The sequence below is a fragment of the Pseudobacter ginsenosidimutans genome (assembly GCF_007970185.1).
In the GTDB taxonomy this organism is placed as follows: domain Bacteria; phylum Bacteroidota; class Bacteroidia; order Chitinophagales; family Chitinophagaceae; genus Pseudobacter; species Pseudobacter ginsenosidimutans.
Genome location: NZ_CP042431.1, coordinates 749,727 through 1,672,472 on the forward strand (window position 1 = coordinate 749,727; position 922,746 = coordinate 1,672,472).

803 protein-coding genes, 6 tRNA genes, 5 pseudogenes, 1 CRISPR repeat array and 1 riboswitch (2 of these 816 running past the window's edge) are annotated in these 922,746 nt (G+C 46.6%); of the genes and pseudogenes, 352 read left to right on the top strand and 462 right to left on the bottom strand.

Translation table 11 applies throughout. From position 1 onward, the window contains the following. From FSB84_RS02890 to FSB84_RS02900, 3 genes are all read right to left on the bottom strand, one after another. Positions 1 to 1,165, bottom strand: the 5' portion of a protein-coding gene (locus FSB84_RS02890) for a MutS-related protein (RefSeq protein WP_130542986.1). 197 nt of this gene lie to the left of the window's left edge; the window shows 1,165 of its 1,362 coding nt (coding positions 1–1,165); the start codon lies at positions 1,163 to 1,165; its stop codon lies beyond the left edge, outside the window. Between the two features lie 221 nt (positions 1,166 to 1,386). Next, positions 1,387 to 1,794 (bottom strand): hypothetical protein, encoded by a 408-nt coding sequence (locus FSB84_RS02895; RefSeq protein WP_130542985.1) that lies wholly within the window; start codon positions 1,792 to 1,794, stop codon positions 1,387 to 1,389. Positions 1,795 to 2,030: 236 nt separating this feature from the next. Continuing rightward, positions 2,031 to 8,348, bottom strand: coding sequence for a T9SS type A sorting domain-containing protein (locus FSB84_RS02900; protein WP_130542984.1), 6,318 nt, complete (start codon positions 8,346 to 8,348; stop codon positions 2,031 to 2,033). A 432-nt stretch (positions 8,349 to 8,780) separates the two neighbouring features. On the opposite strand from FSB84_RS02900, the gene FSB84_RS02905 reads away from it, so the two are divergent. Genes FSB84_RS02905 through FSB84_RS02915 form a run of 3 tightly spaced genes read left to right on the top strand, consistent with a single transcriptional unit; the run spans position 8,781 to position 12,470 of the window. Further along, positions 8,781 to 9,242, top strand: a complete 462-nt coding sequence (locus FSB84_RS02905) for a hypothetical protein (protein WP_130542983.1) — start codon at positions 8,781 to 8,783, stop codon at positions 9,240 to 9,242. Then, the gene (locus tag FSB84_RS02910) at positions 9,206 to 9,883 is read left to right on the top strand and encodes a response regulator (RefSeq protein ID WP_130542982.1); all 678 of its coding nucleotides are present in this window, start codon (positions 9,206 to 9,208) and stop codon (positions 9,881 to 9,883) included. The genes FSB84_RS02905 and FSB84_RS02910 overlap by 37 nt, the downstream gene beginning before the upstream one ends. Then, positions 9,855 to 12,470, top strand: coding sequence for a T9SS type A sorting domain-containing protein (locus tag FSB84_RS02915; protein WP_130542981.1), 2,616 nt, complete (start codon positions 9,855 to 9,857; stop codon positions 12,468 to 12,470). The genes FSB84_RS02910 and FSB84_RS02915 overlap by 29 nt, the downstream gene beginning before the upstream one ends. An 82-nt stretch (positions 12,471 to 12,552) precedes the next feature. Here the strand turns inward: FSB84_RS02915 and FSB84_RS02920 are convergent, their stop codons facing one another. From FSB84_RS02920 to FSB84_RS02960, 9 genes are all read right to left on the bottom strand, one after another. Further along, positions 12,553 to 13,656 (bottom strand): TlpA disulfide reductase family protein, encoded by a 1,104-nt coding sequence (locus tag FSB84_RS02920; protein ID WP_158643761.1) that lies wholly within the window; start codon positions 13,654 to 13,656, stop codon positions 12,553 to 12,555. Between the two features lie 28 nt (positions 13,657 to 13,684). Then, positions 13,685 to 15,103: a PKD-like family lipoprotein gene (locus tag FSB84_RS02925; RefSeq protein ID WP_130542979.1), complete on the bottom strand. Its 1,419-nt coding sequence runs from the start codon at positions 15,101 to 15,103 to the stop codon at positions 13,685 to 13,687. A gap of 27 nt (positions 15,104 to 15,130) precedes the next feature. Then, complete coding sequence (locus FSB84_RS02930; RefSeq protein WP_130542978.1) at positions 15,131 to 15,934, bottom strand: DUF4843 domain-containing protein; 804 nt, start codon at positions 15,932 to 15,934, stop codon at positions 15,131 to 15,133. 12 nt (positions 15,935 to 15,946) lie between these two features. Next, on the bottom strand, positions 15,947 to 17,224 hold the full coding sequence (locus FSB84_RS02935) for a RagB/SusD family nutrient uptake outer membrane protein (RefSeq protein WP_317132511.1): 1,278 nt from the start codon (positions 17,222 to 17,224) through the stop codon (positions 15,947 to 15,949). Beyond that, entirely contained in the window at positions 17,107 to 17,406 is a 300-nt protein-coding gene (locus FSB84_RS02940) for a hypothetical protein (RefSeq protein ID WP_147122037.1), read from the bottom strand. Before FSB84_RS02940 ends, FSB84_RS02935 begins: the two co-directional genes overlap by 118 nt. A gap of 10 nt (positions 17,407 to 17,416) precedes the next feature. Next, the gene (locus FSB84_RS02945; protein WP_130542976.1) at positions 17,417 to 20,770 is read right to left on the bottom strand and encodes a SusC/RagA family TonB-linked outer membrane protein; all 3,354 of its coding nucleotides are present in this window, start codon (positions 20,768 to 20,770) and stop codon (positions 17,417 to 17,419) included. A gap of 261 nt (positions 20,771 to 21,031) precedes the next feature. Then, positions 21,032 to 21,652, bottom strand: coding sequence for a FecR family protein (locus tag FSB84_RS02950; protein ID WP_147122039.1), 621 nt, complete (start codon positions 21,650 to 21,652; stop codon positions 21,032 to 21,034). Continuing rightward, positions 21,625 to 22,227: a hypothetical protein gene (locus FSB84_RS31360; protein WP_147122041.1), complete on the bottom strand. Its 603-nt coding sequence runs from the start codon at positions 22,225 to 22,227 to the stop codon at positions 21,625 to 21,627. Before FSB84_RS31360 ends, FSB84_RS02950 begins: the two co-directional genes overlap by 28 nt. A gap of 82 nt (positions 22,228 to 22,309) precedes the next feature. Next, complete coding sequence (locus tag FSB84_RS02960) at positions 22,310 to 22,906, bottom strand: RNA polymerase sigma-70 factor (RefSeq protein ID WP_130542974.1); 597 nt, start codon at positions 22,904 to 22,906, stop codon at positions 22,310 to 22,312. Between the two features lie 99 nt (positions 22,907 to 23,005). On the opposite strand from FSB84_RS02960, the gene FSB84_RS02965 reads away from it, so the two are divergent. Both FSB84_RS02965 and FSB84_RS02970 read left to right on the top strand, forming a co-directional pair. Then, complete coding sequence (locus tag FSB84_RS02965; protein ID WP_130542973.1) at positions 23,006 to 24,202, top strand: TlpA family protein disulfide reductase; 1,197 nt, start codon at positions 23,006 to 23,008, stop codon at positions 24,200 to 24,202. Between the two features lie 116 nt (positions 24,203 to 24,318). Beyond that, positions 24,319 to 26,709 carry an MBG domain-containing protein gene (locus FSB84_RS02970; RefSeq protein WP_130542972.1) on the top strand — a complete coding sequence of 797 codons (2,391 nt, stop codon included), beginning with the start codon at positions 24,319 to 24,321 and terminating at the stop codon, positions 26,707 to 26,709. A 5-nt stretch (positions 26,710 to 26,714) separates the two neighbouring features. Here FSB84_RS02970 and FSB84_RS02975 read toward each other — a convergent pair whose 3' ends face one another. The 15 genes from FSB84_RS02975 to FSB84_RS03045 all read right to left on the bottom strand — a co-directional run bounded on the left by FSB84_RS02975 (position 26,715) and on the right by FSB84_RS03045 (position 45,835). Next, entirely contained in the window at positions 26,715 to 27,077 is a 363-nt protein-coding gene (locus tag FSB84_RS02975; RefSeq protein WP_130542971.1) for a nuclear transport factor 2 family protein, read from the bottom strand. 762 nt (positions 27,078 to 27,839) lie between these two features. After that, positions 27,840 to 30,896: direct repeats of the CRISPR family, unit length 30 nt; unit sequence ATTTCAATTCAACCTTTGTACGATTAACAG. Between the two features lie 212 nt (positions 30,897 to 31,108). Beyond that, on the bottom strand, positions 31,109 to 31,372 hold the full coding sequence (gene cas2, locus FSB84_RS02980) for a CRISPR-associated endonuclease Cas2 (RefSeq protein WP_130542970.1): 264 nt from the start codon (positions 31,370 to 31,372) through the stop codon (positions 31,109 to 31,111). 1 nt (position 31,373) lies between these two features. Continuing rightward, positions 31,374 to 32,378 carry a type I-B CRISPR-associated endonuclease Cas1b gene (gene cas1b, locus FSB84_RS02985; protein ID WP_130542969.1) on the bottom strand — a complete coding sequence of 335 codons (1,005 nt, stop codon included), beginning with the start codon at positions 32,376 to 32,378 and terminating at the stop codon, positions 31,374 to 31,376. Positions 32,379 to 32,415: 37 nt separating this feature from the next. Further along, positions 32,416 to 32,919 carry a CRISPR-associated protein Cas4 gene (locus FSB84_RS02990; RefSeq protein WP_130542968.1) on the bottom strand — a complete coding sequence of 168 codons (504 nt, stop codon included), beginning with the start codon at positions 32,917 to 32,919 and terminating at the stop codon, positions 32,416 to 32,418. 3 nt (positions 32,920 to 32,922) lie between these two features. Next, positions 32,923 to 35,223: a CRISPR-associated helicase Cas3' gene (cas3, locus tag FSB84_RS02995; RefSeq protein ID WP_130542967.1), complete on the bottom strand. Its 2,301-nt coding sequence runs from the start codon at positions 35,221 to 35,223 to the stop codon at positions 32,923 to 32,925. Beyond that, the gene (locus FSB84_RS03000; protein WP_130542966.1) at positions 35,220 to 35,897 is read right to left on the bottom strand and encodes a hypothetical protein; all 678 of its coding nucleotides are present in this window, start codon (positions 35,895 to 35,897) and stop codon (positions 35,220 to 35,222) included. Before FSB84_RS03000 ends, cas3 begins: the two co-directional genes overlap by 4 nt. Continuing rightward, positions 35,890 to 36,918 carry a type I-B CRISPR-associated protein Cas7/Cst2/DevR gene (gene cas7i / locus FSB84_RS03005; RefSeq protein WP_130542965.1) on the bottom strand — a complete coding sequence of 343 codons (1,029 nt, stop codon included), beginning with the start codon at positions 36,916 to 36,918 and terminating at the stop codon, positions 35,890 to 35,892. Before cas7i ends, FSB84_RS03000 begins: the two co-directional genes overlap by 8 nt. A 17-nt stretch (positions 36,919 to 36,935) precedes the next feature. After that, the gene (locus FSB84_RS03010) at positions 36,936 to 38,933 is read right to left on the bottom strand and encodes a hypothetical protein (protein ID WP_130542964.1); all 1,998 of its coding nucleotides are present in this window, start codon (positions 38,931 to 38,933) and stop codon (positions 36,936 to 36,938) included. A gap of 38 nt (positions 38,934 to 38,971) precedes the next feature. Continuing rightward, positions 38,972 to 39,769 (bottom strand): CRISPR-associated endoribonuclease Cas6, encoded by a 798-nt coding sequence (cas6, locus tag FSB84_RS03015; RefSeq protein WP_207234299.1) that lies wholly within the window; start codon positions 39,767 to 39,769, stop codon positions 38,972 to 38,974. Positions 39,770 to 40,248: 479 nt separating this feature from the next. Beyond that, complete coding sequence (gene mnmE, locus FSB84_RS03020; protein WP_130542963.1) at positions 40,249 to 41,634, bottom strand: tRNA uridine-5-carboxymethylaminomethyl(34) synthesis GTPase MnmE; 1,386 nt, start codon at positions 41,632 to 41,634, stop codon at positions 40,249 to 40,251. Positions 41,635 to 41,745: 111 nt separating this feature from the next. Next, on the bottom strand, positions 41,746 to 42,576 hold the full coding sequence (locus FSB84_RS03025) for an energy transducer TonB (RefSeq protein ID WP_130542962.1): 831 nt from the start codon (positions 42,574 to 42,576) through the stop codon (positions 41,746 to 41,748). Between the two features lie 140 nt (positions 42,577 to 42,716). Continuing rightward, on the bottom strand, positions 42,717 to 43,553 hold the full coding sequence (locus FSB84_RS03030; protein WP_130542961.1) for an energy transducer TonB: 837 nt from the start codon (positions 43,551 to 43,553) through the stop codon (positions 42,717 to 42,719). 56 nt (positions 43,554 to 43,609) lie between these two features. Next, positions 43,610 to 44,143: an ExbD/TolR family protein gene (locus FSB84_RS03035; RefSeq protein WP_225979965.1), complete on the bottom strand. Its 534-nt coding sequence runs from the start codon at positions 44,141 to 44,143 to the stop codon at positions 43,610 to 43,612. Positions 44,144 to 44,165: 22 nt separating this feature from the next. Beyond that, entirely contained in the window at positions 44,166 to 44,840 is a 675-nt protein-coding gene (locus tag FSB84_RS03040) for an ExbD/TolR family protein (protein WP_130542959.1), read from the bottom strand. 134 nt (positions 44,841 to 44,974) lie between these two features. Beyond that, positions 44,975 to 45,835: a MotA/TolQ/ExbB proton channel family protein gene (locus tag FSB84_RS03045; RefSeq protein WP_130542958.1), complete on the bottom strand. Its 861-nt coding sequence runs from the start codon at positions 45,833 to 45,835 to the stop codon at positions 44,975 to 44,977. Between the two features lie 310 nt (positions 45,836 to 46,145). Between FSB84_RS03045 and FSB84_RS03050 the strand changes: the two are divergent. Next, a pseudogene (locus FSB84_RS03050) lies at positions 46,146 to 48,679 on the top strand (zinc-dependent metalloprotease). Between the two features lie 740 nt (positions 48,680 to 49,419). On the opposite strand, the gene FSB84_RS03055 reads toward FSB84_RS03050, so the two are convergent. The 21 genes from FSB84_RS03055 to FSB84_RS30615 all read right to left on the bottom strand — a co-directional run bounded on the left by FSB84_RS03055 (position 49,420) and on the right by FSB84_RS30615 (position 68,712). Beyond that, positions 49,420 to 50,694, bottom strand: a complete 1,275-nt coding sequence (locus FSB84_RS03055) for an ABC transporter permease (RefSeq protein WP_130542956.1) — start codon at positions 50,692 to 50,694, stop codon at positions 49,420 to 49,422. Between the two features lie 103 nt (positions 50,695 to 50,797). Continuing rightward, positions 50,798 to 52,180 carry an NADH-quinone oxidoreductase subunit N gene (locus FSB84_RS03060; protein ID WP_130542955.1) on the bottom strand — a complete coding sequence of 461 codons (1,383 nt, stop codon included), beginning with the start codon at positions 52,178 to 52,180 and terminating at the stop codon, positions 50,798 to 50,800. A 21-nt stretch (positions 52,181 to 52,201) separates the two neighbouring features. After that, positions 52,202 to 53,671, bottom strand: a complete 1,470-nt coding sequence (locus FSB84_RS03065; RefSeq protein ID WP_130542954.1) for a complex I subunit 4 family protein — start codon at positions 53,669 to 53,671, stop codon at positions 52,202 to 52,204. A 10-nt stretch (positions 53,672 to 53,681) separates the two neighbouring features. Further along, the gene (gene nuoL / locus FSB84_RS03070) at positions 53,682 to 55,616 is read right to left on the bottom strand and encodes an NADH-quinone oxidoreductase subunit L (protein ID WP_192909895.1); all 1,935 of its coding nucleotides are present in this window, start codon (positions 55,614 to 55,616) and stop codon (positions 53,682 to 53,684) included. Between the two features lie 10 nt (positions 55,617 to 55,626). Then, positions 55,627 to 55,956 carry an NADH-quinone oxidoreductase subunit NuoK gene (gene nuoK / locus FSB84_RS03075; protein WP_127131804.1) on the bottom strand — a complete coding sequence of 110 codons (330 nt, stop codon included), beginning with the start codon at positions 55,954 to 55,956 and terminating at the stop codon, positions 55,627 to 55,629. A 19-nt stretch (positions 55,957 to 55,975) separates the two neighbouring features. Beyond that, positions 55,976 to 56,479, bottom strand: coding sequence for an NADH-quinone oxidoreductase subunit J family protein (locus FSB84_RS03080; protein ID WP_127131806.1), 504 nt, complete (start codon positions 56,477 to 56,479; stop codon positions 55,976 to 55,978). 16 nt (positions 56,480 to 56,495) lie between these two features. Next, entirely contained in the window at positions 56,496 to 57,053 is a 558-nt protein-coding gene (gene nuoI, locus FSB84_RS03085) for an NADH-quinone oxidoreductase subunit NuoI (RefSeq protein ID WP_130542953.1), read from the bottom strand. Between the two features lie 13 nt (positions 57,054 to 57,066). Continuing rightward, on the bottom strand, positions 57,067 to 58,128 hold the full coding sequence (gene nuoH, locus FSB84_RS03090; RefSeq protein WP_130542952.1) for an NADH-quinone oxidoreductase subunit NuoH: 1,062 nt from the start codon (positions 58,126 to 58,128) through the stop codon (positions 57,067 to 57,069). A gap of 9 nt (positions 58,129 to 58,137) precedes the next feature. Continuing rightward, a complete protein-coding gene (locus tag FSB84_RS03095) occupies positions 58,138 to 59,226 on the bottom strand; it encodes a 2Fe-2S iron-sulfur cluster-binding protein (protein WP_130542951.1) in 1,089 nt (362 codons plus the stop codon). Between the two features lie 47 nt (positions 59,227 to 59,273). Then, positions 59,274 to 60,632: an NADH-quinone oxidoreductase subunit NuoF gene (gene nuoF, locus FSB84_RS03100; RefSeq protein ID WP_130542950.1), complete on the bottom strand. Its 1,359-nt coding sequence runs from the start codon at positions 60,630 to 60,632 to the stop codon at positions 59,274 to 59,276. 61 nt (positions 60,633 to 60,693) lie between these two features. Then, positions 60,694 to 61,161, bottom strand: coding sequence for a copper resistance protein NlpE (locus FSB84_RS03105; protein ID WP_130542949.1), 468 nt, complete (start codon positions 61,159 to 61,161; stop codon positions 60,694 to 60,696). A 22-nt stretch (positions 61,162 to 61,183) separates the two neighbouring features. Beyond that, positions 61,184 to 61,678, bottom strand: coding sequence for an NADH-quinone oxidoreductase subunit NuoE family protein (locus tag FSB84_RS03110; RefSeq protein ID WP_130542948.1), 495 nt, complete (start codon positions 61,676 to 61,678; stop codon positions 61,184 to 61,186). Between the two features lie 14 nt (positions 61,679 to 61,692). After that, complete coding sequence (locus FSB84_RS03115) at positions 61,693 to 62,928, bottom strand: NADH-quinone oxidoreductase subunit D (RefSeq protein WP_130542947.1); 1,236 nt, start codon at positions 62,926 to 62,928, stop codon at positions 61,693 to 61,695. 70 nt (positions 62,929 to 62,998) lie between these two features. Then, the gene (locus FSB84_RS03120; protein ID WP_130542946.1) at positions 62,999 to 63,511 is read right to left on the bottom strand and encodes an NADH-quinone oxidoreductase subunit C; all 513 of its coding nucleotides are present in this window, start codon (positions 63,509 to 63,511) and stop codon (positions 62,999 to 63,001) included. 2 nt (positions 63,512 to 63,513) lie between these two features. Next, positions 63,514 to 64,089 (bottom strand): NADH-quinone oxidoreductase subunit B, encoded by a 576-nt coding sequence (locus FSB84_RS03125; protein WP_130542945.1) that lies wholly within the window; start codon positions 64,087 to 64,089, stop codon positions 63,514 to 63,516. A gap of 48 nt (positions 64,090 to 64,137) precedes the next feature. After that, positions 64,138 to 64,539 (bottom strand): NADH-quinone oxidoreductase subunit A, encoded by a 402-nt coding sequence (locus FSB84_RS03130; RefSeq protein ID WP_130543237.1) that lies wholly within the window; start codon positions 64,537 to 64,539, stop codon positions 64,138 to 64,140. A gap of 140 nt (positions 64,540 to 64,679) precedes the next feature. Next, positions 64,680 to 66,341 carry a tetratricopeptide repeat protein gene (locus FSB84_RS03135; protein ID WP_225979966.1) on the bottom strand — a complete coding sequence of 554 codons (1,662 nt, stop codon included), beginning with the start codon at positions 66,339 to 66,341 and terminating at the stop codon, positions 64,680 to 64,682. Between the two features lie 95 nt (positions 66,342 to 66,436). Then, positions 66,437 to 67,372, bottom strand: coding sequence for a PstS family phosphate ABC transporter substrate-binding protein (locus FSB84_RS03140; RefSeq protein WP_225979967.1), 936 nt, complete (start codon positions 67,370 to 67,372; stop codon positions 66,437 to 66,439). A gap of 13 nt (positions 67,373 to 67,385) precedes the next feature. Beyond that, positions 67,386 to 67,622 (bottom strand): hypothetical protein, encoded by a 237-nt coding sequence (locus FSB84_RS03145; protein WP_127131830.1) that lies wholly within the window; start codon positions 67,620 to 67,622, stop codon positions 67,386 to 67,388. A 117-nt stretch (positions 67,623 to 67,739) separates the two neighbouring features. Continuing rightward, entirely contained in the window at positions 67,740 to 68,531 is a 792-nt protein-coding gene (locus FSB84_RS03150) for a hypothetical protein (protein WP_130542943.1), read from the bottom strand. 25 nt (positions 68,532 to 68,556) lie between these two features. Continuing rightward, a complete protein-coding gene (locus FSB84_RS30615) occupies positions 68,557 to 68,712 on the bottom strand; it encodes a hypothetical protein (protein WP_158643764.1) in 156 nt (51 codons plus the stop codon). 10 nt (positions 68,713 to 68,722) lie between these two features. Here FSB84_RS30615 and FSB84_RS03155 point away from each other — a divergent pair. Together FSB84_RS03155 and hisS are read left to right on the top strand one after the other, a co-directional pair. Beyond that, positions 68,723 to 69,183: pseudogene (locus tag FSB84_RS03155) on the top strand (low molecular weight protein-tyrosine-phosphatase). A 10-nt stretch (positions 69,184 to 69,193) separates the two neighbouring features. Next, positions 69,194 to 70,558, top strand: coding sequence for a histidine--tRNA ligase (gene hisS / locus FSB84_RS03160; RefSeq protein ID WP_130542942.1), 1,365 nt, complete (start codon positions 69,194 to 69,196; stop codon positions 70,556 to 70,558). Here hisS and FSB84_RS03165 read toward each other — a convergent pair. After that, positions 70,543 to 71,022, bottom strand: coding sequence for a DinB family protein (locus FSB84_RS03165; protein ID WP_130542941.1), 480 nt, complete (start codon positions 71,020 to 71,022; stop codon positions 70,543 to 70,545). The two genes, hisS and FSB84_RS03165, sit on opposite strands and share 16 nt — an antisense overlap. Before the next feature lie 180 nt (positions 71,023 to 71,202). Then, positions 71,203 to 72,399 carry a thiolase family protein gene (locus FSB84_RS03170; protein ID WP_130542940.1) on the bottom strand — a complete coding sequence of 399 codons (1,197 nt, stop codon included), beginning with the start codon at positions 72,397 to 72,399 and terminating at the stop codon, positions 71,203 to 71,205. An 87-nt stretch (positions 72,400 to 72,486) separates the two neighbouring features. Between FSB84_RS03170 and rlmN the strand changes: the two genes are divergently transcribed. Genes rlmN through FSB84_RS03185 form a run of 3 tightly spaced genes read left to right on the top strand, consistent with a single transcriptional unit; the run spans position 72,487 to position 75,916 of the window. Then, complete coding sequence (rlmN, locus tag FSB84_RS03175; RefSeq protein WP_130542939.1) at positions 72,487 to 73,548, top strand: 23S rRNA (adenine(2503)-C(2))-methyltransferase RlmN; 1,062 nt, start codon at positions 72,487 to 72,489, stop codon at positions 73,546 to 73,548. Between the two features lie 51 nt (positions 73,549 to 73,599). Beyond that, positions 73,600 to 75,201, top strand: a complete 1,602-nt coding sequence (locus FSB84_RS03180) for a pseudouridine synthase (RefSeq protein WP_225979968.1) — start codon at positions 73,600 to 73,602, stop codon at positions 75,199 to 75,201. Then, positions 75,194 to 75,916: an RluA family pseudouridine synthase gene (locus tag FSB84_RS03185; RefSeq protein ID WP_130542938.1), complete on the top strand. Its 723-nt coding sequence runs from the start codon at positions 75,194 to 75,196 to the stop codon at positions 75,914 to 75,916. The genes FSB84_RS03180 and FSB84_RS03185 overlap by 8 nt, the downstream gene beginning before the upstream one ends. Positions 75,917 to 76,145: 229 nt before the next feature. On the opposite strand, the gene FSB84_RS03190 is transcribed toward FSB84_RS03185, so the two are convergent. The 3 genes from FSB84_RS03190 to dinB form a co-directional block, all read right to left on the bottom strand. Further along, the gene (locus FSB84_RS03190; protein ID WP_130542937.1) at positions 76,146 to 77,420 is read right to left on the bottom strand and encodes a metal-dependent hydrolase family protein; all 1,275 of its coding nucleotides are present in this window, start codon (positions 77,418 to 77,420) and stop codon (positions 76,146 to 76,148) included. 149 nt (positions 77,421 to 77,569) lie between these two features. Continuing rightward, the gene (locus tag FSB84_RS03195) at positions 77,570 to 78,205 is read right to left on the bottom strand and encodes a peroxiredoxin (RefSeq protein WP_130542936.1); all 636 of its coding nucleotides are present in this window, start codon (positions 78,203 to 78,205) and stop codon (positions 77,570 to 77,572) included. A 126-nt stretch (positions 78,206 to 78,331) separates the two neighbouring features. Beyond that, positions 78,332 to 79,531 (bottom strand): DNA polymerase IV, encoded by a 1,200-nt coding sequence (gene dinB, locus FSB84_RS03200; protein ID WP_130542935.1) that lies wholly within the window; start codon positions 79,529 to 79,531, stop codon positions 78,332 to 78,334. Positions 79,532 to 79,576: 45 nt separating this feature from the next. Between dinB and FSB84_RS03205 the strand changes: the two genes are divergently transcribed. Together FSB84_RS03205 and FSB84_RS03210 are read left to right on the top strand one after the other, a co-directional pair. Continuing rightward, positions 79,577 to 80,164: a Crp/Fnr family transcriptional regulator gene (locus tag FSB84_RS03205; RefSeq protein WP_130542934.1), complete on the top strand. Its 588-nt coding sequence runs from the start codon at positions 79,577 to 79,579 to the stop codon at positions 80,162 to 80,164. A 141-nt stretch (positions 80,165 to 80,305) separates the two neighbouring features. Continuing rightward, positions 80,306 to 80,872 (top strand): DinB family protein, encoded by a 567-nt coding sequence (locus tag FSB84_RS03210; protein WP_130542933.1) that lies wholly within the window; start codon positions 80,306 to 80,308, stop codon positions 80,870 to 80,872. A 63-nt stretch (positions 80,873 to 80,935) separates the two neighbouring features. Here the strand turns inward: FSB84_RS03210 and FSB84_RS03215 are convergent, their stop codons facing one another. Then, positions 80,936 to 83,074, bottom strand: coding sequence for an outer membrane beta-barrel protein (locus tag FSB84_RS03215; protein WP_158643765.1), 2,139 nt, complete (start codon positions 83,072 to 83,074; stop codon positions 80,936 to 80,938). Positions 83,075 to 83,281: 207 nt separating this feature from the next. Here FSB84_RS03215 and FSB84_RS03220 point away from each other — a divergent pair, with 207 nt between their 5' ends. Both FSB84_RS03220 and FSB84_RS03225 read left to right on the top strand, forming a co-directional pair. Further along, complete coding sequence (locus FSB84_RS03220) at positions 83,282 to 84,409, top strand: sensor histidine kinase (protein WP_130542931.1); 1,128 nt, start codon at positions 83,282 to 83,284, stop codon at positions 84,407 to 84,409. A 24-nt stretch (positions 84,410 to 84,433) separates the two neighbouring features. Continuing rightward, complete coding sequence (locus FSB84_RS03225; protein WP_130542930.1) at positions 84,434 to 85,132, top strand: LytR/AlgR family response regulator transcription factor; 699 nt, start codon at positions 84,434 to 84,436, stop codon at positions 85,130 to 85,132. On the opposite strand, the gene rimM is transcribed toward FSB84_RS03225, so the two are convergent. The 4 genes from rimM to FSB84_RS03245 all read right to left on the bottom strand — a co-directional run bounded on the left by rimM (position 85,133) and on the right by FSB84_RS03245 (position 88,653). Then, positions 85,133 to 85,648, bottom strand: a complete 516-nt coding sequence (gene rimM / locus FSB84_RS03230; RefSeq protein ID WP_130542929.1) for a ribosome maturation factor RimM — start codon at positions 85,646 to 85,648, stop codon at positions 85,133 to 85,135. A gap of 86 nt (positions 85,649 to 85,734) precedes the next feature. Further along, on the bottom strand, positions 85,735 to 86,160 hold the full coding sequence (gene rpsP / locus FSB84_RS31580; protein WP_127131865.1) for a 30S ribosomal protein S16: 426 nt from the start codon (positions 86,158 to 86,160) through the stop codon (positions 85,735 to 85,737). Positions 86,161 to 86,313: 153 nt separating this feature from the next. After that, complete coding sequence (gene ffh / locus FSB84_RS03240; RefSeq protein ID WP_130542928.1) at positions 86,314 to 87,633, bottom strand: signal recognition particle protein; 1,320 nt, start codon at positions 87,631 to 87,633, stop codon at positions 86,314 to 86,316. Between the two features lie 150 nt (positions 87,634 to 87,783). Continuing rightward, entirely contained in the window at positions 87,784 to 88,653 is an 870-nt protein-coding gene (locus FSB84_RS03245; protein WP_130542927.1) for a sigma-70 family RNA polymerase sigma factor, read from the bottom strand. A 319-nt stretch (positions 88,654 to 88,972) separates the two neighbouring features. On the opposite strand from FSB84_RS03245, the gene FSB84_RS03250 reads away from it, so the two are divergent. Beyond that, on the top strand, positions 88,973 to 89,353 hold the full coding sequence (locus tag FSB84_RS03250) for an START-like domain-containing protein (RefSeq protein ID WP_130542926.1): 381 nt from the start codon (positions 88,973 to 88,975) through the stop codon (positions 89,351 to 89,353). Here the strand turns inward: FSB84_RS03250 and FSB84_RS03255 are convergent. Beyond that, on the bottom strand, positions 89,350 to 89,961 hold the full coding sequence (locus FSB84_RS03255) for a hypothetical protein (protein ID WP_130542925.1): 612 nt from the start codon (positions 89,959 to 89,961) through the stop codon (positions 89,350 to 89,352). The genes FSB84_RS03250 and FSB84_RS03255 overlap by 4 nt on opposite strands. Positions 89,962 to 89,985: 24 nt before the next feature. On the opposite strand from FSB84_RS03255, the gene FSB84_RS03260 reads away from it, so the two are divergent. After that, entirely contained in the window at positions 89,986 to 91,482 is a 1,497-nt protein-coding gene (locus FSB84_RS03260) for an LptF/LptG family permease (protein ID WP_130542924.1), read from the top strand. Between the two features lie 542 nt (positions 91,483 to 92,024). Here the strand turns inward: FSB84_RS03260 and FSB84_RS03265 are convergent. Then, positions 92,025 to 92,723 carry an LOG family protein gene (locus FSB84_RS03265; protein ID WP_130542923.1) on the bottom strand — a complete coding sequence of 233 codons (699 nt, stop codon included), beginning with the start codon at positions 92,721 to 92,723 and terminating at the stop codon, positions 92,025 to 92,027. 102 nt (positions 92,724 to 92,825) lie between these two features. Next, the gene (locus tag FSB84_RS03270; RefSeq protein ID WP_130542922.1) at positions 92,826 to 94,283 is read right to left on the bottom strand and encodes a sodium:solute symporter; all 1,458 of its coding nucleotides are present in this window, start codon (positions 94,281 to 94,283) and stop codon (positions 92,826 to 92,828) included. 131 nt (positions 94,284 to 94,414) lie between these two features. Between FSB84_RS03270 and FSB84_RS03275 the strand changes: the two genes are divergently transcribed. Further along, the gene (locus tag FSB84_RS03275) at positions 94,415 to 94,954 is read left to right on the top strand and encodes an LOG family protein (protein ID WP_130542921.1); all 540 of its coding nucleotides are present in this window, start codon (positions 94,415 to 94,417) and stop codon (positions 94,952 to 94,954) included. Between the two features lie 73 nt (positions 94,955 to 95,027). Here FSB84_RS03275 and FSB84_RS03280 read toward each other — a convergent pair whose 3' ends face one another. The 9 genes from FSB84_RS03280 to FSB84_RS03320 all read right to left on the bottom strand — a co-directional run bounded on the left by FSB84_RS03280 (position 95,028) and on the right by FSB84_RS03320 (position 113,459). Continuing rightward, positions 95,028 to 95,609, bottom strand: a complete 582-nt coding sequence (locus FSB84_RS03280; protein WP_130542920.1) for a hypothetical protein — start codon at positions 95,607 to 95,609, stop codon at positions 95,028 to 95,030. 33 nt (positions 95,610 to 95,642) lie between these two features. Beyond that, positions 95,643 to 97,052 carry an FAD-binding oxidoreductase gene (locus FSB84_RS03285; RefSeq protein WP_225979969.1) on the bottom strand — a complete coding sequence of 470 codons (1,410 nt, stop codon included), beginning with the start codon at positions 97,050 to 97,052 and terminating at the stop codon, positions 95,643 to 95,645. Between the two features lie 297 nt (positions 97,053 to 97,349). Continuing rightward, positions 97,350 to 98,987 (bottom strand): glycosyltransferase family 39 protein, encoded by a 1,638-nt coding sequence (locus FSB84_RS03290; RefSeq protein WP_130542918.1) that lies wholly within the window; start codon positions 98,985 to 98,987, stop codon positions 97,350 to 97,352. Positions 98,988 to 99,116: 129 nt separating this feature from the next. Next, the gene (locus tag FSB84_RS03295; protein ID WP_130542917.1) at positions 99,117 to 100,316 is read right to left on the bottom strand and encodes an acyltransferase family protein; all 1,200 of its coding nucleotides are present in this window, start codon (positions 100,314 to 100,316) and stop codon (positions 99,117 to 99,119) included. A 12-nt stretch (positions 100,317 to 100,328) separates the two neighbouring features. Further along, positions 100,329 to 101,069 (bottom strand): TolC family protein, encoded by a 741-nt coding sequence (locus tag FSB84_RS03300; protein ID WP_130542916.1) that lies wholly within the window; start codon positions 101,067 to 101,069, stop codon positions 100,329 to 100,331. 3 nt (positions 101,070 to 101,072) lie between these two features. Beyond that, positions 101,073 to 102,590 (bottom strand): O-antigen ligase family protein, encoded by a 1,518-nt coding sequence (locus tag FSB84_RS03305; RefSeq protein ID WP_130542915.1) that lies wholly within the window; start codon positions 102,588 to 102,590, stop codon positions 101,073 to 101,075. A 112-nt stretch (positions 102,591 to 102,702) separates the two neighbouring features. Next, positions 102,703 to 103,869, bottom strand: a complete 1,167-nt coding sequence (locus tag FSB84_RS03310) for an acyltransferase family protein (RefSeq protein ID WP_130542914.1) — start codon at positions 103,867 to 103,869, stop codon at positions 102,703 to 102,705. 26 nt (positions 103,870 to 103,895) lie between these two features. After that, positions 103,896 to 106,103 carry a GumC family protein gene (locus FSB84_RS03315; RefSeq protein ID WP_130542913.1) on the bottom strand — a complete coding sequence of 736 codons (2,208 nt, stop codon included), beginning with the start codon at positions 106,101 to 106,103 and terminating at the stop codon, positions 103,896 to 103,898. Between the two features lie 114 nt (positions 106,104 to 106,217). After that, positions 106,218 to 113,459 carry a fibronectin type III domain-containing protein gene (locus tag FSB84_RS03320; protein ID WP_130542912.1) on the bottom strand — a complete coding sequence of 2,414 codons (7,242 nt, stop codon included), beginning with the start codon at positions 113,457 to 113,459 and terminating at the stop codon, positions 106,218 to 106,220. 388 nt (positions 113,460 to 113,847) lie between these two features. Between FSB84_RS03320 and FSB84_RS03325 the strand changes: the two genes are divergently transcribed. The 7 genes from FSB84_RS03325 (at position 113,848) to FSB84_RS03355 (ending at position 128,326) form a co-directional block, all read left to right on the top strand. After that, entirely contained in the window at positions 113,848 to 115,044 is a 1,197-nt protein-coding gene (locus tag FSB84_RS03325) for a glycosyltransferase family 2 protein (RefSeq protein WP_192909896.1), read from the top strand. Between the two features lie 423 nt (positions 115,045 to 115,467). Beyond that, entirely contained in the window at positions 115,468 to 115,869 is a 402-nt protein-coding gene (locus FSB84_RS03330; RefSeq protein WP_130542911.1) for a response regulator, read from the top strand. Positions 115,870 to 115,916: 47 nt separating this feature from the next. Next, the gene (locus FSB84_RS03335; RefSeq protein WP_225979970.1) at positions 115,917 to 117,089 is read left to right on the top strand and encodes a sugar transferase; all 1,173 of its coding nucleotides are present in this window, start codon (positions 115,917 to 115,919) and stop codon (positions 117,087 to 117,089) included. 94 nt (positions 117,090 to 117,183) lie between these two features. Beyond that, entirely contained in the window at positions 117,184 to 118,092 is a 909-nt protein-coding gene (locus FSB84_RS03340; protein WP_130542910.1) for a glycosyltransferase family 2 protein, read from the top strand. 1 nt (position 118,093) lies between these two features. Beyond that, positions 118,094 to 119,302 (top strand): glycosyltransferase, encoded by a 1,209-nt coding sequence (locus FSB84_RS03345; RefSeq protein ID WP_130542909.1) that lies wholly within the window; start codon positions 118,094 to 118,096, stop codon positions 119,300 to 119,302. A gap of 307 nt (positions 119,303 to 119,609) precedes the next feature. Then, positions 119,610 to 124,697 carry a PKD domain-containing protein gene (locus FSB84_RS03350; RefSeq protein ID WP_130542908.1) on the top strand — a complete coding sequence of 1,696 codons (5,088 nt, stop codon included), beginning with the start codon at positions 119,610 to 119,612 and terminating at the stop codon, positions 124,695 to 124,697. Between the two features lie 731 nt (positions 124,698 to 125,428). Next, positions 125,429 to 128,326, top strand: a complete 2,898-nt coding sequence (locus tag FSB84_RS03355) for a PKD domain-containing protein (RefSeq protein ID WP_130542907.1) — start codon at positions 125,429 to 125,431, stop codon at positions 128,324 to 128,326. A gap of 133 nt (positions 128,327 to 128,459) precedes the next feature. Here FSB84_RS03355 and FSB84_RS03360 read toward each other — a convergent pair whose 3' ends face one another. Next, positions 128,460 to 129,623: a hypothetical protein gene (locus tag FSB84_RS03360; RefSeq protein WP_130542906.1), complete on the bottom strand. Its 1,164-nt coding sequence runs from the start codon at positions 129,621 to 129,623 to the stop codon at positions 128,460 to 128,462. Between the two features lie 294 nt (positions 129,624 to 129,917). On the opposite strand from FSB84_RS03360, the gene atpD reads away from it, so the two are divergent. The 4 genes from atpD (at position 129,918) to dnaJ (ending at position 133,680) form a co-directional block, all read left to right on the top strand. Continuing rightward, positions 129,918 to 131,417, top strand: coding sequence for a F0F1 ATP synthase subunit beta (gene atpD / locus FSB84_RS03365; RefSeq protein ID WP_130542905.1), 1,500 nt, complete (start codon positions 129,918 to 129,920; stop codon positions 131,415 to 131,417). A 24-nt stretch (positions 131,418 to 131,441) separates the two neighbouring features. Next, entirely contained in the window at positions 131,442 to 131,702 is a 261-nt protein-coding gene (gene atpC, locus FSB84_RS03370) for an ATP synthase F1 subunit epsilon (RefSeq protein WP_127131918.1), read from the top strand. Positions 131,703 to 131,971: 269 nt separating this feature from the next. After that, positions 131,972 to 132,508: a nucleotide exchange factor GrpE gene (locus FSB84_RS03375; RefSeq protein WP_130542904.1), complete on the top strand. Its 537-nt coding sequence runs from the start codon at positions 131,972 to 131,974 to the stop codon at positions 132,506 to 132,508. A 17-nt stretch (positions 132,509 to 132,525) separates the two neighbouring features. After that, the gene (gene dnaJ / locus FSB84_RS03380; RefSeq protein ID WP_130542903.1) at positions 132,526 to 133,680 is read left to right on the top strand and encodes a molecular chaperone DnaJ; all 1,155 of its coding nucleotides are present in this window, start codon (positions 132,526 to 132,528) and stop codon (positions 133,678 to 133,680) included. A gap of 58 nt (positions 133,681 to 133,738) precedes the next feature. Here dnaJ and FSB84_RS03385 read toward each other — a convergent pair whose 3' ends face one another. The 4 genes from FSB84_RS03385 to FSB84_RS03400 form a co-directional block, all read right to left on the bottom strand. Beyond that, complete coding sequence (locus FSB84_RS03385) at positions 133,739 to 135,499, bottom strand: vWA domain-containing protein (protein ID WP_130542902.1); 1,761 nt, start codon at positions 135,497 to 135,499, stop codon at positions 133,739 to 133,741. Positions 135,500 to 135,565: 66 nt separating this feature from the next. After that, positions 135,566 to 136,102 carry a hypoxanthine phosphoribosyltransferase gene (gene hpt / locus FSB84_RS03390; protein WP_130542901.1) on the bottom strand — a complete coding sequence of 179 codons (537 nt, stop codon included), beginning with the start codon at positions 136,100 to 136,102 and terminating at the stop codon, positions 135,566 to 135,568. A gap of 8 nt (positions 136,103 to 136,110) precedes the next feature. Continuing rightward, positions 136,111 to 137,325, bottom strand: a complete 1,215-nt coding sequence (locus tag FSB84_RS03395) for a glucosaminidase domain-containing protein (protein WP_130542900.1) — start codon at positions 137,323 to 137,325, stop codon at positions 136,111 to 136,113. Positions 137,326 to 137,331: 6 nt separating this feature from the next. Next, the gene (locus FSB84_RS03400) at positions 137,332 to 137,970 is read right to left on the bottom strand and encodes an O-methyltransferase (RefSeq protein WP_130542899.1); all 639 of its coding nucleotides are present in this window, start codon (positions 137,968 to 137,970) and stop codon (positions 137,332 to 137,334) included. Between the two features lie 52 nt (positions 137,971 to 138,022). Between FSB84_RS03400 and FSB84_RS03405 the strand changes: the two genes are divergently transcribed. The 4 genes from FSB84_RS03405 to FSB84_RS03420 all read left to right on the top strand — a co-directional run bounded on the left by FSB84_RS03405 (position 138,023) and on the right by FSB84_RS03420 (position 140,762). Further along, entirely contained in the window at positions 138,023 to 139,015 is a 993-nt protein-coding gene (locus FSB84_RS03405) for a cation diffusion facilitator family transporter (protein ID WP_130542898.1), read from the top strand. 138 nt (positions 139,016 to 139,153) lie between these two features. After that, the gene (locus FSB84_RS03410; RefSeq protein WP_130542897.1) at positions 139,154 to 140,167 is read left to right on the top strand and encodes a type IV toxin-antitoxin system AbiEi family antitoxin; all 1,014 of its coding nucleotides are present in this window, start codon (positions 139,154 to 139,156) and stop codon (positions 140,165 to 140,167) included. Between the two features lie 23 nt (positions 140,168 to 140,190). Then, positions 140,191 to 140,442, top strand: coding sequence for a hypothetical protein (locus tag FSB84_RS03415; protein ID WP_130542896.1), 252 nt, complete (start codon positions 140,191 to 140,193; stop codon positions 140,440 to 140,442). A gap of 47 nt (positions 140,443 to 140,489) precedes the next feature. Beyond that, positions 140,490 to 140,762 (top strand): hypothetical protein, encoded by a 273-nt coding sequence (locus FSB84_RS03420; RefSeq protein WP_130542895.1) that lies wholly within the window; start codon positions 140,490 to 140,492, stop codon positions 140,760 to 140,762. Between the two features lie 265 nt (positions 140,763 to 141,027). Here the strand turns inward: FSB84_RS03420 and trmD are convergent, their stop codons facing one another. Genes trmD through FSB84_RS03440 form a run of 4 tightly spaced genes read right to left on the bottom strand, consistent with a single transcriptional unit; the run spans position 141,028 to position 146,036 of the window. After that, the gene (trmD, locus tag FSB84_RS03425; RefSeq protein WP_127131932.1) at positions 141,028 to 141,708 is read right to left on the bottom strand and encodes a tRNA (guanosine(37)-N1)-methyltransferase TrmD; all 681 of its coding nucleotides are present in this window, start codon (positions 141,706 to 141,708) and stop codon (positions 141,028 to 141,030) included. A gap of 26 nt (positions 141,709 to 141,734) precedes the next feature. Then, the gene (locus FSB84_RS03430) at positions 141,735 to 142,139 is read right to left on the bottom strand and encodes an RNA-binding S4 domain-containing protein (protein WP_130542894.1); all 405 of its coding nucleotides are present in this window, start codon (positions 142,137 to 142,139) and stop codon (positions 141,735 to 141,737) included. Positions 142,140 to 142,155: 16 nt separating this feature from the next. Next, positions 142,156 to 143,520: a dipeptidase gene (locus FSB84_RS03435; protein ID WP_130542893.1), complete on the bottom strand. Its 1,365-nt coding sequence runs from the start codon at positions 143,518 to 143,520 to the stop codon at positions 142,156 to 142,158. Positions 143,521 to 143,579: 59 nt separating this feature from the next. Next, positions 143,580 to 146,036 carry a TIM-barrel domain-containing protein gene (locus FSB84_RS03440; RefSeq protein ID WP_130542892.1) on the bottom strand — a complete coding sequence of 819 codons (2,457 nt, stop codon included), beginning with the start codon at positions 146,034 to 146,036 and terminating at the stop codon, positions 143,580 to 143,582. A gap of 127 nt (positions 146,037 to 146,163) precedes the next feature. Between FSB84_RS03440 and ade the strand changes: the two genes are divergently transcribed. From ade to FSB84_RS03480, 8 genes are all read left to right on the top strand, one after another. Beyond that, positions 146,164 to 147,846: an adenine deaminase gene (ade, locus tag FSB84_RS03445; RefSeq protein WP_130542891.1), complete on the top strand. Its 1,683-nt coding sequence runs from the start codon at positions 146,164 to 146,166 to the stop codon at positions 147,844 to 147,846. 182 nt (positions 147,847 to 148,028) lie between these two features. Beyond that, positions 148,029 to 148,661: a Crp/Fnr family transcriptional regulator gene (locus FSB84_RS03450; protein ID WP_130542890.1), complete on the top strand. Its 633-nt coding sequence runs from the start codon at positions 148,029 to 148,031 to the stop codon at positions 148,659 to 148,661. Positions 148,662 to 148,770: 109 nt separating this feature from the next. After that, positions 148,771 to 149,541, top strand: coding sequence for a LiaF transmembrane domain-containing protein (locus FSB84_RS03455; RefSeq protein ID WP_130542889.1), 771 nt, complete (start codon positions 148,771 to 148,773; stop codon positions 149,539 to 149,541). A gap of 29 nt (positions 149,542 to 149,570) precedes the next feature. Continuing rightward, positions 149,571 to 149,933 carry a DUF4288 domain-containing protein gene (locus FSB84_RS03460; RefSeq protein WP_130542888.1) on the top strand — a complete coding sequence of 121 codons (363 nt, stop codon included), beginning with the start codon at positions 149,571 to 149,573 and terminating at the stop codon, positions 149,931 to 149,933. A 9-nt stretch (positions 149,934 to 149,942) separates the two neighbouring features. Further along, entirely contained in the window at positions 149,943 to 150,980 is a 1,038-nt protein-coding gene (locus tag FSB84_RS03465; RefSeq protein ID WP_130542887.1) for a sensor histidine kinase, read from the top strand. After that, positions 150,977 to 151,741, top strand: coding sequence for a LytR/AlgR family response regulator transcription factor (locus FSB84_RS03470; RefSeq protein WP_130542886.1), 765 nt, complete (start codon positions 150,977 to 150,979; stop codon positions 151,739 to 151,741). The genes FSB84_RS03465 and FSB84_RS03470 overlap by 4 nt, the downstream gene beginning before the upstream one ends. 311 nt (positions 151,742 to 152,052) lie before the next feature. After that, positions 152,053 to 152,640: an RNA polymerase sigma factor gene (locus tag FSB84_RS03475; protein WP_158643766.1), complete on the top strand. Its 588-nt coding sequence runs from the start codon at positions 152,053 to 152,055 to the stop codon at positions 152,638 to 152,640. Between the two features lie 135 nt (positions 152,641 to 152,775). Further along, positions 152,776 to 154,008, top strand: a complete 1,233-nt coding sequence (locus FSB84_RS03480) for a FecR family protein (RefSeq protein WP_130542884.1) — start codon at positions 152,776 to 152,778, stop codon at positions 154,006 to 154,008. Between the two features lie 7 nt (positions 154,009 to 154,015). On the opposite strand, the gene FSB84_RS03485 is transcribed toward FSB84_RS03480, so the two are convergent. After that, the gene (locus FSB84_RS03485) at positions 154,016 to 154,960 is read right to left on the bottom strand and encodes a helix-turn-helix transcriptional regulator (RefSeq protein WP_165434929.1); all 945 of its coding nucleotides are present in this window, start codon (positions 154,958 to 154,960) and stop codon (positions 154,016 to 154,018) included. Between the two features lie 390 nt (positions 154,961 to 155,350). Between FSB84_RS03485 and FSB84_RS03490 the strand changes: the two genes are divergently transcribed. Next, positions 155,351 to 156,028 carry a GNAT family N-acetyltransferase gene (locus tag FSB84_RS03490; protein WP_130542882.1) on the top strand — a complete coding sequence of 226 codons (678 nt, stop codon included), beginning with the start codon at positions 155,351 to 155,353 and terminating at the stop codon, positions 156,026 to 156,028. A gap of 33 nt (positions 156,029 to 156,061) precedes the next feature. Here FSB84_RS03490 and FSB84_RS03495 read toward each other — a convergent pair whose 3' ends face one another. Next, on the bottom strand, positions 156,062 to 157,753 hold the full coding sequence (locus FSB84_RS03495; RefSeq protein ID WP_130542881.1) for a M28 family peptidase: 1,692 nt from the start codon (positions 157,751 to 157,753) through the stop codon (positions 156,062 to 156,064). A 90-nt stretch (positions 157,754 to 157,843) separates the two neighbouring features. Beyond that, positions 157,844 to 158,941, bottom strand: a complete 1,098-nt coding sequence (locus FSB84_RS03500; RefSeq protein ID WP_130542880.1) for an anhydro-N-acetylmuramic acid kinase — start codon at positions 158,939 to 158,941, stop codon at positions 157,844 to 157,846. Between the two features lie 66 nt (positions 158,942 to 159,007). Here FSB84_RS03500 and upp point away from each other — a divergent pair, with 66 nt between their 5' ends. Further along, positions 159,008 to 159,658, top strand: coding sequence for a uracil phosphoribosyltransferase (gene upp, locus FSB84_RS03505; protein WP_130542879.1), 651 nt, complete (start codon positions 159,008 to 159,010; stop codon positions 159,656 to 159,658). 94 nt (positions 159,659 to 159,752) lie between these two features. After that, positions 159,753 to 160,778 carry a PorP/SprF family type IX secretion system membrane protein gene (locus tag FSB84_RS03510; protein ID WP_165434928.1) on the top strand — a complete coding sequence of 342 codons (1,026 nt, stop codon included), beginning with the start codon at positions 159,753 to 159,755 and terminating at the stop codon, positions 160,776 to 160,778. A 34-nt stretch (positions 160,779 to 160,812) separates the two neighbouring features. On the opposite strand, the gene FSB84_RS03515 is transcribed toward FSB84_RS03510, so the two are convergent. Continuing rightward, complete coding sequence (locus FSB84_RS03515) at positions 160,813 to 161,433, bottom strand: DNA-3-methyladenine glycosylase (protein ID WP_130542877.1); 621 nt, start codon at positions 161,431 to 161,433, stop codon at positions 160,813 to 160,815. Positions 161,434 to 161,510: 77 nt separating this feature from the next. On the opposite strand from FSB84_RS03515, the gene FSB84_RS03520 reads away from it, so the two are divergent. Together FSB84_RS03520 and FSB84_RS03525 are read left to right on the top strand one after the other, a co-directional pair. Beyond that, positions 161,511 to 162,278: an EI24 domain-containing protein gene (locus FSB84_RS03520; RefSeq protein ID WP_130542876.1), complete on the top strand. Its 768-nt coding sequence runs from the start codon at positions 161,511 to 161,513 to the stop codon at positions 162,276 to 162,278. 28 nt (positions 162,279 to 162,306) lie between these two features. Then, positions 162,307 to 163,008: an SAM-dependent methyltransferase gene (locus tag FSB84_RS03525; RefSeq protein WP_130542875.1), complete on the top strand. Its 702-nt coding sequence runs from the start codon at positions 162,307 to 162,309 to the stop codon at positions 163,006 to 163,008. Positions 163,009 to 163,638: 630 nt separating this feature from the next. Here FSB84_RS03525 and FSB84_RS03530 read toward each other — a convergent pair. Beyond that, positions 163,639 to 164,037, bottom strand: a complete 399-nt coding sequence (locus tag FSB84_RS03530) for a hypothetical protein (RefSeq protein WP_130542874.1) — start codon at positions 164,035 to 164,037, stop codon at positions 163,639 to 163,641. Positions 164,038 to 164,115: 78 nt separating this feature from the next. On the opposite strand from FSB84_RS03530, the gene bshA reads away from it, so the two are divergent. Continuing rightward, complete coding sequence (gene bshA, locus FSB84_RS03535; protein WP_130542873.1) at positions 164,116 to 165,237, top strand: N-acetyl-alpha-D-glucosaminyl L-malate synthase BshA; 1,122 nt, start codon at positions 164,116 to 164,118, stop codon at positions 165,235 to 165,237. A 78-nt stretch (positions 165,238 to 165,315) separates the two neighbouring features. Here bshA and FSB84_RS03540 read toward each other — a convergent pair whose 3' ends face one another. The 6 genes from FSB84_RS03540 to porU all read right to left on the bottom strand — a co-directional run bounded on the left by FSB84_RS03540 (position 165,316) and on the right by porU (position 173,423). Next, positions 165,316 to 166,704, bottom strand: coding sequence for a murein hydrolase activator EnvC family protein (locus FSB84_RS03540; RefSeq protein WP_130542872.1), 1,389 nt, complete (start codon positions 166,702 to 166,704; stop codon positions 165,316 to 165,318). A gap of 42 nt (positions 166,705 to 166,746) precedes the next feature. Continuing rightward, positions 166,747 to 167,565 (bottom strand): DUF4292 domain-containing protein, encoded by an 819-nt coding sequence (locus FSB84_RS03545; protein ID WP_130542871.1) that lies wholly within the window; start codon positions 167,563 to 167,565, stop codon positions 166,747 to 166,749. Positions 167,566 to 167,580: 15 nt separating this feature from the next. Beyond that, positions 167,581 to 168,024 carry a dUTP diphosphatase gene (dut, locus tag FSB84_RS03550; RefSeq protein ID WP_192909897.1) on the bottom strand — a complete coding sequence of 148 codons (444 nt, stop codon included), beginning with the start codon at positions 168,022 to 168,024 and terminating at the stop codon, positions 167,581 to 167,583. Positions 168,025 to 168,035: 11 nt separating this feature from the next. After that, positions 168,036 to 168,512: a 2-C-methyl-D-erythritol 2,4-cyclodiphosphate synthase gene (gene ispF / locus FSB84_RS03555; RefSeq protein ID WP_130542870.1), complete on the bottom strand. Its 477-nt coding sequence runs from the start codon at positions 168,510 to 168,512 to the stop codon at positions 168,036 to 168,038. A gap of 75 nt (positions 168,513 to 168,587) precedes the next feature. Further along, positions 168,588 to 169,760, bottom strand: coding sequence for a type IX secretion system outer membrane channel protein PorV (porV, locus tag FSB84_RS03560; RefSeq protein WP_130542869.1), 1,173 nt, complete (start codon positions 169,758 to 169,760; stop codon positions 168,588 to 168,590). A 237-nt stretch (positions 169,761 to 169,997) separates the two neighbouring features. Beyond that, entirely contained in the window at positions 169,998 to 173,423 is a 3,426-nt protein-coding gene (porU, locus tag FSB84_RS03565; protein ID WP_158643767.1) for a type IX secretion system sortase PorU, read from the bottom strand. Positions 173,424 to 173,615: 192 nt separating this feature from the next. On the opposite strand from porU, the gene FSB84_RS03570 reads away from it, so the two are divergent. Both FSB84_RS03570 and FSB84_RS03575 read left to right on the top strand, forming a co-directional pair. Beyond that, entirely contained in the window at positions 173,616 to 175,166 is a 1,551-nt protein-coding gene (locus FSB84_RS03570; RefSeq protein WP_130542867.1) for an SUMF1/EgtB/PvdO family nonheme iron enzyme, read from the top strand. Positions 175,167 to 175,244: 78 nt separating this feature from the next. Next, a complete protein-coding gene (locus FSB84_RS03575; RefSeq protein ID WP_165434927.1) occupies positions 175,245 to 176,519 on the top strand; it encodes a UDP-N-acetylmuramoyl-tripeptide--D-alanyl-D-alanine ligase in 1,275 nt (424 codons plus the stop codon). 3 nt (positions 176,520 to 176,522) lie between these two features. On the opposite strand, the gene FSB84_RS03580 is transcribed toward FSB84_RS03575, so the two are convergent. The 3 genes from FSB84_RS03580 to FSB84_RS03590 form a co-directional block, all read right to left on the bottom strand. Further along, positions 176,523 to 177,326, bottom strand: coding sequence for a CHAD domain-containing protein (locus FSB84_RS03580; protein WP_130542866.1), 804 nt, complete (start codon positions 177,324 to 177,326; stop codon positions 176,523 to 176,525). A gap of 188 nt (positions 177,327 to 177,514) precedes the next feature. Further along, complete coding sequence (locus FSB84_RS03585) at positions 177,515 to 178,681, bottom strand: trans-sulfuration enzyme family protein (RefSeq protein WP_130542865.1); 1,167 nt, start codon at positions 178,679 to 178,681, stop codon at positions 177,515 to 177,517. A 9-nt stretch (positions 178,682 to 178,690) separates the two neighbouring features. After that, positions 178,691 to 179,125, bottom strand: a complete 435-nt coding sequence (locus FSB84_RS03590; RefSeq protein ID WP_130542864.1) for an OsmC family protein — start codon at positions 179,123 to 179,125, stop codon at positions 178,691 to 178,693. Between the two features lie 67 nt (positions 179,126 to 179,192). Between FSB84_RS03590 and FSB84_RS03595 the strand changes: the two genes are divergently transcribed. Next, on the top strand, positions 179,193 to 180,203 hold the full coding sequence (locus FSB84_RS03595; RefSeq protein WP_130542863.1) for a homoserine O-acetyltransferase family protein: 1,011 nt from the start codon (positions 179,193 to 179,195) through the stop codon (positions 180,201 to 180,203). A gap of 8 nt (positions 180,204 to 180,211) precedes the next feature. Here the strand turns inward: FSB84_RS03595 and FSB84_RS03600 are convergent, their stop codons facing one another. The 10 genes from FSB84_RS03600 to FSB84_RS03645 all read right to left on the bottom strand — a co-directional run bounded on the left by FSB84_RS03600 (position 180,212) and on the right by FSB84_RS03645 (position 193,796). Further along, positions 180,212 to 180,961 carry a DUF2490 domain-containing protein gene (locus FSB84_RS03600; RefSeq protein WP_130542862.1) on the bottom strand — a complete coding sequence of 250 codons (750 nt, stop codon included), beginning with the start codon at positions 180,959 to 180,961 and terminating at the stop codon, positions 180,212 to 180,214. A 28-nt stretch (positions 180,962 to 180,989) separates the two neighbouring features. After that, positions 180,990 to 183,962 carry a TonB-dependent receptor gene (locus FSB84_RS03605; protein WP_130542861.1) on the bottom strand — a complete coding sequence of 991 codons (2,973 nt, stop codon included), beginning with the start codon at positions 183,960 to 183,962 and terminating at the stop codon, positions 180,990 to 180,992. A gap of 125 nt (positions 183,963 to 184,087) precedes the next feature. Beyond that, positions 184,088 to 185,602 (bottom strand): TSUP family transporter, encoded by a 1,515-nt coding sequence (locus FSB84_RS03610; protein ID WP_130542860.1) that lies wholly within the window; start codon positions 185,600 to 185,602, stop codon positions 184,088 to 184,090. 9 nt (positions 185,603 to 185,611) lie between these two features. Continuing rightward, the gene (gene cysI / locus FSB84_RS03615; RefSeq protein WP_130542859.1) at positions 185,612 to 187,285 is read right to left on the bottom strand and encodes an assimilatory sulfite reductase (NADPH) hemoprotein subunit; all 1,674 of its coding nucleotides are present in this window, start codon (positions 187,283 to 187,285) and stop codon (positions 185,612 to 185,614) included. Between the two features lie 6 nt (positions 187,286 to 187,291). Next, positions 187,292 to 189,055, bottom strand: a complete 1,764-nt coding sequence (locus FSB84_RS03620) for a diflavin oxidoreductase (protein WP_130542858.1) — start codon at positions 189,053 to 189,055, stop codon at positions 187,292 to 187,294. Further along, complete coding sequence (gene cobA / locus FSB84_RS03625; protein WP_130542857.1) at positions 189,039 to 189,902, bottom strand: uroporphyrinogen-III C-methyltransferase; 864 nt, start codon at positions 189,900 to 189,902, stop codon at positions 189,039 to 189,041. Before cobA ends, FSB84_RS03620 begins: the two co-directional genes overlap by 17 nt. A 64-nt stretch (positions 189,903 to 189,966) precedes the next feature. Continuing rightward, a complete protein-coding gene (gene epsC, locus FSB84_RS03630; RefSeq protein WP_130542856.1) occupies positions 189,967 to 190,824 on the bottom strand; it encodes a serine O-acetyltransferase EpsC in 858 nt (285 codons plus the stop codon). Positions 190,825 to 190,847: 23 nt separating this feature from the next. Beyond that, on the bottom strand, positions 190,848 to 192,089 hold the full coding sequence (locus tag FSB84_RS03635; RefSeq protein WP_130542855.1) for a sulfate adenylyltransferase subunit 1: 1,242 nt from the start codon (positions 192,087 to 192,089) through the stop codon (positions 190,848 to 190,850). A gap of 31 nt (positions 192,090 to 192,120) precedes the next feature. Further along, positions 192,121 to 193,023, bottom strand: a complete 903-nt coding sequence (gene cysD, locus FSB84_RS03640) for a sulfate adenylyltransferase subunit CysD (protein WP_130542854.1) — start codon at positions 193,021 to 193,023, stop codon at positions 192,121 to 192,123. Positions 193,024 to 193,076: 53 nt separating this feature from the next. Then, the gene (locus tag FSB84_RS03645) at positions 193,077 to 193,796 is read right to left on the bottom strand and encodes a phosphoadenylyl-sulfate reductase (protein ID WP_130542853.1); all 720 of its coding nucleotides are present in this window, start codon (positions 193,794 to 193,796) and stop codon (positions 193,077 to 193,079) included. Between the two features lie 337 nt (positions 193,797 to 194,133). Between FSB84_RS03645 and FSB84_RS03650 the strand changes: the two genes are divergently transcribed. The 13 genes from FSB84_RS03650 to FSB84_RS03710 all read left to right on the top strand — a co-directional run bounded on the left by FSB84_RS03650 (position 194,134) and on the right by FSB84_RS03710 (position 209,554). Next, positions 194,134 to 199,422 carry a S8 family serine peptidase gene (locus FSB84_RS03650; protein ID WP_130542852.1) on the top strand — a complete coding sequence of 1,763 codons (5,289 nt, stop codon included), beginning with the start codon at positions 194,134 to 194,136 and terminating at the stop codon, positions 199,420 to 199,422. Positions 199,423 to 199,450: 28 nt separating this feature from the next. Beyond that, entirely contained in the window at positions 199,451 to 200,248 is a 798-nt protein-coding gene (locus tag FSB84_RS03655) for a HipA family kinase (protein WP_130542851.1), read from the top strand. Further along, on the top strand, positions 200,226 to 200,609 hold the full coding sequence (locus FSB84_RS03660; RefSeq protein WP_130542850.1) for a DUF3037 domain-containing protein: 384 nt from the start codon (positions 200,226 to 200,228) through the stop codon (positions 200,607 to 200,609). Before FSB84_RS03655 ends, FSB84_RS03660 begins: the two co-directional genes overlap by 23 nt. 97 nt (positions 200,610 to 200,706) lie before the next feature. Beyond that, entirely contained in the window at positions 200,707 to 201,405 is a 699-nt protein-coding gene (locus FSB84_RS03665) for a M949_RS01915 family surface polysaccharide biosynthesis protein (protein ID WP_130542849.1), read from the top strand. 53 nt (positions 201,406 to 201,458) lie between these two features. Then, positions 201,459 to 202,223 (top strand): hypothetical protein, encoded by a 765-nt coding sequence (locus FSB84_RS03670; RefSeq protein ID WP_130542848.1) that lies wholly within the window; start codon positions 201,459 to 201,461, stop codon positions 202,221 to 202,223. 33 nt (positions 202,224 to 202,256) lie between these two features. Then, positions 202,257 to 202,838 carry a hypothetical protein gene (locus FSB84_RS03675; protein WP_130542847.1) on the top strand — a complete coding sequence of 194 codons (582 nt, stop codon included), beginning with the start codon at positions 202,257 to 202,259 and terminating at the stop codon, positions 202,836 to 202,838. Positions 202,839 to 203,115: 277 nt separating this feature from the next. Further along, on the top strand, positions 203,116 to 204,297 hold the full coding sequence (locus FSB84_RS03680; RefSeq protein ID WP_147122043.1) for a M23 family metallopeptidase: 1,182 nt from the start codon (positions 203,116 to 203,118) through the stop codon (positions 204,295 to 204,297). 15 nt (positions 204,298 to 204,312) lie between these two features. Beyond that, a complete protein-coding gene (locus FSB84_RS03685) occupies positions 204,313 to 204,762 on the top strand; it encodes a YbhB/YbcL family Raf kinase inhibitor-like protein (protein WP_130542845.1) in 450 nt (149 codons plus the stop codon). An 80-nt stretch (positions 204,763 to 204,842) separates the two neighbouring features. Next, the gene (locus tag FSB84_RS03690; protein ID WP_130542844.1) at positions 204,843 to 205,556 is read left to right on the top strand and encodes a 2OG-Fe(II) oxygenase; all 714 of its coding nucleotides are present in this window, start codon (positions 204,843 to 204,845) and stop codon (positions 205,554 to 205,556) included. Between the two features lie 101 nt (positions 205,557 to 205,657). Next, a complete protein-coding gene (locus FSB84_RS03695; RefSeq protein ID WP_130542843.1) occupies positions 205,658 to 206,668 on the top strand; it encodes a zinc-binding alcohol dehydrogenase family protein in 1,011 nt (336 codons plus the stop codon). A 202-nt stretch (positions 206,669 to 206,870) separates the two neighbouring features. Continuing rightward, positions 206,871 to 208,052 (top strand): tetratricopeptide repeat protein, encoded by a 1,182-nt coding sequence (locus FSB84_RS03700; RefSeq protein WP_130542842.1) that lies wholly within the window; start codon positions 206,871 to 206,873, stop codon positions 208,050 to 208,052. A 66-nt stretch (positions 208,053 to 208,118) separates the two neighbouring features. Further along, positions 208,119 to 209,126, top strand: a complete 1,008-nt coding sequence (locus tag FSB84_RS03705; RefSeq protein WP_130542841.1) for a bestrophin family protein — start codon at positions 208,119 to 208,121, stop codon at positions 209,124 to 209,126. Positions 209,127 to 209,170: 44 nt separating this feature from the next. After that, complete coding sequence (locus FSB84_RS03710) at positions 209,171 to 209,554, top strand: acyl-CoA thioesterase (RefSeq protein WP_130542840.1); 384 nt, start codon at positions 209,171 to 209,173, stop codon at positions 209,552 to 209,554. A gap of 15 nt (positions 209,555 to 209,569) precedes the next feature. Here the strand turns inward: FSB84_RS03710 and FSB84_RS03715 are convergent, their stop codons facing one another. Next, complete coding sequence (locus FSB84_RS03715; protein WP_130542839.1) at positions 209,570 to 211,015, bottom strand: hypothetical protein; 1,446 nt, start codon at positions 211,013 to 211,015, stop codon at positions 209,570 to 209,572. 295 nt (positions 211,016 to 211,310) lie between these two features. Here FSB84_RS03715 and FSB84_RS03720 point away from each other — a divergent pair, with 295 nt between their 5' ends. Beyond that, positions 211,311 to 213,230 carry a tetratricopeptide repeat-containing sensor histidine kinase gene (locus FSB84_RS03720; protein WP_158643768.1) on the top strand — a complete coding sequence of 640 codons (1,920 nt, stop codon included), beginning with the start codon at positions 211,311 to 211,313 and terminating at the stop codon, positions 213,228 to 213,230. Positions 213,231 to 213,259: 29 nt separating this feature from the next. Here the strand turns inward: FSB84_RS03720 and FSB84_RS03725 are convergent, their stop codons facing one another. Together FSB84_RS03725 and FSB84_RS03730 are read right to left on the bottom strand one after the other, a co-directional pair. Continuing rightward, the gene (locus tag FSB84_RS03725) at positions 213,260 to 213,637 is read right to left on the bottom strand and encodes a hypothetical protein (protein ID WP_130542837.1); all 378 of its coding nucleotides are present in this window, start codon (positions 213,635 to 213,637) and stop codon (positions 213,260 to 213,262) included. A gap of 57 nt (positions 213,638 to 213,694) precedes the next feature. Then, a complete protein-coding gene (locus FSB84_RS03730) occupies positions 213,695 to 213,886 on the bottom strand; it encodes a CsbD family protein (RefSeq protein ID WP_130542836.1) in 192 nt (63 codons plus the stop codon). Between the two features lie 290 nt (positions 213,887 to 214,176). On the opposite strand from FSB84_RS03730, the gene FSB84_RS03735 reads away from it, so the two are divergent. Together FSB84_RS03735 and FSB84_RS03740 are read left to right on the top strand one after the other, a co-directional pair. Continuing rightward, positions 214,177 to 214,785, top strand: coding sequence for a hypothetical protein (locus FSB84_RS03735; RefSeq protein WP_130542835.1), 609 nt, complete (start codon positions 214,177 to 214,179; stop codon positions 214,783 to 214,785). Positions 214,786 to 214,789: 4 nt separating this feature from the next. Further along, positions 214,790 to 215,215: an ester cyclase gene (locus FSB84_RS03740; RefSeq protein WP_130542834.1), complete on the top strand. Its 426-nt coding sequence runs from the start codon at positions 214,790 to 214,792 to the stop codon at positions 215,213 to 215,215. Positions 215,216 to 215,240: 25 nt separating this feature from the next. Here the strand turns inward: FSB84_RS03740 and FSB84_RS03745 are convergent, their stop codons facing one another. Further along, positions 215,241 to 215,642 (bottom strand): DoxX family protein, encoded by a 402-nt coding sequence (locus tag FSB84_RS03745; protein ID WP_130542833.1) that lies wholly within the window; start codon positions 215,640 to 215,642, stop codon positions 215,241 to 215,243. A 97-nt stretch (positions 215,643 to 215,739) separates the two neighbouring features. On the opposite strand from FSB84_RS03745, the gene FSB84_RS30915 reads away from it, so the two are divergent. The 3 genes from FSB84_RS30915 (at position 215,740) to FSB84_RS03760 (ending at position 216,766) form a co-directional block, all read left to right on the top strand. Next, positions 215,740 to 215,904 (top strand): winged helix-turn-helix transcriptional regulator, encoded by a 165-nt coding sequence (locus FSB84_RS30915; RefSeq protein WP_225979971.1) that lies wholly within the window; start codon positions 215,740 to 215,742, stop codon positions 215,902 to 215,904. A gap of 109 nt (positions 215,905 to 216,013) precedes the next feature. Next, positions 216,014 to 216,556, top strand: coding sequence for a DUF2975 domain-containing protein (locus tag FSB84_RS03755; RefSeq protein ID WP_130542832.1), 543 nt, complete (start codon positions 216,014 to 216,016; stop codon positions 216,554 to 216,556). 3 nt (positions 216,557 to 216,559) lie between these two features. Next, complete coding sequence (locus FSB84_RS03760) at positions 216,560 to 216,766, top strand: helix-turn-helix domain-containing protein (RefSeq protein WP_130542831.1); 207 nt, start codon at positions 216,560 to 216,562, stop codon at positions 216,764 to 216,766. Positions 216,767 to 216,975: 209 nt separating this feature from the next. Here FSB84_RS03760 and FSB84_RS03765 read toward each other — a convergent pair whose 3' ends face one another. Then, positions 216,976 to 217,299, bottom strand: a complete 324-nt coding sequence (locus FSB84_RS03765) for a nuclear transport factor 2 family protein (RefSeq protein ID WP_130542830.1) — start codon at positions 217,297 to 217,299, stop codon at positions 216,976 to 216,978. An 18-nt stretch (positions 217,300 to 217,317) separates the two neighbouring features. After that, entirely contained in the window at positions 217,318 to 218,112 is a 795-nt protein-coding gene (locus tag FSB84_RS03770; RefSeq protein WP_130542829.1) for an SDR family oxidoreductase, read from the bottom strand. Positions 218,113 to 218,236: 124 nt separating this feature from the next. Here FSB84_RS03770 and FSB84_RS03775 point away from each other — a divergent pair, with 124 nt between their 5' ends. Beyond that, entirely contained in the window at positions 218,237 to 218,659 is a 423-nt protein-coding gene (locus FSB84_RS03775; protein ID WP_130542828.1) for a winged helix-turn-helix transcriptional regulator, read from the top strand. A gap of 813 nt (positions 218,660 to 219,472) precedes the next feature. Continuing rightward, positions 219,473 to 220,345 (top strand): DUF7003 family protein, encoded by an 873-nt coding sequence (locus tag FSB84_RS03780; RefSeq protein WP_130542827.1) that lies wholly within the window; start codon positions 219,473 to 219,475, stop codon positions 220,343 to 220,345. 350 nt (positions 220,346 to 220,695) lie between these two features. On the opposite strand, the gene FSB84_RS03785 is transcribed toward FSB84_RS03780, so the two are convergent. The 4 genes from FSB84_RS03785 to FSB84_RS03800 all read right to left on the bottom strand — a co-directional run bounded on the left by FSB84_RS03785 (position 220,696) and on the right by FSB84_RS03800 (position 223,614). Continuing rightward, positions 220,696 to 220,782: transfer RNA gene (locus tag FSB84_RS03785), tRNA-Ser, on the bottom strand. Between the two features lie 31 nt (positions 220,783 to 220,813). Then, positions 220,814 to 221,587 (bottom strand): TatD family hydrolase, encoded by a 774-nt coding sequence (locus FSB84_RS03790; RefSeq protein WP_130542826.1) that lies wholly within the window; start codon positions 221,585 to 221,587, stop codon positions 220,814 to 220,816. A gap of 362 nt (positions 221,588 to 221,949) precedes the next feature. Continuing rightward, the gene (locus FSB84_RS03795; protein ID WP_130542825.1) at positions 221,950 to 222,627 is read right to left on the bottom strand and encodes a polysaccharide deacetylase family protein; all 678 of its coding nucleotides are present in this window, start codon (positions 222,625 to 222,627) and stop codon (positions 221,950 to 221,952) included. A 54-nt stretch (positions 222,628 to 222,681) separates the two neighbouring features. Further along, the gene (locus FSB84_RS03800; RefSeq protein ID WP_130542824.1) at positions 222,682 to 223,614 is read right to left on the bottom strand and encodes an ARPP-1 family domain-containing protein; all 933 of its coding nucleotides are present in this window, start codon (positions 223,612 to 223,614) and stop codon (positions 222,682 to 222,684) included. A 58-nt stretch (positions 223,615 to 223,672) separates the two neighbouring features. On the opposite strand from FSB84_RS03800, the gene gltX reads away from it, so the two are divergent. Genes gltX through FSB84_RS03815 form a run of 3 tightly spaced genes read left to right on the top strand, consistent with a single transcriptional unit; the run spans position 223,673 to position 226,429 of the window. Beyond that, positions 223,673 to 225,205, top strand: coding sequence for a glutamate--tRNA ligase (gltX, locus tag FSB84_RS03805; RefSeq protein ID WP_130542823.1), 1,533 nt, complete (start codon positions 223,673 to 223,675; stop codon positions 225,203 to 225,205). 18 nt (positions 225,206 to 225,223) lie between these two features. Continuing rightward, on the top strand, positions 225,224 to 225,631 hold the full coding sequence (locus FSB84_RS03810) for a cobalamin B12-binding domain-containing protein (RefSeq protein WP_130542822.1): 408 nt from the start codon (positions 225,224 to 225,226) through the stop codon (positions 225,629 to 225,631). A gap of 21 nt (positions 225,632 to 225,652) precedes the next feature. Further along, complete coding sequence (locus tag FSB84_RS03815; protein ID WP_130542821.1) at positions 225,653 to 226,429, top strand: enoyl-CoA hydratase/isomerase family protein; 777 nt, start codon at positions 225,653 to 225,655, stop codon at positions 226,427 to 226,429. A gap of 127 nt (positions 226,430 to 226,556) precedes the next feature. On the opposite strand, the gene FSB84_RS03820 is transcribed toward FSB84_RS03815, so the two are convergent. The 3 genes from FSB84_RS03820 to FSB84_RS03835 form a co-directional block, all read right to left on the bottom strand. Then, positions 226,557 to 227,987 carry an alpha-L-fucosidase gene (locus FSB84_RS03820; protein ID WP_130542820.1) on the bottom strand — a complete coding sequence of 477 codons (1,431 nt, stop codon included), beginning with the start codon at positions 227,985 to 227,987 and terminating at the stop codon, positions 226,557 to 226,559. Positions 227,988 to 227,992: 5 nt separating this feature from the next. Next, positions 227,993 to 230,239 (bottom strand): glycosyl hydrolase family 95 catalytic domain-containing protein, encoded by a 2,247-nt coding sequence (locus FSB84_RS03825; protein WP_130542819.1) that lies wholly within the window; start codon positions 230,237 to 230,239, stop codon positions 227,993 to 227,995. A 97-nt stretch (positions 230,240 to 230,336) separates the two neighbouring features. Beyond that, positions 230,337 to 232,331 carry an alpha-L-fucosidase gene (locus FSB84_RS03835; protein WP_147122047.1) on the bottom strand — a complete coding sequence of 665 codons (1,995 nt, stop codon included), beginning with the start codon at positions 232,329 to 232,331 and terminating at the stop codon, positions 230,337 to 230,339. A gap of 167 nt (positions 232,332 to 232,498) precedes the next feature. Here FSB84_RS03835 and FSB84_RS03840 point away from each other — a divergent pair, with 167 nt between their 5' ends. Next, the gene (locus FSB84_RS03840; protein ID WP_130542817.1) at positions 232,499 to 233,512 is read left to right on the top strand and encodes a LacI family DNA-binding transcriptional regulator; all 1,014 of its coding nucleotides are present in this window, start codon (positions 232,499 to 232,501) and stop codon (positions 233,510 to 233,512) included. Positions 233,513 to 233,576: 64 nt separating this feature from the next. Further along, positions 233,577 to 234,977: a class II fumarate hydratase gene (gene fumC, locus FSB84_RS03845; RefSeq protein ID WP_130542816.1), complete on the top strand. Its 1,401-nt coding sequence runs from the start codon at positions 233,577 to 233,579 to the stop codon at positions 234,975 to 234,977. A gap of 497 nt (positions 234,978 to 235,474) precedes the next feature. Here the strand turns inward: fumC and FSB84_RS03850 are convergent, their stop codons facing one another. Then, a complete protein-coding gene (locus tag FSB84_RS03850; RefSeq protein WP_130542815.1) occupies positions 235,475 to 237,238 on the bottom strand; it encodes a PQQ-dependent sugar dehydrogenase in 1,764 nt (587 codons plus the stop codon). Between the two features lie 182 nt (positions 237,239 to 237,420). On the opposite strand from FSB84_RS03850, the gene FSB84_RS03855 reads away from it, so the two are divergent. Beyond that, a complete protein-coding gene (locus FSB84_RS03855) occupies positions 237,421 to 239,718 on the top strand; it encodes a T9SS type A sorting domain-containing protein (protein ID WP_130542814.1) in 2,298 nt (765 codons plus the stop codon). Positions 239,719 to 239,819: 101 nt separating this feature from the next. On the opposite strand, the gene FSB84_RS03860 is transcribed toward FSB84_RS03855, so the two are convergent. The 6 genes from FSB84_RS03860 to FSB84_RS03885 form a co-directional block, all read right to left on the bottom strand. Then, the gene (locus FSB84_RS03860; protein WP_127128738.1) at positions 239,820 to 240,500 is read right to left on the bottom strand and encodes a lipoprotein signal peptidase; all 681 of its coding nucleotides are present in this window, start codon (positions 240,498 to 240,500) and stop codon (positions 239,820 to 239,822) included. A gap of 124 nt (positions 240,501 to 240,624) precedes the next feature. Further along, entirely contained in the window at positions 240,625 to 243,105 is a 2,481-nt protein-coding gene (locus tag FSB84_RS03865) for a bifunctional UDP-N-acetylmuramoyl-tripeptide:D-alanyl-D-alanine ligase/alanine racemase (protein WP_130542813.1), read from the bottom strand. Further along, positions 243,105 to 244,085: a TerC/Alx family metal homeostasis membrane protein gene (locus FSB84_RS03870; protein ID WP_130542812.1), complete on the bottom strand. Its 981-nt coding sequence runs from the start codon at positions 244,083 to 244,085 to the stop codon at positions 243,105 to 243,107. Before FSB84_RS03870 ends, FSB84_RS03865 begins: the two co-directional genes overlap by 1 nt. A 66-nt stretch (positions 244,086 to 244,151) precedes the next feature. Beyond that, positions 244,152 to 245,849, bottom strand: a complete 1,698-nt coding sequence (gene gldG, locus FSB84_RS03875) for a gliding motility-associated ABC transporter substrate-binding protein GldG (protein ID WP_130542811.1) — start codon at positions 245,847 to 245,849, stop codon at positions 244,152 to 244,154. A 20-nt stretch (positions 245,850 to 245,869) separates the two neighbouring features. Then, entirely contained in the window at positions 245,870 to 246,592 is a 723-nt protein-coding gene (gene gldF, locus FSB84_RS03880; protein WP_130542810.1) for a gliding motility-associated ABC transporter permease subunit GldF, read from the bottom strand. Between the two features lie 562 nt (positions 246,593 to 247,154). After that, positions 247,155 to 248,288, bottom strand: coding sequence for a cysteine desulfurase family protein (locus FSB84_RS03885; protein ID WP_130542809.1), 1,134 nt, complete (start codon positions 248,286 to 248,288; stop codon positions 247,155 to 247,157). Positions 248,289 to 248,374: 86 nt separating this feature from the next. Here FSB84_RS03885 and mce point away from each other — a divergent pair, with 86 nt between their 5' ends. Continuing rightward, entirely contained in the window at positions 248,375 to 248,773 is a 399-nt protein-coding gene (mce, locus tag FSB84_RS03890) for a methylmalonyl-CoA epimerase (RefSeq protein WP_130542808.1), read from the top strand. A gap of 197 nt (positions 248,774 to 248,970) precedes the next feature. Here mce and FSB84_RS03895 read toward each other — a convergent pair whose 3' ends face one another. The 3 genes from FSB84_RS03895 to FSB84_RS03905 form a co-directional block, all read right to left on the bottom strand. Further along, positions 248,971 to 249,699: a ribonuclease III family protein gene (locus FSB84_RS03895; protein WP_130542807.1), complete on the bottom strand. Its 729-nt coding sequence runs from the start codon at positions 249,697 to 249,699 to the stop codon at positions 248,971 to 248,973. Between the two features lie 104 nt (positions 249,700 to 249,803). After that, on the bottom strand, positions 249,804 to 251,057 hold the full coding sequence (fabF, locus tag FSB84_RS03900; protein ID WP_130542806.1) for a beta-ketoacyl-ACP synthase II: 1,254 nt from the start codon (positions 251,055 to 251,057) through the stop codon (positions 249,804 to 249,806). Positions 251,058 to 251,164: 107 nt separating this feature from the next. Further along, positions 251,165 to 251,401 carry an acyl carrier protein gene (locus tag FSB84_RS03905; RefSeq protein WP_038103191.1) on the bottom strand — a complete coding sequence of 79 codons (237 nt, stop codon included), beginning with the start codon at positions 251,399 to 251,401 and terminating at the stop codon, positions 251,165 to 251,167. 277 nt (positions 251,402 to 251,678) lie between these two features. On the opposite strand from FSB84_RS03905, the gene FSB84_RS03910 reads away from it, so the two are divergent. Continuing rightward, on the top strand, positions 251,679 to 252,110 hold the full coding sequence (locus FSB84_RS03910) for a GNAT family N-acetyltransferase (RefSeq protein WP_130542805.1): 432 nt from the start codon (positions 251,679 to 251,681) through the stop codon (positions 252,108 to 252,110). Between the two features lie 3 nt (positions 252,111 to 252,113). Here FSB84_RS03910 and FSB84_RS03915 read toward each other — a convergent pair whose 3' ends face one another. Then, entirely contained in the window at positions 252,114 to 252,494 is a 381-nt protein-coding gene (locus FSB84_RS03915) for a DUF4870 domain-containing protein (protein ID WP_165434925.1), read from the bottom strand. 51 nt (positions 252,495 to 252,545) lie between these two features. On the opposite strand from FSB84_RS03915, the gene FSB84_RS03920 reads away from it, so the two are divergent. Next, positions 252,546 to 253,472: a tetratricopeptide repeat protein gene (locus tag FSB84_RS03920; protein WP_130542804.1), complete on the top strand. Its 927-nt coding sequence runs from the start codon at positions 252,546 to 252,548 to the stop codon at positions 253,470 to 253,472. A 52-nt stretch (positions 253,473 to 253,524) separates the two neighbouring features. Here FSB84_RS03920 and mfd read toward each other — a convergent pair whose 3' ends face one another. Continuing rightward, a complete protein-coding gene (gene mfd / locus FSB84_RS03925) occupies positions 253,525 to 256,968 on the bottom strand; it encodes a transcription-repair coupling factor (protein WP_130542803.1) in 3,444 nt (1,147 codons plus the stop codon). A gap of 110 nt (positions 256,969 to 257,078) precedes the next feature. Here mfd and FSB84_RS03930 point away from each other — a divergent pair, with 110 nt between their 5' ends. Next, positions 257,079 to 257,840 carry a ferredoxin--NADP reductase gene (locus tag FSB84_RS03930; protein WP_130542802.1) on the top strand — a complete coding sequence of 254 codons (762 nt, stop codon included), beginning with the start codon at positions 257,079 to 257,081 and terminating at the stop codon, positions 257,838 to 257,840. 96 nt (positions 257,841 to 257,936) lie between these two features. Here the strand turns inward: FSB84_RS03930 and FSB84_RS03935 are convergent, their stop codons facing one another. Continuing rightward, complete coding sequence (locus tag FSB84_RS03935; RefSeq protein ID WP_130542801.1) at positions 257,937 to 258,230, bottom strand: hypothetical protein; 294 nt, start codon at positions 258,228 to 258,230, stop codon at positions 257,937 to 257,939. A 183-nt stretch (positions 258,231 to 258,413) separates the two neighbouring features. Beyond that, entirely contained in the window at positions 258,414 to 259,853 is a 1,440-nt protein-coding gene (locus FSB84_RS03940) for a glycine--tRNA ligase (RefSeq protein ID WP_130542800.1), read from the bottom strand. Between the two features lie 84 nt (positions 259,854 to 259,937). Here FSB84_RS03940 and FSB84_RS03945 point away from each other — a divergent pair, with 84 nt between their 5' ends. Together FSB84_RS03945 and FSB84_RS03950 are read left to right on the top strand one after the other, a co-directional pair. Continuing rightward, on the top strand, positions 259,938 to 260,120 hold the full coding sequence (locus tag FSB84_RS03945; RefSeq protein ID WP_127128710.1) for a hypothetical protein: 183 nt from the start codon (positions 259,938 to 259,940) through the stop codon (positions 260,118 to 260,120). A 3-nt stretch (positions 260,121 to 260,123) separates the two neighbouring features. Further along, entirely contained in the window at positions 260,124 to 260,444 is a 321-nt protein-coding gene (locus FSB84_RS03950) for a hypothetical protein (protein ID WP_130542799.1), read from the top strand. Here FSB84_RS03950 and FSB84_RS03955 read toward each other — a convergent pair whose 3' ends face one another. Further along, positions 260,445 to 260,777, bottom strand: a complete 333-nt coding sequence (locus FSB84_RS03955; protein ID WP_225979972.1) for a nucleotide pyrophosphohydrolase — start codon at positions 260,775 to 260,777, stop codon at positions 260,445 to 260,447. A 9-nt stretch (positions 260,778 to 260,786) separates the two neighbouring features. Beyond that, on the bottom strand, positions 260,787 to 261,239 hold the full coding sequence (dtd, locus tag FSB84_RS03960) for a D-aminoacyl-tRNA deacylase (RefSeq protein WP_130542798.1): 453 nt from the start codon (positions 261,237 to 261,239) through the stop codon (positions 260,787 to 260,789). A gap of 28 nt (positions 261,240 to 261,267) precedes the next feature. Between dtd and arfB the strand changes: the two genes are divergently transcribed. From arfB to FSB84_RS03975, 3 genes are read left to right on the top strand one after another with little or no spacing between them, the layout of a single operon-like run. Beyond that, positions 261,268 to 261,675 (top strand): alternative ribosome rescue aminoacyl-tRNA hydrolase ArfB, encoded by a 408-nt coding sequence (gene arfB / locus FSB84_RS03965; RefSeq protein ID WP_130542797.1) that lies wholly within the window; start codon positions 261,268 to 261,270, stop codon positions 261,673 to 261,675. A 17-nt stretch (positions 261,676 to 261,692) separates the two neighbouring features. Next, entirely contained in the window at positions 261,693 to 262,496 is an 804-nt protein-coding gene (locus tag FSB84_RS03970; protein ID WP_130542796.1) for an MbnP family protein, read from the top strand. A 2-nt stretch (positions 262,497 to 262,498) separates the two neighbouring features. Next, positions 262,499 to 263,545 carry a cytochrome-c peroxidase gene (locus tag FSB84_RS03975; protein ID WP_130542795.1) on the top strand — a complete coding sequence of 349 codons (1,047 nt, stop codon included), beginning with the start codon at positions 262,499 to 262,501 and terminating at the stop codon, positions 263,543 to 263,545. A 2-nt stretch (positions 263,546 to 263,547) separates the two neighbouring features. Here FSB84_RS03975 and FSB84_RS03980 read toward each other — a convergent pair whose 3' ends face one another. Further along, positions 263,548 to 264,120: a hypothetical protein gene (locus FSB84_RS03980; RefSeq protein ID WP_130542794.1), complete on the bottom strand. Its 573-nt coding sequence runs from the start codon at positions 264,118 to 264,120 to the stop codon at positions 263,548 to 263,550. A gap of 247 nt (positions 264,121 to 264,367) precedes the next feature. On the opposite strand from FSB84_RS03980, the gene FSB84_RS03985 reads away from it, so the two are divergent. After that, positions 264,368 to 265,006: an NADPH-dependent F420 reductase gene (locus tag FSB84_RS03985; protein ID WP_130542793.1), complete on the top strand. Its 639-nt coding sequence runs from the start codon at positions 264,368 to 264,370 to the stop codon at positions 265,004 to 265,006. Positions 265,007 to 265,008: 2 nt separating this feature from the next. On the opposite strand, the gene FSB84_RS03990 is transcribed toward FSB84_RS03985, so the two are convergent. Then, a complete protein-coding gene (locus FSB84_RS03990) occupies positions 265,009 to 266,289 on the bottom strand; it encodes a DUF5690 family protein (protein ID WP_225979973.1) in 1,281 nt (426 codons plus the stop codon). A gap of 379 nt (positions 266,290 to 266,668) precedes the next feature. Here FSB84_RS03990 and FSB84_RS03995 point away from each other — a divergent pair, with 379 nt between their 5' ends. Beyond that, positions 266,669 to 267,505, top strand: coding sequence for a UDP-2,3-diacylglucosamine diphosphatase (locus FSB84_RS03995; RefSeq protein ID WP_130542792.1), 837 nt, complete (start codon positions 266,669 to 266,671; stop codon positions 267,503 to 267,505). Positions 267,506 to 267,526: 21 nt separating this feature from the next. After that, a complete protein-coding gene (locus tag FSB84_RS04000; RefSeq protein WP_130542791.1) occupies positions 267,527 to 268,561 on the top strand; it encodes a glycosyltransferase family protein in 1,035 nt (344 codons plus the stop codon). Positions 268,562 to 269,140: 579 nt separating this feature from the next. On the opposite strand, the gene FSB84_RS04005 is transcribed toward FSB84_RS04000, so the two are convergent. The 3 genes from FSB84_RS04005 to FSB84_RS04015 all read right to left on the bottom strand — a co-directional run bounded on the left by FSB84_RS04005 (position 269,141) and on the right by FSB84_RS04015 (position 274,787). Beyond that, on the bottom strand, positions 269,141 to 270,562 hold the full coding sequence (locus tag FSB84_RS04005) for a hypothetical protein (RefSeq protein WP_130542790.1): 1,422 nt from the start codon (positions 270,560 to 270,562) through the stop codon (positions 269,141 to 269,143). 47 nt (positions 270,563 to 270,609) lie between these two features. Beyond that, complete coding sequence (locus FSB84_RS04010; protein ID WP_130542789.1) at positions 270,610 to 273,408, bottom strand: TonB-dependent receptor; 2,799 nt, start codon at positions 273,406 to 273,408, stop codon at positions 270,610 to 270,612. A 158-nt stretch (positions 273,409 to 273,566) separates the two neighbouring features. Next, on the bottom strand, positions 273,567 to 274,787 hold the full coding sequence (locus FSB84_RS04015; RefSeq protein ID WP_225979974.1) for a porin: 1,221 nt from the start codon (positions 274,785 to 274,787) through the stop codon (positions 273,567 to 273,569). 214 nt (positions 274,788 to 275,001) lie between these two features. Here FSB84_RS04015 and FSB84_RS04020 point away from each other — a divergent pair, with 214 nt between their 5' ends. The 9 genes from FSB84_RS04020 to FSB84_RS04060 all read left to right on the top strand — a co-directional run bounded on the left by FSB84_RS04020 (position 275,002) and on the right by FSB84_RS04060 (position 283,498). Next, positions 275,002 to 275,649: a DUF47 domain-containing protein gene (locus FSB84_RS04020; protein ID WP_164735392.1), complete on the top strand. Its 648-nt coding sequence runs from the start codon at positions 275,002 to 275,004 to the stop codon at positions 275,647 to 275,649. Between the two features lie 11 nt (positions 275,650 to 275,660). Then, positions 275,661 to 276,683: an inorganic phosphate transporter gene (locus FSB84_RS04025; RefSeq protein WP_130542787.1), complete on the top strand. Its 1,023-nt coding sequence runs from the start codon at positions 275,661 to 275,663 to the stop codon at positions 276,681 to 276,683. A gap of 162 nt (positions 276,684 to 276,845) precedes the next feature. Continuing rightward, positions 276,846 to 277,712, top strand: a complete 867-nt coding sequence (gene rfbA, locus FSB84_RS04030; RefSeq protein ID WP_130542786.1) for a glucose-1-phosphate thymidylyltransferase RfbA — start codon at positions 276,846 to 276,848, stop codon at positions 277,710 to 277,712. 22 nt (positions 277,713 to 277,734) lie between these two features. Continuing rightward, positions 277,735 to 278,790, top strand: coding sequence for a UDP-glucose 4-epimerase GalE (galE, locus tag FSB84_RS04035; protein ID WP_130542785.1), 1,056 nt, complete (start codon positions 277,735 to 277,737; stop codon positions 278,788 to 278,790). A gap of 38 nt (positions 278,791 to 278,828) precedes the next feature. Beyond that, positions 278,829 to 279,785 carry a transketolase family protein gene (locus FSB84_RS04040; RefSeq protein ID WP_192909898.1) on the top strand — a complete coding sequence of 319 codons (957 nt, stop codon included), beginning with the start codon at positions 278,829 to 278,831 and terminating at the stop codon, positions 279,783 to 279,785. A 204-nt stretch (positions 279,786 to 279,989) separates the two neighbouring features. Continuing rightward, positions 279,990 to 281,543 (top strand): ATP-binding protein, encoded by a 1,554-nt coding sequence (locus FSB84_RS04045; RefSeq protein WP_207234296.1) that lies wholly within the window; start codon positions 279,990 to 279,992, stop codon positions 281,541 to 281,543. 174 nt (positions 281,544 to 281,717) lie between these two features. Further along, on the top strand, positions 281,718 to 282,269 hold the full coding sequence (locus FSB84_RS04050; protein WP_130542784.1) for an RNA polymerase sigma factor: 552 nt from the start codon (positions 281,718 to 281,720) through the stop codon (positions 282,267 to 282,269). 34 nt (positions 282,270 to 282,303) lie between these two features. Next, entirely contained in the window at positions 282,304 to 283,059 is a 756-nt protein-coding gene (locus FSB84_RS04055; protein ID WP_130542783.1) for a hypothetical protein, read from the top strand. A gap of 10 nt (positions 283,060 to 283,069) precedes the next feature. Then, the gene (locus FSB84_RS04060) at positions 283,070 to 283,498 is read left to right on the top strand and encodes a hypothetical protein (RefSeq protein ID WP_130542782.1); all 429 of its coding nucleotides are present in this window, start codon (positions 283,070 to 283,072) and stop codon (positions 283,496 to 283,498) included. Between the two features lie 78 nt (positions 283,499 to 283,576). On the opposite strand, the gene FSB84_RS04065 is transcribed toward FSB84_RS04060, so the two are convergent. From FSB84_RS04065 to FSB84_RS04090, 6 genes are all read right to left on the bottom strand, one after another. Continuing rightward, positions 283,577 to 284,323, bottom strand: coding sequence for an MBL fold metallo-hydrolase (locus FSB84_RS04065; protein ID WP_130542781.1), 747 nt, complete (start codon positions 284,321 to 284,323; stop codon positions 283,577 to 283,579). A gap of 18 nt (positions 284,324 to 284,341) precedes the next feature. Beyond that, the gene (gene rodA, locus FSB84_RS04070; protein WP_130542780.1) at positions 284,342 to 285,682 is read right to left on the bottom strand and encodes a rod shape-determining protein RodA; all 1,341 of its coding nucleotides are present in this window, start codon (positions 285,680 to 285,682) and stop codon (positions 284,342 to 284,344) included. A 5-nt stretch (positions 285,683 to 285,687) separates the two neighbouring features. After that, positions 285,688 to 287,751, bottom strand: coding sequence for a penicillin-binding protein 2 (gene mrdA / locus FSB84_RS04075; RefSeq protein WP_130542779.1), 2,064 nt, complete (start codon positions 287,749 to 287,751; stop codon positions 285,688 to 285,690). Between the two features lie 71 nt (positions 287,752 to 287,822). Beyond that, complete coding sequence (locus tag FSB84_RS04080; protein ID WP_130542778.1) at positions 287,823 to 288,356, bottom strand: rod shape-determining protein MreD; 534 nt, start codon at positions 288,354 to 288,356, stop codon at positions 287,823 to 287,825. Next, entirely contained in the window at positions 288,353 to 289,204 is an 852-nt protein-coding gene (mreC, locus tag FSB84_RS04085) for a rod shape-determining protein MreC (RefSeq protein WP_130542777.1), read from the bottom strand. The genes FSB84_RS04080 and mreC overlap by 4 nt, the downstream gene beginning before the upstream one ends. A 21-nt stretch (positions 289,205 to 289,225) precedes the next feature. Continuing rightward, positions 289,226 to 290,251, bottom strand: coding sequence for a rod shape-determining protein (locus FSB84_RS04090; RefSeq protein ID WP_127128664.1), 1,026 nt, complete (start codon positions 290,249 to 290,251; stop codon positions 289,226 to 289,228). Positions 290,252 to 290,495: 244 nt separating this feature from the next. On the opposite strand from FSB84_RS04090, the gene FSB84_RS04095 reads away from it, so the two are divergent. After that, a complete protein-coding gene (locus tag FSB84_RS04095) occupies positions 290,496 to 291,335 on the top strand; it encodes an alpha/beta fold hydrolase (protein ID WP_130542776.1) in 840 nt (279 codons plus the stop codon). A gap of 68 nt (positions 291,336 to 291,403) precedes the next feature. On the opposite strand, the gene FSB84_RS04100 is transcribed toward FSB84_RS04095, so the two are convergent. Beyond that, complete coding sequence (locus FSB84_RS04100; RefSeq protein ID WP_130542775.1) at positions 291,404 to 292,450, bottom strand: tryptophan 2,3-dioxygenase; 1,047 nt, start codon at positions 292,448 to 292,450, stop codon at positions 291,404 to 291,406. Positions 292,451 to 292,467: 17 nt separating this feature from the next. Then, positions 292,468 to 293,745 (bottom strand): phosphoribosylamine--glycine ligase, encoded by a 1,278-nt coding sequence (purD, locus tag FSB84_RS04105; RefSeq protein WP_130542774.1) that lies wholly within the window; start codon positions 293,743 to 293,745, stop codon positions 292,468 to 292,470. A gap of 254 nt (positions 293,746 to 293,999) precedes the next feature. Between purD and FSB84_RS04110 the strand changes: the two genes are divergently transcribed. The 3 genes from FSB84_RS04110 (at position 294,000) to FSB84_RS04120 (ending at position 298,837) form a co-directional block, all read left to right on the top strand. Continuing rightward, complete coding sequence (locus FSB84_RS04110; protein ID WP_130542773.1) at positions 294,000 to 295,733, top strand: peptide MFS transporter; 1,734 nt, start codon at positions 294,000 to 294,002, stop codon at positions 295,731 to 295,733. Between the two features lie 23 nt (positions 295,734 to 295,756). After that, positions 295,757 to 297,802, top strand: a complete 2,046-nt coding sequence (locus FSB84_RS04115) for an OPT family oligopeptide transporter (protein WP_130542772.1) — start codon at positions 295,757 to 295,759, stop codon at positions 297,800 to 297,802. A gap of 153 nt (positions 297,803 to 297,955) precedes the next feature. Next, positions 297,956 to 298,837, top strand: a complete 882-nt coding sequence (locus FSB84_RS04120) for a hypothetical protein (RefSeq protein WP_130542771.1) — start codon at positions 297,956 to 297,958, stop codon at positions 298,835 to 298,837. A gap of 53 nt (positions 298,838 to 298,890) precedes the next feature. Here the strand turns inward: FSB84_RS04120 and apaG are convergent, their stop codons facing one another. After that, positions 298,891 to 299,277 carry a Co2+/Mg2+ efflux protein ApaG gene (apaG, locus tag FSB84_RS04125; RefSeq protein WP_127128650.1) on the bottom strand — a complete coding sequence of 129 codons (387 nt, stop codon included), beginning with the start codon at positions 299,275 to 299,277 and terminating at the stop codon, positions 298,891 to 298,893. A 144-nt stretch (positions 299,278 to 299,421) separates the two neighbouring features. Here apaG and FSB84_RS04130 point away from each other — a divergent pair, with 144 nt between their 5' ends. Continuing rightward, complete coding sequence (locus FSB84_RS04130; protein WP_130542770.1) at positions 299,422 to 300,873, top strand: isocitrate/isopropylmalate family dehydrogenase; 1,452 nt, start codon at positions 299,422 to 299,424, stop codon at positions 300,871 to 300,873. Positions 300,874 to 300,981: 108 nt separating this feature from the next. Here FSB84_RS04130 and FSB84_RS04135 read toward each other — a convergent pair whose 3' ends face one another. From FSB84_RS04135 to FSB84_RS04145, 3 genes are all read right to left on the bottom strand, one after another. Next, positions 300,982 to 301,332 carry a translation initiation factor gene (locus tag FSB84_RS04135; RefSeq protein ID WP_130542769.1) on the bottom strand — a complete coding sequence of 117 codons (351 nt, stop codon included), beginning with the start codon at positions 301,330 to 301,332 and terminating at the stop codon, positions 300,982 to 300,984. A 47-nt stretch (positions 301,333 to 301,379) separates the two neighbouring features. Beyond that, positions 301,380 to 302,234, bottom strand: coding sequence for a carboxylating nicotinate-nucleotide diphosphorylase (nadC, locus tag FSB84_RS04140; RefSeq protein ID WP_130542768.1), 855 nt, complete (start codon positions 302,232 to 302,234; stop codon positions 301,380 to 301,382). Between the two features lie 92 nt (positions 302,235 to 302,326). Continuing rightward, positions 302,327 to 302,722 (bottom strand): DUF4783 domain-containing protein, encoded by a 396-nt coding sequence (locus tag FSB84_RS04145; protein WP_158643769.1) that lies wholly within the window; start codon positions 302,720 to 302,722, stop codon positions 302,327 to 302,329. Positions 302,723 to 302,860: 138 nt separating this feature from the next. Here FSB84_RS04145 and gpmI point away from each other — a divergent pair, with 138 nt between their 5' ends. From gpmI to uvrC, 5 genes are all read left to right on the top strand, one after another. Further along, positions 302,861 to 304,393 carry a 2,3-bisphosphoglycerate-independent phosphoglycerate mutase gene (gene gpmI / locus FSB84_RS04150; protein WP_130542766.1) on the top strand — a complete coding sequence of 511 codons (1,533 nt, stop codon included), beginning with the start codon at positions 302,861 to 302,863 and terminating at the stop codon, positions 304,391 to 304,393. Between the two features lie 251 nt (positions 304,394 to 304,644). Continuing rightward, positions 304,645 to 305,226 (top strand): RNA polymerase sigma factor, encoded by a 582-nt coding sequence (locus FSB84_RS04155; RefSeq protein ID WP_130542765.1) that lies wholly within the window; start codon positions 304,645 to 304,647, stop codon positions 305,224 to 305,226. Between the two features lie 73 nt (positions 305,227 to 305,299). Beyond that, entirely contained in the window at positions 305,300 to 306,775 is a 1,476-nt protein-coding gene (locus tag FSB84_RS04160; protein ID WP_130542764.1) for a hypothetical protein, read from the top strand. A gap of 39 nt (positions 306,776 to 306,814) precedes the next feature. Then, positions 306,815 to 307,432 (top strand): hypothetical protein, encoded by a 618-nt coding sequence (locus FSB84_RS04165; RefSeq protein ID WP_130542763.1) that lies wholly within the window; start codon positions 306,815 to 306,817, stop codon positions 307,430 to 307,432. 37 nt (positions 307,433 to 307,469) lie between these two features. Continuing rightward, positions 307,470 to 309,389, top strand: coding sequence for an excinuclease ABC subunit UvrC (uvrC, locus tag FSB84_RS04170; protein WP_130542762.1), 1,920 nt, complete (start codon positions 307,470 to 307,472; stop codon positions 309,387 to 309,389). A 329-nt stretch (positions 309,390 to 309,718) separates the two neighbouring features. Here uvrC and porN read toward each other — a convergent pair whose 3' ends face one another. The 8 genes from porN to FSB84_RS04210 form a co-directional block, all read right to left on the bottom strand. After that, positions 309,719 to 310,768, bottom strand: a complete 1,050-nt coding sequence (porN, locus tag FSB84_RS04175) for a type IX secretion system ring subunit PorN/GldN (RefSeq protein WP_130542761.1) — start codon at positions 310,766 to 310,768, stop codon at positions 309,719 to 309,721. A gap of 28 nt (positions 310,769 to 310,796) precedes the next feature. Further along, positions 310,797 to 312,383, bottom strand: coding sequence for a type IX secretion system motor protein PorM/GldM (gene porM / locus FSB84_RS04180; RefSeq protein WP_130542760.1), 1,587 nt, complete (start codon positions 312,381 to 312,383; stop codon positions 310,797 to 310,799). Positions 312,384 to 312,462: 79 nt separating this feature from the next. Further along, positions 312,463 to 313,230 (bottom strand): type IX secretion system motor protein PorL/GldL, encoded by a 768-nt coding sequence (gene porL / locus FSB84_RS04185; RefSeq protein WP_130542759.1) that lies wholly within the window; start codon positions 313,228 to 313,230, stop codon positions 312,463 to 312,465. 151 nt (positions 313,231 to 313,381) lie between these two features. Further along, positions 313,382 to 314,656, bottom strand: coding sequence for a T9SS ring complex lipoprotein PorK/GldK (gene porK, locus FSB84_RS04190; protein WP_225979975.1), 1,275 nt, complete (start codon positions 314,654 to 314,656; stop codon positions 313,382 to 313,384). Between the two features lie 152 nt (positions 314,657 to 314,808). After that, positions 314,809 to 316,866: a thioredoxin domain-containing protein gene (locus FSB84_RS04195; RefSeq protein ID WP_130542757.1), complete on the bottom strand. Its 2,058-nt coding sequence runs from the start codon at positions 316,864 to 316,866 to the stop codon at positions 314,809 to 314,811. A gap of 96 nt (positions 316,867 to 316,962) precedes the next feature. Next, entirely contained in the window at positions 316,963 to 317,757 is a 795-nt protein-coding gene (locus tag FSB84_RS04200; protein WP_130542756.1) for a uroporphyrinogen-III synthase, read from the bottom strand. 25 nt (positions 317,758 to 317,782) lie between these two features. Beyond that, positions 317,783 to 318,868, bottom strand: coding sequence for a DUF4271 domain-containing protein (locus FSB84_RS04205; protein ID WP_130542755.1), 1,086 nt, complete (start codon positions 318,866 to 318,868; stop codon positions 317,783 to 317,785). 40 nt (positions 318,869 to 318,908) lie between these two features. Continuing rightward, the gene (locus FSB84_RS04210) at positions 318,909 to 320,708 is read right to left on the bottom strand and encodes a BamA/TamA family outer membrane protein (RefSeq protein WP_130542754.1); all 1,800 of its coding nucleotides are present in this window, start codon (positions 320,706 to 320,708) and stop codon (positions 318,909 to 318,911) included. 57 nt (positions 320,709 to 320,765) lie between these two features. On the opposite strand from FSB84_RS04210, the gene hemW reads away from it, so the two are divergent. Then, a complete protein-coding gene (gene hemW / locus FSB84_RS04215) occupies positions 320,766 to 321,899 on the top strand; it encodes a radical SAM family heme chaperone HemW (RefSeq protein WP_130542753.1) in 1,134 nt (377 codons plus the stop codon). 235 nt (positions 321,900 to 322,134) lie between these two features. On the opposite strand, the gene FSB84_RS04220 is transcribed toward hemW, so the two are convergent. The 5 genes from FSB84_RS04220 to FSB84_RS04240 all read right to left on the bottom strand — a co-directional run bounded on the left by FSB84_RS04220 (position 322,135) and on the right by FSB84_RS04240 (position 328,709). Beyond that, positions 322,135 to 323,172 carry an NAD(P)H-dependent glycerol-3-phosphate dehydrogenase gene (locus FSB84_RS04220; RefSeq protein WP_130542752.1) on the bottom strand — a complete coding sequence of 346 codons (1,038 nt, stop codon included), beginning with the start codon at positions 323,170 to 323,172 and terminating at the stop codon, positions 322,135 to 322,137. Positions 323,173 to 323,210: 38 nt separating this feature from the next. Further along, the gene (locus FSB84_RS04225) at positions 323,211 to 324,575 is read right to left on the bottom strand and encodes an efflux RND transporter periplasmic adaptor subunit (RefSeq protein WP_130542751.1); all 1,365 of its coding nucleotides are present in this window, start codon (positions 324,573 to 324,575) and stop codon (positions 323,211 to 323,213) included. Positions 324,576 to 324,633: 58 nt separating this feature from the next. Then, entirely contained in the window at positions 324,634 to 326,076 is a 1,443-nt protein-coding gene (locus FSB84_RS04230; RefSeq protein ID WP_130542750.1) for a TolC family protein, read from the bottom strand. A gap of 111 nt (positions 326,077 to 326,187) precedes the next feature. Then, positions 326,188 to 327,360, bottom strand: a complete 1,173-nt coding sequence (locus tag FSB84_RS04235; RefSeq protein WP_130542749.1) for a trans-sulfuration enzyme family protein — start codon at positions 327,358 to 327,360, stop codon at positions 326,188 to 326,190. 14 nt (positions 327,361 to 327,374) lie between these two features. Beyond that, entirely contained in the window at positions 327,375 to 328,709 is a 1,335-nt protein-coding gene (locus FSB84_RS04240) for an APC family permease (protein WP_130542748.1), read from the bottom strand. A gap of 62 nt (positions 328,710 to 328,771) precedes the next feature. Between FSB84_RS04240 and FSB84_RS04245 the strand changes: the two genes are divergently transcribed. From FSB84_RS04245 to FSB84_RS04300, 12 genes are all read left to right on the top strand, one after another. Further along, positions 328,772 to 330,841 carry a TonB-dependent receptor gene (locus FSB84_RS04245; protein WP_130542747.1) on the top strand — a complete coding sequence of 690 codons (2,070 nt, stop codon included), beginning with the start codon at positions 328,772 to 328,774 and terminating at the stop codon, positions 330,839 to 330,841. A gap of 104 nt (positions 330,842 to 330,945) precedes the next feature. After that, a riboswitch (cobalamin riboswitch) is annotated at positions 330,946 to 331,161 on the top strand. 112 nt (positions 331,162 to 331,273) lie between these two features. Next, positions 331,274 to 333,148 carry a TonB-dependent receptor plug domain-containing protein gene (locus tag FSB84_RS04250; protein WP_158643770.1) on the top strand — a complete coding sequence of 625 codons (1,875 nt, stop codon included), beginning with the start codon at positions 331,274 to 331,276 and terminating at the stop codon, positions 333,146 to 333,148. Positions 333,149 to 333,167: 19 nt separating this feature from the next. Then, positions 333,168 to 333,749, top strand: coding sequence for a DUF6580 family putative transport protein (locus FSB84_RS04255; protein ID WP_130542745.1), 582 nt, complete (start codon positions 333,168 to 333,170; stop codon positions 333,747 to 333,749). Positions 333,750 to 333,771: 22 nt separating this feature from the next. Then, positions 333,772 to 334,716, top strand: a complete 945-nt coding sequence (locus FSB84_RS04260; protein WP_130542744.1) for an ABC transporter substrate-binding protein — start codon at positions 333,772 to 333,774, stop codon at positions 334,714 to 334,716. Continuing rightward, positions 334,703 to 334,927, top strand: a complete 225-nt coding sequence (locus tag FSB84_RS04265; RefSeq protein ID WP_130542743.1) for a cysteine-rich CWC family protein — start codon at positions 334,703 to 334,705, stop codon at positions 334,925 to 334,927. The genes FSB84_RS04260 and FSB84_RS04265 overlap by 14 nt, the downstream gene beginning before the upstream one ends. Beyond that, on the top strand, positions 334,914 to 335,429 hold the full coding sequence (locus tag FSB84_RS04270) for a bifunctional adenosylcobinamide kinase/adenosylcobinamide-phosphate guanylyltransferase (RefSeq protein ID WP_130542742.1): 516 nt from the start codon (positions 334,914 to 334,916) through the stop codon (positions 335,427 to 335,429). Before FSB84_RS04265 ends, FSB84_RS04270 begins: the two co-directional genes overlap by 14 nt. 49 nt (positions 335,430 to 335,478) lie before the next feature. Beyond that, positions 335,479 to 336,240 carry an adenine nucleotide alpha hydrolase gene (locus FSB84_RS04275; protein WP_225979976.1) on the top strand — a complete coding sequence of 254 codons (762 nt, stop codon included), beginning with the start codon at positions 335,479 to 335,481 and terminating at the stop codon, positions 336,238 to 336,240. A gap of 18 nt (positions 336,241 to 336,258) precedes the next feature. Continuing rightward, positions 336,259 to 337,332: a nicotinate-nucleotide--dimethylbenzimidazole phosphoribosyltransferase gene (gene cobT / locus FSB84_RS04280; protein ID WP_130542741.1), complete on the top strand. Its 1,074-nt coding sequence runs from the start codon at positions 336,259 to 336,261 to the stop codon at positions 337,330 to 337,332. A 2-nt stretch (positions 337,333 to 337,334) separates the two neighbouring features. After that, the gene (locus FSB84_RS04285; protein ID WP_130542740.1) at positions 337,335 to 338,147 is read left to right on the top strand and encodes an adenosylcobinamide-GDP ribazoletransferase; all 813 of its coding nucleotides are present in this window, start codon (positions 337,335 to 337,337) and stop codon (positions 338,145 to 338,147) included. Further along, on the top strand, positions 338,144 to 338,746 hold the full coding sequence (gene cobC / locus FSB84_RS04290; RefSeq protein WP_130542739.1) for an alpha-ribazole phosphatase family protein: 603 nt from the start codon (positions 338,144 to 338,146) through the stop codon (positions 338,744 to 338,746). Before FSB84_RS04285 ends, cobC begins: the two co-directional genes overlap by 4 nt. A 51-nt stretch (positions 338,747 to 338,797) precedes the next feature. Next, positions 338,798 to 339,376 carry a MarC family protein gene (locus tag FSB84_RS04295; protein WP_130542738.1) on the top strand — a complete coding sequence of 193 codons (579 nt, stop codon included), beginning with the start codon at positions 338,798 to 338,800 and terminating at the stop codon, positions 339,374 to 339,376. 6 nt (positions 339,377 to 339,382) lie between these two features. Next, positions 339,383 to 339,454: transfer RNA gene (locus FSB84_RS04300), tRNA-Arg, on the top strand. A 351-nt stretch (positions 339,455 to 339,805) separates the two neighbouring features. Here the strand turns inward: FSB84_RS04300 and FSB84_RS04305 are convergent. Then, a complete protein-coding gene (locus FSB84_RS04305; RefSeq protein WP_130542737.1) occupies positions 339,806 to 340,426 on the bottom strand; it encodes a response regulator in 621 nt (206 codons plus the stop codon). Next, complete coding sequence (locus FSB84_RS04310) at positions 340,426 to 342,372, bottom strand: tetratricopeptide repeat-containing sensor histidine kinase (RefSeq protein ID WP_130542736.1); 1,947 nt, start codon at positions 342,370 to 342,372, stop codon at positions 340,426 to 340,428. Before FSB84_RS04310 ends, FSB84_RS04305 begins: the two co-directional genes overlap by 1 nt. 191 nt (positions 342,373 to 342,563) lie before the next feature. Here FSB84_RS04310 and FSB84_RS04315 point away from each other — a divergent pair, with 191 nt between their 5' ends. The 13 genes from FSB84_RS04315 to FSB84_RS04370 all read left to right on the top strand — a co-directional run bounded on the left by FSB84_RS04315 (position 342,564) and on the right by FSB84_RS04370 (position 355,072). Beyond that, on the top strand, positions 342,564 to 343,880 hold the full coding sequence (locus FSB84_RS04315) for an IPT/TIG domain-containing protein (protein ID WP_130542735.1): 1,317 nt from the start codon (positions 342,564 to 342,566) through the stop codon (positions 343,878 to 343,880). Between the two features lie 11 nt (positions 343,881 to 343,891). Then, positions 343,892 to 345,136 (top strand): hypothetical protein, encoded by a 1,245-nt coding sequence (locus FSB84_RS04320; protein WP_130542734.1) that lies wholly within the window; start codon positions 343,892 to 343,894, stop codon positions 345,134 to 345,136. A gap of 712 nt (positions 345,137 to 345,848) precedes the next feature. Beyond that, complete coding sequence (locus FSB84_RS04325) at positions 345,849 to 347,438, top strand: tetratricopeptide repeat protein (protein WP_130542733.1); 1,590 nt, start codon at positions 345,849 to 345,851, stop codon at positions 347,436 to 347,438. A gap of 75 nt (positions 347,439 to 347,513) precedes the next feature. Beyond that, positions 347,514 to 348,419 (top strand): phosphotransferase, encoded by a 906-nt coding sequence (locus FSB84_RS04330; protein ID WP_158643771.1) that lies wholly within the window; start codon positions 347,514 to 347,516, stop codon positions 348,417 to 348,419. Between the two features lie 9 nt (positions 348,420 to 348,428). Beyond that, positions 348,429 to 349,181, top strand: a complete 753-nt coding sequence (locus FSB84_RS04335) for a carboxylesterase family protein (RefSeq protein ID WP_130542731.1) — start codon at positions 348,429 to 348,431, stop codon at positions 349,179 to 349,181. A gap of 118 nt (positions 349,182 to 349,299) precedes the next feature. After that, entirely contained in the window at positions 349,300 to 350,625 is a 1,326-nt protein-coding gene (locus FSB84_RS04340; RefSeq protein ID WP_130542730.1) for a hypothetical protein, read from the top strand. Positions 350,626 to 351,226: 601 nt separating this feature from the next. Next, positions 351,227 to 351,299, top strand: a tRNA-Pro gene (locus FSB84_RS30580). 22 nt (positions 351,300 to 351,321) lie between these two features. Continuing rightward, a tRNA-Asp gene (locus FSB84_RS04345) sits at positions 351,322 to 351,394 on the top strand. Positions 351,395 to 351,411: 17 nt separating this feature from the next. Then, positions 351,412 to 351,484: transfer RNA gene (locus FSB84_RS04350), tRNA-Lys, on the top strand. Positions 351,485 to 351,503: 19 nt separating this feature from the next. Then, on the top strand, positions 351,504 to 352,583 hold the full coding sequence (locus FSB84_RS04355; RefSeq protein WP_130542729.1) for an AAA family ATPase: 1,080 nt from the start codon (positions 351,504 to 351,506) through the stop codon (positions 352,581 to 352,583). A gap of 24 nt (positions 352,584 to 352,607) precedes the next feature. Continuing rightward, positions 352,608 to 353,090: a ribonuclease H-like YkuK family protein gene (locus tag FSB84_RS04360; protein ID WP_130542728.1), complete on the top strand. Its 483-nt coding sequence runs from the start codon at positions 352,608 to 352,610 to the stop codon at positions 353,088 to 353,090. 93 nt (positions 353,091 to 353,183) lie between these two features. Next, positions 353,184 to 354,107 carry a helix-turn-helix domain-containing protein gene (locus FSB84_RS04365; protein WP_130542727.1) on the top strand — a complete coding sequence of 308 codons (924 nt, stop codon included), beginning with the start codon at positions 353,184 to 353,186 and terminating at the stop codon, positions 354,105 to 354,107. A 128-nt stretch (positions 354,108 to 354,235) separates the two neighbouring features. Further along, positions 354,236 to 355,072, top strand: coding sequence for an SDR family oxidoreductase (locus FSB84_RS04370; RefSeq protein ID WP_130542726.1), 837 nt, complete (start codon positions 354,236 to 354,238; stop codon positions 355,070 to 355,072). 60 nt (positions 355,073 to 355,132) lie between these two features. Here the strand turns inward: FSB84_RS04370 and FSB84_RS04375 are convergent, their stop codons facing one another. Further along, positions 355,133 to 355,630 carry a DUF2911 domain-containing protein gene (locus FSB84_RS04375; protein WP_130542725.1) on the bottom strand — a complete coding sequence of 166 codons (498 nt, stop codon included), beginning with the start codon at positions 355,628 to 355,630 and terminating at the stop codon, positions 355,133 to 355,135. Positions 355,631 to 355,702: 72 nt separating this feature from the next. On the opposite strand from FSB84_RS04375, the gene FSB84_RS04380 reads away from it, so the two are divergent. After that, entirely contained in the window at positions 355,703 to 356,725 is a 1,023-nt protein-coding gene (locus FSB84_RS04380; protein WP_158643772.1) for a peptidyl-alpha-hydroxyglycine alpha-amidating lyase family protein, read from the top strand. Here the strand turns inward: FSB84_RS04380 and FSB84_RS04385 are convergent. Both FSB84_RS04385 and FSB84_RS04390 read right to left on the bottom strand, forming a co-directional pair. Then, on the bottom strand, positions 356,722 to 357,942 hold the full coding sequence (locus FSB84_RS04385; RefSeq protein ID WP_130542723.1) for a DUF1624 domain-containing protein: 1,221 nt from the start codon (positions 357,940 to 357,942) through the stop codon (positions 356,722 to 356,724). The two genes, FSB84_RS04380 and FSB84_RS04385, sit on opposite strands and share 4 nt — an antisense overlap. 105 nt (positions 357,943 to 358,047) lie before the next feature. Then, positions 358,048 to 358,707: a response regulator transcription factor gene (locus FSB84_RS04390; RefSeq protein WP_165434924.1), complete on the bottom strand. Its 660-nt coding sequence runs from the start codon at positions 358,705 to 358,707 to the stop codon at positions 358,048 to 358,050. 316 nt (positions 358,708 to 359,023) lie between these two features. On the opposite strand from FSB84_RS04390, the gene FSB84_RS04395 reads away from it, so the two are divergent. Genes FSB84_RS04395 through FSB84_RS04405 form a run of 3 tightly spaced genes read left to right on the top strand, consistent with a single transcriptional unit; the run spans position 359,024 to position 367,647 of the window. Continuing rightward, a complete protein-coding gene (locus FSB84_RS04395) occupies positions 359,024 to 361,399 on the top strand; it encodes a hypothetical protein (protein ID WP_158643773.1) in 2,376 nt (791 codons plus the stop codon). After that, positions 361,393 to 363,036 carry a DUF5977 domain-containing protein gene (locus FSB84_RS04400; RefSeq protein WP_147122051.1) on the top strand — a complete coding sequence of 548 codons (1,644 nt, stop codon included), beginning with the start codon at positions 361,393 to 361,395 and terminating at the stop codon, positions 363,034 to 363,036. The genes FSB84_RS04395 and FSB84_RS04400 overlap by 7 nt, the downstream gene beginning before the upstream one ends. A gap of 18 nt (positions 363,037 to 363,054) precedes the next feature. Beyond that, positions 363,055 to 367,647, top strand: a complete 4,593-nt coding sequence (locus tag FSB84_RS04405) for a DUF6443 domain-containing protein (protein ID WP_130542720.1) — start codon at positions 363,055 to 363,057, stop codon at positions 367,645 to 367,647. 75 nt (positions 367,648 to 367,722) lie between these two features. On the opposite strand, the gene FSB84_RS04410 is transcribed toward FSB84_RS04405, so the two are convergent. From FSB84_RS04410 to FSB84_RS30620, 7 genes are all read right to left on the bottom strand, one after another. Beyond that, positions 367,723 to 369,156, bottom strand: a complete 1,434-nt coding sequence (locus FSB84_RS04410) for a TolC family protein (protein WP_130542719.1) — start codon at positions 369,154 to 369,156, stop codon at positions 367,723 to 367,725. Continuing rightward, complete coding sequence (locus tag FSB84_RS04415; protein WP_130542718.1) at positions 369,149 to 372,316, bottom strand: efflux RND transporter permease subunit; 3,168 nt, start codon at positions 372,314 to 372,316, stop codon at positions 369,149 to 369,151. Before FSB84_RS04415 ends, FSB84_RS04410 begins: the two co-directional genes overlap by 8 nt. 24 nt (positions 372,317 to 372,340) lie before the next feature. Continuing rightward, entirely contained in the window at positions 372,341 to 373,423 is a 1,083-nt protein-coding gene (locus FSB84_RS04420; protein WP_130542717.1) for an efflux RND transporter periplasmic adaptor subunit, read from the bottom strand. A gap of 681 nt (positions 373,424 to 374,104) precedes the next feature. Further along, positions 374,105 to 374,797, bottom strand: a complete 693-nt coding sequence (locus tag FSB84_RS04425; protein ID WP_130542716.1) for a leucine-rich repeat domain-containing protein — start codon at positions 374,795 to 374,797, stop codon at positions 374,105 to 374,107. An 18-nt stretch (positions 374,798 to 374,815) separates the two neighbouring features. After that, positions 374,816 to 375,337, bottom strand: coding sequence for a prealbumin-like fold domain-containing protein (locus tag FSB84_RS04430; RefSeq protein WP_130542715.1), 522 nt, complete (start codon positions 375,335 to 375,337; stop codon positions 374,816 to 374,818). A gap of 9 nt (positions 375,338 to 375,346) precedes the next feature. Further along, positions 375,347 to 375,757 (bottom strand): DoxX family protein, encoded by a 411-nt coding sequence (locus FSB84_RS04435; RefSeq protein WP_158643774.1) that lies wholly within the window; start codon positions 375,755 to 375,757, stop codon positions 375,347 to 375,349. Positions 375,758 to 375,784: 27 nt separating this feature from the next. Further along, positions 375,785 to 375,940 (bottom strand): hypothetical protein, encoded by a 156-nt coding sequence (locus FSB84_RS30620; protein ID WP_158643775.1) that lies wholly within the window; start codon positions 375,938 to 375,940, stop codon positions 375,785 to 375,787. A 228-nt stretch (positions 375,941 to 376,168) separates the two neighbouring features. On the opposite strand from FSB84_RS30620, the gene FSB84_RS04440 reads away from it, so the two are divergent. The 6 genes from FSB84_RS04440 to FSB84_RS04465 all read left to right on the top strand — a co-directional run bounded on the left by FSB84_RS04440 (position 376,169) and on the right by FSB84_RS04465 (position 380,358). After that, positions 376,169 to 377,233, top strand: coding sequence for a sensor histidine kinase (locus tag FSB84_RS04440; protein ID WP_130542713.1), 1,065 nt, complete (start codon positions 376,169 to 376,171; stop codon positions 377,231 to 377,233). Beyond that, positions 377,220 to 377,930, top strand: coding sequence for a LytR/AlgR family response regulator transcription factor (locus tag FSB84_RS04445; protein ID WP_130542712.1), 711 nt, complete (start codon positions 377,220 to 377,222; stop codon positions 377,928 to 377,930). Before FSB84_RS04440 ends, FSB84_RS04445 begins: the two co-directional genes overlap by 14 nt. A gap of 25 nt (positions 377,931 to 377,955) precedes the next feature. Further along, positions 377,956 to 378,393: a DUF1801 domain-containing protein gene (locus FSB84_RS04450; RefSeq protein WP_130542711.1), complete on the top strand. Its 438-nt coding sequence runs from the start codon at positions 377,956 to 377,958 to the stop codon at positions 378,391 to 378,393. 20 nt (positions 378,394 to 378,413) lie between these two features. Next, on the top strand, positions 378,414 to 378,983 hold the full coding sequence (locus tag FSB84_RS04455; RefSeq protein ID WP_130542710.1) for a Crp/Fnr family transcriptional regulator: 570 nt from the start codon (positions 378,414 to 378,416) through the stop codon (positions 378,981 to 378,983). A gap of 90 nt (positions 378,984 to 379,073) precedes the next feature. After that, positions 379,074 to 379,844, top strand: coding sequence for a type 1 glutamine amidotransferase domain-containing protein (locus FSB84_RS04460; RefSeq protein ID WP_130542709.1), 771 nt, complete (start codon positions 379,074 to 379,076; stop codon positions 379,842 to 379,844). Between the two features lie 220 nt (positions 379,845 to 380,064). After that, a complete protein-coding gene (locus tag FSB84_RS04465) occupies positions 380,065 to 380,358 on the top strand; it encodes a hypothetical protein (RefSeq protein ID WP_130542708.1) in 294 nt (97 codons plus the stop codon). Positions 380,359 to 380,360: 2 nt separating this feature from the next. Here the strand turns inward: FSB84_RS04465 and FSB84_RS04470 are convergent, their stop codons facing one another. Continuing rightward, complete coding sequence (locus tag FSB84_RS04470) at positions 380,361 to 381,806, bottom strand: serine hydrolase domain-containing protein (protein WP_130542707.1); 1,446 nt, start codon at positions 381,804 to 381,806, stop codon at positions 380,361 to 380,363. A 330-nt stretch (positions 381,807 to 382,136) separates the two neighbouring features. Between FSB84_RS04470 and FSB84_RS04475 the strand changes: the two genes are divergently transcribed. Further along, entirely contained in the window at positions 382,137 to 382,697 is a 561-nt protein-coding gene (locus FSB84_RS04475; RefSeq protein WP_130542706.1) for an AAA family ATPase, read from the top strand. Between the two features lie 91 nt (positions 382,698 to 382,788). Next, complete coding sequence (locus tag FSB84_RS04480; protein ID WP_130542705.1) at positions 382,789 to 383,184, top strand: iron chaperone; 396 nt, start codon at positions 382,789 to 382,791, stop codon at positions 383,182 to 383,184. 2 nt (positions 383,185 to 383,186) lie between these two features. Here FSB84_RS04480 and FSB84_RS04485 read toward each other — a convergent pair whose 3' ends face one another. Further along, positions 383,187 to 384,017, bottom strand: coding sequence for a helix-turn-helix domain-containing protein (locus tag FSB84_RS04485; protein WP_130542704.1), 831 nt, complete (start codon positions 384,015 to 384,017; stop codon positions 383,187 to 383,189). Positions 384,018 to 384,102: 85 nt separating this feature from the next. Between FSB84_RS04485 and FSB84_RS04490 the strand changes: the two genes are divergently transcribed. The 7 genes from FSB84_RS04490 (at position 384,103) to FSB84_RS04520 (ending at position 392,918) form a co-directional block, all read left to right on the top strand. Further along, on the top strand, positions 384,103 to 385,044 hold the full coding sequence (locus tag FSB84_RS04490; RefSeq protein WP_130542703.1) for an NAD-dependent epimerase/dehydratase family protein: 942 nt from the start codon (positions 384,103 to 384,105) through the stop codon (positions 385,042 to 385,044). Positions 385,045 to 385,195: 151 nt separating this feature from the next. Next, complete coding sequence (locus FSB84_RS04495) at positions 385,196 to 387,589, top strand: ABC transporter permease (protein ID WP_130542702.1); 2,394 nt, start codon at positions 385,196 to 385,198, stop codon at positions 387,587 to 387,589. Positions 387,590 to 387,640: 51 nt separating this feature from the next. Beyond that, positions 387,641 to 388,426, top strand: coding sequence for a helix-turn-helix domain-containing protein (locus tag FSB84_RS04500; RefSeq protein WP_130542701.1), 786 nt, complete (start codon positions 387,641 to 387,643; stop codon positions 388,424 to 388,426). A gap of 61 nt (positions 388,427 to 388,487) precedes the next feature. After that, on the top strand, positions 388,488 to 389,333 hold the full coding sequence (locus tag FSB84_RS04505) for an ester cyclase (protein ID WP_130542700.1): 846 nt from the start codon (positions 388,488 to 388,490) through the stop codon (positions 389,331 to 389,333). Positions 389,334 to 389,555: 222 nt separating this feature from the next. Beyond that, on the top strand, positions 389,556 to 391,421 hold the full coding sequence (locus tag FSB84_RS04510; RefSeq protein ID WP_158643776.1) for a S9 family peptidase: 1,866 nt from the start codon (positions 389,556 to 389,558) through the stop codon (positions 391,419 to 391,421). A gap of 48 nt (positions 391,422 to 391,469) precedes the next feature. Further along, on the top strand, positions 391,470 to 392,264 hold the full coding sequence (locus tag FSB84_RS30625; RefSeq protein ID WP_130542698.1) for a GNAT family N-acetyltransferase: 795 nt from the start codon (positions 391,470 to 391,472) through the stop codon (positions 392,262 to 392,264). Positions 392,265 to 392,285: 21 nt separating this feature from the next. Beyond that, a complete protein-coding gene (locus FSB84_RS04520) occupies positions 392,286 to 392,918 on the top strand; it encodes a hypothetical protein (RefSeq protein WP_130542697.1) in 633 nt (210 codons plus the stop codon). Between the two features lie 55 nt (positions 392,919 to 392,973). On the opposite strand, the gene FSB84_RS04525 is transcribed toward FSB84_RS04520, so the two are convergent. Further along, the gene (locus tag FSB84_RS04525) at positions 392,974 to 393,465 is read right to left on the bottom strand and encodes a VOC family protein (protein WP_130542696.1); all 492 of its coding nucleotides are present in this window, start codon (positions 393,463 to 393,465) and stop codon (positions 392,974 to 392,976) included. A gap of 104 nt (positions 393,466 to 393,569) precedes the next feature. Between FSB84_RS04525 and FSB84_RS04530 the strand changes: the two genes are divergently transcribed. Together FSB84_RS04530 and FSB84_RS04535 are read left to right on the top strand one after the other, a co-directional pair. Then, on the top strand, positions 393,570 to 394,178 hold the full coding sequence (locus FSB84_RS04530; RefSeq protein ID WP_130542695.1) for a Crp/Fnr family transcriptional regulator: 609 nt from the start codon (positions 393,570 to 393,572) through the stop codon (positions 394,176 to 394,178). A gap of 67 nt (positions 394,179 to 394,245) precedes the next feature. Further along, entirely contained in the window at positions 394,246 to 395,061 is an 816-nt protein-coding gene (locus tag FSB84_RS04535) for a sterol desaturase family protein (RefSeq protein WP_130542694.1), read from the top strand. Here the strand turns inward: FSB84_RS04535 and FSB84_RS04540 are convergent, their stop codons facing one another. Continuing rightward, entirely contained in the window at positions 395,062 to 395,646 is a 585-nt protein-coding gene (locus FSB84_RS04540) for a dihydrofolate reductase family protein (RefSeq protein WP_130542693.1), read from the bottom strand. It abuts the gene before it with no gap. 179 nt (positions 395,647 to 395,825) lie between these two features. Here FSB84_RS04540 and FSB84_RS04545 point away from each other — a divergent pair, with 179 nt between their 5' ends. Together FSB84_RS04545 and FSB84_RS04550 are read left to right on the top strand one after the other, a co-directional pair. Then, a complete protein-coding gene (locus FSB84_RS04545; protein WP_130542692.1) occupies positions 395,826 to 397,859 on the top strand; it encodes a TonB-dependent receptor plug domain-containing protein in 2,034 nt (677 codons plus the stop codon). Then, a complete protein-coding gene (locus FSB84_RS04550; RefSeq protein WP_130542691.1) occupies positions 397,856 to 398,686 on the top strand; it encodes a DUF4249 family protein in 831 nt (276 codons plus the stop codon). Before FSB84_RS04545 ends, FSB84_RS04550 begins: the two co-directional genes overlap by 4 nt. 58 nt (positions 398,687 to 398,744) lie before the next feature. On the opposite strand, the gene FSB84_RS04555 is transcribed toward FSB84_RS04550, so the two are convergent. Continuing rightward, positions 398,745 to 400,202, bottom strand: coding sequence for a hypothetical protein (locus tag FSB84_RS04555; protein ID WP_130542690.1), 1,458 nt, complete (start codon positions 400,200 to 400,202; stop codon positions 398,745 to 398,747). A gap of 298 nt (positions 400,203 to 400,500) precedes the next feature. Continuing rightward, a complete protein-coding gene (gene rmuC, locus FSB84_RS04560) occupies positions 400,501 to 401,898 on the bottom strand; it encodes a DNA recombination protein RmuC (protein WP_130542689.1) in 1,398 nt (465 codons plus the stop codon). Positions 401,899 to 402,012: 114 nt separating this feature from the next. Here rmuC and FSB84_RS04565 point away from each other — a divergent pair, with 114 nt between their 5' ends. From FSB84_RS04565 to FSB84_RS04605, 9 genes are all read left to right on the top strand, one after another. Beyond that, complete coding sequence (locus FSB84_RS04565; RefSeq protein ID WP_130542688.1) at positions 402,013 to 402,645, top strand: Crp/Fnr family transcriptional regulator; 633 nt, start codon at positions 402,013 to 402,015, stop codon at positions 402,643 to 402,645. 55 nt (positions 402,646 to 402,700) lie between these two features. Beyond that, positions 402,701 to 403,327, top strand: a complete 627-nt coding sequence (locus tag FSB84_RS04570; RefSeq protein WP_130542687.1) for a Crp/Fnr family transcriptional regulator — start codon at positions 402,701 to 402,703, stop codon at positions 403,325 to 403,327. Between the two features lie 11 nt (positions 403,328 to 403,338). Continuing rightward, positions 403,339 to 404,745 carry an MBL fold metallo-hydrolase gene (locus tag FSB84_RS04575; protein WP_130542686.1) on the top strand — a complete coding sequence of 469 codons (1,407 nt, stop codon included), beginning with the start codon at positions 403,339 to 403,341 and terminating at the stop codon, positions 404,743 to 404,745. A 137-nt stretch (positions 404,746 to 404,882) separates the two neighbouring features. After that, positions 404,883 to 405,704, top strand: a complete 822-nt coding sequence (locus FSB84_RS04580; RefSeq protein ID WP_165434921.1) for a helix-turn-helix transcriptional regulator — start codon at positions 404,883 to 404,885, stop codon at positions 405,702 to 405,704. A gap of 89 nt (positions 405,705 to 405,793) precedes the next feature. Next, positions 405,794 to 406,300, top strand: coding sequence for an anthrone oxygenase family protein (locus tag FSB84_RS04585; protein ID WP_207234294.1), 507 nt, complete (start codon positions 405,794 to 405,796; stop codon positions 406,298 to 406,300). A 4-nt stretch (positions 406,301 to 406,304) separates the two neighbouring features. Continuing rightward, a complete protein-coding gene (locus tag FSB84_RS04590; protein WP_130542684.1) occupies positions 406,305 to 406,634 on the top strand; it encodes a cupredoxin domain-containing protein in 330 nt (109 codons plus the stop codon). Between the two features lie 75 nt (positions 406,635 to 406,709). Next, the gene (locus FSB84_RS04595) at positions 406,710 to 407,081 is read left to right on the top strand and encodes a hypothetical protein (protein ID WP_130542683.1); all 372 of its coding nucleotides are present in this window, start codon (positions 406,710 to 406,712) and stop codon (positions 407,079 to 407,081) included. Between the two features lie 111 nt (positions 407,082 to 407,192). After that, positions 407,193 to 409,511 carry a TonB-dependent receptor gene (locus FSB84_RS04600; RefSeq protein WP_130542682.1) on the top strand — a complete coding sequence of 773 codons (2,319 nt, stop codon included), beginning with the start codon at positions 407,193 to 407,195 and terminating at the stop codon, positions 409,509 to 409,511. A gap of 1 nt (position 409,512) precedes the next feature. Next, positions 409,513 to 411,039, top strand: coding sequence for a PepSY domain-containing protein (locus FSB84_RS04605; RefSeq protein WP_130542681.1), 1,527 nt, complete (start codon positions 409,513 to 409,515; stop codon positions 411,037 to 411,039). On the opposite strand, the gene FSB84_RS04610 is transcribed toward FSB84_RS04605, so the two are convergent. The 10 genes from FSB84_RS04610 to kdpF all read right to left on the bottom strand — a co-directional run bounded on the left by FSB84_RS04610 (position 411,036) and on the right by kdpF (position 422,435). Continuing rightward, a complete protein-coding gene (locus FSB84_RS04610) occupies positions 411,036 to 412,232 on the bottom strand; it encodes a heparan-alpha-glucosaminide N-acetyltransferase domain-containing protein (RefSeq protein WP_130542680.1) in 1,197 nt (398 codons plus the stop codon). The genes FSB84_RS04605 and FSB84_RS04610 overlap by 4 nt on opposite strands. A gap of 23 nt (positions 412,233 to 412,255) precedes the next feature. Beyond that, positions 412,256 to 413,362 (bottom strand): family 20 glycosylhydrolase, encoded by a 1,107-nt coding sequence (locus FSB84_RS04615; RefSeq protein ID WP_130542679.1) that lies wholly within the window; start codon positions 413,360 to 413,362, stop codon positions 412,256 to 412,258. A gap of 113 nt (positions 413,363 to 413,475) precedes the next feature. Then, a complete protein-coding gene (locus FSB84_RS04620; protein WP_130542678.1) occupies positions 413,476 to 413,946 on the bottom strand; it encodes a DUF6265 family protein in 471 nt (156 codons plus the stop codon). Positions 413,947 to 414,004: 58 nt separating this feature from the next. Then, positions 414,005 to 415,696, bottom strand: coding sequence for a sensor histidine kinase (locus tag FSB84_RS04625; RefSeq protein ID WP_130542677.1), 1,692 nt, complete (start codon positions 415,694 to 415,696; stop codon positions 414,005 to 414,007). Between the two features lies 1 nt (position 415,697). Beyond that, entirely contained in the window at positions 415,698 to 416,849 is a 1,152-nt protein-coding gene (locus FSB84_RS04630; protein ID WP_317132479.1) for a sensor protein KdpD, read from the bottom strand. 10 nt (positions 416,850 to 416,859) lie between these two features. Continuing rightward, complete coding sequence (locus FSB84_RS04635) at positions 416,860 to 417,945, bottom strand: porin (protein ID WP_130542676.1); 1,086 nt, start codon at positions 417,943 to 417,945, stop codon at positions 416,860 to 416,862. 13 nt (positions 417,946 to 417,958) lie between these two features. Beyond that, positions 417,959 to 418,522 (bottom strand): K(+)-transporting ATPase subunit C, encoded by a 564-nt coding sequence (locus FSB84_RS04640; RefSeq protein ID WP_130542675.1) that lies wholly within the window; start codon positions 418,520 to 418,522, stop codon positions 417,959 to 417,961. Positions 418,523 to 418,540: 18 nt separating this feature from the next. Then, positions 418,541 to 420,592, bottom strand: a complete 2,052-nt coding sequence (gene kdpB / locus FSB84_RS04645) for a potassium-transporting ATPase subunit KdpB (RefSeq protein ID WP_130542674.1) — start codon at positions 420,590 to 420,592, stop codon at positions 418,541 to 418,543. A gap of 28 nt (positions 420,593 to 420,620) precedes the next feature. After that, the gene (kdpA, locus tag FSB84_RS04650) at positions 420,621 to 422,336 is read right to left on the bottom strand and encodes a potassium-transporting ATPase subunit KdpA (protein WP_130542673.1); all 1,716 of its coding nucleotides are present in this window, start codon (positions 422,334 to 422,336) and stop codon (positions 420,621 to 420,623) included. An 18-nt stretch (positions 422,337 to 422,354) separates the two neighbouring features. Beyond that, complete coding sequence (gene kdpF, locus FSB84_RS31625; RefSeq protein ID WP_127128851.1) at positions 422,355 to 422,435, bottom strand: K(+)-transporting ATPase subunit F; 81 nt, start codon at positions 422,433 to 422,435, stop codon at positions 422,355 to 422,357. 530 nt (positions 422,436 to 422,965) lie between these two features. Here kdpF and FSB84_RS04660 point away from each other — a divergent pair. Then, entirely contained in the window at positions 422,966 to 425,335 is a 2,370-nt protein-coding gene (locus FSB84_RS04660) for an ABC transporter permease (protein WP_130542672.1), read from the top strand. A 1-nt stretch (position 425,336) separates the two neighbouring features. Here FSB84_RS04660 and FSB84_RS04665 read toward each other — a convergent pair whose 3' ends face one another. From FSB84_RS04665 to FSB84_RS04860, 40 genes and pseudogenes are all read right to left on the bottom strand, one after another. After that, entirely contained in the window at positions 425,337 to 426,686 is a 1,350-nt protein-coding gene (locus FSB84_RS04665; RefSeq protein WP_130542671.1) for a sigma-54-dependent transcriptional regulator, read from the bottom strand. A gap of 24 nt (positions 426,687 to 426,710) precedes the next feature. Then, on the bottom strand, positions 426,711 to 428,648 hold the full coding sequence (locus tag FSB84_RS04670) for a T9SS type A sorting domain-containing protein (RefSeq protein ID WP_130542670.1): 1,938 nt from the start codon (positions 428,646 to 428,648) through the stop codon (positions 426,711 to 426,713). A 98-nt stretch (positions 428,649 to 428,746) separates the two neighbouring features. After that, the gene (locus FSB84_RS04675) at positions 428,747 to 429,910 is read right to left on the bottom strand and encodes a lycopene cyclase family protein (RefSeq protein ID WP_130542669.1); all 1,164 of its coding nucleotides are present in this window, start codon (positions 429,908 to 429,910) and stop codon (positions 428,747 to 428,749) included. After that, positions 429,888 to 430,361 carry a sterol desaturase family protein gene (locus tag FSB84_RS04680; protein WP_130542668.1) on the bottom strand — a complete coding sequence of 158 codons (474 nt, stop codon included), beginning with the start codon at positions 430,359 to 430,361 and terminating at the stop codon, positions 429,888 to 429,890. Before FSB84_RS04680 ends, FSB84_RS04675 begins: the two co-directional genes overlap by 23 nt. Before the next feature lie 4 nt (positions 430,362 to 430,365). Further along, entirely contained in the window at positions 430,366 to 430,911 is a 546-nt protein-coding gene (gene idi / locus FSB84_RS04685; protein WP_130542667.1) for an isopentenyl-diphosphate Delta-isomerase, read from the bottom strand. Positions 430,912 to 430,919: 8 nt separating this feature from the next. Continuing rightward, positions 430,920 to 431,750, bottom strand: a complete 831-nt coding sequence (locus tag FSB84_RS04690; RefSeq protein ID WP_130542666.1) for a phytoene/squalene synthase family protein — start codon at positions 431,748 to 431,750, stop codon at positions 430,920 to 430,922. 103 nt (positions 431,751 to 431,853) lie between these two features. Continuing rightward, positions 431,854 to 433,350, bottom strand: coding sequence for a phytoene desaturase family protein (locus FSB84_RS04695; RefSeq protein ID WP_130542665.1), 1,497 nt, complete (start codon positions 433,348 to 433,350; stop codon positions 431,854 to 431,856). A gap of 100 nt (positions 433,351 to 433,450) precedes the next feature. Continuing rightward, positions 433,451 to 433,951: an RNA polymerase sigma factor gene (locus FSB84_RS04700; RefSeq protein ID WP_130542664.1), complete on the bottom strand. Its 501-nt coding sequence runs from the start codon at positions 433,949 to 433,951 to the stop codon at positions 433,451 to 433,453. A gap of 112 nt (positions 433,952 to 434,063) precedes the next feature. Next, positions 434,064 to 434,942: a MerR family transcriptional regulator gene (locus tag FSB84_RS04705; protein ID WP_130542663.1), complete on the bottom strand. Its 879-nt coding sequence runs from the start codon at positions 434,940 to 434,942 to the stop codon at positions 434,064 to 434,066. 174 nt (positions 434,943 to 435,116) lie between these two features. Beyond that, positions 435,117 to 435,860 carry a tyrosine-protein phosphatase gene (locus FSB84_RS04710; RefSeq protein ID WP_130542662.1) on the bottom strand — a complete coding sequence of 248 codons (744 nt, stop codon included), beginning with the start codon at positions 435,858 to 435,860 and terminating at the stop codon, positions 435,117 to 435,119. Positions 435,861 to 435,883: 23 nt separating this feature from the next. Then, positions 435,884 to 436,822: a GDP-L-fucose synthase gene (fcl, locus tag FSB84_RS04715; protein ID WP_130542661.1), complete on the bottom strand. Its 939-nt coding sequence runs from the start codon at positions 436,820 to 436,822 to the stop codon at positions 435,884 to 435,886. Positions 436,823 to 436,854: 32 nt separating this feature from the next. Further along, positions 436,855 to 437,969: pseudogene (gene gmd, locus FSB84_RS04720) on the bottom strand (GDP-mannose 4,6-dehydratase). Between the two features lie 24 nt (positions 437,970 to 437,993). Further along, entirely contained in the window at positions 437,994 to 438,743 is a 750-nt protein-coding gene (locus FSB84_RS04725; RefSeq protein WP_130542659.1) for an FkbM family methyltransferase, read from the bottom strand. A 40-nt stretch (positions 438,744 to 438,783) separates the two neighbouring features. Continuing rightward, positions 438,784 to 439,530, bottom strand: coding sequence for a glycosyltransferase family 2 protein (locus FSB84_RS04730; protein WP_130542658.1), 747 nt, complete (start codon positions 439,528 to 439,530; stop codon positions 438,784 to 438,786). A gap of 3 nt (positions 439,531 to 439,533) precedes the next feature. Then, a complete protein-coding gene (locus FSB84_RS04735; RefSeq protein ID WP_130542657.1) occupies positions 439,534 to 440,097 on the bottom strand; it encodes a WcaF family extracellular polysaccharide biosynthesis acetyltransferase in 564 nt (187 codons plus the stop codon). Further along, the gene (locus FSB84_RS30630; protein ID WP_158643777.1) at positions 440,090 to 440,818 is read right to left on the bottom strand and encodes a glycosyltransferase; all 729 of its coding nucleotides are present in this window, start codon (positions 440,816 to 440,818) and stop codon (positions 440,090 to 440,092) included. The genes FSB84_RS04735 and FSB84_RS30630 overlap by 8 nt, the downstream gene beginning before the upstream one ends. Positions 440,819 to 441,233: 415 nt before the next feature. Further along, on the bottom strand, positions 441,234 to 441,998 hold the full coding sequence (locus FSB84_RS04745) for a glycosyltransferase family 4 protein (RefSeq protein ID WP_158643778.1): 765 nt from the start codon (positions 441,996 to 441,998) through the stop codon (positions 441,234 to 441,236). Between the two features lie 337 nt (positions 441,999 to 442,335). After that, positions 442,336 to 443,337, bottom strand: coding sequence for a hypothetical protein (locus FSB84_RS04750; RefSeq protein WP_130542654.1), 1,002 nt, complete (start codon positions 443,335 to 443,337; stop codon positions 442,336 to 442,338). A 229-nt stretch (positions 443,338 to 443,566) separates the two neighbouring features. Further along, positions 443,567 to 446,302, bottom strand: a complete 2,736-nt coding sequence (locus tag FSB84_RS04755; RefSeq protein ID WP_130542653.1) for a hypothetical protein — start codon at positions 446,300 to 446,302, stop codon at positions 443,567 to 443,569. Next, the gene (locus tag FSB84_RS04760; RefSeq protein ID WP_158643779.1) at positions 446,289 to 447,398 is read right to left on the bottom strand and encodes a glycosyltransferase family 4 protein; all 1,110 of its coding nucleotides are present in this window, start codon (positions 447,396 to 447,398) and stop codon (positions 446,289 to 446,291) included. The genes FSB84_RS04755 and FSB84_RS04760 overlap by 14 nt, the downstream gene beginning before the upstream one ends. Before the next feature lie 62 nt (positions 447,399 to 447,460). Further along, the gene (locus FSB84_RS04765) at positions 447,461 to 448,423 is read right to left on the bottom strand and encodes a glycosyltransferase family 2 protein (protein WP_130542651.1); all 963 of its coding nucleotides are present in this window, start codon (positions 448,421 to 448,423) and stop codon (positions 447,461 to 447,463) included. Between the two features lie 10 nt (positions 448,424 to 448,433). Next, the gene (locus tag FSB84_RS04770) at positions 448,434 to 449,627 is read right to left on the bottom strand and encodes a glycosyltransferase family 61 protein (protein ID WP_147122055.1); all 1,194 of its coding nucleotides are present in this window, start codon (positions 449,625 to 449,627) and stop codon (positions 448,434 to 448,436) included. 25 nt (positions 449,628 to 449,652) lie between these two features. Beyond that, a complete protein-coding gene (locus FSB84_RS04775; RefSeq protein ID WP_130542649.1) occupies positions 449,653 to 450,795 on the bottom strand; it encodes a glycosyltransferase in 1,143 nt (380 codons plus the stop codon). A 1-nt stretch (position 450,796) separates the two neighbouring features. Continuing rightward, positions 450,797 to 451,849 (bottom strand): glycosyltransferase, encoded by a 1,053-nt coding sequence (locus tag FSB84_RS04780; protein ID WP_158643780.1) that lies wholly within the window; start codon positions 451,847 to 451,849, stop codon positions 450,797 to 450,799. Next, positions 451,833 to 452,807, bottom strand: a complete 975-nt coding sequence (locus tag FSB84_RS04785) for a glycosyltransferase family 2 protein (RefSeq protein WP_158643781.1) — start codon at positions 452,805 to 452,807, stop codon at positions 451,833 to 451,835. The genes FSB84_RS04780 and FSB84_RS04785 overlap by 17 nt, the downstream gene beginning before the upstream one ends. A gap of 12 nt (positions 452,808 to 452,819) precedes the next feature. Then, positions 452,820 to 453,959 carry a glycosyltransferase family 4 protein gene (locus tag FSB84_RS04790; protein WP_130542646.1) on the bottom strand — a complete coding sequence of 380 codons (1,140 nt, stop codon included), beginning with the start codon at positions 453,957 to 453,959 and terminating at the stop codon, positions 452,820 to 452,822. A 4-nt stretch (positions 453,960 to 453,963) separates the two neighbouring features. Next, positions 453,964 to 454,692 (bottom strand): CatB-related O-acetyltransferase, encoded by a 729-nt coding sequence (locus FSB84_RS04795; protein ID WP_225979977.1) that lies wholly within the window; start codon positions 454,690 to 454,692, stop codon positions 453,964 to 453,966. After that, positions 454,689 to 455,627 carry a hypothetical protein gene (locus FSB84_RS04800; protein ID WP_130542645.1) on the bottom strand — a complete coding sequence of 313 codons (939 nt, stop codon included), beginning with the start codon at positions 455,625 to 455,627 and terminating at the stop codon, positions 454,689 to 454,691. Before FSB84_RS04800 ends, FSB84_RS04795 begins: the two co-directional genes overlap by 4 nt. A 509-nt stretch (positions 455,628 to 456,136) precedes the next feature. Then, positions 456,137 to 456,832 (bottom strand): acylneuraminate cytidylyltransferase family protein, encoded by a 696-nt coding sequence (locus FSB84_RS04805; protein WP_130542644.1) that lies wholly within the window; start codon positions 456,830 to 456,832, stop codon positions 456,137 to 456,139. A 2-nt stretch (positions 456,833 to 456,834) separates the two neighbouring features. Then, positions 456,835 to 458,313, bottom strand: coding sequence for an aminotransferase class I/II-fold pyridoxal phosphate-dependent enzyme (locus tag FSB84_RS04810; RefSeq protein WP_130542643.1), 1,479 nt, complete (start codon positions 458,311 to 458,313; stop codon positions 456,835 to 456,837). Further along, positions 458,297 to 459,163: a sugar phosphate isomerase/epimerase family protein gene (locus tag FSB84_RS04815; protein WP_130542642.1), complete on the bottom strand. Its 867-nt coding sequence runs from the start codon at positions 459,161 to 459,163 to the stop codon at positions 458,297 to 458,299. Before FSB84_RS04815 ends, FSB84_RS04810 begins: the two co-directional genes overlap by 17 nt. Beyond that, complete coding sequence (locus tag FSB84_RS04820) at positions 459,156 to 459,596, bottom strand: GNAT family N-acetyltransferase (protein WP_130542641.1); 441 nt, start codon at positions 459,594 to 459,596, stop codon at positions 459,156 to 459,158. Before FSB84_RS04820 ends, FSB84_RS04815 begins: the two co-directional genes overlap by 8 nt. Positions 459,597 to 459,600: 4 nt before the next feature. After that, on the bottom strand, positions 459,601 to 460,614 hold the full coding sequence (neuB, locus tag FSB84_RS04825) for an N-acetylneuraminate synthase (protein ID WP_207234293.1): 1,014 nt from the start codon (positions 460,612 to 460,614) through the stop codon (positions 459,601 to 459,603). Positions 460,615 to 460,625: 11 nt separating this feature from the next. Then, positions 460,626 to 461,564, bottom strand: coding sequence for a class I SAM-dependent methyltransferase (locus FSB84_RS04830; protein WP_130542639.1), 939 nt, complete (start codon positions 461,562 to 461,564; stop codon positions 460,626 to 460,628). Further along, positions 461,540 to 462,814: an ABC transporter ATP-binding protein gene (locus FSB84_RS04835; RefSeq protein ID WP_130542638.1), complete on the bottom strand. Its 1,275-nt coding sequence runs from the start codon at positions 462,812 to 462,814 to the stop codon at positions 461,540 to 461,542. The genes FSB84_RS04830 and FSB84_RS04835 overlap by 25 nt, the downstream gene beginning before the upstream one ends. 73 nt (positions 462,815 to 462,887) lie before the next feature. Continuing rightward, positions 462,888 to 463,757: an ABC transporter permease gene (locus FSB84_RS04840; RefSeq protein ID WP_130542637.1), complete on the bottom strand. Its 870-nt coding sequence runs from the start codon at positions 463,755 to 463,757 to the stop codon at positions 462,888 to 462,890. Positions 463,758 to 463,815: 58 nt separating this feature from the next. Continuing rightward, positions 463,816 to 466,122, bottom strand: coding sequence for a GumC family protein (locus tag FSB84_RS04845; protein ID WP_158643783.1), 2,307 nt, complete (start codon positions 466,120 to 466,122; stop codon positions 463,816 to 463,818). 133 nt (positions 466,123 to 466,255) lie between these two features. Continuing rightward, positions 466,256 to 467,047: a polysaccharide biosynthesis/export family protein gene (locus FSB84_RS04850; protein ID WP_130542635.1), complete on the bottom strand. Its 792-nt coding sequence runs from the start codon at positions 467,045 to 467,047 to the stop codon at positions 466,256 to 466,258. Positions 467,048 to 467,090: 43 nt separating this feature from the next. Further along, the gene (locus tag FSB84_RS04855) at positions 467,091 to 467,603 is read right to left on the bottom strand and encodes a UpxY family transcription antiterminator (RefSeq protein ID WP_130542634.1); all 513 of its coding nucleotides are present in this window, start codon (positions 467,601 to 467,603) and stop codon (positions 467,091 to 467,093) included. 19 nt (positions 467,604 to 467,622) lie between these two features. Then, positions 467,623 to 468,195, bottom strand: a complete 573-nt coding sequence (locus tag FSB84_RS04860; protein ID WP_130542633.1) for an acyltransferase — start codon at positions 468,193 to 468,195, stop codon at positions 467,623 to 467,625. A gap of 533 nt (positions 468,196 to 468,728) precedes the next feature. Between FSB84_RS04860 and FSB84_RS04865 the strand changes: the two genes are divergently transcribed. Then, positions 468,729 to 469,910: an acyltransferase family protein gene (locus FSB84_RS04865; RefSeq protein ID WP_130542632.1), complete on the top strand. Its 1,182-nt coding sequence runs from the start codon at positions 468,729 to 468,731 to the stop codon at positions 469,908 to 469,910. A gap of 41 nt (positions 469,911 to 469,951) precedes the next feature. Next, positions 469,952 to 471,046: a metallophosphoesterase gene (locus tag FSB84_RS04870; RefSeq protein WP_130542631.1), complete on the top strand. Its 1,095-nt coding sequence runs from the start codon at positions 469,952 to 469,954 to the stop codon at positions 471,044 to 471,046. On the opposite strand, the gene FSB84_RS04875 is transcribed toward FSB84_RS04870, so the two are convergent. The 6 genes from FSB84_RS04875 to FSB84_RS04895 form a co-directional block, all read right to left on the bottom strand. After that, on the bottom strand, positions 471,047 to 472,498 hold the full coding sequence (locus FSB84_RS04875; protein WP_130542630.1) for an RtcB family protein: 1,452 nt from the start codon (positions 472,496 to 472,498) through the stop codon (positions 471,047 to 471,049). It abuts the gene before it with no gap. Between the two features lie 27 nt (positions 472,499 to 472,525). Continuing rightward, positions 472,526 to 472,660 (bottom strand): hypothetical protein, encoded by a 135-nt coding sequence (locus FSB84_RS31370; protein ID WP_262713791.1) that lies wholly within the window; start codon positions 472,658 to 472,660, stop codon positions 472,526 to 472,528. A 1,016-nt stretch (positions 472,661 to 473,676) separates the two neighbouring features. Next, complete coding sequence (locus tag FSB84_RS04880; RefSeq protein WP_130542629.1) at positions 473,677 to 474,351, bottom strand: response regulator transcription factor; 675 nt, start codon at positions 474,349 to 474,351, stop codon at positions 473,677 to 473,679. A 22-nt stretch (positions 474,352 to 474,373) separates the two neighbouring features. After that, complete coding sequence (locus tag FSB84_RS04885) at positions 474,374 to 475,090, bottom strand: sensor histidine kinase (protein ID WP_225979978.1); 717 nt, start codon at positions 475,088 to 475,090, stop codon at positions 474,374 to 474,376. Next, complete coding sequence (locus tag FSB84_RS04890; RefSeq protein WP_130542627.1) at positions 475,090 to 475,752, bottom strand: hypothetical protein; 663 nt, start codon at positions 475,750 to 475,752, stop codon at positions 475,090 to 475,092. Before FSB84_RS04890 ends, FSB84_RS04885 begins: the two co-directional genes overlap by 1 nt. A 56-nt stretch (positions 475,753 to 475,808) precedes the next feature. Continuing rightward, entirely contained in the window at positions 475,809 to 476,318 is a 510-nt protein-coding gene (locus FSB84_RS04895) for a hypothetical protein (RefSeq protein WP_130542626.1), read from the bottom strand. A 190-nt stretch (positions 476,319 to 476,508) separates the two neighbouring features. On the opposite strand from FSB84_RS04895, the gene FSB84_RS04900 reads away from it, so the two are divergent. Further along, on the top strand, positions 476,509 to 476,775 hold the full coding sequence (locus FSB84_RS04900; RefSeq protein WP_130542625.1) for a hypothetical protein: 267 nt from the start codon (positions 476,509 to 476,511) through the stop codon (positions 476,773 to 476,775). 17 nt (positions 476,776 to 476,792) lie between these two features. Here FSB84_RS04900 and FSB84_RS04905 read toward each other — a convergent pair whose 3' ends face one another. The 3 genes from FSB84_RS04905 to FSB84_RS04915 are packed head-to-tail and all read right to left on the bottom strand — an operon-like array spanning position 476,793 to position 479,186. Continuing rightward, entirely contained in the window at positions 476,793 to 477,869 is a 1,077-nt protein-coding gene (locus FSB84_RS04905) for a PA0069 family radical SAM protein (RefSeq protein ID WP_130542624.1), read from the bottom strand. Between the two features lie 20 nt (positions 477,870 to 477,889). Next, positions 477,890 to 478,525, bottom strand: a complete 636-nt coding sequence (locus tag FSB84_RS04910) for a 2'-5' RNA ligase family protein (protein WP_130542623.1) — start codon at positions 478,523 to 478,525, stop codon at positions 477,890 to 477,892. Between the two features lie 37 nt (positions 478,526 to 478,562). Continuing rightward, positions 478,563 to 479,186 carry a 2'-5' RNA ligase family protein gene (locus FSB84_RS04915; protein ID WP_130542622.1) on the bottom strand — a complete coding sequence of 208 codons (624 nt, stop codon included), beginning with the start codon at positions 479,184 to 479,186 and terminating at the stop codon, positions 478,563 to 478,565. Positions 479,187 to 479,258: 72 nt separating this feature from the next. Between FSB84_RS04915 and FSB84_RS04920 the strand changes: the two genes are divergently transcribed. Both FSB84_RS04920 and FSB84_RS04925 read left to right on the top strand, forming a co-directional pair. Next, positions 479,259 to 479,693 (top strand): LexA family protein, encoded by a 435-nt coding sequence (locus FSB84_RS04920; RefSeq protein ID WP_130542621.1) that lies wholly within the window; start codon positions 479,259 to 479,261, stop codon positions 479,691 to 479,693. A 134-nt stretch (positions 479,694 to 479,827) separates the two neighbouring features. Next, positions 479,828 to 481,156 (top strand): Y-family DNA polymerase, encoded by a 1,329-nt coding sequence (locus tag FSB84_RS04925; RefSeq protein ID WP_130542620.1) that lies wholly within the window; start codon positions 479,828 to 479,830, stop codon positions 481,154 to 481,156. Between the two features lie 8 nt (positions 481,157 to 481,164). On the opposite strand, the gene FSB84_RS04930 is transcribed toward FSB84_RS04925, so the two are convergent. Further along, positions 481,165 to 482,085 (bottom strand): DUF72 domain-containing protein, encoded by a 921-nt coding sequence (locus FSB84_RS04930; protein ID WP_130542619.1) that lies wholly within the window; start codon positions 482,083 to 482,085, stop codon positions 481,165 to 481,167. A gap of 136 nt (positions 482,086 to 482,221) precedes the next feature. Between FSB84_RS04930 and FSB84_RS04935 the strand changes: the two genes are divergently transcribed. From FSB84_RS04935 to FSB84_RS04945, 3 genes are read left to right on the top strand one after another with little or no spacing between them, the layout of a single operon-like run. Then, a complete protein-coding gene (locus FSB84_RS04935; RefSeq protein ID WP_225979979.1) occupies positions 482,222 to 482,770 on the top strand; it encodes an RNA polymerase sigma factor in 549 nt (182 codons plus the stop codon). A gap of 6 nt (positions 482,771 to 482,776) precedes the next feature. Next, positions 482,777 to 483,175 (top strand): hypothetical protein, encoded by a 399-nt coding sequence (locus FSB84_RS04940; protein WP_192909899.1) that lies wholly within the window; start codon positions 482,777 to 482,779, stop codon positions 483,173 to 483,175. Between the two features lie 26 nt (positions 483,176 to 483,201). After that, positions 483,202 to 483,417 carry a hypothetical protein gene (locus tag FSB84_RS04945; RefSeq protein WP_130542617.1) on the top strand — a complete coding sequence of 72 codons (216 nt, stop codon included), beginning with the start codon at positions 483,202 to 483,204 and terminating at the stop codon, positions 483,415 to 483,417. A gap of 61 nt (positions 483,418 to 483,478) precedes the next feature. Here FSB84_RS04945 and FSB84_RS04950 read toward each other — a convergent pair whose 3' ends face one another. The 4 genes from FSB84_RS04950 to FSB84_RS04965 all read right to left on the bottom strand — a co-directional run bounded on the left by FSB84_RS04950 (position 483,479) and on the right by FSB84_RS04965 (position 492,675). Beyond that, complete coding sequence (locus tag FSB84_RS04950; protein WP_130542616.1) at positions 483,479 to 484,864, bottom strand: deoxyguanosinetriphosphate triphosphohydrolase; 1,386 nt, start codon at positions 484,862 to 484,864, stop codon at positions 483,479 to 483,481. A 29-nt stretch (positions 484,865 to 484,893) separates the two neighbouring features. Continuing rightward, positions 484,894 to 486,222: a DEAD/DEAH box helicase gene (locus FSB84_RS04955; protein ID WP_130542615.1), complete on the bottom strand. Its 1,329-nt coding sequence runs from the start codon at positions 486,220 to 486,222 to the stop codon at positions 484,894 to 484,896. 256 nt (positions 486,223 to 486,478) lie between these two features. Further along, positions 486,479 to 488,950 carry a TonB-dependent receptor gene (locus FSB84_RS04960; RefSeq protein WP_130542614.1) on the bottom strand — a complete coding sequence of 824 codons (2,472 nt, stop codon included), beginning with the start codon at positions 488,948 to 488,950 and terminating at the stop codon, positions 486,479 to 486,481. Between the two features lie 314 nt (positions 488,951 to 489,264). After that, complete coding sequence (locus FSB84_RS04965) at positions 489,265 to 492,675, bottom strand: methylmalonyl-CoA mutase family protein (protein WP_130542613.1); 3,411 nt, start codon at positions 492,673 to 492,675, stop codon at positions 489,265 to 489,267. A 649-nt stretch (positions 492,676 to 493,324) separates the two neighbouring features. Between FSB84_RS04965 and FSB84_RS04970 the strand changes: the two genes are divergently transcribed. The 6 genes from FSB84_RS04970 to ispG all read left to right on the top strand — a co-directional run bounded on the left by FSB84_RS04970 (position 493,325) and on the right by ispG (position 500,491). Further along, complete coding sequence (locus FSB84_RS04970; RefSeq protein ID WP_130542612.1) at positions 493,325 to 494,149, top strand: amidohydrolase family protein; 825 nt, start codon at positions 493,325 to 493,327, stop codon at positions 494,147 to 494,149. A 77-nt stretch (positions 494,150 to 494,226) separates the two neighbouring features. Further along, positions 494,227 to 495,792: an alpha,alpha-trehalase TreF gene (gene treF / locus FSB84_RS04975; RefSeq protein ID WP_130542611.1), complete on the top strand. Its 1,566-nt coding sequence runs from the start codon at positions 494,227 to 494,229 to the stop codon at positions 495,790 to 495,792. Positions 495,793 to 495,819: 27 nt separating this feature from the next. Beyond that, a complete protein-coding gene (locus FSB84_RS04980; RefSeq protein ID WP_130542610.1) occupies positions 495,820 to 496,644 on the top strand; it encodes a penicillin-binding transpeptidase domain-containing protein in 825 nt (274 codons plus the stop codon). A gap of 138 nt (positions 496,645 to 496,782) precedes the next feature. After that, positions 496,783 to 497,697, top strand: a complete 915-nt coding sequence (locus FSB84_RS04985; RefSeq protein WP_130542609.1) for a VWA domain-containing protein — start codon at positions 496,783 to 496,785, stop codon at positions 497,695 to 497,697. Then, positions 497,694 to 498,320, top strand: a complete 627-nt coding sequence (locus FSB84_RS04990; RefSeq protein ID WP_130542608.1) for a tetratricopeptide repeat protein — start codon at positions 497,694 to 497,696, stop codon at positions 498,318 to 498,320. The genes FSB84_RS04985 and FSB84_RS04990 overlap by 4 nt, the downstream gene beginning before the upstream one ends. A gap of 173 nt (positions 498,321 to 498,493) precedes the next feature. Then, positions 498,494 to 500,491 (top strand): (E)-4-hydroxy-3-methylbut-2-enyl-diphosphate synthase, encoded by a 1,998-nt coding sequence (gene ispG / locus FSB84_RS04995; RefSeq protein WP_130542607.1) that lies wholly within the window; start codon positions 498,494 to 498,496, stop codon positions 500,489 to 500,491. A 76-nt stretch (positions 500,492 to 500,567) separates the two neighbouring features. On the opposite strand, the gene pheS is transcribed toward ispG, so the two are convergent. Next, positions 500,568 to 501,596 carry a phenylalanine--tRNA ligase subunit alpha gene (gene pheS, locus FSB84_RS05000; protein WP_130542606.1) on the bottom strand — a complete coding sequence of 343 codons (1,029 nt, stop codon included), beginning with the start codon at positions 501,594 to 501,596 and terminating at the stop codon, positions 500,568 to 500,570. A gap of 68 nt (positions 501,597 to 501,664) precedes the next feature. Between pheS and FSB84_RS05005 the strand changes: the two genes are divergently transcribed. Continuing rightward, entirely contained in the window at positions 501,665 to 502,801 is a 1,137-nt protein-coding gene (locus FSB84_RS05005) for an arginase family protein (RefSeq protein WP_130542605.1), read from the top strand. Positions 502,802 to 502,825: 24 nt separating this feature from the next. Then, positions 502,826 to 504,214, top strand: coding sequence for a D-alanyl-D-alanine carboxypeptidase/D-alanyl-D-alanine endopeptidase (dacB, locus tag FSB84_RS05010; RefSeq protein WP_130542604.1), 1,389 nt, complete (start codon positions 502,826 to 502,828; stop codon positions 504,212 to 504,214). A gap of 85 nt (positions 504,215 to 504,299) precedes the next feature. Here dacB and FSB84_RS05015 read toward each other — a convergent pair whose 3' ends face one another. After that, a complete protein-coding gene (locus tag FSB84_RS05015; protein WP_207234292.1) occupies positions 504,300 to 504,770 on the bottom strand; it encodes a nucleotidyltransferase in 471 nt (156 codons plus the stop codon). 3 nt (positions 504,771 to 504,773) lie between these two features. Then, the gene (locus FSB84_RS30920) at positions 504,774 to 505,238 is read right to left on the bottom strand and encodes a hypothetical protein (protein ID WP_207234291.1); all 465 of its coding nucleotides are present in this window, start codon (positions 505,236 to 505,238) and stop codon (positions 504,774 to 504,776) included. A 206-nt stretch (positions 505,239 to 505,444) separates the two neighbouring features. On the opposite strand from FSB84_RS30920, the gene FSB84_RS05025 reads away from it, so the two are divergent. Together FSB84_RS05025 and FSB84_RS05030 are read left to right on the top strand one after the other, a co-directional pair. Further along, positions 505,445 to 505,987 carry an RNA polymerase sigma factor gene (locus FSB84_RS05025; RefSeq protein WP_127128352.1) on the top strand — a complete coding sequence of 181 codons (543 nt, stop codon included), beginning with the start codon at positions 505,445 to 505,447 and terminating at the stop codon, positions 505,985 to 505,987. A 5-nt stretch (positions 505,988 to 505,992) separates the two neighbouring features. Further along, positions 505,993 to 507,504 carry a porin family protein gene (locus FSB84_RS05030; RefSeq protein WP_130542603.1) on the top strand — a complete coding sequence of 504 codons (1,512 nt, stop codon included), beginning with the start codon at positions 505,993 to 505,995 and terminating at the stop codon, positions 507,502 to 507,504. Here FSB84_RS05030 and mutL read toward each other — a convergent pair. Next, the gene (gene mutL, locus FSB84_RS05035) at positions 507,490 to 509,448 is read right to left on the bottom strand and encodes a DNA mismatch repair endonuclease MutL (protein ID WP_130542602.1); all 1,959 of its coding nucleotides are present in this window, start codon (positions 509,446 to 509,448) and stop codon (positions 507,490 to 507,492) included. The genes FSB84_RS05030 and mutL overlap by 15 nt on opposite strands. Positions 509,449 to 509,585: 137 nt before the next feature. Between mutL and FSB84_RS05040 the strand changes: the two genes are divergently transcribed. Continuing rightward, entirely contained in the window at positions 509,586 to 512,498 is a 2,913-nt protein-coding gene (locus FSB84_RS05040; RefSeq protein WP_130542601.1) for a glycoside hydrolase family 3 N-terminal domain-containing protein, read from the top strand. A 457-nt stretch (positions 512,499 to 512,955) separates the two neighbouring features. Then, positions 512,956 to 514,812: a 2-oxoacid:acceptor oxidoreductase subunit alpha gene (locus FSB84_RS05045; protein WP_130542600.1), complete on the top strand. Its 1,857-nt coding sequence runs from the start codon at positions 512,956 to 512,958 to the stop codon at positions 514,810 to 514,812. A gap of 15 nt (positions 514,813 to 514,827) precedes the next feature. On the opposite strand, the gene FSB84_RS05050 is transcribed toward FSB84_RS05045, so the two are convergent. Further along, positions 514,828 to 516,147, bottom strand: coding sequence for a Pycsar system effector family protein (locus FSB84_RS05050; RefSeq protein WP_130542599.1), 1,320 nt, complete (start codon positions 516,145 to 516,147; stop codon positions 514,828 to 514,830). A gap of 102 nt (positions 516,148 to 516,249) precedes the next feature. Here FSB84_RS05050 and FSB84_RS05055 point away from each other — a divergent pair, with 102 nt between their 5' ends. Genes FSB84_RS05055 through FSB84_RS05065 form a run of 3 tightly spaced genes read left to right on the top strand, consistent with a single transcriptional unit; the run spans position 516,250 to position 521,317 of the window. Further along, positions 516,250 to 517,083 (top strand): hypothetical protein, encoded by an 834-nt coding sequence (locus FSB84_RS05055; RefSeq protein ID WP_130542598.1) that lies wholly within the window; start codon positions 516,250 to 516,252, stop codon positions 517,081 to 517,083. Positions 517,084 to 517,098: 15 nt separating this feature from the next. Continuing rightward, the gene (locus FSB84_RS05060) at positions 517,099 to 520,740 is read left to right on the top strand and encodes a BamA/TamA family outer membrane protein (RefSeq protein WP_130542597.1); all 3,642 of its coding nucleotides are present in this window, start codon (positions 517,099 to 517,101) and stop codon (positions 520,738 to 520,740) included. 58 nt (positions 520,741 to 520,798) lie between these two features. Then, positions 520,799 to 521,317 (top strand): DUF4251 domain-containing protein, encoded by a 519-nt coding sequence (locus FSB84_RS05065; protein WP_158643784.1) that lies wholly within the window; start codon positions 520,799 to 520,801, stop codon positions 521,315 to 521,317. Positions 521,318 to 521,392: 75 nt separating this feature from the next. Here the strand turns inward: FSB84_RS05065 and FSB84_RS05070 are convergent, their stop codons facing one another. From FSB84_RS05070 to FSB84_RS05125, 12 genes are all read right to left on the bottom strand, one after another. Further along, the gene (locus FSB84_RS05070) at positions 521,393 to 523,798 is read right to left on the bottom strand and encodes a hypothetical protein (protein ID WP_130542595.1); all 2,406 of its coding nucleotides are present in this window, start codon (positions 523,796 to 523,798) and stop codon (positions 521,393 to 521,395) included. Positions 523,799 to 524,098: 300 nt separating this feature from the next. Continuing rightward, on the bottom strand, positions 524,099 to 524,854 hold the full coding sequence (nth, locus tag FSB84_RS05075) for an endonuclease III (RefSeq protein ID WP_130542594.1): 756 nt from the start codon (positions 524,852 to 524,854) through the stop codon (positions 524,099 to 524,101). 91 nt (positions 524,855 to 524,945) lie between these two features. Continuing rightward, entirely contained in the window at positions 524,946 to 525,185 is a 240-nt protein-coding gene (locus FSB84_RS05080; protein WP_130542593.1) for an anti-sigma factor, read from the bottom strand. A gap of 257 nt (positions 525,186 to 525,442) precedes the next feature. Further along, the gene (locus FSB84_RS05085) at positions 525,443 to 525,739 is read right to left on the bottom strand and encodes an FtsB family cell division protein (protein ID WP_130542592.1); all 297 of its coding nucleotides are present in this window, start codon (positions 525,737 to 525,739) and stop codon (positions 525,443 to 525,445) included. Positions 525,740 to 525,841: 102 nt separating this feature from the next. Next, complete coding sequence (gene eno / locus FSB84_RS05090; protein WP_130542591.1) at positions 525,842 to 527,131, bottom strand: phosphopyruvate hydratase; 1,290 nt, start codon at positions 527,129 to 527,131, stop codon at positions 525,842 to 525,844. 9 nt (positions 527,132 to 527,140) lie between these two features. After that, positions 527,141 to 528,061, bottom strand: coding sequence for a gliding motility-associated ABC transporter ATP-binding subunit GldA (gldA, locus tag FSB84_RS05095; protein ID WP_130542590.1), 921 nt, complete (start codon positions 528,059 to 528,061; stop codon positions 527,141 to 527,143). Between the two features lie 24 nt (positions 528,062 to 528,085). Then, positions 528,086 to 528,724, bottom strand: coding sequence for a carbonic anhydrase (locus tag FSB84_RS05100; RefSeq protein ID WP_130542589.1), 639 nt, complete (start codon positions 528,722 to 528,724; stop codon positions 528,086 to 528,088). A 118-nt stretch (positions 528,725 to 528,842) separates the two neighbouring features. After that, the gene (locus FSB84_RS05105; RefSeq protein WP_130542588.1) at positions 528,843 to 529,466 is read right to left on the bottom strand and encodes a carbonic anhydrase; all 624 of its coding nucleotides are present in this window, start codon (positions 529,464 to 529,466) and stop codon (positions 528,843 to 528,845) included. Between the two features lie 4 nt (positions 529,467 to 529,470). Further along, positions 529,471 to 531,066, bottom strand: a complete 1,596-nt coding sequence (locus FSB84_RS05110) for a SulP family inorganic anion transporter (protein WP_130542587.1) — start codon at positions 531,064 to 531,066, stop codon at positions 529,471 to 529,473. A 227-nt stretch (positions 531,067 to 531,293) separates the two neighbouring features. Continuing rightward, on the bottom strand, positions 531,294 to 531,662 hold the full coding sequence (locus tag FSB84_RS05115) for a hypothetical protein (protein ID WP_130542586.1): 369 nt from the start codon (positions 531,660 to 531,662) through the stop codon (positions 531,294 to 531,296). Between the two features lie 159 nt (positions 531,663 to 531,821). Beyond that, on the bottom strand, positions 531,822 to 532,061 hold the full coding sequence (locus FSB84_RS05120; RefSeq protein ID WP_130542585.1) for a DUF6814 family protein: 240 nt from the start codon (positions 532,059 to 532,061) through the stop codon (positions 531,822 to 531,824). Between the two features lie 10 nt (positions 532,062 to 532,071). Further along, on the bottom strand, positions 532,072 to 533,586 hold the full coding sequence (locus FSB84_RS05125) for an MFS transporter (protein WP_130542584.1): 1,515 nt from the start codon (positions 533,584 to 533,586) through the stop codon (positions 532,072 to 532,074). 134 nt (positions 533,587 to 533,720) lie between these two features. Between FSB84_RS05125 and acs the strand changes: the two genes are divergently transcribed. Beyond that, positions 533,721 to 535,634, top strand: coding sequence for an acetate--CoA ligase (gene acs, locus FSB84_RS05130; RefSeq protein WP_130542583.1), 1,914 nt, complete (start codon positions 533,721 to 533,723; stop codon positions 535,632 to 535,634). A gap of 95 nt (positions 535,635 to 535,729) precedes the next feature. Here the strand turns inward: acs and FSB84_RS05135 are convergent, their stop codons facing one another. Beyond that, on the bottom strand, positions 535,730 to 536,614 hold the full coding sequence (locus FSB84_RS05135; RefSeq protein ID WP_130542582.1) for a hypothetical protein: 885 nt from the start codon (positions 536,612 to 536,614) through the stop codon (positions 535,730 to 535,732). A gap of 221 nt (positions 536,615 to 536,835) precedes the next feature. On the opposite strand from FSB84_RS05135, the gene FSB84_RS05140 reads away from it, so the two are divergent. Then, a complete protein-coding gene (locus FSB84_RS05140; protein WP_130542581.1) occupies positions 536,836 to 537,960 on the top strand; it encodes a hypothetical protein in 1,125 nt (374 codons plus the stop codon). A gap of 363 nt (positions 537,961 to 538,323) precedes the next feature. On the opposite strand, the gene FSB84_RS05145 is transcribed toward FSB84_RS05140, so the two are convergent. From FSB84_RS05145 to FSB84_RS05165, 5 genes are all read right to left on the bottom strand, one after another. Next, the gene (locus FSB84_RS05145; protein WP_130542580.1) at positions 538,324 to 538,878 is read right to left on the bottom strand and encodes a L,D-transpeptidase family protein; all 555 of its coding nucleotides are present in this window, start codon (positions 538,876 to 538,878) and stop codon (positions 538,324 to 538,326) included. Between the two features lie 145 nt (positions 538,879 to 539,023). Then, complete coding sequence (locus tag FSB84_RS05150; RefSeq protein ID WP_130542579.1) at positions 539,024 to 539,854, bottom strand: outer membrane beta-barrel protein; 831 nt, start codon at positions 539,852 to 539,854, stop codon at positions 539,024 to 539,026. 30 nt (positions 539,855 to 539,884) lie between these two features. After that, complete coding sequence (locus tag FSB84_RS05155) at positions 539,885 to 541,060, bottom strand: hypothetical protein (RefSeq protein WP_130542578.1); 1,176 nt, start codon at positions 541,058 to 541,060, stop codon at positions 539,885 to 539,887. Position 541,061: 1 nt separating this feature from the next. After that, positions 541,062 to 541,547: an RNA polymerase sigma factor gene (locus FSB84_RS05160; protein ID WP_130542577.1), complete on the bottom strand. Its 486-nt coding sequence runs from the start codon at positions 541,545 to 541,547 to the stop codon at positions 541,062 to 541,064. Positions 541,548 to 541,744: 197 nt separating this feature from the next. Next, on the bottom strand, positions 541,745 to 541,966 hold the full coding sequence (locus tag FSB84_RS05165) for a hypothetical protein (protein ID WP_130542576.1): 222 nt from the start codon (positions 541,964 to 541,966) through the stop codon (positions 541,745 to 541,747). An 82-nt stretch (positions 541,967 to 542,048) separates the two neighbouring features. On the opposite strand from FSB84_RS05165, the gene kbl reads away from it, so the two are divergent. The 3 genes from kbl (at position 542,049) to FSB84_RS05180 (ending at position 544,968) form a co-directional block, all read left to right on the top strand. Further along, positions 542,049 to 543,236, top strand: coding sequence for a glycine C-acetyltransferase (kbl, locus tag FSB84_RS05170; protein WP_130542575.1), 1,188 nt, complete (start codon positions 542,049 to 542,051; stop codon positions 543,234 to 543,236). A 146-nt stretch (positions 543,237 to 543,382) separates the two neighbouring features. After that, positions 543,383 to 544,429 (top strand): tetratricopeptide repeat protein, encoded by a 1,047-nt coding sequence (locus FSB84_RS05175; protein WP_130542574.1) that lies wholly within the window; start codon positions 543,383 to 543,385, stop codon positions 544,427 to 544,429. An 8-nt stretch (positions 544,430 to 544,437) separates the two neighbouring features. Further along, on the top strand, positions 544,438 to 544,968 hold the full coding sequence (locus FSB84_RS05180) for a DUF3267 domain-containing protein (RefSeq protein WP_130542573.1): 531 nt from the start codon (positions 544,438 to 544,440) through the stop codon (positions 544,966 to 544,968). Here FSB84_RS05180 and FSB84_RS05185 read toward each other — a convergent pair whose 3' ends face one another. Beyond that, positions 544,969 to 545,349: a RidA family protein gene (locus tag FSB84_RS05185; protein ID WP_130542572.1), complete on the bottom strand. Its 381-nt coding sequence runs from the start codon at positions 545,347 to 545,349 to the stop codon at positions 544,969 to 544,971. A gap of 84 nt (positions 545,350 to 545,433) precedes the next feature. Between FSB84_RS05185 and FSB84_RS05190 the strand changes: the two genes are divergently transcribed. From FSB84_RS05190 to FSB84_RS05210, 5 genes are all read left to right on the top strand, one after another. Next, complete coding sequence (locus FSB84_RS05190) at positions 545,434 to 546,078, top strand: 3-hydroxyacyl-CoA dehydrogenase family protein (RefSeq protein WP_130542571.1); 645 nt, start codon at positions 545,434 to 545,436, stop codon at positions 546,076 to 546,078. Then, on the top strand, positions 546,078 to 546,788 hold the full coding sequence (gene tsaB / locus FSB84_RS05195; RefSeq protein ID WP_130542570.1) for a tRNA (adenosine(37)-N6)-threonylcarbamoyltransferase complex dimerization subunit type 1 TsaB: 711 nt from the start codon (positions 546,078 to 546,080) through the stop codon (positions 546,786 to 546,788). Before FSB84_RS05190 ends, tsaB begins: the two co-directional genes overlap by 1 nt. Before the next feature lie 100 nt (positions 546,789 to 546,888). Beyond that, complete coding sequence (locus tag FSB84_RS05200) at positions 546,889 to 547,236, top strand: ArsR/SmtB family transcription factor (RefSeq protein WP_127128286.1); 348 nt, start codon at positions 546,889 to 546,891, stop codon at positions 547,234 to 547,236. A gap of 111 nt (positions 547,237 to 547,347) precedes the next feature. After that, positions 547,348 to 548,754 (top strand): MBL fold metallo-hydrolase, encoded by a 1,407-nt coding sequence (locus FSB84_RS05205; RefSeq protein WP_130542569.1) that lies wholly within the window; start codon positions 547,348 to 547,350, stop codon positions 548,752 to 548,754. Positions 548,755 to 548,913: 159 nt separating this feature from the next. Further along, positions 548,914 to 549,372 carry a hypothetical protein gene (locus FSB84_RS05210; protein WP_130542568.1) on the top strand — a complete coding sequence of 153 codons (459 nt, stop codon included), beginning with the start codon at positions 548,914 to 548,916 and terminating at the stop codon, positions 549,370 to 549,372. Positions 549,373 to 549,375: 3 nt separating this feature from the next. Here the strand turns inward: FSB84_RS05210 and FSB84_RS05215 are convergent, their stop codons facing one another. Continuing rightward, entirely contained in the window at positions 549,376 to 550,596 is a 1,221-nt protein-coding gene (locus FSB84_RS05215; RefSeq protein ID WP_130542567.1) for a hypothetical protein, read from the bottom strand. A 49-nt stretch (positions 550,597 to 550,645) separates the two neighbouring features. Between FSB84_RS05215 and FSB84_RS05220 the strand changes: the two genes are divergently transcribed. Continuing rightward, positions 550,646 to 553,621 (top strand): sensor histidine kinase, encoded by a 2,976-nt coding sequence (locus FSB84_RS05220; RefSeq protein ID WP_130542566.1) that lies wholly within the window; start codon positions 550,646 to 550,648, stop codon positions 553,619 to 553,621. A gap of 3 nt (positions 553,622 to 553,624) precedes the next feature. On the opposite strand, the gene FSB84_RS05225 is transcribed toward FSB84_RS05220, so the two are convergent. From FSB84_RS05225 to FSB84_RS05265, 9 genes are all read right to left on the bottom strand, one after another. Further along, positions 553,625 to 554,278 carry a response regulator transcription factor gene (locus FSB84_RS05225; protein WP_130542565.1) on the bottom strand — a complete coding sequence of 218 codons (654 nt, stop codon included), beginning with the start codon at positions 554,276 to 554,278 and terminating at the stop codon, positions 553,625 to 553,627. A 9-nt stretch (positions 554,279 to 554,287) separates the two neighbouring features. Next, entirely contained in the window at positions 554,288 to 554,965 is a 678-nt protein-coding gene (locus FSB84_RS05230) for a sensor histidine kinase (RefSeq protein ID WP_130542564.1), read from the bottom strand. A gap of 100 nt (positions 554,966 to 555,065) precedes the next feature. Next, positions 555,066 to 555,962, bottom strand: a complete 897-nt coding sequence (locus tag FSB84_RS05235; RefSeq protein ID WP_130542563.1) for a lysophospholipid acyltransferase family protein — start codon at positions 555,960 to 555,962, stop codon at positions 555,066 to 555,068. A 6-nt stretch (positions 555,963 to 555,968) separates the two neighbouring features. Next, positions 555,969 to 557,423, bottom strand: coding sequence for a RapZ C-terminal domain-containing protein (locus tag FSB84_RS05240; RefSeq protein WP_130542562.1), 1,455 nt, complete (start codon positions 557,421 to 557,423; stop codon positions 555,969 to 555,971). A gap of 64 nt (positions 557,424 to 557,487) precedes the next feature. Beyond that, entirely contained in the window at positions 557,488 to 558,216 is a 729-nt protein-coding gene (locus tag FSB84_RS05245; protein ID WP_130542561.1) for a nucleotidyltransferase family protein, read from the bottom strand. Between the two features lie 39 nt (positions 558,217 to 558,255). Next, positions 558,256 to 559,854 carry an L-aspartate oxidase gene (gene nadB / locus FSB84_RS05250; RefSeq protein ID WP_130542560.1) on the bottom strand — a complete coding sequence of 533 codons (1,599 nt, stop codon included), beginning with the start codon at positions 559,852 to 559,854 and terminating at the stop codon, positions 558,256 to 558,258. A 24-nt stretch (positions 559,855 to 559,878) separates the two neighbouring features. Then, positions 559,879 to 560,568 carry a lysoplasmalogenase gene (locus tag FSB84_RS05255; protein WP_130542559.1) on the bottom strand — a complete coding sequence of 230 codons (690 nt, stop codon included), beginning with the start codon at positions 560,566 to 560,568 and terminating at the stop codon, positions 559,879 to 559,881. A 10-nt stretch (positions 560,569 to 560,578) separates the two neighbouring features. After that, a complete protein-coding gene (locus FSB84_RS05260) occupies positions 560,579 to 561,349 on the bottom strand; it encodes a hypothetical protein (protein ID WP_130542558.1) in 771 nt (256 codons plus the stop codon). A gap of 31 nt (positions 561,350 to 561,380) precedes the next feature. Beyond that, positions 561,381 to 562,334 (bottom strand): aldose 1-epimerase, encoded by a 954-nt coding sequence (locus tag FSB84_RS05265; protein ID WP_130542557.1) that lies wholly within the window; start codon positions 562,332 to 562,334, stop codon positions 561,381 to 561,383. Between the two features lie 45 nt (positions 562,335 to 562,379). Here FSB84_RS05265 and galK point away from each other — a divergent pair, with 45 nt between their 5' ends. Then, positions 562,380 to 563,549 (top strand): galactokinase, encoded by a 1,170-nt coding sequence (gene galK, locus FSB84_RS05270; RefSeq protein ID WP_225979980.1) that lies wholly within the window; start codon positions 562,380 to 562,382, stop codon positions 563,547 to 563,549. A gap of 74 nt (positions 563,550 to 563,623) precedes the next feature. Here the strand turns inward: galK and FSB84_RS05275 are convergent, their stop codons facing one another. The 4 genes from FSB84_RS05275 to FSB84_RS05290 form a co-directional block, all read right to left on the bottom strand. Beyond that, entirely contained in the window at positions 563,624 to 564,229 is a 606-nt protein-coding gene (locus FSB84_RS05275; RefSeq protein ID WP_158643785.1) for a type 1 glutamine amidotransferase family protein, read from the bottom strand. 41 nt (positions 564,230 to 564,270) lie between these two features. Then, on the bottom strand, positions 564,271 to 564,720 hold the full coding sequence (locus FSB84_RS05280) for a GyrI-like domain-containing protein (protein ID WP_130542555.1): 450 nt from the start codon (positions 564,718 to 564,720) through the stop codon (positions 564,271 to 564,273). A 91-nt stretch (positions 564,721 to 564,811) separates the two neighbouring features. Then, on the bottom strand, positions 564,812 to 565,360 hold the full coding sequence (locus FSB84_RS05285) for a DNA-3-methyladenine glycosylase I (RefSeq protein WP_130542554.1): 549 nt from the start codon (positions 565,358 to 565,360) through the stop codon (positions 564,812 to 564,814). A gap of 18 nt (positions 565,361 to 565,378) precedes the next feature. Continuing rightward, positions 565,379 to 566,335 carry a helix-turn-helix transcriptional regulator gene (locus FSB84_RS05290; protein WP_130542553.1) on the bottom strand — a complete coding sequence of 319 codons (957 nt, stop codon included), beginning with the start codon at positions 566,333 to 566,335 and terminating at the stop codon, positions 565,379 to 565,381. Between the two features lie 113 nt (positions 566,336 to 566,448). On the opposite strand from FSB84_RS05290, the gene FSB84_RS05295 reads away from it, so the two are divergent. Genes FSB84_RS05295 through FSB84_RS05315 form a run of 5 tightly spaced genes read left to right on the top strand, consistent with a single transcriptional unit; the run spans position 566,449 to position 573,132 of the window. After that, positions 566,449 to 567,294: a 3-hydroxyacyl-CoA dehydrogenase family protein gene (locus FSB84_RS05295; protein WP_225979981.1), complete on the top strand. Its 846-nt coding sequence runs from the start codon at positions 566,449 to 566,451 to the stop codon at positions 567,292 to 567,294. A gap of 31 nt (positions 567,295 to 567,325) precedes the next feature. Continuing rightward, positions 567,326 to 568,315, top strand: coding sequence for an NAD-dependent epimerase/dehydratase family protein (locus FSB84_RS05300; RefSeq protein ID WP_130542551.1), 990 nt, complete (start codon positions 567,326 to 567,328; stop codon positions 568,313 to 568,315). A gap of 17 nt (positions 568,316 to 568,332) precedes the next feature. Further along, positions 568,333 to 569,415 carry a carboxypeptidase-like regulatory domain-containing protein gene (locus tag FSB84_RS05305; RefSeq protein ID WP_130542550.1) on the top strand — a complete coding sequence of 361 codons (1,083 nt, stop codon included), beginning with the start codon at positions 568,333 to 568,335 and terminating at the stop codon, positions 569,413 to 569,415. Positions 569,416 to 569,430: 15 nt separating this feature from the next. Continuing rightward, on the top strand, positions 569,431 to 570,174 hold the full coding sequence (locus FSB84_RS05310) for a LytR/AlgR family response regulator transcription factor (protein ID WP_130542549.1): 744 nt from the start codon (positions 569,431 to 569,433) through the stop codon (positions 570,172 to 570,174). Positions 570,175 to 570,186: 12 nt separating this feature from the next. Continuing rightward, positions 570,187 to 573,132, top strand: coding sequence for a sensor histidine kinase (locus FSB84_RS05315; RefSeq protein WP_130542548.1), 2,946 nt, complete (start codon positions 570,187 to 570,189; stop codon positions 573,130 to 573,132). 25 nt (positions 573,133 to 573,157) lie between these two features. Here FSB84_RS05315 and FSB84_RS05320 read toward each other — a convergent pair whose 3' ends face one another. Beyond that, on the bottom strand, positions 573,158 to 574,102 hold the full coding sequence (locus tag FSB84_RS05320) for a UDP-3-O-(3-hydroxymyristoyl)glucosamine N-acyltransferase (protein ID WP_130542547.1): 945 nt from the start codon (positions 574,100 to 574,102) through the stop codon (positions 573,158 to 573,160). Positions 574,103 to 574,445: 343 nt separating this feature from the next. On the opposite strand from FSB84_RS05320, the gene FSB84_RS05325 reads away from it, so the two are divergent. Genes FSB84_RS05325 through FSB84_RS05345 form a run of 5 tightly spaced genes read left to right on the top strand, consistent with a single transcriptional unit; the run spans position 574,446 to position 578,165 of the window. Then, entirely contained in the window at positions 574,446 to 575,036 is a 591-nt protein-coding gene (locus FSB84_RS05325; RefSeq protein ID WP_130542546.1) for a pseudouridine synthase, read from the top strand. 51 nt (positions 575,037 to 575,087) lie between these two features. Further along, positions 575,088 to 575,963 carry a YicC/YloC family endoribonuclease gene (locus tag FSB84_RS05330; RefSeq protein ID WP_130542545.1) on the top strand — a complete coding sequence of 292 codons (876 nt, stop codon included), beginning with the start codon at positions 575,088 to 575,090 and terminating at the stop codon, positions 575,961 to 575,963. 24 nt (positions 575,964 to 575,987) lie between these two features. After that, a complete protein-coding gene (locus FSB84_RS05335) occupies positions 575,988 to 576,473 on the top strand; it encodes a gliding motility lipoprotein GldH (protein ID WP_158643786.1) in 486 nt (161 codons plus the stop codon). A gap of 3 nt (positions 576,474 to 576,476) precedes the next feature. Then, a complete protein-coding gene (locus FSB84_RS05340; RefSeq protein ID WP_130542543.1) occupies positions 576,477 to 577,451 on the top strand; it encodes a sensor histidine kinase in 975 nt (324 codons plus the stop codon). Between the two features lie 9 nt (positions 577,452 to 577,460). Next, positions 577,461 to 578,165, top strand: a complete 705-nt coding sequence (locus FSB84_RS05345) for a response regulator transcription factor (protein ID WP_130542542.1) — start codon at positions 577,461 to 577,463, stop codon at positions 578,163 to 578,165. A 1-nt stretch (position 578,166) separates the two neighbouring features. Here the strand turns inward: FSB84_RS05345 and FSB84_RS05350 are convergent, their stop codons facing one another. Beyond that, complete coding sequence (locus FSB84_RS05350) at positions 578,167 to 579,621, bottom strand: BatD family protein (RefSeq protein ID WP_130542541.1); 1,455 nt, start codon at positions 579,619 to 579,621, stop codon at positions 578,167 to 578,169. 204 nt (positions 579,622 to 579,825) lie between these two features. On the opposite strand from FSB84_RS05350, the gene FSB84_RS05355 reads away from it, so the two are divergent. The 3 genes from FSB84_RS05355 (at position 579,826) to FSB84_RS05365 (ending at position 582,674) form a co-directional block, all read left to right on the top strand. Continuing rightward, positions 579,826 to 580,458, top strand: a complete 633-nt coding sequence (locus tag FSB84_RS05355; protein ID WP_130542540.1) for a hypothetical protein — start codon at positions 579,826 to 579,828, stop codon at positions 580,456 to 580,458. 102 nt (positions 580,459 to 580,560) lie between these two features. Further along, on the top strand, positions 580,561 to 581,892 hold the full coding sequence (locus FSB84_RS05360; protein WP_130542539.1) for a histidine kinase: 1,332 nt from the start codon (positions 580,561 to 580,563) through the stop codon (positions 581,890 to 581,892). Positions 581,893 to 581,927: 35 nt separating this feature from the next. After that, positions 581,928 to 582,674, top strand: coding sequence for a LytR/AlgR family response regulator transcription factor (locus FSB84_RS05365; RefSeq protein WP_130542538.1), 747 nt, complete (start codon positions 581,928 to 581,930; stop codon positions 582,672 to 582,674). Here FSB84_RS05365 and FSB84_RS05370 read toward each other — a convergent pair whose 3' ends face one another. Next, on the bottom strand, positions 582,675 to 583,376 hold the full coding sequence (locus FSB84_RS05370) for an SDR family oxidoreductase (protein ID WP_130542537.1): 702 nt from the start codon (positions 583,374 to 583,376) through the stop codon (positions 582,675 to 582,677). A 91-nt stretch (positions 583,377 to 583,467) separates the two neighbouring features. Between FSB84_RS05370 and FSB84_RS05375 the strand changes: the two genes are divergently transcribed. Next, positions 583,468 to 584,163 carry a YjjG family noncanonical pyrimidine nucleotidase gene (locus FSB84_RS05375; protein WP_130542536.1) on the top strand — a complete coding sequence of 232 codons (696 nt, stop codon included), beginning with the start codon at positions 583,468 to 583,470 and terminating at the stop codon, positions 584,161 to 584,163. Between the two features lie 69 nt (positions 584,164 to 584,232). On the opposite strand, the gene FSB84_RS05380 is transcribed toward FSB84_RS05375, so the two are convergent. From FSB84_RS05380 to FSB84_RS05390, 3 genes are read right to left on the bottom strand one after another with little or no spacing between them, the layout of a single operon-like run. Next, entirely contained in the window at positions 584,233 to 584,889 is a 657-nt protein-coding gene (locus FSB84_RS05380; protein WP_127128221.1) for a phosphatidylserine decarboxylase family protein, read from the bottom strand. A 34-nt stretch (positions 584,890 to 584,923) separates the two neighbouring features. Beyond that, positions 584,924 to 585,805, bottom strand: coding sequence for a phosphatidate cytidylyltransferase (locus FSB84_RS05385; protein WP_130542535.1), 882 nt, complete (start codon positions 585,803 to 585,805; stop codon positions 584,924 to 584,926). A 13-nt stretch (positions 585,806 to 585,818) separates the two neighbouring features. Then, positions 585,819 to 586,634, bottom strand: coding sequence for a CPBP family intramembrane glutamic endopeptidase (locus tag FSB84_RS05390; protein WP_158643787.1), 816 nt, complete (start codon positions 586,632 to 586,634; stop codon positions 585,819 to 585,821). Positions 586,635 to 586,779: 145 nt separating this feature from the next. Here FSB84_RS05390 and dusB point away from each other — a divergent pair, with 145 nt between their 5' ends. Both dusB and FSB84_RS05400 read left to right on the top strand, forming a co-directional pair. Further along, complete coding sequence (dusB, locus tag FSB84_RS05395; protein ID WP_130542533.1) at positions 586,780 to 587,820, top strand: tRNA dihydrouridine synthase DusB; 1,041 nt, start codon at positions 586,780 to 586,782, stop codon at positions 587,818 to 587,820. Positions 587,821 to 587,849: 29 nt separating this feature from the next. Continuing rightward, positions 587,850 to 588,791, top strand: coding sequence for a M20/M25/M40 family metallo-hydrolase (locus FSB84_RS05400; protein WP_207234290.1), 942 nt, complete (start codon positions 587,850 to 587,852; stop codon positions 588,789 to 588,791). A gap of 3 nt (positions 588,792 to 588,794) precedes the next feature. On the opposite strand, the gene FSB84_RS05405 is transcribed toward FSB84_RS05400, so the two are convergent. The 6 genes from FSB84_RS05405 to FSB84_RS05425 are packed head-to-tail and all read right to left on the bottom strand — an operon-like array spanning position 588,795 to position 593,903. After that, a complete protein-coding gene (locus FSB84_RS05405) occupies positions 588,795 to 589,322 on the bottom strand; it encodes a hypothetical protein (protein ID WP_130542532.1) in 528 nt (175 codons plus the stop codon). A 45-nt stretch (positions 589,323 to 589,367) separates the two neighbouring features. Next, positions 589,368 to 589,967: a glutathione peroxidase gene (locus FSB84_RS05410; protein WP_130542531.1), complete on the bottom strand. Its 600-nt coding sequence runs from the start codon at positions 589,965 to 589,967 to the stop codon at positions 589,368 to 589,370. 32 nt (positions 589,968 to 589,999) lie between these two features. Continuing rightward, on the bottom strand, positions 590,000 to 591,382 hold the full coding sequence (locus FSB84_RS05415) for an aldehyde dehydrogenase (RefSeq protein ID WP_130542530.1): 1,383 nt from the start codon (positions 591,380 to 591,382) through the stop codon (positions 590,000 to 590,002). Beyond that, a complete protein-coding gene (locus FSB84_RS05420) occupies positions 591,306 to 592,553 on the bottom strand; it encodes a glycerate kinase (RefSeq protein ID WP_147122059.1) in 1,248 nt (415 codons plus the stop codon). The genes FSB84_RS05415 and FSB84_RS05420 overlap by 77 nt, the downstream gene beginning before the upstream one ends. Before the next feature lie 4 nt (positions 592,554 to 592,557). Further along, on the bottom strand, positions 592,558 to 592,788 hold the full coding sequence (locus tag FSB84_RS31375; RefSeq protein WP_262713792.1) for a GntT/GntP/DsdX family permease: 231 nt from the start codon (positions 592,786 to 592,788) through the stop codon (positions 592,558 to 592,560). Next, on the bottom strand, positions 592,749 to 593,903 hold the full coding sequence (locus tag FSB84_RS05425; RefSeq protein ID WP_262713793.1) for a GntP family permease: 1,155 nt from the start codon (positions 593,901 to 593,903) through the stop codon (positions 592,749 to 592,751). The genes FSB84_RS31375 and FSB84_RS05425 overlap by 40 nt, the downstream gene beginning before the upstream one ends. A gap of 185 nt (positions 593,904 to 594,088) precedes the next feature. On the opposite strand from FSB84_RS05425, the gene FSB84_RS05430 reads away from it, so the two are divergent. Further along, positions 594,089 to 594,421 (top strand): hypothetical protein, encoded by a 333-nt coding sequence (locus FSB84_RS05430; RefSeq protein WP_130542527.1) that lies wholly within the window; start codon positions 594,089 to 594,091, stop codon positions 594,419 to 594,421. Here FSB84_RS05430 and FSB84_RS05435 read toward each other — a convergent pair. Next, entirely contained in the window at positions 594,317 to 595,351 is a 1,035-nt protein-coding gene (locus FSB84_RS05435; RefSeq protein ID WP_130542526.1) for a HEPN domain-containing protein, read from the bottom strand. The two genes, FSB84_RS05430 and FSB84_RS05435, sit on opposite strands and share 105 nt — an antisense overlap. A gap of 9 nt (positions 595,352 to 595,360) precedes the next feature. Beyond that, positions 595,361 to 595,681, bottom strand: coding sequence for a hypothetical protein (locus FSB84_RS05440; protein ID WP_130542525.1), 321 nt, complete (start codon positions 595,679 to 595,681; stop codon positions 595,361 to 595,363). A 243-nt stretch (positions 595,682 to 595,924) separates the two neighbouring features. Between FSB84_RS05440 and FSB84_RS05445 the strand changes: the two genes are divergently transcribed. After that, on the top strand, positions 595,925 to 596,368 hold the full coding sequence (locus FSB84_RS05445) for a nucleoside deaminase (protein ID WP_130542524.1): 444 nt from the start codon (positions 595,925 to 595,927) through the stop codon (positions 596,366 to 596,368). A 56-nt stretch (positions 596,369 to 596,424) separates the two neighbouring features. On the opposite strand, the gene FSB84_RS05450 is transcribed toward FSB84_RS05445, so the two are convergent. From FSB84_RS05450 to FSB84_RS05475, 6 genes are all read right to left on the bottom strand, one after another. Further along, positions 596,425 to 597,936, bottom strand: coding sequence for a SusD/RagB family nutrient-binding outer membrane lipoprotein (locus FSB84_RS05450; RefSeq protein WP_130542523.1), 1,512 nt, complete (start codon positions 597,934 to 597,936; stop codon positions 596,425 to 596,427). Between the two features lie 11 nt (positions 597,937 to 597,947). Beyond that, positions 597,948 to 601,457: a SusC/RagA family TonB-linked outer membrane protein gene (locus FSB84_RS05455; protein WP_225979982.1), complete on the bottom strand. Its 3,510-nt coding sequence runs from the start codon at positions 601,455 to 601,457 to the stop codon at positions 597,948 to 597,950. A 260-nt stretch (positions 601,458 to 601,717) separates the two neighbouring features. Continuing rightward, positions 601,718 to 602,710 (bottom strand): FecR family protein, encoded by a 993-nt coding sequence (locus tag FSB84_RS05460; protein WP_130542522.1) that lies wholly within the window; start codon positions 602,708 to 602,710, stop codon positions 601,718 to 601,720. Positions 602,711 to 602,804: 94 nt separating this feature from the next. Then, positions 602,805 to 603,365: an RNA polymerase sigma-70 factor gene (locus FSB84_RS05465; RefSeq protein WP_130542521.1), complete on the bottom strand. Its 561-nt coding sequence runs from the start codon at positions 603,363 to 603,365 to the stop codon at positions 602,805 to 602,807. 250 nt (positions 603,366 to 603,615) lie between these two features. Next, complete coding sequence (locus FSB84_RS05470) at positions 603,616 to 604,320, bottom strand: 3-keto-disaccharide hydrolase (protein WP_225979983.1); 705 nt, start codon at positions 604,318 to 604,320, stop codon at positions 603,616 to 603,618. 11 nt (positions 604,321 to 604,331) lie between these two features. Continuing rightward, a complete protein-coding gene (locus FSB84_RS05475) occupies positions 604,332 to 605,690 on the bottom strand; it encodes a Gfo/Idh/MocA family protein (RefSeq protein WP_130542520.1) in 1,359 nt (452 codons plus the stop codon). Between the two features lie 176 nt (positions 605,691 to 605,866). Between FSB84_RS05475 and FSB84_RS05480 the strand changes: the two genes are divergently transcribed. Continuing rightward, positions 605,867 to 606,475 carry a superoxide dismutase gene (locus tag FSB84_RS05480; protein ID WP_130542519.1) on the top strand — a complete coding sequence of 203 codons (609 nt, stop codon included), beginning with the start codon at positions 605,867 to 605,869 and terminating at the stop codon, positions 606,473 to 606,475. Between the two features lie 38 nt (positions 606,476 to 606,513). Further along, positions 606,514 to 607,125, top strand: a complete 612-nt coding sequence (locus FSB84_RS05485; RefSeq protein WP_130542518.1) for a hypothetical protein — start codon at positions 606,514 to 606,516, stop codon at positions 607,123 to 607,125. 56 nt (positions 607,126 to 607,181) lie between these two features. Here the strand turns inward: FSB84_RS05485 and yidD are convergent, their stop codons facing one another. The 17 genes from yidD to gldC all read right to left on the bottom strand — a co-directional run bounded on the left by yidD (position 607,182) and on the right by gldC (position 621,586). Further along, positions 607,182 to 607,412, bottom strand: a complete 231-nt coding sequence (yidD, locus tag FSB84_RS05490) for a membrane protein insertion efficiency factor YidD (RefSeq protein ID WP_192909900.1) — start codon at positions 607,410 to 607,412, stop codon at positions 607,182 to 607,184. After that, positions 607,387 to 607,794 (bottom strand): ribonuclease P protein component, encoded by a 408-nt coding sequence (gene rnpA / locus FSB84_RS05495; RefSeq protein ID WP_130542517.1) that lies wholly within the window; start codon positions 607,792 to 607,794, stop codon positions 607,387 to 607,389. The genes yidD and rnpA overlap by 26 nt, the downstream gene beginning before the upstream one ends. 98 nt (positions 607,795 to 607,892) lie before the next feature. After that, complete coding sequence (rpmH, locus tag FSB84_RS05500) at positions 607,893 to 608,048, bottom strand: 50S ribosomal protein L34 (RefSeq protein ID WP_026309617.1); 156 nt, start codon at positions 608,046 to 608,048, stop codon at positions 607,893 to 607,895. A gap of 196 nt (positions 608,049 to 608,244) precedes the next feature. After that, a complete protein-coding gene (locus FSB84_RS05505; protein WP_130542516.1) occupies positions 608,245 to 609,129 on the bottom strand; it encodes a DUF6252 family protein in 885 nt (294 codons plus the stop codon). Between the two features lie 74 nt (positions 609,130 to 609,203). Next, positions 609,204 to 610,022, bottom strand: a complete 819-nt coding sequence (gene murI / locus FSB84_RS05510) for a glutamate racemase (RefSeq protein WP_130542515.1) — start codon at positions 610,020 to 610,022, stop codon at positions 609,204 to 609,206. Positions 610,023 to 610,087: 65 nt separating this feature from the next. Beyond that, positions 610,088 to 610,648, bottom strand: a complete 561-nt coding sequence (locus FSB84_RS05515; RefSeq protein WP_158643788.1) for an OmpH family outer membrane protein — start codon at positions 610,646 to 610,648, stop codon at positions 610,088 to 610,090. Positions 610,649 to 610,763: 115 nt separating this feature from the next. Then, complete coding sequence (locus FSB84_RS05520; RefSeq protein ID WP_130542513.1) at positions 610,764 to 611,276, bottom strand: OmpH family outer membrane protein; 513 nt, start codon at positions 611,274 to 611,276, stop codon at positions 610,764 to 610,766. Positions 611,277 to 611,363: 87 nt separating this feature from the next. Next, the gene (locus FSB84_RS05525; RefSeq protein ID WP_130542512.1) at positions 611,364 to 614,087 is read right to left on the bottom strand and encodes a BamA/OMP85 family outer membrane protein; all 2,724 of its coding nucleotides are present in this window, start codon (positions 614,085 to 614,087) and stop codon (positions 611,364 to 611,366) included. A 121-nt stretch (positions 614,088 to 614,208) separates the two neighbouring features. Next, on the bottom strand, positions 614,209 to 614,973 hold the full coding sequence (locus tag FSB84_RS05530) for an isoprenyl transferase (protein ID WP_130542511.1): 765 nt from the start codon (positions 614,971 to 614,973) through the stop codon (positions 614,209 to 614,211). Between the two features lie 144 nt (positions 614,974 to 615,117). Beyond that, the gene (gene porG / locus FSB84_RS05535; RefSeq protein WP_130542510.1) at positions 615,118 to 615,975 is read right to left on the bottom strand and encodes a type IX secretion system protein PorG; all 858 of its coding nucleotides are present in this window, start codon (positions 615,973 to 615,975) and stop codon (positions 615,118 to 615,120) included. A 106-nt stretch (positions 615,976 to 616,081) separates the two neighbouring features. Further along, positions 616,082 to 616,960 carry an NAD kinase gene (locus tag FSB84_RS05540; RefSeq protein ID WP_127131318.1) on the bottom strand — a complete coding sequence of 293 codons (879 nt, stop codon included), beginning with the start codon at positions 616,958 to 616,960 and terminating at the stop codon, positions 616,082 to 616,084. A 16-nt stretch (positions 616,961 to 616,976) separates the two neighbouring features. Then, positions 616,977 to 618,410 carry a POTRA domain-containing protein gene (locus FSB84_RS05545; RefSeq protein ID WP_158643789.1) on the bottom strand — a complete coding sequence of 478 codons (1,434 nt, stop codon included), beginning with the start codon at positions 618,408 to 618,410 and terminating at the stop codon, positions 616,977 to 616,979. Between the two features lie 21 nt (positions 618,411 to 618,431). Beyond that, a complete protein-coding gene (locus FSB84_RS05550) occupies positions 618,432 to 619,091 on the bottom strand; it encodes a CBS domain-containing protein (RefSeq protein WP_225979984.1) in 660 nt (219 codons plus the stop codon). Positions 619,092 to 619,263: 172 nt separating this feature from the next. Further along, the gene (locus FSB84_RS05555; RefSeq protein ID WP_130542508.1) at positions 619,264 to 620,040 is read right to left on the bottom strand and encodes an alpha/beta fold hydrolase; all 777 of its coding nucleotides are present in this window, start codon (positions 620,038 to 620,040) and stop codon (positions 619,264 to 619,266) included. A 142-nt stretch (positions 620,041 to 620,182) separates the two neighbouring features. Continuing rightward, complete coding sequence (locus tag FSB84_RS05560; protein ID WP_130542507.1) at positions 620,183 to 620,734, bottom strand: CvpA family protein; 552 nt, start codon at positions 620,732 to 620,734, stop codon at positions 620,183 to 620,185. Positions 620,735 to 620,767: 33 nt separating this feature from the next. After that, entirely contained in the window at positions 620,768 to 621,223 is a 456-nt protein-coding gene (locus tag FSB84_RS05565; protein WP_130542506.1) for a GatB/YqeY domain-containing protein, read from the bottom strand. 15 nt (positions 621,224 to 621,238) lie between these two features. After that, positions 621,239 to 621,586, bottom strand: coding sequence for a gliding motility protein GldC (gldC, locus tag FSB84_RS05570; protein ID WP_127131329.1), 348 nt, complete (start codon positions 621,584 to 621,586; stop codon positions 621,239 to 621,241). Positions 621,587 to 621,904: 318 nt separating this feature from the next. On the opposite strand from gldC, the gene FSB84_RS05575 reads away from it, so the two are divergent. The 7 genes from FSB84_RS05575 to rpiB all read left to right on the top strand — a co-directional run bounded on the left by FSB84_RS05575 (position 621,905) and on the right by rpiB (position 628,743). Further along, a complete protein-coding gene (locus tag FSB84_RS05575; protein ID WP_130542505.1) occupies positions 621,905 to 623,101 on the top strand; it encodes a choice-of-anchor E domain-containing protein in 1,197 nt (398 codons plus the stop codon). A gap of 26 nt (positions 623,102 to 623,127) precedes the next feature. Then, positions 623,128 to 623,865 carry a DUF4290 domain-containing protein gene (locus tag FSB84_RS05580; RefSeq protein ID WP_262713794.1) on the top strand — a complete coding sequence of 246 codons (738 nt, stop codon included), beginning with the start codon at positions 623,128 to 623,130 and terminating at the stop codon, positions 623,863 to 623,865. Between the two features lie 90 nt (positions 623,866 to 623,955). Continuing rightward, positions 623,956 to 625,260: a UDP-N-acetylglucosamine 1-carboxyvinyltransferase gene (gene murA / locus FSB84_RS05585; RefSeq protein ID WP_130542504.1), complete on the top strand. Its 1,305-nt coding sequence runs from the start codon at positions 623,956 to 623,958 to the stop codon at positions 625,258 to 625,260. 31 nt (positions 625,261 to 625,291) lie between these two features. After that, a complete protein-coding gene (gene gmk / locus FSB84_RS05590) occupies positions 625,292 to 625,918 on the top strand; it encodes a guanylate kinase (RefSeq protein WP_225979985.1) in 627 nt (208 codons plus the stop codon). 92 nt (positions 625,919 to 626,010) lie between these two features. Continuing rightward, positions 626,011 to 627,291, top strand: coding sequence for a hemolysin family protein (locus FSB84_RS05595; RefSeq protein ID WP_130542503.1), 1,281 nt, complete (start codon positions 626,011 to 626,013; stop codon positions 627,289 to 627,291). A gap of 110 nt (positions 627,292 to 627,401) precedes the next feature. Beyond that, positions 627,402 to 628,259 carry a twin-arginine translocase subunit TatC gene (gene tatC / locus FSB84_RS05600; RefSeq protein ID WP_130542502.1) on the top strand — a complete coding sequence of 286 codons (858 nt, stop codon included), beginning with the start codon at positions 627,402 to 627,404 and terminating at the stop codon, positions 628,257 to 628,259. A 31-nt stretch (positions 628,260 to 628,290) separates the two neighbouring features. Beyond that, positions 628,291 to 628,743: a ribose 5-phosphate isomerase B gene (rpiB, locus tag FSB84_RS05605; protein WP_130542501.1), complete on the top strand. Its 453-nt coding sequence runs from the start codon at positions 628,291 to 628,293 to the stop codon at positions 628,741 to 628,743. Between the two features lie 73 nt (positions 628,744 to 628,816). Here rpiB and FSB84_RS05610 read toward each other — a convergent pair whose 3' ends face one another. The 3 genes from FSB84_RS05610 to FSB84_RS05620 all read right to left on the bottom strand — a co-directional run bounded on the left by FSB84_RS05610 (position 628,817) and on the right by FSB84_RS05620 (position 632,879). Then, a complete protein-coding gene (locus FSB84_RS05610; RefSeq protein ID WP_130542500.1) occupies positions 628,817 to 630,925 on the bottom strand; it encodes an LTA synthase family protein in 2,109 nt (702 codons plus the stop codon). A 400-nt stretch (positions 630,926 to 631,325) separates the two neighbouring features. Next, positions 631,326 to 632,300: a deoxyhypusine synthase family protein gene (locus FSB84_RS05615; protein WP_130542499.1), complete on the bottom strand. Its 975-nt coding sequence runs from the start codon at positions 632,298 to 632,300 to the stop codon at positions 631,326 to 631,328. Between the two features lie 135 nt (positions 632,301 to 632,435). Next, positions 632,436 to 632,879, bottom strand: a complete 444-nt coding sequence (locus FSB84_RS05620; RefSeq protein ID WP_130542498.1) for a hypothetical protein — start codon at positions 632,877 to 632,879, stop codon at positions 632,436 to 632,438. Positions 632,880 to 633,294: 415 nt separating this feature from the next. Here FSB84_RS05620 and FSB84_RS05625 point away from each other — a divergent pair, with 415 nt between their 5' ends. The 4 genes from FSB84_RS05625 to asnB all read left to right on the top strand — a co-directional run bounded on the left by FSB84_RS05625 (position 633,295) and on the right by asnB (position 637,038). Continuing rightward, positions 633,295 to 633,888, top strand: a complete 594-nt coding sequence (locus tag FSB84_RS05625; protein ID WP_130542497.1) for an acyl carrier protein phosphodiesterase — start codon at positions 633,295 to 633,297, stop codon at positions 633,886 to 633,888. Between the two features lie 71 nt (positions 633,889 to 633,959). Next, complete coding sequence (locus FSB84_RS05630; RefSeq protein ID WP_225979986.1) at positions 633,960 to 634,547, top strand: DUF2911 domain-containing protein; 588 nt, start codon at positions 633,960 to 633,962, stop codon at positions 634,545 to 634,547. A gap of 1 nt (position 634,548) precedes the next feature. Beyond that, a complete protein-coding gene (locus tag FSB84_RS05635) occupies positions 634,549 to 635,184 on the top strand; it encodes a DUF2911 domain-containing protein (protein WP_130542495.1) in 636 nt (211 codons plus the stop codon). 12 nt (positions 635,185 to 635,196) lie between these two features. Further along, the gene (gene asnB, locus FSB84_RS05640; protein ID WP_130542494.1) at positions 635,197 to 637,038 is read left to right on the top strand and encodes an asparagine synthase (glutamine-hydrolyzing); all 1,842 of its coding nucleotides are present in this window, start codon (positions 635,197 to 635,199) and stop codon (positions 637,036 to 637,038) included. A 42-nt stretch (positions 637,039 to 637,080) separates the two neighbouring features. Here asnB and FSB84_RS05645 read toward each other — a convergent pair whose 3' ends face one another. Continuing rightward, on the bottom strand, positions 637,081 to 637,521 hold the full coding sequence (locus FSB84_RS05645) for a hypothetical protein (protein ID WP_130542493.1): 441 nt from the start codon (positions 637,519 to 637,521) through the stop codon (positions 637,081 to 637,083). Between the two features lie 288 nt (positions 637,522 to 637,809). On the opposite strand from FSB84_RS05645, the gene FSB84_RS05650 reads away from it, so the two are divergent. Together FSB84_RS05650 and FSB84_RS05655 are read left to right on the top strand one after the other, a co-directional pair. After that, a complete protein-coding gene (locus FSB84_RS05650; RefSeq protein ID WP_130542492.1) occupies positions 637,810 to 638,952 on the top strand; it encodes a cystathionine gamma-synthase in 1,143 nt (380 codons plus the stop codon). A gap of 2 nt (positions 638,953 to 638,954) precedes the next feature. After that, positions 638,955 to 639,731: a TIGR02757 family protein gene (locus FSB84_RS05655; protein ID WP_130542491.1), complete on the top strand. Its 777-nt coding sequence runs from the start codon at positions 638,955 to 638,957 to the stop codon at positions 639,729 to 639,731. On the opposite strand, the gene FSB84_RS05660 is transcribed toward FSB84_RS05655, so the two are convergent. Further along, positions 639,732 to 642,458 carry an outer membrane beta-barrel protein gene (locus tag FSB84_RS05660; RefSeq protein WP_130542490.1) on the bottom strand — a complete coding sequence of 909 codons (2,727 nt, stop codon included), beginning with the start codon at positions 642,456 to 642,458 and terminating at the stop codon, positions 639,732 to 639,734. A gap of 101 nt (positions 642,459 to 642,559) precedes the next feature. On the opposite strand from FSB84_RS05660, the gene FSB84_RS05665 reads away from it, so the two are divergent. Together FSB84_RS05665 and FSB84_RS05670 are read left to right on the top strand one after the other, a co-directional pair. After that, positions 642,560 to 642,883 carry a hypothetical protein gene (locus FSB84_RS05665; RefSeq protein WP_130542489.1) on the top strand — a complete coding sequence of 108 codons (324 nt, stop codon included), beginning with the start codon at positions 642,560 to 642,562 and terminating at the stop codon, positions 642,881 to 642,883. Positions 642,884 to 642,903: 20 nt separating this feature from the next. Next, a complete protein-coding gene (locus FSB84_RS05670) occupies positions 642,904 to 644,025 on the top strand; it encodes a GNAT family N-acetyltransferase (protein ID WP_130542488.1) in 1,122 nt (373 codons plus the stop codon). Between the two features lie 2 nt (positions 644,026 to 644,027). Here the strand turns inward: FSB84_RS05670 and FSB84_RS05675 are convergent, their stop codons facing one another. From FSB84_RS05675 to FSB84_RS05690, 4 genes are all read right to left on the bottom strand, one after another. Next, complete coding sequence (locus tag FSB84_RS05675; protein WP_130542487.1) at positions 644,028 to 644,690, bottom strand: sterol desaturase family protein; 663 nt, start codon at positions 644,688 to 644,690, stop codon at positions 644,028 to 644,030. Positions 644,691 to 644,729: 39 nt separating this feature from the next. After that, entirely contained in the window at positions 644,730 to 645,833 is a 1,104-nt protein-coding gene (locus FSB84_RS05680) for a fatty acid desaturase family protein (RefSeq protein ID WP_130542486.1), read from the bottom strand. Positions 645,834 to 645,972: 139 nt separating this feature from the next. Continuing rightward, positions 645,973 to 646,755, bottom strand: coding sequence for a polysaccharide deacetylase family protein (locus FSB84_RS05685; RefSeq protein ID WP_130542485.1), 783 nt, complete (start codon positions 646,753 to 646,755; stop codon positions 645,973 to 645,975). Between the two features lie 6 nt (positions 646,756 to 646,761). Continuing rightward, positions 646,762 to 648,006, bottom strand: coding sequence for a serine hydrolase (locus FSB84_RS05690; protein ID WP_130542484.1), 1,245 nt, complete (start codon positions 648,004 to 648,006; stop codon positions 646,762 to 646,764). Positions 648,007 to 648,458: 452 nt separating this feature from the next. On the opposite strand from FSB84_RS05690, the gene FSB84_RS05695 reads away from it, so the two are divergent. The 4 genes from FSB84_RS05695 to rhuM all read left to right on the top strand — a co-directional run bounded on the left by FSB84_RS05695 (position 648,459) and on the right by rhuM (position 652,622). Next, complete coding sequence (locus tag FSB84_RS05695; RefSeq protein ID WP_130542483.1) at positions 648,459 to 649,481, top strand: fumarylacetoacetate hydrolase family protein; 1,023 nt, start codon at positions 648,459 to 648,461, stop codon at positions 649,479 to 649,481. Positions 649,482 to 649,487: 6 nt separating this feature from the next. Further along, positions 649,488 to 650,369: a flavin reductase family protein gene (locus FSB84_RS05700; RefSeq protein WP_130542482.1), complete on the top strand. Its 882-nt coding sequence runs from the start codon at positions 649,488 to 649,490 to the stop codon at positions 650,367 to 650,369. Positions 650,370 to 650,881: 512 nt separating this feature from the next. After that, entirely contained in the window at positions 650,882 to 651,703 is an 822-nt protein-coding gene (locus FSB84_RS05705) for an SDR family oxidoreductase (RefSeq protein ID WP_130542481.1), read from the top strand. A 298-nt stretch (positions 651,704 to 652,001) separates the two neighbouring features. Continuing rightward, entirely contained in the window at positions 652,002 to 652,622 is a 621-nt protein-coding gene (gene rhuM / locus FSB84_RS05710) for a Fic family protein (RefSeq protein WP_225979987.1), read from the top strand. Between the two features lie 162 nt (positions 652,623 to 652,784). On the opposite strand, the gene FSB84_RS05715 is transcribed toward rhuM, so the two are convergent. The 12 genes and pseudogenes from FSB84_RS05715 to FSB84_RS05760 form a co-directional block, all read right to left on the bottom strand. Then, positions 652,785 to 654,290, bottom strand: coding sequence for an alkaline phosphatase family protein (locus tag FSB84_RS05715; protein ID WP_130542480.1), 1,506 nt, complete (start codon positions 654,288 to 654,290; stop codon positions 652,785 to 652,787). Between the two features lie 26 nt (positions 654,291 to 654,316). Then, complete coding sequence (locus FSB84_RS31380; protein WP_394367097.1) at positions 654,317 to 655,189, bottom strand: SusD/RagB family nutrient-binding outer membrane lipoprotein; 873 nt, start codon at positions 655,187 to 655,189, stop codon at positions 654,317 to 654,319. After that, a complete protein-coding gene (locus FSB84_RS31385; protein WP_262713796.1) occupies positions 655,183 to 655,797 on the bottom strand; it encodes a SusD/RagB family nutrient-binding outer membrane lipoprotein in 615 nt (204 codons plus the stop codon). Before FSB84_RS31385 ends, FSB84_RS31380 begins: the two co-directional genes overlap by 7 nt. A gap of 9 nt (positions 655,798 to 655,806) precedes the next feature. Then, positions 655,807 to 659,025 (bottom strand): SusC/RagA family TonB-linked outer membrane protein, encoded by a 3,219-nt coding sequence (locus FSB84_RS05725; protein ID WP_130542479.1) that lies wholly within the window; start codon positions 659,023 to 659,025, stop codon positions 655,807 to 655,809. 80 nt (positions 659,026 to 659,105) lie between these two features. Beyond that, positions 659,106 to 660,164 (bottom strand): FecR family protein, encoded by a 1,059-nt coding sequence (locus FSB84_RS05730; protein ID WP_130542478.1) that lies wholly within the window; start codon positions 660,162 to 660,164, stop codon positions 659,106 to 659,108. Between the two features lie 67 nt (positions 660,165 to 660,231). Further along, complete coding sequence (locus FSB84_RS31630) at positions 660,232 to 660,336, bottom strand: LuxR C-terminal-related transcriptional regulator (RefSeq protein WP_394367098.1); 105 nt, start codon at positions 660,334 to 660,336, stop codon at positions 660,232 to 660,234. Positions 660,337 to 660,521: 185 nt separating this feature from the next. After that, positions 660,522 to 660,761, bottom strand: a pseudogene (locus FSB84_RS31635) (RNA polymerase sigma factor); the annotation flags it as partial. A gap of 127 nt (positions 660,762 to 660,888) precedes the next feature. After that, positions 660,889 to 662,445 (bottom strand): lysine--tRNA ligase, encoded by a 1,557-nt coding sequence (gene lysS, locus FSB84_RS05740; protein WP_130542476.1) that lies wholly within the window; start codon positions 662,443 to 662,445, stop codon positions 660,889 to 660,891. Between the two features lie 268 nt (positions 662,446 to 662,713). After that, the gene (locus FSB84_RS05745) at positions 662,714 to 664,012 is read right to left on the bottom strand and encodes a TolC family protein (RefSeq protein ID WP_158643790.1); all 1,299 of its coding nucleotides are present in this window, start codon (positions 664,010 to 664,012) and stop codon (positions 662,714 to 662,716) included. A gap of 39 nt (positions 664,013 to 664,051) precedes the next feature. Beyond that, a complete protein-coding gene (locus FSB84_RS05750) occupies positions 664,052 to 665,647 on the bottom strand; it encodes a DHA2 family efflux MFS transporter permease subunit (protein WP_130542474.1) in 1,596 nt (531 codons plus the stop codon). Between the two features lie 86 nt (positions 665,648 to 665,733). After that, on the bottom strand, positions 665,734 to 666,780 hold the full coding sequence (locus FSB84_RS05755) for an HlyD family secretion protein (protein WP_130542473.1): 1,047 nt from the start codon (positions 666,778 to 666,780) through the stop codon (positions 665,734 to 665,736). A 32-nt stretch (positions 666,781 to 666,812) separates the two neighbouring features. Continuing rightward, a complete protein-coding gene (locus FSB84_RS05760) occupies positions 666,813 to 667,445 on the bottom strand; it encodes a TetR/AcrR family transcriptional regulator (RefSeq protein ID WP_130542472.1) in 633 nt (210 codons plus the stop codon). A 661-nt stretch (positions 667,446 to 668,106) separates the two neighbouring features. On the opposite strand from FSB84_RS05760, the gene FSB84_RS05765 reads away from it, so the two are divergent. Further along, complete coding sequence (locus FSB84_RS05765; protein ID WP_130542471.1) at positions 668,107 to 669,135, top strand: 2-oxoacid:ferredoxin oxidoreductase subunit beta; 1,029 nt, start codon at positions 668,107 to 668,109, stop codon at positions 669,133 to 669,135. A gap of 684 nt (positions 669,136 to 669,819) precedes the next feature. Here the strand turns inward: FSB84_RS05765 and FSB84_RS05770 are convergent. Continuing rightward, positions 669,820 to 670,710 (bottom strand): cupin-like domain-containing protein, encoded by an 891-nt coding sequence (locus tag FSB84_RS05770; protein WP_130542470.1) that lies wholly within the window; start codon positions 670,708 to 670,710, stop codon positions 669,820 to 669,822. Between the two features lie 111 nt (positions 670,711 to 670,821). Here FSB84_RS05770 and FSB84_RS05775 point away from each other — a divergent pair, with 111 nt between their 5' ends. Both FSB84_RS05775 and FSB84_RS05780 read left to right on the top strand, forming a co-directional pair. Next, positions 670,822 to 671,439, top strand: coding sequence for an L-threonylcarbamoyladenylate synthase (locus tag FSB84_RS05775; RefSeq protein ID WP_130542469.1), 618 nt, complete (start codon positions 670,822 to 670,824; stop codon positions 671,437 to 671,439). Positions 671,440 to 671,463: 24 nt separating this feature from the next. Further along, positions 671,464 to 672,072 (top strand): GNAT family N-acetyltransferase, encoded by a 609-nt coding sequence (locus tag FSB84_RS05780; protein ID WP_130542468.1) that lies wholly within the window; start codon positions 671,464 to 671,466, stop codon positions 672,070 to 672,072. Positions 672,073 to 672,136: 64 nt separating this feature from the next. Here the strand turns inward: FSB84_RS05780 and FSB84_RS05785 are convergent, their stop codons facing one another. Together FSB84_RS05785 and FSB84_RS05790 are read right to left on the bottom strand one after the other, a co-directional pair. Beyond that, positions 672,137 to 672,448, bottom strand: coding sequence for a hypothetical protein (locus FSB84_RS05785; protein ID WP_130542467.1), 312 nt, complete (start codon positions 672,446 to 672,448; stop codon positions 672,137 to 672,139). 94 nt (positions 672,449 to 672,542) lie between these two features. Further along, positions 672,543 to 673,148 (bottom strand): ribonuclease HII, encoded by a 606-nt coding sequence (locus tag FSB84_RS05790; RefSeq protein ID WP_207234288.1) that lies wholly within the window; start codon positions 673,146 to 673,148, stop codon positions 672,543 to 672,545. 149 nt (positions 673,149 to 673,297) lie between these two features. Between FSB84_RS05790 and FSB84_RS05795 the strand changes: the two genes are divergently transcribed. The 3 genes from FSB84_RS05795 (at position 673,298) to FSB84_RS05805 (ending at position 677,599) form a co-directional block, all read left to right on the top strand. Next, on the top strand, positions 673,298 to 674,098 hold the full coding sequence (locus FSB84_RS05795) for a sulfite exporter TauE/SafE family protein (protein WP_130542465.1): 801 nt from the start codon (positions 673,298 to 673,300) through the stop codon (positions 674,096 to 674,098). Between the two features lie 136 nt (positions 674,099 to 674,234). After that, positions 674,235 to 675,266, top strand: coding sequence for a COX15/CtaA family protein (locus FSB84_RS05800; RefSeq protein WP_147122061.1), 1,032 nt, complete (start codon positions 674,235 to 674,237; stop codon positions 675,264 to 675,266). Positions 675,267 to 675,340: 74 nt separating this feature from the next. Beyond that, positions 675,341 to 677,599, top strand: a complete 2,259-nt coding sequence (locus tag FSB84_RS05805) for a patatin-like phospholipase family protein (RefSeq protein WP_130542463.1) — start codon at positions 675,341 to 675,343, stop codon at positions 677,597 to 677,599. Here the strand turns inward: FSB84_RS05805 and FSB84_RS05810 are convergent. Then, the gene (locus FSB84_RS05810; RefSeq protein ID WP_130542462.1) at positions 677,583 to 678,479 is read right to left on the bottom strand and encodes a diacylglycerol/lipid kinase family protein; all 897 of its coding nucleotides are present in this window, start codon (positions 678,477 to 678,479) and stop codon (positions 677,583 to 677,585) included. The genes FSB84_RS05805 and FSB84_RS05810 overlap by 17 nt on opposite strands. Positions 678,480 to 678,506: 27 nt before the next feature. Here FSB84_RS05810 and ppk1 point away from each other — a divergent pair, with 27 nt between their 5' ends. Then, positions 678,507 to 680,561, top strand: a complete 2,055-nt coding sequence (gene ppk1 / locus FSB84_RS05815; RefSeq protein ID WP_130542461.1) for a polyphosphate kinase 1 — start codon at positions 678,507 to 678,509, stop codon at positions 680,559 to 680,561. A gap of 334 nt (positions 680,562 to 680,895) precedes the next feature. Here the strand turns inward: ppk1 and FSB84_RS05820 are convergent, their stop codons facing one another. Continuing rightward, a complete protein-coding gene (locus FSB84_RS05820) occupies positions 680,896 to 681,945 on the bottom strand; it encodes a 3-oxoacyl-ACP synthase III family protein (protein WP_130542460.1) in 1,050 nt (349 codons plus the stop codon). A 74-nt stretch (positions 681,946 to 682,019) separates the two neighbouring features. Then, positions 682,020 to 683,018 carry an alpha/beta hydrolase gene (locus FSB84_RS05825; RefSeq protein ID WP_130542459.1) on the bottom strand — a complete coding sequence of 333 codons (999 nt, stop codon included), beginning with the start codon at positions 683,016 to 683,018 and terminating at the stop codon, positions 682,020 to 682,022. Positions 683,019 to 683,059: 41 nt separating this feature from the next. Between FSB84_RS05825 and FSB84_RS05830 the strand changes: the two genes are divergently transcribed. The 5 genes from FSB84_RS05830 (at position 683,060) to FSB84_RS05850 (ending at position 687,739) form a co-directional block, all read left to right on the top strand. Further along, positions 683,060 to 683,281, top strand: coding sequence for a DUF2905 domain-containing protein (locus FSB84_RS05830; protein WP_130542458.1), 222 nt, complete (start codon positions 683,060 to 683,062; stop codon positions 683,279 to 683,281). A gap of 194 nt (positions 683,282 to 683,475) precedes the next feature. Further along, on the top strand, positions 683,476 to 685,281 hold the full coding sequence (typA, locus tag FSB84_RS05835; RefSeq protein WP_207234287.1) for a translational GTPase TypA: 1,806 nt from the start codon (positions 683,476 to 683,478) through the stop codon (positions 685,279 to 685,281). A gap of 128 nt (positions 685,282 to 685,409) precedes the next feature. Further along, positions 685,410 to 686,276: an RDD family protein gene (locus tag FSB84_RS05840; RefSeq protein WP_130542456.1), complete on the top strand. Its 867-nt coding sequence runs from the start codon at positions 685,410 to 685,412 to the stop codon at positions 686,274 to 686,276. After that, entirely contained in the window at positions 686,273 to 687,136 is an 864-nt protein-coding gene (locus tag FSB84_RS05845; protein ID WP_130542455.1) for an RDD family protein, read from the top strand. Before FSB84_RS05840 ends, FSB84_RS05845 begins: the two co-directional genes overlap by 4 nt. Positions 687,137 to 687,292: 156 nt before the next feature. Beyond that, a complete protein-coding gene (locus FSB84_RS05850; protein ID WP_130542454.1) occupies positions 687,293 to 687,739 on the top strand; it encodes a hypothetical protein in 447 nt (148 codons plus the stop codon). Between the two features lie 89 nt (positions 687,740 to 687,828). Here FSB84_RS05850 and FSB84_RS05855 read toward each other — a convergent pair whose 3' ends face one another. Further along, entirely contained in the window at positions 687,829 to 689,676 is a 1,848-nt protein-coding gene (locus tag FSB84_RS05855; RefSeq protein WP_130542453.1) for a BACON domain-containing protein, read from the bottom strand. 240 nt (positions 689,677 to 689,916) lie between these two features. On the opposite strand from FSB84_RS05855, the gene FSB84_RS05860 reads away from it, so the two are divergent. Beyond that, positions 689,917 to 690,135 (top strand): DUF6814 family protein, encoded by a 219-nt coding sequence (locus tag FSB84_RS05860; RefSeq protein ID WP_130542452.1) that lies wholly within the window; start codon positions 689,917 to 689,919, stop codon positions 690,133 to 690,135. A gap of 92 nt (positions 690,136 to 690,227) precedes the next feature. Here FSB84_RS05860 and meaB read toward each other — a convergent pair whose 3' ends face one another. The 3 genes from meaB to FSB84_RS05875 all read right to left on the bottom strand — a co-directional run bounded on the left by meaB (position 690,228) and on the right by FSB84_RS05875 (position 692,907). After that, positions 690,228 to 691,136: a methylmalonyl Co-A mutase-associated GTPase MeaB gene (gene meaB, locus FSB84_RS05865; RefSeq protein WP_225979988.1), complete on the bottom strand. Its 909-nt coding sequence runs from the start codon at positions 691,134 to 691,136 to the stop codon at positions 690,228 to 690,230. Positions 691,137 to 691,201: 65 nt separating this feature from the next. Beyond that, a complete protein-coding gene (locus FSB84_RS05870) occupies positions 691,202 to 692,071 on the bottom strand; it encodes a glycosyltransferase family protein (RefSeq protein WP_130542451.1) in 870 nt (289 codons plus the stop codon). 59 nt (positions 692,072 to 692,130) lie between these two features. Next, positions 692,131 to 692,907, bottom strand: a complete 777-nt coding sequence (locus tag FSB84_RS05875) for a glycosyltransferase family 2 protein (RefSeq protein ID WP_130542450.1) — start codon at positions 692,905 to 692,907, stop codon at positions 692,131 to 692,133. Between the two features lie 72 nt (positions 692,908 to 692,979). On the opposite strand from FSB84_RS05875, the gene FSB84_RS05880 reads away from it, so the two are divergent. The 5 genes from FSB84_RS05880 to FSB84_RS05900 all read left to right on the top strand — a co-directional run bounded on the left by FSB84_RS05880 (position 692,980) and on the right by FSB84_RS05900 (position 697,450). Then, on the top strand, positions 692,980 to 693,627 hold the full coding sequence (locus tag FSB84_RS05880) for an LON peptidase substrate-binding domain-containing protein (RefSeq protein ID WP_130542449.1): 648 nt from the start codon (positions 692,980 to 692,982) through the stop codon (positions 693,625 to 693,627). Between the two features lie 27 nt (positions 693,628 to 693,654). Beyond that, positions 693,655 to 694,395 carry a type III pantothenate kinase gene (locus FSB84_RS05885; RefSeq protein ID WP_130543211.1) on the top strand — a complete coding sequence of 247 codons (741 nt, stop codon included), beginning with the start codon at positions 693,655 to 693,657 and terminating at the stop codon, positions 694,393 to 694,395. A gap of 130 nt (positions 694,396 to 694,525) precedes the next feature. Then, positions 694,526 to 695,701 carry a hypothetical protein gene (locus FSB84_RS05890; RefSeq protein ID WP_130542448.1) on the top strand — a complete coding sequence of 392 codons (1,176 nt, stop codon included), beginning with the start codon at positions 694,526 to 694,528 and terminating at the stop codon, positions 695,699 to 695,701. A gap of 15 nt (positions 695,702 to 695,716) precedes the next feature. Beyond that, positions 695,717 to 696,391 (top strand): LPS export ABC transporter periplasmic protein LptC, encoded by a 675-nt coding sequence (lptC, locus tag FSB84_RS05895; protein ID WP_130542447.1) that lies wholly within the window; start codon positions 695,717 to 695,719, stop codon positions 696,389 to 696,391. Positions 696,392 to 696,460: 69 nt separating this feature from the next. Continuing rightward, positions 696,461 to 697,450 carry a potassium channel beta subunit family protein gene (locus tag FSB84_RS05900; RefSeq protein ID WP_130542446.1) on the top strand — a complete coding sequence of 330 codons (990 nt, stop codon included), beginning with the start codon at positions 696,461 to 696,463 and terminating at the stop codon, positions 697,448 to 697,450. Between the two features lie 38 nt (positions 697,451 to 697,488). Here the strand turns inward: FSB84_RS05900 and FSB84_RS05905 are convergent, their stop codons facing one another. Beyond that, positions 697,489 to 697,833, bottom strand: coding sequence for a carboxymuconolactone decarboxylase family protein (locus FSB84_RS05905; protein WP_130542445.1), 345 nt, complete (start codon positions 697,831 to 697,833; stop codon positions 697,489 to 697,491). A 102-nt stretch (positions 697,834 to 697,935) separates the two neighbouring features. On the opposite strand from FSB84_RS05905, the gene FSB84_RS05910 reads away from it, so the two are divergent. Beyond that, positions 697,936 to 700,077 carry a S9 family peptidase gene (locus tag FSB84_RS05910; protein WP_130542444.1) on the top strand — a complete coding sequence of 714 codons (2,142 nt, stop codon included), beginning with the start codon at positions 697,936 to 697,938 and terminating at the stop codon, positions 700,075 to 700,077. Here the strand turns inward: FSB84_RS05910 and FSB84_RS05915 are convergent. Continuing rightward, a complete protein-coding gene (locus tag FSB84_RS05915; RefSeq protein WP_130542443.1) occupies positions 700,070 to 701,308 on the bottom strand; it encodes a TCR/Tet family MFS transporter in 1,239 nt (412 codons plus the stop codon). The two genes, FSB84_RS05910 and FSB84_RS05915, sit on opposite strands and share 8 nt — an antisense overlap. 287 nt (positions 701,309 to 701,595) lie before the next feature. Beyond that, positions 701,596 to 701,919 (bottom strand): RNA recognition motif domain-containing protein, encoded by a 324-nt coding sequence (locus tag FSB84_RS05920; RefSeq protein WP_130542442.1) that lies wholly within the window; start codon positions 701,917 to 701,919, stop codon positions 701,596 to 701,598. Positions 701,920 to 702,117: 198 nt separating this feature from the next. Here FSB84_RS05920 and gndA point away from each other — a divergent pair, with 198 nt between their 5' ends. The 4 genes from gndA (at position 702,118) to FSB84_RS05940 (ending at position 706,373) form a co-directional block, all read left to right on the top strand. Further along, positions 702,118 to 703,533, top strand: coding sequence for an NADP-dependent phosphogluconate dehydrogenase (gndA, locus tag FSB84_RS05925; protein WP_130542441.1), 1,416 nt, complete (start codon positions 702,118 to 702,120; stop codon positions 703,531 to 703,533). Between the two features lie 27 nt (positions 703,534 to 703,560). Continuing rightward, positions 703,561 to 705,075, top strand: a complete 1,515-nt coding sequence (gene zwf / locus FSB84_RS05930) for a glucose-6-phosphate dehydrogenase (RefSeq protein WP_130542440.1) — start codon at positions 703,561 to 703,563, stop codon at positions 705,073 to 705,075. A 2-nt stretch (positions 705,076 to 705,077) separates the two neighbouring features. Next, complete coding sequence (gene pgl / locus FSB84_RS05935; RefSeq protein WP_130542439.1) at positions 705,078 to 705,821, top strand: 6-phosphogluconolactonase; 744 nt, start codon at positions 705,078 to 705,080, stop codon at positions 705,819 to 705,821. A 279-nt stretch (positions 705,822 to 706,100) separates the two neighbouring features. Further along, entirely contained in the window at positions 706,101 to 706,373 is a 273-nt protein-coding gene (locus FSB84_RS05940) for a hypothetical protein (protein WP_130542438.1), read from the top strand. Here the strand turns inward: FSB84_RS05940 and FSB84_RS05945 are convergent. Continuing rightward, entirely contained in the window at positions 706,370 to 707,545 is a 1,176-nt protein-coding gene (locus FSB84_RS05945) for an N-acetylmuramoyl-L-alanine amidase (RefSeq protein WP_130542437.1), read from the bottom strand. The two genes, FSB84_RS05940 and FSB84_RS05945, sit on opposite strands and share 4 nt — an antisense overlap. Before the next feature lie 70 nt (positions 707,546 to 707,615). Here FSB84_RS05945 and FSB84_RS05950 point away from each other — a divergent pair, with 70 nt between their 5' ends. Genes FSB84_RS05950 through FSB84_RS05960 form a run of 3 tightly spaced genes read left to right on the top strand, consistent with a single transcriptional unit; the run spans position 707,616 to position 712,128 of the window. Next, positions 707,616 to 709,052 carry a M48 family metallopeptidase gene (locus tag FSB84_RS05950; protein WP_130542436.1) on the top strand — a complete coding sequence of 479 codons (1,437 nt, stop codon included), beginning with the start codon at positions 707,616 to 707,618 and terminating at the stop codon, positions 709,050 to 709,052. A 20-nt stretch (positions 709,053 to 709,072) separates the two neighbouring features. Then, positions 709,073 to 710,623, top strand: coding sequence for a DUF6770 family protein (locus tag FSB84_RS05955; protein WP_130542435.1), 1,551 nt, complete (start codon positions 709,073 to 709,075; stop codon positions 710,621 to 710,623). 14 nt (positions 710,624 to 710,637) lie between these two features. Then, the gene (locus tag FSB84_RS05960) at positions 710,638 to 712,128 is read left to right on the top strand and encodes a DUF6770 family protein (protein ID WP_130542434.1); all 1,491 of its coding nucleotides are present in this window, start codon (positions 710,638 to 710,640) and stop codon (positions 712,126 to 712,128) included. A 75-nt stretch (positions 712,129 to 712,203) separates the two neighbouring features. Here FSB84_RS05960 and FSB84_RS05965 read toward each other — a convergent pair whose 3' ends face one another. Further along, the gene (locus FSB84_RS05965) at positions 712,204 to 714,003 is read right to left on the bottom strand and encodes an acyl-CoA dehydrogenase family protein (RefSeq protein WP_130542433.1); all 1,800 of its coding nucleotides are present in this window, start codon (positions 714,001 to 714,003) and stop codon (positions 712,204 to 712,206) included. A gap of 38 nt (positions 714,004 to 714,041) precedes the next feature. After that, complete coding sequence (locus FSB84_RS05970; protein ID WP_130542432.1) at positions 714,042 to 714,482, bottom strand: MarR family winged helix-turn-helix transcriptional regulator; 441 nt, start codon at positions 714,480 to 714,482, stop codon at positions 714,042 to 714,044. A 206-nt stretch (positions 714,483 to 714,688) separates the two neighbouring features. Here FSB84_RS05970 and FSB84_RS05975 point away from each other — a divergent pair, with 206 nt between their 5' ends. The 4 genes from FSB84_RS05975 to FSB84_RS05990 are packed head-to-tail and all read left to right on the top strand — an operon-like array spanning position 714,689 to position 719,089. Beyond that, positions 714,689 to 715,933, top strand: coding sequence for an SGNH/GDSL hydrolase family protein (locus FSB84_RS05975; protein WP_130542431.1), 1,245 nt, complete (start codon positions 714,689 to 714,691; stop codon positions 715,931 to 715,933). A gap of 31 nt (positions 715,934 to 715,964) precedes the next feature. After that, positions 715,965 to 716,783, top strand: a complete 819-nt coding sequence (locus FSB84_RS05980; RefSeq protein ID WP_130542430.1) for an alpha/beta fold hydrolase — start codon at positions 715,965 to 715,967, stop codon at positions 716,781 to 716,783. Between the two features lie 54 nt (positions 716,784 to 716,837). Then, positions 716,838 to 717,989 (top strand): glycosyltransferase, encoded by a 1,152-nt coding sequence (locus tag FSB84_RS05985; RefSeq protein WP_130542429.1) that lies wholly within the window; start codon positions 716,838 to 716,840, stop codon positions 717,987 to 717,989. 29 nt (positions 717,990 to 718,018) lie between these two features. After that, positions 718,019 to 719,089, top strand: coding sequence for an ABC transporter permease (locus FSB84_RS05990; RefSeq protein ID WP_130542428.1), 1,071 nt, complete (start codon positions 718,019 to 718,021; stop codon positions 719,087 to 719,089). A gap of 54 nt (positions 719,090 to 719,143) precedes the next feature. On the opposite strand, the gene FSB84_RS05995 is transcribed toward FSB84_RS05990, so the two are convergent. The 12 genes from FSB84_RS05995 to FSB84_RS06050 form a co-directional block, all read right to left on the bottom strand. Then, positions 719,144 to 719,569 (bottom strand): hypothetical protein, encoded by a 426-nt coding sequence (locus FSB84_RS05995; protein ID WP_130542427.1) that lies wholly within the window; start codon positions 719,567 to 719,569, stop codon positions 719,144 to 719,146. A gap of 83 nt (positions 719,570 to 719,652) precedes the next feature. Beyond that, on the bottom strand, positions 719,653 to 720,123 hold the full coding sequence (locus tag FSB84_RS06000) for an Lrp/AsnC ligand binding domain-containing protein (protein WP_130542426.1): 471 nt from the start codon (positions 720,121 to 720,123) through the stop codon (positions 719,653 to 719,655). A 374-nt stretch (positions 720,124 to 720,497) separates the two neighbouring features. Next, entirely contained in the window at positions 720,498 to 721,811 is a 1,314-nt protein-coding gene (locus FSB84_RS06005; RefSeq protein WP_130542425.1) for a MutS-related protein, read from the bottom strand. Positions 721,812 to 721,829: 18 nt separating this feature from the next. Then, positions 721,830 to 723,119: a MutS-related protein gene (locus FSB84_RS06010; protein ID WP_130542424.1), complete on the bottom strand. Its 1,290-nt coding sequence runs from the start codon at positions 723,117 to 723,119 to the stop codon at positions 721,830 to 721,832. Between the two features lie 11 nt (positions 723,120 to 723,130). After that, positions 723,131 to 725,449 carry an ABC transporter permease subunit gene (locus FSB84_RS06015; RefSeq protein WP_130542423.1) on the bottom strand — a complete coding sequence of 773 codons (2,319 nt, stop codon included), beginning with the start codon at positions 725,447 to 725,449 and terminating at the stop codon, positions 723,131 to 723,133. Between the two features lie 11 nt (positions 725,450 to 725,460). Beyond that, entirely contained in the window at positions 725,461 to 726,387 is a 927-nt protein-coding gene (locus FSB84_RS06020) for an ABC transporter ATP-binding protein (protein ID WP_130542422.1), read from the bottom strand. 55 nt (positions 726,388 to 726,442) lie between these two features. Beyond that, on the bottom strand, positions 726,443 to 727,210 hold the full coding sequence (locus tag FSB84_RS06025; RefSeq protein ID WP_130542421.1) for a DUF4397 domain-containing protein: 768 nt from the start codon (positions 727,208 to 727,210) through the stop codon (positions 726,443 to 726,445). 28 nt (positions 727,211 to 727,238) lie between these two features. Next, a complete protein-coding gene (locus FSB84_RS06030) occupies positions 727,239 to 728,732 on the bottom strand; it encodes a RagB/SusD family nutrient uptake outer membrane protein (protein WP_158643792.1) in 1,494 nt (497 codons plus the stop codon). A 10-nt stretch (positions 728,733 to 728,742) separates the two neighbouring features. Continuing rightward, on the bottom strand, positions 728,743 to 732,150 hold the full coding sequence (locus FSB84_RS06035; protein WP_130542419.1) for a SusC/RagA family TonB-linked outer membrane protein: 3,408 nt from the start codon (positions 732,148 to 732,150) through the stop codon (positions 728,743 to 728,745). Positions 732,151 to 732,264: 114 nt separating this feature from the next. Beyond that, on the bottom strand, positions 732,265 to 732,948 hold the full coding sequence (locus FSB84_RS06040; RefSeq protein ID WP_147122063.1) for a FecR family protein: 684 nt from the start codon (positions 732,946 to 732,948) through the stop codon (positions 732,265 to 732,267). 2 nt (positions 732,949 to 732,950) lie between these two features. Then, complete coding sequence (locus FSB84_RS06045) at positions 732,951 to 733,457, bottom strand: hypothetical protein (protein WP_147122065.1); 507 nt, start codon at positions 733,455 to 733,457, stop codon at positions 732,951 to 732,953. Positions 733,458 to 733,505: 48 nt separating this feature from the next. Beyond that, on the bottom strand, positions 733,506 to 734,132 hold the full coding sequence (locus tag FSB84_RS06050) for an RNA polymerase sigma factor (RefSeq protein WP_130542417.1): 627 nt from the start codon (positions 734,130 to 734,132) through the stop codon (positions 733,506 to 733,508). 182 nt (positions 734,133 to 734,314) lie between these two features. Between FSB84_RS06050 and trmB the strand changes: the two genes are divergently transcribed. Genes trmB through FSB84_RS06065 form a run of 3 tightly spaced genes read left to right on the top strand, consistent with a single transcriptional unit; the run spans position 734,315 to position 735,741 of the window. Further along, positions 734,315 to 735,034, top strand: coding sequence for a tRNA (guanosine(46)-N7)-methyltransferase TrmB (trmB, locus tag FSB84_RS06055; protein WP_130542416.1), 720 nt, complete (start codon positions 734,315 to 734,317; stop codon positions 735,032 to 735,034). Between the two features lie 28 nt (positions 735,035 to 735,062). After that, positions 735,063 to 735,212: a DUF5522 domain-containing protein gene (locus FSB84_RS06060; RefSeq protein ID WP_225980087.1), complete on the top strand. Its 150-nt coding sequence runs from the start codon at positions 735,063 to 735,065 to the stop codon at positions 735,210 to 735,212. After that, the gene (locus tag FSB84_RS06065) at positions 735,190 to 735,741 is read left to right on the top strand and encodes an MGMT family protein (RefSeq protein ID WP_130542414.1); all 552 of its coding nucleotides are present in this window, start codon (positions 735,190 to 735,192) and stop codon (positions 735,739 to 735,741) included. Before FSB84_RS06060 ends, FSB84_RS06065 begins: the two co-directional genes overlap by 23 nt. Positions 735,742 to 735,749: 8 nt before the next feature. On the opposite strand, the gene FSB84_RS06070 is transcribed toward FSB84_RS06065, so the two are convergent. From FSB84_RS06070 to FSB84_RS06165, 20 genes are all read right to left on the bottom strand, one after another. Next, positions 735,750 to 736,601: a hypothetical protein gene (locus FSB84_RS06070; protein WP_130542413.1), complete on the bottom strand. Its 852-nt coding sequence runs from the start codon at positions 736,599 to 736,601 to the stop codon at positions 735,750 to 735,752. Between the two features lie 168 nt (positions 736,602 to 736,769). Continuing rightward, positions 736,770 to 737,201, bottom strand: a complete 432-nt coding sequence (locus FSB84_RS06075; protein ID WP_158643793.1) for a DUF4265 domain-containing protein — start codon at positions 737,199 to 737,201, stop codon at positions 736,770 to 736,772. A gap of 106 nt (positions 737,202 to 737,307) precedes the next feature. Then, positions 737,308 to 738,753, bottom strand: a complete 1,446-nt coding sequence (locus FSB84_RS06080) for a hypothetical protein (protein WP_130542411.1) — start codon at positions 738,751 to 738,753, stop codon at positions 737,308 to 737,310. Positions 738,754 to 738,899: 146 nt separating this feature from the next. Beyond that, complete coding sequence (locus tag FSB84_RS06085; RefSeq protein WP_130542410.1) at positions 738,900 to 739,346, bottom strand: 6TM ABC transporter family protein; 447 nt, start codon at positions 739,344 to 739,346, stop codon at positions 738,900 to 738,902. Positions 739,347 to 739,357: 11 nt separating this feature from the next. Beyond that, a complete protein-coding gene (locus FSB84_RS06090) occupies positions 739,358 to 739,939 on the bottom strand; it encodes a DUF420 domain-containing protein (RefSeq protein ID WP_130542409.1) in 582 nt (193 codons plus the stop codon). A gap of 3 nt (positions 739,940 to 739,942) precedes the next feature. Then, the gene (locus FSB84_RS06095; RefSeq protein WP_130542408.1) at positions 739,943 to 740,755 is read right to left on the bottom strand and encodes an SCO family protein; all 813 of its coding nucleotides are present in this window, start codon (positions 740,753 to 740,755) and stop codon (positions 739,943 to 739,945) included. Between the two features lie 160 nt (positions 740,756 to 740,915). Then, positions 740,916 to 741,359: a cytochrome C oxidase subunit IV family protein gene (locus FSB84_RS06100; protein ID WP_130542407.1), complete on the bottom strand. Its 444-nt coding sequence runs from the start codon at positions 741,357 to 741,359 to the stop codon at positions 740,916 to 740,918. 36 nt (positions 741,360 to 741,395) lie between these two features. After that, positions 741,396 to 742,073, bottom strand: a complete 678-nt coding sequence (locus FSB84_RS06105; protein ID WP_130542406.1) for a cytochrome c oxidase subunit 3 — start codon at positions 742,071 to 742,073, stop codon at positions 741,396 to 741,398. 40 nt (positions 742,074 to 742,113) lie between these two features. Further along, positions 742,114 to 742,674: a cytochrome c oxidase subunit 3 gene (locus FSB84_RS06110; RefSeq protein ID WP_225979989.1), complete on the bottom strand. Its 561-nt coding sequence runs from the start codon at positions 742,672 to 742,674 to the stop codon at positions 742,114 to 742,116. Positions 742,675 to 742,692: 18 nt separating this feature from the next. Next, a complete protein-coding gene (gene cyoE, locus FSB84_RS06115) occupies positions 742,693 to 743,595 on the bottom strand; it encodes a heme o synthase (RefSeq protein WP_130542404.1) in 903 nt (300 codons plus the stop codon). A gap of 63 nt (positions 743,596 to 743,658) precedes the next feature. Continuing rightward, positions 743,659 to 745,482, bottom strand: a complete 1,824-nt coding sequence (locus tag FSB84_RS06120; protein WP_130542403.1) for a cytochrome c oxidase subunit I — start codon at positions 745,480 to 745,482, stop codon at positions 743,659 to 743,661. A gap of 40 nt (positions 745,483 to 745,522) precedes the next feature. Beyond that, positions 745,523 to 746,674, bottom strand: coding sequence for a cytochrome c oxidase subunit II (locus FSB84_RS06125; protein WP_130542402.1), 1,152 nt, complete (start codon positions 746,672 to 746,674; stop codon positions 745,523 to 745,525). A gap of 67 nt (positions 746,675 to 746,741) precedes the next feature. Further along, positions 746,742 to 747,965 (bottom strand): quinol:cytochrome C oxidoreductase, encoded by a 1,224-nt coding sequence (locus FSB84_RS06130; RefSeq protein ID WP_130542401.1) that lies wholly within the window; start codon positions 747,963 to 747,965, stop codon positions 746,742 to 746,744. Positions 747,966 to 748,000: 35 nt separating this feature from the next. Continuing rightward, positions 748,001 to 748,654, bottom strand: coding sequence for a c-type cytochrome (locus tag FSB84_RS06135; protein WP_130542400.1), 654 nt, complete (start codon positions 748,652 to 748,654; stop codon positions 748,001 to 748,003). Between the two features lie 17 nt (positions 748,655 to 748,671). Further along, entirely contained in the window at positions 748,672 to 749,259 is a 588-nt protein-coding gene (locus FSB84_RS06140; RefSeq protein WP_130542399.1) for a DUF3341 domain-containing protein, read from the bottom strand. Between the two features lie 28 nt (positions 749,260 to 749,287). After that, complete coding sequence (gene nrfD / locus FSB84_RS06145; protein ID WP_130542398.1) at positions 749,288 to 750,739, bottom strand: NrfD/PsrC family molybdoenzyme membrane anchor subunit; 1,452 nt, start codon at positions 750,737 to 750,739, stop codon at positions 749,288 to 749,290. Between the two features lie 63 nt (positions 750,740 to 750,802). Next, positions 750,803 to 752,245, bottom strand: a complete 1,443-nt coding sequence (locus tag FSB84_RS06150; protein ID WP_147122069.1) for a 4Fe-4S dicluster domain-containing protein — start codon at positions 752,243 to 752,245, stop codon at positions 750,803 to 750,805. After that, positions 752,164 to 753,183 (bottom strand): molybdopterin-binding domain-containing protein, encoded by a 1,020-nt coding sequence (locus tag FSB84_RS06155; protein WP_147122071.1) that lies wholly within the window; start codon positions 753,181 to 753,183, stop codon positions 752,164 to 752,166. The genes FSB84_RS06150 and FSB84_RS06155 overlap by 82 nt, the downstream gene beginning before the upstream one ends. Beyond that, complete coding sequence (locus tag FSB84_RS06160; protein ID WP_147122073.1) at positions 753,180 to 753,989, bottom strand: TAT-variant-translocated molybdopterin oxidoreductase; 810 nt, start codon at positions 753,987 to 753,989, stop codon at positions 753,180 to 753,182. The genes FSB84_RS06155 and FSB84_RS06160 overlap by 4 nt, the downstream gene beginning before the upstream one ends. Positions 753,990 to 754,039: 50 nt before the next feature. Then, positions 754,040 to 755,293, bottom strand: coding sequence for a c-type cytochrome (locus tag FSB84_RS06165; RefSeq protein WP_130542396.1), 1,254 nt, complete (start codon positions 755,291 to 755,293; stop codon positions 754,040 to 754,042). Between the two features lie 294 nt (positions 755,294 to 755,587). Here FSB84_RS06165 and FSB84_RS06170 point away from each other — a divergent pair, with 294 nt between their 5' ends. The 6 genes from FSB84_RS06170 to FSB84_RS06195 all read left to right on the top strand — a co-directional run bounded on the left by FSB84_RS06170 (position 755,588) and on the right by FSB84_RS06195 (position 762,048). Continuing rightward, positions 755,588 to 756,496 (top strand): phosphoribosylglycinamide formyltransferase, encoded by a 909-nt coding sequence (locus tag FSB84_RS06170; protein ID WP_225979990.1) that lies wholly within the window; start codon positions 755,588 to 755,590, stop codon positions 756,494 to 756,496. 105 nt (positions 756,497 to 756,601) lie between these two features. Continuing rightward, positions 756,602 to 757,318 (top strand): peptidase associated/transthyretin-like domain-containing protein, encoded by a 717-nt coding sequence (locus FSB84_RS06175; protein WP_130542395.1) that lies wholly within the window; start codon positions 756,602 to 756,604, stop codon positions 757,316 to 757,318. A 50-nt stretch (positions 757,319 to 757,368) separates the two neighbouring features. Further along, on the top strand, positions 757,369 to 757,911 hold the full coding sequence (locus FSB84_RS06180; RefSeq protein WP_130542394.1) for a hypothetical protein: 543 nt from the start codon (positions 757,369 to 757,371) through the stop codon (positions 757,909 to 757,911). A 208-nt stretch (positions 757,912 to 758,119) separates the two neighbouring features. Continuing rightward, the gene (locus FSB84_RS06185) at positions 758,120 to 759,301 is read left to right on the top strand and encodes a dipeptidase (protein WP_130542393.1); all 1,182 of its coding nucleotides are present in this window, start codon (positions 758,120 to 758,122) and stop codon (positions 759,299 to 759,301) included. Between the two features lie 9 nt (positions 759,302 to 759,310). After that, positions 759,311 to 760,474 (top strand): DUF1624 domain-containing protein, encoded by a 1,164-nt coding sequence (locus FSB84_RS06190; RefSeq protein ID WP_130542392.1) that lies wholly within the window; start codon positions 759,311 to 759,313, stop codon positions 760,472 to 760,474. Further along, positions 760,471 to 762,048: an N-acyl-D-amino-acid deacylase family protein gene (locus FSB84_RS06195; RefSeq protein ID WP_130542391.1), complete on the top strand. Its 1,578-nt coding sequence runs from the start codon at positions 760,471 to 760,473 to the stop codon at positions 762,046 to 762,048. Before FSB84_RS06190 ends, FSB84_RS06195 begins: the two co-directional genes overlap by 4 nt. Here the strand turns inward: FSB84_RS06195 and FSB84_RS31640 are convergent. From FSB84_RS31640 to FSB84_RS06220, 5 genes and pseudogenes are all read right to left on the bottom strand, one after another. After that, positions 762,042 to 764,032, bottom strand: a pseudogene (locus tag FSB84_RS31640) (alpha-ketoacid dehydrogenase subunit alpha/beta). The gene FSB84_RS06195 and the pseudogene FSB84_RS31640 sit on opposite strands and share 7 nt — an antisense overlap. Positions 764,033 to 764,068: 36 nt before the next feature. Further along, positions 764,069 to 764,425, bottom strand: coding sequence for a phage holin family protein (locus tag FSB84_RS06205; protein WP_130542389.1), 357 nt, complete (start codon positions 764,423 to 764,425; stop codon positions 764,069 to 764,071). Between the two features lie 60 nt (positions 764,426 to 764,485). Further along, positions 764,486 to 765,772, bottom strand: coding sequence for a M16 family metallopeptidase (locus FSB84_RS06210; RefSeq protein ID WP_130542388.1), 1,287 nt, complete (start codon positions 765,770 to 765,772; stop codon positions 764,486 to 764,488). Positions 765,773 to 765,774: 2 nt separating this feature from the next. After that, the gene (locus FSB84_RS06215; protein ID WP_130542387.1) at positions 765,775 to 767,013 is read right to left on the bottom strand and encodes a M16 family metallopeptidase; all 1,239 of its coding nucleotides are present in this window, start codon (positions 767,011 to 767,013) and stop codon (positions 765,775 to 765,777) included. 82 nt (positions 767,014 to 767,095) lie between these two features. Next, entirely contained in the window at positions 767,096 to 768,295 is a 1,200-nt protein-coding gene (locus FSB84_RS06220) for an aspartyl protease family protein (RefSeq protein WP_130542386.1), read from the bottom strand. 199 nt (positions 768,296 to 768,494) lie between these two features. Here FSB84_RS06220 and mqnC point away from each other — a divergent pair, with 199 nt between their 5' ends. The 3 genes from mqnC (at position 768,495) to FSB84_RS06235 (ending at position 773,609) form a co-directional block, all read left to right on the top strand. Next, on the top strand, positions 768,495 to 769,619 hold the full coding sequence (mqnC, locus tag FSB84_RS06225) for a cyclic dehypoxanthinyl futalosine synthase (protein WP_130542385.1): 1,125 nt from the start codon (positions 768,495 to 768,497) through the stop codon (positions 769,617 to 769,619). A gap of 109 nt (positions 769,620 to 769,728) precedes the next feature. Then, positions 769,729 to 773,253 (top strand): response regulator, encoded by a 3,525-nt coding sequence (locus tag FSB84_RS06230; protein ID WP_130542384.1) that lies wholly within the window; start codon positions 769,729 to 769,731, stop codon positions 773,251 to 773,253. Positions 773,254 to 773,363: 110 nt separating this feature from the next. Continuing rightward, complete coding sequence (locus tag FSB84_RS06235) at positions 773,364 to 773,609, top strand: hypothetical protein (RefSeq protein ID WP_225979993.1); 246 nt, start codon at positions 773,364 to 773,366, stop codon at positions 773,607 to 773,609. Here FSB84_RS06235 and FSB84_RS06240 read toward each other — a convergent pair. Both FSB84_RS06240 and FSB84_RS06245 read right to left on the bottom strand, forming a co-directional pair. Further along, positions 773,572 to 774,264: a response regulator transcription factor gene (locus FSB84_RS06240; RefSeq protein ID WP_130542382.1), complete on the bottom strand. Its 693-nt coding sequence runs from the start codon at positions 774,262 to 774,264 to the stop codon at positions 773,572 to 773,574. The genes FSB84_RS06235 and FSB84_RS06240 overlap by 38 nt on opposite strands. Next, positions 774,261 to 776,000: a sensor histidine kinase gene (locus FSB84_RS06245; protein ID WP_158643794.1), complete on the bottom strand. Its 1,740-nt coding sequence runs from the start codon at positions 775,998 to 776,000 to the stop codon at positions 774,261 to 774,263. The genes FSB84_RS06240 and FSB84_RS06245 overlap by 4 nt, the downstream gene beginning before the upstream one ends. Positions 776,001 to 776,129: 129 nt before the next feature. Between FSB84_RS06245 and FSB84_RS06250 the strand changes: the two genes are divergently transcribed. From FSB84_RS06250 to FSB84_RS06270, 5 genes are all read left to right on the top strand, one after another. Continuing rightward, positions 776,130 to 776,963 (top strand): GLPGLI family protein, encoded by an 834-nt coding sequence (locus tag FSB84_RS06250; protein ID WP_130542380.1) that lies wholly within the window; start codon positions 776,130 to 776,132, stop codon positions 776,961 to 776,963. 78 nt (positions 776,964 to 777,041) lie between these two features. Beyond that, on the top strand, positions 777,042 to 777,788 hold the full coding sequence (locus FSB84_RS06255) for a DUF3108 domain-containing protein (RefSeq protein ID WP_130542379.1): 747 nt from the start codon (positions 777,042 to 777,044) through the stop codon (positions 777,786 to 777,788). A gap of 36 nt (positions 777,789 to 777,824) precedes the next feature. Beyond that, positions 777,825 to 778,349, top strand: coding sequence for a GNAT family N-acetyltransferase (locus FSB84_RS06260; RefSeq protein WP_130542378.1), 525 nt, complete (start codon positions 777,825 to 777,827; stop codon positions 778,347 to 778,349). 68 nt (positions 778,350 to 778,417) lie between these two features. Next, positions 778,418 to 779,614, top strand: a complete 1,197-nt coding sequence (locus FSB84_RS06265; RefSeq protein WP_130542377.1) for a multidrug effflux MFS transporter — start codon at positions 778,418 to 778,420, stop codon at positions 779,612 to 779,614. A gap of 31 nt (positions 779,615 to 779,645) precedes the next feature. Continuing rightward, positions 779,646 to 780,683, top strand: a complete 1,038-nt coding sequence (locus FSB84_RS06270) for an LLM class flavin-dependent oxidoreductase (protein ID WP_130542376.1) — start codon at positions 779,646 to 779,648, stop codon at positions 780,681 to 780,683. Between the two features lie 100 nt (positions 780,684 to 780,783). Here the strand turns inward: FSB84_RS06270 and FSB84_RS06275 are convergent, their stop codons facing one another. From FSB84_RS06275 to FSB84_RS06300, 6 genes are read right to left on the bottom strand one after another with little or no spacing between them, the layout of a single operon-like run. After that, positions 780,784 to 780,999 (bottom strand): CsbD family protein, encoded by a 216-nt coding sequence (locus tag FSB84_RS06275; protein WP_130542375.1) that lies wholly within the window; start codon positions 780,997 to 780,999, stop codon positions 780,784 to 780,786. A 55-nt stretch (positions 781,000 to 781,054) separates the two neighbouring features. Continuing rightward, complete coding sequence (locus tag FSB84_RS06280) at positions 781,055 to 781,888, bottom strand: endonuclease/exonuclease/phosphatase family protein (protein WP_130542374.1); 834 nt, start codon at positions 781,886 to 781,888, stop codon at positions 781,055 to 781,057. Between the two features lie 35 nt (positions 781,889 to 781,923). Next, a complete protein-coding gene (locus tag FSB84_RS06285; protein ID WP_130542373.1) occupies positions 781,924 to 782,487 on the bottom strand; it encodes a hypothetical protein in 564 nt (187 codons plus the stop codon). A 58-nt stretch (positions 782,488 to 782,545) separates the two neighbouring features. Next, on the bottom strand, positions 782,546 to 783,271 hold the full coding sequence (locus FSB84_RS06290) for a head GIN domain-containing protein (RefSeq protein WP_130542372.1): 726 nt from the start codon (positions 783,269 to 783,271) through the stop codon (positions 782,546 to 782,548). A gap of 39 nt (positions 783,272 to 783,310) precedes the next feature. Next, positions 783,311 to 784,177 (bottom strand): DUF4249 family protein, encoded by an 867-nt coding sequence (locus FSB84_RS06295; protein WP_130542371.1) that lies wholly within the window; start codon positions 784,175 to 784,177, stop codon positions 783,311 to 783,313. 12 nt (positions 784,178 to 784,189) lie between these two features. Then, positions 784,190 to 786,577, bottom strand: a complete 2,388-nt coding sequence (locus tag FSB84_RS06300; RefSeq protein ID WP_130542370.1) for a TonB-dependent receptor — start codon at positions 786,575 to 786,577, stop codon at positions 784,190 to 784,192. A gap of 185 nt (positions 786,578 to 786,762) precedes the next feature. Between FSB84_RS06300 and FSB84_RS06305 the strand changes: the two genes are divergently transcribed. Further along, positions 786,763 to 787,668: a DMT family transporter gene (locus FSB84_RS06305; RefSeq protein WP_225979994.1), complete on the top strand. Its 906-nt coding sequence runs from the start codon at positions 786,763 to 786,765 to the stop codon at positions 787,666 to 787,668. Between the two features lie 255 nt (positions 787,669 to 787,923). Then, positions 787,924 to 790,200: a PAS domain S-box protein gene (locus FSB84_RS06310; RefSeq protein WP_130542369.1), complete on the top strand. Its 2,277-nt coding sequence runs from the start codon at positions 787,924 to 787,926 to the stop codon at positions 790,198 to 790,200. Here FSB84_RS06310 and FSB84_RS06315 read toward each other — a convergent pair. After that, on the bottom strand, positions 790,163 to 790,633 hold the full coding sequence (locus FSB84_RS06315) for an acyl-CoA thioesterase (RefSeq protein ID WP_130542368.1): 471 nt from the start codon (positions 790,631 to 790,633) through the stop codon (positions 790,163 to 790,165). The two genes, FSB84_RS06310 and FSB84_RS06315, sit on opposite strands and share 38 nt — an antisense overlap. Positions 790,634 to 790,974: 341 nt before the next feature. Here FSB84_RS06315 and FSB84_RS06320 point away from each other — a divergent pair, with 341 nt between their 5' ends. The 3 genes from FSB84_RS06320 to FSB84_RS06330 all read left to right on the top strand — a co-directional run bounded on the left by FSB84_RS06320 (position 790,975) and on the right by FSB84_RS06330 (position 794,420). Continuing rightward, positions 790,975 to 792,393, top strand: a complete 1,419-nt coding sequence (locus tag FSB84_RS06320) for an MATE family efflux transporter (RefSeq protein ID WP_130542367.1) — start codon at positions 790,975 to 790,977, stop codon at positions 792,391 to 792,393. 147 nt (positions 792,394 to 792,540) lie between these two features. After that, positions 792,541 to 793,482 (top strand): AI-2E family transporter, encoded by a 942-nt coding sequence (locus FSB84_RS06325; RefSeq protein WP_158643795.1) that lies wholly within the window; start codon positions 792,541 to 792,543, stop codon positions 793,480 to 793,482. A 176-nt stretch (positions 793,483 to 793,658) separates the two neighbouring features. Continuing rightward, complete coding sequence (locus FSB84_RS06330; protein WP_130542365.1) at positions 793,659 to 794,420, top strand: murein L,D-transpeptidase catalytic domain family protein; 762 nt, start codon at positions 793,659 to 793,661, stop codon at positions 794,418 to 794,420. A gap of 336 nt (positions 794,421 to 794,756) precedes the next feature. Here the strand turns inward: FSB84_RS06330 and FSB84_RS06335 are convergent, their stop codons facing one another. Together FSB84_RS06335 and rpoN are read right to left on the bottom strand one after the other, a co-directional pair. Next, entirely contained in the window at positions 794,757 to 795,434 is a 678-nt protein-coding gene (locus tag FSB84_RS06335) for a hypothetical protein (RefSeq protein ID WP_130542364.1), read from the bottom strand. Then, complete coding sequence (gene rpoN / locus FSB84_RS06340) at positions 795,434 to 796,924, bottom strand: RNA polymerase factor sigma-54 (RefSeq protein WP_130542363.1); 1,491 nt, start codon at positions 796,922 to 796,924, stop codon at positions 795,434 to 795,436. The genes FSB84_RS06335 and rpoN overlap by 1 nt, the downstream gene beginning before the upstream one ends. A gap of 93 nt (positions 796,925 to 797,017) precedes the next feature. Between rpoN and FSB84_RS06345 the strand changes: the two genes are divergently transcribed. After that, the gene (locus FSB84_RS06345; protein ID WP_130542362.1) at positions 797,018 to 797,503 is read left to right on the top strand and encodes a hypothetical protein; all 486 of its coding nucleotides are present in this window, start codon (positions 797,018 to 797,020) and stop codon (positions 797,501 to 797,503) included. 26 nt (positions 797,504 to 797,529) lie between these two features. On the opposite strand, the gene FSB84_RS06350 is transcribed toward FSB84_RS06345, so the two are convergent. The 5 genes from FSB84_RS06350 to FSB84_RS06370 all read right to left on the bottom strand — a co-directional run bounded on the left by FSB84_RS06350 (position 797,530) and on the right by FSB84_RS06370 (position 802,455). Continuing rightward, positions 797,530 to 798,753, bottom strand: a complete 1,224-nt coding sequence (locus tag FSB84_RS06350; protein WP_130542361.1) for a DegT/DnrJ/EryC1/StrS family aminotransferase — start codon at positions 798,751 to 798,753, stop codon at positions 797,530 to 797,532. A gap of 81 nt (positions 798,754 to 798,834) precedes the next feature. Next, positions 798,835 to 800,379 carry a glycoside hydrolase family 10 protein gene (locus FSB84_RS06355; protein WP_130542360.1) on the bottom strand — a complete coding sequence of 515 codons (1,545 nt, stop codon included), beginning with the start codon at positions 800,377 to 800,379 and terminating at the stop codon, positions 798,835 to 798,837. Positions 800,380 to 800,428: 49 nt separating this feature from the next. Further along, positions 800,429 to 800,881: a MarR family winged helix-turn-helix transcriptional regulator gene (locus FSB84_RS06360; protein WP_130542359.1), complete on the bottom strand. Its 453-nt coding sequence runs from the start codon at positions 800,879 to 800,881 to the stop codon at positions 800,429 to 800,431. Between the two features lie 39 nt (positions 800,882 to 800,920). After that, complete coding sequence (locus FSB84_RS06365) at positions 800,921 to 801,406, bottom strand: DinB family protein (RefSeq protein WP_130542358.1); 486 nt, start codon at positions 801,404 to 801,406, stop codon at positions 800,921 to 800,923. Positions 801,407 to 801,474: 68 nt separating this feature from the next. Next, on the bottom strand, positions 801,475 to 802,455 hold the full coding sequence (locus FSB84_RS06370) for a radical SAM/SPASM domain-containing protein (RefSeq protein WP_225979995.1): 981 nt from the start codon (positions 802,453 to 802,455) through the stop codon (positions 801,475 to 801,477). Positions 802,456 to 802,654: 199 nt separating this feature from the next. Between FSB84_RS06370 and FSB84_RS06375 the strand changes: the two genes are divergently transcribed. After that, positions 802,655 to 803,428, top strand: a complete 774-nt coding sequence (locus FSB84_RS06375; RefSeq protein WP_130542356.1) for a glycoside hydrolase family 25 protein — start codon at positions 802,655 to 802,657, stop codon at positions 803,426 to 803,428. On the opposite strand, the gene FSB84_RS06380 is transcribed toward FSB84_RS06375, so the two are convergent. Genes FSB84_RS06380 through FSB84_RS06400 form a run of 5 tightly spaced genes read right to left on the bottom strand, consistent with a single transcriptional unit; the run spans position 803,396 to position 808,500 of the window. Further along, complete coding sequence (locus tag FSB84_RS06380) at positions 803,396 to 804,715, bottom strand: hypothetical protein (protein ID WP_147122077.1); 1,320 nt, start codon at positions 804,713 to 804,715, stop codon at positions 803,396 to 803,398. The genes FSB84_RS06375 and FSB84_RS06380 overlap by 33 nt on opposite strands. Before the next feature lie 14 nt (positions 804,716 to 804,729). Next, positions 804,730 to 805,158 (bottom strand): YybH family protein, encoded by a 429-nt coding sequence (locus tag FSB84_RS06385; RefSeq protein WP_130542354.1) that lies wholly within the window; start codon positions 805,156 to 805,158, stop codon positions 804,730 to 804,732. Positions 805,159 to 805,178: 20 nt separating this feature from the next. Then, entirely contained in the window at positions 805,179 to 805,862 is a 684-nt protein-coding gene (locus tag FSB84_RS06390) for a gluconate 2-dehydrogenase subunit 3 family protein (RefSeq protein ID WP_130542353.1), read from the bottom strand. Between the two features lie 19 nt (positions 805,863 to 805,881). Then, the gene (locus tag FSB84_RS06395; RefSeq protein ID WP_130542352.1) at positions 805,882 to 807,561 is read right to left on the bottom strand and encodes a GMC oxidoreductase; all 1,680 of its coding nucleotides are present in this window, start codon (positions 807,559 to 807,561) and stop codon (positions 805,882 to 805,884) included. Between the two features lie 51 nt (positions 807,562 to 807,612). Beyond that, positions 807,613 to 808,500 carry a hydroxypyruvate isomerase family protein gene (locus FSB84_RS06400; protein ID WP_130542351.1) on the bottom strand — a complete coding sequence of 296 codons (888 nt, stop codon included), beginning with the start codon at positions 808,498 to 808,500 and terminating at the stop codon, positions 807,613 to 807,615. A gap of 62 nt (positions 808,501 to 808,562) precedes the next feature. Here FSB84_RS06400 and FSB84_RS06405 point away from each other — a divergent pair, with 62 nt between their 5' ends. From FSB84_RS06405 to FSB84_RS06425, 5 genes are all read left to right on the top strand, one after another. Next, the gene (locus FSB84_RS06405) at positions 808,563 to 809,720 is read left to right on the top strand and encodes a Gfo/Idh/MocA family protein (RefSeq protein ID WP_130542350.1); all 1,158 of its coding nucleotides are present in this window, start codon (positions 808,563 to 808,565) and stop codon (positions 809,718 to 809,720) included. Then, positions 809,717 to 810,769: a sugar phosphate isomerase/epimerase family protein gene (locus FSB84_RS06410; RefSeq protein ID WP_130542349.1), complete on the top strand. Its 1,053-nt coding sequence runs from the start codon at positions 809,717 to 809,719 to the stop codon at positions 810,767 to 810,769. Before FSB84_RS06405 ends, FSB84_RS06410 begins: the two co-directional genes overlap by 4 nt. 44 nt (positions 810,770 to 810,813) lie before the next feature. Next, positions 810,814 to 811,206, top strand: coding sequence for a c-type cytochrome (locus FSB84_RS06415; RefSeq protein WP_130542348.1), 393 nt, complete (start codon positions 810,814 to 810,816; stop codon positions 811,204 to 811,206). A gap of 150 nt (positions 811,207 to 811,356) precedes the next feature. Further along, positions 811,357 to 812,094 (top strand): 3-keto-disaccharide hydrolase, encoded by a 738-nt coding sequence (locus FSB84_RS06420; RefSeq protein ID WP_130542347.1) that lies wholly within the window; start codon positions 811,357 to 811,359, stop codon positions 812,092 to 812,094. A gap of 33 nt (positions 812,095 to 812,127) precedes the next feature. Then, a complete protein-coding gene (locus FSB84_RS06425) occupies positions 812,128 to 812,916 on the top strand; it encodes a 3-keto-disaccharide hydrolase (RefSeq protein WP_130542346.1) in 789 nt (262 codons plus the stop codon). Positions 812,917 to 813,065: 149 nt separating this feature from the next. Here the strand turns inward: FSB84_RS06425 and FSB84_RS06430 are convergent, their stop codons facing one another. From FSB84_RS06430 to FSB84_RS06440, 3 genes are read right to left on the bottom strand one after another with little or no spacing between them, the layout of a single operon-like run. Beyond that, on the bottom strand, positions 813,066 to 813,938 hold the full coding sequence (locus FSB84_RS06430) for a sugar phosphate isomerase/epimerase family protein (protein WP_158643796.1): 873 nt from the start codon (positions 813,936 to 813,938) through the stop codon (positions 813,066 to 813,068). Positions 813,939 to 813,979: 41 nt separating this feature from the next. Next, a complete protein-coding gene (locus FSB84_RS06435; RefSeq protein WP_130542344.1) occupies positions 813,980 to 814,636 on the bottom strand; it encodes a hypothetical protein in 657 nt (218 codons plus the stop codon). Next, the gene (locus FSB84_RS06440) at positions 814,623 to 815,138 is read right to left on the bottom strand and encodes an RNA polymerase sigma factor (RefSeq protein WP_225979996.1); all 516 of its coding nucleotides are present in this window, start codon (positions 815,136 to 815,138) and stop codon (positions 814,623 to 814,625) included. Before FSB84_RS06440 ends, FSB84_RS06435 begins: the two co-directional genes overlap by 14 nt. A 98-nt stretch (positions 815,139 to 815,236) precedes the next feature. Here FSB84_RS06440 and FSB84_RS06445 point away from each other — a divergent pair, with 98 nt between their 5' ends. After that, positions 815,237 to 815,596 (top strand): arsenate reductase family protein, encoded by a 360-nt coding sequence (locus tag FSB84_RS06445; protein WP_130542343.1) that lies wholly within the window; start codon positions 815,237 to 815,239, stop codon positions 815,594 to 815,596. On the opposite strand, the gene FSB84_RS06450 is transcribed toward FSB84_RS06445, so the two are convergent. Both FSB84_RS06450 and FSB84_RS06455 read right to left on the bottom strand, forming a co-directional pair. After that, positions 815,597 to 816,187 (bottom strand): transposase, encoded by a 591-nt coding sequence (locus FSB84_RS06450; RefSeq protein WP_158643797.1) that lies wholly within the window; start codon positions 816,185 to 816,187, stop codon positions 815,597 to 815,599. It lies immediately after the preceding gene. A gap of 247 nt (positions 816,188 to 816,434) precedes the next feature. Beyond that, positions 816,435 to 818,804: an ATP-dependent helicase gene (locus FSB84_RS06455; protein WP_130542341.1), complete on the bottom strand. Its 2,370-nt coding sequence runs from the start codon at positions 818,802 to 818,804 to the stop codon at positions 816,435 to 816,437. A 339-nt stretch (positions 818,805 to 819,143) separates the two neighbouring features. Between FSB84_RS06455 and FSB84_RS06460 the strand changes: the two genes are divergently transcribed. Next, the gene (locus FSB84_RS06460; protein WP_130542340.1) at positions 819,144 to 821,405 is read left to right on the top strand and encodes a helix-turn-helix domain-containing protein; all 2,262 of its coding nucleotides are present in this window, start codon (positions 819,144 to 819,146) and stop codon (positions 821,403 to 821,405) included. Positions 821,406 to 821,412: 7 nt separating this feature from the next. Here FSB84_RS06460 and FSB84_RS06465 read toward each other — a convergent pair whose 3' ends face one another. Together FSB84_RS06465 and FSB84_RS06470 are read right to left on the bottom strand one after the other, a co-directional pair. Further along, complete coding sequence (locus FSB84_RS06465; protein ID WP_158643798.1) at positions 821,413 to 822,027, bottom strand: META domain-containing protein; 615 nt, start codon at positions 822,025 to 822,027, stop codon at positions 821,413 to 821,415. A 122-nt stretch (positions 822,028 to 822,149) separates the two neighbouring features. Next, a complete protein-coding gene (locus FSB84_RS06470; protein ID WP_130542338.1) occupies positions 822,150 to 822,371 on the bottom strand; it encodes a hypothetical protein in 222 nt (73 codons plus the stop codon). A 195-nt stretch (positions 822,372 to 822,566) separates the two neighbouring features. Here FSB84_RS06470 and FSB84_RS06475 point away from each other — a divergent pair, with 195 nt between their 5' ends. Together FSB84_RS06475 and FSB84_RS06480 are read left to right on the top strand one after the other, a co-directional pair. After that, complete coding sequence (locus tag FSB84_RS06475) at positions 822,567 to 824,159, top strand: Na+/H+ antiporter (RefSeq protein ID WP_130542337.1); 1,593 nt, start codon at positions 822,567 to 822,569, stop codon at positions 824,157 to 824,159. Between the two features lie 23 nt (positions 824,160 to 824,182). Then, positions 824,183 to 824,860, top strand: coding sequence for an alpha/beta fold hydrolase (locus FSB84_RS06480; RefSeq protein WP_130542336.1), 678 nt, complete (start codon positions 824,183 to 824,185; stop codon positions 824,858 to 824,860). Positions 824,861 to 824,918: 58 nt separating this feature from the next. Here the strand turns inward: FSB84_RS06480 and FSB84_RS06485 are convergent, their stop codons facing one another. Together FSB84_RS06485 and FSB84_RS06490 are read right to left on the bottom strand one after the other, a co-directional pair. Then, positions 824,919 to 825,797, bottom strand: a complete 879-nt coding sequence (locus FSB84_RS06485; protein WP_158643799.1) for a LamG domain-containing protein — start codon at positions 825,795 to 825,797, stop codon at positions 824,919 to 824,921. A gap of 197 nt (positions 825,798 to 825,994) precedes the next feature. After that, positions 825,995 to 826,861: an OmpA/MotB family protein gene (locus tag FSB84_RS06490; RefSeq protein ID WP_130542334.1), complete on the bottom strand. Its 867-nt coding sequence runs from the start codon at positions 826,859 to 826,861 to the stop codon at positions 825,995 to 825,997. Positions 826,862 to 827,314: 453 nt separating this feature from the next. Between FSB84_RS06490 and recA the strand changes: the two genes are divergently transcribed. Further along, entirely contained in the window at positions 827,315 to 828,355 is a 1,041-nt protein-coding gene (gene recA, locus FSB84_RS06495; protein WP_130542333.1) for a recombinase RecA, read from the top strand. Positions 828,356 to 828,469: 114 nt separating this feature from the next. Here the strand turns inward: recA and FSB84_RS06500 are convergent, their stop codons facing one another. Together FSB84_RS06500 and FSB84_RS06505 are read right to left on the bottom strand one after the other, a co-directional pair. Further along, positions 828,470 to 828,952 (bottom strand): hypothetical protein, encoded by a 483-nt coding sequence (locus FSB84_RS06500; RefSeq protein ID WP_130542332.1) that lies wholly within the window; start codon positions 828,950 to 828,952, stop codon positions 828,470 to 828,472. 372 nt (positions 828,953 to 829,324) lie between these two features. Then, the gene (locus tag FSB84_RS06505; RefSeq protein WP_130542331.1) at positions 829,325 to 829,960 is read right to left on the bottom strand and encodes a T9SS type A sorting domain-containing protein; all 636 of its coding nucleotides are present in this window, start codon (positions 829,958 to 829,960) and stop codon (positions 829,325 to 829,327) included. Between the two features lie 140 nt (positions 829,961 to 830,100). On the opposite strand from FSB84_RS06505, the gene FSB84_RS06510 reads away from it, so the two are divergent. From FSB84_RS06510 to FSB84_RS06530, 5 genes are all read left to right on the top strand, one after another. Continuing rightward, complete coding sequence (locus FSB84_RS06510; RefSeq protein ID WP_130542330.1) at positions 830,101 to 830,556, top strand: methylglyoxal synthase; 456 nt, start codon at positions 830,101 to 830,103, stop codon at positions 830,554 to 830,556. 73 nt (positions 830,557 to 830,629) lie between these two features. Then, entirely contained in the window at positions 830,630 to 832,675 is a 2,046-nt protein-coding gene (uvrB, locus tag FSB84_RS06515; RefSeq protein ID WP_130542329.1) for an excinuclease ABC subunit UvrB, read from the top strand. An 87-nt stretch (positions 832,676 to 832,762) separates the two neighbouring features. Next, entirely contained in the window at positions 832,763 to 835,606 is a 2,844-nt protein-coding gene (gene polA, locus FSB84_RS06520; RefSeq protein ID WP_130542328.1) for a DNA polymerase I, read from the top strand. Between the two features lie 211 nt (positions 835,607 to 835,817). Further along, on the top strand, positions 835,818 to 838,352 hold the full coding sequence (locus tag FSB84_RS06525; protein WP_130542327.1) for an RHS repeat domain-containing protein: 2,535 nt from the start codon (positions 835,818 to 835,820) through the stop codon (positions 838,350 to 838,352). A gap of 253 nt (positions 838,353 to 838,605) precedes the next feature. After that, on the top strand, positions 838,606 to 838,797 hold the full coding sequence (locus tag FSB84_RS06530; RefSeq protein WP_130542326.1) for a YtxH domain-containing protein: 192 nt from the start codon (positions 838,606 to 838,608) through the stop codon (positions 838,795 to 838,797). Positions 838,798 to 838,886: 89 nt separating this feature from the next. Here the strand turns inward: FSB84_RS06530 and FSB84_RS06535 are convergent, their stop codons facing one another. From FSB84_RS06535 to FSB84_RS06545, 3 genes are read right to left on the bottom strand one after another with little or no spacing between them, the layout of a single operon-like run. Beyond that, complete coding sequence (locus tag FSB84_RS06535; protein WP_225980088.1) at positions 838,887 to 840,482, bottom strand: T9SS type A sorting domain-containing protein; 1,596 nt, start codon at positions 840,480 to 840,482, stop codon at positions 838,887 to 838,889. Beyond that, on the bottom strand, positions 840,482 to 841,714 hold the full coding sequence (locus FSB84_RS06540) for a hypothetical protein (RefSeq protein WP_130542324.1): 1,233 nt from the start codon (positions 841,712 to 841,714) through the stop codon (positions 840,482 to 840,484). Before FSB84_RS06540 ends, FSB84_RS06535 begins: the two co-directional genes overlap by 1 nt. A 21-nt stretch (positions 841,715 to 841,735) precedes the next feature. Beyond that, complete coding sequence (locus FSB84_RS06545; RefSeq protein ID WP_130542323.1) at positions 841,736 to 843,388, bottom strand: hypothetical protein; 1,653 nt, start codon at positions 843,386 to 843,388, stop codon at positions 841,736 to 841,738. Between the two features lie 542 nt (positions 843,389 to 843,930). On the opposite strand from FSB84_RS06545, the gene FSB84_RS06550 reads away from it, so the two are divergent. Further along, positions 843,931 to 844,593 carry a DsbA family protein gene (locus FSB84_RS06550; protein WP_130542322.1) on the top strand — a complete coding sequence of 221 codons (663 nt, stop codon included), beginning with the start codon at positions 843,931 to 843,933 and terminating at the stop codon, positions 844,591 to 844,593. 100 nt (positions 844,594 to 844,693) lie between these two features. Next, positions 844,694 to 845,356: a DUF1579 domain-containing protein gene (locus FSB84_RS06555; RefSeq protein WP_130542321.1), complete on the top strand. Its 663-nt coding sequence runs from the start codon at positions 844,694 to 844,696 to the stop codon at positions 845,354 to 845,356. A gap of 70 nt (positions 845,357 to 845,426) precedes the next feature. Here the strand turns inward: FSB84_RS06555 and FSB84_RS06560 are convergent, their stop codons facing one another. Beyond that, the gene (locus FSB84_RS06560; protein ID WP_130542320.1) at positions 845,427 to 845,858 is read right to left on the bottom strand and encodes a DUF1761 domain-containing protein; all 432 of its coding nucleotides are present in this window, start codon (positions 845,856 to 845,858) and stop codon (positions 845,427 to 845,429) included. A 128-nt stretch (positions 845,859 to 845,986) separates the two neighbouring features. Between FSB84_RS06560 and FSB84_RS06565 the strand changes: the two genes are divergently transcribed. Both FSB84_RS06565 and FSB84_RS06570 read left to right on the top strand, forming a co-directional pair. Beyond that, positions 845,987 to 847,030, top strand: a complete 1,044-nt coding sequence (locus FSB84_RS06565; protein ID WP_225979997.1) for a sensor histidine kinase — start codon at positions 845,987 to 845,989, stop codon at positions 847,028 to 847,030. Position 847,031: 1 nt separating this feature from the next. After that, positions 847,032 to 847,787, top strand: a complete 756-nt coding sequence (locus tag FSB84_RS06570) for a LytR/AlgR family response regulator transcription factor (protein ID WP_130542319.1) — start codon at positions 847,032 to 847,034, stop codon at positions 847,785 to 847,787. A 133-nt stretch (positions 847,788 to 847,920) separates the two neighbouring features. Here FSB84_RS06570 and FSB84_RS06575 read toward each other — a convergent pair whose 3' ends face one another. Then, a complete protein-coding gene (locus FSB84_RS06575; RefSeq protein WP_130542318.1) occupies positions 847,921 to 848,331 on the bottom strand; it encodes a hypothetical protein in 411 nt (136 codons plus the stop codon). Positions 848,332 to 848,471: 140 nt separating this feature from the next. On the opposite strand from FSB84_RS06575, the gene FSB84_RS06580 reads away from it, so the two are divergent. Together FSB84_RS06580 and FSB84_RS06585 are read left to right on the top strand one after the other, a co-directional pair. Next, the gene (locus FSB84_RS06580; protein ID WP_130542317.1) at positions 848,472 to 849,155 is read left to right on the top strand and encodes a DUF5606 family protein; all 684 of its coding nucleotides are present in this window, start codon (positions 848,472 to 848,474) and stop codon (positions 849,153 to 849,155) included. A gap of 80 nt (positions 849,156 to 849,235) precedes the next feature. Next, on the top strand, positions 849,236 to 850,957 hold the full coding sequence (locus FSB84_RS06585; protein ID WP_130542316.1) for a M3 family oligoendopeptidase: 1,722 nt from the start codon (positions 849,236 to 849,238) through the stop codon (positions 850,955 to 850,957). A gap of 258 nt (positions 850,958 to 851,215) precedes the next feature. Here FSB84_RS06585 and FSB84_RS06590 read toward each other — a convergent pair whose 3' ends face one another. Next, positions 851,216 to 851,650 carry a Fur family transcriptional regulator gene (locus tag FSB84_RS06590; RefSeq protein ID WP_165434917.1) on the bottom strand — a complete coding sequence of 145 codons (435 nt, stop codon included), beginning with the start codon at positions 851,648 to 851,650 and terminating at the stop codon, positions 851,216 to 851,218. A 31-nt stretch (positions 851,651 to 851,681) separates the two neighbouring features. After that, positions 851,682 to 852,338, bottom strand: a complete 657-nt coding sequence (locus FSB84_RS06595) for an SCO family protein (protein ID WP_130542315.1) — start codon at positions 852,336 to 852,338, stop codon at positions 851,682 to 851,684. A gap of 137 nt (positions 852,339 to 852,475) precedes the next feature. Here FSB84_RS06595 and FSB84_RS06600 point away from each other — a divergent pair, with 137 nt between their 5' ends. The 3 genes from FSB84_RS06600 to FSB84_RS06610 all read left to right on the top strand — a co-directional run bounded on the left by FSB84_RS06600 (position 852,476) and on the right by FSB84_RS06610 (position 854,218). Further along, complete coding sequence (locus FSB84_RS06600; protein ID WP_130542314.1) at positions 852,476 to 852,877, top strand: MerC domain-containing protein; 402 nt, start codon at positions 852,476 to 852,478, stop codon at positions 852,875 to 852,877. 90 nt (positions 852,878 to 852,967) lie between these two features. Continuing rightward, a complete protein-coding gene (locus FSB84_RS06605; protein ID WP_130542313.1) occupies positions 852,968 to 853,567 on the top strand; it encodes a NifU family protein in 600 nt (199 codons plus the stop codon). A gap of 123 nt (positions 853,568 to 853,690) precedes the next feature. Beyond that, a complete protein-coding gene (locus tag FSB84_RS06610; RefSeq protein ID WP_130542312.1) occupies positions 853,691 to 854,218 on the top strand; it encodes an SRPBCC family protein in 528 nt (175 codons plus the stop codon). Between the two features lie 15 nt (positions 854,219 to 854,233). On the opposite strand, the gene FSB84_RS06615 is transcribed toward FSB84_RS06610, so the two are convergent. After that, positions 854,234 to 855,037 (bottom strand): SDR family NAD(P)-dependent oxidoreductase, encoded by an 804-nt coding sequence (locus tag FSB84_RS06615; RefSeq protein ID WP_130542311.1) that lies wholly within the window; start codon positions 855,035 to 855,037, stop codon positions 854,234 to 854,236. Between the two features lie 106 nt (positions 855,038 to 855,143). On the opposite strand from FSB84_RS06615, the gene pnuC reads away from it, so the two are divergent. The 3 genes from pnuC to FSB84_RS06630 are packed head-to-tail and all read left to right on the top strand — an operon-like array spanning position 855,144 to position 858,024. Continuing rightward, positions 855,144 to 855,764 (top strand): nicotinamide riboside transporter PnuC, encoded by a 621-nt coding sequence (pnuC, locus tag FSB84_RS06620; protein ID WP_130542310.1) that lies wholly within the window; start codon positions 855,144 to 855,146, stop codon positions 855,762 to 855,764. A gap of 1 nt (position 855,765) precedes the next feature. Beyond that, positions 855,766 to 856,305 carry an AAA family ATPase gene (locus FSB84_RS06625; RefSeq protein WP_130542309.1) on the top strand — a complete coding sequence of 180 codons (540 nt, stop codon included), beginning with the start codon at positions 855,766 to 855,768 and terminating at the stop codon, positions 856,303 to 856,305. Between the two features lie 33 nt (positions 856,306 to 856,338). Continuing rightward, positions 856,339 to 858,024, top strand: a complete 1,686-nt coding sequence (locus tag FSB84_RS06630) for an ArnT family glycosyltransferase (RefSeq protein WP_130542308.1) — start codon at positions 856,339 to 856,341, stop codon at positions 858,022 to 858,024. 15 nt (positions 858,025 to 858,039) lie between these two features. Here FSB84_RS06630 and mtgA read toward each other — a convergent pair whose 3' ends face one another. From mtgA to FSB84_RS06655, 5 genes are read right to left on the bottom strand one after another with little or no spacing between them, the layout of a single operon-like run. Next, positions 858,040 to 858,744 (bottom strand): monofunctional biosynthetic peptidoglycan transglycosylase, encoded by a 705-nt coding sequence (gene mtgA / locus FSB84_RS06635; protein WP_130542307.1) that lies wholly within the window; start codon positions 858,742 to 858,744, stop codon positions 858,040 to 858,042. Positions 858,745 to 858,787: 43 nt separating this feature from the next. Further along, positions 858,788 to 859,372 (bottom strand): hypothetical protein, encoded by a 585-nt coding sequence (locus FSB84_RS06640; RefSeq protein ID WP_130542306.1) that lies wholly within the window; start codon positions 859,370 to 859,372, stop codon positions 858,788 to 858,790. Between the two features lie 38 nt (positions 859,373 to 859,410). Beyond that, positions 859,411 to 860,064 carry a LysE family translocator gene (locus tag FSB84_RS06645; protein WP_130542305.1) on the bottom strand — a complete coding sequence of 218 codons (654 nt, stop codon included), beginning with the start codon at positions 860,062 to 860,064 and terminating at the stop codon, positions 859,411 to 859,413. Between the two features lie 47 nt (positions 860,065 to 860,111). Next, the gene (locus tag FSB84_RS06650) at positions 860,112 to 861,626 is read right to left on the bottom strand and encodes a GH3 family domain-containing protein (protein WP_130542304.1); all 1,515 of its coding nucleotides are present in this window, start codon (positions 861,624 to 861,626) and stop codon (positions 860,112 to 860,114) included. Positions 861,627 to 861,668: 42 nt separating this feature from the next. Then, positions 861,669 to 862,823, bottom strand: a complete 1,155-nt coding sequence (locus FSB84_RS06655) for a glycosyltransferase family 2 protein (RefSeq protein ID WP_130542303.1) — start codon at positions 862,821 to 862,823, stop codon at positions 861,669 to 861,671. Between the two features lie 49 nt (positions 862,824 to 862,872). Between FSB84_RS06655 and FSB84_RS06660 the strand changes: the two genes are divergently transcribed. Genes FSB84_RS06660 through FSB84_RS06670 form a run of 3 tightly spaced genes read left to right on the top strand, consistent with a single transcriptional unit; the run spans position 862,873 to position 866,280 of the window. Beyond that, positions 862,873 to 863,649 carry an inositol monophosphatase family protein gene (locus tag FSB84_RS06660; protein WP_130542302.1) on the top strand — a complete coding sequence of 259 codons (777 nt, stop codon included), beginning with the start codon at positions 862,873 to 862,875 and terminating at the stop codon, positions 863,647 to 863,649. Positions 863,650 to 863,659: 10 nt separating this feature from the next. Then, positions 863,660 to 864,700, top strand: coding sequence for a thiamine-phosphate kinase (gene thiL / locus FSB84_RS06665; RefSeq protein ID WP_130542301.1), 1,041 nt, complete (start codon positions 863,660 to 863,662; stop codon positions 864,698 to 864,700). Between the two features lie 11 nt (positions 864,701 to 864,711). Beyond that, positions 864,712 to 866,280, top strand: a complete 1,569-nt coding sequence (locus FSB84_RS06670; RefSeq protein WP_130542300.1) for a S41 family peptidase — start codon at positions 864,712 to 864,714, stop codon at positions 866,278 to 866,280. Between the two features lie 63 nt (positions 866,281 to 866,343). Here FSB84_RS06670 and FSB84_RS06675 read toward each other — a convergent pair whose 3' ends face one another. Then, the gene (locus tag FSB84_RS06675) at positions 866,344 to 867,141 is read right to left on the bottom strand and encodes an amidohydrolase (protein WP_130542299.1); all 798 of its coding nucleotides are present in this window, start codon (positions 867,139 to 867,141) and stop codon (positions 866,344 to 866,346) included. A 57-nt stretch (positions 867,142 to 867,198) separates the two neighbouring features. Beyond that, the gene (locus FSB84_RS06680; RefSeq protein ID WP_130542298.1) at positions 867,199 to 869,808 is read right to left on the bottom strand and encodes an MGH1-like glycoside hydrolase domain-containing protein; all 2,610 of its coding nucleotides are present in this window, start codon (positions 869,806 to 869,808) and stop codon (positions 867,199 to 867,201) included. Positions 869,809 to 870,432: 624 nt separating this feature from the next. Here FSB84_RS06680 and FSB84_RS06685 point away from each other — a divergent pair. Both FSB84_RS06685 and FSB84_RS06690 read left to right on the top strand, forming a co-directional pair. Continuing rightward, on the top strand, positions 870,433 to 873,504 hold the full coding sequence (locus FSB84_RS06685) for a sensor histidine kinase (RefSeq protein ID WP_158643800.1): 3,072 nt from the start codon (positions 870,433 to 870,435) through the stop codon (positions 873,502 to 873,504). 56 nt (positions 873,505 to 873,560) lie between these two features. Beyond that, the gene (locus tag FSB84_RS06690) at positions 873,561 to 874,193 is read left to right on the top strand and encodes a response regulator (protein ID WP_130542296.1); all 633 of its coding nucleotides are present in this window, start codon (positions 873,561 to 873,563) and stop codon (positions 874,191 to 874,193) included. 7 nt (positions 874,194 to 874,200) lie between these two features. Here the strand turns inward: FSB84_RS06690 and FSB84_RS06695 are convergent, their stop codons facing one another. The 3 genes from FSB84_RS06695 to FSB84_RS06705 all read right to left on the bottom strand — a co-directional run bounded on the left by FSB84_RS06695 (position 874,201) and on the right by FSB84_RS06705 (position 876,445). Beyond that, on the bottom strand, positions 874,201 to 875,475 hold the full coding sequence (locus tag FSB84_RS06695) for a chromate transporter (protein ID WP_130542295.1): 1,275 nt from the start codon (positions 875,473 to 875,475) through the stop codon (positions 874,201 to 874,203). 151 nt (positions 875,476 to 875,626) lie between these two features. Further along, on the bottom strand, positions 875,627 to 876,202 hold the full coding sequence (gene nadD, locus FSB84_RS06700) for a nicotinate (nicotinamide) nucleotide adenylyltransferase (protein ID WP_130542294.1): 576 nt from the start codon (positions 876,200 to 876,202) through the stop codon (positions 875,627 to 875,629). A 15-nt stretch (positions 876,203 to 876,217) separates the two neighbouring features. Beyond that, positions 876,218 to 876,445: a FeoA family protein gene (locus FSB84_RS06705; RefSeq protein WP_127132643.1), complete on the bottom strand. Its 228-nt coding sequence runs from the start codon at positions 876,443 to 876,445 to the stop codon at positions 876,218 to 876,220. Between the two features lie 227 nt (positions 876,446 to 876,672). Between FSB84_RS06705 and ybeY the strand changes: the two genes are divergently transcribed. Continuing rightward, on the top strand, positions 876,673 to 877,041 hold the full coding sequence (gene ybeY, locus FSB84_RS06710; protein WP_242626720.1) for an rRNA maturation RNase YbeY: 369 nt from the start codon (positions 876,673 to 876,675) through the stop codon (positions 877,039 to 877,041). A gap of 1,090 nt (positions 877,042 to 878,131) precedes the next feature. Continuing rightward, positions 878,132 to 879,994 carry a tRNA uridine-5-carboxymethylaminomethyl(34) synthesis enzyme MnmG gene (gene mnmG / locus FSB84_RS06715; protein ID WP_207234285.1) on the top strand — a complete coding sequence of 621 codons (1,863 nt, stop codon included), beginning with the start codon at positions 878,132 to 878,134 and terminating at the stop codon, positions 879,992 to 879,994. 1 nt (position 879,995) lies between these two features. Here the strand turns inward: mnmG and FSB84_RS06720 are convergent, their stop codons facing one another. Further along, positions 879,996 to 880,472 carry a GAF domain-containing protein gene (locus FSB84_RS06720; RefSeq protein ID WP_130542293.1) on the bottom strand — a complete coding sequence of 159 codons (477 nt, stop codon included), beginning with the start codon at positions 880,470 to 880,472 and terminating at the stop codon, positions 879,996 to 879,998. A 255-nt stretch (positions 880,473 to 880,727) separates the two neighbouring features. Then, the gene (gene nadA, locus FSB84_RS06725; protein ID WP_130542292.1) at positions 880,728 to 881,738 is read right to left on the bottom strand and encodes a quinolinate synthase NadA; all 1,011 of its coding nucleotides are present in this window, start codon (positions 881,736 to 881,738) and stop codon (positions 880,728 to 880,730) included. Between the two features lie 575 nt (positions 881,739 to 882,313). On the opposite strand from nadA, the gene FSB84_RS06730 reads away from it, so the two are divergent. The 4 genes from FSB84_RS06730 (at position 882,314) to cydB (ending at position 887,593) form a co-directional block, all read left to right on the top strand. Then, positions 882,314 to 884,455 (top strand): peptidylprolyl isomerase, encoded by a 2,142-nt coding sequence (locus tag FSB84_RS06730; RefSeq protein WP_158643801.1) that lies wholly within the window; start codon positions 882,314 to 882,316, stop codon positions 884,453 to 884,455. 106 nt (positions 884,456 to 884,561) lie between these two features. Further along, positions 884,562 to 885,068, top strand: coding sequence for a DUF2480 family protein (locus FSB84_RS06735; protein ID WP_130542290.1), 507 nt, complete (start codon positions 884,562 to 884,564; stop codon positions 885,066 to 885,068). 86 nt (positions 885,069 to 885,154) lie between these two features. Continuing rightward, complete coding sequence (locus FSB84_RS06740) at positions 885,155 to 886,540, top strand: cytochrome ubiquinol oxidase subunit I (RefSeq protein ID WP_130542289.1); 1,386 nt, start codon at positions 885,155 to 885,157, stop codon at positions 886,538 to 886,540. A gap of 18 nt (positions 886,541 to 886,558) precedes the next feature. Beyond that, complete coding sequence (gene cydB / locus FSB84_RS06745; protein WP_130542288.1) at positions 886,559 to 887,593, top strand: cytochrome d ubiquinol oxidase subunit II; 1,035 nt, start codon at positions 886,559 to 886,561, stop codon at positions 887,591 to 887,593. A gap of 9 nt (positions 887,594 to 887,602) precedes the next feature. On the opposite strand, the gene corA is transcribed toward cydB, so the two are convergent. The 4 genes from corA to FSB84_RS06760 all read right to left on the bottom strand — a co-directional run bounded on the left by corA (position 887,603) and on the right by FSB84_RS06760 (position 891,433). Continuing rightward, a complete protein-coding gene (gene corA, locus FSB84_RS06750; protein WP_225979998.1) occupies positions 887,603 to 888,406 on the bottom strand; it encodes a magnesium/cobalt transporter CorA in 804 nt (267 codons plus the stop codon). Then, the gene (locus tag FSB84_RS30940) at positions 888,403 to 888,699 is read right to left on the bottom strand and encodes a hypothetical protein (RefSeq protein WP_225979999.1); all 297 of its coding nucleotides are present in this window, start codon (positions 888,697 to 888,699) and stop codon (positions 888,403 to 888,405) included. The genes corA and FSB84_RS30940 overlap by 4 nt, the downstream gene beginning before the upstream one ends. A gap of 3 nt (positions 888,700 to 888,702) precedes the next feature. Then, a complete protein-coding gene (locus FSB84_RS06755) occupies positions 888,703 to 889,797 on the bottom strand; it encodes an iron-containing alcohol dehydrogenase family protein (RefSeq protein WP_130542286.1) in 1,095 nt (364 codons plus the stop codon). Between the two features lie 724 nt (positions 889,798 to 890,521). Then, a complete protein-coding gene (locus tag FSB84_RS06760) occupies positions 890,522 to 891,433 on the bottom strand; it encodes an ROK family protein (RefSeq protein WP_130542285.1) in 912 nt (303 codons plus the stop codon). Between the two features lie 97 nt (positions 891,434 to 891,530). Between FSB84_RS06760 and FSB84_RS06765 the strand changes: the two genes are divergently transcribed. Further along, positions 891,531 to 892,985 (top strand): rhomboid family intramembrane serine protease, encoded by a 1,455-nt coding sequence (locus FSB84_RS06765; RefSeq protein WP_130542284.1) that lies wholly within the window; start codon positions 891,531 to 891,533, stop codon positions 892,983 to 892,985. Between the two features lie 44 nt (positions 892,986 to 893,029). Here FSB84_RS06765 and kdsB read toward each other — a convergent pair whose 3' ends face one another. The 3 genes from kdsB to dnaN all read right to left on the bottom strand — a co-directional run bounded on the left by kdsB (position 893,030) and on the right by dnaN (position 895,905). Next, positions 893,030 to 893,749 (bottom strand): 3-deoxy-manno-octulosonate cytidylyltransferase, encoded by a 720-nt coding sequence (kdsB, locus tag FSB84_RS06770; protein WP_225980000.1) that lies wholly within the window; start codon positions 893,747 to 893,749, stop codon positions 893,030 to 893,032. A gap of 94 nt (positions 893,750 to 893,843) precedes the next feature. Then, the gene (locus tag FSB84_RS06775) at positions 893,844 to 894,662 is read right to left on the bottom strand and encodes a sterol desaturase family protein (RefSeq protein WP_130542283.1); all 819 of its coding nucleotides are present in this window, start codon (positions 894,660 to 894,662) and stop codon (positions 893,844 to 893,846) included. 127 nt (positions 894,663 to 894,789) lie between these two features. Next, the gene (gene dnaN, locus FSB84_RS06780) at positions 894,790 to 895,905 is read right to left on the bottom strand and encodes a DNA polymerase III subunit beta (RefSeq protein ID WP_130542282.1); all 1,116 of its coding nucleotides are present in this window, start codon (positions 895,903 to 895,905) and stop codon (positions 894,790 to 894,792) included. Between the two features lie 245 nt (positions 895,906 to 896,150). Between dnaN and FSB84_RS06785 the strand changes: the two genes are divergently transcribed. The 4 genes from FSB84_RS06785 (at position 896,151) to FSB84_RS06800 (ending at position 899,993) form a co-directional block, all read left to right on the top strand. After that, on the top strand, positions 896,151 to 897,464 hold the full coding sequence (locus FSB84_RS06785) for a type III secretion system chaperone family protein (protein WP_130542281.1): 1,314 nt from the start codon (positions 896,151 to 896,153) through the stop codon (positions 897,462 to 897,464). Positions 897,465 to 897,484: 20 nt separating this feature from the next. Then, positions 897,485 to 898,588 carry a trypsin-like peptidase domain-containing protein gene (locus FSB84_RS06790; protein ID WP_130542280.1) on the top strand — a complete coding sequence of 368 codons (1,104 nt, stop codon included), beginning with the start codon at positions 897,485 to 897,487 and terminating at the stop codon, positions 898,586 to 898,588. Positions 898,589 to 898,591: 3 nt separating this feature from the next. Then, positions 898,592 to 899,089 carry a regulatory protein RecX gene (locus FSB84_RS06795; RefSeq protein ID WP_130542279.1) on the top strand — a complete coding sequence of 166 codons (498 nt, stop codon included), beginning with the start codon at positions 898,592 to 898,594 and terminating at the stop codon, positions 899,087 to 899,089. A 283-nt stretch (positions 899,090 to 899,372) separates the two neighbouring features. Continuing rightward, entirely contained in the window at positions 899,373 to 899,993 is a 621-nt protein-coding gene (locus FSB84_RS06800; RefSeq protein ID WP_130542278.1) for a hypothetical protein, read from the top strand. Between the two features lie 52 nt (positions 899,994 to 900,045). Here the strand turns inward: FSB84_RS06800 and FSB84_RS06805 are convergent, their stop codons facing one another. Then, on the bottom strand, positions 900,046 to 901,716 hold the full coding sequence (locus tag FSB84_RS06805; protein WP_130542277.1) for a M28 family metallopeptidase: 1,671 nt from the start codon (positions 901,714 to 901,716) through the stop codon (positions 900,046 to 900,048). 122 nt (positions 901,717 to 901,838) lie between these two features. On the opposite strand from FSB84_RS06805, the gene FSB84_RS06810 reads away from it, so the two are divergent. From FSB84_RS06810 to FSB84_RS06825, 4 genes are all read left to right on the top strand, one after another. Continuing rightward, positions 901,839 to 902,369, top strand: coding sequence for a GNAT family N-acetyltransferase (locus FSB84_RS06810; protein WP_130542276.1), 531 nt, complete (start codon positions 901,839 to 901,841; stop codon positions 902,367 to 902,369). A gap of 155 nt (positions 902,370 to 902,524) precedes the next feature. Then, the gene (locus tag FSB84_RS06815) at positions 902,525 to 902,794 is read left to right on the top strand and encodes a hypothetical protein (RefSeq protein WP_130542275.1); all 270 of its coding nucleotides are present in this window, start codon (positions 902,525 to 902,527) and stop codon (positions 902,792 to 902,794) included. Positions 902,795 to 902,880: 86 nt separating this feature from the next. Beyond that, positions 902,881 to 903,567, top strand: a complete 687-nt coding sequence (locus FSB84_RS06820; protein ID WP_130542274.1) for a hypothetical protein — start codon at positions 902,881 to 902,883, stop codon at positions 903,565 to 903,567. A 21-nt stretch (positions 903,568 to 903,588) separates the two neighbouring features. Continuing rightward, entirely contained in the window at positions 903,589 to 904,125 is a 537-nt protein-coding gene (locus tag FSB84_RS06825) for an NUDIX hydrolase (protein ID WP_130542273.1), read from the top strand. A 1-nt stretch (position 904,126) separates the two neighbouring features. Here the strand turns inward: FSB84_RS06825 and FSB84_RS06830 are convergent, their stop codons facing one another. The 4 genes from FSB84_RS06830 to FSB84_RS06845 are packed head-to-tail and all read right to left on the bottom strand — an operon-like array spanning position 904,127 to position 907,329. Then, on the bottom strand, positions 904,127 to 905,026 hold the full coding sequence (locus FSB84_RS06830) for a toprim domain-containing protein (RefSeq protein ID WP_130542272.1): 900 nt from the start codon (positions 905,024 to 905,026) through the stop codon (positions 904,127 to 904,129). Between the two features lie 35 nt (positions 905,027 to 905,061). Next, positions 905,062 to 906,279, bottom strand: coding sequence for an NAD(P)/FAD-dependent oxidoreductase (locus FSB84_RS06835; protein ID WP_130542271.1), 1,218 nt, complete (start codon positions 906,277 to 906,279; stop codon positions 905,062 to 905,064). 43 nt (positions 906,280 to 906,322) lie between these two features. Continuing rightward, the gene (locus FSB84_RS06840) at positions 906,323 to 906,850 is read right to left on the bottom strand and encodes a class I SAM-dependent methyltransferase (RefSeq protein WP_130542270.1); all 528 of its coding nucleotides are present in this window, start codon (positions 906,848 to 906,850) and stop codon (positions 906,323 to 906,325) included. Continuing rightward, positions 906,835 to 907,329 (bottom strand): GNAT family N-acetyltransferase, encoded by a 495-nt coding sequence (locus FSB84_RS06845; RefSeq protein WP_130542269.1) that lies wholly within the window; start codon positions 907,327 to 907,329, stop codon positions 906,835 to 906,837. Before FSB84_RS06845 ends, FSB84_RS06840 begins: the two co-directional genes overlap by 16 nt. Before the next feature lie 431 nt (positions 907,330 to 907,760). Here FSB84_RS06845 and FSB84_RS06850 point away from each other — a divergent pair, with 431 nt between their 5' ends. Beyond that, positions 907,761 to 908,168, top strand: coding sequence for a TylF/MycF/NovP-related O-methyltransferase (locus tag FSB84_RS06850; protein WP_130542268.1), 408 nt, complete (start codon positions 907,761 to 907,763; stop codon positions 908,166 to 908,168). A gap of 323 nt (positions 908,169 to 908,491) precedes the next feature. Here FSB84_RS06850 and FSB84_RS06855 read toward each other — a convergent pair. The 3 genes from FSB84_RS06855 to recQ form a co-directional block, all read right to left on the bottom strand. Next, positions 908,492 to 908,564: transfer RNA gene (locus FSB84_RS06855), tRNA-Phe, on the bottom strand. Positions 908,565 to 908,679: 115 nt separating this feature from the next. Beyond that, a complete protein-coding gene (locus FSB84_RS30635; protein ID WP_158643802.1) occupies positions 908,680 to 908,832 on the bottom strand; it encodes a hypothetical protein in 153 nt (50 codons plus the stop codon). Between the two features lie 50 nt (positions 908,833 to 908,882). After that, entirely contained in the window at positions 908,883 to 911,180 is a 2,298-nt protein-coding gene (recQ, locus tag FSB84_RS06860) for a DNA helicase RecQ (protein ID WP_130542267.1), read from the bottom strand. Between the two features lie 371 nt (positions 911,181 to 911,551). On the opposite strand from recQ, the gene FSB84_RS06865 reads away from it, so the two are divergent. The 6 genes from FSB84_RS06865 to FSB84_RS06890 are packed head-to-tail and all read left to right on the top strand — an operon-like array spanning position 911,552 to position 916,277. Continuing rightward, the gene (locus tag FSB84_RS06865; protein WP_130542266.1) at positions 911,552 to 912,526 is read left to right on the top strand and encodes a KpsF/GutQ family sugar-phosphate isomerase; all 975 of its coding nucleotides are present in this window, start codon (positions 911,552 to 911,554) and stop codon (positions 912,524 to 912,526) included. An 18-nt stretch (positions 912,527 to 912,544) separates the two neighbouring features. Beyond that, the gene (locus FSB84_RS06870; RefSeq protein ID WP_130542265.1) at positions 912,545 to 913,627 is read left to right on the top strand and encodes a mannose-1-phosphate guanylyltransferase; all 1,083 of its coding nucleotides are present in this window, start codon (positions 912,545 to 912,547) and stop codon (positions 913,625 to 913,627) included. A gap of 1 nt (position 913,628) precedes the next feature. Next, on the top strand, positions 913,629 to 914,345 hold the full coding sequence (locus FSB84_RS06875) for a 3'-5' exonuclease (protein WP_130542264.1): 717 nt from the start codon (positions 913,629 to 913,631) through the stop codon (positions 914,343 to 914,345). 2 nt (positions 914,346 to 914,347) lie between these two features. Next, on the top strand, positions 914,348 to 914,734 hold the full coding sequence (locus tag FSB84_RS06880) for a RidA family protein (RefSeq protein WP_192909901.1): 387 nt from the start codon (positions 914,348 to 914,350) through the stop codon (positions 914,732 to 914,734). 9 nt (positions 914,735 to 914,743) lie between these two features. Continuing rightward, positions 914,744 to 915,097 carry an MmcQ/YjbR family DNA-binding protein gene (locus FSB84_RS06885; protein ID WP_130542262.1) on the top strand — a complete coding sequence of 118 codons (354 nt, stop codon included), beginning with the start codon at positions 914,744 to 914,746 and terminating at the stop codon, positions 915,095 to 915,097. Between the two features lie 16 nt (positions 915,098 to 915,113). Continuing rightward, positions 915,114 to 916,277 (top strand): methionine aminotransferase, encoded by a 1,164-nt coding sequence (locus FSB84_RS06890; RefSeq protein WP_130542261.1) that lies wholly within the window; start codon positions 915,114 to 915,116, stop codon positions 916,275 to 916,277. Here FSB84_RS06890 and FSB84_RS06895 read toward each other — a convergent pair. After that, positions 916,274 to 916,813: a hypothetical protein gene (locus FSB84_RS06895; protein ID WP_130542260.1), complete on the bottom strand. Its 540-nt coding sequence runs from the start codon at positions 916,811 to 916,813 to the stop codon at positions 916,274 to 916,276. The genes FSB84_RS06890 and FSB84_RS06895 overlap by 4 nt on opposite strands. 157 nt (positions 916,814 to 916,970) lie before the next feature. On the opposite strand from FSB84_RS06895, the gene FSB84_RS06900 reads away from it, so the two are divergent. After that, the gene (locus FSB84_RS06900; RefSeq protein WP_130542259.1) at positions 916,971 to 918,113 is read left to right on the top strand and encodes a hypothetical protein; all 1,143 of its coding nucleotides are present in this window, start codon (positions 916,971 to 916,973) and stop codon (positions 918,111 to 918,113) included. 58 nt (positions 918,114 to 918,171) lie between these two features. On the opposite strand, the gene feoB is transcribed toward FSB84_RS06900, so the two are convergent. Then, a complete protein-coding gene (feoB, locus tag FSB84_RS06905) occupies positions 918,172 to 920,304 on the bottom strand; it encodes a ferrous iron transport protein B (RefSeq protein ID WP_130542258.1) in 2,133 nt (710 codons plus the stop codon). Positions 920,305 to 920,512: 208 nt separating this feature from the next. Here feoB and asnS point away from each other — a divergent pair, with 208 nt between their 5' ends. Then, entirely contained in the window at positions 920,513 to 921,949 is a 1,437-nt protein-coding gene (gene asnS / locus FSB84_RS06910) for an asparagine--tRNA ligase (RefSeq protein WP_130542257.1), read from the top strand. 297 nt (positions 921,950 to 922,246) lie between these two features. Continuing rightward, on the top strand, positions 922,247 to 922,746 hold the start of the coding sequence (locus FSB84_RS06915; protein WP_130542256.1) for a DUF7619 domain-containing protein. 2,788 nt of this gene lie beyond the right edge of the window; only the first 500 of its 3,288 coding nucleotides appear in the window; it begins with the start codon at positions 922,247 to 922,249; the stop codon falls past the right edge of the window.

Genomic DNA, 922,746 nt, shown 5'->3' on the forward strand with positions numbered 1-922,746 from the left:
ATTTCTCGCGCAGCACATCTCCCGCTTCGATGATATGAGTTGAGATAACGAAAATACTTTTTCTCTTTTTCGCAAAAGCAGATACAATGGCGATGGTAGCTTCATAGGCGTCTTTCACATTCGTGCCGCGAAAGAGCTCATCAAATACGATAAAAAGATCCTTCTTCGCCCTCAGCTCCTGCGCCATATGTTTTACACGCAATACTTCCGCATAGAAATGGCTGGCGCCCATGCCGAGATTATCAGGTAGATTGATGGTTGTATACACACCATCCAGCACAGTGAATTCCATTTTTTTTGCAGCCACAGGAAATCCTGCATGCGCCAGGTACATGGCAATGCTCAGGGATTTCATGAAGGTGGACTTACCCGCCATATTTGCTCCTGTGAGAAAAATGATATTATTCTCTGTTGTTACATGGATATTATTCGGCACCGCTTTTTTCAACAATGGATGATACAGACCCTCCAGTTTCACGAGGTCCTGCTGATTGCCGGGCAGGGCTTTGGGGAACACGAACTTTCGTTCGTTTGCTACTTTGGCAATGGACAGGTAAGCATCGAGATTGTAAATAAGCCTCAGCAATTTTTCGATCTGCTCCCTTTGTTTAAAGCGCAGCAACACATCGAATGCAGCAATTTGTTCGTGCGATAGTTTCCCTTTGCTATTCAGGATATCTGTAAATGCAGGATGGTGGAGAATTGTCAACAACTCTTCTTTTTCCTCTATATAAAATTCATTCGCAGTCAACTCGTTCATCAGTTCCGCTGCCTTCTTCATCAGCTCCACCAGCGCTTCAGCACCTTTGTAGATCAGCTGGGTATTCACATCCATGGCAATCATGTTGGTGAGTTTGCGGGCGACTGAATTTTCCTGTGTTGTTAGTTTGGAGCGTTCATCGGTATTTTCCAGGTAAGGCTCTGCTGCATCGAAGTCAGAACTTTTAAAAGGGAAAACTGTTCCCAGTGCGGCAAAGGATTGAATAATGCTGCTGCGTTTGTTGATGGCTTCATGGCCGGAAAGCGGATAGCGGAACATTTCTTCCAGTACAGCTGCTCCGCCTCTGGTAGAGCAGCGATTGAAAATATTGCTGATGGATTCGCCGCCATGTTTTCCGAAGATATGCAGATCTTCCAGGGTTTGTTTATCAGTTGTAAATGACATGTGAGAGGGTTGTGTATCCTGGCGAATATCAGATATATTTTCGGAAATGGTGGAGCAGGAATTTTTTTCAGGCTTCGGGACAATTTTAAAACTCGCCGTGAAAGCCAGTATCAGAGCCAGTTGCAGCAAATGAGCGTGAATAAAAATTGTATGATCTTCAAAAAAAATGCAGCATACGCTACAGGTAGCGATGCTGCAAATCTATTTTTGATGAGTTGTTGTTATTGTTCTGAAGGGATCAGCACGATCTTGAATTTAATACCGGTTGTTGGTTTGAAACCATCTGATCCATTCGCGCCCTGAATACTGATGGTCAATCCTCCGGGCTTGTAAAAGTAGGTGTAACTATAACCGCCATAAACCTGCGGCAACACTTCATAGTTAGTGCCGTCGAACATAGCAGCCACCACTACTCCATCGTTCTCAAAAACCACATCATCAATTTCAGGCATATCGATAGCAGTTATATAGGTGCCGTCTGACTGGTTAAAGCTCCAACCGGACGGAGGTACGGTATATACAATCGTTCGGTTAGGTATTTCCGTTACTTCCGTTGTATAGTATTCCTTTTTACAGGAGACACCAAGGACCAGAACAAACAAAAGGGCAATTATGGATAATTTATTCATACGGTGAGTTTATTGGTTAGACTACAAAGGCTGTGCAGAAATTTCTGCACAGCCCTTGATTAACAAAATTTTGCAAAATACAAGACCAGCAGCGGTACTGACTGCAACGACAAATTCTTATCTGTTAGAATACCTACCAAAATTTCCTAAGAGACTTGAACCTGTCAAACTTCCTTCATGAAAGTTGCAGCTTTCGCGCCACTGGTCCTGATACACCACTTGAATAGCCCTGACATTTAACGTTTCAGAACCTTGTGCCTGCTGAATGAACCGTTTTCATTTTGTATGCTCAGGAAATAAACGCCCGGCACAAATCGCGACATATCGATTAATAGTATCTGGTCTTTTTCAACTGAAATCGATCTTATTACCTGTCCTGAAATATTGGTAATACTGATCTTATTCTTTCCCTTCAGACCTTCGATCCTGAGCTCGCCCACCACCGGATTAGGAGCTACAGTGATATTCAAGGCAGGAGAGAATGTTGCCATACTTACCGGACTATATTTATACCGGCCATCAAGATCTATTTGTTTCAGGCGATAGTAATTCTTATCAGCGAGCGGCGCATTGTCTGCATAAGCATAATCTTCCCTGTTACTGCTGTTGCCGTTCACTGCTTTCGAGCCAACAAAGTCTATACGGCTCCAGTTGTTTCCATCTGCGCTTCGTTCAATCTCGAACCCTTTATTGTTCTGTTCACTTGAAGTAGCCCACTTAAGAATTACGTTACTCTTTCCTGCCTGAGCGGTAAACGACAGCAATGTAACAGGTAGCACTGCACTCAGGTTTTGCGTGGAAGACAGGTAAACAAAGCTGGAACCCAGGGGAACATTATGGAACTCCACATAATAAATTCCGTCTTCGATTCCGGAGGCATCGGGCGCTATTGCCTCGGCCTTTCCGCCAGTGAAGAGGCCATCTTCGTAAACATCTGCAATTACATCATCCGCACTACCGTCGTACCTGAACCATCCACTGGTCAATGCAGCCGGAACATTCGTTGCATTCATCTCGTCTGCACTATAATAAACCCTCAATTTACCGGAGGAAACCGGTGAAGCATTATTATCAACAATTGATGCAATGCGTGGCATCAGGTTGGTAGTGTGAACAGCTCCGCTATAGCCAACTCCTTCAGGAGTAATTGTTACTTCCAGGTTACTCAGTTCTGGTGCTGCAATTCCAGACAATCCCAAAAGCTTTTGAGTTGGATCTCCTGTTTTGTTGAAGTGAGCCCATTCCCCTGTTCCGCAGTTATCATTGTATTCTCCGGTGGTTTCAACAATTTCCGGAAGATAGACTGTGCCTGTACTTAATGGAGTTACTCTTCCGAAAGTGAAATAGCTTGCTCCGTTGGGGAAGCTGTGCAATGCCTCATAGTTTGTTCCGTTCAATGTAAGCGCAATTGCTGTAACATTGGTGGTGAAGGCTGCATCGTCAGCAAAGATGATAGCATAGTCTGCGCAGGCATCATTTGCCAGCGTGGTGGTGCCTACTGAAGCCTGCGGGAATCGTATGAACAACTGATCGGCAATGCCGGTGTTCTGTACTTTCCAAACGCGGTTCATACGGCGTCCGTTATTGATACTTCCTGCATAGCTGAATGCAGTAAAGGTACCGGCAGTATTGGTCATCGCCTGTGTATTACCGTTATCTCCCCAGATGAGGAACTTTCCATCGGCGATGGCGCTGGTATTTTCTTCATTGGTTGGAGCGATAGTTCCCAACGCCATGATCACCTGCCCATTGGTATTTGCATGCTGGCTGCGGCTTTGCTTTTGAAGCAGTGCAGAGTTGAAGTCGTGCCCAATGCCCGCTACGTTATTGTAGAATCCGGTATTGGCTGCAGCATCCCATACAATTACATCCTGGGATGTAGTATAGTTGTTGGAGTTTTGCAGGGTAATGCCATATTTGATGGCCAGGTAGGCATCAACTTTATTCCTTTCTGCGGCAGTAATGGTTCCATTGCCGTAGATGATCAGTTCCCCGATATTGCCGGTAAATCCTGCATCATCACCACCAGCAACATCTACCGCATTAGATCCGAACATAAATCCTCCTGTTACAGGTCCTCTGGCCGTGTGGTTGTAAATTGCCCCCATCACATTGCCGTTAAGACCTTTACTCATCGAGGTATTGGTAAATTTATGATACATGATACTGGAAACATTGGTCAGGAAGTTGATGTTCCCGGGATTGGGAGCTCCGAGGCTTCCTCCGGTATTATCTCTTCTTGCTATTGTTCCATTGGTATACAAACCCGGATGATCCCAGTTGGTTCCATTAAGCGTAGTATTATTCATACCGATATTGAAGAACCGGGTGCCAGCCATACCCTCTTTCGTTAAGGTGAATATGTCAAAGTCCAAAGATGACAGTGTGGGTTCTGAAATATTTCCGAGCGACTGATTGGCATTGGTGAAGTTGATTCCGGGATTGAAATTGAAATAAGCAGAGTCTCCGGTTTTGAATTGAGGTAATGCTCCTGTTCCTAGTTGAGAAGTAACAACGCCGGAAGTAAAGTCTGTCCATTTAACCAGGTTGGTTCCGTTACCTGCAGATTCAGTCAGCTTATCTGCCCTGTACCAATGGCTCAGTCCGTTTGTTACACCACCGGGTGCCTGTACATAGGCTGCGAATGTAAAATACTGTCCATCGCTCAATGTAACATCGGCATAGGAATATGTGATTCCATTTACAAGCTGTGTTCCAGTCATGTCAGTGAATACATCAGTAGCATCGATCACATCATCCGAACTTTGCACCAGTTTCATATTGGTGAGGCCACTGGGCCATGCAACCCTGACAGTACCAATGCTACCAGTGTTTTGCACTTTCCAAATCGCTGCAAAGCGTTTATTGATGGCTGTTACACCGGTAATGATTACAGTTGGTCCCTTGGCCAGGTTATTATCGCCCCATACCAGGTACTGACCGTTCGACAATACACCGGTGTTGGCAGCATTGGTATTAGCCAGGCCGGTAGTACTGATCAGCACCTGCCTGCCTGTGTTGGTGCTCCATGATTGCTTTTGTGATAAAGAGCCAAGATCATCACGACCAATACCGGCAATGTTATGATGATATCCGGTATTCAACGCGGCATTCCACACAGTACCATTCATTGCATTCTTATAATCGCGTGTTCCGTTGGCAAAAGTAGTACCATACTTAATGGACATGTATGTTTCTACGCGGTCCATTTCCGCTACATCCAATCTGTGTTCAAAAACCACCATTTCATTCAGCTGACCGTTCAAGGCACCTGTATTACCATCAAGCCCCATCATCATGTCACGGCCATTATTATCCGTATTCAGTACATTCAGTATGGCATCTGCGGTTGTGTAGTCTGTGCGGATACCGTTCAGTGATACGGTGGCATTATCGAGGTTAGTGATTCCGTTCTGCCATCCTGCTCCTGCGGTAAAATATGATTTGTTCGAGAAAGCATTGCTGCTATACCCCGTGTATGCAGAGCCTGTTCTTGTATAGAACAACAACTTGTTTTGTGGGCCGAATATGTGTAAACCTGCATCGTCATTGGTTTCATTAAATCCAAAGAAACCTGTCTGATTGACGGTATTTACATACCCTGCAGCATACAGCGATCCATTAGCTCTGTCGATTATTTGGTTCGCAATATCCGGATTGTAATATAAGCGTGCATTATTATAAAAGGTAACGGTTGGATTAAAATTCGCCAGGGTTGTTTCGTTGGAGAAACGGGGACGTTGCTGTCCTCCATATTGACTGAAATTATGTCCCGTACCGCGGTATTCATTCCATTGCTGAACATCCTGTCCGTCGGTAACCGCTGTAGTACCGGCATCAGAAAATAACTGACCGGCTGCGTCTGCACGGTACCATGCAGCAGAAGCTACATTACCCGGACCTACCACATAACCGGCAAAAGTGAAGTACTCCCCGTTGGGAAGTGTAACATCTGCATAATTATACACCACACCATTGATGGACATTGTATTTCCAGTCATGTCTGTTCGCGGATCGGTATCATCAAAGATGGCGTCTGCACTCTGAATCAAATGTATCCCTGCCACTCCGCTTGGCCAGCATACCCGTACAGCACCGATATTACCGGTATTCTGTACTTTCCATATGGCAGCAAAACGCAGGTTCAGCTCAGGAATACCTGGGTAAATAAATGAAGTTGCCATTGATTTGGCTAAGCCGTTATCTCCCCAGAGCAACCATTGTCCTTCTGCCAGCCCGACTGTATTCAATGCATTCGTATTTGCCAGACCGGTAGTTCCGATCAGCACCTGCTGGCCGGCAATATTGCTCTGTGATTGTTTCTGGTGGAGGGCACTGCTTTCATCTCTGGCAAGGCCGGCAATATTTTTATTGTAGCCGGTATTGGCTGTTGCATCCCAAACAACAGTGGAAGAACTGTTCAGGTAATTGGGCACAGATAAGCCATCCTCTGTTTTTAATGTGATGCCATATTTAACGGCGAGGTAAGAATTGATCCTTTGCTTTTCATCACCACCTGAGTTCTGGTGGTCTACACTGTATGCAAACACTTCGGATATACCTCCCTGGTGGTGTTCATTACCGCCTGCCTGCACGTTATGCCCTTCGGATCCAATGGCGAAGTTTACAGGAGTCCTGTTATTATTCAATGTTCCGATATGGGTGGTAGTAGAGCTGTAGGTTTTACCATCGAGGTTCATGTAAACCCCGTTGATATTATTTCCGCGCCAGGACATACCGCCGATATTGGCAGGCAGTGTTCGTGCATCCATATCCGTTGTCATTATAGCACGTCCATTATCTCTCCACAATTCATACCGTTCATCCCATCGGAAGAAATTGGGATCATCATCAGCCCATCCATATGGTGTGTTCCAGCCACCTCTGCCGGAGTTGAACATTACACCGTAAGTGGAGCCAGGACTGTTGACAGTGGGGAAATAAAGATCTCCTTCCCTATAGAAGAAATCATTGGTTCCGTCGAAATAGTAGAAGGGATTGAAATTGAAATTATAGGTTTTGTTGTCGGCCTTATAAGCATTGTCAGTTACCAGTAAAGGTTGGTAGGTTGCATTATTGTTCTGCGCAACATCCCTGCCGTTGCCGGAAACGTCCTGCCATTTATTTTTTGCACCTGGAGTAACAACGCCATCATCGGCTTTATGCCACATGAGGAGTCCATCTACTACTCCACCGGGTGAAGGAACTTTTGCACCAAAAGTAAAATATTGACCATCGGAAAGTATTACATCTACATAATTATAAATAATGCCATTGATCGTTGTTTCATTGGCAGACATGTCCGAAACATTATCGGTTGCATCAAAAACTGCATCAGCACTCTGGATCAGTTTCAGGTTGATAAGGTTTTTGGGCCATGCAACGCGTACTGTTCCAACGGCACCTGAGTTTTGAACTTTCCAGGTAGCTGCGAACCGGTGGCTGATGCCGGTGATCCCTGGGATGGCAATGTTGGCCGTTTTGGCAAGACCATTGTCGCCCCAGATAAGATACTGCCCGTCTGTAAGGCTTCCAATATTGGCTGCATTTGTGTTGGCGAGCGATCCAACGCCGATGAGTACCTGTTGGCCTTGATTGGTGCTCCAGGATTGCTTTTGATAGAGCGCTCCGTTATTATCCCGGGCTATACCGGCAATATTGTTATGCCAGCCTGTATTGGCAGCAGCATTCCAGACAGTAGTATTAGTTGAGTTCTTATAGTCCCGTCCTCCGCTGGCATAAGTAGTACCATACTTTATTGCCAGGTAGGTTTCCACCTGGTCCATCTGCGGGATGGTGAGTTTGTCTTCAAAAACAAGGATCTCATTCAACTGGCCGCTGAATGCGCCATAGTTATTATCTCCGCCAATCCGCAGGTCGCGGGCGCCTGTGGAGAGATTCGCATTTTGCAGCTGACTGGCGGCATAGTCGATCCTGTTTCCATTCAGTGATACAGTAGCGCCTGCATAGGAGGCGGATGCACCTGCGCCATTCCTCCATCCTGCTCCTGCTGTGAAAAAGGATCTGGCTGCCATGGGAGCGGTACTTTGTCCCTGGTATCCGGGCCCGCCGGTAAAGAACAGCAGATGGAAATTGGAAGCATAGGTATGCAGGCCTGGATAATCCATCGATGGATGAAAACCAAGGAAGCCATTGCGTTTTTGTACATTCATAAAGCCGGCTGCATACAATGATCCTTCAGCTCTGTCTATAATGTTGATACCAGTGCCGGCAGTGAACTGCATCCAATCGTTACTGCCATCAAAGGTGAGGGTTGGGTTGAAGTTTGCGAGGTTGGTGACATTGGAGAAAACCGGCCTTGCACCGGATGTTGCCTGTAAGAAATTAAATCCTTTGCCGGTAGATTCGTCCCATCTGTAAACCGGGCTGTTGTCAGTCACCTGGGTGGTGCCATTATCTGTAAATAATCCTGAAATCAAATCAGCCCTGTACCAGGCTGCTGCCGGAACTCCTCCGGGTGATTGTCCTTTGAGTGTCAGGGTCGACAGCAATATGCCAGCCAGCCCAAAAGAGCAGATCAAATTTTTGTACATAAGATGATGGAATTAGAAAAAGGAAAAATGGATAATTAACCGTCCGTTATAGTTTTCGTATTAAAACTAGACATATTATGATCATCTGCCTTGAGATACAGTAATACCTGAAGCTGGCAATTGAACAATCCCGGTAATAGAAAACCCCTATATCTGTATAAGGCTTATTACCTAACGGTAATTGAACCGGGGATGCGGAATAAATTTTTTGAGTAAGCATTTTCGTGAATGCCGCAATGAATCAGGGTTTCCATCTATATCTAACTGGTTTCTTGCAATAAACAATGACTGATATGAAAGAATTCATCCTATTATCCTTCCATAAAAAGTATAGTACTTCTTCAATTTACCAACTCAATAAATTATATACTACAGATATCCATATAGTTATTTCATTAGCTTTGTCTGGCACAGCTCATAACCTACCTCTTCATGATTCTTATTGTTTTGTTGATTTCCCTTTTGCCCATTGTTGTTCAATCGCAAGCTCAAGCAAGCGAATCTTCTTCTTTAATGGATAGAGTTTGGCTGTTATCTGATAAGAATGCAATAAAGGGTTCTGCAAAACTGAAAGCTGTTCATGAGATTGGGCAAAATGGTTTTGGTAAGCCTATCTACAATAAAAGCCTTCTCCCATTCCGGCGTTTGGCATTTACCCGGAAACGGCCCAATCTGGATATCATTAAATACTATAGTCCCAACCAGGCGGTACAATTCACAATGGCCCACAGTGCTGCCCAGTTTGATTATATTAATATTTGCTATTTCGATCAGGAAACAAATGAACTATCATGTATCGTGATTATGGTAAATGAAACAACCCCGTCACGCCAATTAAACAAATATCCTCTTAACCAATGGAAAACAAACATGCCAAATACAATTCAGTATTAGTCATAGATGATCATAAGATGGTGGCCAATGGAATAAAGTTGTTGATAGGAGATCTTTTTGAAAATTTCTACATGGCTCATGACGGTGCAAGTGGCATGAGTAAAGCCTTACAGCACTTCCCTAAACTGATCATTGTTGATTATTCCCTTCCCGATACTACAGGAGAAATACTGGTAAGGGAACTGAAATATAAGATCCCTTCAGCCAGGGTATTGGCTTATACTTATACCTATTCCGCCGAAACGATCGTAAAGATGTTTCAATCCGGAATCAATGGCTATGTGATCAAAAAAGAGAATGATGATGATTTCATCCGGGCCATACATGTATTGATGGAGGGCCGGGATTATTTCTGCAGCGAGGCCCGGACGCATATTCTGAATCGTTTTTCCAATACAGATGAAGATCATACCATCAGACATCTGATAGCAAATACAAAGTTCTCAGGAAAAGAACTTGAATTGATAAGGTTGTTATGCAGGCAGATGACCACTAAAGAAATAAGCAGTCACTTATATCTTTCTGAACGCACTGTTGAACAATACAGGAGCAGCATAACCAGACGTATAGGAGCAAGGAATCTTGCAGGGGTTATCAAATTTGCATTACAGAATGGGATCATTCAACTGGATGAATTATGATACCTACCATCACCATATCAATCCTATGCATATGCTTACCACGAAAGCGCATTCAAAAACAACATTTTTAAACAAAACCATTTCAGTTCTTCTTCTTATCTACTTCAGTTTACTTGTTTCTTCCTCCCTCGCTCAAAATTGCTCAATAAATGCAGGCGGAAATGCGACTGTCTGCAGCTCTTCCACCACCTTAACAGGAACAGAAAGCGGGACCACTGGCCCGGGTACTCCCACCTGGACTTTCGTATCCGGCCCCATAGTTCCCACTATTGTTTCCCCCAATACCCTGGTCACAAATATTACCGGGATGACTGCTGATGGTAATTATGTTTTCCAGTTGTCCCGGAATTGCGGTACCGGTATCGCCATTTCAACGGTGACGATCACTGCGCATCCGAGACCTGCAAGTTTTACAGCAGGACCGGATATTACCAATGTTTGCGCAACAGTAGGCACAACCCCATTGGCTGGTGTGATACCTGCCGGGTTTACAGGTGTATGGAGATCAGTGAATATTTACTCCTGGAGTAGATATAGCACTGTGGTCAGTACCAATTCCAGTTTTGACAATACCATTACTGCCACGCCTGTTTTTTCTCTTACCAATAAGGCCAATCATACGATTGACCCGGCTTATTACGCCATATTGAGAATTACCTCAGCCGATAACAGCTGTACTTTTGAAGACACTTCCATTGTCAGGTTTTTACCGAACCCTGCCATGGTATACCCAACCACCACAACACTCTGCCGGGATGCAGGAGATAATCAGACAGTCCTTATTCCGTCTGCAGGCTCCCCTATATTGGCAACCAACTATCCCAATACTTCAGGATCAGCAGGTTCCGGCACTACTTTTTCCATCAATGTAATCAGCCAGCCTGCCGGCGCCACCCTTACGTTTAACCGTATCAGTGATGAAGGACGGCTTTTCCTGACAGGCGGCACTATTCCGGGCACTTATCAATTCCAGTTAACGATCACCAATAGTTGCGGAACCCATACAACACCAACATTAACTTACAATTTTACCGGCGCCAAGCCGCGTATAGTTAATTTTCAACCTGCCGGCCACACTGCTCCTGAACAACTGACGATCTATTCCAATGTTGGCTCCGGGGCAGAGATCCATTGCAACAATATGGCCGGCACTACAACACCTGAAAACTTTTATTTCAGTATCGATCCTGCAGATCCCGCAACGGTGATTACTACATTAACCAACAGAGGCATTACGCCACCAGGAGGCGCCCCCTCCCTTGCACTGACCGGCGCCGGGTCCTACGACAGAATGGTTACTGTAACACCACCTATTGGAGGATGGCGGGTTGGAACGTATGCAATCGGTGTAAACACATCCAATGGAGCCTGTGAAGTAACCCAGAATTATTTTATCCATATCTCCGATAACGGCCGAACCGCACCAACAGTTTCGGATATTAGTGCCTGTTATACTGCAACAGGAGCGGTCGTATCAGCAACTGTTCCTCTTCCTGCCGTATACAAGGGAACCGTGAATACAAGCTATTTGCAGGAATTTGGCGGCTACTACAATTTTGCCGTTGTTTCCAAACCGGCCGGATCTGCCACCCCTACTTATACTTCTACAAGTCTGCGCAGTCTAACCAGCACCAGCACTACTATATCCAATCTCAACAGACCAGGTGATTATGTGTTCAGCATCACTGCAACGAATGGCCCCGGAGCAGGTCCTATCCTTGCAGCGGAGTATGGTTGCAGCGGCGTCCCATTGACTAGCACCTTTACGATCCATGTGGAAGAAAAGATAAATGCAAATGCAGGTTCCGGACTGACCGGCTGTGTGCAGTCAGTACCGCTTCTGGGAAATGCAACAGGCGCCGGTACCGGTCTATGGACGATTGTTGACGGACCTGCAGGAGCCAGTCCAACTTTTGCTTCCCCTACCAGTCCTTCCACAACCGCCAATAACCTGGATGTTCTTGGCCAGTATAGATTTGCCTGGAATATCACAACACCGCTCGGAGGATGTGTAGGCAAGGATACCGTTGAATTCAATATCACGTGTAATTTGCCGGTGAACCTGACAAACTTTACTGTAAGCAAACAAGCTGCTTCAGTAGTTCTTGACTGGGCAACAGGATCGGAATCAAATAACCGGGGCTTTGAAATTGAACATAGTGCCGATGGCAGCAGCTGGAAAACGATCGCTTTCCAGCCATCCAAAGCAGCAGAAGGCAATAGCGTCAATCCGCTCTCATACAGCTATAAACATAATAACCCGGTACACAGTACCAATTTCTACAGATTGAAGCAGATTGACTTCGACGGGAAATGGGAATACAGTCCTGTCCGTCAGATCAAATTCAACGGACAAAATATTCTCGTTTATCCCAATCCTGCAAAGGATATTATTACTGTTCAGGGTTTGACGGGCAATGAAACGATCCAGCTCTTTGATGTAACCGGCAGAAAAGTAAAACAGTTTAGCGGCATACTGCAACAGCAAAAAATCTCCATTGCTGATCTGCGGGAAGGAACCTATCATATTATTGTAACAGCTCCGAACGGAGAGACCTCAACGCATAAGATCACGAAACTGAAGTAATACTCAAAAAGAAGAATTAGAATTAAAGCAAACAGCCCGTTGTAGCGGGCTGTTTGCTTTTTGAGATAACCGATTTGCAAATCTATTTGAATATCTCTTTCAGCTTTTGGTTGAGCGCTTCACCACGCAAGTCCTGCGCAATGATGGTGCCTGACGGATCGATGAGGAAATTGGCCGGCACAGCTTTTACACCGTAAGCAACAGCAATTTCATTATTCCATCCTTTGAGATCGCTTACCTGCGTCCAGGTAAGGCCATCCTTCTCAATGGCTTTGATCCAGGGGTCGCGGGTTTTATCGAGGGATACGCCCAGTACATTGAATCCTTTGGACCCGAAAATATCCATCTGTTTGCGAAGATTGGGATTCTCTGCACGGCAAGGGCCACACCAGGACGCCCAGAATTCGAGCAGTACATATTTTCCCTTGTAGGTGTTCAGTGTTATCGTTTGTCCATCAACGGCAGTTTGTGCAAATGACAGCGCTTTGTTGCCAGTTTTTATCTTACTGAGCAATTCCATGCGGCGTGTAAGCTCCTGTCCCTGCAAAGATGCTTTCACTTTTGCATCCAGGGCTTCATACATCGGCCTGCATTCATCCAGCGTTTTATTGTTTACGTACATCAGCAATTCCCTGGCGCTGATCGGGCTGGACGGATGCTGTCTGATATAGTTCTTACGGATCTCGTACTCATAGGCATACCATTTATTACCATCTGCTTCCAGCAATCTTGCCCTGGCTGTATCGCCGGACTGCTTTGCATTCCAGGCTTCGGTAAAAATATTGTTCACCCATTTACGGTTGGCCATTATCTCCTGATTGAACAGGGCATAATCATTCACTATTGCAGAGCCTGCTACTTTCAGATTGTCAGTTGCACCTCTTACTTCAACGGCACCTTTGTCTACAAACAGATCGAGGCGAAGTTTGTAATCACGGGAGAAGAGCATGCCCTGAACAGGCTCTTCCACACGGCCTTTGAAAGTGAATTTTCCATCGGTCACTTTTGCGCTGTCGATTTTAGTATCATCGAAAGTTCCGTAGGTAAGATAAACGATGCTGTCATTGAACCCGGAGAGATTGCCATTCACTGCAAATGATTCCGGCTTACCGGATTGTTGCCAGGCCAGTGCTGTCACGGATGCCGAGATGAAGAGGCCCAATGTTATATTTTTTTTGAGTTTCATTATTCTGCTTTTAGAAATTGTAAAAAGATTATGGGTCATTACGGATCACAGCATCGATGGTGATACCGGGGATGCCTGTTTGTTTCTTGATGATATCGCCAAACTTACCTGTGCTCACATCCAGGTGATAGAGTGTTCCTTCTGTTCCGGCCAGCATGGTATTGCCGCCTTCGATCAGTTTGATCATGGTCACGGCTTTCCCTTCGAAGTTGGTGGTAAGCTGGCGGAAGTCCTCATTGGTGGGATTATAGCGGTAGATCTTATCACCGGAAGTGAAATAGAATATTTCGCCGGGAGAGTTGGTCCATTTGGTAGTTGGAGTGACCAGGTTGGGTTGTGAGAAGTTGCGGATATATTCGGGCTTGATCAGGATGATGCCCATAAATTCCACGCCGAATTTGATCTCCTTCAAAGTACCGGAAGCATCTTTGCCAACAGCAAAACAGTTACCATCGTTCACCTGTACAAAGAAGAGCAGATCGAGGCCGAGGCTGCGCGGATCGAAGGCGCTGCCCACTACCTGGTAACCGGTTCCGATGTATGCAGGGTTTCCGAAATTGGTGAAAGCTACTACCTGTTTTCTCACTTTATCGTAGCCAAGAAAATAAGGCATGATGGAATTGAATGCAGCCTGCTCAAACAGGTTGTAATCGCCTTCGGCAGGATTGCCGAACATATTGTAGAGCGGGTTCTTGTTCCAGGTCTGCGTCATGCCCACATACAGTTTTCCATTGATCACACCATTCATGGATTCCATCTGTGTGGGAGAAAAAGTACCAGGCACTAAAGTGGCAGGTGGAATAAAAAAATTACCTGAAAGGTTCTTGATCTTCTTCATCGTATAGGAATCGATCTGCACACCTTTTTCGCCTTCATCGGTAAACACCCAGTAGCTGGTGGTATGATAGGGATCGATACTGGCATGGCGAAGGCCGATCAGTTGCCTGGGCTTACCGCCGAGTTTTTCGCCGAGGTTGGCTGCTTCGTAAATATCGGGCTGTACGGTGCCGTCTGGTTTGATGAAGGAGAGTTTGGTTTCCCCATTGTCCAGACTGAGTACTGTAGTGCCCTGCGAGAAATTTGTTTTACCGCTGACAATGAAATCATGGAAATATTTCATCCCATTACTATTATCCGTGATGGTTAGTTTACCCCTGTACCTGTTGGCGCCCAGGCCATACACAGTCCTGATCTCAGGTCCCTTGAAACTAATATCGGAAGTCAGTTCCGGTATGGCGATCTTCCAATCGAAATTGAGCTTTGTGAGATCACTGTATTGAATGGTGGGTTTGATGATCAGGCTGTCTCCCACAAACACTGAATAAACGGTATCCAGGTTGGTGATGATGGGCTTTTCGGGAACGTTGTAATCGTAGTTCCCTTTGTCTTTATAACAAGCCGCCAGCAGGACGAGCAGGGAAGTTATTATGAAAAATCGGTTACGCATTGAAGTATGTTTTTGACAGTTGCAGTATTAGTTGATATCCAGTCCGTTTTCATCCACGAAATAGAACCTTCCGGATCCTGTATCCTTCCTGACCAGGATCAGTTTGGCCGGATTGGAAGTTGCAAAGAAATCGTAATTGCCATCATCGCGCAGCGTGAGCACATACCCTTTATCCGGATTGTTGTTGACCCAGGCAAAAGGATCGGCTGTCATCACATTCAACCTGCCTACGAGGAAGAGGTTACGGGGCGCATCCATTCCGTCCTTTGTCATCGATGTAACACCGGTGGCGATCATGAACAATTCATGTTTGATGCGTGAGTAAGTGCCAAGCGGCCAGGTATTCCACCAGTCGGGTTGTTCCAGTTTGCTGCTGAGGATCACCCTGGCTTTGATCAGTTTATTGATATTGGTATCCAAACCTGCGCCAGGCTTCAATTTCAGCGTCAGCTTAACGGATTGGGTTTGCAGGGAAGGGTCGGTATTGTACAGGATCACCGGCAGCCTGAATACGCCGGAGTCGGCAGGTAAAGAATAATTCTCTTTGAATGGTTCGTAATGCACACCTGCCTGCGCTGTGGTATTGCTGTCAACCACTATCACTCCGAACTGACGGATACTATCCGCTCTCAGGCCACCCAGTTTTACCGGGAGGAAAACGGTATCACTACCCAGTTCGGGCCTGTACGCAAAAGTGTATACAACACTATCCTCGGGATTGATATCGAAATACACATTTTGCAACGGGGCCTTGTACAGGAAATCAGGTGTTTTCTTACAGGCAACTCCCGCAAATATGATCAATATGGTATAAAAGATTACTTGTTTCATGTTCACATCAGTTTAGCGTTGTCCGTATTCTAATTCATCGTTGGGGAGAGGGAGTACGAATACCTTGTCTGAAGGTGGCGTGGTGGCGCCTGTCTCCAGCAGTATGCCCCTGTTGAGGCGTTTGTACAGGTAGAACAACTGTCCTTCTGCATAGGTTTCTTTCCTCACTTCTTTTACCAGTTCATCCATGAAAACTATTTTTGATGCGGTATTTACCGGTACATTGATTCCTCTTGCAGCACGTACGAGGTTGAGATAATCCTGTGCTTTGGCAGGATCGGTATCCCAGCTTGCTTCTGCCGCGATATAATACAGTTCACTCAGCCTGATGGCAGGGTGAACCAGCGGATGCCTGTTGGTTTCCTTATCACGTTTGTATTTCAGGAGCTCATAGCGAACCATGGAGTTGTCGTTGATGAGATTGAACCATTGTTTGAACCGACGATCTTCACCACCTACTCCACCTTTCTCATACAGTTTGTCTCCTGCATCGGCTTTGATATAAAAGCCTGCAAAACCTGTTTCGAAGCGTTTCGCATATTTCTCTCTATGCCAGTTGTCGTACCAGCAGAAAACCAGTTCAGGGTACATGATCCTGTCTTTCAGTTTTACGTCTGCATTGATGAAATCCTGCTCCTTGGTGAAGGGGAATTTCTTAGCATCTATCACTTCTTTTGCATTGGACAATGCTTCCTGTTTTTTATCGAGATAGAGATATACCCGGGCCAGTGTGCCGCATACGGCATAGTAGTTCAGTCTGTGTCGTCTGTTCTGCTGGAACAATACAGGAGATACCAGTTCTTTGGAAGCGGTATCACTGGGATACCCTACAACGTAAGCACCCTTAAGAATGGGATCTGTGGGCTTCAGTAATTCTTTAGCCGCTGTGAGATCGGCCACCATACTATTCAATGCTTCCGTTACGGTGGACATTGGTGTAACCTGGTTGGAAAAAGTAGTTACATAAGGAATGGCTTTCCCGGTTGGGGCCGATGCAAAAGATGGAGCAAACAACCTGAGCATATCGAAGTGAAGATAAGCTCTCAGCGCCAGTGCCTCGCCATGCACCAGTTGACGGTTCACGTCTGTGAAGGGTGTGCCATTGTTGATATTCTCCAGGATCAGGTTACAGTTGGCAATGGCCGTGTATGTTCTGCGCCAAATTTTGTCTCTCAGAGAAACGAAACGTAGATCGGTATAATTGTAGAGGGAGGTTTGTTTATACCCATCCCTGTCGTTGGGTTCAAAATGAAAATTCTGGGCCAGTACTTCCGGCAGTCCGGCAGACAGTTCAAGCCCATACAGTTCTTCATGGCACAGGCAGTGTAAACACCGTTCAGCGCTTCCATGAAACCGGATTCTGTTTTGAACAGTTCATCCTTGGTGACCTGGTCTTCCGGTTTCACATCGAACCACTTGTTGCAGGATGCAAGCAGGAAGAGTGTTGCTATGATGATCAAATATTTTTGCATACCGTATGAATTAGAAGCTTGTTTGAATGGAAAATGTGAATGAACGGGCGAATGGATATTCCAGTCCTCTTTCGATGGTCATCGAAGACCACCTGTAAACATCGTTCATGGTAAAGGATGCGCGGAGGTTGCGCATGGTGAGTTTTTTGCAGAAGTCTTTGCTGAAATCGTACGAGAGATAAACGGAGCTTAACTCCAGTACATTATCACGCTGCACAAAACGATCAGACACCATGGTGGATCCGGTGCTGGCGATGTCTTTGTATTTGGCGATATCGCCTGGCTTTTTCCATCTTTCACCTAAAACACGGCTGTCTACATTATACCGGGGATCTGCATTTTCCACGCGGTCTACCAATGTCTGGTTATAATCCTTACCACCGAACCTGGTATAGAACTGCACCTGCAGCATGAAATTCTTCCAGGCAGCGGAGCCGCCGAAGAATCCATCAGCAGTAGGCGTATTGTCGGCTACAGCCACGATATCTTTTACATCCCATTCATAAGTATAGGTACCATCTTTTTTGAGGAAGATCTCACGGCCATTTTGGGGATCGATGCCCATGGAGCGAACAGCATAGATGGTGTTGAGCGATTGGCCTTCCATATAACGCACCAGTGGTGTACTGCCGTAGCTGGAGGATTGTGCTTCGTCTACCTTGTCGTTATAGGCTTTCAGCGCATTGGAGATGAGTATGATCTTATTGGTATTGCGCGCCATATTGAGGTTCAGGTTCACCATCCATTCTTTTGTTTTTATCACGGCCGCTTTCAGGTTGAGCTCAAATCCTTCGTTGAGCATATCACCCAGGTTCGCTTTGTAAAAGCTGAAACCGGTAGAGGGTGCCAGTGTGATATCTGACAGCATCCCTTTTGTGAGCTTGTGATAGTAGCGGGGCGAGATCATGATACGGTCCTGGAACAGGCCGAGATCAACACCTGCATCTGTATTGATGGTTTGCTGCCATTTCAAAGCCGGGTTGCCGTAATTGGCAACGATGGATCCCATACCGGTGGAATACCAGTCTGACCAATAGTTGAAAGTGGTTTTGGCCATATTGGGCGCGAAGTTGACGGTGCCTGTTTTTCCTGTGCTGGCGCGCAGTTTCAGCATGCTGATGATGCGGCTGTTGAAATTGGCTTCCTTGTGAACATTCCATCCGGCACCTAATGACCAGAAAGTAGCGATCTTTTTTTCAGTTCCGAATTTGGAAGAACCATCGCTTCGCAAAGTGGCATCGAAGAGATACTTGTTCTTATAAGTATAGTTACCACTGATGAAAGTTCCTCCAAGCCGTTCCGTTGTTGAAAATCCGCCGGGTGCGGCTCCTTCGGCATACCCCATCGCAAAGCCGATATTGGTGAACCTGTCGTTCGGAAATCCGATGGCAGTAAAGGAAGTGAAGTCCTGCGTTGCTGTTCTGATATTGGCTCCCAGGGTGGCATTGAAGAAATGATCGCCTACCTGTTTATTGTAGCCGAGGGTAATATTTCCATCAACATAAGTCTCATCTGAATTAGCATAAGTATAGCTACCTCTTTCATTCAGTTTATCAGGTGCGGTGAAGTAATAGTAATTGTCGCCGGGGGAAGTGAACTGATCATAAGTGTGTTTGCGTTTGGTAAGACTGAACAATCCGCGCAGCCTGATACCATCTGCAATATTCCATTCAGCAGAAAAGGCATCGATGAATTCTGTGTACTTGTTCTTGTCGAACGAATGCTGGGTGCTTCTGTACATCGGGTTGAGCACAACATCTGTTACATACTGATCAGCGCCATTGCGGCGGGTATCTATCAGCCAGCTGTCCACTTCCTGGAGGATATTGCCCAGTGAATCCGTTTTGGGATAATAGGGATTCATTCGAACATAATCACTGAAATTTCCCCAGGGTGATTGTGTGGCGTTCATTTGGGTAACGCTGAGTGTGTTCTTGAAAAGGAAATTGGTGTTGGGGTTATAAGCGAGATCTACCCCCACACTGTAGCGGTCGCGCGTTGATTCTTTCATCACACCCGGCTGCGCCTGGTAACGGAGGTCCAACCCATAGCGGATGCCATTGCCGCCGCCTTCGAGGTAGATAGTATGTTTTTGTCCGAGTGCAACCCGCAATGGTTGCGACAACCAGTAGGTGTTGACACCGCTCACCACATTTTGTTTCTTGCGATAATAAAGCGCTTCCTGCATATCGGTACTGCGCTCTCCTACCGAATTGTACAAGCCTGCCAGGCGTTCGTATTCGAGTTTTTGTTCTGCATTCAGCAAATGGTAATCTGTGAGGTCAGGCGCATTGACTGTAAAGTCGCCATTGTAATACACCTGCAGTTTACCAGCCCTGGGTTGTTTGGTGGTGATCACCACTACTCCATTGGCTGCACGGGAACCGTAAACTGCTGTTGCGGCAGCGTCTTTCAGCAGTGTGATACTTTGGATGCGGGAGTTGTCGAGATCATATATTTTCTCAACAGACACTTCGTATCCATCGAGAATAAAAGTGGGCATGTTCACATTGCTTTGCAGGTTGGCGCGGCTGAGAATATCGCCGGTACTGGTGGGCAATGCAGTGCTGCCGCGAAGGTTGATATTGGGTAGCCGATTGGGATTGGAACCCGACAGGTTATTCTCCAATACGCGGAAAGAAGGATCGAATGCCTGGATACTCTGCAATACATTGACCGGGTTCACCTTTCTCAATTCTTCACCACTTACTGTTACTGCATTTCCGGTGAAGCTTTCCTTATTGATGAGCTGATAACCTGTTACAACCACATTGGCGAGCGGATCTTTTGCTGCGCCCTGTTTCAATCTCACCTGGATGATGCTGGCATTCCGGACAGTATAGGTCTGTGGTTCATATCCCACATAACTGATCATCAGTACCGCTCCCAATTTTACGGCAATGTTGAAATTGCCTTTGTTATTGGTAGCAACGCCTTTGTTGGTGCCACGGATGATCACGCTGGCGCCTTCGATGGGCCGTGAAGTACTGTCGTCTACGATCACTCCCGTAACAATGAATCCTGACGGGATAGTGTCTGTAACCAGCGGTGTTGTTTCCGGTTCATCCTTACGCTTTGCACTGATCACGATGGTCCGGTTAACGATTTTGAAACTGAGCGGCTGGTCCTTAAGAACCAGAGCCAGCACATCTTTCATCTCCACATCCTTCACTGATAAAGTAACCGGTTCGGCATCATTGAGCAGACGGGCATTGTAGAAAAAGAGATAGCCTGTTTGCTTCTTGATGTCTGTGAATACTTTTTTCAGCGACGCATTTTCCCGGTGTATGCTTACCTTTTGTGCATTGCCGGAAGCTGATACCTGCAAACAGCCTGCAAGCAGCAGCATAGCTGTCAATCTCATAACCAGGTTAATTTTGGGCTTTGCAAGCTGCTTTTGGCGCACAGCTTTGCAAAGAATGATAAAAATCATACTTTTAAACAGTTGGGTTAAACAATATGGTTCATACAGACAGAGAACTGGTTTTGCCCATCATATTGCCGTCAACGTTGGCGCGTTGGCGGTTTTTTATTGGGAAAACTTTTTTCGTACCAATTTTTCAGTACGGCTATTGCATCGGTGCTTGAACTTTCATGGAGGATAAAGAAAAGCGATCGTTCTTCATCATGGCATCACTGTAACCTTACGGCCTTCCACCTTGAAATGAATGGCGCTTAATTCCAATATATTGAACACTTCGGCGAGTGTACTGTTCCTCGAAATTTCTCCATCGAACTTTTCATTCGGCAACACTCCTTCATACACCACTTCCACATCATACCAGCGGGCCAGCTGTCGCATCACGGTTTTGATATCTGCATTATTGAAATTGAAGAGTCCGTTTTTCCAGGCCACCACATCATCGGTATCTACCTGTCTTAAACGGAAATTACCAGCAGCCCCCCGATCATGTGAATAAATGGATTGCATACTGTGCGTGAGTATTACCGATTGCTGGCTGCCGCCGCCATTGGAGACTTTCACTTTGCCTTCTACCAGTGTGGTTTTAACAGTGGGCTCATTATCATATGCGTTCACATTGAAACCCGTTCCCAATACCTCCACCGTGTTCAACTCACGGCCATGGGCATCCGTAGCTTCAACAATGAATGGCATTGCCGGATTTTTTGCCACATCGAAATATGCTTCTCCGGAGAGCTGCACCTTTCGTTCCGATCCTGTAAAAGCGATCGGGAATCGCAGTACAGACGCGGCATTCAGCCAGGCATGGGTACCATCTGGCAAAACAACCTGGTATTGTCCCCATTGGGTGTACGGATAGTATTGTAAGATGTAGTGGAACCTGTATTTTCTTTGGATGCATCTTTATAGGCGAGCTGGCCATTATCGAGTTTGATGATCCTTGTAGCGCCTTCCTGCGCCAGTAATGTATTGCCGGCAGTATCGAGGAGGATGGTGGATCCATCGCCGAGCGTAAGCGTTGCTTTGTTGCCACCGGGGAGGATTGGATCCGGATTGGTTGCGGTGATCACAGCTGTCTCCTTTGGATCTGTGGCGGGTTTGCTGAGCGTAAACCAGGCGGCCGCTCCCAACAGCAGTAATACAGATGCAGCGATCTGCCAGCTTCGTTTGCGGTAAAAAGGAATTGATTGGGGGTAAGATGAAGAATGGACCTCTGCCTGCAATTTGCGCAACATACGTGCTTTGATCTCCTCAGGTTCGCCCTGATGGTCAACAGGCCATTCTACCGGATGTTCATTAGTAGAGTTGTACCATTGGGTGAGCTCTGCTTCTTCAATTGCGGACGCAGTATTGCTCAGGTATTTTTCCAATAATTGCTGGATCCTTTCAGGGGTCATGCGTTAGTTTTTGGTTGGCCGCAGGCACGGCACTGCAATGATGTACCCACGAAAAAGGCTTTACCCTGAGTGGCTGCTATAATTATTTTAGAAAAATCTGAATGATGACGGTAACCAACGTAAAAAAGCGGTAATTCCCCAACAGGTTCCGGAGTGTTTTGAGAGCTCTTGTCAGATGAGACTCAACGGTTTTGGGTGACAGGTTAAGGGTTGTTGCGATCTCTTTGGTGGAGAGTTGATGATCGCGGCTGTACACAAAAACCAGGCGGCATTGTTCAGGGAGTCCTGCAACGAGACCGTCTACATACTCTTTCAGGAATTTTGCCTGGATGATCTCTTCGTCGAATGCTGCAGAGGGAGTTTCCGGTGAATGCTGTTGCAGCAGGTCTTTCCGCCGGTTTTCGCGTGTAAGTGATTTGAACACGGAGAATTTTACAGCAGTGGCAAGCCAGGCGGCAAGCCGATCGATCTCCATTTGGTGGCGGCGGTTCCAGAGACTGAGCAATACATCATGCACGATCTCCTCAGCCAGCTCTTTGTTGCGGGCATGGTTATAGCCGATGGCGAGCAGTTTGTCCCAGTAACGATGATAGATTTCTTCAAAAGCCTCTTCATCATTATTGCGTAACAAAACTACCAGGTGTTCGTCAGAATAGCTACTATACAGAGATGTTCTCATGGATGTTACCACGCGCTCAAGTTAAGGAAAAATTAGATTTGTGAGGGTTTCCGTAAATTACTGTGGCTTCTTTTGCATGATTCCCCTAATTGCCTGAATATGAAAAGAATTATATTCCTGATCTGTTGCTTTGTTCCGGTTTGCTCATTAGTTGCACAATCCCACAAATATGCGCTTCAGTTTGAATTGAAGGATTTCAGTCTATCTACTCTTCCATCATTGATTGTAGTGGTTGGAGGTAAGGATAAGTCTATCCTTAAGGAGGTCTCAGGTAAAAAAATGGAATTGTGGATTGATTCGATCGTTGATTATCCTATGAACGTGAGGGTGCTGTACTATCCGGATTGCACAAGCGAAATGAGAAAAGATATTGAAGCTGACAGGATTCCCAGACCCAGCGCATCTGCAAATCTTTTTATTACAGACGCAGTAAATCCGGTAATTGTGAAGAGAGATACTATTTTTCTGTTGCAACAAAATATCCTGCAGAAAAAATACCAGCAATTGCAGGATGATATAATGGTTAGGGTGAATCAATTCAATGAAAGAACCGGTAATCAACTGCATCAGGCATACATGGCCACAGAGAGTCAGCAGGAAAAAGATTCCATCGAAAGGTTGCATGATAATATGTTCAAAATAAATGCCGGCCGTCCCAATCTTGACTCTGTAATCATGCCATGCATACAAAACAATCTGAACAATGTGATCTCGCTGCATGCGATGAGTTCCTATATCACACAATGCAGGTTTTTCAAGTTCGATATTCCTGGTCAGACATTTCAATCCTTCCTTCACTCAATGCCTGCTCAGCTCCGGCAGTTAAGGTTTTGGAAAGAACTGGATGAAATAACGAAAGTGATAAAGTCCGGCCGGTCATTGATTGGGCAGAAAGCGCCTGCATTCATCAATCTGAAAGACAGCTCAGGAAAAGTTGTTCAGCTGGAACAACTTAAAGGCAAAATAGTGTTCGTTGATTTTTGGGCAAGCTGGTGCGCTCCCTGTATGGCGCAGGTACCACAGCTTAAAGCTGCATATCAGAAAGTAAAAAACAATACTGTGGAGTTTGTAGGAATTTCACTGGATGAAAGTGTTAATAGCTGGAAACAGGCAATCAGGAATTCTCAACTGAACTGGATCAACCTGACAGACCTGAAGGGCACCAATGGTTTGACCGCCATTCAATACAAAGCTTTGCTGATTCCTTACAATCTTCTCATCGATAAGAACGGTGTTGTTGTAAAAGAAAATATTCCCATAGAAGCGCTTGAAAAAACGATTGAAGAGCTGCTCTGATCATTATCGGCCTACAGTTTTTTAGGCTCCCTTTGCATAATACATTATTTTTATTCCTTATTACTTCTGATGGAACTGGAAGTTTAATCCTGATCTTATAAAAGCAAATACACCTTATGCGAATTTTCTACCTGACTACCATCCTGGTCATGTTTGCTCATACATGGCTGAATTTCGAGAACCGGAATACAAACTCTTCAGCGATCTACAACTCTACGAATGAAACAACTGTTGCACGGACTGGTGGAGAATGGGATGATTTTACCAGCTGTGGCTTTGCAAATGCTCAGTCGAATTCCACTACGGCAGTATGCGTGTTATGCTCCATTCAGGATGCGGCGAATACAACGGATTCGGATACACTGAATTATTCTGTATTATCTATTCCACTGGCAGCAGGCAGTGGCAGTGTACAACAGCAAATGATCTTCCCCTCAGTTTATGCTCCTGGTACGAATGTAAAGATCATGCTTGAATTCCCTGCACAGGTTGTGGATGCCACTTTATTGAGTGCACTTGAGATCAGTTCTTTTAATGGGGCTACGTCTAACAATGACGCCTACCTAGGCAATTCATCTCAACTACAGATCACTCCGGTTGCCGGCAGCACCAGGCTATCTGTTCTTTTTACTGCTGGCGCAGCATTCGACCGCGTGCAGGTAAAGCTTCGTGCCGGGATTGTATCAGCTCTCGTAAAATTGAATTTATATTATGCGCGCATCTATCATGAACCACCTGTCATCAGCAACACAGCGCTGGAAGTATGTGCGCTTACACCTGTGACGCTTTCAGCAACAGATGCGCCGGGTCATTTTATCGAGTGGACGCAGGAGCAGGCCGGCGGCGGCAGCACGATCATTGGAACAGGTGCGAGCATCAATGCTACCGGTTTTACCGGAAGCCGTACCTATTATGCACAGTATGTACGTTCATATGATAATTGCCACACATCGCCCAAAACGCCTGTAACCATTACTACTATTGCAGCGCCGCAAATCAGCCTGGGACCGCAATCCATCCAACGCCAGGTCAATGCAGCTGCCAGCTTTACAATTGATGTATTTAACGACGATCAACTTACCTATCGCTGGCAGTCAGATGCCGGATCAGGTTTTACAGATCTCACTGAAGGAGGCAGCTATGAAAATACAGCTACTGCTACATTGAATATTCCGGCTGTTGCTTTCAGCATGAACGGATACGAATATCGTTGCATCATTTCCAGATGTGGTCAAAGCGATACCAGCCAGGCAGCAACGCTGACTATCACAAAGCTTTCGCAAACTATCAGCTTTGTGGATCAGACAAATGGCAGTACAGTAAATGTGGTATATGGTGATGCAGCGATCTCAGGCGTTGCCAATACCACCTCTTCTTTGGCTGTTGCTTACCAGAGCAGCAATACAAATGTGTTGTCTGTGAATACAACAGGTTCAGTTTCCATTAAAGGAGCTGGCACGGCTGTGATCACGGCATCTCAGGCTGGTGATGCTTCTTATGCACCGGCTCAGGATATTTCATTTACTGTACAGGTAGGTAGAAAGTTACTTGGCATAACTGCTAACACAGCAAGCAAGGTTTATGGAACGAATGATCCTCCGCTAACATATAGTGTATCCGGATTGGTGAACGGGGATCTGGAAAGCATCATCACCGGTGGGTTGAAAAGAGATGTAGGGGAAGATGTAAGTACTTATGCCATCGTTCAAAACACGATCAATGCCGGCAATAATTATACAATCGATTATACCGGAGCAAATTTTACCATTACGAAGGCTTCACAAGTGATCACATGGGTGCAGGAACTGGAAGCAGGTTGTAATGGAATTAATCAAATAACACTTACAGCTAACTCCAGCAGTAACCTTTCTGTGAGTTATTCAGTGGCGGATAACAGTATCGCAACTGTAACAGGTAGTACGCTTACAGCAGCGGGTCCGGGCAGTACAAGTGTTACAGCCGGTCAGGCAGGAGACAATAATTATCTGCCTGCAACACCTGTTTCCATTGTGTTCAATAATCTGAGATCATCTATGATCAGGCAGCACTGGAACGATGTTCTATTGTTTGATAATTCCGGCGGAGAGTTTGTTTCATGGAAATGGTTTAAGAACAACACAGAAGTGAGTGGTCAGACGCAGCCTTACTATAGTGAGAAGCAGTCGCTGCACGGAACATATTATGCCATTGCCACTGACAGGGCAGGAAATACGTTGCGTACCTGTCCAATTACTATCAGTGCGGGTACTGCTCCGGTCCGTAACATGCGCGTATATCCGAATCCAGCGAAAGCAGGTAATCCGGTGACGGTTGAGATCAATTATCCGGCAGGTGAATTGCAGGGAGCAAGATTAGTAATATCCCATACAAACGGAACAGTGGTGCAGGAGTACAACAATGTGCAGCCTGTTATGACTATTGCATTGCCGTCTTCCGGTCAGCTCTTTATTGTTTCTATTGTGTTGGCAAATGGACAAAGGGCAACCGTAAATGTGCTGGCAAAATAAAGGTTCTATCTTAATTTTTTAACAGCTTGTCTGGCGATTAGTTTCCAGCCATCTTCATATTTTGTCCAGACCAGGAGGACATAGAGATGGGCTTCGCCTGCTTTTTGTTCATCGAAGGTTTGAGCATCGAGTTCATGACGGACAATGGCGAAGCTTTCAGTTTCTGTGATGGTTTGGGCTGTGAGGTCCATAGTGAGGAACTTGTAGGTTCCGTCGCTGATCTTTTGGATGAAATCATTTTTTCCTTCTACGTGGCCATCGGAATGACCGTAGCTAAGTGTATCGGATAATAGTTGGTGGAGGGTGGTTGTATTGGAGTCCAGAACTGCTGCTCTGAATTGATCTATGGTGGTGGCGATGTTTTGCATGATTGTTATCTTATTCTTCGGCCTATTTTGCCTCAATGATACTAATTATTTTCTCTCCTTTAAGTTCGAATTCAAACTGACCGAATTTCTTTGAAGTATTATGAGGGCAGTTTTTGTTTGGTGATGAGGCTGCGATACATATAAGATCACTCCATGCATGAAGTTTAAGAGTCTATTAGGGATTCTGGATTGGCAAGCCACCCTAAAATGAACCAATTAAAACTACTCTGGTGGCATCAAGTGCTACTTTAAGTTAGTTTCTAAAACCTTCTTTAATTCGACTGGCGCATTTATGAGAACAATCAGGAGTCTCATTATTTCAACTTAATTTTTATACGATTAACAAAGATTAGATAAAGGCGCCTCGAGCGCTGTAAAGAGGGTTGCAATTCTTGTATGATTAGTAGGCTCGAAGCTATCTCCGGGCAATTAGTGCCTGATATTATTTCAATTCAACCTTTGCACGATTATTAAGCGCGAAGCTATCGCCACCCATTTTGTGCCTGATACTAATTCAATTACCCCCCCCTGTAAGATTAACAGCATAATCTGAAGATTGTCGAAATATACATCAACATTGTTTCAATTCAACCCTTGTACGATTAACAGTTCAATAATTGTTTATGAACAGCAAATATATTTAAATTCAACCTTTGTGCGATTAACAGAGATTAGATAACGGCGCCCCAGACGCTGTAAAGAGGATTTAAATTTTTGTACAATGAAGACCAGTCTTAGCGTTTGATAGTTTGCCTTTCATGTATTTCAATTCAACCTTTGTACGATTAACAGTGGAGCAGCTTGAAGGACAGATCGCTTCGGCCAAAATATTTCAATTCAACCTTTGTACGATTAATAGTTTGGAGATTTCCTTCGCATAAAACCGATCCCGTTATTTCACTTCAATCTATGTACGATTAACAGACAGTCGGCATTGTTAATAATCGCTTCCTTGATGATATTTCAATTCAACCTTTATAAGATTAAAAGTTTGGTGGCTATACCGGCACAATTATTTGCTCAAGTATTTCAATTCAACTTTTGTACGATTGACAGGGTACTTCTGCGCTCACTGCTTCCGCGACTATCCCATTTCAATTCAATCTTTGTACGATTAACAGCAGGACGGTCAGCCGAAAGGATTCAAAAATACTGAAATTTCAATTCAACCTTTGTACGATTAACAGGAAGAAACACAACGGAAAGAATGGCACAACTTACTCATTTCAATTCAACCTTTGTACGATTAACAGCAAAGATGCTGTCCGGATCCTGGCAAACGTTCCTTCATTTCAATTCAACCTTTGTACTATTAACAGCTGTATCATCGAGAGCGGCCTGCTGTGCAGTGGACACATTTCAATTCAACCTTTGTACGATTAACAGATCATACAGGTTGTCCGGGATCTCGTTGCCAGTCCAATTTCAATTCAACCTTTGTACGATTAACAGAGTGTCGGGTGCCATCGATGTATATACGGCTTCCATATTTCAATTCAACCTTTGTACGATTAACAGCAATATCGATGCGAATGTATAGTATCCTGCTGCTGGATTTCAATTCAACCTTTGTACGATTAACAGAGAACATACTCAGCAGTGTTCATCTGGTTACTATCATTTCAATTCAACCTTTGTACGATTAACAGTTTATCACCCTACGCATCTCCACTTCTGAAACTTTATTTCAATTCAACCTTTGTACGATTAACAGCTGACGGTGTCCAAAGTCTTGATCACGCTTTCAAAATTTCAATTCAACCTTTGTACGATTAACAGTTTACAAAGCCGGACGGCAATTCCGTATTAAAGCCCATTTCAATTCAACCTTTGTACGATTAACAGTTCCGTTAATTAATAAGTAGCATCCATTTACCACCATTTCAATTCAACCTTTGTACGATTAACAGGCTCTGGAATAAAGACGGAAAACTTACGCTCCGCACATTTCAATTCAACCTTTGTACGATTAACAGAGAACATACTCAGCAGTGTTCATCTGGTTACTATCATTTCAATTCAACCTTTGTACGATTAACAGTTTATCACCCTACGCATCTCCACTTCTGAAACTTTATTTCAATTCAACCTTTGTACGATTAACAGCTGACGGTGTCCAAAGTCTTGATCACGCTTTCAAAATTTCAATTCAACCTTTGTACGATTAACAGTTTACAAAGCCGGACGGCAATTCCGTATTAAAGCCCATTTCAATTCAACCTTTGTACGATTTACAGATTGATGAGCCGCCAAGCAGGAAAGATAATCAAACGATTTCAATTCAACCTTTGTACGATTAACAGCACATTGTTCGTAGAGAATTTGGTAAGCGATATCTCATTTCAATTCAACCTTTGTACGATTAACAGGAGGAAGTGCTAACAGCCTGCAAGTCTTTGATGATCTCATTTCAATTCAACCTTTGTACGATTAACAGAGGAAGTCCATTGGAAAGTGCCACCATTCAAACCAAATTTCAATTCAACCTTTGTACGATTAACAGATTGCTCTGCAGGCGCCCTGGTAATTGAGCTTTGCCAATTTCAATTCAACCTTTGTACGATTAACAGCTGACCAAAGCGGATTTGGCTCAGTTTTTATTAATACATTTCAATTCAACCTTTGTACGATTAACAGCACCATTCAAGGACAGGCATTCAGCACAAGACCTGATTTCAATTCAACCTTTGTACGATTAACAGTTTAAAGAAAAGAAAATGAGTCGTGTCGTTACTCAATTTCAATTCAACCTTTGTACGATTAACAGGGAATCAATCGCCAGAAAAGGCAAGACAGGTCAATAATTTCAATTCAACCTTTGTACGATTAACAGTCGCGCCGCCGAGCTGGATCACCAGGCCAATCTCTTTATTTCAATTCAACCTTTGTACGATTAACAGGAAAGAAACCAGAAGAAGATAATTATTCTTTTTTTAATTTCAATTCAACCTTTGTACGATTAACAGACCCGCTTTTCCCTCCTGCAAGGAAAACCCTATTCTATTTCAATTCAACCTTTGTACGATTAACAGCAGTTGGGGAAGTGGGATCAGAGATTGTTTCACAGAATTTCAATTCAACCTTTGTACGATTAACAGCTTATTGCTGCATAGAAATAAAGTAGTTCTTTCAATTTCAATTCAACCTTTGTACGATTAACAGCACTTAAACGACCTAAGTAATGAAAATTCAAAAAATTTCAATTCAACCTTTGTACGATTAACAGTTCGCCCATACACGCTTGCCGCTGCCATCATCTATAATTTCAATTCAACCTTTGTACGATTAACAGATTATCAGCACACACGGGGCTAGCACAGTTAATTACATTTCAATTCAACCTTTGTACGATTAACAGTTATTGATGGCCGGATTGGGGTTAGTAATTCAATGGAATTTCAATTCAACCTTTGTACGATTAACAGCGCCGGATCAAAGTTCTGCGGCTTGTAGATCAGCATATTTCAATTCAACCTTTGTACGATTAACAGCAATACATTATGAAGATTGATTTGCCTACAGACTTATTTCAATTCAACCTTTGTACGATTAACAGGAAATTAGGCATAAAGCCATTGAGGCTGCTTGCAATAATTTCAATTCAACCTTTGTACGATTAACAGTCCTCATAGATGTAGTTGGCTGCCTGATTGAACTGATTTCAATTCAACCTTTGTACGATTAACAGCCAGCATCTGGTTTTCTAACGTGGACCGCAAACCAATTTCAATTCAACCTTTGTACGATTAACAGCGTCAACCATCATGACAACAAAGCCGCAAGAATTTTATTTCAATTCAACCTTTGTACGATTAACAGCCGCCGAATCGACGACTATAAAGCCTTGTTTTTAAAGCTTTTTGATAATAAAAATTTCGCCTTACTTAGTAAGAAAGTTGTCGATGTCCAATAATAAGATTTTCCGAGTACATCGACAACCTTTAAAAATACTTTTTTTATTCAATTTATATCAGACTCCATTATTTCCCGACCTTTTTGACTAGTGATTTTTCCTTCACCGACAACATGAATTACAAAAAATTGGTTAGTTCGTTCTTTTCCTTTCCAACGATTTCCTTCTCCAGCCATTTCAAATCCCTACTTTTAAATACGATAATGCTGTCTTCTTCAACTTTCATAATCGATTTTGCCCTTTGCTGCAATTCCTTAAGCTTAACCTCAGTTATATCTCCTTCAAACACGCTGTTCTGTATCCAGTTCAAATACTGCCTACATAGCTTTAACATTTTTCCTACTCGTTTTTCTCCTATGTCATATACCAGGATTACGTACATACTACCACCAGGCTTTAAAAGGTTTATATGTTTCCATTTCGAGTAAATGCTTGGTTAGCTTGTAACATTCCAGCTTTACCAAGTGTTTGTAACTTACATTTCTGTTAAGAGAACGATGTTTGATGGTTTCACTCAGTCGTTCCTCAAAGGTCCGCACAAATACTTTCCGGGCGGTATCCTTCAATACAACACTATTTACTTGCACATCAAAATCTTTCGCCTGTATTTCCTTTTTATTCAATACCTTAAAAATCACCCGGTCCACCAGGATAGGCTTGAATATCTCAGCAAGATCCAGTGCCAGCGAATACCTACGGTAGCCAGGCTCATGTAGAAAGCTGATCGTGGGATTGAGCTGAGTATGATGGATCTGGCCCAGGCAAAGACTATAGCACATCATATTCCCGAAAGACACTAAGGCATTTACTTCATTTTTGGGCGGTTGCTTACTACGACCATTCATAGCAAAATCATTAAGGATAGTGTCAAAAGCAGTATAATATACCTGCCTGATATTGCCCTCTATACCCATCAGCATTTCAATTTCAGTTGCATATTGAATCTGAATGCAATACCCTTCAATGATCTCGATGAGACCGGCGAGATCTTTCCCACGAGACTGGTAATATCGCAGGTTTTTGATAATATTAAAAGTAGCACCCTCTACAAATGTTCGAGCAATGGTCAGCCGCTTCGTCTTATTGCTGTAATGCTTCATCTGTGCAATCTGCATCTTTCCCGCCAAAAGGTAATCTTTAGGCATAAAACTCCCAGTGTAATGCTCGTAGTAGTCAAAAAAATGAACGGCTATCTGTTCCTTACCCAGAAAATTATATAATGCACTATTAGCATCCAGGGCGCCAAAACAATAAAAGTCTGATACACCTTCTACAGGAATATATTTGGGCTGACCTTCTATACCATTTTCATCTACCGGGGTAAACTTCAAGGTATTGTCTTTACGGCTCATGCGGCCGGCATTAAATAGGTAGTAAGTTTTCTTCATACCTTGAAACGGGATTTCAAGTATTGTTACATGTTAGCTATTCGTCTACATAACACAATTCATAATAAGAGCAGCTTTTACAAATCCTGGCATTGATAACAGGAGGACAGCTCTCTGAATTGACAATAATTTGAACGTCTTTCTCCCATTTACTTGCAATAAGTAGTAATTCATCATTCCAGTCAACCCACTCCCTTTGCTTCAGTTTTGGGTATTCAACGATTGCCCTGAGATGATCGATGCCATTCTTTGCCAGGATGTATAAATAATATTTGACCTGGGCAGTATGAGCCTCTTCTACTCTGTCAGATTTTTTCACCTCATGCACCACTTTATTTTTTGCATCATAGAAATCAATCTTAATGCCCTCTATGGCCAGCTCTGTATACTTTCGCGCCCTATCGAGGTATGTAGTCTCTGCAATCAATTTTCCTTCCGCTACTGTTTCAGATGTATGCTCCATTCCTATCCCATTGGCAAACAGCCATAACTTTCTTTTGCAGGTATGAAGGTAGGCGATATGGGTTCCGGTAGTTTGCATAAGCTATATATCGAATTGTTCATCCAGATCCTTATCTATTGAATAGTAACCGATATTCCTGTCATATTTTATATTTATGGCGACTAATGTCTCTCCCGGCTTCCTGTTTTTTGAAATTTCGGCTTCATATCGATAAACCTGAACCAATAATTGATTGGCCTCTAAAAATCTTCTTTCTGCAATTTTTGATTGAAATTCTTCAATAAGATTAAAACACAGCACCTCAATTTTTTGGTTATTGTTCGTTAAAACATCCCCCACCCAATCCCTCCAGTGTCCAGCAATCCAATCTTCTTCAAATTCATTGATGATTGAATTTTTTATTCCATTTACAAAGTCCTTTTGTTGAACTTCGTTGTAACCCTCCTTATAAACTTCATTACAAACATTGATTAAATCATCTTCTCCTAACTCACAATTGTTTAGTTTCAACAAATTAATCCATGTATCTTCTAAAACCTTTTTATCATAAAAAGGCGTCTTGCCAATAGAGTTTTCAAAAACGTATACAGGAACCGTGTCGTTGCAAATGTCCCAATCTCTGTCAATCGGAGTTATCCTTTTTTCACCACCCCGGTTAATTCTACCAAAACGCTGTATCAGTGCATCAATCGGCGCATTCTCAATAAAAGCAATATCATAGTTAATATCCAAACTCACTTCTACAGCTTGCGTAGCAATCAATAATTGGGGACGTAATGAAACATCTTTGTTAGTTATAGCTTTCTCAATTTCCGTTCGGTCTCGCTTGTTAAATCCGCTATGCAAAAGTTGAACCGTTCCACTGAACTTGATTTCCTTAAATAGCCTTTGGGCTGTCTTTACATTATTTACAATGATCAAGACCGACCTGGCATCTTCCAAATACGATTTTATCAAACTTATTTCATTTTCAATTGTAGCACCGTTCATGCAATACAGTTGGTGTCTTTTCCTGTCCAATACTAACCTGTCTTGCTCCTTGGTCCTATCTGGTCTTATTAGCTTTGATTGATCACCCCCATAAATTTCATTAATGATAAGTTGCAACATAAATTCAGGAATAGTTGCAGATAAGAAAAAGAATTTAGCATTAAATAGCTTTCTGAACAGTTTTATAGTTGCCAGTAGCATTCCAGTAAGCAACGCATCATAAGTATGAAATTCATCTATAATGAACAAGGCATTTTTGTAATCAAACAAACTGAATTCCCAGCCTTTCCCCTTCAGTGAGGTCTTCAAAATCTGGTGAAGAGTTGCTACTTTAACCGGATAGAACAACTCTTTTGATAAGGATTTCCTGTTCTTCGCTTCCCGTTCTAACTTTTGATAATCCCTTTTATCATTGCTATACTCTTGTGAAATTTGTTCGTAGAAAAAATCCAGTGTTTTGGAATGCAATGCTGTCACCACTTCTTCATTATAGTGCTTTTGCAGCCGTGATACCATCGCATTGATACTTGCAGTATAAGGCAACAGATAGAATACCCGAGAATTTTCTGTTTGATTGGCAAATACCCAGTTCAATGCGGCTTCTGTTTTTCCGGATCCTGTAGGGGCGTGCAGAATGATGTCTGTGGTGACACGCCGTAATTGTTCCTGGAAGGGACGGAAAGGTAACAAGATTCCTGCTTTATTCGGCTGGAAATCTTTTATCGTAAGTTGCTTGTATTTGGGAATATCATTTTCCTTTCGCGCAGAACCCAAATGATCCGCTGCCATCAGTAAAGCTCTGGAGAGGGAGAATAGCTTTCTTTGTTCCCAATTTTGTATGACCTTCTTTTGATACCGGGCATTCAAAAACATTTTGACGTTTTTCGGCAATTCCTTCATCAGATCTTGCTGAATGGTTGCCATACCCAATCCAAAAAGATTTAGCCAGTTTTGTACATTTTCCTTTTCGAAAATCGACTTATCCAACTCGTACCATTGCTCAATATAACCACTTACCTGAGGAATCGACAAAGTTCCTTTCATTTCTGAAAGAGTATCAACAATACCTTTATGGTGTGTTGCGATTGCAAATAGCTCGTTATCGTCCAACTGGAGATAATTAATGCAAAACAAAAGAGATACTAGTTCGTGGCGTATTTCCCCACTGTTTTGCCCATTCAATCTACCTACAAAACTTTTGTGGATTTTTCCCAAATCATGTAAAACAGCCATTCTGACCAGCTTCTCCTCCCACTGAATCTTTTCTTCGGTGTTTAAAGGAAGAGATTGCAAAAGGTTTTTACCTGCTGTAATCACATGCCGGGTATGCATCTCAAGTGTTGTAACACCATCGCTTTTAGCGAAAAACCGATCAAAGTAATGGTTACTCATTTGACAAACTCATGCAAATAAAACGATACGGGAATTTCCTCTTTTGTTTCGTAAAGATTATTAAATATTATTTCTGCACCATTATCATGCGGTATAGAAATAAAGACCTTCGAAGCAAGCGGCGTTCTTCCAGAGCCCACTTCATTATTTTCAAGATAAGCCTCCGCTAACTGTACTAACTGTCCTCCGGCCTGCACCCCAGTAGTAAAGGGCAAAAGAGAGCCACCCAGATTACCCTTTTCAATTTTTGAGACCCGAACTATTGTTACCTTGTCGATCTTAAGAATATCCTGAGAGCGACCTAATGATGGTGTGCCTATGGGATTGTCAAAGTATGCTTTCCAATCCAACCTATCAATCCATACAGTCAGCTTTGGTGAAGTGTGAAACTCTCTCATATAGGCATCTGTTCCCTTAGAGTGCTTTTTTATTCTTTTACCATCGAACTCCAATCGATGTCTTGTTTCCATATCCTGAGCAGCAGTATCGTATTTATACTTGAATCCAAGTTTAACTTCACCAGCATGAACAACTCTCCCCAGACAACAGCCGATAATTCCTAAAACCAACGAGTAACTTGGTGTATGCATACATATTGCATTACCGGAAAGAATGAACGGAAGGCGTGGCGTGGCCGTCCATCCTGATAACTGTATTTCCAGTAACTTATCCATTAGTCAAATGGTTTTTATTGAACTGATTAACTATTTCAACTGGTGACGCCAACACAAATCCATCTTTCAACCTTTCATTAATTTCGTCTTCGTTCTGCAAATAACCTTTTCTAAATCCAACATAAATAGGAGTAGCCAGCTTGTCCTTGTAATCGATAGATAATTCAATTAACAAGTCAATATTTAAGACTGGTTTTTCTCCTGTTCCAATAAATAAATTATTGAAGATCGGATTAGCGGATAATAACCCGGCAAGTATTAATACTTTGGGAGCAACATCAGCTCCAAACGCAGCTTGCTTTGCTCCTCCTCTCAGGAATGCCAATCCCCTCAACAATCCAGCTGCATGAGTATTTCTCCTTTCCTCTGCATTTTTTAATTCATAACGAGAAAATTTGCCGCCCAGACTTATTTGATTAAATTTCTCACCATGTTTTTTTGTAATTTCCGAGGACAATTCTTGTTTACTACCTAAATTGTCGTACACACCTAAACGATAATATTCCAGATTAAAAAATCCTTCCAAATGCGCAGAATAGAATTTTGTAGAATATGGTAAAGGAGTACCTTCTTTCAAGTGAACAAAAGCCTCATCAATATTTATTGTACGCATGTTTTTGATGCCTTTCAATATGGAGGATTTAAAAGGTGAGGTCCTTTGTATACTTTCTTCAGTTTTATCTCCGGCTTTCATATAACCGAATAAATCGTCTTCCGGAAATTCGATCGGATTCAATTCTGTTGAAATCTTATTTGTTGTTCCTTTCTCGGAACCTTTTCCTACTGCTCTTAACTCACTTGGATTCCAGTTATTTTCTTCGTTTGTTGTGTCGCGCAACCACCTTCTCCAGGCTTGTGCGGAAACATATGGGACATCTTCTAATCTGTTATTTATTTTTTCCTTGTAGGTTTTGGGTATTACGCGATTTTTGTCTTCCTGTACACCTAAGCCTGCTCCATTAAGAAAAGTCGCTGTTGCATCTATCAATAATGCGCCGGTAATGTTGTTTAATTTCGACATAAGAAATCTTATTAGCTTTAGTTAATTATTGAGAGCTCCAACGGTTTGATTGAAGTTTCTTTCAGTAGGAATTTTACCGCCAAAACACAGATATTCCGATTATTGTTACCGAGCGGATTGGTCATTAGATCCTCCATTTTCCATTTATCGTCTTTGGTGTGCTCTCGCTCTTTGATGAATTGATTTGTATTAAAAATGGCTTCAATCAGTAGCGTGTAAAAATTATCGTTCTCTTTTATGAAAGGGTCGATCGTTTTTTGAAACTTATTATGAGGAAGGCCTCCATTTCCTGAACCTTGATACCTGCCAAAGTAATAGGCTCGATAGTCATTTGCAAATGACTTTATTTTCGCTATCCAGTTTTGCAAAAGTGCATCACGGTTTAAATTACTTTTCAGATTTTCAAATTCAAATTCTTGTTGATCTGTTTGAGAAAAGAAAATCCTCAATACTTCGTTCAAGCCATATTTTCTGTAATTATACTCTTCATCATACAATATTTCTATAACTTCTTCAAGGGCTATTTCAGTATTTGCCAGAGCATCAAATACAATCCGGTTAAACCCTACTTTTGCGTTTTCGTTTGGATTCGTAAGATTCGATTTTATGGCATTGACTTTATCATCCTTTTGAATAAGGCTTATGATCCATTTACATGCTTTAAGCACTTTAGTGTTCAATACATAAATCGGGGGTAAGGTATTGCTTTGAACTTTCTTCCATGTGAAATAATGAATGAGTTTTTGGAATTGATAATAAGTGTTTTTGATGGGCAACTCATCCTTATTGTCCAAAATGGCAATATGTTGCTCAAGCCCCCACTTGTTATCTTCTGTTGCTTTTACCAGAACTCTAAATAATTCAACTTTGTATTCCGGATCATTCCAGCCATCCGTCTTAACTAATAGCTTTTCGAATGCTTTTGATTTGTATTGTTGAATTAGTCCTGCAATGTATTTTGCAGTGGGCAGCAATTCAGTTTTACCTACCTCTGCATAATATGCTTCCATGAATTCAGGAGATACGCCCTCGTATCTGATAGCCTTTTTCCCACTCCCAAAAACATTCGGGTAAAGCAAAGACCAATCAGTGTTCTTTTCCAATGATTTGATAAAGCTGTATGCAGTTTCATTTTTTGCCAGTATCCCTTTTAATTCAATATCAATTTTAGCATTTGTATATAGCCTTTGCAGTTTTCTGATCAAAAAATTTGGTATTCTGTCAATCTCACAATTTGCACCGGTGCCTGAATTTGAAAAGCTCCACATGTTGAGATCGGAATAGGTTTCTTCGAAATCTTCCTTTTCAGCTAAAATATCCAGAGCTTTTAACAAGTAATCTCCTTTAGAAAAATCTCTTACATTTTCCACCGATTCCTTTAAAGAAATATTCTGTATTTTTTCTGATAAAGTCTGAGTATTTTGGGCTACCATTTCTCTTGACAATTCAAAATTGGAAGAGTCTACCAATAAGATCCCACGCTTATATAGTAAGGCAGACAATGGCAAGAATTGAAGAACAGCGATACAAATAGGATGTATCTGTACTGTAAATTTTGCTTGCGGCAATGCTTGTGCATCTGAACCTAAGCTTCCAATTAGTGGAAACCAGGTTCTACTAATATTAGTATCCTTTGAGCCTATTTCTTTATTTGAAAACCCTGCTTCCTTTAATGCCAGTTCATAAAATTCATTAAAGGTGGTTTGAAATGCCAGGCCCGATATTTCACATATGTTCGCCCCCTCGCTTTCAAAGTTTGAAACGATTGTACTGAATAGAGAACCATATACCCTATCATCATTTCCTTTGTTATTATGCAACGGCCCATTATTGGTAAATAGCATTGTGTAGTTTTTCAGGCGCTTGTTGGTTTCCTTTAAATCAACCTGATGATAAAGCTCTTTAAGCAAAGAGGGCGTAATTGCTGAAACGCTTTTCAACCTGGCTAATGCTTCAATCGTCATTAATGCATTATTAAGCATTGCGTTTCCGGTATATGTCTTAAATATGGTCATTGAATCCTACTTTATTTGTAAGAACCGATATAATATTGTTAATCCAACTTCACTATACACCCACACCCCATACTATTGTATATCCCCATTCCAGTATTCAGTAGTAATTTCACAAACCGTTTCTCTGCAATAACTCTTAAATTAAAGTTAATCCAACCGCGAATTTTTGTTTCTTCCCTTGTATCTGCTTTGATCGCCATTAGCCTGGACTTGGGTGGCTGCTTCATGAGAATAATGTCAATCATCAATAGTGCTTGTGAGGCCGTTTGCGTATCAAAACAAGTAGCAATCTTATTTCGCCAGTTATACAGCAGGCTCTCCTTGAATCGAGCATCATCTGGCGACAAAAAATCATAATTTCCTTTTTCATTTTGTAAGCCGGCAACTATAGGTGAAATAGGTTTGACCTGGATGTTGGCTATTTCCAGCTCCTTAACAGATTGTAAGGGATCTGGCAAACTTTCTATCGACTTCACGGTAAAACTTGTCCTGGATTTTTTGTCTGCAATATCAATCCGTTCACATTGAAATAAACCTTTAACAAACGGCTCCATTGCCTGTGGCAAATGAAATGCTACCTGGAAATTAAGATCCTGGCTCAGCAGTTTCAGGCGGTCGCCTTCTATTTTAAAAGGGCAGCTTATTTGTGAAAAAGTAAACAGTTTGAAGCCCTTACCATAGCCTTTTTGATGTAAAAAAGAAGCATAATCTTTATCACCTCTTGCTATAATATGGTACAGCACTGCTGATAAAGGATACTGATAGTTTATAGGAATTACTAAATCAGTCTGTTGGCATGTTAATGTGATTAAAAAACGCATTTGTTTAAATAGCATGCACCGCCTTGCATTGATATAGGCAAGTGGATTTAAAAATTAATTAGTGGTAAATAAAAGTGGCTATTTATCAGAGGGAACAACAAGTTAATAATAATATCTGTTGTTATAATGTTTTAATCCACAATATTGTTCTAAGCAATTAACGGCAGTACCACCCAAAAGTACCGCTCATGGGTGAGCAGACAGGTAAATTTTTATTTCAATTCAGTTCCATCAAATACTATTTTTCGCATCAAAGCTGTTGCAGAAATAATACAAAGTGTTCATAAGTAATCATCCCAATGTTGGAGAAGATTTCCACATTAATCATTAAGACAACTATTAAGTCAATTGAAAATTTGAGGGGGATGAAACAGTATAAGGAAAATTTAATATTTTACCTGTAATTTATTCTGAACAGTTATGAATGACTTCTGAATTGTTTAGAGTTTTGCTTATGATCAATACAATGATATTAGTTTGTGAGATCAATGCGATCATTTCCCGATACAAAACTTACTAAATATATAATCTAACCTATCCTCATTCGAGATCTCTCCCGTGATCTCTCCGAGATAATGCAAGCACCTCCTAATATCTAACGCTAACAGATCACCCGGAATCTTATCATCCAATCCTCTGTGAATATCAGACAATGAACTCGCAACCTGCTGCAGCGCATGCTGATGTCTTGCATTGGTAACCACCGTTCCTTCTGTTTGCACTGAACCATGCAAAACCATCTCTACCAGTTTATCTTTCAACTCATCCACATTCCAGCCAGATTTTGCAGAAATGAAAATCTTTGGATCGATGGATGCGTAAGTTGATAACAACGATTCTTCTGAAGATTTATCCGCTTTATTCCCCACCAGTAAAAACTCGATTGACTGCTCTTTGAAATCCTTAACCAGAGTCCCCAGCTCATCTGCACTCATTTCATTGGCATCGAACAGGTACACCACTACATCGGCCTGGCGCATTTTCTCCAGGCTCTTTTCCACGCCGATACTTTCTATCACATCACTCGTATGTTCTCTTATCCCCGCAGTATCTATCAAGCGGAAGAGGATACCGTTGATGTTGAGTGTTTCTTCAATTGTATCCCGCGTGGTTCCTGCGATATCGCTGACGATAGCGCGGTTCTCATTGAGCAATGTATTCAGCAAAGTGGATTTACCGGCATTGGGTTTCCCGATGATCGCTACCTGCACACCGTTCTTGATCACGTTGCCAAGTTGGAAGGACTGCAACAAATGTTGTACAGTTCTCTCCGCTTCATTGATCAGGTTAAAGAATTGTGTCCTGTCTGCGAACTCCACATCTTCCTGGGAAAAATCGAGCTCCAGTTCTATCAATGCCGAGAAAGTGAGCATTCGTTCACGCAAGCCCTGCAATACAACAGAGAAGCCTCCACGAATATTGTGCAGGGCCGCTTTGCGGGATGCTTCTGTATTGGAAGCGATGAGATCCGCAACAGCTTCAGCCTGCACCAGGTCCAGTTTTCCATGCAGGAAAGCACGTTGAGTGAATTCACCGGGCTTTGCCAGTCGGGCACCGCGACTAACACAGGCATTGATCACCTGCTCCTGGATAAACGGCGAACCATGACAGGATATTTCTACCACATCCTCACCTGTATATGATTTCGGTCCTTTGAATAATGCCACCACTACTTCATCCAGTGCGATCTCTCCGTCTTTGATGAAGCCCACGTGCAACGTATGACTGGACTGTTGTAGAAGGTTTTTGGAAGGGAAAAGCTCATTCACGATTGAAAAGGCTGTGGGTCCGCTCAGGCGGATCACCCCGATAGCCCCTACTCCGGATGGTGTGGCCAATGCAACAATCGTATCGTCCCAACCTGACAGCTTTCCCAGCATATGAATCAATTTCGTCAAAAGTAAGACGGAACGAACAAAAAAAATCCTCCCGGCCTTATGGCGGGGAGGAAGGGTTAAAGGTTTGGAGTCTACTATGATACCCGGGACGGATTATTCATTTGCCAGTAAAAAGCCGATAGGCTGTTTTTTGTAAGATTTCACATGGCGCTTATTTTGAACCGCTGGAATCCATTTGCCGCTTTTCTGGATCACCCTGATGGCAGCATCACGCAGTTCTTCGGGCCCGCTGAGCGCTTCTACATTGCTCACATTGCCTTCAGCATCTACTATGAACTGGATGATCACTGTTCCCTGGATCCCATTATCAATGGCATCCTGTGGATAATTGCGCTGGAGCTGTTTGATAAGGAACCTTCTCCAGGCTTCGGAGCCGCCTGGATAGGATGATTCGATCTCCACTTTCATGAAGGGCTCATCTGATTCTTTCTTCACTACTTCTTCTATCACACCTGTTGATACACCTTCACCTTTCATTGAAGGGGGAGCAAGCGTTCCATCGTCAGGATTGCCATCAATGTTTTGTGTGCCGATTTTGACTTCTTCCAGCTCTGCATTTTCCGGTGGTCTTTCTTCCGGTCTCACTTCATTGCTGATCACCGGAGCTGTGTAAATCCTCGTGGCAATCTGTTTGGGTGGCTCCGGCGGTTTGGGTGGAGGAGGCGGCTTCACTTCCTCTTTTTCCGTATTCACTTTTTCAAGCTCAATATCCTGCACATTCATTAATGTGGCCTGCCGTTCTTTTTTGCTGTTTGCCAGCAACATAGTACCAATAAAGAACAGGATGATAGTTAGCATTCCGGCAAGGCTTAATAACATACGGCGCTTATAGGATTTGCGTAGCTCATATGCACCGTATGATTTATTCTTGCCATCGAAGATGATGTCTAAGACATCTGCAGTCAGAATGTTTGAAATTTCCATGGCTATACGTTTTGATATAAGACGCGCCAGCACTGCATTTCCATACAATTTCAAACAATTTTCGTGTACACATTCACGTAATAAAAAAACCCTTTCGTATTCACGAAAGGGTTTCGAATATGCTTTACTGTTAGAACTTCTTAACCATCTGTTTCGAGACGGAAGACGATAGGTTGCTTCTTGTAGGATTTCACCTTACGGCCGTTCTGTACAGCAGGTTCCCACTTACCGCTCTTTTTGATTACGCGGATAGCTTCTGACCTGAGTTCTTCCGGACCGCTGATGGCTTCCACTTCGGACACCATACCTTCTTTGTCTACGATGAACTGGATTACCACAGTACCCTGTACCTCATTGTCGATTGCTTCCTGAGGATAGCGAAGGGTTTTGTTCAGGTAACGCATCCAGGCAGGGGCGCCACCGGGATATTCTGATTCGATCTCCACTTTGGTGAAGGTCTTATCCCAGTCTTCTTCCACTTTCTTAGGCGCTTCTACCACACCCTTACCGGCATCTTCCACCGGAGGGGCTACGATACCTTCATCTTTCACACCTTCCTGGTTCACAGTACCGATCTTGGTTTCTTCCAGTTTTTCAACTTCTGGTGGCTTCTCATCTTCCTTTACTTCCTCGTCTTTCACGATTTTAGGAGGAGTGAATTTAGCCATTTCCACTTTGGGAGGATCTGGTGGTTTTGGGGGAGGCGGAGGTGGCGGTTCTTCCCGCTTTTCCTCTTGCTTGATCTCCTCCAACTGCACGTCCTGCACCACCATTTCCTTCGTTTCATCTCCCTTGTTCAGGGAGTTGGCGAGGATGTAACCCGCGAACAACAGGATACAAACTGACGCCGTGGTAATAAGCGCGATGCTGAGACGCTTATTATAGGTTTTGCGCAGTTGATAAGCTCCATACTCCTTGTTCCGTCCGTCGAAGACGATATCAAGGATATCAGAGCTTAATATTTTGTTACTTTCCATACTTGTTCTTTGTTATAAGATGCAATGTCTGAACGATTCCACAGGAATAATCCTGATTATTTCTGAGAGGCCGCCATCAAAGCGAGCTCCTGATCAAAGATATCAACCAGTGCATAACGCTTTACTTCGTTGATTGCCATTTCATCGAGCATATCTACAGTATTCTTGTAAGTAGACTCGGGCCCTGGCTTGATCACTACTACGAAATCCTCAGGATTGGTGGTCTTCTTTTTATCGATGATCACCTGGCGGATCTCTTTGAAGGTAGCGCTCTTAAAATTGGAACCATCCGGAAGGAGCTCACCTGCATAGTAAAAGATCTGGTTGTCCTTTCCAAGCATGATGGAAAGAGCGCCGGAAGCTTTTACCTTGTTCTGATCTTCAGGTTTTTCCGTGTCTTTCGGCAGGAAAAGCCTCATAGCAGTAGGTTCGCTCATGGTAGTCGTGAAAATGAAGAACGTAATCAGGAGGAAACCCAGGTCCACCATGGGAGTAAGGTCTACTCTCGTAGAGAGCTTCTTCCCTTTCTTGACGCCTGGCCCCTTCTTATGTCCCCACCCGACGAGGTATCCATTTCTGCCATATCGCAATTTTTTTAAATTAATAATAGATTTACTCATTGTCAGTAGACCTCCCACCGGTTCTTTGCTGTGTCTTCCACAGATCAGTTCCTTCGGGAACACCTTGAGGGTCAGTGATCATAGAGAACTTGAAGATCTCGTTCTTCTTCAATGCCGTCATAATTCCCTTGAATGAGGGATACTTGGCATCGTTATCACCTTTCACAAAAAGGTTCATTTTCTCGCCCTGGAAAGCACTGTTTACAGCGCGCATCCACACTTCCATCTCGTTATTTGCAGTGTCTGTAACGGGGATACCGTCAGCCTTAAAGTTTTTCAACTGGTCAGGGGTCAACTGCAGGAAAGACTTCAGTTGGGAGAAAGGAACGCCGATGTAGGCTCCGGCTGCTCTGAAAGATTTCTTCTCAACATCAGTGAGATTCAGTGATTTCCACTGGCTCACCAGATCCAGGATAGCATCTTTCTGTTCAGTATTCTCATCACCGATAGAGAGATAAGCCTTTCCTTCTTTGTCCATCGTTATAATAACCATGTTCTTGGAATCCACAGGCTTGGTAGAAACAGACTTAGGCGTAGTAACTGCCAGAGCTTCCGTGGGTTTGAACTTGGTAGTAAGGATGAAAAACGACAGCAAAAGAAAAGCCACATCGCACATCGCGGTCATGTCTACTGAAGTACTCTTCCGTGGGACTTTAACTTTTGGCATGATGTAATAGTTTCTGTTTGTTTTTAGATGCTTGTTCAGCCAATTTCCATATCACCTTTCCAAAATAACCTGAAAAATTTCCATATGATGGGTTCATGCAGGTACGGGATCGGGGAAGGTTTGGCTCACTCTCCTTATTTATAAAGAGAAGCGAAGCTTTGTGTCAAAGTGAAACCTGATTCATCGATACCGTATGTGATAGCGTCGATCCTTGTTGTAAAGATGTTGTAGAAGATGATCGCGAATGCAGAAGTACCGATACCGAGGGCTGTGTTATACAGGGCCTCAGAGATACCGCGTGACAGTTCTGCAGCAGCAGCACCACCACCTTCAGCACCGAGAGCAGCGAATGAAGTGATCATACCCAATACAGTTCCAAGCAGACCTAACAGGGTAGCTACTGATGCGATCGTGGACAGGAACACCAGGTTCTTTTCCAGCATAGGCAGTTCAAGAGCTGTAGCTTCTTCAACTTCTTTCTGGATAGCCATAACTTTCTGCTCAGTATCCAGCTCAGTATTGCTGATCATTTCTTTGTACTTGCGGAGGCCAGCTTTCATTACATTACCTACGCTGCCTTTTTGTTTGTCGCACTCAGAGATTGCCTGATCAACATTCTTGTTAGCCAGGTGATATTGAACCTTGCGGATGAACTCAGCAATGTTACCGGTACCGGTAGCTCTGCTGATGGTCAGGAAGCGCTCAATGATGAAAGTTATTACAATTAAGAAAGTTGCGATAAGGATAGGCACAATGATACCACCCTCGTACATTCTCACCAAGCCACCCTTTGGTCCTTTGTGATGCGGCCAGAAACCTCCTTCGAGATCGGGTTGGGTAAAATTGCTTGCGTTACCCAGCACGAACCTCCAGATTACGTATCCGCCAATGATACAAAGAACAGGAGCTAACCAGGAAATGGAATTGCTCTTCTTTTTGGGTTGAACCGATGTACTACTCTTCACGGGAGTGGCAGTTGGTTTTGTCTCAGCCATGATTGTTTGTTTTTTTTAGTGTTTGAAAAAAATTAAGTCTATCTGTAGTTAAAATTCGGCCCACAATTCTAACGAAAACTAAAATTTTTCCAACAAATAAATTGGAAAAATTTTTTCAGCAAAGGCTCACAAGATAAGGAATTTGTTGTATGTGGTGCTAAAAATAAGGCAATTGGTTGAATAAAACCATGTGCTTCCTGATCTTAATTTAAAAACAATTTAATCGAACAGGATTTCGACCATTTGTGTAATGTACGGCCAAAATGTGAATTTGTTTTTTATAACTTCAGCAACTTAAACACATTTTAACATGAGAAGAAACCGCTGCTTACAAAAAGCGCTGTTCCTGTTGGCGGCCGGCTGTATCACACTCACAGCTTCTGCCCAGGATAAAAAGTCCGCACCTCCGGCTGGAACCGTGCCCCCGGCTACGCCGCAGGCCCCTCCCAAACCTGGTCCCAAACCGTACAAAGATGTTATCACAGACAAAGCCATTACCCGTAAGGGTCTTTTCAACGTTCATAAAGTGGACGACAAATGGCTGATCGAAATCGGAGACTCCACCCTCAACCGGGATATCCTGGTTGTGAACAGGATCTCCAAAGCTCCGATCGATACGCGCGCCGGCTTCACCGGTTTCGCAGGCGATGAGATCAACGAGAATGTGATCCGTTTCGAAAAAGGTCCAAACAACAAGATCTTCATTCGTAACATCTCCTACTCTGTCTATGCCAAAGACAGCACCAAACCGATGTACAAATCGGTGGAGGTGAACAATATTCAACCCATCGCAGCCGCCTTCGATGTAAAAGCTTACACACCCGGAAATGATGGATCCGTGATCGATATCACTGACTTCATCGCCGGAGATAACGACCTCTTCTTCTTCGCACCTTCCATCAAATCCGCCCTCCGTCTCGGCGGTGTTCAGCCAGACAAATCGTATACGCTGGACATCAGAACTTACCCCATCAATACGGAAATCAAAACCGTAAAAACGTATTCAAAATCTCCGGCTCCTTCCCCCATTCCGGGTATGATGCCCGCAGGCCCCGGAGGCAATGCCACCTTCGAACTGAACACCTCTCTGGTGATCCTTCCCAAAGTGCCTATGAAGCCCCGTTACTATGACGACAGGGTTGCGTATTTCACTACTGAATATACTGACTTTGATGCTGATCCGCAAGGCGTGAAAGACATTAGCGTGGTTACACGCTGGAGACTGGAACCCAAACCGGAAGACGTTGAAAAGATGAAACGCGGCGAACTGGTTGAACCCATCAAACCCATCATCTTTTACATCGATCCCACTACTCCATCCAAATGGGTCCCCTACCTCATCCAGGGTGTGAACGACTGGCAGAAAGCTTTCGAGAAAGCAGGTTTCAAAAACGCCATCATGGCCAAAACTGCTCCTTCCAAAGATCAGGACAGCTCCTGGAGCCTCGAAGATGCCCGCTACTCAGCCATCGTTTACAAACCGTCCACCATCCCCAATGCGATGGGACCTCATGTACATGATCCACGCAGCGGCGAGATCATCGAATCGCATATCAACTGGTACCACAATGTAATGCGCCTCCTCCGCAACTGGTACCTCATCCAGGCATCACCCAGCGATCCCAAGGCACGTAAAGCCAATTTTGACGACGAAACAATGGGACAACTCATCCGCTTCGTGTCTTCTCACGAGGTAGGACATACGCTCGGACTTCCCCACAACATGGGCTCTTCCGCCGCCACACCGGTAGAGAAACTGCGCGACAAAGCCTGGGTTGAAGCCAACGGCCACACCCCTCCATCATGGACTATGCACGCTTCAACTACGTAGCACAACCGGAAGACAATATCGGGCCCGCAGGCATCTACCCACGCATCGGCGACTACGACAACTGGTCAATCGAATGGGGCTACAAACCCATCTTCGATAAAACAGAAGAGGAAGAAAAAGCCATCCTCAACGAATGGGTAAAAGCCCGCTACAACAATCCGGCTCTTCGCTTCATCCACCAGGATGGTACCGACCCCCGCGCTCAAACAGAATGCCTTGGCGACAATAACATGAAAGCCAACGAATACGGTATCAAGAATCTGAAATGGATGATGCCCAAATTACAGGGATGGTTAAACGAAAAAGGCGAAGACTATACCACACTCAAAGAAGTGTATGATGAGATCGTAGGTACATTCCAGCGTTATATCGGCCATTCCGTGACGTATATCGGTGGCGTATACACGGACTCCAAAACCACTGATCAGCCTGGCAATGTTTACACTGTAGTTCCCAAAACACTGCAGAAAGAAGCGATGGCCTTCATCAGCAAACAGGTTCTTGAAACTCCCACCTGGCTGCTGGAAAAAAACATCCTCGACAAAACTACATCACCCACTTCCGATCGCATCAGCTCACTGCAGGACAATGTCCTCGGAGGACTGATCCAAAACGGCCGTCTCCAGCGACTGATCTCTGCGGCTAACCGCGAAAGCAATACGTACAAGCCGGAAGAATATATGGACGATGTGAAGAAAGCAGTCTTTACTGAACTGGCCACCAGGAAAGCTATCGACAACTATCGCCGTAACCTCCAGAAAGCATATGTAGAAAGAGTGGGCGCACTGCTCGCTCCCGCCCCCGCTCCATCAGGCGGCAGCGGATTCATGATCATGATGGGTGGAGGAGGTAATTCCAAAAACTCAGATATCCCTTCACTCCTGAAAGGAACACTCAGATCACTGAAAGCAGAGATCGTTGCAGCCATCCCCGCCTACTCAGACAGGATGACGAAATATCACCTGCAGGATCTTAATGAGAGAATCGATAGAATTCTCAATCCCAAAAACTAAATAAAAGTGAGTTGTGGGCCGCCTCTTGTTGAGGCGGCTTTTTTATTTTCATTTCCGGGGTCGCAAAGGGGTATGGAAATCCGGTTGTGAAACGTACCGGCGCAGTGGAATTTTTTTCAGCTTTAGGTTGGAGAGGTTGGGCTGTGGTGCTGAGCCGGGCTTCTTCGCTTACGTTTCGAAGACCGGATTTCCATACCCGCTTTGCTCCTCTGGTCCCCGAAAATTCATTAAATAAAAAAGCCACTTACACAAGAGGCAGCGTGAGTGGATGGATGGGGGTAAAACTTCGGTTATTCAATACTGATAGCAGTATTCTAACGGCGATGCTAATATGTTTTTTTGATTTTCTTTAAGAGCGAAAAAGAATGGAAGTGAAATAATATAACTGCAGCACATTCAAACATCCCAATTTTATTGCACGCATCATCACTCAAGCAACGCAGTTCCCATTACTCCCGCTGACGCACTCTTTCCCCATCCCACCCCACCCATCCTGCGAAAAAGCAATGAGGCGGACACCAAATGAAATTATGCGGTACGAACAGAAATGATGTACACGAGTAGGCTGGCCGTTTTGGAGCTATATGTTGCGCGGGCCTTCGAAACGTAAGCGAAGAAGCCCAGCTCAGCACCACAGCTCAACCCAACCAACTCACAGCCCATCAAACAACAAAAAGCGCCGGTACGTTTCACAGCCCGCGCAACATATAGCCCCAAAACGGCCCCACAAAAAACATGATTTATTCGTACCGCAAAGCCTCTATCGGATTCAGCCTCGAAGCTTTTTGCGCAGGATACAACCCCGCCAGCAACCCGACAAGTGTGCAGATGATGATACCGGTGATGGTCCAGAACCAGGGGATCACGAAGCCGGTATTGAGGTACATGGAGAAGAGATTGCCTACCACCACGCCAAGGATGATACCGAAGAAGGCGCCGAATAAACTGATGATGGTGGATTCAAAAAGGAATTGCCATTTGATATTGGCCTGCTTGCCGCCGATGGCTTTTGCCAGTCCGATCTCTTTGGTGCGCTCGGTTACTGCAACGAGCATGATGTTGGTGAGACCAATAGCAGCTCCCAGCAATGTGATGAAACCGATGATGAGCGCTGCACCGGTGAGACTGCTGAGCAGTCCGATCAGCATTTCAGCGAAGCTGTCGCTTTTATCGATGGCGAAATTATCGTCTTCTGTTGTGGTGAGCTTACGGATGGGACGAAAAGTAGCGGTGGCCTGACCGGTAGCTGCATCCATCAGTTTGATGTCGGACACTTTTACCTGGATGTTGAAACTCGCATTGGGATTGGAGTTGAAGAAACGGCGGACATTGTTGTAAGAAGTGATAATGGCATTATCCCAGGTCATGCCAAGAGTACTGCCCTTGGGATTGAGCGTGCCTACCACACGGAATGGGATATTGTTCACTTTGATGATCTGGTCGATAGGACGCTCGAGATCATCGCCGAAGAATTTTTTGGCAACGTCGGTACCGATCAGGCAGACATTGCGGGCGGTTTGGATATCGAGGGTATTGAGGTTGCGGCCATATGCGATGCTGAAACCATTTTGGTCCACCCAGTTCTCATCGCCGCCGTACACGCGGGTAGTAGGATTCGATTTCTTGCCGCCAACTGATACTACTGCATCGTTGGAGCCGAACATGGTCAGACTGACCTGTGCAGGGAAATTGAAATTCGCTTTGAATGCTTCGGCCTGCTGACGGGTGATGGGCTTGCCGATATTCGATTTCTTTTCCTTCTTTTCGCCCTTCTTCTCTTTTTTCAACTCCTGTCCTCCAAAACGGAAACGGGGCTCTTTATAGCGTACCGTGAAGCCTGTGGCGCCCATGCTGGAGAAGCTCTCCACAAATTTCTGTTCCATGGCGGCAATGGCAGTTCTGATGCCTACCAGGGCCATGATGCCAAAAGCAATGATAGCCACGGTAAGACCTGTGCGCAATTTGTTGCCGCGAACCGTACGGTATGCCAGTGAAAAAGTATCCCGGAACTTCATATGAGAATATGTCTTACTAATGTAAGAAATATTACGGGATCCCTGCAGAAACTACCGGAGATTGGTATCAGCGGTAAGCCGGCTACAGCAAAAGGCCCATGAATTAGAAAATGAAATCATACAACATTTGGATCACCCATTGGGGGAAGATACCGATGAACACCACGAAAGCGGCCATCAGCACCAGCAATCCCTTGTGGAAACCGGAAGTCTCCAGTTCCCGGGGCTCTCCATCCTTGAAGTACATGGCCTGGATCACGCGGAAATAGTAGTACACGCTAATGGCAGCGCAAAGGATACCAACTATTACCAGCCACATAACATGACCATTCTGAATGGCTGCAGAAAGCATATAGAACTTACCCATGAAACCTGCAGTGGCGGGAATACCAGCCAGGGAGAGCAGGAAGATGGTTGTTACAGCGGCCAGTACCGGCTGGTGTTTGGCCAGTCCGTTGAAGCCTTCGAATGTGTAATCCTTCATGCGTACCAGGATGGCGAAGATGCCGATGGTAGGTACGCTGTATGCTAAAGTGTAGTAAAGCAATCCTTCTCTTCCGATGCCGTTCATGGCAACGAGTGCAAAGAGCATAAAGCCCGCCTGCGCGATACTGGAGTATGCCAGCATCCTTTTCACGCTCTGCTGGAATACAGCAGTAAGGTTACCGATGATGAGCGTGGCTGCAGTGATGATGGCAATCAGCGTTTGCCATTGAGGATGCATGGTTTCGAATGCACTTTCGAACAACCTGATGAAAGCGATGAACAGACCTGCTTTCACGATAGTTGCCATGAAAGAAGTGAACACGGTAGGCGCTCCGTCGTACACGTCCGGCGTCCAGAAATGGAAGGGAGCAGCAGATACCTTGAATGCCATGGAGAACATCAGCAGCAGCAATCCCGCACCGATCATGGGTGTGAGTGCAGTGGTGCCCAGGGCGATCTGTTCGATATTGAAAGTTCCTTTTGCACCGTAGATGAGACAGATACCCATCAGCATGATACCGGTGGAGAAAGAACCCATGAGGAAATATTTCAAACTGGCTTCGTTACTCTTCAGGTTTCGTTTGTCCGTTCCTGTTAGAATGTACAGAGGAATGGAGATGATCTCGATACCGAGGAAGAGCAGCAGCAGTGAGCTGAAGCTGGAAGAGATGAAGATACCTGCGAGAACGAAGAAGATCAGTGCATAGTATTCGGCAACATGCAGTCCCACTTTTTCCATGTCGCGGCCATTGAGCAGGAAGTACACGGCTGTACATCCAATGGCAAAAGTGTTGAACAACAATCCGAAATTGTCGAAGGCCAGCATGCCGGTGGTATTCACATCAAACAGCCTGGTGCCGTAGAGCTCCAGCAGGTTCACAGCAAACAGCAACAAGATGCCGATTACAGACAAATTGCGGGCCGTTGCGTTGCTCTTGCTGAACGCACCACTAAACATCATTACCACTCCCCAGATAGCCGATATTACAATTGCATTCATAACTAAAAACTATGCTTTCGCTTAAATTGGATGTTTAATTATCATTTTGGACATGATGGCATCAACAGTGCCCTGCGTCAGCTCCAGGAACGGTTTGGGATATACGCCAATTACCAGGATTGCAACTACCAGGATTCCCAGCACCAGTTTTTCGTTTGGACGGATATCCCTTGCATTGGCAGTAAGCTGATTGGTGTTGCCATAAAACACCCTTTGTATCATATTCAGTGTATACACAGCAGAAAGGATGATGCTCAACGCAGCAACCGCTGTGAATACCGGACCCATTTTGGAAACGGAAGATGTGAATACACCGGTGAACAACAGGAACTCACCGATGAACGCATTGGTCAGTGGCAGCGCCACATTGGCCAGTGCCACCACTACCAGCAGGATCGCCAGTGCAGGCGCTTTCTGCGCCAGTCCACCCAACTCAGAGATCTTGCGTGTTTTGAACTGACGCTCGATCAGCTCCACTACAATCCATAATCCGATCACGTTGATACCGTGATTGAACATCTGGATCATCACACCCTGCATTCCTTTTTCTGATGTAACGAAAATGGCCAGGCACATCAGTCCAACGTGTGCGATGGATGAATAAGCGATCAATCGTTTCAGATCATCCTGTTGCATGGCGAGAATACTGGCGTAGATCATACCGATCACGCAGAGCAGTCCAACTGTATCACCCTGTTGCCAGGTAGCCATCGGCAGTACAGGAGCGAGCCAGCGGATCACACCGAGAAGGCCCATCTTCACCATCACACCACTCAGCACCATTGTTGTGGCAGTGGGTGATTGTTCGTAGGTATCGGGCTGCCAGGTATGGAGCGGGAAGATCGGCATCTTCACAGCAAATGCGATGAAGAAGAGCCAGAAGAGCCAGTCCTGTTCTTTGGGTGACAGGGCCGCTTTATAGAAATCTTCCAGTGCAAAGCTTTGTCCGGGCGTATGGAAGTATACATAGATAATTCCGATCAGCATGAACAGGGAGCCCACGAAAGTATAGATGAAGAACTTCATGGTTACCGCGATCCTTTTTTCGCCACCCCACTGTGAACAGAGGAAGTATGCAGGGATCAGCGCCAGTTCCCAGAAGAAGTAGAACAGTAATGCATCGTATGCGAGGAACACACCCATCAGACCGGCTTGAGACAGCAGCATGAGGGCATAGAAATTTTTCGCATTCTTATAGGTAGCGTTCCAGGTAGCGCCAAAGATCATCGGGAAGGCCACTGCCGTAAGCAGGCAGAGGATCTGACCCATTCCATCGAGTGTTACTGCAAAGCTGCTACCGAGCATGGGCAGCCATTCCAGGTTGGCAGACAAAGCCGACTGATCTTTCACCACAGTGATCCCCAGTACGGAGATGACCAGGGTGATCAGTGAAGAGAACAGAGACCATGTCTTCGCTCCCTTTTCCTGTTTGATAAGAAAAGTAGCCAATCCACTCAGTAACGGAATTACGATCAGTAAAACAGGTATCATTTAATTACAATTATTTCTTCAGGAAAAACTGGATCACAAAGAATACCAGTATGCTTAACACCATTAATAAAACGTAGCTGCCCACCTGTCCACTCTGCACCAGACGCACCTGGCGGCTGAGGTATTGTACGGAACGACCTACTCCATTCACAATGGCATCGATCAATCCCTTCTCCACCCACTTGTTCATGAACTTGCCGAGCCAGTTGAGCGGACGAACGAATACACCATTGTACGCTTCGTCAACATACCATTTGTTGGCAAGCACCTGACCGAAACCGGTAGCTTCTTTCAAATCCGGTTTTCTGCTGAACCTGTAGATCGCATAGATGATCAACACTGCAGCCAGCAACACGGAAGCACCCATCAATATGTATTCAGTGCTATGATCCAGATGATGCGCATGTGCATGTTTGGTGCTTTCGGCAAAAATGGGGCTGAGGAAATGCTCCAATGAATGAGCGTTCTCCATCAGTACTGCGGGGATGCCGATCCAACCGCCCACGATGCTGAGGATGGCCAGTATGATCAGAGGCAGCGTCATGGACCAGGGGCTCTCATGCAGGTGATGCTTCTGGTCTTCCGTTCCGCGGAATGAACCGAGGAAGGTAGTGGCATACAAACGGAACATATAGAATGCCGTCATACCAGCACAGATGAACCCGAGTACCCAGTAAATTTTATTGGTAGCGAAAGCTGCTGCCAGGATCTCGTCTTTGGAGAAGAAGCCTGCAAAGGGAGGGATACCTGCGATAGCGATACAGCCTATCAGGAAAGTAAAATGTGTGATGGGTAATTTCTTTTTCAATCCACCCATAATACGGATGTCCTGCTCATGGTGCATGGCATGGATCACGGAGCCGGCGCCAAGGAACAACAACGCTTTGAAGAAAGCGTGTGTCATTACGTGGAATACCGCGCCTGTATAAGCGCCAACGCCCAGGGCGAGGAACATATAACCCAGCTGGCTAACCGTAGAATAAGCCAGTACCTTTTTGATATCGTTTTGTTTGAGGGCGATAGAAGCAGCGAGTAAGGCCGTAGCCAGTCCGATCACCGCCACTACTGTTTGTGTTACAGGAGCGAGCGTGTACAGGATATTGCTGCGCGCGATCATGTAGATACCGGCAGTTACCATCGTTGCGGCGTGGATCAGTGCAGACACGGGTGTGGGACCAGCCATCGCATCGGGCAACCAGGTGTAGAGAGGGATCTGTGCACTCTTACCGGTAGCACCCAGGAAGAGCAGCAATGTAATACCTGTGATATCGAAATTGGTGATGGCGCCTTTCGCATACAGATCAGCGATAACATCCAGCACACCTTTATGATCAGTAGTAGTATAATTGATGGTGCCGAGTTTCAGGATCATCCACATGATGGCGAGCAGGAAACCGAAGTCACCGATACGGTTCATGATAAAGGCTTTCTTTGCTGCATTGCCGTACTCGATATTCTTGAACCAGTAACCGATGAGAAGATAAGAGCAGAGGCCCACACCTTCCCAGCCGATGAACATGATCACATAGTTGGCGCCGAGGATCAGCAGCAGCATGGAGAACACGAAGAGATTGAGATATGCGAAGTAACGCGCATAGTGCTGTCCTTCCTCTTCATGCATGTAAGCCGTGGAATATAAATGGATGAGGAAGCCCACGCCGGTTACTACCAGGAGCCAGAGTGCAGAGAGCTGATCTGCCTGGAAAGCGAATGGGATGGAGAAATCCTTCACCCTGATAAAATCGAAGTAATGGATAACACCCGTATTACCGTTCTTCACATCTATGAAGATCAGGATGCTGATCACAAAGGACGCCAGCACTGTACCACAGCCAACGAGGTTCACCAGTGATTTGGAAAGCTGCTTGCGGAATAGACCGTTGATCAGAAAACCGATCAGCGGAAGTACAGGCACCAACCAGACTAATTGTAAAATGTTCTTCATAAATCGGGCATCAATGTTTCAACCTGTTCAAAAAATTAACATCAACTGAATGCACATTCCGGTACATCATCACAATGATCGCCAGGCCCACGCTCACTTCTGCAGCAGCTACTACCATGATGAAGAACACGAAGAGTTGTCCATCTATCCCTGCCATGGGATTGGCGGCTGCGCCTGCGAGGTGGTGCATTTTTGAGAATGCCACCAGCAAAAGGTTCACTGCGTTCAGCATCAGCTCAATGCACATAAAGATGATAATGGCATTGCGGCGTGTAAGCACACCGGCAATACCGATGCAGAATAGCGCGAGTGACAATACGATGTAATATTCGATCTTCATAACTCAATTTGAAAATTCATTAGTCGCCCTTCTTTCCTATCACTACTGCACCAACCATTGCACTGAGGAAGAGTATGGAGCTGATCTCAAAAGGCACAACAAAATCTGTGAACAATGCTTTTCCGAGGTTTTCGATGAGGCCGATATTCCCTTCATTGATCTGTACCATCTCGCCTTTCACCTCTGCTGATTTCAGCGCTGCCACCATTACCAGTAACAGGCATCCGCCGGAAACAACGCCGGCCAGTTTCAGCCATTTGTTCTTCTTGGGTTCCGATTCCGCATTCAGGTTCATCAACATGATCACAAAGAGGAAGAGCACCATGATGGCGCCTGCATACACGATCAGGTTAACGATACCGATGAACTGCGCATTCATCAGGATATAGTGCCCGGAAATAGCAAAGAATGTTGAGATCAACCACAATACACTGTAAACAGGATTGCGACTGATAACCACCATAATTGCACTACCGAGTGCCAGTACACTGAGAAAATAAAATAAAAAAACTGTTACGCTCATTGTAGTGTATGGTTAATTAGTTCTCCTTTTCTTTTTGATTGGCACGGTTACCCAGCGCTTTCTTGTATTCCTCCGGTTTGGTAACGGGATCGGGTATCAGCAGATCCGGTTTGCCATAGATCAGGCCCTTGCGCTGGTAATTGCTGGGAGCAAAGGTTTCGCTGAGATAGATGGCATCTTTCGGGCATGCTTCCTCGCAGAGGCCGCAGAAAATGCAACGCAGCATGTTGATCTCGTACTTGGCTGCGTATTTCTCTTCACGATACAGGTTCTCTTCACCTGGCAGGCGCTCGGCGGCTTCCATGGTGATGGCTTCTGCCGGGCAGGCAACAGCGCAGAGACCGCAGGCAGTGCAGCGTTCACGGCCTTCTTCATCGCGGTTCAATACATGCAGACCACGAAACACCGGGCTGAACTCACGCTTCTGTTCAGGATAGCTGATGGTTGCTTTCTTCTTGAAGAAGTGCTTCAGCGTGATCATCATGCCCTTGAAGATCTCCCATACGTAGATCCTTTCCAGAAAGGTCATGGGCCTTCTGTCCACCTGTTTCGCTCTGCTCGTTAATGATTGCATATAACTAATGTTACTATTTTTTGAAATACAATACCACGGCGGCGGTAATGATCATGTTCGCAAGCGCCAAAGGTATCAATCTTTTCCAGCACAGGTGCATGAGCTGGTCATAACGGAACCTCGGGATGGTCCAGCGCACCCACATGAACAGGAAGATGAAGCCGGCTGTTTTCGCAAACAGGCACAATCCCTGTAGTAGTACGGTCCAGTTTTGCCCGATACTCTCTGCAAGTTTTGCATCGCTCACAAACGGAATGTCATAACCACCGAAGAAGAGTGTGGCCATGATCACACTGCTGATGAACATATTGATGTATTCTGCAAAGAGATAGAATCCGAGTTTCATGGAAGAATACTCCTGATGGTAACCGAAGTTCAATTCATTCTCTGCTTCGGGAAGATCGAATGGTGTACGGTTACATTCGGCAAATGCACAAACCAGGAAGATAAAGAATCCCAGCGGTTGCCAGAAGACGTTATATACACTGTCTATCTGCTGACCAACGATCGCACTCATTTTGAGAGAACCAGTTACCAACAGCAGTGCGATCAGGGAGAGCCCCATAGGCAGCTCATAGCTGATCACCTGTGATGCTCCGCGCAGGGCAGCGAGGAGAGAGAATTTATTGTTGGATGCCCAACCTCCGATCATGATACCATACACGCCCATACTCACCACACCGAACACGTAGAGGATGCCGATATTGATATCTGTGATCTGAAGGGGAACAGCTCTTCCAAAGAAATCGAGGGTACCGCCCCAGGGGATCACTGCGGAGGTCATCATAGCAGTGAGCATGGCGAGACAGGGACCGAGAATGAAGAGCATCCTGTTGGAAGTATTGGGGATGATCTCTTCTTTCATGAACAGCTTCATACCATCAGCGAGAGGCTGGAACAGACCGAGTGGACCCGCTCTGTTAGGACCGATACGGTCCTGGATGAACGCCGCCACTTTACGTTCAGCCCATGTTTCGTACATGGCGATAACAAGTGATACGGATATAATGCCGATGATCAACACCAACTTTTCAATGAGGAAAAACCAATCGAATGCTAACAATGTAATCTGCATTATATTCAATTATGATTGCTTGGGAAAATCTGTGCTATGTGCAGGCCCGGGCAATGCACTCAGGTCTACATCGGGTCTGTTCACTTCGCTCACAGAGTGAATGTCCATCAGCAATCTTGGCTGACGGCCACCCATTACTTCCGGCATGGTTTCTTTTGGCATCTCCAGGTGTTGATAATGTCCCTGTGAGATCACGCTCTGACGGCTCACAGCTGTTGGTCCTTCAATGATCCAGTCGGAGGTTTTCTTTTTCTCGAAACGGCATTCGTTACAGATCCAGTCTTCCACTTCACCCCACTGGTCTTTACGTGCAGTAACGCGGAATACTTCTTCGCCGCGGTACCAGAGGGTTACTTTTCCTTTACACTTTGTGCATTCGCAATGCGCATCAACCGGTTTCAGGAACCATACGCGGTTCTTGAAGCGGAATGTTTTATCGGTGAGGGCGCCAACGGGGCAAACATCGATCACGTTACCGATGAAGTCGTTGTCCAGTGATTTCTCGATATAGGTAGCGATCTCTGCATGGTCTCCCCTGTCGAGAATACCGTGCACGCGCTTGTTGGTGAGTTGATCTGCCGTGAACACGCAGCGGTAGCAGAGGATGCAGCGCGTCATGTGCAGCTGGATATAAGGGCCGAGATCATGTTTCTTGAAAGTACGGCGGTTGAATTCGTAACGTGTACCTTCTTTACCATGATCATAGCTGAGATCCTGCAGGTGACATTCACCGGCCTGATCGCAGATAGGGCAATCCAGCGGGTGATTGATCAGCAGGAATTCCACTACGCCGTTGCGGGCGTCGATCACGCGTTCGCTGGTGATATTCTTTACCACCATTCCATCCATTACATTGGTACGGCAACTGGCCACCAGTTTGGGCATGGGGCGTGGATCTGCAGTAGAACCTGCTGCTACTTCCACCAGGCAGGTACGGCATTTACCACCACTGCCCTTGAGTTTGGAATAATAGCACATGGCAGGTGGAGCAACATCACCTCCGATCATGCGCGCAGCATTCAGGATGCTGGTGCCCGGCTCCACTTCAATGGTGATATTATCTATCGTAACCTTAAATAATTTCTTTTCCTCGGCCATATATATTGGTTTCGGTTAGGGCAGATAGTTAGTCTGCCTTAACCAGTTTACGCTGTTACTGGTACGGGCAGTGGATCTGCATAATGAGCCAGACCGAAATTCCTGTGCTGGCTTTCTACAGGGTTCTTCACATGCCATTCAAATTCATCGCGGAAGTGGCGGATGGCTGCGGCAACAGGCCATGCAGCGGCATCACCGAGCGGGCAGATGGTATTGCCTTCGATCTTGCGCTGGATATCCCAGAGCAGATCGATATCGCTCATCTTTCCTTTTCCGGTTTCGATATTCTTCAGGATCTTTTCCATCCAGCCTGTTCCTTCACGGCAGGGGGAACATTGTCCGCAGCTTTCGTGACGGTAGAAGCGCGCGAGTGTGAGGGTGTTGCGCACCACGCATTGGTCTTCGTCCAGTACAATGAAACCACCGGAGCCCATCATGGAGCCGGTTGCAAAGCCGCCATCAGCAAGGCTTTCATAGTTCATCATACGTTGCTCGCCTTTTGCTGTTTTCAGCAGGAGGTTGGCAGGAAGGATGGGAACGGAAGAACCTCCGGGGATACAGGCTTTGAGCCTTTTTCCGTTGGGGATGCCTCCGCAGTATTCGTCGCTGTAAATGAATTCTTCAACAGAGATGGTCATATCGATCTCATATACGCCGGGCTTGTTGATATTGCCGCAGGCTGAGATCAGTTTGGTACCGGTGCTCTTTCCTACTCCGATCTTTGCATACTCTTCGCCACCGATCCGGATGATGGGAACAACTGCTGCCAATGTTTCCACGTTGTTCACCACGGTTGGACAATCCCAAACACCTTTAACCGCCGGGAAGGGAGGTTTGATACGGGGGTTGCCACGTTTTCCTTCGAGAGATTCGATGAGGGCGGTTTCTTCGCCGCAGATATAAGCGCCGGCGCCGCGTTGTACATAGATCTGGCAGTTGAAGCCCGATCCTAAGATATTCTTACCGAGGAATCCGGCCTTATTGGCTTCGGCGATGGCCTCTTCGAGGATATCGACGATCCAGGCGTATTCACCACGGATATAGATATACGTTCTTTCAGAACCTAACGCATAAGAAGCAACGATGAGACCTTCGATGAGCAGGTGAGGAATGAACTCCATCAGGTATCGGTCCTTGAAAGTACCGGGCTCTGATTCGTCGGCATTGCATACGAGGTAGCGGGGTACACCTTCGGGTTTGGCGAGGAAGCTCCATTTCATTCCGGCAGGGAAACCTGCACCACCACGGCCGCGGAGGCCGCTTTTCTTCACTTCTTCCGTTACCTGGTCCGGAGACATTGTCTTCAGTGCTTTTTCAACACTGGCGTAGCCACCTTCGCGACGGTATACTTCGTAGGTACGAATGCCTTCGACCTGCGCTTTTTCTAATAATAACTTGCGTCCCATCAGATTCTAAGATATTAGTCAGCCGGATCAATGTGGATACTGATCCAGCTGACTGTGATAACTATTTTTTCGTCATGATGTACTTGTCGGCCAGTGTACCTGTGATCTCCTTTCCTTCCTGGTCAAGGAGCCAGAGTTTGTTCTCGCCGGCTTTGTACTGCACTCTGCGGTCCTGTAATTCCTTATCGAACTGCAGCGTGATGGTATTCTTGTGCACCACCCATTTTCCTTTTGAGTTGAATGCCGCCGGCGATTTTTTGCCGAGGTATTCCTCTTTGAGGGTAAAGAGTGAGTCTTTGTTCAGATTCAACGTGGTTTTGATCCCTTCGCAATCGGCGCAAGGCAGTGTTCCCTCATATTCACCTGCCAGATCGAGCGAGTTGGCTGCGTTGTGCATATCAACCGGCTGACTAACGGCGGAAGTATCTGCTGCATTGTCCGCGGTAGCTGTTTCCTGTTTACCCGGATCATTACAGGCTGCGATACTGAGAGAGGCTGCAATGGCCATCATAACAAGCGTTCTGTTCATATAACCAGGTTTTGGTGACAGATCAGTTCGCTGCCTTCGCCCGCAGTTCCGCGATGATATCATCCACTTTTTGTTTGGTGAGATGTTCGCGGTAATGCTTTCCTAACTGCATCATGGGCGCATAGCCACATGCACCAAGACATTCAACTGTCTTGAGTGTAAAGAGACCGTCGGTAGTGGTTTCACCCACACCGATCCCCAGAGTCGATTTGATATAATCGATGATGTCGTCACTTCCCTTCACCATGCATGGCCCTGTCTGGCAGACTTCGAAAACGTAACGGCCTACGGGTTTAAGGTTGTACATGGAGTAGAAAGTGGCTACTTCGTATACTTCGATGGGTTCGAGTTTCAGGAGAGATGCTACATAGTCCATGGCCTCTGCACTGAGCCATCCTCCGAAAGTTTCCTGTGCCAGGTGTAACACCGGGATCAGGGCGCTTTTTTGTTTACCGTCCGGATAGCGTGCAACGATCTCCTGCACCTTGTTTAACTGTTCATCTGAAAACTGTACCATAAGAATTCTAAAGTTTATGCGTCCATCTCACCTGCGATCAGGTTGAGAGAACTCAATACAATGATGGCGTCGCTGAGCATAGCACCTTTGGTGATCTCTTCAAAAGCCTGGTAATAGATAAAGCAGGGTCTGCGGAAATGCAGTCTGTACGGCGTTCTGCCGCCATCGCTGATCAGGTAGTAACCCAATTCACCGTTGCCACCTTCTACAGGAAGGTACAGTTCACCCTTAGGGATATCTACTTCACCCATCACGATCTTGAAGTGCCAGATCAGGGCTTCCATCTTCGTATATACATCGCCTTTAGGAGGCAGATAATATTCGGGAGCATCAGCATGGTACACATCATGTTCAGTGCCTTTGAAAGATTGTACTTTCTTATAGGCCTGTTCGATGATGCGCAGTGATTGCCACATTTCCTGGTTGCGGACGAGGAAGCGGTCGTAGCAGTCTCCGGTAGTACCAACGGGGATGTCGAACTCAAAATCTTCGTAACTGCTGTATGGGGTATGAACGCGCACATCGTAGTCTACACCGGCGGCACGGAGATTGGGGCCGGTGAAGCCGTAGTTCAGGGCTCTTTCAGCACTGATGGGGCCTGCGCCGATGAGGCGTTCCATGAAGATGCGGTTGCGTGTGAAAAGGTTCTCGAATTCCTTCAGCACTTTCGGATATTCTGCCAGGAATTTTTCGAGCTTTTCAAAAGCGGCCGGCGTGAAGTCTCTTTCGAAACCGCCGATACGGCCCATATTGGTGGTGAGGCGTGATCCGCAGATCTCTTCATAGATCTCATAGATCAGCTCACGGTATTGCATAACGTAGAGAAAGCCTGTGAATGCTCCGGTATCCACCCCTACGATGGAATTACAGATCAGGTGATCTGAGATCCTCGCCAGCTCCATCACGATCACGCGCAGGTAGTCTACACGTTTAGGCGTTTTCACTCCCAGCAATTTCTCGCAGGTAAGGTGCCAGCCCATATTGTTGATGGGTGATGAGCAATAATTGAGGCGATCTGTGAGGGTGGTGATCTGGTAGAGCGGTCTTCTTTCTGCAAGCTTTTCAAATGCGCGGTGGATATAGCCTACAGTAGATTCGGAAGAGAGAATGCGCTCTCCGTCGAGTTCCAGGATATTTTGGAATACGCCGTGTGTTGCGGGGTGTGTGGGACCGAGATTGAGCGTGGTGGTCGTTTTCTCGATGGACCCTTCCGGCAACCGGATATTCTTATGATGTATTACGTCAGACATATATTAATGTCAGCCCAGGGGGCTAGTTTTTTCTATTTTCAATTTCTGTGAACGCGGTTAATCGCAAGCGTTAGTAGCTCTTGCCACGGCCGAACATATCGTCGTCCTTGTCGATCCTGGTCTGATCTTCCAGCGGGAATTCTTTCCGCATGGGGAAGTAGTCCATTTCATCCACGTTCAGAATTCGTTTCAGGTTAGGGTGGCCTACGAAGTTCACACCAAAGAAATCGTAGGTTTCTCTCTCCATCCAGTTGGCGGCGGCATACAGTGCGGTAGCGCTGAATACATCCGGGGAGGAGATGTTCGTATACACTTTAAAGCGGATACGCACATTGGCCTGCAGGTTGTGAAGGTGGTAAACCACAGCCAGTTCCCTGCCCGTATTATCGGGGTAATGCACGGCTTGCAGATCAGTCAGAAAACGGAACTGCAATCCCTCATCATCATAAAGGAATTGCAATACTTTCAGGTTGATCTCTTTCGGCGCTTCGAAGGTGAGCATCCCGAACGGTTCTTCGAAGTTGGTAACCTGTTCGCCGAATTTCTCTGTGAGCCGTTGCTTGATATAGTCGTTGTTCAACATGCTTATTGGATTCCGTAGCTTGCCATTAATTCTTGATAACGTGCTCCATTTCTTCTTCTCAGGCTTTCATTACCTACCAGGTCCTGGATGCGCATGAAGCCATCGATCACCGCTTCTGGTCTGGGAGGGCAACCAGGAACGTAAACGTCTACGGGGATGATCTGATCGATACCCTGAAGTACGCTGTAAGTATCGAAGATACCGCCGCTGGAAGCGCATGCGCCCATGGCGAGTACCCAACGGGGCTCAGCCAGCTGGAGATACACCTGTTTAACAACAGGCGCCATCTTTTTGGCGATAGTGCCCATCACCATCATCAGGTCGCACTGGCGGGGAGAGAAACCTACTCTTTCAGCGCCGAAACGGGCGAGATCATAGTGGGCTCCCATGGTAGCCATGAATTCGATTCCACAACAGGAAGTAGCGAAAGGCATGGGCCAGAGGGAATTTTTGCGGCCGAGACCAACCACTTTGTCGAGATTGGTGGTGAAGAAGCCATCACCCTGGTAACCTTCGGGTGCGTCAACCAGCTTTATATCAGTCTGGCCGTAGATATTATATTGAACGGGACGTGCCATAAAATCGGATTTAATACTTTTTTACTGTTTATTTCTTTTCACAGGCAGTTACTCTTCCCATTTGATCGCTCCTTTCTTGAGGATATAGGTGAATCCGCAAAGGAAGAAGCCAACAAACATCAATACAGCAAAGAAGCCGTTCCATCCCAGCTCTCTGAAGTTAACAGCATAGGGATAGAAAAAGATCACTTCCACATCAAACAATACAAAAAGGATGGCTACCAGGAAGTATTTGATGGCCATCGGATGCCTTGCATCACCGTGACTGGCGATACCACTGGCAAAGTTCTCTAATTTATCTGATGTCTTGCGTTTAGGGCCTAACAAATGTGAACCCGCCATCATGACTATGATAATTCCTATAGCTACGAGGAGTTGAAGACCTACGGGAAAAAACCAGAAGGCATTGTCAGGATTTTGGGCAACGGCGGAGGCTTGCAACAGGTACATGTTCATAACCCGTTTAGTTTATCGGCAAAAATAAGGTAGCATGTAACAAAAACCAATTTCAAGTCAAAAAACTGTAAAATAAAATCCCTGCAGAAGACTGCAGGGATTTGGTTGAAAATGAATTCTATGTTAAGCTGTGGTTATTTACCACTACTCGATTTAGCGCCTGATCCTCCGGCAGCACTGCTGCTTCCGGTACGTGGTTTGGGCTGTGATGCAGGTTTGCCGGCTTTTTCAAGAATGTCCTTGAATTTAAGGGCAGTTGCATTACCCGGATCAACAGACAGGATCTTGTCGAGGTAATCGATGGCAGTTTCCCTGTCTTTTTTAATATCATTATAATACTGCACCAGGTAGAAATAAGAAGAAACGATCTGTGATTTGAATTTCACAGAATCGATCTGTGTTGCTTTTTCTGCCAGTAATTTGTAAGCGTCAACAGCCAGACCACCTGTATTCACGGAGTCATCCTGGGCCTGTTTGGAACGGGCGCACCAGAGATAACCATAGATCTGGTCAGGATATTTCGACTGATAGATGCCGCAGTAGATACTGTCTGCAGTTTGGTAATCGCCTGCCTGATAGTGAGCCTGACCCCAGTTATAGAGGTCTGTTTGTGAAGGATCGGGCTTCAGGTTGTAGGCAATGCCCAACCATCTTGCTTCTTCCTTGCGATTGCCCAGTTTTTTGGCGAGCGCTGCAGCAGTATTGATGTATTTTACTTTGTTATCGATCACAGTATCCAACGCAACGGCTTTCTGCAGGTTGGTGAAGGCGTTCAGCTCGCTACCGGGAGTTTTGGTATCGATATTGGCCAGCTCCACATAGTCGGCAGGAACGATATCGTCCTGATCAGCTTTTGCAAAGTAAGTATCCATTGCTTTTCTTGCTCCGGCAATATCGCCGAGGGTATCGTTCACATAAGCAACCATCTTGTACATACGGGGCTTAACCTTTTCTCCGTATTGCTGGATGAGTTGCTCAGCTTTCGTTTTTGCACCAGCGAAATCACCTTTTGCATAAGTGAAGTCTGTTTTCAGGTATTCCACTTCCGGACCTGCATCTGTGTTGGCTGCAAATTTGTCCAGGTAGGGAGCTGCTTTGTTCACGTCCCTGTTATACCAGTAGTAGAACAGTTCGAAATAAGTAGGAGCGTAGGCCGGATCAGCTGCGATGGCTTCTTCGAAGGCAGGCAGGAAGAAATCCGGGTTGTTCTGCGTGAGGTAAACTTTCGCGATCTTATGTTTGGCAGCAGCAAGCTTATTGTCTAACTGGAAGGCTTTGTTATAGGCCTGCACAGCTTCGCCACCATTGATCAGCTTTCTGTAAGCATCTCCCATCAGCAGGTAGGTTTCAGGATCTTTGAATCCTTTCACCTGGGTTGCCTGGTTGAGCTTTTCAATAGCGTAGTTGGGATCACCGAGTTTGGTATTGATATTGGCTCTTGCGATGGCATTGAGTACATCAATATCTTTTCCCTTGGTGAGGTTCACCGCCATTTCAAAACGCTGACGCGCATCGTTCACCTTGCCTTCCATCAGTTCGATCTGACCGATACCGGCGAGGACAAGCGGAGCGCTGCCATTTTGTTGTAATAATTTCTGGTACAGATTTTTTGCTCCCACAGAGTCCTTCGGAGTCTGTGAAAGAAGGGTTTGCCCCAACCAATAAACAGCATCGATGTTATTGGGATTGGCGGACAGCACACTTTCCAGCGCATCTTTAGCACTTTTATATTTTTCGTAGTACAAGAACTTTTTGCCGTCTTCAACTTTTTGGGCAAAAAGCAGAGTGCTTCCCATGACAAACGCTACTAATAAGCTAAGGGATCGTTTCATCATTGTCACTTGCTGTTTTGAATGAATGTTTGTTTGTGTTAGTATCTCTAAAGAAAGAATTATTCCAAATTCGTTTTCCTGATCTCGAAATTCATACGTGCCGGCCATAAATACGCCCTGCTGAAAATCTTTTGTCCTTTTTCATAGATGAGGAAATTGGTGAACCCGTTTCCTAATCCATCATAATTTTCTTTTAAAATGTACCACAGTGTCCTGATCATCGGATACCTGTTGGTTGCGATATTATACTGAACAGGATCAACATACGTGCCATTACATCCTCTGCATTCAATCTGAGCGATTTTGACCTTTTTCAGGAAGCTGAGTTGGGTAGAATCTTCCCTGTTTCCGACCCAGCTTACGCCCACCAGTCCGATGGCATCTGTATTATTGGATACGTAATCTATCACTGCTTCGCTGCTGCTGGCGGCCACAACATTTTTGCCCATGGGTTGTCCTTTGAGCAGAGAGTCCGTCAGGAAGCGAACCGTAGAGGTGCTGGTAGTTCCGTCCAGCAACACTTTATACTTATAGCCACTGATGCCTTTTGCCATACCGCGTATGTCCTGCATGGTGAAAAGCGTGTCTTTGCTTTTGCTGTTTACCAGTACTGCGATAGCGTCGAAAGCCAGGGGACCCCAGCCAGGTTTGAAGCTGTAACGGTCGGTCATTGTTTTGGCTTCTTCTTCCGTAAGACCACGCGTTACGATCACCATCCGGATGCTGTCTACATTGAGATCACGCAAACATTCTGCTTCCGGTTTGTAGTGAACAATGATTTTCGCTTCAGGGTTTTGAGATTCGAATACCTGGATCTGTGAATCGATCACCGGCTTGAAGCTCTCGTCTGCACTGATATGTATGGTTCCTGATGTTGTGGTATCGCCTGATCCTTTCTTTTTCTCTCCTGTACCGCATGCGCTCATCATCAACATCACCGGGGCAAATACCATCCACAACATCCTGTTCAAATATTGAAAGAATTGCTTGTTCATTTGTTTTCTCAGGCTATTGATAATAATTTTTTTTGATACCTCTGTAAATGCGGAAGCCGCCATACAGTAAGCACAATCCACCGAATATGTAGGAAAAAGGTGCAGGTGGAAATTCCAGCGCGAAACCAAGTTGCTGGCTGAAAGCCAGTATCAGGCCGATCACAGCATAAATGAAACCCATTCCAATGTCCATTATCGATCTGCGCGTGATGTACGCTTTCATTTTTTTATCGTCGAAATCTTGTGCCATCCTAAAGTATATGGGTTCGGGCAAGATAAGAAATTACCAGCAAACCAAGTCTTCAATTGTTAATTTACTCAAAATTTAATCGACAGCTGTACTATGTTTTTCGTTGCACCTTAATGCCTATTCCTCAACCAATAAGAAATGAATGGGTAGTTTCACAACCATCGGAAACGGTTTTCCATTTCTCTTTCCGGGTATCCATTTCGGCATCGCTTCCAATACCCGCCGGACATTGGTTTGATATGGCTCAATTACCGGAACGGGGAAACGAATATCAGAAAGCTGACCATCAACTTCGATCCGGAATTGCGATAACACAATTACCTTCTCCATTTCTTCCATCACTGAATCCATTTCGGCAACAAGCCCCGGAAAGCCAAGTGCGCTGTCTATAAAACGGAGCATCGCTTCGCGGCCGCCGGGATATTGTGGCAATGTTTCAATGCAGGGTCCGAAATAAAGATCATGCTCAACCGAATCTGTTAATGATGCAGCATCCGTGCCAAATTCTTCGGGTGGGGGTTCAAGTGGAAGAGGACAAATGATAATTCCCGGAATTTCATCTTTGAAAATGGGAACAGGCGGATCTTCAGCACCTGCCTGGTCTTTATCCATTATGGAATCCGGAGCGATCACCGGAACTGCATACCCGGAGTTGCCCCAAGCCGGGCCTGGTTTTATTGTCTCCCCTTCAGTTGCTGTATCTAATTTAATAAGAGTAAGACTGCAGGTAATCAGGTCATCAACATTTTCCTTATTTCTCCCCAACACGTCTCTCCCACCCCACCAATAATATCCTCCCATACAAAGAACTACCACCAAACACATCCCCACACTCCCTTTTATTAACTGACGATTGTACGCTTTCCTCAATGCATATGCGCCATATTCTTTATTGCGATGCTCAAACAACCGGTCCAGGTGACCGGATTGCGAATCATTTTCTGCTCCCATCACTCAGCAGTTTAACATCATCAAATCGGGTTTTGAACAACGCGCGCGTACCCATATGATGCATCACCACCCTCATTTCCATATGCCCATCTTTCTCAATTGCGAACAACTGCGATCCGCGCAGTATCTTTGCATCCATGAAAATCCTGATGGTTTGTTTGGGAAATATTTGCCGGAGCCCGCTGGCAGAAGGTATCCTGCAATTCAAAGTGCAGGAAGCCGGGCTCGGCTGGACGGTTGACAGCGCCGGAACCAATGGCTACCATATCGGTGATGCCCCCATCACCTCAGTCAGAAAGTGGCCCTGCTCCACGGCATCGATATCAGCTGCCAGCGAGCCAGGCGATTCAGGGCAGACGATTTCAACCATTATGATATGATCTACGCCCTCGCAGGCGATGTGCTTCATGAGATCAAACGCACGGCAGGCAATCAATACGACACTTCCAAAGTGCAACTGCTCATGGATACAATCCACCCCGGCAAACAGATTGACGTGCCCGATCCTTATTACGGAGAAGAACCGGGCTACCACGAAGTATTCGAACTTATCAGCAATGCCTGCGACCAGATCATCCAACAGTTCGCACCCATTCAACGCAACCAGTAACAAAGCAACAATGACAAAACCTTCAATTCCCCGGGGAACAAGAGATTTCGGACCGGAAGTAGTACGCAAAAGGCAATACATATTCAATACTATCCGCAACGTATTTGAACTCTACGGCTTTCAACCACTTGAAACGCCGGCCATGGAAAATATCGAAACCCTTATGGGCAAATACGGAGAAGAAGGAGATAAACTCATCTTCAAGATCCTCAACAATGGACTGGACAATAAAGACAAGGAAGAAAAAACTCGCGCAGCCCTCGAGAAAGTATTGCAGGGCAAAACCACTTCAGACCTCACTGAACGCGCACTGAAATATGATCTCACCATTCCTTTCGCTCGTTATGTGGCAATGAACCATAACCAGCTCACCTTCCCGTTCAAACGCTACCAGATCCAACCCGTTTGGAGAGCAGACAATCCGCAACGTGGCCGTTACCGTGAGTTTACGCAATGCGATGCTGATGTAGTGGGCAGCCGCTCTCTCCTTAATGAAGTGGAACTGGTGAATATCTATCACACGGTATTCATGGACCTCGGACTGAAAGGATACGAGCTCCGCATCAATAGTCGAAAGATCCTAACGGCGCTGGCTGAACGCTGTGGTGGTGCAGACCAGATGATCAATATCACCATCGCTATCGATAAGCTGGACAAGATCGGGCTGGAAAAAGTAAAAGAGGAATTGGTAGTACGAGGTCTGAAGAATGATCAAATCGATATCATCGAACAATATCTTAAAATCGATGGCAGCAATGAAGAAAAGCTGAAAGCAATAGCAGACCTGCTCACCAGCACCGATGCTGCAGCCGAAGGCATTGCTGAACTGCGCACAGTAACGGAAACGGTCAACCTAAAAGAGCTGATCATCGATTTCACTTTGGCGCGTGGACTGAACTATTACACCGGCATCATTTTTGAAGCCAAAGCACCACCCCAGGTGAAGATGGGCAGCATCGGCGGCGGTGGCCGTTATGATGATCTCACAGGCCTGTTCGGTGTTCCCAATATTCCCGGAGTAGGTATCAGCTTTGGCGTAGACCGGATCTATGATGTGCTGGAAGAAATGAACCATTTCCCTCCCGATGTTCAGGTAGGCACACAGGTATTACTCTTCAACCTCGGAGAAGCAGAAAGCAAGGCAGCTTACAAACTCATGCAGGAACTGAGGCTGGCAGGTATCCGCAGCGAACTCTTCCATGAGAACACCAAATTCGATAAGCAGTTCAAGTATGCAGAAAAGAAAGGCATTCCCTATGCTATCATTATCGGCTCTCAGGAACTGGCTGCCGGTGAAGCAGTCATCAAAGACCTGCGCAAAGGCACACAGCTCAAGGTGACGATGGCCGATGCGGCTTGTTATGTTTTCGGATAAAAGATCTGCCGGAGATGGTGCTCCATATGATCAGCATAATCATCTATCCACCAGCCAAGCGTTTTCACTTCGCCGTTAGGAATGATCACCTGGTGACTGAGTTTATCCGCAGGTAGATTGGCAATCACGTAGAGTATCTGCTGATTCAATCCGATCCACATCTGGAGGATATGATCGAAGGGCAGTTGCTGGTACGCGTTGATAGTAACGAGATCGTCCTGCTGATAAGGTGTGATCCTGTAGGGTTGTGGAAGATACTGTACGTCGGTAAAGCGTTTGAGGTTGTTGATGGCAGAGTCAACGAGGTGACCGAGAATTTCCAGCTTCGACCATTTTGCGGGATTGGGCTTTGCCAGCCATTCATCCAGGTCGAGATCGCGCGCCCGTAACGGCATGTCCAGCACATGACTGGTCAATCGTGTTACGGTTGTGGCAATTGCGGGTGTGAGTAATCCTTCCTGCATAACAACAAATTTTAGGACATTCAAGTTACTGAAAATAATTGAGGAATCCACGGTAATCCCGCATCCGGACAGGATTTGCCAGGGGTCCAACAATCAATGTTTACACTCATTGAAAAGATTATGCCAGAAAAAAGGCGAAGCCATCGCTCCGCCTTTCGATTATCTTACAAAATTATCTTTTTACACTTTTTCATACACGATAGCAGCTCCCTGCCCTACGCCCACACACATAGTGGCCAGTCCATAACGCATATCCCTGCGTTGCATTTCATGCACAAGCGTGGTAGTGATGCGCACACCACTGCAACCCAGCGGATGACCGATGGCAATTGCGCCACCATTCACATTCACTTTGCTCTGATCAAGCCCCAGATCACGGATGCAGGCGAGGGATTGTGAAGCAAAGGCCTCATTCAGTTCGATCAGGTCCAGGTCTTTCACTGTAAGACCTGCACGTTGCAGCGCCTTCTGCGATGCAGGTACAGGGCCGATTCCCATGATGCTGGGATCCACGCCGGCTACGCCCATCGATACAATCCGCGCCATCGGCGTGAGATCATATTTCTTTAACGCCTCTTCACTGGCAAGCAATACAGCAGCAGCGCCGTCATTGATGCCGGAAGAGTTGCCCGCTGTTACCGAACCGTCCTTCGCAAAAGCAGGACGAAGGGTCTGTAGTTTCTCCAAAGTTGATTTGCGCGGATGCTCATCCACTTCGAACAAGATCTTTTCATTCTTTCCTCCCAATACTTCCACACCTGCGATCTCGATGGGCCAGATACCTCTCTCGAGTGCAGCGAAATATTTGTCCTGGCTCGCCAGTGCAAATGCATCCTGCTCTTCGCGACTGATCTTCCATTGTCTGGCAACGTTCTCCGCAGTTTCTCCCATCGAATAGGGATGATGCATATCGGAGAGTTTCTTATTGGTGAATCGCCATCCGATAGTGGTATCGTACATTTCGGTATTACGACTCCAGGCTCCTGATGATTTGGCCATCACGAAAGGCGCGCGGGTCATGCTTTCAACGCCACCTGCCAGGTAGAGTTCGCCCTCGCCGCACATCACGCCGCGGGCAGCATCCATAATAGCCTGCAACCCGGAAGCGCAGAGACGGTTCACGGTATTGCCACCAACAGAAACGGGCAGACCAGCCAGGAGAGCGGCCATCCGGGCCACATCGCGGTTATCTTCCCCCGCCTGGTTGGCATCGCCGGCAATCACATCTTCGATCGCATTCACATCAACCCCAGGATTGCGCTGGATGAGGGTTCTGAGCACATGGGCAAGCAGGTCGTCAGGCCTGATGCTGCTGAGTGCGCCACCATATTTTCCGATCGGCGTTCTCACTGCATCAACGATATAAACTTTCTTCATATAGCTTATTAAGGCAGCAAATATAGCGGATTGCCCCATCTTGCAATACAGGCCCGCCGTTACCAAAAACAATAGTACCTTTGCAGGATGGCAAACACAGGGAAGAAGAACATAAGGCACCTGAGCCTCAGTGAGTTGGAGACTTATTTTGAGGAACTTGGCGAGAAAAAGTTCCGCACCAGACAGGTGTACGAATGGATTTGGCAGAAACATGCCCATAGCTTCGAAGCCATGACCAACCTCAGCAAAGAGCTCCGTCAGAAACTCGCTGACAATTTCTCCCTTCCCGCCCTCGGCGTGGGTGCCACTCAATATTCCGCAGATGGAACGGTGAAATCAAGATTCAAGACTGTTGACGGACATGCCGTGGAAGGCGTTCTGATCCCGACAGACGAACGCAAAACTGCCTGCGTGAGCTCACAGATCGGATGTTCACTCAGCTGTAAATTCTGCGCTACAGGGTACATGGAGCGCAAACGCAATCTTGACTACGATGAGATCTATGACGAAGTGGTACTGATCAATCAGCAATCCGAACGCGTATACAATAAGAAACTCACCAATATCGTATTCATGGGAATGGGTGAGCCGCTGCTGAATTATAAGAACGTACTCAAAGCCATCGAGAAGATCACTGATCCGAATGGTGGACTGGCCATGAGCCCGCGCCGCATCACCGTGTCTACCGCCGGTGTTGCGAAAATGATCCGTCAGCTGGGTGAAGACCAGGTTCGATTCAAACTCGCTTTGTCTTTGCACGCAGCCAATGACCAGAAAAGAAATGAGATCATGCCGATCAATGAGACCAACAATCTCAAAGCCCTGATCGATGCCATGAATTTCTTCTACAAGGCAACCGGTAATGAGATCACTTTCGAATACATCCTCTTCAAAGACTTCAACGATTCTCTGAAAGATGCGGATGAACTGATCAGGATCTACAGACAGGTTCCTGCAGATCTTGTGAATATTATCGAGTACAATCCGATCGACAAAGCCGCTTTCATGAAGCCCGACGAGAATGCTGTGCAGGCATTCATGCAGTACCTGGAAAAACACCGCGTCAATGCAAGGCTACGCCGGAGTCGTGGAAAAGATATCGATGCAGCCTGCGGTCAGCTGGCCAATAAGGAAGTACAGGTAGGTTAATATTTCTCTATATATTTTTTATTTACTGTTGAAAAACAGCAATGCATTTTTATGAAAAAACAACCTCAGGGATTCAAGAAATTCATCCAGACGGAAGAAAAAGGATCCATCAAAAAAGAGCGCATCCGCCAGGAAAAGAAAGCCATGCGCAAAGAGACCCAGGAATATTTTGCTAAAAAGAAAGAAGAGGCAAAACAGTCAAGAGCTACTGGAAATACAACCAGTAAAGCCAAATGGGGATCACGCGGCAATGAAGGCGCTGACAGGATCGAGAAAAAGAAATTCTCCAAATCAGAAGATAGCAAAGAACGCGGTGGCCGCACATTCAAAAAGAATGATACCGGCAATAGTTCCTATAAAGGAGCTTCCAAAGGAAAGCGTTCTTTCAAAAGCAATGATCGTGAAGACCGTAATCAACAAGGTGATTCACGTGGCGGTTTCAAAAAGAAAGGCGGCTTTAAAAAGAGCAGCGGCTTAGGTCCACGCGCTTTCAAGAAAGCTGGTGGTTACAAAGCGATGAGCCGCGACGCTGCGGGCTTTGAAGAAAAAACAAAGGGCTTCAAAAAAGAAATTCCCGCTGCACCGAAAGATCAGGAGCAGCAGTCGCCCAGATTCAAGAATACACGCTTCACCGACAGGAACCCTTACCAAAAGAACGAAGAAGGCTCCACAGAAGATACCAAACCTTCCCGTTTCGATAAAACAGAAAAGCCTGCATTCAAAAAACGTGAAGGCGGATCCGAAAAAACATCGAAACCCAAATCGAACTTCGCCAGCCGGATCGAAGGCGCAGGCCCGCAAACAGAGAAGTCTGCAAAAAACACTCCCGGTACCGCCCGCAAGAAGATTGCGGTAGAGAAAACTGAGGAAACTCCTGAAAAACCTGCTATCGTGAATACAGGCACTATGCCGCTCAATAAATTCATTGCACATGCAGGCGTTTGCTCCAGAAGGGATGCAGCCGATATCGTGAGATCAGGTAAGGTAGTAGTGAATGGAGAAACCGTTACCGAACCAGGTTTCAAAGTATCCGGCAAAGACGAGATCAAAGTGAATGGAAAGAAAATAGCCGTGAGAAGGAATCTCGTGTACATCCTGCTCAACAAACCCAAGGATTATATCACTACTACAGAAGATCCGCAGGGCCGCAAAACAGTGCTGGATATCATCCGCAATGCCACTACCGAGCGCGTATACCCGATCGGAAGGCTGGACCGCAATACAACCGGCGTTCTTCTCCTTACCAATGATGGAGAACTGGCGCAGAAATTATCACATCCCAGTTACGAGATCAAAAAGATCTATGAAGTAACACTCGATAAACCACTCACCAAAAAAGACTTCGACAGTATCATAGGTGGCGTGAACCTCGAAGATGGCTTCATTCAGCCCGACGCACTCGCGTATGCTGACAGCAAAGACAAAGCAGTGATCGGTATCGAGATCCACAGCGGCCGCAACCGCATCGTCCGCCGCATCTTTGAACATATGGGCTACGATGTGCGTAACCTGGACCGCGTAATGTACGCCAATCTCACCAAGAAGAATGTTGACCGCGGCAAATGGAGACTCCTCACCGAGAAGGAAGTCCGACTGCTCAAATACCTCAACGCTTCCTACACCAACAAAAACAAACCTGCGCGCCGTGGCTAAGATCTCACTGGACATTATCGAAGAGAACGATCATTTTGTAGCTGTCAATAAACCATCAGGAATGCTCAGCATCCCTGACCGGGAAGGAAAAGAGACGAGTCTCAAACAATTACTCCGCGAGAAATACGGAAATATCTTTGTTGTGCATCGTCTGGACAGGGATACCAGCGGCGTGATCATTTTCGCCAAGAACGAAGAAGCCCATCAATTCCTCTCCATCGCATTCGAAGACAGAACGGTGGAGAAATTCTATGAGGGCATCGTAACCGGTACATTGCCTTCAACCGAAGGCACCATCGATCAGCCGATCGCGGAAAACACCACCAAAAGAGGTGAAATGCTTATCCACAGAAGAGGCAAGCCATCTATCACCGATTATAAAGTAGAAGAGAATTTCGGAAAATTCTCGCTGGTGAGATTTCAGATCCATACCGGTCGTACACACCAGATCCGTGTGCATATGCAGTTCCTGGGTCATCCGCTGATTTGTGATGAAACTTATGGCGATGGAAAACCCGTGCTGATTTCCAGCATCAAAAAAGATTACAAGCTCTCCAAAAGCGAAGAAGAGGAACGTCCGATCCTAAACAGGGTAGCGTTACATGCAGCAGAACTACGGTTTACATCTCCTAACGGTACGAAGTATGTGCTGAAGGCAGAGATGCCGAAGGATATGCGGGCGCTGTTGCAGCAGTTAAGGAAGCGGGTGAAGTAAAGAATCCAAATCGATTTATGTAATAAAATGTATGCAGCAGCATCCTGCAATACATTTTGTTTTTTACGGCATCAAGCATGGAAGAAACGGAGGTGATGATTGCACCAATTCTGCATGGCATTGTCCACTTTTGCATTTTCCCGTCAGCAACCAATTCCTGTATATGACATCATTCAATACCAGGAAGTCAGCTCACCTCGTAATACAGGTAGCTGTTTTCAAACATTGATCATTTCTTATACACCACGCCATCCTTCATCACAAAATTCACTTTCCCCATCACTTTCGCATCGCGTTCCGGATCGCCATCCACCGCAATGATATCGGCCAGTTTCCCTTTCTCTATACTGCCTAGCTGATCACTTACACCCAGCAGATCAGCGGCACTCACAGTGGCCGACTGAATGGCTTTGATCACCGGCATGCCGGCTTCATTCATATACACAAACTCCATCCAGTTCTTGCCATGCGCGTACACACCGGCATCGGTACCGAATGCGATCTTCACTCCTTCCCTGTATGCTTTGGCAAACATGTTCTGCATTTTTGGTCCGATGGCCAGCGCCTTGGGTGTTACCAGCTCAGGATAATAGCCTGTCTTCTTTGCAGAGTCAGCAACAGATTTTCCTGCAATGATGGTTGCTACCAGGTAAGTTCCATGCTGCTTCATCAGCGCAATCACTTCATCATCCATATAAGTTCCGTGTTCGATACTGTTCACACCACCACGCACTGCACGCTTCATGGCTTCAGCGCCATGACAATGAGCTGCCACTTTAAAACCGTAATCTTTCGCCGTTTCAACAATCGCTTTTATTTCATCTTCTGTAAACTGTGGGTTCTCGCCGCTCTTCGCAACGCTGAGCACACCGCCCGATGCAGTGATCTTGATCAGGTCTGAGCCATCCTTGTATCGTTGACGAACCGCTTTGCGGCATTCATCCGGCCCATTGGCAACGCCTGCTGAAGGCCCCGGATCACCTTGCAGGTCTTTGCGATAGCCATTCGTGGGATCAGCATGGCCGCCTGTAGTTGCAATAGATTTCCCTGCCGTAAACACACGCGGTCCTACGATCAAGTTCTTATTGATGGCATTGCGCAAAGCGATGTTCACACCGCTGCCGCCGAGATCGCGCACAGATGTAAAGCCAGCCATCAAAGTACGATTGCTGAATACTACAGATTGAAATGCATAATCGGCGGGATTCAATGTAAAAGCTTCCAGGTAACGGTTCGGATTGGTTTCATGCTCCATATGCACATGACAATCGATCAATCCCGGCATCACCGTGGATCGTTTCAGATCGATCACAATATCAGAGCTGGTTCCGGCAACATAACCCTTTTGTATATCCGATATCTTATTTCCTTCGACGAGGATGGTTTGCTCAGTAAGCACTGAACCATTCTTTACATCTATCAGCCTGCCACAATGCAGGAGCGTTCGTTGCGCAGACAATAATGCAGGAATGGAAAACAGGAAAACGAAAAACAGCTTTCTCATGTAGCAGTAGATTGGTTTGTTCCCTTAAGATACTAATTGCCGGGAAGAATCCTATCCCTTCAAACAAAAATCCCCTGCAGTAAATGCAAGGGATCCTGAATATTAAAAGCTACGGAACTACAGCCTGATTGCTGTTACAGGTATAACAATTACAGATTAGGCTGCGGTGTGTAGCGCAGATATGGTTTTACCACATCAACTCCTTTGGGGAATTTCTTGATAGCATCTTCAGTGGATACTGCAGGTACTACAATCACATTCTCTCCATGTTTCCAGTCGGCAGGCGTTGCTACGCTGTAATTGGCAGTCAGTTGAAGCGAGTCAACCACGCGCAGTACTTCGTAGAAGTTCCTTCCGGTAGAAGCAGGGTAAGTGATCATCAGTTTAACTTTCTTGTCCGGTCCGATCACAAACAGGGAACGAACAGTGAAGGTCTCTGATGCATTGGGGTGGATCATATCGTACAGTCCTGCTACTTCGCGGCTTTCATCAGCGATGATGGGAAAGCCCACGTTACAGTTCTGAGTTTCGTTGATATCGTTAACCCAGCCAAAGTGCTTTTCCAGTGGATCAACACTCACGGCCAGTACTTTTACATTGCGTTTTGCAAATTCCTCCTGCAGCAGAGCAGTCTTTCCCAGTTCGGTTGTACACACGGGCGTATAGTCGGCGGGGTGAGAAAAGAGGATGCCCCAGCCATTGCCGAGGTATTCATAGAAATCCAGGTCACCGGCAGTAGTCTTTGCCCTGAAGTTGGGAGCTATGTCTCCTAATCTTAAACTCATAATTCAAACATTTATGGTTATTAAAATGTGTTAGCAGAAGGGTAACGAAGATACTAATATCCTACCGAAAAAGTAGACTAATTTGTTAATTCTCAAATTTGCTGTCAAAAGGTAAGGAATATTACATTATTCCGAGCGGCCTGGGAGATGTGGATCGGGGCGCTGGGGCTTATTTCCATTGGTTCCTGTGGCTTTGGAAATAGCGTTCTTCCCAAAGCGGTTCTTTACGTCATCGATGGCTTTGTACAGCTCGGTCTTTCTCTCCACATTACTGAAAAGATTGGTCTGGACTGCTTCTCCGGTGAGTTCGCTGAGGCGAACACCCAGGAGTCGCACAGGAGTGCCTTTACGCCAGAGTTTGTGGAAGAGGTCGCGGGCCTGCGGGAGCAGCTCATCGTCGTAAAAAGTGTAATCGATACTGGTCTGGCGTGAAGTGGTCTCAAAGTCGGGGTAACGGATCTTCACGGTAATGCAGCCAGCCATCTTATTGTCCTGCCGCAGTTCGTAAGCCACTTTTTCTGTCATGTGCACCAGCTCAGCTTCCAGCCTGCTGACGTCCGTGATATTCTCCTCAAAAGTATTTTCCGTGGAAATGCTCTTGGCTTCGTGATAAGGCGTTACCTCGCCATTATGAACGCCCTGGCTCTTCCACCAGAGATCTCCTCCATATTTGCCGAAACGCTTTTCCAGGAGTTCTATGGGCGTTTCACTGAGGTCTTTGATAGTGGTAATGCCGATAGCCTGCAGGGACTGCCAGGTCTGCTTTCCCACGCCATGGATCTTATTCACGGCAAGTGGCGCCAGGAAATCTTTTTCCCGGCCGAATGGGATAAAAAGATAACCATTCGGTTTAGCGGCATCTGTGGCGATTTTAGCGATCATTTTATTGGCGCCCAGTCCGAAAGAGATGGGAAGACCTGTGGTATCGATGATCTCCTGGCGCAGATCGATGGTCCACTGGTAAGGCTGGAAGTATTTATCCATTCCGGTGAGATCGAGATAGAACTCATCGATACTGGCTTTCTCGAAAAGCGGCGCTTTTTCAGCAATGATATTGGTAACGATGCGGGAGTATTTGCTGTATTCGCCCCGGTGGCCTTTTACAACAATGGCCTGTGGACAAAGCCGCATGGCCGTTTTCATGGGCATGGCCGAATGGATGCCGAATTTACGTGCCTCGTAGGAACAGGCAGCCACCACTCCCCGCTCGCGGCCCCCCACAAGGATAGGCTTGCCTTTAAGCGTGGGATCCAGTAAGCACTCCACCGATACGAAGAACGCATCCAGGTCAAAGTGCGCAATGATCCTTTGTGGTGATTTTCCCATTTCAACTGCAAGTTACGCAATAGTGAAATGTTTATTTTTGTTGAATTGGAAAACAGTATCGATATACTCAAACAGCATGTTTTTGCCATGCAGGCCCTGCCGGATCATGTATGGGAACCATTCTCCCGGATATGGCAAACCGTTGAATTCAAACGCAAAACAGTACTCACTGTTGCCGGCGAAACGGAACGTCACCTCTACTTTGTACTGGACGGCGTGCAGCGAGCTTTCCATATGGACGATCATCATCCGGATGCCACCATCGTTTTCACCTATCCCTATTCCTTTGCAGGAGTGGCCGATAGCTTCCTAACGCAAATGTCCAGTCGATTTTTCTTTGAAACGCTTACCAGCAGTAAAATGCTGCGGACCTCGCATCAGCAGGTAAGACAGTTAGCCGATAAACATCCCGAGCTGATGGCATGGGTGCTGAAAGCCACCGCCTTTGCGCTCTCCGGCGTACTCGAACGCCAGGTTGAATTACTGAAGTTCAGCGCCGAAGAAAAATTCAGGATATTATTGAAACGCAGCCCTCATGTATTGCAAATTATCCCGCACAAATACCTCGCCTCCTATCTCGGTATTGACGCCAGTACTTTCAGCAAACTGCTTAGCACTGTTCGCATCGAATAATTACTCAGAGTGCCGACAGTCGCTCGCCTCCGGCGAGTGACTTATATTTCTTCGCCTCCGGCGAAGCTTCTTCCAAAATCTTGGTCTGCGCCAAGATTTTCCAATCCGCCCCTATCTAGCTTTGCTGTAAATAAGAGAAAAATGAAAAAACTGAACAGCTCCAACACCCTCGAACTCCTGGAAAACGATACACGTCAGATCATTCTCAGCCTTCGTCAATTGCAACAGCAGGACCCGGAGGTCCTGCTGCAAGTTCCGGCGCCCGGCAGATGGAGCGTGGTTCAGAATATCGAGCACCTGAATACTTATGGCAGGTACTATCTTCCGCGGATCAAAAAGGCGATGGCTGAATCATCCGCGGGTTATGAACCTTCCTATAAACCCGGCTTCCTCGGTAATTACTTCGCCAACTCCATGTTGCCGGACAAGAACGGAATGATCAAAAACAAAATGAAGGCATTCAAAAACCATATACCTTCTGTTGACCTGGATAGTCATACCGTTCTGAATGAGTTCCTGAAACAGGAAGAAGAATTATTGGAGTTATTAGAAAAAGCGAAAAAAGTTCCACTCGGCAGGATACGTATCCCCATCTCCATTGCATCTTTCATCAAACTTAAGCTGGGTGATACTTTCAGGTTCTTCATAGCACATCATCAAAGGCATTTTGTGCAGATCAGCAATATTCTTGCATCGTTGAAAAAATAAACGGAGCTTGAATTCCCGGATAGAAGTCCCCCGCGTCCCCGGCGAGCGACTGCTGCCTGAGAGCTACTCTCCCATCCTTCTCGATTCCGTTTCCACTCCGCTCCTGCGGCTGCTGTTCACTTTTACATTTTTATTGCCAAACTTCCAGGTGAAGGCCAGCTTAACAAATCGGCTTTCCATCTTGTTACGGTTGTAAGAGCTCACGCCAAATCCTTTCACATCAAACACAGATACATTGGAGTTGAAAAGATCGGAAACATTCAGCGCTACAGTTGCCCGGTTGTTGAACAGTGATTTGCTCACACCTGCATCCACCGTGAATACGGAATTGATACGATAAGCACCAATGATCATCGGGCTGGTATAAGACCCGAACAGTTCGGCTTTGAATCCTTTTGGCAACAGGATCATATGCTGGCTGGTGATATTGGCAGTGAGCATACCTTCATTCTGATCCGGATCTGCTGTATTGTATTTGCAATACATCGCGTTCACGGTATTGGTGATATTCCATTTGTTGCTCAACCAGGAAATAGTATGCGATACAGTGGCATTTAACATATCGCCAGTACCAAGATTCTCAGAGCGGCTGATCACAGAACCGGGCATTGCGCCGGGGCGATACACTTCAGACAATGCATCCACATAATGCGTGTAACCGATCGAGCTGAACAATTCATTCCTGAAACTGTGCGACACTTCAAAAGCATGCGCAATGCTGGGCCTGATTTCGGGATTGCCCTCATAATAGCTGTATTGAGAACGGAAAACGATAAAAGGATTCACCACATCAAATTTGAATCGCTGGATGCTTTTGCGATAGCTCAGGCTCAGTTCATTTTTCTCATCAGCCGTGTAAGCAATGTTCACAGTCGGGAACACATTGAAATAATCCCTGCTGCTTTTTTTGTTCCAGGTAAGGAGGTCGCCTTTCGTTTCTGTTCCTTCTACGCGCAAACCAGCCTGCACACTGTATTTCCCCATTTGTTTCCGTGCGTTCACATAAGCAGCGTAAATGTTTTCCCGGTAAATGAAATGATTGGTGCGGCTGCTGTCCGTAATCCATTTGTTGCCCATCATTTCTTCCCACAACACATCATTATCTGTTTTGGTGAAAATGGATTTCAATCCAGTTTCAAAGCTGGCAAATTTGGTGGGCAATGTATAATCAATGGAAATGGATTGCACCCTGTTGGTGGCCGGCGACTGATCGCGAAGGTTATATGGATGTTGATATTCTTCTCCGGTTGCATCATAGTAGCGCGTGATGAAATCATCATTCCATTTTTTATCGTACTCAAAATGATCGGCATTCACAGACAGGGAAGCACCTTTCGCATTAATGGCCCATTTGTAGAAGAGGTTCACGGAAGGTGTACTGACACGGGAATACGCGCTGCGGTTGGTAGTTACAACGGAATCGGCTATCGAGGAATGATTGAAAGATCCTGCATCATTGATGGTAATACCCCCTTTCAACATCAGGCCGATCGTATGCTTGGGATCGATGCTGTATTCCAGTCCGGCTTTCAGGAAATGACCATAATTCTCTCCCACACGATGGGTATTGTCCAGCAGACGATCTTTTGAAGCAAGCGCCCGGCTGGTGAAAGCATCGCTGTATGTTTTCGTATAACGATAATCGTAGCTACCCCAGGCGTTGATGTGTTGATTGCGATAATTGACTGAGCCGCCAACATTGTAACGACCATAACGTCCGGCGCCTGTTCCGGCAGTAAGCGTTCCGTTGGTGCCGAATTTCAGACTTTTAGTGGTAACGATATTGATCACGGCGCCGCCTGTTGCGTCGTAACGTGCAGGAGGATTGGAAATTAGCTCAACAGTACTGATGGTATTGGCCGGCATGCTGTTGAGGAAATTGCGAAGCTCTTCCCCTTCGAGATGACTCAAACGGCCATCCAGCAACACCACTATTTTCTTACCACGGAAAGAAAGCGCGCCATTCTGATCGATGATACCGGGACCGCGTTTGATCACTTCCCAGGCATTACCACTGGCAGCGATGGGGCTACCCGCAACATTCAGCACCACTCTATCTCCTTTTTGAGAAACGAAAGCTTTGGCGGCAGTAACGGTCACCGCAGACAAATTCTTTACGACGGGTTTGGTGGTATCCTGGCTTTGTGCATTTGTTGCCAGTGAAATAATGGACAGGGCTAAAAAGGTAGTAAAAGTTCTCATATGCGTTTGCTTTATTTTGTTTGTGTTGATCATGAAGCAAACCTACAATGCAGGCCCTGCCGGGAAAAGGCAGCTTCGGCAAGATGGCACTACCGCTCTGCAAAATAAAACAGGACAGATTTCGTCGAAGGAATTTCCGATCTTGTCGAAACGGATCTGGCGCAAGCGGCTTATATTGTAGTCTTGCCGGTCAACATCAAACCCAATATGAACGCAGTCACCACTACAACACAACGCAGCAGGTTCCCGCTGGTCTTTGAGCTCATGGTTTGGCTGATCTATGTTTGCCTGTATAAGTATTCCTTTTTCCTGGACCAGGGCCATCTTCCCAATCCGCATTTCGATAGTTTTCCCTGGCCGCAACTGATCATCTATTCCATTGCCATGACCTTGTACACTATTCCATTTTACAGGATCATCGCTCCGAAATTGTTGCTGGCAAAACGCTACGGATTCCTGGTGCTCACAATCATCCTTTATTTCTGGATCCTGCTCAAGCTCAACAACTGGCTGGTGACATGGATCTTCCAGGCATTGCATCCCGCCGGTGACCTGGGCACGTACTATCAGCAGCAACACGCCATTGCATCTGATAAGCTCAGGTATTTATTCGGCTGGGCCCCAAATACTTTGCTCACAGACCTGCTGGCCTTCATGTCTGTAGCCTTCATGCGCTATGCTTTCGAAAATGAAAAAAAGAAATTCCTCTTGGAACGCGACAACCTGGTACTGCAACTGGAATCACTGAAAGCCCAGCTCCACCCGCATTTCCTGTTCAATACACTCAACAGTATTTACGGCATGAGCCTTACCGGCAACAAGGATACTCCTTCCTATATCCTCCGGCTCTCCGACATGATGCGGTATATTTTGTATGATTGCCAGCAACATTTCGTGCCATTGGAAAAAGACATCGCCTTCATTGAAAACTATGTGGCCATGGAAAAAGCGAGATACCCCGAAGCGGATATTGCATTCACGATAAAAGGCATTGCCGCCGGGCAACAGATCGTACCACTGCTGTTCATCCAGTTCATCGAGAACAGCTTCAAGCACGGCGCACACCGTGTTACAGAGAATGGATACATCCATGGCTCACTGGAACTGAAAGACGGGCGTCTGCATTTTCATATCGTGAATGATCTGCTGACCCAGCAAACGCTGAATGCCGCCATCCCTCTGGCGCAGGAAGGGACCAACTATGGCGGCATCGGTATTCAAAATGTGCAGAAGCGGCTGGAACTCATTTATCCCAACCGGCATAAGATGAATATCAAAAAAGAAAAGGGCCAATACGAAGTCAATATCGATATCTTATTATCAACAGTTTCATAAACCTTTAGTATACCCGAAAACCTTATGATCAAATGCCTCATCTGTGACGATGAACTGATAGCCCACCAGATCCTGGAAGCGTATATCCTGCAAACGCCAGGATTGGTATTGGTGGCCAAATGCCGCAATGCCCTGGAAGCTTTTGCCAAACTGGAACAGCAAAGCGTTGACCTTATTTTCCTGGACATTGAGATGCCACTGGTGAATGGTATCAATTTTCTAAAGACACTCAGCAATCCGCCCAAAGTGATCTTCACTACAGCTTATGCGGAGCATGCCCTGGAGAGTTATGAATTGAATGCCGTGGATTACCTGCTGAAACCATTTTCGCCGGAACGCTTTGCCAAAGCCGTGGAAAAAGCGAAAGCCCTGATCGGGGCTGGTGGAAGTTCTGCGGAGAAACCGGAGGAAGCCGGCGCATTGGTGGTCAAAGAAAAAGATGGAATGATCCGCGTACAGTATAACCAGATCCTTTATATTGAAGCATCGAAGGATTATATGAAGATAGTGACCAATGAGAAGAACTACCTGGTGCATATCACGATGAAGAAGCTGGAGGAATCTCTGCCCCCCGAGCAATTTGTGAGAACACATAAGTCCTTTATGGTAGCGCTGAAAGCGATCCGGTTGCTGAAGCCTGATGAGCTGGTGCTCACCAATAATGCAGTGGTGCCGGTAAGTATCAATTACCGGGATATGGTTACAGAGAAGTTCAAATCCTGATCACCTGAAAATATCCAGCAGGCCATCCGGCAGTTGAACGTGCACTTCTTTTTTCTTCTTGTCCACTTTCAGTAAAGTTTCCTGGTGCATCGGAATGAGAGCTTCCTTGCCATCGAGATCGATGCGGCAGAGAAGCTGATGAGGTTGTTCTATCACTTCCAGGATCTCGCCGATATCGGTGCCGTTATCGATGATATGGAAGCCGAGATAAGAAATAGGTGCGGTCTTATTGGTGAACTGCTGAACAGTTTCTTCGGGTAGCCATACCTGTTTCTGGAGGAAATTTCGGGCTTCTTCTTTGGAGTTGATGCCTTCGAGTTTGATGAAGAGCTCGGTCTCGTTCTTCACACGTGCTTCTTCTACAAAGTAAGGGAGCAGTTCATCTCGTTTGATCTCGATGAAGATAGCGGGAACGCCTTTGAGCGCTGTTTTCTGGCCCAGGTGGTGGACCAGCACCAGTTCCCCTTTTACGCCGAAGGTGGCTGCTAATTTTCCTATACTGTTGTAATTGGTCATAGTGTACGCGTGCAAGTTAGTGAGTAGTGACAAAAAATCCCGATGAAAGATTCACCGGGATTTAATAGCTTAATTCCATGCGCTAATTAAGACTCGCTTCTCTTCGGACCGGTGGGAGCCATCGGACGACGAGGACGACGATCTCTGGCATTAGCTTCCTGGCGCTTTTTCAGTTGCGCCTCATGCTCTGAATGCCAAACCTGGAATTTCTCCATAGCAGCAGCATCATCGAACAGACCGAGCTTAACACCACGCAGCAGGTGTTTCAGATAAAGCACTCCTTTGAAAGAAAGGATCCTGCGAACAGTATCTGTAGGCTGAGCACCTTTGTGCAGCCAATCCAGTGCCTTCTGGCGATCCAGTTGAACACTTGCAGGAACTGTAAGAGGATTGTAAGTACCGAGCTTCTGAATGAATTTACCATCTCTGGGTGAGCGCGCGTCGGCTACTACGATGAAATAGAATGGTCTTTTTTTAGACCCATGTCGTTGCAGTCTGATTTTTACTGGCATTTTAAATAGAAATTTAAATGCGTGAACAAATAGGGTTACAATTTAAAATATGTCAAGGATTGCAAAGGTAACAATCGCACTGACTTTGCCAAATTTAATACAATTTGTATAGAAAAGTCAGCGCAACACAAAAATTTTACATTCGGCGGAAAATCAACGGCGGCCAAGCCCCATGCGGCCCATGGGCATTTTATTCATCATTTTCATCATGTTTTTCATCTGCTCAAATTGCTTCAGAAAACCATTGAGCTCATCCATGCTTTTTCCCGCTCCTTTGGCAATGCGCGTCTTACGACGTGCATCCAGAATATCGGGGTTGGCTCTTTCTTCCGGAGTCATACTATTGATCAATGCTTCAATACCTTTGAAAGCGTCATCGGAGATATCAATGTCTTTTACAGCCTTTCCGACACCAGGGATCATGCCTAACAGATCCTTGATATTTCCCATTTTCTTGATCTGCTCCAGTTGTTGCTTGAAGTCAGACAGGTCGAACTGGTTCTTGCGGATCTTCTTTTCCAGCTTCTTCGCCTGCTCTTCATCAAACTGAGCCTGAGCCTTTTCCACGAGGGTTGTGATATCACCCATACCCAGGATACGCTGTGCCATACGCTCGGGGTAGAACACATCCAGGGTATCCATCTTTTCACCACTGCTCACGAACTTGATGGGCTTTTCCACCGTGTATTTGATGGAAAGGGCCGCACCACCGCGTGTATCACCATCCAGTTTGGTGAGTACCACGCCGGTAAAGTCCAGGCGGTCGTTGAAGGCTTTGGCCGTATTCACAGCATCCTGACCGGTCATGGAGTCCACCACAAAGAGGATCTCATTCGGTTTCACGGCGCTTTTCACATTGGCCACTTCGGTCATCATCTGCTCGTCTACAGCCAAACGGCCGGCCGTATCGATGATGATCACGTTCTTATTTTTACTTCTTGCCTCTTTCACCGCATTCTCTGCGATCTGAACGGCATTCTTGTTTTCAGGTTCACTGTATACGTCCACGCCGATCTGCTCACCCAGCACTTTCAACTGGTCGATGGCCGCAGGGCGGTAGATATCTGCTGCCACCAGCAATGGGCTCAATCCTTTTTTAGTCTTGAGGTAATTGGCCAGCTTGGCGCTGAAAGTGGTTTTACCGGAACCCTGCAGACCTGCGATGAGGATAACGGCGGGATTGCCTTTGGACTGCAACTCACTCTCGCTGCCGCCCATGAGCGCCACCAGCTCGTCTTTCACGATCTTCACCATCAACTGTCCGGGGCTTACTGCCGTGATCACTTTCTGGCCCATGGCCTCATCCTTGATCTTATCGGTAAACTCCTTCGCAATTTTATAGTTGACGTCGGCATCCACCAGTGCACGGCGTATATCCTTCACCGTTGCAGCGATATTCAACTCGGTGATCCTGCCTTCACCCTTGATTTGTTTAAAGGCCGATTCTAACCGCTCTGTAAGATTCTGGAACATGTTTTTTCAATTTTCTAAAAAGGAATCGCGGGGCCGGCCGTCCAACCAGGGACAGTACAGACCCCGCAATGACTTTATTTTCAGCGGGCAAATTTACAGTAAGATTATGAAGTGTAAAGTTTCTTTCGGGTATAATTACAATTTTACGGATTATACGCCCAGGTAGCCGCGGAGGGCTTTGGACCGTGAATTGGTACGCAACTTGGTGATAGCCTTGTCTTTGATCTGCCTCACGCGCTCGCGGGTGAGGTTGAATTTGTCGCCAATATCTTCCAGGCTCATGGGATGGTCCACCCCGATGCCGAAGAAATAGCAGATCACCTCTTTCTGTCGCTCGGTCAGCATTTTCATGGACCGCTCGATCTCCTGTTTGAGGCTTTCCCTGTGCTCGATATTGGTATTCGCATACTCGGCATTGGGATTTTCCAGCACATCCACCAGGGTATTGTCTTCCCCTTCAGACAGCGGTGTATCCATGCTTACATGCCTGGCAGCAATGCCCAGGGTTGCGGAAACTTCTTCGGTTTCCAGCTCCAGCAGTTCAGCCAGTTCTTCAGGACTGGGCTCGCGCTCAAATTCCTGTTCGAGTTGTGAGAATGCTTTCTGGATCTTGTTGGTCAAACCAACCTTGTTGAGTGGGAGTCGAACGATACGGCTTTGTTCAGCCAGTGCCTGTAAGATACTTTGGCGGATCCACCACACGGCATAGGAGATGAATTTGAAGCCGCGGGTTTCATCAAAACGCTGTGCTGCCTTGATGAGGCCGAGATTGCCCTCGTTGATAAGATCTGGTAGAGAGAGGCCCTGGTTCTGATACTGCTTTGCCACGGAGACTACGAAGCGGAGATTGGCTTTGGTCAGTTTGTCAAGTGCAGACTGATCGCCCTGTTTGATTCTACGGGCGAGACGCACTTCCTCTTCAGGGCTGATCAATTCAACTTTTCCGATTTCCTGCAGGTATTTCTCAAGGCTCTGAGATTCACGATTCGTAATTGATTTCGTGATCTTGAGTTGACGCATACTCATAGGTTGAGGTCGTTTAAAGGGTTTTTAAGGTTTAAAGGTTGCCTGGTATCCAGGAGAAAAACGTAACAAAGCCGGTTTTCTTATATTTTGATCGTCAACTTGTAAAATGCCTGCTGAAGCAATTTAACCAATTCAGGATCATTTTCCAAAAAAAAGAATTCTAAATAACTGGTTTCCAGCAGCTTTAAACTTTTTTTCGCCAATGTTATCTTTCCCTATCTTTAACGGCGCCTCCAACAAAAAATTTTTAGGGTTATATTATTTTTCTATTATTGCAACACAGGTATTATAAATAGTTCAATAAAAGGAGTAGATGAGTAAGAAACAACAATTTACGTTAGAGTATCCGGTAAGATGTTCTCCTTCCATTTTATTCGAATTCCTCAGTACACCAGCCGGTTTGCAGGAGTGGTTTGCAGATAAAGTGGACGAGCGCGATAATGTATTCAGCTTTTCCTGGAATGGTTCAATAGATAAAGCAGAAGTTACAGAGAGTGAAGAAGACAAATTCATTCGCTTCCACTGGCTGCATGCACCAACCGAAGAATATTTTGAATTCCGCATCGAGAAATCAGAAGTGACCAACCAAACGATTCTTGTGATAAAAGATTTTGCTGAAAAAAGTGAAGTAAAAGATCAAAGTCAGTTATGGGGTTACCAGGTGAAAGATCTGTTCCATCGCCTCGGCAACTAAGTCATGAGTGCATTGAATATGGCGCGGTACAGGGTATCCGCCGTATTCACAGACAGATTCCACATCTGTAACGGTATTCTCACAGACAACTTACAGAAATCAGTAACCGAAAGTATGTCTTCCACTGCTTGTTCGCTCAGGCGGTCAAGCGATACATAATTGGTAGGGGCAAAGTCGTGCCGCCACTCATCTTCTCCTACACATAAATAAAAATTACATTCCTGCAGCAGTTTCCTGTTCTGCAGCAACACATCCCTGAACTGTTGTTTATACACTCCGCTCAGATGTAATGTGATGCTGAAAAAATTCCCCCACCAAAACATCGTTCTCACAGCAAACACGGCGTCCTTTCCAAAATACTTCGGATAATCAAGCATCACCCAGGGAAGCCCTTCATATTTTTCTCCTTTTGATATCTTCGCTGAAGAAGCCAGCACCTCTGCCGGTAATGGTGGTTCCAGCTCCTTCATTAGTTGCTGAATCAATCCATGCATCTCCCCCATCGCCTCCACAGCCTTATTCATAATGGCATTCTTTGTTAAAAGCAATTGAGCATTTTGAACGAATGCCAATTCATCTTCCGAAAGCTGTATTTTTGTTGGATTCATGTATTAAAGGTAACTAGCAGTATTGTGATCAAAAAACTGGATATACTTGTACTCAGGGCATTTATAGGCCCTTTTATCGCCACCTTTTTCCTCACACTCTTTGTGCTGATCCTTCAATTCTTCTGGTTGTGGATAGACGATTTCGTTGGTAAAGGGATCGATGGCTTCGTAATGCTGCGCCTCATCACCTATCTCAGCGCCACCCTGGTACCACTCGCCCTTCCCCTTGCCGTATTGCTCAGTAGTATCATGACCTTCGGTAACCTCGGGGAAACATTCGAACTGGTAGCCATCAAATCAGCGGGCATCGGCCTCATGCGCTTCATGCGCCCCCTGCTGATAGTAGCTGCCTTTCTCTCCGTTCTGGCCTTCCTCTTCAATAACTACGTGATCCCCGTAGCCAATCTGAAGATGAGAACACTGCATTCAGATCTTATCAATAAAAAACCTGCCTTCGATCTCAAAGAAGGCGTATTCTATACCACCATTCCCGGTTTTGCATTGAAGGTGGGAAAGAAAGAACAGGACTCGATCCTTCACAATGTGATCATCTATGAAGAAGCCAGAACACAGCTTCAGGATAATATGATCGCAGCACGCCGCGGCGTAATGAAAGTAACGCCGGACAAAATGTTTCTCGAATTCAAACTTCAGGATGGATGGCGCTACCAGGAAGAAGGCAACCGCAATACCACCAATACACAGTTCACACGCCTCGGCTTCAAGGAATACAAAAAGATCCTGGACCTCAGCGCACTCGCTTTCAATCAAACATCAGACAGCGTATATCGCAACCGTTACGAGATGCTCAACGTTCGACAACTGAGCATTGTGATCGATTCACTGGATCGCGATACCAAAAAAGTGGAAGACCGCACGCGAAGCGACCTTCAGGTATACCTCACCTTCAATAAATATCTGGATACAGGCTGGACCAAAGTGAAGGCCCCAGCTGTTCCGGACTCCATCAAATCATTCGCCCAGCTCATTCCGGACAGTCTCCGCAGCTCAGTGGTTGACATGGCCGCATCATATGCCAGCTCCATGAAATCCGCTGTGGAAGGCAGTTCTATCGAATACGAGAACAAGCGCAAAGACCTTCGTCTCCACCTCATGACCTGGCATGAGAAGATCACCATGTCGCTTGCAGTGCTGGTACTCTTCCTGATCGGTGCGCCGCTTGGCTCCATCGTACGCAAGGGTGGGATCGGAACACCTGTTGTGTTTGCCGTGATTTTCTTCGTGATCTTCTTCCTGTTGAACAACTTCGGAAAGAAATTCGTGAAGGAAGATGTACTTACACCACTGGGAGGCATGTGGATGGCCACTTTCGTGCTGGTGCCGATCGGCATGTTCCTCATCTGGAAAGCGCTGCATGATTCGCAACTCTTCAACAAAGAATTCTACTATCGTGTGTTCAGAGGCGTTAGAAAGATGATTGCCAAGATCAGGAAGCCGAAGAATGAAGTGGGGTTGGCTACGAGTGCTGTTCCTCCGTCTTCTGATGATGATGTAGCTTAATTTTTTTCGTCGCAAAGGGATATGAACGCCGGCTGGAAAACAAACCAGCGCGGGAGGATATATTTTGAGCTGTGGGTTGGTGAGATTGGGCTATAGTAATTCTATCGGGCTTTTTCGCGTATGTTTTCAAGGCCGGACTTTTCATATCACCTTTGCTCCATCACGATGCAGGTGCAGCTTTTTTGTACGAAGGAACATTATTCATTTCTATTGGCATCTTCAAACAACTTCTTCGATGCATAACTGAATGGAGCAATATCTATACCGATCAATCAGCGGAAAACATTCTCAGCATTCACCAGGTCTGATGGCAAGCCTGCATTCAATCACTCATTCGCACAGAAGATTTTTCTCGCCAGCTTAGTATGTCCATCAGCGTTAGGGTATAGCAATTGCGGCCTCCGAAACGTAAGCGATGAAGCCCAACAGAATTACCGAACCCATCATCTTCCCTTACAAAAGCCCATCACTATTCTCACGCGCTGGTTCGTTTCACAGCCGGAATTGTTATACCCTCACGCGAAAAAGCCACTTCAAAAAGGCTAGAAATTTGGCTGCAGCGGATGCCTGGTATAGAATTCCAGCACATGCGCAACTACTTCTTCGGGTGTATCCGCAATTTTGAGGAGATCGAGGTCTTCTGGCGAGATATTGGAAGCCTGTTTCAGCATGATGTCCTGCATCCAGGCAACGAGGCCGCTCCAGTAGTCGGCGCCAACGAGGATCAGGGGAACCTGCAACATTTTGCCTGTCTGGATGAGGGTGATCACTTCGAAGAATTCGTCCATCGTTCCGAATCCGCCAGGCATCATTACGAAGCCCTGAGAGTATTTGGTGAACATGACCTTTCTTACGAAGAAATAATCGAAATCGAGATTGGCATCGCGGTCGATGAAAGGGTTGGAATGCTGCTCGAAAGGCAGATCGATATTGAGACCCACGGATTTGCCGGAACCAAGCTGGGCGCCTTTATTGGCGGCTTCCATGATACCAGGGCCGCCACCGGAGATGATACCGAAGCCTTCTTCCGCCAGCCTTTTGGAGATCTGAACTGTGAGCTCGTAATGAGGATGCCCGGGTTGAGTGCGGGCAGAACCGAAAACGGAAATGCAGGGACCAATCTTGGCAAGCGCTTCAAATCCATCAACAAATTCAGCCATGATCTTGAAGATCTGCCAGCTGCTGTGCGCTTTGCTCTCTGACCACCTGCGTTGCTTACTCTTGCGGATCGTGTCGTTCATACTTTGCGTTTAGGGGTGAAGACAAGGAATGCCATCCTTTGGTCTCCCGTTGGGAGCGTAGAGGGATGGCATTCTATTCATTTAAACGCAGTAACGGGCTATTTAGTTTACCCGGAGAGCGGCTTTTTTTGATACCAGCAGCAAACCGATAAAGGTGAGGCCGCCATTAATGATCAGGAGTTCCAGGCCAATCTCGAAATCCCCGAAAAGCGATTTCTGGAAAATATCGAGCACCAGGCAGATCAGGGGCGCCACCACACAAATAATGGGTGCCAACTGATCGTTCACCACACGTTTGGTGAGGATACCGAAACTGAAAAGACCCAGCAGCGGACCATAAGTGTAAGCCGCAATCTTAAGGATCACACCGATCATACTGTTATTGTTGATCCATTCAAATACCATCACAAAAAGGAGGAAGATCGCTGCAAAAATGAGGTGTGTACGCTGACGGATCTTTTTCTTCTCAGCATCGCTCCAGTCCTGTCTTCTCTGCATTCCCAGGATATCGATACAGAAAGAAGAAGTGAGAGCCGTGATAGCGCCATCCGCACTCGGGAAGAGTGCAGAGATCAGCGCGATGATGAATACCACGGAGATCAGCGGCGTCATATGGTTCAGCGCCACTTCAGGGAAGAGCTTATCGCCGGTGGCTGTGATGCCCTGCTGTGCCGCGTATATGTGCAGTAATCCACCCAATACCAGGAAGAGACCAATCACCACGAACATGATGATGCTCAGCGTTACCACATTCTTCTGTGCATCTTTGAGGGTTTTCACGGAGATATTCTTTTGCATCATCTCCTGGTCCATACCCGTCATAGTTATAGTAATGAAAGCCCCCGCCAATATCTGTTTGACAAAAAAGAATTTACTGTCGGGATTGGTGAAGAATACTTTGGAATAACCTTCCTCGCCCATGACGCTGAGACTTTGACCAAGGCTCATATCCATCTTGTTGAGAATGTAGATCACACACACTACAAGACCGAGCAGCATACAGGTGGTTTGAAGTGTATCTGTATACACGATGGTTTTCACACCGCCTTCATAAGTGTACAACAGGATCATCAGCAGGATGATCAGTGTGGTGGCCCAGAAAGGCACGCCGAAGCTGCTGAGGATTGTGTCCTGCAGGATCTTCACCACCAGGTACAATCGCGCTGTGGCGCCGAGCGTGCGGCTGAGGATGAAGAAAGAAGCACCGGTTTTGTACGATTTGAAACCAAGCCTTGTGCTCAGGTAATTGTAAATGGAAGTGAGATTGAGCTTGTAATACAACGGAAGCAAAACAAATGCGATCACCATATAACCGATAAAATAACCGATCATGATCTGGAAATACGCAAAGGATTCTTTTCCTACGGCACCGGGAACACTTACGAAAGTTACACCACTCAGTGATGTTCCGATCATACCAAAAGCCACCAGCATCCAATTGGAATTACGGTTACCGATGAAGAAAGAATCATTGTTAGAGTTACGGGAAGTGAAGTACGCTACCGCCAGAAGCAGCACAAAATAGCCTACCACGAATGTGAACAGCATGGAAGCCGACATAAGCTTAAAGAATTAATAGTGATCTTCTACAAAATTTTCGCGGGCTGAAGGTAGGAAAATTGTCACCAAAATTGCATACAATCCACTTACCTTAGCAAGAGTTTCAGATTGCTGAAACCAAAGACATCCATATGAAGATTGAATCTGTAGCGGTTTTCTGCGGATCTAAACCCGGACAACACCCCATTTACGCCCAGCATGCGGCAGAATTAGGAAAATTCATCGCCATCCTTGGACTCAAACTCGTGTATGGAGGCGGAAACAAAGGCCTGATGGGCACTGTAGCCAATGCAGTTCTCCTCAATGAAGGCAAGGTGATGGGCGTAATGCCCAAGATCCTCGTTGATTGGGAACAACAACACGAATCGCTTTCCGAGCTCGCCATCGTACCCGACATGCATACGCGCAAAAAGATGATGTACGATCTCTGTGACGCCGCTATCATCCTTCCCGGCGGATTCGGCACCCTCGACGAGCTTTTTGAAATGGTGACCTGGAACCAACTCAAGATCCACGATAAAAAGATCTATATCCTCAACTCCAACGGATTTTACAAACACCTGCTGGGACACCTGAACCAAATGCAGAAAGATGGCTTCCTCTATGAAGGCGTTACAGACAGGATCATCGTTTGTGATACACCAGTTGAGCTCTTCAACAAGATCGGATAAGATCTCACAACTCATAAAAGCAAAAGCCCTGAACAATTCAGGGCTTTCGTTTATCATCAATTCATTTGGATCATCAGAATCCTACATTGTAACCGAATGTATAGAAGGCCCTGTTCTGATAAGGCGAACGATCATTCTGCAAAAGATCGTACTGCACCATCGCAACAAAGGAACCCCTGCCTCCGGTTGGGATCACAGCGCCGGCGCCACCTAACAAAGAAGGCACTACCTGCGGATCAAGTTTGGCCTGCGTTCCATCGGTATACTTTATCTTACCCCAAACATAGTTTGCTTCAGGTTGCAATTGCAACAGGATGTAATCGATCGGATAAACCCTTCCGAAAATATTCAAGCCGGCATTTCCGTACGTCTCCTTGTAATCCGCGCCTACATTGTATCTGCGCTTGTAGCTGGAGTAGAGGAAATTCACACCACCACCAGCAGCGAGATACCTGTTGAAACGATATCCGATCTGCGGAGACACATTCACCAATGTATAATCGCCAAAGCTCAAACCGAAGTTGCCTCCGAAGAAAAGGTTATCCCTGTTGAAACCTTTCTGAGCAGGAGGTTCTTCCACCGGCCGTTGCTGTGCCTTTACAGCCAGTGTGCCAAACAATAAAAAGGCAGCCAATGCAAAATGCTTCATTGCCATATTGATGTAGTTGAGTGTAAGCGCCGGGCTGAACTACAGGTCGAAAATCTTTCCTGCGTTCAGGATATTATTAGGATCGAAGGTTTTCTTGATGCCGCGCATCAGTTGCAGTTGCGTTTCATTGAACACAATATCGATATAATTCTTCTGGATCAGACCAATACCGTGCTCGCCACTGATAGTTCCCCCCAGTTTATGCACCAGGGCAAACAATGCTTTGATACCGGCTATCAGCTGCGGATCATCAGCGCTGTTGGCAACACCTTCTTTCTTGATGCGGATATGCAGGTTACCATCACCGGCATGTCCGTAACAAACAGCTTTGAATCCGTATTCTATCCCCAGCGCTTTTACGCCACGGATCAATCCGGGCAGCTCTGCTCTGGGCACCACGGTATCTTCTTCCACTGTATAGCCATCCACTTTTACAGCTTCGGCTGTTCTCCGGCGGAGTTTCCAGAGTTCCGCTTTCTGTTGTGCGTCATCCGCAAAATACACTTCACCTGCCTCATATTCTGTTAAGAGCGTGCTAATTGCCTCCATCTCCACCATGAGGGTATCCAGATGGTTGCCATCCACTTCAATGATGAGATGCGCAGCAGTATCATCAGTTACAGGTACTACAGCGCTGTCTACAAATTTACTCACGATCTTCAATGCATCGATCTCCACCAGCTCCAATGCAGAAGGCGTGAAGCCCGCACGGAAGATAGCGCTCACTGCTTCACCTGCTTTTTCAAGGCTCTGGAAAGGCACCAGCATCAGCAGATCATATTTAGGAAGAGGGATCAGCTTCAAAACGATCTTGGTAACAATGCCCAGTGTGCCTTCGCTACCAACTACCAATTGCGTGAGGTTGTAACCGGTAGAATTCTTCAGCACATTGGCGCCGGTCCAGATGATCTCTCCGGTTGGCAGCACCAGTTCAAGGTTCAGTACGTAATCCTTTACCACACCATATTTCACGGCTTTGGGACCACCACTGTTCTCTGCAATATTACCACCAATGAAACAGGACCCGCGGCTACTGGGATCAGGAGGATAGAAGAGCCCTTTTTCTTTCACTGCATTCTGCAACACTTCCGTGATCACACCAGGTTCTGTGATCACCTGCAAATTCCTTTCATCGATATGAACAATGGAATTCATGCGGTCAGTAGAGATCAGCACACCACCGAGATTTGGCAGCGCACCACCACTAAGGCCTGTACCTGCGCCACGGGGCGTAACAGGAATACGGTCTTTGTTACAGATCTTCATCACTGCTGAAATCTCTTCAGCTGTTCTTGGTCTCAATACAACTTCGGGGGGGAAGAGCAGGTGTTCGGTTTCATCATGCCCGTAATTGTTGAGCGATTCTTCATCCAGCAACACATATTGCTCTCCAACGATCTGCCGGAATGCATCGATATGCGTTGCAGTCAGGGTTCCTTTAATTGCCACAGTCTCCATTTTTTTCCTGGGGTGGTTAAAATTTGGTCAATAATGCTGTTTATTGAAAAACGGACTCAAAAATCGGTTAAAAGCGGCAAATAATACCGGTTTTTTTATGCTCGCCGGGGTATGCTGTATGCGGGCTGTAAAACATACCGTCGCGGGAGAATGAATATGAACGTTTGTTTGGAGAGATGGGACCGTAGCGCTGATGCAGCTTCTGCGCTTATGTTTTGAAGGCCCGCATACAGCATACCTCCGGCTCATTCCGCTGGAGGTGTAACTGGAGAATGTGCTGATTATGTGTTATGGCGTTTTATCCGCGGCTGCGTTTTGAGGCAATGCTGTTGTATCGGTGGCAGGCTTGATGATCAATATTTCAGGGTCATTGGGATGAAGAAGAAAGATATTTTTTGAATACAGCTGCATCAGGGAATCCACATAAGGAGTTTCAGGACGCGCACTCATGCTGTTGACATCGGGATAAAGGAAAAGCCTTCCCCCTTTTTGAAAACTGCTGGTGATAATGCTGTCCACCGCAGGCCTGAGTTGCGGATTGGCAGGCACTTCCGTAACATTGGACCTGGTGAAGTATTCAAGAAAGTCTTTTAAGATCCAGCCTTGTTGCAGCAATACAACATCGTTCTCTTTTACGGTATTTTCTATAGGACGCACTTTGAGATAATACCAGTCGTGGCCCAGGTCCTGCAACCATCGGATACTTCCGAAATAGTTCACAACAAATAGTGTGATGCTGCAGATCAATCCTACAGTGGTATTGCGAAGACCGAAAGGAAAACCGGTAATGGACAAAGTGCCCAATAACAATAACCAGAGCAAGACCGTCTGAAAGATCCAGAATTCGAGGATCTCCGGCATCCATACGCAGAAGAATGCGGAGTACACAGCGCCGCAGACTACAAGTGGCGGGATCACTGATGGCCAGGTTTTGCGGATGGTCTTGTATTTTCTGATGAAGCGGACAATCAATATGAGCATCGTCACGGCCAGTAAGAGCGTGAGCAGGGAAAGCAGAATGGCTGTTCCCTGGCTGATATGACGGGCCAGGAATATTTCATCGTGAAGGGAATGAACTGACTGCAGCTTCTCGAAATAACTGTCTATGCCTGGCAGCCTGAACACGAAATGTCCGCCCACAAAAGCATGCGTGAAACCGGTGAATACATAGAAAGGAGTTTTTACGCCGGGCGCCTGCCAGTAATCATGATGTTTGGTATAGCCTTGCATCCAACCGGTCCATTGCTCCAGCGAATCCTGTCCGGCCACTACCCATCCCATTAAGAAATAAGTGCCGCCTACCAGGATCAGTCCGGTTACAGCGTAAGTAATGAAGGAAGGCATGAATGCGAGTTGTTGCCGACGGGTCCAAAGAATGTAAATGATCACTACAGCAAACAGGATATGCAACTGGTGGAACAAAGTGGCGAGGCAGTGCAGCACTGCAACTAACCAAAGGTCTTTCTTGGAGAAAGAAGGTGAAGTGAGTTTGTATAAGGATGCCAGCAGGAACATCATCGCCGGCGCATATACCTCGATGTTAGCACTGTAGAACCACATGCCATAAGAGAACGCGATCACGGAAGAGAACACTACGGAAGGCCATGGCTTCCAGTTGAAACGCCAGCGGAAAAAACTGTACACGATAGCCATACTAACACTGCCGCACACTGCCGTAAATGCTTCCACCAGGTAATAATCTTTGATGCCCGGAAAGATAGCCTGTGTGAATTGCAACCAGTACCAGGCAGCATAATGATATAAAAGGTGATGCGGATGGCTCAGGTTTTCACCGCCTTTGATAATACCGTTGAGATAGCCAATGGAATCATGCGGCCCTGAGAAATTGGCGGCCAGTGTTACGAGGAACAATAATAAGGATCCGGCAAATACAAGTAGCTGCTCCGGAATTTTCGGATGCTTCATTTTTTACATAAGTTTCATGAATCACTACTCACAATTTCTCAGGCTGGTTTCTGACAACTACTATATTCAGGGCTAAGCTAACTCAGGTATAGAACATTGGTTTGAGGGGTGACTGCAAGTTAATGCGCATTATTTAGTAATAAAAGCAAATCGGTCTTTTAATTGCAGGAACCATTTCTCAAAAAGGTGGTAGGAAGCGATACTGATACCGATGGAAAGTGGCAATGCGATGATCGCCTGCGCAAATGCCGTTCCGAGCATACGCTGGTCCAGTCCGAGTTTCAGCACCACTTTCGTGGAAATATAGATCGCTAATAAATGAAGACAGTATAATCCGTAAGTATATGTACCTAATTTTGTGATCAGCTTCCACCTGCCCAGTTTGAAGAAGCTGTTCACAGCATAATTCTGCTCCAGGATGATCATTCCAAAGAAAAGCCCGATCACCAGGCGCTCAAAAATAATGGGGATACCGGCAGGAAAAATATGACTCTTGAAAAGGCTCAGCAACACAGCTCCCACGTAAATCAATGCTATTACAGGTTTCCGCATATTGGTGACCCAGCTCAGGAATTTGTTGGGGAAGGAACAGAGCCAGGCCAGCAGCCCGCCCAGGGCCATATCTCCGATCACGGAGAAAGTGTGAAAATACCTGACCGCATAATCATGATCGTTATCTGCTGTATAAAAACTCCTGAAGATCAGGGAGCCCAACATGATAAGCAGGAACACATACTTGTAAAATCTCATCGGCACAATACGAAGAATCAATGGCCAGGTGAGATAGAACTGTTCTTCCACGGCAACGGACCATAACACTGAAACCAGTACAGCCTCAGGATGCTCCGGCCAGATGCGCATGTATTCAAAGTTCGCAGCAAATATCACATAGTACCAGGGATCTACCCTTTCCACATATGCTTCCCCTCCCATCTGTTTCAACATCGGGAAGAGAATGAATGCGATGGCCAGGCAGAGATAATACAGAGGCCAGATACGCAGTATCCTTCTCACATAGAAATTACCCACATGAATAGTACCGGTGAGCTCACGTTCGCGGATCAGCAGGTAAGTGATCAGGAATCCACTCAACACGAAGAAGAAATTCACGCCCAGTGAGCCATACTGGAAAAGAAAACGGATCCCTTCGGAAGCATTCGGATTTGTTCCGTTGATATAGGGATAAGTAGTCATGTACCAGTGAAAAAGGAACACTACAAAAAACGACAGGAACCTCAACCCGTCGAGGTTCGGGAAGAACACACGCGCTTTGGCCTGGGCAGGCGCCGGCGACGTTAAAGGAGTGATGGCAGATATTGACTGGCTCATGGACAGGACGGTTTATTTTCTTGGAAGCACATCATCGATATTCACGCCGATCTGCAGCTCCAGTTCATATTTCGATACATTGAAATTCCTCAGCATCTCAGCTCTCGTGATCAGTTGGTTGTAATAGGCTGTCTCTACTGTTTTGAAAGCTTCTGCAGTGATGGTGCCATCGGCAAAATCCTTCTCAGCCAGTTTGTATTCTGTGTATTCGCCCTGCGTGATGCGTACCTGCAGGTCATATTTTTCCTTATGCATCAGGTAATCTTCATAGGCGCTGAGCACGTCACGACGAATGGTGCGGTAGCGCTGATTTTTTTCAGCTTCCGCGATATAAATATTCTCGCGGGCCACTTTCACATCATTGCTTCTTGCAGAGAAGAAATCGAAAGGAAGCGTGAGACTGAAATTGTACCTGGGAAAGAACAAACCACCGTTGAGATTATTCGGATTGGAGCTACCACTATTGCCCAGGTCCTTGATGGAAAGCTCGTTCAGGTTACCGGAAGCAGCAAAAGCATTGAGCCAGGACCCTTTTGCTTTCTTGAGATTCCTTTCGGCGATGGTCACTTTTCTATCGGCGATCTCATAATTGGGGTTCTGCAATGCAAGCTGAACCAGTCTTTCCCTGATGTCTACCGGTCTTACAGTGTCCAGGTTGGAATGATAGGTTGAAGCATTTCTCCCGGCGGGGTTTTGAGCGATGGCATTCATCGCAGCCAGCATAAAAACGGCGGCTATTAGTGATTTCATCATGATCTATGTTTTTTCTTCTGCGGTTTGAGATGGATAAGCATTATCATCATATTGCGGCATCTTGATCAGCAATGCCAGCACTGAATAAAAGTATAGTACACTGGGATATTGGCCGATGGCCAGCTGCGAGAATTGCGCCACCATCAGCGTAAAGATGGAAACAAAATGGCATAGATGCAAGGCCTTGAGCTCGGGATCGCGCAGGCGGTAATAACTCCTGATACCCGTTCGCAGGATCGCAAAGTAAAAGAGCAGCAGCAATCCCAGTCCGATCGGTCCCTGTTCCATCATGGTTTGCATGAAGCCGCTATCAGGCGGAATGATGCTCATCGGATGGCCGGGATGGTAGAACTGTCCCATATTTCCGGAAGAGTTGAGACCGCCTCCTATCGGGTGTCTGTAGGCGTAAGGCTGCACGATCTTACGGTTCATGTCCCTCGCCATGGCTGACGGATCTTTCGATCCTTCAAACGTAGACCGGAGGCGATTAATGATCATATTGTCGTAGATCGGCGCCACCAGCAGTCCGATGATCATGAACCCGAATACACCGGCAAACAGCATTGTCTTTTTCTCGTACAGATTCAGCACCACGTAGAACACCATACCAGCTACGATCATCAATGTACCTGTACGGGTGCCGGTATAGCTGGATGCCATGAAATGAATGGCGGTCAATACCCAGAACAATACCTTCTGCCAGGTTTTGGTAGCGCGCAATGCCAGTACAATCATCATCACACAGGAACAGGAATACAGGATACCTGCCGCCGCGGGGTCCGACAATAATCCGAACCTCCTGATGAAACCGAAGTTCACAAAGAGCGCATATCTTTTTTCATCCGCCATCAGCCACACCTGCTCATAGTGTGCAAAGCCAAGCCATTGCTGCTGGCAGGCATGCAACGCATTGATGGTGCTCAGTACAACCCAGAACCAGGTGAACTGAACAATCATCTTTCTTGAATTGAGGAAACAGTAACTGATATAGAAAAAAGCTACAAAGCTCACCTGCTTTCTGAAGAAATTGAACCAGCCGAACACGCTCTTTCCGGATGGATTGCCCAGCTGAATGATGTAGAAGCCAACCAGCACCAGCATCCAGACAGAGATCGCATTGGTCCAGAACTTCGTATTGATCTCTTTTCTCAACTGCTGCTTGGTGAGCACTCCCAGCATGGCCAGGTAAGCGAGATATTCAGGTATCAGGCCGGTAGGTATCGGCGTGGCGGAATTGCTCAGCCGCGCCGGCATCATCATGAACAAGGTAGTGGCGTAGGCTGCATAGAAACCGAACAATGGATAAACGATACAGAGTCCGCACAACAACAACACACCCAGCAAACCCACGATCATCACACTCAGCTTTATATCCACCACTACGGTGATATAACTCATGAGTATGGCTACCAGTCCCATCAAACCGAATCCCAGCGGGGTATTCAGCTTTTTGGTCACCAGGTGGTAGCGCAGGGTTTCCGTCAACGCGCCCTTCGTTCTATTGAACAGGTTCTTTTCCATGTTTATCAGAAGAACAGGAATTTAACGAACATGCCAAGACAGAACACAATGGCGAATAAGGTACTGATCAACTCAAATGTCTTGTAAGGATTTTGATTCTCCTTTTCCATGATCATTTATTTAAATTTTCCTTCGGTACAACAACTTCTCTCGTGAAATACTGTGTGGATGCCTGCGATTTCTTCTTCGCCGCATCTTCATCCTTTAAAGTGAATATCCATACAAAGCCCAGTTTCTTGGAAACATTGAACATGATCATCGGGATGATCACTCCCAGTGGCCAGATGGTGAACTGCAATAACGGAATGCTCTCGATATGCAGGTAACGCACAAACACGATTCTCAGCCCGGCTGTTACCATCAGGTGCGCCACATAGATGTACAATGCATGATAACCAACCACCCTCAACCATCTCAGTACATTGAAACGCTGCAGCATGAACGACAGGTGTATCATGAACAGACCGCCAATGATGGCGGAGAAGAAGAATATATCCTGACGCTGGTGCTGCACATAAAAATCGAACTCTTCAGGATGGGCCAGGTTCAGCTTTGTACAATACCATTCAACTGCGGCAAATATGGGCAGGATGATAAAAGTGGTTTTGAAAGATGATAACCATTTATGATGCTTTTCATCCAGCACAATATTGTGCAATGCGTCCCCTACTGCAAAGAACAGGTAGTAGAAGGTAACGCCGCTTAAGAAACCTATATGGATATTTTGTTTATGACAGTAAGTTGCGATGCAGTAAAGCACTACTCCCAATACCAGCTGATGTTTGGAAGTGAACTTCGCATACCAGGTGGTAAGGGCGTAGATCAGGCTCACAAAGAACAGCGCATTCAGGTACCAGAACTGTTCCAGCTTGCGCGGATCGAGAATAAGGTTCAGGTAATCGAATGGCGTACGGTTGGCATTCACTCCCACCCCTGCAAATAACATCTGAAGCGTGATCTGCAGGCCACCCCAAAGAAGCAGCGGGTACATCACTGTTTTGAATTTTGCATTCAGGAAATCGCCGATCCCTTTTTTGAAAAGGGTAACGGCAAAGAATGCGCCGGCGATCATGAAGAACAGTGGCATACGGAACCCCATTGTGAACACGTCCACGATACGGATGCCCGGATAGCTGTAAGATCCCACTCCCACATTGGCAATGCCCTCAAATGTATGTCTGTACACCGGCATCAGAATACAGATACCCTTCGCATAATCCATCCATGGGTTACGGCTGCGACCAAGGATCTTTTCAGCATTAAACAGAGAATTGATCACGATAGAACAGGTTTATGGATTAACAATTACAACTCCATATTATCAGGCTCAACATTGTTCAGAACCGTTCCAATGAATTTTCCTTCTGTGCTTCTTAAATATTCTATGGAGTCCTTATCAGTTTGCTTAAGTACGGATTTGGCATCAAACACTGCGATGATGGCTTCCGCGTAGCGGGCCAGCTCTTTACTGTCTGCATGCTCATTGAGTGAAGCACCTTCAATGATTACGAAATCGTAACGTTCTGCAACCTTGCCGATATTATCCAGCAGGTTGTTCTTTGGAAGCACTTCGGAGGGTGTATGGTTACCTTCCGGACAACCGATCAGATCGGTATGCGGAATGGGGGTCATGCTGGTAATGCCCAGGAATTTCTCCACGGCTGCATCTTTCTCTCCCACACTGAACTGAGTGAGCGCAGGCTTGGCTTCAAACATCCTGGTAAGTGCATTATTGCTGAAGTTGGCATCTATCAGCAATACTTTTTTCTTCGTAATGCTGAGGCTATGGGCAAGCGCCTCGATCACGGTTGTTTTTCCCTGTCTGGACTGTGTGCTGGTAACAAGGAATATTTTCTTTCCACTTCTTTCCATTTCATATCTCAGCTTGCGAAGGTTTTCCACAAAGAGATTGTCCTCATCCTTGCGGTTGGGATCTCCGTCAAAGTTGAGATGGTCTTTCAGCGCTCTCTTTTTGAGATCGATCCTGTTGAGCGAGCTCAGCAGTTTCAATTTGGTGACGCGCGTAAAGATGGAAGGTGTTTTGAAAGAACTATCGAGGAACTCGAGGCCCAGCAATACGATAGAGGAAAGGAAGAAAATGAGGATCCCGCTCATGCCCATGATAATAGTGCGGCGTGCAGGCTCTGCGCGGTAAGCAGGCTGACCTACCATCGTTTGTTTAAAATTGTTCTCGGGGTTCACATCCAGGTCCAGGGAGGCCTGCAGGCTTTTCTTCAGCGCTTCATATTCCTGTGATGCGATGCGGAGCTCTTCCTCTTTCGCTTTCAGGATCACTTCTTCACCTCCACCGGTAGTGGTCATGGCTTCATATTGTGCTTTCTGTGCACTGAACAATCTCACATTCTGCTCTGCTGCAAGTATTTTTTGTTGCAATTCCACTTTTCTATCTACCAGCTCAGACTGGCGAACGGCAGATTTTTCTGCGGCCCTTTCGCGGCTGCCACTGGCAGTAGGCGCTACGGATTGCATCTTGCGCACATTGGCGTCGATCTGTGTCTGGATCGTTTTCACTTCATCATCAGACTTACCGCCTTTCTGCAATTCCAGGTTTTCATTTTCTCTTTTGAGCCGGAGATATTCCGCATTGTTGTTCACCACCGGAGCGCTGCCACCTGAAACAAATGAACGGAGCTGTGTTTCCACGGCCGTCAGTTCACCGCGAAGATTATTGAGCTTGGCCATTTCCTGCTGGAAATTGGAAGTCATTTCCTGTACCACACCCATCGCTGCCGATGCACGGTCTGCCACATTGGGCGTTCCGATCCTTGCGCGGAAATCGCGGAGCCTGGCAGTGAGATCATCCACTTCCCTTTTCTTGGAACTGGTGAGACTGTCGAGCTTGGCCGTTGACTCCTGTGCACGGGTACCATAAATATTATTGAAGAAACGAATGAACTGCTCGCCGATGGTGTTCACCACATACGCTGAAAGCAGCGGATTCTCCGATGTATAGGCGATATTGATGAAGTCTGTACTCTGTATGCGGCTGAATGCGATCTTATTGTTGAGGGCCTGATCGTTATACCCATAAAGAAGAATAAGGTCATAGATCTTTTTTTCTTCCGGGTCGTAAGCAGAGATAATGCTCATGTCTGCGATCCTGCTGCGGAGGATGGATTTGGCATTCTCAAAATTCACCACTTTGTAAACATCCTGCGATTTTTGCTCTTCTGTGAGTACGCGGAAAGGATGAGCATCTTCGAGATCATGCAGAAGCAGCTTGTAAGACAGCATGCCCATTACCTTCGGAGAGCGGAAGGTTTCGAATACGTTGTTGAATCGAAGATCGATCTCAAAGATGTTGAGGTTGCCATCATCTTTGATCCTCACTTTCTGAGCCATTGTAAATCCCGTCGAGTACTGGGATACGGAGAGATAAGATTTTTTCTGTGTCAATGTAAAAGCAAACCCTGCCAGTAATCCGATCAATGTGCAAAAAGCGATGACCCACTTCTTGCGTAGCAGTGAATGCCATAAGTACATCAGATCCATGAAAGTTTCATTTTTGTGTTTCAGTGAAAAAGGTACGCTGCGAATCTCTATGAACAAACAAAGAAGAACGAGGTGCCACTTTCTTCTGACACCTCATTCTTCTGGATAGAACTGTTATTTCTTTTCTGCTCTCAACATCTTGGTTGCCGCAACAGGTTTACCGTTAACCACCAGGGTCACCATGTAAATGCCTGTTCCAAGCGAGCCTTCATTGGTATTGATACGAAGGGTATTCATTCCTGCCGGCATTTGACCGTAAGCACGTCTGTAAACCAGTCTGCCGCTCATATCGTACATATCCACTCTCACCTGGTTGGAAGCCACTGCATTATTGAAATCGATGCTGATAAAGTCATTGAACGGATTCGGATAAGCCTTGATGGCAATTTTATCCGCCAGCTGAACATTATCGGCCAAAGGTTGCAGTGCCGCCTTGTCCTCGGTTACAGCTCCTGCAGGCTGATCAGGATTTCCTGTCACAACCATATTGGGCACTGCTCCACCGATCACATCATCATATGCTTCCACTATCATACCTGAGTTGAAGCCCCATACGCCTTCCTGTGTGGTAGAGAAGTCTATGAACACTTCACCATTCGCATCAGGTTGAACATTGCCGATGTACACGAATTTGGTTTTGTTCAGCCATGAGTTGAGGTATACTGACCTTCCGTTGATGGTGTAGGTGGCAGTATAGTTGCCGTAGAACCAACCCTGGTCTCCCATGCTTCCGATGAATCCGAAGCGATAACGCTTGTTCTGGTTCAGGCCGCTCACCTTCAGAGTAGATACCTGTGTATTATCCAGCCAGTAGCAGCTTTGCAGTACTGCATCCGGTGCTATACCTGAGTTGTTGCCGGTATTGATACCTGCCACGTTCTCTCCGTTGAACGGATTAACGATAGAGATAGTCATTCCGCTCGGTTGTCCGCTCTGGTTCTTCAGGTTATTGAAGTCTGTTGGCAGGTTTGGCGTTTCGCCGGTATTATTCCATGGGAATCCTGCATTCGCCGTAGAGAAGTTGAAGTTCAGGTACACCAGTGATTGTGGTGTAACAGTCTTCGCACGATTACTGAAATCAGTGAAGGTTGCTCCAACTTTGGCTCTTACGCGGAACCAGTATCTGGTGTTCGGATTCAGACCGGTAACCCTGCGGGTAGTTGTATTGGCCCCCAGTGATACTGAATTCAGGTTCATTGTGAACAGTGAATCGGTTGCGCGTTGCAGTTCAAATCCGTCTGCTACATTCTCGTTACTCAGCCTGTCTGACCAGCTGAGGTCAACAGTATTGCGGTCCACCGGTTCTGCATAGAGGTTAGTAGGTCCCATCGGAGCCAGTGCCGGTGAGTATTCTTCGATCTGGATACCATTCAGTACCATGTAAGCTGCAGATCCGATCTTGGACACCTGCACATCTATTGTGTTCTGAGCATTCGGTGTAAGACCATTGAGGTTAGCTGACTGATTGGTATTGTTCCTTGCCTGCAATGTATCACTAACAGTGCCACCCACTACAACATACCTGTTGGTTGCATCTGAACCTTCGTTGATGCTGCCCACAAATACAAGGTTGTAACGTTTGGTCTGATCCAGGCCAGCGAACCTGATGGTCTTCGGACCTGAACCGGCATCGATGATACCGCTTGCCAGTACTGAATCAGGGAAGACTCCGGTATTGTTTCCGGTTCTGTGACCATTGCGGTTCACATCGCCCCATCCGTCTACTGTTGTAATACTGATGGTAGAAGCCACATTGTTCTCATCACGCAGGTTGGTCCTGTTGGATCCCGGGTTAGCCCATCCGTCCATATTCGTCCATGGAGCAGGAGCCGGTGTTGAAGATTGACCCAGGTTGATATAGAATGATCTTGTATTCTTATCAGCCACACCCACATTGATGGATTGAGTGGTTATGCCGCCCTTATCGTCTTCCGCACGGATAGTGATGGAAGAGAATCCGATATTATCGGCAGTGGGCGAAGCCACCAGACGGTAACTGTTAGCGCCCAGTTGTTGCAGGGCAATGAATCCTGGCTTGTTCAGTACAGACACCGTTACCACATCACCAGGATTGTCCGTTACAGTGAAGTCTTCATTCACAGTAGCATCTGTCTTGGCGAAGATATCAGCCAGTCCTGCCAGCACAGGTTTGTTGTTGGCAGTAGCGATATGAATGGTATCGCTGGTTGTGCCGTCGCCATGCTTGTTGGAACCAACTATATAATAATAGTAGTTATTGTATGGCTGTGTAGTGAGATCTGTGTATTCTGTTGCATCCACATTATTGGCGCCGGGGTTCAGCAGGGTGTAAGGACCAGCTTTGGCGCCTGCACGATATACCTTATAGTTCTGCTCATTGTAAGCTTTGTCTTCCCATGTGAGTTTCACACCGGTGTTGGCAATATCCTGGGCTGCGAGGTTGAGCGGCTTCACAGGAGTAGTACCATCGTCGAATGCAGCTTCTACAACCAGTGCGTTGAGGTAACCGCCGAGGTTGGTGGCAGCGTCTCCGATCATGGTGATGATAACTTCACCAGTTGGGCTCGGTTGTACCTGATAGATAGTATCGGTCACGTTCTGGTTGTTCCAGAATTTGATCTGTGCGGTCTCGTTACCGATCTTATAGGTAGTAGTGCTGTTCACTGTGAACTGACACCATGGGCATGTATTGCTTGCATAGAATACGAAGTTGTACTTCCTGTTATTGTCAAGGCCATATACACGCAGTCTGAGTGTATCATCGCCATCATTACCACCCCATCCGAGATAATCGCGCATTACATTGTCCGGGAATACACCGGAATTGTTGCCGCTGTTGTAACCGTCGCCACCAGTCCTGTTGTTGCTATTGGCGTTCATGCGCTGGATACCAACGGTGGTTACTTCATTCTTGATATTGCGGAGACCGCTCACATTGAAGTTGCTGCTCTTTGCATCCACATCATTCCACAGTGCAACGTATCCGTTGTAGTTCATCATATTGATCTGGATCTTGTCGTTCGGATCCAGCTCATTCACCGTTACAGTGATGTCTTTGCTGCTCCATGCGCCATAGCTGTCGTCAGAGATCAATGTGATATTGTATACGCCTGAAGCATTGTAGCTTGGCGCGAATGTGATGGAAGCGCGGCCGTTACCACTGTCTACCAGTGTGGCAAATGATGGCAGGTTGTTGGAATACCAAACGAGGTAGTCGTTACCATCATCATCATTGGATACCAGGTGGAGTTTCACCGGAGAAGCGCCTTCGTTCATGATCACATTGTTCACAGGGTTGATCACAGGCAGACTGTTGGAGTTCACCAGGATCGAGAAGGCGGTAGTATCAAATCCGTTGAAGCCGTCCGATACGATCACCTTAATAGTGTATGCACCCTGATCAGCCATAGACGGATTGAATACCATATTGGCTACACCATTGCTCAGGTTCTGGATCTGCGCAAAGTAAGGCAGCGGCTGGGCAGTGAATACCAGCGGATCGCCATCGGTATCTGTAGCATTCAATGTTATGGTGCGCGAAGTACCATAAGTCATAGAGAAGTCCATCACGCCCTGGATCACGGGAACTGAGTTCACCGTAGTGGCGAAGGTATTGTTGCTGTAAGCAGAAGGAGAAACAACTCCTTTTGCACGTACCCTGTAATAATAGGTTACGTTGGCAAAGAGTGATGAGTCTGTATATGTTTTGGTAGCGCCTGCACCGCCATCAACATTCGCCACAAGGCGGAAGTTATTGGTGTTACCCAGTGAGCGCCACACTTCAAATCCTGTTTCATCTGAAGACTGATCATTCCAGGTAAGCTTCACATTGTTGCCAGGCAACAGTTGCGCTGCCAGTCCTGTTGGAGCAAGCGGCGCTGAAGGAGCCACCAGGGTAGTATCCCAGGAAGGACCATAAGAGCCATTCATGATGGATTGGATACCAGGTGCTGTTAATGCAGTATTGATCACGAAGATCTGGTCCATCTGACCAACAAAATAATCACTGGAGGTTGCAGCACTGTTGAACACAGCATCAGAATTGTTGGTACCTGAATAACCCAGTCTTGAAGCGTTGTTTGCAGTACCTGACACACTGGTGAAATTCAGGTTGGTGATGCTGCTCACTTCCACGCCATTCAGGAACAGGCGCAGTGTATTCTCTCTGTACACAACAGCCACATGGTTCCAGTTATTGGTACCAAGCCAGTTCGCATTGCTGGCGAAGTTGGCAAGTGATTGCGTTGTACGTGTTCCCGCGCTGCTGGCAACACCATATTGCAGGCTGGTTCCGTTGAAGCGGAGACCAAGACCATTGCTGGAGTTACCGAAGTCGAAGATCACACGGTTATTGTAACTGGCAGAAGTTGGCCTGATCCACATGGCAACAGTACGCTGTGAATAACTGCCTTCGCTCGGGAATGCAGCGGAAGCACTGTTGTTCACAGTTGCATAGTTATTGGTGCCATTGAAGTTCAGTGAAGAACTGCCCTCTTTCTTATCGGTAGTGTTGTACGTAATGGTACCATTATAAGTGAGGTTGCGTGTTGAACCACCAGAAGCATTGTCGCCATTACCATTCACCAGCCAGTTGGCTTCAGTGTAGGTATTTGTATAGGCGGATTCACCACCGGCGCCAACAGCTCTTACCTTATAATAATATACAGTATTGGAAGTGAGGTTGGAATCAATATAGCTGGTTCCTGCAACAGTAGCAACAGGCACATAAGTTCCGTTGAGGGCGGGTGAACGAACCACTTCAAATCCGGTTTCGTTGTTGCTGTTGTCTGTCCAGTTCAGCTGCATCTTATTATGTGCAATGCCGGTTGCTTTCAGATTGGACGGAGCTGCAGGAGCAGTACCTGATACAGCATAGTTGCTGAAGTAAGCAGACAGCGGAACGTTTTGTTCGCTGAGACCTGCGTTGTTCCTCCAGGTGAGGCTCAGCGCCTGACCTGAACCGGTATTGTGATAATATGCAATTGCGATAGGATGCACGCCGGCAGCCAGGTAGATTGATCCTGTTTTAGCAGTTGCGCTGTGATTACCATCATGGTTGATCACTTCTGCAGTACCATAAGGACTACCTACGTAGAGGTTGGCGCCATCATTGGCGGTAAGACTGAAAGTATAGGTAGCAGATGTTGGTACCTTGATATAGCCCTCGAAAAGGATACCATAATTATCTGTTCTGTTTTGGATGCCTGAAATGTTCAATACGGTAGAACCATTGCTGATACCGGTTTTCACAATATTTGTGAAATTGAAATTAGGCAGGGATGTCCAGCCGGTTCCTTCAAAATATTTATAACTGAGACCATTAGCCGAGTAAGCTGTGGAAGCAGTTACCTGGTTGCTCGGAGCTGAAACGTTGCCTGCAGCATCGAGCGCTTTCACATAGATGGTATAGGTAACATTGCTGTCCAGGTTGCTCAGTGTAAACGATGTGCTGTTGGTAGTGTAAGATTTTGCACCATTGAGATAGATCTCATATTTTGTTACACCTACGTTATCCGAAGAAGCAGTCCATTTCAGGTATGCATAATTGGTAGCAGTGGCCTGTACGGTAAATGCAGAAGGAGCTGTTGGTGCGATGGCGTCCAGCTCTGTGGCTACACCCGCTTCATTGGAAACAACTGCTGCGCCAAATGCGCTCACAGCACGTACGATATAATAATAGGTTGTATTCGAAGTCAGTCCCTGATCCAGGTAAGAGAGCACATCCGGACCGGTAATGTGCAGAAGCGTATAAGGTCCGCCTTCTGTCTGGCTCCTGTAAATTTCATAGCCTGTTTCATTCTGGCCTGCATTAGGGTTCTCACTCCAGTCAAGCTGAATGCTTGTGAGTGAAGTAGCCACTGCAGTGAGGTTCTTGGCAGGGTCGGGTTTGGGACTGCCGCCGGAAGCGATCACTTTGAAATTGGGAGAAGGCAATGTTCCGCAACCAAACTCTTCCACCACTTTCGCATAATAGGAACCGGAAGGCACGTTGATAGTGCGGCTGGTGCCGATCTGCTGGTTATTGGAAGCATTGAACCACTGATAACCGAAGTAACCATCAGGTTGTTGAAGCGTGGTGGTATTGCTGCCATCAGGAGCAGGCAGCACATTGCTCTTCAATCCGAGTATGCTGATGTTCGGAGTTTGCGTAACAGGTTTTGGAGCAATCACAGCAGGCTTGGGGCTCCACGCAGACCAGGGGCCTGTTGCAGTGCGTCTGAAACGAACGCGGTAAACACCAAAAGATTTTACTGTGATATTGTTTCCTTCATAAGAGATGATAGAAGAACCATTAACAATAGTATTGGTATTGTTCTCACGTTTGGCAATCAGGTTGCCATCTTTTTCCCACTCATATGAAGCAAAGCCCGGCGTAATACCCAGTTTGGTATTGATAGCCGAGTCCGGACAAAAATCGCTTCGCTGGAAGAACACCAGCGGATTGGCTTTATGCAGATCATTCATCCACGGAACGAAATCAGGTTCAGCCCAGTGTGGGTCCCATACGGAGTGACCGAGATTAGCGTAGCGGGTCCAGCGGATATCGCCACCGTTCAGTTTATTGATATTATATGAAGAAGTAGCGTAACCAATATTTGGGTTGGTGTCTTTATCACCGGTTGCAAACCAAACCGGGATATGAATGAATTGTTGCCAGTTCTGGTTTCCGTTACCTGCTGCTGAAGGAGCAACTTTTGCTACGCGCTGGGGATAAGCACAGGCAAAAGACCAGGTAGCGGCGCCACCGTTGGACAAACCGGTAGAAAGTAATCTGTCTACATCCACTCGAGCATATTTCACCAGGGAGTCCACCACGCGGAGCACGAGGTCATAATAGTATGAGTAAGGAGCAGTACCCCAGTCGGACCAGCAGTTGGCTCCCGAATATACCTGGGGATAGATCAGGAAGCCATCGAACTTTCCGCTGTTCACTTTGTCGAGAAATGACTTACCGCCGTGTACCAGTTGTCTTTCGTTGTTATAAAGACCACCGTTGGAATTACAGCCAGGCTCACCCGCACCGTGGAAGAACACCATCGCCGGATATTTCTTGGAGGCACTGTCCGGGTTGGTATAACTGGTAGGGAACTTCAAACGGAAACACATTTTAAGTCCGTTGGCTCCACCGACATTGATGAAGTATGCCTTGTATGCAGAAGCGTTGAAGCTTCCGCTTCCGGTGCTGACACCTGACGATGCCACGCTCACCCATTTCTGCAAACCTTCAATGTTGGGGTTAGGGTTGGTTGAGGTTCCCAATGCACTGCCCGAGTTCCAACGAACCTGGGCGTCATTCGGGTCAAATACATTCTGCGCATGTGCCACCGCAATGCATAACAATGTACTCATTGTGGAGAGAAGTAAAGCTTTCTTCATAAAAAAGCAGTTAAGCGTTATTTGTAAACGTTAATCTAATTGCTGTAAAAGCGGTTTGACAATGAGGATATGTTTTCCGGGACTTCGTTAAGTTAAAGACTCAGAAAGGCATATTGGAGGAGATATTGTGGTGGTTTTCTCGCAGAATAATGAGGTAATCACAAGCAAGGTAATCCGAGGGATATCTGGAAGAGAGGCTTTCGTAGTAGGGTCAAAAATAATATAATTTTCTAAAGTGCGAAATTAATTAACATGCAAACCTCCGACAATAACCACTTCCGGGTATTTTTTTCAATTATGTCAAATAATTGCTTTTTTTGCAGAACAGATTCATCTCTAAGCATCCATTCTGTACCAATTCATATCATGTGAAGGGCTATTCTTAACTATGATCCTGACAATTATCAATTTTATTTTCTGGTTCAGCATTGCGCTTATTTTCTATAGCTATGTGGGCTACGGCATCCTGGTCTGGATACTGGTCCGCATAAAAAAACTGTGGAAAAAACCTGCTCCCCTGTTTACAGATGAGGACTCGCTGCCACATGTTGCACTGGTGGTGGCTGCTTACAATGAGCAGGATTTCATAGAGAGGAAAATCGCTAACTCGTTGGAGTTAGATTATCCGGAACATAAGCTGGAACTGGTTTTCATCACGGATGGCTCCAACGACCTAACGCCAGATATTATACGAAAATACAATAAGATACAGTTGTTGCATCAACCGGAACGGCGTGGAAAAGTGGCTGCTATGAACCGTGCAATCCACCAGGTGAAAGCTCCCATTGTTGTGTTCTGCGATGCCAATACCCTGCTTAATAAAGAATGCATCCGCAATATCGTGCGGCATTATGCTGACCCCAAAGTAGGTGGAGTAGCCGGGGAAAAACGCATCTGGCAAAATACCGCAGACGCTGCTGCTGCTGCAGGGGAAGGACTGTACTGGAAATATGAAGGTGTGTTGAAAAAGCTGGACTCCGACCTCTACACCACCGTTGGAGCGGCTGGCGAACTGTTCTCCGTACGTCGTGAACTGTTCGAATCCGCGCCTGAGGGCACCATCATCGAAGACTTTGTGCAATCGCTGAAACTCTGTGTGAACGGGTATGTGCTGCGATACGAGCCCGATGCCTACGCAGCTGAAGCTCCTTCTGCATCCATTAAGGAAGAGATGAAAAGAAAGGTAAGGATCTGCGCCGGTGCATTCCAGGCGATGGTGCTGTTGAAAGACCTGTTCAATGTTTTCAAATATCCCGTAGTGTCTTTTCAATTCATTTCACACCGGATCCTGCGCTGGACGCTCTGTCCCATTGCCCTGATCACGTTGCTGATCAGTAATATTCTTATAGTTGTGATGGCACCTTCTCCATTTTTTACCCTGGTATTGATTTTGCAGGGGGCGTTCTACGTTACAGGAATCACGGGGTGGATATTCGCTTCAAGGAATATCAGATTGAAGGCTGTGTATGTTCCGTTCTATTTTCTTTTCATGAATATATCTGTGTTTATCGGGTTCAATCGTTTTATCCGCAATAAACAAACGGTATTGTGGGAAAAGGCCGCCAGGAGCCAATCCCACGCTTGATAATTATCAAATTCAATATACCACCAAAAGGGTATTTTTCATGTCAGGGTAAATATTGATTTTTGCTGGCGAATCGAAATATAATAATAGTTGATGCTTGGTTTATTGATTTTAGTTGTTACTTTTACCTCCGAAATGTAACCTCCCACCTGGTTCACTATCCTTTGGAGAGCAAGCTAATGAAGCTAATGCCAATTGAACGAAGCTTATACTCACTACCACGAATCCATTGAAATTCCTCACAGCTGATCGTCCGATCGGTTAATCCACATACCATCCTTAAAGCCATACCTTTTGAAGTACGGCTCTGCGCCTGTTCAGATATAACAACAGTAGTTTCCCAATACCTCTGTAAGCCGATTATCGTCCAAGCTTATGCCTTTTGAAAAATTGCGATTTTTTCAAACTTAATTTTTTCTGTTAATGAAAAATTTAATACTCGCAATTGACGACAGCAAGGCAATACGTTTTTTATTGCAAACTGTACTCGGAAAACATTACCAGGTTGTGACTGCACCAGACGGATGTTCTGCTATGTATTGGTTATCCAAAAGAAACCTTCCAGGCCTGATCATTCTCGACGCACAGCTTCCAGATATGCAAGATTGGGAAATGGTAGAACAATTATCCACGAGTGGTATTTACAAAGACATTCCCATGATTGTGCTTTCATCGCTTGACAAAGAGAAAGTAAAAGCCCAGTGTGAACAATACGGAGTTTCCGCATATTTCACAAAGCCCTTTAATCCCGTTGACCTGATGGACGTAGCGAATCGATTGCTTAATGGCCAAAAGACCCCTGCACGCGTTGCGCATGCAGAATAAGTATTGAGTAAGAAAATCAGGAAAAACTTAACCTTCAACCTTACTTTATGGAACTGACATTTTTACCCGGGGAAAAGACAGCAAGGAGGATTTACAAGCACTATTCCATTAATTCCAGCATTGCTGCCGAACAACCAACAGCCAGCAACACCAACAACAAGCTGGAGTTTTTTTACATAGGAAAGAAAGCGGCCAACATCGACAGTCTGATCCGGACATTCGAAAGCGGTTATGCTGCCGAATCGGTGAGCAATGCACGTTCCATGCTCAAACGACTGCTTCATCATTCCAAAAATATTTTCATTCCGGATGTGATCATCCTGGAAATTTCAGCGTCTACTGATTTCCGTGAACTGCAGCAATTCCTCGCCACTGACAGCCTCCTCAAAGGAGTGCCCGTTATTGCCGAAGTAAGCGGCCTCACTGAAGAAGTGATCAAACGCGCCAAGGAATGCCCCTTCATTGATGAGATCCTCGTACTGAACGAACAGAACAGGAGCTCTCTCATCCGCAAGATCGGCTTCCTCAAAAAAGTGAAACAGCAATTCCTCCTGGACAAAAGCTTTTCACTGGAAATGTCTTTACACGATCATAAAGACAGGCCCACTGTTATCAAAAGAAGTTTCGACATCATCGTTTCTTCTACCATCCTGCTGACTGTAAGCCCATTGCTGCTCCTGATCATGGCTGCCATCAGACTGGAATCCAGAGGCCCCATCTTCTATATTTCCAAAAGAGCAGGCCGCGGATACAAGATCTTCGATTTCTTTAAATTCCGCACCATGGAAGTTGGCGCCGACAAAAAAGTTGCCGCCATGAGCCATCTCAACCAGTACGATGCAGCACAGGAAGGTCCCGTATTCTTCAAAGTGGACAATGATCCACGTATCACACGCATCGGGAACCTCCTTCGCAAAACCAGCCTGGATGAACTTCCCCAGCTGCTCAATGTACTGAAAGGCGATATGAGCCTGGTAGGCAACAGACCCTTACCCTTATACGAAGCCGCTTCCCTCACAACCGATGAGTGGGCCAAAAGATTCATGGCGCCCGCGGGTATCACCGGCCTCTGGCAGGTGAAGAAAAGAGGTAAGAAAGATATGTCAGTGTCTGAAAGGATCGCGCTGGATTGTGATTACGCAGAACGCTACAGCTTCCTGTACGATATGTGGATCATGGCCAACACGCCCGCAGCATTGATGCAAAGTTCAAATGCGTAGCATTGCTTTATAGAGTGTAGCGGGGTCATGTACCCCGCTACTGCATTCTCAGGGTTCCATCCCTGCACCGAAACCCCACAAAAAGAAAGCTGATATGTCAACAGGGCAAGAGCCTTTCGTATCCATCATCACACTCAACTATAACCAGACCGCCGTTACCTGCGACTTCCTGGAATCGGCTAAGCGTTTGCGTTATTCCAACTACGAGATCCTCGTGTGTGATATGGATTCCGATGTTGACCCAACCGAACAGATCCTCGCTGGCAATTATCCCAATACCAGGCTCCTGCTCAGAAAAGAGAACCTTGGCTTCGCCGGTGGCAACAACTGGGGCATGAGACAGGCAGGAGGCGATTACTTCTTCATCGTGAACAATGATACAGAAATGACGCCTGACCTTATCCACCAGTTGCTCCAACCCTTTCAACAGGATGAATCCATCGGCGTTACCTGCCCCCGCATCATGTACTTCGACCAACCTAACGTTATACAATATGCGGGATTCAATCCCATGGGCAAACTCACCGGGCGCACCAGCAGTGTAGGCATCTGGGAAGAAGATAGAGGACAGTATAACCAATCCCGCCCCACCCATGGCGCTCACGGTTGTGCCATGATGGTGAAAAGGGAACTGACCGAACGCGTAGGCATGTTCCCCGAAAAATTCTTTCTCTACTACGAAGAATGGGACTGGAGCGCACGCATCCTCAAAGCAGGATACAAAATATGGTACACAGCTGATGCAAAGATCTATCACAAGGAATCGCTCAGCGTTGGAAAGGCCAACCCCATGAAAGTGTATTACCACACGCGCAACCGTATCCTTTACATGCGCCGGAATGCAGGCCCGTTGCAACTCCTGGCATTCAGCGCTTTCTTTGCATTCTTTACCTTACCCAAAAGCGTGATCGGGTTTGCCATCAAAAAACAATTCACGCACCTGAAATATTTTTTGAAAGGGGCCGTTTGGAACCTGTATTCATCCAGTTACTCTAAAACTTAGCATGTTACTCACGCTACTCCATATCGTTTTTGGGATACTTTTCGTGTATCTCGCCATCAATACCCTCTACTTCTTCACAGCAGCAGTGGCCGGCAAATTGTACCGTTCCCCGAAATATCTGCCGCATCCCGATAAGAAGAAGATCGCGGTGCTGATCCCTACTTATAAGGAAGACCATATCATCATCAATACCGTGAAGAAGGCGCTTGAACATGATTACCCTGCCGACCGCTTCACAATCTTTGTAGCGGCAGACCAGCTGCAGCCGGAAACCATTGCAGAACTGCTTACTTACCGCATCTGTCTAAAGGAAGTGCAATTCGAGATGAGCAGCAAGGCCCGCTCCCTCAATGCGCTGCTGAACCATGTTCCGGAGAATGAATACGAGATCGCTATCATCATCGATGCAGACAACATTATGATGCCCGGCACCCTGGAAAAGGTGAATGCCGCTTTCCACAAGGGTTTCAGGGCAGTACAGTGCCATCGCATTGCCAAAAACCGCAATACACCTGTAGCCGTGCTGGACGCCATGAGCGAAGAGATCAACAACCATATCTTCCGCCGCGGCCAACGGGCACTCGGCTTCAGCAGCAATACCATCGGATCCGGCATGGCCTTCGAGTTCAGCAAGCTCAAAGCCATCTACAATAAACCAGGCATCCTGGGCAATCCCGCCTGCGACCGTGAAGTGGATTTTGAAACGATGAAGGCAGATATCTGCATCGAATTCATCGATGATGCATATGTATTGGATGAGAAAGTGAGCAGCAAAGCGGTTTTTGAAAGACAACGCACGCGCTGGCTGGAATCGCAGATCATTCACCTGCGACTTTTCTTTGACAAAAATCAAGGACATCTCCCCAAGACAAAGGATTACTGGAATAAGCTTTTTGCCAACTTCGCACCTCCCCGACTGGTCTTCCTGATCAGTTACTGCTTCTTCTTTTTTCTCTTCCTGGTGGAGCTGATCAGTGGTACGCAATTCCTATTTCCACCCTATATCTGGTGGGCCGGATTGACCGCTTTATATTTTTTGACATTTGTCATATCCATTCCCGGGAACTTTTATTCCTGGAAAACACTGCGGGCTTTACTGCATATTCCACTATTGATGTGGAGTATTGTACGTGCAATTTTCCGCATGAAAGTGAGCAGAAAAGAGTTCCTTCATACCCCCAAAGCATATACGCAGGAATCGAACCATTAGCCCTGCAACTCAGGCGCATCAAGTGTTTCGTCAATATTAATTTTTTCCACATTAGGCATAGTTTATACCCACAGGTGTGAAATGGCCCTGGTTTTGCTGTTTCTTTGCAAGCTTACTACACCCACGCTCACCTCTGTACACTAGAAGAACTACGATTGATTTTTGTCAAATTCACCTGTCAAAAAACCGTGGCTCTGATGTATCGTATCATCGTATTATTTCGTTACTTGGTAAGGTTATTGTGTATGGATTGCCATGCAATTCCCTTTTCAAATCCATTATATCCTAATACCGAAAAATCACCTCTATGAAGAACTCTACACTGATGCGTAGGAAGCTGCTGTTGTTCCTTTCTCTCTTCATGTTTTTCCTTTCTGGTATTTCACAACAAAAGCAAAATTGGATTACTGCTAAAAACGGTAAGGAGATTGGCTTTTACGAATATGTTCCCACGAACTATTCCGCCAATCCTTCACTGAAGTATCCCGTTATCATCTTCCTGCATGGGCATGGAGAACGGGGCAATGGCCGGTCTGATCTGAAAAATGTTTTGTTGAGCGGCACGCCTCCGCGGTTGATTGCCGATGGAAATCCGATGACATTCACCTGGAATGGCAAAACGGAATCCTTCATAGTGATCAGCCCTCAGTTGAATTCAGAGTTCGGCTGGTGGCAGAACTGGTATGTGGATGAACTGCTCGCGTATGTTCAGAAGACCTATCGTGTGGATGAGAACCGCATCTTCCTCACCGGCCTGAGTATGGGCGGTGGCGGTACCTGGGCCTATGCCGGCGCTTCACTGGAGAATGCAAAAAAGTTCGCAGCCATCGGTGTTTCCTGTGGCGCCTGCACCAATATCGATCGCTGTAACCTCGCCAATGCCAATCTTCCTGTATGGGCATTCCATGCAAAAGACGATAAAAGCCCCGCTCCATTCAGTTGTACTGCCGGCACCATCGATGCTATCAATGCCTGCAAACCCGCCGTGGCACCATATTTCACAGCATGGGAAACCGGCGACCACTGGATATGGGGCCGCGTATATGATCCCGGACACAACGAGCAGGATCCCAACTTATACGAATGGTTCCTGGGACAAAATAAAAGTCTCCCTGTCAACAAACGCCCGGTGATCAATGCACCGGATGTTACCACCACCTCTTCCATTGCATCTGCCGTACTGGATGCTTCCAAATCAACAGACGCCGATGGAAAGATCGTCCGTTATTCATGGAGAAGAATATCCGGCCCGGGCGGAGGCACACTCAGTGCCGGCTTCTCGCTGGACGGGAAGATCACTGTCAACAGCCTGGTGGTTGAAGGCACCTATGTATATGAAGTGAAAGTGATCGATGATCGTGCCGACTGGACTGTAAAGAATATCACCGTGAATGTGGTGGCCGGCGCTCCCGGTACCAAGAAACCCATTGCAGATGCCGGTTCTGAGTTCACCGTTTTCTATCCCGCCACCAGCACACAACTCAATGGCAAAGGATCTTACGACCCAGATGGCACCATCACCAAATGGGCATGGAGCCAGGTGAGCGGCCCTACCACAGCGGGTTTCACCAATGGCGCCACTTCCACGCCAACTGTAACCAACCTTGCATTGGGCACTTATGTTTTCAAACTCATCGTTACCGATAATAATAATCTTACTGCGGAAGCACAGGTAACTGTAAAAGTGAGCCCGTCGAATGTATTGCCCGTTGCCAAAGCAGGGGCAGACATTCGTATCACTTTACCCAACAGCACCGCCACACTCGATGCCAGGGACTCTTATGATCCGGATGGCGAGATCAAAGCCTATGAATGGAGTTACGTGAGCGGTCCGTCACAATATAATATTGCCAGTGCAACAGCCATGACCACTACAGTGAGCGGACTTGTTGAAGGCACTTATGAATTCAAGCTGCGCGTTTGGGACAACTGGTACAATTCCACCAATGATACTGTGAAAGTGATCGTGAGCAAGGATCCCGCACCAGTGAACAATCCACCCGTGGCCAGCGCAGGTCCTGACCGCGAGATCACATTGCCCGTCAATTCCGCTTCACTCGATGGCAGCGCCACCCGCGACCCTGATAATAATATTACAAAGTATGAATGGACAAAGGTCAATGGTCCGGCTTCGCACAATTTCGCAACGGGTTCTTCCATTTCAACCATTGTGAATGATCTTACGGAAGGCACCTACGAATTCAAACTCACTGTTACAGATGCCGGTGGACTTAGTTCTTCAGACAATGTGGTGGTACGCGTGAACCCCAGACCCAATCAGGCTCCTGCAGCCAATGCCGGTCCTGACCGCGAGATCACTCTGCCAACACAAACAGCTTTGCTGGATGGTAGTTCCTCCAGCGATCCCGATAATAATATTTCGTCTTACGAATGGGTAAAGATCAGCGGCCCAAACGCACACACTTTCGCCAATGCTGCAGCAGCTTCCACCAATGTGAATGATCTCACGGAAGGCACTTACGAGTTTCAACTCACCGTAAAAGATGCAGCAGGCCTCAGCTCCTCAGATATCGTGGTGGTAAAAGTGAATGCCAAACCAATATATGCGCCCGTTGCCAATGCAGGCCCAGACCAGGAGATCACATTGCCTGTATCTGCTGTCCGTCTCGATGGCAGTGGCTCTACAGATGCAGATAATAATATTAAAACTTACAAATGGATCCAGGTAAGTGGTCCTGCTTCTCCAACCATTGTTAATGACGCAGCAGCCCAAACGGATGTAAAAGATCTCACTCAGGGCACCTACGAGTTCAGACTCACTGTTACGGATGCTGACGGACTGAGCTCTTCTGCTATCGTGACCGTGAAAGTGAATCCCAAACTAAATCAGTCTCCAGTGGCCAATGCCGGTGCCGACCGCAATATCACATTGCCTGCATCCGCCACCACACTGGATGGTAGCGCCTCTTCCGATCCAGATAATAATATTAAGACTTTTGCATGGTCATGGGTAAGCGGCCCTTCCACTTATCATATCGATAATCCTGCAAGCGCAAGCACTGACCTGAGCGGTCTCGTGGAAGGCAGTTATGTTTTCAAACTCACTGTTACTGATGAAGACGGACTGAGCTCCAGCGATGAGGTAAGAGTGATCGTTAATCCCGTACTGACGCCCGATAATCAGGCGCCCACAGCAGATGCAGGCAGTGATCAAAACATCACATTGCCCGCCGCCACCACACTGAATGGAAGTGGCAGTAAAGATGATGATGGCAGTATCGCCAGCTGGCTATGGGAATGGGTGAACGGACCATCGACCTACAATATCGTGAATAAGAATGCGGCCAGCACTACCCTCAATGGGCTCGTTGCTGGCACATATACATTCAGACTAACGGTTACCGACAATGGAGGTCTTACAGCTTCGGATGTGGTAACGATTGTGGTGAACCCCGATCCCAATCAGGCTCCGGTGGCCAATGCTGGCAATGATATTTCCATCACTTTGCCCACCAATTCAACAACACTCGACGGCAGCGCTTCTACCGATCCGGAAGGAAAAACGCTGACCTGGCTCTGGGAATGGGTTAATGGTCCTGCTACCTATACTATCGCCAATAAGAACACGGTCAGCACTTCGCTTACCGGTCTTATTGTTGGTACTTATACATTCAAGCTCACTGTTACCGATATTGGCGGACTGAAATCTGTGGATGAAATAAAAGTAGTGGTGAATCCCGATCCCAACAAACCACCGGTTGCCAATGCCGGAACCGATGTTACCATTACCCTGCCTGTTCAAACGGCCAGCCTGGATGGAAGTTTGTCTTCCGATCCTGAAGGCAAAACGCTCACTTATCTCTGGTCTTACGTGAGTGGTCCCAACTCCTATTCGTTTACAAGTACCAATACTGCAAAGACCACTTTGAATGGACTGGTGGAAGGAACCTATGAATTCAGACTGCTTGTGAAAGATCCCGGTGGATTGAGTTCAAGCGATATCGTGAAAGTGATCGTTAAACCTGTGCCTCCCAATCAACTGCCCATTGCCAATGCCGGCGCGGATTTCAGCGTTACCTTACCCAACCCTGCAATCCAGTTGAATGGCGGTTCATCAACCGATAACGATGGTACCATCACTGCCTGGAAGTGGAATCTCATCAAAGGGCCCAATGTGGCAACCATCACAAACAGCACCACCAAGCTGGCTACAGTAACCGGTGTGATTGCAGGTACATATCAGTTTGAACTGGTGGTCACTGATAACAGGGCTGGTATCGATAAGGACACAGTGAACGTGATTGTGAACAATCCGCCGAACCAGGCGCCAACTGCCAATGCCGGAACAGACATCACAATCACCCTGCCTGTTTCCACTACAACCCTCAATGGAAGCGGCTCAACCGATCCTGAGAACAAACCGCTCGCTTATCTCTGGACTTATGTGAGTGGTCCTACGCCATATTCTTTCGCTACGCCAGCTGCTGCAAAAACAGTGGTGAACGGATTGGCAGAAGGAACATACCAGTTCCAGCTGCAGGTGACCGATGAAGGCGGCCTCATTTCAAAAGACATTGTAAAAGTAACAGTGAAGCAGGCTGTGAATAAATTACCGCTCGCCAATGCAGGTACAGACTTCACGGTAACGCTGCCTGCACCTTTGATACAACTCAATGGCAGCGCATCTTCCGACCAGGACGGCGAGATCACTACCTGGAAATGGAGCCGCATCAGCGGGCCCGGAACCGTTACCATCAACAATGCACAAACCAAGGTGGCCAATGTTCTTGGTGCATTAGTTGGTGTGCATGCCTTTGAGCTGGTTGTTACAGACAACAGGGGAGGTATCGACAAAGACACCGTGAAGGTTACAGTGATCAATGCACCCAACAAAGCTCCTGTGGCAATGGCTGGCAAGGACACTACCATTGCAGTGCCTGCCAATACAGCGATACTCGATGGTACAGCTTCCTTTGATCCTGATGGCGTGATCACTTCGGCCAGATGGATCCAGATCGAAGGGCCGGGGGAAGCGATTCTTTCAACACCCGGCAGCGTTGCCACTACCGTTTCCGGCCTGACAACCGGCGTGTATCTGTTTGAGCTGGTGGTAACAGATAATAAGGGAGCAACAGGTAAAGACACTATCAAAGTGGCTGTGGTAAACAATTTCAAGTATACAGAAGAACTGGCGCTCTACCCTAACCCAACCAGGGGGCAGATGAAGATCCGTTGTATCAGCGATACTGAAGGAGATGCCATCGCCTCCATTATAGACATGAACGGGCATGTGGTGAAGAGTTTCCTGATACCGAGGTCCCAGTCTGTAGTGATCCAGGAAGTATCCGTTGTTTACCTGGCGCCGGGCGTATATTATTTACACCTGAATCTTGCCAATAAGAAGAAGATGGTTAGTAAATTTGTGAAGCAATAGACGAAACAGTTTAAAAGCGCTCCGGAACAGCTATCTTGCAGGAGCATTGAAATAGAGATCACCCGCCGGGAGGCGAGCGATTGGTATCACTCGATAAATGTGAAGGATTTACTCAGCAGTGCCACCAGTCGCTCTCCTTTTTCGCGGGTGATTTTTTGATTTAAGACAAATAGTGAAGCGCGTCAAAAATCAACTACATTGTCTGCAAAGTTTTGTTTCTAATTTTTTACTGCGAACAATTGCACTACACGAATGCTTTCTTGCCTACCAATTATGCCTGATTTTTTGTTGTCTTCGCAAACCCTTGCCTGTACTGACTTTTACGATTCGAAAAAAAACTTTTTTTGCTAACACGTTCGCTTACTTGCATTCAGGGCGTTTACTTGTAATAACTGCATGCTGTTTTACTCAACCGTGGTAAAAATGTTGCTGAGCTTACACATCTTGGTATAGTAATTGCGCACTTTTGAGACTGAAAATCTTTCCCTATTTAAGCCCGGTTAGTCCGAACAGTAAAAGTCGTTTTAGCTCCCGCCTTGAAGTGCCTTGGGGATGATGTGACCTTTATAAGAAACCGGTTTTGCCCATACTCCTTATCTATTCGAATTTTTACAGGTCTGCAAAGCGATAGCATGAAATGCTTGAAAGCATTGCTGCTATTGACTATGATCATTGCAAAATGATCGTACCAGGAAACTATTTTTTTTTACGGGAAACACTTTTAATTTTCTATGAGAAACTTTTTACTCTGTCTGCTGGGCATCCTGATTACGATGTCCGCTGCAGCACAACACGAGCCCAAGGGTATCACAGCGAAGAATGGCGAGTACATTGGGTTCTACCAATTCTTACCTCCTGATTACAACAAGGACACCAAGACGCACCCACTGATCATCTTCCTCCATGGTGCGGGAGAAAAAGGTGATGGCACCACACAACTCAAGAATGCCTGCTGGAACGGGCTTCCACGCGAGATCGACGAAGGCAGCACCATGACCTTCACCTGGAATGGCAAAACCGAATCCTTCATTGTGCTCACGCCGCAGCTGAATTCAAAATACGGCTGGTGGCAGAACTGGTATGTAGATGATCTGATCGATTACGCTACCAAAAACCTTCGCATCGATCCAAACCGCATTATCCTTACAGGATTGAGCATGGGCGGCGGTGGCACCTGGCAATACGCAGGTACATCACTCGCCAACGCCAAAAAGCTCGCTGCCATCGGCATTTCCTGCGGCGCCTGTACCAATGCCACCTGGTCTAACATGACCAATGCAAACCTCCCCATCTGGGCTTTCCACGCGGAAGATGACAAGAGCTCTGCTCCTGCTACCTGTACCAAGGGTGCTATCCAGTCGATCAACGCCCTCAATCCTGCCGTGAAGCCCTACTTCACACTCTGGCCAAACGGAGATCACTGGATCTGGACACGCGTGTACAATACCAAATATGAATACAACAATCCCAATATTTACGAATGGTTCCTGGCGCAGAACAAGAGCCTGCCCGTGAACGTTCGTCCCGTTGCCAATGCAGGCGGCAATCAATCCATCACTACCGGCACTGCCCAGGTAACCCTCAATGCAGGAGCTTCCACCGATAAGGATGGCAAGCTGCTCCGCTTCATCTGGAGTAAAGTATCAGGGCCATCCTTCGGCACTATCAGTACGCCAGTTTCTACCAATGGTGTTACTACTGTTACCAACCTCACACAGGCTGGTACTTATGTATATGAAGTGAAAGTGGTGGATGATCGTGCAGACTGGACCACCGCGCAGGTAACCATCACCGTTACAGACGGCCCTGCCGGCGGTAACCAAAATCCTGTTGCGCGTGCCGGAAACGATATCACCATCAAGGCTCCGGCCAACAGCATTACACTCAACGGCTCCACTTCTTCCGATCCCGATGGCAGCATCACTGCTTACAACTGGACTAAAGTTAGTGGCCCCGCAGCCGGTACTATCGCAGCACCCAACAGCGCATCCACTGCTGTGAGCGGTCTTACTGAAGGCATATATGTATTCAGACTGAAAGTGACCGATAATAAAGGAGCTACCGCTACAGATGATATTACTGTAACAGTGAGCAAGGCAGACGACAAGCCAACAGCCTGGATCGTTGATGCCGGTGCAGACAGGACCATCACGCTGCCCGCCAACAGTGCAACGCTGGACGGATCCAACTCCAGTGATCCTGCCGGACCATTGCAGCAGTTTGAATGGGTGAAGATCAGCGGACCTGCACAATTCACGATCGCCAACAGCAAAGTGCAATCCACCACTGTGAGCAATCTTGCTGCAGGAACATACGGATTCAAATTCACTGCCTGGAGCAATTCATGGCAACCGAAATCAGATACAGTCTATATTACTGTGAAAGACGCACCGGTAACATCTCCTGATAAACCCGTGGTTGCAAACGCTGGTGCCGACGTCACTATTACCCTGCCAACCAACAGCACCACGCTGAACGGATCTGCCTCCGTGAATCCAACGGGCAACGTGATCAAGCAGTACCAATGGAGAAAGCTTACAGGTCCTACGCAGTACACCATTGCCAATCCAAAGGCTGCTGTTACTGCCGTGAACAACCTGGCGGCAGGTAGCTATACCTTTGAACTGATGGTGTGGAACCACAACTGGGAACCACGTGCAGACACGGTGAAGGTTACGGTGAACCAGGGTAGCGGTGGCAATCCGGGCACTGGTGATGTAGTGAAAGCCAATGCAGGCGCAGATATTACCATTGCAACACCAGCCAGCACGGCTACGTTGAATGGCTCTGCCTCTTCAGATCCGGCCGGTGTGATCAAGGAATACAAATGGAGAAAGATCAGCGGACCTGCTTCTTCCACCATCGTTAACCCTGCTGCTCCTGTTACATCGGTAACCGGACTTACTGCCGGCGTTTATGCATTCGAGTTAATGGTATGGGGCCATAACTGGGTGCCACGTGCAGATACAGTACAGGTGATCGTAAGATCTTCCACCGGTAATACAGGTGATGCAAAAGCAGGCCTGGCCAATGCCGGTCCGGATATCGCTATCACACTGCCGGCCAACAGCGCATCACTGAACGGATCTGCCTCCAAAGACCCGCTGGGTCAGATCAGGGAATACAAATGGAGAAAGATCAGTGGACCTTCACAATTCTCCATCGGCAATCCTGCTGCTGTGATCACGCCCATCTCCAATCTGGTGGAAGGCATCTACAGCTTCGAGCTGATGGTATGGGGCAAGGACTGGGTTCCCCGCGCAGATACAGTACTGGTGATCGTTTCATCTGTTGCAAAAACTGCTGTGCAATCTGTGAACACAGAAACACAATTGATGGCAGTTGCTGCTGAAGTGAAAGAAACCGGCGCCACCGCTGATAAACTGAAAGTATATCCGAATCCTGCTGTGAGCATGATCAATGTGGAAACTACCAGCAAAGAGAGCGGCAACGCGCAGCTGAAGATCTACAATTCCAGCGGCAGTCTGATCCGCAGGATCAGCTTCCAGCAACAACAATCTGTTCAGGTACAACAGGTACCAGTAAGCGACCTGAAGCCAGGCGTGTACAATGTGGAAATCCTGATCAATAATAAAACCACTTTGGTGAGCAGATTTATAAAACAATAAGTATCTTTCCGCATATCCTGTAAAAGATCACGAGGGTGCACCCGATAAGGCTGCACCCTTTCTTTATGCCCGCTGTTTTCTGTAAATGATAAAGCCCGCTACCGGCGGGCCTTTCAGAGGAATATCGAATCAGCTATGATAAGATGGGATGCGGCTTGAACTCCCTCGTCTGATCAAACAGATAACGGTAAGTGGTAAGCGTTCTGCTGGGCCAGGTCTCTCCCATTCTTTTGGCAACGTTGATCATCTTGGGATTGAAGTCGCCAATCCATTGCATTTCGTAATGTTCATACTCATATTGTTTCAGCAGGATACCTGCTTCGATGATCATGTAGGCATCCAGTCCCAGGCCCTGGTATTCCGGGATCACGCCGAAAACCAGTCCCACCATTTTCCTGCTCGGCTTGTTCTTCATCAGCCATAGCAATTTGAGTTTGTGCCACCAGTTGAATTGTCCATTCAGGAATTTGAACCATTGGTTGAGATCGGGCAGGTTGATGAAGATCGAAACCGGTTGATCATTATGATAAACGAACCAGGCGATCTTTTCATCCAATACCGGTTTCATGGTTTCGAAGAGACGCAGCACTTGTTGCGGCGTCAATTCTTTTTGCCCTTCATGACCGGCCCATGCCTTGTTATAGACGATGGAAAAATCGGCTGCATATTTTTCCAGCTGGCTCTTGTTGATGGTGACCATCTTGTAGCTGGGATCATTGGCAATTGCTGCATGCCGGTTCCAGAGCTTCTTGTGAAAGGGGCCATGGATCGACATTCCGAAGCAGAGCTGATTATAAAAAGGTCGAAAGCCGTAATTCTCGAAGAGCTCCCTGTAATAAGGCTGATTATAGTTCATGCAGTAGAGCGGCTCGTTGAAGCCTTTCACAACCAGGCCCCACCAGCGATCGCGCTCGCCGAAATTGATAGGTCCGTCCATCGCTTCCATTCCGCGCTGCAGCAGCCAGTGACGGCTCACATCGAAAAGCATATCTGCTGCCTGCTGGTTGTTGATGCAATCGAAAAAGCCTATACCGCCAACAGGACCTTCATCTTCTTTATTATGATACTTCCTGTTTACAAATGCAGCGATACGTCCGATCAGTTTGCCTTCATCGTTCTGAAGCACCCATCTGGCCACTTCGCCAAAGCCAAACGCTTTGTTCCGCTTCGGATCAAACACTTCCTCCACATCCTTGTCCAGGGGACGTATATAACTGGGATCATTTTTATTGATCTCTACGTTCACCTGGATAAATGCGGATGCCGTTGCAGAATCTTTAACTTCTATGAGTTGCATCGAACTTTATTATACGATAGTTACCAATTTACAAGGGTACAAAAAAATTGATAAGCGCAAACTACTTTTCTGATCATTAACCAACCGAACCTTTTGTGAATCCGGCACATATGGGTGAAAACGGGTGTCGGGCAGCCTTTTTATGCAGCCAGTACACATTATACAATATGTTCATACTATGATAATTAGGTATTTCCTTCCGAATCCCACATTATTTCCCGTTTCTTATTTCATAATTCTCTTCACAGCCCTTACCTTTGCGGCCAAATTAAAACGCTCTCTTAAACATCTTATATGGCAAACGTTGGAAAGATCAAGCAGATCATCGGCGCGGTAGTGGATGTGCAGTTTGATGGAAAACTCCCTGAAATCTATAACGCACTTGAACTGAAAAAACAAAATGGTGAAATCCTGGTACTGGAAGCTCAGCAGCACCTCGGTGAGGACAGCGTACGCTGTATCGCTATGGACGGTACTGAGGGTCTGGTTCGCGGACTGGAAGTAGTAGACACCGGCGCGGCTATCACTATGCCTTCCGGCGAGGCTATCAAAGGCCGTCTTTTCAACGTAACCGGAGATCCTATCGACGGATTGCCAGCCGTATCCAAACAAGGTGGCCGCCCCATTCACGCTAAACCACCTGCGTTTGAGAACCTCTCTACCGCTACGGAAGTTCTCTTCACTGGTATCAAAGTGATCGACCTGATCGAGCCTTATGCAAAAGGTGGTAAGATCGGTCTCTTCGGTGGTGCCGGTGTAGGTAAAACCGTATTGATCCAGGAGCTGATCAACAACATCGCCAAAGCCTACTCCGGTGTATCCGTGTTTGCAGGTGTAGGTGAAAGAACACGTGAGGGTAATGACCTGATGCGTGAGATGATCGAAGCAGGTATCATGAAATACGGCGAAGAGTTCAAACACTCCATGGAAAATGGTGGTTGGGACCTGAGCAAGGTAGACATGAAAGAACTGGCTGACTCAAAAGCAACCTTCGTATTCGGACAGATGAACGAGCCCCCAGGTGCGCGTGCACGTGTGGCCCTCTCTGGTCTGACTATCGCAGAATACTATCGTGATGGAGATGGACAAGGCAAAGGCCGTGACATCCTCTTCTTCGTAGACAATATCTTCCGTTTCACTCAGGCCGGTTCTGAAGTATCAGCCCTCCTCGGTCGTATGCCTTCAGCGGTAGGTTACCAACCTACACTCGCAACCGAAATGGGTCTGATGCAAGAGCGCATCACTTCTACCAAGAACGGTTCAATCACTTCCGTACAGGCGGTTTACGTACCTGCGGATGACTTGACTGACCCCGCTCCTGCTACCACCTTCGCCCACCTGGATGCAACAACTGTATTGAGCCGTAAGATCGCTGACCTTGGTATCTACCCTGCGGTTGACCCGCTGGATTCCACCAGCCGTATCCTTACCGTTCAGATCGTTGGTGAAGCTCACTACAATTGCGCTGACCGCGTAAAACTGATCCTCCAGCGCTATAAAGAACTGCAGGATATTATCGCGATCCTCGGTCTGGATGAATTGAGCGACGAAGACAAACAAACCGTATCACGCGCCCGTAAAGTACAGCGTTTCCTGTCTCAGCCTTTCCACGTGGCCGAGCAGTTCACTGGTCTGAAAGGTGTACTCGTTCCCATCGAAGAAACCATCCGTGGTTTCAATATGATCATGGACGGTGAAGTAGACGAATATCCTGAAGCAGCCTTCAACCTCGTAGGTACCATCGATGATGCTATCGAAAAAGGTAAAAAACTGCTGGCTCAGGCTCACGGATAATTTGTCACAACATTTTAATCAATTATGAACTTAGAGATATTAACACCGGAACGCAAACTCTTCAGCGGAGATGTTTATGGCGTGCAACTGCCCGGCATCAGCGGATTGTTTGAAGTGCTCGATAAACACGCTCCCCTCGTTTCTGCTCTCAAGGCAGGAAAGATGAAGGTGCTGAAAGACAAATCCAATCACGTTGTCTTTTATGATATCCAGGGCGGTTTTGTGGAAGTACTCAACAACAAAGTGACTGTTCTGGTGGAAGGCGCTGAAGAATCAGCCAAATAAGCAAGATACCGGTTCATCCCGGTTCAGACAGATATTGGGAAACCCTCGCTAAGCGGGGGTTTTTCTTTGCAGAAAGATGGTCAGAAAATCAGCAGAATTAAAGACAATTTGGCCTGATCACGGCACTGGCAAAGTAATTGCCCAACTTAGGTTTGCCGATAAAATCGCGTATTTTTACCGTTTCGGCGCAGGAGCAACTGGCAGAGCCGCAATTCCTTGCGCCGGTCGGCCATTTTTACAGCATAAAGGCATTTTAAAACAGGAAAGCTATGACAGAAAAAGATCCGATTTTGGACGATAACGGCCAGGATGCCAGCATTCCCGACTTCAACACAGAAGACACCAATGAAGGCACTTCAGAAGTTGAAAAACTGCAGCAGGAAGTAGGTGAATTGAAAGACAAGTACATCCGCCAGGCAGCCGAATTCGACAATTTCAGAAGAAGGACCTCCAGGGAAAAACTTGAACTGATCCAAACAGCCGGCAAAGATGTGATCGTGTCGCTCCTTGATGTACTTGATGACTGCGACCGGGCTGAGAAAACACTGGAGACGCAGGAAGACAATCCCGCTATCCGTGAAGGCGTACAACTGGTATTTGCCAAATTACGCAGTACACTTGCTGCAAAGGGCCTTAAACCTATGCAGACCATCGGAACCGAATTTAACCCCGAATTCCACGAAGCCATAACTGAAATCCCCGCCCCCACTCCTGAACTCGCAGGAAAAGTGGTGGACGAAGTGACCAGGGGCTATTACCTGAATGATAAGATCATCCGGTTTGCAAAAGTGGTTGTAGGAAAATAATACCCCATTGGTTTTCTATGAAAAGAGACTATTACGAAATACTGGGCGTATCCAAAGGGGCCTCCCAGGATGAGATCAAGAAGGCCTACCGGAAAGTGGCCATGCAATTTCACCCTGACCGGAACCCCGGCGATAAAGCCGCTGAGGAAAAGTTCAAGGAAGCCGCTGAAGCCTACGAAGTCCTGAGCGATCAGGATAAGCGTTCCCAGTACGACCGCTTTGGTCATGCCGGCGTGAACGGCAATGGACGCGGATTCGGTGGCGGCCAGAACATGGACGATATCTTCAGTCAGTTCGGCGATATTTTCGGCGACGATATTTTCGGGAATTTCTTCGGCGGCGGTGGCGGCGGAAGAAGAGGCGGCCAGCGTCAGCGCGGCGTTCGAGGCAGCAATCTCCGCATCAAGCTCAAGCTCACTTACGAAGAGATCGCCAAAGGTGTGAACAAGCAGATCAAAGTAAAGAAATACGTTGTCTGCAGCACCTGTAGCGGTTCCGGAGCCAAAGACAAGAACAGTACCCAAACCTGCGGCACCTGCGGCGGAAGCGGCCAGGTTCGCAAGGTTACCAATACCTTCCTCGGACAGATGCAGACCGTGACCACCTGCCCTACCTGTAACGGTGAAGGACATGTGATCACCGCCAAATGCGGAAGCTGTAAAGGTGAAGGAAGGGTGTACGGCGAAGAAACAGTCAGCATCGATATCCCTGCAGGCGTTATGGAAGGCATGCAGCTCAGCGTTGGTGGCAAAGGCAATGCCGGCGAACGCGGCGGCCCTCCCGGCGATCTGATCATCCTCATCGAAGAGGAACAACACAAGGAACTGCACCGCGATGGTCTCAATGTAGCTTACGAGCTTCATATCTCCTTCCCGGACGCCGCATTCGGCACCAACGTGGAAGTGCCCACCATCGATGGACGCGCCAAGATCAAGATCCCTGCCGGCACTCAGAGCGGCAAGATCTTCCGCCTCAAAGGCAAAGGATTCCCCGCTGTGAACAGCTACGAAAAAGGCGACCAGCTCATCTATGTGAATGTGTGGACACCACAACACCTCACATCAGAAGAAAAAGCAATGCTGGAGAAGTTGAGTCAATCACCCAATTTCCAGCCACAGCCGGATAAGACCGATAAGAATTTCTTTGATAAAGTAAGAGAGATGTTCTCCTGATAAGAGTACAATATCGAAATATGGAGAAGCGGTTATACATACAGTATAGCCGCTTTTTTTATTCCTTATTTTTCCGCTTCCTCATCTTCCCATAGATCTTCTTCGCTTTCTGCACCATCGAAATAAATTCCTCCTGCATATAATCTCCCTTGCGGTGCGCTTCATCCGCCATGATGATCACATCGTTCCAGCCAAACTGATGAGAAAATTTCGATTGTTTCAGCAAAGAAGCAAACATCACTACCGAGGTAGCGAACTGATAACATTTGGGCAGTTCAGTGAACCCGGAATAGTTGGCCTCTACCTGGTATTCGGTTATTCGTCGCAGTGATTCATTGGGCTTCCTGAAATTGATACTGAGGTTTGCCACCGGTTCATCCGTTGGATAGGCATCAGACCCCGCGGGCCTTACCGGTTCGATCTCGAACAATACCAGTAGCGAATGGCCCGGCCCTACTTCTCCCCCTTCCACTTCATTGAGGGAGTCCGCCAATGCCTTTGCCTTGTTATCGAAACCGATCAGCCTGTATTCGCGTACCACCGATGAATTGAAACGGATATTGAGATAGGCATCATCGGCCACCGTGAACAATGTTTGTGTAAGCTCATGCACCAATACCTTCTCTGCTTCATGTTCGTTATCGAGGTAAGCGAAATTGCCATTGCCTTTCTTGGCCAGCACTTCCAGCTTGGAGTCTTTATAATTGCCCATGCCCACACCCAGACAGGTCAGATAGATACCGGATTCCTGGTGCTGGGTGATCAGTTTCTCCAACTCATCCTCACTGCTTTGCCCTACGTTGAAATCCCCGTCAGTAGCCAGTATCACGCGGTTGTTACCTCCTTTGATGAACTGGCTTTTCGCCAGTCTGTACGCAGTTCTGATTCCGGATTCGCCGGGTGTTGAACCTCCGGGATACAGTTCCTCTATCGATTTCCTGATCTTCGCCTTGTCTGCGCCACTGGTGGGCGTCAGCCACACACCTACCGTACTTCCATAAACGACAATCGACACTGTATCTGTATTGCGTAGATTATCTACCAGCAATTTGAAGGAAGACTTCAACAATGGCAAACGATTGGGCATATCCATCGAGCCGGATACATCCACCAGGAAAACGAGATTGGAAGGAGGGATCTCCGAGCTGTCTATTTTTCGCGAAGCGATATTCAGATACAACAATTGATGCTGCGCATTCCACGGACAATCGGAGATGTATGACCGAAAACCGAAGATACTGTCCCTGGCCAGCGGCGATGCATCGAAATTGAAATAATTCAGCAGTTCCTCCGTTCGCACAGCATCGGGAGGAACCGTGGTCTGCATATTGAGAAAGCGACGGATATTGCTGTAGGCAGCGCGGTCAGCGTGAATAGCAAAACCCGTTTCCGGATATTTTCTTGCCTGCACAAATTCATTCTCCACCAGGGTACTGTAGGTTTCCCCGCTGAACAGGTGTTTCTTTCTTTCTTCAGGTTGCATATTCCGCGTCAGGCTCACCAGCTTGTTGCGCTGCAGGTGTGCTGCGGAATACAGCATTTTGAGGGAAATGATATGATAACGGCCTGCTTCAACTTTGATGGCCAGATCCTGGTAACCATCCAGTGAAATGAACAATGAATCCGTTTCTTTGGAACTGACGATACCGAAGGCGCCTTTCACACCGGAGTAATAGAGCAGGTTGCTGGATTGCAATTTCAATTTCGCATTGGACAAAACATTGCCTTTCTCGTCTCTGATCTCACCGCGCAGGTAGTATTGTGCGGAAGCAGTGGCAAACATCAGGGTAAACAGCAGTATTGCACAAGCAATTCTCAACAGGTAATTTTGGGTTGAAAAATACCATATACTTTGGTTTCCTGCAAGTGTACGGAAGGCGGAATCTTATTCTGCGAGCTTGTAAATCTCCGGGATATTTCTTCCCAGTCCATCATAATCAAGGCCGTAGCCCACTACAAACTTGTTGGGAATAGCAAATCCGATGTAATCGATGGGGATTGGAAAAACAGTGGCCTCAGGCTTGTGAAGCAAAGCTACGATCTTTAAGGAAGATGGCTGCTGGTGATGTAACTGGGGAAGGAATTCGCTCAGGGTTTTGCCGGTATCCACAATATCTTCGATCACCACCACATCCCTTTCGAATATATCTGTATCGAGACCAATTGCGGTGAGCACCTGGCCTGTAGAACGTGTACCCTTATACGAAGCCAGCTTGATGAAGCAAACTTCCACATCAACCGAAAGCTCCTTGAACAGGTCTGCGGCAAAAATGAATGAGCCATTGAGGATCGCAATGAATACCGGTCGTTTGCCTGCATAATCCCTGTTCAGGTCTGCCGCAATTTCACGGATACGATTTTTGATCACATCAGCAGTCAGGTATGGTTCAAATGACTTATCATGTACACGGATGATGCTCATAGAATCAGTTATTGATAAATGACAAGCGATTGGCCGATCTTCAGATCAACACCCTGGAGTCTGTTCCACTCCTGGATCTTTTCAACGGTTACATTGTATTTCTTAGCTATGCTGTACAGTGTTTCTTTGGTTTGCACCACATGTGTGAACATATTGGTCATGGCGGGCCTGCTGTCTACCGTAGTTCTCACCACTGCAGCAAGCGCTGGTTCTGTTGCCAGCCTTGGCCTTGCAGGAGCAGAGGAGCGCAGGTAGATACGTTCGCCGATGCCGGGCACATCATCTTGTTTCAGGTGATTGTATTTGAGCATGGCCTCGAAGCGGATGCCTTCTGTTTGACAAATATCGTAGAGGGTTTCACCTTCCTGCACCACATGCACTTCGCCAACTCCGGTCTTTCTTTTGCGTTGCAGATAAAGCAGCTGATCTTCAGTGATCACATCTTCCTTTTCCATATCGTTGAAGTCGAGCAGGCGGCGGAGGGAGATATCATATTGTCTGGCAACGGCCAGTAAGGAAGTACCGCTCTTTGCATAGATAACGCGGGTATCGTTGATCTTGAATTCTCCTTCAGGATAGAAAAGTTCAACGGGAGCAAGTGCTATGGCTGGCCTGGTTTCCACCATAACGGCAGGCACCATTTCCACAGCCACAGGTTCACCGATCTCAGGCTTGTTGCTGGCCAGGATCACATCAGGTCTTTTCAATCTGCCCAATGCGATCAGCGAATAGTCCTGCAGGTTATAGTCTTCGATCAGTTTGATGAGGAGTTGTGAATATTTGATATTGGTGGCATAGCCGGCTTGTTTGAGTCCGTATGCCCAGCCTTTGTAATCTGTGGGATCGAGTTGGAAAAGGAAAGCGTAGCGGGAGCTGTTCTTGAGAAAATTGGAATGATCCAGGTAGGAATCATTGGCGCTGGAATAGGATCGGAAGCATTCCCCACGGGCATCATCATCATGATATACTTTCTTACCCTGCCAGGTGTTCTTACACTTGATGCCGAAATGGTTGTTGGACTTCATCACCAGCACACTTTTCCCGGCCATGGTCTCATGAATGCCCTGCGCCAGTTTGATGGAAGCGGGTACACCGGTCCTCACCATTTCCTGGATGGCCATCTCCTTGTAGGTGTCGATATAATTCAGGATGTCAGCGCTCTTCTGAGCCTTTACACAAAGTGTTGCCAGTAACGGCAATACAATCAATAAGCGTTTCAGCATTCCTTTTTATTTTTTACGGATCATGAGTAAACCATCTCTAATGGTGAGCAATACCTGCTCCACTCTTTCATCCTGCAGAACCATCTCGTTGAAGCTCTGCATGGCTTTGCCATTCTTTGTTGTTACCGGCTCTTCCAGAACCTGTCCATGGAAAAGGACATTATCGGCCAGTATCACGCCACCAGGTCTTACAGAAGGCAAAACCAGGTTGAAATATTCCATGTAGGAAACCTTATCTGCATCGATGAACACAAGGTCCCAGGTTTCCTGCAGGGTGGGTATGATCTGTAACGCATTCCCAACGTGCAAAATTATCTTTTCACGGTCAATTGACCTATTGAAATTTGCCTGGGATACAGCTCCATCGGCCTCTCTGAGCTCAATTGTGTGCAATAAGCCGTCTTTTAACAAGCCTTTTGCAAGGCAGAGGGCGCTGTAACCGGTAAAAGTGCCGATCTCCAGGATGCGGCGCGGTTGCAACATTTGGCTTATCATGCTCAGGAATTGCCCCTGCACATGACCACTCAACATATGCGGTTGTGCATGCGAAGCATAAGTTTCCGCATTGATGCCACGCAACAGTTCATCTTCAGGAGAAGTATATTTTGCTGCGTATTCTTCTACAATGGCTGGTATCAGTTCCACAGTTGCTGTTTCTACAAAGATAATCTTTGTACTTTTACGCAAATCGCTTGCTTTGGATACCGGCCTCGAAAATCTCCGCACCCAACGGTGGGTTGTAACCGTTGCTGTGATATTATTCCTGTTGAAAATCGTTGCGTACTTCCTTACGCACTCTGTTGCCATTCTCACGGATGCACTCGAGAGTACCGTGAATGTGATAGCAGGCTTTATCGGGCTTTATAGTTTGTATGTAGCTGCCAAACCAAGGGATGAGGACCATCCTTACGGTCATGGTAAAGCGGAGTTTTTGTCTGCCGCCGTGGAAGGCACACTGATCCTGATCGCTGGACTGATCATCATTTACGAATCAGTTGTGAGTTTCATTCATCCCCGCGAACTGGCAAAACTCGACAGTGGAATCATACTCGTTGCCATCACCGCCCTCATCAATTTTGTAGTGGGCAGCATCAGTATCAAAAAAGGAAAAAGGAACAATTCACTCGCGCTTGTTGCCAGTGGCAAACATTTGCAATCAGATACCTGGTCAACACTTGCCATCATTATCGGACTGATCCTGATCAGGTTCACGGGATTGGTCTGGCTGGATAGCGTAATGGCAATTCTGATGGCATTGTTCATTATGTTTACCGGTTATGGTATTCTTCGCAAATCACTTGCAGGAATAATGGACGAAGCCGATAAGGAATTACTGCAAAAAATGGTGGAAGTACTCAATGCCAACCGCCGCACCAATTGGATAGACCTGCACAATCTTCGAGTGATCAAGTACGGTGGACAGCTACATATCGATTGCCATCTTACTGTTCCCTGGTATTTCAATGTAAATGAAGCGCACCAGGAAGTGGATGAGCTTACAAACCTGATCCGGCGCGAGTTTGGGGATAGTATCGAGATGGCCGTGCATGTTGATGGATGCATGGATTTCAGTTGCAGTATCTGTCAGCGATTTGAATGCACGGTGAGGCAACACGAGTTTGTTGCAAGAGTGCAATGGGATCTGAAGAATTTGCTGAGCGACAGGAAGCATTCGCTGGAAGTCCTTTAGTTTCAACATAATCTGCCAATTTACATATGCCTGGTCATATGGGAATATCCAGGAAAGTCATAGAAATAGGCTTTCGGTTTCGAAATTGTTCGGTATTTTTACTTGTTCGTATTTTACGAACAATTCAATTTATCGAACATGAAATCAGAAATCATACCAGGTGTTTTACAGGAATTTACAAGTCGGGTAAGAATTGGAACAACCTGGAAAAAGGGGTCTGCAAACATAAAAAGCATAAAGCTGGACGGTCATATCCGCTTCCAGGCTGGAGGATATACTATAGAAATCCCTGCTGTAGTGAAAACTATTGTGACAGCAGCAAACCTCCCCATGTTGCAGACGCTGAAACAAAAAAGTGGAAAACTGATCGTGATCGCCGTAAATATTGCCCCCACTGTACAACAGCAATTAAGGGAGCTCGGGATTTTCTTTATGGATAGTGCAGGTAATGCTTTTATACAACAGGAAAGTTTTTTTGTACATATAGAAGGCAGAAGAGCAGAACAAAAAGAGGTGGCTGATGCACGCGCATTTAGCAAAGGGGGCATCAAAGTAATATTCCAGCTCTTACAGGAAGAGGGGCTGATCAATGGCACCATACGGAACATAGCCAATAAGGCATCTGTCAGTCTGGATACTGTCCACAAAACATTGAATGCACTACGGTCGATGGAGTATATACTGGCGCTAAATAAAACCGAATGGACCTGGAATAACAAACAGGAACTACTCGCTCAATGGATGACAGAATATGATCGTCGACTAAAGCCCGGACTATTCATTAATCGTTTTGATTTTATGAGTGATGCTGACTACGACCGGTGGAAGCAAATTAAATTGACAAAAGCTCATACCTGCTGGGGAGCAGAGCCAGCGGCAGAGTTGCTAACAGGTAATTTGAAACCGGGAGAATGGACATTATACACAACCGAAACGGTAATGGAATTGGTAAGAAACTATCGTATCGTACCTAAAAAAGCAGGAGCAATTGTAGTTTACAAGCAATTCTGGCCGACACAGGAAAAAGATCCAATATTTGCTCCACCATTGCTGGTCTATACCGATCTTGTTAATACAGGCAAACGCCGAAATATAGAAACTGCGCAACGAATTTTCAATGAATACCTCCAGGATAAATTTCAAACAACTTAGGCAGGAAAACCTAAAGAGCACATTTGCTGTTTGAAAAAGCCTTTTCAAAACTGGACATTGGGTTCTACCTGATCGGTGCATTGGCAAGAGATACCTGGTTTGTGGACAAAGGCATTCGGGCACTGGGAACAAAAGATATAGACCTTGCTGTACTGGTAAGCGATCAATTAAAATATGAAGCTCTTAAGAAGTATCTGGTACAAGAGGAAAATTTTTCTTTGACAGCAAATGAATATACGCTGCGTGATCCGCAGGGGTATGCAGTGATGATATAGTCGATGTTGCAATAATCATCAATCACTACTTTGAACTGGAAGAAAACTTGATCTATGATCAGCATGTGGATCTTTTCACAAAAGATATTTATGATCTAAAAATACTTTCTGCCAGAGCTCTGGGAAGAGAGATGCAGCTGATTCTACAAAAAAGTGAGTTGTTGCGTTTGCGCGTGATTGGAATTTTGAAAGAAAGGAACGAGGAGATACAAAGAAAATTTTTCGGAATACTGATAGATGAGGGCATTCCAGGTTTGCCAGACTATTATAGTGCAATCATACAGGCAATTTTGACCGGCACAGAAGAATACAGACAATAGAAAGTTGAAATGGTTCACTGAAAACATTGGCGATTGAACTTAGTTTCTTTCTGAGCCTACCTCGTAATCTCCCCTGTATTTTTCCTATGTGGATAAACTTCCCTTTGGCACGGTACATGCTTTTATAAGAACACTTAAATCCGTTCTTATGAAGAAAACAATTCTGGTGAGTCTGTTGATGACCCTGACCATTTACCTGCTGATTTACATTTTAGCAGAGTACTGATCAACGAGAAGTGCATTTAAAAAAAATCACATCGATAACTTACTGATCACTGTGCAGGTCAGGCCTTCTGTCTTTAGTTCGTTGAACGGCCTGTTCATAACGCCAGTCGGCGATCTTCAGGGGGTCGCCGCTCATGAGGATGTCTGGAACCTTCCAGCCACGGAAATCCGATGGCCGGGTATAAACGGGGGGGGCCAGTAAGTTATCCTGGAAAGAATCCATCAGCGCAGAAGTTTCATCATTGAGTACACCGGGCAGTAATCTTCCTACTGCATCCACAATTACGGCTGCTGCCAGTTCACCTCCACTCAGCACATAATCGCCGATAGAGATCTCCTTCGTTACAAAATGTTGGCGGATCCGTTCATCGATACCCTTGTAATGTCCGCAGATGATAATGAGATTGCCTTTCAGTGAGAGTTGATTGGCGGTGGATTGATCAAAGCGCGGGCCATCGGGCGTTACATAGATGATCTCATCATAGGTCCTGTCTTTTTGCAGGGTCTCGATGGCATTGGCGAGTGGTTCGGGCATCATCACCATTCCTGCTCCTCCCCCATACTGGTAATCGTCTACCTGTCCGTATTCATTCACCGCCCATTGACGGAGGTGATGAACATGAACTTCCAGCAATCCCTTATCCCGGGCTCTTTTCATGATGGAATGGGAAAGCGGGCTCTCCAGTAATTCGGGTACAACAGAAATAATATCGATACGCATGGCGCAAAGATAAGGCAGATGCGGAATTATTCTTCTTCCGCTCCATCATCGTCCATGAATCCTTCGATATCCCTTCTTTGTTTTTTGGTGGGCCTTCCCTGTTTGCTGAGTCGTTTGCCGGTATGGAAGCTGGCGGCCTGGAATTGCAGGCGTTCCAGTTCTTCGGGCGGAGTGAGGTCTTCGTAGAATTTGATCGCCTCCGTGTGTGCCACACGGTTATGCAGCAGCCCGGTGACCTTTACGGTCCATCTCCGGGCTGCTGTTTTAACTTCATAGATCTCTCCGATGTTCACGGACTTGGAAGGCTTTACATTGTTCTCATTCCATTTCACTTTCCCTCCGTCGCAGGCTTCTGTAGCCAGCGTGCGCGTTTTGAACAAACGGATCGACCATAAATATTTATCGATACGTAATTTCTCTTTTTCAGCCATGTTCCAAAGTTACGGCTTATTGCTGCGCGTAGAACTGGTGGAAATAAGGGATCGTTTCGATACCCTTATAGAAATTGGCCAGATCGAATTTCTCATTGGGAGAATGCAGGTTATCGCTGTCCAGACCAAAGCCCATGAACACGATCTTCACACCCAGTTCCCTTTCCAATATTGTGCAGATGGGAATACTTCCGCCACCGCGAACAGGAATTGGTTTCTTTCCGAATGTGGTTTCATAAGCCTGGCTGGCCGCCTGGTAGCCTTTTGATCCGATCGGGGTCATATAAGGCTCGCCGCCATGCAGATTCTCTGCTTTCACCGTAACGCCTTCCGGAGCGATCTTTTTGAAATGCTCCAGCATCATCGCTGTGATCTTCTCTGAGCTCTGATTGGGAACGAGACGGGCAGAAATTTTTGCATATGCTTTTGATGGCAATACAGTTTTTGCTCCTTCCTGGATATAACCACCCCAGATACCATTCAGCTCAAGCGTTGGACGGATACCGGTGCGCTCATTGGTAGAGAAACCTTTTTCACCCCAGAGTGATTGAACACCGAGATCGGCCTTGTATTCATTTTCGTTGTAAGGTGCTTGTCCGAGCATCTTCCTTTCGTCGTCAGACACATTGATCACATCATCATAAAATCCGGGGATGGTGATATGATTGTTCTCATCATGGCAACTGGCGATCATCCTGGCCAGCATGGTGATGGGATTGGCAACAGCACCACCGTATACACCGGAGTGCAGGTCGCGGCTGGGGCCAGTCACTTCCACCTGGATATACGCGAGACCGCGCATACCGATATCCATGGAAGGTGTATCCAGGGAGATCATGGCGCTATCACTGATCAGGATCACATCGCATTTCAGCAGGTCCTTATGATCGGCAACAAATTTTTCGAGATTGGGAGATCCCACTTCTTCTTCTCCTTCGATGAGGAACTTGATATTGGTGGGTTGAGAATTGGTCTTGTTCATGATCTCCAGCGCCTTCACGTGCATGTACACCTGACCTTTATCGTCGGCGGAGCCGCGCGCATAGAGTTTTCCGTCTTTTACAACCGGCTCGAAAGGCCCGCTGGTCCAGAGGTTCAGCGGATCGGGAGGTTGTACGTCATAATGACCATACACCAGCACAGTGGGTTTGGAAGGATCGATGATCTTCTCACCGTACACAACCGGATGACCGGCTGTTTCCATCACTTCCGCCTTACCGGCGCCTGCTTCCAGGAGACGTTGTTTCACGGCTTCCGCGCATTTGCGCATGTCTTCTTTATTGGCACTGTTGGCGCTGATACTGGGGATGCGCAACAGATCTTTGAGCTCATCGAGGAAACGATCCTTGTTCTTTTCCTGGTAATCTTTCCATACTTGCATAATGGCAATTTTTTAAGTTTTAGCAGCCGTTCCGGGTGGCGAAGATAAAATCTTTTCAATTACAATTTGATCTCCACTGTTGCCGGCTTGCCATCGAAAACGATGGTGGTTGCAGAAAACTGTCCTTCCGCCAGCATCACAGGCTTTGCCGTCACTACTTTTGCGGGCTTACCATTCACCATCACCTCTTTGATAACAGCACCGGGTACCAGGATGGTGAAACTGCGCATTTGTTTGCGTTTGTAAGCCGCGGGGTTATTGGTTTTCAGTTCGATACTGATCATGCTACCACGGGTTGATCCGGTGAAAGTGATCAACTCATATTCTGCGCGCTCCAGTGTGCGGGGCTCCACGCCATCATCATCGTACCAGGTATAGGAAGATGATGTGGCTGAAGGATAATAGATCAGGCTGAGATTTTTGGAATCATAAGCTTCGGTGCTGCGGATCACGGAGTCTGTCTGCCATACAGGAATAAAGCTGCCGGCCTTTGCATAGAGGGGCAGATAATGGATCCCCGCATTTTGATCGAGCCATTGTTTTCCTTCCAACAATTGATTGTCTGAGAATCGATACCATTGTCCTTCGGGCAGGTATACTTTCCTGGATGTGGCAGCCTCCGTCATCACGGGCGCTACCATCAAATTATCGCCCCAGAAATATTGATCAGTGGCATTGAATGCTTCTGGATCATTGAAATTGTAATAGTATAATGGGCGCATCAATGGTTTTCCTTTGGCTGCCTGCTCATATGCGAGCGAGTAATTGTAAGGCAACAGTTCATAACGGAGACGGATATACTGTCTGGCAAGGAATTGTACGGCCCCATCCCAGAATACCGGTTCAGATGGGATGCTCTTTACAGTTTTATCATAATCTTCAAGCGCTGTTCCATGCGGACGGAATACAGGCGTGAATGCTGCGAACTGCAACCACCTGACGTAAAGCTCTGCATCAGCTTTTTCTGCCATGGCAAATCCGCCTGCATCGGAATGTACATAGGGAAGGCCACTAAGGCTCATGCCCATCATCACGGGCCATTGCGCTTTGAGGCCACTCCAGCTGCGGGCTACATCCCCTGTCCAGGGGAACACGCTGTAGCGCTGGCTGCCGGCAAATCCTGCGCGGTTGAGATGAAAGAGCCGTTGATCAGGATAATCATCGCGGTATTTTTCATACAACATGGCGCTCCACTGATGGCCATAGAGATTATGGATCTCATCAGCACTCACCGGCCTGTTGACGCCCTGGTCCTTCAGGTTATGCATGATGGTATTGGGATGCTTCTCCGGTTCGCCCAGATCACTCCACCAACCACTAACGCCATTGGCTACCTGCTTTTTATACAGCTTCCACATGAAGTCGCGTGCAGGTTTTCTGAAAATATCTATCAGTCCGCCCTCACCGAAATAGAGATCCTGGTAAGTGAATGGCTTTCCACTTGCATCCGTTGCCAGGAAAGGCGTGGCTTCGGCATAATTGCGGGTGCCTTTGAGGAAGAAAGGTTCTGTGATCAGAACGCTCTTTATGTTTTGCTGACGGAATTGCGTGAGCATGTTTTTGGGATTCGGCCATTTGTTGGTGTTCACCCAGTCGAAATTACCGAGCGTGCCCTTGATATCATCACCGAACCAGAAGAGATCGAAAATGAGACCATCGATGGGGAATTTGGCAGCCTGCATTTTTGCTACCACATCTTTCACCTGTACTTCACTGCGGTATCCGAATCGCGATACAAAATTGCCCAGGGCCCAGCGGGGAGGCAGTGGTTGTCTTCCGGTGAGAGAAGTATAATTGAACATGATCTCATCCAGGTTCCTGCCGAATACCACGTAGAAGTTGAGCTCGCCACTCATGAAACCTGCTTCCAGTGTGGATTTCTCCGTGAGGCCAATATCGAAATAACCTTTGGAGGGATTATCGAAGAAGAGCGCATAGCCATTGGAGGAGATCAGGATGGGCACAGAAAAATTGAGGTTATCCGCCCCCAATCCATAACCATAAGACGGGCTGTTGTACAGGTTGATCTTGTAGCCGCGACGGTCCATGGGAATGGCGCGCCCGCCACCGCCCAGCCATTTTTCACCATCACTGAGCATGAAACGGAAGCCGCGGTTATTGTCCTGCACAAAATAGGAGGCGTTCTTCACTTTTACCTCCCTGCCCTGCCGGAAATAGAGCTTGTCCCGCTGAATTACCACGCTGAGCCCGTTTTCGAACTCGATGGTTTGGGAATTGGCGACAGTTATTTTTGTTTGCGTGGGTTGCGGGCTACCGATCACTGCATTGCTCATCAGCTCATTGCGGTTGTAATCCGAAGGCCGGTAAGTGCTTTTGATCACCAGGTTGCCATACGGTGTAAACACCCATTGTCCGTCTTTTCCTTTAAAAACCACTTCGGTAGCCTTGCCATTGAAAGGATCTTTTCCTACATTGTTCACGATCACCTGCTGCGCTGAGGCTGCCACCATCAGCATCCAGAATCCAATCAATAACAGTATTTTTCGGTTAGTCATCTTCGTTATGAATTTGGCTTTGGGAATTAGTATTGCAACTTACTGATTCGGGATCAGATTATTAAATATTGAACGGGGAAGGGCATCCCCCCGAATGATTTTTAACTATATTAGCAAGATCATAGTTATGGCCAGCCAAACGATACAGGCAAATTTAGTAGACATCACAGGGGAAAGGATCTATCCTGCAGAGGTTTTCATCTCGGAAGGGAAGATCGCATTCATCCGTGAGATCAGCCCTGATCAGCTGGCTGCTTCCTGGCCCGGCGAAACGCCTCCCTTCTTACTTCCCGGCTTCATAGACAGTCATGTACATATTGAAAGTTCCATGCTGGTGCCCTCTGAATTTGCGCGGATCGCTGTATTGCATGGCACTGTGGCCACCGTTAGCGATCCCCATGAGATTGCCAATGTCTGTGGTATGAAGGGCGTTGAATACATGATCGAAAATGGCAATACGGTGCCTTTCAAATTCTATTTCGGAGCACCGAGCTGCGTGCCGGCCACCAGGTTTGAAACGGCAGGAGCCAGTCTGGATGCAAAAGAAGTAGAAGCATTACTACAAAAAGATGCGGTAAAATACCTGAGCGAGATGATGAACTTTCCGGGAGTATTGCACAAGGATCCCGAAGTGATGGAAAAGATCGAAGCAGCTCACCGTTTGGGTAAACCTGTTGACGGACATGCTCCCGGATTGCGCGGAGAAGCGCTGCAACAATACATCGGCGCCGGCATCAGTACAGACCATGAATGTTTCACCCGCGAAGAAGCCGAAGAGAAATTGTCGCTCGGCATGAAAGTCCTCATCCGCGAAGGAAGCGCTGCCAGGAATTTTGAAGCACTGATCGATCTCATGCACGATCATGCAGATAATATGATGTTCTGCAGTGACGACAAACATCCCGACAGTCTCGTGGAAGGCCATATAGATCAGCTTTGTGCACGCGCAGTGGCAAAGGGAATCGATGTATTCAAAGTACTGAAAGCTGCCTGCATTAATCCTGCATTGCATTATGGATTGAATACAGGTTTGCTGCGCGAAGGAGACCCGGCGGATTGCATTCTGGTGAAAGATCTGCAACAGTTCAAAGTGATCAGTACTTATATAGATGGACGACTGGTAGCAGATAAAGGCGTATCGCTGATAGCAAGACAACCGGTTCAACCTATCAATCACTTCCATGCAGAACCGAAAAGGATCTCATATTTCCAGATCCCTTACAATGGAGAAACTACCATTCCGGTGATCGAAGCGCTTGATGGACAACTGATCACCAACCGGCTGGATATGGCGCCAACCGTCAAAGACGGCATGATGGTTTCTGACCAGGACCGTGACCTCTTGAAAATAGTAGTGGTAAACAGGTATGATCATGGGAAGCCGGCCGCCCGGGCTTTCATTAAAAATTTCGGATTGAAGAACGGCGCAATCGGATCTTCGGTGGCGCACGACAGTCATAATATCGTTGCCGTGGGAACAGATGATGAAGCCATCTGCATGGCCGTGAATGCAGTGATCGCCACACAGGGTGGCATCAGTTGTATCGTCCGTTTCAAAGACAGCAGTTTTCATCACAATACCCTTGAAACACACCTTCTTCCGCTCGGAATTGCAGGCCTGATGAGCGCTGATGATGGCTTCAATGTAGCCACCAAATACACCGCAATGGACCATCTTGCCAAGAGTCTGGGCACTCCATTATCCGCTCCTTACATGACCTTAAGTTTTATGGCATTACTGGTGATCCCGCACTTGAAACTAAGTGATCTGGGTATTTTTGATGGCGACCAGTTTGCATTAATACAGTAAAGGAAATCACTTATTTATACAAATAACTTTCATTATAAGTGATTCTTTTTGCTATCTTTAGATACCCATTCGGGTTAACTAGTATCTCACTGTCCTCTGGAAGATTAGATGAACTACCGTAATCCCTGATCAGGAACCTATGTTTTTGTGAACCCCCAACCTAAACATTTATAGATCGTAGTATGCCTTTACACAATCAGCCAGCCGAACAGTGGATGTCCAGAACCACTATGCCTGAATCTCCCATTGTGACCGTCGCGAAAGTATTGAACCCAATCAGCGCGGATGCACAGGCGTATGTGAATCAGAAAAGCTTTGCCCACCGGTTACGTAAGAACGAAATGCTGTTCACACCCGGTGAAGTCTGCTCACACCTTTACTTTGTTCGAAAAGGAATTCTCCGTGGTTATGTGAAAGATGGTATCAAGGATATCACCACCTGGATCACCGGTGAAGGCGAATTCGTTTCGGCCATCGCCAGTTTTCAACTTCAACAGATCACAGCAGAGAATGTGCAGGCTATCGAAGATTGCGAGCTCACCGGACTTCACTATGATGATCTGCAATATCTCTACGAGAATTTTCCGGAGGCCAATATCGTTGGCAGGAAGATCTATGAGAAATATTATCGCGATGCAGAGGAGCGCGCCTTCATTGCGAGGCTCACAGAAGCCACTTCCAAATACAAACATTTCATTGCCACCAAGAGCCAGCTGCTGAATCGTGTTCCCCTTAAGTTCATCGCCTCCTACCTGGGCATGACGCTGGAAACACTGAGCCGCATCCGCAGCAAACTCTCCCAAAGCAAGCAATAAAGAAATTTCACCGACCATTTTCCGGCATTCACCGGAACTCAAACGCCAATAGCAGGCCAAGGCTTGCTGGTACGCATCCCTGACTGTAGATTTGTTGAAAATTAAGCAAATGGACAGCATTCAGCAGGATTCAGCCAGAAGTCAGGATCAGCAGCAACCACCAAAAAACAAAAAGAATTTGTGGGCAGGGCTGATCCTGTTGGCAGTGGGCGCCATCCTGCTACTCAATACCCTAGGTGTTGATTTCCCCTCCTGGATCATCTCCTGGCCGATGGGCCTTATCGTGATCGGCCTTGCCATTGGCGTATCCAATAAATTCAGAGACTTCTCCTGGCTGGTAGTTTCAGGAGTTGGTACATTCTTCCTCATCAGCAGATTATTCCCCGATATACAGGTTTATCGTTTCATACTTCCCGTAGCATTCATTGCCGTTGGACTGATTGTTCTGTATGGCGCAAAAGGAAGCTGGTTCTCCAGAAAAAGAAGGGATGAAGACAAACAATACGGCCTCGTTACAGACGATTCCGGCCCCCTCACGGAAGATCAGCGCCTGGAACTGATAGCAGTTTTCGGAGGCATCAAGAAAACTGTTTACAACAAGAATTTTCGTGGTGGCGAGATCGTTACCATCTTCGGCGGCGGCGAAGTGAACCTGCTGAATGCCGACTTCAACGGCACCATCATCCTCGAAGTTGTTCACCTGTTCGGCGGCGTAAAATTGCAGGTACCCGCCCACTGGGAAGTGAGCACTTCAGAAGCCGTGGCCGTATTTGGCGGCATAGACGACAAACGAAATTTTTCCGTTCCAACAGACCCGGCCAAAAAGCTGATCATCCGCGGCACCATCATTTTTGGTGGGCTCGACATAAGAAGCTATTAAACAAATTTATCTTCCTTTAAATCCATTTTATGAACTGGTACCTCGCAAAGATCGTTTACAGGATACACTGCGGAACTGACGGAGATCAACACGCGCAGTTTGATGAACAACTCAGGTTGATTGCAGCAGATAACGAAACCAGCGCATTTGAAAAGGCTACTGCCATCGGAACACAGGAAGAAGAGATCTTCCTCAACCAGAACGAAAAACTGGTAAGATGGGAATTCATCAACATAAGCGAACTCTACCAGCTATCAGCCCTCATAGACGGAGCCGAACTCTACTCACGAATCCAGGAAACAGACGATGCAGAACTTTTCACTGAACAGGTGCATCGCAAAGCTGCACATATACAGAACAATATCACACATAAGATCCTGCAACTATTCTAAATCTGAATAATGGCCGCATCAATTCTGGCATCAAGGCGGAACAAGCTGATAGTTCTGGGCAACTGGTTGCTCTGGACCACGCTGCACGCCTATGTGCTGAATGAATGGGGCCTCAGCTGGGACGTCAGTTCCATCGATGCAGCCATCAACAATTCCGTACTGCTGGTATGCTGCTTCCTCCTCATCGCCAACCTCCATTATTACCGGCCGAGAAAAGGACTGCTGCCTTACCTCCTGCTCATCTGCAGCGCATTGAGCGCCCTCACCATGTGCGGCGCTTATTATATTCTCAAATCCGCCATGGGCGATGATCCGCATTACATGGAGATACTGGAGCATTCCAAAGGAGTCCGCTTCAGCATTGCCCTGTTGATGACAGGAGGCGTGGCCCTGGTATCCGAACTCTGGTACACACTGGAAGAACAAAAGGACCAGGAAAAGAGAAGGGCCGATGCCGAAAAGATCGCCCGCGATGCCGAGCTCTACCAGTTGAGACAACAACTGCAACCACATTTCCTGTTCAACAGCCTCAATTCCATCAGCGCCCTTGTGAGCTTCAAGCCCGCCGAAGCCAGGAAGATGATCCAGCAATTATCGGATTTCCTTCGCGGTACACTCAGAAAAGAAGAACAACAATGGATCAGTCTCGCAGATGAACTGAAACACCTGCAACTGTATCTCGAAATAGAAAAAGTAAGGTTCGGCCATCGCCTGCAGACAATGATCACGCAGGAAGAAGGTACCCGCGAACTTCAGATCCCGCACATGCTTTTACAGCCTGTTGTGGAGAATGCCATCAAATTCGGATTATACGACACCACCGGTGATGTGGAGATCAGGATCGAAGCCGGCATTCAAAACAATATGCTCACGCTCACAGTGCAAAATCCTTTCGATCCGGCAACGGCGTCGCCACAGTCGGGAACCGGCTTCGGGCTTCATTCTGCCCGCAGAAGGCTTTATCTGCTATTCGGCCGGCAGGACCTGCTGAGCACCACATCGGCCGATAATGTTTTCACCACTACCATCAAAATTCCACAGCTATGATCAAAGCAATACTGATAGACGATGAGCCCCTGGCGAGAATGATCGTGAACGAATACCTTCAGGCATTCCCGGAGATCACAGTGGTGCAGGAATGCAATGATGGTTTCGAAGGCGTGAAAGCCATTCAGCAACACCAGCCTGAACTGGTATTCCTGGATGTGCAGATGCCCAAGATCAATGGCTTCGAAATGCTGGAACTGATAGACAATCCGCCTGCCATCATCTTTACCACCGCCTTCGATGAATATGCCCTCAAAGCTTTTGAGAATAACGCTGTGGACTACCTGCTGAAACCTTTCAGCCAGGAAAGATTCGATAAAGCCCTCCGCAAATGGCTGGAGCAGCAAAACCAGCAACAACCCGCCAATTCAAAAGAACAAACCGAAGCGCTTTTGCAGGAAGCCGCAATCGGTGCGCCACAAAACCAGCGCATCGTGGTGAAAACCGGCAGCAAGATCCGCATCATCCCCATCCATGAAGTACTGTACCTCGAAGCTGATGATGATTACGTAAAAGTGCATACGGCGGATGGCGTGTTCCTGAAGAACAAAACCATGACGCATTTTGAGCAGACACTGGATCCCCGCCAGTTCGTAAGGACACATCGTTCCTATATCGTTAATGTACAGATTATCACCAGACTGGATGCCTACGAGAAAGAAAGTTACCTGGCTGTTCTCAATACCGGCAGCGCCAATCCCGTGACCGTTCCCGTAAGTAAGACCGGTTACGCCAAACTCAAAACAGTATTGGGAATCTGAAAAAAATTTTATTCACCAAAAATGCCCCACTATTTCTCCTTTCGGTTTTTTCGATTATTTTCATCCCTATCATTTCCGCCGATCTGCTGACCCAACCAAAAATTCACCGTCCCTTTCATTAAATCCAATTTCTATTGTGCAGCCGTTGGTTCAGACCTTGACCTAACAGTGATGGACACCTGATTTTTTTGTGTTGATAAACTTGACAAACCTTAGCATATTCCTTATCCGAATTTTCAATGCGGCTGGTTATATCCTGCCGGGCAATGATTTACAGCATCCTAAAACTATCATTCCTAATGAAATCGGATATGGCGTTAATTGCTGCGCTGCACAGAAGGCAGCCTGAAGCGATAAGAGAACTGTTCAACCAGTTGTACAAACCCCTCATCTATTTTGCCGGAAAACTGGTGGACAACAAACATGAAGCAGAAGATATAGTTGGCACTTCTTTTTTCAAGCTCACAGGCCGTATAGAGCAGTTCCCTACCATTCGAGATGTGAAAGCTTTTCTCTACATCACCACACGCAATGAATGCCTCGATTATCTCAGAAGGATCGCCCGCAATGAGAGAACGCAGGACCAACTGCAATACCTGATGGACTATAATGATGCGCAGGCCGGTGACGAAATGCTGCGCGCCAGGATCCTCCAGGAAGTGTATAATGAAATTGAACAACTTCCTCCGCAATGCCGTAGGATTTTCAAACTGATCTATAGCAAAGGAATGACCACCAAACAAATTGCAGATGAGCTGGAGCTCTCACCTCAAACAATTCTGAACCAGAAAGCAAAAGCATTGAACCTGTTGAGAGGCATACTCGTTAAAAAGAATCTGATGCCGCACTCCACCTTTTTCCAATTGTTTTTGCTAATTTCGATTGAGTTTTTCCTTTGACATCTGAACTTTCCCAACCCGCGCCAGGCACAGCTTTTATGCAATCATTCCAGGGCTGATCCACGCATGTTGCCAATACAAAGTCATTTCCGGGCGCAGGCGCCTGACCGCCGTTTTTCCACAGAATAAATACCAATGACAAACGATCGAATTGAAGAACTGTTAACTAAATTCCTTGAAGGTGATATTTCCGCTGATGAAAAGGCGGAACTGGAACAATGGCTTGCCTCAGACGAACGTCATAATATCTTTCAGTTTGTACATAAGGAAGAATGGGTGAAGAAAGGTATTGCAGAGCTGGATAAAATTGACGTTGATTCCGGCTACGAAAAATTCATTAGTAAATATCAGTCGCAGGACCCGGATGCAGATGCAATTGAAATGCCTCCACCGGCCCGGAAACGCTGGCCAATGATCGCTGCCGCCGCAGCAGCCGTGTTTATTGTTTCACTCGGCAGCTGGTACTATTTCTTCAGAAGCACACCATCTCTGCAGGCAAAGGATGATCCTGCCGACCGTTATCTGAATGATATTGCCCCCGGTGGCAATGTAGCTACCCTTCAACTCGCAGATGGCCGCACCATCAGGCTTGACCAGTCTGCCAATGGACTGCTTGCCGATGAAGGCGAAGCCACCGTACAAAAGACTGCGGAAGACAAACTGGAATACAGTACTTCCAAAGCCGCCAATAAAGGCGCCGATCTTTTCAATACCATCAGCACTCCTTCAGGCGGCCAGTACCGTGTTGTATTGCCTGATGGGTCGAAGGTCTGGCTGAATGCAGCATCCTCCATCCGTTTTCCACTATCCTTCACCGGTAGTGAACGGAGAGTGATCATTTCGGGAGAAGCTTTCTTTGATGTGGTGCAGGTGAAAAAAGGACAAACCAAAATTCCGTTCATCGTGAATATCCAGCAATCTGCGGGTACTACCGGTGAGGTGCAGGTGCTGGGTACCCGCTTCAATGTAAATGCCTATAATGATGAAGCTACTGTAAGGACCACTTTATTACATGGCAGGGTGCGCATCATTCCTGCTTCACAACCCGGACAGGCAAGATTGATACAGCCCGGCCAGCAGGCGGATTACAACAACAAAGGAGATGTAGCCATCATCACACCGGACACCAGCAGTACCGTGGCCTGGCGGGAAGGGAAATTCATTTTCCAGAACGAGCCCATCCAGGGCATCATGCGGCAATTATCCAGGTGGTACGATGTGAAGGTCGTTTTCAAAGACAATATCGATGCCCGTTTTGTGGCCACCTTCCCGCGCAATATCCAGATGTCTGAAATGCTGAAGATCCTGGAAAAAACGAATATCGTCCGATTTGCCATCGAGGGCAAAACGGTTACAGTGATGCGCTGATCCGGTTTTATTTTCCCCTGAAATAACGTGGCGGAAATCCAAAATACTTTTTGAACACTACCGAGAAATTCGCCATGTTCTTGTAGCCGGTGAGCCGGGCGATCTGCTCAACGGGAATATGCGTTTCATGCAACAGCGCGCCTGCACGTTCCATCCGCGCTTCCAGCAGGTATTCGAAAATACCTGCACCATAGATCTTGAGGAATCCGCGCTTCAGCTTGTGGGCGGTAAGCCCGCGGCGTTTGGCGAGTTGCTCCACTGAATAGGATCTGTCCAGCTGCTTCAGCAGGAATGCTTTCATCTCGTAAATGGTTTCCACTTCCGCTTCACTGAGTTTAACGGCGGCAGGCGCTTTGTAGTTGATTGTTCTGTGCAAAGCCATCAGCAACAATTCATTCACTTTTGCATCCAGGTACAACTGGCGGAGCGGCCCTGTGTACGTATTGTTGAGGATGTCTTTAATGATGGCCATCATTGCAGGCGTGGCCACCAGCGGAGCGCTGCCTGCCAGTGCCGGACCATTGCTGCATGCACGGTCCAGCAAGGCAGCGGCCAGCGGGAAGTGAGCAGCCATGGGCTTCAGGAATGCCGGAGTGATGCAGAGCTCGAAACTGGAATAGAGACGGTCCTTATCGAACCTCAATCTCGTTTGCCCCTTTGCGTTATAGTACATGGCAAATGAGCTTTCATGCATCCACCAGTCCGGAAGTCCTTTGGCCTGATAGTGAAAACTGTTCCGGATCATGAAGGGAATCCTGATCACGGGATGATCATCAGTGATGGTAAGTGTGTCCTGAAGTGGTAACTGGAAAGTATTGTACCAGATGGAGTAATTGCTGCCGCTCAGTTCCTGGAGCAGGTATTGCCCGTTTGGGCCTGAAGCAACAAGGCATTTTGCATCGGGTAATTTGTACTCCCACAGCATGGTGGGCATACATGGGGACAGGGTCACCTGTCCGGTGATTTCGGATAGTAGGCTTAATGGCATGGTAATAATATCTGATTAGTAACAAGATCCTCTGCGCAGAGGCAGGTTACCAAATTTCGAACATTGCTTTGAGAACGCGTTATTTTATTGGGAGTTTTTTCCCATTACTGGCCGCAATCTGTAAGGGTTTTTGTGTATTTACGCTTAGATGCTTTGGGTTATTTTGTAATTTAAACTACCTTCAAATTAGATTCTTTACCGCTGATTTGTCAACTTTCAACAGCCAATTAACGTGGAAGAAGACGCGTTAAAAGGCAGATCTACTCCCTCTGAAAGTAATTTGCACCCATTGTAATCCTTAAACGCTAGAATTGGATCAGGCTCTGGTTGGGCATACCTTAAAAACCTATAGCAATGTCAACCAGCTTTAATTTCCCGTTTGCCACAGCGGCTACAACAGGTTATTTCGAAGCGCATCCTATGAGCAGCAGTCCCCTTGAAATTGGACGGACCATGCTGTGTAAACCTGTTTCCTATGCTGCTATTCAACAGCACCCGGTGTGCACCAAGTTCTTTCCATTGAATCAGTTCACCGTGAAAGTAAGGCTGTTATGCCTCGGAACTGATCTGCCGGTGATCTATAACTGGCTCCCATGGCGCTTTACAAGGTTCATGAAAAAAGATGCGCATATCCGCCATCTCAATGAAACCTACAATTGCATCGCCGATTCCAGCTCCGTACAATCCTTTTTCGTTCAGGTAAATGAAACTGCTGCTGCCCAGGTGGATATTCATCACGCTATCCAGGATGATATCAGCGCTTACTATGAGGCAAAACCCGGCGATTACCGCCTGCAGATGCTCATGGACCCTGAAAGAGAAAACAATCATGAATGGACATTGGGTATCCTTCAGACCTTCCAGGATTTCTTCTTCTCATTTACAGAAGTTGAAAGACTGTTGATCTCACTGGAAGAGGACAGCAACCTGAATTGTACACTGGAAAAAGCAGGATTTACCCTGGAGGCGCAAGTTATTACGCCCGACAAAAAAGTGAAATTGTATCGTTGCGGCAGAAAGCTTGTTGCCTAAGATCAATCTTATTTCAACAATACCGGCAGTGAATTATCGCAGCCGGTATTTTTTATTTCGAATCTCTTTCTTCGCTTGTTCAATAGCGTTATCTAACAAAGATGACGCTCCTTCAACCGGAATATCTTTCATCGTTTCCATCACATTCACATAATATTGTTGCCATACTTCCAGGATATGCGCTTCATCAGCTACAGCATTTCCTTTTTTGATATTTTCTTCCCCTAATGCCAGCTCCGTGTTCAAACGACTGACAGCACTGGATTTCAGGTCATTCACCAAAGCAATGGCGGTATTATTTTCTGCTGTGGTGAGCAACCATGAAGTGACCAGCGCACTCACGCCAACATGTTTCATGGTTTCACCGGAAACTTTGTCGAACCGGTCTGCATCGGTATGATAGAACACATCCGTGAAATGCCACATCAGCAATCCCGGGATCTTCGCATTCAGGAAGGGCGTATGATCACTGCCACCTTCAAATGGATTGGTGTTCACAACCCAGTTATTATCCGCCGCTTCATTCAGGCAGCGCGTCAGCAACAGGTCATTGAAATAATGGGGAATGATAGCAGATTCTGGCAAAGGGCTTCCGCCCCATTCGGAATGTTTATCATTTCCTCTCGTCCAGACCGCAGACGGATCGGGCATTTTTTCAATCAGGAAGCTTCCGCCTGTTTTCTCCGTATCCTCGCCCACCATATCGAGACTACATCCCCATTTGATGCCCCGGGCCCTGTCTGAATCCTCCAGAATATACCTGCGGGTGGAAATAATTTCATCGCCCCATAAAAAAGTGATACTGCGCTTTGGGTCCAGCTCACGGGACTGAACAACCGCAGCAGTTACTCTCGCCATTTCCGCGAGTGTGCCCACGCCCGTTGCATTGTCGTTGGCGCCGGGCTCCTGCACATGCGCACTGAACACGAACCGATCACCGGGCTTCTCTGAACCACGCACATCTGCAACAATAGTGAGCTCTTCCGAATCGTAGATCTTTGTTTCCACCATCACCTTCAACCTCACAGGGCCCTTTGCCAGCGCAGCTTTCAGGTGTTCGCGCGCGGCGTATGACAAACGAATGCCCCAACCCTGGCCGCCCTTATTGTAAGAGATGGAGCCAAACTGAATTGAGTGAGTATATTTCTCCGGTTGCGTGTAAGCTGGCATAGCATAACCGAGCGCACCCAGGGCGCCGGCCTTTATTGCTTTCGCATAAACACCTGACACATCTGTATTGCTCATAACGATCTTTCCTTTCAGGTCCTGTTTCCAGTCTTCTTCATTTTCTATCAGCACCAGGTCTGCAGTTACGCCACCTTCAGGTGTGGAAGCCGAATTGATGGAGATCATATTGCGGTTGGTCTTGAAACTCAGTACAGGGCTGGATTCTCCTTCAATTGACACTTCTGCATCCACCGGCTCCCATGCGGGCCGGTTCATGGCGCGACGTTCAATACGATAGGTAAGTCTCGCTCCTGCAGGCGCAGCAGTTTCATTTACATACCCTGCTTCCTTCAATTGCTTTTCCACCAGGTGGATGCTTTCATTGAAACCTGTATTACCTGCCAGCCTCCAACGGCTTTCCACAAACGCAACAGTATTGAGGGCATTGGTTTCCAGAAAATTTTTCCTTGCCAGTGAAGCATATTGCTTTTCTTTCAAAGATGGCTGAGCAATGGCTGATACAGTCAGTAACAGTAAAGGCAATAACAGTGATCGCATACTTGATTTTTTTCAGGATAATGCTATAATACAAAATATCCGCAAAGCTGTGGATCGCGATGCGGATATTTATTATTGTTCATGAACAGTTTAGTTCCAGGGCTGTCCCATCCACACTGCACCACCGATACTGTCGCGATCGGCTCCGGTAACTGTGGACATCACGTTGATCTCTTCGCGCCAGCGCAATACGCCGATCAGTCCCATGATCAGTGCTTCCTTGAAATCCACCAGCACTTTATCAGGAACTACCACTTCCACATCTATCTCCTGCAACAGTGCAGTAAGACGTTCGATCAAAAACGTATTATGCGCACCACCACCGGTAACGAGTATGCGCTTCTTGCCGGCTTGTCCGTCAAGAAGAGCTACCAGGCTGGCTTTGAGTTGCTCTGCCATATGCTCCACGAAAGTACGCAGCCCATCCTGGATGCTATATCCGGATTTGGCGGCCATGGGGAAGATCACATCGGTACCGAAATCATTGGCCAGCGATTTCGGATAAGGCATCTTGTAATATTCCAATGCATTGAGATGATTCAGCAGTTCCGGTTGCAGTTTTCCGGAACGGGCGAAATCGCCATTATAGTCGATCTCCTTGCCCAGTTTTTGCGCCATCATATTCATCACGCGGTTGGCGGGACAAACATCGTAAGCGATATATTCATCCGGTTTACGGTAGCTCAGGTTCATGATGCCACCGATATTGAGGAAGAGATCATAATCATTCAGCAGGAGCTTTTCACCAATAGGCACGATGGGAGCGCCATGCCCGTGAAGGGCCATATCGATAGCACGCAGATCACTCACCACATTGATGCCCGTTGCTGCGGCGATGGAAGCACCATCACCCAATTGTGCCGTCATCTTTTTGGAAGGCACATGGAATGTAGTATGACCATGGGATGCTATCAGCTGTACTTTGAAATCAAGCCCATGCTTATTGATGAATTTATTCACTTCCGCGGCTGTATAATGACCGTACTCCACATCCAGCAACTGGTAGTCAAGCGCTTTCAGGTTAATGGCATTCCGGAGTTTTTCCACCCATTCTTTTTCGTAAGGGTAAGTTTCACCCTGAATGATCTCATATTGCCATTTCCCTCCATTCTCCTGGAATTCGACAAAAACAATATCAAGCCCGTCCAATGCGCTGCCACTCATGAGGCCGAGTACTCTGTAAACCATATTTTTAGTATTTTAGAAGAAATTGGGTTGATCTAATGAATTAGATTTGCTCATCAAAAATAACGCATGGTAATCAATCTAAGCGAACAGGATTCATTGCTCAGTACCTGGGTAAGTGAATTGCGGGACGTGCAGGTGCAGCAAGACAGGATGCGATTCCGCCGGAACCTCGAACGGGTGGGCGAAGTAGCTGCCTGGCGCATCAGCCAGCACCTTCCTTATGTGGAGCGGGAGATCCAGACCTCAATGGGCGTTTCCAACTGCCGCGTACTGGAGGAACAGCCAGTGCTGGCCACCGTGTTACGCGCAGGATTACCATTGCACCAGGGCCTGCTCAATTATTTCGACAAAGCCGATAACGCATTCATCTCTGCCTATCGCAAACATAATCGCGATGGTTCTTTCGAGATCAGTCTCGAATACGTGAGTTGCCCCGAACTGGAAAATCGCGTGATCATTATTGCAGATGCCATGCTGGCCACAGGTTCCTCCCTGGTAAAAACCATTCAATATCTTCGCGACGAAGGCCACCCCCGCGAGATCCATATCGTATCAGCTATTGCCTGTACCGTTGGTATCGAATATGTAAAAAGAAGTGAGCCACATGTAAAGATCTGGTGCGGCGCCATCGATGAAGAACTTACAGCAAAAGGCTATATTGTGCCCGGACTCGGTGATGCAGGCGACCTGGCATTCGGTACGAAAGTTCAGATGTAAAGAAATTATTATAAGACCCGATAACGATCAAATTTAACCCCGTCATTCTTCTTTTTTTCGTACATTAGGTAGAGTGATTAACTAACACATGCGGATGAGGAAACTTTACACAGTCATGCTTGCAGTGCTACTGATGGAAACAGCCGCAGCACAGGATCCGAATTTTTCCCAATTTTTCGTTTCTCCCCTTACATTGAACCCTGCACTGACAGGTAAATTCAATGGCGATTTTCGTATTGCAGGCAACTACCGTGACCAATGGCCCGCTATCAGCAAGGCTTTCATCACTTCCACCGTTTCGCTCGACCTACCGATCTTGCGTAACCGCATTTCAGAACTGGACACCTGGGGTGTTGGCGTAGTAGCGATGACAGATAAAACAGCCAACGGTATTCTCAGCACCAATATGATCTCTCTCACCACCGCTTACCACAAAGGGATCGATGCTGACGGGCTTCACCAGATCGGCTTTGGATTCCAGGGTTCTTATTTCACCAAGCGGCTCGACGGCACCAAACTGAATTTCGAAACGGAACTGGATGATCATGGCGGCTGGACCATCCCCAGTGGTGAGGCTGTTGATAACCGTGAGTTTAATATCAGTTACTTCGACCTCTCTGCCGGCGCCCTCTATAACGGCTCCACAGACGGATACAATAACTTCTATGTAGGTGTGGCAGGTTATCACCTCAACAGGCCACGCGAATCCTTCAGCACAGATAAGATCGAATACACGCTCAATCCAAGGATCACCGCTCATGCTGGCGGCAGTTTCAGACTGGCGGATAACACACGTTACCTCTACCTGAGCGCACTCTTCAGCCGCCAGGCACAGGCCAACAATATCGTTGCAGGCGGCGCAGTGGGATTCCAGATGAATGATGACGAAGAAAATCCAACCACCTTCTATGCCGGCGCCTGGACGCGCTTCAACAATGTTAATGATGCCGTGATCCCCTACCTCGGACTGGAATTCGGAGGATTCAGACTCGGCGCTTCTTATGACGTAAATATCTCATCATTGAAAACAGCTTCTCAAAGCCGCGGTGGTATCGAGATCTCACTGATCTTTGTGAAGAGACCTCCGGGATATAAAGGCATTCCCTGCCCGAGATTTTAATGAACCTGTACTAACGTTATCGATCATATGAAGATCAGTCCCTGATCTTTCCACTCACGTATTTATTTCCTTTTACATAAAAACGATACAGCCATTCCGCATGTTCACCTGCGTAATCCACGCCAATCCTGGGTGATATCCCGATATCGGCTTTCTTCAATTTGAATCCATCCTCCCCGATATACACCTCATCGCCCTGCAGGCTGGAGCCGGTATGCGTGGTGTACAGTCCCAGCGCCCGGCCTACATTACCCGGCCCTTTGGTGAGAAAATGCGGATCTGCACGCTGACCTTTTTTCACTCCAAAGCGTTTATACATGATCTCCTCTCCTTCCAGCGGTTCCAGCGCCCTGATCAGGATGGCATGCGGCACATCTTTCTGATTGGTGACTACATTGAACATCTGGTGAATGCCATAACAGAGGTATACATACGCAGTTCCCGGCAGTCCATACATCACTTCTGTTCTTTTGGTACGCCTGCCATTCCACGCATGCGAGGCCCTGTCTATTGTTCCGGCATATGCTTCTGTTTCCACAATACGGCCTGCAGTGAGTTCTCCATCGAATTTTGTGACGAGCACTTTTCCCAGCAATTCCTTTGCAATCTGCACCACATCCGGCCGGTCGTAGAATGCCGCGTTCAATTTTTTCATCCTGGTAGCATGGATTGATTCAATATTTTAGTAGGTTTGAAGGATTATCCTGAACCTGCGAATCAAAAATAACCAACTTGCTCAAAGAAATCGTAATTGCCATACAGTCCTATTTCAGGGCACACAAGTTTATCAGCCAGAACCGGCTGTGGAAATGGATCCTGATTCCCGGATTCATTTACCTGATCCTTTTTGTGGTTGGTTTTTACTTTTTCTGGATCTCCTCGGATAATGCTGTCACATGGCTCAGCCACCGCATCGGCATAGACCGCTGGCTGCACAAGCAAAGCAGTGGCATCCTCAGCTTCTTCTTTCTGATGGGTGAGATCATGATCAGATTATTGCTGTTATCTTTCTACTTTTCTCTTTTCAAATACATCTTCCTCATACTGGGCTCTCCCGTATTCGCCTACCTCAGCGAAAAAACAGATGCCATCCTCAACGGAAAAGATTTTCCTTTCAGCTGGCCACAAGTGTTGAAAGACATGGGGCGCGGTATCAAGCTCGCACTCCGTAATATGCTCTGGCAAACAGTTTACATGGTCTGCCTGCTCATCCTCAGCTTCATTCCTGTAGTCGGCTGGATAGTGCCTGTATTCGCACTCTTCGTGGAATGCTATTATTACGGCTTCTCCATGCTTGATTACAGTTGCGAAAGACATAAGCTCTCCGCTTCGCAAAGCATTGAGTTCATCGGTAAGCACAAGGGACTCGCCATCGGCAATGGTATCGTTTTCTATCTCATGCACCTCGTATTGATTGTGGGATGGGTGTTTGCACCTGCCTATGCCGTAGTTGCCGCCACCATCAGCCTTTATCACCAGGACAAGGAACCCGGCGTCTGACGCCCACATTTTTCCTATCTTGCCGCTCATGACTTCGAGCAAGATCTATCTGATCCCATCTTTCCTGCATGAATCCGCCACTCAGACCATCCCGGCCTATGTTACGGATGCAGTTCGCCAATGCCAGTGTTTTTTTGTGGAGAACGAAAGAAGCGCACGCCGCTTCCTGAAACAACTCTGGAAAGAAATGGCGATCGACGATTACCAGTGGTTCACGATCCACAAAGCCGAAGAAGCAGTTCAACAAGAGTTCAAAAAGGTACTTGCACAAAATAAGAATATCGGGATCATCAGTGAGGCCGGTTGTCCGGGTATCGCTGACCCGGGGCAATTACTCATTGGAGTGGCCCAGGTAGCCGGCGCTACAGTTGTACCACTCGTAGGCCCCAGCTCCATCCTGCTTGCACTAATGGCCAGCGGAATGAATGGACAACAATTCCGCTTCAACGGTTATCTCCCCATCGATACAGCCCAGCGCACCAAAGCGCTGAAAGACCTGGAATCATCATCCATCCGTCAAAACTGCACAGAGGTTTTCATCGAAACACCCTATCGCAACAATCAACTGGTAGAGACTATTCTCAAAACACTTCACCCCAACACACGGCTATGCATAGCTGCTGATCTCACTGCACCTACAGAGTTCGTTCGCACAAAAACAATTTCAGAGTGGAAGAAACAGGTGCCTGATTTGCATAAACGCCCCGTGATCTTTTGCTTCCAGGGATAACGGTTCTGGTAGCCCTGGGGGATAGGTGAACGCGGGCTGGAAAACAAACCAGTGCGGGAGGAATTATTTTGAACTGTGGTTGGTTGGATGGGGCGGTTGAATTACTATAGAGCTTCTTCGCTTATGTTTTCAAGGCCCTGTTCACCTATCCCTCCACGGCATGGTCACCTTGATGGGGTAACAGTTTTTTGCATTCCCTATTGATGTAGCAATGAACTCACGGAAATGGAGCAGCGCTATTTTTTGATGAATCGTTTGTAATGTGATGTAGAAGAGATGTTATAAAGGACGAATGTCTCTTTTCAGAATTCCTGAAAGTATTATTGACTGAAAAAATTCAAACACAGGGAAGTTTAGCAATATGCATAAACTGTTACATTTTATCGGAGTGACGCACTCTTTCCCCCTCCTCCTCCACCAACAGTGTGTATGAAGTCCGGGCGAACCAAACTGTTGCACCCTGAAAGTGCCATGGGCTCAGGGTTATGAATAAACCCGGCCTATGAAAGATAAGCGAAGAAGCTCTATAGTAATTCAACCGCCCCATCCAACCAACCACTGCTCATAAAAAATCCTCCCGTGCTGGTTTATTTCATCAGCCGGTTTATCATAACCCTGAGCCAGAAAAAACTATTGAGGACTGATCACATTCTCCAGGTTCGTCGGGTTTCGCACTTCATACACACTGTCCACAATATACTTCTGCCATCCCCGCCAGGGAAGCGCCCCGAGATAGGATTTGAAATGCACCTGTACGTTCATGCCTGCATTCTCGAGCAGTACTTTCGCCACTGATTCGCTCACTACACTGAACTCGAATTCATTGCTTTGAACATTTGTGCGGAAACCGCTTTGGATAAGTTTTCCTTCATAGGTTTTCCATACATATCCCTTCTTTCCGAAAGTGTTGAGTATACCGCCTTTGGTGCCGGTCTCAAACACCCAGAAATAACGCACATAAACAAAGATGCCTAAACCGATAAAGAGAATCCAAAAGATAATTGTCTTGACTTTGAACCTTCCTGCCATAAGGACTGTTATTTAGCCTAAAGTTAAACAATTCCTTTACCTTCATACATCTATATACCCATCAACTAATCGGTCTCTATGCGCATTGGAATAGTTTGTTATCCCACGTTCGGCGGAAGCGGCGTGCTGGCCACTGAATTGGGCAAGGCACTGGCTGATAAAGGTCACCAGGTTCATTTCATCACTTACCAGCAACCTGTTAGATTAAGCGAATTCAACGCCAATATATTTTACCACGAAGTACGAGTACCTACCTATCCACTTTTCGATTATCCCCCTTACGAAACCGCATTGAGCAGCACGATGGTAGACGTGATCGTGAACAATAATATCGATCTCCTGCACGTGCATTATGCCATTCCTCATGCCTCTGCAGCTTATATGGCCAAGATGATCCTGGGAAAGCAGGGCAAACGTATTCCGGTAATCACAACACTGCACGGCACCGATATTACACTGGTAGGCAGGGATAAGACCTTTGAGCCCGTAGTGACTTTCTCCATCAATGAAAGCGATGCCATCACGGCTGTGTCTAACAACCTTCGGGATGAAACCTACAAGCATTTCCGCATCGATAAGAATATTGAAGTGATACAGAACTTCGTGGATGTGAAAAGGTTCAACAAGAAACCCATCGATGCCTTCCGCAAAGTGATTGCTCCGAATGGAGAAAAGATATTACTTCATGCCTCCAACTTCCGTAAGCTGAAACGCGTGGAAGACGTAGTACATATTTTCGCGAAGGTGCTGAAGAAAGTACCATCAAAATTATTGCTGGTGGGCGATGGTCCTGAAAGACCTGTTGCTGAATCTCTTTGCCGTGAGCTCGGCATCTGCGATGATACCCGCTTTGTAGGAAAACAGGAACAGATCGAAGAGATCCTTGCAGTATCCGATCTTTTTCTGCTCACCTCGGATTACGAGAGCTTCGGCCTGGCAGCACTGGAAGCCATGGCAGCAGGTGTTCCCGTGATCTCTACCAATGCAGGCGGTCTGCCGGAGATCAATGTAGATGGCAAGACGGGCTTCCTCAGCAATGTGGGAGATATAGAGAACATGAGCATGCATGCCATTGAATTGTTATCGAACCCTGAAATGCTGAAACAATTCAAGGCTAACGCTTTCGCACATGCGCAACACTTTGATATCGACAGGGTGGTGCCAATGTATGAAGAACTATACAGCAGGTTCCTGAACTGATCTAAAATAATGGAAAAGAAAAATCCCGTTGCGGCTGAACCTGCAACGGGATTTTTTTTATGAATGAGTTGTGGAAGATTATCTTCTTCTGAGCCAGGCTTCAGGATTCTGGTTTATCCTTTCAAGTGTAATGATGAATTCCACTTCACCATTGCCGTCATCGTTGCTTCCCGCTCTTCCGATGGTTTGTCCCATGCTGATCTTCTGGCCTTTACTCACGGTGGTGGATGCAAGGTTGCTATATACAGAGAAATATTTACCGTGCTGGATCATTACCGCCCAGTTGCCTTCGATATCGAATACGGTTGTTACTTCACCTTCATAGATCGCTTTAACAGCAGCACCAGTATTGGTTTCGAGGGTAATGCCTGGATTATTGCCGCGGATCTTGGTGTCTTCGATCGTATAAGTACCGAAATGCAGTTTCACTGTTCCTTTGTCAACGGGCCAGGGGAGTTTGCCTTTTTGCTTCTCGAAGCCTCCAGATAATGCCAGTCCTTCAGGAGTGGCTTCAAATACACTTCCTGTACTGGCAGGTTGTTTCTTCGGCTCCGGCGCTGGAGTGGTTTTGGTTACCGGAGGCTCGGTGGCCGGTTGCTCCTGTTTGGTAGCAGGCTGTTCCTGTTTGGCAGCAGCTGCGAGGCGGGCCTTTTCTCTTTCGCGCTCACGCTCCAGTTCTTTTTGTCTTTCCACCCGGGCCTTCTCTTCACGGGCTGCTTTCTCACGGGCTGCAGCGGCAGCGGCCTTGATCTCTTTATCGATCGCAGCACGGATGGCCACCCGCAGTTTCTGGTCTGCCCTGTTCTTCATCTCGATCTCTTTGGAGATCTCGCGCTCGCGGGCCTTTATCTTTCCAAGGAACTCGTCTTTTTCTTTTCTCTCCACCACCAATACACGCTTTTCTTTTTCGGCATCTTTCAATACCTCATCTTTTTGTCTGCGGCTTGCTTTCAAACCTTCATTCTTCTCGTTAAGCAGGGCCTGCGTGTTCAGGATGGTGCTGGCCTGTTGTTCACGATATTGGCGATAAGACTTCAGGTACTCGATGCGGCGGAGGGCATCGCTAAAACTATTGGCAGAAAAAATGAAATTCAGGAATTCGTAATTGCTGCGGTTCTTATAAGCGTATACCACACTTTTCTTGTATTGCTCCTTGAGCGTGTCCAGCTCTTTGTTGAGCCTGCCGATCTCACCGTAGTTCTGAGAGATGGTGCTTTGAATGGAATTGATCTGTTCATTGATATTTCCGATGGCCTGTTCACGAAGCTTTAATTTCTTCTGAACCAGCGCCAGTTGACCCAGGCTAGCCTTTTTATTCTTTTTGGTATCGTTGAGCGTATTGCGCAGGTCATCGATCTCCCTTTGGATTTCAGCCTGCTTTTTCTTCAGGTCCTCGCTACTGTTTTGAGCGATGGCTCCGAAGGCACACAGGAATACCAATGTAAAGGCAACCAGGATTCTTTGCATATCGATCGGATTTATTGATTAATGAGATAAGGTGGTAACGAATTATTGACGCTTATAATTACGTGGAATATTAAAAGGAAAGGTTAAATCTACATTAAAGTCCACCTGCTTGAACTGCATCACGATGTCCACCTTGGTTTTCTCCGATACGGTAATGCCCCTGTAAGTAGGGAACAGGAGAGCATTCTTGTTCACATAATCCCCGTACACGATGTTGCAGGTGCGGGCCCGCAGCACATCCACATCGTCCAGCTTACTGTGGAGCAGGCGGTAGTCGTCGGTGGATACAGTGAGGAGATGTTTGAAGATATCGGTTGCGCTGAGCAGGGAGATCGTTTTCTCATTCTTTCTGTAAGATACAATATTACTGTCCAGGAATACTGGATTGCCGATCAGCAGGGCCTGGAGCTCCTGGAAAGTGAACGGAACCTTTGCTAATTCCTGGAGATAGGATACGGAGCGAAGCTGTATCACTTTATCCAGTTTGTTTAGCACTTTCACGCTGTCCGGTGTTACCATGATGCGGAAGGCTTCGATACCAAGCAGGGCTGTAATGCTGACCCAGATGGCACTGTCCTTCTTTATGCGGAGTACAGCAGTGAAGTCTCTTTTCTTACCCTCGTCTCCTGAAAAATCCACTTTCAGTTTTGCGGAGAAAGTGTTGAAGTCTATCCGGTTTCTTTCGATGGCCTGGTAGATCTCGTGGATGAAGCGCATGGAGTCTGCCTTTGCATCCACAACAGGCACTACAGCGGCCGTATCTTTTTTACTAATAGCAGTCTGGATCCTTTTGGTGGAACGACAGCTGCTGATAGAGCCGGCGAGTGCTACGGAAACCAATAACCAGAGAAAATATTTCATCAGATCCGAGATTAATTATGATTTGCCGGTATGTCCGAAACCTCCGTCTGCACGTTGGGTAGCGGAAATGCTTTCAACGGAATCCCATTGCACTTTCGTATAGGAAGCCACTACCATTTGCGCAATACGGTCCGCATGTTGAATGGTTTGCGGCTCTTTGGAAAGATTGATGAGGATCACTTTGATCTCCCCCCTGTAATCAGAGTCGATGGTTCCGGGCGTATTGAGGCAGGTCAATCCCTGTTTGATAGCCAGTCCGCTTCTTGGACGCACCTGTGCTTCATACCCTTCCGGCAGTTCGATGAACAATCCAGTAGGTATCAAAGTGCGTTCCATGGGTTGCAGCGTAACGGGAGCTTCCAGGTTGGCGCGCAGATCGAGGCCCGCTGCGCCGGGCGTACCGTATTCCGGCAATTGATTGGAAGATTGATTAATGATCTTTACGTTGATAATTGACATGCGCAAATATACTATGCTTTGGTCAACAACACGTTTGCATAGGCCACCAATCCTTCTTCACGACCAACAAATCCCATCGTTTCTGTTGTGGTGGCTTTTACGGAAACATCATCCACACTTACTTTCAGAATACCTGCTATCACATCCCGCATCTGGGGTGAATATGGTTTGATCTTCGGAGCTTCCAGACAGATGGACGCATCCACATTTACTATTTTGTAGCCGCGCTCCATAATGAGCTCAAAGCAACGGGCCAGGAGGATCTTGCTATCGATATCCTTATAAGCGGGATCATTGTTGGGGAAATGCATGCCGATATCTCCCAGCGCCAGTGCGCCAAGCATCGCATCGCAGATCGCATGCAGCAATACATCCGCATCACTGTGCCCAAGGGCTCCTTTATGATGGGGAATCTTCACCCCACCGATCCACAAATCCCTTCCCTCTGTCAACTGGTGAAAATCTATTCCGAATCCGATCCTGTACATATCATTTTGTTTGGGTCAAAAAAAGAAGCGTCCTGAACAAGTCAGGACGCTTCAAATATATTTGATTTTTTGCTCTTACTCTTTGTCGAGATCAAACACAAGTCCGAAGCGGAGTGTGTTGGAGAGCGGGTTTCTGTTCACGCCACTTCCTGAAGGGACCAGGTAAGAGAAGTTCAGTCCGAATACATTGTATTTGAGACCGAGACCGAGTGTGAAATATTTTCGGTTACCCTTATCCTTGTTTTCGTAGAAATAGCCTGCACGTACGAAGAACTGTTCGTTGTAGCCGTATTCAGCGCCTACAGAGAACTGGAACTCTTTCAACTCTTCGCTGAAACCATCGGGTGCATCACCGAATGAGCTGAACCAGCTGCCCACCACGCTCTTGTCGCGGTACTTGGCAAGGATCGCAGAGTCCTGCTGAAAATCTCCTGTAGAGATCGGCGGTGTTGGCACCAGCAGTTTATTGATATCCAGACCGAAAGTGATCTTATTGGTTTCATCGATAGCAGCAGTGTAAGAAGTTCCGATACCGAGGTTGGCAGGGATATAATCTTTCTGTTTTGCGTCGTTGGTATAACCGATCTTGGTACCGAGGTTGGAGAGTGCAGCGCCAAAGTTCCAGCCCTGGCCATTTTCATTCACGCCAGTATAGAAGAAGCTCAGATCGCCTGCAACAGCATGACCTGTTTTATAAGTTGTACCATCCACTTCCTGACCGGCAGCCAGGTTGGAGTTGATATAACGAAGTGCGATACCTAAACCGATCTTGTCAGACAGTTTACGGCTGTAACCGAAGTCTACGCCGAATTCGCGGGGGCGTCCTTCGCCGAGATCTGTTCCACTGAAGTTGGTGAACTGGATATTACCCAGGCTGAAGTAGCGAACGGATGCAGACAGTGCCTGCAGTTCATCCAGCTTCACATAGCCTGTAGCGGTAAGCAGGTACACATCGTTCAAACCAAGGTCTTTCAACCAGGGTGTGTACGTGAGACTGATACCGATATCGTTTTTGGTGAATGGCGTTTTGGCAAGGTTCCAGAATGCGGAGCTCGCGTCTGGTGTGGTAGCTAAACCTAAATCGCCCATACCGCCGGCTCTCGCGTCAGGAGAGATCCGTAAAAATGGAACCGAGGATGTAACCGGATTTGGTGGTCTGTATTCTGTGTCCTGCCCCTGTGCCTGTATAGCTCCAACTCCTGTAATAAGAGATAATAAAGCAGCCAGTTTGAAAGTCTTTCGTTTCATAACGTAATAATCTGTTTTAAAGGTCTGTTTGTTTAATACTGCCTTCAACAATGCTGTTCGCAGTTTCTTATTTTCAGGATCGGGATCTGTATAGCTTTGGTTAGAAGCTATTGCTGATGCAGTAAAGCGATAAACTAATGTCGGAGTAGAAGTTTTCTCAAATAAGGGAATGCTTTAGAATCTTATAAAAACGGGGCGAAAATACATGATTTTCAGAAAACGAAAAATCAATACATATTACAATATATACAATTTTTCTAATTTTTGAGCCATTTTTCCATCCTGGGTTTTCACCTGCAGGCGGTAGATATACACCCCTCTTCCGATCTTACTGCCGTATTCATCTCGTCCGTCCCAATTAACTTCACTCGAACGGTTTCCGGTAGAAAATATTGTACGTTTTAGTGTTTTTACCAGCTTGCCTGATACGGTATATACCTGAACAGTAACCGCTAATTCCTCACCGGGTCTGTTGTGGTTGAACCAGAAACCGGTATTTGTAGTGAACGGATTCGGGTAGTTCAAAACATGTTCCAGCCTGAGTTCTGCGTCGTTGACCACCCTGAACTCGAGGATCGTTTCACTTGAATTGTTCACGGCATCCCATGCCTTGATCACAAGTGAGTGCGGGCCCGGCGTCATTTCGGGTAACTGGAATCTTACTATCCCTCTTTTGTAATTGTCCGTTTCACTTTCATAGAACTGATTGAGCACGAAAGTCTTTTTTTGATCATTATCAAGAACTGCCACCAGGTCGTGCCCGATACCTGTTCCCATGATATTGATTCCGGAAGAGTCTGCCAGCTTCACCAGCAGGATGGGTCTGGCATTGCTGATGCTGCCATTCACGAACTTCTCGTCGTTGAGCCAGGCCCTCAGATGCGGGCCTTCTTTATCACCTGTACCCGTACCCGAACCTCCCACGATGAATTCCCTGAATGCGCCGTTGGCATCTGTTTGACCATTCTCAGCATAAAAACTCATCTTTCCATGCCCGAACTGATAGTTGATATCCCTGGGTACTACAAAGCTGAAACTGAACTGGCCATTGGTCACCCTTGCCTTGCCTTTAAAGAGCATATTCTGCTGCGTCAGGAAGGCCACAGGCTGGCTGCCGGGGGCATTGCCCAGGGTTTGTTTGGGTTGGGGCTTATCAAAGATGATCGGATATACAGTGCCGTTATAATCTGAAAGAAGTGTACCGGCAGCGTCGGTCACCTGCCCGCTGATAGTATATTCAGAGAGTGCTTTGAGCGTATCCGGCGTGGCTCCCGGCGGATTACCGTTCACCTGCGTCACCTTTATTTTTTGTTGAGGGAATGCCAGGCGCAGGGCAGGATCACCCAGCAGCGTGAATTTCCTGTTATTGATAACATCCGAATTATTGGTATAGGTCAGGTTCTTTGCCTGCTTAACGGCATCGCCCAGTCGAAGATAATTTCCGTCTGGCTGTTGTTGCAATGCAGTAGACAGATAGTTTTGATTCATGATGCGGTTGCTGAAACTCTGCACCAGTCGCGTGGTGGTCATCAAAGCGATGGCCCCTGTTTTTTCGCGCAGCAGCAGATCCTCTCCCAGTGAGCTGATCAGCGGATTATCGAATGGGCCGAAATCACAGGTTCCGGTGATGAAGAGAGGTAATTTATCGGCATTGTTGAAGCTGTTCACAATGTCCTGGTCCAGCACTGCCTCTTCCGCCAGCCTCCTGTTGCTTCCATGACCAGTGTAGTTCCAGATCAGGTTGCCGCTGAACATCTTTGCGCTGATGGCCTGGTTCACGGCGGGATAGCGGGCGCCTGCGGCGTCGCTCTCCTGCGGATAAGCATCGAGATAGATCTTGTCTGTATTGAAAACCGGATTGGTGTTCTGCACTGCCTGCGTGATCACTTCAGCATCCTGCAGATGTAGGTTGCCATCTTCATCATCGGCCACAAAACTGAGTTCATTACGCCAGGGGCCCAGCGCTTTCGGTGAGGTATATGCGATCAGTTTGTTGATATATCGGGCTGCTTCCTGTTCATTGGAAGCGGGAATTCGCCCGATGCCGATATCGAGCAGGTGAACACCGGGCTGTGCAATATCATCGCCATCATCGAGGAAGCCGAAGAAATCATCGGAAGTATAGGTACCGAGCGGCTCCAGCGACACGCCGCTTTCCCAGGCAGGAACCAGGTTGGTATTGTTGGTGATGCGGTTCTTATAATCGAAGGAAGCAGCTCCCAGTAACAGCAAATATGCCGGCCTGGCTGATGGGTTACCATTGGAACGGTCGTAGAACATCTTCACGAAATCACGAAGGGCTACAGGATCGGGAATGCCGGAAGAGAACTCTGCATACACCTGTGCAGGCGTGAAGATGCGGCTGCTGATCCCGTCGCGCTGCTGGTGGAAATCCGCTATCCGCTGTGCCTGCGCTGTCATTCCAGGATCGGTGACGATGAGCATGTTCACAGGATCTGCTCCGTGCAGGTCCTGGTTACCCACCCTGCCTGCAGCAATTGGCGTGAGCAGGCCGCTGGATTTGAATGCGGCATATTCCCTTAACTGGCTGCAGGGATTCACGAAACGGACAGCAGCTCCACTAACGGAGCTGTTCATGCGAATTGGCTGAGCGGGATCGGTAACGTCCCAGACCTGTGTGGATGCATCGGCCTGGTCCACGAAAAACTCCCCGGTATTGCCCGCTCCCACACTTGTCCAGTCCCTGAACAATAACTGCCCCCTGCCCTGAAGGCTGAGAGATGCTGTGCCGAGGATCTCGAACCAGTCGAGCCACCCCTGTGCATTGGCGCTGCCGGGAGAGTAAGTGACTCCTATGTTTAGTCCGCTGCCTGGCGGAAAAAAATTTGTATTTGCCTCAACGGTCTGCGCAAAAAGATCGTATGGTCCTGTAGGCACTGCCGGCATATTCATGTTGAGGATCGCATTGCCATTGAGGGTGAAACCGAAATTGCTGCCATTTCCGAATGACCGTGAAATGCATTTGGCGCGGAAGAGGGTGCTGACAGGTGTGAGGCCGGGTAGATCAACAGAGAAAGTGTGGCGAAGTGATTTCCCTGGTATTTCGGAGAAATCATAACCGAACCAGTCTTTTCCGCTGCTGAGGATATTCACGGAATCGAGCTCATAGAAATATCTTTCTGAAAAATTTCGGATGGTGGTATTGGGCGCCCCGGTGGCGGGTTGCACGGAGATCCTTTTACCCGCGCCTCCCACGGTGAGGAAATAAAAAGATTGCTCGCTGTAAAGGTTCTTTACATGTCTGAAAGAGCGGTTGGTGGCATCCGGGATCCAGTGGTGCGGGCCATTGGCGAAGAAGAGCAGGTAATCATTGTTATCCAGTACGCCATCGCCTCCATCTTCGGCCCAGAGGGCGTTTTCCACCAGGTCGTCCGGACGGGGGGCGCCGGGGTCCTCAGGGAGCATTCCTCCTCCATAGCCATAAAGGCGGATGGAACCGGATGGCATACCCTGCGGATTCAGGCCCAGTGTTTGCAGGAAGGGAATGTCCAGCCGGTATACTCCCGGGCCCGGAATGGCAATTTTAAACCAGTTGCCTGAGGCGAGCACGGAATGTGGGGCATAGGTCCGCTGAGCCAGTGACCGGGGAGTCTGGATAAGCAGCAGTAAAAGGCTGAGCAGGAATGTGAAGCAACGGCACATCTGATCAAAAATAGATCGAAAGTGCCTATATTCGCAATCGCAGGTTACTGTTCCCTGAAAAATTGTTACCCTGTTAATAAAAACCTGCCTGAACGGTAAAAAAGTTTGCATTTTTTATACAGAAAGTGTACAATTTTTGCGTTGCATCTGCGTTTAACTTAATTGAACCAAAAGGCATAAAAGCTATCTAAAATGAACTTGAAAAACCTATTCATCCTGGCAACCTGCGCCGCTGCTGTAGCCAGCTGTAAGAACGACGCCAAGAAATCGGGCAAATCCGATGTGACCGGCTGGGCATACAACAGCAAGGAACAAGGTGGATACCAGGTATCCCGCGAGAAAGAACAACATACCGGCCCGGGTCTCGTGTTTGTTCAGGGTGGTACCTTCATGATGGGTGCTACTGAGGAAGATGTGATGAGCGACTGGAACAACGTTCCCGCCCGTAAGACGGTTAACTCCTTCTATATCGACCGCACCGAAGTAGCCAATATTCACTACCGCGAATATCTGTACTGGATCAACAACGTGTTTGATGCGGACGAATACAGGGCTGTTCGTGATGGCGCTCTGCCAGACACACTCGTTTGGCGCAGTGAGCTGGCCTACAATGAGCCTTTGGTTGAATACTATTTCCGCCACCCCGCATATAATTACTATCCGGTGGTAGGCGTAACCTGGAAACAGGCATACGATTTCTGTCTCTGGCGCTCAGACCGTGTGAACGAGCTGGCCCTGGTTCAGAAAGGATTCATCAACAAAACCACACTGAAAAATATTCAGGGGCAGGGAAGCGAAAGCTTCAACTCCAAGTCATACCTCATGGGTCTGACCACTCCTACCCCCGGCAACTCCGTTCGTTCCAAGAAGAACCCTCTGAAGAACCCCAACGGAACTCCAAGAACTACTGTAACCTTCGAAGATGGCATCATGCTTCCCAACTATCGCCTTCCTACAGAAGCTGAATGGGAATATGCAGCCCTCGGTCTTGTAGGTCAGAACCCAAGCCCCAGCCGCAAAGAAGGAAAACGCGGTGAGGAGCTGATTACCAACAAACAGGTATTCTCCTGGAGCCAGAACGTAAATGGCCTCCGCGACACTCGCCGCGGTGCATGGCAGGGTACTTTCCTCGCCAACTTCAAAAGAGGAAATGGTGATAACATGGGTGTGGCCGGTGGTCTGAACGACCGTGCTGTTTACACCGCACCGGTAACATCTTTCTACCCCAATGCTTTCGGTCTTTACAATATGTCTGGTAACGTGAACGAATGGGTGGCCGACGTTTATCGCCCGATGAACTCTGTGGATAACGATGACGTTTCTCCTTATCGTGGTAACTACTATCAGAACGATTTCAAGAATAAAGACGGTGAATTTGAAAAAGATTCCCTCGGTCGTGTAAAACGTGTTTATGCAACTGATGCAGAAAGCATAACCCGCCGCAATTACCAGAAAGCAAACGTGATCAACTACCTCGATGGTGACTCACTGCTCCTGGGCGTTAAATACGGTTATGGTCTTACCACCCTGATCTCGGACAAATCACGTGTGATCAAGGGCGGTAGCTGGAACGACCGCGCTTACTGGCTCTCTCCCGGCACACGCCGCTATATGGAAGAAGATCAGGCCAGCAGCACTGTCGGATTCCGTTGCGCAATGGATCGCGTAGGCAGCCCTGAAGGTAACGGCCGCAAAACAGGTATCGATTACCCAACCAGAAGGCAGAATACAAGAAAAAGATAAGTTCATTTAAGATAATAGAAGAGCCGTCTGAAAAGACGGCTTTTTTATTTCCTACATTTGCTACCATCGTATTTTCTTATGATCACCATTCCCGAATTATACAAAATATATCAGCAATACCCTTCCGTGCAAACAGATACCCGCGCGCTCAAAAAAGGCGACCTGTATTTTGCATTGAAGGGCCCCAATTTCAATGGCAACGATTTTGCCCGGGCCGCACTGGAAGCAGGTGCAGCATTTGCTATCGTAGACGAACCTCCTGCCACTCCCGATGAACGCATACTCATAGTAGAGGATGTACTCTCCACTTTGCAGCACCTGGCCAAACACCACCGGGAACAATTCGATATTCCATTCATCGCCATCACCGGCAGTAACGGTAAGACCACCACGAAGGAACTGGTAAGCACTGTTCTGGCAGCTAAATACAAAACCTATACTACCCAGGGCAATCTCAATAATCATATCGGCGTACCCCTCACTCTCCTGCGCATCAAGGCCGATGCGGAAATGGCAGTAATAGAAATGGGAGCCAACCATCAGAAAGAGATCGAAAGCTACTGCTTTTATACCCTGCCCACACACGGCATCATCACCAATGCCGGAAAAGCGCACCTGGAAGGATTTGGTGGTATCGAAGGAGTAAGAAAAGGAAAAGGAGAATTGTTCGATTATCTGCGTGCGCATAACGGCACAGCCTTCGTGATGTGGGATTATGATTACCTGCAGACCATGAGCAAAGGCATTCCCTCCATCATCAGATACGGCACCAGCAATGCTGATTGTACCGGAGAAGTGGCGCAAAGCGAGCCCTTTCTCTCTGTGAATATTACCAGCGGCCAGCCATTCACCATCCAATCTAAACTGGTGGGCGCTTACAACCTGCCGAATATCCTGGTGGCTGTAGCTATTGGACAATATTTCGGCGTCTCCAATGAAGCCATTCAATCAGCCATCGGAAATTACACGCCCAGCAACAGCCGTTCACAACTGAAGACCATCGGCACCAACAGTTTCATCCTGGATGCATACAATGCCAATCCCAGCAGCATGCGCGCAGCCATCGAAAACTTTGCCTCATTGAAGGGGAATGATAAAGTACTGATGCTCGGCGGAATGATGGAGCTCGGTCCCGAAAGCCTGCAGGAACACCAGCAGATCATCGAGCTCATCAAAAAATACAATTGGAAAGCTGTGGTACTGGTAGGTGGCGATTTCAGGAAACTGGCGCATCCCTTCATCAGCCTTGAAAATTCGACGGCCGCAAAAGAATGGCTTACCCAACAAAATTTCGAACATACCAATTTACTGATCAAAGGATCCAGAAGCATGCAGATGGAGAAAGTATTATAGTGATCAGGCAGTTGCTGTTTTGAAGAATCTATCAAGGCATCTTACGGCTTCCATGGCATTAAGCATTTGTTGCTTTTTCTCTTCCTCCCATTGTTGACGGATTTGTTGCACCGCTGTCTTCTCTTCAGCCGGCGCTTCTTCTATTCTTTTTGTATCGAAAAAACTCAGCGCGATATGCGCATCATTCAGCTCTCCCAGTTGCGTTGTGAGACCTTCCAGTTTTGCATCATTCTTCCATTCCGAAAATGGATAATTGAAATGAAGGTCCGATTCCAGAATCTTCTTCACATACACCAGGTCTTTCAGTGCTTTCCGGATTGCATGCAATTCATCTTCGTGTTCCAGCGCCAGCAGCAGGATATTAATTGTTGCCACTTTCCTCTCAATAAAATGCCGTACCATCTCTTCCGTCAGTTCAGCAGGCAATCCTTCTTCAATCTCCTTCACAGCTTTCCTGACGGCAATATCCTCAATATGCAGCACCAGCAGTTCCTTTGCCGTGAACAACTCATGATGCAGCCCCTTAATAAACTGTGGAATTATTCCTGAATGATCTTTCAATTTTTTAATCACCAACTGCAGGTCTCTAACAGTGCCGCATGACCGATACAACAGTTTCAATTCATCCGGTATCTGCAATGAACGTTCCTCCTCCTGCATCAATCTCACAAAAGCACGCAACTTCTTATATGCCACACGAAGATCATGGATCAATTCCATATCGAAGCCACCCGGAATTTTCCGGCTGTTATCGGCTATGATCTTTCCATAACTTCTCACCACTTTCGCGAGTTTCTGCTTCTTCATGGTGTTGCATTTAAACTGACGCACCCTCAGCCCATTCCAGCAAAGGGGTAAAATAATTCAGGCATTGAAAACATAAGCGCCATAGCCCGGCTCAGCACCAAAGCTTCATCAAACCATACACTGCTTTTCAAAAATTCTCCCGCGGTGGTTTGTTTTCCAGCCGGAATTATTTACCCCTTTGCGCCCCCTTAATTTTCGAGCGCCTGCAATATATCCGCCAGAATATCATCCACCTTCTCCAGGCCAACAGAGATTCGGATAAGCCCCGGCGTTATATTCACAGCGGCACGCTCCGCATCTGTAAGTTTTGCATGGGTAGTGCTGGCAGGATGCGATGCAATGCTTCTTGTATCTCCAAGGTTAGCCGTCAGCGTCAGCATTTTGAGATTGTTCAGGAAATTTCGGCCTGCTTCCAGTCCGCCTTTCAGTTCGAAACAAACGATGCCTCCGCCATTGTACATCTGCTTTTTAGCGATGTTGTGCTGCGGATGGCTGGGTAACCAGGGGTATTTCAGTGAAGCAATAGCAGGATGATGCTCTAATTTTTGTGCCAGGGTCAATGCATTGGAAGCGTGGCGCTCCATACGCACGTCCAGGGTTTCCAGGCTCTTGCTGAGTACCCATGCATTGAAGGGCGATAATGAGGGCCCTGTGCTTCTGCAGAACAGGTAAATATCTTTGATGAGGTCTGCACGGCCTACGATCACACCACCAAGTACACGGCCCTGTCCATCCATCCACTTGGTAGCCGAATGCACAACCAGGTCCGCGCCGAATTCAATAGGGCGCTGTCCGATCGGTGTTGCGAAGCAGTTATCTACATTGAAAAGAAGATTGTATTTTTTTGCGAGGGCAGACGCCTTCTCCATATCCACCAGATCAAGACCAGGATTGGTGGGCGTTTCCACGAAGATCATTTTGGTATTCGGACGAACCAGTGATTCCCAGGTTTCCGGTTTACCCGCATCAAAATAGGTATACTCGATCCCGAATTTGGGAAGATATTTGGTGATCACCGTATGTGTACTTCCGAAAATGGCATTGCATACCAGGAGATGATCTCCCTGTTTCATCAGCGCCATGAAGCTGGCAAAGATGGCGCTCATGCCGGACGCAGTGGCGTAGCCAGCTTCGGCGCCTTCAAGGGCGCAAACCTTATCGGTGAATTCTTTTACGTTGGGATTACTGAACCGGCTGTAAATATTGAAGTCGGTTTCATCGGCAAACGTGGCGCGCATTTCTTCCGCATCATCATAGCAGAAGCTGCTGGTGAGGAACATAGGGGTGCTGTGTTCCATTTCGTTGGTACGCTCTGTCTGGATACGGATTGCCTTCGTTATGGGATGTTGGGACATACGTTGATTTTATTGGATGTTTTGATCGTTCACACGAACAGACCATTTGAGTGAACCGCCGGCGCGGCGGAGGGTTTCAGCCACTGAACAATATTTGTCCATGGAAAGTTCGGCAGCCTTGTAGGCTTTCTGCGGATCGATCTCTCCCTTCAGTTCAAAAACAATATGCACATTGGCCCAGAGGGAGGGTTCTTTACCTGCTTCACGCTCTCCTTCGATCTTCATTGAGAATCCTTCCACGTTCTGGCGCTGTTTCTTGAGAATGGAAACGATATCTATACCGCTGCAGCCTCCCAGGCCCATCAGCAGCAACTGCATCGGACGCGCCCCGAAATCGGATCCACCACCTTCCGTGCTGTTATCGATATGAACAGTATGACCATATGCGTCTTTAGCTTCAAAACCGTAATCGCCTTTTACCCTCTCCAATTCAATTTTTATCATGGTAAAGATTTTTGCAAATGTAATTCATGCAGGCATTTACTTTGCACCCTGAATCAGTATTGACCGAATGCAGACTTTTCACTTTAACCAACCGTTTACATTGGAGTCCGGACAGGAACTGCCGGAGCTCACCATTACCTACCATACCTATGGAACCCTGCATCCCCACAGCAAAGTGGTCTGGGTCTGCCATGCCCTCACGGCCAATTCCGATGTGGCCGACTGGTGGAAAGGCGTGATCGGCCAGGGTGAACTGATCAATCCCGACGAATACTTTATTGTTTGTGCTAATATCATCGGCTCCTGCTATGGCACCACGGGCCCGCTGAGCATCGATCCCCGCACCGGAAAGCCTTATTTCCACCAGTTCCCGCTCATTACCATCCGGGACATGGTAAAGGCGCATATCCTGCTCCGCCAGCACCTGGGCATCCAATCCATCTACCTCCTCATGGGCGGCAGCATGGGCGGCTACCAGGCCATGGAATGGGCCGTTGCCGAACCATTAGTGATCAACCAGCTTTTCCTGCTGGCCACCAGCCCCACCGAAAGCGCCTGGGGTATTGCCGTACACACCACACAGCGACTGGCCATTGAAACCGATGCTACCTGGAAAGAAGAACGTCCGGATGCAGGCGCAGCCGGCCTCAAAACCGCCCGCGCCGTAGGAATGCTCACTTACCGCAACTACGGCATCATGGTGAAACACCAGACAGATCCGGATCATTCCAAACTGGACAATTTCCGCGCATCGTCCTATATCCAGTACCAGGGCGATAAACTGGTAAAAAGATTCAATGCATTTTCCTACTGGAGCCTTACCAAATCAATGGACACTCATAATCTCGGCCGTGGCCGCGAAGGCGATGTACAGGCAGTGCTTCAAAATATTCAGCAACGCACGCTCATCATCGGCATCAGCAGTGATATCCTCTGCCCTGTGGAAGAGCAACGCTTCATGCAAAGACAATTGCCCAACGCTTCTTTGATAGAGATCGATTCCGCATATGGCCATGATGGTTTCATGGTGGAAGGAAAACTGATCTCCGAAGCATTGGGCAACTGGTTGAAAAAATAATATCGATCCTATTTCTTCCTCAGGTCCAGGTTGTGGAAATATGCAACCCGTGCAATATGATTGGTCCTGTAACTATTTCCTGCCGGCAACTGAATGAACTGGTTCATATAACCGAAATGCAGTTGATCTGATTTCGTTGTATGAAAAGCAAAGCCTGCAAAGAAACGGTTCTGATCAAAATAATTATTCACGATCTGCTCTCCGAAATTGATATGGATCTCATCATTCAAGATCCAGGAGAAAGTGCCGGGCTCATAAGGTTTTGCGCCGATAGGTCCCTGCAACAGGAAACTATATCTCGCCCTCCAGTTGAAATGATAACCATCGGCCAGCTTATCAGGGTTTTCCAATTTCCGGCGATACCGCTGCTCCAATCTCGCATATTGCATCACACGCAGGTTGCCGCCATATTTCGTGTGCCACTGGATCTGTTGCCAGGGACGATGTTCCGGAACATCGATCCGCTGATTTCCCCCTGTTGAAAAATGATGCACATAGCCATATCCCGCCGTGATCTTCGTATTGTCGTTCAGGTAATACGTTAGGCCCACACGTGCAATTGCGGTAGAGAAATTTGAAAAGAAATCTTCTTTCGTTCTGAGTTGTGCTTCGGCCCAGAAACCCCATTTATTGGAAAGCCGGGTCTGGTTCATGTAAGCCAGCCAGACCTGGTTTTCCGAAATCTTGTTTTTCGTTTGAGCATTCAGGCTAGTAGCCAGCGCCATGACCAGCAGGATGGTGATAGAAATTATTCGCATACGGTTCAAATTGAACCGCTAAAATAACTCACTTCAGTATACCATCTACAGTTATCGCTGCATAATATAATGCTCCGATAGTTGGGCCTGCTGCATATTGTATATAACGATTGTTCAAAATATTGGCGCCACCGGCCTTGATAGTGGTTTTCAACTTCGGCAACTTGAAGCTCACCTGTGCATCGATGGTGCTGTAGGCAGACACACGCCCATTCGCAAGTGGACTCTCCCAGAAGAAAGCATCCTGCCATTTCCACACCACATTGAAACCAATGTTCTTCACTACTTCACGATTACCGAAACTCAGATTGGTTACCCATTTCGGTGTATTGAAACCAGTGATGAAGACGTCAGTGGTTTTGTTGGAAACAATATCGTTGAAGTTCACATTACCACCGAGGGTGAATTTCTTATAAGCGATCCAGGTTACACCCAATGATGAACCATAGTTGCGATACTTGTTCTTTGCATTGGTGTATACACGATAACGGGTTTGCTTACTCCTGTTATCAGCCACCATATCTGTCACGCCTGCATCGGTATTGATCTTTCCACTGGTAGGCACAGCCACTTCCACCTGACCGAGGAAGCCATCGTACTCATTGAGATAGGCATCGATATCGAGGATCAGTTTATTACCCAGCAGCACACTCTTGTAACCAGCTTCAAATGAATTGATGCGCTCTGGTCTTGTAGGGCTCAGCGCAGTTACTTCCAGCAATGCACGGTTCTTCAGGGCGGCAGCCGGATCTACGGTTTTGGGAGGAAGCGAAGGATCGCGGTCTTTGTTGTAAGCAGCATTGAATGCATTCACAGAAGTGAGTGTATAGGAGTTCTCCAGGTAACCCAAACCATCATTGATAAAGCTCAGTCCGCCTACCCTTCTCACATTCCCATTGTTTACGAAAGACAATGCTTCAAACAATGCAGGGAAACGGAAGCCATTCTGGAAAGACGCGCGGAAATTATGTTTTTCGGAAAGTGTATACACCAGCGCTACACGTGGATTGAATTTCGGATCGAATTCAGTATTGTGATCGAAGCGAAGCGATACGAAAGCTTTCAGTTTTTCATTGAAGAATGTTTTTGTGGCCTGCACAAACGCGCCATATTTTTTGTAGTACACATTCTTACCGAAATCATCAGATCCTGGCTTTACTGGCTGATTGCGTTCCGCAAGCGGCCGGGAGAAATCAACGAAATTGTTACCGTCCGGGATCACTTCATAAATGCGTGCATCCGCGCCTACCAGGAGATCAACAAATTTGATCTTGTTACTGAGGTCCCATTGTGCATCTGCGTGGTACACGCGGCTTTCCTGCTTCAGCCAGGCTCCGCCAGTTGCCGGGGCTCCGGCAATTCCTGCATTCTTATGGTCCCAGTTATTGATCTGGATGATCTGGTTGAAGAGATCATTGTAAGCCTGTGTACCGGGCTCAACCCTTCCTGCATCAGCGGCCTGGCGGGCAATGCGCATGGCAGTGGCCAGATCGTTTGTAGCCAGTGCAGCCTGAAGCGCCGTTTTGAACTTATCGCCCCAAACTGCATTTGAGGACTGAGTCAGTTGCAGATTATCTGCCAGCGGCTTCAGGTTATAGGAGTCGCCGGTATTTTCAAGGCTCACGTAAGTGCGCACGAAATAATTATGTCCTTTCAGTTCCAGCTTGTGGTTCTGCACAATTACATTGTCCAGCTGGATCTTATTCCCGCGCTGGAATACGCCATCCATCTTCCCAAAGCGGTAGCTGTAACTCAATTCCGCATTTTCGGTTATGCGATAATGTAATGCAGCGTCGAATTTCAGATTATCCACTTCAGGTTTCACCAGGTCTTTTTCCCAATAACCTGTCCGGCGAAGAATGAAAGTACGCGGGCTGCCATTGTAAGTCACCCCCTGGATGGTAACGGCATTGTTGTTCTCATCGCCATAGCGGTTCCAGGCATCGTAAGCGGGATTATTGGCTGCCCCGTTCAGTTCCTTGAAACCTGGATTGGCGGTATTTAGATTATTGGGATTTTGATCTGTGGCTGTACTGCTCACCCAATCGGTTCCCCGCAGGTAGCTGGCATTGATCTTGAAAGCGAATTTATTCTTCCAGGCATGCGCATATCGGATAGCCGACTCCGTTAGCAGGCTTACATCCCTGTCTTTACCATCTACATGGTTCACACCAGTTTTGTGGTATACGCTCAAACCCTGGTGGGTGAATGGACTTTTAGTGATGAGATTGGCCATACCATTGATGGCATTCATGCCATACAACGCAGAAGCCGCTCCTGGCGTGATCTCCACACTGGCAATGTCCAGCTCAGTAGGTCCAATGGCATTTCCCAGGGGAACACCGAGAGTGGCCGCCTGCATGTCAACACCATCCACCAGTTGCATAAAACGGAAATTGTTGGGGATATTAAACCCACGGGTATTGGGAACTTTGAAAGTCAGACTACTGGTGGTCATTTGCACACCCTTTACATTTTCGAGTGCATCATAAAAACTGGGTGCAGGCGTTTCACGAATAGCACGGATATCGAGTTTCTCGATAGCCACAGGGGATTTCAAAATACTTTCAGCCACACGTGAAGCGGTTACCACCACTTCATTGCCAAGCACAGTCTGTGTAACCAGTTCTATCTGCAGCTTGCTGCCAAGACTTTTCACTTCCAGCTCCTGCGGCTGAAAACCCACAGAGCTCACTACAAGAGTAAATGGAAGTTTCTGTTTGGTGCGCAACACAAATGCGCCGCTGCTATTGGTGATAGTTCCGTTTACGGAACCTTTGATCTGTATGCTTACATCCGGGACCGGTTCTTTCTTTTGCTGATCGATCACCTGACCGGAGATTTCGATAATGGTATTTTCCTGCGCCTGCAGGTTTGAAAATACGGGTAAGCTGAGAATGAGCAGCAGCAAGGCGTACAGGCTTTTTTTACCGGCCTGTTCCTGCACGCTCCTGTTGAGGGATAAAGCGAAAATTCCGGAACGATTCAATTCCTTTCTCATAAATGTTGATTGCTTGGTGTGGGTTGTTTGATTGTGTTTTATTTTTATTGTCTACTATTTTAGTAGACTATTTTGATCTAAAAAATCTCTGTTGTTACAGAGAATACAGCGTGTTGCCCAGGTTGCTACAAGATCTTCACCAATATCCTTACGCTCCAGATGATCACCAGGCATCCCAGCAAAATGAAAGCCGTTTTCCTCGGCAATCTTCCTGCCAGCTTTGCCGCTAAAGGCGCCGCGATCAACCCGCCCACTACCAGCGCCAGGATCGTCTGCCAATGGCTCACCCCTAAAAATGTAAAGAATGTGAAAGCACTGGCGAGTGTCACAAAGAATTCAGTGAGGCTCACAGACCCGATCACGAAACGCGGACTACGCCCTTTTGTGATCAGCGTTGTTGTTACGATTGGCCCCCATCCTCCACCGCCGAAGGAATCCAGGAATCCACCAGCTCCCGCTAATGCACCATATCTTTTGAACTTCTTTTGAGGCTTTGGTTTGCGGAATGCATTCGATAAAATGCGCACACCCAGGAAAAGCGTATAGGCCGCCATTACAGGACGGATATAATCAGCATATTTCTCTCCCATGTAGATCAGCAAAACAGCACCAAGAATAGCGCCGATCACTCCCGGTATCAGCAAAGCCTTGAATAATTTCTTGTTTACATTTCCGAATTTATAATGACTATAACCCGAAGCGCCACTTGCAAACATCTCCGCCGTGTGAATACTGCCCGAAATAGCAGCGGGGTTCACACCGGCCGATAATAATATTGTTGCACTTGTTACGCCATAGCCCATGCCCAGTGCACCATCCACCAGCTGGGCCAAAAATCCGGCCAGCAGCATGATGGGAAAATTCGGTTCCAGTGTTTTGTACAGATCAACAGTTCCATCCAGGATCCCCTGCCAGGGAACATAACTGAAAATGAAATGACCGATCAGCATCAATGCAAAGACCTGTAATGATCTCGTTGCGATCCTTCTCCATTTACGGTCTTTCTCGGAACCTTCTTCCACCAGTATCTTCGTAAGCTCATTCAACTTTTTCACTTTCTCTGCAAAGTTTCCGTTGAGCCGGCTACGCACAGCGTTCAGGTTATTGAGCACTTCGTTGAGCTCTGCAGGCAATGCATGGTTGAGCACTTCCTTTATCCGCCTGGCAGCCGTAGGCGATTTACCATTGGTGGAGATCGCGATCTTCAGCTGTCCTTTCTGCACGATCGATCCCAAATAGAAATCGCAGAGATCTGGCGTATCGGCCACATTGATCAGCAAATTGTAAGAGCGCGATGCCTCATAGATATGCCTGCTGATATCTTTGTTGTTGATGGCAACAATCACCAGGTCCTTTGCTTCCAGATCGGTAAGCTCGAAATTCCTTTCCTGCAACAATACCCGTGGATGATGTTCGGCGAGCTTACGCAGTCCCTCCCCGATAGTGGGAGCTACTACAGTCACGTTGGCCCCGGGGGCATTGTCCAGCATTGCTGAAAGCTTCTCCAGACCTACATTTCCAGCGCCCACCAACAAAACACGCAGTGATTCCAGCTTCAGGAAAACAGGAAAAAGATGATTGCTATCTGTGGCTGCAACCGTAGAAGGCAGTTGATCTTTAATTGAAGTTGATTCGCTCATGTTATTAATTTAAACCCAATTGTTCCTGATAGCAAAATCTCCGAAAGTTTCCCCGCTATACCTTTGCTGGCTGTAGGTACCCAGCAAATTATCCAGCTCACTCAGAATTGCAGGCTCGTCCAGGTTTTCTTTATATTTTTTGTTTAAACGATAACCAAACCTGTCTCCCCCGATATGCAGGTTGTATTGACCATAAGCCGTTCCGATCAATCCGATCTCAGCAGCATAGGGCCTTCCGCATCCATTGGGGCAACCGGTCATGCGAAGGGAGATCTCATCATCAGCCAGTCCATGTTTCTGCAGTACAGGCTCCAGTTTGGTGATGAGGGTGGGCAGATAGCGCTGTGCTTCAGCTAACGCTAACGGACAGGTGTTGAATGCCACACAAGCGATGGCACTCTTGCGCACAGCGCCAGCATTGTCTGTATGTGCAATAAGGCCGAACCTGATCAGGATATCCTCCACCTGTTGCCTGTTCTCAGGAAGGATATCACTGAGTATCACATTCTGGTTGCAGGTAAACCGGAAATTGGCTGCCCCGGTCTTTGCTACTTCCAGCAATGCAGTTTTGATAGCCAGTTTATCGTCATCGAGTACACGGCCATTCTCGGTGAATACCGTGTAATTCCATTTGCCTTCATGGTTCTGGTACCATCCGTAATCATCGCGCCTTTGTGTGAACTGGTAAGGCTTTTCAGGTTCGAGTGCAAATCCGCAACGCTTTTCCAGTTCGGCCTTGAACTCAGGAACACCCATTTTGTCGAGTGTGTATTTGAGGCGGGCCTGTTTGCGGTCACTACGGTTGCCGAAATCACGTTGTATGGTGATGATCTCATAAACTGCCTTGAGCGTGTTCTCTTCACCTGCCACAAAACCCAGTACAGTGGCCAGTCTGGCGTAGGTATTGGGATTACCATGCGTGGTGCTGAGACCGCCGCCGGCAGCAATATTGAAACCGGTCAGTTTATCGTTTTCCACTATTGCGATCAGTCCGATATCATTACTGAACACATCCACATCATTATATGGCGGGATAGCGATGCCGATCTTGAATTTGCGCGGCAGGTACCTGTCCTGGTACAGAGGATCTGCTTCTTCCTCCTTATTGAGGATCGGTTGTTCATCCAGCCAAACTTCGTAGTAGGCGCGTGTTTTCGGCAATGCCAGTTTGCTGATCTTGTCTGCATACCTGAAGATCTCTTCATGTAATGCGGATTGCCTTGGATGCGCATTGCAGACCACGTTCCTGTTCACATCGCCGCAGGCGGCAATGGAATCCAGCTGCATGGTATTGAATGCCTTGATGGTTGGCTTCACATGTGATTTGAGGATCCCATGCAACTGCACGGTCTGTCTTGTGGTGATCTTTATCACACCGGTGGAATGATCGCCGGCAATATGATGCAGCCCTTCCCATTGTTGCGGAGTAAGGAATCCTCCGGGCAGCCTCAGGCGGATCATGTATGAGTAAAGCCATTCCAGTTTTTTGGCGGAACGTTCTTCGCGGCGATCGCGATCGTCCTGCTGGTACATGCCGTGGAATTTCATCAGGCTTTGATCATCTTCACGCAGTGCGCCGGTTGCATTATCCTGAATACTTTGTTTAAGCGTGCCGCGCAGTGCATCACTTTTTTGTTTGATCCGTTCTACCGGAGAGAGATTATTTTGGTTGCTTGTGCTCATAATAGTTTAGTAAACATCTTTCAAAAATCTGCCAGCGGCTTTCATGTCTTCCAGGTAATTGATGGCATCCCTGCTGCCTTTGCCTCCGAATCTTTCTATCACCTGCAGGATAGCGTATTCCACATCCGTACTCATGGGATCCCGGGTACCGCAGAGATAGATCCACGCGCCTTTTTCGATCCATTTCCAGAGTTCCCTGCCCTCTTCCAGGATGCGGTGCTGCACATATATTTTATATTGCTGGTCTCTCGAGAAAGCGACACTCAATTTATGGAGTGTGCCTGTTTGCAACCAGTTCTGGATTTCCGTCTGATAGAGGAAGTCGCTGACAAAATGCTGTTCACCAAAGAATAACCAGTTGCGGCCATCGCCACCTGTTGCATCACGTTCCCAGAGAAAGGAGCGGAACGGTGCGATTCCGGTTCCCGGCCCGATCATGATCACATCAGTATCTGTTTCAGGCAATCTGAACTGATTATTGCGATGCACATAGAAATCGAATTCGCCATTTTCGGCTTGCTGCGCCAGGTAGTTGGAGCAGAGCCCGTATTTGCATTCGTCATTCACATAGAAGGTATCCCTTGCCACAGTGAGATGTACCTCACGGTCATGAGCAGCCGGAGCAGAGGAAATGGAATACAATCTTGGGGTGATGGGCTCCAGCAGGGCCACCACTTCTTCGAACTGTGCGGCATCCCTGACAGGATAGATCTTCAGCAGGTCCAGCAAACCGATGCGGGTAGCGGGAATATCCTGTTGTACCAGTTTTGCATACTGGTTCACTACGCGCTCGGGGAGGTAAATGATATTGAGGCGTGTGCGAAGCAATTGTTCTACAGGCAGCGGTTCATTGCGGAAATTGACGATGAGCTTTGGATCGATGCCTGTGAGATTGAGAATGGCCGCCACGGTAGCAGCAGGATTTTCCGGTATGATGCCGATGCTGTCGCCGGGCAGGTAATCCACATCTTCCTCCACGCCTATTTCTATGTGATAAGTTTCCTTGGAAGAACCACGATCGTTGAGGTTCACAGAACTGAGCACAGTACCGGAATAAAGTTTTTTGTGACTGCTCTTACGAACAGGAGCAGCGGGCACTGCAGCTATCTGGGGAGCGGTTTGTGCGCCGCCGGTGCTGAGTGTTTGCAATACGGCATTGAACCAGCTTCCGGCATCGGACTCATAATCTGTATCGCATTTTTGCAATGGAACGATGCGCTGTCCGCCGAGTTTCTGCAATTGTGCATCCACATCTTCCCCTGCCTTGCAATAGAGCGGGTAAGAAGTGTCGCCAAGGGCCAGCACGCCAAATTTCATTTGCAGCTTCGCTCCATTCTGGTAGATATGATCGAAGAATTTTTTAGCTGTGGCAGGAGGTTCTCCATCGCCCTGGGTACTGATGATCGCAAAGAAATATTCTTCTTTGGAAAGATCGTTCAATCGGTATTGATCCAGGCTTACCAGTTTTGCATTGATGCCGGCTTTCTTGGCCTGGCCTGCAAAATCGGTTGCCAGCTTTTTGCTGTTTCCGGTTTCAGTACCATAAGCGAGTGTGATCTTTTGCACGGCAGGTTTGGCCGGAGCTGCAGCCGGTGCAGCCAATGGTTGCTGGATAATATTGGCGGCCTGTTGTACGGCAGCCTCGACGGTAACCGGGGTAGCAGGACGTTCCAGCAGCCCAGCCAGGTAGCCGTTCATCCACACCAGCTCTTCACGGGAGGATGTTTTCACCAGCTCCAGCAGTGTTTTCAGTTTAGGCTCTACTAACATGTTGATTCGCTTTTTCTGTAGCAACAACTGTTGACGCTGTAAACAATTTGGCTACTGGTTTAAAATATGATTCGCTGGAATGACTATTGGCGATCCAGGCAAACTGCTCATGCAGTGCCACTACCTTTCCGATGATCACCAGCGCCGGGCTCACAAAACTCTTGTTCTGCCAGTTCTGCGCATAATCGTACAGGTTAGTTACCTGTACATTTTGCAGCGGAGTGGTGGCTTGTTCAACAACGGCCAGCAGCTTGTCTGCACTGATACCATTCTTCACCAGGTTACTCACCACGCCATCCAGTGTTTCAGAGCTCATGTAGAACACGAGCGTGTCGTCAGTGGCGGCCAGTTCTTTCCAGTAATTTTCGTCGATCACTTCATTCCTGTAGAAAGTGAGAAAGCGAACGGCCGTGCTGTACTGACGCGCCGTAAGCGGAATACCGGCATAAGCAGCGGCTCCCAGTGCAGCAGTAACTCCGGGAATGATCTCGTAGGGAATACCGGCATCTTTCAATACCTGCAGTTCATCCAGTACGTTGGAGAAAATGCTTACATCGCCTCCTTTCAAACGTACTACCAGCTTACCTGCTGAAGCATGTTCCAGCATCAGCTCATTGATGATCTCCTGCGGTGTGCTGGCGCCCCGGCGGCATTGCTTTCCTACGGGAATGATCTCGGCTCCTGATCTTACATATTCAACCAGTACCTGTTCGCTGACCAGCCTGTCTGCCAGCACCACGTCTGCCTGTTGCAGCGCGCGGAGGGCTTTCACGGTGAGTAATTCAGGATCACCCGGACCTGCTCCGGCGATGATCACTTTTCCTGTTGTTATGGGTTGGTTTGGCATATTGTCTACTTTTTTAGTAGATTAATAGAGCACAAAAAAAGCAGTGCCCTTTGATTGCTGTTCTTTACACGGCTGCACTATCGCGCCTGCCCAGGATACCATTTACTGCATCCGTAAAAGAGAAATCTTTTTTGGCTACTACTTCGCTCTTGTGATAGACCAGTGAGCCGGCAGGAACGGAATAGGTGATCCATACGTTTCCGCCGATGGTGCTGTTCTTCCCGATCACAGTTTCGCCGCCCAGGATGGTGGCGCCGGAATAGATGATCACATTGTCTTCGATGCTGGGGTGACGTTTACCTGCCGCTTTTTCTTTTGTTCCGCTCAATGCGCCTAATGTAACGCCCTGGTATATGCGGACATTATTGCCGATCACAGTGGTTTCTCCGATCACGATGCCTGTTCCGTGGTCAATGAAGAAGGATTCTCCGATCGCCGCGCCGGGGTGGATATCGATCCCCGTTTTCCCGTGTGCATATTCCGTAAACAGCCTTGGCAGGATCTTCACCTGTTGTTCCCAGAGCTGGTGCGCAAAGCGGTAGACCGCAATGGCAAAGAAACCCGGATAGGCAACGATCACTTCTTCAAAGCTCTCTGCTGCGGGATCATAAGCAGTGATGGCTGCTGCGTCTTTCAGGAGCAGTTCATGCAGCGAGGGCAACTCGTCAAAGAATTTGTCGGTGATGGACTGCGTACGGTTCCCGTCGTGCACCACATCATACACCAGCGTGCTCAGGTGGCTTTTCAGGGATTCGTACTCATTCTGGAATTCAACGATGGTTTGCTGCCTGCCGGAACGGGGAACGAACAGCAGTGCAAAGAGCTGATCGATGAATTGCTCAGTAATCACTTTATCAGGGAATACCTGTGTGTTCTTCAGTTTCAGCTGGTACAGTTCCTGTACAAATTTGTTCGCACTCATGTTTTGGTTGTGTTTAAAAGTGATCACTGTATCATGCAGGCACCAACAGTAACATGGCTGGTCTCGTCTATCAGGATGGCGCCGCCATTCACACGGAGCTGGCTGTATGTATCAAATGATACAGGGCTCGCGGTTTTGATGGTGGCCCTGATCACATCGTTCAGCACAGCCTGCGTTGGATTGGCTTCCTGCTGCAGGGTGTTTACATCCAGTTTGTATTCTATCTCCCGAACAGCAGCACGCACCAGCCTGCTGTTGATCTGCAATAAATATTTATTACCTGGTATCAAAGGCTTATTGTCCATCCAGCAGAGCAGCACTTCCAGTTCCTGTTCTGTTTTGGGAGCGTTATCGCTCAGCGCTATCACATCACCCCGGCTCACGTCCACATCATCTTCCAGGTGCAGGATCACACTCTGCGGAGCAAATGCTTCTTCCACTTCTTTGCCGCCGAGTTCAATGGACCTGATGGTGCTTGATATTCCGGATGGGAACACGGTCACTTTATCGCCTTTACGGTAAATGCCGCTGATGATCTTACCGGCATAGCCACGGTAATCGTGCAGGTCATCGGTCTGAGGACGGATCACGTACTGCACTGGGAATCTCGACTGGCTGAGATCGATATCGTCCTCCACTTTTACATCTTCCAAAAACTGTAAAAGTGAGGGGCCTTCGTACCAGTTCATCTTATCCGACTTCTCCACTATATTGTCTCCAAGCAAAGCGCTCAGCGGGATATAATTGATATTCTTCAATCCCAGTGTTTGCGCTACATGCGCATAGTCTATCAGAATATTGTTGTATACATCCTGGCTGTAATCCACCATGTCCATTTTGTTCACCGCCACCACAATATGCGGAATGCCCAGCAGTGACGCGATGATGGAATGTCTTCTTGTTTGTTCCACCACGCCATTACGCGCATCGATGAGAATGATGGCCAGGTCTGCATTGGATGCGCCTGTGACCATATTGCGCGTATACTGGATATGCCCGGGTGCATCCGCGATGATGAACTTCCGGTTGGGAGTTGAAAAGTATTTGTATGCCACATCGATGGTGATGCCCTGTTCGCGTTCTGCGCGCAGGCCATCAGTCAGGAGCGCCAGGTCGATCTCTCCGTCTTCCTTGTTCTTACTCTGCTTTTCGATGGCTTCAAGCTGATCGATCATAATGCTCTTGCTGTCGTACAGCAGTCTGCCGATGAGGGTACTTTTCCCATCATCTACGCTGCCGGCTGTTATAAATCGCAATAGGTCCATTACTATATCTTTATTCGGTTATAGTTATTAGTTAGAAGTACCCGTTTTTCTTCCTGTCTTCCATTGCTGCTTCGGATACTTTGTCGTCTATGCGGGTTTCACCGCGCTCGCTGGTTTTGGTGGCAGTGATCTCACGGATGATATCATCCAGGTTATTGGCGGATGATTCCACGGCTGCGGTGCAGGTCATATCGCCCACTGTACGGTAGCGGACCTGTTTGGTGAGCACCGTATCAGTGTCTTCCAGCTGAATGAAATCAGACAGTGCCACCAGTTGTCCTTCGTGCTCGATCACTTTACGGTCGTGCGCAAAGTAGATGGAAGGCAGCGCGATCTTTTCGCGGCGGATATAGTTCCACACATCCAGTTCAGTCCAGTTGCTGATGGGAAACACGCGTACATTCTCCCCTTTGTGGATGCGGCCATTGAAAATATTCCAGAGCTCAGGGCGCTGGCGTTTTGGGTCCCATTGTCCGAATTCATCACGAACAGAAAAAATCCTTTCCTTGGCCCTTGCTTTTTCTTCATCCCTTCTTGCGCCACCGATGCATGCATCGAACTTGAATTCTTCGATCGTGTCCAGCAAAGTATAGGTCTGAAGGGCATTGCGGCTGGCGAATTTTCCTTTGGGCTCAGTAAGGTGACGGGCCTTGATAGTGTCTTCCACTTTTCTTACGATCAGTTTCTCTCCGATCTCACTGGCCAGTGCATCCCTGAATTCCAAAGCCTCGGGAAAGTTGTGGCCGGTATCGATGTGTACGAGGGGAAAGGGGAATTTACCGGGGCGGAATGCTTTCAATGCCAGGTGCACCAATGTGATGGAATCCTTACCACCTGAAAACAATAATGCCGGCTTCTCGAATTGTCCAGCCACTTCGCGGAAAATGTGGATGGCTTCCGATTCCAAATGATCTAAATAATCTAACCTGGGCATACTCACAATTGTTGTTAATTAAAATGTTGCCGGTGGGTGCCGGGCTGGGTTTTCTATGCGTTGCTCACATGCAGTCCGCATTCTTTCTTACTCACGTCTTCCCACCACCATCTTCCGGCGCGGAAATCCTCACCGGGACGAATGGCTCTTGTACAGGGCGCACAACCGATGCTCACAAAGCCTTTGTCGTGCAGCACATTGTAGGGGACGTTGTTTTCATCTATATATTTCCGTACGTCTTCCGTGGTCCAGTGAAGGATCGGATTGTACTTCACTATATTATTTCCTGCATCCCATTCCACCAGCTGATGGCCGGTGCGTTCGGGAGAATGTTCTGCGCGAAGGCCTGTGACCCAGATGGCATTGCCCTGCAGCGCACGTTTCAGTGGTTCCACTTTGCGAATAAAGCAGCACTGTTTCCTGTTCTCCACTGATTCATAAAATGCATTGGGGCCTTTCTCCGTTATGAATCCCTCCAGGTTCCGGTAATCCGGGTAGTATGCCTTGATCTGTGTGTGATACCTGCTATTGGTACTGTTCCAGGTGGAATAAGTTTCCGGAAAAAGCCTGCCGGTATCAAGTGTGAACAGCTCCACCGGCAATTGATTGTGCAGTATCTCATGGGCTATCACCTGGTCTTCAACACTGAAACTGGTAGAGAAAGTGACCTGACCGGGAAAGCGCTGCACCAACAGCTGCAGGAATTCCAGCATATTTAATCTACCTGAGTAGTAGACTAATTCCTGAAGATAATCTGGTATTGTTACGTTCATATTTGCATCAAGTTCTAATGAAACCTATTAGGAAAAATTACGGGTGGAGAAGCGTGCAGTATCAACAGTTGAAACAGGCGTTACAACAACAACAGCTATTAATAATATGTGGAGTGAATAGCATAATTATACTGCTTATGTAACAAAGATAATCGGATTGCCCCAACCGGAAAAAATTATTTCTACTATTTTAGTGGACTATTCATTTTTTCTTTACTCCCAATCCGGAACGTTCGTTAGTTTTTCAGGCAGGTTTGTACGGCTTCCAGTGAGCCTTATTGCGGAAAATGTTTATCTTAACGCCTGTTAGTTTCCCAATATCCCTAAATATCCGGCAATGAAGCGATTAACCTTATTACTGACTGCAATTGTGCTTGCTCAACTGTTTGCTTTTTCACAGGAAAGGCAGGCGAATTTGCGCATGCGGACGGCCGTTTTTTCAGATGAACAGAATATCCAGGCAGCCAGGCTCAGTCCTGAGCAACGCCAGCGGATGCAGTTCAGGAACAGGAATTATGTATTGCTGCGATTCAGCCGGTTACCAGATTTTCAACAAAAGCAGGAATTGCTGAGGAAGGGTGTAAAGCTTTTCGATTATATACCAGGCAATGGCTTCTTTGCGGAATTACCTGCAGAGCTGGAGCTTTCAGCATTAAAGCCTTTTGCCGTGAATGGTGTGTTCTTTCCGGATGAATCTGTGAAGGTATCGCCATCCCTGGAAGTGAAAACATTGGGCACGGATGAGGCAGTGGCCGTTCATTATGCTGCGGACCTCAGCAGGGAAGATGTACTGCAAAACTTACTGGACGCGGGCGCGAAGCTCAGGGATTATCCGGTCCAACCCGGGAATACCATTTTTGTACAGGCAGATACTGCTGTCCTGCACCGGATAGCCAGGATTCCATTCGTTACTTACGTATATGCGCAAGCGCTAAAAGATATTCCGCTCAATTATCTCAGCCGGAGTTCCAACAATATCAGCTCGCTGGCGGCTCCTTCCGGCCGCAACCTCCAGGGTAAAGGTGTTATGCTGGGCATTGGAGATCAGGGCGACCCAACGCACCTTGATTTCACAGGCAGGCTGGTGAACAATAATGCTGCCATTGCTTCCGGACACGGAATTCACACGCAGGGGACCATGGCTGGCGGTGGCCTTCTCAATCCCAAATACAAAGGCATGGCGCCCAGGGCAGGCATTGTAGCAGAATATTTCAGTGATATATTGGTGCGCACCCCGCAATACATCAGCCAGTACGGCATGGTGCTTACCAACAATTCCTATCATTCCAGTACACCCGGTTGCGATGGCACGGGTACCTACGATGCACTATCCAACTATATAGATGTGCAAATGGTGAATAATCCTTCCCTCCTGCATGTATTTGCATCGGGCAATGACGGCACCCTTACCTGTGGAGTATACCCTCCTTCCTACGCCACAGTCAGAGCAGGCTTTCAGAGCAGTAAGAACGCATTGGTGGTAGGCCAGTATAACAACAGCAACGATCTTATAGGAGACGGCAGCAGCAGGGGACCCGTAAAAGACGGACGTCTCAAACCGGAGATCATGGCAGGCGGCATCAATATTATGTCTTGCGGACAGAACAATACCTACGGCATCATTTCCGGTACCAGTATGAGCGCACCCGCTGTTACCGGTTCACTGGCATTGCTCTATGAACGATACCGGCAATTGCATGGCGGCGCCAATCCCTCCGGGGCATTGATCAAAGCACTGGCCTGCAATGGTGCAGATGATATGGGCAATCCTGGCCCTGATTTTTTCTGGGGTTTCGGCAAACTGAATGCCAGAACAAGTATCGAAATGATGGAACAGAACCAGTACTTCACAGGATCGGTTACTAACGGTACCAGCTCCACGCACACTATCCTGTCATTACCGGCAGGCGTATCGCAGCTGAAAGTGATGTTGTATTGGGTGGATCCTGCAGCTTCACCGGCAGCCACTACGGCACTGGTCAACAATCTCGACCTCACCGTCACAGGAGCCAATGCGGTTACTCATCGGCCCCTCATCCTCAATCCAGATCCGGCACATGTAATGGAAGACGCAGAAGAGGGAACGGATAACCTCAATAATATAGAACAGGTGGTAATGCATACCCCACCTGCGGGAAATGTCAACATCACCATCACCGGCACGAATGTTCCTTCGGGTCCGCAGCAATATGTGGTAGTGTACCAGGTATTGCAACCCGTGATCCATGTTGATTATCCTGCAGGCGGCGAAACAATGGTGCCCGGAGAAGCAGAACAGATCCGCTGGTCTGCATATGATAACAGCTCCAATCCATTCACCATTGAATATTCCGCAGATAACGGCTCAAGCTGGAACACTATCGCTAACAATGTTCCTGCCACAGACAGGTTTTACAACTGGACTGCTCCTCCCATTGCAGCCAGGCAAGCGCTTGTGAGGGTTACCAGGAATGTAGATGGTACAACGGCAACGAGTGAACGCCCATTCACTGTTTTGGGACAACCGGTGATCAGTCTGGCAGCTCCCTGCCCGCAATACTTACAGGTGAACTGGGATCCTGTGGTGGATGCAGACAGCTATGAGATCCTATGGCTGGCCGGGGACACCATGCAGGTGATTGGCAATACTAACGCCAATAGCTACCTGCTGGAAGGATTATCCCGCGACAGCATTTACTGGATCGCAGTACGTGCCCGGATCAATGGCATGCCCGGGAGGCCATCCGTAGCGGCCAGCCTCCAACCCAATATTGGCAGCTGTGGTGCAGGATTCAATAATGATCTGACAGTTGAGCTGCTCCTCCTTCCTGCCAGCGGACGCGAATTTACCAGCTCCCAGCCGGCGGCCCAGGGCTTGCGCGTACGTGTCAGGAACAGAGGCGCTGTAACAATTAGTGGAACCAGTTACGAAATGGGCTACCAGATCAATGGAGGAACGCCTTATAAAGTGAACACACTGGCCACAATCAATGCCAACGGATTGATCACTTTCAATTTTACACCTGTTATCAACTTCAATGTGCCTGGTGATTACCAGATCAAGACCTGGGTAAGACTGGCAGCAGACCCATACAGAAAGAATGATACCTTGCAAACATTGATCAGACACCTGCCCAACCCTCCTATCACCCTGGCTCCGGACTTTGTGGAAGGATTTGAATCCGCCACGCCGCAAACTTATTTGAAAAAGACCTTTGGGCTCGATGGCTTGAACAGAGCAGATTTCGGACTCAATAACCCCAATGGCAGAGGCCGGATAGCTGATGGAGGATTTGCCAGAACAGGCAACCATGCTTTGTTACTGGATCAGGCCAGATACAAAACGCCTGCCTATACTGATAGCGTTACACTCACATTCAATCTCTCTCAATACAACTCCTCAGATCAGATCTGGCTTGATTTCTTTTACAGGAATCAGGGGATCGATATAAATTATCCGAACAATAAAGTTTGGATCCGTGGCAACGACAATGCAACCTGGATCCCTGTTTTCACGCTTCCCGCAACACTGGATGAAATTGGAATTTACAAACCGGCACCTTCCGTGAACATCACGGAAGTATTGGCCAATGCCTCACCTGCACAAACAATCAGCAGCAGCTTCCAGGTGAGATTGGGGCAACAGGGAATTACTTCTTTCAACACCATATCTCCCAATAATACATTTGAAGATGGTATCTCTTACGATGATATCAAACTGACAAGACCTGGCAACGATGTTGGCGTGCGCGCCATTATCAACCCTCCTGTCCCATCCATTTGTACGCCAGGACCGGCCGAGATCATCACAGTTGAATTGAAGAACTACAGCAATATTGCGCAATCCAATGTAGAAGTGGCTTATGAGCTCAATGGAACAGTAGTGAAAGAATTCATCAACATGGCAGCCAACGAACTGGTACAACATCAGTTTGCTGTACCTGTTGACCTGTCTGCATTCCAGCAATACACCATCCGTGCGTGGGTACATATGGCGGGCGACGATTTTGTGAACAACGATAGCCTCGCGAGCTTCAGCTTTACCACTGCACCGGAGATCAACAGCTTCCCATATTTGCAGGACTTCGAAACCAATGACGGATACTGGTTCACAGGAGGAGTGAATTCAAGCTGGCAATACGGAACACCCAACAAAGCCATGATCAACCGCGCCGCAAATGGCAACAGCGCGTGGGTTACGGGCCTTACCACTCCATACAATAATTCCGAATACTCCTACCTGTATTCGCCTTGCATCAACCTGACCGGTATGGCACAGCCTGTGCTGTCCTTCAGTCACATTTTCCGGGTAGAAGAATCCTGTGATTGTGATAATCATTGGGTGGAATATTCAACAGATGATAAGACCTGGGCAAAAATGGGAGGGTTTAACCAGGGAACCAACTGGTACAATCATTCAGGATTCCAGGCCTTCGCAAGACCAATGCCCAACTGGCATGTTGCAAGCTTAAATTTGCCAGTTACAAGCGGCCGTATCCGGCTTCGGTTTGCAATGAAATCAGACGCTGGTACAAATTATGAAGGTGTTGGTATCGATGATATCCATATTTTCGACAAAGCCGCAGTGTACACCGGCACGAGTATTCCTGCCGGCATCACACAGCCTGTAAGCGGGAACGACTGGATCCACTTCAACGTTGGCAACAACCGGATCGTATCCATCAATCCACAGGGCCAGGATCTCGGCAGCACCACCGTCAAGTTATTTCTGAACCCTCCACCCATCAGGTATAACAGTCAGCAATATTACCTCGACAGGAATATCGTGATCAATTCAACTACTGCACCCACATCCAATGTACTGGTCCGTTTTTATTTTACCCATACGGAAGCCAAAGACCTTGTCAACGCCTCTAATTGCGCAACCTGCACCAAACCCGCAGATCCATACCTGATAGGCATCACACAATACAGCGGCAATGTATCAGAAGAAAATGGAACACTGGCAGACAATACATCCGGTCTTTATCAATTCATTCCACCATCGCAGGTTACTGTGGTGCCTTACGATAACGGTTACTATGCCGAATATACCGTGAACCATTTCTCCGAATTCTGGATCAACGGCGGCGGGCCCGGTCAGAATGAACCATTGCCTGTAACACTTAGTTCTTTCACTGCTACCCGTCGCAACAATACAGGATTATTGCAATGGCAAACATCACAGGAACTGAACAGCAAACAGTTCACCATCGAAAAAAGCACCGATGGCGTATTGTTCATTCCCATCGGCATTGTAGCGGCTGCCGGCAATAGTCAGAGCCTGCTGAACTATCAGTTCACCGATCCGGTGCTGAGCAACGGTATGAATTATTATCGCTTACTCATTACTGATATAAATGGTCATTCTGAAAGATCATTGATCCGCAGTATCCAGGCCAGTGATGCTGGTTTGAATATCCATGTATTCCCCAATCCCGTGGTGAATGGATCACTCTTCATCAGAAGCTCAGAAGATATCCGGCGGATAGAGCTTTCCGATATATCCGGAAGAATGCTTCTGCAGCGTAATACCAGCGGAACGCAGCATAAACTGAATCTGCAGCAGTTTGCCAAAGGCACTTACCTGCTCAGCCTCTATACCGCTGGCAGTAAAAAAACACAAAGGATAGTACTCGGTGAATAATTGTTAATTTAGCGGCTCAATTTCCACTATGCATGCAAGTGAAACCAGTCTGAGAACTGTGCGGGTGACTCGTTATGTTACACCTCTGCGCGAAGGAGGATCACTGCCGGCCATCGCCGAAGCAGATGATGGCTTCCTGTACGTACTCAAATTCCGTGGAGCAGGACAGGGCGTGAAAGCCCTTGTGGCGGAACTGATCGGCGGAGAAATTTCCAGAATACTGGGCTTGAAAATCCCTGAACTGGTTTTCGCTACGCTGGACAGCGCCTTTGGCCGGACCGAACCGGATGAAGAGATACAGGACTTGCTGAAATCCAGTACAGGATTGAATCTGGGGCTGCATTACCTTCAGGGCGCCATCACCTTCGATCCGGTAGTGAACTTTGTTGATCCCATACTGGCATCGAAGATCGTGTGGATGGACTGCCTGCTCACCAATGTAGACAGAACAGCACGCAATACCAATATGCTGATCTGGAACAAAGAGCTCTGGCTGATCGATCATGGCGCTTCCCTCTATTTCCATCATTCCTGGCAACAGTGGGAAGAACAGGCAAAGAAACCTTTTGCCATGGTGAAAGACCATGTACTGCTACCTTTTGCATCGGAACTGGAAAAAGTGAATGCTTCACTCCGGGAATTGCTTACTCCGGAAAAGATCAGGAGCATCGTGAACCTGTTGCCGGACGACTGGCTCAATACCTGGAGCTCAGGAGAACCACCCCAACAGATCCGCGAAGTGTATTATAATTTTCTTATCACCCGTTTGGCCTCATCGGAAATATTTGTAAAAGAAGCGCAGCATGCAAGAAGCATACTTATTTGAGTACGCGGTACTCCGCATAGTACCGAGAGTGGAACGTGAGGAGTTCCTCAATACAGGCGTGATCCTGTATTGCAAAGACCTGCGCTTCCTGCAGACCATCATCACCATCGATACCAATCGCTTGCTCACCTTTGCCCCCAAGCTGGATATCGAAGAAGTGCAGGCGCATTTGCAGGCTTTTGAGCAGATCAGCCTTGGCAACCCCGCCGCCGGCCCCATCGCCAAACTGGATATGCCCAGCCGCTTCCGCTGGCTAACCGCCACCAGAAGCACTGTAATTCAATCATCAAAAGTACATCCCGGCCTTTCCAAAGACCCGCTGATAACCCTGCAGAAACTGCACGCACAACTCGTTCTCTGACCCATTGACAATCTTACGGCAGCTTCGTAACTTTATAGTGCAACGTTTACATACCAGGCAATCCCACTCTATTCTCATCAACCTAAACCAGCTTGCGATGAAAAAGATTTGCCTTTTGCTAACACTATTGGCTGCCTGTCAAATGGCAGCACAATCACAGGTGAACAGCGAGATCATGCCCGCTGCTCAAACCTCCTGGCTCACAGACAGTCTGAAACAGCTCTTCCGCATTCAGTACCCCGTCAATAACGTTTACCGGTACACTGACAAATCAGGCTCCTACTACTGTGTGCTCACAGAAAGCAGGGATTCCATTATTCCATCTAAAGACACATTCCATTTCAGGATCAGGGCCGTGAACCTGAAGCAGGAATCCAGCGGCCAGTTCAGTAAAGTATGGGATATGAGCGATTACATATTACAGAAAGACCAGCATGAATCCAATATCTGGTTCTGGAACCAGTACATCGCTTTTGAAGACCTGGATAAAGATGGGCTCACCGATCCCGTTATCGTATACGGAACCGCCGCCACCAACGGCACCAGCGATGGCCGTGTGAAATGCATGGTGTTCTACAAAGGCGAAAAGATCGGCGTACGCCATCAGAACTCCCTGGAACAGAATGAGCGGAATACCACGGTAGACAAAGCTTTCTACAATCTTCCCGCCGCAGTACAATTGTCTGTTGCCCGCAGATTGGAAGATATGGTAAAACAACAGCAAGCTGTTTTCTCTTCCGGCTGGCAGAAAGCCATGAAGAGCAAAAGGACTTATTTTGATGAAAAGAACCAATAATGCTGCGTTTTGCCGGATTGGTTTGTCAGGAGAAAAACCCGGGCAACCTCCTTATGAAATTCATTCTCTCTTTGTGGCTGTTCCTGACCGTTAGCATCGCTCATGCACAGAACCGGTTTTCGCTGGAACAAAAAGAAATTGGTATGAGCATTTACGTGCCCTGGCTGAACAATATCCGGTACTTCGATTACTACTACAAAAAACCCGAAGCCCTCACAGGTTTTAATGGCCTCGGAGCGGGAGTCTTTTATCGGGTCAATGCTTTCAAATATTCGCTTAATGCCTCTCTGATACAAATCCAACTTGCCCCCTGGGGTAATTATGCAGCGGGAACCACCAGGGAACCTATTGTAAAAACGATGGGCATCGATGCAATGGTGCATTATGCCCCCATTGATCATTTACAACTTGTGGGCGGTATCAATTACTACAATCTTCATTTCAGACAACCTCTCAATTACGAAAAAATTGTTTTGAAAGAAAGCGATGCCAGTCTCGGATTGACCTTTGGCATAGAAGGAAGATTGGCGGACCCGGTGAATTTTGGATTGTTTTACAGACCAGCTATTATTGGCCTGGACAACAGGTTCCGTTCTTACTCTATTTCATTCGAGCTCCGGGCAGACCTGGCATTCTGGAAATCCCCCCGCAAAGCGAGGCCCTTCAGAACTACTCCACCCAGAGTAATACCAACAACAACAACTCCCGGTGGAAGACGGGTGCCCCTGAAAAGGTCAGGACCTCCGAAATCCCCAAGGCCCACAAAAGAGCAGTCGGAAAAAAATCTACCACTTCGTGTTATTGTCCCGCAATCCTGAAGCCGGTAAATTTGCGCCCACAACAACACCGCCATGAAGCATAGTCCCCGTGCATGGTTGCCAGGTATCCTCCTGCCTGCAATGATGCTGATCTTTTTTGCATTGTCCGCCTGTAAGAAAGGCGACGAAAGCCCACAGCAACCGGGACAGAATACCAACATGAATGCAGGAACAATCAACGTCACCAATAATAATTGGACATATCCGGGCAACTACTCAGGCAAACATTCCGGCAGTTCAATATTCCATTCCACCAAATACACAGACATTCCTGCGCCGGAGATCACCGAAGAAATTGTAAAGAATGGATTGGTGCAGGTGTACTTCAATCCCTCCGATGATGGCAGTTTTATCTCACTGCCCTTCCGGCTGGAAAGCATCTCACACAATTACAATTTTTCCTTCGAATACAGCAAAGGGAAAATCAGGGTGCATTTCTATTTCACTCCCAATCAACATAGTGGTACGCTGCCATCTCTCGCCAGCACAACCGTGAAGGATTATGTTTTCAAATACATTGTTGTGCCCGGCCCCATGAGTATCAAAATGCAAAAAGATGGCATTCGGCTATCCGAATACGAAACAGTAACGCAATATGCATCAGTAAATCATTGAAGATCCTTTGTAGTAGGCCTTGAAAAAACAAGCCCGTTGCTTCTGCAGCGGGTTTGATCTTTTTAGGCCTTCAATTCTGTAGAACTGTTTACTCAGGCAATGCCATATTCCGGAACTACAGCAGGCATCAGGTTTGTACCGGAATTTTTATGGCTATAAGGATTATCATAGCAATGATCTGTTACCTCCCTCTTTGCTGGATACTTTCCGCCTGTAAAAGCAATATGCTCGCATCCGGTAAGAGTCCGCAGGAATCTTATGCAGACAGGCTAAAAGAATGGGACTCGACAGCAGCGCCATGGGCGCCCGCTGGTTTGAAGCCGCAGCAAAAAGCCTCTCATCTCCACTGCATATTCAGCTTCCCTTCCGCGAAACAGGATTCTTCAGCCCGGACAATCCACTGGCATTCGGATACAGGATCGATCTGAAACAGGGACAACGGCTATCCATCAACGTGAGTGGACGATCCAACCCTTACGGAAAAATATTCATCGAGCTCTGGGGGCCCGGCCGCAGGAACAATGGTCTGGAATTACTGGACTATGCCGATTCTACAGGAAAGCTTGGCTATGAAGCCGGCTCTGACATTTCACTGATCCTTCGCTTGCAATCCGAATTACTGGCGCCGCTTTCTTATGATTTAGAAATTACTGCCGGCCCATCACTGGCATTCCCTGTTTCTGGCAGCGGCAATAATCATATTGGCAGCATCTGGGGTGATCAGCGGGATGCTGGCGCACGCCTTCATGAAGGCATCGACATCTTCGGGAAAAGAGGCACACCTATTCTCGCCGCATCAGAAGGAAGGATCACCTCCGTCCGTGAAGGAGGACTCGGAGGCAAAACAGTCTGGCTCCGGCCTTCAGGAAAAGACATTACGCTCTACTATGCGCATCTCGATTCACAATTGGTGGAAGCCGGACAACGGGTAAGTACAGGCGATACTGTCGGTTTGCTCGGTAATACCGGTAATGCCATCAATACTCCACCACATCTTCATTTCGGTATCTATGGAAATGCCGGGGCAGTAAATCCGATCTATTATGTAAGAAAAGAAACAGCCAAACCTGCTGCAATCACCGGTAATGCTGCATGGCTGGGAAAAACTGCGCGGACAAGTTCAAGGCAATCGCTGCTGACCACTACGGGCGCCAAAACAAACGGTCCTGTTCTGGACAAAAGCACGTACCTTGTTGTTACAGCAGTTACCGGCGCTTATTACAAAGTGCAACTGCCAGACAGATCGGAAGGATTGATCCCTGTAAGCGCTGTTACTTCACTTGAACGGAATATAGAAACCATTTCAAACCCAAAGCCCGCTCCGTTATTGTTTGCACCCCTTGCGGGATCTGCAATTGTTACAAGCAATCCGCCATCCACCCTTCCCGTAAAAGCCAGGTTCAATGGCTTTGCCTATGTTGACAACGGCAACCTGCGCGGATGGCTGCTCATTCAATAATTCAAACTAACAGATATGGCAACAGCTTCTATCAGCCTTACCAGCACAGCTTTTGAACACGGAGGCCTCATCCCGGATAAATTCACCTGCGATGGAGAAAACACCAATCCACCACTCACTATCGGATTACTGCCTGAAGGCACCAAAACACTCGCACTGATCTTCGAAGACCCTGATGCGCCAATGGGCATCTATGCTCACTGGATCGTTTGGAATATCGCGCCAACGGATATCATCAAGGAGAACAGCCGGCCAGGCATCAGTGGCATGAACAGCTCCGGCAAAACAGGCTACACGGGCCCCTGTCCACCCGACAAAGAGCATCGCTATTTCTTCTATCTTTTTGCACTCGATACAGATCTTGACCTACCCGAAGTTTCCACCAAAGGCGATCTCTCTTCTTCCATCGTTAACCATATACTCGGAGAGGGCATACTGATGGGCAGGTATGACAGAAAACGCTGACCCCATCTTCCTTGCCGGATCAGCAAGAATCAGGTGGCCCCGCCTGTTCCATCCTCTTACATTTGATCAAAACAGATCATATGGAATCTATTGCAAACAGACTGGGTGCACTGGACTGGAACATTATCAGGGAGGATTTACACAGAAAAGGATTTGTAACAGTGAAGAATGTTTTGAATGATGATGAATGTAACGGGTTGATCCAAAATTATTCCACTGCCAGCTGCTATCGCAAAACGATATTAATGGAACGATATCGTTTCGGATTGGGCGAGTATAAATATTTCAGTTACCCACTGCCTTCACTCGTTCAAACATTCAGAGAACAGGTATACCAGCATATTGCTCCCGTTGCCAATCAATGGATGCGCGAAGCAGGAATAGAAAAACAATTTCCCCGCACACATGCAGAGATGATCAGCCAATGCCACCAGAACCAGCAGCTTCATCCCACGCCATTGATCCTGAAATATGGGAAAGATGGTTTCAATACATTGCACCAGGATCTGTATGGCGATATTTATTTTCCTATACAGATTCTGTTCGTACTCAATCAGGCAGGGCGGGATTTCACCGGTGGAGAATTTGTGATCACGGAGCAGATCCCCCGCGCACAATCAAAGGCAAATGTTCTCTCCCCTGATAAAGGCGATATGGTTATTTTTACTACCAGCTTCAGACCTGTGCGCGGCTCAAAAGGATTCTACCGTGTGAATATGAAACATGGCGTCAGTCCCCTGCATTCCGGAGAACGGTACAGTATGGGTATTATTTTTCATGATGCATTGAGCTGAGAACGGTATGAAGAAAAATACAAGGTTGGAAAAGTGATGAACAATTTATCTCTGGTCTGCGTTACAGGCAACAGGTATTCACCCGAAAAACGAATTGTATAATGAAAGCAATAGGATTTAAAACATCGTTACCCATCAGTGAAGCAGAGAGCTTTATTGATTTCGAAACAGACAAACCAGTTCCGGCAGGTCATGACCTGCTGGTGAAGATAGCAGCCATTTCCGTGAACCCGGTCGACTTCAAAGTGCGGCAGAATTCGGCAAAAGACAAAGTGCTGGACATCCCCAAAGTGATCGGCTTCGATGCCGCCGGTGTAGTGGAAGCAGTGGGGGATGCAGTCACTCTCTTTAAGCCCGGCGATAAGGTCTTTTATGCGGGAGACATCAACAAACCCGGCAGCAATGCAGAGTTCCAACTGATAGACGAACGCATCGTGGGCAGAAAGCCCGCATCGCTCAGCAATACCGAAGCAGCAGTGATGCCGCTCACTTCCCTCACTGCATGGGAGCTGCTTTTCCATCGCATTCGTATCAATGAAAAAGACAAGGGAAAATCCATCCTCATCATCGGTGGCGCCGGAGGCGTAGGCAGCATCGCCATTCAACTGGCAAAGAAAATTGCAGGACTCACAGTGATCACTACTGCCAGCCGCCCCGAAACCACTGCATGGGCGAAACAGCAGGGGGCTGATCATGTAGTGAACCATAAAGACCTGGTGAATGAAGTTCGTAAAGCAGGTTTTCAACAAGTGGACTTCATTCTCGATCTCGTTGATACCAACGGTTATTGGGATGCTATGGCCGAGTTGATCAAACCACAGGGCAGCATCGCTTCCATCACCGGTTCGCAAACGCCCGTGGCACTCATCAAACTGAAAACGAAAAGTGTTGCTTTCTTCTGGGAATCCATGTTTACAAGATCAACCTTTCAAACAGAGGATATGATAGAACAACACCATATCCTCAACAAAGTAGCCGAACTACTGGATAATGGAACTCTGAAAAGCACGCTGAACGAGACTTTGGAGGGATTGAGCGCAGCCAATATCAGGCAGGCGCATCAGCAACTTGAAAGCGGTAAAACCATCGGGAAGCTGGCCATCCGTTTTTGATCTTTTTATATTATTCCATAAAAATAGCGTTGCGAGAGCAGCGCTATTTTTTGCCGGCAGCCCCGGCCTGTAGTTTTTCTTGTTGAATAGTTTTCTTCAACACAATCCCATCATAAGATTCATGTAAAGGTTTTACCAGTAATCTGTAAATTAAGATTTTTTACTTTTCTTGCAACTATCTGAAAACCGGTCAACCTGCAATATGCCTTATTCCCAAAGCCAAACAGGACTGAATAATATTCAGTCTATTCTTGAAGAGGCCTGTATTCTGGCCAATCGTTTCAATCATTCGCTTATTGAACATGACCATATTCATGTGGCCATGCTCCGTACCCCCAACCAGGCAAGTGAATTTTGCCAGGGACCAGATGCAGAAGAATTGACAAGCAGGCTACAGCATGATTATCCTTCAAATGGGGCAGGGAACGCAACTATAGCGATGTCACTTTCAGAAATGAGCAAACACGTAATGCAACATGCGGAGATGATCGCGGTTTCGTTTGGTGCTAAAACAATCAGTAGCGTGCATCTGTTGCTTGCATTACTCAGCGTCAACGGCCCGGTAACTGATGCATTCCTCAGGGCCGGGATCACTTATGAAGATATTGCAGGACATTTATCTGCTAACCCACCTGAAAAGCTTTTCCCTCCGATTCCCGTCCACAGGAAAAAGGATTATTCTTTCTGGGAAAAACTAATAATGGAAAAACAAAAAAAGGACAAAGAACTCCGCAGCTTGTATTCCTCAGGGGTTGCTCTCGCTGTTTATAGCAGGTTTGAAGAATGCCTTTCCATTTGCAAAATAGCGCTGGGGCTTGATCAACGCAATTATAGTTTCAGGAAATTGAAAATGGATTGCCATATCTGGATGCGTGATTTCAATAATGCACTTCCTATAGCCGTGGATCTGTACATGGAGCTGCCGGACCAACAGTCCAAAGCAGATCTGGCATTCACTTATGCTGAGATGGGAAGACACGAAGATGCACTGAAATTGTATCGAGCAATGATCGAAGATCATCCCGATGACGATCATGCGCTGAACAATCTTGGTTTTAGTCTTCAGCAACAGGAAAAATACCAGGAAGCGATCCCTTTTTACGAAAGAGCTATTGCCGCCAATCCACTCAATGCATTCCCTGTAGATAACCTGGGCTTTGTCCTTTACCGATCAGGAGAAATTTCAAAGGGTTTGGAACTGATCAACCATTCACTTGAAATGCATAAAGGAAATGCCTATGCTTACAAATACAGGGGGATCATTTTTATGGAAACAGGTAACAAGGAAGAAGCGATCCGGAATTTCAAACTGGCGCTCAAATACCATTACACAAAATTATACGGAGATGAAGTTGTTGACCTGTTGAAGAACCTGGAAGGATAATTGTACAAACCCTATTCACCGGAATCCGTTCTAATTTCGTATTTTCAGCAGAAGCCTTTTCAATACATGCATACCGGAAGACGTTATACGCCATTGGAGTTTGCTATCTGGACAAGGAAAGATATCCTGTGGATGCTGATCCTGTCTACCATCCCAACGATCCTGTACGTACTGGGATGTAAATTTTTGGCATTACCCTGGCAACCGATCGCTATCGTAGGTACGGCAGTGGCCTTCCTTGTTGGCTTCAAGAACAACGCCAGCTACAACAGGATCTGGGAAGCAAGACAGATCTATGGTTCTATCATCAACGACAGTCGCAGCTTCGCATACACACTTCGCGACAATGCAGGAGGGAAAAATGCAATAGCCGTCAAAAGAATATTCTACCGGCATTTTGCCTGGCTTACGGCATTGAGGTTCCAGCTCAGGGAGCCACGCACCTGGGAAAATCAAACAACTGAAAGGTTTGCCGAATTCCGCAAGAACCATTATTCAGTACCCGAGGCAAACAGCAAAATGGAAGATGAACTGAAAGCTTATTTATCTGAAGATGAGCTGGAATACATTCTTTCAAAAAAGAACAAAGCAACTCAGCTCACCGCCATTCAATCCGAAGAACTGGGCCGCATGAAAGCAGCAGGAGAGATCAATGATTTCCAGTGGAACTTATTGCAGCAATCCATCATCAAACTCACAGACGACCAGGGAAGAGCTGAAAGGATCAAAAACTTTCCCTATCCCAGGAATTTCGCTTCCATCACTACTTATCTTCTTTTCATTTTTATATTATTGGCTCCCTTTGGATTGTTGAAAGAAATGGAAAAACTGGGCGATGGTAGTTTCCTGGAAGGATACACTATCTGGCTCACCATTCCTTTTGCCACCATCGTTACCTGGGCTTTCCATACGCTCGACACGGTAGGAGAAAGCAGTGTGAACCCTTTCGAAGGCAGCGCCAATGATGTTCCAATCACACAGATAAGTCGCATGATCGAGATCGATATGCGCGATATGCTGGATGAGTCATCGCTTCCGGCGCCGATCAGTCCGAAGAATAATATAGTTCTCTGATAGCATTGATGTAACTTGCTCCGGAAAATAAGAACCACTTACCAATGACAATCGAAGAAAGAATTGCACAGGCCGAAACGCGCGTTACCAAAGCCGTGTTCCCGGATACAATGAATCATCACAATACCATGTTTGGTGGCCGGGTGATCATGATGATGACAGAAACTGCTTTCATGACCGCCACAAGATTCTCGAGGAAAACTTTTGTGATGGTAAGCAGTGGACAAATAGACTTCAAAAAACCTATTCCTGCAGGCACCATGGTAGAACTGGTTGGCAATGTTCATAAGGTTGGCAATACGAGTATCCAGATCCAGGTGGATGTTTTCCTGGAACACCTGCACCAGGATGGAAGAGAGAAAGTGGTAAGCGGTATCATTACATTCGTGGCCCTGGACGAGAACAGCAAGCCCACTCCTATTCTTTGATGAACAAACAGGTGCTCAGTTCTTTCTTTTGAATCCTGTAAATATTCCGGATCCGGGATAATTCGCATCGTTCATGAAAAGCACACGACCATTTTTCATAGCAGAAAAATATACATCGCAGGTTTTCGGTTTCCCTGAAATATCAGAGAAGAACAACTGCCAGTTGTTCAGGGATTTAAGACTTCCCTTTCCTTTGACCTGCACTACACCGGTTTGACCCATACCAGAATTGGCGCCTACCAAATTCCAGGTATAGGTTTGCCCTTTCCCGAATACGAACCACTCAGAACTCGTAATCGTACTCATGCCTGCGTAATTACCAGTATTACTATTGTAGTAAAATGAATTACTGGCAAAATGCGAATTCCATTCTCCTGTATTGTTGAGATCGGATAATGCCACAGCAAATTTATTGTAGTTGGACATCTTATCCAGTTTATCAAAAACTTCTGCATCTGCCTTCACCATTTGCCCCTGACTATTGTTGACAACATAACCTCCTGAATAATTCATAACGGCCCAACGGATCGATTCGGGATCGAATCCAAACTCCTGGACAAACGTTTGATTATCGGGCGACAAAACCTCCAGCCATCCATTCCCTCTTCTGAATAACACTACAAAATACTGCCGTCCACTCTGGATCTCAGTGGCATGGCCTGTTCCAAAGTATGGCCGGCTATAATCCTGCACATAACTGGTCTTGTAATTTTTCAAGTCTTTGAATCTCGGCTTTATCAAAATATCCCAAACAGTGTTGGTCAATATCTGAGGGTCTGCAGGAAATACCGTTTTTTCATTCGGGTAGTGAATGAGTACTTTCATACTCCCTTTTGCTACTTCCACCCAATCCTGTTGAATTGTTGAAATCCAGCCATCATCGAATTTCGTTTCATTGAACTTATAAACTGTGTTCAATGGTTTTGAAGATGTGATGCTTTGTTGTTGTGCTGCCTCACTGCTTTGGGATACAGGCTGGCTGGTATTGTAAGTGGTTCCCATTGTAGCTATGAACTGAGCAAACTCATCAAGAAAAGGTTTGGCAGTGGCATTGCAGAGCACACTCACGCAAACCTGTTTATTGGAAAAAGTGGTCAATACAGTGGCCACGTTGGCACCATTGTGCTGCCACACTCCTGACCCGCTTATCATCTTCCATCCCCCGGGCATTTCCTGTGCGGATTTATTCATGGCTGTTTTGAGTTGGAATGGCTTTGCGATCAGTTCCTGCCAGTCTTTATCGAAATCGGTTTGTGCATCACCCGATGAAGCAGTATGCCTGTAGATAGCAATCTGAGCCCAATTGCTGCCTTCGATCTTTGAATATAAAATATTGGATTCGCTTTTTTTCTCCTTCCACCCTGTAAGGGACTCGTAAGTGACAATATCATAGGTCTTCGTTTGACCAACAGCGTGATCAATAGTAAGACCCAAAAGAACAAACAGGAAATACCATTTCATTTTTACAGTTTTTAGAGCTGAATATTGCTTTTTGTGTATATTATCGTCGAAAAATATCCTTCCGCGAAAACAAAATTGTTGATCCATCGACTCTTGTACAATACCACAAACCTGTGATTTTAAGGCATGGAGAATCACCTGAAAAGGGGATAACCCAATGTTGCAGAAAAAATAAATTTACTGTATAAAGCTCCCTGTTGCGCTCTGTGTATTCCTGCTCCGATTTATGCCGGCTCCCGTGTATACACAAACAGGGAACGACAGTCTGCTGAGCAGGATGGCTCAAATTCGTAAAATGCCACTGGATACTGCCCAGATAAACATGTTAAGGAAACTGGGATCGGCAATCACAGAAAGCGACAGCAGCTTGTCCAAACAGTTATTGCATGAAGCGCTGGCTAAAAGTTTGAAAGTGGGAGAAACGAATACCATTACAGATTGTTACCGGATACTGGGCGTATGGCATAGCAGCTTTGATCTGAAAGACTCTGCCCTTCTGTATTACAGGCTATCCCTGCAATCAGCCCGATCGAATGGCAATCTTTACCTGGTAGCCGGAGCACAATTCAACATAGGAAATATTTATTACTGGAAAGGCATGTACGATAGTTGCATTCATTATTACCAGGCAGCAGCACAGGTATTTGAAGACCCCGAGATCCTGAAAGATAAAAGCATCAGTGAAAGACAGATCGATCGAAGAAAATCCGATCTCTATGGTAATATGAGCTCTGTATTCAATAGTTTGAAAAACCTTTCCAAAGCAGATGAGCACATAGATAAGGCAATAGCGATCTCTAAAAAATATGATTCGCCTGCCGCAGCCGATGCACTTGCATTCTATATGCAGAGCAAGGCCGATAATTATCGGGCAAATGGTTTTCCCGAAAAAGCATTGCGCACCCGCTTGCAGTTTTTACCGCAAATGCGGGAAGGGCAAAATGCAAAAATTTACCTGCAGCAATCATATCAGAACATTTCACAGGAATATTTCGCATTGGGAATAACAGATTCGGCACAATTGTTTGCGGAAAAAAGTTTGCAACTGGCAACAAACATACAAGTGCCGGCAGCAATAGCAATAGCAATCGCCAATCTGCAACCGGGAAGAATAGCAATGGATAGAAAAGAATACAAACTGGCAACTGGTTATTTGTCCAAATCCAGGGATTACTTTGAAAATGCCTCCGACCCTTTAGAACAACAAAGCTATTATGATGTGATGCGTCAGCTTTCTTTCCAAACAGGCAACTACAAAGAGGCGTATGAATATTTCGAAAAGTATAAAAGTGTAAACGACAGTTTGCTGCTAAGCGAAAAAACGAAAGAATTTGCAGAACGGGAAATGCGGTATGAAACTGAAAAAAAGGAAAACCAGATCCAGTTACAGCATAGTCAGATCAAACAAAAGAATATCCTCAATTACCTGCTTATTGGAAGCTCGGTGGCGCTGGCGATCATCCTTTTACTTACGTATCGGAATTATAAGAACCGCCAACAATTGCATCAGCAACAAATACATGAACTGGAAACAGAAAAACAATTATCATCTACTCAATACCTGTTGAAATTACAGGAAGATAAAAGGAGCCGGCTTGCCAAAGACCTGCACGACGGCCTTGGCGGATTATTGAGTGGAGTAAAACTTCAACTGGGAGCAATGAAAGGAAACCTCATTTTGAGCGCAGAGAATGCAATAGCCTTCGACAGGGCTTTGAACAAGCTGGACGAATCCATTGGTGAAATGCGCAGAGTAGCACATAACATGATGCCGGAAGCATTGATCAAACTGGGCCTTCGACAAGCTGTGCAGGATTACTGCGATGGTTTGTTGCACAATCAATCCTTCCTCATCAATTTTGAAATGCATGGCCTGGAGGAAAGAATGGACAGTTCTGTAGAGATCGTTTTGTACCGTATTGTGCAGGAACTATTGAACAATGCCGTAAAACATTCGAATGCAAGTTCGATATTGGTACAGATGATGGGACAGAATGATGGTCAAATTACCATTACAGTGGAGGACAATGGCAAGGGCTTTGACCTGGATAAAATCGATCCGATGAGATCCGCGGGTATCAGGAATATTGAGTCCAGGGTGAATTATCTGAATGGGGCGATGAATATCAAGTCTAGTTCTGGAAAGGGACATCGGTGTATATTGAGTGCAAGGCGAAATTTCTTTGAAAAAAGCCTTCAAATCCTGAAGAAATGAAGGCTTTCGTTTATTATCGGATTCAATTTTTACCTGGTACAATTCGCTGTCCAAACCGCACCATCTTTTGCATATCCTATTACCAGACTGCTGGCTGTGATACGGATCGCTTTCGCTTCACCTTCCTCAATTGAGATCACGGCATTATCGCCGTCCTTTCTGAATCTTACGCCGGTCAGATCAGGAATACCATCGGAGAATACAAAATTATAGTCACTGCCTGTTTTTACAACAGTTACACTTCCGTTATCGCTTGATTTGTTTTCTCCTTCTTTCGTGTAGCTTACGCTTCCCCGGTAGGTTCCCACAAAGAGGTCGTTATCAGCAGGGTCATCGTCCTTGCTGCAACCTACGAAGATCAGTCCGGCAGTAAGCAGGAGGGATAAGCAAAGAATGTATTTTTTCATGTGAATGTTTTTAAATGATGAACGAAGATTACTCAATTACCCGGTGGCAATAGTTGTTTACAGGTCTTCAATCCATTGGATCACCTGCTCCTTTGTCTGACCGGTCTTCTTTTGTAAGCGGCCCAGCAATTCATCTTCTTTTCCTTCTTCGTAGAGCAAATCATTATCAGTAAGATCGGCATATTGTTGCTTTGCCTTACCCTTCACTTCGTTCCAGGTTCCTTTCAATTTCAGTTTCCATGATTCCATAATATCAGTTTTAAGTTTAACACATAATCGTATATCGGGCCGGATAGGAAATTAATAGCCCAACTTCGATAGCGTAGTTAAAAAAACTGTGCCAGCTCCCATTGGGAAAGTAATGGAGGTTATATATCTTGTAATGCCAATTACATACATTCACCATGAACAAGTTTCCCGTTTTACTTTTTTCTATATTAATATCGGCCTGTAACATGCAAAAAAAGGATTCCCCAATTCTGAATTTTGTTCTTTTAGGCAACGATTCAATTGCGTGCTATTATGGGAACAGCACCGCAATGAATGATTTACGTTATGGAAGCCTGACCAATCCAAAGTTCATTGATAGCATCCTGGTTACAGCCAACAATCGTAAACCTGTTCAGATCAGGGTAAAGCGCAATAGCAGTGATAAGCAAAATGAAAACTGGGCATATTTGGATACAATATTGCATAGAAACAATTTTCCCAGCAGCCAACCCGATACCCTGGATATAAAGGAACAACAGTTCTTCAGAACACCACCTGGATTCCTTTCAACTGCAGCACCACAAAAAAGCGAAGTGAAGCTATTCCTACCCAAAGGCGAATCTGAAAAAGCCAATTATGGCTCCAACGTACTGAAGGTTGTGATGCTTCCAAAAAACGATTTATACGCATACAATAACAAGAAATTAAAAGAGGGAAAAAGATATACATACAAACAGCTTCAATCACTACTGTCTTCCAGAAAATCAGAAAAGGATTTCTTTGTTTTGGTGAAACCCACCAAACAAACCACATATGAATCTACAGTAGCAATGCTCGATTTGCTGGGAGGCGAAGAAATAAGAAATTACAAACTGGTGGACCCCACAAAAGAAGAAGAAGACTTTACGAAAATACTATTGAACAATAATTCAAAGTAGAATTATGAACAGCTCTAGCAATATCAACAAAGCTGAAAGGAATAAGGCTAATTACCTTGCTGCTAAAAAAGCATTTAATGAAAAGGATATTCCGGCTTGCCTTGGATTTTACACCACTGATCATATTGTAAAGTCAATGCCAGCCGAAAAAGGACGACAAGTGATACAGCATTTTTTTGAACAACTGCATAACACCTGGGGCGATCTGAAAATTAATGTTGAACATGTTGTAGCCGAAGACAATTGGGTAATGGGAAGAAGCATAGCAACTGCTATTCATTCGCAAACAGTGATGGGCGTAGCCCCCAGCAACAAACAGATCACTGCTTCTTTTTGGGACCTGCATCTTTTCAATGAAGAAGGATTGATTGCAGAAACCTGGAATCTTATAGATAACGCCGCTATTATGAAGCAAATTGGGCTTCTATAAGAACTAAAATCACTTTGGCGGTTTCTCAACCTTTTTTAAGAGTGAATCTCGCTTTTGATTGCCTGCCCCACGCAACAAATGCCGCCATAACAATCACTACAACATTGAAACCGATCTCATTTGCTTCCCCTCTTGAAATATGAAAAATACTGGCGGCAACCATCAACACTATGGTTCCGTAAGCAGCATAGATTGTCAGTGGAGGTTTAATGCGAAGCAAGCCTGGCAATATGATCCCAAAACCGGCCGATAAATCAACTACACCTGTAATCAATGAAAGACCAGGATTTGTCTTTTTCCAGAGGAAGGGTAGATTTTCCGTGAGAAATATTTTCATAAAACCTGCCCATATAAAAATTACTGCTAAAAGTATTTGAACTACCCAAAGGATAATATTCAAGGTTGCTGATGTTTTGTATTGTATCATCTCATACTTATTGTTTTCATTGGCAGAAAGTCCCAAACGGTTTAAGCAGATCGCAAAAGAAGTGACTGGAATTACCGATAAGACTTTATCAAAATAGTTGAAGAGCCTGGAAGCAAATAAACTTGTGGTGAGATCTGTTTATGATACTTTTCCGCCTACTGTTGAATATTCGATAGCGCCATATGGATTATCGCTGGAGAAGGTATTGGATGAGCTTCATTTTTGGGGGCTGTCCCACCGAAAGAAAGTCATTGGAAAATAAGGAGCCAGGCAAACAAGCAAGCCCTTTGAATTATTAAAAAATAATAAACATTTATTGAATTACGATAAATATTTATTATTTTAGCTTATCCTTCATTAAACCCAAATGTATGAAGACAAGAATTGGTACCCGTAGGGTATTTATTATATTGAATATACTTTCCTGGATCATTTTTATTGGCCTGTGTGTTGTTGCAGGTAGCTGTATTTTCAATGGGATTTATTCATTAACGATCAATGCAGCGGGCGCTGACTATTTTCAATTAACGGATCTTATCCGGTATAGTCGCGTACATTTTGTTTCATTACTCTTAATCATGGCCATTACAACCAGCCTGCAAGCTTATCAATTTTATCTGATCGTAAAAATAATGATGAACAAGAAGCTGAATATGTCTCAACCATTCAGCGTAGATACCTGGCGTTTTCTGATGCGGATCGCTTATCTCTCTCTGGGCAGCGGACTATTTTCATTTGTAGGTAGTGAATATGTAAAATGGTTAACAGAAGAGGGAGTGCAAATGCCCGGCCTCGAGCGCTTACATTTGGAAGGAGCCAGTATCTGGTTATTCATGGGAGTTGTGCTGTTGGTGATAGCGAATATTTTCAAAAGAGGAATAGAAATCCAGACTGAAAACGATTTAACTATTTAAGCAATGCCTATAATTGTGAACCTGGATGTAATGATGGCCAAACGAAAGATTTCTTTGAACGAGCTTTCAGAAAAAGTAGGCTTAACGCTGGCCAATCTTTCTATATTGAAAACTGGCAAAGCAAAGGCTGTGCGATTCAGTACGCTTGAAACGATCTGTAAGGTGCTTGACTGCCAGCCGGGAGATATACTGGAATACAGGGAAAGCTAATTATTGGTCTCTCCGCAAAGCGGGCGAATCAGTAGATTCACCCGCTTTGCGGAGAGCAGGGGACAACTTTCGAACCTTTTTGCCCAAGACTTATTAAAAATTACTGAATTCACAAATAAATAAAATCACCGATAGTATTGGGCATACCTTGATTCATGATCTGACATTTGGGGAATGATCTATTCAGCCTTGCCTTGCGGCCCTCAATTTTATCCGGTTACTTTTAAAGAATCGATGAGATCGTACTTCAGTACCATATGAAATTGCAATACTATGGGACTTCCGGGGAATGTACCGGACACCTCAGCGGTCAGTAATCCGTTTGATCCGGTTTCCTCATACTTAAGAGGTTGCATGAAGGATTTATATTGCTCATTCGCATGTTCGATCCATTGGCGTATCTCTACTTTGCCGGTGTACGTCTTTCCTTCGTCATGAACGGTGGCCGTTTCGGTGAAGCAGGTTACGTAAGCCTCGCTGTCGTAGGTGTTCTGCGTCTCTACAAATTGCGCTATTAATTGTGGTAATTCCATGATTGTAAGATTAAGTTTTTAAATAGTCGGTACCGTTCCGCCGTCGATGACGAAATTTGTTCCTGTTAAGTAATTGGCTCTTGGTGAAACTAAAAAGCCAACCAATTCGGCTACTTCTTCCGGTTCGGCGGGTCTGCCGTAAGGTATTCCACCCAATGCATCCATGACACTTTGCTGCGCTTCTTCTACAGTACTATTTGCATTTCTTGCAATCTCGCCCAACCAGGCTATCGATGCGGTTGTATTTATCCAGCCTGGCGAAACAGTCAGCACGCGGACACCTTTTGGCGTAACTTCATTTGATAAGCTTTTACTGTAATTGATTAATCCGGCTTTTGAAGCAGCATACGGCAAGGTAGAATCGTATAACGGCAATTTGCCCTGGATGGAAGCGATGTGAATAATAACACCACTTTTCCGATCGATCATTTGCGGTAAAAATCCCCTATCAAGCCTGACAGGAGCAAGTAAATTAGCTTGTAGGGTTGATATCCAATCCTCATCATTCAATGCTGAAAAACCACCGGCGGGTGTTGATGAAGCACCAAGGTTGTTTACCAGAATATCCAGCCTGCCATAAGTTGACAGTACTTCGCTAATTACTTTTTGCGCATCCTCTCCTTTGCTCAGGTCAGCAGGAATAAAATAAAGGTCTGCATCTGGCTGTTCGGATTTGTTCCTCGCGGTAATAACTACTGTTGCACCAGCGGCCTTTAAGCGTTCTGCGATTGCTTTTCCCGCACCCTTTGTGCCTCCTGTTACTAAGGCTATTTTACCGGATAATTCATTGCTGTAATTGAATTGCTGTTCCATTTTTTTTGTTTGTAGCACAAATCTCGATAGTACGCGGATAGCAAACAATTACGGGCTTACGAATCAAATAGGGATAAATTTATCCGTAATGATCCCTTATTGGGTTTGCCGTATATTCGTATTTATGTACATAAAAAAGACTACTCCGACGCTCAATTGCGGACTTGATCTTGTTGGTGAAGTATTGTATGGCAAATGGAAGATCCGTATTCTTTGGTTCATCCATATAGGCAACTTGCGGCCAAGTGAACTTCAGCGGAAAATTCCGAATGTAACAAGACGGGTGCTGAATGTGCAACTGAAGGAACTTGAAGATCATGAATTGGTTACTAAAACGATCTTTCCGGTATTGCCTCCAAAGGTGGAATACCGTCTTACAGACTTCGGTGAATCTCTCATCCCCTTGATTCAATCCATTGGTCTTTGGGGCGATGAGCACCAGGAGCGGCTACGCAGGGTTATTTTGAAGCACGATGGGCAATCATCAGGTGAACTTGATAATACTTATGTGGAAGATACGCCCGTTCGCGAGGCTTTGTCTCGTTAACAAGCTAACGATTCAATGGAGAAATAACTGCTACCCTACCATCAAGACATTGCCGCACATATGCCAAGCCCTCTGGTGTTAGATTTCCAACCACAGTAAATGGAGCCCGATCTGACCTCTTCTTCAATAAATCATCTGCAAAATAATTATTGTCATATGTAATCTGCCAGCGATCACCATTTTCATTCAGAGTCTCAAAAACTTCAACTTTGTTCTAAATTTTTACTGTGAGGCACTTAGGAGATATAACGACCAAAGAAGACCTGCAAAAACTGATATTTCCTGAAGGAATTGTTTATGATTGGGAAAAGAACGCATTTCGGACAAGTTCTATGAACGTCGTTTTTCACCTAATTGCTAGTTTCGCAAAACCTAATGAGAATAACGAAAAAAGGGACAATTTATCTATCTGATAAATTGTCCCTTTAGCGGACTGTAGATTACAACTTTCGAACCGGTTTATGGAGGAACTCAATGAGATTGCAGATTTTCACAATAAGTATTTGATGAAGTTTCAAAAGGAAAGGTGAAAAAGACATATGTGTCGGTGATCGGGATTGGGTTCGAACAAAAAAGCCTTTTTAAACTTTCTATTGGATGAATTTATAAATGAATATTGGGTTAACGATGATCAATCCGTTAAATGAACTATATGTGGGTAAAAGCTGCTAAGAATAATGTGTATTTCCGCAATATGCACACAAAAAACGCAATAGATAGTCTTTGAATTACAAATCTTTTTTTAAAAATAGAATACATTCGTATTATACGGCAATACTAACGTTTCCCGTTATTGTATAGCGACATTCTACTATGATTACAGAAGGACAAATTCTTGCAAAACTTGACGATTATAAATTAGGCTACTACTGCCAGTTTGTAGAGTTAGGGCATGTGTATTCTTACCTTATTGATAGCAGACTTAATATTTTCAAAGGTGACAATGACAGCTGGGCTATTGCAGCCGAACGATTAGGTTATAACCCGCGAGGTAGTGGCATTACGCTTGACATATGTTTTTTCGGAAATTGCCTTACAAACCTGGAACATTACAACGGGCAAGACACAAACTATTACACTGTTTCCCCGATTGAATGGAATGACTTCAACGATACAGTTGACGGCGAAGTTCTAAAACCCGACGCAAAATTTTGGACTATTAGAGGTATACAAATTGAACTCTCACACAAAAAGCAAGATTATCTTAATGCTGGAATTGAACTTAATGAATATGAACCGGATGAAATTTCGCTAGAAGAAGTTGGCAGATTACTGATAACAAAACATCGTAACTTATTTAGAGCAACTGACGAGGAACTTTATAAATCAATCCCAAACAGTCTCAAGAAAATATTGGTAATAGACGAATGGTATCATCGTGACTTCACTGAAATTGTTCAGCCGACAATGAGTGACGAACAATTGCGGTCAACTTATGACTTCAACAAAAATCTTGCTGGTGGAGAATATCCATTAAATTATGAAACGTTTGCTTCTATGTTCAGGCAACAAGAAAAATTAACAAGTAAGTACAATCAAAATCAATATCAGGACAACCGGCCAAGTTCTTATGAAACTTGGCAATTGATTGCTAAGGTTATTGCAACTGGTGATACAACTTTATATAAACCGACATTGAAACCTAATACTCATTGGAAAAATTGGCCAGACTCAGGAAGTCTGTAAAGACAAACGACAGCAGGCAACAGGCAGTTTTGCATCAGCAAGGGGCGACGAATAAATACCCATCTTAGTGTTACTATCAACGGTAGTGCAGGTTCGACGGATAAATCCCTGCTTCCGTTCTTAATATTTAAACTTCAAAAAGTCAGGTATCCGTTCCGGGCGGATAGAATTCTGATTCTCACCAACGGCAATATCCATCCGTTGGCAGTCTCACTAATTGTTTATACCATTTCGAAGTCTATAATTAACTAATAATCAGTCATTTATTTATAACGAATCAAACTTGTCAAAATATTTCGAACGCAAAAACGCCTTCAAATCAAAGACTTGAAGGCGTTCCTTTATTTCAGCGGAGAGGAAGGGATTCGAACCCTTGATAGGATTTCTCCTATACACACTTTCCAGGCGTGCCAGTTCAACCACTCCTGCACCTCTCCGGGAAGGGGTGCAAAAATAAGGTTTCCCTGATTACCCCCCGAATATTTTTTCTGCATTTTTTGAAGTGATCCTGGCCACTGTCTCCGGATCAGTGTTTTTCACTTCCGCCAGTTTATCAATTACATACTTCAGGTAACTGGGCTCATTCCTTTTGCCACGGAAAGGAACGGGTGTAAGATAAGGAGCATCCGTTTCCAGCACCATATGTTCAAGATCGATATTCGCCAGTGCTTCTGCCAGGCCAGCATTCTTATAAGTAAGCACACCGCCGATGCCCAGGTAAAATCCAAGATCCACTATCTGCTGCGCCTGTTCGGCTGAACCTGTAAAACAATGGAAGATGCCACGCAGTTTACCGAACTGGTGCTCCCGCACAATCTGAATGGTATCATCCATCGCATTCCTGCAATGGATCACGATAGGAAGTTCATACTGCAATGCCCATTCGATCTGTTGATGGAAAGCCTCAACCTGTTCCTTCAGAAATTTATCGCTCCAGTAATAGTCCAGTCCGATCTCTCCTACCGCGGCAAATTTCCTTTTGGCCAGCCATTCCTCCACCAGTGCGAGCTCCTTCTTATAATCAGCTTCCACTGAACAGGGATGAAGCCCCATCATGGCGAAACATTTTCCGGGATAATCCGCTTCCACTTTCAGCATCTGTTCCAGGCTCTCACTGTCAATAGCGGGTAGGTAAAATTTAGTCACACCCTCTGCAGCCGCACGCTCCATCACTGCCGGAAGGTCGGACAAAAAGCTGTTCACGTATAAATGGGTGTGAGTATCAGTAATTTGTATGTTCATAAGAAGTCAAAATTCACAAAAAAATCGAAAACGGGAAAAACTCAGAAGCGGTCACCCGCAGACATATAAGAATTATGTATGAGATAATAAAACTCCATATAAAAAAATAATTCGCCATTTAATTTTAAAAAATTGATTTCCGACAATGTGACGGAAAATGACGGTCCGCGCAAAATTGCGACCCCGTTAAATTACTTTGGTTAAATCAAAAAAGTTTATACCTTTAATCCAGTTTTCATAGGGTACGGATTAAAAACGGGCCAGGGTTTCTACCCCGGCCCAACTTATTTATAGTCCTTCTCAATCAGCAAAATCTCACGCTGATCCGACAAATTTTCAGGCCATTAAAAAAAAATTAAACTTTAACTAACAACTGTTTCGCCATCGTTAGAGGCAGGGATTGTTTCGAAACGGAAACCCTGTTCTGAAAAATAGTGCAACACTTTCGGGAGCGCTTCACGCATTCGGGGAAATGCCTTCTCACTGTCGTGGAATACTACAATGGAACCAGGCTCTGCCTTTGCGGTTACATTGAACGCACAGCGATCGGCAGTGATGCGCTTATCAAAATCCGCACTTAGCACATCCCACATGATCACTCTGAATTTTCTGCCGGCCTGCTTATAGGTATCGGTGCCGGTCAGCACTTTAGACTGGAACTGTGTGATCCTTCCATAAGGCGGACGGAAAAGATCTGCATCTACATACCTGGCGGTTTCAAGTATGTCTTCGATGTATTTCGTATCGGACGTTTTCCAACCGTTGAGGTGATTGAAAGTATGGTTACCGGTGCGATGCCCTTCATCGAGTATCCGTTTGTACAATTCAGGATACTTCACCACATTTTTCCCGATACAGAAAAAAGTGGCCATGGCGTTCCATTGCTTCAGTGTGTCCAGCACATAAGGAGTGGCTTCGGGATGGGGACCATCATCAAAAGTGAGATAGAGTACTTTGTCCTGTTTCTTCACTGGTATTTTCCAGGTACAGCGGGGGTAGAGTTTGCGCAGCCACCACGGTGTTTTTACAAGGTAGTACATACTTGATAGTCTATATAACAAATGTACCTGATTTCGCCGGGATATGCCTGACTGTTATTCTCCAAAGCCGGTGATATGGATCACTCTTTTTTCGTGGGTATAGATCTTGCCATTCTTTTTCAGGTGTTCTTTCTGTTCTTCTTCACTGGTGAGTTTTGGAGCGAGATAACTTACAACTTTTTCATCGGTGACCGATGGCGTTTGTCCATGCAGGATAGCTTCTTCAATATAGCCATGCAACAGCGCATCGAGGGATGCATCAAAGAGTCCTTTGCCGGCAAAGATATCGCAGCCGATGATCCTGTTTCCACTGATGCAGATCATGCCCACCACACTTGTATCCTCTTTCATGAACTTATTGTGAAAGTATTGCTGGTACTCGTTTTGCGGAACCAGCATTTTTTTATCATGCCGCTGCGCCAGGTAAGCCAGCGAAGTAGAATGAAATCCATTTCCCTGCAATTGCCGGTCTATCTCCTTCCACACCAACACCTGGTTACTGGTAGTACCCAGCACCTTCCTCAGTTGGGTATTGGCATAGTTGTTATACACGAATTTCTTTTCCTTCTTGCTCCACCTGCCTTCTTCCACACACATCACCGGAACATACTGGTCTTTTTGGGCAGGCAACAGTATAGTGTCTTTGGTGATCATCCTGTCCTGCCTTCCTCCCATGATCACTTCACCGGAGCCTATGAAAACGGGAACGCCTGAATTGTTATTGATCCGCAGCCAGTGTACGTTCTCTGTTGCGGCGGTTCCTCTTTCGGAAATAACCACTGTTCCGGCTGCAATTCCCTGGCTGAGTGAGATGATCGCTTCCCGGCTGCCATTGCTCCCGCCGCTTTTCAGCCTGACGGGAATTATTTTGAGATTTTTGTAAGAATGGGCGCTGTCGTAGTCCACTTCCAGGGTTTCATAGGTAAGCTGCGCCCTCAATGTGGCGAAGCAACAAATCAAAACCAATATGATCAGCCCTTTTCGCATTGTAGTAATAACGATGTGGAATATCAAAATAGTACCTGAACCGTTATCTTTGTCGCCTATGAAAAAGAATGTTCGTGTTAGGTTTGCTCCCAGCCCCACCGGAGGATTGCACCTCGGAGGGGTTCGTACGGTTCTGTACAACTATCTTTTTGCCCGCCATGCAGGCGGAGAATTTGTACTCCGGATCGAAGATACGGACCAAACCCGGTTTGTGCCAGGTGCAGAAGAATACATCATCAACTGCCTTCAGTGGTGCGGCCTCACACCCGATGAAGGCCCGGCCAGCGGCGGCCCATATGCTCCCTATCGTCAGAGTGAAAGAAAAGCCATGTATCGCCAGTATGCAGAACAGCTCGTAAAGAGCGGTCATGCCTACTATGCGTTCGACAGGCCTGAAGAACTCGAAAGCATGCGCGAGCGATTCAAAACAGATACCAATCCTTCCCCGCAATATGATCACAAGGTGAGACTGGAAATGCGCAATAGCTGCTCCCTCACATTGGAAGAAACTGAAACATTACTGGAAGACGGAGTGCCCTATGTGATCCGCATCCGCATGCCGGAAAATGAGACCATTACTTTCCACGATATGATCCGTGGCGATGTCACTTTCAATACCGGCCTTGTAGACGATAAGGTATTGCTCAAAGCCGATGGCATGCCTACCTATCACCTTGCAGTAGTGGTAGACGATCATCTGATGAAGATCACCCACGCATTCCGCGGCGAAGAATGGCTGCCCAGTTCTCCCGTGCATGTATTGCTCTGGAAATATTTAGGATGGGAAGAAGAGATGCCGAAATGGGCACACCTTCCGCTCATTCTTAAACCCGACGGAAACGGCAAGCTCAGCAAACGCGATGGCGACCGCCTCGGATTCCCTGTGTTTGCCATGAACTGGACCGACCCTAAAACCAATGAGCTCACCAAAGGCTTCAGGGAACTGGGTTTCATGCCAGAAGCCTTCATCAATATGCTGGCGATGCTCGGCTGGAATGATGGTACAGACCAGGAGATCTTCACCATCGAAGAACTGATCGCCAAATTCTCCATCGATCGCGTACACAAAGGCGGAGCCAAATTCGATTTTGAAAAAGCAAAATGGTTCAACCACGAATGGATCAAACGCTCCGATGCTGCCCGCCTTCTCCCTGATGTTAAAAGAGTACTCGCAGATAATGGACTTACCGTAAGCGATGACGCCCTCCTTTCAACTGTGATCAACCTGGTGAAAGACCGCTGCACCCTTCTTACTGACTTCTATGAACAAACGAAGTTCTTCTTCGCCACACCATCACAGGACCTGGAAGCAGTGAAACCGAAATGGAATGAAGCGAAAAAGGAATTCTTCCTCGCAGCCATCGCACAAATGGAAGCAGCCTCCAATTTCCAGGCTGCAGAGCAGGAAGCTGCATTCAAAGAGCTCGCCACGCAACATAATATCAAACCCGGCGAACTGATGATGCCCTTACGCATCATGCTGGTCGGTGGCAAATTCGGCCCCGGTGTTTTTGATATCGCCGCCATCATCGGAAAACAGGAAACGATTCACCGCATTCAGTTGGCCCTCCAGCAACTGGACCTTGCTTAATATGAAAAATAGAAAAGTATGCCACGCCCAATCAGAGTGTTAGTTGCCAAAGTGGGCCTCGATGGCCATGACCGCGGAGCAAAAGTGATTGCCACCGCTCTCCGCGATGCCGGTATGGAAGTGATCTACACAGGACTTCGTCAAACCCCTGAAATGGTGGTCAGTGCTGCATTACAGGAAGACGTTGATGCCATCGGCATCAGCATCCTATCTGGTGCCCACATGACCGTTTTCCCGAAAGTGATCAACCTGATGAAAGAAAAAGGAATGGATGATGTTCTCCTCACAGGAGGCGGCATCATTCCTGAAGACGATATGCAGGAGCTCAACACCATGGGAGTAGGAAAACTCTTCGCACCTGGAACTACCACTTCAGACATTGCTGAATACATCACCACCTGGGTGAAAGAGCATCGCGAATTCTGATCAATAAAAAACATCATTATCATGTCATATCAAACCTTGCTTACCTCACTTGAAAACGGAATATTCACTATTACCATCAACCGTCCGGACAAGCTCAATGCCATCAACAGAACTGTGATGGAAGAACTGAAACTGGCAGTTGACGAGATCTATAAAAACCCGGCTATCCGTTCCGCCATCATTACCGGCGCCGGACCGAAAGCCTTTATCGCAGGTGCAGACATCACAGAATTCATGGGACTGAGCAAGGATGAAGGAATGGCTATCGCGAAGAAAGGTCATGATGTTTTCTTTGCTATCGAGCGTTCTCCAAAACCCATCGTTGCTGCTGTAAATGGATTTGCACTCGGTGGCGGTTGCGAACTGGCGCTGAGCTGTCATTTCATGATCGCAGCGGAGAATGCAAAATTCGGTCAGCCTGAAGTGAACCTCGGCCTGATCCCTGGCTATGGCGGTACACAAAGGCTGGTGCAGGTTGCCGGCAAAGGACGCGCCATGGAACTGCTCATGAGTGGCAGGACCATCTCCGCCCAGGAAGCGCTTACCATCGGTATGGTGAATGAAGTGGTTCCCCAGGAAAACCTCATCGCACGCGTTACTGAAATACTTACACTGATCAACACCAAAGCACCGGTTGCATTAGCCAAAGTGATCGACTGTGTTAATCATTTCGATCATTCCAAAGCTGGATATGATCATGAGGTTCAACAGTTCGGGGAATGCTTTGCTACTGAAGATATGAAAGAAGGCGTGACGGCATTTCTGGAAAAAAGGAAAGCTGATTTTAAAGGAAAATAGATTAATAGAAAAGTATACAGAGCGGGATCAGTGATGGTCCCGCTTTTTTATTTGAGTACGGGGTAAAGATCTACTTCGGATGTGCCCGGTAGCACGTCTCCGGGGAGCGACTGACAACCCTGCTATTTTATTGCTCATTACCAAAGTCCTCGCAATTGAATACCTGGATCTCTCCCAGCACCGGACTGGCTTTGCTTTTGGTGACAGAGATACGAATCTTCGATGCCGTCTGCCTGGGAAATTGTAATATTCGCTTATACCCAACCGTTGTACCGCTGGTTAACGGAACATAATTTCCATCATTAAAAACTTCTATCGTGAACGCCTCAATCCGCTGACCGGCTTCGATATATTCCTGCAGCATGATCGTATTGAATTCTTTCTCCTGGTCCATTTCCAGCTCGATGGAACAGGTTGTAATGGTTTTATCAGGCGCCCAGTGCGAGAACCTGAAACCATCCACCAGCAATGAAGGCAGGTATCCGGCGCGGGAACTGGATACATGTACACGCGCACGCCGGGCAAGGTTTTCACGGAAACTGGATTCACGCAGTCCTTTGAATGCCATCAGCGCAGCAGAATCATTCGGATGGATCAATCCACGTCTGTCCGGAGGCACATTCAATAATAAATTGGAGCCTCTTCCAACTGAAGTCATAAAGATCTTCATCAATTCCCTGCCGGATTTCACGGCAGTATCTTCATTAGGATGATAGAACCATCCCGGGCGGATACTCACATCGCATTCCGCAGGTATCCAGGATTTGCCATTCACATTCCCTGTGTTGAGCGTATCCACAGGAGGTGCGCCAATGCCACGTTCAAAGCCAACTGTATCCAGCAAATTCCAGTTGGTCTTGCCGGCGATTCCTTTCTCATTGCCCACCCAGCGTATGTCCGGGCCGATATCACTAAAGATCAGCGCCTCGTCGGCAAAGCGACGCGCGGTGCGCTCGAATCTTGGAAAATCGTATTCCTGTTTTTTCCCGTTGGGCCCTTCGCCATTGGCGCCGTCCCACCATAATTCAAAAATATCCCCGTAGCCACGAAGCAGTTCACGCATCGTCTTCACATAAATATCATTGTATTCATCCGTGCCATAGTCAGGATGGTTACGGTCCCACGGCGAGATATAAACGCCGAAGCCGATACCATAACTGCTGCATGCTTCGGATAGTTCGCGAAGCACATTTCCTTTTCCATTTTTCCATGGGCTCTGTGCCACGGTATGATCGCTGAAGCGGCTGGGCCAGAGACAGAATCCGTCGTGGTGCTTCGCTGTAATGATGATGCCTTTGGCGCCTGCATCGCGTGCGATCCTGGCCCACTGCCGGCAATCCAATTCTGTAGGATTGAATACAGACGGATCTTCCGTACCCTTGCCCCATTCAACATCTGTGAATGTATTCGGACCGAAATGCATGAACAAATAGAATTCCATCTGATGCCATTCCATTTGCCTGGCATTGGGAGCAGGCCCTACAATGTCTACCAATTGGGCATAGCTACCAAGGCTGCCCGTTACGGTCAGCAACAAAAGAAGAATTATGCGCAGCATATGGTTTATTCAAATCCGTTTTTGAACCGGATGACTTGTCCTTTTTTAACAGGGATACTAAAGATGTTGTTCTGCAGACCTACTTGATCATGGTCTATGCCTTCTACGATCCAGGTATGAAAATGTCGGGGCTTTTTAAGTAAAAGAAGGCCATTCTTTGTAGCTGTGATTTCTACAACGGTTTCCACTCCGTTCTCTTTTTCAGCGCTCACCAGGTATCCGCCTTCTGTGCGAAGCTTACGGAAAGATACATCCTTCCAGTCAGCAGGCAAAGCAGGAAATATTTCAATAACACCGGTATTGCTACGGATCAGCATTTCATGGATCCCCTGGGCAAAAGCGAAATTCCCTTCGAGGGTGAAAGGCCGTCCCTGATCATCGGAATACTCTCCGCCTTTCTGATCGCCATTGAGATGGAAACTATTGGGAGAAACGAAATTGGAAGCAAAGATCCTGAGATGCTTAGCGGCACTGTCGCCTTTATTGGCGCTGGCGTACATGTTCGCCATCCAGGCAAAGGCGTAGCCTGTCCACTTGCGGGTGCCAAGCAGTTCCAGGTGTTTCAATGAAAGATCGATCCTCTTATCTCCGGGATGCTCTGAGAGATTCTTCAATGGAAAGATCCCGATATATGGACTCATATGCCTGTGCGAATGTTCCATATTCACGTCAGGCGCCATCGTCAGACCTGTTTCATTGGAAGATAGCTCCGGAAGTTCCTGCAAGAGTTTTGTCCATCTTTTTTCTTCCGGTTTATTGCCTGCAGCGTTGGCGGTCATCATCGCCACATACGAAAGATAACGAGCAACAGAGAGATCATAGTTGGTCCAGTTATGAAACCAGGCTGTGATCTTATTGTCGTTGTACTCAGGGCTGGAGCTCAATGGCAGTCTGCGTTTGCCGTTTTCCATTCTCGTGATCTGTTCCAGGTAAACTGCTGCATCGCGGATATATGGATATACGCGTTGTTTCAGGAAAACAGTATCATTGGTATACTGCCATTGCCAGTAAAAGTTTTGCGCCAGCCAGCAAACGGTGGTGGGGCTCATGGAATATTGTATCCATCCTCCCATCGGCTTACCACTAATGGTGCTAACACCGGGAACATTCAATCCATCAGTGCCGAAGTATTGTTTGGTCCAGCGCTTGTTTTCCGGCCTTACTTTCCAGAGCCAGTTGGTGAAGCCCGCTGTGAGATCAGTGTGATTGGAAGTATAGCCGGGCCAGTAGCTGAGTTGCGTGTTGAGGTCGTGATGATAATCTCCTTTCCAGGGTGGCAGCCTGCCATCATCTGCAGTCCAGACAGATTGTAAAGAGATGGGAGGCGTGTTTGCGCGGGCAACGGAACCGAACTTGTACATCTCGCGGTAGTACTGGGTTTCCAGCAATGAATCAGGAATGGATATCGAGGAGCGGTTCCAGTAGTCCTTCCACCATTTTTCATGTGCGTTCCAGCCTGTAGGTTCTTTGAGTGCAGGGTCGATCCTGGTGAGCACTGCAGGTTGATCGATGCTGATGGTCCAGGAACCGATGAGGCGATTCTTTTTTGAGATTATCCATTGTATCAGCACTTCATAATAATGACCATTCCAGGTGGGTTGATGGTAGCGAATATTGTTCTTCCCTTTTTTCACGGAGCCCTTCGGATACTCAAGTCTGGCAAGGGATGCATTGCCAGGCTTCTCAGTGGGTCCCAGCTGGTAACGTGGTGGGATAAGCGAAGGGATCAACTGGTCCAGCATTTCCGGCTTCGCATTTTCCCAGGCGAAATACCCTTCCCGTTGAGTGGCGTGGATATAACTCAGGAAGCGAAGTTCATCATCGAATTCAATCCAGACCAGGCCATTGCTCAGGTCTGCCTCGGCCCAGCGGGCCTGGTAGCCTGCAGGAATAGAAAACTCCATCGCAGCGCCAGGGATCTTGCCGGGTGCAGCGTTTTGATCATAGGGGCGATCACCAACTTTCTGCACAGTATCATATTCGCCTTTCAATACCTGTTGTTCCACCCATTTGAAAGTCATGCGATGGATCTCCGGCATGGGCCTGTCGTCCCAGAGGTCAACCCTGTCCAGCGATAATCTTATATTGTTGTCCCGCTGCCAAACGAGCGCTCCCAGCCAGCCATTACCGATCGGCAGTGCTTCATCCCATTGTTTGGGAAGGGAAGTGAATTTCAAATTATGTTGTCTCTTCACTTGTGCATGAACGGTAGTTACCAGGAACAGACCGGCCAGCAGCGGGATCAATTTCATACAGGATGGTTAAGGCAGCAATTGAATACTGATCAGTTTTCGCGATAGAGCACCACATCAGGAATGCGCATCTTTGGGATGCCCGGTCCTTTCCAGCTCACTTCCAGGTTATCGGTACCTGATCTTTCGAAATACTGAACTTTGATCTTATGATAGCCTTTTGCCAGTGGGATATCTTTTGATTTTCTATTTCTCCGTGCATTCCATCATTGTCTACCGTAAGGGTATCATTGATGTACATGCGGCTACCATCATCGGAACTGAGATAGAAAGTATAAACGCCGTCGAGCGGAATGCGGATCCAGCCATCGAACACGAATGCATATTCTTCCTTGCCGCGTTTCATGCTGATATCGAAATTGGCCAGGGTGCCCATTGCGGCGGGCGACAAGGCGCTGAAATCCGGCAGCCTGTCCCATTTTCCTTCGAAAGAAGCGAACTGTAATCCACCACTTGGCGGGTTCACTTCCTGAGCCGGAATGGGCGTTACTTTTTCAAAGCTGGCAGATGCCACATTGGAGATCTGTTTCCCGTTGAGAAAGCAGGCCGCCTTGATGGTTGCCGATTTGCGGAGCGTCATGCTTCTTGCCTGTGCCGATGTATTGGCAGGATCTTTTCCATTGGTGGTGTAGTACACGATCGCTCCGGGAATATTTGTTTTGAAAACAACAGGCAGCTGATCGATAAAAATGGAAGCCGGCGCTTCGATCAACGGTTCCGTATATGCGATGGGCCTGCCTTTGATCTCGGCAGTGATCACTGTTGCATATGGTTGCTGCTGGATCCCCTGCAACTGAATGATATTGGTTGCATTCAGCCTGCTGGTCTTCAGATTTGTTTTTTCTGCCAGCGTATATGCTTTTACGATACTATTTCCCATCGGGGGCAAGGACAATTTTCCATCGGCGGGCCAGTTGATAACGTGGAAGTACAAGCGCGTTCCGCCGGGGATCGCCTGCTGGGTGCAGTAGCCGTAGTTCAGATCCTTGAATGGGCTGGCCTGTGTTTTATAGATGGAAGCGCTGTTGACGCTCATCCAGCTGCCAATATCGCGCAGCCGCTCGATGCTGGGTTGCGGAAAAACGCCTGCTGCCGTAGGCCCTACATTCAACAGGTAGTTGCCTCCTTTGGAAGCAGTTTCGATGAGCTTGTGGATCAGGTCTTCTGAAGATTTCCAATTCTGATCATGGCTGTTGTAGCTCCAGTTGCTGTTCATGGTCATGCAGCTTTCCCAGTCAACGCCTGGGAAACCGGTGGCTGGAATTTCCTGTTCGGGCGTACCGAAATCACCTGCGAAATCGCCGGTGCGGGTGAGCCCTGCCATGCCGGCACGACCTTTGTCTACCCGGTTGTTGATGATAATGTCCGGCTGCAGGTTCTTTACATAATTATAAAGGTCTTTGCCCAGTTCGTGCGTCCAGGTATCTTCCCATTCACCATCGAACCAGAGTACACCGATCTTTCCGTAATTGGTGAGGAGTTCTTTCAGTTGTTCCTTCATGTAAGTGATGTACCTGCTGAAATCAGCTCCCTCTGTGGAGCGGTCAGACTCCCAGTCGCGGCGGGGGAGATAATCCGGATGATGCCAGTCCATAATGGAATAATAGAAGCAGAGCTGCAGTCCATACTTATTACAGGCATCGGCCAGTTCTTTCAGCGGATCTTTTTTGAAAGGCGTGTTCATCACATTGAAATCGGTGGTGGCGGTAGGCCAGAGTGCGAAGCCATCGTGATGTTTGGTAGTGATCACAAGGTACTTCATGCCGGCATCTTTGGCCATGCGTACCCAGTCGTCTGCATTGAATTGTGTGGGGTTGAATTGTGAAAGAAATTTGTCGTACGTAGCGAGCGGGATCTGCGCAGTGCTGCGGATCCATTCGCCGTAACTGGTGTTGCCGTTCCATTCACCTGCGGGGACCGAATAAAGTCCCCAATGGATAAAAAGGCCGAAACGCGCATCGCGCCACCATTGCATTTTCTGTTGGTCAGTTTTGGTTTTGGCCGTTTGGGCCAGGGGTTGCATGAATATACTACTGGTAGTAAGCATGGTTGCGGTGAACAACCACTTCATCATGCGTGGAGCTTGTTGCATATTGATTGGTAAATTATAAACACAGTTATAAATTATCGGATCAGCAAGCATTCAATCGATGTTCAACTAATATCGCAAATTATCCTGATTATTAGCAGACATTTTTTGAAGGAGTTATGCTGCTTCACAATTTTTTCTACCTTCAATGAATACAACCAGCACTGCCAATGGAAAAGAAGCTCCCCACCATCAAGGAAATTGCGAAACGCCTGAACATATCGATCTCAACTGTCTCCAGGGCATTGCATGATCATCATAGCATCGGTCTCCGTACCAAACTTGCCGTGAAAAAGCTGGCTGCGGAATTGAATTATGAGCCCAATCAAACGGCTATCTTCTTTAAACAACGCAAAACCTTCACTATTGGTGTGATCCTTCCCAACCTGCGCGAAGAATTTTTTTCATCGGCTATCAATGGTATCGAAAAAACTGCGCTGGACAACAATTATATCGTTCTCACCAGCCAGAGCCATGATGACCTGGAGCGTGAAAAAAATATCGTGGAGTCCATGAAGAAGCACCGGGTAGATGGGATCCTCGCCTCCATTTCCAAGAATACCACCCGCATCGATCACTTTGAACAACTCAAGAATTATGATATTCCGGTCGTATTCTTCGACAGGGTGCCTGATGTACCGGATGTGCATTCCGTCAGTTGCAATCTTTATCACAGTTCAGTAGAAGCGGTGGATTTCCTCGTCAAAAAAGGACATAAGCGTATCGCGTACATCCAGGGCCCTTCCACCCTCAATATCAAGAATGAAAGATTGAACGGCTACTATGATGCACTCGCCAAAAATTCCATAAAGGCCGATGATGCACTGGTTGTGAGCACAGACCTCTCCACTGATGGCAATACGGGCGCACTGGACAAATTGCTCGCGCTGAAAAAACGTCCCACCGCCGTGATCCTCTTCAATGACTATGTAGCGCTGGATGTGATCCACCATGCCCGCCAGCGTAAACTGGCCATCAACAAGGATATCAGCTTTGTAAGCTATGCCAATATCCCCTTCATGCATTACCTGGAAACGCCTCCTGTTGCTTCCGTGGAACAGTTCCCCTACGAGCAGGGCGCCAGGGCCACCGAACTGCTGTTCAAGCTTCTCGATCCCAATGCCAAACAGGGCCTTCCTCCTTATGAAAACATCGTTCTGAAAAGTGAACTGATCATTCATTAGAATCCGATGAAATAGCTGTACCAGCCGCGTATTTCCCTACCTTTGCTGCCAAATTTTTAGCAATATGGAATACCGGATTGAAAAAGATACCATGGGCGAAGTGAAAGTGCCTATCGATGCTTACTTTGGCGCCCAAACCCAACGCAGTATTGATAATTTTAAAATTGCGCAGGACATCAACAGGATGCCGAAAGAGATCATCCGGGCATTTGCGTATCTGAAAAAAGCCGCTGCCATCACCAACTTCGAAGCAGGTGTATTGCCACAGGAAAAATCTGATCTGATCGGACAGGTTTGCGATGAGATCCTCGCCGGTAAACTGGACGATTCCTTCCCGCTCGTAGTTTGGCAAACAGGCTCCGGCACCCAATCCAATATGAATGTGAATGAAGTGGTTGCTTATCGCGGCCACGTGATCAAAGGCGGAAAACTCACTGATAAGGAAAAATTCCTGGCGCCCAATGATGACGTGAACAAATCACAATCATCCAATGATACCTTCCCCACAGCCATGCACATCGCTGCCTACAAAATGCTGCTGGAAGTGACTATCCCCGGTATCGAAAAACTCCGCAATACACTCGCTGAAAAAAGCGCGAAATATATGGAAGTGGTGAAGATCGGACGCACCCACTTCATGGACGCCACTCCACTCACAGTTGGTCAGGAGTTCAGCGGTTATGTAGCCCAGCTGGATCACGGCATCCGCGCCATCAAGAATACCCTGAGCCACCTCAGCGAGCTCGCACTCGGCGGCACAGCCGTTGGTACGGGTATCAACACACCACCCCATTATTCTGAGAATGTTGCGAAGCATATCGCTCAACTTACGGGTCTACCCTTCATTACAGCGCGCAATAAATTTGAAGCACTGGCTGCCCATGACGCCATCGTTGAATCACATGGCGCCCTCAAGACTGTTGCCGTTAGCCTCATGAAGATCGCCAACGATATCCGCATGCTGAGCTCCGGTCCACGCGCCGGCATCGGTGAACTTTTCATCCCCGACAACGAGCCCGGTTCCTCTATCATGCCCGGCAAAGTGAACCCCACTCAATGTGAAGCCCTCACTATGATCGCTGCACAGGTGATGGGTAACGATGTTGCCATCGGTATCGGCGGCGCTACCGGGCACTTCGAACTCAACGTGTTCAAGCCCGTTATGATCTACAACTTCCTGCACAGCGCCCGCCTCATCGGTGAAGGTTGCGTGAGCTTCAATGATAAATGTGCCGTAGGCATCGAGCCAATCGAAGCCAATATTAAAAAGCACGTTGACAATTCTCTCATGCTCGTTACAGCCCTCAATACCAAGATCGGTTATTACAAAGCGGCAGAGATTGCGCAAACTGCGCATAAGAATGGCACCACTCTTAAGGAAGAAGCTGTCCGCCTGGGATATGTAACTCCTGAAGAATTTGATCAGTGGGTTATTCCGGGCAACATGGTAGGAAAAATTTCTTAGTTTTTTCTCGCATTCTCGCAACGGGATATCTTTTTCTCGCAACGGGATATAATTATTCCGGCTTACGAAATACACCACCGCGGGAGAATCTTTTTTCAACTGTGGCAGGGAAAGATGAGGCAGTAGAATATCCTTCTACTGCCTCGCTTGTATTTACGAGGCCGGAATAATCATATCCCGATTGCTCATCACGATGCTATGGCTAGAGAATAGAAGTATTACCTCAAGTAATCTCAACTACCCTATTGCATTGCAGATCAAAGATCAAAAGTCACACGCCTTTGATCAAAAAGAAAAAGGAATGATGCACTCGCGACCACATGGCCGGCGAGGGGTATGAAAAAACGGCCTTTGAAATGTAAGCGATGCAGCTCAATAGGATTCCTATCCCCTCATCCTTCCAATCCAAAGCCCAATAAATATTCTCCCGCGGCGGTTCATTTCAACAGCCGTATTTTTCATATCCCGAGTCCGGCGATACCCGAGGTCGGCGGCTGCTATTGGAGAACGATCTTTTCTTTGAGGATCTCTGTTCCGTTATCATCATGCAATTTCAATACATAGATGCCGCGCCTGAGATCAGCCACAGGTATGGATATGCGATCTTTGGCGGTGATGCCGGAGCGCATGATGCGTCCCATCATATCATACAATTGATAAGTGACCGGCAGATGTCTGATCCTGCCCAGCGCAATGTTCACTACTGCAGTGGCAGGGTTCGGATACACGGATATCACAGGTTTGGCTTCGGGTTTGTTGGGCTGTGATGGATCGGGAAGCGAGAGCACGGATCCTGTATACCTGTATACCAGGATGGCACCACGATGGGTGAGCGCAGAAGGATTGGAAGCACTGGGGCCGGATGTGGAACCAATACTGTCTGTAACGATATAGATCTTTCCATCCGGGCTCATGGCGATATCGCGATAACGGTTAGCTGAAGAAAAATATGGGATCGAATCACTGATGATGGTGGTGCCCGAGGGATCGAGTTTATAACGATACACTGTTCCTTTACGCAATGTGGCTACTAACAGTGAGGGATACCAGCCGGGGATACCTTTACCGATATTGAGCTCATAGTATTCTACGCTGCTGGGCGCGATGGTTGGGAATTTCAGCCAGCCGCCATTGGCTACCATGCACTGTGTTACGCTCAGCGAGCCACAAGTGGTATATACAGATTTCATTGGCTTCTGGAAATTGGCCTTTACATCGGCAGGTGCATCTTTCTCGCGCGTGTAGGTGCTGCCTGCAGGTAAATGCTGTGGGTTCTCCACATAACCGATGGTATTGCAGTTATTGGCCTGGAACCAGCGGACATATTGATAATTCACATTATCTGTATCGCCGGCGATCCAGGGCCATCCGTAATTTTTTCCGGGTTGCAGGATATTGATCTCATCGTCTGTGTTGGGACCGTGCTCTGCACTGTACAATCTTCCACCAGGCGTGAGAGTGGTGACCATCGATCCATTACTGGGCTCTTTCTCCCAAACCAACCCCTGGGGATTGCGGTGACCGATGGTATAGATATGACTGCGAACGCCATTCCATATTGGGTTATCAGCAGGAATATCTCCATCCGGTGCAATGCGCAGGACCTTGCCGGAATAGTTCGTATACACATGATTTTGAACATCGGTAGCCGATGGCAGGAATTGTGAGCGGATCTCTCTGCATTTATTATTGAATTGATTATTCCCCAGATCCCCGCAGGAATAATAGATCATATTGTCTGCGCCAATGATCATCCTTCCGGATGTGTGATCAGGACTGCTTGGGATTCCTTCGATGAGTGTGGTTTCGCCGCTGCAACTGGCGGTGGCCACATTGAAGAAGAAGCGGGAGATACGCAGGTACTGACTATTGTAACAGTAAGCAACATAGATGGAATCCTTTCCAGGCACTTTACTGAAACCAGGATGCAGAGCCATCCCCAGCATGCCGTTCTGGGAAATGCCATCAACATTTCCCGATCCGTCGCGGGAGAGGCCCAGGTAAACTTTTTGCTTTATATCAAGTATCACTTTACGGATTCCTGTGCCTGTGTCTACACGGGAGACCTGTCCAACTTTTTCGGTGATGTAAAGAAAATTGTCCGGTCCATAAGTGATATCGAAGGGATGTCTCAACCTGTAACGGTCTGTGGGAGCGGGTTTCTGATTCAAAACAGTCAGGGAAAATGGTTCATCCTGCGCATATCCGATCAACGGAATCAGTAATATGAGCAGACAAACTGCCTTGAAAGCTGTTTTCATAGAATGGATTTGATAAATGCCAGTCCTAAAGTACAAATCCCCTTCGTTTAAGCAATAGCGTAATCACATACACGTTTATCGTAGATCTACGATTGCGTTTAAGCCGATTTTTTAATAGGTTTACACGGATCAAGTGCAGACTGGTATTGAATCGCATCATTTTTACCCCAGACTCCAAACCGATGAAAAAGCAATTACTCCGGGTAACCCTTATACTGTTTTGCTATGCCATTTTTGGCATACCTAACGGAAACGCACAAACGGAAGTGCGTTTCGGAAACAGTTATGTGAACATTTCAAAACGAACTGCGGGAGGGACCGTAGAGTTCGGCGACACGCTCGAGATACGCACCAATTATTATTTCCCCGGTGGCTTCAACGGCGGTAATATTTACTTTGTCCGGTACATGGACAATATCCCCAGCAATACAACTCTCGTAGGCGATAGTGTTTATCTTATCACCAATGAAGGCCTTCTCGTAAAAAAATATTCCATTAGGGCAAGTGATGATCAGGCAACTTATAAAGCCAATCCTTCACTGAGCGAATTCAATCTCAGGATCAATATCGGAGCAAATGCCGCCAACGTAGGCACAGCTGTTACCAATGCAGTAGCAGGAGGCGGTAATGTAAAGCCTGGCACACATCGTCCGCTTGTAGCCGGGGGAACGTTGATCACCACCGCTTTCAGGGTAAGGGTAACCGGTAGTGCCGGTGATATCATCACTTTGGGAGCAGGAGAACTGCGCTACAAAAAGAACAGCAGCTCATCAACCTTTTATCAGGATTCCATAGTACGCGCTATCAGGTACCGCATCCTTATCTCTCCCAATACACCCATCTGCGCAGATGCAGTAGGTAAGAATTTCGCGGCGGAATTTGGCGGCACCTTCGGATCAGGCAATACTCATAACAGAGGCATACTCCCTTCCGACCTGCCGGTTCCCGGATATATCAGGAGACCACTCACTCCTTCAACAGAAACCAACGACGGCTACTATACCATCGTGAACAACCTCAGCCCAAGGCAGAGCACGTTCAGGAATGCCTTGAAGAAACCCAGTTGCGGAAGCTTCAGTCCACCCAATATCAATGCCTGCGGCAACCGCATGTTCGGCGGCCACTGGGATATCATCGGTGATCATACAGGCAGCACAACACCGGCCGGCAATGATCCCACTGCTGCAAACGCAACCGGCGGGTACATGCTGGTGGTGAACTCCGACTATGCAACCGGGGAAGCCTACCGTCAATCCATAACCGGACTTTGTCCCAATACCTCCTACGAATTTTCACTCTGGGTCCGGAACGTGTGTACCAATTGCGGCATCGATTCCACTGGCACACAAACCTGGAAACCAGGCGTACTACCCAACCTTACATTTGCTATCGATGACCTCGACCGTTATTCATCGGGCATGGTAGATACTGTTGGCTGGGTGAAAAAAGGCTTTATGTTCAAAACTGGTCCTACACAGGAAGACATCGTGATCTCCATCCGCAACAATGCTTCAGGCGGTGGTGGTAACGACTGGGCCATCGATGATATCGCGCTCGTAACCTGTAACCCCAATCTCACCATGCTGCCTTCCGCCACTACTTCTGTTTGTGTGGGCGATAACGTGCGCATTTCAGCGCTGGTAAGATCTTTCTTCGATAACTATACGGAATGGATGTGGGAACGCAGCACAGATAACGGAGCCACCTGGCAAAATACAGGCGTCACCGGACATACGCCGGCTTTGGACAATGGTAGTGGTCAGTACGAATACGAAGCTTTCTACCCCACTTTCATCAGCGATCCCAGCACCAATGGGCATATTTACCGTTTCCGTGTGGCTTCCACACCTGGTAACCTCTCGGAGCCCGATTGCTCATTCCTCAATTTCACTACCATCCAGCTCAACGTGGATGATTGTCAGATCCTGCCTACCAAATTACTAAGCTTCACGGGGCAGCTCAATAACGGCAATGGCTACCTGAAATGGGTCACAGATAATGAAACGCCCGGCACCATCTATGAAGTGGAACGAAGTAATGATGGCGTAAGCTTTACCAAAATAACTTCGGTAGCAGGCATATCTCCCGATGCAAAATTCACCTACAATTTCACTGATCCCAAACCTGTAAGCGGTCAGGCTTATTACAGGATCCGGATGGTGGAAGGTGAAGTATTCAAATACAGCAAGATCATCCTTCTCAGCAGCAAACTGGAATTCTCCATCCGCAACCTGGTGAATCCGTTTGGAAGCCAGATCAGTTTCGATATCGTAAGCCCGGAAAGAGGCAAGGCCAATGTGCAACTGATGGACCTCTATGGCAGAACAGTGAAGCAATCACAACAGAATATCGTACAGGGAATGAATGAAGTCTTCCTCCGTAACCTCGATCATCTCAGCAGTGGAGTATATGTGTTGCGTATTCAGATCGGAGAAAAAATAATAACAAAGCAGGTTCTTAAAACAAATCCGGGACATTGATCGTTAATACTACGCAGTCTCAGTTTTACAAATAACAAAAAAGGAAAAAAGGGTGATCCGCGAAATGCAGATCACCCTTTTTTATTGATGTTTACTGATGTTTAAGAGATCTGAACGGTATCATTCGGTTTTACCGGATCGAGCAGAGTTGATTGTTCTGATTCGGAATCCTTTTTAAAGAACCTGCGCTGGAAGAGCAGGATCACAATAACGCCAACAGAGATGCTTGCATCGGCGATATTGAAAATGGGAGAAAAGAAAGTAAAGGTTTCACCACCCCAGAACGGTACCCAGGAAGGCATCGTTTTGTTTTCGATGATGGGAACATATAACATGTCCACCACTTTACCATGCAGGAAACTGGCATATCCGCCGCCCGGAGGGAAGAGCACTGCATTGGGAAGACCATCTGCACTGGCGGAGAAGATCATACCGTAGAACATGGAGTCGATGAGGTTGCCCAGGGCGCCCGCAAAGATCATGGCCACGCAAATGATAAAACCGCGATGGTACTTTCTGCGTACGATATTCCTGATATAGAATACACCGAAGATCACAGCTACCAGCCTGAAAAGCGTCAGGGCAATTTTTCCAAACTCGCCACCGAATTTCCAGCCCCATGCCATGCCTTCATTCTCGATAAAGAATAAGCGGAACCAATTTCCCAGCAAATAGATCTGCCCGTTCCAACCATAGGTCATGCTGGTCTTCACCCAAATCTTCAAAGCCTGGTCTATAAATATGATCGCAAGGATCGTTAGGACTACAGTTCTGATCTTCACTGTACTAGATTTTTTAGGAAATCAAAGATAATAGTTATCAGTCGGAGTTCCCAGTGCAAAAGCACATCCGGACTGTCGAATTAAGGAGAAAAAGTTTTGTTAAAAGGCAATTGGCCCGGTTTGATCAATCCTGAAAGTAAACCCTTTTCACTCTCTGGGATATTCCGGTCAGCATCTGGTAAGGAATGGTCTGGGCCCAATGCGCCACCTGTTCAACGGGCAACTGCTTACCGAAGATCACTACTTCATCGCCTACTTTCACCTGCGGCACATCGGTGATATCGATCATGGTCATGTCCATACACACGATACCGATAACAGGAGCCAGGTGTCCGTTGACCCACATTTTGCCCACGCCGGTGCTGAGACTGCGCGGGTATCCGTCTGCATACCCGATCCGCACCGTGGCGATATTGGTTTTGCGGGTAACCACCCCTTTCCGGCCATAACTGACCGTTTCCCCTTCTTCCAGTTGTTTGATCTGGGCGATGGTGCTCTTGAGAGTACTCACTTCCTGCAGTTGAAGTAAATGAGTATTGCCGCTGTCGATCCCATACATTCCGATGCCCAGGCGTACCATATCCATCTGTAATTCCGGATGACGGCTGATACCCGCTGTATTGGAGATATGTTTGATAAACGGATAGCCCAGTATCTGCTGCAATTTGCTCACCATGCCCTCAAACCGTTCTGCCTGTTGTTTCGTATAGGCATCCTGTTGAGGGTCTTCGCTGGCGGCTAAATGACTGAATACACTCTGCACCTTGAACAGTTTGCTGCGCAGGGACTCCAGCAATACCGGCAACTGTGACTCAGAAAAACCCAGCCTGTTCATACCGGTCTCCAGTTCGATATGTACAGGAAATTGCTGAATGCCTTCTCTTTTAAGATAAGCTTCAAAAGCGTGCAACAACTCGGGTGCATAGATATCAGGTTCGAGATTATACTGCACCAGCACATCGAAAGTAGTGGGGTCCACATTCATCACCATCACAGGCAGGTTGATCCCACCCTTACGCAGCTCCACACCTTCATCTGCATAGGCAACGGCCAGGTAATCGATCTTATGATATTGCAGAACGTTCGCCACTTCAAAACTGCCGCTGCCATAGGCAAATGCCTTCACCATGGCCATCAGCTTTGTTTCCGGACGAAGCAGTTGCTGGTATTGTTTCAAATTATGCGTCACTGCATTGAGATCGATCTCCAGTACTGTCTGATGTACTTTCTGTTCCAGCAACCTGTCGATCTCTTCCAGTTCAAATACGCGCGCTCCTTTCAGCAGGATGGTCTCATCGCGGAAAGGAATATGATGAAAATCTTTTTTGAAGGCGTCCACCGTTGGAAAGAAGAGCAGCTCTGCAATTCCGGCAGCTTCAAATGCAGCAGCATGATGATGGATGGTTTCGCCGATCCCGATCAGCCTGTTCACTTTTCTCTGCTGCATGGCATTGGCCACTTCAGTATAAAGTTCTTTTTCGTTCCTGCCTGATTCCGGGATATCAGTAAGGATCACAGTACGGCGGTTATGCTGCGCCTGCTGCGATAAAAAATCAAGTGCAATGGTAAACGAGCTGAGATCCGCGCTATAGCTATCATTGATCACCGTGCAGTTGTTGATGCCTGTTTTCATTTCCAGCCTCATCGCCACACGGGTTAGCAACAGCAACTGCTGCTGCACTTTCTGCATGTCCTGCTTCATAAGCAGCGCAGTGCACCAGCAATGCATGGCATTTTCTATACTTGCATCATCGGTGAAAGGGATCACTATTTTCTCTACATCGCCTTTATAAGAGGCAGTGATGATAGTATTGTGAGCTGTTTTTTCGATGCCGGTTATCTGAACAGCCCCATCTTTCTTCCCCCCCCAGGCAAACAGCCGGATACCGCGCGACTGTGCCATTTGCTGAACAGTTTCTTCCACCAGGTCCTGATCGTTCCGGTAGACAAGCGTATTAACGGTATCGAACAAGCGAAGTTTTTCTTCCAGCTTCTCTTTAATGGAGTCAAATCCTTCGCTATGCGCTTCGCCGATATTGGTAAGGATACCAATGGTTGGTTTGATGATAGCTTCCAGTTTTTCCATCTCCCCGCGCTTCGAAATACCTGCTTCGAAGATGGCCAGCTCATGCGATTCACTCATCGGCCATACGCTCAATGGAACGCCGATCTGTGAATTGTAGCTTTTGGGACTACGGATGATGGCGAACTGCTGGTCCAGTATCTGGTTGAGCCACTCTTTCACGATTGTTTTTCCATTGCTACCGGTGATACCGATCACAGGAATTGTGAACCGGCTGCGGTGATAGGCTGCCAGCAACTGTAATGCCTGCAATACATCCGGCACCTGTACAAAATTGGCAGCGGGATATTGAGCGAGATCAGGTTGCTCACTCACAACAAAATTCCGTACGCCCTTATGATAGAGATAACCAATGAATGTTTGTCCATCCCTGCGTGGTCCCTTGAGAGCAAAGAACAGGGATGATTTTGGGAAGATCAGTCGCCGGCTGTCAGTCAATAATTGCTCGATCCGGTCATTCCTGCGTTCCTGTATCACAGTGCCATGAATGACCGAAGCGATATGTTCAATATAGTATTGCATCAGTGAAGGTCCTTAGGTGTATTCTCTCCTACTTCATCCAGGAATTTATCCTCTTTCTCCAGATTCTTCCTTGCTACCGAAATGGAGTAAACGATACTGAGGCTTACACTCATTACAATCACAAGCAATGAGATGGCGATTGGAACATGAATATCGAAGAATGTCACCAGCATTTTGAGGCCGATGAAAATAAGTACGAAAGCGATGCCCTGTTGCAGATGCGAGAACTTGCTGCTGGCTCCTTTCAGAAGGAAGAATAAGGATCTCAGACCAAGCACTGCAAAAATATTGGACGTATAGATCACCAGATGGTTTTGCGAAATGGCGAATACCGCAGGAATGGAGTCCACCGCAAAAATGATATCGGTAGTGGCCAGCATGATCACTACAACAGTGAGGCTGGTATAATATTTTTTCCCTTCAATGCGCATGGTCCATTTTCCATCTCCATCCAGTGGAGTGATGGGCAGTACACGCTTGATCATCTTGTACACCCTGTTATCTTCCAGGTTGGGGTCTTCATCGTGTTTGGCAGTGAACAGACTAATACCGGTATACACCAGGATGCCTCCGAATATATACAAGATCCAACCGAATCTTTGCACCAGTTCTATCCCCACTGTGATGAATGCCACACGGAAAAGAATGGCCATCAGAATACCAATCAACAATACACGGGCAATGAATTTATCCTTAACAGCAAAGAAGTTGAAGATGAGAATGAACACGAAAATATTATCGATACTGAGGCTCCATTCCATCAGGTAAGCACTGAGGTATTCAAGTGCCACCACTTTCCCTTCCTCGTACCACATGAACCCGAAAAAGCCCAGGGCCAGGCTTACCCAGAAAATTGTTTGGAACAGGGCTTTACGAAGACTGATATGCGTATTCTTCTTACTCAGTAGTCCGAGATCGAAAGCCAGTGCTACAACAATTACGATTCCAAAAACTAGATAAGTGAGCTGGTCCGTGGTCATGACATAAATTAATGGTTGCAAAGATAAGGCCTTGACTGATACATGGCCTTTGTATGCCTGCGGGCTTTACTGGTATTTCTTTTTGCGAAGTGCCTGGTAGATCATACCGAAGAGCAGGATGAGGGCTACCGGTCCGGCAATATTGATCAGTTGCCAGGTGGTTTTGCTCTCTTCCACTGCGGCAGGGTCCAGCAGGCGGAGGGTGTAGTTCTTGGCGCGTGTATCCAGGATACCACTTGGATTCACCAGGTATTCCACGCAGTTGATGAAGAAATCCCTGTTGGCATACTGGTAATTGGTGAACTGATTATAGCCCATGGGCAGAGGCCCTTCCTTTTGCGTGAAAACATTGGCCACAATATCTCCATCGGCAATCACTATCATTTTGCTTTCCTCTGCGGTAGCAGCCCGGAATGGCTGCTTATACAAACCAGCCATTGTATCCAGTACACCTTGTGAAACACGGTTGGTATAGAGGGAAGTGAACCTTCCTTCCAGCATCACTGCGATGGGGATATGCTGACGGTTGAATGTTTTGATATCGTCCTCTGTTTTCACACTGCTGAGTGAAACGAGTGCAGGAGTTGCCAATACGCGGGAATTGGCAGAACTGGCCAGCAGTATGGTCTTATTGATGCCTGGCGCTTTAACGGTATCGATGGAATTGGGAAAGATGCTAAGCACCCTGTCCATATTTCCGGATACCGGGTTGTTATTGTAAGATGTCAGCAGCGGGAAATATTGCCAGGGCTGGAGATCCATCTGAGGCTTATCTCCATAATTCCCAACCACCATTGGCAATTGATCGCATTGGAGGTCCTGCACCAGGTCCCCATTGATGCGAACGCCGTATTTGAAAAGCAGGTCGTCCAGGTTGAGGTTGCGATCGTAGGCGATGAAATCCGACTGCCTGCGCATGAGGCTGTCCATTTCCGCATAGAGCCTGTCGATCATCCAGATGATCTTTCCGCCCTGCATCACATATTGATCGAGTTTTAGTTTTTGTTCATCATTGAAAGGGACGGTTGGCTTCACTACCAGCAAAGCGTCGAAGTCATGCGGAATGAACGGCACACTGTCGATAGGTACAAAACCGAAGCCATATGCAGGTTTCAGCGTTCTTTCGATCAGGTCGTAAACATTATAGCTAAGCGGTTGTCCATTGCCGATAAGGTAACCAACATTGGGAACTTTGTTGGCAGTGAGCTTCTGAATGGCATGCGCGAATTTGTATTCCAGCAATGCTTCCGCATTGTTGAGGGATTGCATGCCGCCGGTCATGTCCTGCCCCTGCAGCAGGTCTACCGCTTCCACTTTATCATCGTAACTGATAATGGCGCCGGGAAAAAGATAACGTTGTTCTTCCGCCTCTCCGGCTTTCGCACGTACACGCACATTGGTGGGACGAAGGCCCAGTTTCATCAGCGAGTCCGCAGAGATCTCGCCGGCCAGCGCCTGCGACACAGGCTTCTCAAAACTGAACTGGATATTGGCCGCTGAAAGCTCTTTGAATTCCTGAAGCATTTCGCGGGTACTGTTCGCGAGCTTTTTGAAACCGGCAGGCATTTCGCCATCGAGAAAAACGGTGATGCTCACCCGATCTCCCAATCCTTTGATCAGTTTTTTGGTAGCAGGTGAGAGAGTATACCTTTTTTCCTGGGTGAGATCGATGCGAACAGGGATCAATGTAGCAATATAGTTAATGGCCACCAGCGCCAGAATGCAGGCGAGCCACCAGTATTTCGATTGTAGGATCTTTTTCATAGTCTTTGTTCAGGGTCTTCTTAACGCTTCAACAGGTTACGGGTGGTACAAACAAGGAAGAATGCGATCACGCTCAGGAAATAGATAATGTCCCGGCTATCGATCACGCCCCTGCTGATGCTGCGGTAATGGAAATCGATACCCAGCATTTCGATATAGTAGTCCGCCCCGGATTCCAGCGCGGGAATGCGGCTGATGGCATTGAAACCACTGTACAAAAGGAAACAGAAAAAGGCGCCGCTGATAAATGCAACCACAGCATTACTCGTAAAACTGCTGCAACAGATCCCGATGGCCACAAATACGGAAGCCAGGAAGATCAGACCGAAATAAGCACCGATAGTACCGCCGCGATCGATCCCTCCTTCAGTGGACATTTGCTGTACACTGATCACATAAATAATGGTAGGTATAAGCGCAATCAGCACCACTCCAAGCGCTCCGGCATATTTTCCGAGCACCAGTTTCCATCTGCTCAGAGGTTTGGTTTGAAGAATTTCGTAGGTGCCCGCCTTGAATTCATCGGAGAAGCTGCGCATGGTGATCGCAGGGATCAGGAGAAGCAGGATCCAGGGGGCTAATTCAAAAAATTTATCAAGTGTAGCGTAGCCAAAATCAAGGATATTGGTATCCGGGAACACAAAGAGAAACAATCCGTTAAGTAAAAGGAATACCACTATTGCGATATACCCGGTGAGGCTACTAAAAAACTGCCTGAACTCTTTTTTGCATACGGGCCACATGTTACGAAAATAAGGGATTATCAGTATAAATTAAGAAAAGATGAAATTGTTTGCGCGGTGTGTAAATCTATTTGCTTATATTCGTTACTCCCCTTTATCCACCTGGTAAACCATTATCCAAAATATTGATTCACGAGTTTATTTGTAACTGTATAACCAAAACCTGCTGCAAGCGAAAACCCTCCCAACGGAGGGTTTTTTGATGTATACAAACGCTGGGAAATACATTTTTGTTGTGACCCATGGGCAATGGGATATGATAAACGCCGGCGGGTCGAAACGAACCGGCGCAATTGGATCTTTAATGGGGCCTGGGGTTGGTGGGATGGGACGGTAGAATATGGATGAGCTTCTTCGCTTACGTTTCGAAGGCCAGGTTTATTCATATCCCATTGCCAGAGCACCCTGATAGTGCAACAGCTTAAAACGCAATTTTCGCATTTGTTGGTGGAGGGATGGTGTGAAGGTGCAACTGCGAAATGTATTATACCAATTCCTTTTGTTTATTATTCCCAGGATAATCTTACTATGCAATCTTACTGCATCTTTCCGTCGGTTCCTCTTAGATGTTCTTCAACTTTTCAATCACATAATCGATTTCTTCAGGGGTTGTGAAACGGCCGAGACTAAAACGGATACTGCCATAGGCGAGCTCGTCGGAGAGCCCCATCGCTTTGAGCACATAGCTGGGTTCCATCAACGCACTGGTACAGGCGGAACCACTACTGACGGCAAGGTCTTTGGTGAAGGTGCGCATCAGTACGCCACTGTTGGTGTTGATGAAAGAGAGATTGGAAGTGTTGGGAAGACGATGATCAGAGCTGCCATTGATGATCACATTTCCTGTTTGTAATAATGATTGTTCGAGATGTTCTTTGAGTGCGATGATGCGACCGGTATCTGCCAGCATTTCTGCATTGGCAAGGGACGCAGCTTTGCCCAGGCCGACGATGCCGGGTACATTCAATGTGCCGCTGCGGATGCCTTTTTCGTGGCCGCCTCCATCGATCAACGGCGTGAGTTTTACGCGTGGTGATTTTCTTCTTACGTAAATAGCGCCGCAACCTTTGGGTCCATAGAATTTATGAGCGGATAATGCGAGGAGGTCTATGTTATCGTTTATTACATCGATGGGTATTTTGCCGGCGGCCTGTGTGGCATCGGTGAAGAAGATAATGTTGTGCTTCTTTGCGATGGCTCCTATTTCTTTGATGGGCTGCAGTACACCGGTTTCATTATTGGCATACATGATGGAGATCAGGATCGTGTCGTGACGGATGGATGCTTCGAGTTGCTGAAGATTGATGAGACCATCGGCATTGACGGGAAGGTAAGTGATATTGGCTCCAGCCTTTTCAAGATGTGCGCAGGTATCGAGAACGGCTTTGTGTTCTGTAGCTGCTGTGATGATATGATTACCCTTGCCGGAATACATGCTGAACACGCCTTTGATGGCGAGGTTGTCGGATTCTGTGGCGCCGGAAGTGAAATAGATCTCGCCGGGTTCGGCATTGATGAGAGCTGCAATTTGTTCGCGGGCCAGCTGCACTGCTTCCGCAGCCTGCCAGCCATAAACATGTGTGGTACTGGCTGCATTGCCGAACTGTCTGGTGAAGAAAGGCAATATCGCTTCTACCACGCGCGGGTCGCAGGGTGTGGTGGCATTGTAATCGAGATATACTGGCAGTGTGAGCATTTGCAGGAATGATGAATTAAATATCAACCAATGCGCGTAAAAATAGTTCAAATGCGGGTATTTTTAGGCCCGCAAAAACTTATGTCATGTTGAAAGTAGAACATATCGGAATTGCTGTGAAAAGCCTCACTGATTCGGTGCCCCTGTTTGAAAAACTGCTGAACACGGAATGTTATAAAACGGAAGAAGTAACAGGAGAAAAAGTGAACACTGCATTTTTCAGGCAGGGAGAAACGAAAATTGAATTACTGGAAAGCACAAGTGAAGATGGCGTGATCGCAAAATTTGTGGAGAAGAAAGGTGAAGGTATTCATCATATCGCCTTTGAGGTGGCTGATATCGAGGCGGAAATGAAAAGATTACAGGCCGAAGGATTTGTACTGCTGAATGAACAACCTAAACAAGGCGCTGATAATAAACTGGTTTGCTTCCTTCATCCCAAACATACCAATGGAGTGTTGATAGAATTATGTATGGAAAGATAAAAAACTATTGTACCTTTTACTGTCAATTACCCGTCTGAACAAACTGCCTGCTTATCTCTCAGTTCAAAGTGGATTTGGTCAACATTAAAAACGATTGCCTATGCGACCTCCCAACAGACTGAAAACCTGGATATGGTTAATGCTGGCCTTTGTATTTGTATGCCTGAGAGGCTAGTGAAAGAAGTTTTATTGATTGATCACTCTTCGATCTCTGTTTTATTCAATCCCAGTTTGTCGATAGCTATAGCTGCTGCGATCTGACTGGCATCTTTCTTATTGTAAGCCTTGCCTTCGGCAAGCAGTTCTCCATCTACCACTGCACCGATGGTGAAAAGTCTTCGGCCGCCTTCGATCCTTTCATCGAGTGTTTCGAATTCAAGGTTCTTCCCATTCTTATTGGCCCAGCCGTACAATTTATTCTTGTGATTGATCTCGAGATTTTCGAGGTCCTCCATGTAGAGGTGAGGGATGATGATGCATTCGAGTACCCACTTCTTTGTTTTTACAAATCCTTTATCGAGGTAAATAGCTCCCACAACCGCTTCCAGCGTATTGCCAAAGATCTGGCTCATCTTGAGTGAATTGTCGAACTTATTGTAGAAGGTGATCTTCTTGAGTCCCATTTTGATGGCGATCTCATTCAGCTTGTTCCTGTTCACCATTTTGCTGCGCATCTCGGTGAGGAACCCTTCTTCGCGATAGGGATATTTTTTAAAAAGATAGTCGGCTACGATGCCGGAGAGAATGGCATCACCAAGGTATTCGAGTCGTTCGTTGTTCTCATCGGCACTATCCCTTACAGATCTGTGTGTAAGGGCTGCCTGATACAAAGGAAGCTTCCCCGGGACGAATCCCAGTACATTACGAAGGTTCTTTTTGAAAGAAAGATCGTTCCCTTTGCCAAAAAATCGGTCCAGGAGTCCCACAATTGTTAAGCTACAAATTTTTCATTAAGCCAAAAAATCATTAATGGGTACGGGTACATGATTTCATTGGAACAGCAAGCAGCAAACGAATACGTGCAAACTAATTATGCCGGGTATTTCTTCACAATCACACAGGCATTGTGCCCGCCAAACCCGAAGGTATTGGAGAGGGCTGCCCTTACTTCACGCTGCTGGGATTTTCCAAAGGTGAAATTGAGACGTGGATCCAGTTCGGGATCATCAGTAAAGTGGTTGATGGTTGGTGGCACCATATCATTCACCACGCTCATGATGCATGCGATCGCTTCCACAACGCCTGCGGCGCCGAGGCAGTGACCTGTCATGGACTTGGTAGAGCTGATATTGAGATTGTAGGCGTGTTCACCGAATACATCCACAATAGCTTTTACTTCGGCTATATCTCCCAGTGGTGTGGAGGTCCCATGGGTATTGATATAATCGATGTCGGTGGCCTTCATACCTGCATCATCCAGCGCGGAAAGCATCACATTCTTTGCTCCCAGCCCTTCCGGGTGTGGAGCAGTGATATGGTGTGCATCGGCAGTGGCGCCACATCCTGCGATCTCGCAGTAGATCTTGGCTCCACGGGCCAGCGCATGGTCCAGATCTTCCAGTACCAGTACTCCCGCGCCTTCGCCCATTACAAAACCATCACGGTCTTTGTCGTATGGACGGCTGGCGGTCTTGGGATCATCATTGCGTTCACTGAGCGCTTTCATTGCATTGAACCCGCCCACACCAGCTTCGCGGATCACACTTTCAGAACCACCGGCAAGAATCACATCAGCCTTTCCGAGCCTGATCAGGTTAAAGGCTTCCATGATTGCATTGGTGGAAGAAGCGCAAGCACTTACAACCGCGAAGTTGGGGCCACGGAATCCGTGACGCATGGAAATATGTCCTGCAGCAATATCAAGAATCATCTTCGGAATGAAGAACGGATTGAAGCGTGGAGTGCCATCGCCTTGTGCAAAGGCAGTGACTTCCTCCTGGAAGGTGATCAAGCCACCAATACCACTGGCAAATACAACACCAACGCGATCTGCATTGATGCCTTCTGCCTTGAGGCCCGCATCATTTACTGCCTGGTCACTTACAACCAATGCAGTTTGTGTGAAGCGGTCCAGTTTTCTTGCTTCTTTTTTATCCAGAAATTCTAACGGATCAAAATTCTTGAGTTCACAAGCGAAACGGGTCTTGAACTTGGACGCATCAAATAACGTAATGGCATCAGCGCCGGAAACTCCGTTGATGAGACCATTCCAGTATTCTTCCAAATTATTACCGATTGGCGTCAACGCACCAATACCCGTTACAACAACTCGTTTTAATTGCATAGGACTATTTCCCGGGGGAGTTAAATTAAGTAACAAATCCGCCCCTGCGGCTACTGCCAGCTATTGAAGAGCGGATTTAATTTATTGCACCTGAAACAAGTTTCAGTTTACTTAGCATGTTCTTCTAAGTAAGCAATAGCCTGACCAACTGTTGTAATGGTTTCAGCTTGCTCATCAGGAATGGAAATGTTGAATTCTTTTTCAAATTCCATAATCAGTTCCACGGTGTCCAGAGAGTCGGCACCCAAATCATTGGTGAAAGAAGCCTCATTGGTAACTTCTGCTTCTTCTACACCTAACTTATCAACAATAATCTTTTTTACTCTTGTTGCAATGTCTGACATTTTTGTAAAGTTTAGTTACGGCTGCAAAAATATAGATTTTGGGATTATAACAACAATTGGCTGGTTTTTAATTAATGCTGTGAATATTTTGTTCTTTCGCCGTTTTGTAGTACTATCCGCCATCCCGCTTCCAGCCTTTGCTGAAAGCCGGGCGCCGAAGATAATCCACCGGGATGAAACCTGCTTATATTGAATAATTTTATATACTTGAAATCCTCCCGGTAATGTGGTAAATCGTTAAATTGCAGACACCTGTATCATCACCCAAATCCCAGGTATGGCCCTCAAAATTATAGATCACGGCTCTTTTGAATACCAGCAGATGGTTAACCTGCGCCTTGAAATCCTGCGCAAGCCACTCGGCCTGTCCTTCACTCCCGAAGAACTGGAGTCTGAAAAAGAAGAAATACTGATAGGTGCTTTTGAAGATGAAAAGATGCTCGGATGCTGTATGCTTATCCGCGCAGACGCCCAAACGGTGCGACTTCGCCAGATGGCGGTACTCAATAACCTCCAGGGAAAAGGCATCGGGCGAGCCCTGATGCAGTTTGCCGAAAACCTGGCCCGCGACCGCGGTTACAGCAGAATGACCATGCATGCCCGCGCCTCAGCCACAGGCTTTTACGAGAAACTGGGATATGAAGTAAGGGGAGATCAGTTCGATGAAGTGACCATCCCCCATTATATTATGGAGAAAGTACTTTATTAGATCTTACACCAGCCTTATACAGAAAGGATATCGATAATACCTCCCTTCCGAAGCCCGGATGGTGGCAACAATCACCAGAACAATATTAACAACGGGCAACACCCATAAGAAGAGTAATCCTACCAGCACAATGATCAGGATGGCCGAAATAATATAAGCCAGCAGGATCGTGATCTGGAAATTCAGGGATTCACGGGCATGAAATTCCACAAAACTGCCTTCATTTCTTTTTACAAGATAGATCACCAGCGGGGCCAGGATTCCAATCCCCGGAACAATTGCGAGAATATGCGATAATATCGCCATCGTTTTCTCTTCACTGGCGGGAGGAACGGGAGGCATATCGGCAGTTCCGAAAATAGAGTTCGTATCTTGCGCGTTCATGACTGTTTGTTTATTTTATCAGTCGTATAAACAGTCTAATAATTACAGAATATGTTCAAACCCCTTCGATTTCTTCTTGTTGCGGCAATGTTGTTCAGCCTTTCCGCATCCGCCTGTCTGAATGAATATCAACGTAAAGAGATGCCGCTGGATAAAAACAAACTGCATCTTCACTTGCTGCTTCATTCGAAAGAAGATGAAATGCCTTACTGGTGGCATGGATTTGACGGAGAATCTCTCCACAGCCTGGAGGACATGGCTGGAAAAAATATCGCAGAGCTGAACTACAAACAACGTTCCGACTATGCAGTTGCCCAACTCAAGGTAGGCGACAAAGCCAAAGGCCTGCAGATATTACAGGATCTCTACCGGTCATACCCAAACGAATATAATATTGTTGCCAATCTCGGCACCGCATATGAACTAAACGGCGATAAAACCAAAGCACTTGAGTGCCTTAAAAAAGCTGTCGCCATCAACCCGCTCTCGCACTTTGGTTCCGAATGGATCCATGTTCGTATCCTGGAAGAACAACTGGCGGCAACACCCGATTACAAAAAGATCATCAACCTCAACACCGGTAATTTCCAGGACTGGCTGACTGATAAAACTTATCGTTTTCCCCGCCCGGCCGATTCATTGAAATTACAGATCGCTTACCAGTTGCATGAGCGGATCGCTTTCATTGCACCGCCCAATGCCGTGATCGGACAACTGGTCACAGATTTCGGAGACATCGTTGCCAAAACAGATTCGCTTGGCGCAGCATTTGAATTCTATCAGTTTGCACTGAAGTATGATTCTACATTGAAAGACAGTATTGATGTACGCATCAATGGCGTGAAGGCTTCGCAGAAAGAAGTGAAGGATACTTTCAGATGGGCAACTATCGTATGGGCTATCCCGTTACTGGCGCTGGTAATGATCTTCCTCGCCTGGCTGAGAAGTCTCAGGAATAACAAGAAAGCAGATTCATAAAAAGTAAAACCGGCCTGAGCGCCGGTTTTACTTTTTATGAATCTGTTGGAAATTATTTAGATGCTGCTGTTTCTGCACTCACAAACTCCTGCATCCTTTTCAGGAATGCCACCAGCTTGTTCATGCTCTTTATATCGGTAACGATCAGCAGGAAAGACCTGTCTGTTTGTTTCAGTCTTGCATTGTTCACCTGCGTTTGCACAAAGTTGAGGATCTGTTGGAATACAGGTGATTCAAAATAAGGCGAATCAGGTTTGTTCACGAAATAACAACGCAGTGTTTCATCTTTCAATGTCATCTTTTCAAAACCCAGTTCCACACCCGATCTTCGGGCGCGTACAGTTTCAAAGAGATCATCCACCTGGGGCGGAACAGGTCCGAAACGATCACCCAGTTCCTGGTGAAATTCCTGCAGGGCGGGCTCATCTTCACAGTTATCAAGCCTGGTGTACAGCGTCAATCTTTCGGTGATGCTTTCCACATAACTATCGGGGATCAGGATTTCGAGATCGGTATCGATGGTGCAATCCTGCACATAATCTTCCTGCCTGGCAATCTCTTCTTTGAAGAGGTTACGGAATTCGGTTCGCTTCAGTTCTTTGATGGCTTCGTCCAGGATCTTCTGGTACATCTCGAATCCTATCTCGGCCATGAAGCCGCTCTGCTCACCACCCAGCATATTACCGGCGCCCCGAATGTCAAGGTCGCGCATGGCGATCTGGAAGCCGCTACCTAGCTCGCTGTGCTGTTCCAGTGTTTGCAGGCGTTTGCGGGAATCGGGCGGCAATGTGCTCATTGGCGGCGCCAGCAGGTAACAGAAGGCTTTCCGATTGCTTCTTCCTACCCGGCCACGCAACTGGTGCAGATCGCTCAGTCCGAAATGATGCGCATTGTTCACGATAATGGTATTCACATTCGGAATATCCACGCCACTCTCCACGATATTGGTACAGATGAGTACATCGTATTTCTTGTTGATGAAGTCCAGGATCTTTTCCTCCAACTCATGCCCCTCAAGCTGGCCATGCGCGAAACCGATACTGAGATCAGGACAAAGGCCCTGCAGTTTCACTTTCATTTCCGCCAGCCCCTGGATCCGGTTATGGATGAAGAAGACCTGTCCGCCACGTTCAGTCTCGAAATAAATGGCGTCCCGGAGCAGATCATCGTTCATCACAGCCACTTCTGTCTGGATTGGCTGCCTGTTCGGCGGCGGCGTGTTGATGATACTGAGATCGCGAGCGCCCATCAGGCTGAACTGCAATGTTCTTGGGATAGGGGTTGCCGTTAGGGTAAGACAATCCACATTGGTGCGGAGTGTTTTGATCTTCTCTTTATGCGCCACGCCGAATTTCTGTTCTTCATCGATCACGAGCAGGCCAAGGTCTTTGAACTTCACTTCTTTGCCCAGTATGGCATGCGTACCGATGATGATATCGATCTTTCCTTCTTCCAGTCTTTTTAAAGTCTCTTTCTTTTCTTTTGAAGATTTGAAACGGTTCACATAATCCACTGTTACAGGAAAATCTTTCAGACGTTCACTGAAAGATTTGTAATGCTGGTAAGCGAGGATAGTGGTAGGCACCAGCACAGCAGCTTGCTTTCCGTCCACGCATGTTTTGAAGGCGGCGCGCATCGCGATCTCGGTTTTGCCGAAACCCACATCGCCGCAAACAAGACGGTCCATCGGAGATGGTTGTTCCATATCACGCTTCACATCGGCAGTAGCCTTGCTCTGGTCTGGTGTGTCTTCGTAAATGAAGCTGGCCTCCAGCTCAGTTTGCATGTAATTGTCGGGAGTATGCTGAAACCCTTGCTGGGCTTTTCTTTGCGCGTATAACTTAATAAGATCGAAGGCAATCTCTTTGACCTTCGTTTTCGTTTTTTCCTTCAGCCGGTTCCAGGCATCGCTACCCAGCTTGTTCACTTTCGGCACGGAACCTTCCTTGCCGGTGTATTTGGAGATCTTGTGCAGTGAGTTGATATTCACATACAGGATATCACTGTCCTTATAAATGATCCGTACAGCCTCCTGCAGTTTTCCATTGGTCTCGATCTTCTGTAAACCGCTGTATACGCCCACACCGTGATCGATATGCGTAACATAGTCGCCGGGCTGTAACTCGCGCAGGGTGCGGAGTGTAAGGGCTTTGTTCTTATTGTAAGCCTGTTTGACCTTGTACTTATGATAGCGCTGGAAGATCTGGTGGTCAGTATAGCAAACCAGTTTCAGGTCTTCATCGATGAAGCCTTCATGGATGGATGTAGGTATGGGTGTGAAGGGGATCTCCGCCTTCAGATCTTCGAAGATGCTGTTGAGGCGTTCCAGCTGGCGCGGATTCTCTGCAAAAAGATAGAGCCCGAAGTTCTTTGCTGACCAGCTTTTGAGATCCCGGATCAGCAGGTCGAACTGCCTGTTGAATGCAGGCTGCGCCTTTGTATTGAAATGTATGTCAACCGGGATATCGTGGGCCGCAGGATCTCCTTCAGGGAAATCCTTGCCATGGCCGAAAGCCACGATATGCCTTGATTGTAATTGTTGTTCTATCCGGAGTGCAGGTACAAAATCTTCTGGTTTTGTATCCGTTTTCTCCATGCGGGTGTCTTCATCACCGGCAGCATCACGCGCTTTTTGCGTGGGCGTAACGGTGGTAAGAAAAAGCTCCAGGTCTTCCTCCTGAATGATCAGTCTCTCTTTGGTAAAGGACCAGTCCTGCATCCACACAACGGTATTCTCCGGCAGGAAATCGAAGAGAGAGATCTTGTCGGCAGTATCGAACTGTGTGTCTACATTTGGAATGATGGTCACCTGCAGCAGCTTCCGTTCACTGAGCTGGGTTTCCGGATCGAAGATGCGGATACTGTCAACATCATTTCCGAAAAGCTCCACCCGGTAAGGTTTTTCATTTCCGAAAGAATAGATATCGAGAATACCGCCGCGCAGCGCGAACTGGCCTGGCTCGTACACGAAATCCGTTCTATCGAAACCATAACCAACCAGTTTATCCATGAGCCCCACGAGGTCCAGTGTATCACCGGATTTGATGTAGATGATATTCCCGCTGAGTGTATTGGGCAGTACTACTTTCTCGAAGAGCGCTTCAGGATAGGTGATGAGCATCCCGGCCCTGCCTTGAGATTGAGCAGCGAAACGTGTAAGCGCTTCCGTGCGCAACATCACATGCGAGGGATTCAGCAACCGGAAATTCTTCCTGTTCTTGAAAGAAGAAGGGAAGAAATAAAGATTGAGTGCATTGGTCAGGTTCTCCAGTGAATTATGGAGGTAAGCCGCTTTTTCGGCATCTTCACAAACCACAAGGTGGTTCAACTGGCTGGATGCGGGATTTTGAAAGATGGTGCTGATCACAAAACTGGCAGCACTGCCGCGAAGATTCTCACAATGGATGCGTTGGGGCCGGGCAAAAGAGAGCTTGTCCGCCAATTGAAAAAGGCGGGGGTCTTTTTTAAACGCATCGAGCAACGACTGCAAATTCATAACTGCGGATGCAAAGGTACGAAAAAGGTATGGACTATCACAGTGTGTTGCAGGAGTCGGGTAGCTGGGGAACACACTGAAATTTTGTATATTTAGAAAAACACGATTGCATGGTACAGCCCTGGCGAACCGGTAAGGTCATCCGCATAGTGAATGAAACCAACAGTACGCGTCGTTTCTGGATCCAGGTCCCTGAGTTGGAGTCATTCGATTTTGAGCCCGGACAGTTTGTTACACTGGATCTTCCCATACATGAGAAGCCCAATAAACGCTGGCGTTCTTATTCCATCGCCTCCTGGCCGGATGGCAGCAATATTTTTGAATTACTGATCGTATTACTGGAAGGCGGAGCTGGCACCACCTGGCTGTTCAATGAAGTTCGGGAAGGCCATGAACTTACTTTCCGGGGTCCGCAAGGCGTATTCACGTTGCCGGATGTGATTGACCGGGATCTCTTCTTCATCTGCACCGGCACGGGCATTGCTCCTTTCAGAAGCATGTGCCATCATCTCAAAAGACACAAGATCCCGCACCAGCGGCTATACCTGTTGTTCGGATGCCGGAAATTCGGGGATACCCTCTACGAGCAGGAAATGAGGGAACTGGAAAAAGAGCTTCCTGCTTTCCAATACCTGCCTACCTATTCCCGGGAAGAGCCAGGGAACAGCCATTGCACCGGTTATGTGCATACGATCTATGAAGAGATCTGTAACAATAACAGAACTCCTTCCATTGAAAACGTGGGTGATCTTGCAGTGAAACCCGCCTGGTTCTACTTGTGTGGATGGAAAAATATGATCGATGAGGCCAAACAAAGAATCCAGTCTCTGGGATACGACCGGAAATCAATTCATCAGGAATTATACGGCTAATCGGCAACAAATGCATGTTGCTGTTATGGATATTTCTTGTAAAGGTTGGTCCGCTTTCAATCACAGCTCCAGGGCTTGGGGAGGTTCAAATAAGGATCAGGAATGCTTCTGAGCTGTAGGGGATTGGGAAGCTACTCTCTTCGCTTCTTTATCCTCTTTCGTCATTGGTATTACCGGAATAGACAATGATTTCAACTTCTTTTCCAGTTCTACATTTTCTTTTTGCAGGTTCAGAATTTCCGCGTGATTTGATACCATTTCAGTTTCGAGGGAGGTAACTTTCTTATTTGATTTAGCCAGATCCTTTGAGCGGATCATGTAGCCAATCAGAAAAGCTACAAACAGCGCACCACCTAACAAAAATACATTCACAGGGATAGTAATAAACATTATCATATGATAAGCTATTTAGCGTGTAAGAACAATAGTTCAAACCACTAATCAATTAATAAACGACCTTAACCGGGAAATATTGGTTCCCATAGGATCAATTATCAGGGTTTCTGTGTCGGTTGGGCGGAGAAGGACTGTCAGGTGTGGTGTTATTCTTTACGATAGGCGACTCAAATGTAGCTATAAAATTTGTTTTTCAATCAATTCTTTGATTTTATTTATAGGGATCCGCTCCTGTTGCATAGTGTCCCGGTAACGTATTGTAACCGTCTGATCCTCTTTCGTTTGATGGTCTACGGTTACACAAAACGGCGTGCCAATTGCATCCTGCCGGCGATAACGTCTACCAATAGCGTCTTTTTCCTCGTAGAAGCAACGGAAAGAGGTTTTGCATTCGTCCATTATTTCCCTTGCAATTTCCGGAAGGCCATCTTTTTTTGTCAATGGCAACACCGCCAATTTGATGGGCGCCAGCTTGGGGGCAAATCGTAAAACTACGCGGCTGTCCTGTTTTTCGGCAGTGCTCAGGTCCTCTTCCGCATAAGCATTGCTGATCACCATCAGGAAACAACGGTCCAGACCAATACTGGTCTCGATCACATACGGAATATAATTCTGATTGATCTCGGGATCGAAGTACTGCATTTTCTTTTTGCTGAACTCCTGGTGACGGCTCAGATCATAATCTGTTCTGGAGTGAATACCTTCCACTTCCTTGAAACCGATGGGGAATTCAAATTCGATATCGCAGGCTGCATCTGCGTAGAATGCAAGTTTCACGTGATCATGGAAGCGGTATTTATCGGCGGGTATACCAAGACTTTTATGCCACTCCATGCGTGTTGCTTTCCATTTTTCGTACCATTCTTTTTGAGTTCCGGGGCGAACGAAGAACTGCATTTCCATCTGCTCAAATTCACGCATACGGAAAATGAACTGACGGGCCACGATCTCATTACGGAAGGCCTTTCCGATCTGGGCAATACCGAATGGGATCTTCATCCTTCCTGTTTTCTGTACGTTCAGGAAATTCACGAAAATGCCCTGGGCAGTTTCAGGACGGAGATAAATCTCGCTCGCTTCTTCGGTTACACTACCCAGTTGGGTAGAGAACATGAGATTGAACTGACGAACGTCTGTCCAGTTGGAAGTACCGCTCACGGTGCATTTGATCTTCTTGTCTTCGATAAGCTTTTTCAATCCGTCGAAGTCATCCGCAGCAAGTAATTGATCCATGGTAGCCAGGATGGCATCGCCCTCTTCTTTCTTACCTGCTTTTTCCAGTTCATCGGCAAAAGCTTCCAGCAAATGATCAACCCTGTACCTTTTTTTACTGTCTTTATTATCGATCATCGGGTCACTGAAATTATCCACGTGACCAGAGGCTTTCCAGGTTGTAGGATGCATGAAAATGGCAGCATCGATACCAACAATGTTCTCATGCAACTGGGTCATGCTCTTCCACCAGTAATCCTTGATATTTTTCTTCAGTTCACTACCCCACTGGCCGTAATCATATACAGCGCTGAGCCCGTCATAGATCTCACTAGACTGGAAAACAAATCCATACTCCTTACAATGTGAAATGATTGCCTGAAAACGATTATTGTCTGTTGCCATAGCCGGCAAAGATAATGGGTTTCCGCTTTACAGCACTTGCATTTTCCATCTTCCGGAGCTAAATTTGATTCAAATCCCGAACCTATGAATAAGCCAACCACCATGGCATTTCTCACCATCCTGGTTTCCCTTTATTTTATTATCAGTGGGTTGCTCAAAATGAGCAAACATGCAAGCGGTTCCTTCCTGCATAGCTGGGGTATTCTTCTATTACTGGCAGGGGTAGCCGGAACTATTTGGAAACTGGCCGAAATCACAAAAAAATAAAATATGAATTCGGAAGAGCTTAGAAAATATATCCGGAAAAAGCTGCGGGCTGGTTATCCGGCAGGTGAACTGGAAAACGAACTACTGTCGAAGGGATTTGAGAAAGAAACCATTCGTGATGCCATGAACAATCCCAAACACCAATGGGACGTTTCATCTACCAGAAAGAATATGCTCGCCATTAATGGAGCATGTCTTCTTTTTGTGACACTTTCAGTAGCTATTTCCGGATTGGATCCGGTCATCTCCGGAATAGCAGGATTGATTGCAGTTGCTGTTATGCTGATTGCATTGTCCAATCAAAAGACCAGTCATAAAGCCTGATCATTTCAGCTTTTCATTGTTCTTATGCCTGTCTGCATCACGGATATTCTTTTTCTCGAAATTCTTTGTAAGCGCTTCGGTTAAGTTTACACCCGTTTGATTGGCCAGGCATATCAGCACCCAGAGCACATCGGCCATTTCATCGGCCAGGTCTTTTTGTTTATCGGATTCTTTGAAACTCTGGTCGCCATATTTGCGGGCCATGATGCGAGCCAGTTCTCCCACTTCTTCGGTGAGTATGGCCATATTGGTGAGCTCGCTGAAATAACGGACGCCCACGGTTTTGATCCAATGGTCTACCTGGTCTTGTGCCTGTTGAATTGTGATCTCCATAAATATTGATTATTCTTTGTTCTTTGAATCGATGATAATAGTTACGGGCCCGTCGTTGAGGAGGGCCACTTTCATGTCGGCACCGAATTCGCCGGTACCGATCGGTTTGCCCAATTCCATTTCCAGGCGGGCAATCAGTTTTTCGTACAGGGGGATGGCCACAGGAGGCTTGCTGGCTTTGATATAGGAAGGCCGGTTCCCTTTTTTGGTGCTGGCATGCAAAGTGAACTGGCTTACCAGCAGCAGCTCACCATCAATGTCTTTCAGACTGAGGTTCATTACTCCGTCTGCATCATTGAAAATGCGCAACTGAACGATCTTGGCCGAAAGCCAGTCGATATCTTCCTGCGTATCGGCATCTTCAATTCCTGCCAGTACCAGCAAACCCTTCCCGATGGAGGAACGTATACTATTATCGATGGTAACAGATGCTTCTGTTACCCTTTGGATCACTACCCGCATAGCCGTTTTTTATGATTAACTTTATGGAATGAAGATAGAGGTTTCAAAAGAAATGCAATTCAAAACCGCCCGCAGCGGAGGCAAAGGCGGTCAGAATGTGAACAAGGTGGAAACCATGGTGGAGGGATATTTCCATATCGGCAATTCAATGATCCTGAGTGAAACGCAGAAAGAGACATTGATCAAAAAACTGGGATCAAAACTAAATTCGGAAGGGTTTTTGCAGGTCAGGAGCCAGGTCCACAGGTCGCAGCTCGATAATAAACAGGAAGTGATCAAAAAAACCAATGCTCTGCTGGAGCAGGCATTGAAGAAAGAAAAGAAGAGAATTGCCACCAAACCTTCTGCTCAGTCGAAAGCCAAAAGGCTTGACACGAAAAAGAAATCATCACAGCAGAAGTCGGACAGACGAAAGATCCGTCAGCAAGATCTTTAACCCAAACCACCAAATCTATGAACCAGAAACCAAACAGACTGCCTTACTTCTTCATGATACCTGTGCTGGTATCCATCATGGCGTCCACCAGCAGTTGCCAGAAAGATGTGAAGAATGAATTCACCGGGCAGGAAACCAATCTCACCATCAAATTCACGCCGGTTGTCAGATACGATACGGCAAGAATGTATTTCGATACCACTACTTATACCAATGTGTGGAACGAAAGTTTCGTGGTCACCAGTTTCAAATTCTATATCCGCGCCATCCGTTTATCCAACAGCAATACCGGAAAGGCTTTCGAAATTGCGGCAGATAAATATTTCCTGGTGGATTTCAAAGACTCTCTCTCCACCCTTGTAAAAGTTGGGGTACTACCGTCTAACTATAACCGTCTTTCTTTCATCCTGGGAGTAGACAGCACCCATAATGTAAGCGGCGCTCAGACCGATGCGCTGGACCCCGCCAAAGGCATGTTCTGGGCCTGGAACACGGGCTATATCTTCGCCAAATTCGAAGGCACTTCGCCCTCATCAACCGCTCCGGGTAAACGATTCACATACCATATCGGGGGATTCAAGACCGGTGAAGACGTGAACAAGGAAATACAGTTACTCTTCCCCTTCGGTACCGGCGTGAACATGGAAGGAGGAAAAACTGCCGAGATCAACGTTACGGCAGATGTGTACGACTGGTTCAGCACGCCTCATGATATCAAGATCTCAAAACTCAACAGCATCATGACTGCCGGTACAGAAGCCAAACAGGTAGCAGACAATTACTCCAAAATGTTCACCGTAATGACGGCTAAAACGGAATAGGCATGACTGTTAGATGGACCATATTGATTTCCTTATTCATCACACTGGGAGCAATACTGGTTCAGGCATGCAAGAAATCGGGCAATGATAAGGGCGCCGATCCCACTCCAATCAGTTTCAATATTCCGCAGGGATGGCCTTCGCCCCATTATGATTTTTCCGGCAACCCGCTCACGCAGGAAGGATTTGAGCTGGGGAGGAAATTATTCTATGATGGCCGTTTGTCTAAAGACGGCAACTTTCCATGCGCCAGTTGTCATCAGCAATTTGCCGCTTTCTCAACTTTCGATCACCCCTTAAGCCATGGGTTCGATAACCAGTTCACCCTGCGCAATGCGCCGGGATTGTACAATATCGCCTGGCAACCGGCAACACACTGGGATGGCGGCATTACTAACCTGGAAGTGCAGCCGCTGGCGCCCATCACAGCCCCCAATGAAATGGCGGAAGACATCAATAATGTGCTGGAAAAGCTGAAACAGGATAGTCAATATCCAGCTTTGTTCAGAGCGGCGTTCGGAGATGCCGCCATCAACAGCCAGCGCATGCTGAGGGCGCTTACGCAATTTGTGGGCAGCATGATCTCTGCCAATTCAAAATACGACAGGATGAAAAAGGGAACAGCTCAGTTCAATTCGGATGAGCAAACAGGTTATGCTATCTTTCAAAGCAAATGTACGGGTTGTCATACAGAACCATTGTTCACAGACAATAGTTTCCGGAATACCGGCATAACCGTGGACCCTACCAACAAGGATTATGGACGAATGAACATCACCAGGAAACCGGAAGATTCGCTGAAATTCAAAGTGCCTTCCCTTCGCAATGTAGCGCTCACAGCGCCTTATGGGCATGACGGACGCTTCCTCAGCATCAGCCAGATCCTGGAACATTACAACAGTGGCGTTCAGAATGGGCCTACTACCGATCCGCTGGTGAAAAACAAGATCCCGCTTTCGATAAACGATAAATTTTACCTGCTGCTTTTCCTTCGTACTCTAACAGATTCCAGCTTCATTACTGACAAAAGATTCGGACCGCCGGAGTAAACTCAATACTGCAGCACGTCTTTCAGCAAACCATTGGAGTTGTAAGAGTATTCAAATTTTTCCGTGCCTTCCTGCGGTTCAACAAAGATGATGATCCGAACCGGATCGCCATCCGGATCATACGAAGGCGCATTCACCAGGATCTCTTTAACGTGCAGATCTGACTTCTTCAGCTCCGTATTCATTTTAGCGATGCTGGACCTGATCAGTTCAGGGATCTTCTTAAAGGAAGCAACAGAATCAAGGGAGAAAAAGATGGGGGCTTCAATCATTGAGCCCAGGTTAGTGGAACTGATCTGCTTCCATTTACCGCCGCGTAGCTGGCGAACCTCCAGACTGTCTTTATTACGTTCGGCTACCCCGGTAATTGTCAGCACCAGCGCAGTTGAGTCTTCATAACGCATATGTATACTGGCATATCGGCCACCCAGCCCGAACTGGGCCTGCAACTGGTAGATAATAGCGTTTATCCCATTTTCGGACTCATAGGGGTAAGCCTGGCCGGAACGGCAACCCGTAAGCAGTATCATTGGGATCAGGAGTGTACAAAACCCTCTTGCGAACAATTCTCTCATCCTTTCGTTTAAGATTTACGAATGTTTTTTAGTTACCGCCTTAACAATTTGGATTCCTATAGGATGAAGTAATAAATAAGAAGAAAACTTTCGAAAGAAAGGAAAATATTATGCCAAAATAGGAGGAAATCATTTTCGCGAAAAGGAATATTCTGTAAGTATTGACCGCGATCAAGCTAATGATAGGTAGCTGATGATTTTTTAAAAGTAATTTTGCTTCTTTACAACTACACAAGATCGATATATAATGAAAATAGGAATACTGGGAGCCGGCAGTGTTGGTAAAGCACTGGCCAAAGGATGGCTGGATGCCGGCCATTCCGTGAAGATCAGCAGCAGGGACCCGATGAGCGAAAGCCTTTTCACCTGGAAAGAGCAGATGGGGCCTGATTGCCAGATCGCAACATTTGAAGAATCAGCCGCATTCGGAGAGGTGATTGTACTGGCCATCAACTGGAGTGGCGTGGAAAGCGTATTGAAACAAACCGGGCAACAAGCCCTTCAGCATAAAGTGATCATCGATCTCTCCAATGCTGTTGAATTCAGCGAAACACCACAACTCGCACTTAAAAATATTTCCGCGGGAGAAATGATCCAGCAATGGTTACCCGAAAGCCGGGTAGTGAAAACCCTCAATATGGTGGGGTCGGCTACCATGGTGAATCCCAGCTTCAGTCAGGGTACACCGGTGATGTTCCTCTGCGGCAACGATGCAGAAGCCAAGGTCACCGTACAGGAGCTGCTCCATGCCATCGGATGGCGCGATGTGATAGACCTGGGCGACATAACCCGAAGCGCATTACTGGAGTCCCTCATGCTCACCTGCCTTATCAGCGAGATCAGGCAACAGGAGTTCGGTTCTGCCTTTGCGTTACTAAGGAAATAATCTCAGACATTCATCATCGAATTGTATTTGCGGCTGAAATACATCCATGAATAGAGTGTGCCGGCAATCCCGATCACCGAAAATATGATCACACTGTTTGGATAGAATTCAGTCCAGGTCAGATTTACCTTGAAGATCTCTTTCGAAAGCATTACAAAAGAGCTGCCAAGATATCCCCAGGCGTCCACCAGGTAGATAAGGAAGCCCACGTTGCCGGCTATGCGGAAACTGGCGATCAGTCTTTCGAAGAAAATACTGTTGAAAGGGATGTAGCCCATATACAATCCCAGGCCAACCAGTTGCATCCAGAGTGCGCCGCTGATTTTTCCGGAGATAAAAAGAAGGGATGAAATACCTGAGAGCAGGAATCCCGTCAAAATCACCCAATGGATCAGTTTCAATGCCCTGATATTTTTCCGCACTATGATCAGCAGGCTCATCATGATGAGGATCGAAATGGAAGTGATGGTTTCCGTTTGTGTGAAGATGGCGGGCTTCTTTCCATAGCCCAGCTCATTCCAGAGATTGGCCATGAAATTATCCCGTATATCGCGCATGATGGTAAGGAAGAGATAAGTGATGGTCAGCGCCAGTACACCACCACCGAATGTTCGCAGGAATTGTAAGCGTGCTTCCTTGCTCATGGGAACCCTTACAGTGCGTTCCTGTATGTCTTGCTGATCCGGGTCGGGGATCCTTTCCATGAGGTACATGAAAATGATCAGCGGGACCGCAAATACCAGTCCTGTTCCGAATGCCAGCCATTGCTCCGGCACATGCCAGCTGTCTCTCAGCCATACTGCCACGGAACGGGTGAAGCCACCTGCAAAAACAAAGCTCACTGCCATCGCAGAACCGATCAGGTCAGTGGCCCTTCGTCCTTCCACATAGCTGAACACGATCCCCCACATGAAGCCGAGCATGAAGCCGTTCACAAACAAACACAACATGCCCCAGGGCGCTGGCAACAGACCGAACAAGAGCAAGGAGAACCAGGAAATACCGATCAGCACAGCGCTTGTTTTCCATCTTCCAAACCTTTTCATTTCTGAAATGAAGCGTATGCCGGCGAATTTACTCAGCATATATCCCAGGCCCTGACTCACGATCAGCAGTACCTGATAGCGGATACCCCAGAATACCAGTCCGTCAAAAGTGGCTACTGTAAACGGTTTGCGGTAGGCAAATACAGAAGTATAAGTGAGGAAGGCCACAATGGCTGCGTAGATCGCAATCATGATCTGTTTCCTGGAAAAGGTGGTGGCAGGCACTCCGGTTGACAAGCTGATCAGATTAGTGTTGATAAAAGATTGCAATCATGTTATCAGTAAGATAAGGCATTGTTGTGAAAACAGGGGAATAAAAAAGGGCGAAACCTGGATAAGCTTCGCCGTCAACATTAAGAAACTGCTACGATTGCTCTTGATTTGCCTATAAAAGAATTTGTAGAATGTTCTTGATTGGACATGCAAGATCAGCATTGAATCTGATAAAAAGCATCGGTTCCGGTTTGGTTACAATTTATTAATAGCTATGTTTCGTATACACATGCCCGCTAGATTCTAACACTTAATATTCACTTCACAATAACAATACAATTCCTTAACTCCCTGTTTACGCACAGATCAGCTATGGGTTGGAATTTTGCTAAACCGCTCTCTAATGGAAAAACGACCAGTTGATGTAGTAGTGATCTCAGATGTGCACCTCGGCACATACGGATGCCGCGCCAAGGAATTGGTAGCCTACCTCAAAAGTATCACTCCAAATATCCTCATCCTGAATGGCGATATCATAGATTGCTGGCAGTTTTCAAAACGCTACTTCCCCAGTTCCCATATGGCTGTGATCAAAGAAGTGCTGAACATGATGATGCAGGGCACCCGCGTATTCTATATCACAGGCAATCATGATGAACAAATGCGCCGCTATTCGGACTTCCAGCTCAGCAACTTTACGCTTACCGATAAACTGGTGCTGGAGATCGATAATAAAATGACCTGGATCTTCCACGGAGACGTCTTCGACAATACCACGAAAGGTGGCGCCAAACTGCTGGCCAAACTGGGCAGCAATGGATATGGCGCCCTGATCCTTTTCAACCGGCTTGTGAACAATATCCTGAAAGCCTTCGGCAGGGAAAAGATGTCCATCTCCAAAAAAGTGATGGCCGAAGTGAACAAGGCTGTTGTGAGGATCAATGATTTTGAAATGATCGCAGCAGAGCTGGCCATCGATAAAAAATATGATTATGTGATCTGCGGCCATATCCACCAACCGCAGAAAAGAGTAGTGAAAACGGAGAAGGGCGAAGTGATCTACCTCAACTCCGGCGACTGGGTGGAGCATCTCACTGCACTGGAATACCAGCAGGGAGAATGGAAGATCTTCGAGTACGACGAAGCCAAATTCCAGCATGTACCCAACGCAGACAAGCGTATGCCCCTCAACGTGATCACAGACGAGATCAGTTTCTATATCAATTCACTTGCCATCTAACACAGCTCAAACAATACCAGGATGAAAATATTGTATGCAATTCAGGCTACCGGAAATGGACATATCAGCAGGGCGATGGAGCTCCTGCCCTACCTGCACAAGTTCGGAACGGTAGACATTTTTCTCAGCGGCGCCAACAGCACCTTACCACTGGATGCCGAAATCAAATACCGTAGCCAGGGGCTCAGCCTCTTCTACACCTGTAAGGGAAGCCTCAATTACAGGAAGATCATGAGTAAGGTTTCGCCTTTCAGGATCATGAAGGAAATGCGGGAACTGCCGGTAGAAAAATATGACCTGGTGCTGAACGATTTCGAATGTATCACCTCCCTGGCCTGTGCTTACAAGAAAGTGCCATCGGTGAACTTCGGCCATCAGGCGAGCTTTATGAGCGCCAAAACGCCAAGACCGGAAAAGCCCAACAAGATCGGAGAATGGGTGCTTCAGAATTACGCTAAAGCCTCACAATACATCGGACTGCACTTCGAGAGCTATGATGATTTCATTTTCTCACCTGTGATCAAGGAAGAGATCCTGCAGGCTGAAGCCAGCAATAAGGGGCATATCACTGTGTACCTTCCATCTTACTGCGACAATCAATTAATGCAGTACTTGCGTCCGCTCACTGATCATCGCTTTGAAGTTTTCTCCAAAGAGGTAAAAGAAGTAAAGACGGAAGGTCATGTTACATTCATTCCTGTTGGAAAGGAAGCATTCAATAAAAGCCTTATCACTTGTCATGGCATCGTATGCGGAGCCGGATTTGAAACGCCTGCAGAAGCGCTTTATCTTAAAAAGAAGATGATTGCCATCCCCATCAAGGGGCAATACGAACAGCTCTGCAATGCAGCAGCATTGAAGAAGATCGGTGTTCGCACACCAGATAGTCTTGATGATGATTTTACAGACACATTCAACAACTGGGTGAATGATCCTGAAACGCCCGGCGTTACTTATGATTATTCTACCGAAGCTATCATCAATATATTGATGTACCGTTGTTCATCGCTTCGCTATGAACTGGATATTCCTTATCCTGATCTTATTTTCAACTAACGGAGATCAAGTTCTTTCCTGCTATTATTATTGGATTAACACGGGCCTTCCCAAACGCGTAAGCAGGCGGGGAGGCCTTTTTGTTGATTGCATAAAAAAAGCCGTCACGATAGAAATCGAACGGCGTTAGTCACATGAGAGGAAACCTCTCACTTAAGAAAAACATATAATGAGTTGGACAGTTCTATAGGTTCATACAACACAGAAGGACATGGAAAGGTTTAAACTGTTGCAGGCATTAGCATGATCATGTAAAAGGCAGCGCGCACTATGTTTCAAATTTACACCATAATACTTTCAAATCCCAGCAAACGAATATAGGATATTGATGAGCGGCAATCATCAGTTGAATAACCAGCCACTATAATGATACGATGAAAACCTTATCCGCTGCGCAGTGCAGGGATTAAAATTCTCTAAATCCTATCCAGATTGGGAATAAAAAATACCCAACTGCCCCGATTTTGATCTTTGATAAGCAGATTAGAAAAAGTGAATGAGTGTTAGTTTTCAAAAAGCAAACACCCTGGTGCAGTTGCCTGACCAGGGTGTTCTATTCCGAATGATTAACTAAGATACTTATTTGAAAGAAGTCCAACCTTGCCACCAGGTAGACTCAGGGCCGGAAGCTCCAACTGCACCTCTGAAATTCACCTGATCAAAACCTGAAGCAAGTTTAGCATCAGAGAAATCAGCAGCGCCTGCAGCGGTCAGCGGAGAGCCTGCCTGAGGAATGAAGTTAGGTCCATCATACTTGAATGGATTGGTCAGTTTCAGCTCATCGTTTGTTGCATAGATGAGGTTATTCTTGGCAGGCTCATTGAACCATGTTTGCATGGCAGCCAGTCCCCAATCAGCACCTGAAGCATTCTTTACATAATCCAGCGGCTTTGCACAACCGGAGATGCTCACGTTCTTCAACACCAGTTTATTGCTGGTAGCGTTAGCGCTGGTAGGGTTGCCTTTGGAGTCATCGATCAGGATACCGATAGGCCATCCCATGATCACAGAGTTGAAAATAGAGATGGAAGAATTACGACGGATCTGTGCAGCAGCCAGGAAGAGACTGTTACCTACGTTGTTTGTTGCAGCACGGGGACCGATCACAGTCATGTTGCTGTACACAGCACCGGTTTGCGGCGTATTGGTAGTACCGTTAGCGTCGTTATCACTTTCAAATCCTTCCACTTTGGAGATGTCGGCGCGGCTAGAATCTCTCAGTACGATACCATACTGAACTTTTCCAGTGTAACCGTTATCTGTATCGAAATCGTCATCAAGTGTTTTGTAGGTAACGATATGTTTCAGGTTCACTGTACCACCAAAGCATTCGATGGCGTCATCCAGCGCATAAGAGATCTGAACATACTCGATAGTTGTACCACGACCAACAGCGCCCAGTGTAAGACTGTTCAGCTCTTTATCGGGCAGGAACGCAAAACCAGCATACTCGATCCTTGCATATTTAAGGATACCTGAGTTATCATTGTCGTTAGGAGCACCTTCTCCGCCGTACAGACCATAACCGGCACCGTTGTTCACGTTACCTTCGATCTCGCCGATACCGCTGCGTCCGTTATAGGTTGCATTGGTGGATGCGTTTCCGAGAATTACCACACCACCCCAGTCTCCGGCTCTTCTGTTAGCCTCAGCAGCTTCTGATGTAAAAACGATGGGTTTGTCTGCAGTGCCTTCAGCGTTGATCTTTGCACCTCTGGTAATTACCAGTGTTCCTTTGGTAGCCAGCTCACCGTAAACAGTGATGCCAGGTTTAACAGTGAAAGTAGCGCCATTGGTTACATACACCATGTTGCGCAGGATGTATTTCTTGGAAGGATCATCCAGGGTTACAGATGAAGTAAGCGTTCCTTCAATGATCACTTCATTACCATTGCCACCATTGTTGCCACCACCGTTGCCGTCACCGTCAACTTCGATCTTACGGCAACTGGTTGCGATCAGAGCAGTGAGCGCGGCCAGCATTAAAAAGGACTTTTTCATTATCGCGTCGTTTAGAATTTTTAGTATTGTATTTGTTGAGTAGCAGTTTAGAAGTTGTATCCGAATGTGAGACTCACATTGGTGCCATAATTACGTTTGATGGAGATCACATCTTCAGGATTTCCTTTTTTGAATCCTTCATTGTCGTTCAGGTTCTGATAGAAATAGGCCCTTTGGTTGAGTATATCAGAAACATTGAGCCTGATCTCACCTTTCTTATCGAGCACTTTCTTTGAAACCTGCAAATCCAGCAGTGGCCTCGGTGCTTCCCAGATTCCAGGCATCTCATCATTACCTACATAAAGGATGCGGCGACCAATCTGATTGAAGAGAAGCGTAGCACTCCAACCTGATTGCTCCTGATCATATTGTAATGATACATTGGCTACATAAGGCGACTGTCCTTGCAGAGGACGATCAAGTTTGGCGCCCTTCTCACCGGTAACCCGGCTATAGATATAGGCGATGTTTGACTGTATGGTGAAGTTTTTAAACCCATTGATGAAATCTAGTTTCTTTCTCACCTCGATCTCTGCACCATAGTTCTTTGCTTTTTGTGCATTAATGAAGTTGAAGGCATTACTGCTACCAGCACCAGTCTGGTTAAACATTTGTTCGATAGGATCTTCAAACTGTTTGTAGAATACACCTACCGTGAAAACCTCCCCGGAACGGGGATACAGCTCATAACGAAGATCCAGGTTCGTGATCTTTGTACGCTTAAGATTGGGATTACCCACCACTGATGCACCAAGTTCGAAGTCATAGAAAGCAAGGTTGGATAGTTCGCGGAACTCAGGTCTTACAATTGTTTGCGAAGCCGATAAGCGGATATTTGTAAGGTTATTGAGTTTGAAAGTTGCGTTCACAGCAGGCAACCAGTCCGTAACCCTTGTATTCACATGGCGAGTATCCTTTGGGTCAACACTTCCTACCAGTTGATCAAAATCTTCGATCCTCACTCCCCATACAACACGCAGCCAATCATTGAACTGGTTATCCATTTGCAGATAACCGGCATTCAGGATTGAATTCGCGAGATAGCGAAAATTCTTTTCGCTGTATTCCTCAAATCCGAATCCGTTGCCACCGAAATTCTCAGGAGCAAAAACCTGGTCAGCAGGCAATCCTTTCAATGCATTGTTGGAGCCGGGAGGCAGTACGATAGAGAAAGGTCTTGCATTGTACAAACGGTCTTTCACCTGGAAAAGGTATCCGCCTTTTACAGTCTGCACATTGTCGAATAATTTGAAAGTAGTGCTCCAGTCGCTTCCTGCATTGTACAGGTAATCGCTGAGATTGGAATAGAAGATACTTCCGGAGCGCTGTGAGTTGGATGCGCTCATCAGCAATTGCCAGTCACCATTGGATTCCTGGTTATACTGGATCCTGCGTTGGAAAGGAATGTATTGATCGAGAATAGAAAAGCTACCATACCATTTCAGTTTGGAAGAGATGGCGCTGAAATTATGGTCGCCGGTCAACTGAGTGTTAAATAAGGTATTGTTCTTGAAACTAAGTTCAGTGGCGCGGATCGGAGCAAAGAACTCATAGTCATATCCGGTTCTCTGTGTTGTGTAATCAGTAGAATTGATATTGAAGATATTCTTTACAGAGATCTTGTGATTGTTATTCAACTGAACAGCCAGGTTTGCCATAGCTCCCCAAAGCACTTCCCTGCTGTACTTGATATTGTTATACTGGTAAGACGAATCCGCCTGTTTCAACGGGTTTCCCGGTACCAATGTAACGTTGTAGACATTATTGTCGAAAGCCAGACGCTTGGCATTGTTGGCATAAGTAAGTGCGAACACTCCACCTATTTTCTTGTCGAAGAGTGTACCGCTGAAACCACCACTGGCCTGCAGCGACATATTCAAAGGAGCGCTGCCTTTGCTGGCGGTCCAGATATTCGGGAACTTACTACCCCACTGTGCTTTTTCGGCTTCACTTAAAGTATTACCTCTGAAAGCGCTTTTGGCTGGCATACCTGATGGTAAAGCTCTTGCGCCATCATCGATACCGATGAAATCAAGGTCTCCTCCTTTATAAGTATAGAAATCCTGACCGATGGTTTGTGTATTGAAACCGGTACCAACCTGGATATTGAAGAAATTCTTTGAAGGGATATCGCGTGTATTGATCTGGATCAGACCACCAGCCCACTCGCCGCTCATTTCAGGAACGAAGGCTTTGTTGATGATGATATTGTCCAGCATCGCTGCAGGGAAGATATCGAAGGAGAAAGTCTTTCTGTCTGGTTCTGTACTGGAGAGCTGAACGCCGTTCAGCATCGCCATATTGTAACGGTCGCTCAGACCGCGCACCACCAGGTATTTTCCATCGATGATACTGCTACCTGGAATACGTTTCAAAACCTCACCGGTGTTCTTATCAGGAGAACGGCGGATAGATTCAGCAGAGATCACAGAAGCTACCGTATTGGTGTTCTTCTGGAACTGAATAAGGGAAGCTGTGGTTTCCTTTACACCTGATCTACGGTTAGCCGTTACTGTTACAGTATTGAGGCTTTTTCCGGAATTCTCAAGGATGAAGATCTGGTCCAGCACCTGACCGGCAGTTACTTCAACATCATCAATCGTTTTGGGATCGTATCCTACTGCAGACAATACCAGCTGGTATTTTTTGCCGGCCTGGAGATTGAGGGTGAAAAGGCCATCCACATCTGTGGTAGTACCGCCCTGGGATCCGGTGATCTTCACTGATACTCCGGGAAGGGGCTCATTCTTGTTGTTCAACACTTTGCCGGCTATTTTTCCGGTTTGGGCGAATGAAACTAAAACGAGGCTAATCAAAGCAATAAAAAGAAGGAACTTTTTGCTCACAACAGTCTATTTAATGTGCGGCAAAAGTATCTGCGTCCTATTATCGGTATGTTACCGGAATATTACCGAATTGTTAACTGGAAAACGACGCGGCTCCAATGTTACGGTAATGTTACGCAAACGTTATCCCAATATTACCAGATCAGCCAAAACCCTTATCAGAACCGGAATTGCAAACGGCAGGTAAAAACATCATCTTCCAGATCATCTGTATAACCATTAAGTGAAGTAGATTCATTTGTTACGCGGTCATACCACAAAAACAGTTTCAGGTTTTGATTGATATAATGCACATATCCGAAACCGAGTGTGTTGTATTTTATATCAGCAGGTGTAAGATTTCTTCCGGGCTCACCAATTTGTTTTCCTTTTACTGCAGTGTTGGGATCGTACCAATCATATTTCACTACCAACTGGTGAGATGTATTTACTATATGTTGAAGAAAGCAAATGAAAGCACCATCGAACTTTCTTTGATAGAATGGCTCGTTGGTGAGTGTGCCTGGCGTTTCTGTAGTATTCGCATAGGCGGTCTGGTTACCAAACCAGTATTCGCCGCGAAGCTCGGTATTACCCCATTTTGTTTTGAGTTTCCACTGCATGTCTGTGCCACGGTATTCGCGGGGCGACTTACTGTCGATATTATCTTCAGCAGAATCCACCAGGAATTGTTTGCCTGAAGCGCCATCGCCCATCTTATAAATATATTTGGTAGGGCTGGCCAGTCCTCCCTGAAGAATGGACAAACCTCCGGATAGTGTGAGCTTAGACGTTATAGGGTAAGGCTTCAATCCAACATGTGCAATGATATCTTTATAACTATCGTATTCATTGGGGCCGGTCATGCCCTGCCCGTTGAAAGCGCCCACATCTATTTTGAGATATCTGAGCGGATGATTTTTTACACGGGGAGAAAAAGATAACATGGCGCCGAGATCACGTTCCGTTCTCATGAGGATCTGGCTCATGCGGCCACGCTCGGGGGCCTCACGGTCGGAGGAAGAAAGGTTGATCTCATATCCGAAGGGGCGGGCAAACATACCGCCTGTTACCATGAAGAGCTGCCATTTGTTTTCGAATACCCTTCCCCAGAGGTCGCGTATATTGACACCTCTTTCCGTTCCATCGAACTGAATGGCGAAATGCACGGTGGGTTGGTCCTTTTCATTATAGTGTGCATAATCGAACCTTACCCGGCCACGGCGGAGCATAAAACGGTTGTTGGACCGGGGAGCAAAATCACCGCCGCTATATCCCTTGGCGCCTTTTGAACCGGCCACCTGGAATTGCGGCTGCATGTAACCACCGATGATCAGGTGATCGAAACGTTTGAACAGGGAGAGCATGCCCCGGCCCATATCCTGCGTAGTATCGATCATATCCATAAGAAATTGAGCTTCAGACTTTTGAGCTATAAGAAGCAAGCCGGCCAATAACGCCATTCTGGGTATCCGTAACAATTTCTTCATACTATGGTAACATTGCCCGCAAAGGTAAGTGGTCAATTTAAGGTCATTGTTAAGAAATTATTACCAATTCACCTCTTCTTAATCTCCGGTTTAATAGTTCTATTTTTGCGCAAATTATGATCAAATGGGCTTGAATTCCATCATGAAGATCTTTATGCCGAAAGACAAGATTTTCTATTCATTGTTTGAGCAGGTAGCGCATACGGTAGCAAAAATGGGTAAACTCATGAAGGAAGTGGTTACAGAACCAGACTTCGACAAGAGAGCCGCCATCATCGCCCAGATAGAAGACCTTGAACATGTGAACGATGATTTCACGCATAAAATTTTCACTGAGCTCGGCCGCAACTTCATTACTCCTTTCGACCGTGAGGACATTCACTATCTGGCAACCGCCCTGGATGATATTGCCGACTATATTTTCTCCTCTGCCAAGAAGATCAACTTCTATAAAGTGAATCCAAACGACCAGGGCATTCAGAAAATGGCAGACCTGATTGAGCAGGGATCCGAGCAGATCAAGAATGCTGTGATCGAACTGCGCAACATGAAGAATATGCGCCGCATCACAGATGCACTTGTAAAGGTGAACAGCATCGAAAATCAGGCTGATGATATTTTTGATATGAGTATCGACCGTTTGTTCGAAACTGAGCCCGACGCCAAAGAGGTGATCAAGAAAAGAGAGATCTACCAGGTGTTGGAGATCGTTACTGACAAGTGTGAGGACGCTGCAAACGTGATCGAATCAATTATCATTAAATACGCATAACCTGAGCCTATATGACTTTTCTGGTTGTCATTATTGTACTGGCTCTGGTTTTTGATTACATCAATGGTTTCCATGATGCAGCCAATTCCATAGCCACTATTGTGTCTACGAAAGTACTAACGCCCTTCCAGGCAGTACTGTGGGCAGCGGTTTTCAACTTCGCTGCTTTTTTTATTGCAAAATATTGGATTGGAGAATTCAAGATCGGTAATTCATTTGCGAAGAGTATCAATGAGCATTTCATTACACTTCCGGTGATCTTTTCCGCATTGATCGCAGCCATTACCTGGAACCTCCTCACATGGTGGTTCGGGATCCCTTCCTCCTCTTCACACACATTGCTGGGAGGCTTTATGGGAGCGGCTTTGGCGCATGTGGGTCATTTTGCCCAGGATGGTCATAGCGTGATCAACTACAGTGTGGTGATTCCTATCTTCCTCTTCATTTTCGGTGCACCACTATTGGGCATGATTGTGTCTCTCATCATAACACTGATCATCGTCAATATCTGCCGGCGGGCCAATCCGTACAAGGCCGATAGCTGGTTCAGAAGATTGCAGCTGGTTTCTTCTGCGCTCTTCAGTCTCGGCCACGGTAGTAACGATGCCCAGAAAGTTTTGGGTTTGATCGCTGCCGCGATGGTGGCGCAGGGACAGATCGATAGCATTAAAGATGTTCCGGATTGGGTACCCCTGGCCTGTTTCACTGCCATTGCCATTGGTACCATGAGTGGTGGCTGGAAGATCGTAAAAACAATGGGAAGCCGTATCACCAAGGTTACTCCTCTTGAGGGTGTTGCTGCAGAAACAGCAGGCGCCGCTACGCTGTTCCTCACTGAGCACCTGGGTATTCCGGTGAGTACCACCCATACCATCACTGGCGCCATCATGGGTGTGGGAGCAACCAAACGCCTGTCTGCAGTGCGTTGGGGCGTTACCATCAATCTGCTCTGGGCCTGGATCCTCACTATTCCGGTGAGCATGGTACTGGCTGCTATCACATATTATATTACCAAGCTGGTAATGCATTTATAAGAGGCAAAGACTAACAGTCTTTAGTCCTTCGAAGAGGGCTTTTTCACATCCAATACCGAAGTGAAGAAGCCCTCTTCTGTAATTTTAGCCGTATTTCTGGCGCTTTCTTATTATTTTGAGCATTCATTCAGCCAATTATACTCATTAAAACTGCTTTATCTGATGAAAGGAATAATTCTGGCAGGAGGTTCCGGTACAAGGCTGCACCCTATAACCTACGCTATCAGCAAGCAGATCATGCCTATCTACGATAAGCCCATGATCTACTACCCGCTGTCTACCCTCATGCTGGCAGGGATTAAAGAGATCTTGATCATTTCTACTCCCTACGATCTCCCTCAATTCAAAAGATTATTGGGAGACGGTGCTCAGTGGGGACTGCAATTCTCTTATGCTGAACAGGCCGTTCCGAACGGACTGGCACAGGCTTTTGTGATCGGCGCCGATTTTATCGGTAAAGACAATGTAGCATTGGTGCTGGGAGATAATATCTTCTACGGCGCAGGCCTGGGCGAGCAACTGGCCAGGAACACACAACCCGATGGCGGCATCGTGTACGCTTATCATGTGAGCGATCCCGAACGCTATGGAGTGGTTGAATTCGATAAGAACAAAAATGTGATCTCCATCGAAGAAAAGCCCGAAACACCCAAAAGCAATTATGCAGTGCCCGGTCTTTATTTCTACGATAATGAAGTGGTGTCTATTGCCAAAGCATTGGAACCCAGCCCACGCGGAGAATACGAGATCACTGATGTAAATAAAGAATATCTTCGAAGAGGAAAACTGAAAGTATCGATACTGGACAGAGGCACTGCCTGGCTGGATACCGGAACTTTCGATTCACTGATGCAGGCTTCACAGTTTGTTCAGGTGATTGAACAAAGACAGGGGATCAAGATCGCCTGCATCGAAGAGATCGCTTACAGGAAAGGTTTCATCAACAGGGAACAACTGGAAGTGATGGCCAAACCCCTGCTGAAAAGCGGATATGGCCAATATCTGATGAACGTATTAAAAGAACAATAAACACCACTACTATTCATTACCAATGAGCAAGATACTCGTTACCGGCGGTTGTGGCTATATAGGCTCTCACACAATCGTTGATCTGGTTGAAAATGGCTTTGATGTAATTTCTGTAGACAATAACTCAAGATCTACTCCACGCATTCTCGAAGGCATCGAAAAGATCACCGGTAAAAAAATTAAGAACTACAAAGTAGACCTCTGCAATTTCGACGATACATTCGCGATCTTCCAGGAGAACAGTGATATTTCCGGCATCATCCATTTTGCCGCTTACAAAGCTGTGGGCGAATCTGTGGAACAGCCACTGATGTATTTCGAGAACAACCTGGTTTCATTGATCAACCTGCTCAAATGCGTGCAGGAATTCAATATTCCACATTTCGTGTTCTCCTCTTCCTGCACCGTTTACGGAAACCCTGATGTGATCCCGGTTACAGAGGCAACGCCTCCAAAACCTGCTGAATCACCCTACGGCTATACCAAGCAAATGGGCGAACAGATCATCAACGAGTTTTCCAAAACAGCCCAGGCACAATGTGTGCTACTCCGTTACTTCAATCCGGTAGGCGCACATCCCAGCATCCTGATCGGCGAACTGCCCATCGGCAGACCCGCCAATCTCATCCCCGCCATCACACAAACAGCCATCGGCAAACTGCCACAGATGACCGTTCATGGCGCAGATTATGATACACGCGATGGAAGCTGCATCCGCGACTTCATCCATGTTAGTGATATCGCTCATGCACATACGCTCGCCATCAAATACCTGATCGAAGGCCGCAATTCAAAGCGCTGCGAAGTGTTCAACCTCGGCACCGGCAATGGCGTAACGGTGCTGGAAGCGATCAACGCATTTGAAAAAGTAAGCGGCGTAAAACTGAATTACGTGATCGGGCCCCGCCGCCCCGGCGATGTGATAGCCATTTATGCCAATAATGATTATGCTGTCAAATCACTGGGCTGGGATATCCGCTATGGTCTGGAAGACATGATGTCTACCGCCTGGAAATGGGAACAAAGGCTGAAGCTGGACGAAAAATTCTACCAGAGCAAGCCGGTTGACCTGAATTAACGAGACTTTCCTTTACTTTGCACCACCAAATTCATATCATGCTTAAAGATATTCAGTCCACAGGTAAGAAAGATACACGCAGCGGTTTTGGCGATGGCATTGTTGAAGCAGCACGCTCCAACCCAAATATTATCGCATTAACTGCTGACCTGGCCGGCTCTCTGAAGCTGAACCAGTTCATGAAGGAATTCCCTGAGCGTTTCATCCAGGTAGGAATTGCAGAAGCAAATATGATGGGCATCGCAGCCGGCCTCACCATCGGCGGCAAGATCCCCTTCACCACTACTTTCGCCAACTTCTCTACCGGCCGTGTGTACGACCAGATCCGTCAGTCAATCGCCTATTCCGGAAAGAATGTAAAGATCTGCGCATCTCACGCAGGCCTTACACTGGGAGAAGATGGCGCTACGCACCAGATCCTGGAAGATATCGGTATGATGAAAATGCTGCCTGGTATGACCGTGATCGTTCCATGCGATTACAACCAGACCAAACTCGCCACTATGGCTGTTGCTGAATACCAGGGACCAGTTTACCTGCGTTTCGGACGCCCATCCTGGCCAATCTTCACTGATCTGAATCAACCCTTCGTGATCGGTAAAGCACAGCAATTCTCCGAAGGAACCGATGTTTCCATCTTTGCCTGCGGACATATGGTATGGAAAGCGATCGAAGCCGGAAGAGCACTCGAAGATAAAGGCATCAGTGTTGAACTGATCAATATCCATACTATCAAGCCGCTTGATGAAGAGGCTGTTCTGAAATCTATCCGCAAAACAAAATGCGCGGTGACTGTTGAAGAACATAATGTGATCGGTGGATTGGGAGACAGCATTGCACAAGTGGCCAGCCGTCACTTCCCTGTGCCCATCGAATACGTTGGCACCAATGATACTTTTGGTGAAAGCGGAACACCAGATCAACTGCTGACCAAATATGGTTTGGATACACCTAATGTTATCGAAGCAGTAGAGAAAGTAATGAAGAGGAAATAATTCCTTTCAGAATATTTTAGAAAGAGCTGTACCGATGGTGCGGCTCTTTTTTATTGGTCAGATTAAGCAAACTGCAAATTAGAATTATTCGTATATGTAATCCATCAAGCAAGTGATATGCATATCGAGAATATTGTTACAGAATATAAGAGTCTCCGCAAAGTTCAAACAGGAGATGCAGGCTTTAGGACCTGGCAATAACTTGTGTGTCTCGCCAATGCACAAGGAGGAAAAATTTTTATTGGTATTGAGGACAAAGACAAAACACCACCGGCAGATCAGGCATTGAATGACGAGTTGGTCAATAACACCATAACCAGGCTTCGTACGCTTTGCTTTAATGTTGGTCTTACATGTAGTACAATTGAAACGCACAAAAGCGGTGGACAATTTTTCTCAATTGAAGTACACGCCACTTCCAAATCTTTGGCAACAACTTCTGACGGTAAGATTTTTATCAGAGTCGGAGATCAATGTCAGCCAGCAAGAAATGAAGACATCCAAAGGCTGGTGGGGGAAAAGAATGCTTTCAATTGGGAACTACATCCAACACAATTTTTGGTGGCGGAAATTCCAGCTCATAACCTTGAATGGTTTTCCAGAGAGATCAAATCTTCCAAAAGAGTAATACATAATATCAAAGACCTGTCAAACATTGAGATCGCTGAGCACTATCATCTGGTTGATAAGAATCGCTTGACCAACCTTGGCATCTTATGGTTGGGCACACCCTACCAAAGGTCCAGGCTCACTTACCCACTAACCATTCAATATATTGTCTATGATGAAACCGAGAATAAAGTGAGAAAATTGGACTGGCATGATCAAAGATTGAACCCCAAAGATGTCTTGTTGGATATAGAGCAAAAAGCCATTGAGCTGACATATTTTGACGAAATCCCACAGGGGCTTTTCAGGAAACAAATCAGACACTATGATGAAAAATTGATCCGGGAACTGCTCATTAATGCAATAGCTCATAAAGACTTTACCATCTCTGGTGACATTTTCATTAAAGTATTCAAAGATCGATTGGAAATAACGAATCCCGGCGGTCTGCCATTAGGTATTAATAAGAGTAATATTCTACATTCAACCAACAGACGAAATCCATACTTAATAAGAATCCTGCATGATCTTGAACTTATGGAAGGAGAAGGAACAGGATACAATCTGATGTATGAGATTGCCAGCCGGGATGGGAAGGCTTTTCCACTGCCGGAAACCGACTTCAATACAACAAGAGTTATTCAATCATCAGAAATACAGAACGAAGAGTCCATTCAATTGATTGAATATATTGCCGGGCATTTTGAACTTTCTCAAAAGGAGTTTATTGTCCTGGGTATTGTAATCAGAAACGGAAAGATATCTTCTGTGCACCTGACTGAAGAACTTCAATTGTCCGAAGAAGAAAGAATCAGGTCCTATGTTTCCAAACTCGTAGATCATTCGATATTGATTAGCAGAGGAGTTAAGAAAGGGCGAGAATACTTGATTAACCCCAAATTGATTGCCGATTCAAAAATCAATATAAAGCCAACACTAAAAATAATTGAACAACCCCGGCTGATCGCCCTGATTGAGGAAACACTGAAACTTCACTCAATCCTCTCCATCCAGGAATTGTTTGCCAGATTAGTTGATGTTCCGATTGAGGATATTAGAAAAGCCGTTTATAAAATGATCAAACACGGAACAATCGCTCAGGAAGGAGGAAAGAAAAACAGGAAGTATAAGATGGCAAAAAAAAAATAAACTGCTTTAAATTACAGTCTTTCGCGCTTTAACACATTGAATACCAGAACAAAGCTTTCAAAATAAATAAAAATAAACTAAGAACATCCTCCCATCCTTTAACAATACCTTGCCATTCAACCTTTTAAACCAATTACTGTATCTTTAATCCAATCTCTAACAAACAGCTAACCTATGGCGGTAACCACTCAGGACAGTGAACTGCTTACCCTTTTCCGTAACCCATCAACAAGGGAAAGCGCTTTTACTGCCATCATCAAAAAATACCAGGAGCGCCTGTACTGGCATGTCAGGCGAATAGTAGTAGAACACGAAGACGCCAACGACGTTTTGCAGAATGTGTTCATCAAAGTTTGGAAGGGCCTCGAGAATTTCCGGGAAGATGCACAGCTCTACACCTGGCTGTATCGTATTGCCACCAATGAATGCCTCAGCTATATGGAGCAACAGAAAAAAAGAACATCTGTTTCCCTTGATGAGGTAGAAAGCAATCTCGAAAACAAGATCAAAGCAGATAAAGACTTTGATGCCAATAAACTCGAATGGAAATTACAATTGGCCATTCAGCAACTACCTGAAAAGCAGAGGGTCGTTTTCTCATTGAGATATTATGATGAGATGCCTTACGAAGAAATGAGCCGCGTGCTGGAAACCTCAGAGGGCGCACTCAAAGCATCCTATCACCATGCCGTTAAAAAAGTGGAAGATTATATCCTGAACCATTAAACTTCTCTTAACAAATCAGGTCTATTAAGTGCTCATGGAAAGCAGTAACAACATATTAAAAGAATTGCAGGAAATAAGCCCGGTGCTGGCTTCCAGTTTCCCGCTGCCTGTGCCTTACAAAGTACCGGCAGACTATTTCGGACAACTGCCATCCGCTGCGCTGGCCGCTGCAAAAGCCGGATCAGACAATGCGGCCGATGAGCTGCAGGCCCTTTCGCCACTGCTGGGCAGCATTTCCAGAAAAACTCCCTATCAGTTACCGGAAGGTTATTTCGAGGGTCTTTCTGAAAATACACTGGCAGAAACAAAGGCAGTTGCTTTTGTTCAGGAAGAACTGGATGATTTCTCTCCTGTTCTTCATAACCTCAAAAATGCCCCGCTCTATGAAGTGCCTGCAGGTTATTTCGATCAACTCCCTGACATTATTCTGAGTAAGGTAAGATCAGAGCAGCCGGCCAAAGTGGTGAAGATGGCCAACCGCAATATCTTACGCAGATACATAGCCGCAGCCGCTGTTTTGGCCGTAATGATCACCGGAGCCTGGTGGTTTTTCCAGCCATCATCCGGAACCGAAAATCCAAAGACAACCGTAGCTATCCAGCAGGTGCCTGATGAGGAACTGGTCCGCTTCATAGATGATCAGTCGCTTGCTGCGGAGATCGCCGGTAACACGATAGCTTATACCGAATTTGATAACAATGACATGCATGATCTGCTGGCCGACGTTAGTGACGAAGAACTGCAACAGTACGTGGAAAAGAATGGCAGCATCATCAATGCTTATAATTAAGGAATAGATTATGAAACAGATTTTATCAATACTCTCTTTGTTCCTGGTACTCTGTTTTGCAGCTACAGCACAGAACGGTCCGGGCAAGAAGGATAGCGCCGGCAATAAGGTGGCGGCTATCAAGATCGCCTATCTCACCAGCAAATTGAACCTGTCGCCCGAAGAAGCACAGAAGTTCTGGCCCATTTATAACAAATATGCTGAAGAGCTCCGCAAAGTGCGTAATGATGCCAGGAAGAACAACACACCTGAACTGGAGGTGGAAGAGAAAGTGCTCGCCATCCGGAAAAAATACAATTCAGAATTCAGCAAAGCATTACCTCCTGAGAAAGTGAATGCTTTCTATAAAGCTGAAAAAGAGTTCGGCACCATGTTGAAAAAAGAATGGATGGAACGCAGGCAGAAGAAAGGAGAGAAAGGTGCCAGAGCTTCAGAATAAGAACAAGTCTCTACTCGTGTTTTTCATAGGTTAGCTATCAGGCTGCATCCAGGTTACGATGCAGCCTTTTTATTTTTATCAGAATTTGTATACGGGATTCTTCACGTCGTGGTAGAAAAGGAATGTCCATTTATTTTGTTCTCCTTCTTCCCACCATTGCTTGCGCAGTTCCATGGCTTTCTTTCCATCGAAATCATATTTGGCCACGAATTTACTTTTCATCTGATTGAGTTGTGGCGCATCATCAGCTCCGAAGAAAACGGTCTCTCCGCCATCAACAATACGAAACACCTGGTGGAATGGACTGTGCGCACCGGTGACTTCATATTTGATATACCCGTCTATCACACCATCGTCTTCAAGCCATTGTACCTGTGATGCATCGCGGAGGCATTCCAGCTCTTCAGTGATATAAGAAGGGAAACCAGTTTCAAAAGCGAATTCGAATTCTTTTCGCTGCACATAGTATTTCGCCTGGGGAAAGCTCAACTGCCGCGGTGCTGAAGCATCAGTAGGATGTACATCACTTACGGCGCCGGCATGATCTTTATGCAGGTGGCTCATCAGCACTTTCGTGATCTCGGAAGGGTTGATGCCATGCTCCATCAGGTTGCGATGCAATTGCAGTTTTCCATCTTTCTGGAAACCGAGGCCGGTATCGAGCAGCAGAATATCTTCAGAGGTGATCACTACAAATGGTTGCACTTCTACCAGGAGGCTTCCTGTTGGACGCGCCTGCAGGTCATCATTATCCAGGTCGAAAGGAACAAACAGTTTTGATTTGTCGATCGTAAACGAACCTTCACTGAGCGGAATAATTTTCATACACACTGTTTTTTGTTTCTAACGCAACACCATCTGTCTGTCTGCATCCAGTCTGATGAGGATGAACAGCATAATGGAGAACGAAAGTAAGGAAGTACCGCCATAACTGATCAATGGCAGGGGAATTCCGATCACAGGTGCGAGACCGATGGTCATACAAACGTTGATAGCAATATGGAAGAAGAAGACCGAAGCCACGCCATATGCGTAACAGCGGCTGAATACACTTCGTTGCCTTTCCGCGATGGTTACGATCCTCAGCAATAAGAAAAGATAAATACCCAATACAATAGCGCTGCCCACAAATCCGAAACCTTCTCCAATGGTACAGAAGATGAAATCCGTTCGCTGCTCCGGAACGAAATCGAAACGGGTTTGCGTTCCCTTGAGGAAACCCCGGCCAACAAAGCCGCCGCTACCGATTGCGATCTTACTCTGACGAACGTTGTAATCTGTATCTTTCTTCTTAACAGGAGCTGCTTCCTCTTCGCCTTCTACCGTATTGAGCGCCGCGTAAGGGTTCTCTTTACCGATAAGCGAGAAGATCCGCTCCACCTGGTGCTTCGCCAATACCTTGGTGAACAGGAATGGTACCACAAATCTTTGCACGCCCACACACCCTACCCAAATGCCCACAATCACGAACAACACAGCACGACTTCTCCGAATCTGTCTGCGCAATATATAAATAGCGCCGGCTGCAATGGCAGTTAAGATAATAGCAAGCACATCTTTATCCACGATCAGCGTAGCTACAACCAGCACCGCCAGTGAGAATCCAATGATCAGGTAACCTGGTGGCAAACCTTCGCGGAACATCACGAGGAAGAAAGAGAAGAACACCAGTGCAAGGCCAGTCTCTTTCTGCGCTATCGTGATCAGGGCCGGCAATACAACGATGGCAGCTGCAATGAGCTGTGACCGCGGCTTGCTGAAATCCGTTTCAACACGCGATAAATATTTCGCCAGCGCCATGTTCACAAAAACTTTCATCAACTCCGCCGGCTGCAGGTTGAACCCGCCGATACGGATGATAGATTCAGTTCCTTTCACTGCCGTGTGCAAGGGAAATACCAGCAGCAAAAGCAACATACCTACCGCATACCAGATATTGGCGGTTGCAGTAAAGAATTTACTATCGGTGAGCAGTATGAACAGCCCCAATACCATCGACACTATGAAAAAATAGAACTGCTTACTGTAATCTGTTTTGAAACCGAGAAAGGTTTGTATCACATTATCTCCATCGTGATAGGTAACGGAGAATATGCTCATCAGCCCGATGCCAACCAGCAGGAGGTATAACCAGAACATCACCCAGTCTACGCCTTTCGATATTGCAGGATTTCGTTGGTTCATGCCAGTTATGCGTTGAAGGGTTTGTTGAACAATCTCGGGTCAGGTACAATCATGGCAGTCCTGCGTTTTTCCCGCGAAGTAGGGAAAGGAGGACGGGAAGGATTGGTACGATAGAATTTCTTGATCTGTGAACTGTCTTTATAACGTTCAGCCCAGTTGAAGGCGCGGGCTGAATCTTCTACGTACTGCAGATACTTGATATAGCTGGGCATCAGGTTGGCATTTGCGATCCTGTCAACTTCTTTCATCCTTTCAGCAGGGATACTGTCTTTCAGGTAACGTTCCAGCATCAGGCCGGCTATAGGCGCCGCCCAGGTATTACCAAAGCCGCTGTTCTCCACTACTACCGCCAGCGCGATCTTCGGATCGTGGCGTGGCGCAAAACAAACGAACACGGAATTATCATCCAGCTTGATCCTTCTTCCCTGGATCACGCGATATTTTTCGGCAGTACCGGTTTTACCGCAGATCTCGATACCAGCCACTTTTGCACGACTCGCGGAGCCGTCTACCACCTGCTGCATACCAGACATAATGGCTTCATATGCTTCATCAGAGATATTGGTAAGCACTTCGTGTTTTTTCCTGAATTGCCTCATCATAGTATCCTCGGCATTTTCATCATCGATCTTCTGCACGAAGTGAGGCGTGAAATAATATCCTTTATTGGCAATGATGCACATGGCATTCGCCATTTGTAATGGTGTGGTCTGCATCATATCCTGACCAATGCCCAGCGTGAGGTTGGTGCAGCTGTTCCAGGAACCACGATACACGCGGTTGTACCGGGAGGTATCAGGGATCAGTCCGGCCTGCTCACTTACCAGGTCAACACCTGTACGTTCACCAAGCCCGAAATGGTTCATATATTCCTTCCATTTTTCGTACCCCTTCTTCACATTACCATATTTGGGATTGTCCACCGTATTTCTGTACACCTGAACAAAATAGGAGTTGCATGAATTGGCAATGGCCAGTCGCAGGTTGGCTGCGTGGCCGGGATTGCTGTGTGTACAGGCAGGTTTGCCATGTCCGCAACCATAATACCTGCCTCCGCAATTGTATCCGTAACTCGGAGTGATCACGCCTTCGTTCAGCGCTACAAGTCCACCCAATGGTTTGAATGTTGAACCAGGTTCATATAAACCGGCAATAGCTCTGTTGAGCAATGGGCCTGCTACATCCAGCGCCAGTTGTCCGTAATTCTTTTGTTTGTTGGAACCGGTAAGACTGTTGGGATCATAAGTAGGTCCGGAAGCCATGGCCAGTATACCGCCGGTTTTTGGATCGATGGCTACAACAGCGCCCACTTTGTTACGGATCAGTTTTTCTGCCAGCACCTGGAGATCGATATCTATATAGGTACGAAGATTTCTTCCGGCGATGGCAGCTGTATCGAAGATGCCGTTCTCGTAGCTTCCTACAAGTCGGTTCTTATTGTCTTTGATCAGGTATTCCACACCACGCTGTCCCATGAGCACCTGTTCATAATATGCTTCGATGCCCGACCTGCCAACGTAGTCGCCCATGCGATAATAACCTCCGGAACGTTTGATAATGGAAGAATCAGCTTCACCGATATATCCCATGATATGTGCGCCTGCATTGTAGGGATAAACACGCACAGGTCTTTCGATGAGCGCAAAGCCGGGGAATTTCCAGATATTTTCATCCAAACGAGCATGGAGCTCGGGTGTGAGAAGGCCCTGGAAAATGGAAGGACGATAAGGCCCATTCTTGAACCTTGCTTCCAGCATACGTTTGCGGTACTCAGCTGTATCGATGCTGAGGATCTCGCAGAGGCCGAATGTATCTGTTTTACGTGCCTCATTGGGTGTAACCACCAGGTCAAACATGATGGTATTGTTGAGAATGGGTCTTCCCTTACGATCGTAAATGATCCCGCGGTCGGGATATTTCACTTTCGGGAATACGGCATTGTCCATAGCAAGCTGCTTGTATTTCCCTGATAATATCTGCAGATTGAATAACTGTACGATAATGATGAGGAATACACCAACGAAGATGAGACGGATGATATTACTGCGCGACTGATTAAATAGAGCCATAGGATTGGCAGATCAATATACAAAAATAAGAACCAACCTGAAAGTATCCAGTACAATTAACAAATCCTGCATTAAGCGGAATTGGTCCTGAATTTCTCTTTTCTGTAAAACAGCAGTTCAGTGATCATGATCAACAACAGGCTGATACCGGTTGTTGCCACCACCTTACCCAAGAGGAAAATAAATGATTTCACCGATAGCCATTCCAGCAATACCAGGTAGAAATTATGTATAAAAGTTAGGATCAGAACATAGGTAGCATAGGGCGCCCATCCCATACTGGTGGGGGAAGGCGATTTATAGCTTTTATCAGCTCCTTCCTGCGGGATCAGGATATTGATCAGGAAGGGCCTCAGATATCCGATGAGCACGCAGGGTGCAGCATGAAGACCCGGAGTTTTTGTAAAGAAATCCAGTGAAAGCCCCAGCAGGAAAGATACCAGTGTAACAGCTATCCTCGGCATATTGAAGGGCAACCAGAGAATGTAGAGGAAATACAGGTAGGCCACCACAAAACTGTGGATCGGTGGAATACGGAACAACACGTATACCTGTATCAGGATAAACAGGAAGAACCGGATAATATTTCTGACGAGATCACTCATTGATTCTTTTTTACTGCCTCTTCTAATTTCTTTTGTTCATCAGCCTGCAGATTTTCGATCACCAATGCATGCTCAACACTGCCGAAATTGGTGGCAGGCTTGAGTTTGAGGGTGTAGAAATTGCTGGATTTATCGTTCATGATTTCCATTACTGTGCCAATCAGGATTCCCTGGGGGAAATAGGTTCCGTACTGGCTGGTAACGATACTGTCGCCTTTTTGAATGGGTACGCTTTTCGGAAGGTTATTGATGAAGATAGTGGAAGGGCTTTTACCGTCCCAGTACACCTGACCTGTTTCTCCGCTTTTCTTCACACGGCCGCTGATGCGGCTTTGCAGGTGGAGCAGGCTCATTACAACAGAGTAGTTATCGCCTGTGTTCACCACCACACCCATTACGCCATCGGGGCTGATCACGCCCATATCTTTTCTCACACCTTGTTTTTCTCCGCGGTGGAGTGTGAAATAGTTGTTGGGGAAGATGAGATAGCGGTTCACCACTTTCGCATCACGGTACAAATATTTGCGGCGGATGCCGGTAGTATCATAAGGGATGGAGTCCATCCTGAAAGTTGTGCTGGTATCGGCCACTTCAAAATCCTGTTTGAGCAGGTTCCTGAGCATGGCGTTTTCCTGTACCAGGCTTTCATTGGTCTTTTTGAGATGGAAGTAGTATTCAACGTTATTGTAGCGTTTGCTGATCTTACCCGTAATATCATTGGCAACGCCCATAAATGCTGCTTCATGGAATTCATTGTAATGAAACAGCATATACAGCGCGGTAATCTGCATCACCAGGAAGAAAAAGAAATTGAAGAATTTTCTGATGAAGAGAAAAATGTTACGCAAAGGAGGTAAGTTTTAAAAGTCCTAACGCATTACAAACGGATAGTGCTCGTAGTTCTTCAGGGCCAGGCCGGTTCCGCGAACAACGCTTTTCAGAGGATCGTCTGCCACGTGGACAGGCAGTTTGATCTTTTGGCTGAGGCGTTTATCGAGGCCACGGAGCAGGGCGCCACCTCCGGTGAGGTAAAGGCCTCTGCGATAGATATCGGCAGCCAGCTCGGGCGGCGTCATTTCCAGGGCTTTGAGGATGGCTTCTTCGATCTTGAAGATGCTCTTGTCCAGCGCTTCCGCGATTTCCTGGTAGCTCACCATGATCTGTTTGGGGATACCGGTTACGAGGTCGCGGCCGTTTACGGGGATATCATCAGGCGGGTTGTCGAGGTCCTTCATGGCGGCACCGATATTGATCTTGATCTGTTCGGCGGTACGTTCACCAATAAGGAGGCTATGGTAGCGGCGGAGGGCTTCCATGATATCCGCGGTGAATTCGTCACCTGCGATACGGATACTCTGGTCGCACACGATACCGGCCAGTGCAATCACTGTGATGCCGGTAGTACCACCACCTATGTCGATGATCATGTTACCAACTGGTTCTTCTACATCAATCCCGATACCGAGGGCAGCTGCCATGGGCTCATGGATCAGGTACACTTCTTTGGCTCCTGCCTGCTCCGCACTGTCGCGAACAGCACGTTTCTCCACCTCTGTGATGCTGCTTGGAATGCAGATCATCATCCTCCAGCTTGGGGGGAAGAGGGGCTTCTTGGGATACACCATTTTGATGAGTTCACGGATCATCAGCTCGGCAGCATTGAAGTCCGCGATCACACCATCCTTCAGGGGACGGATCGTGCGGATGCTCTCGTGCGTTTTCTCGTGCATCATCAGGGCCTTCTTCCCTACCGCCAATACATTTTTCAGATTATTACGGTCCAACGCCACAATACTCGGTTCATTCACCACTACCTCATCGTTATGTATAATCAGGGTGTTAGCGGTACCCAGGTCAATCGCGATCTCTTGGGTGAAAAAGTTGAATAAGCCCATTTTGAAAGGTCAGATTTTTGGATTGAAAGTTATGCCTGCAAAATTGAATTAAATAATCGATAATAACAAAGTGTAATCACAGCGAAACTATGATCCGGACAGTAATTTTTCAACAAGTGTGGATACCAGCGAAACCTGTATCCTTTCCATGCACTAACGCCACTTACTACCGTAAATTGTATTTTGAAAAGTATTTCATTTTTCTGACAATTGCATTACTATTCACGGAGAAAAATCAACGCACATGAAAAAACTTATCCTTGCTCTCTTCATCATCTTCTTTTCTTCACTCCTGGTGCAGTCTCAGGAGAAAAAAGTTCCTTACGGCAACAATCCTGCCACAGGCAAATATTACGAGCTCAGAGGAATAAAAATCTATACTGAAGTGTACGGGACCGGAGAGCCATTATTGGTGATCCACGGCAATGGCGGATCCATAGCGGATTTCAGCCTTCAGATACCATACTTCGAGAAAAACTATAAAGTGATTCTCGCAGATAATCGCGCACAAGGTAAGACCCGCGACAATGGCGATTCACTCACATACGAAATGATGGCAGACGATTATGACGCATTGCTCACGGCAATGGGTATCGACTCTGCCAATGTGATAGGTTGGAGCGATGGCGGTATCAACAGTCTGCTGCTGGCTATCCGTCATCCCAAAAAAGTGAAAAAAATGGCATTCACCGGTGCCAACCTGGTGCCGGACTCGACGGCCGTCTACAAGGATGTAGCCGAACTTGTACAACCGATGTACGAAAACGCCATGAAGAACAAAGACAAACTATCCTCCAAAACCTCCTGGAAACTGATGAAGCTGCTGGTGGAACAACCCAATATCCCGCTCACCGATCTGCAAACCATCCAATGCCCCACTCTCGTGATTGCCGGAGATCATGATGTGATCAGGGTGGAGCACACCGTTCAGATCTTTACGAATATTCCCAAAGCAAATCTTTGGATCCTCCCAAACTCAGGCCACGCAACACCTATAGCGTATAAAGATGAATTCAATGCTGTAGTGGACCGGTTCTTTAAGACAACTTACAGGGAGATAAATAGCAAGGCGAGATTCTATTAGAAACGAAGAAGTCGACAAATTTAACACACAGTATTAAAATTGTCGACTTCCGAATAAATTACATTTTTCTATTTCTGCACAAATCCAAGCCTCACTTCCATGGCTTTGCTCAGTTCGGGCAGTCTTCTTCTTTCAATGAGAAAACTGGTCAGCCTGGCGATCTCTGCAAACACGTAATGCTTGTCCAGTGCACCTTTCAGGTACTCTTTACCTGTGCTGCCACCAGTACCGATACGGGTTCCGATGATGCGGTGCACCATACTCATATGCCGGTATCGCCAGGTGCTCATCTGTTCATCGATCTCCAGCAGGTTATTCAATAACTGGAAAGGCAATTGCAAAATGGGATAACCACGGTACAACATGATGAAAAGTGCAGCGCGACTTGCACGGGGGCTCAGTTGATTTTCTTCACTGGCAGATGAATCCAGGAACACTTTATCGAAATAAGCTTTGTTGGCATTCTCTGCTTCAGCAAGACTGCCGGAATACAACTGGCGGTAATCAGCCCAAAACTGGTGCAGGCCTGTATTTCCGGGATCGGCGCCGAGGGATTTGTATTCAGCCCAGAGACTTCCTTCTTCGAAGAATGGCATTCTCTCCAACCAGCCATTCAACAATTGAAGCAGGCTCTTTTGTGATTCTGCCTTCTTGATGATGTCTATCTGTTGCTGACGCAGCTGTGAAATATAATATTCCTGACCATGACGATGCTGATATTTCAATCCCAGCCTGGCTTCCAGCTCTTTAAACTGCCAGCTCTGAAAACCGGATGCAGGACGAAGCATATCCCTGAAGTCCAGGAAATCCATAGGAGTCATCGTTTCCATGATATCGATCTGGTGCACCAGCACTTTCAGAATAGATACCACCCTGTTCAGGCGATGCACCACGGTTTGGAGGCCGGGGGAATTATCGTTCACAGGTTTTTCCATGATCTCCGCCACCGAATTCACTTCAAACAAGAGTTGCTTGAACCAGAGCTCATAAGTCTGGTGAATAACGATGAACAACATCTCGTCATGCGCATGCTGATTGAGCTTGTCACTTTCCAGGAACTGGGCGTCGAGGATCTTGTCCAGTTCCAGATAATCATTGTAGTGTACTTCTTTCATATAGCTTAAAACGTTTATCAGAACTCGTAACCAATATCGTTGCGGTAGTACATGCCTTCATAAGAGATCTGCTCCAGGGCTTTCCTGGATTTGCCTACAGCTTCTTTGATGGAATTACCATAAGATGTAACGCAGAGTACACGTCCACCGGCGGTTTCAGTGATGCCATTGCGGATACCCGTACCGGCATGGAACAACAGACTGTCAGCAGGCAGTGTATTATCAAGACCATTGATGGGAAGACCTTTCTTATAATCTCCGGGGTAGCCGCCACTCACCGCCATCACGGTGCAGGCTACACGAGGATCCTGCTCCACTTTCAATTGCGCCAGTGTGCCATTGTCGGCAGCCAGTAACATTTCCACCAGGTCAGAAGCCAGTCGTGGCATTACCACTTCCGTTTCCGGATCGCCCATCCGGCAGTTGTATTCGATCACGTAAGGATCGTTGCCCACTTTGATGAGACCGAAGAATACAAATCCTTTATAATCGAAATTCTCTTTTTCAAGTCCTTTCACGGTTGGATCGATGATCTGCTCCACCACTTTCTTCATGAAGCTCTGGTCAGCAAAAGGCACAGGACTTACAGCGCCCATCCCGCCTGTGTTCAGGCCGGTATCACCTTCTCCGATACGCTTGTAGTCCTTTGCTTCGGGAAGCAATGCATAGGATTTACCGTCTGTGAGAACGAATACACTCAGCTCGATACCGGAGAGAAAAGCTTCCACCACCACTTTTTTGCTGGCTTCGCCGAATTTGCTTTGCTGGATCATCTGCTCAAATTCGCTCACGGCTTCTTCTGTGGTTTGACAGATGAGGACGCCCTTGCCGGCGGCAAGTCCATCTGCTTTCAACACCACCGGCAATGCATGTTGCTTCAGATACTCAACACCATCATTGAAGTTGGATGCATCAAACTCGCGGTAAGCTGCAGTGGGAATATTATGACGTTGCATGAACTGTTTGGCGAATGCCTTGCTGCCTTCGAGTTGTGCAGCGTACTGCGATGGTCCGATGATCACTACCTGTTTCAGGCTTTCATCTTTCCTGAAGAAATCTGTGATGCCCTTAACCAGTGGTTCTTCGGGACCAACAAGCACCAGGCCGATCCCATTCTTCAAAACAAAATCCTTCACAGCAGGAAAGTCTGTGGCCGAGAGCGCCACATTGGTGCCGCACTGTGCGGTGCCGGCATTACCCGGGGCAATGAATAACTGATCACAATGAGCACTCTGCACCAGTTTCCAGGCCAGTGCATGTTCGCGGCCGCCAGAGCCAAGTAGTAAAATATTCATATATTATTATGCTATCCTTTTTTGACCGTGCGAATTTCGGTATTCACCCTTGATTTGGCGAATTTTATTGATGAATCCGGCACTATGGTGAATTTTTCACTATTTTACGCCGCTAAAATGGATCGGACACAGCCGGAGGGCGGTTTGCAGCGGGATCGTGTATCCCACAACACGTAGGCCTTATTCAGAAAATTGACTACTCTCCGGGGTCTGAAGCACGATCCACAACGATTGCAACACCCAAAATCCATTATATGAATTCACCCGCTGCGGGAAATCCGGGAAAGCATCCCAAAGGATTATTTGTTTTATTTTTTACAGAAATGTGGGAACGATTCAGTTACTATGGCATGCGCGCGCTGCTGGTACTGTACGTTGTTAACGGTCTGATGATGACAGATGGCTACGCCAACGATGGCGTATACGGCAGCTACACCGGACTTGCATTTCTTACTCCTTTATTGGGTGGATATTTTGCCGACAGGCTCTGGGGCAACCGCCGGTCAATAGTTGTAGGCGGATTCATGATGGCCGCCGGTCAGTTGCTGATGTTCTTCAGTGCATCGGTGTATACCAATGTTCCCCTCGCCCATACTATCATGTGGGTTGGCCTGGCAGTACTTTCGCTGGGTACCGGCTTCTTCAAACCGAATATCTCCAGCATGGTGGGCCATCTGTATCCGAAAGGAGACAAAAGGCTCGACTCTGCTTATACCATATTCTATATGGGCATCAACCTGGGCGCCTTCATCGGCCCACTGGTCTGCGGTGGTTTGGGAAACCTGTACGACGAAAACAAGAACCCGATCCCCGAAGCTTTCAAATGGGGCTTCATGGCTGCAGCAGTGGCGATGGTTTTCGGTACAGTATTCTTCATTTTCCTCAAGAACAAATATGTTGTGGACCCCGAAGGCAATGGCATAGGTATCGGTCCCAATAAGAACAATATCAAAAATGAAGAAGGACTCAAGCGCGAAAGCAACAAGTCTTCATTTGCTTCAGTGGCCTTATGGGCTGCAATCGGATTGACGATGTTCTTTGTATTCAGGTATGTTGGTGATCTCGACTATATCGGTTGCTTTATTTTCAGTGTTGCGATCGCTGTATCAGGACTGATCCTTTTCGATCAATCTCTCACTCCTTCTGAAAGAGGCAGGGTGATAGTCATATTCATATCTGCTTTCTTTGTGATCTTCTTCTGGGCTGCGTTTGAACAGGCCGGCTCTTCACTCACGCTTTTTGCAGAAAGGAATACCAACCGGAGCTATGAAGTGCATACCAGCATGGGCAATGTGATCCTGTTCATTCTGGCCATTGCTGTGGTGCTGTATTATTTCCTGCAAAGGATGATGGACATCCCTTCTGAATTGAAAAAACTATTTGCAGGGCTGGCCATTGCCGCGGTGATTCTTGCTATATATTATTATATACAAGGCACTGCTTATGACCTGAAAGAAATCCCTGCAAGCTGGTTCAACAGTGTGAACTCCATGTGGCTGATCCTGACGGCTCCTTTCCTCAGCCAGCTCTGGCAATTCCTGGGTAAACACAATATGGAGCCAAGCTCGCCCAAAAAACAATCTTTCGGTCTCTTACTGCTGGCAGCAGGTTATCTGCTCATCGCTTATGGCGTGAAAGATGTTGTGGGCACTGTAAGTATGATGTGGTTGCTGGGTCTTTACTTCCTGCATACAGTAGGTGAGCTTTGTTTGTCGCCCATCGGTCTTTCACTGGTTAACAAACTGGCGCCTGCCCGTTTCACTTCTATCCTGATGGGTGTATGGTTCCTGTCGAATGCGGTTGCGAACAAGTTCGGTGGCCGACTCGGTGCACTTTTACCCAGCCAGGGCCCTACCCAATTCCTCGGTTACCAAATCAACAACCTATACGATTTCTTCATGCTGTTTGTGGTGATGAGCGCTATTGCTGCGGCATTGCTCTTTTCGCTGTCCTACTGGATGGAAAAAAGAATGGGTACAGTGAAATAGGTTTCTAAATTCAACGCTAAACTATGTCAGAACAAAAGTTTCAACCTTTCGTACCGGCCGACATGAAGATGGCGGAGTTCACCTTCAAATCTGTGATAACAGGGGCGATCTTCGGTATCATCTTCGGTGCAGCAACTGTGTATCTCGCGCTGAAAGCGGGTTTGACCGTATCAGCATCCATTCCCATCTCCGTGATGGCCATCACGCTCAGCCGTCTCTTCCTCAAAACCACCATCCTGGAGAACAATATCATCCAGACCACTGGTAGTGCAGGAGAGAGCATTGCCGCCGGTGTGGTGTTCACGCTTCCCGGTTTCCTCTTCCTGAGTGATCCCAGCAGCGCTGATTATTTCAACTATTTCACTATCCTCATCCTCGCGGTACTCGGTGGTTTCCTCGGAACCCTGATGATGATCCCCCTCCGTCGTCCTTTGATCGTGAAAGAACATGGCAATCTTCCTTATCCTGAAGGAACTGCCTGTGCTTCTGTACTCAAGGCCGGTGAGAAGGGTGGCGACTTTGCCAAAACAGCTTTCCTGGGTCTGGGTGTTGCCGTGGTGTATGCCTTCTTTCAGAAGATCCTTCACCTGATTGCGGAAACACCTTACTTCATGACCAAACAGGCCAATAAATATTTCCCTTCTGCAAAACTGAGCGGTGAGATCACGCCTGAATACCTGGGTGTTGGTTATATTGTTGGTCCGAAGATCGGTGGCGTACTGGTTGCCGGTTCCGTTCTTTGCTGGTTCGTATTCATTCCCCTGCTGGCCTCATTGGTAGATCCAATGGCGATTGCTACGCAGTTGCATAAGATCGGTTACCTGAAAGATATTGCTGTAGCAGGTGGCGCAGGCAACTGGGACCCTGTAAATAAAACTTTCGGTGATTTCTCACAGGCTATCTATCTCGCCTATGTTCGCCAGATCGGTGCGGGCGCTGTAGCAGCCGGTGGTTTCATCATGCTGATCAAAACTATCCCAACGATCATTTCATCTTTCAAAGGCAGCTTCGGTTCCCTGAAAGATAAAACCGGTACAGGTGAAGTAGAACGCACCGATAAAGACCTTTCCATGAAAGTGGTTGGCTTCGGCGTTCTTGGCCTGATTGTGTTGATCACTTTACTCAATGCTATCCCTGGTGATGGCTTCCTGAGCAAACTCATGATCGGTATCCTCGTTGTGATCTTTGGTGCATTCTTCGTTACGGTATCCAGCCGCATCGTAGGTTTGATCGGTTCTTCCAATAACCCTATCAGCGGTATGACCATCGCAACCATCATGGGTACCTGCTTAGTGTTCATCGCAGTGGGCTGGACTGGTAAAGTGTATGAGCCAATGGCGCTGGTAGTTGGAGGTCTGATCTGTATCGCTGCCGCCAATGCCGGTAACACATCCCAGGATTTGAAGACCGGTTACATAGTAGGTGCAACGCCAAAATTCCAGCAGCTTTCATTATTTGTAGGTGCGATCGTTTCTTCCATCGTTATCGGTCTTACCATCAAAGTACTGGATACTCCTACTCCTGCAATGATAAAAGATGGCATTGAGCACGCCATTGGTACACCCGGATTGTCTGCTCCCCAGGGCACCCTGATGGCCACACTGATCAAAGGTATCCTCGGTGGTGATCTCGACTGGCAGTTCGTTCTGGTTGGCGTATTCATCGCCATCTTCATAGAGCTTTGCGGAATCAAAGCATTGTCTTTTGCTATCGGTATCTACCTGCCACTGGCTACCACACTTCCTATCTTCATCGGTGGTATGATCCGTGGTATCGTAGACAGAAGGAAAAAGAAGAAAGGCGATCTGATTGAAGGTGCCGAAGAGGACCTTCAGAAAGGTAACCTCTTTGCAACAGGTCTAGTTGCCGGTGGTGCCATCGCCGGTGTGATCGTGGCATTCTTATCTGCGAATACTGGTATCCGTGAGGGACTCGAAAAGATCAGTGTTGAACATGGCCTCTCTGCAAGCCTTGGCCAGACTGGTTACTATCTCCTCGGCGCCGGCTTCTTTGCACTGATGGGTTATATCCTGTACAGAGTAGGTATGAAGAAAACAGTGACACTGTAATCTTTTTTACCTCAATTATATTGCAAATGCGCCTCCCTGTGAGGCGCATTTTTTATGCGATAGCTTCCCGGGTAAATACCTTTTTCCGATTTATTGTGTATTTTTCATCACAATGCATCTACCTGCTACAAACACCCTTAAACCTTGTGTGGCATGAAATATTTTCTTTTCATAATTTCCAGTTGCTGCCTGCTCCTGTTCTCCTGCAAGAAGGATGATAAGCAAGCCTATTCCAATGATACAGGCGTCAGGATCAGCTCTTATAAAGCTCCTGCTACTGAAGTGCAGATTGCCTATACTGATCAGAATCTGATCAGCAGTATCGTTGCAAAGCAATACCAACAAAATACACTGCCCTTCCCCAGCGCTTCTTTTTCCATCGCTACCACCAGGGTTGAATATGTGAATGCCACACCAGTAAAACTGGCAACCAATATTACAATGGGCGATATCAATGTCAACACCAGTTCAACTCTAAAGTGGAGTGGGAAAGGCGCATTACAACAGATCGTCAATGATAATCCCAGTTACCAGCCGGTCAACTGGACTGCAGATGCACAGGGAAGACCTACAGGTTATTCCGATGTAGGCCCTGGCAAAAAATGGACTTACGATAAGAATGGAAATGTTGTACCGGAGAATATTCCCGATGGTTCCAGCGGCACCAAAACTTCTACTATCACTTTTTCCAATCACAAGAATCCTTTCAATAATGGAAGGATCGGTTTGCTGCTTTATATGAATGCGTCGCTGCAGGAGCCCATCGATGCTGTTCGTTACTTCTCTGCACAACTGCCGGAAAAATGGGAAATTATTGCAACCCGCCCCATTACCAACATTCCCGGAGATCTGTTCCCTCCGGCCACCACGTTCACTTCCAAAACAATTTTCAGCTATAGTTATCAATTTGATGGTTCCGGATTGCTGAAAGGTTTTACAGAGATAATATTGATAGAGGATAGAAGAGATGATCTGCTGGTGTATCAATCGGAAACAACTAATAATTATCCTGTAAGCAGTTACAGGGTTCGATAATAATAAGAACACAAAAAAGCCGGCTCATCGCCGGCTTTTTCTATTGTGAGAGATCAATTCATTTTAAAAGGCACGATCATTTCAAAAACCGGAATGTTCACCTGGAACTGCGTCTTATTATGCAGGTTCTCCATCTGGTAAGTGCCATACATCTTTCCCATTTCACTGCGAAGATTGCAACCACTCACATACTGATAACGTTCGCCAGGTTGCAATGAAGGTTGTACACCTACCACACCTTCACCTTCCACTTCCCTGTTGCTGCCATTACTATCCGCGATGTACCAGTGACGACGGTTGAGCTTAACAGGGAATCGGTTATGGTTCTCGATGGTGATACGGTACGCAAACATATATTCACCGGAAATGGGGTTGGAGTAATCCGGCTGGTAAAACGTTTCTACGCTGATTTCTATGCCCTCGGAAATTTTAGATACCATGTACTGCAGTTTCACTTTACTATTAAAGGTAATCAAAAATCCAGCCCTCCTGAAGGAAATACACACAATTTTAATGGGGTTTAATCAACCGGCATTATACCTTTGCCTTTCGAAAAACAAAAACACACAATCAATTATTTATATATGAAAATAGCTGTAGCCAAAGGTGATGGCATTGGCCCCGAGATCATGGATGCTGTGCTGAAGATCTTTGAAGCCAATAAAGTACCCCTCGAATATGAATTGGTTGAAATGGGTAAATGGGTATTTGATAAAGGTTTCTCCAATGGAATGACGCCCGAAGCCCAACATACCATTGAAAACCTCGGCATCCTTTTCAAAGGACCGATGGAAACACCAAAAGGAAAAGGCGTAAAAAGCGTGAACGTAACCGCCCGTAAAACCTGGAATACCTACGCCAACAAACGCGTGTTCCAAACCCTGCATGGTGTGGACACTGTATTTTCCAAAGCAGGAATTCCCATCGACATTACTGTTGTACGTGAGAACATCGAAGATACCTATGGCGGTATCGAACATATGCTCACACATGACGTGGCCCTGAGCCGACGCTTCATCACCCGCCCCGGTTCACTCCAGGTGATCAAGTACGCTTTCGAAATGGCCAAGAAGAAAGGCACCCGCCGCATCACCTGCGGTCATAAGGCCAATATCATGAAGATCACTGACGGCCTCTTCCTGGAGTGCTTCTACGAAGTAGCCAAAGAATATCCGGATCTCAAAGCAGATGATGTGATCGTTGATGACCTCTGTATGAAACTGGTAACACGCCCCGATGCATTCGATGTAGTGGTGCTCACCAACCTGCAGGGTGATATCGTGTCTGATCTCTGCGCCGGACTGGTAGGTGGACTGGGCTTCGCTCCTTCCGCCAATATCGGCGACCATATCTGCATCTTCGAAGCCGTTCACGGAACAGCTCCGGATATCGCAGGAAAAAATATCGCCAATCCAACAGCGCTCCTGCTCAGTGGTATCGCCATGCTGCGCCACTTAGGACTGATGGAAAATGCAGCTATCATCGAGAACTCACTGTTATACACACTCGAACAAGGTACCCGCACCGGCGATTTCGGCGACAAGAACAAGACCGCTCTCAACACCACACAGTTCTCAGAAGCCATCATCGGCAATTTCGGCAAGAAACCTGAACAGGGTGTGAAGGAACTGCTGCCCAATATGCCGGTTACACAAACCGTGTTCAAACTGGAAAAGAACCCCATGATGATTTCCAAAGAAATGGAAAACGAGAAGATCGTGGGCGTTGATATGTTCATCGAAAGCGCTGAGCAACCAGATGTGATCGCTAAGAAATGCCAGCGTCATGCAGGTGTTAAATTCAATCTCATCAATATCAGCAACCGCGGTACACAGGTATGGCCTACCGGTTCTATATACACCAACCTGGTGAATCAGTACAATGTCCGCTTCGAAAGCCTCGACGGATCAGCACTGAACCAGCAGGATGTACTCGGACTGTACGTGAGCCTCAGTGGTGATTTCAAGATCTGTTCTTCAGAATTGTTGAATATGTGGGGAGATAAGAGAGCTTACAGTCTCGCACAAGGACAATAAGTATAACGATATAGCATAAACGAAAAAGGTTGCACCGTGTTGGTTGCAACCTTTTTCGTTTGGTGGGGTCATTCGCCTGCTTCCCGGCCAGTGAGCGGCACTGAGAAATTATCCCCCTGATTTCTTTGTTTTGCTGTAACCATTTTTCTGCAGGAACTGCATCACTTTTTCTCTCTGATCGCCCTGAATGATGATTTCGCCATCTTTCACCGAGCCACCTGTTCCGCAGAAATTCTTCAGTTGCTTTCCAAGCGCTTCCAGATCGTCATTCGTTCCAACAAATCCATAGATCAGGGTAACCACTTTCCCGGCCCTTTGTTTGTTATCCAGCTGCACGCGCATTTGCTGTTGCGCCGGAGGAAGCGTTGCAACCTCTTCCGTATGTTCTTCTTCAAATTTGAAGTTCGGGTCTGTGCTGAACACAAATCCCCTGTTATCGCCTTTATTTTTCTTTGACATGATTTCAGAAATTGTAATTGAACAATCAGGATTTCTGTCAGATGAATTTACACAAATTTCGCTTTCAGGCTCAGGTCGAGGCTCTTTGCCTGATGGATCAGCGCCCCCACACTTACAAAGTCTACACCTGTTTCCGCAAAGCTCACAATGGTATCCAGGTTGATGCCGCCGCTGGCTTCCGTTTCATATTTCTTATCGATGATCTGCAGGGCTTCGCGCAGTTGGTCCGGCGTAAAATTGTCCAGCATGATACGGTCCACTTTTCCATATTTCACTACGCGCATCACTTCGTCAAGCGATCTTGTTTCCACTTCGATCTTCAATCCGGGCTTCACTTCTGTAACGTAACGGTGAGCGCGTTCGATGGCTTGTTCCAGGCCTCCGCTGTAATCAACATGATTGTCTTTCAACATGATCATATCGTACAGGCCCATACGATGATTCACGCCACCGCCTATGCGAACCGCTTCTTTCTCAAGTAAACGGAAATTGGGCGTGGTCTTGCGCGTATCCAGCACACGGGTATGATAACCTTTGATCTTATCGGTGTATTCCCTAGTGAGGGTAGCGATGCCGCTCATGCGCTGCATGCAGTTCAGCACCAGCCGTTCGCATTGAAGAATGGTATACACGGAGGCACTCACTTCAAAAGCGATCTCGCCTGCCTTCATGTTATCTCCATCTTTCTTGAAAGATTTGAAATCAACGGAAGGTTCTTTGTACCTGAAGATCTTCTCTGCTATTTCCATTCCGGCAAGAATGCCATCCTGTTTGATTTTGAGTACGGCAATACCTTTGGTTTCCGGGGGAATGCTGCTGAGCGTGGAGTGGTCGCCATCGCCGATATCTTCCTGCAGGGCAGCTTTAACGAGTATATCTAATTGTTCGTCGAATGAAAGCATAGATCGCAAAGGTAGTGAACAAAAAAACAAAAAGACCCGGGGCATGCGCCACAGGTCTTCAAGTGTTTTCAGGGATAATAAGTTGTTCGTGCTTATTCGGTCAGGAGCTCGAAGCCCATTTCCTGCACAACCTGCTGATCACCCTTCTGCTTCATGTAGAATTTCGTACGATAGTTTCCGTTTTTGGTTACAAGCGTTCCAATGCAGAACTGAGCGCCATTCTGTTCGCCTTTGTGCTTTACCTGGAAGCTCTTTACTCCATTGCTGGCAAAAAAATCTTTCAGAATGATCTCTGCCTGACTTTTACTGTAGTTATCACTCTTGTTTGGAAGAGAAATATCCACCCTGCCATCGAAATACTTTGAAAGTTGGGCAGCATTTCCACTTTTCAGGGCTGCTACTACATCTTCAATTGAATAGAATCTTGTAGTAAAGGATACCAGGAAAAGCGAAACAAGCATTGTCGCAATTCCCAGAGTCTTTTTCATAATCAACATTTTTTATGTTCGGGGTAAAAATTGCTAAATCCATGCCAAAGTAAGAATACGTTGAAAAATTACCTGCAACGATGTATTCCATTAACTTTGCTCTTTCTTTGAACAAATCTAACACAATCATTCCGTTATATGAATACCAGCAAAGCAATACTGATCATTATGGATGGATGGGGCCTTGGAAAGGTGCAGGCATCCGATGCTATTCAGCACGCCAACGTGCCCTTTGTGTCTTCTTTATACAATAAATATCCGCATACCACGCTGGTTACCTGTGGAGAACAGGTAGGATTGCCAGACGGCCAGATGGGCAACAGTGAAGTAGGGCACCTTAACCTGGGCGCAGGCCGCATCGTTTACCAGGAGCTGCAAAGGATCAATGTTGCCATCCGCGATGGAGAACTGCAGCAACACCCTGCCCTGATCAATTCCATCCGGTATGCACTCGATAACAAAAAACCGCTGCACCTCCTCGGTCTCGTCAGCGATGGCGGTGTGCATTCCCATATCGATCACCTCAAAGCTATCGTGTCTGTTTGCGCAGAACAGGGCCTCTCCGAAGTATTTATCCATGCTTTCACAGATGGCAGGGACACCGATCCCAAAAGCGGTTACGGTTTCCTCACCAATCTTCAGAACCACCTGGATGTTGTGAAAACAGGAAAGATCGCCACTGTGAGCGGACGCTATTATGCCATGGACCGCGACAAACGCTGGGAACGCGTACAACTCGCATACGATGCCATGGTAAATGGAAAAGGAGAAAAGAAAACAGATGCACTGGAAGCCGTACGTGAATCATATGCGCACAATGTAACCGATGAATTCATCAAGCCCATCGTGATCACTACTGCAGACGGCAACCCTCTTGCACAGATCAAAGACGGTGATGCAGCCATCTGTTTCAATTTCCGTACAGACCGTTGCCGCGAGATCACTGCCGTGCTTACGCAACAGGATTTTCCCGATCATGGTATGAAGAAACTGAAACTTCATTACACCACCATGACCGAGTACGATGCCACTTTCAAAGATGTGCATGTGATCTTTGAAAACGATAACCTGCACAACACACTTGGCGAGATCCTTGCAGCCAATGGCAAGAAACAGATACGCATAGCCGAAACAGAAAAATATCCGCACGTTACTTTCTTCTTCAATGGCGGAAGAGAAGAACCATTTGAAGGCGAACGCCGTCTCATGGCGCCTTCACCCAAAGTGGCCACCTATGATCTGAAGCCCGAAATGAGCGCTTACGATATCGTTGATCTCATCGTTCCCGAGATCGAAAAACAATCTGCCGATTTCATTTGCCTGAACTTCGCCAATGCAGACATGGTGGGTCATACCGGCGTTTGGGATGCCGTGATCAAAGCGGTGGAAACAGTTGACAAATGCGTGGAGCGCGTTGTTACCGCTGCTCTCGCCAATGGTTACACGGTGTTCCTCACAGCAGACCATGGCAATGCAGATTTCATGATCAATAGCGATGGCACGCCCAATACCGCGCATAGCCTGAACCTGGTGCCGCTCTTCGTGATCGGCAACGATTTCAAAGGCACACTGAAACCCGGCAAACTGGGAGATATTGCTCCGAGCATTCTTACCGTGATGGGCTTACCCATCCCGAAAGATATGACGGGCGAAGTGCTGATCAGCCAGTAAAACATTAAACTACTGTACAGTACAGATATTAAAAAATGGAAGCGGAAGCACCGGAAGGTACTTCCGCTTTTGTTTTGAATGCATCCTGTATCTCCCTGTTGCTCCGGGACCGCATCCTGCCCGGATTTCAGAACTGCGGGTTTTATCCATAAAAACTCAGGTTCCGGCGATTTTTCCCACTGTTTTTTTGGCTCCCGCGCAGCTATCTCTGCCAAAAATTGTCTAAATTAGAGGGCAACCAAACGGTTCATATGACCGAAGAAGCCATACTTCAAGGCTGTTTACGTAATAACACGACTGCCCAGCGGGAACTTTACCAACGCTTCAGCCCCCGCATGCTGTCGGTATGTTACAGGTTTGCCCACAACAGGGAAGATGCAGAGGATATGTTGCAGGAAGGTTTTATTAAAGTGTTCTCTCAAATACACACCTTCCAGAACAAAGGCGCTTTTGAAGGATGGATAAGACGAATAATGGTTCATACCTGCATCAACCATCTTAAGAAAAACAAGAAGTTCAACGAAAGCGTGGATATCATCCATGCGAATAGTGTACAGGTGAGGGAAGAATCTGTGCCCTCCATTGTACAGGCGAAGCAGGTTGTGGAATGCATCCGCTTATTACCGATTGGTTACAGAACAGTGCTCAACCTTTATGCCATCGAAGGTTACACGCATAAAGAGATTGCAGACATGCTGGATATTGAGGAAAGTACAAGCCGATCACAATACACGCGCGCCAAACAAATGCTAGAGGACATTCTTGTCAGAAAAAAGATCATTCAAAAACCGAAAGAAAAAGTCAACTGGCTGGGGATCGCAAGCGGCCACTAAGATCTTCAGTGTATAAAATGCTTTATCCAAACCTTTGAAAAATTAAAAAAACCCGTACAAACACAAAAGCATTATGGAGCGCGGTTTTTACAATGATGACTTTGAGCAACTGATCAGGCAAAAAGCTGACCAATACAAAATGTTTCCTTCCGAAAATGCATGGAAAGGAATTCATCGCTCATTGCATACGCGCAGAAAATGGTATGGTCTTGGTTTATTGCTTTTCCTTGGCGGCATCAGTTACCTCGCATCATTGCAACTGATGGCACCTTCCACTCCTGCAAAAAAGATCCATATACATTCACCTGCTTCCAGCACAACCGATCAATCCGGCAATTCATCTTCCAATACAATTTCTATCAATGGGCCTGTTGCAGTAGCTTCCAATTCTTCCAGCTCCGGTCAGAGCGGATCCGGTTTCACCGTATTCTCCCCGGCGCCATTCAGGGGCACTGACAACGATGATGAAGAAACTCCTGTTACCTATCCATCCGAATCAGATCTTCCCCATACCATAGTGATCACAGAATTGCCTGAACAAACTATCGTGGATGAGATCTTCCTGGAAAAGCCAAGAAAAACAAGCAATGCCGTAACTGCATTCCCTGTTTTCCCTGGCCAGCCTGAAGAAACACCTGTAGCCGGACTTGCACTGGTAACCGATGTTTCCGATACGAAGATCAACAGCCATGAGATCAAAATTCCAGCTGCTTCCAAAACAACGGCCAGTACTCAAAAATCCGGCAAGGAAGAAGATGAAAAAAGGATCAACTGGCTCCAGGAATACGCAGTGTATGAGCTAACGCCCCCGCCTATGCGCAGATGGGCCTGGCAGCTGGCATTCTCTCCTACCATGAACTACCGCAAACTCACCAGCAATACCAGCGTGTATGATCAGATCAATATCAAAGGACTGCCCGCAGGCGCCATTGAGGGCAAACCCGAAACCCTTGTAAGCCATCAACCCGCCTTGGGCTTCGGACTGGGATCTTACATGGTATACTCCATCAACAAGAATTTCAGGGTTACTGCCGGTCTGCAACTGAATTATTCCCGCTACGCTATCAAAGCATACACCGCACCAGTTCCGGAAAGAGGAAAAATTGCACTGGATGTATCGGGCAGACAACCCGACAGTCTCGTAAGCTATACACGCCTGCGCAATTTCAGCGGAGACAAGGCCGAGGATATCCAGAACCAGTACTTCCAGTTCTCTGCACCAATCGGAATGGAAGTGAGCCTGCTGGGTAATGAAAAACTGCAGGTCAATATCGCAGGAACCATTCAACCTACTTATCTTCTTAATCGCAACTCATACCTCATCACAACAGATTTCAAGAACTATATGAGAGCGCCCAGCCTCGTACGCCGCTGGAATGTGAATGCAGGCGCCGAGATCTTCGTGAGCTACAAAACAGGAAGCCTCAAATGGCAGGTTGGTCCGCAATTCCGTTACCAGTTGCTGAGCAGCTACGTAAAGGAATACCCTATCCGCGAATACCTGATGGAATACGGCGTGAAGATCGGAGTTACAAAAACCATTCGCTAGCCTGTTGCTTCCACAATGGCAATTACTTATTTTTACCGGATGAAACTGAACCTGATAATCCTGGCCATCTGCTCCTGCGTGGCTATCTGGTCCTGCAAAGAAAAACCTGCACAAACGCCGGCTGAAACAACAGCCGCCGATTCTTCTGCCACTCCCAATAAAGAAATTTCCTATCTCCCTGTTGGAGACCTGATTCGCGAAGACATTCGCCGCGTGGATTCATTTGCAGCAGGCATTCTTTATAAGAAAGAAAGTACAAAGATTGATTCCTCCTATATCAACCTGGAAACTTTTAAAAAGATGACGGCACAGTTCCTGCTTCCTGAACTTGATTCCAGCAGGTTCCAGGAACTCTTCGGACATGAGTCCTTCATGGACGAAACCACTGAAATGATCAATTTCATCTATCCCGCAAAAGATACAGGCACTTCCCTCCGCAAAGTTGTGGTGTACATCAGGCCATCGCTGAACGTAGACAAAGTGAACAGGATCTATATGGAAAAAGAGTTCAGGGATGGAAATGACTTCGTACAACAAAAGCTGACCTGGGTAATAGAGAAATACTTTTATATCCTCACTATCAGGCATCCACAAAAAGGAGAACCCGTTACCAGCATAGAAAAAGTGATCTGGGACCCGCAAAGCTACGCCTACTAGTAATTCCGGGCATTCCGTACCTTCGTAGGAACAGACTATGACGGCACAGGAATTTCAGCAGCAGTCCCATAAGATCCCCACCGATCCGGGCATATACAAATACTATGATACACAGGATAATCTCCTGTATGTAGGCAAGGCCAAGAGCCTGCGCAAAAGGGTGAGCTCTTATTTCAGCAAGACCTTCACTTCCTACAAAACGCATGAACTGGTGCAGCGCATCGCGCGCATCGAGTTCACCATCGTGGATTCCGAACAGGATGCCTTCCTGCTGGAGAATTCGCTGATCAAACAATTCCAGCCACGCTACAATATCAACCTGAAAGATGATAAGACCTATCCTTATATCGTTCTGAAAAAAGAACCATTCCCCCGCGTATTCCTTACCCGCCGGAAGATCAACGACGGATCCGAATACCTGGGACCATTCACTTCTGTTGCGCGTGTTCGCGAGCTCATCGATTTCATCAGGTCGAATATCCCTCTCCGGACCTGTAAGCTCAATCTAACTGAAACCAACATACGAAAACATAAATTCAAGGTCTGCCTGGAATATCATCTCGGTAATTGTAAAGGTCCCTGCGAAGGATTCCAATCCGAAGAGGATTACCAGGATGGATTGAACCAGGTAAAGAATGTACTGAAAGGGAATCTTAACCCCGTGATCCAGCATTTCAAACAGGAAATGCGCGCAGCGGCTGAACAACTGGCATTTGAGAAAGCCGCAATCCTGCACAAGAAGATAGAGCACCTGGAACAATACCAGGCAAAATCGATCATTGTTTCCAACCGGATGATGACGGCAGATGTGTTCTCAATCCTGCGGGATAACGACCTGGCCTATGTGAACTATCTCATGATGGAGAATGGCTCCATCGTTCAAACCCATACGGTACAACTGGAGACCCACCTGGATGAAACGGATGAAGAAGTACTGGCTTTCGGTATCGCACAGCTGCGTTCCACTTTCAACAGTCCCGCCGCAGAGATCATCCTCCCCTTCCCCATCAACTATGAAGAACCTGGCGTGGTGCTCACCATTCCCAAAGGCGGCGACAAAAAGAAACTCCTGGAGCTCTCAGAAAAGAACGTGAATTATTTCCGCGAAGAACTGTTCAAGAAAAAAATACTGCAACTGGAAGGCAAGGATGATATGGAGCGAAAGAAAGTGCTGTACCAATTACAGGATGATCTGCAATTACCGGAAGTTCCGGTGCATATCGAATGTTTCGATAACTCCAACTTCCATGGAAGTTATCCCGTTTCGGCGATGGTCTGTTTCAGGGACGGTGTGCCCAGCAAAAAAGATTATCGTCATTACAATGTGAAAACTGTGCAGGGCATCAATGACTTTGCCACGATGAAGGAAGTGGTTGGAAGGCGTTACAAACGCCTGATGGATGAAGGCGCTTCCCTGCCTCAACTGGTGATCATCGATGGCGGCAAAGGGCAGCTGGGCTATGCGCTGGAAGCCATAGAAGAGCTCGGGCTACAGGGCAGGATGACACTTGTAGGCCTTGCCAAGAATGAAGAGGAATTATTCTTTGCTGGTGATCAGCAAAGCCTGAAGCTTCCCTACAACAGCGAAAGCCTGAAACTGATCAGGCGTATCCGCGATGAAGTGCATCGCTTCGGTATCACATTTCACCGGAAGAAAAGAAGTCAGGGCACATTCAAGAATGAGCTGGAACAGATCAAAGGGATCGGAAAGAATACAGCCGATCAGTTGCTGAAAGAATTCAGAAGTGTGAAGCGAATAAGGGAAGCCGGGGAGGAAGCGATTGCCAGGCTGATCGGATCATCAAAAGCAAAGATCATTGCAGCCCATTTCAAAGCTGCAGACAATAATGGCAAAGCAGATTCCAACGATGGTGTCAACGGTGAAAACAATGCCCCTGCAGCTCCGCAGGAAGGCCATGCAGATAGCTCAACAGGTCCAAACGAAAGCACTGTCTGATATCAGGAACGCACTAATTATTTCGGGGGTAAGTAAACTGTAATTGGTCGGTAGATAACGATCTTTTGAGAGAGAGATATGTCCTAAAAAAATAAGGGGCCCGGATAGACATCCAGCCCCGTTTTTAAAATCCAATATCCTATGAAAAACCAGTGTAAAAATAGTGAATAGGCATCATAAAACAATAACGGAAATGGGTATTTTCCAAAAATCTTACGGTGTGTTGAACCAAATCCGCCCTCAGACTGAAGCATTTATAAACTAACACATAAAAAAAACGGCATCGTAAAAATACGATGCCGTTTTTTTATATCAGATAACTTTCTGTCTTAATATGACCAGAGATCCTGTTCGTAGTTGAAAATCTTCTCTTTTACATTTTCTCCTTCGAGTAATGCAAGGATAGGATCCTTTACATAAGATTTGATGAACAGATCGTTCGGGTTGTTGATGGTTGACTTGATAATTCTGCTGGAGAACATACGGCTCTCGAATAGTTCTTCCCAACTAACCTTTCCACCAAAGTTGCGGCCATTGTATACTTCATACTTGGCGAAAGTGGTGCGAAGATCAGGATAGTACACCCAGAACAGCGGTGTTACGTCGCGGAAGGAACCATCTTCGTTGTAGATGGATTTCAGCGGAGCGATACCGAGAATACGGGTGAACAAGCGGGAAGATTCTTTATCGAAGATCACATCTTCTTTGATCCAGTAGCGTTCAACAGATTTATCAGGATCGAATTCATCGATGATGGTTGTATCCTTCATGAGGCCTTTGGAACCATCTGAATCATTCACCAGGTCAGGGATCTGGATCACTCTTGGCACGCCTACGAGCGCTGTTGCGATCTCTTTGAATGTGATGGGAGTGGTGAACCTGTCGTCAAGAGGAGCGAAAGCAGTGATGCTATCGTTCTTGATGGCATTGAGCAGGATCATGATAAAGCGTTGGTTACCGAGATCGCCATCAGCTTTGTAAACGAAGGGAAGGTTCATTTTTTCGTGTACATCGATTTCTCTCCATACACGTTGAACATAAACCGCATCATCTTCACGGATATGCTCATACGCCAATGGGGTACGCTCTTTTACGAGGTTGCGTTCAATGGCATTGTCATTGCGCAAAGAAGGCTTCAGTGGCGGTATGTTGAGGTCTGCTTCCGGGGGTGCGGCCACAACGGGCTTCACGGTATCGGGAGCCGGTGCGATAGCAGCGGGATTGGCAGCAGCCTGTGTTCTGTTGCTGTTCGTTTTCTTTGCGGTGGTAGTGCGGGTAGACTTCTCGCGAACAGGCTTTTTGGCCTGCGCATCCACCTCTGTGGAAACAAACGCTAACACTGCGAGCAGCATTCCGAGTTTGATAAGACGGTTCTTCATTGTTCCCTTTGTTTAAAAGAAGTTTATGTTATTTCAGCTTGAAGGTCATGGATCCAATGTCGCGTTGTTTTCCGTCAGGACCAATTACCGTGATATTATCGAAGAATACCACAGAGCCGGGGCCTGTGCGGCTTACCAGTTGAGCAGCCTGACCGCTCCAACGGTTACCGTTGTTGGTAGCTTCAGCATAAACCTGGATGGGTCCACCCTGAGCACCGAACCTATAGCTGACAACTTTATATGGCGCTTCAAAATCTGAGTCTTCCAGTTTGGCGATGATACCACCAATGGCTTTGAATTCAGCAGCTCCGATATTACCGCTTTTCTTGGTGCCGAGGAAGGCAGCAGGATTGGGCAGGTATTTTACGCGCATGGGGAACTTGTAGCTTTTGCCATCGGCATTCACTACGATATCTGCCATACCCGGAGTTCTGGGGCGTGCAACGTAGTTGTCGCCTCCTGATTTGTTGATCTCGCCATTGCTGAAGCTTACGCGCACTTTTTCTGCGCCTACGCTACCGCCGGAGATGGTCATCGGGTTGTCTACACCGATATACAGTACGTTCATCTTCTGAAGGAACACAGAGGCTCCTGAAGGTGTACCGATCGTGTATTCAACAATTTCGTTCTTTTCCTTCACTTCACCGTCAGGTGTAGTGTACCGGATCTTTACATTGATCTTCTGTGTACCTGCTCCTGAAGCAGTGGTCTTGTAGATCGCTTTACCACGCTCGAGCTGCATTGGCTTACCACCGATGAAGATCTCAGGCTTGGCGGCTTCGCTGAAAGCGCCGATACCAGCCGTGATCTCGATGGGGTCACCAGGCATCGCATAAGTTCTGTTGGCCTGTGCGATCGCTTCAAACTGATCGTATACAAGTTTCACCGCACCGATCTGCTGGTGGCAGAAATCGATCACCTGGGCTTCAGAGTTCCTTACGTCGTTCTGAAGTTTGTTCAGGATGGTCATGGCAGCGATGGCTGGCGTCATATGGAAATTGCTCATGGTCCAGCCATTGGCATTGTTCTCATATTTATTACCGCTGGTAGATTTCGGAACCGTGAGATCTATTGGCAGCGATTTCTGGAAATCAGCTACAGCCTTTGTTACAGCAGCTTTGGTAGCAGGATTTTCAGCGAAAGCAGGATCATTAGGGTCCAGCACACCGATCAGTTTCTTTTTGAAGTCATCGATCTTTTTATACAACTCTTCGCCTTTGCCTTCTTTTTCAAGGAGGCGGGTAGAGGCATCGAGTTTGTCGGCATTCATTTTTTGTTCGCCGTTCTCTTCGTGAGAACCTGCGTATTCAGCAAGCTGATTTTTCAAATTTTGAATTTCAGTATACATCGAAGCAGCAAGTGCTTTTGCAGCTTCTGCTTTGGGAGCCCAGATGGCAGCTTTGGCTGCAGTCTGGCCATCCTTCTTCTTCTCTTCCAGTGACTGGTATGTCAAAGCGTTCTTGTCGCTGATGATCTGGTTCGAAGTAGTGATACTGTTATTTACGGTTTCGAAGGCATTGATGATTTCTGATGATACGTTGAGTGCCAGCAATGCTGTCAACACCAGGTACATCATATTGATCATCTTCTGCCGGGGCTCTTTTGGTAAAGCCATGGATCTGGGTTTTTCAGTTTAAACAATTCAAAGTCTAATGCGTACGATTGGGTACAGGATTATTGGACCGCCTGTGTGATTAGCGACCTTGCATAGCGCTGAGCATGTTTCCGTAAACGGTGTTCAGGCTGCTGAGGTTACCCGCCAGTTTGGCGATTTGCTCATGGGCTTTCTTCGCATCTTCAACGCTGTTCTGCATGGTTTGAGAAGCAGCGGCGAGGTTGCCGTAAAAACCTTTCATGGCTTTCAGGTGGTTGTTGGTGTCCTGTAATTCCAGTTCGTAGATCGCATTGAGAGAACCGAGGTTCTTGGTCAATACAGAAACCTGCTCATGGAATTGTTTAGTGCTGTCTGCTGCAGAATTGAAAGTAGTGATGGTAGCAGTAGCGCCCTGGTAGGCAGTTGTCATCTGTCCCAATGCATTGGCTGCTTCTTTTGTTTTAGCAGAGTAGTCATTGGTAGATTTTACTACATCAGATACATCAGCAATATTGCTAACAGATGTGCCCAGTTTTTTGAATCCGTCGCTCAGGCTTTTCAGGCTGGCTGGGGTGATGTCGGCATCCTGCATCATTTTGTTCATGTTGTCCAGAGCAGGGTTACCGGAAGAAGCGCCACCGGCCAGTTTAGGCAAAGCCTCAGCTATAGCGTGCATTTCAGATCCGGGAGGAGGTAAGAATGCGTATACAACAAAAATAACTGCTTCTGTGATCAGACCTGCTGTAAGGAAGAAGTCTGCCAGAGGTTGGTGCGTAATCTTCTGCCAGGCGCCAAAGATTACGATAGCAGCGCCCATACAAACGATTATGTTTACAATTCTTTCTGTTGATTTAGAAACTCCAGCCATAGATTAATTTTTAAATGGTTAGAAAACGGGTTTTCAGGGTTTGGAAATTAAATGTTTAATGCCATTACAATAAGATACTGGTTTGCTTCTCCTCGTAAATCAAAGCAATTAACGATTCAATACAGTCACAAATTTTCTTCTTGGCAGAATTTTAACGTTTCTTCTGCGAAGCTGGTAAATCAATCACGCAACGGAAGCCAATATAAGCTTTAGCAGTATCCATGTACTCATAGTTCCTGGCGCTTGTCTGGAGGAAGTAACCTACATCTTTCCAGCTGCCGCCACGGATCACCTTACGCTTCATTCTGGGAGGGTCAGAATCCTGCGCATTGAAGCGGATATCAGGATTCATGTCATGTTGGAAATTATATGCACCCTCGTAATACAGGGAAGAAGTCCATTCGGCTACGTTACCTGACATGCAGTACAGACCGAAATCGTTAGGCCAGTAAGCATCGGCACGCGCTGTGTAGAAAGCTCCATCCTCAGGATAGTTACCACGGCCGGGTTTGAAGTTGGCCAGGAGACAACCCTGTTTGTTACGGAGGTAATAGTTACCCCAGGGGAACATTGATTGTGAGCGACCGCCACGGGCTGCATATTCCCACTCTGCTTCTGTAGGCAGACGGAAGTCAGACTCTGTAGCTCTCTTCTTGGACTCCAGGAAGGAGTTCAGATAATGCGTTCTCCATTCGCAGAAAGCAGTGGCCTGGTTCCAGTTCACACCTACCACAGGATAATTACCGAAGGCAGGGTGTGAGAAGTAACGTTTGGTCATCGGCTCATTGTAGGAGTAGCTGAAGTCGCGGATCCAGATCAATGTATCGGGATAAACCTTGATATCTTTCTTTACGATGAATTTGCTGCGGGGAACACCTTTGTTCTCACGTTTGGCTGCTTCCTTCAGATCGAAGGTTTCAGAATGATAAACGATCTTATCCGGATCGATCTCTTTCTTTCCGAAGATCCTGTTCTCAGGAGTAAGGATCATCTGGTCGATCTTCTCGATAGTAGCTTTATCATTATACTTGATGGTGGAAGCTTTTTTCCAGTCAACCACAAAAACACCATCCACTTCCTTACCGTATTGCAGTCTTACGGCAGCAGTAGAGTCGCGTACCCAGTTCACGAACTGACGGTACTCGTTGTTGGTGATCTCGGTGGCATCCATCCAGAAGCCACTGATTGAAACCTGCTTATTTCTAGAAGTGTAGTTGAAGTTGATGTCCTCATCAGAGGGACCCATATGGAAGGTTCCAGGTGGGATATAAACCATTCCGAGCGGCTTAGTCAGGTTGTTGGCATTAGCCGGAGCAACACCATGAAGCTGGCCGTCATTGGGCAGTCCTTTTGACTTTCCGCTCTTGCCGCAACCGGTGGCAATGACCATCACCCCCAGGGCTGTCAAAACGGATAGGTTTTTCATTTTCATCATATTAAAGGGTATTGGGCAAAAATAATGTTTTACCGACTTCATCGCAAGTTTAGAATTTATTTTTTAAAACTGCAAACACCATCAGAGCTTAGGTTTAAACGGCCCCGGACACGTTATTATTGTATCAACAACAGATTTAAGTTTTACACATGATCAAGCTGCTTAATCAATGCATTAAGCTGTGTAACAGGTGCATTGCAAGCATAATTTTTACATAGGAAGATCAGGGTTTCTGGGTAATCAGGTTTGCCGGACAATAGGGGGAATTGTTCATCAGCCTGGTGTGAGGACTGAAAGATACGGAAGGGGATAAAGGTTTTCAAAAATTCCTCACGAAGCGTAGCAAAATTCCCGCCAACAATCACTATCTCAGGAATTCCGTACGAGAATGCCTGAATCAGGGTTGCCCAAACTCCAAACGATGTTGGATACCGCGTTACTGCCTGTAGCAATCCCGCGCACATCGCAGCTGCCCGCTCTTTCCATGTTCCTTCATCGAAAACCATTCCGAGGTAATAAAGGTTGGATGCCATTACTGCATTGCCGGAAGGAACCGCACCATCATAGACTTCCTTCTTACGTACGATAATATCTGCCTGACCGCTGGGTGTATAAAAGAAAAATCCTGTTTCTTCTTCACTGAACTTGTCCAGTACATGTTCCAGCAATTTCTTTGCCTCTTCCAGATACGCTTTGTTACCGGTCACTTCCTGCAACTGGATGAGCGCTTCCATCAGGCATGCATAGTCGTCGAGGAAGGCAGGATACTTCGCAACTCCTTCCTTATACGTATGATGAAAACTACCATCCAATGCCCGGAATACTTTAAGCAGGAAACCCATATTCGCTTCTGCGGTCTGCAGGTATTCTTTATTTCCCAATATAGCATATGCCTTACTGAAAGCGATATTCATCATCGCGTTCCAGCCTAAGATCTGTTTATCGTCCAATGCGGGCCGGACACGGGTTTCGCGATGTTTCAACAATTTTGCCGACGCTTTTTCCATTCTTTGCCAAAGCTCATCTTCTGTGATCTCCCAGGCATCGGCAATATCGGCCGGGCTTTCTTTGATGCGCAAAATATTTGTATGCTCCCAATTTCCGTGAGGCGTTACATCATATACTTCGTTGAAAAGTTCCGCATCTTCTCCCAGGAGCAGATCGGTTTCTTCCTTACTCCACACATAGAACTTTCCCTCCACGCCTTCGCTGTCTGCATCCAGGGCCGCATAAAATCCGTTTTCAGGCGATAACCACTCCCTGGCAACAAAAGCTAACGTTTGTTCGATAACGCGCTTATAACGGGCCTTTCCGGTGATCTGGTAAGCTTCGCAGAGAGTGATCACCAGGAGGGCATTATCGTATAACATTTTTTCGAAGTGGGGCGCCAGCCATTCGGCATCGGTAGAGTACCGTGCAAATCCTCCGCCAAGCTGGTCGTATATTCCGCCATCGATCATTTTATCCAGACTGAGCGTGGCCTGTTGAAGGGCCTCAGCATTTCTGGTCCGGTGATGATAGTGGAGCAGGAACCGGATAGTGAAGGTCTGCGGAAATTTCGGAGCCTTGCCAAATCCGCCGTCTGCACGGTCGGCCTGCTTCATGATATTCGTAAACATCTCATTCACTTTCTCTTTCGCGAAAAGAGAATCGGGAGCGATGTCCACGGCCTGGTTGGTCAATCCGAAACCATTGGAGGAAATAAGATGTTGAGTGAGTTGTTCCGCCTGTGCATCGATATCTGCACGCTTCTCGCGGAAGGCGTTGGACACGCCGTTAAGCACTTCGGTCCAGGAAGGTCTGTTGTATACCTGTTTGGGCGGATAATAAGTACCGCCGTAAAATGGTTTGGCATCAGGCGTCAAAAAAACATTCAGCGGCCAGCCTCCGGAGCCGGTCATGGCCTGCACGGCATCCATGTAGATATGATCCAGGTCCGGCCTTTCTTCACGGTCTATCTTGATGTTGACGAAATGCTCGTTCATGAGCGCTGCTGTGGTTTCATCTTCAAAGCTCTCGTGCTCCATCACATGGCACCAGTGACAGGCTGCGTAGCCGATACTGACCAGGATGGGTTTGTCTTCTCTTTTTGCTTTTTCCAATGCTTCGGTTCCCCATGGGAACCAGTCCACCGGATTATGGGCATGTTGCAATAAATACGGGCTGCTCTCTTTTGCCAGGCGATTGGTGAATGTGGCCATACGTAAGCTTGAATCTTTTAAAGCTACAAAAAAATGAGCATTGGACATTCCGGTGAATGTGCAATGCTCATGCAATATTTCTGCCAGTGGATGGATCTATTTTTTCTTTAACGCAGAGCTGAGGTATGCTTCCAGCGCGGCAACCATGGAAGGAGCCTGTGGTTGCGGGGCCTTGATCTCTACGCCCAGTCCTGCATCTTCCGCTGCCCGGGAAGTGTTGCTTCCGAAGGCGCCGATGCGGGTACCGTTCTGTTCAAACTTGGGGAAATTATCGAACAAACTTTTCACTCCGCTGGGAGTGAAGAAGCAGATGATATCGTAATTGTTCTTGCTGAAGAGTTCTTTCACATCATTGCTGATAGTGCGGTACATGAAGGGGTTCGCAAATTCACATCGATTGTTCTTCAGCCAGTTCACGATCTCATTGTCCTGCTGGTTCTCAGACACAGGGTAAATGAATTTCTCATTTTCCTTGTGCTTGTTGATCACGTCGAACATGCTCTTGTTGGTGCCATCGGCGCCGTAGAACACTTTACGTTTTCTGTAGAGAATGAATTTCTGCAGGTACAATGCCACAGCTTCAGTAATGCAGAAGTACTTCGTATCCTGGGATACGTTCACTTTCATTTCTTCGCAAATTCTGAAAAAGTGATCGATTGCGTTTCGGCTGGTGAAGATAACAGCAGAGAAATTGGAGATTTCAACTTTCTGTTTCCGAAAATCTTTTGCAGGAACGCCCTCCAGCCTGATAAAAGGATGAAAGTCCAATAAAATGCTGTATTTCTTCGCTAGCTCGAAATACGGCGATTTATCGGTTTCAGGTCTGGGTTGAGTGATTAGTATTTTCCTAATCGTGTTGTCACCAACGTTTTTAGCCCCGTTCTTAACCATATTTGTTACGTATGGATTTGCAAAATTAATAACTTCTTTCCACAAAAACCAATAACACCTTGTAAATCAGCAAAAGGGGTGCTATTTCGAAGGCGCAAAGGTATAGAAAAAAATGGAAACGAGTTACTTTAATTTCGTTCCTGATCGGCTTGTAGCTGATAATGAACCTGTAACCAAAGAAAAGAGCCAGCATAATATAGCTGAGTGTGAGCACTACAGGGAACATTGCAGGGTATGGAAAAGCCATCAGCACCAGTACCGGCAGCAGCAAAATACCGATGATCTTGTTCACCAGGAACACGATGAAAATATATGTATCGGTAGCTGCGCTGATATTGAAGATCCAGCCGGCGAGCTTGAGCAGGATGAACTTGCCCAAATACACTGCCACCAACAATCCTGCGCCATATGCAAGCAACAGCCAGTCATTGTCTGTAATCTTCACTCCATAGTATCTTCCAACAAACACCATGTACATACCGCCACTCACAAGGAAGAGAAGGTTCAGGAAAAGTGAAGCCAGTGGTGTTTGCAACATCTGATCCCGGATCTGCTGCTGACGCATGGTCACACGGAAGAAGAGGGTCATGATATTGTCCACGTATTTCCGGAAGAAAACTTTAACCAAAGCATAATACAGCAACAGACCTGCGATGAAGTAAAAAAGCGAATCCTTGTCTTCCCTTTTCTTTTCCAATTCCGGCATTGCAATGGCCCTGCCAAAGAAATTGAAATAAGGATGAGCCCGCAACGCATCCTGGAACCGGCTGATCCTTGCCAGTTGCTGAGGGCTGGCTTTGATCACCACGGCGGGAACCGTATCTTTTTTGATCTGAGAAGAGTCTGTCCTGGCAATCTGTCTCTTTGAAGTATCTGTAACAACGGAAGCCTGCTTCCTCTTACTGGTATCGGTGATGGTAGTACGACGAAGCGAATCGGAGGCTTTCCTCGCAGGTGCAACCGCCTTGCGGCCCGTATCCATCCTTACCGCACGGGCAGGTTTGTTTACGTCAGTGTCTTTGGAAGGTACTACTGTATCGCCTTTTGACTGAGCAAATGACAGTACGGCGATCAATAAAATTCCGGATAGAAGTACTAAACTTTTTTTCACTAATGGTTGTTGCGTGTGCAAAAATAAAAGAAACGATCCACTAAAAATAATTCACATATCCCAAATGTATCTTGGCCTGTCTCATGTTGAATTTCGTATCATCCCGCTTTCCTACTGCATAGGAAATATTGAAAATGCCTGCTTTCGTTTCGAATGCCATGCCAATGCCGGTTCCCAAAAATGTATTGTTGACCTTGATGTTCCTGCTGTCTGACCTGGCCCATCCAAAATCAATAAACGCAAAAAGAAAAGAATTCTGTCCCAACAGATACCGGTATTCTGAGGTTCCTACCGCATATGATGATGCGTAAATGCTTTCTTCATCAAAACCACGCAACAATTTATAGCCACCGATCTGGAACAGCTCATTCCGGAAGATATCCGGGCTCTGGAACCAGCCACCGTTGAAGGCCATTTTCAGCGTGCTCACTCTCGTAAGCTTGAAATATTGCGAGGCCACAGCTTTCACGCGGAACTGGTATGAGTTCAACTGGAATGTATCGTAGAGGGAATTGTAATCGAATTCAGGATTACCCTGGTCTTTCAGTTTTACGATCACGTTGTTCTTACGGATCTTCTTGGTACCCGCGGAAGCGCTGATGAAGAGATCGGTCCCTTTTCGCGGATTGAAACGGTAATCGGTATTGTACCATTCATAGTTCACGCCAAGGTTAACGGCACTTACATCGGCTTCAGGTGGTAATCTTTTTTCACTCTTCACCACATTGGTGTCTACAGTCAACAGGTTGCTGCGCGTATTCTGGATGAACACAGATCCTGTATTACCGGTAGATACTGCATATTGCGCCCCCACAAGAAAACTGATATTGATGAAAGATGAATCTTTTTTGAAGAGATCGAAAGCCGCATTCATACCAAATGGAGAATTGAAAAGATAGGGCTGTTGAAAGGCGAGGTTGAGCCTGGGCGATTTCGGTTGTATCTGTTGCCAGTTAAGGCCGATAAGCTCCCCTCCTCCCAATGCATTTTTAAGATTCACGGTAGCTTCCCCGGTCACCAGTAACTTGCTGCTTTGTGCCGTGCCGCTATTATTGTTATCAGGAAGAAGACCGATCAGCACGTTCACCTGGCTGCTCTTTCTCGGTTTCAGGTATACGTTGAGGATAGAACCTTCGCCCATCAGGGTGAGGTCCCATGGACGCTCCTCTTCCACAAATGGCAGTTCCCGCAATCGCTGACTGATCAGCTGCAGTTTCTTTTTCTGGTACAGGCTGCCATTCATGATACCCAGATAATGCTGGAGGTAATTGGCGGAAAGATTGGCCTTGCCATTGTTGCGGATGCTGTCGATCTTGTACATGGGACCTTTCTCCACGCGCAGCCTGGCAGAGAATTCCTCTCCCTGTAAACCGATACTGTCAAGCAGTACTTTCGCAAATGGATAGCCGCTGTTCTCCAGGTGATCGAGGATTTTGTCCTGCAGCTCCTGCACTTTCAGCATATCTATCCGTTTGTACTCATAATCCTTCCTGTTCCATGCCACGGCATCGAGGATGCGTTTATCGATGGAGTCTGTATTAAGATAAGCCCAGCGGAGCGCAGCTCCTACATAGAGTTCGATGGTTGCTTCGGTTGAGTCATAACGTTCACTATCAACCGAAACAACAGGAAATCCTCTCTGTTGCAGGATGGTGGGGATCTTTCGCACGTACTCTTCGCAGTTATGCCGGTCTTTGAAATTGCTTTGCAGTCTCAGGCTGTCTTTGATAAAGGTTGAGTCCCGGTCTACAGGAATGATATGCAGCGCATATTGTGCGCCTGCGGCCATGGGCCAGGCGAAAAGCAGGAACAATATCGTTTGTAAACGGAGTTTTTTCACTTAATGCTTTGTCAGCTACCTTTGAACTGTAATATTCGCTAAAATATCCGTAACAACATGGCAGGCATCTACATACATATTCCTTTTTGCAGGCAGGCCTGTCATTATTGCAACTTCCATTTTTCCACCAGCAGGGGATTGGAAAACGAATTCCTGAACAGTTTATTGGCTGAGATCCCGCTACAGCAGGGATTTCTGGCGGGTGAAACGGTGGAAACGGTCTACTTCGGTGGTGGTACTCCTTCCTTGTTGGATGCAGAAAGCCTCAACATGATCCTTAGGGCGCTGCGCGAAAATTTTTCCATCCATCCCAACGCTGAATTTACGCTGGAAGCCAATCCGGATGATATCAACCGCGTCAGCCTTCAATCCTGGAAAGATGCCGGCATCAACCGCCTGAGCATCGGCATCCAGAGTTTTTATGAAGAAGATCTTCGATGGATGAACCGTGCACATACCGCAACGCAGGCGATCGATAATCTCAAGCTGGCATTGGAATTCTTTCCCAATATCACCATCGATCTCATCTATGGCAGCCCCGGCCTTACGGATGAAAAATGGGCTTCCAATGTACAAAGGGTGATCGAAATGGGCATCCCGCATATCTCCTGTTATGCACTCACAGTGGAACCGAAGACTGCTCTGGAAAGCATGATCCGCACACACAAACGCGAACCGGTGGTTCCTGAAGACCAGGCCCGGCAATTCATTCAGCTGATGGAATGGTTGAAGGCTGCCGGTTATGATCATTACGAAATTTCCAATTTCGCCCTGCCTGGCAAGCGCAGCAAACACAACAGCGCGTACTGGGAAGGCAAAAAATATCTCGGGCTCGGGCCTTCGGCACATTCCTATGATGGCGCCAACCGGCAATGGAATATCGCCAACAATGCCCTTTATATCCAGGCATTGAAAAATGGAACTGTTCCATTCGAACAGGAAACGCTCACGCCAGTGCAAAGATTGAATGAATATATCATGACCTCCCTCCGAACTATGGAAGGAATGAGCCTTGAAATTGTAAAAAGACTGAGTGATGCCAGCACAGCTTCACAGCTACGTAAATTCAGTGAAAGATTGATCCGCGAAGGATTGATGAATGAAGTTGATGATCATCTGATCTTAACCCAACAGGGCAAACTCTTTGCGGATGGCATTGCTGCCGATCTGTTCAGGGACGAACCGGAGTAGCAGAGTGTTGCCAGTGACTCGCAGGGATGCGGGCAACCAGGAACACCAAAAACAAAAACGGCCCACAAACCTGTGGACCGCTTTCTATAAATTAACACAAACATTCCTTAGTGATGCTGATGCCTTCTTCTCAGGTGTTTCACCAGTTCAGCAATACTGAGTATCCCGACCATGATCAGGATGCCTGCAACACCGAATGATTGAAAAGATAATGGCATAATACCCTTTTTACAAATTAGACGAGTTCTTGTTCAATTTGTTTGTATCCAACCGAAGGTTTAACATTTTCCCAAAGGATCCTGTAAATCGATTCTGCAATCGGCATCTCTGCACCTACAGTTTTGTTGATCAGGTGAATGGATTTGGCAGCATTGTAACCCTCCGCCACCATGTTCATTTCAAGTTGTGCTGAACGAACAGAATATCCTTTCCCGATCATATTACCAAAGGTACGATTCCTGCTGAACAATGAGTAGCAGGTTACCAGCAGATCGCCGAGATATACAGAAGCGGCGTAGTTGGGTGTTTTACGGTGCGTAACCGGGTCCTGGCCTTCGTGTACGCCCACTTCAATTCGCTGGATACCTACTTTTTTGAGGAACACGGCCATTTCATCGGCACAATTCGCGATCAGTACGCTTAAGAAATTATCGCCATATTCAAGTCCGTGCGCAATACCTGCGCCCAGTGCGTAGATATTTTTCAGGATCGCTGCATACTGTACGCCTACCACATCGGTATTCACTACAGTATTCAGATATTCCGTATGGAACCTGGCTGCGATCTTTTCGGTTATCACTGCATCTGTTCCTGAGAAAGTGAGATAGCTCAGTTTTTCAGCCGCCACTTCTTCTGCATGGCAGGGGCCCATGATGGTGTAATAATTTGAAATATCAACGTTGAATTCCTGCGCCAGGTAATCGTTCAACAACAAATTGCTTTGTGGGATGATGCCTTTCACGGCAGAGATCACTTTTTTGCCTTCGAATGCATTCTTAGGCAAAGGCTCCAGTGTATCGATGATATAAGCCGATGGTACGGCAATAACGATGTATTCGTTTTCTGAAACAACTTTGTTTACATCCGTGCTGAGGTCTACCAGGTCTGCATCAAAATAGGCGCTGCTCAGGTAAGACGGATTATGACGGCGGTGTTTGATATGAGTTACGATATGCTCAGAGCGCACCCACCAGCCAATCGGGTTCTTATTGTCTGTAAGTATTTTGGCAAGTGCAGTAGCCCAGCTTCCGCTTCCGATGATTCCCAATCGCATGAATCAATTATTTGCCGCAAATGTAAGTAAATGACTGCTTACTTCTTTGCTTCAAACAACTTATCAGCCGGTACCACTTTTACCTTGGTTCCCGTTTTCAGGATCTTGCTCACCACATTGTATGGTGCTGTAATCACGGAGTCGCCTGCTTTCAGGCCGGAAAGGATCTCGATATGGTTCATGTCCTGGATGCCTGTTGTCACTTTTACTTTCTTTACTGAATTGTCTTTTTGCAGTACGTATACCACTTCATCCAGATCGCTGGTAAGACCGGCTTTCACAGTTTCCTGGAGACCTTCTTCATCTTTCTTGTCTTCTTTTTTATCGTTCGCCACATCATCGCTGCCTTTTTTGCGCGTGGTTACTGCATTGATAGCAGCAGAGATCACATTGTTCTTGGTTGTGGTCTGAATATCGGCGCTGGCGTTCATTCCCGGGCGGAAAGGGAAGCGGGATCCATTGGCGGTGAGGTCGCCATAAGAATCGGCCAGGAGGCGGATATGCACTTTGTAGTTGGTAACGTCGTTGCTGGTAGCGGTGGTGGTGGTTGATGCTGCAGTGGTATTACTGCTGGCGATCTTGGTAACAAGTCCTTTGAATTTTCGGTTGGTGTAGGCATCCACTTCCACGAGGGCGGAGTCTCCGAGTTTCACTTTTGGGATATCGTTCTCACTCACGTCTACCTGTACTTCAATCACGCTCATGTCTGCGATGCGCATCATTTCAGTACCGGCCATCATACCGGCGCCCACTACGCGCTCGCCTCTCTTCACGCTCATAAGAGAAATAACGCCATCACGGGGAGCAACAACCGCAGTACGGCCGAGGTCCTTATCAGCTTTGGCCAGGTTAGCCTGTGCGCCCTGGATGCTGGCTTCTCCCCTCTTCACGTTCTGGAGGGCTGCATTGTAATTCGCCTGTGCGGAACGCAGGCTGTTTTCTGCCTGTTCGAATTCTGAAGCAGAGATCACTTTCTCCGCCACCAGTTGCTTTTGACGGTCGTAAGCGCGCTGAGCCAGTTCCACAGCGGATCTCAGGCCAGGCAATTGTGCGCGTGTATTTTCAACGTTGGCGCGCTCCATATCAACGGAAGCGGCTGCCTGATTGCGTTGTGTAGAATAGATATCTGCGTAAATCCGTGCCAGTACGGCTCCCTTACGAACACTGTCGCCTTCTTCATAGTTCAGTTCCACAATCTCACCGGAAATGTCCGGGCTCACTTTCACTTCAGTTTCGGGATACACTTTTCCACTCGCGTTCACAGATTCGATGATGGTCCTCGCCTCCACTTTTTCTACAGCCACTTTAAGGCCTTCATCTTTTTTGAAAACGCTGCTCAATGCGAGCAATGCAATGATCACGATGATCCCGATAATGATTATCCACAAGGTTTTCTTCTTCATGATTGTAACTGTTTGGTTGGGGGCCGGCGAGCCATTGCTGTTAACCGGCAGTTGCGAATTATAATTTGATGCCCTGGCCTTTATAGAACTCGAGCACTTTCAGTTTGAATACATAATCATACTGAGCAGTGAGCTTGTCTATTTTGGCTTTGAACAGATTATTCTGATTGGTCAGCAGATCGATAGTATTAAGCAATCCGATATTGTACCGTTTGGTGGCGAAGTCGAACGCTTTCTGCGATGTTTCTACTGATTTGTTGCCTGCAATGTATTTCTGGAAAGAAGCAGTGGCTTCAGTATATGCTTTGTATATGTCCTGCTTCAACGTTTGATTGTCCAGCTCCTGTTGCAGTTCGGTATTACGCAGATCCAGCTTTGCCCTGTTGTGCTGTGTGCGCAGCTGGCCCTGGTTAAAGATGGGAATGGCAAGAGACAATCCGATGGACTGCCCAAAGGCCTTGTCCAATTGCTGAAAAAATCCCGGGTTCCTGATCATATTTAACTCTCCTGCAAACGGAGCAAAAACCTTGTAGGTCTGATTGGCGATCTTTACAGAAGCGCTTGAGTCGATACCAGCGTAAGGAATTTTTCCATAAGGTTCCAGGTAATTATTATTATAGGCTGTGCCCATTCTGGCGTAAGCGGAAAGGGCTGGCATCATGGCGCCGCGTGTGGCCGCTACATTTTTGTTGGCTGCCTCCACACGCAACTGATTCACTCTTTGCAGCGGCATGTTTGCCATAGCGAGTTGAAACACTGCTTCAGGCTGAAGTTCTGATAGCGGCTCAACAGGTATCAACTCTACTGGCGGTGCTGCAATATCGAAAGGCTGCGCAGCATCCAGATTCAACAGTGCCTGCATTTGTAACAATGACACAGCAGCGGTTTGCTGTGTGCCCACCAGCGTGGCGCTGTCGCGGGCCAGCTGTGCTTCCAGTTCAGCAGCATTCAGTTCGGGAACAGAACCTGCGATCACCAGTTTCCTTGTGTTCTCCAATTGCGCAAGCGTGAGTTTCACCTGCAGCTCACTGGCGCTCACCTGCTCTTTATTCAGGAGAGCCTGCAGATATGCCGCAGCCACATTGAGAGAGATATCATTCTTTACTTTGTCGATATTCGTTTTGGAGGCTTCCGCTTCCAGCCGGTTAGCTGCAATGGTATTTTTGATGCGGAACCAGTTGAACAAGGTAACAGAACTGGAAAGACTGAAAGAGCCTGCAACGTTGGTTTCGTTCACAGCGCTGAAGTCGGCAGGGTTCTGTGTGCGTCCGTTATTCAAACCAAGGCTACCATCAAAACCAAGAGTAGGAATTTGTTGAAGCCTGGACTGGTTCAGGTTGAGAGCAGCAATGCGTGCCTGCACATCGGCTTGTTTCACTGAAATATTATTGGCCAGTGCATACTCCACGGATCTTTTGAGGTCCCACTTATCCTGGCTGAAAGAAACTGATACGAGGCAAATTTGCAAACAAACAGTCAGAAATAGTTTCCATTTCTTCATAGAACAAATGTAATTGTAATGAGAGGCCGGGGCCTGTTATTTGATAAGCGGTCGGGGAGTTGGTAACTGCCAAATTACAAGCTACGGTTCAAAGTGCGAAAAAAATTACTGTTAAACCATTTTAGCAAAAGCCTGTTCCAGATCGGTCTTCAGGTATTCCGCATCTTCCAGCCCGAAATAAAAACGGAGCATCCGGTGCTCCGGATCGGAAGCATCGAAGGCTTCGGGTTGAAGGGACGCGCAACGCGGGATCACCAGGCTTTCGTGACCTCCCCAGCTCACTGCCATGAGAATATGTCGCAGCGATTCCGAGAAGGTTACAATCTCTTCCATATTTTTTGCGTGCACTACAATGGTCACCAGTCCGCAGGCGCCGCTCATCTGCCTTTGGGCGAGTTCATATTGAGGAAAGGAGGGGTCGAGGGGAAAGATCACCTGTTCCACTTTGGAATGCTGCTTCAGCCAGTCAACCATTATCCGCGTAGTGGTTGAAATCCTGTCGAGCCTTGCTGGCAGCGTGCGTAAGCCTCTCAGTAACAACCAGGCATTGAATGGAGAAATGCCATTACCTGCATTCTGCATAGCATTATTGAATACATGGTTCATCATGGTCTGCGTGCCGGTAAGCACGCCCGCAACCACATCGCTGTGGCCGCCGATATATTTGGTGGCCGACTGCAGGCTCATATCGATCCCATGATCCAGCGGACGCTGGAATAACGGTGTACAATAGCTGTTATCACAAATTGTTATAATACCTTCTGCCCTCGCCAGATCCGCCACTGCGCGGAGGTCCTGCAATACAAAATCCCAGCTGTTCGGTGATTCCAGGTAAATGATCTTTGTAGAAGGAAGGATGGCCCGCTCAAATGCTTCGATCTCCCTGCCATCCACATACGTTGTTGCCACACCGAAACGCGGTAGCACCTCATCGAATAATTTCTTGGCCCAGCCGTAAGGACGGTTCACAGAAACTATATGGTCACCACTCTGCACATTAGCAAAAACCGAAGCGAAGATGGCGGATGACCCACTATTGAACACCAGGCATTCTTCCGCATTGTCCAGCGCCGCCAGTTTCTTCCGCAGGATATTGACGGTAGGGTTCATCCCTTTACTGTAGATCAGGTTATTGAACTCATCTTCAAAAGCCCGTCGCATATCCGCCACCGTTTTGAAAGCGAAATTGCTGGTCTGGTAAATGGGAGGAGCAACAGCATTGAAATATTCTTCCCTGTCTTCTCCCAGTTCATTGAGGATATAAGAAATGTCTGGTGGTAGCATGATGTTTGGTTTGATCAGGCATTTTCCTGTTTGGGCCGTTTGCGCATCAGGAAATACAAGACCATAAAAGTAAGTAATACCCCTATGCCGATGCCTGCTGTTTTCGGTTTGTCAATCGCGATGCTGATACCCACAAAGGTATAAGCAAGAATAAAGATGATGGGCAGTAAGGGGTATAGCTTCATGCTGTAGATGCCGGTACCGTCCAGGTGTTTGGTTCTTTTCCTCAGTTTGAAGATGGCGCCGGCAGACATGGCCATGCCGAAGCAGTCCAGGAAGATGGTAAAGCTGAGAATTTCGTTGAACGTTTTGGCGAAGAAGAGCACCACGATGCAGGTGGCCGCAAACACAGTGAGCGAAGTGAGCAGCACTTCTTTCTTTGCAGTTTGTTTTTTAAAGATGGGTGGGAGCACACCATCATCGCTCATGGCATACATCACGCGTGGATTACTCATCAGCAGCACATTCACGTAAGCGAGTACGGAAAGAAAGAGCAGTCCGGAGAACACTGTTGAGCCTGTAGGACCAAACATCTTCTCTGCCACTACCGATGCAATCTCATTGGTGGTTTTGAGTTGTTCAAAACCGATCAGTTTGTAGTAGCTGAAATTCACTGCCAGGTAAAGGACAATGATGGTAGCGATGCCGATGAAGATCCCTTTCGGCACATTGCGCGACGCGTTCTTCACTTCATGTCCGAAATTAATACTCTGCTGATAACCTCCATAGGTAAACGAAATTGCCACCAGGCACAATCCGAAAGACCGGATGGAATCGCCCCAGGAATGTTCCGCAACAGGAGCTGCTACCGGCGCCGGTTCCACGTAGAGATCGGGAAAGCAGAGCGCAGCGATCAGCAGCAATACCATACTGATCTTGATCAGCATCAGTACATTCTGCGTGCGCGAGCTCATCTTCAATCCCATGAGATTGACGCCATAGAAGATCACGATGGCAATGATGGCGATGATCACTTTGGTGGTGTCCGTAGCAGGCTGATTGAACAGCACGCGGCTGATGTATCCTGATCCGATCAGGGCTACAGCCGACAGTGATGCAGCATTGCTCACCAGGATGATGCAATTGATGGAGAAGGCCAGTGAAGGATGGTACGCATAAGAGAATATCTTATAATAACCACCGGTCACAGGATGCCTTGAACCGATCTCGGCATAGGTAAGGGCTCCGCACAATGCTACCAATCCCCCCACAATCCATCCCGCAAAGAAAATACCTGGTGTGAGTGCATCTTTGGCGGAATCAGTGGCCGCGCGAAAGATGCCCATGCCAATCACCAGGCCGATCACGATCATGGTCAGATCGAATAAACCAAGTTTGGAAGACTTCATGTTTGGAAGATAAAAAATATTTGCCGTTCATTTTAACGTAAATTCGGGTTATCCTTTCCAATATGAAACATGTTGTTACAGCTCTGATCCTCGGGTGCTCCATTTCTTATGTTACAGCACAGACGGGCACCCCGCAAGATTCCGCAAAAACATTACAGGAGGTGGAGGTGCGTGCATACGGACAAAACCGTCAGCTTAAGGAAGCCGGAATGGCCGTGAGTGTGATCACGCCCGCTCAATTGGAGCGTTACAATAACATGAGCATCCTCCCTGCCATCAATGCCACGCCAGGCGTGCGTATGGAGGAAAGATCCCCCGGCAGTTACCGCCTGAATATCCGCGGCAGCAGCCTCCGCTCGCCCTTTGGCGTGCGTAACGTAAAAGTATACTGGAATGGCATTCCATTCACTGATCCTGGCGGAAGTACTTACCTCAACCAATTCAGTTTTTACAATATCAGGCAGGTGGAGATCGTTCGCGGACCGGCCAGCAGCTTGTATGGCGCTGGCACCGGCGGTGCTGTGCTATTGAACAGTAGAACCAATGATTTCAAAGCCGGTGCTGAGATCGGCTACGGAGGCGGCAGCTTCGGCATGTTCAATCTCAATGCACAAATCAGAACCGGCGATTCAGACCGTAACAATATTTTCAATTATTCCCGCCAATCGGGTGATGGTTACCGTGATCATACCAGTTTCAGGAGAGATATGGCCAGTTGGGAATCGCAGTTCAAATTCAATGATCGGCAAAGTTTACAAACTTCCGTCCTCTATGGCGATCTCTATTACCAGACACCCGGCGGACTCACCAAGGCAGAGTACCTCGCCAATCCACGCGGGGCGCGGCCCGCAGCCGGTATGTTCCCCGGCGCTGATCAGGCAAATGCCAGCATCCGTCAGCAGACATTCCTCGCCGGTATCACACATAACTATGCATTCAGTGAGGCCCTTGAAAACACTACTACTGTGTACGGCGCGTTCAGTATGCTGAAGAATCCCACTTTCAGGAATTATGAAAAAAGATCAGAGCCGCATTTCGGTGGCCGGTCGGTTTTCACCTGGCGTGCAGCCATCAGTGACGCAACCCGTCTCACTATTCTCGCCGGAGCAGAAGCGCAACGCGGTTTCTTCAACACCAAAACATTCGCCAATAATGGCGGCAGCCCCGCTGCATTGCAAACCGATGATGAGATCAACAACTGGCTCTATTCAGTATTTGCGCAGGCAGAACTGCAATTCAAAACTGGTACCACTATCCAGGCAGGCGTAAGCAGCAATAAATCCAGCATCAGTATCCAACGTTTATCCTCACCCGATTTACCTCTACAAAAGAGAACCTATAATAATGAATGGGCGCCCCGTGTGGCCGTTTCGCAGAAGCTGATCCCGCAGTTACTCCTGTATGCGAGTGTGAGTCAGGGCTTCTCTCCCCCTACTTCACAGGAAGTATTGCCCAGCACCACCGAGATCAATACAAGCCTCAATGCCGAACATGGCGTGAACTACGAAGCAGGTGTGAAAAGCAATTGGTTCAATAACGCATTGTATGTTGAAGTGAATGCCTTCCGCTACCAATTGCAGGAAGCGATCGTTCAGCGAAGGGATGGCAGCGGCGCAGACTATTTCGAGAATGCAGGCAGCACCAGGCAGGAAGGTATCGAATCACAGGCACGATATCTTTTCGTTCCTAATAAACCTGGCTTTCTCTCCAATGTTCAACTCTGGGCCAGTCATACCTGGTACTTCTTCCGTTATCGTAATTTCAAACAGTTGAATACCGATCTGAAAGGAAAAGACCTACCCGGGGTTTCTCCACATACAGTAGCTGCGGGACTTGATGTAAATACAAAGCCAGGCCTCTATACCAATATCACCTTCTTCTACAGTGATCCCGTTGCGCTGAATGACGCCAATACGGATCATGCAGGCTCCTATCAACTCACCGGCGCCAGGGCCGGATGGCGCAAAGCTTTTAACGCACATATCAGTTTTGACCTCTATGCCGGGGTGGACAATCTCTTCAACACAGAGTATAGCCTGGGCAATGATGTGAATGCTGCCGGTGGCCGCTATTTCAACACTGCGCCGGGAGTAAATTACTTCGGCGGGCTTACACTTCGCTACGATTGGTAATAGAAAGTACTGCCCGCCATCACTCGCCCCGGGAGGCGGGCGACTGACCACACTCAAATAACACCCGTTAGTAAATAGTTTTTGTCCGGTGTTTCCACAGGAGTACATTTGCTGCCGTAATTGGTTTCCCGGATCCGCAAGGTCCCGGGATTAAAAGGGAAACCGGTGTAATTCCGGTGCTATCCCCGTAGCTGTAAGTTGCAGATGCAGTATCAGATCCCACTGCATCATTGTTCAATCTTCATACCACTATCTTTTTTCGATGGGAAGGTGTTGAACAGGTAACGAGCCAGAAGACCTGCCAGTTATGTTTCAATCACATCAACGAGCTTTCGGGTGAAAAGCCGGGATGAAATGAGCGCCTCATCGCGCTGCCTCACATTTCATTTCTGTAATGAATTTCCGAAGGCTCATAGTAAACTAACTATGAGCATGAACAAAAAACTTCTCTCCCTTGCCGCATTGCTGGCTGCGATGTATGCCAATGCGCAGGACTCCACTTCCGGAAAACAACTGGATGAAGTGGTGGTAACAGCTTCCAAGTACGAACGCAAAGCATCTGAAACAGGAAAAGTGATCACCGTTCTGGACAGAACTGTCCTGGACCGCAGCACCGGTAAAGACCTCGCCCAACTGCTCACCGAGCAAACAGGTATGGTAGTGAACGGCGCTACCAGCAATCCCGGAAAAGACAAATCGATCTTCTTCCGCGGCGCCACATCCAACTACACAGTGATCCTCATCAATGGAATTCCACTGGCCGATCCTTCCGGAACCGGCGGAGCATTTGATCTGCGCCTGATCCCTATCGATCAGATCGAAAGGATCGAGATCCTTAAAGGAGCTCAGTCTACACTCTACGGCCCCAACGCAGTTGCCGGTGTGATCAATATCATCACCCGCAAAGGCACCAAAGGAAAACCTGCCGAAGTATACGGCAGTTATGCCATGGGCAGCTACAATACCATCAAGGCCGATGCCGGAATGGGTGGAGGAAATGATAAACTCCGTTACAATATCGGATTCACCCATTTTGAAACGAAAGGTATCTCCGAAGCGCTGGACACGGCTGCTGTAAAGACTTTCGACAAAGATGGCTACATGCAGAAATCCGTGAACGTGAACCTCGATGGAGAGATCATCGAGAACCTTCGCGTAAAACCATTCTTCCGTTATGCCGCCATCGGCGGTGATTTCGATGGAGGCTCCTTCTTCGATTCAAAGACCAACAACTACGAAAGCAAACTCATCACGGCCGGTACCCAGGTGAATTACAAATTCAAAAAAGGACAGGTAACCGCCCAATACCAGTTCGATGATGTAGACAGGATCTCCGGCGGTTTCGCCTACAGGGGCAAGGCACAACTGGCTGAAGCATTCGCGCAATATGATCTACATGATAAAGTACAGGTTTTGGCTGGCTTCGATGCACGCATTCAGCAACTGCTGGATACCACTATCGAAAACAAGAACCCGGACATTACCATTCTCAGCCCCTATCTCTCCGTTTTCTTGAAAGACCTCAACGGCTTTTACCTGGAAGCAGGTGCTCGACTCAATAACCACAGTGAATTCGGCAATCATTTCACCTACAGCATCAATCCTTCTTATCTCATCAATAAGAACGTGAAAGTATTTGCGAATCTCGCTTCAGCTTTCAGAGCCCCCAGCCTGAACGAGCTCTATGGCCTTTGGGGCAGCAACCCTGAACTGAAGCCGGAAAAATCCTACACCTGGGAACTCGGTACACAGGCATCACTCATCAACAATGTGCTGGAAGCACGTGTTGTGTATTTCAACAGGCATATCAACGATGTGATCACCTGGATCAACAACCGAAATGAGAACCTGAACGAACAAAAAGACCAGGGCCTCGAGATCGAACCATCGATCAATATCACCAAAGACCTCAACATCAAAATGTATTACAGTTATGTTGATGGCAAAGTAACTACCACTGAAAACGGAAAAGACAGCACTTATTACAACCTGGTGCGGAGGCCCAAACATGCTTTCGGCGCAACCATCGGTTACCAGGTGACAAAGAACCTGTTCGTGAGCACCAATGTGTACACATATGGCAAACGTTATGATCTGGCCTTCGGACCTCCTCCCACTTATGCCCAGGTGATGGAGCCACTGAACAGCTACACAATCTGGAATGCCTATGCAGAATACAAACTACTGAACAACCGTATCCGTATATTTGCTGATGTGAAAAATATCACCGACGCCCAATACCAGGAGGTATTGGGTTATGGTACACTCGGCACCAATTTCATTGCCGGTGTGGCTGTCAGGTTATAAACTTTAAAACAGAACTTCCATGTCATTGAAACAATTCAATCCTCGCAACACAGTACTGTTCGCCTTTATGGTAGTGGTTGCACTGATGAGGATATTCCTCAGTGCTGAAGCGCCCATGAATCCCATCGCCACTTTCACTCCGCTCGGAGCAATGGCTTTATTTGGTGGGACCTATTTCAACAACAGGGCCAAATCTGTGCTCTTCCCTGTACTGACACTCTGGATGAGTGATATCATCCTCAACCGTTTTGTTTATTACAATGAGTGGAGATTCTTTTATGAAGGTTTCTACTGGACTTATATCTCTTATGCGCTGATGGCTGTAGCCGCTAAATTCATCATCCGCAAAGTGACTGTAAGCAATATCATCATTGCTTCACTGGCCGGCACCCTGATCCACTGGATCGGCACCAGCCCCGGTTGCTTCATGATTGAGAACAGCATGTACCCCAAAACATGGGCGGGTTATTTTACCAGCCTCGTGGCAGCCATTCCCTATGAAAGGAATTTCCTGATCGGTACATTGGTGTACAGTGGCGTCCTTTTCGGAGGTTTTGAACTGCTGCAACGCAGGTACAGTGCATTGCGACCAGCACATTGATCAACACATTCAATACAGCAACATGACAGCCTGCTCCTTTCTTCCCGCCGCCACGCAGATGATCTACGATATGCAATTGCAACACCTGTTGCAGGGCATCACGTTTGAATGTCCGCCACAGGCGCTGGCTGAAAAAAGAAAAGTGGTCCGTTGTGTGCTGGAAGGCAGGCAATACAGCAGTATCGAGATCGACAGGATCTTTTCTGCATCCAAAGCCCAGGGCAAAAGCCTCTACTATGTGGATGAAGCCGCCCTGGCGGAGATCGCACCGGATGTGATCTTCACGCAGGATGTATGTGAGGTCTGCCAGATCGATACTGCCTGTACCGCTGCCGCAGTGGCTAACCTGAACAAACAACCGAACCTGGTGGCGCTCACACCAAACAATCTCCAGGATGTTTTTCAAACAGCCATTACAATTGCATCCGCTTTGGGCGCTGAAGAAGCTGCCTATCCTTATCTCGCCAAACTGCAACAACGCATAGACAATATCATCGATACTCTACGCGCACACCGCGCCGCTCCAAAGCGCGTGATGATCATGGAATGGATCGAACCCGTATACAACTGCGGTCACTGGATCCCCTTTCAAGTGGCTTATGCAGGAGGGATCGATATGCTTTCCAATCCGGCGGGAGACAGCATCGTTACACCCTGGGAAAAGATCCTCCGCTATGATCCCGAAGTGCTGGTGATCGCTCCATGTGGTTTTGATGTAAAGAGAAGTAGTGAAGAATTACATCTCCTTACACAAAAGCCCGGTTGGGAAAATCTTACAGCCGTGAAAGAACAGGCTGTTCATATCGCCGACTACGATCTCTTCACTCAGCCCAGCGCCGGTACCCTGGTGGATGGTATCGAGATCCTGGCCGCCTGCTTTCATCCTCAATTCTTTTCCGTTCCCGGTCAGCTTCGTCATAAAACTGCATCACTCTTTCAAACCGGTAAAGCCTATGTGCAAGCATGAAGCAAAAAAATGCCCGCGCTGTGAAGCAGGCTTCGAATGCAAAGTGGGCGATGTAACCCATTGCCAGTGCTACGGCATTACTCTCGATCAGGAAGAAAGAGCATTCCTGGAAGCCCGTTATGGTGATTGCCTCTGCCGTAACTGTTTGCTGGAACTGAAACAGAAAGATGTTTTCTTCAGGGAAAAACACGCCTGGCATGACAACCGGTAACCGCATCATCTACATCACCGGCGGGGTCCGCAGCGGCAAGAGCCGTTACGCCCAGGAAATAGCGCTGGCCCTCAGCTATAATCCCATCTATCTCGCTACTGCCCGGACCTGGGACGAAGACTTCAAAGAACGCATCCAACGCCATCAACAGGACCGCGATGATCGCTGGACCAACCTCGAAGAAGAAAAACATTTCGCTTCCCTTCCCCTCGATAACCGCGTGGTGGTGATCGACTGCGTTACGCTCTGGCTCACCAATTTTTTTACAGACATGAAGGGCGATATCCATCAGTGTTTATCTGCTGTTGAACAGGAAATCCAATTGCTCAAACAGCGTCCCGGTGTTTTCATTATCATCTCCAATGAGATCGGGATGGGCATGCATGCAGATACTGAAGTGGGAAGAAAGTTCGCCGACCTGCAGGGATGGGCCAACCAGCTCATTGCAAAGCAGGCCGACGAAGCCATTTTCATGGTATCAGGAAGGCCAATAAAATTTTGATTTTTCGCAGCAATTGATCCGTAATATTGCAAGTCTATTTACAAAACCCATGAGCCAGCCCGTGCACAGTCCTGTACAGCATTCTGTAAAGCAGTCATTCATGAACTGGAGTGGCGGCAAGGATTCTGCGCTCTGTCTTCATCGTATCAAACAAGATCCCAACTATCATATCAATGCGCTGCTCACCAGTGTGAATGCTGTTCATGATCGTGTGAGCATGCATGGCGTTCGTCGCAGACTGCTGGAAGCACAGGCCGCTTCATTGAACTATCCACTGCATACACTGGAATTACCTGAGATGCCCGGCATGATGGAATATGAAAGCATCATGACCAGTCAGCTGAATGCTTTCAAAAGCCTCGGCTACACCCACTCCGTTTTCGGCGATATTTTCCTGGAAGACCTTCGCGCTTACCGCGAGATCAAACTGGAAGCAATGGGCCTGCAGGCAGCATTCCCCCTCTGGAATATTCCAACAGAACAACTGATGGAAGAATTCCTGGACCTCGGTTTCAAAGCGATCATCGTTTGCGTGAATGATCGTTATCTCGATAAAAGTTTTTGCGGACGATTGATTGATGGCTCTTTCGTTCGTGATCTTCCACCTGGTGTGGACGTATGCGGAGAGAATGGCGAGTACCATTCCTTTGTATTCGATGGCCCCGTTTTTAATCATCCAGTTACTTTTACGAAAGGCGAGATTGTACGCCGTACCTATGATGCGCCCCGCACTGACACCCTGAACCCCGATTCTATGGATCAGCCATCCTCGTATGGCTTTTATTTTTGCGACCTTTTGCCTTCGGTCTGAACCACCAATTCAAAAACTATGAGTAACCAATTGAACCAGCTCCGGCAGCAATTACAGTTTGCGATCGACAACAAAACCAAACCGCCCGGCTCACTGGGCTTGCTGGAAACCATCGCTCTGCAGGCCGGACTGATACAGCAATCCCTGCGCCCATCCGTGCAGGACCCGCAGATAGTAGTATTTGCCGGAGATCATGGTATTGCGAAAACAGGACTGGTGAATCCATTCCCCCAGGAAGTGACGGCACAGATGGTGATGAATTTCCTGCGCGGAGGCGCCGCCATCAATGTATTCACAAGGCTGCACAATATCGGCCTCACAGTTGTTGATGCCGGCGTGAACAATGAAAACTGGGACGAGCTTTTTGTTTCCGATCACTTCATCAATGCGAAGATCGCGCGTGGCACTGCCAATTACCTGGAAAGCGATGCCATAAGTGAATCCGCTGTAGTAGCCGCTATCGAAGCAGGCCGCTCCATTATTACCAACCTGGCATTGCAGGGTTGCAATACTATCGGATTTGGAGAGATGGGCATTGGCAATACATCTTCAGCCGCATTGATCATGTCTGCCATCACTGGCATTCCTGTTGTGGACTGCGTTGGCAGAGGCACTGGTGTGAATGATGATCAGTTGAAAGTGAAAATTGAAACCCTTCAAAAAGTATTTCAGTTCCACAAGCTGGAACTGTACTCCAAAAATCCCATTTCATTGCTCGGCAAAGTGGGAGGCTATGAGATCGCGATGATGACCGGCGCTTTCCTGGCTGCTGCAGAACATCATATGATCATTGTTGTGGATGGCTTCATCACTACGGCCGCACTGTTGCTGGCCCAGCAAATGGAGCCTGGGGTAAAGGATTATTGTCTGTTTGCACATACCAGCCAGGAGCAGGGCCACGAAGCCATGCTTCGTTACCTTGATGCACAACCGATCCTGCACCTCAGCATGCGCCTTGGCGAAGGAACCGGCGCAGCTTTAGCCATTCCCCTGATCCGCAGCGCAGTGGCCTTTCTCAATGAAATGGCCAGCTTCGACACAGCCGGCGTGAGCAATTCCACCGAATCAACTACCTCCCGGCCAAAAGCCTGAACATGAAAAAAGAGATCCGCATATTCTTCACCGCTATGATGTTCCTGACGCGGTTGCCAGTGCCACAATACACTGACCATTCGCAGGAGTACCTGGAAAAATCAGCCAAATACTTTCCGCTCATCGGCTGGCTTGTTGCAGGCATCAGCTGGCTCACCTATGTAGTGTTCAGCAAATATATTGGGGAAGACATCGCCATTATCGCTTCCATCATTGCAGGCATCCTTACTACAGGCGCTTTCCATGAAGATGGCTTCGCCGATTGCTGCGATGCTTTCGGTGGCGGCTGGACGAAAGAAAAGATCCTGACCATCATGAAAGATAGTCGCCTCGGCACTTTCGGCGTGATCGGTCTCATCAGCATCTTATCCGTAAAATTCCTGATGCTGAAAGAGATACCGAAGTTCACGCCGGACCTGAGCGCTCCTTCTGTAAATGTTTTTGCGAATTACGGCCAGTTCCTGCTATTGTTGCTGGCTGCGCATGGCGCAAGCAGGCTGATGGGCGTTTACACGATTCGCTTTTACGACTATGTAACCGATATAGATGCGAGCAAGGCAAAACCCATTACCAGCAGGAAACCATCTGCAGGGCTCCTGGCCGTAGCCACCATCTTTGCACTGGCTCCCTTCGCTCTGCTGGATTATCGGTTATCGATTGCTGTTATACCAATGGCATTGACTGCCTGGCAGGCCAATGTCTATTTCAAAAAATGGATCGGAGGCTATACCGGCGACTGCCTGGGCGCCATTCAACAGATCACCGAGATCGTGTTCTATCTTAGTGTGATCATTCTCTGGAGGTATTGGTTATGAGTATTTATCTTATCCGTCATACAGCCCCGTTGATCGAGAAAGGCACCTGTTATGGCCAGGCCGATATCGATATCAAAGACAGCTTCTTTGATGAAGCCGCCATTATCAAAACCGTTATCCCTGTTGAATTCCGTCAGGTGTGGAGCAGCCCCTTGCAGCGCTGCCGGAAACTGGCAGAACACCTTTTCCCCACCTGCCCCATCAACCTGGAACGTAAACTGAAAGAGATCAATTGCGGCGAATGGGAACTGCAGAAATGGGACGATATCCCTTCGCATATCATCGATCCCTGGATGAAGGATTATGTGAATGTTCGCATACCCGGCGGCGAGAATTATATCGATGTATACGATCGCGCAGTAGATTCCTTTCTAAACATTGCATCCGGCGAAACGCCTGTCGCCATTGTAACGCATGGCGGTGTGATACGAAGCATCCTGGCGCATATTACAGGCACTCCCTTGCTGGATTCCTTCAAAGCCTTTGCAATTCATTACGGCTGCGTGATCAGGGTCAGCCGTAATGCCGATGGATTTATTCATGAGGTTTTATCAAATATTCCCACTTCGAAAGAACAGCACAAGCCCAGTCCGAAATGATTGCATTGGATCTCCGCCGAATCATGTATATTGTTACACAAACGAAATACTATGAACTGGTCGGCGGATCATTTGATCACAGTCACTTTCACGCTGTTTGCGGTGATAGATATTTTCGGATCCATTCCTTTATTGATCTCACTGAAGCAGAAGATGGGCGGGATTCATGAGGCTCGCGCCACCATGATCTCCGGAGCATTGATGATCGTTTTTCTATTTGCCGGTGAGAAATTCCTGGGAGTACTGGGATTGGATGTGGGCTCATTTGCCGTAGGCGGCTCGATCGTGATCTTTATTTTAGGACTTGAAATGGTGCTGGGCATCGAATTCTTCAAAGCCGAGGGCGATAGCAAATCTGGTAGCCTGGTTCCCATAGCATTCCCGCTGATAGCGGGTTCCGGCACTTTGACCACTATAATTTCCCTCAATGCGAACTACGACAAATGGGAGATTTTGATCGGGATATTGGCGAATCTGCTGATTGTTTACCTGGTTTTAAGATCATTGAACTATATTGCGAAACTTTTAGGACAGGCAGGATTGTTAGCAGTGAGAAAGTTTTTTGGCGTAATTTTGCTCGCCATTGCCGTAAAGATATTCGCTACGAATGTTGGTGGTCTGATAAAGTAATGATTTGGTCTCGTAGTACAATGGATAGTATGAGAGTTTCCGAAGCTCCAGATCCAGGTTCGATTCCTGGCGAGACCACAGAAAGTAAAAAGTCGAACTGAGAGGTTCGACTTTTGTTTGTTACCTTTTAATATGCATATTCAGCATTGAAAAATTTTACATTATCTGCATTTCCATTAAGACGGCCTTGATTTCTTCATCTTACTCAATTAGAAACAGCAAAAGTTCTATTTATGCCAATTTTTGGGTTATGAACATAAAACACAACCCCAAAACAGCCATTTTCTGGTTACGTATCAGTAATACAACCCCAAAATTGGCAAATTTGAGTTATAAAAAGCTGAGCCGATTTGAGACGAAAAAAGACGCAAAGGAGTACAATGCGAGTCAAACTTTGATCCAGCCGGATAGCAGGATCAGCATACCCCGTTAATCAATTATATTATATTTCGCCGCCATTTTTATCAAAGCAGCTGTATTACTCACATTGAACTTGGCAAGCAAACTTTTACGATGAGTATTTACAGTAGAAACACTCACAAAAAGCTTCTCTGCTATTTCTCCATTGGTAAACCCATCTGCTATCAGCAATAGAACTTCTTTCTCACGGCGACTAACCAATGGAGCGTTATTATTGTTTGTTTCCCGTAAAGACAGTCTTGCTTCATGACTAAGATATTGTTTACCTGCTGTTACAACCTTAATGGCTTCAAGCAATTCTTCCCTGGTTGCGTTTTTTAGCAGATAGCCGGAAGCTCCGTTTTCCATCATATTGCGGATAATGGCCTGCTGGTTAAATGTACTAAGTCCCAACACGTATACGGCAGGATATAATTGATTTACCTCTTTGCAAAGATCAGTTCCGCTCATGTCTGGCAGATTCACATCCATCAATATTATATCCGGCTGCTGTCGCTTCAGAAAAGCCATGCAGGATGCGGCATTGGTAGCATGCCCCATCCATTCGATATCTTTTTCATTTTGAAGTAATGAACGGATACCTTCAATAACCATATAATGATCGTCAACTATGAATATACTTACCTTCATTACATACTGATTTCTATCATTACGGAAGTGCCATTACTGTGAGATGATTGAATATCGGATTTCCCATTCAAAAATTCCACCCGGTTCTGGATGCTGCGCCAGCCCATACCGGCAGCGGATCCCAAACTATTTACATCAAATCCTTTGCCATCATCTTCCACAGTGATCGCCAGTAATTTTTCCTGTCCGGAATAATGCAGCTGCACTAATACATTTTTCGCATGTGCATGTTTGATAACATTGTTTAACAACTCCTGCACAATACGATAAATTGTAACGCCGGAGGTTTGATCAATGTTTACAGCATCCATTCCTACAGATTGATAATTTACATGTATCGCACCACTCCGGTCAATTTCATTACAAAACTCCTTCAAAGCTATGTCCAATCCATATTTCACCAACATTTCAGGCATCATGTTATGGGCCACCCTGCGCATTTCCCTGATGGAACTGTCCAACATATCCATACTGCGCTCAAATGCCAGAGCATTATCAGGAGTCATCAATAAATTTTCTTTCATATTGCTTAAAGAAAATTTTATTCCACTTAACATTCCACCGAGTCCGTCATGTAAATCCTTTGCAAGCCTGGTTCGCTCCTGTTCTTCACCTTTTAAGACTGCTTCAGTAGCGGATAATTTATTTTCTGTTTCCAATTCTACAATACGCTGCTGCTGCAGCTTTTTACGATGGGCGTGATTCCTGTAGGCCAATAGCAGGATGATCAATAAAGATGCTGAACCAGCGATCAGAAAATAATTAAGTGCGTTTTTTTGTTTTATCTGGGATTGCTGGAGCTTTATTTGAGATTCTTTTTTTTCGGTTTCGTATCTTTTTTCAAGGATTAATATCTTTTGTTGCACCTCCATCCCTCTCAACCTGTCTTCAATTATTTGCAGGCTATCCAAAATTCTTTCAGCACCAACAATATCTTTCTGTGCATATAGAATTGAAGATAATACGCGCAAACTTTCCAAATGCTCGTGGGTCATAGTCAGACTATCCGCCAATTTCAAAGAATTCAGAATATAAGTTTTGGCCAATGGCAGATCATCTTTTAACAGATAGTGTAATGCCATAGCTCTTTCCGCAATTATTTCTCCTTCCGCATCATCAGTCACTTTACTTAAAGCTAATGCCTTTTCGGCATAAGGCTTCTGCTTGTCTGCATCGTACTGGTGAAAATAGATATTGGCTATACCCAACAATGAGGAAAGCTCCAGTCCCTGGAACTGAATGCGGTTGGCTATTTGTAAAGCTTCATGATAACAGGCTAATGCAGAATCATCAAAACGTTTGTTCTGATAACTATTGGCAACATTTAATAAAGCACGTCCGAGATCCATACTATCACCTGATTTTCTCAACTCTTTCAAGGCTGCTTTGCCATATTGCAATGCATAGTCATGACGGCCGGTTTTCTGATAGATCAGTTGTATCATCTCATTTATACGTGCAAGCAGGTAAGTATCCTGAATAGCTTCAATGTTTTTTGTCGCTTCCTGATAATAATACACCGCACTATCATAATCCCCGATATAATTAAAACTGTTACCTACATTTCCGTAAGTTTTTCCGATCAATTTTTTATCCCTCGTAGTGAACGACAGCTGTAATGCCTGTTTGTTTAGAAACAATGCACTATCAAACTCCTCTTTCTGATTGAGAATTCCTGTATAGTTGGAGTAAAACTTGATCAAGCCCAATGTATAGTTTAGTTTTTCACTAAGCCTTTTTGCCTGAAGGTAATATTGGGCAGCTGTATTGATATCTTGTAGTTGTAGTTCATACTCGTTACCTATTTGTATAAGCAATAGCACTTTCCCCGTATCCTCTTTTCTTTCCTGCATCAACTTCAACAGGCTATCCCTTATTGTAGCATCCTGTGCAGTACACAACAAACCCAATAGTGTGGAATAAAGTATCAGCAATAATTTCTTCATGTACTAAAATACACTTTTTTACTATCGCAAAGAAAGGCAGTAAGTTGGCTGCTTCCCCTCACCTTTTTAAATGATTTTTCCTGGCATCGCTTGAAAAATCATCTTTTTGAACGATTGCCCGCCCTGGGCTGTCATCATAGTTTTGTTCAGCAGATCCGACACTCAACCACTAAGACAATAATTTATCAAAGATGAAAAAGACAACGAATATCTTATCTCTTATTTTGCTTTCAGCGGCTTTTGCCATTACCTCCTGCAAAAAAGATAGTGACACCACAACTCCCAAGCCGCCGCCTGACACTACATTAAAGATCAGCTCCCTCTCTTCAACTTCATTGCACTATGGAGATACTATTGCAATCAACGGTAATAATTTTTCTCCAACACCTGCCAATAATATAGTTACGATCAATAATGTAGCGGCTACTGTTTTTTCAGCTACAATTACACAACTTAAAGTAATTGTTCCTGCTGTAGGAAACTCCACCGGTGAAGTGAAAATAATTGTTGGCAGCCAAACTGCCAGCGGTGGAGAAATTACTTATTCACCCGATGTATTTGTGGCAGGCGGGCAATATAACCCTGCTCATAATGTAGCCACCCTGTGGAAAAATGGAACGGCTGTTAGCATCAGTACAGAAGAATCTGCTTTGACTTCCATATTTCTAAATGGCAATGATATCTATGTAGCAGGTGTGGAAAGGATCAATAATCTCTCATTAGCCAATTACTGGAAAAACGGGAATAAGGTTACGCTGGGCACAGGAGAATCTGTTGCAAACGGCATTGCTGTCAATGGCAATGATGTATATGTTGGTGGTGCGGAAATTGTGAACGGATTTGATCTTCCCCGTTACTGGAAAAATGGAACAGGAACAACTGTTACTGTCAATGACCCGATCATATCACAAATTGTTTCCGGAAACGGCGCCTGCACGGGTGTTTATATAAATGCCGGCAATGTTATTACAGTTGGCAGCTATCGGAATTCTCAGGGAAGGTTTTCACCCTGGGAATGCAAAAACGGGATAATTCCTGCTAATACAATTCCCAATAACGACAAGCATTGCTTTGCCAACGCTGTTTTTGTATCAGGCGCTGATGTATATGAAGCTGGCAGTCAGAACAATCCAACCACAGGTTTGGCAATGGCTTCCATCTGGAAAAACGGAACTGCAACAACACTAACCTCCGGTACAGTTTCGGTAGGTGTGGCCACCGCTGTATTTGTTGTTGGGAACGACATATATGTAGCAGGCTACGAGCAGGAAGACTATTATGGGGGCGGCAGTCAGTTTGCCAAGTATTGGAAAAACGGAGTACCTGTAAAATTATCCAATGTTTCTTCAGGCGCCACTGGCATCACAGTTTTTGGCAACGACGTATACGTATCCGGCTGGGAGCACAACGGAACCTACATCGTGAGCAAATACTGGAAAAATGGAGTTGCCGTCAACCTGGGAAAAAGCATTCTTACTTCAACGGGTAGTGCTATTGCAGTTCGATAAACTTAATCATCATGAACAAACTCCTTTTAACCTCCCTATTCCTCTTATCCTTATCTGCATCATTTGCTCAAAAAAACGATTTCGACATTGTTAGTTACGCAATCCCTTCGGATTACGAATTAATAAAGAACAACAGCGTGATTACTTACTTTAAGGAAGATAAGAGTACCGGCGCTTACTGCAACATTTTCATTTATGCACTCATAGACGGGAAAGGTGATATACAGAAGGATTTTGATTATTCCTGGGATAACCTCGTGCAAAAGCCTTTCAAGTTTTCCAGTAATGCAAACCTGCAACCGGTAGCAACGCTAAAAGGCTGGAAGTTTTTGATGGGCTCTGCAAAATATTCAGATAATGGAATAGCTACCCTGGCCATGCTCTTTACTTTCAGTGGAGAGAGTTCTATGCAAAGTATTTGCATCCTTTCAAACGCAGACAGGTATAAAGCAGATATTGAAAATTTCATCGCCTCTGTAAATCTTAACAGGGAAGCAGGCATCATAAACGCAAACATGTCTTCATCGAAATCTCCCGGTAGCGATATAGCTCCAGCTCTGCAACAAACAACTACCAGTCCATTAAACGATAAAAGTCCGAAGCCCGAAGTATGGATGAAGAGCAGGTTTGAATACGATATGATGAAACGAATGTCGGAAACAAAGTATGAGTGGATAGCCATTTATCCCGATGAAAAATTCTACCCTTATATGCCTTCAGAAGGCTATGCTGGATTTTACAATAAGAACAAGGACTGGGGAAGCGCAAAATGGAATGGGAACAGGTTAAATGTGGCAGCTCAAAATACCAGCTACTATTTCGATAAAAAATCAGCTTCCACTATGCAAAGCAAGTTCGACAGTAAACCTAACTTTTATAAATGCAAGCCCGTAAATGGCTTGCGCATTGAAGGAGCTTACACACAATATGCAAGCCTTATACCTTCTTCAACGAATGAGCCGCAATACCTGATATGGTTTTACAAAGATGGCAGATTTGACGACAGAGGCATCTCTGTGGTCGATCTCAAAAATCCCAATGCTTTTGCGAGTGATGCTCCCGGAAAGGGAAAATATACCATTGAGACCTTCAGTATCTTTTTACGATATGATGATGGTAGAATAAAACAGTTGGGTTTCTCAGGGTTTTTAGACAAAGATCCCGCTACCGTTACCGATGCCTATTTCATTGGACGTCATTTATATTACCGGAAGGATAAAGGACATAACAGCAACCTCAATAAAATAAATTACTAAACGAAAGTCCTGAAACTATTTATCATCCTGCTTTTACCGTAAACAGCAAAAATCCTCCTTTTAAAGGATTGAAACGGCTGCTTCATTCAGATACTTTTACCCGACAAATCTTTTTCAGATGAAAAAAATATCTTCTCTTGTTTTGTTCAGCCTATTGGTAATAGCTGCTTTTTCTCAAAAGCCTTCCAAAGAGCAAATGGAGGCAGATAGAAAAAAGTTTGACGAAGCACAAAAAAAACTGGAAGCACAAAAAGCTGCAATGAGTCCCGAAGCCAGAAAAGCTTTTGAAGATATGATGGAAAAAATGGGCGCTAATACAGCAATGCAGAATGCTAAGCAGGGCCTGGATAACAATGGCGGTCCCATGTTACGAAACACAGACCCCAATATCGTCCCCGATAAAATATCTGCATTGAAAGTTGCAACCACACCTCAAACCAAATCCCAGCTTACCGCTTACCTGTCTACCATATTTGCCGAAACTGACAAACTGATAAAACCTGAAAACAAAGCTTCCGTAAAAAACCTGATGAACCGCGCTGACAAAACAGGCAAGTATGCAATGGTATTTTGGGCAAACAATGAATTGGACAAAGCGCTTTTCCTCTTATTGAATGCCTGTATCTCCAATGCGGATGACATGGTTTCACTCAATAACCTTGCAAGCCTGCTCACCATTTCGGGATATGCACATAAGTCGTTACCTCTTTTATTGTATGCGCAAAAACTGCTGCCCAATAGTGGTACGCTGGCAAACAATACAGGTCAGGCATGGCTTAGCCTTGGCCATGTAGAAAAAGCAAAACCACTCCTGGTTGCTGCTACCGAAAAAGATTCCGCAAATTCGGAGGCTTACCGTTCATTGGCACTTATCGCGCAAAAGCAAGGCAATGGCACACTTTGTGCCTCCTATCTCGCAAAAGCTATTGCCCACGGTGGCGCCACTTCCCAAAACATAAACCTCTGGCAACAACTATCGCCTGATGCGGATAAGTCTTCCATCTATTGGGCAATACGAAACACCTTTAAGAAATACTATAAAGACCATAGTATTACCAAACGCTTTATTCTTCCCGAAATTCCAGACAGCTATGAAGCTGCTGTAGCCGCTTATCCCGATATCAATCATTTCTTTTTGAACCTGGATATAACCATTCAGGCAGCCGGGAAAGCAAGTAAAGAATTCAACAAAAATTCTGAAAAAACCATGATGGACAATATGAATAAGCGAATGGCGCAGGTCAAACAAATTTCCGCCAATGTTGGTAAACCGGGCGCCGCCAAAATGGTGAAAGATTTAAAAGGAGAATTTTCCAGTCCATTTATAGCGCAGGCTGCATTAATGCTCAATGCTATTGATAACCCACAATACAGCGTTTCTTACATAAGCCGTATGAAAAAAGAATCTGAAAACAGATTAAGAAGTGAAAACGAATTGAAACAGGCATTGATAACGGATTATGATAATAAGATAAATGCCCTGACAAAAGAACAAAGCAAAATTGATGGGGGCGAAGGTAAAGCAGCAGAGAACAAAAGGTTGATGGAAATAGAAAGAGAACTATGCCAGTTAAGGACTGAAAGGCAAATCAAATGGCTGAAAAAATCAGCAGAGATCAACAATAAGTATATCCGTACCATGGAAAATCTGATGAACCAGCGGTTGCAGGAGTATCTTTTTTGGAACACGATCGCAATGCAATCCATTCAAGACCCTACTGCGGTAAACTATGCAGCTTATACCGGCTATCTCAATAACTTAAAAAGTTTTCGATCTTTCTTCCCTTTTTATGCAGATGGAACCTTTGGAAAGCCATGCGGCGATTATCTAAAAAAAGATAATAATGCAAAAGGCAAAGTGCAGGAATGGGAAAGAGAACATTGCGAAGTGGATTTTGGATTTGATGTGAAGGTAGTGGGTGGGAAATTTAATTGTGAGGGACTCAAAATGTATGTGGATGTAAAAGCCGGGGAATTTACCTATAGTCAATCCTACGATCCGGTAACCTGGGAAACCACGGGGCATAGCCTCTCTGCCAAAGCCGGCAAAGACAAAGAATTTGAAATTACAAAGAACATAGGTGGAAAAATCGGCGCCTCTGTTGAAACCACCATAAAATTCGATGGCAATATGAATCCGGTAGATTTGATTGTAACAGGATCCGCCGGTGCAGGAATAAATGATGGAATTCTTGGAGCAGCCTCTGCCGACCTGGGCTCTGTAACCATTAGTGTAAACGGCGGGTTCAACTCTTCAGGCCCTGGCTTTACAAGTTTTGGTAGTAGTTTTTTGAAAAACTAGACTCGTCCAACTGGAATGCTTGTTCGTACAAGGAATTTTCCGATCTTGATACGTATTACTAAAGCAAGCTGGTCTATGACAAACAGTAACAGAACCTCCCCGCCAGCGTATCTGTTGAAGTTATTAGAGGATACGACCGGTAAGGAAACAGTCAGTTGGCATATGCCTGATTGTGGTTTGTCTCCGGCATTCAGATTTTCAGTAATGCTCGAAGACAAAAACAAGGTTTTTGTAAAAGCAGCTACAGATGAGACAACAGCATATTGGCTCCGCAATGAATATCTTGCCTTATCAACCCTGCGCGGAAAATTTATGCCCAATATTATTGCGTGGATTGATATACCGGATATCCATCCTGTTCTGATAACACAGGACCTGAGCGATGCTTACTGGCCTGCCAGCCATCAGGGTGTAACCTGGCGTAAAGGCGACTTCGAACTTTTGCTCGATGCTGTTCAGATGCTTTCCTCTATTGAGGCACCACCAGACCTGCCTGCAATGAAAAATTGGGGAACCGGGATTTGGCCTTCTATTGCAGAGAACCCTTGTCCTTTTCTCCAACTTGGATTATGCTCCGAAGCCTGGTTCAAAAGATCGATCGACGCCCTGATACTCGCCGAAAGTAAAACGGATGTAACTGGCAATTTCCTTGTTCATGGCGATATCAGAAGTGACAATATTTGTATAGAGGGTTCACAAGTGATCTTTGTTGACTGGAGCCATGCCGGCCGGGGAAACAAACATCATGATCTGGGTAACCTGCTTCCTACGCTTCACCTGGAAGGCGGCCCCGCGCCTTACCTGGTTATGCCGGAAGGCGGGGTGGTGGCCGCTTCGGGGGCTGCCGCACTGACGCAACGTTTGCTGGCAGATCAGTCGATGCCTGAATGGTTGAAAAAAGTATTCATAAAACTAATAGCAATTGATTTGGAATGGGCATCGCAATGTCTCGGAATAGATTTACCCGACGAAATTAAGTAGCTTCAATTCATGAAATTTCTCACCCTTTCATTATTTGTGATCTGCTTTCATTGTGATTCATTAGCGCAGAGACTTGAGTTGTTCGAAAAAAGGGAACTCGTATCCGGTAGCGATACCCTTCCGTATCGCTTACTCTATCCCGTGGATTTCAACCCGGCAAAAAAATATCCATTGGTGTTGTTCCTCCACGGAGCAGGAGCATGGGGCAACGATAATGAAAAGCCACTCAAAAGCCTTCCACAAATATTCCTGGATAGCGCCAACAGGAAAAAATATCCATGCTTTGTTCTTGTACCGCAATGTACTAAGCAAGAACCCTGGGTCAGATTCCCCGGCTTTCCGAATAGCATAGCCACTCCCGATACACCAACCACTTCTACAAAGCTTACCCTGGAATTGCTCAGGAAACTGAAAAATGATTTACCCATCGCTCAAAAACAAATCTATATTACCGGACTGTCCTTAGGCGGAGAAGGAACTTTCGACTTCTTGAGCAGAGCTCCTAAGTTATTTGCAGCAGCAGTCCCCATTTGCGGAATCGCCGATACGGCAAAGGCAAAGATTTATAAAAAAGTGCGTCTATGGGCCTTTCATGGGGATGAGGATACGATCAATGAAGTGAAATACACGCGCATGATAATTGCCAGTCTCAAAAATGCTGGCGGGAAGCCTAAGTACACAGAGTACAAAGGCGTAAAACACAATAGCTGGATTAACGCTTATGCAGAACCTGACCTCCCTGGCTGGCTCTTCGGCAAATAGACTACCCTCAAACACAACCTTTTACCAGTTTTTCCAGTCAGGAGGGGTAACATTCCTGCCGTTTCGTTGATGTATAGCTGGAAGCAAGCACTTCTTGCGCCCACCTAAACACAATCGAATGAAAGCAAAATACCCCATCATTGCCCTGCTGCTTTCCTTTCAAACTGCAGTTGCACAGAACGGAATTCAGTTATCCCTCAGTTCCGGAGTTGCTAACGCTTCTTCAAAAGGAAAAGACAACCTGATTGGCAATGGTTATCATCTTCAGACAGATGTTTTTGTCCCTTTTTATGGAAAAAGCTGGAATCCAAACGGAAAGGAACACAGTTTTGCATTGGGTATTTTCCTTGGAGGGAATTTTACCAGCGTAAAAAATATCCCTTCCAATAACAGTGACGTATCAACGAAATACAATGCCTATAATACACCGATCGCTGTAGAATCAAAAATGAGCAGATCCAACTCGAACAGTTATTCAGGGTTTGCAGGTATTCAGGCAGCATTCGGTTTTGGCAGATTTCATATTTCGCCATCAATAAATGCAGGTTATCTGAGTTTTAAACAGGAAGGATCCGTTCAGACTGGAACAGCCAGCATCAATGGCGAACAACAGCAAAAGGATCTGGTAAAAAGAGAAGCACAAAAAGTGCAGGGACTTATTTTCAAACCACAACTTAGAGCCGGTTACAAACTAAAAGACAATATTGCTGTCTTTGCAGGATTCGCTCTCGTCACCGGCCCCGAAATACAACACACTACCCAATACCTGGTTCCTGAAGGAGGTTTCAAAGAAAACAATACATATGAAATCAGTCAATTGGCTAAGGGAACATGGGAAAGTTCGGTTCAGACTTCCAGGTATGCTATCACTGAAGTCAACATTGGTTTATCTGTTGCATTAGGGAAAAAGAGAACAAAGAAAGGGGCTAATGCCGCTTCTGCCTCTTATGCAGCCGGGAAATCGATGGCGCCGGAAGCCAGACCAGGTAATCCTATCGGAGGCATTATAGTAAAAGGAGGAAAGAATCCCGGAGGAAATAGTATCAATGTGGTAAGCGACGAAAATGGACAAATAACATTCGATGTAGCAACTGCTGGAGACTATATGCTTCAATTGAGTGCTCCTGACCAAACTGCCGGAAGGAGCATCAGTGAAAAAGGAGTTAAACGAAGTGAGGTTGCCGAAATGGCCAGACCTGGTACACCTATCGGAGGCATTGTGGTGAAGGGTGGTAAAAATCCGGGAGGTAATAATATCAATATTATAAGCAATTCAAATGGAGAAATTTTCCTGCCTGATCTTGAAACAGGAAGCTATCGTTTGACCCTTGTCACACCTGCAAACGAAGGAAAAAACCCAAAGGATTCAAAGAAGAAAACCAGGAAAAAAGTAACAGAAGGCGCCACGCCCGGTTTGAAAGATGTTATGAAAACACAAGTTTAATAATCGCCAGAACCTTCAGTAAACACTCATGTGCCAATTGGCCGGACTCACGCGGGTTCGGCCTTTTGCTTTATCTGTTCGCAAATTGCATTTCAAAAAAAAGTTTGTCAAATATTTGGCAGGAATGGAAAATTATTAACACCTTTGCATCATCAAATAACAAACATGCAACGCATAGATCTCCATATCGAAACAGTAAATGGCTTTAGCCCCAAAGGCGGCTACAGTGTTTGCGGGGCATGTTATGCTGATGAATAAGTTTACAAAACGAATTCCATATAACTCAGGCCCCGCGTGAATCGCGGGGCTTTTTGTTTTTACCTTATTTATGAAAAAGAAGAAACTCTAAATATGTAAAATGATCAATGACGATACTATCCAGACATATTCCATTCAAACGCAAGAGTGATACTGTGCTATTCCTCCAACAGGATCGGTGCGCCCATACTGACCCCGGTAACCAGCAGGAGAAAAACAGGAACTCTACCCGGCCGGACTGCACTATAACGTATATGTATACCTGAAAAACAGGAACATAAAAGCAGGCCCGGTCAAAACTGACCGGGCTTTTTTATTGCCATCAGAAAATACCGGTTTACATATAGGAGCATTCCGATTGGCCGGATACTTCATTTGGGGTGAAGAGGCTGCAGGTTCTAATCCTGTCTCCTATACAAAGCAGTAGTTCTGCTGCATGGTTCGTTGGTGTAATGGTCAACATTGCAGATTGTCGATCTGCAGTTACGGGTTCGATTCCCGGAGACAACCGAAAATTATACAGAAAATTGGCTTGTAGCTTAACTGGAAAAGCACCCGGCTTTTAACCGGGGGATTGTGAGTTCGAGTCTCACCAGGCCAACAACTTTAGAGCATTAATTATGGAACAATTATACAACCAGAAAGCAATTCAAGCCACGGCTATTTTTGAGAACCGCTTCCTGAGCAGCAAAGCTTTATACTTATACTATTTCAATATAGTGCCAAACCTGAATTTCATCAGTAAGGTCGATGGCGAAAAAGCATTTCCTGCAATCAGGGAAAAATTCGCTCTGCTAATCCTTGACATATTCCAGCATCGTTGGTATAAAAGAGAAAACAGGAAATACGAATTCATTAGAACTGTGATCATCTTCAAAAACAACTGCATCATAGAACTGAGCAATAATTGCTGCGAAATATTGAATGATGGCACAGAACCGGAATTCCTGGAAGCCATTTCCAGCCTCGCAAGTGAATTCAAAGAACGGCAACGAAAGCAGCCCCTGGAGATCAACCTGATCGTCAGATCCTCTGATTGCCTTGAGTTGAAAGCAATGGAAATCAAACGGACCAAACTCGATCTTGATCTTTTCTATGAAAATGATTTTAAAGATACGGATGAGATCATCAGAAAAAGACTGAACAAGAAAAATGATAAGGGGATCGTTCTTCTGCATGGCTTGCCTGGAACAGGTAAAACCACCTATCTGCGCTACCTCGTGGGAAAGATAAAGAAACGTGTAATGTTCCTCTCTCCTTCTGTAGCCGGAAATCTGGTGAACCCTGATTTTATTGACCTGCTGATCGACAACCCGAATTCCGTTCTGGTGATCGAAGACGCAGAAAATATAATCATGGACAGAAAATTCAATTCCGGATCTGCAGTTTCGAACCTGTTGAATATTTCAGACGGATTACTCGCAGATTTCCTGAACGTACAGATCATCTGCACCTTCAACAGCTCTGTGGCGCTCATCGATAGTGCACTGATGCGAAAAGGACGGCTGATCGCAAAATACGAATTCGGCAAACTTGGCATCGCAAAGTCCAGGCAACTCAGTGATCATTTCGGCTTCGATACAAACATCACACAACCTATGACCATTGCAGAGATCGCCAATCAACATGAAAAAACAGAACCGGTCCGCCAGGTGGAAGTAATCGGATTCAGAAGAAATATTATTGAAAACAAAACATGATCTATTCAGAAATGGAGGTAACCCATGCAACAGCAACATTGGAGAAAGCTGGACGGTACCAAACTCACAAGACCCATTGAAGACGAAGTGGAAGCCGTGTTGATACAGGAAAAAGAAATGGGACATGAATTGAAAGTTTGTATCGGTACCGATAGCCAGGTCAAAGGAAAGGAAACAGAATTTGCTACAGTGATCGTATTCATCCGGCAAGGAAAAGGTGGATTTATGTACATACACAATGAAACCAGTCTCCAAAAGATGACCGTTAAGCAAAGGATGCTGACGGAAGTAGCAAAAAGTATTGAAATCGCCTATGCGCTTTGTTGCCTGTTCACTGTTTATAACGTGGATATGGAAGTGCATGCAGACATCAACACCAATCCCAACTTTAAGAGCAACGATGCGCTGAAAGAGGCTATGGGATACATCATGGGAATGGGCTTCGTGTTCAAAGCCAAGCCGCATGCCTTCGCCAGCTCATGTTGCGCAGATAAAGCAGTACAATAGCGTACCAAATAATTTGTACCATGTGTTATCACCTGGTACAAATTTCTCTCCTTGTCAGAAAAATGTTTGATTTTTGCAATTCAAGCATTCCCCATGGCAAAAGCACAATCACTCGAAAGTTTCTACCAGGAAAAATTCAACTGGATGCCCGGTAACCTCCAGAGAGAGATCGGTCATTTCAATGTTTTCAGGCTGGAAGACTGCATTGGAGAAGGGAAACACGTACAATACAGCCGCAGGGACTTCTACAAGATCTCACTCGTACGCGGAAGCTGGCTTTATCATTATGCAGACAAATCACTGAAAGTATCAGGCCCAACCCTGATCTTTTTCAATCCAACCGTTCCATACACTTTCGAGCTTTTATCCGATGATCCCACCGGCTTTTTCTGTATTTTCAAAGAAGGCTTCTTCACTCAGCACCTTCGCAATGGAATGAAACAATTCCCCATGTTCCTGCCAGGCAATAATCCCGCTTACAGTTTGAATAAATCGCAGGACAAACAGGTGTCCGCCATTTTCAGCAAAATGCTGCAGGAGATCGGCTCAGACTATGTTTTCAAATACGATCTCATCAGGAATTACGTAATGGAGATGATGCATTATGCCATGAAGATCCAACCCACCGAAACATTATATCAACATACAGATGCCAATGCCAGGATCACGTCAGTTTTTACAGAATTACTGGAAAGGCAATTTCCCATCGAATCCTCCACGCAAAGATTCCAATTGAAGTCTGCAAGAGATTTTGCCGATCAGCTCAATGTACATGTGAATCACCTCAACAGGGCCATTCGCACTGTAACCGGCAAAACCACAACCGATCTTATTGCAGAACGGCTGACCACCGAAGCCAGGGCATTGCTGGTACAAACCGACTGGAATATCTCTGAAATAGGCTACAGTCTTGGCTTTGAAAGCGCAGCACATTTCAACCACTTCTTCAGAAAACAAACCAGCCTTACTCCCTCCTCCTTCAGAAAAGCTCCCTGCCCCATCACCCAGGCCAGCTGAGCTTCTTACCGGATTGTTTGAATTATACAATGATCAGTTTGTTATTGGCAAGGTTCGTGGCCGTTGCCCGGCCTAATTTTGTGTTCAGTTTCATGAAACAACAAAACTAAAATTCTAAAAAAATGAACATGAAGAATAAAGTCTGGTTTGTTACCGGAGCATCCAAAGGCCTGGGACTATCACTGGTGAAAGAGCTATTGAACAAAGGGTACAATGTTGCAGCCACTTCCAGGAACCTTGCAGAACTCGGCAATGCTGTTGGCAACAACAGTCAATCATTCCTCCCGCTGCAGATGGACCTGGTGGATACTGCAAGCGTTGCGCAGGGCATTCAAAAAACGATCGATCAATTTGGCAGGATCGATGTAATTGTGAACAATGCAGGTTATGGCCTGGTGGGCGCCATCGAGGAACTCACGGATGAAGAAACGAGGTTGAACTTTGATGTGAATGTTTTCGGAACATTGAATGTACTCCGTGCGGCATTACCATATATGCGCAAACAGGGGTCAGGCCATATCTTGAATGTGGCTTCAGTTGGCGGTTTGGTTGGTACTTTCCCCGGATTTGGCATCTACTGCGCCACCAAATTCGCTATGCATGGATTCTCAGAATCACTGAGCGCTGAACTGAAAGAGTTCGGTATTCATGTAACTGTAGTTTCTCCCGGATACCTTCGCACCAATTTCCTGGGCGCCGGCTCCCTGATTGTTCCGAAAAATGAAATCCAGGAATACAGCTCTGTAAGGAATGCTCAAAACAATCACCAGCACAATATCAACGGAGCCCAGCCCGGAGACCCGGATAAAGCAGCCAGTGTGATCATCGAAGTAGCTTCACAACAACAACCGCCACTGCATTTGTATCTTGGAGCGGATGCATACGGATTGGTGGAATCGAAATTGAAAGATGTAAAAGAAGAAATGGAAAAAGTGAAAGCACTGGCCACCTCTATCAATTATTGAACAAAACAAAAAGCCGGACCTGATTGAGTCCGGCTTTATTATTTTCAGTTGTACATTATTTTACTTTACTGGCACTTCCACTTTAGTCTGATCCCATTCCAGTACCAGCTTACCTTCAGGCAGGGTGATGGTCAGTTTTTCAACAGGATCGCCACTGATCTTGGTTGATTTTGCTTTTACCTGCAAAACATCTTTTCCTTTTATCTGCTCATACTTATAAGCTCCCCATTGCTTCAACTCACTGTTGAGAATGAATGTCCACTCACCTTCTCCAGGAATAGTGAACAGCGAATAAGTACCCGCTTTCACAGGCTTTCCTCCAAATGATCCATTTTTCGCGAATGTGATCTCAGTAGCTTCATTCGCACCTGTACGCCATATTTGTCCGTAAGGGACCAGTTTGCCGAAAATCTCACGGCCTCGTTTTGAAGGTTGGCCATAGCTTACCTTCACATCGTTTCCTTCTGCGGTGATCCTTGGACTCTTGGGTGCATCCTGGGAAAAAGCCGCTGTGGTGCTGCCGGCAATAATTGCTGCTGTCAGAATTATTTTGTACATATTTTGTAAGATTTAGATTTATTGAAAATAGCTATTATTTTATACCCGGAATATGAATAAATGATAAACGGAATGCGCTGGCTTAAGACAATATTCTACCTGTTCGTCCCCCTTACCATGGTAATCGGGGTGTCCTATCTTTTACAGGAAGTAAAAAACAATGATGCTGTACGAACCGATCCTGGCTACAAACAAGCCAAATGGCCGGCCTTACCCGCTGCAGTCACTCCCGGCAAACCCACCGGGATCGGTATCGATACCAATCAAAATATTGTGGTCTTCCACCGGGCCGGCAAAGAATGGCCACTTCTCGGGTCCATCCCTAAAGACATCATCAAAGACAATACCATTTTGATCATTCACAATAAAACAGGTGAACTTCTTTCTAGTTGGGGAAGCGGAATTTTTATTATGCCGCATGGACTAGCTACAGATAATAAAAATAATATCTGGGTTACCGATATCGGACTGCACCAGGTTTTCAAATTCACGCATGATGGTCAACTGCTCCTGAAGCTGGGTGAGGCAGGCATCCCGGGCAAAGACAGCCTTCATTTCAACAAACCCACAGACATCGCTATTGCCAATGATGGATCTTTTTTTGTGAGCGATGGTTATGGCAACAGCCGGATCATGAAGTTTTCCCCGGAAGGAAAATTCCTTTTCGAATGGGGCAGCAAAGGAATGCAACAGGGAGCATTCGATATTCCCCACGGACTTTGTATCCTCAATAACCAACTATATGTTGCGGACAGGGAGAATGCAAGGATCCAGGTGTTTGATCTCAACGGCAAATTCATCCGGGAGCTCAGCTCAGTTTCAGATGCGGATATTTGCGCACTCACCGCCGATACTCTGAAGAACAAACTCTATACAGTTGACGACCTCAACTTCATGAAACTAAAACATCGCGGTTCGGATATAATTGTTTCAGACACGATCGGCATTGCACTCAACAGGTTCGGCAGAAGCAACGGAACGCAGGATCAGCCTTGCTGGTTCCACGACATAGCCATCGACAAAGAACAAAATATTTTTGTTGGCGATATTCTCAAAAACCAGATCCTGAAATTCGAACGTATCACAAAACCCTAGAAATAACTCAGCCATTTCTTTTTTCCCTGATTCAGCTGCTTGTATTTACTGAATCTCAAACATAGCGGATACAATATTGCAAGGGTCACCAACCACATCAAATACACTACAGGCAATCCAAATCCGTAACCCACCAGTTGAACATTGGCTGTAACCCAGGTAGTGAAATTCACCATATCCGATGCGGGCCTTCCGGAGATCATCGCTGCCAGCACGCCAAAGCCATGGATCAGCGGGATATGCATCAAATAGAAGAACATCGGGACCTTTCCGAATATGATCAGTTTTGAAGTAAGCCGGTTCAACGGCCTTTCTGCATACGCAAGGAACAGCAAAGCCGGCCCCAGTGTCATTAATATGAATAATAGGGAAGGGGGATATTTCGATACATTCACAAATGAGAAAATGGTAAAAAGAAAATTCTTTTGTACTGTCCAATGTGCATTATCTCCATATTGATCGATAAAGCGGAGAATGACAAATAAGAAGATAGCCCCAATGCCGAGATTCCGTAATATCCTTTTTCGATAATCCGGATCAACTGCTGCACCATACAAAGTTCCAAGGCAATACCCCAGGGAGATGATACCAATATAAGGCAATACCGGATATCCGATCACGAGGTTGAATGGCCCCAATTGGTAACCTGTAAAATTGGGCTCATGCAGCAAAGACCAGATAAGGTCTGAGGCTTTATGCTCTGTGCTGTGAATACCATCCAGCGCATTGTGTCCAAACACAATGAACAATCCGAGAAACAGTAAAACAGTTCGGGGCAGGTGGATCAGCAATGCCAGCGCCATCATACTGAATCCCAGTGCCCAGATCACCTGAAGGATGAATGCCGGGTAATGCGGATTGAAGGTCCAGGCCAATGTTACATACACCAGCTCCAGCACTACCAGCCAAAGCCCACGGGAAAATAGAAAAAAAGATAGGCTCCTGCGATCATGTTTCATTCCATACAAACAGGCAGCAACACCGGCCAGCAAAGTAAAAACGGGCGCACAATAATGTGTGATCCACCTTGTGAGAAAGATCGGCGCGCTGGTATGCTGCAGGTCTGTAGGATCATGAATGTAGGAATATGCATGGAAGTAATCGCGCACATGATCGAGGCACATGAACACGATGATGAAACCGCGCAACAGGTCGATTGATTCGATCCGGCGACTTCTGATTGCAGTCTGGGCAATACCCGGAACCGTTTTGGTCATATTATCAGGTTAAGGTTGTAACATGATAATTACACCTGCCGCTCTGATTGGTTCAATGGAAAAAAATGAAAAAGGATAATTGACGCAATTGGACCGCTGGCGCCTTCACTGTCCTCCGATTATTGGCTTGAATTTTAATGCAAGTAAGATCAACCCGATCCTCGATTGAATGGAAAATTTTTGATAAAGGCTATCTCTGTAATCATCAATGGTATAACGGCTCACATTCATTCTTTGAGCAATCTCCTTATAAGGAATGTCCATAGAAGCATATTTCAGAAAAGTAAGTTCTCTTTCCTTCAATGACCTGAGCTTTTCCAAAAGATCATGTGCAGCATCATCCTGAATAACTCCTTTCAACAGATTTGGAAAATACTCATTACCATCAGCAACCGTTTCCAAAGCCATCCGCAATTCTTCTTTTTTAATAGATTTTGAAATATATCCCTTTACGCCCAGCTTATATAAACGTAACAAGGCAAGGTCATCTTCATAGGCAGTCAGGGCAACTACTTTAACTGCGCTGTGCATTTTTCGGATTTCCTTCATTGTTTCGAACCCATCCATCACGGGCATGTTTATATCCAGCAATATGATGTCTGGAGTAGCCCCGGAAGCAAGATGGTCCAATAGTTCTTTTCCATTTCCCGCCTCCGGGCCAATTTGAATATGTGGAATGGTAGACAGTAAGAGTGAAATAGCTGATCGTACCAATACGTGATCATCTGCCAATGCAACGGTTAAGGTTTTAGAAGAAGAATTCATTAGGATAACAATTTTTATGGGGTCCGGGAAAATACCCTCAAATGTGGAGTAAAAATAAAATAACATTAATTAAGTTTGTCAAAATGCAAGCCTAAAGCGTATCGGTTCAGTGCATTTGTAAACTCCCATCACTCCAGCCCACTCCTGCCTCTATGATCAAATCGGACACCTGTTTTATTGAACGGGCGGAATGAGGCTACCTGTTATTTACCCTTCATACTAATAGTTCTTAAAGAGCAGAACATTTTATACTCAGGTATTTTGCCGGACAGACTTTAACTCCTAAATATTAATATCTACAGCAATAACCTTTCCTATGTCAAAATTAAGCTTACTCGCGTGCGTGGCCTGGCTATCAATTTGCACAACAATTCGGGCACAATTTCCCAATAGCCTCGGATCTCCATCCCCTAATAGCAGTTTTCTCAGAACAATTGGGGGCGCTCCCACTTCAGTTGGAGTTGACCTTTATACTGGTACAGCTCAGGTAAACGTTCCTGTTTGTGACCTTGCCTCCAAAGACATGACCATTCCTGTTTCCCTGACCTACACTCATGGTAAGGGAATAAAAGTGCAGGACTACGCAACCTGTGCGGGCCTTGGCTGGCAATTGCAGGCCGGAGGCAGTGTAACCAGGATTGTTCGTGGTTTTCCCGACGAGTTCCCTAATGGTTATCTCGGCACAGGCAGATGGGGACAAAAAATAACCAATCACCTGGTCAACGGAACACCGTATACTACTGCGGATAGAAAGGCTATCACCGGCGGAGGTACCGCTGACTTACCTACAGCCGATGGAGAACCAGACATCTATTTTGTGAAAACAGCAAGCTTTGCATTCCAGTTTACCTTTAACGGTGATGGGGAGCCTGTTCTTTCCAACAGCAATGGTTTCCTGATCACGGCACCAGGATTATTCAACACCAGCTCCTATCAAAGCCCCCTTTTTGTGATAACAGACCCCAATGGGAACGAGTACCACTTTTCAACTTATTCTAATGGGAGTGAATATACCAAAACAAAACTCTATGGAACAGAATATACTTACCCTACTACCTGGAACCTAAACACTATCTTTACAAATAATAAAAGGGAAGTGATCAATTTCAGTTATATCGCTTCTCCCAATGATGAAGTATACAGACATTTCCGGACCTTAAAAAGGGAAAGCGCCAATTGCACTACTGTTGAACTCAAAGAAGATACTGTAACCAATACGATAATTCAACCTAAATACATCAGTTCAATTCAATCATCGCTTGGCGAAATTAATTTTTCGTACGCTTTCGACAGACGCGATGTGGCGGGCGCAGCAAGGTTATTATCGGTATCCCTGAAATCATATACAGCTATTGGCACATCAACACTGCAAACCTACACATTCAATTACGGCTATTTCGGCGACCCTTCAACTGATCTGAATGTTCTGAGGCTGAGGCTGGATAATATCTTTGTTGCAGGAGGAACAGCAAATACAGCAACTCCTGTTCAATACAGAACATTCACTTACCATAATTCAGACAATCTTCCTTCGCGGAGATCAGCTGTTTTTGATTACTGGGGTTACTTTACTGCATATACTCCCATCAATGGCTCAACAGATCCACTCTATTATCCGCAACTCAGAGTACCCAACCTGAACAAAACAAAAGCCAATATCCTTACGGAAATTCAGGACATGACCGGCTCTTCCTGGCTCATTAACTATGCGCAGCACAACTATTACAAGAATTCCTCCAATATAGCTGTTGGCGGGCTCAGAGTACAATCCATATCAAATACATTGAGCACCGGTGAAAATATTCAGACAAGTTATGTTTACGAAAATGATCAGGGAATTTCGCAAGGACAGATACTGACTGAATCTTATGCAAACCTGCTAACCGGATGCACCAATGCTGTATTAACTGTATTGTCTGAAGCTCCAACCATTACCAATGATTTGAATGGAACTTTTATTGGTTATTCATCCATAAAAACCATTCAACCGAATGGCGGCTATACTGTTGCTGAATTCTACAACTTCAGTGATTTTCCTGATATTTTCAATTATCTGGCGTCTGCAGACAACCCAGCCCCTTCCGTTACTTCCACTATCAGCTCAGCTTATAAAAGAGGGATTCCGAAAAAAAATACAGTGTTCAATTCTGCATCAGTCAAAATATCAGAAACAACCTATTCCTATTCGTCATTAACAAGTCCCGAAACAAAATCAGCCTGGGCATATAAATGGAATTACATTTATGAAACCGCCTGTGGCCTCGGTTGTGGACAAAACTTCGAGTCTACTTATTACACAAAAATTGAGAATTATCGCCTGACAGGAATGATCAGCAAATCCTATGATCAGCTTGACCCGAACTCCTTCATGCAAAACTCAACAACTTATACCTACAGTAACAATAAAAGAACGATTCATAAAATAGTTACTACGGATTCGAAAGACAATACCGTAGAAGAAACAATTTACTATGCAGACAACAGCTCCATACCCATGCTTACTCCTGCTGAAGAAACCGCCATCACAGCAATGCTGAACAGGAATAACAGGGATGCAGTTATACATACAACTTCCAGCAGGAATGGAGCTGTTAGCACCTTACACAATAGTTATGCAGTAAAAACTTTACCAGACGGAAATACCAGAGTTTTTCTTGTTAACTCCTCCCTTATAAGAATTCCACATTGTTAAACAACGAAATTTTCGAATATGACATCGAAAGATCCAATCCCATTTCCTCCCAAACAGACGGAGGAAAACCTACAGGAGTATTATTTGGTTATGGTCTGAATAAAGACGCGTACCCAATTGCTTTTGTAAAAAATGCAGGAACAATTCCGGCTACTGAACAAACCACAGGCTATGGCACTGTTTTTGGCCTCTCTGCTGTTTTTACCACTGGCTATACTGGTACCATCAATCTGACCCTGAGCTACGTTTCATCAGGAGGAACAAGTCCGGCTACAACCAACTATACGCTATCTGGTCCGGTAACCAGAACAGGTACTCTCTGCCTGCCGGGAGGTAGTGGTGGCACCTGCTCCGGTACACCTCAAACAATTGATTTTACAAATATGCCGGCAGGAACCTATACACTGAATATTGTGCCGGTATCAGTTCCCTTTCCAACTACTTTCAATTATGTTTATCCCAAAAACATTCCATTCCTCAAGAAAGAGTTCTATTATGAAAGTTTTGAGGATAATCCTTCGGCCATTGCCGGTTCTGCACATACAGGCGTCAAGTATTATAATGCCGGTTCAACTCCTTTCCAGGTAAATTATGCAACAGCATCTGTCAGAAATTATGTGATCCAGTGGTGGAACTGGGAAAATGGAAAATGGAAATTTAATGAGCAGGCATACACCGGACCAAGATCTATTTCCGGGATCATTGACGATATACGAATCTTTCCTAATGACGCACTGATGACCACCCATACCTATGAACCACTGGTCGGCAAAACCAGTACAATCGATCCCAGTGGCAGAACAAGCACTATAGAATATGACGGCTTCAGCAGGATCAGCGTTTCAAGAGACAACGACAAGAATATTCTCACCAAAACCTGCTATAACTATATTTCGCAACCTGTAAGCTGTCCTCTTCCCACAATTTTCTCCAATGTTGAAAAATCCGCAAGTTTTACAAGGAATAATTGCTCCGCAGGATATAGTGGCGCCACCATTCTGTATGTAGTGCCCGCCAACTCGTATATATCCACTATCAGTCAGGCCGATGCCGATCAGCTGGCAGTGAACGATATTACTGTAAATGGGCAGGAATTTGCAAACACCAATGGAACCTGTATTCAAACATGGTACAATGAGATAAGGTCAGGAACATTTACAAGGAATAATTGCAGCAGTGGAAGCACGGGAGGAACTGTAACCTACACAGTTGCAGCTGGCACACATAGCTCAACTACCAGCCAGGCTCATGCGAACTTACTTGCCGAACAGGATGTTGCCATCAATGGGCAAAATTTTGCGAATACCAACGGCATTTGTACTCCTACATCATGTTCCTTCAGTGCCGCATCCGGCTTCACATCACTATATAGCAGTATTGGAGCATCGGGCGGCTCCGTTGGATTTTCTTTTTACTTCACCAAAACAACCTCAGGAATGTATGCAGGTCTTTCCTACTCCATTGGTATTATCAATGGATGCAGGCCATCTGTGGCGAGAACTATCTCTGTTGGCGGAGGCAGCAACTCCTGGGAAGTAGAAATCAGGCCTGATGGTGAAGTAATTGCCCGTTATATCAGCGGTCCTGTTATCAATGCCGGAAGTTCTGTATACCTCAGTGGATCTTTTGCCTTATAAAAAAACAAAACCAGTCTTATGCTAAAATATTTCTTGATCATAAACATGTTGTTGAGTATTTCAACATATGGTCAAAGCTATAACAGGGCCAGAACATGGATTGCAAAAAAACCATTCAAAACAGAGGCCGATATTATTGCAACATCCCGAACCAATCAGGAAATAAGCCTGACCACAGAATACCTTGATGGTTATGGAAGGCCCGTGCAAATTGTTCAGAAGCAGGCAAATCCCGCTCAACAGGATGTAATAACAATGCATACCTACGATGCATCAGGAAGGGAAGTGCAGCAATACCTGCCATTTGCTTCAGGTAATAACGGAGATGTCAAAACCAATGCAGCTTCCCTGCAAACAAGCTTCAATCAGGGAATGTTCCCCGGCGAAACACATTTCTATTCCCAACTCACTATTGAGAACTCGCCACTCAACAGAACACTCAATACCTATGCACCCGGAAGCAGCTGGGCTGGAAGCAACAGGGGAACCAATATTAAATATCTCCTCAATTCGGTCATAGATGAAGTAAGGATATGGAATGTAGCCCTCACGCAGGGAAGCCTGCCTGTTAGCAACACCACTTATTCCGCCGGACAGCTTACCAAGAAACTGACAAAAGAAGAAAAGAATGTACAGGTGATCGAATACCAGGATAAAGCTGGCAAATTGATTATGCGAAAGACCCAACTTTCAGCAGCTGCCGATGATGGTACCGGAAGTCCGCATGCAGGATGGCTATGTTCCTACTATGTTTATGACGATTATGACCGCCTTCGCTTTATCCTCACTCCCAGAGTGATCGAATTACTGAATGGCTCATGGACAATCACCCAGAGTATTAGTGATGAACTCTGTATCAGAATGGAATATGACGACTGGGATAGGAATATCATCAAAAAAACACCTGGAGCCGATGAACAGCGTTTCGTTTACGACAAGATCGGAAGATTGGTGATGAGCCAGGATGGAAACTTACGCAATGATAAAAAGTGGCAGTATTACAAATATGATGACCTGGACAGAATCACTGCAAGCGGATTATTGACTGACCCTGCCAACTACAATAACCTTACCTATCATGCAAACCTGGCTACATCCGGAACTACTCATCCTGTCCTCGCTTCATACACTACCATTGAACTTTCCCGAAACTATTACGATAACTATTCCTGGGTAAGTGGAACAGGAAGTGGATTGAGCAGTTCACTCGATGCCACACACACCAGCAACACCAATTATTTTTATTCAGCAGCTTCTGCAAACAACTATCCATATGCGCAACCAATCACACAGAGCTCCTTGACGCGAGGCATGACTACAGGAACTAAAATTGCAGTATTGGGAACCAGTCAATTCCTCTATACGGTTACTTTCTATGACGACAAAGCCAGAATCATTCAAGCGCAGGGCACCAACCTTTCAAACGGGGTAGACAAATCAACTATACAATTCAACTGGGCCGGAGCTCCTCTTCGCACGCTGGAAGAACATGCTAAAACCAGCGCACCCAATCCCAATCACAGAGTACTCACAAAAATGGATTATGACCACGAGAACAGAATATTGAATGTCAAAAAAACAATAGAAAGCAATATCAACGGCACGGCATTCACTACCCCGGAAAAAACGATTTTTACACAAACCTATGATGCTACCGGACATGTTAAGACCAAATCTTTCGGCCTGCATCCCGTAAGCGGCTTACCCCTGGAAACGCAAACCTTCGATTATAACCTCAGAGGCTGGATTACCGGCATCAACAAATTGTACACCCAGGCAGGTAACAATGCTAACTACTTCGGTCTTGAGCTTGGCTACGACAAACAGGCAACAACAGCAGGTACCACCAGTTTTATTCCAATTTATAATAGCAATGCTGCCGGACTGATCTGGAAAAGTAAAGGCGATGGAATTGCCCGGAAATATGATTTCACATATGATAATGCCAACCGTCTCACCACGGCCCCATTCCTTCAAAACTCCAGTGGCAGTACCTGGGAAAAGACCAACCTCGATTTCTCAGTAAACAGTATTGGTTATGACTACAACGGTAATATCAAATCATTGAATCAAAACGGATTTGTTTTGGGAGGATCACCCAATATAGATAACCTCACCTACAAATACCTGAATAATGAACAGGGCAATAAGTTGATGAATGTTATAGACAACTCCAATGTTGCCAGTTCCAAACTGGGCGATTTTCATTATTCCGTTTCCAAAACACCTGCGTCAATAGATTATACCTATGATTTCAATGGCAACAAGAAGTCGGATGTAAACAAGAACATAAGCCTGATCACTTATAATCACTTGAATCTCCCGTCGGTAATTTCAATAACCGGAAAAGGAACGATATCCTATACTTATGACGCAGCCGGCAATAAACTCAAAAAAATAGTTCAGGAAAACAACGCCATTGTACCTTTCAATGGAACCAATTATACCACTAATATTACTACCACTACAAGTTACCTGGGTGATTTCATATACTTTTCCAAAACCTTTTCCAATACAAGCCTGTCATCATTCAACATTCCGGAATCATTACAACAAATGGCGCATGAAGAAGGCAGGGCAAGGCTCGTAACACTGTCAGCCGGAAACCAATCTTTCGCCTTCGATTATTTTCTTAAAGACCATCTCGGAAACATACGTATTACATTAACCGATGAATTGAAGGAAGATGTTTACCCTGCTGCTACATTAGAAACAAATGGCATTTCTACTGAAAAGGAATTCTACGGTATCACCAACGATGCCAGCCATATTATCGCTACTTCAAGCCTGCCATGGTTCAGTGCAATCTCTGGCAGCAACTATCAAAACAATAATGGATTATCCGCTCCACCTGATCCCACCACCAATCCCACTGCTGCCAGTACCAAACTTTATAAGCTGAACGGAAATACCGGCGACAGGTTTGGCATGGGCATCGTATTGAAAGTAATGTCGGGAGACGCAATAAGTATTTTCGGAAAAAGTGTGTGGCATGGTAACGGACAGTCAGTCAACAACAATGATTATCCGCTTGCAGGAGTGATGGCATCCTTCCTCGATGCATTTGCAGGCACCTTGGCCGTAGCAGGCAAAGGTGTAACAGGAGCAACCCTTAATGCAACACCTGGCATAGCAGGACCGCTCAGCACCTGGCTTTCCAACAACGTCCCTGTTCCGGCATCAGGCCCCAAAGCTTATATCAACTGGATATTGCTGGATGAACAATTCAAACAGGTAACTGAAGGCAGCTATTTTGATGGAGTGAGCTCCAATCCGGATATCATTAAATCACACGCCATTACCGGCATTAATATGCCAAAGAGCGGCTACCTCTATATTTATTGCAGCAATGAAAGCAACCAGGATGTTTATTTCGATAATCTTCAGGTGGTTCATACAAGAGGGCCACTGATTGAAGAAACACATTATTATCCCCAGGGCTTATTAATGGCTGCTCTAAGCAGCAGGGCATTCGGCAAACTTCAAAATAACTGGGGGTACCAAAGCAAAGAATTTCAGTCCTCCGAATTCTATGACGGTACCGGACTGGAAGAATATGATTTTGATGCACGGTATTATGATCCCCAATTAAGCAGATGGCATGTACAGGACCCTGTAGTGAACTATACCACGCCTTATGCGGCCATGCATAATAATCCTGCGGCATACATAGATCCTGATGGAAGGGACCCGCTTACTATCGCCATCATAGCAGGAGTGCTGATGGGAGGTTATGCCGGATACAAAATCGGTGAAGCCAAAGGAGCTACAGGCTGGGATATGGTAGGATACATTTTTAAAGGAGCAGTTATCGGTGGTGCAGCCGGTTATGCAGGCGCATCGGTAGCTGCAGCAGGTGGCTTTATGGCAAATACTTTCGGGATCATGATCAGCTCTACCTTTAATTCCATGGGCATGACAGTTATGAGCAACGGAATGGTGTCTCCCACTATGAGTTTAGGGTTTGCTTCCCTGGATATGGGAACAGGAGAATTCAATTATCTGGGCAAACGCGGCAACTCCTTTCTTGCCAATGTGGGCTTCACATTCGGAGCCCTGGCAAATGTCAGTGATATAGTTGCCGGAACTCATGGTACCGATGTTAATTTATACTCGAGAAGAGAAACACCTTTAGGACATAGTGAAATCATTGGAAATTATACTACAACCAACTCCAGCGGCGTGTCAACAAGCCAACCGATCAGTATTTCAGTTGCACCTGCAGATCCATCACTGGGTGGAGCGCTTCCCGGTCTTAAATGGTTTATGCCATATATAAGAAGTCAGCTTCAGGGTAAAACGTTGAACGGACTGAATGGAACAAGAATGATTACAACAAAATTCTTTAAGACCAGCATCACAAACGTAAATGGCAAATGGCTTAGCACTATGACGCAAAGACTGAACAAAAATACAAACCTGCTCGGTCTGGGACGGTTGAAATATGGCATAATGACTGGTTGCGTCAACTATACCGCCAGGGCTTTATTTGGAGCCGGTGTTCTAAACGTAAACGCATTCCTTCCAGTTACCTCCCCCTGGTTGCTTCAGGCGGAGATGGCCCTAAGACAGGTTGGTATTCTCGCTTCACCATTTCTTGTTACTCAATAATTGATACATACAGATGCGTAAACAGCCTCAGGTATAACCCTGAGGCTGTTTTACATTCAAACTAAAACGTATACTCTATCTCCAACCACCGCCAAGATCACGATACACATTCACTGCGGCATTCAGTTGTTGCTTCTTTGTTTCGATCAATTCCAGCTTTGCTTCCAGCACATCACGCTGCGTCATTAATACTTCCAGGTAATCAGCCCTTGCATTACGGAAAAGATCATTCGCTATATCGATGGACTTCGTGAGTGCATTCACCTGCTTCGATTTCAGTCCATAGCTTTTTTCAAGATTGCCGATGTTAGACAATTGATTGGTCACTTCCAGGTAAGCATTCAGAATAGTTCTCTCATAATTATACACTGCCTGCAATTGCTTTGCATTGGCACTGTTGTATTCAGCCTTGATCGCATTACGGTTGATCAGTGGTGCAGCCAGATCACCGGCCAGTGAATACAGGATCGATTCCGGCATCTTCACCAGGTAAGAAGGCTTGAATGCCTGCAAACCCAGTCCTGCAGAGATTTCCAGCCTGGGATAGAATTCCGCTCTCGCTACTTTCACATCCAGTTTGGCCGCAGCAAGGTCCAGTTCCGCCTGCTTGATATCCGGACGGTTGGCCAGCAATTGCGAAGGAATGCCTGTACTCACTGTTGCAGGAAGCAAGTCTGCATAATTGCTTTGATCTCTCGTGATCGGCTGCGGATAACGGCCCAGCAGGAAATTGATCCTGTTCTCTGTTTCCCTGATCTTTTGCAGAATTTCAAATTCCATACTCTGCGACTTCAATACTTCTGCTTCAAATTTCTGCACTGCCAGTTCTGTGGCCCTCGATGCTTCTTTCTGGATCTTCACAACTCTCAGCGCATTTTGCTGTAATTCGATATTCTGTTTTACGATCATGAGCTGATTGTCCAGCGCTACCAGTTCGTAATAAGAGTTCGCTACTTCTGCAATGAGATTGGTGATCACAAAATTCTTTCCTTCCACGGTAGACAGAAACCTGTCTATAGCCGCTTGTTTTGAACTGCGTAGCTTTTTCCAGATATCCACTTCCCAGTTCGCGAAAACACCAATATTGAAATCACCCAGCGGATCCGGCATTTCTTTTCCCGGCTCGATCTCTGTACTTGCATCACCTGCACCCTGACTAGTATATCTCCCTACCTTCTCCACACCGGCTCCCGCCTTTGCTCCAACCATTGGCAGTAAAGCTCCCTGCCGTACACGGATATCATTCCGCGCGATCTCGATCTCCTGCAGCGTTATCATTAGCTCCTGGTTGTTCTTCAACGCAGTATCGATCAGGTTCACCAATACAGGATCTTTGAAAAAACTTTTCCAGGGAAGGGATGCTGTATTTGCAGTATCACTGTTATCATTATACGAAACAGGAACAGTCTTGTTCTCATCACGTGTCATTACAGCAGGCGCCTTACATCCGGCTATTGCCAAACAAAAGCCTATCGCCGTAATGCAATGATGTATCCTGATTTTAAACATTGTGATCAATTTCTTCAGTTAAGGGATTTTCTTCTTCATCTCTCACCAGCTTCCGGCGCGCCGCTATCTTTCCGAATATGAAATACAATCCGGGAATGATCAGTACGCCGAATATCGTTCCGAATAACATGCCACCAGCAGCAGCAGTACCGATGGTCCTGTTCCCGATCTTTCCCGGACCGGAGGCAAACACCAGCGGTATCAAGCCTGCAATGAATGCGAAGCTGGTCATGAGAATTGGACGGAACCTGGCTTTGGATCCTTCCAGCGCAGCCTCGAAAACGGTAGCGCCTGAACGATGCCGCTGCACAGCAAATTCAACAATCAGAACGGCATTCTTTCCCAGCAGTCCGATCAGCATCACCATTGCCACCTGCGCATAGATATTATTTTCAAGACCAGTCAGCTTCAACAACAGGAAAGCGCCGAAAATACCGGCAGGCAAAGAAAGGATCACAGCCAGAGGAAGAATAAAGCTCTCGTATTGCGCAGCAAGGATCAGGTAAACGAAACCAAGGCAGATCAGGAAAATATAAACAGCCTGGTTTCCCTGTGCAACCTCATCCTTTGAAATGCCCGCCCAGTCTATACCAAATCCGCGAGGCAAGGTTTGGGCCGCTACCTCATTGATCACTTTGATGGCAGTACCGCTACTGAATCCCGAAGCCGCAGCGCCACTGATCTCGGAGGCCGTATACATATTATGTCTCGTGATCTCTGACAAACCGTACACTTTTTCCATTTTCATGAATGCAGAAAACGGAACCATTTCCTCTTTATCATTCTTTACATACAATCGCAGGATATCTTCCGGCAAAGCCCTGTACTGAGGCGCAGCCTGAACTATCACTTTGTATTGACGGCCATACTCTATAAAGCTGATCTCATAGTTACTGCCCACCAGCGTTGAAAGCGTATTCATCGCATTCTCGATGGTAACGCCTTTCTGTTGTGCAATATCATTGTCTACGCTTAGCAGGTATTGCGGGAAACTGGCGCTGTAGAAACTGAACACAGAAGAAAGTTCTTTTCTCTTTTTCAACGCTTTCACAAATTCATTATTCACTTCTTCCATTTTGTGATAATCGCCGGATCCTGTTTTGTCAAGCAAACGAAGCTCAAAACCACCAGCAGCGCCATAACCAGGAACGGCGGGCGGCTGGAAGTATTCTATATTGGCGCCTGCTATATCTTTCGATTTTTCTTCCATTTCCTCAATGATCTCCTGCACAGAATGTTTACGTTCCGACCAGCTTTTCAGGTTGATCAGGCAGGTGCCGGAGTTGGCGCCTGTACCTTCCGTGAGGATCTCGTAACCTGCCAGTGCAGAAACAGATTGCACTCCTTCCACTGTTTCTGCAATCTTCTGCAGCCTTTCTGTGATCTCATTCGTTCTTTCCAGCGAAGAGCCCGGAGGCGTTTGAATGATAGCGTAGAACATGCCCTGGTCTTCATTCGGTATAAATCCGGAAGGCACTTTACCACTCAGGAACCAGGTGCCCGCACAGAAAGCTCCCAGCATCAGCCAGGTGATCAGCCTTCTGTTCACGATCCTGGAAAGCGTGCTCTGGTACTTTACCGAAGTGCGGTTGAACTGATTATTGAACGCCCCGATGAATTTATCAACGATGGATTTCTTTTTCAGTTTTCCATGATTGTTCTTCAGGATCATCGCACATAGGGCAGGCGTCAGCGTTAGCGCCACCACACCGGACAGAATGATGGCAGTGGCCATAGTGATGGAAAACTGACGATAGAACAATCCCACAGGACCAGACATAAATGCCACAGGAATGAATACCGCTGCCATGATGAAGGTGATGGCAATGATAGCTCCTGCAATTTCATGCATCGCTTTTTTGGTGGCACGGAATGGCGACAAATGTTCTTCTTCCATCTTCGCATGCACGGCCTCTATCACAACAATCGCATCATCCACAACAACACCAATCGCCAGCACCAGGGCAAACAGCGTGATCAGGTTGAGCGTGATCCCAAAGAACTGCATAAAGGCAAATGTTCCTACCAGGGAAACCGGAACAGCCATCGCCGGGATCAGCGTGGAACGCCAGTCGCCCAAAAAGATGAACACCACAATACCTACCAGGATAAAAGCCTCCACCAGCGTATGGATCACTTTGTCTATAGAAGCATCCAGGAATTTGGAAACATCATAACTGATCTCGTAATCCATTCCTTTGGGGAAGGAACTGGCCTTGATCTCTTTCATTTTTTCCTTTACTGCTGCAATCACCTGGCTGGCATTACTGCCATAGGATTGTTTCAACACGATGGCAGCTGAAGGCTTTCCGTTCAGGTTGGAATAGATATCATACATGGAGCTTCCAAACTCCACGTCCGCCACATCTTTCAGGCGAAGGATCTCTCCGTTCGGACTTGAACGCAGGATCACATTTTCATACTGTTCCTTATTCCTGAATCTTCCGGAATATTTCAATACATATTCGAAGGACTGCGAACGCTTACCTGAACTCTCACCGGTTTTACCGGGCGATGCTTCCAGGCTTTGCTCACTGAGTGATTTCATCACTTCATCCGCAGAGATCTTGTAAGCCAGCATGCGGTCGGGTTTCAACCATACGCGCATCGCATACTCACGGTTACCGAGGATATCTGCATAACCTACACCATCCACACGTTTCAGTTCAGACAGCAGGTTGATATCAGCAAAATTGAACAGGAATTTCTGGTCTGTTGTGGTATCTGTACTGTACACATTGATGTACATGAGCATGTTAGATTCTTCGCGCGTGATCTTAACGCCTTCACGCACCACCAGTGGAGGCAGTTTATTCACCACCGAGGCAACACGGTTTTGTACGTTCAGACTCGCCACGTTCGGATCCGTTCCCAGATTGAAAATGATCTGCAGGCTGGCTTCCCCATCGTTACCTGCATCAGCCGTCATGTATTTCATTCCCGGCACTCCATTGATGGCCCGCTCCAAAGGGATGATCACGGATTTGATCATCAGCTCTCCATTGGCGCCCGGATAATCCGCCGTTACATTTACCTTGGGCGGAGAGATAGACGGGAACTGGGTTACAGGCAATCCTGTAATGGCCAGTATACCCAGGAACACGATGATAAGTGATATAACGATAGACAGCACCGGCCGCTGTATAAACTTATTAAACATTGAACTCACAATTAGGGTGAACTACTATTCCGCTTTTAGTCTCAGGTGTGAAATCACTTCCTTCGGTTCCAGATATTCAAAGTTGACATGATCTTCCTCTTTTACTTTCTGCACCCCTTCAAGCAATATCCTTTCATCGGCAGTCAATCCTCCTGACAACACATACAGGTCAGGCATTTCAGCAGCAACGGTGATGTTGCGCGACCTCACCTTATTGTCTTTACCCACTACAAAAACATATTTCTTGTCCTGAATTTCATAAGTCGCTTTTTGTGGAATGATGATGGCATTCTTCAATGGCATCGTCATCATCACTTTTCCTGTTTCCCCGTTTTTCAGGAGTCTTTCAGGATTCGGGAATCTGGCCCTGAAAGCGATATTGCCGGTTTCATTATCGAATTCACCTTCTATCACTTCCACTTTTCCCGGATAAGGCAATACCGATGCATTGGCCAGGAGCAGGTTTACCTGTGCGTTTGCGCGGTTCTTTGCATTGGTCTGATATTCCAGGTACTCGGGCTCAGACACATTGAAATAAGCGAACATCTGGCTGTTGTCTGAAAGGCTGGTCAGCAGCTCGCCTTCATCGATAAGGCTGCCGAGTTTTTTGGGGAGGCGATCGATCACTCCATCGAAAGGAGCGCGGATCTCTGTAAATGAAAGATGCAGTTTTGCCAGCGACATCTCAGCTTTCGCCTGGTCCAGCTTTGCCTGCGCCACTGCCTGTTCATTCCTGGACACGATATTCTTTTCCACCAGCGCCTTTGTGTTCTGCAATTCGATATCTGCTGCCTTGGCTTCCGCCTCGGCTTTCATCAATTCCGCTTCATACAGTTTGGGCATGATCTTGAAGAGAAGCTGTCCTGCTTTCACAGATTGTCCTTCATCCACATAAATATTTTCCAGGAATCCTTTTTCCTGGGCACGGATCTCGATGTTCCTGACAGACCTGATCTGCGAAACATACTCTTTGGTAAAGGAAGTGTCCAGCGTTATCGGACTGGTTACAGCAAATTTGCTGGACTCTTCTTTTTCTTCTGCTTTGGTGGTGCAGCTTGTCTGATACAACATACACAGCAAGCTGGCGAACAAAACGATTTGTTTCATGACATTAATGAAAATTGAGCGATTAAAACCTTGGGTTAAAGGCATAGCTATCCTTTGCGTAAACCGTCATGGGATTACGTTGCTGATAACCGATGCTTATTGTTCAGTGATCAGATCCTTAAAGCCCTCTGGGCAATGTATTTACAAGGCAAATAGTTGCCGCCAGGCAAGCAATCGCTCAGGCAACCGTAGAGGTAATTTTGAAAGAAAGTATGGGTAGGAACAGAGAGATACCCGGTAAGTAATCTATTTTTTCTGGCGAAGTTGTGATTATCGTTTTCTATTATTTCCTCAAAGACCAGGTCCTGCTGATGATCACTTGAATGTACGATCTCAATGGAACCCTGCTCTTCCCCGGATTGGCCGCCCCTTGACTTTTGCGTTTTCCTGAATTCCTGGTCTGCCAGAAAACAAGTGGTATGCACCAGCTTACCTGCAGACACTTGATCAACCCCTCGCAACAAAAGGGTAAACAGGAATATGAAAAAAAAGGCTCTCCTCATTGGGCTATCAAATACGTAATAATCTTGAAGCACAAAATTCAGGACTTTTCTGATTTAATTTGCTATCGGTATGTTTATATCAGGTTAATGAGAGGTTAACGGGTTCATTAACAACAAGCCGCAGCCCCCTTTACCGGAGCTGCGGTGAAGCCGGAATGATGCCGGCATTTATCTAAACTCACCAGTCACATTTTTTCAGTTTCAGGGTTCCGCTGAAATTGATGAACAGCAGGTTACAGCCAAGGAAATTTGCGTATTCAAGGCTGGTAAGTCCCCTGATATCCACTGTTACTTTCAGGGGATTATCTTTCAGGATAATTGACTTCAATTTTTCTGCACCCCTCAATACAGGCGTTTCAATATTATTATTTTCCGCTTCTATTATTTCAAGTTTTTTCAATGCAGAAACATCCAGCGAACTGATCTTGTTATTGCTTATTTTCAGATCAACCAGGCCTGTAAGCTTTGATACATCCAGAGCAGTGATCAGATAATTGTTATTGACGAACAAATGTTCCAGTTCAGGCAAAACCCCAACATTGATATTGGTGATCCTGTTATTGGAGGCATACAGGTATTTCAACTTCTTCAGTTTGGATACATCCAAAGCAGAGAGCCTGTTGTTATAACATCCCAGTTCTTCGAGGTTGGTAAAACTATTGATCCCTTCCAGGTTTACAATACCAAGATCATTGACATATAATTTGGTTACTTTCTGTGCTTCCGATAATTGGATCTGATTGTCTTCATTGGTATCATAACCCAGGGCAATTACCTGTTGTTTGAATTTCGGATCAGGAATCCTCACCACCTGCCCAATGGTGATACAGGAAAAGAATAATAATGTACAGGTAAGTAATAGCTTATTCATAATCAACAGCGGATGGGATTAAAAAATATGTTTGAGTTTGAAGTTCACGGACTCTCCGTCTTTATTGATTTCCACAATTCCACTTACCTCCTGTGCCACGCTGCCTGAGGGAAAATGGACCATTGACTCCAGATAATACTTTCCCGGCTTCAGCCCTTTGAAAACAAACTCACCCTGGGAGCCATAAATTTTCGTTTCAATCCTGTAGCAGTTGGCCAGCGTTGAAATGCCAGCCACCCGTTTATTCGGCCTATTCTTTTTTTTGAGTTCGAGGTATTCTTCCATGTAGGCCGTTACGGGATACAAAGTGACAACGATGCCCAGCCGGGCATAAATGGTTTCCCCAACCTTGATCCCGATAGGTGCACGGTCCTCATAATAGGCAACTCCTTTGATCTCGGAATTACCTTCATTCAGCATTTCACTGGCCTGTTTGATATCGAATTCTGTTTTGGGCAATATCACCTGCACCGGCTTTTGAGCAATGGCAGTTGCCATCACGCAGGAAAACAGAAAAACAAGAATTGATTTTGGTATCATAAAGGGAGTTTAGAACGTTTTCAGTGAAGGATTCCTCCCGGCGGCTGCTACCACCAGCAAGGCCATGATCAATGCAAAACTGTATTCACATCCGCCGCTTCCATGTTCTCCCACAAACCATCCTCTTTCAACATGGATCAATACACAGCCCACCAGTAACAGCACAATGAATCCTGCTGCAAACCACCTGATGTAATGCCCTGTGATCAGTGCAATACCACCAATGATCTCAAAGACGGTTATCATCCAGACAATGGCCGTTCCAAATACCAATCCTTTATTGTTGAGATAACCTGCAAACTGTTCAACCGAGCCGTTCAGCAACAATCGTACTACAGCATGAGCCAGGAATATCAATGCAACACTGCATCGCAGCAGCAACAAAGATTGACGAAGTGAAACAAAAGGAAATCTTTGCATACACATTGTGTTGAAGGTCTTTCAAAATCATTCCGGCAGGCACAGGATCGCGATCTTTGTACTGGCTCCCGGAGCATTGCAGGATGGTGACCAGCGAACCTTTTTTACGGATTCAGGATCGCCTGGCTCAGGAGTTACAGGTTTCATTTGCATGAATATTCCTGCCATTAACAGCAGTAACATGGGTAAATATTTTTTCATAAGGGAGAGCTAAATGGTTATTCAAAGCTAGCAACACCCCGTATGACATGCCGGACTATACAAACGGTCATGCATACCGTATGTTGAAGAATTTCTCCATTTGATGTTTTCACCAATCCACCAGCAACCCGATCTCTTACATTCATAGACGCTTTCCTGCCGTTCACGAAGCTATTTGGGCAGAAAAGGGGTTTTACCGATTTTTACCTGATGAAGAAAGCACTTCCGCATGTTTTGTTCTGGCTTGGATACTGGGCCTTACTGGAGTATTCTGAATTCCTTTGGATGAAGAATTATATGGCGGACTGGCCAATGAATAAGATCGCTACCCGGTCTGTGATCGGTTCATTTTTATATGGGCTCGTGCATCTTTCTTTTGCTTATTATCTTACCTATTTTGCATTGCCACGGATCGTGAAGAACAAACAGGCGATCTTTATGAATATCGCGCTGATCCTTATTCCGTATGTTGCTGCCATCTGTTCCATTATTCTGCTGGCGCATCATGTGGTGCTGCCATTGGTATATGAAGGAGTAGTGCCTCCTGCCCGCGCATTCTTCGATCCACAAAAATTCTTCAGCCTGATGATCGAAGTGGCATTCCCCGCAGGACTGCTCATGGCATTCCGCCTGGTGAATACCCAGCTGGCCGCCAGGGAAAGGGAGAAAGAATTATTGAAAGAGAAACTCAGTACAGAGCTGAGATTGCTCAAAAGCCAGCTCAACCCTCATTTCCTGTTCAATACCCTGAACAATATTTATGCGCTTACACGAAAGAAAAGTGATCTGGCCCCGGAGGTAGTACTCAAACTTTCCGAATTGCTCAGCTTCATGCTCTATGAATCAGGTAACGATACCATTTCCATCTCGAAGGAAGTGAAATTCCTCGAAGATTATATCGATCTCCAAAAGATCAGGTATACGGACGAACTAACTGTAACCTTCAATCGAAATATCGATCAGCCTTCCCAACCAATCGCTCCTTTGTTATTATTACCCCTGGTGGAGAATGCTTTCAAACATGGCGCCAGCGAAAATCATTTCGACTCCTTCATTCATATCGATCTTACGGTACAGGAAGGAATATTGAATTTCCGGGTGAACAATAGTTTTGAAAAGAATGGTAATCAACAGCAGACTAACAATATCGGGCTCAGCAATACAACAAGACAGCTCGAACTGATTTACAAACAGCAGAAACTGGAGATCAATCCAACTGAAAATGTTTTCAGTGTAACACTCTCGGTAAACCTGAACAGCTATGGAAAAATTTAACTGCCTGATCATAGAAGATGAGCCTCTGGCCGCAGAAGTGCTGCAGGACTATATTTCACAGATCCCCTTTCTGGAATATGCCGGCACCTGCCGTGACGGCATTTATGCCATGCAGGTACTGCAGAAGGAAAAGATCGATGTGATGTTCCTGGACATCCACCTGCCGAAGATCAAGGGACTTGATTTCTTACGAACCCTGAAGAACCCGCCACAAGTGATTGTAACCACAGCTTATCGCGATTATGCTATCGATGGATACGATCTCAATGTAGTGGACTATCTCCTGAAACCTATCCATTTCAACCGCTTCCTTACTGCTGTGAACAAGCTGAGGAGTCAGTCGCCCCAAATCAGTGCAACACCTCTTACAATGGCCGTGAATACTGAACAGGCGCATATCCTCATCAACATCAACAAGAAGAAGATCAAGATCGGGTTACACGATATCCTTTACATTGAAAGTAAAAAAGAATACATCAGCATCGTTACTACAGAGAAATCATATATCACCAAATGCTCATTGTCCGAAATGGAAATGCTGCTGCCAAAAGAAAAATTCCTGCGGATCCACCGAAGCTTCATCGTGGGAAAAGAAAGGATCACAGCTTTCACTTCCGTGGCTGCTGAGATCAGTGGAAAATCGCTTCCCATCGGCAGAAGCTACCGGGACCTGGTGCAACAGATCCTTTCAAAATAGGGAGGATTTTTGTAACTTGACTTTCATGGCTACACGGAATATCCATCCAGATTTTCTTTTCCTGCTTGAATTCAAAGAAGCATCTTTGATCCGGTTGTATAAAGAGCTCCGGGCTTTCATACTGGACATTTATCCGGCCAGCAACGAAATGCTCTATCATACACATGCACTCACCAGCACATATTCCATTTCGGATAAACTCGCTGATTCCTTTTGTATGATCCCCATTTACACCAATCACCTCAATCTTGGTTTCAACAAAGGCACACTGCTCAAAGATCCACATCAGCTACTCACCGGAACAGGCAACCTCATCCGACATATCCCCATCCAAACCGGGAATGATTTCAACAATAAAAAAGTGAAGGACCTGGTGAAGGCCGCAGTGGAATTTGCTATCCGTGATATGGACAAACCCACCAAGGTCACAGGAACAACCATATCGAAGATAAAAGCTAAGTAATTCCGTAGATTCGTATCCGAATGAGTACCATCCTGCGCCAGCACATAGAAAAGATCGTTCCGTTAACGGATGAAGAGTTCGATCGGGTAATGTCCCATTTCAAAACCCGCAAATTGAAAAAGCACCAGTTCCTGTTGCAGGAAGGCGATACTGCGCATGCTCATTTCGATAATTTTGTTGTATCCGGATTGCTGAAAGTGTACCATACCAGCGATGATGGCCATGAACATATCCTTCAGTTTGCCCCGGAAGACTGGTGGGTAGCGGATTACAGAGCCAACTATTTTGAATCGTCTGCGGTGGTGAACATCAGTTGCCTTGAAAACAGTGAACTGCTTACCATCAGTTACGCAAACAGGGAGCAGCTCTGCAAAGAATTCCATAAGCTGGAACATTTTTTCCGGAAAAAAGCAACCGGAGGTTTTGTATCCCAGCAACGACGCATTCTCTCCCTGCTCAACAACAATGCAAAAGAACGGTACGAAGAATTCCTGAGCCTTTATCCCGGCCTCAGTCAGCGACTCTCCAAAACCCTGATAGCATCCTACCTCGGTGTGTCCCGCGAAACCCTCAGCCGCCTGTCCGATTAAAACTGTGATCTACCTCACAGAAAATTTGTGACCTGCCTCATTGGCTACCCCTGCCCGATGCCCCAACTTTGCACTGTAATTCAAAAAGGCATGAAAAAGATACAGACAGTTGCAGTGGCGGTGGCAGCATTATTGCTGACAACCCTTCACCTGGAATCAACAGCTCAAACAAAAAAATCAATTACCATGAGCAAGAAAATTTTATTCGTCGTGACCAGTCACGACAAAAAAGGAAATACCGGAGAGCCAACAGGCTATTATCTCGGAGAGGTTTCCCATCCCTGGGAAGTGTTGCATGATGCCGGATACGAGATCGAATTCGTGAGTCCCAAAGGCGGTAAAGCACCCGTTGACGGCTTCGACCTCAACGATCCTGTCAATAAGAAGTTCTGGGAAGATCCCGCTTATCATGCAAAAGTGGAAAACACGATGAAGCCTTCGGAAGTGGACCCTTCAAAATATGCAGCTATCTTCTATGCAGGAGGGCACGGCGCCATGTGGGACCTGGCCGATGATAAAGGTCTCTCGGATATTGCCACAAAGATCTATGCCAACGGTGGTATTGTAAGCGCAGTTTGTCATGGTCCTGCAGGACTGGTGAATGTGAAAGACGCCAATGGAAAATACCTGGTGGACGGAAAGAAGATAAACGCATTCACCAATGAGGAAGAAGAAGCTGTAAAAATGGAAAAAGTGGTTCCTTTCGCACTCGAATCCAAACTGATCGAACGCGGAGCGAAATTTGAGAAATCCGGTCTCTGGCAGAATCACGTAACCGTTGACCAGCGCGTGATCACCGGCCAAAACCCGCAATCAGCCAAGTCTGTGGGCGAAGCCATTCTGAAAGAACTGAAAAAATAAGCAGTACAGGTTCATATTTGCGCCGGCCGGGTCTCAGTTCCCGGCCGGCATTTTTGTCATCTTCAAGCCCTCCGCGGCCTTATACGGCAATTCTTCGTAATAGTAGAAAAATAGACAACCAATTACTCCAGATTGGAATAACTTCGAAGAACACTTCAACCCTTCTCAGCTATTATCGCTCCAATACCCATCGATTTTTTCAATCATCAAACTCATAACAATGATCATTGTTCACGACATTTTCGTTTGCAAGCCAGGCAACGCCTCCAAACTCGCAAAGAAATTCAAGGAAGCCATGACAGGCTATTCAGAAATAAAACATATCATGACCGATGTAACTGGCCAGTTCAACAGGGTGATACTCGTTTCAGAATACGAAAGCCTCACTACCTATGAGCAAAGCTGGAAAAAATATGAGGAGGATACAGAGGCCAACCGCAAAATGCAGGAAGTAATGCAGGGTTACACTGACATGTACCTTACTGGTTCCCGTGAGATATTCAAGGTTTGGTAAGATCAGTTATTGCAGAGCCGCTGCAGGAGCATCGCTCCTTGTTTGTCTGCTCCTACTGTGCTGTTCACTAATATGATTACCGCAACTTTCTTTTCGGGCGCTACACTCAGGTAGGAGCGAAATCCTCCTGATGCCCCATTATGGAAGATCGCGTTGAGTTTTCCATATTTCAACAGCACCCATGCCATGCCGATATGGAAATTCTTATCTGAAAAAGTGGTATCATGCGTAAGCTGTATCGCTTTTTCCAGTTTTTTATTCGGTGCGTCCCATTGTGCTTTTGCATATTTCAGCATGTCAGCAGCAGTGGAACGCAATCCACCAGCACCCTGATAAATGGGAGGAAGGTTACGGGGAAAATGATAACTGCCATCTTCATCATACCCTTTGGCATATGCAGCGGAATCCTGATGACGGATATCGATACGGATATCCTTCATCCCCATCGGACTTGCAATGAATTTTTGCACCAGCTCTTCATAGCTCATATTGTAGGTCCTTTGCATGATGGTGCTGGCCAATGCAAATCCCGCATTGGAATATTCATTCTTCAAGCCCGGCTCACGCGTGAGTTTGAGGTTCTTCAACCAACCGAAGAATTTCTCGATCGGATAAATGATGATCCCTTTTTCATCGATCCTTTCATCTTTGAAATCTGCCGGCATCCTTGGGAAGGCCGATGTATGATTCAGCAGGTCTTTAATGGTAACAACGCGTCCATTGAATTCAAGGGATGGAATGGAATCAGGAAGATATTTGTTCACCGGATCATCCAGCCTGACCTTACCCTCGCCAATGGCCAGCGCCACGATAGTAGCTGTAATGGTTTTGCTGATCGACCCTAATTCAAACAAGGTATTGCTGGCCGGTATATTGTGCTTTGTTTTATCAGCTTCACCATAACCATAAAAATAAGTTGTACCGTTTTTCAGAATGCCGATGCTCGCTCCTTCCGTTCCTGCCTGCTGTAAATAGGTCCTTACGATGGAGTCCACCATTTTATCCTGGTCCGTTTTTAAAGGATTATTGTGGGGGATCTTGTCTACGCCTGCCCTGGGAGCGATGTATTGCCTGAAGAAAAAAGTAGACACTTTATCGCCATCGCCCAGTCCTATCCCCAATGTCATCGGCTTCGTGGCAAACACGCCTTTGTATAGGATCACGCCATCTGCATTCCGTTCAAAGATGATTTCCTTCATTTCGCCCAATGGAAAAAGCGACTGCTGTGTAACGTTGATGAATTCTTCCTTCTTGATCGCATTTTTGAAATCCTGCCCGGTAAGACCATACAATTTCTCAGCATCTTTTTCATTCACATATTTTTTCGCCAGCTCAGCAACAGAGTCCGTTCGTTGTAGAAGGGTTCGCTGCGCGAAGCCGCCCAGGGATACCAGGCTCAATAATAAGATGCAGGCAGATTGTGTCAGTCGTCTGGAGAGGATTGTCATTTTGCAGATTTTTTCTGTAAGGATGATCAAATATGGTAATTGTTACGGGCTTTTCAAAGCGGTATTGATGACCGGTAGCGATGAAATGCTGAATCGCCTGTTTTTCATATCAATGTTTATTTTTTTTATATTTGAAGAACGTTCCTCTCCCGATAACCGGAATCAGCTCCTGCACTCCTTTCGAAATACAACTCCAGCCCAGGGAACCGCTATTGTTTCTGCTTGCCAGTTGCCCCTGAATCAGCCCTGACCTTTAACTGTAACTATTAACACATATGAACTTCAGCAGCATTTGCCTGATACGCAGACTGCGATTAATCCGTTAACCGAATGTCGCCATTACTTACAAAATCAAATTTCATCATCATCACCGGAGGCCCCGGAATGGGTAAGACTGCGCTGGTACAGCACCTGTCGGAACTAGGCTATCGTCATGTTCCGGAAACCGGACGCTCCATCATTCAGCAACAGGTACAGGACGATGGCGATGCCCTGCCCTGGAAAGACAGGGCCGCTTATGCGCAGCTCATGTTCAACAAGAGCCTGGAAGATTATTTCAAACTCATAACCGCCTCCGATCCGATATTTTTCGACAGGGGAATCCCGGACGTGATCGGTTACCTGGAACTTTGTGGGTTGCCAGTTCCTTACGCCATGATTGAAACGGCCAGGAGTAACCGCTATCACAGAGATGTATTCATCACTCCGCCCTGGCAGGAGATCTACGAGAACGATACGGAAAGAAAACAGGATTTTGAAGAAGCCGTCAGAACCTGGGAAATGATGACGGAAGTGTATACCCGGTTCAACTACAACCTGGTGGAAATCCCCAAACTACCTGTGAGCGACCGCGTCTGCTTTATGCTCGATCATCTCCACACTGTGCTTTGACGCTCTTCACCCTCAAATTGCCGCAATCCACCGGCATTGCTTTTGACCGGTTCCGGTAAATTGCAGTATCCATTCACCTAAATACCGGATCATGCAAAACTCCAGGAAATTCAAATCAGTGGATGAGTACATCAGTGCCTTTCCTCCCGATATTCAGATCAAACTGAAAGAGATCAGGGCACTGATCCGCGCAGCGGCACCCAAAGCAGAGGAGATGATCAGCTACAACATGCCAGGCTACAAGCAGAATAGCATGCTGGTATATTTTGCGGCCAACAAGGCTCATCTCGGTTTTTATCCGGCAACCACGAGGCTGGAAGATTTCGAAAAAGAGCTTTCGAAATTCAACGGCACCAAAGGTTCGATTCATTTCCCCTACGATGCGCCACTGCCCGCGAAATTGATTTCAAGAATTGTGAAATTCAGAACAAAAGAAAATGAAGCGCTGGCAAAGATCAAAGCGGAAAAGAAAAAGGTGAAAAAATAGAATCAATCCCTGCTCGTACAGAAATCTCCGCTATCATTAATTTCCAGGAATTGAGTAGGCGTTCCGCCGGTGTAGAATTTGAAGTCCCTGATCAGATGGCTCTGGTCGTGATAACCAAACTGTACGATCAGGTCGAACCAGTCAACCGGCTTGCCTCTTTCGGCCATCAGGTAGGCCACCACCTGTTTGAACCGGAGATACCGGAGTAGTTCCTTTGGAGAATACCCTACATATTTTTTGAAACGCATCTGCACAGCGCGTTCCGTGATGGCCGCTTTTTCAGCGATCACTTTGGAGGGACTAAGTACGGGATCGAAAAAAGCAGAGGCATTTTCCAACAATGGCTGAACAGCATCCTCCCCTTCTTTTGCAGCTTTCGCGAGATATTCTTTCAGTAATTCAACACGAAGCTCCGTAGCAGGTAAGGCATTCATTTCTTCCCAGAGCGTATTCAGATTGTCAGCATATTCAGCCACACTGTCTTCATCCGACAGATCCACATTATTTGTGCTTAGCTTCATGAAACGAAAAAAACCATCGTTCACGAAAGGAAGGGTTAGCAGGTCTGTTCCGGGTTTCAGCTCATAGTTGAGCATTTTCCGCATAGGACCGATGATCCCGATCCGCTCCACCTGCTGCTCTGCGATCTCCTCCTCTCCAAAAGAAAATGAGAGGGCTGGACCGAAATTAAACACCAGCACCATTTCCAGGCTGGGCGAAAGATGGTACACAACTGTATCCGCATCCTCCTTCATCCTGATACCATAGATATGTCTCACTATTTCAGTGAGCGCGCCCTCAAGCTCATACCTTGTGCCATTGTCTGATCTCATCGGCTTCGTTTTCGTACAATGAGGCGGGATCCCGCCATTCTACATTTGTGTAACAAAACAAAAATAAACAATTAAAAACTTCAATATGGGATTACACACAATACTCGGAGCCAATGGAACCATCGCCGATGCTCTTGTTCCTGTTCTGCAGGCTAATAATGAAAAGATAAGACTGGTATCGCGCAAGCCGAAACCTGTCCCCGGCGCAGAAACCTTTACCGCGGATGTGACCAGCAGGGAACAGGTGTTTGCAGCTGTGAAAGGCTCGGAGATCGTTTACCTGCTGGTGGGAATACAATACAATATCGATGTGTGGAGAAGGGATTGGCCCGTGATCATCCGCAATGTGATCGATGCCTGCAAAGCTGCCAATGCAACACTTGTGTTCTTCGACAACGCTTACATGTATGGAAAAGTGGACGGCCCCATCACAGAGGAAACGCCATACAGACCTTCCAGCAAAAAAGGACAGGTGCGTGCCGGCATTGCAACTACCCTTCAGGAAGAAATGAGATCCGGTGGGCTCAAAGCCATCATCGCAAGAGCTGTGGACTTCTACGGCCCGGGGGTTACCGAGAAAAGCGCACCGGGACTACTGGTGTTCACCAATATGCGCAAAGGGAAGAAAGCACAATGGTTCATCAACCCCAACGTGCCCCGCTCCTACAATTACACACCCGATGCAGGAAAAGCTTTGTACATGCTGGCCAAAACACCTTCCGCCACCGGCCAGGTCTGGCATCTTCCTACTGTTGATCCTCCATTGACCGGCAAACAGTTTGTTGCCATGGCAGCGAAATACATGAATGCTTCAGATAAAGTGAAAGTATTACCCAGGTGGATACTGAAGATCGCGGGGCTCTTCAATCCATTCATAAAAGAGATGTACGAAATGCATTACCAGGATGAATTACCCTTTGTATTCAATTCCTCCAAATTTGAAAAGGCGTTTGATTTCAAACCCACTTCCTGGGAAGAAGGGATCAGGCAAACGGCAGAATGGTATAAGCAGCAGCCTGTGGGATAGATCAAACCCTCAGCCAATACACAACTACGCAACAATAGCAAAAAACTTTTGTCTATTACTCTGTAACAAATGATCAAGGTGGACCGTCCCTCTGTTATCCGTCCCTGCACGGAGGGTATCTCAATTTACATAACTGCTAACCAACCATCACATGTTCAGAAACTACTTCAAAACTGCCTGGAGGAACCTGAGCAGAAATAAAACTGCTACCCTGATCAATATCACGGGACTGATGATCGGCATGACCTGCTGCCTCCTGATCGGACTGTATGCCTGGCATGAGATGAGCTACGATAATTTCCATGAAAAAAAGGATCGTATTGCCCGTGTGATCATGGCCTATCAATTCTCGGGAGAAAAAGGAAATAAAGGAGATTTCACCAGCACCAAAGTATTGCCCACTTTCCAGCGGAATTTTCCGGAAGTGGAAAGCGGAGCACGTATGATGCTGAATAATGGCATCATCACAGTGGGCGACAAACAATTTGAAGAATCGAAGATCCTCTTTGCAGACTCTTCCATGTTGAAGGTATTCTCTTTCAGATTACTTAAGGGCAATCCGGAACACGCACTTTCAGGTTTGTTCAAGATGGTTTTGTCTGCCTCTACAGCAAAAAAATATTTTGGTGATCAGAATCCGGTTGGACAGATCGTGAAATTCGGCGCCAGAGCCCAACCATTCGAGATCACGGGCATAGTGGAAGACTGCCCTTCCAACTCGCAGATCAAATATGATATGATCGCCTCCTTCTCATCCAAACAACAGAACCAGGAACAAACATACTTCAATGCCAATTATACAACATATCTGTTGTTCAAAGACCCTTCGGGTATTGCCAGCCTGCAGGAAAAGCTCCCGGCCTTCATGAAGGAAGAGACGAAAAACATGAGCAATACCACCATCAATTTCTTTCTGGAGCCATTTAAAGATATCCACCTGTATTCCGAATACGATGCAATGGAACCCAATACCAGTATCAACTACATCTATATTATCGGTTCTGTGGCGCTGCTCATCCTTGCCATCGCCTGCTTCACCTATATCAACCTGAGTACAGCCCGCTCCATGGAAAGAGCCAAAGAAGTAGGAATCCGAAAAGTAGTAGGTGCAGAAAAATCACAGATCTTCCGGCAGTTCCTCAGTGAATCGGTGATCCTCTCGAGCATCGCACTGATATTGAGTTTCGGTCTCGCCATATTACTGCTCCCTGTTTTCAATCATTTATCAGACAGGCAGCTGGAACCCCGATTGCTCTTTTCTCCTTTCGTGATCGGTATGTGTTTCTTTGCTATTATTTGTATCGGAGTACTGGCAGGCAGTTACCCTGCCATCGTGCTCTCGGCTTTTCAACCTGTACGCGTCCTGAAAGGAGCGTTCAAATCCACTTCATCCGGCGCATTGCTTCGTAAATCGCTGATCGTTTTTCAATTCAGCATTTCTGCTTTCCTGATCATCGCCACCTTCATCATTCAAAAACAATTGCATTTCATACAAAACAAGAAACTGGGCTACGAACGCGAACATGTACTGGTGTTGCCTTACGATGATAATGTAAGAAAGAATCTAAGCACCATCAGAACTGAATTTAAAAGTCATCCCGACATTCTGAATGTATCCCGTACCAGCAATGCCCCTACCCAGATAAACAGCGGCTACAATATGCGAAGCGCCAGCATGCCGGAAACAGAACAGATCTCCGTAAATGCTGTTATCATCGATGAAGAATATATCAAAACAACAGGAATACAGATCATTGCAGGAGAGGACCTCAACCAGCAGGATATGCTGGATGTTGCTTCCATGGAACCAGATGCAAAAAGATATTATCATTTCATCCTGAACGAATCTGCCGCTGCCACCATGGGCTGGACGCCACAGGAAGCTATCGGTAAATTATTCTGGCTAGATGAAAGCCGTCCCGGCATTGTGAAAGCAGTTGTGAAGGATTTCAATTTCCAGAGCATGCACACCCCCATCAAACCACTGGTGCTGTTTCCTGAGCCCTGGGCGCGTCAACTGCTGGTGAAAGTTTCCGGCAAGAATATCGAGCAGGCGCTGGAACATATGGAAGCGAAATGGAAACAACTGGTGCCAACGCGCCCATTCAATTATCATTTCCTGGATGAAGATTTCGATAAACTGTACAGGAGTGAGATCAGACTGGGCAAGGTGATCAATGTTTTTGCAGGGATTGCTATCAGCCTGGCCTGTCTCGGGTTATTTGGCCTTTCATCCTATACCACGCAACAAAGGATCAAAGAGATCGGAGTAAGAAGAGTGATCGGCGCTTCCGTTTTCAATATTGTATTCCTGCTGTCGAAAGACTTTGTAAAGTTTGTGATCATATCCTTTGCCATCGCCACACCGATGGCATGGTGGATCATGAGCAACTGGTTGCAGGATTATGCTTACGCCATCAAAATGCCTGTCTGGGTATTTGCACTGGCCGCGGTACTGATCATCATCATCACATTGATCACTATCAGTTTCCAATCCATCCGGGCAGCGCTGATGAACCCGGTCAAAAGTTTGAGATCAGAATAATCGATACCATGCCCGGTAACTCCCGGGCATTTTTTTCAGTAATTTTAGTGCATGCCGTCCGGTATGACCATCTCCAGATTTTCACCCAGTATTTCCCTGATGCCATTCATCAGGGAGTATATGGTCATTGAAGCAGAGCAGGAGCTGATCAACAGCCTTGTTCCGGATACATTTATGGCGATGGCCATCCGCATCAAAGGCACAACAGGTGTTCTCTCCGGCAATGACCTTACACAAATTCCATCAGGTATCATCAGCGGGCTTTCCGATACTACCAGAACAGTTAGCTATGCCGCCAACAGCGCCAATCTGATCATTGCATTCAAAGACGGAGGCATGGCAGCTTTCAGCCCGGTTCCCGCGCATGAGCTCTTTGCGAAAAGCATTTCAGCCGGCAACATCTTCCCCCCTGCAGAACTTCAAATACTCAGTGAAAAAATACAGGATGCTATCACACATGAAGCGCGCATCCAACTGCTCGATCAATTTCTTCTGAATAAATTGAAAGCTACTCCCTCCGATCCAATGATCAACAGGGCAGTGGAGCTTATTCGCAAGCACAAAGGCATTATCCGGGTAAAAGATCTCGCCACTGCATTGCATATCAGCCAGGACCCCTTTGAAAAAAAGTTCAGGGCCAGGATCGGTTCCTCTCCTAAGAAATTCGCTTCCATCACGCGCATACGTAACCTCATCAACAACTACGCTTCTTACACTTCACTTACAGATGCCAGTTATGATGCCGGTTTCTATGATCAATCACATTTCATCAAAGAGTTCCGGCAATTCACCGGAAAATCCCCTTCAGCTTTTTTCAGCGCCCCTCCTGCCTGGTAAAAAATGATTTTTTACAATTTCTGCCCCCTGCGGGATCCTAGCTTTGTAATAAATCAGAAGCATGAAACCTGGACAATACTTTTTAGCGGTGCTGATCATCGCCATCGCCCTTTCTATTCCTGCAAATATGCAGGCACAACAGAGAAAATCAATCAAACTAAAGGAAGCAGATATGAATAATGAACTAACAAAAAATAAAACGATCGTCCGGCAATTATTCGAAACAGCATTGAACCCGAGAAAATTTGAACTTGTTCAACAATTCATTCATCCCGAATACATCAGCGCAACAGGACAGAAAGGAGTGGACGCCTTTACCAGCCAGGTGACCGATCTCCTCAAAGCCAATCCAGACCTGCAATGGACCATCCATGAACTGATTGCGGAAGAAAATAAAGTATGGGCACGCTGGACCACCACCATCAATCAGTCAACCGAAAATCCCATCACTACAACTGGTATCGGCACCTATCTTATCGAAAATGGAAAGATCATCCGCTCCTTCGCATTGGTAGACAGGCTAAGCTTTTTTCAGCAAAAGAAACTCCTGCCGGAAAACCTCAGCATCTTACAAGCGAAAGCAAGTCCTGAAAAAGTTATCTTTATAGACAGGTTTGTAGTGCCCGCCAACGCATTGAATGAATTCAGGGAACGGGTGAAAACAAACAGAAATCTTATAAGAACAATCCCGGGATTCATTGAAGATGTTGCTTTTGAAAGTAAAGACTCAAATGACAACACCATTTATGTTACTGTAGCAGAATGGGCATCAAAAGAGTCGCTTCTAAAAGCAAAAGAAGCTGTGCAGGCAGCCTACAAAAAGGAAGGCTTTGATATCGCAGCGATGCTACACAGACTTAATATAACACTCGACCGGCAGGAATTCAAACCAGCCGCCGATCACTAAAAATCAATTACCGGTATGCATTGCAAACTCAAACGAATCTCATCTCTTTTCATAACTTTTCAGATCCGCCTCAGTTTGTATTGCACATGTTTTCTTTTTTTACATTTTTCCGCTTTTGCACAACGTGTTTTAAGCTTTGACGATGCATACCAGGGAGATGGGTCCGCACTTAACGCTCCATTACCGCGCTTTGAAAAATGGCTGAGGCCGGATCTGTTGCTGATGAGGAAAGACGGAAAACTTGTTGCAATAGATCCTGTAAAGAAAACTATCAATCCCTACCCCAACTACAACCAGAGCATAAATGCACCCAAACAGAATATTCCGGCAAACAGTCAGCTGTATACCGAAAGCCCTGACCCGAAGTACGCAGCCTTCGTGCAAAACAACAATATCATCTTACACAACAGGGAACAAAATAATTTTACTCCCATCACTTCAGATGGAAACGATTCTCTCCTGAATGGCAAAGCAACCTTTGTTTATGAGGAAGAAATTACCGGCGCTAATACCATGCGATGGAGCCATAACGGACGCTTCCTCGCCTTCATGCAATTTGATGAAAGCAATGTTCCCGTATTCTCCCTGTACATTCCTGAAGGACAGCACGGTCATCTCGAAAAACAAAGATTCCCCAAAGCAGGCGACCCAAATCCCAAAGTAAAGATCGGCATCGTGGATGCCTTCTCAAAGAAGTTGATCTGGGCCGACTTTGATTCTGATGCGGATCAATATTTTGGCCGCCTTTATTTTACTCCGGATAATAAGCTCCTCGTCCACTGGTTGAACAGGGAACAAAATATTCTCCTTGTTTACGAAGTGGAACCGGAAAACGGAAAAAAGAAATTATTGTACGAAGAACGGCAGCCAACCTGGTTAGACATCAATAACGCAGCCGGCTTCGATTACATCAATAAAGGCAGGAACATCATCATTACCTCTGATAAAACTGGCTATCGCCATTACTATTTCCACAAACAGGATGGAACCTTTATCAATGCTATTACATCTGGGAACTATGATGTAACCTATTTTCTTTCTGTAGATGAATCCAAGCAGGTTTTTTATTTCGCTGCAAGAAAGGAAAACTCCGCACGCTTCGATATCTATTCCGTTCGTCTCAACGGAACTGGCCTGCGCCGCATCAGCAAAGGCGATTTTCATTACACCAATATTTTCTTCAGCCCGGATCACAAATATTTTGTAGCCAATTACAGTAATACCAATACCATCACCCGGTCTGCAGTTTTCGACATCAATGGCAACAAACTCCTCGATATCGGTAATGAAAAAGGAAAGGAATTCGATCAATATGCGCTGCCGAAAAAATCATTCATCCGCATTAAAAGCACCGATGGACTTTTCGACCTGCCGGTGACCATCACATATCCGCAACCCTTCGATAGCACCAAACAATATCCCGTACTCATGACAGTCTACGGCGGTCCTGAAGCAGGGAAAGTGTACGACAAATGGGAAACTTCGCTTCCGGAGATCTACTGGGCTCAGCAGGGCGTAATCCAGGTGATTGCCGATAACCGCGCCAGTGGCCACTTTGGAAAGAAAGGAATCGACCTCAGCCATCGACAGATGGGCATTAACGAGATCGAAGATTTTATGGCAGTCGGCAAATGGCTGAAACAACAACCCTGGGTACATCCCAACAAACTTTGTATCACCGGATTCAGCTACGGCGGTTACATGACCTGTATGGCGCTCACCTATGGGGCTGATGTATTCGACTATGGTGTGGCTTACTATGGCACTTCGGACTGGCGACTCTACGATACTCAATACACGGAAAGATATATGGATAGCCCATCCGAAAATCCTGAAGGTTACAAAAAGACTGCCGTTAAAACCTGGCTTCACAAATACAAAGGCATGTTGCGCATCATCCATGGCAATAGCGATAACAACGTGCATCCACAGCATAGTCTGGAAATTGTAGACAGTTTACAGGAACTGGGAAAGCATTTTGAATTCATCCTGTATCCCGGTGTACGACATGGGTTCAGAGGAAATAAATGGTTACACAGCAAACAGGAACTGGCCATCTTCATCAACAAATATCTTTTGACACCTTAACAAACAGCAGAAGATTATTGAGTAACTTCAATGCTATATCCTTAGCATATGAATTTTCACACTACCGTTCCGATATTATATTCAAACGATGTATTGAAAAGCCTGGAATACTACACAGAAGTATTGGGCTTCGATTGTAAATGGGACTGGGGCTCGCCGCCCACATTCGGAGGCGTAAGTAAAGACGGTGTACAGATCTTCTTCTGCGAAAAAGAACAGGGCAATCCCGGTACCTGGCTCAGCATTATGCTGGATGATGTGGACGAATATTACGAAAAAATAAAAGCGAAAGGCGCCATCATTTTAACACCACCCGAATCCATGACCTGGGGCATCCGCGAAATGCTGGTGCAGGACCATGATGGCCATTGTATCCGATTCGGACATAATATCTCCCACAGACCAGGCAATTCCTGTACTTTACCGGATACCGTTCGCATCGTGGAGAGAAAGCCAACTGTTGAAGAATACAAAGAGCTCGTTGCGGCTGTCGGCTGGACGGAGACCCAGCAAAACGCAGACCCGGAGCTGATCCTGTCGGCGCCCATCTTTGCTGTGGTGGCGGAAGAACTGGCTTCAGGAAAAGCCATCGGCTGTGCATTGCTGCTTGGAGACAATACCAGTTTCTATTATGTGAAAGATGTGATGGTGCAGCCTTCCTGGCAAAGCAAACATATCGGAACAGAAATGATGAATACCATCTCGAGATGGCTGAATCAAAACGCTCCTGCCAATGCTTTGGTAGGATTGTATACCGGGGGTTATCTCGCACCCTTTTATAACCAGTTTGGATTTAAGCATGCATATGGTATGAGTTTCCGCGTACAGAACCAGTTACCTTAATTCCTGTATTAAAGTGATCCCATGAGCCCGCAGCCACCAGAAAAAAAATACAGGTTGCTCTTTCCCGCTTTTGGCGCCATCATCTTTTGCATCCTTTACCTGGTTGCCGCCTGGCGCTATCCCGGAGGATCACAAACAGATGCGAAGAGCACCGGCTTCAGCTGGAAGCAGAACTATTGGTGCAACCTGCTCAATGAAACAGCTATCAACGGACAACCCAACAGTAGCAGGACCGTGGCCATGATCGCTATGCTGGTACTGGCCATCACACTGATCTATTTCTGGTACTTCTTCCCGCAGCAGGCAGGATTCAATATCATCAGCCGCCGCATCATCCAGGTTTCAGGCGCAGCAGCCATGCTTACAGGATTGTTCATGTCTGGCGAATCACATGATATGATCATCAACCTGGCATCATTGTTCGGCCTCGTGGCCATTGGCGGAACATTTGCAGGACTGTACAAACTGAAATGGAAAAGCCTGCTCTGGTTTGGTGTATTGAACCTTGTTTTGGTGGGGTTGAATAATTATTTGTACTACAATGTAGAGCTCAGGTACTACCTGCCGGTAGTGCAGAAGATCACTTTCTTCAGTTTCCTTCTCTGGATCAGTCTGATCTCCGTAAAATTATATCGCAGCAGTCAGGAACAATAAAAAACCGGCGCAGATGCAATATCCCGCCGGTTGAATTTATATCGATGTAAGAATATTATGCAGCGCTCACAGCAGCTTCCAAATCTGCCAGTACGATCTTCTTCATCTTCATCATTGCCTGCATGGCAGCTCCAGCCTTTGCCGGATCTTTATGCGTGATCAATTCGATCAGTCTTGGAGGAGTTACCTGCCAGCTCAATCCGAATTTGTCTTTACACCAGCCACACATACTTTCCTGTCCGCCATCGGATGTAAGTGCATTCCAGTATTTGTCGATATCTTCCTGCGTTTCTGCAGGGATCACAAAGGAGACGCTGTCGTTGAACTGTCCCTGCGGACCGAAGTTCAGTGCTACGAAATCCTGTCCGAAAATATTGAAGGAAGCAGTGATCAATGTTCCTTTAGGAGCAGGGCCATTATCCCCGGCACGCAGTTCGTTGCCAACAGTTGTTCCGGGAAACAGATCCTTATAAAATTTAACGGCTTCTTCCGCTTTGCCGTTAAAGCATAACATGGTAGTGAGTTTTTGTGAATTGAGCTTTTGCATATCGTTTGTGTTTTAAGGTTCGTAATTATTGACAACACAAACTTAGTTTTCTAATCTTGTTTTGAAGAGGGCCAACTGCGACTAATATAGGGTATATTGCGCCTATGAATTTTAATTCTGCAGCTAAAGAGATCCTGCAGGAGTTCCTGCAAAAACTAACCGGACTGAGCGCGGAGGAAACCGCTCCGCTATTCAGCACCACACGCCATGTTCAACTGACGAACAACCAGGTTTACATACCCATTGGCGACAAGAGCCGTAAACTCGCCTTCATTGAAAAAGGCGTGATGCGCGCATACGCAGTAAAGGAGAATGGAGATGAAGCTACGCTGTATATCAGATGGGAAGGGCAGTTCATAGCATCCCACGACACCATCATCAACTACCAGCCTTCCCGTTTCATCTACCGCGCACTGGAAGATTGTACGCTGATGGAAATCGATTATGATACACTGGACAAGATCATGCGGGAACAACCCAAATTCGAGCCGCTTCGCAATTTCTTCCTTATGCGCATGCTCTCGGAAACCCTGGATATGATCGAATCATTCGTATTCCTTTCACCCGAGGAACGCTACCAGAAACTGATCACAGACCGTTTCAATATCGTGAACCGGGTGCCGGACAAACACCTTGCATCCATGCTGGGCGTTACCCCGGTGAGCCTTAGCCGCATCCGCAAAAGGATCCAGCAGCAGAAAAAGATTAATTAACTTTTGTTAACCATTCCAGCCTGTACCTGCCTATACATTTGTTTTATCAAAAACATCCGGTATAGCCATGGAACAGGTAACCAAAATTTTCATTCAGATCTTCAGCATCTCCGCTGTCCGTTATTTCGTACTGGCAGGCATTCCCTTCCTGCTTTTTTATCTATTCTTCAACAACAAAATGAAGCATCTCAAGATCCAGCAGCGGCAGGCTGCCCGGAAAGATTTCTGGAGAGAGATCTGGCATTCGATGCAATCCACTTTTGTGTTCACCATCATCATCGTGATCCTGGCCGCAACACCTGTTAGACAATATACCCAGATCTACACGAATGTTTCCGACTACCCCGTATGGTGGATCCCCGTTAGTGTGGCGCTGGCCCTCGTGATCCATGACACTTATTTCTACTGGTTCCATCGCCTGATGCACCACCCGAAAATTTTCAAGTACACACATCTGGTGCATCATAAATCCACCAATCCTTCTCCCTGGACTTCTTACTCTTTCCATGTGCTTGAAGCGGTAGCCGAAGGCGGCGTGCTGGCTGTGCTGGTATTTGTGATGCCAATGCATGGACTCGGAATTCTCTGGTTCACCATCGCAGCTTTCATCATCAATGTGTACGGCCACCTGGGATATGAGATCATGCCGAAAGGACTGAGAAAATCATTCCTCTTCGAGATCATCAATACTTCAGTGCACCATAACCTGCACCACAGCAAATTCAAAGGTAATTACGGTTTATACTTCCGTTACTGGGATCGTATGATGGGAACTGAGAATCCCGATTATGTGAAGGAGTATGATAAGATCCAGGCTCAACGTTTCGGCCCTGAAGCCATTCCTGCAAAAGTAGTGGCAGAGCCTGTTGCCAAAAGAGCCTGATCAATGCAGCACCTGGTAATGCAACAATACCACACCGGAAGGAAATGTAGTGGACGAGAGTAGTTGCAGATCCTGCTGATCAAAATATTTTCCAAAGAAAGGTTTTCCCTTTCCGATGAGTACCGGATGTATCCACAACTGGTACTCATCTATCATTTCGAGCTTTATCAGGGCAGTCACCAGTCTGCCGCTACCATAGATGATGATGTTCTTGTTCTGCCCGTTCGACTCTTCCCTTAACCTCAGCATTCCTTCCTCGATCTCATCTTTCAGGATAATTGTATTGCTCCAGTCGGCTTTCTGCAGTCTTCTCGAAAACACTGCTTTCTGGTGATGGTTCATCATTACTGCGTACGCATAATCTTCGCGGGCACAAAGTGGATTGGAAGTTTTCCCGGGCCAGAAACCAGCCATCGCCTGGTAAGTAACCCGCCCCAGCAGGATCGTATCCGCCTTGCTCAACTCTCTGGCCAACTGCTCTCCCATCTGCGGATCCCAGCATTCAAAATGCCAGTCGAGCTCCCCATTGGGGCCAGCCATATAGCCATCCAGCGTAATATTCATCGATACAATCACTTTGCGCATTCGTCCAGATTTTAGTGTACGGGGTTAATAAACAGAATTATCCTTCATACAAAATTATCCAGTCGTACGCTCTAAATGCGGGTGTGAAGTTGACAAATGAGGGTCATTTTACGACAGCCGAACTCACAAAAATTGTATTTTCACAGCATAATGTCTTTAACCCCTTATCATCTGCATACTTGAAAACCGGATTAACCTTTACCCTGCTTCTGCTTTTCTTCAATCTCCTGCATGGCCAGTCTGTAGTGGACACATTTAAGAATATGGATACCGTAACAGTAGCCAGGCAAAAACAGATAATTAATGGTGTGAACAGGCTTTCATTAGGTGTAAAGCAGATAGAAGCGGCGCCAAAGCTACTGGGGATAGCAGATCCCTTGAAATCAATACGATTCCTTCCGGGTTTTGGCAATGGGGGCGATGCCAATTCGGGTGTACAATACAGAGGGCTTCCGTCAGGAAACAATGGCTATTTTTACAACGGAGTCCTTGTTCATAACCCAAGCCATCTTTTCGGATTATTCCCTTTATTCAATAATAATGTTGTTGAAGACCTGAAGATCTACACGAGTGTTGTTCCGGGAAAGTATTTCGGCAAATTATCCGGCTACATTGATATAAATAGTAACTGGCAGATCAGAGATACTACCCTTATTAAAGCAGAAGCCTCCCTTGCTCATCTGGGTGTAGGCGCCCGGATTGAACGGGACTCCATTCAAATGGTGGAACTATTCTGGAGGAATACCTTTATGAATAAAACACTATGGCCTGTCTTAACTAAAACAGGGAAGGATCTGGAAGGAATGAACTATGATCTGTTCGACTTCAACATGAACGTCAAAAGGGTTTTCAATAAGCATTCGATAAAAGCTTTCTTATACACGGGTAGAGATAAAGCCATGTTTGATCTGTATGAAAAGAAAGCAAGAAACAGTATGGACTGGGGCAACCTGGTGATGGGCATAACACATACTGCTGATCTCCGGCGAAACCTGCAATGGGAAAATAATATCGGCTACTCGAAATACGATTCCCGCGTTGCATTTGACCTCTATGGCGAAGAGTTTTCACTGTTCAATCACCAGAAAACGGTAAGCATAAATTCTACTTTGACTTATCGAAAGCAGCGCCACTCCGTGGAAACAGGCCTCCTTTATTTGATGGATGATTTAGGTACTAATCTTCAGAATGAGGGCCAGCCAATTGAATCTGGTGGCAATGTCCGGTATAAAAGCAATCAACAATTATTCAAATATTTTTTGAACGCCAAATCTCCGTTGTCGGACAATATTGAACTGGAAGGCTCAATGAATCTTTCAACTGTTTCAACTGTAGAACACCCTTTCTTTATCAACCCGGCACTTACAGTATCATGGCTGATGGATGCAAGAAATACTTTTTTTGGGAGTTTATCGATGGCTTATCAGCCGGTACACCAGGTTGGTCTTACCAATATAAACCTTCCTGTTGATTACGTTATTCATGCAGACCGGAACCTCTCTGTTTCAAAAATACGGGAAGCCTCTGGCGGATACCGTTATGCAGGGGCCAGGATTGAATACAGTATAGATGTTTATTACAGATGGTTGTCAGATTTAAAAGAATTCAATGGGAACATCATCTCTTTAAATGAAAGCAATGATATTGCCAGCGGCATTGAAAATGGTAATGGAGTTACATACGGAGCTGATTTTTTTGCCAGATTTATCACTCCACGAAACTACTTTACCATAAACTACTCCTATTCAAGAAGCTTCAGAAAATTTGACGCAATCAATAACGGAGAATGGTATAAGTATATTTATGACCGCCCTCATAATTTAAGTATTGTGAATTCCTATAAGATCACTCCGAAACTATCTTTCTCGCTTAGCTTCATGTACAATAGCGGGAGCGCATATACTCCCACGGTAGGGATGTATTATTTTGGTAATTCCATTTTAGCGGAGTATGGAGCCAAAAACGGCGCCCGCATGGCTGCCTATCACAGGCTGGATGCAGGAGTGAACTGGCTATTCAAGAAAACAAGTAAAAGCAGGCAATCCCTGGGGTTTTCAATTATCAATATCTACAATCGCTCTAACCCAATTTATATATACCAAAGTTATGATCGGAATTATTATCAAAAGAACAATGCGTTTAAAATGATCCAAAAAGATGGTGCAAGTTTACCATTCTTACCAGCCATTACTTATTCATTAGAACTACTATGAAAAAGCTAATAGTAACAATCATTATAAGTATAACATTTTCGGCCTGCATCAAGGAAGCTGCCCACAAAAAATTCGAGCCTAAATTTGTAGTTGAAGGGGTGATCGAGAATGGAGCAGTTCCTGTGGTGAAAGTGATGCACAACATACCTACTAATTATATTATCAATGAGGAGCAACTGGAAGCGCTGATTGTGCGTTGGGCAAGCGTAAAGGTTTCCGGCGGAGGAGAAGAAGAGTATCTGACCTTAACGCGCAATGATAACGTTTTCCCTTATTTATTTTATGTAGGTAGTTCCCTGAAAGGAAAGGCAGGTCAGCAATACAAACTGGAAGTCAAATACAATAATGATATTTTTCTTTCTGAAACAGAAGTCCCTCTTTATACGCCTGCTATAAAAGACGTATCATATGAATGGCTTGATCCGGAAAAGGCTCAGCCAACCGTAAGTATTGACAATGTAAATCCGGAAGCCAATTATCTTTTGTTTACGAAGCTGAATACGCAACATGACTTTTATTCAACTACTCCCAGAGGGATCAAAGCTATTGATCAGGCAGGCAAACAATTTACTGTATCATTGCTAAGAACCCGATCCATACTGGACTCCACGAACGCTTCCAGATATTATGCAAAAGGTGATGAGATAACAATAAAAGTATCTAACGTTTCCGCAACAAGTTATACTTTATGGTCTGCTGTTTCTCAACAAGGACTTGCGCTTTCATTTCTCAATTACTCTTCTAATTTTTCTGGTAATATAGTAGGTAATGCTGTCGGTGTCTGGTATGGCGCCAATTCTTCGTTTAAGAAGCTGACTATCCAATAAAAAATGCCATCACGTAAGCGTGATGGCATTTTTATTATCTGATAAAGCGCCAGGCGCTTTAGTTCTCAAATTTTTCCAGCAAAGCTTCGATATCGTCGATCAGGTTTTCAAAACCCGTTTCTCCAAATGCTTCAAAGCTAACCTTTGATCCATCTCCGAATACGAGCAAAGGTTCTACATTATACTCATGTATAGTAGTCTCGCCATATGGGCGTTCATTATCTTTTAACTCAAAGGTAATTGCAGCTATTTTCTTCTTTGTTTTTGTGTTTACGACTACTGCAGCACCATGCTTGTTTAACAGGTTTGCCAGCAAAGTATAATACTCTTTTTCATACTTTTCATTATCACTCAGGTACTTTTTAAAGGCAGCATCATACAGATTGTTGGCTACTTCTACTTTGTCCCAATATTCATCCACTGCTGCCTGGTATTCCTGCTGGTTGTTATAGTCTTCATATTTAGGATATTTTAAGTTTCCGTAATAAGTATTATAATCCGGATATGCAGGCTCTCTGTCGCGCACTGTTTTCAGTTCATTGTGCATCGCTTTATAATCAATCTGTCCACCCATCGTTACGTTGCCCACTGCAAATGTTGTGTTTGCAGAAAGGAACAGATCCAATTCTTCGTCATCCTCAGAATTCACCAATTTGTCATAAGACAGTGAATTGAAGTTAGAGTTGGTTTCCAAAGCCATTAAAGTTTCGGCACCTTTGGCGAAGCTAAACTTAAAGCTGGCCAGCTTATTATCGTTCTTCGTTTCCAACTTCGCGGTATATGCTCCGAGAGAAAGGTTTACATTCACCAATTGAGGGAGCTTATCCTCATGGTAAGAAAAGTTTGAAGACAGGTTCATCACTTCCGAACTGTTGATCGTCATGCGGGCCGATAACTCAGAGGGCAATTCATAAGTTTCTTCTGTAGTTACTTCAACAATCTCATAGTTTCCTGTTTCCGGATTCTCTACATAGTCGTAGTGGGTACTATTGAAGACCCAGGATTTTCCAGAATTTTTATACGTTATGGTCAACACCGTATTGTTTGAAGTTCCATTCTGTGTAGCAGGAAAATGAAATTCAATTTTATCGTTGGAAGCAGTCAGATCCCAGTTACCCGTATTTTGGTTGTATTTGTAAATCCCATACGCCTTACTGAGTTGGTATGATTTCTTTTCTGGAATAGATGTTGTGGTGATTGAGGATAGCGCACTGTTGATGGCTGCTATTTCCAGTGTTCCTGCTCCCAGTTTTTTAATGGCATTTACGGTAATATCTACTTCAGGAGCTTCCAGCATATTGAAATTTTCCAATGCGTCTATAGCAGGATTGGAACTCAGATCATCAATTTTTTTCACAAATTCCCGCCCTTCAGTCTCCATAAAGGCTTTATTGGCAGTTACATTTTCCGTATTATAAGGCAATTCATAAATGGATGAATCAGAATCTTTTGATTTTTTACAGGCGCTAAATACTAACGGTGCTGCAATCAACAGCAATGCAGTTGTTTTTTTCATAATAAAATAAAGTTTTCTAGAATGGTATTTGAGAGAGGTAATAAGAATTAAGCTTTAAGGATTTAGTTAAGGATAAAAACGGGGCAAAATTACATTTATTATGTAACAGGCAAACTCGTGGAGATAGATTATTATTAAATCCGAGGGCTAAATACAATCCGTAAACGAAGTATTGGTGCAATGTCAACGAGTAGAATACCCAATTACCACAGGCTAGTTATTTAATAATGGAAATGCTGGAAGAATGTAGTTGTTACACTTTCCCTTTATTTCCGTCTCGCACCCGGCGCAACTTTTCTCAGGAGACAGTATTGTTGTTATTCTCTATTATCATTTCCGCCACTGCCCTTGCATTCAGCTCAACCGGTTCTACATCGGGAACCTCCTTGCTGGTGAATGAACCACTAAGGGCCTGCAACTTCTTTGCTTGTGGTATGAAACGGCTTTCCAGGGAAGAAACAGCCTGATTATAATTCTTCACGGCTGCATTGAGGCTATTGCCGATATTACTGAAATGCCCGAGCAATGTAGCTGTTCTGTTATACAGCTCCACGCCGGCGCCACGCATCTCTTCAATATTTTCGGTTATACGAACCTGTTGCCATACAAAACCTACGGTGCGCAGCAGCGTGATCAGTGTAGTTGGTGTGGCAAAAACCACTTTCCTTCGAATACCTTCTTCAATCAATGTAGGATCGGCGGCCAATGCTGCGCCAAATGAAGATTCGATCTGCATATATAACACCACGTAGTCCGGCGAATCACTAAACTGGTTCCAATAAGCTTTGTCACTAAGATTCCGCAGGTGATCGCGAACTGCCTGCGCATGCTGCGCCAGCAGTTGTTTTCTTTCTTCTTCGTTTTCCGTTTCAAAAGCACGCATATAAGAACTGAGCGGAACTTTCGAATCCACTACTATGATCTTCTTCTCCGGTAGTCTGATGATCATATCCGGACGAAGTGTTCCTTCGGTACTCGCAACAGATACCTGTTCTTCAAAATCACAATGCTCGGTCATGCCTGCAAACTCTACCACTCTCCGCAAAGCGATCTCACCATAACGCCCACGCGTATGCGACGTCTTCAAAGCAGTGACAAGATTATGTGTTTCCTTTTGCAGTTGTTCTGTCATTTGCGCCACGCCCTGCATGTACTGATTGATCTGACCATGCTGCTCCATACGCGCTTTTTCCATTTCCTGGATCTTATGATCGAATTTTCCCAGGCTGTCTGCCAGCGGTTTAACCAGCGCGTCGATGGCCTGTTGTTTTTTCTCCAGGTCGCCCTTCGCTTCCGTAACCTGGGTTTCCAGGGTGGTTTTGGCCAGCGTAACGAAGGATTCATTATTGTGTTTCAACACTTCAGCGGAAAGAGCATGAAAACTGGCTTTCATGGTTTCTGCCGAGCGGTCCATGAATGCCTGCTGCTCCGTCAAGCGCCTTTGCAATTCTTTTTGCTCTGCCGCCAGGCGTGTGGCTTCATCCCTTCGCTGGTTGAGCTTATCATTCAATTCATTAATGGAAATATTCGCTTGCAGAAGTTGCTGATTGGCTGCACGATGCAATTCCTGCTCAGTATTCAGGCGGGTAGATAATACCGCAATTTGTGAGGTGGCTTTGTTCTTAGTAATGAAGTAGGTCAGTATGCAACTGATCACAACAACCACCAAAGCGCCTCCCAGGATTAGTAAGTTCATAGTAGATCCTTTGGTATTGAATAACCAAATGTCACCCTTTTTTTTCAAGAAATATACAATACCATGTATATTGCCCGGTAATAACCCTCAATCAAGACTCCTTTACACCATTATATGGCAACCAAACTAACGGGCGGCAACCAACAATTGATCGACTTCTTACAGTCGTTATACCCTCTCAATGACGAGATCGTTGAGTACCTCAATCAAGCTGCCATTGAGAAAAAAATAGGTCGCGGAAAATTATTGCTCACAGCCGGTGAAGTATGCGAACATTATTACTTCATCAAAAAAGGACTTGTCCGCGGATTCATCATCGAAGACGGAAAAGAGATCACAACCTGGATCTGCCGCGAAGGAGAGGTGATTACCTCCATTGTAAATATCCTGGATATTCAGGCTATGGGCGAGAACATAAAAACGCTCGAGAACAGTGAGCTGCTGGTAATGCCAACTTCGGGTATACAATACCTTTATGATCATTATCCGGACTTCAACAGAGTAGGAAGAAAGTTGCTGGAGCGATATTATTACGATGCGCAGCAGCGCGCCATCATCTGCCGCATCCCCAATGCAGCCAAGAGGTATGAACATTTTATCAACACAAGACCTGAACTGGTGAACCGCGTGCCCGGAAAATACATCGCCAGCTTCCTGAACATGACCGAGGAAACACTCAGCCGCGTAAGAAGCGCCCGCACCAAAAGCAGGCGGAAACCGGTGAGCGGAAATCAGGAAACCGCCTGATCCAGGTCAACTTTTTACAGGTTCGATTGTACCATATTTGTATCAACTGATGAATATGGATGTGTTGCAGCTCAAACAATTATTTCCCGGTCTGGAAGCTGGGCTTTACGAAGATATGGCTACCCATGCCACTGTAAAAGAAGTGAAAGCCGGCGATACCCTCCTGCGCGTAGGTCAGACCATCCGGTCTACCATGCTCATTGCCGAAGGCATTGTCAAATTGTACAGGGAAGATGAAGATGGAAATGAATTCTTCATTTATCATCTCACACCCGGACAGGCCTGCTCCCTGAGCTTCATCTGTTCCGCCCGTGCAGAAAAAAGCGAAGTACTGGCTAAAGCCCTTACCGATGGTTCAGTGATCAGTATCCCACCAGAGAAGATGGACGAATGGATGGGCAAATACAAAAGCTGGTATCAGTTTGTGCTCAACTCCTATCGCAACAGATTTGAATCGCTGCTGCAAACCATCGACGCTATCGCTTTCTCCACGATGGATGAACGGCTGGAATTCTATCTGAAAAGACAGGTGGCCCAGTTCGGCAAAACGCTCACCATTACGCACCAGGAAATTGCACATGACCTTAACTCATCCCGCGAAGTGATCAGTCGCCTCCTCAAGAAGATGGAGAGCAAAGGCTTGCTCACATTACATCGCAACAGTATCGAGTGGTTACAATAAAATAGCTCTATATGAAAATCGAACAGATCTACACGGGCTGCCTGGCACAGGGCGCCTATTATGTCGAAAGCAACGGTGAAGCCGTGGTGATCGATCCGCTCAGAGAAGTTACTCCCTATATCGATAAAGCCACTGCCAATGGTGCAGTGATCAAATACGTTTTTGAAACGCATTTTCATGCCGATTTTGTTTCGGGTCACCTTGATCTGGCAGAGAAAACAGGTGCAAAGATCGTTTACGGCCCTACCGCCCAACCAAAGTTCAATGCCATCATTGCAAAGGATGGCGAACATTTCAATGCAGGTGATGTGAGTTTTGAAGTGCTGCATACACCTGGTCATACCATGGAAAGCTGCTGTTTCTTGTTGAAAGATGAGACCGGCAAACCCGTAGGACTTTTCTCCGGAGACACACTGTTCATCGGGGATGTGGGCCGTCCCGACCTTGCGCAGAAAGCCGCCGGCAAAACGAAGGAAGAGCTGGCCGCAGTCCTGTATCATTCGCTCCGCAACAAGATCATTCCACTGCCTGATGATATCATCGTTTATCCGGCACATGGCGCCGGCAGCGCCTGCGGCAAGAACATGAGCCGCGAGACCACCGATACGCTCGGCCATCAGAAACAAACGAATTACGCCTTACGTCAAAGCATGACCGAAAATGAATTTGTGAAGGAAGTCACCGAAGGGCTCACAGCACCTCCCGGCTATTTTCCATTTAATGTAAAAATGAACAAAGAAGGATACGACAGCCTCGACACCATCATGGAGCGTGGCAAAACAGCTTTATCGCCTGATGCCTTTGAAGCTGCCGCCAATGAAACCAATGCGCTGCTGCTGGACACACGCGATCCGCAGGTGTTTGCAAAAGGCTTTGTTCCCAACTCCATTAATATCGGTATCGATGGCAATTTCGCTCCCTGGGTGGGCACGCTGGTGCCGGATATTCAACAACCCATCCTGGTGATCACCGAAGATGGCCGCGAAGAAGAAGTGATCACACGCCTCGCACGTGTGGGTTACGACAATACCATCGGTTACCTCAAAGGAGGATTTTCCAGCTGGCAGAACAGCGGTAAAGAGACTGATCATATCCCGGGCGTGTCTGCGGCTACTGCACTCGGAATGATACAACAACCTGATGTATCTGTGATCGATGTGCGCAAACCCGGAGAATTCAGCCTGGCGCATATTGTGCACGCAAGCAATCTTCCCCTGGATGATATCAACCAGGAGATCGGTGCGCTGGACAAACAGAAAAAATACCTGGTTCATTGTGCCGGCGGTTACCGGTCCATGATCTTCTTATCGATCCTCCGTTCACGTGGATTTGATCATATAACTGATGTACAGGGCGGATTCAAAGCGATCCGTGAAGACGGCCGCTTCCCTCTCACAGCGGGCGAACCTGCTCACTAAAAATGGTTGCATAACCCCTCACCTGAGCCGGGGCCGGATTAAATGTTCGGGCCGGTTTCATTTTCAGATCGATGGTTAACCAATATGAGCTGTGATGGCACACAATTGGTATCTTCATGAAGCCTTATCAAAGCTTTATGAAACCTTTACCACCAGTCACATTCCATCATTCATCGCCTCCGCCGCACCTGCAGCAGTACGTGCAGGCATTCTGGCATGCAGAAGGAACCGGTGCGCTCACCCTGGGCACTATCGCAGACGGATGCCCTGGTCTGGTTTTCCATCAAACCGAACGCGGACTGCTTTGGGGTGAGCAAAAGAAAAAACTGTCGAGCTTCTTTCTTTACGGTCAAACAACGAAGCTGAGCAAGATGCAGACCGGCGGCGCATTCAGGATGACTGGCGTAATATTTTATCCCCATGTGATGAAGATACTCTTCGGTTTCAACGCCAGCGAAGTGACCGATGATTGTGTTGACCTGCTGCTTTTATCAGGCGACGAAGGAAAAGAACTGGTACACAAAATGGAAGACTGCGCCGATAAAAATGTACTGTATTGTCACATCAACAACTATCTCAGTAATATCATTTATAAAAAGAAGATCACTCATGATACTGTCATTCAGAATGCAGTGATCCAGCTTATGCAAAGCAATGGGGATGTCAGTTTGAAGCAATTGCAGCAATCCCTCTTTATTACCGAACGCACTTTCGAGCGAAGGTTTGAGCAGTATGTAGGCATATCCGCCAAACTCTTTGCGCGTGTATGCCGCTTCCAGGCTTCACTTCAGCAATTGCGGAACGGGGAATACGAAAAACTTTCAGACATCGCTTTCAATAACGGCTATGCCGATCAATCCCATTTCATCCGCGCCTTCAAACAATTCTCCGGTTATTCCCCTGTAGAGTTCACAAACGAGAACAAAGTGGAAGAGGTCTCCCTGCTCCTGATCCGGTAAAATATTAGAGAGTGTGCTCCGATGAATGTCGGTTTTGTTCAATGTCCGGGGCTCACGGGATTTTAATTTTACATCATAAACAAACCAATATGGAAATGCTGACAGTTCCCAATCTCGTTTTAGCCGCAGGCACACTGATCACCGGATTGATTGCAGGATTATTCTTCGGTTTCTCCGTAGCTGTGATCCCCGGTCTCACCAGGCTGCCAGATGCCGGTTACCTGCAATCCTTTCAACATATCAACACAGCTATCATGAATCCTGTTTTCCTGTTTTGCTTCATGGCGCCGCTGATACTATTACCCGCGTCCACCCTGATGCTGTTCAGGCAGGGCGGTTCTTCTGCGTGGATCTGGGCGCTGGCCGGCACCATCATTTATGTTATCACAGTATTTGGTGTAACTATTGCCGGTAATGTGCCGCTCAATGATATGCTCGCCAAAATGGATCTTGCAAATACATCAGTGCAAACATTGGCAACAGATCGCGCATCCTTTGAACCACGCTGGAACAATTTTCATGCTGTGCGCACCATTGCGAATATCATTTCACTTGCATGCCTGATCATTTCCTGTTTTCTCACCATTAAAAAGTAGAAAAATGTTCCGCAGTATTATCATCTTAGCCCTCCTGGTTTCGCTGCTCAGCTCAACGCCAGCCCACCGGCATCAACCAGTTACCAAAATGATCCTGATGAAAGGAATGAAATTCGTTCCCTCCAAAATAGAAGTCGATATCGGCGATACCGTCATCTGGAAGAATGAAAGCGGTGGCCACCACAATGTGATCGCCAATGACGGCAGTTTCAAAAGCAATATGCTGGAAAAGGGTCAGATCTACGCTTTGGTCTTTGAAAAAAAGGGATCATACAAATACTTTTGCCAGCCTCACCGCATCATGGGAATGAAAGGAATAATTGAAGTGAAATAATGAAAATAAATACTCGTCAACTCTGGTGTTGTTAAGCATTTGATTGTAATTTTGCATCACATCGGCGAGATGGACATGTTCAAACAATTTACCGCCATATTACTTCTCTTCGCCATTACGGTGCAAACCTTTCACAAGGCCATCATTGTGATTGATTTCTACAGGAATCAGGAATACATCGCCAAGAATCTCTGCGAAAACCGCTTCAGGCCTATGTTACATTGCGACGGACATTGTTTGCTCGCTAAGAAACTTCAACAGGCAGAGAAGAAGGAACAACGCAATCCTGATCTCAAAGGAGAGAACAAACAGGAAGTGGTTTCATCCAAATCTTTCTATCCTGTCATCGCAACTACTACCATTGAACCCGTAACTCCTCACAACTCATTCAACAAGGGAAAACCTGTTGACTTTGCAGAAGATTTCTTCCACCCACCTGGCGCATAAGGGTTTCATATCATCATTTCTGTTCCAACAATTTTCCAGTTTCAACCTGTGCACCACTGCTATGTCCTGCATTCACCAGGAATAGTGTGACTGCACACAATTCTCTGAACAATGAATAAATTGTTTTGTCTGTTGCTGACAACAATGTTGACAGCAGCAACAGCCTCCCTATGCGCACAGGAAACCATTACTATCAGGATCGCAGATAGAACAACCCGTGAAGCCATTCCAGGCGCTACCATTACAACTGCTGACGGAAGAAGTTATGTTGCGAATGAAAAAGGAGAGATCAGCCTTAGCAGCAATGCTGCATCCTGCACCGTGAGCGGTATCGGTTATGCATCACAAACCGTTCAACTCAGCCGGCAACAGCGTTTGGTACTGCTGGAAGCACAGGCCGCCAACATGCAACAGGTAATAGTTACAGCCAATCGCCAGGTACAAAAGAGAAGCGCTGCTCCGGTAGCCATCAGTTCCATCAGCGCTGCCACCATTCATGAAACCAAGGCCACTACCATCGATCAACTCATCAATAAAACACCGGGTGTATTCATGGTGAACCTCGGCAATGAACAACATATGATGAGCATCCGCCAACCCATGAGTACGAAAGGACTTTATCTTTATCTCGAAGACGGTATTCCCATCCGCACTTCCGGCGTTTTCAATCACAATGCATTGCTGGAGATCAATATGACTGCGGTGAAGAATATCGAGATCATCCGTGGGCCCAGCTCCAGCATGTACGGAGCGGAAGCCATTGGCGGCGCTATCAATTTCATCACCAAAGCCGCCCCGGTAGAACCGATGGCACGCATTGCGTTACAAGGCAACAACACAGGTTATAGTCGAGCAGACCTGAGTACCGGTGCCACTTTCGGCAAACTGGGCATTTCATTCAACGGCTATTTTGCGCAGAACAACAATGGCGTGCTGGAAAGAAGCGATTTCAAAAAATGGACAGGCACCCTGCGCGCTGACTATGCAATATCAGAAAAAACAAAACTCTCTTCTTCTATCACTGCACTGGATTATTACAGCGATATGCGTGGCAGTCTCGACAGCACTGCATTTCGCAACAAGGATTACAGCACTCCACAAACATTCACCTGGCGCCAGGTAAATGCCCTCCGCTTCAAAACACAACTTGACCATAAATGGAATAATGGGAGCAATACCAGTATAGCACTCATTTACCGCGACAACAGTGTGGCACAGAATCCATCCTACCGTGTGAAAGACGACTACAGAAGAGCAGGCGCCAACTGGACAGGTAAAAAATCTCTTGCTCACGGAGAGATCAACGATAATTCATTCAACAGCTACGCCGCCGTGATCACACACCAGCAGCAATGGCTGAATGGAAAACTAAATTCCGTGAGCGGCATCAGTGTGGACCTTAGTCCTTCCACTTATGAATCTTATTATATCCGCATCAACCAGGATACAGTATCAAGGAAATACCTTTCCTTCACTGAACGGCCAGACAGCCTGCTCAGTAACTATTACACCAATATCAGCAATGGCGCGGCTTTCACGCAACTGGACTACAAGCTCACAGAAAACCTCCGCCTTGTAGGCGGGCTCCGGTTCGATGTATTCAGAATGTCATTCAGGAACTATCTCCCTCCATCTGCCTTCAGCGGATCACCCAATACAACGGAGACTTATAAGCGATTTACACCCAAGGCAGGCCTTACCTGGCAGCCACATAAAGCCGTTGGATTCTATGCCAATTACAGCGAAGGATTTGTGGCGCCACAGGTAACAGAACTGTTCAACGGCGTTAAAGTGCCCGATCTCAAACCTCAAACCTTCTTCAATTACGAAGCAGGCGGATGGATCCATCTCTGGAACGGAAAGATCTATGCCGACTGGAGCGTTTACTACCTGCAAGGAACAAACGAGATCATCAGTATCCGTTTCGATGATGGCAGCTTCGGCAATGCCAATGCCGGTAAAACAAAACACCAGGGTATCGAATACGGCATCAATTTCCGTCCTGCCCGCGAATGGCTGTTCCGCTTCAGTGGCGCCAATTCCACTCATCGTTTCGTGAACTACTCCGATAAGGAAATTTCTTACAACGGCAAAACCATGAATGGCGCTCCCGCCTTCACAGGCAATGCGGAATTGCAATACAAACCCAACTGGTTCCCGGGTTTCCGCACAGGCATCGAATGGCAGCACAATGGCGCCTACTGGATGGACCCACAGAATACTGTCCGCGATCCCGGTTTCAACCTGCTCAATCTCCGTGCAGGTTACGAATGGAAATGCCTTGAGGTATGGTGCAATGTGATCAACCTCACAGACAATTACTATTCGATCAATACCAGCAAGAGCGCTTTTGGTTATGCCTATACCGTAGCCAATCCGCAGAGCTTCAATATCGGCATTGCTTACACCATCACTGGCAAAAAGAAATAGGATGATCAGGAAGAATATTTACAAATGGCATCGTATCAGCAGTCTGATCATCGCTATCCCCGTACTGCTCTGGGCCATCAGCGGACTTATGCATCCGCTGATGACCACCATCAAACCGCAAATGGCAACACAGTCACTTGCGCTGCAACCCATCGATTCAGCTGCACTGGAAACTCCATTGCCACGTGCATTGGAACAAAACAAGATCACGCATTTCCATACGATGCGATTGGTGCAGATCGATAATAACTGGTTCTACCAGGTACAATTGAAAAATGGAGACCCGCCGGTATACCTCAGTACGAAGAATGGAAAGAGTCTGCGCAATGGCGATAAACTTTACGCGCAATACATCGCCAAACAATTCCTCCAGGGTCAGCCACAACCGCCGGCCGAAGCCCAGGATGAGCATGCCGGGCATGACATGAAAGAGGAAAGTAGTTCGCATGATTGCTGCGATGCCGCCACCACCTGCGTGCTTGCAGATACAAGCGGCGCACTGGTAGAAAGCGTTGAGCTGGTAACCGGTTTCAACAAGGAATACAAATATGTGAACCGCTTACTGCCGGTTTACAAAGTACAGTTCGACCGCGAAGACGGCATCAGGGTGTATGTTGAAACCATGCAGGACAGATTCGCGTATGCAGTAGACAACAAACGTGCGGGCTTCGACAGGTTCTTTGCGCTCTGCCATACCTGGGACTGGCTGAGCGCCACAGGCCGGTTCAAATACCTGCTGATGGGATTGATCACCGGTCTCGGTTTCCTTACCACCATCATGGGTCTATATATTTTTTTCATCACTAAAACGAAAAAAGGAAAACAACCCCTCGCAAGGACCAGGAGAACGCACCGTATCGTTTCTCTGATTGCATGTGCCTTCACGCTGATGTTCACATTCAGCGGAGGATTGCATGCCCTGGAGAAACTTAAAACGCCCGACCCCATTGCAGACAATCTCAGCAACGAAATACCAGCATCCGCTGTAACGCTCAACTACAGCAGGTTACAGGCCGAGATCCCTTTCGCTGTCTGTGATCTTTCCATCACCAGGATCGACTCCGCCCTTTACTGGCGCGCAGTTACAAAAAACAAAAAAGTGGAATACCTGCATGCTGCTCATTACACAATATTGCCCAATGGTGAAGAACAACATGCGCTTTCTCTCGCCACTACTTTCAGCGGCCATGCAGCCAGGGATGTGGTGAAGATGGAACGCATCACTAAGTTCGCCGGAGAATATGGATTCGTGAACAAGAGATTGCCGGTTTGGAAACTGAGCTATGCCAGTAATAACAATGAAAGATATTATGTAGAGACCAGTACCGGGAAATGTGCAGCGCAGGTAACAGACAAAGATCTTTTTGAAGGATACAGTTTTGCATTGTTACACAAGCATCATTTTATGGACTGGGCAGGAAAATCTGCAAGAGATATCAGTACCATGATCGCTGCTGGCTTGCAGGTGATCATGGTACTGGTTGGATTATTTCTTTTTTACAGATGGATAAAACGAAAAAGATCTTAGAGTTTCAATTTCACACCAAGCTTACCCAGCAGTCCGCCCAGCCCGATGATCAGCAGGGCAAAGGCCAGGGACTTGATCAGTCCTACTGCACCGGTAAGGATCAGATCCGGCAGGGACCAGCCTGTAGCCATCGCTATAGCATACACGAAATAGGGTATCAGGTAGCAAAGCAGGGTATTGGTGCCTGCCGGTTTGATGAAATCGAACCAGGAAGCTTTTCCCTGCTGGTCGGCTATCCAGTTCACCAGCACGAATGTGGCCACCGTGATGCCGCTGCAGATCAGGATCCAGCTGGGTGTTACCCTTATTTTTGAAATACCCCAGTAAGGTCTCAGTACAAAACCCAGAGCCAGCAGTGCCGCAGCTATCAGCAGAAGGATGCCCATCATCTTTGCATGTTGCTGTAATTTGTGATAATGGAAAAAGATATTCGTGATGATGGTGCCTCCCAGTACCAATGCAACATGACCGCCCACTCCCAGCGGGCCAATCACTGCGCCCACGATCTCATTTTTCAGTAATCCCGCATGCGAAGCGATACAGATTCCCAGGAACAACGCCCATGCAATAGCAATTACAGGAGTCTTATTTCCGGCCAGCATCACTACAATAGCGCCCACCATATAGGCCCATCCGATCAGCCCGAGTATGCCCCACCAGTGCACACCGAAGCGTTGTATGTTTTCGCCTTCGCCGCTGCGGCAGATGAATGCCAGTAACAGCAGCACGCCAACAGCCAATGTTTTCAATATCCTTTTTACCCAGGGATTGGTGGTTTTGGGCCAGGCATTCCAAAGCGCAATGAACGACAAACAACTCAAAACATTCCACACACCCCTGTTGATACCGGTTGCAGCAGCATTCAAATATTCACCGTTCACCAGGAACAGGCCCATCACCAGAAGCGCTGCGCCGCGCTCGAGGATATGTAAGAAAATCTTTCCATTGTCATCGCCCTTCGATCTCCTGTTGTTGATGGCAAGCGGTACAGACATGCCCACAATAAAAAGGAATGCAGGGAATACAACATCTGCCAGTCCCATTCCATCTTCCGCAGCGGCTGTATGTTCAAGCCAGCCGGGAATATCTTTGAGTGACCAAAGATCGTTGACGAAGATCATCAGCGTCATGGTAAGTGCGCGCAGAATATCTATCGAAGATATTCGCAGTGATGTAGCAGGAGCAGTGGACATGTTTATCGGGGTTTACAGGTTTTCTATTTCACATCCCTGATGGCATCGAAAAGGGCACGGAAGCAGGCGGCCTGTGTGTTCGGGCCTGCATCAGGATTTGTTCTCTTACCATAGAATTCATCCAGGAAAGCCTGCGCGGGCGACCAGACGGTTTGTACCATTCCCTGGAAATATTTTTTCATCTCAGGCGTGCTTCCTTTTCTGAAACTCAGCATATCATTCAACTGCACCAGTGCGTGTGCTGGTGTTCTCCAGGGCGAAGTAGCTACGCGCAGTCCTTTTGCAGCAAATAGTACAGGTGTTTTATCAGGACGTTCATAATGCCAATCGCAAATGAAAACATCTTTAGGGATCAGATCGATAGCGCGGTGCGTATTGTTGAAACTTCCTTCCCACATTCCGATGCCGGTGGTCTTCCCATCGATCAGGCGGTCGCCCCAGATCCAGAGTTCCCTGTTTTTCATGCTCAGGCGATCGCGGATCTTCCTGACTTCATTGGCAAAGAGTTCGGCCTTATCTCTTCCGCTGCAGCGGGGACATTTATCATCTCCGAGGTAGAACACTTCATCCATGCCTGCATGGAATGCACCCGATTCAAAAACATCGCAGATCTCGTCCATCAATGCAAATACAATATTGTGCACGTCCGGATGTAATGGACAATAGCTTTTGCAGTAGAGTCCATCAGGGTTGGGCCATACATATTTCTCAGGCATTTTCACATGCGGTGTTTCATCAAACTGGGGATATACACGGAGGAGGTTATGTGTTTGTGCAGCCCATGACTGATGGCCCAGCAGGTTCACCTGCGGAATGAGCCGGATCTTCGACTGTTTACAGGCGGCTACCAATTTTTTTATATCTGCTTTGGAAAGCGCATTGCTGTCGCGCAGTTCCGGATGTGATTCATATTGATAATTGTAATCTACACGAAGGATCAGTGTGTTCACCTGGCGGGGAGCCAGTTCCTTTGTGATGAAATTAGTGAAGGCATCCAATCCTGCTTTTTGCGGAGCCGCGATGCAAAGGCCCCGTACAGGCAGTATGGTGTCGATGCCAGATTGAGCGAAGGATCTGATGCTGCAAACAATCGTTAGTAGCAGAACAGGAACAAGGTGGTGCTTTCTCATACGAACCGTCATAAAATTTGAATTTAATAAAAAATTGCCAGATCATATAGCTATTCTATGTATCTCTATTGGCAATTCTGTAATCAATTATGACGGTAATACTTGATAAATGGTCAGGGATTCATTCTTTCAAAAAGGAAGGGAATTGTTCTACCATCTCCTGAAATGGAAGCCTGCAGCTGGTTTCCTCTGAGTTTGTATTCGATTCGCTTTGGAAAATCATGTGCGGGGTTCTCACAAACGAAATGATCTTCGCTCAATGATACGAATTGAAAATACACGATATCCTTGTTGCCTTTTACATCCGCAACATAGAAAATGAGATTGTCTTTTGCGATGATGCGCAGTTTCTCTACAAAGGATGTGTCTTTGCTTTTCATGGAAACGCCCCAGCCCTGCCATTCTGTAGGCGATATCTTTTCCCATCTTTCGGAACCTGAACGATTAGGCTTCATGTCCAGCCTGTTCCAGGTGCCCGTGAGCCAGTTGAGCTTTTTGAGATTTTCAGGAGAAGCAGTAACGGTCTGTGCCGCTGTGATGAAGTATCCAGCAATGAAGGCCAAAAAGAAAATCAGCTTCTTCATGGGAACATTATTTGATTAGAATAAAGTTACAAATAGTTTCGCAGTGACCAGGCACACTCTAAACAATAGCCGGAAAATCGAATCCGAACTTACTTCCCTCGCCAATTGCGCTTTCCACCCAGACATTCCCGCCTTGCGCTTCAATGAACTCCCTTGAAATGGCAAGTCCCAATCCCGTTCCACTTTTCTCATAATTTCCAGGCACTTTGTAATACCTGTCGAAGATCCGCGGAAGATATTTTTCATCGATACCGATGCCGTGGTCACGCACCACAAAACTCACTTTATCTTTTTTGCGGGAAACAGACACTTCTATCACCGAAGCTTCCGGCGCATAACGGATAGCGTTGGTGAGAAAATTGATCAGCACCCAACTCGTCTTTTCCGTATCAGCCATCACTTCCGGCAATGATGCCACAAGATCTGTTTTGATACTCACCTGTTTTTGCTGCGCCTGGAACTGTACGGCCTGCACCGCTTGCCGGATAATGCTTTCAGGAGAAGCAGCCTGGATCTTCAATTGAATATTTCCTGTTTCCACCTGGCTCATGTTGAGCAGTTCACTGGTGATCTTCAATAACCTGTCCGCATCATCCTGGATGCTATGCAGCAATTCCTGTTGTTCCTTGTTCATCATACCGATGCGGGCATCATCCAGCAAACGCGCACTCATTTTAATACTTGAGATCGGTGTTTTCAGTTCATGTGACACCGTGGCAATAAAATTCGTTTTGGCTTCATCCAGTTCATGAAAGGGAGTGATATTGCGAAGCACGATCACTTCACCGATCCTTTCTTCTTCGTTCCTCACTTCTATTCTTTCATTCACGAAATAACTTTTCTTGCCATCGGCAAAGATCTCCAACTCCGTTCTCGGCTCATCCTGCAAAAGTGTACGCATGAGATCATTATGCAAAGCCAGGTCCGGTGCGTATTTACCAACAATATCCTTTTCCCGGAGGCCGATCAGTGTTTCGGCTACAGAGTTCATGAACAGCACCAGTTTCTTTTCGTCGAAGCCGATGATGGCATCTCGCATATTGTTGATCACCGCCTCTATTCTTCTTTTTTCAAACCTGATGCGTGCGATATTACTGTGCTCGTATTCATCCAGTTTCTCAGCCATACTATTGAAAGCATTGGCCAGCTCACCAAACTCATCCTGCTGACTAAGATGGATTCGTTTCGAATAATTCTTATTGGCGATGGCGCTGATACCTGCGGACAGTTGCCGGATCGGATTACTGATAACGCCTGGAAAATTCACCACCAGTGTAAATGCGATCAGCGCCAGAACGGTAAAGATGATGGTCATCCAGGTGGCGGCGCTTTCAGCGCCTTCGCGGGCATTTTGATTTTTGTGAAGAATGGCTTCCTGGTTGAGATCATTGATCAGCTGGATACTCTGGCGGATACCTGCCAGTGCCACCGTATCATTCCGGTTGATGCGTATACGCTCAAAATATTGTCTGACAGCAACAGTACTCTCCTTTTCGCCAGGCTCTGTTACATTTTTTTCCTGCAATGCCAGGTTATTCTCAAAGAGGGTGAATGCCAGGGAATCAGCCGGCAAACGCTCCAGCGCCTTGAGCATATTGTTATTGTACACCAGGGTCTCGTAGTTGTTCTTCAGGATCTTGTCTGCATCATTCTTCAAACGATGAATAGAGATGATGCCGAAAACACCGAAGACCACAATTACGAGGAAAAGGAATCCTATGCCCAGTGTCAATTTTGTTTTTAGTCGCATCTTATGATAAAATTACAACATCGATGTCAGCAGCCGCCAGTTTGGTCAGTAATTGATTGAACACAGCCGTGCTCAGGATCACATTCCAGATACTCAGGTGCGGTTTCCCGATACAGATAGTAGTGACCTTCTTTTGCTCGGCCACTTCAATGATCCCTTTGGCGATATTGGCATGTTCCAGTTTGATCACTTCTCCGCCCAGTTCTGTAGCCAGTTTGAAATTATTGATCAGATGCCTTTGGGCAGCCAGCCCGATCCGGTCTCCCGACTCCTTCGGCGTTTGCACGTACAGCACGTACCAGCGGGAATTGTAGTAGGCGGCTAACCTGGCGGTTTTCCGGATCACCATTTTCGCAATGGTATGGTTGCTGCTGATACAGGCCAGGAAGCGCTCTGCGCGGCCATTTCCCAGGCCCGGCAATTCCCTTTCGATCTTTCCCTCCACCTGCGATGCCACTTCCTTGAGCGCCAGTTCACGCAACTGGAGGATCTTTTCAGATTGAAAAAAATTGGTGAGTGCAGTTTGGATCTTGTCCCTGGTATAGATCTTTCCTTCCCTGAGGCGTGTGATCAGTTCATCCGCTGTAAGATCGATATTCACTACTTCATCGGCCATCTGTAAAACGCTGTCGGGAACACGTTCTGCCACATCCACTCCCGTGATCTCCTTTACTGCTTCATTGAGGCTTTCTATATGTTGAATGTTCACTGCACTCACCACGTTGATCCCTGCATTGAGGATCTCCAGTACATCCTGCCAGCGCTTTTCATTCTTGCTTCCTTCTATATTGGTATGCGCCAGCTCATCTACGATCACCACTTCAGGACGGAGGTTCAGAATTGCCTGAACATCCATCTCCTCCAGTTCTTTGCCTCTGTAAAAGATATGACTGCGTGGTATCACCGGCAAACCCTCCAGCAGATCATGGGTCTCTTTCCGGTTATGTGTTTCGATGTATCCGATCTTCACATCCACTCCATTACGGAGCAGTGTATGCGCTTCCTGCAGCATCCGGTATGTTTTGCCCACACCGGCGCTCATACCGATATAGATCTTGAACTTGCCGCGTCTGCTCTGCCTGATCAGATCTAAGAAATGTTGTGGATCATCTGGTGCTTCAGGCATGTTCTCAGGAGATTGTACTGTTATCAAATCTACTTATTTAAAAGCTCAATGCAATGGCGGTTGCAACGACAGGACTGGATTTGGTGGTTGACAGATCTCTTTTTACAAAATATTCTTCCTTCCCATGGAAGCTGCGTAGTTCCAGTCGCCAAACTGCATTGGCAAATAACTGCCGGTCATAGTTCACGCTCCAACCAAAGGTTTTGAATCCTTCAGGTGTGCCGGTAGCGATGATCACACCATTTTCATCCTGAAAATATTCACCACGAAGGGCAATGCTGTTAGTTTTATCCGGACTGTATTTCAGGATCACTACACCAGTGTACCAGTTATTGAGTTTATTTTTTCCTTTTTCTTTTTGTTCCATTCCATAATCGAATCCGGCAGTGATCCCGAATTTATCAGATACATTGAATATACCGTATACATTGTGATAGTAGCGCATCAGCCTAACACTGTCTGGTTTATCGTTACCCGCAAACGTACTGTAGTTGAGGGTTACAGAAGATGAAGGTTTGAAAGTGATCTGTGTGCCAAATGCTGGCGTTGAATTGCCATCCACCCTTTGGATGCGTTGCCATCCGTTGAGGTACATGGCAGCGAAGTACCATTTTTCATTTTTGCTGGTGTATCCGAGTTTGGCTCCTGCTTCATAGTAGGGAGAATTATCTGCTACAATGCTGCGGGTTACAGTCCAGTTATCTTTACCAACCGCACTTTCAAATCCGATATGCGAAGGCATGATACCTGCGTCCAGCCAGAGGTTGCTGCTCTTAGACAATTTCACGCCGGCATTGGCTTCATAGATGTTCTTCAATACACCAGGTTCAGCTGCGAGATTGGCATTCATGTAAGTGCCGGCCCCTATCGCAAGGTTGGCCCGAACACGATCACTGTTGTAGGAACCTTTCAGAAAGGCCAGGTTCACATTCACTTCATTGGCGCGATTGTGACTGTACACAAATCCCGGACGGGTGTTGTTCAGAGGTCTGTTGGCATCATAGAGGTAATAGGCTTCAGCATATCCGCTGATCGTAAACCCACCGTTCTTTGTTGAGTCCTGGGCAACAGCCTGCAGTCCAAAGCCACATGCAACGGCTGTTACCATCATTAACTTTTTCATTTGTTCTTGTGTTTTATTTCAATTTGTCTAAGGCGATATTCAATTCCAGCACATTTACGGTAGCAGGACCAAACATTCCCAGCAAGGGTCTTTTGGTATGCTCCTCCACCAGTTTGTTCAGTTTTCCAGTTTCAATGTTGCGAATAGCCGCAATGCGCTTCACCTGGATCATTGCTGCTGCGGGAGAAAGATGTGGATCGAGACCACTACCGGATGCTGTTACCAGCTCGGCGGGAATGGAAGCTTTATCGATACCGGGGTTATGCACCAGGAATGTATCTATCCTGTCTTTTACCTGTTGCAGGTAATCTGGATTGGATGGTCCTTTGTTGGAGCCGGCAGACCCTGCTGCATTGTAATCCACGGCAGAAGGCCGGCCCTGGAAATATTTATCATCGGAGAATTTTTGTCCAATATTCGCATACCCTACTACATTACCATTCACTGCAAGTGTTTTGCCTTTGCCTCCTCCGGGAGCGAGTTTGGAAGCCATCGCGATGAATACCGGGTAGATAACTGCCAGCAGCAGGATCATGATGATGGTCATCTTGAGCGAAGGCAACAAATATTTTTTCATTTTTTTTCTTTTATTCAATTACATAAAAAGCGCCAGTAGCATATCGATCAGCTTGATACCGATGAAGGGAACAATGATGCCACCAAGTCCATAGATAAACAGGTTCCTGCGCAGCAGCGCATTGGCGCCGATCGGTTTGTATTGTACACCACGCAGTGCCAGCGGGATCAGTAATGGAATGATGATAGCATTGAAGATCACGGCAGAAAGGATTGCACTCTGCGGACTTTCCAGGTGCATGATATTGAGCCCCTGCAATGCAGGAATACTGGTAATGAACAATGCCGGTACGATGGCAAAATATTTCGCTACGTCATTGGCGATAGAGAAAGTGGTAAGCGTACCGCGTGTCATCAGTAACTGCTTACCGATCTCAACGATCTCGATGAGCTTGGTAGGATCATTGTCCAGGTCCACCATATTACCTGCTTCCTTCGCGGCCTGCGTGCCACTGTTCATGGCTACACCCACATCGGCCTGGGCAAGTGCAGGCGCATCATTGGTTCCATCGCCCATCATGGCTACAAGTTTTCCGCTGGCCTGTTCCTTTTTGATATAATTCATTTTGTCTTCGGGCTTGGCTTCAGCGATAAAATCGTCAACACCAGCTTTATGGGCAATGTATTTTGCAGTGAGTGGGTTATCTCCGGTTACCATCACGGTCTTTACACCCATCTTACGGAGGCGCTCAAACCTTTCCTGGATGCCGGGTTTGATGATATCCTGCAATTCAATAGTGCCGGTAACTTTTCCATTTACTGTAACTACCAGCGGCGTGCCGCCGTTCATCGCGATCTCCTGTACTTTTCTTTCTGTTTCAGCAGGTACAGAAGATCCGTTCTGAACAGCGATCTTTTTGATGGCATCGAAAGCTCCTTTGCGGATCTTCGTTCCATCTGATTTATCGATACCGCTGGTGCGGGTTTCAGCAGAGAAGCTTACAAACTTCGCATCACCTGTTGAATGAGGAGCTTTCACTCCTTTGGTGTTTGCCAGTTCGATGATGGATTTGCCTTCCGGTGTTTCATCTGCAAGCGAGCTCCATACACAGGATTCAATGAAACTGTTCATCTCTATCCCATCAGCAGGCCAGAAATTGGTGGCCTTTCTGTTACCGATGGTGATGGTTCCGGTTTTGTCGAGCAGCAATGTATCCAGGTCGCCGGCTGTTTCAACAGCCTTGCCGCTTTTAGTGATCACGTTCGCGCGCAGGGCCCTGTCCATTCCCGCAATACCGATGGCTGATAACAAGCCACCAATGGTAGTAGGGATCAGGCAAACGAAAAGAGAGATGAATGCTGCAATGGTAATAGTGGTATTGGCATAATCAGCAAAAGGCTTCAGTGTTACGCATACGATGATGAAGATGATAGTGAAACTCGCCAACAGGATCGTGAGCGCAATCTCATTCGGTGTTTTCTGACGCGAAGCGCCTTCTACCAGTGCGATCATTTTATCGAGAAAACTTTCACCAGGTTCTGTAGTTACGCGTACTACAATTCTATCAGACAATACTTTCGTACCACCAGTCACAGAAGACTTATCACCACCGGCTTCGCGGATCACTGGTGCAGATTCACCGGTAATGGCGCTTTCGTCTACAGTAGCAATGCCTTCGATGATCTCTCCATCCATCGGGATGATATCGCCAGCTTCGCAGACAAAGAGATCACCTTTACGAAGCTGTGAAGAGCGAACGGTTTTGATCTCATTGGTAAAGATCTCTCCCACCACTTCGATCTTCTTCGCCAGTGTGTCTTCCCTGGTTTTGCGAAGACTGTCTGCCTGCGCTTTACCGCGTGCTTCTGCTATCGCTTCCGCGAAATTGGCAAAGAGCAATGTGATGAAAAGAATAGCAGTAACTACAATATTATAAGCCAGGCTGCCCTGGGAAGTTTCACCTGCTGCGATCCAGCAGCAGACTGCGATCATGATAGCTGTTCCCACTTCCACGGTAAACATCACCGGGTTGCGGAACATGATCACCGGGTTCAGTTTGATGAAAGCCTGCTTCAAGGCAGCGCCCACCAGCTCCCGGGGAAACAATTTATTTTGATTTGTATTTTTCATTTTTCACTTATTGAACTGTACGAGTTGATTAACGCATGCTGAAGTATTCTGCCAGCGGTCCCAATGCCAGGGCAGGGAAAAAGCTCAGCGCATTGATGATGATGATCACGGCAAAAGTGACCATACCAAATGTTACGGAATCAGTCCTGAGTGTACCACCCGAAGCAGGTATATACTTCTTATTAGCGAGCAACCCGATAATAGCCACAGGTCCGATGATAGGGATGAACCTGCTCAACAGCAACACAATGCCTGTTGATACGTTCCAGAAGATATTGTTATCACCAAGTCCTTCGAAACCACTGCCGTTATTGGCATTGGAAGAAGTGAACTCATAGAGCATTTCAGAGAATCCGTGGAAGCCGGGATTGTTGAGCCAGTTCTCCGGTTTCACAGCCCAGTCCTGCCCTGCATGTGTTGCAAACAGGTAAGCAGCCAGCGCTGTACCGCCTTTCACAAGAAAGGCCGAGAGCAAAGTGACCATAGCAGCTATCTTCACTTCACGGGCTTCCACTTTGTGACCCATGAACTCGGGTGTTCTTCCCACCATCAATCCTGAAATGAATACCGCGATGATCACATAGATGAGATAGTTGAGTATCCCAACACCGCAACCCCCATAGAAGGCATTGATCATCATTGCCAGCAATTGCATCATTCCTGATAAAGGCATGGCGCTGTCGTGCATGGCATTTACGGAACCGGTAGAGATCACGGTGGTGAGAATACTCCAGTATGCGGAGGCAGCAGGACCGAAGCGGACTTCCTTTCCTTCCATCGCTCCTGTGGCTTGTGCAATACCCATTTTAGCGATCCCGGGGTTTCCGCTCATTTCCCAGTGCATGGTGGGGATCACCAGGCATAGCACGCCTGCCGTCATCACTCCGAACATGACGTAGGCCAGTCTTTTCCTGTTGATATAAAATCCCAGGGCAAAGATCAATGCAACGGGAATGATCACCTGCGCAATCACTTCCACCATATTGGTGAGGTAGTTTGGATTCTCCAGCGGATGTGTTGAGTTGGCGCCAAAAAAACCACCACCATTGGTGCCGAGATGCTTGATGGCAATAAAGGCAGCAGCAGGACCACGGCTCACCTGCATGGAATCACCCTGTAACGTAACGATGGAATCCTTTCCGTCATAGCTGGCCGGCGTTCCGTTGAAAGCCAGCACCAACGCCATGATCACGCAGAGCGGTAACAATAAACGGGTAATGGATTTTGTGAAGATGCTCCAGAAGTTCCCAAGATTATTAGTCGTGCGTTCTTTCAGTCCGTTACATACACCAATCAAAGCAGCGATACCTGTAGCCGCACTCACAAACTGGAGAAACATCAGCACAAATGTTTGTGTGAAGTAAGTAGCGCCGGATTCTCCTGAATAGTGCTGCAGGTTACAGTTCACAAGGAAACTGATGGCCGTATTGAAAGCGAGGTCAGGTGTTTGATTGGGGTTACCGTCAGGGTTCATTGGTAAGTTTCCCTGGAAGAGGAGCAGGAAGAAAGCATACACGAGCCAGAGCAGGTTGATGGTGAGCATGGCTTTCAGGAATTCTTTCCAGTTCATTTTCTTTTGGGGGTCGATGCCACTGAACCGGAAGATGGTCCTTTCCAAAGGTCCCATGAAGTCAGTGAAAGTCTTTTCCCCTTTGAATACGCGGGCGATATATTTTCCGAGCGGAACTGCCAGCAATATGGTGAGAAGAAAGGTGACGATCACGCCGAATAATTCTGTGTTCATTGTCCGATGCGTTTAGGATTAAAATTTTTCGGGTTTGAGTAAAACGTAAACGAGGTAGATGAAAACTACCACCGATACAATCAGCAAGGCTGTCATCATAGTGAGTCCATTTTTATACTTTTTCAAAGAAGTCGATGCATTTGAAGAACAGCCAGAAGCATAGCAGGCCGGCCGCGATCAATGAGATAGTGAGCATACGAATTGATTTTAGAATAATGAGCGGACCAGCACGCCAATCACCAGGATCAACACATAGATCACCGGGATCAGAATATGAAGCCGGATGCGGAGGAACTGTCTTTTCATTTTGTTTTTAATTATGCCTGATAATGGCAAAGGGGGTGCCGGGGAGGTGTGCCAAAAACCAATCAGGGTTGAAAGGTAGTAGGGACGGTCATTTCATCGATCCTAAAAATCCGTTCTCGAAATTCTGTATCATCCCAACCCTTCCATTTTGAAAAGTAGTATTTTCATTTTGGCATGGCTGTTCTGTACAGCTCAAAGTCGTACACAATTTGTATCAATACCGGACAGAAGGAACAAAGAAACCAGATGCACATAATTGATTTACATACAATTGGGTTATGGCATCTTTTTGGGGAAGAATGAAAGAACTTAAACTTGCCTGAATGTTTAGTAATTATTTCAAGACGGCCTGGCGCAACCTGTTAAAGAACAGATTCTATACCATCCTCAATATTGGAGGACTTGCTGTAGGATTATCAGTTGGCATTCTGATCTTGTTATGGGTGCAGGATGAGTTTAGTTTCGACCGCTTTCACAAACAGTCAAAGAATATCTACCGTGTTGAGAATATGGCCGGCACGGGTAGCAGTCGCGAGTTATGGACAAACACTGCTGCACCGATCGGTGTGATGGCGAATGCAGAAGTTCCCGGCGTGGAAGCATTTGCACGACTCACCTACAACGGCAATAACCGGTTGTTCAAATTTGGAGAGAAAACCTTTCAGGAGCAGAATAAGTTCTATGCGGACGCATCTCTCTTCAAATTGTTCGATTTTCCCATCATTAAAGGCGATGCAGCAAATCCTTTTCCTGATCTCCATTCCATCGTGATCACGGAAAGTACAGCCAGGAAATATTTCGACCAGGCAGACCCCATTGGGAAAGTGATCAGCGCCGAAAATGGAGAACTGTTCACGGTCAGCGGAATGATCCGCGACTTCCCAAAGAACTCCAGCATTCAGGGAGATATGTTTTTTCCCATGGCCCTGATGGCGCAAAAAATGTATAGCGGCCATTCCAATGGAAGGAGTATCGATAATGATTTCAGTTACTTCAATTACCATACATACCTGTTGCTGAAACCAGGAATGTCTTTAAGCAATTTATCAACAACACTTCGCAATCTGCATCTCCGCGTTAAGCCGGAAGATACCGATGTTGAATACCTGTTCCTGCCATTGGAGAAAATGCATTTACACAATGCAGACGGAACCGATGGCGGAATCGGCACTGTAAGGATCTTCATCATCATTGCAATGTTCATCTTGCTCATCGCCTGTGTAAATTATGTGAACCTGTCTACCGCCCGCGCCATGTTACGCGCAAAAGAAGTAAGCCTTCGAAAGATCATCGGTGCAGCCCGCTGGCAATTGTTCATGCAATTCATTGCAGAAACTACTTTGTTGTTCATTGCTGCCACTATTATTTCGCTGATGCTGGTAGGAGCACTCATCCCGGTGTTTAATATGATCTCGGGAAAAGAATTGTCGGTCAACTTTAGTTCCTGGCAAGTATGGGCGCTGATCCTCATCACTATTTGCGGCACATTGCTGCTTTCCGGGATCTATCCCGCCATGCTCTTATCTTCCTTCGAACCTTTGAAAGCGCTGAGAGGCAAGATAGCGGCGCGCATCAGTGATGTGATGTTCCGCCGTGCGCTGGTAGTGGTGCAATTCACTTTCTCCGTTATCCTGATCACCGGCACTATCATCGTTGGAAAACAATTGTCGTTCCTGCGTTCAAAGCAGGTCAGTTACAACAGGGAGCATGTACTGGCTATGAGTATGAATAATATGGCCGGCCATTTTGAAGCCGTGAAAGCATCACTGCTGAAAGACCCTGCTGTTACGGATGTTACCTGGTCTGCTACAGAGATCATCAATAATGAGCAACAAACAGGAGATAACGACTGGGATGGAAAACAAAACGGAGAGACCATGATGCTCAGCCCCATGGCCGTGAACCAGGATTTCATTCCTTTCTTTGATATGAAACTTGCAGCAGGCAAGAACTTCACAGGCGCTATTGCTGATTCCACACATTTCATCCTGAATGAAACAGCCGTGAAAGCGGCACGCATCAAAGACCCGATCGGCAAGCGATTCAGGCTCTGGAAAACAGAAGGCACCATCATCGGCGTTGTAAAGGATTTCCATTTTCAATCCCTCCGCCAGGCCATCAAACCTGCAATCTTCCATTTCAGTCCGGATAATGATTATTCCATTCTTTACATCAAAACCACCGGAAGGGATGCTCCGAAAGCTGTTACAGCAGCTGCTGCCGAATGGAAAAAATACAATGCGGAATTCCCTTTCAGTTATGCATTCCTCGATGATGCCTATCAGAGACTGTATATGACTGAAACACGCACAGGTACGCTGTACAATGTTTTCTCGGGCATCGCCATTTTCATTTCCTGCCTGGGTTTGCTGGGACTGGTAACCTACACAGCACAAATACGGACCAGGGAAATAGGCGTAAGAAAAGTATTGGGCGCAAACTTGCCCACCATTATCCGCATACTCACCAGCGATCTCCTGAAACTGGTGGCCATTGCAATAGTGATTGCAGTGCCGCTCTCCTGGTATGCCATGCATTCATGGCTGCAGGGATTTGCCTACCGGATCGAGATCGGCTGGACTGTTTATGCAATTGCAGGAACCCTGGCCTTTCTGATCGCTATTCTTACAGTCAGTGTACAATCAGTCAGGGCCGCGCTTGCGAATCCCGTCAAAAGTTTAAGAATGGAATAGATCAGGAAAGATGATACTCTTCGATCTTCCTGTAGAGTGTAGTAAGTCCGATATTGAGTAGTTTGGCTGCTTCCGTTTTATTACCCCTTGTATGATTGAGCACACGCTGGATATGCAGCTTCTCAACACTGGCGAGGGAGAAGGCAGATAATGTATTGTTATCTGCACCGGATGGAGCGGATTGCTGAAATTCAAGCGGAAGATTTTCTTTGGTCAGTTCGTTGCCATCAGATAGGATCACGGCCCTTTCCATGATATTCTTGAGCTCCCGGATATTTCCCTTCCAGGAATGTTGCTGGAGTTGAGATAAAAAGTCCTTGTTCATGCCCGTTAGACGGCTATTGGTTTTGGCCGCAAATAGCGAGAGATAATGCGCTGCAAGTGCCGGTATGTCGTCTTTCCTTTCATTGAGCGATGGGAGGTTAATAGTGAATACATTCAGCCGGTAGAAAAGATCTTCCCTGAACCTGCCATTGTCTACTTCCTGTTGCAGCCCCCGATTGGTGGCGGCAATCACCCGCACATTCACTTTGGTAGGTTTGGTATCTCCCACTTTGATGAATTCGTTGTTTTCGAGTACACGTAACAGTTTGCTCTGGAGATCGATATGCATTTCGCCGATCTCATCCAGGAAGAGCGTACCGTTATGTGCTTCTTCGATCAATCCTTTCTTGTCTTTCATCGCGCCGGTAAAAGCGCCGGCCTTATGACCGAAAAGTTCGCTCTCCAGCAGGTCTTTGGTGAAGGCGCTGCAGTTCAGTGGCAGGAAAGCCTGGCCTGCACGTTTGCTGCCATTGTGAATGGCCTGGGCAAACACTTCTTTGCCGGTACCTGTTTCTCCCAACAACAATACAGTAGTATCGGTGGGCGCTACCCGCTGTGCAAGGGCAATAGCTTCCCTGATACGTGTAGAAGAACCGATGATATTATCGAAGCTGTATCTTTTTCCCACCTGCTGCTCCAGCTGAGCCACTCTTTTTCTGAGCTGCACCTGCTCCATGGCGCGATTGAGCAGCGGAATGATCTTTTCATTATCATCACCTTTGGTGATATAATCAAAAGCGCCATTCTTCATGGCCTGTACGCCATCAGGGATATTGCCATAGGCAGTGAGCAGTATGATCTCTACAGAGGGATATTTCGATCTGATATTGGCAGCATTCGCTACACCACTGCCATCAGGAAGCTTCACATCGCTCAACACCACATCGATGGATTCCCGCTCCAGCATTTTGCCGGCCGATTTGAGATCGGCAGCTTCAAAAACGGTGAAGCCTTCAAGACTGATGATGCGTTTGAGCAGACTGCGAAGTTTCTCTTCGTCGTCTATGAGAAGGATATTTCCTGACATGAGAACAAAACTACAGGATTGTGATCATCTCCCAATCACCAGTTTTTCTACCCGCAGGATGATATCGGCTTCAAACCGGCAGACGTAAACACCGGAACTCAGTGTGCGCGTAAGGTATAACGGAACCGTATGGGTGCCTTTCTGATAGGTTACATTGGGAATGGCCATTCCAACAAATTTACCATCTGATGTATACAGCGATAAACGTACGCTGGTAGGCGCTTTCAGGGTAAATCGGATACTGGTCATATCCGAAGTAGGATTTGGATAGAAGCTCAAAGCCAGATCACGGCCAGGCTCCTCTTCCTCTCCTGGCCCTGTTGGTGGAGGTTTCTCAGGAAGCGGAACAGTGGAGGTTTCTCCTGTAAGAAAGATGGGAGTACCTGTAAGCGCAATGCTCTGGGAAGTAATGGTGGTGGTCACATTGCTTTCTGCAAAATTCCATTCCTTTTTATACACTCTGCCTGTAAGGTTAAGCGCAGCAGGAAATGAATAGGTTGCAGTGGGATTTTCCACCAGGTCCCTGGTTGTTTTGGCCCAGAGCACATAAGTGAACAATCCTTTATCATCTTTGAAAGCAGCGCCATCCACTGTGGCCGGAAGCTGCAGCGCAGCGGTGCGTGTGGCATCGTACACAGAGCCCCTCAAAAGATCTGAAGTAGTTTTGAAAGCGATGCCTTCTTTATTGTATTGCTGCCTGTAGGCCCCGCCATTGGCTAACGGACCTGCACCTTCGAGCTTCTGATAAAGGCCCATGGTCTGAAAACCGTCGGTGGCTTCTGAAAGCGTGCGTGAATCGCCGAGTACGAAAGTATAATACTGCCGGATCTCGTTCTTCTGACTGGCCACCAGGGTTTTTATGATGTAGTTCTTCTGCGCGTCCTCAGAACCGATCATATCGCCAAATGATTTCTTTGGGATATTGTTCTCTGTGCAGATGAACAGTTTTTTCGGATATTGTGATCCGTTATATCCGTAAGTGGCCATCACATTGTAGAAATCCTGTTTCAGTTTTACATATTCAGCAACGGCAGCATCGGAGTGACGCTTATACACCCAGCCTCCGCCGTTGGCATCACTCCAGGTGGCCAGGTTGAACATGGGGTAGCTGTGAAAACTGAGCACATCAAAATAGGCGCCGCCCTTAAGGGGATACTCTCCGGTTACGGTGCCGTTGTTTGGATTGTCTGTGTTACGGAGGATCGCATCCAGAAAGCTGATATAACCAAGGCCGCCGGTAGTAACGTATGCAGTAGGATCAACGGTTTTCACCACTTCGTAAGCAATGCGCAGGAGACGAACATAATGGTAGATAGGCGCTTTCATGTTGGGAAGATCGCAGGGAGGCGGGTTATTGTCCCACCAGTTGCCGGCTTCGCCCTTCTTCTTCCAGCCATTCCCTGCATTATCATAATCAGGCTCATTGATGATCTCCCAGAATTTCACCCAGCCTTTATAACGGGAAACAGTTTTATAAATATAGAGCGCGAAGTAATTGTTCTCATTCACTGGCGTGCCATTGGCACCTCCGTCCCAGATAGGCTCGTACATATTCTTCCAAAGCACTGATTCGTCGCCACAACCATTGTATTTGGCATTGTCTTTATGAGCGGGAGATGCAGTATTGAGAAAGACGGTATTGTCCTTCACCCCCAGGGTGGCGTAATGCGTGAATTCGGCGAGGCGGATATCATAGCCCCATGATTCGAGGAATTCTTCGGGAAGTGCGGGCCTGAAGGTTTTGGAACCTACTCCCTTTACACTCTTTGCGGGATTGCCTGCAGCGATATCGGCGAGAGCCTTATCATCCCAGGAATTTCCGTACCACCCACCGTTGGTGCCATACATGAACTTCCCGTTATAAGCAGGAACAGTATTGTTAGCTGTATAATTAACTTGCGCTGAAAGCTGATGGCATGCCAACAGGCATACCGCCAGGAATACGTGTAAACGGTGTTTCATAAGACATCAACTTCACGGTTAGTGTACAGGATTACCGCGGGTTTTAGAAGCAATTACTTTGCCAAAAGCAGACCAGATAAGTCAAAAAATAAAGTTGATCATCGGAAAACCTGATTCAGCGCAGCTTTCAGGAAGGTCCATTTAGGCAACACGCTGATAATGCGGAGCTCATCTGATAAAGTACTTTGATTGCCCAGGAACTGTAAAACACTGGAGAGTTTGTTCTTACTGAACAAACGGGTGAAGATGATTTCGCCGGGGCTGTATTGTTTGGCCAGCACTTCCAGCAATACAGCATCGTAAAAATGGAAGCGGGTATGCTGATAGCTCTTTGGGCGGGGTTGTTGGTCCTTTGCCAGTTGATGGCACAGCAGATCAGCCTGTTGCTGGATGAATTGGAAAGTGTAGCCGCTGCTGGGCTTGGTTTGTCCACCAGCTGTACCGATATTGATCAGCCTTCCTTTGGATTCGGGCCAGCGGTAATTGGTCATGGGGATCTTCCCTTCTTCCTTATTCAATACAGTGTATGTACTCTTGATATTGGCCTGTAAATATTGTTTCAGCGCAGTTTCATATTGTTCAGCAGTCAGCAGCTCAGTAGTGAACAGGGTGTATTCCACCAATGCCCGCCGCTGGCTCAAAGGCATCACATAAACAAATGCAGTTCCGTGTTCCTGCGAAACCCTGAAGTCCATCAGCGTGGCTGCTGCAGGATCAAATACCGGCTCTTCGGTTTCGATGAACCAGCCTTTGAAATGCTGCAACAGCATATGCTCATTTTTTTTCAAAACAGGAGGCCGGAAAATGATGCTGTTGAAAATGTATGAGGCTGAAAATATTTGCCCATTGATCTGTGCCGTAGCTTCTTCTCCCTCTCCATCGATGGCCGACACTTCCTCCCGGAGCCATTCCACATTCGGATACCGGGCAATCTCTTTCATACAATGATGATAAAAATCTTCGCCCCGGATCATTTTATAATGATAAGGAAAGATATTACTGCATTTCGAATACTCATTACCGTAATACCACAGTTGATCATATTGGTGATGAACGATGGATTCAAAAAAACCTGTCCCCTTTTCCCAGAAACACCAGGTCTTGTTGTACATGCCGGAATTGTCTTTGTCCACCAGCAGGATCCGCTTATTGCTGGTGGAGGGATGCTTCAACAGTCGCATCAGCAGGCTCATTGCAGCGCAGCCGGCCCCGGTGAAAATATAATCGTAGCGGCGCTTATTACCGGGCTCGTTTCTTATCATTCCGGACCTTATTCCAGTATTTACGGTGAACGTATAACATACCGAAGCTTTCGCCTTCCTGTTTGTGGAGATGCTTGTGATGCATCTTATGCGCCCAGCGGATAGCGCGCACGTATGTATTGCTTGAGCGTGAAAACCATTTGAAGCGCTGGTGAATGATCACGTCATGCACCAGGAAATAAGCAGCGCCATAGGCCATGATGCCAAAACCGATAGCCTGAAGCCAGTAGATCTTATCGAGTGTGCCGAAGAGAATGCATAAAAAACTGGGAATGGCGAAGATCACGAAGAAAGCATCATTCTTCTCAAAGAAACCTGGTGTGGGTTGATGATGGTCTTCATGCAGGTACCAGAGGAATCCATGCATAACAAACTTGTGTGTGCACCAGGTTATACCCTCCATGAGGATGAAGGTGCCAATAAGAATTGCCAAATAAAGAAACCAGTGCATACCATCAGATTGTAGGCTGAACCAATCCCTGCTGTACCGCCCATTCCTTTACTTTCGGAAATGCGATATGGAACCAGGATGTATATTTCTGAGGATGTGTTTGCAGTGATTGCTGAATATCTTCCAGGCTTTTGTAGCAGACATCTTTCACTTCTTCCGGATTGGGTGTGATCCTTTGTTCATACTGACCTGCAAACACATGATCAAATTCATGTTCTATCAGTCCGTTGTCAAAAGCAGTTTGATAGGTGAAATGGAAGATCTTTTCAAGGCCGGTACTGAAGCCGAGCTCTTCTTGTAATCTTCTGTGTGCAGCATCTGCCGTAGCTTCGCCGGGAGCAGGATGACTGCAGCAAGCGTTGGTCCAGAGACCTGCACTATGATATTTGTTCAGAGCGCGTTGCTGCAGCAGCATTTCTCCTTTGCTGTTGAAGATGAAAACACTGAATGCGCGGTGCAATGCCGCTTTCCTGTGTGCTTCAATTTTCTCCATCGTTCCGATGGGCTCGTCCCTTTCGTTCACCAGTATTACTTCCTGCGTTCCGTTCATACCGCAATTTACTGCAAAACCTGCGAAAAGCGGGCGCCAACTAAGATCATGGCTTTGTGATAGTTAGGGATCCTGATCCGTTTTTCCATGATAGCGGCAGGAGTACTGCGCCTGATCTTCCTGAAAAGCGACCAGTAGTAACGGTAAGCCACATACACTCCAAACCTTGCTTTCAACGGAAGCAGCATAACGCCTTTGTATGCCTGCTCGAAATCCATTTCTATATCTTTCTCGATTTCTTGTTTACTGGATTCATTCCAGTTCAGGGTGCTGATACCGGGGAAGTATATTCGCTGCAACTGCTGCTGGTCTGCCCTCATATCCCGCAGGAAGTTCACTTTCTGAAAAGCAGCACCCAGCGATTGTGCATAGGGCTTCAATTGAAGGAAAAGTTTTGTATCACCCTCACAAAAAACAGTAAGGCACATCAGGCCCACCACTTCAGCGCTTCCATAAATGTATTCCGTATAACTCTGCTGTTCATGCCGGCTACGGGTCAGGTCCATGGCCATACTCTGAAAGAAAGCCCTGATCAACGAATGATCGATCTGGTGCCGGTTAACGGCTTGCTGAAAGCTTTGAAGGATGGGATTGAGGCTGATGCCCTGCTGAATTGATTTCCAGGTGTCTTCTTCAAACTCCTGCAGCAATGCAGCTTTATCATAATGATGGAAACTGTCTACTATTTCATCTGCAAACCTGACGAAGCCGTAAATGCTGTACACCGGAACGCGAAGGTCCTTGTGCAGCAACCGGATGGCAGCAGCAAAGGAAGTGCTGTAGGTTTCTGCAGTAGCTTTACTGCATCGATGGCTTACATGGTGAAATAGGTGCATCATGTTCCCGTTGAATAACTTCTTTATTCAATTACGCAAAAGATCACAACACTGCCAAAACTATCTGGTAACATGAGGGTGTTTGTGGAGATATTTCATGGTTGCCTCAGAAATATTTCAACACCTGTTTAGCCGCCACTTCTCCGCTGATCAGACTGGGAGGCACACCAGGACCGGGCACGGTTAGTTGTCCGGCATAGAAAAGATTGTGCAGTTTCTTACTTCTGCAGGAAGGCTTCAATATAGCGGTTTGTTTCAGCGTATTGGCAAGACCGTAAGCATTCCCCTTGAACGCATTGTATTCCTGCATGAAATCGGAAACAGCAAATGATTTCCGGAAAACAATGGCATCCGAGATGGACTGCCCTATGCGCTGCTCGAAACGCTGAACGATCTGATTGAAGTATTTCTCACGAAGTGCTTCATCATCTCCGGTAAGTCCGGCGGCTACCGGCACCAGGAAGAATAGATTTTCCCCTCCTTCAGGCGCTACGGAATCATCCGTTACTGAAGGAATGCTCACATAGAAAAGAGGATCATCGGGCCATTCCCTGCTGCTGTAGATCTGATGGGCATGACGGTTGAAATCCGTATCGAAAAAAAGATTGTGATGACTTACATTGTTCAATTTCCTGCTGAGCCCTACATACCAAAGCAAACAACCCGGCGCCAGCACTCTGGAATCCCAGTATTGGTTGCTGTAACTGCGGTCACCAGGAGGCAATAACTGTGTTTCGATAAAATGATAGTCTGCCGCTCCGATCACTACATCCGGCCTATAACTTCCTTGTTCTGTGATCACCTCGTGGATGCGTTTATCCATTGTACTGAGAGCAGTTACAGCTTCATTGAACCTGAATTCCACGCCCAGCTCCAAAGCCAGGTTATACATTCCCGTTACTACGCTGTACATGCCGCCCTGCGGATACCAGGTGCCCAGTTGAATATCCGCGTAATTCATCAGGCTGTACAATGCAGGCGTATTCTCCGGCAATGCACCGAGGAAGAGAACAGGAAATTCCATCAACTGCCGGAGACCCGGATGATGAAAGAATTTACCGATATGCGATTTCATGGACGAGAGCAGGTCAAGCCGGAATAATCCCAGCATCACATCGAGGTCAACATATTCCCAGAGCGACCTTCCTGGTTTGAATACCAGTTTGCGCATTCCTGTATGGTATTTGTATTCTGCTTCGCGAAGGAATTTATCGAGGTGTTTGGCAGCGCCCGGCTGCAGGCTTTCCAGTAATGCCCGGAATGCAGCGGGATCTGCAGGAATATCGGAATGATGTTCGGACCAGTAAACGCGATAGGATGGATCGAGTCTTTGCAAATGATAATAATCACTCACCTGCCTGCCGAAGAGTGCGAAATATCTTTCGAAGATATCTGGCATCCAATACCAGCTGGGGCCCATGTCGAATGAGAAACCTGCAGATTGCAACTGGCGCGCACGGCCACCGGGGCTGCATTGTTTTTCGAGCACAGTTACTTTCCAGCCTTCATGTGCAAGACAGCTTGCGGCTGCAAGACCAGCAAATCCACTGCCGATCACTACAGCTTGTTTTCGCGCTTTTGAATATGATGCAGTTGTTGTCAAGGGATAAAAAGAAAAAGGCGTGATAAAGCTAACCAATTTGGTCAACTGTATCGCGCCTGCGAAAATATTTGACTGCGTTCAATACGCTTACACGTAGAAATTAAAAGCGATGGATCTGTGTTTTTAACAACTTACGGGCAAAGTGTATCCTGCTTTTGATTGTTCCCAGTGGTTCATCCAGCATTTCTGCGATCTCATGGTATTTGAATCCATCGAAATACAAGAGAAAAGGATTTCTGAAGATCTCGGGCAGATTATGGATCGCTGCCTGAATATCTTTCAATCGCAATGTGCCTTCAGCGCCATTGATGGTTACCGCCTGGCTTTGATCGATCAGAAAATCGTTGGGAGTACTGTCGAAAATTACATTCTGCTTTACCTTCCTGCGATAATTGTTGATGAAAATATTTCGCATGATGGTGTACAGCCAGGCCTTAATGTTCGTCCCTACGTTATACTTATCCTTATTGGCCAAAGCTCTGTATAAAGTCTCCTGGAACAAGTCTTTAGCCGCTTCTGAGTCCCTGGTGAGAGTAATTGCAAAAGGCTTGAGAAAGTCTGCATTCTTCACCAGCATTTGGTTAAATTCTATCGTCGACATGGCTCAAGGTGTTTAAATAATTACGACACAAATTTAAACATAGATTGTCAGACTTAACGTTAACTGTTCGGAGGAATATGTTAAAATGTCCATTACACACATTATCAATCAATTACAGGCTCGTAATAAATTCCATAACTTCCTGTAAACTTCTCTTGAAAGACAGGTTCGGATAGCTCTTCCGGGGGTAACAGACAGCCAGCTGACCAGAGATCACCAGCTTTGCTTCGGGGACAGTAGCCTGGAAATTGTTCAGGAATTTATCGATGCTGAAATTAGCGGGCACGCTTGTGAGATGCGTGAGCAGAAAATCCGGCTTTTTGGCATTCACCAGGAACTCCATATCACGTACAGGCACATCCGAACCCAGGTAAAGCACCTGCACTCCCTTGCTCTTCAGCAGGTAGTAGATATACAAAAGTCCAAGCTCATGATATTCGCCTTCAGGAAGGAAGAGCACCACGATCTTATCAGAGCTCATACTGCTGTGTACATTCTCGATCCCAACGATCAGTTTCTGACGGATGATATTGGCCACAAGATGTTCCTGTGCGGGTTGAATGAAGTTGGTCATCCAGAGTATGCCGATCTTATCGAGGAACGGAAACACAAGCTGGGTAATGGTTCTCTCGATCCCTCTTGCACGAATGAACTGGTTGAGTACTTCTTCAAAACGCTGGATATCCAGGTCCACCATGTACTGAACAAGGTCGTTGATCAATCTTTCCTGTTGTGCTTCAGCGTGCGACAATTCGATGATCTTCTGCCGCATTTCGTCTGAGCTCATCTTGTCTATATGCGAGATCTTATAGCCGTACTTGTTGAGCAAAGCGATGTTCAAAACAGCTTTCAGCTCTTCGGTGCTATAATAGCGTATGTTCGTCTCCGTTCGTTTGGGTTTCAGAAAAGAGTAGCGTTGCTCCCAGATCCGGATCGTATGCGCTTTGATGCCCGAAAGATTTTCAAGGTCTTTGATGGTGAATACGTTCACGGGTGATTGGTTTGTTACTGATTACTACAGGTAAGATATGTTAATTGTTTAAGATTCGATATGAGTAATCTCAACTAAAAAATTAACAATAGTCAGCCGCCCTTACCTAAAAAACAGATTTACAGCTTTTTATGTTCTGATTTATACAGAGTTTATGGTGGGCTTTTACGGGGGTTAGAACCTGATGGAAGGATTGAGCAATTTGCCGGAATCGAGCAATTGTTTGGTAATATCTGTGAGGTGGGGGGAAGAGCGTAAGGCTTGCAGGTGCCTGTCGTGATGCAGGTCGGTACCCAGCAGGTCTATATAATTCTTTTTGAGGAGATAATTGGCCAGTTCATGCGACTGTTTTCCGTAATAGTTGGAGAATGAAAGAAGGTTCACCTGAAACAGACAGCCTGCGTCTTTAAGTTCATCGTAGATTTTTTTCGATGAAAGCAGGTAAGTATAGCGTTCAGGATGTGCAATTACAGGTTGATAGCCTTTGATCTGAAGTGCGAACAATTTTTCCTTGAGATCCATCGGCGGGGTGATAAAACTGAATTCCACCAATACCCAGTTATCACGAATGGTGAGTAATGGTACATCTTTTTTCAGGAGGTCATCGATATGATCATCCAGGTAGTATTCAGCTGCTGCGCGGAAAGGCGCGGGAATACTACCGTTAAAGGATAAACGCAATTCTTCCCGGGCTGCATCGATACTTTCATTCGTATTCTTATACATATCCCAAAAGATATGCGGGGTTGTTACAAAGCGTTGATAGCCCAGATCCTGTAAGCCGGCTATAAGGATTGCGGAAACGGATGTATCGGGAGAACCGTCATCAATTCCCGGAAGCAGGTGCGAGTGCATGTCTGTTGACAGTTCACTAAGGTCAACTGTTCCTTTTTGCTTCTTTTTGAATATGGAGAACATGTGGTATAAGAAGATGTATAAAACTACACAACAGAAGTTGTTTGTTGTATGAATTCACTGTAAACTTTTTCTATTCCTTCCCGCAGGCCGATGCGGGCTTTCCAGCCCAGGTTGTTGACCTTCTGTACGTCCATCAGTTTTCGTGGAGTGCCGTCGGGTTTGGAGAGATCGTGTTCGATTTTTCCAGTGTAGCCTACAATATCTTTGATCAGGAGCGCAAGTTCATTGATGGAAAGATCTTCGCCGGTTCCGATATTCACAAAACCTTCATCATTATAGGTCTCCATCAGGAAATAACATGCGTCTGCAAGGTCATCTGCATGAAGGAATTCGCGTTTGGGTTCTCCGGTCCCCCACATAAGAACTGAAGGAGCATTGTTAGCTTTCGCTTCATGGAACTTCCTGATCAATGCAGGAAGTACATGTGAGTTTTTGAGGTCGTAATTATCATTCCGACCATATAGGTTTGTAGGCATTACGGAAATGAAATTGCAACCATACTGAGCCCTGTAGGCATCGCACATTTTGATGCCTGCAATCTTAGCGATGGCATATGGTTCATTGGTCGGCTCAAGTAGCCCTGTCAACAGGTATTCTTCCTTGAGCGGCTGCGGAGCCAGTTTCGGATAGATGCAGGACGAACCGAGGAACATGAGCTTCTTCACTCCATTGACATAGGCTGAGTGGATCACATTGTTCTGGATCATCATATTTTCGTAGATGAACTCAGCTCGATAAGTATTGTTGGCTACAATTCCACCCACTTTTGCAGCAGCCAGAAAAACATATTCCGGTTTTTCTGAAGCGAAAAATTCTTTCACTGCCTGTTGGTTGCGAAGATCCAGTTCCTGCGATGTTTTTTGCAGGAGGTTGTCAAAGCCTTGTTCCTGCAGTTTTCTTGTGATGGCAGAGCCAACCATACCCCGATGCCCTGCCACATAAATTTTAGCCGATTTCTCCATACAACTTAATTACAGCTTGCTGATCAAATAGTTTATTCGAACTGGTTTCGTACGTAATAACCTGCTTCCTGTAACATACGCTCTTTGCGGAAGAGATCAACATCGTTTTCCATCATTTCCTTTACAAGTGCCGGCAGATCATATTGTGGTTTCCAGTTCAGCATCGTTTGAGCTTTGGTAGGGTCCCCAATAAGCAGGTCAACTTCCGTGGGGCGGTAATATCTTGGATCCACAGAAACAACTTCCCTGCCTGCTGGTAACTGATATTCGGGATTATTACAAGCTGTAACAACAGCCACTTCTTTTTCATCTTTGCCTTTGAATTCCAGTTCGATTCCCACTTCATCAAAAGCCATTCTTACAAAGTCACGCACGGAGGTGGTTACTCCTGTTGCTATTACATAGTCTTCCGGAACTGGTTGCTGCAGAATGCGCCACATGGCTTCCACATAATCTTTGGCATGGCCCCAGTCGCGCTGTGCATCGAGGTTGCCGAGATAGAGTTTGTCCTGCAATCCAAGTGCAATTCTTGCCGCCCCCTGGTGATCTTCCTGGTCACGAATGTTTCTCCACGCAGTGGAGATTCATGGTTGAAAAGGATACCGTTTACAGCGTACATTCCGTAGGCCTCGCGATAGTTGACAGTGATCCAGTATGCATAAAGTTTGGCTACAGCATAAGGAGAGCGTGGATAGAATGGAGTTTTTTCTGACTGAGGCACTTCTTGTACAAGTCCGTATAATTCTGACGTAGATGCCTGGTATACCTTTGTTTTCTTAGTCAGGCCCAGTAGTCGAACAGCTTCCAATATCCGTAAAGTTCCGATACCGTCAGCATTGGCTGTATACTCCGGCGTTTCGAAGCTCACATGAACATGGCTCATTGCCGCCAGGTTATAGATCTCATCAGGTTGTGTTTCCTGAATGATACGGATCAGATTGGTGCTATCGGTCAGATCGCCATAATGCAGTTTCATCTGAACATTCTTATCATGTGGGTCCTGATATAAATGGTCGATACGTTCGGTATTGAAGAGAGAACTTCTTCTCTTGATACCATGAACGACATAACCTTTCTTTAAGAGCAGGTCGGCCAGGTAGGCTCCATCCTGCCCTGTGATGCCTGTGATCAGTGCGATTTTGGACATGTGATGTATAATTATTTAGACTGTTTACTGGATATTATTGTTGATGAAAATAAGGTTTTCGCCTTTCATGGAAAACGAAAAATCGTACTGACTGATTGCCTGAAAAAAAACCTTTGAACATCCTTCCTTCATCCGGTCGTGGAGTTCAATTATTAAGCATTTTGTGTTGGCAAGCCATGAGTGATCGGCATTTTCGAATAGATCCTTCTCACTGCCTTCAATATCTATCTTAAGAATATCAATAGTAGTAAACCCGAATTGATTTTGTAATGATCTGATGGAAACTGCCGACAAGGCCGTTTGGTCATCAGACTCCTGAGTCGGCTCTACCATATAGCTGCGTAATCCCTGTCCCTGGTTTATTACATGGAGCGTCTCCGTAACGGGCCAAAGGGCACTCTTTAATGGGACCACGTTCGGATATGGTTTGCAATTGTTCACAAGGCACTGGTAGTTATCATCGCTTGGTTCTATTGCAAAAATCCTGGCATCTGAATATTTGCTGGAAAAGAACACTGCAGACAATCCTATGTTAGCACCTGCATCTATGATTACTGAAGGTGGTCCCCAGGAAGCTGGCAAGCGTATATCGTAGTCTCTAAGAATGAACATTTCTTTGAATGTATACTTATCAAACTTATTGGGCCGAAGGGATATGGGATATTTGATCCCTCTTACTTGTACATTCCTGGTTCTATTGTAACGCAGTTTCAGATAATTGGTTACACCATTGGTGAAGCCAAAATTTTGAATAAATTCAGTCAGTTTCAGCATTTGTTACGGCTGTTATTTTAGAGTTAATATTGGATCATTTTCATCTGACAAAAAGCTGTTGGATCTTCCTTATCGGCTTCAAATAAAGGGTAAAGAAATATGGCTCCAGGTTGTTTAGTTTCCAGGCCAGCGCATCTTCTCGATTTGCTCTCAGCCTGTTTTTGAATGAAGCGTTGCTCATACCACCGGCTCTCATTTTCACCAGCACTTCAGGAATATACTCCGTGGAACATCCATACCTGAACAGAATGCGGAGCATCAATTCATAGTCAGCGGCTGATCGCAATGCCAGATTAAATAGGCCAGCTTGCTCATAAACCTCACGTCTTACAAAGAAAGTGGGATGAGGTGGCATCCAGCCATAATAAAAACTATTCTTTCGGTATTGACCTGCTTTCCATGTTCTTACTACTTTCTCTGTTTGCACAGGATGCACATATTGAAGATCGGCATAAACAGTTTGAACAGCAGGGTTAGAGAACGCTTCAGCTACTGTGGATAATACATGGGCGTGCGTGTAAAAATCATCTGAGTTCAATATTCCTACTACATCACCCTGAGCCATTTGAACCCCTTTATTCATAGCATCATAAATACCTTTATCCGTCTCTGAGATTAATTTGGCTACATGAGGAAATTCCCGGACGATCTCAAGGGTTTTGTCTTTTGACACTCCATCCACTATGATATGCTCTATATCAGGATGATCTTGCATTGCAATGCAGGAAAGTGTATCTCTGATTGTAGCAGCACTGTTATAAGTAGCTGTAATAATGGATATCTTCATAAATCATTCTATGATCGCACGTTGCTTCACCGCTACAGCGGGATTTCCCTGATAAATAGTAAAGGCATCCAGGTTCCTGGTAGCCACAGACCTGGCAGTCAGCACCGCATGAGTAGCACAATTCACACCTGGACAAACCAATGCCTGTGCACCAATCCAAACGCCGTCTTCTAAAATTATACCATCCACCATCAGCTCAAAATTTGTTTTTGCAAAATTGTGATTCCCGGTCAGCAACATAGCTCCTTGCGATAAACAAACATTTTTACCGATTGACACTATTCCCAGATTATCGATCCAAACCTTTTCGCCGATCCACGAATTGTCACCAATTGTCAGCTTCCACGGATACTTGATATTAATGGCGGGTTTGAAAATTACACCCTTTCCGATTTTTGCACCAAACATCTTCAACAAGATTCGCTTGAGCCAGGACGAAGGATTTAGAGGGTTAATAAAGAAAAGTACATTCAAAAAATACCAGCATACCTGTTTTAGTTTTGATGCACCTATCTCTTTCTTGTACCAGTCATTATTGTAGGTAGAAAGATCTGTAAACCTATTCATTGAATAATTTGCTATAAGTGGAAAAATAATCCTGTTTAGCGAGGTACTCAACAGAATGATTTTTGGCCCCATTTGCCCAGACGTTGAATTCCTCCTGTTCCATATTCAGCAACTGTTCAATCACATTCGAATATGCCTGCTTATTTGCCACTGGCAGGTCCCATCCGGCTTTAGCAACTGTCAGGTCCCTCCATGGGGTCTGATCGCTGATCAAGACCGGACGTCCGGCCGTAAGAGATTCAAAAATTGCATGACCAAAATTCTCTCCCAATGTTGGAAGCATGAATACATGACTTTTCTTTAAAGTAACCAACACGTCCCTACTGGCCAGGGGACCGTGAAAATTGATCAAAATGTTGTCAGGTAATGCTGATGCCAATTTTTTACATTGACTGGTATATGCTTCATCGTCGAACACTCCATAAATGTCGAAGGTAAGTTTTTGTGCAGGCTTTAGCTCCCTGAAAAGCTCTAATAGGAAATGCAGGTTTTTTTTGGGATGAATACGTGAAACAAAAATCGCTTTCAGTTCATCTTTTTGCTTTACCGGAAAGGAGAGGCTGGAATTATCAACATTCGGAATATTGGGCGCCATTTTCACATTAGCTGTGGGAAAGAAGGACTTGATATCTTTCAACTCCTGTTCATCTGTTGCGTGGAACTGCAATTTTCGGGGCCAACCTGTGAGTCGAAAGATTTGAAGAAACAGTTTCTTTTTCAATCCTTTCTGTTGAAGAGCCCCACTGTGTAACATCCCGCGGGGCGCCAATACTACCCGACCTTCAAACCTTATCCTTTTCAGCGCCAGTAATGGTAACAGTGTAAAACTCTTGCTGAACATGCTGTTTAAATATACAATATCAGGATCTACAGATCCTATGAGATGCCGAAGGTTATTCAAGCTCAAACTGCCTGGTGATGCATACCATACATGTATATCCGAACTTATCATATTCCACATATTTACCGCTATACCTGCAAACGGCATCTTCTCGTTGATATCCCTGTCAGAAGTAAGAATGTAGAATTCATACTCATTTTCCAAATGGGCCACCAGGTTCTTACATGACTGAATGGGTCCTCCGGCTTTATATCCCGGCGTGAACCAATCCGTAAATAACAGGATACGTTTCTTTTCAACCATTATTTGAATAGTTAACCAATACACTTTTCAGAGAAGCCGCCCAACTATCATGATCGATCCGTTTCGAAAGTTTAGAACTGGCATTACCCATTTCATCCAATTCAGTAATTTCTTTATTCATCAGCAATAGCAGTTTCTGTTTCAGATCCTCAAACTCCTGGCTACGGAATTGATACCCATTCCATCCGTCAACTAAGAATTCTGTAGCAGCGCCGCATGTATCTGAAAGTAATAACGGAAGACCGGCTGCAGCGGCTTCCTGTACTACTACCCCCCAGTGCTCGAAGTGGCTAGGCAGGCAAAAGACTGTTGCTTCCTCATAATATTTTCTGATCTCCGTTGGCTGCATGAATGGAAGGAATTCAACCTGCCCATTTTTTGATGGGTTTCTCTGCAGATCTGTATGTAAAGGTCCATTACCAATAAAGGTCAGTTTCCAATCCATCAAACCTGGATTCTCCCTCTGAATTTCTATAAACGCACGTAGTAACCAGTCCGGCCTTTTGTAATTCACCAATCTTCCAATATAAAGGATACGCCTTGTTTTATTCTGTCTGTTATTCCTGATCTGAGAAGTATCGGCACAATACAAACCTCTGATAATTCTGGCAGGGGAAAATCCAAGCCTGCGGGCATATTCATATTGCCAAATTCCTGCAACCCACAAATGTGAACAGAACTTTTGCTGAAAAAATGGACTGAGCCAAACGGCAATCCGTTGTCTGAAATTGGCTTTCCAAGGATTGTCAAGACCCATTATTACAGGAATGGAAGATCTGTTCTTTTTTCCGATACTGTTATACAGTTTGTCCCCCATCCCGAAATATAAATGACGTCAGGCTGAAAGTGATCAAGCATCGCTTCCCGGAAAGTTGATCTGTCGAGAATGGAGATAGCATCCGATCGACCAATATCGTAAGGAGCATTTTTATCCTGCTGGTAACAAACTATCCATGCCTTAGATCCTGCAGAGCTTGTTTGCAGCAGATACCGGATGCATTTAAAAAAATAATCAGGTAAACGCGTATATAAGAAAAGATAATTTCGAGGCTGGTTAATTAGTTGCATACAGATTTATAAGGTCATTCCAAATCTTAGGGGCGGCTCCGTTTAAATTCTCTGAAATTGATGAAAAGCATGGCAAAAAAGAATGGTGTGCCATAATCAATGAAGGCTCCCAGCTTGAAAGTTTTACAAAGGAAATGACTGAAACACCCAAAGGAAATACTTCTGTAAATACCGTTGTCCAGGAAGATCAGACGTCGTACCAATGCTGCTACATAGAGTATAAAGCCCAGCAATCCAAATTCAGACAGTATCCGGATCGTCAATGAGTGACCCGATTTTGAGTTCAATCCATAATAATAGTTCAGGGTAAATATAGAGCCCTTATAAAACCTGAAATATGTTTCTTCGTGACCACCAAGACCAGCGCCTGTGAGAAAATTATTCTTTACATTTTCTTCCGCCACCATGAGGTTAGAGTAAAGGGAGATAGTGGTTCCATTGGCATTGACAGAGCTACTCAGAACTTGTATATTCCCACGGAATACTGCCAACGTATCAACTATCCGCATATTAAAGTTTGCGTTGAAATTTGGAAGAACATAAAAAACAAGATAATAAACCACCGGAATGCTAAACAAATAATATATGGGATTGATATAGGCAAAACTGATTACCAGAATAAATACCATCCATCCGGTCAGATTGAAAGTCAGGATCAATGCCAGCATCATCACCAGAAAATACTTCTTATACTCTTTGAAATGAAAGAAGGTGAAGATCAGTGCCGGCATCAGTATTGAAGCATAATGTGATGGCTCATAAGAAATGGAATCAAGCCTGCCCGGGATCTTGATCAGAATATTGATCCCCACAAAAGAAAGCATCACCTGAATGATTCCAAAAATGGCCGAAAAGTATGCAAACTTTACATATAGCCTGAAAATATTACGATGATCCCCATTCTCGATAATCACAAAGTTGACAGTAAAGATGAGTATGATAGGAATGATCTGCTTGAGAAAATTACCATATTCCAGGTTCAACAAAAGGATGGAGAACAGGGAGGAAATGATAATATAAAAATACATCTTCCACGGCATAGTCTCTGAGTTCAGGATACGTTGAAGATGTAACGTAAAATAAATAATGGCAAAAGGATACCCGACAAAATCGAAATCAATGCCAGCCAATCCCCTTGATGCAAGTTCTTTTGTAAATACAGAAAGTACTAAAAATAACTCCGGAATGGAGTTGACATACATCAGGCCTTTGCCGTTGGGTACTGACCGTAATGAAGCTGCAATCATAATTTACGGGTTAAAATTTTACCCAATCTATATCAATTGAACCGCTGAGGGTCTTAATATTAAAAGCTGACTGGCCCTTACTCAGGTCACTTTCCGCACCAGTAAGTTTCAGGACAGTCCAACTACTACTATTCACTGTTTTTTGAACGGTCCGGGCTCCATCAATTGCAATTGTGGCATTCCCGGTTCTGCTTCTTACCCGAAGGGTCATCGGGAGATTACTCCTTTCCTGGGAAGGGATTTCAACATTTATTGATTCTCCTGACGTGAGAGTTATCCAGGTAGTGAAATTTCTGAAGTCGAATGGTTTATCGAATTCTGTGGCCATCTGAGCTTCCGGGGATCGTCTGGCATTTTCTGCCTCCACCCATACCTCCTTCGACCAATAGTAAGGATGCTCATACTGATGCCAACCATCCAGCTGATAAAAAACAGGTTTGTTTCCCGGTTCGAATACATACATGCTACCCTGCCTGCGAATCCTGAACTGCAGGGTCATATCATTTAGCTGTATCCTGGTATCTTCTTCCATCTGTACACTGCCGGCTAAATTACTATTGGGTTGAATGCTTCCGTAGATCAGGTAGCTATTTCCCATTTTCCGAACCAGGATCAATTGGTTTTCTTTTATTCCTTTGAACCGGTAAGTATAAATATCTGCTTGCAAATTACTTTGTGGATTCAAAAGTTGTCCCTTCAACAGAAAGGGATATACTTTGGAACCGATGGCCTGCGCATAAGCAGGCATTGCTACCTGATAAATATATCCCCTGGGATCATTAGGCCCCACACCATTGGGCCAACCTTTGCCTCCGGTAACATTGAAATAACCCACGTGGAAAAAGTCAGCCCCCAACATCACCATTGATTTGAGCAGCGCCAACCATTGCGCTGGCCGGACACTGTTCTCTTCAATATTCCAGCCTGCAGAAACGAAAGGAGCGAACAATAAATCCCCATAAGCAATTTCCTTTTTCCTGCCTTCGGCTATTTTCCCATATCCGTTCAGTTGGCCGGTAGCGTTACGCCAATTGTCGGGCCGGGCAGGATAGAATGCGGGGGTGGAGTAATGATTGCCATTGATTACCATGTTAGAGCTTCTTCGCATGGCATAATCGGGCCAGTAAGTGCTGTTATAAGCACTCACATTATAAAATGTGAACAAGGTTTTCTTCCATCCCAACTCCCGTAATACTTCGTTCTTATAACAAGTGTCCAACCGGTTTTGGAACCAACCGTTATATTGAGCAATATTCAAATTACGCTGGGCAATATCTTTTTTTACCTCGGGATCACTTTGGAGCAAGGAAGCGGGGCGCATATGTCCGAATATCTCCCCGTTTTCATTCAACATATCGAAAGGTCTTCCAATGTGGCGGGTAACCTGCCGCAAATAAAAAGCAGTAGTATGTGCGTCATTTTTGATGATATCCAATGGCGCCAAAGGACTAAGCCATTTTTTCCCTTTCTCAATAACCGGCTTCCCATTGGCATCCCTGAGATAATAATCAGTTTGCAGATTTTGTGAAATGGCATAGGCAGCTTTCTGATTCAGTGATGCCTGAACAGGTTTTCCCTGTATCTGCATAATCACACTGGCGATCGGATATTGAGGATTCGTCTTTGCATAGCGGATCAACGCATAATGCATTGAACTCGGATTAGTGTATACTTTGTTTGCAGAAACGGAATCCTGCCGAAGTGTGGGAATCTCCAGGTAATAATTCCAACGACGTACCATTTCATCTTCCAATTGAACAGCTTTGGCTGCACTGGTTTTCCCGAATCCTTTTCCTCCGTTGCCTGGCAACTCTCTGTGCAGGTAAGAAATATCCAGCCAGGGGAAATTTCTTTTCATTGAAAGTGATCTATCATATCTGGGATCCGGAAAAGACTTGAGCTGATCCGTTGCCTGCATGGTGTATGACGGGTAGCCGGGTCCGAATTCTTTGCGATCGAGCCCAGTCTGTGGATCCACAGATGGAGCGCTTTTGACTTGCGCAACTGTTGCTTCCCTATTATCTACTACAATTTCAGCAGAATTCCCAAGGGATGGCAATTTCGCAGCCTGTACCTGGATGGTATTACCTGAAATCATTGAATTATAGAAAGCCAGCTGATCGATCTTATTGGTATTTCTGAAGCCGTCAATTTTGTCAAGCACCAACTGATTACCCTGCTTGATATTCCTGCTAAAGCCGTCAACAGATTCGCCATCAATGAATAGCTTTTTGATGCCTAGCTGAATATCTATCATAAACACCCAATAATGCCATTTGCCATCAGCGTAATAATCATATGATTTCCTGCCCGCACCATTCAAATTTATTTTCCAGTCATCAATGACTGGCTTCCCATTTACAAGGCTCGTTGTTTTAAACTGGATGTACGGATACAAAAATTTGATGAGAAAGTGTGGAGTTGGAAGAGTCTGATAAGTGAAATTATTGCCTTTGAAATAGAACTCGATGGTAGCGGCAGTTTTTACTTTCCCATAAAGAGCTGAAGTAAGTGCTGTTCCATTATTATTGTTAAGGTCCATGCCTTTGCCCACTGCTCCATCTACAGGAGTGAGCTTTGCATTGTAATTCTTTGTATTGATGATGGCATTGACACGACTGTCTTTTAATGGATCTGATCCGTCAAAAGTCCATTGCAAATATGGATTGGCCATTTGTGCGTTGACGATCGTTCCCAGGAATAACAGTATTACTGTCAGCCTTACCTTCAAATTATGCTTTTCCATTTGATGATTCAATGACTTTGTTGAATGAATCTAATACCTGAAAGATGATGTTGTCCCAAAGAAATTCTTTCCGGATACGATTTACGGATTCCTTCTTCTTTTCCAACAATTCCTGGTCCGGTATTTCTAAAGCCTTCATCAGCGCCTGCTGCAAAGAACTGCTGGAGCCAGGTTCTATAAGCCAGCCATTCCTTTCATTTACCTGAGCGGCCACTGCACCTACATCCGTAGCGATAATAGCGCACTGGCAAGCCATTCCTTCCAAAATAACATTGGGCATCCCTTCCGCATAACTGGGACAGACCAATACATCAGCATTATCCAAAATAGCTTTGATGGCTTCTTTATTATTCAACTGCCCATGATAAATGATCTCTGGCGATTTAACCCTGTAGCGCTCTGGTATATTGCCTATAAAATGGAACTGGAACTTATATAGTTTTTTCAGTTGCCCAATAGCTTCATGCAATTCATGAATCCCCTTTCTTCTTTCAAATCTTCCCAGGTATACAAATTGCCGCGGGAAATTTATCCCAGGCATATTATCCGTGATAAAGTCCCTTTCGATGCCAGTGGGTATCTCTATGATCTTTTGAGATGCATTCGGAATATTCTTTCTGATGATATCTGTTATTTTACCGCCATAGGAATAAATATAATCTGAATAAGTACTCACATTCCGGAAGGCAGGCCTTAGGATTATCTGTTCGAGCTTATTCCTGAAAGATGCAGTTTTTTGATAATACTCGTATCCGTGTACATTCAATAGTACAGGCGGCAATTTTTCTCCTGATTTCTTTTGTTCGAGCAGATACCATCCTGCCAACCCCTTTGCATAAATCAAATCAACAGGGGGAGTTGTCCGGAACCGCTCATACAGAACCTTTGAATATTGATGTGAAGTTCGCAGGTAATGGCCAGGTAATCTATCAGACTGCTGGTAGGGTATCACATAAGAAGTAATGTATTTCAATTCTTCCATGGTGAAACAGGTGGAAAGATCAGGCTTTGGGATTTGCTTGCCGGTATGATACAGGTCTACGTAAACTTTATTCCTCGCAAGGTATTTACATAAATAGAATGAATGCTTTTGCATACCTCCAATTACAAAAGGCCATATACCATCCGTCAGTAAGGCTATTCGCATATTTCGCAGGTTCAGAGGGTAATTAATTTTCTCAATGCCAGATTGATGCCAGGAATCCTTACAGGCAAAAGATTGTAAAAACCTGCTGCCTGAAAAATTACTTTTTTGGAAAGCGGAAAGCCTGAACCAGCATTTACTTCAAATAGCGATTGTTTCAATTCTCTGAAAGTTTCCTTTGTAATCTTTTGCTGTTTGAAAGCCCACAGCAGTTGCATATATGTATGGTATATAGTTCCATTCAGATATCTATCCAGTTTTTTCTCTTTCGCAGGCAAATAGAATTTTCTAAAGTATAAGACTGCGCCTGTTACCCACTTGTTTAAAAAACTTGTTGTGTCAAAATTTTTTCTTTCTTCCGTTGTACGGAAGAAACAATCAGGCTGACCGGGGAATACCATGAATTGCAGATTATGCAGAAGTAATGCTCTTGTGTGAAATTCAACATCCTGCAAACGCGGAAATTGTTCGTCGAAACCGCCGGTCTTCTTTATAAAATCCCTCCGCCAGATCGGTTGCATAGTCTGCCAGGGAAGATCGTGCTTCAAAAAACCTGGCAATGCATTTTCAGACTTCGGACTCCAGAATCGTTTAACTACATCGACGCGGTCTGTAAACACTCCCAGTGTAAAGATTCCGGCATCAATATGAGGATGTTGTTCCATGGCAGCTACTCTGATAGCCAAACATTCACGAGACAACAAGTCATCACCATCGAAAAAAATTATGTAATGCCCTCTGGTCTGCCTGACCCCTTCGTTCCTGCAAAAATTTCCGCCACGATTCTGCTGATTGCGAATAACCCTGATCCGCTGTTCCTTTTCTGCCTGCTCCTGTACTATTTCATATGACCCATCTGTGGATACATCATCAACAATTATCAACTCCCAATCTGTATAGGTCTGATCTTTTACAGATCTTATTGCCGACTCTATAAAATAACGCTTATTAAACAGTGGGATTATTATAGACACCATTAAGCACTCTTTATTTTTTCGATTCCATCAGGACTTTATTAAGCAATTTTTGCATCTCCTGTATATCCACCACAACATCTGACTCAACTCCATATGCGTTATCATTCCAGCTCTCTCCCCCTATCAAATATCCATACCTCAGATCCAACCTGTTAGCCAACCCCCAATAACATGGATTCACCCATTTTTCCGAAAAGATTTCTATTATAGTTGCCCCCGGGTGGCAAAATAACAGATTCACCTGGCTAGCCCCATGTGGAGCTATTATGATCTCAGCCTGCCTGTACAATGCAGCTTGCTCCTCAAGAGACATCTTTTCAGGAGAAAAAACCTGAAAGCCTTCGCCGATAAGCAACTGTATCAATGCTTCCTCATTTAAGACTTTCCTCTTTTTTGCATGGCGGCGTGAGATATAAATCTTTGGTGCCTCTATGATAATCGGCCGCTTCATTCCTTCATCGTATTTTTTCTTTAATGCCTGAAGTGACCAGTCTGGTAAGAAATCGCCGGTGTCCGGAACTGATGGAATTAGTAATTGTTCTGCATCATACTGCACTTTATCATGAGAGAATACGAACTTCTGCACAGGCAGGTTTAACAAGGATAATGATTCATGATGAAAAGGCATTTTGAGTTCATTGATGATAACCTGATCGCATTTTTCAAGCCATCCTGATCTTTCCAACAATAATAATCTCGGAAGCACATCGAAAGTCCAATGAAAATAATTATAACTACCACCAGCATACCCTGCCACAGCAGTTAAACCGTTCAGCCTTGTAATTCGCGGCAATTTTATTGTCTTAAAAATCTTCATCCGCCCAAAATCTTCATTGACTTTGAACTGTCTTGAAACATCTCCCAGCAATTTATCATCGGGGGCAATAATCATGCAATTATCGCCCAGCACTCTTCCTCCTGGAATATGTGCAATGAATTGAGCAGCGATCTGGTAGCTAACACGATTCAGAAAATTCTTATGAACAACAGAATCGATGGTAACTGGCTTGATCAGGTTAAAAAACTCTTCCGATTCGGTGAGTTTAATATATTCATTTGCCTGATTTTCTTTGTATGCAGTCCAATACTCCAGTGTGGTATTGTAAAAACCTTTGGGTGGACCAATCACTCGTGAGGATGGCGAAAGCCTGGACAAGGCTGGCCCCAATAATGCCTCTGTTGCATTCCATGCCTGACTTAACACAGTCTTAAAAAATGTATCATGAAAGCTATTCCGCTACCAGAATCTTATTATAGAGATTCATCAATTGAGCATTGTGTTTTTCCCGGTCATAGTATTGTTCAACTTTATTTCTATTCACAGTCAGGCGGCCAAGTTCAAGCGCCTGTTTCATCCTTACTGCATAGTCCTCCACATCCTTTTCTTTGACCAGGTATCCGTTTAAACCGTTTTCAACCAGCTCAGGAATTCCCGAATGCCAGGTGCTGACTACTGGTAATTCCATTGCCATTGCTTCAATGATAGCGTTGGGAATTCCTTCCATATCACCATTGGACGACTGGATACTGTGATGCACAAAAACATCAGCAGTCTTCATCAGCGCAGCAGCTTCTGAAGGTGTAACCATGCCTGTAAAGGTCACTGCAGATTCGATACCAAGGCTTTTTGCCAGATCCTGCAACACTTGTTTACGTTTACCATCGCCGGTTAGAATCAGCCGGTATTCCTGCTCCAGATTAGCATTGACTAATTTGGCAAATGCACTGATGGTAAACTCATGCCCTTTCTTTTCCGCGAGGGATGAAACCTGGAGAAATATTTTCTCATGCCCATTGCTTCTTGAAGCCCCGGGGTTAAACTTATTAAGGTCTATGCCATAGCGAAGTACTTCAAATCCAAGGTCAGGAAGTGCCAGCTTCGTGCTGAGAAGCTGTACAAAAAAGTTGTTACAGCTTACAGGATAAACATTAGGAGCCGTTAGTATCTTTCTTAACCTTCGGTTATAACTCTTTTTCCTTGTCATTTCTGTAGCATCATAGCCGTGGAAATGTATGATTACAGGATAATTACCGAAAGGAATATTGTCGAGCAACTGAAGCGCCTCATAACCAAAATGACAATGAATGATATCTGGTTGAAAGGTGCTCACCAATTGTCTTGCCCGGGCAGCATAGGCAGGATTATAAAACCAGCAAGCCAGATCCTTTTTCCATAACACCCAGCGAATCTTACGCAGAATACTCGCTTCCTTAAAAGGTAGTACCTGTACCAGCGGATCAGTTTCATACTCAGAGGCCACTTCATTACAGAGATACCGGCAATTTGCCTCAGTTCTGAAAAAATCCACCTCATTGCGAATGAAAGTAGTAGTTACCGCTCCATAATGCCGTGAAAAATACAATATCTTCATATCAGGCCTTTCCGTTTTTTGAAATCCATTGACTTCTCCTTATTTCAACAGTATTTTTCCGGATAGCAAAAACATTGACAAGTAAGGAGAAGATAGTTCTTCCTTTATAGTTCATTAGCAACCTGAACTTTTCGTTCTCCTTCTTAATTTGAAATCTTTTGTAACGGTAAAGGATCTTTAGTAATTGTAATGAATAGTAATAAATGTCTTTCCACCACAACAAATAAAATCCTTTATTCCTTGTAATGGCGTACCTGTAGGCTGCCAGCACAGACAGGTTTTTCAGGTACCCATCATGTAACTTCACAATGTACTGCCAGTTCAAGCGCTCTTTCGGAATAAAATGCTGAAAGAGCAATGTTTGATCGTACCATATACGATACCCGCTTAAAGCCAAAGCGTTGCATAACTCTACGTCTCCTCCTGAAGAAAGAGACTTCCCTTTTCTGTCATCAAGCAATCCGGCAAACCCTTTGTCAAATAAATCCTGCAGCGCAGACCGCCGATAAATGGAACCGGCGCCATATACATACCCTTTAACTTCAGTGATGTCTCCACTGGTTTTTCCCTGAGCACCCGTAGCATAATAGGTTTTGAAATCATCGAACCAGTGTGGAGGTGTTATTTCGCATTCAGGTTCACCATGCCCACCCAATACTGCCACGTTAGGATTTGATTCCATGATGTTAAATGCCCTTTCGATATAAGAGCTGTTCAACCAGTTGTCATCATCACAATAAAGAATATATTCATATCGGGAAACATCGAAACCTTTCTTACGTGCATGGCTTAAACCTGCCTGTTTCTCTTCTACTACCTTACAATCGACGTGTTTGTTACTTGCAGCAAATTCAGTGGCCACAGAACCTGTATGGTCAGATGAATTATTGTCAACCACGATTAGTTCCCAGGCTACCTGCGAGTTGAAAGTTTGTCCGGCAAGATGTTTCAGCGTAGGCACCAATCTAGACTCGCTATTATAACAACAAATGATTACAGAAATTCCTTTCATATAAGTTGCACTTTGCCCCCCATTTCTACCGTGCAGCTGCATGGGCATTTTTATGGTAAATATTCTTAAACTTTGTTAGTACCCTTCCGGCTGTTAAGTTCATAAACGCAACGGGAAGTCTGACAACAATAATTGAGTTATATGCCGCAAGCAATCTAAGGGCTTTAAAGAAGACTTTTACGCTCAATGCCTTCTTCACAATCCATTGCTGCAACAACTCGTCAAGCCAGTATTTAGCAGTGTTTGTAAATACAGAATCTTCCAGTCCTATTTTCTCCTTAATATATCGTTGCACTTTCAATCCTTCCAATAGAAAAAGGCCTTCCTTGTCGGATTTAAAAGAAACACTGGAAGTATGTCGCCGAAAAAAACTTTTCTTTTCGTTCAGGTAAAAAACTTTGCCCATAGACGCAAGCTGAGTCCACATTAGCCAATCACCACAGTACCTGTGCTGCTTATATGACTGATCTGGCAATTTTTCAAATAGTTTTTTTCTGAAGATAGCCATACTGGCATTGTAGATCCGGTTGCCCCTCGTCATATGTTCTGCAACGAATGTTTTGCCTTCCATCAATTGTGAAGCGGAAGGAAGTTCAATATTCTTTACCACATTATCCTTGGGGTCTACCCAGGTTGACTCACAAAAAGCGATCCCGGTTTCACTATCATTTTCAAGTGCTGGCACCAGTCGTTCCAAAAAATCGGGCTCAGCATAATCATCACTTTCGGCTATCCAAATGTATTCTCCCCTGGCCAGGAGCAACCCTTTTTCCCACTGTTTGAAAGTATTTCCAACATTGGATTCATTGAAAACGATCTCTGACACTTTTGGATGATCCAGATAATTATCTATAATGTTTTTGCTGTTATCAGGAGAATGGTCATCCAGGATGATAAGCTCAAAGTCATCGAAGGTTTGCGCAAGTATGGAATCGATCCTTTTTTTTAAATAAGGAGCATGATTGTAATTAGGCACTATGACTGAAACTACTGGATTCACGATAGACATTTTTCATTGATCAATCAACACCTTTCGCATGGCGTCTATATGAGTTTCGAGGCTAAATTTTTCCCTGGCTGTTTCCCATGCTTTTTTTCCAAGACGATCTCTCAAACCTTTGTCGCCGATAAGTTTGGTAAGGTTATCTGTCAATTCATCTATCTGACCAGAGTATAGAATCCCGGTTTCCAGATGAGTAATGATCTCAGGTGTGCCTCCTCCATTTTTACCGACTACCGGAATACCATAAGATGCTGCCTCAATAGTTGTTCTCCCGAAAGCCTCGAAATCAGAATTCATTACTACTATATCCAATTGCTGATAATAATCACTAACATTGGTTACAAAACCAGTTATCTCAATGACTTTTTCCAATTGATTCTCCTGAATATATTTCCGGATTTGTGTTGTGTCTCCATCTCCGATAAGATACAATTTTGATTTCGGATACCTTTCAAGAATCCGGTGAAATGCTTTCACCACATCAAATTGTCCCTTTTGCACTCTAATGTTTCCAACAATTCCAATAGCAGTAAACTGATCATCAACATGGTTTTCCCTGACTCTTGCCCTCTCTTGAAAATGCTGATCGTACTGAGCCCTTGAATAGATGGCATTAGGTATCACAATACTTTTTACGCCAAAGCGTTTTTTGAAATAATCAGACACAGCCTGAGAGTTGCAAATTATGAGTGCAGGTATTTTTTTGAACCTATGGAAGAGTAGTCCATGTAGGTCAAAGTAGTATCCATGGTCAAGTTCGCCGAATTCTCTTATATGCAGTACTGTTGGAATTTTCAAACGCTTTCCGACAATCAGTCCCCAATAATTGGTTACTGAATTCACATATAACAGATCCGGTGAGAATTCCTGCACTTGTTTGCGCAAACGCGGCAGGTACTTGATGGCCGAGAGAAACTTCTTAATTTGTTTGTAGACCGAAGTGCCCTTGCGATGTACCATCAACGGATACCATACACTTCGATATTCGATTTTTTCTTTTTCCAGTACAGTTTCAATGATGCCTTTTCCAGGAATAATCACCTGAACAGATGCACAACCTTGTTGTTGAAACCGGGAAGCAATGTCTATCATAGATCTGGAAGCTCCATGCAAAAAATTGTCGTGGGATAAGAATAGTATCCGTTTCATTGCCTCACTTGATGTTATTGAACGATTCGAGTGTCAGGCTGTTATGAAACAGATCATAATTGGCAAGAATTTTTTCTTCAGGCCAGTCCCACCATCTTAACTGCTGTAATCGTTCTATTATTTCCTCTGAGAAACGGTAACCAATTATTTTTGCCGGTGTTCCTCCCACTATGGCATACGGTGGAACATCCGAAGAAACTACGCTGTTTGCCGCAATCACTGCTCCATTACCAATCGTTACTCCGGTAAGAATTACACACTGAGTAGCAATCCAAACATCATTACCAATTGAAACCGGCCCCTTTGAAACAACATCAATACCATACGGTTCTCTAAAAACCCGGTGCCTGATAAAATAAGTAGTAATGCTTCTCAGATTATGATTATGCTCCTGAATGGCAGTTCCTCTGGCAATAGAACAGAAATTTCCAATAACGATGGGATGTTCAATGCAGTAGAATTCAGTACCCGGCCCATTAATGGTAGTATTCCTTCCAACAGTAATGTTGCCATTCATTAAGACCTTGTTGATAATGCATTGGGGGCCGATGGATATCTTTCCCTGCAGTTCACTGAATTGAACGGTAGCACTTGATTCAACCAGGTCAGGATACTTGATAACAGAGTCGATGATATTTTTCCGCTGACTGTTCTTCACGCCGGATACCCTCCTGACTTCCACGCCTGAGATACGTAAAATATTCTTGATTGTCCCCTTGATGCGTTTCCTCATGAAACTAATAAATTCAATTGGTGACGAATGGATTCCCTGTCAGTCAGAATAGAATCAAAATCTGCATTGCCTCTTTCGAAGGATTTGGTAAATGCATTTTTCATATCTTCTTCCCTTTCAACATAATCGAATACTCCATTCCCGATATAATGACGAAATGCCAGGAAACCTTCTTGTCCATAAATGATATTCCTTATCCCAAAAGCCTGCGCTTCCAAGGCTGTTCCTGAATACGAGGTGATATTAAATTGCACCTTTTGAAAAAGGTCATAAAGCGAAAGTGTATTCGCCTCTTCCATCTCGATCTTTTCAGGGTATTGGTGTTTGAATTCCTGCAGTTTTTCTTTATCCTGAGGATATCGCGGGTGTAGCCTAAAATACCATTTATAGCTATTGCTGTTGCTGATGAACTTTTCTAAAAAGCCGGGAATCCACATTCCCTGCAGTGTTACCAGAACATTGATCTTTTCATTATGTATGGAAGAAGAGTCGACTTTTTTTTGCTGCGCCAGGAATATATTTCCGCCTCTGATAATACCAGGCTTAAATGACTGCCCCGTAAAATTCTGCTCAATTCTATTGGCGTCCGAGTTGCGCCAAAGCCAGAAGGTTGAAGGGAAGTTATTTCGGTATTGGTCTATGTCCGGCCATGGAGCATAAGCAAAATGATCGTCGTATTGCGCACTGTGTTGATACTCTGTAATTCCAATATCCAAAGTATTGGCAGCTCTGATCAGGGCCATGATCTTATTATCATAGTAGCAATAGGTCCAGATATGCCTGGGTTTTGTAATCTTCAGTAGACGAAGAAATGTGTTGTACTGGACCTCTTGTTCTATCTGATTTTCATAAATAAGCCGACCTGCCCTGTTAGCATCGGCAATATTCCTTTTTGCCAGCCAGTCTCTGACGGTTTTGGCATTTTGGAATGCCATCCTGTTTTGTCCGCTATTGAAAAAGTTCTTGCACTTAAACCAGATTTTCTCGAAATAATATAAATGGCCATATAATGTATTCAGCGGATTATCATCAACAGGTTTCCCAGACATACTGACCCAGCATATTTCATTGCCGATAACGAGGCCATTCAATTCAAACTGGCAGGGATGTACATAAATATTTCCATGGCTTCCAACATGCTCCCAAAAGCCAGTCAACAGCACTTTTTTATTCAGTCTGTTTTTGTATTTCAAGCTCAGGAAAGGCAAGAGAGCAGCTCTGTAAACCAGTCTGAGTGTATCCTTAAAGGAAAATCCGTAATGTTTGTATTGCAGCGATATTCCCGTATCCTTTTTTTCTTTTTCGTTAACTGAAACATGAAAAAGATAGAGTACATGTATACGGATTATAGGCCATGGATGATTATTCCAAATCCTTTTCAACTGTGTGGAAATGCCTGAATACATTTCCTGCATTAGTTCCAGTCCTGCCTTTTTCTGTCCGGTCATATTTGGGGGATGTTCCTTCGGGACATCATCAGTTCTGCAAAGTCCCAATCAAGTGGAGTGTCAATATCCAGGGAATCTTCATGCTTCATGATATACTTTTTTACTTTTCTGAATTGCAGGTGAGAACGTTCTTGCAATGCAGCCGCATTGATCACATATACAGCCCCGTTATATTCCCATACTTTCGGACATTCCTGCCTGGAAGAAAATTTTCCTTCTTTCGATTTGCGCAGAAATCCATCATTATCTTCTTCGAATAACACAAAATAGGGATTACTGGAGGTTTCGGTCACCGACACGATCATTTCTACCTCCTGGTTGTATAAGCTGATAGCCTCGCGGATATGATCGCCTGTTCGGAAAGGGGAAGTGGCCTGCAACAACACTACTATATCGTATTCCTTTCCCTTTTGTTTGTAATGTTCCAATGCATGCAACAGCACATCATAGGTGGAACTGGTATCGGTAGCCAGGTTCTCCGGTCTTACAAACGGAACTTCCAATCCTTGTGAATGTACAACCTGTATGATCTCAGATGAATCTGTGGAAATACAGATATCTTCATCAGCAAAAACTTCCCTTGCGGCTTCAATTGTATATTGGATCAGGGGTTTACCTGCCAAAGGCTTGATATTCTTGCCCGGAACACCTTTGCTTCCACCACGGGCGGGTATTATGGCTAATGTTTTCACAATTAAGTCAATTCAATATTGATAGCCTTTACTGCAAAAGCCATTTCAACAGATTTGATAACGCTTGACATTTCTTCATCAGTAAGATCAACGTACGAAGGCAGGCTCAGGGCGTTTTCCGAAACATATTTACTATTAGGGAATTCCCGACCTCTGATAAATTCTTCCTTTGCGTATACCGGCATCTCATGCAAGGGATAAAAGGCTGGCCTGCCTTCAATACCATTTTTGGAAAGTCTTTCAATCATCTCATTTCTGGTAACACCAAAACCAGGATTTACAATCATAGTATATAACCAGTAACTGTTGATGGTTTCACTTTTTTCGCCATGCAATTGAAGCCCTTCGAAATGAGAGAAAGCTTTATTATAAGTTTTGGCAATATTCCGTTTTAATTGCAGAATCTCTTCAATCCTTTCCATTTGGGCCACACCGATTGCGGCCTGCAGGTTAGTCATCCTATAATTGTATCCTACATGATCATGCCAGTATCTTTTCGTTTTTGACATGCCATGATCCCGTAAAACACTAGCTCTTTCATAAGTTTCTTTATCCTTGAATATCAGCATTCCTCCCTCGCCGGTGGTTATGGTTTTGTTTCCGAAAAAACTAAAAGCACCAACAGCCCCAAAAACACCGGAGGCCTGTTTCCTGTAAAAGCTACCCAGCGATTCGGCACAGTCTTCAACAATTTGGATATTATTGATAGCAGCCAACTTTGTCAGTGCATCCATATCACACACATGACCGTAAATGTGAACGGGCATTATAGCTTTCGTTTTATCTGTGATTGCAGTTTTGACAGAATCGATATCGATGGTCCAGGAAGTACGATCAATATCCACCAGAACAGGCGTAGCGCCTGTATACAAAATTGCATTAATGGAAGCTGCGAATGTATAATCAGGTACAATTACTTCGTCTCCCGGTCCAATCCCCAAACTTGCCAGCGCCAGGTGGAGGGCTGTGGTACCGTTACTACAAGCCAATGCGTAAGGCACACCACAGTATTCTGCAAACATTTTTTCAAACTGCTTTACATAGCTACCCTGAGAAGATATCCATCCTGTTTGCACGCAATCTGTTACATATTTTACTTCGTTGCCGCTAAGGGATGGTTGCATGATCGGAATCCTTCTCGTTCTGGATCTGCTGGCAAAATCAATCAGTTTACCGGCTTCATCAATAAGAGGTATATGTCTGATCTTATCATTCAGTGCGCTGTTGATAAGCTCTGCGGGAGTACCTAATGGTAGAGCATTGAAATTCATATTCATTACCAGTTTTACCGGTGTATCAACAGTATTGGACTTAAGTAGAGCCCGCCTGATATCACCATCGGTTAAGATCCCGGTTAGCTTTCCCTGTTCATCCACGATAAAACAGATACCCTGGGCATTGGAATCGATGACTTTGAGTGCATCGAAAAGAGTTGCCTCTTCGTTAAGCAGAAAAGACTGGATATTAATATTCATGCACATCGGTTAAAAAATTCTCTAATAGGTTTTGTTGTTGAAGAACCTCTTCTATGGTCAAAGATTTCACTTCAATGACCTGTGTAATGTGGCTGTATTCTTTTAGAAGAGGGCCGCACCAATATTCCAGGGTGAGGGGCTGGTTGTTATCAATCTTTCCCTCATTGTCACTGTGATGGATAGCTTTTATATATGGTCCGGCTTTCCCGAAATCATTAACGAAATTGAAACCAAGCGTATTGCCTGATACTTTCAAGTGAGCAGTATCCAGTAAAATCCCAAGACGCGGATGATTCACCTCGTTCATTAACCGGATCATTTCGTCAGCATCACAACAAAATAATGGATTTTCCTTCCTGATGGTAAGGTTAAATTCAGCAAGCACGTTATTCTCGATGAGGAAATCAACTTCCAACTCATCAGCGGTTTGCAGAATACTCCTGACAGATTCAGCAAAAATTCCCCAATGCATATTTCTATCGAAAACCTGGTTTATGTCGAGTTGTTTTCCCAGTTGCGTGGGTTGGGGGTCAATACAAAAACCTGCATGTGCTGCGTAAAAAGCAGATCCGGCCTGCCGGGCCAGCATCAAACCATTTCTGCACATATCCAGCGATCGCAACCTTATATTTTCATCGCTACTCGCGAGATTCAACACAAATGGAGTATCAGGAGCCGGAAAATAATTATGCGGGAGTCTTTTGACAGGAGCATTGATAAAGATCTCACCCATGCCGGGATTGTACGGCAGCCCTGAACTGAACTCAAGGTTCAGACCATATTGCAATGCCGTTTCAATGACCTTTTCGATGTCAATTCCGGCAAAAGCAACGGTACTGATGAAAATATTATTCACGGTCAAGTATTAATTGCATCAGATAAACCTGTTCGTTCAGTTCTCTGGCAATGGTGAATCCATAAGTCTGGTACAACGGGATTGCGGCGCTGTTACTTTTATCTACGCTAAGGAAGATCTCACTCCAACTATTTTGTCTGGCCTTACCGATGAGCTGGTCCATCATTTTTCTCCCCAATCCTTTCTCGGTGTACCCTTCAGCAACTGCAATACCCAGCCAGATTTTCTCATTTTCCCGGTCAAGGTGCCCATATGCCACTGGTTGTTCATCAGACATCAGTAATAAAGTGCAAAGATGCTGTCCAACTACTGTCAGGGGCCGTTTACTATAGTAACGAAAAGTCAGAAGCGACTTACCTGCAGAATTCAAAAAGTCCTGTAACAAACCCAGGTGCCTGGTATCATCTCCCGAAAGTTCAAGTACTTCAAGCATTCTATTACCAATTGATCGTGTCTGTTTGAAGCGGTTCGTCTTTCTTCAACGCTTTACATAATTTTTTGCCGATCACACTGTCCAGGTAATTTGGAGACAATCCATTAGCCGGCCTTTTGAATCCAATGTATTGCTCTTCCAATACCTCGCCTGCATTCATATCTTTCAGCACCACCAGACTTCTCTTCATGCCGTACATATTCTTTCTTTCGGCTTCTGTAGGTTTTTTGATTCCATCGCCCAACGACATTTCCACGGCGCGTATGCCTTTCACCAAGTCGGCAAACTCCAATGGATCAAGTGAACTTGAATGATCAGGCCCATCCATTTTTTTGTCAAGAGTAAAATGTTTTTCGATCACTCCGGCGCCCAGCGCCACAGCGGCATAGCAAGCATAGTTCTCCGGTACATGATCGGAATAGCCTACATCTGCTTTACAAGCTTCCCGAATGCTCAACATCGCCTTTATGTTGGCATCTTCCATTTTTGAAGGATAATTGGTAGTACACTGGAGTACACATAGATTATTGTTTCCTTCTTCACGGATGGCCTGCACGGCGTCGAATACATCAGATAATGTTCCCATACCGGTAGAGAGATAGATCTTCTTACCTGTTCTGGCCACATACCGGAGAAAAGGCAATTCGGTAAGTTGGCCAGATGCGATCTTATACATCGTTACATCCAGTTTTTCGAGGAAATCAACATCCGCTTTATTATAAGGGGTTGATAAAAAGTCAACATTTTCAGCCTTACAGGCTTTCAATAGTTCACGATAATCATCGAAGGACAATTCCAGTTTTTTCAGCATGGAGAACTGGGACTCACCCGGATCAGTAACCGCCAGCTGATAACTTGCCTTGGGAGAATTCTGAGTTACGATCTGCTCCGCTTTGAATGTCTGGAATTTTACACAATCGGCTCCTGCCTTCTTCGCCTCCTGAATTGATTGTAAAGCGAGATCCAGGTTCCCATTATGGTTTACACCTATTTCTGCTATTATATATGTTCTGGACATGACCATTGATTTTACCTGCTTCCGGATGCAGACTTTTTGATATTACGCATCCTGTAGATTAAATTCTTCCTATAGCTTCCTATCTTCTCTGTTACAAGCCCTTTCAGGATAGTATAATATTGTTTATAATAACCAGCTTTTGTGTGCCTGACAGCAGTTTTTCCAGTTGCTCTTTTGGCAATCAGGTACAATTCCCCCTTTTGGTTATCCTGCAATACTTCTATCTGCAAACCAGATTGCTCCATTAATTCACTGATAGTATCCTTATTGAAATAATAAGTATGTACAGTTCTGAAATAATATGAGGTGAGCGGTAACACCGGGTGATAAGCATCCGGCACAGCGAGATATAAGATACCGCGATCTGAAAGTACTTTTGCGATTTTTTTCAATGCATCAACCGGCTGCAACAAATGCTCCGCTACATGCCTCATGATGACAAGATCAAATTTCTGCTCAAAAGGATGGGTCCAGTCAGTATCAACACTGTTCGAAATCACCTGGATACCTTGTTCCTGCAAATAATCCACGCAGACTTTGGAAGGTTCTATAGCAGAATAACCCGCCTGCTGGTATACATTCTTTTTCAGGTACAACAGTGATTCCCCGAATCCAACACCAATATCCAACACATGTCCGGGAGAAACGCGAAGTGAATGGTGACGGTTGATACGATCTACTATCAACTTGATATTCGCAAATTCATTTTCCTTTACGCCAGGTACGCGGGGATAATATTTTTCATATTCATGTATGTAAAAATGCTTATACCTCTCACTTGTCCATCGTGGGTTCAAATACATCAGACCACAGTTCTTACAAATGGAAACATAAGTAAGAATTCCAAACTGCCCCTTTTTAGTAACATTGATGGTGCTTTCGAGACCGCACAATGCGCAGCTTACTTTTTCGAAATTGTTGTCCATTACAAAACTGGTTCTAGTTGCCAATGTAAAGGAATATTAATGTAGCCTGGACGGTTTGCCCTGAACTTATTCAATTCTACCAATTCAAAAAACAATGCGTCAAGCTCATGATAGGGATTCCGGTTGTCTTGATTTACACAACCAAGACTAACAGAATACTGTCCGGGAGTTAGTAAAGGATTGGGAATCTGCAGCCTTACTTTATAATTACCCGGACTAACCTTGATATAACTTCCGTAACTATCGGTGAGGTCAGAAAAAAATACAATCTCGTCGTGACTATTCTTTATATAGAAAGAGAGGTGCAGGTTTTTGATCTCAATATTTACATTATAATGGATCATGAGGTCTACGTTATCACTGGAGGATACTGACTGTTCAATAGGAATGTTACTTGCCCGGTTTACCAGAAACGCCTTCACAATTTGAACATCAGCATGATCTTTTAGTACAAACTCTGCGTAGCTCTTCTTTTGCGACAGTTCATTACTCAGATAGCGTTGCACCACATCCTGCACATTACCTTGGTGGAACAGAGTACCATTGGACAGGATGATACCAGAATTGCATAGCCTGTTAATGGCATTCATGTTATGACTTACGAAGAGGACAGTTCTCCCTTCATTCTGATTCACATTCTGCATTTTGCCCATACATTTTTTCTGAAATTCTGCATCGCCAACAGCAAGTACTTCATCTACTATGAGAATCTCGCTTTCCAGGTGGGCAGCAACTGCAAAAGCAAGTCGTACGTACATTCCGCTGCTATACCTTTTTACCGGGGTATCAATATATCTTTCTACACCAGCAAATGCCACAATCTCATCAAATTTGGCAGCTATTTCCTTTTTTCGCATTCCTAAAATAGCGCCATTCAGATATACATTTTCGCGGCCAGTCAACTCAGGATGAAAGCCTGTTCCCACTTCCAGCAAACTGGCGATCCGGCCTTTCGCTCTGATACGCCCCTGTGTTGGAGCAGTAACCCTCGATAATATCTTCAAAAGTGTGCTTTTCCCGGCTCCATTCCTTCCGATTATTCCCACTGCATCTCCACGTTGAATATTGAAACTGATATCCCGTAAACTCCAAACATAATCGCTTTCACCTTTCACACTCCGATCGTTGGTTTCACCAATTTTCAAATAAGGATCTTCATTCCCGCGAACCTTATGCCACCAGCGGTTAACATCGTGAGCAAAAGAGCCCGTACCAATCTTTCCCAGCCGGTATTGTTTGGATAAATGCTGTACCTCTATAGCAATATCACTCATTATTTGATTTTTTCCTCGTGTAAATAATACATTTCATCATTGACCTGAAGGAGTTCAGAGACATCCCGGACCTTTAAACTGTATCCATAAAGTTTTTCTCAACTTTATTGAAGATAAGTGTTCCGGTTACCAACACAACCAGCATAAACGCAAAGCTATATCCAAGACTGTTAAGATCGAAAGTTCCTTTTCCGAATAAGGAATACCGGAAAGTTTCGACCAGGGGAGTAATAGGATTTAATGATATCAACATTTTGTAGCTTTTACCTTCCAGATATGATAAGGGATATGCAATCGGCGTTGCGTACATGCCAAGCTGAACAGCAAAAGTCAGTAATACAGCAAAGTCCCGGTATTTGGTTGTTAATGAAGAAATGATAATCCCCAGTCCGAGACCAATCCCCGCCATCATAAGGAGTAATACAGGGATAAGCAACCAGTAGAAACTTAAATAGATTGGATATCCTTTAAATGCGTAGAAGATCATGGTGGCCAGTAGCAACAGAAACTGGATACCGAACCGAATGATATTGGAAAGAACTACAGAAAGTGGTAGAACAAGTCGCGGGAAATATACTTTACCAAAGATTCCTGCATTAGCAACAAAAGTATTGGCAGTATTGGTCAAACAGGCCGCAAAATAGTTCCAGATAATGATCCCACTCATGTAGAACAAAACCTTTGGTTCTATCCCATCTGTAGATATCCTCGCAATACGGGAGAAGATCAGTAAGAACATAGCGGTGGTCAGGATGGGCTGAATCAGATGCCATACCGGGCCCAGAATTGTTTGTTTGAACTGCGCTACGAAATCACGACGTACAAATGATAGCAGCAGATCACGATAGCGCCATACTTCTCCGAGATTTAACTTTAACAGGCGGGATTTAGGCTCAATTACTATATCCCAACGATCCTCTGTCAGTTCCTGAGTAGTTTTCATATTGTCCTTTGAGCCTTATTGGCAATAGTATAATAATAGAATAATGGGAGCCTGTCAACTATTTCTTTTTGCTGAACATTCGCTTCAATTTACCCCAGTATTCCGAATTATGATCTTCATAATAACCGTTATGGGCTCCATAACCATAACCATAACCGTAGCCATATCGACCGCCACCATAACCGTAATAACTTTTTGCGCCCTTAGATATCACGTCATTTATCACCAGACCGATATTGGGCAAACTTTTCTTTATATAAAGTTCCTGAATGAACTGCAATTGCTTTTTATGAGTATAGCGTTGTCTAACCAGGTATAAGGTAGCATCTGCATATTGACCTAACGACATAGAATCACTTACGAGACCCACCGGTGCAGTGTCAATAACAACAACATCAAAATTCTCGTGCAGCCAGTTGAAAAGCTCACTCATTTTTTCTGACAATAGAATTTCAGATGGATTGGGAGGAATGGGCCCTGAAGGAATTACATATAGATTTTCAATCGAAGGTACGGCCTGAGGCAATTGTGCGAGATTAGAGCTGCCAATCAGATAATTGGTAAGTCCCTGACCTTTGGGTAACCCTAACCCTTCAACGATTTTAGGTTTTCTGAGGTCAAACTCGAGAATCACGGTTTTTTTACCCGATAAAGCCATTGCCGCGCCTAAATTTATAGAAATAAAGGATTTACCCTCTCCACTAAAAGAAGACGTTACCAGAATAGTATTTTGTTTGGGCCTGTCCAGGAATAAAAACCTCAGATTACTTCTCAATATGCGAATCTGCTCAGCCACAACGGTTCTTGAGTTTCCTGGAAACAACAACACATTCTTTTCATTGCTATGGCCAACTTCAGCCACAATTGGAACATCAGTGATTTTAGTAATATCAGAACGGGTTGTGACTTTATCATTAAGAAGCTCAATGGAATAAATAATGACCACAGGAATCATTAGCCCTATAAGCAAAGCAATCAGGTAAATTCGAACTGAATTGGGGCTTACCAGTGCGCCGGAGTTCAAAGCCTCATCAATAACCCTTGAATCGGGAATTACGGATGCCTGCGCTATGCCCGATTCTTCTTTCTTCTGTAAGAGGTATAGGTACAGGTTTTGTTTTATCTCCTGTTGCCTGGCTTTCTCCCTGCTTTCCCTTTCCTTTTCAGGAATTGAAGCCAATTGGCTCTGGTAGTCTTTGTTCTGGGATTGCATAGCAGTAATTGCATTCCTGTAAACGGTTTTAATATTGACCAGGTTCCTTAAGAGTTTTTGTCTTGCATCATCGATATTTCGGTCTATAGCTTTAATGACCGGACTGTTGATCGTAGCCCCGGTTTGCAACTCCGTACTACGGCTGACCAATAATTGGTTATAGTTAGAAGTGAGATCTGACAGTGTTTTATCTTCCAATCCAAGGGTAGAAGGCACCAGGCTCAGATTATGAGTAGAATCCCGTAAATAATTTTCCACCAGTTCTATAACCTGAAATTGTAATTCCTGTTGCTGAATGCCTTTGGTCATTTCATTCAGATTATTGAAATACACATTCGACTGGGTGGAGAGATCAATCACCTGCCGGTTTGTTTTGAACAGTTGCAGGTCTTTCTCAACGCTGTCAAGTTGTATTTCAACAAATCTCAAACGGTCGTCTATGAACGAAATGATTTTGCGATTTGTTTGATTCTTATCTTCAACTCCAGTTTCACTATATTCATTCATGAGCGTATTGATGATATCAGCACCAAGCCTGGGGTTCTCAGTAACATAAGTTAGTTTGAGAACATTCGACAGGTCTGCCGTTCCTGTAACTTCCAACCTCCCAAGTACAGACAATGCAGCCTGCTCAACAGGTTGCCATTTCACAATAAAATCCTGATATTCTTCCGAAGAATAACGACTTTCACGTTGTACCAGCATCACCTTACGTTCACCGACAGTAATGATCTCCCCAAAGTGATATTCCTTTTGATTTTCTCCCAGCCTGAAGACATCCTTACCCACTTTATGGACTTCAAGGGTCATGGAACGCGCGCTATCAAAAGGAGGAATCAATTGTAATTCGAATGGAGAATCCTTGTATATATTGGGCGTTTTTACATTCCCAACAACATAATAAGAACATTGCAGGTTGAGAGTTCTAACTACACGCATCATCATCGTTCTTGACTTCAGTATCTCCACTTCATTCTGTTTGTTGGTGCTTTCTTTGTATAACAAGAGATCAGAGAACATATCCTGGTTACCTCCGCGCCCACCATCACTCTTGATCAGCAGTGATGCAGAAACACTATATGTAGGGGAGTATACCGCAAATACAGCCAGCTGCAAAACAAGGAAATGGCCAGCACCAGAATAAACAGCCATAAGTAATGATAGCATTTGGTCAACAACTCTTTTATATTGAAGCTGGCAAAATCATTACTGCCGCGCTTTACAGGACCATCGTTTATTTGTTCGACTTTCATGAATATAGCGTAAGTATAAAAGAATTATTGTATTATCTGTTGCTGATATTGATGATTGTAGTGGTAATCAGGCCAAGGGTAGACAGAATCCCTAACCCAATTGAAATATTACGCAAAGTAACCTGGTCAGTAGCAGCCAGTTTCCTTTTTTGCATTTTCACGTACACTACATCATTTTGTTTTAGATAATAATAAGGTGAATCATAAAAGTTCCCGCTATTCAGGTTAATAAAGCCAGTCTGCAACATGCCTTCATTCTGACGAATCACTCTTACACTATCTCTTATTCCCCAAATGGTAAGATCTCCGGCCAGGCCAAGTGCGTCTAAAATACTTACTCGTTCATTCGGAATACTAATCGTTCCCGGCCTTGCAACCTCACCCAGGATTGTAATTCTATAATTTAATAGTCTCACAGTCACTATAGGAGAATCCACATGATAACGCAACTTCTCTGTAAGCTCTCTGGTTACCTCATTCTTGGTCATTCCCGCTATTTTTATTTTCCCAAGTAGCGGAAATGTGATCATGCTATCATTCTCTACCAGGTATCCCAAGGCGCCACCTCCCGGAGAAACTACAGGCATCGAAACTGGCTGATTCAGGATGGCAGCCATTTTTTCATTTGGGGTAGACACACCTACATAAAGGATATCACCGGGTTGGAATCTTTGTTCAAAATTTTGCGGAGCCAACCGACTCAGACTGTCATCTAAATCTCTGAAATATAAAGCCTGATTATATGATTTCCTCGAAGACCCACATGAAGTTCCAATGATCACAATACCCACAACTAACAAAAAAAGAACTAAGCGATGATGCATACTATGATTTTACGATTACTGAATTGGCTTTCCTATTCTAACTTCATTTCTTACTACGCTGCGCTTTGACGTGCTGTAATCTGGCCTTTAACTGATACCCCAGACTCTTGATGGTAACGATCACATAATTCTTTTTTACATTTTCAACCCTGGCACGCTCTCCCATAAATATTCCAGAGGGGATACTTATCTCTTGCCCTGGCTTTAATGTAACAGGGATCACTTCAATCTCCCTATAATTCTCCAGGAATAATTTGATCGTTTCAATTTCCTTATCCTTTACAATAGCGGGGTTCCCTAGCCAATATACAAAATTCATTACACCCGCTGTCATTCTCACAGGCACCTTTTCCTCTTCAGTTACCCTTACAAAAATGTACGATTTGAACAGAGGCTCTTCCACCACTTTCATCCTGTCACTCCATTTCCGATAAACCTTGTTCAGAGGGCAATAACTCTCAATACCTTTCTCCTGAAGAAGGCGATTCGCCTTTTTCTCCCAGCGGGGTTTGGTATATATTGCATACCATTTTCTTATTGCATCTGCAGCTTCCATTATCACCTGTAATACTATCTTAAACAAGCTTGTAAACCTCGTCGCCCGAAAGCGTATACTGTTGTCCGCTCTCAGGACAGACGGATAATCCCATTACATCAAAACTCAATTGGTGGCCGTATTCACTTACCCAGCCAGTTTGGCGGGCAGGATTCCCAACAACCAAAGCATATGACTTAACATCCCTGGTGACCACTGCTCCAGCGCCTATCAAAGCAAATTCACCAATGATATGCCCACAAATTATCGTAGCATTCGCTCCAATAGAAGCTCCTCTCTTAACCAACGTTTGTTGGTATTCATGTTTACGTATTATGGCGCTTCGTGGATTGATAACGTTAGTAAAAACCATGGATGGCCCAAGAAATACATCATCCTCACATATAACCCCTGTATATATGGATACATTGTTCTGCACCTTTACATTATTACCCAATACTACTCCTGGCCCTACCATTACATTCTGACCCAGGTTACAATTCTCTCCAATCACTGCACCTGACATAACATGCGAAAAATGCCAGATCCGGGTGCCCTTTCCAATAGTGGCCCCTGAATCAATAACAACTGTCTCGTGTGCAAAAAAATCCATGTTCAATTGAAAATTGCTACCCTTATCATTTGACCATATTACATAGCTTCGCCTTCTCAGTCACAATCCTATTTAGTAACTGATTGATTTATACCCGTTTCCGCAATCCTTCTTTAATCCAAACACAATGCGAAAAGGGTGCAAAAGAGTAGTATCACACTCTTTTACACCCTTCCAATATTATTTATAATTAAAAAAGTACTTAACGTGCTTCTTCAAAGGATTGTGTTTCATGATTAATGGCATATTGTAGGAAGTAATTTAAGTTTCCATTCCACACCCTGATTGCCTGGTACTTCCATACAAGGGCAATTCTATATGCTTGCTGCAAATATAGTGGATTTTTAATGTGTTTCCCCTCAAGAAAAAAAGCTAATCCATTATTTCTCAATTAAGAAAAATGTTTCCTCAGTCACAGAACCACCCATACTACAAAACATCTGCCAAGATTCTTAAAATGCAGATCTGATTTAGCCGGCCTATTCAATACTCTTGGTAAATCCCTATCTTTAATCCCCTGAAAATCTACTGTTTTGAACCAACGCTTCTATTCCCTCGACGTATTCCGTGGCGCCACTGTTGCGTTCATGATCCTTGTGAACAATCCAGGCAGCTGGAGCCATCTCTACGGTCCGCTTGCCCACGCTCCCTGGCATGGATGCACGCCCACTGATCTTGTATTTCCTTTTTTTCTATTTGCCGTAGGCAATGCCATGGCTTTCGTTTTGCCCCGGCTCCAGGCCGCGGGCACGCCGGTATTTCTAAAAAAAGTGATCAAAAGAAGTCTACTGATCTTCGCTATAGGATTGTTCCTCAACTGGAGCCCGTTTATCAAATGGAGCGACGGATCACTGGTCTTCAAACATTGGGCAGACCCCACTAATCCGGAAAGCGGGATCAGGATCCTCGGCGTACTTCAACGTATAGCGATCTGCTACCTTTGCGCTTCACTGATCGTTTACTTCCTGAAGCTTCGCGGAGCAATCATAATCAGCATTATTATTTTATTGTTATACTGGCTGCTCACCCTGTTCCTTGGAGCTACAGGAGACCCTTACAGTTTGAATGGGTATTTTGGTACCCAGATAGACAAAAACATTCTTGGCATTGCGCATATGTATAAGGGTGAGGGAGTGCCTTTCGATCCGGAAGGATTGACCAGCACTTTACCAGCCATTGTGCAGGTGATCTTCGGATTCCTGGTGGGGAATTATATCCAGCAAAAAGGTAAAACCTTTGAAATGCTGTCTGGCCTCTTCGTTTTTGGTTCCCTGCTTGTTTTCGGAGGCTTCGTGTGGGATATGACTTTCCCGATCAATAAAAAGATATGGACCAGCTCTTACGTGCTGTATACAACAGGGCTCGCAATCATGGTCCTTTCTGTGCTGATCTATGCTATCGAATTCAGAGGGGCCAAAGGAGCCTGGAGTAAATTCTTTGATGTATTCGGGAAGAATGCGCTTTTTGTTTTTGCCTTGAGCGGCTTCCTGCCCAAATTGCTTCCTTTATTCCGTTGGGTAGATCATGTGGACGAGAATGGCAAAAGCATTTACACCAGTGCGTTTCCATGGTTCTATGAACATGTTTGCAAGCCGGTAACATCGTTTACCGATAACCCAAAAAACGGTTCGTTGTTATACGCTCTATGTATGATCGCGTTCTACTGGCTGATCGTATACTGGATGGATAAGAAAAAGATATACATAAAAGTGTAGGACGGTTGAAGGAAAACCCCTGTCAATCGAAAAAAAGACCCATGAAAAAAATCCTGCAGTGGATATTCCGGAAACCAGTGATCTGGCTGGCGGAAAAAGTATCTTCCAGCCCAAACGAGGAAGATGTATTCTCCTCACTTACGAAGCTGAAGGAAGATATTCTGGAAGGGAAAACTTCCAAAGGAATAATCCTGCCTTTCGATCTGCATTCCGCACGTTTCATAATTTTTTCAGACCAGCACAAAGGAGGCAAGGACCTGGCCGATGACTTCCGGCTTGCCGAAGAGAACTACATGACAGCCCTTCAATACTACGATCAACAGGGCTTCACACTTATCAGTCTTGGCGATAGCGAAGAACTATGGGAAAATACGCCAAAGACCGTTATTGAAAAGAATCGCCTGAGTCTGCTGGAAGAAGCCAAATTCCTGCAGCATGACCGGTATTACCGGGTATTCGGGAACCACGACCTGGAATGGAGCTACGCCTTTCAGCAAAATCTTTTCCTCAAACCGATCTTTGGCGAAAAACTGAAAGTATTTGAAGGTATCATACTGCAATCAAAGTATAACGATAATGATTACCTGATAATGTTGACCCATGGACACCAGGGAGATAAGCGAAGTGATGGAAATCTCTTCAGCAAATGGATAGTTGCAGCTATCTGGACTCCCTTACAACGATTTCTGCATATCTCCATCAATACTACTGCCGACTCTTTCGACCTGGTGGACCAGCACAATGTGATCATGTACAAATGGAGTGAGATACAACGCAACCTTGCTTTGATCTCCGGTCATACGCATAAGCCTGTATTTGCCTCACTGGATCATATCGATCGCCTGACCAAGCAATTGGAAAACGCAACACTTTCCGGTGATGCAGAATTGGTCCAGGCTGTTTCTGAGCAACTGGAAAAAAGAAAACTGGAATATGCCGGTAAACGTTTAACGAAAACCATGGCACATCCCAGTTATTTCAATTGCGGTTGTTGTTGCTTTAACGATGGAGACATCACAGGCATTGAAATAGCAGACGGATTCATCCGGTTGATCAAATGGGATGTAACCCATGAAGGCTATCATCGTGTAGTGCTGGAAGAATCTCCGCTTACTTATATATTCGATCAGCTTTGATCATTCTCCGTCTCTTTTCATCCAGGGCTTGGGTGGCGTTCCATCCATCTTAACTATCTTCGGATAGAAAGTTCCCACGGTATCCACCAGGTGTTTCTGTGCCTTCATCACATCTTCGATATCCTTGTATGCATGTGGTGCTTCATCCAATCCTCCGCCTATCAGTTTAACGCCGTGCTTCGCCAGTATTTCGTTCAACGCATTTTGTGTGATGGAATTCAATGCAGCCGTACGGCTCATCTTCCTTCCTGCCCCGTGTGATGCAGAGGCCAGGGAGCTCACCTCACCTTTCCCTTTCACGATGAACCCAGGCGCAGTCATGGATCCGGGAATGATCCCCAACACATCCTTACCTGCAGGAGTAGCACCTTTCCGGTGAACGATCAATTCCTGTGGTCCGCCTTCAAGGCCATACACCATTTCCTTCCAGGCAAAATTGTGATGGTTCTCCACCATCGTGATGGGCTGTTGCCCCAGTTCCTTCGCCACTTTTGCGTGAATGGCGTGATGACATGCAGATGCATAGTCACCTGCAAGGTTCATTGCGAGCCAGTATTCGATCCCTTCTTCTTCATTCATATCCAGCCAGGCGAGGTTGGCTGCTTCTTTGGGAAGCAATCTTTTTTCCTTTGCCAGTTTGGTGTAATGCCCTGCAATGCTGGCTCCCATCCCTCTTGAGCCGGAATGGCTCAACAGTCCGAGATAAGTTCCTGTTTCGAGTTTCAGCACTTCATCTTTTTCATCGATTGTAACTATTCCGAACTCTACAAAGTGGTTACCGGAACCGGATGATCCCAGTTGCTTTGCTGCTTTGTTCTGCAACTGCTTCAGAATTGCGATCTCATCAAAAAGATGACTATCGAGTACTTCGTGATCAGCTGGTTTCGGGAATTGTTGTCCGCTTCCGAAAAGTGTGTTTTCATTCAGTATTGTTGTGAAATAATGTTCACGCTGTACTAGTGATTTTGGATCGATATCGAAAACTGAAAGGCACATCCTGCATCCGATATCCACTCCAACGCCATAGGGGATCACGGCATTGGATGTGGCAAGTACGCCTCCTATCGGTAATCCATAACCGGAATGTGCGTCTGGCATCAGCGCTCCGCTGACGGATACAGGCAGCCGGGCTGCCTGGTCCATCTGCAACAATGCCTGCTGCTCGATAGCGCCTGATCCGAAGATGTTCACAGGAACTCCTGTTTTGTTCAATTCGATAACATTTCCTGCGATGGCTTCTTTCGGTATCAGTTGCTGTGCAATCAATCCGAGCACGGCATCATTCTCGTATTCGACAGGCGCTTTCAATATTTTTTGTAACAGTTCCATTACTTCCTCCTTTGTGGAATATTTGAATTCCCTTTGCATGATGTTCATTGCGATGCTGATCACCGGACCTTCCGGGTAACCTATTTGTCTGAGGTCTTTACCTCTTAATTTCAACTTTGCCATTGTGTTTGTTTGATGAACCCGCACCTCTTAACGCAGGCTGAAAGCCGCAGGGTGCAAGGGTTCTTTGTGGTCATCAATTTCCACTTTTTTTCTTTTCTTTTTCCTGCTCTCGATCAGTGAGCTTATGAGCGACACAAGCAGGACGAATAATACGAGCTTCATGTTGGCCTCCTTTTCTTTTCGTCATTTTGTTTTGGTTCTTAAGGGCGGACCATGCTGAGTTGGGTTGGGCATCAAAAAAGCCCGGTCGGTATGGTCCGGCCGGGCTTTCGGTATCTTGTTCAGCGCTGTGCTGATCTTAGAATCCGTGGTCTCCCGACCCTTTTCGTTTGATAAACTTATTACTGCCATCAAAGCGTGAAACGGAATGCGTGTTACCCGCTGGGTACATACGTGTATCCTGCTGGCATTCAGCCAGGGCGAGGATCATTGTTCCGTAGTTGACATTGGCATCGATGGGCATAACTATCACAACTGTTTAGAATTCAGTGAAACAAAAAACCCCGCAGATGCTGCGGGGCTTATATTTTGAGGATCTTTTCGATCCGGCTATGCTGCAGCATAACAAGCCCGCGGATGGCGTCACTCGGATTGAGTGCAAACCACTTCACTGTTTCGATATGTTGCATCTTTTGGGACATGTTTTAACTTGTTTGTCGATGCAAAAGTGAAACTATTTTTTTAATAGTGCCAACTTTTTATCAGGAATTTTTTAAAAAATATTTTCCTGTGGTCAACCGAAGAGAGCTGAAATCCATACCAGATAAGCATTTCAAATGATTCAGAAGCAACGATAAAGAAATTTCGATGTATATCTCCGCAAAAACTATCTCGTTCACTATTGATGAGACGGGCAAGAAAGAAATGGAAAAATGGAATTCATTGTTTGTCAGCAAACATCGTACTGAACAAAAAATATTTTGGGGTTGGGCCACCATCTGCCGGTTTTGAATAGCCGGCGGATATAATTCCAGTATATAACGTATATGCAAAACCGAATCAATCAGCTACTGATTTTTTCTGATTGGATTACTCTGAGCCGGGGATTCAATCAAATAAAGTAAGGATTGTTCTGATGGGACAGGTTCCTCAGGCGCAGCAACTGATGGGTAGCCGGAGGCGGCCAAAGTATAAGTCACTCGCAGAGACGCGGTGGACCGGTTACTGCAAAATTGTTTTCAGATCCTTTCCGGTGTGTAGAGATTATTCTTGATAGCGTAAATGATGATCCCTGCCGTATTCTTCACTTCCATTTTTTCCAGGATCTTCATCCTTAGTCCTTCCACGGTACGAACGCTGAGGAAGATGCGTTCGCCGATCTGTTTGCTGGTGAGGCCATCGCAGATATGCCGGATGATTTCCAGTTCCCTGTCGTTGAACTCAGGTTTCACCTGCTGGCGATGCGGGTTGAACTTGCTCCTGGCCACCATTTCAGCCAGCTTATGGCTGGTATGGCGACAGTAATAGGGTTGCTGATCGTAAACAGATTTGATAGCGTCCACAATCTCGTTCTTATCTGCGTTTTTGAGGAGGTATCCTTTGGCGCCGGCTTCCAGCATATCGATGATGAGATCTTCTTCATCAAACATCGTGAGGGCGATGATGCCGATATGCGGGTAATGTTCTACGAGATGACGGGTAGCGGCTGCGCCATCCATGCGTGGCATCTTTACATCGCTGATCACAATATCGGGCTGAAGCTTTTTTACCTGGTCGATGAGTTCACGGCCATCCCCGGCTTCTCCTACCAGTTGTATGTCCTGCTGCTTTTGCAGCATGATGCGCATGCCATCGCGGAATATTTCATGGTCATCCGCGATCACTACTTTGATAGTGCCGTGTATTGTGCTCATAAAACAGAGGATTCGGTGGTGATCAAAGCGGGATCTCGAATGTGTACATCGTTCCCTTTCCAGGCTCAGACTGGCAGCTGAGTTCAGCTCCCATCACTTCTGCCCTGCTCTGCAAGTTACGAAGTCCAAGTCCTGGATTGTCTTTTATTTTCAAAAAATAATCGAATCCTTTTCCGTTATCGGCGGTCATGAGGAGGAGGCGATTCTCTTCGATCACCATTTTGATGATGAGGCAACTGGCCTGAGCATGTTTGATAGTATTGTGAACGATCTCCTGTATGATGCGGTAGATATTGATCTCCTTCTGCTGGTTCAGGTTCAGGCTTTGTTCGCAGATGAATTTCACCTGCAGGCCACTTGACTGGGTGGTCTGGTTGGATTGCTCCACAAATTCTGCAATGGCTTTCTGCAGTCCTTTACGCACGAGCGTATTCGGCATCAGGTTATTGGAGATCTCGCGCAGTTTGGTAATGATACTGTCTATATGCGTACTGGATTTCATGATGGTAAGTGCATCCAGGTCATTGGCTGCGTCGAGGCTGTTGATCTGCAGTTTCACGGCGGAGAGCAGCGGGCCCAGTTCATCATGCAGATCGGAAGCGATGCGGGTGCGTTCATTTTCCAGTGTATCGATCTCGGCCTGGATCTTTTCCTTATGCAAACGGAGGCTCCTTCGCTGGTAGCGAATGATAGTGATGATAAAATAGATGAGCACGGAGCCCACAACTCCAACCACCATCAAAAGGGCCTGATAAAGTTTTGCTTCCGGGGTATCCATACGATCGCTACAGCATACAAGAAGTTAACCAAAATATTTGAACACACATTGATGATCTGAAGATTTTGCCTGAACAGTTTGGTGGCAGACCTGAACACATTGAGGTTCACCATGCAAACCAAAATGAAAAAAGTGTAAAAGATAATGATGCCAAGGCAGATCCAGAACTTGGGATTGTGAAAAATATTTCGTCTGTCGTTCACCACTGCCTTATTGAAAGTATTCACGCTGAAGGCGATCAGGATAGCCGAATACAATACCCGGAAAGCGAAATTGGGTGTGAGGATATTCTGGATGATGAATGTGATGAATATCCAGGCGGCAAAGCCTGCAAGAAGGAAGGAAATGAACACGGTCCGGTTACCATTGAAGAGTCGCCAGTTATGGAACAACCAGGTGAACAGAACATAATCAAGAATGGAAAAAGTATTGATCACTACAGTAAAATGCCGGGGCTCTGCAGACAAAAAGAAAAGTCTTGCAGTGATCTCGATGATCAATACAAGGAAGATGCGATAAAGAAAGGGATAGTAAGACTTGTCGATTTTACGGAATCTTACTATCCCGATCAGTACAGCAAACACAATACTCAGGCTCAATACAAAACGTACTGTATCGTTCATCAGCTAAGGTGGAGAGGATTATAGATTGGTTTGCGGCCGGGGAGCTGCAACTATGATTAAGGATTTGGCGCGAAGCAGGGAGGATCGCACTGCCCGTATTCAGCACCACCTCTGCCTCCGGGAGGCGCTTTGGTAGCCACTGCCGAGCCATTGTCGATTAACAGGTCCTGTCCGTTTGCATCAACACCTACCAGGATCAGACGGAATTCATCCCTCGCACCGCTCTTGTCTTTGGCAGCGCCATAGTAAATGCGGATGCCAACACATTTGGGATCTTTCAGAATTTCCAGCAGGATCTTTTTATTGAAAGCTTCGCTATTGGGAATAAAGAGATTGGGCATGAGGCGCTTCAGGGTATCGCGGTCGATATTGAAATCTGCGCGGAATTCCTTGATCTCAGCTTCGGGAATAAAGTGATTTCTTTTGCCCAGTTCGGAAGAGTCTTTCGGATTAGGTATCCATACTCCCTCTTCTTTTGGGCCTCCTGTACAGGAGTTGAGAAGGAGTATTGCGGAAAAAATACCGATCAACGACATTACGCTGGCTTTTTTCGGGTTGATTGCCATAGAAAACGTGTTTATTGGTTAAATAGTGGCTTAAAGGTATTCGTAAAAGATTTTCTCCCAATAAGTATATCTACGGAATTTGATTTCACGCTCTACGCCCAATAAAGGGTATTTTAACGGTTGTTCTGAATGCAGGATTATAGGAAATTTGGGAGGTAACTTATCCACCGAAATCATTAAACAGCCTGTTATGCGCCACCATCCACCGGTTCCGGGCAGCGGAAAGCTTTCATCCGCCCTGCCGGCCGGAAAGAAGCCGGTAATTGTTTCACCGATACTCGGTGATTCTTTGGAAGCGATTGAACTGTATCACCGTGAAAAAGCGCAGGTACTGGAGAAAAGCCTGCAGCAACTGAACCTGCTGGAGAATGCAAAGGAGATTGCATTCATCTGCCGCGAGGTGATGGTAATCCGTGAGAAGATCTCAGCTATTCTGAAAAGGAAATTCAAAGCATAGTCAGGAGTTCCTTTCCCTTAAAACAACTTCATTTGTTCGCCGGGCCGGCGGAACTGTGAGCAATCCAGTTCCCATTTTTCTTCATTTAATCCAAAACGTTTGCACCAGGTTTTGAACTGAAGGTTGATCAGTTCAGCCAGTGGCCCTTCTCCGCGCATGCGCGTACCAAACCGACTATCGTTCACCTGCCCGTTATGTCCCTGCTCGATGAAATGCCAAACCTTATCGGCCCGGTCGGGATAGTTTTTATAGAGCCAGTCGTGAAACAATAATTTCACAGCGCCATTGAGCCGTACGAAAGTGTAGGCAGCAAAAACGGCCCCTTCCTCCGATGCTGCTTTCAGGATATTATGCATTTCCTGATCGTTCAGTCCCGGGATCATGGGGCCTAACATAACGCCCATGCGCACACCGGCATCTGTCAGTTCCCGGATCACGCGCATCCGCTGCCGCGCTGTGGTGGTCCTGGGTTCCATCTTTCGCCGCAGCTCCTCATCGAACGTGGTCACTGAAACCAATGCGGAAACAAGGTTTCTGGCAGCGAGCTGCTGCAGCACATCCTTATCGCGCAGGATGCCGGCATTCTTGGTAATGATGCCCACCGGCTGATTAAACTCCAGGCATATTTCCAGAATGCGCCGGGTCAATCGATATTTTTTTTCTGCTGGCTGATAACAATCGGTATTGCCACTAAGGGATACCGGAACACATTGCCAGCGTGGATTCATGAGGAATTTCCGGAACAACTCAGGTGCATTCTTCTTCACCATGATATTCCTCTCGAAATCCACACCGGCACTGTATCCCCAGTATTCAAAGGAGTTGCGGGCATAGCAGTAGATGCAGCCATGCTCGCATCCCTGGTAGGGGTTAATGCTGTACCACATGCCAACGTCAGGGCTATCTACTTTATTAACCACCCCTTTGGCTTTGTCTTCGAGGTAACGCGTTGCTACATCGGATTCGATCCATTCATCGATTCCCTCGATATGTTCCTTCACCCGTGAGTGTTGAAGAAAACGGTTACGCGTATTGATCTGCGCACCCCGGCCTTTGAGATAGGTATCGGGTTTTTGTTCTTCGTGGTTTTCCATGATGTGTTTCCTTTCTTCACTCAGGCGAAGAGCTCACCCTGCCTGGTATTCACAGGAAGGTTCCTGAACTCGAAACGCTCGGCGATCTGCCAGGCGCGGTCGCCCGTTCTCCTTTTCAACAATAACATGCCATCTGCCAGGAAGCGGCCGGTGAATTGCCTGTGGGAGTATTCCAGCCAGCCCTGTTCATATTGCCAGGGCTGCAACCTGCTGGCGATGGTGATGAAGGGCTCATCAATAAAATGAGGTTTACGGTCCTTATCATATTTCATCAACCTTTGCAATTGCCTGACTTCTTTCACCAGTCCCTGGATAGGCTGCCTGGTCACCACATTCACATAAATGGAATGGGTAGGGAATGCCCCGTAATTCTTCAGTTCCACCCGGAACGGATGATAGCCATTGCCTGCGATGCGCAGACGATGCAGGATCTTTTCTTCCATCATCTCCAACTGTGTGAACTTCGCGAGCAGGATATGAGGACGAACAAAATTCGTATATCCGCCAGGGTAAGTTTCATGAAAGGCTTTCTTCACTGCAAGGATCTTGTTTCTCAGCTCTTCATGAGGCGAAAGCACCAGTTGATATTCATTGGTGCGCAATCCGCTTTTGTAAAGCGCTCCATAATCAGGTAAGGTGTCAACAAGCTGTTTCATTTGCACGATTTTAAAAAGATAGAAATAAGGATAAGGCTCAGGACAATTCCTGATATAGTTCGTAAGTACCCGGTAAGAACCGGAATACGTTCACTGTTTTATTGGTTGCTTCATAAGGAGAGCTTTTCACCAGCAGGAGATCATTGGCGAGGAAAGAATGGTGAAATGATCTTCTAGAAAAATCCGGCATGGCCTTCTCATATACCGACTGCGGCAGATGGCCGGCAATGTCCAGGTAAGGCCGCATCATCATAATAGGCGGCGGGCAGGCGGAGGAACGGATATAATCTTCCACCGGACGAAGCTGCCTGATCAATTGCTGGATAGGCCATTGGTCCTGTATGCGCAGGTAAATGGTATGCGGAGGATGACCACTATAATTATTGAGTGTGATCACAAAGCTGCGGTGATTGCTGCAGATCCTTTGTATCCAGCGCATCAGGGTTTCTTCCATTCCATCCCTCACGGCAAATTTGGCGATGGTGATCTGATGACCTGCGCGTGCCTGCCCCTTCAGTCCATACTTCAATACCAGGTCCTGCTGCTCCATCCAAACCTGCTGGCGGACCACATTATCTGCCTGGATCACCAGGCTGTATTCCTGTAACCCTTCTGCCATCCAACCCTTGCCACCACTATGATTGACCGCTCCTGTGTGCATAAAAATACTTTTGTCTGATCATATATTTAGCATAAATTTACTAAATAATTTAGCACAGCCAAATTTAATTATATGCAGGACGAAATTTTTTATGATGCCGCTTATAAAGGTTCCAAAGATTACAATCAATGGAATGTGAAGACTGCCGATGCAACAGGCTTCGGAGCGGCCGCGGATGATTATATGGAGAGAGGGATCGATCTGAATGAACAGCTTATTCACAACAAGCCCGCCACCTTCTTTTTGCGCATGAGAGGCGACGCCATGACCAGTGCAGGGATCCATGACGGCGATGTGGTGATCGTGGACAAAAGCCTCAAGGCGCAGAGCGGGAAAGTTGTGATTGCAGTACTGAACGGAGAGATGCTGATCCGCAGACTGGAACGAACATTCAACAAAGTTCGGCTGCTGCCGGAGAACAGGCAGTTCGCCAGCACGGAGATCGATCCTTCCTGTGACACACTCGAGATCTGGGGCGTTGTCACCTATGTGATCCACCAATTATAAAGGCATCGCCTTTTTGAAGATACTGCCAACGAGCAGCCATTACCATTAAGCCTCCTATGAGAGAAGTGAGCAGCTCTTACCGTTCCATGAGTTGCTCATTATCTCTCCCTTTCATCATCAGCAATCATTGAAGTATGAGAACAGCAGCAGCACCTGATCTTTTCACCGCCATTCCGGGTTCCTACGGAATGAAAGCGATCGTGGACTGCAACAGTTTTTACTGTTCCTGCGAAAGACTGTTCCGACCGGACCTCCGGAACAAGCCCGTAGTAGTGCTCAGCAACAATGATGGCTGTATTGTTTCGCGAAGTGATGAAGCCAAAAAGTTCGGGGTGAAAATGGCAGGTCCGTATTTTGAAGCAAGGCCACTGATCCGCCAGTTCGGGATCACAGCCTTCTCTTCCAATTACAACCTGTATGGCGACCTGAGCTGGCGCGTGATGGAAACATTGCGTATGCTGGTTCCCTCGGTGGAAGTATACTCGGTGGATGAGGCCTTCATTGACCTCAGTCATGTACCATACGATCAACTGGAACAAACAGCAATGCACATACGTAAAACAGTAGAACAATGGACAGGAATATCCGTTTCGATAGGGGTAGCGCCAACAAAAACGCTGGCCAAACTGGCCAATTATATAGCGAAGAAAGACAAGCAGGCTTCGCAATGTGTAACCGTAACTGCCACCAGGGAGGAGCAGCTCAGGATGCTGCAGTCTACCAGGGTGGAGAATATCTGGGGCGTAGGGTGGGCCTACGCGGAAAAACTCATCAACCAGGGGATTATCAGTGCCTGGGACCTGAGCAATATGCCCGAAGAATGGGCTCACCGGCACCTGGGTGGTGTGAATGGCGTTCGACTGATCCGCGAACTCAATGGCATCCCCGGGAAAGAGATGGCAGCGCCCCTGACCAGCAAGAAAATGATCGCTACTACCCGTATGTTTGGGCAACCCGTAACGGAACTGAATGATGTTCGGGAAGCCATCGCCACCTACACTTCAAGGGCAGCAGAGAAATTACGCAGGCAGCACAGCGCCGCCAAAACCATCAGCATCTTTCTCGTTACCCGCGAAGAAAATCATATGACCAGTTTCAAACGGGGCGCAACCCTGCATTCTCATATCACACTTCCTTCCGCTACCGCTGTTACGCAGGAGCTGATCAAAGCAGCCGTGCAACAGGCAGAACAATTGTTCAGAAAAGGAAAAGTGTACAAGAAAGCAGGTGTGATGCTCAGCAATATCGTGCCGGATGATTCTATCCAGGGCAATCTCTTCTCCCCTCCTTCGGGTAATGAATACCGTTACCTGATGGATGTGATAGACAATGTGAACTTCAGTATGCGCGATGATGTATTGAAGTTTGCCGTTACAGGCACGACGCGCGACTGGAAGATGCGGCAGGAGTTGCGGAGCAAACGCCATACCACCCGATGGGAAGAGTTATATGAAGTGAAATAGTAGCATCGTCAAAACATACTTATCTGAGAACTACCGGGAGCAGGCTGTATGAATTGTGGCTTCGGAATATGAAGCCCGCTTACAGCCTCCATCCTTCCGGCAAAATATTCCACCATCTCCGGCGCCATGATCTCTTCCGGCGTATGCATGAAGAACCAGATCTCTTCCAGACCCTGATCCAGCCATCGTTTCAGCCTGTCGGCCCATCTATCCAATCGAACCGGATCCGTCGGCCCCATACCATGCCCCACATAACGGATGAATGTTTTTGGTAAAGTCAGCTCCATATGCGCACAATCCCTCCTGCCGGATGTATCGGTGATCACAGCGCCGATCTTCATTTCACGCAATGTATCAAAGAGATGTTTTTTCGGCGCGCCGGTTAGCCAGTCCGGGTGGCGCACTTCCAGGAAGAAGGTTAGATCAGTAGGCAGAGACTTCAAATAATTGAACAGCTTTTGCTGATTAGCGGGAGAATGTTTTTCGCTCAATTGTAGAAAGATGGGGCCAAGATGCTCACCAAAAGCCAGGATACCGCGGAGAAAAGAATCGGTGGGCTCATCTACGTTATTGAAGCCGCTGTAATGACTGATCAGTTGTGGCACTTTCGGACAGAACATGAAATCCCGGCCTTCCGCTTTCGCGGCCCATTTGGCAATGGTTTCCTCGCCGTAGATCTGATAATGCGTTGCGTTGAACTCGATACAATTGAAATGCTTCACATATTCATCCAGGAAATCCACTTCTTTTGTTCCCTTCGGATAGATCTTATTGATCCATTGTTTGGGCCCACGGGTGGCGCATCCCACATAGAGCAACGGCTTCGGAGCCGGCTTACCGGGCAGGACAAGCGCATTCCCGGGAGGATCGGGAGGAAGGCTGAAATCAATGCTATTCACTTCATTTTCAGGAACTTTGCCAAAATGCATAGACCATGTTTTCGTTTGCAAAACTAGTAAAACCGGTCATTCCAGATTTTTTTTCTGAATTTTAAAATATCCTGTCGCCAGGCCCGTCTACCTTTCTATACAAAGCATGGAAGAGAGCCTGACGATATCAACCATTATGCCGGCTGAACGCAAAAGAAATATAACGCAGGTCATTAATGACTACAGCAAAAGACTGTTTGGCTTCATCCGTAAACGGGTGAAGAATGAAGCGGATGCGCAGGATATTATGCAGGATGTGTTCTACCAGTTCGTGGGCAATACACAACCCATCGAACAATTATCAGGATGGTTGTTCACTGTAGCAAGGAATAAGATAACAGACAGTCAACGTAAACACAAGCCAGCCAATTTCAGCGACCTTTATTCTGATGAAGAGCAGGATGATATCGACGGCTTCTCTGAATTGCTGATGGATACCGGTGATGATCCGGAAAAAGAATATCTGCGCACTTTATTCTGGCAGGAACTGAACACTGCGCTGCAGGAATTGCCGGAAGAGCAGCGGGAGATCTTTATCAAACATGAGCTGGAAGGCGTAAGCTTCAAAGAGCTTTCAGAAGCAACCGGCGAACCCGTAAACACGCTGATCAGTCGCAAACGCTATGCAGTACTGCACTTGCGTGAAAGGCTGAAAGCGCTTAAAGAAGAACTTTTAAATTATTGACAGAATATGAGACGAAAATCGAAAGTCGGCAAAGTAATAGGAATACTCCTCTGTGTGGTATTGTTTGCCGCATTGTTCACCTTCATCGTGATGAGCTTGTGGAATGCGATCCTTCCCGCAGTGATCGGAGTGAAAGCCATCACATTCTGGCAGGCGCTCGGTATCCTCATCCTTTCCAAGATCCTCTTCGGCGGATTTGGCGGCGGCCACAAATGGAAAGAGCGCGGCGGTCAACGCTGGAAAGAAAGAATGATGAGCAAGTGGGGTAATATGACCGAAGAAGAAAAAGAACAATTCAAGAACTCCTGGGAAGCCAGGTGCGGCAGACCCTGGAGACGCCCATTCGGCGGCCAGCGCTTTGAAGAGAAGAAGCCCGAAGACAGCCGCGAAGCTGGTGCCGAATAAATCTTCAATCCCCAAAAAACCATATTATGGAAGTGCTGGTGTTCAAAACAAGTGTCCAAAACAAGAACAATGTTCAATCGGTCAGTGCGGCCCTGGATGCATTAACCGGTGTTCTGAAATGGAACTTCGATCTGCAGGATGCAGACAATATCCTTCGCGTTGTAGCCAATGATGTATCGCCCCGGAAAGTGGAGCTGACGCTACATTACGCAGGATTCACCTGTGAGGAATTACCTGATTGAGACGCAGGAAAGCACTCTACTCAATGCAATGCCAGGCGCATTGCATTTTGCTGTTGAAACACTATCGCAGTTGCGGCATACTGATCCCCGTGATCTTCCTGTAAATATCCACTGCAAATAAATCAGTCATACCGGAAATGAAATCCACCACCGACTGAATATCGTAATACAATTTTTCTGGCTCGCCCGTTACTACAAACTGAGGAGAGATCAACTGTAATACTTTTTTCGCCTTCGCAGATTTCTGTTCAATGATCGCCTCAAAGAATTCTTTCAGCAATCCACCAATCACATTATAGCCGGCAATTTCTATTTCCACCACCGAGCGATGATTGTAGATATGCTTCACGGAATAATCATCGATATGTTTGATGAGCGATAATTCATCATCGCTCAGATAATCGATCAAACTCTTTTCCAGGCTGCCTTCCAGCAGTTCTTTCTCGCGTTCCATGAACACCTGACAAATGCGGTTGATCAGCAGGTTGATCAGTCTTGCGCGGAGGAAGCTCACTTTCTGATTATCGTCTTTGATCTTCTTCAGAGAGCTTTCCACTTTTTCCTTCGATTCATATCCTTCTCTGGCATCGAAGAAAGAGAGGAAGAGTTCTTTGATGGTATCGAGAGAAATGATGTTGAGGCGGTGTGCATCCTCAAAATCGATGATACGGTAACAGATATCGTCGGCAGCTTCCACGATATACACGAAGGGATGTCGCGCATATACATTGGCGTTATCTGCTCTCTGCGGGATCTGCAGAGCAGTTGCAATCTGCTTATAGGTTTCGATCTCGGAATCGAAGAAACCGGATTTCTTGGTAATGAGCTGTTGCTTGTTGAATCCGTTCAAAGAATCAGCAGGATACTTGATGATGCTGGCCAGTGTGGCATAAGTAAGCCTGAAGCCACCGGGCGCATCTTCATTGAAATGATGCGTGAGCGTTCTGAACGCATTGGCATTGCCTTCAAAGAATAAGAAATCCCTTTGCTGATTGGGTGTGAGAAAGGCTTCAAACTTTCTTTTCGCATCTCCTTCCAGATCGCGGAAAAAAGTGCGGATGGCATCTTCGCCGGAATGGCCGAAAGGAGGATTGCCGATATCGTGTGCGAGACAGCCGGCGGCGATCACGGCCGACAATTCATATTTGTAGAATTCGCGGAAATCTTCGCTGTTACCTGGATACTTATCTGCAATAGCATCGCCAACAGCCTTTCCCAGGGAACGCCCTACTGACGCCACTTCCAGGCTATGCGTGAGTCGATTGTGAACAAACACGGGACCGGGCAGGGGAAATACCTGCGTTTTGTTTTGCAATCTCCTGAAAGCGGATGAAAAGATGATACGGTCATAATCGCGCAGGAAGGAAGTTCGTACGGCATCGTTGTTGCCGGAAGATTTGTTCTCTGATCCTGTACGTTTATTGCTGTAAAGGGTTTCCCATTTCATGTATCGGAAAGGCGTATGATGTTCTGGAACTATTGTTTGGGCTGTTGCGGTCGCGGACTTTTATTGGATGCATGCTGATGCTGACCGCCGCCGCCCTGGCGATTACCTCCGCCATTACGATTGCCACCGCCACCACCTTTGCGATTGTTGTTACCGCCACGCCATTTGCCGCCACCTCCGCCTCCGCCGCCATTTCTCTTTTTATTGCGCGGGCGGTAATCCGGTGTTGGTCCCAGTTCTGCCGGCACCATTCCTTTGTTCACGGTACGGCCGATCAGTTCCTCGATAGCAGCAAAACGGTTCTGTTCCTTTTCACTGATGAAGGTTATGGCTGCACCATCGGATTCTGCACGGGCAGTACGACCGATGCGATGCACATAATCTTCACCATCATGAGGAACATCGTAATTGATCACGAGGTCGATATTATCGATATGGATACCACGGCTAAGTATATCCGTAGCTACCAGTATGGGGATCCGACCGCTGGTGAATTGCATCAGCACATCTTCGCGGGCAGCCTGTTCCAGGTCCGAGTGGATCTCGGATGCGGGGAGTTTAGCGCGGCGAAGATCGCGGGTGAGATTCTTTACATTCTGCTTGCTGGAGCAGAAGATCAGGATCATTCTGCAATTGGTATGCTGCAGCAGATGCAGTAGCAGCGCAGGTTTCTGAGGCTCATATACTACAAATGCCTCCTGCACGATCTTATCCGGAGGACGAGAAATAGCGATGTTCACTTCTTCCGGGTTATGCAGGATTTTTCTTGCGAGCGAGCGGATCTTCTCGGGCATGGTAGCAGAGAAAAGCAGTGTTTGCCTTTTCTCTGGCAGCTTGCCGATAATGCGCATGATATCGTCATGGAATCCCATGTCCAGCATGCGATCGGCCTCGTCCAGCACCAGGAATTGCAGTCCATCCAGTTTTGCATAGCCCATGTTCAGGTGAGCGATCATTCTTCCGGGCGTGCAGATCACCAGGTCAACTCCTTTTGAGAGGGCCATCTTTTCATTCGAAAAGTTATTACCATCGTTACCGCCATAGATGGCGATGGAACTGATATTGGTGAAATAGCTCATGCCTTCCAGATTTTGTGAGATCTGAATGGCAAGTTCGCGTGTAGGAACGATCACGATGGCATTTACCTGGCCGTCGTTACTATGCTGTAATAATCTTTGTATGATGGGAAGCAGGAATGCTGCAGTTTTGCCTGTTCCGGTCTGAGCAGAAGCAATAAGGTCGTGACCTTTCAGAATGATGGGGATTACTTTCTCCTGGATGGGAGTTGCCTCTTCATAACCGGTTGCCTCGATACTTTCAATCAGACTGTCGTCTAAACCAAACTCTGTAAACTTCAACTTATTAGCGTTAGGTGAATAAAGTCAATTCTGCATAAAGATACATAATTGCCGCATCATGGCTGTAGGTGGTGGCTTACAGCCGTTTCTAGGGTGTTTGGGTAGGGAATCAGGTTCGGTACAATCGCTGGCCAGACAGGGCCAATGCCTGCCACTGGTGGGACTGGGAGTGGCTGGCAGCTCTCAAATAAAAGGCCGTCCCGCATGGGACAGCCTTCCTTTTACACATTTTAATATGACGAAACTAACAAAAACCTTATTGCTGGCCGCCTCCGAGACCACCGCCCTGTGTAGTTACACGCTTATTCTCATCTTCCAGACCACCTTTACGCTGGCGTGCAGCTTTCACGGTATTGCTGCCGAAGCGGTAAGTGAAGTTCAGTTTCAACTGACGGCTTTCCCAGCTTCCCCAGGCAGTAGTGGTTTGTCCTGCATAGCTCGGACTGGTCCCTCTCCACTTCATCGTTTTGAAGATATCACTTACAGAAGCTTTCACAGTACCTTTTCCTTTCAGAACGGTTTTGAGCAGACCCGCATCGATACTCCACATCTCTCCGCTCTTGAATACACCCTGCCAGATGGATGGTGAAATGTAGAGGCCAGTCAGCTCACCTGTCCAACCTTTTCCTAAACGAAAAGTATTTTGTGCAAAGCCGGTCAATGCCCATGCATCGAGATCGATCTTCTTGCCTTCGCCCATGTTCGCCTTGTATTTGGAGTAGTTACCATTCACATTGGCAAATACAGTATACCATTTATAGGTGAAAGGATAACTGATGTTCAGGCTTACCACATCCTGTGTAGCCAGGTTTTCCTTCATCATGAAACTCTTGCTGGTTTCGATGGTATCGATGGGAGAACCAAATACGTCACTGATATGGCTATAATTCAAAGTAGCGGTGAGCGTGTATTTGTAGATATAGGTCATGCCTATGCTATTGGTATATTGAGGACGCAGCTGTGTATTACCCTTCATGTAATTGTACTCATCGATCTTGAACTCGAAAGGATTCAGGTCCTGGTAAGCGGGGCGGTCGATACGCCTGCTGTACGTGAAGGTCCACTGGCTCATCGGGTTCTTGTTGAAGGTAAGCGATGCACTGGGGAAGAAGTCTGTGTAGTCGCGTGTGAAAGAGGAGTCGTAAGGTTTGAACACACCTGATCCCTCATCCAGTTTTCTTCCAATGCTTCTGCCTTCAGAATGCGTGTTCTCCATCCTCAGACCTGCCTGGAAAAGTATGCCACCCTTGAATTGCCTGTTGTAATTCACGTAAAGGGCATTTACATTTTCCTTATAGTTGAAATTGTTGCTGCGGGCAGAATCAAGATGTTTGGCGCTGGAGATTACGTCGTACCTGCGGAAATCATTTTTCGTTTCTACAATAGAACCTTTGCCACCCACGCCCAGTCTTCCTTTCAGGAAATCCTGCTCATAATCGATCTTCAATGTATAGATATCGATATCAGTGGGCGCCACCATATTGTAAATGGCGTTATAGGTAGGCACTCCTTCGGGCGTCAAATAATAGTTCGGCTGGAACTGGTCACTGGTAATACGATACAAGCCATAGTCAGCATCGATATTGAGCTCGCGTTTGGCCGTATCGGCATAACGGTAGTTCAGGTTGAAATTTGCATTGTCTCTTTTTCCATCTGTGGTGTTAGCAACATCCAGCAATTTCACCGGCTCTTTGACGGATGCATCAGTGATCACGGTGCGGCCGGGATTACGGAGACCGTAATCACTCAGTGCGCCATTCACCATTACGCCAATAGTGCTTGTTCTGCCCAGTGAATAATCCATACCAACTTTGAAAGTATGGGATTCGTTGCGGCTGAACATTTTGGAGTGCTGTTCAAATGTTGTGTCTTCCTGGGCTCTGTAAAGATTGAACGGACTTTCGTTCTTGTTCTTATTGTAATTATAGTTACCAAAGAGGTTGATATTCCTGTCCCGGTGGTTCAGCGAAAATCCTCCATTATATTTTGGATATACACCCTGATTGTATCCCGCCGTTACAGAACCGTTGGTGCCATATGCCTTGTTCTTTTTCAATTTGATATTGATGATACCGGCATTACCTGCTGCTTCATATTTGGCAGAGGGATTGGTGATGATCTCGATGGATTCTACAGAGGACGACTGCAATGTTCTGAGGTAGTCGGCCAGCTCTTTTCCGGCCAGCGGTGTTGGACGTCCATCTACATATACCTGTAATCCGCTCTTTCCACTGAGACTGAGGTTATCATCTTTATCGATCATAACTCCCGGTGCTTTGCGCAGCAATTCAAATGCATCCTGGCCTACCGCATTCACACTGCTCTCCACATTCAGGATCATTTTATCTGCACGCACTTCCAGCACTGGTTTACGGGCGGTCACTACAGCTTCCTTCAGGTTGCCGGTAACTTTATTCAGCACGATGTCCGGTGCATTTACATCCCCCGCCCCGCTCACTTCAAATTTTGCGCTGTTCTGTGTTGTATGACCAACGAAAGTGGCATTCAGGAAGTAAGTGCCGGCAGGAATGCTTTCAAATGAATAATTCCCTGTTGCATCGGTTACGCTCAATTTGGCAACAGAGGAATCTTTTATCTTCTTTAATAATATGGTGGCTCCGGCAAGGGATTTGCCCTGATCGTCTTTCACAGTTCCTTTGATTTGCTGCGCCTGTGCGAAGGCTGATAAGGAAAGCACAATGATCGCAGTCAATAGTAGCGTTCTCATGAATTGATTGTTTCTAATTTAGTCGACAAAAGTACTCGGATGTTACAGGCAAGTTTCCTGTGCTACACCAACGGCAAATGATCCTTACCAGTGGCTACGCATAGAGAATAAATATTGCACGCGCAACTATTCAACAGAAATTTCACCGATTTGTTTATCGTCGTAACATTGACGGGTACTGTGTTTGCTGCCGCAAAAGAGCATATACCGGTAATCATTAACCGAAATAACAACTGTTAGCATTCAGCAACAAAAACAAGAAGGGCAGGAACTTATACCGTCCTGCCCTTAGGATATTTTCAGTAAAAACCAGCTTACATATTTCTGCGGTATTGGCCACCTACTTCATACAAAGCATGCGTGATCTGCCCGAGAGAGCAGAATTTTACCGTCTCCATTAATTCTTCAAAAAGGTTTCCATTGTTCATGGCCACTTTTTTCAACCTGTCCAGCATTTTCTCAGATTGATTTTCGTTCCTTTTCCAGAAACCTTTGAGATTGGAGATCTGCTGTTCCTTTTCTTCGGTGGTGCTGCGGATCACTTCCTGAGGCACTACGGTAGGACTTCCTTTCTTGTTGAGGAATGTGTTCACTCCAATGATAGGCAGCTCACCGCTATGTTTGAGGCTTTCGTAGTAAAGGCTTTCTTCCTGGATCTTGTTGCGCTGGTACATGCGTTCCATGGCGCCAAGAACGCCGCCACGTTCAGTGATGCGGTCAAATTCTGCCAGTACCGCTTCCTCCACGATATCCGTCAGCTCTTCGATTATGAATGAGCCCTGGATAAAGTTTTCGGTCTTTGCAGAGCCGAGCTCACGGTTGATGATGAGCTGGATGGCCATTGCCCTGCGCACGCTTTCTTCTGTTGGCGTGGTGATAGCTTCATCATATGCGTTGGTGTGAAGGCTATTACAGTTATCGTAAATGGCATACAGCGCCTGCAGGGTGGTGCGGATATCATTGAAGTCGATCTCCTGCGCGTGCAATGAACGTCCGGAAGTCTGGATATGGTATTTGAGTTTCTGGCTTCTGTCGTTCCCTTTGTATTTGTTCTTCATCGCCTTGGCCCAGATCCTTCTGGCAACGCGACCGATCACACTGTATTCGGGGTCCATACCATTGCTGAAGAAGAAGCTCAGGTTCGGTGCGAAATCATCGATGTTCATACCGCGGCTCAGGTAATACTCCACATAGGTGAAACCGTTAGCGAGGGTGAAAGCGAGCTGCGTGATAGGATTGGCGCCGGCCTCAGCGATATGGTAGCCGCTGATGCTCACACTGTAGAAGTTGCGCACTTTGCGGTTGATGAAATACTCCTGTACATCGCCCATCAGCTTGAGCGCAAACTCGGTACTGAAGATGCAGGTGTTCTGCGCCTGGTCTTCCTTCAGGATGTCTGCCTGAACTGTTCCGCGCACCTGGCTGAGTGCTTCAGCTTTTATCTTCTCATAAATTTCGGCAGGCAGCACTTCATCGCCGCTCATGCCGAGTAATTTGAGACCAAGACCATTATTGCCTTCCGGCAGTCGCTCGGGCGCTGATGGATTATAGTAAGATGGTTTGGGAGCGTGTTTGAATTTCATCACCAATTTCTGATCCACTTCAGACCAGAGGTTATTGGCGGTAATATATTTTTCGCATTCCTGGTCGATGGCCGCATTCATGAAGAAAGCCAGAAGGATCGGAGCGGGACCATTGATGGTCATGCTCACAGAGGTTTTGGGATCACAGAGATCGAAACCGCTGTAGAGTTTTTTTGCATCGTCAACAGAAGCGATGCTTACACCGCTGTTACCAACTTTACCGTAGATATCAGGACGATGAGCCGGGTCTTCACCATATAAGGTAACGCTGTCAAATGCAGTGGAGAGGCGCTTTGCGGGCTGATCTACCGAAACATAGTGAAAGCGTTTGTTGGTTCTCTCGGGGCCACCTTCACCGGCGAACATACGCGTGGGATCTTCGCCCTGGCGTTTCAATTCGAATACACCTGCTGTGTAAGGAAATTCTCCGGGAAGATTTTCCACAAGCTGCCAGCGGAGGATATCGCCCCAGTCCTTATAACGGGGAAGCACAACCTTGGGAATGCGTGTGCCGCTGAGCGAGGTGGTGGTCAGTGGTTGCTTGATCACTTTGTCTCGCACCTGGTATTCGAAGAAATCAGCTTTGTATTTTTTTTCTGTGGCGGGCCAGGATTCGATGAGTTTTTTGCATTCAGGATGCAGTTTCTCTTCGAAATTCTTGTAGATCTGCTGCAGATCGGCAATATAGCTTGCGTTACCGGCTGCATCCATCACACCTTTCAGCTGATAGAGTTTGGTAGCGATACCGGATTGCTCTTTCACCCATTCATCATAACTGCGGTTGTTCTCTGCGATCTCGGAGAGATAACGTACACGGTTAGGTGGAATGATGAGACTCTTGGTGGTAGTATCCTTGGTATGTGCATGCAGTTCGATGGAACCGAAGGAGATGCCTGTTTTCTTTTCGATACTCACCATCAGTTTTTCGAAGAGCTCGTTCACACCCGCATCATTGAACTGGGCTGCGATGGTGCCTACGATGGGCAGGTCTTCATCCTTGGCAGTCCAGAGCTGGTGGTTGCGTTTGTACTGCTTGCGCACATCGTGTAAGGCATCGAGTGCGCCTGCCTTGTCGAATTTATTGATACAAACCACTTCGGCGTAGTCCAGCATATTGATCTTCTCCAGCTGTGAAGCAGCGCCATATTCGGGCGTCATAACGTACATGCTCACGTCGCAGAAATCGAGGATGCTGGCATCGCTCTGGCCTACGCCGGCAGATTCCAGGATGATGAAATCGAAGCCAGCGAGCTTGCACACGTCGATGGCTTCCTGAACGTGCTCACTGAGGGCAACATCGCTTTCGCGTGTGGCGAGTGAGCGCATGTAGGCGCGGGGATTGCTGATGCTGTTCATGCGGATACGGTCGCCGAGCAATGCGCCGCCGGTTTTCTTTTTACTGGGATCCACAGAGATCACAGCGATGGTCTTTTCCGGAAAAGCGTTTAGGTATCGGCGTACGATCTCATCCGTAACGGAACTTTTACCGGCACCACCGGTACCCGTGATACCGAGCACAGGTGATTTTTTGTTGGGATCGGTTTTGCCGGCAGTGCCATTCAAAACCTCCCTGCCATTAAGCCCGCTCTCGGCGAGTGTAATGGCGCGTGCAATGCGACGAATGTCTTTAGCCTCTCCGAGTGGCGCTTTGCCATTCCATTTCTCGGGAGCTTTCCAGTAAGCTGGTGTGTTTTTGGATTTCTCAGCGGGGGCGGGCGGAAGGGAGCATTGATCGATCACATCCTGGATCATGCCTTCCAGTCCCATTTTACGGCCATCATCCGGACTATAGATCTTGGTGATGCCATAATGATGTAGTTCAGTGATCTCCTGGGGCAGGATGGTGCCACCGCCGCCACCGAAGATCTTGATATGGCCGCAACCGTTCTGGTCCAGCAAGTCTTTCATGTATTTGAAGAATTCCACGTGGCCGCCCTGGTAGCTGGTGATAGCGATTCCCTGAACATCTTCTTCAATTGCACATTCTACGATCTCAGCCACAGAACGGTTATGACCCAGGTGGATGATCTCAGCGCCTTTGGCCTGCATTATCCGGCGCATGATATTGATTGCAGCATCATGACCATCGAATAAGGAGGCAGCCGTAACGATACGGACTTTGTTTGTGGTTATATTATCCATAGCAAGTAAGCATTCACGAAAATGCGTAGCAAAGTTAGGCGAAAAAACTAATGGGCGTTAGTGTTTTTTCAGGGATGAAATAAAAACTAAGTTTAATATCATATACATTCAAACAGTCCATGTACCTGTCCTCCATCCTGGTCCAACCGATTTTGGATAATTGAAAAGTTGTTTATTGTCGCCAGAATTTTCTACCATTCATCATTGGGCTCCCATGCAATTCCACTGATGAAAATTCAGCAGGATCAAACCTGGCCGCAATCTCATCTAACTTACTATCGATCCAGTAACATTGTCTCTCAAAGACACTGATACCTGCCAGTACAAATGAATTTGTTCCGGATCAGATACAGTACCTGATTCATCAGCATATAAAAGATTCATGAAGAAACGACTAGTGGGATAAAAAAAGACAGTCAAGGAGAAACCAGGTTCTCGCGGCCATAGAAGGTATGACCTCTCGACTGTAAAACAAAGTTAGCGATAGTGTGATATGCGGCAAATCTTTTGCAGAACAAAATCGATTAATCATGAGTGGAATCAAGAAATGATGCATAACTCGCTGATATTGGCACACTTTCACTGCCATTTTCCTTGTATCTTAGTGATTCCTATTCAGTATTGGTTTTGAAAACTTAAATTTCATTCCATGACCATCGATTCACACGTTCATTTCTGGAAATTCAACCGCACGAGAGACGCCTGGATCACAGACGACATGAAGGTTTTGCAGCAAGACTATCTCCCCGAACATTTCAACCTCACGCTCAAGCGCAACGAAATTGATGGCGTGGTAGCCGTTCAGGCCAGCCAGGAAGAAGTGGAAACCCGCTTCCTCTGCGAGCTTGCCAAAACGCATCCGTCCATCATGGGCGTGGTGGGATGGATCGATCTGCAGGCAGATAATGCAGAAGAAAGACTGCAACATTTTTCCCAATATCCCGAGATCAAAGGTTATCGGCATATCGTACAGGGAGAACCGGACGACTTCCTTCTCAACGTAAACTTTCAGCGTGGCATCCGTGCACTGCAGCCATTCAATTACACATATGATATTTTAATTTATCCCAGGCAATTGCCGGCAGCCATCGCCTTCGTGGAAGCCTTCCCGGATCAGCGTTTCGTGATCGATCATTGCGCAAAACCAGTGATCAGGAAAAAGGAGATCGATGACTGGGCATCACACATGAACACTATCGCAAAGCATCCCAACGTTTATTGCAAGTTGTCTGGACTGCTCACCGAAGCCAACTGGAAAGAATGGAGTGCAGGTGATTTTTATCCTTACCTGGATGTAGTGTTCGATGCTTTCGGAACCGATCGACTAATGTTCGGCAGCGACTGGCCGGTGATCCTCCTCAGTGGCATGTATGTGCAATGGAAGAGCCTGATCGAAAAATACATGGAGAAATATCCACAGGAAGAGAAGGAAAAAGTGATGGGACAGAACGCGCTCGATTTTTATAGTTTGTAAAGCCCGCCCAATGTTCGCCGGAAGGCGAGCGACTGGCGGTCGCAAAATAAAAATTCAAATCAGCTAAACGGCAGGTCATGAAAAGATCGGTACTTATTCTTTTCTTCTCATCATTTATTGCTGCAGTCTGCGCACAGCCTGTATCTCCTGACAAACTTTATGGAGAGCTCTTCCGGGAAATCCAGATGAAGAAGGTCTTCGAAGATGGTAAAACCTTTGTGGACTGCATTCCCAAACGCAGTCCTGCTGCTATCATGCATGACTACACGAAAGCAAAAGGTAAGAACTTCGATCTGAAGAAGTTTGTGACTGATAATTTTGAACCGCCTTATACACCGCAACTCAACTATATCCAGCAGGAGAAAGATATAATGGCCCATATCACCAATGTGTGGAGCCTGCTGCGAAGAGAGCCGGACAATCCTTCCGAAGGAAGCTCACTGCTGCCGCTTCCCTACCCATACATCGTGCCTGGTGGCCGTTTCCGCGAGATCTATTACTGGGATGCCTACTTCACCATGCTTGGTTTGAAAGAAACTGAACAAACCGCCCTGGTCAGGAATATGGTAGATAATTTTGCTTATCTCATCAACACTTACGGACATATTCCCAATGGCAACAGGTCTTATTACCTCAGTAGATCGCAACCTCCCTTCTTTGCATTGATGGTAGACCTGCTGGCAGAAATTCAGAGCGATACGGTGTATGCGTCCTTTTTGCCCACGCTTGAAAAAGAATATGACTTCTGGATGGCAGGAGCCGCTAAACTCAAGCCAGGAGAGGCTCACAGACGCGTTGTAAGAATGCCGGACGGCAACCTGATGAACCGCTACTGGGATGATCAGAATACTCCCAGACCTGAAAGCTATCGCGAAGATGTGGAAACAGCCAAAAAAGCGAAAGGTAATAAAGCCACGCTCTACCGTAATCTCCGCGCCGGTGCAGAAAGCGGAATGGACTTCAGCAGCCGCTGGCTCGCCGATGGAAAGAACCTTCACACCATTCAAACCACCAACTATATTCCTGTTGACTTGAATACGCTGATCTATAAACTGGAGCTCGGCATCTCACGCGGCAAGCAATTGACAGGACAGGATTCACTCGCCCAGGAGTTCCGCAAAAAAGCAGACAGGAGGATCATTGCCATCGACAAATATTGCTGGAACAAGAACCAGAATTTTTATACTGACTATAATTTCGTTACTAAAAAAGTCAGTAACATGATCACACCCGCAGGCATGTACCCATTCTGTTTGTTCAACCGCAAACTGGATTACATGAGCCTGCTCGCCCGTAAAGCCGCCATTGTGGTCAGAACGAATCTCCTCAAAGATGGCGGCGTACTCACCACCGCTAACAATACTGGTCAGCAATGGGATGCACCGAATGGCTGGGCGCCGCTGCAATACATGACTGTCTGGGGATTCCAGCGATGCGGGCAAAGAGAACTGGCCAGGGAGATCGCACAGAAATGGACCATCCTCAATACTGATGTGTACAAACGTACAGGCCGCCTCATGGAAAAATACAATGTGGTGGACACAAAACTCGAAGCAGGTGGCGGCGAATACCCGGGTCAGGATGGATTTGGCTGGACCAACGGTGTTTTTTTGAAACTCGTGTCCATGTACCTGCCAAAGTAGTTTACCTTTGCGAAAAATTTTGCAGCGATGATACGTAGCGTTTCCGCTTTTCTATTGATGGCTCTCGCCTTTGCCGCCTGTTCACCCAACAACGTAACAGAAGACAAATCCCTGGAAAAATATTTCAAGGATAATAAGGTAACCGGCAGCTTTGGCATGTTCGATAATGGTCAGGGACATTTCACCCTTTCCAATATTTCGCAGTTCACAGACAGCATGTATCTTCCTGCATCCACTTTCAAGATCATCAATTCGCTTATCGGTCTGGAAACCGGCGCCGTACAGGATTCCGCCAGCATCATTCCCTTCGACAGCACCCGTAGCTACCGTGCAGAATGCAAGGGCGACATGAATATGTACAACGCATTCCGTATCTCCTGCCCCAACTGGTACCAGGAACTGGCAGATGAGATCGGAAAACCCGCCATGCAGAAATGGCTGGACACCCTCGGTTACGGACAACGCAAAGAAAGATTCGTGATCGGAAATAATCTCGATACATTCTGGCTCGACAATTCCGTGAAAGTGACCGGCGATGAACAACTCGGCCTGGTGAAAAAGTTATATTTCGATCAGCTGCCTTTCAGCAAAAGATCGCAGCGCATCGTTCGCAATATGATGCTCTGGGAAAATAACAGCAATTACCAACTGGCCTACAAAACCGGCTGGGGAACTGACGAAAACCAGCACCAGATCGGCTGGATCATTGGTTGGATCGAAGAGAACAAGCACCCTTATTTCTTTTCATTGCAGGTAAAATCACCTGATGCCAAAATCGATATGCCGGCAGTTCGTCTCAATATCCTCAAAGGTATTTTAGCTGAATATGGGTTCATGGATGGCAAGAAGTAAAAACAGGCATAGTTTTAGCTTTATCATTCCATCAGTTTATCCTATATTAACCCCGTGCTCAGATTCGAACATATAAACTATTTGACAGGTCTCTTTGCGCTGATAGCGTTGGGGGGCCTGTTTGCATTTGCGCTCTTCATGAAAAAAAGAACCGTGAAGAAGATCGGTGATGAAAGGCTGGTGCGAGAGCTCACCCGCAAATACTCCCCTTTCAACTTCCTGTTCAAGTTTCTGTTGATTGCTGTCTGCCTCACCGCCATCATCTTTGGCGCAGCCAATCTCCAGATGCCGGGCGCAGAAGATGCGGTATCACGTAAAGGCATAGACGTAGTTATCGCAATGGACGTAAGCCGCAGCATGCTGGCTGATGATATCAAGCCCAACAGACTGGAACGCGCACGTCAACTTGTTTACAAATTGATCGACAAATTCCCGGATGATCGCATCGGCCTGGTGGTATTCGCGGGCCATGCTTACCTGCAGATGCCACTCACAACAGACCATGCCGCCGCACGCATGTATGTACAGCAGGCCAATCCTTCCATCGTGGCGGCTCAGGGAACTGTGATCTCTGAAGCCCTCCGCGTAAGCAACAGGGCATTCAACAGTAAAGACAGGAAATTCAAATCCATCATCCTGATCACTGATGGAGAAGACCATGATGAACAGGCAATTCCCATGGCACAGCAGATCGCCGGAGAAGGTGTGATGATCAATACCGTGGGCATCGGATCGCCGGAAGGTTCCCCCATCCTCGATCCTTCCACCAATGATTTCAAGAAAGACGCCAATGGCAATACCGTTATCTCCAAATTGAACGAACCCGAATTGCAACAACTGGCAGCCAATACAAACGGCATCTATGTTCGTCTTTCGGAGCCTGATGATGCTGTAACAGCATTGGATACACAACTCGATAAAATAGAAAAAACAGCCACCGGGGATAATTCATTACGCGAATACACCAGCTATTTCCAATGGTTCATCGCGTTAGCATTACTCTTCCTGATCGGAGAATTCTTTTATCCTGAACGCAGCTTCAAAACCGCATGAAACAACTGATCACCATAATCATCTTTGTAATTTGTTCCAACACCTTGCTGGCGCAGACAGAGAATAGCGCCATCCGGAAAGGCAATCAACTTTACAAGAAAGGCAAGATCAGTGATGCGGAAAAAGAATATTCGAAAGCTGTTCAACAGAATCCTTCGAACTCCACCGCCAATTTCAACCTCGGCAATACCCGCTTCCGGAAGAATGAATTCGCAGAAGCCGAAAAAGACTTCAATAACAGCCTGACCAATAATCCGGACAATTCGCAGCTCCGGCAAAAAAGCCTGTACAATATGGGCGTATCGCTTTCCAAACAAAAGAAACTGCTGGAAAGTATCGACGCCTACAAAAAAGCGCTGCGCCTCGATCCCAATGATGAAGACACGCGCGTGAACCTGCAGAAAGCGCTGGAAGAACTGCGGAAACAACAGCAGTCGCAAAAACAACCGGAAGACAAACCCAAACAGCAGCAAAAAGACCAAAAGCAAAAACAGGAACCGAAGACCAATAAGAAACGCCTGGAACAACAACTCAAGTCGCTCCAGCAAAAAGAGCAGGAGATCCAGGAAAAAATGCAGCAAAACCGTTCCAGGTCGGGATCTCAGCCTGAAAAAGACTGGTAGAGACACTCTGAGTGCCGCCACTCGCCTGCCTCTGGCGAGTTAGTTATATTTGATCGCCTCTGCCGAACACAGTGCTCGCCGGGAGACGAGCAAATACAAGTCACTCGCGGGGACGCGAGCGACGGCCACCCTCCGATATTTCATTACCTTTGTACCCACAATTTGAAAACCTCATGCAGCTTTACTGCGACTCATTAACAGAATACAAGAGAATCAAGACCGTAGAAGTGAAGATCGGCGACCTCCTCCTGGGAAACGGTCACCCGATCCGTGTACAGACCATGACCACCACGGATACGATGGACACCATCGGCACAGTAGAGCAGACCATCCGCTGCATTGAGGCCGGCGCCGAACTGGTGCGCATCACAGCTCCCAGCAAAAAAGAAGCAGAGAATCTCCTCAACATAAAGAATGAATTACACAAACGCGGCTATCACACGCCGCTTGTAGCCGATATCCACTTCACGCCCAATGCCGCTGAAATAGCAGCCCGCATCATTGAGAAAGTGCGCGTGAATCCAGGCAATTATGTTGATAAGAAGAAATTTGAACAGATCGATTATACCGATGCCGAATACGCAGAAGAGATCGAACGTATCCGCGACCGCTTCACGCCACTGGTGAAGATCTGCAAGGAATACGGAACAGCCATGCGCATCGGCACCAACCACGGCTCACTCAGCGACCGTATCATGAGCCGCTACGGCGATACCGCCAATGGTATGGTAGAATCAGCTATGGAGTTCCTGCGCATCGCACGCGCTGAAGATTATCACAATATCGTGCTCAGCATGAAGAGCAGTAATCCCCTGGTGATGGTGCAGGCTTACCGCCTCCTGGTGCAAACCATGAACAATGAATTCGGTCTTATCTACCCCTTACACTTAGGGGTAACCGAAGCCGGCGATGGAGAAGATGGCCGCATCAAATCAGCCATCGGTATCGGAAGTTTATTGGAAGATGGGATCGGAGATACTATCCGCGTATCGCTCACGGAAGATCCGGAATTCGAGATCCCCGTTTGCCAGGACCTGGTAAAAAGATATACAAAACCTGCATCCGCTTCATTTGAAGTGCCGCCCGTTGAGAAGCTCAGTTATGATCCTTTCTCCTACGCGCGGAGAGACAGTTTCGCCGTTGATAATATCGGCGGCAAACAGGTGCCGGTAGTGGTCGCTGATCTCAGCAGGCTGGACAATATCACTCCGCAACACCTGCAGAGCATCGGCTACAACTACGACGCCAATACAGACAAATGGAATATCAATGATGCCGCTGCCGACTATGTTTTCACCGGCAACAATGTGCTCGACTTCCATTTGCCCGGCACACTCAAAGTGATCGTTTATCCGGATGCACTGGCCAATGCCAATGATCCATCCAAATATTTCCCCATTTTCAGCGCCGCTGAATTTGCCGATTCACCCCATCGTAACCGACACCTGAATTTTGTAATGGTGGATTGCTATGGAAGGCCCGAGCAGGTGCTGGACCAGCAACAGGATGGGACCTGGGCCAACGATGCATCAGTAGTGCTCTGTCTCAGCAGTACCCGCAAGAACGCCATGCAGGCCGTACGTCGCATGTTTGTGGAGCTGCACCAGCAGAACATCAAGAATCCGGTTGTATTGATCACTGACAGTAATGGACAAACGCCGGACGAACATCTCATTCATTTTGCTACAGAAACAGGTGCGCTCCTGCTTGATGGTTTGGGAGATGGTATTTGCCTGGGCTATGGCGCCAATGCAAAGAAGGAAAGCCTTCAAACCAATGGCCGCACTTATCTGCCGGTAAAGGATCATAACCAATGGACGAACAATATTGCTTTCTCCATATTGCAGGCAACGCGTACGCGTATCTCCAAAACAGAATACATTTCCTGTCCGAGCTGCGGCCGTACATTATTCGATCTGCAGGAAACAACGGCTAAGATCCGATCTGTTACCAACCACCTGAAAGGTGTGAAGATCGCCATCATGGGTTGTATCGTGAATGGTCCCGGCGAAATGGCGGACGCGGATTTCGGTTATGTGGGAAGCGGCCCCGGCAAGATCACGCTGTATAAAGGAAAAGAAGTGGTAAAAAGAAATGTGGACAGCGCCATTGCCGTGGAAGAGCTGATCAACTTATTGAAAGAAAACGAAGCCTGGGTAGAACCGGCATAGAAAATACTCAAAAATAAAAGCGGCGATCTGCACAAAACAGATCGCCGCTTTTTATTTTGAGGGATGAACTATCCCGCTAAGTGATCGGCGTAAACTGATTCAGGAACCGCACATCATTCTCACTGAACAACCTGATATCATTGATGCCATATTTCAGCATCGCTGGTCTTTCGATCCCCATACCGAATGCGAAACCTGTGTATTTATTCGGATCGATCTTACAATTCTCCAGCACTTTCGGATGCACCATGCCGCATCCCAGGATCTCCAGCCAGCCGGTGCGCTTGCACACAGCACAACCTTCGCCATGACAGATCAGACATTGAACGTCCATTTCTGCACTGGGCTCGGTGAAGGGAAAGTAGCTGGGACGGAACCGGATCTTGATATCCTTTCCATACATTTCCTGCACGAAGAAATAAAGTGTTTGCTTCAGGTCAGCGAAAGATACGTTCTCATCGATATACAATCCTTCGATCTGGTGGAAGAAACAATGGCTGCGTGCACTGATAGTCTCGTTGCGGTAAACGCGGCCGGGACAAACGATGCGCAGCGGCAATACGCCTTTCTCCATGTTGCGGATCTGGGTATTGCTCGTATGGGTACGCAGCACCCAGTCAGGGTTCTGCTGGATATAAAATGTATCCTGCATATCGCGTGCAGGGTGGTTTTCAGCGATATTGAGGGCGGTGAAATTATGCCAGTCGTCTTCAATCTCCGGACCTTCAGCAGTAGAAAAGCCGAGACGGTTGAAGATACTGATCACATGATTCAGGAATAAATTGATCGGATGGCGTGTTCCGAGTGTAAGTGAATCACCGGGAAGGGTTACATCGATAGAAGCGGCCTTTTGTGATCCTCCGCCCAGCTGCTCTTTCCAGTTTTCATATTTTCCTTCAGCCAGTTGTTTGAATTCGTTCAATACCTGTCCGAATTCTTTTTTCTGGTCTGCCGGAACATTCTTCATTTCAGCGAAGAGGTTCTTGACAATACCTTTGGTACCTAAGAATTTTATACGGTAGGCTTCCAATGAATCGGCTCCATTGGTGGGGGTATTTTCAATCTCCAGCTTGTAAGCTGCGATCTGTTGTAACAATTGCTCCATGTGGCAAAGATAAGAAAGTAAGGGCGCTGGCCGATATCAATTTCCAACTTTCGGTTTATATTGCAGCCATGTCGGATATATTGAACATAAGTGACTTCCTGGAACCCATCAACCGGGCCATGCTCTCACTGGACGAGGATTATAAGGATGGACAGTTTGGCAAGATCATTGACGTTTATGAAGAAGCGATGCCCGAACTGGAACTGGCAGACATCGTGCTGGTGGGCTGCGGAGACTCCCGCGGGGCAGGCATCAATATTCACAGCACAGATTCCCCGGATACCATCAGGGCTGAATTTTACCAGCTTTTTTACTGGCATACGGATGTCCACATCGCCGATGTGGGTAACGTAAAACGCGGCGCCTCCCTCAACGATACCTATGCCGCCCTCAAAACCGTGGTGAGCGCCCTCACCTCCGCAGGCAAACTGGTGGTGATACTCGGAGGCACACACGATCTTACCATGGCGCAATACCGCGTGTATGCAGACCAGGAACAGATCATCGAAGCCGCCTGCGTGGACGCTCTCATCGATCTGGATATCGATAGCCGTCAGCGCGACAAAAATTTCCTCATGGAAATGCTCACCGGCGAACCCAATTTCATCAAGCATTATAATCATATCGGATTCCAGAGTTACTATGTCCACCCGCGTATGCTGGAAACTATGGACAAGCTCCGGTTCGATTGTTTCCGCGTGGGTCATATCAAAGAAGCCATCGAAGAAATGGAACCGGTGATCCGCAATGCCAAACTCTTCAGTTTCGATATAGCAGCCATCGCACATGCATTCGCCCCAGCCAATGACATTACCCCCAACGGCTTCAATGGCGAAGAAGCCTGCATCCTCATGCGATATGCAGGGCTTAGTCCAAATATAGACACCGTGGGCATTTACGGCTATATGCATGAGAAAGACCGCGACAATCTCACTGCCAAACAGATCAGCCATATGCTCTGGTACCTCATCGATGGACGCAGCCGCGGACAACGTGAAGCGAAACTCGAAGAAAAAGAATCCTTCAACGAGTTCACTATCGCTTTTGCAGAGATCGAAACTGTTTTCCTCCAAAGCAAACGCACTGGTCGCTGGTGGATGCAATTACCCGATCAGCAATTCATCGCCTGCTCCTACAAAGACTACCTGCTGGCCAGCAGCAACGAGATCCCGGAACGCTGGCTGCGCGCGCAGGAAAGAAGCTAAGTCAGAATTTGCTATATTGGTGTTATGAAAATTAGTCTCTGGAGCTTCCTGGCCATAGCCCTGTTCGCATCTGCCTGTACCAGTACACGCCCCATTACCCAGGGCAGCGCTGTGAAGCAGGATTACGTAGCAGAACACCTGCTGAACGATTCCACTTTGCAAAACGCTCAGGTAGGTGTTGCCGTTTATGATCCGGCAGCAGGTAAGTACCTGTACAGCTACCAGGCTGAAAAATATTTCACACCCGCCAGCAATACCAAATTGCTCAGTTGCTATGCAGCCATGAAATATTTGGGCGATAGCATTGTTGGACTTAATTATTTCGAGAACGATACCGCTATCTTTTTATCGCCAACCGGAGATCCTACCTTACTGCATCCTGATTACAAACAACAACCTGTGATCAGTTTTCTGCAACAGTCGAAAAAGAATCTTTACATCAATCCTCCCAAATGGAAAACCACCGCCTGGGGCGAAGGATGGAGCTGGGATGATTATGCAGATGATTACATGGTAGAACGCAGTGCATTGCCTGTATATGGCAACGTAGTAGAATGGGTGCAGGAGAACAACGATACCACCGGCAGCAGCAATCCTGATTTTGTTCCATCGCCCAGTATTTATTCCAATCCCGAAGTGAACTGGAAGGTTCGCTTTACAGAAGATACTTCACGCCGCTTCCGCGTTGGCCGCGAGCTGAATGCCAATACATTTTTTATCACGCAGGGACTCGAAAAAAAAGCATCGAGGTATGTGCCTTTTGTGACCAATGGCATACAATCCGCACTGGAGCTCATTCCTGAAGTGATTGGAAAAGAGATAGCAGAAACACCACCGGCTACACGAAGGAGGTTCGATCGTGCGGGTGGTATACAATTGCTCGGCGTCAACAGTATTTTGTCGCAGCCCCTGGATTCCATGCTGAGACCGATGATGCACCGCAGTGATAATTTTTTTGCAGAACAATGTTTGCAGATGGTGAGCTATGAGCTGTTCAGGGAATTCAATGAACAGAAAGTGATCGACACCATGATGAAAACTGTGCTGAACGATCTGCCGCAATCCCCCGCCTGGGCGGATGGCAGCGGACTGAGCAGAATGAATCTTTTCACACCCCAGGATTTTGTAGTGCTGCTGCAAAAAATGGAAAAGGAGTATGGGATGGATCGATTGAAAAATATCCTTGCCACAGGTGGTACCGGAACTTTGAAGAATTACTATCTCTCAGACAGCGGATATATTTATGCCAAGACCGGCACGCTCCGTGGAGTAGTGGCACTCAGCGGTTTCCTGATGACAGAAAAAGGTAAGACACTGATCTTTTCTATATTGGTGAATAATCATAATGGAAGTTCGGTGGCAATCAGGAGGAAGGTAGAAGGATTTCTAACGGAGATCAGGAGAAAGAACTAACGCAGTTTCCTATCAGGATTTCTGGTTTTTCCTCTCAATCTGATAGGAAAAGAAAGTAAAATTGATAGGAAAAACTCATCACACTCTACTTCTTACCATTTTTACTTTTCCCCTTCTTTTGAAGTGAAGCAATATCATTGATATCTTGCAACCTTCCTGACGCTTCTTTATTTTTAATAAAATCCTGAAGACCGATATAGGTTATAATGAGTCCATCGAGATCAACCTCTTCCTTGTTTTTATAGGCATCTTTAAAGTCTACTCCATCAATTGAATTCAAAATATCGATTCTAAGTGGAGGATATCCGATTTGAGTCATATAACCCTCTTTCAGAAAATCATCTTTCGTAAATCCCTGTGCGGACAATCCAAATTCTTTAAGCACATCTAACATCTTATCCGCATTCTTCTTTGAAATCCCGATCCAAATATCAAGGTCTCCGGTATGACGTGGCTTTCCGTGAAATGCAAGGGCATACCCGCCTACCACCATGTACTGAACTCCGTGTTTATTTAATAATGCTACAAATTCTTCAAAGTCCTGGGCAAGAATCATGAGTTAGATTTTTCTTTTTGAAACGGCAGCCTTATTCAACTTTGCACCGGGTTGTAATGATTGAGATATTATGAAGGTGACAGCAGCTGCCCTTTCTTTCACTGACCGGGATAACCAATAATCGAGATCTTCTTTCGATTGATCAAAACTATGGAGTTGTCTCTTTTGAACTACTGGTACCATTCTAAAGGTTGATTTGGTAGCTATTGGTTTTGTAATGACAGGCATTCTTTCAATTCGCAAATCCTCAGTTTCGAATGGCTTTTTTGCTTTGGAAAGATAGTTGTTGATAGTATTGTAACTATACTCGGGATAGGAAGCAGTGAAATGCTTCAAATTTGAATACACTTCAAAGTTGTCTTTGCTTCTTAATTTCCAGAAAGCAAGTATTACCCTTCTGCCTTTATCGTCTGATTTTGACATATAACAAATGTACAAAACGACAACTATTGTAACAATATTTGTCATATTATTTTTTGATCAGATTTTTTTGATCCACATCAACTCCACCAACCACCCAACCCTTCCCAATCTGCCCCCGTACAATAAAACAGCATAAAGCAGCGGAAAATAATCCGACCTTTAAGAAGCAATATTGCCCGGGTTGGATCGTTCAATAAGGGTAAATTCCCTCCGGCTGCTGCATAGCAGTGAACCACTTAATACAAGGATGTTTGGCAGGTAGTCTTGCCGATATGGAGATGATCACCGGCTGTATCAACAACGACCGGCGGTGCCAGGAACAGTTGTACAAACAGTTCTACGGGCCGATGGTATCTATTTGCATGCGGTATACCCGCAATCACGACGATGCCATTGAAGTGTTGCACAACGGATTTCTAAAAGTGTATAAACATATTCACACCTTCAACGCAGAGCGTGCATCGCTCTATACCTGGATCAGGACCATCGTTGTGAATTCAGCTATCGACTTCCTCCGTCAGCGGGAAAAATTCTATAGCGACATCGAATTGGAAAAAGCCTCTGAGCCCGCCATCGACGACGATGCCGTGCAAAGGATGTCCGCCACAGAATTACTGAAACTGGTTCAAAGGCTATCGCCCGCCACCAGAACGGTTTTCAACCTGTACGTCATCGAAGGATACAATCACAGAGAAATAGGAGAATTACTGGGCATCAGTGAAGGCACCAGCAAATGGCACCTCAGTGAAGCCCGCAAACAATTACAAAAACTATTACAAACCTTGCAAGTGTAAACGTAATGAACGAGAGACAACCATACGAACAACACTTGGCAGACAAAATGCAACAGCTTCCTCCTCCCCTGGAGCCTGATAAGGCATGGGAAAAGATGAAGATCTTGCTCGACAAGGAACTTCCCCGCGGCAACGGAGCCGGCGGCAATGGCCGCTGGTGGATCATCGGGATGATCGCGGGCATCCTCTTCATCGGAACCTGGATCTTGTATCAACCGGATCCTGAAAAGATCACTGCTGCAAAAAAACCGACTGCTGTTGAATCGCTGCCCAATGCTTCCCAACAAAACCAGGAAAGCATCACCAAACTGCCACCAGTACAACATCCGCCTGGAGCTACCAAAGAAGCACCCACACGGAACCAAAAGAACAGCAAAGCCAATGCCGATGCAGCACGCACGGACCAGGCCATCGTAGCTGCCAAAAAGCAGGTCATCAGAGATGACCAGTCGCAAACCGATGAAGATATTGGAACCAGCATCCAATCCGTTCATCCCATTCCCCAAAACAATAAACTCCCTGCCTATACCGAAAACTCTACTCATCCTTCAAAATCGATAAAAGAAAACAACAGCAACACAGACCTGCCCGCTTCTAACGTTGATATAAAACCGAAGTCAGACGCAGACCTGATAAAATCTTCCAACAGCGATTCAGAGCTTAACGGTTCAATGCCGGCTGACATCGTTACAAACCCTTTCCTGATCGAAACCAATCAACTGTTGCCAGGCCAGGAAATGAGCGCCCGCAAGTCTTTCAGCCACCAGCAACTGGCAGTGAAATACAAAGCGCCCAAAAAGATCAACCGGAAATCAGATAAACAGGATCGTGCATTTGCCTTCGGGTTCTCATTGCCCCTGGCATTTCCCGTGGCAGATCAAAAAGCCCTGGGCTATAATTTCCGTGGTGGCTCCAACACCGTGTCGGATTATATCCCCTCGCCGCATGTGCAATACCATCTCAACAGGAAAACCTTCTTTCAAACGGAAATACAGGTTGTGGCCCCGCAATACATCAGACCAATACTGATGTACCAGCAAAAGACCATGACCAATCCCAATACATGGATGTACAATTCCGTGTATGCAAGGAAGCTCTATTACTTCAACCTGCCGGTTTCAGTTTATCACAGCCCCATGCCCAATTTCTTCCTGGGAACCGGACTGCAGTTCTCATCACTGATGAGCGGGGTGGCAATGTATGAAGACAAAAAAGTGTATGGTAACCAGGAAACCATCCTGAATCAACAATTCAACCGCATCAGTCATGATTCCCTCACCAACCGGATGAGCAATTCAGAAATTCGCTTACTCTTAGACGTTAATTATTACTGGCAGCGCTTCACAGTAGGTCTTCGTTACAACCAGGCTTTTGGCAATTATGCCAGCTTCCGGCTCAACAATACCACCGGCTACACATACGATAAGAACAAGGCATTGTTCTTCTATCTCAGGTATAATATCTGGGAAGACAAGAAACGCAACGCACCCGCGCGCTCTATGTTAACGCTTAAATAACTGTTCCAGGTAATCCTTCTTGAACTCGATGTAGGTAGGGCTTCCACCTGCCGTTACATTGTGTTGCCTGCATTGGAAGAGATCGGTTACCAGTGTGCGCATCTCGCGCTCTGCCAATGCTGTTCCTGGCTTGACAGCTTGTTGCCAGCTCAATGAACGGATCAGTTTTTCGCGTCTGGAGAATTTGAGATCAGCACTGAAATGTTTGAACTGTTCCAGTAATTGCTCGATTACCACTTTCTCATTACCGGCTTCCAGGTCGGCAGGCGTTCCATTGATCAGAAATCCCTGCTTTCCGGCAGGCTCGATGAGATAGCCCAATATTTCCAGATCAGGCAGCAGATCGCTCATCAGGGCGGTATCCTGGGCAGATAGCTCAATTGTTTGCGGGAACAGGCTGCGTTGTGAAGCCATCGGCTTGCCGCTGGCCGCAGCTGCGAAGCGCTCATACAGCACACGCTCATGCGCCAGCTGCTGGTGTACTAAAATATATCCGCGATTGGTGGGAGCAACAATATAAGAGAAATGCAATTGCAGCATCGGCGCATCTTCCAGCACACGCATCTCCTGTTTCGGTTGTGCGCCATAGATAGCCAGCAACGGATCGGTCTCTTCTGAATATTCCTGAACAGGTTGTTTGGTCCTGATCTGGTCCAGCAATGATTCAAAAGGTTTCTCTTTGCCTTCCGTGCCGGGCAATGCACCGCCGGCAGCCAGTATGGCCGACTGTTCATCGGACTTGCTTTGCTGCGAAGGTTCATAGAACTCTTTCCAGTTCTTCAGTCCTGCATTCTTTTCCGAAGGAGGAATAGACCAGGCCTGATGTTTCTGCGTGAAATTCTGATAGAGCTGGGAAGATGCCGCGGCAGCCTGTTTATCTTCCGTGAATGGTTTGTTCAGCGCATCCAGTTGCTGGATATTGGGATCGAGATCGAATTCAAGTGTAGGCGTAATGCTGAACTGCGCCAGCGCATGTTTCACCGCCGCCTGCACAAAAGCATATACGATCTTCTCATCTTCGAACTTGATCTCCTGCTTGGTGGGATGCACGTTGATGTCTACCTGCGCAGGATCCAGATCGATGAATAACACATAGAGTGGAAAACTATCGGGTGCAATCAGATCCTGGTACGCACTCATGAGCGCGTGGTTCAGGTATGGACTGCGAATGAAGCGGTTGTTGACGAAGAAGTACTGATCACCTCTCGTTTTCTTGGCAGTATCCGGCTTACCAACAAATCCGTGGATATTGAGGTAATCCGTCTTCTCCTGCACTGTCACCAGTTTTGAATTGTAACTATTGCCGAATAATTGCACGATCCTCTGCTTCAATGTTCCTTTTTCGAGATGGAACATTTCGGTGCCGTTACTGGTAAGGGAGAAAAATAATTCAGGGAAGCTCAGCGCCACGCGAATGAACTCATCCACGATATGCCTGTTCTCGGCAGGATTGCTTTTCAGGAAATTCCTTCTCGCCGGAATATTGAAGAAAAGATTCTTCATGGCGATGCTGGTACCTACAGGACTTGCTACAGGTTCCTGCTTGATCACCGTACTGTTTTCTATTTCGATATAAGTACCCGCTTCATCGATCTCGCGGCGACTCTTCAGCACTACCTGCGCTACGGCCGCAATCGAAGCAAGCGCTTCACCGCGGAAGCCCATGGTACGGATATGAAAAAGATCATCGATATTCCTGATCTTGGAGGTGGCATGCCGCTCAAAACACATACGGGCGTCGGTTTCACTCATACCCTTGCCATTATCGATCACCTGGATCAGTTGTTTACCGGCATCCTGGATGATCAGACGGATCTCGGTTGCACCGGCATCAACAGCATTCTCCAGCAATTCCTTCACCGCACTGGCAGGGCGCTGGATCACTTCTCCCGCTGCAATCTGATTGGCTATATTGTCAGGTAATAATTGTATTATGTCAGGCAAAACCTACGCTCCCTTGTTTAATGTGCAAAAATAAGGGAATATTATGCCTACTATCAAATAGCTACCCGTTTGTGCGTTTTTCTACGTGAATTTGCAGGTTTATCCTTAATTTGTGCAATTAACTGCAAGATGTCATTATGAAGAAACTCCTACTATTATTATTGCTCGGCTCTACTGCCATTGCGCAGGCGCAGCGCCGTTCGCATCTCCCGGCAGACCAATGGGTAGACAGTGTTTTCAAATCACTCTCCAAAGAAGAGAAGATCACACAACTGATGAACATCAGAGTGTCTACCATCGGGCCCAATCGCACAGCATTGTTCCTGGACAAAGAAGTGGAAGAAGCAGTACGCAAGTACAATGTAGGAAGTCTTTGTCTGTTTCAGGGCGGGCCTATCAAACAGGCTCAGACCATCAATTATTACCAGTCTGTTGCAAAAACTCCGCTCCTCATCACCATCGATGGTGAAAATGGTGTTGGTATGCGCTTCGACAGTGTGATGGGACTTCCCCGTCAGATGATGCTCGGCGCAGCACATGATCCTGCACTGGCCTACCAGTACGGTCAGGTAGTGGCCGAACAATGCAAGCGCATAGGCATACAGGTGAATTATGCGCCTGTAGTAGACATCAATAACAATCCCGCCAATCCGGTGATCAACGACAGATCATTGGGAGAAGATAAATACAGGGTGGCCGAGTACGGCGTTCAGTACATGAAAGGTATGCAGGACAATGGTGTGATGGCCTGCGCCAAACACTTTCCCGGTCATGGTGATGTAGCAGTTGATTCTCACCACGATCTTCCTGTGATCAACAAAACCAGGGCAGAGCTGGATTCACTGGAGCTCTATCCATTCCGCGAGCTCATCAAAGCTGGTGTTGGCTCCGTGATGGTAGCCCATTTGCAGGTGAATTCCATCGACAATGGCGTCAATAGACCTACTTCCATTTCTTCCAAAGCCGTTACCAACCTGCTCAAAAAAGAGCTGGGCTTCACCGGCCTCACTTTCACCGATGCACTCGAAATGAAAGGTGTTGCAAAATTCTATCCCGATGGTGAAAACAGCCTCCAGAGCCTGATTGCAGGCAACGACATGCTTTGTCTTCCCGGCAATATCCCCGGCAGTATCGAAAAAGTGCTGAAAGCCATCCGCAAGAAAAAACTCAATTGGAAAGACATCGACGCACGCGTGAAGAAAGTACTGTATGCCAAATACCAGTACGGCCTCGCCAACCTGCAACCCATCGATATCAACAATATCACTGAAGACCTCAATAGCAAAGTGCCCATGATGCGCAGGATAATCGCTGAAAAAGCGATTACCCTTCTCCGCAATGATGAATATGGCATATTCCCGCTCACCAAAGGGAAACGCGTTGCCTATGTAGGTTTCGGTCTGGATAAAGACAATGCATTTGCAGCAGAAGTTCGCAAAAACTATGATGCGCAGGTTTTCTATTTCGATTACAATCTCGACAGCAGCCGAGTGGAGCCGATGCTTCAGTTGCTGAAGAATCGTTTCGATGTGGTAGTGCTCGGCCTGCACAATTACAACCGTTTCCCCGCCAACAATTTCGGCGTGAGCAATGCAGCCATGAACCTCATGAAGGGTCTGCAGCAACAACACAAGACCATTACCATGGCCTTCGGAAACCCTTACCTGATCAAGAATTTCTGTGATGCCAAAGTATTGCTGGCCTGTTACGAAGATGACGATATTACACAATCTGCCGGAGCAGACCTGCTGTATGGCAAGTTCTCCGCAAAAGGACAATTACCCGTCACCATCTGCGATGCCTTCAAATTTGGCGATGGCATCGTAGCACATAAAATATTGAAAGAGGCCGCGCCTGCTTCTCTCGGTTTCAACCAGGCCCGCATGACTGCTCAGATCGATAGCATCGTTACAGATGCCATCGCAAAAAATGCGATCCCCGGCGCAGTGGTACTGGTGGCAAAAGATGGAAAAGTGGTTTTCGATCGCGCATACGGTCATCTTACCTACGACAGCACCGAATCGATGTATCCCGAAACCATTTTCGATCTGGCCTCAATCACCAAGGTGATGGCCACTACCATTTCCGTAATGAAACTGGTAGACGAAGGCAAACTCGATATCAACAAAACCCTGGGCGATTATCTTCCCTGGGTGAAAGGTTCCGACAAAGAGAACCTGAAGCTCCGCGATGTGCTGTTGCACCAGGCCGGACTGAAATCCTTCATTCCTTTTTATCGTGGAACCCTCACCGGTACCGATGGCAGACCCAACTGGGCCTATTACTCCATGAAGCCCGATTCTCTGCACCAGGTACGCGTTGCCAATGGCCTCTACCTGCGCAATGATTATCCGGACACGATGTACAATATCATCGTAAAAAGTCAACTTGAACCCGGCAATCGCTATATCTACAGCGATAACGATTTCATCTTCCTCGGTAAAATAGTGGAAGCCATTTCCGGCATGCCGCTGGATCAATACGTGAAGAAAACCTTCTACGACAAACTGAACCTGGCCACTACCGGCTTCAAGCCCCGCGACCGTTTCCCGCTTAGCTATATTGCTCCCACCGAGAACGAAGCGCTGTTCCGTCGCCAGTTGATCCAGGGTGATGTACACGATCCGGGGGCTGCCATGTTCGGCGGCGTAGCTGGTCATGCCGGTCTTTTCAGCAATGCCTACGATCTCGCGGTGCTGGCACAAATGCTGCTCAATGGCGGAGTGATCGATGGCAAGAACTTCTTCAGCAAAGCCACGCTGGATGAGTTCACAGCTTACCAGAGCGATATCAGTCGTCGTGGTCTCGGATTCGACAAACCCGAGAAAGACAATGCAACGCGCAAGGAAGCCTATCCAACACTGAGCGCCTCACCGCTCACTTTCGGTCATACCGGTTTCACCGGCACCTGCATCTGGATGGATCCCAAGTACAACCTCACGTACATCTTCCTTTCCAATCGTGTGAACAGCACCGAGCCCAACAAATTCGGCAACCTGAGCGTACGCCCCAAAGTACACGAGGCCATTTACCAGGCTTTGCTCCATTGACAACAACAGTAAAGCACAGCCGAAAAGCCCAATCAAAAGAGAATCAAGAAAAGTGGAAAAAGGAAAAATAGAATTCAACAAATCATAAAATAAAAATGGTCACCCGCCCCGGCGACCATTTTTATTTAGCACAAGCACCCCTCGCCAGCCATTCATAACCCCTGACGCACCCTCACCCTCCTCTCCCCCACTCAGCGTGTTGAGCAAATGGGGGCATGAGTAACACAGGCCTTCGAAACAAAAGCTCCACAGCCCATCTCATTCCCCACAGCCCCATCCCCCGAACCCCAGGCCCAATCAAACCTAAAAAAGCGCCGGTTTGTTTCGTCAGCCAGTGTTACTCATGACCCCATTTGCGGAATCCCCCTCAATACATTAACAATTGTTATTTTTCCGCTTTGCGAAACACGCCCAACCCCCAACTTTAGTTAATTTTGCCGTTTACAAAACTTCCCCAATGAGCAGAAAAGAAGAAGTGCTGCAGGATGTTGTCATAAAATTTGCCGGAGATTCCGGTGATGGTATGCAATTAACTGGCAGTCAATTCACTAACAATACAGCCCTGCTGGGTATCGACCTGGCTACCTTCCCCGACTTCCCGGCCGAGATCCGCGCACCCCAGGGAACTCTCCCCGGCGTGAGCGGTTACCAGCTCCGTTTCTCCAGCGACCGCGTGTTCACTCCCGGTGATGAATGTGATGTACTTGTAGCAATGAATGCAGCGGCCCTCAAAGCCAATCTGAGGGGTCTCAAGAAAGGCGGCAAGATCATCGCCAATACTGATGGCTTCGATACCAAGAATCTCCGTCTCGCCAATTATCCCGATGGCGTGAATCCACTGGATGACGACAGTCTCTCCAACTATGAAGTGTATCGCATGGACGTTACCAAAATGACACGCGAAGCACTCAAGGATATTCAGATGGGAACCAAAGAGAAAGACCGTGCCAAGAACATGTTCGTGCTCGGCTTCCTGTACTGGATGTATAACCGCGATATGGAAAACACCATCCAGTTCCTCACAGAAAAATTCGGAAAGAAACAGGAGATCCTCGATAGCAACGTGAGAGCATTGCAGGCCGGATACAATTTCGGAGACACTACTGAAACTTTCACTACCAGGTTCAAAGTGGAAAAAGCGAAAATGGAATCCGGTACTTACCGCTCCATCATGGGCAACCAGGCGCTCGCACTTGGACTGATCGCCGCTTCACAAAAAAGCGGACTGCCCATCTTCCTCGGAACTTATCCCATCACGCCCGCTTCTGATATCCTTCATGAGCTCAGCAAGCACAAGGCTTTTGGTGTAAGAACCTTCCAGGCGGAAGACGAGATCGCAGGTATCACATCCGCCATCGGCGCTTCCTACGGCGGATTGCTGGGCATTACCACTACTTCAGGTCCGGGTATGGCACTCAAAGGTGAAGCGATGGGACTGGCAGTGATGCTGGAAATTCCTTTGCTGGTCATAAACATTCAACGTGGTGGCCCATCAACCGGCCTGCCCACCAAAACAGAACAGAGCGATCTGCTGCAGGCATACTACGGTCGTAACGGCGAATGCCCCATGCCCATTATCTCTGCCAGCACACCTTCTGATTGTTTCGACGCAGCCTACGAAGCCGTTCGCATCGCTGTGCAGCATATGACGCCCGTGATCCTGCTGAGTGATGGCTATATCGCCAATGGCGCTGAGCCCTGGCGTTTCCCGCAATCAGATGATCTCGCTTCCATCGAAGTGAAGTTTAAAACAGAACTGGGAGAAGATGAAGAAAAATACCTTCCCTATCTCCGTGATGAAAAACTGGTCCGTCCCTGGGCTATCCCCGGAACACCAGGACTGGAGCACCGCATCGGTGGCCTGGAAAAACAGAACATCACCGGTAACGTTAGCTACGATCCCGAGAACCACCAGTTGATGGTGAAGATCAGGCAGGAAAAAGTAGATAAGATCGCAGATTATATTCCCGAGCAAACGCTGGACAGTGGCCCCGAAAAAGGGAAGGTGCTGATCCTCGGTTGGGGATCAACGTATGGTGCTATCAAGAGCGCAGTAGCAGAGTTACAGGCAGAAGGACATGCAGTAAGCCATGCACACCTGCGTTACATGCGTCCTTTCCCGAGAAACCTCGGAGCCATGCTGAAGAACTTCGATCATATCCTGATCCCCGAGATCAACAATGGTCAGCTCATCAAGATCATTCGCGATCAATTCCTCGTGGATGCCAAAGGATACAATAAGATCATGGGAGTACCCATCACCAAAACAGAACTGGTGATGAAACTTCACGAAATACTGGGAGGAGCGAACTAAGGTTCGCTCTTTTCTTTATGCTGCATTTGGATTCTGCTCGGAGAAGAGGAACACAATGGCAAAAGCCAGGATGGCGATCACCAGTCCGAACATAAATATATTGTAAGCGATGCGCAGGTACTTGTATTTGCGGGCCAGTACAACGCCGAGACTATAAATGTCCTTGATCATACTGCTATCGAGATAATCACGATCGGCCATCATTTGTTTCATCGCCCAATCATAATCCTTGAGTTCCATATTGAAGAAATTGCCGAAGAACAGCAGGTTCACTTTTTTATTCTCGATATCTTCCTGCGTGAATGTGCCGCGGTTCACATTGGGCCTTGTGGCCAGGATAGCGAATACCACTGCGCTGAGACATACTGCCAGCAGGATAATTGTGGGCACGATGAATTCTGGATAGAATTGCAGTTTACCCAACAGCACAGACACCATGATAGAGATCACGATGGTATTCACCGAGATCATGATATTAGCTTTGCTGTCGGCCATCTGGCTCAGGTTCACGTGATTCTCGCTCATGATGCGGAACATCGTGGCAATGCTTCTCTCCGTTCTTGCTGCTTTATCTTTTTCAAATTTTTCCTTGTCCCTTTCAAGCTTCTCTCTTTCTCTCACCAGTTTATCGTTTCCATTATTTTTTTCAACCGGCAATACAACGTTATTCTCCGGCGGGAGCCTGGTGTTCACCACCATCTTTTCCATCGAATCATTTCCCTCTTTTCCGTTTTTCTCGGCCTTCCGGATCAGCTCCAGCAAATGCTGTTGTTTCACTGGTTCAAGCACTGTCTTGCCATATTCAGTGAAGTAACGATGTTGTTGTAAAAAGAAGATATTCTTCTGGCGCCATTCTTTCTTGCCTAGTTTGTTATCGAATAGCAGATTGAGTTCCTGGCGAAGCAGTTTGTTCTTTTCCGGGAAGATGGGCATGCCCAGGTGCGAGAGGTCTGCATCGCAAAGGATCTGTTCCAGTAAGTTGGTAGGGCTTTGTGGCCATTTGGTGGCCATGATGGCATTGCTCACTTTGTCGATGGTCTGCTGGTCTATACCCCTGCTTTGCAGGAAATCAGAAGCAATATCACGGCTGACCTCTTCATGCCTTTTGGGTTGACCCGCTGAATAGCCGGTATCATGGAACCAGGCGGCCAGCAGCAGTGCAGGTTTTTCCTCCTCCGGAAGGCCCAGGTGAGTGGCCATCAGGTCGGAGGCTTCCACCACTTCCCTTGTATGGTCTATATTATGATAAACGAATGCAGGATTCACTTTGGTAGTGAAGATGCCCGTTACGTATTGCCTGGCTTCCTGTAATAATTGCTGCGCGGCTGATGTCATACCTTGAATGATTTCGACAGTCTAAATTAAGCAATAAAAGATTGTATATTTAAATATCGATTCCCTGCCCCAACTTTGTATCCCAATAAGTGTTGTTGTTTTATGAACAGAATCTTTACCTGTATCCTTTTCATATTGCTGATTGCCGGCTTTTCCGGATGTACCGGACAGGGTAAATCCTTTGTGCCCTCCATTCCCGGCTATGACGCCTCAAAGAAAACCACCCTGGTGCTGGACAAAGACCTGCTGGAGATCTCAGGCATGTTCTGGCTTCCCAATAATACCATTGCAGCCATCAACGATGAAGAAGGTAAAGTGTTCCTGGTTGACCCTGAAGACGGTGACCTCCAGGTGAGGAAGTTCGGTAAGAAAAGGGATTATGAAGACATCGTGAAGTTAGACACATTCTATTTTGTGCTCGAAAGCAATGGCAATATCCACCGGGTACCCGTAAACGTAAAACACGTGGAAGATGAATTCGAGTTCCATCGCAAGAAGAAGATCGAATTCGAAAGTCTTTATATCGATCCCAATAATCAGCTCATCCTGCTATCCAAAGAACAACGCGAATCCAAGAAAGGAGTGCTGGCCTATAGCTTCAACCCTGTTACCCTTCAATTTTCCGATACGCCCGTGTACACCATCAGATGGAAGGATATCCGCAATGAGCTCAAGAACAACAATGCAGAATTCAAACCATCGGCAGCCGCTATCCATCCAATAAAGCGTACCCTCTTCATTGTGGCAAGTGTTGGCAAAGCCATGCTGGAAACGAGTCTGGATGGGGACGTGATTGCTGCTTATCAACTTAACCCCGATCAGTTCCCTCAACCCGAAGGCCTCACATTCGCTCCGAATGGGGATATGTATATTTCGAATGAAGGAGTGGATGGAAAAGGAACGATATTGAAATTCCCGTATAGCCACCCGAAGTAACGTCAACATAATGCTATGAATAGGATCTATACCTGGCTGGTTTTATTGCTGCTCATCTCCACTGCGTCCGTATCGGCGCAGGATACACTTGCGCATCGCATCATCCTGGTGGGTGATGCAGGCAAACAGATCAATGGGCGTCACCCCGAACTGGAACTGATGAAGTCCCTCTTCAAGCCCGACGCCCGTACTACTTTGCTCTTCCTCGGCGACAATGTTTACCAGCACGGTCTCCCGGATTCCACGGCTTCCAATTACCCGGAGAAGAAAAAGATACTAGACGATCAGATCAACTCGGTAAAAGGCACTGAAGCACAGGCCTGGTTCATGCCCGGTAACCACGACTGGAACAAGGGCAAACGAAATGGATTCGCCCAGATCCTGCACCAGGCGCGTTATGTAGAGTCCTTGCAGATCCCCAATATTCATTTTGCACCGCCCGAAGGCTGCCCTGGCCCCGTGGAAGTAAAACTGACGGATGAGATCACCATGCTGATCATCGACAGCCAGTGGTGGTTCCAGCAGGAGGGACGCCCCGGCGAAACCTCCGACTGTGAATGCAAGACCAATGATGAGCTCACACTCGCCATCAAAGACGCACTCTATCGCAACCGCAATAAACTCGTGATCTTCGCTGCCCACCACCCTTTCAGAACACATGGCGAGCACGGCGGCTACTTCACCATCAAACAACATATCTTCCCGCTCACCGAGGTGAACGAGAACCTGTATATCCCTTTGCCTGTTATCGGTTCCATATACCCGTTATCCCGATCATGGTTCGGCAATATCCAGGATATGCCGCATCCCGTGTACAAGAAATATATTCAGTCGCTGGATACATTGCTCAACAAACACCCTTATTCCATCAGGGTTTCAGGGCATGAGCACACGCTGCAGTACATGACGGAAAATGGCCAGCAACATATTGTCAGCGGCGCCGGCTCCAAGCAAAGCCAGGTGAAATACGGAAAAGATACACGCTACGCCAATGAAGGTACCGGCTTCGGCGTACTGGATATTTCCACCAATGGAAGCATCACGCTCACTTTCTATTCTTCCCTGTCGAAAGAAGCCAATCATGTGTTGTATCAAACTTCATTGCCTGCTTTCAAATCTCCTGGTCTTGAAGAAAAAGCGATTGCCATTCCCAATCTGCCGGATTCATTCACAACTATAACAGCGCCTTATTATAAAGCCAATAGCTTCAAAAGATGGTTACTGGGTGATAATTACCGGAAAGAATGGACTACGCCAATTACGGTTCCCGTGTTCGATATGGGCAAGATCCGTGGTGGCCTCAAACCCACCAAACGCGGTGGTGGTATGCAGTCCCGCTCTCTCAGGCTGGAAGATGCTGAAGGACGTGAGTTCGTGTTGCGCAGCGTGGAGAAGTATCCCGACAAAACCCTGCCGGAAGAATTCAGACAAACATTCGTGAAAGATGCAGTGGTAGACGGCATTTCTGCCTCCTATCCATTTGCGGCATTGTCTATTCCGCCACTGGCCACAGCAGCAAAAGTGCCACATGCCAATCCCAAACTGGTATGGTTACCCGATGATCCACGCCTGCTTCAATTCAGGCAGGACTTTGGCAATGGCCTTTATCTTTTTGAAGAAAGAGAACCTCTCGATCTTCCAAAAACCTGGAGCACAGAAAAAGTGATCGAGAAGTTGCAGGAAGATAATGATAATAAGACCGATCAGAAAGCCGTCTTACGGGCACGCCTACTCGATCTGTTCATCATGGACTTTGACCGTCACGAAGACCAGTGGCGCTGGGGCGCTCCGGAAACAGAGAAAGGAAAAGGCAAGACCTATTTCCCGATCCCCCGTGACCGCGACCAGGCCTTCTTCACCAATGATGGCATTATTCCACGCCTTATCAGTCAGCCCTGGCTCATTCCGAAATTCCAGGGCTTCCGCGCAAAAGCAAGGAATATCAATACCTTCAACTTCAACGGAAGGTATTTCGATCGTTCCTTCCTCAACGATCTCAGTGAATCCGACTGGGCCGAAGGTGTAGACTCCTTCCTGCCGCTCATGACGGATTCCGCCATCCGCCTGGCTTTGCAGCAGCAACCTCATGAAATACAGAATGAGGCCGTTCCGCATATTATCAAAACCCTGCAGGAAAGGAGAGGTTTCCTGAAAGAAGAGGCATTGAAATATTATCGTTTCCTCTCCAAAGAAGTGGACGTAGCCGGTTCAGACAAACGTGAACTGTTCGAGATCACGCGCAATGAAGACGGCTCCGTGAAAGTGGTGGTGCGCAAGATCAATAAGGAAGGAGAAGAAACGAAAAAACTGTATAGTCGCACTTTCCGTTATGGCGTAACCAAAGAGATCCGTCTGTACGGAATGGGAGGTGAAGATAAATTCGTACTCAATGGGGATGGCCGCAAAAGCATTCTTGTACGTATCATCGGCGGAGCAGGAAAAGATACCATCGATAATTCGGCTACACATAGCAGTGGCGGTAAGACCCGTGTGTATGATCTCAGGTCCGAAGGCAATGTGATCACCGGCGAAGGCAAACAACTGAGGAAATTCTCTTCCGATCCCACCGTCAATGAGTATGACCGGAAAGCCTTCAAATACAATATCTGGGCGCCATTGGTCACAGCTGCCTTCAACCCGGATGATGGCGTTTTCCTTGGCGCAGGATTCAAGTACACCGGCAATAAATTTCGCCGCAGTCCTTCTGTGATCCATAAATTAGTGGTAAGTCATGCCCTCGCCACAGAAGCCTTCACCATCCGTTACAGCAGTGATTTCCGGAAAGTGATCGGCAAGACTGACCTCTTCGTATATGCGAATCTGAATGCCCCGGATTATGTGACCAACTTCTTTGGCCTGGGCAACGAAACCAATTACAACAAAGATGCACCCGGCAAGATCGATTACTATCGTGCCCGTTACAACAAGGGCGATATGGCGGTATTGCTGAAGCGCGAGCTCAGCAGCTGGCTCACCGTTGCCATCGGTCCATCTTTCCAGTATTTCCGTCCGGATGAAGACGAGAACCAGGGCAGGTTCCTTTCCAATTTCGCAGAGAACGGACTTGATCCGAAAACCCTGTTCACCGATAAATCCTACCTGGGTGGCCAGTTCAACATGAACATCGATACCCGCGACAATGAAGTGATGCCTTCACGTGGTACTTTCTGGCAATCATCTCTCAAAGTATTGCGCGGTCTCAACGATAATTCTGACTATCTCACACAGCTGAACTCGGATATGGCTTTGTATTTTCCATTGAGCAGTACAGCGGGCACAGTGATTGCAACCCGTTTCGGTGGAGGGGTCAATTTCGGTAAATATGAATTTTTCCAGGCTCAATATCTGGGCAACACAGAGAACCTGCGCGGCTTCAGAAAATTCCGTTTTGCCGGAAAATCGATGCTGTACAACAATACTGAATTGCGCATCAAGGTCACAGATTTCAGGACCTATCTGCTGCCCGGCGCTATCGGCATTGTTGCCTTCAACGATATCGGCCGCGTTTGGGTTGACAATGATAAGTCCAATGTCTGGCATCATGGTTATGGCGGAGGCATCTGGCTTGGTATTGTAAAAAGAATTGTGTTGACGGCCAGCCTCACTACGTCCAAAGAAAGTACCCTGCCCCTTTTAACGTTTGGTTATCAGTTCTGATTTTGACCTTAACATTTTCCTGCCGTCTAATAATGGCATCACAATTAAAATGTTAACCATGAGAATATTACAGAACCCGTTGAAAGCCTCTTTGTTAATGTTGCTCTTCGCAACTGCTTTTACAACAGTGGCCAGTGCACAAACAAAGCAGGAAAAAGAAGCAGCAAAAGCTGCTGAGGTACAGACTCTGGTTGATGGTCAACGTTATGTTTTCATCGCGCAAACAGTATTACCACAATCAGGCAGAACCAGACAGGTAACACCCGATTTCGATTTTACAGTAACGAAAGATACCATCACTTCTTACCTGCCTTATTTCGGAAGGGCCTTCCAGGCAACCAGGGCCACAGAAGGTGGCATCAAATTTGAATCTAAAGATTTTGAATACACGAAAACCGATGGCAAGAAAGGCGGATGGGATATCCTGATCAAGCCAAAGGACGTGAACGATATTCAATCTGTTCGACTGAGCATCACTGAAAGTGGTTATGCTTATCTGCAGGTGCAGAGCAATAACCGTCAGCCGATCTCCTACAACGGATATGTCACTGAAATAAAAACAAGAAAGAAAAAATAGAACGCATTTTTCCGAAAAAAGCAAAGGGCTATCCAATTGATTTGGGTAGCCCTTGTTTATTGAAATGGGGAATGATTATTTGTTTACGCCTGCCAGTTTTCTTCCTTCCTTTTCCTGATCACTGTCTTCTGATTCTACTTCCAGGTTCACACCAACTCTCAGCGCTTTCAATCCACTCACTCCCTGCAATTCTTCCAGTTCCAGTCTTTCCACCTCACCGCGGAGCAGTCCCTGGTTTTGAAGGTATTCGATATACTCCAGGTATTCGAATGCTTCCTGTTGCTGTGAATAAACGATGGCGATATATCCAGGCTTGGTCAGCCTTTCATTGGAATCTTTCAGGTGCACTTTATCGATCCTTTTCTTGATGATCTCGTAACGGATATTGTAAGCGCCGTCCACATCAAATTTGCGTTCTGCAGTACGGAAGCTGATAGAGATCGGATGGCTATGCGCCAGGATCAGCTGACTGGTCTGCAATGGCATGGCCAGTTGTTTCTCCAGCGAGTGCGTGAGCCTGGCTGCTTTGGCCAGTGTGCTCAGTTGCCAGATCTTGAGGTTGCGCAGGTAGAAGAAATCGAATTTCTTTTCCGGCGTGATAGATTGACCGATATAGATATTGAAGTCTACACCATCTGTTACGAACCTTTCAAAATAATGCGGGAAGATCTGTTGCGCCATTTTCTGTTCGTGATCGATGAAACGGGCAACTTCATTGTTTATTTGTGTAATGCTGTCTTCATATTTCTTTCTGTGATGGTACACCATTTCAACAGGTGAGTCCACCGCTTCAAAGTATTTGTTGATCGGTTTATTCAATGATGGCATGATGGTTTGCAGGTGTTTGAACAACTGCACCACTTCCACTTTCAGGAATTGCAGGATACTCAGCTCATCATCCGCGAACAGGATGTTAGACACGGAGTGAATGTATTTCCTGATCTTGAAATTGGTTTCATCCAGCAGGGGGAAAGGATGATCTTTCTTTGCTGCCAGTACGATATCATTCGCCTGGTTCAATTGTTCCAGGAGATCGAGCTGTATAGAGTGATTCCTTTCAACGGAGGAATTGCGGATATCGATGGCGCCATAAAGCGGATAAACATTTTCAAACACGATCGGTTCGATCTTCACTTCGCCATCTCCCTTATCCATTCCCGTTAGATAGTTGAGAGCAGCTTCAGTAAAGCGCCATTCAACAGCATCCTGCACGGCAGTGAACTGGTCCTTGATCACGCGGTCTACCTGGTGGTCCAGATTCTCCTGTGCCTTCTCCATCGCGATCTTGAAGAGCGGGATGGCAGGTTCTATTCTGAGTACATGTTCAGGCTGGAATTTTCCTTTTTCTTCCGTAACGATGATCAGCACGCCCATTACTTCCCTGCTATCGCTGAAGAGCGGGCAAATGATGGCGCTTCTCCATCCATACTCTGCCATGAAAGTAAGGAAGGGATAACGCATCACAGCCTCTTCAGTGATCTCGTTCACCAATAGTGGCTTCGGATTCTTCTCAAATGCGTTGGTCACGGCCTGGTAGAGATATTGCAATTTCTCAGGTGAAGGTTTGCGCTTCACCATCTGGTCCGTCATAGTGGTATAGAACTCGGAGAGCACCATATGGTTATTCACCTGGAAGAAAGGCTTCACGGCAGTTTTCACGCCGGGAACGCCCAGCAGGTTCTGCACCTGGTTCTGCAATTCGCCGAACAGATGTGTATCGGCAAAATTGTTCAGGTGAAGGAGTTTGTCGCGGATGATGTTCAGTACTTCTCTTTCTGTCACTTCCCAGATGCGGATGATCACCATGCCTTCGAACTCGAATTTATCGAGCGGCAGAGCGGTGCGCAGTCCGGGCACGTGATCGATACCGCCACCTGCTTTCACGCAGCCGAGCTGTACTTCATCGGGCAGCGGCGGTAATTCACCTCTAACACGAACATCGAGGAACCTGGTATCGATCTCCAGTTCCATGTAGCGGTCCAATCCGGTTTCCGGGCATTTGTAGGGCTCTACCATGCGCACGGTATCGGTCTTATCGATATCGTAAAGTCTGCTGAGGATGAATTGATACATGCAATCTTCCTTGCCTGACTGGGGCGATCCGCCGCCGCAGGCATCTGCTTCAGGAAGTGTGATATCATGACTATGCGGGTCCACGATAAAGAGCTCGCGGAACTTTGTTGATTCATAGAACATCTTCATCTGGAAGGGGAAGCCCGCTCCGAAAAGATCTTCTTTATCATTGAGGGTCACAGGAAAAACTGTGGCCATCATTTGTTCTATGAGTGTTTTGTGTTTGTCCAGAACAGACAGATCATCGATCCTGCCCAATAGTTCAGGGTATTGCCGAACTTTGTTCAGCAGATCCTGGTACAACTGGCGGGTTCCTTCCCTGCCCTCCCGGATCATCTTCTCCCACTCCCGGATAAGGGGGGCGAAACTCAGATATGAGTGCGGCGCCTGGGTAAAATTTGATTCCATTGATTGTCTGATTAATTACTGTTAATTACGCTAAAAAACTAAGTCCTCTCTAAGGGTAGACGGCTGGCTCGGTTGGATATTGTAAAATTACAATAATAACAGTGCGTCCACCAAAAAGTTGGCGGACTAAACCCCGGGTTTAACCGGTTTTTCTCCGGTTTTGACCGGTAGTACTGCCAGCGTTTCCAAAAACCCGTGAAAACCACGTCAAACGGGCCTTATACGCTACACGCAGAATACCGGTAACGGACCGGCAGTAACCAAAATGTTAGTGGTTGAACTTTAGAGAGAAATGTTTACTCAGTTCTTTGCCGCTTTCTTCACGGGGGCTTTCTTCTTTGGCGCCGATGCCTTTACTTCCTTTGCAGGCGCTGCAGATTGCCTGCGTTTTTCATTCAGCGCTTTGATCTCTTCTTTCATAACCACGTTCTGATAATACTTGCAGGCCGGTTTCAATCCGCATTCGGAGCATTTGGGATTTCGGGCCACGCAGATATAACGTCCATGAAGAATGAGCCAGTGATGCGCGATATGCACCAGATCCTCCGGAATGAATTGCAGTAATTGTTTTTCCGTTGCCAGTGGAGTGGTGGCTTTAACGGTGAGGCCTATGCGCGCAGATACGCGGAATACATGTGTGTCCACGGCCATGTTCGGTTGTTTGTCGATCACAGACGTAATCACATTGGCCGTCTTTCGGCCAACGCCGGGAAGCTGTACCAGCTCTTCAACAGTATGCGGGATCTCACCACCGAACTCCTTCTCTACCATTTGGGCCATCCCAATGAGGTGTTTGGTCTTATTGTTCGGATAGGAGATGCTCCTGATGAACGGGAACAGCTTATCAAACGTGGCTTTGGCCAGATGTTTCGTATCCGGGTAATGCTCAAATATTGCCGGCGTGGTCATGTTCACGCGCTTGTCTGTGCATTGAGCAGACAGGATCACCGCTACCAGTAACTGGTAGGGATTATCGTACAGCAATTCAGTTTCCGCATTGGGTGCGTGCTCCTGAAAATAATGGATTACAAAGTCGAAACGTTCTTTTCTAGTCATCGGTAGCTGGTGATGACTGCGAATTTACGGGAGAAGGGTTATTCACCGAACAACCTGACTATCAAATCAGGCATTCAGCCGGGGGATTGGATTAGTGTTGCACTGATTCAGTGGCCGTTTGGCGGGCATAGTTGAGTACATTCAGTACTGCCTCATGCCTGGGTGATTCTACCAGGGCATTGAGCGTTTTCCTGGATGCTTTCAGCACTTCCAGCTTTTCACGAAGGGTCCAGTCTTCCTGTAAAGCGGCCTCTATCGCTGCGGTTTTCTCGGGGGAAGTTTCATTATACAAATACTGTACGAGTTCCTCTGGTGTAAAGAGAACTGTCATAGGCAATCCTTTTTGTCCTTGAATAAATAGTTCCGAAGAGTCAATTCGGATGTCCGTCCGTGATTAATAAACGTGGGTTGGTTCCTCTTTATTGTACAAAGGTATTGGAAATATAATATGCAGGAACAGGGGGCTGGCAAGGTAAACCATAACCACCACCGGTCAAATAGTAAAACTACCATCGTGGACAATCCCGGGAAAACTTTTAGCGGGAAAGGTTGATAATCAGCTATTCACAACAGTATGGAGCTGGAAAATTATTCGGGAAGAATGAACAGGTCCTCATTTTCTTTCTTCATCCAGTATTTTTCACGGGCAAACTTCTCCAGGGTGGATTTGTCTGATTTGAGTTGTTCAAGCTCCGATTTGGTTAATTTGATCTGGTCCAGGTAATAATCCCGGCTCTCCTCCAGCTTGTGGAGCTCGGATTTATGTTTGAAGTAAGTGGTGAAGATATCCTGGTCGTCAAAGAAGAGGATCCATACAACAAATACAAGGGTGGTGAGGATGTATTTGTTCTTTAACCAGGCTGGGATGCGGGAGATGAGCTTCATGTTATATAAAATGGAGGATCAGAAAACGATAGCGAAAATCAGGCCGCTATCACTTTCTGATCCATCCGGAAAACTATTTGGAATTGAATTCAGTCAAAAAGCTTACTTACCAAATTTAATCCTTCCTTTCGGATAAATGGCGGTCTCAGCCAACATTTCTTCAATGCGGAGCAGTTGGTTGTACTTGGCCATACGGTCTGTACGGCTGGCAGAACCAGTTTTGATCTGTCCGCAGTTCAGGGCAACTGCCAGGTCAGCGATAGTAGTGTCTTCAGTTTCACCGCTGCGGTGGCTCATAATGGTATTGAAGCCATTGGTCTGCGCCAGCTGCACAGCGTTGATGGTTTCAGTTACAGTTCCGATCTGATTCACTTTGATCAGGATGCTGTTGGCGATATTCTTATCGATACCCTGTTTCAGACGTTTTACGTTGGTAACAAAAAGATCGTCACCTACCAGCTGGCATTTGCTGCCGATGGCTTGTGTGAGGTTTTTCCAACCTTCCCAGTCATCTTCGGCCATACCGTCTTCGATAGATACGATAGGATATTGTTTCACCCAGTTGGCCCAATAGTTCACCATATCATCGGAGGTGATCACTTTATTGGTGCTCTTGTAGAATTTGTAGCCGTTTGTTTTTTCGTCCCACATTTCTGTGCTGGCGGCATCCATCGCGATAGCAATTTCAGATCCGGGTTTGTAACCAGCAGCAGTGATGGCTTCGAGAACAGTTTCAATAGCTTCTTCATTGCTCTGGATATCCGGAGCAAAGCCACCTTCATCACCTACATTGGTGCTGTATCCTTTCTTTTTCAGAACGGACTTAAGGTGATGGAAAATTTCAACGCCCCAGCGCAGGCCCTGGCTGAAGGTTTCAGCGCCTACAGGGATCACCATGAATTCCTGGAAGTCGATCTTATTGTCTGCGTGTGCACCACCATTCAGGATGTTCATCATCGGAATGGGCAGTACAGTTGCATTCACGCCACCGAGGTAACGGAAGAGCGGAAGACCGGTTTCTTCTGCAGCCGCTTTTGCTACAGCCATTGAAACAGCCAGTGTGGCGTTAGCGCCAAGCTTGGCTTTATTTTCAGTACCATCGATGTTGATGAGTTGCTCGTCTATATATGCTTGTTCGGTAACGTCGATGCCGATCAGTTGTTCAGCAATGATCTCGTTCACATTCTTTACTGCCTGCAAAACGCCTTTGCCCATGTACACGCCTTTGTCACCATCACGCAGCTCAACAGCTTCGTGTTTTCCGGTTGATGCGCCACTTGGAACTGCAGCTCTTCCTGAGAATCCTTCTTCAGTGGTCACATCTACTTCCACAGTAGGATTACCACGGCTATCTAAGATCTGTCTTGCATGAATGTCAGCAATGTAACTCATGATTCAATTTTATTGTTTTGTTGATGATGATGTGAGGCTCCGGAAAACTTCTTCCAGACTTTGTTCACCGGATTGCAAAGAAACGATATTCAGATTGTGTTGCAAAGCGAGTTCCATCAATTGTTTATTAGCTTCCTGCACATCTTTGCAAACTAACTCCCATTCGTTAGGGGTGATGCGGTTCACTTTGTCTACTGCGCTCAAACGCTCCATCCATGCGGCTTCCAGCGGTTCCTTGAAAATCACTTTCAGCGTGGCTGTATGATTTGAACGGCTGCGAAGCGCTGTGAGGCTATCATCTGCCACCAGCTGGCCTTTGTTGATGATCACTACGCGATCGCAGATGGCCTCCACTTCCTGGAGGATATGGGAAGAAAAAATAACAGTCTTGTTTACACCCAATGTTCTGATCAGTTCCCTGATCTCGAGGATCTGGTTGGGATCGAGGCCGGTGGTAGGCTCATCCAGCACCAGCACTTCGGGATCATGTATGAGTGCAGCAGCAAGGCCAACACGCTGTTTATATCCTTTCGACAATTGCCCGATCTTTTTTTTGCTTTCGGGTGTGAGGCCAACGGTTTCAATTACTTTCTCGATGGTTTGTTTTTTGTATTGCACATGGTGTACATCGGCAACAAAATCGAGATACTCGCGCACATACATATCGAAGTAAAGGGGATTGGCTTCGGGAAGGTACCCGATCTTTGCTTTGGCTTCCAGCGGCCTTTCCTTCACATCGATGCCGCAAACAACGGCCTGGCCTGCATCTGCAGCCAGGTAACCAGTGATGATCTTCATGGTGGTGCTCTTTCCGGCGCCATTGGGACCGAGAAAACCAACGATCTCTCCCCTTCCGATGGCAAAAGACACATCGTTCACCGCTTTCTGTTCACCATAGTTCTTTGTGAGCCCTTTCACTTCAATGCTCATATCAACGTAGGATTTGTGGGATGATTAGAACTCGTATTTATAAAGATCATCTATAACGCTCCCGGCCTTCATTTCGTACGCAACATTGATAAGACCATCTTTGAGTCCGTATACCCAGCCGTGGAGATCAGGTCGTTGCTCCTGTTGCCAGGCTCTTTGAATGATGGAGGTTTTAGCTAGATTGGTGAGTTGTTCTTTGACGTTGAGTTCCACCAGGCGGTCGAACTTCATTTCTTCTTCCGTCAACGCATCCAGTTCTTCGCGGTGAAGACGGTATACGTCCTTGATATTGCGGAGCCACATGTTCAGCACCAGTTTGTAATCTGTATTGGTCATGGCAGCCTTTACGCCACCACATCCATAATGGCCACAGACGATCACATGTTTTACTTTGAGATGGTTCACAGCATAATCCAGAACAGCCAGCAGGTTCACGTCTGTATGTACAACCAGGTTGGCCACATTGCGGTGAACGAAGATCTCTCCGGGTTGTGTATTGGTGATCTCATTGGCGGGAACACGACTGTCGCTGCAGCCGATCCAGAGGAATTCGGGTGTCTGCAGTTTCGCCAGGCGGTGGAAATACTCAGGGTCTCCGCTCACTTTACTGTTTGCCCATACTTTGTTTTCTGCCAATAGCCTTTTGTAGGATTCACTCCACATACCAGTTGGATTTGATTCCCACAAATATAGCGGTATACGGGTAAAATCCGGCCAACAGTTCTGCTGCCCGGCTTACCCGCACACCGCTAATTAAACGGATGTATTGGTCAAAAATCGATTAAACGATCTGGTAGTTCAGCTTCTTCACCGGAGGTGCGAGGCTGAAGATTTGTTTGATATGACCATCTTTCAGACCATATACCCAACCATGGATATGGGGCCTTTCTTCGCGCGCCCAGATCTTCTGGATAGTATCTGTCTTGGCCAGGTTGAGCACTTGTTTGCGTACGTTGTGCTCTACCATCAGGTTCACACGGTCAGCTTCATTCTCGAGCGCATCGATCTCTTTGCGGTGCTCTTCATAGAGCTCCTTGATACCGATGATCCACTTGTCGATGATACCAAAGCTCTGGTCTGTCATGGCAGCTTTCACACCACCGCAGTTATAGTGACCACAAACGATCACATGTTTCACTTTCAGATGCACCACTGCATATTCCAGAACACTGAGGCAGTTCACATCATCTTCCACCACCAGGTTGGCGATATTGCGGTGAACGAAGATCTCACCGGGAACTGTATTGGTGATCTCATTGGCAGGCACGCGGCTGTCGCTGCAACCAATCCAGAGGAACTCTGGCTTTTGTACATTTTCCAGTCTTTTGAAGAAGGTAGGATCTTCATTTACTTTTTCTTGTGCCCATGCTTTATTCTCGAGGAGTAATTTTTCAATTGCTTGCATAACATTAGTTTTTAGATGCCAGAATTTCCTGGTGAGCACCGTTTCCGTTCACCGAGAAGCCCTGGTCTTTGTAAACACTTTTTTTCAGTTCAACAGTAATGTCTTTCAATGGCGCTGCTTTCATGAAGTCTTCGATCACTTCCACTACATCTTTGTCGATGAAGTCTGCGCGCTGCGCATCGATCATCACGTAAGAATTCTCCGGAACTTTTTCCAGTTTGTTCTTGATGATGGGTTTGTTGAGATAGCTCACATCTTTCCGCAGGCGGAACAGGTATTTGTTGCTGTCGTGCACTACAAATACAGCGGATTTGAAATTGCTTCTCAGTACGAAGAACATTGCTACCACACATCCGATGAAGATGCCCATCAGGAGGTTGGTGAACAGGATCGCTACTACGGTGATCGCGAAAGGCAGGAACTGTGTCCATCCCTTTTTGTAGAACTCCGCAAAAAGAGCGGGCTTACAGAGCTTATACCCTGTATAGATCAGCACTGCTGCCAGTGATGCGAAAGGGATCATGTTCAGCAGGAAGGGGATCAGCGCCACGCAGAGCAGCAACAGGAGACCATGCAATACTGCAGACATCTTTGTTCTCGCTCCTGCGTTGACGTTAGCAGAAGTACGAACGATCACAGATGTAATGGGCAGACCACCGATCAGACCGGCGAGCATATTACCTGTACCCTGCGCCATCAGCTCCCTGTTCTTGGGAGTAACACGTTTGTATGGGTCCATCTCATCCGCCGCTTCGATGTTCAAAAGGGTTTCAAGGCTCGCTACTATCGCCAATGTAATGGCAGTAGTCCACACAGTGATATTACCCAGGTGACTGAAGTCGGGGAATGAAAAGAAGGTGAAGAACTCCGCAGCAGATGCTGCCATCGGGATGTTCACCAGGTGTGAAGCGCCCAGCGCAAGTGTAGGATTGGTGGCTTTCAGCCATTCATTAACACCTACACCCAGCAATACAACGATCAGCGCCGAAGGGATCAGCTTGAACGCTTTAGCTTTTTTAACCAGAACCTTATCCCAGAATACCTGCAACGCGATAGACACTGCACCTAATGCAAATGCCACCGGCAACATATATCTTACAGAATAGTAGAGTTCAGTAAATGTATTCTTACCATCCTGTTGTTTGAAGTCTTCATCACCTACAAAATCCGCATCATATCCCATCAGGTGAGGGATCTGTTTCAGGATGAGGGTAAGGCCGATGGCCGCCAGCATCCCTTTGATCACACCGGCAGGGATATAATCGCCCAGCACACCCAGTTTCAAATAACCCAATACGATCTGGATAACACCAGACAACATCACTGCCAGCAGGAAGGCTTCAAATACCGGCAGCTTGCCGATAGCTCCTGACACAATAGTGATCAGACCTGCAGCAGGACCACTCACACTCAGTGGTGATTTGCTGAGCAAACCAATCACAACACCACCCACGATACCGGCAATCAGACCTGAGAACGATGGAGCTCCAGAGCCCAGCGCAATCCCAAGACAGAGCGGCAACGCCACTAAGAAAACCACAACCGAAGCAGGGAAGTCAGAGCCGAGTGAGCTCAGCAACCCCTTTTCTTTTTTGACCATAAAAATTATTTAATACATCCGTTTATAAGGGATCGTTTATCGAATAAGACCATCATCTCCCAATGGCTATCCGTCCGTTCTTCGGATAACAATTGTGACAATTTCAGGGCATGTGTATGCACACTTGAATTGTACAGAGATGGCAGTAACGCCATGCTATGCGTCCTAACAATTATTGGAATGGATAACAATCAGCTATGCCAATGGCATAACTGCACAAAGAAGATTTACGCTTCGGGAGGGGGAGAAATGATTTCGAAATGAACAAGTTTCAACTGTTCCGCTTCGTGGATCTTGTGACGGAACAATGCGTTGATCCAGTATGGGTCCACAGAGCCTTCGCCCTCATGGATATATTCTTCCTGAATGGTAATGGGACCGCCGGGAGATTTCTCATCAGGGCCGGCAGGATTCGGATTGCCCTGATTATCTTCATCAGCATGAAGGCATGAATATTCAACCGGCACCCTGGCATCGCCGTTGTAGATAAAGAAGTTGATGCTGGTGAGCAGCAATAATAAACACATCAAACCTACGGAGAGGATGGCCCTCACCGCCGGATTTGTTCTGATGTATTGTAATGTACTTCTTTTCATTTGTATTAACCGGAGAACAAAAATAATGCATCGCTGCCTGTAAAACCAAACTCTAATCGATTATTTAACAGAAAAGTGACCGTATTCAATTGACTATTAAATGCCAATTAATTCTCTGTTGATTAACAGCTTGCAAACATTTTTTGTTCGGGTGACCTGTTAGATTTCATCAGATTTTTCAGGAAGACGACTGTATTCCCCTTTCAGGGCATAATATCCGAATATCATCAGACCAATGCATATTGGGATGAATACGATGATGAATACAGCCCATTGAATCTTGGTGTCTATCACGGGTTTAGCTGCAATTTCATAGGCAGCTGTTTTGATCAGGTACCAGATGGCCACAGGCCCCAGCAGGAACCAAACCACGCCCAATATTTTCTTCAGTGCGTTCATACACTTGTATTTAGTCGTTTACATTAGGATCGATCTTATTGCTCACATATACAGCGCCTATTACAAAGCAGAGTCCACCAATTATGATCGGGTACCAGAGCCCGCTCAGGTGATCATTCACATAGATAGTGGTAAGCAGCGTTGCAATGAACGGTGTGAGACCACCGAATACACCATTACCGATATGATAGGGCAGGCTCATACTGGTATACCTGATCTTGGTGGGGAAAAGCTCCACCAGGAAAGCAGCAATGGGACCATACACCATCGTTACATAAGCCACCAGAACAAATAACCACCAAACTGCCGTCCAGTAACCACCGCTGCCCAGCTTCTTATCTTTATACACTACTGTTGCTTCAGCTCCGGTATCTTTTTCCATAACGGTTTTCACTTCCTTGAAGATGGCTCCGTCAGTATAATGTACCTCACTGGTAAGAACAACCGAATTACCCACTCTTTCCTGAGATAATAATTTCCTTTGCTCCACGATCTCCGTTTTGGTAGCGGGGTCGCTGATCACCTGGAATTGTTTGAAGATGTAATGATAGGAAGAGATGGCCAGCAGCATACCTATCAGCATGATCCATTTCCTTCCGATCTTGTCGCTCCATCCACCGAACACAATGAATAGCGGAGTAGCCGCAAGGATAGCCCAGATAAGGATCGTACGGCTCTGATCGAAATCTATCTTACAAACATTTTCAATGAATGATTGTGCATAGAACTGCCCGGTGTACCAGACAACGCCCTGCCCCATCGTTGCGCCGAACAAAGCCAGCAGCACCATTTTCAGGTTGGCCCGGTTACCGAAACTTTCTTTGAGCGGATTGGAAGAAGTCTTCCCTTCCGATTTCAGTTTTGCAAAGAGCGGAGACTCCTGCATCTTCAAACGTATATATATAGATACGCCCACCAGCACGATAGACACCCAGAAAGGAATGCGCCATCCCCAGCTGTTGAATTTCTGAATGGAGGTTTGAAGATCACTGTCGAGAGAATGCCGCGTCAGCAGTATCACACCCAACGAGAGAAACAATCCCAGCGTTGCAGTGGTTTGGATCCAGCTGGTATAGAAGCCCCGCCGGTTGGCAGGCGAATGCTCTGCTACATAAGTGGCGGCGCCACCGTATTCTCCACCGAGTGCAAGACCCTGCACCAATCTTAATAATAATACCAACAAAGGTGCGGCAAAGCCGATGGTCTCATAGCCAGGCACCAATCCGATAGCGAAAGTGGAGCCTCCCATAAGAACGAGCGTTAGTAAGAAAGTATATTTTCTGCCGATGAGATCACCGAGGCGTCCGAATACCAACGCACCAAATGGTCTTACAATGAAACCGGCGGCGAATGTGGCCAGTGTTGAGAGCAAAGCAGCAGTAGGGTTACCTTTGGGGAAGAACTGATCAGCGATCACGGTAGCTAAACTTCCGAAAATATAGAAGTCGTACCACTCGATCAGCGTACCTACAGATGAGGCAGCAATCACTTTCCAGATCCCCCTGTTAGTTACAGGAGTATTCATGCAAGAAAGATAATGTAAAAACACAAATGTTGAACACACGACATTGATCCTTAAAAGATTTTAGAAATTTTCAAATGAACTTGAATTCATTTTGAATTAATTTTAGCCCTCATTACTTCAAAAAACGAGAGCCTATGTCATTCCCCTACCAGCTGAAAACGACAGCTGATTACAAAGCAGCATATGAAAAAAGCGTACAGGATCCGGAGGGGTTCTGGAGTGAGATCGCTTCGCATTTTACATGGCGAAAAAAATGGGATACCGTACTGAACTGGGATTTTAAGAAACCTACCATCGAGTGGTTCAAAGGCGGTAAACTTAATATTACAGAGAATTGTATCGACAGGCACCTGGAAAAGCTGGGCAACAAACCTGCTATCATCTGGGAACCGAATGATCCGGGAGAACATCATCGTGTGATCACTTACCGCGACCTGCATCATAAAGTAGTGCAGTTTGCAAACGTACTCAGGAATAATGGAGTGAAGAAAGGAGATCGTGTTTGCATTTACATGGGTATGGTACCTGAACTGGCCATTGCTGTTCTTGCAGCTGCGCGCATCGGAGCCATTCACTCCGTGATCTTCGGCGGCTTCAGCGCACAAAGTATTGCCGACCGTCTGCAGGATGCAAAAGCAGAATTCATTGTAACCTGCGATGGCGCTTACCGCGGCAATAAAGAGATCCCACTCAAGAGTGTGATCGATGATGCACTGGTGCAATGTCCCTTCGTGAAAAGAGTGATCGTGCTCACCCGAACGCGCACTCCGATCTCCATGATCAAAGGAAGGGACCTGTGGTGGGAAGATGAGATCCGCCTCGTGGAAACACAGGGCAGCCCTGATTGTCCTGCCGAAGAAATGGATGCGGAAGACATGCTCTTCATCCTCTACACTTCCGGTTCCACCGGCAAGCCCAAAGGCGTTGTTCATACCGTGGGCGGCTATATGGTGTATACCAACTACTCTTTCGTGAACGTGTTCCAGTATCAGCCCGGCGACGTACATTTCTGTACAGCCGATATCGGCTGGATCACAGGACATAGCTATATCGTATACGGTCCGCTCAGTGCTGGCGCCACTTCATTGATGTTCGAAGGAGTACCCACCTGGCCTGACGCAGGCAGGTTCTGGGAGATCGTAGATAAATACAAAGTGAACATCCTCTATACAGCGCCCACTGCCATCAGAAGCCTGATGGGATTTGGACTGGAACCGCTGAAGAACCGCGACCTCAGCTCTCTTCGTGTACTCGGCACCGTTGGTGAGCCTATCAATGAAGAAGCATGGGCCTGGTACGATGAAAATATTGGAAAAAAGAAATGCCCTATCGTTGACACCTGGTGGCAGACGGAAACTGGAGGCATCCTGATCTCGAATATTGCAGGCGTTACACCAGCCAAACCAACCTTCGCCACATTACCGCTTCCCGGCGTTCAACCTATTCTTGTTGATGAGAACGGAAAAGAAGTAGAGGGTAATGGTGTCAGCGGCAATCTCTGTATCAAATTCCCCTGGCCTGGTATGTTGCGGACAACTTACGGAGATCATGAGCGTGCCCGTCAGAATTATTTCGCTACTTACGAAAACCTCTATTTCACCGGCGATGGTTGTCTCCGTGATGAAGACGGCAATTACCGCATCACCGGCCGTGTGGATGATGTGCTCAATGTGAGCGGTCACCGCATCGGTACAGCTGAAGTGGAGAACGCCATCAATATGCACACGGGTGTGGTGGAAAGCGCTGTTGTTGGTTATCCTCATGATATCAAAGGACAGGGCATCTACGCCTATGTGATCTTCCAGGGTCACCAGGGAGATGATGAACTGACAAGAAAAGATATAATGTCAACGGTTAGCCGAATTATCGGACCGATCGCCAAACCAGATAAGATCCAGTTTGTAAGCGGATTGCCGAAAACAAGAAGCGGCAAGATCATGAGACGCATCCTTCGCAAGATCGCAGAAGGTGAGACCAGCAATCTCGGAGACACTTCCACATTGCTCGATCCCGGTGTTGTGGATGAAATAAAAAATGGAAAATTGTAAAGAAGGATATTTATAGAAGATAGAATGGCTGCCTGCATTAGGTGGCCATTTTTCTTTCTTTCCGATTACAAATAATGAACAATCAAATAGTACTATTAATTGATTTTTATTAAGATCAACTCTGCCTCATCTTTCAGTCCGCCAATTTTATATTTGCTATCTCCCAGTTCCAAATTGTCGAATAATTTATAAAATTTCTTTTTTCCTGCACTGGTTTCTACAAGCAAGTTAGTATTCGTACGGTCTGTAAAGGGTAGCTCATTATGGTTATTGCAGAGATAAATTGTATACTTTTCTCCATTTAATTTCAAATCAGTTTGTCGATATCGGGTACATTCGATGACCAGGTCAAGTATTCTTTCTTTGGGATCGGATTCGAAATCTTCATTGTAGTATTCAAAAGGATTAAGCATTACAGGTGTTGCAATTTTTGTTACCGCGCCGGTCAATCTGTCGAAATATTGGATATCCAGGTTTACAGTGGGTAAAAAACCAGCAGACCTGAATGGCCTGGAAAAGTAAGATGTGTCAAATGTCCAGATCTTGTCGTCGTTAAAATCCTTGTTGTTATTGGCATCAGCAATGATGATTTTTTTGCCTGTGGTGTCGATGCCCGTAAAAAAAGCAACTTTATTCCCAGGTAGAATCGCAGATGAAACAGACTTGTAGGGCGAGTCGATCATCGCAACTGATTTTGCATAGTCCTCGAATCTGTCGGTAGTGATTTTGCCAGTTAGCGCTTGCTCTCTCAATTCTTGAAGATATACAACTGTCCATTGCCTGATACACCAAAACTTATAACCTGGAGGGATATGCCTGAACGAAGTAATATTTTCAACCCGCTCCGTAGCCAATTGGGATATTATTGGTGGAGTACCCTGCAAAATACGTAAAGGAAGCAGTATCGTGTCGCGCCCATTTTGAGCGTACAATCTTGAACAGATAAAAAGAAAAAACACCAATTGGATTAAGATTCGCATAATGATCTGGGTATTAAATCGCGGGCGTGTGTTTCAAATTAATCAAAAACAACAAATACAACAAATGTCAAATTATTGGCCCAACCGGAGTTTGAAAAACTTTTTGCAAATGAATTCATTAAATTTAATCGAGTAACTATTGCATCGCTTATTCATTCAGCCCAGATTTGCTATTACCCACCTTCACCATTTATCTTATCAAACCATAATACACTTATCGTATGAATTTAGCTATTAAACCAAAATCATTAATTGTCCTACTTTTCTCTGTCTGTATTTTTTCCTGCAAAAAAAATGAACTTACTATTGAAAAAGTTCAGGATGATGGCGCAGCTCTCAGGAGTGTTGAATGGATTAAGACTCAGCATAAAGTGTATAAGCATCCAGCTATAAAAGCAGCATTCCTGGAGATTGCGGAAAACATAGAAGCCTCAAACCTGCAAACGAAAAAGCTTCTGAATAACGAAAACCTGATAATCATTCCTCTTAAAGCCAGCTTTCAGACTCCTGTTGAAACTACCAGATTTTCTCAAAAAAATCTTGTATTAGTCGAATCTGCTGAACACCAGATAAGGTATGGAAATATTGTTGAAATAGTTCAAAAGGAACGGTTTTCAAACACGGCATCGATGGAATTTATTGCTAAGATGTACAACAATGATAAAAGTGATCTGACAGGCATTGCCATTTTTTTATCCATGACTAATAGATTTCTTCATGAAAAAGAATTCAGACAAGGGGAATTGTCTTCTATACGATTTCTTGTGAACAGGAATAAAGATTTGCCTAGCGAAGGAATTGATCAGTCCGGTTGGCAACTAATTACAGTTGACTACTTGAACAAAAAGAATAACATAACCAGAACCAACCTTTTTGCTGACAACGCCGGAAGAGAAAATATAATTAGAATGATGGATGATAACAAGTTCTTTAGACTCACCGGCGGCCTCCAGCGCAATGTTATCAGCTCTAACAACCTAAGCTCAGGAGATACCTGGGTGGAAGATTATTCTTTCCTTGACGAGCCGGGTGATGAACCAGATGGATATGCGCCGCCAATTATTTATTCATACCATGCCACTATTGGAAGAATTGATGGAGAAGTTGTTGAGGTAATAATGGATCCCACTACAGCACATCCAACACAGTCAAATTACATAAATGCCGGAGGGCAGGATGTTCAAAGGAACCTTACAGTATTCAATCATTATAATACATGGGTTCCACTGGGAGGCCCGAATGTATTGCTGGATTGGCAATGTGATGTTCATGCTCTTTACCTATACTGGGATGGAACGCCACCCAGAACCAGGCAATGGCATAATACTAAAATGTCAGTGAAGTGAGACCTTAAATTATTCAAAGAAAAACCCCACGGCTGGAGTTGTGGGGTTTTCATAGAGTCGGAAACATTGACCGTTTTCTAAAGCCAATGTGTATGGCTGTTGATGTTTCCCTGTTGGATCATGGTTTTTCAGGATTCGGATTTCCTTCACAATGGGTTACGGCGGACCCGCAACAAAGTGAATACAATTTGGTGATAAAGACAAGCATTGTGAGCAAATCGTTGCTGATTACGTATAAATCCTAGCGGGGAGCCAGTGAAAGTACTAGCAGTAATGCAGAACACATTGAGAATACAGGAAACAAAAAAGCGCTGTTCCGGTTGTTACCGGCAACAGCGCTGATATGATTGAATGATTTAAGTTTTATCGCTGGATCGTTACCCTGGTACCCACCGGCAGGAATGCTTCCAACTCATCCAGGTCTTCGTTTTTGAGAGACACACAACCATTGGTCCAGTTGGTAAAATCATCCACCGAGAGATTGTCGTTCGGCCAGGTGCCATGGATAGCGATGCCACCGCCAATCTTTGCCGAACCAGGAATTTTTCCTGCTGCTTTCCGCTGGTTGAATTTATCCCAGCTGCTTTGATTGGGATAGTCCAGCATCAGCATCTTATGCCATTTCTGATGCGGTCTCTTGGATACGATTTTGAAATTACCTTCAGGCGTTTTGCGGTCTCCTTCCATCATCTTATCCGAAAGGTCTTTGCTGCCAAAGACTACAGGATAAGTGCCATACCATCCTTCATCGTCATACACTTTCAGTTCATAATCCGATTTGTCTACCACAATGTACACAAGGCCAACAGGACCTGCTTTGTAATTCGCTCTGTAAGTGGTTTTCTTTTTGGTTCCTTCAAATGCTGTGTTCACCACTACCAATAACAACAGCACAGTAACAACGGCTAAGCGCTTCATGATAACCAGGTTTTTTGCGTAGAATCCGGGCAATAAGTATGGATTTCGTGAACGTGGTTGTTGATCGTTCTGATCCGGAGCGGGCTCCGGCTCTACGCAAATTAACGCCGGTACATCGAAATTATTTTTAATGTGGAAAAGTTTGTTACCAGCCAAAGCGGAGGCCTACTGCATATGGGGTCTGATCGAGTCCTTTTTCAAACATGCTTTGTGTGGCAACAGTTCCGTAAACACCAACCCATCCGAAGGTGAGCTCGCCGGTATAGGCCAGTTTCCAGGGACGGAGATCGAAATCGTCGCGTTTCTTGCGTTTGCCATCGGCATCGGTGATGGTTTTCTGGCGGCTGCTATAGAGATAGCCGGCAGTTACACCAGCGCTGAGTCCCAGGTTCCTCTTCTTATGCGGAGCGAAATTGAAATTGAGCATCAAAGGAACAGTCACATAATCCGCTGCCAGCTTGTTTTTGCTGTAATGTGTTGAATTGTCCATGATCACTTGCGTAGGGCTGGTGCCATACTTGATGGGCGATTCATAACGGTAATTGTACAACTCAACGCCAAGGCCATATTTCAGGTTCACATAGTGATTGATGAGGCTTAACTTCTGCATGAAGAGCCAGATATTCACGTTGATGGATTTACCGTTGCGGAGATCGAACCAGTCCTCTGTTGCGCCGGGAGCAAAGCCAGTGGCGGGATCCTGAATGGCTGAGCCGGCATAGTTGGTCTTATCATTGAAATTGTTGAAACCGATATCGAATACCAGCCAGTTGGTGCTGATCTTTTTGGGAGTATTGTCGCGATGCGACTCTATCTTGGTCCTTGAACTTCCGTCTTCATTGGTCCCTTTCTTCTTGATGATGATCATGGCGCCGATACGCACGGTGTCAACTTTTTCTTTGGCGCTGGTATCGGTTTGGGCTACGGTGGTGAAACCAATAAAGAGCCCGGTCAGGAGTATTACTATCCTTTTCATACAATGTTCTGTTTGCGATGTAATGGAAGATTATTTCAATGCGATCTCGAAGTTGGCAATGCGGATATTTCCTTTGCGGTTATCGCTGGCATCAGCATTGGTGGCTTTGTCAAAAACGCGGCTTACTCTTCTGAGGATCCCACGCATCTTATTCTTCTTGTCGGCTGGCTGGATCTCGATATCCTCTTCTTCCAGCAGGTCATAAGAATGGTCTGCGATGGCAGCCATATCGGAATTGTTCAACGCAGTATTACCCGGGGACTTGACGTTGATCTTTTCTGTATTCAGCTTTTCAGTTCCTTTAAGAGCTTCTGTAGGTGTTACGTTTGAAGCTATCGTAGTGTTACCGGGATCTGAAACTTTTTTTCCATGATCATTGTTTGCCATATCATGATTAACGGGAAAACCGCTTGCAGTGCGGTTATCAGGCATCGTGACGGGCGAAGGGATAGTGATCTGAGGGCGCTGTGCCGCTGCATTGGCTGGAGCTTTTTTTGCTACATCATTCTTAACCCCAACTTTTTCAACCTGTGATTTTTCTGTAACAGTTGATAAAGGCTGTGCTTCTGCGTTGCTTTCATCCGCAGGAGTTTTTCCAGGCTCATGGTCTGCAGCGGAATCATTGGCAGCAATGCCTGATGATTGCGGAGTCTGCTGCCCATTTCGGCTAGCCATCTCGGTATTATCATCTTTCTTCGACAACCACTGATAGCTTACGCCGCCGATCAGCAATACCAGAACAGCAGCCGCAGCTATTTTGTACCAGCGCATCATTACTACACGGCGGCTCTTCTCAGAGCGGTACAATAATTTCTTATCAGGGAAAACGATGCTTTGGTCCGGCGTGAGCTTTGCCTGCTGGATCAATTCAAAAGCTGCCTGGAATTGGGGATGATGATAAACGAACTCTTCCACAGATGCTTTCTGCTGATTGCTCAGCTCATCATCTGCATAGAGCACAAAATATTGTTCACAGTTGGCGGGAGTGATAACAAATTCATTATTGTTCTTCAGCAGGATTTCTTTGCCTGGAAAAACAATTTCTTCATCAGGCCGGAATGTGCTTTGCTGCAACATCTCCAGTTCCTGCTGAAGGTCGGGGTTGGCCGCCAGGAAATCATCCACGATGATACGCTCAGCCAGGCTGAGCTCATTATCTACGTAGAGTAGCAACCATTCTTCGTAATTCTGTCTGGTAATGTTCATATCACAAAACATTTTCAGGACTGACCAAATAATTCTTCAACTGGATCCTGGCACGGTGAAGATATACTTTTACCTGGCTCTCGTTGAGCCCCATGATATTCCCGATCTCATCGTAAGAATACCCTTCATAGTCTTTCAGCAATACCAGTGAGCGCTGCACTTCATTGAGCCTGCCCAGGGCCTGCTCCAGCACTTTCCGGGTATTGTGCACCTGCCCGTCTGTTACCTTCGCCTCTTCCCTGAAGTCCTCTCTCAGGCTGATCCGTTTGTTCTTCCGGATATGGTCTATCATCTGATTGTAGGCCACGGTGAAGAGATAACTCTTGCAACGGGTGGCATCCACCTCGCTGCGATTGATCCACATCTTTTCGAATGCCGTTTGTACCACATCCTGCGCATCTTCCGCATGACGGAGATTCTTCAGGATGAAACGATACACGTTATCCGAATACATGTTCACACAATCATTATACTCTTTCTCGGTCATAAGCAGGACCAGGCTGTTGTTTAATGTAGACTTGTTATGTTGTGATACGAATGGCGGGAACAAAAGTTACAGGAACCCGGAATATTTTTCAAATATGTTCCCGGTACCCAATCACCTCAGTTACCTGACCTCAGAAAACAAAACCGCCTCCTGACAGGAGACGGCTTTCATATTCTTTCAATTGATAATGTAATGAATTAGTGGAGGGCGATATTCAGCGTCCGGTTCAACGTCTCCCAGATCAGGAATTCTCCCTGTTCTTTGAGTTGCGACTCGCACTGTTCCTTCACCACTCCGGCTGCTTCGCATTCATTCGCAACCTTGCTGAGCTTTGGCGCCCAGGCAGCCAGCATGATCAGTGTTCCTGCCATCAGCAGGCAACCAACCAGCGTTACGCGAACAAAAGTTTTTCTAAACATAGTGCACCTCTTTGAAGTATAGGACGAAGGTACATCGAAAATGTTACACTATTTTTGCCCCCTATCTAAAAAAACTAGCTACATGAATAACAATCTCGTGAAAAGACTGGCAGTTGAGATCGACGAGATCAGATCCGCCGGCCTCTTCAAAACAGAAAGGATCATCGAATCCCCACAGGGAGCCGAGATCACTGTGAACGGCAAGACCGTACTTAACTTTTGCGCCAACAACTACTTAGGTCTCTCTTCTCATCCCAAAGTGATAGAAGCCGCAAAGAAATATGTCGACTTCCGCGGCTATGGTATGAGCAGCGTGCGCTTCATCTGCGGCACGCAGGACATTCACAAGGAACTGGAAGCCAAAATTTCCAAATTCCTCGGCACTGAAGACACCATCCTCTATGCCGCTGCATTCGATGCCAACGGAGGCGTATTCGAGCCATTGTTCGGCGAACAGGATGCCATCATCTCCGATGAGCTCAACCACGCCAGCATCATTGACGGTGTGCGTCTTTGCAAAGCACAACGCTTCCGCTACAAGCACAACGATATGGCCGACCTCGAAGCCAAACTCAAAGAAGCGGCCGGCAATCGCAACAGGATCATCGTTACTGATGGATCCTTCAGCATGGATGGCACCATCGCGCAGCTCGACAAAATTGTTGAACTGGCAGAAAAGTATGATGCCGCCATTATGGTTGACGAATGTCACTCCAGCGGATTCCTCGGCAAAACAGGAAGAGGCACACATGAGTATCGTGGCGTAATGGGTAAGATCGATATCATCACAGGAACCCTGGGCAAGGCCCTGGGCGGCGCTTCCGGCGGATTCACCTCCGGCAGCAAGGAAGCGATCGAAATGCTGCGCCAGCGCTCAAGACCCTATCTCTTCTCCAATACACTTGCTCCCAGCATCGTAGGCGCATCCATTGCTGTGCTGGACCTGCTCTCCGAAACCACCGCACTCCGCGATAAACTGGAGAACAATACCAAATTCTTCCGCAGCCAGATGACCGCTGCCGGTTTCGATATCAAAGCGGGAGACCATCCCATTGTGCCAATCATGTTGTACGACGCTGTGGTGGCCCAGCAATTTGCCGCCAAACTGCTGGAAGAAGGCATCTACGTGATCGGCTTCTTCTACCCTGTGGTAGCAAAAGGACAAGCCCGCATCCGCGTACAGATCAGCGCTGCGCACGATCAGCATCATCTCGAAAAAGCTATCGCCGCCTTCACCAAGATCGGAAAGGAACTCGGCGTGTTGAAATAGATCATTTCAATAATATTTTCCTGAACGGCAGCTTAACAGGCTGCCGTTTTTTTTCGCAGCGGGCAGTCATTCAACGGGAGTCGGGCAACTGCCCACACGCTGATAATAAACCTAAGATTCCCGCGTTTTATACAGAGCCTTTCTGTATGAAAAATCCTCTTTACCAGGTACCGGCATATTTACCGGATGATAACGGGTGCGAACAATGCGGCGCACCGGATATCATTCATGGCCATCCTACACCACTTTGCCAGAGCTGCAGACAGGGCTTTATCAGGTATCCCATTCCGTTACTCATCAAAATTTTCGGCGGCGCAATCCTGGTGCTCCTGATCTACTGCTGCATCAGCTTTCCCTCCAATCTCACATTGGGGCTGCATATCACGAGAGGCAAGAAAGCAGAGGCAGAAAAAAAATTCCTTACCGCCCAGCGCGAATTCACCAAAGCTGCTTCCAAAAACCCGGGAGACATCGAGATCCAGTGCCATCTTGCACTCGCTGCTTTCAACAATATGGACCTCACTGCTTTTTCCGTGATCGCCGAAAAGCTCGTGGGCAAAAGCATCGAAAACGATCAGCTCTACCGAAAAGTGGACGATGCCATGGCAAAATTCAACAGCTATATGCCCAAAGATTCCATGATCGAGCTCATGAAAGTGCACAGGAACAATATCCCTGATCAGTCATTCAAAAAATACCTCAGCAATCACCCGGATGATATCTATGCGCATTTTTCCTATGCCTCGATCCTCTTCGATCAAAATCGTTTCCATCCCTGCGACAGCATCCTGAAAAATGTATTGAAGATCGATGCCGGTTATTTTCCTGCACTACGCTTGATGGCCAGTCTGAAAAGAGAAATGAATGACTACGAAAGCGCAGACAAATATTGCGAGGCACTGCTAAAGATCAACAATGAAGCAGGTTACGCCATCGCATCAAAAGCCAGGACCAGACTGAAACAGAAAAAAGATGAAGAAGGACTGCAACTCGCATTGCAAAGTGTTGAGACCGATGAACAGGATCCCTACAACACCGCCACTTTGATCCTGGCTTATCATTTCAATGGTGAAAAAGATAAACGGGATGCGTTGATAGAAGAATGTAAAAATGTAAACAACGAAGCCACGAAGGAATTTGTATTGTACGCTACAGATGTGATCAGCGGCAAAGTTCCTTTCAGAGCAAAATAAAAAACGATATGCTCATACCAGGGATCGCTATCTCTATTGCTACTTGTCCGGGTGTTGTTGTGCACGAACTGGCGCATCAACTCTTTTGCCGTTTGTTTAAAATTCCCGTGTTCCAGGTAGTGTATTTCCAGGTGGGCAATCCCGCGGGATTTGTATTGCACGAGATCCCACCCTACAAATGGCAAACCATCCTCATTGCAGTGGGCCCTTTTTTGGTGAATACGATCCTCGGAGCATTGATCGCATTGCCAGCTGCATTACCGGTGTTCACATTGAACAATGCAAATTTCCTGCATTATGTATTGATCTGGCTGGGTGTTTCCATCGCCATGCACGCCTTCCCCAGCACAGGAGATGCCAGGGAGATCTGGAACGAGATCAGGAAGAAAGATACACAGCCCATCATAAAGCTCATTGGTTACCCGCTGACAGGACTGATCTATTTAGGCTCCCTGGGAAGTATGATCTGGCTGGACCTGATCTACGGCATTGCAGTAGCAGTAGCCATTCCCAACCTGATCATACATTGGCTTGCCTGATTATTTTACAGCGATCATACTGATCTCCACATTCACACCTTTTGGTAATCCTTTTACAGCAACTGTTTCGCGCGCAGGGAAATCGCCGGTGAAAGATTTGCCGTACACTTCGTTCACAACCGGGAAAAGGGCCATATCGCTGAGGAAGATGGTGGTCTTCACCACATGTCCGAAATCCAGCTGGGCTGCCGTAAGTACAGCTTTCAGATTCTTCATGATCTGCTCAGTTTCCCTGCCGGCATCGGTGGCTTCGATATTGCCGGTTGCAGGATCAATAGCGATCTGACCTGAAATGTATACTGTTCCGTTGACCAGGACCGCCTGGCTGTAAGGCCCGATGGGAGCGGGCGCGTCCGGTGTATTGATGATTCTTTTTTCCATGGCGTAAAAATATTAAAACCCCGGCACTTGTACTCACCTGATAATTCCCGGTAATACGTTTTCTTTGCGGAAAGTTTTTTAGCTATGACGATCGCAATACTGGCCGATGATACACTGAAGAATGAATGGTTGCAACATCAATTCCCTGAAGACATCACCTTTATCTGGGTTGATTCCATGAGCTCGCTCACCATGCTGGATGCAGATGCTTATGCAGACCTGCTCTTCCGCAATGATCCCGAGCGCAATCAACACCTGGCAAAACTGCTGCCCAAACCTGTGCTGGTGAATGCCGTGGAATACACAACCGCCGATATCCGTCATCCTTTCATCAGGATCAATGGATGGCCCACATTATTGAAAAGGAATATCGCCGAGATCGTCTTACCTGTATCTATAACCGAAAACGCAGTGAAAGAACTGTTCGCTGCTTTCAACTGGCAGTACCAGCTGGCGCCTGATGTTCCGGGTATGATCACTGCGCGTGTACTGGCCATGATCATCAATGAAGCCTACTTCACACTGGGAGCGGGTGTCAGCAGCAGAGAGGAGATCGACATCGCTATGAAACTCGGCACCAATTATCCCATGGGACCATTCGATTGGACCGAAAAAATAGGATTGCAGCGCGTATACGCCCTGCTGCAGCAATTGCATCTTACCGATACGCGTTATGCTCCCGCACCAGCACTCGAATCTGCCGTCCAATCACAACAATCGAATCCGTAATGGCGCTACTGCTCAACATAGACACAGCTACAGAGAACGCGAGCATCAGTATTTCAAAAGATGGCAAGGCGCTGCGCACCATGGTGAACAACCAGCAGCGGGATCATGCGGCCTGGATACAACCTGCTATCGAACAAATTTTACAGGAAACGCAAAACACCGCAAAAGATCTTCAGGGTATTGCTGTAACGGCCGGTCCGGGCTCCTATACAGGGCTGCGCGTAGGCATGGCCACAGCGAAAGGATTATGCTTTGCGTTGAATATTCCGCTGATCACAGAAAATACTTTGCGTGTGATGGCTTACGCTGCAACACTACAATCTTTCCCAAATGGGGATGAGTACAGCATTAAAGCCGGATTAAAAAATGCCACGATTCTCTGCCCGATGATCGACGCCAGAAGAATGGAAGTGTTTACTGCTCTGTATGATTTGGAGTTAAACATTGTTGAAAAGCCCGCTGCGCTTATCCTTGACGCTGACTCTTTTAACAAAGAATTAGAAAATAATAGTATACTTTTTCTCGGTAATGGGAGTGCTAAGTGGAAACCTGTATGCAATCATCCGCATGCATTTTTTGCAGATGTGATCCAAACAGCCGAACATTTGGCGCCGCTCGCAGAACGATTATTTTTACAAGGAAAATTTGCCGATCTGGCCTACGAAGAACCCGTTTATCTCAAGGAATTTTATTCTCATATAAAAAAGTAACCAACTGAAACTTTTATCCTTCTTCGTTCCGGAATGGTGACTTTTTCTTGTAAATTTGACACTCTTATCCTATATAATACTAAAAAGCTCTGATGTGCACATGAACGTAACAAGTAATTACTCCATGGTGCTAGCCGCGGAAGGTGTTCCCGGTGATTCCGTAAAAGTAGACTTCCTGAATCTGAAAAAGGCTGCTATGATCTTACGGGCACTGAACCACAAGCTCCGGCAGCAAATCCTGAAGCTCATTGACGAGCACAGACGCCTAACCGTAACGGAAATTTATGTTCGCCTGCGACTGGAACAATCCGTCGCATCCCAACACTTAGCCATTCTTAGAAGAGCGGGAATTGTGAAGACTGAAAGAGATGGCAAATTCATTTACTATTCCGTCAACGGATCCCGTGTTGCTCATATCATGCAATGTGTGGAGGACCTCAATACCTGACAAACCGTATCAGCGTATTTTTTTAATCAACCTGGCAATTAAGCAGAAGGGATTACCCCTCCTTCTGCTTTTTGCTTTTTTAGTACCTTTGTTCCCAAAACAGGTTAACGAATGTTTATTAAGCAGTTATATACAGGATGTTTAAGTGAGGCCGCTTACTACGTGGAAAGTGAAGGACAGGCCGCTATCATCGACCCCCTCCGCGATATCGACAGCTACCTTCAGCTGGCCACTGAACGCAATGCCACCATCAAATATATTTTCGAAACACATTTCCATGCCGATTTCGTGAGTGGCCACCTGGACCTTCAGAAGGCTACAGGTGCCCCTATCGTGTACGGCCCCAATACAGAAACCGGATTTCCCATCCATCTTGCGAAAGATGGCGAAACCTTTCAACTCGGCAAGCTCAGCATCCAGGTGCTGCACACGCCAGGTCATACACTGGAATCCACCTGCTATCTCCTGAAAGATGAAGCAGGAAAAGAGCATGCAGTTTTCACCGGAGACACTTTGTTTGTTGGAGATGTGGGCCGCCCCGATCTCAGCAGCGGCAATATGAGCAAGGAAGACCTCGCATCACTGCTCTACGATTCTTTACAGAACAGGATCGCCACATTGCCCGATGATGTGATCGTGTATCCCGCTCATGGCGCCGGCAGCAGCTGCGGAAAGAACCTCGGTCCTGAAACACACAGCACCATCGGTGAACAGAAAAAAACCAACTATGCATTGCAGCCACAATCCCGCGAAGAATTCATTCGCGCAGTAACTGATGGCCTCGCTCTGCCACCACAATACTTCCCTATCAACGCACGCATCAACAAGGAAGGATACGACAGCCTGGACAATATCCTGGAAAATGGATTGAAGCCGCTCAGCATCCCCGCCTTCAAAGAATTCCAGAGCAATGAAGATGTGATTGTGCTTGATACCAGGAAAGCTTCCGTATTCACTTCAGGATTTGTTCCCCATTCCATCAGTGTTGGCCTCGAAGGCCGCTTTGCTGAATGGGCCGGCAGCCTCCTCCCCTTCGATAAAACCATCGTGCTGGTAACAGAAGCTGGTAAAGAAAGGGAAACTGTGGTTCGACTAGCACGTGTTGGCTTCTCCAAAATGGAAGGTTATCTCGAAGGCGGATTCGAAGCATGGCAGCAAGCCGGTGAAGAAGTGGACATGATCATAGACGTTGAAGCCGATGAACTGGCCATGGACCTGCCTTTCGATCAACACCTGGTTGTTGTGGACGTGAGAAGGGAAACAGAATTTGCAGATGGACATATCCAGGGCGCTCAAAATATTCCGCTCGCGGAAATGACAGACCCGGGCAATCTCGCAACTCTTGAAGAACACCAGAACCTCTACGTTCATTGCGCAGGTGGCTATCGCAGTGTGATCGCCGCTTCCATCATGAAACGCCAGGGTATTCACAATCTTCGCAATGTGCTCGGCGGATGGGGAACCATCAGCAAGCAGGAGGGAATCGAAATTGTGAAAGAGAAAAGTGTTTTGAATTGATTCGATTGATTTCTTTTTATCAAATATCAGCCGGCGATTTCCGCCGGCTTTTTTTATACCGTGTTTTTCACGGTAACACTATGTGGTATAAACCCTTGCAACCCGTGAAAAGACTTGTTAGCTTGGCCCTATTATTTCATTTTTTAAACATTTCACGTTATGGCCACTACAATTAACCCGAATTCAGGAAATGATCAGGACCCCGTAAAACTCAAACCAGGTCTGCTGGTGCATCTCAACAATGTGGACGGACAGGAAAACCTTGGCAAGTTCAGGCCGGAGGATATCGTTCCCGGTTCCCTCAAGTTGAAAGCGAAAAAAGTGGCTGTTGGTAAAAATCGCGTCAAGTTCACCATCACTTTCGAAGTGGACAATGTTGAAGTGCACACAACACCGTACGAAATTCCAAAAGCCGAAATGGAAAACCGCGGCTCTATCGACATCCTTCCTGTAACAGAGGATGGCAAGTCTCTCGACGATCCCGATGCAGAACTCACTATCTCCGATCCGGATGATACCGAGATCACACTCGAAAATCCTGATGACACTACTGAAACTCTGGACTGGGGAGTCTCCTTCCGTTCAGGTGGCGGTAAAGTACGTGGCGTAGGATTGTAATCACTATGTTCTGTTGAAGAATTCCCTGATAAATTTCTCCCACCTGCAATCCCTCCGGAATTGACGCAACCTGCCATCTGCCGAAAAATAAATTTCGCGGATCGCCATCTGGTCAGCCGTGGTGGAAAAGGCAGGAAAGAAAACAGAAAGGAATAACGGACTGCTTGTTGAACGTACACTTTTTCGCATAGCAGGAGCATAGAGATCAGGCGGGCCAGGGGGCTTATGCAGTGAACCCAAACATCGTTGGCGGATATCTCCGAAGCGTTGATGGATTTCCTGCAGAGGCTGCACCGGGCCCGCTTCTTTTAGCAGTTGTTCTATGAAGAAAGTCAGGTCGATGAAACCAAAAGATCTCGACGGCGTTAGCTCTGTACAGCTTCTTCTTGCGCGGATCACAGCCTGCAACAACTTTCCGCCGTCCTCCAGGCAGCCCATCAGGAAATCAGTGAGCTCATTCACACATTCCACCAATGCTTCATATTCACTCAGGTAATTGGCAGATATGCTCACCAACCTGGGATTCTGTTCATCAGCATATCGCGGCAATTCAGTACTCCTGAATGGCTCTTCTTCGTATTTCAGCAAAAAATTCTGCGTTACATTTTCGGCTATTTGTTGTAGTGAGAGACCGGGGTTCGATTCCATCAGTGAGAACAATTTCGCATAATGCACACCGTACCATGTCATCGTTGTTTGTGGTGCGATGTAAAGGTCTACCTCATTTTTGAGACAGTATCCTGTTTCCAGCATTTGTGTATAGCAACTAACGGCCAGCAATACCTCCACTTTTCCGATACTCTGCCGGATCATATCTGCCAGTTGCTCCGCACTCAACATACGGATGCTGCCATCGCCGTGTTTTTCCGCAAAGAAACCCAGACCTGCCCCATGTCCGTTCAGGATCAGTAAATGCCGGCGCCCAGGATGATGGTGCAGGTCAGGCCCGATATAAAGACGGAAGAACTGAATGAAAGTCTGTGGGTCATTCAATTGCGCAGGATAACTGGCTACCTGTTCAAGCCGCTGAAAGTTATTGTGAAATATCAATTCCTTCACCTGAATCGTTCCTTCATGCAGTAAATAATAAAAAATGACATACCTTAAACTCCCGGTCAGCTCTTGCTGCAGGATGGATTGTTCCAATTCATCGTACACATGATCATGTACCCCGTCATGAATAACTATTATCGTAACAGTCCAGGTGCAATTATTATCGGCCATATACCATCTGATTACTGCTGTCAGAAAGAGAGATAAAACCTTACTCCTTTTGCTGCTCATTGCCTGCCAGGCGGCAGGACAGGAAACTGCTTTTGTTCCCCTTACCAGGCTCTCGGTAGACAATGGTCTCTCGAATTCCAATATACGAAAAATAGTACAGGACAAATATGGCTTCCTCTGGATCTCGACTCAGGACGGCCTCAACCGCTTTGAAGGAAAACAGATGGAAGTACTCAGCGCCGGCAATAAACATTTGCAAAGAAGTTTGCCGGGACAGGACATCTATGATATTGCACTGGATCAATCCGGCGATTATCTCTGGGCGCTCGTTCCCTATGCCGGCCTCTCCAAAATTGATATCCGCACAGTAAGAATAGTAAAGAACTATCTCAATACTCACGGCACCAGGCAACCGAATTATTGGTATAAATGCCTGGCGCAGCATCAGAACAAACTCTTTATCGGCACCAATGAAGGCCTGATCATCGGATTCGATAAGAACAAAGAAGAGGAATTGTTCCGCCTTCAAACCAAAGACCTCTTTGGAATAGATTACCAGGTGGATAAACTGGCCTGTACATCTGATGGCCGCTTATATATCTTCCTCTCCGGCAAAGGCATCCTGGTGTATGATCCGGAAAAGAAACGCCTGATAGAGCATATCAGTCCCAAAGATCTTTACCTTGACGGCTATGCATTTCAGTTCACCGATGTAACCGAGAACGCCGGCGTATTCTGGATCACTACCACTATGGGGCTTCGTTGCCTGGCATCACATAATAATCAGGTACTTTATCCACGTAAACTGCAGACCACCCCTTCGCTCTGGTTCCTAAACAAATCACTCAGCACCATTTCCGTTTACAATGGCCAGGTCCTGTACAGTGGTTGGAACGGACTATTCCAGACAGATACAGAATTGAACAATCCGGTACAGATCCAGCCCACGCGCAATTACGACAACCACGATTTTTTCGAGATGGCCAATTGCATTTTTCAACAGGGCCAGGTAGTATGGGTAGGATCGCCTTATGGACTGGCCTGGATCAAGAACAGATTCTCCCCTTTCATGGCACTCACCAATTCTCTCAATGGTAATGGCAACCGGATCAAGCATTCCATGAGCCTGCTTCCTGTTACGGATTCCGTGATCGCAGTTTGTGCCGATGATGCATTGTACTTTGCCAATCACCAGACCGGCACCATCAACAAGTTTGCGTTGCCGGACTTCTACCTCACCGCATTTAAAGCTCCCGGTGGACTGTTCATCGCTTCGGGAGATAATGGCTTCAAATTGTTCAATGCAGCGCAACAGCCTCTGTCGCTGGAAAAATATTTCCCTGAATTATTGCCTGTTAGTCAGGACCTTCTGGTGAGCGCCGCGGCATATACAGATTCTCTCATATTCATGGCCAGTCAGAATCAGCATGGACTGTATAAATGGAATCATCAAACCCGGACTGTTACCACCATCACAGACAGCAGTGCAGGTCCCAGACTGGAAAGCCACGTCATCAACCGTCTGTACGTAGACAGCCGTAAAAGGCTCTGGATCCTCTGTGATAACGTGATCTCACTCTATGATATCCGCAACAACAGCATGCAGCATTTCACGCTCAGGGAACCCGGTCAGCAAAAGCCGATGAGCGTACTCATGGATATCTGTGAAGCTGACAATTCCATCTGGCTGGCGGTTTATGGTGTTGGTATTGTGAACCTGAATCACGATATGAGTGTAAAGAATATTTACGCACTGCAACACGGCATCAATGACCTGGGACTCTATAAGATCATGAAACTCTCAGACAGTTCATTGATTGCATCAAGCAATAATGGTATAACGGTATTAAATACCCGAAATGGGAAGGCTACCAACTATTTTGAGGAAGATGGATTGCAGTCGAGCAGTTTCGAAGAGACCAGTGGTTGCATTTCCGGTAATTATCTTTTCCTCGGCGGCTTTAATGGTTTCACCCGCATCGATCCGAAAAAATTTCTTACCAACAGCAAGCCACCCGCACTGTATTTTGCCAATGCCAATATACGTATGCCTGAAGCCGATACGGACTCGCTCAATATTTTTATGGAATCGCTTACAGTGCCCAGTGATGCTTCTCAGGTAACCATTGGGTTCTCTGCAGTGAATTACACGGGGCCGGAGAAAGTCCGTTATCAATACAAGCTGTTGCCGGTGAGCAATCAATGGGAAAGCAGTGGCCACGAGCCATTCCTGAACCTGGTGGGCATTGGTCCCGGCTCATATACCTTGCTGGTACGCGCTTCCAATGAAGACGGGGTCTGGTCAGAACCGATCAGAATGACATTGCATTTCCAACCAAAATGGTTCCAGACCTGGTGGTTCACTGTGCTCTGTATTGCAGTGGCGCTGGGCATCATCCTGCTGCTGGTTCGTATGCGCCTCCACCAGTTGTCCAGGGAGGAAGCCATCAGAAGAAAATTATCCAACGATCTGCATGACGACCTCGGCAGCACGCTCAACAGCGTGAAAGTACATGCCAACCTCGCCATGATGGATCCCGGCAATACCACTTATCTTCAACGCATCAAGGAAGGCACACAGCAGGCTATCGTTAGCACCCGCGACCTGATCTGGGTTTTGGACGATAAGAAAGATACTGTTGATCATCTCATCAGCAGGGTAATGCAATTTGCGGAGCCGCTCTGCGATGCCCAGGGCATTACGCTCACCAGGAACATCAGCACCGATGCCTGGAGCCACAAGCTGGGAAAGGAAGAGAAAAGGAACCTTTACATGATCCTGAAAGAATCCATTAATAACAGTGTGAAATATGCCCATTGCCGGAATATCCTGCTGGAGATACTGAAGGAAGGAAAGCGACTGCATATTTCCGTTAGTGATGATGGCTCCGGCTTCAACCAGGATACCGTTACACCAGGCAACGGCACCACCAATATTTACTCCAGGGCCAAAGATGCGGGCTACCAGGCAATGATCCGTACGTCGCCCGGCAAAGGCACAACAGTCCAGTTGACAGCCACCTGATATTTACACATGTACGATGCCATGCTTGATGGCATAGATGGCAAGTCCCACACGCGTTTTGATCTTCAGCTTATCGAATAATGAATCCCTGTAACCATCGATGGTGCGCGGACTGAGATGCATTTTATCTGCGATCTCCTTGTAGGTCATTTCGGAACAGGAAAGTTTGAGGAATTCCATTTCCCGCTCGTTCAGATTGAGCACTTTGCGGGTAGTTCCTTCTTCATCCGAAGAGTTGATGGTATGGAGCAGTTTACCGGTGATCATTTCGGTATAGTAGAATCCTTTGGTCAGCACAGCTTCGATGGCCGATTTGAGTTCGGGTGTATCGGAGTCTTTGAGGATATAACCCCTGGCGCCATTTTTCAACATCCGGATAATGGCCGCTTCATCATCATACATACTTAAAGCCAGTACCTTGATCTCAGGAAAATGTTGTTTCATGTAAGCGGCGGTTTCATAACCGTCCATCACCGGCATATTGATATCCATGAGCACAACTTCAGGATGAGGACCGTCCTGAAGTTTCGAGATAAAATCTTTTCCGTCGTTGGCTTCGATCACTACCTGGTGGCCGATATTTTTCACGAGGGCCGCCAGTCCGTTGCGAAGGAGAACGTGATCGTCTACCAGGCCGACTGTGATATTTGTTGTCATACAAGAAAATTAACGGGTCAAGGGAAGGGTCAGGAAAATCACCAGTTCACCATCGGGTGTGCCATAGAACTGAAGGTCTGCATTAATCATTTCGGCCCTGATCCGCATTTGCCGGGCTCCGGGCAGGACCTCCTGCACAATGCCGGGCTGCACGGAATGCAGGAGCGGGCTGTTGCTGAGCAGGAACCTGACATCATTTTCGCGCAGATCAGCTCCGGCGAGAATGGGCCTGGATGCGCTCACTTCCATGAATACAGCCAGGAGTTCCTGCAACAATCTGAAAGCGATCAGTTCGCTGGCAATGTCGAATCTATCGATTTTTTCATTGACGGAAAATTCAATCTTCCTGTTATGGATACGACCCAGCGTTTCCATTTCATGGGTCAGGGCATAGATCAAACCTTTTTCCCTGATCTCGGCAATGGTCACAGGTTTGGCAACCTGTCTGAGGTCTTGAATAGCTTGTCCTACCAGCATTTTGGAGGATGCCAGCGTATAGCTCAGGTGCTCATTCTCTTTCGGTATCTGGGAACTCAGTTGAAGTTTGGCCAGGCTCAATACCTGACCCACATTGTCAAATATTTCAGCCCTGATCATTTCCAGCTCACGCTCCTGAATTTCAAGCTGAACGCGAAGCAGTTCTTCTTCCAACCGGTTACCGTGTTGTTCATATCCGGATTGCATCATTTTCGTTTTTACCTGGCGGAACCGGGTTACTGGTCCGACAGCAACGTTAATATTTGATGAACAGATGTGAACCGGGAAAAACACGGTAATTCAGGCAGGGTTATTTCACCGGATCGGTATCGATCCAGAGCTTGCGGTACTCTTCCTTCCAGTCGTGTTTCCAGCGACGATGGCTCCAGAGCCACATTTCAGGATGTTTGCGGATGGATTCTTCCAGGAATCGTATATACCTGCGGGTAAGTTCGCCTTCAGGCAGCTCATGGGGATTTTCAGAGCCTACCTCCAGCCGCACACGGTAGCGGCCCCTGCTGGTCTTGTAGATATCTGCAAATACAACGGGAATATTGCCTACACGGGCGCCACTTTCAGGGCCTTTTACAAATGGCGTTGGCCTTCCGAAGAAATTGAGCCAGAAAGCTCTTTCAGGACTCCCCGGCGCCTGGTCTGCCACCAGCGCCAGCATATACTGGCTGTGACGATATTGTACGATAGCATTTCGCATGTTGGTGGCCGGTAGCATAACAGATCCCGTGCGTGTACGCAGCTTCATGAACAGGCGGTCCATTGCCTTATTCTTGATAGGCATGTACACCACCAGAAATTCATAATCAGTATGCATCGGCATGAACGCATTGGCCAGTTCCCAGTTGAAGTTATGCCCCAGGTGCAATTGAACCTTGCGGCCTTCTGCATAGAGTTTTTTGAAAGGATCACTGTCCAGTTGAAACCTTTTATTGATCCATTCGGGAGATGCTGAAATCAGCTTGATGGTTTCTATGAAATTATCCACGAAGTTGTGATAGAACTTCCTGGCGATCTTTTTTCTTTCCGCCAGTGATTTTTCAGGAAACGCAATGGCGATATTCTCCATGATCACTTTCCTTCTGTAACCGAGCACCACAAATACCAATACGGCGAGTATATCCGAGATGATATACAGGAACCACATTGGCAACAAAGACATCAAATAGAATATTCCGTAAACGATATAATACATGGCTCACTAGTACTTGTTATTCACCCAATTCTTTGCTTCCTGTTCCACATGCTGCAGAACAACCGGTACTTTGTATTTGTTGCGAAGATGCCTGGCCAGCGCATCGGCTGCATACACGCTGCGGTGCTGGCCTCCGGTACAACCGAAACTGATCACGAGGCTCTCAAACCCGCGCTTCATATAGTCTTCAACGGTGATGTCCACCACATCGAATACGCTGTTGAGGAATTCAGGCATCCTGGTTTGTTGTTCCAGGTAATCCTTCACTTCCTTATCCCTTCCGGTGAGTACTTTGAATTCTTCCTGTCTGCCGGGATTGAGGATACCCCTGCAATCGAACACAAATCCACCGCCATTACCGGAATCATCTGTCGGGATGCCTTTACGGAAAGAGAAACTGTTCACCCTGATGGTGAGTGGCGTTTCCGGTGTGGCAGTAAGTGGTGTGAATCTTTCGAGGATCTCATCGCTCACGCAGATGTCCAGCACTTTCCTGAACTCAGGCACAGCAATGCCGAGGCTTTGATTATCGATGAACCAACGGAGATTGTTAAGCGCCTGCGGAATACTGGTCAGGAACTGCGCCTTTCTTTCGAAGAGGCCGCGAAAGCCGTAAGCGCCCAGTACCTGCAGCAGGCGGATGAGTACATAACCATTGTACTGGCTTTTGAAGATAGCGCGGTCCACCGGCTGCCCGATGGTTTGCTCGAATGAATCGATATAATCATTGAGCAGGCGTTCTTTCCAGTTGTCAGGAAGATTGGCCCTTGCCTGCCAGATCATGCTGGCGGCATCGTATTGCGGAGCGCCGCGCATACCGCCCTGGTAATCGATGAAAAATACATTGCCGCTTTCCCTGATGAGGATATTCCTGCTCTGGAAATCGCGGAACATGAAATATTTGTATTCCGTATGAGTAAGATAAGTGCTGAGCGCTTCGAAGTCGTCGATCAGTTTTTGTTTGTCGTACGGTTTACGAAGTGCATCCAGAAAATAATATTTGAAGTACAGGAGATCGGCCATGATCGCTTGTTTGCCGAATTCCTGGTTGGTGAGGCAACGGGTGTAGTCGAGGCCTTCATGTCCTTTCACCTGCAATTGCGCCAGTGAGTGAAGACTTTGTTTGAACAGGGCGTACACATTGTCTGTGAGCCCTTCCTCTTCCAGTTTGTTGAGCAGGCTGATATCACCCAGGTCTTCCTGGAGATAAATGGTTCTTTCCTCATTCCAGCCGATCAGGGCAGGAACGGGCAGCGCCTTTTCACGGAAATGTTCCGAGAAGTACATGAAAGTGTCGTTCTCAGGAATATTGTTACCATAAGTGGCGATGCAGGTGCCGCCTTTCAGGTGCAGTCTGAAATACCGGCGGTCTGAACCGGATTGGGGCAACACTTCTATATCCAGCGGGGCTTCGCCCATCGAGATACAGAGGTCTCTTATTGCGTCTATTACAGCGATCATAATTTACTTACAGGAATAGCGGCCAAAAATACTGAAAATAGGGATGCCAGCGCATCGGCTATTCTCAGGGAAACAGTTGTTCTGCTTTAGCTACGGAATCGGGCTTTCCCACATCTATGAACCTGGATCCGCTATGGTCGAAAGCGCGGATGGGTTGGGTTTTGGCCAGTTGCAGGTATAGGTCCACCATCGAGAATTTGCCTTCCTGGCGGATCATGGGCAGCATGGCCGGATCGATCACATGGATACCGCTGAATGCTTTCTGAACATAGGTAGAGGCGGCACGGCTGATCTTCTCCTCACCGGTAGTAACGTTGCGCCATCCTGCCAGCGTATCATATTCATCGAATAAAAAATATCGGGAGGTGGTCCGGTCAGACACAGCCAGCGTTGCAAGGGGTTGGGCAGTTTGATGATCACTTAACATGGCGCCAAGATCCAGATCGGTGAGGATATCAACATTGATGATCACAACAGGGCCTTCAGTCTTACTGAAAAAATGTGCGGCTTTCTTCAGGCCGCCGCCTGTTTCAAGCACGGCATCGGTTTCATCACTGATGGAAATATCGCTTCCCCATCCTTTGTTTTCATTCACTGCCTGAATGATCTGATCAGCAAAATGATGCACGTTCACCACAACATTACTGATGCCGTAGTGTTGGAGGTATTCGATATTCCGTTGCAACAGGGATTTGCCATTGATCACGGCCAATGCCTTGGGATGCAGGTCCGTCCAGGGTTTGAAGCGGGTGCCCAGGCCGGCGGCAAAGATCATGGCTGATGGTTGTTGCATTATTCTCGAATTCAAAATTACTTAGTGTGTTGGTTATCGTTATAAAACTATATTCTGCACCAGCCTGCTCTTGGCAGGATAGTCGGTATTGTAATGCAAGCCACGGCTCTCCTTCCTGAATTGCGCGCCCTTAACAATCAAATAGCTCGCCGTGATCATATTGCGCAATTCGCAGAGCTGCGGAGAAACAGTAGTGGCCTGGTACAAAAGTTCTGTTTCTTCCCAGAGCAGGTCCAGTCTTTTCTGCGCTCTCTGCAAACGTACATTGGTCCTTACGATACCCACATAATCACTCATCACCTGCTGTACTTCTTTCAGGCTTTGCGTAATAAGGATCATTTCCTTGGGATCGGTGGTGCCAGTGGCATTCCATTCCGGCACAGGAGGAAAATCGTTTACTGATCTGCGTTGCTGGGTACAATCCAGGAAGGCGCGATGCGCAAACACCATTGCCTCCAGCAGCGAGTTGCTGGCAAGACGATTGGCGCCATGCAATCCTGTACTGGCGCATTCTCCGGCTGCATAGAGATTACGGATGCTGGTTCTGGCCCACTCATTGGTTTTGATACCGCCGCAGCTGTAATGTGCTGCGGGCGCCACGGGGATCATATCTTTCGTTACATCGATACCAATGGATTTGCATTTCTCATAAATGTTCGGGAAATGCTCTACGAATTTCTCCAGCGGTATATGTCTAACGTCCAGGTATACATGTTCTGTACCGGTGATCTTCATTTCACTATCGATGGCGCGCGCCACGATATCGCGGGGAGCGAGATCTTTTCTTTCATCGTATCGCTCCATGAACGCTTCCCCTTTTTTGTTGCGGAGAATGCCACCATCACCGCGGACGGCTTCTGTGATGAGGAATGATTGTCCGCGTACACCCGGCTCATACAAAGCGGTGGGATGGAACTGGATGAACTCCATATTCTCGATCCTTCCCTTGGCACGGTACACCATTGCCACGCCATCGCCAGTTGCGATATTGGGGTTGGTAGTGGAACGGTATACCTGTCCATTACCGCCGGTTGCGAGTAAAGTAGTTCCTGCGAGAATAGTTTCGATCTCATTCGTTTTGAGATTGAGCACATACACGCCGTAACAATCGATATCGGGAGTGGATTTGGTAACGAGGTAACCAAGATGGTGCTGTGTAATGAGGTCCAGTACAAAGCAATGTTTGATGATCTCGATATTGGGATGTGCGGCCACTGCTTCCAGCATGGCGCGTTCGATCTCTTTTCCGGTAACATCTTTGTGATGCAGGATGCGGAATTCACCATGACCGCCTTCCTTGCCGAGTTTGTAATCACCATCTGCTTCCTTATCAAACTGTGCGCCCCATTCGATCAGTTCCTGGATCCGGTCTACCCCTTCCTTCACTACGATCTCTACCACAGCTTTATTGCAGAGGCCGTCTCCGGCAATCAGGGTATCCTCGATATGTTTGTCGAAGCTGTCGCGCTCGAAATCTGTAACACCGGCGATGCCGCCTTGTGCATACTTGGTATTGGTTTCATCGGCGGCAGTCTTGGTGATCACCGTCACTTTCTGGTCCGGGTATTTCTTGGCTGCCTTGAGAGCGAAGGTGAGCCCTGCAATTCCGGAGCCTATCACTAAAAAATCAGTTTGCATACTATTTCAATTCGGGCGGTAAAATTAGGAGTTATTGCGGGATTGCAGATATTTCCTGCTTCCCGTAACCAGTAACAGTTGTGCCAGGCAATAGGTTGTCATCACCAGGAGCGGGGCGGCCTTGAAAGGGCTGTAAAATTTATCCAGGGCCAGCAGGCTGTCTGAGATCACAAAGAGCATTGCACCGGTAACACAGAATGCGCCGGCCAGTTGTGCCGGGAAATGAAAAGCATGAATGGCAGTAAGCAGCATGGCGCCTAACACTGATGCATACACCAGCACAGGAACTTTCAGAGAGCCGGTTCCGGGTTTCAGGATATAGAACAGGATGCCAACATACACCAGCACCAGGAAAACCACCAATGGGTTCCATGGTCTGCCGGGCCTGTTTTGTTTTTTCACCCTGGTAAAAAAGAGGAGATAAAATATATGGGCGATGAGAAAGCTCACCAGGCCTCCTATAAAAAAGTATTCGCTTTCGGAAGTGAAGAGCAGTAACGTATCGCCGCCCCAGGAGAAGATCAGCGCCCAGATAACGAGCATCCTTCCGCGCTTGTCCTGGATATAGTAAGCCGCAAACCAGCCCAGCAGTAACAGCATGAGCAAAGGTTTGGTCACATAGCGCATGCTGGTCCATCCGAAGTAGACGGCTAACAGGTCTGCCATCACGTCCAGCAGGAAAAGGTAGAGCCAACGTTTGTTGGCGGATTTCATCGAGAACTGATCAATATTCAATCGTAAAGGAATATTTAGCGGGATCGTTAACAATGTCCAGCAGATTGTATCTCAATTCCACAGTTCTCTTATCCTCCGATACTTTCAACAGGGGATGATTACCGGTGCTTTTCACGGGCCTGGGCAATTTGAAACTGGTGGTGTACATCATTTCCATACCCTGGGCTGCCATTTGTTTGATGTCGGATACCTGGGGCCTCGTCATCAGTTGCTTATACTTTGCGGTATCCACCTCTTTTTTGATCAGGCCATTGTTCAGGGTGATATCGTATAAGCTCACCATGTCCTGAAAAGTAGCTTCAGAACTATCTGGCGTCATTTCCGGCTGCTTGTTGCTTTTGAGCAGTCCTGAAAAAGAATTCTTCATCAATGTTCCCTGCCCTTCCATGAGGCTTTCCAGTTGTTGCTGGGTATGGTAGGGAATATTCATCCTGATATTGAAGAGCTTTTCTTTGATGTTCAGTTTGAAGAACATTTTGCCATCTTTCATCCAGGCATTTTCTTTCCGGGTGGCTTCATCGGCGGAGTCCAGGATGGTTTGCATGGATACTACTGTATCGATGGCTCTGTCCAGTCCGTTTTTGGTGAGCTCTTCTTCACCGGCAAAAGATTGCATCAGCTCGATGAGCTGGCTCATATCTATACGGGATTCGTATACCCCGCTGCCATCTTCATTGATCACCACTTCTTCATTCACTTCATAGCAGCTGATCACGAAAGCAATAAAAGCAAAAACCAATGCAAGCCTGAGCCATTTCATACGGGAGTCCATTTTGCACAAGGTAATTGATTTACCCAATACTCAATTGATACCACAGGTTAAAAGTAAGGGTCTGCCGGGGAGCCATTCTGATCAGTCCCATTCCATTATTGAAACTGTTGGGGGCCCCGCTCAGGTTTTCAATGGCGATGCTCTCCCGGTGGTCCGGCGTATAGATCTGGAGGTAAGGATAGCGCGCATTGGTATAGAAAGCCAGCTGCAATTTATTTTCCGGGTTGTAGAGTACGCAGCATGGAATGCCTTCCTCATGGTCCAGCAGGAAGCAGGTGTCCAGGAAACGTTCACCGATAGTTGCGCCATTGAGGAAAGTATCATCATACAACGTATTACCCGTAGGAACGATCTTTTCGTTGGACTCCAGCATGGCATCGGAGCGGAACTGCATTTCGTACTGGTTGATCTTTCCGCCCAGCCGGAAATAAGGATGCCAGCCATCCTGCATGGGAATGAATTCATCGGAGAGATTGATCACAGTGGTTTCCACCTGCAAAGCCCTGTTCGGATGCAATGCGTATTTCACTTCACACATGTATTCAAATGGAAATCCGGGATCATCTTTTTTGTAATGATATCGAAGTCGAACAGCAGCCTGCTGATCATCCGTGAATTTATCGGTGAGATGGAAAGGTTTGTTGAACAACAAGCCATGGATGGCTGTGCCATCTCCAAAACGGTTGGCAAACTCATAAACTTTATCATCAAAATTGTACTGTCCGTCCGGGAGCCGGCAGGCGAAGGGAGAGAGTTTGGCGCTTTTGTAAGAAACGGCCAGGTCCTTCTCCAGGTCAGCTTTTCCGTTGTAATGATCGATGATATTGAACCTGCCTCCATTCAATGGCACATCAAAGCCATGTAATAGGGCGCCATATGCAGGAAGTATACTGATAGTTGTGTCAGTTGCCTTATCTTGCAATCTGAGAAGCTCGAGGTCGTTGTCCGTAATCCGGTCGATCTGAAAACTCATAGTATCCGTTTAAAGAATTTTTAAATTTAAATCATTTTCAGAGATATGGCGATAGTAGAACGATTGCGTAAGAAATTCCGGGACCTCTACGGTCAGGAGCCGATTGTGGTGGCAGCTCCCGGACGCGTGAACCTGATTGGGGAGCATACTGATTACAATGAGGGTTTTGTACTGCCGGGTGCAGTGGACAAACGAATGTACGTTGCCATTGCTTCACAGGCTGAGCCTGAGATCACTATCTACGCCAATCATTTTGAAGAGTCTTTCTCTTTCAATCCCGAACATGCTCTCCAGCCCGTTTCCGGCTGGATGAACTATATGCTGGGCGTTACCCATCATATCAAAGCGGCAGGGAAAACTATCGGTGGCGCACAGGTGCTGATCGATGGCGATATCCCCGTTGGCGCCGGCATGAGCTCATCCGCAGCGCTTTGTTCCGCTTACGGATTTGCACTGAATGAATTGTTCAATCTCGGCCTCAGCCGTATGGAGCTCGCCTTCATCGGGCAAAAAACCGAACATACATTCGTTGGTGTGAAATGCGGCATCATGGACCAGTTCGCCAGCCTTCATGGCAAAAGCGGCCACGTGATGAAACTGGATTGCCGCAGCCTCGAATATGAATACATCCCCTTCGATTTCCCTGATCACAAGATCGTACTGGTGAATAGTATGGTCACTCACTCGCTCGCAGGTTCAGAATACAATGTGCGTCGTCAGCAATGCGAAGAAGGTGTAAGCATCATCAAAAAAACTTATCACAATATCAATTCGCTTCGCGATGTGAACCTGCAAATGCTGCAGGAACATCAACACCTGATCAGTCCTGTGGTGTACGACAGATGCTGGTACGTGGTAACTGAAAAAGACCGCCTGCTCAATGGCTGTGATGCACTTCAGCACGGAGATCTCGAAGCATTCGGAAAGCTGATGATCGCCACACATAACGGCCTCAGCAAACAATACGCAGTGAGCTGCACGCAGCTTGATTTCCTCGCAGAGCGCGCAGGCTACATCAAAGGCGTTGCAGGATCAAGGATGATGGGTGGTGGATTTGGTGGTTGCACTATCAATATCGTGCAGACAGAAATGGTGGATACATTCAAACAACAGATCCAGCATGCATTTGAACAACTCTTCCAGGTTACGCCCGAAGTGTACATCACGCAGATAGAAGATGGCACACATGTGGTGAATAGTGAAGTGTATCATTGATCATAGAACTTCCTTATACAAAAAATGGTTGATCGGCATTGATCAACCATTTTGTTTTACTAACCCTTTTTGTGCTACGCTTCTGTTTCAGCAAACATCCTGTTTTCCATTCCTGCACTTCTAAACAGGTCATACACTGCATCCGTAACGCTGTCTTCCATCACATTGAACTTTTTGAAGATCGCTACCATCAGTTCCAGGGCTGCTGCGCCATTGGCTGTGATCAGATTGTCGCTGCTCACACAAGGTTCCTGAACATAATGCGCATCTCCCCTGTAATCCGGCGCCAGGTCCTTGAGATAAGCCAGGTCATTGCTGGTATGTGGCACATGATCGAGGAAACCATGATTGCCCAGCAGCACGGTAGCGCCGCAGATAGCAGCTACAGTTTTGTTTGCGTGCAGGAAAGCTTCAACCAATAACGCTATTTCCTGATGCTCTTCATTCTCCCAGGCTTCGCCGCCCGGCAGGAGGAGCAGATCAACTTTCTTCGGATCCACTTCCTCCAGTGAGTGATCAGGTTCGATCCTGATATCTCCCATGGAAGTAATGGTCTGTCCGTCGATTGAAAAGGTCCGGATCATGAAATCTGAATATTTGTTCAGGTGCGCTACAGTATAAGCTGCTTCCCAGTCTGCATAGCCATTAAATACGAACAGGTAACAAATTCTCTTTTTCATGAGTATATGTTTATATGGTTGATCGGTGAGATTGAAAACGTCTATAAAACTCCCATCTGCACGGTGGTGATATTGTTGCGCGGGTCCTGGAAATCGATATTGACGTAGATCTCGCGGCATTCATCATTGATGGCGATCTTTCTGTCGTCTATGAATTTCAGTAACTGGCCGTATACAGAGGGCAGGTCTTCCCAGGCGCCTACATGTTCATGCACCAGCGCTTTGAAGGGAGGTAATTGCTTAACGCCGAACTTTCCGGAGGTTGACATTCCCTGCACAGGCAATGCGATCTCCAATGTGAATTCTGTATCGGGTTTTCCATCGGAACCATGATAGACCCAATAGACCGGCCCGCTGATCAGCGCTTTCTGATTGGCCGCTTCTGCGAGCAGGTCCTGGAGGACCGTTCCAACATATTGGTGCAATGTGTTCAGGGTTGTCTGGTGGGAACTGTACAAAACAGTCACCGGGGGATGCGTCTTGATTTCCATAGCGCTCTGTATTTGTTTCTACAAAAGAACTATGGGGTAGTGACAGCCCTATGTCAGTAGCAGGAAAATAAAAATCAGGAAAGGGCCGGGATCATTTCTTTGCCCACATGGGTTTGCTTTTCAGCACCTTCTTTTGGACCGGGCAATTGTCCGCATGCGCCCCGCGCAGGTAGCCGGTGCTCATGAGGAATTCGTTCACGATCTCTCCGCCGGTAAAGCGGAAGGTCTTCTTGAAAAGCTTCACCCATTCTTCCTTTGTTTTGGGATGATGATGTTCCAGCCATTGTTCGAAGGATCCGAATTCTTTTTGCAGGGCGAGAATGGTCTTTGCATTCTCGATGGCGGCATTGATCTTGAGACGGTTCCTGATAATGCCTGCATCCTGTAGTAAGCGCTCCCTGTCTTTCTCTGTGTAAGCTGCCACTTTCTTCACATTGAAATTGTGGTAGGCTTTGCGGAAGGAGGCTTCTTTTTTCAGAATGGTTTCCCAGCTCAGCCCGGCCTGGTTGATCTCCATGATCAGCCGCCCGAAAAGTTCATTATCGTCATGAATAGGAAATCCGTAATGATGATCGTGGTAGTTCTTGTGTAATGCCTGTTTATCTCCCGACATTCTTTCGATAACACTGCAATATGACATGGGAAGTATTGATTAAGATTAACCAGCGTAATGCTGATGAAGTTCTTTTGAAAAAGATGCCATGGTATCTTTGAGCAACTGTGGTGATTCCACTTTTACAGCATTGGTGAAAGTGAGCAACCATCTTGCGAAATATTCCATATGGCCCGTCATGAAATACATGCGGGTGCAATTATCACCTGCTGCCTCATCCTTCACAAAGCCGTAGTAGTAGCGGCTTTCGCGGATATACCTGATGAATTCGTTCTGCATGGTCACCACTGCTTCATTCAGTTCACTTTTATCTTTTTTCATCGAGTCGATATATCCATGAAGGGTGGGATGTACAGAACCATCGAAGGTTTCATCTTTCAATTGCAGTCGCTGAATACGGCTCACGCGGAAATCACGGTAGCCTTTGCGCAACCGGCACCAACCGATCAGGTGCCAGTACATGCTGTAGTACCAGAGGCCGATGGGTTCCACCATGCGCTCCGATAATTCCTCTTTACCCCCGGAATGATAACGAATGTAAATGACACGTCTTTCTGCAATCGACTGTTGCAGGGCGGTCAGATGGGAATCAGCATTTTCGTCTGATGGTCCCCGGAACCTCAGCACTTCGATATGGTTATTGAGATTATCGAGGTTCTCTTTATCGGTAGAACGCAGCACAGCTTTGATCTTGAAGAGCGCCGCTTCAAAATGCTGTCGGATCGATCCGTCAGTAAGCTTTTCTGCCAGCTTGCCTCCCAGCAGCAGGGCATTGGCTTCCTGCTGGCTGAACATTACCGGCGGCAGACGATAGCCTTCCATGATGGTATAACCGCTGCCGGCTTCACCGATCACGGGAACGCCGCTTTCGTCCAGCGCTTTCACATCGCGGTAAACGGTGCGCAGACTGATATTGAACCGGTCGGCGATCTCCTGGGCTGTTACCCTTCTCTTGCTCTGCAAATGGGTAAGAATGGCGTGAAGGCGGTCTATTCTGTTCACAATAACGGTTTATGCGAACACTAAATTACTACTATGAAATTGTATACCCGCTCTTTTCACTACTTTTATCCCGCCAAATTTCAATGGTGATTCATTCAATTCAACAGACGATCATGATTCAAACTGTTTGCGTGTGCGGAGCTGGTACAATGGGCCGGGGCATTGCCCAGGTTGCTGCCCGATATGGATTTCATACGATCCTATTCGATGTAAACAAAGACGTGCTTCAGCAGGCCAATACTGCCCTGCAAAAAGATCTCCGGATATTGGTGGAGAAGCACAAGCTCACCGCCGAACAGCAACAGAGTATCCTGGATCATATCCGGTTTACCAGTGAGATCAATGATTGTATCGCAGACATCGTGATCGAAGCCATCGTGGAAAAGCTGCCCGTGAAAGTGGGCCTGTTCAATCAATTGGCGGAAGTGAATCATAGCGAAACCATCTTCGCAACCAATACCTCTTCCCTGTCTGTTACGGATATTGCCAAACAGGTGGTCCATCCGGAAAGGGTTGCAGGCATGCACTTCTTCAATCCTGCCCCGCTGATGAAACTGGTGGAAGTGGTAGCCACACCGCTCACCAACCAGGCCACCATCGATGCAGTAGTGTCGCTAACGAAGGAACTGCAAAAAACACCCGTGCTCTGTAACGATGCACCAGGCTTCATTGTAAACCATGTGGCCCGCCCCTATTACCTTGAAGCGCTGTACCTCGCAGAAAAAGAACTGAGCAGTATTGAAACGATGGACACGCTCCTGGAAGCAACCGGTTTCAAAATGGGGCCATTCAAATTGATGGACCTGATCGGCAATGATATCAATTATGCAGTGAGCTGTTCCGTATACGATCAGCTTGGCCAGCCTTTGCGTCTCAGGCCTTCTCCCTTGCAGGAAGAAAAAGTGAAGAGCGGTGCGCTGGGAAGAAAAAGCGGGAAAGGTTACTACCAATACAACTGAGTCATCTGAAGAGCAACAAAAAAACATCCAATTGTCTACTATCCTCATCACCGGCGGTACAGGTTTCCTGGGCGCTTACATCATAAAGGAACTGGTTCAACAGGGTTACCAGGTCCGCGCCCTGAAGCGCAGCCGCGGTCTGCCTGCATTTATTCCATCTTCTATTTTTGAAAAAGTGGAATGGGTGGAAGGCGATATCCTGGATGTGGTTTCTCTGGAAGACGCGATGGAAGGGATCGATACCGTGATCCATGCAGCCGCAGTGGTTTCTTTCGACCCCGGTAAGAAACATACACTGTTCAAAGTCAATATCGAAGGCACTGCAAATGTGGTGAATATCGCACTGGAAAAAAATGTGCGCCGTTTTGTGTACATTAGTTCTGTTGCCGCACTCGGAAGAACAGCCAAAGAAACAAAAGTTACGGAAGAGAAAAAATGGACAAAGAGCAAATCCAACACCCATTACGCCATCAGTAAATACTTCGCGGAAATGGAAGTGTGGCGCGCCATGGGCGAAGGAATGGAAGTGATGGTCCTGAATCCCAGCACCATCCTGGGTTATGGCGACTGGAACAGCAGCAGCTGCGAGATCTTTAAAACGGTATACAACCAGTTTCCCTGGTATACCGAAGGTGTGAACGGATTTGTGGATGTGGAAGACGTAGCCAAAGTAACGGTGGCGCTGATGAAAAGCCCCGTCAGCAATGAACGCTTCATCGTATCCGGAGAGAACCTTCCTTTCCGGCAGCTGATGAATAATATTGCAGACAATTTCGGTAAGAAAAGACCTTCCAAACACGCTACGCCATTTCTGATGAAGATCGCATGGCGAATGGAAAAACTGAAATCGAAGTTCACCGGCAAAAAGCCACTGCTCACCAAACAGAGTGCGCGTGTGGCCCAAAGCAAAACTTATTTCGACAACACAAAACTGCTGAATACCTTACCGGACTTCAGCTTCACTCCATTAACCCAAACCATCGAAAAAGCCTGTAAGCGCTATAAACAGCAACTACCCTAATCCTGAAACCAGATACTATGAAAAAGCTCCTCCCCTTCCTGATCCTGCTGCTGATGCAAATAACATCCATGGCGCAGGAAAAGAATTTCACCATACTCGGTAAAGTAGTGGACTCCGCCACACAACAGGTTCTTCAGGGCGCATCCGCCTATTGCCAGAATACCACGCAGGGCACCATCACCAATAAAGAAGGTCTCTTCTTTCTTCGCCTCCCCAATGGAGGATACGATCTCGTGATCTCTTTTATGGGCTATGAAAAGAAAGTGATCCGTATCAGCAATAACCTGCCTCCGGTGGACACTATGCAGATCGCTTTGCTGAAGGAAGAAAAATCACTGGCGGAAGTAGCGGTAGTGGCCAGTACTGAATTGCCAGATGGCCTTGCACGTTATGGCCAGTTCTTTATCGATCATTTTATCGGAACATCTCCCAATGCATCGCAATGCGTGATCAAAAATCCCGAGGCCCTCAAATTCTACTTCTTCAAAAAAAGGAACAGGTTGAAAGTAACAGCCCGTGAAGATATTATCATCACCAATGAAGCACTGGGTTATAATATCCGCTACCAGCTGGATTCTTTCAGCTATGATTACAACAACAATATCAGTCAGTATACCGGCTATCCCCTCTTCATGGAGATCGATACTACCGCTGAAGTGCGTGCACAGTACGGGAAGAACAGGGCGCGGACCTATCTTGGCAGCCGCCTGCACTTCATGAGAACCCTGTTCGACAGCACCATGCTCGATGAAGGATTTGTGGTGGAGAAAATGGAAGACGATCCCAAAAGCGCCAAAGGCAGTTATATCAAAGACATCTATTCTGAAGAGCTCTACGAAGCAGACAGCAGTGAAGTATTCATCAAATGGCAGGGCCGGTATCGCATCACTTACAAGAATGTGCATCCAGACAAACGTTATCTGCAGGACTACAAGCTGCCGGACAATATCCGCGTACAGGTATCCCTGCTGGACGTAGCCGACGGATTTGTTATAGAAGAAAACGGTTATTTTTACGATCAGCAAACCGTGATCAGCACCGGCTACTGGGCCTGGAAACTGCTGGCGGAACTGCTGCCTTACGATTACGAATACCATTGACCTCAATCCTGCCATATGATCAAAAGCATTATTATCGATGATGAGCACAACAGCGTGGAAGCTCTCCATGAAATGCTGTCCCGATACTGCCCCGTGGTTGCTGTTGTAGCCACAGCCAACAATATCAACACCGCAAAAGAGTTGATCAACCTCCACCATCCGGACCTGATCTTTATCGATATTGAAATGCCATTCGGCAATGCTTTCGATCTGCTCAACAGTATATCAAAAATCAATTTTGAAGTTATCTTCGTAACGGCTTTCGATAATTATGCCATCAACGCCATCAAATTGTCTGCACTTGATTATTTGCTGAAGCCCGTGAGCATCAAAGAGCTCCAGGCGGCTGTGGCAAAAGCGGAAGTGAAGATCAGTTCCAAGAATATCAACACCCGCATCGAGAACCTGCTGTACAATCTCAAGTCGCCGCCAAGCAGTTCCAAAAGACTGGCCCTTCCTACTTTTGAAGGATTGATCTTTTTGGACACAGATGATTTTGTAAGACTGGAAGCGAGCAATAATTACACTTTCATATTTCTGAAAGACAAATCAAAAACCGTCGTATCGCGTCCATTGAAAGAGTTCGAGAGTTTGCTGGACATGAGTAATTTCAGCCGGGTGCACCACTCGCATATCATCAATCATAACTATATCAAGAAATATCATCGGGGCCGCGGTGGATATGTGGAAATGGAGGATGGGAGCGCCATTGAAGTGAGTACAAGAAAGAAAGACGAATTCCTTTCCAAATTCATTTGATCGTTCATTACTATGTTGCGCATTCTGCATTTACTGGTCTTCCTTCTGTCTGTAGTTACAGCAAATGCGCAGGATTACAATTATATCCAGTACACTGTTGCAGATGGTTTGCCCAGCAATACGATTTACGATGTAAAGCAGGACATCGATGGATTCATCTGGCTGGCAACAGATGCCGGACTTGTCAGATTCGATGGAAGGAAGTTTACCACCTTCACGCAAAAGGAAGGATTGCCCTCAAATGATGTGATCATTCTTTTTTCCGACAGTAAAGGAAGGACGTGGATCATCTCGATGCACAACACTATTTGCTATTATTACAAAGGAAAGATCTACAATTACAGGAATGATTCCGCCTGCAGTAAGATGCGTTTCCCATCCATGCCATACTATATGGCGGAAAACAAGAACGGCGAAATGGGCTTCCTCAGTCATGGCTCACAAAATGAGCAAGCGGTATTTATCTTAAGGAATAATAACCAGGTAATATCCAATAGCCAGATTCAATCAACCTTTAGACATAGTTCGATAGATGGCGATGGCCCCCCTGACAAGTTCCGCATTTTTTATTATGACACCTCCGGCAAGAGAAGCGTAGCCTACCTTTTTGATGGCAAGTGGAAACATGCATGGACGCACGATTGGGACGAACACTCTAACTACTTGCGCAAATCCTATATGGTTAATGGGAAGTTGAAACTGATGGATTCCACTTACGTTCAGGATATTAAGAGATATACTATCCACAGTACTGATATGGGTGATAATATTTCTTTTATTGAAAAAGCCCCTCAGCATCCAAGAATCAGCATACCCCCAGAGGGAAAACGGCTAACTGTTTATCAGTCTACAAACAATGGGGTATACTTTAACGATCCTGTTACTGGAAAGATAACTGACCACTTACTCCCTGGCAAAGTCACAAACCGCTGTTACCGGGATCTGGAAAATAATATCTGGATCGGTACACATGCCGAGGGAGTATGGATATTACCATCCAAATCTGTTAAGAACATCCTTTTAAAACAACCCAAAGCAGACATACTTTCATTCTTTAGATCCGGCAACACATTATTTGCAGGAAGTGATTATGGAAATTTATTCAATATCAGAAACAAACAACTGCAAAAGAGCGAAAACTTCGACCATTATATTCAGTTGGCTAATAACAAAGACGCCAATAACCGGTTGCATTGGATAGAACCAGGTGTTGATGGACTGATTTTCGGATTCGATGATTTTATCCTTAAATATGACCCGGCTACCAGTAAGCAATTATTCAGCAAGATCGATGTAAACAAATTCCTGTCTGTTGCGGGCAAAGACAGTTTACTGGCTGCAACAGGAAGGGCAACGCTGTTGATCAATAGCAACACTCTCAGTATTCTGGATACAATATGGCCTTATCGCAGCTATAGCGCCATTAAGCAAGGGAACGCTTACTACATCGGCACTCCGGGAGGCTTATTGAAAGTTGTTCCGGGAATCCCTGCAATACCTATGGGAAATATTCATCCAGATCTGCAGGCGCTGGTAAACAGGATGTTCAAAACCGATGATGGAAGCATTTGGATGAGTACTACCGGTAATGGAGTTGTTCACCTCAGGAATGACAGTATCATTCAAAAATTCAACACTTCCAATGGTCTTACCAGCAACAACTGTAAAGCATTGCACCTGGACGATAAATTTGTATGGGTAGGTACGGAAAAAGGTTTGAACAGGATCGACAGATCGTTCACCTCCGCCCCTGTTCAACATTACACAATTGAAGATGGATTACCATCAAACGATATTCACTCCATCATTTCAGACAGCGGAACGCTCTATATCGGCACAATAGGAAAGATCACTTATTTTGATACTTCCAGTTTGCATAAACCTTCTTTTTGTTCACTCCGCTTGCTGAGTATGGAGGCAGGAAAGCAAACAGTGAACCCAGATAGCCTGCAAACATTAAAGCATAATGAAAACTCCCTGAAATTCGAATATACCGGCATTTCTTTCAATTCCCCTAAAAACATCACTTACTATTACCGGCTCAAAGGCCAGTCAGTTTCCTGGGACTCTACCCTCAATACCAATCTTGAATTCGTTTCATTGCCGCCCGGCGATTACACGTTTGAATTGTTTGCCAGAAACAAAGCGGGCATAAACAGCAATACCCTTACTGTTCCTTTTATTATCAAACCTGCTTTCTGGGGAACCTGGTGGTTTCGATTGCTGGTAGCGCTGATCCTGGTAACTATTGTTTGGTTGTTGGTCATCCGGCGGATCAGACAGGAACAGAACAAATCCGCCACCCAGAACCGCATCAATGAGCTGGAACAACTGGCCCTGCGCTCACAGATGAATCCGCACTTCATCTTCAATTGCCTCAACTCCATTCAGAATTTCCTGCTCCAGAACAATTTTGAAAAGACCAATGAATACCTCACATCCTTTGCACACCTGATCCGACAGACACTGGACAATTCCAGCCGATCTACCATCAGTATCGAAAGTGAATCCCGCTATCTCAGCAGTTACCTGGAACTGGAGAGTATGCGTTTCGGACATAGCTTCATCTATGATATTGAAGTGGATCCCGCCATCGATCCAGACAACACTTTCATACCAACAATGATCCTGCAGCCTTATGTGGAAAATAGCATCCGTCATGGACTCAGGTATCGTCAGGACGGCGTGAAATCCGTAAGAGTGATCTTCAGGAAAAGAGGAAATACCCTGGTATGCATAGTTGAAGACAATGGGATCGGAAGAAAGAAAGCAGCCGAACTAAAATCCTTTATGCATGTGGAGTACCAATCGAAAGGCATGACACTGACGGCGGAAAGAATTGCCGCACTCAATCGCAGACAGGATATTCCCATAACCGTAGACGTGATAGATATGGAGGAAGACGGAAATGCAACCGGCACCCAGGTGATCGTCCGATTTCCGAACGTATTCCTGTAGTGCCGGTCAGTTATGAAAAGATGAATTATTTCGCATTCAACTTTGCCCAGATCTCGGGGATCCGTTTTATCCAGATCAGCTCTTTCTTTTTTTCCATCGCATCCGCAGTAGGCGTTCCGAAATAAATCTTACCGCCTTCCAGTGAAGCAGGAACACCACTCTGCGCCAGCACAACGGCATTGTCTCCGATGCTGAGTGTTTTAGACACGCCCACCTGCCCCCAGAGGATTACGCCAGCACCGATCTCTACCGCACCTGCAATACCCACCTGCGCAGCAAACAAACAATTGGGACCGATAACGGAATCGTGGCCGATATGCACCTGGTTATCCATTTTGGTGCCACGACCGATCAGGGTATCATGACTGACACCTCTGTCGATAGTACAGGCCGCTCCGATCTCCACATCATCTTCAATCACTACCCTTCCACCACTTTCCATTCTTTTATACCATACCTCCCGGTCTTTCTTCGTATTGTAGTAGAAAGCATCCGATCCTATTACGCTTCCTGCCTGGATCACCACATTGTTGCCGATCACACAATGGTCCATAATGGTTACTCCGGGATGTATGCGGCAATTGGTCCCGATAGTAACATGGTTGCCCACATACGCGTTCGGTGCTATCCAGCTTCCTTCGCCTATCACGGCAGAATCGCTGACAGCTTTATTGGAGGAAACAAATGGACGGAAATGTTTGATGATGGTCTGATAAGCCTCAAAGGGATTGTCTGTTATCAGCAATGCTTTCTCTGCAGGAAAGCTGGTTTCTTTATTGATGATGATGAAGGATGCTGCAGACCGGATACATTTATCGTAATACTTGGGATGATCTACAAACACCAGGTCTCCTGGTTCTACCCTGTGAATCTCATTGATGCCTGTTGCCTGTGCGGTTGTGTTACCAACCAACCTCGCGCCGATCAGATCAGCTATCCATTGCAATGATACCGGTGATGGAAATTTCATATCGGGAATTTGCGCAAAAGTACAATACGTTTTGTGAACGAAAGCATCTGCATCAGTTTCCGGAATGCAGTTGTTATCTCTATTTCAACAGCAACAATTTTATGTTCAGCTTCTGCGTTTAACATTAACAACTGCAAAACATGTGTGCAGTTTTATCTTTTACTGCCGATCTCCCCACTACATTTTCCACAGTATTAAAAAAAATGTGAATAAAATTTATTCGAATTTTTTTTAGTTTAGAGAAAATTATTTTTAATATTGTGTAGGGAAATTTATTTCCCGGTACTTACTAACCCATCTACATAATAAATCTCCCGAATCATCGGGAGATTTTTTTTTGACTATGCTTCAATATTTCATCATCAACAAACCATTTCAGGTACTCTCACAATTTACCTCAACCGAAGACAAACAATCTTTGCGCGATTACTTCAAAGTGCCGTCTGACGTATATCCTGTAGGAAGACTGGATTATGATAGTGAAGGGTTACTGTTACTCACAAACGATAAACAGGTGAATCACCTGGCGCTTCATCCCAGCTTCGCACATGAACGTGAATACTGGGTGCAGGTGGAAGGGACCATCACGAAAGAAGCAATTTCACAGTTGAGTACCGGCCTTACCATTTCCATCGACGGTAAGCTCCATCGGACCAAACCTGCCCGCGCCATCGCCTTTGCTGAACCACCCAGCGTACCAGACCGAAATCCTCCTATCCGCTTCAGACAAAATATTCCTACCAGCTGGATCAGCCTCGCCCTTACAGAAGGCAAGAACAGGCAGGTGCGCAGAATGACAGCCAAAACCGGATTCCCAACATTGCGGCTTATACGATTTCGAATCGGCTCCCTTACCATCGAAGGTTTACTGCCCGGAGAAATGAAAGAGCTGGACAGAAATACTTTCTATAAAGGAGCAGGCATTGCCCGCTGAATGTGAGGCCTATTGACTATTTCGTTACCTTGCTGTAAAATCAAGTTACTTATGTTGAAATCAATGACCGGATTTGGAAGAACAGAGCAATCCATAGGTGATAAAACTTTTCTCGTAGATATAAAATCGCTGAATGGAAAACAGTTTGAACTGTTCCTGAAAATGCCGGCGTTTTTGAAACCCTTTGAATTTGATATCAGGGCACTCTTATCCGAAAAACTGGGACGCGGAAGTGTTGACTGCACCATCAGCCTCAAAGAAAGCGGCAGCTCAAAACCAGTCAGCATCAATACCGCCCTCGCCAAAACTTATTACCGTTCCATTGCTGAATTGTCCACAGACCTTAACCTGGATCCTTCCAGCATTCTCAGCAGCCTGCTCAAACTGCCGGAAGTAATTACACCCACCAGCGATACCCTTACCGATGCAGAATGGGAGTCTTTCAAAACCCTGATCCTTTCCGCCGTAAATGAACTGAACAAGCACCGCCAGGAAGAAGGTAAGATGCTGGAAGGGGATCTCCGTCTCCGCATATCCAATATTGAAAGACTGCAACAGGAAGTATCACTACTGGAACCACTCCGCAAACAAAAGATCCGCGAAGGACTGGTGAAAGTTCTCGAAGATAATGTTGGAAAGGAAAACTACGATCCCAACCGCCTGGAACAGGAGCTGATCTATTATATTGAAAAGATAGACCTCAGTGAAGAACAAACCCGCCTCAAAAACCATTGCGAATATTTCAAACAGGTCCTTGAAGAAGCTGAAGAAAGCAAAGGGAAAAAATTATCCTTCATCCTCCAGGAAGTAGGACGTGAGATCAATACCACCGGAGCCAAAGCTTATGATTCCACCATCCAGAAAGCTGTTGTACAGATGAAGGACGAATTGGAAAAAGCAAAGGAGCAGGTACTGAACGTATTGTAATTTTATATTTGTAAAAAAATCCCCTTGAAAAAACAAGGCTCAACCAGCATCCTGTTGTTCTTACTGGCCGGCATTCTTTTGAATGCCTGCTCCATCAGAACAGATCTATTTGAGAAGAACGTGGCCATCCCCAACCACGCCTGGAGCAAAGACTTTAAACCAGAGATCACCGTGAACGTGGAAGATACTGTAAGCCGGTACCATATTTACGTGGTGATCCGTCATACAGATGCGTACAAGTTCAAAAATCTCTGGGTGAGCACCACCATTCAAAACCCGAAGGGTGAAACCAGTTCACATCCACTGGATCTTCAACTCGCCACCGATGATAAAGGATGGCTAGGTTCCGGTATGGATGATATTTTTGAACAGCGCGTACGCATTACTCCCGGCGAACAACCTGTTCCCCTCCAGGCAGGTACATACAAGTTCACACTGCAGCAGATCATGCGTGAAGACCCGCTGGAAAATGTAATGAATGCAGGTATCCGTCTCGAAAAAGCAAAATGATGAATGAAAGCATCCCGTAAAAGCAGGTTATTCCTGGCGAGCCTGGCCTACTGGTTCCTGCTGGTCTATATTGTAGCAGCACTGGTGTTCTGGTTTTTTGAACTCAACCAGCAATCAGACCAGATGGCCAGCTACAAGATCAGCGCACTGATACTGGATGATCCGGATTATCTCAGCAAATACGAGAAGATACAGGATGAAAGAAAAAGAAAATCTGCACAGTTCCTTGGAGAAGGGATCACCTTCCTGGTCCTGACCCTTCTGGGAGCATTCTACGTTTATCGCGCCGTACGCAAACAGATCAAACTCCAGCAGCAGCAGCAACATTTCATGATGGCCGTTACCCATGAGCTCAAAACGCCCATCGCTGTTGCCAAACTCAACCTGGAAACTTTACTCAAACACCAGCTGGACGATCAGAAAAAGAACAAGCTGCTCTCCATGACGCTGGAAGAAACCAATCGCCTCAATACCCTCGCCAATAATATCCTGGTATCCTCACAACTGGAAGGAGGCCGCTATCGAATCGCGAGGGAAGAGATCGATTTCAGCAGCCTGGTTCAATCCGCCGTACAGGATTTCATCAACCGCTTCCCGGCCCGGAAATGGATCACCAATATCCAGGCAGATACAGAGCTCAACGGCGATCCCCTGCTCCTCCAGATACTGGTGAACAATCTGGTGGAGAATGCCGTTAAGTATTCACCTAAGACCGCGGCCATCGAATGCAGGCTCTTTACAAAAGGAAAGACCCTGGTCTTACAGGTAGCTGATGAAGGCCCGGGTATTCCGGATAATGAAAAGAACAAAGTGTTCGAAAAGTTTTATCGCATCGGTAACGAGAATACCCGCACTGCCAAAGGCACAGGGCTCGGCCTCTTCCTTTGCCGGAAAATTGCGGAAGATCATCGCGCTACCATCCGCGTAACAGATAACACGCCCACCGGTTGTATCTTTACCGTGAGTTTCACCCTGTAATTGAAAAGCATGAGCACAACAAAAACATCCATACTGTTGGTGGAAGATGAAGAAAATCTCCACGAAGCACTGAAGCTGAACCTGGAACTGGAAGGCTATGAAGTTACTTCCTCCTTCACCGGCAGCGAAGCCCTTCAGAAAGTGCAGGGAGAATATTTCGATCTTATCATCCTCGATGTGATGTTGCCGGAACTGGATGGCATCACCGTTACAGAAACCATCCGGGTCCAAAATAATGAAGTGCCCATTCTCATACTCTCCGCTAAGAATGCCAGCTCAGACCGCGTGCTCGGCCTTAAAAAAGGCGCGGACGATTATCTCACCAAACCTTTTAACCTGGAAGAACTCCTGCTCCGTGTTCAGAAGCTGATCAACAAGAACAAGAAAATGCAGGAGAAGGATTCCGTAGGAGACACATATGTATTTGGCAGCAATACGCTCGATTTCAAAGCACAGGAAGCCGTCACCCGCAAGGGAGAACGCATTCAGCTCAGTAAGAAAGAAGCCATGCTGCTGAAACTGCTGATAGAAAACAAGAACGAAGTAGTACCCCGCGAAAAGATCCTGCAAACAGTTTGGGGCTATAACGTTTACCCCACCACGCGCACCATCGATAATTTCATTCTTAACTTCAGGAAATATTTTGAAGAAGACAGCCGCAATCCGCAGTACTTCCACTCTGTTCGCGGCGTAGGTTACAAATACACGGAATAGATCAGGCTTTAGGTTGCAATCCTTCCAGCACCAGACGCGTTTCGTCCAGCAGATTGCGTGGATCGCTTTGCTCATGCCCGGGCACATAGAGCGCCCATTCGCAGGTATTGAGCAGGTGAAGCAGTTGCTGTACCAATGAATCATTCACGCCCTGCATCGCCAGTCTCGCCGCAACATTTTGTTTGTTGAGCAGGGATGGAGGGATCTCGCAGCGGATCGCCGCCATATTCCAAAGCACATGTTGTATCTCGTGATAGAAGAGTTTCATGTTACCGGTCTGCAGACTTTCCCTGGCAGTAGCCAGTTGTTCCTCCGGAACAGGTATCTCAACTTTAGCAGGCAGGTGTATTTTCGGTTCCACCGATTTCTTTTTGCGAAGCTGACTGAACTGAAATACCAGCCAGCTCACAATGATCAGCACCACCAGTCCAAACCAATAAAGATGTTTGGGAATGCCGCCATTATCTACCTGCTTCATGGCATTCGCCCGCAACTGCTGCGTTTCTGCAGATTCACCAGGATTTACTGTCAACGCAAGCGGGGCGCTCACCGCTTCTTTGTATTGTTGTGATTGTGGATCGAAATAAACAAGACTGGCGGCTGGGATCACGATATTCCCCGTATCCGGTGCAGCGAAGGAATACTCGAATACCTTGCTGCCACTGAGTGGGAAAGTGTATTTATCCACCATCTCTCTAACCACCGGATCGGCCGTATCAACACCTTCAGGCCAGTTGATCTCAGGAGGCGTCAGCAGGTTGATGTTTCCGGATCCTTCTACCAGTATCCGCACTTTGACCAGCTCACCCTGATGGATAGCCGTATCCGGACCCTTCATCTTCACGGTATATTTTCCTACCGCACCGGAATAATGATCCGGCTGCCCTTTCAATGGCAGTGGCTTCACCTCGATGATCACCGGTTCGGAACGAAGGGTTACTTTATGGTCGAGCACTGAAGGCGCTTCGCCGATATTCACCCGCACAAAATGTACGATGCTCTCCACTTCTGCAGCATCCAGCTCGAATTTTCCTTCCTGCAAAGGGAACAACTGCACTTTACGGATGAGGTTCACATAGTAGGGAACGCCATTGATCTTCTCCACCACGGGTCTTCCATCATAGGTATCCACCATTTCCATTACACTGAAACCTGTGAAGGACGGGCGTTTCATCACCTGCGAATTGGTATTAAGCCTCGAATACATTTTGTACACAACTTTCAATGGCTCACCCACCACACAACTGGTTTTACTTACTTCCACCCGGATCAGCAATCCCTTTCTGATCTTTTCTTCAATGAACTCTCCCGGCTGAATAACAGAAGCCGCTTCCACATCAGGTTCCAGGTCCTGCATATCGGCATGGCTGCGCTGTGCAAACTGCTGCGCCTGCAGGCCACTGCCGGCAAAACAACAAACGAGCAGAAAAAGGGAATATAAGACTCTGGTGTTCATTTCGGTGATAGCAAATTTAGAAACTGAAGCATTCGTAAGGTAGAAGTTTTCACGTTAAATGCCGGTTAAAAGGATGAGTGGTGAATTTGCCAGAAAATAAGCAAACATGGCCGTTCAATAACTGCAAAAGGATACAGCAACACAAACATCGTACCTCTGTGATGTAAATATGCCTTACTTCTTTAACCATTAAAACTTCCTATCATGGCAAAAGTAAAGATCGCGCTCACCAAGATGCGCTGCCTCGACGAAACCTCAGAACCCAGTGCTTCCGACGAACCCTATGTATTGGTATTTGCCGCTAAACTGCAGAAAGTAGGCGGGCTGGTAGTAATACCCACAGCACATACGGTGATGTACGGTCCCTGGTCGAATGTTGATGAAGGTGACCTCGTTACCACCAATCGCGTTCAGTTCGGGCCTCCGATCAAAATCCTGCCTCCCGCCAATTTCTGGGGCATCAGCGGCAGCGCAGAAGAATTATCGAACCAGGACGACGCCATCTTCATCGCCGCACTCATGGAAAATGACGATGCACAGGCCGGCGGCATCCGCGCAGGCACACATGCACAAATGTTTGCAGCCATCACTTCCTATGCCAACGCAGGAATGAGCCGCAGCACCATGGTGACTAAGCTGAAGAAAGACATGCGCGACATTCTCACCGGCGTTACCGTAACAGGCATCCCCAGCAGCGATGACCTCATCGGTGTTACCGAAGTAAGGTTCGCTTCCGATGCATTGCAGAAGGTAAGCACCGCCATCCAGGTGAAGAATATCGAGCTGGCCGGCGATGGCGGCAAATACCGCCTCCGCTTCGAAATGAGCAAAGGATAAATCCTTTCAACAACCGGAAATAAGAACGGGCCTAAGCAAAAGGGGCCGTCTCTTCAAAAGAGATGGCCTCTCCTTTTTAAATTGTAACTTCCATTATCTAAATTGATACCCCTGGTCAACGCATCTGTATTAATACTGGCCTTCATACTACTGCTGGTCTTACTGGCCGTTTTCATCCTTTACCGCGAAAAGAATATCCGCGACAAAGAAGCCCAGAAAACTGCACTGCAACAACTGCGCGCCGCCAATTTTCAATACCAGCTGGAAATAGAACAGATCATCAATTATTTCGCCACTTCCATGAGCGGACAAACACAGGTTGATGCCATGCTCTGGGACGTATGCCGCAACTGCATCGCCCGGCTCGGTTTTGAAGATGCAGTGATCTATCTCATCGATCATCAAACACAAATACTCCATCAGAAAGCAGCCTGCGGCCCCAAGACAACCGCATTCAATGTGATTGTGGACCCTATTGAAATTCCCGTGGGCAATGGCATTGTAGGCAGTGTGGCATTATCAGGAATGGCCGAGATCATTCCTGACACTTCCCTGGATGCCAGGTATATTGTTGACGATGCCCAGCGCCTCAGCGAGCTGGCAGTACCGGTGATCAGCAACCGAAAAGTGATCGGGGTGATAGATAGTGAACATTCGGAAAAGAATTTCTATACAGCCAAACACCTGCAGGTGCTGACCACCATCGCCAGTATGCTGGCGCATCGCATCGAGAAGATGCATGCAGAGGACATGATGCGGGAAAGGGAAATAGAGCTGATCCAGCTCCATGCTGATCTTGCTACCTATCAGCTCACGGCACTGCGCGCACAGATGAACCCGCATTTCATCTTCAATGCCCTCAACAGCATTCAACAATTCATCCTGCAGGGCAATGCCGATGAAGCCAACCGCTACCTGGCGCGCTTTTCAAAATTGCAGCGCGATATCCTGCACCACTGCGATCAACATCTCATCACACTCGAAAAAGAGATCGAAATGCTGCAACTCTACCTGCAACTGGAACAACTCCGCTTCCAGGGGGATTTTGAATTTTCCATCGAGGTGGACGATGAAATCGATGCCAACGAGATCCGTATTCCCCCCATGCTGCTGCAACCCTTTGTGGAAAACGCTATCTGGCATGGGCTGATGCCCAGGAAAGAAAACAGGCAGGTGCAGATTTCCTTTCAACCTGAAGGAGATCATCTTTTACTCTGTATGGTGCAGGACAATGGCATTGGCCGCGTAGCAGCAGCTCAAAACAGAAAAGAGTGTTCACATGAATCGAAAGGATTACTGCTGGTGAATGAACGGCTGCGCATTTTACAACAACAGTACCAGCAACCTTTTGAAGCCTCCATAACAGACAGATTGCATCCGGATGGAACAGCAGCAGGAACTACTGTAACGCTTCGCGTTTTCATCGGTGGATAATGCAGGTGGAAAAACAAAATCCTTAACTTCGGCACGTGATAAAAGCAATTATCATAGACGATGAGCCCGCTGCCGTCAACACACTAAAGTTGATGCTGGAACGCTACGTTCCTGAGATCAGTCAGATCAAAACAAGCAACGATCCGGTCAAAGCCATTCAGCTCATCAAAAGCTTCAAACCCCAGCTGGTATTTCTGGATATCCAGATGCCGGCCATGAACGGATTTGAGCTATTGAAGAAACTGCCCGAGATCCAGTTCAATATCATCTTCACTACTGCCCATCACAAATATGCCATCGAGGCATTACGGTTCAGTGCGCTGGATTACCTGATGAAGCCCATCGATGGCGATGAGCTCAGACAATCAGTTGACCGCTTCATGGCAAGGACGGTAGTAGCACTCAGCCAGCAATCGCAGTACCAGAATCTCCTCAATAATATCGGGGCCAAAGACAGGAAGGATTTCAAATTAGCCCTGCCCACAAGTGAAGGAACATATTTCTTCAATCCCGAAGAGATCATCCGCCTCGAAGGGGAAATCAATTACACCTGGTTCCATTTCAGCAATCGCAAGCCTTTGCTCATCTCCAAAACATTGAAGGAATATGAGGACATCCTGAATGATCATGGGTTCCTTCGTATCCACAAATCACATCTCATCAATAAAGTGCATGTTGTGAATTATACGCAGAATGGAACGCTCACGCTCAGCGACCGTTCACAGGTAGATATTTCAAGAAGAAGAAAAGAGATCATTCTCGAAGCCTTGCGCACGCGGTAATTACAGGTCGCCCAGCTGCGGCCGCATGATGATATCTTCCACACAGGCCTGAGGGCTCAACTGTGAAGCGGCATGGATCATGGCGGCAATATCCTGTGCGGTCATGATGCGCTCCGGATCGATGCCACTGCCAGCCCAGGAATTCGTATAGGCGGCACCGGGATATACAGTGGTTACTTTAATGCCATGAGGTTTCATTTCTTCCCGGAGATTACGGCTGAATCCTGCCAATGCATATTTGCTGATACTGTATGCACCACCATTCGGATAAGCATGAAGGGAAGCGATGGAACACATATTGAAGATATGTCCCTGTTTGCGTTCTATCATGGAAGGGATCAGTGTCCGGGTTAGATGATAAGCACTATAAAGATTCACAGCCATCATTCTTTCCAGTAAGCCTTCCGGCTCGTTGTGCACGCTGCCGGGCTCGAACAATCCTGCATTGTTCACAAGTACATCCACCGGAACACCATAACCAAGCACCCATTTGCCGAATGCTTCCGCCTGCGATTTCTCGCTCAGATCGGCAGGCATGGCTTTGATGCTTCGTTCAGGATAATGCAGCTGCAACGCTTCCAGGGTTTTGTAGAGAGCTGCGGGATTACGGCTGCAGAGGAAAAGATCGTGCCCCTGCACGGCAAATGTTTCTGCAATCGCTCTTCCAAAACCTTTGGATGCACCGGTGATGACAATATTCATGATACAGGGATTTTGATGAAGCGAAGTAAGGGATTTCCAGCCGGTTTCCCTGCATTCAGTCCACTTAATTTGACTGTCGTATTTTTGCGGTATGAAGTACAAGCATCTGTTTTTTGATCTGGACCATACCTTGTGGGATTTCGATGCTAATTGCCGTTTTACCCTGGAAACGATCTATAAGAATGAAGCGCTCGAATCCCGTGGCATACACAGCTTCGAGGAGTTTTTCAAACAATACAATATTCATAACCACAGGCTCTGGGAACGCTATCGCAATGGCCAGATCAAGGCCGATGAACTAAGATGGAAGCGCATGTTCCTTAGCCTGCTCGATTTTCGCATCGGCGATGAAAAGCTCGCACGCGAGCTCAGTAACCAGTTCCTGGACATGCTCCCCAGCCGTACCATCCTCTTCCCCTATTGCATGGAGATACTGAGCTACCTGAAGGATAAAGGCTATGCGCTGCACCTTATCACGAATGGTTTCGAGAAAACGCAATACAGCAAGATCACTTATTCCGGCATCGATCATTTCTTTGCTGAAGTGATCACTTCCGAAGGAAGCAACAGCCTGAAACCTCACAGGGAGATCTTCGACTATGCATTCCAGCGAGCAAAAGCATTACCGGAACATAGCATCATGATCGGCGACAGTATCGAAGCGGATATCAAAGGCGCCATCAATGCCGGCATCGACCAGGTATTTGTGAACCATCTCAATATCGAAACCGATGTGAATCCCACTTACACTGTTTATTCGCTCAAAGAACTGGAGAATATTTTTTGACGCAAAACATCGTCCCATAAAAAAACCGGCTGCACATGCAGCCGGTCCGATATATTTTGCATTCTCTTCTTAAATGGTGGCAAGCACTGTAACGCCGCCCTGAACAACCTGGTTCAGTTCTACATTCACTTTGGTGCCAACAGGCAACAGCACATCCACACGGCTGCCGAATTTGATGAAGCCAAGCTCTGAGCCCTGCTCCACTTTCTGACCAACAGTGAGGTAATTCACGATACGTTTGGCCAGTGCCCCGGCAATTTGTTTTACCAGGATCTCGCCTTTCGGATAACGGATCACTACAGAGTGACGCTCGTTCTCTGTAGAGGATTTGGGGTTCCAGGCCACCAGGTATTTACCCTTGTGATACTGGCTGTACACCACTTCACCACTCAGGGGATTGCGGTTCACGTGTACATTGGCAGGGCTCATGAAAATGGAAACCTGCAAACGCTTGCCTTTGAAATATTCTTCGTCGATGATCTCTTCAATTACAACAACCTTACCATCGGCAGGACAAATCACCTGGTTCTCATTTTTGGTAAGCTGCCTGGCAGGAATACGGAAAAAGCTCACGATGAACAGGGTCAGGCCCAATGTGAGGATGAAGATCAGCCAGCTCAGCCAGGGAGTAGAATAGCTGATGAAATAGAACGATAACAGGTTAATAACAGCGAATATGATCACTGTAATGAGGATGGACTTGTAGCCTTCTTTGTGTATGGTCATTGAAATCAATTAAGGTGCTAAAATAAGAAGAATATCAGATCATAAAGAGAACAACATAGAGCCAAACGAAAGGAGTGGCCAGCAAGAGGGAATCGAAACGGTCGAGAAAGCCGCCATGACCGGGCATGATAGAGCCGCTGTCTTTCACGTTGGCCATCCGCTTCAGCTTGCTTTCCAGCAGATCACCGGCAGTACCCACCACCGCTGCAATGATCGCTATGATCACCCAATGATGAACAGGATATTTCAGCCAGTATGCCAATGCCCCCACTACCACCACTGCCAGGATTGCGCCACCAATTGTGCCTTCCCAGGTTTTCTTGGGAGAGATAGCGGAGAATGGTGTTTTGCCAATGAGCGAGCCTACAATATAGGCCATGGTATCGTTGATCCAGATGGAAATGATGAGGGAAACCGGTAGCAGCGCAGAGTAATAATATATAGCATCAATGCCTTCATACGCTATCAGAGAGGATTTGGCAGACAGGTCCATCATCAATCCCCAGCTCAGTGAAATATACAATAGTCCCAGTGCCGAGTAACCGATATTCTTTATATTGATAGTGCCTGCAAATAACAATTCTACAATGGGAAGAACGAAAACACAAACCAGTCCCAGCCACCAGCCCGCAGCATGCAGAGAGAAGGAACCGATATTATAGGCATCGCTTGTAAAGAACAACATGATGCACCAGCCTGCAATGCGAACGCCGTATTTGTGGAAGGGAGTAATAGTGGCATATTCCGGATCGATCTTCGCAATCAGTTTCTGGTATTCACTCCAGCAACCGAAATGAACAATCGTGAAGAGAATGAAAAAACTCCAGTGATTCCACAACAAACCCAACAGCATCACTACCACAAAAACTGCGGCTGTAAGGGAGCGGGTTTTCAATGTGGCCATATTCAAAGCCATGCTGATATTGGATTTATGCTATAAATTGATTGGTGGGTGTGAGTCCTTCCGTATCATACACTTTGGACCAGGTAACGGTGGATTTGCTTTTGAAATACCACAGGATCACCCAAACAGCTATGAAGCTTACTACTGCTGACAACACCGGCATCTGCGGGTTCTCATTCACATATTTCGGCATATAGGAAACGGCGATCACCTGCACGGCATTGATCACGAAATGTGCAATGATACTGGTCCACAAACTGCCGCTATACCAATACAACACACCCAGCACAATGCCGAGCGCCGCCCTCGGCAGGAATCCAAGGAACTGGAAGTGCATGGCGCTGAAAAATATTCCGGTGATGATGATACCGGCCCAGGCATTTTTGGTGAGATGGATCAACACACGCTGCACTGCTCCGCGAAAGAAAATCTCTTCACAGAATGCAGGCACCAGGGCCACTACTATCAGGTTGATCACAACATCCATGGGCGAATTCACTTTCAGGATCGTCTCCATGGTCTTGCCCGCTGTTTTTTCCAGTTGACGCAAATGCTCGGTAACAGGCAACTCCTGGTTGATCTGCCCTAACCAGAACATGGCCGGCAATGCCACCAGTGCACAAATACCTGATAAGATGAACATATTTGGCTTTTCCGGCTTGCGGAAGCCCAGGAAATAGAATTGTTTGCTTCTGAACGTGAACACTGCAAAAAGAAATGCGGGGAAAAAGAAAAATGCCACTGAAGTGATGATCTGGCTCCATTTGAGTGATTCAACAGCACCGGGCCTGCTGAGATCTACTTTTACCTCCTCATTACTAAAGAGTATGTTAAGAAACATCGTAATTAGAAGCGGTGAAGCGCATAACAAGAGCGCTCCCAATTGCTTTCTGGGGGATCTAATCTTCAAATGACCGGTCATAAGCTGGTATAAACAAATATTAGTATGTAAATTTGCAACCGGCTCAAAGATACAGTTTCCAACGATGGTACATATCGGCAATATAACGCTCCCTGATTTTCCACTGCTTCTTGCTCCCATGGAGGATGTAAGCGATCCCCCCTTCCGTTATGTGTGTAAACAAAACGGCGCAGATCTCATGTATAGTGAGTTCATCTCCAGTGAAGGATTGATCCGCGATGCTATCAAGAGCAGGCAGAAACTGGATTTCTCCGAATTCGAAAGGCCATTCGGTATCCAGATCTTCGGAGGCGATGAAGAAGCAATGGCCATGAGCGCCAAAATTGTTGACACTGTTCAACCAGACCTGGTAGATATCAATTTCGGTTGTCCGGTAAAGAAAGTAGTGAGCAAAGGAGCCGGCGCTGCCGTTCTGAAAGATGTAGACCTGATGGCCCGTCTCACAGAAGCAGTAGTACGCTCCACCAATCTCCCCGTAACGGTCAAGACCAGGCTCGGTTGGGACGATAGCAGCAAAAACATCGAAGAAGTGGCGGAAAGATTGCAGGATGTTGGCGTGAAAGCGCTTACCATCCATGGCAGAACTCGCGCACAACTGTACAAAGGCGAAGCCGACTGGAGCCTGATCGCTGCAGTGAAAAACAATCCGCGTATCAGGATCCCCATTTTCGGTAATGGCGATATCGACTCCCCGCAAAAAGCACTCGAATACAAGAACAGGTACGGAGTGGATGGCATCATGATCGGACGCGCCGCTATCGGTTATCCCTGGATCTTCCGCGAGATCAAACAATTTATGCTGAACGGCGAAATTCTTCCGCTTCCTACTATCGAAGAAAGACTCGAAGTGTGCAGGACCCATGTGCGCAAATCGGTGGAATGGAAAGGTGAAGTTCTTGGCATCCTTGAAATGCGCCGTCATTACAGCAATTACCTGAAAGGGCTGTCGCATATCAAAGAATTCCGTACACGGCTCGTAACAGTGAAAACGATCCAGGAAGTGGAAAACATACTGGATGAAGTAGCTGTTCATTTCGCCGGACAAACACCTGCACACAGCCCGGTCCAGTTGACGCCGGATCAACTCAGCTCCTGCGCTTATTGATGATTACACTGAATTAAAAATATAGCTACATGAACCGATTACTGGTATCCATGCTCAGCAGCCTTATCCTGCTAAATTCCTGCGCCGGCAATGGCCAGCAGGCAAAACCAACTCCCCGGCCATTGTACGCCACCGTGAAACTGGATAGCGCACAACTGATCAACGATCTTCAATTCCTTTCTTCGCCGGCACTGGAAGGAAGACTGGTAGGTACCGAAGGCAATAAACAGGCGCGGAATTATATCGCTGCCCGCTTCGATTCCCTGCAACTGGCAGCGCCCGATTCCGGCCGCTTTCAATCATTCCCCGCCAGGAACAAAGCCACTGGCGTGAATGTACTCGGTATCATCAAAGGCTCTCAATATCCTGATCAGTATTATGTGCTCTCCGCACACTACGATCACCTGGGAAAGAAAGGAGACAAGATCTATACAGGCGCAGACGATAATGCTTCCGGTACTGCTGCATTGCTGGCCATGGCCGCATGGTTCAAACAACACCCTCCTAAACATAGTATCATCTTCGCAACCTTCGATGCTGAAGAAGGTGGATTGATGGGGTCGAAATATTTTGCGGAAAACCCTTCTGTAGCTATTTCAAATATCGTGTTCAACCTGAACATGGATATGGTGAGCAGGAACGATAAGAATGAGATCTATGCCTCCGGTACTTTTCATTACCCCTTTCTTTCAAAATACATCGACAGCATACGCCCACTTACAAGCGTAACCGTTTCACTGGGACACGACGATGCCTCCAAAGGCGCTTCCGATGACTGGACTTCACAGTCTGACCATTTTGCCTTTCACAAGAAAAACATTCCCTTTATTTATTTCGGAGTGGAAGATCACCCGGACTATCATCAGCCAACTGATAGCTTCGAAAAAGTGAATAAGCACTTTTATTACCAGGTGTGCAATATGATCGCAGCCACGGCAGTGCTGATAGATGATCAGCAACAATTGAAATAGACTTTATTGCTTCTGGGGCCAGGCGGCCAGGTATGCAGAGAGCTTTCTCGTGTATTCCTTCGCGCGTTGCGTGGAGATGGTTTCCAGTCCAAACAGCAATACGCCCTGGATGATCAGACTGAGCCCCAATCCAACCCAGAATGATCGTTCCGTTTGCCCGCGATACAGGATCAACAAGACAATGCCGATTACTACCAGACCAATTTCAACTGCCTTGTAAATCACAAATTTCCTGTTCACTTCCTGCATGCGCGGAAGCTCTTCCGATTTGAGTTGTTGCGGGTCCATATCATATGCATACACAATTCGTACACGATCGGCATCACTTCTTTTATGAATGGCATAACCTACAATACATTCCAGGATGCCCAATACCAGCAAGGGAATTGCTGCGCCTTTAAAGAGACTTGTTCTGAATGCAAAGAAGAAGATCAATCCAATCAGAATGGCGATCACTCCGATGATCAGCACCATCAAAGCAGCCTGCTTTTCAGCCAGGAAGTACTTTTCAATATCAGCTTTGGTCAACATGGAAATGGTATTTGAATGTAAGAGTACGATACCGGTATCCGGCGATTACGCCGATGCTTTCTTTTCCACGGCAGTCACTACTTCATTACTCAGGGGAGACACGGAGGGATCGAAATAATCTGTCAGATGACCGTTCTCATCCAACAGGTATTTGGAAAAATTCCAGGTAGGAGCCTGCTCATTCCAGCCATTCTCTTCTTTATTCGTCAGCCATTTGTAGACCGGATGCTGATCAGACGCGGGCACTACTACTGATTTTTTCACCAAAGGAAAGGTAACACCAAAATTGATCTTACAGAACTGCGCGATCTCTTCATCCGTACCCTTTTCCTGTTCGTGGAAATCATTGGCGGGAAAACCGATGATCTCCAGGTTACCGGAGAATTTCTTGTACAGGGCCTGCAGGTCATCATACTGATTGGTATAACCGCAATTGGAAGCAGTGTTCACCAGTAATAGTTTTTTGCCTTTGTACTGTCCGAGATTCAATTCTTTACCGTTATTGAGCTGAACGCTGAGATCATATATGGAAGTCATCGGTTGATCATTTGTGTTATGCAATACTTTTGAATTCTTTCCGGTTGCTTTGGTGAGCTTCATCAGCAAAGGATACAGGAATTTCATGATGCGCTGCCTGATAGTCATACGTGTGGTATTGTGCAACAAAGGTCCGGATTTTACCGGATGATCTTTTTGAATAAATTCATTTTGCCTTTGAATGGCGGATATTTCATAGCGGGGTCAAACCAGAGGGGTGTTTTCATGATGGCCTTCCGGTGTGTGAATGTATCGAAGCCCGTTTTGCCATGATAGGCGCCAATACCACTTCCGCCTCTCCCACCAAAAGGCAAATGGGGATTGGTAAAATGCCAGCTCGTATTGTTCACACAGCCGCCACCGAAAGAAATATTGCCGAAGTAGTATGCCTCCTGCTTCTTGCTTTTGGTGAACAGGTAGAGTGCCAGCGGTTCAGGGTTTCTCCCGATGATCTGCAATGCCTCCGACGCATGTTCAAATCCGATCACCGGCAATACAGGTCCGAAAATTTCTTCCTGCATCAATGGTGCATCCAGCGGCACCTCATCCATAATAGTGGGTTCGATGTAAAGCGAATCTGCATTGGTTTTGCCACCATGAAGGATACGCCCCTGTTGGAGATAAGCCTCTATCCGGGAGAATTGTTTTGCATTGATGATCCTTCCATAGCCATAATCTGTGGATGCATCTCCTGAATAAAAACCGGTGATGGTTACTTTCAATGCATTTACCAATGCATCTTTCCTGCTGTGATGCACCAGCACATAATCCGGCGCGATGCACATCTGCCCTGCATTCGAGAACTTTGTAACTGCAATACGGCGTGCCGCCACCCTGATATCTGCATCTTCTTCTACTATCGCAGGACTTTTGCCGCCCAGCTCCAGCGTTACAGGCACCAATTTTTCCGCTGCCATTTTATACACCAGCTTGCCTACAGCTCCGCCACCGGTATAGAAGACATGATCGAACCTGAAATTATTCATCATCAGTGGCACCACTTCAGCGCCATCTCCTTCCGCATACAGAACATACTGGTCAGAGAACACAGAGCGGATCAGCTTTTTCATCACTGCTGCTGTAGCCGGTGCATGTTCACTGGGTTTGAGCACTGCACAATTACCTGCAGCAATTGCACTGATCAGTGGAGCGATGAGCAATTGAAAAGGATAGTTCCAGGCGCCCATGATCAATACCACTCCCAACGGCTCCTGCAGGATATAACTGGATGATGGAAAATTCAGCAGATTGGTCCCGGCAGACTGAGGTTGCATCCATTGCTTCAGGTGTTTGAGATTGTACCTGATCTCACTGTGTACAAATCCGGTTTCCGTTACCCAGCTTTCTTCCGGACTTTTTCTGAGATCGGCATATAGCGCCTGATGGATCTCATCTTCAAACTTTTTGATGGCTTCATCCAGCGCTTTCAATTGCTTCACCCGGAACTCATAGGATCTTGTGGCTCCACTGTTGAACCAGGCACGCATTTGCTGAATGGATTCGGAAATGGTCAATACTGCCATGCAAGCTGTTTGACTGTAATTTACAGGTTTTTACTTTTTCCGTTTTGCAGGCCAGCAGATTTCCCAGTTGATTGGCTGTACGCACCAGGTTCAGCTTTGTGTTGCGAAATGCCTGTTCCAGTTCAGCCGGTTCATTACCAATGGGAAGGATGGCATCGAAATAAGGTTCCATCACAGGTTCCTTCAGCAGCGGCACTCTCCCGGCCAGCCCGATCACAGGGATATTCAATGCCCGTGCCCTTACTGCTACGCCATATGGCGCTTTCCCGTGCAGGGTTTGTTCATCCAGGCTTCCTTCGCCGGTGATCACCAGGTCAGCCAGCTCCAGGGCTTTATTGAAATTGGTCATTTCAAGGAATTCATCAGTACCGTTCTTCAGTTCTGCATCCAGTATTATTGCCAGCCCTGCTGCGGTACCGCCTGCTGCGCCACCATGTTCCAGACCTGCCATATCCCTGCCGGTTTGCTTCAGCACCACATCCCTGAATTGCTGCAGGGCGGCTTCCAGCTTTTCCACGCCTTCTTTGTCGGCTCCTTTCTGTGGACCAAACACACGGGCTGCACCCTGCTCGCCCAGCAGCCTGTTTTTCACATCGCACAGAATGATGATGCTGCACTCACGCAAACGCGCATGCGCTTTTGAGGTATCGATATATGCCAGTTTCTGTAATCGCTCAGGCATGAAGAGCAGTTCCTGGTCACTTTTGTCGAGAAAACGATAGCCCAGCGCCTGCAGGATGCCCGAACCTCCGTCTACCGTGGCACTGCCACCGATACAAAGAAGGATGGAAGTGGCCCCCTGGTTGAGTGCATGGGCAATCAGTTCGCCAGTTCCGTTGGAGCTGCAATGCAGCGGGTCTCTTTCCGAAACCGGCAAGAGCCGTAATCCAGATGCTGCAGCCATTTCGATGATAGCTGTGGCAGTGGAGGGCAACCAACCGTAAGTGGCTTTTATTTCTTCTGCTTTGGGTCCCTGTACCATCACTTCAACTGGTCTTGCATTCAGGTGTTGCATCAACAGCGTGGCCGTGCCATCGCCTCCGTCTGCAACAGGGAAAAGCTCACAGGTAACCTGCAGATAGCTTTCTTCCAGTCCTTCGCGGATAGCGCCTGCCACTTCTTCTGCGTCGAGACTGTTCTTGAATGAATTTGGAGCTATAAGTACGCGCATGTGATCAGTGTAATAAGAATAATGATAAAATATAAACGATCAGGATCGTGATCAATCCCATCCAAAGAGATGCCAGGGTATACACACGTAACATGGTTCGCATATCGAGGCCCGAAAATTTAGCGATCACCCAGAAATAGGCATCATTGGCATGTGAGATCACCATGGAACCTGCACCCATCGAAAGTACCGTGATCAGTTTTCCATTTTCCGAATCAAGGCCGAGTGCCGGCAAGAGGGCAGTACAATGGATGCAGTAGTGATGATGGCTACAGTTGAAGAACCCTGTGCTGTTTTCAACACAGCTGTGAGCAGGAATGGAAAGAACAATCCCAGGCTTGCAAGCGATTCCATGCTTCCCAGGTGTTTGCCCAGGCCTGTTGCAGCCAGCACAGCTCCGAATGCCCCGCCTCCGCCGATGATCACCAGGATACCGCCCGCCTTCTCAGCACTTTCTGACAGCAACCTGCCAACCGTGTCCCTTTTCCAATTGCGGCCTGCAGCAAATGCCAGCAATACGCCGATCGACAATGCCACTTCGGGTACTCCGATCACATTTATGATTGCATGCCAGCCGGAATCAGAACTCTGTTCCATAACAAAAAAAGAGTGCAGGGCTATCAGGAGAATGGGAACAACAACCGGCAGGAAAGCTGCTATTACTGAAGGCCTGGAAGCCATGGGCTCCTCCGCTTTATGTACATGGTCCGCCTGCCCGTTTGATTCTCCCGGCCATTTCTTTCCCGCATATAACGCCCACCAATACCCGACAAGCATAGCGGGTATGGCCACCAGCACACCAATGCTGATCAGTTTGCCGAACTCCACACCAATGGTTCCTGCTGCTGCAGCTGCACCAGGATGCGGTGGCAGCAGGCAATGCACTGCATATAGACCTGTTGCCAGTGATACAGCCATGATAGACATAGCTATGCCCGTTTTCTTCGCAATGGATTGGTTCAGGCCACTAAGTACGATATAGCCAGAATCACAGAATATTGGAAGCCCTACAATAAAGCCGGTAAGGCTCATCGCCAATGGAGCCCGCTTTTCTCCAGTTTTACGAAGAATGAAATCTGCCATTACACGCGTGCAGCCGGTATACTCCAGGAGCCCACCCAGGGTAGTTCCCAGCACAATCACAAAACCGAGCGAGCGCATGATATTCCCAAATCCATCTTTGGAATGTTTCAGAATATCAGGTACGGGCATTTGCACGCCAACGCCCACTACAAAGCAGGCAAGCAATAAGGCAAAAAAAGCATGCACGCGATATCGTGCGGTCAGGATAATGATCAGTACTATTCCCAGGATAAGGCAAATAAGTACCTGCAAAAAAGAAGGGGTCATGGAGGCTTATTTTCGGAAAAAGATACTTAAATTAACAGTACAAGCCTTAACTGTAGATCAAACTCCCCAAAATCTACAGCACATTTCCCCTTCCACGTTGATTTACTGCTCTGCTCCCTGCCGGAACAAGATTTTTCTCTGCATCATTGTAATGCATGTCCTATCTAACTTTTAAAAACACATATATGAAAATCAGATCCGGTTTTTTTATGCTTCTGCTGATGGTAATAACCACTTTTGCGGAAGCAGCACCTAACAGCACCGATCCCATCAGGACTAAAAAGGAAGTGGCGGCCATGACAACTGCTGAAAAGGAAGCACGGGTTGCCGCCATCATCAAAAGAGTGGAAGAAATCAAAGCCATGGACAGATCAAAGCTTTCCGGCGCTGAACGAAAAGAACTCAGAAAAGAATTAAGATCCCTCAATAAGGAAGCTAAGGTATTCGGCAGAGGTGGCATCTATCTTTCCGTAGGTGCAATACTGGTGATCATACTTCTTCTGATATTGATCCTGTAAGATATTAACGGCAGCTTTCCCCGCCGGCAATTTGCTCCGGCCTCCCCGCCCGGCCTTTTTAAGTTTGCCGGACCGGGAGGGCCAGGGCACTGCTGCTTCTTCCACCATTCGCTGCGACAGGTCTGCATCCGGACAAAACCTGCGCACCAGTTTTTCCACCCTTGCTGCCAGGATCAGTATCTGCTCTTCCGAGATCATATAATCTTCTTTATATCGACCATGTATATACGCTTTCTGCAATAACCGGAATAACTCTATATCCTCTGCAGTGGTTCTGGGAAAGATACTATTCAATGCATTTCCCATCATGGTAGAATAACGCAGCAACTTATCTATATTATGTGTGCCCGTTCTTAAGCCGGTACTTTGCAACACAAACGACATGCAGGCATGTTCAGAAGCCTGGTGGAGGAGAAAGGCAGCCAGGTTGAACTGTTGCCTTTCTATGAATTGCCTTGCCCCGGAAAGAAAAGCAACACTTCGATCATAGCCTTTCTGTGCCTGCGATTCCTGGTTGACAAGGTGCTCCTTTAAATTGTCATAACCGGGAGCAGGTAAATTGGTGATCCCTGCATTGTACAGGAGCGGCGCCTTATTCACCACCTGGATAGCAAAAGCCTGTCCGGCTTTCAGCCATTGATAAAATACTTTTACAGGATGTACAATCAGGTTAACAGGCATGCGTAAACGGTTCCGCTGCTCCAGCATATCCTGAATAACATCGTCTGACTTTTTCTCCCCCGGCCTCGTAAGCAATAAAAGAAAGTAACCTGCAGCAGGCTCCTCTCCATGAAAAAAGGGACGGAAGATGGAGTTGACCGGCAGGTTGTCCGTAGCAACTCCCAAAAGATAAATTTTATCGATGGCTACTGCCTGATGCAGTGTCCTCACCAGTTGATCCAGTGCCGGAGATGGTTGATATTGTAACATAGAACTGGTTTATTCGGATGAATGATTTTTTTTGTGCTGTGATTTTCGCATCGATGCAGGCAGATCTTTCCGCACCGTCATGTATGCAGCCTCCGCCATCAGTTCAAGATTGCGGTAAAAGAACAGCAGATCACTGCGGTCACTGGCAGACTCAAACTGATCACCATCTGAAGTCATTGCAGCTTCTATCCATTGCCAGAGCAAATGACGAAGATCATCGAGATGATAAGTAGTATAAAAATCAAGAATGACAGCTGACGGATCCTTCTTCTGCTCCTTAGTCAGACGCACAGGTTTATTGAAGAACTTAGTTCTTTTGTTTTCATGCATAAAAATGTTTTTAATGAATGAAATAGTTTCTTTCAATGCAAATTGAAAGGCAAAACGTAATCATGTAGAAGAATCAGTGGTAGAAGGTACCTGTGGGCCTGAAGAAACTGGCAACGACCTTATCGTTACCGGAGTACTAACGCTTAATTATACACGCAATTTAGTAAATAATGAACAGACTGCCAAAAATTTTAGCATTTAAGTTTTGCACATTCTCTCTGATCTGAATGTTACCTTAGCAGCATGTCCAATACAGACGAACAATATATGCAACAGGCACTTCGTGAAGCGCACCGCGCTTATGAAGCCGGAGAGATCCCTGTTGGCGCCATTGTGGTGATGAACAATCGCATCATTGCCAAAGGATATAACCAGGTTGAATTATTAAAAGATCCCACAGCTCATGCAGAGATCATAGCACTTACTTCCGCATTCAATTTTCTAGGCTCCAAATACCTGCCGGACGCAACGCTGTACGTTACTGTTGAGCCCTGCCTGATGTGTGCCGGCGCTTTGTACTGGAGCAAGATCAGCCGGATTGTCTGGGGAGCCGATGATGAAAAGAACGGGCATCAGCGCATCACGGGAGAGAACTGGCCCTTCCATCCAAAGACCACTATCACACGTGGCATCCTGAAGGAAGAATGCGCCGAACTGATGAAGAATTTCTTCAAGGACAGGAGATAAAAAAAGCGGGGCATGATGCCCCGCTAACCAAACATGCTATAAATATACCTAACTGCTCAAGGTTTGTCCCACCACACGCGTCCTGTCAGATCATCTTTTCCATTCAGCCCCGGCTGGTTATTCACAGCGTTGCTGTAGTTCTCTCCATTGATGTTCTGCTCCTTCACAGGGTAGCCCTGTCTGCGTGGAATAGGTGTGTTATTGTTATTGGGTGCAGGAGTCAGCACAGGGAATCCTGTTCTTCTCCATTCCGCCCATGCTTCATAGCCATTTGAATAAAGATGTAACCAGCGCTGGTAACCGATCCGCTTCAATGCTTCAGCTGGTGTGTAAGCAACTTCCGGCTGCGCCAGGTAAGCCGCCAAACCGGTAGTATCACCTTTATCATCTCTGCTGTAAGGAACTGCCTCTACCTGTTTCTGCACTTTGTCATTATAATCTTTAAAACTGTTCCTTACCCATTGCCGTATCGACGCTTCCACGCCCGCTTTGTAATGTTGCTCTGCCACTGCATCTCCACCGCCGATCCAGTTGATCTTTGCAGCTTCCGCCAGTGCAAATTTTACCTGGGCATTGGTAAGGATATAGCAGGGAGCATTCTGTGTTCGTATATGCACCCCCGTTGGAGATACTGTAGCTGTTGGGATCAGACCAACAGCATTTCCATCCAGGCCATATGGTACTCCTTTGTACCCTTTGCTTCCATCACTCACGGTATCGGCATAGACAGGCAAACGAGGATCATGCAGGTTCTTCAGATAATCAACAACAGGTTCACTGGCCCAGTACCAGATACGGCTCTGAACAGTGTAAACATAATACCAATAGCTTTGATTGGCAGCATTGGCCAGGTGTATGAACACTGCACTTTCTGAATTATCATCTATCAGACCGCCAGTAGCTGCATCGGCAAATTCAGTCTTGCCTTTTACTTCATCGATCTTTGAAAGACGAAGCGCCATAATGAGCCGCATTGAATTGGCAAGTTTTTTCCAGTTGCCCATTTCACCTTTGAACAGAATATCGCCTTTGACAGGATCTGCATCACTGATCTGCGCGGCTGCTTCTTTCAGCTCTTTCAGCAGGTCATAGTAAATATCCTTCTGGCTGGTGTAGCCGGGTGTAAAATTTTCTTTACCCTGCAATGCTTCCGTATAAGGAATATCCCCCCAGCGGTCTGTAGCATGCCAGTAGAACCATGCACGGAGGATCCTTGCCACGGCCAGTTGATTTTCTTTGGAGCCTTCAGTGATGTTGAACTCTTTTGAATCCAGGATTGTTTTCAGGTTCATCAATGCACCTGAATAGATCCCGTAAAAATCGAAATTGACAGTAAGATACCTGCTTGCATCGGTATAAGGCTTCTCTGACCAGTATTGCGCATACAGGTTGGGTGTAGGGGCTTCGAGATAAGCCGGTATCTGGTTGATAGCGTATGTGAGCAATTGAGAATTTGCAGCCTTCGCAGGCAGGTTGGGATTGATATTGAGATCATCTTCAAATTTGGTACAACCTGTTCCCATTACCAGCAATACCGCAATCAGTTGGATGAATGTTGTTTTTTTCATGATGGTAATTTTTAGAAGGAAATATTCAGGTTAAGTCCAAAGGATCTTACGGTGGCCAGCTGACCGGTTTCCAGCCAGTTGAGCGATGATGATCCGGTGGCCAGCTCTGCAGGGTTTAGCCCTTTGGGCGCTTTCTGCCAGATCATGAACGGGTTCCGCGTGATGAGAGCAATGTTTACACTTTTCACCGGCAGTTTGGCAATCTGCCTGCTGGTGAATGTGTATCCCAGTCTGATCTCACGCATACGGATATACGAAGCATCATAACACCATTCTTCATACACCCTCGTTCCTACAACATTCCTCCAATAGGTCCGCGCATTCACATAGGCGGTCACTTCCTGCTTGGTGGAATTGGAAATGCCGGTGATCTTGTAACCGCCGCCATCCGCTAAAGGATCGCGGATATTCTTTCCTTTATCGTTCATCTCAGCTGTAATGGCATGCTGTCCGCTTTTCACGGCCAGCATCTGCGTCCAGCTAAAGAATTTACCTCCTTTCTGAAAATCTATCACAGCGCTCAGATCAAAATTCCCAACTGTAATACTATTGGTCCAACCGCCTGTAAATTCAGGAACAGCGGAACCTAATTTGTGATTGGTGCTCCACAGCGGCATATTGTCGTTGCCCAGCAGGATCTTACCTGTTGCGGAATCGCGCTGATAGCCGTTGCCCACCAGTGTTCCGAATGCTTCATTCACATTGGACAGCAGGAACATGCTTACACCGGCATAAGCATTCTGGTCAAGCGTGAGTGTATTGTTTCCGGGAATCAGTTCCAGTACCTTGCTTACATTTTTTGCGAAGTTGAAAGTGGTGGTCCATTTTACCAGCTTCGACTGAATGGGCGTTGCATTGATGGTCAGCTCAACACCTTTGTTCCGGATCTTGCCGGCATTGATCACGTAACTGGTAAAGCCGCTAGGTCCGGGCACATCCAGACTGAACACTTCATCCTTGTTTTCCTGGTGATAGTAAGTAAGATTGAATCCAACCCTGTCTCTCAGGAAACGCATATCCAGACCGAGTTCCCACGCAGTAGCCAGTGAGGGCACCAGGTTTGGGTTCTTGAGATTGTCCGGCACATACATGGGGAAGTCTTTGTCATAAGGATCTCCCAGCACATAGGAATTTGCTGTCTGATAGATATCGATATCGGATCCTGCCTGCGCAAAGCTGGCGCGGATCTTACCGTAGGAGATCTGCGGTACATTCAGCAGTTCACTGAATACAACACTTGCGCCAACAGAGGGATAGAGATAAGCGTTGTTATCGAGGGGCAGCGCCGAGGAAATATCCCTGCGCAGAGACGCATCGATGAAATAAGTATTATCATAGCCAAGGCTCACGGATCCGAAAGCGCTTCTCACTTGTTTCTTCCTCAGAATATTTGATACATCAGGTCTTTCCAGCGAGTTGGCGATATTGTAGAAGCCGGGTGTTACCAATCCGCCCACAGTTTCCTCACGCAAATAAGTGTAATGCTGGGTCATGATATTTCCACCCAGGTTGGCCTGCAATGATAGTTTTCCAAACTCTTTGATGTATTGTGAAATGAATTCATAGTTCATCTCCCTGTTCTCATATTTACCGATCCAGAAGCCGGGTACGCCACGTCCGCCAACAGCATTACGGCCATCGATGTTCTGTGTGAATCCATCGCGGCGCACAAATCCACTCACGGTCAGTCCGGGGATGATGGTCCAGCTCAGGCCCACATCGCCAAAGAAGCGATCCCTGGAATCGTTGGATGGATTTTCATATGCATCGAAATAAGGATTGTTCCAGTCGATGGGTGTGAGGTTGTCATATACTCCTTCTGTATTCGGATCGTTCAGGTTCCAGTGATAGACAGTACCATCGGAGTACCTGTATTGTTTCAGCTTGTTCATATCGAGGTTGCGCTGGAACCATTGGTACATATTCCGCGAACCAAGTTGCTGATAACCCTGTGAAGGACGGATGGCTTTGTTATTGGCATAGTTGAGATGTGTACTCAACAACAGTTTATCTGTTACATTCAGCGTTCCGGCAAACGAGAGGTTATTTCTCCGCAGGTTGGTATTGGGTTCGATCCCCTTGATGGAAGTATTGTTGTATGAAAGACGGAAAGTAGAATTGGCGCCGCCTCCCATAAAAGAGATATTGTTGTTCAGGTTGGTTCCTGTTTCGAAATAATCCTTGATATTGTCCGGATGCGGAACAAACGGCGTTTCTTTTCCAAAGTCCGGGTCGGCACGATAGAAGCTGTATTGGTGTCTTACAGGAGTGCCGTCCATTACGGGTCCCCAGCTTTCATCCCAGGTTCCATCCACATACTTTGTTTGCACGCCATTGATGAGGGTGGTGGGAAAATTGAGGCTGGACCCTGCGCCATAAATATTCTGCAGAGGCATCCAGTTGCCAGGCTTATCGATGGAGAAGGCAGAACTGAGGCTGACCGTGGGTTTCTTTGCATTCTTACTTCCTTTTTTCGTTGTGATGAGGATCACTCCGTATTGTCCGCGGAGTCCATACAAAGCTGATGCAGCTGGTCCCTTGAGCACGGTCATTGTTTCGATATCATCGGGGTTGATATCCTGCGCCAGGTTACCATAGTCCTTCCCGCCTTTGCTTGCGTAGTTGCTGTTGGAGATGGGGATATTGTCCACCACAATCAGTGGCTCACCCCCACCAGTAACCGAATTCACACCACGTATCTGTACTTTCTGTGTTCCGCCCATACTGGCGGCAGAAGAACCGGAAACCTGCACGCCTGCGATCTTTCCACTGAGCGATCCCAGCACGTTCTGTTCTTTGGCGATGGTCAGGTTCTCTCCTTTTATTTCCTGTTGTGAATAGCCGAGTGATCTCTGTTTACGGTTGATACCGAGCGCCGTTACTACAATTTCCTGCATCTTGTTCTCATTTTCCACCAATTGGGCAGATACCTGTGTTACTTCATTATCCTTAACAATCACGGTCCTTTCATCGGCAATATAACCCACAGCAGAAATGGTTATCTTGTAAGAACCTGCACTCAATCCGGGAATGGTGAACTCACCGTTATGATTGGCCGCAGCGCCTTTGTCGCCGGGTTGCACCATCACGGAAGCATTGGCTATGGCCTGCCCCAGCGTGGTAGTCACCCGTCCGCGAATACTGCCATCGAAAGCGAACTGCAGTCCCCTGACATCCATTGCCGGGATCAGTGGCGGTGAATAGTCTTTTACTTTTTTGATGATGATATTGCTGTTCACCAGTTCATAGTGAAGTCCGGTATTGCTCAAAAGAAGTGGCAGCACTTTGGACAAAGCCATCTTCTCCACCCGTAGATTGATACTATCGTAGGGCGCTATTTCTGAATTCCTGTAGGTGAACGGGACTTTGGAAGCCGACTCGATGGTACGGAGGGCTGTTTTCAGGGAGGCATTTTTCAGGTCCAGGGAGATAAAGATCTTGTCGAGCTCCTGGCCCCGGGAGTGGCCTGCCATGAGTATCCCATTGATCGTGAGCAGTATAGTCAGTACAATAATTCTCATGAGTATTTGCTTGTTCAAAAGCAACCTGGCTACCGCTAGCCGGAGGTGCATTGAAGCGCTTGCGCCCGCCTGGGCAGGGGCATGCGATTGTGCAGACAAATTCATAGTTTTGGTCTGTTTAATAATTCTGAAAGAGGATTATGTTTAAACGCCGGGCCTTTACCAGGTCGCAACTGGTAGGGCCCTTTTATATTTCCCGTTCTATCCGGGAGCGGAAATAGTTGCTTTCATTTTTTTATGATTTTGGATGAAGGTATTTTTCAGTAAATGAAATACTGACCGTTCCGCTGCTCCACCTTCCTTTCTGTAAGACTGCAAATGATCTGCAATGCCTGCTCAACTCCCGTCTGACGATTGAATGATGTTGAAATTCGCATATTACTCACCGTTATATCCCTTACATTGACCCTTACATTGTACATCCTCTCAAGGTCGGCTACAATGTCCATGATGGTTTCATCATCATATACCAGGCTACCCTGTTGCCAGGCTGCAACCTGATTGATACCGGACTTCCTGTCCGCAATGCCGGTCCCGTTATTGTTCACTTTAACCTGCTGTCCGGGAGTGAGGGTGGCTACTTCTTTATCCAGGTATTCCACTTTCACTTTTCCCCTGCTCACTGCTACTGTAACATTGCTGAGATCATTATATGCTTTGATATTGAAAGCTGTTCCCAATACTGTTGTGGAGATCTTACCGGTATGAATGATGAATGGTTTTTCAGCAGCATGCTTCACATCAAAATATGCTTCGCCGGAGAGAAATACTTCCCTTTTCTTTCCACCGAATTCAGGAGGGTACTCCAGGGTACTCGCAGCATTCAGCCATACCTGCGTGCTGTCTGGCAGCAGGAGATATTTGAATTCAGATCTTTCTGTAGATGAAACCTGAAAGCTGGCGGTATGATTGCTTACAGCATCCGGTTCGCGCAGTAAAAGAAAGATCCCTGCCACTGTTGCCGCCAGGCCCACTGCTATCCGGATGGTCCTTCCCCATTTTTTACCAGTCGCTTCATCTTCTTCCTGTACCGGCCTTGAAAACCATTCAGGTTCCGGTAGCACCAGGTTTCCCGATTCGTCCACATAGGTAACGGAGCCCTGCCCCAGTTCGCTGTAGGCATTACTGATAAGCTGACGAAGGGATTCATCATGCGAAGCGTCGCGCAGCAATGCAAAGAATTCATCAAATTCCCTGCGGGTGCACTTATTCTCCAGATACTGCCTGAACAGATATTTGATCCTTGCTTCCATAAATTTTGAACTGTAATACAGGCAGAAAAAAAGACGCCTGCTCCTGGTAGACGAAACAGGCAATTGAATGTTCCTATCCGGAACGAATATTTTTTTACAGAAAGAAAATACGGGATGCTCCCGCCAGGAAACGGCGGATGGATTGCAATGCTGTAGAAAGTTGATTCTTAACGGTGTGTTTCGATATCTGAAGTGTTTGTGCGATCTCCTGGTAGTTCAAACCTTTTTCCCGGTTCAGCTGATAGATCAGCTTTCGCTGCGCCGGCAGACTTTCGATGGCCTTGCGGATGATCTGGTGGTATTCCTTCGTTTCAATCAATACCTCAGGATCATCTTCCTGCATGGGCAGGTTCTTCCAGATGGCTTCTTTCAGCCTGCCGTCCGCTGCGGCCTTCCGAAGGAAATCGATCACTTTATTCTCCGTCATCCTGTAAAGCCAGGCCTCGATATTTTCGATGCGCGACAAATCCTGTCTGCGTTCCCATAATTTGATGAACACTTCCTGGATCACATCCTTTGCATATTGTTCAGACTTGGTGAGTTGCTGTGCGAGTGTGTACAACCGGCATTCATGCTTACGGAACAATTCTGCGAAAAGCAGTTCCATAGCCTGTTCATTGATATTCCCGCCGATATGTTGCCTGTTGTTCTCCATGATCAGCAGTTAGTGGTAGAAGGAATCGGTAGTACTGTAAGTTAATGGATAGAGCCAATAATACAGCAATTAGCTGCATGTTTTTGCGAGGAATTACTTACATAAACGGATTTATGCTGTATCCTGATGACAAGCTTTCAAATTGAGGTACTCAGCGTTCATGCAGCCGCAAAAAACAGCATTTCATGGGTGGCAAAAAAAGCTGCCAGGGAGAAACCCTGGCAGCCTTTGCGGATAACCGCAATATTTATCAAAGTGGTTTGATCTTGATATTCCTGAACCAGATACCACCTCCGTGGTCCTGCAATGCAATATGTCCGGCAGGATTTTTTCCATAACCTGCAACATCTTTCCATTTGCCTTTTGCTTTCAGGGCTTCCCATTCCGGGGTCCACAGATCGAAGTCAACCACTTTCTCTCCGTTGAGCCAGTGCTCTACATGCGCACCTTTCACAATGATCCTGCTGTGATTATATTCTCCTGCAGGTTTTGCCATGATCCTGGAAGGAGGATGCATCGCATAATCTGATCCGCTCTTTTGCCAGTCTTCTAACTTCTCCGCATAACCGAGATCATCAATCAACTGGTATTCGGGGCCTGTCTGATAAGTAGCGGCATGATCTTCCGAAACCCGGTACATCACGCCGGAATTGGCGCTCTTACCAACTTTCCAGTCGAATGCAAACTCAAAGTCTTTGTATTGTGCAATGGTGATGAGATCTGCGCGATGTTGCACATCTTTTTCCCTGCAATGCAGTTCTCCTTTCACCACTTCCCATCCGTCTGATGTGGCGTTCTTGAATGGTCTCCACTCATTGATGGTCTTTCCATCGAAGAGCAGTTGCCAGCCTTCCTGTTTTTCCTTCGCGGAAAGGGTATTGTTTTTTTCCTGCATAAAGATATTCATACTGGTTAAGGTGATCAGTAATGCGAGTGGTAGGATGAAGCGTTTCATGTGTGTATGTTTTATCCGATCAGTTTCATTTTCTCGGGATCCCATTTGATGGCTTTTTCCTGGTAGTAGCTATCGTTGCAAAGCAGTGCAGGCGCAGCAGCGCGATAACCGAACACGGTGTCTTCCACTACAGGCTTGCCACCACGGATAGCCCTGATCCAGTTGAAGAGGTGATCATAATGTGCTCCCTTATACCCAGCCTCGGCCTGGAACACGGTAGTATCATCGGCCTTTATCTTTTTACGATCGTAGTCCTTATCATATCTTCTCTCTGCAAAATATTTCGCGTATTCTTCGGGAGGCCAGAATTTATTTTTGATGAGCGTCACCTTATCCCATTCCACCAGCATGGCGCCTTCATTGCCTACGAGGCGAAGCGAGTTCTCGCCACCGGTGCCGTCTACAAAATTCACGCGAAGCGAAAGATTGAAAGCGGGATGTGCTAACGTTTGGGGATAGTCGAACATTCCCAGCAGGATATCAGGTACTTCCCTTCCGTCTTTCCAGTAACGCAGTCCACCTGTGCTCATGATCTTGTTGGGACCGCTGGAACCTGTGATGTAATGAAGGCTGGAGAAAAGATGAACGAAGAGATCACCTGAAACGCCGGTGCCATAATCCTTGAAGCAGCGCCAGCGGAAAAACCGTTTCGGATCAAAAGCATGGTCTGGTTTATTGTGGAGGAATCTTTTCCAGTCGACAGTTTGCGTGGAAGCATCGGCGGGAATATCCCATTGCCAGGCGCCTCCGGGTGTATTGCGCGCCCAGAATCCTTCTGCATAATTGAGCTGGCCGATGGCTCCGGCCTGGAGCAGTTCCTTTGCTTTCTCATTACCGAGGGAGCTCATGCCCTGGCTTCCGACCTGGAATACCACTTTGTTCTTCGCCTGTGCTGCGATCACTGCTGGTCCTTCGGAAACATCGTGCACCATGGGCTTCTCGCAGTAAACGGCTTTGCCGGCGTTCATGGCATCCACGGAAATGTCTTTGTGCCAGTGATCAGGCGTACCTACAATCACGGCATCGATGTCTTTGCGGGAAATGATCTCCCGGTAATCTTTGGTAGTGAAGATATCGTTACCGAATTTCTTTTTGGCATTGGCGAGCCGGCCATCGTAGAGGTCGCAGGCTGCTACCAGCTTTACGCCGGGTATGCTCACGGCTGTTTCTGCATCTCCGGTGCCCATTCCTCCTGCTCCGATCAGGGCGATCTGCACAGTATTGCCGGGCGATTCATATTTCCGGGCCAGCAGTTCTGTTTGGGGACAATTCTCAGCAGCTTTCGCTATTCCGGGGATCAGAGCGGACGCGGCTACACTTTTACTGAGCTTTTGGATAAAGGCTCTTCTCGCATGGGTAGGTTTGCTCATGTGTGATGTAGTCTGGTTGGGTGAAATGGTTGGATTGAACGGAAAGTAATTTACAATAAAATGATGAGTTGATTGCAGCTAAATGATCAGAGTTGGTCAATCCGGCAATGGCCGTAAATTTGTTACCCTGTAAGCTTTGAGCGAAAGATTATCTTATCAATTTAAAATTTAATAGTATGGCATTCACATTATCACCTCTTCCATATGCAGCTGATGCACTGGAACCTCATATCGACGCAACTACCATGCAAATTCACCATGGTAAACACCACCAGGCTTATGTTGACAATCTGAATAAGGCAATTGCCGGAACTCCCAATGAGAACAAATCTCTTGAAGAGCTGGTAGCAGCAGCCGGCTCCATCAGCCCTGCAGTAAGGAATAATGGCGGTGGGCACTGGAATCACACTTTCTTCTGGGAATCCCTGGGGCCCAATGCCGGTGGTGCACCTTCTGGTCCTCTGGCCGATGCAATCAATGCTGCATTCGGTTCTTTCGATGCCTTCAAAGAGAAATTCAATAACGCAGGTATGACCCGCTTCGGAAGCGGTTGGGCATGGCTGATTGTGAAGGATGGTAAACTGGAAGTTTCTTCCACTCCCAATCAGGATAATCCCCTGATGGATGTGGCAGAAGTAAAAGGTCAACCCATTCTCGGAGCCGATGTATGGGAGCATGCTTATTACCTGAAATACCAGAACAAGCGCGCCGATTACCTGGCTGCTTTCTGGAATGTGGTGAACTGGACCAAGGTAGCTGAACGTTTCGCAGCTACATCCAAATAAGCGAGCACAACCATCCTTTTTACTAAATTTTGCAATGCATGAAACAAACTATCATCACCGCCTGTACGGTGGCTTTTCTGGCGACTGCCTGTTCTTCCGGATCCGATGTCAAAAGATTAGTGGTAATGAGCAGTGGCAAGATCCAGGCCGCAGGTAAAGACGCCAAAGAGATCACTTTTGAACCAGGTACACAACACAACGAAATGGAATTCCAGTACGTTGGCAAAGACCCGGTTAAATTTACCGTGAAAAGCAAGGATGGTGATAAAACCTACGACCTCACCGAGAATGGCGCTTACGTGCTGAACCTGAAAGCAGCGGATACGCTGATCGGCAGCATCGTGAACTATGGTAACTCAGGTATCCCAACTTCTATCACCACTGAACAGTTGCAGCACATTGTAGACAGCACGCAGCAGTTGATCATGGGCCTCAATGCCAGTGATGAAGCCAGGACCTATTTCCTGGTGCCTAATTCTATCAAGAAGATCAGCGCTAATTACAACGCAAGACTGATCGGGCCATTCAATGGTATCCCCAATTCCGTGGAAGTAGATAAGGATGGTAAAGCTCCGGAAGTCTACAAGTTTGCTACCACCAAACAAAAACGCGAAGACCTGTACAAACTGGTTGATCGCATGAACAAATAAGCAGAGTTCATTTTCCGGGAAGAAGCATGAAGTGATCCACTTCGTGCTTTTTTCGTTTAAGGAACAGGGTCATATCCATGACCGCCCCAGGGATGGCAACGGCTGATGCGTTTCACTGCCAGCCAGAAGCCTTTGAACAGGCCGTATTTCTTGAATGCTTCCACAGCATAATGAGAGCAGGTAGGTGTGTAACGGCATTTAGGTCCCAGTAAAGGAGAGATGCCCCACTGATACAATTTGATCAGTGCGATAAAAGGAAGACTAAGTATTTTGAGGATTTGCTTCATTCACAATGCCGGTAAGTCTTTGCAAAATTACACCGATCTTCTCACTCACAACGTTATAATCCGGTACATCCTTTCCAACATACACGAAGAAAAGGGCCAGTTTAACATTGCCAGGAACAGTGGCTTCCTGCAACTGCTGCTTTTGCAAACGGTATGCCTCACGCATGAGCCGTTTGATGCGGTTGCGGTCTGTTGATTTTCCGAAATGACGGCTGCTGACGCTGAACCCCGCCTGCAGGGAAGTTTCGATATAGGGGATGAAGGCATAGGATACCCGCAATGGAAAGACAGAAAAATGCTTTCCTTTTTTAAAGAGCTGCTCGATGGCTTTTCGCCGCTTGAGCCGCTCCGTTTTGCCGAGGGTATTCTTTGGGTCCTTCATGTTTCATCAAAAATAAAATAGCTCCGGCAAATGCGGAGCTATTAATATAGTAGGACTACTGTTCAGTACGGGATGAGCCCTTACTGCCCAGCGATCGTTTATTTCAATTTCCTTTCATCAGAAACAGTCAGTTTCTTACGGCCTTTAGCTCTGCGGCTTGCCAGTACCTTACGGCCATTGGCAGTTTGCATACGCTTGCGGAAACCATGTACGGTTTTACGACGACGGCGGTGAGGTTGGAATGTACGTTTCATAATTGTTTGCTTTTACACTTTTTGCACTTCGATTTTGCGAAGTTTTGTTGAATGCGGCCTGGGAGAACAGACCTGGTTTCTTTTTTCAGCCCCACGGGTCACCACACCTGTAGGATTGTGAAAGGACGGCAAAGGTAGGGTAAATCAAATCTTTTTCCAACCAGTGGATCGTAAATTTCCGGAAGAATCTTTATAATTAGTATGTTACTGAAAATGAGCCTTCTGTAATGGCAACATTAGGGTTTACAGGTGGATCGACCTGATCTTCCGCAGTAAACTGGAATGTACCCTTGATGGTCCGGTTCTGATGCTCTGTGATTACTAAAGACCCGCCTGCACCTGCGCCATAGACCTTGGTGCCATCCAGGAAGTTAGCCTGGTAAAAGCTGGTATTGTCCAGGGCGTAAGTACCCGGCGCGATGGTTTCAGGAACGGTGATCGTCATGATCTTTGTACCACTGGTTTCAGTGCCCACAATACCAATCAGGCCTCCATTGAGGGCGCCTCCTGCCTGTGGTGCAATCCATTCCGTTCCGCCGATCTTGCACTTAAAAGCATTTCCCGTTCCTGTTGGAGGAGGATCAGCAGTATAAGGCAGGTTCTCGAAAACGCCTTCAGTGATCATGAGCGTTTTATCGTCGTTTGATCTGTAGAGCTTGAATGTAAAATTGCCGGAGATCCTTTTAGTGGCTTCATCGATCTTTGTGATGATCACAGTGCCGCCCGCAATGCTTGAGTTAGCGCCCTGATCAGTAGTGTAGCCAACCGGTGAAGCTTCATTATTGTCGATCAGCATGGCAATATGATCACTGGCCTGATCTAACTGGTAAGTACCAGCGCTGGTGGTCTTGATCTGGATCATCAGGTCCAGATTGTCCTGGCTTGCGCCCATGATGGAAACATAATCATTCATGATGGTAGCGGTAGCTGTTTTGTTGGCGGTCCATTGCTTACCATCAATTTTCATTCGCAGGATACCTGCACCACCATCTCCGGTAGAATCCAAACTTTTTTCTTTCAGACAAGATACCAGGCCGAACATCATCAGCACTGGCAAACACATACGAAGTAACCTGCTCATATGATTAAATTGATCAATGATTGAATACTTGTGGGTACGGGCTCGATACGAAATTAGCCTTCTTTACTGAACAATTAAAGTGCCACATGCTGCGATTGAAGCCTTTCTCCAAAGAATATACTGGCCTGGCTATTGAAATCGTTGGGGTCGTCGGTGGTGAAAAATTGCCTGCTGCCGCCTTTGCTGCAACGGCTTTCCATTTCAGGATGCCTTTGCAGATAATCTGCCAGGCTTTCCGCCACAATAGGGCCCTGGCTCATCACCTGGATGCCGGAAGGAAGAAACTGCCTGATCTTGTTCATCAACAAGGGATAATGGGTACAGGCGAGGAGTAGCAGGTCAATGTCCGGTTGCTTTTCCAGGATCCTGTTCAGATGTTGCTGAATGAAATAATCAGCGCCGGGTTGCTGGTGTTCATTGTTCTCCACAAGTGGCACCCACATGGGACAGGCTTCCTGATGCACTTCCACTTCCGGAAAGAACTTATCTATTTCGATACGATACGATTCCGAGTTCACGGTACCTCTTGTTGCGAGGATCCCTATTTTCTTGTTTTGCGTAAAAGTTCCTACGATCTCGGAAGTAGGCCGGATCACACCAAGTACGCGGTTAGAGGGTGCAATCCTGGGAAGATCGTTTTGCTGGATGGTGCGAAGTGCCTTGGCAGATGCAGTATTGCAGGCCAGTATCACCAACGGGCAGCCCTGATCGAAGAACCATTTCACGCACTGCAGCGTATAATGGTATACGGTATCGAAGCTGCGATTACCATAGGGAGCGCGTGCATTATCGCCGAGATAGATATAATCGTATTGAGGTAGCTTGTGCAGGATCTCTTTCATTACAGTGAGTCCTCCATATCCTGAATCGAAGATTCCGATGGGTGCATGCATGCTCAAAAATACAACAAAAAAGCCCCACCGATGGTGAGGCTTCTTCAATATGGTATAGTATTAACTTATGGTTTTTTAGCAGGAGCCGCAGCGGGAGCATTACCGGCACCAGCAGCAGGCAGCTTGATATTCAGTTTCTTTGCTACCAGTGGCAGAATATCCTCTGCAGGAGGCGCAACCAACAGTGCTTCTTTTTCGAAAACGTAAGTATATCCGCTTTCTTTGGCAACAGCCTGAATAGCGTCGAATGCTTTTTTATTGATAGGCATGATCAGTTCATCGCGTTTTTGCTGAAGCAGATTCTGGATGCGCTCTTCTTCACCACCGAGCTCAGTGCTGAGTCTGTTCAGTTCAGTTCTTTTTACAGTTTTCACTGCATCAGACATGGTAGTTGAGTCCTTGATGAACTTTTCATATGCTGCGTAGAAAGCAGTTTGTTTTTCCTGTGCGCTTGCCAGTAGTGCATTGCGATAATCTGTGAGAGAAGAATCAGCTTTCCGGGTTTCAGGCATGATACCGATCACTTCCTGTGAACTGATATAACCGATCTTAGTTTGTGCCTGAGCGTGTGCAGCAACCATCATAAGCCCTGAAGCGAACAACACTACTGTAAAAAACTTTTTCATGTGTTTCATTTTAGTTGTTTAGGACACCCTTAGCCCGGGAATTGGGGTGGGCATTATTTACGTTTAAGTTGAAATTTTATAACAATAAGTTGTTCCCCTGATGTTGCTTTCACGATTATTTAACACCGAGTTCTTTCAAAATATCTTCACTGCGATCCAGCTTGGGGTCGGCAAAGATAACAGTAATTCCTTCACTTTTATCCAAAATAAAATCGTATCCGCGGCTCACTGCTATTTTTTGGATAGCGTTGAAAACCTTGTCCTGTATGGGTTTCACCAGTTCCTGTCTCTTCTTGAACAGATCGCCTTCAAAACCAAAGCGTTTCCGTTGAAGGTCTCTCAGTTCTTTCTCGCGGATGAATAATTCGTCTTCCCTTTTTTTCTTCAGTTCATCGCTGAGCATTACCTGTTCAGCATCAAAATCTTTATACATCTTATCGAGAACAGCCTGTTTATCGTCAATTTCTTTTTGCCAGGCCATGCTGAACTGGTCAAGTTTTTTCTGCGCTTCCTTGTACTCAGGCATCTTGTCGAGAATATACCTGGTATCAACAATAGCATATCGTTGAGCATTTGCCAGCTGGGCCACCAACATTATTCCCAGGAGGATAAAGAGTATTTTTTTCATATCACTTCTTTTTAAGTTTATGAGAAAGGATATAAATATCCAGATAATCTCTGAAATTCCGGGGTTTACAGGCCGTTAAAAAAATGATTATTCCGGTTCAAATCCAAGCATGAAGGTAAAGCGGGCTGCATCGCGCAGTTTTCCTTCAGGTTTGAGACGGTCGAAACCAACACCGTAATCAAATCCAAGCAAACCGAACATCGGCAGGAAGAAACGCATACCCACACCGGCACTTCTTCTCAGGCGGAAAGGATTATAGTCTTTATAATCATACCATCCGTTGGCAGCTTCAAACCATAACATACCGTAGATGGTGCTGCTTGGATTGGTGGTGAACGGATAGCGGAGTTCCAATGTATACTTATTGAACATGGTGAAGAACTGTGTTGCCGATTGCTGATCGGGGTTCACCTTCGGATCGGAGTTCTCATACACCGGGTATCCGCGGTGGGCAATGATATCGTAACCCAAGATGAAGTTACCATTGGCCAGGCCGGCGTCACCTACCTGGAAGCGCTCAAACGGAGAGTACTCCAGCTTGCTGTTGTAGCGGCCCATGAAACCATATTTGGCAGCAGCACGCAGTACGAACTGTCTTGTTCTGTCTGCTCCCATTGCTTTACCGATCGGGATAAACCATTCGGCATTGAATCGCCATTTGTGGAATTCAGGCAATTTATAGTTGTCTTCGTTGGTGATATTCTTATTGAACAAAGAGTATGGTGGCGTTACCTGCACACTGGCCAGGAAGTTGGAACCGCTCACAGGGAACATTGGGTTGGGGCCCGCAGAGTTACGCGCCAGCGCCAGTTTGAAGCTGAGGTTGTTGGAAGTTCCGTCCGAGAAGGACGAAATGAAATAAGGATAGTTGATCAGCTTGTACTGAGTGAAACTAACTGAATAGATCAGTGTAAAGAAGTCATCAGGCCACTTCAATTGTTTACCCAACGATACAGACGCACTGAAACTTTTCAGTTTGTTGGTATCACTGTACACATAACGGTTACCGTCATATCCACCGGTACGGAACAGGGTTTTTGACAGACTCACGGTGAGTGAGTTCCTTTTCTTTCCACCCAGCCATGGCTCGGTGAAAGAAGCATTGTAGCTCTGGAATGCGCGTCCGTTGGACTGGATACGCAGACTGAGTTTTTGACCATCACCGGTTGGTAACGGATCCCATGCTTTCTTATTAAAGATATTACGAATAGAAAAGTTATTGAAGGATACACCCACTGTACCGGTTAAACCGATACCACCACCCCAGCCGGCGCTAAGCTCCAACTGGTCGGAGGATTTTTCTTCCAGCGTATAATGGATGTCTACGGTACCATCATCCTGATTGGGTACAGGGTTGATACCGATCTTCTCCTGGTTGAAATAACCAAGCTGAGAGATCTCACGCTGAGAGCGGATAAGATCAGTACGGCTGAATTTATCGCCGGGCAGTGTGCGGAGCTCACGACGAATCACATGCTCCTTCGTTTTATCATTACCGGCAATGGTAATGTTCTTGATGGTTGCCTGCGGACCTTCGCGCATACGGATCTCGAAGTCGATGGTATCATTGTATACCGCCGTTTCAACAGGGTCAACCTGGAAGAAGAGGTATCCATCATCCATATAATAGCTACCGATATCGCCACCTTCCTGGGTCAATTGTTTACCGAGTTTCCTGTTGAGGGTTTCCAGGTTATAGATATCACCTTTCTTGATGCCCAGCAACATCGAGAGCACTGAATCGGAGTATTTTGTATTTCCTTTCCAGGTGATATTACCGAAATAGTATTTGCTGCCTTCGTCAACTTTCAGGTCAACTTTCAGGTTGCCTTTATTGTTGAAATATTGTGTATCTGCAACGATAGAAGCATCGCGGAAACCGAGAGAGTTATAATATTCCAGCACGCGGTCTTTGTCTTCGAGATATTTCTTCTCGTTGAATTTGGCGGAGCTGAATAGTTTGAAGCGGAAATAAGGATCGAGGAATTCTTTTGTTTTGGTGAGCGAGAGGAAACCTGCATTGTTCAGGTATTCATTGAATGATGCTTGTTTGTTCTCACCATAAGGGCTGTTTTCCTTTGTGGGGAAGAGCGTGATCTTGGTCATCTCTTTGGTGCCCTTCATTTGTTTCTTCAGTTTCATCTCTCCCACTTCTTCGTTGCCGTAGAAGTTTACACCATCGATACGCACTTTGTTTCCTTTGGTAACCGTCAGGGTAAGGATCACAGAGTTGGGCAGTGCGGGATCGGGAGCGGATTCAATTTCAACTGAGGCTCCCCTGTTTCCTTTTTCAGTATAATATTTTTGGATCGCGTCTACAGCATTTCGTTTAACGTTTTCCGTTACAACCTTACCTACAACCAGGTCTGTTTTGGGTTTCAGTTCATCTTCATCTGATTTGCGCACACCTTTGATAAAGAACTTGGAGAGGGTGGGCATTTCAGTAACATGGATCTCTATGAAGAGGTTGGAGCCTTCGAGTTTGGTAAAGTAGATCTGAACGTTGGAGAAGAGGCGTTGTTTCCAGAGATTGTTGATGGCTTTGGAGAAATTGTCGCCACCTGGTATCAGTACTTTGTCTCCAATATTGAACCCGGCGATGGAGATGAGCAGTTGTTCGTCGTATCTTTTGGTGCCTGTAACGGTCACTCCTGCGATGATATATTCTTTTGGGTTTCTTGCGGTGAGTATTGCTTCCAGCTCAGGATCCACGGAAGTTGGGATGGTATCCCTTTCCTGCCCATAAGCCGAACCTGCCAATAACAGAACGAAAGCCAATAAAAATACAGGGGAAGTAAACGTACGCTGCATTCCGGGTTGTTTAAGCTGGAGCAAATTAAAGGGATTTATTAATTGTGTTTTAAAACTGTTTGTTAAAACGCGCTGCTGATGATTGATTTTTTCCGGGGAAATGGTGAATCATGAGAAGGGCTTATTGATTGACGACAGTTTCCTGCTGCAACTGGTCCCCTGTTTTACCAAATCTTCTTTCTCTTTTCTGGAAGTCGATAATGGCCTCGTACAGATTTTCCTTGCGGAAGTCGGGCCAGCGTACATTGGTAAAATAAAGTTCTGCATAAGCCAGTTGGTAAAGCAGGAAATTGCTGATGCGATATTCTCCACTGGTTCTGATCATCAATTCGGGATCAGGGAAATTGCCAGTGGACAGGTAGCCAGACAGCGTATCCTGTGTAATGGAGGCGGGATCTATTTTTCCAGCCTTTACATCTTCTGCAATATGTTTCACCGCCTGTACCAGTTCCCATCGGCTGCTGTAGCTGAGCGCCATGATAAGATTAAGGCCGGTATTGCGGCTGGTGATCTCGAGTGATTCGCGAAGCGCCTGCCTGGCATACTCAGGCAGCATGTTCATATCACCGATCACATGCAGTTTGATATTGTTCCTGTTGAGTGTTTCGGTTTCTTTCCGGATGGTTTCCACCAGCAGCTCCATCAGGCCGGTCACTTCCTGTTGCGGCCTGTCCCAGTTCTCGGTGGAAAAAGCATACAATGTAAGGTAACCTACACCAAGCTCGGCGCAGCCCTCTACTATATTACGTACACTTTCCACTCCGTGAAAGTGACCATAGAGGCGGTCCTGACCTTTTTCTTTAGCCCAACGGCCATTACCGTCCATGATAATGGCGATATGACTGGGCAGTCGCTGCAGGTCAATATGGTCCTTTCGGCTCCTCATACCTTAATTTTTGAAGGGACCAAAGGTACAAAAATTTAAATCCGATGCTGTTTTCATCAAAATTTTATCTACTTATTATGAACATTGGTCCATAATCCTTTAAAATAACCCGACGAGCGGGTGAATTTCTTACAATGGACAGGATCAGTTTGCTGAAGGGCACCTGTAAGATGATAGGTTGAAGGAGAAAGTGATCTCAGCAAAAATGTATTGGTCTTTTTGTTTGGAGAAGCCACGTTGTCTGCCTTCGATACCGATGATCTCCCCTGTTTCGTAGGACCTGTCCTGCAGCAGGCGGGCCACTGAAGGCGTTCCATCCGGCAGATCAGGGAACTTATCTGCACCCACATAGGTTTTGCTCACATCATCCAGATAATCGGTACCGGTAAAGCGGTGCACCACTTCAAAACCGATATTCATCCTTTCATTCAGTGCATACTTCACACCAACGCCGAAAGGAATACAAAAAGACATATTGCTGTAAGCTTTCCTGTCGGGATAAGCTGCAGAGCCCTGTCCTTCCGTTCCGAGCGGACGAAGAAAATATTTTTTACCGCCGAGATAGGCGAATGGATCATAATTGAAAACGCCGGCGCCCACTGTTACATAAGGAGTAAAACGATGATAGGGATCAGCCGGAATGAATTTGAAGAAATTGAAATCACCCTGAACCGCCAGCTCAAAAATATTGGTATTGAAGCTCAGGTTCCTCCTTTGCTGGTAAACATTGGAAGTATTATAAATATCGGAATAGCCGAGCTGTGCAAAGTGACCGGCTACGCGAAGGGCAATATAATTTCCGAATTGTTTGCGAAAGAAAACTCCCACTGCAGGCTTGGGCCTGTTAAGGCGGGCCCTGGTGTTGAGATCTCCGAAATAGTGAGCACCGCCAACTGAGATACCAAATTCACCAACGTGAACATAGCTTTCATATTGGGCCATAACCTGTGATGTCTGGAGGAGCGTGCCCACCACCAGCAGTGAAAACACCAGTTTCTTCATAACTGCAATATAATGATTAAGTATGTTGCCTTTAACGGCAGAACCTGGTTTTTCTGTCTATTGGAAAAGTTAAAGTACCGCTTCACAGCGGGTTTCACGGGAACGATCAGTTTCTTGTATCAAGCCCCCACGACAATTTATTTCGAAGTGTCTGGAGAAAATTGTTTTCATTCAGTCTTACAAGACTGATGTTGAACGATTCACGCCTTACCGCAAGTTGCACTTTCTTTTCCACAATTTCCTTTCTTGAGTCCAGTGCGCATATAAAATGATCGGCCCTCGCTTCCACTTCAAAAGATATTACGTTATCATCGGGCACAACGATGGGTCTCACGTTCAGATTATGTGGCGCCACAGGCGTGATCACAAAACTGGATGATTCCGGAAACACCACCGGCCCATTGCAGCTTAGCGAATAGCCGGTTGATCCTGTTGGTGTAGCTACAATCAGTCCATCAGCCCAATACGTATTTAAAAAATCTCCATTGAGATACGTGTGTATCTTGATCATTGGAGAAGTATCTGTTTTGTGGATCGCAAATTCGTTCAAACCGTAAGGCACATTCCCAAAGAGCGGCTTGTCTGCGTCCAGGTGAATAAGTGAACGTTTATCGATCACTATATTCCTCTTCACCAAAGATTGTACCGCAGTGTGCAGCTCATCACGGCCGATACTGGCCAGAAAACCCAATCTTCCGAAGTTGATACCCAGTACAGGGATATTTTTATCACGAACGAGTGTAACGGTATCCAGCAGGGTACCATCTCCTCCAAGACTGATCACAAAATCGATGGACTCACCGAGATCTGCAGGATCACTGAAAATAGCCGTCTTCTCCGGGAACCGGAAAGAAGACTTGATGGTTTCAAAGAACGGATGATAGATCACCGGTTCTATGTTTTCTTTGGCCAGCTCATCGAGCAATTGCTGAACATCTGCCTTCTGCTCGTTGTCGATGATCCGGCTGTAGATAGCTACTTTCATAATGGGTTGCTGTTACTTAAAACTCGTTCTTGATGTGTAAAAATAGCCCCTTTTGTCCTAATTGGTTGAAGCTATAATCGAAGCGGAAGATAAAATCGTAAAAAGTGACAATATCAACGCCAAACCCGCCAGTGTACAGCATTTTGTTCACAAGGGAATTGTCCTTCAGATTTTTGTTGTAAGCATAACCCATATCCCCAAACGTTCTGGCGTAAATGCGGAAAGGGATCCTGTCGTGCGTTTTGGATTTGATAAATGTGGGAATACTGAAACGGAACAGTTCGTGTCGGAATGTTTGCCTGGTAAGACCTGCAGCCACACCGTCCACTACATATCGCTCCAGTCCGCGCAGGTAGAGGTCCCCATAACCGAATAAGCGCTGATTGATATAAGGTTGATCAAATGGCAGCCGCACCACTGCATTGGCCTGCCAGCCGAAATAGAATTTCTTTCCGATCCTCCATCCCCTGAAGAATTTGCCGGAGAATTCCCACATGTTATTGTCTGCATGAAAGCCACGCTTGAGCAGGCTTCCCGAGGCCTGTATACCGGTGAGTGGGAAATGGATATAATCTACATTCACATAATTGACCGTGTAAGAGATCTCCGGATATTCGATACTGGTAGTTTGCGGTCCGAAGTACTTCGGATTGAGGTGCAGCACCTGGCTGTCTATGATCTGCTTGGTATAGGAAAGACGAAAAGCATGAAAAGTGCGAAGCCCGGGGCGATAGGTATAATCTACGTAGCCGTTATATCTTTGTGCGCTTTCTTTAAGGGAGTCGATGAACTGCTGCTGGTTATCGATGGTGGAATAATTGATCTCCTTGTTTGAAGCATAGGTAAAACCGATGCGGTACCCATGCTTCAGCGTTTTGTCAGCATAAGGCTGATCATATTGGAACTGTAACTGTTTCGTATAACCGGTGATAAGCCAGAGCCGGAGTTTATCGTTGCGGCCCGTGAAATTATACCAGGTGAATTTGAAACCATAGTTGAGCCGGTCTGTGCTGTAGCCCTGCTTTCCCCACTCCACCAGGTTGCGGTCCACAGGTTTCACGTAAGGCAGGGGAAAGATGTACCATCGTTCTTTCAATTCGATATTCACATCCACTGTATAGCCCCGGAAGGATTTGAGGGAAACGACCACTTCGTTGAACAACCCTGTATTGAACAATTGCCTTCTGGCAATTTCAAATCCTTTAACGAGATCGGGAAGATAGATGGAATCGCCGGATTTGAATGGAAGCTCACGTTCTACAATATACGATTTGGTGCGGCGGTTACCTTCGATATAGATGGTCCCCACCACGAAGGGCGTGGGTTGTGCTTTATCTATGTACCGATCGGAATTGTTGTAAGGTTGTAATGTGTCTGTATCTGATGTTTGCGCAAGGGAAACGATACAGCAGAACAACAGTATGGCAGTAATTTGATATTTGTTTCCCATCCACATGCTCGCTTATCGCAGCTAGATATTGAGGTAATTCATGAGGTGGTCATAATTACTTCTGAGCTCATTTTCGTAAAGCTCTTCACCGAAGTAGTACTTCACCTGGTATTCATATCGCTGGAAGGTTGCAATGATGTCTGAAATTTCAAACTTGCTCACTTTGATGGTAACATAGAAGGCGCTGCTATTACTATCCCAGTGAGTATTGAGCTGTGTGATCTGGGCATCGTTGGTTTCTATCAGCTTGCTGATCTCGGAAAAGGAGAAATTGCGTTGCTCCATTTCGAGTACGATGATTCCTCCGGGCTCGTTGGCGCCGGTGGTTTTGCCCAGTTGCTTGAGGAGATCGCTGACAGTGATCACGCCAATGAATTCTCCGTCTTTTTCTGTAACCGGAACAATGGAAAGGTTATGCTCATTGGCCATTTGCACGGATTCAAGGAAGTGAGAGCCGGCCCTGGCGGAAATACGGGAAAAATAATTTGCGAATTGCAGAAGCTGTGCAAGCTCATCCTTGTCCATCAGGTCGTCCTCAGAAGCCATGCCCAGGTATTTATCTTCAGCAACTACCGGAAGTTGTGCTACATGGAACTCCTGCATCAGTTCCATGGCCTGGAACACTGTATCGCCCGGATTGAGCGAAGGAATGGCGGATGATATGAGTTCTTTGTTTAACACAGGTAATGTTGCTGTTTGTTTTAGCACCAGTGAATCAGGAAAGGTTTCAATAAGACTTTAAGCAAAGCAAAGGCAGAGGACGTCAGAGCAAAAATAAGACCACACCGAAACAATTACCTGCTGCCTGGTGCAGCCGGGCGAAATCGTTTCTTTTTTACTAAGACGCAAGAATTCAGGCTACCGCTGCGGGCTCATTCAATTTTGTAAGAAATTTATGCAGTATCCGGTTGAATTCTTCAGGCACCTCCATCATAGGTGCATGACCACATTTGTCAATAAAATGCAGTTCGCTGTTGGGAATCAATCGCTGGAACTCCCTTGCCACGAATGGTGGAGTTACAGTATCGTTATTACCCCATATCAATAACGTGGGCTGTTTGATTTGATTGAGCTCTTCCCCAAGATTATTTCTGATAGCGCTCTTGGCAAGGGCGATGATCTTGATCACTTTCAGACGATTGTTGGTAGTGTCGAATACCTCATCCACGATCTCTTTGGTAGCCACTTTAGGATCGTAGAATGTCTGTTCAGTTTTTTTCTTAATATATTCGTAATCGCCTCTTTTTGGATAAGTATCGCCCATTCCATTCTCAAAAAGTCCGGAACTACCGGTAAGGATCAGGGATTTTATCCTTTCGGGGTGCTTGAGTACATGTAAGATACCAACATGGCCTCCAAGTGAGTTGCCAAGCAGGTGAACATCTTTGTAATCCCTGTATTCAATGAATTTATGAACGAACTTCTGCAGTCCGCTAACGGAAGTATGGAGGAGGTCCAGGTCAAGCAAGGGGAGCATGGGTACCACCACTTTATAATGGTGGCGGAAATATTCGATCAAATCCTGGAAGTTGCTCAATGCGCCGAATAAACCGTGTAATAACACCAACGGTTCTCCCTCACCTTCTTCAAGAAATTTGAATTTGTCCGCCTGTTTGATCTCGTAATTCATCAGATAAATCGGTTCAATTCAGTCAAATATTCGCTAAAATAAACGATTTACCTCAAATATGGCATCGTTCCATTTTCAGCCGTTAAATTTTACTGTAAACTACAAATTTTTTGCGTCTTTCCGGCCACACTGTTGTGGTGGTTCAGACAGCCTTTTGTGTAGATGCATCTGCTGCGATCCTTTCAAAAAAAGCCTCCAGTTCAGTAAACATATCTTTAAATGCAGGGATCAGCTTGCCGATCCCATCCACCACCCAGGGGCCCAACGGTTGTATGTACGCGTAGGTAACTGACTGCCGGATACTTTCTGCACTTATCAATTTCAATTGTTCTGCATAGAACAGCAGCACGCTGTAAGCTAGTGTATATATTATTATATACAACAGAATTCCGCCCAATTTGTTGGCCCAACCCAGCAAAGCCACTTCCAGAGTAGCTTCCAGAAGATTGGCGCCTAATCTTATCAGCAGTACCGCTCCAATGAACACCACTGCGAAAGAAATAAAGGGCAACCATTTTGCAGAAATGCTGGTGGAATCTTTCAACCATTCCGCAACCAGGGCGGACAGTTTCATGGCGGCAACAATTCCCACGATCAAACCGATCACGGAGAACACTGCTATCACCAATCCACGCTGCCATCCTTTGATAACAGCCATGATCAGCATAATGATAAAGACAATATCAATGATCATGTAATATCATTAACGGGTGTTCCACCCGTTTTCTTATTTGCTCAGCAACTCTTTTACCATGGCGCTGATAGATTTTCCATCAGCTTTGCCAGCGAGTTGTTTGGAAGCTACGCCCATTACCTTGCCCATATCGGCAGGAGAACTGGCGCCAACAGATGCAATGATCGCGCTGACAGCAGCTTTCAATTCTTCTTCACTCATTTGTTTGGGCAGGAACTTTTCTATCACAGCAATTTCTTCCTGCTCTTTTTTGGCGAGGTCCTCCCTGTTCTGTTGCTGAAAGATCTCCAAAGAATCTTTACGTTGCTTCACCAGTTTTTGCAGTAGTTTGATCTCGGCATCCTGCGTAAGATCTCCTCCACCTGCGCCTTCGGCTGTTTTGGCCAGCAGGATCGCGGCCTTAATAGCGCGAAGACTGCGAAGCGCAGCTTCGTCCCTGGCCAGCATCGCTGCTTTAAGGTCTGTATTCACCGTTTGCTCGAGGCTCATATAGTTATATTGATGTTAGGCTTTGTTCTGTTCGAGTTGGATTTCCTGGAACCTCTTGTAGAAGTCCTGGGCAAACACCCTCATTTTTTCTACCAGTTCCGCCTGGTGGGTTGAACGCTCAAAACTGTCGGCCATGGTCATGATGGTCTGATAATAGAAGTCGGCCATCTCGTCCACCATCATTTCTTTGGTCCAAAGGTCCATGCGCAGGGCAGTCTTATCTGTACCGTCCCAGAAAGCAAGCATCAGTGCTTTTGCTGCGCGGGCATTGTCTGCTGTACTCTCAGTTGCGCTCCAGGAGATGCTTTCAGGTACACGCTTATCGTCGAGCTGTACGTCTATCGTGATTGTTGATTTTGTCATGTTTTTATTGACAATCAGGTTTTTGTAAAATAGAACCCCAAAAATACGGGGAATAATCCTATCAGGGAGGGGTGGATATTATCAAACTGGTAAATTATCCACTTTTTAACCCTGAATGATACCAAAACCCGACTCTGATTCGTTACTGCTGAATGGCTTTGAACAAACAGTAATTAATCCGGCTGTTTCGCAATCAGGCCCTCCTGCACAAATTACGATGATCCAATTTTGGGTAAAATCGCCTTGTACCGTGGTTTTCCCGGAAGTAATTTCGAGCAGCGACACCATAATCCGATACGTTTATGAAAATCAGTACCTATGAAGCACATTTATTACACACTGATCAGTGGGTTCGTTTGTATTTTGGCGTTAGTGACTCCCCTTGATTCCCGGGCGCAATGCAACACATGCGCAGGCGGCGTACCAAGTCAGACCATCGAGCATACCGTTATTCCCGACACTACCACAGGTATCCTGACCATTAGTTTCCCGAGATTTCCGCCCTCAACAGGCACACTTACCTGCGTGACCCTTTATGACACATCTTCGGCTGTGATCACTTCCGGGGCCCGCAATACCGATCCCAGTACCGGTTATATGTCGGAGTTCCTGCTTTATACCCTGCATAACCTGAACGGCCCATCCATCTCGGCCAGCATCAACTCACAGAAACCTTATGGGCCGGATTCCTTACATGCGTATGGAAGCCCAACATTGCTGGACACTATTACTTACGGACCCGATACCATCTACAATAATGTAAGCCGGCAGCACACCACAACAGCCACCGGCGCTTACCTGGGTACAGGAAATGTGAATTTCACCCTGGCAGTGAATGGCGGACTACTCACAACAGTTGGTGGGATCAATAATGTTTCCAGCATACGGGGAAAGATCTGGGGCCGGTTCAGATTGGTATATTCCTACTGTCCTCCCACTTCCTTACCAGAAATTTTCCGGCAATTCACTGCAGTAAAGCAATCCAACAATACTATCCAGCTCAACTGGAACGTTACTAATGACCAAATATCCAATTCTTATGAAATCGAGATCAGCCTTGATGGGCACAACTTCACACCAGCCGGCAAGATTGCCAGCCAATATGCTGCTCAGGGTGTTGCAGCAAAATACAACTATCAGTACCTGCCTGATAAAGCTGCTGCAGGCAAAGTCTTCTTCCGCATCAAACAACTCTCTGCTGACGGAAAAGGGCAATACTCTGCGATCCGCCAGGTAGGGATCGGCACCAATGCTCCTGTCAGTTTCATTACCTATCCCAATCCGGTCAGGAACCAGGTGACCATTCAGGCAGACCAGTTACTCAGAGGTAATTATCTGCTGGAGCTGGTTTCAGCCAGCGGGCAACAGGTGATGAAGCGGACCATCAGTGTCAATAACTCCAGTCAGATCCATTGGCAGTTCCCCTCCCAGCCTGCGCCGGGCATTTATTACCTGCGCACCCGGGAACTCGCATCCGGACAAACCGCCAGCTATAAAGTACTGGTGAATCGTTAAATGAAAAAGTTTGTTACATTTGTCCAATGCAAAAAGAAGTTGAAGAAATGGAGTACAATACTACCAGGAATCACCTGATCATGCGTGAATATGGCCGCCATATTCAGAAAATGGTCGAGTACCTCCTGGGTATTGAAGACAGGGAAACCCGCCAGCGCAATGCATATGCAGTGATCGAACTGATGGGATTCCTCAATCCACATTTAAAGAACGTAGAAGATTTCCGCCATAAATTATGGGATCACCTTTTCCTGATCTCCGATTTCAAACTGGACGTGGAATCTCCTTACCCCATACCCACCAGGGAAACATTGAAGGCAAGACCTAAACCGCTTCCTTACCCCAAGCGTTACCCGAAATTCTCTCACCTTGGCAAGAACCTTGAGATCGTAATCAACAAGGCGCTGAAAGAAGAGAACCCGGAAAAACGTCAGGGCTTCGCCAATGCTGTGGCCTACTATATGAAACTGGCCTACAACAACTGGCACAAGGAAGCAGTTCATGACGATGCTATCCAGAGCGAGCTGACCAATATCACCAATGGTCAACTCACGTTCACCAATACCCCATATGTTCGTCAGCAACGCCACACTGAAAGCAGGGATCGTGACCGCGGAGGTTATGGCGACTATCGCAATAAGCGCGGCGGCAGCGGTGGCGGAAAGAATTTCGGGCAACGCGATAACAGAGGCGGCGGCGGCAATAACAACCGCAACGACCGGAACGATCGCGGTGGCGGCAAATTCAAGAAAAGATACAAGTAAGCTCTACTGACATAATTATGAAAAGTTGATCATCCTGAATGATCAACTTTTTTGTTTAACCAGTTCATCTAATCAATACAACCAAAAGCAATGCCTTCCTTTGAAGTAACCGGTGGCAAAAAACTCAGCGGGTCCATCAATCCTCAGGGCGCTAAGAACGAAGCCCTCCAAATTCTCAGCGCAGTTCTGCTCACACCTGAAAAAGTGACCATCACCAATATTCCGGATATCCTGGATGTGAACATGCTGATTGAGCTCCTGGCAGACATGAATGTGAAAGTGGAAAGACCGCAGCGTGATACCTGCATCTTCCAGGCTGATGATATCAATCTCGATTACCTGCACAGTGAAGCATTCCGCAAAAAAAGCGGTCAGCTCCGTGGCTCCGTGATGTTTGCAGGCCCGCTGCTGGCGCGCTTCCGCAAAGCCTTCATTCCAAAACCCGGTGGCGATAAGATCGGTCGCCGGAGACTGGATACACATATCATCGGCTTCGAAAAGCTCGGCGCCGAATTCACTTACCATGCTGAAGATGGTTTCTTCCATCTCAATGCACCCAATCTCAAAGGCACCAACCTCCTGCTGGATGAGCCTTCCGTAACAGGAACAGCCAATATCATCCTTGCAGCCGTGATGGCCAAAGGCACCACCACCATTTACAATGCAGCCTGCGAGCCTTACGTACAGCAGCTTTGCCGCATGCTAACGCGTATGGGTGCACGCATTCAGGGAATCGGCAGCAATCTGCTCACCATCGAAGGAGTGGATTATCTCGGCGGTACAGAGCACCGCATGCTCCCGGATATGATCGAGATCGGTTCCTTCATCGGACTCGCCGCCATGACGCAGAGTGATATCACCATCAGGAATGTTGGTCTCGAAAATCTGGGCGTGATCCCCGACAAATTCCGCCAGCTCGGGATCCATATGAATTTTGTGGGCGATGATATCCATGTGCCCGCACAGGATGTGTACGAGATCCAGACTTTCCTGGACGGATCTGTGCTCACCATCTACGATCATCCCTGGCCCGGCTTTACACCAGACCTGCTCAGCATTGTACTGGTAGTGGCCACACAGGCCAGAGGCTCCGTACTCATTCATCAGAAGATGTTCGAAAGCCGTCTCTTCTTCGTAGACAAACTTATTGATATGGGCGCGCAGATCATCCTCTGTGATCCGCACAGGGCTGCAGTTATAGGTCTCGGCAGGGAACAGCAGCTCAGAGGTATCACCATGAGCAGCCCTGATATCCGTGCCGGTGTATCATTGCTGATCGCGGCATTGAGCGCAGAAGGAAAGAGCACTATCCAGAACATCGAGCAGATCGATCGCGGCTATCAGCATATCGATGAACGTTTACGCGCACTGGGCGCAGATATAAAAAGAATCTAAAAGCCTGCCATTCGCCTGTGAACACAGACGAATGGCTATTTCCCCGCTTTTCGTTTTCTTTGCAACTTTATACCTCCTTATGGCCTTTGATCCGCACAATAAGATCATCATCATTACTGCTCCCTCCGGCGCAGGAAAAACATCCATCACCCATTATTTGCTGGAAAAATTCCCGCAACTCAGTTTCTCTATTTCCGCTGCCACACGTAAACCGCGCGGTAGTGAAAGGAATGGTGTGGATTATTATTTCCTAAGCGAAGAAGACTTCAATCAAAAGATCCAGAACCAGGATTTCGTTGAATGGGAAATGGTGTATGAAGGAAAATATTACGGCACACTCAAATCAGAGCTGGAAAGGATCTGGAAGAACAACCAGGTGCCGGTGCTGGACATAGACGTTAAAGGAGCCATCCACGTACAACAACAATACCCCGATACCACCCTCTCGCTTTTCATTGAGCCGCCATCCGTGGATGAATTGAAGAAAAGATTGCAGAGCCGCGGCACCGAAACAGCAGAAAGCCTGGCCGCCAGGGTGAACAAAGCTTCTTACGAGATTTCCTTCAAACATCATTTTCACCGCATTGTGATCAACGACCATCTGCCGAGGGCCAGAGAGGAAGCTGCAGGAATAATTCAGGATTTTCTGGAGCTGTAGAAACTATTTCCCTCATAACAGCGTTAGAATCCGGAGGGTATATATTTATTTTATGCAATACCCCTGGCTTTTTTTATATTCGTATACCAGGTATGAGTCTAATTGTAATCCTCGTCATTTGCGTAGCGATACTTGCTATCGCTTATTTTTCCGGAATTGAAGTGGCTTTCACTTCAGCAAACCGGCTGAATGTGGAATTGAAAAGAACACAGGGCGCCAGTGGTATTGCGTTCCTGAGCAGTCTCTATGATAATCCTTCCCGTTTTATCGGCACCAATATCGTTGGCTTTAATTTCTGGCTGGTGGTGGCTGTACTTACCGGTAGCGCCGGCTGGAGCCTGGTGATCGACTCCTTTCAGCTGTCCAAGGATTTTGTAGATTCCATTGCCTGGCTGCGTGTGATCATCGAAATATTGCTTTCCTGGCTTGTGGTGATCATGTTCTGCGAATTCATTCCCAAAGCCATTTTCCGCGCAAAAGCAGACAGTGCGCTTTCTTTTTCAGCACGCTCGGGGCTTCTCGCTTTTACAGACGGCCTCTTTCATTGGGTGGCTGACGCCTTCTCGCGCTTATCTATCTTTATCCTCAACGTGATCTTCGATATGAGGATCGATAAGAAAAAAGAAACTTTCTCCCGCTCGGACCTGGACCATTTTGCACAACAGAGCTCAGACCAGCATATGGAACACCAGGACCTGAAGACCGAACTCTTCAGGAATGCTGTCAGTCTTCCGAAAGTGAAGATCCGCGACTGTCTCGTGCCGCGCAAGGAGATCGTAGCCGTGGAAGTGAATATGCCCATGGAACAGGTAAGATCCCTGTTTATTGAAACCAAATTGAGTAAACTGGTCGTATATGAAGGCAACATAGATACGATCGTGGGATATATTCACCAGCTCGACCTGTTCAAGAACCCGTCGACCATTAAACAGATCCTCCTGCCGATCCCTGCGATCCCCGAAAGCATGAGCGTTACAGACCTCATCAATAAATTCACGCGGGAAAGAAAAAGTATCGCCTGGGTGGTGGACGAATTCGGCGGCACAGCCGGCATCGTTACCATGGAAGACCTGCTGGAAGAGATCTTCGGCGATATCCGAGACGAATACGATACAGAAGAATTCGAGGAGAAAAAGATCTCCGACGATGAATATATCCTCTCAGGACGCCTGGAACTGGACCATCTCCGTGAAAAATACGGATTGCAGTTCCCTGAAAATGACTCGGAGACCCTGTCCGGCTTCATCATTCACCAGCATGAGACCATTCCCAAACTGAAGGAACGTATTATAATCGGGCATTATGAGTTTGAAGTATTGAACGTTAGTGATACCCGGATTGAAATGGTTCGCCTCAAAATCCTCAAGATTTAACGCCCTTCACAGTTGATCAATCACCACTGATTAACAGGTTTATTGCAGATTCCTTCGCTAATACCCTTAAATTTGCCCCGCTTTTCAGTGTTGATCAGCGAACTTAATCGATGGCACTATCATTTTTAAAAAAGAGAGCATCAGAAGAGAATGAGATGACCTTTGTGGATCATCTGGAGGCCCTGCGCTGGCATATCATGCGATCATTGCTCGCAATCATTGCCGGTGCAATCGTGATGTTCGTGTATATCGACTGGATCTTCGATAATGTGATCACCGCTCCATTGCAAGCTGATTTTGTAACTTATATCCAACTCTGTAATCTCAGTCACTGGCTGGGCGCGGGCGATGCTCTTTGCCTTCCGCCTCCAAAAGATGTGGAAATGCAAACCATCACTTTCGGTTCGCAGTTCATGAGCAGTATCACTATTGCCATAGCAGGTGGTTTCATTATTGCCTTCCCTTATATTTTTTGGGAGATCTGGAAATTCATCAGACCTGCACTGACTCCGAAAGAGCTGAAATCCACCAGGGGCGCCATCTTCTGGGTGAGCCTTTTCTTTTTCCTGGGCGTTGCTTTCGGTTATTTTCTGCTGGCCCCTTTCACATTCAGCTTCCTGCTGAATTATACTATCGGCACCAAACATTTGCTGGTGGCCCGCCCCACGCTGGCGGATTATATGGAGAACCTGATCGATATCATCATCGGTTCCGCCATCGCATTCCAGCTTCCCGTTGTTTCTTATGTACTCACCAGGATTGGACTGGTAACACCCCGCTTTCTCAGAACTTACCGCAAATACGCATACGTGGCCATTCTCGTGATTGCAGCCATCATTACGCCATCGCCCGACTGGATGAGCCAGATGATCGTGTTCCTGCCGCTCTGCGCATTGTATGAGTTCAGTGTTGTGATCTCTTCACGCGTGTTCAAAAGACAACAGGAGAGAGATCAGAACTGGGATTAATCCATAACAAAGCAACTTTTCAACTTGTCATATGTCTTCATTCAATCTTACATTACCAGTAGCCATCGGTTGCGACCACGCGGGCTTTGAATACAAAACAGCTATCGTAAAATGGCTGAATGAAAAAGGTTACCAGGTGACCGATATGGGCGTTTACGAAAACAAGTCCGTTGACTATCCTGATTATGCGCATCCTGTTTCCGATGCAGTGGAGAAAGGAGAAGTGGCCTTCGGTATCCTCATCTGCGGAAGCGCCAACGGAGTAGCTATCACAGCCAACAAGCACCAGGGAATTCGTGCCGGCCTTGCCTTTGAGACCGAAGTAGCAAAACTCATCCGTCAGCACAACGACGCCAATGTGATCTGTATTCCTGCGCGTTTTGTGGCGCTGGATTATGCCATCAATATGGTAAGCCTCTTTATTGAAACTCCGTTTGAAGGAGGAAGGCACCAGACAAGGGTGAATAAGATCGCCTGTTCCTGAGCAATATTATTCTGCTTCATAATAAAATGCCAGACCTGAAAAGTCTGGCATTTTTATTTCCTGAATGCGGACGTTACTTGTTATACTTTTTATGCTTCAGCAACCAGGCAGCTGCCTGATAATACGCAATCGCCTGGCCTGCCAAACTATCGGTTACAGACACACGAACTGCATTCCCTGTTGCAAAATCAGGCCTGAACTGATCAACCTGGTGTACAGGTGATTGTATCACCAACTGGTTATTGCGCAAGTATCCCAGCCCCTGGTAGGTGCTGATCAAAGCACGCTCCCTCCCTTCTGGCAAAGCGAAAATATCCTGTCCGAAAAACCTGGAGCGGTAATTGAATTTCAGCAATCCCAGGATCGTGGGGGCAATATCGATCTGCGCCGTGAGCCTGTCAAATTGCTGCGGTGCAATATTTGCCGGACTGTAGATCAGCATGGGGATATGATAGCCTGTGACCGGTAATTCAACACTGCCGGCACTTCCGGCGCAATGATCCGCAACAATCACAAACACAGTATTGTTGAACCAGGGCTTCACCGATGCTTCGCGAATGAATTTCCCGATAGCATAGTCTGTATATTTTACAGCACCTTCACGGCTTTGTGTATGTGAAGGAATATCGATCCGTCCATCAGGATAAGTGTAAGGCCTGTGATTAGACACGGTCATGATCTGTGAAAAGAAAGGCTTCTTTTGCCGGTAATTCTCATCCAGTTTGTTCAGTGCAAGCGTGAACAGGTCTTCATCCGCAACTCCCCAGATATTGGCATAATGGATATCTTCAGGTTTCAGGGCAGTTCTGTCCACCACTTCATAACCATTACCCGAGAAAAAAGCATTCATATTATCGAAGTAGCCATAGCCGCCGTAAATGTATTGTGTGGTATATCCTTTTGACCTGAATACGCTGCCAAGTGAAAACAGATCATTGTTCTCCGGACGCTTCACCACACTCTGACCCGGTGTAGGCGGAATGGAAAGCGACAGAGCCTCTAACCCACGTACCGTGCGGGTTCCACTCGCATAAAGATTCCTGAAGAATATGCCGTGCTGGCTAAGGCTGTCAAGGCAGGGTGTAATGTTCTGATCATTTCCGAAAGCCTTCATGAAACTGGCTGACAGGCTTTCAACACTGATCATCACCACATTCATCTTTTTCTCCGGGGACGCATAACTGATCTGTCTTTCAAGATCGAATGGATCATCGCTCAGGAACCGGCTATTGGGAACCGTTAGTTGTTCACGCAGAATGCGGAATGCTTCTTCATCGTTGAGCGCTTTATAGTACCTGTAGAAATCCAGCTCATTATTGTGAAAGGCGGCTGCAAATTCAAACAGTCCGTTGCCCGCCAATTCATTGGCATATGCATTATTGCTGAATTTTTTGAGCTGATTGTCGAGCGAAAAAGTAGTGATGGCCGGCAGCAGCAGGAAACAGGTAGCGATCATACTGCGTTTACTGAACTTCATACTCACTTTCGTGCTTTGCCTGATTATGTTCTTACTGATATAGAGAATGGAAAAAGTGAGCACAACAACTACAAAGATGATCCAGCCCACCGGATAGGACTCGCGAATATTACCCACCACTTCATTGGTATAAATCAGATAGTCAACCGCAATGAAATTATACCGGCCCGAAAATTCATTCCAGAAAAACCATTCACTCACGGCATTGAAAAGCAGGAGAAAGATCACAAGGCCGAAGTCTGCAAACAACACAGCCCTTCTCCATTTATGCCTGAATTCCCTGCCCCTGTAAGCCAGGAATAAAAAGATACCCATGCGCAATATCACCAGCCCTATTACTGCTTTGCGCAGGTCTGCATTGAAATCTTCCGGCACCAGTTGCGTGAACACCAGCAGCAGGATCAATACCAGGTAAAGCAATGTTGTCCACTTCCAGGCCCGGGGAGCATAAGCCTTCTCATTGGTGAACCAGATATGCACTACAAAGGGAATGATAATGTAAGAGCTTACCGCAAGATCATACAGCAGTCCGATACCAAAAACGCCGGCAATGTTTTTTAAACTCCAGTCGAAAACATCGTGAACGCGGATCAGTAAGGCAACACGGGTGGAAAACGTAATGGTGAGATAGATGATCACCAGGAGATAAATAGGGCCGTACCGGCAATGAAATCCTTTGCCAATCAGCAGTCGCAATCGTTGCATTTGGGTACCTTGTTTGGGTTATAAGTTGAAATTGAAGTTAACGATAATATAATCAGTAATATTTGGTCGTTTTCTTAATAAACATCCGATTAACGAAAACCCCTATGAGGTTGTGTGGGTGGAGACAAAGGGGATATTGGTCGGCGGCGGTGAAACGAACCAGCGCGGGAGGATAATTATTGGGCTTTTGCAGGGAGGATGGGACGGAGGTAATTCTATTGGAGCTTTTTCGCTTACGTTTCAAAGGCCGGCTACCAATATCACCCTTTGTCCTGAGTGGGTGAGATGGCGAGAGAAAAGGTGCATCAGGCTGATGAATTGCAGCAATAAAAAACCGGTCAGCTGATATAACGGATTTGTTTAACCGAAATAATAGCTGACCGGTAATAATAAACTCAGCTTACCAGCCGAGGAGGTAGGCGAATATTAATGGAGCTACGATGGTAGCATCACTTTCAACAATGAATTTGGGCGTATGGATGTCCAGCTTACCCCAGGTGATCTTCTCGTTTGGCACAGCGCCTGAGTAAGATCCGTAAGAGGTGGTGGAATCGGAGATCTGGCAGAAATAGCTCCAGAACGGAACATCATGCCATTCGAGATCCTGGTACATCATGGGCACTACACAGATTGGGAAATCACCTGCAATGCCGCCACCGATCTGGAAGAAGCCAACACCTTTGCCTCCGCTGTTTTGACGGTACCAATCGGCCAGCCAAACCATATACTCGATACCACTCTTCATGGTAGTGGCTTTCACTTCATTCTTGATCACATAAGACGCGAAGATATTGCCCATGGTGCTGTCTTCCCAACCCGGAACAATGATCGGCAGGTTCTTTTCAGCAGCGGCGATCATCCAGCTATCTTTCGGATCGATCTCATATCCTTCTTCCATCACTTTGCTCAGCAGGAGCTTGTACATGAATTCATGGGGGAAATATCTTTCACCTGCAGCATCTGCATCTTTCCATATTTTGGCGATATGTTGCTGGATCTTGCGGAATGCTTCTTCTTCAGGGATACAGGTATCAGTAACGCGATTCAATCCTTTTTCGAGGAGCTCGAACTCCTGCTCGGGAGTAAGATCACGGTAATTGGGAATGCGTTTGTAATGCGAGTGCGCCACGAGGTTCATGATATCCTCTTCGAGGTTGGCGCCTGTGCAACTAATGATCTGCACTTTATCCTGACGGATCATCTCGGCCAGTGAAACACCCAGCTCTGCTGTACTCATGGCGCCGGCGAGCGTCACCATCATTTTTCCTCCTTCCAGTAAATGGGTTTCATAACCTTTAGCAGCATCCACCAGCGCCGCCGCATTGAAGTGACGGTAATGATGCTGGATAAATTGTGAGATAGGTCCTTTACTCATGATCTATTATGATTGGTTTTATGGCGGCAAAGGTAACATAATTGGGAGAATGATGGCCGCCAAAACAAAAGTCCTCCCGCTGATGCGAAAGGACTCATCTTTCCAACTAAAACCAACTAAAACTGAGTTGAGCGCTTAGGAGGCTTTTTGCTTCCTGAACGTTTGCCAGCCCTGCACGCCACTTGATTTCAGAATGATCGTCTGATCGGCACTCTGCAGGGTGATATAGTAATTTGTACTGTCGGCGGCGGAGATCTCAAACAAGTCTGTGATCCAGTATTCCTGGTAATTCCTCTTCAGGTCTGCCAGCAATGTGATTGGCAACTGACCAGACATAATATTCCTTGTTACTGCCACCAGGTTGCCCGTTTCCTGATAGTAAGCGAACAAAACCTGACCGTTCAAACGGAATGTAGCTTTCAGAACGGTTTTACCAACTTCCCAGTTTACATCCTGAGCATCTGCAAATTCTTTGTTGAAAGCGCGGAGAACATTTTCATTTACTTCTTCTCCGTTATGGGCAAAGCTGCTCAAAGCAACCATCATTGTGAATACGCCCATTAAGACTAACTTTTTCATTGTTGAATGATTATATAGATTGATTGTACTGACTATGTTAATTACGTGGATACAGGACTATATTATAAGACGCAGGTTCGGATACTTTGTTACAGGATCGCTCAAAAATGCCCCGGGTAAATTGCTGCACTTGTCCGGATGAGCAACACAAAATTAATCCGTAAAATCAGTGCGCACAGCTAATATTGACCAATGGCAGATTGCCGCGCAAATACAACACTCATCCTACCACGAAATTGTTCCTTTCGAATTTAGAATCCTCCCAAACCAGCACCCACACTCATATTGCTCCGATTCGCCAACTTTCTCCCAATGCGTAGTTAAGCCAACGTTAAATTGGAAGACAGTTACCGTTTATCATTTTGATGGCGCCTCATCGTTTTGGAAAGCCATTCAAAAAATGGTAAATTGTTCTGTGAATTTTTTAGCCCACGCATACCTCTCGTTCGACCGGCCGGATATCCTCGCCGGCAATATGATCAGTGATTTTGTAAAAGGAAAAAAGAAGTTCGGCTATACCACCGGCATCCAAAAAGGCATTGCGCTTCACCGTGATATCGATGCTTTTACAGATGAGCATCCGGCTACCAGGGCAGGAGCCGATCTCTTCAGACCAGTCTACAGATTGTATGGTCCTGCTTTCATTGATGTAACCTTTGATCATTTTCTGGCCAATGATCCCGGCATCTTCACGGAAGAATCGCTTTTCGATTTTTCGCAGCAGGTCTACCAGACTCTGGAAAGGCAATACGCCATCTTTCCTGAAAAATTCCAGGGCATGTTCCCATATATGAAGTCCCAGAACTGGCTCTTCTTTTACAGGCAACGATCCGGCATCGCACGCAGTTTTGAAGGATTGGTGAGAAGATCGGCCTGGCTCACGGATTCCGGACCGGCATTCGAAATCTTCGAATCCCATTACACCCGGCTGCAAGATCTGTACAACCAGTTCTTCCCGGCCCTGAAAGCCTATGCTGCTGGAAGATTGCTGCAACTGGACGGAGAATAAAACTACCCAACCAAATTTCACCCGCCGCTCGTACTTTAGAGAAATAATTTTCCGCCTTTAAACTGTTATTTTTGCGATTCAAATCAATGTTATCAGGTATGAAGTACAGGATGATGATGTTTCTTTTGTGCGCTGGAATTGTAACCGCTTCCGCCCAAACCAGGCCCCCCGCTGTAGACAAGTCGCCCATGGACATGAGCTACTACCCATGTAATTATCCCGTTTTACGCATCCAGAATAAAGTTACCGAACCACTTTGCGCCCGCGTGGTGTACAGCAGGCCTCTGAAGAATGGACGCTCTGTTTTCGGAGAACTGGTGGAATATGGAAAGATCTGGAGGCTCGGCGCCAATGAAGCAACCGAAATTGAACTTTATAAAGATGCAACGGTCAAAGGAAATAAATTGAAGAAAGGAAGGTATACCATGTATGCCATCCCCACTCAGGATAAATGGACCGTTATCTTCAACAGGGAAACCGACATCTGGGGCGCATTCCAGTACGATCAGGCAAAAGACGCACTGCGTGTGGACATTACCCCTGAAAAAACACAGGACCCTGCTGAAGCATTCACGATGGTTTTCGAAAAAGCCAATAGCGGCGCTAATCTCATCGTCATGTGGGATGCCGTGAAAGCTTCCATACCCTTTACATTTTAATATGTTTGCAACCCGTTCTAATATCTTTTTCATTGCCCTGCTTGCCGGCAGCCTCCTTGGCGCTTGTGAAACCAAACAAAGCAAAGGAAGCAATACCGTTACCGTTAATCAGCACCCCGCAGGCAATGCCGCCGACCGTCTTGCTCAGGCAGGACTGGACAAGAGCCCGATGGATATGGCCTATTTCCCGGTTGAATATCCCAAACTGAAAATGGCGCATCCCAACCTTGAGCCGCCCATCGCCAGGGTGATCTTCAGCAGGCCGCAAAAAGGCGGCCGCACCATCTTCGGAGAAGTGGTCAAGTATGGCAGCACCTGGAGAATGGGCGCCAATGAAGCCACTGAGCTCGAATTCTTCAGAGACGTTACAATCAACGGCAAAACCGTGCCCAAAGGCCGTTATGTACTCTATGCCATTCCCTGGGAAAATGAATGGACGATGATCCTCAACAATGACCTCTATACCTGGGGGCTTAAAATAGATTCCACCAAAGACGTTTTCAAATTCAATATTCCCATCGCCAGGACCAACTTCCCTTTCGAAGTGTTCACCATGGAATTCATACCCGTGGAAAAAGGAATGCAACTGGTTATGGAATGGGATAGCGTAAGAGCAATACTGCCTATTAAGTATTAACTTGTTGCCATTATGTGTGGCATCGCAGGCATCTTATCTTCCAATCCTTCGCTGGTAAGCCCCAACAGGCTTCAACTGATGAGCGCTGCCATTGCGCACCGCGGACCTGATGACGCCGATATTCGGCTATATAATAACGGTAGTGCGGGACTGGCTCATCGCCGCCTGGCCATCATCGATCTCAGCCAGGCCGCCGCTCAGCCAATGGAATACCTCCAGCGATACCATATCGTGCACAACGGCGAGATCTACAATTACAGGGAACTCAAACAAACCCTTCAACAGAAAGGCTACCAGTTCTCTTCACATTCCGATACGGAAGTGATCCTCGCCGCATTCGATTGCTATGGCCACCAATGCCTGGAACAATTCGAAGGCATGTTTGCCTTTGCCATCTGGGATAGCAAAGAACAACAACTCTTCGCCGCCAGGGACCGCTTTGGAGAGAAGCCATTCTTTTATTACAAAGACGATGATCAATTTCTTTTCGCCAGTGAAATGAAAGCCCTCTGGGCCGCAGGCGTGGAAAAACAGGTGGACGAACAGATGCTGTACAACTACCTCACACTCGGATACATCCGGCATCCGGGCAATCCCGCCAGGAGCTTCTACAGGAATATTTCACAGCTGCCCGCAAGACACTACCTCGTATACGACCTGCCTTCACAATTACTTTCAATACATCATTACTGGGATATCGATGCAAGGCAAACGGATCATTCCATTACCACTGAAAAAGCGATTGACCGTTTCCGTGAGTTGTTCACACAATCGGTCAGCAACAGGCTGAGAAGCGATGTAACTGTTGGCACTTCTCTCAGCGGCGGGCTGGACAGTTCCTCTGTACTGGCCACTGTTTGTGAGCTCACCAATTCACCCGTACATACTTTCTCCGCTATCTTTCCGGGATTTGCAAGGGACGAATCGAAACATATCAACACTGTAGTTCATCAGCTTGGAGTGGCATCACACGATGTTCAACCATCTGCTGCCAATATGCTGAATGATTTCGGGAAGGTCTGTTATCACCAGGAAACTCCTTTTCAATCTTCAGGCACCATCGCGCAGTTCAGGGTATTCCAGCTGGCGAAACAACATGGGGTTACTGTATTGCTGGATGGACAAGGTGCAGATGAAATTTTAGCCGGCTACCATAAATATTACCAGGGCTTCTGGCAGGAACTGGGAAGGAATAACCGTTCACTGCAGCAACAGGAAATGCAGGCTACAAAAGAACTGGGCATCGCAATTGGTTGGGGATGGAAAGAACAACTCGCAGGCAAATTCCCTTCTTTTGCTTCAGCCTTTCTCATGAGATCAAAAACGAGGAAGCAGCAACATCATCCTGACCTTGCGCCAAACTTTGTTGAAGCCTACGGTCAGTCACATTATGCCCGCCCGCATATCGATTCATTGAATGGTATGCTGTACTATAACAGCTTTCTCAACGGACTGGAAGAACTGCTTCAATATGCAGACCGCAACTCTATGGCGCATGGCTGTGAAGTAAGACTTCCTTTCCTCCATCATCAATTAGTGGAATTTATTTTCAGCCTGCCACCCACACTCAAGATAAGAAATGGCTTTACCAAGTGGATCCTCCGCCAGGCTATGCAATCCAAACTACCCGATTCGATCGTATGGAGAAAAGATAAGACCGGATTTGAAACGCCGCAACAAGAGTGGATGCAGTTACCCGATGTGCAGGATTTTGCGCAGGAGGCAAAGCGGACATTAGTGAACAAAGGCATTCTTCAGCCTGCTGTCTTACATAAAAAAATTCAGCCGCTGGAAATCCATGCGGCTGAAAATTTCGACTGGAGATATCTGGCGGCCGGTACGTTGTTAAGATAGATAGACTTATTCGGCTGAGAGGTACGCACTGGCCAGGCCAGGTTATCCCTTTTTGTATCTCTCGTACACACTGGAGTTGCCTGAGTCGTCAACTTTAATGGTTGTCCACCATTTGGCGTCTTCCATTTTGATGTAGTAATACACTTCACCATTGGCGTTGATCTCGGTTACTCCAAACAATGTCTTTTTGGGATGTGCTTTCTTTACCTGATTGAGGATCCCGATCGGTAACAGGTTAGGCGTATAGTAACGGGTAGAGCCAAGCATATTCCCGTCTTTATCGTAATTCACTTTGGCGCGGATCTTACCACTCACAAAGCTTACGGTGTAATAATTTTCGTATTCCGCCCATTTCACCTCTTCGGCGTTGGCGAATGTTTCATTGAATGATTTCAGCACTTTCTCGTTCGGGTCTGGTGCTGTGAATGCAGAGGCTGCAACTGTGATCAGTGCACTGCACAGGATGAAGAAAACTTTTTTCATGGCTATACTTTTTTATGGGTGAACTATGTTGATCAGATTCACGACTCAAAAATAATAGCATCTATAACCGAAGTCAAGCAAATTGGTACTGGCGGGAGCTACATGATAAGCAATACGAAGTATTTCGCAGATGTACGCAGTGTACGGTTTAGGACGAGAGGCATCAAATGCAGACCCACACAGTGTTTGCAAAATGTTACAGGGTATCCGGGAAAGGCAGGTTAAGCTTCTGTTAAACTGGAAATCCGGCTTTTATTGTGCATCTTTGTAAACCAATTCTGAAAATCTATGAAGCTCGCAACTAAATTCATTCATGCCGGAACTGAACCGGACCCGTCAACCGGCGCCATCATGACGCCCATCTATCAGACCTCCACTTATGTTCAGGAAGCACCCGGCAAAAACAAGGGATATGAGTATGCACGCTCACAGAATCCCACCAGACATGCGCTGGAAGAAGCTCTGGCAGTGATCGAGAATGGAAAGCACGGACTGGCCTTCAGCAGCGGCGTAGCAGCTACCGATGCAGTATTGAAACTGCTGGTGCCCGGCGACGAAGTGGTTGCAGGCAATGATATGTACGGTGGCACTTATCGCCTGTTCACGAAAATTTACGAGAAAGCTGGTATCAAATTCAGCTTCGTGGATATGACAGACACCGCCAATATCAGCAAGGCCATCACTCCAAAAACAAAGCTGATCTGGGTTGAAACGCCTACCAATCCTTTGCTCAACGTTACAGATATCGCCGCAGTGGTGGCTATTGGCAAAGCAGCGAAAGCACTGGTTTGCGTAGACAATACGTTCGCTTCTCCCTATCTGCAGAACCCGCTGGATCTGGGTGCTGATATCGTGTTGCATTCCGCCACCAAGTATCTCGGCGGCCATAGCGATGTGATCCAGGGAGCACTGGTGATGAACGATGACTCCCTGCGCGAGCAACTCTACTTTATCCAAAAGAGCTGCGGAGCTGTGCCAGGGCCGATGGATTGCTTCCTCGTGCTGCGTGGTATCAAAACCCTGCATGTTCGTATGCAGCGTCATTGCGAGAATGGCATCAGGATTGCCAACTTCCTCCGCAATCATTCTAAAGTTGGAAAAGTGTACTGGTGCGGGTTTGAAGATCATCCCGGTTATGCTATCGCCTCCAAACAGATGCGTGGCTTTGGCGGTATGATGAGCTTCACACTGAAAGACGACAGCGTAGCTACCGCTACCAAAGTGTTATCGTCTACCAAACTCTTTTCCCTGGCCGAAAGCCTCGGAGGCGTTGAATCACTCATCAATCACCCCGCATCCATGACGCACGCCAGCATTCCCCGCGAAGAGCGCGTGAAGAACGGCCTGTCTGATTCTCTCATCAGGCTGAGCGTGGGCATCGAAGACGCGGATGATCTCATCGAAGACCTCCGCCAGGCAATTGAAGGATAAACATGACATCCACCGAATCGCTTAAAGCTTTCCTGATAAAGAAAGCGGCTGAATACAATCAGCCTTCTTTCATTAAAGACGACCCGATCTCTATTCCTCACCTGTTCTCCAAACAGCAGGACATAGAGATCGCGGGATTCTTTGCTTCCATCTTTGCCTGGGGTAACCGTACCACTATCATCAAAAAAACCAGAGAGCTGATGGAACTGATGGACATGGCCCCTCACCAGTTCATCCTCGATAGCAGCCCGCAAAAATTACAGCAGCTCACTGCCTTCAAACACCGAACTTTCAACGCCACGGACCTGCTCTACTTCATAGAGTTCCTCCACCAGCATTATCATGCGCACAAAAGCCTGGAAGCCGCCTTCCTCAAAGGCATGAATAAGAAAGATGAAACGATCGAATTTGGCCTGAGAGGATTCTATGATTATTTCTTTTCACTGGAAGATGTGCCTTACAGAACAAGGAAACATATCGCCACACCTGCAAGAGGCTCCACCTGCAAACGCCTCAGCATGTACCTCCGCTGGATGGTGCGCAGAGATAACAAAGGCGTGGATTTCGGCATCTGGAAAAAGATCTCGCCTGCTCAGCTTATCTGCCCCATGGACCTCCATGTGGCGCGGGTGGCCAAAAAGTTCGATCTCCTGCAACGTACTCAAACAGACTGGCTCGCTGCACTTGAGCTCACAAAATGGTTACGCCAGCTCGATCCCGAAGATCCTGCCCGCTTTGATTTCGCTTTATTCGGACTTGGTGTGATGGAGAAATTCTGATCATTCCTTCTTACCTCCAAAACTCTGGAAGGTATAGAGAAAGCTCACCAAATAATATTGTTGCAATACATCCACCTGAACATCCTGGATATAGTTCTGTGAAATAGTCCTGTTCACATTGGTGTTCTGTTTGAGTATATCGTAGATGGCAAACCGAAGTACTCCCCTTTTATTTTTGAACATCTGGTAATTGGCAGCTGCATTCCAGCTGGTAACGCCCTTCCTGAATCCGGGCGCAATGCGGCTGTTGTAGATATAGGAGATATTGTTTTCGATGATCAGCCGCTTCGGCCAGTTGATGAAAAAATCTGTTGAGAGGCTATGTGTAACACTCGATGCGTCCTGGTTCTGCACAACACTGTACTTTGAATCACTGAAGCGGACAGTATAAGCAGGCATCAGGTTGAGCAGGTCCCTGTACGTACCGGTCAGGAACAATCTTGCATTCAATCCGTATGACTTCGATTCCAGATCCTGCTTATCGATCCTGGACATATTCCGGTTGAAAGATCCGCCCAGACTGGAGTTTGCGCGAAAGGTAAAGTCTTTCGATTTCCATGTCTTGCTCACTGTTGCATTTCCTGATGTGGAGTAATTTCCGTTCATGTTCAGTGGCCTGCTTACCTGTCTTCTCAGTTCATCGAAATATGTTTCTGTAATGATCATGTTGGAAGTGGTAGAAAAATTCATGGAAGTATACCAATAGAAAGTGCCTTTGGATTGTCTGACGGATAAACTGAAGTTGTGACTGAAAGCCGGGCGCAGATCGGGATTCCCCATAATGATGTACAACGGATTGCTGTTATCCGGAACAGGTTGCAATTGCTGGGGAGCTGGTTGCTGGTTACTGCCGCTGTAGAAAAATGAAAGCTCACCCGTTTTGTTGAACTGCCAGGCGATGCTGGCTGTGGGGAAGATATTGGTGAATCGCTGGTCCATATCCTCCTGTATCCGCGATGTATTTTTTTGGCGCATCCATTGCATGCCAAACCCTGCATTGATCCTGTATTTGTTGTTCTTCGAGTAGTTCAGGCTCACATCGGGATTGCTTACAACTGAACGATTGGTGAAGGCATCGGTCAATGCAGAATCAATGATATCGTACTCCTTGGTTCCATCGTTGAAGCGGCCGGTATTCTTGTCAGAGTTTCCGTCAGTAACCCGGTAATTGTACCGGAACAGGATGCTCAGATCCTTTGCTACCGGTTCTGTATAACCGATAGAAAAACCATAATTCCTGTTATCGCTGGAAAGCACGCTACGCTGGTTCAGCAGGCTGGAAGAATCCGCCCCATCCTGTTTCAGCAACCAGATATTTCCCTTGTTGAGGTCATTCGTATTGGAATTATTCGATCCGTAATTCAGGTTCAGGGACAGGCTTCTCCCTTCTTTTTTGAATCTTCTTCCGATAAAGAATTCTGCAACCAAATCATTGCCATCATTTGTTCCGCTCAATTCATTGAAACTTGTATTGAGCAGGGTGCCTGTTCTTCCTTTTGAGCTGGCATCATTCACGGAGCCGGAGTATCCCTTCATTTTTCCGTATGCTCCATTCAGGTAAAGACTGGTCATTGAATCCGGCCTGTAATCGATGCTCACATTGAGACGATGATTGTTATTGGTACTGGAATTGGTATTGAGGGAATGATAGTCATAAATACTGAGATCATCTTCAGCCAGGATGTATTGTCTTTGCGTACGTGTGTTGTTCTCGAAAAAATTCCTGTTGTAGAAATAGCTGCTGGCCAAAGTGAGTTTCTTGCTGAACACATTGCTGAAATTAAGTCCTCCTGTTTTTGTATCGGTGAAGCCCGAGCCGCCTCCGCCGAGGCTGCTCTGTGCATTGCTGATTCCGAAGCTGCCCATGCCGGCGCTGGAGCGGTTGGTATTGTTGGCAGTGGCGATAATGCTTACCTGTTTCTCACTGTTGAACATATTCATATTGCCTCCGGCATCATAGCGGTCTTCAGAGCCGTATCCACCATAAGCGCGGCCGAACCATCCCTGGTTCTGGTCTTTTTTCAAAGTGAGGTTCAGTACTTTGTTTTCGTCGCCGGTGGTGGTTTTATTGAACTGCGCCTGCCTGGTTTTATTGTCAGTGACCTGTATCTTATCGATGATACTTCTTGGAAGATTTTTCAGGGCCATTTGCGGATCATTGCCGAAGAAATCTTTTCCATCGATGGTGATCTTTTCTATTTTTCTGCCATTCATGGTGAGGTTGCCGTCTTTGTCCACATCGATGCCTGGCAACTGTTTCACCAGATCTTCCAGCACGGCGTTGGGCATGGTTTTAAAGGCGCCGGCATTGAATTCGACCGTATCTTTTTTGATCACCATGGGAGGCCGCAGTCCAACCACCATCACTTCTTCCAGTTCTTTCACGGCCTTGCCTAAACGAATTGGAGGCAGCGTGGTGTCTGCTTTGTCTTCAGCAATGGAGAAAGGCCGGGTATAGCTCTTGAGGCCATTGTAGGAGATGAGTAACTGGCAGGGTTTGCCGATTGGCACGTCCTTTACCTGGAACTGTCCTTTCCGGTTGGTGAGCACGTAATTGATGAGGGAGGAATCCTGGAGCAGGAATACAGAAATGGTAGCAGCCTCCACCGGTTGGCGGCTGGCAGAATCCAGCACTGTTCCATTCACCACGCCGTACTTTGTACGTTGTGCCTGGAGAACGCCGGCCGAAAACAATAAAACTGCAATAAGCAACGCACTTAGCCGCATAACCGGATAAGGATATTTATTGCAGAGGATCTAAGAAATAAGGTTCATTACCAGCATGCTGGTATATCGTACATTTATGTCGGGATTATAAATTTAATCATTTGAGCGTACATAAAAACATAATGTTTGTGCAGGAAACCCTGCGCCCATTTTTTGATCTGCCGGAAGGAAACCAGGAAGAATTCGAACGTTTTCTGGCAGCCAGAATAAACTACCTGGTGGGTAATGATTTTCCCTCACTGGTAAACATTTTGTACAGGATAGATGTTAGCGAGCTGAAAGTAAAACAAGTTTTGAAAGATCATCCGGATGCCGATGCAGGCTCGCTGATTGCGGCATTGATCATTGAAAGGATGCTGGCCAAGGCTCAAAGCCGTGACAATTTCAGGCCAAACTCTCCTATTCCGGATGACGAGAAATGGTGAAATTAAGCTAAGTTCGCAGCATGAACGTCATAGAGGTAAATGACTCCCTTTCTGCGAGGGAGTTTATTGAATTCCCGGGGAAATTATACAGGACCGACTCTAATTGGATCAGCCCGCTTCACAACGATGTTGAGGCAGTTTTTGATCCAAACAGGAATGTATTTTTCTCACATGGCGTTTGTACCCGCTGGCTGCTCAAAAACAGTCAGGGCGAAACTATCGGCCGCATTGCCGCATTCGTGAATGAAGAAAAAGCACACAAGAACCAGCAGCCCACCGGTGGTGTCGGTTTTTTCGAATGCATCAACGACCAGAAAGCGGCTTTCCTCCTCTTCGATACCGCCAAAGAATGGCTCAGAAAGCACGGCATGCAAGCCATGGACGGCCCCATCAATTTTGGTGAGAACGACAAATTCTGGGGACTGCTCATTGAAGGATTTAAGCCACCCAGCCTGGGCATGAACTACAATCCTTCCTACTACATCGATTTCTTCGAAGCCTATGGCTTCAAAAAACAATACGACCAGTTCACCAATTTCCTGGATGCCACCATTCCCTTGCCGGAAAGGTTCACCAAAATTGCCGACTGGGTAATGAAAAAACCCGGCTACAGTTTCAAACATTTCGATAAACGCCAGTTCGATAAATTCGCCGCAGATTTCCAGGAGATCTACAACAATGCCTGGAGCGATTTCGAGAATTTCACGCCGATTGAGATGGGCACCATCAAGGAAAGTTTCCGTCAAATGCAGGCCATCATGGATGAGAAGATCATCTGGTTCGCTTATTACCGCGATGAACCGATTGCTTTTGTACTCTGTCTTCCTGATGTGAACCAGATCCTCCGTCATGTGAACGGCAAACTCAATCTCTGGGGAAAGCTTAAATTCCTCTGGTACAAGAAACGTACAACCATCGACAGGCTCCGCATCATCATCATGGGATGCAAGAAGAAATACCAGAATCACGGTATCGAATCAGCGCTGATCCGCTGCCTCCAGCTGGAAGTATTACCACGCAATACCATCAAGGGTGTAGAACTGGCCTGGGTAGGCGACTTCAATGATAAGATGATGAGCATCCATGAAGCCACAGGCGCTAAAAGAGATAAGATCCACAGGACCTACCGCGTTGTTTTTTGATTTTATTTCTGGTACATCAGTTCCTTCACCTTCTCTTTGTCTTCCTTTTCTTTCTTCAGGTCGAACATGGTACCGAATACCCTGTCCCAGATAGTAGTGCTAACGCCATAACCTTTGCCTTCATCTTTGTAATGATGCAGGTGGTGATTGCGCCATAATGGTTTCATCCATTTGAAGGGAGGATTCCAGGCATGAATGGCATAGTGCATGCTTCCATACATCAGGTAGCCGAGAATGAAACCGGGGAAGAACATGAAAGCATTGCCGCGCATCAGGAGATACATGATTCCAAAGATAGTACCGGAGATCAGCAGGCTGGGGATTGGCGGCATGAACAGCCTTTCCCTGTCGCGGGGAAAATGATGGTGATTACCATGCATCACGTAGATGATCTTCTGTGCACGCGGACTTTCAGCTATCATGTGAAAGATCCAGCGGTGCATTATATATTCAAAGAAGGTCCAGAAAAACATTCCGGCAATATAAATAGCTGCAATTCTCCATCCGGAATAGCCGAGCTTCGCGGCAGCATACCAGGGCATTCCCACAAAAACAGGCAGATACATTCCCCAGATCACGAGCGGGTGCGTTTTCGTGAGCATCTCCAGATAACGGTTCTTGAATAACTGTGCCTGTCCCTTGTTATGGATCTTTTCAAATTTCATAATACCCGGGTTTATACAAAAATAATACAAGATTTGCGCCTACATCGTTTCTTCAAAGATATTTTCAGTTGCACCGTTCTGTTTGAGTAACCTGAAATGGTTGCTCAGGCTTACTCTCAGGGAGTACTGCCTGTAAGGCAGGCCGTATTGCCGCGCATACTGCTGCAGCAATCCTGTGATCTCCGGGTAATACACATGGTTCACATTGGGGAACAAATGATGCACTACATGGAAGTTGAATGAGCCCATGAAAAACCGGGTGAACCAGTTGTCGTGGCTCACATCATTGGTAGTGGTAAGCATATGCATCATCCAGTTATGCGGTAATTTGTTTAGTTCGTCGGGCACCGGAAACTCCGAATCGGTATTCGCGTGCGGGCTCAGTAATACCATCAGTGAGAAGATACTGGCTGTGAATAGCATCAACAGGAATCCTGTGATGATCTTCAACCAGACTACCGACAATACCCAGTGTGGAATCACCAGCAGGTAGAACAGAAATGCCGCTTTGAAAACAAAGAGCTTCATATATTCCTTCCGTGGTATGTTCACCAATTTCCAAATGGTCTTGCGTTTGTTGAAGAAATCCTTGAAATCCCGCAACAGCAGCCAGTTGAAGAGATACAGCGGATACAACAACGGCAGGTAGATATGCTGGTATTTGTGGAAGGGCGACACCTTACCTGTTGGAAAGATCCTGGCAAGACTGCTTTGCTCAATATCCGTATCCCAACCTTCCACGTTTGGATAATTGTGGTGGAACCTTACATGACGTAAGCGCCACACATAACTGTTTGCACCCATCAGATCAAAAAAGTAGACGTAGATTTCATTGGCCCATTTTTGGTTGAAGATCGTTCCGTGAACGGCATCGTGAATGGTATTGAGAAAGATCATTACCAGTGTTACGCCCAACAGGAGATAGCTGGCAAAAAAAATGTAATCATTTCCTCCCCATAACAACAATGATGTATAGGTGGCTATGTACAATAGCGGAAACAATAATGCTTTAAAAACAATATTCTTCCTGCGGGATGGCTCCAATTTGGTAATAAGCTCATTTACATCCTTGCGCAGCTTTTGAAATGCGGCTTCTGCCGCGGGTTCACTCTTGGTAAACTGTGGTTTGGTTGCCTTCTCCATAACAAAAGGATTTCTGTTACGTATGGTATCGGTCGAGAAGGGGTATGGGTTATAACCAGAAAGTAATTCTATTGTTCAACAAGGAACAGGTTTTTTTGTTCATTGTTGGAACATCCTGACAAAGTTATTCCAGAATTTCTTACAGCCCGGGTTGGGGAAAGTTCAATTGATCCACACTAACCAGCTCATATCCTTTAGCCTTCAGAAACTGCAGCAGTTCCGGGAGGCGCCGGTAGAGCTTATCGGTTCGTTTAGGGTCGGTTCCGAAATGAAGGAGCAGCAGAAATCCGTTAAGCCCTGCAGGCCGCTGTGATTCATATTGCCAGACAGATTGCAGGATGTCTTCGCTGCTTCTGTAATTCTTCATATCGGGCGTTGTATAATCTGCATTGCTGAGGGTACCGCCGGTGAAATTGATCAGCTGCAGGTTTTCTGCTGCAGTCCACCGGGCAATCTCTTTATTGTACCATTCGTAGGGAGGCAGAAAGAAATGCGCATCACTTTTGCTGATGCCGAATTTTTTCATGGCTGCATAATTCTTACGCAGGTCCTTCCGGAACTGCTGCTGTGTTACCAGTGTACTGTCTCTTTTCTTCCAATCACAATATAGCAGGTGTTGGTCACTGTGAGGTCCCAGATAATGACCATCTGCTTTAAGCTGTGCTATTTTTTTGGTGAACGTCTTATTCCTGTAGAACCTGCCGGTGAAAAAGAAAGATGCTTTTACTCCCTCTTTCTTCAACGCATCGGTAATGATATCCGCACCGTCACCAAATTCATCTGCCGTAAATACGATGGCAATCTTTTTCTGTGTTGTATCTGCACGCACAATGGCGCCATGCACAATTTGCTGCGCTACTGAAGTCAGGCTCATCGTCAGCATCAACGCCAGGGAAACGAGGGAAAAGCGGAAGATCATCATGCGAAATTATTTATACTGCAATTGAAATGCCTTCAGGTCAGGTGCAAAGGTACGTTGACGTTGCAGTTCATAGTTATAAATGATGCTGCCCATTTCCCTGAACCAGGGATAGCCTGTTTGTTCGTATTCGTACCTGTCATCGTTGAGGATACCGTCTTTGTTGGTATAGATGGTGCCACTGAGCATGAACTCAATATTGTTTTTGAAATCCACGATATAACATACATCCGTAAGAAAGCCGTATGACCAGCCGGTTTTGTTGAATGACCGGATATACGGAGGTATCTTGCCCCTGCCGGCTTTGAAGAAAAAGAATTTGGTGTAACTGTCGAAGTACTCAGAACTATCGTAAGAGGGATAAGCGCTTTCCGAAGGATGCTCGCTCATGTATTGATAGAGGAAGCTGTAATCCTCCGGTGTAAGTTTGAATCTTTTGGAGCGCGGTGCAGCTTCCGGGAAAATAACAGACTGCATGATCTGCTGCAAATATTCCAACGGAAAATTATTGTGGGTGGTGAAATCCATCGGAGATCGTATCAGGCTGTCTTCACGATTGTAATGCGCATTCCCTACAAATATCTTTTTACTGAAATCGAAATTCTTTCTAAAATAGGCCGGCGGCTGGATGAAGAGCAGATCTCCATTCCTCTTGAATCGGATGGGATTGGTATGACGGTTCTGGTCTTCGGTCATGGTTACAAAACGGCGCGTGATGCGGGCTTGCCTGTATCCCATTTTCCAGAGCCGTTCATTGAGCATTTGTTGTCCTACGAATTCATAGAGCCTGTTGTAGGCATCGTTATCACTTACCAGGAAGATCTTTTTTACATAATGTGCAACAGAGGGCATTCCATCTTCCGAAGTACTGTCCCACACCACGCGCGTCTGCCGGTCGTATGAGCTATCGGTAAGCATGGTGGAATATTTGTCCACTCCATATTTACTGAGTGTATTGATCTTTTCGAGGGCCAGCAGTGCAGTGGGCAGCTTTACCATGCTTGCCGGGTTGAAGTACCGGTTCTTGTTTACATGCAGGTAGTAATTCCTGAATTGCGGTTTATTGTTCTTGTCCCGGTTGATCTGTGTATAGATGAACTGATATTGAAAAGTATCCGGCTGATTGAGTACATCCTTGAGGAATGGTGAAGCCTGGGACCGGATCAGTGAATCCAGCCAGGGATCGGTCTTTTCCTGTGCGAGCGTAGTTACGGCGGTGAGAATGAACAATAAGGCAGCAATAGAATTTTTCATGCCTAAAAGGTACGAACAAACTCAATTTGCCGCTTATGCGTTTTTCTGCGGGCAATCAACTCACAGCCTGGTCAGCCACCACTTCTTTTGTATGATCGTTTTTGGGATAGTCGTCACTCTGTTGTCCTGTTGCGCTGTTGATTTCCGCCTTTTCCATTCCCCTATCATACCGGCCATGAAAACGTTCATTTTTGTTTTCATGCCTGACAAGATCTTTGCTTCGCCTTTCATCATTGCATCGTACCCATCCTTTGCAACTTCTTCCGGCGATGCCAGTTCTTTTTCTTTGTAGGTAACGGCAGCGGTTTCGGTTTTCCGTATTTATTGTTGCCATAACAGGGTGCATTTGGTTATTATGTAAAAGGGTTTAAAAATGATGCCAGCGGCAGACCGCCACTGGTCGTGATTACAAACGATTGTTCTATCTTGCAGGCCTCAATAAATTGCTTTATATGAAACTGGTTTCCTACCTGTTCAATGAGCAGGACAGACTTGCGATGTACGTAGACGGTATACTATATGACCTGGAAGAGTTGCACCCGGACCTGCCGCAGAGCATGGCCATGTTCCTGCATTACTGGGATGATGCCTATCCAATGGCGCTGAAAGTGGAAAAGAATATCAAGGATGGCAAAGTATCTCCCTCCAAAGGATTCGATTACAAATCTGCTCATATCCTGGCTCCTGTGCCCAATCCGCCCAGTTGCCGCGACGGATATGCATTCCGTCAGCACGTTGCCGCAGCGCGCCGCAACCGTAAAGTGCCGATGATCGAAGAGTTTGACCAGTATCCCATCATATACATGACCAATCACCTCAGCATCCAGGGCCCCGGTGATGTGCATTGCATGCCCGATCATTTCGAGAAGCTGGACTTTGAGCTGGAAGCCGCCATCGTGATCAGCAAACCCGGCCGCAATATCCGCGCTGCCGAAGCCGATCAGTACATTGCCGGTCTCATGATCATGAACGATATGAGCGCTCGCAGACTGCAGATGGAAGAGATGCTCCTCAACCTCGGGCCCTGCAAAGGCAAAGACTTTTCCACCGTGATCGGACCCTGGCTGGTAACACTGGATGAGCTGGAACAATTTGAGATCCCTGCCAAAGAAAATCATACAGGCAAGTGCTGGAACCTTCGCATGCAATGCCGCGTAAATGGTGTACAGGTGAGCGATGGCAATATCGGTGATATGGACTGGACCTTTGCCGAGATCATCGAAAGAGCTTCCTACGGCGTTACCCTGCATGCAGGTGATGTGATCGGAAGTGGCACCGTAGGCACCGGCTGCTTCCTGGAACTCAATGGTACCGGTAAACTCAACGATCCCAATTACCAGGAGCAATGGTTACAGGAAGGCGATGTGGTGGAAATGGAGATCGATGGACTGGGCATCCTCAGCAATACCATCGTACGCGAAGACGACAACTTCTCCATCCTGGCACAAAAGAAAAATGTAACGAAGGCAAACTAACGCGATATGATCATCGATCTCAAGAATATCTCTACTGTTGAAAGACAGAATTACCTGCAACACGCTATCGCGCCAAGACCGATCTGTTTCGCCAGCACTATCGGTGCAGATGGACAGGTGAACCTGAGCCCCTTCAGTTTTTTCAATCTCTTCTCTTCCAATCCCCCGGTGGTGATCTTTTCACCGGCACGCCGTGTGCGCGACAATACCACCAAGCACACACTGCAAAATGTATTGGAAGTTCCGGAAGTGGTGATCAATATCGTGGACTACGATATGGTGCAGCAGACCAGCCTCGCCAGTTGCGAGTTTCCCCGAAACATCAATGAGTTTGGCCCTTCCGGCTTTACGCCCGAACCTGCCACTCTCGTAAAACCTCCGATGGTGAAGGAAAGTAAAGTGAAGATGGAATGCCATGTAATGGAGATCAAACCGCTCGGTACGGAAGGCGGCGCCGGCAATCTCGTGATCTGCGAAGTGCTGCGCATGCATATCCACGATAGTATCCTCAACGAAAAGAATTTCATCGACCAGCGCAAGCTGCACCATGTGGCCCGCCTTGGCGGCGACTGGTACTGCAAAGTGGATGAAAGCAATCTTTTCCAGGTGGAAAAGCCGAATGTAAAACTGGGGATCGGTATCGATGCCTTACCTGCGCATATCCGCAGCAGTAAGATCCTGAATGGTAATAACCTGGGACAACTCGGCAATGTGCATGAAATGCCCATCATCGATCCATCTTTCCATGATGATACCCTGAAGAATATTTTCCAGTATTATTCCGTGAACCCGGATGAGATGGAAAAAGAACTGCATACCTACGCCAAACAACTCCTGGACCAGGGCAAAGTGCAGGACGCCTGGCAGATCCTCCTCGCTACCAATTAAGCATTGACATAAAAAAACAGTCCTGAAGGAACTTCGGGACTGTTTAAAATTTCTTTGTACGAAACCTTACCAACAGTACAGGGTCATCAATAGGTACAAATTTTACAAGTCGTTTCTTAGGATACTTGGATCAGCGGGCTATTGGATTTCGAGTGTTCTATTGACTGAACCGGGACGATAATCTGGTTGTTCGGACATTGGTTCTCTAATTCCCCGTTGGTTAGGCGGGTTTGGTTTTTTCGTCAGGATGTTGGACTTCGGTCGCTCGGTCGGTTTTTCGCTTTGGATATTGGCGTCCTTGTTTCAATCAATCAACAGTACAAACATAAAATCAAACGCTTCCGTTTGCAAGAGCATATTTGCTTTATTTTAAGAATTCAGTATTTACAGCAGCTATCGTAATTCTACTTTTCCGTATTTTAGTACAACTACCCAATCTTTCCCTGGCCATGATAAAGCGTATATATTTATAGTTGTAATCAACAGTTGTACATTTTTAAACATCTTGTCATATGTTGCTGGAAAACAAAACAGTGCTGATAACGGGCGGAAGCCGTGGCATCGGAAAATCCATAGCCATTCGGCTGGCAAAGGAAGGAGCCAATATTGCGATCGTTGGAAAGACCACTGAGCCACATCCCAAACTGGAGGGAACCATCTTTACTGCTGCGGAAGAAATTGCGGCTGCAGGTAAGGGTAATGTGCTGCCGCTTGCAGGGGATGTAAGGAGTGAAGAGAGCATCCAGCAAGTGGTAAATGACACGGTAGCAAAGTTTGGCGGCATAGACATTCTCGTGAATAATGCAAGCGCCATCAATCTTTCCTCCACCGAACAACTGGAACCCAAGCGCTGGGACCTGATGCATGGTATCAATGTCCGCGGCACTTTCTTCATGAGCCAGGCCTGCATCCCGCATTTGAAAAAAGCGATTAACCCGCATATCCTCAATCTTTCCCCGCCCCTCAATATGGACCCCAACTGGTTTTCCAAACACCTGGCCTATACCATGAGCAAATATGGAATGAGCATGGTGATACTGGGACTGGCGGAGGAACTGAAGCCGCATCGTATTGCCGCCAATGCGCTCTGGCCTGCCACCACCATTGCCACTGCTGCAGTACAGAATTTATTAGGTGGCGATTTCCTGATCCAACGTAGCCGTACACCCGAAATAGTGGCCGAAGCAGCGCTTCATATTCTCAAGCAGCCATCTTTTGAATGCACCGGTAATTTCTTCACAGATGAAGAAGTGCTGAAAAAAGAAGGGATCACTGATTTCAGCAAGTATGCAGTGAACCCGGATCAGAAACTGATGCCGGACCTGTTCCTGTAAAAGATAATCTGAAGAGCCTATAAGCTGTGTAGCTATGGAAGACAGGAAAATCCTTATATACGATACTCCCGATGGGGAAACGTCCATTGAAGTGATTTTGGAAGAAGATACAGTTTGGCTAACGCAGGCCCAAATATTTGATTTATTTGGTTCAAGTTAGGCAAACATAAGCGAGCACATCAAAAACATATTAATTTCTAACGAGTTAGACGAAAAAGCAACTGTTCGGAAAACCCGAACAGTTCGACAAGAGGGGAAAAGAAAAGTCAATAGAAATCTGGAATAGTTTAATCTGGATATGATTATTTCTATTGGCTATAGAGTGAATTCCAAGCGAGGTACTCAATTCCGCATTTGGGCGAATAATGTTTTAAGAGAGTTTCTGACGAAGGGATTTGCATTGAACGAAAGAGCTTTGCAAGAAAAAGCAATTCAATTGGATACTCTGAAACAGACTGTCCGGTTACTCAGCAACGTAATTGAGTCAAATCCATTAAATTCTGATGAAGCAAACGGACTACTGAAGGTTTTAACGGACTATACTTATGCTTTAGACGTCCTGGATAAATATGACCACCGGAAGCTAACAATTGTAGCAGCCCATCAAAAGCCTTCTTTTTTTGCTACTTACCAGGAAGCCATTAATGCAATACAAGGGTTAAAAGAAAAATTCGGAGGAAGCACATTATTTGGAAATGAAAAAGACGAATCTTTCAAAAGCTCTATCGCAACAATCTATCAATCTTTTGGAGGCAAAGAGTTATATCCTGGTGTTGAGGAAAAAGCAGCAAACCTACTCTACTTCATTGTGAAAAATCACTCCTTTTCTGATGGAAACAAACGGATTGCTGCTTTTCTGTTCGTTTGGTTCCCCGAAAAAATGCATTGCTCTACAAAAACGATGGAACAAAACGCATAGCTGACATTATGACTCAGGTTGTAGTTAACCTGATCAATGGGTATAATTAGGTAAATGAATACGGATGCAGGTTTTCACACTATACACTAATCATACAGGTTGGAATAAATAAAATCCTGGTAGAGCCGCCAGACATATGCGTTCCGGCGGCTCTCCGGACATTTACTTCCTTTCTGTTTTTGCTCCATCCACATATTGATACTCGCCCAACAAAGTGCGCGTAAGCGTTACTTTGTATTTTCCGCCCGGATAATCAGTTGAAGTCTCAATCGTTTCCTTCTTCGCTGCTTTGAGCGCGTTAGCCGCAGGCTTTTGCAGCAGCTCATTCATCACTCTTCCATTCATCGCCGCGGGCACAGGAATGTTCAGTATATGCAGCACCGTTGGCGCCAGATCCACATTGGAAGTGGGCAGCTCCGTTTCAAAACCTTTTTTGAAAGCAGGTCCCGAAACGATCAATGGAATATGCACATCCCAGGGACTGAGCGTGCCATGGCCGGCAACACCCGGCAGATAACTGGCACCTGCATAACCTGCGCTGTTCACCCTGTCGTCCCAGTTGGCATCCACCAGTATGTCCGCGGCCCGGGCATGGTTCCAGTGAATGGTTTCAAAGCTCAGCGTTCCTGGTACAAATCCTTGCTGATCGCCGGGTTTGGCAGCCTTTGTGAAAATGGCGCCTACAAATTCCAGAGGTTGCAGCATGGCCACGATCTTTCTGATGGTTTCAGGGTTTTGATCTTTCAGATAAATAGCGCCTCCGGCAGTTACAATATCTTCAGAGGTTTCGCTCTGCTTGAAGCCATTCTCGATGAGGAGCTGGTTCAGGCTTTTCTTTCCCTGCCCTACATGGGTCATAAAACCATGATCCGTTGAAATGAGAATATTGTAAAAAGATGTGAGACCTTTTTCCCTGAGTGTGCTCACGATCCGGCCAAACTGTTCATCCACTGCTTTGATGCTGGCCACTGCTTCGGGAGAACCAATGCCTTTGGCATGTGCTGTTCCATCTGGATCGGAGAACCAGATAGCGCTAACTAATGGCCCATTCGGCGCAAATCCATAGCGGATAAGCGCATCCGTTACCCATTTATGTTTGCCGCCGGGCTCAACCGGACCGAGATCACGGAAGATGCTGTCTTTGATACTTGTTGGCAGGATCATTGCCGGGTTGATGATCGCACCGCCGCTGATGGTGTGGTTTTGCAGGTATGCCTGGCCGGTAGACCCTGAACTGAATACCATCATACGCTTTCCGATAGATTGCATGATCTCACCCAGTGAAACGGTGGTGAGCAGTTTGCCTTGTGTAGCTTCTGTGATCTTCATCAGGTCTTCTGCTTCGCCTGTGTTGAGACTTTTTGAAGGACTTACCTGCGGAAAGAAAACTGAATTCCCCATGAGGCCATGTGTTACCGGATAGCTACCGGTGGAATAAGAAGCGGAATTCACTCTTGTTACTGTTGGAAACACACTGTGGTGGCTCTTTCCATAAGCACCCTGCTTTTTGAAAGCATAGAGATTGGGCATCAGTTCTGGAGTGATGTAATCGGGCCTGAGCCCGTCAAAGAACACGATCAGGGTACGCGTCTCTTTAGTTGACTGTGCAGCTGCTACCTTCAACAGGAAGCAGGAAGCCAGTATCAGGATCCATTGTTTCTTTATCATTATGCTGTGTGTTTGAATTCAGGAAATTATTTGTCCCACCATACTTTGATATTGCTGTTATCGCCTCCCATTTCTTTTACGGCATCGGCCAGGTTAGTTGGATTGAGCGATTGCAGGTAGGTAGGATACGGAACCCGCACAGGGAACTGATTCTCGGCCGGAATACCCGATCCTCTTGGCAATACAGGATAACCCGTTCTTCTTTTCTCGAACCAGGATTGATAGTCTACAAAGAAGTAAGCGAAATATTTCTGTAACATGATCTGCTCCAGCTGCTGATCAAATGAGCCGCTTTCGTTGTACAGCACGCCGGGCCTGCTGGTGAAATCAGAGGGCATCGTTACACCCCATTGGGTCATGGAAGCCAGGATGCCTTTTTCGTAATGTTGTTTCGGCGTACTACCGGTGTTGAATCCACGAAGAGCCAGTTCTGCTTTGATGAATTCCATTTCTGCATAGGTCATCATCACGCCAAGCCCCTGATAGGTCTTCAAAGCGTCCGGGTAGCTGGAATTGGCTCCCACGGCGTATTCAACAGAAGTAGGATAGCCGCTCTCGATGCCACTGAAAGTATCTATATTATTCTTCTTCACTTTCAGTGCCCATACAGACCTGCGCGGGTCCTGGTCTGTATTCAGCCTGTCCAGGAAGAACCTGGTGAAGTAAGCTCCATCGCGCCATTCCAGTTGGCGGGTATTATAGAAAGGGTTGAAGTAAGGAAAGGTGCCGGGATATTTGAAGATGGCTTCATCATCATTGCTGGTGAATACTGGTCTGTTGGCAGGATCAGTAAGGATGGCGTTGATCTGTTCAGCAATATTAAGTTCACCATCGCGCTTGAGCAAACGCAGCAACAGCCGAAGTTTGAGTGAGTTGGAAAATTTCTTCCATTTCAGGATCGCGGCCCCGGGTCCTTATTGGTGGCATTGGCATTGTACAGCATATCACCTCCATAGGTAAGCGCTTTTGGAACGAAGGAAGCGCTTGCTTTATCCAGGTCAGCCAGCAATTGCGGATAGATAGCGGATTGCTTATCGAATTTTGCAAGGAAATTGCCGGAAGCTCCTTTTGTAGCTTCTGAGTAGGGCACATCTCCATAAAGGTCTGTGAGGATAGAATAAGCCCAGCTTTTGTACACAAGCGCAATGCCTTTGTAGTTGGGCTCATTCAAACTATCTGCACTGTAAGAAATGTCTTCGATATCCGTCATGTAGCGGTAGAAATTGCTCCATACTGCAGCGCCCGGTTCCACAACATATCTGTGGAGCCCTGCGCCATTGTTACTGCTCCTTGGCGCATCCACCTGCATCAGCTGGTGCGTGAAGAACCGGCCTTCATTGATTGTAGTATTAACGATCCTGTATTCCAGTTGGCCAAGCATTACACCTGGTGTACTCTCTTTCGGCCTGTTGGGATCAGTATTCAGTTCTTCGAAATTCTTTGTGCAACCGGTCACCAGCAGCATTACGGTAACACAAAGGGTCATTATATGTTTATGCCAGTTCATACAAATTGATTAGAATTTTACAGTAAGATTTACACCCATGGTACGGGTTGAAGGAAACTGAGTCAGCTCCACGCCGGGTGTGAGTGTTCCATTGTTCAGGTTACCGCCTTCAGGATCGAAGCCAGGGAAGCTGGTAAAGTTGAAAAGATCCCTTCCGTACAAAGCGATGCTGGCCTGTTGCAACCTCAGCTTCTGCACCAGCTTACGGGGAACGGCGAACTCAAAACGAACTTCACGGATCTTCAGGTAGCTTGCATCGAAAATATTCATCTCGGCATTGTTGATAGCGTAGATGGTCTCGTAATAAGTGGAAGCGTTCACACGAACAGTGTTGGGAACATATTTTTTTGCAGCAGCATCCCACACAACACCATCGCCTACGATACCTTCATCACGACCAGGCAGGGTAACTTTCGTTTTGCCCAAAGTATTGTTCTTGTGATTGGTTTGTGAATACATGCTGCCGCCTTTCTGGCCATCCAGCAATATGCTTACTCGCACATTCCTGATGGTGAATTCATTCATCAGTCCTGCTTTCCAGTCAGCAAATGCATTGCCCCATTTTTGCATTACGGGATTCACCGGCGCAGGAAGACCAATGGAAGTATAGATGATCTTTCCTTCTTCATTCCGCTGAAATCCGCTGCCATACATATCGCCCATTCTTCCGCCAACACGGGCTTCGATTGAAACGTTGCTGCCATGCGCATAGATCACCTGATTGGGAATACCGTCTTCCAGTTCCTTCACATAACTGCGGTTCATACTCCAGTTAATGGTAGTGGTCCAGGAGAAATTTTTGTTCACGATGGGTTTACCGGTGATCATCAATTCAGCTCCCCTGCTGTTGATCAGCCCCGCATTCAACACTTTGCTGTTGTATCCGGAAACCGGGTCAACCGGCAATGTGATGATCTGGTTGCGGCTGTTATTATTGTACACGGCGAAATCGACACCAATCCTGCCATTCAGGAAACGCAGGTCCAGTCCAGCTTCCATACTGGATGTGATCTCAGGTTTGAGATCGGGATTGAATAAGGTGGGAGGATTGGTAAGGCCGTTGCTGTAGATTTTATCGTAGTATTTTGCTGTTCTGTAAGGGTCAGTATCGTTGCCAACCTGCGCCCAGCTCAATCTAAGTTTTGCAAATGAAATGGGTGATGGCAATGTCAGCATTTCACTCAGCAATACACTGGTGCTGACAGAAGGATAGAAATATGAGTTGTTGCCTTTGGGCAATGTGCTGGACCAATCATTCCTTCCGGTAACATCCAGGAAGATCTTATCCTTGAAATTCAATTGACCTGTAGCGTACAAACTATTGATGGCCTTCTTTATTTTCTGAGGATCAGCCACTGCAGGATCAAGGCTATTGGAGATCATGTACACGCCAGGCTGCGCCAGCTGGTCTGCATACATCCCGGCGAAATCATAGGTGGAGCGCATAGCGTTCCCGCCAGCTGAAATGCTGTAGCGAAAATTTTTATTGATGCGATCATTATACGTAAGCAAGGCATCTGTGTTGATCTCGTAATTGAAGATGTTCTGCTCGCGATAGGAACCGTTGGGAAATTTGGTCATGCTGAATGGCCTTTGCTGTGAACGGAACTCGAAGGAAAGATCCGTTCCTGTGCGCACCATCAGTTCCAGCTTTGGACTGATCTCATAGTTGGCCGAGAGCGTGCCGATCACACCATGCTTGTTCATTTTGTTCAGCATCTCATAGAGATCGAGGTAAGGGTTATCAGGACCAGTATTGAAAGGGTTCCGTTGTTTCACATTCTCCTGACCTGGCATCCAGTAAGGCTTGAACCATTCTGGCCTGATATTCGGCGCAGTACCGATGATCAGGAAGTACATGATCGATTGGTTGTTGTAGCCTGCGCCGGGCAGATTATCGCTTTTCTTGTTGGTGTAATTGACCTTACCGTTGATCTTTAAGCGGTTTGAAATTTTTTGATTAACGGAGAGCGCGGCATTGATCCTTTCGAATCCTGTATTGGGCAGGATCCATTGGTTCTTAAGATGCGTCAAGCTCAGGCGTGCAGCGCCTCTGTCGCCACCACCTTCGATGGAAATGCCATTGGTGATGGTGAGACCTGTTCTGAAGAAACCGGAGATATAATCATCATGCGCAACCCAGGGTGTCCGTTGTGTGGGCTTGTTATCGGGCGTATTGGGATCGTACTGGAAATACATCTGTCCATTGAACTTCGGACCGAACGCTCTTCCTGCTGCAACGGTAGTGCTGGTATTGGTACCATCTTCGCTGTTGCCGTAGGAATAATATTTATCCGTTCTTCCTTCGCCATATTCGAACTGATAATCGGGCCAGCGGTTCACCTGGTCTATGCTGATATTGGAATTGTAGGTAATACCGAGGCCCTTATCTTTTTTTTGTCCTGATTTTGTGGTGATCAGGATAGCGCCACCTGCAGCGCGGCTTCCATAGAGAGCGGTAGCGCCAGCGCCTTTGAGCACAGTAACTTTTTCGATATCATCCGGATTGATATCGCTAAGCTGTGAACCAAAATCAACGGGGTTATCGGCAGACAGGTGCGAGGAATACCCCGTACCTGTAATGCGCTTACTCACGGGCACGCCATCCACAATGATCAGCGCCTGGTTATTGTCGAGATTGAGGGAAGACTCACCACGCAGCGTGATCCTTGAAGAGCCCATCGGACCAGCGCCTGCGCCCTGGATGTTCAGGCCCGCAACCTTACCGGAGAGGGCATTCACCCAGTTATTGGTCTTTGCATCCTGCACTGCATTCTCTTTGATGGTCTGTGCAGCATAGCCCAGTGATTTTTCTTCTCTTCGTATACCCAATGCTGTTACTACCACCACATTGAGCTCTTCGGATTTCGTGCGAAGGGTAACAGCCAGGGAGATCCTGGCCTTCTCCTGTACAGAGTAACCGGTGAGTGTATCGGATACAAATCCGATATGGCTAAAGATAAAATGGTAAGGGCCGCCAACCGGAAGGTTGGAGAAAGTGAAAATCCCTTTTTCGTTGGTTTCGCCGCTGGCAACAGCTTCGTTCTGCTGGTTCTGCATGGCTACTGCCACGTTGCCAAGCGCTTCGCCTTTGCTGTTCCTGACTACGCCCGTGGCCACTGGCCCGCGGGTTTGCGATTGCCCCTGTGTCCAGAAGCCGCAGAGCAGCAACAACAGCAAAAGTTGAATCCTGTTGGTCCTTGTAATTGGGTTGATGAATGGTTTCATACTTTCCGGTTTAGACAATACAATTCCTGTGCACTCTTTTTTGTATTGAGAATGCGATGAAAAAATGTGTTTCAATGATTTTACTGGACTGTTACCTGAATAATACCGTTCTCATTTACGGCTGAAAGATTGTTGAGCAAACCGATTGTTTGAATGAATTCAAGTAATGATTCTTTTTCCGGATCGAATTTTCCGGTGAACGTCATGCCGGCCAGCTGTTCAGGCCTGAACTGGATATTGGTTTTGAAATGCTCAGCCAGCCTGTTGAAAATGCTTTCCAGCGATTCGTTGTGAAATACCATCAGCTGACTGTCTGTCTGCGTTTTCGTTTTCGCCGGAACGGGCATAGGGATCCTGCGTATTTTCTCTTTCACATCTGTGATCACCATTTGCTGAAGGCCGTTCAATTGCAATTGCTGTCCGGGCAATAGAACAGTGCTTTTTATGCCCCTTGCCATCAGTGAACTGCCGGCATCCACTCTTACTTTTCCACTTAACAAATGCACACGTATATTTTCCCCCTCGAAGGCAGAGATCGAAAACACTGTTCCGAGCGCAGTTGTAGCCAGTTGCCCGGCATACACAGTGAAAGGTCTTGCCTGGTCTTTTGCCACATCGAATCGGGCTTCACCTTTGAGTACGATGCTGCGTTTATCATGCAGGAAAGGTTGAGGATAGATCAGCTCACTGTTAGGCGACAACTGAACAAGACTACTGTCTTCAAGAACCAGTGATAAGGTTTTATTGGTGGAATTGAATCTGCGTTGATAACGTACAGGCGCAAGCGCTATGGCTGGTTCTGTTGCAGTAAGGGATTTTACAGGTTCAGGTTCATTACTCTGCGTGTACCATAATCCACCAGTGATGAACAGCAGTATTGCCGCTGCGGCAGCCCAGTTCCTGCTGATGATCCTGCGCCTTTGTAATTCGTATGTATTTGTCCTGATCGCAGACAGTAACTTCTTGGAGATCTCCTTCGGCAGGGCTTGCCTGGCTTCAAAGTTTTCCCATGATTGCTCAGTGAGGTATTTTTTCAGGACCTCCGGATGCCTGATAAAATAATCGCCGATAGCCTGTCTTTCCTGTGTATCACATTCATTGTTGAAATATCGCCTGATCTGCGCTTCAGTAATTTTCATACATCTATAATTCGTGGGAAAAAGGCTGATCCCTCACCGGTAACAATTAGTTAATGAAGAGTTGGATTCAGAGGAACCAGAAGATGAAGACCATTTTATCTTTCAAATGCCGGATGGCGCGCCCGATATGGTTTTCAACGGTCTTGGGGGAAATGGACAATTGTTCCGCAATCTCTTTATGCGAGAGCTCATCAAAGCGGCTGAGCTTGAAAACTTTTTTCTGACTGGTGAAAGATCTTCAATGAGAGCTTCCACTTGTTTGAGATCTTCCTTGTAATCTGTAGGGCCTGCTTCCTGGATATCGCTGATATCATCCACTGCGTGGAGGAGATAACGGTTGGCAGTTCTTTCCTTTCTGAGGAGATCGATCATGGTGCTGCGTGCGATACGGAAAAGCTGAATGGCGATATCATACTGTAGAGAAAGGTCTTTCCGGTTCTCCCACATCTTGATGAAAGTGAGTTGCACTGTTTCTTCGGAGAGATAAGTGGAGTGGCAATGCCTGAGCACATAGTAATACAGTTTGGAATGGTATTGCTGGTATACCTTTTCGAAGCTCTGGATGTTGCCGCTTTGTATTTGCTGTATCATCTGCATAGCCGGTTGCAAATATCCTGAAGAGAAGATGCGTCCGGGTAAATAGATGATTATCGTATTGTTATTTCGGTAACTGATTGAAATGCAAAACGCCAGTCCGGGGACTGGCGTTAAGAATGAGTATCGTTTATTTGTTTTCTGCTGCTTTTTCTTCTTCCTGCTCCTGGCCTTCCGGCTTTTCGGGTCTCATTTGCGGGAAGAGGAGTACATCCTGGATGCTGGTGTTATTGGTCATCAGCATGGTGAGGCGGTCGATACCGATGCCGATACCTCCGGTAGGCGGCATACCATATTCGAGTGCGCGGAGGAAGTCGTGATCGATGTACATAGCTTCATCATCGCCGCGTTCCATCAGCTTCACCTGCTCTTCGAAACGTTCGCGCTGATCGATGGGATCATTCAGCTCGCTGTAGGCATTGGCAATTTCCTTACCGTTCACCATCAGCTCAAAACGCTCTACCAGACCGGGTTTGCTGCGGTGCTTCTTGGTGAGTGGGCTCATCTCAACGGGATAGTCTGTGATGAATGTAGGTTGAACGAAATGTCCTTCACATTTTTCACTGAAGATCTCATCGATCAGTTTGCCTTTACCGAATGCAGGATCGGGATAGAGACCGAGTTGTTTGCAGGCTTCGCGAAGCTGCTCTTCGTCCATATTGTTTACGTCGATGCCGGTATGTTCTTTAATGGCATCGTACAGGGTGATGCGTTTGAAAGGCGCTTTGAAATCGATCTCTTTATCACCCACCATTAATTTGGTAGTGCCATGCAGGTTCATTGCAATGGTCTCCAGCATCTGCTCGGTGATCTCCATCAGCCAGAAATAATCCTTGTAGGCAGTGTACCATTCGAGAACGGTGAACTCGGGATTATGCGTGCGGTCCATGCCTTCATTGCGGAAGTTGCGGCTGAACTCATACACCCAATCGAATCCGCCTACGATGAGGCGCTTCAGGTAAAGCTCATTCGCAATGCGCAGGTAGAAAGGAACGTCCAGTGCATTGTGATGTGTAACGAAGGGACGTGCTGCTGCGCCTCCGGGAATAGCCTGGAGAACAGGAGTGTCCACTTCAATGGCGCCGCGCTCATTGAGAAAGTCGCGGATGGTATTGATGAGTTTGGTGCGTTTCAGAAAAGTATCTTTCACCTGTGGGTTCACGATCAGGTCTGCATACCGCTGACGGTAACGGAACTCCGGATCGGTAACGGCATCGAAAGTATCTCCGTCTGCTGTTGTTTTCACAACGGGCAGTGGCTTCAATGATTTGGTAAGCACAGTGAGCTCATGAACGTGCAGGGAAGTTTCACCTGTTTTGGTAGTGAACACATAACCTTTCACACCGATGATATCACCGATATCAGTGAGGTGTTTCCATACTTTATCATAGAGGGATTTGTCTTCACCCGGAGCGATCTCATCCCGTTTGATATAGAGCTGGATGATACCTGTAGAATCCTGCAATTTGGCGAAGTTGGCTTTCCCCATATCACGGACGCCCATGATTCGGCCTGCCAGCACCACTTCTTTGAAATCAGCATTGTTCTCTCCCTCCTTAAAATTTGCCAGGATATTGGCAGCGGTGTTGTTCACCGGGAATAAGGGTGCGGGATAGGGATCGATGCCCATTTCCTGGAGTTTCGCCAGTTTCTCTCTCCGGATAATCTCTTGTTCTGATAAATGCATGTGTGATGATTGGTTATAAAACGGCTGCAAAAATAGCGCAAAAACAACAAAAAGCCCCTGCCTTTTAAAGGTCAGGGGCAGGTTCAGAGCCTTGCTAAATCATTTCATTGGAGGCGGGAAGCCGATCCGGCTCTAAAAACAGGGGGCGGTCCCCGCCTGATTACCCTGCAGCCGATCCTTTTGTTCAAGCATTCGTCTGTTGTATTCAATTCCGCCCGTTCTGTTTCGCTACCGGATCTTTGTTTCCCGCAACTCCATTTCTCACTTCTCAAAACAACTTCGTTCCAACTACTTTATGACTTTCCAGTTTGTCTAACTGCGTCTGGTACTGGAGTTGCACCAATTGCAATTTGGCGTCTTCCACATTGGTTTGTGCGGTCAGCAACTCAACATTCGTGATCAATCCTTCCTTGAACCGCACCTGCGCCAATGAATAAGCGCGCTCTGCCTGCGATACCAGAACGCTCGTGTTCTTTATTTTTTCCTGTAGGTTCTTATAATCTTCCTGCACAGTGGCCAGGTCTTTCTGAATATTGTTCTCCAGGGTTTTCAGCGATGCTTTGGTGGCATCGATCTGCACCTGCGTTAATTTCTGACGGAGCCTGGGGCGATCGCCGCTGAGGATCGGAATGTTCAATCCAACGCCCACCGAGCCATTGAGACGGAACTGATCAATGTCCGGCTGATAGCCGTTTCGTACACCGCCTGATGCAGTACCGGTAAGACTGGGCCTCGATTCTACAGTTGATTCTTTCAAATCATACTGGTAGAGGTCCAGTTGTTTTTGGAGCACGCGCGCTTCCGGATTCACCTGCTGCCAGTTGCCCGCTTCCATCAGCAGGGTGAGCTCATCATAACTTTCCCGGGCAGGTATCTTTCCACGGACATCCGTAGCCGTTAGCCATTGCATGAGTACATACTGTTTTTCCAGGGAGCTTTGAAGATCAGACAGGCGGTTGGTGGCATTGGCCGTGCGTACCTGTGTGGTGAGCAGGTCATATTCCAGCGCATCACCATTGCGGATACGCGCCTGGATCAGTCTTTCATTCTCTTTGAGCGAACTGATCTGGTCTGCCTGCACCTGGATGGCTTTCTGGTAGAATTGAATATTGTAAAAGAGTTGTGTTACCTGGTAGGCGATCGCATTCCTGCTGTTATCGAGGTTCTCGATGTTGAGCGCATGTTCCGCATCGTTCTTTCCCAGCTTCAGTTTGGTTCGTCCAAAATCATAGATCAATTGCTGCACGTTCAGTGCTGCATTGTAATTGTTGTAAGGAGTGAACTGAATAGTAGCCGGACCTGTAGGAAGCGGGAATTCTGCTTTTGCCACCGGAGCATCGAAACGGTACGAAATATTTGTGGTGGCTGTAGGAAGATATCCGGCTTTGATGATGGATTGCTTCACTCCATCGGCCTTCAGTGATTCTTCCATTTCCCTGATGCGGGGATAATTGCTGACAGCGGCCTGGATCAGGCCTTTCAGTTGTTCATCCCTCACGGGCGACTCCTGCGCCATTGCGGGAGATAACGCAATGAGCAGGACGAGTGCGCCAATAATCTTTTTCATGCTGTATGATTTGTTTGATCGCTTCATTGTTGTATTGTATCAGTGTGCTGCCTCCATCGCTTCTTTCACTGCCTTAGCATCTACAGGGGCAGCAGGTCCGTTCGTTTTCTTCTTTCTCAGGAAAACCACCAGTGGCAGTACGATGATAAAGAAGATACCGATGAGCCGGAATGTATCGAGGTATGCGAGATAATAGGCTTGTTTGTCTACTGCTCCGCTCACCATCGCATAGGCTTTGGCGGTAGCAGTGGAGGCATCGCCGGTTTTGGCGATCATGCTCTGGGTGATGGCTGTCATGCGTTCTGTCATTGCCGGCGCGCCATCGTAGGTATTGGCCACCATATCGGCCCGGTGCTGTGCATACCGATGGCTCACGAAATTATTGGCCATGGCAATCCCAAAAGCTCCACCGATCTGGCGGATCATATTGTTCAATGATATGCCCGCTGCGTAATCTTTGGGCTGCAGTCCTGCCACTGCCTGGTTGATCAGGGGCAGTTGGCTCATCGAGATACCGAATGCGCGGATCAGCAGGGGAACAAAGAAGGCCCATCTTCCTACATCCGGGCTAATGTCTGCACTCATCCAGGAGTAGATAGCAAAGAGGATAAAGCCCACCACGATAAAGGGAATAGGCGATACGCCTTTACTCATCATCTTCCCGATCACCGGCATCATCACTACACCCGCCAGCGTTGGTGGTAGTAGCGATAATCCCGTTTCGTAAGCCGTAAAGCCCAGCACCCGCTGTGCCAGCACAGGATATACGAATACCGAAGTGAACAATCCCAGGCCCGCCACAAAAGTGAAGATAGTAGTGAAGGCATATGGCCTGTGTTTCATCACACGCAGGTTCACCACAGGATTGGGTATGCGCAATTCATAGATGATGAAACCAACCACGCCGATCACGGCCAGCACGGCGCAGGTCTTGATGGCATCACTGGCGAACCAGTCTTCCGCTTCTCCGCGCTCCAGCACAAACTGAAGGGTGCCGATGCCCAGCATCAGTAAGGCGATACCGATATAATCGATCTTGATACCAGCCCGCTTCTGCCCCTCTCCTTCCTTTTTATCGATGAATGTATAAGCAAGAATAGTAGCGATGATACCTACAGGCAGGTTCACGAGGAACATCCAGGGCCAGCTGAAATGTTCGATAAGATAACCTCCCACAGTGGGTCCCAGCGTGGGCCCCAGGATCAGCCCCATCCCGAACAAACCCGAAGCCATGGGCCTTTCTTCCGGCGTGAAAGCATCGAAGAGGATTGCCTGCGAAGTGGAGAGCAGCGCACCGCCGCCCACACCTTGCACAAAGCGCCAGATGATCAACTCAACGAGGTCTGTTGATTGCGCACACATATAACTGGCGATGGTGAAAATGACCATGCTCACCAGGTAATAATTCTTGCGCCCGAAATACTCAGCCAGGAAACCCGTCATCGGAATGATGATCACATTGGCGATGGCATAGGAAGTGATCACCCAGCTGATGTCCTCGATGTTCACACCCAGGCTGCCAGCCATCTCACTGAGGCCCACATTCACGATACTGGTATCGATCAGTTCCATCACGGCTGCCGTTACCGTTGTGAGCACTATTATGAATCGTGCAAATCCTTTTGGACTGGACATGTTAAAATGTTGGATAGATCAGGCCATAGCATTGCCGGCTGCCGCAAAATGCATGCAGTAGAGAATGTTATGGCAAGAACGGGTGATTAATTCAAGGGAACGCTTACAAAAACGCTGAGCCCGGCACGAAGTACTTCGCGGTATTTATCGCAATCAGTGATAGCGATCTTCACGGGAACGCGCTGCGTTACTTTCACGAAGTTGCCGCTGGCATTGTCCGGAGGCAGCAGCGCGAAACGCGCGCCTGTTGCATCACTGAGACTTTCAACAGAACCTTTGATCTTCATATCGGGATACGCGTCAACTTCAATATCTACGGGCATTCCGGGATGAAGCTTCTTGATCTGGTTCTCTTTGAAGTTGGCCACGATCCAGTAAGTTGTATCATTCACCACCGTGAAAAGTGGAGCGCCTGCCTGTACATATTGTCCAAGGGAGATATTCTTCCTGCCGATCTTTCCGGCCTGCGGTGCATAGATCTTCGTATAGCTCAGTTTGAGTTTTTCCTGTTCGATGAGGGCCTTCTTCACATCGATGGTGGCCGCAGCTTTTGTTACAGCCGCTTCCAGGATACCGATCCGGCTTTCAGCACCGGCGAGATCATTGTGACTGTTATCAGTTGTTTTCACCAGGGTTTCGTAATCATACTTGCTGTCTTCAAGTTGCTTGTAAGTGATGGCATTCTCGGCATAGAGATTCTGATTACGCTGGAGGTCTTTCTGCGCTTTCTCAAGCTTCACCTGGTTGATGGAGATATTGCCTTTATTCACGCGGAGTGAAATGAGCGCATTGTTGAGTGCAGCTTTTGCATTCTGGAGATCGGCCACTGCCGCTGCATAATCAGCATTGAGTTGTAACAGTTGCGCCTGGATATCGGCATCATCCAGCTCCACTACCAGTTGTCCTGCCTTTACGGAATCGTAATCATTTACAGCGATGCTCTTCACATACCCCGGCACTCTTGGAAGTACAGGTACCAGTTGTGTTTCCACCTGAGCGTTATCGGTACTCTCATGATGCAGCGCAAACATGATCTTCCTGTAGCCGAAGATGGCCACCACCACCAGCACTGCTGCGATAACGATCAATCGCACAGGTGATTTCTTTTTTTCAGGTTTGTTCGGTTGTTCCATACTGTTATAGTCTGTCAGTTTATTAAAAGTTGTTATTCTGTGGTAAGATGCGCGCGGATCATTAGTCTGAGGTGATCTTTCAACCTGGGTTTCATTTTAGCGAGGTATTCCGCTTCATTTTCCCTGTCTATTTTGAAGAGGGCGCAATAGATATTCTTTGAATTGATAACGGAATTGATGGTCCCCATCATGGAAGCCATCGTCATTTCCGGATCGATCTTCCTGAACTCCTTCTTTTTGATGCCTTCATCTATGAGTTGCCTGATAAGCGTGAAGTTCTTCATCTTGATGCTGGTGATGAGATCGATGATCTCGTGGGAACGGTCTGTATTGTATTCCTGGTTGATGATGGTGTGGAACTTTCTTCCATTGAGGATCTTGTCTACATAATATTCGATCACCTTTTCGATCTTTTCCCAGGAGCTCAGCTTCGTATTCTTCACCATATCCTCCAGCAGTTCAGAGCTGGAAGCGAAGCGCTGTTCGATGAGCACCAGCAGGAGCTTTTCCTTTGACCCGAAATAATAAGAGATCATGGCAAGGTTCACATCTGCTTTCTGTGCAATATCACGCACCGAAGTGCCATCGAATCCTTTCTCGGCAAACAGCTCTTCTGCTGCATTGATGAGTTGCTCCCTTTTATCTGTTTTTTCGGCTGAAGTCATCCTGCTATTGATTTACCGCCTCAAAATTAAACAAACGTTTGAATTAAACAAATGTTTAGTTTGTTAGCGGCTCGTTAAGGGGATCTGATTCCGGGTTGGGAAACATATTGGCGCTTTGGTGGGTTGGATGGGCATTGGAGGAGAATGAGCTGTAGTAGTGGGCCGGGCTGTGGGGCGTATGTTTCCAAGACCCGTCATCAGCCCCCTTAACTCGCATGAGTCCTATGTGCAGCAGGGTTTATTTAATCGGGTTGAAACAACCTGCTTTGTATTGTAGGTCAAAAATTATTGAGAGCTTATATCCGGAAATGAGCTATTAGCGAGGCTTCCAATAACGATTCTTTATTGTGAGGCTAAGTATTAAATAAGCACTGACGCACCCACACCTCCAGCCTGCTTACGCAGTCTATGGGCGGGGATGGTTGCCGGGAAGGGCCTTCGAAACAGAAGCGAAGAAGCTCAAAAGAATTACCACAGCCCCATCTCTCCAACCCACATTTCAAAAACCATCCAACTGCGCCGTCTGTTTCACAGCCCTCCCCCCGCAACCTCCCCGCCCCAATTTTATTCCGGGTCTCGAAAGTGAGAGGAGGAGTTGCCCGCGGATATTGCCGCGCTATACCGTAAATTTGCAGGAATATTATTTTTTGAATTTCGATCTATGAGTGTAACTACCACCCCGACGCTGACGGCCAAGGATTTTTCGAGCGACCAGGAAGTACGCTGGTGCCCGGGCTGCGGCGATTACTCTATCCTGGCACAGGTGCAGAAGATCATGCCGGGACTGGGAATCCCTAAAGAGAATATCGTGATCATCTCCGGGATCGGCTGCAGCAGCCGCTTCCCCTACTATATGAATACCTATGGCATGCACTCGATCCACGGCCGCGCTACAGCTATCGCCAGCGGATTGAAAGCTTCCCGCCCCGGCCTCAGCGTTTGGATCGTTACAGGGGACGGCGACGGACTGAGCATCGGAGGTAATCATACCATTCACCTGCTTCGCCGCAACTTCGATGTGAACGTGATGCTGTTCAATAACCAGATCTATGGTCTCACTAAAGGACAATACTCTCCCACTTCAGAAGAGAACAAGATAACCAAGTCCACGCCATTCGGCTCTATCGACCATCCCTTCAATCCCCTGGCCCTCGCCATGGGTGCGGATGCCACCTTTATCGCACGCAGCATGGACCGCGATCCCAAACACCTGCAGGAAGCATTGGTCCGCAGCCATAAACACAAAGGATCTTCCTTCCTGGAGATCTATCAGAACTGCAACATCTTCAATGATGGCATCTTCGAAGTGTTCACTGAAAAATCTTCCAAGCCGGATAATACTTTGTTCCTGGAGCAGGGCAAGCCGCTCATCTTTGGCGCACAGCAAAACAAAGGCATCAAGCTGGATGGCTTCAAACCTGTGATAGTGGAACTTGGAGATGGTGTAAGCGCAGACGATCTTTGGGTACATGATGAGCGCGATTTTTACAAAGCACAGATCCTCGTACGCATGTTCGATGATCCAAGAGTAGAAGGTCATCTGCCTAGACCATTCGGTGTATTCTACGAAACGGACCGCCCTTGCTATGAAGACATGATGGCGCTGCAGATCGAAGAAGTGATCAGATCAAAAGGCAAAGGTGATCTGGATAAGTTACTGAGAGGAAAAGAAACCTGGAGCATCGCTTAGATCAAAGCAATCAATTTTCTTTTTATATATCAGAAGCCATACACAAGTATGGCTTTTTGATTTTTATCATATCATCGATCCTGAAAATAAAAAAGCCAGCGATGGAAATCGCCGGCATGTGCTTACCTCTGAAACCACAAAAAGAAAGAAGTTAGCAATGAGTTCTATCTACTAATAATAGGTTTGGGCATTTCCCATAAGTTGTATTGGATCCTTCCCAGCGGGGTGGCAGCGCTTTTTAGCTTGCCATAAAATACTTTGATGCAATGCTCATTAGCTCCGTAAAAGAAGCCGATGCTATATTGGGTTTTCCTTTTAATTCAGGAATTAAAAACAAATTGATTTCAGTTTACATGGCATCAATGGGTACAATGCACCGATAGCCTGTAACTGCAAAGAGTGGTTACAACAACGAGGTAAGCTTATTTAAAAGGGTCGGGATACAATATTAGTCAACACGGAAAATGGATCGTCCTCACATCAGACTTTAGTTACCGGAGATTGGATGGTTGGAAATGAGGAGATTGGATTGAAGCGGTTTGCTTTGTCGGTGAGAGTATTGTTTCAGCGCATAAGCAGGGTAAAAGTAAAGACTGTTTTCTTAAAAATCAATATTTTTAAGAAGAATTTTTAACACTGTTGCAATAAATCAATTTTTCCGGACAGTCGTCTGGCACAAAAACACTAGTGAACACCGTTAGTGGTGAGCACTCTCCCCGCAGCTTTGAACACCTTCTCTTTCTTATAATCGTACCACCATTTGGGGGCTGTCCTCTTCATCAGCGTATCGATCCCGCGCATGCCGAACAGATTCCACAGTCCATTCAACTTACCGATATGAGATTTCTGCAAAGCGCGGAGACTCATGGCAAAGCCACTGTCGAGATACTCCATATGATGCCAGTAACCTGCCGGCATGAACAGGGTATCCCCATGATCCAGGATCACTTCATACCCCTGGGCCAGTTTCAGCGCAGGGAACTGTTCATAGTCGGGTTTGCCTTTATTATCGGCATAATTGCTGAAGTCGGCAAGACTGAGTACTTCAAAAGGTTTGCGGTAAAGCTTGTGTTGTTCTTCGAATGGGAAAAGCAGCACTCTCTTTCTGCCTGTGAATTGTGTATGCAGGATATGGGAGAGATCGATATCGAAATGCATATGGGTGATGCTGGTGGCGCCACCTGTGAACAGCATCGGGTATTTCTTCACAAAGCCCTTCATCAGGTGCTCGGGCCAGGTGAAATCACTGGCGAGCTCAGGTGCATGATCGAAAATATTGAAGAGGAAGATCCTCCAGCCGGCTGGCCCCTGACTGATCATATCGATATATTCGCCAAAGGTCTTGTAATCATCTGCAGTATTGATGGGGGTATAGGCATCACTCTTCACATTGTTGTAAAGTCCAACTCTCTTATCGCCTACGATGTTCTTGAAATATTGCCAGTTCCATTTGTCGTATGCAGGCCAGGCTTTTGCAAGGTCTGCAATGACCAGGGGCTTCATGGGTTTATAGTAATGCTGCTGAAAATCTTCACCACTGATATTGTCAACTCTGTCTACAGGATGTAAACGCATAGCAACAAAATTTTCGCAAATCTAACATTAAATTCATTTTAGCGGTACAGACCCGCCCGGGAATATGGCTGTCTGGTGACAATTATGCACCTTTACACTTTAATTTATAATATGTTACTACACCTGCATCCTGACGATCCGCAGCCACGGAATCTCCGAACCGTTGCGGCCACCCTTTCAAAGGGCGGTGTGATCATTTATCCAACCGATACCATCTATGGACTTGGATGTGACATATATCAACCCAAGGCCGTGGAAAGGATTGCCCGAATCAAGGGCGTTGACCCGCAGAAAGCGCAGCTGTCATTCATCTGTTACGACCTCAGCGATCTCAGCAAATACACCAAGAGCATTTCAACTCCCATATACCGGATGCTGAAACATTACCTGCCCGGCCCTTATACCTTCATCCTGCCTGCCAGTAAGGAAGTGCCGAAGATCCTCAAAAGTAAAAAGGATACTATCGGGCTTCGCATACCCAATAACAATATCGCCCGGGCCATCATCAAAGAACTGGGCCATCCCATCCTCAGCGCTTCACTGCCCGGTGAAATGGTGGAAGAATATACCGATCCGGAACTGATGATCCGGAAATTCGATAAACTGGTAGACCTCGTGGTTGATGGCGGTATCGGAGGTATGGTGCCCTCCACCATCGTTGATTGCACCGGCGATCAGCCGGTAGTGATCAGACAGGGCGCCGGCGCCTTTGAAATGCAAGAAGATTAAAACCATTCCAGATAATTTCACCATATGTCCAACCAATCATTGTACGATAAATATTTCCCTCAGACCTTTTCTCTTGAAACTCCGCGCGTGATCCTGCGTCTCCTGCAACCGGAAGACTTCGACGCCTTCCTCCCACTCGCAGCATCCAAGGATACCTGGGCATATTTCACCAAAGACCTCAGCGATCCTGAAGAACTCCGCTCCTGGATCTATGTGGCCCTCGAAGAACGCGCAGAGCACAAGCGCATGCCCTTCACCGTGATAGACAGGGATACACATGAAATTTGCGGAAGTACCAGTTTCGGTAATATTTCTTTCTACGATTCAAGGATCGAGATCGGGTGGAGCTGGCTCGGTCCGGACTTCAGGGGCGCAGGCGTGAACCGCCACGCCAAATTCGCGCTGCTCAGCTATGCATTCGAAGTGATGAAAATGGAAAGAGTGGAAATCAAAACAGACAATCTCAACGAAAGGTCCAAGGCCGCCCTCCTCAAAGTGGGTATGATCCCGGAAGGCGTACTCCGCAGCCATATGCTCATGCACTCCAACAGGAGAAGAGACAGCGCTTATTTCGGATTGTTGAAAAAAGAATGGGACGAAAGGAAATTCCAGTTTTTCCCGGACATGTACTAAATAAAAAAGCTCCCTGTCTTTCGACAGAGAGCAAAAGTACAACCACCTGAAAAACCGTCCTTGATTATTTGCAACGAACGCGGCCATTGTGTTTGTGGTGATAGATCTTCTTGCTGGCCATTTTGCGTTCGTGAATTAAATGTTTTCTTTCGCGGGGACTGATGCGGCCATCATTTCTTTTATAGCGCATCCTGTCGTGGCGGATATCACGCTGGTCTTTATGTAAGCGATAAGCTTCTGCTTTTGTAAGCTGACCAGTCTTAACGCCATTGTATATGCGCTCTTTCTGATTCTTCTCCCTGATGGGTTGAGCTTGTGAAACACTTACACCAACCACCATCATCATTACAACCGAGAGGAAAATTGAAGCTTTCATAATCGTAAATTTTGTAGTGAAACAATCTTTACATATCAGACAGCTGCTGTTCTCTCCGGTTTAATGGATGGTGCAACGATTATTGTTAGGGAAACTATAAATCCAATTCAAGTTGTTCTTCCGAGGAGAAGCATTGGAAGGAACGGCGATGATAGGGGCTCAGTCCATGCGCCATGATGGCCTTGCGATGGTCGGCAGTGCCATACCCTTTATTGGAATTCCATTTATAATGCGGGAAGGATTCGTGCAGTTGTTTCATGTGATCATCGCGGTAAGTCTTGGCCAGGATGCTGGCCGCCGCAATGCTTGCATAAATGGAATCACCTTTTATGATGCAGGCATGAGGAATACCTCTGTAAGGGATGAATCGGTTTCCATCTATGAGCAGGAGTTTCGGTTGTTGCTGCAGTTGTTCCACTGCCAGGTGCATCGCTTTGAAAGATGCTTTTAAGATATTGATCTCATCGATCTCTTCATGCGATACCATTGCTACAGCATAGGCCACTGCCTTTTCCTGGATGAAACCGCGCAACTCGTAACGGTTTTCTTCAGTTACCTGCTTGGAATCATTCAACAACGGATGATAGAACTCCGCCGGCAGTATCACAGCCGCCGCTACTACCGGACCAGCGAGGCATCCGCGGCCCGCTTCATCACATCCGGCTTCAATCAGTTCTTCCTGGTGAAAATTCTTGAGCAATTCCTGAAACTTTGCCCAAAAGTAAGGGGTTGGCAAGAATAGGAGCATGATTGGTAAAGGATTTTTACTCACATGTGTATTGCTTTGATGTGATTGATGTATCGAAAATCCATTTTAGCCAAAGATTCCGTTCTTTTGCTAAATTTTTCATGGAGATTCTTGCCTATATCATTGCTGTGTTGATCGGCGTTTCGCTTGGACTGATCGGTGGAGGAGGTTCTATCATCACGGTACCGGTATTGGTATATCTCATGAAAGTGCAACCGGAACTGGCAACGGCCTATTCCCTTTTTGTTGTGGGCAGTTGCAGCCTCGTTGGTTCCGTTCGATCCTACAGAAAAGGACTGGTAGACTTCCCTGTCGTTTTTGTTTTCGGCAGCGCTTCCATGTTATCCGTTTTCACCACAAGACATTGGCTGGTCCCGAAAATTCCCGATCATCTTTTCACCATCGCAGGTTACGAAGTGAACAAAGGCAGTTTCCTCATGTTGCTCTTCGCCTGCCTGATGCTGGCCAGCTCTTATTCCATGATCAAAAACGGAAGACAAAAACTCAGCGTTGTTCCACCTTCAGATAAGCCCCGTAAAATGGGCCCATTGTTTTTCCAGGGAATCGCAGTAGGTGTGGTTACCGGATTGCTCGGCGCAGGTGGCGGTTTCCTGATCATTCCGGCACTGGTGTTGTTTGGCAAACTTCCCATGAAAGAAGCGGTGGGATCCAGCCTCACCATCATGGCATTCAGTTCTCTCTTCGGATTCTTCAGTACTTCCGGTCAATACGATATCAACTGGGCGCAATTGCTCAGCTTCACCGCTATTGCGGTGAGCGGCATCTTTATCGGTCAATACCTGAGCGACAGGATTTCCGGCGCCAGCCTCAAAAAAGGTTTTGGATGGTTTGTTCTCGCAATGGGTGTGTATGTACTCAGCAAAGAACTCTTCCACTGGTAATAGTTTCTTCGTTTTAAGGCAGAGATGACAGGTTTGTCCCTACCTTTGTGCGCGCTATGAAGACACAATCACCCCTGCGGATTTGTTGCGCTCAGGTAGTTTTGGCCCCGGATCCAAAACTGTATACAATTGGATCATGATCGGCGTAGTGATGTTACTGGTTCAGGTTGTGCTCGGTGGAATCACCCGATTGACCGGCTCCGGGCTAAGTATCACAGAATGGAATGTTGTTACCGGCGCCCTCCCTCCTCTCTCTGAAGAAGCCTGGCTGAACGAATTCAACAAATACCAGCAAACACCCCAATACCATTATCTCAATTCTGACTTCACTTTAAAAGATTTTAAATTCATCTTCTTCTGGGAATGGTTCCACCGTTTCTGGGCAAGATTGATCGGTGTAGTGTTCGTAGTTGGATTTGTGTATCTCGCAGCAAAGAAATACCTGAAGAAAGAGATGTTCAATCCGCTGCTCATCCTATTCCTTTTCGGAGCCCTGCAGGGCGCCATCGGTTGGATCATGGTGGCCAGTGGCCTCACCGGAGATGCCGTGTATGTGAAACCAACCAGGCTGGCGCTGCACTTCATATTTGCACTCGGATTGATCTCCTACGCATACTGGTTTGCATTGGAACTGAAAGTGACCAGCGCACAAACCATCGTCAATCCATCTTTGAGAAAATGGACATGGTGGCTGCTTATCATTCTTTTTGTACAACTCATTTTCGGTGCGCTCATGGCGGGTCATAAAGCTGCGATTGCCGCCCCCACCTGGCCCACCATCAATGGCAGTATGATACCCGGCGGGATGTTGCGGGAATCCCCGGCCCTTCTCAATTTTTTTGAGAATAAGATCACCATCCACTTTGTGCATCGCGGGCTCGCCTACCTGTTACTCGTATTGATCATCATCTATTCCCGGAAGCTGTTCCAGGTGAAAACAAACAGTCAGCCTTTCAATAAAGCCAGAAAATTTCCGTTGGTATTTGTTTTGATACAGGTATTGCTGGGCATCATTTCAGTACTCACCGCACCATTTATCGTTCCCAGTCACTGGGGAAGTTTTGAATGGATGGCGCAACTGCACCAGGTTACCGGGATGCTATTGGTCTTGAGCCTGGTAGCCATGTTGTACATGGTACGGAAAACCAGTTCCTCATTACGAGCGTAATTGTATATAAACCTTTTTCTTTTATGTAAATTGGTGGCTGAATGCCGGTAAACCCGGTACCCCGTCTGTAAGATATGAAAGCATTCCTGAGAGGATTATATTGCTCATTCCCGCTGCAGTTGTTCCTGCTTCACTTCAAGAAGTTCCAGGTATTGCTGTTCTTCTGGTTCATTCTTTTCAGCACAGTGAACGGCACATTCATGAAGAGTTTCGGTGCTGATTCCCTGTACCTGGCCCCGGAATATTTGGGTAATGTAAATGCACTCAGTGCAAGTTTCGTAGGCGTTAGTATCGGCATTTTCATCATGAGCTGGAATATCACCACTTTCATTTTATTCAGCAGGCATTTCCGCTTCCTGGCCACAACCTCCAATCCCTTCCTTAAATATTGTATCAACAATTTCGTGATACCACTCGCCTTTCTCATTTTCTATTTTTTCAATGCAGTGGTTTTTGCACGCGACAAGGAATTGATGGACGCCTGGCATATCTTCTTACTGGTGATTGGTTTCCTCGCAGGACTGGTAGTGATCATTATCATTTCCCTTTATTATTTTTTCCGCGCAGACAAAACCATCATCCGCCGTCTGGCGCCAGTGATCAGCAATCCGCAGCTTTTCAAGGCCCAGTTCAAAAAAGGCGATACCCGCGCCACCGAAAGCCGTCTCGTAAAAGTGGAATGGTATCTCAATTCCATTCTCAAATTGAAGAAAGTGCGCGATGTATCGCACTATTCGCGTGAATTCCTGGAAACCATTTTCAGCCGGCATCACTTCGCTGCTGTGATCTCTATATTTGTAGCCTTTATCTTTTTGATTGTGGTTGGTTTCTGGCTCGACAATCCATTGTTCCAGTTACCGGCAGCAGCCGGCATCACTCTTTTCTTCGCCATCCTTATTGCCGTATCAGGCGCTTTCACCTATTTCCTGCAAAGCTGGAGCATTCCTGCACTGGTAGTGATCTTTCTCATCCTGAATGTGCTTTACCGCTATGGGATCATCGATCCCACCAACAAAGCTTACGGACTGGATTATGCGAAAAAAGAAGACAGACCTGAATATTCCCAGGAATCCCTCATGGCGCTTTGCGCTCCTTCACATGTGGAAGCAGACAAGGCAAACATGATTGCGATCCTGGAAAAATGGAAAGCGAAACAGAACAGCCCAAAACCTGTGATGTTCATCATCAACACCAGCGGAGGCGGCAACCGCAGCGCCACTTTTACTATGAACGTGCTGCAAAGGCTAGACAGTCTTAGCGGTGGCGATCTGATGAAGAAAACATTTCTCATCACCGGCGCTTCAGGCGGCATGCTTGGCGCAGCATATTTCCGTGAACTGGAAAAAGAAAAGAGGAATGGCAAAACCATCAATCTGCAGAACAGGCAGTATGTGGACGATATTTCCAGCGACCTGCTGAATTCCCTCTTCACTTCTTTTGTAGCACGTGATCTGGCTGCTCCTGCGCAGCGATTCTCTGTGGGAACTTTCGAATATGTGAAAGACCGCGGATACGCTTTCGAGGAAAAGCTCAACAGTAATACCAGGGGACTGCTCAACAAACAGCTCAAAGAGCAATATAACGATGAAGTACAAGCGAAAATGCCACTGATGCTGTTCAATTCCGTGATCACCCGCGATGGCAGGAAGATGATCATCTGTACGCAACCCGTGAGCTTCCTCATGCGCCCCTGCTACGATACATTGCGCGATGCAGATGTAGACATTGATGGCGTGGACTACCAGGCATTGTTTTCCAAACAGGATCCGCTGAACCTGCGCATGCTCACTGCCCTGCGCATGAATGCCACTTTCCCTTACGTGCTCCCTAACGTCTGGTTACCCAGCACACCTGTAATTGATGTGATGGATGCAGGCCTCCGCGATAATTTCGGACAGGAAACCGCCACCCGCTTCGTACAGGTTTTCGACGACTGGATCAAGGCCAATACCAGCGCTGTAGTGCTGCTCCAGATCCGCGACCGCAAAACAGGCGGATGGGACCATCCCTACGAATCCGGCGCCATCACCGATATAGCTACCAAACCCATGCTGCTGCTGCAATACAATTGGTTCAAGATGCAGGAGTACGGCCAAAATGAAATGATGAGCCTTACACAGGAATTGCTTGGCGGGCATTTTCATCGCCTCACTTTTCAATACATACCCAAAAAGGAAGATGCAGCCGCCGCATTGAATTTCCGTCTCTCCAAGCGCGAAAAGCAAGACATCAGTGAAGCGATGATGAGCAGTGTGAACGCAGGCAGCTTCGATCAGTTCACTCAATATGCCAACGGTTCACATCCGCATTCGATCACTAAAAAGGATGAATAAGCCTGAAATAATGCGGGAGCACTTTGATGGATAGACTCTTCAGGGTTTCCCTCGGTTCGCCGTCGATATGCAATGGCGCTTCCGCTGTATTTTCAATCACCAGCTCTTCCGTTTGAAAATAGATCACAGGAGAACGAAGAGAGTTCTCAACCCTTTTGATCTTGCCGGCCATTACCTGCTTCAGTACAGTGAGCAGCAGCAAAGGCTTTGCGATTTTTTTCACCACCACCACATCCAGCATACCATCAGAAAGTACAGCCTGCGGCGCAATGGTGAAATTATTACCGAACTGGTTACTGTTGGCGATGCTGATAAAGAATGCATCTGTGGAGAATACCAGTCCGTTCGCTTTTATTTTGAAAGGCCAGGTCTTTGCAGAAAAGAAATTACGGGTAGTTAACGATGCGTAAGTAGCAAGTCCTCTTTTCGGTTGCTCCGCAAATTCATGCGCCACTTTTGCATCGAAGCCGAGTCCGCAGAGCATGCAGGCAAACTGGTTGTTCACGAGGAACGCATCTGTAGGCCGGGCCACGCCATCGAACACGATGTCCAGCGCTTTGCTGCTGTTCTTTGGGATACCTGCAGCATAGGCCAGTCCGTTTCCCGATCCCATCGGAACAATGCCGAAGTTCACCTGTGTATCTGCAAGGGAATTGACTGCCGCATTCACGGAGCCATCGCCACCACAGACAACGATATCGGTGATGCCATCATCCTTGATCTTTGATTTCAGGAAGCGGTAATCGCCATCGATCATGGTGGGCAGCACTTCAAATGGGATTTTCCGCTCTTTGGTTTTGCTGACCACCAGTTCCTTCAGTGAGGATTTACCCCGGGTTCCGGAAATAGGATTGATAAGATAGATGATCTTTCTTCGCATGCGTGGCAAAATTATTAGTTTTGAACCATGAGTGAAGCCTTATTTTTCGACCGGGACCTGAGTTGGTTATCATTTAACGAAAGGGTATTACAGGAAGCTGGCAACATAAGGGTGCCATTGTTGGAAAGGATCAGATTCCTCAGTATCTATTCTTCCAACTCCGACGAGTTCTATCGTGTGCGGATGCCGGCCCTGATGGCGCTGGAAAGGATTCACCAGAAGTCCCCGCGCAAGGGGCTTCCGCCCTTTACTCATGTACAGGAAGCCAATCAGCGCATCCACCTGCAGCAACAGCTGTTCGGCAATATCCTTCGCGGCATCATTCCGGAGCTGAAGGAAACGATCAACTCCGAGCTGGTGTTCAATCGCCCCATTCCCGAAGCAGTGCAGGCGGCAGCAACAGAATATTTCTTTACACAGGTGCTGGCCTTTCTTCAGCCACAATATCTTTCCGACCGGCAGTCCACCCTGTTTCCAGAAAACAACAAGATCTACCTGGCCGCCATCGGCAGCAGCAAAAGCAAAAGCCAGGAACTGATCATCGTGAATGTGCCTTCAGACGCGCTTCCCCGCTTCTATACTATCAGGCATGAACAGACGCAATACATCCTTTTCCTGGAAGATATCATCCGTTACAACCTCCAACTGGTAATGCCGCAGGTGACCATCGAATCCTGCTACAGTTTCAAAGTTACCCGCGATGCCGCCCTTGAACTGGCCGATGAATATGAAGGCGATCTTGCGGAAAAAATAGAAAGGCAGATCGCCAAACGCGATTTTGGATTCGCCACCCGCCTGCTTTACGGTGCGGGCACACCTCCGGAATGTCTGCAGGCGCTCATCAATCTTTTCAACCTGGAAAAGGCCAGCATTATGGAAGGCGGCGTATACCATAACCTGAAAGACCTGGCCCATCTTCCCATCAGGAACGATTTACTGGAATATCCCCATTGGCCGGTACTCACGCATCGCATGAACAACCTGCGCGGTTCCCTTCTGGAAGAGATTTCACAAAAAGATATTATTCTGCATGCGCCTTATCAGTCGTTCAATACGGTACTGCGCTTCTTCAACGAAGCTGCCCTCGATCCTTCCGTTGAAGAGATCTACGTAACCCTGTACCGCATTGCCAGCGACTCCCGCATTGCCACTGCATTGATCAGCGCTGCCCGTAACGGCAAAAAAGTAGTGGTATTTGTTGAGCTCAAAGCCCGTTTCGATGAAGCCAATAATCTCCGCTGGTCCAGGAAATTAAAAGACGCGGGAGTAAGGATCATTTACAGCATCCCTACACTCAAGGTACACGCAAAAGTAGCGCTGGTAAAAAGGATGATCAACAACAGGCCGCAACACGCTGGACTCCTCGCAACCGGTAACCTCAACGAAAGCACGGCCCGCTTTTACACCGATCATATCCTGCTAACCGCCCATATGGGCATGCTGGCTGAGCTGGAACAACTCTTCCTTTTCCTCTCCGAACGAAAAAAACCACTCACGCCCGGCCTGCTGCCTTTCGCTCACCTGCTGATTGCGCAATTCAACCTGCTGGACCGATTCATCCACCTCATCGACCGTGAAATCGATAATGCCCGCAATGGTCTCCCTGCCGGCATCATCATTAAGCTGAACAACCTCGAAGAAAAAGTTCTTATAAATAAGCTCTATGAAGCTTCCAATGCCGGAGTTCGCATACAGATGATTGTTAGAAGTATCTGCTGCCTTATCCCGGGTATTCCCGGCATGAGTGAGAATATCACCATCAGGCGTATTGTTGACCGCTACCTGGAGCACGGCCGCGTTTTCATTTTCAAGAACAACAACGATCCCCAGCTTTTCATGGGCTCATCCGACTGGATGAACCGCAATATCTACCGCCGCATTGAAGTCTGTTTCCCCGTCTACAACCCCGTGATCAAAACCGAGATCATGGAACTCATCAACCTTCAACTAAAAGACAATGTACAAGCTGTTCAGCTCAACAGCGAAATTCAAAACATCCCCATTCAACCATCAGCCCCTCCGATCCGCTCCCAGCAGGCTATCAGCGAATTACTCAATGAGCGTTACGGCTCCCATGAATAACAATAGAAAGTCTTATTGCAACAGTGAGCTGAGCAAGAGTGATGAAATGATGTATATAACAGCAATGGGAAACCGAATAATCGCAAAAAGTGGTAAGTGGTGTGAAAAGTGGAGATTATGAGTAGTAACCGGTAAAGACCTGAAAAATAAACGCGGAAAAAGCACTCTTTCGGTGCCCATGCGAGCGGGGATTGCAAAAATCCGGCCTTGAAAACAAAAGCTCAGCAGCCCGGCTTATGCGCTACTGTTCAACCCAACCTATCTACAGTCCCATTCAACATCCTCCCGCGCCGGTTTCTTTTCCAGACGGTATTTTTGTAACCCCGTGAGCCCCTTACCAGCGAAGCAACGCACTTGCCCACGTAAACCCGCTTCCAAACGCCGCCAGGCAAACAAGATCACCTTTATTGATCTTTCCAGCCTCCCATGCTTCGCAAAGCGCGATCGGCACAGACGCCGCCGTTGTATTCCCGTATTTCTGGATATTATTATAAACCTGATCATCCCTAAGCCCCAGTTTCTGTTGCACGAACTGCGCAATGCGGAGATTGGCCTGGTGAGGAATGAGCATCGTTAGGTCGGAAGGTTTGTAGTTGTTTTTGTTCAATGCTTCCATGATCACTTCCGGGAATTTGACCACAGCTTTTTTGAATACGGATGGGCCATCCATGAAAGGATAGTTCTGAGCTTTATCGATCATTTCATGACTCATGAACATTTCCCCGATCTCAGCATCATCAAAGTCGGCGAGCTTTTGTTCCATCCAATGATTGGCATGTGTACCCGGATTATACATGGCCAGTATCTCAGCGCTTTCTCCATCTGAATGAAGATGCGTGCTGAGCAGGCCGCGGTTCTCATCGGTAGAGGGTTGCAGCACCACAGCGCCGGCGCCGTCTCCAAAGATCACGCTGATGGCGCGACCTCGTGTACTGAAGTCCAGCCCGAAACTATGCTTCTCACTTCCGATCACAAGAACGTTCTTGTACATACCCGAGCGGATGAACTGGTCAGCCACACTGATAGCATATACGAAGCCGCTGCATTGGTTGCGTACGTCGAGGGCGCCGATCTCTTTCATCTTCATGGCGCGTTGCACCAGTACACCGCAGCCGGGGAAATAATAATCCGGGCTGAGGGTGGCGAAGACGATGAAGTCTATATCCTGTGGAGTGATGCCCGCTCTTTCGATGGCGATCTCAGCGGCTTTCACGCCCATGGTGGTAGTGGTTTCTTCTGTGCGGTGGGCATAGCGGCGTTCCCTGATACCTGTTCTTTCCTGGATCCATTCATCACTGGTTTCCATGTAACGGGTGAGGTCCTGGTTGGTGACAACATTTTCTGGAACATACTTGCCGATGCCGGCAATTACTGATCGGATCATATAGCAAACACATTTTGATCCGGTAAATTACGGAAAGAATAATTGCAGGGGAAATGAAACTATTGCAAATGGAACTATTGTTTGGGGAGCTGCAGTACTTCGGAAAGGAACTTCGCAGTTTCTTTTTCCACGCTTTCCACATCTTTTGATTTGATCCAGCTTCCGATCACGTGGTTACCCGCATTGGGAATAGCGATGGCTCGTTTTTTATCGGCGGGCGTTCCCAGATCTTCATACATTTTTTTGATGGCGCTTACGCGGACCACACTGTCGCGCTGCACATCATTCTTATAATAATACATCACCAGTGTTGGTTGATCTACGCGGTGGAAAGTGGAAGGCGTCATGGAGGTTTCCAGCAGTTCTTCCAGCGCTACGGCTGCTTCCAGCCTGTACCTGGGCTGCCAGTACTGGAGATAAACCGGACGTGTATCCGATTTCGAATCGTTGAATTTACTTCCTTTCACCAGTCTGGCGATCTGTAGCCCCCAGGGGTTGTTGAGCAGCCAGGCATTGGGATCATCGATCTCGATATTGGGGCTCATGAGTACGAGCGCGTATACGTCAGGGTATTCAGCAGCCAGTTTCAATGCCAGGGTACCGCCGGTGGAAGTGCCCATGAGTATCACTTTTTCTCCCAGTTTCCGCCCGATGGCCAGAGCTTCTTTTGCGGATTCCCAGTATTTGTCGGCTGTAAGATTGGCCATGGCTTCCGTGGTATCGATGCCATGTTCGGCGAGCCTGCTGAGATAAAGATTACATCCGAATTGTTTAGCAATATTTTCATGCACCGGGGCACCTTCTTCCTGCGAAGCGGAGAACCCGTGAAGATAAACGATGGAAACCGGTGTTACATTTTTGGAAGAGTCGTTGAACCAGATGATGCGGGCCTCGTTATCTTTTTTCAGTTTATGGGCCTTTTCATCGTTGTGAACATAAGTGATGAGAGCTTCTGCATCGGAGGGCACCACAGGCATATCGCTGGAATAGACAGGGGCTTTAGGCTTGGGGCCCAGCAGGTAAACGATCAGGAGGAGCAGGGGAATAATTAAAAGCCAGTTCCTTTTCCGCATGCAGTAAATTTGAATATGAAATTAACGGATTTCCGGAAACCATGAATGCGGAAACAGGTAAATACATAATGATAACAGGAGTGCTGATCCTCGTGATCGGTGCGGTCATCTATTTTTTTCACGATAAACTTCACTGGATCGGAAGGTTGCCAGGGGATATCAGGGTGGAGCGCGAGAACTTCAGGTTTTACTTCCCCATCACTACGATGATACTTCTTGGCCTTCTGGCAAGCCTGGTGATCCGGATATTTCGTAAATATTAACCTTGCCTTCAGGCAACAGGCTGGTTATCAAAGTGCTGCGTATCACACCCTTATACCCCTCTTTACCAAAATAATAAGTTTGGCCCATACCCTTGCCCTCCCGTTGAATTAACGTACCTTTGCGCCTCAAAAAAATGGTGATGCCGGAAGGCTGAAAAAGCACTTAACACACCGGCAGAACAACACTCACGATTATGAATATTCGCAACATAGCGATCATCGCGCACGTAGACCACGGAAAAACAACGCTTGTAGACAAGATCCTGCACGCCACAAAAGTATTCCGTGACAACCAGGAAACAGGTGAACTGATCATGGACAGTAACGATCTCGAAAGAGAACGTGGTATCACCATCTTCAGTAAGAATGCCGCCGTAACCTACAAAGATGTTAAGATCAATGTGATCGATACCCCCGGCCACGCCGACTTTGGTGGTGAGGTAGAACGTGTATTGAAAATGGCCGATGGTGTGTGCCTGCTGGTAGACGCCTTTGAAGGACCTATGCCTCAAACAAGGTTCGTACTCCAGAAAGCGCTTCAGCTCAACCTGAAACCAATTGTGATCATCAATAAAGTGGATAAGCCCAACTGCCGCCCTGATGAAGTGCATGACGCAGTATTCGAGCTTTTCTTCAACCTCGACGCTACTGAAGAGCAGCTCGACTTCCCTACCTACTATGGTTCAGGTAAGAACGGCTGGTTCAATGATTCTCTCACACAAAGCGAGGATATCACTCCTCTCCTGGATGGTATCATCAAGCATGTACCAGCTCCCAAAGTGAGCGAGGGCCCGCTGCAAATGCAGATCACTTCTCTCGATTACTCTTCTTTCCTTGGCCGTATCGCTATCGGTAAGGTATCAAGAGGCTCTATCAAAGAGAACCAGCCTATTGCCCTGATGCAGGCCGATGGCTCCATCAAAAAATCAAGGGTGAAAGAGCTCTATGTGTTCGAAGGAATGGGTAAGAAGAAAGTAAGTGAAGTAATTGCCGGCGACCTCTGTGCAGTGGTAGGTCTGGAAGATTTCAATATCGGCGACACAGTAGCTGATGCTGAAAATCCTGAAGCACTGCCGATCATCAGTGTTGATGAGCCAACCATGAACATGTTGTTCTCCGTAAACAACTCTCCTTTCTTCGGAAGAGATGGTAAATTCGTTACCAGCCGTCACCTCCGCGACCGCCTGATGAAAGAAACTGAAAAGAACCTGGCGCTGAAAGTTACTGATAGTGAAGAAGGCGATAGCCTGGTAGTATACGGCCGTGGTATCCTCCACCTCGGTGTACTCATTGAAACCATGCGTCGTGAAGGATATGAGCTCACTGTGGGTCAGCCGCAGGTGATCGTGAAAGAGATCGATGGAAAGAAATGCGAGCCTTACGAAACGCTGGTAGTAGACGTTCCCCAGGAATTCGCATCCAAAGTGATCGACCTCGTTACCCGTCGCAAAGGTGAAATGCTGGTGATGGAAACAAAAGGAGAAATGCAACACCTGGAATTCGATATTCCTTCAAGAGGTCTGATCGGACTCCGTACGCAGATGCTCACCGCTACAACCGGTGAAGCTGTGATGGCGCATCGCTTCAGCGAATACAAACCCTGGAAAGGTGTTATCCCCGGAAGGAACAATGGTGTACTGCTCTCCAAGAACACTGAAAAAACAACCGGTTATTCTATCGATAAACTGCAGGACCGCGGAACCTTCTTCGTTGATCCGGGTGAAGATGTTTATGCAGGCATGATCATTGCCGAGCACATCAAACCAGGCGACCTGGTAGTAAATGCTACTGAAGGCAAGAAACTCACCAACCACCGCGCAAGCGGTAGCGATGATGCAACACGCATCGCTCCCAAAACCCTGATGACACTCGAAGAGTGCATGGAATATATCCAGCACGATGAATGCATCGAGGTTACTCCAAACTACATCCGTATGCGTAAAACCATCCTGGATGAGGAAGAAAGAAAGAAAGTAGCCAAGAGCATGGCCACCTCTTAATAAGGTTTGCCCTCTGGTCTGAATAAATGCGAAGGCTGTCTGTAACAAGACAGCTTTTTTGCATTATTTAGGAACTATGTAAGATTCAATTATCTTAGCTTCCAAAGGCAATCACCCGAAACCTTATTATGAAAAATCTGAAGATTGTAGCCATTGCTCTGATACCCCTCACCCTGATCGCTTATTTGTTCGTGTGGGACTTTGGGGTTCAGCGCTATTTCTATACCCTGCTTTCTGAATCAGGTTACAGGCCCAAAAGTTGGACTGAATTATTCAAATACTTCATAGCACAGGTTATAGGTCTATTTGAGATAGTGGGACCTGTTGTGTATTTCCTCACTACCAGCCAGGCAATCAAAATCAAGATCTATTCCCTGCTCCGTTACATGGCAGTAATGGGTTTGCTGTTTTCGATCCCTTCGCTTTTCTGGCACTTGACCCAGAACCATGATTTTGATCTGAAGATTCTCAGCATATACATCTATTACCTGATCAGTATTTTTATTGCAGTCGTTCTCTGGTTGGTCAAACCAGAGGACGATGTTGACTTTGTTAGCCTGGCAGATTATGAAATGGTTGCTTACTCTTCCGCAGGCCAGAGACTACTCAATTATTTTGTGGATACAGTCTATTTCAGCACCATCAATTTTAGCTGGCTGATATATTATGATCCCGAAATCTATAATACATCGTCAGGCGTGTGGCTGAACCTGGCTGGCACTTCCATCAATTTCATTCTTTATTATTTCTTTGCTGAATTACTGTTCAGACGCACCATCGGGAAGATCCTCACAAATACATGTGTAGTGGCCACTCATGGAAAAATGGGACCGGCACGCATACTCGGCAGGTCGCTGGCCAGGCTTATCCCCTTCGATGTTCTTTCTTTCCTTTGGAATGGCAACTGGCATGATAAAGTATCCGGCACAACGGTAGTGCATGCACATAGCTGGGAGGATATCGTTTTTGAAGGAGAAGAAAAAGAGGCAAATTGAAGACACTGCTACCATTTGCGATTGGACTGATCCCGGTATCTATTATCGGGCTGAACAGCATTTGGGATTTCCCTGTTGAACGTTATCTCATTTCTTTCCTCGATCATAATACATACTTCAGTTCCACCAACCCGTTTTTCGTAGCCAAATTGTTCATGCACGAAATTGTTACGGCATTTTATATTATCGCGTCTGTAAGCTATTTCATCAGTCCTTATCCTGCCTGGAAAGAAAGGGTCTATTATATATTAAGGACTGCCTTTTGCATCAACTTCCTGTTCAGCGCACCCAATTTCTTTTATTCTTTGGACAGTTTCACTCCGGACTGGAATAACACGGCGGGCTATTTCGCCATCCTTCGCTTCTTCATCAATCTATTCATCAGCCTGGTCCTTTTCAGTGCCCAGACATACCCACCCATTCCTCGAATCAATATTTCAGGGTTCACAATAGTGGAGCATGCTCCCAAAGGAGCGAGGCTTATGCATCATATTGCAGACCTGTTCTTTCTCATTGCCATTACAGACAGCTGGTATTTAATAGTCAACTCCACGCTCTCCTTCTCAACTGATACCGCTCTGTTGTTCCTGGCTAACATAATAAGTTATTTCCTGTATTTTTTTCTTTCCGAAACATTATTCCGCCAAACGCCCGGACAGGCAATCATGGATTCCTGTGTAGCGGGCATCAACCGGAAAATTGGCCCCAAAAAGGCTTTGCTCAGAAGCTTTGGCAGACTGATCCCCTTCGACCGTTACTCCTTCTTATGGGGCGGCAACTGGCACGACAAGGTTTCCAACACCACTGTGGTGCGCAAAAACAGCTGGAGAGACCTGGTCTTCGATGCCGAACGGCAATAATCCTGTATGACCGGATTCAATTGTTAAACTGAAAAAATGATGCAACCATTCTGTAACAAAGAAGAAAGTGCTGCGTCTTATTAAGTATACAAGCAAACGCGCAAATGCTTCAGGGAAACCAACAAACAATTAAAACATCTTTCTAAAAATATTACCATGAAAAAGTTATTCATCGTTGCAATGATTCTTCTGACAGGATTAAGCGCAACCTTCGCCAACTCACGTGAAACAGTAAACGAAAAAGTATCTAAAGCCTTCACCAAAGATTTCGCCGGTGCACAGGATGTAAAATGGGAGAACAAAGAGAATTTCGCCAAAGCCACTTTCACTCTCGGAAGCCAGGTGATGTTCGCCTTCTACTCTCAGGATGGAGATCTGCTGGGCGTTACAAGGAATATCGTTTCTTCACAGCTGCCTATCAACCTGCTCTCCGATCTGAAAAAAGGATACAGCAACTACTGGATCTCCGACCTCTTTGAAATGGGCCATCATAACAATACAACCTATTATGTTACCCTTGAGAACAGCACTCACACTGTAGTACTGAAATCAACCGGAACTGAAGGCTGGAGCGTGTTCAGCCGCACAAAGAAACCTGCATAACAAAATTCAGGATCGTAATAAAGTATAGCCAGAAAAACAAAATGGTGTATCGGAATGATACACCATTTTTCTTTATTGCTATTACCATTCTATTCTTTCACTTTCAGCAGTACGCCGCTGTAAGAATTATTATCGAGGGTATTGAAACCAGGACTGCTGCTGGTTCCTGCCAGCCAGTAAGCATTGTTGGCGGCCAAATGGATACCAGCCGCCTGATCGAACCTGGAACCACCTGCTGTTTGCTGCCAGAGCTTGTTACCGCTGGCATCGATCTTCAACAACCACATATCGTAGCTCCCCTTGTTTCCTGCAACATCGCCATCATTGCTTTCCGTATAGCCACCAATCATGAAATTACCGTCATGCGCAGCAATGATCGATGTGGCATGATCGATCCTGCTTCCTCCGTAAACATGGGTCCAGCTGATAGATCCATCCGATTCCAGTTTAGTTACAAAAACATTTTCATCGTTCATACCCACTCCGGGAATGGTATTGTCCATCTGCCGCTTGCCACAAACGATGAAACCTGTTCCACTATTTATCATTCCTCCTGCAATGGCAAACCGGTTATGATTGATGGTTGTTTGCCAGACCAGGATACCCTTATCATCAGTTTTGATGAGCCAGGGTTTGCCGATTGTATTGGGATTGCCGGCTGCATCGCCGTCGATGCTGGTAACTGATCCTGCCAGCAGGTAGCCCCCATCGTTAGTGTTGAGGATATTCGTTCCATACTCAGTATTGGCGCCGCCATAGAGGCGAACCCAGGAAACAACGCCACTGCTATTGGCTTTGAGGAAGAAAAGATTCTTATTGCCTGCTCCGGCAAAATCACCATCGGTACTGCCTGCTTTACCGGTGAGCACGAAACCGCCGTCCGTGGTAGCCAATATGCAATTGCCTTCATCCCAGCCAGTGCCGCCATAGGTTTTCTGCCAGAGCAGATTACCATTCACATCAGTTTTGAACACCCAGGCATCATCGTTTCCTTTGAGCCCGCTTACATCTCCATTGTTACTGCGCGTAACGCCGGCTACCAGAATTCCGCCATCGGAAGCAACCGTTACGCTCCTGGCTTCATCCTGGCCAGACCCGCCAAATGCTTTCTGCCAGAGTTTCTTACCATTGGCATCTGTTTTGGCCAGCAAAATATCTCCCAGTCCATGATTGGCCGCGAGGTCGCCATCCATACTCTCTGTATTACCAGCCAGTACAAGACTTCCATCAGTTGCCTTCGCGGAAGCAATGATCTCATCAAAGCTGCTGCCTCCATAACAACGGCTCCAGGGCCCCTGCTTCACATTGATCACATGTGCTGGAATACTGCTTAGTGCAGGCGTCACCGTTATAGTACCGGTCAACTCAACACCGGAGAAATTATCTGCCTTATTGATGATCTCAATTTTTGCATTGTTGCTGCCCGTAGTTGTGCCCAGCGTTAACCAGCTTGCCGTGGTAGTAATGGTCCATCCTATATTTGAACTGATCCTGAAAGAATCCAGTTCCTGCTCTATGCCAGCAATCAGCATGTCTGACTTATTCACAGAAAAACTACCGGCCTTACTTTGTTGTTTTACTGTAACCGGTTCCAGCTTTGAAGGCATTGATCCTCCATTCATACCCATGGGAATAATGGTGAATGTAGCTGTCCGTTCCGCATCAAAATTATCAGAACTGGTAGTGATCTGAATTTCATGATGGCCGGCAGCGCCTTCACTGACGTTGAACGTAAGCCAGGTAACAGATGGTGATATGGATAATGTCCAGTCCATGGTTGCATGTAAAGTGACGGTGGCTTTTTCGCCTTTTGAACCGCCCAGCGTAATGGAATTGGGTGTTACAGTTAGTTCCTGCTTTGCGGGAGGATTGCCTGACTTGCCGCAGGAAATGGAAAAAGAGATAAGGATCGCATACAGGAAAGTCTGCCGGTTCATAGTCTGCTTAGCGGTTTTAATAAAATAATAGTGATCTCATCCTATGTAGTACGTAGCGGGGCAGGATCAATTCATCCTGATCACAAACATAATTATCAGGTAGTGAAAAGTGGAAATAAATGCGACCAATACCTATAGAATCCCCAAATTCCTTTCTCAATGGTAATTTTTACCGGTTGCAAATACTATGTCTACAAATGGAATTGAGTTGTATTTTTGCATACCAATAATTCCAGGATCATGAAAACGTGGCGTAAGATCATCTTCATATTAGGTTTGGTTGTTATCTCAGCAGCAACCGCAACTGCGCAATGTTCTATCTGCACAAAAACCGCGCAGCAACTGGGTGAGAAGCCGGCCAAGGCTTTGAATACCGGTATCGTTTACCTGGCATTCACGCCGATTGCCATCATTGGTATTGTAGCATACAGGTGGTACAAGGGAAATAAAGCGGCATAATTCGGAGAACTCATTCAAAGCTTCAACACATTTTTCAATTCATCTTTGCAGGATGCGCCGTTGGGAATATCTCCCGGCAGGCAGTGAACCAATCAGAGCCAGGATTGCACAAAACGGTAGAGATTGAAATGCCCTTGTTGCAAAGCCGCTTCCACAGCTTCTTTCAATTGGTCTTTACTGAGTCCTTTCATTTTGTATTGTTGTATCAGGAACCAGGCGCGCTCCGTGAGCAGCCAGGGCTTTTTTGATTCGTGCACAGGATGCTGCAGGAAATTGGTGATCTTTTCGAAAAGCTTGTCCACCCCTTCTTTCTGCGAAGCCACTGTTTTCACCACAGCAATTTCATACTGATGGGTGGTGAATACAGGCGCCAGCATAAGGCGCAGGTTCTTCACAAAAAGATCAGCACCGGGACGATCGGCTTTGTTCACAACAAAAATATCGGCGATCTCCATGAGACCTGCTTTCATGGTTTGCACTTCGTCGCCGGCTTCAGGCACAACAACCACAACGGTGATATCAGCGAGACCAACAATTTCCACTTCGCTTTGTCCTACACCAACCGTTTCCACTATTACATAATCGAAGTCTGCGGCCTTCATCAGTTCTGTGATCTCGATGATCCTTGGATGCAGTCCACCCAGTGAGCCGCGGGTGGCGAGTGAGCGGATATAAACGCCGGGATGGTCGTACCACTCACTCATGCGGATGCGGTCTCCCAACAGCGCTCCAAAATTGAAAGGCGAAGACGGGTCTACACAAAGTACACCCACTTTCATTCCTTTGGCAGTGAGTACGCCGATCAGCGCATCCACGAGAGTTGACTTACCTGCTCCCGGAGGACCGGTAATGCCGATGATCTTTGTGTGTTCATTTTCCGGAAGTGAAGCCAGCAACTGGTCATAGCCTTCCACTTCATTTTCCACGTAAGAGATGGCCCTGGCCAGGCTCTTTCGGTTGCCGCCTTTGATCTTTTCCAGCATTGATGGCCAGTTGGTCAAGAGAGAAATATTTTATTCCGGTGAAGAAAATGATATGATATCTTATATTCGGCTGCCCGGCAGCGTTAGATCGCCCTGTAATTCCTGAAATCGAAGAAACGTTTACCGGTCTTCTTCTCGATCCAATACAATACCCTTCCTTTGAAATTGAATCTTTTCCGCGAAACATCCAGATCGATCTGCCAGTTACGGCTTGCAACGCGCGGCAACATAACCGTAGGATGTGTGCCGGTAAATCTTTCCAGGGAATCGAAATCTGAGAAATCGAAAAAATCCTGCTCCTGGAATTTAGCAGCTACATCTTCCTGCTCAGACCAGTACTGCATGAGATTGCGTTTCTTGGCCATCATCTGGTGCGGGTTCTTTACCCAACCATAATGATAAACAAATGCATCGATCTGCTTCACGTTCAGCTTTTCTCCATTGCGGCGAAAGCCCTGGGCGTCTTTGTAAGACTGAATGGATTTATCATTGCGGATGATGCGTACTTCCTTGTGGTACCATTTGCGGCTGTCGCCCACATAATCGTAAGTGCCATAAAAATGGAGATAGTTGAAGAGCAATCCCTCCACTCTTTTATCATCCTTATATCTTTCAGCGGCCTTTCTGATAGCAGCATGGTATTGTTCATGCACCACTTCATCCCCCTGGATATAGAAAGCCCAGTCGTACTCTTCGGAGATATGGCTGAATGCGTTATTGGTTTCGATGGCAAGGATCTCCCCGCCTTTTTTGGCTTTGGGATCCCAAACAGTTTTGACGATGCGGATCTTTTCTGAAGGAATATTTTCTATCAGTTGAAGCGTATCATCTTCGCTTTCTCCAACGGCAACGATCATCAGGTCAACTACCGGAAGGATGGAAGCGATGGCTTCCACAATGGGATAGTCGTTCATAACAGCGTTCCTGATAATGGTGAAACCGGCAATCTTCATAAAAACGTTTGGGGGATCAATGGGTGAACAATCAACTTTCTATTGGCGAAAATAAACAATCAGGCTACTGGTTTTACAGGAATGCCTTTTTGTAACGCATATAGTTTGTAATATTTCATAAAAGTTCCATGGGCAATATTCTTTGCGATCACATAGCCGGAGAAGCCGTCCAGGAAACCGAGGCGGATCAGATAGCTGTGTACAAATGCCCAGGCAGGGTTTACCAGCATACGGAACCAGCCGGAGCGTTTGCCTTTCCTGTAATACAGTTCAGCAGAGATGGAGCTGTATTTGTTGTTTTGCGATATATGCTCTTCCAGGCTATTGTAGGAGTAATGCAGCAGGTCTCCGCTGAGATGACCGAAGCTGGCGCCTTCTTCAGCCATGGTGCTTTCATGAACATCGTCAAGGCTCCAGCGGATCCTGCGACGGTCGAAGAGCCGCATCTTCCTGTCTGGATACCAATCCCCATGATAGATCCATTGACCACAATAATTGGTGCAACGGTTCATGGTATAACCGCTGTGAGGAAAATCATCTTTCTTAACCCTTTCGATGGATTGTTTGAGAACCTCGCTGAGCGCTTCGTCGGCATCGAGTGAGAGAATATGATCATATGACGCCTGTTGAAGGGCAAAGTTTTTCTGCCTGCCATATCCTTCAAATGCATGCTCGATGAACCGGACATTCTTCTCCAGGCAGATGGCTTTGGTCTTGTCTGTACTCAAAGAGTCCACTACCACCACTTCATCCGCCACTCCTTTCACGGAGTCGATGCAACGGCCGATATTCTTTTGCTCATTGAAAGTGATAATAACTACAGATAACTTTTCCATGGGGTTTTTCGTGGCATGAAAGTAATATAAATGACCATATTATCTGATTTGGTTTTTATTTTTGCAGGCGACATGACAAATTTCATTCCCATATTTCCCCTGGCAGTTGTGGTTTATCCCGGCGAAGTAATGCACCTGCATATCTTCGAACCGCGGTATAAACAGTTGATCCGTGAATGCCAGGAAAGCAGCAGGCCCTTTGGCATCCCTTCCGTGGTGAACGATAAACTGCAGGATATGGGCACCCTGGTGGAAGTCACGGAAATTGTGCAGGAGTACCAAAATGGCGAACTGGACATACGGACCAAAGGCCTGAAAGTATTTCGCATTTTGGAAGTGATCAAACAGATCCCCGACAAACTGTATAGCGGCGCTATCGTGAATTACCCTCACAATGAGGATGATGCCGGCAACCGCGCACTAATGCAGAAAGTGGTATTCGGTGTGAAGGAATTACATCGAATGCTCAATGTCAGCAAGGATTTCCGCAAATCAGAAGACCAGCTGAAGAGTTACGATGTAGCTCATCATGCCGGGCTTTCACTGGAGGAGGAATATGAAGTGCTTGGCCTGATGAATGAGCTCCAGCGGCAGGAATACATAAGGAGACACCTGGAAAAAGTATTGCCCATGCTGCAGGAAATGGAGCAACTCAAAGAGAAAGTAAAACTTAATGGTCATTTCAGAAACCTCTCTGCCTTTGACCTGGATATAGAATAATATCCAACTAAAATCCCATCAGCTTTGATGCCAACAACAACGCTTTGCCTTGATTTCGGAAATACCCGCCTCAAATGCGCGGTGTTCAGGAATGGGGAAATGGAAGAACTGATTGTTCTGCCCGATGATAGTGACGCCACTATCCGGGACCTCGTGAGCAGGTATCAGCCTGTCCGGTCCATCCTGTCTTCCGTTATCAATCACAATCCTTCCCTGGAAACGATCCTGGCCGAAGCAGGGCCTTTCCACAAACTCAGCAACCAGTCCAAACTTCCTTTCACCACTCCTGTAGGCAAGCCCGAAAGCATCGGCGCAGACAGGCTGGCCCTGGTTTCAGCCGCTGTGGACCTGTATCCCGGCAGGAATACCCTGGTGATCGCACTCGGCAGCGCCATCACATATAATTTTGTAAATAAATATAAAGAATTTGTCGGGGGCAGCATATCCCCAGGCATGGAAATGCGCTTCAAATCATTGAATGTTTTCACCGCCAAACTCCCGCTGGTAAAGAAAGATTGGAACTTCCCCCTCATGGGATATGACACCCGGACGAACATTTTAAGTGGCGTAATCCTTGGAATGGCTACTGAGATCGACGGAATCATAGAAATTTATCGACAAAAGTACCATAACTTTAACGCCGTCTTAACCGGGGGCGACGCACCGTATTTTGTCTATCATCTCAAAAACAAGATATTTGCAGACCCTAATTTAATCTATAAAGGGCTATATGCTATCTGCGAATACAACAATAACACCGACGTATAAGAAAATCGGACTGGTCTTAATTTTTTGGTGCTGTTTCATTTCCCTGGTACAGGCCCAAACTGAAAACTCTCCTTACTCACGTTATGGTTTAGGGGACCTCGTTCCCGGTCAATCCATCGCGAGCCGTGGTATGGGTGGGCTTTCAGCCGCTTATTTCGACTACACTTCGATCAACTTTATCAATCCCGCATCGTATTCCAAGATCAGCGCCACTACCCTCGACCTGGGTTTTGAGTTCGCTACCCGAACCATCAGGGCAGGTGAGAACACTTCCGACCCCAACAGGAAATTCAATTCATACAGCCCCAATATCTCTTATCTCCAACTGGGATTCCCACTGAAAAAGAATGGAGGATGGGGAATGAACCTTGGTCTGAACCCGGTGAACAGGGTCAACTACAAACTCACATCCAGCTCTCAGAAAATTTTTCCGGAGTTTGCAGATACAGTAGGCATTAATACGCTGTATGAAGGTTCCGGCGGCGCTTATGAGGCGCACATAGGAACCGGCTTCAATGTATTCAAGGGCTTTAGTGTTGGTTTCAATGTTGGCTATCTTTTCGGAACCAAAGACATCGGTACCCGCACCAATGTAGTAGACACTATTTCTTATTATTATAAATCCAACCACCAGCGTAAAACCCATTATGGCGGCATTCACCTCAATGGTGGATTACAATATATGGTGAAGCTGAATAAAGCCAACTTTCTGCGTTTAGGCGCCTACGGAAGTTTGCAGCGTAACCTCAATGCCAAAGAGGATTACACCGTTCACACATTTGAATATGCTACCTCCGGCGCAACAGACACTTTGGATATCGCTTATTCAGAAAAAGATATTTCAGGAACCGTGAAATACCCCGCCAGTTATGGCGCCGGTATCATCTGGGACAAACCAGGAAAATTCATGGTAGGCCTGGATTATGCCACTGAAAAATGGAGCTCTTACCGCTTCTATGAAGGCAAAGACATGCTGCAGGATAGCTGGGAAATCCGCTTCGGCGCACAACTCGCTCCCAGGATCGGTAAGACCTACTGGAGCAATGTGAGCTGGCGTGCTGGCTTCACATGGGGACAGGATTATATTTACGTGAACCAGACCGATCTCCCCAAATGGAGTGTTTCTGCCGGCGCTTCACTGCCCATGCGCAAGCCCGCCTACACCAACCAGTTCTCAGTGATCAATATCCTGTTTGAATATGGTAACCGCGGCAATAAGGATAATGCACTTCGTGAAAACTTTTTCAGATTTGGAGTTGGTCTCGCACTTACCGATATTTGGTTCCTCAAACGTAAGTACGATTAATACGTGACCAGGTTCATGTCAACATATTCTTTTTTTCGTGCAGCCCTGTTTATGGGCTGTTTTTTTCTTTTCTCCTGCGAGAACACTACCGAAGAAGTAGATGCTGCTTTCGGCAAGAAAGCGATAGCCATCGAAGAAGCCATTCAGGTAGACAGTTACATGAGCCAGGAAGGCAAGACCAAGGCCCGCCTCACTGCCCCGTACATGCTGCGACAGGTAAAAGATTCCCAATACATCGAATTCCCCCGCTCTTTGCATGTTGATTTTTACGATACCACCGGCGTTATCGAAACCATTCTCGATGCGAAATATGGAAAGTACCGTGAATACGAGAGCAAGGTATTGCTGAGGGATAGCGTGATTGTGATCAATATCAAAAATGGCGATACGCTTCGCACACCCGAATTGTGGTGGGACCAGAACAAAGAACAATTCTATACAGATAAACCTTCGCATATCACTAAACGTGATGGCACCGATATCTTTTCCCGCAATGGCATGAAGGCCAAACAGGACCTGAGCTGGTATGAACTGTATGGCAATTCCGGCAAACTGCCAACGCCTGATGAAGCCGGCCCCGCTGGCGCCGACAGTCTTCGCAGGGACTCAGCCACACCAGGCAAACCTGTTCCACCACCTCCACCAACTCCTGTTCCCGCAAAACAGGAACCCGCGAAACCAGCAGCCTGATCTCAACGGCAATTCTCCTCTTTCCTGCCAATCTTTTCCGTATTTTCAGTGCCTTAAAATGCAATGATCATGGAATATCGCAGACTTGGAAAATCAGGACTGGAATTGAGCGTACTGTCTTTCGGCAGCTGGGTAACCTTTCACAAACAACTGGAAGACGGACTTGCCGATGAACTGATGGGCATCGCCTATGACAGGGGCGTCAACTTCTTCGATAACGCTGAGGTATATGCGCTGGGAGAAAGTGAAAAGATGATGGGGCGCGTTCTCAAAAAGAAAAAATGGGACAGAACTTCCTATACAATTTCTTCCAAAGCCTATTTCGGCTGGAGAGGAAAAGATAACAAACCCAATCAGACAGGGCTCAGCCGCAAACATCTTTTTGAAGCCTGTAACGAAGCGCTGCAAAGACTTCAGCTGGACTACCTGGATCTTTTCTTCTGCCATCGTCCGGATGTGAATGTGCCGATCGAGGAAGTGGTCTGGACCATGCACAACCTAATTCAGCAGGGCAAGATCCTTTACTGGGGCACCAGCCAGTGGAGCGGAGCAGAGATCATGGAAGCGCATCGCGTGGCGCAGCAATACAATCTTATCGGGCCCGTAATGGAACAGCCGCAATACAATATGTTCGAGCGTTTCAAAATGGAGCAGGATTATCTTCCTGTATTCAAAAATGTTGGCCTGGGCACTACTATCTGGAGCCCGTTGGCAGCCGGCTTCCTCACAGGAAAATACAATGATGGCATCCCTGCGGATTCCCGCCTGGCCCTGGAAGGGTTCGACTGGCTGAAAGACCGCTGGATCCAGGATGCGAAGCTGGAGAAAGTGAAAAAACTCACAGAGCTGGCCAAACAACTCAATGTATCGCTCGCTTCGCTTGCAATTGCATGGACCATCAAAAATCCCAACGTGACCACCGCTATTCTCGGAGCCACTAAGAGATCACAACTGGATGACAACTTCAAAGCGCTCGACGTACTACAGTTGCTCACGCCGGAAGTGTTGGCGCAAATCGAAAATATTTTGCAGAATAAACCTTCAATGGATCTTGCATAACGGCCTGCCACAGTCGCTCGCCTCCCGGCGAGTGACTGCTACTGCGCAATCAGCTCTTCCCAGTATTCCGCGGCGCGTCGCGTATGCGGGATCACGATAGTACCACCCACAATATTCGCTACGGCAAATACTTCATACACCTGTTCAGTAGTGATACCCACTTCATGACATTTGCCAAGATGGTATTTGATACAATCATCGCAGCGCAGCACCATACTGGCTACCAGACCCAGCATTTCTTTGGTAGCCACATCCAATGCTCCGGCTTCATAGGTATTGGTGTCCAGATTCCAGAGGCGTTTCATTACCAGGTTATTCTTGCCCAGTATCACTTCATTCATTTTGGAACGGTAGTTGTTGAATTCCTGAATCAGATTGCTCATGTAGAAAATTTATTAAAGCTACATTAAGAAATGCAGCCGTTGATCATTTCCTTCTTTCTCAGAAAAATTGAATTTGTACATTCATTCTCTAAATGACTGTTTATGAAAAATGTCACATGGGTCCTCCTGTTTCTGTTGCAGGTGCCGGTTCTGTTTGCCCAGGAGCCTGTAAAAGTTACAGACATGCTGAAGATCAAAAGCATCAGCAGTGTAAACCTCTCCTATGACGGCAGCAAGGCCGTTTACAGCGTTACCGGCATCGAGCCTGATGGCGAAAGCAAAACCGATTACAAATATGTTTCTCAACTCTGGATGGTGGGTACCGATGGCAGTTCACAGCCAAAGCAACTCACCAGCAAAGAGAATGCAGGACAAGCCGCCTGGAGCCCCGATGGCAAAAGCATTGCCTTCGTTCGCGCAGCAGATGGTAAACCGCAGATTTTTTTGCTACGTCTCGATGGCGGCGAAGCCATTCAACTCACCAAACACAAGAACGGCGCATCTTCTCCCAAATGGAGCCCCGATGGAAAACAGATCCTCTTTGCTGCCGGTATCACCATCAAAGATCTACTCAAAGACACCATCCTCAATCCTGGTAAGATAGTTCCGGAATACACACTCGAAAGACCCGGATTCGATAACAACAACTGGCTGAAGAATTCATCCAAAGCAGATCCTGATGGGAATATCGAAGAAGTAAGAGCCTGGCTGGATAATAATATCACAGATAAGAAAGCCACACTACTCAATAAACTGAATTTCCAGGATGAAGCCAATATCAACGGTGGACAAGGCTTCACACATTACTGGCTGGTAAGCGCAACGCCCGGTGCCACACCTGCTCCCGTTACCAAAGGCTTTGCCAGACTGGCAATTGCGGATTTCACGCCCGATGGCTCCAAATTCATTCTGACCGGTAACACAGATATCAGCCAGAGCCCTGAACGCATCCTTGAAAATGAGATCTACATCATGGGAACTGATGGCAACAGGTTCAGAAAAGTGCTGGGAGAAAAAGGAAAATCCTTCTTCGCTCCCAAACTCTCTCCCTCAGGAAAACTGCTGGCCTTCGCTTACGGCACTACTTCTTTCGTGAATGTACAAGCGCTGGGCATTATGCCGATCGATGGCAATGAAAAAGATATCATCACCATTCCGTTCGACAGAACAAAAGGCGGCTTCACCTGGAGCAACGATGAAAAGTATCTCTACTTCACGGCTCAAAGCAACGGCGGCGCGCCCATCTACCGTGTTGATCTGAAAACGAGAAAAGTGGAACAGCTCACCGATTATGAAGGAGGTGTTGGCAGTTTCGATCTCGTGAACAATAAACTGGTGTACTCCAGAACCGATATTACCAGTCCATTCGAACTGTATCTCGCCGATGGTAGCGCAAAGAATGCAAAGCGCATCACATCACTCAATACTGATTGGATCAGTAAGAAACGTATATCCTTACCCGAAAAGAAAACTTTTGTGAACGATAAGGGTCTTACTGTAGAATACTGGGTGATGAAGCCCGCCAACTATGAGCCCGGCAAGAAATATCCCCTTGTACTGGAGATCCACGGGGGCCCTTCCGCCATGTGGGGACCAGGAGAAGCCAGCATGTGGCATGAATACCAGTTCTTCTGCAGCAAAGGCTATGGTGTTGTGTACAGCAACCCCAGGGGCAGCGGTGGATACGGACAGGAATTCCTTCGCGCCAATATAGAAGACTGGGGCAAGGGGCCTACCAGTGATGTACTCACTGCGCTGGATAAAACCGTTGCAGAAGGCTGGGCCGACACTTCCAAACTGGTAGTGACCGGAGGTTCCTATGCAGGCTACCTGGTGGCATGGATCATTTCTCATGATCAGCGATTCAAAGCTGCCTGCTCACAGCGAGGCGTATACGAACTCAATACCTTCTTTGGCGAAGGCAATGCCTGGAGACTGGTGCCTAACTATTTCGGTGGTTATCCCTGGGAGCCAAAAGCAAGAGAGATCCTCAACAGAGAATCTCCCTTCAATTATGTTGAAAATATCAGAACACCGTATATCATATTTCACGGAGACAATGACCGCAGAACAGGTTTTGTGCAAAGCGAAATGATGTATCGTGCACTGAAAGTGCTGGGCCGTCCGGTGGAATACGTTCGTCATCCCGGAGGAACTCACGAGCTCACACGCAGTGGCGATAACCGTCAGCGTATGGACCAGATGTTACGCACCTGGGAATTCTTCGAGCGTTATATCAGGTAGTCTGCTGCGGCGCAACCGGATGCTTCTCTTTGTAGAGCGCCCTGTAAGCGAGCCACGCACTCAGCAATAATAAGAATGCACCCAGATAGAAAGGCGCGCCGGGTAATTGTACCGGTGCGCTTTTATGTGTAAAGTAGCTGAACAATCCTGTCATCAGCGGAGGGCCGATCATCGCCGTTACACTGATCAGGCTTGTTAATGCACCCTGCAGTTCGCCCTGTTCGTTTGCAGGCACATGATTGGAGATGGTGCCCTGAAGAGCAGGACCGCCGATACCACCAAGACAATAGATAACCGTGAACACATACATCATCCAGCCTTCTGTTGCCAGCCCGAACAGCACCATGCCCACTGCATAAAGGATCAGCCCGATGTAAATACTTTTTTCCTGCCCGAACAGCGGGATCGTTTTGCGGATCAGCACGCCCTGCACCAGGCCAACGGTCAGTCCCACGATGCCCAGCGAAATACCGATCTCGCTTTCATGCCAGTTGAATTTCTCGATACCATAAAAACTCCATACACTTTGAACTGCGTGCGATGCAATGTATACGATCACCAGTGAAGTAACCAGTCCGATCAATGCCGGATATTTTTTCAGGTGCATCAATGAGCCTACCGGATTGGCGCGCTTCCATTCAAACTTGCGCCTGTTCTCTTTCTTGAGAGATTCAGGAAGAATGAAGAAACCATAGAGCCAGTTCAATAATGTAAGACCAGCACCTACCAGGAATGGAACACGGGTACCGAATCCGCCCAGCAATCCGCCGATCACAGGTCCGATGATAAAGCCCATTCCAAAAGCAGCGCCTACAATGCCGAAGTTCTGTGCACGCTTTTCAGGTTCACTGATATCTGCAATATAGGCTGTGGCCGTTGTGAAGCTGGCGCCTGTGATGCCTGCAATGATGCGGCCCAGGAAAAGCCAGCCTAACGTTGGCGCAAATGCGAGAAATATATAATCGATACCAAATCCAAATAAAGAAATAAGCAGGATAGGTCTTCTGCCATACCTGTCGCTAAGATTACCTAACAATGGAGAGAAAAGGAATTGCATGGCGGCATAAGCAGTCACCATCCAGCCACCGATAGTGGAAGCAGTACTGATGTCTACATGCGCCAGTTCCATGATCAGTTTTGGCATTACCGGGATGATGATCCCAAATCCGATCACATCAATTAAAATGGTTACGAAGATGAATCCTAAAGCCGCTTTCCCCGTTGATCTCATGAGATGAAGTTTAGTTGTTGTAAGAGCTCTGCAAAGTAAGTGTATTAAGGCTTTGCAGCCATACAATCATGCTTGTAACCGGTGAAATTTCGGCAAAAAGAGAGTGTTTTTTTTGCACATCGGGAATGATGCAGCAACATTATAATTGGAAAACATTTTGACCTCGGAAATTGTTTGGCAAATTCACCTTTTCAGGTAGAAATGCGAACAACTTTTTGAAGAGAGCTTGAGTGCAATAAAAAAAGCCCCGCAGATGCGAGGCTTTCAGTATCGGTTATACGCACTAATTAATAACGGTTGTTATAGTTATTATTGCGGGGAGCGAAAGAGCGTTTTTGACCGCCGCCGCCACCGTTGCCGCTACGCTCTTCGCGAGGACGTGCTTCAGTAACTTTGATAGCTCTTCCTTCTACAATGCCACCATCCAACTCAGTGATCGCCTTTTGAGCAGCTTCGTTATCGGGCATTTCCACGAAACCAAAGCCACGGCTTTTGTTGGTGAATTTGTCAGTGATAACTTTGGCAGAAGTTACTTCGCCATAGTCTGCAAAAAAGTCGTTCAGATCTTCATCCGTAACGTTGTAGCTCAAATTCGAAACATAAATGTTCATACTAAAAACTGGTTAAATTAAATAATCATCTGAGAAGTAAGCAGAGTAAAGAAGACTTAACTAATAGCAGGGGAATTGCGTAGCAGAATTTATCGTTCACTTACTAAATGCTCAATCGCTCAAATTGCGACGCAAATATACGGCTTTCTAAAAATACTACCTCAATTTACCTAATTTTGCTTTTCTATAAACCAAAGCATGGCAGCACAACAATTCGACTTCGGTATGATCGGCCTCGGAGTAATGGGCAGAAACCTCCTCCTGAACATGGCTGATCACGGATTTAAGGTAATCGGATTTGATAAGGACGAACAGAAGACCACCGCCTTCGAAAAAGCCGCAACCACCGGTACCACAGTAAAAGGAGTGAGCAATCTGAAAGCTATGACAGACGGGCTTTCCCTACCACGCAGGATCATGATGCTGGTTCCCGCCGGCAAACCCGTGGACGATGTGATCGAAAGTCTTCTCCCCCTGGTTCAGCCCGGCGATATCATTATCGACGGCGGCAACTCCCACTACACAGACACGCTGAGAAGGGTGCAATACCTCGCTGAAAAAGGTATCCATTTTATGGGTGTGGGCGTATCCGGAGGAGAACAGGGCGCCAGAACAGGCCCGAGTATCATGCCCGGAGGCGACCAGGAAGCGTACCCCCATGTACAACCTATGCTGGAAGCCATTTCCGCCAAATTCAAAGGAGAGCCCTGCGTTGCACACCTCGGTAAAGGCGCAGCAGGCCACTACGTGAAAATGGTCCACAATGGAATCGAATATGCCATCATGCAACTGATCTGCGAAGCCTATGACCTGCTTCACCGCGGAGCAGGCCTAAGCAATGATGAACTCCACCAGACATTCGATGCGTGGAACAAAGGCGAACTGCAATCCTTCCTCATCGAGATCACTGCAGCCATCTTCAAACAAAAAGACGATAAAACAAATAATTACCTCGTTGATATGATCCTGGACAAAGCCGGAGCCAAAGGCACCGGTAAATGGACCTCCCAGGATGCCATGGACATCGGCGTTCCCATACCCACCATCGATATGGCAGTGACTATGCGCAATATCTCCGCACTGAAATCCGAAAGGACCAATTCGGCTGCATTATTTGCTCATTCCATCACTCCCGTTACAACCGATAAAGCTACATTTGTACAGCAGGTGCATGATGCACTCTTCTTTGGTATACTCATCAGTTATACACAGGGACTGGCCATGCTGCACCGCGCTTCCACAGAGCTGGATATGCAGATCCCCATGCCTTCTGTTGTAAGAGTATGGAGAGCCGGCTGTATTATCCGTTCCACATTGCTTGACCTGTTCACGAACATTTATGATCAGAACCCTCAGCTGGAAAATTTGTTATTAGATAAACAGATTGCAAACATGCTGAAGGGCAAAGAAGCCGGAATGCGCGCCGTAGCAGCCACCGCTGTTACCAACCGCTTCCCTGCCGGCGCTCTGCTGAATGCACTCACCTACTTTGATGCTTACACCAGCGCGCAATTACCGATCAACCTGTTACAGGCTCAAAGGGATTATTTCGGGGCTCATACCTATCAGCGTATCGACCAACCCGGATCTTTCCACACTGAATGGAACCAATGATTTTGACTACTGAATTATCTCAATACTATGCAACAACATAAAAGGCCACCGGCAGCACTATTATTCATCTTCGGTGGCAGTGGCGATCTCAATCACAGAAAGCTTTCCCCGGCTCTCTTCAATCTTTTTATCGATAACTGGATGCCCGAGAAATTCGGCATCGTAGGGATCGGAAGAAGACCCTACACTACCGAAGGTTACCATACACATCTGATGGATGGCATACGCCAGTTCTCCCGCCGCAAGGAAGAACAGAATGGTAAGTGGAATGATTTCTCTCAGCATGTATCTTACCTCCAGATGAATGCTGAAGTAGAAGAAGAGTACCAGAAGATCGCCGAGATCGTGAAACAGAAAGAAGCTGAATTTGGAGAACACCCCAATGTGATCTTCTATATGGCCGTGGCCCCGCAACTGGTGCCTGATATCGCTCAGAAACTCGGCTCCCTCAATATTTGCCATGATACCAAGTGCACCCGCATTGTGGTAGAAAAACCATTTGGTCATGATCTGGAAAGTGCAAAGGAGCTCAACAATCTGCTCTCTTCACTCTTCAACGAAGAACAGATCTACCGCATAGACCATTATCTCGGAAAAGAAACAGTTCAGAATATCCTCGCCCTGCGTTTCGCCAATGCGCTCTTCGAACCCATCTGGAACCGCAATTATATCGACCATATCCAGATCACTGCGGCTGAAACCGTAGGCGCTGAAGGTCGTGGCGATTATTACGAACGCTCCGGGGCGCTCCGCGACATGGTGCAGAACCATATCCTGCAGCTCATGTGTATGATCGCGATGGAAGCACCCGTGTCTTTCGAGGCCAATGAGATCCGTAACAAAAAAGTGGATGTTCTCAACGCCATCAGGAGATATTCTAACGATGAAGTACATGCGCATGCAGTACGCGGCCAGTACTCCGGCGGCTGGATGAAAGGACAACAGGTTCCCGGCTATCGTCAGGAAAAAAGTGTTAGTCCTGATTCGCCCATCGACACTTTTGCCGCTGTTAAATTCTATATCGATAACTGGAGATGGCAGGATGTGCCCTTCTACGTGCGTACAGGAAAACGCATGCACGAAAAATCCACCATCATCAACATACAATTCAAGCCCGCGCCATCTTATGCCTTCCCTTCCGAAGCAGCAGATACCTGGCGCCCCAACAGGCTTACCATCAGCATTCAGCCCGAAATGGATATCCGTCTGCGCTTCCAGGCAAAACGCCCCGGACAGAGCATGACCCTCAATCCCGTGGATATGATCTTCAATTACAAAGACGCTTATGATGGCGACGAACCGGAAGCATACGAAACGCTGCTGCTGGATGTAATGGAAGGAAACCAAACCCTTTTCATGCGCTCAGACCAGGTGGAAGCTGCCTGGAAGATCATCATGCCCATCCTCGAAACATGGGAAAGCAGATCACCCGTTGATTTCCCCAACTATGCACCAGACAGCTGGGGACCTGAAGACGCAGAAGCGCTCATCGCACGCGATGGCAAGAACTGGGTAACACTTCCTCAACCACACAAGGATTAAGCATGCTGCACATTTATAAAGATGCGAATGAAGTGAGTCATCAACTCGCTGAATGGATCACGAGCCTCATCGAAAGAACCCTGCAGAACCAGGATGGTTTTACCTGGGTGCTCACCGGCGGCAACTCGCCCAAGCAATTGTACGAACTGCTGTCAACAAGCCCTTACCGTGAACGCATCCAATGGGAGAAGCTGCATTTTTTCTGGGGCGATGAAAGAGCAGTGCCGTTTGAAGACAGTCGCAATAACGCACGTATGACCTTCGAAGCGCTGCTGAATAAAGTGCCTGTGAAAAAAGAACAGGTTCATATCATGCAAACGGATCTCGCGGCAGATGCAGCAGCCTTTGCCTATGAAAAGATCCTGCATACATATTTTCCCTCAGGGAATCAAACCTTCGATCTCGTATTGAATGGAATGGGAGATGATGCGCATACGCTCAGCCTTTTCCCCGGATCACCTGCTATCAAAGAACAGGAAGCATGGGTAACATCTTTCTGGCTTGAGGCGCAGGATATGTATCGTATCACGCTTACAGCACCGGTAGTGAACCTCGCGAAGAGCGTAGTGTTCCTGACTTTTGGGGCAAACAAAGCAAACGCATTGCAGCATGTGCTGGAAGGACCGGAGAATATTGAGTTGTATCCTTCCCAATTGATACAACCACAGTCAGGCGAACTGCATTGGTTTGTGGATGAAGCGGCGGCAGGTGGATTGAAAGACAAAACTTCCGGGAATCAATCATAATATCAGGGTCGACACATAACTTTATAGAGCGTCTGTGCAACGTTGTACAGACGCTTTTTCTTTAGTGTAGATGCTATAAAAGAAACTTAATCTAAGCTTGAACTTATATTCATAAATTGTATCTACTTAAAAGAGAGAAGTGGTTGCTATTAATTCCAATAGAAAATTCTGTTATCGGATTTGCCATTTGCAAAACCTTGTAAATATTGTACAAGCAGGACTTTGCACGAGGGGTCAGCCAATAAAGCCTTTTGAGCCTTTGCATCTCAATTATGAAAAATGGCCAGAAGTGAACATTTTGTTGAAACAGAATTAGATTCAGAAGATACTATCAGGCTTAAAAATCTGATACACCTTATTGATGGCTTCAGTTCAGAACTTTCCCTGGAGATTCTGGCAACTACTGATTATATATTAAAAGATAATCCTTCACTCTCGTTGGAAGGAGTAATGAACAAAATTTGGAATGAACGTAAGAAAGAGTTGTTTAAAGAAGAACATGTATCAATTGCATATAAACAACTGTTGGATTATAGTGACAAACTAGCTTAATCCATTGCCCTCAACCAATCCACAATTCCCCTCATAATCTTATTCGCCACATCTTCATCAAACCCTTTCTTCAGCATCCTCTTCTCTTCATCCTCATTGCTCAGGAAACCAACTTCCACCAAACAGTTCGGATATTCTGTTGGACCGCTCAATGCAAAATTGAAACCTCCAATATTTCCATAATTGTTGAAATTCAGCTCCAGCATACGTTTGAGGATCGCCTGTGTCAATGGTTGAAAACCGATATAACGGTAATAGGTACTCGTACCGCTCACAGCAGGATTGCCGGATGAATTGAAGTGGATGCTGATCAGCAGATCAGGTTCCGCTTTTCGCAACAATGCCGCACGCTCAGGTTGCGTTACATCAGCATCAGTAGTTCTGGTCATGACAACCGTTGCGCCTTTTTGATTCAACAATTTTTCAAGCGCCTTTGCATATTGAAGCGTGAGGTTCTTTTCAAGTACTTTAGAATTCTTCCCGGATGCGCCAAGATTGCTGCCTCCATGTCCTGCATCGATGGCAATCACCATATCGCGCAGACGCAGACTTTCGGGAGGACGCTTCACCTTGATCTGCAGCCTGCTTCCCAGACTATCGTACGCAATGGAGTATCCCCAGTGAACAGGCTTACCCAACTCGATGAACACACGCATTACATCATCCTCCGGCTGCTCATACCAAACGCTGCTGATAAAAGAAGAGGTACCGCGTTGTGTGATCCAGTTGGTATTGGAGGTAACGCCATAGAGGTCCACCACGATCCGGGAAGGACTTATTTGTTGCACACTTTTATAAGGCAGCCTGTTAGGTAATGAGATCGACACCAGATCATACTTCCCTTCTCCGCTTACCATCCAGCTGCCGCTGAGGTTCTCGTTGCCGAGACGCAAACCTGAGTCAGCCGCCACATTGGCCTTGGATACATAAGCGATATGATATTTCGATAACTGTACTTTGTAATCCGTGCCTGTTGAGTCTACCACCTTCAGCACTACATTGGTATCGAGATAAGTCATTTTTGCTCCGCCCAGGCGGTCGTCCCCGGTGCCGTATTCCAGGTATGGCAATGGTCCGATGGTTTTCACCAGGAAGGGCTTTACAGTGGAATCCTGCGCTTTACCCATTGCTCCGGCAGCAAGAATGAATAATACAATTAGCATATTTTTCATATAGGAAAGATACAGTATTGCAAAAGGATTTTATTATTTTTACCGCAACCCTAAACCTCTATCTAACCGAATGAGACTGTTTTTTCTGTTGGTAATCGTATGTTCCAGCCCCCCATGCTTTTCCCAATCCATCACTTACAAACCACTTAATGACGATGCCGCCCAGATCAAATCCTGGGACGCGAATATGGCCACGCAACACAAGCAATTGCTGGATACACTCCGCAATTACTACAAGGCCGATTTCAAAAAGATCTATGAGAACAGATATACAGATCTCAAAGAGCTCACAGCTAAAAATCGCATTCTCACAGATTCTGTTGCCAACAATTACCTGCAACAACTGGTAAAAACCATTTTCATCAACAACCCCGTAATCTCCCAGCAAGGTTACAGGATCAGGTTCACAAGGGACTATTGGCCCAATGCCGCCAGTATGGGTGAAGGCACCATCATATTCAATATCGGGCTCTTTACCAAACTGCAAAATGAAAGCCAGGTTGCGTTCGTGCTTTGTCACGAAATTGCCCACTATCACCTTCGCCATAGTCAGAACAGCATCGAACGTTATGTGAATACTATCAACTCTAAAGAATACCAGGAAGAGCTCAGGCGCATCGTGAAGTCGGAGTACCAGCGTGGCAAGCAGCTCGAAAGCCTTGCAAAGTCTGTCACCTTCAATAACCGCCGTCACACCCGCGAACATGAATCTTCTGCAGACAGCATGGCATTGGAGCTGTTCCGGAATACACCCTTCAAAACAGAAGAAGCGCTCAGTTGTCTGGCACTGTTGGACAGTATCGACAGAGACAAATACAATATAGCTCCGGCGCTCGATAAGATCTTCAACTTCCCGCAATATCCCTTCCAGAAAAAATGGATACAGGAAGAACAATCACTGTTCAGCGCAATGGCCGCTTCATCTAAAGAAGAAAAGAGTAAAGACAGGGACTCGCTCAAAACGCACCCCGACTGTGCTGTTCGGGTAAAGCAACTGTCAGAAAAAGTGAAACAGTACAGCACGGGAAATAAACAAATCGCTCCGGTTGATGCGGTTTCCTTCAAACAGCTGCAGGAGCTTTTCGATTATGAGATCATTGCGCACTGCTTCAATAACGATTATGTTTCAAGAAGTTTTTATTACACGCTTCAACTGTTGCACTCCCGTCCAAATGATCCCTGGCTGATCGCCAACACCGGGCGTTGCCTGAACCGGATGTTCCAGGCACAGAAGAATCATGAACTGAATAAGATCGTGGACCTGCCTTCACCCTGGCAGGAGGAGAAATACAATGCCGTACTCCAGTTCATTCAAAGAGTAAGGCTGATGGACTTTGCCGCCATCAGTTATTATTTCCTGCAGCCTCATGAAAAGATGGAAAACCCGTCTGAAGACATGCTGGTGGCGCTGATCAACAGCAAGATCAATTTCAACAAACCAGAAGAACAATCCTCTCTCATAGCCCTGTACAATAAACTTTATCCAAACGGAAAAACAAAATTTTGATAATAACCCTCAATCAAATCATGAAAAAGATTACCGGAATGCTTGCCCTGGCCCTTACTATCGGTCAGGCCACTACTGCTCAGAAACTGAGTATCGAAAATGTAAGGACAGTATCCCTCAGAAGTACAGGAGCTATCAAAGCCCATGAAGAGGTAAAAGGCTACTTCACTTTATACCAGGGAGATAAGATCGATAAGAACACCAATGAATACGCACTCCAGATCATGGACGAAAACCTCAATAAGGTAAAGGAGGTAAAGTTCACGGATTCCAGAAAAGTGCAATTGCTGGAATCCGCTCATAATGGAACGGATCTCATCTTCAAATTCTTCGATGAAGAGCAGAAACTGATCGACTTCCGCGTATACGGATTTGATGGAAAAAAGAAATTCAACTACCAGCGCGAAGTGGACAAAAAGACAAAACGATACATGGAACAGCTGGATGCCTACTTGAAAAATGGCGCAGAAAATAAATCCATTTTTTCTGTAGGCGACAATGGGTACATCTCGGTTATCCCTGTTCGTGATGAGGGAGACTTCACCTATGAAGTGTCTTACTATGGCAGCGGTAAGAAAAGCAGCTGGACATTCAATCCTGATGGCGAAGATTCCAAAACAGCACAAGCACAATACCTTGGCAGTACAGACAGCGTGGCCGTATTTTCAGTGATGAAAAAAAGCAACAGGCTCACAAAAAAATCCTCTTCCTTCCTGATGGGATTATACCTGCATAATGGAAAAATTGCTTTTGATTTCGAGACGGATAAGGACAAATTCAATTTCCTGCCAATGAATATCTCCCCGATCGTTGGCACCACCAATTTCCTGGTGATGGGGCAATATTGCGATAAAGAAGACAATATCTCCAAAGGAAAAAGTTTGGGCCTCGGTATGTGGCTGGTAAACTCCCAGGGAAAGATCCTCAATGCCAAATACAATTCCTGGGAATCAGAGATCGGCAAGCACCTCAGCGTAAATGCAAAAGGTCGCGTGGAAGATATTGGCTATATCTACTTCCATAAGATCCTGCAAACTGAAGACGGTAACTTCTTTGCCGTTGGAGAAGGTTATAAGCGCCAGGCCGATGCAGTAGGAATTGCTGCCAATGTTCTGGTTGGCGGAGGTGCTGCGTCTACAACCAAGATCAAAGTAACGGACATGATGATGCTTAGCTTCGATCAGCAGTTCAATATCAAAGCCGCCACTATCTACGATAAAACTCCCACCAATGTGGCCCTTCTGCCAGGAATGGATTTTGCCAACCTGCCTACTGTTGCCATGTGGGTGAAATATTTCTTCAACGGTTTCGACTACGCATTCACGCAAACTGACAAAACACACTCCACTTTCACAGTTGGATATATCGATTTTGTAAAAGAAAAAGATTACAAAGGCGGCACCTTCAATGCCATCACCTACTATAATGGCCAGTTTACGAAAGACAAGGTCAACCTTGTAAAGAATGGCAGCAAATTAAGTGTGTATGAAGGCAAGCTCGGCGCCATCATGATCGCTGAATATTTCAAAAAAGAGAAGAAGCTGGAACTGAGACTGGAAAAAATCAACTAATCCTGACGCAGCACATGAAATTCTCATTCATTGCAATCACCACTTTTCTCTTGTTGACCTATTCCGGTCTGGCCCAGAACAAACTGAGCATAGAGAATGTACGCACCGTTTTCCTGCGCAGCACCGGCCCCATCACCAGCAACTATGAAGTGAAGGGTTATTTTACTTTTTTCCAGTCTGATAAAGTGGACAAAAAGAATAATGAGTACACCCTCCAGCTCATGGATGAAAACCTCAATAAGGTGAAGGATGTTCAATTCGTTGATTCTAAGAATATCATCCTGCAGGAATCTGCCTCTGATAACAAAAGCATCCTTTTCAAATTCTACAATGCAGATCAGAAGTCTTACGACTGCAGGGTTTACGGTGTAGATGGAAAACAGAAATTCAGTTACCAGCGTGAAGTGGACAAAAAAACACTTGCTTACCTCAAAGCAATGAAAGTCCCGCCCGGTTCGGAAAGCAACAATCTTTTTGCCGTAGACAACAAAGGCTTTATCGCCGTTTACCAGCAAATGGTGGATGATATCCCTACTTTCGAGATCAACTTTTACAGCAGCACAGACAAGAGACAATGGTCTTATGTTCCTTCCGTTGTAAAGCCCGCCGGTGGCAGCTTCCTGGGTTGCAGCGAGAACGTGGCGCTGTTCAATGTGATCAAATCTGCCGGCACACCCCTGGCTCCCAAAATAGAAACATGGATACTCGGCATCTATCTTCAATCAGGCGAACGCGCCTTCGAGATCAGAACAGATGCACAGCAGTACAATATGACGCCAATGAGTGTGATCACTTTCAAAGGCACAGACAACTTTCTGTTGATGGGCGCCTATTTTGACAAGAATGAAAAGAATCTCAGCGGCAGAAGCCTGGGCGTAGGTCTCTGGCTGATGAACAGTTCCGGCAGGGTACTTAATTCCAAATACAATTCCTGGGAATCAGAGATCAGCAAAGTGCTCAACGTAAATGAAAAAGGAAGAGTGGAAGATTTCGGTTACGTTTTCTTCCATGATCTTATCGAAACATCCAATGGTCACTTCTTTGCTGTTTGCGAAGGCTACCGGAAGTCAGGCGCTAAGATGCTTGTAACGGATATGCTGCTGCTTCATTTCGATGAAAAGTTCAATATCAGGGAAGCGAAGATCTACGAGAAGAACAGTAATTCCCTCGATCTCCCCGCTGCTGTTGAGATGATGAACCTCGCCGCCGCAGGGAACTATATCAAATATGGCGCATACGGATTCGATTATGCTTTCACACAGATCGACAAAACACGGAGCTCTTTTTCTGTAGGTTATACGGACTACGTGAAAGACAAGGATTACAAAGGTCTTACCTTCAATGCCATTTCTTACAACAGCGGAATGCTCTCCACAGATAAGATCAACCTGAAGACTGAAGCCGGCGGCATGCGCATCTTTGCCGGAAAGCCAGGTTCAGTAATGATCCTGGAGTATTTCAAAAAGGAAAAGAAGCTGGACATGCGCCTGGAGAAGATCAACTAAAATTCATGAAGATAAAAGAAAGAGCCCTTCAAGCTAACCACGCTGAAGGGCTCTTTCTTTCTGTCTGTATGGTAATTATAACGGATACTTGTTCTCTCCGATCAGTCTCTTCGCGATCCTTCTTCTGGCTTCCTTGCTGTTGAAGGGGTCAGCCTTGGTGAAGCGTTTCAATCCCAGCAGCATCATGCGCTGTTCGTCACCTTCCGCAAAAGAGTTGATGGCATCTTTGCCGGCCTTGTTAATTCTGTCTGCTGCATCATAGAGATAGGTCTGCATGATATCGCTTTCGTATTGAACAGCATCAGCGCCTTTCATTTCCGACAGCTTCATCACACGAAGCAATGCGCTTTCTGCATTGAATGTTTCGATGGCCATATCAGCAATATTCATCAGGAGCTCTTGCTCATTCTCGATCTTCATCATCAGTTTCTGAACGGCAGCACCTGCTGTCATCAGGATGGCTTTCTTGAAATTGGCGATCAGCTTGCGCTCTTTTGCAAAAGGCGCTTCATCATCGGAGCCAAAATCAGGAATGCTCATCAGTTCCTTTTGAACGTTCATAGCAGGTCCCATCAGGTCCAGCTTGCCTTTCATCGCACGTTTCAGTACCATGTCAACGGTCAGCAAACGGTTGATCTCATTGGTGCCTTCGTAAATGCGGTTGATACGGCTGTCGCGATAAGCTTTGGAGATCACATATTCATCGCTGTAACCATTGCCTCCATGCACCTGCACGCCTTCATCCACTACAAAGTCCAGCATTTCACTGCCACTCACTTTCAGGATCGCACACTCGATGGCGTATTCTTCTGCAGCGCCCAGCAGTGATTCATTGAACGGCTTGCCGGCTTTCAGCATTTCATTTTCTTTATCATCGATCCATTTGGAGGTACGATAGAGAGAGCTTTCGTTCACCCACATTTTGATAGCCATTTCAGACAGCTTGTGCTGAATAGCGCCAAAATTGGCGATGGCAGTTTTGAATTGCTCACGGGTATTCGCATACTGGATGCTGGTAGTAGCAGCGCGTTTTGCCCCACCCAGTGCAGCAGCACAGAGTTTCAAACGACCAATGTTCAGGATGTTGAACGCAATGATATGACCTCTTCCGATCTCACCCAGCACGTTCTCTACAGGCACTTTACAGTCCTGGAAATAGAGTTGTACAGTTGATGATCCCTTAATGCCCATCTTATGCTCTTCAGGCCCCTGCGTAAATCCTTCGAAACCTCTTTCAACAATGAAGCCGGTGAATTTATCGCCATCGATCTTGGCGAATACTGTGTATACATCTGCAAAACCACCGTTGGTGATCCAGCATTTTTGTCCGTTGAGTAAATAATATTTTCCGTCATCGCTGAGCTTGGCGGTGGTTTTGGCGCCGAGCGCATCCGAACCGCTGTTGGGCTCAGTGAGTCCGTATGCTCCTTTCCATTCTCCCGTTGCAAGTTTGGTGATGTATTTTTCTTTCTGTGCTTCTGTTCCGAAATACAGGATCGGCAGTGTGCCGATTCCGGTGTGCGCAGCTACAGCCACGGAAAAAGAAAATCCTCCGCCAAGCCCTTCATTCACCAGCGTGCTGGTGATGAAATCCTTGCCGAGACCGCCATATTGTTCCGGGATGGAAGTGCCGAGCAGGCCCTGTTCTCCGGCTTTTGCCACCAGAGATGGCATCAGCCCCTGTTCCAGTTTATCGATACGTTCGAGAATGGGGATCACTTCTGCATCGAGAAAGGATATACACATATCCTTTACCATTTTCTGCTCTTCATTGAAATCTTCCGGGATGAAGGTATCTGAAGGAGCGCTTTCCCTGATCAGCCATTCACCGCCTTTCAGAACGGTATTTTGCTGGGTTGCTGTTGCACTGCTCATATGGACAATTTTATAAAGTGAATATTATGGATGAAAGTCTATTTCAAATTATCGTACACGATCTGTAAAACTTCTTTACAAATATCTACGCGGTCTGTAGGAACGCCTTCCAGCGCTTCGTTCAACGTGTGCTCTGCCAGGCTCATGGTCTCTTCCTGTAATTTCTGTGCCTGTTTGGTGAGATACACCATATTCATCCGGCGGTCAGAAGAAGAAGGAACCCTTTTCACCAGCTGCAGTTTTTCGAGATTATCCACCAGCCTCGTAATACTGGGCTTGTCGCGAAAAGTGGCATTACACAATTCCTGCTGACTGATCCCATCCTGTTTCCACAAATGATATAACACACTCCATTGCTCGATGGTTAAATTCAATCCCGCAGCATTGAACTTTTTCTGCAATCTTCTTGCGATGGCAGTAGAAGCCTTACCTGTGATGAAACTATATAATTCTCCTTTCTTGAATTGGTTGTTTGGCATATCGTTGTTTATGCAACTAATCGAATGTAGGATTTTTAGCCGGTTCCTGCAAGTTTTCCGTTATAAATTTTTGTGTTGCCCCAATCTCCGCAGGTTCCCCGGAAATCCGCGCGGCAAGCAGGATTTTTTGTACTTTTAATTACTCCCTTCCTTTGATTTACCAGCCCTGTACGCACCCTGGAACATACCCCTAAACATCGTTCAGCATGAATCGATTGCATCTGATTTGCCTGATGCTGCTGGCTGGTTGCCTGTCTGCATCTTCACAATACCGCGTTGCGGTGGTTGGCTCTTCCACTGCCGGAGGCACAGGAGCCTGGCCCCTGGACAGCTCATGGGTGAACAGGTTCAATCAATATTACAAACACAAGCTCCGGATAGTAGACAGCACTTACACACTGGCTGTTGGCGGTTACCCGGTCTACAAGGGAATGCCCAGCAGCTATGTACCGCCACCGGATCGCGACGGCCCGGACCATAGCAAGAACGTGACCCGCGCCAATGCACAACTGGCCGGCCTTCCACTGCCTTACAACGGGATCGTGTTCATCAATTATCCATCCAACAAGTATGAGGAATACAGCATTGCTGAGATCATGATATGCCTGCAAACCATTTATGATTCGGTATTGAAGGAAGGTCATCGTTGTTATATCATCACCACACAACCCAGGAGCGGTGGCATTTGGGACAATCCTTCGCTGAAAAGAAAACTGGCAGTGATCAAAGATTCCATCATCAATCGCTTTGGCACGCAGACAATCAATTTCTATGATGGTCTCTATAATCCTGCAGACAGCACCATCCTGACAAAATTCCACTCAGGCGATGGCATCCATTTCAATAACGAAGGGCACCGCGAGCTGTTTGAAAGAGTGCGGGCAAAGAATGTTTTCAATATTGTGTTACCGGTGAAGCTGGAGGCTTTCAACGGAGAATGCAGAAATGACAGGATATCACTGCAATGGACAGCCGAATGTACAGATCCCAATACAGCATTCATTGTTCAGCGAAGTGAAGACGGGAAATTGTACAACAATCTTGGGGAACTGAAGGCCACCGCTACCCAGGCCAGCTCTTACCGGTATATAGATTCAACCCCGCTGCCGGGAAAGAATTTTTATCGCCTGCAGATTCAGGAAACGGCCCAGTCCATCTACTCCAATGCATTACTGATCAGGAATGCCAAACCAGGACTGGTACTGAACAGGCTCTACCCCAATCCCGCAAACCAGCCCATGCTGGTGGCCGAGCTCATTGCGGCGCAGAATTATCCGGGTACAGTGAATATTCTCAGCATCAGCGGCCTTTCCTTCATGAGCCGGGAAACGCACTTCAAGAAAGGGGAAATGCAGCTCTGGCTACCGGTTGAATACCTCCCCGGCGGTCAGTATGTACTCAGTATCCGTTATGGCGACGGGCAGTCCATTCTCCGCAGCTTCAGCAAGTAGAAAAAAAGATTAGTAGATTTGGCGCTGTTCCATGCAGTCAGCCATTCTATTATATAAGCAATCGTCTGTTCATTACCGGTATGGCGGTAAGGGATCTCAATTGTTGCTGTGCCTGCATGGTTATGGCGAAACCGCCAACAGCTTCGACTTCCTGGAAACTCATCTTGGTTCGGCATATTCCATCATCGCAATCGATCTGCCCTTCCATGGCCTGACGCAATGGAAGGAAGGTTTGGATTTCAAAGTGCAGGATCTTACTGTCATTGTACGAGCCATTCTTACTGCAAGAGGCTGGTCGTCCGATGCTGCATTCACGCTGATGGGTTTCAGTATGGGCGGCCGCGCTGCACTCTCGTTGCTGCAAGCCCTGCCGCAACAGGTACAACGGTTAGTATTGTTAGCTCCTGATGGTCTCAAAGTGAACCGCTGGTACTGGCTGGCCACTCAAACCCTGATCGGCAACGGACTTTTTCGTTTCACTATGCACTATCCCGGCTGGTTCTTCTTTATCCTCAACACAGGCAATAAACTGAAACTGATCAACCAGAGCATCTACAAATTCACCAGGTATTATATACATGATGCAGCTATCAGGAAAGAACTCTACAACAGGTGGATCTGCATGCGTCATATTACACCGGACCTCAAAATTATCAGGGATGCCGTGCGACAATACAAGATCCCTGTTCGACTCTTATATGGAAAATACGATCGCATCATATTGACGCAACCTGCTGAACGCTTCCGCAAAGGCATTGAAGAATGGTGCACCATCAGCATTTTGCCCGCAGGGCACCAGGTGTTGCAGGAAAAACATATCGATGCCATTGCGGAATCACTTCGTGTTTAGTTGTGATTGCATGGATACAATCGTATATTTATCGCATCAACCAATATCGAACCGATGCCCTTTTTTCTCCTGATATTTTTTCTTTTATTGATCGGATATGCGGTATTGATCGGGTATTACCACAATGCCTGGAACAAACTACCCGTCTACACTCCGCCGGAAGATGCACCCACTGCATCTGTGACGGTGATCATCCCCGCCCGCAACGAGGAAACTAATCTGCCGGTACTGATCGACTCTTTACGTCAGCAAGAATATCCCACCGGATTGTTTGAAGTGATCATTATTGATGACCACTCTACGGATGATACATTCCGGTTGCTGGATGAAGCCAGCAAAAGCTGGTCTTCATTGAAAGTGATCCGTATGGCTGATCTGCCTGCCGATGAAAATGCATCAACTGCTTTCAAGAAAAAAGCGATCCAGGCAGGCATCAGTCAGGCAAGCGGGCAACTCATTGTTACTTCAGATGCAGATTGCGTATTCGATAAAAAATGGCTGCATACCATCGCTTCCTATTATCAGCATACAGACGCTAAATTCATTGCCGCTCCGGTAGTGATCGAAGGGAAAGACAACCTGTTGAATATTTTTCAATCGCTCGACTTCCTTACACTACAGGGCATCACAGGTGCCTCCGTGTTCAAGCGCGCACACAGCATGTGCAACGGAGCTAACCTGGCCTACGAGAAATCGGCCTTTGAAGAAGTGAATGGCTTTGAAAAAATTGATCATCTTCCTTCAGGGGACGATATGTTCCTCATGCATAAGATCTTCACCCGCTATCCTGAGAAAGTATTTTACTGCAAGAGCAAAACAGCCATTGTGAGAACAGCTCCGGTGGATAGCTGGAAAGCTTTCTTCCAGCAACGTATCCGCTGGGCCAGCAAAGCAGACAGCTATGACGACAAGCGCATTTTCTGGGCGCTCCTTTTGGTGTACCTGGCTAACCTGGGATTCCTCATCCTCTTCATCATGGGATTCTGGAAGCCACTGGCATTTTTCTTCTGCATCATTTTGCTACTGGCCAAGATGCTGATCGAATTTCCTTTTGTGAATTCCGTGGCCATCTTCTTCGGGCAGCAACGGCGCATGAAATATTTCCTTGTATTGCAACCACTGCATATCCTCTATACCATCATTGCAGGCTGGCTGGGCAAATTCGGTCATTATGAATGGAAGGGCAGAAAGGTGTCGAAGCGATGAAATACCGGATAAAATTGTAATTTCCACACATGGCTGCAGAAGCTTCCCGAAATACATGGAGAAGATTACGAAAAAACAAAGGCGCGCTGTTTGGCATGGGCATCATCCTGCTATCTGTACTCACCGCCCTCTTTGCCTATTTCATTTCGCCGGACGGCACACCTGATGCCAACAGGATGATCGTTGAGATCGGTGGACAAAAGCCTGGATTCAAACAGCAATTTCTCCAGCTTCCCAAATCACCCGTCCCTCCCAAAGTTTCTTTTTTTCAGCGATTGCTACGCGGACAGGAAGACCAGTTCCATTTTACTCCCATCAGTTCCTATACCACTACCGGCGACAGCCTGATCATTCAGCAATATATCGATGAAGGTGTAACAGAAAGAGTAGCGTATTCCATTCATACGCCTGGCTGGAAAGTAAGCGGGCAAACATTTCACCTGGGCACAGACAAATATGGCAGAGACATTCTCAGCCGGCTGCTGGTGGGAGTTCGTGTGAGCCTTAGCGTTGGATTGGTGACTGTATTGATCTCCCTGAGCATCGGCGTACTCCTGGGTGCGCTGGCAGGTTATTTCAGGGGCAAGGTGGACGATGCCATCATGTGGTTCATCAATGTGATCTGGAGCATTCCCACCCTGCTGCTGGTATTTGCCATTACACTGATGCTTGGCAAAGGATTCTGGCAGGTGTTCATCGCCATTGGATTGACCATGTGGGTGAATGTAGCGCGGATCATTCGCGGGCAGGTGATGAGCGTGAGGGAAATGGAATACGTGGAAGCTGCCAGGGCGCTGGGTTACGTACATGGTCGGATTTTGTTCAGGCATGTTTTGCCCAATGTGATGGGCCCGGTTACAGTAGTGGCCGCCTCCAATTTTGCATCGGCTATCGTGATCGAAGCGGGCCTCAGCTTCCTGGGCGTTGGTGTTCAGCCGCCACAACCCAGCTGGGGGCTGATGATCAAAGAGAATTATAATTTCATCATCACCAATAATCCAATGCTGGCGCTTGCTCCGGGCTTTGCCATTATGTTACTGGTACTGGCATTCAATATGCTTGGAAATGGATTGAGAGATGCGCTCGAAGTGAGAGGATAACAACAAAAAAGCGCACCGTTGCGGATGCGCCTGTTACAATTTTATTTGGTGCGATTATTTTCTGATATAGCGGAAAGTGCCTGTCCATTTGTTGGTTGGGCAATTTTTTGAAGTAACGGTAACCTGCACTACTGCAGTGATTCCGGCAGGTGTACCGGTGATAGTAACATTGTTTACCCCTGCTGTTACAGAAGCAGGATTTGCCTCGAAGAACTGGGCATTGGTGGCATCATTCTTTGCCACCACATTGATGGTAGCGCCTGCTGCAGGAAAGCCTGCCGTAATATTGATAGTTACAGGAAAGGTAGCATCAACCTGTGCAGGAGCGGTAGTGTTGATCGCCGGAATGGTGGTTACTGCCAGTTTGGTTTCTGAACAAGGGTCCGGAGGTGTGGGACCGTCATCTCCGCCTTTGTCGCTACATTGAATAAAGGTCAGTGACACAAAAGCCAGTAAAACAGCAGCCAACAATTTTTTCATACAAAGTAGATTGGGGTCTATAATAACGATCCGTCTCTAAAAATAATATTTATTCCTTCGCCGTAAAACAAATATTTCTGGAATTACGATGTATATACCTGAACATTACGACTAAAGGATTCTTCCAGCGAAATAAAGGTCTCGGTTCTTTCAATCCCTTTGATTTTCTGCAATTCATCGTGTAATACGGCACGGAGCTGATTGATATCTTTGCAGATGATCTCGGCAAACATGCTGTAGTTGCCGGTGGTATAATTCAGGCGAATGATCTCGGGTATCTTTTGCAGTTCCCTTGCTACGGAATCATACAGTGAGCTCTTTTCCAGGTAAATGCCGATGAAGGCGATCACATCGTAGCCGAGCTGCTTCATGTCCACATTCAATTTGGTACCTTTTACGATACCTGCTTCCTGCAGTTTTTTGATCCGCACGTGGATGGTGCCGCCCGATACAAATAATTTCTTACCCAGATCAGCATACGAAACCTCTGCATTATCGATCATTTCATGGATGATCTGAAGGTCCAGTTTGTCAAGATTCAATTTAGCAGCCATTTTACAATCGTAATTTTATAAATTTCAAAGCAACCCTGCAAATATTTGTATAATCTCGAAACTTTCCAAATTTGTATTGAATAATTTTCAAGTAATTGCCTATTTTCTTTAATATTGCACTGTAATTAGCTCTTAACAAAACAACAGATACTGTGGAGTGATGGAATTTTGGCAGACATGCCCTCTTGTCTCGGGGTGGGGGTCACAGGATAAACGTAGTGTAATGCCGGACTGGTTCACGCTGGTTCGACTGGGGTTGACCACCGCAGGTTGCGCTATTGCTAACTGCCCCGTGGAGGTTCGAGTCCTCCCTCTACAGCAAAAACCCTTCCGGATAACCGGAAGGGTTTTTTATTGGAGGCAATTGAACAGGTTTATGCTTGTATCATTTCAAGGATACCCTCATTACGGATGATCATCATTCCCTGACGATCTTCAGTAATCCCTTCAGCCAGCCTGTAAGTATATTTCGGCACGGAGCCTTCCAAAATAGTGGGCATGTATACGAACCTGATATTCTCTTTTCCTTTTAAAGACTCCCCTACTTCAATGATATGGGTAGACACCACGAAAAGACATTTCCTGTATTCAGCAAATGCTTCTGTAACTGATAAAGTGCCATCGAATGCATCCTTCACATTCGTTCCTTTAAATAGTTCGTCAAACATGAGCAAGAGTCGTTTACCACTGGCCGCCGCTTCAGCCGCCTGCTTTACCCTTACCACTTCCGCATAGAAATGACTGTATCCAAGATGGATATTATCTGCCACATTGATACTGGTGTATAACCCTTCTCTAACGGAGAAACGCATACTATCTGCTGCCACGGGAAATCCCATCTGAGCCAGGTAAAGCCCGATCGCAACTGCTTTCATCAGCGTCGACTTTCCGGCCATATTGGCGCCAGTCAGAAAAAGCACATTGCTATCTTCCTGCATCCTGAGCTGATTACCCACTGCTTTATCGATACAGGGATGTCGAAGCCCGGTAGCTTCCAGCAGATTGCTTTCCGCAGGCAACGCCTCAGCATAAGTGAAACCTTTAGCCCGCGACACATCGCTCACAGCAATGTAAACATCCACTTCATAAATGAAATCCAGAACGTTTTCCATATCGGAAGCGAAACTGCTTTTGAGCAGGTGATCATACCGGGCAAGTGTTTGCAATGGCAGTTCTTTATAGATATCGATATTACGCAGTTTGGTGAGCGCGTGTTCAGACAGTATCCTGTGAACCTCTTGCATACGATTGGCAAAAGGCCCCGCTGTTCTCTGTGCTTCAACAAATGCGAAACATTTGTTGAGCGTAACAATGGTGGCCTGCATACCCTGCACGATCTTTTTAAAACGCTCATCACGGGTTAGCCCTGCCAGGGCTTTCTTTATGAAAACGCCCGCCAGTACCGTAATACCAGATTTGCCCGAGCCGGCATCCAGATACTCCCGCATACTGTTCACCTGCTGCACATCGAAAGGAAACCTGAGGGCAGCCTCCTGGAAATACCGGAAGATGCTGCTACGCATATTGATCTCCGTTACACTGGTGAGCGGATCGCGGAACATACCGTCGAGCAACTGCTCCCCTCCTCTTGTTTTCACCTGGTTGAACAGATGGTACACGGATCCCTGCCGGAATTTTCCCAGCAGGTTCAACTCATCCAGTGTTTGCCTGTCTATACTGAAACTCATGATGTTCTTTATGATTGTTTATTTCTTTCCATTCTGTAAAATATCCAGGATGCCTTCATTCCGGATGATGATCATCCCGTGCCTGTCTTCCGTGATGCCCCGCTCCAGCTTGTAAGTGTACTCAGGCGTATGTCCATTCATACGGGTGGGCAGAAAGAGGAAGCCTGCATTGGATTGTTGACGCAGATCTTCACCGGCTTCCACGATATGGGAAGAAATGATGAAAAGGCTGCTGGTTCTGCTGGCAAAAGACTGTGTAACGGCTACCGTGGCTTCATGAGCATCTTTCACATTGGTACCCCGGAACAGTTCATCAAATACGATGAAGAGTGATTTACCGGATTTCAATTCAGCTGCCACCTTTCTTACACGCAGTACTTCTGCGTAAAAATGACTGGCGCCGATCCCAAGATTATCCGGCAAATTGATGGTGGTATAAATGCCATCCATAACCGAAAACTCCATGAAAGCGGCCGCTACCGGAAACCCCATATGCGCCAGGAATACTGCAGTGCTGAGCGAACGCAGGAAAGTGGACTTCCCGGCCATATTGGCGCCGGTCAAAAAGATCACACTCTGTGAAGCGTCCATCGTTACATCGTTGGTGATGGGATTTTGAACAGCCGGGTGATATACGCCTTTAATATGAATGCGTGCTGTCCCTTTTTCCAGTGCGATGGGAAAAATGAACTTCCTGGTATTGGCCACTTTGGCAATTGAGAGATACACGTCCAGGCTGTAAAGATAGCTCAGGAGTTTTTCGAGCCTGGCGGATTCACGAATGCGCAGGAGCTGGTCAAATGCCGCTACTGCGGAGTAAGGCAATTTCCCTTTCAGATTTTCCCGCATCACTGGTCCGAAAGCCGGATCGCAGAGCAGGTCTGCGATCAACTTTCGTTCATGGCTATACGCTTCGATCTTAACTACAGATGGGGATTCAATGAAGGAATGCATCAACTGCATCAGTTCGATCACGGCAGTAACGCCGTTCTGCACATCTTTTTCACTCAGTTGCCCCTGTTCGCCCTTCCCCGGCTGATGACCGGAGTGGGCGAGATACTTCTCTGCCATGTCGAACAGGGAAGCATTGAAAGGGAAAGCAAGATCAAGCTGCGCGAACGCACGGATTACGCTGCTTCTGGTATTGATACCCTCACGATCAGATAAGGGATGACGGAACATTTCCTGCAGGTGATTTTCGCCACCACGGGTATGGGTATGATTATAGATATCGTAGATGCCTGCTACATCGCGTTTGCTGAAGATCCGCAGGTCATCGATGGTCTGTTCGTCTGTATGTAATTTCATCTCCAGTCAATTTATTGCCTTTTGCGGCGGATCAGCAATACAGTGCCACCAATCAACAGTATGGCAGGCAATGCATAAAGCAGGGCCATTTTAAATACCAGCACTTTCGGATGGGTGAATTCCAGTTTCGCATCGTCGGGCATTGGCCACCACACGAACAGGGGAAATTCATTGTAGTTGAGCCAGCTGTAGACTCCCTGGAAAGGATCTGCTTTAATACGTAATGCGCTAAGCCAGTCTGCATCACTCGTCACAACAATGCGTTGTTCCTTGCCATTGATCTTGCGGCTTAATTTCAATCCTGTTACAAATGAATCAACCTTGTAATCGCCTTCGCCAGGATTGAATACAGGTGTTGCAGAATCGATCACCAGTTTTCCAGCTTTCCACCATGTCTTGTCTTTAAAAGTGACCATGATCGGTTCGATGGTAAAGGAACTGGTATCTGACCAATGCAGCAGGGAAGCACCTGGCGTCAACAGTCCCATTGTATCGCCATCGCGCTTTTTCATGTAGGTGGAGACCATGTCCGCCATGTTTGCACCGGGCCAGGTAAAGTAGCTGGCTACAAAATCAGGGGTATTGTCTTTGGAAAGTTGCACCAGTTTGCCACCCATCATCTCCACGCCGAGCTGACGAAGAACAGGATTGATGAGATCAACCTTCTCTGGCTCTGCGGTGATCAGCATATTACCACCCTTGCTTATGTAGCTGGCAATCCTTTGCTGAACCGTATCGCTGAGTTTTGTTTTAGGATCGGCCAGTACAAGTGTTGCTGTGTTATTGGGTATATCTTTTTGATCGATAGCGATGGTATCGATATCAAATCCGTTGTTGACAAGAGAGATCCTTGAACCTTTGGCAATTGTTTGCGAACCATATTCACGCTCCCCCATCTTTACCACAGAGCGTTCGTAGTGGCCTGTGGAATACAGCAGTTGCGGCATTTCAGGCAACATCAGTCTTTTGAATGCTGCTGCTACCTCGGGTTCATCAGGCCATACTCTCGGATCATCATAGGTGCGGATAAATGTAGATTTTCCTTTGTAATCCAGCTTCATCACCAGCCGCTTTCCTTCCGGAGACAGATCAATGATTTTGCGGATCTCATCAGGTTTCATGAACAATTCATAATTTATATTCCTGGCATCGGCCGTCAGCTCTGCAATTTCATGAATGTTCTTACCGGGAAAGCTTTTGTACAGCATGCTATCTCCGTCCATCACATCATAATAATATACATAGTTGAATTTGAACTCCGGTTTGAAACGTATGTACTTAGACCAAAGCGCCGCCAGGTAATTGTTTCGGCCCTGTGGCAAACCATAGTCCATGCCACCTCCGAAGAAATTGCAATACATAGTTACTTCCACCGGATCATCACCAAGTTCCTTCACTACTTTTTGTGTTTTATAATGAAGTGTATTCACTTTGTCTTTGGTTGTATCCCAGTAACCGATCAATACAGGGCGTGATGCAAAGTATCCGATCAACAGTCCGCATGCCACCACTGCAGTATACTTCATCGTTTTAATCCACCAGGGTTTGAGCTCTCTCGCTCCCTGTACTTTCAGGTAAGTGAAGGCAACAAACATCGAAATGATCACCAAAAAGTAAATCACATCATTGGTAGTAATGAGCCCCTGCAACATATTGGCTGTTCTTCCCCTTATAGAAAGAAAATAAGTGAGGTCGCGAATAAAATCATGCTCCTGCCAGAGCTGACCCACATAACCCAATAAGAAGAGTAACATGAATGTACCCAATGCCGAAATGATCTGATAGGTAGTGAGTGACGACATGAACATACCGATTGCAGTATAAGTACAAACCAGCAGGAAGAATCCGAGAATGGCAGACCATAACATCGCGAACTCTGCATTTTTGATACCTGCAATTCCGATACATACAAATAATGCTATCACCAGTACCAGAATTGCATTGAATGCAATGACGGCGAGATATTTTCCTAATACTATGTCCCTCGATCTTACAGGAGAGGAATACAATAACCTGATAGTTCCATTGGTGATCTCACGGCTGATGATACCCATCGTAAGCAATGGAACAAACAGATAAAGGTTCTGCAGTGAGTTCACAAAGATGCCCATATCATTCAGAAAAACTCCACGGGTAATGGATCCCTGAAAATTTTTGAATTGTCCTCCTGAATATTTTTCCATCAAATCCTGGAATTTGGCAATCGGTTCCATTGCATTGATGAAAAAGAAAGCACACTGCACAAGGAATGCTATGCAGAGAAACCAGGCAACCGGAGAATAAAAAAGGTTGCGGAGCTCTGTTTTTGCTATTTTAAAAATCATCTTCATGGCTGATGGTCTTATTGGTGGGATTGAGTGGATAATTGCTTGAAAATATCGTCGAGATGTGTTTTGTCCAGGTTCAGTTCACGCAGGCGCCATCCATTGGTTACACATGCATTTGCAAGTCTCTCTGAAAACCCGGGGTCTTCATCAAAGTATACCCGTACCTGTTTATCGCTGAGTAATTCAGCCCTGGTAGCGCCTTTCACGTTGAGGATATCGGCAATTGCCGGCATATTCTCCAGGTGAAGCAGTATACTTTGCGGTTGTGCATAGTTGTTAAACGCATCCATGGTATCGGAGAAAATGATACGGCCTGATTCAATCATGATGATCTCGCGACAAAGCAGGTGAATCTCTGAAAGGATATGTGAAGACAGTAACACTGTATGCTCCGAAGCAATTTCTCTGATCAGTTTGCGCGCTTCAATCAGCTGGTTGGGATCGAGGCCGGTAGTGGGTTCGTCCATCACTACCAGTTTGGGTTTATGAATGATGGCCTGCGCAATACCAACCCTTTGACGATAGCCACCAGAAAGGTTGCGGATCAGTCTCGTGCTGAAATGTGCAATACCACATTTCTCTTTTGCTTCACCAACTGCTGCTTTGATCTTATTCTCTGGTATTTTGCGAAGCTCTGCTGTAAAGCTGAGGTATTCATCCACAGTAAGATCCATATGCACCGGTGGTTGCTGGGGCAGAAAACCAATGTATTGTTTTGCTTCAAGAGGATGCTTCCGGAGATCGATACCATTTATGAATACATTGCCTTCAGTTTGGTTCAACACCCCACAGAGGATATTCATCATGGTTGACTTACCGGCGCCATTGGAGCCAAGCAATCCCACTACTCCCGTTTGGTTGATCTCGAGATTTATGTCACGGACCGCCCAGGAGCTGCTGTATTTGTGCGACAGCCCTTCAATTTTAAGAATGGTATTCATAATATGTTTTATGGAAAGAAAACGATAGACCTGATTTTACGTATGTGCCTCTTTGTTAGAAATTATAGACCCGTACCACGGCAGATGCATTCGCGCCTGTGCCATTCCTGTCGCCGGATAGCGCCATTGTATTGCATCTCCACATCCAGAAGTTGGTTTCGCCGGGTTGGTATACATCCATGTATGGCGTGGTGTAAGAGAAGATCAGGGAGCCTGTACCGGCATCACGGAATTCGAATACATAACCGGTGACGCCGGGCTTTACAGGAAGTTTGATAAAGTCCGAAACTCCTTTATAAGCAAGAGAAGAGATGAGCGAGCCCGGTGCCTGGTCTTTGATATTGATACTCACGGGACCACTGTTAGCCAGCACATTCACAAAGCGGAAACCGCCGCTGCTGTCTGTAAGTGGAATAAACGGCACTTCATCCCTGATAAAAAGATTATCAGGTTGTTCCAGGGTACCGATCAGAAACAATGAATTGATGGAAGCCACCGGCAGGTCAATGTTGCAGAGCAGTACCGGCTTGCTTTTATCAGTAGTGTCCGGCAGGCAGAAGAAACCAATATTCTGCGTGCCACTAACGGAGTTGAACCTGTTCTGATAATAAGTGAATGTGTTGTAATACAGAAAGGGCGCAGTAGCATAGTATGTGAGCGGTGCTGTGCCGCCGAAATTGGCCACCATGGTTTGTGCTCCCCGTACCATATTCACAACAGTGAGAGAGGCGGTACCAGGCAGTTTCTCCTCTTTCTTACAGGAGAAGAATGTGATGCACAGCAAAAACAGAATGGCAACACGTGAATTATTATATGTGAACATAGCATTCATTTGTAGGTTGAAAATTCGTTTACCTGTAACCGATATTCTGGATCAGTTTACTGTTGTTCTGGATCTCATTGGGTGGAATGGGGTACAGCAGTTGATAATCGCCTTCCCAGGGTTGTTTGTTTCCGATCTGCGATAATACTTCTGAGGCTTTTCCTGTTCGTTTGAGATCGAACCAGCGATGGCCCCATTCTGCAAATAATTCTGTTTGTCGTTCTTTGGCAATGGCGGCTTTAAGAGCATCTCCGTTAAGTGTTTCCGGCAGATCATCGATGCCAGCCCTGTGCCGGATCATATTGAGATCATCAATTGCAGCAGCTGCACCACCGGATGCACCGAGTGCATTGGCTTCGGCCCTGATCAAATATTGTTCGGCCAGACGGAGTGCCATATAATATTCGCCGGGCATTCCCATCACAGCATTACTCTGACCAATTTTATATTTCGACGGGTACCAGCTTAACACATCAGGAATGGAAGGATTGGTTGAATTGTTTGTACTATCGAGCCATACATCATATCTTTTGTCTCCACCTTCAAATGCATTTCTCAATACAGCTGTAATGCGTGCACCTGCTGGTCCTTTGTATGGAATGATCGGGAGCATACAATATGCTTCAGGCGTGGCATTTCTGAGCGTGGAATTTTCCTGTGTTTGTTTCAACTGCCAGATAGCTTCCCTGCTTTGATAGAGGAAAACGTTATTGAGATCAGGTTCGAGTTGAAAAATACTGTTCTGATTAATCACCTCCGTTGCTGCTTTCATCGCGTTATCATAATCGCGGGTAAATAAATAGACCCTGGCAAGCAATGCAGTAGCGGCCCATTTGTTGGGTCTTATTCTTTCACCATTACCAACAGAATAATCAGTGGGCAGTACTGCCTGAGCATCTTTCAGGTCTGCAATGATCTGATCGTATACCTGGCGTTGAGGTGTACGTGCCATCTGCCATGTTTTATTGAAATCAACAGTGAGCACCAATGGCACGTCTCCAAAGAAGTTGGTGAGATAGAAAAAGCTGAAGGCACGAATGAACTTTGCTTCTCCTGTAATTTGCTTACGTGTACTATCGCGCAGGTCTTTGGATGTGGAAGCAGCTATTCCTTCTATTACAGCATTAGCTGCATAGATAATTTTATAAGCGCTGCTCCAGAGTTCAGCAGTACCAGTGCTGGTTATGATCATTAACTTGTTCTGTTCTATTTCCCTTGCAGAAGTAATTCCAGACACCTGGGTCATTTCATCGGAACTCATTCCTCCAAGCAGTGTTGAAAGGCCGCCGGCAAATGCTTTATAAGGAGTGTTAATGAACATTGACATGCCTTCTCCATTGATCATCCTTGAATAGATACCCGTGAGGGCTCCTTCCGCATGTTTATCCGAACTGAAGATCTGAACGGTGGAGATGGTATCCAGTGGAGGATCTATTTCCAGCATCTTTTTACAGGAAGTACTGATCGTTACCAGGATGCAGGCCGGCAGCAGTGTTTTGGTGATTATGTGTAAGTAGCGCATAACGCTGAATTTAGAAGTTGATGGAAATATTGGTGGTAATGATCCTTGGGTTGGGAACATTGGACAGGTTTTGAATCTCCGGGTCCAGCCCTTTGTAGCGCGATATGAAGAACAGGTTCTGCGCATCGATGGAAATCATACATCCTTTCATTCCTGTTTTCTTAAGCAGTTTGTCCGTAAATGAATAACTGATGGAGGCATTGGTAAGGCGCACAAAAGATGCATCGGTAAAAGAGCCATCGGATGTATAAATATTGGATCCCCCTCCGGTGGTGTATCGCTGGTACTGACTGTTATCGCCAGGCTTTTGCCAGTGATTCCTGATCAGCTCCTCTGGCAGGAACATATTCACCATCCTTCCCACAGATTCCCCGGCAAGTGCATTCAATCCATACTGCTTCCGGAATTGAAAGTTCATGCGGAAGTTGATATTCTTATAATAAACCGAGGGAACAAAACCACCATAGAACGTTGGATTTCGATCCCTTTCTATATAACGGTCATCATCATTTGTTCCTGCCACTGTATTCAGGTTGATCTTGGCAACACCATCTTTATTGTAATCATAGAATGCATATTCTCCTGTAAGCGGATCAACACCTATCAAATGCAGCAAGTATTCTGTTGAGAGGGATTTACCCACTTTGAAACGGGTAGCATAGGGAGAGTTCTCGATATTCGGATATGAAACCAGCTTATTACGATTGGCTGATATATTGAACCCGAGATTAACGTTCCAGTCTTTCTTTTCAATCAGTTTATAAGTAAAAGACGCTTCCAGACCTGTATTACGCACTTTCGCATCCCAGTTGCCGATCACACTGGGGAAGCCGGTCAGGATCGCGGTGGGGATATCAGTCAACTGGTTGCTGGTCTCTTTTATATAGTATTCAACATTTACAGTGAGCCTGTCTTTCCAGAAACCCATAGTAGTTGCCAGGTTGATCTGTTTGTTGGATTGCCAGTGGTATTGGTCGTTCACTGCCTGTATGGGAAGATAGCTTTGAATGCCACCATAGGCCCATACGGGCATCTGGTATTCGGCAGGGTCTGTTACACTCCAGCGAGAAAGATAGCGATAGTCCTGCCCCAGGTCTGAACCTGTAATTCCATAGCTTCCGTTGAATTTGAGGAAGCTGAACCATTCAGGCAACAAATTTCTCATCCAGGGCTCATCGGATGAGATCCAGCCCAGGCCAACTGATCCGAACTGACCGAATTGCTTGCCCGGCGCAAATCGGGAAGAGCCATCACGTGCGGCACTGAGGTTAATGATGTATTTGTTATCCCAGTTATAGTTGAGTAAAGTGCGGAGCGAAACGAATTTGTTTTCACCAAAATTCTCCACTGTAATTTTTATGGGAGCATTATTGATGGTATTAAGCATGTTGTCGTTGGTATAACCCATGCCCCAGTTGGTCAATCCACGCATTGTTGAATATTGGTAATTGCCCATCAGCTGCGCAGTTAACCTTCCTCTTCCTATCATTGTGTTATAGGTGATCTGAGGATCCAATACCATGTTAGTGCCTTTGGTGGTTCCGAACATGGCTTCGGGCATTGCATACCCAAGTGGGTCTAATGATGTTGAAGGAACAAGGCGCTGGTTGTTGTTGAGTGAATTATTAATACTTGCCCTCGTTCCCACTGTAAGGCCGGGTAACAATTCATAGGTGATATTGATATTACCACTGAACTGATTGGTTTTGGAGATTATCGGCTGCAATAAATAACCGAAAGCGAACTTTTGCATCACACCATATCCGATCCTCCAGCCATCAAAGTTCAGCTTGCCATCTTCTTTATAAATTGGAGGGGCATTGGGCGGTAAATTATAGATATTGGAAGTGTACGTTACAGCATCCACTTTGGTAGTGCCGTAATTGAGGATGGCTTCCACCGTCAGTTTTTCATCCGGGCTGCGATGTCTGAAATTGAAAGCAAAAGCGCCACGCTGTGTGGAACCAGAAGTGGCCATCAGATCCACCACTTTGTCATAAGAAGCATTCAGGCGAAAGGTATTACGTGTATCGCCGCCGGATAAGGTAACGGAAGCCAGACTGGACCTTCCTGTTCCCAGTACCTGCTTTTGCCAGTCCGTTTGCCGGGTACTGTCCCACAACAACAGATCAGGTGCTGCCTCCAGGGAAGGATTATAGATGCCGTCATTCTTAAAAGCTTCTCTCCGGATTGCCAGGTATTCTGGTGTGCTCAGCATTTTCACATGACGGGCAGGCATTACCAATCCATCCGTGTAGGATAGATCCAGTTTGGTTTTACCTGGCCTGCCTTTTTTGGTATTGACCAGTATCACGCCATTGGCAGCCCTGGAGCCATAGATAGCCGTAGCATCGGCATCTTTCAATATTTCAATACTTTCAATATCGCGTGGATTAATGGCAAATAGCGGGCTCTGTCCTTTCAGATAAGCAGCGCCTGCCTGCTCAACACCATAAGAAACGCCGTCCTGAACAGCGCCCTGTAAATTCACCTGGTTGATGGGAATGCCATCGATCACATACAATGGATCTGTCAGTTGCAAAGGGTCGATGGAATTCCTTCCCCTGATCTCGATCTTAACCGGAGAACTTGAATTGCCGGAGGTAGGTGTCATCACAAGACCAGGCACCCGGCCCTGCAAAGCCAGCAGTGGGTTCATCACTGGTTGCCTTTCGATCTCTTCTGCTGTTACGCGGGCAATGCTGCCCGTATTCAGTCTTTTGCTGGTTACGCCGTATGCTTTCACTACGGCCTGGTCAAGTTCATTGGTAGCGAGTTTCATTCTAACAGATATACTAGATTCCAGGTCTTTCGCCAGCAGTGTCATGGATTCATACCCGATGAAAGTAAAGGTGATCTTATCTGTTTCTTCCACTTTCCTGAGCGTGAAAGCACCGCGTTCATTGGTTTGTGTGCCCCTGGAAGCGCCTGCCACCAGGATACTCACAAACGCAAGTGGCTGATTGGACTTACTATCGTATACATTTCCGGTAATGTCCCGGGGCGCCACCACAAACATGGCACCCCCGTCTGCATTTCCGGTTCCAGATGTAGCTTGTTTCTTAGCCACAACAATGGTTGTTCCTACAATGCTGTACACAAGTGGTGTATTGTTCAGGATAGTACGCATGAATTCTTCCAGTGGCTGATCTTTTACATTCACTGTGGCAGTGATGGAACTGTCCAGTATTTTGGGATTGAACACCACCACGTAGCTGGTTTGTTTTTTGATCTCTTTGAACAGCTTCTGGAGAGGCACTTTCTTTCCGCTATAAGTTATCTTCTGTGCACTAACGGTGAGGGGTATTTGAAACAGGACCAGCAGCAGCACAGTCAGTAATACACTGAATCTCCGTCGTTTTTCTAAGGGCAGATATTTTTTGCTGGTAACAGCAGGCCAGGAGTTCAAATTAAGCATAGTCTTGGTTTTGAGAATAATGAACGGTTACATTCAAGGCAATACGATCTCATTTGCTTTTCAGCATTACGCGTTGTATTGCAATAAAGAATTCAGGAAAAGTTTAAACGATGTCTAAGGCTTAATGGTCAGGCGTCTTTCTTCCAGCGTGAAATGTACGCCCATTTTTTCCAGTACAATCATTGCCTGCAATAAGGTAAGATTGCGGTTCACTTCGCCGGTGAACAAGATATCAGGATCATTTTGTTCTATCACCACCTCCACATCGTACCATCTTGCAAATTGACGCAACACATCATTGATTGGCGAATTCTCAAACCGGAACAAGCCATTCTTCCAGGCAAGAACGAGGTCTGTATCGGCATCTTTCAACACATTCATGCCCTTTGTGCTGATCCTTGCCTGCTGACCCGGGGAAAGAACAGCAGTTTGTTGTCTGTCGATCATTTTGATAGCGCCCTCGGTCAAGGTTGTTGCAATATATGGTTCATCAGTATAGGCATTGATATTGAAATGCGTGCCCAACACTTCCACGGCTGCTTTTCCATCGATATCCACTTTAAAAGGCTGGTCTTTCTTTTGAGCAACTTCAAAATAAGCTTCACCACTTATTTTCACTTTGCGTTCTCCTGTAGCAAAACTGTTAGGGAATGTGATGGACGATGCTGCATTGAGCCACACTTCTGTGCCATCAGGCAGTTTCAGGTTATATTGTCCACCACGCGGAGTAGTTAAGGTATGCCATTCAACTTTGCTGCTGACCCCATCGTATTCCAGTTTTCCTTTTTGATTGTTCACGCTCAGATCTCCGCTGTGCAGAATCTGTTTGGTATTACTATCCAGCAGAATTGTTTTTCCATCTGCCAGCAGCAGTACCGCTTTATCGGATCCTGATGGAATATTTCAGCGGCAACCACCGGAAGGGTGTTTTCCTTTTTATGATCCTTACTGATCAGTAGCCAGGCAAGCAGAGAAACAGAAAGCACCAATACAGCAGCCGCTGCATATCTGAACCAGGCTATGTTCAACAAATGAACCCGGTGAACAGGCGCAGGATATTTTTCACTCAGTTGCTGTTGAATGGATCTCAGCAAGCGTTGCAGTACCCGCTTCGCTGCTTCCTTCGACATCGGGGCTGCATTTGAAGATTGCAAATACACCTGCTGGAGTACATTCTCAAATTCAGGATCCTTTTCTGCAGCGCCACTTTGCATATACGCAGATAATGCATAACTTTCCTCTTCAGTGATCGTCCCGTCCAGAAACTTCCACAGCAACGCTATTTCCTGATTTTTTTGAGAACCCATATTATTAAGACTAATGAGATTAAAAAAAGGGTGGACGCGAAAAAAAATTTAATTGAAAGCCACCAGGATCATCAGCAGAGAGATGTTCCCATGCTCCAGCAAATACTCTTTGATCGATTTCACAGACAGTTGCAAATGTTGTTTCAAAGTATTCTTTGAAATGTTCATGATAATAGCAGCTTCTTCATATGTTTTGCCCTGCTGCCTGCAGAGGATGAAAGCTTCTTTCCGTTGGGGAGGCAAACTGTTGATGGCTTTTTCCAGTAACTCTTCATATTCCCTCGCTTCCACTTTGTTCATCAGGTGACGCGGATGCAGTTCCAGTTCTGCATTGCTCAGCATCTCATCACGGATGGCATCATATAAAGACATCCGGTTGAGTTGTGTGATCACAGTGTTCCTGGCCAGGCCGAACAGGTAAGCGCTGAAGGAGGTTTTTATGTCTACCCGTTCGCGGGCATCCCATATTTTGAGGAAGATATCGTGCAGCAGGTCTTCTGCCAGCGTTGGATTTTTTGTGAACTTGAGAAGGTAATTATAGATGAGTGAATGATACTGTCCGTATATAGAGGCAAATGCTTGCTGATCTCCCTGTGAAAAGCGCTGGAGTAAGGCGGGGTCGGTATTAAAAAGTGAAAAATCGATCAATGCAAAAACATTTGAAGGGCAGTTCAAAAACCTAAGTTAGGGGTAATTGCGCAACATCGGTCCGGGAGCTTATTAAAATCTGTTTTTGCAGCTATGATTTTACCTTGTACAGCCGCCGTGGAAGCCAGCTTTGCTGCTCGTGAGCGATAGCCATACAGCCTTGTTTTGAATGTCGGTAAAACGATTGTTTGTTCTACATTTGCAGGATAATGGGACAGAAAAAATTAGTTCGTTTCGCTGAATTGCTCACTTTTCCGAATGTATTACAAAACCCCGAAGGAATGCCGGGGAAATGGCATGAATTCTTTCACAATGATCATCCTATCACTCTGGAGCTGGCCTGCGGCAAAGGAGAATACGCAGTTGGACTCGGCAGGCTTTACCCTGAACGCAATTTCCTGGGAATTGACCTGAAAGGAAACCGCATTTGGGTAGGCGCTAAAAAAGCGCTGAATGAGAAACTCGTGAACGTAGGTTTTCTCCGCACACATATCGATCGAATTGCGATGCATTTCCAGCAAGGTGAAGTGAGCGAGATCTGGATCACATTCCCCGATCCGCAGTTGCGCACTTCCCGTGCAAAAAAGCGACTGACCCATCCGAGATTCCTCAGACTTTATCAGCAGATCCTCTCGCCCAATGGCATCATACATCTTAAAACAGATTCGCCTGCTTTATATCGCTTCACCAAATGGGTGATCGATCTGCACGATCTGGAAGTGATAGATGACAGGGACGATGTGTATTCCGCTGGCGAAACAGCCATTACAGATGAGTTGAAGATCAAAACGCATTATGAAAGCCTGGACATTGCCGGCAGCAGCCGTATCCATTACCTGAGCTTCAGATTGCCTGATACACCGCTGACCGATAAGGATGCAGCGCTAAAAGAAATGCTCCGTGAAGAAGAATCTGATAGAAGGAATTGATTTTTATTACAACGAACAGGGTTATGTAGTGCTCACTGCCAAATTCCACCTGGACAGGGGCCGATGCTGTGGAAATGGCTGCAAACATTGCCCGTACGATTACATGAATGTACCCGAACCCCGCCGTACAGAGTTGCTCCAAAAACGTAACGATCATGGCCAAACGAACGACAACTAAATCAGCATCTAAAGCTGTAAAGAAACCAGCCTCTTCGGCTCCGGCAAAGAAAAAAACAACTCCGGTAGCAGTTAAAAAGAAAACCACTTCCGGAAATACCGCCAGGAAGCGAGGCAGCGGAAGCTCCGTATCATCTTCATTAAAAAAGGCTTCTGTTCAGTCTCCCTTTGCAGAAAAGCTTAACACGGTTACACCATCAGGCTACAAGGACCAAACTTTTTTTGAACAGGTTTTCGATGTGGCAAGGCAGATCCCGAAAGGGCGTGTTACTTCCTACGGGGCCATTGCGGCCAGCCTGGGCGCCAAATCATCATCGAGGTTGGTTGGCTGGGCTATGAATCTCGCGGGCAGTGCAAGGCCCAAAGTACCTGCACACCGCGTAGTGAACCGTAATGGCATGCTTAGTGGCAAACATCACTTTGCCACTCCTACCCAAATGCAGGAGTTGCTGGAGAAAGAAGGGATAAAAGTGAAAAACGATAAAGTGGTCGAATTCAGCAAACTGTTCTGGGATCCGATGGATCTCTAAATTGAAGACTACCAGTTGATGTCGTAACCGATAGTTGCTATCAGTTCCGCATATCCGAATGCGTGTTTCGCTTTGCCTCCATCTACTGTAAGCGCATTGGTATACTTCGCATAACCTGTTTTGGCAGTTCCCTCAAAGAAGAAATTCCGGGTGATATAATATTTGATACCACCTTCCACGCTGGCCATATAGCCTGCGAGATGGAACTTATTATCCAGCCTTTTACCAAACAGCGTTACGTCTGTTTTGGGAATCATGAAGCCTGCACCCAGTTTCAACATGGGTACAAAGTAACCTGCTTTTCTGTTGGTCCTGTTCAGCGGCCAGAATTGTACATAATTGATATGATAGAAATTGGCGCCATTGGTATGCTCGAGATGGAAGAGCCCATCTTTGGTAACGAGCGTGTCCTGATCGAAGTACTGATCTCCGATTGTTCCTTTGATATGCAGGCGCTGATCATCGCTCACAATATATTTCGTGTGATCGAAATTGAACTCGATGGCTTTGGTCTTTTCCCTGTTCAGGTAAAAACCGATCCGGTAATTGTATTGCGGAACGCTGACCTGAATGGGTTTCTTCCAGATCGCATCCAGATCGTTCTGATCTACACCTTTGGCATTGTAAACGGTAAAGTCGTGAGGAATACCATTCACTGCACCTTTGAAGTGAATATCACTTTTCGTATACCATTCGGTGTTATAGCCCCACTGAAGGTACATACCTTTGATGCTGAAGCGGGATTGCCCAATCGTGGCAAGGCTGTAAATGAAAAGTAAGAGAAAAAGAACGGAAAACCTTTTGATTGAATTGGCTACTCTGTTCCTGTCTGTGTCTTCAAAAAACGTTTTGTCTTGCATTGGGCCTAAGATTTGTGGGGTTGCGCGCAGGGTAAAAACCGCCGCAATTTACGGTGTTATTTCCACAGTTTTACAACCTTAACCATTCACTAACCATTTTTTGCGCTACTGCACAGAGCCCTAACCGTGAGAACTCATATAACTAGACAAGAATAAGCAAGACAATTATCAATTTTCAATAATGCGACAAACAGGATTCTTTGAAAGTCCATTTACCTTCTTCCTCCCCTTTTTCAAAATAGAGTTGTAACGGGGAGTACTGCACGCTATCGGGACATTTACAGCCAACAGTTTCTTTTCAGGGTGTGCTTCCCAGTTGCAGCCCCTGGCTGTGATATATTCAAATACAGATTCCATTTGCGTTTCATCAAAGAAATAAACCTGGATGGTGCTATTTCCGGAAGCGTCCATCACCATTTCGAAATGCAGCTCATCTTCCTCCATAACGGCAGACACAATGTCCCCTCTGGAAACCGAAGGTGTGAACTGGGGTATACTCTCAACCTGATAACAGCTTCCGGCCTGCGATGCACGCAACCTTTCAATTTGAAAATCGCCATATTGATCCCGGAAGGTGAACACAATGTAGCAATCGCTCATAAGGATATGTTTAGATGTAAATAAATACAGGGTCATTCAGGCATCAATAGACTTGACGCTGTTATGCTCGATGTATTCAATGGTTGGATTGCGGAAACCTGGCTTGTCAGAAATTGTATCCTACTCTGAATTTGAGTGGTTGGGTTTGCGGTCTTTGGGAATAACTCAGGAAATCCCAAAGCAATTGTATCTTGGTTTTCTTGAACATTTTGCTTTTCAATGAAACTACTTTACTGATGCCTGCCAGCCCGCTCTGCTGCCAACTATCGAGATCCCTGACAATCGACACAGAACTGAAAGGCTGCTGATAGTTGTATTCAAAACCGCCGGAAGCGAAGAAACTTCCTTTGATCTTATAATCCGCGAAGGAGCGGAAACCTACTCCCTGGCTGCTGACGCTGATATTACGGATATTCTGTCCCCAACCCACTTTGTAACTGGCGCCTACTCCGATCACACTTTTATCGTTCAATTTATATCCTACAGATAATCCAATATCTGTAGTGGTTGGAAAGTAATTATTAGAGCGCTGGCTCTGTAGATTGGTGCCATATTCGAGCCTTTGTAAAAAACTTTTCGTTTTCTGGTTGTTGGGTTTGAAATCCGGAAGATCTCCTTCACTGTTGCCCATTCCTCCGAGTTCATTGAGTTTATCTTTCAGACCAGATAACTGCGCCTGTGCAGCCTGAACATTCTGTTGCAGCATGGCAGTAGCATTGGGTCCTGCAGAAGCGATCCTCTCCTGTATAAGGTTCTGCACACTACTCCGGGTTTGCAAACCAGCCAGGCTGGCCGTGGACCCATAATTATCAGGTAATCTGAAGAGACTGGCCAGCTCGGAGTGCTTCTTGAAAAAATCCTGGAATGCCGGAATCTTTTTTACCAGTTCCAGCGCTTTCTGCTCCAGTTTGGAAGGATCTTCCAACATCGCTTTGTAAGAATTGACCTGTTCCGCGTAGTAATATGCCTGTTGATTATATTTCTTCAACTCTTTGGTGAGGCCGAAACGATTTAATTGTTCTTTGAGCATTTGCTTTCTGTCTCTTAGATATTTCTTTACATCTGCCGCCTGATCAAATTTGCCTTCAAGTCCTTTTACTGAATTCAGCGCTTCTTTTACTTTGCCGGTCATTTCAGAACTGTTTGCAAGCAGTTCATTATTCTGAGAAAGGAAATTCAAAGATGTTTTGAGAGTATCCAGATGCGGGAGGTACTGGCCTGCTCTGCCATTCAGCTTAACGGGCTGTTGCAATTTGGATTGCAGTTGCTTATACCGTTCCTCTACATTGCCGAAGAGTTGTTCAGCCGCTGCAGAATCATTACGCGCCAATTTCTTCTTCAGCTTCTTTTCCTGTTTGGCCAACCTTTCCAAAGCTTTTTCCGAACTGGCAACCAGCTTGTCTTCAAGCTCGGCCGATTTCTTATTTAGTTTATCGAGAAAACGAGTAGGAAAACTGGTGATCTTGCCAACCGCAGAGGTTTCATCCTGGGCTTTTGCATTGAGCCCGTTCAGCAGCATGATTAGAAACAGGAAAAGGTATTGAAGTCGCATATTAAAGGCTTGAAGTGGCATTCTAAAATAGTACATTTAATAATGCCTGATCAAACTTACAGCTAATACCAATCATGCCAAGGGGAAAAAAAACGCCATTTTACGGGTTTTTTCCCCTTGTTACCTCAATAGAAATATGTATAAGGTTAAATCTCTTTTTCAGTCAGCCGGAGCAGTACGGCAATATTATTTTTTCGCGGCGTGAAAACCAGCAGGATCAAACAATGTAATATAGCAAGTGCTACAAATGAATAATAGGCAGTAATTACAAACAGCGCCAGGGCAACAAGAGCAGGGAAATAGATCAGGCTCCACCAGATCATGCAGGCAGTGAAGTATTTTCGTATGCGCATCTCCGGTAATTCCAGATTACGGGCTTCCATCATCTTTCTTTTGAAAAGATTGAATCCGACTAAAAGGCAGGCAACAGACAGGATCACTGCTACTACAGAGCCGGTCCTTTCCAGATTTTCGTTCCCGGCAATGGTAGCTGAAGCGGTATATACCAGTGCCCCTGCAATCGCCAAAACCAACAGCACCAGGAATACCGTATGCTGGAATTTAAGTTTGCGGATAGTGCCTGCAATATTCATAGAAAAACTGTTTAGTAATATGGGCTGATCATCAGGTACACCAGCACACCTGTGATAGCAACATACAACCAGATGGGCCAGGTTATGCGGGCCAGTTTTTTGTGCGCCGGAAATTCGGCTACCAGTGCACGATAGGCGGTGAAAAGGATGAAAGGAAGAATAATACCAGCCAGCGGGATATGGGTAGCAAGAATAATGTAATAGATGGTACGAAGAGAGCCGCCTGCAGCTTTCTCTTCATCACTAATGATTCCGTTTCGGTCTAGGTCCCCGAATTTAGTTTCCCCAGCAAAAAGATGGTGCGCAATATAGGAAACCAGGAAGATCACAGACAGTATCATGGCCGCCATCATGATCTTCTTATGTAATTGGTAATTGCCTTTCTTGACGGTAACGAAACCTGCAATCAGTAAAAGTGTTACCATGAAGTTGATCACAGCATTGGCTGTAGCAAACAGGTGAGGATCGAAGCCCAGGTCAGCTTCCAGCTTCACTCTGCTGAGCAGTACCACTGCAGCAAAAACAATGAAGGAAAAAATAAGGATGAGTGTTCTCGCTTTCTTATCGTTCTTCTGTAAAACCGGAGGTAACATAGATCAGGCATTTGTTTGAGTGCGCGGTTTGCGCGTAATACGGATAAATATTGCCAGTAGTGCCAACGCTATCAGATACACGGGCCAGAGGCCGAGCAGTTTTGCCAGAACAGGCGACTTCTCCTGTTTGTCTTTTTCAAGCATCAGCAGGGTAACGTCTTCACCGAGGCTGGACAATGAAGCGCTATCCAGGCCATTGTAGTAGCCGCGCACTACACCTTGTTTATCTATCAATACAAATTTCTCGGTATGTATGAATGCGGAGTCTACAGTGCCGCCGTCCTGGAGCCCAAGTTTAAGTTCCTCCAGCGCGTAATCATAGATCACTTTCTTGGGACCTGTAAGCATCCACCACATGTCGTGATTCACACCATATCTGTCGGCATATTTTCTGAGTACAGGAACGGAATCACGTTCCGGGTCCACGCTGAAGGAGATCAGCTGAACGAATGTGGTATCGATGCGTTTGGTGAGGTCTTTGAATTTGAGCCCATCCTGGATCATTTTCATATTGCGTGAAAGTCCGGGGCAGATAGACGGGCAACGGGTGAAGAAGAAATTGGCAATCACGATACGACCGCGGAGCTCGTCCATCGTAACAGTCTTTCCCAGCTGATTGGTAAGCTCGAAATTGCCTACCTGGTGCCAGATGGTGTCCTGGTGCAGTTTGCCATTGATGATGGTGTCTTTTGTGTCGTCGAAATAATAATGCTTCGGCATCCGAAGGGAGTCCTGGCTGATGCCTTTCACCAGAAAGTAGCTGGCAACCGGCAGCAGGAGGGCAACACACAGAGCTAAGAGGGCTTTCTGACTCACCTTATTTCATTTAGTTGCGCAAAGGTACCACAGGAACGGATGCAATGTGGCGTTTGATCCACTTAATTTATGCTAAAACCGCACAATGGCAGGGCTGCAAAAGCAACGGGCGTACCTGTTGGAGGTACGCCCGTTTATTTAATTCAGTTTCTGATCGTTCTTAGTGCAAAGCACCTGGTTTCTCGGCCTCATGCCCGTGAGCAGGAGCTGTTTCCTTTACCGGCGTGGTAGTACGTTCGTGGTAATAAGGATCGTATGTGTTACGCAGGTTCCTGTAAGAATCACCATCCCAGAGGAAGGCGGTAATGAACCAGATGAAGAGCAATGCAGGGATAGCGATGGTCATCACCAGGTTCTTGATCTCATGACCCAGGTGCATGAACTCTGCAATGATATAGAATGCTTTCGCGAGTGTGAAGATGATATAGAGAATGTTGAACCAGATCTTCAGGCTATGAAAGTGTGGTGCGATGAACATACCCACTACCAGTTCCACAACAGTGATCACCAGCAGGATCCAGAATGTACGCCAGATGGCTGCTTTATCAAATCCGTGTCCGTCTCCATCCGCGTGTGATTGCTTTACGCTTTCAAAAGTTTCCATAATATCCTTTTACAGTTGTAGTTTGATCAATGTTGTTTAGAACAGGTAGAAGCAGGTGAATACGAATACCCAAACCAGATCTACGAAGTGCCAGTACAGACCAGCTTTTTCGATCATGAGGTAGTGACCTCTTCTGTCGAATACTCCTTTCCAGGTCATGATCAGCATGATGATGTTGATCACTACACCAGACAATACGTGGAATCCGTGGAATCCGGTGATGGTAAAGAAGAAGTTGGTGAAGTTGGTAGATGCCGGAGTTCCTCCAAAGTTATTGAAAGGGTTCCTTCCCCACCATGCGCCCTGCTCATGCAGGTGATGCCATTCCCATGCCTGGCAGCCCAGGAACATGAGACCTCCAATGATGGTCAGGATCATATACTTCATTACACCTTTTCTATTGTTGGCATGTCCTTCACCTACAGCCAGTACCATGGTAACGGAAGAAGCGATCAGGATGAAAGTCATGATACTCACAAATACCAGCGGCATGTGCGCATGACCCATGAAAGGAACAGAGGAGAATACCTCGTTGGGGTCAGGCCAGCCGTTGCTTGCAAAACGAACGGTACCGTAAGAGATCAGGAATGCACCGAAGGTAAAAGCGTCACTCATCAGGAAGTACCACATCATTAACTTCCCATACTCCACGTTGAAGGGACTTTTTCCTCCATCCCACCATCTTTGCTTACCTGCTACTGCTGTTTGTGCCATGTTACTGTATTAGAAATTTTGAATGATATACTATTTTCAGTTAGCGTTTGATCAGGAAAAAAATGAACAGATATAACCAAAGTGCGTCTACAAAATGCCAGTAGGTGCTGATCACTTCCACGGGCACTGCATTGTAATTTCTGAATTTCCGGCTGAATGCCTTGAAGAACATAATGAGCAAGGCGATAGCGCCACCCAGTACGTGCACGGCATGCAGACCGAAAATGATGTACAGGAATTGTCCGGCTCCGGTTCCACCGTGAAGGAACACTCCTGTATCGGTCAGTTGTTTAAAACCGATCACCTGCATTACGATGAACAACACACCCAGCACTGCTGTTACTGTAAGCAGTTTACGGTAAAGGTTCATCTTGCGCTCTTTGAAACTCTTAAGAGCGTATTGCATGGTGAAGCTGCTGAGCAGCATTACACCGGTTGAATAAAAAAAGATCTGCGGCATTTCTACGGTTGACCATCCGGGTAAGCTACCCTTTACAATGTATGCACTGGTCAAACCGGCGAACATCATGATGATGCTGCCTATTGCAACCCACAAGGTGAACTTGTGAGGATGTACTTTTTGTCTCTGCGAACTCACCATCTCCATTGTCTGTTTTCTTTATAGTTTGTCTGCCAGCATAGCCAGAAATACTATGGGCAGGTAAATATAACTGCTGAACATCACTCTTCTCGCTGCTTTTGCTTCCATCTCACGGTACAGCCTTATACTTTGCCACAGCATAAAGAGATTGGCCGCAAAAATGATCCAGAGGCTCACGATACCGCTGATATTTGCCAGGTAAGGCAATACCCCGATAGGGATCAGCACCAGTGAATACACAATGGACTGAATGGCTGAAAACTTTCCTGGTCCTTCAGTGGATGGCAACAGTTTGAATCCGGCATGACTGTAATCCTTATGCGCAAGCCAGGCGATAGCCCAGAAGTGCGGGAACTGCCAAAAGAACTGGATTGCAAAAAGCACCCATCCGCCTGCACTGAGTTTATCTTCACCGGCGGCCCAGCCGATCAGGCAGGGAAGCGCGCCAGGCACCGCTCCCAGCAGAACAGCAACAGAGCTGACCTTTTTGAGAGGAGTGTACATGAAGGCGTAGATAAACCAGCTTACCAGCGCCACTGCGGCCGACAAAATGTTAAAGAACCATCCCAGTATTCCCAGTCCGATCACCAGCGTTACGATGGCGAAAGCCCATCCTTCAGCAGGTGTCATACGTCCGGAAGCTACCGGTCTTTTTGCTGTACGCTTCATCATCGCGTCGGTATCCTTCTCCACCACCTGGTTCACTGCATTAGCGCTGCCAGTTACCAGCATACCAGCTACGAAGAGTAAGATAACCATGCTCCAGTTCAACTGTACAACAGTAGGAGCCAGCAAATAACTGATCACAGATGAAAACACTACCATGAAGCTCAGGCTGAACTTGATCAGCGCCATGTAGTCACGCACTTTGCCGGCGATTGAAAAAGAGCTGTGTTGCTTCACGGTTTCCTGCGTCGTCATCAGTTATGAATATTTTAAACCGGTTACCGGATGAGGATTGCTCATCCGGCAATCAGTTGTTGCTTAGTGATGCTTGCTCTCATCCGGGCTGATAGGCTCGGTCTGAGGAATGAAATCTCTTCCATCCTTGCTGTAATCATAAGCCCAGCGGTGAACTTCAGGGATCTCACCAGGCCAGTTTCCGTGACCAGGATGGATAGGAGCAGTCCACTCGAGGGTTGTAGCGCCCCATGGGTTCTGGGTGGTTACTTTTCTACCCTTGAAAATAGAGTAGAAGAAGTTGAAGATGAACATCAACTGAACCGCGAATACGATGATGGCTACAGTAGAGATGAATTTATTCAGTTCTCCGAATTGTTTGAATGATTCCCAGATACCGTACTCGAAATAACGGCGAGGCATACCCGCCAGACCTTCGTAGTGCATTGGCCAGAAGATCAGGTAAGCGCCGATCAGGGTGATCCAGAAGTGGATGTACGCCATGGTATTGTTCATGAAGCGTCCATACATTTTGGGGAACCAGTGGTATACACCTGCGAACATTCCGAAGAAGGCAGACACACCCATTACGATGTGGAAATGCGCAATTACGAAATAAGTATCGTGAAGGTGGATATCCAGTGTAGAGTTACCGAGGAAGATACCGGTAAGACCACCGGAGATGAACAGGCTCACGAAACCGATAGCGAAGAGCATACCAGGCGTGAAGCGGATATTCGCTTTCCAGAGTGTGGTCAGCCAGTTGAACACTTTGATGGCGGAGGGAACCGCAATCAGGAGCGTCAGCAATACGAACACTGAACCGAGGAACGGATTCAGACCTGTTACGAACATGTGGTGCGCCCATACGAGGAAGGCCAGGATCGTGATAGCGAACATGGAACCTACCATCGCCATGTAACCGAAGATCGGTTTGCGGGAATTCACAGAAAGTACTTCTGAAGAAATACCCATGGCTGGCAACAGGATGATATATACTTCGGGGTGACCCAGGAACCAGAACAAGTGCTGGTAAAGGATCGCGCTACCACCTTCATTGGGGAGGGCGCCTACACCCGTGATGTAAATGTCGGAGAGATAGAAGCTGGTGCCGCCGTGACGGTCGAACAACAGCAGGATGAAACCAGAGAGCAGTACAGGGAACGACAGGATACCGAGTACGGCAGTGAAGAACAGCGCCCACATGGTCAGCGGCATCTTGGTCATGCTCATACCCTTTGTACGCATGTTCAATACAGTGGATACATAGTTCAGTCCACCGAGCAGTGAAGAGATCACGAACATTGCCATGGCAACGATCCAGAGGTCCATACCCGTTTTGGAACCCGGCGAAGCATCACCAAGCGCACTCAATGGCGGATAGGCCGTCCAGCCACCGGAGAATGGTCCGGTTTGAACGAATAATGAAGACAGCATCACGATGCTACCGCCGAAGAAGAACCAGTAGCTCAGCATGTTCATCATGGGAGAAGCCATATCGCGTGCTCCGATTTGCAGAGGAATGAGGAAGTTGGCGAAGGTTCCGCTCAAACCACCGGTCAATACAAAGAACACGAGAACGGTTCCGTGCATGGTTACCAGTGCGTAATAATTTTCAGGAGTGATCTTTCCACCTTTCGCCCATCTGCCCAGGATATCCTCCAGCCAGGGGAATGACTGATCAGGATAACCCAACTGCAAACGGAACAATACTGACATCAGACCTCCGAGTATCGCCCATACCATCCCTGTGATCAGGAATTGTTTCGCGATCATTTTATGATCCTGACTGAAAACGTATTTGGTTATGAACGTTTCCTTATGATGATGACCGTGATCATCACCATGATGCACTTCATGAGAATGGGCTACCTCAGAATGGCCGTGCAGTGCTGCTTCGTTGCTCATGATATTCTTTTTTATAATCGGGTATTCAAAACTTTTTTCGTTACGGTTTAGCTGCTGCTATCACTGGTTTTACTTCTTTGGCAACAGTGGTCACTGCTGCTTTGGTAGTATCAGCGGCAGGAGCCGGAGCTGCTTCCGGAGCAGGGAAAGCAACTGCATAAGCAGGCTTTTGTTTGGCTTTCCAGAGAATGAATTCATCCTTGGTTACCACTTTGATCAATCCTTTCATGGAGTAGTGACCGTTTCCGCACATCTGGTCGCAGGAGATCTCATACTCGAATTTGGGATTGCCGGTGATCTTCTTCATTTCTTCGGTAGTGTACTTGGGTGTGAACCACAGTGTAGTGGGCGTTCCAGGCACAGCATCCATTTTCAGGCGGAAGTGAGAGAGACCTACGTCGTGTACCACGTCGCGGGAGTTGATCACCAGTTTCACAGGCTGATCCTTCACCATGTAGATAGCTTCGTTGGTAACGATATCATCAAAAGTTGCGGGGTCTGCCTTGATCTCAACAGTACCTGCATCTTTCTTATTGTGATCTTTTTTCACGATAGTGGTATCGATCCAGTTCAGACCAAGCTGGTTGTTCTTTCCTTCATCGATCATACGGAAATACTTTTTTCCAAAAGTATTATCCTTACCTGGGTAGCGATAGATCCATCCGAATTGTTTGCCGGTGATCTCCACTACGAGAGAATCTTTGGGAGCGTCGCCGGTGATACGGAACCAGTAGTACAGACCGAAACCAACCAGGATACAGAGTGTGATGGCAGGAACGGTAGTCCAGAGGATCTCCAGTTTATTGTTATGCGGATAGAAGAATGCTTTTCTTTTTGAACTGTACTGGTATTTGTATGCGAACCAGAACAGGAGGATCTGTGTTATGATGAATACAATACCACAAATAGCAATGGTAATGTACAGCATGGTATCAATGTTCTCACCATGGTCAGACGCTGAGGGGTGCGCCAGGAGGGTTTTACCAAACAGGAGTTTGTTGCACCACCATACGCCGAGAAGCCCCAGTACCAGGAATACCACCATCAGGAATGCATTGACCTTATTACTTTGCTCGAAAGCTTTCTTCTCGCCTTTCAGCACAGAAACATACTCGCTAGCCTTGGCAATCTGAAACGTGATCAGGAAGCCCAGTGCAAGGATCGTTAAAAGAAATATTCCGGTAGTTGTCATGATCTATCAATAAATTTTATTCGAACAAACAAGTTTTACTTCTTGAACTATACACACAGTTTTCAGATCAGGTATGGTGTATGATACTTTCCTTCATCAGCGGGTGGTTTTTGGCCACCAGCGGTTTTTTGGTCAGCGCATTACCCACGGCGAACATGATCAGACCAACGAAGCCGGCTGCAACACCGAAGTCGAACAGGTTGAGCGTTACATGATCTTTCATTACGCTGGCGAATACCATCTGGTAGAAGTCGAACCAGTGACCAACCAGGATCACGATCGCCATCATAGCGATAGTGGTGTAATTCCTTTTTGATCCGCGACGCATCAGGATGAGGAACGGAGCCAGGAAGTTGATCACGAAGCTGAACCAGAATACGCCACTATAAGCACCAGTCTCATGATCAGTAACGATACGTGAGCGGAAATAAACCGTTTCTTCAGGGATATTCGCATACCAGATCAGCATGTACTGGGAGAACCAGAGATATGTCCAGAAGATAGAGAATGCGAACATGAATTTACCCAGGTCATGCAGATGCTCTTCGTTTGTGTATTCCAGGTAGTTCTGATTTTTCAGGTAAACTACAAAGAGGGCGATCACTGCGATACCTGCAACGAAGGTGCTGGCGAAAGTATACCAGCTATACATGGTAGAGTACCAGTGAGCGTCGATGCTCATCAGCCAGAGCCAGGGAACAGTGCTCATTACTGTGAGAGCGAACCACACGATGAATACGGCGGCCCATACAGTGTTCTTGAACAACCATTTCTTAGCAGACTCGTTACTGGCGGGCGGATTGTTATCCAGCTCGCTGTTGAGTTTGCGCATTTTGGCGCCCAGAACGATCCAGCCGATCAGAGTGAGGGCAGTCCAAACAATGAAGAAACCTTTATTGAGGAATCCTGCTTTACCTTCCAGGATCTTGTCTCCGTCCGGATGCAGCCAGTGGTAGATATGCGGATCTACTGTCACCAGGCAGATGAGGATGATAGCAGTGATGATACCGATGGGGATCACCGCTGTAGAGATAGCTTGCGTAACCCTTCCGAAGGTCAGCTGCCAGCTTCCCCATGCGAGCGTGGTAGCGCACAAGAAGAACATAGACGCATTTACCACCAATAAAAAGTAGACGCTATTTTGCAACAGGGCAGCCCAAAACCTTTGGGGATGCTCGCTGTTCCCGTATAGGAAGAAACCGATAATCACAGACAGCACACCGATTCCCATCAGGGCTAACGACCATGTTCTGTATCGCTTCGGTATCTCAAAAAATTCTTTAATAGCCATTGTCAACAGTTTATAATTTCAATGTGTCTTCTCAGTTATTTTTTAGCAGTTGTATCAGCAGCTGCGGGCTTCGCTTCTTCTGTGGCAGCTCCGTTAGCTTCAGCCTGTTTTGCTTTCACATAAGCGATCACCATCCAGCGCTGTGTTGTGCTGAGTTGTGAAGCGTAGCTACCCATCAGGTTCTTTCCGTAGGTTACGGAATACATCATCTGACCGGCAGGCATATTCACATAAGTGGCGTTGGTTGCCAGGTTAGCGGGTGCAGCAGCGTAAGGGCCGTCTGTACCATCGCTTCTTTTGTGCAGCACACCTGCGCCATCCAGTTTCGCGCCATGGCAGATACCACAGTTGATCAGGTAGAGACGCTCAGCTTCTGTATGCTGTTCGGGGCTCATAGCGGTGATTGGGTTAGGCACGGCTTTGGAAGCTTCATAGTTCACAGTCTCACCCTGTTTGTCGTGTGCAATAGGGAAAGGGAACATTTCGCCTCTTTTGATCGTACCTGGAACAGGCTTGGCGTTGTAGTTAATGCCCAGCGCTTTGAAAGTATCAAGCGGGGTATAGCTTTCAACAGCCACACTATAGGCCATGTCTGGCATGTACGCCTTACCGGGATTCCTGCTCGTATCACTACAACTCCAGGCTACAATGGCCAGTACAAAAACAGCTATGATCGATAATTTTTTCATCGTGCTTCAATATTCAATTATGCTGAAACGGTTTCGTCTGCGTATAACTTTTGCTCTTTGTCGTAACGACCCAGCCACCAGCCGGTCTCTGCGATCTGCGTATTCACTTCTTTAGCGCCGAGGCTGTTGAGCAATCCGCTGATCTCTGATTCATCGTTCCTGGGAGTTACTTCAATTACCATTACCATCTTGTCGTCAGTGGCCCTTGGATGGAAGTGATGTTTCTTCACGAAGGGAGCCAGCTGGCAGAGATAGCAGAAAGTGAGCACCATACCTACGGCTGCGCACAATACTGTGAACTCGAACATGATGGGGATCCACGCTGGCAAAGCGAAGTGGGGTTTACCACCGATGTTCAGCGGCCAGTCTTTGGTGAAGACCCAGGAGATGCAGCTCAAAGCGATGGTGGTACCAGTGATGCCATAGATGAAACCTGCAGTGTGAATGCTGGTGTCCCGCAGTCCCATGGCCTTGTCCAGACCGTGGATCGGCAACGGCGTATACACATCGTGCAGTTTATATCCAGACTTCCGTACTTTCTTCACGGCGTCAAATACCGCTTCTTCTTCATCAAAGCAACCGACTACAAATTTTTTAACAGCCATATAGCGATTTGTATAAGTTAAAATTCAATTAGTGATGTGCAGCGTGCACTTCATGATACAACTGGTCAACGCTTTCGTTTTCCACTTTACCCATGTCTTTCTTGTAGCTCTCACCTGATTTCTTCAGGATATGCTTGATCTCAGCGATCGCGATAACCGGGAAGAATTTGCTGAACAGGAAGTAGCAGGTGAAGAACAATCCGAAAGTTCCGAGGTAGAAACCAACTTCCCAGATGGTAGGGCGGTAGTAAACAGCCCAGCTACTTGGGATATAGTCACGGTAGATGGAAGTAACGATGATCACAAAACGTTCGAACCACATACCGATGTTCACGATCACAGACATGAAGAAGGTTACCACGATATTCCTTCTGAGTTTGCGGAACCAGAAGATCTGTGGTGAGAGTACGTTACAGCCCATCATCAGCCAGTAGCTCCATCCGTAGGGACTGAACAGGTCGAGCCTGTTATTCATGAATGCGTAGTTCTCATATGGGTTCTGACCATACCATGCGATGAACAGCTCAGTGAGGTAAGCGATACCCACGATAGAACCGGTGAGTACGATAACCTTGTTCATCACCTCGATATGTTCCATGGTGATATAATCTTCGAGGGCCAGTACTTTCCTGGTTACCAGCAGCAGGGTTTGCACCATTGCGAAACCGGAGAAGATCGCACCCGCAACGAAGTAGGGCGGGAAGATGGTGGTGTGCCAACCGGGAACCACGGAGGTGGCGAAGTCAAACGATACCACAGTGTGTACTGAAAGTACGAGTGGTGTACTCAAACCGGCCAGTACGAGAGAGAGGCTCTCATGACGTTGCCAGTGTTTGGTAGAACCTGTCCAGCCGAACGCGAGCAGACCATACATGAACTTTCTCCATTTCAGTTTGGCGCGGTCGCGGATGGTAGCGAAGTCAGGGATCAGACCAGAATACCAGAACAGCAGTGATACGGTGAAATAAGTAGAGATCGCAAATACGTCCCACAACAGCGGAGAGTTGAAGTTAACCCACAGCGGTCCGCGAGTGTTGGGGTAAGGCAGTACGAAGAAGGCCATCCATACACGACCCATGTGCCAGATCGGGAACTGGCCCGCGCACATTACGGCGAAGATGGTCATCGCTTCCGCAGCGCGGTTCACACCTGTTCTCCATCCCTGACGGAACAGCAGGAGGATCGCGGAGATCAGCGTACCGGCGTGACCGATACCTACCCACCATACGAAGTTGGTGATGTCCCAACCCCAACCGATGGTTTTATGCAGGTTCCACTGACCCACACCGTAAGTTACCTCACGATAGATAGAGTACACACCGAACAGCAGCAAGGCTACTGAGATGATGAACCCGATCCACCAGGCGCGGCTGGCCGGACCTTCAATAGGACGCACAATATCTTCCGTAACCTGGTGATAATCCTTTGTACCATCCACCAACGGTGCTCTTACTTGCGATTCGTACTTGAATGATGCCATTTGATATAAGCTTTAAGCTATTAGCATGTAGCTTGAAAAAAATTAATTCCTGATCACAACTCCTTAGTGCGCTGAATGATGTTCTCCAGCAGCAGCAGGCGTTTCAACTTTGTGTTCGAATACCTCAGCGCTCAGGTGACCTGCATTGGCGATCTCATGTGAGTTACGCACTTTAGCCAGGTAGTTGATGTTAGGCATTACGTGAATCTGCTCCAGTGCATGGTAGAGACGGAGACCATTCTCTTTTCTCACCTTGCTTACTTCGCTCTCAGGGTTGTTGGCGTTACCGAACACGATCGCATCGGCGGCACAAGCCTGCTGACAAGCAGTCTTCACATCGTCGTCCTGCAGTTCGCGGCCGGCTTTCTTCGCTTTCAGTTTACCTTCCTGCAGGCGCTGAACGCAGAAAGAACATTTCTCGATCACACCACGGCTGCGTACAGTAACGTCTGGGTTCAGTACCATGCGGGTGAGCTCGTCGTTCATCATCAGCACCACGTCATCCAGTTTACCCTCTTCAACAAGCGGGCGCTGGTTGTCTTTGAAGCTGTCTGCTCCGGTGTAGTCAGCCCAGTTGAAGCGACGTACTTTGAACGGACAGTTGTTGGCGCAATATCTTGTACCGATACAACGGTTATAAGTCATTTGGTTCAGACCTTCACTGCTGTGGTTGGTAGCGGCAACCGGACAAACGTTTTCGCATGGAGCGTTGTCGCAGTGCTGACACAACATCGGCATGAATACAGTCTGGATGCTGTCAGAATCGTTGGGGTTACCACTGAAGTAACGGTCGATGCGCAGCCAGTGCATATCGTGGAACCTTGCTACTTCATGTTTACCAACGATGGGAATATTGTTCTCAGCGTTACAGGCTACCACGCAGGCGCCGCAACCGTAACAGCTGTTGAGATCGATGCTCATGCCCCATTTGATACCAGGACGGGCGTGAACAGGATAGAGTGTACCTTCTTTCTCGTAGTTATCGAGACCACCCCATGGAGCCAGTTCTTTCGCCCTTGCGTCACGGATAATGGTTGGGGTTTTCTTGAATTCATCAAGCGTAACTTCCTTCACCACTTCATGACGGCCTTCGTAGCTATTGTGGTTCTGGGTTTGCGCGATCTTGTATTCTTTGCTCAGTTTCTTCACTTCCACCTTGTCTGTAGCGATCCACTCAACAGTAGATCCGTTGTATGACAGTAATGGGTAAGCGTTGAAACCTACGGGAGCACCACCGATCGCAACCACTGATCTTCCGATCTCTTTCACACGGCCGTAACCTACGGCAATGGCGATGGTGTTGGGCTGTGTACCGGGAATTACCATGATCGGCAATTCCAGTTTTTTATTTCCTACAGTGAGCTCGAGCATGGGCTTCATCACTTCCACCTCATACTTGTCTGCACCGCGGCTGTTGCTGATGTCTATGCCGAACATTTCTTTCGCCATGGCGGGAGAAATGACAGCGTAGTTATCCCAGGATACGCGGGTGATCGGATCAGGCATTTCGAGCAACCAGGGTTGTTGCCTTGTTTACCATCGCCCATCGATACTTTCTGGTAGATCACCACTTCAACATTACCGCCTTTCTTCATTCCGGCAGCGGCCGCCTGTGCACCTGCTACTGCAGCGCCGTTGAAGGCAGCACCAGCGGGAGCGATCTCGGTTTCGATGATACCATCCTGCAGGGCTTTGTTGTAGTTGTCTGCAGTTCCGAGTTTGGCTGTCCAGTAATTCTTGAAGTAGAGATCATATGCTGTTGCGTTGCCGGCCCATTTCAGAAGAGAGTCCTGAACAGGTCTTGTATCGAACAGCGGATTGATAGTTGGCTGGATCATGCTGATCTGGCCAGCTTTGAATTCTGCATCACCCCAGCTTTCGAGGAAGTGAGGAGCGGGCAGAGAATATTTACAACCCTGAGTGGTTTCGTCCATTTTCTCATTGAAGGAAACGGTAACAGAAACTTTAGCGAGGGCTTTTTTGAATCTATCGCCATCGAAGTATTCGTAAGCGGGGTTCACGCGGTCGATCAGGAGCGCGCCCACTCTTCCGGCTTCCATATCAGCAACCAGGGTAGCCATTTCACTGTCCAGACCCTGATGGGTGAGGATGGGAGCAGCCCAGTTGATGGTAGTGCCGTTTGCACCGATCGCTTCGTTGATAGCGTTCACCAGGATCTGAATGTTCACATTGTTGCTGTCTGCAACAACCAGTGCTTTGCCTCTGTTGGCAGCCAGGTCTTTCGCAGCGGCTTCAATGCCTTTCTTCAGATTGCCTTCCACACCAACAGCGCCTTGTCCGTTCACTGCGCTGAGCAGGGCGGCAGCCACAACACCGATCTGTGAAGGGCGGTGGGTATAACGTTCATCCGCATTCGAACCTGTGAGGCTCATCATGCTTTCGAACTGGTAGTGTTTGCTGATATCGGGGTTCTTTTCGTTCACCTTTCTTCCTGCGCTGTATCCGCGTTGGAATTCAACGGGCTCAACCAGGTGGCGAGGAAATCTGCTCCGAGGCTCACGATCACTTTTGCATTTTCAAACTGATAAGAAGGAATGGCTTTCTTACCGTAAGTGGCTTCGTTGGCCAGGATCATACCGCTATAAGAGATAGCGTCGAACTGAACATGGCGGCTGCCCGGATATTTGGCCAGGAATTCGCCGATGACCTGTTTGTATGTGGGAGAGTTTACAGTTGCAGTAAGGAGCACGATGGGAGCGCCGTTGAGGGCAGCCAGTGCATCAGTGATCTGTTTGTCGATCACATCATAATGAACCGCAGTTTTGTTTGCTTCCGGATTGCGAAGGCGTGCAGTATCGTACAGGTCCAGCACAGAAGCCTGCACTCTTGCAGTAGTGGCTCCTTTTGTGGATTTGCTGAGGGTGTTGCCCTCAACCTTGATGGGCCTTCCGTCACGCACTTTCGCTACGATGGGAATTGCTTCGCCACCGCTGATATAGGTAGTAGCATAGTAATCAGCAACACCCGGAACGATATCCTGTGGTCTGTTCACATAAGGAACAGCTTTCCTTACAGGAACTTCGCAACTGGCGGCGGCCATGGCGGCAGCAGTGCTGAATCCTAAATATTTAAGAAAATCTCTACGGGTTGCAGAACCATTGGCTAATCCGTTGTTGTCTGCAGCATCTTGAACCGGCAAGTCCTCGTTGAATTCGTTCTCTGCCAACTTTTGATGGGCCTCACTGTTGTTGAGCTCTGTGAAACTCTGCCAGTACTTTTTTTTAGCCATTTATATCAGTTTGAAAAATTTGGAAAAAGGGGGCGTTATCGAGTTTTCGATTAATAGTGACATTTCTGACACTCGGTACCGCCGATATCACTTACAGTCACGCTGTCTCTTGTTTTATTCTTGATCTCGTTGTGATACTTTTCGTAAATGCTGTAGAACTTGTTGTCAACGAAATCAACTTTTGTTTCACGGTGACAGTTCACGCACCATCCCATGCTGAGCTCTGCAACCTGCTTCACTTCATGCATATTGTTGATTTCGCCGTGACAGGTCTGACATTGTACTTTTCCAGCTTTCACGTGTTGAGCGTGGCTGAAGAATACGTGATCAGGCAGGTTGTGGATCTTCACCCACTCAACTGGCTTTTCTTCACCGGTATATTGTTTCTTGGCAGGATCCCATCCGGCAGCAGCGTAGATCTTCTGGATCTCTGCAGTACCGTTCACTTCGGTTCCGTCTTCCTTATAGATAGGATCACCAGTGTATTCATTGATGCTCATGTGACAGTTCATACAAACGTTCACAGAAGGAATAGAAGCCTGTTTGCTTTCCATAGCGCCGCCGTGACAGTACAGACAGTTGATCTGGTTGGTTCCGGCATGCACTTTGTGAGAGTAGTAAATCGGTTGTACGGGCTCGTAACCTTTTCTGCGATCGAGGCCGATCATACCTTTGGTAACGAAGAAACCGCCGATCACGAAAAGCAATACAGTGATGAGAGCGATATAAGTTTTATTTCTGTAGAAAGGAATAGGCTCTTGTGCAGGAATACCGTCTTTATCATCGGCCAGCTTCTTCAGGTTGCTGTTAACACCGAGCATCACGAGGGCTACAACGGCAAGGATCAGGGTAAGAACGCCGTAGAGGATAGCGTTGTCTGAAGAACCCATTTTACCATCAGCAGGAGCGCCGTCACCGGTTTTAGGAGCAGGAGCTTTATACTCGCGTACATATTTCAGGATGGCTTCGATCTCTTCATCAGTCATCGCAGGAAATACGTTCATCGGAGTTTTATTCCACTGAAGGAACAGATCGTTGAAGTATTTATTTCCTGAAGCCAGTACTTTCTGGTTGTTGCGGATCCACTCATGAAGGAGTTTTTTATCCTTCACACGGTCTTCGATTCCCTGCAGTTTCGGGCCAGTCAGGTCTTTAACCACACTGTGACAAGTGGCGCAATTATCCTGGAACAATTTCGCCCCATCTTGCGCAGTCAACTTATTTCCGAACGACAATAACGTAATCAATAATACACTGAGAAGGGCCCCTCTGGCAATTGGTCTTTGTACTCTGTGGTCAATCATATCAGTTGAATATGACGAGATTATGTGGAAAAATTTCCTGATTTGGCTGCAAAAATAAGTCAGGATTCTAACAAAATATCAACATAGTTAAAATTTTTTTAAGCCAGTCCTGTAGCGGGTTTCAGCCGATTTTTTTATTAAAATCCATTATGTCATGACATTAATGTCATGTTTTTGTCACCCCATTTTGGGGAGAGAGCGAGTGTGGAAAAGCAGCGAATCTCATATAATTGATAAATGCAATATGGAACGGCAAAATGCAAAATCTGACCAAATTGCCTCACTTTTGCGTCCATGTTTGAAAGGCTTCAACAAAAATGGAAGGTCAACGGATGGCGCCTGCTTCTCATTCTCGTCACCTTCGCAGTGGGCGGCAGCCTCTGCGGCTACCTCGGCCGGCTCATCCTTAATCAACTGACCATCAGCCAATCCGTAATACGTATTATATTATATATAGTACTCGTAACAATCCTCTGGCCTTTCTGCGTGATCCTGATCAGCATACCCACCGGCCAGTTCTTCTTCTTCCGGTCCTACCTCAAAAAAATGGGACAAAGGATCGCAGGCAAAAAAACGCAGACCACCGATAAACTTATCATGAACACAGAAGAAAAGTCGTCACCATTCCGCATTGCCGTATTCGCCTCCGGCGCCGGCTCCAATGCAGCGAAGATCATCGAATACTTTAAAGGGAAGCCTGGCATCGAGATCGGCCTCATTGTTTGCAATAAACCGGAAGCCGGTGTATTGAGCATCGCGCAGAAAGAAGGTATCCCCACCCTGCTGATCGAAAAAGAAAAATTCTTCCGGGGCAACGCCTATGTTGATGAACTGCAGCACGCGAATATCAGTTTCATCGTGCTGGCAGGTTTTCTCTGGAAAGTACCCGTTGCGCTGGTGCAGGCATTCAGCGGCCATATCGTGAACATCCATCCCGCACTTCTTCCCAACTATGGTGGTAAAGGAATGTATGGAATGCATGTTCACAATGCCGTGATCAATGCCAAAGAAAAAGAAAGCGGTATCTCCATTCATTTTGTAGATGAAGTATATGATCATGGTGCAGTGATCTACCAGGCCATTTGTTCCATCACAGATACCGATACACCAGAAACGCTTGCTCAAAAAATCCATCAGCTTGAACATGCACATTATCCACGTGTAATTGAAGAAGTGATCACCAAGTTGCAAAAACGCAGTTAAATAAACCGAACCCTCGGTTACAAATACTATCTTGCTGGTGTATCAATCATTTAAAACACGTTGCTGCGGACTGCTCTCTTTATATTATTGACCTTGCTGTTCTCTATGACAGTCCTCCCTGCCTTATCCCAATCCAGGTTCAAGGTTTCAGGAAGAGTAGTTGATGTATCGAAAGCTGTGCCGCTTCCATCGGTTACTATCATGACCACATCAGGGATGGGCACTGTTACAGATTCACTGGGGAGATACAGCATCCCGGTATTGGATACTGATTCCATCTGGTTCAGTTATCTCGGAAAGCCTACACCGAAGTATGCCGTGAAGTCCATTCCGAATATCAACCAGTTTGAATTATCGTTGCACGTAACCGTTACCAACCTGCCGGCTGTTACGGTAAAAAGTCCTAACTACAGAATGGACTCATTACAGAACCGCCGCGACTATGATAAATATTTTAATTACCAGAAACCGGGCCTCAGCCCAAGTATCAATCCTGATGGCCGCGTTGGAGCAGACCTGAATGAGCTCATTGGCTTTTTCCAGTTCCGCCGCAACAAACGCATGGCCCAGTTCCGCGACCGCCTTATCCGCGAAGAAGAAGAAAAATACATCGACCACCGCTTCAGCCGGCCACTGATCATCAAACTCACCGGCCTGAGAGGTGCAGAACTCGAAGCATTCATGATGCAGTACCGCCCTTCCGTCTGGTTCGTGCGTGTAGCTACCGACTATGAAGTGGGCATGTATATCAAAGAGTGCTTCCTGAAATACAGGATCATGAAAATCGAGAAAAGTGTAGAGGAAGAGAGTAAAGAAAAATAGAAATTGCTGACCTGATCCCATTCTTCCGGAATTCATCAATCTAACTGATAATGGACCAACTCAATCTCGGCATCGGCACCCGCCTGCAACACACTCAATTCGGACCCGGCGTTATCACCGGTATCCGCTACGCAACTTACCTGATCACTTTCATCAATCATGGTACAAAGGAGATCGACAAGAACGACTCCAACCTGGATGAGATCATTCCGGACAACGTAACAGAAGAGATCGAAACGCATAGCGATGTGGAAAAATCCCTCCTGAAGATCCTGCGCTTGTGGAATGGCGTTAGTGAGGTAGTGCCACTCGGCGATAAATGGAAAGGCGGCAATATGATCCTGCAACCGGCAGACAAATCGCAGAAGCCCAAAGAAGTTCCTGTGGAAGTTTTCTTCCATAAGATCGTGATGTTGCGCGACAGGCTTCGCGTTTTAGAGCAACAGTTGAACGCACACAAGCAACTCAGCGATGAAGAAAAAGTGAATCTCCAGCAATATATCACCCGCATCTATGGCACCCTTACCACTTTCAATGTACTGTTCAGAAATAAGGAGCAGTGGTTTGTGGGAGAGAAAGGAGCAGGCGAATAAGCTACAAACCCTATTGGCCGTCCGCCTTGTGCGGGCGGCTTTTCTTATTGTACCAAAGGGCACCCGCAAAAAAACGCATTCAATTTTTGCTATCCATGGGTAAGAAACAGTCGCTCATGCTTTGGTACAATTATTTTTCCGGTGATCAAATTTGATTGATGAGTTCTTGGAACTCTTGATTACATTTATTATCTCCAAGACCACCACTATGAGAAAAATCGTATCACTGGCAGTAGCGCTGATCTTTAGCTTTTATGGTTACACACAAACCTGGAAAGAACTTCATTTCGGTTCCATCGTGGTAGATACCCACAACGATATCCTCACCACCGCCATTGAAAAAGGATACAGCTTCGATCAAAACCTCAAAGGCAAAACACATTCAGACCTTGCACGCTTTTCAAAAGGCGGCATCGACGTTCAGATATTTTCCATCTGGAGCGATGGCAGCTACACGCATGGCAAAGGCTTCCGCCGCGCCAATCAACAGATCGACACACTCTATGCCGTGCAGAAAAGGAATCCCGGCAAGATGAGCATCGTTTCCAATTCCAGAGAACTGATGCAGGCCGTGAAAGAACAGAAACTCGCAGCAATGATCGGCGTGGAAGGAGGACATATGATCGAAGACAGGCTCGATTATCTCGACAGCCTTTACAACCGTGGCGCCCGCTACCTCACCCTTACCTGGAACAACTCTACCAGCTGGGCCAGCTCGGCAGCCGATGAATACAAAGGCAAACAACCCAAAGGCCTCAACGATTTCGGCAAACAGGTAGTGAAACATATGAACCAGCTCGGCATGCTGGTAGACCTTAGTCATGTTGGAGAACAAACCTTCTGGGATGCCATCAAAACCTCCACGCAACCGGTAATAGTATCTCACAGTTGCGCACATGCGATCTGCCCGGTTTCCCGAAACCTAACTGATGAGCAGATCAAAGCTGTAGGCAAGAACGGCGGCGTGATCCACCTCAATTTCTTCTCCGGCTTCCTGGACAGCAGCTTCTTCAAAAAGAACCGTGATTTCAGACGCAAGCACCGCGCTGAAGCAGATTCTCTTTTCGCCAGTGGAAAAGATACCAATACTGTCACCGAGCTGCTGGCCGAAAAATATGCGAAAGATGCGCAACAACTCCGCGCCCCCTTCTCTCTCCTCTTCGATCACCTGGACCATATTGTGAAACTGATCGGAACAGAACATGTAGGACTGGGCTCAGACTTCGATGGCATCACGTCTACGCCACAAAGGCTGAATGACGTGACCGATTTTCCACTCATTACCCAGGAACTACTCAGGAGAGGTTATACCCGGCAGCAGATCAAAGGCATATTAGGCGGCAACTTCCTTCGTCTATTCGAGACCGTTGAGAAGTCCGCTAACCCATAAACCTTTTCTATGCAACCACTCGCAACATCCCGTAGCCGGATCACGTCTATCGATCTCCTTCGCGGAGTGATCATCGTGATCATGGCCATCGATCATGTTCGTGATTTTTTCACCAACGCGAGGTTCGATCCAACAGACCTCACACAAACAACACCGGGTCTGTTCTTCACCCGCTGGATCACGCATTTCTGTGCGCCGGTATTCATGTTCCTCGCCGGCACAGGTGCATTCCTCTTCGGTCAAAAAAGATCGAAAGCAGAATTATCGAAGTTCCTCCTCACGCGCGGGCTCTTCCTGGTATTGATCGAATTCACCGTTTCACATTTTGCCCTGCATTTCAATTTCCGTTACGATCTCATTCTTGCGATGGTGATCTGGGCGCTGGGCATGTGCATGATCTTTCTTTCATTGCTGGTGAAGCTGCCATTGAAAGCGATCCTTATTATCAGTCTCTTGCTGATCCTTGGGCATAATGCATTGGACGGAATCAGTCCTGCTGCATTGGGCGGCGCGGGCTGGTTATGGAATATCCTTCATGTGCCCGGCTTCTTCCCGCTGGGCGCCAATCGCGGGCTGGTGATCGGTTATCCGCTGATCCCCTGGATAGGCGTGATGGGCGCAGGATATGCGTTTGGCAAATATTTCCAGCAGAACGCTGAACAAAGAAGAAAAATATTCATCCGGCTCGGACTGCTCCTTACAGCGCTCTTCATCATCATCCGTTTCATCAATATCTATGGTGATCCGCAGCGATGGTCTCCGCAATCATCTTCCCTGTACACTTTTCTATCTTTTCTGAATACTACCAAGTATCCGCCATCACTGAGCTTCCTCTTGATGACCCTCGGCCCGGCCATCTTTGCGCTGGGCTTGATGGAAAGAGCGAAGGGACCGTTCACTGATTTTTTCACAGTGTATGGTAAAGTGCCCATGTTCTTCTTCCTCACACATTTCTACCTGATCCATTTGCTGGCGCTGATCACGGGAGTTATCCAGGGATACGATGCTTCAGCATTTTTAAACTTCGTGAACAACTTCCCGAAGGATTTCGGATTTGGCCTTGGCGGCGTTTACGCATACTGGGCAACGGTAGTTCTATTATTGTATTTTCCCTGTAAATGGTATGGCAGGCTCAAAGCCGCCAGCAGAAACCCTTTATTGAGTTATATATGAAAATCATCCTCCCTTTTATCTGTTTGCTGGTAGTGATGGCGGCGCAGGCACAATTGTCCTGCGACCTGCTGATCAAAAATGGCAAGATCATCGACGGCACAGGCAATTCCTGGTTCTATGGAGATATTGCCGTGAAAGACGGAAAGATCATGGCAGTAGGCAAACTGCCACAGTACACTGCCAAAACTGTTATCGATGCGAAGCAACAGATTGTTGCGCCCGGGTTCATAGATGTACATGGCCATATCGAAAGCGGCATCAAAGAAACTCCTACTGCCGACAATTACATCTTTGATGGTGTAACCACCGTGATCACCGGCAACTGCGGCGGCTCTGCAGCCAGCCTCGGTAAATTCTTTGCGCAGGTAGACAGTATGCACAGCTCCATCAATGTGGCTTCACTGGTTGGTCATAACACGGTGAGAGAACAGGTGATGAAGCGCGATAACAGATTGGCAACACCAGAAGAACAATCGCAAATGGACCAGCTGGTTGAAAAAGCCATGCAGGAAGGCGCCCTGGGATTATCCACCGGACTGATCTATATCCCCGGCACTTTCGCCAACACCGCGGAAGTGGTTGGCCTGGCAAAAGCTGCAGGCAAACACCACGGACTATACGCTTCGCATATACGAAATGAGGAAAACGGCGTGGTGGATGCTATCAATGAAGCGATCCAGGTGGGGAAAGAGGCAAACGTTCCTGTGCAGATCTCGCATTTCAAGGTGAGCGGCAAGGCCAGCTGGGGTAAATCAAATATCACACTCGCTCTTATCAAGGCAGTAAGGAATGAAGGATATGATGTTACCATCGATCAATATCCCTACACCGCCAGCAGCACCAACCTGGGTGTCAGACTTCCTGACTGGGCGCTGGCCGGAGGACAAGACAGTCTGAAAGCGAGGCTTCGCGATCCCGCCACGCGTGCGGCTATCAAAAAAGGAATGCTGGAACAACTTGCGAAATACAAATACAAGAATTACAGCTACGCCGTAGTGGCCAACTTCTCTGCCGACAGCAGTTACAATGGCAAAAGCATCACGGAGATCAATCAAATGCTTGGAAGAAAACCGAAAGCCGCCTGGGAAGCTGAAACCATTATGGATATGATGGAGAAGGGAGGTGCACAAATGGTATATCATGGCATGAGCGAAGACGATGTGAAATACATCATGCAATATCCTTTCTGTATGGTGGGCGCAGACGCAGGTGTACCTGTTCCCGGAAAAGGAATGCCGCACCCCAGAGGCTACGGCACCAATGCCAGGATATTGGGAAGATATGTGAGAGACATGCAGGTGATCTCATTGGAAGAAGCCATCCGCAGAATGACCTCACTGGCTGCACAGAAATTCCAGCTCACCAACAGGGGATTGCTGAAACCCGGTATGGCAGCGGATATCGTGATCTTCGATCCTGCAACGGTGAATGATAAAGCCACATTTGAACAACCGCATCAATATTCCGTAGGCTTCAGCCATGTGATCGTGAATGGCGGCATTACGATGCAGGAGGGGAAACATACAGGATTGCGTAATGGGCAGCCACTGTACGGGCCAGGTAAGAATCAGTAATCCAGCAATTGCTGAACACACTCGTCCAGCCTCGACTTCGCCAGGAAATTATTTTCCAGGTCGATGCTGAAAGGAACTGGTGTATCCAGTGAAGCGCACCTCAAAACAGGTGCATCCAGCTGCTGGAAACAATGTTCGCTGATCCAGGCGCTGATCTCACCGCCAATGCCCCCGGTGAGTGTGTCTTCATGCAGGATCAAAATTTTTCCGGTTGCGGAGACTGATTCACGGATGGCTTCATAATCCAGTGGCAAAAGCGTACGAAGGTCAAGTATATCGATGGAGATAGCCGGATTTGCGGCCGCATATTGTTTTGCCCAATGCACGCCGCTTCCGTATGTGATGATGGAAATGTCTTTTCCTTCCTGCACTTTCCTGGCTTTGCCGATGGGCGTTTCGTAATACACATCGGGCACTGCACCGCTCACGCTCCGGTAGAGTGCTTTATGCTCGAAGAACATCACGGGATTGGGATCGTTGATAGCGGCTATGAGCAAGCCTTTGGCATCTTCGGGTGTGGAAGGATATACCACCTTGAGACCGGGAGTATGCGTAAACCAGGCTTCATTGCTTTGTGAATGGAAAGGCCCGGCCCCTACTCCGCCGCCGGTTGGCATGCGCACTACTACATCGGCGGAATGCCCCCAACGATAATGGATCTTGGCCAGGTTGTTCACGATCTGGTTGAAAGCGACTGACACGAAATCCGCAAACTGCATTTCCACTACGCTTTTGTAACCTTCAAGGCTCAGTCCCAGTGCGGTTCCTATGATAGCGCTTTCACAAATCGGAGTGTTGCGTACACGGCTTTTCCCATATTTTTCTACAAATCCTTCAGTGATCTTGAAAGCGCCGCCATATTCCGCAATATCCTGCCCCATTATAACGAGATTGGGATGTTGCTGCATACTTTGGTCCAGCCCCTCTTTCACGGCATCGATCAAACGAAGTTCATTTTTGTTTTCATCATCCACCAGGCTAACATCGGGTACATCTGTTTCGGGAACAGGTGCATATACGTCAGACAGTTCCTTATTGCTGTCAACCCTGATGGGACTGCTCTCCTGCGCCATCGCCAGTTCCACTTCAATATATTCCCTGATATTCTCTTTGATCCGGGCGATACGGTCCTCGGGTATGATCTGCTCCGCCACCAACCATTGTTCAAAATTCTTCACGGGATCTTTTTTCTCCCATTCCTCAAACAGGTGCGGGGAACATATTTGGTGCCGCTGGCCTCTTCATGGCCGCGCATGCGGAAGGTCATGCATTCGATGAGATAAGGCTTTTGTTCGCGGATGCAGTATTCGCGTACGCCTTTGATAGTATCGTATACAGTAAGGATATTGTTGCCATCGATCTGAACACCTTCCATGCCGTAGCCGCGAGCACGGTCTACCAGGTTCTCGCAACGGTATTGCTCACTAACGGGAGTGCTTAGCCCATAACCATTGTTCTCAATGAGGAAGATCACAGGCAGGTCCCAAACTGCAGCAGTATTGAGGGCTTCATGAAAATCACCCTCGCTGGTGCCGCCTTCGCCCGTGAAGGCAAGCGACACTTTCTGCTCATTGCGCAATTTGGCTGCCAGCGACACGCCATCGGCAATGGCCAGTTGCGGGCCGAGGTGACTGATCATGCCACAGATATGATGTGGGTTATTTCCGAAGTGAAAGCTTCTTTCGCGACCATTGCTGTAGCCGTCCTGGCTGCCCTGCCATTGTTTGAATAGTTTACTGAGCGGCATGTTGCGGGTGGTGAACACTCCCAGGTTGCGGTGCAATGGCATGATCCACTCTTCCGGTTGAAGCGCCAAAGTAGCCCCAACTGCAATGGCTTCCTGGCCGATGCCGCTGAACCATTTCGAAATCCGTCCCTGCCTTAGTAAGACCAGCATCTTTTCTTCAATCATGCGCGGGAGCAACAGGCTTCTGTAAAATTGGACCAATTGTTCATTGCCCAGGTCTTTGCGATCGAATTGCATACGGCATACAAATATGGAAGGTGAATGGAGTAAAGTCTATTGATCTGCATTTCGCTCCACATTGTCTTCCCTGTACAACAGGGATGAAACGATCGACAACAGAAGCGAAAACAACAGCGCCCACCAGAAACCGTCCACCACAAATCCGGGGACCACTTTTTCCGCGAGCAGAATGATACAGGCATTGATCACGAACAGGAACAACCCGAACGTAAGCAATGTTATGGGGAATGTAAGCAGAATGAGAACGGGTTTGAGGATGGCATTCAATATTGCCAGCACAATGGCAACAATAATGGCCGTCCAGAAAGTATCGATATGAACGCCACTCAAAATATAAGAAAGCCCGAACGCGATAACGGAGGTAACTACTACCCGCATAATAAATTTCATATCTGCCTATTTACATCCGGGAGTTAAGTTACCAATATTTCCGTTATCCGGATCAGCTTTTTAGATCACTACCAGTTCGTAGAAATCGTCGGGTTGTAAGTAGGTATTGGCCAGCTCCTGCAATTCTTTGGCGGTAATGCTGCGCACTACCTGCAGGCTCTGATAAAAATAAGCTTCATCAACACCGTTCAGGATCATGTTCTTCCAGCGACCGATCACCTGGAACGGACCATCCAGGTCGCCCAGCACAGTTCCGATAATGAAGTTGCGGGTCATCATCAGTTCTTCTTCATCTATTTCTTCTTCGCGGAGCAATTCCATTTCATTGTAGATCTCTTTCACGGTCTCTTCCGCCACATCCCTGCCGGCTTCGGTGGTGATCATCCAGCCGCTTTCATGAATGAAGTTGAGGAGATAACTGTAGATGCCGTAGGTATAACCTTTGTCTTCGCGGATATTGCCCATCAGTCGTGATCCGAAGAAACCGCCGAGCACGTTGTTGAGCACCTGCGCTTTCTGGAAATCAGGATGATGGCGGTTCGGGAAGGGACGCAGCAAACGGATAGCGGCCTGCACACCATTGGGATCATTCATGATCCTGTATTTCTTCTCTGTGGCCGGTTCGATCTTGTGTTGCACGCCCACCACGGTTTCGCGGTGTTTGCGAACAGGAAGGCCGCCGAAATATTTTTCCAGTTCGGCGATCATATTCTCCGGCAGCTTGCCGGCAGCAAAGATCACCATGCGGCCTTTGCGGTAATATTCTTCATAGAAGCCAACCAGGTCTTCCCGGGTGAGAGCTTCATAGTCTTCTGCATTATTGTATTTCCCGTAAGGATGTTTCTCTCCGAAAAGATAGGAGTCGATGAGACGGCCAGCCACAAACTCACTTTTCTGCAAATTCACTTTCAGGCGTTGCAGGGAGTTCTGTTTGTAAATAGCGAGCTCCTCTTCAAGGAAAGTAGCATCGGTGAACATTTCAGCAATCACGGGGATCAGCGCATGTACATGCTTGTTAAGACAGTGCAGGGTCACTTCTGAAGTTTCGGAGTAACAGCTGCGGTTCACGTAAGCACCGTAGTAATCGAAATGTTCATTGATCTCGAAAGCGGTGCGGCCGGATGTGCCATTCTTCATGAGGAAGTTGGTGGCGGCTGCCAGGGCTTTCTTTTTTTCGTACCATGCGCCGGCATAGAACACCCAGTTGATCTGGAGGGTGTCTTCACTGCCCATGTTGAGCGCGTACACTTCAACGCCATTGCTGAGTACGTGGTGGTCGCAGCGCGGAAGCACCAGTTCAAAATCAACGGCATCTTTTATAGGAGGAGCGATAGTTCTGTTGGGCATAATTACTGTTTACTGTAATAACAAAGGGTACAACTGTTGTTCACATCAAAGTATTTGCGGCTGTAGTTGAGTACATCCTCTACGGTTACGGAGAAGTATTTCTCGCGGTCGCTGTTGAAAAGCGATGCGTCTCCCAGCAGCTCATAGAAAGCGAGATTGTTACAGCGCGTCATCACACTCATATCTTCGAATGCGATGGCAGATTCTGTTTTGTTCTTCACCTTGGTAAGCTCTTTTTCGGATATGCCTTCGCGTTTGAGCTTCTCCAGCTCTTCCTCGATGGCGGCTTCTGCATCTTCCATCTTCACTCCTTTCACCAGTTTTCCTTCGATGGTGAGCAGGCCCTTGTCAACGGTTCCGAAATGATAGCATTCGATATTGCTGAACAGTTTCTTTTCTTTCACCAGGCTTTGGAACAACCTGGAAGATCCGCCACCACCCATTACCTCGGTGATGAGATCGGCCACGTAGTAACCATGGCTGAGGCGGTTATCCATATGGTATACCTTGTAAATCGCGTCCAGCGGCACATCAGCATACACAATCTCCCTGCGCGGCGCAGTCTGTACGGGCTCTTCAGGAGTATGCCGCTCCCATTTTTTACCGGACGGGATATCGCCGAACCATTTCTCCGTGAGCTCACGCACCTGTGCGGTTTTGATATTCCCGCCCACTACCATGATGGCATTGGAAGGATTGTAATGTTCGGCGAAGAAGGCTTTCACATCGGCCAGTGTGGCGTTTTCGATATGCGAGAGCTCCTTTCCGATGGTAAGCCAGCGGTAAGGATGCACTTTGTAAGCCATTTCGCGGAGCTTGAACCAGACATCGCCGTAAGGCTTATTGATATAATGCTCTTTGAACTCTTCGCTTACTACTTTCCGTTGTACTTCCAGGCTCTTCTCGTCGAAAGCGAGGGAGAGCATGCGATCACTTTCGAGCCAGAATGCGGTTTCCACATTCTCTGCGGGGAGTTGCACGTAGTAATTGGTGAGATCGTTGCTGGTATAGGCATTGTTTTCGCCGCCTGCCATCTGGAGGGGCGTTTCATAATCCTCTATATTGATGGAGCCGCCGAACATCAGGTGTTCGAACAGGTGGGCGAATCCGGTTTTATTGGGGTCTTCATCCCTGGCGCCTACATCGTACATAATATTCACAACAGCCATGGGCGTGGTATGGTCTTCATGCACGATCACGCGTAAACCATTGGGAAGCGTGAACTTTTCAAATTGTATCATGTGTCTTTTTCCTTTATGCGGACAGCAAATTAACGACACAAAGTACAATTTTGAACCTCCTATTGTTCGAAAAGCTTCGATATTACCTTCCGGTAAGGATATTTTTCACTTTGAGGGTGAGTACAACCGGGCCCTGATCGCGCAGTACCAGCACTTTCAGCTTGTCGCCGGGCGATTGCAGGAGGTTTTTGTAGGCCTGGATATTTTTGGTGAAGTTGTTACCAACAGCCAGTACTATATCCCCGGGCTGGAAGCCGGCCTGTTCGGCGGGCGATCCCGGCATGATGTCCACGATCTGGATCTCCCCATCCACCAGGTACATGCCTAATCCGGTATAGGAATAATCGAATACATCTTTGAAATGGGAATTGGGCGTCATGTATATATCGCGGCGTTCGTAATTGATGATGAGGTTGAAACGCCGGAGAAGATCGTTACCGATCAGTCCGCCCAGGTAGGGGTAGGATGTAACGTTGAATTCATCTTCGAAAATATAAGTTGGAACATTCCTGAATTTGTAAGGCCCGAGCTTTACCTGTTTGATCACGCCCTGGCGCATGGGAGCTTTGCCGCCCAGTCCTTCTGCCTGCGTGGCGTACCAGCGGCGTCTTGGTTTGATCAGGGAACTGTCTGCAACAAAATCGGAGCTTAGCAGCAGGCACATGCCTGCGCCGGTATCGAAATAGAAACGCGATGCCACATCTCTTGCATCACGTATTTCCGTTTGCATGATGGGAATATTCACCAGCAGGGTCTTGAGCAAGAATCCACCCTTCGGGTATTTTATGGAGCCTTTGGTGAGTACGTGGATCATCGAGCTGTCGTAATCGATCTTCACAATATAGCGGCTGAGGAAACTGTAACCGATGATGCCATCGATCTTTTCGCCATAAGCGCTGGTGAGCACCGTATAGTCATTGACGTGAAAATTGAGACTATCCACTCTTAGTCCCGGCAGGTGCAGGGTTTGATTGTAAACGAATTTCACCTGTCGGATACCTGCAATGCCGCGGATGGTGCGATCGCTCAGCGTTGCGTGGATCTTGAGAGAGTCAACAGTAGAGGAATCGAGCGAGATGCCTCCGCTACCGGTATCGAGAATGAAATTGAGTGTGTCAGGGTAATGGCCCACTTTCGCTTTCAGAGTGATGATACCGCCCGTCAGCAGACGGAACGGAAAGCTGGCGATCTCTTCAGCCGGAGGTCCGGAAAAGATCTCCTGTGCCGGAAGTGATGACCTGATAAGGGTTATAAGGAGCAGAAAAATGGCAAGGCGTCGCATGCAGCTAGTTTAATACATTTCCCCGGAATGTTCACTGTTTTATCAACGAACAGCAGACTTCAGTGTACATACAACACGCAAGCCTGTCCTGTGCTTTGACATTCAATAGTAAGTTAATAGATTTTGCGATACAATACCTTACCGATGATATAAAATAAATACGGGGCCGATTGCGTATTTTTGTGGCTCAATAGTTCCTATGCACCTACAAGATTTGTATCAGAAGGCCCTGAACTTTGAGTTTCTGACCATTGAAGAAGGAATGATGCTGTTTGAAGAATCGCCCTTGTCAGAACTGATGTTCGTAGCGGATGAGCTCCGTAAGAAACAGGTGCCGCACGGTAAAGTAACCTGGCAGATAGACCGCAATGTGAATACTACCAATGTTTGTATCGCTAATTGCAAATTCTGTAACTTCTATCGCATTCCCGGTCACGCCGAAGCGTATATTACAGATATCGAAACGTATAAAAAGAAGATCGAAGAAACCATCAGATGGGGTGGCGACCAGTTGCTGCTGCAGGGTGGGCACCATCCCGGCCTCGGCCTTCAGTTCTATGTTGACCTCTTCAGGCAACTGAAGCAACTCTATCCCAATATCAAATTGCACACACTCGGACCACCCGAAGTGGCGCATATCACCAAGCTGGAAAAATCCACTCACCGCGAAGTGCTCAGTGCGCTGAAAGAAGCGGGAATGGACAGCCTTCCCGGCGCTGGTGCAGAGATCCTGGTAGACCGCGTTCGCAGGCTCATCTCCAAAGGAAAATGCGGCGCACAGGAATGGCTCGATATCATGGCTGAAGCACATCAGCTGGACATCACCACTTCCGGCACCATGATGTTCGGCCATGTGGAAACTGTTCGTGAAAGATTCGAGCACCTGGTGAAGATCCGCGAAGTACAATCACGCAAGCCGGAGCATGCCAATGGCTTCCTGGCTTTCATCCCATGGACATTCCAGGATGTTGACACACTGCTCACCCGCATCAGGGGCGTGCAGAACCTCACCACTCCTGATGAATATATCCGCATGATCGCCATCAGCCGTATCATGCTGCCCAATGTGAAGAATATCCAGGCCTCCTGGCTGACTGTTGGTAAGAAAACCGCGCAGATCTGCCTGCATGCCGGCGCCAACGACTTCGGCAGCATCATGCTGGAGGAGAATGTAGTGAGCGCAGCGGGTGCCCCTCACCGTTTCACGTACAGGAGCATCCAGGATGCCATTGCGGAAGCAGGCTTCACACCACAGTTGCGCACCCAGAAATACCAGTTCAGGGAAATGCCGGCCGTGATAGAAGAACAGGTGATCAATTACTAAATTACACCAGGTGATGCAGTCGCTCGCCTCTCGCAAGTGGCTGCATGATTCTGAATAAACTCACTTCCGGTTAAGGCTCGTGTTTGGTTGCACATAAACCATAACGCTTATGTCAACACGCTTGCCCATTTCACCCACCCGTAAACCGCTGCGTGTTGGACTGGCCATACTGGCCGTCCTGATGCTCTGCATCTTTCTATGGAAAATGATCTTCGACCCTCCCTCTCATGGCTATGTATACCTGCTATGGCTGCTGGGAGCGCTGTGCTGCCTTATCATCATCATGCTCGATCTTTTTGTTGCCGCCCGCAATCAACTGATCGCAAAAGCACTCCAGGAAAAAGACCTCAATTCGCTCTCCTATGCCCTCAACTTCGGCTGGATGGGAAGCTGGAAACTCAATCTGCTCAGCAGTGAAGTAACCCTCAGCAAAGAATTCATGAGCCTGCTGGGGGAAGAGCCCAAAGAAACCAGTATGGTCTTCTCCACTTATATGCAGCGCTTTGTTCCGCCAGACACACATGGCAAGCTCAAGGAAATGCTCATCCTGGCCATGGAGAACCGCCACAATCCTGATTTTGAAGCCAGCTTCGACCATCCCATCCGGAGAAGGAATGGCAGCATCGCACATATCTTCGTCCGGGCCAGGATCATGAACGAGAACGAAGGATTCGGTATCGCCAGGGATATCACAGATCTCAAGAATGCCGAAACAGAACTGGCCCTCAAAGAAAAAAGATTCCGCCTCCTGGCAGAATATTCAGACGATATCATCTCCGAACACAGGCCCAACAGCGAATTCGTATATATCTCCCCGTCAGTGAAGAAGATTCTTGGTTATGCACCGGAAGAGATCGAAGGACGCAGCGTACTGGAATTCCTGCACCCGGAAGACATTCACAAATTTGCACCCACCAGTCAGTACGTGGACGCATTCAATAGCCGGGACAATCTCATCGTCCGCTATCGCATGCGCACCAGGCAGGGAACTTACACCTGGCTGGAAAGCATCGTAAAACCCATCAAAGAGAATGGAAAGGTTACCGGCGTGATCTCTACCTCCCGCGATATCACGGATCGAAAGAAATATGAGGACGAAGTGAAACAGAACAAGGAACTGCTCCGCACTGTGATCGATTCAACACCTGACTGGATCTTTATCAAAGACAATGATTTCAAATTCCGCCTCGTGAACCAGGGCTTCGCCAATGCCCTGAACAAACTGCCTGAAGATTTTATCGGTAAGACCGATATCGAAGTTGGCTTCCCCGAAGAAGCAGTGATGGGCAACAAGGAAAAAGGTATTCACGGATTCCATGAAGATGATGCACAGGTGCTGCAAACCGGTAAGAGCAAAATGGTGATCGAAGAATCCTATATACTCAATGGCAGGCGCATCACCATGAGTGTAGTGAAAGTGCCCGTACTGGACGCAGACAAGAAAAGAGTCACCGGTATCCTGGGCTATGCACATGATATTTCCGAGCTCAAGGAAGCCAGTGAAAAATTATTACAGGACGAGAAACTGCGCCGCTCCCTGGCTTCCGCCTCTCACCTGCTTCTCAGAAATGCCAACCTGGAAGCAGCGCTGGGAGATGCGATGAAAAGACTGGGCGAAGATCTCCTTGTAGACCATGTGGAAGTATTCACAAATGAACAGCAACGTGAGACGAATGAATGGAGATGTACCCGCCTGCTTACCTGGAAAAGAAATATGGATGATGTGATCCAGCATCGTAATCCTGCCGAATCCACTACACTCTACCCGGACTCTCCTGTATTCATCGCCTTACAAAATAGAAAAGTGTATCATGGCAACGTGTCTAATATTGTGAGCGAACGTATCAGGGAATACTATCGCTCTGAAGGCGTGCAGACCATTGCCGTGATCCCCATCTTCAATCAGCAGTTCTTCTGGGGCTTTGCAGTATTCAGGAATAACCAGATGAAGAAAACCTGGAGCGATGCCGAGATTTCTGCGCTGGAGTTCTTCAGCACTACCCTAACGGCAGCGGTTGAACGCAAACAGATGGAGCAGGAACTGATCGAAGCCAGGAACCTGGCAGAATCGGCCAGCCTGGCCAAAAGTAATTTCATGGCCAATATGAGCCATGAATTGCGGACACCCATGAATGGCATTATTGGCTTTACAGACCTGGTGCTTACCACCAATCTGCAAACTGTCCAGTACGAATATCTTTCCAACGTAAAAAAATCGGCCTACGGTCTGCTGGAGATCATCAACGATATCCTGGAATTCTCGCGCATCGAAGCAGGCAAGCTGCAGATAGACCATGTACAATTCCCGCTGGATACACTGGTGCAGGAATCTGTAGACATTCTCACGGTGAAAGCCTACGAGAAACATCTTGAAGTGATCTGTCATATCGATCCAGACCTGCCTTCACAATTCATGGGTGATCCCACCCGTATCAGGCAGATCCTGGTGAACCTGCTGGGCAATGCCATCAAATTCACTCCGGCAGGTGAGATCTTTATCTCTGTAATTGTGGGAAGAGGCATCCACCTTGAAAATGAAAAAAGGATCATGGATGTTGTTCTCTCAGTACAGGATACTGGCATCGGCATTTCGCCGCAACAACTGGCCCGCATCTTCGACAGCTTCACGCAGGCGGATGTGGCTACCACCCGCAACTACGGCGGCACAGGGCTCGGCCTCACCATTTCCAAAAGCCTTGCTGAAATGATGGGAGGCGCTATCACTGTTGCCAGCGAACTGGGCAAAGGCAGCACTTTCAGTCTCACGCTTCCGATGGAAGTAGCAGATGAGGTCCCCCATTCGGCGGGAGAAGAAAAACCACCGCTTCGCAAAGTGCTTGTAATAGATGATAACAGCACCAATCGCTGGCTGCTGCAGGAGATACTTCGCCATTTCAATATCAGTTGTGAAACAGCCGCCGGTCCCCGGGAAGCACTCGAAGTGCTGGATCGCGTGCAACAGAACAATGAACCGCTGGACCTCATCATCACAGACCACCACATGCCCGAAATGAACGGCATTCAGCTGGTCCAGGAAATGCGCAAACGATTGGTAGAACCAGCTCAGCCCACGATACTCATGCTGTCGAGCATCGAAAAGAATGAACACCAGGAAGAGGCTGCAGCGCTGGGCATCCATCGCTTCCTCACCAAACCGGTGAAGATGCATGAACTCCACGAACTGCTCTGCTCTATTTTCGATACCACGCAGGAAAGGACAACGCCTGTAGTGAAAAAAGAAAAGAATTTACAAACAGGCAATGGTGCATCCATCCTGGTTGTGGAAGACGAGCCGGTGAATATGATGCTGATCACGGAGATCCTAGGCAGGATGGGCTTTAAAGTTTTGCAGGCCAGCAATGGAAGGGAAGCCATCAACCTGTTGCAGCAAACAAGCCCGGCGCTGATCTTCATGGATGTGAACATGCCGGAAATGGATGGTTATGCTACTACCAGACATATCCGCAGTGTTCCGGGGCCCAATCAGCACGTGCCCATCATCGCCCTCACCGCTGACGCCATGGAAGGCGATAAAGAGAATTGTCTCCGCAACGGCATGGATGATTACCTGGCCAAGCCATTCCAGATCGAAGAACTGGTGGAAATGTTAAAAAGCAGGGAGTTGCTGAGTTGAGGAGACGGCGGAAGAGACCGATACAACGTCAGGCATACAAATTGCGTCTTATCACGAAAAGATTCAGCATGAACCGACCTGGTCAGCCTTCCTTGGCCATCTGTTTGCTAATGGATTTGATTGGCTACATGAGCTATGCCGTCCCCGGCCTCGGAGAATTTGCGGACATTATCTGGGCTCCCATCTCAGCCTTTATTTTCTTCAGGTTATTCGGCGGTTGGAAAGGCGCTTTCGGCGGGCTTTTCAATTTCATCGAAGAGCTGATGCCCGGACTGGATTTCATACCGAGCTTTACCCTGATGTATTTCTGGCAGAGATCTAGCCGCCCACTGCAAACCGGTATCCAACGCCCTTGATAGTGATGATGCTCAGCCGCTCATCTTCGCGCAGGTAACTGCGCAGTTTGGTGATGTATACATCCAGGTTCCTGGAATTGAAGAAAGAATCGTTTCCCCAAAGGAGATTCAGTATTTCCTTGCGATCGATGATGCGGTCCCGGTGTGCATACAACAAACGAAGCAATTCGCTTTCGCGGAAGCTTAGCTTACGTTCATCCATACCCGAACTCAGGGTCTGCCGGACGAAATGAAAACTGTACTTTCCGATATTCACTACTTCTATCGCTTCTTCATTTCCTTTCACGGACTTCTTTCTGAGCACATTTTCTATTCGAACGATCAGTTCTTCCATACTGAAAGGCTTACGGATATAATCATTACCGCCAACAGAGAAACCTTTCACCAGGTCAGTGGTCTGTGTTTTGGCTGTGAGGAAGATGATGGGGATATTTTCATTGAACTGCCTGATCTCTGCGGCAAGCGTAAAGCCATCCACGCCGGGCAGCATCACATCCAGCACGCATACATCGGGATTGCACTGGCGGAATTGTTCTACTACCTGCGCGCCATCGCTTTCCATGATCACATGGTAACCTCTGCTCTCCAGGCTTTCCTTTACGATCTTGCCCAGGAACAATTCATCTTCTACATACAGGATAGTGCCGGAACTCATATGGGGTCGGGTAATTGAATGATGAAACTGCTGCCCTGACCGGGCTCGCTCAATACTTCTATCTTTCCCTTGTGCCGTTCCACTACATAAGCCACATAGCTCAGACCGAGCCCATATCCCTTCACATTGTGTGTATCGCCGGAAGGCACACGGAAAAATTTATCGAATACTTTTTTACGGTAAGCAGCGGGAATGCCAATGCCATTATCGGAAACCGTGAACTGTAATCCGGATTCATTTCGACTAATGCTCACCGTTATTACAGGATTTTCTTTACCATACTTCAGCGCATTGTCCAGCAGGTTGAAGATCACGCTGGTGATGTGCAGGCGATCCGCTTCAATGCTGAGATCTTCTCCATCTGCCTGTAAATGCACATCAGCTTTGACTTTCTCGAATTGGAGCCGCAAGCTGGAAATCACTTCTTCTGTCAACAACCTGAGATCGAATCTTTCCTTCTTCAGTTCCACCTGATGTTTTTCAAACATGGAGAGACGCAGGACTTTATCTACCAGCAATGAAAGCCTTTGCAGTTCACTGTTGGAGATATCCAGGTATTCTTCGGTTCGGCGTGGATCGTCCATGGCATGAAAACTTTTCAATGCTTCGATAGCCACACTTACTGTAGCAATGGGTGTTTTCAATTCATGCGTGATATTGCTGATGAGATCGTTCTTGAACTGGGTTAGTCTTCGCTGCTTCATCATGTTACGATAGAGCAACACGAAGGTGAAACTGGTTAGAGCAATGAGGAGCAACGACAATCCTATTTGAGGCGATAATTTCCTGGTGATATATTGAAAACTGTTCAGCAGATGGTACCGGAGAAAATAGGTGCTGCTGTAGCCCATCATCAGTTCATTGGTGCGTGTGGGATCGATGATTGTATTGGGTGCATAATAGCTCAACGAATCTTTTTCGATGGAGAAATCCAGTATCATTGACTCTTTGAGCAATGCCTCGCGGAAGCGTTTGCCCAGCTCATCCAGGCTAAGTGTATCTGAAATTGAATCCGCTCTTTGTAAAAGGCTTTGAAAACTGCCGTCTTCCATTAGTCGCGATAATACCATGTATTCAAGAACAGTATCTTTTCCGTTAGTCCTTAGATTCATTTTTGCCGGCATCGCTCCTTTGGCTATGCCAGTCACTACCCGCGCTGGTTCACTGGTTTTAATATCAATTGAACTGATCCTGCCTTTCATTTTTTCCACGGGCGCTAATCTGAGTGATGCATCAGAATTGTTGTTGATAGTGATAGTAACTCCTGAATCTGTTCTTGTTTCCCTGACGCGGGAAAATGCAGCTCTCCTTTGAAAATCAATAGCCCTTATCTGGTCCGTTTTGATTGAATCCAGCGGCATGCTCCTTTGAAAACCTGAATGGGAATCGGCAGAAGCAGGAAAAGCGTTGATGAAGATCCTGTCTCCGGAACCGGACAATGAACTTTCCGCCGTGTCCCGTAGCCTGCGCATTGGAAAAATAGTTTTGCTTGGAAGAACCTTTGTACCGGCATGCGATGGGCGGGTTGAGGTCCAGATGGTGAAACTGGTATCCTCCTGCAGTTTATCCGCCTGCATCTTGTAGGCCACATTGCGAAAGATAGCAGCACTGCGGATCTGGAGCGTCTTTTCTTCTTCCTCATAATTCTTGTACATCCAGTAAGACTGGAAGGCAATGATCGCCAGGATGGCCATCACCATCAGAATTGCGGGAATATTGATACGCTTGCCGGTCATGTTGCACAAATGTAAAGTTTCCATTTATCCGCAGGGAAAAGCATTAACCTTAATTAACATTAAACCCATCATCATTAACCTGAAAGCGAAAACCCATACGATAGCTTTGATGGAACAAACAGACATCACATGATCAAATTTGCATTTCCTGCCATTGCCCTGCTGGCCATCTTGCTGAACAATGGCGCAGTGGCCCAGAACAATAAACCGCTGAAGCAGGGGCGGGTGGTATACGAACAATTGATCAAAGGAGGCGAATCAAGTGTTACCATCAATGGCAATTCGCAGACTTTCACCAGGCCAGACCGCACCCTGAAATGGGAACTGTTATTCACTGCCGATCAATCACTGCGAAGATCAATCGAAGCTGATGAACGGCCGGAAGCAGATATAGCAGTTCCGGGGATGGGCGCTGGTATGACCGGCAGCGTGCGCATGGTATCTGCCTTCATGCCCGAATCTACCATCTGGCACAATTTCCCTGCCGGCAGAAGAGTTGATCAGCGGGAAACTGTTGGAAAAAAATTCCTGGTAGAAGACAGCATTACCAAACATACCTGGAAACTGACAGGAGAATCCAAATCCATTCTCGGTTATACCTGCCAGAAAGCCATCACACAAACGCCGGTGAAATCATTCAATATGCAGATGCAGGACGGAGAATTCAAACGCACTGAAAAATGGGACACCATCAATGTTACTGTCTGGTTTGCTCCTGCCATCCCCGTTCCTGGCGGACCGGATTTCCAGGGTGAGCTCCCGGGCCTGATCCTTGAATATGATTCCCGCAACGGCGCCAGTATTACCAGGGCCGTGGAAATCTCAGAAACAGTAAAGACCGCCGATATCAAAGAACCGAAAACCGGTAAGAGAGTATCAAAAGCGGAATACGATAAAGAAGTAGACAATCAACAGAAAGAAATGATGGATCGAATGAAATCGTCGCGCAGGGCAAATTTCTGATGATCATTTTTCTTCCATTCACAAAAATTCTCATGAAGGAGTTGAAGGCGAACTTTAATTTAGCATAAAACTACCTTCATGAGAATTCTTTTATCCCTGGTCCTCCTGGCTGCCGGTTTCTATGCCCAGGCGCAGATCGATACCATCAACGCCAGCAACCATCGCCTGCAAACCGAACGTTTGACAGAAGGCACAGCCCGCTATCTGGTTTACAATGTAGACAGTATCACCGGCATCACCGGCACCGCCGATGTTTGGGAAAGATCCGTTTCCTTTGGCGTTCTGCCAGGCAATCCGCAACCGGTGGTGATGTTCGAATGGAAATGGTTCCACAATGAATCCTTCTTCCGGCACGTAAAAGCAGTGGCCGACCGCAAAACGCTGGCGCCTGTTTCTGAAATCGTGCTCTTCAAAGGCTATGCATTTGCAGGATATAAATTCACCAATGGCTTCCTCATTCCAGATAGTACTGTAGCCCACAACAGAGTGAACAAGGCAATGAAAGTGCCCCTCAACCCGCCAGTGCTCAACTGGGAATGGGATATGGAAACATTCTCCACACTTCCCATCAATCGCGTTGGTCAAAAATTTGCAATTGCTTTCATGGACCCCAACAGTCCGCAACCGGCTTATTATTTATATGAGATCTCCGGAGAGGACAATCTGCCGCTGAACAAGGAAGTCAGTATCAAATGCTGGAAACTCCATATCAATTATGGCAATGGTGCTTACGCCACTTTCTGGATCAGTCAGCAAAGCAGGGAAGTTCTTAAAATGAAAGAATATTTCAACGGATCTTACAGATATAAGGTTAAATTGTACTGATCCGGAATTCCGGGGATTGTATTAAACCTTAATTCAATGCAACCTTATCCTTTGGTCATCCGCACAGCGGGAGTGGATGACATTTTATTATTATGCTCCATTGCAAGGCAAACCTTTCTCGATGCCTTCGACAAATTGAATGATCCGGAAGACAATCATTCTTTCATCAACGAACATTTCACCACCGATAAGATCCGGGAATCTCTGCTGACACCAGGCGTGATCTACCTGCTGGCTTTTGTGAAACAGCAACCAGTGGGGTATGCCAAATTATCAAATCATGAAATCCCTTCCGCCTTCAAAAAGGCCACTCCTATAAAAATGGAAAAACTGTATTTCCTGAAGTCCTTTACCGGCAAGGGTCTGGGAGAGAAACTTTTTCGCTACTGCACGCAATGGGCCAGTCTACACGGATATTCGCATATCTGGTTATTCGTGTGGGACAGGAATTTGCCGGCCCTCCGGTTTTACGACAGGCTGGGCTTCACCCCTTTCGGGCAGGATGTACAAATTGTGGGCAGTGATGTGCAGATCGCCATCATGATGCAAAAGAAAATCTGAACCATTTTTCTTAGCTGCTGTTATTCCTTGCCCGCGCCCTGACCAAAATCCTGAAAGCGGCAATGTTTATGAGCAGTAAAAGATACCTTCTTACCATCCTGATCCTGGGAACACTAACGGCATTGGTGCCGTTCTCTATAGATATGTACCTGCCGGGCTTCAAAGCCATCGCCAGTGCGCTGCATACTTCCGTAACCGATGTAGCGCTTTCTCTGAGCAGCTTCTTCATCGGCGTATGCTTTGCACAATTGATCTATGGCCCATTGATGGACCGTTTTGGCCGAAAAAGGCCCTTATATGTGGGGCTGCTGCTGTATATCATCAGTTCTGTTGCCTGCGTAATGGCCGGCTCACTGGAGGCATTGGTTGCGCTCCGGTTTGTTCAGGCATTCGGAGCCTGCGCCGCAGCAGTGGCCGCCAATGCTATGGTGCGCGATCTCTTTCCGGTGGAAGACAATGCAAAAGTATTTTCCGCACTCATGCTGGTGCTGAGCACTTCTCCCCTTATTGCGCCTACAGCAGGGGGTTACATGATCGCGGCATGGGGCTGGCCTTCAGTATTCATTGCACTGGCTGTAATAGCACTGCTCATCATTTTCGCTATCCGGTTCGGACTTCCTGAAAGCAGCAAACCCGATCCCAATTACTCTCTGAAACCCGCGTCAATCCTGAACAATTATTGGCAGGTGATCAGGAATCCGCAGTTCTTCACTTACGCCATCTCAGGTTCAGTGGCCTTTTCCGGTCTCTTCGCCTATATTTCCGTTTCACCATCCATCTTCATGGAGCTGTACAAGGTTTCTGAAAAAGCCTATGGGTGGATCTTTGCGCTGCTGGCTTCAGGCGTGATCGGTGGCACTCAGGCCAACCGTTTCATGTTGAAATATTTCACCAGCAAACAGATCGTGCGCACTGCCATGATCATTCAGTCATTGGTCGGCGTTGCGATGTTCCTCTCTGCCTGGTACGGACTGATCGGTCTCACAGGCATCATTGCATTTTTGTTTCTCTTTCTAACCTGTGTAGGATTTGTATTGCCCAACACATCGGCGCTTTGTATGCAACCCTTCACCCGCAATGCGGGGAGCGCCTCTGCGCTGATGGGCGCATTGCAGATGGGCATCGGATCACTGGGCGCATTTATGGTGAGCCTCTTTGATAACTCTTCACCCATCCCGATGACAGGCATGATGGCGGCACTCGCTTTATTGGCTCTTTCTATACTCATAACAAGCAGCAGGCGTAAACAGGCTATTACTGCCTGAACTTTCTGAGGTCCACAACTGTTATTCTTCTATGCATTTGCAATTAAGTATACTGGACCAGACGCCGGTCCGAAAGGGAAGCAACCCTGTAGAAGCATTACAGGAGTCAGTGGAGTTGGCAAAACTGGCTGACAGGCTCGGATACACACGGTACTGGGTTTCTGAACATCACAATACAGGCACGCTCGCGGGCTCCGCTCCTGAAGTGCTGATCGCCAGGCTGGGCGCCGAAACCAAACAGATCCGCTTCGGATCCGGAGGTATCATGCTGCCCAATCACAGCACTCTAAAAGTTGCAGAGAACTTCAGATTGCTGGAAGCGCTCTATCCCGGCCGCATCGATCTCGGCATTGGCCGCGCACCGGGCGGAGACAGACTTACGGCTCAACTGTTGAATCCCACCAATACATTCGATCCGCAGGAATATGTGCAGCAGATCAGTACACTGCAGGCCATGCTGGCCGATAAGCCAGCCCCCGGCAATGCAGAAGGCAAAGTGAAGGCGATGCCCTTCATCGAAACAAAACCGGAAATATGGATGCTTACCTCGAGCGGTGAAAGCGCTTACCTGGCCGCACATTTCGGCCTGGCTTTATCGTATGCACAATTCATCAATCCTATCGGCGGGCCACAGGCCATGGAAGCTTACCGCCAACGTTTTGTTCCTTCCGATGAATTGTCTGCACCACTCGGTAATGTAGGTGTGTTCGCATTTGTATCGGATGATATTGAGAAAGTGAACGAAGTAAGGGCCGTGATGGACTACCGGTTACTGAGCTTCGAAAAAGGAAGATTCGATGAGCAACCTACATTCGAAGTAGCTAAAGCCTACCAATATACGATGGCCGAATGGCAGCGCGTTCTGTTCAACAGGCAACGCACAATTGTTGGAACACCCGATGTTGTGAAAGACAAATTCGAAGAACTGGCCGCCAGCTTTGGTGTAAATGAAATTGTGGTTTCCACTTTTACAGAACATGCAGAAGACCGAACCAGGAGTTATGAACTGCTGGCAGATATGTTCAAGTTGAAGGAGAATCGGCTTTCGGAAGCAAAGGTTGATCAATAACGGTGCTATTTATGCGAGGAGATATCCTACGAAACATAATAATTCGGGATTAGAATCCAACAATATCATAATTATATTGGATTTGCCGCTTTACGTCGCATCACGAGGCCGCATCCTTATTATGTGAAACACTTTCAATATACACCCTCACCTGTTCAGGCGTCCTGTCCATTTTTTCTGCTAATCTTTTCAATAAAATATCTTCTTTTCCGGGTTCGAGGAACAGGTCTTCATCGGTGAGATAAATATTTCGCTCCTTGATCCTTTCTTTTACTTCATCCCAGTTTGTACCGGGTTTGAGATTAAAGCTTGCCATAAAAAAGAGTTTATACAGCAAACGGTACAAACAGCGTGCCCGCGCGGATACATGCTTAAAGCCTTACCACAGAAAGGATTGGAAAGTGATCGGAAGGGAATTTACCATAATAGGTATCCGTGAGTACGCCCCAGCTCAATGCTTTGAAAGAAGCCATAATGAAAATATGATCGATGATCTTATCATTCATTTTTCCTTTTCCAAAATTGTTGAAGGAGCCATTGGGGGCATAAGGATGATCCACAAGGCTGTAGCTGTCTTTCAGCCAACCCGAACCAGCGATGGTTTGATACCATTCGCTCTGGTGGTCGCCATTGAAATCGCCGGTGAGCATTGCAGGAGTTTTGCCGGCAATGGCTTTGATCTTCTCCAGTATCAGCAGGCTGCTGTTCACGCGGGCCTTTACACCCTGATGATCGTAATGCGCATTGAAAACGAAGAATGTCTTTTTTGATTTCTTATGCCTCAGCTTTACCCAGGAGCAGATCCTGTTCAGGCGGGCATCCCAGCCGGGGCCTGGCTTATCGGGCGTTTCAGATAACCAGAAATCACCTTTATCTAGCAGATCGAATATTGAAGTTTTGAAGAAGATAGCGGAGTGTTCACCTTTCGCATCGCCATCGTCCCTTCCTTTTCCGTACCATGCAAAGTCAGGAAGACTGGCAGACAGGGAATCCAGTTGATGGCGCAATCCTTCCTGTGTGCCGAAGACTTCGAACTGGTGGAACTGAATGAGCCGGCTGATGATTGGCAGACGGTCTTCCCAGAGATTACCACTGTCGGACTTGTTGGCGTAGCGCAGGTTATATGAAGCGATTCGTATATCCTGCGCTGTTAGACGAAGAGTTGCCAACAAGATGAATGCTACTGACCAGAAATACTTTTTCATTTTTGCAGTGAATTACCTGTCAGAAAGATACGGTATTACTGCAATTGCGCAAACGTAAATGTGCGCTGGTAAACCTGCATTGGAGAAAGCAGCTCCAGTATGGTTTCCGGCAGGCGTTCCGCGTACAGGCTCTGCATCACCATTTCAGTGATCAGCCTTGAGTTGGCGGGACGCAGGTTTTCCACTTCCATCTTGCAGGCCGGCAGCATGTATACCAGGGGAATGAAGAGACATTGCCGGCTGCGTTCGGCATAAGGTTTCTTCATCAGCGGGCATCCATCTTTATGCGAGCAAATGGAACAATAGTTTTGCTTTTTAGGGAGGGCGGCAGAAGTCTGCACGCTGCCGCCCTTTGACAGCCGGTTCATAAATAATTCATGGTCCAGGTTTACAAGGTCTTCCACGGAATGCAGACTATACACCACCTGGTTGATCTCGAGATAGTAATGGTCCTTCTTTTTGCCATTCTGGCCCGAATACATCCCGTAATACCGGCTGGTGACATGGTCGTCCCATTCATGCCTGTGCCATAGTACAGATTGGGGCAATATCTTTTTGATGAACCTGTAATAATTGATCAGCCTGAATTTGATTCTCATCTGAACAGGGTGTTGAAACGCTTCAAAATCGGCCACCCGTGCGGCTTACAGGCGGCTGTTACTGGGCTCTGCTCACATTTCCCGAGCCTGAGATCTTTGTGGTCACCTGTGGATTGCCACTGTAGACCACATTACCGCTCCCCGAGATTCTCACGTTCAGCAGCTCCGTGGCAGTTGTTCTCACATTGCCTGACCCACTGATATCTGCATCCACTTTCTTTGTTGTAACAGGCAGCATATCTATACCACCGCTGCCGCTGATGGCATATTTCGCATACCCGGATGAACCTCCCAAAGCAAACATGTTCCCGGAACCGCTGATACTGGCATGGAGATCGTTCGCTACCTGGATATTCTTCGCTTTCAGTTCTCCTGATCCGCTTACGCGCAGGCTCAGACTGCTGGTGCTGATATCGTTCGTTACCAGCAGGTCGCCTGATCCTTCAAGGCCCAGTTCATCGATAACGGGAGCGCTTACGCGAACTACTATCGGATCATGCCTTCCTATTCTCTTTCCTCTTTTGAAACGGATGATGAGCTTTCCCGCAATCACCGGCGTTTCTATCACATCCAGGATATTCTGCTGGGCTTCGATGGTAAGCCTGTGGCCGGTTTCCTGCGTTACATATGCCGTACCATCAACGGCCGTTTCAATGCGGGTGTAACCATCCACGGTGCGTTCCTGTTTTACAACAGGACCGTCTCCTTTCAGTTTTTGACAACTCACCATCACCATGCTGCAGACTGCCAGCAGCATTCCGGTCAACAATTGTTTGCTTTTCATAACTTGACTAAGGTTTAACAGTAGTGTTTGAAAAATGAACTATTCTATTTTTTTAGACATTTCCGTTTCTGATATGGTGCCGAACCAGCCCACTATCTTTTCGGAATCTGTCTTTTGTTTTGCCACATTGGTGGGCACATTGGCCAATACTTTTGCAAATAAACCACCATTGGCCAGTTGATCAGTTAGCATTCGGATGAAGCCGTAAGCATCCTTGCTGATGCCCCTTAAAACCACCTTGACCTCATCGTTCTTCTCGTAAGGCTTCTCACCGGAAGTGATGCCTTCACGGATGGGAATAATGAAATTGAAGCCGTCGGAATTTGCATCTTCATAATATGCGCCGTCAACACTCCACATCTCATTCACGTTCTGGTTCAGCACGCCATTACGATAGGTGCGGATCCAGTAGTAGTCCATTGCTCCTTTCAGGTCCACTGCATAGAATTTGGCATAATACCCCTCTTTCTCTCCGCCTTTCTCTTCTTTGAATTCAACAGTGATACTGTCGATGGGAGGTACACGGTTCAGCTTGTCTTTCGCTTCATAGGTTTCACCTTTCCAGTTGATGGTGAGTTTGTATTCGTGTCCGATCACACCGATGCTGTTGCCTGCGCCGGGATCGTGCGTATAGGCGCCATTGTTATACGTGAAATCGTAGGTCTGGTTGAGCGTGAGGTCGGTTACACTGATCTGTGCATCGGAGATCACAGGGGGAGTTGAATTATCGAGATAACCGACAGCGCGCTGGAATTTGATTTGCTGTACACCAGGCTTATCGGTGATCCAGGCATCGATATAGGGAATCTGATCGCCGGCTGGCACATCCAGGTCGATCACTTTTTCACAACTGGTGAAAGCGCTTGCCGACAGAATAAATACGATATATAAAATGAATTGCTTCATGATAATGATTTTTTAGAATTTGAAGTTCCAGGTGATAGAAGGAATGATGGAACCGAGAATGCTCAGTCGGATTGCTTCTCTGATCTTCGGATCATCTTCATTCTGTCTGAAATAGATGGAGTAAGCATTCTGGCGCGCATACAGGTTATAGATACCGAATACCCATTCCTGTTTCAGCTTCTTGCCCTGGCGTCCTTTCATGGTGGCGGCTACATCCAGCCTGTGATAAGCGGGCAGTCTGAAATCGTTTCGCTTGCCGGTGGTGTTGTAAGGAATGGGAATTCCCTGGATGTCCAGCTTCACGTTCGGATAAGTAGCAGGTGTACCTGATCCGTAGTTGAAATTGGCGCTTACACTCCATTTGTCGTTCAGCTCACGGGTAACGGCCATATTGATCACATGTGTTCTGTCGTAACGGTTCAGGAACCATTCGTTATTACTGATACCTTCTGTTTTGCGGTAAGACCTGCTCCAGGTATAGTTGATCCATCCCTGCCATTTGCCAGTCTCTTTCTTCACTTCCAGTTCCACACCGTAGGATTTTCCTTTGCCGGTGAGGAGATCCGCTTCCACCTGCGGATTCAGTTCCAGGTTGGCATTGTCTATATAATCAAGTACATTCTTCATTTTCTTGTAGAACACTTCTGCAGAGAATTCCAGGTTGAGGAATTCAGGCACGGTCACAACGCCAACGCTCACCTGATCTGTTACAGAGGGTTCGATATTGTTGGTGCTGGGGAAATACAGATCGATGGGAGTAGGTGATGCAGTATTGCTCAGCAGGTGCATGTATTGTGAGCTCCTGGCATAACCTGCTTTCAGGAATGTTCCTTTCTTCAGCTCATAACGCACACTCACGCGTGGCTCAAAGTAAGTCCAGTCGGAGATCTTCTTCTTTGATCCTGTACCATTGCCCACCTTCTCTTCATAATCCAGCGGCTTGCGGATATTGGCAGTGGTGTCCCTGAAATGATACACAGAAGAATTGCTCAGGTAAGCATAGTAGTTCAATCGAACACCTGCCTGAACAGACAATGCCTTCGACACTTTCCAGGTATCTTCCACAAATGCGGCAGACTCTACTCCATATCTGCGAACGAGATTGATCTCTGCTTTGTTTTCATCATCCACCATCACACCTTTACCAGGATAGAAATTGTACATGGTGAAGTTCAGGCCCGTCTTCACCTGGTGCTTGTTGCTGATATACCAGGTGAGCGTGGGTTTCACGCCATAGGTCTGGATATCAGATTTCCAGTTGTAGCTCTGTTGCTTCGTGTCTTTTGCCTCTGAGTTGAACTTCAGACTGTAATCATACTTAGAATAGTACACGCTGGTATTGAGGAAGAGCTTTTGTGTGAAAAGATGGTTCCACCTCAGTGTAGTGGTCATATTACCCCAGTCCATGAATGCCTGGTTATTGAAAGAGAAAACATCCCTTCCGTAATAGCCACTCAGATAGATGGTGTTCTTATCATTGAGTTGCCAGTTAGCCTTTCCCGTTAGATCGTAGAAATAGAACTGGTTGTCACGATTATCTTTCTTCATAAATGGTTTGCTCAGCACATCGATATAAGAGCGGCGGCCTGCAATGATGAACGAAGATTCATCTTTCTTCAACGGACCTTCGATGCTGATACGGCTGAAGATGGTGCTGATACCGCCATTCACGGCCAGTTTCTGGTTATTACCATCTTTCATGCGGATATCGAGAACAGAGGAAGTTCTGCCACCAAACTCGGCAGGGAAGGCTCCTTTATAAAGTGTAACGTTCTTCACGGCATCCGGATTGAACACGGAGAAGAAGCCAAGCATATGTGAAGAGTTGTACACCGGGGCTTCGTCCATGATGATGAGGTTCTCATCCACATTACCACCACGAACGTTGAAACCGTTGGCGCCTTCACCTACAGATGTGATACCCGGCAGTGTCAGCATCGCTTTCAACACGTCCGGCTCTCCGAGGAATGCGGGGATCTTTTTGATCTGGCCGATACTCATCTGCTGAATGCCGAGTGCAACGGTATTGGTTCGTTTCAATCTTTTCTCACCAGTTACCACTACTTCGTTGAGTTCGCCTGCAGACGATTTCATCTGTAGATCGAGTGTATAATTTTCTGTCAGCGCAATTTCCCTGGTGATTACCGCAAAGCCCGTATAAGTGGCCGTGAGCGTGTATTTGCCGGGAGTAAGAGAAATGGAGAAGAATCCATAGGAGTTGGACTGTACAGTTGCATTTCCCGGGTTAATGGAAATGGTAGCATTGATCAAAGCCTCTCCACTGGATGCGTCCCGCACATAACCACTGATGGTGAATTTCTTTGGCTGTGCAAAGCCAACCACCACGAGCATGAGCAGGATCATTAAAACCGAAAGAATCCGGATCGTCGAACGTATCATAAATTGATTGTTTTGGAAACTATGACAACAGCAAATCGTTTTCCCCCTACCCGGAGGATGTTGTTTAGAAAAAATTAACAAATATAGCCTGCAATGACGGTAGGGTTAAATTTATGGCTCACTGCCATCACATAGTATTTTGTTTAATTTTGCTTCCCACAATTATCAAGACATACAACAGAAAAATGGCACATGAGATCACGGTGAACAAAACGCAATCGAGAGGATTCTTGTTATTTACGGCAGGCGTACTATTTGCATTCCTCTGGGCGTCCGCAGCCACAGCAACCAAGCTGGGCCTGCAATCGGCGCAACCTTTCGTGATCTGCATTGCCCGTTTTTTCTTTGCTGGGATTATCATGCTGGTGATCACCCATCTGTTCATGGGTAACAGGATGCCGGCCAGAACGGAGTGGAAGCCATTGGCTGTTTACGGCTTCCTGAATATTTCCCTCTATCTCGGATTGTATGTGGTGGCGATGAAGAATGTATCGCCGGGCCTCGGTTCCATGGCCATTGCCACCAATCCTGTGATGATCAGTCTTACCAGCGCATTGCTGTTCAAACAACGCATCAAAGCTATTACCTGGACCAGTCTTTTTCTTTGCACAGCGGGTGTATTGATTGCCGCATATCCGCTGTTGCAGTCGAGTTATGCCACACCTACAGGACTCACTATTTTGTTTTGCAGCATGCTGAGCTATTCAATCGGAGTATTGTATTTCTCAAAACAGAACTGGAGTGATCTGCATATTCTCACCATCAACGGATGGCAAACCCTGCTGGGAGGAATCTTTCTGTTACCTATAGCCGCAGTTACATACGAACCTTCGTTAAATCACTGGGACCTCAGATTTGCCGGTTCGGTATTATGGCTCGCTGTTCCGGTATCCATTTTAGGCGTTCAGCTCTGGTTGTTCCTGCTGCGCGACAATCCCCTGAAAGCAAGTTTCTGGTTATTCCTCTGCCCGGTTTTTGGCTACCTGATCGCCAATCTGGTAATGAAAGAGCCGATCAATGCCTGGACAGTCACCGGTCTGGCCCTGGTGTTGGGTGGGCTTTATCTGGTACAAAGGGCGAAGAAAGGATAATCTATACATTATACTTTATTGGTATACAGCATACTTTTTTATGCGGTATTTTATACCGGTAAAGGATCACCATATTTGACCGATTCTTTTTATATTTGATATGCTCTGTAAATAAACCTCCTCCGGCGGAGTGCTGAAAATCTTTATTAACCCCAATGGCTCTGTAAGTTCTGATTGTAGCGCTGAACGCTGTTTATAACTAATTGTACTGTTTGATTACAGTTACTGATCATTTTATTAATTACACCACTTAAAATGCGAACTGCGTTGATCAAAACCGGTCAGGGGCAGCCCCGTCATACTTCGCGCGCTTCAAAAGAGCAGCAACTTATCCCGGACCAGGAAGCCAATCTCCTGGCCCTGGTGGAGCATATTGATGGGCTGGTGTGGAGTGTAGACCGCAACATGCAATACATCATCCTCAACTCCGCTCTCCGGAAAAAGATCAAAGACCTGATTGGCGTGGATGCGTCACCGGGAGATAAGATGCTGGACCTCCTGGCATTGCTGGACCCTACCAAGAAAGGCGAATGGGAAAAGATCTACGAACATGCCTTAAAAGGCAAGAGCCAGCGACTACTGCAAAAATTCATTCTCAAAGACAAGCCTGCATTTTTCGATATTTCCATCAATCCCATCCGCAACGGTAATGAGATCACAGGTCTCTCCTGTTTTGCACTGGATGTTACAGAAAAGATCACTTATGATGCCCGCCTCAAAGCCAGCGAGGCGCATTTCAGAACATTGATCGAGAACAGTACGGATATTATTGCCGTTCTGAACAAGGAAGGAGAAGTGATCTATGGAAGCCCATCCATCGAGAATCAGTTCGGCGTATCGCCGCAGCAATACCTGAATGCAAATGTTTTCCATTTTATTGCAGAAGAAGACAGGGCCCATGCCATGGAGAAATTCCAGGAAGCCCTGAAGCGGCCAGGCAAACCACTGCCTGTTCAAACACGCACACTCAGGCCCGACGGCAGTATCGGTTATGTTGAAGGATTGGTCACCAACCTGCTGGCCAAACCTGAGATCCAGGGCATCGTTTGCAATTTCAGGGATGTGACCGAACGCGTGATGGCAGAAGAAGCACAGAAACAGGTTGACCTGAAATTCAGGGCACTCATCGAGAACAGTGCTGATCTCATCATGATGGCCAATGCCATGGGACAATTCACTTATGGATCACCGTCAGTAAAGAAACTGCTGGGCTGGTCCGGAAAAGACTATCTCAATAAGAATGTTTTTTGTTTCATTCATCCTGACAGTATTCCTGATGCTACGCAACTGCTGGGCGGATTGATGCAGCAACCCGGTAAATCTTTCACCATTTATCTTACCCTGCTGCACCGCAACGGCAAGTCTGTACAGGTGGAAGGCATTGCTACCAATTTCCTGCACGTGCCCGGCATCAATGCACTGGTAGCCAATTTCAGGGATATCACCGAAAGAAAGAAAGCACAGAAGCGCATTCACGAATCCGAAAACCTTTACAGGGACCTTTTCAATAAAAGTCCGCTTCCCATCTGCGTTTGCGATGCCATCTCACTCAAATTCCTGGAAGCCAACGATGCGGCAGTAAAGCATTATGGTTATTCGAGAAAAGAATTCATGAATCTCTCCGCCCCTGATCTCTGCATGACGGACGGCCTCGAAGAACTGAGGGCCCTGCTGCATTCTGGCAGGAAAAGCACCAATCAGCGACTGCTCCGTAAGCAGGCACGGAAAAACGGAGAGATCGTATATGCGGAAGTGATCAGTCATATGATCATTTATAAAGGCAGGGAATCTTTTATGATCCTGGCCAACGATATCACCGAAAAAGTGAAACTGCGCCATGAGCTGATGGAAGAAAAGATCTACCGTCAGAAAGAGATCATGAAAGCCAGTATCGATGCGCAGGAAAAAGAAAGGGAGGAAATCGGCAGGGAGATGCATGATAATGTAACACAGATCCTCACTACGGCAAGGCTCTGCCTCAGCCTTGCCGCAGACGACAAAGAACCGAAAATATTGATCAACCGCAGCAGCGATATCATTGCTGCCGCCATCGAGGAGATCCGCAAATTATCGAAAGACCTTACACAATCATATCACCGGGATGTGGGGCTGCAGCTCAGCCTGGAAGACCTCACAGACAGTATCCGCATAGCCAGCCAGCTGCAGGTGGATTTCCAATTCGCAATCGATGATGAGTACCAGCTGGACGACAAACTGAAAATGACCATCTTCCGCATCGCGCAGGAACAGCTCAACAATGTACTGAAGCACGCGAAAGCAAGTTCAGTGTCCGTTTCGGTTGTACAAGAGGGTGATACCATCACGCTGACAGTGGAAGATGATGGCAAAGGGTTCAGCATGCAGGAGAAAAGAAATGGCATCGGACTGCTGAACATCATCAACCGGGCAGACCTTTTCAATGGCAGGGTGAAAATAGATTCCGCACCCGGTACAGGCTGCCGGATGACCATCACATTCAAACCCATGAGCCAGCTCAGGCCAGACTTCTCAGGGCTTTCACACGTTCAGTGATACCGGCCTCCATATTCACTTCGCCGATGCCGAGCCTTGTTGCCAGCTCGATGAATTCCGGCGTATGGTCCTTCCGTTTGCCGGTTTTTGGATCGATGCAGGTGAAATGCGTCCAGAGAATAGCTTTGAGGCTCGCTTCCTTTTCATCGAACATTTTCAATTCCACCACCAGGTTGGAGGTTTCCAGTTTTATTATCTGGGAAGTGATGCAGATCTTCTCGTTATACACGGCTGGTCTCAGGTATTGGATCTCGTGTTGCCTTACTACCCATCCCATACCTTGCTGGAGAAAATCAGTGATGCGCAGATCGAAATTTTCGCGCAGATGATCTTCACGAGCATTCAGAAAATAATCCAGGTAGCGGCTGTTGTTGAGATGCGCCAACGGATCGCAGTCCGGGAAACGAACGATGTAAAAACTTTTGAGTTCCATAATGATGAAGGTATGATCATCGGAAGAATATCCGCGGAGAGCCGCTTTTTTTATCGCTTCATCCGGTTTACCCTTGCCGATTGAAAGAACAGATTGATTATTGTACAGTTTTTGACCTGATCAATAACAGTATTACCTGAAAAAAAGATCAGTTCATCAGAAAATAAAATCATTATTTTTGAAACTCAAGCCGCAGCATATGAAGTTTTAACATCGTTCCGCAGGCTGTTGCAATAACAATCCCGGAACATCTTTTACTACTCTTTCACTACTGTCCTTGCAGGCAGTTCCCTGTGATCTCATTATTTATTGGATTCAATTAATCAAGACAGGAGGATTTTATGTCGTTTGAACAAAACCCTATGGGTGAATTGCAACGCAGGCAAAGCATCTTCTCAATCATAAAAGATTCTTTCAAAAGCGAAAACCAGGACTTCACCAAAGGCAGTATCCGCAAAGGCGTGATATTACTGGCCATTCCCATGGTGCTGGAAATGATCATGGAAAGTGTGTTTGCGCTGGTGGATATTTATTTTGTAGGCCATATCGAAGGTCATGCTTCGCAGGCGGTGACCACCGTGGTATTGACGGAATCGGTACTCATGATCCTTTACTCCGCCGCGATGGCGCTGAGTATGGGCGCTACTGCTGTGGTAGCGCGTCGTGTGGGTGAGAAAAATATAGAAGGCGCTTCGCGAAGCGCCGCACAAGGCATCAACCTCGCGTTGATGGTAACTGTTGTGATCAGTTTATTCGGTTCCATTTTTGCCAGCGATGTATTGCGTATCATGGGAGGATCGGCCGAAGTGATTGAAGTGGGCACCAGCTATACCAGGATCATGTTCGGCGGATCAGTGGTGATCATGCTGCTGTTCCTGATCAATGGAGTGTTCCGCGGTGCAGGCAATGCCAATATCGCGATGTGGACGCTCTGGATCGCAAATGGCATCAATATCATTTTATGTCCAATCCTGATCCACTTTTTCGGATTACCGGGTGCGGCAATGGCCACCACTATTGGTCGTGGTACCGGCGTATGCTATCAACTCTATCATCTTTTCAAATCCCGTCGCGGTCTGCTCTATATCAAACGCGCTTATTTCAAGATCGAATGGACCATTCTAAAAACCCTGTACAGCCTGAGTTGGGTAGCCTTTCTCCAGTTCTTCATTGCATCGGCCAGCTGGATGTTCCTCAACAGGCTGGTAGCGCAATTCGGAGATGATGCAGTAGCAGGTTATGGAGTGGCGCTGCGAATACTGATGTTCTTTCTTTTACCTGCCTGGGGCCTCAGCAATGCAGCTGCAACATTGGTTGGACAAAACCTCGGGGCAGGACAACCGGACCGGGCCGAGAAATCGGTTTGGACAACCGCCCTGTACAATGCCATCTTCATGGCATTTGTTTCATTGATCTGCCTGGTATTTGCCGATCAGATCATTTACTTCATGAATGATAACGAGGCTATGGCCGTGTACGGAAAGAAAGCATTGCACATCATTTCACTCGGCTATATATTCTATGGCGTGGGCATGGTAGTCACCAATTCGTTTAATGGAGCAGGTGATACCAAAACTCCCACCTTCATCAACCTCTTCGGATTCTGGGCATTTCAGATCCCGCTGGCCTGGCTTTTGAGTATTCAAATGCAACTGGGCCCAACCGGTGTGTTCATTGCAGTGGTCACAGCCGAAACGCTGATCAGCATTGCAGGTGTTATTCTTTTCCGCAGAGGTAAATGGAAACAGGTAAAGATCTGATGATGCCGGAAGCCCTTTTATTCAGTACATTTAGTGCATAATAAAAGGAGGCATGAATTATTTATCCAACAATATTGTACGACAGATTCTGATCCTCATGGTGATCATATTTGTGGGATAGTACTTTTTGTACAATTACAGTTCTTTTTGCCATCATTCCTGGGAGCTTATACCTTTTATGTATTGCTGCGCAAATGGATGTTCCTGCTGGTGGATAAATACAAATGGAAGAAAGCTCTTGCAGCCGCCATGCTGATGCTGATCTCCTTCCTGGTGATCCTGTTGCCAATATTGTTGCTGGTGAACATGATGAGCTCCAAAGTGGCATTCGCCATCGAACACTCCAATGAGATACTCACGTCCATTGAAAAATATGTGAACCAGTATGAAGCCCGTTTCAAGATCGAGATCATAACGGATGATAATATACGAAAGATCACTACCTATACAGCGGAATTCCTCCCTAAGATATTAGGCGCCACTTTCAATACCCTGTTCACCATCGTGATGTTGTACTTCATTCTTTATTTCATGCTGGTGGAAGGCCGGAAGATGGAATCGAAGTTCTACGACTGGGTTCCTCTAAAAGACGAGAATGTGATCACGATCCGGAAAGAGATGAACGGAATGGTATTCTCCAATGCCGTGGGTATTCCACTGATCGCATTGTTCCAGGGCGTAGTAGCATTACTGGGATTTATACTGCTGGGCGTGAATGAACCGATGTTCTGGTTCGTGATCGTATGTATCGCAGCCATGCTGCCTGTTGTGGGCGCTGCTGTTGCTTATGTGCCACTGGCCCTGATCTTCTTTGCTGAAGGCTCTCCCATCAAAGGTGTGCTAATGCTGGTTTATGGCTTCGGCATCATCGGTACTGTTGACAATATCGCCCGATTCTGGTTGCAGAAGAAACTGGGCGATGTACATCCACTCATCACTGCATTCGGTGTGATCATCGGTATTCCCATATTCGGCTTCATAGGATTGATCTTCGGTCCTATCCTCATATCTTTTTTCCTGTTGATGATCAAGGTGTATGCCAGTGAATTCAATGATGGAGGTAAAGGCGTACGACAATCTTCCCCGTGATTTTCAGCTCCATATATATTATTGGTACATAGGCCGGGTAGTTTTACCCGATAGCCAGGATAAAGAAAATGCAGTATTGCCCGTTTTTTTTCGGCGATCCTACGATACTATTTTTCCACATTCCCCGTTTACATATCGGATAATACGTGTTCCGTAACCTTTGAAAACCCTGTACCATGTACCGTCCAGTAAAATCCATCACCTACAGCCTGTTGTCTGTATTAGTATTATCACCGGTGTTCATGACCGGTACCTCCAAGAGAACGGAGCCTCCTGCCGAGAAGATCGTTCTGTATATCCCCAAAGATGTTGTGCGCTACACTGCCAATCCGGAACTGATGCCGGAAGAAGCCGCCAATGTTTACAACAGTATGCAGTTGAAAAAACTGGGATTGACCAAGAAAGCATTTGCCTGTGCCTGGAAAGGTTACACCAGCCTGGTGGAAGCCGGCAGACTGGCAAAAGATGGGATCCTCTCCATCTGCGATTTCAGTCAGAGTTCACGCAGAAAGCGCTTATACGTACTCGATATAAACAGTCAGAAACTCCTGGTGAATACTTATGTGGCGCATGGACGCAAGTCGGGAGGCGAATACGCAAAATCATTTTCCAATAGTCCGGAATCCCATAAGAGCAGTCTCGGATTCTATGTTACCCGTAACACCTACTTTGGAGAACATGGACTGGCCCTGAAGATACAGGGACTGGAACGCGGCTTCAACGACAAAGCCGATGCACGCAATATCGTGATCCACGGCTCCCAGTATGTTGGCAAACAATTTATCAGCAATAATAAATTCAACGGAAGAAGCTTCGGATGCCCGGCATTGCCCGCAAAAGAAGCATCAAACGTTATTCACCAGATCAAGAATGGCTCCTGCCTTTTCATCTATCATCCTACAAAGAATTATATCAACCAATCAAGGTTGTTGAACTGAACTTAGCGTGGACATAAACTTCAGATGGTTTGATGGCAAATAGCTCAATGTAGGATTCGTACCCTATGATTGAGCTTTTTCGCTCTGGGGTACTGAACAGCGGCTGTAAAACATACCACTACTTTTGTAAGGATGATGAGCTGTGGGATGGAGAGATGAGGCTGTAGGTTAAGGCCGGGCTTCTTCGCTTATGTTTTGAAGGCCGCTATTCAACACCCCTTCGCTCAATGAGGGTGAAGGTGCAAGGCCGTAGAATACAGGTGACCGGGAGCGTTAGTGCCTACCGAAAAGGAACAGTCAGAAGAGGAAACTCCTTATTTCTTATACAGACCGTTTTTATAACCAGACTGCAATTAGTTGGAATAATACTCCTACGATGAGGCCGGAATAGATCTCTTTGGATGTGTGGTCGCTTACAAGGAAGCGCGCTGTGCATACAAGGCCGGCAATGAAGAAAGCGATGGCAACAAAGAGAGCGGTCTCTTCGCGTTGGCTGAATGCAAGGAGGAGGAAGAAAGTTATTAAGCCGCCAACGCCTGTGGCATGCATACTGATCTTGTAACGGATATTGAAAAGCCAGGCTCCACAGACGGCGAGGAAAGTGCCAAGCAGGAACTTTACAAAGTATTCGGGAATATCCTGAAGATTGTGGAATACGTACCAGATCCAGAAATAGAAAGTGATGGCGGCTACGTATGGAATGATCCTTTCTTTTTGTGTGCGTAACTGGAAACTTTGTACGAAGCCAAGTGCACGCATCAACAATACAGCAAAGGCCGGCAGGAAACCAGTACTGAAGAACACACTGGCGAGTGTGAAAATTTTTTGTTTTTCAGCCATACCGGCAAAAGCATAGGGATGAATGAAAAGCAGGTAGGCAGTAACGTAAGATGGCAGGAACAAGGGATGGAATACATAAGATATTACCTGTGCAAAAGTTCTGATCCACGCTGGTTGATCAGGCAGAGGGCGCGATTCAGCAATCACCTGGTCCATGAAATTGTTCTTCTCCATTATAATTCTTTTCGCAACCTGGCTACGGGAATATTTAGTTGCTCCCTGTATTTGGCTACTGTTCTGCGTGCAATATTATACCCTTTTTCCTGGAGCATCTCGGTTAACTTTTCATCGCTCAGCGGTTTTTTCTTGCTTTCACCTTCGATCATATCGCTGAGGATCTTTTTCACTTCACGGGTACTCACTTCTTCGCCGCTTTCAGTACTGAGGGATTCACTGAAGAAGAATTTCAGCCGGTAAGTACCGAATTCCGTTTGCACGAATTTACTGTTGGCCACACGGCTCACCGTGGAAATATCCAGCATGGTGCGTTCCGCAATATCTTTCAGGATCATGGGCTTCAGGCTTGTTTCATCACCAGTCATGAAGAACTCGTGCTGGTATTCCATGATGGTGCCCATTACACTGCTGAGGGTGTGCTGTCTTTGCTTGATGGCATCGATGAACCATTTGGCGGCATCGATCTTTTGCTTGATGAAGAGCACGGCTTCCTTTTGTCGCTTATCTTTTTTACTGGCGCGGTCGTATTCGCGCAGCATATCCTTGTAACCCTCACTGATGCGGAGATCGGGGGCATTCTTTGAGTTGAGGGTAAGCTCCAGTTTACCGCCGTTATTGTACACAAAGAAATCCGGCACCACATAGCTTTCAGCTTTATTGGTCTCGGCATGATTGCCGCCGGGCTTGGGCGTGAGACGGATGATCTGGCCGATCACTTCTTTCAGACCTTCATCGCTCATACCCAGGCCGCGCTGGATCTTATCGTAGTGCTTCTTGGTGAATTCATCGAAATAATCAGTGAGCACGGCGATGGCTTTTTCAACTTCCTTGCCTTCGGCTTTCTGACGCTGCAACTGCAACAGCAGGCATTCCTGCAGATCACGCGCTGCAACACCGGCAGGATCGAAGCTCTGTATCAGACGGATCACTTCTTCCACTTCCTGTTCATTGCTGTCTATGTTCTGGCGGAAAGCCAGGTCATCCACAATGGAAGCGTCATCGCGGCGGAGATAACCATCATCGTCGATGCTGCCAACGATCTGCTCGGCAATGCGTCGCCTGCGATCATCAAGCTTGAGCATACCCAGTTGTTCCAGCAGGAATTCATGGAAGGATGTTTCGATGCGGTAAGGCACCACTTTGTTATCATCCACCTCGGGATAGTTATCGTCGCGGAGTTTGTAATCTGCGATCTCTCCATCTTCATCACCTACATATTCGCTGATATCGATATTGTCGTATTCCTCTTCGCTGCCATCAGGTTCATAATCCTCCTCTGCATTATTATCGAACTCGTCTTTCAGATCATTATCGAACTGATCATCGTGATCTTCCTCCGACTGTTCCAGAGCTGGGTTTTCTTCCAGTTCCTCCTTGATCCTCTCTTCAAGATTGGCAGTAGGAACCTGCAACAGCTTCATCAGTTGAATCTGTTGGGGCGAAAGTTTTTGTAGTAGCTTTTGTTGTAAACTCTGACTCAGTGCCATGTGCGTCTTAGGGATTTTTTCCCGCCTTTTCCCAAATTTTGGAAAATTTCGCGGTTCCACAAAAATCAGGCCGTAAATTTACAGACAAATGTAATGCAGGTGGTAAAACGATTTTATAAAATTATTGTTGTGGCGGCATTTTGCCTGCAAACCCTTGCTGTAACTGGATTGTACGCTCAAAATTATTTTCGGGGGTCTGTTGGTAAAAAGCAAGGGCCTGGAACGCAGAAGATTGACATAAATCAAACGAAACTTAGTGTGTTGGCAGTCGCTTGGCTCCCGGTGAGTGACTTCTATTTTGTCGCCTCTGGCGACACAACAGTGTGCTGCAAACTGCTCTTCGCCGGAAACGAAGGAATAAAACCCACTCGCCGGGAGGCGAATGACTGGCGCACATTACGCGCCAGGATGCAGGCAGGGAATGGCTTTCAGCCGATGTCAGTCATTGCACCGGATCACTATACCACACATTTCGGATTCTTCTGCAAACAGGAATTACAAATAGAAAAAGCGACCAGGATACCTCTCCGTTTCCGGTTAGGATCGCTGGCCGCCTGCAATGCCATTGAAGGAAAATAGCTCCTGTCCAACGGCTATCAGAACGTTTATATTTTCAGTTTGATCACTTCTCCGCTGAGGGACTTTTTGATCACCTGTGCCATTTTCTCCCCTTTTTCGCGGGCCTGTTCCTCAGACCAGAGCAGGCTGATCTGTGTGCTCACGCTGCGGCCGATCACGGCATCGCTGGCAGAGAAGTCTTTATTGGCATGATGGATCACTGCTTTTTTCTGATCAGGATGCAGCTCATTGAGCGAAGCAGCAGTTTTCAGGTGTGCCCAGTTGCGGATATAGTGCCAGTTATGATCGTACCAGTAGATACTTCCCGCGATCTGTCCTTCTGCTTTGAGCAATGCAACAGCATTGGCAGTGGCTTCGCGGGTAGGCAGGAACCAGCTCACGTGCGTATGACTATCACCGGAAGGATCGGGGATCCTGCGGAAGCTGATCTCAGGAACCTCTGCCAGTGCGGATTTCAGGGCATCGTAATTGCGTTTCATGATGGCGAGGAATTCATCAAGCCTGTTGAACTGCGCGAGGCCCACGGCTGCATGCAGTTCAGAAATGCGGAAATTGTATCCGAGGAAAGGATGCAGGTCTGCACCGCGGTCAACACCAAGGTGATCATGACCATGATCGCTGAACCCGTCGCATTTGCGCCAGATCTCTTCTGAATTGGTGGTGATGGCGCCGCCTTCGCCGCAGGTAACGGTCTTCACAAAATCGAAAGAGAAGGTTCCGGCATCACCGATAGTGCCGAGATATTTTCCTTTGAACTTAGCGCCGGTGCTCTGGCAGGCATCTTCCAGGAGGAGCAGTTTATGCTCTTTGCAGATCTGCATCAGTGCATCCATATCAGACATGCTACCGCACATGTGTACGGGCATGATCACTTTTGTTTTGGGAGTAATTGCTGCACGAACAGCTGCAGGATCGAGAGTGAGCGTGTCATCCACATCTACCAGTACAGGCACAGCGCCTACGGTGATCACTGCTTCAAAGCTGGCCACAAATGTAAAGGTAGGCATGATCACTTCATCACCAGAACCCACGCCCATCGCGGCAAGAGCTGTTACCAGAGCAGCAGTGCCGCTCGATACCACTTGTGTGTATTGAGCACCGAGCTTATTGCTGATGGCTGCTTCCAGTTCTTTCGATTTCCAAATTCCTTTACGGGGACCGTCGAAACCGTATCGCATGATGATACCGGTGTTCAGCACATCATTTACATGTGCACGTTCTGATTCACCGAATAGTTCAAAGCCTGGCATAATTGTGATTGCTGGGGTTTTGTATTGGATCTCCAATTCCAGCAGGAGGCAAAGTTATAAAAAACAGGAATTCAGGAAATCCTATTTCATGATCCAGCCCTGTTGCTGGTCTCGAACGGCATCCAGCTTCATAGGCCAGTTAATATAAGGCTTACTCTCCTGGTTGTTTTCATCGATGACAGTCACATAGAACCTTGCAAACTGTTTGTCGTCAGGCAGCGGAGCCTGGAAAGTGCAGGAGTCTGTATGGAACTGGGTTCCCACCAATGCGGAATTGTAGAAATTATTATTGGGCCCGTTGATATAACAGGCATAGAGACGGAATCCTTTGATGGCTTTTGTTTCTTCAGCATTTCTCTTCACACTGATCTGCAAACCATTGTTGACAGAGCTCACTGTAGTAACAACCGGCGCAGCAGGCAGCAGCGAATCCAGCCAGGGCATGCCCGGGATCAGTGCAGGCTCTTTGTAATAATTGAGGCGTAGACTGTCGCTCCATCCCAGTGGATTGTTCACAAAACTTTTGCTGCTGAAATAGATGGCGCCCTGTACTTCAGGATAGTCGCGCATTTCACGGATCTGGCGTGGCAATTGATTTCTCAATCTCCAGGCAGGATTACTGTTGGCGCGATAGATACCGAGACCGATATAAAGATGTCTGCCATAAGTATGCTGGCTCCACCAGTCGAGCAGCACTTCATAAGGCGCATTCTTCTGACCGAACTCCCAGTAGAGTTGCGGCGCCACATAATCGATCCATCCTTCTTTCAACCACAAAAGTATGTCGGCGTAGAGATCATCATAATTGGTAACACCGGCGCGGGTTTCGCTGCCGCGCGGATCCTGGCTGGCATTTCGCCATACGCCGAAAGGAGAGATCCCGAATTTCACATGGGGATTTTCTTCTTTGATTGCCTGGCTAAGTCCCACGATCACAGAGTCCACATTTCCTCTTCTCCACTCCGCCCTGCTCAGGCCATTACCATATTTATTGTAGGAGCTCTGATCAGGAAATTCTTTTCCAGGTAAGCGATAGGGATAGAAATAATCATCGAAATGAATAGCATCCACATTGTAACGGCTTACAATATCCCGCACCACTTTCACAACAAATTTTTGTACTTCTTTATTGCCCGGATCGAAATACCTGGCTGTTCCGTAAGTGACAAACCATTCGGGATGCAGTTTAGAGATATGTGTAGCTGCGATGGAGCTCTTGCCGATGCTGAATTCCGCACGATACGGATTGCACCAGGCATGGAATTCCATTCCACGTTTGTGGGCCTCTTCGATCATGAATTCGAGGGGATCATAATAGGGATTGGGAGGCGTGCCCTGTTTGCCGGTAAGCCACTGGCTCCAGGGTTCGTACTGCGAAGGATAGAATGCGTCTGCAGCAGGACGCACCTGAACGATCACGGCATTGAGGCCATTGCGCTGGTGCATGTCCAGTAAACTGATGTATTCCGCTTTCTGACTTTCTGTATTGTAATTACCGCGGGAAGGCCAGTCGATATTATCAACAGTTGCAATCCATGCTGCTCTGAACTCTCTGGGTGGTTGTGCATGCAGGCTACCGTTCACAAGCAGGATGGCCAGCAGAACAACAGACAATACTCTTTTCATAATTTCGGATCCTGTTTACGCATTTACGCAAAACGCCGAAATTACTGGATTATTCTGAGTTCCGAAGCTTATCCAGTAGTTGATTTAACGTTTTGGCTTCCTCATCGTTGAGCTTTCCCAGGATGCCATCCATCTCTTCAGTATAGACGTCCAGCTTTTCCAGCAGGGCCAGTCCTTTTTCTGAAATGGTAACGTCCACCAACCTTCTGTCTGTTTTGCAGATCACTTTTGTAGCCAGGTCTTTGCGGATGAGCCTGTCCACAATCCGGCTTGTGTCGCTCATTTTGTCCAGCATCCTGTTACGGATCTGCAGGGTAGACAATGGAGTGGTAGCGCCTCTGAGGATGCGCAGAATATTGAACTGCTGAGGAGTGATATCTTCACGGCCGAAGATGTCTTTGAGTCTCTCCATCACCCAGTTATAAGTGAAGATGAGGTTCACCATAGAGCGTTGATGCTCGTTGCGGAACTTCGTTTGTTGGATGTCGTTATCTATGCTCATGTCCAATGCTGAAAGGGTGTTATTATGATATATATACAATTAAACCGGCCGGATCGTTGCACGAAGCAGACTGGTGAGTTGAAAAATGCTGAACAGATGATGGGCTTCATGCAGCAGGAACATTTCCGTCCACTCTGAAATGCTGAGCGGGCCATACTTTTTATGCACCCCCGTTCTGCGAAGAATGGGATCAGGTAATGATACCAGGTGATTGATCAATATGAAGCGCTGGGTAGTAAAGTCTTCCGAAATTTCATTGATTGGACGCAATGCGCAATCAAGGAACAATGGATCATTTTCCGCCACATAGGGTTCAAATTCAGGCTGCTCTTCCTGTTCAATTCTTTTCAATCTGTTGTAAAACATCGGCTGGTAGGCCGTCAGATGCGCCATTTGTTCATAGGCGCTCCATTTTTCAGGGATCACGCGGGTACGGAGTTGTGGCTCCGTAAAGCCTCTTACCAGATCCTGCAACACTTCTTGCTGGTGTTGCAGCCGGATAGTGGTAATGGTGGAAAGTGGCATGCGACTGACTTTAGGCTTTTCAAATTACGAACAAAAAATTGAGCAGCCGGCAGTTTCGCATTTGTTTATCAATCGCTCCAAACACGGGTGCCTTCGCTGCAGTTAGCACATATGTCGATATTCTTTCTGCTTTGTAACAGTTGTTTCCGGAAATTGATGTACTGATCATTGTGCCAGATCTCCTTGAACTTTTTCCCTTTGAGATCGCCAAGTGTATGCTGTGCATCCTTATCGAAGCAACAGGGCACCACCAGGCCATCCCAACTGATCACGGTGGCATGCCATAAACGCCAGCAGTGATTATTCAGCGAATTCTTGAATTCGTATTCGCCATTGCTGTTCTTTTTATAACGGCTATACTTATCGTTGGTGGGGATCAGGTTATTGGGATCATTTTCATAATCATATACCTGCGCGGTTTTGAAGCGCACTTCGTCCACTCCAATTTCTTTGGCCAATTGTTTGATTTCTTCAATCTGGTGTTCATTGTGTTTCACCACCAGGAACTGGAAGAACACGAATGGCGTTTTACTTTTCAGTTCTTTTTTCCACTTCACGATATTGCGGGCGCCTTCCAGCACTTTCTCCAGTTTGCCACCCACACGATAACTCTGATAGGTGTCCTGCGTGGTGCCGTCGATGGAAATGATGAGCCTGTCCAGCCCGCTTTCCACAGTCTTGCGCGCATTATTCTCGTTCAGGTAATGTGCATTGGTACTGGTGGCGGTGTAGATGCCCTTGTCCGATGCATATTTCACCATATCAAGGAAAGCCGGATTGAGATAGGGCTCACCCTGAAAGTAGAACACCAGGTAGAGCAGTTCTTTCGACAATTGATCGATGGTTTCCCGGAAGAAATCTTTCTGCAGCATACCGGTGGGCCTTGTGAATGCGCGTAGTCCGCTGGGACATTCCGGGCATCGCAGGTTGCAACTGGTAGTTGGCTCAAATGAAATGGAAATGGGATAGCCCCATTGCACAGGGCGTTTGGTCCACTTGCTTATATAATAACTGCTGAGCACCTTCGTGGCATTGAAGGTGCGTCTCAAGGTAAGCTTGGATAAAAGATTGATACTATCGTGCCAGTTAAATCCGGGCATTAGAGTATAAAATTAAGGGTAAGCTGGTAACGGACAATGAATTGAACCACGTAACGTTTAATAAATCCGGATTGTTCGCTTATTGGGAACTTTTTGGCGGGTTGCATTCTTACGGTAAGGCGCACTCCTATATATTTGTATGCAGATTATGGCGAAGGTCAATAAAAGTAATTTAGGTTGGAAGATCCTGATGGGAGCTGTTTTTCTCGGGCTGCTGGTGATGGCGGGCTTCCGTTTGTATGAATGGTGGATGGAAAGAAAAGCACATTTTGTACGATATGAAGCTTTTGGTATCGAAGTGCCCACCAATTACGAAATACACGGCATCGATGTTTCGAAGTACCAGGAAACCATCGACTGGGAATCTGTCCGCGCCATGAATGTGGAAGGTATCAAACTCCATTTTGCCTTCATCAAAGCCACTGAAGGCAATGGCAATGAAGACCGGCAGTTCAAACGCAACTGGAAAAAATCCAGGGAGGCCGGCATGATCCGCGGCGCCTATCATTTCTTCATCTCCAGCAAAAGCGGCAAAACACAGGCAGAGAATTTCATCAACTCAGTTGAACTACAACCTGGAGACCTCCCACCTGTTCTTGATGTAGAACAGACCAATGGCCAAAGAAGCGACAAGATCCGTCAGCGCGTGCAGGAATGGCTCACCACCGTGGAGAACTATTATGGCGTAAAGCCCATCATCTATACGAATGTGGATTTCTACAAACAGATCCTCAAAGACGATTTCGATCACTATCCCCTATGGGTAGCCCATTATCTTCAAAAAGAAAAGCCGCGGATATACCGCGACTGGCATTTTTGGCAATACAGTGAGCAGGGCCGTGCAAATGGTATCCTGTTCAAAACAGACTTCAATGTTTTCAATGGGGATTCAACGGCGTTCAGGGAATTGCTGATCAACTGATACGCCCTTGTGTGCTGCATCGTATTTATCAAGAATATAGATCGCATCATCTTCAAACATCCCTCTCTTAAAAGGCTCCCCAAAAAAATGCGCCCGGTATTGTTTCTTCCATAGTCCGGCATCATGATGCTCCGCCATCGCCTCCCTGTTGAAAGACAGCCAGCTGTAATAGGAAATTGAAAATATGCCTGTTAAAAAATAAGCACCCAGGTAAAAATTGCGCAAGCTCATCCACATTGCATTCAATCCAGCGCTATTCACCTGAGCCAGGATTACCATCAACATCAACGGAAATACGGGGAACCAGAAACGAACTTCAAAGAATGGCCAGCAACAGATCATCAGGAAATAAATAAAAAGATATACTCTCACCACAGAAGGGATTTCAAGCTTTTTGGAAAAGATAGCCTTTGCAAGGAGGCATAGAAATAACAAGCCTGCAATAGTATACAAGATCATTGCTACAACCGGCGGCACAACTGTAACTGCTTTGCTTTGCGGGATGTTAATGAACAGCTCCCCTATCTCCTGTATGTGCATCCAGCATGTTGTCAATAGAATTATCAAAGGGTTTTGCTCGCCAGACACACGGTAATAATTCAGGTACTTCAGTACACCATATTGATTTATTTGAAAAACAAATATTGCAGAAATCCCCAAAGCAATTCCAAATGCAATCAATTTGTTGCTGCGAATCAAGGTCAGTATTTTTTTCCCGTTTTCCAGCAACGGGGTCAGGACCAATGCCAGGCCCAGTGACATGCCTGCAGTTCTTGTGTAAATGGCAAGAACACAAAAAATAATGGAAAATAGTAAATACCACTTCTTCCGGGTTTCGCCAAAAGCGGAATAGAAATAAAGGCATCCTGCAGAAAGAAAGAGGAATTGCATTTCAGAGAGCGGCGTCAGCGTGAACTTGATGGTGTTCCAGTTCAATAAGAGCAAAACAATCATCCAAATAAAATGCCTTTTTGCGCTGAAAAGTTTTCTTAAAAAATACAGACTGCCCACCAGCATTAGCCCATTAAGCGCAGCGATGGTAAAGGAATTGAGTATTCCTGCTTTGGCCAGGCCAAATAAAGTGCATACATAGCCGAAGGGAAGAAAATCACGAAAATGGGGAGCAGGCCAGTTGCCCAGCTGTGTCTCCACCAGCCTGAAATAGCGGATGGTGTCGTTTGTTAATCTCAGGGGCGTAAAAAAGTTGCACAAGTACGCTACAACAAGTAGTACCAGTGCAACTTTCCAGAATTTATAAGATGAGCTCTCCGTTGATTGCGCAATCATTGCAGCGAATATACTCAACTACTATGATCTGCCACAATCACCCATTCCTTATTGATCTTCCGCACCAGCAAATTGAAGTGCCCGCTCAGGTCCCCGTCCTTTCTCGCCAGTTCCCATTTCCCAACCACAAAATAATATTCGGGGCTGAGTCGTGAAAATCGGATGAACGTGAACGTGAGCTTTCCCATCTGCTCCGCATTGCCGTAGCTCTTCTTATAATTATCGAGCGTATTCTTATACCCATAGGTAACTCCATTCTTTCCCACGAACATGAGGGAATCATTGTTCCAGTACCCCTTCATGAATCCATCGATATCTCCGCGGTTCCAGGCCTCATTCTGTTGGGCCAGTACAGCGCGGACGGCTTTCTCATCGGCGGACTGCGCTTTCAGTACAGCAGGAGTCAGCAGCCCGATGAATACAACAAGCAATAGAGTTCTCATATCATGTTTTGTTTTTGCCTTTATCCCGCGAATGCCTTATCACCTTTCTTGTATGGATAATTTCCATCGTACTTGCCGGGAACGGGTTGATAGCGCATAGCCTGCGTCATTCCGATCTCGGAAGTGAAATAACCAAGCATGGTGAGCTGTTTCATCAGCATAAAGAAGTGAGGGCCGCCTTCAGCTTTCACCTCTTCCAGTTTCGCTTCCAGGGACCTGATCTTTGCAGTGTCGGCATTAGCCGAATCTTTCTTCAATGCAGCGATCTCTTTTTTGATTTCCCTGGTTTCTTTCTCTCCGCTCATATGGTTCTTCATGTCGGCATCCCATTCTTTGAGCAGTTCTGTGCGTTGTTCCGGCGTAAGCTTCATGAACCCTTTGCTGAATTTCTTTTCGCTGCTGGCTTCAATTTCTTTCATGCCCTTCAGGAAAGACTTCTGTTGTTTCTCGTCGTATGAGTCACGTACCATTACCGTCATGAACGCGCCTGTTTTGGCTGCTTTCGCGCCGGGCGTATCAGTAGTGGGGATGATGGTTTCTGCAATTTCATCCAGGTAGGCGATATCGTCTTTGGTGAAATCGAGGGAAGCTCCCTTTTTTTCGTCTTTATCGGAGAGTTTGCAACCAGAGAGGAAAAATTCTGCTCCGATCACGGAGGCTCCGAGCAACAATGCAACTCTCGACACGGCATCTCTTCTATTCATATTGAGATAGTTTCTGTGTTTAAAGGTTTCCTTTTTTCAGTTCTTCCACTGCAAAGTTGGCTGCCCTTGCAGTAAGCGCCATATAGGTTAGCGATGGATTCACGCAGGCAGCGGATGTCATGCAGGCGCCGTCTGTAACGAATACATTCTTCGCATCCCATACCTGGTTATTGCCATTGAGTACGGATGTTTTCGGATCCTTACCCATACGTGCAGTACCCATTTCATGAATACCCATGCCCATCGCATAACCATTGTCGAAAGTTTGGGGATCTTTCACTCCGGCTATTGAAAGCATTTCCTGTGCATCGGCCATCATGTCTTTACGCATCTTGATCTCATTCTCTTTCAGCTCTGCATCGATGGCCAGTACGGGCAGTCCCCATTTATCTTTTTTCTCTTTATCGAGGAAGATCCTGTTCTCATGGTGTGGGAGGATCTCACCAAATGCTGTGATACCGATGCTCCAGTTGCCGGGCTCTGTCAGCATTTCCTTGAGATCCACGCCGATGCTGAGCTCTGCTACGTTGCGGCTCCATCCCTGGCGGCTTGCGCCACCCTGGTATCCGAATCCGCGAACATAATCGCGCTTGTCTCCAAACAGGTTGCGATAACGCGGAATGTAAATTCCGTTAGGCCTTCTGCCGAAATAATATTTATCATCGAAACCATCTACTGCACCGTTGGCGCCGAGACGGAAATGGTGGTCCATTACGTTATGACCGAGCTCGCCGGACGCGCTGCCCAATCCGCCGGGCCAGATATCGGTGGCGGAATTGAAGAGTACCCAGGTGCTGTTGAATGCGGAGGCGCAGAGGAACACGATCTTCGCCTTGTATTCTGTGGTCTTGCTGGTTATTGCATCTACCACTTCCACACCGGTGGCTTTCTTCTTGTCTTTATCGTACAATATTCTGGTAACAATTGAATCGCACTGAACGGTGAGATTACCTGTTGCCACAGCAGCAGGCAGCGTACTGCTCTGTGTGCTGAAATACGCGCCGAACGGACATCCCAGCCAGCATTTGTTGCGGAACTGGCATTGCGTTCTGCCGGGCACGGGCGCTGTGAGGTTGGCAGTACGACCGATGGTCATCAGGCGCTTACCGCCATAATGTTTCTTGATGCCTTCGGCCACATGTTGCTCAACAACGTTCATGTCCATCGGAGGAAGGAACTGTCCATCGGGTAACTGAGGCAGTCCATCTTTATTACCACTGATACCTGCGAACTTCTCTACATGATCATACCAGGGGGCGATCTCTTTGTACCGGATAGGCCAGTCAACCCCAAATCCATCTTTTGAATTGGCTTCGAAATCGAAATCACTGAAGCGATAGCTCTGGCGGCCCCACATGATGGACCTTCCGCCGAGATGGTAGCCACGATACCAGTCGAAGCGCTTCACTTCTGTATATGGACAATCCTTTTCATTGGTCCAGTAGTGGAGATTCTTTTCGTTGAGGGGATAGTCGCGCTTCAGAACCGGATAATCTTTTATCATTTCCTGGGTGCGTCCGCCGCGGTGCGGATATTCCCAATCAGGTTTATTGGCTTGTTCATAATCTTTTATATGCTTGAGATCGTTACCTCTTTCAAGCATGAGTACTTTGAGGCCTTTTTCAGTAAGCTCTTTAGCGGCCCAACCGCCACTGATTCCTGAGCCAACTACAATTGCGTCATATACATTGTCGGGCATGCGGGATCGATTGATAATGTGGAAAAAATATGTTACTCGTGATTCTCCTGATTAGATGTCGCAGATCTGGATCGCTTTCTGTAATGCTGCGAGTTTTTCTTCATTCACTTTGGATGAAGGTATGAATTCCTGCGCTACATAGCCTTTGAACCCGGTGTCAACAATGGCTTGCATGATGGCAGGATAATTCAGCTCCTGTTTTTCGTCTATCTCATGTCTTCCGGGAACACCGGCAGTATGATAATGCGTGATGTACTGGTGATTGTCGCGAATGGTGCGGATCACATCGCCTTCATCGATCTGCATATGATAGATATCGTACAACAGTTTGAAATTCTCTGAACCCACTCGTTTGGCAAGCTCCACGCCCCAGGAAGTTTTGTCGCACTGGTAATCCTTGTGATCGATCTTGCTGTTGAGCAGTTCCATCACCAGTGTTACATTATGTTTTTCTGCCAAACCGATGATCTGTTTCAATCCGGCAACAGAATTGTTCCAGCCTGTTTCTGCATCCTTGCCTCTTGCATTGCCACTGAAGCAGATCAGATTTTTGTAACCGGCCTTTGCCACCAGCGGGATCATCTCTGTATAATTCTTCACGAGTGTGGCATGGAACTGCGGATCGTTGAAACCGTCTACCAGGTTGATCTCCGCGCCATTGCACATGGAAGAAAAGATGCCATGCTTTTGCAATGTGGGCCAGTCTTTTGGACCTACGAGATCGATTGCATAAATACCCATTTTTTTAACGGCTGCAGCGAACTCTTCCAATGGAACAGAACCGAAGCACCAGCGGCATACGGAATGATTTATTTTTCCTTTCAATGTTTGTTGATTATCTGATGTAGAGGTAAATGAAGAGAGCATGCCTGCAGTACCTACAGCAGCAGTACCTGCAACTAGATTTTTGATGGCAAGTCTTCGTGAATGATTGGTCATGTTTAATCGTTGGATCCGAAAAATACAAAATGTTACTTTATCTTAGACCATCAAATGTTTGCATGAACAGAAAATTAAGAATGGGAATGATCGGTGGTGGTAATAATGCCTTTATTGGCGCCATCCATCGCATCGCGGCCAATATGGACGGATTAATAGAACTCTCCTGCGGCGCACTGAGCTCAAACCCTGATACAGCAAGGGCTTCAGGAAAATCGTTACTGCTTCCGGAGAACCGGATTTACACCAGTTATGAAGAGATGATAAAGAACGAACGATCGTTATCTGAAAATGAACGAATGGATTTCGTGAGCATCGTTACTCCTAACCATGCGCATATCGGCCCGGCACTTATGGCGCTCGACAATGGTTTCCATGTAGTGATCGAAAAGCCGATGACCTTCACACTGGAAGAAGCAAAACAATTACAACAAAAAGTAAAAGAGACCGGGCTCACACTCGCACTCACACATACCTATGCCGGCTATCCCATGGTAAAGCAGGCCAGATCGATGGTTCAGAGTGGCACTATTGGCAAAGTGAGAAAGATCTATGTGGAATATCCGCAGGGATGGCTCAGTCAGCTCAGTGAAAAAGAAGGTAACAAACAGGCAAGCTGGCGCACCGATCCCAGTCGCTCCGGAAAAGCAGGAGCCATGGGCGATATCGGCACACATGCAGCTCACCTCGCTGAATATATTTCAGGATTACAGATCACTGAATTGTGCGCAGACCTCAACATCGTTGTGGAAGGAAGAGCATTGGATGATGATGGCGCAGTACTGCTTCGATTCAACAATGGCGCATCGGGCGCACTCATCGCATCACAGGTGGCAGCCGGAGAAGAGAATGCGCTCAAGATCCGCGTCTATGGCGAGAAAGGCGGGCTCGAATGGCACCAGATGGAACCCAATACTCTCCTGGTGAAATGGCTGGATCAACCCACTCAGGTTTATCGCGCCGGACAGGGTTATCTTTCTTCCTTCGCTAAATTCAATACACGCACACCCGGTGGTCACCCCGAAGGCTATCTCGAAGCTTTCGCAAATATTTACCGCTGCTTCGCACTCACACTCGATGCAAAAATGAATGGGAATGTTCCCACACCTGAAATGCTCGACTTCCCCGGTGTTGAAGAAGGTGTTCGTGGTATGGCCTTCATCGAAAATGTTGTGGCCAGCAGTAAGTCTTCACAAAAATGGACAAGCTTTAAAATATGAGAACCTTAAAAGGACCTGGCATTTTCCTGGCACAGTTTGCCGGCGACAATGCTCCATTCAATACATTGCCTTCCATCTGCAAATGGGCGGCAGGACTGGGTTTCAAAGGCGTGCAGATCCCTACATGGGACAGCCGCCTGATCGATCTCCAAAAGGCAGCCGAAAGCAAAACCTATGCAGATGAGCTCAAAGGCATCGTGGCAGAACACGGCATGGAGATCACCGAACTGAGCACACACCTGCAAGGGCAGCTCATTGCCGTGCATCCTGCATACAATACTTTGTTCGATGGATTTGCACCTGCGCAGTATCACAGTGATCCGACTGCAAGAACTGACTGGGCCATTCAACAACTGAAATGGGCCGCAAAAGCTTCGCAGAATCTGGGGCTCAATGCCCATGCCACTTTCAGCGGAGCACTGCTCTGGCAGAATGTTTATCCGTGGCCGCAACGCCCCGCAGGTTTGGTGGAAACCGGTTTCAAAGAGCTCGCAGCACGCTGGCTCCCTATTTTGAATACATTCGATGAACACGGAGTGGATGTCTGTTACGAGCTGCATCCCGGAGAAGATCTTCATGATGGCATCACCTTCGAAACTTTCCTGGAGCATACCAATAATCATGCACGCGCCAATGTTCTCTATGATCCATCACATATGGTATTGCAGGGAATGGATTATCTCGCTTTCATCGATCATTATCATCAGCGCATACGCGCATTCCATGTGAAAGATGCAGAATTCAATCCCACCGGTAAACAGGGCGTGTACGGCGGCTACCAGAGCTGGATCAATCGCGCTGGAAGATTCCGCTCACTCGGAGATGGACAGGTGAATTTCAAAGGCATCTTCAGCAAACTGGCGCAGTATGATTTTGCAGGATGGGCCGTTCTTGAATGGGAATGCTGCATCAAGCATCCCGAAGTTGGCGCAGCAGAAGGTGCAGTATTCATCAAAAACCATATCATCCCTGTTACTGATAAAGCATTCGACGACTTTGCCGGCACAGGCAGCGATGAAAAATTTAATCGGGCAGTTCTCGGTTTGTAGAGTAAATTGCCATATTGATTGATGATTGATAAAACTGGTAACGAATGAAAAAATTAATGGTTGTTTGCGCACTCGGCGCAGGCCTTATGATCTACGCTTGCGGTGGCACTGAAAACAAGACCGCAGAGAAAAAAGAAGAAAAAACAGAAAAGAAAACTGCCGGCTCTGATGCTGATGCAGAGAAAGCACTTGAAATGATCGCTTCTCTCGATTGCACAACCTGCCACAAGATCAACGAAAAAGTAATCGGCCCTTCCTATGTAGAAGTAGCCAATAAATATGAAGCCAGCGATGCTGTGATCACAGACCTCAGCAACAAGATCATCAAAGGCGGTCAGGGCGTTTATGGAACCGTTCCCATGACACCGCATCCGAACTTATCGATGGACAGCGCTAAAGTGATGGTGAAATACATCCTCAGCCTGAAAAAACAATAAGAGAACCATCAGTTCTCTTTTTCCCGCGCGGCAGATGCAATCGCAACCATCACCGTTAACGGGATAATAACGAAGAAGAAGCCTCCAGGACAAACTTTTTTTGAATACAAGCCGGGGATTTACTTATTTTTAAACTATAATGAATCCCTTATGCTAAATCGATTTTGCAGCGCCCTGGCATTGATCGCCCTGTGCAGTTGTCACAGCGGGCATCAATCATCAGCTTCTTCTTCTCCCAATACACTCAGCTCCGCCGAAAAGCGGGATGGCTGGCAGTTATTGTTCGATGGTACCAGCAAGAGCGGCTGGCATATTTTTAATAACCGTACAGATGGTTCCGCCTGGAAAGTGGAAGAAGGTGTTCTTTATCTCGATCCAAAAGCCAAAGGCCCCAAAGGCGAAGGCGGCGGTGAACTGATCTCGGATAAATCATTCAGCAATTTTCATTTGAAAGCTGACTGGAAGATCGATATCAACGGCAATAGCGGCATCATGTTCCTGGCGCAGGAAGATCCCCAATACAAGTACGCCTATCTCACCGGCCCTGAAATGCAGATCATCGATAATAACGGTCATGCTGATGCGAAGAATATCAAACACCGCTCCGGCGACCTCTATGATCTCATTACCGCCGTTCCTGAAAACGCCAAACCTGCCGGTGAATGGAACTCCAGCGAGATCATCCTCGATAATGGTAAGCTCACCCTCATTCAGAATGGCACAAAAGTGGTTACCACCACCATGTGGAACGAGCAATGGCAGGAACTGATCGCAAAAAGTAAATTCGTGAAGCTGCCAGACTTCGCCAAAGTTCGTGAAGGCCGTTTCGTATTACAGGACCATGGCGATAAAGTATGGTTCAGAAATATTAAAGTGAAGCCATTATAATTCTTATTTTAGAGCCAATTCAAAATATCTACTATGCGTTCAATGCTCGCCGTACTTTTGCTTGCTGCCGGAATCACCGGATGTGCAGACAGTTCCAGCAAACCTGCTGATCAACCTAAAACAGATTCAACCATGGGTGGACCTGCTATAGATGTAACACCTGCCAATAATGAATTGACAGGACAGGAAAAAGAAGAAGGCTGGCAGCTCCTGTTCGATGGAAAAACAAAGAACGGCTGGCATGTATACAATAACAAATCCGATGGCAGCGCCTGGACTGTGGCCGATGGCACATTGCACCTCGATCCCAAAAACAAAAAAGACTGGCAAACTGTAGGCGGCGGCGATATCGTTTCCGCTGAAGAGTTCGACAACTACCATCTCAAGCTCGAATGGAAACTGGACTCTGCCGGTAATAGCGGCATCATCCTCTTCATCAGGGAAGATCCAAAACTCGAACATACCTGGCATACAGGCCCTGAAATGCAGGTGCTCGACAATGCAGCGCACCCCGACTCTAAGATCATCAAGCACCGCGCCGGCGACCTGTATGATCTCATCACATCTTCACCTGAAATGGTGAAGCCCGCCGGAGAATGGAACCAGGTGGAGATCATTTCAAAAGATGCCAAACTGGAATTCATCCTCAACGGCACCAAAGTAGTAAGCACTACAATGTGGGACGATAACTGGAAGAAAATGATCGCAGGCAGCAAATTCAAAGACATGCCCGCTTTTGGTACCATCAAAAAGGGAAGGATCGGTTTGCAGGATCATGGCGATCCCGTTTGGTACAGGAATATCAAGATCAAAAAATTGTAATAGAAAGTTGAGATACTGAACTGAAAAGTTCGTGAAAGAAGGAGGCTGTGAAGCCTCTTTTTTATTGCAAAAATTTACCAAACTTGCGACAAAATAGCCCATAAAAATAGCGGAGAAGGTCTCCGCTTTTTCATAAAATCTTCAAATAATTATTTCAAAATCTTCTCTTTCAAATTTGTAATACTGGTTTTGATACTATCCAATGGTGAACCCGGACAAACATCCTGCTCCACAAACCAGTACTTCATTCCACTCAGCTTTGCCTGCTTGAAGATCGCAGGAAAATCGATCACCCCATTTCCCACTTCCGTGAATTTCTTTTCAGGCGTATTGTCCATATCTTTTACATGCCACATCGTGAATCTTCCGGGATATTTATTGAAGAGGTCAATGGCATTGTGTCCCGCTTTTGTTGCCCAGTAAATATCCAGCTCAAAGCTCACCAGGCCGGGATCGGTATTGGCGGTGAGAATTTCGAATCCGGTTTGACCGTCCTGCACTGCAAATTCAAAATCGTGATTATGGTAAGCGAGTTTCAGTCCACCCTGCTTCGCCATCTCTCCTGCTTTGTTGAGTAATGGCGCCAGCTTTTTGTAGGTATCGATACTGCGATGGTTATTGTCGAGATAGGGAACTACGATAAACTCCTGGCCGATTGCTTTGGAATCCTGCACAGCCTGTTTCCATTTTTCTTCCCAGTTGGTTTCCGTGAGGAAGAATTGGCCACCGAAAGTATGTCCGGATGTAGAAGTGAGCTTATTGGCTTTGAGTAATTTCCTGAATTCGTCTACCGTGAAGCCGAACCATTTTCCGTTATTGTATCCGTAGGTTTCTACATCGGTATAACCGAGTTTGGCAACGGAGATGATGGTTTCGGTTGGATTTGCGTCGAGTTCTTTGCGGAGAGTATACAGTTGCACACCATAACGTTTGCGGGCCAGCGAGAATGCATCTTCCGGCATAACAAACATGGCAGCTGTGAAAATGGATGATTGTTTCAGGAATTGCCTGCGTGTGTTCATGTCATACGTGATTAGGCAATCAAGATACAAAGAAAAGTTGATCAGACTTCGTCCATCTGTCGCAGTAATTCGCGCAGGTGGCTGATATGCTGACCGTACAGTTTTTTGATATACCATTTATTGGCGAAGTAGATCAGGAAGGTCACCACCGCGCCGCCGATCAGGAACTCAGTAAAGTACTGATGGTCCTGAACAGTATTGAGCATTGGTTGAACCCGGTCCGTCAGTACGTCTCCCGAAAGCTGATGAGATTTGCTTTTATAAAGTATGATGAGACCTGTCAGGTAATACAACAATGGAGTGAGCAATGTACCTGCCAGGAAATAGAAGCGTACATATTTTTCCAGGGTAGCGAGCTGTATCTGCAGATTCGACTTCACTTCAACATCTACCCGCTGCATAGATTTGAGCAATTTGTTCTTATGATAGTAGTAAAAAACAAATCCGATACCAACCAGGCCCAGCATAACAGCGATCTCCCAGTACTGACCACGTCTGGAGAAAGCATAATATGCGATGAATGCAACATAGATCACCACTATAGAGATGAGCTCCCAGAGCAGGTTGCGGCGGATCTTGGCCACAGGGCTTTGCGACTTCTTCCCTAACATGGACAGGATCTCTGAGTTACTATCCGGGTATCGGTCCATGCCTTTCTCCTGGTCTTTCCAGATTTCTTTAAGGCTATCCAACTCCATGTTCTACAGCTTTAGTGAGTTTACGTAATTTTTCTTTGATACGATTCATTTTCACACGAAGGTTATTCTGATTGATACCGAGGATTTCTTCCATTTCTTCATAACTCTTATCGTCCAGGTACAGCATTACAATACCCCTTTCAATTTCAGGAAGCTGGTGAATGGCTTTGTAAAGCTGTGCGAGTTTTTCTTCTTTGTCTTTGTTGTACTGAATATCCTGGATCTCTGTAGGAAGCAGATCAGGTTCTACACTTTTGATAAGGTTCTTTTGTTTTCTGAGATCGGAGATTGCGGTGTTCAGGGCAATCCTGTATAACCAGGTGCTGAACTTGGAGTCGCCGCGGAAGCGGGGATAAGCCCGCCACAACTGAATAACGATCTCCTGGAACAGGTCCTGTTTATCGTAATCCGTGGCACAATACAAGTTACAGACTTTGTGTAACATGCCCTTGTGCTGGTTTACCAATGCTAAAAACTCATCCGGGTTTGTCTTCGGGTGCAAACTTTAATTGGTTTTGGCGAAAAGATACCAAATAGGTCGCATCATGCTATAAAAATATTACAGGCCACCCCCTATTTTTGCGGCACTAATCCGAAATGATGAAAAAGTTTTACCACCTCGGCACCTGCACCACCTGTCAGGCCATTATAAAAGACACTAAAGTTGACCAGAAAGGGTTTGAGATGCAGGATATTAAGACGGAGAAGATCACTCCTGCCCAGCTCGATGAAATGAAAGCGCTCAGCGGCTCCTACGAGTCACTCTTCAGTCGCCGCGCCCTGAAATACAAAGAACTGGGCTTGAAAGACAAAAACCTGACCGAAAAAGATTACCGGGACCTGATCCTGGAAGAATATACTTTCCTCAAACGGCCGGTAGCCATCATCGGTAAGAAGATATTTGTGGGGAATGATAAGAAGAATGTGGCAGCGCTCAGGGAAGCTGTTGATCAATTGTGATCAGGTCCTGATCATTTGTTTCAGCAATTCCCTGAAATCGATCACAGTGGTTCGCACCAGGCCCTTCTCTCCTGCATAATCGCGCGCAGAACTGAACACATAGTTCTCCGGCTTGTCCACGATCCGGTCACGCACAGGATTCTCATGGATATGCAATACTTTTTCCTTGAGCTTGAATACCTGTTTGAAATCGATAAAAGAAGGGTTGCTGCAGGTTTGCCAAACCTGGAACTTCTCGATGCGTTTGAGGCTGTGACTGCATTGTTCAAAGCGGCTAAGCATCCAATCTTTGCGGAGATCGGTTTCATCGTCCAATGCTTCAAGGATCTTATTGGTAGTTACTCTTTTGAAATCCCTCTCGATGCGCGACAGCCCGCCGGGGTCATTGTTCCTGGCAAGCAGGTGAAGGTGATTGCTCATCAGGCACCAGGCATACACGATCAACCCCTTGGATACGATGCAGCAATTCAGCTCATCCACGATGATCTGCTTGTAAACAGGGCGCACAAATATGTCCACCCAATCAACAGTATTGAAAGTAATATATGAACAAGCTTGCGGATCAGCTTTTTGTTCCTTCTTTTCACTCATGACCATTACTTTTTAGCACACAGCAAATGGTCCAGGGGTTATCTTTAAAGTTACGATTCTATAGCCTCAGCAACAAAATGAAGGTCTTAAATATCGGATATTTTTATCATCATACTGTAAAATCGGCATTTGTTGAAAATGAAGGAGGAAGTGCCCTTTTGAACTTTTTTTTCAACATCATTTTCATAAAAAAACCCGGTTGGGGAAAACAACCGGGCTGTATAATGAACTTTTTTGAATTTGATCTTTAGAGGATCCTCAGCTTGGCATAATTCAACATGATCTTCTTTTCTCCATTCTGATCGAATTTGATCGTAGCAACTGGATTGTGCGCAGATCCTTCGATCTTGACCACCTGACCGAAACCAAATTTCTGATGCTCCACTTTATTACCTTCAGCCAGTGCAGAGATATCGCTGGGAACAAAATCTTCACTTGGTTTGTGCTCCACCACTTTTGGTGTTGCAGGCTTTGGAGTAACATAAGATGGCACTGCAGGTTTCTTTGATGGAGGAGGTCCATATAATTTCTCTGCATCTTTTGCAGAGTTGCCACCACTCCATCCGCCTCCACCACCACGGTGCATGCGATCATAAGCACTGTTGCCGCCACTACCCCATCCGCTGCCCTGGTTGCGCGCGCCGCCCCCGGCAAAGCTGCGGTCCAAATACTGATCGGGCAACTCATCGATGAAGCGGCTGGGCTCATTCTGCACGAGCTGACCAAAACGATACCGTGTATTGGCATAAGTGACCCAGAGCCTGGCTTTGGCGCGGGTGACCACCACATAGAACAATCGTCTTTCCTCCTCCAGTTCTTCCTTGCTGTTAATGCTCATGGCATTGGGGAACAGCATTTCTTCCAGGCCCACAGCAAACACACAGGAGAACTCCAGACCTTTCGCAGCGTGAATGGTCATCAGCTTAACAGTATCGGCATTGGGATCCTTGTCATCTGCATCGGTGAGCAATGTGATCTGTTGAAGATAAGCGCCGAGACCTTTATCAGTTACTTCACCTGTTTCATCAACGTCCGGGCTCTCCACCCATTCCTTGATAGAGTTGAGCAACTCCTGGATATTCTCGTAACGGGCAACGCCTTCTGTACTCTTATCGTTGAAAAGTTCTTTAACGAGATTGGTTTGTTTCCCTACATGCACCGCCACATCGGAAGCATTCTGGTTCTTGAGCATGCTGGAGAAACTCTTGATCATGGTCACAAAACCATCGATCGCTTCCAGCGTATTGCTCTTGAAACCGAAGATCTGCGCCTGTTCCAGCACTTCCCACATGGAAATATTCTGGTTGTTGGCCACCAGCAAAGCACGGTCGATAGTGGTTTTACCGATGCCTCTTGCTGGATAGTTGATGATACGCTTCAGCGCCTCTTCATCTTTTGGGTTCACAATGATGCGGAGATAAGCAACAAAGTCTTTGATCTCCTTCCGTGAATAGAAACTCGTGCCGCCATACATGGTATAAGCGATACCCATTCTGCGCAACGCTTCTTCAAACGCACGGCTCTGGGAGTTGGTGCGATAGAGGATCGCGAAATCCTTATTGCTGTAATGATTCCGCAGCTTCTGTTCCTGGATGGTGTCCGCAACGTACTTGCCTTCATCGTTATCGGTCATGGTACGAACGAGGCGGATCTTCTCGCCTTCGCTGTTTTCCGTCCAGAGATCTTTCGGGATCTGTCCCTTATTGTTCTTGATCACTTCATTCGCAGCATTCAGGATAGACTGCGTGCTGCGATAGTTTTGTTCCAGTTTCACCACATGTGCATCTTCATAATCTTTCTGGAACTGCAAAATGTTCTCGATAGTAGCCCCACGGAAACCATAGATACTTTGCGCATCATCGCCCACCACGCAGACATTCTCGTGCATGGCGCCGAGCAGTTTGATCACTTCGTACTGCGCAGGGTTGGTATCCTGATACTCATCGATCAAAATATATTTGAACTTATGCTGGTACTTGCTCAGCGCTTCCGGGAAATGCTTGAGCAGTTCATAGAATTTCAACAAGAGATCATCAAAATCCATCGCACCATTCTTGAAGCAACGCTTTACGTAGGCATCATAGATCTGGGCGGTAGCCGGACGGTTGGAGCGCAGGTCTTCCTGCTGCAGCCCATAATCATTGGCATATTCGATGGGCCCAACCAGCGCGTTCTTGGCGGAAGAGATGCGGTTGTAAATATTGGAGGGCTTGTAAGTCTTATCGTCCAGGTTCATTTCATTGATCACCGCCTTTACAACACTCTTGGCATCATCGGTATCATAAATGGTGAAGTTATTGGGATAACCGAGTCGATGGGCTTCACTGCGAAGGATCCTGGCGAATACGGAGTGGAAAGTACCGATATAAAGATTACGGGCATCGGAATTACCGAGAATATGCTCGATACGCTCTTTCATTTCCTTGGCAGCCTTGTTGGTAAAGGTCAGCGCCAGGATATTGAAAGCATCCACACCACTGGCCATGAGATGCGCAATACGGGTGGTCAACACTTTGGTTTTACCGCTTCCCGCGCCTGCAACGATCATCAGGGGGCCATCTTTATGGAGAACAGCTTCACGCTGTTTGTCATTCAATCCTTTCAGGTAGTCAATCATGGGTGCAATTTACGAAGGACTAGGGAGGCGGCAAAGAGATGGCCGGCAAAGTGATGTGGAAATGCGGCTGTGAAACGTACCGGCGCGGGAGGATATATTTGGGCAATGGTAGGGAGAGATGGGGCGGCGGTAGATGAGCCAGGCTGTTTCGCTTACGTTTGCAAGGCCGTCATTTCTCACATCGCTTTGCCTTGAGGGGTTGGAGGTGCGGCAGAAATAGTGCGGCAGCGGAAGTTTTTTCTATAGGAGTTTTTCCTGAGGATAACGGTGTTGTATACACGCAATTAATCTTACTCCATTCACCAATTTGTACTTATCTTGCCGGAAAGTGGAAAAGATATGTCGTCCCCCGATACTTCCAACCATCTCTTTTACCTCGCCGCCCGGTTCGTGAATCAAACTAACCGGCATCTTTTTCTCACCGGCAAAGCAGGAACCGGCAAAACCACCTTCCTGCGCTATATCCGCGAGAACACCAATAAGAGAATGGCCATCATCGCTCCTACAGGAGTAGCCGCTATCAATGCGGGTGGTGTAACCATGCACTCTTTCTTCCAGCTTCCTTTCGGCGCATTCATTCCCTCTCCTCTTGCAGGATGGAACAGTCATCAGCAGTTCAATAATCCCAACACATTATTGAAGAACCTGAAACTGAGCAGGGATAAAAAAGAATTACTTCGCGAACTGGAACTACTGGTCATCGATGAAGTGAGCATGCTGCGCGCTGACCTGCTGGATGAGATCGATCTTATTCTCCGTCATGTTCGTCGTAAGCCTGATCAATCTTTCGGAGGTGTACAATTATTATATATCGGCGATCTCTTCCAGCTGCCTCCTGTAGTGAGCAATGAAGAATGGGATATTCTCAAAGACCATTATAAAAGCCCTTTCTTTTTTGATGCACATGTATTGCACCAACACCCGCCGGTTTACCTGGAACTCAAAAAGATCTACCGGCAGCACGAAGCTGATTTCATCGAGATCCTGAATAATATCCGTAACAATACTGTTACCAGTCAGGACCTGGACAGACTGCACTTGCATTACCGTCCGGGTTATCAGCAGGAGCCCGGAGAGAATTACATCATTCTCACAACCCACAATTCCAAAGCTGATACCATCAACCAGCAGCAACTCAATAAACTGACGGGCGATGCTTATGAATTCGAAGGCATGATCACCAAGGACTTCAACGAGAAAGCCCTTCCTGCAGAAAGGATGCTGCAACTCAAAGAAGGCGCACAGATCATGTTCATTAAAAATGATAAAGGCGAAAGCCGCCGTTATTATAATGGTAAGATCGCGGTGATCAGCCGTATCGCAGGCGAAAAGATCTTCGTTACCTTTCCCGGCGAAGCGTATGAGATGGAACTGGAAAAAGAGACCTGGAAAAATATCCGCTACCAATACAACCGGGAGGAAGATAATATCGAAGAAGAAGAACTGGGCAGTTACTCGCAATTCCCGATCCGTCTGGCATGGGCCATCACTATTCACAAAAGCCAGGGCCTCACTTTTGAAAAAGCCATCATCGATGCAGGCTCCTCCTTTGCGCCTGGACAGGTGTATGTGGCGCTCAGCCGGTTGACCTCGCTGGAAGGCCTGATCCTCTTTTCCCGGATCCATCCGCATTGCATCCAGACTGAGTCCAGAACAATGGAGTTTACCCGCTCCGAGCAACCGGAAGATATCCTGCACCATTTATTGGAAGAAGAACAAAAATTGTTCATTGCCCGATCGCTGGTCAGAAGTTTCGATTTCACCAAAATGGCCGAGACCTTCAAAGACCACTATGATGAATATTCCAATCGTCAGCTGGCAGATCTGAATGCAGCTATCAATTGGGGCCAAGGCATTACCCGTACTGTATTGCAGCATCAGGATATGGCCGGAAGGTTCATGCGGCAACTGGAACAACTGCTTCCGATGGCAGAGCAGGATAATTTCCAGTTCCTCCGGCAACGAATTGTGGCCGCCAGTGAATACTTCCTTCAACCACTTGATCAACTGATCGAATCCATTCGCAACCATGCCGAAGAAATCAGGTTGAAACAACGCATCAAGAAATATGTACGGGAACTCAATGAGCTTTGTCTGCTCCCTGAAAGAAAAAAACAGGAACTGGAACTGGCTATCCACATCGCAGGAGGTTTGACCCAGGGCCGCAAAGCCGGCGATCTGCTCCAGGAAGTGGAAGAACTGCAAAAAGCGCATCGCGCAAAAACTGCAGAAGAGGAAACCACAGAAGTGAAAACGGAAAAGAAATCGAATAAGCCTGCAAAGGGAGAAACCAATCGCATCACGTTAAAACTTTTCCGCGAAGGAAAGACCATCCCCGAAATTGCCGGTCTGCGCAATCTCGCCAATGGGACCATTGAATCACATCTCATATTTTTTATCGCCTCCGGAGATATTGCAGTAACGCAACTGGTGGAGCCTGATAAGGTCAAAGAAATATTGAATCTCCTGGAATCCTCTCCCGCAGAGGGCTATTCCGCAACTGCCATCAGGGAGAAGCTGGGCGATCATTTCAGCTTTGGAGAGATCCGGGCGGTTGTTCAGCACCGTGAGTGGCTGAACAAAAGCAGGGAAACAGTCTGATAGAATTTTAAGCTTTGTTGAGTATAGCGCCCTTATATGGCTTCCTGGTCCAGCGGCTCAACTGCGTTTGATCGAACCAGAGTGTCATCACCGAATCATCGATTGTATAGCGGTTAGCCATGAACAGGCTTTTCAGAAAAGCCGCTTCATTGAAACCTGTGCAAATCTTTTTGCTAACCTGCACATTGTCGTTGAATTGAAATGAGCTGTCTGTTATGGTGAATGATCCCGACATGGTATTGCATCCGGTATTACCGCTGAATTTTTTAGTCTTCAGATTAAAGCGCAATGAGGGGAATGTGCCGGTAGCAGTGTCTGAAGGCAACGCAGGTTGTAGATACCAAAGACCATTGAGGGAAGTATCTGGTTTGAAGGATGTACGTATTACCTTTAGTTTCTCAAATGAAGGTCCGGCTGTATTTGAGACCAGTTCCGGATGAAAACGACGGAAGGAATTTCCTCTGTTATTGACATACAGATCGCGGAGACTATTCAGCGGTAGTATTGAACATACATCTGTTTTATTATCAGATTTGCGCACAGACCGGTGGTAGTTTGTGAGTGCCGGCGCCACTGCTGCTACCAGCAGCAGAGCAGCTCCCACTATGATCAGGGTTCGCATGATTTCTTTTTGATACTTCATTCAATTTTGTTGCCAGCACATAAAAAAACCGCCTGCTATGAGACGGTTCCTTTACCGTTGTGAGTTTACAACTGAGCTTATGATGCTTTAACTCCTACACTTTAATATTTCTGACGGATGGAATCTGCTGTTCCGATCGGCCGGTTAGTGGTATCCATCCTGAGCGTGTCTCGCATAAGCGAATCTCCCGGCCTGTTCAGATTGGTATCCATTCTTCTTTCTTCAATGGCTGCACTGTCGCGCATATCCGAATCCGGGTTGCCGGCATTGTTGCAGGCCGCCAGTCCTCCTGCCAGTAAAGCTGCTATCAATAACTGTTTCATACTCGTTTTACGGAATTGGTTCAAATGCTTTGCCAGTTGGCGCATTCATTTTGGAGTTTTTAGCAAATAAGTTTATAAAGAGATGGTTAGGGCCGCTATTTTTATTTTAGTTGAAATTGGGATCACAGCCCGGTTGATGGGATCATTCTACAGGATTGTTGAATTTCTTCCCTGCGATTTCTATATCTTGTAGTCATGCTGCAGAATAATGTTTTGTTGATTTTGTCACTGCTTTTTGTGGTGTCGATGCTGAGCATGTTGAGCCAGAAACTGCGTGTTTCCTATCCCATTTTCCTGGTAATTGCGGGGCTACTGATCAGCCTGGTGCCGGGCATTCCGGAAGTGAGCCTGGAGCCGGAAGTGGTCTTCATCATTTTTCTTCCTCCATTATTATATTCAGCGGCATGGAATACATCCTGGAATGATTTCTGGGCCAACCGCCGGCCCATAGGATTGTTATCGATCGGGCTGGTGATCTTCACATCTGCCGCAATCGCTTTTACAGCACAGGCCATGATACCCGGATTTACACTGGCCATGGGATTTTTGTTGGGCGGCATCGTTTCTCCTCCCGATGCAATTGCCGCCACCAGTGTGTTGCAGGGAATGAAAGTACCGCGCAGGGCCATCGCCATCCTGGAAGGTGAAAGCCTGGTGAACGACGCTTCATCACTGATCGTTTTCCGATTTGCACTTGCGGCTATGCTTACCGGTCAGTTCGTGCTGTGGAAAGCAGGAGCTGAATTTGTGCTGGTGTCACTGATGGGTATTGTGATCGGACTGCTGATCGCATTCATCGAATATCTCATTCACCGTTTTCTTCCTACTACAGCCAGTATCGATACCGCCATCACTTTGATCTCTCCTTATTTAATGTATATCGCTGCGGAGCATTTTCATTTCTCCGGCGTATTGGCAGTTGTGAGCGGCGGATTGTTCATGAGCTGGCGGTCGCATGATGTGTTTTCTTACAATACAAGGATCCAGACCACCAGTGTTTGGAATACGCTTGTATTCCTGTTGAACGGTGTTGTATTTATTTTGATAGGATTGCAACTGCCGGGAATAGTGGAAGGTCTGGAAGAGAACTCCATGTTGCAATCCTTCAAGTATGCAGTGGTGATCAGTCTGGTTACCATTATTATCCGGATACTCTGGGTTTACCCCGGCGCCTATGTTCCGCGGATGCTTAGTAAAAGGATCCGGACCAAAGAAGTGAGGCCCACACCCAACAGCGTTTTCCTGGTTGCCTGGAGCGGCATGAGAGGAGTTGTTTCGCTGGCTGCGGCATTGTCGATTCCGCTCACGATATCGGATGGATCCGCCTTTCCTTACCGGAACCTGATCCTCTTCATCACTTTTTCTGTGATACTGGTAACGCTGGTGATCCAGGGGCTCAGTCTGCCTTTTGTGCTCAAATGGCTGAAGATCGAAGTGCCGGAAGATGAGCATGCTCAGGAACAGGAGATCCGGCTGCGACTGGCTTCGGTGGCGCTGGACCATATCGAGCACAATTATTCAACGGAAGCCAACAGCATCGAGGCTTTTACCAGGCTACGCGATCGCTACAAACGGATGTCGGAGATCGCAGCCCGAAAACTGGAAAAAGAAGAGGAGCTCAAAAAACGCCCCGAGTTCCTTCCGAAATACCGCGATATGCTGCTGGAGCTGGTGCATGCACGAAGGATCGAGCTGAACAAAATGCGCCACGAAAATCAATACCCCGAAGAACTGATCCGTAAAAAAGAAGAGGAGCTTGACCTGGAGGAAGCAAGGCTAAGGAAATAACGGCAAAATCTAACCGCTTTCATATGCAGTCAATCGTATTACTTCATGGCGCTACCGGTGCTGCATCTCAATTGCAGTCGCTGGCAGATGCGCTGAGCAAAACTTATTCGGTCCATACTATCAATTTCAGTGGACATGGTGGCGAGCCCATGCCCGAAGCTTTTTCCATCGAACTCTTTGCAAAACAGGTGCTGACCTTTTTGGATGTCCGTCAACTCGTATCTCCCATTGTATTCGGATACAGCCTGGGTGGTTATGTAGGCATGTACATTGCCCGGCATCATCCCGGCAGGATCAGCAAGCTGATCACACTGGCCACCAAGTTCCATTGGGACGAAACCATTGCGGCCAAACAACAGCGCAGCTTCGATGCCAATGTGATCCTGGAAAAGGCGCCGGCCTTCGCAGAACAATTACAACAAATGCACGCACCAAACGACTGGAAAGAAGTATTGAGAAAGACAGGCGTCATGCTAACGAAACTGGGCAACCGAAATATCCTGGGTGCTGAGGACTACCCGCAGGTGCAGACAGAAACCCTGCTGATCCAGGGAGATAAAGACCGGATGGTGACGCTGGAAGAAACTATTGCAGTGTTCAGGGCACTTCCCGCTAACAGTGCCCGGCTTTGTGTGCTGCCCGGAACGCCGCATCCGTTGGAGCAGGTGGACTTGAACATGCTTATATCATTGATAGGCTAATAAAAAATTGCACCGGCCATATCTGGGCCGGTGCAATTTTATTTATTTGCAGATCCTGTTATTTAGCAAGATTTGTGAGCACTTTTACTTCTGTTTCGCAAAGCGCCCTTTCATAGAGTCTGATCTCATCAATCACACCATTGAACCAAAAAGGATAACTGCTACCCTCACATTTTCCGATAAACAGATCGTTCATATTAGGAGTGAAAACAGCTGTATGTTGACGTTCATCGATCAATTTACCGTTAACGTATAATTTGGAAACTCCCTCTTTATAAGTATAGATTAATGTATACCATTGGTCGGTTTTCACTTTAAGGGTATCCGAGATTGCTCCTGCTGATTTTTCCGGATAGGAATCCCTGTCACCATAACCAATATTGAAAACTTCATTTTCGGTATCCAGCGGAGAGGAGCAAATAAAGTCTGCAGGTGTAAAGCGCATAACGTATGCGCCGTTAACATAATCACTATAATAGCTGGTCTTACCAAAGATCTGGTTGCTTTTACATTGCCCGGCATAAAAGCCATTCACTTTCATAATGGCCATCATGGTGATTTCGCTGCCGGGGTTCAGGGACTCACTGTTGGTTACCTGCATATAACTGGAAGTGCCATTAAAAAGATAGGCGTTATTTGGTCTTCCCATCCTGTCGATGGTCTTAACAGCATTATTGAAAACAATATGGTTGTTTTTTCCGCTGCTATCGTTGAGTGTACCGTTGTTGAAGTTGTAATAAGCTATGAGTCCTCTTTTGAGATCCTCTTCGTCATCGCACTCGCAGGGAATAGTCACAGTGTCTTTGATTGTAATGGTGTCTTTGATAGTAACCGTATCCCTGATCGTTTCTTTGATACAGGAGGTCATGGGGGTTGTAGTGCAGAAGAGCATGATCAGAGCAAATGCGCTTCCTGAGATCCACGAAACTATTTTCATGAGTTGGGGTTTATTTGGGGCAAATGTAGCTTTTGGAGGCTGAGGGTTATGATTGAAATGGATAAGTGTGCAGTTCGGTTTACTATCTGTGTAATAAATCCAACAAAAGCAAAGGCTGCACATGAAGCGCAGCCTTTGCTTTTGTTAGGCAGTTGCAAAACCACCGGATATGTAAATTTTTTCAGTATCTGCTGCTATTAAGGTTTCTTTTCGAGCAGTTTGAAGAACTGATCCAGTTGAGGAAGGATCACGATACGTGTTCTGCGGTTTGCAGCTTTACCTTCAACGGTATCGTTACCACCAACGGGAACGTATTCAGCTCTGCCGGCAGCAGTGATTTTGGCAGGCTCCAGACCGTATTCTTTCTGCAGAACGCGAACAACGGAAGTAGCACGTTTAACTGAGAGGTCCCAGTTGTCTACCAGTACGCCGCGGGAGAAAGGAACATTGTCTGTATGGCCTTCAACCATGAAGTCGATATCAGGTTGGTTTTTCAGCACGGTAGCAACTTTGCCCAATACAGTTTTGGCTGCATCGGTAACGTCATAGCTTCCGCTCTTGAAGAGGAGTTTGTCGGAGATGTCGATGTAAACAACACCTTTGTCAACCTTGATGTTGATGTCTTTGTCGTCCAGGTTGCCGATAGCACCTTTCAGATTCATCACCAGTTGCATGTTCAGGCTGTCTTTCTTAGCCATTTGCTGCTGTAGAGTTTGGATGTAAGCATCTTTAGCACCCATATTGTCGAGAGATTTGCGGATGCTTTCAGCCTGAGAGCTGGAGATCACGGAGAGATCCTGCAGTTGTTTCAGGGCTGTAGTATTGTTTTCTTTCAGGTAATCGATTTGTTTGTTGAGGGCTGCGATCTCGTTCTGGAGGGCTTCAGCTTTACGTGCAGCTTCAGCTTTGAGGTCTTCGCAACCTTTGAGGTCGCCTGTGAGTTTGGTGTTGGCTGCTGTGAGCTCAGCTACTTTAGCTTGCTCAGCGGCAAATTTCTTTTTACTAACGCAAGAGTAAAGGAGGATAGGGGACATCGCTACTAATAAGACTTGTCTGGGCTTCATATTAATTGTTTTGAATGAGAAATATACATCCGGCCGGGCAGTACTGCAATCGCCTGTTGGTTTTTAGGTTTAGCAAGCATCGTGCCTGTCTGGGCTGCCAAAGTTAATTGAACGAAAGAAAATTGTTACTATACAATTAGTTAAGTGTTCTTTTTAAGGTCATTTTAATTGCTGAATTCATGAAAAGACTCACAGCTCCACCATGCAGTATTGATAAATTACAGGTTCCATTAGAAGGGATCATCATATGAAGTGGTACAGTTTGGTACTCTACAATTTTCTGCTGCACAAACGCAATACTTCATCATAATATTATATTCAGGATCAACGAAAATATCGCCTCCAAAAAATTTAGTGCCGTTTTGCTAAAATAATTAGTTTGCAATTCGGATTTTTCACCTACATTTGAATTGCAATCGATCACTACTAATAACTACTAAAAACTCACCCATTATGTCAAAAGATAAAGAGAAAGAAGCAGCAGGTACCGGCGGCAACAGCGAAAAGCTGAAAGCGCTTAAACTGACCATAGACAAGATTGAGAAGGATTTTGGAAAGGGCAGTGTAATGATGATGAACGAAAAATCCCAGGACCCGCATGAAGTAGTATCCACCGGTTCTATCGGTCTGGACACAGCGCTTGGAATTGGCGGTTTCCCACGGGGACGTATCATCGAGATCTACGGACCTGAATCTTCCGGTAAAACAACCATCGCCATCCATGCGATCGCTGAAGCCCAGAAGAAAGGCGGTATGTGCGCCATCATTGACGCAGAGCACGCATTCGACAGCGCTTATGCCCGCAAGTTAGGTGTGGATGTGGACAATCTCCTGATCTCTCAGCCCGACTATGGTGAACAGGCTCTCGAAATCGCAGACCGCCTGATCCTTTCCGGAGCACTGGATGTGGTGGTGATTGACTCCGTAGCCGCACTGGTGCCAAAAGGTGAACTGGAAGGCGAAATGGGTGACAGCAAAATGGGTCTTCAAGCCCGCCTGATGTCTCAGGCACTGCGTAAACTGACCGCCACTATCAATAAGACCAATACTATTTGCATATTCATCAACCAGCTTCGTGAAAAGATCGGTGTGATGTTCGGTAACCCCGAAACTACTACCGGTGGTAATGCCCTGAAGTTCTACGCATCTGTCCGCCTCGACATTCGTCGTATGGCGCAGATCAAAGACGGAGATGAAGCAATCGGTAACCGTGTTAAAGTGAAAGTGGTAAAAAATAAAGTAGCTCCTCCTTTCCGCGCAGCAGAATTCGATATCGTGTTCGGAGAAGGTATCTCCAAAACCGGTGAGATCCTCGATATGGGCGTGGAGCTGGGAATCGTACAGAAAAGCGGTAGCTGGTTCAGCTACAATAGCGATAAACTCGGCCAGGGCCGCGATGCAGTGAAACAACTGCTCATCGATAATCCTGAGCTGTCAATGGAGATCGAAACAAAGATCCGCGAAAAAATTAAAGAAATGCAGGACGCTAACTAAAGTATCCCATCAACCCTGCATTCAAAAGATAGTTTTATGATGGGTTAGTAAATAGTAGGACCGGCCAATTCTTTGGCTGGTTTTTCTTTTTATACATATTATATACAGGAAGAACTAAGCAACACACATAAAGCCTCCCACATTCTGTTTCAGGAAACTCTCTATCTGCACATCCTGCAGACTCTTACCTTTCACCGCCCAGAAATAAGGCATGGTCCGGCTTTCTCCCCTTCCTTCAAAACTGATCTCCATCGCCTTCGGCGCAGATGGGATCAATACCAGGCCCCGTTCCCGGTCTACCATATACGAACTGTTGATCACCAGCTTCTTTACCGTGAATGAATAACCGCTTTTAGTACTTACCCTGAACCGGTTGCCATTCCAGCCGATCGACGCCAGTTGTACTACACTCACTTCCTTCAACCGCTTGCCGGAACGACGGAACTGTTCCACCAATGTTTGCACTCGGCCAGCGCCAGCCTGTACAATTACAAGATCGGTATCATCCTGCTGTAATTCCCCCACCACCAGGTCCGGCATCAGCAAAACCGCCGGAGCGATCATTCCGGATTGAAACAGAAAATTTCTCCTGTTCATATAATTGATTTTTAGAATGTAATGATAAAAAATCATCGCTCGCCAGGCCAAAGGAATTATGATTGTAACCCACTTACACCAGTTTAGCATACTGATCTTTCAGAGATCCGCAGAACCAAACCATTTTTCGCATATACATCAGGGATAGCTGCCAAATGCAGCACAGTACTTTATTTCACAGTATTAGAGGGGGAAATGATTGATCAAAAATAGAGAAAGTAACAGAAATAAAAAAGGGGTCTGAATAGACATTCAACCCCGCTTTAAAATCCAATATCCTATGAAAAACCGAGGTAAAAATAAGGGTGAATTTTCATTTCTGCAATACCATTTTGTGGTAATCCTAAAAAAGGTATGCCGAATTGATCTAGATCAATTTTTTAATAGCTTTTCCTGGCTTATAGTACCGGTAACCCGGTTGTTTACGCGTAAAATGTACACCCCCTTTTCCAGGGAACTCACATTTAGGGTCTGCAACCCATGAAAACCGCTTTGACTGAGCCGGATCACGCCCCGGGCATCGATGATCTGCACATCTGAAGCATGCTCGGAACGGATGATAAGAATATTATCTACAGGGTTGGGGTAAAACTTGAAGGAAATATCACCGGCAATCAGGGTGGAAGCGATCAGCGAGTGCTGGTCTACCCCACTCTTTCCAGCATGTTTGATCCGGTAGGCATTGCGGCCCTTTCCGGGAGAATCATCTACCCATTCATACCAATCCCCCGAAACCGGTTGCTTCAGCAAGGCCACCATTTCAAAATCTCGACCATTCACACTTCTTTCTACCGCCACAAACGCAGCGCCCTCAATGCGCGCCAGCCGCCAGTTCAACAACACTTTCGTTCTCTCCTTTACGATCGCGGCCAGGTTGGTCACCTGAACAGAAGAATCGTCTCCCTCTGCCAGTAAAGACCTTTCATCTGATGCCGGTACAGTCTGCCCCTGCAGTACAACTACACCACCCAATACAAGGAACAAACAGAACATCAGATTTTTGACCATAGGTTCAAGCTTTGAATTTTCAGGGAACAGCTTATTTACAATATCTGTGCCGCGGCTGTTGAAAACGAAGCCAAACCTTTCAAAATTTTTACATTACAGTTAAAGTTTCTTCAAAATGACGCTTATCAGTACCTTTAAGCATGATCAAGACCCGACGCTTAAACATTAGAAAACGGATCGCTCTCGTAGCGCATGACAATAAGAAAAAAGACCTGATAGAATGGGCTGAATTCAATAAAGTGGTTTTGGCCAAACATGAACTGATTGCCACCGGAACCACGGGGAAGTTGATGGAGGATCAGCTCGACAGGCCCGTAAAGAAACTGCTCAGCGGACCGCTCGGCGGCGACCAGCAGATCGGAGCCATGATTGCAGGTGGAGAGATCGATGTACTGATCTTCTTCTGGGACCCCATGGAAGCACAACCTCATGATAGCGACGTAAAAGCCCTGCTCCGAATCGCGATGGCCTGGAATTGCATCATGGCCTGCGACCGCTCCACGGCAGACTTTGTGCTGACTTCACCCCTGATGCAGACTGAATACACGCTCAATATTCCGGATTATTCCACCTACCTTAAACGAAAGATCGATTGAGTTTGTTAATGTTTCTATAGCTTCCGGCAATCGGGTAAATGCTCCGTAAATTTGCCGGTTACCCATTTTACTTATGGCATTCAATTTACACACCCCCTTTCCTCCGGCGGGCGACCAGCCGGAAGCCATCCGTCAATTGACCGAAGGCATACAGAATGGAGAGAAACACCAGGTGCTGCTCGGTGTCACCGGTAGTGGTAAAACCTTTACCATGGCCAATGTGATCCAGCAGGTACAACGTCCTACACTGGTGCTCACACATAACAAAACACTCGTAGCCCAGCTGTACGGAGAGTTCAAACAGTTCTTTCCAGACAATGCCGTTGGCTATTTCGTGAGCTATTACGATTATTACCAGCCCGAGGCTTATATGCCCGTGTCTGACACTTATATCGAAAAAGATCTCAGCATCAATGATGAGCTGGACAAACTCCGGCTTCACGCTACCTCTGAGTTACTTTCAGGAAGACGTGATATCATCGTTGTGGCTTCCGTAAGCTGTATCTATGGTATGGGTAATCCGCAGGTCCTCGAAAGCGGGATCATCCGCATCAATCGCGGACAATCCATTTCCCGTCAGGGTTTCCTGCATGCACTGGTGAATGCACTGTACAATCGCACACAAACGGAATTCACGCGGGGCACCTTCCGTGTGAAAGGAGATACAGTAGACATCAACCTGCCTTACCTAGATCAGGGCCTTCGCATCACCTTCTTCGGTGATGAGATCGAAACCATCGAAACGCTGGACATCAAAACAGGTAAACGTATCGCAGGAAAGGAAACAGCCGCCATCTTTCCTGCCAACCTTTATCTGGCGCCCAAAGACATCATTCAACAGATCCTTTTCGAGATACAGGACGAAGCCAATTCACAAGTGGAATATTTCAAGAAAACAGGCAAGTTCATCGAAGCACAAAGGCTTGGTGAACGTGTGAACTATGATGTGGAAATGATCCGTGAGCTCGGCTATTGCAATGGCGTGGAAAACTACTCGCGCTTTTTCGACAGAAGAATTCCAGGTACCCGCCCATTCTGTCTGCTCGATTATTTCCCGGATGATTACCTTATGATCATCGATGAAAGCCATCAAACCATTCCGCAGGTCAGCGGTATGTACGGCGGCGACCGCAGCCGCAAGCTGGTGCTGGTTGATTACGGATTCCGTCTTCCCTCCGCACTCGATAACCGTCCACTCAATTTCCACGAATTTGAATCGCTCACCAATCAGGTTGTATACGTATCAGCCACGCCCGGAGAATATGAACTTGAAAAGACAGGCGGTGTTGTGGCCGAACAGATCGTGCGGCCAACAGGATTGCTCGATCCTCCCATCGAGGTTCGTCCGAGTGTAAATCAGATCGATGATCTGCTGGACGAGATCGATAAGCGCGTGAAGAAAGGAGACCGCGTACTGGTTACCACCCTGACCAAACGCATGGCAGAGGAAATGGACAAGTACCTGCATCGCATCAATATCAAATCGAAATACATTCACAGCGAAGTGGACACACTGGAACGCGTTGAGATCCTGCGCCAGCTCAGGCTCGGAGAGATCGATGTACTCGTGGGCGTGAACCTGCTCCGTGAAGGCCTCGACCTTCCGGAAGTGTCGCTGGTGGCTATTCTCGATGCAGACAAAGAAGGTTTCCTCCGCAATGAGCGCTCCCTCACACAGACTGCAGGACGCGCAGCCCGTAACGTGGATGGTCTTGTTATCTTCTATGCAGACAAGATCACAGAAAGTATGCAGCGCACTATGGACGAAACCTCACGTCGCCGTGAAAAACAGGTTGCGTACAACCTCGAACATAATATCACTCCCAGAACAGTCACCAAATCCATAGAGCAGGTGATTGCACAAACCTCCGTAATCGATGTCAAAGGTTATGACCCCGACAGCCCGCTGCGGATCATGCCTGGCGAAGATATAGTCCGTCTTTCTGCCGCCGCTGAGGAACAGGTAGAATATAAAACCATTCCACAAATTGAAAAAGCCGTTGGCAAAGTGAAGAAAGAAATGGAAAAAGCTGCCAGGGACCTGGACTTCATGGAAGCCGCCAGGTTGAGGGACGAAATGTTTGCGCTGCAAAAGCAACTGGAAGAAATGAAGCAGTGATAGCCCCTCTTTTCCCAACTTCCGCCAGTTCAAAAAGCTTACTAAATTCCTGAGCAATCGGATCGCCTTTGTTGTTAACTTAGCAGCATGAGGCAAAAAGTATTCCTTCTCGACGCACTGGCGCTTGTATTTCGTGCTTACTATGCATTGATCCGCAACCCAAGGATCACTTCCAAAGGCAGGAACACCAATGCACAGTTCGGCTTCACCAATACATTACTCGATCTGCTGAACAACCAGAAGCCAACCCATATGGCCGTTTGCTTCGATACATCAGCTCCCACTGAAAGACATACCGAATTCACAGAATACAAAGCCAACCGCCAGGATGCGCCGGAAGACCTCAAGGCTGCTCTTCCCGATATCAAAAAGATCATCCGCGGATTCAATATTCCCGTGATTGAATTTGATGGTTATGAAGCAGACGATGTGATAGGCACCCTCAGCAAACAGGCAGCCAAAGCAGGCTATGAAGTGTTCATGGTAACGCCGGACAAGGATTATGGTCAACTCGTTGACGGCAATATCAAGATCTACAAACCCGGCTACCAGGGCGGAGATGCAGAGATCCTCGGCGCCAAAGAGGTTTGCGAAAAATGGAATATCAAAGAAGTGCATCAGGTGATCGATATTCTCGGGCTCATGGGAGACGCAGTGGACAATATCCCCGGCATCCCTGGTGTTGGAGAGAAAACCGCCGCCAAACTGCTGGCAGAATATGGCACTCTTGAGAACGTACTCGAAAATGCAGACAAGATCAAAGGCGCACTCGGCGAAAAAATACGCAATGGCGCTAATTCAGCCATCCTCTCCAAAAAACTGGCCACCATCATTACAGACGTGCCCGTTGAATTCCACGCAGAAGATTTCAAAGTAAAAGAGATCAACAAAGATCTGCTGGCAGAAATTTTCTCAGAGCTCGAATTCAAAACCATCGGTAAACGCATTCTCGGCGAAAGCTTCAATGTAATTCCCGGAGCCGCTCCACAGGGCGTTCAAACCGATCTCTTCGGCAATGCCGTTGATACGCCTGCAGCTAAAAGCAAAGGGAAGAAAGAAGAAGAAGCAACCGATGAAGACCGCGCACCCAGCACAGAAACGCTGCACGCCGGCAAGACCATTCATAACACTGCACACCAATACCGCGCCATCACGGAAGACGCCGCCATCGATACCCTGATCAAAGAACTGATGGAGCAACCCGAGATCTGCTTCGATACCGAAACCACCAATCTAGATGCCAATGACGCCGAACTGGTAGGCATGAGCTTCTCTTACAAAACAGGAGAAGCCTACTACGTTCCCTGCTCTCCCGATCAGGAACAAACGAAAAAGCTATTGAAGAAATTCGCGCCGCTTTTCGACAATACCAATATCATCTGGCTCGGTCAGAACCTCAAATATGACATGCTCGTACTGAAATGGTACGGCTTCGAGCTGAAAGGAAATATTTTCGATACCATGCTTGCCCATTACGTGATAGAACCCGATGGCAAACGCAGCATGGACGTGCTCAGCGTGCAATACCTCGGCTATGAGCCCATTCATATCGATGAACTTATCGGCAAGAAAGGAAAGACACAGGGCAATATGCGTGATGTAGAATTGTCGAAGATCACAGACTATGCCGCAGAAGATGCAGATGTGACCCTGCAATTGAAACAGGTGTTTGCTCCTTTGCTCAAGACCAAAGAAGTAGAAAAAGTATTCAGTGAAGTGGAGAACCCGCTCGTGAAAGTACTTACCGATATGGAGTTCGAAGGTGTTCGCATCGATGTGGACTTCCTCAAAGAATATTCATCTCAACTTGAACAGGAAGCCAAACAGGCCGAAGAGAACGTATTCCAGCAGGCTGGAGTGAAATTCAATCTCGGTTCTCCCAAACAGTTAGGAGAAGTGCTTTTCGAGAAACTGCAATTGGATCCCAGGGCCAAAAAGACCAAGACCGGTCAATATGCTACCGGCGAAGATGTGCTGTTGAAACTGGCCGGCCAGAATAAGATCGTTGATGATATCCTGGCCTACCGCGAGCTCACCAAGTTGCGCTCCACCTACGTGGACGCTCTACCACAGATGATCAACCGCAAAACGGGCCGCGTGCACACATCGTATGCCCAGGCTGTTGCAGTTACTGGTCGGCTTAGCAGCAATAACCCCAACCTGCAGAATATTCCCGTTCGTACAGACCGTGGCAAGGAGATCCGCAAGGCTTTCATTCCCCGCGATAATGGCCATACCCTCCTCTCTGCCGACTATTCGCAGATCGAACTGCGCATTGTGGCCGCCATCAGCGGAGACCCGGCCATGTGCGAAGCGTTCAAGCTCGGCAAGGATATCCATACTGCCACTGCTGCAAAAGTGTATGGGGTAGACGAAGCAGATGTGACCAAGGAAATGCGCTACAAAGCCAAGAGCGTGAACTTCGGTATCATTTACGGACAGGGAGCATTCGGACTTGCGGATAATCTCGGTATCAGCAGAACTGAAGCCAAAGAGATCATCGATAATTACAAGAAGCAATTCTCCAACATCCAGAAATACATGGATGATACCATCAACTTCGCTCGTGAAACCGGTTACGTTCAAACCTTGATGGGCAGGAAGCGCTGGCTTCGCGATATCAATTCCGCCAACTTCACAGTAAGAGGTTTTGCTGAACGAAACGCCATCAACTCCCCTATCCAGGGAACCGCCGCAGATATGATCAAACTGGCGATGATCAAACTGCACCACGAATTCAAAAAGAATAAATTCAAATCGAAGATGATCCTGCAGGTGCATGACGAGTTGGTCTTCGATGCCGTACTGGAAGAAGTGGATACCATCAAACCGCTGATCCTGGATTGTATGAGCTCAGCACTTACGTTACCCAATGAAGTACCTGTACTCGCGGAGATCGGAGGTGGCAAAAACTGGCTGGAAGCGCACTAAATCCAATACTTAACTTTCCTTTACAATATCAGGGGCTTGAATTTACAAGCCCCTAACAGTCTCCGGCGTCTAATTTGTGTAGATAAAGAGATAAATCGCATTCATTTCAGACGGTTGTTTTAACATGTTTATGACGTTTACTCATTAAACAATTGCCATATGAACTGTCTAACTTGAGTTCGGTATTTCCCAAAACCTAAATTTTCCCGGTATGAAGCTCCTTTATACATTCCTTTGCGCTCTTGGAGTAATTGCCCTGGTGCAGCCCGCCACGGCTCAAACCAGTTGGCCCAAGGCCATCGAAGCACAGGGCGCCAACCTGAAACTCTATGAGTGGCAGCCGGAATCATTTTCGGACAATACACTCAAAGCCAGGGCTGCCGTTTCGGTAGTCACCAGCGGAAAAACAGAACCTGTTTTCGGAATGGCCTGGATCAAAGCCACTACCGAAACCAATAACAACAAGGTCAACATTACTTCGGCCCGTGTCAGCTCCCTGAAATTACCTGAAGACGTAAGCGAAGACCAGTTGGATGATATCAAACAACAGATCGAAAAGCAGATCCCTTCGCTCGACATTTCCTTCCGCTATGATCAACTACAGCAATCACTGCAACTGAATACACAGCAAAAACAGCTTAGCTCTGAAATCAACAACAAGGCTCCCAAAGTGATCTATACCAATACTCCTTCAGTGTTGGTGTCCATCGATGGCAATCCCCAATTCAAGAAGAATGACGACTGGGGCGTGGAAGCCGTAGTGAACACACCCTTCACCATCGTGAAGAACAAAGACGGAAAGATCTACCTCTATGGTGGCAAACACTGGTACTCCGCTCCCACCGTGAACGGACCCTATTCTCTTTCCACCAATGTTGGTTCCAATCTCCGTAAGATCGAACAGGCAGTGCAGGAAGCCAATAAAGATGATAATGACGACAATGGAATGGAAAAAGATGAGAACACGATTTACAAGATCATCGTGAGTACTGAACCTGCAGAATTGATCCAGTCGAAAGGTGAAGCCAATCTTTCACCTGTGGAAGGCACCAGCCTCCTCTACGTTTCCAATTCAGATGATGATATTTTCATGGACATCAGCAGCCAGCAATACTTTGTGCTGATCTCTGGCCGCTGGTTCCAGAGTAAAGCACTGAACGGCACCTGGAGCTATGTTCCTGCCGATAACCTGCCCGCCGATTTTGCAAAGATCTCGGAAGGTTCTCCCAAAGACAATGTACTGGCTAGTGTTGCCGGAACAGATGCTGCACAGAATGCACTTCGTGAAGCCGAAGTTCCGCAAACAGCAAGAGTAGAACGCGATAAAGCTCGCGCCGAAGTGGACTACGACGGAGATCCCGAATTTGAAAACATCGATGGTACAGACCTTGCCTATGCCGTTAATACCCCCGCTTCCGTACTCAGGTGGCAGGGAAGATACTATTCTGTTGACAATGGAGTTTGGTTTCAATCCCGCTATGCAAACGGTCCCTGGGTAGTGGCTGTGGAAAGACCTTATTCGGTTGCGCTTATCCCCGCCCGTTATCCGGTGTACAATCTCAAATATGTGTACATCTATGATGTAGCCCCCGATTATGTTTACATGGGTTACACTCCGGGATACCTCAACGCATTCATTTACGGTCCTACCATCGTGTATGGTACCGGATATTATTACCGTCCATGGCATGGCCATTACTACTATCCCCGCCCCTGCACCTGGGGTTACAGGGTTAGATACAATCCCTGGTTTGGATGGGGCTTTGGTTTCAACTATAACGCAGGATGGTTCCATGCCAGTATTGGTTTCGGTAGCTACAATCCCTGGAACTATTGGTCAGGCGGCTGGTGGGGCCCGCGCTATTACAGAGCGCCCTATTGCTACAGGCCCGTTTATCATGGAAGGCCTTACGGTTATTACAACAATCGCTATTACAGCAACAGGAGCAATGTGATCGTTCGCGCCAATCGTACCGTGAACGTATATAATTACCGTCGCGATGTTGTTACCCGCGATAACCAGCGCTATGCGCCAACCTATCGTTACAATAATCGCAGGGATTACGCCAGCAACCCCAATTATAATAATATCAACAGGCCGGGCCGCGATTACAATCGTGGAGATAACCCCCGCTACAATAACAATAATAATAACCGTGGTGGACGGGATTACAATTACAACCGGAATAACCGGACCGATTATCCTACCACGAGGAACAGGGATATCAACAATCGTCCTGACAGGACTTACAATCCCGGAGGAAACGACAATCGTAATGGCGGTAACAACAACACGCGCCCTGGTAACAATAACGAAAATCGTCCCGGCCGTACAACCAGTCCCGGCAGGCCCGAAAGAAATTACACGCCTGGCAATTCCGAAAACCGGACAAGCACTCCGGGTCGCATAACCAATCCCGGCAACTCTCGCGAACCTGTAAGGAGAGAATACGAAAGGCCCAATAATAATCCTTCCAACGGCAGCAATCGCGAAGCTACAAGGCCTGCCAGAACCTATGAGCGCCCTAACAACGGCGGCTCAGGAAGAACATCCGAACGCAGTAACAGCGGCAGCAGTGGCAGAACCTATTCACCACCCGCCCGTCAGCATGCTCCTGTTGAAAGAAGAGTGGAAAGACGCGAAAGCAGTGGAGGAGGCGGCAGCCGTTCACAGGGAAGTGGCAGATCAAATAGCGGCGGTGGTTCCGAAAGAAGTGGTGGTGGTGGAAGACCATCGAGATCATAATAAAGACTTATTTACATAAAACGCAACCGCCGGAATTCATTAGGTTCCGGCGGTTCTTTTTACCCGCAATTCATCATTTTGTGGTAGTATTTCATCAATCTGCTACACAGATGCTGACACAAGTGCAGGAGACGTTGAAAACCAGCCTGCACAAGGCTTTCATGGCTTTTTAATTACTGCATGTTTTGGTTTGGCATAATAATTGGCTAACTTAATGCAGACAACTATTTTTTCACTGATAAAATATTAGGTTATGAAAACAAAACACGTTGTTATCGGAATGATGGCTGCAGCCGCTGTAGGCGCCGTATGTGGACTGTTATTTGCTCCTGACAAAGGAAAAGAAACAAGGAAGAAAATCAGGGATGGTGCCAATGATCTGGCAGGAAAAGTGAAAAAAAGTATTCGCAAAAATCACCTCACTGGTGAAATAGAAGTGAGTTAATTAACTAATCACGCTCGATATATATTCTCATCCTATTTTGAAACAGGCAATCCCGTACGGTTGTCTGTTTTTTATTTCATTCTTTTGAATCAATAAGGCTGCACCAGCAGTTTCTTAGTTTCCAGAATCTCTCCACTTGCACCAACAAAGGAGATCATGTAGGTACCCGGGATGAACAATTGCATTTCGATAATGCTTCTTTCCCCTACTTTCTCTTCTCTCACTCTCCTTCCCATGATATCCCATACTATAATATTCTTCACAACTGCTGCACCACTGATGCCAACTACAAAGCGGCCTGTGGTTGGGTTTGGCCAGATCATGAGTTGATAACCTCCGGGCTTTCCCTTCACCGCCACCATATTCGAATAAGCCTGCTCGTTACGAAGATTCACCAGCTGTAATCGGTAATAACTGATACCAGTATGCGTATTTTCATCCATGATGGTATAGTTAAGATGATTGATACTATTACCGTTAGGAGCTTGGGACTTGACTGTGTCGATATTATGGAACTCAGCTTCAGTGCTCAGTCTGCGCTGCACTACAAAATAGTCCTGGTCTATTTCAGGTTTGGTGGTCCAGTAGACCTTTACCCATCGCCAGTCTGTACGATAAGCGTTCAGGAAGGCCCTGGTTTCTACCGGCAGCGGTCTGTTTACTCCTGTAAATTTGGTGTAGAAAGATGAGCGCCCGATCAGGCCGTTGATCTGCCGGTTGTTCACTCCAGCATTCGAAAGGGGCGCTCCCCTAGTGAGGAAGCCGGTAGCGGGTGCGGCTTGCTGTGTAGTGCTGTCCCAGCCTGATCCATTGTAATGCGAAATATAGGCAGAGCTTCGCCTGGCGGCGAAAATACTGCCTTCATCCCCCACCAGGTGCTGAAGGTATACATACACTTCATCCTCATCCGGCCGGTTGATCTTTCCCAGCTCCCAGGTTTTGTTCACCGATGAATCCTGCAGGTTTTCGCCCGAAGTTACCAGGGCCTTCACACTATCGAAAACACCCATATAGTAATCATCGCCTGTTGTAACAGTGCTATGAATGGCGCCCGGCGTATAGGCATGTGGTTTAGTACCGAGCGGGAAAACAATTATTCCGTCGGTTATTGAAATATTTTCGCGGATCAGTAAACCATTGCCAGGCTGATTGCCGGTAACAAAATATCGCGCCGAATCATATCCTTCGATGATACCCGGATTGTTATTGCCTACTGAAAAAATATTATTTCCGAGAAAGAGGAGTCCACTGGTGAACTTCATTTCACTCAGCACTTTGGTGCTGCTGCCAGTCAATTGCAATCCAAACCTATTGGCCAGCTCGATCTTTGCAAACGCAGGCCCCAACCTGCTTGCAGCATTGTAAGCCCCAAAGAGGGATTGCGATTCCATATCGCTGTTGAATCGCAGCAGACCGCCTGTTCCGTTCACGCCATCTCCTCCATTGCTTTCATCCGTAATGAAAGCACCGGATTCGTTCTCCCAGTGTTTTCCTTTGAAATTGACAACGGCATTCTTACCCAGTCCAAGCTTACCGGCATTGAGTACATTGGAAAAGATGGTAGCAGTATCGCCAACAAAAAAGATCCGGGCAGACTGTGGCACGTAAAACCCACTCTGCGCCTTCGTTTCAGTGAAGCAACAGATCAGGAGGATGTAAATGATATGACTGATGAGGATCTTCATCAAAATTCTGTGATGGTAAAATAGACAGGTACAGCTGTTGCAAATGTTCCGGCCGTTGTAGTTCCGCTATTCAATAATCGCATCTTCACCTGGTAAACTCCTGTATTCAATTGAACTCTGGCAAATGCTACAGAAACACTTGCAGGAAGATCTGCTCCAAAGCTCACTGCAACTGTTGCCTGGGTGGAAGTTGGAGCATTGGCTGCAGGAATATTGAAGGTAAGGTCCAGGGCGGCCGGAGTATACACCAGGCCAAGAATTACAAGGGTCGCTCCACCGATCGAAGTAGTGGCAGGAATTGTGCTGGCGAAACTGATCTGGTTCTTATTGATATTGCCTTTTGCACCCAGCTTGTATGTGCCATTCACATCTGCTTTCGCATTGGTGGTGGTAGTACCGATGGCAAGATTACCAGCAGCAGTAATCCGCATTGCTTCATTGGCGGCAAGCGTTCCTCCCGTCAGGAATATCGTGCTTTTGGTGGCATTATTATTGGCAATGTACAGGTCCTGTCCCGCGCCCAACAAATAACAATCATTCGCCAAACCTGTACTGATAGGGCTTTGCGAGCTTTGTTGCCAGCCGGATCCGTTGATCCCCAGGTCAACAAAATTCGTTGTCTCGGTACCGTTATTGGCAGTTGCCACCAGGTCTGAGCTGGACTTTGCCCCATTGCCCAGGTTCTGGATATTGATCTGAAAATAATTGTTGACGCTTCCTTTTGCATAGATAGCATTCACGGAACTTGTAGATCCCGCATTCACCAGCAACTTTTCGGGATTGGTTCCGTCGAAGCTGGTGGCTCCGATGGCCACATTACCGGCACTTGAAATACGCATGCGCTCGGCATTATTGGTATAGATAGGAAGATCGAAATTATCCAGGGTGCCCAGTATCCGCAAGGCTCCATTGGTATTGCCATTGATGTTCCAGGCATTGGTGGCAGTAACGGTGCCGGATACCATTGGCACCCAAACGCCATTTGCCCTTAACATCAGTTGTCTGGTTGGAATGAAATAGATCACCATTCCATCGGGTGGATTTGAACTGTTGATGGATATTGTATCGTTGAGCCGTGGAAAAAGCAATCCCTGGTTAGCAGAGCTCAATTCCAGCAGGGCCGACTTCATCAGTGCAGATGGATTGCTTCCCAGTTTCAACTGCTGGGCCAGCAGCGTACAACACCAGCACAACAGGAAAGCCCCTGTCATTACAAACCTCTTCTGTAGCATAAGATAGACTTTGCCGGTCAATTACTTTTTGATGATAAACCAGTTGGTTCCATCTGTCTGGAGTGTAACAAAGGTCCAGTCATTGTAAATGACATAATTCGATCCGCCATCGATGGTTGCAGAAGTAGGTGTAATGGTGAGCGCATTATCGATACCTCCTGATCCGACCTTTTTGATCGTGTATACCCGGCCTGTTAGCCCGGTTGGAGCTGGCAGGGTAAGAGTGATTGCGCCGGTAGTGGTATTGGCCAAGACTGTATTATCGGTTCCGGTGAGTGTGCCACTGGCATTTACTGTTCGAATACCCAATGATAAAGATCCTGTAAGTTGTGTGGTGGAGTTGGCATTGCCGCTGCTGCCCACAATCAGCGCTGTTGCAGCTTTTGCAGTGTCCTGGAATGTTTTGGTGCCTGCGATGGTCTGCGTCCCAGTGGTTAGCACGCCTCTAGCGCTGGCGCTGGCGCTTGGCACGTTCAGGTAAACGCTGTCTGTTCCGTTCGTAGAAACAGTAAGATCCGCTCCAAGGTCCCTGAACGCAATCTTTTGCGCAGAATCCCGGTTGCCATTGATACTTCGTATAGCATTTCCGAAAGCGGACGCACTCACCACTCTTTTCTGGATTACACCATTGTTGCTGACCAGCACAGTATCCGAGCTGGCATTGGTGGTAAGATTGTTCAGCGTGGTAGTTCCATTGACGGTTACACCATTGTTGAAGGTTTTATCGCCGCCGAATGTTTGCGCACCTGCTGTAACGATACCGGGGTTGGTTGCATCGGCTGGATGCAATACTAACACCCTCGTGCCGGCCCCAGTGCTGTCCAGCGTTGCTCCGTTCACGTTAGGCACCGTTGCCACTGCGCCAATAGTAATGGTTTGAATAGCGCTCTGGATCTTTTGCCAGTCGGGGAAAGTGAGGAAGCCATATGGCTTTGTAACGCCGGATGACCCATTTTGTACCGGCAGGTAAAGTGCGATGGTACTATCCGCCTGTCGGTTCTCGATCTGCACTGTGTCTGTGGCAAGACTGGGAGCAGCAGTGATCGAAAGCTCCTGTCGCTGGATGCCATTGATGGCGCGGATCGCATTTTCAAAAGTAGTGCTGGCGATGGTGCGCTTCGAAACCGATCCGTCAGCAGCGATCACCAGTACGTCCAGGTCTGTAGTGCTGGTTGGCAGGTTTTCCAGTTTCACCGTTCCGTCTACATTCAGTTTGGCGGTGGGATTCGCTTGTCCGATACCCACATTGCCGGCAGCGTCTATACGTAACCGTTCTGCATTGCTGGTCCTGATCACCAACGGTTGCCCGTCGATAGTCCCGATAAAGTTGGTAGCAGGATTGGTTCCTGTATTACCGGTAAGCGACCAGTTGGAAGTAGCCGTGCTGAGATCTGCGATCTTTACCCAGCTACCGTTACTGCGCAAACGAAGGCTTTGGTCAGTATTCAGATAGATGATCATACCATTTGGAGGACTAAGCAAATTGATGGCTGCCGTATCCGAAAGCCGCGGCAGCAGCAAGCCCTGGCGGGTGCTTTCAAGCTCGAGGATACTGGATTTTTGAATGGATGTAGGGTTGTCTCCGATCTTTAACTGCGCTTGCACAAGGGTTGAACAGCCTGCGAGCGCCAGCAGCAGGAGCGCCCGTTGCCAGAGGGTAAATTTTGGCTTCATAGTCGATTGCATTTCTGGATATGGAAATAGATTAACACAGTAACGTTACGAAAAAAAGAATCTCTTATGAAAAATTTGACTGCTGTATAATTGAGTTTTTCAGAAGTGTTTAAATATGTCAAGAACTTTCCATAACAAATACCCGAACCAGTTCAAAATGAGGAATATCATCTACGCATCGCCGTTGATTTTTCATTGTAATTCCTCAAACATTCAACAGGATTTAAGCCGACGTCCAACAAATCGAATTAGCCTCTTATCTCAACATTCACCAAATTCGGTTATACATCCTAGTTACTACTCTCCAATAATCACACAGAAAGTATTTCATCATTCTATTATCTTCTCAACCCGGATGTTGCACAGAGGCGGACCCATTAGCGATGGGATTAAGAAACCTGGTCCTTTGAAACGTAAGCGAAAAAGTCCGGCTCAGCACCACTGCCCCATCCAACCAACCAAAGCCTAAAAAAATTCCTCCCGCGCCGGTTCGTTTCAACAGACCGGTTTATTAAGTCCCGGAGCGGTTGTATTTTTGTGGGATGTTTACTATTTACTACTGTTACGACGCTTACTGCGGCTGGTGTTACGGGTTCAGCCCTGTAATGAGCAAACTGGCAGCAACTTATAAAGACAAGATCCATTTTGAAGTGCTTTCCGGCGGTATGATCCTTCCGGAACAGCCAAAGCATATCGGCGTAACAGCCGGCTATATTGCAGAAGCCTACAAGGTGGTGGAAGAAAGGACCGGTATCAAATTCGGCCAGGATTTCCTCTGGCATATCTTCAATCCCGATGATAGCGACTGGTTCCCCAATTCCGAAAAGTCCGCCATCGCCATGTGCATCTTCAAGGAATATTTTCCGGAAGACCAGGTAGCGTTCGCCTCTGACCTGCAATACGGCCTCAATTTTGAAGGCCGCGACCTTACTGATGATGAGGCTTATCGTCACCTGCTGGAAAAATACCAGATCCCTGCTGAGGAATTCTATTCCAAACTGCACAGCGAAGACTACAAGCAGAAAGCTTATTATGAATTCCAGCTTTGCAAGCAATTGCAGGTGACGGGGTTTCCCGCGGCACTGATACAGGTGGCTGAAACAAAATTCTACCTCCTTTCCCGCGGCTACTCGGATTACGATACCATGCAACTCAGAATTGAGAACGTTTTGAAGGAGGTAGACCAGGTGAACGGACATCGCTGATCTTTTATCCCCCTCATTACCCTGTTCATCCCATTAAAATCCCCGCTGCTATTGGGTCGGGAAGCTATTTTCGTTAAATTACTTGAAAATTATTTGCAATATGAAAAAGATAGCTTCGGCCTTATGCACCCTCTCCCTGTTTGCTATCGTAGCCTGTAACAACGCCAACGAGAACAAAACAGACGCCACCAAATCAGATACAACCGCTACCACCGCGGCACCTGCTACTGATGCAGCTCCTCCACCACCTCCCATGGACAGCGCCGCCATGATGAAGATGTGGATGGAAATGAAAACGCCGGGTGATATGCATAAAATGCTGGCTTCACAAAATGGAACATGGGATAATGAAATGACCATGTGGATGGAGCCGGGCAAACCACCCTCTGTCAGCAAATCCGTTTCTGTGAATAAAATGATCCTCGGAGGCAGGTACCAGCAATCCACCTACACCGGTACTATGATGGGCGGTCCCTTCGAAGGCATTAGCATCCTGGGATATGATAACCTGAAAAAGAAATTCGTGAACAGCTGGATCGACAATGGCGGCACCGGCGTGATGTACATGGAAGGCTCTTATGATCCTGCCACCAAATCCATCACCCTCTCCGGCACCATGCCCGATCCAACTACCGGTAAGGATTGTACGATGCGTCAGGTGATCAGGTTCATAGACGACAAGCACAACACGATGGAAATGTACAACACTCCGGCTGGTGGACAGGAAATGAAAATGTTCGAGATCAAATCCGTGAAGAGATAGCCTTGAAAAAGTATAAAGAGAAAAGGCAGGCCATTACAGCCTGCCTTTGTTTTTCAACCAGGACTTAATATTATCTCCAGGCCCCGATAATGGCGCCCATCAGTAATGCTGCCAACACACAATAGCCGCCATTGATCAGGATATGCCTGAATGTTTTGTGCTCAAACAAACCGATTACTGCTACAAATGCAAACACGCCGATGCCTGTAAAAAATCCAGCGATAGCTCCCTCGATCAATCCCGTAGCCTGCAGATCGCCTTCCAGTTTTGTGATCGGATTGGCCAGCAACATCCCCAGGTTGGAAGCCACTACCAGCGAAAGCAGCAGGCTCCATCCAAAGATCTTGCCCTTGTTGCTTTTGCGGACTTCCTCCATCGTCATGTCATTTTCTTTCATCCATGCCCGACCAAACAATGCCGGAGAGTACCAGATACCTCCGATCACCAGCGCAGAAATTCCGGCAACTAGTACCGCCAGCCAATTCACAGAATGCACTTCCATCTTTCAAAATTTTGTAGGTAAATTATTCCTGCACGGTCTTTACAACTTCGAATCTATTTCACTAATTTTTGCATAACAATTCAAATAGAACCGGGGTGGAAAAAGAGGCGACGAAAACAAACAGCACGGTGACGAAATCAGCAGGCTCCATGAGAGTGAACGATATTGGTTTCAGACTGGTATTGGTTCCCTTCTTTGGCATTCTCATTCCATTATTGACCCACCTGGTGGACCATGCATCATTTCCACACTGGAAGATCAAATTGAGCTATCTCTACACTATCGGTTTATCATTACTGATATGGGAAGGCAACCGATATCTTCTGTTTACATTGCGCAGTTATTTCAACTGGTTCAATCAACCGATGCGCAAGGTGATAGTGCTGGTACTGGCCGCATCTTTCTTCACCATCCCTGTAAGCGTGCTGCTGCTCATCACCTGGTTCCAGTTGTTCCAGGATGGAAAAGTGAAATGGGATGTAGTAACCGAAAGCACGCTGATCATCATGATCTCTGTATTGTTCATCGTACACGTGTATGAAACCGTATTCCTGGTGAAGGAATCCGAAAGTGAAATGGTGAAAAATGCACAGTTGGAACAGGCCAAGGCAGAAGCCGAACTCGAAGCACTCCGCAACCAGATCGATCCTCATTTTATTTTCAATTCGCTCAATACACTCTCCCACCTCATTGAAGAAAAGCCGCAAAAGGCCCGGCAGTTCAATGATAACCTGGCAGATGTATACCGGTACATCCTGCAGAGTAAAAAAAGAGAATTAGTATTGCTGCGCGAAGAATTGAATTTTCTGAATGATTATTTTTACCTCCTGCAAATCCGGTTCGAAGATGCCGTGCAACTGAAGATCGTTATTGCAGAAAGTTGGTACGACCAGTTTTTGATCCCCCCGATCTCTTTGCAGGTTCTGGCTGAGAACGCCATCAAGCACAATGAATTTTCAGTTTCCCAGCCCCTGATGGTAGAAGTACAGTTGCAACATGGATGGCTCATCGTTAAGAACCCCATCCGGAAGAAAGTACTGCGGAAACCCTCATCAAAAATTGGATTGGCCAATCTGCAGGAAAGGTATAAACTGACCACCAACCGAGACATTATCATTACAGAGGAAGAAGAACATTTTGTAGTGCGGTTGCCGGTCCTCAAAATCACCTGATATGACAGTTATCATTGTTGAAGACGAAAAACCAGCAGCAGAAAAGCTGATGAAATCACTGGCCTCCATCGACCCCAACATACAGGTGGCGGCCGTGCTGCCCAGCGTGAAAGATACTGTCAGTTGGTTGCACCAGAATCCCGTGCCGGAACTCATCTTCATGGATATCGAACTCACAGACGGCCTCAGCTTCCGCGTTTTTGAAAAAGTAAGCATCAATTGCCCGGTCATTTTTGTGACAGCTTATGATGAATACTGGCAGGAAGCTTTCGAACATAACAGTATCGACTACCTGCTGAAGCCTGTGAAAATGGAAAAACTTGAAGCGGCGCTAAAAAAATATGATAAAGTGAAGCAGTATTTCTCGGCCAATTACCAAAACCTGGTGAACTGGCCCAATACCAATCCGGCGGGCAGCTTCAAAAAAAGGTTTCTTGTCAAGCGTGGTACTGATTACCAAAGTATCCGCACTGAAGACATTGCCTACTTTTACGCAGCCCATAAACTGGTGTGCATGGTAGACAACAAGGCGCAAAAATTCATCCTTGATCAATCCCTCAGTGATATCGAGAATCAACTGGATCCGGCCATGTTCTATCGTGTGAACAGGAAATACCTGCTCAATATGAGCGCTATCAAGAAGATCAAATCCTATCCGAAAAGTAAATTGTTACTGGAAGTAGAACCGCCACTGCATGAAGAAGTGATCATCAGCCAGGAAAATGTGAGTGCATTCAAAGCCTGGATGGGGCAATAACGGAGATGAATAACCGGAAATTCAAATATGTTTTCCGGCAGCTGCATAATACTATATAGGAGTACGGATCAAAAGCAAAGGGCTGGTCCCCACGGCACAACCTTACCAGGCCGTACCGCAGGGAATTGTTTTTTTAAGGACGCTGTCTGCCGCCGCCCGGGCCACCAGGTCCGCCACCACGCTGAGGTCTCATGGAAGGCTCGATCTCATCTTTCCATTTCTTGTACTGTGCTTCAGTGAAGATCTTCTTGAGCTTCTCATCGCGATCATTGGCGAGGCTGGTCATTTTTTCGCGCATCTGGGAGCGGTCGCCGTTATTACTTCTCATCTCTTCAAACATCTTGTCGCGGTCTTTGAAATAATGTGCGAAAGCGGTGTCGGTCTTTACCGTCTGGTCTTTATCCAGTTTCAGGTCGGCCAGTTTTTCCATCACCATTTTTACATTTTCTTCAACGGAACGGCGTTGCATGCCTCCGCCCTGGGCTTTTACGGCTATCGTGCCGGTCAGCATAACCACTGCCAGCAGCAGGAAGATTCTTTTCATCGGGAAAATAATTTGTTTGAATAGATAATAACCGTTTAATTGGATGCCGGCACAGGGGGTAAACCTGCGCCGGGTATAATTTTTGCCGCATCGTCAAATCGGATTATCTTGCATATCCTTTTAAAAAACATGGATTGAATATGGAATATGGAAAAATCGTATCGGTAACAGGGTTACCCGGATTGTTTGAATTAGTAAGCAGCAAAAATGACGGGGCCATCGTACGGTCACTGGAAGACAAATCCACCAAGTTTGTTTCCAGCCGGATCCACAATTTTTCCCATCTGGAAAGCATCGAAATTTACACCGTGCGCGACAATGTGAACCTGGTAGATGTATTCACTGCCATGGGCGCCAGCAGCGATAAACTGCCTGACGGAAAAGACAATGGCGTACTTAAAAAATATTTTGAGAAAGTATTCCCCGATCTCGATTTCGAGCGCGTATACGCCAGCGATATGAAAAAGATCGTGAAATGGTTCTCCATTCTCAAAGCCGCTGATGTTGAAATCAAACTCAGGGAATTTGAAGAAGAAGTGGCTGAAGAAGCTACCGCAGAAGAAGTAGTTGCTGAAAAACCAGCAAAAAAAGCTGCGAAGAAAGAAGAAGCGCCAGCCGATGAAGCAGAGGAAAAACCTAAAGCCGCCAAGAAGAAGGCCGCTGCTGCTGAAGAGGGTGAAGAAGAGAAGCCAAAGAAAAAAGCCGCTCCAAAAGCTAAGAAAGAAGAAGCTGAAGGAGAAGAAAAACCAAAAGCTGCTCCGAAGAAAAAAGCTGCTCCTGCTGCTGAAAAAGAAGAAAAAGCAGAGAAAAAGACAAAAAAATAATGTTAATAGCTCAAAAGCACGCAAACTCCGGGAAACATATTCTTCCGGAGTTTGTAGTTTTAGTACAATAATTAATTCCTATGCATTACAGTGCCGATATACACAAATTACCCCGTCACTACCTGCCGGCTGATTTTGAAGTAACAACCTGGAATGTGCTGGAGCCTTATTTCAAAGAATTACTTGAAAGGCCCATCAATTCCACCTCAGACATGGAACAATGGCTGCAGGATATGAGCGAACTGGAAGCCGTGATCAGTGAAGATGCCTGCTGGCGCCAGATCAAAATGACCTGCGATACTGAAAACAAATCCCTTGAAGAAGCATTTGTTTTCTTCGTTACCGAGATCCAACCCAGGATCCAACCTTACGCAGATCTGCTCAACCGCAAGCTCGTTGATAATCCCTTCACGAAAGAACTTGACCAGAAAGAATATTTCACTTACCTCCGCGGTGTGAAAAAGAGTATCGACCTTTTTCGTGAAGAAAACATCCCAATTCAATCAGAATTGGGTGTTTTACAGCAACAATTTGGTGTTATTTCAGGAAAAATGACCGTTTCTGTAAATGGCCAGGAATACACTTTACAGCAGGCTGCCAAATTCCTGGAAAATCCAGACAGAAATCTCCGGGAACAAGTGTACCATGCCATTCAGACAAGAAGGCTGGAAGACAAAGATCCACTCAATGAACTTTTCAGCACTTTGGTTCAAAAACGCGATAAATTGGCCAAAAATGCCGGTTTTTCGAACTACCGCGACTATAAATTCAAAGAATTAGGCCGTTTCGATTATACCAAGGAAGACTGTTTCCAGTTTCATGAAGCCGTGAAATTGCATGTGCTACCCCTTGTCAATGCTATCAATAAGAAGAAGAAAGAGAAACTGGGTCTTGATAGTCTTCGTCCCTGGGATACTGAAGCTGAACCTGCAGGTATCACCCCTCTCAGTCCCTTCAAATCAGGTAAAGAACTCCTGGACAAATCGGTGGCAGTTTTTGAGAAATTGAGGCCATTTTTTGCCGATTGTCTTCGAAAAATGGAAGAATTGAAGCATTTTGACCTGGAAAGCAGAAAAGGAAAAGCACCGGGCGGATACAATTGTCCACTCGCTGAAAGTGGCGCACCTTTCATCTTTATGAATGCTGCCGGCCAGATGCACGATGTTACAACAATGGTTCATGAAGGTGGGCATGCTATTCACTCTTTTCTGGCACATCCGCTCAGATTGAGCGCATTCAAGGAATATCCGATGGAAATTGCGGAAGTGGCCAGCATGAGTATGGAGCTGTTCTCGATGGACGCCTGGGATGTTTTCTTCGATAATAAGGAGGATCTGCTGAGAGCGAAAGAACATCAACTGGAAAGAGTGATCACTATTTTCCCCTGGATTGCCACTATTGATAAATTCCAGCACTGGGTATATGAGAACCCGAATCATACGCTGGAGGAAAGGGCAGAAAAATGGCTGGAAATCCTGAAGGAATTCTCTTCAGACGAAATTGATTTCTCTGGATTGGAAAATTACAGGATTTATGGATGGCAGCGCCAGTTGCATCTTTTTGAAGTACCATTGTACTATATTGAGTATGGTATTGCCCAGCTCGGAGCGATAGGTCTTTGGATGCAGTTCCGGGAAAACAAGGAGGCCGCTTTAGACAACTATATGAAAGCGCTCAGTTTAGGCGGCACCAGAACCCTTCCCGAGCTGTACCAGGCGGCTGGACTGGTATTCAATTTTTCGCCTGATCATATTCAAAAACTTATGCAATTTGTTAAGAAAGAGCTTCAAGAATTACGTTAATTGATGAACGAAAAAAAAATACCCAGTTAGTGGTATACAATTTATTCATGCTAACAATTATCTTTGTTATTCAAAATCTACAACTGATAGGATGAAGAAATTCATCTGACATCATAAAATAGCTACTAATCAGAGCCTTAACCAAAAGTCCCGTTGTTTCCACATCGGGGCTTTATTTTTTGATTAAAACCTACGCGTTTAAAACAGCTATTGATTCTCAATCTATACTAGAACGTTAGATTGAGAATTCTCATTCTTTCAATGACATTCATTGCAAATTCCTGAAACGATCATTTGAAATTCTGCAGGCTGAAATCCTTTGGGGAGCTTCACTTCAGGGATCACAACATGCTCCAGGCAAATAGTGTTGCCACAACTGTTGCAAACGAAGTGAACATGATTATCGTGATGATGGCCTTCTGTACAATCGTCTTTGCAGAGCGCATAGAGCACTGCATTATCAGGAGTTGGAATAGTGTGAATAATACCCTTTTCCATGAACACTTGTAGTGTGCGGTACACCGTTACCCTGTCGAATTTCTCTCCGGTTTTCTTTTCAATATCGCCGTGCGCCAATGCGCCATTGGCCTGTAGAAAAAGTTCGAGTATTCTCCTGCGACTATCGGTTACGCTTAACTGATTATGCTTGAGAATATGCCCTATCTGGCTTTCGATTTGTTTACTTGTGTTCATGTTATCTCCAATATTGATAGCCGGCAATGCTTTAACTGCCGAACAAATTGTTCTTGAAACGTTCCTGTTTTACAGGCTCTGCCAGCAGGTCCCGAATATCTTTCTTCATTTGTTCCAGCTCATCTTTCTTTAACCCATCGTAGATCTTGCGCACCTGGCCTGCTTTGTCTACCAGTGCAAAGAATTGCGTGTGCAGGAATTGCTGGTCGATGCTCACGATATTGTTCTTCGGATCATCCAGCAGATAGCTGTTGCGCGCTGCATTGTAGAGGCTGTCTTTTCTTCCTGTAACAAACATCCACCTTTCGGTGTTCACCTTCAGAGAATCTTGTGCATATGCTTTTAATCTTGCAGCACTGTCTGTTTCGGGGTCGCTGGTATGAGAAAGGATCATGAAGCCTTGTTCATTTTTGAATTCTTCATAGATGGGAAGCAGGTTCCTGTTCATGATCGGGCAGATGCTTTTACAGGTAGTGAAGAAAAATTCCGCCACATAAACCTTGCCCTGGATCACTCTTTCATCTACTGGTTTTCCATCCTGGTTCTCGAAGTGAAAGGGGCGCACATAACTAAGTACAGGGAGCTTCACTTTTCCATAACCGGGTATCACTTGTGTGAGCCCGAAATAAAAACCAACAGTGAGCAATACAAAAAAGCCCAGGTAAAAAAACAATTTCTTCTTCTTCATTTCTACAATTGGTTAGCGGTGTTATTACTGCCTGCAAATTTACGCCGGGATCAACCCATAACCATCATTTTTCCAGTTTTGACAAATTATTTGCAACAAAGTTGCAGAATGTTCCTTCCCTCCTGTATCTTTGCACAATGAACAGGATTAACTGGGATGCCTGGGGAGTGGCTACATCGCTGGCTTGCGCAATTCACTGCGCCATTTTACCATTATTATTAACAAGTCTGCCCGTATTCGGGATCAATATCATCGAAAACGAGCCTTTCGAATATTTCATGATCTTCCTGGCCTTTGCCATCGGATCTTATTCTTTGTGGCATGGTTTCAAGAAGCATCATCATAGCCTGATGCCCTGGGCGCTATTTGCTGCAGGCATTATTTTATTGATTGCCAAACAGGTATGGCATAATTACCAGTTTTGGATCCTGCCTTTTGCCGTTATCTTCATCATTGCGGCGCATTTACTCAATTATCGTTTCTGCCGGGTGCACAATCATGCGCATGCAGATGATTGCGATCATTCAACACCGGTTTAGCCATTTTACTTTCGCGCCAACCTATTTCCAGAATTAAAAAACAATTGCTGGCCGGTCTTTGTTATTTTTGCAGCATAAACACCGTGAATTATGATTAAAACAGGAAATCCTGTCATCAGCATTTATACCGAAATGACTCCTAACCCGGAAACGATGAAATTCGTGGCCAATAAGCTGTTATACCCGGGTAAAAGCATTGATTTTCCTGATGTAGAGAGCGCAAAACCCTCTCCTCTTGCTGTAGAATTGTTTGGATTCCCTTTCATCAGGGCCGTTTTTATCGCCAGCAATTTTGTTACGCTGACTAAAACGCCCGATACAGAATGGAGCGATGTGATCCCTACTATCCGCCAGTTCCTGAAAGAATACCTGGAAGACAATAGCAAGCCGGTGATCAATGAGGACGAAGTAGCCGCCATCAAACCTGAAAGCAGCAACCTGGTTGCCGCTGACGACGACGATGTGGTAAAACGTATCAAGGAGTTGCTGGAGAACTATGTGAAACCTGCCGTTGAAATGGACGGTGGCGCTATCCAGTTCAAAAGCTATGAAGATGGTGTAGTGAACCTGATGTTACAGGGCAGTTGCAGTGGATGTCCTTCTTCCATGATCACCCTCAAAGCGGGAATCGAAGGCATGATGAAAAGAATGATCCCTGAAGTGAAAGAGGTAGTAGCAGAAGCTGAATAATCTTTCGATCAGATATTATTGTAAGCCGTTCTTTGCAGAGCGGCTTTTTTTATGTTGTTGATTTTGCAGGCGGTGGCTTGACTTTTGCTGGCTTTTACCGTATATTAGTTAAACTGCCCGCTTATGGTTGTTGTTTATTCTATCCTGCTGGTACTTGCCCTGCTGATAGTAGCAGCCTTGCTGATGGCAGCATTTCTGCCCTCCTCGTACAATATCGAAAAGAACATCATCGTCAACAAACCTGTTACGGATGTGATGGACAAAGTTGCCGATCTTCATTATTACGCAAAATGGAATCCCTGGCAAAAATCGGAGCCGGACAGTAGTCAGGAAATCACCGGCACGCCCAAAACAAAAGGCCATCGTTATTCCTGGAAGGGCAAAAAGATTGGCGAAGGCTCACTAACTCTACGCGCTATCGATCCCAAACATGTTCACTTCGATCTCCAGTTCATTAAACCCTGGAAATCCAGCGCCAACGATAACTGGCAGTTTGAAGAATGGGGCAATTCAGAAACCAAGATCACCTGGCAGAACAATGGAGAACTGGCTTTCCCGATGGGAAGATTGATGGGTCCAATTCTCAATAAGACCTTACAGAAACAATTTGAACAGGGATTGCTGAACCTGAAAGAACTTTGCGAAAAATAAGTTCAGACAAGATGATCACTCCGGCATCGCTTTCTTGAAGATTCCGATGGCAATGGAAGGAACGAACCGCATCAACAGGATCGCCATCCTCTCCTGCGAAAATGGTTTTCCTACATATTTTTCATACTTCCCTTTCTCCACTGCTCTTAGTATTTGGCTGGCAGTTTTGTCCGGCGGGTAACCATTACCGATATTCTTCCCCAGGTTATTCAGTTTTTCACCCGTGGCAGTAACAGCATTCCTGCTTACGTTAGTTCGTATATACCCGGGAGTTATGATAGTAACCTTGCAATTGAATCCCCATACTTCAGCCCGCAAACAATCGAAGAACCCATGTAGTGCATGTTTTGCTGCAGCATAGGCGGAACGCATCGGGGTGCCGATCTTACCCATCACGCTGCTGATCACCACAAAATGGCCGGTTTTTCTTTGCTGGAAATGCGGAAGCAGCAAACGGGTGAGCTCGATATAACTGAAATAGTCCACTTCCATTACTTTGCGTTGTACCTCCGGCAAAGTATCGATCACTTTGGAACGCTGACTGATGCCTCCATTGTGGATCATAATATCTATCTGTCCGAATGCCGCCAAAGCATTGCTGGCAGCTAACTCCAGGGTTTCAGCCTTTTCCAGGTCCAGCACGAGTGTCCGCAGTTTTTCCGGTTGTCCGCTCGATTGTTGAACGCGCTTCAGCTCTTCTTCGCGGCGGGAAGAAATGATCACACGGGCACCGCGTTGCACCAGTTCCCTGGTGAGCGCTTCTCCAATCCCTGAAGAGGCCCCGGTGATCCAGACTACCTTATTTTCATAGAATGACATGGCATCGATTTGAAAGGCTAATATCTGAAATCCTTTCCATCAAAAAGCCATTTCACAAAAAACGTGCGGGCATGCTGTATCTTGCATCTTGCATCAGCCAATAAGTATGAGCATTTCAGAGATCATCCAACAATTCATCGAGGGAATGCGGCATACCAGCCTGCTGGAATATATTGCAGTGCTGGCGGGGATTGCCAGTGTCTGGTTCTCCAGGTTCGAGAATATCTGGGTATATCCTACGGGGCTGGTGAACACCCTCATCTATATTTATCTCAGTCTTCAATACCACCTCATCGGCGAAGCAAGCGTGAACCTGTACTACAGCATTATGAGCGTGTACGGCTGGATACTCTGGACCCGGAAAGATGCGCAACAACAGCACGTATTACAGGTCCGTTTTTCTTCCGGAAAAGAATGGCTGCAGCAACTCAGCTTCTTTGCGGTTTTTTACATTGGTATCTTTTCCGCGCTCACCTGGTTGAAGCGCAACTTCGCCCCCGAAGCCATTCCCTGGGCTGATGCTTTTGCATCCGCTACTGCTTACACCGGCATGTGGCTCATGGCAAGGAAAAAAGTGGAAAGCTGGTACTGGTGGATTGCCACCAATATTGCCTCAATTCCCCTTTACTTTGTAAAAAATCTGGTGTTCACCAGCGTATATTATTTCATACTGCTGATACTGGCCATCGGAGGATTGATCGAATGGAAAAAAAGAGCAGCGCGGTAGCATGAAAAAGATAGTGATCATAGGACCTGAATCAACAGGAAAAAGCACACTCTGCCAGCAACTGGCGGATCATTTCGGAACCGAATGGGTTCCTGAATATGCGCGTGAATATTTATTGGAGCATGGAACGGAATACCGCTATGAAGATCTGCTCACCATTGCGAAAGGCCAGGTGGCGCTGGAAGACAAACATGCCGCTGCATTTCCACAAAACTATGCTCCCAACAGCCCGCTTTTCATCGATACAGACCTGTATGTGATGAAGGTCTGGTGCGAATTCGTTTTCCAGAAATGCCATCAGTGGATCCTGGACAATATCGTTACCCGCCGGTATGATCTCTACCTCCTCTGCAATATTGATCTGCCCTGGGTGAAAGACGAATTGCGCGAGTACCCGGACCTGTTGTTGCGCCAACAACTCTACCATATTTACAAGGACATCATGATCAACCAGCCTGTGCCCTGCGTAGACATTTCCGGAGATTACGAAGAGCGTTTCCAACGTGCGCAAAAAGCAGTAAAAAAATTACTGACTCCTTAAACATCTCCTGAATCACAGTTGTTGTAGGTGTTTATGCTGACCTTCGTTCGGAAGCACCATAGCTTACTGTTTTTCCTGGGATGGCTCACCATAAATATTATTCAGGCCGGCTTTACTGAATTGATAGATGATGAAGCGTACTACTGGGTCTATTCCCGGTTTCCTGACTGGGGATATTTCGATCATCCTCCCATGATCGCAATCCTGATCAAGCTGGGTTATGGAATCTTCGGAAACGCGCTGGGTGTAAGGCTTTTCGCGGTATTGCTAAATACCGCTACTATCTACGTTACGAGGCAGCTGCTCCCCAGGCAAAATGATTTCCTTTTTTATGCAGTAGCATCTACAATTGCCGTAGCGCAGATCGGCGGAGTCATTGCCGCGCCCGATGCGCCACTTATCTTCAGTATAGCATTGTTCTTTTTATTGTACAAACGATTCCGGGAACAAATCAATATCGCCAATACCTTAATGTTGGGAGCCGGCATGGCGCTGATGTTGTACAGCAAGTATCATGGTGTGCTGATCATCTTTTTTACCCTTCTCTCAGATCTTTCGCTTTTCAAAAAATACCAGACATACATTGCGGGATTGGTCACTCTCCTGCTCTTCATGCCGCATCTTTACTGGCAATACATGCATGGGCTTCCATCTGTTCAGTACCATTTGTTTGAACGCAATGCCAGTGTATACAAGATCAGTTATACTGTAGAGTACCTGCTGGGACAAATTGCATTGACTGGTCCCCTGATGGGCTGGCTACTGCTCTGGGCGGCTCTTCAGTTCAAACCGGTTTCGTATGCTGAGCGGGCCATGAAATTTTCACTGGCAGGGATATACGCTTTTTTCCTGCTGATGACCTTCAAAGGAAGAGTGGAAGCCAATTGGACTTTGCCTGCTTTCATTCCCCTGATGGTATTAAGTCATCAGTATCTCAACAACGGCGGATATGCGCAAAAGAAATGGCTGATCAAAAGTGTGCCGCTCACTTTGGGGCTGATCCTGCTGGTGCGCATCTACCTGCTCTCTTTCATTCCTCCTACCGGCAGGTTCCACAAAGCTGATGAAGTGCATGGTAACAAAACCTGGGTGAAGGCGGTGGAAGAACGTGCAGCCGGACTACCGGTTGTATTCATCAATTCATATCAGCGTGCTTCCAAATACTGGTTCTATGCGCAGCAGCCGGCGTATTCATTAAATGGAGTAGACTACCGCCGGAACAATTTCAATTTCTGGCCGGTGGAAGATTCGCTCATGGGAAAGAAAGTGATGGTGATCTCGAGAACGCATCCCAGACTGAATGCCAATTTCGATCAGCCGATCCCGCATACAGATTCGCTGATCAGTTTCGTTTCAGCAAAGTTCTTCGCCTTCAGCCGTGTGATGCTGACTGCCACCGTCAAACCCAGCCTTCAGAATGGTATTTTCACAGGCACTTTCAGTATTCAATCCCCGGAGCATTACCTGGCTTTTTATAAGCAATTGCAAACCGGTCAGGCCAGTTTTGTTGTAAGCTTTATCACAGACAACCATTTGCCTTATAATCTGGCTGTTCCTTTTTCTTTGAAAGATGTGGACGCGGTGAAACAGAAACTTAGTATAAACATCCCCGTTAGTTTGCCTCCCGGCAGATACGATGCAAAATTAGGCATCAGCAGTTCCATCCCGGAGGTCTATACGCTGAATTCTACCGGTTACGAGTTTGAAATAAAACGATGAAATACTTCGTATCCCTTATTGGATAAGAGTTTGAATGTCCGGATCGTTTTGAAGGTTATTCATTTGCCTCATTACCCAGGGATACTTGTTGGCCACAAAACCGCTGAGAGGCTTTACCGTGTATTTTTTTGGATTGGGAAGACAGGCCGCTATCATAGCTGCTTCCTGACGTGTGAGTTGTTTGGCTGGCTTTTTGAAATAATTCTGCGCGGCCGCTTCGATGCCGAAAATTCCCGGGCCCATTTCTGCAATATTGAGATACATTTCCAGGATCCGCTTTTTGCCCCAGATGGTTTCGATCATGAAAGTGAAATACACTTCCAGTCCTTTTCTGATCCAGCTTCTGCCCTGCCAGAGGAAAACGTTTTTGGCTACCTGCTGACTGATGGTGCTGGCGCCGCGCACCCGTCCGGGCTTGCGCTTATTGTACTCCATCGCTTTTTCGATATGTTTCCAGTCGAATCCGCTGTGATCAGGATAGAGCTGATCTTCAGATGAGATCACTGCGAGTTTCGCATAGGGACTCATCTCCTTTGCATCGATCATATCTCTCTTCAAACCATTTCCTGTGATCCAGCTTCCCAGTTGTGTAAGTGTAATGGGAGGATCCACCCATTTCAACAGGAAGATGTAAAACAATTGAAAAACGAAAAGGAAGATAAACAACCGTTTGAGGAACCTTAAAACTTTCAGACCTAGACCGCGGGTTTTTATTGCCATCCTTTTTGCAGCTTTGGGCTGCAAGATAATAATTCGGTCCGGACTATTTGAGTATCGAACCGGCCTTTACATACACCACGTTCAGTTTGTTCTTTTTGTTCTCTTTATTGGTATTTGCCTTGCCCCAGAAGTAGCCGGCAGCGGCCACTCCGGCTGCGATGCCCATGGTGAGCAACCTGTTATTGTCAGAGAAGGATTCTTTTCTGTATAATGTATTCACTGTTTCGAGAATGAGAAAGCCAACGCCTCCAATTACCATGAGACCCGGAACACTTAGCACGGCAAATCCGGTGGGCCTGCCATACAGGTCACCATCTTTTATATGGTAGCGGATGATCTGGTGGTAGTCGAATGCCACAGCATAAACAAATGTGTCCAGTTTGCTACCGAACTCTGTGCCAAACATCCTGGTTTCCTGTTGACGCAGGTAAATAGAATCATTCCTGATGGCAGTGATATAACCATGCACATCAAAGCCATTGTTCATGCGGGCTGAAAGAAAACTTCCTTCCGCATAGGTCTTTACCGTGCGATTATTCTTTTTCTTGAGTATGATAAAATCTGACTGCTGCGAAAACGCAGTGCATGCGAGAGAGAATAAAAATAAGGTGAGTATGGTTGGTTTCATGCAGACAACAAGTTAGTACAGCCGAAACTGTGTTTGATCTAATGATTTGTTAAGACTGATGTGTCTTTCACAAATATGGCGGTATACAACAACGCAAAACCGAATGCCACAAGGATCACACCTGTTACCTTATTGATAATGGAAATATTGTTGATGGTGAGTTTTGCGCCCAGGCGGCCTGCCAATAATACTTTTGCCACATCGGCAACAATATTGAAAGCGATACAAACCGAGAACAGCAATATGCGTTCATTGAAAGTATACTTGGCGGCAAAAGCTGTTGCCGTAGTGATCCAGAAAAGAAGCACGCTGGGGTTGAGTGTATTGATCAGGAAGCCGCTGGAAAAGATCTTCATCATTTCGCGTTTGCTGAAACGGAGGGATTGTCCGTCCGCATCTGTTCTCAGCGCTACTTTTTTGAAGAAGAGATAATATATGCCCATCAGTAGCAGGAAGGCTGCGCCGCAATAAGCGATCACGGTAGTGTATTCTGTGATCTCGGCAACCAGTTGCGAAAAGGCATTGGCCACCACCACCATTACAATATCACTGAGCCAGACACCCGCCACAAAGCTGAAACCGCCGGTATGCCCGTTCACCAGGCTTTGCTTGATGATGGTAAAGATCACAGGCCCCACCGATAAGGCAAGAATACATCCAAGCGTTACTCCACTGATAATGGCCTGCCACATGCGTAATTATAAAAGGGAATAAGTTTTAAAGTGACAATTTACATATATTATTGAACAAACGCCTTCCAGTCGTCCAGCATTTTCCCTTTCATTACACGGGGGAATTTATGCTGCCCGCCAACTTTTCCCTTGCTGTGCATGAACTCCATGAATCTGGATTCGGGAAGAATGGTGAGGAAAACATCTTTCAATGCGCTGCCTCTTTCAACCGCATAGTCGTCGTTGAGCTCTTTGAGTTTGCAATCGATCTTATGCCTGAGGACTTCTGCGTCTACCTGGTCATCGCAGGCAACGTACCATTGATGGGCAAAGAACAATCCGTGCGGAACACCGGCCACGGTATATTCGGGGATATGAATATTCAGTTCATCGCTTACCAGCTTAACGGCCTTGTTCATATTGTCAACACTCAGGTGCTCGCCAACGAGACTGAGGAAGTGTTTGGTTCGGCCGGTGATGATGATCTCGCATCTTTCCGTATCCACAAAACGGACGGTATCGCCGATGAGGTAACGCCAGGCGCCCGCTGCAGTGCTGAGGAGGATGGCATAATCTTTTCCTTCTTCCACTTCGTGGATCATCAGTGTTTCGGGGTTCTCCACAACGTTTCCTTCTGCATCGAAGTTTTCATCGTTGAAGGGAATGAATTCAAAAAAGATATGATCGTTCAAAGACAATCGCATGCCTTTGGCATACTGCCTGTCCTGGTAGGCAACAAAACCTTCTGATGCCAGATAGGTCTCGATATAGGTTAGTGGTTTTCCAACCAGTTTTTCAAATCCTTTTTTATACGGTTCGAAGCTAACGCCTCCGTGAACGAAGAATGCGAGGTTGGGCCAGATATCGTGAATGGTCTTAAGATTATACCTTTCGATGATCTTCTCCATACACATCTGGATCCAGGCGGGCACGCCCACTACGAAACCGATATCCCAGTTGGGAGCGTTCTCCACGATGGCTTCGATCTTCAGGTCCCAGTCTTTTGTTCTTGCGATCTTTTTACCTGGTTTGTAAAAAGGCGAAAACCAGAAAGGAACTTTCTTGGCAGTGATACCGCTGAGATCGCCTGCATAATAGGTAGGTCCTTTCTGCAGGTCCGTACTCCCTCCCAGCATCAACCATCCTTTTCCGATACTTCTCACGGAAATATCATGATAGGTGCGCAGGGAAAGCAATTGTTTGATCATTACGATTTTGTTACCCCGCATGAGGTCATTCGTAATGGGTATATATTTGCTGGCAGCTTCGGAGGTTCCGGAGCTGAGTGCGAAGAATTTTATTTTGCCGGGCCAGCATACATCTGGCTTTCCTTCGAGAGTTTTATGCCACCATTGTGCATAGATCTTACTGTAATCGTATACAGGAACATGCTGCTGGAATTTTTTTCCCGCATGTTTGCTCAACAAAAGTTCGTCAAACCGGTATGTCTGCCCGAACTCAGTGAAACGGGCCTTCTTCAACAGTTTCTTTAATACCCTGATCTGTTGCCTCTTGGGCGAACGTGCCGGCAATCTCAATGCTTTGGCAATCGACTGGGGTAAGGAGATATCAATTAGCGCCATTCGGTTATACCTGTTTGATCAGGCAAATTCAAAATTAAGGTATTAAATGGATTCAGGTGGCAATTTGAGGAGAATCACCTCGCCCTGCCTGTCTTTGGAAGCACTGCCAACGGCGCATTCCGTGCCGCTTCCATGCACGAAAGCCCTTTTGTCCGGAGCCAGCTCTTCTATCCTTCCGATGAGTTCACGGAAAGTAAAATCAGCCCCTTCACAACAGATCAATACGTCAGCTAGCTGCGGTTGGTTGGTGACTTGCTGATCGCCCAATCCATGCACGATCCTTTTCACCGTTCCGGGATCGCCTGTTACTGCAATACTTTGATCTTTACTCAACCCTTTTGGTGGTACAGGTTTGGATTGTAAAACAGATCTGATGGCGATCATGGCTTTCAACAACAGCACATAGAACCAGGCGCCGATACCTTTATAATGCTTCCTCACGTATAGGATCATTGCCTCATAAAAGTGGCGCACATACCGCGCGTCCTTTAACGTACTTTCTCCTTTAAAATGTATAATAGTCGTGCCGGTGAAATAAAAATTACGGAAGCCGGCCTTTTTGATCCGGAAACTGAGATCGATATCTTCGGCATACATGAAGAACTGTTCATCAAATCCTCCAGTCAGTTCCACTGCTTTTCTCCGTACCAGCATACAGGCGCCGGCCAGCACATCCACCTCATTGCTTTCCTTCTCCGGCAGATGTCCCAGGTAATAACGGGCAAACACCCGCGAAACGGGGAACAGTTTCGTCAATCCGCTCAACTTACAGAAAGACACCCAGGGTGTGGGAAACCCCCTCTTGCTTTCCGGTAAATATTTTCCGCCGCCATCCACCATTCTTACTCCCATCGCTCCGAGGTCAGGCTGCCGTTGCATTTCGGCCAGGCATCGGGTAAAACTGTTCTCTTCCACAATGGTGTCGGGATTCAAAAAAAGGATGAACTCTCCTTTACTCATTTGAACGGCCTGATTATTGGCCCGGCCGAAGCCACTGTTCTCGCGGTTCTCGATGAAGAATACAGAAGGGAATTTTGGACGAAGGTATTCCACACTTCCATCAGTGCTCTGGTTATCCACCACAATCACTTCGGCGGCTGCTTCACCCAATGCGGTAACAGCTTTCATTACGGAGCATAAACACTGCTCCAGGAAGTACTTTACATTGTAATTGACGATGATTACAGACAAGCGCATGATGGCACGAAAATAGCCAGAATCCTGAACAACAACTTATCTTTGCCGCATGTTAAAAGAAACCTTACTGAATGCCACCGAAGCGGGGGCTGCAGTGCTGCAACATTACTTCAACAGCAAAAACCTGCAAATAAGTCATAAAGAAGGGATCAACAACCTGGTTACGGAAGCCGATCACGCTTCTGAAAAAGCCATCCTGGACAGTATCCGGGAATCTTTTCCCGATCATTTCATCCTCAGTGAGGAAACGGGAGAGATCGTGATGGACAGTGAATACAAATGGATCATCGACCCCATCGATGGCACCATCAATTATGCCCACGGTATTCCCATCTGCTGCGTGTCCATCGGATTGGAACAAAGTGGAAAGATGATCATGGGCGCTGTATACAACCCATTCCTGAAAGAATTCTATTTTGCCGAAGCCGGTAAGGGAGCGATGCTCAACAGCCAGCAGATTGCTGTGAGTACAGAAACAGAAGTGTTGAAATCCTGCCTGGTGACCGGTTTCCCCTATACTTACCTGAACCAGCCAAATGGACCACTGGAAGCATTCGGAAGATTCATCCGCGCCGGTATTCCCGTTCGCCGTCTCGGCTCTGCAGCCATGGACCTCTGCTGGGTAGCCGCCGGAAGGTTCGACGGATTCTATGAGCACAAACTACAGGCATGGGACAGCGCCGCCGGATTCCTCATTGTGGAAGAAGCCGGTGGAAAGGTCACCGACTTTACTGGAGCCTACTACAGTCCGCACCAGCCGCAGATTGTAGCTACCAATGGAAAGATCCACGACGAACTGCTGAAATGGATCAATGATCAGATCTAAAAAAATTACCATGAGCGAAGAACGTATTGAAATAGCCGACCTGGGAGAATTCGGTCTCATCCGGCATCTCACCAAAAATATCGAGATCCATAATGCCTCCACTGTATTGGGTGTAGGCGACGACGCAGCCGTGATCGACCATTTCGGCAAACAGACCGTTGTTACCACCGATATGCTGATCGAAGGCGTGCACTTCGATCTGATGTATACTCCTCTCAAACACCTCGGCTACAAAGCCGTGGTGGTGAACCTTAGTGACATTTATGCCATGAATGCCACGCCCACACAGATCACCGTGAGCCTGGGCCTCAGCAATCGCATCAGCGTGCAGGCGCTGGATGAATTGTATGAAGGCATTTATGCAGCCTGTGATAAATATGGTGTTGACCTCGTAGGTGGAGATACCTGCTCCTCCCAGAAAGGTTTTATTATTTCGGTTACTGCTATCGGTGAGGTTACCCCCGGGAAATTCGTAAAAAGAAGCACCGCTCAAAAAGGCGATCTCATCTGCTGCAGCGGAGACCTCGGTGCAGCCTATGTAGGACTCCTTTTTCTCGAAAGGGAAAAACGCATCTTCCAGGAACACCCCGGTGTGCAACCAGACCTGGAAAATGAATCTTATGTGATCGGCCGCCTGCTGAAACCAGAAGCACGGAAGGATATCATCGAATTCCTGGAGCAAAGCGAGATCATTCCCACTTCCATGATCGATGTGAGCGATGGGCTCAGCTCGGAGATCCTCCATATCTCCCAGCAAAGTGGCCTGGGCGTGAGATTGTATGAGGACAAGATTCCCATTTCGGAAGACATGAAGCGCGCGGCTTTTAAATTCGAAATCGATCCCACAGCCTGCGCACTCAGCGGCGGCGAGGATTATGAACTCCTCTTCACGCTCCAACAATCAGAATACGACAAACTCGTTCTTAATGAACAGATCAGCGTTATCGGTTACATGACGGAACCCGAAGAAGGCGCAAAGATCATTACCAAAGGTGGCCACACGCATGATATCACAGCCCAGGGCTGGAATGCGTTCAAAGGCCGGCAATAAAAGTGACCCGTATGCTGAACCGGATGGCTGTTTTGTTGCTGGGAATAACTGCGCTGCTGTTCGCCAGTTGTTCCTCTTCCAGGAAAACGTTTGATCCTGACAGAAAGTTTGCACCCGATAAACTGCAAAAGGATTTTACCCTGTTCAGGAATATCCTGGAAGAAAACCATCCCAGTTTGTATTGGTTCACACCCAAAGACAGTATGGACCTGTACTTCGATAATGGCTTCCGCCTACTGACGGACTCCATGACCGAACCGGCATTCCGGAACCTGCTGTCTACCATCACTTCAAAGATCCGATGCGGCCATACCTCCATGCGGTATTCCAAAAGATATACCGACTGGCTGGATACGGCCCGGCTCCGCATGTTCCCCTTTACTGTAAAGGTCTGGGGACCGGATTCCCTGGCTGTGACGGCTACACTTAACCGAAAAGATTCGCTTTTAAAAAGAGGAACAGTGGTTACGGCTATTGATGGCCGTGATATAGCGCAGATCATCGATACTTTTACCAATTACCTGCAAAGCGATGGTAATATCATTACCGGTAAGTACCAGATGATGAGCAACCGCAATTCATTTGGCAATCTCTACCGCGTAGTGTATGGCATCCCCGAAAAGGTAAGAATAGATTATATCGATAGTAACGGGTTGCCACAATCCGCCATGATAGCGGCTTTCGACCCACCTCCAACGGTTAAGCGAAAAGAAAAAGCCGAAGCAGATACATCAAAGCGGCTTCCGGCCCCGGGAACACCTACGCCCAAACCTCCGAAGGATGTTCCCAAAGCAGTCAGCCTCAACGCCAACAGGAACCTGCAGATCGATACTACATTGAAGTCGGCCTACATGACGCTCAATACTTTTTCCATGGGCAGCCGCTTACGTGGATTCTTTCGCCGCAGTTTCCGGGAAATGAAGAAAAGGGAGATCAAATACCTGGTGGTGGATGTTCGTAATAATGGCGGAGGCGATGCAGGCAACTCAACTTTGCTCACGAAATATATTTCGAAGAAGAAATTCAAGCTGGCTGATTCATTGTACACCAATAAGCGAAGCAGCCATTATGGAAAACATATCGAATTGCAGCCGCTGTACTGGTTATGGACTTTGTTTGTGACCCATAAGGAGGAGGATGGAAATTTTCATTTTGGTTTCTTCGAGCGTCATTACTACAAACCGAAGCGACGGCTTCATTATGATGGTCAGGTGTATATTCTTACCGGTGGGAATTCATTTTCCGCCACAACGCTTTTTGCGAAAGCCATACAAGGCCAATCCAATGTAACGATCGTGGGAGAAGAAACCGGCGGCGGCGCTTATGGCAATACCGCCTGGATGATCCCGGATGTAACATTACCGAATACGCATATACGTTTCCGTTTGCCAAGATTCCGGTTGGTGATGGATAGTACACTGGCGAAACAAGGCAGGGGAATTATGCCGGATATTGAAGTGGGATACAATAGCTATTTCATCAAGCGTGGCGTAGACCCTAAGCTGGGCGTGGTTTACAGGATCATCAGGGATAGAGCGAGAATGGAAAAGGAGATGGATGGAATGAAGGGAGGGAAATAGACACTTATATTTCCTCACCTCCGGCGAATAACACGCTGCCGCAGAGCAAACCTCTTATTTATATTACGTCAACAAATTGAATTCATCCCCATCCTGCAGGAAAGGCAATTTCGTTCTGACATCATTTAATGTATCACGCTTAAGCGTAATCGTAATAATTCCCTGGTCATGCACTATTGTTTCCATGATGGCACCCATCGGATCCACCACCATGCTATCTCCACTGTGATAGATTTCATTTCCATCATTTCCTACCCGATTAACTCCCGCTACGAAGCATTGGTTCTCGATGGCCCTTGCCTGCAGTAAAGTTTTCCAGGCGTGGTTCCTGCGTTCGGGCCAGTTGGCCACATAGACCAACAGATCATATTCCGGCGATCCATCTTCTGTATCCGGCGACTGGCGCGCCCATACAGGGAATCGCAGATCATAGCAAACCATGAGATTCACTTTCCAGCCGTTCACCGCCGCAATCAATCTTTTGCTGCCCGGCGCATAATGTTCATGTTCATTCGCGTAAGCGAATAGATGTCTTTTATCATAAAAGCCCAGTTGGCCATTCGGTAACATCCAGACCAGGCGGTTATGGTAATTTCCTTCTTCTTCGATCATCAGGCTGCCGGCCAGGATCACTTTGCGTGAAGCGGATACACGTTTCATCCACTCAACAGTAGGCCCATGCATGGTTTCAGCCAGGGTTTCTGGTTTCATACTGAAGCCCGTGCTGAACATTTCCGGCAACAGAACGATATGTGTTTTTTCCTTGATACCATTGATCTTCTCCCCAAACATGGCCAGGTTGGCATTCTTGTCTTCCCAATGAAGATCAGACTGGATCAATGATATGATGAGATCAGACATGTAATGATTTTTAAGATTGGTGCACTTACCTGAATTAAGCCGCAATAAAGTTACAGCTTATGACAGTTCCCGGATCAGTGAAGCCACCAGTGCTGTCCAGCCGGCCTGGTGCGAAGCGCCGAGGCCCGTGCCATTGTCGCCATGAAAATATTCATAAAATAAGACCAGTCGCTCATTATGTGGTTGCTGGTAGAACCAGTTGTAATTACCATAGAGCGGTCGGTTGCCTGCTTCATCCTTTTCGAATAATCCCACGAGCCGGGCTGCAAGTGCATCCGCTACCTGGTTCAGGTTCATTTGTTGTCCGGATCCCGTTGGAAATTCCACCATCAGATCGTCTCCATAAAAACTACCGAAGCGGCGGATACTCGAAATGATGATATAATTGATCGGCATCCACACCGGTCCGCGCCAGTTGGAATTTCCACCATAAAAATCAGAAGTGGAATCGCCGGGATCATATTGAATATGGTATTCGATATTCTCGATTTGAATCTTATAGGGATGATCTTTATGGAATTTGCTGAGCGCCCGGATACCGCCATCAGAAAGGAATTGGGCCTCATCCAGCAAACGCTGGAGAAGCAATACCAGTTTATCGCGGGGCACCAATGATAACAGTATCTCATCTCCTTCTTTCTTCTCTTCATTGGGCCAGAACCTTCCGTTCTTCAGCCGGTAATTTTCAAACCAGGAAATCCTTTTCTTGAAGTCAGCGAGTTTGTCAAGATTTTTCTTTTCGATAATGGAAACAGCAAAAAGGGATGTAAGTCCAACTATGGAATGAACACGCAAATGCAGTGGCGACGAGCCTGCAAGCGACAAAGTATCATAATAGAATCCATCTTCCGCATTCCACATGCCCTGTATATTCAGCGCTTCTGCTATCAGTACGAAATGTTCGAAGAAGCGGGTAGCCGTATCTTCAAACGCATCATCCTTCATGGCAATTTCCAATGCCATGTCCATCATGTTCAGCGCATACATGCCCATCCAACTGGTGCCATCGGCCTGTTCCAGTTGCATGGCGCCGGGGATCACACTGCTGCGATTGAATACTCCGATATTATCAAGACCCAGGAACCCCCCTTCGAACATATTGTTTCCATTGGGATCTTTCCGGTTGATCCACCACGTGAAATTGACGATCAGTTTCTGGAAGGCGCGTTTGAGAAAAGTGATATCTCCTTTTCCTGTTTTCTCTTTTTCTATTCTGTACACCTGCAACGCAGCCCAGGCCTGCACGGGTGGGTTCACATCACTGAAGTTCCATTCGTATGCGGGTATCTGGCCGTCTGGCTTCATGTACCATTCGCGCATGATCAGCGTGAGCTGGTGCTTGGCGAAAGTAGGGTCTATCATAGCCATTGGAATACACTGAAAAGCCAGGTCCCATGCGGCATACCAGGGATACTCCCATTTGTCAGGCATAGCGATAATATCCTGGTTTTTGAGATGCTTCCAGTCGTGATTCCTTCCGGTGAGTTTGGCCGGATTCACCGGAGTGATGCCATCGGTGCTGGTGAGCCATTTTTCCACATCGAAATGATAGAACTGCTTATTCCATAATAATCCGGCCAGCGCCTGACGCTGAATATTCCTCGTATGTGGATTGGTGTTAGCAGACAATACTGTATTGTAAAATGTATCTGCCTCCTCTTTCCGGTAACGGAAGATATCAGTAAAACCAGGACCGAACGGGCTTTCCAGCATTTTATGACTTAACCTGCAATAGATGATGCGCGAGCCATGCCCTTCGATCTGGTATTTGTACACCGGCGCAAAACGCGTTCCTGTTTTCTTATTTTGCAGGGCTTCCAAATTTTCGCCTTTGATCACTGCATCATGGAATGCATCTTTTGTGAAGATGCTGGTATTGGGCAGGGCCGCAACTTTCTGGAGATTGGTCTCATTCTCCGTCATGAGCCCATCAGCGGGCGGCTGGAAATAGAAATAATAAGAGCCAAGCCTGGAATGGTTGGCTTTTACGGAACCTTTGTCCCTCCTGGTGATGGTTGGTTTTTTTTCCGACTCATCGGACTGCCAGCGGTTGTAGAACCACAACATGGGTAGTACCGTGATGCCCGCAGCCTCGTGATATCGATTGCTGATTTCTATTTTTATACAAATATCTTTTGCATTCTCCTTTGCATAGGTGATATGCACATCGAAGTACTGGTTATTGTTGAAAACGCCTGTGTCAAGAATCTCATATTCCGGTTCCAGTTTGGAACGGCGCTTGTTTTCTTCAATCAGCTGATCGTATGGGAATGCCTGTTGCGGATATTTATAGAGATACTCCATATAATAATGTGTAGGCACATTATCCAGGTGGTAGTACAATTCTTTCACATCCTCCCCGTGATTGCCCTGGTAATTGCCCAGGCCAAAGAGCCGTTCTTTCAGGATCTTATCTTTTCCGTTCCAGAGCGCTACGGCAAAACAGAGATTTTGAAAGAAATCGGAAATGCCACCCAGGCCGTCTTCGCCCCAGAGATAGGCCCGGCTATGGGAATGATCGAATGGAAAATAATTCCAGGCGTCATTGTTAAGGCTATAGTCTTCCCGAACTGTGCCCCATTGACGCTCGCTGAGATAGGGGCCCCACTGTTCGAGGGGTATTTTTTTGGTGGCGTTGACTGATAATCGTTGGTGTTCGGCTGTCATAACAGAAAATCTTAATATAAACAAAATGCAGGCAATCGATAGTCAACACTAAGTGTAGCATGAAATTAAGGGATTACCGGAAAGCAAAAAAGCCTTCCGTTTTGCGGAAGGCCCTTTGCCCAAACTAAACTATTCCTATTACTACTATTTGCAGAAGAACAACGGAGACGAAATGGTAAAAAAATCAGAGTGCCGGACACCCTCACCGGCACCCTGTTATCGCACAAATTCATTCCCACATAAAACCTCGCTTGCCTGTTATAGCTATTTTCTCAAATGAGGCCTGGACCTGTTGGTTGTAAAGGATCCAAACTAATCTGTTTATGTTGCGATCGAGCAATTGTCTGTATCATTAATTCCATTGCAAAAATGCAAACTCCTGCAAAATCCTGCAATAGCATAATGATGTGAGATTTGGCGCCAACAAGCGTTAGTATATGGGTGGCCGTTATCATGATCATCCCATTTTGCCTCACATATTTTCCATTTATCAGCAATTTTCGAATGGTTTACCACTAACTGGTACCACATATTTATGTGGTTTTGCTTCCCAAAACCGTGGGAAAAAATTATCATTGAGTACTTTTGAACAGATCGCCAAAAACAGGGATCCAACTGCAAGAATTGCTCCGTTCGATTGTATATATCTGCGTTTTTTTGCTGTTTGCTGTATCCGCCCCGGCACAGCACAGGAAGTATATTTTCAACAGGCTCAGTTTGAAAGACGGGCTTGCCTCCAACCAGGTGTATTGTATTTACCAGGATAAGAAAGGATTCATGTGGTTCGGAACTGCGCATGGTCTTCAGCGTTATGACGGCCGGAAAACCGTAATGTATCGTTCGGGTTCTTCGAATGATCGCTATGTTCCATCCTCCGGTATCTTCCAGATATTTGAAGATACCAGTCGCCTGCTTTGGCTGAGACCCGGTAACGAAGCAGGGCTCTTTGATCCGCAAACCTTCCGCTATAGAAAAGCAGTGATCAAAACTGAGGGTGAAATTCCCCCAAGGTCTGAGTATAAAATGTTCAAATCCAGTGCAGGAGCGGTTTTCATGAATATAACCAAGTACGGGATCCTGCCCTATGATCCGGTATCCAATACATTTTCCCTGGATAGTTCGCGCATACGTGTTCCAGTTAGATGGTATGCCAATACCATCATTGAAGACCCTCATAATGGAGATTACTGGATCGGATGCGATTCCGGCCTGGTGATCTACCGGCCATCCACAAGGGAAATGTTTTATCGTGACCATAATCCTCACCTCCATCCGGTGCTGATGGAAAAAAAATTTCATGAGCCTATCACGGCGCTTTTCATCGATTCAAAAAGAAGGAGCTGGATCACCACCTGGCCAAAAATCACTGAACAGACTTTTTGTTTCGACCTGAACAATGGCAGCTTCCTCCCCTATGGAAACGGATTAGAAAACAGGAATGGGCTGTATGGAGAATTACATCATTTCATCGAACAATCGAACGGCGCAATCTGGGCTTTCGGCCATATGACCCTCCATGAATTCGATTCCGCCCAACAAAAATTCCAGTTTGTTCGCGATGACTATATCGATGATTTCGGTATCAAGTTCGACAGGATCTTTAGTTTTTATGAAGACCGTGAACAAAGTCTCTGGCTGGCCACGGATAATGGAGTTTTTGTTTTCAATCCGGAACGTCAGTTTTTCAACACATCGAAGTATTTGTGGAATAATGGAAAAATAGAAGAAAAAGAACTGGCCATCAATGCCATCATCGAATCTTCGGATGGAACGATATATGCAGGAAGCTGGGGACTGGGCACCCTCACCTGGGATGCGAACATGAATCCCATTCCCAACCAGGTCCTGAAAGGCCTTCCGGATAAGGTTATGCTCAGGCAACAATGGTGCATTTTTGAAGATACTGTTCACCGGAAAATCTGGTTCGGCTGTCAGGGAGGATGGGTGATCATTTATGATCAACAATCGAAACGATCGGTTTTCTACCAGGTACCGGGCATTCAGGAAAAAACGATTCGCCAGATCATCTCCGATAAAAATGGAAATATCTGGCTTGGGAGCCAATACGGGCATTTAGTGAAATGGACGCCCATAGCGGGTTACGGGCCAGACTTCCTGAAAGGTTTTGATGTGAAGCAGAACATCGGAACTATTATTTATAAGATCGTTGCCGATCCTAAAGGCGCCATCTGGGTCTGCGCACACAACAAAGGATTGTACAAATTCGATGGCAGTTCCGGTGTAATGCTCCGGCATTATCACGCAAATGATGCTCCCGGTAAATCACTGCATTCAAATGTGGTGAAAGATATCGTGCAATATTCAGACAGCAGCTGGTTTGTTTCAACCGGCGTTCTCAACCAACTCAACCCATATACAGATAGCATCCAGATCATCGGAACTGATCAGGGCCTGCCATCAGGGTCAACCAGTTGCATGGAACCGGACCATGACGGCCATATTTGGATTGGACTGATGAACGGGCTCGGCCGTTATCATCCGAAAAGAAAATCGTTCACACTATTTACTCAACGCGATGGCCTGATCAATGGTGATTTCCCTACCAATGCGAGCCTGGTGAAACGCAGTGGGGACCTGCTTTTCGGCAATGCTCATGATATAGTACAATTCAATCCACGTAATCTTTACGTACGTGCCACTCCGTTAGAAGTGAATATTACTGATTTCAAATTATTCAATACCTATCTCCCGCCGGATTCGATCATGAATCTTGATAAGGTCCGTTTGCAACACAACCAGAACAGCATCACCATCGAATTTGCCACGCTTAGTTATTTGCAGCGCGATAAAACCACTTACTTCTACATGCTGGAAGGCCTGGACCCGAACTGGATCCGCGCTGACCTGGGATTATACGCCAACTACGCTCTCCTGCCGCCTGGTTCGTATACATTCAAAGTGATGTGCCGGAACGCAGATGGCGTTGACTCACCAACCATCACTACGCTAAGGATCCAGGTGGAGCCTCCATTCTATCAGACCTGGTGGTTTATTTCATTATTGGCATTGTTACTGGCAGGCATTATTTACATGGTACACCGTTTCCGGCTCAACCGGTTGCTGGAAATGGAAAGAGTCAGAACACGCATCGCGAGGGACCTCCATGATGATATGGGCTCAACGCTCAGTACCATCAATATTCTTAGTGAGATGGCCAGGATGAAAGTGGATAAAGATGCCGGCAAAACCGCCGAGTATCTCAACAAGATCAGCGACAACAGCAGCCGGATGATGGAAGCGATGGATGATATCGTCTGGAGCATTAACCCCATGAACGATAGTATGCAACGCATCACCGCCCGCATGCGTGAGTTTGCTACCGGAGTGCTGGAAGCACGCAATATAGAATTCAGTTTCCGGGTGGATGATGAGGTGGCCGATCTCAAACTCAATATGGAAGAACGCAGGGATCTGTTCCTCGTTTTCAAGGAAGCTGTGAATAACCTGGCCAAATATTCACTATGTAAAAATGCAAAAATAGAATTACGGGTAAAACAGCATACGCTGCAGTTAATGGTACAGGATGATGGCATAGGATTCAATCCGGAAACTGCAGACAGTGGCAATGGTCTCAACAATATGCGTAAGAGAGCGCAATCCCTGAAAGGAAAATTGTTGGTGAAATCCAGTCCAGACAACGGTTCTACGGTTTTGCTGGAAGTGCCTTTGACATGATCATGTGATTGATTGCCGTGAAATACTTCATTAATTTTGCATAAAATACCCTGCTCATGATCAAAGTGGTTCTGTACGAAGATAATCCTCCGCTCCGCGAAGGTCTCACCATGCTCCTCAATGGATCAGAAGGCTTTGAAGTGATCGGAGCATTCAATAATTGTAATAATGTTGTAGAGGAAGTAGCAAGTCTGCAACCCGATGTGATCCTTATGGATATCGACATGCCAGGCATCAATGGAATACAGGGTTTGAAACTGGTACGTCAGCAAAACAGCAATGTGAAGATCCTGATGCTGACAGTTTTCGATGATAACAAAAATGTGTTCGAAGCTGTGAAGAATGGCGCCAATGGCTATCTTTTGAAAAAGACCCAGCCCGCCAAATTACTCGAATATATCCAGGAAGCTCATACCGGCGGCGCTCCCATGAGCTCATCCATCGCTACACAAGTGTTGCGAATGTTCTCAGAAATGCACAGTGATCAGGGAAGCGATTATTCTTTGTCTGAAAGAGAAAAGCAGGTATTGCAGTTACTCGTGAATGGATACAGTTATAAAATGATTGCAGCTGAGATCTATATTTCCATCGATACTGTACGTAGTCATATCAAAAAGATCTACGAAAAATTACATGTGAACTCGAAAAGCGAAGCTGTAGCAAAGGCTTTCAAAGACAGGATTGTGTGATGTCTTACTAAGCCCACATATTTCCTGTCAGCCACCCCACCAGCAAACAGATCAATACAATTACAGGCGAAGGCAGTTTTGTAAAAGTGAGAATGGCCCAGGTGCCAAGTATCACGCCGATATTGATCAAACTGACCGTTTTGAATTCCGTTATACTTATATCTTTCATCATATAAGCCGTAGATGCTACCATAATTCCCACCACTACAGCATTGATACCTTCGATAGCGCGGAATACAACAGCATATCGTTGCAGGTTATGCCATATAGGAAAAAAGAATAATACAAGTAGGGCGCTTGGCAGAAAAATAGCCACAGATCCGATCATGCATCCCAGGATCTGCCAGCCAGTGCCGCGATCTTTCATCGCCATGCCGCCCATGAAACTGGAGATGGAAAATACCGGTCCGGGCATGGCGCGCACAATTCCCGCTCCGGTATAGAAATCATCGCGCTCAATACTGATCACATTTCCTTTTTTTTCCTGGTTCTTACGGATCACCATTTCCGATTTCGGTCTTTCCACAAACTGTTCGTACATCATGGGGATCAGCACCTGTCCACCTCCAAAGACGAGACTACCGAAACGGTAGGTGTTCTCAAAAAGGTTGAGTGGCCGGCGATTGGGCCAGTCGTTTTTCCTGGCCATTTCTGAAAAGATACCTGCCGAGAGAAATAGAAAAGCGAAGAGCCAGATATTGGCCCAGCGGATTTCCTTGGGTGGTTGTCCTTTCTGCGGAATGCGTTTATCACTGAGGTTTGTAACGAGGCCACCTGCAACAATCAGTATCGGAAATACCCAGGGAGTTTTAAAAAGAAAGAAGGTGATCACCGTACTAACGGTAAGGATCACACGAGTAATGGTATTATTGATGGCCAGTTTGAAACTCTTTGTGGCAGCGAATGCGAGAAATCCTACTGCCATTGGTTGAATGAAACGGAAGAAAGTATTGCTGGCTGCGGTTTTATCAAAATATTCCAGCACAAAAGAGAAAGCTCCCATCAGGAAGCAGGCCGGAAAGATCCAGATAAAAAGTGTGAGGATGGCCAGCGGAATACCGCCTCGTTTGTATCCGATAAGAGTAAGAACCTGAGTGGAAGAAGCACCAGGAAGCAGTTGACAGAAAGAATTATAATCGAGCACTTCTTTCTCCGTAACATCATGACGCTGGTGAACAAAGGTTTTCATCACCATTCCAAAATGTCCCTGGGGACCGCCAAAAGCGGAAATACTATGCAGAAATACAGCCCTGAGAAAGGGAATATGTCGAAGCATCAACATGCAGGCCTTGGTTCGGTTTTATGTACAATTACATTGATCAAAATAGGCGCACAGAACTTTGACGACGGTTTTCCCTGGTAATTGTACGTGGTATAAGTTAGTTTAAATTTTCTAATCTTTCTCTAAGAAGTTCCGGACGGGGCTTGCCGGATCAGCTACTGTAATAATTGTTTCTTTCAATTTCTTCCATCACCTGGTCTGGTACGAGATAGCGAATAGACTTTCCTTCTCTGATATTCTTACGGATATGTGTAGCCGAAATTTCCAGTAAAGGGGCTTTCAGGAAATTGATATTGCCTGTTCCGAAAGTGTTACTCACTTCGTGCCCCGGCCTTTTGTACACAAAAATTGGGTAGTGCTGAAGAATATGTTCGTAGTTTTTCCAGCGTTCGAGGTTCTGGAAACTATCGCTGCCCATGATCAGGGCGAACTGGTGAGTGGGGTATTTTTCCTGGAGGTAAGCAAGTGTTGTGACCGTGTAAGAGGGTTTGGGTAAACGGAATTCAATATCGGATGCCTTGAGCTTTGGTTCAGCTTTGATAGCTGTTTGAACCAGGAAGAGGCGGTGGTATTCATTGAGCAGGCCGTTGGAAGGTTTCAACGGATTCTGCGGAGAAACTACAAACCAAACCTGGTCCAGGTCAGTTTCCTGAACCATATAATTGGCAATGATAAGATGTCCGTGATGAATTGGATTGAATGAACCGAAATATAAGCCGATTTTCATGGAAGTGAAATGTGATTAAGAAAGCTCTTCCACAAAGATATTCTCTGCTTCGTTCAAACGAAGGCTTAAACTATAACCGGCAACGCTGATGGAGATGGGATCTCCCAGTGGAGCGATCTGATCTATCCTTACAAGTTCTCCAGGCACACAACCCATTTCCATCAGTTTCAGGAAGAGATCATTGTTCTCGAAAGAAAGTATTCTTGCCTTACGCCCTGAATCCAGCTCTGAAAGTCTTTTCATCTTTAGTATTTAATCATATTCATAACCATGGGAAGATGCATCAGGTTCAGTGAAATTGCAGATCTTCTCCTCTTTTTAATATGCCTTCAAGTGGCATGCGAATCATGAACAAATGTAGCTTTGTATTCCTTAATAAACTTTACGAATTTCGAAAAATGATGATAAAACAACCGGCCAGTGTGTCTTTCCATTTTGCAGAAAAAGTGTCCCTGACAAACCGGACCCTCTTGAAAAACTTTATCATCAATATCTTCAAAAGAGAAAAGAAAAAACTGACGGAACTGAGTTTTGTATTCTGTTCCGATGCCTACCTCCTGGAGATCAATAAGCAATACCTCAGACATAACTATTACACAGACATCATCACCTTTGATTTATCTGTTGAGCCCGGCCTGATTTCCGGAGAGATTTATATCAGTATTGACCGGGTGAAAGATAATGCTCAGAATTTCAATGCCTCATTTAAGGAAGAATTGCACCGGGTGATCTTTCACGGCGCACTCCATTTGTGCGGTTATAAAGACAAGACTGAGGCGGAAGAGATCCTGATGCGAAAGATGGAAGACAAATACCTGAAGCTATACTTCGACAAGTAAGTATTCATCTTCAATTAACCTTTCAATCCTTAACCGATTCGAACTTATCGAATTGCAGTTTAGGAATGAAAATATCATTCAGTCACCCACCACTAATCCTTCTTACCAGTATCATTCTAAAGATTTGTTTTTCAAACCAATACTGCAGGAAGATGGAATAGGTTTTATGGAATGATCTGGATTGAGAGCTTATAATGGTTACATACCAAACTAAGGATAAGTCATCTCCATTCATTGGTTCAGCCTGGATAATATCCTCTCTAAGATAGAACAGGCGAAATTCTAAATGCAACAATAAGAATCCCCACTTTTAATAGCCCTGGGTATTCCGTATCAATGGACTATAATTTTATAAAAGAGTTAGTACCAAAGTCATCAACCTTCATTTAATAATAACTCTCCCCTTCCTTGAGTATTACAACTACCCATCTTATACCAAAAGGCATTCAAAAGCACCTTTTCACAGAGATCGTTCCACGTGGAACGGGAGAATCTAAAGAATTTCTTACAATCTCCCTGTCAGGGATATAAAATCAAGTTCTCAGAGATAAGGTATCTCATCTGCTACATTACACTATCCTATCAATCTCGACCTGAATTCCACCCCCTTATCTGCAAATACAATCAGGCATAGAATAAAGCTTAGCAAAGACAATGGCAGTAATTCTTGCAAATCCTTATGGAAGGAACTGAGACAACTTCTGTCTCCTTCGCTGAAAGTGACAATTTTACCTTTACGGAAATACAAAGAACAATACATCCAACAGATTAACAAAAGAGAAGTCCACAATTAGGTTAGGGTCACAGACAATTGTTTATATCAAAACCAATACTCCTAATCTTTAATGCTAAAACATACAGTTATGCATCCCCTCATATATGGTAACTCATTCCTCTGAAAAGAGCTCAGACTTACCATATCCTTTTACCCGGCATCTTCCCCATCCAAACACCCAAAATAAATCTTACTATCTAAAGCGAACTTTCGTTAGTGGTTCTGAGAGCTTCATCCACATTATTGTTCGCCATAAAATGTTTCCACGTGGAACACTTTTCTTCCACTTCCGTTTCATTCATTTAATTTTGCACCATGATATTTCCTAACTATGATGTTATTGTGGTTGGTGCAGGACATGCCGGATGTGAAGCTGCCGCAGCTGCCGCCAACCTCGGATCAAAGGTTCTTTTGATCACCATGAACATGCAGGTGATCGCCCAGATGAGTTGTAACCCAGCTATGGGAGGCATTGCAAAAGGACAAATCGTACGGGAGATCGATGCTCTCGGTGGATACTCAGGCATTGTTACCGATCTCAGTATGATCCAGTTCAGAATGCTGAACAGATCTAAAGGTCCGGCTATGTGGAGTCCCAGAACCCAGAACGACCGGATGCTCTTCGCCGCTACCTGGAGAGAGAAACTTGAACAAACAAAGAATGTAGATTTCTACCAGGATATGGTCAAATCCATCATAATCAAGGATGGAAGAGCAGCAGGTGTGGTTACAGGTCTTGGCCATTCCATTAACTCAAAGGCAGTTGTAGTAACCAGCGGAACCTTCCTTAATGGTATCATCCATATTGGAGAGAAGCAATTCGGAGGAGGCAGAGTAGCAGAAAAAGCCGCCACAGGAATTACCGAACAACTTGTGGACCTTGGCTTTGAAAGCGATCGCCTCAAAACTGGTACACCTCCCCGGGTTGATGGCCGGTCTCTCGACTATTCAAAAATGGAAGAACAAAAAGGAGATGATGAAATCACTGGCTTCTCCTATACCAATACTCCAAAACCAAACAGACAGATCAGTTGCTGGATCACTTATACTAATCAGAAAGTACATGATCTCCTGAAGACTGGTTTTGACAGATCCCCTATGTATACCGGAAGGATCGAAGGAACAGGCCCCAGGTATTGCCCAAGTATTGAAGACAAGATCAATCGCTTTGCTGAGAGGGAAAGACACCAATTATTTGTTGAACCCGAAGGCTGGAATACGGTTGAAATCTATGTGAATGGATTCTCCACTTCCCTTCCGGAAGAGGTACAATATGAAGCCTTGAAACAGGTTGCAGGCTTTGAAAATGTAAGGATATTCAGACCAGGATATGCCATTGAATATGATTACTTCCCCCCTACCCAGTTAACGCATTCCCTGGAAACCAAACTGATCGGTAATCTCTTTTTCGCAGGACAAATAAACGGAACAACAGGATATGAAGAAGCAGCCTGCCAGGGTTTGATGGCAGGTATCAATGCACATCAAAAAATTAGAGAACTGGATCCGCTCATCCTCAAAAGAAGTGATGCTTACATCGGAGTACTGATTGATGACCTCATCAGTAAGGGAACCGAGGAACCCTATCGCATGTTCACATCACGTGCAGAATTCAGAACATTGCTCCGCCAGGATAATGCAGATCTCCGGTTAACCGAACTGAGTTATCGCATGGGTCTCGCTTCCCAGGAAAGAATGGATGCCGTGATCGAAAAAAGAAATGGCACAGAAAAGATCAAACAACTCATGAAGGAGATCTCAGTTGATCCTTCAGAAGCCGATGGATTCCTGGCGAAATACAACTCTGCCCCAATGCCACATAAGAACAAATCCATTCAATTATTGCTGCGTCCTAATATCGGGTTGAAAGAAATGATCCAGGAACTACCTTCCCTTGCTCCATTGAAAGTGTTTGCTCCGGAGATCATTGAGCAGGCAGAGATCCAGATCAAATACGATGTTTATATCGAGAAAGAAAAAGAGATCGTGAAGAAGATGAGCTCTCTGGAAGATCTTATGATCCCGGACAATTTCGATTATGATCGTGTAGCAGCATTGAGCAATGAAGCACTACAAAAATTCAAGAAGATAAAACCAAGGACGCTCGGACAAGCAAGTCGTATCAGTGGAGTAAACCCCAGCGACGTGCAGATCCTCATGGTCTATATGGGAAGATGATCTAAGGCCAGTTGATCAGCTCAATGATCTCTTCCAGGTACTTCTGATCAACTGCATTGAATTCATTCAGGGCTGTACTGTCAACATCCAGTACGGCCTTTACTTTTTTATCACGAATTACCGGAACAACAATTTCAGACTTCGACAAACTACTGCAGGCAATGTGGCCAGGAAATACTTCCACATCAGGAACGATCACAGTTGTAGCTTCCTTCCATGCAGTTCCACAAACACCTTTACCATAACGGATACGTGTACACGCAACTGGTCCCTGAAATGGACCCAATACCAACTCTTCTTCACGCACGATATAAAATCCAACCCATAACCAACCAAACTGTTCTTTCAGCGCACCCGCAATATTGGCGAGGTTTGCGATCAGATCAGTTTCACCTTCCAGTAAACCTTTTATTTGCGGGACTAGCGCAATATACTGTTCTTGCTTCGAGCCTTTGGCAATGTGCAAATCTTCAGCCATAAAAATAAAATTCAAATCTATCAGTCTACAAATTTACTAGACTTATTCACATACTTCTTCATAATTTTCCAAAATCGATCCAGACAGCTTAAATTTCCACTATCCCCTCCCCCCATGTCTCAGTACTCAGTTTGCTATTTTGAAGTTCAGGAAGGAGGTTTAAAATTCCTCCTGCCGCTATTCACATTCCATCGATCGATCCAGAAAAAACAAAATTCAACACTCAGTTATTCACAAGTTTCGAACAGAAATCGCCTACAACCCGTACCGGGCGCTGATCTCAAGCATTCTGTCGATCGGTTTGCGTGCTGCCTGACGAAGTGTTTCATCCATTTTGATCTCAGGAAGCTCATATTTCATACATAGATACAATTTCTCCAATGTGTTCAACTTCATGTGAGGACAATCATTGCAGGCACAACCATTATCCGGTGGTGCAGGGATGAAAGTCTTGTCCGGAGAGGATTTCTGCATCTGATGCAGGATGCCTGTTTCTGTAACAACGATAAACTCTTTGGCCGGATCTTCCTGCGAAAACTTCAGGAGTCCCGTGGTGGAGCCGATATAGTCGGCCACTTTCAACACATGCTCTTCACATTCCGGGTGCGCAATGATCTTCGCTTCCGGGTGACGCACTTTCAGTTTCATGATCTTTTCGAGACTAAAGATCTCATGTACCATGCAGGCTCCATCCCACAACACCATATCGCGCCCTGTTTTCTTCACCAGGTAAGAACCCAGATTCTTGTCCGGTGCAAAAATGATCTTCTGATCTGGTGGCAGGCTTTCCACAATTTGCTTCGCATTGGAGGAAGTACAGATGATATCGCTGAGAGCCTTGATGTCGGCTGTGCAGTTGATGTACGAGATCACCAGGTGATCTGGGTGCTGCTCTTTGAATTTTTTGAAAGCAGCTGGCGGTGCGCTGTCAGCAAGCGAGCAACCTGCTTTCAGATCCGGCAGTAACACTTTCTTGTGAGGGTTGAGGATCTTGGCAGTTTCCGCCATGAAGTGGACGCCGGCGAAAACGATGATGTCCGCATCCGTCTTCTCCGCTTTTTGCGCCAGGCCCAGGCTGTCCCCGATATAGTCAGCCACATCCTGGATATCCGCTTCCTGGTAGTAGTGCGCGAGAACAATGGCGTTTTTCTCTTTTTTCATTTTTTCGATCTCGTTGAAAAGATCCAGTTGCGGATCCACTTCCAGATCCAAAAATCCTTTCGCTTCAACTTTTTCCTTTGCAACGCCAATGTTAATATCTGCCATAGTATTCTATATTAATTAATTATTTTTATAAAAACCTATTACTATTACGGCTGTGGATTCGTGGATAAATCCAAAGTGCAAATTTTTGGTAAAGTTACAACAACGCCTTTATCCACAGTTATCCACAATTCATTAACAGTCAGGAAGCTCGGTCTGTTCTGTATTTTTCAACTTTTTCCACTTCGGTGGATTAAAAAGGCCCCGGATAAAAACATCGTTCTGAACATTACATTTTTCTGTTAGTTGGAGTGGAATAACTCGGGGTTTATTTACACCTACCTGAACTTCCGCCGGCTCTTCGAAACTTATCCGCCAGGAATCCCCGGATGGTGATGTGCAAAAACCCGGGTTATCCACACGAAATTGGGGTTATTAACGAAGTGCTGGGGGAACTGTTTTCACGCCCTGTTTCACAATTCCTCAATTTTCAAAAATTTTTGCCGGCTTCGCCGGAATGTGAATTACATCAAACCCGCTGGTCATGCCGCTTTTGTGGTTTTTTCCACAGTTTGTTCATAAATGTATTTCCCTTATTTTTGCCATCCGTTTCAAAAACCGTACGGACTTATATCACTATGTCAGTCATTCAAACTATCCGCGACAAAGCCGCGTGGATCATCATCGCTGCGATTGCGTTAGCCCTTATCGCCTTTATTGTACAGGATGCCTTCCAGGGAAGAGGAGGCGGTATGTTCGGCGGTTCCTCAGACGTTATAGGTAAAGTGAATGGTAAGAAGATAGATGCGTATGAATTTGATTCCCGCTACAAAGCTGCGGAACAAAATTACCAGGCGCAGAACTATCCTGTTGACGAACGCCTCCGCGGTCAGATCCGTGAAAGCCTCTGGAACGAATACGTAGAAGATGCCATCCTCGGAAATGAATTTGAAAAGATCGGCTTCGCCGAAATCGGAAAAGACGAGCGCGGTGATATCCTGTACGGAGAAAATCCCCCCCAAATGCTGCGTCAGCAATTCACCGATCCAAAGACCGGTGCATACGATGCACACACTGCTTATCAAACCATCAACCAACTTAAAAAGAACACTCCGCAATTTAACAGCTTCTACGGAGAGTTCCTTCCCGCTCTGGAAAAAGCCAGAATGAAAGAGAAATTCGTTTCACTTATCAGTAACAGCGCTTACACTCCAAAATGGCTGGTTGAGAAAATGAATACAGAGAACAGTCAGGTTTCCAATATCTCTTATGTAAACATTCCTTACTCTTCTGTTGGTGATTCTGCTATCAGGGTTACCGATGAAGATGTTAAACAATATGTGAACGAGAATAAAGAAGCTTATCAGCAGGATGAAGCGAGAGGTATTGAATATGTTATGTTCGATGCTGCGCCCACTGCAGCCGACAGCGCAGTTTCCTACGAAGCAGTTGCCACTGTGAAGAATGAATTTGCTGCAGCTCCCGAAAAAGACGTAGAATCTTTTCTCCTCCGCAATAACAGCGAGCTTCCTTATTATAATGCATACGTACTTGGCAGCAACATGAAAGTGTCCAATGCAGATTCCATCAAACAACTCGGAGATGGCCAGGTGTTCGGACCTTATCTCGATGGTGGTAACTACACCATCGCTAAAATGATCGGACGCAGAGCTATCCCCGATACTGTGAAAGTGAGACATATCCTCGTTAAGATCGCAGATCCCCAGGCAGGACAAGTGAGAACAGACAGCGCCGCCAAATTCCTGATCGACAGCATCACCACTGCCATCCGCAATGGCGCCAGCTTCGACAGCATGGTGGTGAAGTACTCAGACGACATGGGAAGCAAAGAAACACACGGCGAGTATACTTTCGAATCCAACAAATTCGGACAACTCAGCAGGGAATTCGCGGAAGCTGCTTTCTACGGAAATGCAGGCGACAAGAAAACTGTAAAAGTGGAAAACTCTTCTTACAGCGGATACCATTATATAGAAGTAATCAACCAAAAAAATATCGGTACCGCTTTCAAGGTTGCGTACCTCAGCCGCCCGATCATCGCCAGCGCTGAAACAGTCAATGGCGCTTCAACTGCGGCTGCACAATTTGCGCTCGACAGCAAAGACAAAAAATCTTTCGACGAAAACGCCAAGAAAAAGAATCTGAACAAATATCCTGCAATGGACATCAAACCTCTCGAAAGCGGCATCCCAGGACTGGGCGACAATCGCGAGCTGGTGACCTGGATGTTCAGAACTGCAAAACCTGGACAGGTTGCTGAGCGTTATTATCAGATCGGCGACAAATTCATCGTTCCCGTTCTTGTAGCTGCCTACGAAAAAGGCAATATGTCTGTAGACCGCGCAAGACCATTGGTTGAATACAAGGTCCGCAACAAAAAGAAAGCAGCTGAGATCGTTAAGAAAGTTGGTGGCGCCAATACACTCGATGGAATCAGCAAAGCTGTTAACCAGCCTGTGCTGAAAGCAGACAGCATCTCTTACGCAAGTCCTTTCGTTCCAAATGTTGGTAACGAGCCCAAGCTGATCGGTGCTGCATTCTGTAAGAATTTCCAGACTGCAGTATCTACCCCAATCGTAGGTGAGATTGGAGTATTCTATCTGAAAATAGATAATCTCGGTGCACAACCAAATCCCAACTTCGATGTGAAGCAAATGCAAATGATGATGAATCAGCAGCAGAGAATGGTAGGCATGCGTGTAATTGAAGCCATGAAGAAATCAGCAGATATCAAAGACTACCGTATCAATTTCTTCTAACAGCTCGAAACGGTTTTGAAAAATACAGGCGGCTCCCGGAAAGGAGCCGCTTTTTTTGGCAACTATTTCATCCTTACCTTTGTTATTACAAGTGAAATTACCCGGCATGAGTGAAGAGATCATCAATAAAGTAGCGCAAAGCGGCCTGATCACACTGGATCTGGAAGATTATTTTCCGAAGGAGCCCATTGTGGTGTTCGATTTGAAGGATCACCTGTTCATGGGCATGATCCTGAAGGAGAAAGATTTCAGAACTGCCCTGCAGGAAACCGACTGGAGCGTATACCAGGGAAAACTGGTAGCAGTTACCTGTTCTGCAGATGCGATCATTCCCATGTGGGCCTACATGCTGGTGGCCACTTACCTCACACCGGTTGCTGCCGGTGTGGTATTCGGAGACGCTTCCTCCGCCACTCAACAATTCCTGGTTCAAAGGATAGCGGCAATACCTGCTGCCGAATTCGCCGATAAACGTATCGTTGTAAAAGGATGTGGAGACAAAACCATCGGTGAAGCGGCCTATCTCACCATCACCACGCTCCTGCGGCCTGTGGCCAAGAGCATCATGTATGGCGAGCCCTGCAGTACTGTTCCTATCTTCAAGAATAAATGATTGTGAAGCCGATGCCATCCGCATCGGCTTTTTTGTGCTTACAGCCCTGGCACCAATTTTCGTGCACGTATAAAACTGCTTTCTATATGGACGTAGAAATTTTAGCGCGCGTACAATTTGCTTTCACCATCGCTTTCCATTACATCTATCCACCCCTGAGTATCGGGCTGGGCCTGCTTTTGGTGATCTACGAAGGAATGTATCTGAAAACAGGCGACAAAAAATATGAACAGATCGCGCGGTTCTGGATCAAGATCTTTGCGCTGATCTTTGGTCTGGGTGTTGCCACCGGGATCATCATGGAATTCGAGTTCGGTACTAACTGGGCCACCTACTCGAAGTATGTAGGAGATATTTTCGGAAGCGCACTTGCTGCCGAAGGCATCTTTGCTTTCGCACTGGAATCGGGGTTTCTCGGTATCCTTATTTTCGGCTGGAACCGTGTGGGACCCAAAGTGCATTTCTTTTCCTGTATCATGGTGTTTCTTGGTTCGATGTTCTCTGCGGTCTGGATTGTGGTTGCCAACTCCTGGCAACAAACTCCTGCAGGTTATCATATTGTAGGCGAAGGATTGAATGCCAGAGCGGAGATCACCGATTTCTGGGCGATGGTATTCAATCCCAGCAGTGTGGAAAGGCTTATCCACGTGTGGATTGGTTGTTTTCTCGCCGGCGCCTTCCTGGTTTTGAGTGTGAATGCCTGGTATATCCTGAAGAAAAGACATCTCGATATCGCCAAACGATCTTTCAGGATCGCACTGGTAGTGGCAACGGTTTCAGGGCTTCTCCAGTTGTTGGCTGGCCATAAAAGTGCAGACGGGGTTGCCCGTAACCAACCTGCCAAGCTTGCCGCGCTGGAAGGACATTTCGATAGTTCCGCCAGGGCCGATATGTACCTGATTGGAAAAGTGAACAACAAAACACAGGAAGTGAGTGGCATCAGCATTCCCGGCGGTTTGAGTTTTTTGTTGCACGGAAATTTTACAGAACCGGTGAAAGGTCTCAATGCTTTTCCGGAAGATGAGCGGCCAAAACAGGTGAATGCCATCTTCCAATTCTATCATATTATGGTAGCATGTGGTATGATCATGATCGGAATGACGCTCCTGGCCTGCTTTTACTGGTGGCGTAAAAATCTTTTCGATAAAAGATGGTTACTCCGGGCCTTCGTATGGGCGGTACTGTTACCTCAGATCGCCAACCAGGCCGGATGGTTCGCTGCTGAAATGGGCCGGCAACCCTGGGTGGTATACGGTTTGCTGAAAACCTCCGATGCCCTGTCGAAATCAGTTACCGCCAACCAGGTGCTGTTTTCGCTCATCCTTTTTCTGGGTGTATACTTTATCCTCTTCCTTCTCTTTCTCTACCTCCTCAACCGCAAGATCCAGCATGGGCCGGTGGATTACGGCACCAAAGAGCATATCGACGAAGGCAGCAAACGCGATAACCCAATCATGGACCACGAATCATAAACCACAATTCTATTAACTATGGACACATTTCTCGGCATCGACTATAATATCTGGTGGTTCCTCGTTTTTGGCGGCGTGATCAGTGGTTATGCCATTCTTGACGGATTTGACCTGGGCGCCGGTGCGCTCCATCTCTTTTTGAAAAAAGAGCAGAGCCGGCGGATCGCGCTCAATGCCATTGGTCCGGTTTGGGATGGGAACGAAGTCTGGCTGGTGATCGGCGGCGGTGCATTGTTCGCGGGGTTCCCGGTAGCATATGCGGCCATCTTCTCTGCATTCTATGTACCATTCATGATCTTCCTGGTGGGAATTATCTGGAGGGCCGTGGCCATCGAGTTCCGGAGCAAGGAGCCGATGGGCTGGTGGCGAAAGACCTGGGATATTGTGTATTCATTTGCGAGTATCGTGATTGCTTTATCGCTCGGCCTGATGCTGGGAAATGTAGCTTATGGTATTCCGCTCAATGCGGAAAAAGAGTTCGATGGTAACTGGCTTTCTTTCTTCAATCCGTTCTCGATACTTGTTGCCATCACTACCCTGGCGCTGTTCATGATGCATGGCGCCATTTACCTGACCATGAAAACAGAGAACAGACTGTTTGCGAAACTGCATATCCTCGCCAATAATTTCATTATTTTCTTTGTGCTGAGTTTTGTGATCACCACATTGTACACCTTATTATATATCCCACACCTGAGTGATTTCTTCAGGGAAAACCCGCTAGGCTTCATTATTCCTTTACTGATGGTGCTGACCATCGCCAATATTCCAAGGCAGATCAAAAAAGGGAAATACCGCTATGCATTTATCAGCAGTTCCGTTACTATTGCTTTGTTACTGATCATGGTGGCGCTGGAAGTGTTTCCATTTTTACTGTATTCCACTTCCGATCCGCAGAACAGTATCACAATCGCAAATGCGGCTTCCTCTCCGAAAACCATGAAGATACTTTTGATCATTGCATTGATAGGAACACCGCTGGTGGCTATTTACACCAGTTTCGTGTTTTACACTTTTAAAGGGAAAGTGAAATTGGACGAGATGAGTTATTGAGGAACGAAACTAAAACCATCCTCTTCTTCTGAAGACCCAGAGCATCCAGATAGGGATGATCAGCATGCAGCCTACTGCAAAATAGAATCCCCATTTATGATGTGCATAAGGGATCACTTCGAAGTTCATTCCGAATATTCCGCCGATCACGGTAGCGGGTGCGAGTAAGCAGGTAACGATGGCCATTACCTTCATCACCTCGTTGAGCTTGAGGTTTACATTGTTGATGTAAAGGTCCTGCATGCCGGTTACTATATCCCGGTAGTTCTCGCCCAGATCATAGGCCTGCATGATATGATCGTAAACATCTTTGAAGTATTTGGTGGTGCGATCGTCCAGGAGATCGCTTTCGCTGCGGATGATGCCGCTGATGAGATCCCGTACGGGAGCGAGATTACGTTTGAGCACGATCAGTTCCTTGCGGAGCTGGTTGATACGTGCGAGCGATTTGGTATTGCTCCTTCTGATCACTTCTTCTTCCACCATTTCGATCTGCTCACCGAGGCGCTCCATCACAATGAAGTAATTGTCTACTATCAGGTCCAGCATGGAGTACAGCAGGTAATCGGCTGTACGCTGGCGGATCTTACTGTTAGACATATTGAGCCTCGAGCGAAGCAGATCGAAAACGTCCCTGTGTGCATCTTCCTGGAAAGAGATCACAAAATCCTTTCCCAGTGCGATGCTGATCTGCTCTGTTTCCACTGTTTTTTTCTGATCGTTGTAGAAAAGCATATTCAGCAGACAGAAGAGCACTCCTTCCACCTCGTCCATTTTAGGACGCTGGTTGATGCTGAGAATATCTTCGATCAACAGGGGTGGATATCATAAGTTGTGCAAATGGTTTCTACATCTGATTTTCTTAATCCTTCTATATTGATCCAGGTTATCCGGCCATCTTTCCTGAATTTCTCGCAGGGCGAAACATTGTTGAAATGATGTACCTGGATATTGGCTGAATCATAATCGTACACGGTCACTTCCACATGTGTTGCTTCTTCCCGATGCGGCAATACAGTTGGGTTTACAGAAAGGATCTCCTTTGTCCGTTGTGTACCGAACAAGCTATTCAAACCGAAATAACGGAGATACTTCTGCGGACTCATGTGTTAGAGTTTTTCGTAAAGCGCTCTGAGTTTTTCGCGGGTCATGATGGATTCCCAGTCTTTACCCAATGCGTTTTCCCAGAGAGGTTTCATACCGAGAGAAACATTGATCATGGTGTCGAATTGTTCGTCAGACAATCCTTCACAGATGCCAACGGGAATATCGATCTTATTCTTGTCTACCATTTGTTTGAATTCGACTACTGCTTCGGGATAGTAATCTTCCAGGTGGTTCATCACAATGCAGTTGCCGATACCGTGTTTGGTGCCGAGCAGGTAGCTGAGACCATAACTAACGGCGTGGGCTACCCCAACCTGTGAATAAGCAATGCTCATGCCACCGGCGTAGGATGCCATCATCAGTTTATCGTCGCATTCATCATCCCAGGTATTCTTGCGAACGAACACGTCGCGGCAGAGCTCGAGTGCTTTTTCGCCGTAGGACTTGCTGAATTCATTGAGATAAGTTCCCTGCAGGCTTTCGATGCAGTGGATATAGCAATCCATTCCGGTGTAGAATCGTTGGTTGGCCGGCGCATTGGCGCAGAGCTCGGGGTCCAGTACGATCTGGTCGAATGGAGTGAAGTCTGAGTTCATGCCCAGTTTGCGGGTAGGTCCGGTGAGAACGGTTGTTCTGGATACTTCGGCGCCGGTACCGCTGAGGGTGGGGATACCTGCTTTGTACACACCGGGGAGCTTAACGAGGTCCCATCCCTGGTAATCGGCGGAAGATCCGGGATTGTTCATCATGAGGGATACGGCTTTGGCGAGGTCCATTACGGAGCCGCCGCCGATACCGATGATACCGCTGACGGTACCAAACTCGTCTTTCAGTTCTTTGGCAAGTTTGTCTACCTGTGTTGTTTTGGGCTCATAGGTTACATCGGCAAAAATGATCTTGTCTTTTCCGCGGAGGGGGATACGTTCTGTGAGGGATTTACCATTGCGAACGCCACCACCGTTCTGGAAATAATGATCCACTAAAAAGATCATGGGAGCATCGCCTTTTCTTTGTGGTGCGAGGATCTCATCCAGTTGATCAAAGCTGCCACGGCCATAAACCACATAGCTCACCATTCTGAAATTTCTGAACTTCATATCTAATATTCAGTAGGTTAAAAATAAGTTTGAAAGTATTGCGAAGTTATGGGTAATAAATAAACAAAAAAACGCAGCATGGAGCTGCGTTTTGTTATAAGAACCCTAACCAATCGCTGTATGTGGTGTACCAGCTATTTTAATTCCCGGCTGCGGTGATGGAATCCACATAAATTCCATACCAGTACTGTGGAACATGGGTTCCTGTTGCAGCTTGGGTAAGAGAGCCTAAATGATCAACGATAAGGATGTTGGAAAAAACATTGGCCTGTTGTTTTGCACTGGTATCGGTATTGGGCTGATAAAACGATTTAGCACAAATCAAACAAAAACGGTCATGAACAGGCGCACTGGTTTTTCATGGATAAAAAAATCTATATATCAAAAAACATGTAAAGATTGGAGATTTCCGACCGAAGTATGGGTAAAGGTAATTTTTATATGTATACCGTGAATCAGCAAATGAAAAAAAATTGCACAAATCGACAGATATGCGCAAGAATTTGCGGCACGATAACGTAAACAAAAACCTTATTCACATTCATTCCTGCAAAAAGCGGGAAAGCTGCGGTTATGTTTCACATTAATTCTGAATATAATTTATACTGACGGGCATAACGGCGCCTGTCATTTCAAAGAGCCACCTGTAAACTCCCGAGGTAAGCAATTTAGTATGCACATGTGAAAAACTCCTTTTTCAAAGGACAGGTTTGCCGGAAGCGATTCAACTCACCAGCGCAGCAGCTCCGAAAACCCCTGCACTATCGCCCATCGCTGGTTTGAGAACCGGTACATCGAGCCTGTTATTGAAGATATGATGTTGAAGTGATTGAATACCGGATGTATATAAGACATCGATATTACCAACTCCCCCACCCACTACAATAATATCAGGGTCTAACAGGTTTGTTACAACCGAAACGGCTTTTCCGAAGAACCAGGCTAATCTTTCTATGGTTTGCTTGGCAGCATCATTTTGCTGCGAGAGGTAATACTGAGTAATTTCTTTCAGGTTGGCCCTTGTACCGGATATCGATTCATAAAATCTTTCCAGTGCCGGGCCGGAGAGAATAGTTTCCACACAACCGGTCTTTCCACAATAACAGGGGCCTCCGCTTTCATCGAGGAAATTGTGACCCCATTCTCCGGCAATACCGTGACGGCCATTCCACAATTTGCCATTCACCACAATTCCGCCTCCAACTCCTGTTCCCAGGATGATCCCAAAAACAACGGCGGCGCCGGGAACTTTCTCTTTCACTACACCCCAATGGGTTTCTGCCAGTGCAAAACAATTGGCATCATTAGCAAGAACAACCGGAACGTTCAATAGTTCTTCAAGATCTTTTTTTAGCGGTTGTCCATTGAGTGCAGTACTGTTACAATTCTTCATCGTTTGCAATCCGGGATCAAGCACACCAGGCGTTCCAAATCCAATTCGTGTTGGCTGTAATCCGCTCTGCTCCTGCATTTGCTGAACCAATGTTTTGATCTGTTGCAGGATATGTTCATAACCTTTCTTTCTTTCAGTATCGATGCGCAGCCGCAACAGCGGCGTTGCTTCTTCAATGGACGGCAGGATCACTCCTTCTATCTTCGTTCCTCCGAGGTCAATGCCCCAAAGCGGATCGTTCATGAAAAAATTGTATCATTAAATGTAATTAAAATAGCAGCGTGAATTGCACAATCAGAAAAAATGAAACAATTTTGGTTTACCCGACAACAATTTTTATATGGCATCGTGGAAAACATTTGTAGAACAGCCCGGCTTAAATACTGACGAATATTTGTTAGTTGCCGCGAAAACAGTAACAGATCTCGGATGGGAAATCCATTTTATTTCCGACCACGGATTGATTGCCGGTATTCCCCTTTCAGTGAGGGCAAATTCCTGGGGTGAAACTTTTACACTCTGGCTTAATAACGGTGGCGCATACCTGGAGAGCCGCAGTAACGGAACGGTGATTGCTACCAAAAGGAACCAGCAGCATATTGAGAAGTTCCTCAGTCATTTTGAAGAATCGCAGGTACGAATAACTAAGGAAGAGCGGGAGCAATTACAGGCACGGGTAGCCGAAGTCAAAGCTACCGGCGATGATGATGTGCTGAACCCGCAATCTCCAAATTACCGCGATCCTTCCGTGAAAGAAAAATGGTATTTGCCCAAAGGTGGCTTTGTAGTTACTGCTGCGCTGATTGGGATCTGTGTATTGATGTTCGTTCTGATGGTGATGTCCGGAGGCCATTTGTTTGAGCCTTCCATTGAAGTGTTGATCAAATGGGGCGCCAACGCGAGGTTCCTGACTATCGTGAATGGAGAATGGTGGCGCATCTTCACCTGCATGTTTGAGCATATAGGTGTTATTCACCTGCTGGTGAATATGGTGAGTTTGTATATGATTGGAACATTGCTGGAGCCATTGATCGGAAAGTGGAGATTCCTTACGGCCTTTATCATTACCGGAGCAGGCGGAAGTATTGCGAGTATTATCTGGAACCCGAATGTAGTATCGGCGGGCGCCTCCGGCGCCATCTTTGGATTGTTCGGACTGATGCTGGCCCTGCTGAGTACCAACCTTGTTGAAAAGAACTTTCGCAATGCTATACTGCCGAATATAGGAACGATAGTAGTGATCAACCTCATTGCGGGGTTCAGGCCCGGCGTTGATTATGCAGCGCATATTGGTGGATTGGTCACAGGAATAGTGCTCGGGTATTTATATTTTCTGCTGATCAGAAAATCGAAGCGCCCTGTCCTCTATTCTATGATAAGTTCTGTGCTGTTGGGGATAGCTATTATTGCAGCGGGTTTCAACAGCCTGGAAAATGCGGAAACGAAATACAACAGGATTGTGCAGCAGGCTTTCAAATATGAAGAGGAAGGAATGAAGATCATGCCTAATCTGGAGACTGCCGATAAAGCCTGGTTGATCCAGTGCCTGTCTGAAGAAACGCTTCCTGCCTGGGAGTCTTTTCAAAAAGAGTTATCAAAGCTGGATCAGGTGCAACTGTCCCCGATTCTCATGAAGAAAAAAGTACTGTTGAAGGAATATGCTGAATTACGGTTGAAATATTTCGGGTTGATGCGGAAATCGCTCCAGGAAAATACCGATAGGTATGACACAGAGCTTGAAGACTATGGTAACCAGATAGGCGCAATTGTAGATGAACTTAATAAAATGAAATAAGAAAAGGCTCCGCGCGGAGCCTTTTCTTATTATATCATGACTGATCAGAATAACTTACTTGCTTTTTCCAGATCAGCGGGTGTATCGATCTCGATCCCCATATAATCCACTACGATCATTCGTAACGGTATGCCATACTCTAAGTAGCGAAGGCATTCGATCTTCTCGGCAGCTTCCAGCGGGGTCATGGGCCAGTTGGTGAAATCCAGCAGAGCCTGCTTGCGGAAGGCATACACGCCAATATGCTCATAATAAGTAACAGGCGCCTCAGTATCGCGGGGATATGGCAGTACGCTGCGGCTGAACATCAGCGAATTCATATTGCGATCCACGGCCACTTTCACGAAGTTCGGGTCTTCGATCTCTTCTTTTTTGGTAAGCACCTGCATCATGGATGCTACCTGAACCGTAGGATCATTGAAACATTGCAGCAACTTTTCCAGTGGCTTCTTTTGAACGAAGGGGGTATCGCCCTGAACGTTCAAAACAATATCCACATCCATATCGGTAACGGCTTCGGCTATGCGATCGCTGCCGCTCTGGTGCTCGCGGATGCTCATTTTGGCCTTGCCTCCGTTGGAGACGATCTCATTATAGATAATATCGCTGTCAGTAACCACTACCACTTCATCGAAGAGGCCGGTAGCAACGGTATTATCGTATGTGTGCCGGATAACGGTTTTGTTGCCCAGCGTCTGCATCAGCTTTGCGGGAAATCGGGTAGCGGCGTAGCGGGCCGGTATCATTGCGATCATTCTTGCCATAAATAGTCTTCTATTAGGAGAAGTGGTACAAAGGTAAAGCCTTGACCTAATATTGGGTCAAGGCTTCAGGAATATTCAGGCCAGGGCCCGATTATCAGTAATCTGTTTTTACATTTTTATTGAAAGGCAGTCCCAATTGATATTTGAGATTTTCGTCGGTGGCGTCTTCGAGTACATCCAGTCCATACTTCAGTTCACGTGGATCTACATATGCGAAAGTGCCGAAGAGACGGTCCCAAAGGGAAAAGATATTGGCGTAATTGGTATCTGTGTAAGGTCTTTTGTAGTGGTGATGCACTTTGTGCATATTGGGCGAAACGAAGATCCAGCTGATGGGTTTGTCAAGCCACTTTGGTACCCGGATATTCGCATGATTGAAATGAGTGAAGATGGCGGACACGCTGCGATACAGGAAATACAACCAGATCGGCAGGCCCAGTAAGAGGGCGCCGATAATAGTCGTGCCTTCGCGGAACATCCATTCGCCTGGGTGGTGGCGGGTGCCGGTGGTGACGTCCACTTTTGTATCGCTGTGGTGGATCATATGGAATTTCCACATCCATTTCACTTTATGCATCGCATAGTGAGGGAGGTATTGCGAAAAGAAATCCATCAGGAAGATCGCGAGAATGATAGTAGCCCAAACGGGCCAGTTCAACCAGTTGAGCAATCCGAAATTATTTTTGGTGACCCAGGCGCAAACCATAATAGTAATGGCGCCGAGCAGGATATTAAGAACAACGGTAGTGGCGAGGAACACGAGGTTCACTCCGGCGTGTTTGTATCTTTTGAAAGAGAATTTGAACAGCGGGTAAGCGCCCTCGATCAACCAGAACAAGATCATTCCGCCCATGAGGATGGCCATGCGTTGCCATGGCGCGATGTTTTCCCAGAATTGCACAAAGGATTCCATATGGCTAAAACTTGAACAGTAATTTACGATTAATGGCTGAAACAGAAAAACACAAGCTGAGCCAGTCATTCGCTGCAAAAGAAAAGGCGCCACCAGGGCGCCTTTCAAATATTCTTGAAAAATCTGCTTAGCTATTCAGCATCAATGGCATAACCAGCATCAGCATCTCTTCATTCTCTTCCTGCTCGGTTGGCTTGATGATACCGGCTTTGGTAGGTGTGCTCAGTTCGATCACCACATCATCACTTTCAGCGGCGTTCAGCATTTCAATGAGGAACTTACCGTTGAAAGCGATCTGAAGGTCTTCACCATTGTACTGACACTTCATACGCTCGGTTCCTTCGAAGCTGAAATCAACGTCCTGTGCAGCCAGTTGCAATTCGCTTCCGCTGATATTCAGAACTACCTGGTTAGTGCTCTTGTTACTGAAGATGCTTACGCGGCGGAGAGCACCCTGGAAGTCGGATTTATTGATAGTGAGTTTGTACGGGTTGTCTGCAGGGATCACCACGCGGTAGTCAGGGAAACGGGCGTCGATAAGGCGACAGCTCATTTGTGTTGTTCCGTGCTTTACGAAAAGGTGATTGCTGTTATAGTTGATCACCAGCTCATCATCGTTGTCCGGCATAGCAGACTTCAGTAGGTTGAGCGGTTTTTTGGGAACGATAAGGGAGTCTGCTTTGGGGCAGGCTACATCTGTTCTTTTGTAACGGACCAGGCGATGAGCATCTGTTGCTACAAACTGCAGGCCTTTCTTGTCCATTTCAAAATATACACCGGTCATGGCAGGACGCAGATCGTCGTTACTCACGGCGAACAGTGTTTTATTGATGGCGGTCACCAGGGCGGAGGAAGTCATGGTGAAAGAAGTGGTATCATCAGCTACCGGTTCTTTCGGGAAGTTATCGGGGTTTTCGCCCATAACCTTGTACTTACCGTTGTCGCTGGTGAGCTCAACGCTGAAATTCTTATCGATATTGAAAGTGAGCGGTTGGTCGGGGATGTTTTTCAGGGAGTCCATCAGGATCTTGGCAGGGATACAAACACGACCGGCGTCTTTGGCTTCCACATCCATCTGGATCTTCATCACGGTTTCCAGGTCGGTAGCCACTACAGTCAGTTTGTTCTTATCCACCTCAAAAAGGAAATCTTCCAGGATGGGCAAAACCGTATTGGCGTTGATCACACCACTGATCTGTTGCAACTGTTTCAACAAAGCCGAAGAAGAAACTATAAACTTCATATAATAGTTTAAGATTTGAGCAAATATAGAATTATGAATGATACCTTGTAACGCTTTTTTTGAACAGTTACCGAACGGGAATTGTTAGCAACCTCCGGGCAGGGCCGGACGCAGTATACCACGTTGGTGGTATATCCCGCAGAAGTCCCGGAATGGAGTTGCAAAAGCCGTTAAATTGAATAACTTCATGCCCTCATTCCGGCTCCTGTAACAGGGCATTTAGAAAAAACATTATATAATTACGTATGGTATTTGATAAATTATTTGGATGGGGTAAAAAGAAGAAGGAAGACCCGGCGATCACTTTTGGCCGTTATTCAGACAATAACAAGTCTGTGACCAAGGTGGGCCGCTGGACGGAAGCGGACAATCTTTTCAAGAACCAGGATTATCACCAGTGTATCGAAGCCTTTTTCGACTATCTGCGGGACGATAATGAGCAGAACGTAGTGCTGGAACGTAATGGCCAGGAAGGCAGGTTCCAGGTGTTCCAGGGCTCCAAAGTGGTGCGCGGGGAATTCAATAACGACCGCCTCCAGGCCGAGATCACACTCGCCAAAATGCCGCAGTCGAGCGTTCCCGTGATGCGCCGCCTGCTGGAAATGAATTTCAATCTTTATTATAGCCGCTATGCGCTGGACCAGGACAGGATCTGCATGCGATTCGACAGTGATATCAAAACCGCCAACCCCAACAAACTTTATTACGGGTTGAAAGAACTGGCCACCAAAGCGGATAAACAGGACGATCTCCTGGTGCAGGAATTCACTGCCCTGCAAACAATGGACACAGATCATGTTCTAGAGATCCCGCTCACTGAAAAAGAAGTGAAATACTCTTACTTCCAGAAATGGATCAGCGAAACACTGGAATATATCAAAACCCTGGACGCCGATAAATATTCCGGAGGCATCGCCTATCTCCTGCTCACACTGGCCTTTCGGTTAGATTACCTGATCTCGCCAGAAGGACAATTGCAGAATGAACTGGAAAAACTGGTGGACATCTATTACAGGAAAGACGAAAGGCAAACCATTGAGCGAAACCAACTCATGCGCGAAGCCTACGAAAAACTGCTGACCAAGCCTAAAGAAGAAGTATTCCCCTACCTTTTCCGCAGCCGCCACACTTTTGCCATCGTGAGCCCGCAAAAATATGAAGTGGTTCAGGACGCCATCAATGCAGCAGCACAGAACATGCCCTTCTATAACGAGAACGGACATGCGTTCGTGGCCAATAAAGTGATGGAGTACCCCCTCGCCTTCTGCCAGTATTCCTACAGTCTGCCCAAGCCCTGGACAGACCTGTTCAGGATCTTCATGCAGGTGAATTACGCGGATTACTTTGCTGCGCTTGGCTTCAACACGAAGTATTATGATGTGAACGATAAATCCTTCGAGTCAGATGCCATCCAGGAAGCCATCGAAAAGATAATGGAGGAATGGAAACCGAAATATCCGCACCTGGCTTTCAAACTTCATAGCCTGAAGTATGATAACCTGGTGAACTTTAATCAGAGTTTCAGTACAGAAGTAGCAGCATTGAATTTTGAAGCTTAGACCCATTAACCAACATCGCTATGCCAACACAACAGGTAATTGAAAAATTTCAACCCTCCATCATACAGATCGCAACACAGAACGGCACCGGAACCGGTTTCTATCTGAAGGAGTATGATCTCATCATCACCAATGATCACGTTGTTGACAATAATCCTGAAGTAACCATTGCCGGCAAGACCTTCGAAAAAGCGCTTAGCCGTGTATGGTATACAGACCGCAAGCACGATCTTGCATTCCTGCAGGCGCCGCAAGGAATTGAGCTGCCCGAACTGCCATTGGGCCGTTATGAATCTTTGAAAGATGGCGATAATGTGATCGCTATCGGTCACCCCTATGGATTGAACTATACCGCTACACAAGGTGTGATCTCCAAAGTGGACCGTATCCGCGATGGCCTGAAGTTCATCCAGATCGATGCAGCCATCAATCCCGGTAACAGCGGCGGTCCGCTGGTGAATGAAGAAGGAGAAGTGATCGGTGTGAACTCATTCATCATTCGCGGCGGCGATAACCTGGGTTTCGCGCTGCCTGTGAATTATCTGCGTACTGCCCTTCAATTATATGCTCCGCATAAAGGTACCCCTTCCACCCGTTGTCCAAGCTGCGAGTTCCTGGTACTGCCGGATAATATCGAAGCAGCCAAGTACTGCCCCAGCTGCGGAACAGAAGTTAAACTACCCGAGCTGCCAGAAAAAGAAATGGAAGTAGTTGGTGTTGCAAAAACCATCGAAGACATCCTGCGTGAACTGGGTAAAGACATCAAGCTTTCCCGCTCAGGCGCCAACCGCTGGGAAGTGAAGGAAGGAAGCGCCAAGATCAAGATCACTTATAATCCTGAGAACTATTTCATCACAGGTGATGCTTATCTCTGTCAGTTGCCGCCCGACGCAACCAGGATCAAGCCGCTTTATCAATACCTCCTGCAGGAAAATTATAAAATGAATGGACTGGTGCTCAGTTGCGTGAGCCAGAACATTGTCCTGAGCTGTGTGATCTATGATCTCGATATTACGAAGGATACAGGATCACAAACATTCAGCACGCTCTTCAAGAACGCAGACCATTATGATGATCTGCTGAAGACAACGTACGGATGTGTAGACAGGCTGGAGGAAGTCTGATCCATGGCATATCAAAAACAATTAAGCAAAGAACAGGCATTACAGAAAGCCCGCCACTACTGCGGGTACCAGGAACGTTCTCACACGGAAGTGAAAGAGAAGCTCTATTCCTATGGCCTGCGCAAAACAGATGTGGAAGAATTGCTGAGTCAGCTCATTGAAGAGAACTACCTCAATGAAGAGCGCTATGCCACTATGTTTGCGGGTGGCAAGTTCCGCATGAAGCAGTGGGGACGGGTAAAGATCAGATACGAGCTCAAGCAAAAGCGCGTAAGCGAATACTGCATCAAAAAAGCGATGAAGGAAATAGATGAGGAAGATTATCTGAAAACCCTGGACAAGCTCGCTTCAGTAAAATGGAATAGTGTAAAAGGAGAAGGAGTGAACCATTTTGTGAAGATGAGCAAAACCACGGATTACCTCGTGCAGAAAGGATTTGAGATGGAACTGGTGAGGGCTGCTGTTGCAAGGCTTCGGCAGTCGAGTGCTGAAAAAGAATAACATTTACCACAATGTGGTATTGCTTTCGATCCATAATCTGTCTACCTTTGGGGCCGTTTCCTCACCATCATAATTTCCCGTACCTACTTCATCATGTAAGCTGATAGCCTGCAAAGGCGTATATCGATAGCAGCTTTAATCCTTACAACAACCAGCATGATGACAGAGCGTTGTTAATAACTGCGCGTCTGCATCGTCCAGTCTTTTGGCAGTGCATGTATTGAAACAGATACCGGCCTGCCAAAGACTTTTTTATTGCTTAATTTCAGGGGAAGGAATTATTATGACAGACAAAGAATACAAATATTATTTCGGCTGCGGATTTGCCTGGTGGGCCGTCCATATTTTTTTCCGCCCCTTTGAAGCTGCTGAAGAACACGAATTGCACGATCTGCAGGATCAGTTGGATATTTTTGAGGAACATGCAGAGAATATAGCCGCCTGGTTCCTGGATGAAGTGGCTAAACCCGGACTGGATTTTGAGATCGATAAAAAAGAAGTGTCCATGTTCAGTTGTCTTACCAACAGTGAACCTGTAGTGAAAAGCTGGATGCATCAGCTCATCAATGTGATGCATGCACAAAAGATCGAAGACAAATCCAAACAATACCAGTATCTCTATTGCCTGCTCATTGGCTGGGAACTTTATATGATTGTGCTGGCGCAAAAATTCCTGAACCAGCAAAAGCCGGAAGGCAAAATGGAGTTGCAGGAACTGGTGAATCCCTATGCAAATTTCTTACTCAACGAATGGGACCTCAGCTGCCGGAAATTTTTTCAGATGACTGCTGAGGAAATGATGCGGAACGAACAGGCCCGCAAAACCTATGAAGAGATTGCCATCAACTGGCATCAAACCATCGATGACACGATAAAGAAATATTTGAGATCAGAACAACAGTAAAATAAAAGGGGCGACCATTGGACCGCCCCTTTCTTTATGATCTTACAGTTGTCTATTGTGCGGGTTGCGCCAATGATTTATCGCGGATGGCTTTAAACTCAGAGCCTTTCTTCCACTCCGGCAACCTGGTTTCGAAAGCCAGTCGTTTGCCAACCTGGAACAGCAGTTGCAGGTCGTCGATAGCTCCTTCCATGGTCCAGGTGGCTGCATCATAATTATCAGCCGGACGATGGTAGCGTTGGTCATTGTATTCCTTATCCAGTTGTTCTCCATATTCTTTCCCTTTTCCAACAACATCGATACCGCGCTCTGTATACAATGCAGGGATACCCACTTTCGCAAAATTGAAATGGTCTGAACGATAGTAGTAACCGGCTTCAGGATGCGTTTCATAAGAAATATGACGGCCCGCTTTTGTTGCGGCTTCCTGGAGATAATCTTCCAGATCGCTCTGACCGCGGCCTACTACGATGATATCAGCAGTTTTGCCAAAGGGGTTCAACACATCCATATTGATATTGGCAACAGTTTGCGCAACGGGATAGATGGGGTTCTGTGCATAGTACTCTGATCCCAGCAGTCCCTGCTCTTCAGCAGTTACGGCCAGCAGGATGATGGTGCGCTCAGGAGGCGTTGGCAGGCTCTTGAATGCGCGGGCGATCTCGATGAGACCGGCAGTGGCGCTGGCATTGTCCATCGCTCCGTTGTAAATGGAATCCCCTTTCTCATCAGCCTTACCTACTCCCAGGTGGTCCCAGTGTGCTGTGTAAATGATGTATTCGTTCGGACGTTTAGCGCCGGTGATCTTACCGATCACGTTATGCGATTTGTTGTAATCTGCCTGAACGGAGATGCTGGTAGTGAGTTGTTCGTTGAGCGGAACAGCTTTGAATCCGCGCTGGTCAGCTTTGGCCAGCAGCGTGGAATCGTAACCGGCAGCAGTAAGGAGTTTGTTGGCGGCAGGTCCGGAGATCCAACCGATCACATCTGCATGCTGCTCGTCTTTGCCACGGGGATCGAGGCGAAGACGGGAACCATTCCAGTTGTTCTGCACAACTGCGAAAGGATAGCTGGCCGCCTGCGTATTGTGGATGATCAGACAACCGCGTGCGCCCTGACGCGCAGCCTCTTCGAATTTATAGGTCCAGCGACCGTAATAGGTCATGGTCTTTCCTTTGAACAGCGTTGAATCTCCGCTGTTGTAGCCGGGATCATTTACCAATACCAGTACAACTTTTCCTTTTACATCGATTCCTTCATAGTCGTTCCAGTTGTATTCCGGCGCCACTACTCCGTAACCGGCAAAAACGAGATCTGAGTTGTTGAGAGAAACGCTGTCTGTTTTGTTGGTCCAGATCACATAATCTTCGAGGCCCTTGAGTTTGAAATTTCCTTTGGCAGTATTCACCTGCATGTCTGGAGCCGCAGTGGTTTTGATATTCACCAATGGCACATCCTGCAGGTAGCTATCGCCGTTGCCGGGCTCCAGGCCAACAGCGGCAAATTTTTTCTGCAGGAAATCGATGGTAAGATCTTCGCCTTTAGTGAAAGGCATGCGGCCAAGGAAACTGTCGGAGGCCAGCACTTCGATGTTTTTGCCGAGACTGTCTGCACTGAATGCGGCCAGGCCGTCTTCATCTTTCAGAACTGGTTTGTTTTCGCCGCAGCCAACAGCCAGGAAAGTGGCGGCAGCCAGCGAAAGCGGTACAAAGTAGGAACGCATAGCTTGTAGTTTTTAATTTCGGGCTAAAAGGTACAGTAAAATTCAATACCGGCGGCCCTTTGAGGAAGCTGCGGCCATCATGAAGCAGGTAATCGATACATTTGTTCTTCAAATCATCAGCTATGGAACTGCATGTGATCACAAGACCGGAGCATCCCCAGCTTCCATTCATTCGCAGTTTGTATGAATCAACTTTTCCTGTGGAGGAAAGAAGGGACTGGCATCAGTTCATACAATTACTGAATGAACCGGCCATGCAATTAAGTGTAGTGATGGATGAAGGAGCAGCAATAGGTTTCGTGATCGGATGGAAACTTGGTAGTTGGTATTACGTGGAGCACCTGGCCATCGATCCGTTACAGAGAGGAAAAAAGTATGGGGAGAAAGTGATGCAATCCGTGCTGGAAGCGGGTCATGGAAGAGTGATCCTGGAAGTGGAAAGGGTGCACGATACCAATAGCCAGCGCAGGATCAGCTTTTATGAAAGACTCGGATATACAATTGTGGATATCGATTATCATCAACCGCCTTATAGAAAAGGAGAAGCCGTTCTCCCGATGCTGCTGATGAGCCACCCCGCTATTACAGATGCAACAGAAGCAAAAGCCATCGCAGGAAATATCCGCGCCAGCGTGTACGAGCGTTATTATTGAAGGCTGTTGTTGAGCATTAATTTGATTTTAGCATCTTTTTAACCGGATCATTAAGATGAAATTAAAATGGACTGTCATGCTTTAAAACTGGCACGTCCCGGCACGACTATTGAAAATAATTACCTGTATTCATTGATCTATAAAAGGAGGTTTATATGAAAAACAGGAAAGTAAAAACAAGTACACAGACATTTGATATTGTGTTCGAAGGCCAGCCTGTAACCGTGAACGCAACGATGTATGAGACGCACAATACTGAAGCAAGGTATCGTGTAAGCATCAACGGTAGCCCCGTTTATATTTTCGGATGGGACTCCCAAAAGAACCGCCTGGCGGCCATCGACAGCGGAAACGCTGTAATGGCAATGCCTCCACTGGTGGAAGCAGCGATCGGGCAGGAACTCTACAATAAAATGGCGGCGTAAGAATTTGTGAAGACTGTGTCTCCCGGGAGGGTGTATGGATTTCCATGCACCCTTTTTGTTTATTTTTGAAGAAATAAGCCTTTTCCATGAAACTACCTGAATTTGAAGGAAAACTTGCTGATCTGGATGATGAAGCGGTAGAGGAATGTGTTCTGGCCGGCATCCGGTCATTTGGGCATCAATTCACGCAGGAAGAACTTTCTCAATTGGAGACTCTCGGAGATTTCTATAACCTGGTAGAAAGCAAATTCGCCAAGAGGCATTCTCCCGAATGCACCAGTCAACAAGCTTTCTACAAGTTGAGACAATGCATAGCAGATATACTTAAGATCGATAAGAACAGCATAACTCCATCTTCCTCCCTGGAAGAATTGTTTCCCCGAAAGATAAGATGGAGGAAAATGAAACAACTAAGGCAACATATGGGCATTAAGGCCCGGTTGCTGGAAATGAAGGGGTGGCTGCGTTCATTATTCGCGTTTTCTATTGTTGCATCCCTGGTGATGTTATTCTTTAGCTGGATACCCGCAATGATAGCATTGGTTTCCCTGATTCTGTTGAATAGAATTACAGCTATTTTTAATAATGAGCTTAGTTATCCTAATCTAAGGGAACTGGCTGAGTACCTTGCCATATTTGAGTATGCTGCAGTGCGGAGGGATCCGGAAACCGCCAATCTGTATGAAGTGCGTGCTGTGATCAACCAGGTATTCATCAGGCGCGAACAATTGAAGATGGAGCATCTTACTCCAGAACAGAAACTGATACAATAATCCTAAAATCGAATTCTATACATGATCCGAAGTAATATCCTGGAGCTGTTGCTGGCGCATCGTACAGATGATCAACTGGAAAATGAAATGCTGCAGGATACGATCAGATTCATCCGTCAACACCCTGATTGTTTTGAACGCTCCCTGCTGGTTGGTCACGTTACCGGTTCTGCATGGATCGTGAACAAAGAAGGCACTCATACTTTAATGCTGCATCATAAAAAACTGGACAAATGGTTTCAGCCCGGCGGACATTGCGATGGTGATCCCAACGTGATGGCAGTTGCGGCCAAAGAAGCATTTGAGGAAACAGGCATCGGGGTGCGGCCGATCTCCAATGCAGTATTTGATGTGGACCACCATGTGATACCCGAAAGAAAAGGAGTTCCCGAACATATACATTTCGATATCCGCTTCTTCTTTGAAGCAGACAAAACTACTGATGAGCTTCCGTCCAATCCCGAAGCTAATGCTGTCAGATGGATACCCCTGGAAAAAGTGGAAGAATATAATAATACTCCGTCTATTATGCGACTGGTGAAGAAATGCATGCAATGATCTATGCGATCAGGTGGACCAACCAGTCATTCACATCTTCATAATCTGCGTAAGGGCTGTTCATGGCGGTATGCTGTAAGGGAGGATGTTCTTCACAGAATTTTTTTACGGCTTCTGTGGCTTTATGCCCTGTATCATCATTATCGAACCAGGTATACACGAATTTATAGTGCTGCTGCAAAAGCAGTGGCAGCGCCTGTTTGAGCAAGCTGGCCGAGTTCAGTACAATCACATTGTCGTTAAGCCTGGGTTTGTCTTCAATAACCAGCATGGATAAGAAGTCCATAAAGCCTTCGAAGAGATGCACTCCTTCTGCTTCCGGTGTTTTACCTCTGAGGGTGGTGATGGATTTGTGACCTATACAACCTTTGAAAGTACGTGTGCGGTTCTCGTATCCACCGGCATTATTCTTGAAACCGATGGAACGGATATAGTTTCCCGTTTCATGGTCCAGCAATTTTATTTCGCGCAGGTATAGCTGCGCCAGCTCAAGGGGAATACCTCTTTCTTCGAGATAATCGATCAGCATTTTCGAGCGGAGCTTTGAGGTGGATACAAGTTCAATGCGTTTTGTTTCTTCCTGCTCTGCTGTTTGAATATATGGTTTAACCGAGGGTTGGATACCGGAAAGGCCGCCCAGCCATTTTAGTGCGTCCGGATAGGAATGAGGCTGGCCCTGGCTTTGAAGCCATGCTTTAGTGAACTTGATGATACCGCCACCCTTACCGGAACCGAAATCATACCAGACATTGCGCTTAAGGTTAACCGTGAAACTGGCTGTTTTTTCTGCGCGTAACGGAGAAAGGTACCAATGGTCCTTTGTGGTTTTTTTGGTAGGAAGATGACCGAGTTTTTCAAGCACATCGGTAATGGCTATCGTTATTGCCTGCTCGAAGTTCATGCCATACTAAGTTACGGAAACAGGATTCCATAATTCTACTTTTTCTGAAACCGGTAAAGGTCTTCATCCGGTTCTTTTTTCCCCGAAATAAAATTGCGGATCATCTCTGCGCCAAGCCGGCTCCAGGTAATGCCATTGCCACCAAAGGCCATCACTGCAAAGCAATTGTATAGTCCAGGCACTTTTCCGATCATTGGAAGTCCTGTGGGCGTTACTCCAAAAGCGCCGCTCCAGGCATAATCGGCGCGGGTATCAGCTCCTGGAAGGAGTTTGGATAATTTTTTTTGAAGCACCGGAATCTTTTCCTTGTTGAGAGTGTTGCGTTTTTCTTCATCACTGAATTCTTCGTCTTCTCCTCCACAGATGATACGGCCGTCCGGAGCAGTGCGGAGGTAGAGATATGGATCGGCGGCCTGCCAGATGATGGGAAGGTTCTTTATAAGGGAAGATGGTTGCCTTGAGGTGGCGATCGCCCAGGTTGAATAGATGCTGAAGTGTTGGTCCCTGAGTTGTTCCGGCACTTCATAGCCCGTGGTGAAGATCGCATATCGTGCAGTAACAGTAAATCCATAACTGGTTTCCAGATACACGCGGCGCGGACTGGTTGTGATATCACGAACAGTTACCGGAGAATAGATCTGTGCGCGTCTTTTCATCGCCTCTAAGAGAAATCCATTGCTGAGGAGATATGGATGAGCCGAATAATTGTGATATGATCTGAGTGCGGCCGTAGCATGCAGTCCGTATTGGTCCAGGAGGGTTTTTCTTTTGATGAGCTCTGTTTGAAGTCCGATCTGGTTTCGCAATTCCAGTTCTTTGGAGAGTGCCGCAGCGTTCAATACATTACCATTGAGATAAAGGCTCTGCTGAAGTCTAAGGCCACAGCGGATGCCGAGCATTTTGATTCGTACCGCCAATCCTTCCAGGCATAATTTTGATCTCCGCCAGGCGCGGGCTGCATTATCGAATCCTATTTGCGGGATCAGGCGGGTCAATGGCTGGTCAATTTCGAATTGCAATAGAGCGGTAGTGGCCATGGTGGACCCATGTCCCGGGAATCTTTTATCCAGCACAACAACTTTGAAACCGGCACTGGCAAGCTCTTCAGCCATCATGGCTCCGCTGATGCCTGCTCCGATGATGGCCACATCCGTACGGAGATCTTTCCGGATCACGTCAACGGATAATTGTTTGGAAGGATGATCCGCCCAAAGCGGGTTTCCGAAATGAAGATCCTTTTCCGAAGTGATCATTGGGATGGTTTTACAAATCACATTAAAAAGGATACCAGGGCTACTAATGAACAGTGGCGATCAGGGCGAAGGAACGTACAGGCTCTTTGTTTTCCACCAGGCTCCGGTAAATTTTGAAACCATTGCTGGTAAGCATGTCTTCGATCTTCTTCTTCAATTGCAGATCAATACCGGAAGGTGTTTGATAGAACACGAACAGTTTGCCGTGGGCGGTCAGCAGTTTTTGGATCAGGGCAAGCTCGTCTTCCGTATTCTTCCAGAAAAAATTGACATTGAAGGCAACGAACTTGTTGAAAGGTTGACGGAACCTGGCCTCTGCAAATGATTTGGTCAACAGGGATAGTTTGCCGTTGCTGATGGCTGCCTGGTTTCTTTTTTCCGCTTTACGGATCATGGAAGCCGAGCTATCGATAGCCGTCAGTTTGCCTTTGTGAAGTGATGCTGTGATCAGTTCAGCCAGCAGTCCTGCGCCACATCCTATTTCCAGGATATGATCATCAGCTGCGGGAGCAATGATCGCAGCCGCCCATTCAAAGCGGTTGACAGCGGGAATGATTATTTCTTTTGCCATTTCATATCATATCGATCCATGCCCGGGGCATAGGAATCCTTTGTGATTTTTTCTATAACAAAACCGTGCCGCTCGAAGAACGGGTAAGAATGCTGGGTAGTATCCAGCCACAAAACAGCGGTGGGATATAATTCAGCGACCTTGTTCAGCCGGTGATAGAGTAAGGCGCTTCCGATGCCCTTCCTGTGATAACTGTTATGAACCAGTCCCCATGCCAGTGTAGCCTGATTCGTTGCCGGGTTATAGCCGAAGCCTCCGCAGGCAATCACTTCATTTTGCAGCAGGGCTACGTAATAACGGTTCTCTTCGTCCGGGTAGAGTTCTTTGGAGCCTTCGAGGTAATCGAGCCAATCATCGAATTGTCTGACCTCGTCTGTAGTAAAGTATTTGGGGATATTGCTGGCAAAAGCATCCACGCAGCCTTTCCTGTATGCCGGGACATACGGAAGAATTGAGATATCATAGGAGGCGGTTGTCATTTTATGGCAGATTGAATTATTGCTAATGGAAAATCCGGGAAAAAGTTCACAAGAGGGGCAGGAATTATATGAATGGATTTGCGACTGGATATATTATTTTAGAGTAACCCCATTGCGATGAATGCTGTATGCATCCTGGTGGCGACTGCGCTTTAAATGCCGCCAATTACCAACACTAAGGGCCTTATATGATTAAGGACGGCCCAACCCCAGGGATTTTTTGCCTGATTTTTGCAGGATAATTACACGATTATGGCGGGAGTTAGGTAAACGGGCAATATGCCGAATATGATGAGTGCCACAAAAGATGGTTTACAGAAAAATAGAAATTATTCCTGGTATTGCGTAATTCCGAATTTGTTCGATAACTACATATTTCAGTTATTTTGTGTGTCATTTTCTGGGCCAACTCACGGCTTTGAAATACTCTTATGATTAAATCTATAACCAAAGGTATCAACCTGTTGTTTGGGGACACTTTGCAGAAAAACAAAGTGTTTATTAGTAATTCGCTGGAATTCTTACACCGTGAGCGAACCCTGGATAAGAATTACTTTGACTATGTGCGACTGGCTGCACTGGAGCTGATCTGTTTTGAGATCAGGAATAAGAAACTGCAGGGAAATGTGGCAGAACTAGGCGTTTACAAAGGAAAATTCGCCAGGTATATCAACCAGTATTTTTCTGATCGCACGCTGTATCTCTTCGATACGTTTGAAGGCTTTCATGCGTCTGATGTAAAGAAAGAAAAGAAGGAAGGGTTTTCCAGCGGGGAACAAAATTTTTCAGACACATCCGTTGAAGCGGTGTTGAAACAAATGCCGTCTCCCAATCAGTAGTTGTGCCCGCTAAAGAACCGTTTCAACCATCTGAGTGGGGAGCATCGCTTGTGAGTTTCAATAAGCTGGCAAACCAAAAAGGGTATTCGCTGGTAGCCACTAATCAGGAAGGATTCAATGCATTTTTTATGCGGAATGATTGTTTGGCTTTATCGGGGCTTCAGGTATTGGATATTGCGAGGGTCCTGAAAACAGGTCATATCAGAAGCTCCTTCTATTCTCAGGATATTATGAAACCGTTGTTGGAGATCAACAGGTCTTAGTTAAAATTCTTGTGTATGAACATAAAAAAAGCGACTACAATTCTGTAATCGCTTTTTCTGTGGTGTGGGGCGGGATCGAACCGCCGACACAAGGATTTTCAGTCCTTTGCTCTACCGACTGAGCTACCGCACCATTATTTCAAATTCAAAGTTTAAAATCATCCCCCTATTCTTTCTACCCCTTTGAATTCCCCGTTCGGGGCTGCAAAAATAGGGGGATTCATTTTAATAACCTGAAAATAATTGAATTATTTCTTCCCTTTTTCTGCTTTGCTTTTTCTTTTCAAATCGGCCCTATGTGCCCGCTCATAAGTCTGGATATCTACAAAGCGGCCTTTCTCATCCCGGACCGCGTATAACTTTTTTCCCGCAACACTGCGATGGGTGGTTCTCTTTGTCATAGGTGATAGTTTTAATATCCCTTAAGTTACGACAAATATTAATATATCACTTACATCCCGTACTGCGCAAGGAACTTGATACGCATGATCTTCAGCTGTTCCCAGTTGAAATTGCCATCAGACAATTCCTGCTGCGCCACCTGCAATGAAGAGGTCTCACATCCTTTGAAGTATTCCAGGATATCTTCCTGCTCGTGCTCATCAAGCATTTCATCGATGGCATAGTCGAGGTTCAGTTTGGTTCCGCTCGCTGCGATGGTCTCCATCTCTTCCAGCATCTCGTCCATTCTCCATCCTTTGTTCTTGGCGATGGTTTCCAGCGGGATCCTCTTATCTGTCTGTTGAATGATATAAACTTTGTTACCGCTCTTGTTCACCACACTCTTCATCACAAAATCATCCGGGCGTTCGATATTGTTTTCTTCAACATACTTCGCTACCATTTCAATGAAGGGCTTACCATACCGCATGGCTTTTCCCTTGCTCACACCAGAACATTTTTCAAGTTCCTGTGTGTTGGTTGGATACAGCGTTGCCATATCCTGCAGTGAAGTTTCGAGGAAGATCACGAAAGGAGGCAGTTGTTTTTTCTTTGCTTCTTTCTGACGGAGCTCTTTCAACATCTCGAACAACTTCTCATCAACTGCGGTGCCTACAGCTGTTTCAGCGCCGCCTTCTTCATCGTCTGCATTCGCTTCTTCATAAAGGTTATTGAGAACGATGGGGAAGGATTTCGGTTTCTTCAGGAAGGCCTCTCCTGCTTTGGTGATCTTCAGTACGCCATAGTCTTCGATCTCTTTGCTGAGCAATCCGCCTAGCAACATCTGCCGGATAAGTGAACCCCAGTAATGATCGGGCTCATCTTTTCCAATGCCGAACTCGGCGATGCCTTCATGACGGAACATCGTGATATTGGGCGTAAGCCTTCCGATCAGGATATTCACTGTATAGTCTGTAGCAAATCGTTCATCGAGCCCTCTGATGGCTTTCAGCACTTTCACTGCATTGTCTTTTGCTTCTACCTGTTCTTTCGGGTGCAGACAGTTGTCGCACTCTCCACAGTTCTTCGTCGTATAGTCTTCACCGAAATAGCTCATGAGTACTTTACGGCGACAAACGCCACTCTCGGCGTATGCTACGGTTTCGTTGATGAGCTGTGCGCCAACTTCGCGTTCGCTGAGTGGCTTGTCGCGCATCAGGTGTTCTAGCTTGGCTACATCTTTATGAGAATAGTAGAGTATACATTTTCCTTCGAGGCCATCGCGGCCTGCTCGGCCTGTTTCCTGGTAGTAGTTCTCGATGCTCTTGGGGATATTGTAGTGGATCACGAAACGGATATCGGGTTTATCGATACCCATTCCGAATGCGATGGTGGCTACAATTACCTGCACGTCTTCATTCAGGAACATGTCCTGGCGTTCGGCGCGGAGTTTGGAATCGAGGCCTGCGTGATAAGCAACAGCTTTGATGCCGTTGGCCACCAGCATGTCTGCCAGTTCTTCCGTGGTCTTGCGGTTGAGAGTATAGATGATACCGCTTTTGTCTTTCATCTGCACGATGAAGCGCACGATGTTTTTGAGGGTCTGGTCTTTTTTGATCTTTGGCTGGATCTCATAATAGAGATTGGGCCTGTTGAAGGAGGAGATGAACACATTGGGTTCCTGGAGCCCGAGGTTCTGGATGATATCGCTTTTCACTTTCGGGGTAGCCGTGGCCGTGAGGGCGATAACGGGGATGTCCGGATTGATCTGCGTCATCATTTCGCGGAGTCGGCGGTATTCCGGGCGGAAGTCGTGACCCCACTCGGAGATACAATGCGCTTCGTCCACTGCGAAGAAAGATAATTTGAGGTCGGCGAAGAATTCGAGGTTCTCCTGTTTGGTGAGCGTTTCAGGCGCAACATACAACATTTTGGTGCGTCCGCTCTGGAGGTCGTCCTGAACGGTGCGGATCTCTTTCTTGCTTAAGGTGGAGTTGAGGAAGTGTGCTACATCGTCTTTACTGCTGTAGCTGCGGACCAGGTCTACCTGGTTTTTCATCAGGGCGATGAGGGGGCTTACAATGATGGCCACACCCGGGCTGATGATTGCCGGAAGCTGGTAACACAAACTCTTACCACCTCCGGTGGGTTTAATTACGAATGTATCTTTTCCGCTGAGTAAGCTTTGAATGATGGCTTCCTGATTGCCTTTGAATGCATCGAACCCGAAATGTTCCTGTAATGCTTCATGGAGAGATGCACTGGTGGGAGCTACATTTTTTGCAGAGCCGTTAGTGGGTGATCCGGTTGCGGTTTTTGTTCCTTTAGCCGTTTTGGCTGTGGACGTTTTTTTGGTCGTTGTTGCCATGCTCGTAAAATTTCCTTCACACAAATTGTTTCAACAATACCTGCTACTATCAGTTATATATTATTGTTGTGGTCGAACTTTGATCAATAGATTTATTCACCAATCTCAGGTGTTGAATAGGAAAAGGACCTTTCTCACGCTACTGCCGCGCAATAGAACCTGGTCTCATGTGGCTAACCCCGTTAAGGGTGGTTGTTAGTTTGGTTCAGGCGAAGTCCCGGTTAGATGGACTGGTATTAATTAAGGGTTGCGAATTTACTTTAAATTAATGGTTATGCAAATGATTTAACAGTATTGTTTCAACAATTCGCCCTGTATTGCATTTACTTAAATTCACACTATATTTCCGTAGGTTTGCGCCTAATTGAATTATGAACGCTGTGTCTTCTATTGATATTAAATCACTTGCGCTGAAAACCATTCAGCAGGAGGCCGATGCTATCAACGCATTGAGGTCAATGATCGATGATCAGTTCGAAAAGGCCGTTCAGGCCATCCAGCACACGAAAGGAAGATTGGTAATCAGTGGAATAGGGAAATCTGCCATCATCGCTCAAAAGATCGTGGCCACCCTGAATTCCACAGGCACTCCAGCCATCTTTTTACACGCCGCAGACGCCATTCACGGCGATCTCGGAATGGTACAGCAGCAGGATGTGGTGATGGTGATCAGCAAAAGCGGCGAAAGCCCCGAGATCAAAGTACTGATACCATTGATCCGCAATTTCGGCAATACCATCATCGGTATGGTCGGCAATATGCATTCCTTCCTGGCCAAAAACTCGAACATCGTTCTCAATACAACCGTTTCGCAGGAAGCCTGTCCAAATAACCTGGCCCCCACTTCCAGCACCACCGCTCAGCTGGTGATGGGAGATGCGATGGCTGTGGTGTTGATGGAACTGAAAGGATTCGGCTCCGATGATTTTGCCAGGTTCCATCCCGGTGGAACATTGGGCAAGAAACTCTACCTCCGCGTGGCCGATCTGTATACACAAAACGAAAAACCGGCAGTGCTGGCCAATGCAACACTCAAGGAAGTGATCGTGGAGATCAGCCGCAAGCGCCTTGGGGTAACAGCAGTTACCAACGATCAGCAGCAACTGCTGGGCATCATCACTGATGGCGACCTTCGCAGAATGCTGGAAAAAAGCGTAACATTGGATAGCGTAACTGCTTCCGAGATCATGACTGTTCATCCGAAAACGATCGCCCCGGATGCACTGGCCATCGAAGCGCTGGACCTGCTCCGGCAATATGATATTACCCAGCTGGTAGTATCCTCCGAAAACCAATACCTGGGAATTATTCATTTACACGACCTCGTGAGAGAGGGCCTGATTTAGCGAGTACAACTTTTCACAATGAACAAACATCATTACGTAGTGATCATGGCGGGTGGCATTGGAAGCCGCTTCTGGCCTATGAGCCGCAGCAACTACCCGAAACAGTTCCTCGATATTCTCGGTACCGGTAAAACACTTATCCAGTCTACCTTCGAGCGATTTGCTGCTTTCATTCCGCAGGAAAATATTTATGTGGTCACCTCCGCAGAATATGTGAACATCGTGAAGCATCAGCTGCCTGAGCTCCCCCTGCAGAACATACTCGGTGAGCCATCCCGGAAGAATACCGCTCCCTGTATCGCATACATCTCTTTCAAGTTATATCAGATGGATCCCAATGCCACCATGATAGTGGCGCCTGCGGACCATCTCATCCTGGATAATATCGCTTTCAACAAAGTTTGCCTGGAAGCCCTCAGCTTTGTGACCAAACACAATGCGCTGATCACGCTTGGCATCAAGCCAACCTATCCCAATACAGGTTACGGCTATATCCAGTATGAACAGCACGAAGTGTCTGACAATGTGTACAAGGTGAAAACCTTTACTGAAAAGCCCAACCTTGAACTGGCAAAAGCCTTCATGGCCAGTGGCGAATTCCTCTGGAATGCCGGCATCTTTGTTTGGCAGGTAAAGAATATCATTTCTGCTTTCGAGAAATATCTTCCCGAAATGTATGAAGTGTTCCTCGCTGAAAAGGCCCGCTTCAATACTCCGGAAGAACATGCTGCATTGCTGGAGATCTATCCGCTCTGCACCAATATCAGCATAGACTTCGGTATCATGGAAAAAGCGGATAACGTTTACCTCATCCCGGCCTCTTTCGGCTGGAGCGATCTCGGAACCTGGAACAGCGCTTACGAAAACCTTGAAAAAGATTATCTCGGCAACGCTGTTGCCGGTAATGAAGTGATGGTCTTCGATTCCCACAACAATATGGTACATGCTCAGAAAGACAAACTGGTATTGCTGCAGGGCATGGAAGATTTTATTGTTGTAGACACCGATGATGTGTTGCTCATCTGCAAAAAAGAAAAAGAACAGGAGATCAAAGAGTACGTTGCCGAAGTAAAAAGAAACAAGGGCGATAAATACCTGTAATATGATCCCACTCAACAATATTCTTTTCCTCGATATCGAAACTGTTTCTCAGTACGCCACTTACGATGAAGTACCGGAAACATGGAAGGAGCTGTGGACCGCCAAAAGCGCCTTCCTGCTGCGGGGAAAAGAAGATGAAACAGTGGAATCCGTTTACGGCAAATCCGCCATCTATGCGGAATTCGGAAAGGTCGTCTGTATCAGTGTTGGCCTTATTCAGGGAAATAGCGAAGGAAAGAAACTGATCCTGAAATCATTTTTCGGGGACGATGAAAAACTCCTCCTGCTCCGCTTCTGCGAAATGCTCAAACGCTGGGCCATGGACAGCAACAAATATCTATGCGCCCACAACGGAAAGGAATTCGATTTTCCTTATCTCTGCCGCAGAATGATCATCAATGGTATGATCATCCCCCCCATTCTTAATACCGCCGGGAAAAAACCCTGGGAAGTGTCGCACCTCGATACGATGGAACTTTGGAAATTCGGGGATTTCAAGAACTATACTTCACTTAATTTGTTAGCACATACACTCGGTATCCCCACTCCAAAGGATGATATCGATGGCAAAATGGTGGGCGACGTATACTGGCGTCAGAAAGATATCCAGCGGATCGCTACCTATTGTCAGAAAGATGTGGTCACTGCCACCCAGGTTTACCTCCGCCTCCACAATGAGGCCATGATCCTGCCCGACAACATAGAAATCAAAGACTGATTATGCAAAGAACAAATTATTCTTCAGGAGCCAAATGGGAAGACATTGTAGGCTACAGCCGCGCCGTGCGCGTAGGTAATTTCATCGAGGTCACCGGAACCGTTGCCGTGGACGATAATGGCAAGGTAGTGGGCGATAACAACCCTTACCAACAAACGAAATACGCTTACCAGAAAATAGAAAAAGTGCTCACCCAGGCCGGCGCCTCACTCAAAGATGTGGTACGGTGCCGCATGTTTGTAACGGATATCAAACGCTGGGAAGAATATGGCCGCGGCCATGCTGAATTCTTCAAAGACATCAAGCCCTGTTTGAGTATGATCGAAGTAAGCGCTCTTATTGAACCGGAATTTATGGTGGAGATCGAAGTGAGCGCCATCATTCCATAAATTCGCTGTATGAATATAGAATCTCTCAGAACCTACTGCCTGTCTAAACCGGCGGTAGAAGAGACCCTGCCCTTCGGGCCGGATACACTCGTATTCAAAGTGGTGGGAAAAGTTTTCCTGCTGACAGGCCTGGACAGTGACCCACTGAGCTTTAACGTGAAATGTGATCCGGACCTGGCCATCGAGCTCAGGGAAAGATATGATGCTGTACAACCGGGATATCATATGAATAAGAAACACTGGAATACTATAACAGTGGATGGATCGGTTTCAGGAAGACTCCTGAAAGAATGGATCGATCACAGTTATGAGCTTGTTGTGGATAGCCTGCCGGCCAAAGTGAAAGCGGAGCTGAAGAAGTAATATTAAATTTGTCCAAATGATCACTGTGAACAACCCTCTCGCCATTGATTCCAAACTGCCGGATATAGGCACTACCATCTTCACTGTTATGAGCGGCCTTGCGTCAAAGCATAATGCCGTGAATCTCGGACAGGGATTCCCGGACTTCCCCATGAGTGAAGAATTGACCGGGCTGGTGAATACCGCCATGAAAGACGGCTTCAACCAATACGCACCCGCTCCCGGCTGGATGCCGCTTCGCGAAGCCATCGCAGAAAAGATCTCCTTTCTTTACAACACCACCGTCGATCCCGATACCGAAATCACCATTACTCCCGGTGGCACTTATGCGATTTACACAGCGCTCACTACCGTATTGCAACCCGGCGACGAAGTGATCATCTTTGAACCGGCCTATGATAGCTATATTCCGAATGTAACTATCAACGGCGCGATCCCCGTTCTAATAGATCTTCAATTTCCGGACTATCGCATCAACTGGGAAGAAGTTAAAAAGAAGATCACACCGCGCACGCGTATGATCATGCTGAATACGCCGCATAATCCCACCGGATCTGTGTTGAGAGAAGATGATATCGAAGCACTGCGCGAAATAGTTCAGGACACCAATATCCTCATCCTTTCGGATGAAGTATACGAACATCTTATTTTCGATAATATCCCGCACCAGAGCATGCTCCGTTATCCGGACCTGCTGGAGCGCAGCTTTGTTTGCTTTTCTTTCGGGAAAGTTTATCACTGCACCGGCTGGAAGATGGGTTACTGTGTTGCGCCGTCTGCTCTGACCAAAGAATTCAGGAAAGTTCACCAGTTCAATTGTTTTTCCGCTCATACACCCTCACAGGTAGCATTAGCCGCTTTCCTGCAGAACCGGGAATCTTATTTATCGCTTGCCCCGGAAATGCAGCAGAAGCGCGATTATTTCCAGGACCTGATGTCGAAAACGAGATTTACGCCGTTGCCCAGTTATGGAAGCTACTTCCAGTGTTATCAGTACAACCGTATCAGTGATGAGGGCGATAAGGATTTTGCAATCCGTATCACCAAAGAATTCGGCATTGCTACCATCCCTGTTTCGGCCTTCTACCGGTCAGGCAAAGACGATAAAGTGATCCGTTTCTGCTTCGCGAAGAAAGAGTCCACGCTGGCGCAGGCCGCGGAAAGGCTGAGCAAGATCTAGTCAAGGTATTTTGCCGGGATCGGTAGTTGCGGGGTTTCGTTCTGCCAGAAGATAGTCACCACCCACCAGCGTGATCCATCATTCCATAATTGAATACTGTTGATGCCGCGCATGAAGGGCTTTTCGTCTGCCTTTGTTTTGCGGGATTCATAAGTACTGAACACGTGCACCACTGCTCCGAACTCTTCAACCGTACGATGGATCTCGGTTTCAAAGAAGCCCATCTTTTCCAGCACCGGACCGCTGGCGCTGATATAATCTTCCAGGCTCATCACTTTGCGGCCGGAACTGCCATCGGCCCTTTTGCCCGTGGGGATCAGCCGGGCTTCGGGAATGAAGAGCGTCCGCATCCTGTTCCAGTTCCTTTTCTGACCTGCCGGCCCGGAAATGACATCGTAAAGGGCAGTGAGGATCCCATTCATGGAACCTACATCTTTTGGGTCTGGCGCAATACTGTCTCTTACCGCATCGTTTTTTGCGTTGGCATGCAGTGCTCCGCCCAAAATCAGGACTATGGCAAAAAGGATTCTTTTCATAATATCGGTTTAGTTACGGAATCTATTAATTTGCCGGGTCATTTGAGCCTGAATTCATCTGGAAGGTGTTAAAGCCTTGTTGGGCTGCCGGATTTAAGAATCCAATAACAAGCCCGGAAGCATTTTGCCAGTCTCAATACTATAATACAACCCTGTTATGAACCGGATCTTTACCCTCATTTTCATTATTACTGTGCTGGCCGGCTGCGGCAGCACCAGGTTTCGTGCGCCGGTATCGGAAGACAAACCTCTGTTTGCCGCTATCAATGAACTGATCAAAAGGCCAGACAATGCCAAAGCGCAGAATGACCTCACCTATTTTTTCAACCAGGCGGTGACCCGCCACGAAGAAGCGGCTTCGGTGTATCGCAATAGCGCTGATCCCGCCCGCTGGGATAAATTATTGAAAGAGCTGAATGCGCTTCAGACCATTTACACCGCTACTCAGGCTATACCCAATGCTACCAGGTTCGTACAACCGAAGAACTACCTGGGCGAACTGGAGGCCACCCGTGAAAATGCTGCAGACTTCTACTGGCAGCAGGCAATGGACAATTTTGAAAAAGACGACAGGCAAAGCAGCTTGCTGGCATTCGATCTTTTCCGTAAGGCCAGTAGCTATGTGAACGGATATAAAGATGCGAACCGGCTCAGCCAGGAAGCCTGGGAGAACAGTATTGTGAATGTAGTGGTGTTGCCGGTGCAGGAGAATTATCCAACTTTCTTCCGCGAATGGGATCCCGGCGAGCGCTACAGGGCTGAATACTTCCAGGAGCAGCTGGTGAGGGAACTTGGCGGTAAGTCAGCCACCCATTACCCTGCCCGCTTCTTCACAGATATTGAAATGAGCAATGATTATGACAGGCCTGATTGGGAGCTGAGTGTGAAATGGGATTATGTTAACACCAGCACTACTACGCCATCCAGGGAAAAAAGGGAAGTGTCTAAGAATATCCTCGCAGGCAGGGACTCAACTGGTAAGCAGGTGTATATCCTGGTGAAAGCTACTATCACTACCACCACACGGTCTGTCAGTGCCAGAGGAAGGCTCGCGTATACCCTTACCGGCACTTATGACAGGAAATTGATAGATATCGGAAGCTCCAGCGATGAAGTAAGCTGGACGGAAACCTCCATCAGCTATACCGGCGATAAAAGAGCGCTGAGCGATGAAGAACTGAAGCTGATCAAGGCCCGCAGTTTTGATCGCGGCCCGTCCAAAACAGAAGTGATGGATGCGTTAGCCAGAAAAATGTTCCCTGAACTAAGACGAAAAATGGAAAGAACGTTATCAACATAAAATAAGAAAGGCGTATCACCGGATACGCCTTTCTTATTTTATGTGAATTCTGTTATTACTATTTGAAGAGCTGGAACACCAGCAAGCTCATGAAATAAGCCAGGGCCGTCATGTATGCCAGCTGGATCAGCGGCCATTTCCAGCTTTTGGTTTCACGCTTTACGATAGCGAGTGTACTCATGCACTGCATCGCAAAAACATAGAATACCATCAGGGAAAGACCTGTTGCCAACGTATAAACTTTTGTGCCGTCAGTCCTTTTGGCTGCATTGAGTTTTTCTGCGAGCGTGGCCTGGTCTGCATCATCGCCTCCTTCCACACTGTACAGGGTGGCCATCGTTCCAACAAATGCTTCACGCGCTGCAAAAGAAGTGATGAGTGCGATACCGATCTTCCAATCAAATCCCAGTGGTCTGATAGCCGGCTCGATGGCATGGCCCAGGATACCTGCATATGAATTGGCCAGCAGCGCAGAACTTTTCTGCTGTTCCAGTTCTGCAACTTTCAAAGAATCGGATTGGCTCTGTTCCATCAGCGTGCTGTACTCCTGCTCAACTGCGGCCATCTTTTCTCCCGGTCCGTAGGAGCTGAGCGCCCAAAGGATAAGCGAGATCACCAGGATCACCCTACCAGCTTCGAACACGAATATTTTTGCTTTGCTCACCATCGTTACCAGCGCATTCTTCCAGCGTGGTGCGCGGTAGGTGGGCAATTCAAGGATGAAGAAACTTTTCTCTTTGATATTGATGAACCATTTGGCAACCCAGGACACTACCAATGCCATCACCAGCCCAAGGAGATAGAGGGCCATCATCACCAGTCCCTGTAAGCTGAGGAAACCGAAATACAATTTGCCCGGAATTACGAGGGCAATAAGTATGGTGTACACCGGCAGGCGTGCACTACAGCTCATCAGTGGTGTAACCAGTATGGTGAGTAATCTTTCTTTTTTGTTCTCGATATTGCGGGCGCTCATGATGGCTGGAACGGCGCAGGCAAAGCCGCTGATCATAGGCATTACGCTCTTTCCGTTGAGGCCAACTTTGCGCATGAGCTTATCTGTGAGAAAGCTGATACGGGCCATGTAGCCGGTATCTTCCAATAAAGTGATCAGGCCGAAAAGGATCATGATCTGCGGGATAAAGATCACGATCCCGCCGATCCCTGCCAGCAGCCCATTGATGATGAGATCGCTCCACCAGGTGGCTGGCATCCATCCGCTCATCCAGCCTGTGAGAGCGGCAAAGCCCTGATCGATCCAGTCCATGGGATATCCGGCAAGCCAGAACACACTCTGGAAAAGAAGGAACAACACAGCCAGCAGGATCACATAACCCCAGCGACGATGGAGCAGGATATCATCCAGCTTTTCCGTGAGCAATGATTTTTCCAGCGGCGAAGGTTCAGTCACCGCCTGCTTCATGATATTGCCGATTCGCTGGTAACGCTGCAAAATTTCTTCTGCCTGCGTTTTGGTATGATTGAACTGGTTTTTTACTTCGATGGCTTCGATCTTTTCCTGCACCTGATCGTCCAGTAAGAAAGATTCGTGATTGATCAGGTAATGGATGGCCTTGTAATCGCTCATGCCGGGGATCAGCTCTTTCATGTGGCTCACCGCTTCGAGTGCCAGCCCTTCATTGTTGATGAAATCCCGGACAGGTGTTTTATACAGGTGCTGAGCCGTTTGTTCGATGGCTTTCTTCAGTTGCGGAATGCCCTTGTTCTTCCGGGGATTGATGGGGATCACAGGAACGCCGAGCTCGCGCTCCAGTTCCGGCACATCTATTTTAATACCCTTGGTTTTGGCAAGGTCCATCATGGAGAGGCCGATTACAACGGGGATCTTCAAATCGATGATCTGCGATGCAAAGAGCAGGTTACGTTTCAGGTTGCTGGCGTCTGCCACCAGCACCACCATATCGGGCGCGGCTACCTGCTTATCTTGTTGCATCAGCACGCGGTAAGCAACCCATTCATCTTCGCGCCGGGGGTACAGGCTGTACGTTCCGGGCAGATCGATGATGGTGGCTGAATATTCAGGAGAAATGGAAGTGTTTCCTGTTTTTTTGTCAACAGTAACGCCGGGAAAATTGCCCACTTTCTGGTTCAGGCCTGTCAGAACGTTGAACAGGGAGCTTTTGCCGCTATTGGGGTTACCTACTAATGCGATATTTATTGTTGCTTTCAAGACCTCTGGGTATGGTGCAAAACTGCAAATTTACCGAAATCATCCGCCCTTAATTTACGATATGAGTAAAATCATGAAGCTTTAATGGCCGCAATAACCGGATCAGACAGTAAAACACCATTCTTCCGCTTTGGTTTTGCGTCCTGCTGGTTATCTTTGCTACCCGCCTGCAAGAAGCAGGCTTTTTATTGATTAAATCTGCAGAATTATGTTTAACAAAAGAGTCAAGATCAAAGATCTGCTGGCTACCGATGCTACGGGCCAGGAAGTTACAGTAATGGGTTGGGTGCGTGGATTTCGCAACAATCAATTTATTGCCCTGAATGACGGCTCTACCAATAATAATCTGCAGGTTGTTGTGGAGCTGGGCATGCTGGACGAAACCACCCTTAAAAGGATCACCACTTCCGCGTCTATCAAAGTGACCGGCGAAGTTGTGCCTTCACTCGGAAAAGGACAAAAACTCGAACTGAAGGCCAAAACCTTCGAGATCCTGGGCGATAGTGACGCAGAAGCCTACCCGATCCAGCCAAAAAAACACAGCCTGGAATTCCTTCGCGAAAAAGCACATCTGCGTTTCAGGACCAACACATTCGGCGCGGTCTTCCGTGTTCGTCATACCCTGGCATTTGCCATTCACAAATTCTTTCATGAGAAAGGATTTGTGTACATGCACACGCCTATCATCACTGCCAGTGACGCAGAAGGCGCCGGTGAAATGTTCCGCGTTACCACCCTGCCTTTCGATAACCCTCCCCGCAACGAGGATGGAACCATCGATTTCAAAGAAGACTTCTTCGGCAAAAGCACCAACCTCACGGTGAGCGGACAGCTCGAAGGAGAGCTTGGCGCTACCGCCTTCGGCGAGATCTATACTTTCGGTCCCACCTTCAGGGCTGAAAACTCCAACACTGCCCGTCACCTGGCAGAGTTCTGGATGATCGAACCAGAAATGGCCTTCTGTGACCTGGAAGACAATATGAACCTGGCTGAAGAGTTCATCCGCTACATCATCAAATATGCGCTTGATCATAACCGTGAGGACATCGAGTTCCTGGCGCAACGCCTGGCCGATGAAGAGAAATCGCTTCCGCAAGACAAACGCAGTGAAATGGGACTGCTGGAAAAACTCGACTTTGTAGTGAACAACCAATTCGAGCGCATTACCTACACGGAAGCCATCGATATCCTCCTGCAATCACCTGCATACAAGAAGAAGAAATTCCAGTATGATGTGAAATGGGGGATCGATATGCAGAGTGAGCATGAACGTTACCTGGTAGAGAAACATTTCAAAAAACCAGTGATCGTAACCAACTATCCGAAAGACATCAAAGCGTTCTACATGCGCGTGAACGATGATGGCAAAACCGTAGCGGCGATGGACATCCTCGCTCCCGGCATCGGTGAGATCGTTGGTGGCTCGCAGCGTGAAGAGCGACTGGATGTGCTCACATCGAGAATGGCAGACATGCACGTACCTGTTGAAGAACTGAGCTGGTACCTGGACACACGCCGCTTCGGCACTGTGCCGCACGCCGGCTTCGGTCTTGGTTTCGAGCGACTGGTTCTCTTTGTTACCGGCATGACCAATATCCGCGACGTGATTGCATTCCCCCGCACGCCGAAGAACGCTGAATTTTAATTGTAAAAAGATAATAGTCTGTGAACCAGCCAGAAGGTTAGTTCCTCATAACAGAATGGGGCTGACCAAAAAGGTTAGCCCCATTTCTTTTGAAGCTAACCTTTTTGGTCAGCCCCTAAGTGAGCTCTGCACTTTCCAGAGTCTAAGAAAATGTGTAGTTTCACGGAAGGATAACAGATAATTTCATTTTTCAGCCCACCTTTATTACAGAGCAAATCAATTCCCGATCGGGAATTCTCTGCAGCATCTGTTTGATTGTTTGAACAACTTCCTACTTACAACGTAAAACAAGCTATTATGCGCTTTAAAATCTTACTCCTTATCATTTCTTGCGTAGGCACGCTAAACGCACAATTGCCTTATGGCATCAAATGGCAAAAAAATTATGGGGGAAGTAATGTAGACAAAGCATGGGATCTCCTTCCGCTCAGTGATTCAGGGCACCTCTTAATCGGTCACTCATTCTCAAATGATGGGGACGTCAGCGGGCATCATGGATCTACCAATACTGCCGATGGCTGGATATTCAGACTGGATGCCAATCACAACATTATTTGGCAAAAGAGTGCAGGTGGTTCGGGCAATGATTATCTCACCAACGTTATCAAAGCGAGGGACGGAAACTATGTTGCAATCGGGAACTCTACTAGTGGAGATGATGATCTGCCAGGAAATTTTGGGGGAGCAGATATCTGGGCAATCAAGTTTGATCTAAATGGAAGTATCATTTGGAGCAAACATTATGGAGGGAGTGGGCAGGATTCGGCTAATACTATTATCCAGCTACCATCCGGCGA

Bases quoted from the DNA above. Each gene is read 5' to 3' on its own strand.
- FSB84_RS03360 (WP_130542906.1), bottom strand. From the start codon at position 129,623: ATGCAACTCATAGAAGTTAAAGATTCTGCAACGGCATCCGCATTTATC.
- FSB84_RS05580 (WP_262713794.1), top strand. From the start codon at position 623,128: ATGCAAAAAGAAGTTGAAGAAATGGAGTACAATACTACCAGGAATCAC.
- FSB84_RS05205 (WP_130542569.1), top strand. From the start codon at position 547,348: ATGTTTATTAAGCAGTTATATACAGGATGTTTAAGTGAGGCCGCTTAC.
- FSB84_RS03645 (WP_130542853.1), bottom strand. From the start codon at position 193,796: ATGAACGTAACAATACCAGATTATCTTCAGGAATTAGTCTACTACTCA.
- FSB84_RS03660 (WP_130542850.1), top strand. From the start codon at position 200,226: ATGCAAGAAGCATACTTATTTGAGTACGCGGTACTCCGCATAGTACCG.
- FSB84_RS06410 (WP_130542349.1), top strand. From the start codon at position 809,717: ATGAGAACCTTAAAAGGACCTGGCATTTTCCTGGCACAGTTTGCCGGC.
- FSB84_RS06585 (WP_130542316.1), top strand. From the start codon at position 849,236: ATGCATTACAGTGCCGATATACACAAATTACCCCGTCACTACCTGCCG.
- FSB84_RS06785 (WP_130542281.1), top strand. From the start codon at position 896,151: ATGGTATTTGATAAATTATTTGGATGGGGTAAAAAGAAGAAGGAAGAC.
- FSB84_RS30625 (WP_130542698.1), top strand. From the start codon at position 391,470: ATGAATTTTCACACTACCGTTCCGATATTATATTCAAACGATGTATTG.
- FSB84_RS03950 (WP_130542799.1), top strand. From the start codon at position 260,124: ATGAATTCGGAAGAGCTTAGAAAATATATCCGGAAAAAGCTGCGGGCT.
- FSB84_RS05440 (WP_130542525.1), bottom strand. From the start codon at position 595,681: ATGCATGAAAACAAAAGAACTAAGTTCTTCAATAAACCTGTGCGTCTG.
- uvrB (WP_130542329.1), top strand. From the start codon at position 830,630: ATGGCATTCAATTTACACACCCCCTTTCCTCCGGCGGGCGACCAGCCG.
- FSB84_RS05070 (WP_130542595.1), bottom strand. From the start codon at position 523,798: ATGGAATCAAATTTTACCCAGGCGCCGCACTCATATCTGAGTTTCGCC.
- FSB84_RS03195 (WP_130542936.1), bottom strand. From the start codon at position 78,205: ATGAGTTTAAGATTAGGAGACATAGCTCCCAACTTCAGGGCAAAGACT.
- fabF (WP_130542806.1), bottom strand. From the start codon at position 251,057: ATGCAATTAAAACGAGTTGTTGTAACGGGTATTGGTGCGTTGACGCCA.
- FSB84_RS03755 (WP_130542832.1), top strand. From the start codon at position 216,014: ATGAAGACAAGAATTGGTACCCGTAGGGTATTTATTATATTGAATATA.
- FSB84_RS03970 (WP_130542796.1), top strand. From the start codon at position 261,693: ATGAACCAGAAACCAAACAGACTGCCTTACTTCTTCATGATACCTGTG.
- FSB84_RS04155 (WP_130542765.1), top strand. From the start codon at position 304,645: ATGACCGAAGAAGCCATACTTCAAGGCTGTTTACGTAATAACACGACT.
- FSB84_RS05995 (WP_130542427.1), bottom strand. From the start codon at position 719,569: ATGAAAAAATTGTTGGCTGCTGTTTTACTGGCTTTTGTGTCACTGACC.
- FSB84_RS06605 (WP_130542313.1), top strand. From the start codon at position 852,968: ATGATTAAAACAGGAAATCCTGTCATCAGCATTTATACCGAAATGACT.
- FSB84_RS04145 (WP_158643769.1), bottom strand. From the start codon at position 302,722: ATGAAAAAGACTCTGGGAATTGCGACAATGCTTGTTTCGCTTTTCCTG.
- FSB84_RS06650 (WP_130542304.1), bottom strand. From the start codon at position 861,626: ATGGCGCTAATTGATATCTCCTTACCCCAGTCGATTGCCAAAGCATTG.
- FSB84_RS06835 (WP_130542271.1), bottom strand. From the start codon at position 906,279: ATGATCACTTCGGAAAAGGATCTTCATTTCGGAAACCCGCTTTGGGCG.
- cas3 (WP_130542967.1), bottom strand. From the start codon at position 35,223: ATGAGTAACCATTACTTTGATCGGTTTTTCGCTAAAAGCGATGGTGTT.
- FSB84_RS06660 (WP_130542302.1), top strand. From the start codon at position 862,873: ATGTTAAAAGAAACCTTACTGAATGCCACCGAAGCGGGGGCTGCAGTG.
- FSB84_RS06790 (WP_130542280.1), top strand. From the start codon at position 897,485: ATGCCAACACAACAGGTAATTGAAAAATTTCAACCCTCCATCATACAG.
- FSB84_RS04550 (WP_130542691.1), top strand. From the start codon at position 397,856: ATGAAAAAGCTAATAGTAACAATCATTATAAGTATAACATTTTCGGCC.
- galE (WP_130542785.1), top strand. From the start codon at position 277,735: ATGAGCAAGATACTCGTTACCGGCGGTTGTGGCTATATAGGCTCTCAC.
- FSB84_RS05980 (WP_130542430.1), top strand. From the start codon at position 715,965: ATGCAGTCAGCCATTCTATTATATAAGCAATCGTCTGTTCATTACCGG.
- FSB84_RS06425 (WP_130542346.1), top strand. From the start codon at position 812,128: ATGCGTTCAATGCTCGCCGTACTTTTGCTTGCTGCCGGAATCACCGGA.
- FSB84_RS06630 (WP_130542308.1), top strand. From the start codon at position 856,339: ATGCTGACCTTCGTTCGGAAGCACCATAGCTTACTGTTTTTCCTGGGA.
- FSB84_RS03300 (WP_130542916.1), bottom strand. From the start codon at position 101,069: ATGATGAAATCACTAATAGCCGCCGTTTTTATGCTGGCTGCGATGAAT.
- FSB84_RS06265 (WP_130542377.1), top strand. From the start codon at position 778,418: ATGAGCAGTAAAAGATACCTTCTTACCATCCTGATCCTGGGAACACTA.
- FSB84_RS04375 (WP_130542725.1), bottom strand. From the start codon at position 355,630: ATGTACAAAATAATTCTGACAGCAGCAATTATTGCCGGCAGCACCACA.
- FSB84_RS05610 (WP_130542500.1), bottom strand. From the start codon at position 630,925: ATGCAACGATTGCGACTGCTGATTGGCAAAGGATTTCATTGCCGGTAC.
- FSB84_RS04200 (WP_130542756.1), bottom strand. From the start codon at position 317,757: ATGGTTAAGAACGGGGCTAAAAACGTTGGTGACAACACGATTAGGAAA.
- FSB84_RS06615 (WP_130542311.1), bottom strand. From the start codon at position 855,037: ATGTCATTCTATGAAAATAAGGTAGTCTGGATCACCGGGGCCTCTTCA.
- FSB84_RS06655 (WP_130542303.1), bottom strand. From the start codon at position 862,823: ATGCGCTTGTCTGTAATCATCGTCAATTACAATGTAAAGTACTTCCTG.
- FSB84_RS05730 (WP_130542478.1), bottom strand. From the start codon at position 660,164: ATGAAAATTACTGAAGCGCAGATCAGGCGATATTTCAACAATGAATGT.
- cas6 (WP_207234299.1), bottom strand. From the start codon at position 39,769: ATGCTATTTAAACAAATGCGTTTTTTAATCACATTAACATGCCAACAG.
- FSB84_RS06350 (WP_130542361.1), bottom strand. From the start codon at position 798,753: ATGCCAGGCTTTGAACTATTCGGTGAATCAGAACGTGCACATGTAAAT.
- FSB84_RS02940 (WP_147122037.1), bottom strand. From the start codon at position 17,406: ATGCAAAAATATTTGATCATCATAGCAACACTCTTCCTGCTTGCATCC.
- FSB84_RS04710 (WP_130542662.1), bottom strand. From the start codon at position 435,860: ATGTTCTCCATATTCAAAAAGAAGCAAAAAGGAACAGTTGACCTTAGT.
- FSB84_RS02925 (WP_130542979.1), bottom strand. From the start codon at position 15,103: ATGCGTAACCGATTTTTCATAATAACTTCCCTGCTCGTCCTGCTGGCG.
- gldA (WP_130542590.1), bottom strand. From the start codon at position 528,061: ATGAGCATTGAAGTGAAAGGGCTCACAAAGAACTATGGTGAACAGAAA.
- FSB84_RS05695 (WP_130542483.1), top strand. From the start codon at position 648,459: ATGAAACTGGTTTCCTACCTGTTCAATGAGCAGGACAGACTTGCGATG.
- FSB84_RS06755 (WP_130542286.1), bottom strand. From the start codon at position 889,797: ATGAAGTTCAGAAATTTCAGAATGGTGAGCTATGTGGTTTATGGCCGT.
- FSB84_RS05340 (WP_130542543.1), top strand. From the start codon at position 576,477: ATGAAAGCATCCCGTAAAAGCAGGTTATTCCTGGCGAGCCTGGCCTAC.
- FSB84_RS04360 (WP_130542728.1), top strand. From the start codon at position 352,608: ATGCAACAGCAACATTGGAGAAAGCTGGACGGTACCAAACTCACAAGA.
- FSB84_RS03265 (WP_130542923.1), bottom strand. From the start codon at position 92,723: ATGAACGACACGATCCGCAAGAGTAAGCAACGCAGGTGGTCAGAGAGC.
- FSB84_RS03080 (WP_127131806.1), bottom strand. From the start codon at position 56,479: ATGAGCGTAACAGTTTTTTTATTTTATTTTCTCAGTGTACTGGCACTC.
- FSB84_RS03985 (WP_130542793.1), top strand. From the start codon at position 264,368: ATGAAAATAGGAATACTGGGAGCCGGCAGTGTTGGTAAAGCACTGGCC.
- FSB84_RS06435 (WP_130542344.1), bottom strand. From the start codon at position 814,636: ATGGAGTTGGATAGCCTTAAAGAAATCTGGAAAGACCAGGAGAAAGGC.
- FSB84_RS04840 (WP_130542637.1), bottom strand. From the start codon at position 463,757: ATGAAAACTACTCAGGAACTGACAGAGGATCGTTGGGATATAGTAATT.
- FSB84_RS03765 (WP_130542830.1), bottom strand. From the start codon at position 217,299: ATGGAATTACCACAATTAATAGCGCAATTTGTAGAGACGCAGAACACC.
- FSB84_RS06645 (WP_130542305.1), bottom strand. From the start codon at position 860,064: ATGTGGCAGGCCATTATCAGTGGAGTAACGCTTGGATGTATTCTTGCC.
- FSB84_RS03095 (WP_130542951.1), bottom strand. From the start codon at position 59,226: ATGGCCGAGGAAAAGAAATTATTTAAGGTTACGATAGATAATATCACC.
- FSB84_RS06595 (WP_130542315.1), bottom strand. From the start codon at position 852,338: ATGAAGAAGAAGAAATTGTTTTTTTACCTGGGCTTTTTTGTATTGCTC.
- FSB84_RS06035 (WP_130542419.1), bottom strand. From the start codon at position 732,150: ATGCTTAATTTGAACTCCTGGCCTGCTGTTACCAGCAAAAAATATCTG.
- FSB84_RS04270 (WP_130542742.1), top strand. From the start codon at position 334,914: ATGACAACCGGTAACCGCATCATCTACATCACCGGCGGGGTCCGCAGC.
- FSB84_RS03610 (WP_130542860.1), bottom strand. From the start codon at position 185,602: ATGAGCGAATCAACTTCAATTAAAGATCAACTGCCTTCTACGGTTGCA.
- rpiB (WP_130542501.1), top strand. From the start codon at position 628,291: ATGTCTTCATTCAATCTTACATTACCAGTAGCCATCGGTTGCGACCAC.
- FSB84_RS05955 (WP_130542435.1), top strand. From the start codon at position 709,073: ATGAAAAAGATTACCGGAATGCTTGCCCTGGCCCTTACTATCGGTCAG.
- FSB84_RS02975 (WP_130542971.1), bottom strand. From the start codon at position 27,077: ATGCAAAACATCGCCACCACCATAGATCAATTCAGAGCAGCAGTTCTG.
- FSB84_RS31385 (WP_262713796.1), bottom strand. From the start codon at position 655,797: ATGAACTGGCATAAACATATAATGACCCTTTGTGTTACCGTAATGCTG.
- FSB84_RS02960 (WP_130542974.1), bottom strand. From the start codon at position 22,906: ATGAGAACATCTCTGTATAGTAGCTATTCTGACGAACACCTGGTAGTT.
- typA (WP_207234287.1), top strand. From the start codon at position 683,476: ATGAATATTCGCAACATAGCGATCATCGCGCACGTAGACCACGGAAAA.
- FSB84_RS02930 (WP_130542978.1), bottom strand. From the start codon at position 15,934: ATGAAACAAGTAATCTTTTATACCATATTGATCATATTTGCGGGAGTT.
- FSB84_RS02970 (WP_130542972.1), top strand. From the start codon at position 24,319: ATGCGAATTTTCTACCTGACTACCATCCTGGTCATGTTTGCTCATACA.
- FSB84_RS06490 (WP_130542334.1), bottom strand. From the start codon at position 826,861: ATGAAGCCCAGACAAGTCTTATTAGTAGCGATGTCCCCTATCCTCCTT.
- FSB84_RS06730 (WP_158643801.1), top strand. From the start codon at position 882,314: ATGTCAGTCATTCAAACTATCCGCGACAAAGCCGCGTGGATCATCATC.
- FSB84_RS05135 (WP_130542582.1), bottom strand. From the start codon at position 536,614: ATGCGAATCTTAATCCAATTGGTGTTTTTTCTTTTTATCTGTTCAAGA.
- mnmG (WP_207234285.1), top strand. From the start codon at position 878,132: ATGATATTTCCTAACTATGATGTTATTGTGGTTGGTGCAGGACATGCC.
- cas2 (WP_130542970.1), bottom strand. From the start codon at position 31,372: ATGTACGTAATCCTGGTATATGACATAGGAGAAAAACGAGTAGGAAAA.
- FSB84_RS03325 (WP_192909896.1), top strand. From the start codon at position 113,848: ATGATCCTGACAATTATCAATTTTATTTTCTGGTTCAGCATTGCGCTT.
- epsC (WP_130542856.1), bottom strand. From the start codon at position 190,824: ATGAGTGCGAACAAATTTGTACAGGAACTGTACCAGCTGAAACTGAAG.
- FSB84_RS04690 (WP_130542666.1), bottom strand. From the start codon at position 431,750: ATGATGCACCTATTTCACCATGTAAGCCATCGATGCAGTAAAGCTACT.
- FSB84_RS03850 (WP_130542815.1), bottom strand. From the start codon at position 237,238: ATGAAAACAGCTTTCAAGGCAGTTTGTCTGCTCATATTACTGATTCCG.
- FSB84_RS03770 (WP_130542829.1), bottom strand. From the start codon at position 218,112: ATGGAACAGCAATTCAATTACAGCAATGAATTATCCGGTAAAATAGCC.
- FSB84_RS04395 (WP_158643773.1), top strand. From the start codon at position 359,024: ATGTCAAAATTAAGCTTACTCGCGTGCGTGGCCTGGCTATCAATTTGC.
- FSB84_RS04860 (WP_130542633.1), bottom strand. From the start codon at position 468,195: ATGGATTTTTTTGCACACGAGACAGTTGTTATTGATTCAGGGGCCACT.
- FSB84_RS04370 (WP_130542726.1), top strand. From the start codon at position 354,236: ATGAAGAATAAAGTCTGGTTTGTTACCGGAGCATCCAAAGGCCTGGGA.
- FSB84_RS04565 (WP_130542688.1), top strand. From the start codon at position 402,013: ATGGCAACCAAACTAACGGGCGGCAACCAACAATTGATCGACTTCTTA.
- nuoL (WP_192909895.1), bottom strand. From the start codon at position 55,616: ATGAAGAACATTTTACAATTAGTCTGGTTGGTGCCTGTACTTCCGCTG.
- FSB84_RS04455 (WP_130542710.1), top strand. From the start codon at position 378,414: ATGAGTACCATCCTGCGCCAGCACATAGAAAAGATCGTTCCGTTAACG.
- FSB84_RS05655 (WP_130542491.1), top strand. From the start codon at position 638,955: ATGACATCCACCGAATCGCTTAAAGCTTTCCTGATAAAGAAAGCGGCT.
- FSB84_RS06890 (WP_130542261.1), top strand. From the start codon at position 915,114: ATGATCACTGTGAACAACCCTCTCGCCATTGATTCCAAACTGCCGGAT.
- FSB84_RS03440 (WP_130542892.1), bottom strand. From the start codon at position 146,036: ATGACTAACCGAAAAATACTGTTATTGATTGGATTCTGGATGCTGATG.
- FSB84_RS05295 (WP_225979981.1), top strand. From the start codon at position 566,449: ATGATTCAAACTGTTTGCGTGTGCGGAGCTGGTACAATGGGCCGGGGC.
- FSB84_RS05855 (WP_130542453.1), bottom strand. From the start codon at position 689,676: ATGAACCGGCAGACTTTCCTGTATGCGATCCTTATCTCTTTTTCCATT.
- FSB84_RS03595 (WP_130542863.1), top strand. From the start codon at position 179,193: ATGCAGACTTTTCACTTTAACCAACCGTTTACATTGGAGTCCGGACAG.
- FSB84_RS05680 (WP_130542486.1), bottom strand. From the start codon at position 645,833: ATGGAGAAGGCAACCAAACCACAGTTTACCAAGAGTGAACCCGCGGCA.
- FSB84_RS04970 (WP_130542612.1), top strand. From the start codon at position 493,325: ATGACCATCGATTCACACGTTCATTTCTGGAAATTCAACCGCACGAGA.
- FSB84_RS06080 (WP_130542411.1), bottom strand. From the start codon at position 738,753: ATGCGACTTCAATACCTTTTCCTGTTTCTAATCATGCTGCTGAACGGG.
- rhuM (WP_225979987.1), top strand. From the start codon at position 652,002: ATGATTATTTCTATTGGCTATAGAGTGAATTCCAAGCGAGGTACTCAA.
- FSB84_RS04470 (WP_130542707.1), bottom strand. From the start codon at position 381,806: ATGACAATCCTCTCCAGACGACTGACACAATCTGCCTGCATCTTATTA.
- FSB84_RS06825 (WP_130542273.1), top strand. From the start codon at position 903,589: ATGATCCGAAGTAATATCCTGGAGCTGTTGCTGGCGCATCGTACAGAT.
- FSB84_RS06070 (WP_130542413.1), bottom strand. From the start codon at position 736,601: ATGCAAGACAAAACGTTTTTTGAAGACACAGACAGGAACAGAGTAGCC.
- FSB84_RS04405 (WP_130542720.1), top strand. From the start codon at position 363,055: ATGCTAAAATATTTCTTGATCATAAACATGTTGTTGAGTATTTCAACA.
- FSB84_RS04435 (WP_158643774.1), bottom strand. From the start codon at position 375,757: ATGCAAAGATTTCCTTTTGTTTCACTTCGTCAATCTTTGTTGCTGCTG.
- FSB84_RS02915 (WP_130542981.1), top strand. From the start codon at position 9,855: ATGGGATCATTCAACTGGATGAATTATGATACCTACCATCACCATATC.
- FSB84_RS05265 (WP_130542557.1), bottom strand. From the start codon at position 562,334: ATGAGTTTTCAGATCGACCGGATTACGGACAACGACCTCGAGCTTCTC.
- FSB84_RS03125 (WP_130542945.1), bottom strand. From the start codon at position 64,089: ATGGCACGTCCCGTTCAATATAATATCTACGGCCAGACTGATATAAAG.
- FSB84_RS05375 (WP_130542536.1), top strand. From the start codon at position 583,468: ATGAAGTACAAGCATCTGTTTTTTGATCTGGACCATACCTTGTGGGAT.
- FSB84_RS03705 (WP_130542841.1), top strand. From the start codon at position 208,119: ATGCATACCGGAAGACGTTATACGCCATTGGAGTTTGCTATCTGGACA.
- FSB84_RS06190 (WP_130542392.1), top strand. From the start codon at position 759,311: ATGCAACCACTCGCAACATCCCGTAGCCGGATCACGTCTATCGATCTC.
- FSB84_RS04315 (WP_130542735.1), top strand. From the start codon at position 342,564: ATGAAAAAGACAACGAATATCTTATCTCTTATTTTGCTTTCAGCGGCT.
- FSB84_RS03745 (WP_130542833.1), bottom strand. From the start codon at position 215,642: ATGATACAATACAAAACATCAGCAACCTTGAATATTATCCTTTGGGTA.
- ppk1 (WP_130542461.1), top strand. From the start codon at position 678,507: ATGAGTGAAGCCTTATTTTTCGACCGGGACCTGAGTTGGTTATCATTT.
- FSB84_RS04110 (WP_130542773.1), top strand. From the start codon at position 294,000: ATGAATTCACCCGCTGCGGGAAATCCGGGAAAGCATCCCAAAGGATTA.
- FSB84_RS05085 (WP_130542592.1), bottom strand. From the start codon at position 525,739: ATGAAGCTCATCTCCCGCATCCCAGCCTGGTTAAAGAACAAATACATC.
- FSB84_RS04795 (WP_225979977.1), bottom strand. From the start codon at position 454,692: ATGAGGAAACGCATCAAGGGGACAATCAAGAATATTTTACGTATCTCA.
- FSB84_RS05620 (WP_130542498.1), bottom strand. From the start codon at position 632,879: ATGAAAAAGTTAGTCTTAATGGGCGTATTCACAATGATGGTTGCTTTG.
- FSB84_RS05065 (WP_158643784.1), top strand. From the start codon at position 520,799: ATGAGAATATTACAGAACCCGTTGAAAGCCTCTTTGTTAATGTTGCTC.
- FSB84_RS05120 (WP_130542585.1), bottom strand. From the start codon at position 532,061: ATGAACGCACTGAAGAAAATATTGGGCGTGGTTTGGTTCCTGCTGGGG.
- FSB84_RS03870 (WP_130542812.1), bottom strand. From the start codon at position 244,085: ATGACCACGGACCAGCTCACTTATCTAGTTTTTGGAATCGTAATTGTT.
- FSB84_RS04670 (WP_130542670.1), bottom strand. From the start codon at position 428,648: ATGAAACACCGTTTACACGTATTCCTGGCGGTATGCCTGTTGGCATGC.
- rpmH (WP_026309617.1), bottom strand. From the start codon at position 608,048: ATGAAACGTACATTCCAACCTCACCGCCGTCGTCGTAAAACCGTACAT.
- gldG (WP_130542811.1), bottom strand. From the start codon at position 245,849: ATGAAAAAGATCCTACAATCGAAATACTGGTGGCTCGCCTGCATTCTG.
- FSB84_RS04580 (WP_165434921.1), top strand. From the start codon at position 404,883: ATGAAACCTTTACCACCAGTCACATTCCATCATTCATCGCCTCCGCCG.
- uvrC (WP_130542762.1), top strand. From the start codon at position 307,470: ATGACGGCACAGGAATTTCAGCAGCAGTCCCATAAGATCCCCACCGAT.
- FSB84_RS04915 (WP_130542622.1), bottom strand. From the start codon at position 479,186: ATGCACACAGGAGCGGTCAATCATAGTGGTGGCAAGGGTTGGATGGCA.
- FSB84_RS03540 (WP_130542872.1), bottom strand. From the start codon at position 166,704: ATGCAAAGAATCCTGGTTGCCTTTACATTGGTATTCCTGTGTGCCTTC.
- FSB84_RS04120 (WP_130542771.1), top strand. From the start codon at position 297,956: ATGAAATATTTTCTTTTCATAATTTCCAGTTGCTGCCTGCTCCTGTTC.
- FSB84_RS03735 (WP_130542835.1), top strand. From the start codon at position 214,177: ATGAATGATTTACGTTATGGAAGCCTGACCAATCCAAAGTTCATTGAT.
- FSB84_RS05235 (WP_130542563.1), bottom strand. From the start codon at position 555,962: ATGTATTATATCGTTTACGGAATATTCTATTTGATGTCTTTGTTGCCA.
- mnmE (WP_130542963.1), bottom strand. From the start codon at position 41,634: ATGCTGGGAAAGCTGTCAGGTTGGGACGATACGATTGTTGCATTGGCC.
- FSB84_RS04025 (WP_130542787.1), top strand. From the start codon at position 275,661: ATGACTTTTCTGGTTGTCATTATTGTACTGGCTCTGGTTTTTGATTAC.
- FSB84_RS03945 (WP_127128710.1), top strand. From the start codon at position 259,938: ATGAATAAGCCAACCACCATGGCATTTCTCACCATCCTGGTTTCCCTT.
- FSB84_RS04475 (WP_130542706.1), top strand. From the start codon at position 382,137: ATGTCGCCATTACTTACAAAATCAAATTTCATCATCATCACCGGAGGC.
- FSB84_RS04330 (WP_158643771.1), top strand. From the start codon at position 347,514: ATGACAAACAGTAACAGAACCTCCCCGCCAGCGTATCTGTTGAAGTTA.
- dut (WP_192909897.1), bottom strand. From the start codon at position 168,024: ATGTCAATTATCAACGTAAAGATCATTAATCAATCTTCCAATCAATTG.
- FSB84_RS05060 (WP_130542597.1), top strand. From the start codon at position 517,099: ATGAATAGGATCTATACCTGGCTGGTTTTATTGCTGCTCATCTCCACT.
- FSB84_RS06005 (WP_130542425.1), bottom strand. From the start codon at position 721,811: ATGAGTTTCAGTATAGACAGGCAAACACTGGATGAGTTGAACCTGCTG.
- dtd (WP_130542798.1), bottom strand. From the start codon at position 261,239: ATGCGGGTAGTGATCCAAAGGGTAACAGAAGCATCTGTTACCATCGAT.
- FSB84_RS06150 (WP_147122069.1), bottom strand. From the start codon at position 752,245: ATGCCTGATCCGATCACCCGCGTATCCTGGGATAACTACGCTGTCATT.
- FSB84_RS06255 (WP_130542379.1), top strand. From the start codon at position 777,042: ATGAGAATTCTTTTATCCCTGGTCCTCCTGGCTGCCGGTTTCTATGCC.
- pheS (WP_130542606.1), bottom strand. From the start codon at position 501,596: ATGGAGCAATTGTTACAACAGATCGCAGCTTACAAGCTGGAGATTGAA.
- FSB84_RS03675 (WP_130542847.1), top strand. From the start codon at position 202,257: ATGAAGCATAGTCCCCGTGCATGGTTGCCAGGTATCCTCCTGCCTGCA.
- FSB84_RS03725 (WP_130542837.1), bottom strand. From the start codon at position 213,637: ATGAAAAAATACATTCTTTGCTTATCCCTCCTGCTTACTGCCGGACTG.
- FSB84_RS04430 (WP_130542715.1), bottom strand. From the start codon at position 375,337: ATGATACCAAAATCAATTCTTGTTTTTCTGTTTTCCTGCGTGATGGCA.
- FSB84_RS04835 (WP_130542638.1), bottom strand. From the start codon at position 462,814: ATGAGTGATATTGCTATAGAGGTACAGCATTTATCCAAACAATACCGG.
- hemW (WP_130542753.1), top strand. From the start codon at position 320,766: ATGGCAGGCATCTACATACATATTCCTTTTTGCAGGCAGGCCTGTCAT.
- FSB84_RS05945 (WP_130542437.1), bottom strand. From the start codon at position 707,545: ATGAAAAATATGCTAATTGTATTATTCATTCTTGCTGCCGGAGCAATG.
- FSB84_RS03760 (WP_130542831.1), top strand. From the start codon at position 216,560: ATGCCTATAATTGTGAACCTGGATGTAATGATGGCCAAACGAAAGATT.
- FSB84_RS05675 (WP_130542487.1), bottom strand. From the start codon at position 644,690: ATGAAATTTGAAAAGATCCATAACAAGGGACAGGCACAGTTATTCAAG.
- rpoN (WP_130542363.1), bottom strand. From the start codon at position 796,924: ATGGCACTGAGTCAGAGTTTACAACAAAAGCTACTACAAAAACTTTCG.
- porN (WP_130542761.1), bottom strand. From the start codon at position 310,768: ATGAAGAACCGTCTTATCAAACTCGGAATGCTGCTCGCAGTGTTAGCG.
- FSB84_RS04485 (WP_130542704.1), bottom strand. From the start codon at position 384,017: ATGAGATCAGACAATGGCACAAGGTATGAGCTTGAGGGCGCGCTCACT.
- FSB84_RS04135 (WP_130542769.1), bottom strand. From the start codon at position 301,332: ATGTCAAAGAAAAATAAAGGCGATAACAGGGGATTTGTGTTCAGCACA.
- FSB84_RS06875 (WP_130542264.1), top strand. From the start codon at position 913,629: ATGATCCCACTCAACAATATTCTTTTCCTCGATATCGAAACTGTTTCT.
- FSB84_RS05660 (WP_130542490.1), bottom strand. From the start codon at position 642,458: ATGCGGCTAAGTGCGTTGCTTATTGCAGTTTTATTGTTTTCGGCCGGC.
- FSB84_RS06690 (WP_130542296.1), top strand. From the start codon at position 873,561: ATGATCAAAGTGGTTCTGTACGAAGATAATCCTCCGCTCCGCGAAGGT.
- FSB84_RS04810 (WP_130542643.1), bottom strand. From the start codon at position 458,313: ATGTGCATGAATATTAATATCCAGTCTTTTCTGCTTAACGAAGAGGCA.
- FSB84_RS04910 (WP_130542623.1), bottom strand. From the start codon at position 478,525: ATGAAACAGCTTGTTGACACCTTACCTGATTATGGAGCGCTTTACAAA.
- FSB84_RS03215 (WP_158643765.1), bottom strand. From the start codon at position 83,074: ATGAGAACTTTTACTACCTTTTTAGCCCTGTCCATTATTTCACTGGCA.
- FSB84_RS04935 (WP_225979979.1), top strand. From the start codon at position 482,222: ATGCCGGCTGAACGCAAAAGAAATATAACGCAGGTCATTAATGACTAC.
- FSB84_RS06135 (WP_130542400.1), bottom strand. From the start codon at position 748,654: ATGAAAAAATTATCGATCATAGCTGTTTTTGTACTGGCCATTGTAGCC.
- FSB84_RS05965 (WP_130542433.1), bottom strand. From the start codon at position 714,003: ATGAGCAGTGCAACAGCAACCCAGCAAAATACCGTTCTGAAAGGCGGT.
- FSB84_RS04285 (WP_130542740.1), top strand. From the start codon at position 337,335: ATGAAAAAAGAGATCCGCATATTCTTCACCGCTATGATGTTCCTGACG.
- gmk (WP_225979985.1), top strand. From the start codon at position 625,292: ATGGCTATTTCCCCGCTTTTCGTTTTCTTTGCAACTTTATACCTCCTT.
- FSB84_RS06525 (WP_130542327.1), top strand. From the start codon at position 835,818: ATGAAGCTCCTTTATACATTCCTTTGCGCTCTTGGAGTAATTGCCCTG.
- FSB84_RS03910 (WP_130542805.1), top strand. From the start codon at position 251,679: ATGGCCCTCAAAATTATAGATCACGGCTCTTTTGAATACCAGCAGATG.
- FSB84_RS04990 (WP_130542608.1), top strand. From the start codon at position 497,694: ATGAAACAACTGATCACCATAATCATCTTTGTAATTTGTTCCAACACC.
- FSB84_RS04590 (WP_130542684.1), top strand. From the start codon at position 406,305: ATGTTCCGCAGTATTATCATCTTAGCCCTCCTGGTTTCGCTGCTCAGC.
- FSB84_RS03905 (WP_038103191.1), bottom strand. From the start codon at position 251,401: ATGTCAGACATTGCAACAAGAGTAAAAAAGATTATTGTTGATAAGTTA.
- ffh (WP_130542928.1), bottom strand. From the start codon at position 87,633: ATGTTCCAGAATCTTACAGAGCGGTTAGAATCGGCCTTTAAACAAATC.
- FSB84_RS04340 (WP_130542730.1), top strand. From the start codon at position 349,300: ATGAAAGCAAAATACCCCATCATTGCCCTGCTGCTTTCCTTTCAAACT.
- FSB84_RS05325 (WP_130542546.1), top strand. From the start codon at position 574,446: ATGCTTCAATATTTCATCATCAACAAACCATTTCAGGTACTCTCACAA.
- FSB84_RS04465 (WP_130542708.1), top strand. From the start codon at position 380,065: ATGATCATTGTTCACGACATTTTCGTTTGCAAGCCAGGCAACGCCTCC.
- FSB84_RS03980 (WP_130542794.1), bottom strand. From the start codon at position 264,120: ATGAGAGAATTGTTCGCAAGAGGGTTTTGTACACTCCTGATCCCAATG.
- mfd (WP_130542803.1), bottom strand. From the start codon at position 256,968: ATGAATTTGCAGTCGTTGCTCGATGCGTTTAAAAAAGACCCCCGCCTT.
- FSB84_RS05230 (WP_130542564.1), bottom strand. From the start codon at position 554,965: ATGATGCAATCCGGATATGAACAACACGGTAACCGGTTGGAAGAAGAA.
- FSB84_RS05750 (WP_130542474.1), bottom strand. From the start codon at position 665,647: ATGTCCAGTCCAAAAGGATTTGCACGATTCATAATAGTGCTCACAACG.
- FSB84_RS04765 (WP_130542651.1), bottom strand. From the start codon at position 448,423: ATGGTGTCTATAATAATCCCACTGTTTAATAAGCGTTATTTTATAGAG.
- FSB84_RS06575 (WP_130542318.1), bottom strand. From the start codon at position 848,331: ATGAAAAGAATCTTCCTGCTGCTGGCAGTGGTTATGCTGACCGGCACG.
- FSB84_RS03065 (WP_130542954.1), bottom strand. From the start codon at position 53,671: ATGATACCTGTTTTACTGATCGTAATTCCGTTACTGAGTGGATTGGCT.
- FSB84_RS04615 (WP_130542679.1), bottom strand. From the start codon at position 413,362: ATGAGAAAGCACCACCTTGTTCCTGTTCTGCTACTAACGATTGTTTGC.
- FSB84_RS03355 (WP_130542907.1), top strand. From the start codon at position 125,429: ATGAGAAACTTTTTACTCTGTCTGCTGGGCATCCTGATTACGATGTCC.
- FSB84_RS05870 (WP_130542451.1), bottom strand. From the start codon at position 692,071: ATGAAGATTGCCGGTTTCACCATTATCAGGAACGCTGTTATGAACGAC.
- cysD (WP_130542854.1), bottom strand. From the start codon at position 193,023: ATGCCCAGGTTAGATTATTTAGATCATTTGGAATCGGAAGCCATCCAC.
- kdpF (WP_127128851.1), bottom strand. From the start codon at position 422,435: ATGATGACAGCCTTGCTGATTGTATCGGTGGTAGTTTTCATCTACCTC.
- FSB84_RS03490 (WP_130542882.1), top strand. From the start codon at position 155,351: ATGTCAACCAGCTTTAATTTCCCGTTTGCCACAGCGGCTACAACAGGT.
- FSB84_RS30920 (WP_207234291.1), bottom strand. From the start codon at position 505,238: ATGACAAATATTGTTACAATAGTTGTCGTTTTGTACATTTGTTATATG.
- FSB84_RS05420 (WP_147122059.1), bottom strand. From the start codon at position 592,553: ATGCGCGTACTTATAGCTCCAAATTCATTCAAGAACAGTCTCGACGCA.
- FSB84_RS06705 (WP_127132643.1), bottom strand. From the start codon at position 876,445: ATGAAAAGACTTTCAGAGCTGGATTCAGGGCGTAAGGCAAGAATACTT.
- FSB84_RS03430 (WP_130542894.1), bottom strand. From the start codon at position 142,139: ATGGCTGAAAAAGAGAAATTACGTATCGATAAATATTTATGGTCGATC.
- FSB84_RS04240 (WP_130542748.1), bottom strand. From the start codon at position 328,709: ATGAAGTCTTCCAAACTTGGTTTATTCGATCTGACCATGATCGTGATC.
- FSB84_RS05415 (WP_130542530.1), bottom strand. From the start codon at position 591,382: ATGGCAGTATTGACCATTTCCGAATCCATTCAGCAAATGCGTGCCTGG.
- FSB84_RS03575 (WP_165434927.1), top strand. From the start codon at position 175,245: ATGATCACCATTCCCGAATTATACAAAATATATCAGCAATACCCTTCC.
- FSB84_RS06885 (WP_130542262.1), top strand. From the start codon at position 914,744: ATGAATATAGAATCTCTCAGAACCTACTGCCTGTCTAAACCGGCGGTA.
- FSB84_RS06085 (WP_130542410.1), bottom strand. From the start codon at position 739,346: ATGAATATTGCAGGCACTATCCGCAAACTTAAATTCCAGCATACGGTA.
- FSB84_RS05970 (WP_130542432.1), bottom strand. From the start codon at position 714,482: ATGCCAAACAACCAATTCAAGAAAGGAGAATTATATAGTTTCATCACA.
- FSB84_RS04665 (WP_130542671.1), bottom strand. From the start codon at position 426,686: ATGTCAGGAAATATCCTTCTCATAGACGACGAAGAGAAACTTCGCAGT.
- FSB84_RS05385 (WP_130542535.1), bottom strand. From the start codon at position 585,805: ATGGCTTTGAATATGGCCACATTGAAAACCCGCTCCCTTACAGCCGCA.
- FSB84_RS06315 (WP_130542368.1), bottom strand. From the start codon at position 790,633: ATGGAACTCAAAAGTTTTTACATCGTTCGTTTCCCGGACTGCGATCCG.
- FSB84_RS06450 (WP_158643797.1), bottom strand. From the start codon at position 816,187: ATGAGTGAAAAGAAGGAACAAAAAGCTGATCCGCAAGCTTGTTCATAT.
- FSB84_RS06245 (WP_158643794.1), bottom strand. From the start codon at position 776,000: ATGACCGGCAAGCGTATCAATATTCCCGCAATTCTGATGGTGATGGCC.
- FSB84_RS06895 (WP_130542260.1), bottom strand. From the start codon at position 916,813: ATGAAAAGAATCCTTTTTGCCATAGTCCTGATTTTGGGCGGAGCACTG.
- FSB84_RS05690 (WP_130542484.1), bottom strand. From the start codon at position 648,006: ATGAAAAATTCTATTGCTGCCTTATTGTTCATTCTCACCGCCGTAACT.
- FSB84_RS05450 (WP_130542523.1), bottom strand. From the start codon at position 597,936: ATGAAAAAAACAACATTCATCCAACTGATTGCGGTATTGCTGGTAATG.
- FSB84_RS04115 (WP_130542772.1), top strand. From the start codon at position 295,757: ATGTCAGAACAAAAGTTTCAACCTTTCGTACCGGCCGACATGAAGATG.
- FSB84_RS06295 (WP_130542371.1), bottom strand. From the start codon at position 784,177: ATGAAGCAATTCATTTTATATATCGTATTTATTCTGTCGGCAAGCGCT.
- FSB84_RS05900 (WP_130542446.1), top strand. From the start codon at position 696,461: ATGGAATATCGCAGACTTGGAAAATCAGGACTGGAATTGAGCGTACTG.
- FSB84_RS06420 (WP_130542347.1), top strand. From the start codon at position 811,357: ATGCTAAATCGATTTTGCAGCGCCCTGGCATTGATCGCCCTGTGCAGT.
- FSB84_RS06125 (WP_130542402.1), bottom strand. From the start codon at position 746,674: ATGACAACTACCGGAATATTTCTTTTAACGATCCTTGCACTGGGCTTC.
- FSB84_RS03060 (WP_130542955.1), bottom strand. From the start codon at position 52,180: ATGAATGCAATTGTAATATCGGCTATCTGGGGAGTGGTAATGATGTTT.
- FSB84_RS03210 (WP_130542933.1), top strand. From the start codon at position 80,306: ATGAAAAAACTGAACAGCTCCAACACCCTCGAACTCCTGGAAAACGAT.
- purD (WP_130542774.1), bottom strand. From the start codon at position 293,745: ATGAATATTTTACTACTTGGCTCTGGCGGCCGCGAACATGCACTGGCC.
- FSB84_RS02990 (WP_130542968.1), bottom strand. From the start codon at position 32,919: ATGCAAACTACCGGAACCCATATCGCCTACCTTCATACCTGCAAAAGA.
- FSB84_RS04080 (WP_130542778.1), bottom strand. From the start codon at position 288,356: ATGAGTGATCTCGTCAGAAATATTATCCGGTTCTTCCTGTTTATCCTG.
- FSB84_RS05705 (WP_130542481.1), top strand. From the start codon at position 650,882: ATGTTGCTGGAAAACAAAACAGTGCTGATAACGGGCGGAAGCCGTGGC.
- FSB84_RS03940 (WP_130542800.1), bottom strand. From the start codon at position 259,853: ATGGCAACAGACAATAATCGTTTTCAGGCAATCATTTCACATTGTAAG.
- FSB84_RS06430 (WP_158643796.1), bottom strand. From the start codon at position 813,938: ATGAACACACGCAGGCAATTCCTGAAACAATCATCCATTTTCACAGCT.
- FSB84_RS04660 (WP_130542672.1), top strand. From the start codon at position 422,966: ATGTTTAGTAATTATTTCAAGACGGCCTGGCGCAACCTGTTAAAGAAC.
- FSB84_RS05555 (WP_130542508.1), bottom strand. From the start codon at position 620,040: ATGAATTACGAGATCAAACAGGCGGACAAATTCAAATTTCTTGAAGAA.
- FSB84_RS03635 (WP_130542855.1), bottom strand. From the start codon at position 192,089: ATGGACCTATTGCGATTTATAACAGCCGGCAGCGTAGATGATGGGAAA.
- FSB84_RS05700 (WP_130542482.1), top strand. From the start codon at position 649,488: ATGATCATCGATCTCAAGAATATCTCTACTGTTGAAAGACAGAATTAC.
- FSB84_RS06455 (WP_130542341.1), bottom strand. From the start codon at position 818,804: ATGATTGACTACCTGAAAGGATTGAATGACAAACAGCGTGAAGCTGTT.
- dnaJ (WP_130542903.1), top strand. From the start codon at position 132,526: ATGAAAAGAGACTATTACGAAATACTGGGCGTATCCAAAGGGGCCTCC.
- FSB84_RS05260 (WP_130542558.1), bottom strand. From the start codon at position 561,349: ATGAAATGGCTCAGGCTTGCATTGGTTTTTGCTTTTATTGCTTTCGTG.
- FSB84_RS05820 (WP_130542460.1), bottom strand. From the start codon at position 681,945: ATGATCCGATCAGTAATTGCCGGCATCGGCAAGTATGTTCCAGAAAAT.
- FSB84_RS04380 (WP_158643772.1), top strand. From the start codon at position 355,703: ATGCGCTGGCTTAAGACAATATTCTACCTGTTCGTCCCCCTTACCATG.
- FSB84_RS05305 (WP_130542550.1), top strand. From the start codon at position 568,333: ATGAAAAAGCTCCTCCCCTTCCTGATCCTGCTGCTGATGCAAATAACA.
- FSB84_RS06045 (WP_147122065.1), bottom strand. From the start codon at position 733,457: ATGGGTTCTCAAAAAAATCAGGAAATAGCGTTGCTGTGGAAGTTTCTG.
- FSB84_RS03130 (WP_130543237.1), bottom strand. From the start codon at position 64,539: ATGTACCTGTTGCAAGCCTCCGCCGTTGCCCAAAATCCTGACAATGCC.
- FSB84_RS04800 (WP_130542645.1), bottom strand. From the start codon at position 455,627: ATGGCATTCCAAAATGCCAAAACCGTCAGAGACTGGCTGGCAAAAAGG.
- FSB84_RS04730 (WP_130542658.1), bottom strand. From the start codon at position 439,530: ATGAAGATATCCATTATTACAGCTACTTATAACAGTGCTGCTACAATC.
- FSB84_RS03320 (WP_130542912.1), bottom strand. From the start codon at position 113,459: ATGAAGAAAGCTTTACTTCTCTCCACAATGAGTACATTGTTATGCATT.
- FSB84_RS03375 (WP_130542904.1), top strand. From the start codon at position 131,972: ATGACAGAAAAAGATCCGATTTTGGACGATAACGGCCAGGATGCCAGC.
- FSB84_RS06020 (WP_130542422.1), bottom strand. From the start codon at position 726,387: ATGAATACCATTCTTAAAATTGAAGGGCTGTCGCACAAATACAGCAGC.
- asnB (WP_130542494.1), top strand. From the start codon at position 635,197: ATGTGTGGCATCGCAGGCATCTTATCTTCCAATCCTTCGCTGGTAAGC.
- FSB84_RS04055 (WP_130542783.1), top strand. From the start codon at position 282,304: ATGGAAAGCAGTAACAACATATTAAAAGAATTGCAGGAAATAAGCCCG.
- FSB84_RS30940 (WP_225979999.1), bottom strand. From the start codon at position 888,699: ATGAGTCCGCAGAAGTATCTCCGTTATTTCGGTTTGAATAGCTTGTTC.
- FSB84_RS06185 (WP_130542393.1), top strand. From the start codon at position 758,120: ATGAGAAAAATCGTATCACTGGCAGTAGCGCTGATCTTTAGCTTTTAT.
- FSB84_RS06375 (WP_130542356.1), top strand. From the start codon at position 802,655: ATGGCGAAGGTCAATAAAAGTAATTTAGGTTGGAAGATCCTGATGGGA.
- FSB84_RS04250 (WP_158643770.1), top strand. From the start codon at position 331,274: ATGAACAAAAAACTTCTCTCCCTTGCCGCATTGCTGGCTGCGATGTAT.
- FSB84_RS06850 (WP_130542268.1), top strand. From the start codon at position 907,761: ATGATTAAATCTATAACCAAAGGTATCAACCTGTTGTTTGGGGACACT.
- FSB84_RS06400 (WP_130542351.1), bottom strand. From the start codon at position 808,500: ATGACCAATCATTCACGAAGACTTGCCATCAAAAATCTAGTTGCAGGT.
- FSB84_RS03010 (WP_130542964.1), bottom strand. From the start codon at position 38,933: ATGACCATATTTAAGACATATACCGGAAACGCAATGCTTAATAATGCA.
- FSB84_RS03710 (WP_130542840.1), top strand. From the start codon at position 209,171: ATGACAATCGAAGAAAGAATTGCACAGGCCGAAACGCGCGTTACCAAA.
- FSB84_RS06550 (WP_130542322.1), top strand. From the start codon at position 843,931: ATGTTTACTATTTACTACTGTTACGACGCTTACTGCGGCTGGTGTTAC.
- ispG (WP_130542607.1), top strand. From the start codon at position 498,494: ATGCAGCTTTACTGCGACTCATTAACAGAATACAAGAGAATCAAGACC.
- FSB84_RS04945 (WP_130542617.1), top strand. From the start codon at position 483,202: ATGGAAGTGCTGGTGTTCAAAACAAGTGTCCAAAACAAGAACAATGTT.
- FSB84_RS03695 (WP_130542843.1), top strand. From the start codon at position 205,658: ATGAAAGCAATAGGATTTAAAACATCGTTACCCATCAGTGAAGCAGAG.
- FSB84_RS06120 (WP_130542403.1), bottom strand. From the start codon at position 745,482: ATGAGCAACGAAGCAGCACTGCACGGCCATTCTGAGGTAGCCCATTCT.
- FSB84_RS06680 (WP_130542298.1), bottom strand. From the start codon at position 869,808: ATGACAGCCGAACACCAACGATTATCAGTCAACGCCACCAAAAAAATA.
- gldC (WP_127131329.1), bottom strand. From the start codon at position 621,586: ATGACAAAATCAACAATCACGATAGACGTACAGCTCGACGATAAGCGT.
- FSB84_RS04735 (WP_130542657.1), bottom strand. From the start codon at position 440,097: ATGAATAGGTTTACAGATCTTTCTACCTACAATAATGACTGGTACAAG.
- FSB84_RS06220 (WP_130542386.1), bottom strand. From the start codon at position 768,295: ATGCGACGCCTTGCCATTTTTCTGCTCCTTATAACCCTTATCAGGTCA.
- FSB84_RS03275 (WP_130542921.1), top strand. From the start codon at position 94,415: ATGAAGATTGAATCTGTAGCGGTTTTCTGCGGATCTAAACCCGGACAA.
- FSB84_RS04680 (WP_130542668.1), bottom strand. From the start codon at position 430,361: ATGCACTGGTTTCTTTATTTGGCAATTCTTATTGGCACCTTCATCCTC.
- FSB84_RS05765 (WP_130542471.1), top strand. From the start codon at position 668,107: ATGAGTGTAACTACCACCCCGACGCTGACGGCCAAGGATTTTTCGAGC.
- FSB84_RS04725 (WP_130542659.1), bottom strand. From the start codon at position 438,743: ATGCTGAAACTGACTGAATTTATTCAAAATTTTGGCTTCACCAATGGT.
- FSB84_RS03170 (WP_130542940.1), bottom strand. From the start codon at position 72,399: ATGAAGAAAGTTTATATCGTTGATGCAGTGAGAACGCCGATCGGAAAA.
- FSB84_RS05155 (WP_130542578.1), bottom strand. From the start codon at position 541,060: ATGAACATTACCAGACAGAATTACGAAGAATGGTTGCTACTCTACGTA.
- FSB84_RS05960 (WP_130542434.1), top strand. From the start codon at position 710,638: ATGAAATTCTCATTCATTGCAATCACCACTTTTCTCTTGTTGACCTAT.
- FSB84_RS06480 (WP_130542336.1), top strand. From the start codon at position 824,183: ATGCAGTCAATCGTATTACTTCATGGCGCTACCGGTGCTGCATCTCAA.
- FSB84_RS04160 (WP_130542764.1), top strand. From the start codon at position 305,300: ATGGAGCGCGGTTTTTACAATGATGACTTTGAGCAACTGATCAGGCAA.
- FSB84_RS05560 (WP_130542507.1), bottom strand. From the start codon at position 620,734: ATGATCATTGATATTGTCTTTATCATTATGCTGATCATGGCTGTTATC.
- fumC (WP_130542816.1), top strand. From the start codon at position 233,577: ATGGAATACCGGATTGAAAAAGATACCATGGGCGAAGTGAAAGTGCCT.
- FSB84_RS03995 (WP_130542792.1), top strand. From the start codon at position 266,669: ATGGAAAAACGACCAGTTGATGTAGTAGTGATCTCAGATGTGCACCTC.
- FSB84_RS05275 (WP_158643785.1), bottom strand. From the start codon at position 564,229: ATGAAAAAGAGAATTTGTTACCTGTTCGTATTTAATGGCTATGCAGAC.
- FSB84_RS05435 (WP_130542526.1), bottom strand. From the start codon at position 595,351: ATGTTACAATATCAACCATCTCCGGCACTGGATCAACTGGTGAGGACA.
- FSB84_RS03245 (WP_130542927.1), bottom strand. From the start codon at position 88,653: ATGCGTCAACTCAAGATCACGAAATCAATTACGAATCGTGAATCTCAG.
- idi (WP_130542667.1), bottom strand. From the start codon at position 430,911: ATGAACGGAACGCAGGAAGTAATACTGGTGAACGAAAGGGACGAGCCC.
- FSB84_RS06735 (WP_130542290.1), top strand. From the start codon at position 884,562: ATGAGTGAAGAGATCATCAATAAAGTAGCGCAAAGCGGCCTGATCACA.
- FSB84_RS04415 (WP_130542718.1), bottom strand. From the start codon at position 372,316: ATGTTTAATAAGTTTATACAGCGGCCGGTGCTGTCTATCGTTATATCA.
- FSB84_RS06405 (WP_130542350.1), top strand. From the start codon at position 808,563: ATGAACAGAAAATTAAGAATGGGAATGATCGGTGGTGGTAATAATGCC.
- tatC (WP_130542502.1), top strand. From the start codon at position 627,402: ATGGCACTATCATTTTTAAAAAAGAGAGCATCAGAAGAGAATGAGATG.
- FSB84_RS06310 (WP_130542369.1), top strand. From the start codon at position 787,924: ATGCGAACTGCGTTGATCAAAACCGGTCAGGGGCAGCCCCGTCATACT.
- pgl (WP_130542439.1), top strand. From the start codon at position 705,078: ATGCTGCACATTTATAAAGATGCGAATGAAGTGAGTCATCAACTCGCT.
- FSB84_RS05370 (WP_130542537.1), bottom strand. From the start codon at position 583,376: ATGAATATTGTCATCACCGGTGCATCCAAAGGTTTTGGAAGAGCGATT.
- fcl (WP_130542661.1), bottom strand. From the start codon at position 436,822: ATGGAGAAATCGGCTAAAATTTATGTGGCAGGGCATCGGGGTATGGTT.
- FSB84_RS05410 (WP_130542531.1), bottom strand. From the start codon at position 589,967: ATGACTATCAGGCAGCGCATCATGAAATTCCTGTATCCTTTGCTGATG.
- FSB84_RS05840 (WP_130542456.1), top strand. From the start codon at position 685,410: ATGAAAAATCTGAAGATTGTAGCCATTGCTCTGATACCCCTCACCCTG.
- FSB84_RS05400 (WP_207234290.1), top strand. From the start codon at position 587,850: ATGAACCGATTACTGGTATCCATGCTCAGCAGCCTTATCCTGCTAAAT.
- FSB84_RS04890 (WP_130542627.1), bottom strand. From the start codon at position 475,752: ATGAACGATACAGTACGTTTTGTATTGAGCCTGAGTATTGTGTTTGCT.
- FSB84_RS06475 (WP_130542337.1), top strand. From the start codon at position 822,567: ATGCTGCAGAATAATGTTTTGTTGATTTTGTCACTGCTTTTTGTGGTG.
- FSB84_RS05940 (WP_130542438.1), top strand. From the start codon at position 706,101: ATGGCCAGAAGTGAACATTTTGTTGAAACAGAATTAGATTCAGAAGAT.
- FSB84_RS04165 (WP_130542763.1), top strand. From the start codon at position 306,815: ATGAAACTGAACCTGATAATCCTGGCCATCTGCTCCTGCGTGGCTATC.
- FSB84_RS06175 (WP_130542395.1), top strand. From the start codon at position 756,602: ATGACAGTCCTCCCTGCCTTATCCCAATCCAGGTTCAAGGTTTCAGGA.
- FSB84_RS04750 (WP_130542654.1), bottom strand. From the start codon at position 443,337: ATGTATTTTTATATTATCATTTCCTCCCTGTTCTCCATCCTTTTGTTG.
- FSB84_RS06100 (WP_130542407.1), bottom strand. From the start codon at position 741,359: ATGGAAACTTTTGAAAGCGTAAAGCAATCACACGCGGATGGAGACGGA.
- FSB84_RS06240 (WP_130542382.1), bottom strand. From the start codon at position 774,264: ATGAGTTCCGGCACTATCCTGTATGTAGAAGATGAATTGTTCCTGGGC.
- FSB84_RS06460 (WP_130542340.1), top strand. From the start codon at position 819,144: ATGTCGTCCCCCGATACTTCCAACCATCTCTTTTACCTCGCCGCCCGG.
- FSB84_RS04245 (WP_130542747.1), top strand. From the start codon at position 328,772: ATGAAACATGTTGTTACAGCTCTGATCCTCGGGTGCTCCATTTCTTAT.
- FSB84_RS03115 (WP_130542947.1), bottom strand. From the start codon at position 62,928: ATGTCTGACGTAATACATCATAAGAATATCCGGTTGCCGGAAGGGTCC.
- FSB84_RS04410 (WP_130542719.1), bottom strand. From the start codon at position 369,156: ATGTTTAAAATCAGGATACATCATTGCATTACGGCGATAGGCTTTTGT.
- FSB84_RS04820 (WP_130542641.1), bottom strand. From the start codon at position 459,596: ATGCTTGAAGTACTTGAACTTTCGGGAGATGATACCAGGCACCTGGGT.
- porU (WP_158643767.1), bottom strand. From the start codon at position 173,423: ATGTGCCGTTGCTTCACATTCCTGCTCAGCCTTTTACTGCTGCTTATC.
- murI (WP_130542515.1), bottom strand. From the start codon at position 610,022: ATGCATGCACCCATCGGAATCTTCGATTCAGGATATGGAGGACTCACT.
- FSB84_RS06810 (WP_130542276.1), top strand. From the start codon at position 901,839: ATGGAACTGCATGTGATCACAAGACCGGAGCATCCCCAGCTTCCATTC.
- FSB84_RS03790 (WP_130542826.1), bottom strand. From the start codon at position 221,587: ATGAACATACAAATTACTGATACTCACACCCATTTATACGTGAACAGC.
- FSB84_RS06580 (WP_130542317.1), top strand. From the start codon at position 848,472: ATGGAATATGGAAAAATCGTATCGGTAACAGGGTTACCCGGATTGTTT.
- FSB84_RS06445 (WP_130542343.1), top strand. From the start codon at position 815,237: ATGAAAAAGTTTTACCACCTCGGCACCTGCACCACCTGTCAGGCCATT.
- FSB84_RS03280 (WP_130542920.1), bottom strand. From the start codon at position 95,609: ATGGCAATGAAGCATTTTGCATTGGCTGCCTTTTTATTGTTTGGCACA.
- FSB84_RS06330 (WP_130542365.1), top strand. From the start codon at position 793,659: ATGTACCGTCCAGTAAAATCCATCACCTACAGCCTGTTGTCTGTATTA.
- mce (WP_130542808.1), top strand. From the start codon at position 248,375: ATGTTGAAAGTAGAACATATCGGAATTGCTGTGAAAAGCCTCACTGAT.
- FSB84_RS03345 (WP_130542909.1), top strand. From the start codon at position 118,094: ATGTTACTCACGCTACTCCATATCGTTTTTGGGATACTTTTCGTGTAT.
- FSB84_RS04500 (WP_130542701.1), top strand. From the start codon at position 387,641: ATGCCGTCCGGTATGACCATCTCCAGATTTTCACCCAGTATTTCCCTG.
- FSB84_RS05910 (WP_130542444.1), top strand. From the start codon at position 697,936: ATGAAAAATGTCACATGGGTCCTCCTGTTTCTGTTGCAGGTGCCGGTT.
- rpsP (WP_127131865.1), bottom strand. From the start codon at position 86,160: ATGCCAGTAAAAATCAGACTGCAACGACATGGGTCTAAAAAAAGACCA.
- FSB84_RS03780 (WP_130542827.1), top strand. From the start codon at position 219,473: ATGATTACAGAAGGACAAATTCTTGCAAAACTTGACGATTATAAATTA.
- FSB84_RS04790 (WP_130542646.1), bottom strand. From the start codon at position 453,959: ATGAAACGGATACTATTCTTATCCCACGACAATTTTTTGCATGGAGCT.
- treF (WP_130542611.1), top strand. From the start codon at position 494,227: ATGAAAAGATCGGTACTTATTCTTTTCTTCTCATCATTTATTGCTGCA.
- FSB84_RS05465 (WP_130542521.1), bottom strand. From the start codon at position 603,365: ATGGAGAACAACAGGCAACATATCGGCGGGAATATCAATGAACAGGCT.
- FSB84_RS06130 (WP_130542401.1), bottom strand. From the start codon at position 747,965: ATGGCTATTAAAGAATTTTTTGAGATACCGAAGCGATACAGAACATGG.
- yidD (WP_192909900.1), bottom strand. From the start codon at position 607,412: ATGAAGCAAATCCTCAAAATACTTAGTCTTCCTTTTATCGCACTGATC.
- FSB84_RS03000 (WP_130542966.1), bottom strand. From the start codon at position 35,897: ATGGATAAGTTACTGGAAATACAGTTATCAGGATGGACGGCCACGCCA.
- FSB84_RS04265 (WP_130542743.1), top strand. From the start codon at position 334,703: ATGTGCAAGCATGAAGCAAAAAAATGCCCGCGCTGTGAAGCAGGCTTC.
- FSB84_RS04675 (WP_130542669.1), bottom strand. From the start codon at position 429,910: ATGATAAGAAACGAGCCCGGTAATAAGCGCCGCTACGATTATATTTTC.
- mqnC (WP_130542385.1), top strand. From the start codon at position 768,495: ATGCACCTACAAGATTTGTATCAGAAGGCCCTGAACTTTGAGTTTCTG.
- FSB84_RS04420 (WP_130542717.1), bottom strand. From the start codon at position 373,423: ATGAAACAAATCGTTTTGTTCGCCAGCTTGCTGTGTATGTTGTATCAG.
- gndA (WP_130542441.1), top strand. From the start codon at position 702,118: ATGGCAGCACAACAATTCGACTTCGGTATGATCGGCCTCGGAGTAATG.
- FSB84_RS04585 (WP_207234294.1), top strand. From the start codon at position 405,794: ATGGAAATGCTGACAGTTCCCAATCTCGTTTTAGCCGCAGGCACACTG.
- FSB84_RS04950 (WP_130542616.1), bottom strand. From the start codon at position 484,864: ATGAAATGGGAAACCCTTTACAGCAATAAACGTACAGGATCAGAGAAC.
- FSB84_RS02895 (WP_130542985.1), bottom strand. From the start codon at position 1,794: ATGAATAAATTATCCATAATTGCCCTTTTGTTTGTTCTGGTCCTTGGT.
- FSB84_RS03715 (WP_130542839.1), bottom strand. From the start codon at position 211,015: ATGAAATGGTATTTCCTGTTTGTTCTTTTGGGTCTTACTATTGATCAC.
- nuoK (WP_127131804.1), bottom strand. From the start codon at position 55,956: ATGAAGATCGAATATTACATCGTATTGTCACTCGCGCTATTCTGCATC.
- dinB (WP_130542935.1), bottom strand. From the start codon at position 79,531: ATGGGAAAATCACCACAAAGGATCATTGCGCACTTTGACCTGGATGCG.
- FSB84_RS05485 (WP_130542518.1), top strand. From the start codon at position 606,514: ATGAAACAAACTATCATCACCGCCTGTACGGTGGCTTTTCTGGCGACT.
- lptC (WP_130542447.1), top strand. From the start codon at position 695,717: ATGTCAACATATTCTTTTTTTCGTGCAGCCCTGTTTATGGGCTGTTTT.
- FSB84_RS05475 (WP_130542520.1), bottom strand. From the start codon at position 605,690: ATGAGCAAACCTACCCATGCGAGAAGAGCCTTTATCCAAAAGCTCAGT.
- FSB84_RS06320 (WP_130542367.1), top strand. From the start codon at position 790,975: ATGTCGTTTGAACAAAACCCTATGGGTGAATTGCAACGCAGGCAAAGC.
- FSB84_RS04605 (WP_130542681.1), top strand. From the start codon at position 409,513: ATGATCAGGAAGAATATTTACAAATGGCATCGTATCAGCAGTCTGATC.
- FSB84_RS05920 (WP_130542442.1), bottom strand. From the start codon at position 701,919: ATGAACATTTATGTTTCGAATTTGAGCTACAACGTTACGGATGAAGAT.
- FSB84_RS05245 (WP_130542561.1), bottom strand. From the start codon at position 558,216: ATGCAACAACCATCAGCCATGATCTTTGCCGCCGGCCTGGGCACCCGC.
- FSB84_RS03105 (WP_130542949.1), bottom strand. From the start codon at position 61,161: ATGAACAGAACGCTTGTTATGATGGCCATTGCAGCCTCTCTCAGTATC.
- FSB84_RS06280 (WP_130542374.1), bottom strand. From the start codon at position 781,888: ATGAAAAAGTATTTCTGGTCAGTAGCATTCATCTTGTTGGCAACTCTT.
- eno (WP_130542591.1), bottom strand. From the start codon at position 527,131: ATGAGTTACATTGCTGACATTCATGCAAGACAGATCTTAGATAGCCGT.
- FSB84_RS04490 (WP_130542703.1), top strand. From the start codon at position 384,103: ATGGGATTACACACAATACTCGGAGCCAATGGAACCATCGCCGATGCT.
- cobA (WP_130542857.1), bottom strand. From the start codon at position 189,902: ATGCCAAACCAACCCATAACAACAGGAAAAGTGATCATCGCCGGAGCA.
- FSB84_RS05460 (WP_130542522.1), bottom strand. From the start codon at position 602,710: ATGGAAGCAAGGATCAAATATCTGTTCAGGCAGTATCTGGAGAATAAG.
- FSB84_RS06590 (WP_165434917.1), bottom strand. From the start codon at position 851,650: ATGAACACAAGTAAACAAATCGAAAGCCAGATAGGGCATATTCTCAAG.
- FSB84_RS03135 (WP_225979966.1), bottom strand. From the start codon at position 66,341: ATGGGAAGCACTCTGCTTTTTGCCCAAAAAGTTGAAGACGGCAAAAAG.
- FSB84_RS05780 (WP_130542468.1), top strand. From the start codon at position 671,464: ATGTCCAACCAATCATTGTACGATAAATATTTCCCTCAGACCTTTTCT.
- FSB84_RS06510 (WP_130542330.1), top strand. From the start codon at position 830,101: ATGATCAAGACCCGACGCTTAAACATTAGAAAACGGATCGCTCTCGTA.
- FSB84_RS06560 (WP_130542320.1), bottom strand. From the start codon at position 845,858: ATGGAAGTGCATTCTGTGAATTGGCTGGCGGTACTAGTTGCCGGAATT.
- FSB84_RS06205 (WP_130542389.1), bottom strand. From the start codon at position 764,425: ATGAAATTTATTATGCGGGTAGTAGTTACCTCCGTTATCGCGTTCGGG.
- FSB84_RS05280 (WP_130542555.1), bottom strand. From the start codon at position 564,720: ATGGAAATCAAGACGCATCCCCCGGTGACTGTTTTGTACAGTTCCCAC.
- FSB84_RS03025 (WP_130542962.1), bottom strand. From the start codon at position 42,576: ATGGAAATTTCAAACATTCTGACTGCAGATGTCTTAGACATCATCTTC.
- FSB84_RS03655 (WP_130542851.1), top strand. From the start codon at position 199,451: ATGCATGCAAGTGAAACCAGTCTGAGAACTGTGCGGGTGACTCGTTAT.
- nadA (WP_130542292.1), bottom strand. From the start codon at position 881,738: ATGGCAGATATTAACATTGGCGTTGCAAAGGAAAAAGTTGAAGCGAAA.
- FSB84_RS04965 (WP_130542613.1), bottom strand. From the start codon at position 492,675: ATGGATAATATAACCACAAACAAAGTCCGTATCGTTACGGCTGCCTCC.
- FSB84_RS05380 (WP_127128221.1), bottom strand. From the start codon at position 584,889: ATGACCATACACAAAGAAGGCTACAAGTCCATCCTCATTACAGTGATC.
- FSB84_RS03920 (WP_130542804.1), top strand. From the start codon at position 252,546: ATGTTCAAACCCCTTCGATTTCTTCTTGTTGCGGCAATGTTGTTCAGC.
- FSB84_RS04595 (WP_130542683.1), top strand. From the start codon at position 406,710: ATGTTCAAACAATTTACCGCCATATTACTTCTCTTCGCCATTACGGTG.
- FSB84_RS05210 (WP_130542568.1), top strand. From the start codon at position 548,914: ATGGCCACTACAATTAACCCGAATTCAGGAAATGATCAGGACCCCGTA.
- FSB84_RS04130 (WP_130542770.1), top strand. From the start codon at position 299,422: ATGAAAATAGCTGTAGCCAAAGGTGATGGCATTGGCCCCGAGATCATG.
- FSB84_RS06250 (WP_130542380.1), top strand. From the start codon at position 776,130: ATGATCAAATTTGCATTTCCTGCCATTGCCCTGCTGGCCATCTTGCTG.
- FSB84_RS06230 (WP_130542384.1), top strand. From the start codon at position 769,729: ATGTCAACACGCTTGCCCATTTCACCCACCCGTAAACCGCTGCGTGTT.
- FSB84_RS04525 (WP_130542696.1), bottom strand. From the start codon at position 393,465: ATGCAAAAGCTCAATTCACAAAAACTCACTACCATGTTATGCTTTAAC.
- FSB84_RS03495 (WP_130542881.1), bottom strand. From the start codon at position 157,753: ATGCGATCACTGTTATTGCCTTTACTGTTACTGACTGTATCAGCCATT.
- FSB84_RS06195 (WP_130542391.1), top strand. From the start codon at position 760,471: ATGAAAATCATCCTCCCTTTTATCTGTTTGCTGGTAGTGATGGCGGCG.
- FSB84_RS03045 (WP_130542958.1), bottom strand. From the start codon at position 45,835: ATGGCTGAGACAAAACCAACTGCCACTCCCGTGAAGAGTAGTACATCG.
- FSB84_RS03510 (WP_165434928.1), top strand. From the start codon at position 159,753: ATGAGGAAACTTTACACAGTCATGCTTGCAGTGCTACTGATGGAAACA.
- FSB84_RS05355 (WP_130542540.1), top strand. From the start codon at position 579,826: ATGGCAAAAGTAAAGATCGCGCTCACCAAGATGCGCTGCCTCGACGAA.
- FSB84_RS31370 (WP_262713791.1), bottom strand. From the start codon at position 472,660: ATGAAGCTCGTATTATTCGTCCTGCTTGTGTCGCTCATAAGCTCACTG.
- FSB84_RS05115 (WP_130542586.1), bottom strand. From the start codon at position 531,662: ATGAAAAGAAGTACATTACAATACATCAGAACAAATCCGGCGGTGAGG.
- FSB84_RS05885 (WP_130543211.1), top strand. From the start codon at position 693,655: ATGCCAACAACAACGCTTTGCCTTGATTTCGGAAATACCCGCCTCAAA.
- FSB84_RS05515 (WP_158643788.1), bottom strand. From the start codon at position 610,648: ATGAAAAAGTTTTTTACAGTAGTGTTGTTCGCTTCAGGGCTTATGATG.
- FSB84_RS06765 (WP_130542284.1), top strand. From the start codon at position 891,531: ATGGCATCGTGGAAAACATTTGTAGAACAGCCCGGCTTAAATACTGAC.
- FSB84_RS04980 (WP_130542610.1), top strand. From the start codon at position 495,820: ATGATACGTAGCGTTTCCGCTTTTCTATTGATGGCTCTCGCCTTTGCC.
- FSB84_RS05445 (WP_130542524.1), top strand. From the start codon at position 595,925: ATGTCCAATACAGACGAACAATATATGCAACAGGCACTTCGTGAAGCG.
- FSB84_RS04885 (WP_225979978.1), bottom strand. From the start codon at position 475,090: ATGGTGGTTGGAGTTGTGGGCTCCGTGCTCATCTATTTTATCATCACT.
- FSB84_RS06090 (WP_130542409.1), bottom strand. From the start codon at position 739,939: ATGTTACCTCCGGTTTTACAGAAGAACGATAAGAAAGCGAGAACACTC.
- FSB84_RS06010 (WP_130542424.1), bottom strand. From the start codon at position 723,119: ATGAAATTACATACAGACGAACAGACCATCGATGACCTGCGGATCTTC.
- dnaN (WP_130542282.1), bottom strand. From the start codon at position 895,905: ATGAAGTTTATAGTTTCTTCTTCGGCTTTGTTGAAACAGTTGCAACAG.
- trmB (WP_130542416.1), top strand. From the start codon at position 734,315: ATGGGACAGAAAAAATTAGTTCGTTTCGCTGAATTGCTCACTTTTCCG.
- FSB84_RS05080 (WP_130542593.1), bottom strand. From the start codon at position 525,185: ATGACAGTTCTCTTTACACCAGAGGAACTCGTACAGTATTTGTATAAT.
- FSB84_RS04060 (WP_130542782.1), top strand. From the start codon at position 283,070: ATGAAACAGATTTTATCAATACTCTCTTTGTTCCTGGTACTCTGTTTT.
- FSB84_RS04635 (WP_130542676.1), bottom strand. From the start codon at position 417,945: ATGAAAAAGTTAATGATGGTAACAGCCGTTGCATGTGGCTTTGGACTG.
- arfB (WP_130542797.1), top strand. From the start codon at position 261,268: ATGAAGATAGAGGTTTCAAAAGAAATGCAATTCAAAACCGCCCGCAGC.
- FSB84_RS05055 (WP_130542598.1), top strand. From the start codon at position 516,250: ATGAACAGAATCTTTACCTGTATCCTTTTCATATTGCTGATTGCCGGC.
- FSB84_RS05350 (WP_130542541.1), bottom strand. From the start codon at position 579,621: ATGAACACCAGAGTCTTATATTCCCTTTTTCTGCTCGTTTGTTGTTTT.
- FSB84_RS05175 (WP_130542574.1), top strand. From the start codon at position 543,383: ATGAAAAATCCTCTTTACCAGGTACCGGCATATTTACCGGATGATAAC.
- FSB84_RS03680 (WP_147122043.1), top strand. From the start codon at position 203,116: ATGGGACTCGACAGCAGCGCCATGGGCGCCCGCTGGTTTGAAGCCGCA.
- FSB84_RS03800 (WP_130542824.1), bottom strand. From the start codon at position 223,614: ATGCGAAAAGGGCTGATCATATTGGTTTTGATTTGTTGCTTCGCCACA.
- FSB84_RS06235 (WP_225979993.1), top strand. From the start codon at position 773,364: ATGGATTTGATTGGCTACATGAGCTATGCCGTCCCCGGCCTCGGAGAA.
- FSB84_RS03410 (WP_130542897.1), top strand. From the start codon at position 139,154: ATGAAATCAGAAATCATACCAGGTGTTTTACAGGAATTTACAAGTCGG.
- FSB84_RS04845 (WP_158643783.1), bottom strand. From the start codon at position 466,122: ATGGCTGTTTATTCTGGTGCTGGCCATTTCCTTGTTTTGCAGCTGGCT.
- FSB84_RS03140 (WP_225979967.1), bottom strand. From the start codon at position 67,372: ATGAACAAGCAATTCTTTCAATATTTGAACAGGATGTTGTGGATGGTA.
- FSB84_RS05545 (WP_158643789.1), bottom strand. From the start codon at position 618,410: ATGGGAAACAAATATCAAATTACTGCCATACTGTTGTTCTGCTGTATC.
- FSB84_RS06300 (WP_130542370.1), bottom strand. From the start codon at position 786,577: ATGATACGTTCGACGATCCGGATTCTTTCGGTTTTAATGATCCTGCTC.
- FSB84_RS03935 (WP_130542801.1), bottom strand. From the start codon at position 258,230: ATGTTTATTACTATCCCTGTGAATGTATTTTTGTTAGGTGGTGCGCTG.
- FSB84_RS04875 (WP_130542630.1), bottom strand. From the start codon at position 472,498: ATGGCAAAGTTGAAATTAAGAGGTAAAGACCTCAGACAAATAGGTTAC.
- FSB84_RS04320 (WP_130542734.1), top strand. From the start codon at position 343,892: ATGAACAAACTCCTTTTAACCTCCCTATTCCTCTTATCCTTATCTGCA.
- FSB84_RS05160 (WP_130542577.1), bottom strand. From the start codon at position 541,547: ATGACCGAGAAAGAGTATAATGATTGTGTGAACATGTATTCGGATAAC.
- FSB84_RS06355 (WP_130542360.1), bottom strand. From the start codon at position 800,379: ATGAAAAGAGTATTGTCTGTTGTTCTGCTGGCCATCCTGCTTGTGAAC.
- FSB84_RS06775 (WP_130542283.1), bottom strand. From the start codon at position 894,662: ATGGAATCCTTTGTGCAATTCTGGGAAAACATCGCGCCATGGCAACGC.
- FSB84_RS05990 (WP_130542428.1), top strand. From the start codon at position 718,019: ATGGCTGCAGAAGCTTCCCGAAATACATGGAGAAGATTACGAAAAAAC.
- rodA (WP_130542780.1), bottom strand. From the start codon at position 285,682: ATGAACCAACGAAATCCTGCAATATCGAAAGGCGTAGACTGGGTGATG.
- rfbA (WP_130542786.1), top strand. From the start codon at position 276,846: ATGAAAGGAATAATTCTGGCAGGAGGTTCCGGTACAAGGCTGCACCCT.
- FSB84_RS05185 (WP_130542572.1), bottom strand. From the start codon at position 545,349: ATGGAAAAAAGAATCATCAATACACCGGACGCGCCCGCTCCCATCGGG.
- FSB84_RS06395 (WP_130542352.1), bottom strand. From the start codon at position 807,561: ATGCCCGACAATGTATATGACGCAATTGTAGTTGGCTCAGGAATCAGT.
- cas1b (WP_130542969.1), bottom strand. From the start codon at position 32,378: ATGAAGAAAACTTACTACCTATTTAATGCCGGCCGCATGAGCCGTAAA.
- FSB84_RS05670 (WP_130542488.1), top strand. From the start codon at position 642,904: ATGAACGTCATAGAGGTAAATGACTCCCTTTCTGCGAGGGAGTTTATT.
- upp (WP_130542879.1), top strand. From the start codon at position 159,008: ATGGTAATCAATCTAAGCGAACAGGATTCATTGCTCAGTACCTGGGTA.
- FSB84_RS05755 (WP_130542473.1), bottom strand. From the start codon at position 666,780: ATGGAACAACCGAACAAACCTGAAAAAAAGAAATCACCTGTGCGATTG.
- FSB84_RS06160 (WP_147122073.1), bottom strand. From the start codon at position 753,989: ATGGCTAAAAAAAAGTACTGGCAGAGTTTCACAGAGCTCAACAACAGT.
- FSB84_RS04460 (WP_130542709.1), top strand. From the start codon at position 379,074: ATGAAAAAGATACAGACAGTTGCAGTGGCGGTGGCAGCATTATTGCTG.
- FSB84_RS04895 (WP_130542626.1), bottom strand. From the start codon at position 476,318: ATGGCAATCAACCCGAAAAAAGCCAGCGTAATGTCGTTGATCGGTATT.
- FSB84_RS04020 (WP_164735392.1), top strand. From the start codon at position 275,002: ATGGGCTTGAATTCCATCATGAAGATCTTTATGCCGAAAGACAAGATT.
- FSB84_RS05810 (WP_130542462.1), bottom strand. From the start codon at position 678,479: ATGCGAAGAAAGATCATCTATCTTATCAATCCTATTTCCGGAACCCGG.
- FSB84_RS03190 (WP_130542937.1), bottom strand. From the start codon at position 77,420: ATGAGAAAGCTGTTTTTCGTTTTCCTGTTTTCCATTCCTGCATTATTG.
- FSB84_RS03515 (WP_130542877.1), bottom strand. From the start codon at position 161,433: ATGAAAAAATTGAACGCGGCATTCTACGACCGGCCGGATGTGGTGCAG.
- dusB (WP_130542533.1), top strand. From the start codon at position 586,780: ATGGTACATATCGGCAATATAACGCTCCCTGATTTTCCACTGCTTCTT.
- FSB84_RS06820 (WP_130542274.1), top strand. From the start codon at position 902,881: ATGAAACTACCTGAATTTGAAGGAAAACTTGCTGATCTGGATGATGAA.
- FSB84_RS06275 (WP_130542375.1), bottom strand. From the start codon at position 780,999: ATGGCAAGCTTTAATCTCAAACCCGGTACAAACTGGGATGAAGTAAAA.
- FSB84_RS06180 (WP_130542394.1), top strand. From the start codon at position 757,369: ATGGACCAACTCAATCTCGGCATCGGCACCCGCCTGCAACACACTCAA.
- ispF (WP_130542870.1), bottom strand. From the start codon at position 168,512: ATGTACAGGATCGGATTCGGAATAGATTTTCACCAGTTGACAGAGGGA.
- cydB (WP_130542288.1), top strand. From the start codon at position 886,559: ATGGACACATTTCTCGGCATCGACTATAATATCTGGTGGTTCCTCGTT.
- FSB84_RS04700 (WP_130542664.1), bottom strand. From the start codon at position 433,951: ATGTCGACGATAGAATTTAACCAAATGCTGGTGAAGAATGCAGACTTT.
- FSB84_RS04780 (WP_158643780.1), bottom strand. From the start codon at position 451,849: ATGCAGCTGCACGGTAGAAATGGGGGGCAAAGTGCAACTTATATGAAA.
- FSB84_RS03700 (WP_130542842.1), top strand. From the start codon at position 206,871: ATGCCTTATTCCCAAAGCCAAACAGGACTGAATAATATTCAGTCTATT.
- FSB84_RS03225 (WP_130542930.1), top strand. From the start codon at position 84,434: ATGATCAAATGCCTCATCTGTGACGATGAACTGATAGCCCACCAGATC.
- FSB84_RS03810 (WP_130542822.1), top strand. From the start codon at position 225,224: ATGCCACGCCCAATCAGAGTGTTAGTTGCCAAAGTGGGCCTCGATGGC.
- FSB84_RS03220 (WP_130542931.1), top strand. From the start codon at position 83,282: ATGAACGCAGTCACCACTACAACACAACGCAGCAGGTTCCCGCTGGTC.
- FSB84_RS05985 (WP_130542429.1), top strand. From the start codon at position 716,838: ATGCCCTTTTTTCTCCTGATATTTTTTCTTTTATTGATCGGATATGCG.
- cas7i (WP_130542965.1), bottom strand. From the start codon at position 36,918: ATGTCGAAATTAAACAACATTACCGGCGCATTATTGATAGATGCAACA.
- recA (WP_130542333.1), top strand. From the start codon at position 827,315: ATGTCAAAAGATAAAGAGAAAGAAGCAGCAGGTACCGGCGGCAACAGC.
- FSB84_RS06805 (WP_130542277.1), bottom strand. From the start codon at position 901,716: ATGCGTTCCTACTTTGTACCGCTTTCGCTGGCTGCCGCCACTTTCCTG.
- FSB84_RS03835 (WP_147122047.1), bottom strand. From the start codon at position 232,331: ATGCAACAAGCTCCACGCATGATGAAGTGGTTGTTCACCGCAACCATG.
- FSB84_RS05795 (WP_130542465.1), top strand. From the start codon at position 673,298: ATGGAGATTCTTGCCTATATCATTGCTGTGTTGATCGGCGTTTCGCTT.
- FSB84_RS06555 (WP_130542321.1), top strand. From the start codon at position 844,694: ATGAAAAAGATAGCTTCGGCCTTATGCACCCTCTCCCTGTTTGCTATC.
- FSB84_RS03460 (WP_130542888.1), top strand. From the start codon at position 149,571: ATGAACTGGTACCTCGCAAAGATCGTTTACAGGATACACTGCGGAACT.
- FSB84_RS05330 (WP_130542545.1), top strand. From the start codon at position 575,088: ATGTTGAAATCAATGACCGGATTTGGAAGAACAGAGCAATCCATAGGT.
- FSB84_RS04450 (WP_130542711.1), top strand. From the start codon at position 377,956: ATGGCTACACGGAATATCCATCCAGATTTTCTTTTCCTGCTTGAATTC.
- FSB84_RS05775 (WP_130542469.1), top strand. From the start codon at position 670,822: ATGTTACTACACCTGCATCCTGACGATCCGCAGCCACGGAATCTCCGA.
- FSB84_RS04900 (WP_130542625.1), top strand. From the start codon at position 476,509: ATGCGCCACCATCCACCGGTTCCGGGCAGCGGAAAGCTTTCATCCGCC.
- FSB84_RS04625 (WP_130542677.1), bottom strand. From the start codon at position 415,696: ATGCGACTAAAAACAAAATTGACACTGGGCATAGGATTCCTTTTCCTC.
- zwf (WP_130542440.1), top strand. From the start codon at position 703,561: ATGCAACAACATAAAAGGCCACCGGCAGCACTATTATTCATCTTCGGT.
- FSB84_RS05040 (WP_130542601.1), top strand. From the start codon at position 509,586: ATGAAGAAACTCCTACTATTATTATTGCTCGGCTCTACTGCCATTGCG.
- FSB84_RS03305 (WP_130542915.1), bottom strand. From the start codon at position 102,590: ATGGAAAAGAACCTGTTCAATAGAACGAAGGGCGCGTTGACGGAAACC.
- FSB84_RS30620 (WP_158643775.1), bottom strand. From the start codon at position 375,940: ATGTTACTGCTGTTAATGGCAGGAATATTCATGCAAATGAAACCTGTA.
- FSB84_RS03690 (WP_130542844.1), top strand. From the start codon at position 204,843: ATGGAATCTATTGCAAACAGACTGGGTGCACTGGACTGGAACATTATC.
- FSB84_RS03585 (WP_130542865.1), bottom strand. From the start codon at position 178,681: ATGTCCCAACATCCCATAACGAAGGCAATCCGTATCCAGACAGAGCGT.
- FSB84_RS05140 (WP_130542581.1), top strand. From the start codon at position 536,836: ATGAATTTAGCTATTAAACCAAAATCATTAATTGTCCTACTTTTCTCT.
- FSB84_RS03915 (WP_165434925.1), bottom strand. From the start codon at position 252,494: ATGAACGCGCAAGATACGAACTCTATTTTCGGAACTGCCGATATGCCT.
- porV (WP_130542869.1), bottom strand. From the start codon at position 169,760: ATGAAACGAAAGACTTTCAAACTGGCTGCTTTATTATCTCTTATTACA.
- FSB84_RS05530 (WP_130542511.1), bottom strand. From the start codon at position 614,973: ATGAGGAGCCGAAAGGACCATATTGACCTGCAGCGACTGCCCAGTCAT.
- FSB84_RS06000 (WP_130542426.1), bottom strand. From the start codon at position 720,123: ATGGCTGCTAAATTGAATCTTGACAAACTGGACCTTCAGATCATCCAT.
- FSB84_RS06625 (WP_130542309.1), top strand. From the start codon at position 855,766: ATGAAAAAGATAGTGATCATAGGACCTGAATCAACAGGAAAAAGCACA.
- acs (WP_130542583.1), top strand. From the start codon at position 533,721: ATGTCATTCCCCTACCAGCTGAAAACGACAGCTGATTACAAAGCAGCA.
- FSB84_RS05905 (WP_130542445.1), bottom strand. From the start codon at position 697,833: ATGAGCAATCTGATTCAGGAATTCAACAACTACCGTTCCAAAATGAAT.
- FSB84_RS06840 (WP_130542270.1), bottom strand. From the start codon at position 906,850: ATGGCAAAAGAAATAATCATTCCCGCTGTCAACCGCTTTGAATGGGCG.
- apaG (WP_127128650.1), bottom strand. From the start codon at position 299,277: ATGGTATCTAAAATTTCCGAGGGCATAGAAATCAGCGTAGAAACGTTT.
- FSB84_RS06830 (WP_130542272.1), bottom strand. From the start codon at position 905,026: ATGAACTTCGAGCAGGCAATAACGATAGCCATTACCGATGTGCTTGAA.
- FSB84_RS04095 (WP_130542776.1), top strand. From the start codon at position 290,496: ATGAAAAAACTTATCCTTGCTCTCTTCATCATCTTCTTTTCTTCACTC.
- FSB84_RS04880 (WP_130542629.1), bottom strand. From the start codon at position 474,351: ATGAGCACAATACACGGCACTATCAAAGTAGTGATCGCGGATGACCAT.
- FSB84_RS06365 (WP_130542358.1), bottom strand. From the start codon at position 801,406: ATGCCACTTTCCACCATTACCACTATCCGGCTGCAACACCAGCAAGAA.
- FSB84_RS04985 (WP_130542609.1), top strand. From the start codon at position 496,783: ATGAAAAAAAGAACCGTGAAGAAGATCGGTGATGAAAGGCTGGTGCGA.
- FSB84_RS03120 (WP_130542946.1), bottom strand. From the start codon at position 63,511: ATGTTGAACAACGACTATATCAAGCAACGGCTCACAGAGAAATTCGGC.
- FSB84_RS05875 (WP_130542450.1), bottom strand. From the start codon at position 692,907: ATGGAAAAGTTATCTGTAGTTATTATCACTTTCAATGAGCAAAAGAAT.
- FSB84_RS03395 (WP_130542900.1), bottom strand. From the start codon at position 137,325: ATGCTGAAACGCTTATTGATTGTATTGCCGTTACTGGCAACACTTTGT.
- FSB84_RS03030 (WP_130542961.1), bottom strand. From the start codon at position 43,553: ATGGAAAGTAACAAAATATTAAGCTCTGATATCCTTGATATCGTCTTC.
- FSB84_RS04480 (WP_130542705.1), top strand. From the start codon at position 382,789: ATGCAAAACTCCAGGAAATTCAAATCAGTGGATGAGTACATCAGTGCC.
- FSB84_RS06390 (WP_130542353.1), bottom strand. From the start codon at position 805,862: ATGAATAGAAGAGATGCCGTGTCGAGAGTTGCATTGTTGCTCGGAGCC.
- FSB84_RS05050 (WP_130542599.1), bottom strand. From the start codon at position 516,147: ATGACATCAGCCGCGCAGCAATTATTACAGGAAGCCAGGCAATACGTA.
- FSB84_RS04015 (WP_225979974.1), bottom strand. From the start codon at position 274,787: ATGATCGATACTACGCAGGATATGGGCCGGGGCATGCTCTCCCTGTTC.
- FSB84_RS06540 (WP_130542324.1), bottom strand. From the start codon at position 841,714: ATGCTACAGAAGAGGTTTGTAATGACAGGGGCTTTCCTGTTGTGCTGG.
- FSB84_RS06845 (WP_130542269.1), bottom strand. From the start codon at position 907,329: ATGACAACCGCCTCCTATGATATCTCAATTCTTCCGTATGTCCCGGCA.
- FSB84_RS06105 (WP_130542406.1), bottom strand. From the start codon at position 742,073: ATGGCACAAACAGCAGTAGCAGGTAAGCAAAGATGGTGGGATGGAGGA.
- FSB84_RS03450 (WP_130542890.1), top strand. From the start codon at position 148,029: ATGCCTTTACACAATCAGCCAGCCGAACAGTGGATGTCCAGAACCACT.
- FSB84_RS05860 (WP_130542452.1), top strand. From the start codon at position 689,917: ATGAAAACGTGGCGTAAGATCATCTTCATATTAGGTTTGGTTGTTATC.
- FSB84_RS04195 (WP_130542757.1), bottom strand. From the start codon at position 316,866: ATGGCCACATTCACCAATCGCCTGGCAAAAGAGAGCAGCCCGTATTTA.
- FSB84_RS05540 (WP_127131318.1), bottom strand. From the start codon at position 616,960: ATGAAAGTAGCTATCTACAGCCGGATCATCGACAACGAGCAGAAGGCA.
- FSB84_RS03465 (WP_130542887.1), top strand. From the start codon at position 149,943: ATGGCCGCATCAATTCTGGCATCAAGGCGGAACAAGCTGATAGTTCTG.
- FSB84_RS03570 (WP_130542867.1), top strand. From the start codon at position 173,616: ATGAACTTGAAAAACCTATTCATCCTGGCAACCTGCGCCGCTGCTGTA.
- FSB84_RS03730 (WP_130542836.1), bottom strand. From the start codon at position 213,886: ATGGAATCATGGAAACTGAAATTGAAAGGAACCTGGAACGAAGTGAAG.
- FSB84_RS05315 (WP_130542548.1), top strand. From the start codon at position 570,187: ATGTTGCGCATTCTGCATTTACTGGTCTTCCTTCTGTCTGTAGTTACA.
- FSB84_RS06345 (WP_130542362.1), top strand. From the start codon at position 797,018: ATGCAGGTGGTAAAACGATTTTATAAAATTATTGTTGTGGCGGCATTT.
- FSB84_RS04505 (WP_130542700.1), top strand. From the start codon at position 388,488: ATGAAACCTGGACAATACTTTTTAGCGGTGCTGATCATCGCCATCGCC.
- pnuC (WP_130542310.1), top strand. From the start codon at position 855,144: ATGAGCATTTCAGAGATCATCCAACAATTCATCGAGGGAATGCGGCAT.
- FSB84_RS05320 (WP_130542547.1), bottom strand. From the start codon at position 574,102: ATGAAATTTCCATCACCGGTATCATTGCAATGGATAGCTGATCTGATC.
- FSB84_RS04305 (WP_130542737.1), bottom strand. From the start codon at position 340,426: ATGAAGGTAAGTATATTCATAGTTGACGATCATTATATGGTTATTGAA.
- FSB84_RS03955 (WP_225979972.1), bottom strand. From the start codon at position 260,777: ATGGAGATCACAATTCAACAGGCACAAGACCAGGTAGACCATTGGATC.
- FSB84_RS05575 (WP_130542505.1), top strand. From the start codon at position 621,905: ATGAAGCACATTTATTACACACTGATCAGTGGGTTCGTTTGTATTTTG.
- rmuC (WP_130542689.1), bottom strand. From the start codon at position 401,898: ATGAACTTACTAATCCTGGGAGGCGCTTTGGTGGTTGTTGTGATCAGT.
- kdpA (WP_130542673.1), bottom strand. From the start codon at position 422,336: ATGAACACAGAATTATTCGGCGTGATCGTCACCTTTCTTCTCACCATA.
- FSB84_RS05150 (WP_130542579.1), bottom strand. From the start codon at position 539,854: ATGAAAAGGATAGTAATACTCCTGACCGGGCTCTTTATTGGTTTCACC.
- FSB84_RS06545 (WP_130542323.1), bottom strand. From the start codon at position 843,388: ATGAAGCCAAAATTTACCCTCTGGCAACGGGCGCTCCTGCTGCTGGCG.
- FSB84_RS06900 (WP_130542259.1), top strand. From the start codon at position 916,971: ATGAACCGGATCTTTACCCTCATTTTCATTATTACTGTGCTGGCCGGC.
- FSB84_RS05190 (WP_130542571.1), top strand. From the start codon at position 545,434: ATGACGATCGCAATACTGGCCGATGATACACTGAAGAATGAATGGTTG.
- trmD (WP_127131932.1), bottom strand. From the start codon at position 141,708: ATGCGTATCGATATTATTTCTGTTGTACCCGAATTACTGGAGAGCCCG.
- FSB84_RS06880 (WP_192909901.1), top strand. From the start codon at position 914,348: ATGCAAAGAACAAATTATTCTTCAGGAGCCAAATGGGAAGACATTGTA.
- FSB84_RS06740 (WP_130542289.1), top strand. From the start codon at position 885,155: ATGGACGTAGAAATTTTAGCGCGCGTACAATTTGCTTTCACCATCGCT.
- FSB84_RS04260 (WP_130542744.1), top strand. From the start codon at position 333,772: ATGACAGCCTGCTCCTTTCTTCCCGCCGCCACGCAGATGATCTACGAT.
- gltX (WP_130542823.1), top strand. From the start codon at position 223,673: ATGAAAAAGAATGTTCGTGTTAGGTTTGCTCCCAGCCCCACCGGAGGA.
- FSB84_RS06025 (WP_130542421.1), bottom strand. From the start codon at position 727,210: ATGTTCACATATAATAATTCACGTGTTGCCATTCTGTTTTTGCTGTGC.
- FSB84_RS05650 (WP_130542492.1), top strand. From the start codon at position 637,810: ATGAAGCTCGCAACTAAATTCATTCATGCCGGAACTGAACCGGACCCG.
- FSB84_RS02905 (WP_130542983.1), top strand. From the start codon at position 8,781: ATGATTCTTATTGTTTTGTTGATTTCCCTTTTGCCCATTGTTGTTCAA.
- FSB84_RS03165 (WP_130542941.1), bottom strand. From the start codon at position 71,022: ATGCAGGAAGGATTACTCACACCCGCAATTGCCACAACCGTAACACGA.
- kdpB (WP_130542674.1), bottom strand. From the start codon at position 420,592: ATGAAAAATACAAATCAAAATAAATTGTTTCCCCGGGAGCTGGTGGGC.
- FSB84_RS05470 (WP_225979983.1), bottom strand. From the start codon at position 604,320: ATGAAACGCTTCATCCTACCACTCGCATTACTGATCACCTTAACCAGT.
- FSB84_RS05890 (WP_130542448.1), top strand. From the start codon at position 694,526: ATGGGTGGGCTTTCAGCCGCTTATTTCGACTACACTTCGATCAACTTT.
- FSB84_RS03525 (WP_130542875.1), top strand. From the start codon at position 162,307: ATGACTTCGAGCAAGATCTATCTGATCCCATCTTTCCTGCATGAATCC.
- kdsB (WP_225980000.1), bottom strand. From the start codon at position 893,749: ATGGCAAGAATGATCGCAATGATACCGGCCCGCTACGCCGCTACCCGA.
- recQ (WP_130542267.1), bottom strand. From the start codon at position 911,180: ATGGCAACAACGACCAAAAAAACGTCCACAGCCAAAACGGCTAAAGGA.
- FSB84_RS03670 (WP_130542848.1), top strand. From the start codon at position 201,459: ATGAAATTCATTCTCTCTTTGTGGCTGTTCCTGACCGTTAGCATCGCT.
- FSB84_RS04355 (WP_130542729.1), top strand. From the start codon at position 351,504: ATGGAACAATTATACAACCAGAAAGCAATTCAAGCCACGGCTATTTTT.
- FSB84_RS30615 (WP_158643764.1), bottom strand. From the start codon at position 68,712: ATGGATGCAAAGATACTGCGCGGATCGCAGTTGTTCGCAATTGAGAAA.
- FSB84_RS06065 (WP_130542414.1), top strand. From the start codon at position 735,190: ATGGCCAAACGAACGACAACTAAATCAGCATCTAAAGCTGTAAAGAAA.
- FSB84_RS02900 (WP_130542984.1), bottom strand. From the start codon at position 8,348: ATGTACAAAAATTTGATCTGCTCTTTTGGGCTGGCTGGCATATTGCTG.
- murA (WP_130542504.1), top strand. From the start codon at position 623,956: ATGCCTTCCTTTGAAGTAACCGGTGGCAAAAAACTCAGCGGGTCCATC.
- FSB84_RS02945 (WP_130542976.1), bottom strand. From the start codon at position 20,770: ATGAGATTGACAGCTATGCTGCTGCTTGCAGGCTGTTTGCAGGTATCA.
- FSB84_RS03180 (WP_225979968.1), top strand. From the start codon at position 73,600: ATGAAAAAACAACCTCAGGGATTCAAGAAATTCATCCAGACGGAAGAA.
- rimM (WP_130542929.1), bottom strand. From the start codon at position 85,648: ATGACCAATTACAACAGTATAGGAAAATTAGCAGCCACCTTCGGCGTA.
- FSB84_RS05405 (WP_130542532.1), bottom strand. From the start codon at position 589,322: ATGTTGACCAAAGCTGATATTGAAAAGTACTTCCTGGCTGAAAAGCAG.
- FSB84_RS04090 (WP_127128664.1), bottom strand. From the start codon at position 290,251: ATGGGCTTATTCAACTTTTTCACCCAAGAGATCGCGATTGACCTGGGT.
- FSB84_RS04555 (WP_130542690.1), bottom strand. From the start codon at position 400,202: ATGAAAAAAACAACTGCATTGCTGTTGATTGCAGCACCGTTAGTATTT.
- FSB84_RS03975 (WP_130542795.1), top strand. From the start codon at position 262,499: ATGACTGTTAGATGGACCATATTGATTTCCTTATTCATCACACTGGGA.
- FSB84_RS05760 (WP_130542472.1), bottom strand. From the start codon at position 667,445: ATGACTTCAGCCGAAAAAACAGATAAAAGGGAGCAACTCATCAATGCA.
- FSB84_RS05145 (WP_130542580.1), bottom strand. From the start codon at position 538,878: ATGAAGCGCTTAGCCGTTGTTACTGTGCTGTTGTTATTGGTAGTGGTG.
- FSB84_RS03255 (WP_130542925.1), bottom strand. From the start codon at position 89,961: ATGAATCCAACAAAAATACAGCTTTCGGAAGATGAATTGGCATTCGTT.
- FSB84_RS06210 (WP_130542388.1), bottom strand. From the start codon at position 765,772: ATGCCCAACAGAACTATCGCTCCTCCTATAAAAGATGCCGTTGATTTT.
- FSB84_RS04870 (WP_130542631.1), top strand. From the start codon at position 469,952: ATGAAAAAAATCCTGCAGTGGATATTCCGGAAACCAGTGATCTGGCTG.
- FSB84_RS05800 (WP_147122061.1), top strand. From the start codon at position 674,235: ATGATCGGCGTAGTGATGTTACTGGTTCAGGTTGTGCTCGGTGGAATC.
- FSB84_RS06760 (WP_130542285.1), bottom strand. From the start codon at position 891,433: ATGAACGATCCGCTTTGGGGCATTGACCTCGGAGGAACGAAGATAGAA.
- FSB84_RS03435 (WP_130542893.1), bottom strand. From the start codon at position 143,520: ATGCAAGTATGGAAAGATTACCAGGAAAAGAACAAGGATCGTTTCCTC.
- FSB84_RS05255 (WP_130542559.1), bottom strand. From the start codon at position 560,568: ATGAAATCCGCCAACAAACGTTGGCTCTACCTTTTCCTGCTGGACGTG.
- FSB84_RS03335 (WP_225979970.1), top strand. From the start codon at position 115,917: ATGGAACTGACATTTTTACCCGGGGAAAAGACAGCAAGGAGGATTTAC.
- FSB84_RS05105 (WP_130542588.1), bottom strand. From the start codon at position 529,466: ATGCAAGCAATTGAAAAATTACTCCTCGAGAATAAAGCATGGGCACAA.
- FSB84_RS05725 (WP_130542479.1), bottom strand. From the start codon at position 659,025: ATGAAACCATTCATCAACCCAATTACAAGGACCAACAGGATTCAACTT.
- atpC (WP_127131918.1), top strand. From the start codon at position 131,442: ATGAACTTAGAGATATTAACACCGGAACGCAAACTCTTCAGCGGAGAT.
- FSB84_RS03840 (WP_130542817.1), top strand. From the start codon at position 232,499: ATGGAAAAGAAGCTCCCCACCATCAAGGAAATTGCGAAACGCCTGAAC.
- FSB84_RS04610 (WP_130542680.1), bottom strand. From the start codon at position 412,232: ATGTCCACTGCTCCTGCTACATCACTGCGAATATCTTCGATAGATATT.
- FSB84_RS03795 (WP_130542825.1), bottom strand. From the start codon at position 222,627: ATGTACTACCTTGTAAAAACACCGTGGTGGCTGCGCAAACTCTACCCC.
- FSB84_RS05715 (WP_130542480.1), bottom strand. From the start codon at position 654,290: ATGATAAAGAAACAATGGATCCTGATACTGGCTTCCTGCTTCCTGTTG.
- FSB84_RS05200 (WP_127128286.1), top strand. From the start codon at position 546,889: ATGAACGTAACAAGTAATTACTCCATGGTGCTAGCCGCGGAAGGTGTT.
- FSB84_RS06110 (WP_225979989.1), bottom strand. From the start codon at position 742,674: ATGGTGAGTTCGCAGAGACAAAAAGTACATCCTCACAAGTTCACCTTG.
- FSB84_RS03350 (WP_130542908.1), top strand. From the start codon at position 119,610: ATGAAGAACTCTACACTGATGCGTAGGAAGCTGCTGTTGTTCCTTTCT.
- polA (WP_130542328.1), top strand. From the start codon at position 832,763: ATGAGGCAAAAAGTATTCCTTCTCGACGCACTGGCGCTTGTATTTCGT.
- FSB84_RS06075 (WP_158643793.1), bottom strand. From the start codon at position 737,201: ATGAGCGATTGCTACATTGTGTTCACCTTCCGGGATCAATATGGCGAT.
- FSB84_RS04940 (WP_192909899.1), top strand. From the start codon at position 482,777: ATGAGACGAAAATCGAAAGTCGGCAAAGTAATAGGAATACTCCTCTGT.
- thiL (WP_130542301.1), top strand. From the start codon at position 863,660: ATGAGCGAAGAACGTATTGAAATAGCCGACCTGGGAGAATTCGGTCTC.
- FSB84_RS06290 (WP_130542372.1), bottom strand. From the start codon at position 783,271: ATGAAAAGCAAACAATTGTTGACCGGAATGCTGCTGGCAGTCTGCAGC.
- FSB84_RS04425 (WP_130542716.1), bottom strand. From the start codon at position 374,797: ATGAATAAGCTATTACTTACCTGTACATTATTATTCTTTTCCTGTATC.
- FSB84_RS06215 (WP_130542387.1), bottom strand. From the start codon at position 767,013: ATGATACAATTTGAAAAGTTCACGCTTCCCAATGGTTTACGCGTGATC.
- porM (WP_130542760.1), bottom strand. From the start codon at position 312,383: ATGGCTTTACCAAAAGAGCCCCGGCAGAAGATGATCAATATGATGTAC.
- nrfD (WP_130542398.1), bottom strand. From the start codon at position 750,739: ATGGCATCATTCAAGTACGAATCGCAAGTAAGAGCACCGTTGGTGGAT.
- nadD (WP_130542294.1), bottom strand. From the start codon at position 876,202: ATGAAAATCGGCTTATATTTCGGTTCATTCAATCCAATTCATCACGGA.
- FSB84_RS06270 (WP_130542376.1), top strand. From the start codon at position 779,646: ATGCATTTGCAATTAAGTATACTGGACCAGACGCCGGTCCGAAAGGGA.
- FSB84_RS04930 (WP_130542619.1), bottom strand. From the start codon at position 482,085: ATGCATTTTGGCAAAGTTCCTGAAAATGAAGTGAATAGCATTGATTTC.
- FSB84_RS05165 (WP_130542576.1), bottom strand. From the start codon at position 541,966: ATGTTTAGAAAAACTTTTGTTCGCGTAACGCTGGTTGGTTGCCTGCTG.
- hisS (WP_130542942.1), top strand. From the start codon at position 69,194: ATGACAAAACCTTCAATTCCCCGGGGAACAAGAGATTTCGGACCGGAA.
- porK (WP_225979975.1), bottom strand. From the start codon at position 314,656: ATGAAAAACCTATCCGTTTTGACAGCCCTGGGGGTGATGGTCATTGCC.
- FSB84_RS04220 (WP_130542752.1), bottom strand. From the start codon at position 323,172: ATGCGATTGGGAATCATCGGAAGCGGAAGCTGGGCTACTGCACTTGCC.
- FSB84_RS03145 (WP_127131830.1), bottom strand. From the start codon at position 67,622: ATGGCACAAGATTTCGACGATAAAAAAATGAAAGCGTACATCACGCGC.
- FSB84_RS05110 (WP_130542587.1), bottom strand. From the start codon at position 531,066: ATGGTCAAAAAAGAAAAGGGGTTGCTGAGCTCACTCGGCTCTGACTTC.
- FSB84_RS06500 (WP_130542332.1), bottom strand. From the start codon at position 828,952: ATGAACAGGAGAAATTTTCTGTTTCAATCCGGAATGATCGCTCCGGCG.
- FSB84_RS04050 (WP_130542784.1), top strand. From the start codon at position 281,718: ATGGCGGTAACCACTCAGGACAGTGAACTGCTTACCCTTTTCCGTAAC.
- FSB84_RS05480 (WP_130542519.1), top strand. From the start codon at position 605,867: ATGGCATTCACATTATCACCTCTTCCATATGCAGCTGATGCACTGGAA.
- FSB84_RS03470 (WP_130542886.1), top strand. From the start codon at position 150,977: ATGATCAAAGCAATACTGATAGACGATGAGCCCCTGGCGAGAATGATC.
- mrdA (WP_130542779.1), bottom strand. From the start codon at position 287,751: ATGGCTCTATTTAATCAGTCGCGCAGTAATATCATCCGTCTCATCTTC.
- FSB84_RS05850 (WP_130542454.1), top strand. From the start codon at position 687,293: ATGAAAAAGTTATTCATCGTTGCAATGATTCTTCTGACAGGATTAAGC.
- FSB84_RS04005 (WP_130542790.1), bottom strand. From the start codon at position 270,562: ATGAAAAAGTCCTTTTTAATGCTGGCCGCGCTCACTGCTCTGATCGCA.
- FSB84_RS06815 (WP_130542275.1), top strand. From the start codon at position 902,525: ATGAAAAACAGGAAAGTAAAAACAAGTACACAGACATTTGATATTGTG.
- FSB84_RS03330 (WP_130542911.1), top strand. From the start codon at position 115,468: ATGAAAAATTTAATACTCGCAATTGACGACAGCAAGGCAATACGTTTT.
- gpmI (WP_130542766.1), top strand. From the start codon at position 302,861: ATGAATACCAGCAAAGCAATACTGATCATTATGGATGGATGGGGCCTT.
- FSB84_RS05005 (WP_130542605.1), top strand. From the start codon at position 501,665: ATGTCGGATATATTGAACATAAGTGACTTCCTGGAACCCATCAACCGG.
- hpt (WP_130542901.1), bottom strand. From the start codon at position 136,102: ATGAGCATCATCCGTGTACATGATAAGTCATTTGAACCATACCTGACT.
- FSB84_RS04960 (WP_130542614.1), bottom strand. From the start codon at position 488,950: ATGAGAACGCTACTATTGACTGCGATCATTGTGCTTTCCTTATCAGCC.
- cobC (WP_130542739.1), top strand. From the start codon at position 338,144: ATGAGTATTTATCTTATCCGTCATACAGCCCCGTTGATCGAGAAAGGC.
- rlmN (WP_130542939.1), top strand. From the start codon at position 72,487: ATGGCAAACACAGGGAAGAAGAACATAAGGCACCTGAGCCTCAGTGAG.
- tsaB (WP_130542570.1), top strand. From the start codon at position 546,078: ATGGCGCTACTGCTCAACATAGACACAGCTACAGAGAACGCGAGCATC.
- FSB84_RS05825 (WP_130542459.1), bottom strand. From the start codon at position 683,018: ATGCGGAAAAGGAACTGGCTTTTAATTATTCCCCTGCTCCTCCTGATC.
- bshA (WP_130542873.1), top strand. From the start codon at position 164,116: ATGCGCATTGGAATAGTTTGTTATCCCACGTTCGGCGGAAGCGGCGTG.
- FSB84_RS06670 (WP_130542300.1), top strand. From the start codon at position 864,712: ATGCTGAACCGGATGGCTGTTTTGTTGCTGGGAATAACTGCGCTGCTG.
- FSB84_RS05805 (WP_130542463.1), top strand. From the start codon at position 675,341: ATGAAAGCATTCCTGAGAGGATTATATTGCTCATTCCCGCTGCAGTTG.
- dacB (WP_130542604.1), top strand. From the start codon at position 502,826: ATGAAAATTAGTCTCTGGAGCTTCCTGGCCATAGCCCTGTTCGCATCT.
- FSB84_RS04640 (WP_130542675.1), bottom strand. From the start codon at position 418,522: ATGAAAAAATATTTGTTGCCTTCGCTCAAGATGACCATCATCATGATC.
- FSB84_RS05425 (WP_262713793.1), bottom strand. From the start codon at position 593,903: ATGACCCCTTCTTTTTTGCAGGTACTTATTTGCCTTATCCTGGGAATA.
- FSB84_RS05685 (WP_130542485.1), bottom strand. From the start codon at position 646,755: ATGATGATCTTCCGCTTTTCCCTCGTTTCCCTGGCGTTGATGCTGACG.
- FSB84_RS03315 (WP_130542913.1), bottom strand. From the start codon at position 106,103: ATGGATCTGATGTACTTATGGCATTCACTGCTACGCAAGAAGTGGGTC.
- FSB84_RS03340 (WP_130542910.1), top strand. From the start codon at position 117,184: ATGTCAACAGGGCAAGAGCCTTTCGTATCCATCATCACACTCAACTAT.
- gldF (WP_130542810.1), bottom strand. From the start codon at position 246,592: ATGTGGCCCGTATGCAAAAAAGAGTTCAGGCAGTTTTTTAGTAGCCTC.
- FSB84_RS04385 (WP_130542723.1), bottom strand. From the start codon at position 357,942: ATGACCAAAACGGTTCCGGGTATTGCCCAGACTGCAATCAGAAGTCGC.
- neuB (WP_207234293.1), bottom strand. From the start codon at position 460,614: ATGTCCAGAACATATATAATAGCAGAAATAGGTGTAAACCATAATGGG.
- FSB84_RS02965 (WP_130542973.1), top strand. From the start codon at position 23,006: ATGAAAAGAATTATATTCCTGATCTGTTGCTTTGTTCCGGTTTGCTCA.
- FSB84_RS05635 (WP_130542495.1), top strand. From the start codon at position 634,549: ATGTTTGCAACCCGTTCTAATATCTTTTTCATTGCCCTGCTTGCCGGC.
- FSB84_RS04235 (WP_130542749.1), bottom strand. From the start codon at position 327,360: ATGCTACCACCAGACATTTCTTATATCCTCAATGAACTGGGAGAAGAC.
- atpD (WP_130542905.1), top strand. From the start codon at position 129,918: ATGGCAAACGTTGGAAAGATCAAGCAGATCATCGGCGCGGTAGTGGAT.
- FSB84_RS03815 (WP_130542821.1), top strand. From the start codon at position 225,653: ATGTCATATCAAACCTTGCTTACCTCACTTGAAAACGGAATATTCACT.
- FSB84_RS06485 (WP_158643799.1), bottom strand. From the start codon at position 825,797: ATGAAAATAGTTTCGTGGATCTCAGGAAGCGCATTTGCTCTGATCATG.
- FSB84_RS06335 (WP_130542364.1), bottom strand. From the start codon at position 795,434: ATGGAGAAGAACAATTTCATGGACCAGGTGATTGCTGAATCGCGCCCT.
- FSB84_RS04100 (WP_130542775.1), bottom strand. From the start codon at position 292,450: ATGAAAGAAGTACACTACAATGATTATCTGGAACTGGACAAGATCCTC.
- FSB84_RS06415 (WP_130542348.1), top strand. From the start codon at position 810,814: ATGAAAAAATTAATGGTTGTTTGCGCACTCGGCGCAGGCCTTATGATC.
- FSB84_RS04540 (WP_130542693.1), bottom strand. From the start codon at position 395,646: ATGCGCAAAGTGATTGTATCGATGAATATTACGCTGGATGGCTATATG.
- FSB84_RS04600 (WP_130542682.1), top strand. From the start codon at position 407,193: ATGAATAAATTGTTTTGTCTGTTGCTGACAACAATGTTGACAGCAGCA.
- FSB84_RS05785 (WP_130542467.1), bottom strand. From the start codon at position 672,448: ATGAAAGCTTCAATTTTCCTCTCGGTTGTAATGATGATGGTGGTTGGT.
- cysI (WP_130542859.1), bottom strand. From the start codon at position 187,285: ATGAGCACAAGCAACCAAAATAATCTCTCTCCGGTAGAACGGATCAAA.
- FSB84_RS02910 (WP_130542982.1), top strand. From the start codon at position 9,206: ATGGAAAACAAACATGCCAAATACAATTCAGTATTAGTCATAGATGAT.
- galK (WP_225979980.1), top strand. From the start codon at position 562,380: ATGGCGATAGTAGAACGATTGCGTAAGAAATTCCGGGACCTCTACGGT.
- FSB84_RS04620 (WP_130542678.1), bottom strand. From the start codon at position 413,946: ATGAAGAAGCTGATTTTCTTTTTGGCCTTCATTGCTGGATACTTCATC.
- FSB84_RS06800 (WP_130542278.1), top strand. From the start codon at position 899,373: ATGACAGACAAAGAATACAAATATTATTTCGGCTGCGGATTTGCCTGG.
- FSB84_RS03250 (WP_130542926.1), top strand. From the start codon at position 88,973: ATGAGTAAGAAACAACAATTTACGTTAGAGTATCCGGTAAGATGTTCT.
- FSB84_RS31360 (WP_147122041.1), bottom strand. From the start codon at position 22,227: ATGACCCCTGAAAGGATCCAGCAATTATTGGAAAAATACCTGAGCAAT.
- FSB84_RS03110 (WP_130542948.1), bottom strand. From the start codon at position 61,678: ATGGTACAGTTTTCAGATGAACAGTTAAACAAGGTGCAGGAGATCGTT.
- FSB84_RS04850 (WP_130542635.1), bottom strand. From the start codon at position 467,047: ATGCATCATCGCTTAGTTCTTTTTTTGTTAGTTGTGGGTATTGTGATC.
- FSB84_RS06570 (WP_130542319.1), top strand. From the start codon at position 847,032: ATGACAGTTATCATTGTTGAAGACGAAAAACCAGCAGCAGAAAAGCTG.
- FSB84_RS03685 (WP_130542845.1), top strand. From the start codon at position 204,313: ATGGCAACAGCTTCTATCAGCCTTACCAGCACAGCTTTTGAACACGGA.
- FSB84_RS06695 (WP_130542295.1), bottom strand. From the start codon at position 875,475: ATGTTGATGCTTCGACATATTCCCTTTCTCAGGGCTGTATTTCTGCAT.
- FSB84_RS05345 (WP_130542542.1), top strand. From the start codon at position 577,461: ATGAGCACAACAAAAACATCCATACTGTTGGTGGAAGATGAAGAAAAT.
- FSB84_RS06865 (WP_130542266.1), top strand. From the start codon at position 911,552: ATGAACGCTGTGTCTTCTATTGATATTAAATCACTTGCGCTGAAAACC.
- FSB84_RS04530 (WP_130542695.1), top strand. From the start codon at position 393,570: ATGAATTTTAATTCTGCAGCTAAAGAGATCCTGCAGGAGTTCCTGCAA.
- FSB84_RS04230 (WP_130542750.1), bottom strand. From the start codon at position 326,076: ATGAAGAAATGGAAACTATTTCTGACTGTTTGTTTGCAAATTTGCCTC.
- FSB84_RS05100 (WP_130542589.1), bottom strand. From the start codon at position 528,724: ATGTGGAGTGAATCCTACAAAAGGCTATTGGCAGAAAACAAAGTATGG.
- FSB84_RS06640 (WP_130542306.1), bottom strand. From the start codon at position 859,372: ATGAAACCAACCATACTCACCTTATTTTTATTCTCTCTCGCATGCACT.
- FSB84_RS06360 (WP_130542359.1), bottom strand. From the start codon at position 800,881: ATGAGCATAGATAACGACATCCAACAAACGAAGTTCCGCAACGAGCAT.
- FSB84_RS06305 (WP_225979994.1), top strand. From the start codon at position 786,763: ATGGCACATGAGATCACGGTGAACAAAACGCAATCGAGAGGATTCTTG.
- FSB84_RS05520 (WP_130542513.1), bottom strand. From the start codon at position 611,276: ATGAAAAAAATACTCTTTATCCTCCTGGGAATAATGTTGGTGGCCCAG.
- nadC (WP_130542768.1), bottom strand. From the start codon at position 302,234: ATGCTTTCATTCGACGAACAATTAGATATACTCGTTAAAGCTGCCCTG.
- FSB84_RS05830 (WP_130542458.1), top strand. From the start codon at position 683,060: ATGAATGCGGAAACAGGTAAATACATAATGATAACAGGAGTGCTGATC.
- FSB84_RS06030 (WP_158643792.1), bottom strand. From the start codon at position 728,732: ATGCGCTACTTACACATAATCACCAAAACACTGCTGCCGGCCTGCATC.
- FSB84_RS05430 (WP_130542527.1), top strand. From the start codon at position 594,089: ATGAAAATCAGATCCGGTTTTTTTATGCTTCTGCTGATGGTAATAACC.
- FSB84_RS03650 (WP_130542852.1), top strand. From the start codon at position 194,134: ATGAAGCGATTAACCTTATTACTGACTGCAATTGTGCTTGCTCAACTG.
- FSB84_RS04335 (WP_130542731.1), top strand. From the start codon at position 348,429: ATGAAATTTCTCACCCTTTCATTATTTGTGATCTGCTTTCATTGTGAT.
- FSB84_RS06720 (WP_130542293.1), bottom strand. From the start codon at position 880,472: ATGGCTGAAGATTTGCACATTGCCAAAGGCTCGAAGCAAGAACAGTAT.
- FSB84_RS04440 (WP_130542713.1), top strand. From the start codon at position 376,169: ATGAAGAAAGCACTTCCGCATGTTTTGTTCTGGCTTGGATACTGGGCC.
- FSB84_RS04775 (WP_130542649.1), bottom strand. From the start codon at position 450,795: ATGAAGATATTGTATTTTTCACGGCATTATGGAGCGGTAACTACTACT.
- FSB84_RS06465 (WP_158643798.1), bottom strand. From the start codon at position 822,027: ATGCGAACCCTGATCATAGTGGGAGCTGCTCTGCTGCTGGTAGCAGCA.
- FSB84_RS03620 (WP_130542858.1), bottom strand. From the start codon at position 189,055: ATGTTAGTAGAGCCTAAACTGAAAACACTGCTGGAGCTGGTGAAAACA.
- cobT (WP_130542741.1), top strand. From the start codon at position 336,259: ATGAGTAACCAATTGAACCAGCTCCGGCAGCAATTACAGTTTGCGATC.
- FSB84_RS03775 (WP_130542828.1), top strand. From the start codon at position 218,237: ATGTACATAAAAAAGACTACTCCGACGCTCAATTGCGGACTTGATCTT.
- FSB84_RS04495 (WP_130542702.1), top strand. From the start codon at position 385,196: ATGTTCAGAAACTACTTCAAAACTGCCTGGAGGAACCTGAGCAGAAAT.
- FSB84_RS04755 (WP_130542653.1), bottom strand. From the start codon at position 446,302: ATGGAAAAGCATAATTTGAAGGTAAGGCTGACAGTAATACTGTTATTC.
- FSB84_RS06795 (WP_130542279.1), top strand. From the start codon at position 898,592: ATGGCATATCAAAAACAATTAAGCAAAGAACAGGCATTACAGAAAGCC.
- FSB84_RS03825 (WP_130542819.1), bottom strand. From the start codon at position 230,239: ATGAAATTGATCCCGCTGCTGGCCGGTCTGTTCCTGGTAACTACCGTT.
- FSB84_RS05180 (WP_130542573.1), top strand. From the start codon at position 544,438: ATGCTCATACCAGGGATCGCTATCTCTATTGCTACTTGTCCGGGTGTT.
- nuoF (WP_130542950.1), bottom strand. From the start codon at position 60,632: ATGGGACGCAAGTTATTATTAGAAAAAGCGCAGGTCGAAGGCATTCGT.
- nuoI (WP_130542953.1), bottom strand. From the start codon at position 57,053: ATGCAATCATTAACGAGCAGAGCGAAACAGGTGGACAGAAGGCCCATG.
- FSB84_RS05045 (WP_130542600.1), top strand. From the start codon at position 512,956: ATGAGCAGAAAAGAAGAAGTGCTGCAGGATGTTGTCATAAAATTTGCC.
- FSB84_RS02920 (WP_158643761.1), bottom strand. From the start codon at position 13,656: ATGAAACTCAAAAAAAATATAACATTGGGCCTCTTCATCTCGGCATCC.
- FSB84_RS03600 (WP_130542862.1), bottom strand. From the start codon at position 180,961: ATGCGAATAATTTCTATCACCATCCTGCTGGTCATGGCGCTGGCTACT.
- FSB84_RS04445 (WP_130542712.1), top strand. From the start codon at position 377,220: ATGGAAAAATTTAACTGCCTGATCATAGAAGATGAGCCTCTGGCCGCA.
- FSB84_RS06285 (WP_130542373.1), bottom strand. From the start codon at position 782,487: ATGAGAATCAAATTCAGGCTGATCAATTATTACAGGTTCATCAAAAAG.
- FSB84_RS03820 (WP_130542820.1), bottom strand. From the start codon at position 227,987: ATGCTGCGCATAATTCTTCTTTTGTTGCTGACCGTAACGGGCAGCCTT.
- FSB84_RS06470 (WP_130542338.1), bottom strand. From the start codon at position 822,371: ATGAAACAGTTATTGATAGCAGCTTTACTGGCAGGAGGACTGGCGGCC.
- rnpA (WP_130542517.1), bottom strand. From the start codon at position 607,794: ATGAAGGACCCAAAGAATACCCTCGGCAAAACGGAGCGGCTCAAGCGG.
- FSB84_RS03455 (WP_130542889.1), top strand. From the start codon at position 148,771: ATGGACAGCATTCAGCAGGATTCAGCCAGAAGTCAGGATCAGCAGCAA.
- FSB84_RS05285 (WP_130542554.1), bottom strand. From the start codon at position 565,360: ATGTCATATTGCAGTGTTATCGAAAGAATGTCGGGAGATAAACAGGCA.
- FSB84_RS06165 (WP_130542396.1), bottom strand. From the start codon at position 755,293: ATGATTGACCACAGAGTACAAAGACCAATTGCCAGAGGGGCCCTTCTC.
- FSB84_RS03930 (WP_130542802.1), top strand. From the start codon at position 257,079: ATGGTACAGCCCTGGCGAACCGGTAAGGTCATCCGCATAGTGAATGAA.
- FSB84_RS05390 (WP_158643787.1), bottom strand. From the start codon at position 586,634: ATGTTTCTTAACATACTCTTTAGTAATGAGGAGGTAAAAGTAGATCTC.
- ade (WP_130542891.1), top strand. From the start codon at position 146,164: ATGGCCAGCCAAACGATACAGGCAAATTTAGTAGACATCACAGGGGAA.
- FSB84_RS03855 (WP_130542814.1), top strand. From the start codon at position 237,421: ATGAAAAAGCAATTACTCCGGGTAACCCTTATACTGTTTTGCTATGCC.
- FSB84_RS04535 (WP_130542694.1), top strand. From the start codon at position 394,246: ATGGAACAGGTAACCAAAATTTTCATTCAGATCTTCAGCATCTCCGCT.
- FSB84_RS03475 (WP_158643766.1), top strand. From the start codon at position 152,053: ATGGCGTTAATTGCTGCGCTGCACAGAAGGCAGCCTGAAGCGATAAGA.
- FSB84_RS03290 (WP_130542918.1), bottom strand. From the start codon at position 98,987: ATGAAGCATCCGAAAATTCCGGAGCAGCTACTTGTATTTGCCGGATCC.
- FSB84_RS06140 (WP_130542399.1), bottom strand. From the start codon at position 749,259: ATGGCTGTTAAAAAATTTGTAGTCGGTTGCTTTGATGAAGAAGAAGCG.
- FSB84_RS05915 (WP_130542443.1), bottom strand. From the start codon at position 701,308: ATGAGATCAACGGGGAAAGCGGCTTTAGGATTCATCTTCGTAACCATT.
- FSB84_RS06600 (WP_130542314.1), top strand. From the start codon at position 852,476: ATGAACAGGATTAACTGGGATGCCTGGGGAGTGGCTACATCGCTGGCT.
- porG (WP_130542510.1), bottom strand. From the start codon at position 615,975: ATGAAGAAACTGGTGTTTTCACTGCTGGTGGTGGGCACGCTCCTCCAG.
- FSB84_RS03740 (WP_130542834.1), top strand. From the start codon at position 214,790: ATGAACAGCTCTAGCAATATCAACAAAGCTGAAAGGAATAAGGCTAAT.
- FSB84_RS04760 (WP_158643779.1), bottom strand. From the start codon at position 447,398: ATGCAAAAGCATTCATTCTATTTATGTAAATACCTTGCGAGGAATAAA.
- FSB84_RS03885 (WP_130542809.1), bottom strand. From the start codon at position 248,288: ATGCTCACACTGCCAGTATATCTCGATTACAATGCCACCACACCCTGC.
- FSB84_RS05975 (WP_130542431.1), top strand. From the start codon at position 714,689: ATGAATCGATTGCATCTGATTTGCCTGATGCTGCTGGCTGGTTGCCTG.
- FSB84_RS06530 (WP_130542326.1), top strand. From the start codon at position 838,606: ATGAAAACAAAACACGTTGTTATCGGAATGATGGCTGCAGCCGCTGTA.
- FSB84_RS06380 (WP_147122077.1), bottom strand. From the start codon at position 804,715: ATGATTGCGCAATCAACGGAGAGCTCATCTTATAAATTCTGGAAAGTT.
- FSB84_RS03270 (WP_130542922.1), bottom strand. From the start codon at position 94,283: ATGTCGGCTTCCATGCTGTTCACATTCGTGGTAGGCTATTTTGTGCTG.
- FSB84_RS03530 (WP_130542874.1), bottom strand. From the start codon at position 164,037: ATGGCAGGAAGGTTCAAAGTCAAGACAATTATCTTTTGGATTCTCTTT.
- FSB84_RS04065 (WP_130542781.1), bottom strand. From the start codon at position 284,323: ATGAAAATTATTCCGCTCAGTGAAGGTTCGTTTACGATCGACAAATCA.
- FSB84_RS05505 (WP_130542516.1), bottom strand. From the start codon at position 609,129: ATGAGCAGGTTACTTCGTATGTGTTTGCCAGTGCTGATGATGTTCGGC.
- FSB84_RS03480 (WP_130542884.1), top strand. From the start codon at position 152,776: ATGACAAACGATCGAATTGAAGAACTGTTAACTAAATTCCTTGAAGGT.
- FSB84_RS05525 (WP_130542512.1), bottom strand. From the start codon at position 614,087: ATGCAGCGTACGTTTACTTCCCCTGTATTTTTATTGGCTTTCGTTCTG.
- FSB84_RS03720 (WP_158643768.1), top strand. From the start codon at position 211,311: ATGCCACTGGATACTGCCCAGATAAACATGTTAAGGAAACTGGGATCG.
- FSB84_RS04575 (WP_130542686.1), top strand. From the start codon at position 403,339: ATGAAAATCGAACAGATCTACACGGGCTGCCTGGCACAGGGCGCCTAT.
- nadB (WP_130542560.1), bottom strand. From the start codon at position 559,854: ATGCAAACTGATTTTTTAGTGATAGGCTCCGGAATTGCAGGGCTCACC.
- FSB84_RS05240 (WP_130542562.1), bottom strand. From the start codon at position 557,423: ATGATCGCTGTAATAGACGCAATAAGAGACCTCTGTATCTCGATGGGC.
- FSB84_RS05615 (WP_130542499.1), bottom strand. From the start codon at position 632,300: ATGAGTAAAGGACCTATCTCACAATTTATCCAGCATCATTACCGTCAC.
- kbl (WP_130542575.1), top strand. From the start codon at position 542,049: ATGAATAACAATCTCGTGAAAAGACTGGCAGTTGAGATCGACGAGATC.
- FSB84_RS03055 (WP_130542956.1), bottom strand. From the start codon at position 50,694: ATGAAGTTCCGGGATACTTTTTCACTGGCATACCGTACGGTTCGCGGC.
- FSB84_RS06610 (WP_130542312.1), top strand. From the start codon at position 853,691: ATGGTTGTTGTTTATTCTATCCTGCTGGTACTTGCCCTGCTGATAGTA.
- FSB84_RS05310 (WP_130542549.1), top strand. From the start codon at position 569,431: ATGATCAAAAGCATTATTATCGATGATGAGCACAACAGCGTGGAAGCT.
- FSB84_RS04920 (WP_130542621.1), top strand. From the start codon at position 479,259: ATGCAGGACGAAATTTTTTATGATGCCGCTTATAAAGGTTCCAAAGAT.
- FSB84_RS06505 (WP_130542331.1), bottom strand. From the start codon at position 829,960: ATGGTCAAAAATCTGATGTTCTGTTTGTTCCTTGTATTGGGTGGTGTA.
- FSB84_RS05565 (WP_130542506.1), bottom strand. From the start codon at position 621,223: ATGAGCCTCGAGCAAACGGTGAATACAGACCTTAAAGCAGCGATGCTG.
- porL (WP_130542759.1), bottom strand. From the start codon at position 313,230: ATGGCTGGAGTTTCTAAATCAACAGAAAGAATTGTAAACATAATCGTT.
- mtgA (WP_130542307.1), bottom strand. From the start codon at position 858,744: ATGGCAATAAAAACCCGCGGTCTAGGTCTGAAAGTTTTAAGGTTCCTC.
- FSB84_RS04365 (WP_130542727.1), top strand. From the start codon at position 353,184: ATGGCAAAAGCACAATCACTCGAAAGTTTCTACCAGGAAAAATTCAAC.
- FSB84_RS03590 (WP_130542864.1), bottom strand. From the start codon at position 179,125: ATGATAAAAATTGAATTGGAGAGGGTAAAAGGCGATTACGGTTTTGAA.
- FSB84_RS06015 (WP_130542423.1), bottom strand. From the start codon at position 725,449: ATGAAGATGATTTTTAAAATAGCAAAAACAGAGCTCCGCAACCTTTTT.
- FSB84_RS03665 (WP_130542849.1), top strand. From the start codon at position 200,707: ATGAAAAAGATTTGCCTTTTGCTAACACTATTGGCTGCCTGTCAAATG.
- FSB84_RS04390 (WP_165434924.1), bottom strand. From the start codon at position 358,707: ATGAATTCTTCTTCTAAAACCTTAACCGTTGCATTGGCAGATGATCAC.
- FSB84_RS04510 (WP_158643776.1), top strand. From the start codon at position 389,556: ATGAGGAAAGACGGAAAACTTGTTGCAATAGATCCTGTAAAGAAAACT.
- FSB84_RS05125 (WP_130542584.1), bottom strand. From the start codon at position 533,586: ATGAATACTCCTGTAACTAACAGGGGGATCTGGAAAGTGATTGCTGCC.
- FSB84_RS03545 (WP_130542871.1), bottom strand. From the start codon at position 167,565: ATGAAATATTTTCTCTGGTTATTGGTTTCCGTAGCACTCGCCGGCTCT.
- FSB84_RS05645 (WP_130542493.1), bottom strand. From the start codon at position 637,521: ATGAAAAAAGTTTTCTTCATCCTGTGCAGTGCACTGATCACAGTTGCA.
- FSB84_RS05215 (WP_130542567.1), bottom strand. From the start codon at position 550,596: ATGGCCGATAATAATTGCACCTGGACTGTTACGATAATAGTTATTCAT.
- FSB84_RS04570 (WP_130542687.1), top strand. From the start codon at position 402,701: ATGGATGTGTTGCAGCTCAAACAATTATTTCCCGGTCTGGAAGCTGGG.
- FSB84_RS03865 (WP_130542813.1), bottom strand. From the start codon at position 243,105: ATGCAATACTATATTGAACATATCGCTTCGGTCATTCATGGCACTGTG.
- FSB84_RS05030 (WP_130542603.1), top strand. From the start codon at position 505,993: ATGAACGAGAGACAACCATACGAACAACACTTGGCAGACAAAATGCAA.
- FSB84_RS04000 (WP_130542791.1), top strand. From the start codon at position 267,527: ATGAAAATATTGTATGCAATTCAGGCTACCGGAAATGGACATATCAGC.
- FSB84_RS04225 (WP_130542751.1), bottom strand. From the start codon at position 324,575: ATGAAGAAGAAAACCTTGTGGATAATCATTATCGGGATCATCGTGATC.
- FSB84_RS04905 (WP_130542624.1), bottom strand. From the start codon at position 477,869: ATGGAAAACCACGAAGAACAAAAACCCGATACCTATCTCAAAGGCCGG.
- nuoH (WP_130542952.1), bottom strand. From the start codon at position 58,128: ATGCAGATTACATTGTTAGCATTCGATTGGTTTTTCCTCATTGAAAAG.
- FSB84_RS04275 (WP_225979976.1), top strand. From the start codon at position 335,479: ATGAGCCAGCCCGTGCACAGTCCTGTACAGCATTCTGTAAAGCAGTCA.
- FSB84_RS06675 (WP_130542299.1), bottom strand. From the start codon at position 867,141: ATGTCTGATCTCATCATATCATTGATCCAGTCTGATCTTCATTGGGAA.
- asnS (WP_130542257.1), top strand. From the start codon at position 920,513: ATGTTTAACAAAAGAGTCAAGATCAAAGATCTGCTGGCTACCGATGCT.
- FSB84_RS03605 (WP_130542861.1), bottom strand. From the start codon at position 183,962: ATGAGAAAGGAATTGAATCGTTCCGGAATTTTCGCTTTATCCCTCAAC.
- FSB84_RS30635 (WP_158643802.1), bottom strand. From the start codon at position 908,832: ATGACAAAGAGAACCACCCATCGCAGTGTTGCGGGAAAAAAGTTATAC.
- FSB84_RS04255 (WP_130542745.1), top strand. From the start codon at position 333,168: ATGTCATTGAAACAATTCAATCCTCGCAACACAGTACTGTTCGCCTTT.
- cyoE (WP_130542404.1), bottom strand. From the start codon at position 743,595: ATGACGACGCAGGAAACCGTGAAGCAACACAGCTCTTTTTCAATCGCC.
- FSB84_RS04295 (WP_130542738.1), top strand. From the start codon at position 338,798: ATGAACTGGTCGGCGGATCATTTGATCACAGTCACTTTCACGCTGTTT.
- FSB84_RS04855 (WP_130542634.1), bottom strand. From the start codon at position 467,603: ATGGAAGCTGCAGATGCAATAAGAAAATGGTATGCAATATATACCAAA.
- FSB84_RS05950 (WP_130542436.1), top strand. From the start codon at position 707,616: ATGAGACTGTTTTTTCTGTTGGTAATCGTATGTTCCAGCCCCCCATGC.
- FSB84_RS06385 (WP_130542354.1), bottom strand. From the start codon at position 805,158: ATGAGAACTCTATTGCTTGTTGTATTCATCGGGCTGCTGACTCCTGCT.
- nth (WP_130542594.1), bottom strand. From the start codon at position 524,854: ATGACTAGAAAAGAACGTTTCGACTTTGTAATCCATTATTTTCAGGAG.
- lysS (WP_130542476.1), bottom strand. From the start codon at position 662,445: ATGCATTTATCAGAACAAGAGATTATCCGGAGAGAGAAACTGGCGAAA.
- FSB84_RS06535 (WP_225980088.1), bottom strand. From the start codon at position 840,482: ATGAAGATCCTCATCAGTCATATCATTTACATCCTCCTGATCTGTTGC.
- FSB84_RS04925 (WP_130542620.1), top strand. From the start codon at position 479,828: ATGAGAACAGCAGCAGCACCTGATCTTTTCACCGCCATTCCGGGTTCC.
- FSB84_RS05595 (WP_130542503.1), top strand. From the start codon at position 626,011: ATGAGTCTAATTGTAATCCTCGTCATTTGCGTAGCGATACTTGCTATC.
- FSB84_RS05880 (WP_130542449.1), top strand. From the start codon at position 692,980: ATGACAAATTTCATTCCCATATTTCCCCTGGCAGTTGTGGTTTATCCC.
- FSB84_RS03040 (WP_130542959.1), bottom strand. From the start codon at position 44,840: ATGCCAAAAGTTAAAGTCCCACGGAAGAGTACTTCAGTAGACATGACC.
- FSB84_RS04520 (WP_130542697.1), top strand. From the start codon at position 392,286: ATGAGCCCGCAGCCACCAGAAAAAAAATACAGGTTGCTCTTTCCCGCT.
- FSB84_RS04745 (WP_158643778.1), bottom strand. From the start codon at position 441,998: ATGGGTCTTGACAATCCTTGGAAAGCCAATTTCAGACAACGGATTGCC.
- FSB84_RS06260 (WP_130542378.1), top strand. From the start codon at position 777,825: ATGCAACCTTATCCTTTGGTCATCCGCACAGCGGGAGTGGATGACATT.
- FSB84_RS05745 (WP_158643790.1), bottom strand. From the start codon at position 664,012: ATGAAAAAGATTATTGGCGCACTCGTCCTGCTCATTGCGTTATCTCCC.
- FSB84_RS03580 (WP_130542866.1), bottom strand. From the start codon at position 177,326: ATGAAGAAGCAGAAACTCGCGAAAGTGGTGAGAAGTTATGGAAAGATC.
- FSB84_RS06170 (WP_225979990.1), top strand. From the start codon at position 755,588: ATGTTTGAAAGGCTTCAACAAAAATGGAAGGTCAACGGATGGCGCCTG.
- FSB84_RS05770 (WP_130542470.1), bottom strand. From the start codon at position 670,710: ATGCGTTTACATCCTGTAGACAGAGTTGACAATATCAGTGGTGAAGAT.
- FSB84_RS05455 (WP_225979982.1), bottom strand. From the start codon at position 601,457: ATGAGAATTATTGTACTGACTATACTGCTCACGATCAATGGGATACTC.
- FSB84_RS06870 (WP_130542265.1), top strand. From the start codon at position 912,545: ATGAACAAACATCATTACGTAGTGATCATGGCGGGTGGCATTGGAAGC.
- FSB84_RS04310 (WP_130542736.1), bottom strand. From the start codon at position 342,372: ATGAAGAAATTATTGCTGATACTTTATTCCACACTATTGGGTTTGTTG.
- FSB84_RS03500 (WP_130542880.1), bottom strand. From the start codon at position 158,941: ATGGTTTACAGAGTACTCGGCCTCATGAGTGGCAGCGCATTGGACGGG.
- FSB84_RS05015 (WP_207234292.1), bottom strand. From the start codon at position 504,770: ATGATTCTTGCCCAGGACTTTGAAGAATTTGTAGCATTATTAAATAAA.
- FSB84_RS03295 (WP_130542917.1), bottom strand. From the start codon at position 100,316: ATGAGCCAGTCAATATCTGCCATCACTCCTTTAACGTCGCCGGCGCCT.
- FSB84_RS04040 (WP_192909898.1), top strand. From the start codon at position 278,829: ATGCTTAAAGATATTCAGTCCACAGGTAAGAAAGATACACGCAGCGGT.
- FSB84_RS05225 (WP_130542565.1), bottom strand. From the start codon at position 554,278: ATGACAACAAATATCACAGTCGGCCTGGTAGACGATCACGTTCTCCTT.